The organism is Shewanella eurypsychrophilus (assembly GCF_007004545.3).
In the GTDB taxonomy this organism is placed as follows: domain Bacteria; phylum Pseudomonadota; class Gammaproteobacteria; order Enterobacterales; family Shewanellaceae; genus Shewanella; species Shewanella eurypsychrophilus.
On sequence record NZ_CP045503.2, the window covers coordinates 803872 to 1726617 of the forward strand.

Genomic DNA, 922746 nt, shown 5'->3' on the forward strand with positions numbered 1-922746 from the left:
GCAAAGAATTTTAAGATATAAGTCTTTGACACTAATTGAGTTTTGGAATACTGTGAAGCCTCCTGACGTTAGGCATTTTTTGCCCCCTCTGTAGCCGTCACATTGTGATACTTGTGGAAGCCCTATGGTTGCTTACAATTTATTGTTATCAATTTAATAGTGGTTGTCCTATTAAAGTTAGTTTTTAGTCATGCGCTTGCGCTAGGCACGTCAGGGTTTATGGAGGGCTTGATTATGGATCAAAAAAATTCAAATCAACGCTTCGTTAAAGAGAAATTAGTGCTTGCTATTTTGATAGTTAAGCTACTAAAAGCTATAGGTGAATTTTTACCTGTAGCGATTGATCTCTTTAACATGGCTTTCAACTACTTTAAATTGCGGGTTTGCTTTGTATTATGTCGTTTGAACCTTCTTGGATTCATAAGTTTGAAGTGAAAAAAGGTGCTTGGGTATTCGTACCGTCACAAAAAACAAGAGATGAAGGTTTAAGAATAGTACAGCGAATCAAAAAAGTGTGGAGTCCACCTGACAACTTCTATCATTTGAGATTAGGCGGTCATATTCAAGCTTTAAAGTCTCATGAAAATGATCTTTTTTTTGCAAGTATTGATATTAGTGATTTTTTCGGTTCCATAGGGAGAAGTCGAATTACTCGGGCCTTAAAAACAAAGTTAGGGTATAAAGACTCTCGTGAAATAGCACTTCTTTCTACTGTAAAGCATCATACAGCTAAGCAACATTCTCATTCGTTACCATTTGGCTACGTACAGTCACCACTTATAGCATCTTTATGTTTATATGAGAGTAAGCTAGGAGCGGTTTTAGCCGAATATCATAAGCACAGTGCTATAAATGTTAGTATTTATATGGATGACATTGTTATGTCAGGAAGTTCATATGCGGAAGTCTTTGATTGCTTAACATCGTTAAAAAATGCAGCAGAAAGATCAAAATTCCCATTAAACGCTGAAAAAGAGTCAGGGGTTTCTGATTGTGTGATTGCTTTTAATATTAAGCTTTCGCATCAAAATTTGGAAGTTACGCCTAAAAGATTTGCTAAGTTTATGAAAGCTTATATAGATAGCCATTCAGGTTTTGAACGTAAGGGAATTCTGGGGTATGTTGGCTCAGTAAACAGTCACCAAGCAAGAAAGTTAGAGAGACTTACTTTATGAAAAACTTTACTCTATTTGTAAGTAAGACAGCGCAGCTCGATACGCTGCGCACGTAAATAGTGATTTGCCAAATAAGTTATACTATTTCTCTCGTTATTTTTGATTATTTGCCCTTGGTTTACCTCAATAATTGAGCAATGCAGTTCCCAAGCTTCAGGCCAAGTAGTGGCGGGACAGCGTTGCCAACTTGCGTATATTGAGGCACCTCAAATTTACGCATTTGTCCTCCAGTCGTTATTTTCGATCTGAATACAAAATTATCAGGGAAGGATTGTATTCTCGCCATTTCTCGAACTGTTAACACGCGAAGCTCATGCTCATCATAGTGGCAAGCATCATCTGGTATGGATAGTGCTGCTGGTGCTGGAGCGTTTGCAACTAGAGCTTTTTGAGTCTGTTTTTTAGTAGGGTGTGCACGAAGGTATTCAATGAATTCTTGTTTTGAATTGAATGGAAGTAATTCTCCGTCTACTTGAAGATACTTATATTTACCACATACAGCCCATACATCATCCGCAAGTTCCAAAGCATTTCCTTTTAGTACCGTAAAGATAGCTTTAGTGACCCAACGCTCACCTATGGTTTGTAGTACTTGATATAGTCTGAATCGACGTTGAACTATCTCACCATTATTACGGTATTCATGGTTTTGCAAAGCATTTCGCTGTGGTAGAGATTCAAAAGTGGTGTTCAATGCATTTATAAAATCTGACGGTTCAGTGGCGAAATTCTTTTTTAAATCATCCAATGCATCACGAACAGTAACAGTTTTACCATTAACTAAGTCTGCTAAAAATGACTTTTCAAATAGACTGCGGTGAATAGGCTTAGTAGCATCAAAATAATCTAAATGGCCGAATGGTAAGTCGCTTCCAGACTTTTTGACCAATTTATAGAAAGCCAATGATGGAGCAAATAAATCAGCATTGGCAGTGTCAAAGTCTCGAGCAATTTCATTAAAGTGATCGAATCTAACTGCAATCATAATAAATCGGGGGCGATTTTGAGCTATACCGGCTAAGCGAGCATTAATATGCAAGCAAAGCGGAATGTAACCGATAGAGGCAAAGACTTTGGCTACTTCGTACCAAGCATGAAAGCTATTGCCGTCTTCATCTTTAAATGCACGTAAGATACCGGTTACGTTTTCTAGCATCGCAATCTTAGGCTGAGTGTGTTTAACGAACTGAGCAAACTCCCATGGGAGTGTATTTTTGTCACAATCACGCTTACGAAGACCTGCCATGCTGAAACTTTGACAAGGTGGCCCCCCTGATACTAAATCTAAACCACGTTGAGAGCCAAAAGCTGTTTTGAGTTGCTTAGTTAGTTCTTCGTTAGCATCTAGTAGTCGGTTGAGTTCGACAATACTGCCAACTACTAGCTTGCCTTTAAGTTCGGAGATATTTTCAGGAATATCACTTGTTCCTATCTCATCAAATGCGGGAAAGGTAAATGGATTTTCACGTAAACGAGGCTTTAGTTCGGCATGATTGCTGTTTAGCCAAAGTGTATGCGTAGCTCGTTTGTTTTCTGCAGCTAACTTCTCTAAATTTTCATCAAAAAAATTAAAAGCAAACGACTCTGCAGCCATCGGTGAAAGTTCATTGGCCATTGTGAGCTCAAAGCCGCTTTGCTCTAAGCCTAGAGAAAGCCCCCCACATCCAGAAAATAGTTCTATATGGTTCAATTTAAACCTACCTAATATCAATAATGATGTAATAGTACTGAACAAAATTGTGATTGTCCAGGCGTTTTATACTTGCAGTTGTAAAAAATGGGTGGTATTTTGAAAAAAGGCTCGGGTTTGAGCCTTCTGTTATTAGCAGTAGAGCAAAAATTGCATTTCCCACATTATTCATTAGTAGTCCTATTCGTTAGGAGTACTACCCGGGAAACACCCAATGAAAAATATACTTCCGACAGAAAGCCGCTTGAAACAAGATGCTACTCGACTAAAGAAAAAGCTTGGTATCAAACAATCTAAAGCTTTAGATTTGATCAGCCATGATTATGGATACAGTTCTTGGTTTGAAATTCGTGATGAACTTGATAAGAGAGCAGCACTAGAACAAAAAACTCCAGATATCTCTCTCGAATTTGTTGAAGCTGAAGATGTTGAGCTTAACGAAGAGGAGTTTGAAAATCTCGAGAATGAGCGCTACAACGATCTAACTGATGATGTAAAGTTGCTAGTTGAACAAAACAAACGTTCACTGGTTAAACTGGGTATTGAGTTCTCTCTATTTGAACCAACACTCACAGGGTTGAAAAAAGCCATTTTAGATGCAACTCAAACAGTTAGAACTCATTTTGAATTAGAAAACTTTCATTTTTACTGGGAGCAAGAACAAGGGCAGGAGCATAAAGTAAAAAAGGTTGCCTACTTGCTCACTGACCAGCAGCAGACTAAGTCAATTTCTAGCCTCTATCGTCCTAATACAAAGAAAGGTGATCCTAGGATGTGGTTCCGAGGACTTCCTCATTTTTCTGAGGCTGGAGATCAAGTTGCAATTATAATTCAGGATGATGAGACTTATCTCATTAACCTTAGTACAACTAACCTTGAGAGTTCTTTGGCAAGAGAAAAATCTTATATCAAGGACTTTTTCTCGAGTTTTAGTGAGCAACACAATTCGGTTGCAGAGGAATTGTTGGAAAAGTTAAGAGCTCTTGCACAAAGAAAATTCCCTGCTTTGCGAAAAGGGGATACCGCAATTGGTTACACCTTAGAAGCTATGCTAGATATAGAGGCAAACTCCAGCAAGTTGCCTGATTATAAAGGTATCGAGTTAAAAGCTGGCCGAGGTATGAATACCCGTACAACTATGTTCGCTCAAGTTGCGGAGTGGGACAAAAGTCCGTGTAAGAAAAGTGCTGAAATCCTTAATAAGTATGGTTATGAACGAGGTGATGACTTTAAGTTGTACTGCACAATCACTACTCAAAGAGAAAACCCTCAGGGATTGAGCTTTATCTATGACCAGTTTAAGGATGAGCTTCAAGAGTGGCACAATAAATCTGATCTTGTCGCGGTATGGTCCGGTGATTTATTGCGTAAAAGGCTTAAAGAGAAGCATACTGAAACATTTTGGGTTGAAGCCAAGAGTGAGAGCATCAGTGGCGTTGAATATTTTCAACTACTGAGTGTCACCCATACTAAGGCACCTGTTTCGAGCCAACTTATGCCACTGCTCCAATCTGGAGTAATCACCATGGATCACCTAATTAAGCGTAGTGGGAAAAATAATAAGGTGAGTGAAAAGGGTCCTCTCTTTAAGATTAATAAGAGAGATCTAGAGTTACTTTTCCCTAAGCCAATCTCTTATAACTTGAAATAAAAACAAGGATGTATTTATGAAATCGTACGAAATATCACAGTCCATATTAAACATGGCTCAAACACAATTAGCAAAGACTCCGATATGGAAAGGGTCGCATAGAGGAGCCGATGCAAATCAAGTTGGGGTTCTGGGTGAGCTAATTGTAGAGCAATGGCTAAAAGATAATGGCATTTCATTCTTTGATGATAGAAAAGCAACCACACATGATTATACATTGAAAGATGGTAAGACATTTGATGTGAAGACTAAGGATAGAACTATCAAACCTAGGGCTAGTGATGATTGTTCTGTACCACTGTATAATCATGAACATCAAAGGCCTGACTATTATATATTTGTGTCTCTCCAACGGGCTAAAGGTGATGACTCCAGCGATTTAACTAGGTTTCATACTGCCCACATCCTTGGCGGTATGAATCTAGAGCAACTTGATAGTCTTGGGGTGATTTGGAAAGCAGGCCAAATAGACCCAAGTAATAATATGAAGTTTTGGACAGACTGCAAAAATGTGAAAGTGGAACAATTGGCTAGCCCCAAAATAGTTAAAGATAAATGGCGCCTAGCTTAGTACTAAAACACTGAGGCTCTTCTCTAAGTGGAGAGCCTGTCTATATATTGGATGCCATTAGCCTTGGTACAAAAAACTTAGGGGCATAAATTTATCCGATAAATATGGTTGTAAGCTACCTTCATCGTGTTGCTCTTCTGACTATTAATCTGAACCACTGATTCTCGTGCTTTGCTCTAAATGTGACTTATAGTCCGTTGTTTATGAATGATAGAACAGTAAAAATAGCCCTGTGATTTATGGGTGGGTGAATTATGAAAATTAAGCATGCAACAGCTTCAACTTTGAAACAATTTCGAAACGAAGCCGGAATGAGCCAAGAGCAATTAGCAAGGAAGTCAGGCATTGACCGTACTTACATTTCTGGGGTAGAGCGTTCAGTTCGCAACATTACCCTTGATTCACTCGAAGGGATCATTGAGGCGTTGGGAGTAACTTCTGCGGAGTTTATGCGTAGGCTACATCTTGAGTTGCTTAACACGCAATAATAGCTAGCTTTGCAGCTATTTGTTAGCTAAGGCCGTTACTGCTTTGTGAGCGGCATCAATAGCCATCTGAATATCAAACTCCAAGCCTGAATCAAGGCATTCATGATTCTTGCTAATTGACCAACTAAAGCCTTCATTGTAGCTGTCTGGGTTCGTTTCTACATAGATTTCAAATTCTTGGTAGTCTTCCTCAAAAGGCAGTGCAATGTTTGAGTCGTTATGCATGATATTGTCCTTTCGGATTAGTGGGCAGATGCTAATTGATTTAGATATGTTATTAACTCGGTAGGGCTCTCTGTTTCCAATATGACCTCGCTATCTTCATTATGATGAATATCAGGAAATTCATCTGTACCACTGTTAGCTGTCGTCATTACAACATAGCGTTTTTGCACGCTGTCTTCTCTTTGAACTGGATCTTCATAATCAACCCAAAGCACCATATACCCTGTAGAGGTTTTAAAATAGAAGCTTGGTGATACATCGTTGTGCCAACTTTTGTCTACTAACCAAGGATATTGGGATAAGTCGAAGCCTAGGTTAAAGTTTTGGCCAAACTCTTGTTTATATAGTTCCATGATTCATCCTTAGCTAGGCATTAGAGTACGCGCCTAGAATACCAATTTTTGTAAAGTTATCTAGTGGGGTGAACAGGTAATGCTAGACACTCGTCACCTTAACTAGGTAAGCTTTTATCCCAAGACTATAGGCCAAGAAGTTTTGTACCCATACTTGGTAGATCTCTCTTGCTTGTTCGATTGGTGTTGCCCCCATCAGGTGTCGAAATATTCCGTTATCAAAGTCGAAGTCTAGCTCCTTGGCTAGCTCGGCCATGTAGCCAACACCGACATAGCTAAAGTCGGTGATATAGCAGATGCGCCATTGGTTACCATGTTCCTCGTTAACCTCTTTCTCTAGCCTTACCTCTACAGGGTGAAAGCCACCACGTTCGGCTGAATAGTTGGGATCTCTGAAGTTGATGGTAACGGCTGAAGCTGCTTCATAGTTGCTGATAAGATCTGCCAAGTGGAGGGCGAGCATAGGTGATACAGGTAAAAACAGATCTTGGTGTTTTATCTTGATAGTCATTGTGGTGTCCTTTCTGGCTAGTGACAAAGGCGAGAAAGCGTGGCCTGACGAATATCAGGCACCTGCTTTGTATTAGTGGTTAACGTCTATTACTTCTTACTCTTCTCCTTCTTTGTGCCCGGCTTATTGCCCTTAGTCAGCAAGGGGTCGAGTTCACCCGCCACTACTGCCTCGATAATGGTTTCTATGGTGCTCACTAAGTCTTCCTCTTCGCCGACTTCAATGGCGTGCATCCCTTTTTGTAGCTCCAGTGGTTTGTTGCCGCTACGCACCTCTAGGTAGTAGCGGTTATTACGCTTGTAGAACCATGGGGTGACCTTCTTAGGAACTTGTACCTTCTCCCTCTCACCTGTCTCTTCATCTTTTACCCACTTTTCTCTGTAGAAGGTGTGGGTTTCATTTTCGGCTAGGGCGGTGGCCAATATCTTTTGCTGGCCTAACTTGGTGAGTAACTTCTCCCTACGTTGTATCAATGGGTTCTTGCTGCCATCTTCTGGGCGAGCGGTTACCTTGAGTGAACTCAATAATGATGTAGTCATAGTGATTACCTTTTGTGGTTAGTTGGTGATTGGTGGTGTTGCGAATTGATGGCCAAGTCCCGAGGTGGGTGAGTCATCATGGTGAAACTAGTGTTGCTAGGTGGTGGTAACTATCTCGATACTTGGGCTACTTGAAGCCGATGGTTCTGTTGCCGGGCTTGCTGTTGTTCTCGGTGGTGATAATGGCTAAGCACTCTTCGGTGCTGAGCTTGAAGTTGCTTAGTTTTAGGCGTCGTTTCAAAATAGAAAAGTCACCGGGAGTCAGCAGCTTAAGTGAATCTAATAAGCTGAGTGTTTGAGTCGTTAACGTATCTGTGTCTGTGACGTTCCTAAACAGATTTCGAGCTTGTATCTCTGTCAGATAGTCAAACGATAGCTTGAAGTCGAATCGACGTAGTACAGCTCTATCTAGACGCTCTGAGAAATTAGTCGCAGCGAAGAATGGCTGATTGAAACACTCCATCTGCGTCAGCAGCTCATTCACTTGTTGTATCTCCCAGCTAGCGTTTAAGCCGCCTCTATCAAGCAGTAGGCTATCCACCTCATCGAAGAACAAAATGTTGTTGTTATCACTGGCCTGTTGAAAGATACGGGCGATACTCTTCTCACTCTCGCCAACGTACTTACCGAGTACATCTGAGCACCTGATAGTGACCAGTTCTCGGTTGCAGCTATTGGCTAAGTACTCCACTACTGCCGTTTTCCCTGTTCCCGGTGGCCCCAATAATAAGGTGCGGATATCACAGTCTTTATCTAAGACTGTCTCTAGCTGACCAATGGCTTGGTTGCCACCCTTGATGTTGAGATACTCGGTAGAGAAGGGGAGTTGTGGCTTATAGCTATTGGTGTGAGGACTATGGCCGCATGCCGTTAAAGTACTCTTCACCATGGTTTCAATATTATGCTCAGCAGCCTTACCTGTAAGTTCGGTGTTGTGGGTAACAAAGGCCGCATTGGTGATGTGAGCTGGTGTTAGCTCCGGCAGTGCGGCCAGTTGGTGTTTGAATACCTTGGATACCCTAAGTCCTTTGAAGCTTCTATCCATCAGGCTTTCCATGACTCGATTATCTGGAATGGTGACATTAAGTACATAAGTGAAGCGGCGAACACAGCTATGGGGAATCACATCGATATGGTTGGTTATCCAGATGGTAGGAATGGTGTTTTGCTCCATCAGTTCATGCAGCATATCTTTGCCATAACCACGGTGAGAGATGCTTTGTTCGAAGATATCCTCACACTCATCTATCAGCAGTAGGGTCTTCTCGTCTGGTGACACTAAGCGTTGCACCAGCGTTAGGTACTGTAATCGTAGGTTAGAACTGAAGGCTTGCTTCTTGAACTGCCCACGTTCTTCGGACACTTCATCCCCGACAGGCTTTATGGCAATAAGGTGGGAGTGTGTTTTATCAGCCAGCACCTTGGCTAGTTCGGTTTTGCCTGTGCCGGGTTGACCGTAAAGCAGAATGTTAATCCCCTGCATGGACTGGTTGATGCTGATATCTAAGAACTGCTGCAAGGTGTCACACTCAAGATGGTTAAAGTGGCGTAGCTTAAGCTCAGATTTTGGTTTGGACTGTATAAAAGGCTCAATGAGGTTGATGTAGTACTCGACCTTGGCACCTAACAGTAAGCTAGTGATAGCCTGTGGTAGATTCATAAAGTCAATCAGGCTGGTATCGAAGAACTGGTCAAACAGACCTGTCGTTGTTAGTGCCTTTAATACCTCAATCAGCTTGGCCTCAGGTATACCAAACATGTAGGCGAACATTGCATTGGCGTAGTTATCCTCTGGCAGGATCTTATTGATTAGATCAAATAGCCCTCGGTTAACATTCATCACCGCAATAAACTTCACCACCTTCCAGCCGTCATCAGGCAGCCCTAGCCCTTGAGAGAGTAGCTTGCTGTTGTGGTCTAGGTTGCTGGTAGTTGCTTGAGGTCTCTGCTTCTTAAGGTGGTGTATTAAGGCGTTTAGCTTACTGCCATTGCCAAGTTTAATACCTTTGCCACACACCATTTTGACCATGCGGCTATTTAGCTCCTCCAGATCAGTGTTATCAACATAGCCAGAGGTGAGGGCACTATAGGCATAGGAGGTTGCACTGCCTTGATGCGACTGAATCGGCGTGACCTCTACCACCATGTTGTCTTCGGGCAATGGTGTATGGAGTCTAGTCATCCTCGCCTCCATCAAGTTGCCCATTAAGTTGATAGTCCAGCTGATCAATAGCCTCTCTCATTACCGACTCATCACGTTTATCGTAGATCTGTGTGGTGGTGACATTAGCGTGACCAGCTAGCTTACTGGCGGTGCTTAAATCGACTTTCTGATTGAGTAGTTCGGTAATGAAGGTGCGGCGTAGATCGTGTGGAGAGATGGTGATGCCAGTGGCGGCTAAAGTGCGTGCTTTAACTATTTGATAGAGGGCGGCACTGCTGAGGCTACGGTCATGCTTAATGACATTGTTCCAGATGGGATTAAACAAGCCCCCTGATTGGTGTGTTCTCACCCTTAGCCAGTTGTCGATATAGGTTAGCGCCCATGTGGGTATCGGCTGTTTGCGTGGCTTCTTCCCCTTGCCTGACTTGACCGTTAAGGTGCGTTTATCAAGGTGAATATCACTGACCGTTAAATTGGCTAATTCAAAGCGCCTTAGGCCAGTACTCAGGAACAAGGCCAATATGCAACAGTCCCGTTTACCTATGTACCGCTTATCCAGATAGCTGGTGGTGATCAACTCACCCACACTACTAGATGATAACGCCTTACCTCGGCTACTTGGGTTGATGGGTAGCCGCTTAACCGCTTGTACCTGCCGCCACTGCATATCGTCCACTACCCCCATCAGGAAGCCAGTCTTCACAATGGCCTTGAGTGCAAACACCACAAGGTTAACGGTTCGGGGGGACTTCCCCTCATCTAGCTTATGCCGTTTAACGTATTCAATTTGTGCGTAGTTCAATGTGTGAAATGGCTGTGCTTCTACTTCACCTTTCCATTTTAAGAGTTTTATCACAGTGCCTAACTGACTGCGCAGAGGTCTTCGCCCACTGGGAGCAAGGCGTGACAAAAACAACGCCGTTGGAGTTTGATTATTCATAAGGGGAGCCTAGATAGAACACGAAGAACTTCGTGCTGAGACTTAATTATAACAGGCAGTTGAGAGAGATTTTAGTGGTGCTTTCGGACGGTTGCTTTTAATGAACTGTTCACAGTAGGATTAGAATCGAGCTAAAAAGTCTATTAAATTAGTTGTACGGGAGACTCTTCGATTGATCATATTAATGAATCACCTGAATCTGCAAAGGAATGTGAAAATATGGGGAAGTATATACTTATACTTGGACTTCTTTTTTGGGGTCAAGTTAATGCTGGAGAAATATATAAGTGTAATCAGAATGATTTGGTTATTTTTAGTGACAAGCCGTGTGGAGAAGGAGCTGCAGTATCAAAGTATTCAACTGACTATAGAGAGTTAGAGCGTCCCAGTTTCAGTATTTATGGTAACTCGAAACTGATAAGCAATATCGAGTATCAAACGATTTGGCCCTTTCCCAGTGAGCCTAGCGGGTACATATCATGTGTGAACGTTGATAGCCTTCGAAAGGCCGTCTGGTTCAACGGCAAAAACACAACTTATGCAATAAACGGTCAGGCTATGGCTTCCGGTCAACTAGCTTCCAAATCAATATATTCAAAAATAGTAGGTAAGAAGTTTTTAATAGGAAGAGAGGCTTCTACTAACCATGATGGACTTCGTATGTTGATTGATGAAGGACTTAAACTATGTCTTTAATTTTGCTATTTACGATAGTTTTGATTTCTATCGTAAAGGCGTACTAACTTCACGGTAACGTACACTAACCGGAAGTGGACTAGTTTTGTCTGGTTATGATGAAATTTGTCGTATTTCAGCTTTTCAGTATGACTACACACGACGAAAAAACAGACCCGCAAAGGCAGCTTAAAACACACCATAGAGCATGAATTAAGTGCTTTAGAGCCAAAGTTTACGTTAGGATTACCGTCTAACTACTGTGGATTAATACTGTCTCTGCAACTTCCATCTACCATTGATTTTAGCTGTGATTGCCCCCCTATTAATATCAATGTGAACACACTTCGTGTCGATAGTTGGCAGATTTGTGTTTATACAATGCTGAGCGTCTATAGGCGTCAAAGTAATAAAGCCAAAATCATGTAATGTCTGGAGCATTGGTAACAAATCATCACTTTGCATAGCAATTTTATGTTTTTCTAATAATTCAGGCAGGCATTTGATTGGCATCCTGTAGGACTCTGAACTCTTGAGACCATGCTTTCCGATGTATAAGGTACGATCTTCACCAAACACGCTACTTCTAATATCTTGATTTAATAGTGAAAATACGAAATGCCATGTGTAATCTTTATGAATCACCCGATGAAAAAGAAACAGCCCTAACTTTAAAGTATCATAGGAGAGCTCTGGAGCTGAAAGAAGGTTAAGAATGTGATAATTATTTTCGTCACCCACCTGCTGAAATTTTGCAAAATCAGCTTTTCTGATGTCTTTGTTTGCCATCCACTTCAGTAATAGCTTTCTTTCTGAATACTTAGGGTTTAGTACTATGTAATTTTTTTTGGTTCCGATTCTCTTTGAAATGTCCTCTTTGAGTTCTGTAGCTAACTGAGGTGCTATTTTGATTAAGTTGTCGTATGAACTCATTTTCAGTTATTCCCATATTTAACATAGTTTGTTATGTGCAAATAAATCAATGTGTTGTGCTTTGTTGTTTTTAGTTTTTGCGCATAGTTTACTCACTTATTAAAGACGTAACAAGCCTATCCCAAAGTGTAACCACCTGTTGTGTAAGTTATTTTTTGTTGTTCCCATAAAACTAACCACTCGATTGAAAAAAATGATTTTTTAGAAAAAAACACAAAAATAACCAAAAAAGCCAATCGGCATAAAAATATAACTTAGTCAGTGAGTTACTTGATTTTTAACGTTGCTAAATACCATAGCTCCCATATTTTTCACCAAGAAGGAAAATAATTTAGCTGGTTAAAAAAATGGGATAACAAGTTCCAATATTTCTATTAGTAATATGTACCTACAGCGCTGAGAACAGAAAGGAGCATGTACAGGCTCTCTTCATTCAACAATCAGTAATAGGTGATTTAATGACAACTTTAAAGAGTGCCAAGAACGACTTAGTTAGAGCTCCAGCGGCTAAGTTCTTAAGTGATAAAACAAAACAATTGACTGTAGAGGAGGCTAAGTGTTTTACAAAGGAAATTTTAATCAATGAGCGTAGTACTAAATTGAACCTGATGTTGATGATGCATAAACGTGGTTTTGCAGTGCTGGGATATAAAGACTTCAAGTCCTATGTGACAAAAGAACTGCCGATGACATATGACGCAGTTATAAAGCAGATGGTCGCAGCAGAAGTGGCAGCGGAACTTTTTGGATTAGAATATGTTGGTTTTTACAGTGATTCTGCTATGCGTACATTACGAGCTTTAGGTTTTAAAAATCAGATTCGCATCGTATGTCACCTTAAGAAAAAGCTTAATAAAAAAATTGATGAAAATTTCACTCAGATTGAATTGACAAAAAAAGCTATTGAAGTTGCTTTAGTTGAGTTAAGTGGAGGGGAAAAGAATCTAATAAAGCAGTTAAACAGTAAGTTACCCGCTGAGGATTCAGAACCTAACTATCATGAGTTTCCTTATGATAATTTGGCAATTTTCGAGCCATATGTAGAAGAGGAATATATTCAGTTACACGGCTTCAGTCGTTGGGATGAACGTAGTTTACCTCTTTTGAAGAGGGATGAACTATTGGAGCATGAAGAAAAATATTTAGACGATATTTTACAAGTAAAGTGGTCTTTATCAGACATGTTGAACCATGTTCAAAGCTATCACCCTCTAAAATTTGATGAAATGAAACATAAATGTATGCAAGGGCATCATATGGCTTCTGACTTCTTGGTCTCTATTTATTTTCCAGATATTCCAGATATTCCAGATATTCCAGATGGCGAAGAAGACTGCTCACTGGATGACATCTTAGGAGGTGATTTTTTCTCGGATGCAGGAGATAAAAAAGTAAAACGAGAGTATGGCGAGATGCGCAAGAAAATTAAAAAATCTCTAATTCATAAAATTTATAACATTTTTCAGAGGAAAAACCCTAAAGCAGCTGTATTAATGGCTATTGCTGATGAATTAGATTTGGAAGAACTGAATGATGCACAGGCGTATCTTTCACTTTTGTATGATGATCGCTTGGAGGGTTCTGACGATGATGACGGCTTTGACTTACAAGGTGACGAGTAAGTAAAGCACTTTGCTTTCCAGCTGCGAGCTCGCAGCTGGAAAGCGGATACCATCCATAAGCATGATTGGCTTACTTATCAGTTGGTTAGCAGGTAGCAAGCTTAAATGTCAGATCAATATTCAACTATGTAGGTACTAAAGAATGAGTAACTCTAAGCGATATAAGAGCAATTCTATTACATCTATTAGCAATTCCAATAAAGGTAAGTTTTTTAAAAATATACTACCTAGTAAAATTTTTAGCATAGCTAAAAACAAGTTTTCACTAGTTCGACCAGAACTTAATAAACAAATAGCGGAGCTAACTAATCCTAAGGCACTGAGGTACACAGCGGAAATAAGTAAAATTATAGCTGTGTTAAGAGTGAAGGATTTGCTTCAGTACCAGCAAAAACTGATTACTTATCACATGAAAAATGTGAGTGCAGATACTGTTGATATAGACCATATCCGTATAGGCTTGACTCTTACATTAACTGACATGAAGAAGCTACTAGATGGTGATAATGGTTTAGGGCGAGTTAAAACAGGTGGTAGAAAAGACAGGTTAACAGTAAAGAGAATTAACGTTGGTAATGTTAACCAAGGCTTTAAAAAAGGAGATGTTCGTCCATTTTTTACTGCTAGGTTTGAAATGTTTACCGATAAAGATGACTATCGCAATATTAATGTCTTTTTAGCTGAGCCTCAGCATGAGCGCAATAAAGGGCGAGATTTAGTCTATAACTGTGAAGTTGAGTTTATTCCTACTCGTCTAAGCCTGCCCATCATTTCTTTTATCTTATATCAATTTCAATCGGTGTTAGGTCCTCGCCGCTATAAACAGCTATTCGATAAGGCTCTACTGCTAGAGTTGCATACTGGCTATACAATGTATGGTGTATCTCAGCTATTCGCTTTTATGACCACGAGTGATAACAATGTTAAGAAGGGCTTGTGTTACCCCTTTAATAAGCGGCAGGCAGTTGAAACTACTTATGTAGGTGATAGGGACAGTCATCATCTGATTGGATATGACAAAACGCTCAAAGAGATCAAGAAATTTGTAGAGCGTTCCATTAAGGGGTTGGCGGGCTCATTTGAGCGTGTTGCTGGCATGTTAGGTGGCGTTGATAAGTGGCTACCTTCGCAAGTGTGCAGTTTCCGTCTTGAGTCGCGTCAAAAGTATAGTAAAGATCCGATTGCATTAAGTATTATGCCGTCAGTTAAATCCTTACTTGGTAAGGTTCGATTATTGAAACCCAAGTACCTTGAGCATCTTCCAGATGAGCAACTAAGCTTGTTAATTAAAGATAAGTCAATGCAGCCATTATCGGCTAAATGGCGCTCTCTGTTTATTAAGAGTAAACTCAAAAAAATCTATCTAGCTTTTGATACCGATCTACTTAATGCAGCAATTAATAAACGGTTACAAGCGTTGTTAGGAGCCATTTTAAGTCCTCAGAAAACTCTAGATGTAAAACCTAAGGAAAACTATAAGCAAGCAGTCAATAATGCTCGTAAGATATTGGGTCCTATTATTGATAAGCAGCTACATGACAGTGATCCGATCAAAAAAATCATAACTTCTAAGAGTCGAGCTATTTATGTTGAAGGCTGCCCTGGAGCGGGTAAAACACGGCTTATTATAGAGCGTATTAGACATCTTCGTGAGCAAAATATTAAGCCCAGTGCTATCTGCGTATTAGCCTTTACTAATAAATCTGCTAAAGAGTTTTCATCTCGGCTCAAAGAAGAAAAGCTATTTTCAGTTGGTATGGTTGTTGGTACGTTCAGTAGTTGGTGCAATAGCCTTCTAGATGAAAGTAATAAACTAAAGGTGCTTACTCCGGATAGTGCTTTCAATGTTATTAAGTCCCTTATCGATAAGCGAAGTCAAATTGTTAAAAAGCATGATGAGTTCGAGATTGCTAAATGTTGTATTTCAATATTTAGTCATATGGCAAATTTTGATACTCCAAGTATTGTGCGGACTATTGAGAAAGTTGCTCCTGACTTTCTTGAGTTTCAACTTGAGGTTACCGAGATATATGAGGCTTACAATAAGTATAAAAAAGATAAGTATCGTGATTTCAATGATATGTTCGTACAAATGAAACGAAGCTTGAATGATGTAGACTTTCTGGAAAAACTTGCTAAGCGATATAAGTATTTGGTTATTGACGAGATTCAAGATACTAATGGCATCCAGTGGCATATCATTACTACTTTATATAACAATAACGTGCGGTTATTTTGCGTAGGGGATCCTGCTCAATCTATATATGGTTTCCGTGGTGCTGTTCGCTATATGACAGCCAAATTTGAGAAGCAATTTGAGGGTGGGGTAAGGTTCCAGCTCACACGTAACTATAGATCGACTAAGCCCCTCGTTAAGCTAACAAATGATCTTAGGTTTAAAATCGATACAAACTCTATTGGCTCAGTAAGCGTATTAAAAGAAAGCAAGAAAAGTAGTGAACTCGCAAAGATAAAGTTCTGCGATACTTTAAAAAAGGCTACTACATGGCTAATCAAGGATTTAGAAATTAATCACAACAGCTATGCCTGTCAGCTTATTTTGTGCCGTTACAACAAGCAGGTAAAAAGCATCGAAAAAGCATTGGCAGTAGTGGGGAGTGATTTTGCTGAGAGACTGTCGTTGCAGGTAATGACTTTCCATAAAGCGAAAGGCTTACAGGCTGAACATTGCTATGTAATCGATCCCTTATTTAGTGTGAGCCAGCTTTCGACATATAAAGAAGAGTTATGTAATACCTATGTTGCTTTTACCCGTGCAGAAAAGGCATTGACGATACTTGCCTGTGAAACTGGCACTACAGTTTATGGTTTAGGCTCTAAATCGGCAGGGAGGAAAAAAGCGAAGAGTATCTTCCTTGATATGCCTGAACAATGGGTTGAGATTATAGGGTGATTTAATCAACGGATAAAGGCATTTAGGTGTTAAGGGGCCTAAAAGTTTTAGCCAGTAAATGATTTTAGTCACTAAGGTTTTGACATCGATTCTGAACTACTAGATTACTATTTTTCTGGATAGCGGCAATTCTTTTGGCTCGCGTACACTCCCACTTTGAAATGGGGAATTGCTGGTCCCATGCGGTCATTAATTGCTTCTGTTGTTTGCTCATAGCATATCTAGGGTAAGTGCTATCCATATAAAGATAAGTACGAGCAATTCGGCCTCTAGCTGCTACAGGAGGCTCAGCTTTTCTATTGTCTATCTTCATCTCGCAGCTTCCAAAGCTCGAAGCTGTACTCGGTAACATCGTAAAGTTGTAATTGCTGCGTAAAGCATTAACGGCCCCGATAGCTGGGTAAAGGTTATACATATCAGCTTGCATGTATCGATACTCAGTATTTACTTTTTCAGCACACCGTCGTCCTTTGAATGACTTCCCTTTGCTATCGACACAGCTTGAGTGTCCACCACGCCATTCTTTAAATGCTCTGCCGAAGTTTTCTGCAGGAACAACATGCTCCCACTCTACTTTCTTAGAGCGCTTTATATACTTAGAGGTTTCAAATCCAGAAGGAGGGATTACTTCTTTTTTCTCTGTAAACTCAGCTCCGCAGTAAATGGTCTCTCGGTGATTTTGATAAACACTACGCTCAAGCGACTTCTTTGCCTTATTGAATGATTGGTTTGTGGTATTTGGTTCGTTACTGTTTGCCGTGGCCTGAGTGGTAAGAAGGATAGAGAGTAATATAGCTGATAGGTAGTTAAGGCTCATGACGTTGTCTGCTGGGAAGTTATCTTTATATCATGACTTCTTTTCTGTGCTACCTCAACAAAGTGTTTAGCCGAGCACACTGATATAAGGTCCATGCGGTCGGTTGTTCTTAGTCTGAACTAGTATCAACTTATTACGGGTGGTAAGTTAATAAGTAACTTGTCTTTGTGATATGACTTTTAATAGTACAGTTTGAAATAGTGCCACTCAAAAAGGGGAAGAAAATGACAAAGGAATGCATGAACTGTGGATATGTTACTGACGATAAGCTTGAGAATACATCTAAGTGTGTAAACTGCGAGGTCTACTTTCATAAGTTTGAATCGAGAGCAAAAAAACTTGCTGATAAGCTTGGATTGACGTTAGAAGAGTACTTCGTCAAAACGAAACCAGAAAGGGAGGCAAAGAAACAAGAGTTACTATTAAAAAAAATAAGAGATGAAGAATTTGTGCAGTTAACTAAAGAAGAAGATAAAAAGAATGAGGCGTTAAAACGTATACAGCGTTCTGATGCCTCTCTTGATTTATCAGGTGAAGAAGTCAATGAGCTAATTAATTCAGTTTTGGTTACTACAACGGACTCAATCCCTAATTATGTTACTCAAGGTACAGTGGGAATAGCCTCAGCAGAATCTTGTTTTGATAAAGCAACGCTGAGTGACTTTTTTATAGCAAAAAACAACTCGACTAAGTGTCTAAATCCAGATGTTAAGAGATTGCTGGCATGTTCAAGAAGTGAAGCTCTGAATGAACTAAAGCTTGAGGCTATACGACTTAAAGGCAATGCTGTTGTTGGTGTGAAAATTGAATATATAGAGCTAGAAAATGTCATGTTGGTTGTAGCGACGGGGACTGCTATATCTGTTGAAAAAAGTGATAATGCCTCAAGTGGCAATCATACATTGCGAGATGGGTATATCCCCGGTGGTGTACATGGGAGTCTTGATGCTATCGGTCGAATAGCTGATTTAGCATATCTTTCAGAAGTGTTAGATCAAGAGTCTGATGGGGGAGCTCCTGAAAGTCTAAGCAGCTCACTTTCAGACTTATAAACTTATCTAACCTAATGGTGTAAGGACTGTGGATAGGGAAGAAATTCGAATTTCTACCCTATAACCTTAGCGTGACTATATGTTTTTCTTAGCGATATAGAGCTAACGGCTCAAGTTCAAGTATTTAATAATGTTTGAGCATTGCAGCATAGTAAACAGACTTAACGGTAACGACAATTATCATGGTATTGGCGTAACTCGTTTATGACCCATTGTGAGTTACAGGCGATAAGGAGCACATAACAGTGCAAGTAGTGGTCTACTTTTGTGAGCGATAAGTGATGGTTACTGATTACGTTAGATAAGACAATAATATTTATGCTCACTTTCAATTTGTTGCGCTCGTTTATTCAGCATGACTCTGGTAGAGTGCTTACTAATCAATAGCTTTGCTATAGCAAGGCTTAAACCATAGGTTTGTTAAATGTGCATGTGCGCTTTGCCAAATATATGCGCATGCTCATTATACTAAGACATTAAGTGACTGGATTAAGTATGAATCGATGCAGATGCAAATACTGTGGTTGTTTTTTGGAATCTGAAAAAACTGTCGAAACTCATTATCAAAAATGTCAGCGATTTGCCTGTAGTAGAAAACCATCATTTATAGAATTGCTTCCAAAAACAGTGAGGCAAACCCGTGCATCTATAGTCGGAACTTATGAATGGGCTATAAATAGTCGCAGTCCCCAAAAGTCTAAGAAGCTGTATTTGAAACTTAAGAAAACTTTAACTCGAACTGCGTTAGAAAAAGAAGTTAGGCGCTTGGAATCAGAAATTGTGTTAAATGAAGCCGTTAAGGAAATTCAGCTCAATCGTCAGATTTTGGTTTCTAAGTTACTTCAAGAGTTAATGCTTGAGACTAAGCGGCTGAAAAAACAAGTAAGACTTGAGCAACAAAAGGCCATAGCTAGTAAAGAGCAAAGGGTTTACAAACGCTCTTTGAAAGAACCTGTGCAGGGCCAAGCTCTACTTGAAAAATTTAACAAGTATAATGGGCACGTTGTATCAGGCGGTGCGTACGGTCAGGGAAAACGGTCATAATTTACATAACTATCGCATCAAATCGCGCCCAGAAAAGCGGGCGCTGGGACATCAAATCTCCATTTATGATGGTTACAGTAACAGTTAAGCTAGTAAGCTAGGGCCGACGCGGACATTTCTGGAGCAGTCAGTGGCAGTGTAATGAATATTTTTAGTTAGGTATTTTCTCGATAGTTGCATGCGGCGCATAAATACTAAGACGTTATATGAAAAGGAGTAGGAAATGAGGTACGGAGTGTTATTTATATTGTCTTTTCTTCATTTTGGGAGTGTCGCGAAAGACTCTATTGCTGATGAAATCTGTAATGCTTATGAAAATAAACAAGACAAAGAAAAGTGTTTCAATGAATTACTAGAAGAAGAACCAAAAAAACAACCAAGCATTAAATCATCGGCCTTAGAAGTTAAAAGTAGTAACTCAATATCAAATGCACAGCTTGAGTATGTACTTGATATTATGCAAAAAGCGTTTGTCGGTACAAATAGCAAAACACTTATAAAATATCGATTAGAGAAAACTATGAGACTCTACAGAACGCCAATTACACTAGATAATTATAATAGCTGTGCAAGTTCACTTGTTGCAATGAGGAAACATAGTGGTCACAGTGAGATGGATATTCTTAAATATATGATTGAAATGCATAGTCCAAATATAAATTTTGACTTTCCTACGGGTGTTGCTTTTGCTTCAACGCTAATAGGGGGGTGAAGTGGCATAGTTTTGACCACTCTTAGGTTCCATAATGTTTAAGTGAAATCACTAGCTCATTAATTGCTATATACCTAATTATCTTTCCAGTTGAGAATGTCTTCATGGGTGTTTAAATTGAACTCTCGTACACCATGAATGCTACCAGCAGGAAGGGGGACTTTAGCATTAGGGTTTAGTACTAAGTAGTACTCTTTAGAGTTGAAAATATTTTCACTTGTATAAAGTATCGCGCTGATATGTGAGTTATCGGTGTCCAAAAAAAGATTGGTATTAATTGGACTACCCTTGGCGTTTATCATTTGCTCCCTTCTTTGATAAGAGGAAACTACTTCGCTACTTTCATCATTATAGATGAAAATAGCATCACCTATGGCATAAGCTAATTGAACCATTCTGGGGCATTGGCTATTTTCAATATGACCATCTGGAACATCGCCAGCATTAATGGCAATTATGAGAATATCATTCAGGGTGACTATTCCTTCGTTTAGATATTTCTTGAATGCATCGTTTTTAGTTCTAAAAGCTGAAGTGAGTCTTAAGCTGATAGGATCTTCTTTAAGAGATTGAAGTTTATCGCTAGGTGGGAGCGCATTTACTTGATTATGTTGCTCGCCTCTTTTAGTGCAAATAGCTTCAATAAATACGTTTTTATTTTGGATAGTAGTGCAGATATCAGGCCCATCGTCTTTTGAGGATATAGTGAGTCCTTGCTCAAGTATTTTTTTTGTCAAGAGCATCTCCCAGCACCCACCGCCGAAGTGTTTTTGTAGTTGGGATAGAAACTTACTATCTGCGTATGGTTTGAACTTCTCCCAAAGCCTTAAGCATTTCTCTCGTGCCATGGGGTAAGGTTGAGTATTAAGATCCCTTACATTCTTATAAGTGCAGTCTTCTGCCTTTACGGCTGGTTTAAAAAAATCGTCGATTGATGTGACAGGCATAATAACCCCCTTATTGCTTTTGGATATATTAACCAATATCTAGAAGTCATCCATCGATACTTTGTCTTTGGCACAGTGACCTAATCTATTCAATAACGTGCTGACGATGAAAATAAACCATGACTTCTAACTGCTGGGAAGCGCTTGGAGTCAATCTAACGGAAGTAACCTGAGGCTGTATGTGCTGGCTTACTAGAGCGATAGAATAAGCATAAATGACTCCAGCTGTGTACAAGAGCCCTATCTAAGGCTACGTGTATCCAGATTCTAACTTCTCTAGATCCAAATTTAAGTCTTTATGGATATATTCTTTATGTTTTACTTTCCATACTTTGGAATCGTCAAGCTTTCTGGATAATACAACTTTTGCAAACAGGGTTTGATTAGCCTGAGGGTCAAGTGAGTCAAAATCCTTAACAATCACAATAAGCTCTCCCTTAGTTATCCCGGCCACATGAGAAAATCTTGCTCCACCAACGTCTATTTCACATTTTTTATCTGCAATATAAAAGCCGCCAAAACCACTACATCTTGAGCAAATCTCGATTACACCCACACCGTAGCAACCACTTCCTCCATTGAAGCCAAAGTCGCATTGGTACACCACTAAGTAAGTCGGCTCCTGATAATCATAAATCGAGTCTTTGTCAGATAACTCATTTTTTATTAAAGTAAAATCCCAGCAAGATCCCATTGATTCAGCATGCTTTATAGCCATGTTTAGGACTGCACTCTCTTCTGCTTTTGCGGCATTCATAGAGGGTTCATATGCAGTTACAGAAACATTTTTTAGGGGGTAACTATTAAACTCGGCACTATCTGACATTTTTCTTAGTTGCTTATATTCATCTGTAGCAAATAGGAATGAATGGTACTTTATCAATAAATTCTCACTAGTTGACTCACGTTCTATCTGCTTTCGTACAGTTTCATAAAATTGGTCGATATCTTTTTCTTCAACAAAATCATGAGTATCTACCATGTACTTGCCAACGAAGTCTTTTAGACTCCACCCTAATAAGCCAATGGTATGTTTTATAGATTTTTGAAGCTCTTTGACTCGAATCTTACGGTGATCTTCCAAAAAACTCATATATTCCTCCCTGATGTTGGATCTTTGTCCCGAGTTGTCCCAAGTGACCTTGCTACTGTATGCGTGTCACCTACTGGGACAGTTACTTTACATCAAAATAGAGAGAAATTATGACAAAAAATTCAGGTTCACAATCAAACCAAAAACCAACATCACCAACGCCTCGTCCTAAAAATGGACCAAGCACTACAGGGAAAATTTCAGGTAAAGGCCGAGGGAACAATCAACCTAAAGGAAGATAGTCTTTGTGTTGGTGTAATATTTTTGCACCAACGTTTTTCTTCCAACAAAGCTAGCAGTATGACGTTGACATGTAAGTTAACTCTTAAAGTAAATGAAATACAAATTCCTTCTATCTTTCGTCCATCTTCAAATAGATCCAATCTTCTACTTCTTTGCGTACCCATGCTACTGATCTACAGCTTAGTGAAATCGACTGTGGGAAGTCTTGTTGGTTAATTTTCGTATAAATGGTAGATCGACTTAAGCTTGTCATTTGTGTTACCTCTTTGATTTTAATTAAGTCACTTGGTTGCTTTGTCGGATCTGTAGGGCATAGAGAGGGGAGAGTTAAGGTTGCTATAAGTGCTTTATTATCAATACAGGTTCTGAGTTGAGATTCAATCGTATTCAGGTACTTTAGATTCAACTCTAATGCTCTGATAGCGCTCTCCGTAGTGGATTTTATGTGTGACAGTTGATTGCAAACTATTTCGTACTCTGATCTCTTCATCACTGAACCCTCCAAGCTAATTACTATAAAACGACATTACTCGACTCATTAAGCTTATCTTGTCGTCTGACTTCATGATAATCATAATGCTCGTAGTTGAGCGTGATCTAGTGGCGTTAGCCTAAGCTACCCTATTGAGCCAGTTTTGCGCCTGCCGTGAAGTGGTTGTAACTTATGGTTATCGTGAAACTGAGCCAGTTTAAGTCATAAAAAATACGGTTTACCAATGGCTTGCCAACTTAATGATAATAATCATTATCGTTAAGTTGGCAATACTCTAGTCATATATCTTTATGATTGGTAATTATCCCATAGCGGTTTAAAAATGTTTGAGGCTTCTGCAGATGGAAAACTCCTATTTTTATCTTTCTGATGTTCCACCTTGTCTTGAAGCCCCGTTTTTATTTGTCTTGTAATTTTTGAATGGTTTCTTTTTACTGTAACCTCGCTAATATCATCCCTTAAGCTTATGTTTTTATAAGTTTCAGTTACATTTGTTTTATTATTCTGTATTCCATGCTTTGTATCAAAACACTCAAGTGCAGACAAAATAGCTTTTATACTCATTGGCTTTCTGCTATCTGAAAAAAGTATTGTAGACTCTTCAAACCAAGCTAGTAAGCGAGAAACATAAGCTAGGTTATCAACTCTCTTTGCATAAAGGCTGTTACTCATTTCAGAGGTTGAGTTGTTTTCTTTATCTTTTGATATTTCATCTTTTATGAAGTCACCTTTGTATGTTGTTGATAAACATTCCGCTAATACAAAGGCTGCATGATGGATTTGATTAGACTCAATGAGATTTTGTAGTGTCTCTCTACTAATCTTTATATTACATACATATTTACTCTTGGGATTCCAGAATGGGTTGTTGGACTCTATAGTTTCGTAGCTCCAATCAAACTCAACCATAGCGTTCGTCCTAATTAAAATTTTTGAAATTTTATTTATCCACCTTGAAACTGCCATGGCATAGCTTTGATGGATATTTGATAATAGGCAATCTATGATATTTATATCTACATGTTTACTCTCAGAGTATGTGAAAATATCCTCAATATTGTCGTTGAGGTATGAGATTATCAGTTGTCGATCAGCCTTTGGTATTAAATCATTCACACTGAATTCATTAGGGACAAAGTTTAGAGACTCGTATATATGTTTAGCGAAAGGTGGGGGGACTCTTCTATTGTTTAAATTTTTAAGCGTATAGAACAAGGATTCAGACAAAATTTCTTCAACATTAATATCTCTCTGAAAGTCTAGAATTACCTCCCTGATTTTATCGAATTTTAATATAGAGGTAAGTAGGTTTTCATGGTTATACCCAAGTCTTACAGCAAAAGGTATTGGATCAGAAACACCTTTGATTACAGTTTCTTTCAAATGTTGAATTGAGTTTTTTAATGCTTCAACATTGGCACGTTGGAGCTTGTTTGAAGCATAATGATACTGCTCTGTATAGTAGTCTAAGGAAGGTCTTCCTAAATCATGATACTCAAATAATCCGTGCATGAGTTGCTCTGCACTTTTGTTTTGTGGGGAAATTCGGCTGTGAGGTTTGTCGCTCCGGCTTTGATCAAAAGTTGTCGCTTTCTCTAACATAGCTGAATAGTCATCAAACCATTTTTTGTAACTTGGGTTTAAGTACAGACTGCGTGCGGTCATTGAGAGTATTAAAACTTGCTCGCTTACACCTGTATATATGTAAGAGAATGGATTTACCTTATCTTCTAGTAGCCTTTTCAGTGTGGCTGTATGTCTCTTCACTCTGTGATCCCCTGCAGTTTATACTATTCTGACTGAATTTTTAGTATCAAATAGAACACTTATCCAGTGCAGTTAAAATCCAATGACACATATTTTACTCATTTTATTCAGCTAGAGTAATATTTTTCTATGTCAGGCGACTTGTTGTATCGTATTAAGTCATTTTTGTGCATAAAAAAACTATTGAGCAATTCAAGTGTCATATTGGCAGATATGGGTGCTACTTTATCTGTTTTCTCTTCCAGTTAGCTTTAAAGGTATCACTTACGAAAGATATTGACGTGAATGTGGCGCTTGCCCTATGCTGTGTCGGTCAAATGTTGAGCTTTGATATAGATAAGCTCTACTTTTCTAGCTGAAATAAGGAGCATGTAATGCGTCATAGCAATAGCGATAGCCCATCTATAGCGGAGCTTTTAACTAAGGTCGGTGAGGTGTTTGAAACTAATCAGAACAAATTTAATAGAGGGATGTTCTCAAGCCTGCCAGATCATCAACAACTGTGTTCACTTCAAAATTTTTATGACAGTGGTATGGCTGTTAGTCAGATAGCGAAAATGACTGGAATGCCAGAGTCTACTGTTTATTCAAAGATAACAACTAGGCGCTAAATTTTTTGTTTAGTTGCATCTGTGACAGAACGAACTGTCGACTAGTCGAGTACCGATCGAATAGTCAATTGTTTATTAAGTTCATCTATAAAATATGTAGTTATCCGAAGGGGCTATTACTCTGGGAAAGCATATTAATGATATTTTCAAAAGTAGGTAGAGGGAAAGTTGTATGTTTGATTTCTTAGAGAGTTGTATTGATACGATTATTGAGAACCCTGTAAAGTCAGTATGCATTGTAGCTGCGACTGTCGCTACTGGTGGGGTTGCATTTGTTGCAGCTCCAGCTATTGGTGCAGTGGCAAGTGCGGCTGGCCTTGGTGTTGCGGGCGGAACATTAAGCGGTGCGGCTGCTAGCTCAGCTGGTTTAGCTGCTTTGGGTGGTGGAAGTGTAGCTTCTGGGGGGCTTGGAATGGCTGGCGGCACGGCAGTTGTAACTGCAGCTGGGGGCGCTATAGGTGGTGGTGTTACAGCTGCTGTAACTAAAGAGAATAGTTAGGGCTAAGGTTTTCTTTACTGTGTCACTCTTTTCAAGTGACACAGTAAAGCTTCCAAGTGAAATAACTCTTTAATTAAGGCTAAAATTTGTTAACACCAACACCAACACCAACTAGCACTTTGTTAGGTTCCGAATAAAGCAATTTTTAAGATATCTGTAATGTTGTTTAGCCAGAAATAGCTCAAATACAGCCCCGCTTTTTGTACTCAGTCTTCCACTCATTGAACTGCTTTGCCAACCTTGCATAGCTTTTAGCTAAAGCCGCAGGCGAGACAGTTTTCTTCTTAGGTTTAGACTTTCTAACCTCAACACCAGATAGCTCACGAGTGAACATCTTGGGAACAACATGGCTGTAGTGCTGCTCTATCATCTGAACACTTGTGCCGCACTGCTTGGCTAGTATTTCCATGCTTACTTCACCAGACATCAACTGCCATGTGATGTAGGTATGACGTAATGAGTAGAGAGTTCTGACACCATGTGCTGATTGCTTCAAACCTATTTCGAGGAGTGCCTTATCAAATGCCTTACCAAGCTCTTTAGTCGTTGAACCATCGGCTAGTCTGAACAACTTATCTGAAGGTTTACGGTTGGGGAATCGTTCACGTAGATCTGCAATGCACGAGAATATCTCATCACGGCAAACTATCTCCCTTGTGCCTGTGTGTTTGGTTGTTTTCCCTTTTGTCACAGTGACATAGAAAACGACATTGTGCTCGTCGGTTTCCATGTGAATATCACCCCAAGTTAAGCCCTCCATTTCTGTGCCAGGTCTGATGCCCGTATGTACGGCAAACTCCATATAATCTAAGAGCAGCTCCCTTATCTGGCGTGTTTTCTCTTTGCGGCTATTCTCTTCGAGCTTGATGATCGCATCGAAAGTTTTCTCGTATTCATCCTTAGAAAATGCAGCGCGGCGTTGGCTGGATAAGCCTTCGCTGTTGAGTACCGGAACTTGCATGGGCAGCATCCACTTTCTAACCACCGCTTCTTTGAAGACCATCTGCAGGGCGGCGTTATGTGTTTGGATTGTGGACTTCGCCGGTATACGTTTGAACTCTTCAATGCGCCATTTATCGAACTCGCGGATCTGCTCTTGGTCTATGGAAGTTATAAAGGTTCGATCAAAGTAAGGGATATGGTATTTACGCAGGGCACCAATGTAATCTTTGTAGATTACCTTACCACCGCCATGCATTGATTCACTCAGCATCTGGTCTATGGCTTTCTCTGCCACATCTTTAAAGCGTTTACTGTCGATTAAGGTGTTGGTCTCGGCTCGTATTTCATAATCCATAAAAATACGGTGAGCCATCGCTATGGCCTCATTCAGATCTGTCTTCTTTGTGGCCTTGGCGTACCATTTACCGTACAGCACGAAGCGGCAGTACCAGTATTTACTGTTACTCTGAAGGTAGACGTAAAGCTTGTCTGAGATGTTGTGACGTTCGATTTGTTTGCTCATTCATCCATCATAATGAGAAACGCTTGTGCTTGCAAAGAATTTGCAAAGGTGATTTATGACGTTTTTATCTATTGATATTATTGAGTATTTTTAGAAGCGTTCTTTTCAAAATCCGTTGCTTTCGAGCGTGACGGTTCAAGTCCGTCCTCCGGTACCAATCGAATAAAGGAACCTGCCATTGTGCAGGTTTTTTTATGTCTGAAACTCAGCATAAGCCAGAGCTCCGCTGCTTTTGGCTATAGTCAGTGCTTTTGAATTAAGTAGCGTCGACTACGTCCTTCTCCAATCGGGATTAATACCCCTTTTTCAACCAGAACGACTATATCTCTTTCGGCCGTTGCATCGGATGTTTTGGTTAATGCTTTATATTTTTTCTGAGAAATACCCTCACTAAAATCCGTTGTTTCTAATAGCTTGGTAATCACTTTTCGTTGTCTAGTATTAAATACAGTTAATTGGTTCTTTTGCCAAAAGCGAGTTGTATGCATGACTCTAGCTTGGGGATAACGATGGTTTTATCATAAGTAAAGTTAGGCCAGTCTTTCAGTTGCCAAATCCACATAATGCCTCTCTGAGTTTTTTAGAACTGCTAATCATCTCAAATTATGAGTCGATTAAGGGGGGAATCAACTCATTTATCTTTTTCTCATAGTAAGAGCAAAGTTTACTGTGACAATTCTTTATGCAAAGAATTTGCAAAGGTGATTTATGACGTTTTTATCTATTGATATTATTGAGTATTTTTAGACGTGTTCTTTTCAAAATCCGTTGCTTTCGAGCGTGACGGTTCAAGTCCGTCCTCCGGTACCAATCGAATAAAGGAACCTGCCATTGTGCAGGTTTTTTTATGTCTGAAACTCAGCATAAGCCAGAGCTCCGCTGCTTTTGGCTATAGATCAGTGCTTTTGAGTTAAGTAGTGTCGACTACGTCCCTCTCCAGTTGGAACTAAGATCCCTTTTTCAACCAGAACGACTATATCTCTTTCGGCCGTTGCATCGGATGTTTTGGTTAATGCTTTATATTTTTTCTGAGAAATACCCTCACTAAAATCCGTTGTTTCTAATAGCTTGGTAATCACTTTTCGTTGTCTAGTATTAAATACAGTTAATTGGTTCTTTTGCCAAAAGCGAGTTGTATGCATGACTCTAGCTTGGGGATAACGATGGTTTTATCATAAGTAAAGTTAGGCCAGTCTTTCAGTTGCCAAATCCACATAATGCCTCTCTGATTTGTTTAGGCCTGCTAATCATCTCAAATTATGAGTCGATTAAGGGGGGAATCAACTCATTTATCTTTTTCTCATAGTAAGAGCAAAGTTTACTGTGACAATTCTTTATGCAAAGAATTTACAAAGGTGATTTATGACGTTTTTATCTATTGATATTATTGAGTATTTTTAGACGTGTTCTTTTCAAAATCCGTTTCTTTCGAGCGTGACGGTTCAAGTCCGTCCTCCGGTACCAATCCCTTTTATTAGGAAAAATAAAAACTAAGCTACACATTAATGGTCCTTAATGCTTCTTGCTAAAGGTGGTCGAAGCGTATTTGGGTGGAATTTAAAAGATCGTGAGCGATTAGGCGTTAGTTGGAAGGCTGGTGACTGTGTATAGATCTCTTAAATTATATTCGTTCCCACTTTGCAGAATGTTACGAACGTTATGTACCTCTTCTATAGGTAAGCCTTTGACGATGAGAGTGAGTAATGCCTGCGAGAGGTGACAGATTTCTGATTCAAACGTTTTATTATTATATATTTTTACCTGCATAACATTCCAAATGTTAGTTAAGCCATTGCTGGCTACTTTAACACTCGCTTAAGCATAATGATAACCTCACCGATCCCCAGTGTCAGGATAGTTGGCGCTCCTTAAGTTATCCATTAGCCCCAAATGTTGGAGCAAAAAAAAAGAGTCTGATGACCCGATATTTATTAGAGCGTAAAAGAAGCTATTTTCGAACGTTATAGCTCCTCCACACTATGATCGTTGCAGGGACCGAGTAGAATGGAGGGCTATAGTTTACCCGAATACCAATTTCAACAGATTGATAATACCTGGGTCATGCGTGGCTATTAGTTAGAAAGTAATAGAGGTACTAAGTACCATCATATTTGCTTTACTCGTTTTGTATCCGTACCAGCTATCGAGTTGTCTAAGAGTTAGGCACGCTGAGATCGCGTTAGAAATTTTATAATTCACAGCTAAATCGAGACGATATCCAGAGTCATGCTGCTCCCCATCGATACTGTCGGTATAACCAATAGCATGCTCTTCATCACGATCAAATACGCCGTTGTATAGGAACTTGAGTCCCCAGTTATCTGATATTGGGTATTGCACCGTTGCATTCAAAGCATAGCCTGAAAAGCCAGTGAATTTAGCGCCTGCATTATCGATACTGACATAGTTGACGCCTGCTCCGATATTGGCTTTGGCATCACCAAGCTTGGTATCATAAGACAGGCCTAGCTTCATGTTGTTTTCATAACCATTGGTGTTAGTAAAAAAGAACTCATCAACCATGTAGTTAAGGCCGGGAGCAAAGCCCGTTTTTATGTGTGCCACGCCGGCAAACTTAAAGGTACTCCAAGCTTCGCCTAGCGCTTCAGCTTGTGGGTCTGATGACGACTGCTCCAAGTTTTCGAAGATACCGACAGTGGCAATTCTGCCCCAATCTTTGGCCCGTACGTTTGCTACTGTGAGTAGCGTTCTATCAAATTGGTTTTTGTTTTCGTCTAACGTATCACTTGCATGAGCAATATAGCCGGCAGTCACTGTAGTAAAGTCTTTTGCTATTGCGTTAACACTACAGGTGCAGCCGATGATGACGGGTAAAGCTATTTTTAAAATGTTATTCATTGAGATTAACCCTATAAAAAAGGGGCCCGAAAGCCCCTTACTACATTTATTTGTTATTATTTGCCGAACTGACTGGTTAGATTCACTAAGCTTGCACGATAGTGAGGTGTGTTAGGCTTTTCAGATAACACATCAATCTCGACTTTTACCTTGCCGTCAGCATGACCAATCTCGTTAATCTTACCGATTGTACGTTCGCCAGGGTTGTACAAGTGAATAGCAGCGCTGAAGCCAAACATAGTGTCTTTGTCTTCCATGTACTCTACGTTTGATGTAATTGCACTATACCAATCGTAACCACGTTCTTTACCGTATTCCCAGACCTGTTCAATGGTCATGTTTTCTTCGTCAATTTTGTACTCAACGTATCGGCTGTATTTCATAGTGGCTAGCGCAGGTTGCTCATGACCACGGCCATCGCCATTATCAAACACGGTTAGGTTGCCGTTAGAGTTGTTCAACCAAGCAGTGTGTTGTGTGTAAGTAAAGTCGAAGTCGCCTTCACAAACACCTTTCTCAGTACACTTGATCTCGTTGCCTTTTGAATCAACTGGGGTCAGCACTTTCTTAGCCAACTCTTTGTTCCATCCTTCGCGTGGCGCCTGGATCCAGACAACCTCTTTATCACGGTTAATCTTAGCTACGCCTTGATGACGTAGGGAGATGATGATGCCGTCCCCCTTTGGATCGTACTCGATTGAGTTGATGTGAGCCCAGTTACGACCAGCGCCAACACCTGGGATATCGCCATAAGGTGCATCAATTTCCATCTCGGCTGTTTGGCCTAAATGGTCCATATCAACATTCAAGCAAACGGCGCCCATATCCAATGCTTCGAGCAGAGCATCACGGTATGGATCAAGAATTTTTGCCACGTTCCACACGTCGACTAAGTTGCCGCTTTTGTCCATTTCAAGCACATGATCTCGAACTGTGTGCACGATATCACCGCGATCATTGACGTAGTTAGCCTTTGCTGCACGCACTAACGTATGGCCATTTGGCATCACATTGTGCTCATGTGATGCATCAACATATCCGCGTGGCAGACGTTGCGAATCTATTTGGCCTAGTAGATTAAACGTACCGTAGCGTTGACCCTGTACGAAGGTATAGCTACCTTCACCAGTATCTTGAAAGCCCATCAAGTAACCGCGTTTCTCGATATCTAAGCTTGTCGCATCATAAGTCGCGTCTTGGTTTAACCACCAACGCACTTCACCTTGAGTATCGATAACATAGGTCATTGGTGGGTTTTCAAATGGAAGCGCGCCCATGGCTGGCGAACCTTCAAAAATACCGGCGTCTTTACCCTTTTGACCAGACCAATGCAGATCTGAGCCTTGCTGGTTGTACGTATGAGAGTTCACAAGGTATAAGCGGTCTTCAAAGCCCTTGGCGACTTTCTTAACCTGAACTTCATGTAACGCTGTAACGTTTCGGTTATCCATGTAGTTGTTAACGATTGCGCCAGTCAATGCTTTGTATGTTTCTGAAACCTTCTTACCGTCTAGCTTATAGGTGACTTCAATAACATTGCTGTGGTTGGCATATAGACCAAATACAGGGATACCATCGTGAGTATTAATAGTTTGTTGGCCAACTGGGTATTTGATATCAACACCGTCGCGGCCTTTGCCTTTGACGGTGATAACGACGTCAGTAGGGCTCTTGCTCTGCAAGTCGATTAGCGCGGTAAGTGGAGAGTTTCCATATGGGTTAACAAGTACCGCACCAAGCTGACCGGCAGCAGGTGCAGGTTTAAAACCTGCAGCAGATGCACCTAGAGATATAGCTGCAATAGCAGTCGCTAAAATAGTTTTCTTTAACATAATATAGTCCTATTTATTTCTATTTTTTAAAGTTTTAGTGATAAATGCAATGGTTAAAGGTAAAGCGCAGGCAATGAATACGGCGTAACTGATAATGCAGTATTGAGCCATGTTTAAACCGAGTAGTGACCAGTCGTCTTCGCCGCAAATACCTGATGGGGCAAACTCGAACGGTAGCCACTCATGAAGTGGTAGTCCTAGAGGGAACGTTGGCTCTAGCGAGCAAGCATTAGCGCCTTGACCCGATTGGAATAGATCCAGACCTGCATCTGCGGCATGACTCGATACATGCTGTCCTGCCAAGATGATTGCTTTGTCTAGGCCGTAAAAAATGCCGTACCAAGCTAGGGCGAGACCGAGGATCTTCAGCACATTATTTTTAGGGTTGATGATCATTATCACGCCAGCAATCAGAATGCAGAATTGGCTGAAGCGGATGTAGACGCAGTTTTCACAAGGGTCCATCTCTAGAAAAACCTGGAAAAACCCCATTGCTGAGCCCAGTAAGAACACACATGCGGTGGCCATAACGGCCCATACGGCGCGACCTTCTTGAGTTGCTTCCAGAGTGGGAAGCGGGTTTGCCTTTAGTTCGGCAAACCAGAGTTTGAGTTTAGTTATCATGATGGATCCTAAAGGTTGTTCTTGATGGTTTCGTCAAGGTTCGCTAATGAAGTAATCGTGCTGGTGTCAATCATCTTGTTACCGCCCACAACGATAGCCGGAATGCCTTTCAACTTAGCGATAGTGAGTGCAATTGTGCGGTCATAGGCTAGCTTCTCTTGTGCTTTAGAAGAGTTAAGCGCGCTTTCAAATTCGGCTTGAGAGATCCCAGCTGCCTTCAGACCTATGGCGGCTAGTTCGCCTTTGACAGCTTTAGACCCTTTAACATTTTTAAGCTTTTTATCGTGAATAGCGGCATACATCGCCATCTTGGCTTGCTTGTATTTTTTATGACTGATGGTGTCAGCAGCGGCTAATACCTCACAAGATTCAATACCAAGCTCGCCCTTGTTTTCTAGGCAGATTGCCTGGAACTTAGCGCTTGCTGGCAGGTTTTTGATTAGGTTTGGGGTGACGGCTTTTTCGTATTTATAGCAAAATGGGCAATATACCGAATAAACCTTTTGAACCGTGTTATCTAATGCAGGTGTATCTATCAGGATGACTTCAGCAGCGGAGACTGCGAATGTCATGAATAGTGCAGCGGCTAAAGTGGTGAGTGATGTTTTCATAATGCCCTCAAAAATCGTGTGATATATAATTAATTTCTGTTGACAATGATATTTTCTTATGAAGACTTTTACTGTGACGGGATTTACTGCCGGAGGGAAAGCTTTATTCCCATGTATAGTGATGGTTGTCACGCAAGGTGAAGCTTTACATCACACTTGTTAATAGCCGATTGAAATCTGTCACGGTTCTGGTTGTGTTTCTTTGCAGTCACATTAATAATTCGTACTGTATATATATAAATTTTTATAAGTTTTTATAAATAAGGTTTATGTAGGGGCGATATGCATAACTATTTAAAAATAAAGTCGGTGATTAGAGACCGGATATTGGCTGAAGCTAAAAAGCTTATAATAGAAGAGGGAGTTTGTTCATTTAGGCTGTCTCAAATACCGACTCAAGCCAAGTGTTCACCTAAAACATTTTATAGTCACTTTAAATCTCGGGAGGATATAGTCGTCGCACTATTCGTTGAGCATGTAAATGATATTATTGTTAAAACAGATATGATCATGGACATGGATGAATTGAGTAATAAAGAAAAAATCGTCTTTACCTTGATGTACGATATCGTTAAATGTTGGTCAGCCAAAGAGGGAGATGTCTGCATTAATTTCTTAGGCGTCAATCCGCATGTATATGGATTTTCCAGTTCTGAGTATGAAGGAAACATTAACGTTATATTTATTGAGTTAAAGGCAAGAGTTCAAACCCTTTGGCGCAGAGCGGTTAGCAGTGGTGAGCTTTTATCGAGTAAGGATGAAATCGTTGACTGTATTTTTTCGATGAGAACCATAGAGCGAGGGAGTATTGTCGTTGGTCAAAATAAGTTTTTACGTCAACATGGTCACGATAATCGAGTAGAAACCGTATTCAATTTATTATGTTTAGCTGCCAGCACCCTAAAGTGGGATACGGTTCAAACTCTGTCATATAACAAAATGCTCAAGACGATAACGCCTCTAGTTGAGACGGCGGCGGAAACAACGTTTAAGCACTGTAGATTAAATTACGAAACGCTCAACGAACCAATAGAGCTTTGATTCTGTTATTGTCCGGCTTTGGTTGTTGGCTATAGTATCCAGCGCAGGGATCCTTGTTTATCTTTTCAAGTTGCATATCAAGAGATAAAATTTGACCTGGCTCTCAGTTACTCATGTTGGTGATTATTTACCCATATTTTGCTTTGCGAACAACTATTTCGACTGTAGCCTATACACCTGTATGGTTTTTAATTGAGTTGGGTATCTGGCATGTGGAACAAAAAATATATCGCTAACCCCGTATTGCTATTGGTTAATATCTTTTTGATTGGCTTTATTGCGTTGCTTTGGATGTGATCATGGAAATAAAAATTATAGATGCAGCTATTAATGCTTTTAAAGCTAAATATGGTGTTTCTATTCCAGCGCAGATTATTACTATTGAATACAGTGGAGAAGGGATGTGGAGGGTGAAATTGCCCTCGAGTGATTTAGCGACTGTTGAACAAGCATCATTACAGGTTAACTTATTATAAGTTTTAATGTCATTTTAACTGTTTAACAGGGAGAGGTGAGCCTCCCTGCTTCTGTTAAGTCTTAGTTAACTTTGTAAAATTTTCAGTGGCAAGCCTAGCATGTCATCACCTGAGCCAGCCAAGTACCAGATAATGGCAACAAGTGCTCCGACAGTGAGAAAGTACCACACGGTTGAAAATATTTGTCCGTATCTGTCTAAAGGCAACAAGTGACTCTGATGGCGCGTCTTCCATTCAAAGCCAATCTCTAAGCTACCTATGAGCAGTAAAAATCCTAATAAAGCTAAGCCTAAGGTATAGCTAATATATACACCGATTGCAGCACCTGCGATACAGGCCGAGAGACCCATGATGCTGTTCATCGAAAAACTAACACTTTTTAAAATATGTCCACCATCGAGTGGCAAGATAGGCAGCAGATTGAACAGGTTTAGCAGCGCATTAAAAGCCGCAAGACCGGCAAAAAATACATTGCCTGTTAGCCAATAAGCGACGAGTGAGAGAATGGACATGATTAAGCCAAATGTTGGTCCCATGATAGAGATCACTACATCTTGCCAGCGGGTATTAATCTTTTCATCGCTCAGTGCCAAGCCTCCCATAAAGGGGATCAGGTAAATTCCTTTAGTTTTCATACCAAAGTATTTCATTGCACGGATATGACCATATTCATGGAAGACTAAGCAGGCGATAAGTGCCATGGCAAACTGAAATGAGAATAACCAAGAGTAGGCCGCAACACTGGCGCCGGCTAGAACCACCTTGATAACTTTAGCACTCTTTAACAGCTTAAATCCCAAGGAAGCTAGGCCAACTAAACTGACTTTCCGTTTCGCTTCGATAGGCTTGACTGGTACCTGTCGCTCAATATCTTTGGTGTCTCGGCTTCCTTGAGCTATGACCGTTTCATCTTTGCTGAGTCGGTAATCTAAGAGAAAAGGCTGCCAGTTTAGTTCGATTTCTAGACAAAGTTTTATTGTTTGGGTCGCTGTTGCCGATAGTTCAGCTTGAGGTGTGCTATCGCTCACCTCTGAGTCAGTGGCTTGTTGAGTGATGCTTGATGTAGGTTGAGAGGTGAGTTCAAACTCATGGGTTTTTAATCCCTCATTATCGGCAGATGCTTGTTTTGCTGATACTAAGGCATCCCCCCAAAAAAGCTGCTGCCAACCTGCCATAGAGCCTTCTAATCTTAACTCTTTGCCTAAACAATCAATTCTTAGTAATTCCACAAATGATCTCTTCGCTTTTGGGTATTCAATAGATTTTAATAGGGAGGATTATGCACTTATATAGGTGGGGAAGCGAGGGACACTTGAACCGGATAAACCAAGGGTTTGAGATTCTAGTATTAGCAACCTCAAACCAGAGCTAAAGTTAATTTCGACTGCTATAGTCGAATGCGATCTCCTGATTTTGATTGAAAACTATACAGGTGCCGTGTTCTCTCTGAGTACGGTTGAATGCGTTACCTATATGTAGCTCAACATTAGCAAAAATATGTTTATTCACTTCAATTCGGTTCTCTAGGAAATAACTCTCAATCTCCTGCTTGATAAGCTCAAATTCGGCCTCTTCTTTTGCCTGCTCATCAACCATGAGTTGCTTCTGGTCGAGCATCATTTTCACCTGCTCGACCATCATTGCATCCCCTTGCCATTCGCTTTTTGGAGGGAGTTTTTTTAGTCGTGCCGCAAGCTCAAGTTTTGCAACCACCATCTCTCTAATACTTTGCTCTAGCTCTTTAAGGTTTTGTTTTAAATCGCTCTGTTTCATGGCGCAAAAAACTTCAGTCTTAGTTCCAGCAGTGGCACCGATGACAACAGCTTTAAGCCCTTTATCTGCTTTAACTATGCCACCGACTAAGTCACCTCTACGACCAGTAGGATCACTGACGGTCAATTTTTGCTTGGTTTTTGTATAGCTATGCAATAATTGTTTGGTGACCAATATTTCACCTTGTGCGTCGAGATCTGAGTATTGAATGAACTGAGCACATATCTGACCTTTAGCCTTAATCTTAGTTGATAGCTCTTTTTCTTTGAGTTGTCTGCCAATGATGCCTTTACTGACAATGACATCTCCATCGGCTATCAAGGTGGCAGAGTCGACAAACCCCATCACAGTAATATCTCCAGTACTTTTTACTAGCATACCTTCATGAACATCACCGGTGATCATGATGCTACCTTTGAAGTCAATGTTGCCATAACCGACATCGACATCTTTGATATTCAGCACATCGTCTACCTGCATACCTGTTTTGGTTTCAACAGGCTGACCAGCGACGATGGCAATTAAATGGTTTGGATTGTTTTGATCTAATGCGGTTCCATCACCAGGGGTAAGCTTAATGTCTTTACCGGGCACAGGAGTTAATACTTCCCCATGAATATTGTAGCCTTTAGTCCCTTCAGTAGCTGGGTGTTTTACTATCAAGAGGTCCTTGGGTTTGACCATGATTACTGCGCCTAGATTGCGCATGTCAACGGTACCATCCTCTCTTTCTTGAGGCTGTAATAAACGCTCTCTGGCAAGGGGGACTTTACGATCTATATTGGCATTTGTACCATTCTTGGCGGCTTTTCCGCTGGCGATGATACTTCGGCAAGTTTGACCAGGTTGAAGTTGAGTAAGCTGTTTAAGTAAGGTTTGTATTTTAACTTTACTCAATCCCATGCCGACATTGTTGGTTTTTAGGGACTTTAAAACATCTTGAATGGTAACCTCTTCCCCTCCCCATGCCGCAGTGAGTTGCATTTCTGCAGTCATTTTATCATCATGGATCTCTACTTCTATCAATCCATTGCGACGCTCTGCTATCTGAAAAAACTGTTCAAACTGACCATCGTCCTGCCCACAAAGCTGGTTGACCTGTATGACGGCTTTTTGAATGATAGGCTCAAGTGGGAATAGGCAATCGAAGTCGGGAAGGGACAGAAGGGTATAAATCCCTTCTTCTGTGAGTGGACCATGAGTGTTTGGTGTCACTTTAAATTCTGCAAAATTGTTATCGACACTCAGTTCTATTAATTCTGGCGATAGCATAGTCAATTCCGATGTAATGAATAATTATTATTTTTTTTTATATATCTTTACTAGCGTCTGAGTATAACAGCATAAAGTTTGTGCTATGAAGCCCTAACTGACTGAAAAGTGTGTGCTGTCTAATAAGTATGGCCGAAACCTATTGTTAAAGTAGAAAAAAGGCCATCGCTGTTAGCAATGGCCTTAAGTTTGTTGTTTTTATTGCATGCGCGAGTGCTAATTTTTGAGTTTATTCGAGTAAATTTTGTATTTGTTGTTTTCAGCAGGAACGCAAACCTCACCAAACTGAGTTGCAATCGTATCACTGTATGGCAGATGTCGATTGGCGACAATATGCCACACTCCGCCTTTTCTCAGTTTGTTTATGCTCTCACTGACAAAGTTTTTGGTAATATTAGTGGTGCTTTTAAGCCCGTCATGAAAAGGAGGGTTAGAGATGATTCCTTCGAACATACCTGTTGTTTGCATCAGCCCGTCAGAGGGATAGGTCATGGCGTGTAAATCATTCGCTTTTAAGGTGAGCTCACAAGAAGCTATAGCCATAGCATTAATGTCTACGCATTCTAGCTGTAATTCTGGCTGAGCTTTGAGCAATGCCGCAGCGATGACACCTGCACCACAACCAAAATCTAGCACGCGACCTTTCATTCTAGGCAAATGAGATAGCAATAGCTTGGTTCCCTCATCTAGCTTCTTTTCACTGAACACTCCCACTAAGTTACACACAGTTACTTCGCCTTGAGGTGTATCGAGTTGGTAGCTACTCACCCAATCGGATAATTTGATTTTAGGCGCTTTTTCGATAAGTTCACTGGTAAATAGCAAGCAGTGTCGAGCATTATCTTGTTTAAATGGACTTGAAAAATAACTGGGTATTTGTTTAATCAGAGAGCGTATGCCACCTTTGTTTTCGCCTACTACTATGAGTTGACCACCTGGTTTCAGGTGTTGTCCAGCAAGGTTAATCAGGTAAGCGGCAAGTGCTTTGGCCTTGGGGTAATAAATAATTGCAGTATCAAAAAGCGCTTCATTGGGCAGTTGATGGCTAAAATATAACGATAAGTTTTGGCTATCATCTGCTGTCATTGTTAGATGATGGTGATAGTCCAAAGCAAGGGCTGTGACTTTTTCGGCACTCTCTAGTAGCTTGCTTGGAAGCCGATCATCTTCATAGTTGAGCACTAATACATTTTGGTTTTCGAATAAATCGTTATTTCTAAGAATGACTTGGGATGGATTAGTAAACACAATGACCACAGTTGATAATTTAAAAATTTATTATATCTCAAAAGAGTTTTATCTATCAGCTTTAGTCAGACAATTTTTCTGTTGTGAGTGCGCGAAGAGCTGGGCTTGAGTGAGGCTGAGTAAATCATTATTGCTAATAGATACTTAGGCTGGATTGAGGTTCATCAAAGGTTTTGAATTTTTTTGAATCAAAATGTTTAAATGTAAATACGCTATTTTAAGCAATAAATATTGAGCGGCAGAAGCATTTTTTGCCTAAGCTGTAGATACGTGAGATATAGGTATTCGCTTAATTGCTACTGAAGCAAGATGCCAAATTAACTTTGGATATGTGGATAAAGATAGTAAGGAGACTGTTGAATGCGCCTCTTGGCCACATGGATGTTAGTGCTGTATCTCTTTTGTGCTCATTCGACCGCAGCTCAGGTCATAGTGAATGATTCAGCCATTGATTTTCCCCTGCCTGCTCAAGAGCTACGCCTTATCTTTTCTATGCAAAAAGTGTATTGGCCTGATGGTCAAAAAATTCAAGTGTATATTCTTTCTCCTAATTCAGATCTGCATAAAGAATTCTGTGTCCAGCAATTAGATATGATGCCTTATATGTTACAGAGGAGATGGGATCGGCTGGTATATTCCGGGACGGGCGAACGACCCATTATCTTAAGAAGTGAAGCTGAAATGCACCAGGTTGTTTCTGCCACGCCGGGCTCCATTGGTTATATCACCGAGCAGTCAGTCGTTGACGATAATAATGTGGCAAGGAGTGCCTATGAAACGACACAATAGGTATCTGATGTGTCTATTTTTTATTTTTGGCAGTTCTATATCCAGTGCTTCAGAGTGGCAATTGAATGGCTTTGTTGGTCAAGGGTACATTGCTGCGGAAGATACCCAATTCGTTGTCGGCCAAGATAGTAGTACCTTCGAGATAACCGAAGCCGCATTTGCAGTGTCTTGGAAGCCCATGGAGCACTTTCGGTTTGCCAGCGCACTTAGCTTCAGACAATGGGGGGATCTCGCTGATGCCGGTATCGATTTTGACTATTTGTTTGCCGAGTATAGCGATCAAATGTGGCAGGGGACAGTAGGCATCCGAGCTGGACGCTTCAAAAATGAAATGGGTTTTTATTCAAGTACCCGAGATGTGCCTTTCACTCGCCCGAGCATCATGTTACCTCAGTCTATCTATAGTGATTACTTCCGTGATGCTCAGCTACATATTGAAGGCGCAGATCTTTTTGGAATGCATCAGATCTTAGATGGCGCTTTGGATTGGCATATTTCAGCAGGAAAAGTTGATGTTACTGAAAATCTAGATAGAAATGTGATGGGCAGTGAAGACTTAGGCACCTTCGATTCCGAGCAATTTTACTCGGGAGATATTGAATTTCAGAATGACTATATTAGGCTTGGTGTGACCTATTATGATGCCGAGGTTAGCTATCGACCCAATAGTGATACCTATTACTATCCTGGAGATATCCGTTTAAAAAATTGGGTTTTGTCAGGGCAGATAAGATACAAGATGTTTGAATTGACAGGTGAATACATGACGGGGGACAGGCTCATCAATGGCTTAGTGATACCGCCAGTAGCCGGTGAGTTAGTCGATTCTGGCTTAGGTTACTATCTGGACTTGAGGGCCTACCTACCTAGTGAGGTAGAACTTTTTGTTCGGTTTGATCGGCATATAGATGATGACAATGATTCTGATGGGAAAAAATCTGAAGCAAGTACGGGTTTGCCTGCTTACTTTGGTTATACCAATGATTGGACCTTAGGTGCCCGCTGGTTCTTGAATAATGATTGGTTATTGGCAACTGAATATCATCATGTTGAAGGCGCATCTTGGGTGACGCCGATAGTGGCTCCAGATCCATCCACCCAGTCAAAAAATTGGTCTATGTTTGCATTACAACTTTCCTATAGATTCCAGTGGTAGCCTAATGACTAAACCTGAAGGTCGTAGCATATTTATCAGTCTCAAGTGGAAGTTGCTTATTGCAGTGCTAATCATGCTGACTATATTAGGCGGCATATTAGGCGGCTTTGCCTATCGACAGCTGACTAACCAGCAGAGCTATTTACTTGAATCACAGCGAGACAAATTAGCTAAAAACCTAGAAACTTCAATATCTCTGAGTGTTGATCACTCTTTATCGGCTGCTCAACAAATTGCATTATTGGCTGATCAGGATGAGCCTAATCTCGTAAGTTATCAAGATATGCTTAATCAGCACTGGCCGGATTTACAACTATATTGGGAGCTCAATCGGCTGAGCTTGATGTCATTGAGCGGTGAAGTGCTTGCTCATGCTGGCAAGCTTGCCAATAAAGATGATGAGATTTGGTTTGAATCTGTTTCAATGAACTTAGAGCCACACTGGAGAATAGTGTGTCAGCAAGAATGTGTTATTCAAGTTTTGGTACCTAACCTGTTACAGGGGGAGGTACATTTTCTATTCATGGAGTCGGGTCTGACAGATATTTTGGCGAGGTTCAGAACCAATGACAGTTTTGAATTGGCAGTATTAGGAACGAATAATCAGCTTAATGAAAGTCAAAGCTACTGGGGTAGGCAGGTTTACAGTATAAGTAACAGAAGAGATAGCTTATTTCATCTTGAGCAAGCTGCTGAGCAATTCACTTGGGAACAAATAGAAAACACGGGTGGTGTGTATAAGGTGGGAGGGGAGTTTTCTGTGTTATGGATTTTCCCTCTGGCAGAAGGTGAGTCGCCCCCGGTCATATTAGTGATTAACAATATTAGCGATTGGCAATCGCTAATCAGTGAATTTCAGGAGAGTATGCTAGGAACGCTGCTGTTAAGTTTAGTCTTTTCTGGTGCATTAGTTATCCTTGCTGCCTGGGCACCGGTTGTTAGCCTTGGTCGCCACGCAACATTATTGCCCTTATTGGCTGAACATGACTTTGATACTTTAAAACTGCTGTCACCTAGAACATCCTCATTTATTGTTGATGAAGTCGACTTGATCAATATTGCAACCCATCAGCTTGCAGAAAAAATGCAAAATTTAGAGTTAGAGGTGGATGAGTACACCAGTGAGTTAGAGCGATTGGCTATGTTAGACACCCTGACAGGTTTGCCTAATAAAGCCATGTTAATGCATGAACTGACCAAAACCATTGCCTGCGTGGGACGTATTCATGACAAGGTTGCCTTGATGTTTTTAGATCTTGATGAGTTTAAGCGCATCAATGATAGCTTAGGCCACACTAAGGGGGATGAGTTGCTGACTATTGTAGCCAATAGGCTTAACCATAGTGTGAGGGCCATGGATACCGTATTCAGGCAGGGAGGAGACGAGTTTCTTATTTTACTTCGAGGGACTCGCTCAGAAGAAGATGTCCGTAAGGTGATCCATAAGATATTCGCCTCACTGCAACAGCCTGTGGTGTTAGGTAACCATAAGCTGATTGTGACCACGAGTATCGGGGTTGCTTATTGTGAAAGTAATAATGTAAGAGCTGAAGAGTTGATTAAGCATGCCGACTTAGCCATGTATCAAGCTAAAGATGCTGGTAGGAGTAATTATCGGGTGTTTACCGAAGAGATGCTGCAAAAGGCTAATAATAAGCTAATGATAGAGCAAGATATTGGTGCTGCAATTGCTGAGAAGCAGTTATCACTCTCGCTACAACCGATAGTGTCATTGTCTGATGGAAAAGTGAAAGGCTTTGAAGCCTTAATTAGGTGGCATCACCCTGAAAGGGGGCTGATTATGCCGGGAGATTTTATTCCTGACATTGAAAACAGTGAAGCGATTATTCAAGTGGGTAATTACGTACTTGAAGAGGGAGGAAAAATTTTATCTCGATTGATTAAACAGGGCTGGGGAGAGCTGTATCTTGCGGTCAACTTGTCAGCGAAACATTATCTAGATCCTGGTTTAATTCCTCTGGTACAGCGAGTGTTGTCAAAACATCAGATCCCACCGCAAAGCTTATTGCTGGAGGTGACTGAGGAAAGTGTTATTGAGCAGGTGGATTTAGCTTTAGAGGCTATGCAGTCTTTAAAGAGTTTAGGGGTGCGCATTGCTATCGATGATTTCGGCACTGGTTATTCATCACTCAGTTATCTGAAGCAGTTACCATTCGATGTATTAAAGATTGATCGTTGTTTTACTGCTGGAGTGTTAGATAACAGCGTCGATACGCATATTGTGACTACAGTGATCGACTTGGCTCATAATTTAGGTAGAACTGTGGTTGCTGAAGGCATAGAGACGATAGAGCAGTGTGAATTCTTGGCTGCTGCTCGATGTGAACTCGCTCAGGGCTATCTGTTTGCAAAACCCTTAGAAGAGAGAAAGGCCTTTAGAATTCTCAATGAGATTGAGACTGATGGGGTGTGGCCGCTCGACTCTCTACCCCAGCTAGCTAAGCTGGGGAGTTGATCATCAATATTTGAGGTTATTTATTTGGCTGAGATTTAACTTTAGGCAGTAAACTCATCAGCTTATTTGCAATATCAGTGTTGTCCTGATAACCAGCAAATAGGCTAGCCGCAGGGCCTGTAGCGAATACCTGTACGTCTACACCTGTGTGCCCGACCGTTGTCCAGCCAGTGTTTGAACGGCTATCTATGAGCTGCTTTATCGCAGTCGTCATCACTTCTTTACCTTGCATACGGGCTAGTGTTAACTGAGATTGTTCATCTTCATTAGGTTCGAAGCCTAAGTTTAGTGTTACACGAGTGAGCCAGTCACCATCAATAAGGGCATCTTTGGCGATAACATCTGGGCTAGCTTGTACCCCCCTGATGATACTCGTATCCCATTTGTACTCGCCGTTGGCACCTATGCTTAAGCCTCCGGTATTATGATCTGCCGTTACTACCATCAGAGTATCGTTATTTTTCCTGATATATTGTTCAACGACTTCAATGGCATTGGCAAATTCTTCCATCTCTCCCATGGCCGTTGCAATATCATTATTGTGACCCGCCCAATCGATTAGGCTGCCCTCGACTAGCAGTACAAAGCCTTGATCATTTTGCGATAATAGCTCCAGGGCCTTAGCTGTCATGATGCTGAGTTTATGGCTACCTTGGTCATCTATGGCCCATGGTAGCTGCACATCGGCGAACAGGCCGATGACTTTGCCTTTAGTCACGGTATTTAGCTGATTAAAGTCAGCAAGATATTGATAACCTTTAGCTTCAAACTTCTCTATCAAATTGGCAGGGAAGTATCTTTGCCCACCACCTAACATGACATCAGTATCTGTACCTAGATAACTCAGCGCGAGCTCGTCATAATTTTTTCGGCTTTCATTATGGCTTAAGAAAGCGGCTGGTGTAGCGTGGTTGATCTGTGATGTCACAGCTACGCCAGTGGCAAGGCCCAGCAACTTTGCTTTCTCCATGATGGTAGGGACAGGCTGTTTATTAATATCAACCGAGATCGCACCATTATAAGATTTGACACCTGTGGCTAATGCCGTTGCCGAGGCTGCTGAATCTGTGACATAACCACTGACTCGAGCGGGATAGGTACTGGACGTGCCGACCAAAAGACGGTCGAATACTGTTTGTTCTATCTCTTGAGTATCTGGGTTGTCTTTATAGTATCGGTAGGCGCTGGTATAGGCTGGGCCCATACCGTCACCTATCATGATCACAATATTCTTAGGGACACTGGGAGCGTCGCCTAACATGGTTTGTACTGGAGTTACTGCCTGAGCTGCGGCGCCCATACTGCTGATTAGTGCCAATCCTGTCAGCATACAGAGTTTAAATATCGTCATATTTTGCGTCGCGGCCATTGCTTACATCCTAGCTTGATTTAATTCGTGCATCGATTGCATTTATTAGCACATGGGGAATGTCACTTTACCCATGCGCTTAAGTCTGTTCTTTAGTCAGAGCTCTTAATCCGTGCTTCGATTGCGTCCATTAGCATACCTGTAATGTCTACATCATAAGCCGCCTGGATCTCTTTGATACAAGTAGGGCTAGTGACGTTAATTTCGGTAAGCTTATCGCCAATCACATCCAGGCCGACAAAAATGAGTCCTCGTTTCTTAAGTTCTGGGCCTAAGCTGCGGGCAATGTGCCAATCACTCTCTGAAAGTGGTTGTGCGACACCGCGTCCACCGGCTGCCAAGTTGCCACGGGTTTCACCTTTTTGAGGAATACGGGCCAGAGAATAAGGCACAGGCTCACCATCGATGACTAAGATACGTTTATCACCTGAGGTGATGTCGGGAATAAAGGCCTGGATCATGGCATATTGCTGGCCATGATTGGTTAATGTCTCGATGATCACGCCTAAGTTAGGATCATTCTTCTTAACCCTGAAGATTGAGCTACCGCCCATGCCATCAAGTGGCTTGAGTATGATATCGCCTTTTTCCTGATAGAAATTACGGATACGGGTCTCATCTCTAGTCACTATGGTGTCAGGAGTAAATTCTGAGAACCAGGCTGTAAATAGTTTTTCATTTGCGTCACGAAGGCTCTGGGGCTTGTTGACGATAAGAACGCCTTCTTCCTCAGCACGTTCAAGCATATAAGTGGCATAGATAAACTCAGTATCGAAAGGCGGATCTTTACGCATTAACACGACATCAAGATCAGACATCGGGGTATCGACCGCTTCGCCTAATTCGAACCAGTTTTCCGCATCTTGCTTGACAGATAAGGCTCTCATATTGGCCATAGCCTTGCCATTCACCATAGCGAGATCGTGCATTTCCATGTAGAAAAGCTGGTATCCGCGGCTCTGAGCGTCGAGTAGCATGGCGAAACTAGAGTCTTTCTTGATATTTATATCACTGATTGGATCCATGACTATGCCGAGTTTGATCATCTATTCGCTTCCTGTTTTCACCATCTTTAGATGGGACAATTGAATTTTGTATTATGCTTATAAAAAGAGGTTTTGGCTAAAATCTTGCTAGAACCTAGAACCTAGAACCTAGAACCTAGAACCTAGAACCTAGAACCTAGAACCTAGAACCTAGAACCTAGAACCTAGAACCTAGAACCTAGAACCTAGAACCTAGAACCTAGAACCTAGAACCTGCTAGTAACCAGGCCTAGAACCTAGAACCTGCTAGTAACCAGGCCTAGAACTAGAACCTGCTAGTAATCAGGCCTAGAACTAGAACCTGCTAGTAACCAGGCCTAGAACTAGAACCTGCTAGTAATCAGGCCTAGAACTAGAACCTATAAGTCACCGAATTTGAGCTGTAATGCACTAATGGCTGTGAGTGCGGCGGTTTCTGTTCTGAGCACCCTAGGGCCTAATAACACATCAGTGAACGCATCTTGTTCTGTCTTTAATATTTCGTTTTCCGAGAGTCCGCCTTCTGGACCAATTAACAGTCTAACTTTAGATATTTCAAGCGCTAGGCCGCCGATACCGTGAGCGGCTCTCGGGTGCAAATTTAATTTAAGCGCGTCTGTCTGTTCACCGCACCAGGCTTCTAATGACATGGCGGGCCTGATTTCTGGCACTCGACTGCGGCCCGACTGTTCACAAGCGCCGATGACAATCTTCTGCCACTGATGGATCTTCTTTTCTAAACGTTCGCCGGAGAGTTTAACACCGCAACGCTCAGAAAAAAGAGGAGTGATAGTACTGACGCCTAATTCAACAGACTTCTGAATCGTAAAGTCCATACGGTCGCCACGTGAGATCACTTGGCCTAGGTGAATATGCAGAGGCGATTCACTATTATTCGTGCTCGAAGATAGGACCTTAACGGAGACGTTTTTCTTACTTGCAGAGATTATTTCCGCTAAGAAGTCTTCATCGCCGCCATTGAACAGACACACTTGTTCACCTGGGCTCATTCTTAATACACGGCCGATATGTGACGCGGCTTCGTCATCCAGTGCTAGTGTTTCAGTAACGACTAGTGGGGAGTCTTGATAAATTCTTGGGATTCTCATCTGTATTTACTCTGCTATTTGGCTAGTTACCACTATCGAGTCACATCTATCTTTGACATAAGGGTTATGATTTCCCTGAGTCCGGGCGATAGCTTGGTCTCGCTTGCACTCGATAGTATCAACTGGATAAGTTTTATCCCATGCTTTGAACAGTTTTAATTGGCTTTTGGCTATTTTCAACCCGTATGCATGCTGCATATAAAGGTAAGTGCGGGCGATACGGCCTCTTGTGTAGCTTGGAGGCTCGACCTTTCGTGATTTAAAGTCAACCACCATAGCGCATTGGCCATATTGTTGTGGTGTTGCATTCCATTGACTGAAACGATAGTTACTCCTGTCTCCATTGACTTCACCTACAGCGGGTACCAAGTTATGCAGATCAGCCTCCATCTTTCTGAACTTTTTGTCATTTTTGCCGCAGTTCTTACGTCCTCCATCTTGCCAGCACTGTCTTTGGTGGCCTAGCTCCCAGGCGGGGACGACATGTTCCCATTCAATTCTGCTGGCGCGCTTTTGTTGTTTTCTCACTTGATAACCACAACTTTGTAAATCTGGGTTCCACTTCTTGCCTTCAATCTTAATGTCACAGCCACAATAGAAGCTAGTGTGGGGTAATTGACTGCTATAGATCTCTTTGGCTAGGCGCTTGGCCTGGCTAAAGCTGGTGGGGTGAGACGAAGAGGCAAGTAAAAGTGGTGATGCAAACAAGCTTAACACTAAGCCTAATAGGCCAGCGTTTAATGTAAAACGTTTCAATTTAAATCCCTAAAGTGGGCTGAAATAGCATGCCCAAAATGATAGGCAGAACTCATGTCTGCTCTTTTGCGGGATTTTACGGGATGAATAGGATTGTATGCAAGTGGCTTGTTTAGCCGTGCTCTAATATGACCTTAATTTTCTTTTGTCAGCTCCTGCTTACATCGGCGGCAACGGTACTTAGTCTCGCCCCTGACGACTTTATTATGGCGTCTAATAGTGAGGGAGATGGGACCACAACCACAGGAATATGAGAAGGATTTACCTTTAACTGAGCTCACATTTAAGCTATGAGTGGTACTGGGTTTAAGTTTGAAAACCTGAGCCATAAGGCCTTGCCATTCTCGCCCGTGTGGCTTAACTCTGCCATATAGCTGATAGGCAATGAGGTGACAGATCTCATGGGGGACCACTTCCTGATGAAATATTTCAATGTTTTCGGTAAGCAGCACAGGATTAAACCTGAGACGGTTCTCCTGAAGATGGGCGGTTCCAGCGCTCTTTCCTCTAAGCTTGAAGCCTATCTCAGGTCTGGTAAATGAGCGGTTAAAAAAAGCCTCAGCAAGGCAATATGCTTGCTCGATTCGCTCAATAATCTGTATTTGCTCATTCGTCTGCTTAATTATCTTGATTGAACCTTTGCTTGTTAATTTTTTCGCCGAGTCAGGCTTAATAGGTGCGCTTGGGGGGACTTTGGGTGAGCGAAAGAAGTTGAACATATTAACTCGATTAAGCCTGAGGAAGGAAAAACAGGTTACAAGGGATGGCGACACTCTATCATGTCGTTACCCCTTGGGCTGTATCATTATGTGGTGTTTATTGGTGATGGCTAAAGCGAAGCGGCGGCACTTTCAACCATAGCTTTAACTTGATTGACTATATTAGTTTCAATATCAGCGTCATAGCTTTTCACTCTAGGAGTATGGATATGACCGACTGCAATACTGCTATTAAATTGTTGCTGCAGTAAAATGGCTCGATAAGAGATCTCATTAGAGAGGTAACCACCGCCGGAGCCTTCTACTGAGGTGGCATTTTGTAACTCAGATAAGGAGGTGGCGTCAAACTGACCCCTAGCCAGTGTGGTGACACTGTGGTTATCGTTTACCTTCCACTTAGCCACATCTCCCTGGACCGATTGCATCGCAGTCACTGGGAGGGAATACTCGACAAACTCGGGGCCGTTAAGCGTCTTGCCATTGAACATTGGGGCGACGGGTTTTTCCTTGTTACCGCCAGTCAATACATTTAAGTTGTCTGGTGCTGCCGCACTTCGATTCCGTCCAGGGAAACGCTCCAGATCAAAATCATCTCGCCCCATGCTGACAGTAAAAATCAGATCTAGGCTATTGTCTCGGTAATAAGGCGTGAGCAGAGACTCTATCATTCCCTCATCGAAATCGGCAAAGCGCACCGGGATCATCACAGTCTGTATTTGTGCTTTTTTGCCATTCACCGAAAATTGATAACCATCGAGAGCCAGTGCTGCTAATCCTGAAGGATTGCTCTGGTCGATATTACGGTCAAGGAAGAAGGGATCGAACCCGGTCAGCAAGATCTTGACCTGAATATCATCAGCAAAGCTGATATTACTGAAGCCGCGAGAGGATTTTTCTACTGCGCTGAGGTTTATATTCCGCTGCCAGGGGACGATGTTAAATGCCGGAGCCTGCTTTTTAAGTAATGTTTTCATCGCTAAGCGACCCCAATACAGAGGACGATCATCCTGCCCGCCAGATTGTACGTCCCTCACAGCCTGTTGCCAGAGTCGTTCACCTTGTCTGGCCACCATTTGAGTCATTAATAACTCATCGGTTTGTTCACTGTATTGTCTAGTGAGACTATCGACTAAAGCTTGATAGCGTCCAACGACCTCTGGCATCGCTTGAGTCGCAGCGCCGATGCGTGCCTCTTCGATATCAATACTCGTCATCGCAGTGGTATTGAACGTTGCACCGACGAGTAGTCCTACAGCGGCAAAGGCTAAACAAGGTTTAGTCATGACTTGCTCCTTCAATTGGGTAAAAAATAAATCTGGGAATTATCGATTTTATTTGTGTTAATCACTTATCGATTTGAATTTATTATAGTCAACGCCTGAGTATGCACGACAATAGTATGCAAATAAAGGGTCTGAATGCGGGGTGGGCTTGCCGCTGTTAAGTCATGAGTCATAAGTGTTAAGTGGTAAGTTTTAAACTTTTTTCAAATCTACATTCTCAGCGACTGTATCGATTCATGGCTACTGAATCGCTTGGTAAAAAAGTCCAGAAAGACACTGATGTTGGTGGCAAGTTGTCTGCGGCTGGAGTAAACACCGTAGACTTTAAAGGCTTCGATAGGCCACTCTTGCAAAATGGGCACTAAGGTACCGCTGGCTAATTCATTTTTACACACTGAATTGGACAGCATGGCGATACCAAAATCGTCCTGAGCGAGCTGTTTCACCATGATGGCGCTGTTGACCCGCACTTTTCGCTTAAACGACACCATGGTTTTCTTCGCTCCTTTGCCTAGGGGCCAAATGGGGGCAGAGCGAGAGGTGCCTAAGAGTATGCCACTATGAGCAATTAGCTCCTTTGGAGTCGCAGGGGTACCATTAGTTTTTAGGTATCCCGGGCTAGCCACCAATATTGGCTGTCTTTCAAAGAGTAAACGTGCGACTAAGTCAGATGACTGCAATGGACCATACTTGATGGCGATATCGTAACCTTCACCGACCAAACCCACTTCACTGTCGGTAAATTGAATATCGAGTTCGATGTTGGGGTAGAGGCGCATAAAACTGGAACAGAGGTTGGCAATGATCTTCTGGCTAAATGATACCGGTATTGCGATCCGTAGGGAGCCAGAAACATCATTATGCGTATTTTCTATGGTCGCCTTGGCAGCCTCTATTTCATCACGAATACTGGTACAGTGCTGATAAAAAAGCGCACCAACCTGAGTGAGACTCAAATTTCGAGTATCTCGCTGTAAAAGACGTACGCCAAGCTGCTCTTCGAGTTGAGCAACCTTACGACTTATGGTTGATTTTGGCATGCCTGTTTCGCGAGCAGCTTTAGAGAAACCTTTAGCTCTAACTACCGCGGCAAACAGCATCATACCGTTAAGATCTGGCATGTTTTTATCACTGTCTCAAAAATGGAACAAAGCGTCTAGCCTAGTTTAATGGTATTTGACACCTTAACAAAGTTATATTTACTCGCTAAAAATTCTAGAGGCTAAGCAGAGGATCAATGATGACCAGCAAAAATCAGCCCACAAACAAGACTCAGGCTCAATCTGCCGACCCGCTTTTTCTGAAAGCAGAACATCTGGCACAAGACTTTTCACTGTTTCCTGAACACAGTAAACAGAGCCTAGCCGAAGAGATCAAGGGTCTCTTGGGTGAAGATACTATTCAATCTAACTTGAAAGAGTTGGAGCAACTCGATGTCGATGGTTATGTCACTAAGGTGATTCAGCCGACATTAGATAAAAATCGCGCCGGTGCAAAGCGTGTGATTGCCGATCTTAAAGGCAAGCTAATTGCTGAAAACCATCAAGGGCCTTTTTATAGTGCCGAGATCGAATTGAACTTCGGTACTCGTACTCGCCGTATCGGTTTTATTGCACAAGAACGTACCACTAATAATGGTGCTTGGATGCCAGAGCATCACTTGGCGGCGTGTAAGGCGATTCGCAAATTTGCAGAACTGTCTATGCCTATCATCTATCTTATCGACACCCCAGGTGCCGATGCGGGTGAAGTGGCTAACAGTCAGAACCAGGCTCACAGCATCTCTAAGGCAATTGCCGAAAGTGCTAACGTCGATGTGCCTACCGTAGGTATTGTCATCGGTGCTGGTTACTCCGGCGGTGCAATTCCACTCGCTTCGGCTAACATCTTATTGTCATTGCGCGATGGTATTTTCAATACCATTCAGCCTCAGGGCTTGCAGAGCATCGCCCGTAAGTACAACTTGTCTTGGCAAGAGTGTGCTAAATCAGTCGGTGTTTCACCTGAAGAACTGTATACCTCAGGCTGTATCGACGGAATTATCGACTTCTCTCCGACGGACAAGGATGAGCGTCAGCATAACCTTCGCCGCGCTATCATCAGCAGTATCGAAGCCGTTGAAAATGCTGCAGTGCAGTTCGTGAGAGAATCGAAAGACTTGCGTGAGCATTATGATCGCAGTCTGACTCGTTTCTTGAACCCGTCTAAGAACCTAGAAGCCCTTGAGCACCATGCCGAGCTTGCGGTTGCTAACAACCCGACAATGCACCTTAACTTGTTTGGTAGCTCTTACCGTTACCTGCGTTACCTGACGCTACGTAGCCGTATTCAGTCTATCTCTCAAGAGCAGTATGGTCGCCTGTCTAAGGTGAGCGTGCCTGAAGGTGATCTGCTTGCGCGTATTCAGCAAGAGCAAGATCGTGTGTTCCAGTCTTGGTTATCTAACCCGGATAAACTGGTTTATGACGAAGAGTTAAACAAGCTTTGGGGTAACTTCAGTGCTAAGCGTGATGAGGTTTCTACCGAACGTAACATGCTAACCCGTTTGATCTTAGGTGAGCCGAAAGAGAACTATAAGAAAGCCCGTAAGGCACTTATTTTCAACATCAGTTGGTCTCTGTTCCACCGTTGGAAAGGCAATGCCGAGAACAACTTCAAAGGCCTGATCCAGTATTTGGAGACACTTCCATCTGAAGTGACTCAGGCTGACTGGCCTGAACTAAACAAGCTAACAGTGCTTGATGTAGTTGTTCATGATGAATTACGTGAAGACTTTATCTGGCAGTGTCATAACATCCTTATCTTCAACGCGCTTTATGACAATGTCGTTGGCAACTTAGCCTCTATTGCTAAAGAAGCCATGATGTCTAAGAGCTTGTCACGTGCATCGGTTGATAACCTGTTACACAGCTCTATCGATCGCGCCTTGTCGACTCAGAACGTAGCGAATGATAAGAATAAATTCTATAAATGGCTCAAGTACTTCATGGGTCAATCGAACCGTGCAGAATTGTTGACTAAGACTGAGCAGTGGAAGAGTGTTGGTTTCCCTCAGTTAAACGATAGCTTGTTCGTTATCTTGACTTACTTCTTCGAGCGTCTGCTGCCTGAATATTTCGATAGTGAAGAAGAAAGTGGCGAATACACAGGTGCCATCAACCCTGTACGTATCGGTCGTCGTAAAGATTTCTGGAACCGTCTCACCATGGGCTATCAGGATCTCTTGATCCAGAAAGTACTCCGTGATGATAAGCGTGCCGGTAAGATGGGTTGGGAAAGTGTTATTGGTAAGTTTTTCACTGATTTCGATGAGATCAATGGCGATAAGATGTCTGCCAACTTGCTTAACTTCCCAGGTTTCCGTCTCTCCATCGAAGATGCTTTGGATAAAGGCATTCGTCCTTGTGGCCTTATTACAGGTATGGCCGATTTCGAGCGTAACGGTCAACAGATGCGTGTCGGTGTAGCGGTCTCAAACACGGCTTTCCAGGCGGGCGCCTTCGATATGGCCAGCGCCGAGAAGTTCAGTGCGCTATTGATTGAGTGTGCTAAGCGTAAGCTACCCGTTATCTGTTTTATTAGCTCAAGTGGTATGCAGACTAAAGAAGGCGCGGCTGCACTCTTCTCTATGGCTGTGGTGAACGATCGTATTACTCGCTTCATTCGTGATAACGAGCTACCTGTACTCATGTTTGGTTATGGTGACTGTACCGGTGGTGCTCAGGCGAGTTTCGTGACTCACCCATTAGTGCAAACCTATTACCTATCGGGTACTAACATGCCGTTCGCGGGTCAGATGGTTGTTCCTGCTTATCTGCCTTCGACTGCAACGCTATCTAACTACCTGTCGAAAGTGCCTGGTGCGATGAATGCACTAGTGACTAACCCGTTCAGCAATACCATCGATGACCAACTAAGCAGTATCGATCCTCTGATGCCTAAGCCTACCGCTGAGATTGAAGATGTGATTGCTAATGCACTTTCAACCTTAGTGCCTGAGATGATGGCCGCCGATGAAGAGATAGTTCAGGACGATCCTCGAGAACTGATGAAGCCTATCAAGAAGGTTTTGGTCCATGCTCGTGGTTGTACTGCGGTTAAGCTAATTCGTAAGGCCCATGATAATGGCATCGATGTCGTTCTGGTTGCATCGGATCCTGACATGACTTCGGTACCGGCCGATATGCTTAAAGGCAACGACAAACTTGTCTGTATCGGTGGTAACACCTCGGATGAAAGTTACCTCAACGCATATTCTGTGCTTAAAGTGGCCGAGTATGAGAATGTCGATGCTCTGCACCCTGGTATCGGTTTCCTATCTGAAAGCCCTCAATTTGCGGCGCTTTGTGTCAACAATGGCGTGAACTTCGTTGGACCGAGTGTTCACAGCATGACGACCATGGGGAATAAGTCTAATGCTATTAAGACGTCCCAAGACAATGGCGTTCCAGTTGTCCCAGGTAGTCACGGTATTTTGAGCAATGCAGAGCAAGCAGTAAACGTGGCAACCGAAATTGGCTACCCAGTTCTGCTTAAGGCGGTACAAGGTGGTGGCGGTAAAGGTATCCAGGTCGTCGAACGTCCTGGTGATATGATCAGCCTGTTCCAGCAGACTGCTACAGAAGCCGCTGCAGCATTTGGTAATGGCGATCTCTACCTTGAGAAGTATGTGACTTCACTGCGTCACATCGAAGTTCAGCTTCTGCGTGATAAGTTTGGTAATACTAAGGTGCTGGGTATTCGTGACTGTTCGGTTCAGCGTAATAACCAGAAGGTTGTTGAAGAGTCTGGTTCGACCATGTTGCCGCCAGAGCTGAAAGAGAAGGTATTGAAATATACCCTTGATCTTGGTAATGCGACCGATTACATGGGCGCAGGTACGGTTGAATTTATCTATAACTTAGATACTAACGAAGTCTACTTCATGGAGATGAACACGCGCCTGCAGGTTGAGCATCCGGTGACTGAAGCGACATCGTGCATCGATATCGTCAGTGCTGGTTTTGATATTGCAGCAGGTCGTTCAATAGAAAAGTTAGAGCCGCAAGATAAAGGTTATGCGATTGAAGTTCGTGTGACTGCCGAAAAGGCTGCTTTGGATAGCAATGGCATTTTGCAGCTGCTACCACATCCGGGAATGATCACCGAATATGTGATGCCTGAGCGTGATGATATCGAAATTATCTCTATCGCGGGTGAAGGCAAAGAGGTCTCGCCTTACTACGATAGCTTGATTGCTCAGATTATCTGCCGTGGTGAAAGCCGTGAAGATGTGATTAATAAGTTGCATGATTATCTTGCTGACCAAGTTGTCATTAAAGGGATCGCCACTAACATTCCGTTGCTGACTCGTATCTTAAAAGATACCACTTTCAACGAAGGTGTTTACGACACTAACTATCTGCCTCGCCTGATGGCTAAGCTTGATGTGCCAGAGTTGATTGCCGAGATGGAAGCCGCTGCAGAAACCGTTGGTGTCGATACGGCTTCATTGCGCGTAGGTGAAAGTAACGAGCTTAAAGTCATGGCACAAGGTGCGGGTATCTTCTATACCTCTCCAGCGCCAGGTGAAGCTGACTTCGTTAAAGAAGGTGACATAGTTACTCTTGACCAGACTTTAGCGCTTACAGAAGCGATGAAGATGTTCTCACAGCTAAATCTTGCTAGTTATAACCGTAAAGATGCCATCTTGTATCCTGAAGATAAGAAATACCGTATTGAGCGGATTCTTAACAGTAATGGTCAACAGGTTTCACAAGGTGACTTACTGTTTGTGGTATCGCCTGTAGAAAACTAATTCTGTATCGCGCATTGCAGTGCAAGTGCGTTAACTAGAATGCAAAAATAATGATCCCCGTCACCTGTGATGGGGATTTTTTTTTGCTTTCTCTCCCGCTCCATTATTTTATCTAATCTATAATTCATACATTGCACCAGTTTATTTCTGTAAGCGATTGAAAAATACTGTTTATGTTACATTAGAATTTATATCTTTGTGATATGGGGAAACGGGTGTATTTTTCGTTTTTTATAACTCTATTTATGAAGCAAAACAGATGAACAATAAAATCATTGTTGGTAGTGAAGAGTGGTGCTCTTTACCTGAGCTAGGTATTAAGGCGATTAAGGCTCGTGTTGACTCCGGGGCGACAACATCTTCTATTCACGCCATAAATATCTCTACTTTTAAGCGTAATGGAAGCACTTGGGTCAGTTATGAAGTCCACCCAATTCAAGGGAGCCGTAAGGTGACCCTACATTGTGAGTCTAAATTGATCGACCGACGTGTGATTAAGAGCTCGAACGGCGAAACCGAACGGCGTTATGTGATCAGAGAGCGGATGCAACTTGGCGATCAAAGCTGGGATGTCGATCTCACTTTGACTAACCGTGCCAATATGGGCTTCAGAATGCTGTTAGGCCGAGAAGCTATGGGGCAAAAAATATTAGTCGATCCGTCGGTTAACTATAATTTTGGTGATTTTACCGAAGATGAAGTTAATTTTTTGTACGGCAATAAGAAAGTGCCTAGTAGTGGACTTAAAATTGGTCTATTAGCGAGTAACCCAAATTTATACAGTAATCGACGTATTATGGAGGCGGGTCAGCAGCGTGGTCATGAGATGTTCTTCTATAACATTCAACAATGTTATATGAAGCTAGATGCCTCTGAGCCAGAAGTACACTATCGCGGTGGACAGATCCTAAATGATCTTGATGCTGTGATCCCTAGGATCCGCCCAAGCATGACCTTTTATGGCTGCGCCTTAACACGTCATTTTGAAAGTTTAGGTGTGATGGCATTGAATAACTCTGCAGCCATCACTCAGTCCCGAGACAAGCTATTTTCACTGCAACTGCTGCAGAAAAATAACTTAGATATACCGACCAGTGGTTTCGCCAATTCACCAGCCGATACGACCGATCTTATTGATATGGTCGGCGGGGCGCCACTTATCGTCAAGTTACTCGAAGGTACGCAAGGCAAAGGTGTTGTGCTGGCCGAGACCCGCAAGGCTGCTGAGAGTGTGATTAATGCATTTAAATCCTTGAAGGCGAACTTGCTGGTTCAGGAATTTATTAAGGAAGCCCAAGGCAAAGATCTGCGTTGCTTTGTGATTGATGGCAAGATTGTCGCATCGATTGAGCGCACAGCAGCGCCGGGTGAATTTAGAGCTAACATTCATCAAGGCGGTACAGCATCCATTGTACAGATCACCCCTGAAGAGAAAAAGCTGGCTATTCGGGCCGCTAAAACTATGGGGTTACAGGTTGCTGGCGTGGATATTATTCGCTCGAGTAAAGGGCCGCTGTTATTAGAGATCAACTCTTCACCTGGGCTTGAAGGCATAGAAGCTGCCACAGGCATAGATGTTGCTGCGGCTATGATCGATTCAATCGAGAAAAAGCTTGGCTGGAAACGCGCTTCATCAGTCGATACTTCTTTCTAAAGTATCTTATCTTTATAGGTATTTTATCCAGATTAGTTGCCGTGTGGGGGCTAATCTGTATCTGTTTTAAATTCACTTCTTCACTTCTTCACTTCTTCACTTCTTCACTTCTTCACTTCTTCACTTCTTCATTTTTAATCGCTAAAACTTCATAGCACAAAATTCCGAATCTCAAGCCAAACCTCAAATACATTGCTGATTTAGCGATAACTGTTCTATTTTTAAGTAGGGGTACTTGAAATGCCCAATAAAGGTCGCTATGCCGGAAAAAATAACTAAGAAGTTGGATGGAAACCTAGACAATACCAGCAATATCCTTCTTTGGATAAAAGGTGGGATTACTGTGCTTGTAGTGATTCACCTTTGTGTCATGAGTCAGGTACAGGCTCGCACCCATGATCACCATGAGCAGTCAGAGTTTAACTTGAATTTCAGTGGTTTTGGTACTTTAGGTGTAGTGAGAAGCTTCAGCGATGAGCTACTGTTTCATCGTGAGTTAAGTATGAACGCCAGTGACTCTGAGTACTCCTTTAAACCAGATAGCTTACTCGGACTGCAAGTCAATGCAGACTTCAGTGAGAGTTTAGATGGCATTGCTCAAGTGGTGCTTAAGGATAGGACAAGCGATCTTATTTTGGATAGCTTAGAGCTGATGTTTTTGCGCTATCGGCCAAATCGTGACTGGTCAATTAGGCTTGGAAGGACCAGCACAGATCTCTATATGCTTTCAGAATATAGGAACGTCAGCTATGCCTACCTCTGGTCGAGACCCATACCCGAGTTCTATACTCTTACCTCAACGGTTTCGAAAATTGACGGTATCGATATCAGCTATACCCATGAGCTAGGCGGGGGGAGTTGGGAGACTAAGTTGGCCTATGGCATTACGCACTCACTGCTTGCTGTGCAGACGGGTCGTTTCGATGTCGATCTTAAAAATGTTGTCGCACTGACCTCTATCTATACGTGGGAGGACTGGATATTTAGACTCGCAGCCGCTTCGGTTGAAGTGGATGAATTGGATTTTATGACTAATGATTTAGTCACAGGGCTCAACTTAGTGCCGGCTACATTATGGCCGGAAGCGCGAGTTCTGGCACAGGAGTTAGATGGGCCGGGTCAGAAGTTGCAATATTATGCTCTGGGTTTGCAATATGATCATATGAACTGGATCATTCAGTCTGAGCTTGGCTATATCGACTCTGACTGGGGGATGCTGCAATCTTTCTACAATGGTTATTTGAGTGTGGGCTACCGTGTCGATGAGATGACATTCTATAGCGTACTAGCCTATATAGATAATTCAGAAGAGCCAGCTCACTACGTTTCACCTCAATTGCCCAAAGGCTTGCCTATTGAGGTTGCTGGACAAATAAACGCTTTGTATGAAGGGGCTGTAGAGGCATTTAGTGCTGGCCAAGTAGAGCAGACGACCTTCAGTTTAGGGCTAAGGTGGGACCTTTATCCCAATACCTGTGTGAAGTTTCAATGGGATCACTCTTGGGTCGATCCAAGCGCTACGGCAATGTGGACTCAGACTCTGGAGCTATTTGAAGATGCCGAGGTCGATCTCTTGTCACTTAACTTCAGCTTCATCTTCAGCCTATGAAGTATTTAGTTGGATTACTCATCTTGATGCTTACTCTGCCGATTAGAGCCGAGGGCGAGCTGCTGGTGGTTGTAAGCCGTGAGAGTCGTATCGATTCATTGACTAAGAGCCAAGTGGTGGATCTGTTTATGGGCCGATATGTGAATTTTCCCAATGGAGATAAAGCTAAAGTGTTCGATCTCGCCCCTAAATCTGAACTCAAAGGGCAATTTTATGCAAGATTGGTTAACCGAACCGAGGCGCAGATCGATGCGTACTGGGCCAGGTTGCTCTTCTCTGGTCGTAATGCTCCCCCTAAAGAAACAGAATCTCCGAGCCAATTAATTCATGAGCTTATGAGCTCAAGCCATGCTATTGGTTATCTTTCTAGTCATGATTTGACTGACTCTCTGAAGGTGGTGTATCGCTTTGAAGCGCTTTAGACATAAGCTGTATTTTAAGGTCGCAGCGGCAATTGCCCTGAGTGCTGCAATTGTTGCTGTGCTAAGTTCATATTTCTTTTACTTTGACGAATTAGCCAGAAATGAACAGGATTCTAGAGAGCATGTTCATCAGTTATCAAGAACCGTAGAGAAGACTGCATCTATCGCTGTTTATGTACAAGACTCAGTGCTGGCCAGCGAGATAATTGACGGATTGGCGATTAATGATCTGGTATCGGAAGTTGAACTTATCAGTGAACCTGGTTTTTCCGTTTTTTCTGGCGAAGGGAGCTTAGTGGGTAAAGAGGGGGTTTCGACCTTGCTTCTCTATCATCCTTTTTCGGAAAGTGAGGTGATAGGAGAACTTAAAATTCTACCAAATGAAGCGTTTATTGCTCGCAATGCCAAAGATGCAGCGGTTAACCAGGCTCAGATGCTGGCTCTGCTAACTGTTGTGACTGCGATTCTTGTCTCATTTATAGTACATAAGACATTAACCTCGCCGCTAAATAGGATCACCAACAAATTTGAAGAGATAAAGCCGGGTGAAACCTGTCATATCACAGTTCCTCGATTTCATCAGCAAGACGAGATAGGAAGTCTGGTTAAGGGGATTAATGCTCTGGTTTCATCATTGAATCAGTCGATAGATTCAGAGCGTAATTTAAGAGAAAAGACTGAGATTTTAGAGAAGAAGTTTAGGCTTATCTTTGAACAAGCCAGTGCGGGGATTTGTCTTATCGACAGTGAAAATCTGTTAGTTACCGCTAACCCAGCTTTTCACCGAATAATCTTTAAGTCGCATTCTATTGCTGATGCGATAGGGCTATGTCTCACAGATTGGTTTTATAACAAGCAGCAATTAGAGAGCTTTCTTACAGATATCAGACAGAGTCATCATTTAGATACGGTTGCACTCGATCTAAAAATGAAAACATTAGCGGGATCGCCTGATTGCTGGGTACATTGTTTGTTCTCAAAGGTTTTAGATGGAGAGAGTCAAAGCAGTCTGATGATCGAAGTTCTCATGTACGATGTCACCGAGCGAACTGAAAGAGAGATAAATACTCGCTTTGAAGCGGATCATGATGGCTTAACCCATCTTAAAAACAGACGAGCCGGTAGACGTTCGCTGATGGATTTATTTGAAAGAGCTAAAGCTAATAGCAAGATTGCAGTGATCATGAATATCGATTTGGACAATTTCAAAACAATCAATGATGACTATGGTCATGAAATGGGTGACTTAGTGTTGATCGAAGTAGGGCGTCGGATGATGTCCGTATTCAGAAATGATGATCTCTGCGTACGCTGGGGCGGAGATGAATTTATAGTGGGCTGTTATTTTGATAGTAGTCATTTTGAAACGAGAAGTTTACCAGCGATTGAGAAGCTCGCGGCTGAATTGAGAGAGGCGTTAAATAAACAGATAAAACTGAATGGTGAGTTGAGTATCAAAATCGGTGGCAGCATAGGTATCGCTATATATCCGCAGCATGGTGACGATTTAGAATCGGTGCTATCAGCGGCAGATAGCGCCATGTACAAGTCGAAACAAGAGGGAAGAAATCAATATAGCATCTTTAACTCAGAGCTTACGGATGGATCAAGTACTTGCTCTAAGAGTCACCCAAAGGCCTAACCTTTAATCTAATTGCAGACAAAGAGTGTGTATAGATGCTATCTATTTATAATCAAAAGTGACCCAGTTTAAAGAGAGGAAATTAGTTTAAGAGTTCATGATCTTCGGGAAGCTGTCTACTAATCCATAAAACCAATTTATGTTTCATATTTGGCCCGTCTTCTTTATCGACAGCGAGAGGTTGAATGAGTTTATCGGTAACGAGCAGACGATAGATACACTCGACTTTATCTTTTGGTGAGATCCCCTTGCCGAAATCATCAAAGCCACGCTTCTTAGCGTAGCCTACGCCAATTTCCATGGCGAGTTTTAATAGCTGTACATCGTGTTTACCTTGCTTCATATGAGCTCCCTCAAAAGGTTATACCCAACAAATTACCTGAATTGAATGAGATAGCAAGGAGAGGATCCACGTTCAACTCATAGGGCCTAGTTCCTAGAACCTAGGAACTTCTACCTTTTAAAACCTGTATCTCACCTAGTCTTTAAATTCCTATACTCGACTCTCTGTAAGCGCTTAGGTTGCGTTAAAATTTTTTCTTGGTCTTGGCAGCTTATCGATTAAATTTAGCTAGGTCTACATACCTGTTTGAGGCCTTAATCTTATCAATTTGATTGCTTGTAACTTGTTGTTTTTGTTGGTTTTATTTTTATTGGTTTATTCTGTATTGAATGTTAGCCTTCGGTTCTGGTAACTGATCTTATGTAGCAAGAGGCGTTAATTGAATAAAAAAAATGAGGTGTTCGAAGGGGTCAACTTTAGTCATCAGGATATGAATGATTCACATTTTGAGCAGTGTAAATTTTATAACTGTAATTTTAACCATACTGATCTCAGTGACAGTTATTTTGTCGACTGCTCATTTATAGAGCAAGGTGCTGTGAGTGGTTGTGATTTTGAGTACGCTAATTTACGAGATGCGAGTTTCAAGAATTGCCAGTTAGCTATGGTTAATTTCAGAGGAGCTGACTGCTTCGGTACTGAGTTTAGGAATTGTGACCTGAAAGGGGCCAACTTTCTCAAGACACGTTTTGCCAATCAGATAAGCAGGCAGGTGTATTTTTGCTCTGTGTATATGACGGGTTGTAACTTGTCTTACGCTAATTTTGAGCGGCAATGTATCGAGAAGTGCGATCTCTATGAGAACAAATGGACTGGTGCAAATTTATATGGGGCTTCGTTTAAGGGCTCTGATTTGAGTCGAGGTGAGTTTTCCAGTGACGCTTGGGGTCAGTTTAATCTGAGGGAGTGCAATCTTTCTCATGCAGAACTCTATGGTTTAGACCCGAGAAAGGTGAACTTGAGCGGGGTTAAAATTTGCATGTGGCAGCAGGAGCAGTTACTCGAGCCTCTTGGATTGATTGTTGGGCCTGACTAGCTTAAAAGGTTAAATAATACCGATTGGTATTAAAGAGTAAAAAAAACCACCTCGAAAGGTGGTTTTTATTTTTAAACTTCAGCTTACCGTTGATATGACCCCCTAAAAGTGGACACCTTATATAAGCGATAAGGTGCCATGAAAATAATAACTCGTAAGACCCACACAGCAGCCTTCAAATTAGCTGCTGTTCAACAATCCTTAAACTCTCCCGATACAGTAAAGGCTTTAGCTGGTAAATTAGGTATCCATCCCGCTTTGCTCAGTAAATGGAGAGCTCAATTGACGTCGAAGAAACACACTTCTAAACCTATTAAAAATGTCGGTCCTAATAAGGGGCTAGCTGAACTTGAACGTGAAAACCGTGGGCTAAAAAAACGATTAGAGCGTGCAGAGTTGGAGAACGATATCTTAAAAAAGGCGAAGGAGTTCTTCGACAAACACCAGGGATAAAGTTTCAGTTTATCCAAGGTTATTGCTCAACTCGAAGAACGATAAAATTGCTCTGTGATATTTTTGGTGTATCTCGCTCAGGCTATTACAGCTGGCTTGTTCGTAAGCCTTCTCAACGCGATAAAGATAACGAAGTACTGTCTGACTTTCTCAAAGAAAAGATAGCTGAGCACAGGAGCATAGCGGGTTATAGGAAGTTATGGCTGGATGCTGTAGCTAATGGTTTCGATTGTAATAAAAAGCGAGTACAAAGCTTGTTACAGGTGTTTGATTACAGGTCTAAAGCATGTAAAAGGAAGTTCGGTGTAGTGAAGCCTAGGTTGATTGAAACAAGAGCGCCGAATTACTTAAACAGAGAGTTTGAAGTAGCTAAACCTAATACTGTTTGGGTATCAGATATTACACAAATTAGGTGCAAAGAGGGCTGGCAGTATCTATGTGTCATCATCGATTTGTACTCACGTAAAGTGGTGGGCTGGGCAACGAGCTACATAAATTCGAGCGAACTGGTGATGAAGTCACTCAAACAAGCTTGGGTAGAACGAAGGCCAAATGGGAGTGAGCTGATGTTTCACTCTGACCAGGGGGCTCAATACAGAAGCTTTGAAGTACTTAAGTGGCTAACGAAGCGTAAGGTCACAGTGAGTATGTCGAGAAAGGGGAATTGCTGGGATAATGCTTGCTCAGAAAGCTTTTTTGCTCAGTTAAAGAAAGAATGGTTCTCTAACTTAGAAGAGCTAAGCAGAAAAGAAATGACAACACAGTGTCGATTTTATATCGATGATTATTATAATATGGTGAGAAGACATGGGACTCTAAATGGAGTGAGTCCCATAGTATTTGAATCAAGAATTTAAACCCTGTGTCCACTTTACTGGGGTCATATCACGTTCGCAACTCGCAACTCGCAACTCGCAACTAGTTACTTATTCGAGAAATCATTCTCGACCAGCTGCTGCTTATTCTCTGCCTGTGGAGCATGGCACTGAGTACAAGAGTAGTATTGGCCGTTAAGGGTACCCTTATCATCTTTTACGTGAGAGATATCAATCGGGGTAGCCTTACGTTTCTTAGCTTTATCCCAGCTATGACAAGACATGCAGCCATTTCTCTTCATGGTGATCTTGTAATCAGCCTTGTGTGGGATCATCGGTGGCTGGTGGACAAAGTCACGCTCGATTGATTTACCACGCTTAGGATAGATAGGCATCGCATCAGCAGCTCTAACTTCGCTGATCTCAGACTTTCCTAGTGAGCTTACATTTACCGGCTCTGCACTTGTGTTTGCTTGCTGGCCAGAGCAAGCGCTAAGTGCCATAACGAGCGCGGCTAAAGTGAGTACTTTTTTCATTGGGTGTTCTCCGCCTTTAGGGCAATTCGATTTTTATACTGGAAAACGCGTTGGGCGCAGACATCGATACAGCGGCCACATTGAGTGCAATCACTGTTGGTTATCATAGCTTGCTTGCCTTTAAGTGCAGGCTTTAATACCTGTCGTTCAGGGCAAACAACAAAACAATCCATGCAGTTATCACAGGCCTTAGCATTAACGGCCGATACTTTAACTGGGCTTAATTTTCCTAATAGAGCAAATAAAGCACCTGTTGGACATAGGTGACCACACCATGCTCGTTCACTGATAAACAGGTCGAGCAAGAAGATGGCGACAAGAAGCCACAGCCCGCTTCCGGCACTAAATAGTGCGGCGCGGTACAAGACTGGAACAGGGTTAACCCACTCCCAGACGGTGAGCCCTGTCAATATTGGTAGTAGCAAAACAACGGCTAACAGGTAGTAACGTAAGCTCCTTGGCATCTCGCTTGTGCGAGGCAAGTTTAACTTACGTCTTAGCCAGCTTGCGCTATCTGTGACCATATTGACCGGGCAGACCCAGCTACAAAATACGCGGCCACCAACTAGAGCATAAAAAATAGCTATAATCAGTGCGCCAAGTATTAGGGTGAATTCAGGCATGTGACCAGTCAGTATTACCTGCAGTGTTGCAAGTGGATCTGACAAAGGCACAATGCCTAAAAGTTCGCTGCTCGATAGATTTCCTTTCAGAAGCCATAGGCTAAATAGGGGACCTATAGCAAACAGGATAAATACACTAAGCTGGCTAGCACGTCTTAGAAATAGGAATTTGTGTGCTCGCCACCATCCCAGTTCATCGATCGCTGCCTGTGCAAAGCCATCTTTTTTCATCGATAGTTTGCTCATAGTGGAAGACCTCTGTTTAACATCTCGAGTGTGGTCTCTTCAGTATTAATATAAGTATCGTGTGAAGCCGTTTTACCTAGAGCAATATGAGCGGGTAGCACTTTTATCGCAGCTTGTTCAAGCACGCAAACATGTTCACATTTGCCACAGCCGGTACAGCTATCGCTGTTAACCTTAGGCAGGAACATGGCGTGATGATCACTACGTTGATTGTGCTGCATCTCAAGGGTGATAGCATCGTCGATTAACGGGCAGACCCGATAACAGACATCACACCTTAAGCCTTTAAAGTTGAGGCAATTCTTTTCATCTATTAGTACTGCAATCCCCATCTTTGACTCATCTATATCAGTCAAATCATGATCCAGCGAGCCCGAAGGACACGCTTTAACACAGGGAATATCTTCGCACATCTCACAAGGGATGGTGCGAGCGGTAAAATAGGGTGTACCCGTTGCGGCGCCATCAAACCAGCGTGCCAGTTTTAGGGTGTCGTAAGGACAAGCTTCGACACATAAACCGCAGCGGACACAAGCCGAAAGAAAATCACTTTCACTCAGGGCCCCAGGAGGTCGAATCGCTAACGGGTCTAGCTGAGATGACTGTTTAGCCACCGACGTTATTCCCATTCCAAGTAACCCCATAGCACAGCCAGCCTTAGCCGACTGGGCTAAAAACTGACGGCGATTAACGCCTGTGACTGTGGACTTACTCGATTCGACCTTGCTCATTTTACTCTCTTTGTATCTCTGTTTTAGCTCAAGCGATTAAAGTTAAGTAGTTGGTGAATAGTCTTAAGCTTTCATCACTTTGACTGGGCACTTCTTGAAATCTGTCTCTTTTGACAGAGGATCGGTAGCATCCAGTAACAACTTGTTGACCAGCTGGCGTGCGTCGAAGAATGGCATAAATGCCACGCCTCTCGGCGGCTTGTTGCGGCCTTTAGTCTCAACACGTGTTTTTACTTCACCACGAGGGGAAGCAACAAGGACTTCGTCACCACGCTTGAGGCCGCGAGCTTTAGCGTCTTCAGGGTGGAGGAAGATCTGTGCATCTGGGTAAGCGCGATATAACTCAGGAACGCGAGCAGTCATTGAACCTGTATGCCAATGCTCAAGTACACGACCGGTAGATAACCATAGATCGTACTCTTCATTAGGCTCTTCTGCAGCAGGCTCATAGGGCAGGGCGAAAATAACCGCTTTACCGTCAGGCTTACCATAGAAGTTGAACTCTTCACCGTCTTTCAAGTAGGGATCACCCTTCGAGAAACGACGTAATGTCTCTTTACCATTTATCACAGGCCAGCGTAGACCGCGGGTTTCATGGTAGGTATCGAAATCGGCTAAATCATGGGCGTGACCACGACCAAACTGAGCGTATTCTTCGAACAAGCCTTTCTGTAAGTAGAAACCAAATGCCTCAGATTCATCGTTTAGTTCGGCCTTACAATCTGAAGTTGGGAACTTATTGACTTCACCGTTAGCAAAGAGCACGTCATAGAGTGTCTTATCAGCTAATTCTGGTTGCTTAGCGATAAGTTCGCTTGGCCAAACCTCAGAGACTTTGAAGCGCTTAGAAAACTCAACAAGCTGCCAAAGGTCAGACTTAGCGCCTTCAGGTGGTTTAACCTGTTGATGCCACATATGAGTACGTCGCTCAGCGTTACCATAAGCGCCTTCTTTTTCTACCCACATCGCTGTTGGTAGAATAAGGTCAGCAGCCATCGCCGATACTGTTGGGTATGGGTCTGATACTACGATGAAGTTTTCAGGGTTACGGAACCCCGGCATGATCTCTTCATTGATGTTTGGACCTGCTTGAACATTGTTGGTACACATGGTCCAGTAACAGTTTAGCTTGCCATCTTTAAGCATACGGCTTTGAAGTACGGCGTGATATCCCGGCTTAGGAGGAATAGTGCCTTCTGGAACCTGCCAGAGCTTCTCTGTGATGGCTCTATGTTTAGGATTCTTAACAACCATGTCCGCAGGTAGGCGGTGAGAGAAGGTGCCGACTTCACGTGCTGTACCACAAGCCGATGGTTGGCCTGTAAGCGAGAATGGACTGTTACCTGGAGTGGCAATCTTACCGGTTAACAGATGGATGTTATAGAGCATGTTATTTGCCCAAACACCACGTGTATGTTGGTTGATCCCCATGGTCCACAGGCTCATGACCTTGATAGATGGATCTGCGTAAGCTTTAGCCATCTCGACAAGCTTTTCAGGTTCAACACCACTCATTTCAGCAGCATACTCAAGAGTATAAGTGCTAACAAATTTAGCGTACTCATCGAAGCTGATAGGCGTTGATGAACCCTTTCCTGGGTTCTTTGCTTTTTGCTCTAATGGATGCTCAGGACGAAGGCCATAACCAATGTCAGTAGTACCCAATACAAATTTAGTGTGCTTACTGACGAAGTCTTTGTTCACAGCATCATTTTGTATGATGTAGTTAGCAATGTAGTTAAGGAGCACTAGATCAGTCTGAGGGCGGAACACCATAGCGTTATCGGCTAAGTCAAAGCTACGGTTTTCAAAGGTAGATAATACGTGTACGCGACTAGTCGGACTGCTTAGACGACGATCTGACAGGCGAGCCCACAGGATTGGGTGCATCTCGGCCATGTTGGCTCCCCACAATACAAAGTGGTCGGCAGCTTCTAAGTCGTCATAACAACCCATTGGCTCATCGATACCAAAGGTACGCATAAAGCCACCTACAGCGGATGCCATACAGTGGCGAGCATTGGGATCGATATTGTTGGTGAGGAAACCTGCTTTATGTAGCTTAGAGGCGGCGTAGCCTTCCCATATCGTCCACTGACCAGAGCCAAACATACCGACAGCAGTCGGTCCTTTGGTCTTTAGCGTGTGCTTCCACTTCTCAGCCATTGTATCTAAGGCGGTATCCCAACTTACCGGTGTAAACTCACCTTCTTTGTCATACTTACCATCTGTCATACGTAGCAGCGGCGTGGTTAAACGATCCTTGCCATACATGATTTTGGATAAGAAATAACCTTTGATACAGTTCAGGCCTTTGTTGACAGGGCTTTCTGGGTCACCTTGTGTGGCAACAACCTTGCCATTACTGGTACCCACTAGAACGCTACAACCTACACCGCAAAAACGGCAGGGTGCTTTATCCCACTTGATGTTGTCAGTTTGCTCAGCGGCTTCAACTATCTTCACTGGCAAAGTGACACCAACAGCGGTTGCAGCGGCGACTGCAGCGTTGGCTTTTAGAAACTCGCGACGGCTAATGCTCATGGTGTTCCTCACTCTTTTCTCTATTGTTTAACTTAGGTATAAATCTTTAAACCGGTGTGTTTACTAATGTTTCTTACATTTTGCTTAAGGCTGGTGGATCTTTTCAGCCTGTTCCTCTTGTTCAGCGTCGACTTGATGATAGATAAGGCTGCTGTTAAGCACTCCCTCTATGGCATTTATCGCTTCGACGTTATCAAGAATAGATCTCTGCGTTTCGCCCTCTAAGGTGATAACGAATTTCCCTGCTTCGGTGACGGCATGGATTTCGGCGCCAATTAGGGCGCGAATTTGGGTTTCAACCTGAGAGACAGCTTTTGGTGCGGCATGAACGACTAAGCTGGTGACATGGTATTCCTGACTCATCTCTTGTTTCACCTTTTTCAAAGGGGTGGCAGGTAACATAAGGGGGGGAATCTTAGGAGTGTTACCTGCCAAATAATAGTTATTGAGTCTAGACCTCATAAATATTGTGGGTATACCTAACAAGAGGTATTGGGACTATTTATAGAGCAAGATCATATTTTTCTACGTGATCTAAGTCTCAGTTTAATAAATAGGCATTTGATTCAGCTTTAGCTTAATTATCTCCGAGTGTATTTGTTGTATTGATTAGTAAACCATCAATAAAACAATATGTTAGTAATTGATAATCATTCTCACGCTTGGGCGGGATTACTGCGGGAAATTGCGCATCTGCTAGGAGTTTAATATAGGTAAACATTAGTGTTCGATTGATAAATACAGACAGTATCGTCGTTCAATTAGCAAGATTGAAATCAGCTTCTATACTTGTTGGAGATTAGCGTGGGATTGTCAATTTAACAGGGAGGTGGGCCCTTATGGGGATAATTAAGAGTGTGTTGGTGGTTGATGACAGTCGAATGTCTAGAATTATGATCACATCGATTGTGCAAGGATCTTTTCCTGAATGGACCGTTCATCAGGCTGCAAATGGTCAGGAGGCAATAGATGTGGCTCGTGTTAACCAGATTGATTTTGTCACCTTAGATCTCAATATGCCCGTCATGAATGGACTAGAAGCCGCACCTGAGCTGCTGGTAATCAATCCTGATATTAAAATTGCGCTGTTAACCGCCAACATTCAAAGTTCTACTCAAGAGCAGGTAAAGAGCCTAGGCATAGATTTCATTCCCAAACCTATTTCTGGCGATAAAATTTTGGCTTTCTTAGGCTAACTATTAATGAACTTCTGATACAAGGAACTTATATGTCATCGGTGCCAGTTAGCTTGACTGAGATGCAGCAAGATGCCCTAGCTGAGTTGTTTAACTTAGGTATAGGTCATGCGGCCTCTCTGCTTTCAGAGATGATTCAGGATAAAGTTGAACTCACGACACCTAAGGCTGAAATAGTGCCCTTAGCAAAGGCATCTAAATTATTATTTGAAGCTAATGAAAAAGAGATCAGCGCGGTAGAACAAAGCTTTGAGGGAGGCATAGATGGCGTCGCTATGTTGGTGTTTCCCCAGTCAGATAGTCTAGAGCTCGTTCGACAAATATTGAAAACAAACCTGCCTGCTGAGGAGTTATCTGAACTTGAGAGTGATGCACTTATTGAGGTCGGTAATATCATACTCAATTCCTGTTTTGGATGTATCTCTGATGCCTTACAAACCCCCTTTCAAAGTTCATTGCCGACTCACATTCAAGGAAGTGCCGAGGAGCTTTTTGGTGAAGTATCAAAAATAAGCTGTAGTGATTATGTGCTTATGCTTTATATGCAGTTTGATCTACCCAATCATCAGGTTACAGGTTGCGTTAATTTTTTTATGAGCCTCTCTTCTTTAGTCATCTTTATCAAGAGTGTCGATGATTATTTGAAGAGGATGATGAATCTATGACAGGTGAGCTAGATTCCTCCTTTACCTACTCGCTGATTAATGAGATTGAATGTGGTGTATTGATACTTGATGCGCAAATGAATGTCTTGGTCTGGAATACTTGGTTAGTTGAAAAGTCGGGCATTAAGCAATCACAAATTTTAAATCGGCCGTTTTGTGATATTGACAATATTCAAGGTGTGATGCGTTTAGAGATGTCTATTCAACAAGCACTGAAGCATAAACTATCATCTAAATTGTCTACCGCGCTCAACCCAACCGTTTTTCCACTGTTTTCTTATGGCGGCCAAGATCCTAAGTCTCACCCTGAACAAAGTCGAATCAAGCAAGCGATTTCAATTCAGCCTCTTTTGATCGCAGCCAGGGATGAGACTTGCTGTTTTATCTCTATCAGGGATGTGAGCGACTCGGTTAAACGAGAGAATATACTCAAGCAAAAGAGCAACGAGCTTCAGTTGATCACAGAGCAATTACAGTCTGAAGAGATTGTTAATCATGCGATTATGGAAAATATTACCGATGGTGTGATGAGTTTCGATGATCAAGGCAGGTTAATTCAGGTTAATCCGGCTGCCGAGTCACAGCTAGCTATGCCTCTTAATGTTGGTGCAGTGCATTTTAGTGAAATTTATCAGCTCAGCGCTAAGTACAGTCATTTGAGTTTTAGTGAACAAATTGAGCTTAGTGATCTTCTGGGTGAGAAAGAGCAGGCGAAATGGCATGACTTCTACAGCCCTAAGTTAAAAGTTGGAATATCGGCCGAGTCCAGCTTTGTACGCATAGATCTCCCCCATACTCATCTTTATTCATTAGTACTCAGGGATATTACCGAACGCAAGCAAACCGAATCTACCTTAAATCATTTAGCTCATTACGACAGTCTAACAGGGTTGGCTAATCGTTTACTGCTGATGGATCGCCTCAGTCAGGCGTTGCATAGAGCAAATCGGAGCCATGCCGTGGTGGGCTTTATGTTATTTGATTTAGATAGGTTTAAGCTGGTTAATGATAGTTTGGGTCATAGCGTTGGCGATCTGTTATTGCAGGAAGTCGCGAGAAGAATGAAGTCTGTAGTACGTGAAGAGGATACTATCGCTAGGCTTGGTGGGGACGAATTTTGCTTGCTCATAGAGAACATTGAGACAGATTCAGCGCTAACATTAGTCGCTCAAAAAGTGTTAGATATATTAAACAAAACCATGGAACTAGATGGAAATAAAATTTCGATTTCAGCGAGTATTGGCATAGTAAAAGCGGCTAAAGGCCAGAACATTACCCAAGTTATTAAGCAGGCTGATATGGCCATGTATTGCGCTAAAGAGAGGGGGAGGAATAAGTTTGAATTCTATAATGATCAACTCAACTTCAGCTATTCCAACAAGACGGGGTTAGAGCAAGAGTTACATTTAGCTTATAAAAATAATGAGTTTGAGCTATTTTTTCAACCTCAGGTCGCTTTGGAAAGTGGCATTATGCTGGCCGTGGAGGTCTTACTTCGCTGGAGAAAAAGTCGCGATGAAGTCCTACCCCCAGCCGATTTCTTGTCATTACTGGAAGATATGGGCTTGATTATTCAAGTGGGAAATTGGGTACTTGAACAGGCTTGCTATTATCGAGAGTCATGGCGTCAGCAAGGGCTGATTTCCGATACATGTACCATCTGTGTCAACCTATCTGCAAAGCAGATCATTGAGCCAGATTTTGCCGATATGGTTAAATATACATTAGCTCAGACTAAGATGCCGGCCCACCTGCTTGAACTCGAAATTACCGAGTCAATCTTACTCGAAGATCAAGACAGTGTCAGTGAGGCGTTATTGGAGTTACAGGCGTTAGGGATCTTGGTCGCTATCGATGATTTTGGCACGGGTTATTCGTCTTTTTCTTATCTTAAAAGTTTTCCTGTCGACATTTTAAAGATCGATCGCTCCTTTGTTTTTGATGTATGTAGTGATCCGGACTCTGCAGCAATTGTGACTTCAATTATTAATTTGGCACATGATTTAGGCATGCAAGTGGTCGGTGAGGGAGTGGAAGATGATTATGCTCTGCGTTATCTCATTGATCATAAGTGTGACAGAGTACAGGGATATTTATTCTCTAAGCCACTGCCTTATTGCGAGTTTATGGCCTATATTGAGGATCAGACTGCTGAATTAAACAGGCGGAGAAACTTAATTCCCTCAATGAATAATAGCGCTTAAACCTAGAATATTTTAGCATTAAACTTAGAATACTTTAGCATTAGTCGTACCCAGTTAGCTCCATATATCCCTCACCTTCATGACTGCCTGAAACAATCACAGGCCCCTCCCAATAGCTCACGCTGAGTGGCACTTTAGCCGCTGGATTCAGTGCTTGGGTGTGGATATTGATATCTTCAGAGGCAATCGTGATCTGCCAAGCCACCGGGTAGCGGACTGAATCAATAGTGTGCCAGCTTGCTACTTTAAGTTGAATATCCTTAGATGCGATATTACGGCCACTACCATCGGCAAACATTCTGCGGCCACTATAGAAGCTAGGTTGTTGGTCCGTCTGGCCTCTTAACTGGAACAGCATTAATGTTGAACCATCTGATAATCGCAGTGCAAACCAGTCCCAGCCAGCTTGTGCCTTGTTGAGAAACTGTGAGCTCCACTCTCTGTCTAGCCAAGCATTGCCACTCACTTGATGCTCTATTCCATCAAGGTTTACCGTGCCGGAAACCTTGATGAAAGGCTGACTATAGTAGTGGGAGGCCACAGAGCCGTCGGCGCTTTTAATGCTGTAACCTTTCTCTCCCTGGAGCTGATAGGGGGCATTAGTTTCTAGAGAGAGTTGGTAGCCAAACTTCTCAGCATCGACCTCTAGCTGAGCCGGAAATAACGCCTCATCTTGTCCTGTCCATTGCCAGTTATCTATTTTTATGGTCAAAGGCGAATGGGATACATCTGCTAGCCTTGGGTGACGTCTTGACCATCTCTCTTCGGCAAAGTGAGCCCCTTTGCTGGTCATCGCCGCATGGGTCATGAAAATTTGATTTGTATTCCAGTCTGAATCGGAGAGTGTGCTTTGTGAATCAGCTTTATCAGGCGCTAAAGCGATACGGAACTGAGTCCATTGCAGTCCTATTCGTTCACCTTGTTTGGTTTTTAAATTTGCCGTGAGATACCACCACTCTTGTCTAAAATCATCATGGGATAGGTGGTCTTGGGGAAATACTATTGGTCTGCTTTTATCAACCTTAGTATAACCAGCTAAGTTATCGCCTAAAAGGCTTCCCATAGACGGCGCAGACGTAGGCTTAGAGCAAGCTGTAAGCGTTAAAAGTGTTAATAGGCCAAGATATCCAAATGGCTTAGTGAGTATAGACATTAGATAACCTCTCTCTGAAGACTGGAGATCAGCGGACGCTTAGTCTGCAGATACAGTGGAAAGGCGACAGCTAGCAAACTGGAAATTAAGGCAAGTGCGACGACTCGGCCATAAGCTAGCCAATCCCATTGCATGGCGATACTCCATCCGAACGCTTGCAGGGTGACTTTATTGATCAACAGATAACCCAAAATAGCGCCTGTCGGCAGGGCTACCAAACAGGTAAATAACACGATAATCAACATCTGTCCGAAGACTAAGCTAGTAAGCTGTCGGCGGTTAACCCCCATCGCATACAGCCTAGCCATTGGTGCCATGCGTGCTTGAGTCAACATAAAGCATGCGCTGAATAGACCGATTGCTGCGACTAGCAAGGTAAGTGTATTGAGCACTTGAGTGATAGAGAAGGTGCGCTTAAACATGATAATGGCTTGCTGTTTAATCTTTTGCTGACTGAAAATCATCGCATCGGGTATCGAGAACGCTTGCTGCAACGCTTGCTGTAGTTTACTTGATTCTCCGTTGACATCGATTGCTAAACTCAGTGGTGTTTCAGGCAGCCCATTAGCTTGCCATGTTGCAGGAGAGATAAGGATTTCGCCATAGGGATTACCATAATCGAAAAACACGCCGCCCACGGTAAATCTGCTATTGGCCAGAGCCGTTAGCTCAATCTCATCACCTAGATTTAGATTTAATTTGATAGCCAGCGGCTCGCTGATCAGCACGAGTCGATTAGCAAAAAACTCTGGCCACATATTGTCGACCGTCTCTTTAAAAACAGTGGTCTCTTTTAAGGACTGTTTGTCTCGAGTGACAATATTGACTGGTAGGTGGGCTTGCTTACTGCTTATGTACCACTGTTTATAGATGGCATCGACATCTTTATGTTGAGTGAGAAACGTGACGACCTTATCCATCTGAGTCGATGCTGGCCTGATATAAAGCTCCGCATGGAGTCTGGCATCTAACCAGTTTTTTAAGGTGCTTTCGAAACTGCCGACTAAGGTGTTCATGGATATATTGGCTGTTAGTGCTAATAACATTGCCATCATGGCCAGTGAGAGTGGTGAGATAAGCTCTTTGGTCTCAGTGACTTGGTAATGTAACAAGCCTTTAGGTATCAACTTTAGTAGTAAGCTCACCAAGACTGACAAGCACCACGGCAGCGTCAAGGGGATTGCGATTATGATAAGTCCCAATAGCACCATGGTATAACGGTAATCCTGACTCAGTGGGATTAGAGCCGCAGCGATACTGGCAAGAACAATAGCAATGGCTAATTGAAATTTATGCACCGATTTAGCACCACGTTGCAGTGCCATTTGACCAGAGTTACTCGCCAGAGGTTGCTTGATAAGTTGGATAAACAGTGAAGTGCAAGCCGCGATGGCGGCAAAAAATGTGAGTCCAATGGCTTGAAGTAACCAGCTCCAATGCCAGTTACCAGGGAATATTTTTGCGCCATAAAGCTGTTCAAGCGTGACAGAAATCATAGGCTGTAGCCAGTGACTGAGCTGTAATCCGAGAATGAAGCCAATGATTGAACCTATGATCACCAGCAGCAAAAGTTCGATACTCAGGGCCAACATCAAAGGGGCTTTGGCCACACCTTGTTGCTGTAACTGAGTCATTAACCTTTGTCGCTTGAGCAAGCTATATCTCACGCCGTTGTAGGCGATAAATAGCCCGACCACAAAGGCTAATAAACTCATGGCGGTCAGATTAAGGTGAAAGCTTTCAGTTAAGGCGGTGAGGCCATCGCCATTGTCGCTCTCGACTAAATTTGCCTGAGAGTTTAGCAACTGCTCTAGCTGAGTTTGTTGCGATAAGATGTCGGAAAACAGAGCGATATAACTGAGTTGATTAGGCTGGTTAAGTATTCGCTGGGCTAGAGAGATATCCATTAGGATTTCAGAACCTAACTGGCTGGTATCATCGAGAGCGATAACCTTAACGTTAACCCCTGATAGTATTAATTCTCCGCCCTGTGCTATCCGTTTTGCTTGGGCCTGGCTAGCCAAAACGATAGGTGCACCAGATAAGATGTCGGCCAAGGGAATCGGTGTTGAAAATAATCCAGATTTACTTGTTTGATTATCTGACTTTTGTGGTTTGAAAGCGGTGAGTGCAGCAATTAGATCGCTGCCTTGAATGCGCCAGCGTTTACCATCTTGGCTCGTGGCAATTCCCTGAAGTACGGGTAAACTTTGATTAAACCCCGCATCACGAATGCTGAAATACACCGCTTCATCTATAAGTCTACTGCCCGTCGGCGGCGTGATGGTCCATCTGGCTTGCTGGCTGAGTAATTCAGTTGCAGAACTGTAGCTCTGGATAGCGTTTTCATTGGTGGCTCGAACGCCGGTTAATAAGGTGACGGCGAGTATGATGCCGATACCAATGGCGCCGGCTTGCAAGGGGGCTTGACGATAATGAGCGATAAAGATCTTCAGGCAGAGCCAGCTGATTCGGATTAAGTTATTACTCATGGACTTGGCCATTATCGAGATGCCAGCGTCTTTGCATAAAATCAGCACACTCAAGGCTGTGGGTCACCATCAAAATGCTCGTATTATGCTCACCAGCCAGCTGGCAAAGCAGCTTCATTACTTCTAAGCTGGCGGTTTGGTCTAAGTTTCCAGTCGGCTCATCGGCGAGTAGTAACTTTGGCTTATGGGCCAGTGATCGGGCTATGGCGACTCTTTGCTGCTGACCACCAGATAAGGTGTCCACATGGCGTTCGAGTAATCCTTCGAGACCTAGAGATTGCACTAGGTGTTCGCACCACTTATCCCAATTTAAGCCATTGAGTCTGAGTGGGAATGCAATGTTGTCTTTAACATTTAGTGGGGTCAGCAAGTTAAATTGCTGGAAAACCACGCCGAGGGAAGTTTTCCTAAATTGACTCCAATGTCGGTCGTTCCAAGCTGATGTGTCGTCGCTAAGCAGGCTTAATGAGCCCGTGTTAGGTCGTTCAAATCCGGCGATTAAATTGAGTAAGGTGCTTTTGCCGCTGCCACTGGCTCCAGTGAGCGCGACGGTATCGCCCGCATTGAGCAATAGTTCAATGCGGTCGAGTACTCTGTGGCTAACGCCGCCATCGATAAACTCTTTAGTGATCTTCTGTAGTTCAACAATCTGATCTGTCATAAGGCTCCACTTTTATTGATATCCTTTAGATTCTCGTAGCGCTAATTCACTGGCGGCTAATCTCCACTGACGTGATTAGCATACCGAATATTTTCTCATTATTAACTAACTTTACAGAACTAAATACCCTCTATCATCAGAAGGCATAAGGCAGGCGTAACAGTCTGTGTTACAAAGTATAATTTGAATTGCTGATATTAATCGGTAAGCTGTGTTCTGTACAAATATCAACTCGTTTTTAAAGGGAGTAGTTGTCTGAATGGATATCACCTTGACTCATGCCATTCTGTTACTAGTGACAGGATTTTTTGCAGGGATCATTAATACCTTAGCGGGTGGCGGTTCAAATCTGACATTGCCAGCTCTTATGGTGATGGGGATGCCAGCGGAAGTGGCTAATGCCACTAATCGAGTCGGCGTCTTGATGCAGTCCATTGTCGCCGTATTTGGCTTTAAAAAACATGGCAAGTTAGACACAGACGATAAGGTGCCAATTCTTATCCCCACCGTTATCGGCGGCTTATTGGGCGCGGCAGGTGCTGCCTATGCGCCAAGTGAATGGATTAAGCCACTATTGCTGGGAACCATGTTGCTCATGGCTCTAGTCATATTAGTTAAACCTTCGATGATCGCGCCTGAGCTAGGTATACAAGTTAACAAGGTTTCCCAGACACCGAGTTCCTGGTGGTGGCTCGGCGTCGCGGGTTTTTATGGTGGCTTCGTACAGGCTGGGGTAGGGTTTGTGTTGCTTGCGGCTTTAGCAGGCTCATTACGCTATGATCTGATCCGTGCCAATGCGCTTAAAATGTTGTGCACCTTGGTTTTTACCTCAGTGTCACTCGTCCTGTTTATGTTTGCAGGGTTGATCCAATGGCTTCCCGGACTGATACTCGCCTTCGGCACCATGTTCGGTGCTCACCTAGCCGTGAAAATGGCCATTAAGGCGAGACCTGAAACCTTGAAGTGGTTCTTGTTTATTATGACGCTGGTGGGTTGTATAGCCGCTTATTTTAGTTAGCTTGCGTGCTAACTTTTTACGCTTATTAAAGTGAATATTTCCAAACTTCGTTTGGACGAAAGTCGTGGAATTCCATTCCACACCAGGGCAAGGAGGACTGCTCGTCCTTATCCTCCTTGCATCCACCATGACGCCCGGGCGAAGTTGTTATCCTACGTTTATTTTTGAAAATACTTAACGATTTCGATGGGGCATCCAAGCCCCCCGAAATCTAGCCTCACATCCATGTGAGTCTCACAGTATTTTCTGCAACTCACTTCGTCAACTTCCAACGGGGATCTGTCGTAACCCGCAGGCGCGTTTGATTTAGGACAGTAATTAATTCGCTCCGATTCCTTTATCTATACGGATAAATAACTAATACCTCCGATGGTACATTCACACTTATCCAGTTAGAAGTCCTAAAGCTAGCTTCACACTCGTTTCTACAACGCTTCTCAGCAATTTCCAGCGGGGGATTATTGTAATCCGCAGGTGCGTTTGATTATCGTCGGTAGTTAATTTCAGGTTCTTCAGAACGTGGATTTGGTAAATATGAACTTTTTGTGATTAATGGCTATAAACTTGATTGCTTGCGACGTAAAATAGCCGCGAATTTTGTATGTCACTCTAAATAAACACAATGAATCAAGCTGTAAATAAATCTGATGCTATACCGTTAGCGGATCCTAAAATTGCCATAATCGGTGGGGGCGTGGCTGGCTCTACTATAGCCCTGCGCTTTGCCGAATTGGGCATAGATACTAGCTTGATTGAAAAAGGTGACAGCTTAGTCAATGGCCCTCCTTTTTGTCATCTGCATGCGGGTGGTAATCTCTACCGAGAGATATCAGATGAGCAGTGCTTAACCTTGTTACAGCAATCCATCGATACGGTAAAAGTCTATCCGCAGAGTGTGAATAAACGGCCGACTGTGGTTGCACTGCCTAAAAGCGATCCAGGTGAACCACTGGATTTACTGCCTCGTTTAGAAAAGCTGCGTGCTAAATACCGTTCTTTAGTTGAACAAGATGTCTGTAATGCTGTTTTGGGCGATCCTGAGCAGTATTTTCGTTTGTATGAACGAGCCGAAATTGAAGCCCTTAAAGACCGTCCCTTACCAGAGCAAGCCCAATGCCTGAGTGATTGGCTGGTGGCCTTCGCTCAACAAGTCGATCTAGATAGCTTGAAATTTCCGATAGTGCTTGTGCAAGAGTACGGCCTGTCAGCTTTTCGTTTTTCTGCCATTGCTAGCCTAGCCATAGAGCGCTTACCCGATTGCCATCTCTATACCAACACGCAAGTGGTGGCACTTGAGCAGCTAGGAACATCAAACTGGCGTATGTCGATGAAGGTGCAAGGTGAAAATGAGATCATCCATACCGATTTTGATTATGTGATTAATGCCTGCGGTTTCAAGAGTGGTGAAATCGATGACATGCTCAGTGCGAAACGTAAGCGCATGGTCGAGTTTAAAGCAGCCTATGTTGCCCATTGGCCAAAGTGTAAAGGCTTATGGCCTGAGGTGATATTTTATGGTCAGCGAGGTACACCTCAGGGCATGGCGCAATTAACGCCTTATCCCGATGGTTATTTTCAATTACACGGTATGACCCAAGATATCACCTTGTTTAAAAACGGCTTAGTGGCAAGCTGTGAAAACAGTGCTCAGCCGAAACTTGCCGAACGTTTTATCAATAAGATTGAACGACAATGGCCGGCAGAGATTATCGAAAAGAGAACCTTAGGCTCTATTGAGCATATTGCTCAATATATCCCAAGTTTTAATCAAGCTAACGTCGCGGCTAAGCCCTTATTCGGCGCGCAACAAATCCCTGGGGATGATGCGGATCTGCGTGCGGCGGGAGTGTCGTTTCATGGTGAACGTTATGCTAGAACCGAGATTGTTAAAGCTTCATCGGCCTTGGCCGCCGCCGATGCAATCTTGCAAGACTTGATGGCTAATGAACTCGTGAGCTCTGCACTTATCGAGCAATACGCGACTAAGCATTATTTCCCAATAACCCGCCAATGTACTCAGGAAGAGGTGACAGCCAAAGCCGAGCAGTTAGCGAGGCAGCGCCAGTACCCTGAAGCCTTGGCGAAGAACTTTTAGACTCCGAAAATACTAAGGGGATCAGCTGCCGGATACTTGCCTAATTCTCTCAGCCGGGACGCGTAGTTGTTTCATCAGATACACCTTAAAGTCGTCTTGGTAAGACTGATTCTCAACGGCTTTTTGCATGCAGTGTAGCCAAGCTTCACTTTCATCGATACCTACCGACAGATGCTTATGTGCGGCTGGAATGTTGATAGAGCCATAATGCTGCGAATATAGCTTAGGGCCGCCAAGCCAGCCGGAGAGAAAGTAGGCGAGTTTCTGCCGGGAATCAGTGAGATCCTGTGGATGCATTTCCCGGATCTTCTTTGACGAGGAGAACTCATCCATATTCTTATAAAACTCATCGACGAGTTGGGTTATACCCGCTAGCCCACCGGCCATTTGGTAGGAGTTGTCGCCGACCCCAAACTCACCACTTTTTAATTTCATAATTATTATCTAAACCTAGTTTGAACGTTGCGCCAATAGAGTTTATTTTCTTTATATGGTGATAAGACTATCACGGTTAGCTTGCATGAAGTGTGCGGACTAGCGGACTAGCGGACTAGTGGATAAGTGATTCCAAACTTCGTTTGGATTAAAGTCGTGGAATTCCATTCCACACCAGGGCAAGGAGGACTGCTCGTCCTTATCCTCCTTGCATCCACCATGACGCCCCGGCGAAGTTACATGCAGTTGAGTACGGGCCTTGTGCTTATTCGATAATCCTTAACGCTTCCGATGGGGCGTCCAAGCCCCCCGAAAGCTAAACTGACGTCCTGTCAGTTTCACAGGATTAACTTCAACGCCCTTCGGCAACTTCCAACGGGGACCAGTTGTATCTTTAGGCCGCTTTTGGTTGTAGATACAAGCTAATAAGATTTACAGGTTATTAGCTTGTATCTTTCTATCAATAGTTTGATATTCTAACTTCAAAATCAATAAACCTGATTGGCTTAATAAGGCAAAAAAGCAATATAAGAGTAGAAAATCTAGATAAGTAGCCTTTAATTAGCCGGTGTAGGTGGAAGCTATATTTGCTCTTCATCCAAGTCCTGATGCGGCTGCGAGCTTCGGCAACATGGCCGAATATGTTCCATACATTTTTCGGCATTCTCCACATCCGTGTGGGTCAGATGTTGTCGCAGAGCTTACAGGGATACTCTTTATTAAATCAAGAGTCAGCGTTTCGCAGAAGTATTAGGTCGATAATGTTCCCTACACCATTCGACATTTCTTCCATCCATGGAGGTCAGACAATAAGTGCGCCACAGGCAATAGATTGAAATAACGTTCAAAGTTACAAATCAATTATCCAATATTAGAAAATGTAGAATTATAGACAGAGATAAAAGAGAACTATCTATGAGTTCTCAGCCTCACTTTGGCATTGAATACACAACTCTGCGATAGGGTGTATCGTGAGCCTACCGATACCAATACTCTCGCCACATTCAAGACAAAACCCATATTCATTAGTATCGAGAAATATCTGCTTAATACGCAGGATGTGCTGCTGCATCAGCACCTCGCCAGCTTGTGTCATCTGTTGCTGCTGAATCGCATCGATGCGTGACACTCGGCCTACTGCTTGTTGATCGAGTTGAACCGGGGCACTGCGCTCATGGATTGTGGTCAGCTGTTGCTCTAATTCGACCAGCTCATTTCTGAGCTTAGTGAGTAGCTCTTGTTTCTCGCTTGAGGTGAGATCTGCTTGTTTCAAGAGAAGATGTCCAATGAAGAGGGGAGTGAATAAGCTAGCTAATTACCTTCTTTAAAACAAGAGTAAACAGGAGTAAACAAGAACAAACAAAAGGTATAAAAAAAGGCACACAGATATTTTTACTGTACGCCTTCTATTTACGCTGTTCGAAACTCGAAACTCGAAACTCGAAACTGGAAACTGGAAACTGGAACTTATAGCTTAGTCTTCATCTTCAAGCGAATAAGGTAACGGTTTAATCGTTAGTAATGAAGCTTCATCTCCTGCAATCCTAAGCTTGGCTGTATTTTCTGTGTCGTTAGGTAGTACGGCCGTGAGTAAGACTTGTTCGCCGGATTGAACGACCTCTATGATAGTGCCTGTGCGCTTGAAGCCATCTTCGAGGGCCAATTCTAGCTTAGTCTCAAGTGTAATTGTTTCTGAGCTGCTGCCTGACAATATGTATAGAGCGCGCTTGTTACCACCACGATACTTCATGCGGGCGATAGTTTCCTGACCCATGTAACAGCCTTTATTAAAGCTGATGCCATTGACAGCCTGTAGGTTACACATCTGAGGTACAAATGAACCTTGTTGTGGCGCTGCGATATTTGGATAACCAGAATTGATTTCTAAAGCCTGCCAAGCCGATGCATCGAAGATATCTTGGTTAACAGAGGTTAAGAAAGATTGAGCGGTTTCCTTGTCCATTACGATAATGAAGCGAGCGCCATCTTTAAGCAATACGCCACCTGGAATGTCGGTGACCTCCTGCTCGATACTGTTATTAACGCCTATAGTGAAATGATCGTTCACCCAAGTCTGCGCCTGCTCACCTGCAACGCCTAACACTAGATAGTCATCGGTGACGTTAGCCAGTTCGGCTTTAGAGAACACAGCATATTTAGCCAAATGTGGCAGGTCTACTGCTAAGGTATCAGCTGGCATCATCATCATTAGTGCATCGTCGATGGTAAAGGCTCTGAAGCTGGCGAGCATTTTTCCTTTAGGGTCACAGTGTGCACCCCAGCGCCATATATGCTTTTCCAAGGAGGTGATATCGGTTGTGACTTGGCCATGAATGAAGCTACGGCCTTGTTCACCCGTTACGCTCATAAGACCCATATGAGATAAATTAGAGAAAATTAGTGATGGAATTGGGTCATTCAAGTTCCAATTGGGCTGAGAAACGGAAAGCGTCATATCATGTTCCTAGGAAATAAACGGGCTGGAAAGAGCTGATTGTAACTCTAATTTACATAGTCGGAAATAAAGCACGCGCACAATTTTGATGTTGACGCTTTTTAGGAACTGTTTGAAATGAAATAGCCCGCATAATGAATAACATTATGCGGGCTGTTGGTTCTAGTCACAGATTACTGATTAGTGCAGTAGACGAGTTCGAATAGTGCCTTCGATGGCCTGCATCTGTACCAAAGCTTCTTCGGCTTGGTCAGAGTCCACTTCCATCACGACATAACCAATTTCAGCGGTTGTCTGTAGGCACTTGTGTTGAGCTGCGATATTAATGCTTTTTAGGAACTGCCTGAAATGAAATAGCCCGCATAATGGATAATATTATACGGGCTATTATTTTTTAGTATCAGACTGGTATTAGTGCAGGAGTCTAGTTCTGATAGTGCCTTCGATGGCCTTCATCTGTTCTAAAGCTTCTTCGGCTTGGTCTGAATCAACTTCCATGACTACATAACCAATTTCAGCGGTTGTCTGAAGATACTGGGCCGCGATATTAATGCCTTTTTCTGCAAACGCTTGGTTAATCTTGATAAGAATACCTGGTCTGTTGTGGTGGATATGCAGCAGACGCGATGCATCTTTATGCTGAGCCAGTGAAACTTCTGGGAAGTTCACAGCCGTCATGGTCGAGCCATTATCTGAGTATTTAGCCAGTTTGCCAGCCACTTCGATACCTATGTTCTCTTGAGCCTCTTGGGTGCTACCACCAACATGTGGGGTCAAGATAACATTGTCTAAGCCGCGCAGAGGGCTAAAAAACTCATCATCATTTGACTTAGGTTCAACCGGGAAAACATCGATGGCTGCGCCAGCCAGTTTTTTACTGTTAATTGCTGATGCAAGTGCATCGATATCAACGACGGTACCTCGAGAGGCATTAATTAGGATGCTGCCTGGCTTCATGTAAGAAAGCTCCACTTCACCTATCATCTCTTTGGTCTGCGGAGTTTCAGGTACGTGCAAGCTGACAACATCAGCAAGAGACATCATCTCTTCTAATGAATGAATTTGCTGGGCATTACCCAGTGGCAACTTATCTTCGATATCAAAAAATACCACTCGCATGCCTAGCGTTTCAGCCAATATGCCAAGTTGGGTACCGATATGGCCGTAACCAATTACACCGAGCGTTTTACCACGAGCTTCGAAACTACCACTGGCACTTTTTAACCATCCACCTCGGTGCGCCATGGCGTTACGTTGTGGTATTCCACGCAATAACATAATGATTTCACCAAGTACGAGTTCAGCAACGCTTCGCGTATTTGAAAATGGCGCGTTGAAAACCGGGACTCCAAGCTTTTCGGCAAAATTGAGATTAACTTGATTGGTGCCAATGCAGAAGCATCCGATAGCCACGAGCTTTTCGGCTTGGCTTAAAACGGCTTCATTTAGTTGAGTTCGTGAACGAAGGCCGACAAAATGTGCATCCTTAATCGAAGCGACTAAGGATTCTTCCCCGAGTGATGCTTTGTGGTATTCAATATTGTTATAGCCTGCACGCTTAAATACATCAACCGCAGATTGGTGGACGCCTTCCAACAGCAGGATCTTGATCTTATCCTTGTCCAGCGAATGTTTCGCCATGATTTGGGTACCTTCTTCGATTATTGGTATTATGTTAACTAAGTTGATTTTTATATATTAGACACCAGCCACATCAAAATGCTAAATCCCTGCATTTCGAGGTCGTTTGGGTATATAAGTGTTCTATTGACACCTGTCCGACCAAAGTAGCACTTTTTTTGTGCAGTGTGGAGGGCTAGATGGCTAAAGTTATTGTTCTTATACCAAAATATTAGAGTTAATACGTATATGAGGTTCCAATTTTGAATAAACAGTTCGCTTGGTTGGCTATTTTTCTATCGGTTTTACTCTGGTCGGGCATTGAGCCTAAGGACCAATTCACTTGGTTTCTTGAAGTGTTACCAGCTCTTATCGCCTTACCTGTGTTAATTCTGACTCGTCAGCGTTTCCCGCTAACGTCACTGGCTTATGCCTTGGTATTAATTCATTGCGTCATATTGATGGTTGGCGGACATTATACTTATGCTGAGGTTCCGCTATTTGATTGGATCGCAGAAATTACAGGTTCAGACAGAAATAATTACGACAAGGTGGGGCATTTTGCACAGGGCTTTGTACCGACATTATTAGCTCGGGAGATTTTTATTAGGTTAGAGGTAGTTAAGCGCGGAGCTTGGTGTAATTTCTTGTCTTTATGCTTTGCACTCGCGTTTTCTGCTTTTTATGAGTTGATAGAGTGGTGGGTTGCACTGCTAACGGGGGAGGATGCCGAGGCATTTTTAGGCACCCAAGGTTACATATGGGATACCCAATCGGATATGGGAATGGCTTTGGTGGGGGCGGTAACTTGCCTTGTTACACTTGTTAAGTATCATGATGGTCGATTGTCTAAGTTTCACTGGTAACTAGTGAATTATTTTATCTTGTGCAAGTCAGTCTGGTTTTTTATGCGTTAAGATCGCAGTCAGTCGAGATTTTAATGCTAAAAATTGATAAGGAATGGCTTTTTGTTGTAATTTACATTCAGCTAACACTTTTTTACTATGGTATTACGATTAAAACTATTCAAATATACTAAAACGGTTCAAGATAGTAATCATTCTGGTTGATAGGGAAGATCGGCGCGCCCTCTTAGTGCGCAAGTTATACTTTTCAGGGAGAGAAGTGAATGAGTAAGATAGATGAGTTGGTGTTCTTACATCAAGTCGCCGCGCCATGTCATTTGGCGATATTGGCGGAGTCGATTGGATTAAAAACACGTATTGTAAAACAGGTGTCCGAGCTTGAGCCTGAAAGAGACCATAACTGTTTTTATTTGATTGATCATGAAGGTGCAGCCCTAGACAGTAAAGGGATCCCCTTGTTGGCATCACGTTTAGTACCCCATGTTCCAGTTGCGTTATATCAAGTCGATCGTGCAAAACTGGAGCCTGAGTCGGCCTTATTATTAGGAATACGAGGCTTGCTGTATGCCGATCAGCGTATGGATCTGTTATTGACTGGCTTGAGGAAAATGGTTGCCGACGAACTATGGTATGACAGGACTTTGATCAGTAAAATGTTCCGTCAATTAGTGAGCCGTTTAGACAGCGATAGTGATTATTCTCAAGATACCGTCGCCAAACTGCAAATGCTGACAAATAGAGAGCGTACTATTATCCAACTGGTTTCCAGTGGTGCACGTAATAAAGAGATCGCTGATCGCCTTTGTATTAGTGAGCATACGGTTAAGGCGCATATCTCCTCTGTCTTTAGAAAGACTCAATCTCGTAATCGAGTTGAGCTGTTGAGATGGGCACAAACATACCAGAGTCATTTTGAGCTTTGCTCATAACAATTATTATAAGACGTTCGGTCTGAGTGATTAGCAACAGAATTGCTGATCATGACTTAGATTAGAACCATATATAGATCTGTAAGTAACACTGAAACGGCCTTTAAGGCCGTTTTTTTGTGTCTTAAAAATGTATTTTTAAAGTGTGATTAGCTGATTTAGAGCCAAATGATAATATTTTATGAAAGTTTGTTCACTAATCTATAAATTTTTTTCCCTTTTAAATGAACAGATAAGAGGTTGCTTGATGACACCTGTTCTTTGGTAAGCCTCTGATTTTAGATTGTTATAATTTGTTATAATTCTGCTTGTTCTGATTTGCGTTAAGCCATCTAATTTTTTTCTTTGTTTAACAAGTATTTATCAGCCATTAATGTGATTTATATGCTTTTTTTTGTGAGCTAAGTCTGTAAGAATCCCTTGGCACGTTAATAAAAATTAGCGGCGATATTACAATAATGGGGTTGAATAAATGGATAATGTTAAGAAGTTGTCAGTGCTGGCACTGTCAATCGCAGCGTCTTTGCCTATGATGGCGAGCGCAGATGTCATGATTAGTGAATATGTAGAAGGTAGCAGTAATAATAAAGCTATCGAATTGTACAATACGGGTGATACATCCGTCGATCTGGCCGGTTATAAGCTAGTACGCTTCAAAGATGGTGCGGAAACATCATTAGATTTGGTGGCTTTAGATGGTCAGGTGATCGCTTCCAAATCAGTTAAAGTCATCACTCATCCAAGCGCCACTATCACATTGGGCGCAGGTGTAGATTCGATGACTGGCAACTTATATTTCAATGGAGGTGATGCGGTTGCCCTCTTGAAAGACGGTGTTATTGTTGATGTTATCGGTACGATCCCAACACCGGATGGCTGGGGATACGATAAGACATTTCAACGTAATGACGATGTAACTGCGGCTAAAAATGTATTTGATGCGGCGCAGTGGACCGAACTTGCCAAAGATACCTTTAACGGTTTAGGCGCGCGCAGTGGCGCTTTTGTAGGTGGTGAAGTTGAGCCTGTTGAGCCCTATGCCTGTATCGGTGATGTTACTGCTATTTACGATATTCAGGGTGATGGACAATACAGTCCTCTGACATCGTCTTCATATCCTTATGAATCAGCTGAAGCCGTAATAGTTAAAGGTGTAGTGACGGCACGCTTGGACAAGAAGAAAGGCTTCTTTATTCAAGAGGTAGAAGGTGATGGCTCGGCTGCAACGTCCGATGGTATCTTTGTGTCACTAGGCGCAGTCGCACCGGCTGAAATCGTACCAGGTAAGCTAGTTTGTTTAGAAGGTAAAGTTAAAGAAAACTATAAGCAGACTGAAATCGTCGGTAACCCTGATAATTTGGCCATTACCGGAGATGCTGAGCTTCCAGCTGTGATAGCGCTTGTTATCAATGATGGTGAGACCTTAGCCGATGCCTTAGAGCGTCATGAAGGGATGAAGATTAAACTCGACTCCGGCAGTGATATGAAGGTCACCAGCGCATATGGGTATGATGGATATGGCAATACCATGTCACTTTCCCATAAAGCTCCTCTGTTTAAGGCGACTCAGGTTCACCCAGCAGGTTCTGAAGAAGCAGCGGCATTAGCACTGGCCAACGCTAAGAATAAGCTGGTCATTGAAACGGGTCTCTCTGCACCTAATGGTCATATCCCCTATTTCCCTACTTTTAATGCTGAAACCGGATATATGCGTATTGGTGATCAGCTGAATAATATCGAAGGTATGGTTAACTACAGCTATGATGCCTATCGTCTATATGCGACTAATGAGATTGTTGCCGGTGACTTCATCCGCGAAAATGACAGAGCCGGCGCGCCTGAAATAGCGACTAAGGGTGATATTAGAGTTGCCAGCTTTAACGTATTAAACCTGTTTACTAGCGACAGCGAAATAGGTGGTCCACTGAACCCAACTTGTGCAGATCAGGCCGATGCTGATGCGAGTCGAGGCTGTGGTCGTGGGGCTCACACTCTGGACGAATATTTGCTTCAGCGTACTAAGATTGTCAACGCACTCATAGATATGGATGCCGACATCGTGGGTTTGATGGAAGTTGAAAATAATGGCTTTAGCGAGTCGAGCTCAATTCAGTACCTGTTGAATTCGATTAACTCAGAGCTGCCAGCTATCGATGCATATCAATTTATCGAAGCAGCCGATGCTGATAAGTATGAAGGGGAGTTCATCGGTAGTGATGCGATCACTGTCGGTATTCTCTACCGTCCTAATAAGGTGAAGCCAGCCGGAGATGCATTTGTTATTGCAACACCAGAGCAGCATGCAGGCGAAGGCGTCGCGACTCGTGGCGAAGGTGACGATGTTGAAACCAGCCCAGCGTATAACAAATACCAGCGCCATAGCCTAGGTCAAACCTTTACGATCCATGATGAGAAGTTAACGATTGTTGTTAACCACCTTAAGTCTAAAGGCTCTGGTTGTCTGGAAGATTGGTTGGAATTCTCTGAAAGCAAAGACCCAGCCGATCTGCAAGGCAAGTGTAATGAGTTCCGTGTATCGGCTGCAAAGGCTATCGGTGATTCGGTAAAGGACGTCGAGGGTGACTTACTTGTTATCGGTGATTTGAATGCTTACGGCATGGAAGATCCGGTTCGCGTACTCACAGACTATGATGCGGCGACGTCGTCACGAGACGTAGTAACAGCATCATGGACAACGCTTAATGGTGAAGTCTATGAGCAAGAAGGAAGTGTGATTGAGAAAGGTTATGGTCTAATCAACCTAAACACTCAGGCTCATGGTGCGGAAACATACAGCTATAGCTATGGTGGTGAGTTAGGTAATTTGGATCATGCACTTGCGAATACAAGCGCCGCTGCGAGAATGGTCGCTATTCAGGATTGGCACATCAATTCAGTTGAATCCAGCTTATTTGAGTATTCAAACAAGTACACGGGTGATCTGGCTAAGTCTGAGAATGTCTTTAGATCTTCAGATCACGATCCAGTTATTGTCGCACTGAGTTACCCAGCTCCTGTTGATCCGGTTGAGCCTGTTGAACCAGAAAAAAAGGATGATGGTGGTTCTTTAGGATATTTAGGTTTAGCAATGCTTTCATTACTTGGTTTACGTCGCCGTAAACACTAATAGTCAAAAGGTCTAGTTAAGCTTTAGTGATACTTGTCCTTAGCTAAATTTAATCAGTCAAACCGCTTTTAATGCTATTAAAGGCGGTTTTTTCATCTCTATTTAATGAAGTTTGTTCAAAATAGGCGTTTGGAGCTATTTCAATGTAAAAAGGCCATTTTTATAAGTTATTTGTTTACGGTTTCGTAGTTTTTTGATCGCTTTTGCGCATGTTGTTCGGTTTTAAAGGCGCTTGAATACACGCCTTTATCCGTTGAGGTATGTGAGTTATCTTTTTGTTTTTGTGAGTTTTGTTTGCAATGTCTGGTGGTTTTTGTTTGTATTAGGTTTTGATATTGTAAGGCTTTGTCTGGTTTCAGTTCATCATTCGGTTTTTCTGCAAAAAATAGCTAATTATCTCTCTGTGTTTGATACATATCGCTTGCGGCTAATGGGAGCCTGTATACACTGCCGACAACTCATGATTCTAGCGGTAAAAAATGTATGGAAGTTTTCATCAGTTTGTTGGGGATGCTTTGTTTAATCGGACTAGCAATTGCCTTATCTGATAATAGAAGGGCGATTAATCCACGCACTGTATTAGGCGCGTTGGCTTTTCAGGTCGCCTTTGGTGCTTTCGTCATGTACGTCCCTATGGGCCAAAGTATGTTAGATGGCGCCTCTAATGGCGTTATGCATGTCATTAATTATGCTAATGAAGGTCTTAAATTTTTATTTGGTGGGCTTGCGAGCTTTAGTTTAGGTTTTATCTTCGTTATCAATGTGTTGTTTGTAGTGGTGTTTATCAGCGCCCTGATAGCAGTGCTCTATTATCTTGGCATTATGCAGCTGGTTATTGGCGTTATAGGTGGCGGCTTAGCTAAAATCTTAGGTACTAGCCGCGCAGAATCCTTATCGGCTACCGCCAATATCTTTGTTGGGCCAATCGAAGCCCCTTCCATGGTTCGTCCATTCGTAAAACATATGACTCGTTCTGAACTGTTTGCCGTGATGACGGGTGGCTTAGCCTCAGTCGCTGGCGGCACTATGATCGGTTATATCCAGATGGGGGTTGATGTCAAATACGTGCTGACAGCGGCTTTTATGACAGCGCCTGCCGGATTATTGTTTGCCAAGCTTATGTGGCCTGAAACAGAAACGCCTCGTAATGACATCAAGGAGTTGATTGCAGAGCAAGGTGATAAGCCAGCTAACGTACTCGATGCCGCTGCAAGTGGCGCTGCTATGGGGATGCAGCAAGTACTTGCCGTTTCTGCGCTGCTGCTAGCATTCGTTAGCTTGATTGCCATGGTAAATGGCATGTTTGGTGGTGTAGGTAACTGGTTTGGTATTGAAAACCTGACTCTGCAGATGATCTTAGGATATTTGTTGGCGCCACTGGCTTGGGTGATGGGCGTGCCATGGAGTGAAGCTGTTCAGGCGGCATCATTTATCGGACAGAAGATGGTGATTAACGAGTTTATTGCCTATATCGACTTTCTTAAGGTGGCTGATCAACTTTCGGAAAAGACCCAGATTATTATCAGCTTCTCTCTATGTGGCTTTGCCAATATTGGCTCTCTAGCCATGGTGATGGGTGGGTTAGCTGCACTTTGCCCCGAGCGTCGTAAAGACCTCAGTGCTTTAGGTTTTAAAGCATTAATGGCTGCGGCGTTGGCAAACTTAATGAGTGGCACTATCGCTGGTTTGTTATTTAGCCTAGCGGGTTAAGTTTATATTTATATTGACGATGCCAGTGAAAACGAAGCCGGCATCATCTTTATTCAGACTTTATTTTTATTTAGCAGGAAACAATTATGACTCCACATATCAATGCAGCAGCAGGCGCTTTCGCTAAGACAGTGTTAATGCCTGGCGACCCTTTAAGGGCCAAATACATCGCTGAGAACTTTCTTGATAATCCCAAGCTGGTGACTGATGTTCGCAATATGTTGGGTTATACAGGCGAATATCAAGGTAAAAAAATCTCAGTTATGGGTTCAGGGATGGGGATACCTTCAATCTCTATTTATGCCAAAGAGTTGATCACTGAATATGGTGTCGAGAATATTATCCGCATCGGTTCTTGTGGTGCGGTTAGCGATAAGATTAAGTTGATGGATGTGGTGATGGCAATGGGTGCCAGCACTGACTCTGCAGTTAATCGTACTCGCTTTGCTAATACAGACTTTGCCATGATTGGCGATTTCGATCTGTTAAGAAAAGCCGCCGATGCCGCCGAAAAGTTAGGTACAAATTATCATGTTGGGAATCTCTACTCTTCTGATCTCTTTTACAGTGGGGACGAAGCTAGATACGATTTGATGGAAAAATACGGCATCTTAGGTGTCGAAATGGAAGCGGCTGGCCTTTATGGGGTCGCAGCTGAATATGGTGCTCGAGCACTGGCCATGATGACAGTGACAGATCATCTAAGACAAGGCCTGCATTTGAGCGCTGAAGAGCGACAGCATACGCTAAATGAGATGATCAAACTGACTCTAGAAGCGGTCAGTGGTGATCTGTAATAGTTAATCACCTCTAATCAAAAGTTGCCCTACGGCTCTCGAACGTTCACTAAAAGCTGAAATATATCAGCACAAATAATTTAGAACGTTCGAGAGCCATCCCTAATAAAGAAGTTTTCAGTTTTCAGTTTTCAGTTTTCAGTTTTCAGTTTTCAGTTTTCAGTTTTCAGTTTTCACTTACCACTTACCACTTACCACTTACCACTTACCACTTACCACTTACCACTTACCCTCATATTGAGTTCACTTTAGTTAATGCTCCTTTTCCTACTTAGCACTCAAACACTTGTTTAAACTTATAGCTTCACAGTAGACTGTGCTCAATAATTACCTAAGTGGATTGTATTATGAGTATTTGGTTTAGACCTGTGACCTTGGATGATTGCGCCAAGATGGATTCTGGTATGCATGGTAAAGGCACCTTGATGCAGACCATGGGGATAAAGATCACCGAGATAGGAGATGATTATATGGTTGCGACTATGCCGGCTTCTCCTGCCGTCCATAATCCATTAGGCATAGTTCATGGTGGAGCCAATGTGGCATTGGCTGAAACTGTTGCCAGTTATGCGGCAAATTTTGCCGTCGATTTTGAGCATTACTACTGCGTTGGCCAAGAGATAAATGCCAATCACCTGAAAGCCTCGAGAAATGGCACTCTGACAGCCACTGCAAAACCTGTGCATTTAGGTAAACGCAGCTCAGTATGGGAGGTCCTCATTCATAACAGTGGCGGAGACCTTTGCTGCATCTCGCGTATGACTGCAGCCGTCGTTAAGCGTTAGTTAGGCGATAGATAAGCTAAGTGTAGGCTCGCCCTTGAGTAAACTGACTATAGAAATATCTGTAACAGATACATAATAGGCATCTTTATCTATTAACCTGTATTTGGGCTCTATCATCTAAACTGATTAGTGGAGCCTGTGTGATTTCGATAGGTTAATAATTATCTGTTCAGTGGAGTATATGTAAATGGATAGTGCAACAATGTGGGAGTGGGTAGGCTACTTAGCCTCGGTGGTTGTGGCCATCTCACTAATGATGTCGAACATAAAAAAATTACGTTGGTGGAACCTGATTGGTGCAGGGCTTTTCGTCGCTTATGGCTTAGCTATCGATGCACTGCCTGTGGCTTTGGTTAATTTCTTTATTGTTCTCATCGATGCCTATTATATAGTCAAAATTTATAAAGCCGAAAAGGCGATTAACGAACAGCCTTGAGCTTAATATCGTCCTTCACCCTAGTAACGCAGAGCCTGTTAATTTTTGACTTAGCTGGCTCTACCTCAAATGACTGGTCTTTGTCTCTAAACTTTACTGTTTGTTTTCAATCGTAATCTTTGTTAATTCACCCGTGCTTTATTCTCATTTTATCCTAGCTATTCAGCAGATATCACTGCTTGGCTTATTTTACGCTAGCGCTTAATGCTGTCTCTTTATTTAATTGATATATATCAATATATACAATCGTTAAACCTAATAATCTCCATTCCCTTAGTGTATTACTTTATAGGTATCTGTGAAGACTCTCACAGTTCTCTAATCTGTAAATGGAATTGAATTAATCGATTTTAATCGTTTTATGTGGATTTTGTTTTGAACTATTATTTATCCATCGACAGAGTTTATGTGAAGGCTTCTAAGCTTAGCGGTAAAAGAATGCGAAACGGAGCAATAACTATGGCCACTATATTTGATGTTATCGAAGACTGGTTGAGATGATTAACCAAATCAAAAAATATAAGCAAAGAAAATTTTAATAACAAATTTAAAGGATTGGAGAATAATATGACTAAACAAGCTAATTACTTAACCAGCCAAAATGGCGCCCCGGTTGCTGACGATCAAAATTCGATGACGGCAGGTGAGCGTGGTCCAGTACTCTTGCAAGACTTTCACTTATTAGAAAAACTGGCTCATTTTAATCGTGAGCGTATTCCTGAGCGTGTAGTGCATGCCAAAGGTACAGGTGTATACGGTACTTTTACCCTAACCAAAGATATGAGTGAGTACACGATTGCCGATCACTTCAATGAAGTGGGTAAGCAGACTGAAACATTTATTCGTTTTTCAACCGTAGGTGGTGAGATGGGTTCGGCTGATGCTGAACGCGATCCACGTGGATTTGGTTTACGTTTCTATACTGCTCGTGGTAATCACGACATAGTAGGTAATAACACACCGACTTTCTTCTTGCGTGATGGTATTAAATTCCCAGACTTTATTCATACACAGAAGCGTAATCCACAGACTAATTTGAAAGACCCTCAAGCTATGTGGGATTTCTGGGCATTGAACCCAGAAGCTATGCATCAGGTGACCGTATTGATGTCTGATCGTGGCATTCCGGCTAACTATCGTCAGATGAATGGTTATGGTTCACATACCTATTCACTATGGAATGATAAGGGCGAACGTTTCTGGGTTAAGTTTCACTTTAAGACTAAGCAAGGCATAGCGAACTTGACACCTGAGCAGGCCGATATTTTAAAAGGGATCGATCCAGATTCTTCTCAGCGTGATATGGTCGCAGCGATTGCCGATGGTAACTTCCCTCGCTGGGCGGTTAAGGTACAAATTATGCCGGAAGCCGATGCGAACACCTACCATATCAATCCATTCGATTTGACTAAGGTATGGCCACACGCAGATTACCCGCTGATTGAGATTGGTGAGCTTGAGCTTAATCGCATGCCTGAAAACTATTTTGCTGAAGTTGAGCAAGTCGCATTGGCACCGAGTAACTTAGTGCCAGGTGTTGGCGCATCACCGGATAAGATGTTGCAGGCTCGCTTGTTTGCTTATGCCGATGCTCAAAGATACAGAATTGGTACTAACTATAATCAACTACCGGTTAATTGCCCACACGCCACTAAGGCTAACCATCATCAGCGAGCCGGTGCCATGGCGGGGACTCAATGTCCATACAATGGTAGCCAGACAGGTGGAGATGCAAGTCCAAACTACGGGCCTAACAGCACTGAGTCTGCATTAGTTGAGCCGAGTACATTTGCCGAGCCACCTCTGCGTTTAGATGGTGAAGCCGATAGATATAGCCGTTATAACCAGGATGACTTCGCTCAGGCGGGTAACCTTTATCGGATTCTTCCTGAAGATGAGAAAGCTAGGCTGATTACTACTATCTGTGGCAGCTTGAGTGAAACCACAATGGATGTACAGCAGACCATGGTTGAGCACTTTACTAAGGCGGATGCAGATTACGGCCAACGTATAAAGCAGACATTAGGGTTGTAATCAAAGAAGGTCATAGATAAAGAGATGAGGCTCTAGTTCCTAGGAACTAGGGCCTTTTTACTTTTATGGCTAAAACACCAATGTCGCGACACCGAGTAGGGCAAACAGTACCGCGCAGCCCCGATGAATCAAGGTGAGTGGTAGTTTCTCAGCGCTGAAGTGTCCGGCGATAACCACAGGTACATTGGCTAGCATCATTCCAAGTGTCGTTCCTATAACAACCATAGCCAGCGCGTCATACTTTGCTGCTAATACCACAGTGGCAATTTGCGTTTTATCGCCCATCTCGGCAATAAAAAACAGAATGAAGGTAGCAATGAAAGGCCCCATCTTGTAAAAGCGGCTCTCTTCACAATCGACCTTGTCGGGGATGAGCACCCACAGCGCAATAGCAAAAAATGACGCTGCGACTAAGTAGCGAGCCAATTCTGGGCTGATCAAGCCAATGGCCCAATTACCTAGCCAGGCGGCGGCAAAGTGGTTGATCAGAGTCGACAGAAAAATACCGAGAACAATGGCCGTTTTACTGCCTTTTATATGGCTAAATCTGGCGGCAAGTATGAGTGCGAGCAGTTGAGTTTTGTCACCGATTTCGGCGATAGCAACCGTGAAGGTTGAGGCTAGTAGTGGTTCTAGTGCGTCCAAGAGTCTTCCTTTAGGGGGGGCAAAAATCCGAGTACAGAAAACCGGCCCCCCTTTTTATGGGCGGTCACTGCACTCAGGTCTTGCAAAACAATATGAGCCGTCAGCTTAGAGAGTCATCAGCCTATCTAGAGTCACTGTCACGTCATATTGTTGTGAGCACCATGGCGTTGTGGCCAAGTATGTTGACACTCACTCAATCTCAATTATCTAGGTAAAACCCTTCGACAATAAAAATTGATAGCTACTCCCCTGAAGTAGAGGCGTGCATTATACATTTTGAATCTCGAGTCGCAATAACAGAGATCTCAAAAAAGGCAATTTTATCGACTGAAAAAAGGTCAGGTAACAAGAGTGTTTAGCGCTTGCTGGAAACTTGTTGAGCCAGTGTGCAATCTTGTTTACACATGCCATAGATGGCTTGCTCACTGGGTTTGTAGCTGTTAATGTCCCTAATAGTCATTTTAGAGAAAGAGCAGCAATGAAACATTCTTATCTGTTTTTCCCACGATTTATACAGCCTCAATGGCTTTGTCGATAGGATAAAACAACTATTAACTGAGCCATTGAGGCCAATTGAAAATCAAGGTCGATTGACCCGATTCGATTGGAGGCTGTTAATGAAGATTAAATTTGCTAAATCTCTCCTTCAAAGTCGTTCTAAATCTGACCTACCAAAAATGTAGAATAAAAATATATCTAACAGGACAATTTTGTGAATTTAAAAATGCTCGGCTCTATCGCTATCGTTGCGGGTACTGCAATTGGTGGTGGTATGTTAGCCCTACCTTTGGCTACCGCTTCATTAGGTACATTACCTGCTTTTCTCCTGCTAGTTGTGATCTGGGGGATCTCAATTTATACATCCTTGCTGATGCTAGAGATCAACCTACGCACTGGTGTCGGTGATAACGTACATGCCATTACCGGCAAGCTTCTCGGGAAAGTGGGTCAGTTGATCCAAGGGGCTTCCTTTATGAGCCTGTTGTTTGCGTTAACTATGGTCTATCTGATGGGAGGATCATCACTGCTGGAATCGCGTTTCGAGCCGCTTGGTATTACCATGAATAACCAAGTAGCAGTGCTGCTATTTACTGTCTTATTTGGTGGTTTGATTGCCGTCGGTGTTAAGTGGATCGATAAGATCTCCCGAGTGCTTTTCACCTCTATGGTGGCGTTATTAGTCATTGTTGTCGCTTTCTTGCTACCTGAAGTTAATATAGGTTCAATGCTGGCAACGACGGGGGGAGATATCGTTAAAGGCAGTGAGCTTAACGGCTTGTGGATGGCGGCGATTCCGATCGTGTTTACCTCATTTGGCTTCCATGTCTGTATCGCCACGATAGTGCGCTACTTAGATGGTGATGCTGTTTCACTGCGTAAGATATTAATTATCGGCTCAACGATTCCTCTTATTTGCTACATCCTATGGTTGATGGTGACTTTAGGGACATTGGGTGGCGCTGCGGTCCATGGTCTTGAAGGCTCATTGCCATTGTTGGTGACTGCTCTGCAAGGCTTAGCTCACTCGGAAATATTGAAGCAGTGTATCGATCTGTTTGCTAACCTGGCATTAATCACCTCATTCCTTGGGGTGACCATGAGTTTGTTTGATTATGTCGCTGAATTGACGCGTGCTAAAGATGATGTTGCAGGTCGTGCTAAAACCTGGTTAATTACCTTTATACCGCCTCTTTTATGTGCACTATTCTACCCAGATGGTTTCTTCCAGGTACTTGGTTTTGCCGCCATTCCTCTGGTTGTGATGATTATTTTCTTGCCGATTGCTATGGCACTTAAGCAACGCCCGCAAAATCTAGGAGGCTATCAGGTTTCTGGTGGTAATGCCGCTCTTGGTATTGCAGGTGTATTTGGCGCAGTGATTATTGCGGCCCAACTGTTTGTTGCGCTGTAAACTGAAGCCGGTGAGAGGTTAAGGTTATCTTCTTTAAATAGTAAGGGGATAAGTCAAAGCCTGTTTTAATTAGTTAGGCTTGTGATAAAGTCGAGTCCGAATATTAATACCGATTGGTATATTATTTGGCTCGGCTTTTTTATTGCCTGAGTTTTAGCAAATGGCTAAATGCTATTGCTGCATAAATCATTACAAGCAAAGCAGAATAATAATTACGCACTAATAATTAAAAATGGATTTAACAAAATGAAGAAATGGCTTCTCACTGTCGCTGTCGCTGCCTCTTTTGGCGCACACGCTGACGAAGGTATGTGGCAACCATACCAACTGCCCGCTATGGCCGATGAACTTAAGGCTAAAGGGTTGGAGATTGATGCAAAATCTATCTCTAAATTAACCGAATTTCCAATGAATGCCGTTATCAGCCTAGGTGGCTGTACTGCATCATTCGTCTCTCCTAAAGGCTTGGCCGTGACTAACCATCACTGTGCTTATGGCTCGATTCAATACAACTCAACACCAGAGAAAAATCTGCTTAAAGATGGCTTTCTGGCTAAGAGTTATGGCGAAGAGCTACAGGCGACCCCAGGCTCACGCATCTATGTAACCGAAGCGGTGACCGATGTGACAGACAAGGTCAAACAGGGCTTAGAGAGCAAGCTTGGTAACGCTTTTTACCAAGGCATAGAGCAGAGAGAGAAGTCATTAGTGGCTGAGTGTGAAGCCGAAGATGGCTATCGCTGTCAGGTTTACAGCTTTCATGGCGGACTAGAATATTATCTGGTTAAGCAGCTAGAGATCCGCGATGTGCGTCTGGTGTATAACCCAGCGGCCAGTGTAGGCAAGTACGGCGGTGATATAGATAACTGGATGTGGCCACGTCACACCGGTGATTTCTCATTCTACCGTGGTTACGTCTCTAAAGACGGCAAGCCTGCAGACTTTAGCAAAGACAACGTACCTTACGAGCCAAAGAGCTTCCTGAAGGTTTCGGCAAAAGGCGTGAGTGACGGCGATTTTGTTATGGTGGCAGGCTATCCAGGCCGTACTAATCGTTACCGCACCGCTAACGAAGTAGAGAACCAGTTCGAGTGGGCTTATCCAGAAGGTAAGATGCTACGCGAACGCTTTATTGAGATCATTAAAGAGACAGCTGCCGAAGGCAGTGATGAGCGCATCAAGTATGAAAGTTTGATCGCCGGGCTGGCAAACTATGCCAAGAACTTCACTTCTATGATCGAGTTTTATGGTAAGTCGACCATGCTTGATGACCGTCAAGGTCGTGAGTCTGAGCTGGCTAGCTGGATCAATAAAGATAGCAAGCGCAAAGCAAAATACGGTAAAACCTTAGCTGAGCTAGATAAGCTGATCGCTGAAGGTCAGGAGCATCAGGCTCGCGATATCATCTTAGGTTATATCCGTTATACCACTATGCTGCCAACGGCACGTAAGTTGTATCGCTTAGCCAATGAGAAGCAGCTAGACGACATGGCGCGTGAGCCAGGTTATCAAGAGCGTGACATGATCCGTTTCAAATCAGGCATGGAGCGTATCGATCGCCGTTATGCGGCAAGTGTCGATAAGGCTATGCTGTTTGATATGCTTAAGCGCTACGCCGTGTTACCTGCCAGTGAGCGCATCGCTGCGTTGGACAAGGTATTCGGCATAGGTAAGAAGCTAGATGAGAAGAAGCTAAGCAAGACGCTTGATAAGATGTATGCCAAAACTAAACTGGGTGATATGGATACTCGCCTAGCTTGGCTGGATAAGTCAGTGGGTGACTTTAAGTCGTCTAATGACCCTTTCATCAAGTTCGCTGTTGCCATGTATGACACAGACATGAAAGCTGAGAAGAAAGACAAAGAGCTTGCTGGTAAGTTAATGAAGGTACGTCCTCAGTATATGGATGCCATCATTGCTTATAACACTGAAAAGGGTAACCCAGTCTACGCCGATGCAAACTCAAGCTTGCGTGTGACTGTTGGCCATGTGAAAGGCTACTCACCACAAGATGGATTAAAGGCTGTGCCTTTCACTCGTCTTGAAGGCATCTTAGCTAAAGACACGGGCGCCGATCCTTTCGATGCACCGTCTAAGCAGCTAGAGCTTATCAAAGCTAAGCAGTATGGTGATTTCTACATGAAGTCTATCGATTCAGTACCGGTTAACTTCCTGTCGACACTCGATACCACTGGCGGTAACTCAGGTTCACCGACCTTAAACGGCCGCGCCGAGCTTGTAGGTCTACTGTTTGACGGTGTTTACGAGAGTATTATTGGTGATTGGGGTTACGATCCTGAGTCTAACCGTTCTATTCAGGTAGATAGCCGTTACATGCTTTGGGTAATGAAGTATCTGGATAATGCAGATAACTTGTTAGCCGAGATGGAAATTGTTCATTAGGCTAATAAAGGTAACGAGTTTCTAGATCCTAGGAACTCGTATCTTCGAGTTAAAGTCGAATTTAAACGGGCACTTTTGTGCCCGTTTTTTTTACTTGTCAGATAACAAACTTCTGAAATATCTATTGTGGGTTCATTGGGCTTAGCTGGTGTTTGGTTAGTTTTAGGTAAGCCTAACTTCGTTGATATCTATCACCTGCCGTGGGCTTAAGTGCGAACACTTCTGTGACTCGCCGCAAGCACTGTCCCTGTGGGCTCTACGACATCATCCCTGATGCCGAAGGTCACAGCCGCGTTCACACCTGCTATGGTTTCGAGAAAGTTATCTCTGATTTGAATATTACGAGCAATGCGCTGCAATGTTGAACAAGGGAAGTTGCTTCTAATCAGCGGGCCAATATTGGGGCGCTATACTTCACTTAGCTATATTTCACTTGAAAAATTTACTTAACATTACTCAAGCTTGGCTCTCATTTACATGGAAACGGTTAATATTTCGTTACCTAAAATTATCAATAAAAATAGAAGCAATGACACATCTCCATCAATTTACGGCGTTAACTTTCTGCGTGCTACTAGCCGGTGGCTGTGCTAATAGCAGTGCTAATAACGATAGTTCTAAAGGTGGAAGGTCACTGCATACATTTGATTTTGAAAAACTTGATATAGATGGTGATGGAAAAATATCTAAGCAAGAGTTTTTAGATTCGGTACCCTACTCAAGAGCTCCTGAACAACGATTTAGCCAACTCGATAGCGACTCTGACGGCTACTTAACCAAGAATGAGCTCAACTCAATAAGTCTGCGACGGCGACATGCGATACTTGCCAGCTAGCAAGTTTCAAATAGCTCTTTTGGGGGTCATTGGGCAGGATTGGCATTTGGAAGTATTCTGTTAACCAATATTTCATTGTAACTTACCGCCTGTCCGGCGAGGAATGTGTAAACACTTCTGTGACGCGCCGCAGGCACGGTCCCTGTGGGCTCTGCCGTGACATCCATGTCACGGAAGGTCACAGCCGCGTTCACACCTGATTATCTATCTCTTCGTTGGAATTTTATTGGTAGGTAAGTCGTTTGTGGACATAAACATGATTGAGATAAGCTCTCTACTTAGTCAGCTCAGGCAATATCATTAGACTTACCACGAAGCGCTACACGAAGTACTCGAAGGTAAAGCAAAAAATAGAAGCTTTAATCTGTTATTGCACTTCTTCGTGTGTTTCGTGACCTTCGTGGTGAGATTTTGTTCTAAGTCACTTTGGGGCATAAACGTGTACCAATTAAAGCTTAGGCTTACTAACAAAACTTCAATCGAAGAGGTAGATAAACGGGTGTAAGTGAGCTCGAGGACTTCGATTTCAGGGATGAAATCGCAGAGCGCCCAAGGACGGGTTTACAGCGTACCGAGAGATTACTTACACATGCGCCCACAGCAGGTGATAGATAGCAGTGAAAGTACGACTTTCAAATACACCACTCAATAGCTACTCAGCCAGAAGCTAAAACAAAAAATGTAATTAACCTTCATTCGAAGGTCGGCAACTATCTATGAGAAGAGATAGCTCTGAACCAGAGAGTTGCCTCATCTCACCTTCACTAAGCTCACCAAGCGCCAAGGTTTGAATACTCACTCGTTTAAGGTCGACAACCTTATAGCCTAAAGTTTGGCTCATACGGCGGATCTGTCGGTTCAGCCCTTGGGTGAGTACGATCTCAAACTTGTCGCTAGCAAGTCGTGTCATCTTGCAGGGCAGGGTGGTGACATCTCGGTAGCTAACCCCTTGGGCCATTTTGATTAAGAAAGTGTCATCGAAGTCGCGATCAACTTGTACATAGTAGGTCTTGCTATGGCCAAAATCTGGGTGCATGAGTTTCTGAGTCAACTCACCATCGTTAGTGAGTATCAACTGTCCACGGGAGTCTTTATCTAAACGGCCCACAGGATAGAGTCTGGGGCTAGCTGGCAGGAGATGTAGTAAAGAGCTGGGGTCATCGGTTAATAGCCGGCAGTCTGTACCGACAGACTTGTTGAGCATCCAGTACTGCTTAGACTCGACTCCCTGAATAAGTACACCATCGAATTTGAGTGTTTCTTGGCTACTAATGCCCATTTCACACTCGACGAGTGTAACTGTATCGATATGGTTGGCGAGGCGGCCATCTATGGTGATATGACCGTCTCGAATATAGCGAGTCACGGCCCGACGGGAACAGAGTCCAGTCATGGCGAGATATTTGGCCAAACGAATGGGAGTGGTGTTTTGTGTCATAGGAAACTTGGGAGATCATGCCGAATAGTCAAAGTTTACCGTTTGTACTGCTTTATGACCACAATCGATGGATCTTACCAGTTAGATGGCTGGCTTTCTGAGCCATGGTCAAATTGTTGTTTGGCAATTTTTCTAATATTCAAGGCTAACATGACACACCAGAGCATAGTGATATTGGTCTGCAACCACATATTGATTGCAACCCAGCACACTTCACCATTTTGATGTAAACAAGGAGTGAAGTCTAAGGTGCTCCAGTCGAGCTGATAGATAAGCCCAGTGGCACTGATAAAACCAAAGATGGCTAAGATAAACAGCGGCTTTGAACAGATCTCTTTATGAGTAAAACGAGTGGAGATTGTAAATAGGTGTAAGACGAAGGTCGCCAATAAGAAGCTGGTAGAAACAAGTCTATGTTCGTCTAAAAAATTAATCGGAAACACGCCGATTAAGATGATGGATAGCCCGACCCAAGATCCGGTAATTGACAGGAAGTGGCTAAAATCACCTAACTTAAGCAGGTACAGGCCATACATGGCGAGCAAAATACAGGACCCTGCGATAATCAAAGACATATTAAACACATAGGCGAGAGGGGAGTGAATGTAATCGCCAAGAAAGTCAGAGCGTCTAAAGAACACCTGAAAGCCAATATTTTGATATTCGGCCCAGACAGAGATAGATATGCCGATAGACGTCACAGAGGCCCCGACTAAGATCATCAATATCACTAACCTATGCAGGTCATATTGAGTCGAATGGGTATTGAGTTCAGTTCGCATCACAGTCTCTATTCTCTTTATTCGGCTAAAACATAGGGCAAATAAAAAGGAGCACAGCAAGCTGCACTCCTCTTATAGTAACAACTAGCCTTGGCTCCGTTGCTACTCAATATCCCTATCAATTCAGCTAAAGCGCCTCTAATGTTTAGAAGTCGCCATTTAAAGTGTAGCTGAAGTCGATATTAATTTGCCCTATTTAAGCTACATTCGCAATACCACAATAGTTGTAGCCGTTGTTAACAAACCTATCTTGATTAGCTGGCTCGCTTACGGAATACCACGATAGTGACAGCAACGACAGCCAAGATCATACAGTACCAGGCATGTGTAACAGCCTCTAATGGCGAGATGCTAAAGGTTGATGCAACAAGTAAGGCTTGAGCACCATAAGGGATAAGTCCCTGAATGATACAGGAGAAGATATCCATGATACTGGCAGCACGCTTTGGGGTTACGTCATGCTTTTGTGCTAGCTCTTTAGCAATCTCACCAGTAACAACAATCGATACTGTGTTGTTTGCCACACAGGTATTAGTTGCAGCCACAATACCTGCCATGCCTAACTCAGATGCACGCGTCGATGCGCCGCCTTTAGCCTTTGAAAATTTAGCGATTAACTTTTCAATCTGCTTGCTCACGAAGGCTAAGCCACCTTGCTGTTGCATCAGTGCAGCTAAGCCACCCACTAACATAGAAAGAATGAAAATTTCCTGCATGTTGCCGAAACCGGTATAGATATCCTGACCGAACTGGATAACGCCATAATCCATAGTCAGAATGCCTGTGATACCGGCGAGTAGGATACCGATAGTGAGTACCACAAAAACGTTAAGGCCCGATACGGCTAGGACTAAAATGGTTAGGTAAGGAATGACTTTAACAAAGTCTATCTCCTGCGCGGCAACATCGGCCTGACCTTGACCCGCAAAGGTGAAGGCAATCAGGGTAATGATTGACGCTGGGATAGCGAAGATAAGGTTCTCTTTGAACTTATCTTTCATCTCACAGCCTTGGGTACGTGTCGCGGCTATGGTGGTGTCAGAGATGATGGAGAGGTTATCACCAAAAAGTGCACCTGAGATCACGGCGCCTGCCATTAGGGCTAGTTCGATTTGCGCTTCGTTAGCCACGCCTAGTGCGATAGGGGCTACGGCAGCAATTGTGCCCATCGAGGTACCCATAGCCGTCGCGATAAAGGCTGCAATGACAAAGAAACCAGGTAAAAGTAGGTTTGATGGTACAAGTGATAAACCAAGAGCGACAGTGGCATCCACACCACCGGTGGCTTTAGCCACGGCTGCAAATGCTCCCGCTAATAGATAGATAAGGCACATGGCGATAATATTGGCATGACCAATACCTGCGATAAATGTCTCTATGCTTTGGTTGAGCCTTTGCTTAGAGATGATTAAGGCAAAGATAATCGCTGGCAGAATAGCGACAACACTTGGTAATTGATAGAACGCAAAGTCTACGCCTTGGCTCTGAAAGTACACTCCGGCACCGATAAATAATGCGAGGAATAAAAATAGTGGCAATAGCGCTATAAATGAGGCTATAGGTACGCCATTGGTTTGCGTGCTTTTAGGAGCATCAGTCGAAGTTGTCAAAATGTTCTCTCTTGTCTTGTTGAGCTAAGTGTAAAAACTCTGTCTTGTAACGTAAAAAACCATAGGTTCCCATGCCTCCTAGCTGGAACACGCCTTCTATTTCAGCTCATCTCTTGAGCATATGATGAACTCTTATCTTTAAGAGGTACTGAAATAGTCAGAATGGTAGATCTCAATAGTTGGCAGGATATGAGATTAATAGACGCCTGTCAATTTAGACGTCTAGATGTTTTTACTTCCATTTGTGTTTTTCTATGCCGTTCATGGCAAAATTTCTTATCTCACTGTTTGCTAATGACTTTACTGAGTGGTCGGCATTAGTGTGAGTTGTCGCCTTCTCGTTGTCTTCTTGCTGTCTTCTTGTTGCACTCTTGTTGGTTTGCTATTGCCTAGGTTTGTTTTTTGTGGTCAGAGCCAATTAGAAAAATTTTAGTCGAAAATAAGCTGCTTAAGCTATACAAGTCACGACAGGAAAATTAAAATGCTAGCCCTGAATATAAAGGGTCAATCCATGAAAATAAAAGAGATAGATAAAGTCGTATATCGTAAGCACCTCAATCTTGTCACTGTTGCTTTAGTGGCGAGCCTAATCGTAATGTCATTGGCCTTTGGCACTGGGCTTATTGCACTTTTTGGTGAGCCAAATGGTGTGAGCGCCGAGTCAACAGGCAATTTTCAATGGAATTTACTCGGTGTGATACTGGCTGCCATTATCTCAGTGGCCACCTTAATTAAATTTAAACATCATCCTTATCTGGTCGAGGTCTACTATGTGTGGCAGTTAAAGGCCTTACATAATCGAATCTATCGTCGGCTTAAGAAGATAAAAGCTGCTGCATCTAATCATGATATCGATGCCTTAATGATACTGAGTTTTTACTATCGGAGTCAGAAGCAGGTCTACCAGCTAGATAACAACACACTGACTTTGAGTAAGCTGCAAAATGACATTGATGAACTCAACTCAACTATTAGCCAGCTCAACCTTTCAATTTCCATTGAGGAGTTTAGCGCCGAGTTGTTGAACAAATTCTAGTAAATAAGCTTGAAGGGGGATCTTTGTCTGAGTTTCCTCTAAGCGGCATATGATGGTAACTGAAGGTTTTGGTCTAGACTTGTAGTTACTATTATAAATCTAACTGATATCCAGTTTGCCGCTGATTAAGGTGGATCATGAAGAAAACCATCATGGGCATCATCATGGTAACCATACTGCTTTTGGGCAACCTCTTTGCCCTAAAAGTGGGAGCCAATCATGCTCTCAAAATTGCCATTGTCGAATACCCTCCATATGAATTCACCCGCCACGATGGGCAAGGTGGTGTCCAGTTCGATGGCATTTCGGTGAAATTGGTTGAGGAGGTGTTTAGACGCATCGAGCAGCCAATAGTCTTTCAGGTTCTCCCCTGGTCCAGAGCACTTAAATTGTTAAAAGAGGGCAAGATCGACGGTTTATTTGAGGTACTGAATAGGCCTGAACGACAAGTCTATGCTGATTATAGCCAGCAAGTATTGATGCAAGAGGTAGTGATGCTCTTCGTCACTGAAGACTCTGGTATCGAATTTGATGGCGATCTGGAGCAACTTGGGGATTACCATTTTGGTATGAGGAAGGATTTCAGTTACGGGACTATTTACGATAATGCTATTGAGACCAAGATGATTAAACAGGTGAGTGTCGATGTTAAGTCTTCAACATTATTGCTCAAGTTATGTACCGGAGACATAGACATTCTTATCGCCGAGAAAGACACTATCTACTATGTCGATAAAGAGATAAAGGCACTGCAAAGTAACTCGTTAAAACGCTGTAAAAACATAAAGCGATTGGCTACAGCTGTGCAATCGACACCGACCTACATGACTTTTTCAAAGCAAAGTCATTTGAGTCATGTCAGAGATAAGTTTGATCAAGCATTACTACAGATGAAACAAGATGGCAGCTATCAACAGATTATCGATACATGGAAGCAGGCTAATATAGAGTGAGTATTGTTCAAAAATGAGAAGTGTCAGTGCAAGGTGTTGTAGATATTAATGATTATTATTAACTCGTCTAAGTCTGTAAGCTAACTTGCAGGTCGTTAAACATTCTCCCTAGACAAGATATGTTGTACACAGGCCGATCTAAGCAGTGAGGTGAAATTTTTCACATCACCGTGATGATTCAGCGCTTCTATGTATAGACTGGCGATAAATTGGTTTCTTTTCACACCTTGGCTCTCTGCAATCTGATCGAGTAGATCCCAAAACAGCTTTTCCAATGAGATGCTGGTCACGTGCCCCTGGATTCGAATAGATTTCTGAATAGGTAAGTAATGGCTAGTAGGGTTATCGAAAAACAGATTATCCATAACTTTGAATCGCACACTTAAATTTATTTAATTTCTTTAGTTTCAAAGGATTATACATATTCATTGTCTTTATTACCATTCGAGGGTGACTTATCTAACTTACTTAAGGAGTACAACTTATAATTTTTATCGGTTAAGCGTGTTGAGATAAGATGATAATTTCTGGTTTTTGGGCGATGAGCTCAGGCATCTCTTTTTTTAGACGTTTGAAGTGACCGGTATTTTGATGCTTTTCGAATGCAGCATGATCGACAAAAGCCTTGATGAAGATGAAATGTCCTAGTTGCTCATTTTCTTGGTGCAGTTCATATTTGACACACCCCAGTTCATTTCTAGTCGGTTGAACTAGGCTCTTGAGGAGTTCAAGTAGTGCCTGTTCTTTGCCATTTTGTGCCTTAAAGCGTGTCAATACATTGATCATGTTTGTGCCCATAGTCAAAAATTACGACTGATAATGAAAGGGGGGGCTAATGTAAGTGACTTGACTGATAAAAGGGTAGCAAAGGGGTACTACATTTAAGTTATTTAGAACTAGTAACTTCTATCTTTACAGTTCTTTGACTCATCTATTTTTAGTAAGTTGTTGCTTTGATTGAAATCAGAATCGATGGAAAACCTGTTACTGATAGCTGCCATAAATTGAGTTAGACTGTGGCTTGTTTCGGGGGAATAAAAACGGAGATGTAGTGGAATTAGGTATTAACGAACTTTGGCTATTTGTCATTTCAGGCATTATGTTAAACATCATTCCAGGACCTGACTCCCTGTACATAATAGGCCGTAGTGCTTCCCAAGGCTTTAGATCTGGTTCAACCGCGGCATGTGGAATAGCCAGTGGAACCTTAGTACATATCTTCGCGGCAGCCTTTGGTTTATCTGCAATTTTGGCTACATCTGCCATGGCTTTTACTATCATCAAGATCCTCGGCTGTGTATACCTTATCTATATGGGGATCTCAATGCTGCTCAGTAAAGCTGGTTTAGCAGTTAAAAGTAGTGAGCTAAATCAGGCTCCGCTGAAGAAGGTCTTCTATCAGGGGTTTATCACCAATGTGCTTAACCCTAAGGTGGCGCTGTTTTTCTTAGCTTTTGTGCCACAGTTTATCGCCCATGATGCACCCAATAAGGCGCTTTCTTTCATTGTCTTAGGTCTTATTTTCAATATCAATGGCATGCTTTGGTGTCACTTTTTAGCCTGGTCTTCATCGTCATTGAGTCGTAAAGTAAAGCAAAGTACCAAAGTCTCCAACGCACTCAATAGGCTGGCTGGTGGGCTGTTTATCTGTTTTGGTATCAAGTTAGCGTTTAGCGAGCAGGTTTAGCTTTTCTCTCGCCACTATTCTCATAGCAATTGTGAAAGATTACTCTAGCTACTCGCTATTGATTAAAAACCTCATCGAATATTGTTTTCAGCAATTCAATTTTACTGGTCTCACGAGGGTTATGTTTAGACACTAAGGAGAGGTTAAATTGATAGCTGGCACTACCACTGTGAATAATCTTCAGCTGTTTAGATTCTAGCTCCAGTTGAATGTAGCTCAGTGGCAGGTAACCTATGTAGCAGCCAGAGAGAATCAAGGTTTTACGGGTGTCAAACTGATAGGCTTTAGCCGATAAATTTAGTCTTTTTAATTGCTCTCTTCCATCTGTATCTATATCGATTCCCGGGTGAACTGCAGGTGCCTGCGCTAACATCTCAGTGCTAATTTCATCATCTGCGAGTGGAAAAAACGGGTGAGAATGACTGCAGCATAGGTAGATAGGTTCGTTATAAATCGTTTGATAGTCTAGCCCTTCAACTTGCTGGTAGCTAGGCAGTAATCCTATATGGGCCTTCTCTTTAAGTAGACATTTTTCGATGTGTTTAAGCGCTTCATTGTCGAGCACAAGGTGTAATTGTGGCTGAGTGGTATGTATCTTTTTCACGACTTCAGCCAGCTTCAGCTGCATACGTGTATCTAGCTGGTCGGCACACAGTATGATGAGCTCGCCACTCAACTCTTCACCTAAGTTATTAATCATTCTTGAGAAATCATTAAGTGAATCGAACAGCTCTATACAGGCATGGTAGACAGTCTGGCCATCTTCTGTCAGCGCAAAGCCACCTCGTCCTCGACTGCATAGCTTGAGCTTCATTCGGCTCTCTAAATTAGACATATGCACGCTGATGGTTGAGCGGGTCACGCCAAGTTCAGCCTCCGAGGCCGAGAAACCGCCATTTTCGACCACAGTGCGAAAAATTCGCAGTAAACGTAAATCATATTCGGTGACGGCTTTTGGGATGATAGAGCTCTTATTACTCATTTTATTGCTAATGTTTTTCAAATTGCCACCTACTTATCACGCATATAGTTTTACGTGTGTAAAACATAAGGTTTATTGTTTTGTATTTAACCCGAGTTGATTTTGCTATTCAATAGCTATATGAATTTTTAGTGCCTGTTTCATCTTTAGAGAAGAAATTGGCGCCATTGTCAGATGAAAGCACACTGGAGTGATTATGCAACAAGTTAACGATTCAGGATTAGTGAAGCTCAGCTCTTACATTGATGGTCAGTGGACTGATGGGAGCGAGCGATTTGATGTCATCAACCCAGCGAATGACCAAGTCGTGGCTCAAGTATGCAACGCCGGAATAGCTGAGACTGAAGCGGCTGTTGTCGCTGCTAAAAAGGCCTTGCCTGCCTGGTCTAAAAAATCGGCTAATGAGCGCGCCGCTATTTTGCGTAACTGGTTTAACTTGATGATGCAGAGCCAGGATGACTTGGGTCGTATCTTAACCTTAGAGCAAGGCAAACCCTTAGCCGAAGCCAAAGGTGAAATTGCCTATGGTGCCGCTTTTATCGATTGGTTTGCCGAAGAGGGCAAGCGAGTCTATGGCGATACCATTCCGGCACCTGCAGGTGACAAACGTATCATAGTTATCAAGCAACCTGTGGGCGTCGTCGCCTCTATTACGCCGTGGAACTTCCCTAATGCCATGATAGCCCGAAAAGCGGCAGCCGCTCTGGCGGCGGGTTGTACTTTTGTGGTTCGTCCTTCACCTTCAACACCGCTATCTGCTTTGGCCATGGCGGAGCTTGCAGAGCGGGCCGGCGTGCCAGCCGGTGTATTCAACGTGGTTGTGGGCTTGGATTCATCGGGTATGGGCAAGGTACTGACTCAGCACCCGGATGTATCTAAGTTTACCTTCACTGGCTCGACTGCAGTGGGCAAGATATTGATGACTCAAACGGCCACTACGGTTAAGAAGGTCTCGATGGAGCTCGGCGGTAACGCGCCATTTATCGTATTTGACGATGCCGATATCGATGCCGCTGTCCAAGGCGCACTCGTGTCTAAATATCGTAATGCCGGCCAGACCTGTGTCTGTACCAACCGTATTTTTGTTCAGCAGGGCATAGTGCAAGAGTTCACCGATAAGTTTGCCTCTGCTGTGGCCGGATTGAAAATAGGTGATGGCTTAGCCGATGGCGTCAACTTAGGCCCGATGATCACATCACAAGCAGTCGATGGTGTGCATAAGCTCGTGGAAGATACTGTGGCTGCAGGGGCAAAGGTCATTGCTGGTGGCAAACGTAGCACAGCAGGTAAAAATTTCTATGAGCCGACCATTTTAACAGGGGTGACCAATGATATGCCCTTGGCAGCTAATGAAATATTTGGGCCTGTGACGCCAATTATCAGTTTCGATACCGAAGAGGATGTTATCGCTTTGGCTAATGATACCGAGTATGGCTTAGCGGCTTACTTCTATTCTCGTGATATTGGTCGGGTATGGCGTGTAGGCGAAGGGCTTGAATACGGCATGATCGGCATCAATGAAGGTATTATTTCTAACGCAGCGGCGCCATTTGGTGGGGTTAAGCAATCGGGCAACGGCCGAGAAGGCTCTAAGTATGGTCTAGATGACTATATGGAGATCAAGTATCTGTGTATGGGTGGGATAGATCGTTAGGTTCTAGAACCTAGAACCTAGGAATCGCCGTTTAGAAATAGGACAATAATAATGACAAACAGTAGCTTACAAGAGAGAAAGGTTAAAGTTATCGCCCGTGGTCAAGGCAATGTCTATCCTGTGTATGTCGATAGAGCGGATAATGCCGAGATTTGGGATGTGGACGGCAATCGTTATATCGACTTTGGTACTGGTATTGCCGTGTGTAATACCGGTCATAGCCATCCGAAAGTGGTCGCAGCAGTCAAGGCGCAGCTGGATAAGTTTAGCCATACCTGTGTGATGATCAATCCCTATGAATCAGCGGTGGAGTTAGCGGAAAAGCTGACCGAGATTGCACCTGGATCGAGTGAGAAGAAGGCCATATTTGTTACTACTGGCGCAGAGGCGGTAGAGAATTGCGTCAAGATAGCCAGAGCACATACTGGTCGCCGCGGCATTATCGCCTTTAACGGTGGCTTCCATGGTCGTACTAATTTGACCATGGCGATGACGGGTAAAATAAGTCCTTATAAGCATCTTTTCGGACCGTTTCCTGGTGATATCTTTCATGCACCGTTTCCGATGGCATTTCATGATGTAGCGATAAAAGATTCACTCAAGGCAATTGAAAATCTGTTTAAAGTGGATATCGCTCCAAGCGATGTGGCGGCAATTATAGTAGAGCCAGTTCAGGGCGAAGGTGGGTTTTATGCCGCACCTGCCGAGTTTTTGCAGGTGTTACGTGCTTTATGCGATCAACATGGGATCGTCTTGATCGCCGATGAGATCCAGACGGGCTTTGGCCGCACTGGTAAGATGTTCAGTTTCGAGCATGCGGATGTAGAGCCTGACTTGATCACTATGGCCAAGGGGATTGCCGGAGGTTTTCCTATCGCTGCGGTTGTTGGCAAGAGTGAGATCATGGATGCGCCCCTACCTGGTGGTCTTGGCGGTACCTATGGCGGTTCTCCCGTTGGCTGTGTCGCTGCACTCGCGGTGCTTGAGGTGATCGAAGAGGAAAACCTGGTTCAGCGTGCAGATCAAATAGGCCAAATTTTCAATGAGCAGCTGACTGCTTTGCAAGCCAGCTATCCAAACTTGATCGGTGAAGTGCGAAATCAAGGTGCCATGATCGCCATCGAGTTAGTCATAGACGGGGATAGCGAGCAGGCAAATACCGACTTGACCCAAGCGATCATAAGTAAAGCGGCCGAGCACGGTCTCATTCTGCTTGCCTGCGGTTTCTACGGTAACGTCATTCGTTTTCTGCCAGCCTTGACCATATCTGATGAATTAATCTACGAAGGTTTAGAAAAGTTTAATCAGCTATTTAGTGTCCTTGCTCGCTAAATGGATATCATTTTGAAAATATGGTGAGCCGAATTACGTTTGGCTCACCTAGATCCACTAACCCTAGTTGAAGCCGCTGTCCCCTGACTCGAATTTGCTCTCATTACATCTCCCCCTTCCTGTATTTTCTTATCGATGAATATAGGTATTAGCATTCTCAAAAAATAGATTCTGCGCTCACTTATTTTCTGATGTTGGTATTAGTTGGCTTACCTCTTGCTGAACAAGTATCGAGGTAGGGTTATTAACTAGGGTATATTGAGTGATTGAAGCGTGCAGTGGTCGTCAGAGTATTGAAATTATAGATATTACTCTAGGTGTGAGTAATGGAATCATCCCAAATGGGCTAGTGAGCCTACTGTGTGATTGTGTCGATAGCGGTGCATCAGTGGGCTTTGTTGGCCCATTTTCTCAACGAGAGTCACAAGAATATTGGTATGGAGTGCAAGCTGATATCACTAAGGGCACCCGTTATCTACTGGTTGCGAACTTGAGTGGTAAGCTGGTTGGCTCGGTGCAGCTTTCTGTATCAGATAAGGCGAATGGCTTGCATAGGGCAGAGATAGAGAAGCTGATGGTACACACTCAAGCTAGAGGTCAGGGAGTCGCTAGAATTTTGATGCAAAGAGTCGAGGCTTTGGCTTTCTCCTTATCTCGCAGTCTATTAGTGCTCGATACCAAGAAAGGGGACATAGCCGAAGGCATGTACTCGAAGTTGGGTTACGTGAAAGTCGGTGAGATTCCTGACTTTGCACTTAGCTCTTCCGGCGAGTTAGATGCCACTGTGCTCTTTTATAAAGAGCTCAGTTTAATGCCGGTCAGAAGGAAGCGCTAGATAATGGCTCAGATTAGAGAGTTTGTTGAAGATGATTTTGAACAAGTGCAGAGTATTTATCTTCAAGGGATCAAAACCGGAAACGCAACGTTTGAGAAAAATGTTAAAAGTTGGCCTGAGTGGAATGAGGCTATGCTCAAGGAGTGTAGAATCGTCGCCGAGCGAGGTGGTAAGCTCGTCGGCTGGGCTGCAATGTCTAGTGTCTCAAACCGTGCAGTGTATGCCGGGGTGGCGGAGGTGAGCATCTATATCAGTAGTTCGGCTAAAGGTATGGGAGTGGGAACTAGCCTGCTACTTAAGCTGATTGAACAGTCTGAAATCGCAGGATTTTGGTCTCTTCAGGCTGGCATTTTTCCAGAAAACAAAGCGAGCCTGCATATACACAAGAAGTGTGGCTTTACTGTCTTAGGCACCAAAGACAGACTAGGCAAGATGGATGGAGTTTGGAGAGATGTGACGCTCTTGGAGCGCCGAAGCCAAGTAGAAGGTATCGAAGTTTAGCGATAGATTCTAATCTTATATCAAATAGCTGTAGGGATATCCTAAGAAAACTTGCCAAGTCACTAAGTTCAGCGTAAAACAGCCTCAAAGAACCTAAATATTTTTACTTTTATAAAGAAACTGGAAGGCTGAATTTGGATCATTTTGTTTGGAACATTGACCCCGTGTTGATCTCCTTTATGGGGCTTAAAGTGCATTGGTATGGTGCCCTATTCGCGACAGCTATCGCCTGTGGTTTTCAGGTGATGAAGCGCATCTATATTAAGGAAAAGCTGCCTGTCGAGTCATTAGATAATCTGCTGATGTATTGTGTTATTGGCATTATCGTCGGTGCTCGCCTGGCTCACTGTATTTTCTATGACCCGGCCTATTATTTCAGTAATCCACTGAAGATATTCGCTATTTGGGAAGGTGGTCTCGCCAGTCATGGTGGGGGTTTAGGCGCTATTCTGGCGCTCTATTATTACCGTCGTAAGATGGATATGCCTTTCCTGTTTTTGCTGGATAGATTGGCTATAGCAACAGCCATCTTTGGTTTCTTCGTACGTATGGCCAATTTCATGAACTCAGAGATATTAGGCCTACCTAGCAGTGTACCTTGGGCTATCGTCTTCGAGCGTATCGATATGTTACCTCGTCATCCGGCTCAGCTATATGAAGCCATCGCCTATCTACTGATCTTTATCGGCTTATGGGCGATTTACAAATACACCGAGATGAAGCAGAAAGAGGGCGCGATATTTGGCCTGTTCCTGGTACTGGTATTTAGCTCACGCTTTGCTATCGAATTCGTCAAGGTTAAGCAGGCAGCTTACGCTGAAGGAATGACCTTGAGTGCGGGCCAATGGTTGAGTGTGCCATTTCTCATCGTTGGTGTAGTGCTGCTGGTGATGCCTTATTTGAATAAGAGAGCTAAGGTGTAACCTTGCTAGACAGAAAATATAAGGCGTTAGAGGCATCTGCTTCTAACGCCTTTTTTGTTCATTTAGTTAGCGTTAAAAGAGAGTTAATACTCCGCTGATTTTAATCGCCAAGTCTCCAATGCCCCATCGGAGCTTAAGGTTATGAGCTGGCCGCTGGGACTGACGACCATATCCAGCACTGTGGTCCCGGCGGTAAATGCGGAGATGTTCCAATGCTTCTTTTCCTTGCCTGAACTTATATCCCAGACCATTATCTTCTGTTTTGAACTGGCTGTTATCAATGTCTTGCCTCGATCGGTAAATAACGCTTGTCTAAAATAGCGATAGCGTTCCAGGAAAGCTAATTGGCCGACACTCTCAGCAGAATGAGAGTCGGCGATAAGGTGATTATCTATGGCATCGGCGATAAATAGTCTACGATCCGCTTCATCGAAACTTATGCTGCTGATCCGTTGCGGCAAGCTGAAGTCCCCGATAACTTGTCCATTGCTACTGGCCCAAATGAGTGCGTGTCCATCATGGGCTGCAGACAATATTCGTTCGTCGTAGGAGATAAATTCCACATGACTGACGGGCCCGTCATGGAGTTGAAACATAGACAATTGGTTGCTTTCGAGATCTATGGTGATCACCGAACCTTCGCTCATGCCGAGTAAGATGCGCTTTCCGCTCTGATTCAGATACAGACTGGAGATACTGGCATCGGTATCGAAACCTTGTGCAAGCCAGGAGAGCTCGAGTCGGCCGCTGTTAAGATCGAATATTGATACTTGATGTTTTCCCGTTACAGCCAGGTACTTATTATTTGCTGAAAGTGACACCTGATAAATAGGCTTATCGAAGTCCTCTGCCTGCCACTGATGTAATAGAGCTTTTGAAGTATTATCCCACACGGATAATTCGCGGGTGCGGCTCAAGGTGACTGCAAGCTTGGCATTCCTCGACAGCTCAGCATCGATCAAGTTGTCATCAACATATCTATGAATTGAATCTGGCACCTGTTCGGCTATGGGTTTATTACAGCCCAGACTAGCCAGGCAAAGGCTTAGTGATATTGCTAATACTCGTTTCACATTGACCTCCCACATATGCTTATCTCTCGTTTTTATTCGCCTTAATAGTTTGTCACATATGTATAGTCATTGTTAGCTTAGATTTAATTAAGTAAATAGCTGATAGCATTCAAATTTACATCACGTTCACTCATGTTGCTATTGATGATAGTGTCACGAATTTCTGACTAATTTAATATCCCTCTCAAGTTTTAAAAGTCCATTGATTTTGCAGTGTATTTGTATGGGCAACGTCTCATTTCTGCCTTGGATGAATTGTTACCTTAGCTTCAAAATACAGTGTCGACAGCTTAGGCTGCTCGGCTCAATAATCCTGAAACTAAAGTGGACACATTTATGGAATTTCTACTCTTCTGTCTCATTTTCTTTACCGCCTTTCTGGTGGCGTTCAAACCCCATAAACAGGGGATGGCTAATATCTGCTTATTTTCCTGTATTGCGATGAGTGTACTGATCTGGTTACTCGGAACCTGGGATATGTTAGTACCGGCTGGGAACTTATAAGATGATGAAAATGAAAGAAACAACAGTGAATCAGATTGTGTCACTGGCGGCGCTGGCTCTGATCGCACTACCTGTAGGTATCGCTTGTATTGTGCTGGGTTACGGCCTCGGGGATAATCCATGTATCTTATGTTGGCAAGAGCGTACCGCCATGGTGTTAGTATCCTTAATTGCGATATTTATCATGCGCTATGGTCTTAAACCTAAGTATTTAGGTGCACTAGTTTTTGCATCCGTTTATGGTCTGTGGGCAGGTTACCGCCACAGTTCAAATCATATACTTAGGGATATTGGTCAGGGGTTTGGTCCGGCAATTTTGGGTGTGCATACCTATGTCTGGGTGATGGTTGTATTTATCGTTGTCCTATTATTTGCTTCTCTACTGTTGGTGCTGCAAGGAGATCGACTCAGTGAAAAAGAGGATAAACACCGCTGGACTGGTCTTAATAAGACGACTGTCATGGTATTTTTGGTGGTGATTGGCTTCAATATTGTGCAGGCCTTTACTCAAACTGGACCGTTTCCCTTCATAGGACAAGGCGATCCATACAGGATGTCTTTCGACAAAGATAAGATTGTCTGGTCAATGGATCATTGGCCCAAGCTTTCATCACTCTCCGCTCGTGGTAGTTACGCGATTGAGCGTCCTGATTTTGCCGATATGCCCTCTAGCAACACGCCAGCATTGGTTAATAAGGCGAGTCTAACAGCCCTCAATTCTGTGAGCTTACCGAGTGAAATAAAGGGACTTGCAACAGGAGTCAGTTACAGTCCAAATCGTGATATGTACGCGGTTGTGACTAGCAACAATTGGGTCTACTTCTTAAGTGGCGATCTAAAGAGCGTACTCGCATCAGTATTGATCGATGGCGCCTTCTCGGTAGAAATTTCAAACCTTACCGGTGTGGTGTTCGATGGTGATTCAAGTGTACTTATTACTACAGATCATAAGAGCTTTGTTCGTCTCGCCTATGATGAAACAGCTAAATTTGAAGATAGCTATTGGTTATTTATGGATGGTACTGATGGCGTAAAAGAGCTTAAGCGTAGCCGATTTTCAACGGTTAGAGCTAAGTATAACTACATTGCTAGTCTGGGGTGGGATGTACAAAGGCAAGAGTACCTAACTATCACCTTGCCAGCTAAGGTACGTAATAACTTTATTGTTTCACGATTAAGTGGTGAAGACTTTCAACTCAATAGCGAAGCGAAAATAGGCAATACTTCTGGTGAGTATCCTATGATCACAGGCTTAGTCATCGCTGAGGATAAGGCGTATCTGCTTAACCATAGTGGCCAGCAGATTTTGGTTATGGATATGGAAAATAATAACCTGGAAACTGCAATAAGTTTCTCTGAGATTGAAAACCCTCAGGGATTAACCTTAGTTAATGGGCAATATGTGGTTCTCAGTGGTGTTGAGGGTAATAACAAGCTGACTTTTTTTAAATAACCTAGCAATCTAGCAAGCTAATGATAATGAGCCTATGAAAACCGATTCATTGGCTCATTATTAACGTAATCTTTATCAGTAGGAGAGCATTCGTTTTTTACCTTATTATTTATTTTAGCTTATAAACCACTTCCACTCTGTCACGAATAGTGACTTGTCCTTGCTGGTAGCTCTCGGCAACATCATGGCTGGCGCCTGAATTCATACGAAGCATCGTAGGTTGAATTGGGCGCTGCTCGAAATAACGGATCTCCCATACACCATCGAGTTCTCCATCGAAGCCTTCGGCGAGAAACTGTGCTTTTTGTTTGGCATCCTTAATGGCTGCCATTCTAGCCTTATTCATGTATTCGGTTTCTTTACTGGTTTTGAGTGCAATATTGTTAACACGGTTAATCCCCTCTTCAAGCGCAGAGTCGAGGATATCATTGAGATTTGCTAGCTCGTCTAGGGTCACTATGACTCGGCGACTAGCGGTGTAGCCAATAAGTTCGGCAGGTTTGTTTTTCTCATATTTATACTGAGGTTGCAGATTTAGATTCGCGCTCTGAATTTTATCTCTGGTGATCCCCGCCTTCTTTAAGCGAGCAATGAACTTAGCAACCGCTTGATCTGAGCTGGTTTTAGCCGCTTTTGCCGTTGGTGCCTTGACTGAGACTTCTACGTTAATCTCAGCCATATCGGCTGCAACAGCAAGCTCACTGACTCCAACGGTTTCCACATGGGCAAAGCTAAGTTCCTTGGCCTGAACAAATGGCGTGCTCAACATAAGACCTGTTGATATGAGCGCTGCAATGATTGATTTTTTCATTAATAAATACTCCAAAACGGAAAGGCTGAATGTGCTTCTGAAGCTATAAACGATAGAAAAATGAGAAAGGGTTTAATTTTTATATTATTTTATAAAAGTCATCATGTGGCAGTTAAGGTTGTTTCTGTTCTATCTCAGATTTTAATTTGTCCTGTAAATGTGGATCGAGTTGTGACTTTAGATCTGAGTGTAGCGGAGGTGTGAGTTGTGAGTTTAACTGTGTGTGAGCATTGAATTGATACTCTTTATCGATCCCTGTGAAGCATTTACTGATATCGCGAAAATTAACACCTGATAACTGACTCTTGTCTAAAAGGTGAGAATTGTCAGCAGTGATAGCTTTCATTTTACTAAGGATAACTCCACCTAATTCGTTAAGGTAATCTTGTTGGTTGTAGTGATCAAAGATGAGTGGAATAACCCAGCCAGCTTCAAACACATGGCCGCCATAAGTGACCGCAACATCATGCCTTTCAAGATAGGGTTTTACTTCATGGGTCCAGTCTATACTCCCAATCGTGACTGTGTTTATTATCTGTGGTTTAGATGCCTGGATCTCATCAACAACTGCCATTGAGATTAGATCACTAGCAGCCCAAATTATATCAATTTTTTCATGACGCTGAAGTAATTTTCTCATCATGAATCTTGTTTTTTCATAGGACCAGTCAGCATTGACTAATTGCAGAAGAAGCGCGTTTTCATCTTGATCGAGTCGCTTTATTAGACCTTGTTCACGCATCTGGCCAACACTGCTAGATAGCCCCCCGCTGATAGCAATAATGTTGGCTTTATCTTGATTGCTCTCTCTTTTTTGTTTGTTGACCCTAATTAAGTGATCGGCAAGGTCGTAACCTGCACTGATTTCATCAGGAGAGATATGTCCAATCCAGTAAGGGAAACGATCACGAGGGACGCCGATACGTTGGATCATTGAGGCTGTGAGAGGAGCATTAAAAGAGAATAAGAAGATTTTATCTTGAGTTATTCGCTCGATGATTTCTAACTCTAAACCTTGAGTCAGAAAGGTGATCAGATAATCAGGCTTTGGACTAGAGGTCAGAATCTGATTAATGCTCTTAGCATGGTTAAAGCGGTTTCGATGATCTTGTTTTAGATAATGGATATCTAAAGTTATCTTTAACTGCTCACTGGCAAGCTTGGTATAGCTGACGACATCTTGCCAGAAAACGTTCTCCTTATCGGCTGGCACAATAAACATGACCCTAGGGGAAGATAACGCGTCCCGACATTGTAAAAAGCTATCTTGCTGAGCGTATGACTTCAGTGAAAGTCCGAGAGTGATAATAAAAACTAACAGGGCAATTGGCCAATTCACTATTGAATACATCCATTAATAATTTTATTTGGTTCAGATAAAAATCCGAATTGATAGAAAGGTTCAATCTGTTTATCTGTAATAGTATAGAAGTGGCTGAGGATTTCGTTGTGCACCAACTGTAAGTTGGAGTGATTTTGCGTGATAGCAACCTTAAATTGTCAGTGCATCAAATTGTAACTAAGCACTCAAATAGATTGCCTTTCGAATGGTGAGATATCAACATGTTGTTAGTTGGTTGCTCATTTGTTTTACTCTTGTGTTTTGGGACTATACTAATGCTATCGGTCATCTCAAGTGGTTGGATTTTTGCTTGAAGAAACGAGTAAGCGCTAAGGAGTGAGCATGTATTCTATAAAAAGAAATCTACTGTTAGGCATTACGATAGTGATCTGTTATTTGCTAGTTAGCATATACAGTACCAAGCTCGCCACAATATCTGACTCTGAGCAAGCACATCTGTATGGCACAGAACACGCTTATGGTAGGCACTCAGAGGTCAGTACCAGAATTTCTTTATCTGAACTAACAAAGCATGGCAAGGTAAGCGAGGAGCAGAGAGCTAAGGCAAATACGCTTAGTGACTCTGTAGCTTCAGGATTTCGTCATACTAGCGAGTTTTCTAGTGTGAGTGGGGTGGCACAGTATGCGGGGACGGATCCCATGGCATACAGAACCATGCCTAAGAGCACTTATAAAGTCGACGAATTAGGAGGAAAAGAGAGCCGAAGCGTAAGAGTTGAGAAGCTTAGGGTATCGAGTGTACTTAACACATTCACTTTTCTGCTGGGTATAAGCATTATCTCCCTTGTACTCGTTGGTGATAATCATAAATCTGAGTTTGATGAAAAGATGCTGTTTTTGTCAGCACTGATCTTAATCGATTTTGTGTTTATTGGCGGACAATTCACTATGTTACTGCCGTTAATTGGCTTAGCACTCTTGCATGGACGACGCTATTTAGGCACTCATTTCACTCCGCATCAGGAGTGAGCTATGGGCGTGAAAACGCCCAAATAGCCAACATTTACAACAGAAGTTATTTAAACCATTGTTAACTGACAATAGACTCACACCCAGTTAGAATACTTCTCAGATTATTCCTCATCAGAGCCAACGTCATGCATGTACACATTTTAGGGATCTGCGGCACCTTTATGGGTGGTTTAGCTCTGCTTGCCAGAGCCGAAGGTCACAGGGTTACTGGTAGCGACGCTAACGTTTATCCGCCCATGAGTACTCAGCTTGAAGAGCAAGGTATCGAGCTCATTCAAGGTTTTGACCCTAGCCAGCTTGGCCAAAATGAAGATGATGCGCCGGATATCGTGGTGATTGGCAATGCGATGAGCCGAGGGAATACCTGTGTTGAGGCTGTACTTAACCGTGGTATTGCTTATACTTCAGGTCCACAATTTCTTGCTGAACATATTCTGAAAAAGCGTTGGGTATTGGCCATCTCTGGTACTCATGGCAAGACATCAACTTCCAGTATGTTGGCGTGGATCTTAGAAGATTGTGGTTACGAGCCTGGTTTTTTGATTGGTGGCGTACCGCAAAACTTTGGTGTGTCAGCCCGTATAGGTGGTTCACCATTTTTCGTCGTAGAGGCTGATGAGTATGACAGTGCCTTCTTCGATAAACGTTCTAAATTCGTTCATTACCAGCCACGTACTTTAGTGATCAATAATCTCGAATTTGATCACGCCGATATTTTTGATGATCTGAAAGCGATTCAACGTCAGTTTAATCACGTGATCCGTACAGTACCCGGTGAAGGAAAGATCATCTGGCCGAAAGACAGTGAGGCGGTGCAGCAAGTGATCGAGATGGGCTGTTGGAGCGAGCAAGAAGTTTATACAAAGCGCTATGCTCAAAACAGCGAAAATTCCATAGTGAATGGCAACGTTTCGTCAGCTGAAAGCGAGCAAGGGACTTGGTCTAGCAAACTGATCGCTGAAGATGGACACAAGTTTGAAGTGTTTCTCAGAGGTGAATCTCAAGGGATTTTAGATTGGCAGTTAATCGGTCAACACAATGTTGAAAATGCCACCATGGCAATAGCGGCTGCTCGCCATGTAGGAGTTAAGCCTGAATCTGCTATTGAAGCATTGACAAAGTTTTCCCCACCTAAGCGTCGTATGGAGCTTATTGGCGAGGTGAATGGCATTGAGGTTTATGATGATTTTGCTCACCACCCTACAGCCATAGCGACTACGTTACAGGGCTGTCGTGCCAAAGTGGGCGATGCCAAGATAACCATTATTTTGGAACCACGCTCTAATACAATGAAAAGCGGTGTTCACAAGGATACCTTGGCTGGCTCCATGTCCCTTGCCGATCAGGCTTATCTCTATCAGGCGGACAGTATCGATTGGGATGTAAAGGCGGCGATGGAAAAATCCGAACTACCAGTATCTGTGCTATATGACATAGATGAGATTGTGAATACTGTGGCCAGAGAGGCGAAACGCGGTGACACGATTATTGTTATGAGTAATGGCGGCTTCGGTGGATTACATAATAAGCTGCTAGCGAAGCTAAAAAGTGATTGTGAAGTTACTAGAACCTAGGTTCTAGTTTCTAGGATGTATAAGAGATAAATATGAGTTACCCCAAAAAACAAAAATCGATCAGCTTAGCCTGGACAGGCGCTTCGGGAGCGCCTTATGGCCTTAAGCTACTTGAGTGCTTATTGATTGCCGATTATCAGGTGTTTTTGATGATCTCCAGTGCTGCTCGCGTGGTACTTGCTACTGAGGAAGGTGTAAAACTCAGCAGCAATGGCGTTAAAGCTGAGTCTCAGCTGCTTGAGCTGTTTTCCCAAAGAGCTGAGTTGCCACTGAAAGGCTCGCTGCATGTGCTAGGTAAAGATGAATGGTTCTCGCCGCCAGCCTCAGGCTCGGCAGCGCCTAAGCAGATGGTGATCTGTCCTTGCAGTACTGGCACCTTAGCAGCAGTAGCAACTGGAATGAGTAATAGCCTGTTAGAGCGTGCTGCTGATGTCATCATTAAAGAGCGTGGTCAACTTATCTTAGTTCCGAGAGAAACCCCCTTTAGTAGCATACATTTAGAGCATATGTTGTCACTCTCTAAGCTTGGCACCACGATTATGCCAGCGGCTCCAGGATTTTATCATGATCCCAAATCGGTTCAAGATCTGGTAAACTTCATGGTCGCCCGAATTCTTGACCATTTGGGTATAGAGCATGATTTAACAAATCGTTGGGGCTATGATAAACACAGCTCCGAGGATTGCGATACATAAGGCTCTTTATTTGAGTCAGTTGAAAGCAAAGTTGAGAATTTATGAAACACACGATTGAAGAGATGATCTCTACGGCAGAGATAGATCGAACACTAGATCAGTTAGCCGAGAAGATTAATGCTCATTATGCTAACAGTGAGCGTCTGTTAATGGTTGGCCTGCTGAAAGGTTCTGTGGTTTTTATGGCGGATCTATGTCGCCGTATCAAGGGCCACGTTGAGATCGATTTCATGTCGGTATCTAGCTATGGCAATGCCATGAGCAGTACACGTGAAGTGAAAATTCTCAAGGATGTGCAGTCCGATATTAAGGGACGCGATGTACTCATAGTCGAAGACCTTATCGACTCGGGTAACACCTTGAATAAGATCCGTGAGATGTTGTTACTGCGCGAGCCAAAGAGTTTAGCCCTTTGTACACTTCTCGATAAACCTGAACGTCGTGAGATTGACGTGCCTGTCGACTTTATTGGTATGACCATTCCTGATGAGTTCATCGTCGGGTATGGTATTGACTATGCTGAGCAATATCGTAACTTGCCGTATATTGCTAAAGTGATCCCTGCGGAATAAGTGGTTCTAATCGACATTAGCGCTTAGCGAAGAGATATTTATTTTAAAAATCCCGCCCATGGCGGGTTTTTTTTTAAGCATATGTCCCAATATCAATACTCAGTTAAAAAATATTCAGTTTAAAAATACTCAGTCTGTGCACTGTGATTCAATGCGATATATTTTCTTCCAGTGACTTACTGGAATTAGGACTTACATGGAAAACAAACAAACACCCCCGGTTTATGCACTCGAAATCAAAGATCTAAAGAAAACGTATAAAGGTGGTGTCGAGGCGGTAAAGGGAATAAGTTTAGCAGTTGAGAAAGGTGACTTCTTCGCACTATTAGGCCCCAATGGTGCGGGTAAATCGACGACTATTGGCGTGATCAGCTCTTTAGTACAGAAGACTTCAGGTAGCGTGTCTGTCTTCGAGCATGATATCGATAAGCAGCTCGAACTGGCGAAGCTATCTATTGGACTGGTGCCGCAAGAATTTAACTTTAATCAGTTTGAGAAAGTGCTACAGATAGTCGTTAATCAGGCGGGCTATTATGGTGTTTCTCGAGCCGATGCCTTAGAGCGTGCCGAGAAATACTTGACTCAGCTGGATCTGTGGGAGAAGCGAGATAGCCCCGCACGTACGCTTTCTGGTGGTATGAAGCGTCGCTTGATGATCGCCCGCGCCTTGATGCATGAACCTCAATTACTCATCTTAGATGAGCCCACCGCTGGCGTTGATATAGAACTGCGTCGCTCAATGTGGTCCTTCCTTACAGAGCTCAATGAGCAAGGGGTAACCATCATCTTGACCACTCATTATCTGGAAGAGGCTGAGATGCTTTGTCGTAATATCGGCATCATAGATAAGGGGATTTTAGTCGAGTGTACCAGCATGAAATCGTTACTGAGTCGCTTAAACCTAGAGACGTTTATTTTAGATTTAGGAAGCGATTTAAGTGATGCTCCGGTATTAGATGGAATGGAGTGTCGATTGACCGATGCTCACACATTAGAGATCGATGTTGCTAAAGCGCAGAGTATTAATAGCGTTTTCGCGCAACTAACCGAGAAGGGAATCGAAGTATTATCGATGCGAAATAAGGCGAATCGTTTGGAAGAGTTGTTTGTCGAGCTCGTTGAGAAAGGCTCAATTGAAGCAAGTAAAGGTGTTTCAATGAATAAGGAGGCATCAGAATGAACATGAGAGCCCTGTATGCCACTGCATTCAAGAGTATTCTGACTAAAGAGATAAACCGGTTTACACGCATCTGGGTACAAACTCTCGTGCCTCCTGCGATCAGCATGACCTTATACTTTCTTATTTTTGGCAATTTAGTGGGTAAGCGAATTGGTGAGATGGGTGGCGTCAGCTATATGGAATTTATTGCCCCTGGCCTTATCATGATGTCGGTGATCACGGCATCATATTCAAACGTTGCCTCGTCATTCTTTAGCGCTAAGTTCCAGCGGAACCTCGAAGAGCTGATCGTCGCCCCAGTGCCTCATTATGTGATGATTGCCGGTTATGTCGGTGGTGGTGTGGCTCGTGGTTTGTGTGTGGGCACCATTGTGACTTTAGTCGCCATGTTCTTTGTCGATATCAGCTTACATCATGTGGGTTTAGTGGCTATTACTGTGCTGCTAACATCGATTTTGTTTGCCTTAGGCGGGCTGATTAACGCAATTTTTGCAAAGAGCTATGATGACATCAGCATTGTGCCTACGTTCGTCCTGACGCCTTTGACTTATCTTGGAGGGGTGTTCTATTCGCTATCTCTGCTTCCTGATTTTTGGCAAGGTGTGTCTCAGCTTAACCCTGTGGTGTACATGATTAATGTATTTCGCTACGGTTTCTTAGGTTATGCGGATATAAGCGTGCCGTTTTCTATTGCTGTGATGGTGGGGTTCTGTGTCGCATTATGGACTCTGGCGTATTACCTCATTAGCCGAGGAATAGGCTTACGCAGTTAAATTAAGGCTTTAGTTACTAGGCCCTAAAATCTAGGGCCTAGTAACTTCTTTTAGTCACAAGGATGTTTGATGAAACAACAATTGATTGTATTTGGACTGCTCGCTATTAGTGTGCTGTTTTCTCAAGTTAGTCACGCCAAAGTTTATCAGTGTGAAGTGGATGGAAAAATGGTGTTCCAAGATCACCTCTGCGAAGCTGTCGAAAGTCAGACTGAGATAGCCATTATTGAAAATATTAAAAGTGACTTCAACGATGAAGAGCGCAAGCTTATCAATAGCAATGATGTGGCAATCGGAATGAGTGAGAAGGCCCTAGTTAAAAGCCGTGGTGAGCCTGATGCTGTTCATCGCTCAGGCAGAGGTGGTGAGCAGTGGCTTTATCAAGGTGAAGAAGGCCGTATGCTGCAAGTTATCATGAAAGATGGCAAGGTGTACGACTGGAGAGACTGATCATTAGGCTAATAGGAAAATAGGAAAATAGGAAAATAGGAAAATAGGAAAATAGGCTAATAGGAAAATAGGAAAATAGGAAAATAGGAAAATAGGAAAATAGGAAAATAGGAAAATAGGAAAATAGGAAAATAGGAAAATAGGAAAATAGGAAAATAGGATTTAGGGACCAGCTTAGATCCACAATCGCTTATATTTCTTAGCTTTCTTCCAAATGCTTCATGATATTGAATACTTGCTCGAGTGTGTCGGCCCCCATTTTTGCTGTGCAGCAATGTCCAAGTGTACTCGCATGCAGCCTGACAAGTTCAATTAACTCTGTCATTGAGATGTTCAGAGTCGATAGTCCCCAGTTTTGTTGGTTAAGCAGATAGGTACTACCGCACGAATCTAACAAGCGACAACTCGCGTCAATATGTCCCTGAGCTTGCTCTAGCCAGTCGTTACTAGACTCAAGGTAAAGCAATTCTGTTTGCCCTTCCTGAATCAATATCGCAGGCCAGATGATTTGGCTGTTAGCTTCACTCGTCATTTATTGGTTAGCGGGCTTATCTTCAGGCGCTACTTTAGTTTCTACGCGGGATAGATGACTCTGCAGCAGATCTATAGCCTGTTGGTTGTTCCTGATCAGATCATCAAAGTATTTATTCATCTCTTCGACTTCAGTTAGATATTCTGGATCATCTTTCTGTTTTTTTTCCCAGTATCGTTTACGTTCTATTTTTTGGAATTCACTGGCCTTGAGAATATCGAAATAGCTTTTTTCTTGGTTAAGGCGATAAATTTCGCTGTTAACCAGTAGCTGTAACTTCTCTTTGGAGATAGTTTTTTTACTGAGTAGAACTTGTAAAGGGTCAAGCTTCTTCGCTGGTTTGTCTGAGTCTGTTTCAGTGGTAATGCCGAGTTCGTACTCTATCTTGTGTTGGCTAAACTCTTTCGGGCAAATAGTCTGACTAAAAACGATCTTATCACCTTTAACACAGCGATAAATGCTGTTTGCATGAGCTGAATTAAGCATAAGAGTGGAGAGCAGGCACACTATAGTTAGCATGCTGAGCAGAGCTCGTCTAAGGAGGGGCTGGACTTTGAATATGTGTATCACTCTTGCCATTTGGCTGTACTTCCTTTGTTGTGCCTACAGTCATATATTTTCAGCGTCTTGCTGAGAGACTGTTCTTAATCGACCGAGTATTGGGACTTGCCCAAACATCCTTTCAGTCGAGGTTTACTTCATTGGCTATTGTAACAGTTTTGCTTATATTTATAAGCCTGATATAGGTTATCTAATGTCTATTGATATAATGCAAAACAGTAAATCTCATGCAACTAATACTATGGCGTACCTTGGTTAAGAAAACCAGTTTTGGTTCTTTCGGCTTGCATCAAGATAAAAGGGTACTTAGAGATACCCTTTATCGTTTAAATGAAAGTTTGTTAGGCGATAATCAGCATACTTAACGTTCAAAGCTGAGATTATCGATAAGGCGAGTCGTTCCCATATAAGCTGCTGCCAGTATCACTAATTTATCATGACCAGCTGTCACCTTGGATAAATCCCTCGCGCTTCGTACTTCGAGGTAATCGGGACTAAAGCCTGCTTGAACCAATTCTGCAGTGGCGGCTTCGATAGTCTCTTCAATCTTAGCGCCTTGCTTTATGGATGCTGACATGGCATCGATAACTTGTTTTAGTCTGGCAGCCTGATCTTTCTGTGATTGGCTTAGATAACCATTACGTGAGCTCATGGCAAGGCCAGAGTCTTCTCGTATTGTCTCAACACCAATAATATCAATTGGCATAGAGAGATCTTCTACCATAGTCTTGATGACTAATAGTTGCTGGTAGTCTTTGCGACCAAATAGTGCGACATCAGGCTGGACGATGTTAAACAGCTTGCAGACGATCGTGGCCACACCGCGAAAATGACCGGGTCGACTCGCACCGCACAGCTGATTACTGATCTCTGGTACTTCAATAAAGGTCTGTTGGTCCATACCTTTTGGATAGATGATCTCTGGAGTCGGCGTAAAGAGTAAATCGGCTCCAGCTTCTGCTAGCGCCTGTTGATCGGCGGCTAAAGTACGAGGGTAAGCATCGAGATCTTCGTTTTGGCCAAACTGCATTGGGTTAACGAAAATAGAGGCGACGACATGATCGGCGCGCTTTACCGCTTCTTTGATTAAGGTGATATGACCTAAGTGCAAATTCCCCATAGTCGGTACAAATGCAACGGTTTCGCCTTTAGTATGCCATGTACGAACTTGCTCACGTATCTGTGTTATTTCTTGTGTAGTGATCATTGACTGCTAGCCTGTACTATCGTTGAAACCAGAGATATCGATAAATGACAGCTCGATCGCAACGATATTTATCTTCTCAAAAAATTGTATAGCCTGATTGCTACCGACTGATGGTTTTAGTCATTAACTAAATGTGTGATCGATACCGGGGAAGACACCTTTCTTCACTTCATCGATATAGGCTCGTATGGCTTCACGGATATCACCAGTCTGCTTAAGAAAATTCTTTGAAAAGCGAGGGATATAGCCGCTCGAGATCCCGAGAACATCATGCATCACTAGAATTTGACCATCGGTGTCTGCACCAGCGCCAATCCCGATAACAGGAATGGTTAATGACTCGCTGATCGCTTTTGCTAGTGGGGCAGGAATACACTCCACCACTAATAACTGAGCTCCAGCAGCTTCTAGTGCTTTTGCTTCATCGAGAATTCGCTGGGCGTTCTCCGCATCACGACCCTGGATCTTGAAACCACCAAAAACATGCACCGACTGAGGTGTGAGACCTAAGTGGGCACAGACAGGAATACCTCTCTCTGTTAGCTTAGTCACGGTTTCTAGCAACCAATGGCCACCTTCTACTTTAACCATGTTGGCGCCAGCCTGCATCAAGGTAGCGGCGTTTATCATCGCTTGCTCTGGCGTGGCGTAGCTCATGAAAGGCATGTCAGAAATTAGCAGAGCACGCTGAACACCACGGCGTACACAACGGGTGTGGTAGGCGATATCTTCGACTGAAACAGGCAAAGTATCATCATGTCCTTGAAGTACCATTCCCATAGAGTCACCGACGAGCAGAACATCAACCCCTTCGGTGTCAAAGGCGCTGGCAAAACTTGCATCATAGGCTGTGAGTGATGTGAATTTTTTACCTTCCTGCTTAAATTTGAGCAGGGTAGAGCTAGTTATTTTAGACATAATATTGGTCTTAAATCTGCTAAAAAAATGGTTGTGAAGCTGAGATAGAGTGCTGTTATAAGCTAACTCTAGTCAGAGTTCAATATTATCTGACTATTTGTTCTAATTCTGCTGCTAACTCTGTATTAATTAGCGTTTGTAATGCTGTGCCACAGGGGAGCTGTATATCGGGTGCTATTTCAGCTAGGGGAATAAGCACAAAGCTGCGAGTCTTCATACCATAATGAGGCACGGTCAATCTGGGAGTGTCTATGATTTGATTATCATAAAGTAAAAGGTCTAGATCTAAGGTTCTTGGTCCCCAGCGTTCTAGTCTGACTCGGCCCTGTTCATTTTCAATTTTTTGTAAGGCATCTAAAAGTGCAATAGGCTCTAATTGAGTGTTGAAGCTGACAACTGCGTTGAAGTAATCGGGTTGTATCACATCCCCCATAGGGGCCGAACGATAATAGCTGGAAACGGTTAGCGGCTTTTCTGATTGAATTGGATCAGCGAGTTCGAGCAGCGCCTTACAGGCGCTGTCGAGCTGAGAACCCGGATTAGTCAGGTTTGCCCCAAGAGCAACAAAAGCCTTGGCCATTACTCTGTTGAGCTATCCGTTGCAGGACTCATGGGCTTGGTATTCTTCTTCGCTGAAGGTTTACGGCGCTTGCGCTGGGTTGAATTACGATTGCGGCTACCTTTACTGGTCGAACGAGCAATGACACTGCGCTGCTCTTCACCGCCTTCGACGAAGCTTTTCCACCAAGCAGCAGATTTAGCCACTGCGCCACCCTCTGCACTGGCTCTGAGTAAGAGTAGGTCGTAAGCCGCACGGAACTTAGGGTGTTCGATAAATTTAAAGGCACGGGTGCCCTGATTACGATCGAACCTTAACTGTAGCTGCCAGATATCTTTAGCCGGTGTACTGAAGCGGCGTGGGATGCTGATGGTTCGGCATTGCTGCTCCATCACGTCACCCATGGCTGCATTGTAGGCATCATAAATCGTTAAGCCACTTTCAACGGCGATATCATCGGCACGCTGACTGAGCGGATACCATAAAATCGCAGCGTAAAAGAAAGCTGGTGTTATGGTTTTTTCGGCGTTAACACGGGCATCAGTATTTTCCATGATGGTTTGCATCATCTTAACCGCTGGGCCTTCAGGCTCGTCGATAAGTTGTTCGCTTACCAAAGGGAACAAGGGAGCAAATAAGCCAAAATCCTGCATCATGTTGAAGTTATTCTGCGCTTGCCCGTTAAAGAAAAGCTTAAGGATCTCTTCATACATACGAGCGGCTGGAATATCTTTTAACAAGCTAGCCAGTTCATAGATTGGTTTTGCCGTGTCAGTATCTATGGTCATGCTAAGTTTAGTGGCAAAACGCACGGCTCTTAACATGCGAACAGGATCTTCACGGTAGCGAGTATTAGGATCGCCAATCATTTTGATTGTGCGTGACTTTAGATCTTCCAAACCACCGCCGTAGCTGTGTATTGAAAAATCACTAATATCGTAATAAAGCGCATTGACAGTAAAGTCACGACGTTCGGCATCTTCATCTATGGTGCCATAGACGTTATCACGAAGCAGTCGGCCTTCAGCATTGGTCTTAGAGGTCTTGTCGCCTGGATCTACGTGGTGACCACGCAATGTCGCGACTTCGATAACATCTCTGCCAAAAACGATATGAGCAAGGCGAAATCTACGGCCAACTAGCCGACAGTTACGAAATAGCTTTTTGATCTCTTCTGGGGTGGCATTTGTCACAACGTCGAAATCTTTAGGCTGGAACCCTAGTAGAATATCGCGCACGCCGCCGCCAACCAGATAAGCCTTGAAACCAGACTTATGAAGGCGATAGAGGACCTTTAAGGCGTTTTCGCTCATCTGACTTCGAGATATATCGTGATCTTGTCTCGGGACTACCGCTAGGCTTAGGCCTGCTTCGGTGGCTTCTTCAGTTGTTTGTTTGTCATCAAATAACTGTTTACAGAATTTGCTAATACGGCGAAAAATGGGACACCTCGGAATTGTATCTGCTTTGCGCAAAAAACTATGGGTTACAACAAGGCGGCTATGATACCCCAAATAAAACTTAATGAGTACATTCTTAAGACAGGATGATTTCTGTTTGTTTAGGCACCAATGAAAGATCAAATTGACTAACGGCTTGCGCGACCATCTTGCTCATTTGAACTTCAGGGGTAACACTTGCTTGACCTAAAAATGACAAAGCTGCATTAAAGCTATGTTGTGGCTGAGATTTATCTATGGCTGCAGCATGGTTTTGCTTGGATAGTTTCATGCCTGGAGTGGTACAAACCAGAGGTAAATGTAGCCAAGTTGGCGCTGTCTGATTGAATATTTTAAACAGACCAATTTGTCTGCAAGTCGGGACCAGAAGGTCACTGCCACGAACCACTTCAGTGATCCCTTGATAAGCATCGTCCATTACTACAGCTAATTGATAGGCATATAAGCCATCACTGCGTTTGATGATGAAGTCTTCAGCCGCAAAGCCTGCGTCGACACTGACTTGACCCATTTGCAGATCGTCGAATTGCTCTATCGCTACATGATTGCGTATACGTATGGCACCTTGTGTTAAAGGGGATACTAAACGTCCACAGCGACCATCATAAGTGCCGCCCATGGTTTTTATCTGCTTACGGCTACACTGACAATAATACGCTTTATCTTGTGCGATAAGAGCGTCGATTTTAGCTTGGTATCGCCCTAGGCGACTGCTTTGATAGAGGATTTCGTTATCCCAATTCAAACCATAAGCTGCTAAGGTTTTTAAAATATCATCACTGCTACCGGGCACTTCACGCGGTGGATCGATATCTTCGATTCTTACTAGCCATTGTCCACCTTGTTTTCGGGCACGAAGGTAGCTTCCCAGTGCCGCGACGAGGGAGCCAAAGTGCAGTGGACCAGAAGGAGAGGGGGCGAATCGGCCTATATATGTTTGATTAGTCAAAGTCATCACACCTGAAACTATAGCTATAATAAGCAGTGACGTTTAAACGAGTAGTTTGTTGAAACTGAGAAGTGAAAGTCATAGTGGAATATTAAAGCGGGGTGGGACCCCGCTTTCACATGTCTTTGCTTTGACTGCCAAAGCAAGACTCGTCAGATTAGCCAGCCATCTGCTTTTCTTTAATCTCGGCAAGTGTTTTACAGTCGATACATTGATCGGCTGTAGGACGTGCTTCAAGACGACGAATACCGATTTCGATACCGCAAGAATCACAAAAACCGAAATCATCTTCTTCAATTTTCTGAAGTGTCTTTTCGATCTTTTTGATCAACTTACGTTCTCTGTCACGAGCTCGAAGCTCAAGACTAAACTCTTCTTCCTGTGCTGCACGATCTACCGGATCTGGGAAGTTAGCTGCTTCGTCTTGCATATGGTTAAGCGTACGGTCAACTTCTTCACGCAATTGATTACGCCAAGCATCCAGAATCGTTCTGAAATGGCTCGACTGATCTGCGTTCATATACTCCTCACCAGGTTTTTCCTGATAAGGTTCTACACCTGCGATAGCGAGCACGCCGAGTCTTTTAGTGCCTTGTGGCATAACGCATCTCCTGTTAATCATTTGCGTTGTAGGGCGCTTGTATTTTAAGGCCGATATCTATACCAGAAACTGATAGAGCAAGCAAACTTTTTGTGTTGCGATAATGATATTCCTTGACTATGTTCCCTATTTTTAATTAATTCAACTTTTACTGTCTATTTATAGTTTGACAGGACAGGAATTAATCAAGGAAGAACAATTAGGCGACATTTCTGCACAATATGCCAATACTTCAACACCAGCTTGATGTGCTTGGCTGAGGAGCAAAGCATAGTCAGGATCTATGTGATCTGCAGCCTGAACTGAGTGGATCCCTGTATGTTGAACCACAAATAACAGTACCGCCCTATGACCTAAGGCGACCATTTCCATCAGTTCTCTTAAGTGTTTTTGACCTCGGGTCGTGACGGCATCGGGAAAATAACCTTGTCCCTCTTCGAGTAAGGTGCAGCTTTTGACTTCGACATAACACTTAGGCTGATTACTGTCAGAGTCGTCCCACAGCAAAATATCGATACGACTGTTCTCGCTGCCATACTTTACTTCGCGCTTTAGATTGGCATAGCCCTGAAGCTCAGTGATCACTCCATCTTTAATGGCATCTTCTGCCAGCTGATTTGCTCGACCGGTATTAATACCGATTAAATGACCTGCATCTGACTGGGCTAATTCCCAAGTACGTGAGTATTTACGTTTTGGGTTATCTGAAGTGGAAAACCACACTTTCTCGCCTTCAAATAAGCAGTTTCTCATCGATCCAGTATTAGGGCAGTGGATAGTGACTTGCTGACCATCTTCGAGCTCAATATCTGTCAGGAAGCGTTTATAGCGTTTTATTAGTTTGCCTTGTTCGAAGGCGGCAGAGAACTGCATGGTTTCTGTTCCAAGTGTTTTTGAGTCTTAAGGCAAGATTATCAGCTTTACAGTTAATCCATTTAAATATCTGTAACTTCAGGTAGATGTAATACCAGTCGTATAACGGTGAATAACTGTCGATATGGGGTTCTATGCAGTACACTGCGTGGCAAACGATATAATAAAAAATTGAGAAGGAATAAGCATGTCAGAATTAATGAAAGTTAGTCTAACTAAAGATGCACCTGCTGCCCATTGGGGGAATGCCGATGTGACCTTTAATAATGAGCAAGCGATTATTCATCTTCAAGGTGGTGATGAATTACGTCAAATTCAACAGGCTGCTCGTAAGCTGCGTAGCCAAGGTATATCTCGTATCGCGCTTGAAGGTGAATTATGGAATGTCGATAGTCAATGGGCTTTCTCACAAGGATTTGCGACGGCTAAATCGACGCCCGATATTCGTTGGGCGGGTGCAGAGTCAACTCAAACCGAATTGACCCATCGTTTAGAGAGCGCAAACTTTGCGCGTCACCTGATCAACGAAACACCTGAAAATCTCGCTCCGGTTAAGCTGGCAATATTAGCGGCTCATTGGCTGTCTGAAATCGGTGGTGAGAAAGTCACTTATCGAGTTATCGAAGGGCAAGAGCTTTTAGAGCAAAAATGGGTGGGTATACATGCAGTAGGTCGTGGTAGTGAACGTCCGCCTGCAATGCTGGAACTGGATTTCAATCCACTTGGAGAAGACGCACCTGTATCTGTTGCCCTCGTTGGGAAAGGGATCACTTTTGATTCTGGCGGTTATAGCATTAAGGCTTCCGAAGGCATGTTAGGCATGAAGTGTGACATGGGCGGAGCATCGACAGTCACAGGAGCGCTCGGTCTTGCGATGAAGCAAGGTCTTAATAAACGAGTGAAACTATACCTTTGCTGTGCAGAGAACCTCATCAGTGGACATGCTTATAAGCTTGGTGACATTTTAACCTATAAAAATGGCGTAACAGTGGAAGTGGTCAACACAGATGCTGAAGGCCGTTTAGTGTTGGCCGATGGTCTTCAGGCTGCATCTGAAAGTGGTGCAGGCTTGATTATCGATGCTGCAACACTGACTGGCGCAGCAGTGATGGCTGTTGGTACTAACTATAATGCTATCTTCTCACCATCTAGCGAAGTGTTGGCTATGACACAAGCCAAAGCGGCCGAAGTGGCTGAGCGAGTGTGGCCATTACCCCTTGATCCTTGGCACAGTGAGATGTGTCCATCAGCCTATGCAGATACCGCCAACAGTCGTCCTATGAAGGGTGGTGGAGCGGGTGGAGCGTCTAATGCCGCAGGCTTCCTTGCACACTTTGTATCGCCTAACATTAACTGGTTACATATGGATCTAGCCTCTGCCTTTGCAGACTCTCCCAATGCCCTTTGGGCAGCGGGTGGTACAACTCATGGTATGTTGACCATAGCTGCTTTGCTGCATGATTAATTATCCAGCTAAGCAAAAGGCCTGATAAAGCGGTGTTAGTTTAGCTTACTAAAAATGCTTAGCTAGGTAGTCAAAAAAAGCCAACTCCTTAATGGTGTTGGCTTTTTATTTGCCTATTTGTACTGGTTTTGCGTTTTTATGCTTTCAATATAATCGAAAGCGAAATTATAACCTGTTGCGTTTTTGTTGCCTAAAGCGGTATCTTAGATGTGTTTTTTCGGAGGAATTGAATCTACTTCGATATTTACAAGGATATTTTGATCGCTTATAGAGCTCCAGGGAATGGCACTTTTATGTATATTCGTTTCGATGAGTTTAGTATTGATACCTTACAATTAGAGTTTATTATTAAGGGACATCCGGTTCCGGTCGATGAAAGGGTCTGTTTACTTTTTAGTTTACTCATCGAAAATTACCCAAGTCATTGTAATAAGCAAATCTGCCTCGATCATATTTGGCCTGATACGATTGTGTCAGATATGTCTTTATCTAAATTAGTTTCCGATGCCAGAAAAGTATTCAAACAAGCGGGTTGTAGTGTGGCGATTATTCAAACCGTTCATGGCCGTGGATATCGACTCTCTCAAGAACTTGGTAAGCAGCTCGCTAATAATTTTGTTCCACAAGATAAAAGTATTATTCAGCCTATATCAGTCAATGAACTTTCATTGGAGCAAGGTTCAGATACCAAACAGCCCAAATATGACAATGGTGCTAAGGTTAATAGGCAAGTTTCAACACTCGATAACGACAGCCGTTATTTCAGTATTAAGCTGACAGTTTTTCGCAATAAACTTGATGCTCTTGTTCGTGAATGGCCTAGAGTGAGCAGTATATTTTGTTCCATTATTGTCAGTGTCGTTGTGCTATATGCCTTAGCTTCTACTCATGTTTTTGATCACTTCCTCATATCTGGTCACAGTGAGATCAGTGAAAAAGAGATAGTGTACAGCGAGCCTGTTGATGCTATTGGTAGAGTACTCTGGGTGGATGATTATCCTGAAAACAACTCGGTTGAACGTGAGTTTCTTAGAAGTCAGCACCTTGGGGTTTACAGCACGACCTCTTCGAAGGAGGCGCTGCTACTGCTCTCCTTGTACCAATATGATGTGATCATCTCTGACATGGGGCGCGAGGAAGATGCCATTGCCGGTTTGAAGCTTCTAGAAAAAATGCGTGCAGATGGCAATAAAATACCCTTCTATATATACACACTGAATGCTACTGAAGAGTTGATTGAGCAGGTCAGGCTTAGTGACGGCCAGGGTGTTGCTGTTGATTCGACTGCGCTTTTTAAGCAAGTGATGCAACACTTTTGAGCTAGTTTAAAACCCTTCAGTATAAAGTTAAATATGGCATCGTGATGTGTTACTCATGCTTTGGAATGACAAGAGTATCTATTTATTATCTTTTTTAGCGCTGTTTTTATCTTCTATATCTCGATATTAGCCTATTCAACTTTTTTCACATCGTTTCAAAGTATATGGCTCAGATTTTACCTCTGTCTGTGTTTTAATTTATTCATCAGCTATCGACTGGTGCAGAATTCTTCACTTGCTTCCTTGAAAAAGGAAGCATTTTTTTTGTCTACTCGAGGTATTACCTGTTCGTTAAATTGATTTGTTATTAAAAAAATCTTCTTATGCTTTCCAGTTCAACATCCATTCAGCCGCGCTCACATAGACTGCTTGTTACTTAAAATGCAACGCCTTGCGAGAGTCGATGAAAATACACGATACCAGCTTAACCTTTGATGATATGCCCAGCTTGATGGTGCTGCTCGATTCCGTTGCCTTTATGTGGTTTATTGCATTAGTGACGGTTTCGATTTTCTCTTGGGTGGCTATCAAGCTTTGGCATCTACACTCGTTACCTAAGTACATGGCGAAAGAGAAAGGCATGCATCAGGCGAAACTGATCTTCTGGCTATGTATGTTAGGCCTGATTTGGAAGCCGTTATGGGTCATTGCTGTGATTGCGATAGTGACAGATTGGGACAAGGCACAACTTTGGTTTAAGGGGACACGCTCATGAAAGAGATAATGTTGCCCTATATCTTTATTGTCTGGTTACTGTTCAAATTTAAAGTGATTAAACCCAGACCGAGAAATTACTTTATCAGTGTGTTTATTGGCTGCTTGATTGCGATAACCTTATTTATTGCTCATCGATTTTATTCGCCGGCCGATCTCACCAACTCAACGATAGTAAGAGCGCCACACTCTGTGCTTTCACCTGCACTAGGTCAACAGATCGATAAGATCTATGTCGATCATAATCAATATGTAAATGAAGGTGAGCTACTTTATACCTTGCGAGACGATTCAGTGATCAGTGCAATCGATGAAGTGCTGGCGAAGAAGCAAGAGATCCAGCGTACTGTGGAAGCCAAGCAGGTCGAATTTGGCCAAGCAAATCGTGATTATATCCGTAATCAGAGAATTCAAGACCATGTTAGCGAACGAGACTTGGAAAACTCAGGCGATAGAGTTGAGATAATTCAAGCTGAGCTCAGGGTACTGGAAGCGCAATTGGATGTGCAGAAAGCTAAATTGCGCAATCAGCAATATGAGCTGAGTCGCCTCAATGTCACTGCCCCTTTCGATGGTATGGTGACCCATGTTTATATTGCCGGTGGTTCCCGCGTAGGTGCGATGCACTTTTGGCAAACTAATAATAAATTTGTCGAGATGCGTATCCCGGATCAATCCTTTGCCTATATCAAAAAAGGGCAGTTTGCCGAGTTTTATATCGATGCGTATCCAGGGCAGATATTCAGGGCAAGAGTTCACAGTAAGGTTGAAGCAACCGGTGAGGCACAGGGAGATATTTTACCCAGAGAGCAGTCTGTCGGCAGGCATATCTCCCTTGGCGCAATGCCCATTGGCCGCACCGTTATCCTAGAGGTCGATGAAGATACTATGGCCATGCTGCCGATTGGCGCGACCGGCTCTGCCTGGATAAGTGCCGATAAGCCTCACAGTATACTGGGCTTCTTGGACATTATTGGCGCAGCAACGGTTCGTTTAGTCGCGACAAAGTCGTACCTAAAGGCGATTTAACCTATAGTCAGTTCCTAGGATCTAAAGTTTAGATCTTAGGATTTAGTCCGCTCAATGTAGATTTACAGATTTCTCTCATTGGGGTACTCGATTTTTTATTGCATTGGCCATGAGCGCAAAATATGATACTCGACGCCATCAACACCATTGATTGACTGATAAAGGTGTAGTTGATCTGGTCGCAGAAAAATTGATGGGCTTTCTATTTTTTGAAAGGCTTGTTGTGGATCTTTCTTTGCTTTTCTGAATAAGGTGATGTGCGGGGTAAAGTCCGGTTTGGTTACTGCTCTTTTCCCGGGAAAAGAAAGTGAAGCCAGTGAGTAAGATATCTGCTGGCAATGTTCAACAGTAAGCAGTAACTGAGGATCGCACTTCATTTCAGCTGAAGCTGCCAGACACAATACTTGTGGTTTACGCCACAGGATTAAGCTATTTAATTTGACCTGAAACTTAGGCCAGCCGCTGGTGTTATGAATATTGTCTAATGCATTGATAAGAAATGTAAATGACTCCTCATTAACTTGGCCTAAAAAAGCCAGCGTCATATGGAAATTGCTAGATTTAACTGGCTTACCAACGCCTATGGGCTCGACTCTCTTTAGCTTGTTTTGTATAAAAACAAGCTGTTTGCTCTGCTCTTGATGGGTACTGATACCTAAAAATAATCGTTGCAAGCTGCTTATACCAATTCCATTGAACATATGATTAATTCAGAGCTTTCTCAGGGCTTTAAATTCAAGGCGCATTGTTGACGAAATGGTTATTCCCTTTCGAGGCAATGCAACGCAGAAGTAGAAGCCCTGAGAAGCTCACGAAGTGCGGGTTAAAAAACACTTTAAGCTGCGAAAGTGGCTTTCGATATAGAATAACTATTAGCTTCAATCCCCTTATCTTGCCTACAGCGTTTTTAACTCCCGCTGAATGGTCACTTGTTTAATGGAAATGGTATTACACCTTATATTTCCGACGACTCTTTTTACATTATGGCTTTTAAAATCCTATATTGGTTAAGATTCTCATTATTCATGTGATTTTTCGGCAAGCTTACATTTGCAGCTGTGACATGCCAACATGACAGCAATCATGTAAACTAGCTCGCTATCTGCCATCTAGACCTCACTTTCCTTGAATCAATTACCGATACACAAACTTCTACAGCCTTTAAGAGAGGCTTTTGACCTCAATAACCAAGTTATTTTAGAGGCGCCTACAGGCGCGGGTAAGTCGACGGCTCTGCCGCTGGCTATGCTAGATTGGCCTGAACTGAAAGGTAAAATACTGATGCTCGAGCCAAGACGAGTCGCAGCGAGAAGCGTGGCTCATTATATTGCCAGTCAACGAGGTGAGCAGATCGGCGCTGAGGTAGGTTATCGGGTCAGAGGTGAGTCAAGATCTAGCGATGCGACGCGATTAGAGATAGTGACTGAGGGAATACTGACCCGTATGATCCAGCAAGATCCCGAGTTAACGGGGATCGACCTGATCATCTTTGATGAGATCCATGAACGCCATCTCACCACAGATCTCGGTTTAGCACTGGCTTTGGAGATCCAAGGATCGTTTAGAGAAGATCTCAAAATTCTGGCGATGTCGGCGACGCTTTCCGGCTTGCCATTATCTCAATTAATGCCTGATGCCTGCTCACTTACCAGTGAAGGACGAAGTTTCCCCGTTACGCTAGCGTATCAGAGTTTAGCTGAGTCAAAGGGGCGAACTCAGGCTTCAAACCCCTATCAAAACCGCACTCAGGTATGGCTAGAGTATATGGGTAGATGTATTGTCGAACTGCTTAATGGTGACGACAAGCACCTTGCTAATAGTGACGCCAGTATAGATACCGCAGGTTCTTTGCTTGCTTTCCTTCCCGGACAAGGGGAGATCATACGTTTACATGACTATTTAGCCAGTCGACTGGATTTAAAGCAATTTTCACTCTGTCCCCTGTATGGCAGTCTGCCTGCTAAAGCGCAAGATAAAGCCATAGCGCCAGCCAACGACGGCAAGCGCAAGGTGGTGCTGGCTACCAACGTTGCCGAGTCGAGTTTGACGATTGATGGTATCACTATGGTGGTCGATTCTGGTTATAAACGCCATGCGAGTTTTAATCCCAGAACGGGTGTGACTCGACTGACACTCAAGCGGATCAGTCAGGCCTCTGCGGCGCAGCGAGCAGGGCGTGCGGGTCGATTATCACCTGGTTATTGTTTGCGACTATGGAGCCAAGAAGAGCAGGGAAGGCTATTAAAGGCGGATGAGCCGGAAATACTTCATAGTGATCTTGTTCCAATGGCACTGGATGCTGCTTGTTGGGGGGTAAAGTCAATTAACGAGTTACCCATGTTGACCCAGCCTTCAACGGCTAATGAGGCTGTGGCTTGGCAGTTACTGACTTTGTTAGACATTATCGATGCACAGAGAAAAATCACCCCCCATGGTAGCCAAGCTTATCAGTTAGGTTGTCATCCAAGATTAGCCCATATGTTATTGAAGGCGAAGTATCTTTCCCTGACTCAGGCGGACAAATATCTCGTTGGTTTAGCCTGCCTACTTGCTGGTATCTTGGAGTCGCGCACGCTGGGGCGACATGGCGTCGATGTGAGTCACTATCTCAGAGAAGCCACTCAGGGAGAAACTGGCAAGCAAGTACGTGGCTGGATGAAAAAGTTAAAGGTTAACCTAGATTTATCTCAGGTTATCTCATCTGTCACCAGTAACGATATTGCTTTCTTGTTAGCGCTGGCCTATCCGGACAGAATCGCCAAGAGCCGAGGTGTCTCGGGTTATCAGCTGGCAAACGGTACCGGTGTGGCTCTCAGCGAAGATGATCCCTTAGCGAGAGCCGATTGGCTGGTGGTGGCAGATTTTCAGGAAAGTGAAGGACGAACTAGCGGACGTGTCTATCTCGCTGCCCAACTAGATGAAGCTTTGTTTAAGGATCGGTTATCTTTCCTGGTTACTGGTTTAGATTATTGTGGCTGGGATGAGTCGAAGGGGCGTTTCTTTGCTGAAACAAGACAAAGGATCGGTCAGATAATATTGAGTAAAAAGACAGCCCAAAAGCCAGCCCCAGAACAGATTAAACGGGCTATTTTTGAACAGATCCGTAATAAAGGCCTAGATTTACTCAGTTTTAGCCCTAAGGTGACACAACTGCAACTGAGAGCGAAGCTAGCTAGAGAGCTCGATGCTGGTACATCTTGGCCAGATATCAGTGAGCAACAGCTATTAACCGACTTAGATGAATGGCTAGGCCCTTACATTAATGATGTAAGAAGCCTGTCACAATTGCAGTCACTTGACTGTTATACTCTGCTGCTTAATTTATTTGAGTGGGACAAGCAGCAGCGACTCGACAAGTTGTTTCCCTGTCATTGGCCGATGGCAACAGGTACCAGTGCCGCAATTACTTATGATGAGTCGGGTATTGCACGACTCAGTGTCAGACTGCAAGAGGCATTAGGTATGGCTCAAAGCCCTATCCTGGCTAATGGAAAGCTTACCGTGTCTATGGAGCTGCTTTCTCCTGCACGTCGACCTTTAGCATTAACCGCCGATCTAGCCAGTTTCTGGCAGGGGCCTTATGTTGAAGTGAAAAAAGAGATGAAAGGCCGCTATCCGAAGCATCTATGGCCCGATGATCCGGCTAATACGTTGCCAACAAAATTTACCAAGAAAAAGACACTAAACCGCAAAACCTAGCGTAGAGACGCAGGGCCAAGACATTGCCGTAATAATCGATTTATCGGAATAAAGATGACCAAGAAAGAGACCACCAAGAAAACCGTGTCCAAAGCGGGTGCCAACAAAGGCGCGGCTAAAGCTGATTCAAAATCTAAAGCAAAAGCAAAACCTAAGGCTAAGCCAGGTAAGAAACCCTCATCTCGGAAGGCTTCAATTGGCTGGGGTCGCAGAATTTGGTCTATTGGCTGGAAGCTTGGGTTAATCGTGTTTGCTGCAGTCACCATTTACAGCATTTATCTGGATCAGATTATAGCGCGTAAATTCGAGGGCCAAAAATGGCATCTGCCGGCGCAAGTCTTCAGTCGTTCGATGGCGTTATATCCTGGTGCCGCTGTGAGTCATGGACAGATGATTTCTGAGCTTAAGTTACTGGGTTATCGTAAGGTCGCGAACCCAAGACAAGTTGGTGAGTTTTCTGCTTCCAGAACTAAAGTCGATCTCTGGCGTCGGCCTTTTTTGCATCCTCAAGGCGATCAAGCCGAGCAGAGAGTGATGATTGCTTTCGATTCTCAAGGGGTAAGCTCGGTGACACGATCTCTAGATCGTCGTCAGCTGGCGGTGTTTCATCTCGAACCAGTATTACTCGATCGCATCATCACAGGCGATGCCGAAGACAGGGTGTTTGTGAATGCCGATAAGATGCCGACTTCGATTATCGAAGCACTTATTCTCGTCGAAGATAGAAGTTTCTACGAGCATCATGGTATCAACCCATTCGCAATCGTACGCGCATTGATGGTGAATATCAGCGCTGGTCGCACGGTACAGGGTGGCTCGACACTGACTCAGCAATTGGCTAAAAACTTCTTCCTGTCGAGCGAGCGTTCATTGGTGCGTAAGGCTCGTGAAGCGTTAATGGCAATGATCATCGATTTTCGTTATGAGAAAGATGAAATTTTAGAAGCTTATCTTAACGAAGTGTATATGGGGCAAGATAAAGCTCGGGGTGTACATGGAATGGGGCTCGCTGCTCAGTTCTATTTTGGTCGCCCAATTGCGGAGCTGACCTTATCGCAACAGGCCTTCTTAGTCGCAGTGATTAAAGGACCTTCCTACTATAATCCATGGCGTTATCCTGAGCGTGCTCAAGAGCGACGAGATCTGGTGCTAAGACTCTTGATGGAAGGCGAAAAAATCTCAGTGGCTCAGTACCAAGCTGCGGCTGAATCACCTCTGGGACTGAGAAAGTCAGACAAACCGGTACATCAAAAGCTGCCGGCTTTTTTTGCTGTGGTAAAGCACGAACTCGCGAGACGCTTTGGTGACTCACTACTCACTCAGTCGGGAATTAAGATTTACACCACTCTCGATCCTATGGCACAAGATGCGGCTGAAAAAGCAGTAAAGAAAGTGATGCCGCACTTAGCTAAAAACGATAAATCACTTCAGGTCGGCATGGTATTGACGGATAAAGTGAGTGCGGGCATAGCTGCCATGGTTGGCGATAAAGTCCCAAGTTATAGAGGCTTTAACCGCGCGGTGGAAATTCGACGTCCAATAGGTTCACTGATCAAACCTTTTGTCTACGCCACAGCGCTTGGGCAAGCTGATAAGTACAACCTGGCTACCCCACTCAAAGATAAACCCATAACGTTGAAAAATGGTCAGGGGAAAACTTGGTCACCACAAAATGTCACCAGGAAGTTTAGCGGCGAAGTGCCCCTGCTAACTGGTTTCAAGAAGTCGATGAATGTGCCAACGGTTAATTTAGGCATGGAAATAGGCGTGAGTAGTGTTGCAACCACCTTAGATAAGGCTGGCTGGCGAGACAAAATTTCTGAATACCCATCTATGTTATTGGGAGCGGTTAATGGCTCGCCTCTGATGGTGGCTCAGGTGTATCAAACGATCGCGGACAATGGTCGTTATCGTCAGTTATCTTCGATAACCGCTGTGCTAGATAAAGACAATAACCCGCTACCTGTAGCTAAAATCCCCCAGAGTCAGGGGATCGATATAGCGACTAACTTCTTAGTGCAATACGCCATGACTCAAGTGGTTCAATCGGGTACGGCAGCACGTTTAGGCAAGGTATTTCCAAGAACAACTCTTGCGGGTAAGACGGGCACCAGTAATGACACGCGAGACTCCTGGTTCGCAGGCTTCGATGAACGTAATGTCGCCGCCGTTTGGGTGGGGCGCGATGATAACGGCAAGACAGGCCTTTATGGCAGTAACGGCGCCATGGCGGTTTACCAAGATTTCCTTCAAAATCGACCGCCCATTAGTTTGCGACGGACACCCGTTAATGGCGTGGTAAATGGTCATTTCGACCGTGCTACTGGTAAAGCGATGGAAGCGGGCTGTGCTAACACGATTGCGTTACCCGCGTTAAGTGGCAGCTATCATCCAGCGAAAAACTGCGGCGAACCACTATCGTGGTGGCAGAAGATTACTGGTGGCTAATAGGGAGAGGGGGTTGTCAGATAACAATCCCCTTAAATATCTTTTTTGCTTCGGTTCATGAGGCTGAATTAGTATTTGGTTTTATGTCGAATACCAAAACCTTATAGTTATTTATCACCTGCCGTGGGTGCTGTATAAGGATATACGAATGTCGTGAAGGTATGGATGCCTAAGAGCGACCTTAAGTGTAAGCACTTCTGTGACACGCTGGCTCTTGATTTCATAAGAAGTGTCTCTATACGCTCTGCGGTTTCAAACTACCTCCATGTTTAAAGGCCAGTTCGACATCCTGTCTCTCGTTCGAAGAGTATCACTTCGCGATACCTCACCCTGAAACCGAAGCCCACAGCCGCATCTACATCAGGTTATTCATTTCTTCGATTGGAGTTTACGGCTCGTAACTAACTTCTGTCGGATAGGCGGCACTTGTTGCCAAGTGCCGCCCTCCTAAGAACCCAGCGTGCAACTTTCACTGCACTGGGCTCAAGCCTCCACTAAGGCGTGTTACGTTACCCAGCTACCTACATTACATTGCAGCCAGAGCAGGTTCGAACCAAGAATTACGACTTTGCTTTTTCGGTTTCCTCTTAACCAAATAGGCTAGATATTGAGGATCGAATGGCGTGGCAGCACTCCTGATTTTCACATGTCTCTTTATCGGCGTTTGAGCTATCTGAACCAGATTAAAATGGCAGTCCATGTTGGCGATTTTCTGCCAGCCGTGGAATTGCCACCCACCTATGCGATTCATGTAGTATTTTCGACGTACCCAGTCTTTGCTTTTCGTTAGGTGACGCCTTACCGCCCATCGCCATAACAACCAGAAAAGTTGATGGCCTACATAATCGAAAGTTCGCTTTGCCACACAATGACGATAATAATTCGCCCATCCTCTCAGCTTCGGATTCAAAATCTTAATGAGATCGTTTACTGGAATAGTTGCGTGCTTTTTGACGAGTTCGCGTAAGTTACTCAAAAATGATAATACATTGCTCTTACTTGGTTTAATAAGCAGTTTGCCTTTGTACTTCCTAAGATTGAATCCCAGAAAGTCAAAACCATCATCAATATGAGTGACATGCGTTTTCTCTTCAGAAAGTGTTAAGCCTCTTTCTTGTAGAAAACCAATTAGCTGCGGTTTGATTTCGTTAAGTAGGAACTGTTGTGAAGTCCCCGTTATTACAAAATCATCTGCGTATCCGATGAAGTTGACCCTATCACCTGTTTTACGAGCAATAGACTTAACCAATTGTTCTAACCCAGCAAGCGTGAGCAGCATCAGAGTAGGAGATATTATCCCACCTTGTGGTGTCCCTTCTGCCGTTTTATAGAACAATCCTTTGTCAACAAAACCACAACCAAGCCATTGTTTCAGCATTCGTTTATCTAATTGAATGTTATCGATAAGCCATTGATGACCAATCTTATCGAAACAGGCTTTGATGTCTCCCTCAAGAACCCATTGGCTAGAGTTTTTCTGACACAAGCATTTGAAGCATTGCGCGATGGCATCGGCAGTACTTCGGTTAGGTCGAAAACCATAACTGTTTGGGTCGACAATGGTCTCAGAGATAGGCTCTAATGCAAGAAGGTGGAGGGCTTGTTGCGCCCTATCTATCATGCAAGGAATGCCTAGGGGTCTGAGTTTGCCGTTTTTCTTGGGGATATAGATACGCCTGAGCGGTTTGGCTTGATAGCCTTTTCTGCTCAGTTGATTGACCGCCGCCATACAACGGACATCGGTGTTCCAGATGATGCCGTCTATTCCTGGCGTTTTACTGCCTTTGTTTTGAGATACTCGTTTAACAGCAAGAATCTTTGCTGCTCTTGAGTGAGTTAGTATCCACTGCAATGCTTTCGCCTTGCCGTGTTTACCTTCTCGGATTGCTTTTGCAATGCGCATTTGAAGCCTTAATACATGTTGCTTAACCGCCTTCCAGTTAATGGATTGCCATTGAGCATTGTCAGGAGATGCACTAACTTCGTTTGAAGCCATCATTTGCGTTTCTCCTTAAATAAAGTTCTTCAAATCATCTTGCAACGGGAGACCAGCTAGAAGTCAGCTCGCTTTCGCGCCAGATAAAATCAGTATCCGCATCATTACAATGCGGCATTCGCTTTTTCTAGCCTCCTTTACCTGCATGACTATCGGCAGCCTTCGCAGGCCACTTTCCCCAAAGGGAGCAATACAGGCTTACCCTGTTCCGTATGTCGCGCAACGTCAGGTTAGATGCCCACTATAGTGCGGAGAGTTATTTGATCACGAAAGAGCACTGTCCAATCTCTTTCCAACTCTCGTGCCTTTTGGCCACAGCGTATTAACCACTTCCGCTGTTTCTCATATAACGCACCTTAAATGGATTCACTTACGTTCATCATACTGACACCCTAGCACTTACCCGATTGTGGTTATCAGGAGGAACATCCTCTCACGATTCTGTTCCCGTCCAATGGACTTCGTTACATTGTCAGACTCGCTGCTTTATTCAGAGTCTTAGGGTCATCTGGTGATACAGATGGTTCACTCTTATCGCGGTGAACAGCGCTTCATACGACTTCAGGTCGCACGGACATAAATAAGCTAGCTCTAAGGCTTTCTGGTGTAGGTTTTAGCTTTACCTCCGTGTTCTTCGTGGAAGCGAAGCGCTCCGTGGTGATATTACGCTCGAGTTGGAGATGCCCCTTCTGTAGAACACCCAGTGTGGATGTGGCTGCGAGCTTCGGCAGCATGGACGTTGCCGCAGAGCCCACACGGATGTGCTTGCGGCGTTTCGCAGAAGCATCTGCATAGCCCCCGCTGGGAAGCGTTAGGTTGCAATGAAAGGGTCGACCTTCAAACACACTCGCAAATATCAACTCAGCCGGAAGCTAAACAATAAATGTAATCAGTCTTCATTCTAAGATGATTCAGCCTGAGTGGAATAGAGAACTATTTCAATAATGTACATTAAGTCGTCGATCATCTTTGAGGGATTGCAGATCCTTTGCTAATCTTTTGTAAAGGTAGAGGGATCAACCACTGAGGTTAGGCATCATATGGAAAAGTGTTTACTCGTATCAGCATTATCAGCCGTTATCTTTGTTCCATCAGCTGCGGCAATTGAAATTTACAAAGATGATAGAAATGCCGTAGAAATAGGTGGGTTTATTGATGCGCGTGTCATCAATACTCAAGGCGCGACTGAAGTCGTGAATGGAGCATCGCGGATTAACTTTGGTTTCACCCGTGAAATGAGTGATGGTTGGAAGGCGTTTACTAAGTTGGAGTGGGGTGTTAATCCATTCGGTAATAGTGAAATCGTTTATAGCAGTGAAAGTAACTTCGAGTCTAAAAGTGGTGATTTCTTAAATAACCGCCTTGGTTATGTAGGCCTTGGACATGATACATACGGTACGCTCAGTATCGGCAAGCAGTGGGGAGCCTGGTATGACGTGGTTTATAACACTAACTATGGTTTTGTATGGGACGGTAATGCTGCGGGTGTATATACCTATAATAAGGCCGATGGTGCGATAAATGGTACCGGCCGTGGTGATAAAGTTATTCAATACCGTAATGGTTTTGGTGATGTGAGTTTCGCACTGCAAGCTCAACTGAAACACGATACCTTCTTTACTTGTGAGCCAATAGATGGGCTAAGCACAGATTGTGAAGAGCGTTGGTTGGCTAATGAAGAGTCTCAAGAAGTTCATTATGATTATACCTATGGTGGCTCGATCACATATCTGGCGATGGATAAACTGGTGTTAACTGCAGGTGTTAATCGTGGTGAATTTGATGTTTCCTTTCATACGGGTGAGCGGATCACTGCCACCGATATTATCTATGGTGTCGGCGCGACCTGGGGTAACTTCGATGATGATGGCTTCTATGCAGCGGCTAACGTTAATAAGAATGAAAACCACGACACCGATAATATAGGTCGGCTGATTAAAGACTCTTACGGTATCGAATCTCTGTTTTCATACAAGCTTGATAATGGCTTACGTCCATTTATCTCTTACAATATTTTAGATGCTGGTGATAATTACGTTCTTCAACCGAATAGTGCCGACCCTAAGGATGTATTTAAACGTCAGTTCATCGTTGCAGGCCTGCATTATGTTTGGGACACAAACACTGCCCTATATATAGAAGCACGTAAAGATTTCAGTGATTTTACCAGTGCCGATAAAGCGCAAGAGGCCAGAATGGCTATCTCTGAAGATGACGGTGTAGCCATAGGTATTAGATATACCTTGTAAAAAGTCGGCCGAAAATCATCTCTGAATTTTCGGCCATCGACTCTCAAAAAATACCTGATTAGGTTCTAGGTTTTGCTCCTAGCGCCTCGAGCCTTCTTTTTTGGCTTACCCTGTTGCCACAAATATATTCCCGATATCGCCATGATGATCAGTGACAGCGCCACCAAATCCATAAACCAAGGGCCAAGAGAGCCGAAGAATCGGCCGCTATGAATATCTAAAATCACCCTTTCCCAGGTGAGATGGCTTGAGCGGGCTAACAATGAAATTCTGCCAGATTCTGATTGAGCTGCTGGTGTACTTAATGCCTGTGACCAAGGGATTATTGCCAAAGGTTCAGCCTGAGTCCACTCGATAAGTTCATCATCTGCCATAAAGTAACCATCTTGAGTCTTGAGCCAAACTTGGCCATCGAACCCTATGGCTTCTATGCCTCTGGGTAAGCCCATGGAGGCATCTTGTTTCTCCATAAGCTCGCCATCTTTGGAAAGCATATACAGATGGTTATTGTCGATGGCGAGTAAAATATTACCTAGAGTGAGCATGCCTTTAATGGGGGAGTCGGCTTCAACGGCTAGCTGGTGCTGCACCCAGGCTAAGTTATCTGTGCTGGCTAGGCTGAGTGGCTCGGTTTGATAGATTGCAATATTATTTGGTGGGGTGATGCCATAATAGTCTAGCATCCACTTTTGTTGAACTTGAGCGGTATCGATAGATAGATGATTACTGTGGTTGATCACAACACCAGAACTCGCCATTAGCATGATGAATAGGGCGCAGAAAATACCTAAACGCCTATGCCAGGGTCGCAGCTGTTTAGCTAACTTTTTGGCTAGTTTTTGGGCGTGGCTTTTCTGTTTTTGACTATTGTTTCGATGATCGTTTCGATTGTTGTGATGCTTCTGAGTCATTCTTCTAGTCTTAATCGTTTGTCGTTGGCTTAGCCTCCTGCATCACAGCCAAAGCTAAGTTTAACTTTTAGTGACGTGGGCATCTAACCATAATGCGATGCGAGATAATTTTGTCAGTGCTCTGACTGACAGTGTTGCACCTGTGATGCCATCTATGTGCTGATCTAACTTTAGATCGTCCTTTAGTTTGGCCGATTTAAATTGATCAGTAAAGAAATCATGCCTGACTTCATCGCCGCGGCTTTCTCTGTAAACCAGCACCTTAGTTTGTGCAATGGCCTGATCTTTAATGTGTATAGCAACAGTAATGGGAGATTCTTTGCCTATTTCTTCTAAAATCCATACAGTTTCAGATTCTTGTTGCCAGTATCTCAAACGCATTTTCTTAAATCGATGAGCTAAGATCTCTTCGATAACGTCTTGGGCCTCGTCATCGAGCCAGAATACCTTTGCCTTAGGGGTTGGGGCATTAAACGCTTGGCTAATAAAGTCATCAGGTTCTTGGAATACGCTTTTAGCGGCAAGGTTAAAGCTCAGAAAAGAGCAAAAAACGAGTGTGAAGATTGTAATGAGAAAAGAGAAAAACTTCATAAACTGCTCGATGCTAATGAAAGTGTTGGGGACGAGGATTAAATATAGATGAGTGCCCTTTAAAGGGCACTCATTACTGGCAAAATGCCTGGATGAGTTCTAATTAGAACTGGTAACCTACACCTAGGTTAAATCCATCAGCATCTTTAGCGCCGCCAATTTTTTCATAATCAGCTTTAAAAACAACGTTTTCATGTAACCAGTAGTTCACACCAACATTAGTTTGAGTGATCTTAGTATCGTCGCTGTTGCCTGCTTCGTTATCATACTCGTTGTAACGAGCGAATAGACCAAAGCTTTCATTGAAGCGGTAAGATGGCTCTATGTACCAACCATTTTGCTCATTACGACCTAAGTCTTCAGCTTCTTTGCCATCAATATCCCACTGGGCATAAAGGGCTTTAACGGTAAAGTTTTGGATGCTGTAGATAGCGTGAGCAGTCAAAAGCGTTGCAGAAGCAGTATCCACATCGCCAGCGCCTTGAGTTACGTCAGACTGGTACTGAGCAGTAGCAGCTAGCTCAAGACCTACAACGCCTGTGTATTTAACACGTGCTGTGTAGGCGAGTTCAGAAGCATCTGCTTTAGCCACTTTTTGACGACCGCTGCGGATGTTATATGCCTTGCTTCCGTCAGTATCGACTTTAAGACCTGATGTCATAGCAGCGTCGAAAGCCAGACCTGGCGCTGCTTTAACATTAATGGCTGCACCGGCTTCCCACCATGTGGCTGGAAGAATGTTCTTCTCAACTGGGTTACGCTCAACACCGTAGAATGCTGGTGGCTCATGAGTCTCGTTAATGATACCGACTGGCATCAGGAACAGACCCGCTTTACCAGTAAACATCTGGTTGAAATCATGCTCTATATAAGCCTGCTCAAGCTCTACTTCACCTGGTTGACCATCGCCAGAAATTGAGTGCTCAACTTCAAGCTCAGAGAAGAAACGTGTACTTTCGCTGAACTCATGACCGACGAAAAGCACGAAGCGATGGAAATCGATCGACTTTTTATCATTACCTGACTTGTTATCGGTAATGTTGTTGTAGTGAAGCTCACCATAACCACCAATAGTCGTTGCACTCTTTGACTCAGCCGTTGCTTCTACTACGTCGGCAGTTTTCTCGACGCGCTTCTCGGTTTCATCTAAGCGTCTTTCAAGATCTTTCAGCACTTTCTGTTGTTGCTCAATGACTTTACGTAGCTCTTGAGTCTCATCAGATGCGAATGCTGTCTGAGAGGCTAAAATACCAAACAAAGCACTAGCGATTAAGGTTTTCTTCATCATCATTCTCTTCCCTGTTGTTATTAAAGGGTTATTAAATTTGATGCGATTCTATTTAACTGATTGCAATAATGCAAACTATTATCATTTGCTTTTTGATAGAGATCAACAAATGTAAATAATTCGTAAATATTATGGAGGAGGTATTGAAACATGCTAGTGACGGTATTTACTTTGTAAATTAGAGGGATAACCTTCACTGAGACACAAAAAAGGTGAGCCAATGGCTCACCTTTTTTTTAATGTAAATTTTAGTCGTCTTTAGTGGTAAATCAGCTTATCTGACACGTTAAATTCGTATATAAAAATAGCGTCTAAGATATATCCTATAAATTAGCTGAATATAGGCATATTTTCATGGTTAAAACTTGTACGAATAACCCACAGTGACGGTCATAGGCTTACCAGCAAAGTTAGAACCGTGGATCTTAGTGGTGACATATTCAGTATCCAATAGATTTTCTGCCGTCAGGTATACCTCTTGTGCATCAGAGATAAAGTAACGCCCAGAAAGATCGACTATGGTTTTTGACTCGATAAGGTGTTCAGTTTCAATTTCATCTTGCCCTGCTACGGTTCTGACTTCGTCTGTGTAACGAGCCGATAGTGTCAGAGCCCAGTTTTCACTTGTCACACCTGCCGATGCAAATAGGATATTTTCAGGTAGATATGGCAGTTTGTCACCTTCGACAACGTCACCCCAAGGGTCAAAATCTGACTCGAAGTTGTTGGCAAATTCGGCACTGGTATAGGTGTAGGCTAACTTCACTGGGAACTTGATGTCGCCATCGTTATTGAAGTTATAAGCTAGGCTAAACTCGAGTCCTTTAACATCGACTTCACCACCATTGTACTGATCACCAATGTTGTCATCGTCACAGCCTTGTGCAGCAGTACAGTTACCATGCATATTGCTGTAATCACTGTAGAAAAATATAGCTTCAGAGGTTAACGCGCCAGCGTTGTAACGCGCACCAGCTTCATAGTTCCAGCTTTCCTCCTCCTGGCGATCGGCATTACCCGGGGCTGCAGGTGAGAAGCCTTTTTGTACGCCAGCCAAAATTAACCACTCACTGTCAATCTGGTAGCTAGCTGAAAGTGACGGCAACCAAGCCGAGAAGCTATTACTGATATCTTTCTTTGGCTCGCCATCACGGCCTGGGTTTTCTTTACCCCAGTCGATTCGATTGGTGGTGACATCTTCATAGCGAAGGCCGGCAGTGATGCTAAAGTCTCCAAGCTGGATCTTATCCTGCACATACAGGGCTATGGCTTCGGCGCTGTCGACACGGTTAGAGTCGGTGCCTGGAGTACCAGCTTCAGTCATTATCATGACCTGATCTGAGCTCATGGTATAGGTATCGACCCATTGGTACCTGTCCATCTCATCTTCATGATAGCGAGCACCGAAAGCAATTTCGTGATTGTCGGTATACCAGTTAAGTTCAGTCTGTATGCCTTGAGAGATGTAGGCACGATTGTTGGCTTTTACGTCGACTTCAAGATCGCCAGATGTTGGATCTTTATCGAAGTCTGCGGCAATTTGAGTGCCGTCACCACTGATACTTTGACCATTTATCTTGCTAGTCTTGTACCAGTTACGTTTGAAGTCGTTATGGTAAACCGTAGTACCTAAAGTTAAATTGTCGCTAAAGTCTATTATATGGTTAAGCTGGATCTGGGTGTGTTCAGTGTCCATGACATCTTTTTGTGATGCCGAGTAACGAGTATAAGGATTTGCATCGAAATCTTCATTGGTTAAGCCCATGTAAGTTTCGTTTGAGGTCTCATCTGAATATTTGAGCTTCATCTCTAATACTTGATGATATTTTGCATCTTCAGCCGAACGTATGCTGATTTTTGCGAGTGCATCATTTTTCTTAAAACCAGTATCGCCACCCACGCCGTTGATATCACGGAAGCCATCAGCCTGATAGTGATAAACGTCAAATACGCCACCGACTCGCTCACCCTGACCACCTGCATAAGCGTGTAGTTTGCCGAAGCCATCTTGGCCTGCTGCGACATCGATTTTGCCTGCTAAGTCTTCTTCTGGGATCTGGCGTGAAAGTAAGTTGATCACACCACCTGTGGTGCGCGGACCATATTTGACTGTCGAACTACCTTTGAGGACTTCGATAGATTGCATTCTTCCCGATGTCGGAAAGTAATACGCTGCAGGGGATGCATATGGTGCTGGTGCCGCAAGCACACCATCTTCCATGATGGTAATTTTTTCAGTACGATTTTGGCCTGTACCGCGCATGCCTATATTAGGTCTAAGCCCGTAACCATCTTCTTCTTGGATATAGACACCTGGAACACTGGAGAGTGTGCGCATGATATCTGAATACTTAAAGGTCTCTAATTCGGCTTCGCTAATCTGATGTGCACTACCTGGAACAGTGTTTAGTGGGTTGTTCTTGCCGAAGATGCTGATCTGTTCCATCGGCTCTGTTGAAGCGCTTTCTTGAGAAAATGCAGGCGTAGATAGGGCTGTTAGTAAAGCTGTCGAAAGTAAACTTAAAGATAAAGTTTTAAGCTGCGGCATAAGTACTCCATTGCGCAATACACGAGAGAGAAACCACTGATTAACCATTTTTAGCAAATCTTTATAAGAGTGATTCTCATTTGCGTGTGCATCCTAATACTTAACGCTTAAAATTAACTTAATTTGGTTTCTCTTTACATTTGTTAACATAGATTAAACCTGTGTGGGTATGGGTGATCTAAGTCATCGGGTGAGTGTTTTACGTTAAGTGATATAGAATGTGCTCAGATTTGAAATACCGATATAACATTAGAGTAAATATGTTCCTAACACCTTATTTTAAAAAAGAAAATCAGACTTTATCTGTCACGCAGATTCAGGCCAGCAATTTTGCTAAGGGGGTCGCTCAAGACTTTAACCCTATCCATAGTGTTGGTGCTAAGCGTTTTTGTGTGCCTGGCGACCTGCTTTTTTCATTGGTGTTAGGTCAGTATGGTTTAAGCCAGAAAATGGGGTTTAACTTTACTGGAATGGTCGGTGCAGGCGTTGAGTTGCAGTTTCCAGACTCTGTGGAGCAAAAGTTTGAGATTAGGGATGATAAAGATAAGCTCTACCTTAAAGTCAGTCGCCATGGTGATGTGAGCCGATGTGAAGCTCAACTTGAATCATTTATTCGTAGTTACGTCGCTTTTTCGGGTCACAATTTTACTCATGTGCTAGTGCCTATGATGGAACAGCACCAAATGATGATCAACCCGACACGCCCTCTGGTTATCTATGAAAGTATGTCTTTTGATCTGACGAGTCTAGATTTTGAAGAGGTGAGTCTGTCATTGGTTGGACAGGAGCTTAAAATCGATGGTAAACGTGGCGATGTGACCCTGAAATTTGAGCTGCATAGCGGTAGCAGCTTAGTGGGAACCGGTATTAAAACATTGGTGATGAGTGGTCTACGTCCTTACGATGCAGAACAAGCCAAAACCATGGTTGCCGATTATGAAAGCTACCGCTCTGACTTCGAAAAAGCTTAACGTTTAGTTATCGCTATTTAAGCACTCTATTTTCAATAGAGTGCTTAAATATAGTGTTCAATATTGTGCTCAATAAGAGTGTAGCTATCAAGTTTGTGCACTCTCGCCTGCTTAAAACCACGTTCATAATTAACTCTAGATGCAGAAAAAAACCACACTCAAATAACAGATGATCAAAGTGTGATCTGACAGCTTGTCGGCTTTATCGCGATCATGCATGCTGTGTCTCCGCTAAAATAGCACCACTTGTTCTATTTTAGCAATCCGTTCGGATGAAGGTAGCAGGAGAGTGGGGAATCGCCCCCACACCGACGAGGCAAGTTTAGCTTATTGAAAAATGGCTAGACCACTCTTTCAGGTGCCAATTGTGATTGGCGTGGACTGCTACTGGACGAGCCTCTGGAGAGATCGTCGATAGCTTTTCTTGAAGCTAGTACACGGCGCCGAAGGCGAAAGTGTTTAAGTGATTAATTTACTTAGACGCGAAACGCTCAGGCAAAAGGACAGAGGAGAGGATGACTGCATAGCTCTGTCGTTTGTCTCTATAATGTTTAATTAGCAGATGCTAATTAGCTTTTTATATTGCGTCCGGCTGCGGCGCGTTACAGCCATTTCTTGTTCAATTCCGTTTATTAATTTAGTTGTTTAATAATCGAGAACTGCAATGAACTTTGAATCACTTCTAGTTGAAATTAATGCCCTGGTTTGGGGGCCTATTACTCTCTGTTTACTGGTCGGTACTGGTTTATACCTCACCATCAGACTGAAACTTATTCAGGTATTCTACCTGCCTTTTGCGTTGAAACTCTTGTTTAAACCCGCCACAGGTAAGGGAGACCTCTCCTCTTTCGCCGCGCTCTGCACCGCGCTATCAGCCACTATTGGTACGGGTAATATTGTCGGTGTCGCCACTGCGATTAAGATTGGCGGTCCCGGGGCGCTGTTTTGGATGTGGCTCGCGGCATTTTTCGGCATGGCCACCAAGTATGCCGAATGTATGTTAGCGGTGAAGTATCGCACTACAGATGCCAGAGGCCGGATTGCTGGCGGCCCTATGTACTATATCGAGCGAGGTTTAGGGCTGAGCTGGCTGGCAAAAATATTCGCCGTATTTGGCGTCGCAGTGGCCTTTTTCGGCATTGGCACATTCGCTCAAGTTAACGCCATCAGTGATGCGATGACCATAGCCTTCGATGTGCCAACTTGGGTGACCGCTGTGGTATTAACCCTGTTGGTGGCCGTGGTGACATTAGGGGGCGTGACCCGTATTGCCAGTGTGGCTAAAAGGTTGGTGCCTAGCATGGCACTGGCTTATATCACCGCCTGTCTAGGAATATTGTTTAGTTTCAGCGAGCAGATTTTACCGGCATTTGATCTGGTGATCACTTCAGCCTTTACCCCTATCTCTGCCGCAGGCGGCTTTCTTGGGGCCACCGTAGCGCAAGCACTGCAAATTGGTATTGCTAGAGGGGTATTCTCCAATGAAGCTGGGCTCGGTAGTGCCCCCATTGCCGCCGCTGCCGCGAAAACTGATGAGCCTGTAGAGCAGGGGCTGGTGAGCATGACCGGCACCTTCTTCGATACTATTATCATCTGTACCATGACAGGCTTGGTGTTAATTATCACCGGTGTGTGGAGTGGTGATGCCGCGGGAGCCGCGATGACCAGTGCCGCCTTTATGGCAGGAAGCTCTCCCATTGTTGGCCAATATGTGGTTACCATCGCCTTAGTGTGTTTCGCATTTACCACCATCTTAGGTTGGCACTATTATGGTGAGCGTTGCTGGTATTATCTAGTGGGTGACAGAGGACTTAGGCTATATCAGGGGATGTTTTTATTTCTGATTGCCGTCGGTGCTTTTATCAAGCTCGATATGATCTGGCTGCTCGCTGATACCGTTAATGGCTTGATGGCGATCCCTAACCTGATCGCGCTATTAGGGCTCAGACATGTGATCTATGGCGAGACCATGAGCTATTTCTCTAGGCGAGAAACAAGGGCGGTAGTTGCATAATAAAATGATCACAATACGTTCCTAGCACCTAGGTACTAGGAACGCACTTTCGTGTCTTTAATCGCTCTTTACTTAAGCATTTTTTTGCCACAAATTAGCGTATGATCCCGCTTCTAAAAACTGCAGCTGATTACGGGTGACTCCCCGATTGCCAAGTATGGCGGTTTGCTTTATTTTAGACTCTCAAAACTGAAACTTAATAGATTAGATTAGCCAGTTTATATCCAGTATAAACCGGGTTTGTAGTGATCTGTTGCCGTGAGTATCGGCAATGTTTGGATAAGGAAAAAGATGTCAAGCTTGAATCGAATTGTGCTGATAAATACGCACCTACCTGGCGTAGTTGAACTCGCCCTCGATGGTCACACCAATATTTGTGGTACGAACGCCTCTGGCAAGACCACATTACAGCGCTTAGTGCCCGTCTTTTATGGTGAGTATCCAAGTCGCGTCGTGCCGTCTACACGAGACAGTTTTGAGCGTTGGTATCTGCCCCATGACTCTAGCTTTATCATCTATGAATATAAGCGTGCCGACGGTCTGCTTAACCAAGCGGTATTGGCATCGGCTGGCGATGGTAAAGGGGTTAATTATCGCTTTATCGGTAAAGGTTTTGAGCTTGATGATTATATCAAGACAAAGCATGGCGATAATATTCAGTGCTTTACCATGGCAGAGCTTGGCCGTGAGATGAAACGTGCTGGCGTCGCTGTGACCAACTTGCTTAACACGCGTGAGTTTAGGGCGATTATCCAAAACGATAGAGCCTTGTTGAGCACGGGGAGTAATCGCACTGAGTTACGTAATTATGCGCGTCAGTTCTCCTTGTGTGAGGCTGAGCATTCATTACGTCATATCGAGAAACTCGCCAAAGCAGTACATTCGAAAGAGGGCAAGATGGAGACGATCAAATCGATGATCGCCGCTATTTTGGAAGAAGATGGCGTTAATCCGCCCAGTTCACGTATTAATCCACAGCAAGTTGAATCTTGGATCAAAGAGAGCCAACTTATTCAGGGCTTTGAGCTGATCCGACCCGAATTTGAGAAATTAGAGCAAGAGTTCGACCAACTGCTCAGTACTGAGCAGCGGCTCGCCAGTTTACGTCGTGGTTACAGCAAAGATGAAACCGATGAAATTGAAAGGCAAGAGCATCACCAAGACTTGTCTAAAGCGCTAAACGCCAAGTTAAGAGAGCTAGATGACCATTGGAAAGAGCAGCGTGATGAGCTCAACTTAGACTTGTCGGCTGCAAAGGGTGATGTTGCCAAGTGCGAATATGAACTGGACTCGATAGAAGATCAACATGCCTCTTTTCAAGATGCTGAAATCGAACGAGCTAAGTTGGATCTTGAGCAGCTGCCAAGCTGGCGTGGCACACTAGAAAACTTATCTGAACGACATAAATTACAAACCGAAAAGCACCAAGATATTGAGGCGGCTTATAATGCTCGCCGTAGCAAGATTGGTGAAGGGCTTAACCGAGAGCTGGAAAACTTGCATCAAGAGCAAGACAGTTTAAGAGAGTCTCGTGATAAACAGCGTGAACAAGGCCGAGCGGAGTTAGCTTCGTTAGAGGGCCAATGGCGTGAGGCTACTGACAAAGGGCAGTCTACATTCAGTGAGCAAGGGTATCAGCTTAAGCTGTCAGCTGCTGAGCTAAAAGTGCGGGTGGATAGCGTCACTTACTCGGAAGAGGAAAAGCTGGCGCTAGCTATTTTCGATGAGCGAATTACCGGTGCAGATGAAGAACAAGAAGCGTGTAATGCCAGGGTAGATCGTTTTACTACTGAAGATCGCAAGCTTCGCGCCAAACGTGATCAAGCCAATGAAAGTCTTCGAGTAACGGGTATTCGTGTCACTGAACGTCAAAGTGAGCTCGAAGAGCTGCATCATATCCTGTTCCCTCAGTCACACACCTTGTTGGAGTTTTTACGCAAAGAAGCTAATGGTTGGGAAAATACCCTCGGCAAGGTGATCAATTCAGAATTGCTGCATCGAAGCGATCTGCACCCTGCTATTTCAGGGGAAAACCTCGAAGCACTTTACGGCATAGCGTTAGATCTCAAAGCAATCGATTCACCAGAGTATGCAGCGTCTGAGCAAGAGCTACGGATCAAGCACGCCAACGCCGAAGAGCTGCTAGTCAGTGCTAAAGAGCTACAAACGGAAGCCGAAGGGCACCTGGTTGCGGTCAATGCTGAACTCGATGTTATGGCGCGCGAGCTTACTTTTTCTCGTACAGCCTATAAAAATAGCCGCGATGATCTGCGCCGTTTGTTTGATGATAAACGTGCAGAGCAGGAGAAGATTCAGCTTGCCTTGAACGAGCGGAAGTCGGCTTCACAAAAGCAGTTAGCACGACTCGATAATGAGTTAAAACAGTTAAAGCAACAGCAGCAAGAGTGGCTGGAAGCACAAAAAGAGCAAGCGTTAGAAGCGCGCATGGAGAAAAATGCCTACTGGCAAGAGGTCGTTGGCGCGCTTGATAACCAATTAGGCCAGATTAAAGCCAATATTCAAAATCGGCGAGACCATGCTAAGAGTGAACAAAAAGCGTGTGAGCTGTGGTATAAAAATGAGCTCAAATCTCGCGGGATTGATGAAGCTACAATCGTTGCACTTAAAGCCGAAATTCGCACACTTGAAGCAAATATCAGTAAAGCCGAGCAGCGTCGTAGCGAAGTGTTGCGCTATGATGATTGGTACCAACATACTTGGCTGAAGCGCAAGCCTAAACTGCAAACAGAGCTGAGTACGGTTAAGCAAGCCACATTAGCATTAGAGCAGCAGCTTAAATCTAAATCAAATGAGGTTAAGGCGCAGCGGAATGAGCTAGATGCTAAGCGTAAATCCTCTGATGCGGTGCAAGTTGAAGCCTCTGAGAATTTAACTAAGCTGCGCAGTGTGATGCGCAAACTCACAGAGCTAAAGCTTCCTGCCAATAATGAAGATGCCCAAGGTGGATTGAGTGAGCGCTTACGTCAAGGTGAAGATCAGCTATTAAAGCGTGACTCATTACTAGGGTCTGTGAAGCAATATGTGGAGCATTTTGACTCTGTTATTGCCAGCAAGTCTGGATCGAGTTTGTCAGAGTTCTGGGAGCGAGCGCGTGAAGAGTCTAGCTTCGTTAATGACAAAGGCATTCGGATTATCGACTACCGCAAACTGGTCCCGCAACTGGAACAACTACTCAATGTTATGGTGCCGCAATCTATGATGGCACTGAGAGAGCAAGGCCGTATTTTCGGTGTTGATCTAACTGCTTACTATGATGTACTTGCCGATATCGATCGCCGTATTGCCACTCAAAGTGCGCGTATCACCCGAGAAGTCGGCGAAGAGTTGTTCCTCGATGGTGTTTCGGAGTCAGCGGTTAAGATCCGCTCGCGTATTAGTGAACTTGAATTTTGGCCTGAGCTCGAAGCATTTGTTAAAGCGTTCCGTCAATGGAAGGCTGATGGCTTTAATGAGCTTCCGGGTGAGGATTACACCAACAGTATGCGTCGTGCTATCGACATCATAGGTCGCGCCGCGTTATCTGGCGGCATATCAAAACTGCTTGAAATTGAACTGCGCTTAAAAGAGGGGAATAGCGACCTTATTATCCGCACCGATAGACAGTTAAATGAATCATCGAGTCACGGTATGGCTTACCTTATTTTATGTAAATTCTTGCTGGCGTTTACTCGTCTTTTACGTGGCCGAGCAGAGGTGACGATTCATTGGCCTATAGATGAGCTGGGTACACTGCACCATGCGAATGTCAAAAAGATATTCGATGCCTGTGAAAACAATAATATTTCAGTATTGGGCGCATTCCCTAATCCAGAGTCTGAGGTACTGAGTTTGTTTGCTAATCGCTACATTATTAATAAGCAGACTAAAAAGCTGCAGGTTGTTAAACCACAAATCAATCCTATTGCCGAAAAACTTAGCAAGCGACGAACTCAGGAGGCGGTGTAATGAGCCAAGATAGCGAAACGACCTTAGTGGGGACGAGTGCGCTTATTGAGCGTTTACTTAAAGGTCAGTTTATCTGTCGAATCACAGATGAAGATGGTTGGCGAGCGCTGAAAAACCCAGATACCCGCGAGCGAGTCGAGACCTATTTAAATCAGATTAATCGCACTATCGGATCGGCGAGTGAGGGCGAAGTCTTCTTCTGTGGTTATCAGCAGCTCGGTGATCGTGAGCGTAAGGTGATCTCGTCACAGTTTAAAGATATCTGTAACGCACTTATTCCGCTGGTGGAGTGGCTGGTGTTAGTACAAGAGGGCAGTGGTCAAGATGCCCCCTTATCTGAAGGCGTGGCTGTGAGACTCACTGAGTTGCAGACCCGGATTGAGGACACCCCCGCGTTTCGTGAACAACTGGCTAAGATCAGCCATTATCGCCTGTTTGGCTCAACTAGCAGTAATGTCGATGCACAGATAAAATTGGTCTTTAAGCGATTAGTCGAGCTAGGTTATTTAACTAAACCGAATGCCGAGAAACAGATCTTTATCGCCACAGGTAAGCTTGATTACCTGTATGAGGTTATTCGCTTTATCGATGAGACCGAAGGATTGAGTCTGGAAGCTCAGGCCGAAACCGTGACGCAAAGGGATCTGATCTAATATGAGCAGCAATTTACATCAAGCAGGGGTTAAGCTACTCAAGCAGCTTGGCCGGCATGCAGAACTGGTGATGGATGTTTATCTTTCAGGGTCAGTCTCGGAAGATGAAACCAATGCTGCTGCAATAGATAAACTGCGTAAAAGTGATATTTTATGGCGTCCGGAAGCTGAGCAAGAGTTAAGACTAAAGCGTTCGGTACGTGCGCTACTTGAAGAGGCATTGAGCGACGAACGTAATCGCCAAATTGACTCTAATGTAGGTAGTTCGCTGGCCAGCATTAAAACTTTAGCCGCGCATTATAAGGAAGCGCGTCATAACATTGATTATGCCGCCTCTGAGGCTTATCTTGCGGATCTAAATGAACATGTTTATAGCTTTGCTGACGGGCTCAGGTATTCCATTCGGGTGCTATGGAGTCGCATTAACAATGAGTTTGGTTACGTAGGCACTATTAACGCCAAAATTCGTGAGAATGAACTGGCCCAACAGCAGGTGACTGAACTGCTCAACGGATTGGAGATGTTCCAATTTAGCGAGCTGGGTGAGATTGCCGGTGATATTCGTGAGCTGAGAAAACTCTTGGTTACCACGTTACAAGAGACCTTGAGCGACTGTACTCAGGAATTAAGCGTGGTACAGGGGCGCTTGCTTGAGCTGTTAGGCCGGTTCCGTCAGATTCGTGGCCGCACACGCCTGCTTAAGGGCTGGTTGCTCTATACCGATCTTCATCCTGACTATAGACCTGCTGATCATGTTAGCCATAAGCAGTTACCTAGGTTATTTAACTGCGCCGAAGCGCTACTGGCTCCTGCCTCGGTTGACATTCATAGCACCTTATATGAACCTGAGCTGTTTGAGATCGTATCGAATATTAAGCGCATCGACAGGCTTAATGCTGGACAAACTATCGCTGAGCAAGATACCTCGCTTTTGCTAAGTCAATCTGAAGATTTTGCTATTCCCGATAATCCGCTTAAACTCGCGGTCGATGAGTATTTTTGTGCTGTGATTGATTCAGGTAAGAGCCAATCAGCACTCGAGTATTTAGATGAGCAAGCACTGGACTGGGATCGTGAAAGCTGGCTATATCAGGTTATCTGCGGGTATGAGGGGCTACCAGAAGAGCATAGACAATATTTTGAACTCGAATCGATAGGTGAGCCAGACCCGGTATACACAGGTAACTTTGTTATTCGAGATGTTGAACTGTGGCTCGCTTAACTAAGGTTCACGCAAATTTAATTAGCAATGTGCTGAAAAAATGCAGTGCCAAGGTGTCTTATAACCCAAATTGGCAAAAGATTTACGCTGAACTTGAGGTGGGGAGCCCTGATGAGTCCACGCGGTATTTGTTGTTTACCGCCGCTCAACGGCATCAGCTGAATGAGATGTCAGCAGCTTACTTTGGATGCTCACTACTGATGACCTCTTTTAAGGGCTCTCGCAAGGAAGTTTCGCACTACAGTCGTGATGACAAATTGGCGAGTATTAAGCCTGATGAGCAATATTTACTTATCAAACCCCAGCCTTTATTTACTGCAGTTGCATCCGATCTCGCTCTCAGAGTGCCGCTAGATCAGATCATTAAGTTACTTGAGTCACCGGATAACACTATTACGCATGTGGTTGTCGTTGAGAATTTAGATGCATTTGATTACTGGAATGAGTTTTCGGTTACAGCTGACTTAAGACAGGCTTTAGTAGTGTATCGAGGCCATGACGCTTTAGCTAAAGGCGTTAAGGTGTTACTGCAGCGATTACCTAAGACGATTGAGGTGGTTGCGTTTGTCGATGTCGATCCTGACGGTATCAAAATTGCGTTAACCACACCTAAGGCAACCCAGATCTTATCCTCCGATTTCAACTCATTGTCATTATTAATAAAGTCATCTAGCTATAGCAAAGATTTTGATAAGCAGCACAAGGCCGTCAACTATATGCAAAAGCACCCAGATCACTGGCCTTCACTACAGCAATTTATCATCGAGAGACGAGTCAGCATTAAGCAGCAACATCTACTTGCTTTTGAAGTTCCTTTAATAATGCACAATAGGAAATCATAAGTACAAATACAATCGCTAAATATTAGCCGTTACTCTAGTCGCTTTGACGGCTTTCATTTTGAACACAATTCATCATGATCACCCTTTACTTACCACCTGTATAGCTATGCATACTGCCTTTGGGTGTTAAGTTGGTTGTATTGACTGGTCTCTTGCTCTGATTTGGATTTATTAACTGTCTATTTGGGCGTAGGGTTTTATTTTGTGTTAACTAGTTGGTGGTTATGTAAAATTTTAAACCTGCTATCACCCCTTGCTTCCCTTTATGTACAAGTAAACATAGTCATTACAGCTTTCGTTACTTTTTTGTAACTGTTTAGCCCATCTCGATAGTGGTTGAAATTGTGTTCAGCATGATTCACTATCTCTGTCCACAAGCGGGGTAGAACCCCAAATATAAGCATCGACACAGATGTAAAATGAAGAAAGCATCCAACAATGAGATGCTGAATTGAAGGCAGGCATATGACTAAATCACTCTCATCGCGGATCTTTATTGGTCTGTTCTCCGGATTAATTTTCGGCTCTATCATTCAATACCTACTTGGAGATGTTAGCTTCTTCTCCGGCACCGTGGTCGAAATAGCTTCAGGCGTGGGAACCATGTTCGTCAGTATGATCATGATGCTTGTTGTGCCATTGGTATTTGTCAGTATTGTCTGTGGCGTACTCGAACTCAAGGACCTGAAAAGTTTTGGCCGTTTAGGCGGTAAGACATTCGGTTTCTATATTATTAATACCGTAGTGGCTATTTTTGCGGCCTTAGCCGTGGCGTTACTGCTCCAGCCTGGACTCGGTGTCGATATGTCTGGTGGTACTGGTGCAACAATTACCGCAACCGAATTGCCAAACTTAGTCCAATTAATTGTCAACATAGTGCCAAATAATCCAGTGGCTGCGTTTAGTTCGGGCAATATGTTGCAAGTGATCTTCATGGCACTGCTTGTAGGCGGTGTGCTTAAGTCATTAGGCAATGCAGCCCCTATGCTGGTGCAAGGATTCCAGGAAGGCAACAAGCTGATGATGAAGCTTATCACGGTAGTGATGCTACTGGCGCCTATCGGTGTTTTCGCCTTGATGCTGAAACTTGGTGCGACGCTGGAAGCTGGTGTGTTCCTCAGTGTGCTTGAGTACGTCATTGTGATTGTTGGACTACTATTGCTTTGGATATTCGTTGTTTACCCGATGGCTGTTGGCGCGTTCACTCAGGTATCAGCCAAAGAGTTTCGCGCTAAGACCCGTGAACAGATCCTGTTCTCGTTATCTACGGCAAGCTCAAATGCCACGATTCCCGTGACCATGCGTACCTTGACTGAAAAATTAGGTGTTAAGCGCTCTGTTGCAGGTTTTGGTGTGCCACTCGGCGCGACCATGAATATGGGTGGGGTTTCCATCTATATCACTATCGCTATCTTCTTCGTGGCAAATGCGTTTGGCGCCCCCATTGCGATGGAGCAACTGCCTGCACTGCTATTTAGCATCTTCCTGCTTTCTGTCGGCGCTGGTGGTGTACCTGGCGGTGGCATGGTGATGATTGGTGTGCTTATCCATCAGATGGGCTTACCGGTTGAAGCATTTGCGATTGTAGCTGCTTTAGACCGCCTTATTGATATGGTGCTCACTTCATGTAACGTTGTTGGTGATGCGGCTGTGTTGACTATTGTTGATGCTACTGAGCAGGCACATGCGGCAGCAGAACAAACATCAAACGCTCAACAAACTCAATCATAAGAGACTAAACAGGCTTAACTAGCCTGTTCAGTGCTTTTTAAACAAGCCCATAGAGCATCGCTCTGTGGGCTTTTTTATTGGCTATGAATGATGGGTATTATTGATATCTGGAGAGGATTTTCTGGTACCGGCTTTGGCTTTCTTTTTTAACCGGGAGCTTGATCTTATCGATTGCATTTTGAAATCGTGAAATTAATTTGGGATCCACATCTTTACTGAAGGCATAGTACAGTTCGCTCTCCTTTAACGTAAAGACCGAAGTAAATTGATTATTTGGTAAGTTGGAATTTGCGATATACCAACGAGCGACATTTTCTTCATAAGCCCATAGCTGAATTCGTCCTTTATTGAGCATTTTGACTAACGACTCGGCACTATGAGCTTGTCTAATCTGTTTATTTGATACCCCAAGTGAAAGCAACAGTTGTTCGCCAATATCATCTTTAATGGTACCGATAGAGTAGTTTGCGAGCTGGTCTATCGATTGAATCTCAATCTGATTTTCAGTTAATGCGAGCAGAACGATTTTGGTACTTGTGATTGGCCCAGCCCATTCAAATAATGGTTCACGTTCTTGGGTTCTGGTTGTTGAAAATAATACATGATTAGCACCTTTTAGTAGCATTTTATAGGCTCTTGGCCAAGGTAAAAGACGGATCTTAGCCACTTGTCGCTCTATTTCATCCTGCTGGAGGACTTCATCAAGCAGATCGATGGCAATGCCTTTAAGTTCACCATTCTCTAAGTAGTTATAAGGCGGATATGATTCGGTGAGGTACTCAATTTTAGCTAATGCTGAGGGATGTTCGGCAAATGCCATTTGAGATAAAATGCAATATAGGCAAGCTGATATCAAGAGCTTCATAATTCCGCTCGTTAACTAAGTGCTGAGTTAAGTGTAGCAAGGCTGTCGCCATTAGATTGATGCCGATTAATTTCCTTCCAGTGAAAGTGAGTGATTTTTAGCACTTGAATTGCTATATTTTCAAATTGTTAAAGTAAAATTAGTTAAGGATGGTCGATGAGGATATTGATACTTTTGTTGATCTGGGTTCAACTTTCAGCCTGCTCTACTGCTGATTTTTACACTAGTAGTTGTGATTTCGTGACCAGTGCTGCAGAGAGTCAACAGGTGTGTGAAGAGCGCCTGAGCCGCCCTGGAACCGTTGAGCTGGAGAGTAATCGTAAAGTATCAGATGACACTGTGCAGGGGATATTGGGAGTGGTTTTTGGCTCGCTAAGTCGATTACTATCAAGTGATGAAGCCAATAATAACCCTTGTCTATAGTTTTTATATCCGACATCCCATATTCGGTACAAGTCGAGTCGCGTGCTATCACGTGATGAAGTCAGTAATAAACCTTGTCTATAGTTTTTATATCCGACATCCCATATTCGGTACAAGTCGAGTCGCGTGCTATCACATGATGAAGTCAATAATTAGGCTAACCATAAATATCGGCTTCAATCATTAAACAGAAGCTGCCTGTTACCTTCCCTCGTACCTACTTCCTAGGTTTTTATTGCTAGTTACTTATCTTTAGTGATCCTTCGACTCAGTGCACTTTGACTGATCCCTAGCATCTGTGCCGCCGCGGTTTGATTATTGGCGGTGCGGCTCATGGCTTCATCAATCAAGGCTTGACTCAACTGGGCGAGGGTTGGCAATTTTTTGGGGAAGTTCAAGGTATCTGTTTGGTGGCTTCCTTCCGGTTTCTGCTCATTGATCGCCTCCATAAATGGCGTGATATTGAGTTGAACACCATCACTGCGACTTACACCATCAAATACCATGCCTTTAAGCTCGTGAAGGTTTCCAGGGAATTGATAGTCTGCCAATTGATTAGCAAGATTACTGGGCTGTTGAGGTGCTTCAAGGCCCATGTCATGTGCTGCTAGTTGTATAAAATGGTTTATGAGCATAGAGAGATCAAGTTTTCGCTCACGTAAAGGTGGCAGCTTGATCTTATGAGATCTAAGTCGGTAAAGAAGATCGCTACGGAACTTGCCATTTTTATTGAGCACAAGCAGATCGTGCTGGGTTGAGGCTACAATTTTACAGTTAACGGGATAGGGGCGATCGCTGCCGACGGGGTAATATTGTTTATGTTCGATGACATCGACAAGTTTAGCCTGAGCTTCCAGTGGAAGATCGCCTACCTCATTGAGGTATAGAAGCCCTGATTGTACTTGATGTAGGGCACCTGCTTGAGCCGATACCTGACCGTCGTCATGGGTGGTGAGCTGACCAAAAAGGTGTAGCTCAAAAGCACGGGTATTGATCCCTGCAAGATTGACGTTGATAAATGGAGCATCATTACTAGTGAGTTGATGGCAAGACTTGGCAAATTCATCTTTTCCTGTACCACTTTCGCCATAAATAAGAATAGGCTCCGGGCTGAGTGCGACGGCTTCTAAATAGCGAAACTGATCCAGTAATACGGGCTCACAGGTCAGGATATTGTTGAATGCTTCAGGTTGGCTCAGGGTACGGCTCAAAAAACTCTCTTTAATTCTCAGGTAGTTTCTCTCAAGTCCTACGACCTCAAGGGCTCTTCGCACCGTGCGAGAGAGAACATCGACATTATCTGTTTTGATAAAGTAGTCATAGGCACCATTTTTGATACAGCGAACGGCAGTGTCAACTTCGTTCACGCCAGTGACTATAATGACGCGTGTTTTAGGAAAGTGTGTGCGGATCATCTCCAAGATGGTCTCACCAGAATGAAAGGGCATGGTGAGATCGAGTAGCACTAGGGCGTAGTCACCGATTGCAAGGCGGTTCTCGACCTGTCTGCTGTCCACACAGGTGTCGATGTGAGCTTCAGGGACAAGGCGGTTAAGTGTGATCGCTAAGCTTCTAAGCCATGAGGGCTCATCATCAACCAAGAGAATATTTCTCGCTAACTTCACAGGTATTGCTCCAAAGGTTGTGAGGTGGGGAATACAGGTGCCGAAGAAAAAACGATTTTGATGCTAGTACCATGGTCAAGCCTTGAGGAAAATTGCATCTCTGCTTGGTGCTCCTTAATAATTCGACTACAAACAGATAAGCCTAAGCCACTGCCGCCACATGAGCGTCTGGTGGTAAAAAATGGCTCCGTGATCCGTTGCAACGTTGCGCTGTCCATACCCGATCCTGTATCACTCACAATAATAAATACCTTGTCATCACAGATACCCGTTTCAATTGAGATGATGTTCCTAGTCTCATCATCTGCAGCGGTTGGGTTGCATGCGTGACAAGCATTTTGTATGAGGTTTATCATCACTTGATGAAGTTGTTGTGCGTCGCCCAAGATCACTGGTGAGGGCTCTGACAGTTGAATGTTTACTTTAAATATTTTTGTCTGGTTAGCGGTTAACCTCAATGAAACGCTAACGATATCATTGAGATCAATGGGCTGATGTTCATTGCTAATATTGGGCAGAGCGTATCGCTTAAGATCATTAACGATCCGGCTAATTCTGTTTGCTCCCTCTTCGATTGTGATACTGCTTTGGTTGAGCTCAACCAAAGCATGTTGAGGCTCTAGGCCAGCAACGAGCCAGAAAGGGTTCTGCTTTTGATAAGAATTCGCCGCCAGTTGGAGATCTTTTAATGCGTCATTAAAAAAGGCTATGGAGTGAATAATAATGCCGGTTGGGTTATTTATCTCATGAGCGATGCCCGCAGAAAGCTCACCGAGGGATGCCAGACGGCTCGCCTCATCATTAGCTTGCCTTAAATTGTGTTGCTCCGTTGCCTCCTCAAGTAAGATCACCGCTTGATCATCACCAATAAAGTGGATTTGAAGCTGCCAAAATTGTGCACGGTAAATCATATCTGCGATGAGTGAATTTTGGCTATCTAGCACTTGGGTTAAACTGTTGCTGAGTGTGAAAGAGCCACCATTGAGAAAGAGAAACTCACTACTGGTTAAGAGTTCGTTGTTATTATCGTTACTCCATAGTCTTTCACATTCACGGTTTAACAGTGTTACGCCATGGGGGATCCCGTCGAGCACAGATTGAAACTGTTTTGACAGATTAGATATCTGATGTTCAGCCCTTTTTCGCTGCGCTAATTCAAGATTAAGCGCTCGAGTGCGTTTTTTTAAACTTAGGCTGACAAACCCTGTGAATAGCATGCCAATAGCAGAGATGATGCTGACTATAATGGCTAGCCAAAACATCTTCTGCTGTGTGTTGGACAGATCGACCTTTTCTCGGCCGGTACCAAACCATTTATTGATGAGCCTGTCATACTCTCCCGAGAGCTTAAGTTGCCTTAGGGCATCGTTTATCTTGCCCATAAGCTGTGCATTTTTAAGGTTGCTGACAAAATTAAAGGCACCATAAATCAGTGGGTCGCTAGAGCTTCTAATTGAAGGGTAATGGGGCAGTAGTCGCCTAGCCACGAAATTTTCAGCTATCACCACATCAACTTCGCCGGCGATAAGCCGCTGAAAGCCCGTTTCATACAAATCTACATCGACGCGCTCAAATTCTTGAGTCTGGCCTGTGATATAAACATCAACAAATGCCTCTTTTTTAATGGCGACTTTTTTGCCTGCTAGGTCATGCCAACCGTGTATAAATGCCTTACCTTGCAGAGTGTATGCTTTAGCGTAAGTCGCATAGATGGGATCTGATTGGCTCAGCTTTCTATCTATAGTGACAGGGCTGACTACTGCGATAACATCAATGGGGCTGGTGTCATCATGAACATCGGTTAACAGTTGCTGGAATGTCTTTCGCCTAACAACTATTTGTTTATTTGTTAGCTGACCGATACGTCTCATTAGCTCTAAGTGAAAGCCTTGATCAACACCATTATTTCGCCACTCCAATGGTGGTGTTTTGGAATGTACGCCAAAAATGATGTACTCATCACGCTGTTCAGCCAATGACTTAGGGCTATAAAGTGCGCTAAGTAATAGTGGCCACAACATTAGCGTACTAAGCACGCGTCGTAAGGAGAGGGTTATACCAAAAGATTTCATGATGTTAGCTTAGCATTTGAGTACATAGGGGCGATTAATTCCAGTGTGGCTTTAACAGAATTGTTGCAATCTTATCGCTATTGTACACAGACTTGATTACCTCTTATCGCTTTGTAATCTCACTTTGTGATCTTGCTATATATCCTCTATGCAAAATTGCATAACAGCCTATGAATTGATGCATCTTTGCATGGTCAGAAACTTGAGCTGTGAAGCGACCGAGCTTTCTGTTTATAACTCTCTAGTTAAGCTTGAGAAGGTGCTCATTTGGGCGGAAGATTAACTCGAATTAGTGAGTTAACAATATCTGAAGACTGATATTTATCAGTTTCAGGAACTATAGAGATGAGCTGTTAGGCAGGGCAACGAAGAGTGCTAGTTTAACAGTTAGGAGACGTGATGAAAAAGTTGAAAAGTGCAATTTGTATAGCCGCATTATTAGGGACTACTGGTTTTGCTGCTAATACATTAGCTGCCGATAACCTTGCCGATTTCCATGGTGAAAATCAGGAATGTGAAAGTTGTCATACTGTAGATGGTGAGTTATCAAATGATAACCTTAGTCATGAGAACGAGCAGTGTGTTTCGTGTCACGGAACAATGGAAGAGGTTGCTTTAGAGACTAAACATGAGCATTACAATGCCCATGATTCTCACTTTCCTGGTGAAATAGCCTGTACTTCTTGTCATAGTGCTCATGAAAAATCTATGGTCTATTGTGACTCTTGTCATAGTTTCGATTTCGATATGCCATATGCAGCTAAATGGGAGCGTAATGAACCATCGATTGCTGAGCTAGCAAAAGATAAGTCTGACCGTGAAACTGCTCTTGCAGCAGCGCCTCAAGATACGGTAAATATTGTCGTTGTTGGCTCTGGTGGCGCAGGTTTCTCTGCATCAGTTGCGGCATTTGATAAAGGTGCTTCAGTTATCCTTATCGAGAAAGAGCCTGTGATTGGTGGTAACGCTAAGCTTGCTGCTGGTGGTATGAACGCTGCTTGGACCGATCAGCAAAAGGCGAAAGGTATCGAAGATAGCCTTGAGTTAATGACTAAGGACACCATGAAAGGTGGCCGTAACCTCAATGACCCAGCTCTTGTCGATGTATTAGTGAGCCACTCTAAAGGTTCTGTCGATTGGATGACTGCAATGGGTGCAGATTTGAGTGATGTTGGCCGTATGGGCGGCGCATCGGTTAACCGTACTCACCGCCCAACTGGCGGTGCTGGTGTTGGTGCTCATGTGATTCAAGTGCTTTATGATAATGCCGTGAAGCGTGATATCGATATGCGCATGAACACTCGTGGTATTGAGATCCTAAAAGACGACTCTGGTAATGTGAAAGGCCTGCTAGTTAAAGGTATGTACAAGGGTTACTACTGGATTAAAGCCGATGCAGTTATCTTAGCAACGGGTGGTTTCGCTAAGAATAATGAACGAGTGTCTAAGCTTGACCCTAAACTGAAAGGTTTTGTATCGACTAACCAACCAGGTGCGACAGGTGACGGTATCGATGTAGCGGCTAATGCGGGCGCTGCACTGCAAGATATGCAATACATTCAGGCACACCCAACGCTTTCAGTTAAAGGTGGCGTGATGGTGACTGAAGCGGTTCGTGGTAACGGTGCTATCTTAGTTAACCGTGAAGGTAAGCGATTCGTCAACGAGATCACTACACGTGATAAAGCTGCTGCGGCAATTTTGGAGCAAACTGGTAAGACAGCCTACCTTATCTTTGATGACTCAGTACGTAAGTCACTGAAGAAAATTGATAAGTATATCGGTCTAGGTGTTGTTCCGTCAGCTGACTCACTCGTTAAGCTTGGTAAGCTAGAAAATATTGACGGTAAAGCACTAACGGAAACAGTCGCTCGTTACAACACACTAGTGACTAGTGGCAAAGATACTGATTTTGAGCGTCCTAACCTTCCTCGTGCTCTTAATGAAGGTAACTACTACGCGATTGAAGTGACACCGGGTGTTCACCACACTATGGGCGGCGTTAAGATTGACTCAAAAGCTGAGATCATGAATGCCAAGCAACAAGTGATCCCTGGCCTATATGGAGCAGGTGAAGTTACTGGTGGTGTTCACGGTGCTAACCGCTTAGGTGGTAACGCTATCTCTGACATCGTCACCTTCGGCAGACTCGCTGGCGAAGAGGCGGCTAAATACTCTAAGAAATAGTTCTAAGACTTTTTATAAGAGCTGATTTTAAGAAATAGACGAGTAAAAAAAGCTGACTGCTTTCATCCCCACAGTCAGCTTCATCTCCGAAATACCGCTATTCACTTATCTAGATAAGAGTGATAGCGGTATTTTTTTGTCTACAATTAGCCACTAGCTGTGAGTTTTAAGGCTTAAGCCTTAAGCCTTAAGTGTGATATGACCCCAGTAAAGTGGACACAGGGTTTAAATTCTTGATTCAAATACTATGGGACTCACTCCATTTAGAGTCCCATGTCTTCTCACCATATTATAATAATCATCGATATAAAATCGACACTGTGTTGTCATTTCTTTTCTGCTTAGCTCTTCTAAGTTAGAGAACCATTCTTTCTTTAACTGAGCAAAAAAGCTTTCTGAGCAAGCATTATCCCAGCAATTCCCCTTTCTCGACATACTCACTGTGACCTTACGCTTCGTTAGCCACTTAAGTACTTCAAAGCTTCTGTATTGAGCCCCCTGGTCAGAGTGAAACATCAGCTCACTCCCATTTGGCCTTCGTTCTACCCAAGCTTGTTTGAGTGACTTCATCACCAGTTCGCTCGAATTTATGTAGCTCGTTGCCCAGCCCACCACTTTACGTGAGTACAAATCGATGATGACACATAGATACTGCCAGCCCTCTTTGCACCTAATTTGTGTAATATCTGATACCCAAACAGTATTAGGTTTAGCTACTTCAAACTCTCTGTTTAAGTAATTCGGCGCTCTTGTTTCAATCAACCTAGGCTTCACTACACCGAACTTCCTTTTACATGCTTTAGACCTGTAATCAAACACCTGTAACAAGCTTTGTACTCGCTTTTTATTACAATCGAAACCATTAGCTACAGCATCCAGCCATAACTTCCTATAACCCGCTATGCTCCTGTGCTCAGCTATCTTTTCTTTGAGAAAGTCAGACAGTACTTCGTTATCTTTATCGCGTTGAGAAGGCTTACGAACAAGCCAGCTGTAATAGCCTGAGCGAGATACACCAAAAATATCACAGAGCAATTTTATCGTTCTTCGAGTTGAGCAATAACCTTGGATAAACTGAAACTTTATCCCTGGTGTTTGTCGAAGAACTCCTTCGCCTTTTTTAAGATATCGTTCTCCAACTCTGCACGCTCTAATCGTTTTTTTAGCCCACGGTTTTCACGTTCAAGTTCAGCTAGCCCCTTATTAGGACCGACATTTTTAATAGGTTTAGAAGTGTGTTTCTTCGACGTCAATTGAGCTCTCCATTTACTGAGCAAAGCGGGATGGATACCTAATTTACCAGCTAAAGCCTTTACTGTATCGGGAGAGTTTAAGGATTGTTGAACAGCAGCTAATTTGAAGGCTGCTGTGTGGGTCTTACGAGTTATTATTTTCATGGCACCTTATCGCTTATATAAGGTGTCCACTTTTAGGGGGTCATATCAGTGGTAAGTAAAAGCGGTTGGCCATTGCCTAGACTCTATGACGTATGAAAGCTCAATCGAAGAGGGCTCTGATTGTTTATCACAATGCTCACTGCAGGTGATAGATCACCATGAAGGTTCGACCTCAAATATCCAGCCAAGTAAAACGTAACAAGACAGCTGACACAAAAAAACCACCCTATTAAAGAGTGGCTAATCATTCATACCGAGCAGCTAACTCTCGCTAGAGTTAGTCGATCTTTGGCTCTTCGCTGTAATCGACTTCATGATACTCAAGGCAAGCATCGACTTCATTGGCTGAGCCTAAAATCACTGCTACCCGCTGGTGGATCTCACTTGGCTCGATATCCATGATGGTCTCATAACCAGTAGATGCCTTACCACCCGCTTGCTCAACGAGGAATGACATTGGGTTAGCTTCATACATCAATCTGAGCTTATATGGCTTCTCTGGGTTCTTGTTATCAGTTGGGTAGGTAAAGATACCGCCACGTGAAAGCACGCGATGTACGTCACCAACCATGGCCGCTATCCAACGCATGTTGAATGATTTTTCACGCGGTCCTATTTGTCCGAGTAACAGATCGGCAATATAGGTTTGCATCGGTGCTTCCCAGAAACGCTGGTTAGACATGTTGATGGCAAACTCACCAGTATCTTTGCTGATAGACATGGCTTCAGTCGTGAGTAAGTATTCGTTAGTCTCTGGGTTCAGGGTAAATAATTGAACGCCATTACCGGTTGTTAGCGCCATCATAGTCGATGGGCCATATAACATATAACCAGCAGCGATTTGCTTGCGACCAGCTTGAAGGAAGCTCTTCTCACTCAACTCGCCTTTAGGGGCTGGCAGGATAGAAAAAATAGTGCCGACCAGAGAATTGATGTCAATGTTTGATGAACCGTCTAATGGATCGAAACAGACTAAGTAGTCCCCCTTGGCACCGACTTCAACGATGAAGTCTTCCTCTTCAGAGGCGAGGCCGCGAACTGTATCGTCCTTATCCAGCGCATCTTTGAGCATGTCATTAGTAATAACATCAAGTTTCTTCTGTGTTTCGCCTTGAATATTTTCTTGCTCAGTCGCGCCGAGGACACCAGCAAGTGCACCGTGGCGAACCGCGAGGCTTATCTCTTTTGAAGTGTTCGCTAATGTATGAATAAGCTGAGTCAGAGAGGCATCAACCCCTTGTGAGGTTAGGTTTTGGGCCAAGGTCTGCATGTTATTTCCTATGACAATTTCGAGTTAAACTCGAGTTTGAGGTCGGTAAAGTGGGTAATTTTTTATTTGGCGCGATCATACCTGAGATTGAACTTTTTTTCAGCGTAGGATACTGGCAAATTTTCACTTTGACGGCCCGTTTTAGTTTTTGCTCACTTTAGTGCACAATGTTATCGATATTTATTTCATCATCGCACAATCTGTTTCTTGACTATTTCTTAGATGTTTAATTTTTTGGTAAAAGACTCTTAGGTGTTTCATTGGTTGATAAGAGATTGAAGTGGTTAGCGTTGATGTGCTGTTAATTTCAAATCCTGGAAATAATAATGACAATAAAATGGATGAGAACACTGCTTCTCACGGTGCCTATGATTTTATCAAATTCTGCTTGCTCAAATCTAAACACGAGTTCGAGCCTTAACCTTGGTTCAGGCGCTATGGAAAAACCTAAAGTCGGAGAGATGACTCCTCTTACGATAGAGCGCCTCTATGACTCGCCAGCGCTTGCGGGTACCAGCCCGAGGGGACTTAAGCTGTCCCCTGATGGCAAGAGAGTCACCTACCTTGCAGGGCGTAAAGATAATCAGCATTTTTATGATCTCTGGCAGATGGATGTTGCTAGTGGTCAGCAGAGTATTTTGCTTAATGCAGATAAGCTCACCATAGGTGAGCTGTCAGATGAAGAGAAAGCAAGACGAGAGCGTCAGCGGATCTATGGTCAGGGGATCATGGAGTACTTCTGGTCTGATGATAGCCAGGCCTTGCTAATTCCTGCTTCCGGTGTGTTGTATTATGTCTCTGTTAATGATGGCTCAGTGAAGTTATTGCCAACGGGTGATGGGTTTGCTACCGATGCACGTCTTTCGCCTAAAGGTCACTTTGTTTCATTTGTGCGTGATCAGAACTTGTTTGTATTAGATCTTAAAACAAAGACGTTACAAGCCATGACCACTGACGGTGGCGGGGCGATAAAAAATGCCATGGCTGAATTTGTTGCTCAGGAAGAGATGGGTCGCATGACGGGTTACTGGTGGTCGCCGGATGAGTCTGCCATCGCCTATACCCGAATCGATGAATCTGGTGTTGAGCTGGTAACTCGCAATGAGATCTATGCCGATGGCATCAAGCTGACAGAGCAAAGGTATCCTTATGCGGGTAAGAACAATGTCCAAATTACTTTAGGCGTAGTTCAACTGAACGATAGTAAGACACAATGGATAGACCTTGGTAGCGAGCAAGATATCTATCTGCCAAGAGTTAAATGGTTACCCGATAGCAAACAGCTATCGTACCAATGGCAGAGCCGCGATCAACAAACTCTCGATCTTAGACTTGTATCAATAGACAAGCCTAATGCGTCTAAAAACCTCGTAGAGGAGAGAAGTGATGCTTGGGTAAACCTGAATAATGACCTGCACTTTATGAAGCAACAAGAGAGCTTCATTTGGGCATCGGAACGTGATGGTTTTAATCACCTCTATCTTATAGGGCTTGATGGTAAGGTTCAAAAACAGCTGACTTCTGGGGATTGGGTGGTTGATGAAGTTGAGCGTGTCGATGAAAAGTCGGGTTGGGTCTACTTCACTGGCCGTAAGACACTAGTGACTGAAAAACACCTGTATCGTGTGCCATTAGCGGGTGGTGAGATAGAAAGTATTAGCCAGCGTTCTGGTATGCATTCACCTGTATTTGCTGACAATGAAGCCGTTTATCTGGATTACTTTAGCAGTTTGTCGCAGCCGCCGCAGGTAAGCCTGCATGGCGATAAGGGCCAACAGCTTGCTTGGGTTGAGCAGAATAAGGTCGATAAGTCTCACCCGCTTTATCCATTCTTCGGCCAATGGCAGTTACCTGAATTTGGCCAAGTGAAAGCCGAAGATGGCCAAGCACTACAATACCGTTTGTTTAAGCCGACAAACTTTGATGCAAATAAGCAATATCCCGTAGTTGTTCGCGTCTACGGTGGTCCACATGCTCAGCTAGTCGTAAATAGTTGGAGTGAGCATGACTATTTTACTCAGTACTTATTACAGCAAGGCTTTATGGTGTTTCAGCTGGATAACCGAGGCTCGGCACATCGCGGCACTCAGTTTGAACATGTGATTTATCAGCAGCTAGGTGAAGCAGAGGTCAACGATCAGAAAGCAGGTGTCGATTATCTGCGTTCACTGCCTTATGTGGATGGTGACAATATTGCGCTTTATGGCCACAGTTATGGTGGCTATATGGCCTTAATGGGTTTGTTTAAGGCACCGAGTTACTTTAAGGCTGCCATCTCGGGTGCACCAGTGACAGACTGGGCCTTGTATGACACCCATTACACCGAGCGTTATCTGGGTCATCCTGATAAAAATGCTAAAGGTTATGAAGCCAGTAGCGTATTGCCTTACGTTAAAGGTTATCAGTCTGGCCTGTTGATGTACCACGGTATGGCCGATGATAATGTGCTATTTGAAAACAGCACTAAGGTGTATAAAGCCCTGCAAGATGAAGGGAAGTTATTTCAGATGATCGATTATCCCGGCTCTAAGCATTCAATGCGAGGAAATAAAGTTCGAACGCATCTATATCGTTCACTGGCTGATTTTCTTGAGAGAGAGTTGAAATAAAAAAGTTGTAAGCGGTAAGTTTTAAGTTGTAAGTAAGAGATGAGGCTTTAAGTATTCCGGCTCTGTCTTGGGCCTTACAGCTTAAAACTCGAAGCTTTCTTAGCCCTGTCTTGGAACTTACCGCTTACCGCTCTGTTCCAGACATAAACCCCCTCTTTGGCCATCCGTGGCCACCGGGGATAACTTTTTAGTTATAGGAAGTCCCTATACAACGTCCTTCCTATACCATCCGTGGTGGAAGGACATAAATGTTCCAGACATAAACCCCCTCTTTGACCGTCCGTGGCCACCGGGGATAAATACTTCCATATACAAAAAAACCAGCCGATAGGCTGGTTTTTTTTATGAATAGGAATAAAGCGTTAGCTTTATGCCTCTTCTAAGTTACCGCAGAAACGATAACCTTCACCGTGGATCGTTGCGATGATTTCTGGCGTATCAGGTAAGCTTTCGAAGTGCTTACGGATACGACGGATTGTTACATCAACAGTACGGTCATGTGGCTTAAGCTCGCGGCCAGTCATCTTCATAAGAAGGTCAGCACGGCTAAGGATCTTGCCTGGGTTCTCAACAAAATGCAGCATAGCGCGGAATTCACTACGTGGCAGCTTGTATGACTCACCTTGTGGGCTAACCAAAGAACGACTGTTGATTTCAAGGCTCCAACTGTTGAAACGGTAAAATTCAACACTGCTCTTATCTTCAGATTCTGCACCTGTGCTATTAACGCGAGTCAATAGGTTACGGGCACGGATAGTTAGTTCACGTGGGTTGAATGGTTTAGTGATGTAATCATCAGCACCGATTTCAAGACCCAAAATTTTGTCGACTTCATTATCACGGCCCGTTAGGAAGATAAGGCCGATGTTGTTAATTTCACGTAGTTCACGTGCTAACAGAAGACCGTTTTTACCAGGAAGGTTGATATCCATAACAACTAAGTTGATTTTGTTTTCCTGCATGGCTTTGTGCATTTCTGCGCCATCATTTGCTTCAGTTACCACATATCCTTCAGCTTCAAAAATACTTCTTAGCGTGTTACGGGTAACGGCTTCATCTTCAACGATCAGAATGTGCGGGTTTTGCATATTAATTTACCTAATTTGTTCAAATCTGCTCTAACAATGAGCGCGTGTATACGAGTTACAATGGGCGCCCAAACTCATTTTACTGGCCTTTACTGCTACGTAGGTGCTTTCAAAACGGCTGAAACAGCAACACACTTCCATAATTAGTAAAGTATGCGTATCTCAATAAATGGAAACGCGAACTGTATTTTCTTCGATTAATAATAGTGGGATTTAGTTCCCTCTATTAATTAATATTTTTGAAGATTAAACGCGAATATTGAGCTTGCTCGCATTTTATACAGAAATTTGGCTGACTTCTAAGTTTGACATCTGCTCGTATTGTAACAAGGTGCATCACGAACATCTGTGATGGTACAAGGAGCGACAAGGCCTATTGTACTCGTTTTAGGCATTTGTTAACAAATGAAATGTTAACAAAATTACTTCTGGATTTGATCTATATCACGCTTGACGCTGTAAGTTATTGAATTTAAAGAGTGTCGAAAAAATGATTTTAGTGATCTAGATCGCAGGACTAGGAAGATATGCTGAATTTGCTATAATTATCTGAATCTAATTGAGGGAATTGGTCCAGATGATCGACTTGAACAAACGACTCTTGAACAAGAAACTATGGCAGCACTACCAAAATACTGAATTTCTTTTTACCCAAACCTTATCTTCTCAGCTGTCCTTTGCAATTATCACAGCCCATAATCCCAAGGGGCAGATCCTCACTTCTTGTCAAAACCGTCTATTAGATAGACAGCTTCAACTGGCAATAGAAAAATTTAATCGCCCCTATAGAAGTGTAATAGGGGCGTCTCAAGATCGCACCCATATGGAAAAAAGTTGGGCTGTTGCGATTGATAAATTAGCTGCGGCACATTTAGGCATGAAGTTTAATCAGAATGCTATTTATTTTGTTGATAATAATCAATTGGCATTAGTTCCTTGTCTTTTCAGTCAAGACGAGCAACATCAAGAGATCATTATTGGTGAGTTTTCTCCGCGCGTAAAATTAGTCAGCGAACTACCCGACTTTGATTATTAGCTTATACCAATTCCATTAAACATATGATCAATTCAGAGCTTTCTCAGGGCTTTAAATTCAAGGCGCATTGTTGACGAAATGGTTATTCCCTTTTGAGGCAATGCAACGCAGAAGTAGAAGCCCTGAGAAGCTCACGAAGTGCGGGTTAAAAAACACTTTAAGCTGCGAAAGTGGCTTTCGATATAGAATAACTATTAGCTTCAATCCCCTTATCTTGCCTACAGCGTTTTTAACTCCCGCTGAATGGTCACTTATTTAATGGAAATGGTATTAGTAAAACACTGATTTCTCATTTCCATATAATTCTTATGGCATTTAGTTGTGATTCTCCATTGACTTAAACTATCTAAATTTGATAATTTGCCCTTTCCTTATTCTCTTTATGTACGCATGAATGAGTCTGAGGTACAGAAGAGGAGCGTTAGCTAGGTAGTAAGTTTGAAGAGTCCAAACTCTGATGATGACTTATGAGGGAGATTAACGCCGAGATATCTCAGTATTTGGATTTACTCGATATCGGTCTATAGGGCTGAATCCCATAGATTGTCACCTTTTATTGGTGGAGAGCTTCTGGTGGTGATTGCTGTTTCCCGTCTCTGGGGTGCGTTATCTTTGCACCAGGCTCTTCGAACGAAGTTAGTTCGGAGCGTGATCATGTTAGTTTTATATCCTTTTTTATTATCAAATGAACTTCATCAGTGTCTACTTTCTGTGGAGGCTGTGTAATGTCCCTTATTGTTGCTAAGTTTGGTGGAACCTCTGTGGCAGATTATGCCGCTATGAGTCGTTGTGCCGATATCATTCTCGCTAATCCTAATACCCGTGTTGTTGTGGTCAGTGCATCGAGTGGCGTAACTAACTTGTTAGTTGAACTCACTCAAAACAATTTAAGCGATCAGCATAGAATTAAGCTGATAAAACAAATTGCACATATTCAGTATCAGATCTTAGATGATCTTGGCAGTCCTCAAGAGGTTGCAGCAAGACTAGATACTGTCCTTAGTCGTATTTCGGTATTGAGTGAAACCCTAAGTAATAATAGTAGCAAGGCAACGATGGATGAGCTGCTGGCACAAGGCGAGCAGTGTTCATCGGCCTTGTTTGCAGCTGTGCTAAGGGAAAAAGGGGAGGCTGCTAGCGCATTCGATGTACGTCAGGTGATGCGAACCGATAGTCATTTTGGACGGGCAGAACCACAGATTGAAACAATATCTTTATTAGCCGCAGAGTATTTAGCACCATTATTATCATCGCAGCGCATCGTGACTCAAGGCTTTATTGGCGCCGATGAAACCGGTGCAACGACGACTCTAGGTCGTGGAGGTAGCGATTACTCTGCTGCCTTATTAGCAGAGGCCTTGAAGGCGACAGCCGTTGAGATCTGGACTGATGTTGCCGGGATCTACACCACAGATCCTCGCATCGCGCCTAAAGCCAGCCCTATTGCGGAGATTAGTTTCAATGAAGCCGCCGAGATGGCGACATTTGGCGCAAAAGTGCTCCATCCTGCGACAATTCTGCCAGCGGTAAGACAAAAAATTCAGGTTTTTGTGGGTTCTAGCCGTGAGCCTGAAAGAGGTGGCACTTGGATCCGCCATGAAGTTGATGATGCTCCGGTTTATCGAGCGGTAACAGTTCGCCGGGATCAAACATTACTCAATCTGCATAGTCTGCAGATGCTTCACGCTCAAGGATTTCTGGCCGAAACTTTTGCAACTTTAGCCAGACATAAGATCAGTGTCGACTTGATCACAACCTCTGAGGTTAATGTGTCACTGACTTTAGATAAGACGGGTTCTGATTCTGCCGGGAACGGCCTACTCAGTGAATCTCTGTTGCAGGAACTATCACAACACTGCCGCGTACGTGTCGAAGAAGGTTTGGCGCTGGTGGCCATAGTCGGAAATAAAATTGCATCCACTCCCGGCGTATGCCGCCGTGTTTTTGAAGTTTTAGAGCCACATAACGTGCGCATGATCTGTCAGGGGGCTAGCCCCCACAACTTGTGTGTTCTTGTTGCTGAGTCGGAAGCTGCGCAAGTCGTCAGTGCATTGCATAAAAACCTATTTGAGTGATAAGAGTCTGAGAACCTAGGCTCTAGGATTTAAACCTTTTGAAGGATGGAAAATGAGCTTTACCCAATCATCGTTAAAGATCGGTGAGTTAGCGACAGGCCAAGATCTTACTTTGCCGATTTTTAGTCATAAATGTGAAAGCCCTACGGCGCCTAGCGTCTATATACAGGCGAACGTGCATGGTGCTGAGGTGCAAGGTAATGCCGTTATCTATCAGCTGATGCAATTACTTGAACATTATACTATTTGTGGTGATATCACCTTAGTGCCTCTGGCTAACCCGCTTGGAATTAACCAGAAAAGCGGCGAGTTTACGTTAGGGCGTTTCGATCCTATCACTGGTGTGAATTGGAATAGAGAATATCTAGATCATCAAGTGGACGTAAAAGCTTGGTACGCCGCTAATGACACTTTGAGTGATGATGAGCTTATCACCCATTATAAATCTATGTTGCTTGATGCATGTCATCAGCGCTTAAGTCATGAATGGGGCATCACTACCGGACATCAACAGGCCGTAATGCTGCAAACCATGGCACATCAGGCTGATATAGTATTAGATCTTCATACAGGGCCTAAATCTTGTAAACACCTCTATTGTCCTGAGTATGATGCCAAAGCGGCAGCTTTCTTTTCTATCCCCTATACCTTATTTATTCCCAATGATTTTGGTGGCGCTATGGATGAGTCAATCTTCTGCCCTTGGTGGCAACTTGCCGAGCATATGCAGTCGGTTGGTCGTAATTTTGATCTGCCTGTTTCGGCTTTCACATTAGAACTGGGCTCGCAAGAGAACATTAATCTTGCCGATGCATTGATTGATGCTAAGGGGATCTTAGCTTACCTCAGTGAACGTGGTGTGATCGAGCAGAAGGTGATGGCAGCAGAAATGACACGCTATGCTTGTTATCTGAAAGACTATAAAAAGTATCACTCGCCTTTGGGAGGCATGGTTGAATATCAGGCTGAAGTCGGTGAGCCTTTAAAGGCTGGCGATCCATTAGCAAATATTCTTAGAATAGACTTATATGGAACAGAAAAAGCCTTAACCACACTGAGCCTAAAACAAGACTGTGTGCCTATCCTACATTTTGCCTCGGCTTCTGTGTATCAAGGTACAGAGCTGTATAAAGTGATGACCAAGGTGTTTGAGATATAGCTGATTGAGACAGCAGTTCCTTGTTATACCTATAGGTATAAAGCTGGAATTACGGATAAAAGAAGGGAGCCAATAGGCTCCCTTTTGTTTTATTGCTTACTATCTACACCTGAATTAACGCTTACGACGACGTAGGCCTGCAAGTGGAAGTAGTAACATAGTTAACCAACCTAGAGAGCCACTGCTATCCTCATCTCTCTCTTTTACCGTAAAGCTTGCAGATCCTGCTTCGCTTTCTAGAGTGCCATCGCTAGCTATTACACTAAATGAGTATGTTCCTGCTTTGGTCGGGGTTACTCGAATGTTTTCCTCAGTGTCAGTAAACTCTAATGATTCACCAGCAGTTTGAGTCCACTTAAAGGTGAGCATGTCGCCATCAGCATCGAAGGCATTAGATTCAACCATAGTAGGGCGGCCTGTAATGGTATTACCTGCACTAGGAGCAACGGTTGGTGCATCGTTGATCTTGTTTACAGTGACAGTGACCATAGTTGGAGTTGAAACATTTCCAGCTTCATCTTCTGTTGTATAGGTGAAGCTATCTTTACCGAAGAAGTCTTTATTCGGTGTATACACTGCAGCACCATCTTCAGCGAGAACCACTGTACCGTTTTCAGGTTCGTCAGCGATAGTCGCCTTACCTAATGCGCCATCAGCAGAAACATCTATAAGACGCTGAGCGTTAGCTGTCATACCGTCACCAGTGATAGAAACACGAGCCACTTTTTGATCCGGCATAGTGTCATTCTCAAGTACATTTAGCTCAACACTGCTCTCTTCATCAGTTTCAACCTTGTCAGCCTGACCATGGTTAAAGCTAGAGGCTTTAACCATATAGTCAATTTCAACGCTACCGGCTGCCGTGTTTTGAAGTTGGACGTAATCATCTGTTACTACGGTTCCGCCTTCACCATTGTAATGGTACGTGGTACCTACGCTGCCGCCAATGTTCTCAGCACCGATTGTAACGTTTGCAGGCATGTTTGGAATATCATGGTAGTTGAACCAGATATCTTCCTCTGCACCAGCCTTAATCCAAACACTGAATGTATATGCATTACCCGATGTATCGCCATAAACCTGAGCTTTATTCCACTCGACAACAATAAAAGTATCGTCACCTGATTCAGCAAATTGAATACCTAGCTCACCACCACCGGTATCGCCAGCTGTGCCGTCAGTTAGATCATAGTCAGACCAGAATGGAGCTAAGATATTATTAGGGTTTGCTGAGTCAGGGAGTTGTTTATTGTTCCAAGTACCTGATGTTGTGCCACCACCGACAATAACGATACCGTTGTCTGAAATGGTGATGCTGTCATAAGTTGTACCATTGTACTTATATTCAGGAGTGCTGAATGTAAATGCTTTTTCGTCACAGCCTTCGTCACAAGCAGGAACATAAGCAATACCTAAGTCAAAAATACTAGGGCTTGCTCCGGTACCTTTTGCTGAATTGATCTCAGGAAGCTCGAGCTTACCAACCCAAGTTATTAAGCCTAAGTCTTCATTGACATCAAAACCATTTTGCTGAGCGCCATTGATGGAAACACTGACATCATCCTCAGATGTTAATGCAGTCCCTTCGGGGGCTTTGGCTGTTATCGTCACTGTATTTTCAAACATTGAGTTGTTAACGATAGCCTTAATCGGAAACTCATCACTTGCTTTAATATCTGTTGCTGTTGTAACGGCAGAAATGAGTGATGAATCGCTAGACTCTTTAGCCATAATGGCTAATGGAAGGTGTGCATCTTGCTTACCTTCATCGCTCTTGATCATGATATTACCGAAAATCCAAGAACCGTATTCACTATATGTTGAGTCAACAGTTACTGTGAACTCAGCAGAACCACCCGCTTCAAGCTCTAGGCTTGATGGATAAACGTTGATACCGGCACTGTCGGCAGAAGCTGAAAGTGACCAAGATGTTGTTTCATCGCTCTTGTTGTATACGGTGCGAGTGAAGGTACAAGGGCCCACACATGAATCTGAAGCGACTGATGGCTTATCAAATGTTAGTACAGCTTTAGCAGCTGCATCGAGATCCATGCGACCTGCACCCATAGCAAACGGTGATGCAGGAGTTTCGGCATCATCATCAAGTACACTCGTCATATGAGCTGTAGAAGTTAACGCTGTTTTAATATCATTTGCACTCCACTCTGGGTGAAGTTGACTCATAAGCGCTGCGGCGCCTGCAACATGCGGACTAGCCATACTAGTACCAGTCATGGTGGTAAAGTCTGTGCCATCTTCATCTGGCGATGTTGCAGAAAGGATAGATGTACCTGGAGCGGCTAGATCAGGCTTAAGGATATTTTGATTGCCGTTTGGACCACGTGAGCTTGAGACGTTTATTAAGTCGGCAAGCGCCTTATTTGAAATACGCTTAACTTCAGCAGCAATTGTCCCAACAGTCTCACCGTCTAGACCTTCGATGACTGCAGCACCATCAACATCAGATATCATTACACCTGGTAATGTTGCATCAGGCATATGCATGCTGATGGGAGCACCTGCTTTGCTGTTGTAAACCACCATAGCTTTCGCGCCTGCGGCTTCTGCATTAGCGGCTTTATCTGAGAATGCACATGTGCCACGAGAAATTAACGCTATGCCGTCTTTGAAAGAATCGGCTGGAAAAGCGGCACACCCTTCAAAGTTTTCAGCATCTAAGTTAATCGCTGCAATAACAGGAAGGCTGATATCTTCAGTGACTAAGCTATTGTTAGCTTCGATGGCAAGAAGTTCATCGCCGCCAGCTGTAAAGCCGTTGGCAAAGAACCGGCCTGTTGTGCTGTTAGCAACGGTTATACCTGATTCAATACAACCTGGGCAACCGATAGTCTGTGCGCCATTACCGTCGTTACCGGCGGCAGTTACAACCACTACACCGGCAGCTTCAGCAGCTTCAAACATTGTTTTGTATGGGCTGTTTGCTGGATCGCCGCCAGCACCACCACCCCAAGAGTTATTGATCACGTCTGCGCCATCGTTGACTGCATGCTCTAACGCTTCCATCAACATGATGTTTGAACCGCTACCACCAGAACAATCTTCTTTAGTAAATAGTGCTTTGTACACCATCAAATAAGCAGCTGGTGCCACACCTGACAGTTCAACCTCAATGTCTTTAAAAGTGGTTGAAATCTTGTTACCGACTGAAGTACCTGCAACGTGTGAACCGTGTCCACCGTAGCCCAGTGGACTCATATGTTCATCAGCACAGACTGCGAAGGTAGGTTGAGACCAACGCGCAACAATCAACTTATCGTTACAAAAGCTGGTATCAACACTCGAACAATAATCATCAATTGGCATGTTCGCCGTTGGCTTAGAAAAACCTTCCCCAGAGAACATTGGGTTTTCCGGGCGAATACCAGTATCTATAACTGCAACACGGATATCTTTACCCGCATTTTCCATTCCAGAAACCGCTTCCCACATTGCAGCACTGTTGATGACTTCATGTGAGGCGTCCATGTTGGTTTGGTACATGGTTTCAGGGTAAACAGATTTAACGCCTGGAATTGCAGATAATTGCTCAATAGTTAGACCTTGTCCAACTAGAGTCACACCGTTAAATAATGTTTTGAAGTTTCGCTCAACTTTAGCGTTTGGCGTTACCTTAGAGAGTGCACTTCGAAAAGCCTGCTGCTCTGTTTGAAGATGGCTAGCGTAGCTTATTGATGGTGCTGATTGTGTATTAACGCGTTCACCTTTTTTAGTCGGTGCCGTTGCTGTGAAAGCTTGAATTCCACCTTGATATTTAGCTATTGCTGGGGATTCAAGTTCGACAATGAATCTTTGAGGGGCGACTACTGCAGATTTTAATACTTCAGGTTTTTTATAATTATCTACAGAGGTTAGCTCTGGAGAAAAATTATTTGCAGAGTAATCGCTGCTTGCCATTGCCGCACTAGATACTAGCGCTGCTGTTATTGCTATCGATAGTTTTGTTTTCACAACTTCTTCCTTGTCAACTGAAGGCACAGAACTTAACTGCTGTGCTATTTTATAATTATGTTTTTATTATTTTGTTACCTCTATGTTGAGGTTGTGTATTTTGTAACACAAAAAGTTCACATAATTAACTCTGAAAGAGAAAAAAGTTGTAATTTACATTTTTTAGTCTACGAAATAGGCAGAATAACTTATTTTTATTTGTTCTATGGTTTAACCGCCCTAACAATGGGGTTTTGTAAGCTGATAAGCGTCTCTGTTGACTGGATTTCATCGATGGATTGAATTCGATTGATGAGCACATGTTGCAATCCGTCGATGGATTGGCACATTACCTTTACAAAAACACTGTAGTTGCCTGTGGTGTAATAGGCTTCTACAACCTCTTCTAGCTCATTTAGCTTAGATATGGCTGCTGGGTAATCACCAGCACTCTTTAAGTTGATACCAATAAAACAGCATACATCATAGCCAAGGGCTTTGGGGTTAACCGTGATCTGGGCACCGGTAATAATGCCAGCCTGCTTCATTTTTTCTACTCGGACATGAATGGTACCTGCGCTGACGTTGAAACGCTTTGCCAGCTCAGCAAAAGGAGTTCTAGCCTCCTTCATTAATGCGGATAAAATGTGGTTATCTAGCTGATCTCTTTGAAATGATGCTTCCATAGTTAAATTCTACTAATAATGAGTATTAACTACTAATCTATCTTTTATCTTAAAGGTTTACTAGGTGAAGTGATGCTTTGGTTATAAATTATCAATAATATTTTTAGCGCTATGTATGTTACTGCTCTTTTTCTGGGAGCATAAATGGAGCTCCATAGCTAAAAGTAAGCTCTTTACCTGAATATGGCTGTTTAATCGTCAGTTCTTGAGCATGCAATAATAAGCGGCTTGCTAAGCGTTTAGCTAAAGGATCTGCATAGAAGTTATCACCTAGAATTGGATGACCTATCGCCATCATATGCACTCTGAGTTGATGTGATCGGCCGGTAATAGGTGTCAGCTTTACCAGTGTTGAGCGCTTGCCAAAACTGATCACTTCAAAATGAGTTATAGATGGCTTGCCAACGGTATGATCGACCATTTGCTTAGGGCGGTTAGGCCAATCACAGATCAAGGGGAGATCTATAGTACCTATTGGCGCCTTTATATGTCCTGCCACACGTGCATAATATGTTTTCTTAGTTTCGCGCTCTCTAAACTGTCTTTTTAGTTCTTTTTCAGCATTTCTTCTCAGGGCGACAACGATGACACCTGAGGTTGCCATATCAAGCCTATGCACTACCTGGGCATTCGGGTGTTGTTCTAAAACTCGACTATAGACACTGTCCTTATGTTCAGGGGCACGGCCTGGGACTGAAAGTAACCCCGAAGGTTTATTTACAACCAAAATATCTTTATCTTGATAGATGATGTCGAGCCAAGGTTCAGTAGGTGGGCAGTAAATAAAATCTGACATTGAAACAGCCTAAATGTGAATTCGACGCAAAGATACCTTTTACCTGATAGAGGAAGCAAGGTAAAAGTCATGCCTGTAAAATTTTCTTGCAATTTATTCACTGTATTTATATTTGACTTGTATTGATTTCATCTGTGTATATTGCTCTAATTTCACCACTTCTAATGTAAACCTCTTTCAAATCATTGATTAATTAACTGGTACTTAATGATAACCCAACCTAGATATCGCTTGGCTGACAGATTAATAGATCCTAGCCAATGTACAATTTTAAAAGATGGAACTTTACTCAAAGTAGAGCTTAGAGCGATGCAGGTCTTGCTCTGTCTAATTAAGCATGCAGGTGAGCCGGTTAGTAGGGATATGCTGCTAGATGAGGTTTGGTCAGGAGGTGAGGTTTCCGATAATGCGATTAATCGCATCATCGGTTTGTTGCGTAATCAGCTTGGTGACAATGCTAAGTCTCCTAGCTTTATTAAAACATTACCCAAAGTTGGTTATGTACTTATTGCCGAGACCTCTATTGTTAAAGAGGTTAGTAAAGAGGAAAAGTTTACTCAGGAGGTGATAGCGGGCAGTAATATTGATGAGAGAGATGGATCTGGGGCTCATTCAGCCAAACGTAGACTGTTTTCTTGGCTATATAGGTATTCTTGGTCGTTTACTTTATTTTTTATTGGCCTATTTTCATTATCTTCTTGGCTAACATTTCAGTATTTCTTCAAAAATCCTATCGATATCCCTGCATATCACAGTGCTGAACTTAAACGTTTAACTTTTTTAGATGGGCAGGAGTTTAGCCCTGTACTCTCACCTGATGGAAAGTACCTGGCTTTTTCACAGCGAGAGCTAGACGAAAAAAATTGGCGTATAGGTGTAATGGAGCTAGCAACTCGATCCATTGTTTACCTTGATGACCCAATGGATAGCCAAGGTTATCCGGCATTTAATCCTGATGGAACGAAATTAGCTTACCTTTCTTTCAATCAAGAAGGTGGCTGTAAAATAAATTTGGTTGAAATTAAAAACGGAAAATTTGGGGATATCGGTACAATAACTGATTGTAAGAGCCAGATGCAGGCAACTAGCATAGCCTGGAAACCTTCAGGTAAAAGTTTATTTTATATCGATGAAGATCATCAATATGATTACTTAACAGAAAAAAAAGTTTTTTCTGTTGCGATCAATGGTGAAGATAAGCAACAGATTACTCAGCCGTACTCTATAGGACGTGGAGATTATGCTTTAAGTCTTTCCCCTGATGGTAGGTATTTGGCAATAATAAGAAATGTTCGTTGGTATCAGACTCAGGTTATTTTACTGTCATTAGAAACTGGAATTTGGCAGGACCTTTTTACTGTCGATATTCTTTTGCATACAGTTTCATGGACTAGAGATAGTCGTTCTTTGATTTATCGCTCCTTATCCAGCCACCTTACTAAATTCCATATTGAGTCAAACTCCCACAGTCAACTTACAAATATCATGCAGCCTATTATTTCTCCTATTTCAAATCAGAATGGAGAAATTGTTGCAGTTCTTGGTGATTTTTTTAAAACTGAAATTTGGCGCCTTAAAACATCTATAAAAACGGGTTTAGATAATTTCTCTACAAATGACACTATTTGCTCGGCGCGCTACATATCTTCAAACGGTAAAAATGATAGAGCTACTACTAGTTTAGATGGAAGTAAGGTTGCATTTATTTCAGATAGAACAGGCGTTCCTGAAATTTGGTTAAAGCAAGGTACTGAGAATGAAGTTAAACTCAGCAACTTCGAAACTATTAATAATATAAAAGATATTAGCTTTTCCTCTGATGGTAAAATGATTTTAGGAAGGCTGAATAGTAAGCCATTTGTTTTTAATGTTTTAGAAAGGAAAATTAAATATATTAAAATAAAAAGTGCAGATGAAGTCTATAGTGTCTCTTGGGGTGATGGTATTGATTCAATAGTGGCTACAATTGATAGCCTTGGACAGTCTTCTTTAAAACTCATCGATATTGATTCTGGTGATATTATACAAACCTTGTCCGATGGCGGTGAATATGGAAAGTATTCTGGTGATGGTTCTTTTTATTTTACTAAGCGTTCAGGTGCTGGCTTATGGACCTTATATGATGGCAAAGAGATCTTGGTTGTTGATGACTTCAGTATTAGAAGTAATTTATCCTGGGTTATAAATAATGGATATTTATATAATTTAGTTAAAATATCTGGTTCGTATAGTTTGGAATTTATAGATATGAAGACATTTGACAAGACTCATATAAAGCTACCATTTGAGCATTTGAGGGGGCATTCTGTCTCTGTTGACGCTAATGGAGTTGCATATGTTGTGATATCGAGAGCAAAGAATATCGATGTGATACATATAGAATATAATTGATTAGCCTTGTTTGTTCTGTGTAAGCTGTTGTTTTTTATTGTCATCACTTTTATATCATTTTATTATTATGGTACAGAGTCTATAGAAGTAGGTAGTGTAGTTGTCAGACAGGTTAACTCAGCAACTTAGAAATTTAGTTTTTTGCTTTTGATGAACTTTACCCTGGGTTACGTCATTAATATGAATTCTTTCTGCAGATTTATTGAGTGTTTCAGCTGGTGCCCATGTATCTGGTCCATACATCGGGATTCTACTTGAAAAGAGTAGCAGTTGTAATAATTTGATATTTATTTGTATTTTGGAATGACTATGATGCTTTAACTAAACTGGCTGTGATTAACCTGTCAACCTTTTGTATTCTAATGTTGTTTTGTATTAGTATACTTTGCTTCATATCTTATCGCTAAGTTAATTACACTGATTGGTGTTAGTTTTAAAAAATATAAGGATTTATAATGAAAATTTCTACATTACTCAATACTGTTCTACTCTTTGCTGTCTGTGGCTCCGTTTCTGTCTATGCTACTCAAAGTTTTGTTGATGACAATACAATAAAAAATTCTTCTGAAATTGATTTTAATAGCGTTAAGTTTGATAAAGAAGTAACCGCCATTAAGGTGAACTTTTCAAAAGGTGAGAGTGATGATGTGATAATTGTTCCTATGGGGCAGTGCTCTCCAATGCCATTTTGCCAGCAGTTAGAAAGATAGCTTATAAATTTGAAGTGAATTTTGTCAAATTAGATGCGATAAAAAATGTATTTTTGTTAGCGTATTTCCATTTGCATACTACTTATCCTAACTACGTATGTTTGCAAACCTTGGACAAGAGATAGTGAAAATATAGTCATCTCCCCTTTTAGACATAGGTATAATCATATTGATTATACCTTTTTTTTGGTTCTTATTAGGAGAGCTATTAGCCGTATCATTCGTTAGCTTGTGTCTATTCGTAGTAGCCAGCAAAGCAATTAACTGTCAAAAATAAACTATTTCTGTTGTGATTAATTAAGAGAAGCTGTTGCCGTTCACGTGCATTAATGAAAAAGTCCAAACGACAAATGAGAGTAACGAATGAATTAAGGCATACACAGCCTGATCAAGACGATCCATTCCTCGAGCCTGGTATATTAATTGCCCATGAAGTATCACGATCACTGGAAATAATAGTAATACGGGGTAGAAGCTGACAGCATGGCTGAGTGCAAAGTGAGTATCACTGAAAAGAAGCCGACTCAAGAGTGCCCACAAGACCATGAGTCCGGTAAGCATGGGCGGAGCGATATTTCGAGACTGCTCAGAGTTTATAACCATATTCTATCTTCCTTGTAATATTGAGCTAGCTTTTGCTAGCTATCTACTCTTCTTATTCTGCTTTCCTAGCATGATAAAGTGCATCAAGGTCCATTCTAATCTGTTCAGTTTAGCAAATAGGTTTACGGGCTATCATTTGAGCCTTATAACTATAGTTGGCTGGATTAGATGCACTCACTACAGTCCCTTCAAAGTAATGCACTTGAGTCCATTTCTCAAATTGATTTTTAAGTTCATCTGTTTTAAGTAAAAACTTTGGGTTTTTAGGGCGGCCGATTTCAGCTTGCTTTTCGATAAAGGTCTCGTAAATCAGCAGTCCACCAGGTTTAATACAATTAGCTATTTGTGGGAAAATAGGTCGATGTAAATAGTTAAATACCAGCACGACATCGTATTTTTCTTCTGGCAATGAAGGTGCAGAACCATCTTCTAGATCCCACTCTAAATAGTGATGCTGCTCTAGCCGCTGCGAAAGACTAACTAGTGATTTATCGATAAAGGTTACATTATGACCTTTATCCACAAACCAGAGGCCATTTCTGCCACTGCCGCAGGCTAAATCGAGCACTTCACTTTTTTCGAGTTTGTTTAATACTTGGCTTTGGGTGATTAACTGAGAGGCTAGATCAGCCTTTAACTTCTTTTCTTGCATCGATTCTTCGTCCATGTATGACTGAAAAATGTCTTAATCCAGCTGGTCCGTGTGAAACAACAACAGAGAGCAGTAAGACTGTGATTAATAGTTCTGGCTTATAGCTTGCGAACGGAATGAACAAGGTTAATAGGCCTAGCTTTACCAAGGTTAAGACGCCTTTGAGTTGAATCAACCAGCGCCAATCTCTGATTATTTCCCATAGCATGAGTAATGAACCCGTAGTCATCGCCATACACCAATAGACAATCCATTGTTGTTTATCTACACCTAGTAAAATCCCGCCGCCAGCACCAGTAATGCCTAAAATATGTACTGCCCGTAGACTGGTTTTGCCCAACCTTTGGAACCAAAATTGTTTTTCAGATAGCTTAGATTTTTTCATATTAAGCAGGTATCGGCTTGGTATTGAAGAGGTGCAAGCTTATCAGGAAAACATAAAGTGTGAAGGGGTTTAAATCAAATTGATTTAATCAAAGTCACTGTAGCCCTTTATGGTATTGATACTCAAAAAGCATTTGCTTTATTTGGTGTTGATGACTTGTACCTATATGTTACAACAAGAGGTAAACTCTCGTGTATTCGTTAGTTGTTGGATTAAGTCATGAAAATCGGATTTTTTAGTGCTAAGCACTATGATATGGAACACTTTGATCGTACTAATCAGGGATTTGGTACATCGATTGAGTATTTTGATTATCGCCTCTGCATGAAGTCGGTTAAGTTAGCCTATGGTTTTGAGGCCATTTGTGCCTTTGTGAATGATTCATTATGCGAAGAAGTGTTAGTTGAGCTGGCTAAGAATGGCACTAAGATTATCGCCATGCGTTGTGCAGGTTTCAATAATGTCGATTTAGTAGCGGCTAAGCGTTTGGGACTGAGAGTCGTGAATGTTCCTGCTTATTCCCCTGAGTCAGTAGCGGAGCACACCATAGCCTTGATGCTGACATTGAATCGTAAAGTTCATAAGGCTTATCAGCGAACCCGAGATGCAAATTTTTCCTTAGAAGGTTTAGTTGGCTTCAACATGCATGGCCGTTCTGTCGGTGTGATTGGAACAGGTAAGATAGGTTTGGCGACAATTAAAGTCTTACTGGGATTTGGCTGCAAAGTTATCGCTCATGACCCATATCCAAATCAGTCTGTGTTAGATCTCGGGGTGGAATATGTCTCCCTCGATGAGATGTATCCTGTCTGTGACATCATTACACTGCATTGCCCTCTCACCGATGATAACCATCATCTATTATCTAAATCTAGCTTCGATAAGATGAAAGCGGGTGTCATGGTGATCAATACCAGCCGTGGAGGTCTGCTCGATGCCTTAGATGCTATGGAGGCATTAAAAACGGGGAAACTTGGTGCTTTAGGCTTAGATGTATATGAAAATGAGAAAGAACTGTTTTTTGAAGATAAATCGAATGAGATCATTCAGGATGATATCTTCAGGAGATTATCGGCTTGTCATAATGTTATTTTCACTGGCCATCAAGCCTTCCTCACAGAAGAAGCGCTAGACGCTATCGCAGTAACGAGTCTTACAAATATACAGCAATTACTTCAAGGTGATGCCTGTCCAAATGAGCTGCTCTAATGGGGTTCCTGAAATAGGCTAGAAGCTATTTAAAGGGTTAACTTTGGCTCTAATAGGGTTGATAAATTACAGTAAATACAATTACAGGAAGCAAATTATGATGGTTCACCAAGAAGTTCATGATATTTCAACTCAGACCGGCATGATGAGAACCTACCTCTATCGCCCAAAGGCTGATGGACAGTTTTCTACTGTTATTTTTTATTCAGAAATCTTTCAACAAACAGCACCGATTGCTCGAGCGGCAGCCATGCTTGCTGGACATGGCTTCGTAGTATTGGTACCAGAAGTATTTCATGAATTGAACCCTATAGGCACAGTTTTAGCTTATGACGATGCTGGCAAAGATAAGGGTAATGAGGACAAGTTTGCTAAGCCATTAGAGGCTCATGATTCAGATGTTGAGGCATTAGTTAGTTTTGCTAGGTGCCAGTCATTTTGTAGTAGTCATGTGGGGAGCATGGGGGTTTGTATTGGCGGGCACCTCGCTTTCCGTGCAGCGATTAATCCGGATATCTCTGCCGCTTTTTGCCTCTATGCTACCGATATCCACTCGAATACCTTGCCATGTAAAGCAGGTAATGACTCACTCAGTCGTACCCAAGATATCCAGGGAGAGTTAGTGATGGTCTGGGGTAAGCAAGATCCCCATGTATCGAGTGAAGGACGCAAGTTAATTTATGCTAAGTTAGAAGAGACTGAGAGTAACTTTAGTTGGCTTGAAGTTAACGCAGAGCATGCCTTTATGCGTGATGGTGCAGATAGATACGATCCCGCGCTTGCAATGCAGATGTATCAACAGGCCACGTCTTTTTTTCATCGTTTACTCAGATAGGTTACTTTAGTCTATTTGCTGGAGGGTCATTGGTGGGCGGCATCCTTGTATCCACCAATGCTCTGTGAATGAATATTTCCTTTCATGGATTGCAGTTCGTATAATACCGGCTCAATTTTTAGGAATAGCAGCAGATGCAAGACGAACAGATCCTCCACCAAAGCGAAGATGAATTTGGCCCGCTGATTGTGCTAGATGATAAACATATGCGGGTATTATCATTTGGCGATAATGATGAACAGAGCAAACTACTAAAGTCTGAGCCTCATTTACCCCAACACCTCTATCTGCAGGCTATGTTACTGGTGCTGCTGTTTATAAAGCCTAAGCGGGTGATTATATTAGGGCTAGGCGGGGGCGGATTGATCCATGCGCTACGTAATTTTGATCGTGGCTTAAAGGTGACCGCAGTGGAGCTAAGGCAAGGCGTAATCGATATCGCTAAGCGCTACTTTCAGCTTCCCATAGGGAAAAAGCTTACCGTGGAGCATCAAGATGCTAAACAGTTTTTAGCCAAACGGGAGCATAAGAAGGCCGATGTGATCTTTGCTGATATCTACGATGGCCAAGGCGTCGATGAAAGTCAGCTTACAGAGGCCTTTATTGCCGATGCCGCAGCCATGATAAAAGCCGATGGTTACCTGGTACTTAACTGTTGGAAAGAGCATAGCCAGAACTTAGCTTTGCTTGGCCACCTACAAAAGCACTTTGTGAATGTTAGAGCCTGTCTCACTGGCAGTGGCAACTGGGTGGTGTTTGCAGGTAAACAGGGCTGCGATATGGGCGCGGCTGAAATTAAAAGATCGGCTAATCAACTGGGGCTGCAGCTGGATTTTAATATTGGCCGACATTTGAGTCGGTTTGGCCTTTGGGAATAACAAGTTGGCAATAGAGAGTTACTAGCTTCGAATGAAGCTTGATGACATTTTCTTTTGGTTTATTCTCTAGTAGGTCGTTGCCCAGTCTCTTCGATTGCTGTTCATTGTTAAAGTCCTAGTAGCACTTCTTCGTGCTCAGTATTTGGGTCAGAGTAAAATAGCCTCTAAAAGAAAATAGGATCAGAGTAATATTTCACTTCTGCCACCTCAGAGCTCGAGTTTGGTATCAGTTTTCGGAGTGGAAAGACCTCTCTTTGAATCGAATTTATATCTAAGAGCCACGCCGTGTCACATATGTGTTGACGCATCCCCCACCGAGTAGGTGTTAGGTAGCAATAAAGGATTGGCATACGATAAACTGCCAAAAGCCAATCCCGCTAAATGAATCCAGCTCTAAGCTACTCGCTAGTAATACCAATCGGTATAACCCACTTTGTATGCTGCCTAAACAACGAGACCCTAATTCAGTTTGTTAATTGTACATCAAGCTGCATTTCGTAAAAACCGATTAGGATGATAGGTTTTACCCGTTATCCTTAATCGAACTCCTTGGTTATTATCTTCACATCGAAAACGAACTGACGGATCAACCCCGTTAGTTGAAAGATTTAATAACCTTTACGGAGCACAACATGCATCAGTCAATTATCAACACAACAATCCAGCCTTTCTCTGCAACAGCTTTTCATAATAACGATTTCGTTGAGGTTTCTGAGCAAGACCTTCTAGGCAAATGGTCTGTTGTTTTCTTCTACCCTGCTGACTTTACATTCGTATGTCCTACTGAGCTAGGCGATATGGCTGACCATTACGCTAAGCTACAAGAGATGGGCGTTGAAGTTTACTCAGTTTCGACTGACACTCACTTCACACATAAAGCATGGCACGATACTTCTGACACTATCAACAAGATTAAGTACCCAATGATTGGTGATCCAACTGGCGCAATTACTCGTAGCTTCGGTGTGATGATTGAAGAAGATGGCCTAGCACTTCGTGGCACTTTTGTTATCAACCCTGAAGGTCAGATTAAAATTGCTGAAGTTCATGACCTAGGCATTGGCCGTAGCGCATCAGAGTTAGTTCGTAAAATCCAAGCTGCACAGTATGTTGCAACTCACGATGGCGAAGTTTGTCCAGCTGCATGGCAGCCAGGTGCAGAGACTCTAGCCCCATCTCTAGACCTAGTCGGTAAAATTTAATTTTACTCTAAACCAATCATTTGCTTCATCTCCTGAATGATTGGCGGCTTAAGTGCATAAATATTTAGTACTTAAGCCCAGATTTATCTCCTTTGCTAGCTCCAATCCCCCCTTTTAGATTAGGGCTAGCGAACTTCATCTATGTAAAACATATTCTATTCTCTAGGAGTCATCATGTTGGATGCGAATCTAAAAAATCAACTGAAAACCTACCTGCAAAACCTCAAGCGCCCAGTTGAACTTGTCGTGTCTGCAGATGATAGTCCAAAAGCACTTGAGCTTAAGTCACTGGCACAAGATATCGATAGCCTGTCTTCATTGGTGTCAATATCTGAAGCTCAAGGCGCAAGAATGCCTTCTATGAAGGTGACTAGCCCAGAAACAGCTACAAGCATAACCTTTGCTGGATTGCCTATGGGCCATGAATTCACCTCATTAGTACTAGCATTACTGCATACTGGTGGCCACCCATTAAAATTAGATGAGCAAGTCATCGCACAAATTAAAGCGCTACCGGGTGAGTACCATTTCGAAACTTATGTGTCACTGAGCTGCCAAAACTGCCCTGATGTGGTTCAGGCATTGAACATGATGGCCGCAGTCAATCCAAATATTACGAATGTGATGATCGATGGTTCACTGTTTCAAACTGAAGTATTTGAGCGTGACATATTAGCCGTGCCTTCCGTATACCTAAATGGTGAACCTTTTGCACAGGGACGGATCAGTCTAGGTGAGATACTGAATAAAATTGATACTGGTGCAGCGAGTCGTCAAGCTGAGCAACTCGATAAGAAATCTGCCTTTGATATGCTTGTTGTCGGCGGTGGTCCAGCAGGTGCTGCTGCGGCAATCTATTCGGCGCGCAAGGGGCTAAACACAGGTGTTGTAGCCGATAAGTTTGGTGGACAAGTCGCTGAAACAGTAGCTATTGAGAACTTTATTTCAGTAAAAGCAACAGAGGGTCCAAAGCTGGTTGCTAACCTTGAATCCCATGTGCGTGAATATGATGTCGATGTGATGGACAATCAGCGTGGCGTAAAGCTAACACCTAACCAAGGTGCGAATGGTTTTCATGAATTAGAACTTGAAAATGGTGCCAAATTGCAGAGTCAGACCTTGCTTTTAGCGACAGGTGCTCGCTGGCGTGAAATGAATGTACCTGGTGAGCAGGAGTATCGTGGTAAGGGCGTTGCTTACTGTCCCCATTGCGATGGCCCCTTGTTTAAAGGTAAGCGAGTTGCAGTCATAGGTGGTGGTAACTCTGGTATAGAAGCGGCAATAGATCTGGCAAACATTGTTGAGCATGTTACCGTGCTAGAATTCGATTCTAAGCTTAGAGCCGATGATGTACTGCAACGTAAAGCTGCATCTATGGGCAATATTAAAATCATCACTCAGGCTCAGACGACTGAAGTACTTGGTGATGGTTCACGAGTGAATGGCCTTAATTACACTGATAGAGCCACTGGTGAGCAGCATAGGGTTGAGCTTGCAGGCATCTTCGTTCAGATAGGTTTAATTCCTAATACAGAGTGGCTTAAAGGTGTTGTCGATTTAACCCCAAGAGGTGAGATCATTGTCGATGAGCGTGGTCAAACATCTATTCCTGGTGTATTTGCAGCGGGTGATGTAACAAATTCACCTTATAAGCAGATCATTATTGCCATGGGGAGTGGTGCTACTGCTTCTTTAGGGGCTTTTGATTATCTGATCAGAAATAGTGTGCCGGAGCAAAAGTCGGCAGCCTAAAGCACTCAGTAATTTCCAAATAAAACCGTCAGCGATTTTCAAATAGAGCAGTCAGCCATAAATGCTGGCTGTTTTTTTTTGTCCGTTTATAATCACAAGCTAAAGCAAGTTAAAAAGCTGAAATTAAAGGTTTTACAATTAGTCGGGTGATTAAATGGATCTAGTTTTACCCTCATCGGAAATGCAATTAAAAAAAGAATGTCATCTATATCTAATAAAAGGTGGCAAGTGGGCGGCATTAATGTCGGTGTTTATTTTAGTTGCTATGCTGGCAAATATTGCCTTTCAAACTTCTAAAGTATTGCTCGCATCGAATATCATTTTATATATGTTACCTATTTTGCTCACTATTTTTGCTGCCGGTGTCGTGGTTCGAGTGTATTCAACTCACGAGATATCTAATAAAGCATTTCTAACCTATCTCTTTGCTTTAGAGTTCAGCTGGTTATTTTTGATCTGGATGATATTTGATAGCTCAGAAGATATTTTTGCCGGCAATGCAGCTCTGGCTGGTGTCGAGTCCATCGTAGATGTGCTTGTTTTAACTTTTGCAATCGCGCTATTTTGCGATAGAAAAATAATGTTGATGGGTGTGTTACCTTTAATGCTACTGAGCTTTTTTCTACGGGTAACAGAGATCCCAGATAACTACTTTTTTCCTTTAACTAAGTTTCTCTGTTTCTTTGCAATTATAGTTTCAGGGCAGAGAGTGCTTTACACTTGGTTTGAAAAAGCCATTGTCAGAGACGTTGAAAAGCAACATTTATTAAAGCATTTCAGGCGAATGGCGTTAGTAGATGGATTGACTAATATCAGTAATCGCCGCCATTTTGACGAAATATTATCCCAAGAAATTCGAGCCGCTGAGAGAAATAATCATCCACTTTGTTTGATCTTAATCGATGTCGACTTTTTTAAAAGATTGAATGATAGTTTAGGCCACCAAGTTGGAGATGACTGTTTGGTGGCTTTAGCTAAAGTGCTGACAGGAGTGGCTAACCGCCCTAGAGACCTTGCCGCGCGCTATGGCGGTGAAGAATTTGTTATTTTACTGCCAGATACTGATTTGGATGGAAGCCTGAAGATTGCAGAAAAATTGAAAATGCTATTGGCGAAGGCTAAAATTAGTCATCCAGATTCCGAGGTTAGTCAGTTTGTCACAGTATCTCAAGGTGTTTGCCAATGGAAAGCTGAAATGGGACAAGAGCAGTTGATGGAGAGTGCTGATAAGCTACTTTATAAAGCTAAATCATCAGGAAGAAATCAATACATGCTTGAATGAGCGATGTATAAGTCACTTGTTGATATTGATGGGATAAAAAAACTCAACATCTAATGTAGATATTGAGTTTTTATTATCTGACTCTGACTCTGACTCACTTGGCTTTGGTTCAGTTGACTATGGTTTAACTGAGTTGAGTCAGACTTTAATGTTGATATTGTGACCAGAGTTACCCACTGGCGTAGAGGTTGCTGGTTCAGCTGCTTGGATAAGTTGAAGAGCTATATCACCTTCTACTTCTTGCTGCTCTTTCGCTAACTGCGCGACTTTGACACCAATATTGCCATTACTTAAGTTAGGTTCAATATTCGCTGTACCTATTGTAACTGCCATTGAGCTTTCCCCATTTAAACTCGTTATTTCAATATAGTGTTATCGACAGACTTTGGCGAACCTTTAGCCATTTTTTATCTATGGGGCAGCTAAATATCAGCGGCCCACCGACTTTTACCGAGAAGAATTACCTGATCACCTTGCGGATCATCGTAATGATAAGGCTGAGTAGAATGGACCCTGCAATTAGCATGATAGCGAGCACCGGACTTTGCAGTGAAACTGGGTCTATTGCCAGCATGATACCCATGCCTACCATCATGATCCCAGACATCAATTTAAGTGTTTGACCCTCTTTTTCTGTCAATTTACGTTTCCCCATTGTTGCGCTAAACACAATAACTATGATTGCCAATGGGATAACATAAACGATGTTATAAAAAACCAGGTACATATAGCGCTCTATATCAGGGAGATCATGCATTGAGAGCACGCTGGTATAGATCATTGGAAAACCTGCGGTACAAAGCAGTTCGTAGGCGTTGGCTAAAATCGATAATACAACAGTGCCACCTATCATGGCTGCCATTGAGCTTGCGTTGGTTAATTTCCCCATACGCTTTATCAAGCCGGTACGGTTCTCTGCCGACATCGATAGACTCACTTCTCCTTTAGTAAAGAAGTAGTCTTTGATATTAATGAGCCCGGCAACGAGTGCTAATAACCCAGCACCGAGAATGATCAAACTGCCATCACTTCCCGCACCAAGTAAGGTGAAGATGTTGAGCCAGGCGATCATAAACAGGAAGTAGATAAAGCCTGAGAAGAAAACAAATATTCCACCAACAATCAGCATCCGTGTTCGGCTTTTAGCGTTAACCATGATTGATAGCAAAAATAGTAAAACGAAGAATGCGCAGGGATTAAAAGCATCTACGCCAGCTAATACCACAGTGAGTAAAGGTAGGGATAATTTTTCCGGAGCAACAACGCCAATAAAAGGCAGTTCAACCGGCTGTACACTCGCGAGCTCTGTCTCATTACTGCCTAATTCGCAGGTTCCCTCTGATGCAGTCTCACTGCAAGTGCCAAATAGAGGTGCATGCTCCTCTTCACCGAGAGTCGTTTCAGGATCATCATCAATCACAGTCCCGCCTAATGAGCGATAGCAAGCTTTGAGATTGTTAAGCAGGTATTTTCCAGTAACCGCTTCACTACCGTAGCCGACAGTGGCTTTATCACAGGCCGCAAGATAAGGCACCGAGCGGGCTGGAGTTTCGGTTTTTTCGGCTATGCTTTGCCAAATATCCATGGTTCCTGGCTCTGAAACTAGATGAGCTTGCAGATCTATCCAAGGGTAACGTTCAGCTAAAGAATCTATAAAAGGGTGGGCTTGTGCACAGTGCGGACATGTCTTAGACCAAAAGAAGTAGAGCTTTATTTTTAGCTCTCCTTTGTGATCAACATAGTGCCAGGTCTTATCTTGATGTTCAGCCTGAACGGGGGCAGGTGTATTTGCTAAGGTGGAAAATGAACTCAGGCAAAAAATGATAAGTAAGAGTATTGCTTTAACCATGCTCCCTCCAATGGGGTACGATAGAAATTGTTCTGTAATAAATATCTTACTAATATTTATCATTATGGATAAATTTGTATTCAATAAATGCAACAGAAATCTCGATTTAATTGGAATTGGGAACTGGGGCTGATTTATCGAATATTGTTTAAACTAAATGTCATCGGAGTTGTCACTGTGGGGCAATCATTGTGGGATTTGCATCATTGTGGGATTGGCATCATGTTGGAGTTATTCGTTAAAAGTCTGAGGCAGACAGATTAATGAGAGCCAGAGGTTGGCTCATCATCTTTAATCATATAGTGTTTTTTCTCGTGTCAGTTTGAGCTTGTTGCTTGAGCTTTCATTTTTCAGAGTGAGTGTTTGCTAGCATCTTGTCATGTTGTGATGCTTCATTATGACACCAACTGATATTTACATCTCTAAGCTCTTCGCTACTCGCGGTTAATATGCGGCTGATAATAGGTGCAGAGTAGCTAGATTTAGTCAGGTACTCTTTTATTCTATCGATTCTGCGATTGGCCAGCCACATATTGTATTTACGTACATTTGTATCTTGCTGTTGTTCCTGTATCTGGAACTCGAGTAGTAGATAACCTGACTTACCTGCTGATGTTTCGATTAATTCATCAAGCTGTTTAGTATATTGGCTTGGGAAATATGAACTATTTTTGGCATAAGGGATTTCTGTTATATGCGTATTGATATCACAGTGAGCCAGAGCGCCGCTGGTAAACAGTATAATAAAAAGGGAAATGATTGCTTTCATCTTCAACTCCTTTGAAGCAATGCCCAGAAGGCCATATGATTAGATAAATATTTATGGTCTAGATAGGTAATTTTAGGTGCAAATTTAAGTCAATGCAGGATTAAAATCAATCCATTGAATCGTTAGTTTTTTTGACAAAAGTGCATTGATGGACGTGAGATTACTAGTGTCATTTATCAGACGGAAACTAAAGCCTTTGTGGGCTTCACTTATCGGACTTTAATGACATTTTATTGACTGCTAAATAAACTAAAATAAAAATATATAATTTACATAAGGCAAGTAGATTTCATGTTCAGATCTCGGCTTTTGGTTAAATAAAGTCGCTTTACTCCTTAAAAATAAGTATATTGTGCACAATGTAACTAATCAGTGTTTCTATTATGTCTAAAACTCAAGACCTCAATCCACTATCACTCGATAATCAAGTCTGTTTTTCTCTCTATAGTGCGGCCAATGCTATGGTGAGAGCCTATCGTCCTTTATTGAATGAATTAGACCTGACTTACCCTCAATATTTAGCCATGATGGTACTTTGGCAGCATCAAGGCATTAGTGTGAAAACGTTAGGGGATAAGTTGCACCTTGATTCCGGGACCTTAACGCCCTTATTAAAGCGTCTTGAGTCTAAGGGCTGGATAAGCCGTGGTCGAAGTGAAACTGATGAAAGAGTTCGGGTGCTACATGTGACCGACTCGGGGACTGCACTTAAAGAACTTGCAGCAAAAATTCCACAGCAGATGCGATGTAAGCTAGGTGCTGACGCTGAAAGCTTTACTGAGCTCAAAACACTCTGTGATCAAGCTTACCAAGTATTAAGTGCTGAAAAATAATTGAGCTTGTAATTTTTGTTAAACATTTGTGTTATCTTGGTTTTATCCTAGCTACGAGAATAAACCATGGATAGAGTTGATCTAGTTATCATTGGCGGAGGGATCAATGGTGCAGGTATAGCCCAATGCGCCGCAGCTGCAGGATATCGTGTACTACTGCTTGAAAAAGGAACGGTTGGCGGAGAAACTTCTGCTAATTCGAGTAAGCTGATCCACGGTGGTTTGCGCTATCTTGAAGGCGGTCATATATCTCTAGTTAAAAACTCTTTGACAGAGCGACGTACATTATTGCGGTTAGCGCCACACCTAGTAAAAGCCATTCCTTTTTACATTCCTGTTTATGCAACAAGTCAACGTAACCAATGGATAATTCGCGCAGGCTTAACAGCCTATTCAGTGCTGAGTGAGTTCGACCCATTAGGTAGGTTTAGAAGCTTACCTGTTGAGGAGTGGGGCCAGCTTTCAGGATTGAAATTGCAAGGGCTAACTGCAGTTTTTCAGTATTGGGATGCCCAAACTGATGATAAAGCCTTGACTAAAGCTGTGATGAGATCGGCTGTGGATCTTGGTGTTCAATCCATTGAATATGCACAATGTGAAGGGATAGTGCATAAGCCTGACTACTGTGAGGTTAATTATATTCATCAAGGTAATCAGGTTTCACTTAAGGCTGCGTGTGTTATTAATGCAGCGGGCCCTTGGGTGAATGATATTATTGACTGCGTTATTCCCCCAATGGGTAAACAAGAGGTTGATCTGGTTCAAGGGACACATCTATTGCTGGATATCCCTGCTCCAGATGGCATTTTGTATTTAGAGTCTTGTTTCGATAATCGAGTTATATTTGTGATGCCTTGGAAGCAAAAAACCTTGATTGGCACGACTGAAACCCTCTTACCTGAGCTAAATGGCAAACCAGAGTCGACTCGAGAGGAATGCAATTATTTATTGGGCATTTATCTGCATTACTTTTCGAACTTTGACAGTATCGAAGCGCTAGAGTCATTAGTCATTGAAACACTCTGTGGTGTCAGGGTTTTGCCAAAAGAGAGTGCCAATTCTTTCGATCGCACACGAGAGAGTTTTATAAAGACCAGCATCACTCATCCTAGATTGCTGACACTATATGGTGGGAAACTCACCACCTTCAGAGCAACGGCAAAAGAGGCTGTTCAGTGGTTAGAGGTAACACTAGGCAAAAAGGTGGCAATAGCAGACGTGGATAAACTCCCCATTCTTTAAGCGTTTACCCTCAACTTAATTATAATCTATCAGCCTCGTCACTTGATTCACTTCTTGTCATACAGCTGTCACCTAAGCGTCATACAATGCTAAAAATTTTATGTATAAGCATCTTATGTGGCAAATCTTTGTTCGTTTTTTATCTCTGGGTCTCGTTAGTTTCGGTGGCCCAGCAGCGCATATTGGTTATTTCAGACAGGCTTTTGTCAGTGATTTAAAGTGGCTGGATGATAAACACTACGCGAGTTTAGTGGCTCTCAGTCAGTTAATGCCGGGACCTGGCTCTAGCCAAGTGGGCTTTGCGATTGGCTACCACAAGGGCGGATTACTCGGTGGGGTGGCTGCATTTATCGGTTTTACCCTTCCTTCATTTATCTTGCTGTTCGTACTGGCAGTAACGAGTGCACAATGGCTCGATTCGAGCTTATTTCAAGGTGCAATACATGGTTTTAAGTTGCTTGCAGTAGTCGTGGTAGCTGATGCAGTGTGGATCATGTTTAACCAGTTCTGTCGTGCTCATGTAGCCAAATTACTCATGTTAGTGAGCTGTACCGTTCTCATCGTTTATGCGTCCTTGCTAAGTCAGGTTTTATTGTTAGTTGTAGCAGCTGCAACTGGGGTTAAATATCTTGCTCCGGCTAAAGCAGAATTGGATTATTCAGTCGATGACAGCAGCCAGGATATCTCTCTTGGCTATGGCTGGCTTGCTTTATTTATCGGCTTGTTTGCTGCCTCTTTGGCGATGATCGCATTTGATTCTCAGCTAGGGCATTTATTTGGACAATTTTATCAAGCGGGAAGTCTCGTCTTTGGAGGAGGACATGTCGTCTTACCTTTACTTGAGACTATAGTCGGTGATGCAATGAGTGGTGATCGCTTTCTTACTGGTTATGCTTTAGCGCAAGCCGTTCCTGGACCCATGTTTGCCCTCGCGGCTTTTCTTGGTGCAGAACTTTGGACACAATCGCCTTTACTCGGGGCGCTAGTGGCGACATTGGCCATCTTCCTTCCCGGTTTTATCTTAATGCTGGTGGCACTGAAAACCTGGTCGTCCTTGAGTGCAAGGCCCAATATTTCCGGCGCTTTAGCTGGGATTAATGCTTGTGTGGTCGGATTTTTAATCTCAGCGCTTTATATGCCAGTATTTACCAGCGCCGTGATTGCGCCTTTAGATATGGCGTTGGTTATTGCTGGTTTTGGGGGCTTAAAACTGTTTAAGCCAAATATCTTATTCTTGGTTCTGAGCTTCGTATCGGCAGGGATATTAGTTAAATTGCTAGTTATCTAGCTTGAATAGGATTAGCTAGATAGTAGGAGGGGAAAGTCATTCCCTCTTTATATTTGACATCATTTGTTGATTACCTTTTCCTAGATTCCTAGCTTATCTCGTCATCTTCTTCACAAAAACCACCACGAAAAGCGCGATAGTAAAACTACCTGTGAAGGCTTCTATTGCGGCTATGGCTCTGGAGAATCCTATGGGGGTGAAGTCACCATATCCAAGAGTGGTAAAAGTGACCACTGAGTAGTAAATGCAGTTGAAAAATAGAAATAGATTAGTCGTAAAGTCATTTTCTACCTTGAACACATGTATGTTGCTGTCGTAGCTCAATCCAGTAAAAAGATAAAGGATGGCACAGACAAGAATGAGTGCCATGGAAAAACCTATTACCCGCATTGGGGCTTCTCCGTAGCCACAGAATAGATCAATAGTCTTAGATACATAGCGCTTAAAGCTATGCTTTGGCATCTGATGGCGGCGCATGGTGAGTTCCTTACGGATATATTCACCTGACATGGCAAATAGACCTTCACGCTCAGCCGCTTTTCTTAAGTCTCGATAGATCTCCTCTGCTTGTTCAAAGTAATCTTTGGCAATCTCGCGCTCTCCAAGTTTAACTGCCTCTAGTGCCAGTTTCTCTTGTTTAATTTTTTTGCCGATGGAGACGTTTTCTATCTTAGCGCCGTTCCACTTTATACCCAGTAGGTTGGTGCCTACGAGGTTGGCACAGTGGACATTTGAGTCTCTGAGATCTGCCTTCATTAAACTCGCATTTTTAAGGTTGAGATTAAAAAGGTGGGCTTCTTGTAGATCGGCTCGATATAGCTCGGCATTGGTCATGTCGAAACCCGTTTTCTGATGGTGGCGAACGAGATCAATACCCTGCAATTTTGCCCGCTTGAGAGAGACCCCTCTAAGCATGCCTCCATTTCTAGCGAACTGCTCTAAATTGGCTATATCTTCAGGCTTATCTTTGATGATTTTTGGGTCATGCCAGTAGCATAAGCCTGAAGGTTCTGCAGGCTCTGAGCAAGAATGGCCTTCATCTTCGTGGTAGCAACATGTGGGTATTTTTTCATTCATGAAGCAAGTATAGACAGGAGCAATTGGCTTTGTTGTTTTAAATAATTGATCCTGTTTAGTTTAGATTCGTCATCATCAAGCACTAACTTGAAATATTGACCATATCTAAAGAAGCGCTAAGCCACTTCAAAAACGTCTAAATAAAGCACTAAATAACTGCAATTCCAGTGTTCAAGCCCTAGGAGAAATTCCTCAATTAAGCTAAAATAACGGGTTTGCAGTAGCTGCCTAACCAAATTTAAGTAGAAGAGTCATGTTTGAAGTAAATCCGGTTAAATTTAAGATAAAAGAACTCGCCGAACGAACCCTTCTGCTTCGGGGGTATCTTTGACTATGATGCTAAGAAAGAGCGTCTCGAAGAAGTAAGCCGAGAGCTTGAAAGTAGTGAAGTGTGGAATGATCCTGAAAATGCCCAAGCCTTAGGTAAAGAGCGCTCAGCATTAGAATTAGTCGTTAAGACCATAGATGATATGGATTCGGGTCTCGAAGATGTCGAGGGCCTGCTTGAACTCGCTACCGAAGAAGCTGATGAAGATACCTTTGATGATGCAAGTTCAGAGCTCGATGAATTAGAAAAACGATTAGAAGACCTTGAGTTTCGCCGTATGTTCTCCGGTCCCCATGATATTGCCAATAGTTATCTGGATATTCAGTCTGGCTCGGGTGGGACCGAGGCTCAGGATTGGGCCAACATGGTGCTGCGTATGTATCTTCGATGGGGCGAGGCACACGATTATAAGCCAGAACTTATCGAGGTCACAGCGGGTGATGTTGCCGGTATCAAGGGCGCAACCATCAAGTTTAATGGTGAGTATGCATTTGGCTCCTTGAGAACCGAAACCGGTGTTCATCGTCTGGTACGTAAATCACCTTTTGACTCATCGGGTAAGCGCCATACCTCTTTCTGTTCGGTATTTGTCTATCCTGAAATAGATGATTCCATTGAGATTGATATCAATCCATCAGATCTGAGAATCGATACCTATCGCGCTTCCGGTGCGGGTGGTCAGCATATCAACAAGACTGAGTCTGCTATCCGTATTACTCATCTGCCGACTAATACTGTGGTGCAGTGTCAGAATGACAGATCTCAGCATAAGAACCGTGATGCTGCCATGAAGCAGCTCAAGGCTAAGTTGTTTGAACTCGAGATGCTCAAACAAAATCAAGAGAAGCAGGCGGCGGAAGATGCCAAGTCTGATATCGGTTGGGGCAGCCAGATCCGTTCATACGTGCTAGATGATGCACGTATTAAAGATCTGCGCACCGGAGTTGAGAGCCGAAATACCCAGACCGTCTTAGATGGTGGTCTCGACATGTTTATCGAAGCCAGCCTTAAATCTGGTTTGTAATATTGAGATATCTTGCAAGATAATTGCTTGTAAGAATCTAATTGAAATACATAATTTTAATGTGTGAACTGTAACATTTACGAGAGAAGAAGATGACTGAACAAGTACAAGACGAAAACAAGTTAATTGCAGAGCGCCGCGCCAAGCTTGAGCATATACGCGCCAACTGCCCAGCCAATGGTCACCCAAACAACTTCGATCGTAAACATAAAGCGGCTGATATTCAGGCTGAATATGGTAACCACACTAAAGAAGAGCTCGAAGGCATGGATATCCAGCGTTCTATTGCTGGTCGTGTGATGGCTAAACGTGGTCCATTCTTAGTGATTCAAGACGTCAGCGGTCGTATTCAAGCTTATGCGGGTAAAGACGTTCAAAAAGATCTAAAGGCGACATTCCAAGGCCTGGATATCGGTGACATTATCGGTGTGACGGGTAAGCTACACCTTTCAGGAAAAGGCGACCTTTACGTCAATATGGAAGAGTATCAGCTGCTGACTAAAGCGCTGCGTCCACTGCCTGAGAAGTTCCACGGTCTTACTGACCAAGAAACGCGTTACCGCCAGCGTTATGTTGATCTTATCGTTAACGAAGAGTCTCGCGCTGCCTTTATCATGCGCTCTAAAGTGGTTTCTTCTATCCGTAACTTCATGATCAAAAAAGAGTTCATGGAAGTTGAAACGCCGATGATGCACACCATCCCAGGCGGTGCGACTGCACGTCCGTTTATTACTCATCACAACGCACTGGATATCGAGATGTATCTGCGTGTTGCACCTGAGCTTTATCTTAAGCGTTTGGTCGTTGGTGGCTTCGAGCGTGTGTTCGAGATTAACCGTAACTTCCGTAACGAAGGCTTATCGCCTCGCCATAACCCAGAATTCACTATGATGGAATTCTATATGGCCTACGCAGATTATAAAGATCTGATGGACTTAACCGAAGAGATGCTCAGCTCTATCGCCATCGAGCTTTGTGGTTCTCCACAGCTTCCATATGGTGAGCATACGGTAGATTTCGGCGGCCCATATGCCCGTCTAAGCATGCTAGATGCTATTAAGAAGTATAATCCTGACAACGAAACGATTCAGTCTATGACTTATGAAGAAGTTAAAGACGTCGAGTTTATGCGTAACTTAGCTAAGAGCATTGGCATGACAATCGAGAAGTTCTGGACTTGTGGTCAACTGCTTGAAGAGATCTTCGGTGAAACCGCAGAACCTCAGTTGATGCAACCGACATTTATTACCGGTTACCCTGCAGATATCTCGCCATTGGCACGTCGTAACGATGAAAATCATTTCATCACCGACCGCTTCGAATTCTTTATCGGTGGCCGTGAAGTGGCCAACGGTTTCTCTGAGCTTAACGATGCTGAAGATCAAGATCAGCGTTTCAAGGCTCAGGTTGCTGCGAAGGATGCCGGTGATGACGAAGCCATGTTCTATGACGCTGACTATATCCGCGCGCTTGAGCACGGCTTACCGCCAACAGCGGGTCAAGGTATCGGAATCGATCGTTTGGTGATGTTGTTTACCAATACGCACACGATCCGTGACGTTATCCTGTTCCCAGCGATGCGTCCACAGGCTTAATTTCAGCGTTAATCAGCGTTAAATGGTTAGGGTATTAGCTAGATTGATAGAGCTAAAACCCATCCATACCAAGCCGGTGACGTTATCTTGTTCCCAGGCTTAAGCTAAAGCACATCACTCATAAATAAGTGAATTGAATAAAGTCGCAGAGTTAAATACTCAGCGGCTTTTTTATTGGTATTAATCAAAAAGGCCTTTAGGTTATTTTCTATGTCATTTTAATTATTGATTGAAGTTTTTCTCTGATTTTTATAGCTTAAACGATAGATTAAGCATGTTGAACGAAAATAACCTTGTTTGATGAATAAGTGGAGTAAGGTAATGTTTGAGTTGATGGCACTATGATTGATATTCCTATTTCACGGAAGTATTGGCAAAGTTGGCAAGACTCTGTCGAATTGATTGCTAGCTTTTCTCAATGTCATGTTGAGCTTAGGGTGGTAAATGCTTCGGAGCAGTACTGTCTAAAATTACGTTCTGCTACTCTGGATAATCATGATGTTTTAGATGAAATGTTAATTTCAGATTTATCCAACAAGGTCCATATTATAAAGTGGCCATCAAGGGCATTATTTGGCTGCTTATCTTTATGTATACCCTCTCACAAAACAGAGTTAAACCTACTTATTCCTTCTGAAAATACACATATCGAATCGAGTAAACTTGCGTCTCTAATTGCATTGTGTATTAACAATATTGAGCTGGAACTAAGCGAGATTTATCGTGAACATCAACAAAAAAACAAACAACAACGCGGTGCTATAGCGCCCTTAGAAAATGTGACCCTGCAGCTTTTCATCGACAGTTTAAAAGAGCATATCTGGATAAAAGATAATGCTGGTCGTTACATGGTGTGTAATCAAAGCGTTGAAAAAGCATGGGGAAAAACCCGTGAAGAGATCATCAATAAGACAGATGAAGAGCTTTTTGTTCATGATTTAGCCAACGAATTTATTCAAGCTGATTGTGATGCCGTTGACAAAGGTATACAGATCACTGCTGGGGAATGTGAGGGGCTGACTGAAGATATTGATAAGTATTGGTTAGAAACGTCTAAAGTCCCATTGGTGACGGAAGAGGGTGAACTTTTAGGTGTCGTGGGGGTGTCCAGAAATATCTCTCAGCATAAAGCGGTTCAAGAAGAATTAGAGTTAACCGGAAGAGTATTTGAAAATGCTATAGAAGGCATGATGATCACCGACAGGAAAGGTAAAATTCTTGAGACTTTTGGGGCTTTCTCTGAAATAACCGGTTATTCAAAAGAAGAAGTAGTGGGGGAAAACCCTCGTATGTTCAGCTCCGGGCGGCATGATAATGCTTTCTTTGAGGATTTATGGAGTGGATTAATCCATAAAGGTAAGTGGCATGGTGAGATATGGAACAGGCGCAAAAATGGTGCTGTTTTTCCGCAAATGCTAACAATCAGTTCGGTGTTTGGTGAGGAAGGTGAAGTGCGTTACTTTGTCGCCGTGTTTGCAGATATTACCCTGCAAAAAAGAAGTGAAGCAGAGCTTGCACATCAGGCCTACCATGACCCTTTAACTCAACTGCCCAATAGAATGGCGCTGATCTCACTGATTGAACAGGACATTCGCCACGCTGAAGTCCAACAGGGAAAATTGGCGACAGTATTTATTGATGTAGATTTTTTTAAACATATCAATGATAGCTTTGGTCATCTCATAGGGGATAAAGTGTTAGTTGAGCTAGCTGGTCGCTTGACCTGTCAGAAAGGGTCTGAAGATACCTTGGCTAGAATTGGTGGCGATGAGTTTGTTGTACTGCTGCCACAGGTCGAGGGAAATGAAGAGCTGACATTAGCGCTGAGTAAACTCAGAAAGGCATTTGAGCAACCCTTTTTTACTGGTGACAATGAGCCGATAAGATTGACAGCGAGTATGGGAGTATCTGTGTTTCCTCATGATGGTAAAGACAGTTATACCTTACTCAGAAATGCTGATTCAGCAAAGCATAGAGCAAAGCTGGATGGCCGCAATAGCTACGCCTTCTATACAGAGTCTTTAACCAAAGAGTCTATAGAGCATCTGAAATTACAGAGTGCTTTACATGATGCCTTAGATAAGAAAAATTTCCATCTGGTTTATCAGCCTAAACTTGATTTTGTGACCATGAAGACGACAGGTTTTGAAGCCTTGTTGCGTTGGCGTGATCCCGTACTCGGCAATGTCTCTCCTGCTAAGTTTATTCCTATTGCCGAAAAAATTGGCCTAATTAATGATATCGGTCTATGGGTATTGAAAGAGGCATGTCAGCAAGGGGTTAAATGGATCTCTCAAGGCAAAAAAATCGGTCGTATTGCGGTTAATGTCGCTGGCCCACAACTGCAGCGAACCTCTTTTGTTGATGAAGTAAAACTTGTGCTTGAAGAGACAGGTTTACCAGCAAGTGCATTAGAGCTTGAAGTGACAGAGAGTTTTATGATGTCAGATCCTGAGGTTGTTATTCGAGATCTGCAGCGACTAGGCGAGATGGGTATTGAGTTATCGATTGATGATTTCGGTACCGGTTATTCATCGTTAAGTTACCTGAAGAAACTGCCGATTCATAAGCTGAAATTAGATCAGTCATTCGTCAGGGACCTTCCTATGGATCATGACAATGCTGCAATAGCTAAAGCCGTGATTGCTTTAGGGCAGGCTTTGAACCTTAAGGTCGTCGCAGAGGGAGTTGAGACTGAAGCGCAGGCAGAATTTTTAAGAGAGAGTGGCTGTAATGAAGCCCAAGGTTATCTTTATAGTAAACCTAGGTTACCCGAGGCGCTAAAAGATTTTTTATGATGGATAGAGTATCTAGATGAATAACATATTGTGTTTTGGTGATTCAAATACTTGGGGTTATCAACCTGTTGCTTGTACGCGTTATCCCTATGAGGTTCGTTGGACCGGGGCACTTCAAAAATTACTCGGTAGCGAATACCATATTATAGAAGAAGGATTAAACGGTCGTACAACGGCGTTTGATGAGCCTGGAAGAGACTATAGAAATGGTGCTCGTTATTTTCCTATGCTGCTTGAATGTCATAGGCCATTAGATCTTGTTGTGATCATGCTTGGCACTAATGATCTCAAGTCGCAATTTGAGCTAAATACAGCAGATATAGCTCAAGGGGTAAAAGGCCTCTGTGAGATGGTGCTCAATAGCGAATATATTGAGAATGCCAGTACTCAGTTACTGCTTATTGCCCCGCCTCATGTGGCTAACCTCCCCGAAGAAGATGTACAGGTTTTTGCTGGCGCCAGAGATAAGTCTCTACAACTCTCTGCAGAGTATAAAAAGATCGCAGGTGAGCTCGGTATCTTGTTTATGGATGCGAGTGACGTTGTTGAAACAACCAATGACGATGGACTACATTGGACTGCGCAGCAGCATCAAGATTTTGCAGCTGTATTAAGTGACAAGGTATGTAGTATTTTGCCGATTGATGTTATTTCATAGTTTCTCATCATGAACTTTGGATACCTTTTAGGGCCAAGTTTAATTATAAAATACTCGTTATCTCATTAAGCTCTATGATTTCACCTGGCATCATGTTCGATAAATGTATCTTGCCAATCCGCACTCGGACGAGTCTCATAGTAGGGAAACCTGCAGCTGCAGTCATCTTACGTATTTGACGGTTCTTACCTTCGCTGATGGTGATAGATATCCAGATCCATTGAGGGTTCCATGCCTCGGGTCTCTGGTTTTAGCTATAGCTATAGCACCCCCGTAATCTGGCTAAGCTCTGTGACTTCACCCGGTAGCATGTTCGATAAATGTATCTTGCCAATACGCACTCGGACGAGTCTCATGGTAGGGAAGCCAGCAGCGGCTGTCATCTTACGTATTTGACGGTTTTTACCTTCGCTGATGGTGATAGATATCCAGCTCATGGGCCCATGTCTTGGGTCTCGTACTTTTTTGCCGTTTCCCGGAATATCAGGCTCTCCGTCAATTTTGAAGACTTTACAAGGAAGAGTGAGGTATTTATCTCCCTTGATCCCTATCTCAACCCCTTGCTGAAGCTTCCTTATGGCCTCATCATCGATATTTCCATCAATCTGAACATAGTACTCTTTGTCGACTTTTTTACTTCGAACCTGATGGCTAACCATGCCATCGGTTGTCAACAATAGCAGGCCTTCAGAGTCGTGATCTAAGCGGCCAATAGCCATAACCCCTAAAGGGAAGTCGGCAAGTTCGCCCAGAAGCTGCTTACTCTTTCTGGTTTCGGGCACAAACTGACTGAGAAAACCGTGAGGTTTAAATATCTTATAGTGGTGATGACTCTTTTCTATTGAAGAGCTGGTTGGGGAATTTGCTGGAGTGACTTCTACAGGCATGGCGTCATCGTTTCGTCAAAAAGAAGCTGTATTATAACGCTTAATTCAGGGCAAAGAAGCACTCTGGCGAGAGTACTTACGGTTGCAGTTTAGTTTTGTCTCACGATAATAAATGACAGCGTTGTCATTCGGCGTTATAGTAATGTTACAAAATGCCAGAATTCGTTTATGTCGAGTGGCCTCATGAGTTGGCTAGTGCCGTTAGAACAAGGCAGCAGCTATACTCAATGACTGGCCATAAAATTTATTATTTATCCTTATTGAGCCGTGCTCTAAGTCAAAGTGAGTCTATATAATGCAAATTGTTATCTTAAAAAATAGTGCTGAAGTTGCCGAATATGGCGCCAATATTTTTATCAAACAACTGCAAAGCAAGGCAGACTCAGTGTTAGGGCTAGCGACTGGGTCTACACCTGTTGCCTTGTATCAAGGCTTGATTGCAGCGATGAAAAGCGAGAAAATCTCATTTAAGAATGTGACTACATTTAATTTAGATGAGTACCTAGGTTTGGCTGATACGCATCCTCAGAGCTACCGCTACTTTATGAACGAGCAGTTGTTCGATCATGTCGATATCAATAAAGCCAATACTCATGTACCACCTGGAGATGCTGAAAACCCAATCGAAGCGTGTGTCGGCTACGAAGAGCAGATTAAATCTGCTGGTGGCATAGATATTCAGTTGCTAGGTATAGGCCGTAATGGTCATATAGGTTTCAATGAGCCTTCATCTGGCTTGATGTCACGCACACGAGTCAAGACCTTAACTAAGGCTACGATTGATGATAATGCCCGCTTTTTTGCTGAGGGTGAGTATCAACCACATCTGTCGATCACCATGGGTATTGGTACGATCTTAGATGCTAAGAAGGTAGTGTTACTGGCTACGGGTGAAAATAAGGCCGATGCTATTCTAGCGACAGTAGAGGGGGCACTCAGGGCATCATGTCCAGCTTCGGCATTGCAGCTACATACCAATGCAGTATTAGTGATCGATGAGGCTGCGGCTTCTAAACTGTCGGATCGTGATTTTTATAAGCATATTGAAGCCGAAAATCAGAAACTGCTAGAGCGGTTAGCTAGGTAAACTCTTTCAGAATATAGGTTTTGAGGCATCTTAAAGGGGCTTCAAGGCCTAGCGGCTATGGTTAATGTAGCTGGTCAAGTTTTTACCTGTCACTCAAATACTCCTGCCAATACTCTAGCTACTAATAGGGTTAAGCATAAAGTTATCCTCTCTACTTCGTGATGGCTAGTCGTACACTCTACTAACTCCCCTAATGATGCTTTGTTAACCGCAAGCGAATAATCTCAATCGTTGAATTAATTTTACGTTTGAGGTCATACATGTCTAAGCGACAAACCCTATTTATTGGCTTTATGACCTTTGCGTTATTCCTAGGTGCGGGGAATATTATCTTTCCGCCTATGTTAGGTCATGGTTCTGGAGAGGCTTTCATTCCTGCTTTAGGGGGCTTCTTGCTTACTTCTGTAGGCATGCCGGCATTGACCTTAATTGCGATAGCCTGGATAGGTGGTAGTGATGCGATTACTGATCAGTTACCTAGGTGGGTGCATCTGCTGTTTTGGAGTGCATTACTTCTTACCATTGGCCCCTTCTTTAATATGCCCAGAACGTTCACCGTCGCCTATGAGTTTACCGGACGGCCTTTCTTCGGCGATGACGGCTTATTGATGGCCACATTAATGTTTGCCGCTTTGACACTTTACTTTGCATTAAGCCCGCAAAAGCTTATGGATAGAGTGGGTAAGTTATTAACTCCAATTATCTTGTTATTGATAGGGTTTATCTTAGTCAGTGTCATGACCAACCCACATGGCAATCCAGAAGGGATGGCTGAAAAGTATCAAGGTTTTGCATTTGCTGCTGGACTCTCCGATGGCTATATGACGATGGATGTGTTGGGCGCTATCGGTTTTGGCTGGCTCATTATCAATGTGCTTAATCAGCATCGAAAACCCGATACTTCACTGAGTCGTGAAATGGGCAAAGTGGTGATTGTTTACAGTACAGTAATGTGTGGAGTTTATATTGCCATGGCCTGGATAGGCGCGCATTTTGCTGATGATGTGTCTAATGGTGGAGAGCTGCTATCTCGATACATGAGCTTCATCTATGGCGATATAGGCATGATGTGTCTCGGTATCATTATGGCATTAGCCTGCTTGACTACAGCGGTAGGCTTGACCTGTGCAAGTGCGAGTTTTTTCAATGATAACTTCTTTGCTTCAGCTCAACATCCAGCAACAAACTATAAAGTGTTGGCGATTTCGATTGTATCTCTTTCAACGCTTATCGCTAATGTTGGGCTAGACACGCTCATTAAAGTGACTTTGCCGTTAGTGGTGATGCTGCATCCGGTAACGATTACTGTGATAGGCCTAGCTGTTTATTTTTATAAGCGGAAAATGAACTTAAAGGTTTGGGGATGGACCTTATGTGTCGCCATGCTAGGAGGGTCAATAGATGCGCTTAAGATATTAGATAAGATGCCGCTGTCATTATCTCAATACTTCACTGACTACCTGCCTTTGTACAATTATAATGCCAGCTGGGTTGTACCTAGTGTTTTGAGTTTTATGCTTGCGACGTTACTGACTCGTCAACGTGCTTCGGCAATACCGTCACCTAGATCATTGGCTGAGCATTGAAGCGCTAATACTAATTGATATCCTCCTTTTTTACCCCAATTACTGATAACCCTGTAATCTCTTTGTAAATCTTGTTGAGAATGAGTATTAACTTCATTAAGATCTAGTCGCATTTTTTTAGTTATTTATAATAATCTACGGGGTTGAAAATGGGCCAGAGTTTCAAATTAAAATATCCAGTTCTCTTTATGGCGATGAGCTTTGCGTTATCGGCTAGCACGTTAGTATCTGCTGCAGAGACTGAAATTGAACAAGCCAAAGCCGAAGAGCCAGAGATGGAAGTGATCACCATTAGCTCCAAGGGGCTGATCTCTTATGTGAGTGCTTCTGCATCGAAAACGGATATGCCCATTATCGAAACGCCTTCTTCGATCTCTGTATTAACTGAAAAGCGTATTACCGATCTGGGTGCTGAAAGTTTACAGGACGCTATCGGCTATGTAGCCGGTGTCTATAATGGTCCATACGGTGTCGATACCCGAGGTGATTGGGCACAAATTCGTGGTGTGTCACCGCTGCAGTATCAAGATGGCTTGCAGATGATGTTCGGTAACTATAATAACGTGCGAACTAATCCGTACATGCTACAACAGATTGAAATTTTAAAAGGCCCATCTTCGGTGCTATATGGCCAAGGTTCAACGGGCGGCATCATCAATATGGTGACCAAACGTCCTGAAGCCGAACAGAAAGGCGAGATCTGGGCACAAGTTGGCAACTATGATCGCAAGCAACTCGCGGCAGATGTGACAGGCTCGCTCAATGAAGATGAATCTGTGCTTTATCGCTTGACTGGACTTTACCGCGACAGTGAAACCCAAACTGATTATGTCGACGATAATAGCTACTTCATTGCGCCCGCTATTACCTGGTATGCAACCGATACTACCAAGCTAACTTTACTAGCAAATCTTCAGAAGAATGAGTCAGGGTCGAGTACACAATTTTTCCCCCATGAAGGCACATTGTTACCCGCACCTAATGGCCAGATCCCAAGTAATCGCTTTATCAGTGAGCCAGGTTGGGATCAATATGATACAGAGCAAAAGTCGGTGACTTTCCTGCTTGAACAAGAGCTTAATGACTATATGTCACTGTATTGGAGCAGCCGCTATGTAGAGAGTAAGTCGACCTATCGCACCATGTACGCCTGGCCGCCAAAGTTTCAGGAGGATGGACGCTCAATTTTACGTAATATCAGTATGAGTGACTCAACAGCTGAGGCGCTGACATCAGATCTTCGTTTGCAAGCCGAGTTTGATACCGGAGACGTGGAGCATAACCTGACATTTGGTATCGATTATCAGGATGTAGATACAGATACCGACCGCCTCTATCTTAGAGGTGCTGGTGGCATGCTAGATCTTTATAACCCGCAATATGGCCTGAATACTGATTCACTGCCGACTGGCGCTGATATTCCCGACACACCGGGTGAAAACAACAACCAGTTGGGTATTTACCTGCAAGATTCGATTAAATTCGGCAACTTTATTGTCAGTGGTGCACTGCGCCATGATTGGGTCGAATCTGAAACTGTGAGTGCAGGTAAACAAGATCAGAGTGCCACCACTGGCCGTTTAGGTCTGATGTACAGCTTCGATTCTGGTATCGCACCTTATGCCAGCTACGCTCAATCTTTCCAGCCTATTTATGGATCGAACCAGGTAGGCACACCATACAAGCCCCAAGAAGGTGAGCAATATGAGTTAGGTATTAAGTATCAACCTGTTGGTAGTGAGCACCTGTTTACCGCAGCCATCTTCGATATTAGTGATAAAAACCGTAAGCAAGCGGCGGGTCCCGACTTGACTCTGCAGTTGGGCGAAGTAGAAATTCAGGGACTAGAGCTGGAAGCTCAGCTCGAGTGGGAAGAGATAGATATTTACGCCAGCTATGCCTATACAGATTCAGAAAAGCACACCAATAAAGTGGGTGAAGTCGATGCTAAGTTGGCTGCTATGCCCGATCATATGCTGTCGACTTGGTTGACCTATCGCCCGCAGTCTTTCTGGCAGGGATTTAAGGCAGGCCTTGGATTCCGCTATGTAGGGGAAACTTCAGATGGCAGTGTCGATGTATTTATGCCTGATGGCACCCAAGTGCATAACGCATTAAATACCGAAGCATATCACCTGTTCGATATGATGATAGGTTATGAGTTTAGTGAGTTTGATTTAAGCCTGAATGTCGATAACCTGGCTGATGAAACGGTGATCACTAGCTGTTTAGCCCGCGGTGATTGCTTCTATGGCCAGCGTAGAACCATCACGGCAAACTTGAGATATAAGTTTTAAATTTTCAATGTCTTAAACTTGATCTATGCCAAGAGGAGCCTAAATGTGATTTAGGCTCCTCTTTTGTTTTAACCCTAAACCACCTTGCTCATAATTTGGATTTTAACTTAAGCAGCTTGCAGTCATCTATCTTGTCAGCAAACACACTTTCCTCTTCTCTCGCCACTCAAGACTTGCTTAAGTTTTCACCTCATGTGTATGCTAATACCAGCGACTGCTACCTATTTTTCTTCGTAGCTAGATACATATAAGAAGGAGTTTATTGAAGCGATGAAACAGACAGAATCCCACTTTCCCCTAACGGACTTTATTGAGTACAGCGAAGAAGAGATGCTAGCTCGTGCACAGAGTCATTATCAGGAGGTCAAAAGGCGACACAGTATTCGTCAGTTTTCAGACCGAGCCGTTCCCCAAGCTATCATTGAGCAATGCATCCAAACTGCAGCGACGGCGCCCAGTGGTGCCAATCATCAGCCTTGGCATTTCGTCGCGATTAGTGATCCCAAAGTGAAGGCGCAGATCCGCCATGAAGCCGAGGCTCTGGAACGTTCATTCTACGAAGGACGAGCGGGTGAAGAGTGGCTAGATGCATTAAAACCTTTGGGTACAGATGCCAACAAGTCTTATCTTGAGCGTGCTCCTTGGTTGATTGCAGTATTTTCGCAAAAACGTGGTGGCTTAGATAATGATGAAAGCAAGACCAATTACTATGTACATGAATCAGTAGGTATCGCCACAGGCTTTCTACTGCAAGCGCTTCATCATGCTGGACTCGGCACGCTAACTCACACACCAAAGCCGATGTCATTTCTTAGCAAAGTGTGTGACCGAGATACTAATGTTGATCGACCTTATATGTTGATTGTTGCAGGTTACCCCGACGAAAACGCGACGATCCCAGAGCATGCAACCAAGAAGAAGTCGTTAGCAGAGATAGTAACCTTTAAGTAATGTGACCGTTCAATATGATGTTGATAGTGGCAGGTTATCCGGACGAAAACGCGACCATCCCTGAGCATGCAACTAAGAAGAAGTCGTTAGCAGAGATAGTAACCTTTAAGTAATGTGACCGTTCAATATGATGTTGATAGTGGCAGGTTACCCCGACGAAAACGCCACCATTCCAGAGCATGCAACTAAGAAGAAGTCGTTAGCAGAGATAGTAACCTTTAAGTAATGTGACCGTTCAATATGATGTTGATAGTGGCAGGTTACCGCTGATGCTGATAAAGACGCGACGATCCCAGAGCATGCAACGAAGAAGAAGTCGTTAGCAGAGATAGTAACCTTTAAGTAGTCGCTGCATATTAGAGATATAAAAAAGGGCATCGATTGATGCCCTTTGAGTTTGTAATCGATTAAAACTTAAAGCTTTATAACTCTGAGTGAGGACCGAAAACTTCGTAATGAATACGTGTATCTTCGGCGCCTAACTCGATCAGCTGCTGTTTGACGAAACTCATAAAGGCGACTGGGCCGCATAGATAGAAGTCACCTTTATCCAAGGGCAATTCGGCTTTCAAGGGGACAAGGTTCATAAAGCCCATATGGCTATTGACGCTGCCGTTATTACTCTGGCCTTGTGAATTCAAGGCTTCCTGCTCATTGCCATCGAGCTCTCTGTACCAGGTATGGTGAGTCAGCTTTAGCTCATTTGTCAGTGCCTGCACTCGTTCATTGAAAGAGTGTTGGGCCAAGTTTTCGCAGGCATGGAGGTAAAATACCGGCTTGTCGAGAGCCTTTGAAGCGAGCATCTCCAGCATAGACTGCATAGGGGTGACGCCCACACCAGCCGAGATAAGTACCACAGGTTCGTTGCGCTCAACATAATGAAAATCACCTGCCGGTGGGAAAACATCTAGCACATCGCCTATATTAACTTGGTCATGGAGGTAGTTGGAAACGGTGCCCGGCTCATCGCCAGCTGTTCGCGAGGCTTCGCGTTTCACCGATATACGGTAAGTTTTTCCATTGGACTTGTCTGACAGTGAGTATTGACGCATCTCTCTGTACTCAAGATTGGCAAGTTCAACTTTGATGCCCAGGTATTGACCGGCTTGGTAATCGACCACTGGCTCGCCATCGATTGGGGCAAACACAAAACTGGTGACTAAGCTTGATTCTTGGCGTTTCTCTATCACCTTGAACTGTCTTGCACCTAGCCAGCCACCAACTTGGTTGGCATTTTTTTGGTAGAGCTCATCTTCTCGGTTGATGAAAATCCCAGCCAGCAGGCCGTAAGCTGCGGCCCAAGCCTCTTCGACTTCGGCGGTAAACGCTTCTGGTGCCAGCTCTCGTAGTGTGGCTAGTAGGTGATGTCCTACAATCGGATAGTGTTCGGCTTGTATATTTAAGCTGGTATGTTTATGGGCGATACGTTCGACAGCCCCAGAGAGAGCCGCGAGGTTTTCAATATTTTTAGCGTAGGCTGCGATGGCACTAAAGAGTGCTGCTGGTTGGCCTCCGCTACGTTGATTACTCATATTAAAGATGTGTTTAAGCTCTGGATTATGCTCAAACATGCGCTGATAGAAGTATTCGGTAATGTCTGTGCCTGCAGATTCTAATAGGGGAATAGTGCTTTTTACTAGTTCGATATGTTTTGCAGATAACATCTAAATATCCTTCATTTTGTGGGCGACACTATGCGTCATCCCTTAGGGTGATTGTCTTATTTTTACTGTTTTATTTTTACTGTTTTATTTTTACTGTCTTATTTTGAGTACTACTTTCTTGTTGTTTAGCATGACTAGCTTGGGGTTCGCAGATCTTGCGCAATGATTGGCTCATAGCTGAGTCACTCCCAATCCATTAAGCCCGATACAACGCATCACGTAGCCAATCTTGATGGCTGTGGCGCACAAGATGAGTGCGATGTGGCTGGCGACTTGCGCCCACAATGAAAATTGCTCTGCATGGGTATAACCCACATAGATAGAGAGCAACATGCCGACTACCGCAACCGACATGGCAGCATTGCCACTGTGTAATACCAGTTTAAATCTCTTAGAGTTTATAGTGAGTGAGTCTGTGCTGAGATCTATGTCATGAGCGAAGCTGAAATCATTAGCATGAGTAGCAAACATGGCGGAACTCCTTAAATCTGAGTCTGTATTTGAGCCAGATAGTTAGTTCAAATAACGTATACCGAACCTATTATGTTCTTAACACTGCTAATCTCATGCCAAGTTTTTAAAGCCTTTATTTACAGTGTGTTGACTTTTTCATTCGAATTTTGTGAGTCATATTGACTCCCTCTGTTTTGAGTCAAATTGACTCTTGTGGTGTGTTTTGTCTATCTGCATGCTATGGTCTGGTTATATTCCACAGCCTAGCTCGTTCGAGCAGGTAAAATGCGGCAACGTTTATGACCATGATAGATATCTCTTCGACGGCCTTGATAGAACTGGCCCTTGATCTGACTAACAGTTTGACCACCAAAGATCGCTTCGATCGCTTGCTCAGTACCGTGCGCAGGGCGGTAAGTTGTGACGCAGTGGTCTTGTTACATGTGCAAGGTGAACGGCTGAAGCCTTTGGCTCAACAGGGGCTGAGCAAAGACAGCTTAGGTAGACGCTTCGACATTCAGCAGCACCCTAGGTTTGAAGTGATCTGTGGTTCATCAACCCCGGTGCGTTTTGCCTCAGACTGTGAACTCCCCGATCCCTATGACGGTATGCTGCTGTCTCATGAAGGTGACCTTCCCGTACACGCCTGTATGGGGCTGCCTTTAATGGCTGATGAGCAACTGATAGGCGTGCTGACCTTAGATAGTATGACCCCAAATGTGTTTGATGAGTTGCCAGAAAAAAGCTTAGATATTATTTCAGCCATGGCGGCGGCGACTTTAAAAACAGCCATCTTGTTGCAGGAGTTGGAGAGTCATTCGCAACACAGCCTAGAAGTTGTGGCAGAGTTAACCCATGAAGCGCTAGTCAAAGACGGCGGTGAGTTGATTGGCGATAGTGAAGCCATGATAAAACTCAAAAGAGAGATAGATATGGTGGCGGTCTCTGGTTTCTCTATCTTGATTGAAGGGGAGACTGGCGTCGGCAAGGAGCTGGTGGCCAGAACCTTGCACAGGCAGTCCGCACGTGGAGAAGCCCCTCTGGTCTATGTTAACTGTGCAGCGCTGCCGGAAAATCTAATAGAGAGTGAGCTTTTTGGCCATGTAAAAGGTGCGTTCACCGGCGCCGATAGAAATCGCACCGGTAAGTTTAGCTTAGCCGATGGCGGCACCATATTTCTCGATGAGATAGGCGAGTTGCCGCTAGGCGTGCAGAGTAAGCTGTTAAGGGCGCTACAAAGTCAGGAAATTCAACCTGTGGGTAAAGATGCCACCGAGCAAGTTAACGTACGGATCTTGGCGGCGACTAACAGAGAACTGAAAGAGGAGGTCAAGGAAGGCAGATTCAGGGCTGATCTTTATCATCGACTGAGTGTCTATCCAATCTCGGTACCGCCTCTTCGAAACAGGGAGGGAGACATAACTTTACTGACAGGCTACTTTATCGAACAGGTCAGGCGTAAGTTAGGCATACAGCAACTGACAATCGATTCCTCTGCAATACATGTGTTGAGTCAGTATGACTGGCCAGGCAATGTGCGTGAGTTGGAGCACGTGATAGGCCGAGGAGCATTAAGAGCCAAAGGTCGAGGAAATAAAGCGATTGTCAGAATAGATACTAGCCATATCGAGCAGTTAGTCGATTCGGTAGAACGTTTGCTAGATAATAAAAAGCCTACTATGACGAAGGTGGGAAGAGTTGAAGCGGAGATTAGTGCAGGTGAGAGTATTGCGTTAAAGCAGGAGACTGAATCGTTTCAGCGTGATCTTATTACTCAGGTATTGAGTCAAGAATCCGGCAACTGGTCGGCAGCTGCTAAGCGTTTACAAACAGACAGAGCGAACTTAAACCGATTAGCTAAGCGTTTAGGAATACAAGTGACTAAATCAATTAGTGTTAAGTTGTGATTTATCGGTAATGACAACGGACAGATAGGAGCATACTCATGGAAAAGGGACAGTTTGAGCATGGAGAGGTCATTCATCTTAAAGTAGGCGATTATGTCGATATTGCTGCTCACTGTAAGCACAGAGTTGCCTGGACTAGCGAAGAGACAGAAACGCTTTGGTTGGCAGTGCATTACTGAACACTGGTTTATTCATAGGGTTGTGGCGAATTGTTTCACTGTATTTGCTGCTAATATTAGCGGGGCACAATCTTGTGCTTTTTGCTATAATCGCCCACCAAAATTTACACATTAACTTTTTTGAGTGACTTTTTATGAGCAAAGCTACCCTCTTTACCCCAGGCGATGTGTCACATATATCGAACCGATTAGAACTGCTTGCCCCGGCCAAGAATGCCGAGTTTGGTATGGAAGCGATTCTCCACGGCGCCGATGCAGTATACATTGGCGGACCGGAATTTGGTGCGCGTGCCACTGCGGGTAATAGCGTCGAAGATATTGCTCGTTTGTGTGCTTTTGCTCATAAGTATCATGCTCAAGTATTTGTCGCGATTAATACTATCTTGATGGATGACGAACTTGCTGGCGCCGAAAAGTTAATCTGGCAGGTATATGAAGCGGGCGCAGATGCACTTATCGTGCAAGATATGGGTGTGCTTCAGCTCGACCTGCCACCTATTGCGCTGCATGCCAGTACTCAGATGGATAATCGTACTGCCGAAAAAGCGGTGTTTTTAGAACAGGTCGGTTTTTCTCAAGTGGTTCTCGCCCGAGAGCTTGGCTTAAGCCAAATCCGTGAAGTGGCGACGCACACTAAGATGCAATTAGAGTTCTTTATCCATGGCGCTCTGTGTGTAGCCTATTCGGGTCTGTGTAATTTAAGTCATGCCTTTAGTAATCGCAGTGCTAACCGAGGAGAGTGCTCGCAGATGTGTCGCTTGCCTGGTGAACTAAAAACTCGTCAAGGTGAGGTGCTAGCTGAGAATGAACACCTGTTATCGCTTAAAGACAATAACCAGACCGATAACCTCGAAGCCTTGATTGATGCGGGTGTGCGTTCATTTAAAATTGAAGGCCGTCTTAAAGACGTTAACTATGTCAAAAACATCACCGCTCATTATCGTCAAGAACTCGATAAGATCATTGCTCGTCGCCCAGAGCTAAAAGCGTCATCTCATGGGCGCTCGGTACATAGCTTTACACCCAATGTAGAGAAGACCTTTAACCGTGGTCGCACCGATTATTTTGTTAATGAACGTAGCCAGGGAGTCAGTGATTTTCGCTCGCCTAAATTTATCGGTGAAGAGGTGGCGACAGTTAAGCGCTTAGGCAAAGATTTTATTGAGCTTGAATCGACATATACCTTCAACAACGGCGATGGATTATGTTATTTCCCTGCAAATTACGCTAAAGCTAAACAGTCAGATGATAAGCTTCAAGGCCTACGAGTAAACCGTGCCGAAGGACTTAAGCTGCATGTGTTGACTGTCCCTGGTGATCTCGAAGTCGGTATGACTATTTATCGAAATCGCGATCAAGCATTCGAAGCTGTGTTAGCGAAAGAGTCATCTAAGCGTTCCATCGATGTCGATATCGTTATCACAGATACCGATAATGGCATCAAGATGATCATGACAGATGTGTATGGTCATCAAGGTGAGGTCTCTTTGACGATGGATAAGCTGCCAGCGAATGACCAAGAGGCTGCGAGCGCCAAGCTACGCAAACAACTTGGCAAACTTGGCAGCACCGATTTTGTTGCTCGTAACGTCAGCATAGATACAGAACAAGTCTGGTTTGCCCCGGCTTCAGTAATTAATGGCTTACGTCGTGACACCGTTGCGGCGCTCGAGCTTGCTCGTGTCGATGAATATGTCAGGCCTAAACCTTGGAAGCATCATTTAGATGCCATGTATCCCACCAAACATCTAAGTTACCTGTCGAATGTCGCTAACCAGAAGTCGAAAGACTTTTATCTGCAACATGGTGTGATAGAGATTGAAGATACCTATGAAAAGAACGGTATTACAGAAGAAGTGCCCTTGATGGTGACGAAACACTGTTTGCGATTTAACTTTAATCTTTGCCCCAAAGAGGTGCCAGGCATTAAAGCTGAACCTATGGTGCTAGAGATAGGCAAAGATGTGCTAAAGCTGGTTTTTGACTGCCCTAAGTGCGAAATGATGGTAGTGGGCGCTAACCGTCAAGTGCCGAATGAAGGCCGAGGTCAAGCCTAACATTTCATCAATGAGCTGATTTTAGCTAGGTGAGTTAGTTTTTACTGACTCACCTAGCGAGTCGTTACATTCTCGCTATTTGACTCCCCCTCTATACCGATAGATATTACAGCCTACCTGCTACTACTCATGGTTTCCTAAATAGATTGTGCTATCTTGCGATTAGTATTTTACTGAGTTTATCAACATTTTTAAGGATGAAATTATGGGATTATTAGATTCATTGATGGGCAATGCATCGGAAGTGAACCTTGAAGAGCTCACCGAAGAGTTAAACCCAATCATGGGTGATAATGAAGAACTGCACCTTGCTTACAAGCTGATCCGCGATATGTTTGTATTCACTAACAAGCGGTTAATCCTTATCGACAAGCAAGGCATGACCGGAAAGAAAGTCAGCTACCACTCGATTCCTTACAAGGCGATCACTCATTTCGAGGTTGAAACTGCCGGACGCTTCGATATGGATTCAGAGCTTAGATTGTGGATCTCGGGTCAAGATAAGCCCTTAGTCAAAGAGCTCAAGAAGGGCACCGATGTGGTCGGCATTCAGAAGACCATTGCTAACTTCTCACTTTGACTTTACCCATTGGCGTCGGCCAATAGAGTTTGTCAGCCTTCGAATGAAGGTCTATTGCATTTTCGTTGATACGACCGTCTTTCCGGCAGAGCTTTTGAGCCGGAATCCAGCATTTGTTGGACTGTGTGTTTGAAAGTCGTACTTTCATGGCAACCTAACGCTTCCCAGCGGGGGCTATGCAGATGCTTCTGCGAAACGCCGCAAGCACATCCGTGTGGGCTCTGCGATTTCATCCTTGAAATCGAAGCTCGCAGCCGCATCCACACTGGGTGTTCTACAGAAGGGGCATCTTCAACTCGAGCATAATATCACCACGGAGCACTTCGCTTCCACGAAGAACACGGAGGTAAAGATTGAGCTAAAAGTTGAGAGTTGCAAAGACTTTAGCTGTTGCCTTTCTCCGTGTCCTCTGTGTTCTCCGTGGTGAATAGCTTTAGGATTGATGCTTTACCAAGAAACAAGCACTCTTACCACGGAGCACTACGCTTGCACGGAGAACACGGAGGTAAAGCTAAAACCTACACCAGAAAGCCTTAGAGCTAGCTTATTTATGTCCATAAACGTGTTTAGTTATCACAAGCCAGTAAAACTAAAATCGAAGAGATAAATAATCAGGTGTAAACGCGGCTGTGGCCGTCCATGACATGGATGTCATGGCCGAGGCTATAGGGATATATTCACGCCGTGTCGCAGAAGTGTTTGCACTTAAGCTTGCTGCAGGCAATAGGTAACAATGAAGTCATGCTTACCAGATAATAACCAAATACCGAATTAGCCCAATGAACCCACAATAGACATTTCAGGAACTTGTTATCCAACAAGTAAACACGTCGCACGTCCAAAAGTGAGTTACTAACAGTAAACCCCAATCGAAGAGATGACTTTCTCGAAACCATAGCAGGTGTAAACGCGGCTGTGACCTTCGACATCAGGGATGATGTCGCAGAGCGCCCACGGATGGACTCTTATGAAATCAAGAGCCAGCGTGTCACAGAAGTGCTGACACATTCCTCGCCGGACAGGCGATAGATAAAAATGAATCTTTGGTACTTAACAAACTGACCATGTATCAAACCAGTCCAATGAACCGAAGGTTCAAAGATATTTGAAACTTGTTATCCAACAAGTAAACTCATTTCTGTTGCCAGTTCCAACTCGGTGTACTCAAGATATCTTGGCCTATGACTTCTGTTTGACCTAGCTGTTTGTCCAGTTCGATGAGATTGCAATGCTCGAACTCATTGAGCGCATTGATCAGCCTATTAGCATGAGAAACCACCCAAAGCTGACAGACTGAGGATGCCTTAGCGATTAAGCGAGATAGGGCGGGGAGCAGATCTGGATGCAAGCTGGTTTCTGGCTCGTTAAGTACCATCAATTCTGGTGGTCTTGGGGTGAGCAAAGCTGCGACTAGTAACAAATATCTTAGAGTACCATCGGACAGCTCTGCCGCCTTAAGAGGTCTAAGTAAACCTTGCTGATAAAAGTTTAGGCTGAGCATGCCATTGGATTCATATTCTATATGGACATGGGCGCCGGGAAAGGCGTCACTGACGGCATGATCGAAACCGGCTTTATCACCAATCTCGAAAATCGTCTGAATTGCCGAGGCCAGATCGCGACCATCATGGTGCAGCACTGGGGTTCGTGTGCCCAGTTGTGGTTTTCTGGCTGGAGCATCAATGTCGCTTCTAAAATGATCGTAGAAACGCCAGGCTCGAATGCTGTCTCTTAATGTCAGTACTTCAGGGGAACGCTCTGGGTCGGCAAGCTCACTGAAGATGCTATCGCCATGCTGCATATGAAGATTCAGGGTCGTAAAACCCGCACGTTTATCTATTTCTGTGCGACTTTTGACGAGTGCGCCACGGCGCTCAACCAGCACTGAAGCCGGGCGGTATTTATTGCCCACCCAGATGGCTTCTCTTTTTATCTCAGGATCTAAACCAAACAAGGTGGTGGAGTCAGGCTTTGGCAAGCCCAATTCAATCAAGTAGCTAAATTCATCACTGGCAAAACCTAGCTTTAAGCGTTTAACCTGCTGACGGACTGTGGGTTCGATGGCCGTTTCGCCACTGAGCATCCCCTTAGTGATATTTTCTGGTCCGGCCCAGAAACAGGAGTCTAATCCTCCTTCCAATGCTAATGCATTGACCACACCTCCCTGGGCTGTTTGTGCCAACAATCGCAGCGCCTTGTAGAGGTTAGACTTACCGCTACCGTTAGCACCAGTGACTAAGTTGAGTTGCTCAAGGGGAACACGGATCTCACGTAGTGAACGGTAATTTTGTATGGCTAAGGTGGTCAGCATCTTGATGTTATTTTCTCGGGGAGATTGCTTAATAGAATATTGACATTAAATCTTCTGTTCCGCCAGATTAGCCCTTTGTTAGATCCATTATTTATGCTGTGATTTTCAAGCTACTCATACAAATCTGCTTATCTCAGGGTTAAATAATCTAGGCTAATTACTGATCCGTTTAGTCGATACCTTGGAGTGGATATTAGCTCTTTACCTTCGCTTGTATCAGGTGTTAAGTCATAAGCCATGATGCCGATATTGTTATTCTTCTTATAATCGGGCTTGGCATGTTCGAAACCGTAGGAGGTTGCAGGACTGACGAAAAGTGGGATGGTTTTATCATTGGGTTTACGCTTTTTAACTGAAACTGACGCCTTAAAAAATGCATGCGCATGGCCACTCACCACGGCGAGTGTTTGTGGGTGTATAGCCTCTATAACGGCTAAATGATTTTCAATGCCTATCTCGGTAAACCATTTTGCTCCCAGATTCAGCACCGGGTGGTGGATCACCACTATGGACTGATGTTTTCTGGTGAACTGTCTTAAATGGCTGAGTGATTTGTTAGACACGCGACCAGCACCCAGTGCCATATGTTGCCGCGGTTTTTGACTCGAGTCTACAAAACAGAGGCTCACATCATCGTTTAGATGCAGGTGATCTTTTACTTGGATTCGACTGCCACTGAAGGTAGATTTCATCATAGCTAAATCATCATGATTACCAGCAATGGCATAGATATCTGCGATTGAAGTGTGTGTCTCAATGATCTGCTTGAACGCTCTATATAGCTCAACGCAAGGGCCACATACTAGGTCGCCTGTCAGCAAGAGTAGATCACCACCTCCCTTTGCTTCAATAAGCGTTAAAGCCCGAATCAAGTTGGCCGCAGGAGCTGCATCATCCATCTGTAAGTGGCAATCACTCAGCTGATATATTTTCATTATTTCCTTTAGCCCAAGACATCTTTCAATACTCTTTGCCAGTTACCGCCCATAATCTTGTCTCTATCACTGCCGCTAAATCCAGCTTTTGCTAAGGCCAAATCGATACGTTCCATACGGTGAATATGGTTGAGCTCAGGGATCACCACATGGACGGGTTCTATGTCGTAGCCAAGGACATTTTTAGCTCGTAAGCTGTGCCACCAATCGAGATATTGCTTTACGCCTTCGGCATTATTGTTATTGAGTTTTAGTAGGTTTTTCTGGCCACGCAGGGGATAGTCATTGGCGATGGCAATACTATCAATTCCGCCTACATTAGCCACATGTTTGAGGTGAGCAATATAGTGCTCTGTGGTTGGTATAGCGTCGTTAGTGAGCCAGAAACTCATCATAAACACGCCAAACAGGCCACCAGTGTCAGCAATAGCCTTAATGACATTATCCGGTGAGCAGCGTGCATGGTTTACGATGGCGCGCACGGCACCATGACTCTGAACTATGGGGGCATTTGATGCTTTGGCAGTATCGAGAGCCGATTGCGGGCTGGAGTGGCTTACATCGATGAGAATACCTTTGTCATTGAGCTTGGCTATTAGCTGTTTGCCGGCTTTAGTGAGTGGTTTATTGAGCCCTTGACTCTGTTCATGAATAAGCGCGTTATCTAAGGCACCGCCGCTAAACTTGTTGCCATAGTGATGGGTGAGTTGCAGCGAGCGAAGCCCTTTCTCATAAAACTCATCGACTTGGTGTAGGTCTGTTGAGATGCTCTCCTCGACACAATCCGCACCTTGGATTTGGAAAAATACCGCCGTTTTACCTGTGTCATGGGCATGTTGAATATCGGCACCGCTATGTCCTAAAATAAGCTTGTCAGGATTATCATTCACTCGTGTGAGCGCTTCGCTAATGCTCTTGATACACGCCTTATAAGTGCGCTTATAGTTGGTGGTGCCGTCGGGCTGTTTTATCGCTTCAATATCTGAGATATCACACAGGTAGGCATTGATTTTTGAAGCGTTAAGGTCGCTTAAATCATCGGGAAGAAAGCATAAACCATCGACATAAAGGCGCTTAGTCTCAGCTGCCAAGGCTGAAAAACTGCCTAGTTGACTCAGTACACTGCCCGCCGCTATGGCTTTAAGTAATTGGCGTCGATCAATCGCTAGTTTCATATTCATCCTGAGGCACGCTGTGAATACGTGCATTTATTATTCTTATAACTGGTCATACTAACCCATAGCCTTAGACTATTCGAGATCTTGACTTTAACTCGGCCTTAAGTGACTATCGTTGCCGAATTGAAGTAAAACTACTAATAATTAAAAGGTTTTTGGCTAAGGCTAATAACCGACTAAGCAACAAATGTATCAAATGAATCAAGGGGAAGGCTATGTTTTATCGTGCACTTACACTCGCTTTACTGCTCATTTTACCTGCGGCAGTTAATGCAGAGAATTATTCTATCGGAACAGGCGGTCAAAGTGGGATCTATTATCCTTTCGGTGGAGCATTAGCGAAAGTCTGGTCTGATAAGGTGCCAGATGTAAACGTGAAGGCAGAAGTGACAGCGGCTTCCGTCGAGAACACCATTAAGGTGGTTCGCGGTGACATGATTGCCGGTATTGCCATGGGCAATGTCGTTTTAGATGCCTATAAAGGCGAAGGCAAGTTCCGCAGCGAAATGCCGGTTAAGACCTTATTTGCACTATATCCAAATCTGGTACATGCCATTTCACTCGAAAAATCGGGCATTACTTCGCTTAGCCAGCTTAAAGGCAAGCGTATCTCTTTAGGTGCGCCCGCCAGTGGTACAGCGGTAACGGCGGCTGCGCTACTTGCGTCAATCGGTATCGATGTGAAGAAAGATATCAATGCTGTGTATCTTAACTATGCGGAAACCACCAATGCATTGGCTAATGGCCAGATCGATGCTGGTTTTATCGTAGGTGGTCAAGGTGTGGGGGCGGTAACTCAGGTGGCATTGACTCATAAGGTTAATCTTATTCCAGTATCTGAAGCTGAAAGCAGTGTGTTTATCAAGCAACACCCTGCTTACAGCAACTACACGATTCCGGCTGACGTTTACAACAATGTTGCTGCGGTTTCTACCTTGAGTGTGTGGAACGTGTTGGTCGTTAGTGCCAAAATGAGTGACGAAATGGCCTATAACCTGACAAAAGCAGCCTTCGAAAATATGGGTGAAGTGCGTAAGGTGGTTAAGGTTGCAGAAGCAACGACGCCTGAAAATGCTAATCGCTTAGCGGGTGTGCCACTGCATGCGGGTGCGCAAAAGTATCTGGACTCGTTAGCTAAGTAATACAGATTTAACCATCTAGTATAAACAGCAAAAATAGATACAAAGGCAGCTTATAGGCTGCCTTTGTATTTAATTCCTTTTACTTTCTGTTAATGCTACTGGCTTTTACTCAATTTGTGGTGAGAGAAGCCGATGCGGCATTGACCTATTAAGGAGATGATATGACCCAAACTAATAATACAAACTTAGGTCATGATGAACCTGTACTCGAAGATGCTGGAGCTATTCATAGCTCTATAGCCCAAGATGCACCTTTACCCTATGAGTCAATATTTAAGGTATTTGGCTACATTATTCTCGTTATTGCCGTAGCCCTGTCAGCTTTTCAAATCTGGCAAGGTATCACCTCTACAATTTCGGCCACTTACTTTAGACCTGTGCACCTGTGTTGGGTGCTGGTGTTGATTTTTTTGCATTACCCGCTAATTAAGAATCGCTATAGTAAACTCTACCTTCCCGGTAGAGTATTTGATCTAGCGCTCTGTGGACTGGCCTTGTTCGCCGCTTACCGCATGAGCATTTTTGATTACAATGATATCGATCACCTGCTTTATGGTTTAGGCATGCAAGATCTCGTTGCCGGTTGTGCGCTGGTTACACTCTTGTTAGAAGGCTGTCGCAGAACCGTTGGTTGGGTGATGGTGCTTATTGCTGCACTCTTTCTGGGCTATAGCGCCTTTGGCGATATGTTGCCAAGTGCTATTGCCACGAAATCATACTCGTTACAGGAGTTGATCCAGTTTCAAATTTATTCGGCTAATGGGATTTTTGGCTCAGCCTTAGGTATTGCGGCGACCACAGTATTTATTTTTGTGCTTTTTGGCGCATTTTTAGAGGTCACTGGTGCGGGGAAATTCTTTATCGATTTAGCTTTCTCTATCGCAGGGAAATATCGTGGAGGCCCAGCCAAAGCGGCGGTGCTCGCCTCAGCTGGACTCGGATCCATTTCAGGTTCGGCTATTGCCAATACAGTGACGACCGGGTCTGTCACTATCCCCATGATGAAGAAGCTAGGTTATAAACCTGAGCAGGCAGCAGGTATCGAAGCTGCTGCCTCGACTGGTGGGCAGATCATGCCACCTATTATGGGAGCGGGCGCCTTTGTGATGGCGCAGTTTACCGGTGTACCCTATAGCGAGATCATGCTGGCATCGATCGCTCCAGCCATTCTCTATTTCTTCTGTACCTTACTCTATGTGCACTTGATGGCGTGTAAGCTTAACCTGCAAGCAGTGAGTCGCACCGAGGCGGTAATTTCGGTAATGAAGCATGGTGCCCATCATCTTATTCCACTGGGCTTGATCACCGCACTGCTTATGATGGCCTATTCACCATTGTTGGTCGGTGTTGCCGGTTGTGCCGCGATCCTGGTGACGGCAGCTCTGCGTAAACATAGCCGTATTGGACTGACTAAGTTTATCTCTGGGATGAAGAATGGTGCCTTGATGGCGTTGCCTATTTCGGCAGCTTGTGGCGCTGCGGGGATCATCGTTGGCGTCGTCGGTCAGACGGGTATTGGCTTGCAGTTTACGCAATTTGTGATGGAGTTTTCTGGTGGCTACATGTTAGTGGCGCTGGGGCTTATCAGTATTGTCGCTCTGATACTGGGTATGGGGCTGCCTGTTACTGCTGCTTATATCGTGTTAGCTGTGATGGCTGTGCCCATGTTGGGTGACTTTGGTCTACCGCTGCTAACAGCGCATCTAATCATATTTTGGTTATCACAAACCTCTAATGTGACGCCACCTATTGCCCTCGCTGCTTTTGCTGCTGCAGGTGTTGCGAATGCCAACCCGATGAAATCTTCGGTTGAAGCATTCAAGCTAGCGGGTGGCCTGTTTATTATCCCTATCATGATGGCCTATACCGATCTGATTAATCCTGAAGCAAGTGTGTTGCAATTCTCTTTTGCTATCGCACAAACTGCCGGGATCATCGTGGCATTAGCGATATCAATTGAAGGCTACTTGTTGAGAACCTTGACTAAAGCCGAACGTATCATTGCTCTGCTGAGCGCTCCGATGATTCTGTTTAATCCATTCGGTGCAGGGTTTGTGGGAATCTTGGTTATTTTAGCTTTAATTGCAATGCAGTGGAAAACACGCGATGTGGTTGGATTAAAATAACGTTTCGCCTATCTGTTAGGCGTTGCTGCTGTTATAGCTACGATTAAAGTGTTCTCACTTTTTCAATGTCATTAGGCCTTCTATCATTGATAGAAGGCCTTTTAGTTGTAGCTCGTTAATTGGTCGATCATTAATAGCTAAAAAATGCTTTGTTAATGAGTGAGCTAATTAACAAATTAATTTTGAAAGTGTGTACTTGATTAGCCTCTTTTTCTCTGGCTATCTAACTCTATAATTACTGTTAGCAAGAATAATTAACTGGAATGAATCATGAGTGTATTAACCATCGTTGCCCGTATCGAAACCAACAAAGATCATGTTGAGTTAGTGAAATCAGAGCTACTTAAACTGATAGCGCCAACTCGGAAAGAGCAGGGCTGCTTGCAGTACGATCTGCATCAAGATAATCAACGACCTGAAGTGTTTGTATTTTATGAGCGATGGGAGAGTAAAGCCTTGTTAGAGACTCATTTAGCAAGTGCACACATTACTGCATATCTTAAGGCAACAGCTGGTGCGGTAGAGAGTTTTGTCATCAGCGAAATGACAAAGCTAGCTTAAGCTTCAAATGAAGCTCGAGTACATTTTCTGATTTAGCTTCTGGCAGAGTTGGATTGGAAAGTGTGTTTGAAGGTCGTATCTTCATCGTTATCTAGCGCTTCCCAGCGGTTGCTGTCGAAGCTGCATCTACACTCCTTGATCTATACGAAAATTTAACCTTATTAGCTCCGAGCCTTTTATCTCTCCTTTATCTCGATTCACATCAAAATCCGCTACCGCATTTTATGGTAGAATCGCAAACTTGGGATTGAGCATATAGCCATGATTCTCCCTATTTAGGGGGGTACCACGTTGCTTAGATGGTATGGCTAGCTAATCAAGTATTAAGCCGAAATGGAGTGGTCTTTATATTCGTGAAACCGGATATGCGAACATCATAATTTATGAGTTTTAAATCAAATAAATACAGCATTGAATCAACAGATTATCAAATCGGGCAAGATAATGTCAATAAGTTCGGCATGGATGTCCACAACACAGTTTTTACTGTCTCAGTCGGCCTATCTATTCTATTTATCGTTGCGTTACTAGCACTCTCGCCAGCAGACGCCAAAGCAGCCATTGACTCAGTTAAGGGAGCCGTTCTATCTAATTTTGATTTCCTCTTTATGTGGGGAGCAAATTTAATGCTTATTTTAGCCGTCGCTATTGTGTTTTCACCTCTAGGTAAAATTCGTTTAGGCGGTGATAGCGCAACTGCTGACTATTCCATGTTGTCATGGATTTCTATGCTATTTGCAGCTGGAATGGGGATAGGGTTAATCTTTTGGGGGGTGGCGGAGCCTACTGCTTTCTATACTAACTGGTTTGGTACTCCTTTAAGTGTTGAGCCTTTCACACCAGAAGGCCGTGAACTGGCATTAGGAGCAACAGCCTTTCACTGGGGAATACATGCGTGGGCAATTTATGGCATGACAGCACTTTGTCTGGCCTATTTTGTATACAATAAAGGGCTACCTTTATCAATGCGCTCTGTGTTCTACCCATTATTAGGCGATAAAGTCTGGGGGAAAACAGGTGATGCAATTGATATATTAACGGTTCTGGTGACCTTGTTTGGCTTAGCCACTTCGCTTGGCTTAGGAGGGACACAAGCAGCCAGTGGTATTAGCCATGTTTTTGGCCTTGAAAATGATATTTTTCTCCAGCAGTTCATTATCGTTCTAATTATGGGCTTAGCTATTTTTTCTGTACTGCGCGGTATGGACGGAGGCGTTAAGTTTTTAAGTAATCTAAACATGATTATAGCCTTTGTATTTCTTGGCTTCATTGCTGTTTTGAATTTCACAACAGTGCTTGATTCATTGGCAACTGCGATTTCTGGCTATGTGAAAAACATTATTCCCTTAAGCCAAACTTCAGGTCGTGACGATACAACCTGGCTACATGGTTGGACCGTATTCTATTGGGCTTGGTGGGTAGCATATGCGCCATTTTTCGGTATGTTTGTGGCCCGCATTTCTAAAGGACGTACAATTCGAGAGTTTCTTCTATGTGTATTGTTAATACCTACAGTGGTAACCACTGCCTGGATGTCGATCTTTGGCGGTATTGCTATCGAACAGGTGGTTGATAAAGTTGGTCAGCTGGGTATTGATCAAGGAATTACTGATGTATCTTTAAGTTTATTTTATATGTTAGATGCTTATCCGCTCGGAAATATCCTATCGGTTATCGCTATAGCACTGATTATTGTTTTCTTTGTTACTACTTTAGACTCAGGTTCAATCGTCATTGATGGCATGACAGCGGGTGGTAAGTTAGAAGTACCAGAGCGACAGAAAGTTGTTTGGGTCGTTATCTCTGGTGCTATCGCTATGGTGATGCTGTGGATTGGCGGCACTCAGTCAATTCAAGCCTTACAATCAATTACTATCATTGCCGCACTACCTTTTACTATTATTTTGCTATTAGGATGCGTTAGCTTGATTAAAGGTTTACTCACTGAAGTAGGGCAAACAAAGATAACCGATAAAGTAAATAAAGCTGGTTAGTATCGGCTGGAAATTTATCTGAATTGGCCATATGGACTATGCAGCGACATCTGATGAAAATGGATTTACATCAGATGTCATGCAGCAGAAGTTCGCAGCCACTCGCTAGACTGAGTTTACATCTATTTATCATCTAACTGAGTGGATGCTGGGCTGTTTGTTTGAAGGTCGTCCCTTCAATGTAACCTACCGCCTGTCCGGCGAGGATTGTGCAGATGCTACTGCGAAACGCCGCAAGCACCTCCATGTGGGCTCTACCAAAACATCCCTGTTTTGGAAGCTCGCAGCCGCATCTACACTTGATTATTTATCTCTTCGATTTGGGCTTGTTAGTTACCTGATTCTGAAATGACCCTTAATCAGCTAGAGAAAAAGCTTACAGCATTTATAGAGTTATAAATTTGACTAATATTTTTTAATGTTTGTACTATATGATTGGATGCCTATACCCATAATGGTCACTTTAAATGTTAAGACTTTACAAGTACATGTCTGAAGATGTAGCTCTCAAGTTTATTAAAAAACCATTGCTAAGGCTTACTCCTAATTGGGCGTTAAATGACCCATTCGAATGTAAGGTAGCTAGCACAACAAACCAGAAGCTAAATATCCTTGATGGTAATGTTGAACGAAGTATTCATACTGCAGATTTTATGGGGCTTCATGGCATTGTTTCTCTATCGGAAACACCTGATAACCTTCTCATGTGGAGTCATTATGCTGATGAGCATAAAGGAGCTGTAGTTGAGTTTCTTATCGAAGGGGCTGATCCATTGGACATGTTTAATATTGGTAAGTGTCCTACTTCCTCAGACGCAATACTTGGTAAAGTCAACTACCGTAAACGCCGAAATTATCCGTTTAGCGTTGATGTGCAGTCTTTAGACTCAATTAGAACACATTACTATTTAACTAAATCAGACGAGTGGATATATGAGAAAGAGCACAGGTTTATAATTCCAGGAACTGAGGCTAGCTATATGAGGTCTTCTAATCAAGGGTTGTATTCAGATCTTGAACTGAATAATGAAGGCTTAGATAATTTTACGTTAATACAAAGTGTTGATACAAAGCAAAACTTGTGGAAGTACTCTAAGGAAACTCAAGACATGTTTTTTATGGATGTTCATCCGAGGGCAATTGGACGTTTTATAATCGGCTGTAATGGAGACTTAGATCTTTATAAGAAAGCAATGAAAGAGGGGGAACTCAGCGGTTTAGGTAAAACGTTTGCTAGTTCTGTATTTAATAAATTTTGTGATGTAGAAGTTTCAAAAATACACCCAGAACGATTTGAGCTGACTTTTGAACCGTTAATGGATCAAGTTAACAATAGTTAGATACACAAACATCATCGTACTTAAGCTTATTCAAACACGACTAAAAGACTATTTACTCTAACAAGGTTTGTCCCGAAACGCGCTAGAGAAAACTAAGATACTCCAATCGAAGAGACTGATAATCCGATGTAGATGCAGCTGTGGGCTTCGGTTTCAGGGATGAAACCGCAGAGCGGCCAGGGATGGCTTTACAGCGTCCCACAGAAGTATCTGCATGTGAGCCTGCTGCAAGCAATAGATAACAATGAAGTTGTGCTTACCTGAAAATAACCAAATACAATGTCTGCCCAATGAACCCACCCCAAAAAGATATTTGAAACTTGTTATCCGACAAGTGAGCAAAATTCAATATGAATAGTGAAATCTGCCACTAGAGAGGAGACAGCCTTTCTGCTGCTTGCTGCAATGTTACATCCTCTTTGGCAAAGCATAGGCGAATGACTTTATCACCGGGGGGAGTTTGGTAAAATACGCTTAGTGGGATTGCGGCTACGCCAATCTCTTTGACTAGGTATTCACAAAATGCCATGTCGTCTATCTGTGATATCGCCGAATAATCTAGTAGTAAAAAGTAGGTGCCTTCGCTGGGTAAAATAGTAAAACGGCTAGCTTGTAGCGCATTAACTAACACGTCTCTCTTATGTTGATAAAAAGGGGCGAGTGCAGTGATATGTTCAGGCTCTTCGGCGAGCATATCTGTTAATGCCAGTTGAGCCGGAGTGAAGCTTGAAAAGGTGACATATTGGTGAATCTTTCTAAATTCTTGTGTCAGTTTCTCGGGGGCGATGCAGTAACCCATCTTCCAGCCTGTACAGTGGAACGTTTTACCAAAACTAGCGATCACAAACGCGCGCGCAAAAAGTTCAGCATCGCTTAACACACTAATGTGTGGTGTTCCTTCAAAGGTGATATGTTCATATACCTCATCACTTATCAGCAGCAGATCATGCTTGAGGACTAGTTCCTTTAACTTATCAAAATCAGCTTGTTTTAATGTCTTTGCGCTGGGGTTATGGGGCGTGTTGATAATAATGCCACGGGTTTTCTCGGTGATAGCAGCCTCTACCAACGGCCAGTTGATGGCATAATCCGGCGCCAGCATGGCGATATGTACCGCACGGCCTCCGGCCAGTTCAATAGCTGGTTCATAAGAGTCATAGGCGGGATCGAAGATAATTATCTCATCTCCTGGGTGGGTGATGGTTTGTATGGCGACAAACAAGGCCTCGGTCGCGCCAGAAGTCACAGTGACTGTATCAAGTGGGTTGATATCTGTGCCGTATATTCGCCCTGTGAGTGATGCTATTTGAGCCTGAAGAGGTGCAAGTCCACAGGAGGGCGCGTACTGATTAAATCCTTGCTCGCAGTATTTAGCTAAGCGCTGCTTTAGCAGAACGGGGGCGTCAAACTCAGGAAAGCCTTGAGAGAGGTTAATGGCTTTATATCGGTTGGCCAGCCCTGTCATAGTAGTAAATATGCTAGTGCCAAGGTTAGGTAATTTACTGCTATGCGCTAAAGTATTCAATGGAACCCTCTCTGATTGCAAACAACTCTACTTACTGAGTTTTTGCACCTCTTTATAATCTCATCATATTCTAAATTAACATGATTTCATATTAGCCAAATAAGCTAGTCAAACAAGGCAGTTTTGCTCGCAAGAGCCCTGTAATTCCAATAAAATCAATTAAAGAAGATCTTTGAAACTTGTTATCCAACAAGTAAACACGCTTTTGTCCAAAAACGTGTTTAGCTAGCACCTTTAAGCTCCAATCGAAGAGATGAATAACCTGATGTAGATGCGGCAGTGGGCTTCGGTTTCAAGGATGAAACCGCAGAGCGGCCAGGGATGGCTTTACAGCGTCCCACTGAAGTATCTACATGTGAGCCTGCTGCAAGCAATAGATAACAATGAAGTCATGCTTACCAGATAATAACCAAATACCGAGTTAGCCCAATGAATCCACAATAGATATTTCAGGAACTTGTTATCCAACAAGTAAACACGTTTTTGTCCAGAAACGTGTTACTAACCAACAAATCTTAAATCGAAGAGATGACTTTTTCGACTGCATAGCTGATGTAGGCCTGCTGCAAGCAATAGATATCAATGAAGCTATGCTTACTAGGCAATAACCAAATACCAAAACCGCCCAATGAACCCAATTCAAAAGATACTTGAGTAAGTTGTTATCCGACAAGTCTGTCAGACTGATGTTTTAATCGCTTTCAATACCGCAAGTAATCCATTAGTCCTAGATGGACTCAGTTGTCCGGTTAGGCCTAAACGGTCGAAATAGACATCTGAATTGAACGCCGCTATTTCGTCAGAACTCTTGCCGTTACAAGCGGTTAGCAATAGCGCTATTAGCCCTTTTACGATCCGGGCATCACTATCTGCAATAAAGTAGTGTTTACCCTCTATTTCATTATGATAGAGCCAGGCATTACTCTCGCAGCCTCTGACTTGGGCTTGTTCTACCCGAAACTCTTCATCAAGTTTAGGCAGCTTTTTTCCTAGTAGCATTATTTGACGATAGCGTTCCTGCCAACTGCCAGCGTTCTCAAACAGAGGTAATATCTCTTCGCTGTCGAGAGATAGTGCTAAAAATGCTGCTGTGCTGGGTTGTGCTAGTTGACTCATACGTGCCCTGAATAATTTTTAATGATTTTCAATAACTTGCTAGAACCTAGAACCTAGAACCTAGAACCTAGAACCTAGAACCTAGAACCTAGAACCTTAGTCTAGCAGCATATCTTTCACTGATTTTAATGCCTCAATAAAACGATCGATATCTTCTTTATTGCTGTAGACACCGATAGAGGCTCGGCAGCAACCTTTAATGCCTAAGCTTTGCATCAGTGGCATGGCGCAATGATGGCCGCAGCGTACGGCGATGCCCTGTTGATCCAGTAAGATCCCTACGTCCTGATGATGTTCACCCGTTAAGTTAAAGGCGACTGCACCTATGTTGTCTTCATGTGCGCCGTAAAGGGTGATATCGCCTAAATTTTTAAGTTGTTGCTGCAGGTAGTTGAGCAGCTCTTTTTCTCTTTGAGCGGTTTCTGCTGTCGGCAGAGAGAGTAGAAAGCTTAATGCCTCTCCAAGTCCTATGACCTCAGCTATAGGCGGCGTACCGGCTTCTAGTCTGTTTGGCAGTATATTGTACTCAGTGCTATCAAAGCTGACGGTTTTGATCATCTCACCACCAGTCATCATAGGTGTAAGAGTATCGAGAAGTTCGAAGCGGCCATAGAGGACTCCTACGCCAGTTGGGCCATACATCTTGTGGCCAGAAAAGACATAGAAGTCGCAGTTAATCTTTTGCATATCGACATCAAGATGCGCGATGGCTTGAGCACCATCAATCAAGGTGATAGCGCCAACAGCTTTAGCCTTAGCGATGAGACTGTCCACTGGATTTTGTGTACCGAGTGCATTGGAGACATGGCACAATGCAACGATAGCGGGTTTCTCTTCTAATAGTTTGTCATAGGCTTGTATATCGAGGCGACAGTCCTCAGTTAACGGTATGGGCTTGATAACCGCGCCTGTGCGCTTGGCTAACTCCTGCCAAGGAACAATATTGGCATGATGAGCAGCTGTGTCGATTAAAATCATATCGCCGGATTTTATTTTATGGGTCAATCCATAAGCGACCATGTTGATGGATTCAGTGGTGCCGTGGGTAAAGATGATCTCTTCTCTTCGCTGAGCCTTAATAAAGCTTTTTAGCTGATCTCGCACCGCTTCATAGTGAGTGGTGGCACGTGACGATAATTGGTGAGCAGCACGATGAACGTTGGCATTATCTTTATGATAATAGCTGCTCATAGCTTCTATGACCTGTTTTGGCTTCTGGCTGGTGGCTGCGGTATCGAGGTAACAGAGTGGATAGCCGTCTAGTGTCTGCTCGAGTGTAGGAAATTGAGCACGAAGATTGGCATGGTCCATGGTTTAATCCACTAATTTAATCACAAAATAAAAGGCCTGATGATCTTCGGAGATCTGCACAGCGAATGCAAGCTGCTTTTAACTTTGATTGCTCTTGCTTTATTTACTCTTCCTTTATCTATTCCATTAGATAAAACTTGTATTTATAACAATCTTTTCTACAGCAGGTTTGCTACAGTTCTGTCAAAAGTAAGGAGTCGAGATGCAGTCTAAAGATCATTGGGAAAATGTTTATTCCACCAAGGCCGAAGATGAGGTTAGCTGGTTTCAGGAACATGCAAAACTATCGTTAAAGTTGATCCAAAGTTCGGAAGCAGGGCTAGGTGCGTCGATTATCGATGTTGGAGGTGGTGCCTCGACGCTGGTCGATGATCTGTTAGACAAAGGGTATCGAGATATTAGCGTATTGGATTTATCGGCTGCAGCCCTTGATAAGGCAAAAGAGAGATTGGGAAGCAGGGCGTCAAATATCAATTGGCTAGTGGCCAATGTGATAGAAGCAGATTTTCCCAGACACAGCTTTGATGTCTGGCATGACAGGGCCGTATTTCATTTTCTTAATACGTTAGAGGAGCGACAAGCATATGTAGCAGCAGTGCTTAGAGCGGTAAAGCCGGGTGGGCTGGTCATCGTTGCTACATTTGCAGAAGATGGCCCTACCATGTGCAGTGGTTTGCCGGTACAGCGTTATAGTGCTTCTAAGCTACATGATGAGTTCGGCGAGCCTTTCTCTCTTCTTGGTCATGAGAAGGAGTCCCATCAGACACCAAGTGGGCAAGAGCAACATTTTGTGTATTGTTTTTGCCGAAAGCAGGACTAAAGCGGAATGAATAGTAGGAACTCGCTTCATTTCAGAAGCTAGTTCCTGCTTCAATCAGTTCGACTACTTAGAGCTTGACGTTATGGACAAGGCAATCGATAGGTTTGTGCAAGCTCATCGAGTCTGATCATTAACTCAGATGAGATCACTGTGTTGATTGAGTCAATATTCTCTTTCAACTGCTCAAGGTTAGTGGCGCCTATTATATTAGATGCTACAAATTTCTGTGATGTCACAAAGGCTAGCGACATCTGCGCCGGGCTGAGTTTGAACTCACGGGCGAGCTCAACATACGCTTTAGTGGCTTCGAGTGCTACCTGAGTACCAGTGTAGCGAGAGAAGCGCTTAAACAAGGTGAGTCTAGCCCCTTCTGGCCACTTGTCATCTATATATTTACCCGACAGAGCGCCAAATGCCAGTGGTGAATAGGCGAGTAAGGGAACCTCTTCCCGGTGGCTTATCTCGGCCATACCGACTTCATAACTACGGTTAAGCAAGTTATAAGGGTTTTGCACACTAACAACTCTGGGTAAACCGTGTTTCTCGGCGAGCTGTAGATACTTCATCACTCCCCAAGGCGTCTCATTGGAGACGCCGATATAGCGGATTTTTCCTGCTGTAACCAGAGAGGCTAATGCCTCTAATGTTTCTATGATTGGGGTCTGCTTTTCATTGTCATCAATTTGCTGATATGACAGTTCGCCGAAGAAGTTAGTGTTTCTGTCTGGCCAATGGACTTGATAGAGATCTATGGTATCGATTTGCAAACGTTTAAGACTGGCATCTACAGCTTCATGAATATTACGCCAGTCCAAGGTCATGTTGGGGCGAATATAATCGCTTTTAGAGCCAGGACCCGAGACTTTCGTCGCGATAACCAAATTGTCGCGCTTACCACTCTGCTTTAGATAGTTACCGAGAATACGTTCAGTCTCGCCTTGAGTTTCCGCTTTGGGCGGCACAGGGTACATCTCGGCGGTATCGATAAAATTGATGCCTTTGCCTATGGCATAATCGAGTTGAGAAAAGGCTTCGGCTTGGGTGTTTTGTTCTCCCCAAGTCATGGTGCCTAAACAGAGCTTACTCACTTCAAGGCTGGAATGTGGTATTCGACGATATTCCATAAGATCTCCACTGTGCATTGATTAGGTAAAGGAAGTGTCCTACCTGAATTCGAGGCTAACAAGCTTTCAGAGGAAAGACTAGGAAATAAAGATCTTAGGTTCTAGATCCTAGGAACTAGTACCTTTTATAACTTTAACAACATGGGCATCTCACAGGCATCATGACCTGTGTCTCCCATATGAGAATCTATATGCTCAAATCCAATGGACTCATACAGTTTCACGGCTTCACCCAGACATGCGGTTGTTTCTAGGTAACAAGCATCAAAGGACTGATCGCGAGCAAAGTCGAGAGCCTGATAAGCTAAGCGCTTAGCAAAGCCTTTCCCGCGTAAAGATTGGCTGAAGTACATCTTTTGTAGTTCACAGATCTGCTGTCGATCCTCTGTTGAGCCGCTGGTCACTAAGGGGGCAATTCCGCCTCCGCCTAATACTTGACCATCCTTTTCTATTATCCAATAGCAGGCATTATTTCCTAGGTATTGTTCACTAATAGCATCTAAGGTGGGATCGGCAACGCCATAGCCCTTGTCCGCAGTTAAGCCATACTCGGCAGAGACTTGGCGGATCACCTCGGCCATGGCTGTATTGTCTTGTGCAGTGATCTCTCTAATGGTGTATTCCTGTTGCAGCTGTGAGCGGCGAATGGCTTTATGGTAGACGCTCATGGCTACTTCTATCTTCTGAGTTTCAGAGGGAGACAATTGAGATAAGATTTCGTCAAAGATGATATTTTGCTGCCGATCTAATTTCTGCAGTAACCTTTTTCCTTTAGGAGTCAGGTGTGCCAGCAGGCTACGACTGTCTCTAGGGTTGCTTTTGGTGTCAGCAAATCTTTTTCCTACTAGATGACTAACAGCACGACTCGCGTTTGATTTATCAATATTGAGGATATCGGCCAGCTTTTTTATGGATATTGCACCATGGCTGATTTCGAGAAGGGCATGAGCTTGCACTGGCGAGAGGGGCAGATCACCACAGGCCGAATTCAGCATGCCAAGCTGGCGGACAATATGACGAGAAATGGTTCTGAGGGCAGATCCAGGTTGATCATTTGTTTTCGAATCTGCAGTCATATTTTACCCATAATTTATGTATTCAGTACATTAATGTCGTTAATCGCCGCTGTCTTGGTCAATATCAATCAATTTGGTTGCGACTTACAACTAATTTAGGGGCTTATGAAGTAAAATGCAAGTGGTAGATGGGTTAATGTGAGTAACGTTCTCGAGCATACGTTATAAATCAAATGTTGGTAGGTGTTTGATAAGCATTGCTTAAGCCTAACCTAGTGGCTTAGAGAAAATAATGCAAGCAATTGCTAATTTATCCTATTGCGGTTTAATGAATGACGGCTCAAAGGGACCTTGAGCCATCATCAATATGATGAAAATCAATGGAATGGTATTAGTACAATTGAGGGTTTAGCATTGGCGCCATCGCTAGAATTAATGCTTGAGTGTAGATACTTTCTCGGGTGGCGTGGCCTTGAGTGAGTAGACCTATGGCTCCGCCTTGTTGCTTGATGTTTTTTGTATTGAACAATCTGTCCATGACATCTCCCAATTCTTCTCCTGCTAACAAAGACTCATACATAGCATTGGAAATAGGCAGTTGAGCGCTACGCCCTATAGAAAGCTGGTGCTTGGTCGCTATTACTGTGTAGGCAAAGGTTGCCGGACCATATTCAAAATTATCGACTCCACCTTCCATTGCGATAAATAGCTCAGTGGTATCTTCATCTTCAGATCTATTTTCATTTGTGTAGGCGAAATTTTGACAATATTTCACTCTATTTACCGCGCCATCGCGGGTTTCGCGATCTGTCATGGGCTGATCCGGTACCCCTGAAGGTGTATGCATGCCATTGCACTCGATATCGCTATCAGGAAAAAGCTGACAGATGGCGACTTTAGCCGCGTTCACTTTTACCGGGTTCTTTGAGCCGACAAATACTCTTATTTTTTTAAGGTTCGTTATCTTGTGCATATTATCCATCATCTCCCTACAAGCATGTAGAGATTATACTCACTTTATTGTGAGCTATTGAATATTCCTTTCCCGCATATAAAGCTAAATCGTGTCATTTTTTACGAATTAAGCCTACTCAGTCGATGATTTATTATTTCGATTTGAAAGTGCTTTGTTAGAGAGGGGAATCACAGCAGTTAGTTTTTGGCCTAAAAAAACTGATGCGTGACATGGGTCACTCTGACGTTATGAGTTGGTGTGCAGCAGATCACGCTTGATTATTCACTTTTGGCTAGCGACAAATGCTGTGATCTAATTCAAGTTTCACCCAGCTAATGCAGTGTGATGTCGAAGTAGTGCGCTTTTTTGTGAGCTGAGTGCGCACCGCTTTGGTTGGGGTAGATTTTCTAATATCACCAAACAGTAATATATGTGCTTTAAATGTTAATTTTAGGTTCGTTTTGGTTGCTGTGGTGAGTATTAAATATAGATTTAGCACATGATAAATTAGACATAGATCCCAATATCAGTTTGTTCTTAAATTTGATGACAAAACCCCGCTCTAGATCAACTTTTAACACCTTTACTTCTATATTCTGGCCTTGAAATTTGCTGCTGCTTCCCCTTTGAAAATGGTTTAAGGCGGGGTGGCATCTAGAAAAACCAAGGTGTAGAACACCTCAAAGGTAATGTTTATGCAAAATGAAGCGCCCGTCACTCCTGTCAACGATACGCAAGCTAACCCAGCGGCAATCCAAGGCTGGACACGTAAAGATACCACCTGGATGTTGAGCTTGTTTGGTACTGCAGTAGGTGCAGGTATCCTTTTTCTACCGATTAACGCTGGAATGGGTGGTTTTTGGCCACTAGTGATGATGGCCTTAATCATCGGCCCTATGACTTATTTGGCACACCGTGGCTTGTCTCGTTTTGTTTGTTCTTCTCAAAAGCAAGGCAGCGATATTACTGATGTGGTCGAAGAGTATTTTGGCGTTGGGGCAGGTAAAGCCATCACAGTGCTGTATTTCTTTGCCATTTTTCCGATAGTGTTAATTTACGGCGTTGGTATCACCAATACTGTGGATAGCTTTATCGTAAACCAACTAGGCTTTGCATCTCCTCCACGCTTCATTCTTTCAGGTTTGCTCATTATTGCCATGATGTCTGTGATGGTCTCTGGTGAGAAGTTGATGCTTAAAGTCACTCAGTTTTTGGTTTACCCTTTAGTTGCTATCTTAGCCTTTATGTCACTGTATCTAATCCCTAGCTGGAAGACAGATGCCATCATGCAGGTACCTCAAGTGGGTGACTTCTTAGGGACTGTATGGCTCACAATTCCAGTATTGGTTTTTGCCTTTAACCACTCTCCTGCAATTTCCCAGTTCTCTGTCGCATTAAAGCGTGAACATGGTCAGAATGCAGCGAAAAAAGCGGATATCATACTGCGCAACACAAGCATGATGTTAGTGAGCTTTGTGATGCTGTTTGTATTCTCTTGTGTGCTTTCACTCAGTCCTACTCAGCTTGCAGAAGCTAAAGCGCAAAATCTACCGATTCTTTCCTATCTTGCTAATGTCCACTCAAGCGGTTTCGTTAGCTATTTTGGTCCTATCATCGCTGTCATCGCGATTGTGTCATCTTTCTTTGGTCATTATATGGGTGCGACTGAAGGAATGAGAGGGATCATTAATAAGCAGTTGAGAAGCAGTAAAAAAGAGGTTTCAGCTAAGAAAGTTGATAAGTTCATCTTAGGCTTTATGTTCGTCACTATTTGGGGCGTTGCGGTAATTAACCCAAGCATTCTAGGCATGATTGAAGCGCTTGGTGGTCCAATCATTGCGGCTATTTTATACCTAATGCCTATGTATGCTGTATACAAGGTTCCAGCGTTGAAAGCTTACCGTGGCCGTATTAGCAATGTCTTTGTGGTTATTGCCGGTCTATTGGCAATGACAGCAATCTTATTTGGTATGTTGTCTTAAGAAATTACCAATTTTTTAAGGTGTAGTGTTTAGGGTCAGACTTGGTAGACAGGGCTGACCCTTCCTCGTTTCAGTTTCCTCAAAGGATTTTAGAGGTAAAATTATGTTTAGCGCATTTGATATTTTTAAGATAGGTGTCGGTCCATCGAGCTCACACACTGTCGGGCCGATGAAGGCCGCCAAAGAGTTTGTCGATGAGTTACGTCAATCAGGCGAGTTAGAGCTGATCACTCATTTGAGTGTCGATATCTATGGCTCACTGTCATTAACCGGTAAGGGGCATCACACTGATATCGCAATCTTGATGGGCCTTGGTGGTAATAGCCCTGAAAATGTTGATATTGAATCGATCCCTGAGACTATTGCTCAGATCGAGAAAACTGGGTTGTTATACTTAGGAAAAGAGTCTCACCAGGTTAAATTCCCCCAAGGTTCGGTGACATTTCATCAGCATGCACTACCACTACATGAAAATGGTATGTCTATTCATGCCTATATCGATGATAAGTCTGCACTGAGTAAGACCTACTACTCGACTGGTGGCGGCTTTATTGTCGATGAAGAGCACTTTGGCTTAACGGCGGCCAATGAAGTCATGGTGCCTTTTCCCTACGCCTATGCATCTGAATTACTCGAGCAGTGTACCCAAGCAGGCATGAGTATCAGCGCCTTAATGATGGAAAATGAGAAGGCTTTCAGCAGTGAAAAAGCCATCTATGAAGGCTTTGGTGCTGTATGGGATGTGATGAAAGCCGGCATAGAAAAAGGGCAAAAAACTGAAGGTGTGCTTGCGGGGCCTCTTCGCGTACCAAGGCGTGCACCGGCACTATACCGTCAATTGAAAACCAACGAGAGGCTATCTTCAGATCCTATGGAAGTCATTGATTGGGTGAACATGTTTGCCCTCGCTGTCAGTGAAGAGAATGCCGCTGGTGGACGCGTGGTGACATCGCCGACGAATGGCGCTGCAGGCATAATTCCTGCTGTGATGGCTTATTACGATAAGTTTATTCAACCCATGGGTGAGCAAGAATATACTCGCTTTTATTTAGCAGCAGCCGCTGTTGGCTCGCTTTATACGCGAAATGCGTCGATCTCTGGTGCCGAAGTGGGTTGTCAGGGAGAGGTTGGAGTTGCCTGTTCTATGGCCGCTGCGGGCTTAGCTGAAATCATGGGAGCCACACCTACTCAAGTTTGTATTGCTGCTGAAATAGGTATGGAGCACAACTTGGGTTTGACTTGCGATCCTGTTGCTGGCCAAGTACAAGTTCCTTGTATCGAGCGTAATGCCATTGCAGCTGTTAAAGCGATTAACTCTTCACGCATGGCGATGCGTCGTCATAGTGAGCCTAGAGTCAGCCTAGATAAGGTGATTGCGACCATGTACGAAACAGGCAAAGATATGCATGTTAAGTACCGCGAAACTAGCCAAGGTGGCTTAGCCATTAAAGTCCTGAGTATTTGTGCTTAACTTAAACAAGTTCCTAGGTTCTAGTTTTTAGATCCTAGGAACTAGAACCTAGAACCTCGCGCTTCATCCTTACTTCTCTTCATACATTAAATAATAACTCTGCTCCATCCCTAGGGCTTTATAAGTCTGCTGAGCCTTAGTGTTCTCTTGTTCGACATAGAGTCTAAAGCTTGCTGCACCACCATTCTCAGCTGCTATGGATTTTACCTGCTGGTAGAGCTTGCCATAGATCCCCTGACGACGATTCTCAGGGCGGATATAGACGCTTTGGATCCAGTAGTAATTCATCGCACGCCAGTCACTCCATTCAAACGTGACCATAAGAGAACCCACTATTTCGCCATCGACTTCAGCCACTAAGTAGCAGCCTTTTTCAGGTTCTAACAGCAGGGTATTAACGCCTTTCGTTAGCAAGGCTTCGTCTAGAGTAAGGTTTTCAGTCTCTAGTGCCATAGCTTGGTTGAATTGTACGAGTGCTGCCAGATCCGATTGCTGGCCTGTTCTTATTTTCATATCGACTCTTTTTCCAGTGCATGACTTATTGAAGTTATGCACTTTACCATTTTCTGTGCCGGAAAGTTTCTATCAGGCTGCGATATTTTATTCGACTAAAGTCTACCTCTGCTAGACTTTATATTACTGGCTTAAGAGAAGTCGACTTAGGAGAAGAGGCGCCTATGGCAACAGTCCACCATAAATACCGTGTGCATCGGATTTCGGTTAAGTTTTCAGTTCAAGGCTCAGTAAAATTTAGAGGGAAAAGTGTTGGTTTACGAGATTTACGACGAGCTGCAGCGAATCAAGATAACCTGATCGTGCAAGAAGATACAATGAGGCTAAAAGATAAGGTCGAATCGTCGAATTTAGAAAAAAACAAGGTGATTCATTTTGTGCTTACTTTAGTGACATTTGGTGCGTGGGGACTTGTGTGGTGGTGGTTAATCTTAAAGTCAGAAGGTAAAACTGAGCAATTTTTTCGTGGCTTTGATGATGCTTACTGGAGCTATCTTATTGAAAGAGATCAGCCGCCTGCATCATTACATAAAATGAAACTCGACTCAGAGCATAAGCAAGGGCATTTTGATGCTTGAATGACTTATTCGGATAGGCATTATTCTCGTTTGAATATTGTTTAATACCGTTTCATTTTTTAAAGTAAAAAACCGCCAATTGGCGGTTTTTTAGATCTGCCATGGTGTAAGCATATGGGTTAGATTTTACTCAGTACTAGCTGAGTATCGCCCTCTGTATCTTTCAGCAGCAGCTTTCCTTTAGATATCTGGCCTGAGACTACTTTAGGCATAGCGCTCATGACGCGCTGCTCTTGATCCATTAATGCATCCACGCAGGCTTTCATTGTGCTACCTGCTGGGCTGAGTGTGAGAGCATCTTCCGTTAGTGTATATTTGCCAAAGAAGCTATTACAGCTGTTATTACCACTAAGCTTGCCTTCTTCAGCAAAAATGAGTTGAGCAGGACTATAATCGATTACTGGTTGACCTTTGATAGCTTCAATATGCCAGGTACCTGTTAACGCCAATCCTTTAGATGACATTGGAGTCTCAGTCGTACTTTGGCAAGCGGTTAATCCGAGTAGGCTAGTAGCGATGATAAAATATTTTAAAGACATAACTGGGATCCACAAAAATTTATGCTTATATTGTGGCAAGTTTAAGGCAAGATAAAAAGCAATAACTCGATATAGGGGCTTAAAGTGTAATGAAAGCGATAAAACTATTGCATTGGCTAGGTGTCATGCTGCTTCTTGGTGGGATCGGAGGTTATCTGTTTACAGAAGTGACACTTGAAATATCCGGTATGGTATTGGTGTCTAGCATGATTGGTTTAGGGGCTGTATTGATGTCGCCCTTTCCCATCGTATTATTTATACAATGGGCAAGAGCACAGGAAAATAAGTAGAGCAGTGCTCGCTTATCTTGAGCTTACTGAGCGGGCATATTCAATAACTCAAGCCTATTTACCTCAAGACTTTCAGTTGCTTGCTCTTGCATTGGGAGCAGGCTGATTTGAGTGTCAGGCGTGAAGTAACTCTGTCCTATAGCAATCCGTATCGCGTTCGCTTCTTTGAGCAGTTGTTTTTTCAATCTCAGAACCAGAGAGTCTAAGTTTGATTCATTATCGATAAAACATAGGATGATAAACTGGTTATCACTAATCCTTGCCGAAACATCAGCATCTCTTAGGCTGTGATGGATAATCCTAGCGACTGAACGCATAATTTGTTGACTGGCATCACTTGTCTGTTTATTTTGTTCATCAAATAGAACTTCAATAAGAATAATGCCTGCATGGGAGCCAAAGCGACGACTTAAGCTTAATTGTCTTGGTGCCATTAGGCTAAAACCATATTGATTCAGCATACAGGTCTGATCGTCCTGAACTGATAACATTTGAACTTTCTGCATTAAGAAAAGATGCTTTAACTCAGCCTGTATTAGGGCTTTGGTGGTTTCAATCACAGGAGTTAGACGCTCTTGATGTTTATCTTGGCCCGGTTCGCAGATCAAAATACACCCAAATAACTCTCCGCTGGGCCAAAATATGAGTTGGCATAAGAGTCGCTCAAATTGGGATAAACTCGAGTTAAGCTCCTCTCCTTGTACCTGTGATAAACCATAGCCAGGTTGAGACTGCATCTGATGTAATAGCCCAGCATCCAAAAAGGTTGTTCCACCACTAAGCCCATGAGGCTGTTTTTGGCGGGCGCAGACGATTTGGAAGCTATCTTCTGAAAGCTGTACAATGACACTCGCTTGAGAGCGGTAGAAGCTATTGAGTAAGTCGACTTGCTGCTGCCATCGAGTCAAGCTGATTGCTGGATGATCTTGCTCTCTTAGCCAGACTAAATGATGATTATTTTGCGCCAGCATGAGTTTTCTCACTTATTTATTACATTGAGTCTTTATACCTAATTGGTATTAAGACCAATTCACAGAAACGACGGTGTAAGCATACTGAATTTTCCAAGTTAATAACATGTAACTTTGTCTGTTTTTTGAAGAACAGAGTGTTCTTCCAATGTAAAAGGGATCGTTGGTTTAGCTTGAATGACACTTGAGACAACTAGTGCATATCTTATGCCTTTTCTCTGTGTCGTTTCTGTTACGTTCTCGCCTCTAAAAGCTCAGTCTCCTCTTCTCGTTTAACTTGTTCAGACTTCAGTCCTTTTTTAGATTCATTTAGCATAGGCGCAAGCTTTACTGTTGAGTCTGGAGTGAAATAGTTACAGCTGGAATCGACTTTTAATTGCTCATTCTGCTGAAAAACAAGCTTATCAACTCGTTTGCATATATGCAGAAGATCTCTTTCAGAATCGACAAATACCAGTACAACAAACTGGTTATCATCATAATGGGCCGCTATATCAGCAGTTCTTATGGTGTCCTGAATGATAGTACCTAGTAACCTGTGGTGTTTCTCCTCTATATGCTCTGCACCATAATCAGAATAGAGTTCGAAAAATATAATCCCGGCATGGGCGCCGAATCGTCTTCCTAGACTTAGTTGCCTAGGCGCCATCATAATGAATCCATATTGGTTTAGCATGCCAGTCTCTCTATCTCGCATAGATAGAGACTCTATCCTCTGAGTTTGGCAGTACAGAGTTAACTCTTGCTGCAGCAGTACTTGAAATGGCTCGAGCATAAATGAATTAGAGGCAGTGGGTGAAGTTTTAGCATTCAAGACGCAGATACAGCCAAAATGGGTACCATCAGGCCAAAGTATGGGGCGGGTTAGTAGGTTTTGAGCCTGGTCGAATTCTTCATGGAGATCGATGTGATCATGATTGGTTAAATCAATATTGAGCCCATCAGGCAATGAGCGGACTAAGCGTTGGAAAATTTTGTGATCGCGTGGAAAAGCCGTTCCCGTTGTAAATTCTCTGCTTTGGCATATTGAGCTGACAATCACTTCAAAGTTGGCCCCAGTTTCCTGAATGATAAATACCACATCCGCTTCATAGTAGCGCTTCATTAACTCACACTGATGCATCCAACGAACTAGATTGAGCTGGGTATTATCACTTTCGAGCAAGCTAATACGGGTGTCAACATTTTCAGGGAGCATGGGAACCTAGGGAAAGTTGTCTAGTTATTTGGTAATTGTGGTCGTCAGATCGCCATTAAGCAAATAGCGACCTATTTGGCATTCACGCCTAGAAGGATATTTAGCCGACCTTAGGGGGATTTAGGTATATAATCAAATTCATTTTCTTGAATATTTTTCAAACATTAGTAAAGAGTGAATACCTAAGTCATGAATATCAGACCTGCCACAATTGGCGATCTTAAGCAGCTTGTAAAACTCGAACAGATACACCTAAATGATGAACTTGGTGATGGTTCACAAGACTATGGACTGGATGGGCAAACTTTTGATGAAAGTGAGTTAAAAGAGCTTATTGAGAGGCACTGGATTTGCGTGGCAGAAAAGGAAGTTGCTGACAATTTAAGTGCTGAACCCGGTGACATCCTTGGTTATGTTATTGCTGGTCGCTGGGCTTTTTTTGAATCTTGGCCCATATACAGAAACATTCTTAAGAATATAAAAACCTTGAGTATTGAGGGGCAAGCCTTGTCTATTCGTAACTCCTGCCAGTATGGCCCAATTTGGATCAAAAAAGAGTGTCGAGGGCAAGGGATATTTGAGGCTTTGGTTGCTGGAATTACTATGCAGGTTAAAGCGGACTTTTCCTATATGCTGACGTTTATTGCTGAAGATAACTTAGGCTCTTTTACTGCGCATACTAAAAAGGCTTCTATGCAGGTGCTGGACTATTTTACCTTCGATGATAGAGATTATTATCTATTGGCCTTATCGACTTGAACTAGATGTTCAAAGAGCGCTGCATAAATAACAATTAGCTTAGGGGTCATGATGAATAAAGAATATGAAAAAGATGTAATACAGCCAGTTCAAAATTTGCTGGCACCTTATGCCAACCAGACGTTATCGGCTTTTGACAACTCGAAGCTGGTCATTGCAGTTATTCATGCAGCTTTTGAGAAGACTTCAACCTACTTAGCTGAGCCTCCAATTGCCTATGAAGTCGCAATGAGTGTTGACGACCGCGTTGAGTCAGAGCATGACAAGAGTAAAAACAGTGCACCTTTTTATTGTGTTAAATGGCAAAATATATGGGTACATTGTGGTCTAACCAATGACTATAGTGCTTCGATTCAGCTGTTTTCTCATCATGAAGAAAATGAAGGCGTTGGTGATATGGACTTCATTGATCGCCTTTCTTTAGGCTCGACAATATTGAGGGAGATCAAGGTTCCAGTGATGTCGCTGCAACAAGTCGAGTTTATGTGTATGGAGTATGCACATTTTGACCATTGTTAATCGATTCGCTATTGATTCTTTCCTATTAGGTGTAGAGGCGCAGCGCTACTTAAGTAAGCCTCATCGACTTGATCTAACTTGTTGAAGCGGATCATTTCTCGGATGCCATCGATATAAGCTTGACCACGTTCTGAGTATTTATCTAATGTTCCAGCTAACACTGGCCCTGTTATCGCTTGTTTATTACCACGTAGTTCTGCGCGTAAATCACGCAGTCGTTGATAAGCACTATTGGTATTCAAGTTGAACATATAGCCTTCTACCGATGCAAGCGGGCTATCAAATCTGGCTAATCCATAATTACCTAACTCTTTACGTTGCTGCTTGGGGATCATGCCATTGCCGCTGAAATCCCATTGACCAAAGAAGGCATTTCCTTCCAAGGTAAATCTAGAGGTGGCCCAGCCGCTTTCTTCGGCAGCCTGAGCTAGCACGAGTGAAGGTGGCAATACATCTACCTGACGCAATAAGCGGGTGCGTAGCTCTTCAGTAATCTGGATATTGCTATCTGTTATCGTCTTATACTTTAACGCTAACTGCAGCAGCTCAGGTGCATCAAGTGATGCGTTTTCTATCAACTGACATTCTAATAGAATATTTTCATTAGAGACTAAAATGAGTGGCGCCATCAAACGGAAAAAGACCATTTTTTTCTGTTGCACTGGAATTTCGTTAGATGTTTTATGCCAATTATCGCTGACCTTCTCAAAGGTCAAGCGAGGCACTTCACGGTTGCCATCGAGCCAACTTTGGGTGTTGTAGTTAAGAGAATCGAATAGAGAAATAAGATCATCGAGGGATTCTAGAACTATATCTTTTGGGGCACTGCTGGGGATATTGTCACTCAGCTGGGGAAGATTGTCGTTTAATCGTTCAGCATCCGATTGCGCCATTTTCTTATCTGTATTTTTTACATCACTTGGCCCGTTTGTGAAATTATCCACTCCCCACCACAGTGAAGTCCCTATTAAAAGCGTCGCCAGCAATAGTTTTCCTATGTTACTTCCCATTGTCTCTCCGAGTTCCAAAAATGAATTAGCGGGCAAGCCTGCTAACTTACAGTATCGCAACTTAACACCAGCTTAACCTAGCAGAATGGCTACAGATGTGTAGAACAAAATAGTGAAGGGGATTTTTTCCTGGCATAAAAAAACCGCCAAAAGGCGGTTTTGATGTTTCAGCTGTGATTAGACTCGTTAAACGAATTAAAGCTTAGCTGCAGCTTTCAGCTCTTCAGCCTTGTCGGTACGCTCCCAAGGGAACTCCTCACGACCAAAGTGTCCGTATGCTGCTGTTGACTTATAGATTGGGCGAGCCAAATCTAACATCTCTGTCAGGCCATATGGGCGAAGGTCGAAGTGCTCACGTACAAGCGCTATTAACAAGTCTTCAGCAACTTTGGCTGTGCCGAATGTTTCAATGCTGATAGAGGTAGGCTCTGCAACACCAATCGCATAAGACACTTGTATCTCACAACGGTCAGCAAGGCCTGCTGCAACTATGTTCTTAGCTACGTAACGTGCTGCGTATGCGGCACTACGGTCAACTTTTGATGGATCTTTACCTGAGAATGCGCCACCACCGTGACGTGCCATCCCGCCGTAGGTGTCGACGATGATTTTACGACCGGTTAGACCACAATCTCCCACTGGACCACCGATAACAAAACGGCCTGTTGGGTTGATGAAGTATTTAGTGTCTTTAGATAACCACTTAGCCGGTAATACTGGCTTGATGATGGTTTCCATTACGCCTTCAATCAGGTCTGACTGGTTCACGCTGTCACAATGCTGAGTCGAAAGAACAACGGCGTCGATACCTGCGATGCTGCCATCGCTATTATAAGCAAACGTGACCTGACTCTTCGCATCTGGACGCAACCAGGTAAGGGTCTTGTCTTTACGCACTTCAGATTGACGCTTCACGAGTGCATGTGCATAAGTGATAGGCGCAGGCATGAGTACGTCGGTTTCGTTGTTGGCATAGCCAAACATTAGACCTTGGTCACCAGCACCTTGCTCTTTAGGATCGGCGCGATCAACACCTTGGTTGATGTCTGGAGACTGTTTACCAATGACATTTAATATCGCGCAAGAGTCAGCATCGAAACCCATATCAGAATGAGTGTAACCAATTTCACGTACAGTCTTACGGGTGATCTCTTCGATATCAACCCAAGCTGAAGTTGTCACTTCACCACCAACCATGACCATGCCGGTTTTTACATAGGTTTCACAGGCAACACGAGCTTTAGGATCTTGCTCTAGGATTGCGTCTAGTACCGCATCAGAAATCTGATCGGCGATTTTATCTGGATGACCTTCTGATACTGATTCAGAAGTAAACAAGTGCTTTGCCATGGTGGGGAGTCTCATCGTTGAACAATTTGAATGTGTAGAAGTATCTACATCTAGACGTCTATATTAATTCAAAAATGGCTATTGATCACCCCTGTTCGTTAAAAAATCACTCATATTGTGACATTGAAGATACATAATAAACGTGTTTTTAGGTTATTAGCTCTTAATTATCAGTTGTATAGCCTAATAGTCTATGCGCGCATGAAATCAGGTAAATATTTGTCATATCAGAGCAATAGCCAATACTCTGTTTCCATATGGTGGTTTCATCCCTACTACTGATGGGGAAATATTACGATTTGGTGAATTATCGTTTGCGTCCATGGGTTATGTGGGCGAAAATATGGCTCCAAAATTTGCAGTAGAGCATCGGTTTCGATTTAAGTGCTAATTTATATGGTACTCGATGCTTTATACCTCAAAACCAAGCAGGAGAGAGCATGTCATCTCGTAAAGAACTCGCTAACGCAATCCGTGCATTAACCATGGATGCCGTTCAAAAAGCCAATTCTGGTCACCCAGGTGCACCAATGGGGATGGCCGATATCGCTGAAGTGCTTTGGAATGACTTCCTTAAGCACAACCCAAATAACCCAGAGTGGGTTGATCGTGACCGTTTCGTCTTATCAAACGGCCATGGCTCTATGCTTATATACTCTTTGCTTCATCTGACAGGCTATGCACTGCCTATCGAAGAGCTGCAAAACTTCCGTCAGCTGCACTCTAAGACACCTGGCCACCCTGAATATGGTTACACTCCGGGTGTTGAAACGACCACAGGGCCACTTGGCGCTGGTATCAGTAACGCTGTAGGTATGGCAATTGCTGAGAAGACATTAGCGGCTCAGTTCAACCAGCCTGGTTACGACATCGTCGATCACTTCACCTACTGTTTCTTGGGTGATGGTTGTTTGATGGAAGGCATCTCACACGAAGCCTGTTCTTTAGCGGGAACCTTAGGCCTTGGTAAGCTCATCATGTTCTGGGATGACAATGGCATCTCTATCGATGGTCACGTCGAAGGTTGGTTCACCGATGATACACCTAAGCGTTTCGAATCATACGGCTGGCATGTTGTTGCTAACGTAGACGGTCATGATAGCGCTGCTATCCGTGCGGCTATCGAAGAAGCTAAGTCTGTTACTGACAAGCCTACAATGATCTGTTGCAAGACGACTATTGGTTTTGGTTCTCCTAACAAGTCTGGTACTCATAACTGCCACGGTGCACCACTGGGTGATGCCGAGATCACAGCAACCCGTGAATTCTTGGGTTGGGAGCATGGTGCTTTCGAGATCCCTGAAAATGTATACGCAGGTTGGGATGCAAAAGATGCTGGTGCGACGAATGAAGCCAGCTGGAATGACAAGTTTGCCGCTTATGAAGCTGCATTCCCTGAACTTGCTGCAGAATATAAGCGCCGCGTGATCACTGGCGATCTTCCTGCTGATTTTGAAGAGAAAGCTCAAGCTTTCATTCAAGAGTGTCAAGACAAGGCTGAAGGCATTGCTAGCCGTAAGGCATCTCAAAATGCTATCGGTGCATTTGGTGCTATCTTACCTGAAATGTTAGGTGGCTCTGCCGACCTCGCAGGTTCTAACCTGACGCTTTGGTCTGGTTCTAAAGGTATTCAAGATGATCCAGCCGGTAACTACATCTATTACGGTGTACGTGAATTCGGTATGAGCGGTATCATGAATGGTGCATCACTTCACGGTGGTTTCATCAACTATGGTGCAACCTTCATGATGTTTATGGAGTATGCGCGTAACGCGGTACGTATGTCTGCGCTTATGGGTATTCAAAACGTCTGGGTTTACACTCATGACTCAATCGGTCAAGGTGAAGATGGTCCGACTCACCAACCAGTAGAGCAACTTGCTAACTTGCGTATGACTCCAAACATGACAGTTTGGCGTCCATGTGATGCGGCTGAAACTGCGGTTTCTTGGAAGTCTGCTATTCAGCGTCGTGATGCGCCTACGTCACTTATCTTCAGTCGTCAGGGTCTTAAGGCTCAGGCTCGTACTGCAGAGCAGTTAGCTAACGTCGCTAAAGGTGGTTACACCTTAATCGATTGTGCTGGCACACCAGATTTGATCCTGATTGCTACCGGTTCTGAAGTTCAGCTGGCTGTCGATTCAGCTGCTGCATTGACTGAGCAAGGTAAGAAGGTACGTGTTGTATCTATGCCTTCTACTAACGAGTTCGATAAGCAAGATGCGGCTTATAAAGAATCTGTGCTACCAAGTTCAGTGACCAAGCGTGTTGCAATTGAAGCGGCTCATGTCGATTTCTGGCACAAGTATATTGGCTTCGGCGGCGCTGTTGTCGGCATGACTACCTTCGGTGAGTCAGCCCCTGGTGCTGATTTGTTGAAGCACTTTGGCTTCACTGTTGAGAACGTTGTTGCTGTTGCGAACAAGTTAGCTTAATAGATCTGCTTTGCATTTCTATTTTATGCCACGCTGTGGCGTTATCTAGTTTGTGATGAGTCTAACGGCTTACTTCATATGGCATGTTTAGCCATAAATAATGAAGTAGGCCGTTGTTCCATCAAAAATAGCAGTTTAAAACTGTTTATGAGATAAACATTGCTAATCAAATAGATTGGCCATTTATCACGTTTCATTGATTTTCATTGGTTAATCCAATATCGGTTAGCCTAATGTTTAGTGAACCATGATAAGTGAAATTTTTTGTTGGTAATAAACTTGAAGAGATACTTGATGAGAGGGTGATCAGGTGTTATCAATACCCACAGTTTCTTTATAGGATGATAATCGCGAAATGATCAGAGTTGCAATCAATGGTTATGGCCGTATAGGTCGCTCAATTCTTCGTGCTGTCTATGAGTCAGGTAAGCGAGATCAGATTCAAATAGTCGCTATCAATGAATTAGCTAAACCTGAAGCAATTCTTCATCTCACCAAATATGACACAACCCATGGCCGCTTTCAGTCTCAAGTCGAATTGACTATTAGTGACGACTGCCTGCAAATCGGCGATGACTCGATTCGCTTGTTACACGAGCCTGATGCTAGCAAGCTCCCCTGGGGAGAGCTCGACATAGATATCGTCTATGAGGCGACTGGGGTGTTATCCGATAGAGCCAGCTGTGAGGCTCACATCCATGCGGGGGCTAAGCAGGTACTCATCAGCCACCCCTCTTCGAGTGATGTGGATGCGACAATTGTCTATGGGGTGAATCATGAACTGTTACAGGCTGAACACACTGTTGTGTCCAATGCATCCTGTACTACAAATTGTATTGTGCCTGTCATCGAAGTGTTAGATAAACACTTTACCGTTAAGAGCGGTGCTATCACGACCATACATTCTGCAATGAACGATCAACAGGTGATCGATGCCTATCATGATGATCTGCGCCGTACTCGAGCCGCCGGTCAATCGATTATCCCTGTCGATACTAAGCTTGCCCGAGGTATCGAACGAATTTTACCGCAGATGAAAGACAAGTTTGAAGCTATCTCAGTACGCGTGCCAACGATAAATGTGACCGCTATCGATGTATCGGTGACCTTACAATCTCGGGTAGACATTGAGCTTGTAAATCAGGTGCTTCGAGATTCAGCAAAAGGGCTGTATAAGGGCATTCTAGGCTATACTAATGAGCCGTTAGTCTCCTGTGACTTTAACCACGATCCCCGCTCTAGTATTGTCGATGGAACCCAGACTCGGGTTAGCGATGGCCACTTAGTGAAGTTACTTTTGTGGTGTGACAACGAATGGGGCTTCGCCAATCGAATGCTCGATACCAGTTTAGAGATGATAAAGGCGAAAAGAGCCTAAAAAAGGTCATAGGTACGAGGTAAAGCAGGTTCTAGGAAATAAAACCTAGTACCTAGCGTCTAGTTCCTAGAACCTTATTCATATTTTTCTGATGGCTTGGTGTCCTGTCCCGGCGGTCAGAGTGAAAAATTTTGATTTTGTAAATTTAATTTTTAACTTTAAAAGGAAACACAAATGGCGATTATTAATATGTCAGCGTTAGAGCTACAAGGTAAGCGTGTGCTTATCCGTGAAGATCTAAACGTACCAGTGAGTGAAGGCGTTGTGACTAGTGATGCACGTCTACGTGCTGCATTACCCACTATCAAGCTGGCGCTTGAGAAAGGGGCTGCCGTGATGGTGATGTCTCATCTTGGTCGCCCTACTGAGGGTGAATATAACGCAGACTTCTCTCTACAGCCTGTTGTCGATTATCTGACTAAAGCACTAGATTGCCCTGTACGTTTGGCTAAAGACTACCTAGATGGTGTTGAAGCTAATGTCGGTGAAGTTGTGGTATTTGAAAACGTGCGTTTCAATATCGGCGAAAAGAAAAATGATGAGGCATTAGCTAAGAAGCTAGCGGCCCTTTGTGATGTCTATGTTATGGATGCCTTCGGTACTGCGCATCGCGCTCAGGCTTCGACTCATGGTGTCGGTCTACATGCGGCGATTGCTTGTGCTGGCCCTCTGCTAGCAGGTGAGCTAGAAGCGCTGGGTAAGGCGATGGATAATCCTGCACGCCCACTTGTGGCGATTGTTGGTGGCTCAAAAGTGTCGACTAAGCTGACAGTATTAGAAAGCTTATCAACGATTGTTGATCAGTTGGTTGTTGGTGGGGGTATTGCCAATACTTTCATTGCGGCAGCGGGTCATGAAGTGGGTAAATCTTTGTATGAAGCCGACCTTATTGATGAAGCAAAACGCCTTGTAGCAAATGCTCAAAGTCGTGGCGGCGATATCCCTGTGCCTACCGATGTGGTTGTGGCTAGTGAGTTTAGTCCAACAGCAGTTGCGACACTGAAAGATGTAAGTGAAGTGACTAAGGACGATATGATTTTTGATATCGGTCCGGATAGCAGCGACGCCCTGGCTGAGATCATTAAAAATGCCGGCACAATAGTCTGGAATGGTCCTGTAGGTGTATTCGAGTTCGATCAGTTTGGTGAGGGTACGAAACGTATCGCCCAGGCTATCGCAGACTCAGATGCTTTCTCTATTGCTGGTGGTGGTGATACGTTAGCGGCCGTCGATAAATATGGTATTGCAGATAAAATTTCTTATATTTCGACTGGTGGTGGTGCTTTCCTCGAATTTCTCGAAGGAAAAGAACTTCCGGCCGTAGCTATGTTAGAATCTCGCGGAAAATAACAAACATAGACTGATTTAGAGATAAATAGCGCTCTTAAAATTATAAATAACCTCTAAATCAGCAATAAAAAGAAACCGTGCTTTGGTTACGTTCGATGTTGAGACTTAGGTCTGAGTATTGTGTTTGACCAAGGCATATAAAAATCAATCCAAACGATAGTGACCTCGGTGAGGAGTTTATTTAATCGATGAGCTTATCACCCTATTATTGGAGTAAAAAATGGCTTTAATTTCCCTACGACAAATGCTTGATCATGCTGCAGAACATGACTATGGCGTACCCGCTTTCAATGTAAATAATCTTGAGCAGATGCGCGCAATTATGCAAGCAGCTGAAGCGACAGACAGTCCTGTGATTGTTCAGGCCTCAGCTGGCGCACGTAAATATGCTCGTCCTCAGTTTCTTAAGTATCTGATGGCGGCAGCGCTTGAGCAATATCCAGATATCCCAGTGTGTATTCACCAAGATCACGGTACCGACCCTGATATTTGTCAGCGTTCTATCCAGCTTGGTATGTCATCAGTGATGATGGACGGCTCTTTGATGGCAGATGGTAAGACACCTGCATCATATGATTACAACGTCGATGTTACGCGTAAAACCGTTGCTTTTGCACATGCTTGTGGTGTGTCAGTTGAAGGTGAAATTGGTTGTCTTGGCAGTCTTGAAACTGGTGAAGCTGGTGAAGAAGATGGTATCGGTGCTGCTGGTATCCTGACTATGGATCAGATGCTAACGACACCAGAAGAAGCGGCGCGTTTTGTTGCTGATACCCATGTAGATGCTTTGGCAATCGCGATTGGTACCAGTCACGGTGCTTATAAGTTTAGCCGTAAGCCTACCGGTGATGTACTTCGTATCGACCGTATCAAGGAAATTCATGCCCGTATTCCTAACACTCACTTAGTGATGCACGGTTCTTCATCTGTGCCTCAGGAGTGGCTGAAGATCATTAACCAGTACGGTGGTGAAATGCCTGAAACATACGGTGTTCCTCTAGAGGAGATCGTCGAAGGTATTAAGCACGGCGTTCGTAAGGTTAATATCGATACCGATCTGCGTTTAGCATCTACCGGTGCAGTGCGTAAGTTCCTTGCCGAAAACCCAAGTGAATTTGATCCACGAAAATTCCTTAAGGCTTCGATGGAAGCTATGGCTGATATCTGTACCACACGTTATGAAGCATTTGGCGCTGCAGGTATGGGTTCTAAGATCAAGCCTAAGTCGCTACAAGCCATGTATAAGGCTTATCAATCTGGTGAGTTAGATCCACAGATTAAGTAACTGCTAGTTGAGTTTTAATGTCAAAATGCCCGCATTAAGTGGGCATTTTTGTATCTGCTTATAAAATTATTTTTTAATACCCATTGGGATAATCACACTTAGCGTATTTTCTAGTGGCTGTAATTTATTGCTGGCTCTATAACAGATGGGGTTAACTTGTATCACGATTTTCAATTCTGTTTTGTCAGTGTTAATATTGCGCCGATTTTAAGGGATTTGATCTTTCGGAGTAGTATAAAAATGAATAAATTGCTAATAGCGTCTGCTATTTTAATGGTGGCACCTTTTGCTGCTCAAGCCGGTGCAGACTTTGTTGAAGGCGATAAGATCTTTGGTGGTGATGCCGAGTTAGGGGCAACACTGACCACAGGAAATACAGAGACGACATCGATAAAGGGTCGTCTCGATATGAAGCATGAACTAGGTAATTGGGAGAACCAGTACCTATTAGAAGCTTTGTATAAAGAAGATACTGGCGAAATTACAGGTAAGCGTTATTACGGTTTGATCCAAGCCGATTATCAGTTTAGTGCTGTTAACTATATGTTTTTTAATGCCAACCATGAGATAGACCCTTTCACAGGTTTTGATTCAAAATCTACGGTATCTTCTGGTTACGGCCATAAGTTTATTGATGATGGTAGAACACTGTTCAATGTCGAGATTGGTCCTGGTTATCAGTTTAAGCAATTAGACGATGAGAGTGCTTTGGCTGCAGGTTATGATACCGAAGACAGTTGGGTTGCTCATGGCGTTGCTAATTTTGAAACAGAGATCACCGACAGCTCTAAATTTAAGCAGATGTTTGTAGCCGACTATGGTGATTCTTTAGAAGGGCGTTCTGAAACCTCAGTTACAGCGAATATCATTGGCGCATTAGCGATGAAGTTTGCGGTTATTGTACGTTACAACAGTGCGCCACTCGATGATAAGAAAAGCACAGATACAGAAACAAATATGACACTGCTTTACGCATTCTAATCGCGCTAGCATTGCTAGAAAAAGGCGTCATGATGACGCTTTTTTTATGTAAAAAAATTAACTCGAAAGTTAACCACTTCCCTACATACGCTTCAATTTGTAACTACGTTTTGTTCATAACTATCAACTGCTTGTGTGCGCTCTGTCACGATTAACTCTTTTACTAATACTGAAGCTATTGTGATCACAGACTAGTCTGGTAGGAATAGATACAATGATTAGCCATAAAATAGGTAAGAGTATATTAAGTATGCAAATTGGTTGCTGTTGGTTTGATATCAATCAATCAACACTATCAAATCAGTCGAACGACACCAGCTGGAAAATGGCTAAGGTGGAGTTTGCTGTACTCGAACTATTAGTACGGTTTAGAGATCAGGTGCTATCAAAAGAGCAACTTCTACAACAAATTCCCCAAGAGCATAGAACACAAGCAAAACTGCAGGAAGCGATCGAAAGACTCAGGTTTTTTTTGGGCGAGGAGTCTGCTCAGTTGTTAGAGGCTATCGATGACCAAGGTTTCATTTTGCATACCAGAATGAAGTCATCTGTAAAACGAACTATCTCGGGCCCTCTGGCTAGCATGACAAAGCAGAAATATGGGCTGTTAATTGCTCAGCTTGTGCTGTTAATAATCCTTATCCACTCATTTTTCGACCCTTCAGAGTCGATTAAGCCTGTTAATGAACATCAGATTGTGACCTCTTCAGGCATAGTTTCTTATTATCCGGTATCTAATTCTGGGGAACCAGCTGGTGAACTTGAGAATTTATCTCGATTTTTTGTGCAGCAGATTGAGGCTTGTGAGCGTGTATTATGGGACGATATTTTTGTGTCACTCACTCATAATCAGCGGGTGATCAGCATAGTGCTAAAACGAGAAGTTAAGGGTAAAACCGAGGTGAAAAATGTTAAAGGCATTTCACCGGATACCAGCAAAGGTTATATCGATCAGACATGGCTAAAAAGGAGTGGTATCTGTGGCTAATCGTGCCTCAAGAAACACCTATGGGTTTAATACTTGGCCAATACTGCTTAGCCTCTTTACCGCCGCTATATTGATCTCAGGATTTCATTATTATCAATTAAGTGAAGATGGCATTGATCTCGTGTGTGAAGGTAGCTCATATGGAGAAGATGCTGCTGATGATTTGGATTTACTGCTTTCACTTGAGACTGAATCTCAACTGGTATCCTTGGATTATCAGTTTTTTCGTCAAGATAAGCTATTAGGAAAGATCACATTTAGAGGGACATTCGATACTCTTGATGTTGCAAGCATGACATATAAGCTACTGATCTCTGAAGGTGACTTTCAGATTGGATTTGGTCAGAAATCGATTCCAGCACATATGGCATCAATCATTGATGGGGCTAAACGGGGCTTAGAGCATTCAAAGACTGCGAGTCTAGATCTGCATATAATAGATATGGATAGTGGAAAAGGTTACGCTGTTATTCAGTTCAACCCTGGCAATGGCATCTGGATCTGCGATCTCGATTAATTCTGTGAACCAGCTGCTAGTAAATAAAAAGCCAACAGCGATCTTATAATATGGTTCTTCTGCCCTCTTTTCTGGGAAGGTATTAGCTCTACATATAGTTGTAGGCTATACTTAATCTTCAACATCCTATTAATATTTAACTACTTTATCTAAATATTCCTCTATATTTCACGGCGTCAAAAGTTGTTCTATTATCTACTTTCAACGCATTTTGTTAGATAGATTGCTGGCCAGGACATGCTATGTTGTACTTGAACATTCGCCGCTATTAATTGTTACCCATATCAATGATATAAAATGCAACTCAACAAGGTGAGTATCAAGAAGTCGTAGGCTGTTGCTAACCCGTCTACCATCGAGCTGGACGTTAATATGTGCTCAGTGTTTGCTGATCCATTCATTGCACCTAAAGGAATTTGGAGCTAAGTGCCAAAAATTAGAGTCAAGCAGGAAGAGTCACTCTCTATTAAGTTTATCCATCAGATGAAGGTTGGTGATAATCGACGTCTGGATCTGTATTTTTTTCTTCCAAAAGAGATGGGCATAGGCCCGCAAAGCTTAAATGAAGAGGAATACTATCATTCGGCGATCACTGGTCGACGTTCATATTATTCTAGCGGTTTACATCTTCCCTTAGTCCAGAGTCGATTTGCTAGCCAAAAGAAGCGAACGGTTGAGGAGTTTAGGCTGTATCTGAATTTATTTGCTTATCAGTTCGCGGTTGCTATTGAGACTGACAGTAAAGAGCTAGCTCAAATAGAAGATCCGGAAGCTTTTTTCTCTGCGCTAAATGCTCTGTGCGAACTTGTGAGCCAGTTGCTGAAGAAGTTTCGCCGTAATGAGCCGAGCGATCCTAAATGGAAGTCATATTTTGAGAATGCCGATAATTACCTCTCTTGGTTTTGCGAGCAAAGATTATTAAAACTACTCTCAAGAGCACCAAGGAGTAGTGACTATAGCGAAATGTTAGATAGCGCTATCGCCCTTTGCCGCGCTGAGAATGACCATAGAAAGCTTAAGCGCTATAACTCGCAACAGACAAAAGATGATCCAAACAGGATCTCTAATAAAATGTTGCTCCTAAGGCGGATAATACAGCAAGGGGTTGTATTGAAAGAGGAGATGAAGACCTTAGGGATAGGGCTAAAGAAGATGACGACTGGCTTTGCGACCGCAATGGTGATGTTGGTTGTCTCAGCCTTAATCATCAAGGCTCAGGGTGTGTTTAGCGGGTTGACCATTGCCTTAGTACTCACCCTGGCTGTGATTTATGGCTTTCGGGAAATTTTTAAGGAAGATATACGTAATGCCCTGTGGCGATTCATTCAAAAGGGGAGACCCAAATGGAGCAGAATACTCAGAGATACCAATAGTCAGACACCTATAGCTAAGCAGTTTATTTGGTTGGATTTTATGAAAACTGTCGAGCTACCTGATAAGGTTTCAGAGATCCTAAAAAGGCGGCACAGACAAAATAAAATAGATGCAGAGGTATTGCACTATGGTATCCATACACGGGTTACTCAGAATGAATTTTTGACGGGTTATACCAGTATACAGGAGCAAGTTAACTTTAGTTTAGCGCCATTTGCCCGTCACCTTGAACGCGGAAAAGCAAAAATATACAAAGAACAAGATGGTAAGATAAGTAATGATTCTGTCGAACGCAGGTATCAAATTAATCTGATCTTAGCCTTAAAAGACGGCAAAGATCAGATGCAATATGCGCGTTACAAGATAACCATGAATCGCTCAGCAATTATTGATGTTAGCCAAAGTGAGTTACCTGAAGGCATAGAAGCAATAGCATAAAAACCTAGGCTCTAAAAACTAGGACCTAGGCACTTTCTCAGCTCTATCGTGTAAATGCCTGACAGATGTTTTGCTCACCTATCTGTTTTGCTCGTTTAAGTGCAACCTCAGCATTACTTAGGTACTGCTCAAGATTTTGCCCTTTTTGGAAAGCAGCGATCCCCATACAGATCCCTTCCCCTAATCCCATGTCGTTGAGACTTGCCAAAGACTTGATTGCAAAATGGTGTGCCTGATCTGCATCGGTATCTGGCAAGATGAATATCAGTTTACCAAGCTGCCAGTGTGACATTTGATAAGTTGCAGGAAGCTCCCTGAGCAGTAATATCTCTACCTCTTTTTGTCGGCTTTCAAGCTGACCAATATCGCTCATATGGCTGAGCATATTTTCTGCGGTGATATCTAGCAGTAATAGACTAGAGTGAGACTTGCTACTTTGTTTGAGTGAGTCAAAATAACTTTCTAGATCTCTAAAGTTGACTAAAATAGTCGAGCGATGAGGAACCAGTACTCCAGAGTCATCATGGCTATTCTTAATCGTTGCTTGTTCGAAAGTGCAGACGATGTAATCTAACTCTCCAGATGTATCTGTATGGCCTTTCAGTGTGGCCTGCAAGCAAGCATTTGTACTACTAGCACATAAGACCTGCCCTCTCCAGGTGCCTTGAAGCTGAATGAGCTGAGAGATTTGTGTCCATTTACTGCCTAAATCATCAGGCAGAGTTTCTATTAAACTCGTACAACCTGCTTTAAGCTGTATCTGCTGTTCAAATGCCGGATTAGCACGAATAATAGAACCATCAGCCTGGATCAATGCAGTGGCAACAGCACTGTCCGTTAAGGCTTTACTTAAGTAAGCTTCTTTTTGCGCATTTTTAAGTGCACTAACATCTTCAAAGGTGATCAATAAATACACTTCACGATCATCTTTCGATGCTTCAGTTTTTATATGGGCTATCAGTTTAGGCTGAGTTTCTGACTCCATATTTAACTCACCCTTCCACTCATTTTTTTGTTGAAGTTGGCTGGTTATACGAGAGTACTCATCATCTTCTAATTGTAAAATACGCTGTAAACTACGATCAAACAGCTCATCTTTAGGGGTTGCTAATTGTTGTGCAGCTAACGCGTTGGCGGCAATCACCCGGCTATTATGATTAACAATAATTGCCCCAGTTTCTCGATGAAAAAGCCGGTTTGTTAATTCGATACTGAATGCACGAGAACGCTGCTCTAAACGATAAAAATGGCTGAGTAAGATGAGCAGTGAGGCCAACAGAGTCAGCATGGTGGCACAGCCAATAAGAATTACTCGCCATTGAGAAAAATTAGCGGCAATATCATCATTGCGTACATAGGAGACGAGAAAGTATTCTCGTCTGGTTTCATATTGAGTGGTGAGTTCAACCTTTAAGTAGACAAAAGTTGCATTATCCCCATGGAATTGACCAAAGTTACTCATTGCCATTTTTCGCCATAATGCAGGATAACTTTGCTTTAGGCTGCCACCCATAGTATCGGGTATACGCTTAAGCGAGTCCCTAGAATCGACTCCGGTATATAATAAACCTTGTGTATCTAGCATCAAGAGCGGCGATTGCGACGTTGAGTAGGCTGGATTAATACTCTTGAGCATCTTGGACATGGAATTATAGGTGACCAAATATCCCCTGACACTCTGATCTGGATTCTCTAGCCAGGCAAGCTGGTAAAGGTAAGGTTCAAGTTTGCCATTAACGGGACTAAATTCTAGAGGCGAGGTATAAATTTCGTTACCCCCCATGTTCCTTGAACCGCCGAGAAGAGAAGGGGGAAGTGGTTCATGACCGAAATTATCACTGGTGGCAAATTTAAAATTACCCTGTGGATCAAATAATGCGATATCGAGTAATTCAGGGATATTACTGGTGATTATATTCCAATTATTTTCCAGTTTATCCTGTCTTACAGCACTTGGAACATCGAGATAACGCCTAAGCAGCTCTGATCTGGCAAACATCTGAGTGCGAAACTGCTGAAACGAGACCTTATCAGCGATTAAAGTACCTACCGTCTGTAACTCACTGTACCTTTGTGTTGCCCAGTCTTCCTGCAGTCGACGTTCACCTAAGGTGATAATGACATTACTGAATAATACAACACTGATAATCAAGATGAAAATCTGAGTCGCTACAGAGATTAAGCGTTGATTTGACCAATGAATATCTTGGGCAGCTATAAGAGGTGATAGTTTTCGGGTCAACATCGAGGTAATAATTGTCGTTTGTTTTATGGACAAGTATATTAACATAAATCAAATGTACGAACACTGATCGTTACATGAATATAACCTCATATTTGTTCTTGCTAATTCCAAATTAAATTAGGTATTAACAGCTAAGTGTCACTTATACGACCTGAAAACTCATTAACCAATGACACCGAGTTTTCTATATTTAAATTGCGCACCACTTTGCTCAACCCAAACTCGACACGCTTCAATATTTACTCCTTCTAGCCCATCAATGGCAGAGACTTGCACAGTGTCAATCAGTGGAACTGCAAGCTGGATAAAGGCCTTGACGCCAGAAAAGCTATTTTTTAATTTTGGCTGACAATGGCGTAGATAAGCCGCTTCGCTATCGGCATTGAGAGAAATGGAAAGACTGTCTACCCAAGGTGCAAGCTCTGGCAAGATATTACGCCTGTGAAATACATTGCCAAGTCCATCAGTATTTACCCTGACTCGCCCGCCATCTTGTTTAATCTTCTTAGCGACAGTAACTAAAGTCGCTAAGTTGAGAGTTGGCTCACCATATCCGCAGAAGACGTATTCATCAAAAGTTTTTATGTCGCCAAGCAGTGGGATGATCTCTTCGGCTGTGGGCTGATGATCTAGGGCCAGCTGATATTCATGCACTTGCTTACTGCCATTATGTTTAGGACAGAACTGGCACCTTAATGTGCATCTACCAGTAATATTGAGGTAGCGACTGTTACGGATATCGTAAACTAAAGTTGAACTGGTCATATGCGCTCAGGGATATTATTTCTGGGTTCTATTGTAGGGAATATGGAGGAGGTAAACTGATAAAGTGATCACGTAATCAAATCGGTATATACGAATGACCTAGGTTCTAGTTCCTAGGCCATTCGGGAGCTTCTCTCTATTCGCTTCGATTCACTGCTTCAGCCTCATTGGTATGAGGGCTTAGCTCCTTAGGTTGCCACCACCAGTTATAGAATCGGCGGCTAGTGCGCTTGATATCATCTAAAATGATATATAGCAGAGGGATTAAAATCAGAGTTACTAAGGTTGAGAACAATATGCCAAACGCCAGCGAGGTAGCCATAGGAATGACAATCTGTGCTTGTAGGCTCTTCTCCATGATGATGGGTACTAGGCCAACAAAAGTGGTCATAGACGTTAATATTATCGCTCTGAAACGGTAACAGCCTGACTCGACAGCCGCTTGGATCACCGACTGGCCCTGGGCTCTGGCCTTGTTGACAAAGTCTACCAAGATTAATGAATCATTCACTACTACCCCGGATAAGGCGACGATACCACACAGGCTCAATATATTGAGTGAAAGGCCCAATAACAGGTGTCCAAATAGCGCACCTATGATACCGAACGGGATCACCGACATGATGATGAGCGGCTGGCTGTATGACTTGAGTGGAATAGCCATCAAGGCATAGATGGTAAAAAGTGCAAAGAAGAAACCTTGTAACAGGCTAATCAAGGCACTCTGTTCATCGGCACTGCCACCATCTAAGGCGGTTGAAATAGCTGGATACTTGGCCTCAAGATAGGGGAGATAATCTTTTTGGAGCTCAGCGACGACTTTAGAGGGTTCAACCTTATTCTTATCGGCGTTGGCTATGATAGTGATAGCTCGGCGTCCATCGACTCGGGTGATTGAGGAGTAAGAATCACCTAACTCAATTTTAGCCACTGTTGAGAAGGGTACCGAAATCCCAGTCGGAGTACGGATCATCATGTTCTCAAGGTGGCCCACAGTGCGTCTCTGCTCCAGCGGATAGCGAACCATGACTTTCACTTCCTCTTTATTGCGCAGGATACGCTGAGCCTCAAAGCCATAGAAACCATAGCGCACTTGGCTGGCGAGATCAGACAGGGTTAACCCCTGAGCTTCAGCTTCAGGCTTTATGCTTAAACGTATCTCATGGCTACCCGAGGAGAAGTTATCTGAAATATCGTAGACACCTTCGTAGGTTTTAAGTTTCTGTTTAAGCTCCGTGGCGGCCTGTGATAGCTGACTGAGATTACTGGCAGTTAACCTGAAGGAGATATCACCGCCGCTTTCATTGGTACTGGCGTTGATACTGAGCTTCTTCACCGCAATGAACTCGGGTAACTGTTCACGCCAGGCCGAGGCGATATCATTACCATCGACCTCTCTATCTTCACTCTTTGTTAGTTCGGCAAAGATAAAGGCTGAAGTTCGAGAGCTCATATCGATAAAGCTATGCTTGACGACTTCGTAGCCGTTTTCAGACTTCATTTGATCATTCATCGCATAAAGTGCTTCCTCGATTTCTTTGACCACCTTTAAGGTATTGGTCTCAGAGCTGCCTTCATCCATATTCAACTGTACTTGAATAAAATCGGAAGGAAGGTCAGGGAAAAATACCCAGCGAACCTTGCCGCTGACGACTAAGGCGATGGATAAAATCAGCACACCAATAAAAATTGCCACCACATTGTATCTTTGTTTGATACAGCGCTCGAGAAAGTAACGGTATTTATGATGAATGAAATACTGGATCTTATCGTTCAAGTCAGCCTTAGATCGCCCGAGTTTTCCAAGCTGTGACTTGGGTTTTTTGGGCTTCATATGGGCTAAGTGAGCCGGTAGGATCAGCTTCGACTCTATCAGAGAAAAAATCAGACAGAGGATCACTATCATGCCAATAGATTTCCAGATGATCCCTTGTGGGCCAGAGACCATCAGCATAGGGACAAATGCCGCAATGGTGGTTAATACCCCGAAGGTGGCTGGCATGGCTACTCTTTTTGCGCCGCGAACCACATTTTCTAAGGAGTGACCATGGCGCTCAATCTCTGTATAGGCACTCTCGCCGATGACGATGGCATCATCGACCACTATCCCCAGCACCAGAATAAAGGCGAATAGGGTGAGCAAGTTAATAGAGAGAGAGAAAGGCTCTACTGGCATCAATAACACGGCGCCGAGGAAACAGACTGGCAGTCCCATCATCACCCAGAACGCCAACTTTAACTCTAAGAAGATGGCTAAAATAAGAAAAACTAACAGTGCACCGTAAAACATGTTCGACAACATCATGTTTAGGCGACCTTTAAGGTAATGAGTCAGATCGCCCCAAGTATCTAGCTGAGCCCCTGCTGGAAGTGTTGCACGTCGCTCTTCAATGTAACTTTTTACTTGCGCTGAGATATCTAAGGCATTTTGGTCATCGATACTGGTCACTTCGATAATGGCTGCAGGCTTGCCATTGAAGCGGGTGTATTCGAGTCGCTCTTCAAAATCATCTTTAATCTCGGCGACCTGTGGCAACATGATACGGCTACCGTCTGGGCGGGTACTGACGACTATTTTCTCAAAATCCTCACCGGTATATGCCTGTCCTTTAGTGCGTAGCAAGATGTCACCATCTTGAGCACGAATTGAGCCGCCGGGAAGGTCGATTGATGAATTCTGTACCGCAGCAGCGACCTGGGCGAAAGTGAGGCCATACTCCCTTAGCTTGTCTTCGGACAGTTCTATGCCAATCTCATAGTCACGTACACCTGTGACTTTAGCGCGGGTAACCGCTGGCAATGAAGTAATATCCTCGCGGATGGATTTGGCTAACTCCTTCATCTCATGCAAGGAAAGATCGCCATAAACTGACACCCAGATAACATTGTTTTCAGGTTTAATACGGAAAATATTCGGTTTTTCAATATTGTCCGGAAACGTTGAAATTGCATCTATAGCCAGTTTTGCTTCATCGAGAATATCTTGAGGATCATAGTCATCTTCGACCTCTATGGTGACATTACCAAAGCCGTCGCTGGCCACCGAAGTGACCTTCTTAATACCATTGATATCTTGGATCGACTCCTCAATCTTAATGTTGATCCCTTCCTCAATTTCTTGAGGGGCAGCACCTGGATAAGCGACCGAAATCTGTAGATAATTAAGCTCGAAGGAGGGAAATATTTCTTTATTGACCAGAAAGTAACTGCTAAACAGTCCACCTAAGATTAAGAAAACCATTAACAGATTGGCGGCGACACTGTTGCGTGCAAACCAGGCAATTATGCCTTTTTGAGCATCCACTTCTTGTCCATCCATTATTCTTCACCCGCGCTAGCGAGTCGCTGCTCTTTAGTTTCTGAGTCTGGAGTGTCTGCGCCAGTATCATTTTTCTGCATTTCACCGAGAATTTTAACCGCTTGCCCCGTAGACATATTATTGAGTTTAGTCAGTGAGATACGTTCTCCATCGACTAAACTGTCTTTGATATAGACACTGTGTATATCAGTACGCACCACATTGACGTCGCGGATCTCTATGATGTTATCGCTTGATACAACGGCGACTTGGTTGTTACGTACGATATGGCGCGGTAATTGTACGATACCTTCTACCGTACGACCTTTAATCACAGCCGTGACGAAACTGCCATATTTAAGGGGGAGTTGACCCTCTTTACGGCTTATTCTTAGGTAAGGATCATTGATCTCTGCTACCAGGTAAACCATACGGTTTTCGGCGTCGATAACGCCTTCACTACGGACAATATTTCCCGTCCAAGTAACATCTTTCCCGGCTAAAGAGGCACTGAGTATCACTTCTGTATCGGGTTTATCGACAGATTCTAAATAGGCGAGGTCGTTGTTTGCCAAAGGTAAACGTATCTCTGCCACACGGGTATCGTACAGTTCACCTAAATTAGTCCCTAGAGTGACATACTGGCCCAAGTCGACAATTCTCGCTTTGATGATGCCATCGAAAGGTGCGCGAATGATGGTTCGCTCTAAGTTACGCTGAGCACGAGCCAGTGCAGCTTGCTGGAATTTCACATTGGCTTGCTCTTTTTTTAGCTGAGGCAGACGTAATCCAAGTTCAGGTGGGATCCCGCCGTCATATCCTCTCCAGTCATTTTTAGCGACTTCGCCTTTAGCCATTTCTTCCTCTAATGCCGCTTTGGCTTGGGCTAAAGAAGCTTGGGCCTGCATCAGATCGGCTTCATAATCAGAGGGTTCGATAACGGCCAAGAGTTCGCCCTTTTTGACGACTCCACCGGCAACAAAGTTGGGGGCGATTCTCAGCATGCGTCCTTGCACTTCAGTGACGAGTTGGGTCTTATTCTTAGGGGTGACGACGCCGTATGATGGCAAATTCAATGACACTGTTTTTTGTTCTACGCGGGTAACATCAATGATAGGTACCGGGACTTCATCCTCTTTTTGCTCTGGGGCTTCTTTCGTGCTGATGAGTATCGCTGCGGCTGCACCGAAAACGATAATAATTAATAGGGGAGAAGATCTTCTCAGGATTGTTTTTATCATTATTTTTCCTGCTTTTCCTTGCTGAAATTTTTCTATTATCTAAATTACCAGAGTATCAAGGTAGGATATATCTGTTTTGTAAAATAAATGTATCAAATACTTAGCGTTTTAGCGGATAGGGAGGGGGAGAGTATGGAGGTTCTAGTTGCTAGAGGTGCAGTTCTTAAGTCAGATACGCTGCGCTGATGAGGCTAGGACGCAGTCCGTCGTCTTTGCTATTCAACCTGCTTAAATGCTGGTAGATCTGAGGCCACTTATATTCATTGTAGGACTGGCTTCAGCCGGGAGAGAATGAACCCATGAACCCATGAACCCATGAACCTCGGGGCTAAAGCACCCTCCTACAGAAAAGAATAGGCGAGCCGTCCGCGGAGCGATAGGCCGCAGGCCGTCGTCTTAGCTCTAATACCTGTTCTGCCAAATAAAATGCAAAAAAAGAGTCGCTATTAGCGACTCTTAAATATCAATGACTAAAATAGAAAAGCGTTACTTCTTCTTATTTTTCTTACTGTATGTCTTAGTTGCACCAGGCTTAACTTTGTTTTTCCCCGGTGGCTTAGCTTCCTTGTTCTTAGGTCGCAGATCTTTAATGAATCGACGCTTAAGAGGCTGATCCGTATAACGCTCAATCTTACCTACGACACGAATATCATGGGCTTCAACTAGAGAAATAGCTGTTCCTTTGGCACCAGCACGTGCAGTTCGACCAATGCGGTGTACGTATGTATCAGCCGATCTTGGCATATCGAAGTTAATGACGTGAGTAATATCATCTACATCAATACCACGGGCAGCGACATCGGTTGCGAGTAAGACGTTAACTTCGCCCTTGGTGAACTTGCCTAGAGCCTGAAATCTTTGCTTCTGCTCCATATCGCCGCGCATAAAGCTGCAGGCGATCCCTTCAGCTCGCAGTAAACCTTCTAAGCTGGCAACACCTTCACGTGTCTTTACAAATACGATGGTACGTTTGACATCTTCCTGTCTGAGTATGTTGCAAAGCAGAGCAAACTTATGCTCTTTATCGTCAGCATTATGGATCCACTGATGGATCTTAGCTTTTTCACTGCGCGGAGCTTTGGCTTCGACTTTAACTGGGTCTTTGAGTAGTTGATGTGAGAAACGGCTCACATCACTGCCTTCTAATGTGGCAGAAAATAACATGGTCTGTTTACGACCGACAGATTCAATTGCTAAGGTTTCAACTGCGGCAGAGAAGCCCATATCTAGCATTCTATCGGCTTCATCGATAACTAATACCTCAACTTCTTCAGCGTTGAAATGGCCTTTATCCAAATATTCCATCAAGCGGCCTGGGGTCGCGACAAGAATATCGACATTGTTTTTCAATGCTTCCTCTTGCGGAGCATAAGGCACGCCACCGGTGATGATCGCAACATTAAGATCTAACCCTGTAGCCAGGTGAGAGGCATAACGATGGATTTGACTCGCCAATTCGCGTGTCGGTGTCAATACTAATACGCGGGCTTGTCCGCCAAAGCGGCGAGGGAAGTCGATAATATGTTGAATGGCAGGCAGCAAGAAGCTGGCCGTTTTACCGGTACCAGTGGGTGCTCGAGCTAAAATGTCCTTCTGCTCCATCGCCAATGGAATGGTTTGTTGCTGGATAGTAGTGGGCTTATTATGGCCCATGGCTTTTAATGACTCTAACAAAATAGGGTCAAGCAGGAAGTCTTCAAATAGCATGCGCAGCGTTCTCAATAAATAATAGCCGCATATTATACATCAAATTAGCCAGTAATTTAACCAAATAGATCAGTGGATGTGATCGGACGTTGCGCTGACTGCGAAACGACTAATACTTAAGGTAAAAACCTGTGATGAGTGCGATCATTTCTTTGCTGTAGCTGCCATCACTTTCTTTGATGAAGAAGTGTTGCATTTGGGAGTTAGGGTTTGGCTTCGTTGATGAGTTGTGCTTATGAACTAAGGTAAAAACATGTCGGTGAACGGCTTTGCTAGCGCTATCTGCAATATCCATTACCTGGCTGAATGCTAATTCTGATGCTGCTAAGGCTTGATTAAACGGGGTCATACTCTGACTGGGTAAGATCAAGCTGGCTGCTCCATCAGCGCTGAGCAATTGGCTAATGGCCTTAATTAAACAACTAAAATCTAAGGTGTCAGTGTGTCTAGCCTTGGCTCTGAGGGCGTTTTTAGACTGGGTGCCACCTTTAAAATATGGTGGGTTACAGATGATATGATCGAATAATGGCAGACCCGAAGCTAAATGAGTTTGACTAAAAGCCTGAATAGCACAGTGTTTAACTTGTAAACGTTCGGTCCATTTAGATGCGATAAAATTGCTTTCACAGGCCAAGGCCGCGGTGTCATCAAGCTCTATCGCTGTCACTTTGGCTTGGCTGCGCTGAGTTGCCATCAAGCTTAATAAACCGCTTCCCGCACCTATATCTAAAATATTTACAGCTTTGCTCAGTGGTGCCCAAGCCCCCAGAATCACCGCGTCAGTACTCACTGGCATACCACATCCGTGGTCATCGATATGAAATTGTTTGAAGGTAAATGGCATGGAATTTAGGTCTGTAATAAGTGGTGGGGTTTATGATGGGATTGTACTCTATCAATCAAAGCAGGTTAAGGTTTAGCAAGATGATTTTTGACTGTGTTGCTGACTTGTTATGGGGCGCCTTTTCTATACCGGCTAGTGTTGCTTAGTAAATAGTTTTTAAATAGGTGTTAATTTAGTGCTGCATTTCTGGTGTTAATTGTTCTTGATTTGGCCTGAAACCTTGTTAATTTAGGTCTCATTTGATAATAGTATGGCCCATAAAGGGCATTTATATGCTTTTTTGGGGTAGGTAAGTCAGTTTTAAGTAATGTTAGCGTCAGTTTCTTCCGCTTTTGTTCATAAACTCGCCAAGTGTCGGCCGAATTTACCACAGACTCGTGTAATAATTAATTTACACATAAACATAATCTCTACTTACAGAGCCTGTGATTGGCGTAATAATTTGAGATCGTTAAAAAATATAATAGATGATGGGGCAAATAGTGCAAAACAAACAGATGAGCATAGCTGACACCTTAGGGTTAGGTTTTATGACGTTCGCGTTCTTCTTAGGCGCTGGCAATTTGATTTTCCCACCACTTGCAGGTTTTCTTGCGGGTGAGAATATGACACTAGCCATGATTGGCTTTTTGATCACAGCCGTAACCTTGCCTCTGATCACCTTGATAGCCGTTGCTAAAGCCAATGGTAAAATCATGGGGCTGCTTCCGCCATTAGCGGCAATGATATTTGCAGTTGCTATTTATATCGTTATTGGCCCCGCGTTTGCGGCGCCACGTGCGGGTCTTGTCGCCTATGAAATGGGCTTCAAACCTTTTCTGGCTGACAGCAATGCATCATTTATGGTTGCCGGGGTAATGCTTAATATCTCTCAACTTATCTATACATTAATTTTCTTCGGTGGGGCTATGTTATTGGCTCTTTATCCAGGAAAGTTACTCGATAGTGTTGGCAAAATACTCACACCCATCATGCTTGTTTTATTGATAGGCCTTGCTATTTCAGTGCTTGTTTTACCTGGTTCTGACTTGGGACAAGCGGTAGGGGATTATCAGTCAAGCCCACTAACTAAGGGGATCTTGGAAGGCTATAACACCATGGATACCTTAGCGTCGTTGATTTTTGGTATGTTGATTATTGATATCCTTCGTCGTAAAGGGGTTAGTGACAGCAAAGATCAAACCAAATATTTGATTAGGGCCGCATTGATCGCAGCTGCTGGTTTAGCATTTGTATATATCTCACTTTTCTATCTTGGTGCTTCTGCCGGTGACTTAGCGGTAGGTGCTGATAACGGCGGCGTGATTTTGACCAATTATGTTAATCATGAATTTGGCAGCTTAGGTCAAATCTTGTTGGCTGCAGTTGTCACGTTAGCCTGTCTGACGACGGTTATCGGACTGGTGACAGCATGTGCAGAGTTCTTTAATGACCTCATTCCTCGTATCTCATACAAGGTATTTGTGGTGATTATGAGCCTGGCTTGTGCAACGGTTGCTAACGTTGGTTTAGCTCAGCTTATTAGCATCAGCGTGCCCGTGCTTTACACTATCTATCCTGTTGCTATAGCCCTAGTTGCTGTGACTTTCTTGACTAAGCAGTTTTCAATGCCTGAGCTTTCTCATCGAGTGACCTTAAGTGTTGCTTTAGCTTTTGGTATCATTGATGGCCTTAAAGCAGCTGGTTTCGATATGAGTGTCGTCGACTTTATGCCTCTGCATAACGAAGGCATGGCATGGTTATTACCAACAGGCATTACTATTGTCGCTTGTTTGATGATCAAAAAAGCAAAACCAGAGCCAGTCTTAAGCTAAATCGATAATGAACCAAGCTGCGCTTTATTAGTCTGCTGGCTATAATATAGAATACTAAGCGCGGTCTCATTGAGAGCGCGCTTTTTTATGTGTTAAAGGAGTGACTTTTGGTTGAATTAGCGGAATCGAAAAAATATCAGGCAGACCCACTTATCGATATTTTTCTCGATGATCTTTGGTCGAGCCGTGGGCTCAGTGACAATACGCTAGCCGCCTATCGTACCGACCTACGTCATTTCGACCGCTATGTGCAGGATGCTAATTCTGATTTAACTCTGGTATCTCAACAGCTGGTTCGAGATTATCTCGATGTAAGGTTAGAAAAAGGTTTTGCGCGGACTAGCAGTGCACGGTTAATGAGTAGCCTTAGGCGATTTTATCAGTTCCTGCTGCTCAGAAAGCTGATACAAGTTGACCCTATTGCTCAGATCAAATCACCTAAATTGGCAAGAAAGTTGCCCGACTCCTTAAGCGAGCAAGATGTCGATAATTTGCTTAATGAACCCAATGCAGACGATCCCTTAGAGTGCCGTGACAGGGCGATGTTAGAGCTACTCTATGCTACCGGGCTACGCGTGACAGAGCTGGTAAGTTTGACTATGGAGCAGCTTAGCCTGAGGCAAGGTTTAGTGAGGGTCGTAGGTAAAGGAGGCAAGGAGCGATTGGTGCCTTTAGGGGAGCTGGCCATTACTGAAGTTGAAGGCTACCTGCAAGGGGCAAGAGCTGAATTACTCAAGGGTAAACTGAGCGATGTGTTATTTCCCTCTAAACGTGCGCAGATGATGACAAGGCAGACGTTTTGGCATCGAATTAAGCTCTATGCGCTAAGAGCGGGCATATCTACTCATATTTCCCCCCATACCTTGAGGCATGCTTTCGCGACACACTTACTGAACCATGGCGCCGATCTGCGTGTGGTGCAGCTATTATTGGGCCACAGCGATCTTTCAACGACTCAGATCTACACCCACGTGGCTAAAGCCAGATTGAGCCAGCTACACAGTGAGCATCATCCTAGGGGTTAGCTCTTAGCCCCCTAGCTAAAGGTTGGGTGGCTTGCCTGATAGCAAGTTAGAAGTATCTTTTGTTGGTGGTGTTGGTGTTTGGTTAGTGTGTTTGAAGGTTCTAGCTTCATTGTTATCTAACGCCTGCCGGCGAGGAATGTGCAGATACTTCTGTAGCACGCTGCAAGTACGTCCCTGTAAGCTCGACGATGGCGTCCCTGCCATCAACGGCTACAGCCGCATCTACACTGGTTATCTCAAAATCAAAAGCTGTCTGTTAGATTTGAGTTAAATTGGTAAGGAAAGGCTGTTGTTTCATGACTTTAACGGGGATTAGAGCTTGGTTTTTAGTTCGCTGAAGGGCATTGTACACAGACCATAATACTTAAAACCTCAATCGAAGAGGAAAATAACTCAGTGTAGATACAGCTGAGGGGATCGAAAACAGGGATGAAATTGCAGAGCTCACAGGGCCAAAAATGTTCCCTACATTTTTTGGCATTTCCACCATCCATGGCAGTCAGACGTGCTTGTAGCGACTCGCAGAACCTTACTTAAAGTAAAGAGTACATAACCCCCGCTGGGAAGCGTTAGATTAGATTGAAGCTAAAATTTTCAGGTTCAATAGTTAACGTCGACACCGTCAAATGAAACCAATAAAATGACATCGACCTTCATTTGAAGGTTAACAATCGCCATTGGATTCCGGCTAAAAAGATCTGCCGGAACGACGGGGAAGAAGAATTGATATCCAAATGAACCATCAAAAAATGTAAACAAGCTTCATTCGAAGCTGCATACATTTTTGATGTCAAAAAGTGTGAAATCACTCTGAGTTGTGAGGTAGTTTGTAATTAACTCTATTGGCAGTGATTTAGTTACACTATTTAATTGATTTAATCTCTCTGAAACTGTAACTTTTCTGGCCTAAACTGGGTCTAATGAATTGTAATAACTCTTAACCCTAGCTGACCCATACAAAGAACAGGATATATCATGAAGTTTACCCGCATTTTTTCTTTGATTTTTGCAGTGCTATTAGCGCCTTTCGCTCTGGCTACCTCTAATGCTGCAACAGACACCATTGCTAATAGCGCAGAGCTAAAGCAGAAGCTGAAGGACAGCCTGAGCGTCGAGGTTCATTCACTCAGCCAGTCACCTATCCCAGGTCTTTATGAAGCACTTACCGATCGTGGCGTACTGTATATTACGCAAGATGGCTCTAAGCTCTTTCATGGTAGTTTGTATGATTTAGATAAAGGCATGAAGAACTTGACTGAGGCGGCGATGGCTGGGCCTCGTATCGAGATGATGAAGCCTCTTGAAAATAATATGCTGGTCTATAAAGCTAAGAACGAGAAGCATGTTGTGACGATATTTACTGATATTAGCTGTGGCTACTGTCGTAAACTGCATAATCAAATGGATGAGTACAATGATTTAGGCATTACTATCCGTTACCTTGCTTTCCCACGTCGTGGCGTACCTTCAACGAATGCTGATGAGATGGAAGCAGTATGGTGTGCAGCGGATCCTCTAAAGGCGATGACAGATGCTAAGTCTGGTAATAAAGTGAAACATAACAAATGTGACGCTAAAATTGCCGAGCAATATAACTTAGGTCAGAGCTTTGGTATTAATGGTACACCAGCGATTGTGTTAGAAGATGGTAGTTTGATCCCCGGTTACCAACCACCTAAAGACTTGTTGCGTGCGTTAGAGTCAATTAACTAGAGCACCGATTTTGCTATAAGTATTGATTTAAATGCTTAAGTATAAAGATAGCCAGCGAATACGCTGGCTTTTTCTTGCCCGGATAATAGCCTCTAGGCAATCGGTTTGTTTCCAGTGTTATATGGCTTGTGGTTTGATATGCTACGAGTCGTTTGATTTTTCTGTATTCAACCTCGCTATAAGGCTGTGATCCGTGATCCATAAGATAGTTCGACGTGCAAAAGTAGATGATAGCCACCTTCCCGAATCCCTTTCTCCTCTTTTAAAACAGATCTATGCCAGTCGTGGTAGCTCGGCGGAGGATTGTGAGCTTACTTTATCTCGTTTGCTAAGACCCAATACCATGAAAGGATTGGAACTTGCTGCAAGCATTATTGCCGATGGCATTAGAGATCATCGCTCTATTCTGATCATGGGTGACTTCGATGCTGATGGGGCAACCTCCACTTGTGTCTGCATGTTGGCGCTTAAGATGATGGGGGCGGCTCAAGTTGACTATCTTATCCCTAATCGTTTTGACTTCGGTTATGGTCTCAGTCCTGAAATTGTCGCAGTTGCTGAGAGTAAAGGTGCCGAACTATTAATCACGGTAGATAACGGGATCTCGTCGATTGAGGGGGTCGCCGCCGCTAAGGCGCTGGGCATGCAAGTGGTTATTACCGATCACCACCTGCCGGGTAAGACCATTCCCGATGCCGATGCGATCGTGAACCCTAATCAGCAGGGTTGTAGTTTTGCGAGTAAATCCATTGCCGGGGTTGGTGTTGCGTTTTACTTGATGTCAGCCCTGAGAGCCGAATTGAGACAACGAAATTGGTATCAAGAGCAGGGCATTAGCGAGCCGAACCTCGGACATCTGCTCGATATTGTGGCGTTAGGCACCGTCGCCGATGTGGTAGCACTCGATGGTAACAATCGCATTTTAGTGGAAGCGGGTCTGCAAAGAGTGAGAGCGGGTCGATGTCGTGCAGGAATAACTGCCTTGCTTGAAGTTGCAAAGCGGGATCCAGCCAAAATAGTCGCATCAGATTTTGGCTTCGCCGTGGGGCCAAGACTCAATGCAGCAGGGCGCCTCGATGAGATGGCTTTGGGCGTCGAGACGTTACTATGCGATGACATGATGAGTGCTAGGCGTATGGCGGCTGAACTCGATGGTTTAAATGCCGAACGTCGTGACTTAGAAGCCGATATGCAACAAGAGGCGCTTAAGAGTTTAGAGTCTATAGAGCTCAACGAAGCAAGCCTGCCTTGGGGGATCGCACTATTTCAACAGGATTGGCATCAAGGTGTCATAGGGATTCTTGCTTCAAGAATTAAGGATAGATATCACAGACCGGTTATCGCCTTTGCCGATGCGGGGGAAGGTGAAATCAAAGGATCGGCTCGCTCTATTAAAGGGCTGCATATGCGCGACCTGTTAGAGCTGATCAATAGCCGTCATCCAGGAATGATCCTCAAGTTCGGTGGCCATGCTATGGCTGCAGGTTTGTCACTTCGAGGCAAAGACTTCGAAGCGTTCGAGCAAGCATACGATCAAGGTGTGCGTGAGATGCTAAAACCAGAACAGTTAACTGGTGAGTTTGTCACCGATGGCAGCTTGACGCCCGATGAGATGAACTTAAATATTGCCCAAGAACTACGTAATGGTGGCCCTTGGGGTCAAGAGTTCCCAGAGCCCTTGTTTGATGGCCACTTTAAAGTTATTCAGCAACGTATCGTCGGCGAGAAACACCTCAAGCTGGTGTTAGAGACCGAGTGCGGTCAAACCATGCTCGATGCCATCGCCTTTAATATTGACCTGAAAACCTGGCCTGATGCCACCATAAAACACGCTCAGGTAGTTTATAAACTCGATGTGAATGAGTTTAGGGGCAATCAGACGGTGCAGTTGATGGTAGAGCAGATAGAACCCATGTAGGTAGGGCGTGTAGGGATACACGGTCTTTATCCTTTGTGGTTTTCGTTTCATTGGGCTTAATGGGTACTTGGTTGGTTTACTGAGTATCCTAGCTTCATCTTTATCTATCACCTGCCGTGGGTGCTGTATAAGAATTTACGAATGCCGTGAAGGCATGGATGCCTAAGAGCGACCTTAAGTGCAAACGCTTCAGTGGGACGCTGTGAAGCCATCCCTGGCCGCTCTGCGGTTTCACTGATGTGAATGGATTCACAAATGCCGTGGTGACATGGATGTCATAGAACGGCCTTGATGTCGAAGGTCACAGCCGCGTTTACACCTGAGTGTTTATCTCTTCGATTTTTAGTTTTACAGGCATGTAGCTCACTTTGGATATAAATGAGCTAGACCACTTTCTAACTTAAAAGATAAAAAGATATTATAACAAGCTGGGCAAAAGCGATTGACCACGGAGGACACGAAAGGCCACGGAGGACACGAAAGGCCACGGAGAAAGACAACGGCTCAAACATTTTGGAAAGCTTCATCTTTACCTCCGTGTTCTCCGTGTTCTCCGTGGAAGCGTAGCGCTTCGTGGTATTGATGTTATAAAGCAATACATAGAGCAGCTACGCTACTTGTGCTATTCATCCCCGACCTAAAAGTTTGGGGCATTCCGCGCAAAGCGGTAAGTAAACATCGGTTCATTGCTTCTTGGTTCGGTTATGCCTTATACCAATAGGTATTATTTCTGCGCGCTGACCCCCATCAGATGCTCGACTTTTTTCACGTGCTTGAAGCCGGCCGCTTTGAGCCGGCGGATGACGCCATCGACAAAGCTGCTGCCCTTCTTGACTACGTGTGGATTGCCAGTGTAATGAAAAAGCTGTCCGCCTGGGCGCAGCACCCGGAAAATCTCCCGGTAGAACTCTTCGCTATAGAGCTCGCCAGCGAGGGAAAAACGCGGTGGATCGTGAACCACAGCATCGAAGGAAATTGCAGGCATTGTGGTGATCAGCTCAAAGCTACTACCCTGACGTTGCACAATCCCCTCTTTGCCCAAATCGTTTGACCAAGGGTTCTGCGCGCGAAGTCCCATTACCTCCGGGCTCAACTCGATGGTGAGCACTTCGCTTGCACCTAGTCGGTGGGCTGCGATGGCCGCATAGCCAAGTCCGCTGCAGCAATCCAGTACCTTGTCACCCTTGCTCACCGCCTGTTTAGCCATATCGGAGGCACTAACAAAGGGGTCGGTTCCCTTGGATATGTGCATCTTGACGCCGCTAATTTCTAGCAAAGGTGCGCCAGATGTGGGAACGAGCTTGTAGTAGCCAGAGCTACGGTCTTCAAGCGGAACCATATCTCCATCGCTGCAGAGGTAGATCCTCTGTGTCTTCTTGGCGATTTTTTTGAGTTCGGCAATGGAAAGTCGATTGTCATCGTCGAGCACCAGGCTCTGATCACTTATGGAAAAGTCCTGTTCCGAAAGATTTAGGTCAGTAGAGAGCCGGACGCAGGACAGTCCTTTGGCGATAGCTTCCAGCGCCTGTTGGGCATTGATTGAATGTAGGTAGTAGCCGAGCATATCGTTGGTCTATTTATGAGAAATACTGGCCGCACTATACACCTTCAGCGCTGTGTCGGCATTGTTAAATACAACAAAGGGGTCAGAGCTAATAGCGACTTTCGTCTATACTTAATGCTTTCACATTCCACATTTTCCAAGGATCGGATATGCCAAGAAAACCTCGTATCTATGCCCCAGGCATTACCAGCCATATAGTCCAGCGAGGCCACAACCGTTCCGCTTGTTTCTTCTATGAAGATGACTTTAAGATTTATATCAATGCGCTAGCTAGCGCCCTAATCCAATATGATGTCAAATTACATGCTTTCGTGTTGATGACAAACCATGTTCATCTACTCATGACGCCTACAACCACTGAAGGTATTTCATGTGTGATGCAAAGCGTTGGCCGAACCTATGTCAGCACTATAAATCGCCTTTACCAGCGCACCGGAACGCTCTGGGAGGGTCGTCACAAAGCATGCCTTATAGATAGTGAATCCTACTTTATGGCTTGCCAACGCTACATTGAACTGAACCCAGTCAGAGCCCACATGGTTAAACATCCCAGCGAATACACTTGGTCAAGTTATCAATATCATGGTGCAGGCAGAAAGATTGCCTGCCTAACACCGCACCCAATCTATCAAGCTCTGGGACCCACTCCGGAACAGCGTCAACTCATGTATCGAGAGCTGTTCAATACGGCCCTACCACCAGAACAACTCCATACCATCAGAAACTGCCTTAAGCACAACTATCCGCTAGGTAACGACAAATTCAGAGCCGAAATCGAAGCCCATCTAAATGTAAGATTCGGCCATCTAAAACCAGGTCATCCAATAAAGCCAGAATAATCAAAAGAGCTAAAAGCTAATGTGTTCTGACCCCTTTATCTCTGCTTGTAGTTAAAAGGCAGACAAGCAGCAAGTTCCTTAATTCAATAGTCGACTATTTAACGTTTTACGTTATACTTCCGCGCTAAAATCTAGTATTTAATTAGCGGAGTTCATCGTGCACGATCTGTATTACAAAGGGCGTATCTACACCAGAGAAAATCATGTAATGAGTGGTTATAATACTAAGCGTATCGTTAAGCTTGGTACAGAAAAGCAGCCATTATCGCTAGTGGTTAACAGTGATGAGAGAAAAAAAGAGGTAGCGGCGTTAGTTGCTGATAATGGATTATTTGCCGAGATTACTGTAGATAGTGCTATTGATGAAAATATCGATGATCTTAACGCGGTTATAAACAAGCCAACTACCACTAGGTTCGACAAAACCCCGAACCGTAATGATCCTTGTTTATGTGGCAGTGGTAAAAAATATAAAAAGTGTTGCGGCTAACAACATGCTATTTTTCCGTGAATCGACTTAATGTCATCGCAGGCGTTTTTTAACCTAAACTGACATCTGCAATGTCACCGAGTCGAAGCAATCCCGTACTGTTACCACCGAACCCGCCTTGGATACTCAGTGCTTTGATATCGTCAATGGATTTAAAAGTTGGTCGATTCTTTGAGCGACAAAGGCGTCGGAGCGAATAAGGTTATCTGAGCCGAAATCGAAGCCCATCTAAATGTAAGATTCGGCCATCTAAAACCTGGTCATCCAATAAAGCCAGAATAATCAAAAGAGCTAAAAGCTAATGTGTTCTGACCCCTTTGTCGGGTGTGGCCACACCTTTGTCACTAATTTAAGTTTTAGCCACACGTTAAGCCCGAGCTCTCAAGCTTCCAGTGCTATTGTGTCTGAACTGGTTCGTGCCCTGTCCCCAGTTCAACGCCAGCAGATCCAACAAGAGCTGAACCTCCTTTAATCTCAGCGACAAAGGGGTCGGAGCAAATAAGGTTATCAGAGCCGAAATCGAAGCCCATCTAATGTAAGATTCTGCCACCTAAAACCAGGTCATCCAATAAAGACAGAATAAAAATAATCAAAAGAGCTTGAAGCTAATGTGTTCTGACCCCTTTGTCTTCTTGTCTTCTGGGTGAAGTGCATTACTACAAGCCTTCCCTTTGCACCACTTTCCAATTTGATGCTGCTTTTTGAATTCGCACATAGCGTCCCAACTGCCGCTAATTCCACTGTATTGTCGACGAAACTCTTTGGCTGACGTTATCCAGGCATCGGGTGCAATGCCTAGTTCATTAAGTAATTTTGGCTGGTATGAATCAATGAAGCCTTTTTTATCATTTCTAATGGCTCTACCGGTCCAGTCGATGAGTTGTAGGTAATCACAGAAATGAAATGGGATACCTGCTTGAGTATCAAGGTGGGTTGAACTATCGAATTGAGCGAGTGGTTTTAGTGGCTCGTCAGCAGCAAACTCTAATTTTTCAGTAAGGGGAACGGGGGGATTACTGGGGTTTGCATCAAGCGTATTTAATTCGATAATTCGCTCTTGAATAGAAGTGAAATCAGAGGTTTGCACTGTGTTTGCAATACCCGCCCTGATAGGGTTTAAATCTACATACATCATACATGCAAGTAGCGCTTGCTCATCGAGCAATGCTTGGGATTTAAATCTTCCTTCCCAGAACGCTCCCTTGCACTCATCTTCACGATTCGCCCTACGTGCTATCTCCTCATTAAGGCAGCGCAACTCCCCATTAAATCAATGGCAAGAAATACTCGATAAACGCTCGTGCCATTCGGTAAGTAAACTATCTAGAAGCAGTCGTTCACCCTCAATTAGAATTTCCCCATTCATATACTTGGTTGCCACTGCATGCCTTTAGTGATTTTAGACCATCGGCTAATGACCTCCTTGTTTCTTAATGATTTAGCTTTCTCAGTATCGATTTTAAGGACTAAATGATAGTGATTGTTCATAACGGCATAGGCACAAATATCGATACAGAAAATAGTTGAAAGCGCTTTGATTTTATCGACAATCCAGCCACGTCTATGTTCGAAGCTTTTACCTTTGAGCTCATCCTCCCCACAGAGAAAAGCCCTTCTGACACATCTATTTATGATGTGATAGAAGGGTGTCGATTCTGCATCGATTAAGGTTCTTCTTGCGGAGGTCATTATCGCTATCCTGCACAAAACTTAGTTGAGGTAATTTAAAGCCTAGTAGAGGATGAGCTAAAGGACAAAAGATATAGCTGTCCTGTCTTTGTTCCAAGTGTTGACTTAATGTTTGTCATTTGTTTTAATCTGGTTCGTAAGTGTTTTTAAAATATCATTATAATTAAATGGAGTTTCTAAATAATGAAAAAAATTGCAGCTGCCGCATCTATATTCACTATCATTGTAACCGCATCATTTTCTGCATACTCAATATCATGTGATGAATCTACATTATCACTTTGTCCAAGTCCTAGTCCTTATTGTTTATGTTACGTAAATAAATAAGTAAATAAGCCAAAGTTCGATAATACTGTTGTCTGTCATGAGCGGATAACAGTATTTGCAGTTTTATTAACCAGTAAAGGGGTCGTAGCTAATTAACGTATATTCGAAATTATGAGCCTATTAAAATAACGCCAACTAATATGAAAAATATTATTTTAAATTACTTAGTGTAGATAATTGGACTCCCTACTTTCTAATCAGTTACGGTATATCTCAATTATCACGAGATTTCGGAGTCCAGAGTCCAAAATGCGACAAAGGGGTCGGAACAAATAAGGTTATCTGCCGAAATCGAAGCCCATCTAAATGTAAGATTTGGCCACTTAAAACTAGGTCATCCAATAAGGCCAGAATAATCAAGAGAGCTAAAAGCTAATGTGTTCTGACCCATTTATCCTAAATTTGAATCTTGTAGAGTTGATGTCAGTTGGTGTGCTACAGACGCCAAACATTGAGTTACTTTTTAAAGTATGACTCAATTAGTTCAGGTTCATTTGCAATCGCTTCGATGACATATTCATCTGCTTTGTTGAACCGACTTCTGATTATATAAAAAGGAATGTATGCTGCAATCAAAGCAGGAAGAGCTATCATTCCAATAATTGAGATAGTTAATAATATAGCTGAAGATATCAATAGCATATTCAACCTTTTAAGTGCTTTCTTCCGCTCTCAAGCCCATACTGTACCGACTCAATACTTGTGTAACCATGTTTGTTTACAGCTTCAAACATATACCTATCTATCATAGCCTTGCGCTCCGGATTAACCATCGAGTACTCTCCATTCATTAATTTGGGTTTAAAATTATAACTTATGTTATGTGAGAAGCCTTTAACCCACTCAACAACATCAGGTGGCGCTATAGAAGGTCATTTAGTTCTCATATATATCCTATGATGAGGTTTTTCTTGATTTAGCAGTTAGGTTTTGATCTCTTTCTGCTTTACCACTACCTAAAATTCTACTTAGAATTGGATTCACAACTAACTGATTAGCAATATTAGCTAAAACTAAACTTACTTAATTGGCTTGCAGTGCTAAGGGATCGTTATGGCTAGTCAAAAATGACATTGATATAAATCACCTAAATCAGCGTGAACTCTCGCGATGCTATTTACTATATAAAGGTATCACTTCCAGAAAGCTCGGATTTGTTCAACACTTGGAATAAGGACGCGGCTGCGCGCTGGCTATCCTGAAAATCATGGTCAGAGTAAACTTTATCACTTGGTGCTTGCATGTGGTCGCTGAGTAGACTCTTTACAAGCTAATGATTGGCTTTTTCTTCCCTGAATGGCGTTCCCTTGTCGATGTAAGAGTTTGCCCAGCGTTTCCCTAACTGCACACACATTAACCTACTTTTAATGTGGAATTCAACATCTCCATCACATATTTCGAATAGAAATATAAAACTCTGTGTTTTGCCCTAGCTTTCTGTTCTTGTTGCTGTTTTCTGTTTGGTTTATAACGGATTAATCAAGACACCCATGAGTAACAATCGTGGGTGTTTTGGCTATAAACAGTGGGAATCCCTCAGGTTTTGACCCCTTTATCTGATTTTAAGGACTAAATGATAGTGATTGTTCATCACTGCATAGGCACAAATATCGATACAGAAAATAGTTGAAAGCGCTTTGATTTGATCGACAATCCAGCCACGTCTATGCTCAAAGCTTTTACCTGTGAGCTCATCCTCTCCACATAGAAAAGCCCTTCTGACACAGCGATTTATGATGTGATAGAAGGGTGTAGACTCAGCATCGATTAAGGTTCTTCTTGCGGAGGTCATTATCGCTATCCTACACAAAACTTAGTAGAGGTAACTTAAAGCCTAGTAGAGGATGATCTAAAGCACAAAAGTTATGGCTGTACTGTCTTTTCTTAATGTATAGAGATAGTAAGTTCGAGCTATATACTTTCTAAAGTAAAGTATATATTGTTCCATTCAGCATGACTAAGATGTTGGTTTGTATAGCATGTCTTCATTATTTTGGAACACGTTCCACTGATGGTGGAATATACATATTAATTAAAGGAAGAATTAAACCATGAATAATATTATAAAAAAAATAATAATCGCTTCATTTACTATAGTCGGCGCTTTAAGTGTTGCTTCTTCGGCCTCTGCTGGAAAGCAAAACAAATGGATTTTAGAATATACCTATATGTCAGGCTCATCAGTAGTTGGTGAACAGGTTATAAACCAATGTACTGGTTCTGTTTTCACTTCTGGTCAGGTAACCGCAAGTAAAGTATTAGTATCTAGCGAGCCTTGTAGCTACGACGACACTAATAATCGTTAAAATTTCGTTTATACCAACTTTTATATAGCCAGAAAAAGATTACTAACAAATAAGGATAGGCCGCGCGAAGCCGCGTCCTTATCCCTAGTGTTGACTATAAAAATATCAGTTCCTTAGAAAATAGAGCCCCCCAACACTGGTATGAATGTCGGGGCTTTTTCAAGTTTGGTGGATAATCAAGGTAACGAAAACCATCTTGATTGACCTTACTGTTCAACACCTTTAACTTCAGACCCAATATTAAGGGTAGCCTCCGAATAAATAGAGCCATATATGAACGACAAAGGGGTCAAAGGGGTCAACAAAGGGGTCAGAGCCTGAGGGATCCCCACGAATTTAATAGCATGCTTGTGGATCCCTAACTATTTCTTTCAGTGACGAAATAGCTGCTCGCCAATGGTGTTTCAACAGCTTCAACAGCTTCAACTTCTTATCCTTGTATGCCCTTAATCCAATAAATTGGTTTGAGAGTACGTTACGATGTTTAATTGAGTTAGCTTGATATTGCCTGTGTTTATCCGCTGCCTTTACAGCTAAACCTAGCAGATACAACATAAACTGAGATAGACTTGCAATGATTAATAACACGTTAAGTTTTCTAACAATTCTAGTCCTACTGTCATTCATCTTTAGGCCAGTTTTCACATCCCTAAAGCTCTCCTCAATTTGCATTCGAGTTGCATAGCACTTAACGATTTTCTTAGCTGTAGTGCTCGAGCTACACAGTGATGTGGCGAGTAGCCAAGGCTCTTTTTCTCTTGCTGCACTGGCGCGAGAGCGCTTATCTTTTCTGATATCATCACCCTTTGCGTTCATGTCTTTACGACCTTTTGGGTGACGTTTATAGATAACTAAACGGGTTTTAAATCCAACAGTTTGGCCTAGCAGAAATTCACCTAGGCTCTGAGCGCGAGAGGTCGCTTTCATATATAAGTTTTTGATTGGTTGCCAGTCATACTCACCCGATTTGAAGCATTGAGTTCTGTTTCTGACGCGGCCTACGTAATCCCACTCAAGCGATAACACTTGCTTAAACCAAGGTATACGAAACCCTGCATCGGTCACGATAATAGGCTTGCAGTTACTTGGTAGCATCGCCTTCAGCCGAGTCATAAATTGCAGGTGAATTTTAGGTTTTTCTTTCAGGTTTAACGGAAGAATCTCTTCATAGAGTGTTAAAGAGCGCCCTTGAGCAGCAAGGGAAGCGCGGATTAGAAAGCTCTCCTTTTTGTCATCTAAATCAGACCAATCGATATGGATTATTGGCTGTGGCATTTTGCCCACCAATAGATAAGCCATGCGAGTATAGATGAGCTTGATATCACGGTGTAACTTAGTGTTAGAGCAGAGCCTATCGACACGCTTAATCTTGTGCTTTTCCAAGGTATTACTATCAATGTCGCGGCCAAGACCTGTGATTGATAGGGAGCCACCATTCATTGAGCTTTCGATTGCTGAAAACAAACTCTGTCGGCGAGTTTTATGCATTAATGGGGTGACAAGGGAGAGACATTTTGATAAAACTTGCTTTGCATTCATGGCATTTACTCGTGGTAATTTTTGTTTGGCGATAAATTTGATCACCAAATGCCATGAATGTTCCTCAGTATTTTTCCTATCTTATTATTTCTGCTTATCTTTTTGTGGGGATCCCTCAGGTTCTGACCCCTTTGTCTTCCACGCGGCCTATCCTTATTAGTTATGTTTATTTTTTATCGGTGACTGCGCTAATAGCCTTGATCATGAAACGTTTAGAGTATAGCGGTGACTCAAACCTAGCAGGGGTCACTCTAATCGCTGAAGTGACTAGAGCTTCAATAGCGTCCGTTAACCCCTCCTCATTATATGCCATTGATCGATCATTACTAGCGTATGGAAGATCTGGATTTATTGTTAAACATGGAACCGTAGGGTGATCTATTTCCTTAAGGTATGCGTGAAACGCACCTTGCGGAAGGTGCATGCCGAACTCTCTCCAAGCGTACTTTTTACCCCAATAGTAACCATCTACCGCTTGGTGTGTAACACGTGTATCATTTTTTTCTTTGTTGACAGCGTGTTTATCTAAAGCTTCTTGTTGTGCAAATAAATAACTTAATACGGGATTAACTCCCTGATTTTTAGCCACGCACGATAGGTCAACAATTTTGTTATCATCTTCGATATAGAAGCCAATACTGTAGTGTTCTCCAGCCTCTAGCTCCGGAGTCCCGTTAGCGACGAATGAGTAAACTGTATCTGTATTTTCAGGAGTAAATGAGTGCGTAAACTTACCGTCACCATTTGAAGATATGGAGTAATTACTAACAATTAAATCTTGTATTGTATTTAGTTTTCTTGATTTCATAATATGCTTCTCCAGCATTGCAAATAGACCCACTATATGCGGGGATATTTAGATTTTTCAAGATCCAATAATAAACATAACAGCTGTATAGTGCGCATGCGCACATATTTTATTAACGTGCATGTACAATTAATAAACCTATTTTTTCAAAACACGCATAGAAATTAAGAGTGGATTAATCAAGATACCCATGATTAGCAATCGTGGGTGTCTTGGCTATACCTAAAGCCAGGTCATCCAATAAAGCCAAAATAATCAAAAGAGCTAAAAGCTAATGTGTTTTGACCCCTTTATCTGCGCGCGGCCTATCCTTATTAGTTATGTGTTTTTATTGAGCCCTGAAACTGATTTAATATCACCATACTCACACTCGATAGATATATTAATGCTACCCTGTTTTAAATTAAATTTAGTGTAATCTATATATTCAGATCTATATTTTTTACCAACACCATTAAACCTAAATGGTTCAAGTTCAAACTCACCGGAATAACCCGCATCATTCAGTTTAAGACAAGCTTTTTCTGCAGCTTCCTGCACTGTTCCATACCTATCCTTTGAAATATCAGACTCCGACATATTAAATGTTACTTTTGACAAGATTCCCTCCTAATGATGAATAATCAACCAAACTACTGAAACATATAACGGCTGCATAGCGCGCATGCGCACATATTTTATTAACGCGCATGCACAATTAATAAACCTATTATTTTGCAAAACGCGTATATAAAATCAGGATCAGAGTAAACTTTATCACTTGGTGCTTGTATGTGGTCACTGAGTAGACCCTTTACAAGCTAATGATTGGCTTTTTCTTCCCTGAATGGCGTTCCCTTGTCGATGTAAGAGTTTCACCTGCGTTTCCCTAACTGCACACACATTAACCTACTTTTACTGTGGGTTTCAACATCTCCATCACATTTTTCTAATTGAAGTATAAAACTCTGTGTTTTGCCCTAGCTTTCTGTTCTTGTTATTATTTTTCGATTAGTTTACGGCAGTAATAGAGGGTTGTTACCACCACTCGTAACCCATGAGACAAGCCGTCACCTACTTCAAACAATGGAATAGCTGACAGGTTTTATTAATTTTAACTAGTTTTTACATCCATTTTTATCACAGGTAATTCGTTCATGAGATGAATTCCAGTGTTCGGAGTTCTTTTTTGTATCAGTTCCACAACCTGTTTTACCACCTTTATTTCCTTGGTGAACAATTCCTGTTGGTGTGTGTTTAACAGCCATGCTAGCTCCTTTTTATGTAGGTTTTTTGGTAGTTATTTCAATAATTAAAATGGTGCTACCCATTGTTTAATCTAACTGACTGGGTGTTTTTGGGGAAAGCTTTTCGACATAAAGAAGGGGAGAGATTGATGTGAATCAATTGCTTGCAATTTTCTCTCTGATTTTTGAAAAGAGTGATCGCTGCTACCTTGTCTTCATCCCGGAATGGCTGCGTTCCCCTACCTGAACACAAAACAACCTATTCGTTATGTGGTTTTGAAGATCGAAACAAGTTGTTTTTTTATATATCGGCTATTTTAAGTAACCTATGTTTTGCTAATATCTTTAGATAAAGTTTCATTAATCTCGAACTTTTCACCATACACAGATTCATAAGTTATTTTGATACCAAATTTTTCAAGTTCCATATAAAGTGAGTCAAGGTCAAATTGTGGCGGTAACGGTACTGATAATATTGATACTGAAGTATTCGGTTGAACAGCAAAGGGGCTCAACATATGATTAACTGTACCACGCTTAACAACCCTTTCTACTTCTGCTTTGAGCTCTTTAGTATTGAAGTCAAAGTGCGCACCTTCGGCATTATAAAAAACACCATTTTTTATAAACCCTGGTCCCATACCAAAATTGTCCAACAGTATTGATACTACAAGATTTTGATCGTTCTTTTCTGCTTTAAAGTGAGTAGATAGAACAGGCTTGATTGAAAGGCGGTTGTGTATTCGCTGGGCCTTTAATTGGTTAATAGTTAACCAAACAACTATAGCTGCTATTATTGTTGATAATATTGCGGCAAAGGCGGAAGCAATTGGCGAAATTGACTCTAAAAAGTCCATCATAAACAGGTAACTTCCTTGTATTCCTTAGATAAAAAAACTAAACAATCCATAATTTTTATAGTGGATCTAGCTTGTTAAACTAACTTAGCTACTGATTTGATTAGGCTCTTGGTGAAGTCACGTTGCCAGAGATAGTACATCTGTACGATGTAAAGTGGGGATATGAGTAGCCCTCCTAAAACCCAATGCCGACCACTTTCTACGAAGCTATTGAGTGAATTTAAGTAGAAAATGAATAGGCCGATAAACAGAACCATTAAGCAGTGTGTTTTAACTATCTCGTAAGTCACGGCGCTGTAGTTGAATCTTTTGGCTCTAATCTTCTTTAATTCTGACAGTTTCACCTTTCTGAAAAATTGCTTTAGCTTTGTTTTACCAACTTTTAACGCCCAAGTTAAAAACAAACCCATTAGGACTGCGGGTATAGCATTGATCCAAATATTGATGATTTCATCCATGATAGACATTCCATTCTAATGGGGGATTATGTCCCATAACCTTATCTTATGACTGATTACCGAGTTTTTTCCTGATGTGACAGCCAGTAAAATCAGGGTCAAAGTAAACTTTATCACTTGGTGCTTGCATGTGGTCACTGAGTAGACCCTTTACAAGCTAATGATTGGCTTTTTCTTCCCTGAATGGCGTTCCCTTGTCGATGTAAGAGTGTGCCCTGCGTTTCCCTAACTGCACACACATTAACCTACTTTTACTCTCGCTTACAATAGTGAATTCAACATCTCCATCACATTTTCCTAATGAAAATATAAAACTCTGTGTTTTGCCCTAGCTTTCTGTTCTTGTTCTGTTTTTTGTTTGGTTTATGGGATTGTTTGCGGCAGCGCAGGCTGCTTCATTACTGCTTTTGTGTCGCTTAAACTCTGAGCGACCAAGGCTAGCACTCAAGGGAAAGGAGCGAGTAAGGTTACTTGTTTTTAGAACATTCAGTGCAGATGCGGCTGCGAGCTTCCAAATCAGGGATGATTTGGTAGAGCTTCCATGGATGGACTTGCAGCGACTCGCAGAAGTAACTGCACAATCCTCGCCGGACAGGCGATAGATAACCATGAAGGTCCGACTTTCAACTATCGACCAAATAAAACAACTATCAATGAAAAAACAACACTGGTAAGCAGACACAAAAAAGCCACCCGTTAAAAGAGTGGCTTAGCTCAACAAGTTCCTAGGCTCTAGTTCCTAGAAACCTAGTCACTTCTGAGAAGCAATAAAACGGTCTACTTAACCGTTTTAACCCCTTCTGGTGTGCCCACTAACAACACATCTGCACCGCGCTTTGCGAACAAACCGTTCGTCACTACGCCGACGATTTGATTGATCTGTTCTTCAAGCTCTTTTGGCTTCATGATCTTCATGTTGTACACATCTAAGATGATGTTGCCGTTATCAGTCAGACAACCTTCACGGTATACCGGATCGCCGCCAAGCTTAACCAGTTGACGTGCTACATAAGAGCGTGCCATAGGGATGACTTCTACTGGCAGTGGAAACTCACCTAAGATATCGACCTGCTTAGTGTTATCAACGATACAGATAAACTTCTCGGCAACCGCTGAGACGATTTTCTCACGGGTAAGTGCAGCGCCGCCGCCCTTGATCATGTCCATGTGGCCGTTGATCTCATCGGCGCCATCAACATAAACAGAAAGCTCGTTTACTGAGTTGAGATCGTAAACAGGAATGCCCAATGCTTTCATTTTTTCTGTCGATGCTTCAGAGCTAGAAACAGCACCTTCGATATCGGCTTTCATTGTGGCTAATGCATCGATGAAATGATTAACAGTTGAACCTGTACCTACACCAACAATGCTATCTTTTTCAACATATTGCAGAGCAGCCCAACCCGCGGCTTTTTTCATCTCATCTTGTGTCATGGTCGTTTCCTGTTAGGAGTATTTAAAATTCTGCCGTCATTATACCCGAGCCGCGTCAAAATGCTCGATTTGCTCAAACTTGAATTTTTATGTGGCTCGGGGAAAATTAAAACAAGTTAATTTTTTGCTGGTGGTAAAAGTCAGAGTCAAAGAGTAACTTTGCATAAAGTCATTAAGTTTGGTTTAAGCATTTGACTGCTTAAGCAAGCATGTATGAGATCTGCACGGGTTTGCAGCATTTAGGAAAAGGAAAAGGGAACACTATGGCTGGAGTTAGCCTGCTTACATTGTTAGATGATATTGCCGCTATCTTGGATGATGTGGCCTTGATGAGTAAAGTTGCAGCGAAAAAAACTGCCGGTGTCTTAGGTGATGATTTGGCGCTTAATGCCCAACAAGTTTCAGGCGTGAGTGCCGATAGAGAGCTGCCCGTTGTTTGGGCCGTGGCCGTGGGATCGTTTCGTAACAAGTGTATTTTAGTGCCAGCGGCTCTGCTTATCAGTGCATTTATCCCTTGGGCCGTAACGCCTTTGCTGATGTTTGGTGGCTTGTATCTGTGTTACGAGGGCTTTGAAAAATTACATCACACCTATGAGAAGCGAAAAGCTAAGCAAGCGAGTTTAACTCAAGGTGGTTGTGATGCTAATGATGCCGTACAAGTTGAAGATGACATCCCCTTAATCGATGATCTTCAGGCCTATGAAGCTCAGAAGATTAAAGGCGCTATCCGAACTGACTTTGTCTTATCTGCGGAGATCATTGCCATCACCTTAGGCGTGGTTGCCGAGAGTAGTTTTCTGACTCAAGTCGTTACGCTATCAGTTATTGCCTTGTTGATGACCATAGGGGTTTATGGTTTGGTTGCTGGCATCGTTAAGCTTGATGATGCTGGCTTGTATCTGAGCCAGAGAAAAGGCGAAGGGTTATTGACGCGCTTTGGGCGCTGGTTCGGCGAGAAGCTGGTGAATGCGGCGCCTTACTTGATGCGAGGACTGACCATAGTCGGCACTGTGGCTATGTTTATGGTTGGCGGCGGCATTTTAACCCATGGGCTTCATTGGATGAGTGTGCAGATTGAAACCGCTGCCCTGTGGGTCGAGCCGCTAGCGCTAATTGGCCCTGTGTTGTCTTTTCTTACTCCAAGCCTGCTTAATACCATTTTTGGTGTGTTTGCTGGTGCAATCGCTTTGCTATTTATATCCACAGTGCAAAAACTAAAAGCAGCCTAGATGTTTTAGTTTGTATCATACATTGTTTATTTTGTTGAATATTAAGCTACATCTTTGTAACATCCCTTCGGTCTTAAGTAGTCATTGTCCGGACTTAGGTCAATTTGGTATTAAATCCGAATTGACCTTAAATACAAAAATAATCAGCCGGTAAGCAGTCGATAGGGATATAAATGAAAAAATTTACATTAAGCTTAGCTTCAAGCGTCGTTATAGCATCTTTGCTCACAGCCTGTGGTGGGGGAAGCGACTCCGGTGATTCAGGTGGAACACCAACACCGCCGCCGACACCTGAGCCTACGCCAGAATTAGCTCAAGATTATTGTTATACCATGAGTACGAGCATGGGAGACATTGGCTTGGCGATCGACACCACTAACACTCCAATCACGGGTGAAAACTTTAAGCAGTATGTCGATGCTGGCTTCTATGATGGCTTAATATTCCATCGAGTGATCCACCAGTTTATGGTGCAAACAGGTGGATTTAAACCCGGGCTTATTTATAGCGAAGGTAATGATCCAATCGTCAATGAGTCTGCAGTCGGTTTTAGTAACCTGCGTGGTACCTTATCTATGGCGAGAGGCAGTGCTGCTAACTCTGCGAGCTCACAGTTCTTTATTAACTCTGTTGATAATGAGTTTTTAGATAAAGCCAATGCACAGGATGGTTATGGATATGCTGTTTTTGGTCAGGTGTTTGAAGGTATAGAAGTTGTTGATCAGATGGATATCGTCGATACCGCGAATGCTGTGTCGGACAATAGCGGCACCTTTCAAGATGTTCCGGTAGAAGATATTGTGATTAGTAGCATCTCTGAAATTACTTGCCCGGCGACATAAGCTATTTCTCCTTTAGGCCAAACTAAGCCCTGTTTAAACAGGGCTTGTTGATTTTATCATCTCTACCATGGCCTGTGCTGCGAAGGAAAGAGGCGTTTCTCGTCGCCAAAATAGCGACATTTTCCATCTCAAGTCTGAGCCGACAAGTGGCACCGAAACAACGCCGGTCACACTATGACGCTCGGCGATCATCTTGGGCAGTAACATATTGCCTGCACCTGCGGCGACGAGAGCGATGCCAAATTCTGCCTGACTTATTCGAGTGATATTTTTCGGCGTAAAACCCGCTTGCTCACAGCTGTCGATGACCATGCTATGCAGGGAGAAACCTGGTTCGAACATAATTTGTGGCTCGAGGGAGATCTGTTCCAGTCTCAATGACTGCGCCTTAGCTAATACATGATGTTTAGGTAAAACGACGACCATAGGCTCTTCACGTACTAGGATGCCTTCAAATTGCTTATCGAGCGCTATGATGCCTGTAGCTAGCTCTATCTCTCCTTTAATCAAGGCCTCTTTTTGCTCTACTGAACCACGGACTAATAACTCCATCTCGATCTTAGGGTAAGTGTCTCGGTACTTTGCAATAACAGGAGCGAAGAGCTCGGCGCTACCCAGCGGAGCCAAACCGAGTTTTAACTGACCTGAGGTTAGCCCGCGTTGAGCGGCGAGTTCATTGAGTAAGGCTTGCTTGTTAGCCAGTAAGGTTTGCCCATGACGGTAGACTAGCTCTCCGGCTGGGGTGAGTTTGACTCGAGTGCCTCGCTTGCCGCGTTCGAGCAGAGTGACATCCAGTTCATGTTCAAGTTGTTGAATCGCTTTCGATAGAGCGGGTTGAGTGATGTGGACCTTCTTAGATGCCTTGGCAAAGCCGCCGGAGTCGACTATCTCAATAAGATAACCAATAACACGTAGATCCATCTGTATAACCTTTTGGAATGTATTCTATGATTAATATTCATTTTTTTTATCGATAGTGCAAGTTTAAACTTGCACTACTGCTAATGAATGAGTTTATCGACCTATGCCTGCTTCATATGTCTCCAATGAAAGTGATAAAAACTCTCGCTTCACCAAAGAGGGGAGAGCAACTGACTGCGTTGTAAAGAGCAATGGTAAGTTGAGAGTGATGCTACAGACCTTGGCGCAGGTTGGTCTGTTTAGTTTGTTGGCGGTTATCTGCGTGCAAGCCGAGCAATACTTTGATTTGCCTATTCCCGGGAGCGTCATAGGTCTGGCCATAGTCCTGTTTCTCTTGTTGACTAAGGCTATTCCCGAACGCAGTGTTAGCTTAGGCTCGGCCTGGCTGATCGGTGAGCTGCTACTGTTTTTTATCCCTCCAGTGGTCTCTGTGATTAAATATCAGAGTTTATTTGAGCATTATGGTGTTCGGCTGATAGTGATGTTAGTGCTGGGGACGGTATTTGTGTTGGTGGGAACAGGGTTCGTGGTCGACCGTGTTTTTCGTTTCGAGCGTAGAATGAATCGTCAACGCGCTCAGGCTTTGCTGGCACCGAGTATGGAAGGTTAACTGATGGCTATGTTCGAAGATACAGGCCTGGCTTTGGTAGGCATTTTTAGTTTAGTGATGACACTGGCGTGTTACGCGGGGGCTAAATATGCCTATGGAAAATTCAAGTTCTGGTGGTTGTCGCCCATCATGCTGGCACCGCTAGGGATTATCTCTCTGGTCTTGTTGCTGGATATTCCCTTACCTAGCTATTTTCACTTCAGTCATCTGTTAACTTTGATGTTGACGCCAGCGGTCATCGCCTTCGCTGTGCCTATCTATCGTGAGCGGCACTTAATTGCTAAATACCCACTCACGCTTTCCATCGGTGTGGTCGTCGGCCTCCTATTAGGCTTAATCTCGTCCTGGGGCCTGTCTAAGCTAGTCTCTCTGCCACCCGAGCTCGCTCAGAGTGTGCTAGTCCGTTTCGTTTCTACGCCTTTTGCCATGGAAGCAACATCGAGCTTTGGTGGTGTGCCTGAACTGACAGCCATGTTGGTTTTGCTCACTGGGGTATTAGGCATGATAATTTGTGGGCCTATTTTTAGGCTGGCAAAAATTAACACATCTCTGGGTAAGGGCGCCGCGCTCGGTGCATCGGCTCATGGTGTCGGCGCGGCAAAAGCGTCTGAGATAGGGGAAGAGGAAGGCGTTGTCGCCAGCCTTACCATGATTTTTACCGGTATTGCTATGGTCTTAACTGCCCCCTTGTTTAGTCCGTTTTTTATCTAGTGCTTTGGCGAGTTCACTCTTTCGAATGTTTTAGCAACTTGGCGCATAATTTCACAAAGTCTGAAGAGGTGACTATGCCTTTTACATTTCCTGCATCGTCTATCACGGGCAAGCATCCGAGTTTATTGTCGATAAAGTATTCCACCACTATCGATAGTGGCTCATCGACGGTGAGGTGCTGGTGATCTGTGTCCATAATACTTGCGACCGTTTGCGCCCGCTCTTTTCTGTCCAAGGCATCACTGCCATATTTAGTCACTAAGGACATGACTATCGATACCATTTTCTTGTGGGTCAGGATGCCGACTAAGCGTGAGTCTTGCTCTGAGATCACAGGTAAATGACGAACATTGCGGCTGTTCATCAGTGCATGGGCATCTTTTAGGTTAGCCTGATCACTAATACAGACCACTTGGGTGGTCATAATCTCTTGTACATTCATTCGCAGCTCCCTTATATGGTTAGCGTGGATCACTCATTGGCAATGATTCAATTTCAGCTTAATTAATATACCCCAATTTTCACACTTTGAGGACGATGTCGACCTAATAGACATTGTGTAACATAAATGTAATGGTAGTGTTGCATGATACTTGTTAGACCTCTTACCACTTCATGTTTTACAAGGATAATAATAATGAAACGGAGCTTTACACGCCGGGATTTCCTGGAAATATCGGCTAAAGGTGTGGGTGCAGCAGTGGTGTCATATGGCTTGATGGGCTGTAGTGACAGTGATAATAGCAGTGAAGATAGCGCTAAAGCTGAATTTCTTCATGGGGTAGCCAGTGGCGACCCGAGTCATGATTCGGTTATTTTATGGACCCGAGTGACCCCTGAGTCCGAAGGTGAAATCACCGTAGGTTGGGAGCTGGCGACAGACACAGGTTTTGAAAATCTGGTCACTAATGGCGAGACAACCACTAGCGCTGAGCGGGATCACACCATAAAAATAGATGCTATGGGGCTGGATGCTGGGACGAAATATTTCTATCGATTTAAACAGGGAGACTCGGTATCTGACGTTGGCTGTGCCATCACTTTACCCCAAGGTGCTGTTGAGCAGGTGAAGCTAGCTGTGCTTTCTTGTGCAAACTTTCCAGCGGGTCATTTTAATGTCTATGCGTTGGCGGCAGAACAGGAAGAGCTCGATGCAATCATTCATCTCGGGGATTACATCTATGAATATGCCCGTGGCGAATATGCCAGTGAACATGCTGCAGAACTCGGTCGTGAAGTACTGCCTGAAGGTGAGCTACTGAGTCTATCTGATTACCGCACTCGTTATGCGCAATACCGGAGCGATCCTAGCTTGAGTGGCCTTCACGCCAAGGTGCCTTTTATCACAGTATGGGACGATCATGAGGTCGCTAATGATACATGGCAGCATGGCGCAGAGAATCACAATGAAGAAGACGGTGATTTCGATGCAAGAAAGCAAGCCGCGTTGCAAGCATATTTCGAGTGGCTGCCTATTCGTCCTTGGCGAGAGGGCAATCACGAAGAGATCTATCGCTCGTTTAGTTTCGGCGACTTGGTCGATCTACATATGCTCGATACCCGCGTCTTAGCCCGTGATAAACCTCTCGATTATGCAGACTTTATCGATCCAGTTACCCAAGCCATGGATAGCCAAAAGTTTATGGCAGAAGTCACCGGGACTGAGCGTACCTTGTTAGGAGCGGAGCAGCTTCAGTGGCTGCAGGGAAATCTGTTAACTGCAACGGGGAAGTGGCAAGTGTTGGGCCAGCAAGTCTTAATGGGAAGTATGTTGTTGCCTGCTGCGATTGCGATGCAAAAGCTCAGCGTCACTGAATTTGGAGAGCTTGCTGCACTGGCGCAAATAGTTGCCCGATGGGATGCAAAAGATCCAACCATTACCGCCTTTGAATATACCTTCATGATTGAAAATCAGCATAGGCTGACACCTGAAGCCATGGGGCTATTGCAGATGCCGGCAGTGCCTTATAACTTAGATGCTTGGGATGGATACGCCTATGAGCGTGAAGTGGTGCTTGCTACTGCTAAATCTAATGGCTGTAACTTAGTCGTCCTCGCAGGTGATACCCATAATGCCTGGGCTAATGAGCTCACCGATAGTCACGGCGATAAGGTGGGTGTCGAGTTTGCGACGAGTTCTGTCTCCTCTCCTGGCCTTGAGTATTACTTAGGGATCCCAGAAGATCAGCAGGTACAGGTTGAGGCGGGTATTTTAGATATGGTTGGTGGACTTAAATACACTAACCTAAGAAACCGTGGTTTTATGGTGCTGACATTTACTAAAGAGCAAGTACGCAGTGATTGGCACTATGTTGATACGATTTTGTCTGCAGACTTTAGCGAAGATATGAGCAAGCAACACAGCGTCGTTTGCATGATGGGCAATGCTCAAGTCACAGCTGTCAGCTAGATGCTTGACTGATACTGCTTATTACAATGAGCCAGCCCCTAGGACTGGCTCTTTTCTTCTCTGTTTATATGTATCGATCAATGAGCAGCTTTGTTCTTATGTGTTGAGGCGCTGGATGAAAAAATTCGGTCTGGTGTCTAAGTTTTTATTTTAAATGAGGCAACAAATCTCATTTTAGTATAAAATTCGGCCCCAAAATCTGGTAGATGCCTACACTTTAGCCTGTGATTATTTCACGGGTATAAAATAGCGCATATTCCGCCTTTGGAATGAGCGTTTTGCCTACCGAGTTGACCTAAATAAATAACAAGATGGGGATGGTCGAATGTCAGATAAACATTTTATTACAGCACAGGGATTGCTCGAAGATTCATTTCGCCTGGCGGCGCAGGTTTATGAGAGTGGTTTTCGTCCGCAATTTATCGTCGGGATCTGGCGTGGTGGTGCACCTATAGGGATTGCGGTGCAGGAATATTTCGATTTTAAAGAGGTTGAAACCGATCATATCGCGGTTCGTACCTCTTCTTATTATGGGATCGGCACCGACAAACAGAATAAAAAAATCAAGGTTCATGGACTGCATTATATTGTTGAGAATGCCAATGCTGATGACGGACTGTTAATTGTCGATGATGTGTTCGATTCTGGTCGTAGTATTCATGCCCTTAAAGAAAATCTCAGTGAGTTAATGCGCCTGAATATGCCAAAAGATGTGCGTATTGCCTGCCCTTACTATAAGCCCAAGAATACGTCTGTGCCGCTAAAGCCTGACTACTACATACATGAGTCGGAAGAGTGGTTAGTCTTTCCTCATGAAGTATCTGGATTATCGCCTGAGGAGATCCTCGAAGGTAAAAGCGACCTGGCGAATATTAGAGAGCTTTTCGTTTAACTCGATATCATTGGTTTCAAAAAGAAAGCCAGTGTAGAAATACACTGGCTTTTTATTGTTATACCGCTTGGTATTATAGCTTATCTATCTGTTCGCCAAGTTGATATGACTTATCGGTCACTATGGTTTCCAGCGTGGCGACACGCGCTTGCAGCTTAACTAATTCAGCCTTAAGTACATCTACCTCACCGGTATCAATACTGGTTTTTTTGTTATTATATTCTTTAAATGCTTTCACGCCGAATATGGCTACGATGGCAACGGTTATGACTTCAAATGGTCCCATGTGTCTAAATCCCTCTATGCTGTGCTAATTGTTGCTGTTTAATTTTTTACTCTAGAATAAATAAAGCAATGCTTGTGCCAAGAAGTTAATTATTAATTATCAGTGCCTTATGAAATCATTGATTCATCTCTTGGTCAAGTTCACTGTGCCTTGGCCTGTTTCACTAAAAGTTAATCATACAAGTCCGTTTACTAAAGGCCAAACTTGCCTTAACTCTCTTAAAGTCACTTAAACCCATTTAAACTCAGTTAGTTTAAGAGTTTCTCTTTTATGGCCACACACCTTTGCTCGCTGTGATGAAGCTTAATCAGCTCAGAGAATGTGCTCGAAGAAAGTGCATTACTAGCCATTATCTTTTCCAGCCTAGCGATGCCAGCATAGTTACACTGAGTGGGTAACAGGTATCTGGTGTAAAGCGCCATGAATTGAGGGCTCTTGTGTTTATCCATTGCCAACCAAGCGTCGAGCCTCTGATCTGAGCTGGCCGCGCTGAGTCTCTGTTGCTCTTTTGGATACAGGTTGGTTATTGCAATATTCAAGCTTGAAGCTGCTAACTTTTCGTCATGTTGAATATGTGTCAGCCAATAGCGTTTAATTCCCGCTTCGGGTCTGGAGACTTCGGCGGCAATTGCTGCAACTTGACCTTCCTGGCTCAGATCTCGTTTACGCTCACTAACAATTAAGCCGCGGCTACCTAAGTGATCATAACGATTAAGCTGCTTTATGATGCTCCAACGCATCTGTTGATCTAAGGTTAGCCCCTTGATTTTAGATTGCCCTGCCAATAACTTAGCCAGATGACCTTGTGCATCAGTGCTGGTGGAAAACTTGATATAAGCATTGAACCATAGCTGCTGAATTTGGCTATTGTCACTATTGACCATGGCCTTTCTCAGGCTCATCTGCTCAAACGCTTTAAGCGCCATTTTTATGTAGCTACTGTGGCTAGGTAATATCTGTTCCAGATCTGTCTTACTTTGATTCAGTGTCTCTAGCACTTGGGCTAATATTTCGGGCTGTTTCTCTTGGGGAAGGTTAATAAAAACTATGCCTAGATATTCATTTAACGACAAGCTGCCGCTGGATACGTTCTCCCAAAGGGTTTGCCAGATCATAGAACGTAACTGGCTATCTTTGATCTGATTCAGTGCGGTTTTCACTGTCTCTAATGAGCGTTTATCTAAGCTGACTTTGACATAACCTAAATCCAAGTAATTGGGATAGACAAGATCTGGACAGCGGCTACCTATGAGCGGTTTTACTTCGGTACGTTTACCGCGATAGTTAACGTCGATAGCACGCACTCTATGTAACTCATTGCGTCCCTTGGTATACAGTCCAACTTTAATTTTCTGTTCTCTTAAGGTGAGTATTTGCTCGTTCACCGGAGATTGAATTATCGCAAATTCATTGATGCGGTTATTCTTACAGCTAAATTCAGCTGTCACAGTGTTAACCCCAAGGCTATAGAGCCAATCTTGTTGCCATTGATTGAGATCGCGTCTGGCTGTGAGGCTTTGACTTGCAAAGAAGTCAGCCGGGCTAGCATTCTGATAAGCATATTGTTTAAGGTAATTCTGAGTGCCAGCTTTGAACTGTGTTTCATTCACTAAGTGCTCAAGTCTAATAAGGCTTACTTTACCTTTATGTGGACCGATACTAGATAAGCCAGAGTGAGTGCCAGAGTGAGAGCTATAGTTGGCCTGCAAGGTATCAGCTTCATAGGCATGAGCTTTATTCGAGTCATAGTGGCTAACACTCTGGTGCGCTTCATAATCTAGTTGTGTGAATAGTTGCTGGGATAAATGGCTGCGTAAGCTATCGTTCAGCCAGCTTTCATCCCACCAGTTTGCTGTAACCATGATGCCAAACCATTGAGCCGCTAGATCATCTATTACCGAACGCATCAGCTCTTTTTGTTGTTCTGCTGAGTTTGGGGGAGTGAGTACAAGATTAGGGTCTAAGTAGCTCAGAGATGCCGGTTGAGTATATGCCTGTTTATTGTGCGGCATAGATAAAGCAGTGACTTGTTTAGGGATGAGTAGTAAATCAAATTTTGCAAAAGGGTAAGCAACACCTAAGCTAGCTTCCATTGTTTCTATGGCCGATGAGACATCCTCGAAAAGTACATCAGTTGCTATTTCCTTATTTAATGACTGCCTAGCTAATAATCTAAGTGGGTATTTTCCTTGGCTACTTTGCCAAACCTTAAAAGGCCCGGCGTTGAGTGAATAGGTATGAGGGCTAAGTTTTGCCGTTGTGGGAAACTGCCATTGCTTAAACTCACCCGCTTCAGTAACGCTTTGCTCCTTCATTGGACTGATCACGGTCCAATTCTTAGGCGCTAAGACATTGACGCTATAGCTGGCTTTCAGATCGGGTTGATCAAAGGCGGCAAACCACTTTCTGGACCAATTGGGTGCCAGATTTGAAGTGAGGTAGGCCTCACCATCAATCGGGTCTATGTAGCGCACTAGACCTGGATGCTGCTCTTTTGAGTAGGCTCTTGAATAGCTTATTTCGACTGTGTTCGATCCAGACACTAGCAAGCTAGGGCTTAAGGTGAATACTGAGCCATCATATCTTGGATAAATCTTATGGTCATTGATGATAAAGGCGCTGATATTAGCCTGCTCAAGGTCTAGCTGGATTGCGTCCTTTGGATCGCTAAGTTGGAACGTCACTAGGCTGGTGGCACTGAAATGGTCAGCTTGAGTCAGGTTTACTGTTAGCTGATAGTGGATATCTGAGATCCGAGCCTTGCGTGCTTTGGCCTTCGCATACTCTTTAGCTGCAAAATCCTTAGTGGCCGTGTCATTTGAATTCGCCTTGCTGGTGCCTGCTTGTTTCTGGCTGGTACTGTTACATGAGATAAGTAGCAACGAACTGAGGATAAACAGGGTGACACGCAATAGATTCACAGCTTAGTACCTGATAAAGAGTAGGGTTTGATTTTATGACAGGAACACTAACCGATTTTGGTATTGAGCGCGATAACAAAAACGAGTGGGCTCATTATGGGGCTAATTATGTGGGGAAGGCAGGCATAAAAAATGCCAGCCAAAAAAATTGACCAGCATTCATATCTAATCGCTCAAATGAGCTGGGGATTTACAAGCCTAGGAAAGACTTAGATTTCACCTTACGGATCTCTTTTTCATCAGACCATTCGATAAGGCCAGTTTCGAGATCCATCAGACGCATTGTCATCTTATAGTAGACATCTTTAGTGCTACCGGCTTGTTTCACTATGCTAGAAAGGTTGCCATACAGCATGTATTGCGCGCCAATTTGACGACCGAAGCTGATCGCGGTAGATGGGTCTACCATGCCGGCATTGTTCTGATAGTCCAGTTGTTTACGTACTGCATCGACTTTAGTCATATCGATGAAACGGAACTTACCTGAACGAAGTAGCTTGTTGCTAATCGAGTCTGTTACTGATTCAGTATCGATATGCTCTGAGGTCTTGTTCTTAATCTTGTCGACAAACATAATCGGACGATCGTTAGCCGTCATCACAAGGATTGGCGGGAAGGTCAGCATACTGTCTACCATCTTAGCTGCAATGGCTTGTAGATCTGAAGAGCCGAAGTTCTCATTGACCGTTTCTACTTCAGTGGCGTCACCGTATTCTACTTTTGATTGACAACCAGCGAGCCCAACAGCGACTGCTAGCATAAAAATGAGTTTAAAGTTTTTCATAGTGGCTTCCATAATAAGTGTGTATTAGATGATTATTGAATAAAAACGCGTGTAATTACCAGTATCGATTGCCCAGACGAGTGTTGTTCTACCACTCTTTACTTCAATCTCTTTAGGTGCTGAATTATCTAGCTTGATAGAGTAGCTACCATCTTTAAGGTAAGTTCTAGCAATTTGAGCCTGTTTAGGTAAGGTCAGCCAGCTGCGTCTATCGGCCTGCTCGGTGACAACATTGAATATCTGCATGGCGATAGCGGCGATATCCGTTTCGTTATGTCGCTTCTTGCTTTGACTTTCTACGCTTCTGGCCATCTCAGACTTAGCGTAAACCCTGGCAGCTTGTCTGACTAATGCAGCAGGAAGGTCTTCTTTTAGCGCTGTGATAGCCAGTGCATCTAAATTAGCGATAGGGGCTGCTGTTAAAGGCTTGCCCAGTCCGGTTAGCTTACCTTTTGAAACCTTACGTGAATTTGAAGTATAGGTGGCTAATGAGGCTGTTTGCCAGTTTCCATGTATGGTAAAAGGCACGGTTATACTTTGTTTTTCAGGAACAAAGCCACGCTCAAGCAAGATAATGACTTGGCCTTCACCTTTCTTTTGTTGAGTGGCCTTTCCCCAGCGGCGTTCAAACTCCTCTTGTTGTGGCATAGATAGCTGAGTGGCTAGCCTGACAAGATCTTGTTGTAAGAAGGGATTGTTGGGGCTTATTTGCGCTGCCTTACGATAATCGATAAAGGCATCGTTTGGCTCGCCTAATATTTCGTGTAATACACCAGTAGTGTAATAACTATAGGCATTGAGGAAAGAGCTGGTGACTGTACCAGCGGCGTTTCCTAGCTTATTAATTTCCGCGTCTATGGTGCCATTAGCCATGGCTTGTACTGATTCTTGAGACTTTTGATATCTGTCTTGCTCTGAGCTCTGTAGTTGGTTACTCCGCCTGACTTCAACGAGTGCGCCTTGCTGATCACCACTGAATAGATAGTTAAGTGCCTGGTATTGGTGCAACATGACTCGCTCATAGCCTGGGCCACGATAGGGGATCACGTTGTCGTTGATAAATAAGCTACTTGCGGTTGCGCCCAAATCAGTGACACTTAAGGTCGCCTTATCATCGAACTTGAGGTAAGCGGAAACAGCATCTTGATAGTATTGTTTGCTCGATTCAAAATCACCACTTATTTGAGCAACTCGACCAGCCTCTTGCGCATAGAGTAAGCCATCAGCGCCGGCTATATTTGCAGCGACCTCATTAACCCCTTTCATCGGCTCGCTAGTGTTGAGCTGTGCTTTTACCGGCGCTATTTGCGACGGGTAGTTTATAAATATGCTGTTAAACGCGCAACCTGATAGGCTGAGGGTCATCAGAGGGATTAATAGCCAATGTTTCATTGTGCGTCCTCACCAAAACTACTTTCCGTCTGCATAGCGCTCCTTTCATACAAGGTGATACCTTGAAGGTGATCGAATTCATGCTGAAAAATACGTGCTATAAACCCAGTTAACGTTTGTTGATGCTCTAGCCCATTAAGGTCTTGAAAACGAACTTCGACCCATTCATGCCTTAAAATAACGAACCTTTGAAGTTCAATTGATAAACAGCCTTCTTCACCGGAAACTAGCTCATCGGAGCAGGCAATGATTTTAGGATTAACCACTATACAGGGCTCAATATAAGGGGCATCTGGGTAGCGTTCATTGGGCTTAGAGGCCATGATAAACATGGCTATGCTTTGATTAACTTGAGGTGCAGCAATGCCGATGCCTTTTGCCAGCATCATGGATTCGAGCATATTATCGGCAAGTTGCGTCAATGTCGCTGAAAATTCAGTTACCTGTTGTACTTGCCTGTTGAGTATAGCCTCGCCAACTTGCGCTATGGCTAACATTTCAATCCTTCAAATGTGCTGTATTCAGGTTCAGCTTGCTGTGTTTCGGTCATCTTGTATAAGACTCAACAATTTAATAGTGCGGCGGAGGTGTCTCTTCCGACTGATCCGCCATATTACTCGGTTCAACGGTATGTAATTTGCTGACTAAGAGTCGTATTGCTTGTTGCTGATTAGACAGCAAGTCATTTAACTTGATCACTTGCTGATTGAGATCTTCTATGGTGCCTTCTTGGAAGGCTAGTTTCATTTCAAGATCTTCGACTCTTTGTTCTAAATGTTCCATTTTTACCTCTAATGGATTGGGGCTGGCCAAGTTTCCACTAAGCCATTACTGCTAATCGTTAGGATCTGGTTTGCATCCTTATTTGCGACAGAGTATACAACGGCTCCCTTGGTTTGGGCATGTTTGGTGCGCTGAACTTGCCAATTGGCTAGGGATTGACCGGTTTTTATGTCCCATACTCTGACTTCTCTGGCCGGTGTGCCAGTGAGCAGCAATGTATCATGATTTGAAAAGCGCGCCGTTGAAAAGTTCATTTTTCTACGATGGATATTTAGCTGACTCAATGTGCTACCCACTTTATTATCCATAACCTTGGCAATATTCGTGCTATCACCGATAAATGAAAGGCTGCCTGAGTTATTTAAGTTTACCTTGATAACCCTATTATCAAATTGCCAAGTGTGTATTGGTTGACCAGAAATTGCCTTCCATAGAATAGCTTGCTTATCATTTGATCCCGTCAAGGCGATTCTCCCGTCGGCGGATAAAGATACACTATTCACTTTTTCTGTGTGCCCCAAAAACTTAATCAAGGAGGGTGATTGCGTTGAAACTGAGGGCATCAGAGACATGACACTGCCGTCAGTGAGGCCGATTAATAAACTGCCAAAATTAGACACAGCCACGCTTTGCCCAGTCGATGGTAGCGACCACCACCCTAAGGAAGCGCCGTTTACAACGCTCCATAGCGCAACGGAATTCCTGCTTAATGAGGCGGCAAAATCTTGGTTAGGTGAAAGCGCGACATCAAATGCCGTATTATCAGAGCCGCCATGTAGCCAGGTATATTTTTGTTCTTGAGCTTGTAGATCCCATAACTGGATACCGCTGTTAGCGGTACTGACAAGCGCTAAGTTCCCCTGTTGTGAGAGGCTGGCGTCGTAGCTAGGTTCAGTGATCAAGGTCTGAGTATTCAAAGGCTGGGGCTGGCACGCAGTAAATATGAGCGTACAAAAAACAGCCATAAAGAAAATTTTCATGAACTTGCTCCCAATACTATTGTCTCTAGCTCAAGTGAAGTGCATTTACATGCGATGATTAAACATAAGTAATGTAATTGGAATAACCTATTTAACTAGTATAAAGTGGATCGCCTTATAAGATAAGGTTATTGTCACGACTAGAAGATCCTGAGGAAGCTTTTTAATGAAATCTATTTATAAATTATCACTGGTTGCGTTGGCTGTTGTTGGCCTGTCAGCTTGTAATCAAGAGCAAAAAACAACTGAAGCTGCTGCCAATGTTGAATTGAAAACAGAAGTACAAAAAGAAGCTTATAGTGTCGGTGCATCTATTGGTAAATACATGTCTGGTCATATCAAGGAGCAAGAAGAGCTCGGTATGCCTGTTGACCGTGACTTAATCATCTCTGGTTTCAGCAATGGTCTAAATGACGAGCTTAAGCTGACAGAAGAAGAGATGCAGACAGTTCTTCAAGGTCTTGACGAGAAGTTAAATGAGAAGCGTCAGGCTCAAGCAACGGTTTTAGCTGAGAAAGCATTGGCTGTTAGCTCTGAATTCTTAGAGATTAACAAGGCTAAAGAAGGTGTTGTGACCACTGAGTCTGGCCTTCAGTATGAAGTCATGACTCCAGGTACTGGTGATAAGCCTGTTGCTGAAGATACTGTTGAAGTTCACTATGTGGGCACATTAACAGATGGCACTGAGTTTGATAGCTCTGTAGCCCGTGGCGAGCCTGCTAAGTTTCCACTAAATCGCGTTATTCCTGGCTGGACTGAAGGTGTTCAGTTGATGCCTGTAGGCGCTAAGTACAAGTTCGTTATCCCTGCAAATCTTGCATATGGCGAACGTGATACGGGAACTATTCCTGCTAACTCAACACTGGTATTCGAAGTTGAGTTACTTTCTATCGAGAAAGCTGCTGCTCCTACTGCTGAAGCAGAAGCTGCAGATCATGGTCACGCTCACTAATTCTGGCTAATGCCTGGATTTGATGACTTATTGAAAGGACGCTTAGGCGTCCTTTTTTGTTATCTGATGCTTTCTATTTACAGTTTTATACCGATTGAAAAGCACTATTTTTTAAAATGAGTAACGCACGGTAAAGCCTGCGTAGTCCATCGATAAGTGATTAACTAACCTATCAGCTTCGATCTCTTGGTTAAAGCGACCAGCAATCAAAGAGGTTGCCCAGCGCTGGCTTAACTGATAATCCAGGCTCATCCATAGTTCTTGAGAGCTTATTTTACTCGATGCTGTCGCATGTAAGCCAATATTCGCCGATAGTTTATGGGTAAATTGATAGCCCACCTCAGTCATCACTGAAGGGGCGAATAGCCACTGTGCTTGCTCGCTGAGGTTACTGCCTTTGATATTGTCTAGTCTGATGGATAGCTGCTTCACGCTAATACCTGCACCAACATCGAGCTTCCAATCGCTGTTAGGCAGCAGTTCAAACATATAATCTGTATTTACTCCCCATAGGCGATATGCCGAGATCACCTCTTTTCCGGCTTGGTAGTGCTTACCGCCAAAGTTTATATCTTGGGCTAAGGTACTTGTGCTTCTGGATTCAAAAGGCGTCAAATTTATAGATAAATATTGGCCTTTGTCCATGCCCCACTTTAGTCTTGCTCCTGCATAGGTATTAGGCTCATCCTCCCTACCAAAGCTTTTTAGATCGAACATGGTGTTGTTGCCATCTTGGACTCGGTTATGCTGTGTTGATGCGCCGCCAATAAACAGTTCATAGCTATGTCGATAAGCGTCTTGTTGATTATGGCCCCAGTCATCATAGGTGTTAGAGGTTAAGTTTGATGTTTTTTTGCCTCTTCCCGGAATGTAATTAACCATCAAGCCTACGCTGTCTGATCCCAAGGTTGGCGTGACAAGCAGATCGGAAAGATTGTAGGGGTCTGTCCAATAGAGGCTGGACATTACAGCGATTGAAGCTCCAGCCATCACATCATCTAAATAGTGTTTATTAGCCCATACACGGCTTGCTCCCACTAAGCTCGCTAGACCGTATGCTGGGATCCCCCAGGCATTACCATATCTATGTTGAATGTATGCAGCGCCGGAGAAAGCGGAAGAGGTGTGACCTGAAGGAAATGAGTTATAGGAGCTGCCATCGGGCCTTAACCGGGCAAATCCGAATTTCAAGCCATGAGTGACCACACCTGTGGTTAACATGCCTTTAGAGAGCTGCCAAGCGCCTTCATTATCGCCAATGACTAAACTGCCAGTTAGTGCTCCGGCAGGGAGCAGTATCTGCATCATGTCGCCGAAATCAGAAAAGTGTCCTGATTGGGTGGCATAAATTTCACTTTCGGCCAAAGCTGAATTGCTGACAGTGATGAATACAAAGCCAGCCAGTAGGCTTGCTGATAGATAATGGCGATGGTTTTTCATTAGAAGCCTATTGAGTTTCACCAAGCGACAGTGATGAATTGAAATTAATGGCGAGCATATTCTTTTCCAGTTTTTGAGTGATCACTAAGAGTTTTGGTGGTTTTTAATGAAAGTGAGTTACGCATCAGGCTTAGGTTTAGGGTAAAATTGAACAAGTGATGTAGTTTGATTTGATTGAGTGATAGGTTTTTAATATGGAATATGAATTTCGGCGTAACACCATGACAGGGACTGTGATTGCTAGCTTTAGCATGGATCATGAGGTACTTGGATTTTGGTTTGCTGAAGAGCTGGGTGAAAATCAAGATAAATTTGACGAGCTCGTTAACGTTATTGAGCAGATGCAACAGGGTGCTATCAGTGAGTGGCGCTGGATAGGCAAGGGATTATCGTTGGAGCTTGATGGCGAGCAGGCCAGAATTTTTGCTAATGAGCTGGAAGATGGCGAAGAGTATGAATTTGAGGAGGACATGTCCCTCTATAATGGTGAGTCTGAAGCATTTTGTGGATTAGAAGACTTTCAGGCTGCTCTGATTAGCTGGCGAGAGTTTCTCGACGAGACCCGTTAGGCTGGTATCAAAAATAATTATTCATTAAAAAGGCAGCCAATGGCTGCCTTTATTATTTTACCTTGCCCATATACATCAGGGTTACTGATTCAGATAGCGAACAGCCATTTCAGTTCTTGATTTGGCATTGGCTTTTCTCAGCAAGTTTTTAACGTGAACCTTTACAGTGCCTTCACTGATATGTAGTTGCTCAGAGATCATGCGATTACTCTTACCTTCGGCTACAAGCTGTAAGATTTGCAGCTCTCTAGGGGTCAAATTATCGAGCCACTCTTGTTCATCAGTAGCGTCTTTGAGTTCATAAAGATAGTCTTCAACAGACTCACTGATCACCCTGTGTCCTTGCATGGCATTCTTCAGTTTCTCTAGCAGAAGGTCTGGCTCTGTGTCTTTGAGCAGGTATCCATCTGCACCCGCCCTCACTAAGCGGATCACGTCTTGTTTTGCATCTGATACCGTTAGGATCACTATGCGAGAGGTGACACCTTCTTGGCGTAAACCATTGAGTGTATCTAAGCCTGTCATGCCTTTCATATTGAGATCGAGCAAGACAATATCAGGTTCATTCTCTTCAATGGCTGATAGTGCATCTAAGCCACTGCCAGCCTCACCAAAGAGGGTGAAATCTGTGTCAGAAGTGACGAGTTGACAGATACCGCGACGTAACAACGGATGATCATCGACAACGAGTACTGAGTATGGTTTACCCATTTTTAAAAGCGCCTCCTGCAAGGATGTAATCTTATGCCTTGTATTGTATACAAAGAAAAACGTAAAAAATTATTATGTTCTAGGCTGGTTCCTGCTGAGGGGGAAATTTAAGTGTCACTCTTGTTCCCCCTTCGGGATTGCCGCTGAACTCTACTATACCCGATAAGCGACTTGCACGCTCATGCATAATGCCTATGCCAAAATGTTGATCGCGTTTTTTTACTTGCTCAATGCCTACGCCATTGTCACTTATGGTAATCGTTACATGGGTATCAGAGCTCTTAAAGCAGCGAATGTTTATCTCGTCGGCGTCGGCATGCTTGATGGCGTTAAGAGTGGCTTCTCGGGTTAATTGCAATACATGGATATGTTGATGCGCACCAAGGAGTTGCATAGGAAGTTTATAATCCAGTGATATTTTTACATTAGATTGGCTTCTAAGTTGTTCTAACATAGCCTCAATAGCATGGCTTAGATTCGGGTCTTTAATGGTTAATCTAAAGGTGGACAGTAGCTCACGTAATTGCACATAGGCGGTATTAACGCCTTCATTTATCTCACTGATCTGCAGTTCAACCTGAGGACTTCGGCAGGTTTTATCTAATCCCTTAGATAAAAGGCTTACCTGAATTTTTAAGAATGAGAGAATTTGACCAATAGAATCATGTAGCTCTCTGGCAATCACTCCACGCTCATCCATTAATGCCAATTGTTGCCTCTGCTCACCGGCATTATAAATAACGATAGAGCGAGCAAGCATAATGGCAAAATTCTCGAACAGCTGATAATTCGGTTCTTTACTTGAGTTAGCCTCTAGATAACCTAGCTGATTTGATTCGAAATCTAGCGGGAAGTGAGTCTGACTTTTTGTCTCTTCTGGCCAGCCGCCATCAGCTTCGATGACCAACTCTTCTTCATTATCTTGAGCGATCACTAATCGCAAAAAGGTCTCAGGTTCGTGTGCTCTAAGTTGATTAAGAGCAGCCTTTAGACTGCTGATCTCAAGTTTACCGGAATGCAGCATGACTAAATTGTCGTACAGAAGTTTTAGCTCATTATTGGTACGGGTTAGGGCTAAGGTTTTATCCTGAACTTGGCCTTCTAGATCTTGGTAAAGGGCAGAAAGCTCTTTGGCTGTTGACTCAAAGGCATTGCTCAATGCCGTCAGTTCTACATACTCAGTTTTAGGCATCTCTACATTAAAGTTACCCTTAGAGATTGTATTGGCTGACTCCATTAACTGTTGAAGTGGTACGACGACTTTTTTCTTAGTAAAGCGTACCGCAAGAAAAGCGATAAACAACATTAATCCTAAGCCGATAATTTGGCTCACGGCTAATAATTTCAATTTAAACGCGGCGTAGTGCTCAGTTTCTAAAACCAGTAGATCTATGGTATCGACGAAGTCTTTTAGTGCAGCCGCATACAGTCGAGAATTTTCCTCCTCAATGTACGAACGCATCACTTTCCACTTGTGAATAACGAGTTGATATTGCTGCTTGAGAACTTCTGGGGTTTTCCAATCTAGAGAGCGCTTAAGTGCATCAGAATATAGAGTGTTTTCAAATTCTTTTATTTTATCGACTGCCTCTTCACTGCCCGAATTTGCGTAAAACATCAAGCGGTAGCTTTGCATTCGCAAAGAACCCGATGCATTAATGGCTCTGGCGTCACCCAGGCTATAGGACAAGTTGATGATCGCGAAGATCGCCAGACCGCTTGATAATAATATTAATGTTAACATTAGACCTAAAATGGTCGATGTAAGACTGCCTTTTTTCATTAGATAAAAACTCGCTAAATGACTCTGGATAAACTATCAATTACAGGTGCACTAATTTAGTTGCTACTTAACCCCGTTAACAAAATGGCAAAAGTGTGAGCAACAACACGTTTACATTTTGATCTACCGCAAACTTTACGCCGGATACCCCCTTAGGGGTATGTATAAAGTATTGCTAAGGGTCTAACTTTGGCCTTGGAGATGATGTGGTTATTTATGACTACTATAAGAAAGTAACATGGAGATGAGATGGTGAGAACATTAACTAACAAATCCTTTGCCCTAAGTGCATTGGTTGCTGCAAGTCTGATGACTTCTGGCGTGATGGCGAATGAAAAAACAGAGCCTAGAAGCGAAGTATACAAAGATAAATATTCTAAGCAGTATAACAGCTGGCATGCAACTTCTGAGAGCACTGAAGTTATCGATGCGCTGGAAGCCGATCCTAATCTAGTCGTTTTATGGGCAGGTTATGGTTTCGCCAAAGACTATAACAAAGCGCGTGGCCACATGTACGCGGTAACTGATTTACGTAATACACTACGTACTGGTGCACCTAAGCAAGATACAGATGGTCCTATGCCTATGGCATGTTGGTCTTGTAAGGGTCCAGATGTACCTCGCATGATCGAAGAGCAAGGTGAAGATGGTTACTTTACGGGTAAGTGGTATAAAGGCGGTGCTGAAATCGTCAACACTATCGGTTGTAGCGATTGCCACGTAAGCGGTAAGTCTAAGCTACGTATCTCTCGTCCATTCGCTGAGCGCGCAATGGAAGCAATTGGCACACCGTTCGATGAAGCTTCTCGTAAAGATAAGCAGTCTATGGTTTGTGGTCAGTGTCACGTCGAATACTACTTCGAGAAGACTAAAGATAAGAAAGGTTTTGTTAAGTTCCCTTGGGATCAAGGCATTACTGTAGATGCTGCTGAAGCTTATTATGATGGCATTCAGTTTGCGGATTGGACTCACAAAATTTCTAAGACTCCTATGCTAAAAGCGCAGCATCCTGGTTATGAAACTTGGAAGCTTGGTGTACATGGACAGAACAATGTAAGTTGTACTGACTGTCACATGCCTAGAGTCAAGAATGCTGAAGGCCGTAAGTTTACCGATCACAAAGTGGGCAACCCATTCGATCGTTTCGAAGAGACTTGTGGTACTTGTCATGAACAGAGCAAAGAGTTCATGGTTGATCTGACTAAGCAGCGTAAGGCGAAAGTTGAAGAACTTAAGATGGCTGCAGAAGGTCAATTAGTTAAGGCACACTTCGAGGCTGGTGCAGCTTGGGAAGCGGGCGCAACAGAAGCTGAGATGAAGCCGATTCTTACCGATATTCGTCATGGACAGTGGCGTTGGGATTATGCAACTGCATCACACGGTGTTGCAGCGCATGCACCAGCTGAAGCGTTACGTATCCTAGGTACTGCGGTAGATAAAGCGGCTGACGCTCGTGTTAAGCTGGCACACCTGCTTGCTAACAAAGGTGTTAAACAGCCTATCTCATACCCTGACACTTCAACCAAGGCTAAGGCACAAGCTGCCATGGGCATGGATATGAAGAAGATGAATGCTGATAAAGCCGAGTTCAAGAAAAACGTATTGCCTAAGTGGGATGCTGAAGCTGCAAAGCGTGAAGCAACTTACTAAGTATTAATTGGTCAGCTAGTGTGATACTAGCCAACTAATTCAAGAGCCCCGTTTATACGGGGCTTTTTTATGTCTCTCACTTACTGAGTCTTCAAGTCCGCCTGAGCGGAAATCTCTTTTAATTTATCATAACGTAAAGTTATTATTTTTATAAGAATTGATAATTTTATATTGTTTATTGGCCGCTCTATAATGACCTCATCGAAATAAATTACGAATCAACTCTCTGAGTTTGGAGCAAATTATGAAAATGAATCATGTGGGTATCATGGTAGGTGATATGGGTAAAGCGGTTGAGTTTTATACTAACGCCCTAGGCCTTAAAGTGGTAATGAACAATACTAAAGTTGAAGAGGAGCGTGAGACCGCGATCGGCAGAATGTGTATTGCCGTGTTTGGTGAAGGCTTTAAAGGCTTTAATATTGCGCATTTAGTGACATCTGATGGTATTGGTGTTGAGTTATTTGAAATGAAAGAGCGTGCAGAGCGTCACGAAGTTGATTTTTCTCGAATCGGCATTTTTCATTTTTGTCTTCAAACAGATGACTTCGATGGTGTTATTGAGCGCACTGAAAAATTTGGCGGGAAAGTACGTATGGATATTATGCGCTACCACCCAGAAGATGATAATAAACAAGCTAAAATGGTTTACCTAGAGGACCCGTTTGGCAATCTATTTGAGCTTTACTCACATACATATGAAGAGACGTATGCATCTGAGTATGAGTAAGCCATAACGTGTTAGTTATATTCACATAAAGGTGGTTACTTAATCATCTTGATTAATTGTCTGAACCTTTCTCCCTCGGCTTGGTGTTGAAGCTCGAATAGTAGAGATTCCATATTAGTAATTTTTGCGCCCTTGTTTTGCATCATCTCGATGCCTATAGCCTTGTTGTCTGCTGTGCGTGAAGACATGGCATCGACGACTAGGTGAACATCAAATCCATTGTCGATAAGATCACTGCAGGTCTGATAGACACACACATGAGCCTCTATTCCAGCTAAGATCACTCGTTGGCGTTTGGTATCTTTTAACCGAGTTTGGAATTCGTTACAGTGCCAGCCACTAAAGTGTTGTTTGGCGATCGGATCACTACTTTGAATGAGCTGTTCATATAAAACAGGTGTTGTATGACCTAATTTATCTGGCAGTTGTTCAAGCCAGAGGGTAGGGATATCGAAAAGTTGTAGCCCTTTTATCAATTTTAATAAACAGGAGTGTAAATCATCACTTCTATCCATCACTTGAGCAAGCTTACCTTGAACATCGACGACAACGAATGCACACTCTTGTGAATTTATCATAACAGCTCTCTTTTTATTCCAACTTTGATGAGTTTATCTTACTTATCCATCCTACTTTTCCAATCCGCTTTTAGTCTAACCTTCTCAGTTTTGTGTAAACCAGCCAAACAGTTCTATTGCGCTACATTTGTGCGCTTTGTGAATGGATGCACTTGTTTGGTGCATTTGTATTCACCAATAAAAGGGGTTGTTTACATAAGTCATTAAAAGTTAATGATTTGTCGTGTTGGCCTGATGATTGAATAATCTAATTCAGAAATAAATAACTATTATATTTTTGGAGGTCAGCATGAAACTGGTCAGCGCTATCATTAAACCGTTCAAGTTAGACGATGTTCGTGAAGCCATCGCGGGAGTCGGTATAGAAGGGATGACAGTCACAGAAGTGAAAGGTTTCGGTCGTCAGAAAGGACATACCGAGCTGTATCGAGGCGCCGAGTATCAGGTGGACTTCCTTCCAAAAGTGAAATTAGAAATTGCAACAAAAGCGGAAAACCTTGAGTTGTTGATCGAGTCAATTGTCAATGCAGCGCGTACAGGGAAAATTGGTGATGGCAAAATTTTTGTGACAGATCTCGATCAGGCTATCCGTATTCGTACGGGTGAGACTGACAGCGAAGCACTTTAAGGGGAAGCAAGATGGAAGATTTAGTTAAATTAGGCGTAACGGTTTCAGAATTAAGGTTCGCGCTGGATACCTTTTACTTTTTAATCTCAGGTGCTTTAGTCATGTGGATGGCAGCTGGTTTTGCCATGTTAGAAGCTGGACTTGTCCGCTCGAAAAACACCACCGAAATTTTGACTAAGAACGTATGTTTATACTCGATTTCTTGTGTAATGTTTCTGATCTTCGGTTACAACATCATGTATGTCGATAATATTGAAGGAGGTTGGCTACCTACAATTAGCACATTAATTGGGAGTCAGGCTGAAGGTGCCGATCACGCGCTTGAATCAGATTTCTTTTTCCAGGTTGTTTTTGTTGCAACAGCTATGTCTATCGTCTCTGGGGCTGTGGCTGAGCGAATGAAGCTTTGGGCTTTCTTGGCTTTTTCTGTTGTGATGACAGGTTTTATTTATCCAGTTGAAGGGTATTGGACTTGGGGCGGTGGCTTCCTGTCTGAGGCTGGATTTGTCGATTTCGCCGGTAGTGGTATCGTTCATATGGCTGGTGCGGCTGCAGCGATTGCCGGCGTTCTTTTACTCGGTGCGCGTAAAGGTAAATATGGAGCTAACGGTCAGATAAATCCTATTCCTGGCTCGAACTTACCTATGGCTACTTTAGGTATGTTTATTTTGTGGATGGGCTGGTTTGGTTTTAACGGTGGCTCTCAGTTATTGGTATCAGATGCTGAAAATGCGACCGCTGTGGCTAAAATCTTTCTTAATACAAACTCGGCGGCAGCCTTCGGTGCGGTATCTGCACTGATTGTTTGTAAGGTAGTGTGGGGCAAAGCAGACTTAACAATGATTTTAAATGGTGCATTAGCCGGCCTTGTTGCGATAACTGCCGACCCATTATCACCTTCGATTGCCTTTGCAGGTGTGATTGGTCTGACTGCTGGTGGCCTAGTTATTTTCTCTATCGTGGCATTAGACAGAATTAAAATCGATGATCCCGTCGGGGCGATATCTGTGCATGGTGTGGCTGGTTTCTTCGGATTAATGTTAGTACCACTGTCAAATGCAGATGCTACGGTATTAGGTCAGCTTTATGGCGCAGGAGTTATCTTTGCTTGGGTGTTTACTGCATCATTGGCCACCTGGTATGTATTGAAGTTGACTATGGGCATACGTGTTACCGAAGAGGAAGAATATAAGGGGATGGATGCTTCAGATTGTGGCATAGATGCGTACCCTGAATTCGTCTCTGTTAAGAGTGCCCGTTAAGATTCCTTTAGCTAGTGAATAATCAAACAGGGCGCTATGCCCTGTTTTTTTGTATTATGGCTTCAGAGAAGGAGGAAGTCATGGCGATTTTTATCAAACGAGTAAAAAACGGTTTAGCTAGTTTAGCTCTTTTACTTTTTGTGCTACCAAGTTATGTCGATGCAGGACAAGTCGTGGTGCGCAAGTCCAGCGAGCCTTTCGATGCTTTTGCGGTGCGGGATCAGGTATTGCGTGAGCATGAATGGCAAGAGGCCTTGAGGATGCAGCAACAGATACAGATCTTACAGGCACTGCCAGTAGGCTGCATTTTAATGGCAAGACCCTACGCCTACTATTCCTGCCAAGGTTCGTTTTATCGACCGTATCAATATAAAAATAAAGATGTTTATATTCAGGTCGATGCAGTGGGCGATCAAGATTAAGCACAGAAAGAATAAATTATGACAAAGGGATGATGGCTTTGTTAATCTTTTGTAACTTTTATTCGCTGCCAATTTAAGCGCTATGACGTAAGCTAGACCTAGGTTATCGAAACTTGAGGCTTGAGACCTATGGTGAAAATACGACTCGTAATGGGGGTTATCTGGCTGTTTGTGTTTCAGGGCTGCAGTGCTACGTCTGAGCCTAAACAGCTAGGTAATATCGAACAATATTTCTATGATGAACACTTCGAGTTTATCCATGACTTACCCGCAGCAGAAAACCTGTTATTCCTCCCTGACACCGCTAGAAAAGAGATTAAAAATCAATTCAGACGTGATACTGCATTAAGTAGTAACCGTATCTTAGCCCATGAATGGTTAGCCAGTTATATCGATGCCGAAAATGGTGGATTTGAATACCGGGACAACACTACACGAACGGCAGGTGAGACTTATAGTGATCGCGCCGGGAATTGCATGTCTTTGGTGTTACTGACTGCGGCTATTGCTGATGAAATTGGTGTGGATGTTGAGTTTCAGGATATAGAAGTACCGCCAGTATGGGACAAGCAAGGTAACTTTTATTTGATCAATGGTCATGTGAATTTAAAACTGCTACCGAGAACTACCACAGATACAGTATTCGTATCTCGAAGAGCGATACAAGTCGACTTTTTACCTGAGAGAGCCGTTCGTGCCTATAGCAAAATCAAGGTCGATAAGCAGACTGTGCTAGCTATGTACTATAACAATGTGGCCGCGGAATCTTTGGTTATTGGGGAATATGATAGAGCCTATGGCCTGTTAAAGTTAGGCATAGCGCAGAAGCCTGATTATGTCCCGGCTTTAAATACGTTAGCCGTGCTATACCGTTATAAAGGTTTAGATCAACAAGCTGAAATACTCTATAAACTGGCTTTGGATGTCAGTGCCAATAATATGAATGCGCTTTATAACTATGCCATTCTTTTGGGCTCGCAAGGTAGGCTAGAGGAATGGGCTGAGATCCATAAGGTGCTAGAGCTAGATCGTATCGGTAACCCTTATTATTATTATGATATGGCGCAGCAAGCGTATTTCGATAGGGAATATCAAGATGCGTTGCTCTGGTATAAGCGAGCTGTGGATAAAGCCGATTATCGGCATGAATTTTATTTTGGACTCTCGAGAGCTTACTGGGCGACAGGTGATGAGCGTAGGGCTAAGAAGAATATGCAGAAAGCCCTGAGTCTGACACGGGATGAGAATAGTAAAATACGCTATCAGGCTAAGCTGCATGCGATGAAAAGTCATTAATAGCAATTGGTCTCATTTCTTTAAGTGATTTATTAGCCCCAAAAAGCACTCATTTGAGTGCTTTTTTTATTGGCTGAACCACAGGGGATTACTCTACTTTTCGAGTATCAATGCATCTTGCTGATAACTCAATCTGGCCATCTGCCCCTGATCTTTTAACTCTAGTCCTTTTAGCTTAAAAGGGGGGATAAGACCAGAGTCTAGGATCAATTGTGGATCCAGTTTCAAGTCGATGTTTGGATTAGCCTGAGTGAGCCAGCTTGCTGACGCCGTTTTTAAAATGATGTGGTCTTGGCCACTCATATCGGTCCCCGTTATGTAGGCTGAGAGGGCGAAACGACCCTGAATGGCAATATCTAAGTTAAAGGAGATGCTCTGTGGCACATCACCCAACCAAAGTGTATTGACCTGCTGTTGTAGTTTTGCAGACGGTACATATTGCTTGAATGCTGTTTTTACCGTTCTTATCACATCAAGGCCATTAACCTTAGTCTGAATATCTATCTGTAGCTCACTCAATCCCGCATTACTGTTGGGCATGGCATAGGATTCAGGAAGTTCAGCCTGCCACTGACCGTTAACAGACTTAACGTTTAGCGTCTGGTAGCGACCATTCGGGTGTTTTAAGCTTGCCTGCGGGGTGAACTTGTTATCTGAATTTGAGAGCTGCAGATCAAAATCTACATGATTAGATAGGCTAGATACCCGAGTCTGGCCACTTAGACTCAGCTGATAGGGCGACTGTTTCTCTTTCACATTAACCAGATAGCTTGAGGTCACGGGTAGAGGCTGACTTATTTTCAGTTGATATTGACCAGGCTTAGCTGATGCGGACATGGTCAATGCGCTGGAGTTATCGGTTAGGCCTGCGGTAGCTAAAGCATCAGCGTCGGCCATCGAGTGAATATAAGATGAAGACTTGTTCACTGTAGATTTTTTATCGACCTTATAGAGCTGGATGTTGCTGGGTGCTATTGCTTTGCTGTGGATCAGGGCTCCAGAGCTGGTGTCCGCCCTCGGTGAGATACGAATGACACTGGAAGTCTGGCTAATGGCCAGGTTTATTCCATGGTTTAATTCGGCGCCCGAAACCGTTTTCCAGTACTCATCACTGATGCTTGAATGAGTATTTGTGGGCGCTGCTATGTTAGCTGTCTTTGAAGGAGTACTGATAAAACTCAAAGATTCTCTGTTGTTATTGATGGGCGGCAGTTGAGGGGCTTCAATCTCTGAAGCGCTAAAGTCACCTTGTTGAGGCGCTGATAATGATGCTGTAGTGAAGCTTTGTACTTCAACATCGGCAGTCTGTGTTGTGGCTTCGTCCTGACAGGCTGTCAGTAATTGTGATAGTGATAATGTCATTAGTATCAATGTAAGATTCTTCATATCTGACTCCTATATATGGTTACGGATTAAGCTGTCTAGATTGAAACAAGCTCGTCTGCTCTGTTGATGGCTGAGTGGCTCTTGTCCTGCGATTTTCTGTTTGTCGGTAAACCAAACTGTGCCAGCGGCGCTTTGTGAGCTGCACTCTAAAAATCCATCGGAGCAGTCATCGAGCCAGTTTTGTGTGGTTTCTAAGGCAACTTGATATTGATAACCAGCACAGTAGCTATCACCGTCCCAGATTGCAGAATCGACATCAGAACCAATGACAACCTCAAAAGAACTGCCTAAACTAGGTCTGTTCTGAGTACCATTAAGCCAAGTGCTGTTGTAGTAACTCATCCAGCTTACTTGCTGTTGTTTGACTGCATCACTCCCGTAGCCCAGTAACCAACCAAGAGATGTCTCAAAAACACTGCCTTGATTTACCGCATCAGCCAGAGGTGTGCCACCACTAGAAGGAGCAAGGGCGATGACGCGACTGGTAGCATTGATAATGTCTATATAGCGGCTATCCCAGGTAGGGTTCGATAAGATCCACCTCACGACATTGCCACCATTGGAGTGGGTGAGCAGTATGAGTTCATCAATGTTTTTCTCTTGAACAAAGCTGTGTATTTGTGTCGCTAAGCATCCAGCTGCGGCGTTATCCCACATGTATTGATCAAAATCACAGTTGATCACTTGGTAGTTGCCGGGCTGAGGTAAGCCTTGTCTAACTGAATTAATAAACTCGCTTGTCCAATAATCCGATGTGGCATCGGTTTGGTTTCCTGTGCCGTGAATAAATGCTATGCCGCTGGTTGCGTGGCTTGATGGGCTAAAAATATACATGCCCAAGAGTATTAACGTGTAGTAGGTTTTCATTGGGTTATCTCTTATTTAATTTATGTTAATCAGGTAAGAGGTCAGATGTCATACCTCTTCGCTCAACCTAGCGGCTAGTAATTGAGCAATCAAGATGAATTGGCCGTACATTAGTACCAGTTAATGTTCGTGAGGCAGGTTCTTGTTTTAAACGACGTTAAATGCATCTGTACATGAGACGTTTCGGAGGGTTTAGAAATAGAGTCTCTGTTTACATGTTACCGAAATAAAAACCAGGCTTATTAAAGGTAAAGTGGTTTTTATGACTGATTGTCTTAGTTTTTAGATATGTAAAAATTGAAGTTGGCAAGAAGTGAGCGAAGCGGCTTGTTATGTGTCTAGAGGAGTTATAGAGGGATTTTGAAAGATTCTTTAGTCTTTGTTGCGATTGATGCAAAAGAACAAGCTAAGGCTATACCAATCGGTATTAGCTTATAAATTTTCTGTTTTATCCTTGAATGATTCGCAAAAGCAATAAAATATATAGTCTAGACTAAGTAAACATAAGGCTAGAAGCTGATTTTTTTGGAGTTAACTGTAAAAAAATATAATTTAAGACTTATTAAAACAACAAGTTGAATATTATTTTTTGTTGCTAATCATATCTTGTTGCAATCAGTGGTAATACTGGATAAATTGAACTCAGTAGCGCAATTGAGAGAAATCTGTTTTAACGATAGCCGGAGTGAGTTTATTACCATGTATTACAAAAATGATGACGTTCGAATTAATAAGATTAAAGAATTATTGCCACCCATCGCTATTCTAGAGCGATTTCCGGCGACAGAGAACGTATCGGCTACCGTTTTTAACGCTAGAGATAGCATTCATCAAATCCTACGAAAAAAAGATGATCGCCTGTTAGTTGTCATTGGTCCGTGTTCAATTCACGACCCTAAAGCTGCTTTGGAATATGGTGAGCGCCTAGTTGCATTGCGCGAGCAATATAAAGACCAATTAGAGATCGTTATGCGTGTCTATTTTGAGAAGCCACGTACCACTGTGGGCTGGAAGGGCTTGATTAACGATCCTTATATGGATAATAGCTTCAAGCTTAACGATGGCCTTAGAACTGCGCGTAAATTGCTATTAGATCTTAATGATTTAGGCATTCCGACAGCGGGTGAGTTTCTAGATATGATCACACCACAATATGTAGCCGATCTCATGTGTTGGGGCGCTATCGGAGCGAGAACGACGGAATCACAAGTTCATCGTGAGTTGGCTTCTGGGCTTTCCTCACCAGTAGGCTTTAAAAATGGTACCGATGGCACGATTAAAGTCGCTATCGATGCCATTGGTGCAGCGAGTGCGCCGCATCACTTTTTATCTGTCACTAAGTTTGGTCATTCTGCCATTGTTGAGACCAAAGGTAATAGCGACTGTCATATCATTTTGCGTGGTGGCAAAGAGCCAAACTATAGCAGCGAACATGTTAGTGAGATTAGTCAACAGCTTGATAAAGCGGGACTGGATCAGAACATTATGATCGACTTTAGCCATGCCAATAGCTCAAAACAATTTAAACGCCAAATGCTGGTGGCTGAAGATGTTGCGGCTCAAGTATCGAAAGGCAATCATGGTATTTTTGGCGTTATGATCGAGAGTCATCTGGTTGAAGGGCGACAGGACTATGTTGAAGGTCAACCAATGTGCTACGGACAGAGTATTACCGATGCGTGCATAGGTTGGGATGATACTGAATCAATATTAGCGACGCTTAATGAGAGCATTATAGCGCGTCGGTCGGCTTAATAGCTTGATTGAGAGAAACTAAAAAGGAGACATGAGTCTCCTTTTTTTATGGGCTATACATTTGTATTAAGCTGAATTGACATCAGCATCTCTACAAGAGTTAGCGTATTATACTTGGATTAATCATGATTGTGATTGACCAGATATTCATTGGCTTTAGCTAAGCTTCCAAATGAGGCTATTAGATTATTTTGGCCTTTCTGTTGAATGTCTGTATCTCCGGATTGGGTCATCATCCATATCCAGGTCTGGATGAGTGGCAACGGCGGATATTGAGCTTTAGATGAATCCAGCATGTTTGTTTCCTTTAAAATCGCTATAAGGGCTGGTCTGTTCCCTTATTTGGTCTGCGTCAAAAAGAATATCAAATTATTTTCTAGTGTTTAACAAGAATTGCTCTCATTTAACGTATTTGTAAAAATAATCTTGAAAGATAGTTCTTTTGTATCATTTAAAATTCGAATTAGTCAGTCTAACGTATTACTCGCTAACAGCGAAGTCACTAAGTAAATTTAAGTTCGATTGTCTAAATTAGCTTAGGTTAAAGGACTGCCTGTTAATGTGCGCATCATCGACTCGCGCTTTAAACTTGAAATGTGCAGTCAGTTTTACTGTTCATGTTAGTTTTTTTGGTCAGATATATGGCATTTAAAAAGGAAACAGGCACAAATGAGACCCTCTCTATATTTTGAAGGACCTATCGATAAACTGAATTGGCATGTGCTAAAACTGATTTGGCCATATTTGTTTGAGTTTAAGTACCGTGTCGCCTTAGCTTTGTTGTGTTTAATTATTGCTAAGTTAGCCAGTGTTTCTCTGCCTTTTATTTTAAAGTCTTTGGTTGATGGCCTAAGTGAGGCATCGCCGGCGCAACTCATTAGTGTTCCTGTTGCATTAGTTGTCGCCTATGGCAGTCTTAGGTTGCTCAATACATTAATCTCTGAGGTTCGCGATACGCTGTTTGGCAGGGTTACTGAGCGGGCCATAAGAAGGTTAGGGCTAAATGTCTTCGAGCATTTACATCGTCTTGACTTAGAGTTCCATTTAGAACGTAGGACCGGGGGCTTATCTCGTGATATTGAGAGAGGAACCAGCGGAATTAGCTTCTTGATGCGCTTTATGGTCTTCAATATCGTACCAACAATTTTAGAGATAGGCTTAGTCGTTGGTATTCTTTTCTACAATTATGGTGTCTCATTTGCTGCTATCACATTAGGCTCTGTTTTTGCCTATGTGCTGTTTTCTGTATTTGCGACTGAATGGCGAACTGAATTTGTCAGGGAGGCAGCAAGAGCTGATTCTCAGTCCAGTACTCGTGCCATTGACAGTTTACTCAATTACGAAACCGTCAAATATTTTAATAATGAATCTTATGAATCAGAGCGTTACGATTTAGCTTTAGCGGAGTGGGAAGTAGCGAAGCGTAAAAATCGTCTGTCATTGTTCGCACTTAACGCAGGGCAAGCGTTAATCATTTCTGTGGCTATGACAGCTATGCTAGCGCTAGCCGCATATCATGTCGTTGCAGGGACTATGACCATAGGTGATTTTGTATTGGTCAATGCCTTTATGATGCAGTTGTTTATCCCGCTTAATTTCTTGGGATTTGTGTACCGGGAAATACGTGGGGCATTAGCGAATATAGAGCGGATGTTTGGTTTATTAAAGCGTGAGCCGTTAATTAAAGATAAACCTGATGCAAGTGATTCTAAGCTTAGCTTAGGTGAATTAAGGTTTGATTCGGTTAGCTTTAGTTATGACACTAGACCGATCTTAAAAGATGTCAGTTTTACCTTATTAGCCGGTCAAAAAATTGCTATTGTCGGTGATAGTGGTGCGGGAAAATCAACCATAGTAAAGTTGTTGTTTCGGTTTTATGAAGTCGATGAAGGTAGCATCAGTCTCGATGGGGTTAATATCAATCATATGACTCAGAATGTTTTACGCCAAGCGATAGCCATTGTCCCCCAAGATACAGTATTGTTTAACGATTCATTGCTCGAGAATATTCGCTATGGCCGTCCAAGTGCCAGTGAAGAAGAGATCCGTGAGGCAATTAATATGGCCCATCTGTCTCACTTTATCGAGTCTCTCCCCGATGGGTGGAATACCGCCGTAGGCGAGAGAGGTTTGAAGCTATCTGGAGGAGAAAAGCAGCGTGTCGCAATTGCTAGAGCCATACTTAAGGGCTCGCCATTATTAGTGTTTGATGAAGCAACGTCATCGTTGGATAGTCAATCGGAGCAGGCGATTTTAAATGCGTTGAAAGAAGCTGCGAGGGGGCACACCAGCTTAGTTATTGCACATAGACTGTCGACAATCGTAGATGCAGATCAAATCATAGTACTAAGCCAGGGGAGAATTGTAGAAACGGGCAACCATAAGTCGTTGTTAACTAATAATGGTTTATATGCAAAGTTATGGAACATACAAAATTAATATTGTTTTTATTATCAATATGCATATAAATCTGCAGTCTAACGGCTCTTTGCTGTAGAATATTCAATACGACTCAATATAAATGCATGTGCTTGGTTAATAGTTCAGCATGAGTTCAGGTTCAGTTTGTATACTAGTTTCATAAACTGATAACAAATACGGTGAGATGATAGCTATGAAGAATATCCCTTTAAAAGTTAATATTGAAGGTCAAGACAGTTTCGTAGATACCGATTGGTTAGCCATTATGGCGACGCTTAAAAAGCGTGGTTTAGATCAAGACGAGCTAATGAGTGTTTATTTAGAGTTAACTTCTGGCATGAGAGTGACGACGCGAGGTTTAAGTTTAGCTAAGTTAAATCCTAGTGTGGATCTTCAGGGGCTTATCCATGAACCTAAGTTCTCTGCTCATGATTACGCTGGAATGATTAGCGCATAACACTGAATTGATGATTGTTATCTCTTAGAATGGGAGAGTGTGCTTAACTTAGTTCGCTTTCCAGCCGTCACATGCAATATGCGGTAAGTTTTGGTTCGCTTCTGCTGATAGTTCTAAGTAGCTCAGGCTAATAATTTCCCCCTGTCGAAAACAAACAGATTCCCCCTCAATGACGGTTAACCTTTCACAGTTCTCACAGTTTATCGCACGCTTCTTTGTTGATGGGTTTTGACTCAAATACCCTGCTTTCAATTTAACTCTCCATGTAGCTTTTGAGGTCGGTTATGTCCACAAACGCTATCTTATTGCGATAATGTAATGGCATTAGATGTGAATCGTCGGCAAAATAATTGCGTAGAGCTATTATACTAATAGCCGAGGGACAATACTCTTATTCTTGAATACCTCAAGTCATTTCCTACCTATTTAGTACTAGTTTACTCCAGCAAGTTAATATTACTCTTTATTAGTGGGCGATGATATACCTGGCTTGTGGTAATGATACCAATCGGTATAAGAAAGTGGTCAGTTCAGAGTTATTTTTGGCGGCATAATTCAAGGCGAATGAGTGAGGAAATGGTGATCCCTTTTGAACTCATTCAACACAGAAGTAGGCAGCCAAAAACACTCCTGGAAGGCGAGTTTTAGCACTTCTGATACTGCGTTAACGAGCTTAAACGTAGAATAACTATGTCTCTCACTCGTTGCCTTGCCTCACAAGCGCTAAACTCTCGCTGAATGACCACATCTTTATACCGACTGGTACTACACCTTATACTGACTGGTATAACACCTTATACCGATTGGTATTAGACTCATAAGGAGGAATATTCTTGTTGCTCTAATTCAACTTTTCCTGATTGATAGAGCCTCAGGTAATAGATATTTGAGTATTGTTCTTCAGTGATTGGCTTAATTTTAGGCCCACCCAGTGCTGAAATAATCAAGGGGACTGTATTGGAATGCCCTGCGATAAGGACATTGCCTTTATGTGACGTAATCGCCGCAATGCTAGCTTTTATGTGCTCTTTTAAACCTGCTTTAGTATCAATCACCTTAATTTCAAGATCTCTAGCGCTACTTATTGGCGCTAACGTTTCTTGTGTACGTTTATAGGGAGAAGAAAGTAGAAGGCTGAGGGGCTGATCCGCTAATTTGGCTATTAAAGCTTGTGCTCTTTTGTCTCCAGCCTCACTTAAGCTTGGATCTTTTGTTGCTCCAGGGGCTTTTTCTGCATGTCGGACTAAGATAATGGTTTTTATTGCAGCCAATTGATCTGATCTTTGCTTGTCAGAGGCTACAGATGTCTGCGGCACACTGAGACAAAAGGCTAAGATAACTAAAAAAAATCTCATTGCTGGCGCCATATAGTAAAATTGTAATCAATACGATAACGAATTGTTTGCAATTAAAATAGCAATTATAGTGATAAACACTAAAGTAGGTTGAAATTTAGCCGATAATGGTTAGGTAGAGATAACACATATAAGAGGCAGTTATGGAAGTTCATAACCATGGCGCAGAAGTGTCAACAGTTGCACGCAATAAAACCGATTCATCAGATAATCATGGCAAGGCTGTGTCGGAGGTTGCTAGTAATAAATCAGCCTTTGCGACGAGCAAACAGCTAATGAATCAGGCCATTATATCAGCACAACAAGATGCCAATATTAAGGCTGCTGATGAGCCGATGATCTTATTATATCGAGCCGCAATAGAAGCCATAAACGAAGAGCTCGCGCCAACAATGGGAGTGAATGCACTTCAAACAGCTTATGATAATGGGATAGATACGTCACCAGAAGCTACCGCTGATCGAATTGTTAGTTTTGCAACTCAGTTTTTTAGTCTCTATCAAGAACAAAACTCAAATATGGAATTCGATGATCAACTTAGCTCTTTTATGGACATTATAGGTGGGGCAATCGATCAAGGGTTTAATGAAGCTAAAGAGATATTGACGGGTTTACAAGTATTAGAAGGTGATATTGCTGCTGGTGTCGATCAGACATACTCCTTAGTACTGGAGGGGTTGCAGACATTCAGAGATAGCTTTTATGAGCAAGAACCCGAAGCCGAATAAAGCTAGTCCAATGTTTACTTGGGATCCTAAATGCCTCTTTTTCAAGAGGCATTTTTCATTCTTATTAGAAATACATGCTGCTTTATGCTAAAGATCAATTAGTTGAATTATCAGATGGAGCTGTGAATGTGGATTGAAGGTGAAGTCGTAGAGCGTATCGACTGGAATGAGAAACTGTTCTCACTAAAAATAAAAGCAGATATTCAGCCCTATATTGCTGGGCAATTTATCAAGCTGAGTCGACTCGTAGGTGATAAAAGAGTTGCACGTGCCTATTCGATTGTTAACGCCCCTGGTGGGGATTTTATTGAAGTATTAGCGGTTGCTGTTGAAGAGGGCCAGTTATCTCCTCACCTACATTTACTTAAGGTTGGCGATAAACTTGATGTTTCTCCCAAGGCGTCTGGCTTTATGACTTTAGAGGAGATACCAGAGACATCTTTTGCTGACAAGCAGCTTTGGCTTCTTGCAACTGGCACAGCCGTTGGACCATTTATTTCCATGCTAGAAACTGCCGAAATCTGGCAAAGATTTGAGCATGTTGTTTTAGTTTATGGTGTAAGGCTAGCTGAAGACTTGGCTTATAAAGAGCAACTTCTGGCTCTACAGCAGAAGTATCCCAATCAATTTAAGCTGGTATTATCCGTTACCCGCGAACCCTATCCCAATGCTATTCGGAGCAGAATATCTGAAGGTATTCAAAGCCAATCAATTCAACAATTGATTGGACTAGATATTACTCCACAACACTCTCAGGTTATGCTTTGCGGTAATCCAGATATGATATCTGATACCAATCAAATACTGCTCGCTATGGGGCTAGCTAAAAACTTAAGGCGTGCGCCTGGTCAGATCACAGTAGAAAAGTACTGGTGATGATTGCAGCTCAAGTATTTTGTGAAATTGTGTCAATCGGTGCTAAACAAATCAAATAATTAACCTGGATATCTAATGAAATTATTTTACTCGGATGCCTCACCTTATGCTCGCTGCGTGAGAGTCGTGATTAGACATTTAAAGATTGATGGTATTGATGAGATTAAAACGAACCCACTAGCGAACGGTGAAGACCTACTTGAGGCTAATCCGCTGGGTAAGATCCCGTGTTTGCAGCTCAATGATGGTTCATCTCTTTATGACAGTGAAGTCATCTTACGTTACTTGGATACTGAATTGGGCGGGGGGAGATTGTTTGGTATTAGAGAATCAAACTGGGTATCAGAAAGTCATTTTTCATTAATTAAAGGCATGCTGGACAGTGCCGTTGCCTTAAGGCAGGAGCAGATGAGAGAGGAGGAGGGCAAACGATCTTCTTTCTGGACAGCAAGGTTTGAGCAAGCCCTCCTAAGGGGGCTACAACGTATTGAGCAAGGAGGGTTAATGACAACGCCTCAACTATCAATACATCAGATTTGTTTAGCTTGCCTATTAGAATATCTCGATTTTAGGCATGCTGATCTTAAGTGGAGGAAAGTGGCGCCAGCGGTTGCAAGTTGGTTGGCTGACTTCAAAGATTTTCCAGCGCTGAAAATGACTCAGCCTGATTAGCTTTTGGTGAGCACATGGGCAAGAAAGGCGCGGTATGTGTAGTAATACTCACCTTTAAGCTTGGCTTAAGGGATGTTTCAGTTAATTTTAATCCTGTTTGGTGGTGCAGGTAATAAATTGATAAACATCTTATTTTAGTCATTATTCCTGCTATATCACTTGCTGAAATAGTTTAGATTCTTTATCCTTACTGCGATTGATAATAATTATCATTATGCTATTCAGGCATGGATATGATGCAGAGGGTTTTTTGAAATGAAATTTGCAAGCGGTTTAGCCATCTTAGGTTTAGTGGGGTTCGCTTCTGTTGCTAATGCAGCAGAGAAACTGACAGTTTATTCGTATCGCCAAGCTTTTCTAGTTGAGCCTATATTGGCTAACTTTACTAAAGAGACTGGCATTGATGTCGATGTGGTTTTCTCTAAGAAAGGCATTGCTGAGCGCATGATGCGTGAGGGCCGTTTATCTCCTGCTGATATCGTGTTGACTTCAGATTTTTCACGTTTAATGGAGTTGGCTGACAAAGAGTTAGTGATCCCAGTTGAAAGTGATCAGCTTAAGAGCAATATTCCTGCAAAATTCCGCTCCATTGAAAATGATTGGTTCGCGCTGACAATGCGTGTACGTAATATCTACTCATCAAAAGCAAAGATGGGCAAGTTAGATATCGATTATGAAGATCTTGCCGATCCTAAATACAAAGGGCAAATCTGTACCCGAAGTGGTAAGCATCCTTACAATGTTTCATTAGTGGCTTCTATGATTGCACATCATGGTGAAGCGGGTGCGAAAACATGGTTAGAAGGGTTCAAAGCTAATCTAGCTCGCAAGCCACAAGGCAATGACCGTGCACAAGTTAAGGCGGTTAAAGAGGGGTTATGTGATATCGCAATCGGCAACAGCTATTACTTAGGTAAGATGCTACAAGACCCAAAGCAAGTGCCTTGGGCTGAGGCCGTTGAGATTAACTTCCCTAATCAAGACAACCGTGGCTCACACATCAATGTCTCAGGAATGGCTTTAGCTAAATATACAAAAAACCGAGACAATGCGATTAAGTTAATGGAATACCTTTCAGGTGATGTCGCTCAAAAAGACTATGCCGAAATCAACTTTGAGTACCCAGTGAAAGCCGATGTTAAACCTTCTGACTTAGTGGCTTCTTGGGGTGAGTTTAAAGCCGATGAACTGCCAATATTTAAGTTAGCCGAATACCATCATGCAGCCGTTAAGTTGTTAGATGAAGTGAAGTTTGATTTGTAAATAATCTGTTGGATGAGAAAATAGCCTTCAAATGAAGGCTATTTTTGTTTTTGCGCAATGCTTCACACAATTCGTAAGTTATAATCGTTCTTATTTAAGCTTAGATTTAAGTTTGTTGGGGATAATGTCCCGACAAATAAAAGTGGATTTATACATGATCTTAGGTTTATCCAGGAGCTGGTCTTTGGCTGGCTACCTCATCGCGGCTATTATTCTTCTGCCACTGATTGCGATCATCGCTCAGGCTTTCGTCCCAGACGAGGATGTTTTTAGTCACCTGCTTAATACCGTTTTACCGACTTACATTGTTAATACCATAGTATTGATGCTTGGTGTTTGTATTGGGTCTTTGTTCATTGCAACGCCTGCTGCTTGGCTCGTTGCTAGATGTCAGTTTCCTGGTCGAAAGATGTTCCAATGGGCACTTTTATTGCCACTCGCGATGCCTGCATATGTTGTTGCATATGTTTATACCGATTTATTAGATTATGCTGGGCCCGTTCAAAAGGCATTACGAACCTGGTTTGATTGGCAGTCCCCTAGCGACTACTATTTTCCTGAGGTACGTAGTTTAGCCGGCGCATCAGTCATGTTGGCCTTAGTCTTGTTTCCCTATATTTACCTATTAGCCAGAACAGCATTTATGGAGCAGTCTTCCAGTCTGCAGCATGCTTCACGTGTTATGGGCTGCGGCCCTTGGCAAAGTTTTTGGCGTTTAAGCCTGCCTATGGCTAGACCCGCTTTAGCGGTGGGTGCTTCCTTGGTGGCGATGGAGACCGTGGCTGACTTTGCCACCGTGAGCTACTTTGCTGTGCCTACATTAACCACAGCTGTTTACGATACCTGGCTTGGTTATGGCAGTTTATCTGCAGCCGCCAAACTTTCGGCAATTATGCTTTTAGTTGTTTTTTCCATGATAGGTTTTGAGCGTTTTGCACGGAGAAAACAACAACTGTTTCAAAAACAGTCGGCAAGCAATGAAAGTACGTTATCAAGATTGAAAGGGAGTCATGCATACTTAGCGACAGGCTATTGCGGTCTATTATTATTATTTTCATTTGTACTCCCATTTCTGATTTTATTGCAGTACGCATGGGATTACTTTGATGCAAGCTGGAACAGTGCTTTCTGGGAATATAGTTTAAATAGTTTCTACATAGCAGCTATCGTCAGTGTCATTACGGTATTGATCGGTATCATCTTGATGTTTATACGAAGAATTAGCCCAAGACCTTCTGACGCTTTGCCTTCAAGGCTTGCATCGACAGGCTATGCGCTTCCAGGGACTGTATTAGCGATTGGGATCCTTGTTCCGCTAACCATGTTGGATTTTGCCGTCAATGATCTCTACGAGTTTTTAGGCCAGCCTGGTCCAGGCTTGGTTTTTACAGGTAGTGTGTTTATTCTGATATTCGCTTTCTGTATTCGGTTTTCGGCAATAGCCATTGGCAGTGTTGAAAATAGCTACAAACGTATCTCCCCCTCATTAGACATGGCAGGCATTTCGATGGGGCTTAAACCTAAAGCTTTGCTCTGGCGTGTGCACTTACCGTTATTGAGAAAAGGGATCTTTGCTGGTTTATTACTGGTGTTTATTGAATGTATGAAAGAGTTGCCTGCTGCATTGTTACTTAGACCGGTAGGCTTTGAAAATTTAGCCACCTATGTGTTTCAATTCGTATCGGATGAACAATTAGAGCATGGAGCACTTGCAGCTATTGTCATCGTATTGGTTGGTTTCGTACCTCTTATTTATTTAAACCGTTCACTAGAGCATGAAAAATAGCGTGTTTTTTTATTGTTATTAGCAAGAATTTTATCGGGTTCATTTCTGTTGGAGCAAGGCAATAATGTCGACACTAAGTATTCAAGGCGTTCACAGTGATTATCAAGGTGAGCAGGTTTTAAAGGGCTTAGACTTGACCTTGGAAAAAGGCGAAATTGTCGCATTACTCGGCCCAAGTGGCTGCGGTAAGACAACCTTACTAAGGGCGATTGCCGGATTGCAGGCAATTAGCGCCGGTGAAGTAAAGATAAATGGTGAGGTGCTTTCCGGTTCTAATGTTTTCGTCCCAAGTGAGCGTAGGGGGGTAGGGATGATTTTTCAAGATTATGCGCTTTTCCCTCATTTAACCGTGGCTGAAAATATTCTCTTTGGGGTCAAAGATACTAATAAAGTACACAGACAGCATCGGCTAGATGAGATGCTCGAGTTGGTAAAACTCGATGGGCTCAGTGAGCGTTTTCCACATGAGTTATCTGGTGGGCAGCAACAAAGGGTATCGATAGCTAGGGCATTAGCTTATGAACCAGAATTGCTGTTGCTTGATGAGCCATTTTCAAATATCGACGCTAAAGTTCGTGGTGAGATGATGCTGGAGATCCGCAATATCCTCAAACAAAGAAATGTGAGTGCTGTCTTTGTTACCCATAGTAAGGACGAAGCTTTTGTTTTTGCGGATAAGCTGGCCCTATTTAAGGACGGTTATATTGTCCAGTATGGTACTGCAGAGGAGTTGTACACAGCACCTAAAGATCGCTATGTGGCTGATTTCCTAGGTAGTGGTAACTATATACCAGCTTCAGTGAAAGACAGTTTTAGTGTTGAAACGCCAATCGGATCGCTAAAGAGTACCAGTCAACTGACTCATCCTGTGAGCTATCAAGGAGAGATCTTACTCAGGCCGCAGCAGATTGAGATCATTGCCGATGAGTCTGGCGCAGGTGTGATTGTCGAGCGGCGTTTTTTAGGTAATATTTGCCACTATCAAGTGCAGATTGCGCAAGACTTCTATGAGGTGAAAACTCAATTATCTCAGTTAGTCTTAGGCCAGAAAGTGAATTTACAGGCTCAAGAACACTCTCTAGTTGTATTTTAAACACACATCGCTGCATGGTTTTTGAACACGTCAGGCTTGTTTTCTAGCCTAATTAATCAGGATTTATATAGGCATGCAAAGTTATTTAAGCCATGATATGCCAGTGTTAGATTAGCTAGCGGGTTAATTATATCGTGTAAAGGTAACCCTAGCGCTAACTATGCAGCTAACTGTGATTCAGTTAATACCATTATTTATTAAAGTTATGGATAATGGTGCCGAAAATCAATTAGTGCAGAAGGTAAATAGAGAGATGGATAATCAGGTTATGCCTCGTGAACAGTTAGGTGTGTGTGCAGAAGGAAATCTGCACAGTGTTTATTTGATGTTTAATGCGAATGAAGCTGCAGAGTCTCAACTAAGACCTTGTGTGGCTAATGTTGCTCAATATGTCTATGAGTTGGCAGACCAGTATGCTGATAGTGCGTTTAATGGCTTTCTGGCTATAGGAGCGAACTATTGGGATAGTTTATACCCATCAGCTAGGCCTAATCAGCTTAAGCCTTTTCCGACCATGAGTGCTGATAATAGAGATGCTCCTGCTTTAGAGTATGACCTTTTTGTCCATATTCGTTGTGACCGCTTTGATATTCTTCATTTAGTGGCTAATGAAGTCAGCCAAATGTTCGAAGGTTTGGTTGAGCTCGTTGATGAAGAACGTGGTTTCCGTTTTATGGACAATAGAGATCTCACTGGCTTTGTCGATGGCACAGAAAACCCTAAAGGGCGTAGCCGTCAGGAAGTGGCACTGGTTGGTGACGAAGATGTTAGCTTTAAAGCTGGCAGTTATATTCATGTACAAAAATTTGCGCACAACTTAAGTAAATGGAATCGTTTACCCCACAAGAAGCAAGAGGATATTATCGGCCGAACAAAGCAAGATAATATCGAGTATGCCTCTGAAGATAAGCCACTTACTAGCCATATTAAACGCGTGAACTTGAAAGATGCTGATGGTAAGTCGATGGAGATCTTAAGGCAAAGCATGCCCTATGGTTCTGTTAAAGAACAAGGTTTAATGTTTATCTCCAATTGCCGTAACTCTAATAATTTTGAAAAAATGCTCGAAAGCATGGTACACGGTGATGGACAGGGTAATCATGATCATCTGCTGCACTTTACACAAGCGCTAACAGGTTCCTCATTTTTTGCACCATCATTGGACTTTATGGAAACTGAAGCGAGCCAATAATACCCGTTAGTATAAATGCTACAAAATAAAAAACGCACCTTGAAGGTGCGTTTTTTATGTTGCTAACAAAGTCCACTCATTACTTGATAGGATCTGGATCCCAGTAATTGGTTGGGCGCTTTGCGTAGATCTCATCGACAGCTCTCACTAAGACTTTATTGTTTTCAGGATAAACCACTACATCATGCTTATCTCGATTGCCAATCACTAAGAATAAAAACTCTTTGTCGCTGTCATTTTTTAATGTGTGTGCAATGGCTGTGTCAGCATTGAAACAGATATACTCGCCTTTTTTAAAGGGGTGCGACTCACCATCAATGAGTAAAGTGGCCTCGCCTTCGAGTGCATACAGATGCTCCTCTTCCTTTGTGTGATAGTGAGCTACAGTAGAGAGTTTCCCTGGAGCAAGCCGCTCCATCGTTACGCCAATTTTTTCACAACCAGCAGCGTCACCTATGTGTTTTTGTTGACTGGTATATTGGTCTGAATGCTGCCAAGACTCCCAGCATACATCATCGACTTTAATTATTTTTGTTGTCATCACACTTCCTTAGCCCGAAGGTACAGCATCGTTAGCACTAATTTCGCATGAATCAAAGTGTGATTCAATATCTTGTATGCAATCTAGTGGAAAAGAGTTTGGCATAAAAAAAGAGACGCACTGTGCGTCTCTTTTTTTTAATACCAATCAGTATAAGAAAGTGACCTAATCTGTGTAGTTGAATAATGACTTAACAGTTTGTAGGGTTCTACTGATTTCTTGAATGTTTGCTGGGGTAATGAAAATAGTATCATCGCCAGCAATGGTTCCCAATATGCCCTCAGGCTTGCCTATTGAGTCGAGCAATCGAGCTATCAATTGAGCGGCGCCAGGGCTCGTTCTGACAACAATCATCGCCTGGTTATGGTCGACGTCGAGTACTAAGTTTTTAAGCGGGCTACCTGCCGTAGGGACGCCTAATTCTGCAGGAAGGCAATACACCATTTCTTGCTTGGCATTTCTGGTTCTCACTGCGCCGAATTTACTCAGCATTCTAGATACTTTTGATTGATTGATGTTGCCATAACCTTCAGCTTGAAGGGCAATCACTATTTCGCTTTGGGAACCGAATCGTTCCTCTTTCAAAATTAACTTAAATGTCTTAACAAGTTCGTCTTGATTTTTATTTGCTTGCATAGTTTTTATATTCTTTTATTCAAAAATCTAGTGTATTTTGAATAGGTGGCACAATTTTGTCAACAAATACCCGTCTTTGATGAATAAAAATGCAGGTTGCAAACTGGTTGATATTGTTGTGTACCCTATAAAGGTGGATTCAAATCAAAAGGCTTACTGGCTTAGTGTGATAATTATGATTAAGGCGGTTTGTTGCTTTTTCTAGGGAGCGATTAGACGATTTTATGATACAGATCAGAAATTAAATCTAATCGAGACTAAGGGATAATTGAAATTTATTCATTAATCCAGTAATGTTGCGCCATCTAGAAAGATAGATCTATATCACATATATCCAAGAATTGACGGAGATAACTATGAAAGTTGCTGTACTTGGTGCCGCTGGTGGTATTGGCCAGGCTCTTGCCCTATTACTAAAAACACAATTGCCAGCTGGTTCAAAACTGTCCCTTTATGATATTGCTCCCGTAACACCTGGTGTTGCTGTTGATCTAAGTCATATCCCTACAGCTGTAGAAGTTAAAGGTTTTGCTGGTCAAGATCCATCTGCCGCACTTGAAGGTGCTGATGTGGTTCTTATTTCTGCTGGTGTAGCACGTAAGCCAGGGATGGATCGCTCTGATCTATTCAACATCAACGCTGGTATCGTAAGAAACCTAGTTGAAAAGTGTGCTGCAACATGTCCAAAAGCATTAATCGGAATTATTACAAACCCAGTCAATACAACCGTTGCTATCGCTGCTGAAGTATTAAAGGCTGCCGGTGTTTATGATAAGAACCGTTTATTTGGTGTGACTACACTGGACGTTATCCGTTCTGAAACCTTTATTGCTGAAGCGAAAGGGTTAAACGTTGCTGATGTTAAGCTGAACGTTATCGGCGGACACAGTGGTGTGACGATTCTTCCATTACTTTCTCAGGTTGAAGGCGTTAGCTTTACCGATGAAGAAGTGGCAGCTATGACGACTCGCATTCAGAATGCGGGTACAGAAGTGGTTGAAGCTAAAGCCGGTGGCGGCAGTGCAACACTTTCTATGGGTCAAGCGGCATGTCGTTTCGGCCTATCTTTAGTACGTGGCCTTCAAGGTGAAGAAAACGTTGTTGAATGTGCTTATGTTGATGGTGGCAGTGAGCATGCAGCATTCTTTGCCCAGCCAGTGCTATTGGGTAAGAACGGCGTAGAGAAAGTACTGGCTTACGGTGACGTGAGTGAGTTCGAAGCTAATGCCCGTGATGCTATGCTAGATACACTAAAAGCTGATATTAAGCTAGGCGTTGAATTTGTTAAGTAATTATTGTTACTAACAAGCCTCAACCAAATAAAAAGGAGCCATTAGGCTCCTTTTTATTTTTAAGGTTTTAAGTGGTTTAGCGATTAAAGTTATCCGCTCTTAGTGGCTTCTCTCTACAGCAATTTTTGCTAATGAGATTAAAGCTTGCTTATATTCACTATCAGGAATGCATGCCAGTGCACTAATGGCTTTATCAGACTCTTGCTGAGCACGATTGAAGGTGTATTCTAATGCACCACAGCTGTTCAGGGCCTGAAGTATCTCTTCGATGTTCTGAGTGCCGTCACCTTGCTCAATAGCGTTACGGATGAGCCCTTGCTCAGCTTCTGTGCCGTTGGCTATTGCGTATATCAAAGGAAGTGTTGGTTTTCCTTCTGCTAGATCATCACCGATGTTTTTACCTAGTTCTTCTGTATCGGCAGTATAGTCCAGTAAGTCATCGGTTAATTGGAATGCGGTGCCCAAATATTTACCATAATCAGCGAGAGCGGTCTGAATTTCTATCGGGCTGTCAGCAAGGACACCAGCGAGACGAGTCGCAGCTTCAAATAACTTAGCTGTTTTACAATAGATGACCCGCATGTAGCTCTCTTCTGTGGTATCAGGGTCGTTACAGTTCATTAACTGCAACACTTCACCTTCAGCCAGTACGTTCGTCGCATCTGCAAGCATCTTTAACACTTTCATGCTGTCGAGCTCGGTCATCATTTGGAATGAGCGGGTATAGAGAAAGTCGCCGACTAATACACTGGCACTGTTACCGAATAATGCGTTCGCCGTTTCTCTGCCTCTACGAAGCATGGATTCATCAACAACGTCATCATGGAGTAGCGACGCGGTATGAATGAATTCAATAATGGCTGCCAGTTTAAGGTGAGCCTCTCCCTGATAGTCTATTGCCCTAGCAGCTAATATAGATAGAAGAGGGCGCATGCGCTTACCGCCGCCATTGATGATATAGAAGCCTAACTGGTTGATCAGGGCTACATCAGATTCAAGTTGGGTATAAATCAGTTTGTTGACGTCTTGCATGTCATTATCAGCTAACTGACGAATGGTGGTTAAATCCATAAATAGGCTCTGGTCTGTGGGGCTGAATGTCTCAACCCAAAAGTTAAGTCTTAATGTTATAATAAAGGGATTCTACCTAAAAAAGCGCTGCAAGACAGCACTTGACAGTAATTGTGCGAGTAATTCCGATGTTTTTTTATTCTTTATCAATTAGGGCTTGTCAGCTTAGAGTTCTTAGCGTAAACTCCGCGACCATTGTCATTAAAGCTTTTATAGCACCCCTGCCTCAGAATAATGAGCCGGCGTGCTAGAATACCGGAGTAAAATAGCTATGTACGCTGTTTTTCAAAGTGGTGGTAAGCAGCACCGTGTTGCTGAAGGCCATACATTACGTTTAGAAAAATTAGAAGTCGCTACAGGCGATACTGTTGAGTTTGACCAAGTTCTTTTGGTTGCTGATGGTGAGACTGTACATGTTGGTGCACCTTTAGTCGAAGGTGGAAAGGTTGTTGCTGAAGTTATCAGTCACGGCCGTCACGATAAAGTTACTATCGTGAAATTCCGTCGTCGTAAGCATCACGACAAAAAAATGGGCCACCGTCAGTGGTTTACCGAAGTTAAAATTACAGCTATCAACGCTTAATTAGGAGTCTAACTCATGGCACATAAAAAAGCTGGCGGTTCTACTCGTAACGGCCGCGATTCAGAAAGTAAACGTCTTGGTGTAAAGCGTTTCGGTGGTGAATCAGTTCTTGCTGGTAACATTATCGTTCGTCAACGTGGTACTAAATTCCACGCTGGTGTAAACGTAGGTATTGGTCGCGACCATACTCTATTCGCTTTGACTGACGGAAAAGTTAAGTTCGAAGTTAAAGGTCCTAAGAACCGTAAGTTCATTAGTATCGAAGGCTAATTTTAGCCCAGGCTAAGATTGCTTATTAAAGCCCCGCCTTTGGTGGGGCTTTGTTGTTTTAATAATTAAATAAATTGTTTTTTTGGCGATAGAAAGCGGAAAGAAGTATAATTCGTTTAATCTGTGGTGCCAGGAGTGGATATGAAGTTTGTCGATGAAGCTGTGATCAGAGTAGAAGCTGGTGATGGTGGTAGTGGTTGCGTTAGTTTCAGACGCGAAAAATATGTACCCGATGGTGGCCCAGATGGCGGCGATGGTGGTGATGGTGGCAGTGTATATCTGCAAGCTGACGAAAGCTTTAACACCCTAATTGATTTTCAATTCGAACGTTTTCATCGTGCAGAGCGCGGTAAAAATGGTCGAGGAAGAGATTGTACTGGCCATGGTGGCGAGGACTTAATTCTTAAAGTACCTGTAGGTACTCGAGCTATTGATGAAGAAACCCATGAATCACTCGGTGATTTGACCACACACGGGCAGAGAATGCTTGTGGCTAAAGGTGGTTTCCATGGTCTAGGTAATACTCGCTTTAAGAGCAGCACCAACCGTGCCCCAAGACAGAAAACCTTAGGGACGCCAGGTGAAGTTCGCTTTCTGAAGTTAGAGCTAATGTTACTTGCAGATGTTGGTCTCTTAGGCATGCCAAATGCGGGTAAGTCTACCTTCATTCGCTCTGTGTCTCGTGCCAAGCCAAAAGTCGCCGATTATCCCTTTACAACATTAGTGCCAAACTTAGGTGTAGTTAACCCTAGACATGGTCAAAGTTTTGTTATTGCCGATATTCCTGGTCTGATTGAAGGTGCTGCTGACGGTGCTGGTCTAGGTGTTCGCTTCTTAAAGCATTTAGAAAGATGTCGCGTCTTACTTCATCTAATCGATATTGAACCGATTGATGGCAGTGATCCGGTTGAGTCTGCTCGTGCGATTGTTGGTGAGCTAGAGAAACACTCACCTAAACTAGCTGGAAAGCCTAGATGGCTGGTGATCAACAAGACAGATCTTCTGTTAGAAGAGGAGGTTAAAGCTCGAGTTGATCACATAGTTAAAGAGCTTGAGTGGGAAGGCGAAGTCTATACCATCTCAGCTTATAACCGTGTTGGTACAGAAGCGATATGCCTCAAGCTTATCGATTTCATCGATGCACTTCCTGAAGAAGAAGCAGTAGACAAAGATGAAGAAGTAGAATTTAAGTGGGACAATTATCATCAAGATAGTGACTCTCTGAATGAAGCTTATGATAGCTCTGCAGATGATTTAGACGATGATGACTTTGATGATGATGACTATGATGTCAAAGTGATTTATCAAAGATAGATTATTCTATTTAGTTAAGTTGGGAAAAAGCATTTGAGTTTTTATTCATCGGGATTGATGTGTACGCAGACACTCAAAATGACATAACTCGCCAAGTCGTTCGAGTTGCCCAACTCCTGCTTGCCTATGGCGCTGAATCTGAACTTGTTGAAGAGATCAGTCAGCGCTTAGGCTATGCACTTGGCCTTGCCAGTGTCGAAATATCTATCTCTTCAAATTCCCTCGTATTAACTAGCTTGGTTCATGGCCGCTGTATTACGACAACACGTCGAACTCGCGAGCATGGCATTAACATGACCATTATTTGTGAGTTACAGCGTATATGCTTACTTACAGAGAAAGGCTTATACGGTCTGAATGAAGTCAGAAAGCGTGTATCTCGTATAGAACCGAAGACCTATCCTAAACGTTATTTAGTGCCTATGATTGGCCTATCATGTGCTAGCTTTTGTCATCTTTTTGGTGGTGATTTTTCAGCTTCTGTTCTTACATTTTTAGCCTCTTCAACAGGCATGTTTGTAAGACTATCCATTGCCAAACATCACTTTAATCTACTCATAAACTTTGCCATAACGGCTTTTATTACCACTTTAATTGCCCAGCTTGGCTATCACATTCCTATTACTGAAACACCTAAATTGCCGATGGCTGCCAGTGTTTTGATGTTAGTGCCGGGATTTCCGATGATTAATGCAATTTCAGATATGGTCAAAGGCCACCTTAACGTGGGGATATCGAGGTGGGGTCACGCCACTTTGTTAACTGTTTCATCTGTGATAGGCATTACTATTGCGATGCAAGTGGGTGGGTTGTTTCTGTAATGGGTGAAATTATGACATTATTATTTTCGCTATTAAATGATGCTATTTTTTCTGCAATCCCAGCTGTTGGTTTTGCTATGGTATTTAACGTACCCAGAAGGTTTCTACCATATTGCGCTCTCGCAGGGGCTCTAGGCCACAGTAGTAGGACGCTATTGCTTCATATAGGGCTACCTATAGAGTGGGCTACATTTATCGCTGCTGCTCTGGTAGGGCTTATTACAATCGGCTTCGCTAAGCGTCACCTGGCTCCTCCACTCATGTACGCAGTCGCGGCGATCATTCCTATGATCCCTGGCACATATGCATTTAATACCGTGATTGCATTAGTGCAGTTAACCGCGCAATCAGAGATTAGCCCTGAATTGACATATCAAGTCATTAGTAATGGCTTAAAAACAGTCTTTATTTTAGGCGCTTTGTCGGTAGGGTTAGCTATGCCAAGCTTACTTTATTTTAGAACCCGACCGGTGATCTAAACTCATTTCAAATAACAAGAATCCGGAGAGATGAATGAAAATCGCCTTGATTGCCGCAATGGCTAATAACCGTGTCATAGGTAAAGATAATCAGATGCCTTGGCACCTTCCAGAAGACCTTAAACACTTCAAGGCAATGACCTTAGGTAAGCCTATTGTGATGGGGCGAAAAACCTTTGAATCTATTGGTCGAGCTTTGCCTGGAAGGCATAACATTGTGATTAGCAGGCAAGTAAACCTAGCGATCGCTGGAGTGACCTGTGTTAACTCATTTGATGCTGCGATCGAGGCGGCGGGAGAGTGCCAAGAGCTCGTTGTGATTGGCGGTGGGCAGCTATATGCATCAACACTTAAGGTTGCCGATACTCTTTACCTCACTGAAATCGATTTAGATGTAGAGGGAGATACTCACTTTCCTGAGTGGGATGATGGTTCTTGGGAATGTATTGGCCGTGAAAAAGCAATAAATGATAAAGGATTGCAATATAGCTTTATCAACTTGGTGAAAAAATGTTAAATTATAACAGTTGTTATGTTTCAGGGTGGAGCGTGTGATTAATCACTTCGGCTCTACAGTATAAAAATAAATAATAAGAAAGGAGTATCAGATGCGTCTGTTACCTACGGCAATTGCTGCAATTATCGCGGCATCGGCATTCTCTGTGCCTGTACAAGCGAATTCAGATCAGCTTGCTGCGAATATATGTAATTACGTTCAAACAAATGATAAAAATCGCCTGCGTAAGAAGCTAAAGGAAAACCGCGTTAAGCTCCGTAATATTTACTCTGGGGTAAGTTGTAGCGGAGACAGCTTATTGCGTACTGCAATGAAGAGTGGCTCAGATAAAGTGGGTACTTTCATTGCCAAACGACTTTCTGTCTCAGACCTATCAGCTGCAGAAGCTGATGGTAATACGATTGTTGCTTGGGCCGAGGGCAATGGCCATAGCGATAACGCTATCACTGCAGCAATTAAAGATAGAGTTGCTGGCGGTTAAGTTAGTATTAGTTCATTTTAAAATGCCGGATTGATATCCGGCATTTTTGTATCTGAAATTCATGCTAATAATTACTTATCGTATAGGCATAAAAAAGCCAGTTAGGAACGCTAACTGGCTTAAGTAGTTACACTCAATCTAGCTGAGGACTAGATGTTTGATAGAGATTACATCTATTGCTATTAAACTCTAAACTCTTTTACTGATGCCTGTAACTCTTCCGCAAGCTGAGCCACTTGGTGACTCGATTGGGCAGTCTGTTCTGCACCCGTAGATGTTTCTTCTGAGATTGCTGCAATATGTTCAAGTTTTTCTGAAACTTGCTGACTGACTAGGTTCTGCTCTTGTGCTGCATGAGCAATATGAGTACCTGAGTCATGAGCTTTATGTACTGCTTCACTAATACTTTCTAATGCAATATTAGCCTGCTCGGTTTTCTCTACACAAGTATTGGCTTGGTTACGACCCAGTTCCATAACCGCGACAGCTTCTTTAGCACCTTGTTGAAGCACCTCAATCATCTGCTGGATCTCTTGAGTTGAGTCCTGAGTACGTGAAGCTAGGCTACGGACTTCATCAGCTACAACAGCGAAGCCTCGACCTTGTTCACCAGCTCGTGCTGCTTCAATTGCGGCATTAAGTGCAAGCAAATTAGTTTGTTCAGCAATGCCTCTGATCACATCAAGAATCGAGCCGATAGCAGCGCTGTCGGAATGCAGCTTATTAATCACAGTTCCTGCTTTAGCGACATCATCGGCCAATGCTAAGATTGTTTGCTTATTTTCATCAGCAATGGTGCGCATATGCTGAGCTTCATCATCAGCTTGCTTGATTTGGATAAGGGCATCATCTGCACTGCTTGTAACTTGCTCTGCACTGGAGCTAAGCTGAGTCGTTGCGGTTGCGACCTGATCAACTTGGCTTTTTTGTTCTTGGATCCCCGCTGTTGTTTGAGCGGTAATGGCCGATGTTTCTTCAGCGGCGGCAGCCAGTTGATTAGAGCGATCTAAGATGCCCTGAATTAGCTCTCTCAAGCTATCCACTAGTCTGTTACAGTTTTTTGATAACTCGGCAAACTCATCATGACCTGAATCGTCAAGTTTATGAGTCAAGTCGCCAGAGGCTAGAATATTAAGTGCATTGTTCACTTTATCAAGTGCACGTTTGAGCGGAGTGATCACTGCAATGCTAATCGCAATTGCCACCGCGATAGCAAAAATGATAAGAATGTAAGTGTTTAAGCTAGCAGAATCAATATCATTGATGGCGCTATCGCTGACAGCTTTAGACACAGATTCAACTTGATCCGTTAGGTCCTTCATACTGAGGTTAACTTGCTGAGCATCTTTATCTAATTGACCTAGCATCACAGTCGTAGCAGATTCGAAGTTTAGTTGACGGTTTTTCATTAATTGAATCGAGCTACTACCCTCTAACATGCTGAATACTTTGTTAGCTTCAGTATTGATGTCGTTTAGTAAACTATCATCGATGACACCTTCCCAGTGACGACTGACAAATTCAAGTTTATTTCTCGCTTCACTGACGATAAACCCCAGCTCTTTACTAATGGTTTCTTGTTGCTGAATAGTCCTGCTATTGACCAAGTCATAACTTGTGCTGACGATCCCGCTAAAGCTGTTGTCTATATTACCAGCTGTTGCTGCTATTTCTTGCTCGGTGGGATCTTCGCTCATCTCCAGATCGATAAGGTCGAGAAGAAATGATGCTGTATCGTCTGCAGCCATTTCTAAATCTTCTAGCTTAACCATTAACCTTTCTTGTGTGAGTAGCGAATTTTCGCGAGTCTTAATGACCTTTTGGCCACTTGAGACGAAGCTATCATAACTGCGTTTAAGGTTAGCAATAGATTGAGAGAAATCTGCTTGATCTTGTTCACCAACGATTCTTGATAATTGATTTAGCTCTTCACTAAACTCTTGATCTAGATTGGTAAATTGACTTTCCATCCCAGGTAGCGTCTGAGAGCTTTTCGAATGGTAAGCGACAAGGATCTGTTTTTCCTGTTGAGCAATCCTTTGAAGTAGGTGGCCCGTTGTTTCTAGAGCCGGGATACTCAGGTTTTGTAATACCTGAGTACTGGTTTTTAACTTACTGTTGGTGAATAAAGAGGCTGCACCCATTCCTATCAGAAGTAAGGTGACAATGCTAAACCCGCCAATGACTCGGGTGGCGACATTCATTTTCATAGGGTACTCCGATTATTATTATATTTTTCAGTAGCAACTCAGCTATTTTCTGCTCGAATAGTCTGCGCCAGATCTTGATTTTAACACATCAAACAAGTGAACTTGGTCCGTGCGATCTGAGTAGAGATATTCTGTGCCGAACAGCTAACTAACCCTAATTTAAAAGGTCTTATAAGTTCAAGAGTTGGCTGAAAGCGGGGTGACGCACATTTTTTATCGGCCAACTTGACAACTAGTTTAACTCTTTTTTAACTTATTTTGGGTAATTTTTTGATTTGACTCCAAATGCCATAACGTTAAATATTCCCCCCAGCAACAGCCGGTATCGAGAGCATGCATATCTTGCATGCCTACTTCACCCATAATGGCAGCCCAATGGCCGAAAACTAAAGTATGAGTTTGATTGATGATGCCGTCGAACTTAAACCAAGGGGTAAGCGTTGAGTCCTTATAAGCAGATGGTGACAGCTTAGAGTCAAATTCTAACTTGCCATCACTGTGTAGAAAGCGCATACGTGTGAGTGCATTAATACAATAAATTTTTTGCTGTAACGGATCTGCTTTGGGATCCCAGCTATTAACGTCTGAACCATACATTTTTGAAATTAATGCTTGAATATAATCGGGAGAGATAAGCGCATCACTAACCTTCTTGGCCTCGGACCTTAACCTTGCTAAATCCCATTGAGGAGGGATACCTGCATGGCTCATGATGATATTTCGCTCTGGCAATTCTTGAAATAATGGCTGTATTCTTAACCAACCAATGAGCGAGTTTAAATCGGATGACGCTAATAGTGCATCTAGTTGATCTTTAGGGTTTGCTCGTTTAATTTTTGCTGCTACCGCGAGCAAATGAAGATCATGATTACCCAATACGACTCTTGCCGAACCATCGAGTTGTTTAAAGTAGCGTAAAGTGGGTAGTGAACCGCTTCCTCTGGCAACTAGGTCACCTACAGCCCAAAGAATATCTTTTGAAGGATTGAATTCTACTTTGGCAAGCAGTAGTTGCAGTTCATCGAAACAGCCTTGAATATCCCCAACAAAGTAATTTGCCATCTAGTATCAAGCCCTAATATTAATGAAGTAAACCTGGAACAGCTAATCTGAAAGGGGGGATGATGGCATTGAATTGTCTACCGTCGTCAGTCATCATTGTATAGGTACCTTGCATGACCCCTAGAGGCGTTTCTAGAACAGTGCCGCTAGTGTATTGAAAGGCTGTATCGGGTTCAATTGTCGGTGTCTCTCCGACCACGCCTTCGCCTTGAACTTCGCTTGTATGATCATTTGAGTCGGTAATACACCAATGACGACTCTTGAGAGTGACGGCTTGCTTGCCTAAATTTATGATGGTGATGGTATATCGGAAAAGGTACCTTTCCTCTGTAGGCGATGATTGTTCCTCAATATATTCAGTTTTTACATCCACTTTAATTGATGACTCAAGCTCAGACATAACTCCCCTTTTTCATAAAAAATGGAGGGCAAGCCCTCCATTTCAGTATTGATGCTTTTTTTGAGCAAGCAAAAGCAACGAAATTTTGAATTATTGCTTATCGATGGCTTTTTTATCAAGAACTAAGTTCGCCATGGCGACATATTGCTCCACTGAAATTTGCTCAGGGCGCAAAGATGAGTCGATTTTGAGTGTCTCGAACTCTTCATCAGAAATGATATGCTTCAAATTATTACGCAGTGTTTTACGGCGCATATTAAATGCTGTCGTTGTTAGATGTCTTAGAAAATCAACATCTTTACATGGCCATGGCTTTTTCTTATATGGCACTAATCGAACGACTGCAGAGTCAACTTTAGGTGCTGGAGTAAAGCAGCCTGGTGGTACTTCAAGGACAGGCATAACTTGACAATGGTACTGAGCCATCACTGTTAGGCGCCCATAAGCTTTTGTCCCTGGGCTTGCAGAAAGGCGTAAAACTACTTCTTTTTGCAACATAAAATGCATATTCTTTATCTGTTCTGCAAACTCGAACAAATGGAACATCAAGGGTGTTGAGATGTTATAAGGCAAGTTACCAAACACCTTAAGTTCTTTGCCTTCTTCAATAAGTTGATTAAAGTCGAACTTTAGTGCGTCACCTTGATAAATTTCAAGTTTATCCTTAAGGATTGGATGTTCTTTTAGTCGCTGAACCAGATCTTTATCGAGTTCAACCACTTTCAGTTTATCCACGCCACTAGCCACTGGCTCGGTAAGCGCACCAAGGCCTGGGCCAATCTCGACCATCACATGTTCATTATCTGGTGCAATAGCACCGACGATACGATTAATGACATTATGATCTGTCAGGAAGTTTTGTCCGAAACGTTTTCTGGCGGTATGGCCTAAATGTACTTTATTACTCATTTGGTATTTAATTATCCAGCTTTTGCGGCCAAGTCTATGGCTTTATTTAGTGCGCAGACGAAACTTCCAATGTCTGCAGACCCAGTTCCAGCAAGCTCTAAAGCTGTGCCATGGTCAACTGAGGTACGAATGTAGGGTAATCCTAAGGTGATGTTTACTGAACTTCCAAAGCCTTGAGATTTTAAAACCGGTAAGCCTTGATCATGATACATAGCGAGTACCACATCAGCATCATCGAGATACTTAGGTTGAAAGATGGTATCTGCAGGAAGAGGGCCTACAATGCTTATTCCCTGTTCACGTAGTTCATCAAGTGCGGGAATGATTGTATCTAGCTCTTCTCGACCTAAATGACCATCTTCACCTGCATGGGGGTTTAGGCCACATACATATATTTTAGGTTGTTCAATGCCGAACTTATTCACTAGGTCAGTGTGCAATATTTTCACAATCTGATGCAGACGATTACGCGTGATTGCCTTAGCAACATAAGCTAATGGAATATGTGTTGTCACCAATGCAACGTGCAGTCCAGGCGCTGATAGCATCATAACGACATCTTGACAGTTGGCTTGGTTAGCAAAAAATTCAGTATGACCGCTAAAAGGGATACCAGACTGATTAATGATGCCTTTGTGGACAGGTCCTGTCACAACGGCATCAAACTCGCCATTCATATTCTTTTCGCCAGCATAACGTAGCGTCTCTATGACGTAAGCACTGTTTTGTTCATTTAGCTTGCCACAAGTACTTTCTGTTACAAGTGGAAAAGGTGCAATGGTTAGAGAGCCGACTTCTTGTGCTCTAGGTGCTTGAGAGGGCTGATAGGGTCTCAACTGAAGTGGTAACCCAAGCTTCTTAGCCCTTGATATCAATAAATCAGGATCTGCACAAACAACTAGCTCAGCAGGCCATGCCTGCTGAGCTAGTTGAATAACTAAATCTGGACCAATACCGGCAGGTTCTCCTGGGGTAATAGCAATGCGTTTAGTTGTCAATATGATTAACCTCTATTGAAATCAGCTTCGAAAATTTCGATATAAGCTTCTGCTCTCATCTCATCTAACCAGTTTTGTAGTTCTTCGTTAAACTTACGACGGAAAATGAGCTGATGTGCTTTATTAGTATTAAATTGGTCAGTAGCATCCGTTTTACGACGCTCTTCTAACTGTACAATATGCCAGCCATGACTTGAACGAAAGGGTTCGCTTATTTCGTTTATTTCTAGGTCATTTAATGTCTGTGTAAATGCCGGAACATACATAGATGGATCTGCCCAACCTAGTTCACCACCTTTGGTTCCCGAGCCTGGATCTTCTGAGTACTGACGGGCAAGTGCTGCGAAATCAGCTTCACCAGCACGAATTTGTTTAACAAACTTGTCTAGCATCGCTTTTGCTCTCTCTTCAGAGAGAATGGGTGATGGCTTGACCAGAATATGACGTGAGCGAACTTCATCGACTTCTTTAGTTTGAAGTCCACGTGCGTCAATGACTTTAATGATGTGGAAACCTGCACCGCTTCTGATAGGCCCTATCACATCATCAGTTTTAGCATCAGATAGTACTTCAGCAAAAAGAGTTGGCATCTCGTTGATGTTCATATAGTCCCATATACCACCTTCGAGGGCTTTTGGCCCTGCGGAAGCTGCGATGGCTGTACGGCGAAAATCTGAACCGTCATTGATACGTTTTAATACTGTATTTGCACGTACGCTTGATTTTTCTAGCTGTTCGCTTGTTGGGTTATTCGGGATCTCAATTAAGATATGGCCAATTTGAAACTCTATCTGTTTGAGACCTTGCTCTTCGATTAGACTGACAAGGTTGTTAATCTCTTGAGGTGAAACTTGAATACGTCGCTGAACTTGAATTCGCTGTATCTCACCTAAGGTGATCTCTTCGCGAAGTTGCTCACGATATTGTGACCAGCTCATTCCTTCATCAGTGATGTTCTGTCTCATTTGATCGACAGTGACACTCTGTTCTTTGGCAATATTTCCGATTGTTTGATCGAGTTGAAGATCGCCGATGTGCAAACCAATTCTATCAGCCATCTGCATCTGTAAACGAGTCATGATTAAGCGTTCAATGACTTGAGTTCTTAATGCCTTGTCTGAAGGCAGAGATTGATCTGCTGCGATAGCATTAGTCTTAACGGTTTTCACCATATTGGTGATCTCGCTTTCGAGCACAATACCTTCATTAATCTGAACTGAGACACGATCTAATGACTCATTTTTAGCTTGTACAGTGTGGCTCACGGCCAAGGCCAGAAAAGCAAAAATTAAATGTTTACAGGGTTTCATCCACAAAAATCCTTGGCATATTATTATCAGCTACAGCATATTTAATGACTGTCTGGAAAATCTATTTCATGATTGGACTATAAGTCTTTCTCATGGTTCATCACAAAGTTATTTATTTTGCTTAACTAGTTTTTAAGGTAGAGAGGTTTTCTATAGTTAAACAGTCCGTCATTGAGCATATCTGAAACACCTAGTGGGCCAGAGCCACCGAGTCCTTTGATTACGAAGTTCAGATAAACGCCGCTTTCAAATAGCTCTCGATTGTCCAATGTCGGATTAAAATCGTCTTCATAATTTGTCTTGATGCGGTAATGATAACTCAAACGTAGGGCCCAGCAACATGATTCATATTGAAAACCTGCATAGGTTTCTACACTGCGGCTCTCATTAAGGTCATAATACCAGTTTCCAACTAGGTATAGGTTATCGCTTACAGGCCAAGCTCCGCGCATACCTGCTTGTGAAATATTCACCGATTCATTGGTGTTGGTATTCACAAGATCGGGTACATAACGATAGCTAAACTGGAGTAATTTATTCGCTCCGGGACGGAAATCTAAGGTCACTTCGCTTTTTTTGTTCTCACTTTGCTTAGTATCATACTGAATTGAGCCACTCATAAACCAATCTTTATAGAGCTGAGTATTCAATTCTGCGGCTAATACAGAGTTAGACGTGTTTTCTTGGGTGAAGGTTTGAGATGGTATCCCAGCTTCGCTAATCCCCACTTTGCTATCATTGAAATAGAAGATCTGTCCTAAACTAAACTGAAACCTTTCGACATTATGCTCATCAAATAAACGTGTCGTTAGGCCTAACGTCATCTGGTTAGCATCGGCTATTCTATCTAGTCCAGAGAAACGCCTTTCTCTAAATAGACCAAAATAATCTTCCTGAAGCAGGGCTGTATCATAAATACCGATATTGTCTTGATCTTCATAGCCTACATATAAGTATTGAAACTGCGGCTCCAATGTCTGACGATAATTTTCATTAAAATAATCAGTAAAGCGTTCAAAGTTTATCTGCCCATGAATTCGAACTTGCGGTAATGTCCGGCTTACCTGATTATCTAAATCTTTATTTTGAGCTGTATCTGGAGTGTCTTGCCAGTAATAGGTTTGCAGTAACTTAACTTCACTGGTTAATGATCCCGCAGGTCCATGTATTGGATAAGAGATACTGGGCTCAATATGAAGACGTGTTGCTGTGGTGAACTCGTTTTCTTGATGTTTGAAATTACTCAGTTCACTCATCAAGTCAAAATCTAGACCGTTCCAAAGTGAAGGAGTACGGTAATTGAAGTTAAGTTGTGGCATAACTTGGTATGGAGTCTCATCTTCCCCAAGTACTTTAATATCTTGAACTCTAGCACTAAAGTCCCAGTTTTTTTCGAAGTAGCTGACTTCGCCTATTCGGGACAGTTGATTATCCGTGGCAGCTCGTACTTCAGAATTCATGTCGTTGAAATAGTTGTTATCAGAAACATCAGTGAAATTGGCAAGTACTCGCCAGTTTTCATTGATCGCGCCTTGATGTTCCCAGTGGTAAAGATAACGGTCTGGGCTATTTTCCAACATATTATCATTGGCTAAATACTCAACGTTTAACTTGCCGTGTTGAGACTCGCCAGCTAAATACCTGAAATCTGTTTTGAGGAATAGACCTCGAGCCGACATATAGTGTGGTGTAAATGTCAGGTCATACTCAGGGGCTATATTCCAGTAATAAGGTGTAGCGACTTCAACACCATTGGTAGTGCTAGTACTAAACATTGGGAATAAAAAGCCAGACTTGCGTTTATCTGATATTGGAATGGTCATATAAGGAATGTAAAAAATTGGCACATCGCCAACTTTCAATTTGGCATTCCATAACTCTCCCCATTCCTCAGAGCTATCAATTTTTATCTTTTCTGCTTCAAGTAACCAAGAGTTATCCCCTGGAGGACAAGTCGTAAAGTTGGTCTTAGTGAGATGCAAGTTATTATCGGGTGTTATCTCAAGCTTTTCTGCATCGCCATGTATTTGCTGACCATGAAGCCAATACTGAGCGCCAGATAAAATGGCACTGTTGTTTCGCATTTGAGCAACGAGAGAATCTGCGGTAATGGTGAACATTTGATCTTGAAAGACCAAGTTGCCATTTGCATCTAAACGTTCGTTTTCTTGATCTAAGATCGCCTCATCGGCTGCAATATTGCGCCCACCTTGGCTGAACGATACGTTGCCTATAAATTTTGCTTTTTTGCCCATTTGAGCTTCAGAGCGCTCAGATAAAATTCGTATCTCCTGAAGTTCGAAAGCTGTTGCATCTGCATGAGTTGCAGGCATTCTTGGAACAGGGGGCTCCACGACACACTGGGTGCTGGAATCTAGCTCTGAGGCGGGTTCTTCAGCCAGGACTAAATGGGGAAGTAGGCTTAGTGCCAATAAATATCGGATATGCATCTTAAGTCGTTTATTATGAGTTCTTAGTCTGGACTAACATTGGTGAGAAAAGTTGCACTTTTAATAGGCAACTCAGCTAAATATCAATAATGAGCTTTTTAGCTAATTCCATTTTGCTTTATAATAAAGCAATTTTTACGTAAGAGCCATGAGGCACACTTGTCAGATCATAGATTTCTTCAGTTAAACGCATGGCTAACCCGTGTTTTTGGCGCACAATTAACGGCCTCACTCATTTCTGGTGATGCCAGTTTTCGGCGTTATTTCAGAGTTAGTCATGAAGGTAAAAACTTCATCATCATGGACTCACCACCGGAGCTTATTCCTGTGCAACCGTTTATTAGACTAGCAGCAGCATATCGAAACAAAGGAGTGAATGTCCCTCAAGTTATTGAATCTAATGTTGATGAAGGTTTTTTGATCTTGAGTGACCTTGGTGATGTTCAGCTACTTTCACGACTGAATAATGATAATGCAGAAGAGTATTATTCTAAGGCTTTAGCGCTTTTAGACAGTATTGCAGCAGTACAAGATAACGGCGAGGATCAATTACCTTTATATGATTCAGTCTTTGTTCATAGAGAGTTAGAAATTTTTTCTGAATGGTTGATAAAACATCATTTAAATTTAACTCTTGATGAGGATATTCAGAAGATGCTTAATAAATCATTTGCGATCTTGGTCGCAAATGTACAGGAGCAACCGAAAGTAGGGATGCATCGTGATTATCATAGTCGTAACTTGATGCTAACTCCTGATATTAATGGTGATGAACAACTGAGTGTCATTGACTTTCAAGATGCTGTGATTGGCCCTGTGACTTATGATGCCGTTTCGCTCTTAAGAGATTGTTATGTTCGTTGGCCAGATAACCTGGTCAATAAATTGATGGAGCAACACTATAATCATCAACGACAAACTCGATTGATTGATCAGGATACCTCGCTGGAAACCTATCAAAGGTGGTTCGATCTAATGGGCCTACAGCGTCACATTAAGGCGGCTGGTATTTTTGCTCGTTTGAATTACAGAGATAATAAGCCAGCATATATGGCTGATATTCCAATGACTCTGGCGTATATTTGCGATATTTCATCACGTTATCCTGAGTTACAGTTATTTAGTCAGTGGGTGGCTAATACCTTAGTGCCAGCATTTGAGGATACACTATGAAGGCGATGATTCTTGCCGCTGGTAGAGGAGAGCGACTCAGACCTCTCACAGATACGTTACCAAAGCCTTTAGTTTCTGTATTGGGTAAACCTCTAATTGTTTACCACATAGAGCGCCTAGCGAGTATTGGGATAAAAGACATTGTGATTAATCACGCCTGGTTGGGTGAAAAGCTTGTTGAATATCTTGGAGATGGAAGCCAATTTGCAGTAAAGCTACATTATAGTGCTGAAGAGAGTGCGCTAGAAACCGGTGGCGGTATCAAACGCGCTCTGCCTCTGTTGGGTGATGTTTTTTTAGTCATTAATGGGGATGTGTTTATGGATTATCTTCCTGTCGATATTGATGAAGGGCTTAGCCAGATTGAGAGTGGCAAGTTGGCCCACCTTTGGTTGGTAGATAATCCTGTGCAGCATCCTAATGGAGACTTTCTATTACGTGATGGTTTGCTCGCTTCCCATGGAGACGTCGGTGAAAGTGCCCTTACTTTTTCTGGTGTTGGCTTGTATCACAGGTCATTATTTGAAGAAACAGCTGAAGCATGCTTTCCCTTGGCGCCTTTATTGAAAAATCATATGAGGAAGAATGCCATTTCTGGTAGCCATTTTAAGGGTTATTGGTGTGACGTTGGCACTGTATCTCGGCTTGAGGCGTTAGAGCTAAGGCTTAAAAACTAGCTTGCTAGTGTTATTTATATTTGGGTCTTTTAGACATTTTTGCTATTAGCAATTGTTGGTTATTTTCATCTGTAAGGTTATTTAATGCGTATTTGGGGTAAGTTTTTTGGTTTCGCCATTGGGTTCATGTTTGGCCGCATCATTGGTGGACTGATAGGTCTATGGCTAGGGCATCTATACGATAAGAAGAGTGCCCAGCTAAGTGGGATCATAGGAAAAGGAGCAAATAGACAGGCGCTGTTTTTTAACACCACTTTTGCTGTGATGGGCCATGTGGCGAAGGCTTCGGGTCAAGTGACTGAGAATGATATTCGTATCGCGACCATGCTAATGGATCAGATGCAGTTAGAAGGTGAGGCAAGAAAAGAAGCGCAGAAAGCATTTAGCGAAGGTAAAGCCAGTGATTTTGATGTTAAGGCTTGTTTAAAAACCTTCAGAATAATCTCTATGGGACGTAAAGAGTTATTGCAGATGTTTCTGGAGATTCAAATTCAGACCGCATTATCGGATGCTGAACTTGACCCGAAAGAACACGCAATACTATTGACAATTGCTCAAGAATTAGGGTACAGCCGCACTCAGCTCGATGAGTTACTAAAGCGTTGGCAGGCAGAGTTTAACTTTCATCGTGGAGGTGCTGGAAGTCAGACAAGCATCGAAGATGCTTACGATCTACTTGGCTTAATTGACTCATCATCGGATCAAGAGGTAAAACGTGCTTACCGTAAGTTGATGAATGAGCACCACCCAGACAAGCTCGTGGCTAAAGGTCTACCGCAAGAGATGATGGAGCTTGCTAAACGCAAGACACAAGATATTCAGGCCGCTTACGACAGAGTGAAAACAGATAGAGGTATGCGTTAAAAGGTCTACTCTACATAATATTAAAATAACGATAATAGGGACATAAGATGAATAAACGTATTCAGTTATACATATCTGCATTAGCGAGTTCAGTTGTTTTATTTGCATCCACAGTTTCGGCCGAAGTGTTTGTCGCTCCTTTTGCTGGCTACAGCTTTTCTGCCAGTGAATTTGACGTGACCCAAACTGAAACTGATGAACAGGGCAAAGTTAAAATTGCCGAATCAGAACATTATGGTGTGATGTTTGGTGTGACGACAAAAGATCCCGGCAATATCTATTTCTTATACAGCAGTCAAAGTACAGATCTTCGAGCCGGTGGTAATTTTAGCGCAGACTCTATTACAGATCTTACTGTCGATTATTTTCATGTTGGCGGATCACTTTTCTTTCCCAACGGAAACTTGAAACCCTATGTCACGGCAAGTGTGGGCATGACCAATATGCGTCCTAGTGGCGATTATTCTAATGAATCTCGATTTTCAATGGGCTTTGGTGCAGGGCTTGAGTATGAACTGACTCCGGCAGTCGCATTATTTGCAGATGCTAGGGGCTATGCCACATTTATGAGTAGTGATAACGCCCTGTTTTGTAATGGTAGCCAATGTGTCTGGAACATTCATGCCGATATTATGTGGCAGGGACAAGTCAACGCCGGGATTAAACTCAGTTTCTAATTCCAGTTATTACTTCGGAGAATGCTATGAAGGTTGTCGTCCTGGACAGTTTTACGCTTAACCCTGGGGATCTGAGTTGGCAGTCTATTGAACAGTTTGGCGAATTAAGCTGCTTTGATAGGACACCCGCCGAGTTAGTTATTTCTCGCGCCATTGATGCAGATGTCATACTCACCAATAAGACCGTACTCAATGCTAGTACCTTGGCTTTACTGCCAAAGCTGCAATATGTTGGCGTGTTAGCGACAGGAACCAATGTCGTCGATTTAGAAGCTGCCTCTAAATTGGGGATCGTGGTCAGCAATGTGCCAGCTTATGGCCCCGATGCGGTTGCTCAGATGGTATTTGCACATATTCTCCATCACACACAAAGACTCGCAGCTCACCACCAGGCCGTGACTCAAAGCCGCTGGACAGAGTGTGATGATTTCTGTTTTACCCTATCTCCACTGCAATCTCTGATGGGTAAAACGTTTGGCCTAATAGGCTATGGTGCTATTGGTCAACGAGTGGCTAATATTGCATTAGCGTTTGGCATGAAGGTCATCGTCAATACCCGCTCTCAACAAGTTAGTCTGCCAAGAGGCGTAGAGTGGAGAGAACGAGAGACAGTACTCACTCAGGCCGATATCGTGTCATTACATTGTCCTCTATCTGGTTCAACAGATAAATTAATCAATCGCGATACTTTATTGCTAATGAAACCAAGTGCTATTTTAATCAATACCGCACGTGGTGGACTTATCGATGAAGCTGCATTAGCACAAGCTCTTGAACATGGCGTTATAGCAGCCGCCGGAGTCGATGTACTTTCAAGTGAGCCGCCAGAAAAAAATAATCCTCTTTTGAGCGCTAAGAATATCTCTATCAGCCCGCATAATTCCTGGGCGACTCTCGAGGCTAGGCAAAACCTACTCAACATCGCGACTCACAATTTGGCCTGTTATGTTTCCGGTGAAAAAAGCGATCTCGGTAAGTATGAAAATCAAGTGAACTAACTTTATAAATTTCTCGAGCTTAGTTTTTTAAATTCTTAATCATTAAGTTTCACTAAACATCTTGATGATTAACCGGCTGTAAAGTTAATAGATAATTAGCCCAAGTAATAAACTCTGAGGCTAGTGATGAAAAAACGAATAATGGTAATTGCCATGGTGATGGCTGGAAATGTATTTGCTACCCAAGTTCCCGTCATCGAAGATGAAGGTGTTTGCAAGTGCAATCGGGTTTCGGTAAGTGAAGCTGAGCTTTTGCAAATGAGACAGATTGAGCAAGCTATGCAGCCTATTGGCGCTTACCTCGATGAGAAAACGGGTCAGGTTGTGATAGTAGGGGAAGCTGAACCTGAACCTGAACCTAGTGTAACTGATTAATCATATAGAGTTAAAAGCCTGAACTTTTCAGGCTTTTTTATGCTTCTAAATAGCCCATGCTCGATTTATTCGAACATGGCTATGTAGAAATAGTGTTATTTAGAACCAGTGCTATATAGAAGCTGTGTTATTTAGAAGTAGTGCTATTTTAGAAGATGACCTTAACCTTACTACTTGCTGTTATCGCCTTATCTATCGCAGCTTCTATATTTTGTGATCTGGCTAAGACAACACCTAACCGGCGACGACCGTCAATTTCAGGTTTGCCGAACAATCGAACTTGAGTATCTGGTTCACTCAATGCCGCAGCGACACCTTCGAAGCGGATGTCCTGAGATTTTCCTTCGCCTAAGATAACCGCAGAAGCACTCGGACCATGTTGAGCTATGTTGGCCACAGGCAAGCCGAGTATTGCTCGTGCATGGAGGGCAAATTCAGATAAGTCTTGGCTGAACAGGGTAACAAGACCGGTATCATGAGGGCGAGGCGAAACTTCAGAGAAGTACACTTCATCGCCTTTGATAAACAGCTCAACACCAAATAGACCGTAACCCCCTAGCGCTTCAACCACTTTACGGCCAATCTCTTGAGATTTAGCAAGTACTTGAGCAGACATCGCCTGAGGTTGCCATGACTCTCGATAGTCACCGTCTTCCTGTCTGTGACCGATGGCATCACAGAAATGAATACCGTTAATGGCACTGATAGTCAGTAAAGTAATTTCATAATCGAAGGCTACAAATCCTTCGACGATAACGCGCCCTTTACCCGCTCGGCCGCCTTCTTGTGCATAGTGCCAGGCATTGATGATCTGCGCTTTAGTGCGGATGACACTTTGACCTTTACCTGAAGAGCTCATCACTGGCTTGACGACACACGGCAGGCCAATTTTTTCAATTGCAGCTTCAAATTCAGCCTGAGTGTCACAGAATACATATGGAGATGTGGCTATCTCTAGGGTTTCTGCGGCCAGTCGTCGAATGCCTTCTCGGTCCATAGTCAGCTGTGTAGCTCTTGCTGTAGGAATTATTTTAACCCCTTCAGCTTCCATCTCCACTAAGGTTTGGGTCGCAATGGCTTCAATCTCTGGGATCACCAGGTGAGGTTTTTCTTGTTCGATGATATTTCTTAAAGCCAGTGGATCGAGCATATCAATAGTGTGAAATCGGTGGGCGACCTGCATAGCTGGCGCATTGGGGTAGCGGTCGACACCAATGACTTCAACTCCTAAGCGCTGAAGTTCAATGGCGACCTCTTTTCCAAGTTCGCCGCAGCCAAGTAACATGGCGCGTATTGCGCCGTTGGAGTGTGGAGTGCCTATCATTGTGGGTACCTTATTTTTATCGTCATGTTATTTATTTTTTAACATGTCGCTGCTATTTTTAGACCATGTTACAACTATGCCTGATCATGAGGGAGGCAATAGGTTACAAGTGTGTTGACGATCACCAAAACACACTGTTCACAAAATTGGAGCAGATAAAATAAGCTGGTATTGATAACGGAATGTTGAGAGAATGTTTCCAGGGTTGCTTAGGGTTTTACTAATAAAAATAATGATCTAATTATAAAGATTGAAGAATTATAGTTAGATATAAGGAGCTAGAAGTGTTTTTAGATTATTTTGCTTTGGGCGTGATCTTCTTCGTCGCTATATTTTTGTTCTACGGAATTATAGTCATTCATGATATTCCTTACGAGATTGCAAAGGAGCGTAATCATCCTCAACAAGATGCACTTCATATTGCTGGTTGGGTGAGTTTATTTACCTTACATGCTATCTGGCCATTTCTATGGATCTGGGCAACGTTATACAGAGAGGACAGAGGTTGGGGGTTTAACAATGTGGCTCAGCGAGAGTTAGCATTAGAGGATGAAGTGAAGCTGCTCAATAAAACGGTTGCACAACTTGAGCTACGCTTGCTGTCGATTGAGCTTGGAAAACCTGCTCCGGTGCAAGAACCTACACCAATCACCACAACGAATGAGAAGGAGGTATAAGATGGATCTATTACTCATTCTTACCTATACCGCTATTTGTATTGCGATATTTAAAATATTTAAAATCCCATTGAATAAGTGGACAGTGCCTACAGCGATTCTTGGTGGTGTATTTATCGTCGGCGCGCTCGTGCTTTTGATGAATTATAACCACCCTTATACGCCTTTTGCGAAAGAGTACTTCGTTACCACTCCGATTAATCCTGCCGTTAAAGGCATAGTAACCAGTGTTGAAGTTAAGCCTAATACTCCGATAAAGAAAGGTGAGGTATTATTTAGAATTGACCCAACTCCTTTTGCTGCAATTGTTAAACAAAAGCGAGCCGCTTTGCTTGCTGCAGAACAAGAAGTCCCTCAACTAGAGGCTGCCTGGAAGGCTGCAACTGCCAGTGTTGAGCGTTCAGTCGCTGATAAAGACAGGACTAAATCAGCTTATGACAGATATGCTAAAGGCAAGAAAAGAGGCGGAGCTAATTCGCCATTTACAGAGCTTGAGCTAGATAATAAACGACAGCTATATCTATCATCTGAAGCCCAGTTATCAGCCGCTAGAGCAGAAGAACTGAGAGTAAAGTTAGCATTTGAATCAAACATAGATGGTGTTAATACAAAGGTCGCGGGTATTTTAGGCGAGCTTGAAAAGGCTCAGTTTGATCTTGATAGTACAGTCGTAAGGGCACCTACTGATGGTGTCGTGACTCAGATGGCGCTTCGACCTGGAATCGTGGCGGTTCCAATGCCACTTCGTCCTCTGATGAGTTTCATCCCTGATGAGAAGAGGATGTTTGCCGGTGCATTTTGGCAAAACTCACTCTTGAGACTTAAAGAGGGAGATGAAGCTGAGGTGATCTTAGACGGTGCACCTGGTCAGGTATTTAAAGGCAAGGTTTCTAAAATACTTCCGGCAATGGCAGAAGGCGAGATCCAATCTTCTGGTGCCCTCATCTCTTCACGTCACTTGATGCAACGTGGCCGTGTTATCGTCTTAATTGAGTTGGAAGATCACGAGATTAGGGATAGATTTCCAGCTGGAGTCGCTGGCCAAGCGGCTATCTATACGGAACATTTTGCCCATGTAGCGATTATGCGTAAAGTGTTATTGAGAATGCAGGGCTGGCTGAACTACTTGTTCCACTAGACATTCTGGTTTGGCATATTTGTGAGATATTGATAAAGGGACCTAGTGTCCCTTTTATATTGATTGGTATTAATCCCCGTCATAGAGTCACTTTGTGAGAGGCGGGAATTGAGATAAGATCTTGGCAACAGTTTCCTGAGTCTCTGCCGTTTTCCCTTCACCGCCTGCATCGAAGTCAAATTTATCTGTGCCGCGCCAGATCAACTTGTTCGTTTTTGGGTTGGTAATATCTATCTGTATGGTTTGAATTTTAGCCGTATCACTGCCGATAGGAACCCCCACACTAGTCCCGATACTCACGCCACCGCTACTTCCCCAAGAGCCAGTACCTAAGCCTATGGATAGGCCTGATTTCTTTGGCTTATCTTCTACCTTGAAGGAGTAAGTAACGTTAAAGTCAGCTTGCTGTTGAACCATCATAAACCCTTGCTTGCCTAGCGCTGTAGCGATCGAGTCCTCGATGCGGGATGAGCTTAATGTGTCATCAGTTTGAGAGGGAGAGAAGGTTTCGAAGCTCTTTAGCTGGCTAAAATCATATTCGGTATCATAGTCACTCTTAGGCTTGCTGCTACAGGCACTCAGCATCAGGCATGAAATGAGCAGGAGAGTTAGGGCTGATATTTTCATGTTGTTATTCCTCTGGAAAGCTTTCGTCCAATCTGAGACTAACTGGCTCTATAAGCAAGGTTTTTTAATTACTGCGCAACCTCGTTGAGTATGAAAATTAGCCAGTTCAGGGTAAATCAGTTATGTTTAAACTAATGTAGAAAAACAAGGTTTGCTGATAATAAGCGTAATAATGGAACAATTAGAGTTTTTTGAGATCCCTAGCCCTTGCATTGGTGTCTGCCAAACTGATGCCAGAGGCTATTGCAAAGGGTGTTTACGCAGTAGAGAGGAGCGCTTTAATTGGCTAGACTTTTCAGATGCCAAAAAAACAGATGTTATCCGTCTCTGCAGACAGCGTATACGTCGTCGTAAACTGGCAATTTTAAAAGCTCGAAAGGCTAATTTAACCCAAGAACAAGCACAAATTAATCCAGTGTTAGATTTTGAGGCGCATGATAAAAACTGAGCTTAAGCGAACAGTGGATCATTTTTCATTAGGTAGAACATTTGTTTGATCACTTACTGCTAGATGGCTTTTTTTTTGGCCAGAACAAGGTGAAGCAGGTGTATCCTTCAGCACTTTCAAGAGTCACTCGGCCATCGTGTCTGTCCATAATACGTTTAACAATCGCTAAGCCTAAACCGTGGCCTTTATTACCATTCTGAATCGATTGGCTACGATAGAAAGGTTCAAATATCTTGCTCTGATCTTCAATAGGGATCCCTTGACCATCATCAGTGATCGATATCGACACCTGTTGCTCATTTTGCTCTATTTCAATCTTGATCGCTTGGTGAGCAAATCGCTGTGCGTTGCTAATCAGGTTTTGTAGTGCTCTTTCTATTAAAAGAGGATCGCCAATGATATATATTGGTTGCGCCGATGGGGTGAATGTAATGGCTACACTATTTGGCGAGCTGAGTTTTTCTATGGTCTGTTGAGTCAGCACTTCTAATGCACATTGTTCAAAAAGAATATGTTTCTGTTTAGATTCTAAGCTTGCATAGGTGAGGAGTTCTTGAAGTAAATTTTCCATCTCTTTGACATCTTGCTGCATCTCATCAAGAAATTCATTTCGACGTTCCTCACTTGAGTTAGGCTGGCAGTATTGCGGCATTAAGGCTAATGCAAATTTAAGCCTAGCGAGTGGCGTGCGGATCTCGTGGGATACAGCATTGGATAAGTGTTTCTGGTTCTCGATAAGTGTACTGATCTGTTGTGACATCTTGTTAAATGTCATTGCCAGCGGTTGAACTTGAGATCTAGGTGATAGCTCTATTTGTGTATCCCATTTAGCTTGACCGAATTCCTGGGTGGCATTTTTTAAGGTTTTTAAATCTCTTGATAATGGCCACACCCAGATTAAGGCTACAAAGGCCAAAGATAGGTAGAAAAATAGGGTGAACAGACCCCTTAATCTCGCTCTGGGGTCTATCTCTATAGGGCCTGCAACCAATATTTGTTGTCCGACCTTTATGAAGTGAAGCTCATGCTCGTCACCTTGCGAGGTGACAAGTACACTTTCGGACGTTAAGTAGCTTGAGTCAGACATTGCTATCTGACTTGCGTTAACGAGTTTAAGCGGGTATTCAGGACTGAGATCAATATCTTGCAGATATGTTTTACGATCTTGCTCTGGTAGCTTAGCAAGAAGTTGTGCTAAAGCGATAAGTGGTGCATCCATTGCACCACTGTCTTCGACACTGTTTTGCCAAATACTATCTAGCGTCCAGCCTATACCTAAAAAGCTAAGGCTGACCAAAAGATATAGGCTGATAAAAAGTCGTTTCAACTTTTAGTTCCGTAAAAAATAGCGTCGAATAGCCGAGACTTAGCTAGTCCAAGCTTCAGGTGCAAACAAGTAACCTTGACCCCAAACAGTTTTAATCCTGAATGGTGTTTCAATATTATCGCCTAATTTCTTCCTTAAGCGAGAAATACGTACGTCAATTTTTCTGTCTTTACCGTCGAAATCGATATTGAGTAGATATTGATAGATGTATTGGCGGCTTAATACTTGGCCCGCTTGAGATGCTAGCAACCATAATAGCTCAAATTCATGGCTGGTTAAGTCAACCTCGGTATCACCCAGACGAATAGCCTGAGTGTGCGGATCTATGCTCAGTTTACCAAAGCTTAAACAGTGAGATTCTACTTTGGGTGGCTTAGCTGTACGTCGCAGTAAATTGTTAATTCTGGCAATAAGTAAAGCTGGATCTACGGGTTTAACCACGTAATCATCGGCGCCTAGCTCTAAGCCTTTGATCTGGTCTTCGTTTGAGCCAAGTGCGCTCATCAGCAAGATTGGACCTGCAAAATAGTCTGGTAGCTTCTCACACAGTGTGAGGCCATCCATTCCGGGTAGCATGATATCTAGCAAGATGATATCGGGTTTATAGTTGATTAACCGAGTTAAAACAGTATCTCCTCGACGTTCAACTTCAACATGCATTCCATGCGACTTTAAATAATCCACAATCAGATTGGCAAGACGAATATCATCCTCTACCAGTAATACTCTATGGGTAGATTGGGGGTCGGTCATTAGAATAAACTCCATGGGTTGCGGTAGCGTCGTCGCACCTTTGGCTCTGCAGCCGGGGTGACTTTGAGTTTGACTCCAGCTAATGTTTGGTGCGTTTCTTTATCAATCATTACAAATTGAATATCGTCAGTAGCTTTAATATTCAAGGTTAATGATTGAGTATCCGCTGACTCGGCACACCACTTTGCCATCTCTTTGTAGTCAGACAAAATACAGATGGGTCTAAAATCTTCATTTTCCCATTCTAGCACTAGGGTCAGTTCACACATAAGTTCATCTTCTGAAGTTATGCAAAACTCAGGGGAAAGTGTTAGTTTGGCGCCAACGTCATCTGCAGCAACAGCTAAGCCGCTCATCAAATAGAGAGTAAGCATTCCAAAGGGTAATAATTTAAGTATCGACACAAGTACCTGATTCAACACACGCATTAAAACCTGTAGGCTGTGCCGAGAAAGAAGGTACTAGTATAATCTTCATCAAGCAGTGGACTTGCAACTATTTCATCGGCAATTTGAGTGTATCGGGCCAGAAATAACAATTTCCAATGCTCATTGAGTACATAATGACTGGTAAACTTTAAACTAGTATTAATTGCGGACTCTGCTTTGTAAGCTTGGCTCCAAAACTCGCTTTCTGAAGGCCTAATGCCGTAATAATAGTTGACCACTTCTTCACTCTTCCAATCAAACTCAAGTGCTAACTCAAAGTTCCATTGCTTGACAGCCAGATTATAAAGCCACTGCAGCTTTGCCTCTGTACCTTGATGCACATTAAGTAAATCATGAGTTAACTCAAGATTAATGATACCTATCTTGGTATAGAGATAAGCTTCAATGCCACCAAGGTATGTGAAGTCGCGATTTTCAAGGTCATTAGGCATTGGCACACTTTGTTCTTCAGCCATTATTGTAGGCTGACTTCTTGACGACAATGCACTCGCTTCGAATTTACTGCTGCCAGTAATAAAAATGTTAGAGGGATCCCAGCGATGAAAGAAGGCGCTTTCCGTACTGAAACTAGTGGTTAGATTTAGGGTATACCTTTCGCCTTCGGCTAACGTATAGCCAATATTTCCGTTATCGAAATACCAAGAATCACCATAATAAGCGAAAGTAGGTGCTATGTAGATAGGGATATCGTCATAATCTTTAAGGGGATTACTGCGTGAACCATAGCCTACAGCGAGCCCTATGTCCCAGCGACCAACTTCGATGCATTGATATTCTGTACCGCATGAGTCTACGATTTCTGCCCATGAAAAGTTGGGTAATAGGAGAAAAGTAAGTAGGAAAATGTTTAGTTTTTTCATACGGTCCGTTTATATATTCATCACAGAATTAACAAATTGAGTAACAGAGTATCATCTGCGATTGTTTTAGGCAGTTTTTTCAGCCTAACTGATGCAAAATGATACAGTGAAGCTTCACCTGTTTCATGCCTGTTGGCATAAGGTTTCCCTTTGGGGTTAAATCTATCTCGTTGTGTGTATCTAAGGTGTTTTTTTGTTTCTTATTTGTTTGCAGACCTGCTGCAATTGCACTTGTTGTTCATTTAATTCCTTGTCTCTTGCGAGCGCCAAACCCACTGTTCTTTTTAGTTCAATATCTTGAATTGGTCTGTAGGTTATATTCCTTTGCTCAAGTATTGCGGGCAGCGCAGGGATAAGCGCAATACCTAGTCCGGCAGCAACTAGTCCAACAGCATACTCAATGGTTTGAATTCTCGCTCTGACTTGAACCTGTATTCCTTCCAAGTCCATTAACTGCTGTAAACTTGAGAGTGCTTCGCAAGGCACTCGGTGGATAAAAGCTTGTTGATCTAAATCCTGTAGCCGGATGTGAGATTGTAAACTCAGGCTGAATGAAGACGGAATGGCTAATAAATAGTCATCGTGCCAAATGGGATAAAAGTCTTCCTTAGTGGTCAGATCGCTAGTGGTAATAATTCTTGCTTCAGCTTCTTCATTAGCTTCCACAAGGGTTAATTCCATATCAGGGCAGGTTTGAGTAAAGTCCTTCAGCAATGCGCTCATCCTATGTACACCTAATGAGCGAATTAAGCCCAGCCTAAAGGGAGTCTGTGGCTCTGGCTGCTTGAATAACGATTGAATCGCCTGAGATTCATTTAATAGCTTTTGAGCCAGAGGATAGAGCCTGAGTGCTGACTCTGTTGGACTGACACCTTTCCCATGGCGATGAAAAAGCTGAGTGTCCAGCTGGGCTTCCAATTGTGATATCGCAGCCGAAATCGATGGCTGCGCAATAAAGCACTCTTTGGCCGCACCACTGATGCTCCCCCTTTCCACCACGGCAATAAAATAGCTTAATGCTCTTAGATTCAAGTTAACCTCGAGGTAAGGTATAGGTAATACCTATGGATTCTAAAGGAAAAGAATATTTCTCCTAATGGCTAATTATGCCTATGCTAGGAAAATTAGGAAATGGTTATTTTCTATACCCAAATATTCAGACATCAATGATGACCTAAAGGACAAAATCATGTCACGAGCACATTTCGATTGGACCGATCCCCTGCAGTTTAATGCCTTACTCTCAGAAGAGGAGAGAATGATCAGAGACAGTGTTTATGATTATGCTCAGGAAAAGCTAATGCCCAGGGTATTGATGGCCAATAGGCATGAGCATTTCGATCGTGAGATCATGAATGAACTCGGAGAGTTAGGTTTGTTAGGTGCAACGCTACCTGAAAAGTACGGCTGCGCGAATGTGAATTATGTGAGTTACGGCTTAGTCGCTCGTGAGATTGAACGCGTTGATAGTGGCTATCGTTCGGCGATGAGCGTGCAATCATCTTTAGTGATGCATCCAATCCATGCTTATGGCAGCGAAGAGCAGCGGATGAAGTACCTGCCTAAGCTAGCTACTGGAGAGTGGGTGGGGTGTTTTGGCTTAACGGAGCCTGATGTCGGTTCTGATCCCGGTGGAATGAAGACTCGTGCAGAGCGTATAGATGGCGGATATCGGCTTAACGGTGCGAAAATGTGGATCACTAACTCACCGATTGCCGATGTGTTTATCGTTTGGGCCAAGCTTGAGGGCAAGATAAGAGGCTTTATCTTAGAGAAAGGCATGAAGGGGTTAAGTGCCCCTAAGATTGAGGGTAAGTTTTCTTTACGCGCCTCAATTACTGGCGAGATTGTGATGGATAATGTCGAAGTGTCTGAATCTGCATTAATGCCTAATGTCGAAGGCCTTAAAGGACCTTTTGGCTGCCTAAATAAGGCGCGTTATGGCATTGCTTGGGGAGCGTTAGGCGCTGCTGAATTCTGTTGGCATGGAGCTCGCCAATACACCTTAGATAGAATTCAATTTAATCGCCCTTTGGCTGCTAATCAGCTTATTCAGAAGAAACTGGCTGATATGCAAACTGAGATCACCACAGCTTTGTTTACCTGCTTACAGGCAGGCCGCTTGATGGATCAAGATGCTTTACCCGTAGAGGCTATCTCACTGATTAAACGTAATTCTTGTGGCAAGGCGCTAGATATCGCGCGTATGTCTCGTGATATGCATGGTGGTAACGGAATCTCTGATGAATTTCATATCATTCGCCATATGATGAACCTAGAGGCGGTAAATACCTATGAAGGAACCCATGATATCCATGCGCTTATTCTGGGTCGAGCGCAGACAGGTATTCAAGCCTTTGGATAACGAGTAAAAAAGGAGCCTTAGGCTCCTTTCTTGTTTTCGTCACTGGAATTGTAAAATAGGTAGATTATGGAAGATAGAGCCGTTGCAGTAGAACGTCAGTTTCTTGAGCTAGTGCGCAACCAAGCCTTTAGTGATATCGGCGAGGGTTGGGATCATATAAAAATCGGACTCAGCGAGAGTGATTTTGTGGGTTTATTCGAGTCACAGCTAAAGAGTCGACTGTTAGATATTGAATCGAGAAAGATGCGAGGCAGAAATGAGGGCTTTTATACCATAGGTAGCTCCGGTCATGAGGGGAATGCTGCCTATGGTCTAGCGTTTAAGCCGACTGATATGGCCTTTCTACATTATCGTAGTGGCGCTTTTATGCTTGAGCGTGGACGCCATGTCCCTGGTGAAACCTTGCTCTATGATATGTTACTTTCGTTTGCAGCATCGAGTGATGATCCCACCTCGGGTGGTCGCCACAAAGTCTTAGGCAGTAAGCGTCTTAATATTCCTCCGCAAACTTCAACGATAGCGTCTCATCTCCCTAAAGCTGTGGGTGCTGCATTGAGTATCCCATTGACAGAGCGTCTATCACTCGCATCTGAAATGCCAATAGATAGTGTCGTCTTGTGTAATTTTGGTGATGCATCTGCCAATCATGCCAGTGCACAGAGCGCGATAAACTCAGCCTGTTGGGCGTCCTATCAGCAAGTCCCTATGCCCTTAGTCTTTATTTGTGAAGATAATGGAATAGGTATATCTACGCCTACTCCGAAAGGCTGGATTTCTGCCAATTTCAGTCAGCGTCCCGGACTGAAGTATTTTTACTGTGACGGCAGAGATATTCTCGACTGCTACAAGGTGAGCAAGGCGGCAGCGGACTTTGCCCGTATTCACCGTAAACCGGTATTTTTACATGTAAGAACCGTACGCTTAATGGGTCATGCCGGCAGTGATGCCGAGATAGCCTACATGAAGAAGCAGCAGATATTAGATAATGAAGCGCAAGACCCTTTACTGATCACTGCGCAGCAATTGATTGAATCTGGGGTGATGGACAGTGAGCAGATTATTGCGTTATATCTCTCGATGAAGGCGCGGATAGAAGCTATCTCAAAAATGGCGGTAACTCGACCTAAACTGACTTGTGTCGCTGATGCGATGAAATCTATTATTCCGCCTAAGCGTGGGGTCGCGAACTTTCCTCCTCTTAATGCATCTCAAAGAGCTGACTTGCTAAAGGCGGATAAACAATCACTAAATAAGCCTTTGCATATGGGCAAAATGATTAACCTTGCACTCACAGAGATGATGGCGAGATACAGTAACATAGTGGTCTGTGGGGAAGATGTCGGCAAGAAGGGCGGGGTTTACCATGTCACATCTCGTCTGGTTGAACGTTTTAGTCCAAATCGAGTGATTAATACGTTATTGGATGAGACCTCTATTCTCGGGCTGGCTATAGGCATGGCGCACAATGGTATTTTACCTATTCCCGAGATCCAATTCTTGGCTTATGTACATAACGCCGAAGATCAGATTAGAGGCGAGGCGGCAACACTGTCATTTTTCTCTGACGGCCAATTTACTAATCCTATGGTGATCCGTATTGCGGGTTTGGCCTATCAGAAAGGTTTCGGTGGCCATTTTCATAATGATAATTCTTTTGCCGTATTTAGAGACATCCCAGGGTTAATCATTGCTTGCCCTTCTAATGGTCATGATGCCGTTGAGATGCTCAGAGAGTGTGTTCGCCTTGCTAGAGAAGAGCAAAGAGTGGTGATTTTTTTAGAGCCCATCGCCCTATATATGACTAAAGATTTGTACTGTAAAGATGATGGGTTATGGTCGAGCCATTACCTGCCTGAGGAGGACGCTGAGCCAATATCAGTAGGGGAGGTAGCACTGCATGGGGAAGGGACAGACCTCTGTATTATCAGTTATGCCAATGGGTATTATCTCAGCCGACAAGCCGAGCAGGTACTTGAAGCTTCTGGTCTTAAGGTCCGTGTGATAGATATTCGTTGGCTGGCACCATTAAATTTAGAGGCCATCATAGCATCTGCAAAAGACTGTCATCATATATTGATAGTGGATGAATGTAGGAAGACAGGTTCTATCAGTGAGGCGCTAGTTTCTGGTTTCTATGAAGAGTTAGGCTGTGAGTGTCCTCCATTGGCCAGATTAACCGCTGAAGATTGCTTTATTCCCCTAGCAGATGCAGCAACCTTACCCTTGCCAAGTAAAGACAGCATAGTCGAAGCAGCTCTTAAGCTTATCGGTAAAGAGTTAAATCACCAGTTGCTGAAAGAGGCTCTGTAACATGATCTTAGATACTAAAGCACAAAGTGCGGCTAATGACCAAGCTACGCCAGTTAAACAAACTGTTAAAAAGAGGGTTGTTGTCGTTGCTCCTGGAAGGGGTTGTTATAACAAGGATGAGCTGGGCTACCTTAAGCGTTTCCACCAAGACAAAGAGTCGATTATCGCTAATATCGATCGATTTAGAGGAGAGATGAAGCAAGCGAGTGTGACTAAAATAGACGGTGCAGCTAAATACTCGTTTAAACAGCACACGCCTGGGGAAAATGCCTCGGCGCTTATTTATGCCTGCGCCTTATGTGATTTTATGGATATCGATACCGAGCGGTATGAAATTGTTGCTGTCACAGGCAACTCCATGGGCTGGTATATCGCTATGGCTTGTGCCGGTGCTTTAGCTGGCAAAGCGGGAATCGAAGTGGTCAATACTATGGGCTCTATGATGCAAGATGGACTCATAGGTGGCCAGCTTATTTATCCGGTGATGAATGCTCAATGGCAGCTTGATGAAAACTTGTCGAGCCTAGTCGAACGTACCATCGCGACCATCAGCGATGAAGATGGTTGTGAGCTATTTACGTCTATACACCTTGGTGGCTATAGAGTGTTAGCGGGTAATGAAGCGGGATTGAAACGCGCCGAAACACTCTTGCCTCAGATTGACGAGAAGTACCCTATGAGGCTATATAATCATGGTGCTTTTCACACTCCATTGCTGGAGAGTATCTCTGAGAAAGGCTTTGGAACATTGTCATCGTCGCTGTTTTCTAAGCCGTCAATTCCGCTCATCGATGGCGAAGGTCATATCTGGACACCTCACAGTACTGATATAGCCAAATTAAGGGATTACACACTAGGGAAGCAAGTTCTTGAGCTCTATGATTTCTCTAAGGCTATTCAAGTTGCAGTGAAAGAGTTTGCCCCCGATAAGCTGATTGTACTTGGCCCAGGTAATACCTTAGGTGGTCCCACAGCACAGGCATTAATCGATATTAAGTGGTTTGGTTGGAGTAATAAAACTGAGTTTTCAGAGGCTCAACATAGCTTGCCTAAGATGTTAGCCATGGGGAACGAGGAGCAAAGAGGATTATGCTCGGCTGAATAGGTGAAATTTGCCCACCGAATCATACATACACTTGAATAAGTGAACTTAGCCCATCGAACGTATACATTATTAGCTCGATGGGCTTTGCCCTATGTTTATTGGTTTAGATTGCCGTTCGACTGACGGCTTCCAAGATCTCTTGCTTAGAAGATGGTTTGAGAATATAGCCTTGCAATCCCTGCTCAGCCCACTTTTTTATGAGTTCTTTGTTCTTGTTTCCAGTGAGTGCAATCACCGGAATGTCCTCTCCGCCATTGATGGTCTTAATCTGTTTTGTGGTATTGATACCATCTAAATTAGGCATGAAAAGATCCATTAAGATTAGCGAGTATTGATTACTTCTGATCTTTTTTAATGCACTCAAGCCATCGGCGGCTTCATCGACCTGATAGGCTTCTTTGGCCAGTACTCTCACTAGCATATCTCGATAGATTTGGTTGTCTTCTACCACTAAGATACGCTTTATCTCGTTAGCGTTATTGGTCATATCCACTGCTTCTTCACAGAGGCTAGCTTCTGGAGATAAAGCATCTAAGATCACTTGAGGATCAGCTGCTTTTATACTGCTCAACTCCATGGCTCTATGTTCTAAATCTTTTAGTCCAAGCTGTTTCGCAAGCAGTTGCTGCAGCATGCCGTCTAAGCCTATCTTTATGTTGTTTTCCAGTTCTGCAAGTAATGGCTCAATATGGGTTTTATTGATTTTCTCTATCAGTTCCTTCGAGGATACTTTGGTTCTTTTACTCTCTTCAACAAGACTCGCTTCGGTCTCTTTAATTTGTTGCTTACATTTAGAAATTGAATTGAGTAAGGATTGTTTACACTCTCCGCCGGAGTCGATTAAGGCTGTTAACTCCTCTCCGATAAATTCAAACTGTTCTTCATTTAAGCCTTTATACTTTTCTGCAGACTGACTGATGAGTAATCCGTTATGAACAATCATTTTTAGCCGAAATTTTTCGTATAAAGGCTGATAAACGAAATAATTATCGAATAGACCTTTAATGCAGCATCTAAATGCCACTCCAGATTCGCGGTTTTTACAAAGTAAAATACCATAGTGTGGATAGTCTAAATGCTGATCGGTAATGAGCTTAGTATAGAGTTCGATACTACGTTGAACGTTGGAAAGGGCGAACAAGAGAACCGAAGGCTTGATTATTTGTATTTTTTCGCCGATCTCGCTATTAAGCATAACGGTTCTATATTCTTCGACTTGATCGGCAATGATGCTTGCAGCACCAAGAATGTCATCTTCATTTTCATAAATCATGATCACCTTAGGCTGTCGACAGGCTAACTTGACCTTATTTGTCATTGCTTATCACTCCATGTATTTGGTGTAGGGCAACTCTAGTCTGTAAAATGAGTTTTCTGCACTCAGGTTTATTGTGTTCTGACCCCGACATTTCTAGTGCTTGTAGTAAATGAGATATTTGTTCTGCGCCAACGGCTTTGGCCGATGTTTTTAGAAAGTGAGCCTCTTCTGCTATTGCACCTATTTGGCTGGCGTTATACATGTCGGCAATTTTTTGTAATGAGACTTTGGCTTGCTTTAAAAAGTCGATTTCAAACTGCTTGATTAGCTCAGGCTCATTGCCAATCAGGTCAATCATGATCTCTCTATTTAAGATATTACGAGTCCCTCCGTTCATCATTAAATTCCTTATATGAAACATCCTGTACTGTTTAGTATGTTGTCTATATCTTGCTCGATGCATTGTTGTTAACTATCTAGGTACCACTTCTTCATTACTTTTTTTAAATCTTTCAATATGATGGGTTTGCTAACGAAATCATTCATGCCAGTAGAATAGCAATATTCGGCATCTCCACTCATCGCAGCACCTGTAATAGCGACGATTGGAATGGCTTGCTTTTGATCTTGTTGTTCCATGTCTCTGATCTTCTTTGTCATATTGTAGCCATCAAGGTTAGGCATATGGCAATCAGTAAGAATAATTTTATAGTCGGTGGTTTGCCATTTCTCTATGCCATCTAGCCCATCGTCTGCGAGATCGCATCGGTAACCTAACGCTGCTAACTGCTTCTCTATAAGCTTTTGATTTAATGGGTTATCCTCGACTACTAAAATATCAGCTTGTTGATTTACTCTGGTATCGTCCATGACATTTACCACCAGATCATCGGTATCAAGTTCATCGAGTGCCAAGCAAATTTCTTGGTCTATTAGTTTTTTTATTGATGTGACTAGCTGGTTTCGAGTCAAAGGATCAATTGATAGCAATAAACTCTGTGGCATTAACGTTCTGAGCTGACTGATTTGTGCGGACTGTACGCCTATGAGCAAGTTTGAAGCAAGCTGATGAGCTTGATAGATACTTAATAGGGCTTGTTTATGGGGAGGTAAGTTACAGCATAAAAGTAACACCGCATCATTTTCAGCGATAGCAGAATCAATTTTTGAAACTTCATAGTGTGTTAGCTGGCATTTTTCAGTTCTTAAGTGGTTCGTTATATTATTGAGCTGTCGGTCTTGATGGTCGCAAAGTTGAATGAGTGCCACTTTGGCGCTTGAAAGTTGATAGTGCTCATCTGCTTTTTTTGAGTGCAAGAAAGGAAGTTCAACTCTGAAAGATGAACCTTCACCAAGTGTGCTGGACAGCTTAATTGTCCCACCCATTAAGTTAACCAGCTTTCCGCAAATGGCTAACCCTAATCCTGTTCCTCCGTATTTACGTGTTGTGGAGCGCTGGGCTTGGGTAAAAGGCGTAAATAGTTTTTTTTGAGTATCTTTGTCGATACCAATACCGTTATCAGAAATTGTAAAAGCGATTTTATATACAGTATTATTGTGATCAATCACTTCAGATTTTAGTTTTACCTCTCCTTTATTATCATTAGTACTTGCAGTGAACTTGATGGCATTGCCAAGCAAATTAAATAAGACTTGCCTAACTCTAAGTACGTCTCCCTCTAAAAAGAGAGGGATTGATGGATCTTCTTCGACGCTAAGGCTAACGCCTTTCTTAATGGCTACAGGGAGAAATATTTTTATAACATTATCTATAGCTTCAGCTACGGAGTAATCTCGCTCTTCGAGCTGTAATTTACCCGATTCAATTTTAGTGATATCAAGAATGTCATTTAAAATAGTGACTAAATTGCTGGCCGATGTGGCAGCTGTTTCAATGAGTTCTGTTGATTCAGGGCTTTGCCTGGAGAGGGTTAATAGGTCTAAGGAGCCTAACACTGCGTTCATGGGCGTCCTTAATTCATGACTCATCATGGAAAGAAACTCACTTTTTGTTTGATTGGCTTGTTCGGCTTTCTCTTTGGCATGTTGCAATTCTAAGGTGCGTAAATTGACTCTGGCTTCGAGTTCATCATTGATTTTCTGTAATTCATTTTGAGCCTCAAATACAGGGGACTGATCGATGCAGACACCATCAATACGAGATATTTTATTTAATTTATCTCGACCAACTTTACCTTTTCCCAGTACATATTTGATTTCGCCAGAGGGTAAGGTAGTACGATATTGTTTATCAAAATTATCTCCGGTATTTAAAGAGTGTTGCACTGCTGCTAGTACACCTGCAGAGTCTTCTGGGTGAAGCCGGTCTACCCACTTTTGAAGATGGCCAATATCTGTTGGGTTTAGCGCAAACATGTCGTTAGCTCTCGCATCCCAGTCCCATGCCCATTGTTGATTTTCATCTAACTCTGCACGCCAGTTGCCTATGTTTCCAGCTTCTAAGGCCAAGTTTTTAGACTCTATGGCATTTCGTAATGCGAGTATGTTCTCTTTTTCTTCGGTGCAATCGATTAACGAGCCAGTGATGGTGAACTTTTCCCCATCGGATAAAAATGCTTCGCTATTGAGTTTGAACCAGCAAGTTTTACCCGCTTTATTGAGTCGAAACTCAAAGCAAAGACGAGTTCCAGGTTTACATTCTTGTTGAGTGAGTTGTTCGAAGTTAGCCCTGTCCTTTTCTATGACCAGAGCCTTAAATTGATGCCAGCTAAGCGGAGTGTCAGCCTTTATACCAACAAGTTCTTTTAGTTTTAAGGAGAAGTAACTCAGCTCTGTTTCAGGTGTATATTCCCAGGTACCTATATCAGCCCCTTTTATTGCGTGATTTAATCTGTGCAATTTATTTTTGACTAAACTCGCTTGTATTTGAGACTCACAGCACGGATTAACTAATAACCAGTATTCGTTAGGGTCGTCTGGATTGAGATTAATCGTTACGCTAACACTGAACTTTTTGGTATTAATCACTAGATAAGATAAAAAGTTCTCTTTGTTATTGAGGTGTTCTAAAAAAAGGGGCTGACAGGAGGTCAGTCCGATATCAAAAAAGTTAAAAAGAGTGTGCGCCATCATCTCATTGAAGTTATTTGATGTCACCTCAAAAGTATTTCTAAAACAACTATTTGTACCCGTGATCCCTCCCAATTTGTTACAGGCGAGAATAGGAAAAGGGGTGAGGTTTAGAGGGGATTGTTGGTACATATCCTTTGTACTCTTTAGTGGTGCTTTATCCATAGGGTTAAGCGTAGCACTTTTAGGCTTTTTCGCCTTAATGAATAAGAGAAGGCGTTAACTTTATCTCTAGCAATTAGTTTATTCAAATAGATGCTTAAAAGCGTATTTAAATATTTTAATAATTGTGTAAATTAGATGGATGATAAAATGATGACAAGAAAATCGCTGAGGGGCTACTTTGGATAAACGAGAAAGTAATACGATTGAAATTCGGCATAGCGATATTGACGACATAGAGGTGATTAAAAGTATCTATGCTCAACCTTCCTGTTATGGCGGTACTTTACAGCAGCCATTTCCATCGTTACAGCGTTGGCAAAAACGTTTATGCGATATACCTGAAAACTTCCACAGCTTAGTGGCTGTTATAGACGGAGTGGTGGCGGGGCAAATAGGCATGGAAGTGATGACAAACCCCAGGCGTAAACATGTTGCCAATATAGGGATGGCGGTAGATGAGAAGTTTCAGGGGCTAGGAGTCGGAGAGGCAATGGTTAATGCAGTGGTAGATCTGGCACATAATTGGCTTGCCATTAGAAGAATCGAGCTTGAAGTCTATACTGATAACCATGTTGCCATCGCACTCTATAAGCGTAATGGCTTCATTATTGAGGGGGAAGCTAGAGACTACGCTTTTAGAGATGGCGAGTACGTGGATGCTTTTATTATGGCGAATCTGAAAGACTCATAACCTAGCCGTACTTGGGTTATATTTTACTGGTTATAAAGCTAATGGCTTCTTCATTGAGTACTTGCTTTGAGATATAGCTGGTACCTGAATGCTTGATGAGGAAGCCTCTTTGAGTCGATTTAATCTCGGATACATCGCACCATAAGATCTCGCTTTTTACGTAAAAAGAGTCAGTGCTAATGCCTTGCTCATCTACGGTTAGCGTGACGTTATTACCAGCCGCTTTACTCATCATCTGTCGCCATAACCACCAGGTCTTTTTAAATTTAATATTCAGTGCTTCTAGCACGCCTAATCCGATAACAAAAAATGAAGCGAAAGCGTTCATGCCTGTTAGTAGTAATGCTACTCCGATGAAAAAGAATCCAATAGCTTTGGTATATGCCTTTAACGAAGTGTCTAGCGTCACCGATTCATCAAAGCATTCACTGAAATGGGCTTTATCAAGAAGGTATTCAGTTTTGAAGCTAAAAGGGACTGTCATTTGGGATCAAAGTGATTAAATTTAGTCTTAGTTTATCGTATTTATCAGTAAACCTCTTCAGCTATCTTTGGTTAAAGTGGTATCTGAAGCTTAGATGTCGTTTGATAATGTATGGCATTGCGTATTTCTGATACTTTAGTTAAAGCGACGTAATGGGACCCTATATCAGCTCCATTAATATGTGGTCCTAACACCTTTCTGCAGCATATTTACTGAGGCTATTAATGAATAAAATTCCAAATGGTTATGTTAATTATAAATCTACGCCGATATTTACCGTCGATAATATTCCTAAAATGTTTTTGCATCTGCACAATACTAAGGCTGGAGTGTATGGATTGATCACAGTACTCAGTGGTGAATTAGCATTTTATGGCTTTGAAAGTCGTCGAGGGGAAGTGGAACTAACCATAAATATTCCAGCTGGTGGTACGGCTGTATCACCCCCTGAATATTGGCATAAGGTTGAATTCTTAAATGATGAGACTAGTTTCAAAGTCGATTTTTATGCCGATAAACACTCAGCCATCGTTGCAGAAAACCAGTCTGAAAGAGCTTAAGGAAGGCTCTCTTTTATGAGGTAGTCAGAAGAACGTAATGTTCAGCTATCGCCTTTCGAGAGTCGACAGCGTGCTTCAGACTCTGCAGAGAAGCAAGGGTGGGATCACAATTAACAATTCTTAACATGACATTTACATTTTTGAGCGGTACAGTATAAAATCGAAGCTCGGGATAAATAGAATATTCTTTAGTTTTCTCAATCTCTTGCTTGCAGTTTTAAACCGTAGAAACTTTGAATGTTCAGAATAAGGAGAATATATGTTAATTGGAAGCATAGCCGAACTGTTCTTCTGGTTTTTCTGGGATTGTTTATTGTCTTTTGCGTTGTACACGACAGGGGCTGTGGTGCTAAGAGTATTGTCTTTTGGGCGAATTCAGAAGCCGCTGTTTGTACCGATAGTGTTCAGTAACGAAAAACGATTAGCGAAAAATGACTTTTTTTCTGCTTATATCACTGGTTTTTTCTTCTATCTGGTCTTGTTGGCACTCATTATCTGGTTAAAATAATAATCTGGCTGTAAGCCTCCTTGCCAAAATGCCTGATATTGGGCCGTATCTTTTTAACAGGATACGGCTATACCATCTATCATCTAGACCTTGTTTCAGCTGTTAATCTTCATCATATCTATTTCTTTGTGATGGAATATCACTCAAATACTGAACAAACTCAACTTCGTAGCCGTTGGGGTCTATGTAGTAAACATTTCTTCTAAATTCATCTTTAGCGCCATCCTTATCTACTGGGAACCCTGCTTTTTCTAATCGTGAGATAACCGCATCAAGACTGTTGGTGACAAAGGCGAAGTGAGCCAGACCGACTTGATGCCCTGTGAGATCTCGATTATTGCCTACACCATCATCGTTGAAGGTGAGGTATTGGTAATCATCACCAAAGTGTAGCCAGTTTCTGGCTTGTCCGTGCCAAACTCCCTCTCCGCCACCCCTAACTGCCCAATGAGGAAAAGCGGCCTGATAGAAGCTGAGTGTTGTTGGGATATCTTCAACAACTAAATTTAAATGTTCCAGATGCAGCATAATTCGTTCCTCGCTTTTTACTTTATTATTTGATGGTGTGCCTACGGCTAGATTTACATTCCGTAGCAGTATTCTTGCTGTTTAGGGTAGGGTTCATTTTCATGTCTATGTCTGATCATAGCTAAGCTTTCACTGTATTGATGCAGCATATACAGGCTGTACTTGATACGTTGTCTCAGATCGACTTCTCTTGGGTCGATAACTTTTTGCTTAACATCTAAGTGATTTAGTACTTCTGTAACATTTCGAATGATGAGGTGGTCGGGAAGAGCGACTAATTTGTTGTTTTTAAGTGCATTCATTCTTAATTCAGCAATAGGATAAGCCCCGCTAATACCACTGGATACGGACACTAGAAGCGCGGGTTTATGGGCTGTATCTTGGTTATCACACATGAGCAGAAAGTTTTTTAGTAATGGTGAGGCCATTCCTCCCCACTCCGGGGTGATTAATACTAAGGCATCGGCTTTACGTATTTGATGGCTAATTAAAGGCCAGGGGCTTGTTGGTGCCATTTTACTTTCTTGCTCGCCGTCCCAGAAATCTAGCTTGTATCGGCAAAGCTCGATATGACTGACTTCTTTAAACTCAGGGGAATGCTTAGCAATATAGCTTGCAACTTTAGCACTTTGAGAGTCTGTTCTTTGGCTACTGCTGATGATAAGTAAACTCATTTAGTAAACCTTTTTGCTTATTAAGTGTTTTGTAATGTAAACGCTTTATATAAGTTTGTAAACAGTAAAGTAAATAAAAATATTTACTTAATAGCTAGATCGGTAATAATGGTTAGGTAGACAAAATGAGAGATATTATGAAAACCAGTGAAAGAATCATTCAACTGCTAAAAACTCAAGGGCCTTTAACGGCTAAAGTGCTTGCCATTGAACTCTCTTTAACCACTATGGGTGTGCGTCAGCATATGCAAGGGCTAGAAGATGATGGTGATGTGATCTTTGAAGATAAAAAAGCAGCTCGAGGTCGTCCAACACGTTACTGGTCATTAACTCCTCAAAGTAATAGTCACTTCTCTGATCGACACGAAGAGCTCTCTATACAGCTCATTGATTCGGTGATCACTGTGTTCGGTGATACTGGATTAGATAAGCTGATCAGCCATAGAGAAGCGGCATCACTTGCGCTCTACCAAGCGAGCCTAAATGATAAGACCAGTCTTGCAGCTAAATTGAACACACTTGCAGAACTGAGAAGTCGCGAAGGTTACATGGCGACGATAGTTGAAGATGGATCAAATTATTGGTTGATGGAGAATCATTGTCCAATTTGTGCTGCAGCGAGTAAGTGTTTAAATTTCTGTCGTTCGGAGCTGAATATTTTTCAAACAATCTTAAGCGATGAAGCAAGGGTCACTCGTGAAGAGCATATTGTCGAGGGAGCTAGGCGATGTGCCTATAAAGTGGTTCCGCTGTCTAGTAAAGTGGACTAAATAATGGAGTCTAAACGCGCACGTCTCGATCGGTTTATCAGTAGTCAAAAAGGTATTAATCGTAAGCATGTTAGGTTATTGCTCGCTAAGGGGCTGGTGGAGATCGATGGTGTCGTTGCTCGTGATATCGGTCAGATAATTGATGAGTTTTCGCATATATGTCTAGATGGCGAAGTGCTGCAATCGAATACCCCAAGCTATGTCATGCTGCATAAACCGGTTGGGGTGGTAAGTGCAACGGTAGATGACAAGCACAAAACAGTCATAGATTTGCTCACTGATAAAAGTAAGCATAGCTTGCATATTGTAGGGCGATTAGACCTTAATACTTCAGGTTTATTGTTACTCACAAACGATGGCCGTTGGTCGAAAAAGCTAATGTCACCGGATCATAAGGTCGGTAAATTGTATCGAGTAACCCTGCAAAACCCCCTTGATGAGTCTTACGTTAAAGCATTTGCAGAAGGTATGTACTTCGAGTTTGAAGATATCATCACTAAGCCTGCCCATTTAGAACTTGTCGATAGCCACACTGCGCTAGTGACTTTAGTCGAAGGGCGCTATCACCAAATTAAAAGAATGTTTGGCCGCTTTCGTAATCCTGTTATAGGTTTGCATCGAATTTCGGTGGGGAATATCATACTCGATCCTCACTTGACCCCGGGAATGAGCCGAACGTTAACTCCGCAAGAAATATTGCTATAGAGACGAGTTATACCAATCTGGATAAGTAAGTGTTCATAACATTACGCAGGAAAAACCGCTTAGAACAAGGCTGGAGTTGCTGGTAACTAGTTATTCTAATTACAAAACTCATAACGTAGTTATCAGCGGTTTTAACCAGTAAGAATGATCAAGTATTTATGTAGGTTGGTATTAAGCCCTAGACTAATTCAGTGTTTATTAGTGTGACCTATCACTAATATTTGCGCCCGACCTCGAAGTTAACCGCTTTGGTCACGCTTTATTAAACATCCATGTGTTATACATATTCGTTATTATTCTTAATAATATTGAATTACCACTATGCTGAGCAAGTCTTTAAAAAAAATATCAGAACTCGATGTTTTTAGCCTGATAGTGTTCAAAGTGCTGTATGAGAATGGTTATGCCAATAACACCGCAAGTGAGCTTCAAGTGTCTGCACCTAAAGTCAGCCGCTGTTTAGCATCACTGCGTACTACGTTTGATGATGAGCTGTTTTACCGTAGGCAGCAGGGCTTAAAGCCAACTCCACTCGCGGAACTTCTGTATAAGCCTATCTGTGATTTTTATCGAATTCTTGTGCATCTAGAGCAAGTCGGATTAGGTGAACCAGAGCTAGACTTTACCCCTATTATCCATGTTGCAGTGGCTAAAAATATTATGACTAGTCTGGCCATGGTGATTAGCCAGCACCCTCAGCATGAGACGATTGGCAAAATACGCCTGCAGCAATGGGGTCATAACTCGGCTGAATTGATTCATAATGGTGGAATTGATTTTGGTATTGCATTAGAGAGTTCGCAGTCAGCAGGGCTGAATTGCGAGTATTTAGGGACCCATAAAAATATCTATTTGGCCGCTAAAGTGGATCACCCTATTTGGGAACGTTCACCTCAGATCACCTTAGAAAAAATTGCTAGTTATTCATTCGTATACCTCGAAAGCAAGGGCTTTAATGACAGGGTTGATCCACTCGAAATGTACTGTCAAAATGCGAGAGTAGAGCTAGTCGATGTGGATAAAGTCACTAATAGAGAGGAGTTGTTAAGTCATCTTATGACCATGGACAGTGTGGCGTTTACACCTGCTGTAGAGGCTGATATTTATGACAGTATTCCAGCTTTAAGAACAGAAGTCTTAGCCAGTGAACAATTTAATAAATTGCATTGTGGGTTAAAGCCTCCTCAATATTGTCTTGTTGAAAAAGAGCCGAAAAATCGCCGCTACAGTGAAGGTAGAAGAGCAATAATCGTTGACATAGTTACTGACTTACTAAAGTCGACATAGGCTTTAAAGGTATTTAGAAGCTAATTTCAAAAAGTGATATTGCTAATTTTAGTAATTGATATTTCGCTGCCAGCATCTTTAATTTCCAATCACAGACTTTATATAGATATGTTCAGATTTTGTTAGTTTCTTTTATATTGTATTTACTGCATTAGCAGAAAATACCTAGAAAGGGATACAATGATGAGAACGTATAATAAATCTTTACTTGCGATGGCGCTGATAACTGCCATCGGCATGGCGGGCTGTAGTGGTGATGATGGAACAGATGGAGAAGATGGTGCACCTGGCACACCCGGTGAACCTGGTACACCGACATTGCCAGTCACAGGGGTCTCTGAAGTAACCAATGTTGAGTATATTACTCATTTGGTTGAAGAAGGCCTAGTGACTGTTGAGTTCAGCCTCACCGATGAAGACGGCACAGCGATCATTGGATTAGAAAACGCCTCTATTTACCTTGCAGCAATGACTGACAGTGGGATTCAGCGTAGCCGAGATGGTAGTGTTGGTGGCAAAGCAACTGCTGGCGGGGATGAACCCACTGAAGGCGCAAGCATTACTGAAGTTGATGACGGACAGTATACATTTGTTGCGCCAATGGCCGCCGTTCAAGCTGACACCGAAGGCTTAATTCGTTTACAGGTTGGTGGTGGCGATATAGCTAGCTCACCTTATATCATCATTGATAAGCCTGAGATGACGCACACCTCAACCACTGAAACCTGTTATTCATGTCACGTTGATTATGCTACTTCAGATATTAAGCATTCTAAATATGTTGCACTAAACACTGCTGGCGAAGTCGATTTCGTTGGCGGTTGTATGGTGTGTCATAACAATATTGCTCGTGGACAAGATGAGACTGGCGAGTATGACGAAACCGGTGGCTATGCTAAAAATACCATGCAAAAGCTGGGACATATTAACCACCAGAAATTTGAAAAAGATTTCACCCCAACTAACTGTTATAGCTGTCATGCAGAGCCTGTGATCAATACGAGTATTGCTGGTAATGGTTGTAGTGACTGTCACACATCAGATGCCTCTGCTGCTGCGATTGTTCAGGCAACAGGTGATTTTGATGCACGTGAGTTCCATGCCAAATCTACACTAATTGGTATAGATGAGCGTGATGTTATTCGTGCAAACCACTACACCACTACAGGTACCCCATACTTCAACCCGACAATGGATGAGTGGATCGATCACAAAGACGTTGCTTGGACTTCAGGTTACTGTGTTGATATCGCACTGTTTGATAACTCAGGTGAGACGCCTGTGCAATTAAATATTGGCGAAATGTACGCCGCACATGAGGTGACTTATGGTGGAGCTTATATCAATAACTACCATAATGACTCAATTGTAGCGCGTGTTATTAGCCATGGTACTGAAGGGTATATTGAACAAGCGGATGGTTCTCGTTCAGTTTGTTATGGTGTGTTAACTGAGGGATATGAGTTAGCAAACCTTTCTGCAAGTTCTCGAATTACCATCGCAGATACAAACTGGGAAGATAGTGATGGCGAATTTGGTGTGTCATTCACTAACTACAGTGATGTGGTTGACCCAATTAACTTCGAAAAGGTTCAGGATTGGGGACGTCGTCATGATGTAGCTGGTGATACTTGTACTACTTGTCACAATAATGATACTAACTATCACAAGAATGGTGGCTATCGAGACGGCGGTTTAGACTGTGTTGCCTGTCATAACAATGGCCAAGATCGAAGAGCTGCATATTCTGCACCAGGCTTTGGCCCTATGGTCCACAGCATGCACTGGGGTATTGGTAATGCGCTTTCAGGTGCTAAAGTCGACGAAGAGACAGGTGAGAACCTAGTTAACTCAGCAGCTAGCTTGAATGCTGATAACTGCGTATCTTGTCACGCTGACGGTGTGAGCTTAGCGGATGTACCTAATCAATATATGCTATCTAAGGCGTATAACGAAGGTAATGCTGGCGTGATGACTAGCCCTATCACGGCGAACTGTTTTGCTTGTCATAATTCAGACCAAGCACTGAATCACATGGGCCAAAATGGTGGTGAGCTGAATGTACCAACAACAGTAGGTTGGTTTACCGAAGGGACTTCTGAGTCTTGTGCAACGTGTCATGATACTGGTAAGTCGTTCGGTATCGATAAGTTCCATAATTTTGACCGTACGCTGTAAGCTTTGCTGTAAGAGCTAGGGCTTTGGGTGACCTTAGGGTTTAATCTTTTAAGGGAACCCAATAACTTATAATTATAAAAGTTTGACCCCGCTATGAGATCCCTGCTTCTCATAGTCTTTGAACCTCTTGGGAGCCTTCGGGCTCCTTTTTTTGTACAAAAAATTTATTCATTGTTTATTAAACACAAACTTAAGTAATGTGCAGTTTTGTGATCAAGATCGATATTTCATGGCTGAAGCCATAAGATATCAGTAACAACTAAAGTAACAATCCATCAAATGTGTGATCGGTAGCTCGCTTTGGTGTTAATTTGCGATCTGGGTGTGGCTTGGTTTTTTGTTTCTGTTCAATATTAACTTTTATCTTACTAATTGTTTGAAAATAAAGTGTAATTTTTACTCTTGTGTAAAGACAATACCTCTATAGATACATGGGGTATGCATTTGCTTGCCCTAGGTGCTTGCTCTAGAATCCGCAGCGCTAAGATTAACCAAAGTTAATCTAGTGTGACGCTATGGTCGTCGCTACTTATTCTATTGATTACTTCCTGTAGGGGAATTCAATGTCTACACAGCTTACAAACTCTCTCGCAAATCCAGCTCCACTAGGTTTGATGGGCTTCGGTATGACTACCGTCTTGCTAAACATCCACAATGCCGGTTTCTTCCCAATTGATTCAATGATCCTAGCGATGGGTATTTTCTATGGTGGCATTGGACAGGTGATCGTAGGCATCATGTGTTTCAAGCGTGGCGACACATTTGGTACCACTGCATTTACCTCATACGGTCTGTTTTGGTTGACGTTAGTCGGTCTTATCGTGATGCCTAAAATGGGACTCGCAACCAGCCCAGCTAATTTTATGGGATGGTATTTAGCGCTTTGGGGCATATTTACTGGCTTTATGTTTATCGGCTCAATGTGCTATCCACTCGCTAAGCAAGTCGTGTTTGGTTCACTGACTATTTTATTCTTCCTACTTGCGGCACGTGACTTTACCGGCAGCGACTTGATAGGAACAATTGCTGGCTTTGAAGGGATTTTCTGTGGCTTGAGCGCTATGTATTTTGCAATGGCTCAGGTACTAAACGCTGAATTTGGTCGTGTTATTTTACCTGTGGGTAAAGCACGATTTATCGCTAGAAAATCGGCAGTTGTTGAAGTTAAAGCCCCTTTGCAGGCGGCATAATATCAATCGGTATAATATTCTAACTTTTTGATTGCTGTGAATAACAAAAAAGCTGACGAAATCGTCAGCTTTTTTTGGTTTAACCCAGAGGTGTTATACCATGGTATTAACGCTGCTGTAGTTTAAACAGCCACTTACCGTAAAGGTAGATCCCCACCGCTGAAATCGTGCCGATGGCAGCGATAATGTACCAAGCCATACCGATATTATGGGTATTGTAGAGCAAGGTGGTTAGCTCCTGAGCTGGCTCTCCCGTGTAGGCAACGAGTGTCGTAAAGGCTTCTCCCAGAGGGATCGCACTCACATCATTGGCATTCATGCCGCGCTCGGCTAAAAGCTCGAGTGAGAAGATCTCCTTCGATGCATACATCTCATAGAGTTTAGGGCCGAAGAAACCCTCGAGCGTCCAGCCTATTCCTTGGGGGAGCATCACAAAACCCAGATACATAGCCTTTTTGCCTTCAGGGGCGATGTTACCCATAAACTCATTCTTCTTCGGGCTGATCATCATCTCACCGAATGAGAACATTGCAATGGCAAACACCATCATCCAGGCCGCATTAGTGGCGCCGATAAAGACGAAGGCTAAAATACTCAGTAAGCAACCAGCCAGCATTGCTGTGGTGATACGATATTTTGCCGTAAGCGCCGCAACGAGGAAGCAAGAGGTCATGATCATACCGGCATTGAGGTTTAGCATCCCCTCAGGCATCACCTTAGTCCCGGTGTTATCCAGTCCCAGCCAGAATTGTAATATCCCGTTTGATGTCCCTTCTGGACCAAACAATGAGGTGACGATAACACTGGTATCTACCCACTCAGCGATATGGATGGGCAGTACATCAAATAGGGAGTTAAATAGAAACCAGAACCCCGCAAATACCAACATGTAGTAGATAACGATAGGCTTTTTTAGCTCATTCCATGCATCTTTCCAGAGGACTTCTTGATGTATTTCACCGGCTTTAATCTTGCGGTTTCGCTCTAAGCGTGCCTCTTTGCCAGGCTCTTTATAGGCAAGTAAGAAAAGGAAGTTAAATGAGATAATGGCTGCACAGGCGTAGAATACATTATCCCATGAGAGCTGGCGCATATGCACAGCAACTAATGGTCCTAAGAAACCACCGATGTTAACCACCTGGTAAAAGATACCCCAAGCCATGGAGGTGTTCTGCCTCCCCGTTGAGAGGACCAAGGTCCCTTGGATCCCAGGCTTAAATACTCCTGTGCCGGCGGCAAGTAGTATCGCTCCAAATAGGAAACCGTAGAAGCTTGGGAAAAATGCCATCACCAAATAGCCACATATCTTGATTATGGTTGAGGCAAAAATCGTCTCTTTATAACCAACTCTATCTGAGATCCCCCCAGTGAAAACAGGAATGAATGTCTGCATCATCGCCCAAATGCCGATAATGACACCGTAGTCGCTGAGGCTGATCCCTAGGCCGCCTTCAGATACCGGCGCTTTGGCATAAAGGCCCGCACTGGCTTTGACACCGTAGTAGGCAATGCGCTCAACGAGCTCCATGCCACCGACTATCCAGAAAATATAACTTAAGCTGGCAATGGAAGCCCACATGCCCAGTTGTTTCACTTCTCGCAGATCATTATCTGCATAAGCGTCTTTGGAATCGCTCATCATCTTCCTTTAAATATTATAATTATTAGTTTGTTATTAATGACATTTGTTAGCTTGCTACTAAATGATGTGCTTATGTTGAATTATAATGTTTTAAACGCACATCTTGATTGTTTTTAGGTTGTTTGCTTGTGATAACAGCCGACACTTTACCTAATTTACTGCAAAACACCAAAACCAATCTTATAAATTATTAAAACAGCAGTAGCACGTAGATTTATCAGGCATTAATCTTGTTGGTCTGATGCTAAAAATGTTATATAGCTTAGTTGTATTGTGTCAGTTTCAGTTTAGGGGGAGCAAAATATGGTGCTTGATAATTCGAGGAGAGTGATAAAAGAGATAAGGCTCATAGAACAGAGTGAGTTGAATCGTTTTTTTGAATACCTAAATCAGCAAATTGCGGAAAATGGTAGGGGAGATGTTCCGCTGTTTCAGCCAATGTCTCGTGAGGTTTCTACTATGTCAGAATCGATGAAATCGAGGTTCAGTGATGGCTTAAATTGTGAATTCGGTAGCGGGACTTGGAGAAGGCTCTGGGTAGCCCTAGATGAGAATAACCTTATTTGTGGTCATATTGATTTGAGAGCACTTGCAGAACCTCACACAGAGCATAGGGCGTTACTAGGGATGGGGGTTCATCGTGACGCCAGAGGGGGAGGTTTAGGAAAGCGCCTGATCCAAACGGTTGAAGAGTGGGCAAAAAATGACACTGCACTGCAATGGTTAGATCTCTGGGTTATGTCAAATAACTTGCCTGCAATTAAGCTTTATCAGTCAACGGATTTCATCAGAAATGGCCAAATAGACGATATGTTTAACATTGATGGTTGCTCCTATTCATACGTCAACATGAGTAAGCGACTCTAGTCTCTAGCATTTATATTGAGATTGAAGACTTTGGTAAGTCACTATATAAAATCCAGCTTAATAATATATGGCCATTTATATAGCTTTAAATGATATAAAAGAATTATCACTTTGATAAGTAAGAGGGTTTATAGCTATTTGCAAGCCTTTAAAGTTATAAGCTTGCTCAGTTTCGATGATTTCTTTTTTTGCTTTAGTCTCTTGAACTATAGTTAATCGAATGTGTGTCAAAATGACAGGCGCCAGGGAGTTTGGGGCTTTGATTATCTGTGTCACGAAAGGAGGCAAGACATGAGCCGTTATTTCAATAACATGCCACTAGCGAGAAAGTTAACCTTTGTACTTTCCATTATAGGGCTAGTTCCAGCGATTATTATCGCTTCAATTGCCCTTTTCAATAGCTCCCAAGCTCTTTCAAATGATAAGTCCTCGGCGCTCACAGCTGTGGCTGAACTGAAGACGAGTATTATTAGTCAATATTTCAATACCGCCCAGTCACAGTTGGAAAACTTGAGTCGCAGTGGTATGGCGCGTAATGCGCTGAATGAATTTTCAAAAGGCTACCATAGCTATTTAGAAGAGTATCAAGTTGATGGTGCAAGTACTTTAAAACGGTATTACCGGGATGAGTTCGGCGCTAAATATTTAACCGATACCTCTGAGAGTATTGATGATACAGCCTTAGTATCCTCACTTTCAGAGATTGCCAGGGCACTGCAAACTAGCTATATAAGCTTGAACCCTTACCCACTCGGTGAAAAAGATAAGCTGATTGATAACGGTAGCTCGACCCTATATGACCGCACTCATAATCAGTACCATAAAGACTTTAGCAGTTATGTTTCTGAATTTGGCTACTATGATATTTTTCTAATTGATGCCAACAGCCATGAGGTGGTCTACTCAGTTTACAAGGAGCTGGATTATGCGACGAATCTAGAATCTGGCCCTTATAAAGCCAGTGGTCTGGCAGAAGCCTATCGTGAGGCAGTCCTCAATAAAACGACGGTTTTTGTCGATTATGCCCCCTATACCCCTTCTTATGAAGCGCCTGCGAGCTTTATTGCTAGCCCTATTTTCGATGGCGAGTTGCTGAAAGGTGTGTTGATATTCCAGCTGCCTCTGGATCAAGTCTCTCAGGTAATGAGCTCAACATTTGGTTTAGGTGAAACTGGCGAGTCTTATCTTATAGGCAGCGATAAGAAGATGCGTTCGGATAGTTTCTTCGATCCTAAATATTCAGTTAAAGAGTCCTTTCGTTCCCGCAGTAATATTATGGTCGATACTCAGCAAGTCGATAACGCCTTGAGCAATGAGTCTGGTTTTATTGAGAGCCAGAATTACTTAGGTCATCAGGTCGTAGCAGCCTATGCACCGTTAATTGTAATGGGTAGTCGATGGGCTTTGATTGTGGAGCAAAGCACGGAGGAAGCTTATGCTGCCATCTCTTCTCTTAGGTTGCTATTTATCGTTATGATGCTGGGGTTATTGATATTGACTGTGTTAATTGCCATCAAGTTCGGTCGCTCAATTGCCTCACCCATTCAAGATTTGTCGGCCTTTATTCTTGAGCTAAAGTCTCAGTGGCGATTCTCTATGCGCACTAAGGTCAGTAGCACAGATGAAACAGGCCAAGCGGCACAGGCGCTCAATGAGATGCTTAGCTCCCTCGATTCGGCAGTGCAGGACATCAATGGCACTGTCGAAGAGTTAGCGAAGGGAAACTTTAAACATAGGGTCCAGACTGAAATGGCAGGAGATCTGGATGATCTTAAGTGCACTATCAATGACTCTGCGAGATCGATTACCGAGTCACTCGATGACATAGGTCGAGTGATGAACTCGATAGAGCGCGGTGACTTCACTCAAAGGGTAGAAGTGAATGCTCAAGGGCAATTATTAGAACTCAAGACGATGGTCAATGCCACGGCTCAGAGTACGGCTATGTTTATTGACGATGCTGTGAATGTTATGAAGAGTGTTGAGGCCGGAGATTATAGTGTCAGGGTGACAGTAAATGCCTTTGGAGAGCTAGACACCTTTAAACATGTGATTAATCAAAACATTCAAAATACTGAATTGGTTATCGACGATATTGGTCATGTGATGAAAGCGATTCAGCTCGGTGATTTTACTCAGTCAGTTAGCGTACCAGCGCAGGGTCAATTATCCACTCTTAAGATGACGGTTAATCAGACGGCTGAGGGCATGGCCAGCTTTATTCTGGATGTCACCAATGTCGTGCAGCAATTAGAAGCGGGTAATTACACCGTGAGAGTGGGAGTCGATGTAGCTGGTGAGTTACAAACCTTTAAATATGCCATCAATCAAAATATTGAAAATACCGAGTTGGTTATCGATGACATTGGTGCAGTGATGCAGTCTATTCAGCAGGGAGACTTTTCCCAAGTGGTGCAAGTGCCGGCATTGGGCCAGCTTAATACCCTGAAAATGACGGTGAATAAGACTGCTGAGTCCATGGCTTCCTTTATCGAAGATTCGACGGGTGTAATGCAAAGATTAGAAGGTGGAGATTATAGTGTCAGGGTTTCGGTTAACACTGCTGGTGAACTAACGACATTTAAGCAGGCCATTAATCAAAACATCATGAATACACAAAGAGTGATTACTGAGATAGGCTCAGTGATGCAGCAAATTCAGCAAGGTGTTTATGGTAAACAAGTGGAGTGTGATGCTAAGGGGCAACTTGCTCTGATTAAAGATAGCGTCAATGCGGCCTCTAAGATCACTGATGATATTGTACGTGAAATCATTCAGGTGATGGAGTCACTCGCACAAGGAGACTTTAGTCATCAAGTTTCAGTTGATGCTAAAGGTGACCTAGCCAGACTAAAGCAGAGCATTAACCTGGCAGCATCAGGCACTAAAGATGTGATTAATAACATTATTCAAGTGATGAAAAAAGTGGCCAAAGGTGAGTTTGATCAACAAGTGACAGCCGACGCCAAAGGGCAATTGTTAGACTTAAAACTAGGTGTGAATTCGGCAGCAACCTCCTGTGATCAAGTGGTGAAGGCGATATCTCAGGTGATGGAGTCATTATCTCATGGCCAGCTAGACCAAAGAGTTATCATTCAGACCTATGGAGACTTCAATCAACTCTCTGGTGCGGTTAATCAAACTTGCGATGCAGTCGAAGCAAGCCTCAACGAATCTAAAAATGTGATGAAAGCTGTGGCGGAAGGTAATCTTTCAGAATCTTTTAATATGGCAGTCGAAGGTGAGTATGCTGCATTGAAGCAGAGCATCAATCGCACCGTCGATAACCTTGTTGCCATGATCGATGAGATCCGAACTGCCGCAGATGTTGTTAATCACAAAAGTCAGCAAGCATCAGAGGAGACGTTCGGTCTTAATCAGCGGGTCGACGAGCAAGTTGCCAGTGTAGAGAGTATCGCCAGCTCTATGACTCAGATGCAATCATCTATCAGTAGTACTCTGGATAAGGCCCATCAGTCGGCAAACATGTCTTTGCAGGCTCATAAATATGCTATCGAAGGTGAGCGTGTTGTCGATGATGTGATTCTGGCAATGAATGGCATAACCCAGTCGAGCACCAAGATGTCCAATATCATAGGGGTTATTGATGAAATAGCATTTCAAACCAATCTACTTGCTCTCAATGCCGCGGTCGAAGCGGCTAGAGCGGGAGAGCAAGGGAGGGGCTTTGCCGTTGTTGCAGGAGAAGTCAGAAATCTTGCCCAGCGCAGTGCTAATGCAGCTAAAGAAATATCGCATCTTATCAATGACTCCGTTGAGAAAGTGAATGCTGGGGCTGGGCTAGTGACTGAATCAGGCCTGCTTCTAAAAGAGATCACTATCTCGAGCGAAGGGGTGAAAAATAATGTTGATAAAGTGACATTAGCCATGAAAGAGCAACAGAGTCAGGTACTTTATGTGTCTGAGGCCATGGAGAATGTTGACAGTACTATCCAGCAAAGTGCGACCATGCTGGAGAATCTTAATCAAAATGTCGGCGATGTGAAACAGCAAGCCTTGGGTCTACTGAATCTGATTGAAAAGTTTCAGACTCAATCACCTCAAGTGCTCAAGGTCGTGTAATTCATTCAAATATCTGTCTCTGCGGCTAGACGTGTTTTAGCCGCTTTATTTTACTGATTGGCACTATGTTTGATTTGGGCTGTATTTGCCTATTAGCTAGCACTCATTAAAGTGCAGCACATTAAATACTTCAATGATTAAATGGCTCGACCAATAGTCACTGGGCCAGCCAGCCTTATTCTTAAGCGCATCAATAAACTCTTTAGGATCTGAGAGTTGCTCCCACACCTGAGGCAGAAAAACGCTTCTGTGACCACCTTCAGAAAGTACGACGCCCAGGCGATCATTATTCAGATAATGTTCAAGTTCTATCTGACTGTTTACATCGAGTTGTAAAAGGGGCGAAAGCAGTGAGACTTCAATGGTAACTCGTTCGAGTTGCTCTTCTGTTAACGGTGAGAAACGTCGGTCATAAAAAGCGCTACTAGTGGCCAGATCTGGGATACTTTGACGTAACGGACGATCGCTTTCTATGCAGCCCATACAACCTTTAAGTTCACCGTGGATTGTCAGAGTGACGAAACTGCCGAGAGTTAAGTCGAATATCGATGCCGTTAAATCGCTACGTGGAGACGCAGTTAACTGATGAGAGCTAAAAGCGTTAACTAAGGTATCCCTGGCTAATTTTAACAGTAGTCGCTTCTCTGCTTGGGTAATGTTAACTGATGGCGAAACTGGCATAGCCGACCACCCGACTCTTGTCCCCTGCATTGCTCTCGGTACAGTCACCGGAGTTTTGATAACTGAGCTGAGTGGTATTGAGGTTATAGCGGCAGACTAGCAAGGCTATTGCATTGAGCGCACGACAACCACAGGCTTGTTGGGAAGAAATATCACGCCTGTTATCTAAAATGAGCTGACAAGTCTCTTTATCTAGCCGCTTGGCCTCGTCATAGTGATGGAAATGACTTAAGTCTGTACTGACAACAATTAATGTCTCATCACCTAGCCATACTTGTTCCAAAATGTCAGCCATGAATTCTGGATGTATATCTCCCACCAAGATTGGGACTAAGGTGAAGTCGGTTAGTTGATGTTGTAGAAAGGGCAGCTGCACCTCGAGGCTATGCTCTTTTTGATGAGGCATATCTGAGATGGTAGCGCCTTCAAATTTTAATAAGCGTTCGACACAGGTCTTGTCGATCGCAATTTTTCCTAAGGGAGTTTTAAAGTGGCTGCTTTGTGGCAGCGCGCAGCCATGAAGGTAGACAGTATGAGCAGGACCTATTAATACCACTCGCTTTATCTTCTCTGCCATTGCTGCAATACAGTTAAAAGCATGGGCAGCCACAAGTCCCGAATAGATATAGCCCGCATGAGGCACTATGATGATTTTTGGGAGTTGAATTGCCTGCAGTGCTGGTTTATCTGCAAGCACAAGCAGGTCGTCGAGTTGCATCATCAGCTCAATAGGATCGGCGGGATAAAACAGTCCTGCGACGGCGGGAGCGCGAACAGAGCTTAGCATCTGGTACCTGGCTAGATTTTTTAAACTAGGCTTTAAGTATAGGCCAACGTGGACACATTCAGATGATGCCTAAATCGAGTAGAAACACAGGTGAAACTCATCTTGTTAACAGCCATATTGGAGAAGCCAATGTTATAGAAGCCAGCACTGTAGAGACTAAGTACTGGCATCAATTGGATGATGGCAGAGTGCAATGCGATCTCTGTCCCAGACATTGTCAGCTGCGTGAAGGTAAGCGTGGGGTCTGTTTCGTACGGCAAAATATTGATAATGAGATAAAACTCACCAGTTATGGTCGTTCCAGTGGTTTCTGTATTGATCCTATCGAGAAGAAACCGCTGAATCATTTCTACCCCGGCAGTTCTGTGCTGTCATTTGGTACCGCTGGCTGTAACCTGTGCTGTAAATTCTGTCAAAACTGGGACATCAGCAAGTCGCGTGAGTTCGATACTTTAGGCTCGAAAGCCAGTCCAGAAGCGTTAGCTGCAGCGGCTAAGCGTATGGGTTGTAAGAGCATCGCTTTTACTTATAACGATCCGGTCATCTTTTTGGAATATGCCGTAGATGTAGCTCAGGCCTGTCATGAACAGGGGATCAATTCGGTGGCGGTTACCGCAGGCTATATCTGCCCCGAGCCCAGAGTCGAATTTTATCGCTATATGGATGCCGCGAATGTGGATCTGAAAGGTTTTACTCAAGACTTTTATCATAAGATCTGTAGTGGCAACTTAAGCAATGTACTCGATACCTTGCTTTACCTTAAGCATGGGACTCAGGTATGGTTCGAGATAACCACACTCTTGATCCCCGATGAGAACGACTCAATGAAAGAGTTGGAGCAGCAAACCAAATGGATCGCCGACAATTTAGGGCTAGATGTTCCATTGCACTTCAGCGCCTTTCATCCAGACTTTCATATGCTAGATAAGCCCAGAACTCCGTCATCGACACTGATGCAGGCTCGAGAAATTGCTCTCGCTCAGGGCCTCAACTATGTCTATACCGGCAATATTCATGACACCAATGGTGGCAGCAGCTACTGCCCATCATGTCATAGACTCGTTATTCATCGAGACTGGTATGAGTTAGGTGAGTATCACTTGGATCACGGCGGTAAGTGCCAGCATTGTGGTACGCAAATACCCGGGCGGTTTGATGGCCCTTGTGAGCACTTCGGTAGGAATAGGGTCCCGATAAAGATAGGTTAAAAGTAGAGACCAAGCGGTAAGTTATAAGTTATAAGTGGTAAGTAAAAGCATTGGTAATACTTAATTTTATGCATTAAAAAAGGTGACCCTAAGGCCACCTTTCTGCTCGGTTAGCTTTTCGATATCGCGTTGATATAGAGCTTATATTGACACGCCGAAGGGAATTAAATTTATTCGGCGGTAGGAAAAATCCCAGTCACAGCTATACATGCAGTAAGTGATTCATACGAAATTCCATTTCCATTTCCATTTCCATTTCCATTTCCATTTCCATTTCCATTGCCATTTCCATTGTTATTGCCATTTCCACCGTCAGTTTGAATCACTATGTGCTGGCGCAAATCGGGTAACGCAAAATCCACATTCCCATCCCCGCCATAAGTTGTTCCAATAAGGGAAAATAAACTAGCGTTCTGAGCAATGGAGAGAAGTGAACCATCAGCTTCAACCCAATGACCTGAGTTATTGCTGGTGGGACAAAAATCAAAAGATACAAATTTAATTTCACCTAAAAATGGTTCATCTGCCTGAGCAAATGTGGAAGCCATCAGCAGTAGGAATGTGATCACTAAAGCTGGAATTTTATACCTAGTAGCTATCATAGTACTTTCCTTAAAATGAAATTGATGCCAGACAATTTCGACACCCGAGTAATATAAATACTATTCCTATCATTGATTAACCTCTGGCTTTACAATCAAATCATGATTTCCGTGTTCTATATATAACTCGATTATTAGCAGTAATAAATATAGTACAGGGTGAATATTTCATTGTATTAATAACGTATAAGAAAGCCTTTAATATATGACCTTAGTATATAGGTAAGTTACTTTAGGTTGGGGGGCATAGAAGTCGTATGACAACGCATAGTAAATTGAGTTTAATCGACTTAAGAGATGAACGACCGTTTTGGAGTAACAGAGGGTTATTTATTGATTGAAACACAGCCCAGTAAAATGCCTGCAAACTAGTATTGGCTTACATTAAATTCAATTGTTTCCTACCGACAATATAAAAAGTTAGCATTATTCTTACTAATAATAATGCTTTATATAACTTAAGATACATCAATTTATTCTTGAACGTAAAATAGAATTTTTGTAGGAGTCGTCCATAAAAAAGCCCTGTAGATAATACAGGGCTTATAAAGTCGCTTTACATTATTTAATGTAGGTCCTGATTATGTACACGGCTTGCTAAATAGCTGCCTGTTTATACATCTCTTTCTGATAGCTTTCTATCTTCAAGCTAATTTTGAAGATAGACAGCTCGCGACCGACGATAGCATTAACCTTCTGCTTTTAACCTTCCGCTTCTAGCTTAGCCAGCTCTGCTTTCTGTTCAGTTAGCTTTTCGATATCACGCTGATACTCAGCCTGCTTAGCACGTTCTTTCTCAATCACGGCAGCAGGGGCTTTAGCCACGAAGCCTTGATTAGATAGCTTACCTTCAATGCGCTTATACTCACCGGCGGCTTTCTCAAGCAGCTTATCGATACGGGTAACTTCCTTCGCGACGTCGATAAGACCCGCCATTGGGATAAGTAGCTCCATATCACCAATTAACTGAGTGGTCGACATCGGGGCGACATCGTCTTCAGACATAATAGTGATAGTCTCAAGTTTTGCCAGTGTGGTGAAGAAAGTCTGGTTCGCTTCAAGACGAGACCTGTCTTTGTAGCTCACGCCACGTAGCAAGGCATTAAGCGGCTTAGATGGTGCAATATTCAGTTCGGCGCGTATGTTACGTACCGCAGTGATCACTTGCTTAACCCACTCAAGATCTTCCATTGCCTCGGCATCAACTTTGTCAGCTTGATATTGTGGGAACTCAGCCAACATCAGTGTATCGCCTTCGACACCAGCGAGAGGCTGTACACGCTTCCAGATGGTCTCAGTGATATAAGGCATCATTGGGTGCATCAGGCGCTGCATCTTCTCGAGTACAGTGACTAAGGTGTGTCGAGTACCACGAAGCTGAGCTTCAGTACCACTTTGCATCACAGGCTTAGTTAACTCTAAGTACCAGTCACAGAACTGGTTCCAGGTGAACTCATAGATAGTATTAGCCGCTAAGTCGAAGCGGTAGTTTTCCATGTGCTCATCATAGGTTTTCACTGTTTCATTGAACAAGCTGATGATCCAGCGATCCGCGAGTGACAGCTCCATTACGCCTGGCTTGCCATCAACAAGAAGTTGACCACAATCTAACGCTTCGCCAACTGCATCGTCAGCGGCATCTTCAACCTGCACTTCTGTGTTCATCAGTACGTAGCGCGATGCGTTCCAGATCTTATTACAGAAACTGCGGTAACCATCGAGACGCTTCATGTCCCAGCTGATATCACGGCCTGTTGATGCCATAGAGGCAAGTGTGAAACGCAGGGCATCGGTACCATGGGCTTCGATGCCATCGGCAAACTCTTTACGGGTGCTCTTCTCAATTTTTGCCGCCAGTTTTGGCTGCATCATGTTGCCAGTACGCTTAGTCACTAAAGACTCAAGATCGATACCGTCAATCATATCTAATGGGTCAAGTACGTTGCCCTTAGACTTAGACATCTTGTTACCGACTTCATCACGGATAAGGCCAGTAACGTATACCGTTTTAAATGGCACTTGTGGTTTACCGTTTTCATCTTTGATGAAATGCATGGTCATCATGATCATACGGGCAACCCAGAAGAAGATGATGTCGAAACCTGTAACTAATACATCCGTTGGGTGGAAGGCTTTTAGCTCTTCGGTATTCTTCGGCCAGCCCAGTGTTGAGAAGGTCCAAAGTGCTGAGCTAAACCAGGTATCGAGGACATCGTTGTCTTGGCGAAGAACCACAGAATCATCAAGCTTGTGCTTAGCGCGCACCTCGCTTTCATCGCGGCCAACGTAGACTTTACCGGCTTCATCATACCAAGCTGGGATACGATGTCCCCACCAAAGCTGACGTGAGATACACCAATCGTTAATGTCACGCATCCACGAGTTGTACATGTTCTCATATTGCTGTGGCACAAACTTAATATCGCCATTATCAACCGCTTCCATGGCTGTTTTCGCCATAGGTGCAACTGACACATACCATTGGTCGGTCAGTAATGGCTCAATCACCACGCCTGAACGATCGCCATAAGGCACTTTTAATCCGTGTGGGTCGATTTTACCCAGTAGACCTAAGGTATCTAACTCGGCAACCACGGCTTTACGTGCTTCGAAACGGTCTAGGCCAGCGTAACGCTCAGGTAAGCTGCTATCTAATTCGTTATTTTCTGTGCCATCTGTATTGACGATTTCAGCATTTGAGCGGATAGCCGCATCAAAGGTCAAAATGTTGTACATAGGTAGTGCATGGCGCTTACCGACTTCGTAATCGTTAAAGTCGTGTGCAGGAGTGATCTTTACACAACCTGTACCGAATTCCATATCAACGTAATCGTCAGCAACGATAGGAATAAGACGGTTTACAATCGGTAGGTGGATAAACTTGCCAATCAATGATGCATAACGCTCATCATCTGGATGAACCGCTACTGCACTGTCACCTAACATGGTTTCAGGACGCGTGGTGGCGATCTCTAAGTAATCTTTGCCATCGCTCGTTAATGCACCATCTGCTAATGGGTAGCGGAAATGCCACATGCTGCCTTGCTTTTCTTTGTTCTCAACTTCGAGATCTGAGATGGCAGTGTGTAGGGTGGGATCCCAGTTAACCAGACGCTTACCGCGGTAGATAAGGTCATCTTCATACAAACGAACGAAAACTTCCTGAACCGCTTCAGACATGCCTTCGTCCATGGTGAAACGCTCGCGATCCCAATCTACAGAAGCGCCGAGACGACGTAACTGCTTAGTGATGGTGCCGCCGGACTCTTTTTTCCAGTCCCATATTCTGTCTATAAACTTTTCACGTCCAAGATCATGGCGTGTCTTGCCTTCTTCGGCAGCCACTTTGCGTTCAACCAACATTTGAGTTGCGATACCCGCATGGTCGGTACCGACCTGCCAAAGGGTATTTTTACCCTTCATACGCTGATAACGCGTCAGGGTATCCATAATCGTATCTTGGAAGGCATGACCCATATGCAGACTACCCGTCACATTTGGTGGCGGGATCATGATGCAATAGTTGCCTTTGGACTCGTCGCCATGTGGCTTGAAGTAACCTTTCTCTTCCCAGCTTTGGTAAAGAGATTGTTCTATAGACTGCGGGTTATATGTTTTTTCCATGGGAGCTAGTATTTCTCAAACTAAATTAAGTGGTTGTTTCGCTAAGTCTTGAGTGCTTAATGTCACTCCAAGGCTCTTGTACTGGCGGTAACGATCGCGGGCGATCGTCTTGAAACCAGTATCATTGGCAACGAAATCGATAATCTGACCAAAGTTTACCGCAAATGAGGGTACTTGGTCTGCAAGATTAATCAGAAGATGGCGATTTTTATTGGGCCCCAGGTTATCGAAGCCGATTTCAACGGGCGCACCAGTCGTCGGCCCTTCACCTTTGAGGTTGTGGGGCACAAAGGAATTAGGCTCAAACTGCCATAACAGTTCATCGACAGCATAAGCCTGCTCTCTATCCTGGGTATGGATATAAACCAGCTGCTGATGTACATATGCATCTTGCGCAAGTTCACAAGCAAGTCGATGGACCTGTTCAGTCGCCTCTGTGGGGCTATTAGCCTCAGCAGGCATCACATAAAATAGGGCATTTGGCATAGTTAGGATCAGTTAGGTTTATTTTACTGTCGAAGGGAGGGATTTTACACTAAAAGGAGGTTAGTTATCAGCCTCTTTTTTGTAGCTTTTGACTTTGTTTTATCTCATTGGAGGTTTGTTGCTGCGTTAACCTTTAATCATACGAATTGCTTGCAGCAGGCTTATGTGCAAACGCTTCTGTGACACGCTATGAATATATCCCTATACGCTCTGCGATTTCATCCCTGAAATCGAAGGTCACAGCCGCGTTTACACCTGGTTATCTGTTTCTTCGATTTTAGTCGCACGGAAGTCAAAATCCTTCAGGTGAGGCGCATGGCTTATAGTAAATACAGACTCTACTTATTCTAAAAACTGAACAAAAGCGATTCACCACGGAGAACACGGAGGGCACGGAGAAAGGCAACTGCTAAAGCCTTTGTAGGTCTTCATCTTTACCTCCGTGTTCTTCGTGAAAGCGGAGCGCTCCGTGGTGGTATTACGTTTGGAGAAAGTTATGTTTATCCTATCGGAACTACTAAAACTTCAATTAAATATTACTCTGACCCAATTTGTTCATTTACCATTAATTGTATTCATTTTTAAGTTTCTAATGAACACTGAACTCTTTGGATGTTTTTTATACCTAACTGCATTTTTACTTTGGCCGATGTGTTTGCCGAATGAACCAAAATTACAGGTGGCTTGAAGCCTGAAGTGTAAACCGCTTCTTCAATCCATAGCACTACATCATAACCAGTGCCGCGTTCATCATCTCCCAAATCATGATCAAGGCTGATAATAGAAACCTTTCCTGTTTTTAATACCTCAACAGCCTCACTTGGCCAGTAAACCCTTGTCCAGCCAAAGGGAGTTTCACGTTCGTCATCGAGATAGACTTTCATAGTTTTTTCTTAAATTATTATTCAAATAGCTATCGATTAAGTCATTATCTATGAACATCGCAATAGAAATAAATTTGTTGCACCTTATCCAGTTGAAGTAATGTTCAGCATAGCGTATGCCTGTATATTTATAGTTAATTTAAAACTATTCGATAGTGGTTATTAATTTATCTAATTGACGTTATTTGCTTTAAAGAAAACTCAATCGATATTCTTTCGCTGTTGAATTCATCAGTTTTTTCAAAATTTTTATGACCTTTACCATGTATGGTTCTAATATGTCCGTTCGGGTAAGTTATCTGATAGTTCATAGCGATCCCTTTTCCTGTATTTCCGAAGCGCACCGTTGCTCCCTGGAATCCACGCATATTTTTTAGCACCTCATTAATATAAAGGGCAGGCATTTTCGATAACATTTCTAAAGTAATATTTAAGTGGTTCATTTACTTTTCTCCTTTAAGGGTAAAGCGTGTAGCAGTAACAAAAATAGGATTTTTAATAAGTTCCTTATCTTCAATGTAAGCGAGCTTTACTCCTTTCTGTTTAATTTTATATCCTTCAATTTCCATTATTTTTGACATAAAGTTTCCACACATTTGTTTATATTGGTCTCTCCTTTTTTTGTCAGTTGTTGGTTGAAAAACATCTAAGTTTTGCAACTCAGGTGTAAGAGCTTCAAGGGCTGGTCGACGTAGGTAAGTTGCTACTTTTACTTTAACAATGCTCTCCGGTAAAGTAAGGATTTTCCAGATTTGTTGAGCTTCCTCTTCTTTGCTTAGCGCTTTAAATTGTGGGCTTGGAGAGCATACATATTGTTTCTTCATTACGATTCCTATTATGACACCTGTCGATTTTGACTGGTGTCATAATAGGATTGGTGAGAGGGGGGAGCAAGCTACTCAGCTTGAGCTTGTGATCTGGGTAGCAGGTTTCACGCTGTCAATAATGACTAGATATTAAATATTTGAAATGTTAGGTAGCGATTTGATATTTTTTGAACGCTATTTAACCGTATTAATAATTGTTTGCCAGTAGTTATAGTCAATTAATAAGTAGGAGTAGAATCAATTTATTAAATATTGCCTTTCGCTACCCCTTATTGTATCTGTCTTCGGTAGTTTCAGTTCGAAGAGAGTACCTGCTTGTTAATAGCCAAGCGTAGATGCGGGTGCGACCTTCAAACACTCTTCCCAACAACCAGCCCCGCCAAATGAACCAAAACAAAAAATGTCTCCAAGCTTCATTCGAAGTTGGCCACTAATTTGCTGTTAGAGCTGTTTTTGATAGATCCCTTCAGCGTCATCGGCGAGCTCAAAGCCGATGTTGAATAGGTACTCTTTGTGTTCTACGGTTGCCGCTTTTGCGATGAGGGTATTCACTCCACGCTGTTTAATCTCATCGAGCAAAGGGGTCGAGCAAAGGGGTCGGAGCGAATAAGGTCAAACCTTCTTGTAAATCCACAAGTGTAGATACGGCTGCGAGCTTCCAAATCAGGGATGATTTGGCAGAGCTTCCATGGATGGACTTGCAGCGTCTCGCAGAAGCATCTGCATAGCCCCCGCTGGGAAGCGTTAGGTTGCCATGAAAGTACGACTTTCAAACACACAGTCCAACAAATGCTGGATTCCGGCTCAAAAGCTCTGCCGGAAAGACGGTCGTATCAACGAAAATGTAATAGACCTTCATTCGAAGGCTAGCAAACTTTGGGGCAGAAACGAGCTAGCCACACAACCAGAAACACTAAATTCCAAGAGAGACTATTCTTGTAAATCAGCAAGTGTAGATGCAGCTGCGAGCTTCGATTTCAGGGCCAAAAATGTTCCATACATTTTTCGGCATTTCCCACATCCGTGTGGGTCAGATGAAATCGCAGAGCCCACAGGGCCAATTTTATTCCATACAAAATTTGGCATTTCCTCCATCCGTGGAGGTCAGAGTGCTTGCGGCGACTCGCAGAACCTTCTCAAAGAAAAGAGCGCACATACCTCGCCGGACAGGTGTTAAACAAAAATGAAGATACGACCTTCAAACACACTTCCAAGTATCGAAGTAAGCCAAATGAACCAAAGTAAAAATGTATCTAGCTTCATTCGAAGCTAGAGCTGTTTTTGATAGATCCCTTCAGCGTCATCGGCGAGCTCAAAGCCGATGTTGAATAGGTACTCTTTGTGTTCTACGGTTGCCGCTTTTGCGATGAGGGTATTAACCCCACGCTGTTTAATCTCATCGGGGTGTGAGACAAAGTAATAATTTGCCAGTTTGAAGTCTCGATATTGTGGGGTGACATAGTCGAGCAGAATAGAGAGTTCACCCTTGTCATTATTGTTGCCAACTAATACACCGGCAATGCTGTTATCTCTTAGCATATAAAACGCTGTATTGGCCTTTCCGAGCTCACAGAGTGATGTCTGTGTCTCAATATCGGCCAGGTTTTCTGAGATAAAGTGGTCAAAATATTCAGTATTGACAGAGGCGGCAATCAGCTTGAACTGCTCATCGGTTGAATAAAATTTCCATAAATAATATACGTTTATTCCTGCTATACCTAAGTTCATAAACATCGTCGGGTAAGAGTTTATAAGGTAAGCAAAGCCTGCGAAGGCAAGGCAGCCAACTAGGTTGATCAACCTCAGTTTTTTTATTGATGTCATTGTTAGAGAAACGAGGACGATTAACGACGCCAGATAACCAAACCACTCCACCCAATTAAAATCCATTTTCTATCCCTGTATGTTAGCGAACCTACTGGTAGTAACCAAACTGTTAAATACCTGCTAATTATTACTCCGGAATAAAAGCAGGGTCAAGACTCAATTCAAATGACTGCCTTTTCTTAAAGGGTAAACTTTGAATGATTGAATGTAGATGTTACTTATCAGCTTTTGACATTATATTTGCCAGTGTGCCGTCATTTTTCAGTTCAACTAGGGTTTTTGAGAAGAGTAAAGCTAGTCGTTGACCCGTTTTATCTGATTGAAATGCGTAATAAACATTTTGGCGGGACAGTGGTTGTCCAGAATCGTAACTAATATTGTTTTTGCCACTTTGCTTTATTGCTTTGAGACCAGATTTCTCTTCAACTACAAAAACATCAATACGCCCTATATCTAACATTAGTATGTTATTGATATCACTTGGAGCTGTGCTAATCGTAAAAGATGAATTTGCAGTTATTTCTTTTGAATATGGATATCCCAGTGTAATCCCAATATGTTTCCCGGTAAGGTCTGTAATCGATGTGATCAGAGGTTGACCCTGTTTAGTAAATCCAAAATCTTTTTTGATATAAATAGGTTCTGATTTGGATATTTTTTGAGAAACCATGACATCCAGAGCAGGAAAAAAACCATGGAGTTTATTTTCAGCGAAGTAGGTGGTGACTCTTACGGGGGGCATTACTTTTATAATGATATTTACTTTACTACGCTTGGCAATTTCTTTAGTTAACTCAACAAATATCCCAGTGTCTTTATCTTCTACCATTAATGGGATTGGAAATGTTCCAATCGTATAGACTTCATCTTCAGCAAAGCTAACCCCAGTGAAAAAAAATAAAAAACCAAGTAAGAATAGGATATTTTTTTTCATGGGGAACCTAGCGACATTATGTCTATTGTAAAAAAGCTCTGTGTATAGTTTAGTTTAGGTTAGAGCAACAATATAAGAAATCGTTCGAGTGGTCTTGGTCTCACACGTAGCTGTAATGACTCCTTACACGGCGTATATTTTAGGTTTGTGAGCTTGTTCAAAGTCGTTCAATTGTGTCCCCCTGAGTATAATGTATGTCGAAGCTCTAACACTTATTTCCCAAGAAGACTGACTAAACGAGATGCACTGAAACCTAATTTTCACTCTGAATAATCCCGAAATTACTCGACCTCAAGTAAGGAGATAACCCACTTTTGCAGTGGGTCATCATTGTAGCGAGGGTGCCAAGCTGCAATCACATCAAAACTATCGGGTGAATGCTCTAAAGGAATCGTCACTATATCTAGGCCCTTGATGGCTCTTGAAGGTAAAAAGGCAATGGCGTCGGTTGTTTCAAGATACATAGGAACAATAGAGAAGCAGGGGGCTGATACGACAATATTTCTCTTTAATCCAAATTGCGAAAACCAATCATCAATTGAGCCTTTAAAATTTGGCCGTGATGGCGAAGCGATGATTGTTGGATAACTTGCGACTTCAGCCAAAGTGGGCGTCGTTTGTGAGATCGTTTGTGAAATGGTTGAATTTGCTGAGGCCACACAAACATGATGCTCTTCAAATAGCTTGATCATGGGGTAGCTAGCTGGAATGTGATCGGGGCAGGCGATAGCTAAGTTCACTTTACCGCTTATCATTAACTCATGCAGCTTATCAATTTCAAAATCTCTGACGATCAATTTCAAATTTGGTGATTGCTTTCTTAGTTTTGCAATTAATGCTGGTAGCACTATTTGTTGTGCATAGTCGGTAGCTGAGATAACAAAGGTGCCACTGGTTTTTTCAGGAGAGAAGGTGTTTGGCGACAAGAGTAATTTGAAATCAATTAGCAGTTTTTCGACGTTTAACGATAGCTCTTTAGCAAATGGTGTAGGCACAAAGCCATTGGTTTTTCTAACAAATAACCTGTCATCAAACACATCTCGGAGTTTCTTTAAATGCTCACTAACCGCTTGCTGAGTTAAACCGAGTTGGTGTGCTGCTTTAGAGGCATTTTCTTCACGTATTAAGGCTTGAAAAACCCTCAACTGTTTGATGTCTAATCTGTCTAGCTTACTCACAATGACTTTCCCTATGTATCAGTTTCTTCCTTAATGTAACTCATAACCATAAAATATTGTATCACTAACAAATAAGCTTTGTTTCTATTTGTTCAAGACGGTTGTTAAAGTTATTGCATCAAGTTAATTCAACGATTGGAGACAAAAATGAAGACAGTAATTTTAATTGGTGCACTAGGTAAAATGGGTCAGGCAGCGCTAACAGGGCTAGGAGCACACAAGGTTATCACGGCTGGCCGTTCTGGTGATGTAGACCACCTCGTAGATATCACTGACGTACAATCTATTGAGGCACTCTATGACAAAGTGGGGCACTTCGACGCTGTGGTGAATACCGTTGGTTTTTGTGAGTATGCTAATTTTACCGAGATGACAGAAGCCCAGTGGATGACAACTGTTATGAGTAAAATGATGGGGCAGATTAACTTAGTTCGTATTGGTCAGAAGTACATTGCTGAAGCTGGTTCATTTACCTTAATCAGCGGAATTTTAAACGTTAAGCCTATTCCATTCGCCATCGCTGATGCGACAACAAGCGGTGCGATTGACACTTTTGTAAAATGTGTTGCGCTAGAGATGCCAAGAAATACCCGAATTAATGTTGTAAATCCTACAGTCCTTGAAGAGGCTTGGGATGTTTATGGTGAGATGATGCCAGGGTTTGAGCCAGTTTCAGGGAAGCGAGTGGGCAAAGCATTCGAACGTTCTGTTGATGGGTTTCTTACCGGTGAGGTTATTTTTGTCGATGCTTAGCAATTCAGTGTCATAGTTTAAAAGCCAGTAGCTAAACACTGCTGGCTTTTTCATTATGCACTTGGTTAAGTGTTTTCATTCCAAGTTAGTACTCGTTAGGTAAATAATGATTCAATGGATTATCCTTAATCGGTATATCCCAGCTTCTGAGAGCACGCATTCGTCTTGACGAAGTTGGCTGGTGGGTGACTCACTATACCTGTCGTTGGTAAAGGCGCGGTGGAAGTCCCAGTAGCCTTCTGAGTTTTCGACCCATTCTGGAAACTTTTTACCGCATAAATCTATGGTCAATGGACCTTTTCTAAGTTTTTCCATAAGACTTCTCCTGTTTCCCTTTTCACAACTTTATCAAGGGCTTGGTCATTGTAAATGAATGCATGTCAATCTTGAATAATCGAAGTGGAGCAATGAACCCTTTACCCTTGAGGAGACTAAACATAAGGATTAATGATAATGGTTCAATATTGATGGGTCTTATACCAATTGCACTAAGTATTTGACCAATTCAGAGCGACTCAGGCTTTTCAATTCAATGTGCATTGGTGAAGAAATTGTTACTCCCTTTTGAGCCAGTGCAAAGCAGAAGTGGGAAGTCTGAGCCGCTCACGTAGTGCGGCTTTCAAAGCCATTTAAGCTTCGTTGTGGGCTTTCGATATAGAATTACTATTAGCTTCAATCCCCCGCCTCGCTTACAGGGCTCTGAATTCCCGCTGAATGGTCAAACTTTTAATGTAACTGGTATTAGCTGGCTCTAAGTTGAATCTTTAATAAAGCCAGAAGTTAAACATAGGACACTTTAGTCACTTTCACCCTAAGTGTTTTGACTGAAAGGTGGGCTGGGGCTAGCTTTTTTATTGAGTTAAACCTGTTTTAGATGGCTAGCCATTAAGAAATTATGGCACAGCCAATGAGCCCTTAGATACTTGTTACCAGTCTCTATTTTATAAATCATTTAGATAACGCATGACCATTTCATCTTGATTTTCTGGTGTGTCAGTTATAGATAACTGCTCATTAATCATTTTTCCCATCGTTGGGAATGATGAACGATCAATATGGCTCTCCGCTGACCAGAGTTTGGAACGCATAAGCGCTTTAGCACAGTGCAAGAACACTTCGGTTATGGCTATCTCAATGCAAGTTTGAGGTGGATTTGCTTCATCTGAGAACAGCTCCAAATGTTCTCTCGATGTGGAGATTCGAGCCGTGCCGTTGACCCTTAAGGTTTCATCTATGCCGGGGATCAGAAACAGGCAGCCGATGCTGCCTGTCTCTATGATATTGATCAGACTATCGAGGCGATTGTTTCCCTTGGCATCGGGAATTAGTAGGCATGTATCATTGAGTATCTTGATAAAACCAGGCTTACCGCCACGAGGAGAGCAGTCGAGTGTGCCTGATTTCGTATTGGTAGGTTTTCCATAGGTAGAAATAGTGAGAAAGGGTGAGTGCTCAATAAAGTTAATTGAGTGCTTCTCTAGTGCATCAAGTTGTTTATCTTTACTGCGACCTTTAGCTGGGACATAGAGTTGTCTGAGCTGCTCTTGTGATTCTATATACATGGCTATCCTTAATGATGCTTGTAGGCGTTGGCAGATGCTTTGATTTAGATGATATAGCGCTATTAACACCAACTGCTATGCAAAATTAGCATTACCTTATGGGGGTTTTCAAGCTTGGAACTTAATTGGTGAATAAGAGCCCACAAGGAACTTCTTATGAAGTTAGCCGATCTTGTCTCGAAATCACCTGCACGGCACCGCTAGTAATTCGAAATGGCTAATACCAATCGGTATAATACCTATCGACTAGACTCAATAGATGAACAAGAGTCATCCAACTTTATATGTCCTTTATGATGGAGCCTGTCCTCGTTGTCTCAAGGACCGAGATAACTACTTACGTGTAGCGGGGAAGTATGCCACGGGAGTGAACTGGTTCGATATCACAGATCAGGGTGTTCAGCTAAAGGCTTGGGGGATAGATCCGTTTCAGGCACTAACAGAGCTACATGTGATCATTGGCGAGTGTGATGATATTGATAAGCCAATAGTGGTGTCTGAGCTGGATGCATATATCATTTTAATGAGTAGGGTGCCAATGTTGCAGCCATTTGCTTGGTTAATTGGGCGAAAGTGTATCCGGCCGTTATTATCAATCTTGTACCGTAGGGCTGTTTATAGGCGGCTTAAATGCGAAGGAAGGCTAATGTGAATGGTGGCTATAGATGACGATTGCGCTGACTCATATCGCTTTGCACGTTGAGGATGTTTCTGCTTGCGTCGATTTCTATGCTTCATATGCTGGTATGCAAGTTATACATGAGCGTCCTTGCGGTCACAGCTCTGAGCTTTCTCGTAGTAATAACCCTGTTTGGCTTGGTAAAAACAGAATCGTCTGGCTGAGTGAACCGGGGCAAGAGTCACAATTTATTATTGTGCTAATTCCCGGAGGAAGAGAGCATAAACAGCAGATGGATGATTATTCCCATCTCAGTCAATATTAAAACTAGCAAAATAATTCCAGATTGAAAGTCTCGTTCTCCATATTTATCGTTTTGTAATAAGCTAATTATTTTTAACTACATAGCTTATTATTAACCCTTGAATATTAACGTCTTAGGCTGACTTGTCTTTCCCCGGGTTTTCCTTGTGGTTTGATGTGTAGTCACGTGTCTAGTTTGGTTAGACTAACTGATGTATTATCAAACAGGAAACCAGTTTTCGAGGATTTTTATGTTTGAAGCCATGACTGCTCAGAGTCGTTTTGTTCCTGATTTAGATTGTATCGATCTACATAATGAAAGAGTGAGTGAACTCGTGACGATATTATCGCAAGCTATTGGTTTGGCCGAGCAAAAGATAAAAGAGTTCGCCTGGGCGGCGCGGGTTCATGATGTCGGTAAACGATTTATCTCTGAGGATATTAGAAATAAGCCAGGTAAATTAAGCCAGCCTGAGTTCAATAAGATGCAAGCACACTGTGTGGCGGGATATCAGATGCTCTACAGATTAGGTTATGACGAGATCTTTCTGAACACAGCTTTATATCATCACGAAAATTGGGATGGTTCAGGGTATCCTGATGGTTTGAGAGAAGACAATATTCCGTTAGAAGCGCAGGTATGTTCTATATGTGATGTATATGAAGCCCTAAGAGCCACTCGCTGTTATAAAGCCAGTAAGACGCATAAAGAAGCTGTGAAGATAATATTGGCTCTGTTTGGTTCAAAGTTTAACCCAAAGCTTAGGCCATTTTTTGTTAAAGCCCTGCCTGAATTTGAGAAGCTAGAATCCCTGATATTAGCAGATAGCCAAGCTCAGTTAAGCGTTTAGACTCATTCTCTTTAGGGGAATAAAAAAGGTGAAGACGCTGGTCTTCACCTTTTTTAGTGTTAAAGAGAGAATTCTTTAGCTAAGTATTTATTCCCCTTGAGGAACACCAGCTCGGTTGATCAGGAACTGAGTCAATAGCGGTACCGGACGACCTGTAGATCCCTTGTTCGCGCCACTGTTCCAAGCCGTACCAGCCACATCTAAGTGTGCCCAGTTGTACTTTTTAGTGAAGCGAGACAGGAAACAAGCCGCGGTGATAGCACCGCCAGCACGACCACCAAGGTTGGTCATATCTGCAAACGGGCTTTCAAGATGTTCTTGATACACATCCCATAAAGGCAGGCGCCATGCACGATCGCCACTTTGCTCGCCCGCATTTAATAGTTCATGTGCGAGTGGGTTATGACCCGAGAATAGACCTGAAGCATGCTTACCCAGTGCAATAACACATGCACCTGTCAATGTGGCGGTATCGACAACTAACTCAGGGTCGAAACGCTCAACATAAGTGAGTACGTCACACAGTACCAAGCGACCTTCTGCATCAGTGTTTAATACTTCAACAGTTTGGCCAGACATCGTCGTGAGTATGTCTCCTGGGCGGTATGCATTGCTTGAAGGCATATTTTCACAGCCTGCAAGAATGCCGATGACATTGATAGGTAGCTTCATGTCACATAGGGCTTTCATTGCACCGATAACACCGGCGGCTCCACCCATGTCGTACTTCATCTCATCCATGGCTTCGCCAGGCTTAAGAGAGATACCACCTGAATCAAATGTCAGACCTTTACCGACAAGCACAATTGGCTTTTCTGTATTATCTACAGCGCCCTTGTACTCCATCACAGTCATCACAGATTCGTTATCACTACCCCGGCCAACTGCTAGGTATGAGTTCATTCCCAGTTTTGCCATCTGTTCTTCGCCAACCGTTGTTACCGTTAGCTCTTCACAAACTTCACCCATCTGGCGTGCTTGAGAAGCTAGATAAGCTGGGTTACAGATGTTTGGCGGCATATTTGCCACGTCACGACAAAGGCGCATGCCAGCAGATACGGCCATACCATGCTCGATTGCGCGTTCACCCACGGCCAGTTCACGGCGTGTTGGTACATTGAAAACTAGCTTGCGTAGCGGACGGCGAGTCTCATCTTTGCTTGTTTTTAACGCGTCAAAACTGTAAAGACTGTTTTGTGTCGTTTCAACGGCTTCACGTACTTTCCAATATGTGTCGCGGCCTTTAACGTGCAGTTCAGTCAGGAAGCAAACGGCTTCCATTGATCCTGTCTCATTAAGTGTCTTGATGGTTTTAGTGATAATTTGCTTGTATTGACGCTCATCGAGTTCGCGTTCCTTACCACAACCGACCAACAGAACGCGCTCACTGAGAACGTTAGGCACATGATGCAAGAGTAGCATCTGACCTGGCTTACCTTCTAAGTCCCCGCGACGAAGTAAGTTACTGATATAGCCTTCACTAATTTTATCGAGCTGCTCAGCAATACCCGAAAGGCGTCTTGGTTCATATACGCCAACCACTATGCAGGCCGAACGCTGTTTTTCCGGACTGCCGCTCTTAACGCTAAACTCCATGAGCTCTCCTAGATTCTTAAAGACAAATTTTATTATTTATTAGATAATGTCTGCTTGTGCCCAAAAACGGGCCTAAATTTGGTACTTTAGAGTTTGTTTTTAGGTGTTTTTATACCATATTTAGTTAATAAATGGTTACAAAACTACCAAAAGTAGACAGTCTACATGAAAGTTAGTCTGACACCAGCATAATTATAAGTTTAGGGACCGGATCCAGCCTGTGATTGTATTTAGATATTTGATTCGAGAAGTTTTCAAGGCCCAAATAGCCGTACTTTTAGTACTTTTAGCTATTTTTATTAGCCAACATTTTGTTCGAGTACTCGCAGACGCCTCTGACGGTGAGTTTCCTGCTGCGTTAGTCCTGACACTATTAGGACTCAATCTGCCTGAACTTACTGTTCTGGTCTTACCCTTGAGCCTATTTCTGGGGATTCTACTCGCCCATGGCCGTATGTATGCGGACAGTGAAATGGTGATTTTTCATGGTGTAGGAGTCAGTGAGTGGTATATCACTCGAGTGACCTTGTTACTGGCTATCGGGAATATGATATTTACCCTTATGTTGTCAGTTTATGTCACTCCTTGGGCAGAAGAGAAGCAGAATCAGGTACTCGAGCATGCTCAGTCTGAAGCGGGATTGGCCGCTATCACTCAGGGACGATTTCAGACCAGCCCCAACGGTAGAGCTGTATTATTTGTTGAACGTATTGGTCGTGATAATCAGCTTAATAAAGTCTTTGTGGCCCAATTACCCGATCCAGAAGATGAATCGGGGATCAGTAATATTGTCGTTGCCCAGGGGGGCAAAGTCATCGAAGATGATACCGGTGGACAACGTCTTCAACTGAGTGATGGTGTGCAGTATCAGGCTACGCCTAAGCAAGTTGATTTTCAGATAATCGAATTTGGCGGTTATCAGATGCAGATAAAAGATCAGGAGGTCGATGAGCGTCGACGCAAACTTTCTGCGTTACCTGTTGATGAGCTGATGGAACTTGATGGTCCGGCAGCTACGGCTGAGTTCCATTGGCGTCTGGCCATTCCTTTGGCTATTCCCTTGATGACATTGATTGCTGTACCTATGGCAAGGGTTAATGTGCGTCAGGGCAAGTTTGCTAAAATGTTCCCGGCGATACTACTTTATCTTGGTTACTTCGGCTTAATGGTTGCTGGGCGTAAAGCCCTGGAAGATGGTGTGATACCTGAGTATCTAGGGATGTGGTGGATACATGGCTCCGCACTCTTAATTGGCATCTTACTTTTAGGCAAAGAGCGCCCTGCCGGCGCTAAGCTATCAGGCATATTTAAGCGCAAGAGGGTTGCAGCGTGAAAATATTAGACCTATATATTGCACGAACTTTAGTAAGCACCTCGGCGCTTTGTTTGCTTATTCTGACGGGTTTATCAGGCATTATTAAATGGGTCGATCAGCTTAGAGTCGTGGGGCGTGGTAGCTATACTATGCTCGATGCTGGCATCTATGTACTGTTTCTAATTCCTCGTGATATTGAGATGTTTTTCCCTATGGCGGTGCTACTTGGTGCCTTAATTGGTATGGGGATGCTGGCGTCTAATTCTGAGTTAGTGGTGATGCAATCTTCGGGGCTATCTCGCTTTCAGATCACCATTTCAGCGATGAAAACCGCGGTCCCCTTGATGCTGATTATTATGGCATTAGGAGAGTGGGGCGCTCCTGCTGCAGAAAGACGAGCTAATGAGTTGCAGGCTTTCAAAGTATCAGGAGGCAGCCTTATCAAGTCTAGTCGGGGGATTTGGGCTAAAGATGGCGATCTGTTCGTCAACATTGGTGAAGTTGAAAACATTAATAGCTTAAAAAATATTACCCTGTATGAGTTTGATAATACCTTAACCTTAGTTAAAACTATCCATGCCGAGCGTGGCATCTATTCTAATGACCATTGGCGTTTAATTGATGTTAGGCAAACAGATCTGACACCCGATAAGGTGACATTAACGGATACGACCCTATATCGCTGGGAGTCGACACTTACGCCAGATAAGCTGAGTGTGGTGTCGGTGAAACCTGAATCTTTATCAATTCAAGGATTAATAGGCTATCTGGATTACCTGAAAGCCAATAATCAAGACTCTGGTCGTTATGAACTGGCACTATGGCGAAAAGTGATGCAACCTATCACCGTCGCCGTAATGATGCTGGTAGCATTATCATTTGTATTTGGCCCACTGAGAACAGTGACTATGGGCGCTCGGGTATTGCTTGGAGTGATAGCGGGTTTCACCTTCTACATTAGCAGTGAAATATTTGGCCCATTGACGCTGGTGTATGGTCTACCCGCTTTTATCGGTGCCATGATGCCTGCTTTAATCTTCAGTATTATCGCAATCTACTTTATTAGAAAATAGACTTTGAGTTCCTAGGGCCTAGTTCCTAGTTTCTAGGGGTTAGTTCCTAGTTCCTAGATGTGCAAATGATATGACCCCCTAAAAGTGGACACCTTATATAAGCGATAAGGTGCCATGAAAATATTAACTCGTAAGACCCACACAGCAGCCTTCAAATTGGCTGCTGTTCAACAATCCTTAAACTCTCCCGATACAGTAAAGGCTTTAGCTGGTAAATTAGGTATCCATCCCGCTTTGCTCAGTAAATGGAGAGCTCAATTGACGTCGAAGAAACACACTTCTAAACCTATTAAAAATGTCGGTCCTAATAAGGGGCTAGCTGAACTTGAACGTGAAAACCGTGGGCTAAAAAAACGATTAGAGCGTGCAGAGTTGGAGAACGATATCTTAAAAAAGGCGAAGGAGTTCTTCGACAAACACCAGGGATAAAGTTTCAGTTTATCCAAGGTTATTGCTCAACTCGAAGAACGATAAAATTGCTCTGTGATATTTTTGGTGTATCTCGCTCAGGCTATTACAGCTGGCTTGTTCGTAAGCCTTCTCAACGCGATAAAGATAACGAAGTACTGTCTGACTTTCTCAAAGAAAAGATAGCTGAGCACAGGAGCATAGCGGGTTATAGGAAGTTATGGCTGGATGCTGTAGCTAATGGTTTCGATTGTAATAAAAAGCGAGTACAAAGCTTGTTACAGGTGTTTGATTACAGGTCTAAAGCATGTAAAAGGAAGTTCGGTGTAGTGAAGCCTAGGTTGATTGAAACAAGAGCGCCGAATTACTTAAACAGAGAGTTTGAAGTAGCTAAACCTAATACTGTTTGGGTATCAGATATTACACAAATTAGGTGCAAAGAGGGCTGGCAGTATCTATGTGTCATCATCGATTTGTACTCACGTAAAGTGGTGGGCTGGGCAACGAGCTACATAAATTCGAGCGAACTGGTGATGAAGTCACTCAAACAAGCTTGGGTAGAACGAAGGCCAAATGGGAGTGAGCTGATGTTTCACTCTGACCAGGGGGCTCAATACAGAAGCTTTGAAGTACTTAAGTGGCTAACGAAGCGTAAGGTCACAGTGAGTATGTCGAGAAAGGGGAATTGCTGGGATAATGCTTGCTCAGAAAGCTTTTTTGCTCAGTTAAAGAAAGAATGGTTCTCTAACTTAGAAGAGCTAAGCAGAAAAGAAATGACAACACAGTGTCGATTTTATATCGATGATTATTATAATATGGTGAGAAGACATGGGACTCTAAATGGAGTGAGTCCCATAGTATTTGAATCAAGAATTTAAACCCTGTGTCCACTTTACTGGGGTCATATCAAAAAGAGGAAGGGTTTCGAGCTAGAAGTTGCGAGCTACGAGCTAACTTTCTCGTTTTAGCTCGCACCTTGTGACTTTCTTTGCTGTTAAAAAGCTCGAGACTGAATTAAACGCCGCGCCAGTTGCGCATCTGGTTGGCTTCTTTTGAGAGTACAACAACTTCTGAGCGGGTCATCATATCTTGCAGTGCGAGCTTATCGCCATTGATCAATATCCACAGGTTGCCAATCCCTAGTAGAGACCAAACGAGTCTGGCGCCAGCGGTTATCATGCTGAGACTCTGACCATTGGGATGTTGAATTTTCAACTTCCAGGCTCTCATGCCGAGAGTCTGACCACCATAGCTCCAGAAAGAGATATAAAACAGACCGACACACAGCGCAATCCAGAATTGGTAGATCCCCTTATACAAGGAATTACCATTGAGAAGATCGGATACGTGTTCATAATTTCCCATCTCCACCATGCCCGAGGAGGTGAGTGCGGTGAAAATGCCAAATCCAATCGCACCAGCAATCATATAGACAGCAACAGCGAGTAACAGATCATAAACAATGGCACCACAGCGACGAAAGAATCCGGCACGAGGAAAGTTAGCATGTTCGCTGTTTGGCATTGAGCTTTCAGTCATTTTAGGGGCTCTCTAGCATTGAGATAATGTTCACTGATATCGATTGATATAGACTGTACAGTCGACGATAAAGGTGGCACTCGGTTACTTGTTCTTAGGATCATCTTTAATGTAATAGATGTCACGAAATCCCATACGAGCAAATTCTTTATCTCTAAAGTCTCTGACAGCTGCAGAGCCTTTCGAAGTCATCGCTACTTGTTGCTCCATCATATGGTAGCTGGTCAGATCGACGCCTTCTGCGGCGGCAATCGCCTCATGAATATCGTGATGTTTATCATAAGCAAAATTGATCTCTTTCGCTTGCTTCTTATATGTATAGGTGACTCGTACTGCCATAATTTTCTCTACTGATTCTTTATCTAATATGTGATGTGTTAATTAAAGTAAATGCTAATCTGTCTGGATATCGAGCACCATGTAGCATGCATCTGCTGTGTAGCTCTGTAAGTTTTTGTCGATGACTTTTTCAACAAAACCTTGCTTTTCCCAGTAGCTACTGGCGCCTTGAACGGCAACTAATGAGAGCGTTTGGTACATAAATTGTTGTGCGAGCCCAATAAGCTTTTCAAGTGCAGCTTGTCCAGCCCCTTTGCCCTGAGCCTTGGCCGATAACGCAATATCATGCAGATATAAAGTGTCGGCTTGCTCCACTTTGGTTATCACTTGCTCCAGTGAAGGAGGGCTACCTAGTTGCCACGGATGAGCTAAACAATAGCCGACAACCTGATTATCGGCCTCTATGACGAAGCAGCTCATAGAAGAGACCTGCCATTTGCTTTGTAAGGTCTGCAAAGATTCAGGTTCGATTTCAGGATAGCATTCCTCTTGAATCAATAGGATGGCTGTCCAATCATTATCTGTGATACTTCTCAGTTGCATAACTTCGTCCTAGCTGCGCTATTTCGTGGCCGTATGATACGTTATTTCAGATATCTTTGCTCTAGATGACGCCTAAAGAATTTAGGGTTTAATGTTTCGCCGGTAGCATGCTTAACCAGTTCATCGGTCGTTAATAGGCTGCCTTGAGACCAGATATTCTTATCTAGCCAGTCAAATACCAGCTCAATCTTACCTTGAGCCAGCAGATCATCGACCGAACCAAGACTGGCTTCCATGGAATATCTGAACTGAGCAGCATACATGGCACCTAAGGTGTAACTAGGAAAGTAGCCTAATTCACCTACCGCCCAGTGTATATCTTGCATGCAGCCGTTACGGTAATCATCTTGGATATCGATACCGAGTAAAGATTGCATCTGCTGTGTCCAAAAGTCGGGGAGATCGGCGACGCTAAGGCTACCGTCAACTAGACCCTTCTCGGCTTCGAAGCGCAAGAGTATATGGCAAGGGTAAGTCACTTCGTCGGCATCGACTCTGATGAGACCTGGTTTGACTCGGGTGTAGATTTGGCTTAAATCTTCGATACTAAGCTGACTGCCTAAATGCTGCTGTAATTTAGGTTGGATTTGAGTCAGAAACCCTTTACCTCGGCCCAGTTGCATCTCACAAAATAGGCTCTGGCTTTCATGTATCGCCATAGATCGATGGCCACCGGCGGGTTGTCCGCGCCACTCTTTTGGTAAGCCTTGCTCATATCTGGCATGGCCAGTTTCATGGACTATCCCCATTAAACCGCTGGTAAAGTCAGCTTCATCGTATCGTGTGGTTAAACGAATATCTCCAGGAACACCACCACAAAAAGGATGACTACTGACATCTAAACGACCTTGATTAAAATCGAAGCCGAGATACTTCATCACATCGCGCCCTAACGCTTCTTGAGTGTGGGCCGAATACTTAGCCAAGGCTATTGGCTGAACATTTTTTTGCTGGCCTTGTACTGTTTCTATCAAGCCGGGTAACCAAGATTTTAGATCGCCAAATAGCAGTTCTAATCGGGCAGTGGTCATGCCTGGTTCAAATTTATTCAGTAAGGCATCGTAGGGTGAAAGGTCTTGAGCCTGTGCGCGGATCGAGGCTTCCTCTCTGACGAGTTTCATTAAGGCTTCTAGGTTAGGCTTAAATCCTTGCCAATCATTGTTTTTACGCTGATCTCGCCAAGCGTGTTCGCAACGGTATGCTAGTTGTGTCTTAGCTTGAACTAAGTCTGCAGGCACCACATTGGCTTGCATAAACTGATAGCGGATCTCTCTGAGATTGGAGATCTGATGGCTGTTGAGTAACTCTTCTTCCGCTTGCTCAATACTGGTTTCAATAAAGGGTTCTGTCTTTAACTCATGGATATGACGAGCCAGTTCTGCCATAGCTGCACCGCGGCTTTCGCTACCACCTAATGGCATCATAGTGGCCTGATCCCAATCACCTAAAGCGCTGAGATGCTCGAAGTGAGCTATCTTCTGGAAGTGTTCGGTTAAACTATGATAATGCGGCGTGTTTTTTGAGTGGGTCATAACATCTCGTCAGCAGTTTTATCTTTGATCCTATCTTATACCAATTCCATTAAACATATGATCAATTCAGAGCTTTCTCAGGGCTTTAAATTCAAGGCGCATTGTTGATGAATGGTTATTCCCTTTAGAGTTAATACAAGCTCCAATCTTCAATGCCGCTTAACCATAAATGAAAGCTTGATCTGTTTGTTAATGTTAATAAGGTTTCCATATTGAATTGGCTTTGCTATATTTTATAGAATATATGAATTGGTATTGTGGACAAGGCTGTTCACTCATCACATTTAGTTTCAATAAAATGGATGCTGTAATACACATGGAGGCGACTATGGTGGAGTTTCTGCTCACCCAAGCTAATTTACCTTTTACTCTTTCTCTTTTCTTTGTACTCATGCTCGGCGTATTTGAAGCACTCTCCTTGTGTATCGGTTACAGCCTAGTTGGTGCGCTTGATGATTGGGCGCCCATCGATATTGATGCAGACAGCGCCACAGGCTTAACGGGTGTTGCCGGATGGCTCTGCTTAAATCGGTTACCCTTACTTATCTGGTTCGTACTGGTATTAATTAGTTTCTCTGTTGCCGGATACACGGCTAATTATTTGTCGCTGATATTTAACCGCGAGTTACTTCCCCAGAGTGCAACCTTGCCCATCGCTCTTTTCATTACAGCAGTTTCTTGTCGTTATCTTGGTGCTGCAATTGCCAGAATATTACCTAAGAATGAGTCCAGTGCTATCTCTATTGACGGTCTGCTTGGCAGTGTCGGAACTGTGACCATAGGTTGTGCAATTAAAGGCAATCCAAGTGAAGCCCTAGTACAAGATCAGTACCACCAAAAGCACTATGTGCTGGTTGAACCTGAGTCGGCCGGTATCGAATTCAATAGTGGCACCCAGGTTGTACTGCTTAAACGAGAAGGTACTGTGTGGTCTGCTGCCCGTTTTGACTCTTAATCATCTGGCTCAATGCATGTGCTAATTGACGTAAATAATAACAAATTGTAGTAATAAAGATCGCTTTCGGTCGTAATTTTAAGGGAAGTAAAATGGATCAGATTCAAGAGATAGGCTCAGGTTTTGGCGGTAGTTTTGTGCTACTAGTTGTAGGTTCAGCCTTACTCGGTATGTTGGTTATCGGGCTCATTTTTGCCAAGCTATATCGCAGAGCCTCGAAAGAGACAGCCTTTGTTCGTACGGGATTTGGTGGCGAAAAAATAGTTAAAGACGGTGGAGCCATAGTATTGCCTGTGCTGCATGAAACTATTTCCGTCAATATGAATACCCTTCGCATCGAAGTTGAGAAGATGCAGAAAGATGCACTAATCACTAAAGACAGAATGCGTGTTGATGTGAAAGCCGATTTTTATCTGCGTGTTGCGCCTACTGCTGATGGGATCTCGATGGCGGCTCAAACCTTAGGTTCTAGAACGACTCGAGTCGAAGAAGTGAAGAAGCTGATGGAGTCAAAGTTTGTCGATGTATTGCGCGCTGTCGCAGCAGAGATGAGCATGACAGAGATGCATGAGCAGAGAGCTGACTTCGTTCAGCGTGTACAGAACAATGTCGCCAATGATTTGGAGAAGAACGGCTTAGAGCTGGAGTCTGTGTCTTTGACTGGGTTTGATCAGACTGATCTGCAGTATTTTAATGAAAATAATGCCTTCGACGCCGAAGGTCGTGCTCGACTTGCTAAGATTATCGAAGAAAAGCGCAAAGAAACTAACGATATTGAACAAGAGAACCGCATTAAGATCGAGCTGCGAAACCTAGAAGCTGAGAAAGAATCTCTTGAGATTGAGCAGTCGGAAGAGGAAGCTAGACTGATCCAGCAGCAGGCGCTTGAATTTAAACGTGCGGAGCAAAAAGCTGAAATTCTGAAGAAGCAAGAGCAGAAGACTCGTGAAGAGCGTGAGGCTGAAATTGCTAGAGAGCGTGCAGTAGAAACTGCAGAGATTGAGAAGACTAAAGATATTGAGACCCGTGAAATAGAGAAGTGTAAAGCGATTGAACAGTCTCGAATTCAGCAACAAAGAGACATAGAGGTTGCTGAGCAGGAGAAGCAGATTGCCGTCGCAGTTAAATCGGAAGAAGAATCAGCAGCCAGAGCTAAAGCGGCTGAAGCGGAGAAGATTAAGGTAGAGAAAGAGGAAGCGGTGATCACCACGCGTCAGGTTGCAGAAGCTAACCGTCGTAAGGAGATCGAAGTTATCGATGCACGTAAAGAAGCTGAGAGAGAAGCGGTGGGGGTCACGGTTGAAGCTGAAGCCGAGAAGCGTGCAGCTGAAGATAGGTCCAGTGCAATATTGACCGAGGCGAGAGCTGCTGCGGATGCGAAGAAACTAAAGGCTGAAGCTGATGAAAAGGTGTATGCGGTAGAAGCTGCAGGTAAGCAGGCGCTGCATGAAGCTGAAAACGTACTAAGCGATGAGCAAATTGAGCTGCAACGTGCGATGGCGATTTTAGCTGCATTACCTGAAGTGGTTAAACAATCTGTTAAGCCTTTAGAAAATATTGAAGGTATTAAAATATTACAGGGCTACGGCGCTGGCGGCAATGGAATGTCCCAAGATGGGGCTGTTATGGCTCAAACTGGTCAGGCGGGCATTGCTGAGCAAGTCACTAATGCAGCATTAAATTATCGTGCTAACGCACCTGTGGTCGATGCCATGTTACAAGAGCTAGGACTGGTAGATGCCGATAAGGGCAGTTTAAACGATCTCTTAACTGGCAAGAGTCCATTAACAGCTAATGCAATTTCAGCAATCCAGTCAGACAGTGCTAAGAGTAAGCTAAATGGTAATAGCCACTTTGGGGAAAGTCATTTAGGTGAAGAGCTTCAAGAGCAGTAATAAGCCAATAAGTCATACGGTATAAAGTTAATAAAAAAGCACCTTAAAGGTGCTTTTTTATATAACTCAATGCTTTCTCGCTTTAGCTAACCAGCAAGGCCATCTCTGCTTGCTGATTGTTAGGGCATAGCTTATACGCTTTATGGTGTTTGATCAGGCTGGCTTTCTTATCGCCTTGGCTGAGTAACAGACCATGTTTAGCGGCTATCTGTGCTAACTCTTGCTCATTACTACGAACATAAAGAGTGATTGATTTTGATAGATTATCACCCTTAATGTGTCCTTCATACTGCTCATCAGAGATGACTAAGCTGTTTTGACCATTGCTGTCGAGTTTGAGCTTAGTGGTGACTTCACTGTCTACAATGACTAACCAGTTATTGTCATTTAGTTCTAGCAACATGGCATTGAGCGACGCGCCAATAGCTTGGTTTTCTTCTGCTGCCTGATATTGGCTGCTGATACGTTGCAATAGAGAAGCCAGCTGAGCATTTGCGCCCATGCTTCTTCCATCTCTAACCCACTTGCTCAGCTCTTTGGCGATCAGCTTAGAGAAACGACGCTCCTTTAACGCTTGTGCCATCCAATTGCAGAGGAAATGGCTTTCAGCATCTGCCGTTTTGACGACATTTTTACTTTGGCTGCGTGTTTCTAATGCTGCAAGACCCGCTTGAGCAAATTCGATGATAGCCTGATTGTAAGTGGCCATAAATCTATTCCCTTATCAGTTAGCGGATCTTCTTGATTTTAGTTGCTGGTCTGTTTGAGGTGTTTTTTACTTTAACACGGCGACCTTGCATGTTTCTTTCGCCCACGATCTGTGCACCAACATTGTCTTCGCGTTGCTGTTTCTTAGCAAAGCTACGACGTTTTTGAAGCTGTTTGATCAGCATGTCACGACTACCGACTTCATAACCTGGGATTGTGATACGGCTGATTTTTTTTCCTATCAGCTTTTCGATATCATATAGCGTGCGTTCTTCTTCGCGGCTCACTAATGAGATGGCCACACCTGACTTACCAGCACGTCCAGTACGTCCGATACGGTGAACGTAATCTTCTGCCAGGAAAGGTAGATCATAGTTAACCACATACTCAAGATTTTGAATGTCCAGACCACGGGCTGCTACTTCAGTAGCGACTAAGGCACGAACTTTACCCTCTTTAAATTCACGTAGCGCACGGCGGCGATTGCCTTGTGCTTTCTCGCCATGAACCACAGATGCAGAAATGCCATCTAGGTTAAGTTCTTTAACGAGTTTATCAGCAGCGTCGCGTGTGGCGGTAAAGACTAAAACCTGTTGCCAATTCTTCTTACCAATAAGCTCTGATAATAGTTCACGCTTACGGCGTTGCTCAACGGGGTAGACAACTTGGCTGACGGTATCAGCAGTACTGTTTTGGCTGTCAACGGCGATAAGCTTAGGCTTTACTAACATATCGTTGGCAAGCTTTTTCACTGCGCTTGAGAAGGTGGCAGAGAAAAGTAAATTTTGACGATTCTTGTTAACGGCCTGCATGATTTTCTGGATATCGCTGATAAAGCCCATATCGAGCATACGATCGGCTTCATCTAGCACCATAAAATCAACATTTGAGAGGTTCAAGTTACAGGCTTGAAGATGCTCTAGCAGACGACCTGGGGTAGCGACGATAATATCTGCACCGCGTTTAATCTTCTGCGCTTGGCTTTCTAGCTTAACACCACCGTAGATAGTCAGTACTGAGACGTCCATATACTTACTGTAATCGTTAATGTTATCAGCGATCTGCGAGGCAAGTTCGCGTGTGGGCGTTAGGATAAGTGCTCGCGTATTAGATCTTTGTGTTTCAGCCGGGTTATCGAACATCTTTTGCAAAATAGGTAACGCGAAAGCCGCGGTTTTACCTGTTCCGGTCTGGGCGCTGGCTAAAACATCTTGGCCACGGCGAATGGCTGGAATAGCTTCTTGTTGGACGGGGGTCATTTTTTGATAACCGCATTCAGAGATCGCACGCAAAATCTCAGGAGCAAAACTAAAAGATTCAAATCTCATCTTGGGGCCTCTATTTAACTAATTCATTTACCTGGCTAGATGCAGGTATGTCCACTATCCGTTAGGCATTTATTGCCTTTCCGCTAATAAATTAGCGGCGGCGGAGTATAGCAAGTTCACGCTGGTTTTAACAGCATATCATTTTACAGGGAGTGAAATGAATCATACTTGGCTAACACTAGTCCTAATGGCTGATTATTTATGATTATTGTGGAGATTAAACGTCGTCATTTGACAGTATGGAACTGTGGTCTAGGCTTTATTGGACTCATACACATCCTGTTAAATACAAGTTTATATCTAAGTTTGTATTCAATGAGATTGGTATTATGCATGGAGGCAATATGAGACTTTATCTGTGTTATTTATCAAGGAAGATCAGCGTTATTCTGAGTGAGATTTCTTCATTCGCTATTCGTATACTTCTTGCCTGTCGTCAGGCTTTCTCTCGTCACCTTTCTTGGTTCACTTTTATTTTATTAGAGAACCAATATGTCTATTAATGTACTCGTTATCGATGATTCTCTCGCATACTGCCGTGTGTTAAGCGAACACTTAATGCAGCTGAATGTTAATCGTGTGGAATATTGTACTGATGGCGCATCAGCGGTAAAAATTTTGACTCGATATGCACAAGATTATCAGGTGGTGGTTGTAGATCTACATATGCCAAATATTGATGGCATTGAGCTCTTAATGCAGCTTAATGACATAGGTTATCGAGGAGGGGTAATTATAGCTTCGGCGATGGAGAGCAGGATTATTGAAGCTGCCTCACAGGTCGTGATTAATTCAAAGTTGCGTCTGTTAGGGGCGTTAACGAAGCCAGTTACCACTAAGCAACTTAAGTTGTGCATCGAACGATTATTTATGATGGACCCGCAGTTGGTGAAGAAGCCTGCACCTATCTCACTCGATGAGTTACGCGAGGCCTTGAATAACGATAGGGTCATTCCTTATTTTCAACCACAGATGGATGCAGTGACTGGCAATGTTGTTGGATTTGAAGTCTTATGCCGTATTCAGCTAGGCAATCAATTGCAGCTGCTTTCTCCAGAACGTTTTCTTGAACTAGCGGAATCAAATCAGTTAATCGATGAATTGACCGATAACTTGCTTGAAAAAGCGATGTCACAGTGGAAGATTATTTGCCAAGATGATGCTTATCTCGATAGTAGTCTTTCTATCAACTTGAGTCCAAGCCAGCTTACTGAAATGAGTTGGCCTAATCGCTTACGTAAGTATTGTGATGATAACCAAATAGACGCCGCTAAACTCACTATCGAGATCACCGAGAATCAAGCCTTGAGTGAGCAGAGCCAATATTCGAATATCAGTCGGCTGAGGCTAAATGATTTTGGTGTAGCGATCGATGACTTTGGTACGGGGTACACTAACCTGACTCAGCTTTGCTGCTTACCTATCAGTGAGCTGAAATTAGACATGAGTTTTGTCAGAGGGATCCATCATGACCCATTAGCTCAGACTATTTTGCAATCTTTGCAAGATATCAGCCGAAAGCTGGGTATTAAGTTAGTCGCTGAAGGGGTAGAAGATCTCAGGGATCTAAATTATCTGGAGAAATTTGAAAATTTACGTTTACAAGGTTATTTAATTTGCCGGCCTAAACCTTTTTCAGAGTTGATTCGTTGGCTTAAAGCCCATAAGAAAGTCGGTCAGACGAACACTGAGGCGGCCATTGAAACCAGCTCTGAGCCAAACAATGTTATCTCGGCTGAATTCTCCCAAGAGCGGTTATCAAATTATACGATCTAGTGATATCGATTGGTATTAATTGAAAGTTTACTAAAGAAAAAGCAGGCATTTATAGCCTGCTTTTTTGGTTTATACCGAATAGCCTAAGTTAGATGGCCTTGGTGGCATTTTCGAGCCAAGCCAATTCTGTACCTTGCATCAAGGGAGATAACGTCTGGTAAACCTGCTGGTGATAATCATTAAACCATTTTAATTCGGTATCGGTTAACAGATCCTTGTCGATAAGACGGGAATCCATAGGAATAAAGGTAAGGGCTTCAAACTCAAATATCTCACGCTCGGCATTTGCCAAAGCTTGACATGGTCGTACTGCGATAAGGTTTTCGAGACGAATACCAAACTCATCTGCGCGATAGTAACCAGGTTCATTAGAAACAACCATTCCAGGAAGTAACGCAACGTCGTTACTATTTTTAGCTATCCGTTGAGGGCCCTCATGGACGCTGAGGAAGTGCCCTACACCATGACCGGTACCGTGATCATAATCGAAGCCATGTTGCCAAAGGTGCTGGCGAGCGAAAGCATCGAGCTGTTGTCCCGTTGTGCCACGTGGAAATCTGGCTTGATCTAAGGCGATATGCCCCTTAAGCACTAAGGTGACCATCTTCTTATGTTCCTGGGTGACTTCACCTATCGCTATGGTGCGGGTGACATCGGTTGTGCCGTCGAGATATTGTGCGCCAGAGTCAACCAGATAGAGGCTGTTATTGGTCATGGTCGCAGGGATACCATTGTTGTGATTGTAGTGACACATAGCGGCGTTGGCGCCAACAGCCGATATGGTATCGAAACTTGGTTCTTGATAGAGGCTGTCTTTAAGACGGAAACTCTCGAGTTTGTCGGCCAGTACTGCTTCATCATGAAAACGGCTCGCTGCAACTTCTGCATCTAACCAAGATAAAAATCGAGTCACTGCGGCTCCATCGCGTATATGACAGGCACGCATGCCATCTAACTCAGTGTCATTCTTTTGTGCTTTTGACAGTGAAACTGGATCGAAGCCTGCGATTAATGTGGCTCCTGCTTGTTTCGCTGTTAGCTGTGTCCAGGCATTACTGCTGTTTGGATCGGCCAGTAGTTTAACTCCGCTAAGTTCACCCAGTGCATCTTTAAGCGCTATCTCGGCTTTAAAATTGACACCAGACCCGACATGATCGGATATCCCCACTGGCAGCTTTTCAATATCAGTAAAGAGGGTCATGTCGCCATTGCTTGATAAGAGCGCTGCGCCGAGAATAACGGGTAATCTTGGGACATCATTACCACGAATGTTGAGTAGCCAACAAAAAGAATCCAAGGAGGTTATAAGCGCCATATCGGCACCTGTTTTAGCCACCAAGGCGCCTATCTCTTTACGTTTTAGTTGGCTCGTTTTACCCGCTCGCTTCTCATCGAATAGAATAGCTGGTGCGGTTGAAATTAACGGTCTGTCTTGCCAATGCAGATCGATGGGGTTTTCATCTACAGCCACTAGAGACATTCGTGACTGAGTTAATTGGCTATCAGCTGTTTTTTGCCAGCTTAATGGATGTAGACGTGGATCGTAACCAACTCGTGCATTAGCCGTTAAGGTTTCTGTTAGCCATTGGATTTGTGGGGTATCGCTTAGGCTCATGTACTGAAATAACTCACCATCAACCTGTAGTTTAACTTGTACCGTGTAACGACCATCAACAAAAATTGCCGCACTGTCTTTGAGCACGATGATCATGCCTGCCGAGCCTGTGAATTGACTGATCCATTCCATACGTTCATTTCGCGCAGGAACATATTCGCCTAAGTATTCATCGGCACGTGGGATGATAAAAGCATCGAGGTTGGCTTTGGCCATCTCTGAGCGGACGGCGCTGAGACGAGCAGCAATAGATTGAGGCATAAATACTCCGGTGATTTCTGACTCTACGCTTCCATATAAATGGTATGCAGTTGAGCAGAATTACTCTTATTGATTATTTGGGGATAAGCGAGCGATTATCGCAGTTGCTGCGAGTTGTGGGAAGTCAAAGTGCTGGTTAAACTCCCAAATTGGTAAGAGATGTAAACTTTGAAACATAATATCTGTTACAACTGTTGTTAAATCAATTAGATTATTAGCTGCTAATCAGTATCAATGTTTGCTTTAACGGAATGAAATAATGGAAACAGCAAGAATGCCGTTTAATGTGTGGGTGCTTACCTTAGCGCAGGCTTTTGCCATGAGCGCCGCACCTATGATGATGTTACTGGGCGGGATCATCGGTGCCGAACTCGCTCCTAGCCCCATTTTAGCGACTCTGCCCATAGCATCTATGGTGGTCGGTGTTGCCATCTCAATTTTACCTGTGACTCAATTAATGCGCCGTTTTGGTCGAAAGAAAGTGTTTATTGGTGGATCGGTACTGGCGGGAGTGGCTGGGTTGGTTGCGGCCTATGCGGCTCAGGAACACAATTTTATACTTTTTTGTTTCAGCGGCACTCTTCTGGGTTCTGCTGGCGCGATTATCCAACAATACCGCTTCGCAGCGATGGAGTCGGTGGCGCCTGAATTGGGTGCTAAGGCGACATCGAGAGTCTTGTTGGGCGGTTTGGTTGCAGCATTTCTAGGGCCTGAGCTGGCGGTACTAGGTGGGGATCTCGTCGAGACTCCATATGTCGGGGCTTTTCTGTTTCTGACTATGGTGAGTCTGCTTGCCGGGGTGACACTGAGTTTTTATCGAGAAGATAAACCTGCCTCATCTCAAACTCGTAATGAGGCTCAGGGTGATACGAGGCCATTAAGGCTCATATTGAATCAGGAGCAGATCTGGGTCGCGATTGCTGGGGCCATGATAGGGTTTGCCATGATGAGTTTCGTGATGACGGCCACGCCACTGCATATGCATCATATAGAGCACCACTCCTTAGCGGATACTAAATGGGTGATTCAGAGTCATATTATCGCCATGTATCTGCCGTCTCTGTTTACCGGTTATCTAGTGGAAAAATTGGGAGTGTCTAGGATGATGCTTACAGGTTTACTGGCCTATTTCGTGACCATAGTAACTGCCTTGATGGGCAATGATGTACTCAACTATTGGGCCGCACTGGTATTACTTGGCTTGGGCTGGAATCTGCTATTCGTGGGAGGTACTGTGTTGCTGCCCCGTTGTTATCGCCCCAATGAGCGTTTTAAGGTTCAGGCGTTTAATGACACCTTAGTATTTGGCTCTCAAGCGATAGCCTCTCTCAGTGCTGGTTGGGTCATTCATCAACTTGGCTGGCAAGTGTTACTCGTTATCTGCATTCCGTTTATCGGGATTCAGTTGATCTTGATCGCTTGGTGGAAATTCAATAAAAGTAAAATCTTAGGCAGCAAAGTGAGTGAATAACTTATGCCTTAGCCTAGGTGATAATATGTTAATATTTTGCTCATAAAAATTCAAACAATACGAATTTAAATGGAGCAATAGATGCAAACGATTACGGTCGATATAGGTGGTTCTAAGGCATTGTTTGAGATGCATCTAGGAGACAGAGTTGAGCAATATAAGATCCCAACCGGTGTAGGTTTTGGGATTGAAAGCTTAAATCAACAGCTGTCAGAGCTTGAAGCCGATTATGGACTCGTTGACTACAAGCTTGCCATTGCCGTGCCAGGATTGGTAAAAAACAGTCAATTAATTTCGAGTAAATCACTGCCTTGCTTAAATGGCTTTTCACGTGAAGATCTGCATTCTCAGGCTAAGACTATCTTACTGAGTAATGATATCGATGCAGGTATGCAGGCCGTTTTAGATCCCAAGCTTGATTGTGAGTTACTGATAATGTGTGGTACCGGCATTGGTATGGCGATATCAATTAATGGCAAAATGTTCTCAGGAACGACGGGGTTCGCCGGCGAGCTAGGCCACTGCCGGGTGATGACCGAATCTGGTGAGTTTAGCCTAGAGCAGCTTGCTAGTGGTGACTCCATTCGAATCCGTGAACTGAAAAGTTCGAAAGATCTTCATCGTGCCGGTCGTTATCTCGGTATGGGGCTCGCTTGGTCGGTGAATCTGTTTAACCCTGATCGTATTTGGTTGGCTGGTGGCATGATGAATAATGCTGATTACTACAAGGGGTGTATCAGTTCACTCAATGACATGGCACTGACAGCACCGCTATCAGAAGCAAAGGTAGCCCGTGTCGATGATATGGAAACACTGGTCTGCCGAGGATTGAAAGTGTTGTTGGATAAGCAGGTCTAGATAGGCAGGCTTAACTATTTAATCGATATGACCAACAGCACTCTCATTGTAAAAAGCAAAGGTAGCCCGTGTCGATGATATGGAAACGCTGGTCTGCCGAGGATTGAAAGTGTTGTTGGATAAGCAGGCTTAGCTATTTAATCGATATGACCAACAGCACTTCTCATTGTAAAAAAGCAAAGGTAGCCCGTGTCGATGATATGGAAACACTGGTCTGCAGAGGATTGAAAGTGCTCATTGATAAAATAATATAGGTTACCTCTGCTTGATGAACTGTGCGACACAGCTCATTTCATTCCTATGTTCTGCTGCAAATTTCAATTATTCTGAAAATATTTCTACTGACCCTTTGTATATTTTATGCTAAAAAGTAGCTCTAATTTCTGTATCGGCATCTTGCTTCATTTATTAATGAAGTAACGGAGCCGAACAAGGCATAAAATCTGGCAAAGCGTTACGCTTCGAGTGTTAGATTAAAAATATAAAGGGTAACCCTATGACCTTAGGTGTGGGCGGTTCAACCGCAGTGCAAGAGCTAGCAAAACTGAGTGATATGACCAAGGGCACTAAGCCTATCTCCGAGAGTGAATATCGTATTCGTATTGAGAAGGCCCAGGAACTGATGAAGGCCCAGGGACTTGAAGCCATCTATATCAATGCTGGAACTAACTTGTATTACTATACGGGTACACGCTGGTACGCCAGTGAGCGTATGGTTGGCGCCATCATTCCAGCCGATGGCGAGTTGGAATATATCGCGCCGGCATTCGAAGTCGATACGCTATTAGGTTATATGGTTATCGAAGGTAAGGTGAATACCTGGCAAGAAGATGAGAGTCCTTTTGCCCTGTTCGGTGAGGTGCTCAAGCAGATGGGCATAGATAGTGGCAAAGTGGGTATCGATGAGTCTGCGGCCTTCTTTATCTTCGATGGTGTCCGTCTGGCACATGACCAGTTTGATTATGTTAATGCTAAGCCTGTGACAGCCGGTTGCCGGATGATCAAATCTGATACCGAACTGAGCTTATTGCAACGCGCTAAAGATATGACTCTTGAGGTACATAAAGCAGCGGCGCGTATCTTGCGAGAAGGGATCACAGTCGGTGAAATAGAAGCTTTTATCAATGATGCCCATAAAGCCGTGGGTGCACCTGCTGGTTCCTATTTCTGTATCGTGTTATTCGGTGAAGACAGTGCCTATCCCCATGGTGTTAAGTCGCCTAAAGCGCTAGATCTTAATGATACGGTTCTGATTGATACTGGTTGTCAGCTGCAAGGTTACAACTCAGATATCACCCGTACCTTTGTGTTCGGTAAACCGAGCGATCGTCAGCGTGAGATTTGGCAACATGAGCAAGATGCTCAGATTGCAGCATTCGATGCGGCTCAGATTGGTGCAACCTGTGCTAGTGTCGATAGAGCGGCCCGTGATTTGCTTGAAGCCGCAGGTTTTGGCCCTGGCTACGATGTACCGGGCTTGCCACATAGAACTGGTCATGGTGTCGGCTTAGACATTCATGAATGGCCTTATTTAGTCCTTAACGATCATACGCCTCTGGCTGCAGGCATGTGTTTCAGTAACGAACCAATGTTGTGTGTACCTGGTGAGTTTGGCGTGCGTCATGAAGATCATTTCTATATGACAAATGACGGACCTGTGTGGTTCACCAAGCCAATGTTTTCCATCGATGATCCTTTTGGATATGAAGCTTGAATTTAGGTCTCTAGCCGAGAGTTACGAGTCGCTAGAATCTAGTCATTAGAAGCAAAAAATAGAGAGTGGGTATTGCCTAGAGTGATCCCGCTTTTTTCTTTGTTTTTATCCTAAAACTCATTTTTCTTATGTTACTTCATTCAATTTATTGTCAGTTTTAGATATCTTTCCTCAAATCGTATTTAGTGAAATATTCCTGTTTAGATATATTCCCCTTCTTAAAATCTTGCCAAACGTTAGATTGTTAACTGTTTAAACCATTAATAATCATTGCTTTGCGTTAATGTAAAACTAGGAGTTGCATTTTTGTGCAACTTAAGTCTATGCTAAATAAGTGATGACAGCGTTGTCATTGCTCTGTGTAAATTTTGAATGAAAGGCAAACCAATCGAAAGGTTGGGACGCAAAGCCACCGGTCTAAGGGGATAGTATTGAAAAGGTCGCATTTTCAGTGTTATCGCAGTACCTAAGATAGCGGGGATGTTTCAGGAATTTCTTCGTGTGATGTGATGGTATCAAGAGCCGAAAAGGTCGCTACCATTAGTATCTATGGTATTAAGAATAGGTTTGTATCCTGTTCACGCTTTGTTTGCCTTATTGATTATTTTAAAAATAAAAAACAATAAGGACACCCTATGTTTAACACTAAAATCTCATCTGCCGCACTCGTCGTGGCAAGTGTGTTCGCCTCATCGGCATACGCATCGGTCCCTGGTAAACCAACTATCGGTTGGGGCGAAACCAATTTTTCTATTATCGAAGTTAATCAATCTGCCACCGCTTACAATCAACTCGTTACCGTTAAAGATGCTGCAGAGGTGTCAGTTAGCTGGAACTTGTGGTCAGGTGAACTGGGTGAGACGGCTAAGGTGTTATTTGACGGAGTAGAGGTCTGGTCGGGCACTTCTACGGCGTCGGGCGCCGCGACATTTAGTGTTAATCAAGGTGGTCGCTATCAGATGCAGATCCAGCTATGTAATGCTGAGGGATGTACGCTCAGTGATGCAAAAGAGATCATCGTCGCCGATACCGATGGTAGTCACTTATTGCCCTTAGAGACTCAGCTTGGGGAAAACAACAAACCTTACGCTAACAAGTCTGGCAAGGTGGTAGGCAGTTATTTTGTCGAGTGGGGCGTTTATGGTCGCAAGTTTCCTGTCGATAAAGTGCCAGCACAAAACCTTACCCATATTTTATATGGCTTCACCCCCATCTGTGGCGGCGATGGTATCAATGACAGTTTGAAGGAAATTGAAGGCAGTTTCCAGGCCTTGCAACGTGCCTGTAGTGGCCGCGAAGACTTCAAGGTGGCAATACATGATCCATGGGCAGCAGTGCAGATGCCACAAGCGGGGGTTAGTGAATTCTCCGATCCCTATAAGGGCAATTTCGGTCAGTTGATGGCGCTGAAACAAGCTCAGCCCGATCTTAAAATATTACCCTCGGTGGGTGGCTGGACACTGTCAGATCCTTTCTATTTCTTAGGCGATAAAGTTAAGCGTGACCGTTTCGTGGCTTCGGTGAAAGAGTTTTTACAGACCTGGAAGTTTTTCGATGGTGTGGATATCGACTGGGAATTTCCTGGTGGTAACGGCGCGAACCCAAATCTTGGCGATCCCGCGACCGATGGTCAAACCTATGTGCTCTTGATAAAAGAGCTTAGGGCTATGCTAGATGAACTGAGCGCAGAAACGGGTAGAACCTATGAACTCACATCAGCTATCAGTGCTGGCGCAGAGAAGATTGCCCTAGTGGATTATCAGGACGCTCAGCAGTACATGGATAACATCTTCTTGATGAGCTATGACTTTTACGGCGGATGGTCAAACACAGATCTTAACCATCAAGCTGCGCTTTATGCTGCGAGCTGGAAACCAGATACCAAGAATACCACTCAAATCGGCGTGAATGCGCTACTTGCCCAAGGTGTGACTCCTGAGAAGATAGTTGTCGGTGCAGCCATGTATGGTCGAGGCTGGACAGGAGTAACAGGTTATCAAGATGGCAATCCATTCACGGGAACGGCAACGGGTAAGGTTAAAGGTACTTGGGAAGATGGTGTGGTCGATTACCGTCAAATTGTGAATGAGTATATGGCTGGCGAATGGCAATATCACTATGATGAGGTTGCCGAGGCTCCCTATGTATTTAAGCCATCTACCGGTGACTTGATCACCTTCGATGATGCTCGCTCGGTGAAGGCTAAGGGTCAGTATGTTACGGCTAATCAGCTAGGTGGGTTGTTTGCCTGGGAGATAGATTCAGATAATGGTGACATCCTTAATGCCATGCACGAAGGACTCGGGCATGGAGAAGGCACTACCCCTCCGGCTAACAAGGCGCCTATCGCTAATGCGGGGAGTACACAAAGTGTCACTGGTCCGAGTGACATAGTACTCGATGGCGGATTATCACGAGATCCTGAAGGGCTAATGCTCACTTATGTTTGGAGTCAAACATCAGGCCCAGCAGTGACCTTAGTCAATGCCGATATGGCCCAGGCTGGCTTCAGTCTTAATGCTACCGAAGCCGATGTGGTTTATGGTTTCTCACTTATGGTCACAGATCCTGAAGGCTTATCTGCTTCGGCGACGACTTCCGTGACAAATATGGCCCCTCAAGCTAACCGAGCGCCAGAGGTCTCGCTTGATGCTAGTGTATCGGTGGATTCAGCTAATCAAGTCAGTGTTCTTGCTACCGCCAGCGATGCCGATGGTGACAGTCTTACTTATAGTTGGACTGTGCCTGCTGGCTTAACGGCAACTGGGCAATCATCAAACACCTTGGTGGTGACAGCACCTGCAGTGACAGAAGACACTGTTTATACATTAAGCGTCTTAGTATCCGATGGCGCACTGGATGCCTCAGCGCAAACACTACTCACAGTGAAAGCGCCAACGACTGGCGGTTGTGACTCAACTGACCCAGATGCGGGTAACCATACTCCATGGGACACAGGCACTATCTACAATGGCGGCGATACAGTGAGCCATAACTGTCTAGTTTGGAAAGCGAAATACTGGACTCAAGGTAATGAGCCAACAGTGACGGAGGGTCAATGGGCGCTGCAGAGTAATGTTGAAATGGGATGGAATGCGGGAGTGGCCTATAACGGCGGCGAGCAGACAACTCATAATGGACATACTTGGCAGGCTAAATGGTGGACTAAGGGTGAAGAGCCTGGCGTTGCCGATGTTTGGAATGATCTTGGTGTTACAACCAATTAAGTCGTCGTTCTTATTCTCATAAGGGGGAGCAATCCCCCTCTTTTTCCTTTGAACATACCTAAATATCAGATCAGGCATTTGAGCTAGGTTAATCATTATCTATCTTGCGCGTGTGTCTATATTTAGGTGTTAAGAGAGTTTCTAATGAAGCATCATCAATTAGCCATTTCTATCCTAACATCTGTCATGGCATTTCCCCTGTTAGCTGTCGAACCTGTACATTTCACCCAAGCCGAGATTGACGCTAAAGAAGCGGAGTTGACTGATTCTCCCTTGATGCGGGCGGTTAAGTCATCCATAGCGACCAGAGATAACGCTATCGTCGAAGTTATCACACCGTTAAACGCTAATAATCCAGACAATGTCAGACGCCTCGAATCTGTATTAAGTGAAGCGCAATTTGAATTTCTGTTTCCGGTTCGAGCTGCCGAATACACTTACCTTGGCTTGTTACAATCCGCGGCTAAGTTTCCAGCTTTATGTGGCTCTTACACGGATGCCCGTGATGCAGAAGCAATATGTCGTAAATCGTTAGCGACTATGTTTGCTCATTTTGCCCAAGAAACTGGTGCCCATGATAAGTGGATGACTGAGCCTCAATGGCGACAAGGTTTATATTGGGTGAGGGAAGTTGGTTGGGATGAAACCAAGCGTGGCGGTTACAATATGGAATGTAATCCTGACATCTGGCAGGGACAAGTTTGGCCTTGTGGTACGTTTGATGATGGTAGCTACAAGAGCTATTTTGGACGTGGGGCAAAGCAGCTATCTTATAATTACAACTATGGGCCCTTCTCTGATGCCATGTTCGGTGATGTAACAACACTGTTGAATAATCCCGAAATGGTCGCCGATACCTGGTTAAACTTAGCCAGCGCAGTATTTTTCTTCACCTACCCTCAGCCACCTAAAGCTTCCATGTTGCATGTTATTGATGGTACCTGGCAGCCCAATGCCAGAGATCTGCAAAACGGCTTACAAGCAGGATTTGGGATAACCACCCATATCATTAACGGCGGCATTGAGTGTGGCGCTGGCAGCGAAAAACCTCAGTCCCTCAACCGTATCGAATACTATCAAGCGCTGGCGCAATATATGGGGGTGCCCATTGAGGCGAACGAGGAGTTAGGTTGTAAAGATATGAAACCCTTCGACAGTCAAGGTGCAGGAGCCATGCAGATATACTGGGAGCAGGACTGGTCCTATATCCCGGGTAACCCAAATGGTGGTAAGAGCTATTCTTGTAAACTGGTTGGTTATCAGACGCGTTATAGTGCATTTAAAGGTGGAGATTATGTACAGTGTCTCCAGCATTTCTTCCCGGAGATAGTGATTGATGACTCAGGTACACCAACGGATCCCACGGATCCGGTCAATCAAGCACCGCAGGTTCTGATCCAAGGTCCCTCAGAGGGAGATGCCGGCGCTGTTATCTCACTCTCGGCTGCTGAGTCTAGTGATCCAGAGGGAGGTGCTTTGAGTTACCAGTGGCTACTGCCTGTTGGCAGTACGGCTCCGGCACTTAATCTAGTGACTCTAGAGCTGACCTTACCAACACCAAGTAGCAGTGAGAGTGTCTCCGTGATGCTCACGGTGACAGATGAGGCGGGAGCGACTGCTGTTAACTCTCACAATGTCTTGGTTAAGGTTAGTGGCGAGACTCCACCAGATGGAACAAACCCTTATCAGGCGGGCTACGCCTATATTGCGGGGGATATAGTCAGTAATGCTGGTGGTTTATATGAGTGTAAACCTTTCCCCTATACAGCTTGGTGTGCGGGAGCTGCATGGGCCTATGAGCCGGGAGTCGGGGCCGCTTGGGAAGATGCCTGGATAGCCAGATAATCATAAGCTCTTGAAAGTAAAAACGCGCCCTTGAGGCGCGTTTTTGATTTTGTAGAGGTTGCGTAGGAGATTAATCTATGCTGATGAGTTCAACATCAAAAATAAGTACTGAACCACCAACTATCTTTCCTGTTGAGCTATTACCATAAGCTAGAGTACTTGGAATAAAGAAGCGGACCTTCTCTCCTGTTACCATCAACTGCACGCCCTCAGTCCAACCTTTAATGACACGGTTTAATGGGAAGTCAATTGGCTCACCGCGCTCTACCGAGCTATCGAATACAGTGCCATCGATCAGAGTACCGTGATAATGAACGGTAACGGTATCGCTAGCTTTAGGATGAGCTGTGCCGTCGCCTTTGTTTAGCACTTGATATTGCAGACCCGATAGGGTTTCTATCACGCCCTCTTTAGCTTTGTTTTCGGCGAGAAAGGCATTGCCGATAGCAATATTTTCTTTAGATATTTTTTGATTATTCATCGAAGTGAAAAAGTAAAATATCACCCCAGCGATCACAACAACTGCAAGCAGCATTTTCATAGCGTATATTTGTCCCTTAGAATTTGTTCTCTATAGTAGCGAATCAGCTGGTAGAGGTAAATTGTGACTGAGGTTTTATTACGTATTTGGCGGGAGTCCATACTTAGGTTGAGTTCTAAACGATTCTGGTATGATTCACAAGACCAAACTGTGATACCCTTGCTTGTTAGCTTACCAAATAATTGGTTTGTAAACTAAAATTTCATAGTTGTACCATTTGGCTAAATCGGGTCAAATCGCAATTTATTAGACTTTATGTCACCTCCTTTTGCAGAATAAGGATTCATTCTGATGAAGTATGTCAACTCCATCTATAGCTACCTTCTTTTTATTACTCTGGTATTTCTTTCTGGCTGTGGAGGCGATAATGATGGCTTTCCTACCGGTGGTTGTGGCGGTGAGGGGGACCCTTGTCCCGCATATGCTGTTGAGCTAACAGTAACACCGCAGTTGAATACCTTAGCGGTAGCAACTGATGAGCAGTATTTGGCTCGAGCGACATACAGCGATGGTACGCAAAGAGAGGTAACCGCTGAGGTTACCTGGTCAAGCAGCACGCCAAAAATAGCTTCAATTACAGCCGGTGGAATTGCGAGTGCTGAAACTGTAGGCATGACAGAGATTATTGCGACACTTGTAGCAAGCCAAGCGGGCCCTGAAGTCAGCGATAGTGCAATTCTTAATGTCACTGATGCGGCTATTACCTCTTTGACGATTGAACCAGGTCAAGCCGAAACCTTAGTGGGTTTGACTCAAGCGTTTAAAGCGGTGGCATTGTTCGCCGACTCCCACAAACAAGATGTAACCCGCTACACTGATTGGAGTACATCTGAGCCAACTGTCGCAACGATTTCCAATGAGGAATTAACTAAAGGTCTAGCCACAGGTGTAATGCCAGGTACCACACAAGTGCTTGGCAGTTACGCCAGCATGACTGCACAAGCTCAATTAGTCGTACTCGATTCAGCAGTCGAAAAACTTGTTATTAGTCCTGTGGATGTCAGCTTTCCGGTTGGAACCGGACAGCAATATCGTGCCGATCTGATTTTTGAAGATGGTCTGAGCATGGATGTAACCGCTCAATCTAGTTGGCAAAGCAGTGTAACGGCTGTGGCCAGTATGAATTCTGAGGCGCGTTTATTAGGTTTAGAAGTGGGTGTGACCCAAGTGTCAGCCAGCTTAATTTTTGCCGATGTGAATGTGTCTGATTCGACCTCTGCCACAGTTACCCAAAGTGTTATGACTCAGCTGGTGGTCAGCCCTGATAACCTTGTTAAACCTATAGGTACACAAGGTGATTACAGTGCTACGGCCTACTATTCTGATGGTAGTACTGCCGATGTCACCCATGACGCAATATGGTCAGTTGATGATAAAAGCATTGCTGTGATTGTCGAGTCAGGTGAAATGGCAGGGCATGCTACGGCTGTCTCTGCTGGTACTTTGACTGTGACGGCGGCATTTGAAGGCTTGAGTGGAGTCGTTAATGCCGAAGTCACCGATGCTGTTATTGAAAGTATAGAACTCACTCCGCTGGATTATATTACTCCTGCTGGAACGCAAGTTAAGTACACGTCCAGAGCAAGGTTTTCCGATGCAAGTGTTCACGATATCACCTTATTGGGTTATTGGCAGAGTAGTGAACTCTCGGTGGCGAATATTGGTATTAGCGGTGCTAAAGCTGGGGTAGCACATGCCAAAGCTGTAGGCGTAACAGAGATAAGCATAGATTATATGGGGCTTAAGCAGACGACCACTTTGACGGTGACTGATGCTGCTGTTTCAGGCTTACAAGTGACGCCCAAGAACCTGCGAAAACCTCAAGGTACGCGTGGTCAATATAGCGCAATCGCTAATTACACCGACGGTCATACTCAAGATGTCACTTCCATTGCAACATGGAGCTCTGCGAATTCGAATATTGTCAGTATAGTGACCTCAGGCATAAACGGAGGTTATGCAACAGCAAATGATGTTGGCACTACAGTTATCCAAGCTACCTATGCAGGTTTTAAGGCATCATCTGGTCAGCTTGCTCCATCAAGCTCTAGTGTACAATCAACTGCTAGTTCGATATCAGACTCGACTTCAGCAACAGTCACAAATGCAGTGCTTGAAAAATTAATTCTCTCTCCATTAACGGCAAGTATATCGGCAGGAAATACCCAGCAATATAATTTGACGGGCATATTTTCAGATGGCAGTAGTAAAGAGGTGACTGAGTTTGCCGATTGGCAGGTTGAAAGCTCAAATATTGCAGTTATTGATGGTAAAGGAAATGCCTTAGGTTTAGTTCCTGGCTGGACAGCGATATTGGCTTCATATTTAGGAGCTCAAGCTAAAGCAGCACTGATAGTGACAGATGCTGTTATTGAAAGCCTGCAAGTGACGCCGATACAGAATCAATTACCAGTAGGAGAGAAGCAGCAGTTAATTGCTACCGCTTTTTACTCGGATGGTCATTCTAGTGATGTAACCCAAGTGTCGACTTGGTCATCAGATGGTTCAAGTATCGTAGAGGTCGTGTCATTTGGCATCGATGCGGGTTTAGCCCATGCCTTGAGTGCTGGGGATACGAGTATCACTGCCAATTTCGATGGGTTGCAAGCCAGTGCTGCATTCGTGGTGACAGACGCTATTTTGGAGTCTGTGACGCTTTCTCCTGTTCATTCATCTGTTGCAGCGGGTAATAGCCAGCAGTATCAATTTACAGGGATATTTTCTGATGGCTCAAATCGAGACCTGACCAAGGTCTCCAACTGGCAGTCTAGTGAAGGCTCTGTGGCAAGTGTAAATCGGTTCGGGCTGGCACAAACTTATATCGATGGCACCACTCAGGTTAAAGCCAGCTACATAGGTTTTAGTGCTAAGGCGACTCTGGATGTAACCGATGCAAGTCTGACTGGGCTTCAAGTGACTCCAGCGAATGAATCTGTGCCATTAGGCACTAGTGGCCAATATATTGCGATGGCATTCTACTCAGATGGTCATAGTAGTGATGTAACTCAGTTGGCGACTTGGTCTGCAGTTGACAGTTCAATTGTGAATATCATAGCGACTGGTGTTACAGGAGGTTTTGCCGAGGCGATTGGCGTTGGTGGCACTCAGGTGCAAGCGAGCTTTGAGACACTAGCTGATTCGGTCGAGGTATCAGTGACCGATGTGGTGCTAGAGAGTTATGTTGTCAGTCCTGTATCGGCCACTGTTGCCGCGGGTCTTACCCAGACTTATCAAGCGACAGGCATATTTTCCGATGGTAGCAATAAGGACTTAACCCACTTTTCAAATTGGCAGAGCTCTGAACCTAGCATTGCCACACTAGATCGAAAGGGATTAGCGACTAGCTACACCGCTGGAAAAGTGACCGTGACGGCCAAGTATATTGGCTTTACCGCTACTGCAAAGTTAACGGTTACCGATGCTGAATTAAGCTTTATTCAAGTGACCCCAGCCAATGTCAAAGTACCCGTTGCAACAGAGGGGCAATTTGAAGCATGGGCCTTTTATTCGGATAACCACTCAGAGGAGATCACTAAAGTCGCTAGCTGGACTAGTTTAAATGAAGATATTGTTCATATTGGAACTGGCAGTGTCGCTGGTGGCTTTGCCAGTGCATTAACCGCTGGGAATACTCAGATTAAGGCTCAGTTTAATGGCATGAGTTCAACCGCTAATGTTGAAGTAACAGCAGCCGAAGTACTTGAACTGACCATCTCTCCGGAAAATAAGACAGTTGCTTCTGGCCTTAATCAAGCTTATCAAGCGTTTGCCCGTTTCTCTGATGGCACCAGTAAAGAGGTGACTCTAGAATCAAGTTGGCAGAGTTCAAACCTCAATGCCGCTACCATAGATATGGATGGCTTAGCGCAAACGACAATCGGTGGTGAATATAAAACTGTCATTAAGGCCACATATAAAGGCTTAACAGCTGAGACTAATCTCTATGTAGGCGAGTCGGTTCTGGTAGAGATACAGGTAACACCTGTGACATCTAAGGTGAATATCAACGAGATCCAGCAATATGTTGCCATGGCGTATTATAGCGATGGTTTTTCAATGGACCTCACCACCAGCTCTACCTGGACAATAGGTGATGACAGTATTGCGCATGTGGTGCCGAGTGGGCCTGCAGCAGGCCAAGTCACAGGCGATATGCATGGGGTCACCAATGTTAGCGCTGTACTACAAGGAAAAACAGATAGCGCCGAAGTTGTGGTGACTGATCTTGAGTACCTAGGAGTCGATGTTGAACCTGCCGATAGTCATGTAATTGTTAATGAGACTGCGCAAATGCAGGCTTTAGCGGCATACCAAGATAGTAGCGGCAACATTATTCGCAAGGATGTCACAGCTCAGAGCTTATGGTCTGTTGGAGACCGAAATAAGATATCCATCAACTCCACAGGACTTGTTACTGGGATTGAGGTGGGGGAGTCTGCCGTATACGCTGACTTTCAGGAATTCCGTGGCGAGGGGCGGTTAAATGTCATAGATAGTGAAGTAATAAGCCTTAAGGTGACGCCTAAAAATTTAGAAGCCCCAGTCGGTACAAAAGGACGCTATAAGGCGACTGCGACTATGTATAACTATGCTGAAGTCGATGTGACCGATAAGGCGACCTGGTCTTCGAGCAATACTGACGTGATCCATATGGTGACGACTGGTTATAATGGAGGCATGGGAACTGCTAACTCGGTAGGCAGTAGCCAAATAACGGCTGAGTTTGATAAGTCGAGCAGTACAGTGTCTACAACTGTAACACCCGCTGTACTCGAGTGGATTGAGATCACACCGAAGATAGATGTGATTTATGCTCAAGTCCCAGTCCAGTTCACGGCTACGGCCTATTTTTCTGATGATACCAGCGTTGATGTAACCTTAGATGCGAGTTGGAAGAGCGATAGCCCACAGAATGCTGAGATGTTTCACTCGATTCCTGGCGAGGCAGTTGGGCTCACGATAGGCACTTCGGCGACAATTAGCGCGACATACCAAGGTCAAAGTGATTCACGCTTGTTATCGGTAGAGGAGAATTATGCGGTCTCCGTGGAAGTTAAGCCTGCTGACATCAGTCTAGCTGTTGGAGGTTATCAGAGTGTCGAAGTATGGGTGACCTTTGCCGATGGGACTTCACTCAATTATGCTGACTACGTTGAATGGAGTAGCACTGATTCTAATGTGGCTACGGGTAGAAAAGATATTATTAGTGGTCATAAAGCTGGCTCGGCTGTAGTTACAGCAACGTTCGATGGAGAGTCTGGCTCAGCCAATGTCACGGTGAACTAATTTTACTGGTGATGACAAGAGCTATCATGAAGAAGGCGCCTAGGGCGCCTTTTCTTTTTGCAAAAGATAGTCTTTAAAATATTGGGAGGTATGCTTGTCCTTGAGGGGATATAGACCAGCCTAAACCTGCGGTATTTAGGACTATCATGCACCATAAACCCACTCTAAAGCTTAATTTTTGCGATTTATGTCTTAAATATTGCTGAGCGATCACAGCGCCTGGCCAGCCACAACAAAGGGACAGCAGATGCAAGGTGCTCTCCTTGATTCTCCACTGACCATTTCGCGCGGCAGACTTATCTCTAGCATAAGCAATATAAGTTATGATACTGATGCTTAGGTAAGTCACAATGACAAACAAGGGCAGCCTTTCTGAGATCACACCCGCAGTGACTAACACTAAAAAGAGTAGTGTACCGCCAATTTTAATTCTTGAATTCATGGGGGGTTACTTAAATTAGTTAATTAAATTAGTTAGTTAAATCAATTACTTAAATCAAAGTGTTGAGTTTATCAGAAATACTCTATCTCTAATTCATACATCTGTGCATCTTCCTCATCGGTTTCGTATTTTGCCACTAAAGCAAAGTCATCGCGATATAGGTCCACCATATCGAAGTTATCACTGGCGTCTGTGTATTGCTTTAGGAACGATTGTTTATCTGTTGGTAAACCTAAACTCTCAATCGATGATAGGTAGCTAGCAAGCGTATCCTCTTGTACAAACACTGGGGGCGATACACGTAATTTAGTCAGTTTATCATCCTGAAACTGAACTTGTATGTGATTTCCTATCAGCCACCACACGCCAGAACCGGAGATGTTCAAGCGACTCATTGCTGGGTAAATATGTTGCAATTGATTTAAGCTCGGTTTGCTACTCTCTCGCTTAATATTGAGGAGAGAAGTTAATCTACCCAGTTCTGAAGTCGTGGGAAGGTGAGCAGAGTAAAGCTGTTTTTTATTCACATTACCTTGGATTTGTAACCGATATTCAGTGAGTAGGCTAATAGGCTCCTCTAAACTGTTAGGGTGAAACTTCTCAAAAGTTAATTGAAGTTGTGAGTCTACATTGGATAACTTGAGCGTGTTATTACGGGTTAACTTTTTTGCCTTAGGCAGGAGTTTACTTGCAGTATCCATATCTGTTTTTTGAGCTACTGTGCCATTAACTTTCCAGCTAACATCATCGAATCCATCTCTGGGTTCGATAAGGTTGCGGCCATAAGCGGTAATGAATGCGGCATGGCTTTTGATTTCGATTAATTGATTGTCTGAGAATATAAACCAATGGGAACGACCATATCCCCATGCCGACTTATTACTCTCTAAGCCAATTTCTATACTAGGAGGCCCAAGATAAGCGCTAACTTGCTCGGCCTGCATACCTAATGTTATGCCGTATGCACCTGATGCCAAAGATATCTCTGCAGCTGGCACTATGATGTTTTTGGCTAAACTTGCCGGAGACTGATCGATTGGTAGTGCCATGGTATAGGCATAGCTAAAACTTTGTATTGGGTAACCTTGAGAGTTAAATTTTGTTCGCTTGCTGGTGAGGCTAGTATCATGGGGGCAAAGCTTGAATAGGTCAGCTTCTAGGTGAGTCGTAAGCCGAGTGCTGGTTTTCTCATGCTTGCTGACCGAATTAGTATAGTTAACTGTAAGCTGCTTAGTTGCACGCATTAGATGATTTTTGACACTGGTTAAGGCGATGGCATTCGCTCCCAGTTGTGAGGCTTGAGCCTGCAACTCCTGCAGTGCCTGCTTAAAAGCTATACTCTCCTCTGTTGTGCCAGGGTCCACATAGTCTTGTGCAATAACGTCGATGGCTAATGGCGATAATCGCTCTGAGATGCAGCTAGGTTGATAATCTAAAATAGTCGCCAGTGTTTTAGCTTGGGCTGAAGTCGATATGCAGGCTAATATCGCCACTTTAGTTAGACAGGTTAGGATAAATCTATGTCTGTTCACTGGTTTAGCATCCTTGAGGCCATTGAATTTTACCAGTGTTAACTAGGTAAACTAAGGTGTCAATGGCCTAATTTGTAACCTTGCTCATCCATAGATGAAAGTATAACCATGTGATCCTACCGTTGCGCCTGCAACGGCAATAAGGCTTAAACTCAGCAAAACAATGTGCATGATGTGGACTATTCTGAAAGTCTTTTCACTATCTTGGGCTGCTTTTTTATGGAACCACTGATGTAAGAAAAGGGGTTCTAATACAAAGAGGACTAAGGTAAAAATCCCCCAAACTAATGTCATTAGGTGCATCCACCAAAACTGTGGATAGAGGTAGCGATCCCAACCATTGATAATCTCTAACATCACATAGCCAGAGATCCCAGTCGCTAAGGTGACGAACTTAGCTTGAAAAGAGAACTTACTCTCTAACTGCTCAAAAAGTGCGAGTCGTTTCTCTGGTGAGGTGAGCTGCTTGATTGCAGGCAGTAGAATGGTGGTAACAAACGCCACGCCTCCAATCCAAAGCACAACCCCTAAAACATGGATGGCTCTAGCAATAACAAAATAGTGATGTTGTTCCATAATCTATGTTTATCCAAAGCTGCTAACGCTAATAATATGCATTTACAATACAGGTTATAAGCGGTTGCTTCTATGGCATAAGTCAAACTTTAAGCAATTTAACTGATCTGAATCTAATTAGGTTTTATAGCCGATAGTTTTCGACCTGCAAGGGCGTTCTGTCCAAGTAAAAACAGGTTGCAGCCGCCAGCAATAAGTTCAAGAGCTTGTAGTAGATAGAAGTCAGTATCAAATTGCCCAGCTTGGGCCCAGCGGCTCAAAACTATGGCGCTGGGAAGCAAGATGAGTAAGCCATTTGCAGCAATGAGTTTCATCCTAAACTGCTTCTGCCTAATCAATTTATTGTTTTTCCCTTTCGCTAACAGGTTTCCGGTGATACCTGTTATTGCCATCGCAGGAATTAATATAAATAGGCCTGGAAACAAAATACTGGCTTTTATCTGAGTCACTAGCTGCAAACTACCTAACAGTTCACTCAATAAACTAGCAGTGAAGAACGTTGTGATACATAGGCTAGCTAGAATCGCTGCAATAAGATGAATTTTAAGTTTCATTGGTTAACCTCAGGCTGCTCTTGATTGTGACAGTGTATTGTCAATGTCCGTAGCCTAGCTTATCTGACAGCAGGCTGTCAAACTTGACAGCTTGTTGTCGTATTTTGGTTCTGCTGCTATAGTCCAAGCTCTTATTAGGAATAGGCAAATGTTTCAATTGGCTATTTCCAATTGCAGTGATTAAGTTGGAGCATGAGAAATTAAATGGCAGAAGATGAAGGTTTTACCCAGTTGGTGTTGAGTATATTTAGGCTCAATGGCTTATTGATCAATGAAGGTGATGCACTCAGTCAACCCCTTGGCTTAACGAGTGCGCGCTGGAAAGTATTAGGTGCGATAGAGCATAGTGCGCAAACTGCTTCTGAAATTGCCCGGACGATGGGACAGACTCGCCAAAGTGTTCAACGTATCGCTAATGAGTTGGAAAAGTTAGATATTGTACGCTTCGATGATAACCCTAACCATAAAACCGCTAAGCTGATTACCAGAACACAAAAGGGAGTCATGCTGTTTGAACAACTCACTATCTTGCTGCCTGATTGGAGCGCTGCTGCGATGGAGGGAATAACTGAAGAGGAGTTAGCGATCACTTTGAAGGTGATCGCTAGGCTTGTTACTCACTTTGATAATCGATGAGTTGGATGCAGCTCATCGGTTATTAGCTCATTAGCTCATCAGGACTTAGGAGGCTTAGCCGAGATCCACAGTTTTATATGACCTTTAACGACGATAACGCCTTGGTCATCATATGCTGTGACAGGCACGAGTAGATCACCTTCCACCCAGTCTTCAGGTGTGACTTCGGCGACGCAGCGAATGTCACTGCCAGCTTTGGCGGTATAGTCCAGTGACATGCCTTTGGGGATCCATCTTAGATGGTGGGGGATTGACGCTTCAGCCATGACGCCCATAGCCATCTCTAAGCCGTTGCAGATAGCGATGACGTGCACCGTTTTTATATGATTATGTACAGCATGGCGTTTTTTGACAAAACATTCACAGTAGTTTGGTTTTAATTCGGTGATGAGTGGCTTAATCGTACCGAAATAGGGGGCCATGCGAGAGACCATGATGGAGAAGATCTTGTTGCCAAAAGGGTAGCGAGTAACCTTGTTATACAGCGCCATAACTTTAGTTGGTTTCTGTTGTGTCATCGATTTAGCCTACTGTTTTTTATTCTTGTATTACAAGCTTGATTAGAGGCAGTAATGGTTCACCAGTTTTGGTTTACTCAGTTACTCATCCATTCTGGTCGGATGAGTTTAGATTATATTGATAACATAAAAGTAACAAGCGATATTTCGATCTCGAGTAATATCCAATAATGGAAAATGAATCAAAGTTCATTTTCCATTATTGGATGCTGACCCGTATAATCACCACGCAATAAACAGATGTTAATTTATTAAAATAGGGCTGAAAATTGAAATACCTACTTACCTACCTTAAAGGCATGGCGATGGGCGCTGCCGATGTTGTACCTGGCGTTTCCGGAGGCACCATTGCATTTATTACTGGTATTCTCGATACCCTGCTTGAGAGCATTAAACGGATAAACCCTAATCTGATTGGCGTGATTAAAGCGCAAGGTATTAAAGGCGCTTTTAATCATATTAACGGTCCATTTTTACTGTGTGTTTTTAGTGGCATTCTAACCAGTATTTTTACGCTCTCTAAAGTCATCTCCTATCTTCTGGTTACTCATCCAATCCCTGTGTGGTCCTTCTTTTTCGGTCTGATCCTGATCTCTGTGGTGCATATGCTTAAGCAAGTAAAAGGCTTCTCGATTATTCGGCTAGTCTTATTTGGTATAGGTGTTGTGTTTGCTTGGGGGATCACCATGCTCAATCCTATTGCGTTAGAGATGACTTATCTGAATATTTTTCTTGGTGGTACTATCGCTATCTGCGCCATGCTATTACCCGGGATCTCCGGTAGTTTTATTCTACTGTTACTGGGACTTTATCCTTCGGTGCTTGCAGCGGCTAAGAATTTAGATATTGCAGTGCTCGCCATTTTTGCCTCTGGTTGTGTGGTAGGTCTGTTGACATTTAGTCATCTTCTTTCGGCATTATTGCGTAAGTTTCACGACGCGACCTTGATATTTCTTACTGGGCTAATGCTAGGAACGTTAGGTAAAATTTGGCCATGGAAAGAGGTGGTTTCTTGGCGTGAAAACTCATCAGGCGAGCAAGTACCTTTATTGGAGCAGAATCTCTCTCCCATGCAATTTGAACAGCTCACAGGTCAGAGCGCCAATATTGGCTGGGCTATTTTTGCGCTCTGCTGCGGTATCTTACTCGTTTGGGGAATGGAAAAAATTGCAGAAAGAAATAAGCCGAATGACTAACTATTCGACTTAGTTGTCATCTTCTATCCTCTTAGGTGCTAGTCACTAGCACCTAGGAACTTGTTACCCAGCCTGACGACTATTGTCGACCTGTTTCTTATCATAGTATTCGAAGGGAAACAGGTTACGAATTCTCTGTGTGAGTCCATCATTAACATTGGCAGAAACATGTAATCTTATAGCGCCTGATAGTTTTTCACATCTGATAGAGCAGGTGAGTTTTTCTGATTTTGCGATAGCGCGGCAATCTTTCTGAAACTTCTCAGGGATCTTGCCTTTATGGGAAGTGAGCCTACCATCCTTAAAGTGCATCTCAAAAACCTTCAGTCCTTTCTTACCACTAAAGATCAGTTTATAGGCAAGAATAAGTCCAATAATGATGAACAATACTTTTAACAATGTTGGCGTCATCTGAAATTTCCTTATTACTGTTTACTTAACAATACGCTTGTCAGACGAGATTTTAAAGTGCGCGAGTGCACACTTTGCAACAGACCAAGCTTTATATTAGCTTGCTTGAGATTTTGAATCAGTGGACTATGCTTACTCATCAGGATAGTAGTTAATCAAGGATGGCTTATGTTTTTATCAAATGCTCAGCGTTGGGCGCAGATCTGTGAACGTCAGGCTGAGATCATTGAAAACCTTTCAAAAACATTTCCAGAGCGTAGAGATAATCACAGTGATATAGGGATCAGCTGGCGACGTTTAGGCGATCAAGTTAGCCGTGGACAGTCGCTAAACACGTTGGATTTATCAAATAAATAAGCGAATAATAAATAAAAAACCGCCTAATAGGCGGTTTTTTAATGACTAATGAAACGTTAGAAGGCGTAGCTGGCGGTAGCCAATACCGTGCCATCATTTTGCCATGGACCATCTTTAATGATGTTGTCATCACTTAAGTTAGTATCGAGCCAAGCAAGGGATAGCCCAACACCACCTAGCTCTGTAGAGATACCTATGGAGTAATCAATGTAATCTTCGCCCCAGTCTAGATCGGCACCATCACCATAGCTGTAACCTGCATGAGCATCTATGCTCCAGTTATCAGCAAATTCAAACGAGTAGTTAAGCTCTGAGTAATGCAGTGACACGTCGGCATTAGCGTAGTCATTGGTATACCATTGGGCGAAATGGAACCCTGCATAATAGAAACCGACATTAGCCTCTAGATACTTGCTGCTTTCATCTTGGCCTGGGTAAGTGTAATAGGTCAGAGTGACATCGTATTCGAACTCTTCATCCTCACCAAGTGCGCCCCAATAACCAGCGTAAATATCAATCTCAATATCTGAATCATAGCTTTCATCGTCGACATTACTTCCCCAAGCGCCGAAGAAGAAGCCGCTTTCGGTGCTGTAATCTATTCCTGCTTGTAGGGCAAAGTCTCCTGCTGTTTGTGATACACCACGAAAGCGATAATCGTTAGTGACACTGACTTCGCCAGAAACTTCGGCTTGGGCAATAGGAGCGATTAGCGCTGCAGCCAAGGTGAGGCCGGTAAGTTGGGCAATCCGTTTATTATTCAATTTTTTATACACGGTAGTTTCTCCATTTTACTTTATTGACATAAATGTCTTTAACAAGAACATCTATTGTTTGCCAAACATCAGCATCAATGCTGAGACCTCATGGCTTATGTTTTGAAACCTGAGCTTCAATTCTATTTCATTGTTGGCATCACGAACTCGGCTTTAGCATCTTTTGCTTTAGGCCAGCGAGCAGTGATCGCTTTGCGCTTAGTGTAGAAACGAACGCCATCTGGACCATGCATATGCAGTGGACCAAACAAAGAGCGCTTCCAACCACCGAAGCTGTGGAACGCCATTGGCACAGGGATGGGTACGTTGACACCCACCATGCCCACTTGTACGTGGTGACAGAAATGACGGGCAGCCTCGCCACTCTGTGTAAAGATAGCGGTGCCGTTACCGAATTCATGCTCGTTGATAAGTTCCAGTGCTTCGGCATAATCATTGACTCGTACGATGGCGAGCACTGGACCAAAGATCTCTTCTTTATAAATGGTCATCTCAGGGGTGACATTGTCAAATAAGCAGCCACCAAGGAAATAACCTTGCTCATGATCCGCAACACTGAGCTCACGACCATCGGCGAGTAAAGTTGCGCCTTCGGCAACACCGGTATCTACATAGCCTCTGACCTTGTCTAAGTGTTGAGCCGAGATAAGCGGACCCATATCCATATCAGGTGTAACACCATTACCTATGCGCAAGGCTGTAATTTGAGGCAGTAGCTTTTCGACTAGGGCATCGCCAGAATCTCCGACGGCGAGGACTACGGATATTGCCATACAGCGCTCACCCGCCGAGCCAAAGGCTGCGCCCATGAGTGCACCGACCGCTTGATCCATATCTGCATCTGGCATGAGTAGCATGTGGTTCTTCGCGCCGCCGAGAGCTTGAACTCGCTTGCCATGCTTAGAGGCTGTTTCATAGATATATTCAGCGATTGGGGTTGAGCCGACAAAGCTAACTGCTTGAATGTCTTTATGAGTTAACAGAGCATCAACCGCTTCTTTATCGCCGTTGACCACATTGAAGACACCATCTGGTAGGCCTGCTTCGGTAAGTAACTCAGCAATGCGCATCACTGAGCTTGGATCTTTCTCAGAAGGCTTCATGATGAAAGTGTTACCCGCGGCAATCGCGATAGGGAACATCCACATAGGTACCATGACAGGAAAGTTAAATGGTGCGATACCTGCGACGACACCGAGTGATTGATTGACAGTCCAGGCATCGACACCACCACCAACCTGTTCGGTATGCTCACCTTTTAACAGGTGCGGAATACCACAGGCGAACTCGACGACTTCTAAGCCACGAATTATTTCGCCTTTAGCATCATCGATCACCTTGCCATGCTCACGGGTGATAAGCTCGGCCATCTCGTCCATATTGGCTTCTACTAGCGCCTTAAATTTGAACAGTACACGGGCGCGGTTGAGGGGGGAAACCTGAGACCAAGTTTTATGGGCTTTCTTGGCAAGCTCGATAGCACCATCGACTTCTGCGGCACTGGCGAGTGATACTTTCGCTTTATGCTCTCCGGTTGCAGGCTCAAATATCTGACCAGTTCGTTCGCTGGGGGCTGTATGTCTGCCGTTGATATAATGGTTGATAACTTGCGTATTAGCAGCTTGCATAAACATCAATCCTATTTAGTCATTGCAGCCTTCGGCGGTAGCCAAAGGCATAAAAGTTCAATTATGGGTACTTTGGGTTAAATCGATTTGTACTAATCAGTGGCTCTGATCGCATCACTCAGGGTATTGACTATCTGATCTATCTCTTGCTTGTCGATAATTAAAGGCGGGGAGATCGCGATAATATCCGCGGTGGCTCTGACGAGCGTGCCATTGGCATAGCAACGTTCGAAAATATCGAAGCCGCGTTTGCCTAGGCCTTTATCGCTGGGAGAAAACTGAACTGCGCCAACAAGACCTGTGTTACGGATATCGATAATGTTAGGCAGGCCCTTGAGGCTGTGCATCGCATCTTCGAAATAGCCTTCGAGTTCTCGGCTACGATCAAACAGATTTTCATTGTGATAGATATCTAATGTGGCTAAGGCGGCGGCTGCGGCAACGGGATGGCCCGAATAGGTATAACCATGAAATAGCTCTATGCCGTCCGGACCTTGCATACACGCATCATAAATCTTGTCATCGATAAGCACGGCGCCCATGGGGATTGCGCCATTATTAAGTGCTTTTGCTGTGGTGATTAAGTCAGGCGTAACGCCCCAACGTTGGCTAGCAAAAGCGTCTCCCACACGTCCAAAGCCGGTAATGACCTCATCAAAGATGAGTAAGATGCCATATTTTTGAGTGATTTCACGTAGGCGTTTAAGGTAGCCTTCTGGCGGTAAGATGACACCAGCAGAGCCAGACATAGGCTCGACAATTACAGCGGCAATATTCTCTGCGCCATGAAGGGCCACCAGTTGCTCAAGCGCATCAGCCTTCTCGGCTCCCGTTTGTGGTAGGCCTTTGGTATAAGCATTTTGCTGCATATCTAGTGTATGAGGCAGGTGGTCAACACCGGGTAGTAATTGCTGGCTAAAGGTTTTTCGATTACCGCCAATGCCACCCACAGATATTCCGCCAAATCCGACACCGTGATAACCGAGCTCGCGACCGATAAAGCGTGTTCGTGTCGCTTCGCCATTGGCTCTGTGATAGTTAATGGCAATCTTCAAGGCACTATCGACAGACTCTGACCCCGAGTTTGTAAAGAAGACCTTGTTTAAGCCATCGGGACTGATCTGGGCTAAACGTTCGGCAAGCTCAAAGGCGAGGGGATGACCCATCTGAAAGGATGGTGCGTAATCCATCTGGTGGATCTGCTTACTCACAGCTTCAGAGATCTCTCTTCTGCCGTGACCCGCATTACAACACCACAGGCCTGCTGTGCCATCGAGTACAGCTCTACCGGAAGTATCTTTGTAATACATGCCATCGGCTTCGGCGAGCATTCGGGGATTAGCTTTAAACTGTCTGTTTGCCGTGAAAGGCATCCAGTAATGTTCTAAAGACTGAGCGTCGCTTTTATTCTGATTATCTGCCATATCATCTACCCTAATCCGTTATTAGTTGTTTTTGTGAGCGGTTGATATTTTTCATGCTATGTCAGAAATAATGAACATGAAAGCTTTTTGTGCATTTATTTATAGCAAAAAAGCTCTTTTTGTAAAAAATATTGAATTTTTATTGAAAGTTAGCCCATTTAAAGCGTAATCTGACAATCTACTTATCACCCGTAAGAGTATTACCCGTTAAGAGGTCATCATGAGTACACCGAACAATCGTGAACAGTGGCAGAGCCTAGCCGACAGACTTATTTCCAATGCAGAGATCCAGGCTGATGCCTTTATTAATGGAGAGTATCTCGCTGCTGTGTCGGGTGAGCGCTTCGATTGTGTTAGCCCCATTGATGGCCGTGTGGTTTGTCAGGTTGCCAGCTGTGATCGTGAAGATGCCAATCTGGCGGTCACTAATGCTAGGCAAACCTTCGACTCTGGAGTTTGGTCTGAGCTTGCACCAGTTAAACGTAAACAGATTATGATACGTTTTGCTGAACTGCTTGAAGAGAATCAAGATGAGCTCTCTTTGCTGGAAACCTTAGATATGGGCAAGCCTATTCGTTATTCTGGCTCTGTCGATGTCGCGGGTGCTGCGCGAGCTATCCGTTGGTCTGGTGAAGCTATCGATAAGATTTATGATGAATTAGCGCCTACGGCTCATAATGAAATCGGCATGATCACCCGTGAGCCTGTAGGTGTCGTCGCTGCCATCGTGCCTTGGAATTTTCCTATCTTGATGGCATGTTGGAAGCTTGGCCCCGCCTTAGCAACGGGTAACTCGGTAGTACTTAAACCCTCTGAAAAGTCTCCTCTAACTGCGATTCGTATGGCGCAAATAGCCATAGAAGCGGGCATCCCCAAAGGCGTGCTCAATGTCTTGCCTGGTTTTGGTCACACGGTAGGTAAGGCCTTAGCACTACATATGGATGTCGATACCTTGGTCTTCACTGGCTCTACTAAGATAGCCAAACAGCTGATGATCTATGCCGGTGAGTCGAACATGAAACGTGTCTGGCTCGAGGCGGGTGGCAAGAGCCCGAATATCGTCTTCAATGATGCCCCTGATCTGCAAAAAGCCGCCGAGGCAGCCGCAGCTGCCATTGCCTTTAATCAGGGCGAGGTCTGCACCGCGGGTTCGCGTCTGCTGGTGGAGGAGGGGGTCAAAGATGAGCTACTCACATTGATAGCCAAAGAGATGCAGGCCTGGCAGCCGGGACATCCGCTGGACCCAGCCACCACTTGTGGCGCCGTGGTGGATAAACAGCAGTTGGATAATGTCCTTAGTTATATAAAGTCCGGTGTCGATGAAGGCGCAAAACTCATACAAGGTGGCGAGCAGGTGATGGCAGAGTGTGGCGGCGTCTATGTACAGCCGACTATATTCAGTGAAGTGAATAACAAGATGACAATTGCCAAAGAGGAGATATTTGGACCTGTGTTATCTGTTATCAGCTTCGATGGCATGGAGCAGGCAATATCAATTGGCAACGACAGCATCTACGGTCTTGCCGCTGGCGTGTGGACCTCAGATATTAGTAAAGCCCACAAAACAGCTAAGGCGCTGCGCAGCGGTATGGTATGGATCAACCACTATGACGGCGGTGACATGACAGCGCCTTTCGGTGGTTATAAACAGTCAGGCAATGGTCGTGACAAGTCACTGCATGCATTTGATAAATATACTGAAATAAAAGCGACTTGGATTATGTTGGATTAAAGGAAGGGACGAGAACCTAGGAACTAGATCCTAGGATCTCGTCCCTAGAACCTAGCGACTAATATTTATGATTATGACTACTTATTTTCTGGACTGAATCTATCCATTACTACAGCGCAGACTGCGTCGCCGGTAATGTTCAGAGAAGTACGGATCATGTCAAATATACGATCCAGGGCGAACAAGAGTGGCAGACCGTCAATCGGGATCCCGGCTGCAAGTAGCACGGCGACAACGAGGAAGGAGGGCCCTGGCACGCCGGCTTGACCGATTGCGCCCAATGTCGAAGTGAAAATAATGGCAACATAGGCTGTCATGGTCAGATCGATATGATACATCTGAGCGAAGAACATGGCGACTAAGCCATAGTAGATAGCGTTCCCCGTCATGTTGATGGTCGCGCCCAGTGGTAATACAAAGGCAGTGGTTGCCTTGGAGACATTGAGCTCCTCTTCACAGGTTTCCATGGTGACAGGCAATGTCGCCATAGATGACGCGGTAGATAGTGCCATGGCCTGAGGTTTTTTCATCGCCGAGACGAACTTCATCACAGGGACGTTAGAGAAAAACTTCACGACTAACGGAAAGAAGATGAAGGCGTAGATAAGAATTGCCACCACGAATACCACGAATAGCTTCAATACGACTTCTAGAGCCTGAAATCCGAATGAACCCACTGATTCAGCCATCAGACCAAATACACCCAGAGGCGCGATGATCATCACGCAATTGATCATCCATACGAAGGCTTCAACGATAGTATTGAGACCCTTAATTATCGGCTTAGCACCTTCGCCTTTCACTTTACTTAATGCGATACCAAAGAAGATACAGAAGACCAAGATCTGCAGAATATTTCCCGAGGTCATAGACTCAAACACATTGGTTGGGATCATCCCTATCAAGGTATCTATGGCGCCTGGAAGTGCGCCTTGCTCGGCGGTGACTTGGGTTAGTGATTGGCCTTGCGTACTAAAGTCTATGCCAGCTCCGGGCTTAAAAATATTACCCATGACCAGTGCCAGCGTGACGGCAACGCCTGAGGTGATAATGAAGAAGGCAAAAGTGCCGATACCTATCTTACCCGCAGAAGGGCTATCACCTAAGCTTGCGGCGCCAGCGATGATGGATACCACGACTAAGGGAATGACCAGCATCTTAATCAGATGAATAAAGATGGTACCCAGAGGTCCAAATATGGCGGCATCCTCTCCCATGTAGAGGCCCACTAAGGCACCAATTATCATGGCGATAACCACCTGAATACCTATGTTATTGATTAATTTTTTATCTCGAATTGCCACGCTAACCCCATTATTGAATTGGAACTGATCTGTAAAGCCTTTTTGAAGGGGCGTAAAGTTATCACACCAGTGTATCTGACACTGTGAAACAGCACTTAACTAGGGGATTAATTCATCCTTATGTAAACAAACTCATATTTCACTGAGTTATCCTCAATAAAGGTGGGGTAAATCATTTAAAACGTTAAAACCAACTCGGTTTTAGGCGATTTGATTCTCATATCTGTATTTGTTGCTTCTTATTTATACTGTGACTTCTTGTGGTTAAAGTTTGATCTGTATCAATTAATAGTCGTTAACTACCTTGAGTTATAGGGGATGTGTACGACCATTAAAAAGTTGCTCATAAAGAAGGTATGGGCAAACAAGGTTTATTTCATTAATACGTTACCGCCTGTTAGCTTTATCACACAGAGATGCAAAAGGAACTTGTATGAAGGCTCACCTTACGATTAGAAAGAAGATAGTGCTGATGGTTTCACTCATCTTGATGCTCATTACGGTTTGTGGCGGTTATCTATTGCTTTCAATTTCCCCTATCTCCACAAGCTGGAGCGATTACCAAGCACAAGCCGCTAAGCGACAGCAGTTGTTGATGAGTATTAAGGCTAACTTTGGCTATGGGGGGATGATCCATAACTTTAAAAATTACGTATTGCGTGGGCAGGATAAGTATCTACCTAAGGTTGAAAATAATTATCGTGCGCTGCAGGCTGATGTTAGGGAGTATCAGCAATTAAGTGATGTGAGTTCAAGTGAGCAAACTGCTTTGGCTGCAATTACCGAAGTAGCGACAAACTATTACGATAATAGCACGCGCATTAGCAAGCTATTTGCTGATGGGAAAACTCCTGAATATGTAGACTCTGTAGTGAAGATAAGTGATAAAGCTGCACTAGAGGGTTTTGAGGTGCTTGATAAGCATTACCAAGCAATGACTGCGGTGTACAGCTCCCAGATTAATGGCACTATCGACTCGGCCAAGAAGGCGGTATTCTCTGGCCTTCTGCTTGTTGCGTTAATTATTACCTTTGTATTAACTTGGCTATATCGTTCGCTTATACCTCCACTATTGACCTTGAATCAGACCATGACGGAGATAGCCGATGGTGATGGTGACTTGAGTGTGAGATTAAAGGTTGAGAAAGATGATGAGTTAGGAGGTGTTGCAACAGCATTTAATCTATTCGTTTCTAAGCTTGAGATGATTATTGCTGAGGAGAAGGAGATCATTGAGCAGATTAACTTAAGTGCAGAAGAGCTACTGCTGGTCACTAAAGGCAGTAATAGTGCCATCGAATCCCAATTAAGTAATACTGAGGTGCTCGCTACGGCGATTAATGAGATGACTGCCACTGTTCAAGATGTTGCACAAAATGCAGTGATGGCCTCAGATGCTGCTGTCAGTGTTAATACAGCAGCTCATGAGGGACATCAAGCTGTCAATAATACAGTGGAGCAGATCCTCAATATACATAGACATATCGACCAAGCATCTCAAGTGATTCATGAGGTGAACTTAGCATCTGATGATATCGGTCAGGTACTCAATGTTATCTCTGCCATTGCTGAGCAGACCAACTTGCTTGCCCTTAATGCGGCAATAGAGGCGGCCAGAGCCGGAGAATCAGGACGCGGTTTTGCGGTTGTTGCAGATGAGGTAAGGGGACTTGCCCAGAGAACATCAACCTCACTGGGTGATATCAAACAGATCATTGAGAAGTTACAAACTGGTGCCAGCAGTGCAGTAAAATCGATTGAGCTTGGTGTGAGTGAGGCTCAAGAGGGGTCAGATATAGCCCGTGTTGCAGGCAAGAGCATCGATGGCATTGTCGACTCTATCCAAGCGGTAGAGAGTATGAACCTGCAGATAGCAACGGCAACGGAGGAGCAAAATACGGTCGCCGAAGAGATGAACCAAAGTGTTCATGATATCTCCACCATGTCCTCATCTATCTATGCTGGCTCACAGCAGATAACCCAGCAGAGTCATCAGTTAGCTCTGATGACAACGAGACTCAAGCAGTTAGTGGGTAACTTTAGGACCCTAGAAAAGGTTACTTGATAACTTCGAATGAAGTTAGATGACATTATTCTATTTTAGCTTCTGGCTGAGTAGTTATTGGGAGGTGTGTTTGAAAGTCTTACTTTCATTGCAATCTACCGCCTGTCCGGCGAGGCGCTACAGAATTGGCTATCTTCGAGTGAAAGCGGCTCCTTTTTTCCTTTATTGGTATTGGATAGATAGTAGAAGGTCATACCTTCATGGCTATCTATCGCTTGCAGCGGGCTTTTATGCAGTTACTTCTGCGAGTCGCTGCAAGTCCGTCCCTGGAAGCTCTACCAAAACGTCCATGTTTTGGAAGCTCGCAGCCGCAGCTACACTTGATGATTTACAAGAAAAGTCCCTCTTCAATTTGAGCTATATTGTTAATTTGATTACCCATGTTCAAGGTAGAAATACACCACTCATTTCAGTCCAAAATCCAGTTATGGTTCACCAAATCTTCAATCGAAGAGACAAATAACTAGGTGTGAACGCGGCTGTGACCTTCGGTTTCAGGGATGAAACCGCAGAGCGTATAGGGATATATTCACAGCGTGTCGCAGAAGTGTTTGCACATCCCTCGCCGGGCAGGCGTTTGATAACAATACTGTATTGGTGACCTGAAAACTGCCAAACACCAAACCTGCCCAATGAAACCAATACAAAATTTAAAGATATTTTTCTAAAAAATATCCAAAAATCTATGATAGAGCATACCCGCCGCCAACATCGGCGATCTAAACGTGGGTCCGCCGGGGAAGGTCATATGCTGCACTTTATCGAAGATATCGAAGCGTTCAGCCTGGGCTGTTAATGCTTCGGCGATTAACTTAGCCGCCATATGAGTCGCGTTAACCCCATGGCCTGCGTAGGCCTGAGCATAGAGGATATTGGGGCAATCCGGCAGTCTGCCAATTTGTGGCAGTCTATTAGCGCCTATACCGATCATACCGCCCCATTCGAAATCTATTTTAACCCCTTTTAACTGAGGGAAGACCTTTTCAAGGTTTGGCCTGAGCGCCGCTTCAATATCTTTGGGATCTTTGCCTGAGTAAGTGCAGAGTCCACCGAAGAGTAGGCGGTTGTCTTCAGAGAGATGGAAGTAATCTAGGTCGATGCGCAGATCGGCGAAAGCCATATTCTGCGGGATGATATCTTTACACTGCTCATCGGTTAAAGGCTCGGTGGCGAGTAGGTAACTTCCGGCTGGCAGCACTTTACCACCGACATAACTTTCTAATTCATGGCCGATATAAGCATTACCCGCTAATACGACATATTGGCAGTTCACTTCACCTTTTGCGGTAATTACTTTTGGCTTGTTACCTTTTATTATTTTATCTGCGGCGCTGTATTCATACATTTTTACCCCGAGCATTCGCGCGACTCGGGCTTCACCTAGAGCTAAATTGAGCGGGTGAAGATGGCCGCTGTTCATATCGATTAAGGCACCTTCATAGCAGTCTGAGCCTATGACCTGTTGGATATCTTGTTTTTGAAGCAGAGTAAAACCCTCGCCTCGCCCTTGGGAAAGCAGGTCTTCATAATCCTCTTGTAACTCTGTCATATGGCGGGGTTTTATTGCTAAGTCGCAATAGCCCATCTGCAAGTTACAATCGATTTGGTGATCTTTAACCCTTTGCCTGACGATGTCGACAGCTTCAAAGCCCATCTGGTTGATGGCTTGCACACCTTCTGCGCCGATGATATTGCTAAATTGTTCAATATTATGGCCAATGCCTCGAATTAACTCACCGCCATTACGTCCTGAAGCGCCCCAACCAATACGTTTAGCCTCTAATAAGGCAACAGAAAAGCCTTTCTGCGCGAGTTCAATGGCGGTGTTAATTCCGCTAAATCCCCCACCGACAATACAGACATCTACTGAGATAGGCTCCTCAAGTTGAGGGTGTTGGTAAAGCTCCTTGGCGCTATCAAAATAGTATGACGGGGGGTATTGGTCACTGTGGACTGGGCGCTTTGCTTGCATCATATCTCCGGGTATTTGTTATTATTAGCCCAAATATAAGCGGCTTTAGTTATTAGTTATGCCTTTTTCACCTTGAGAATGTTTTCTGGTTAGCTCAGTATGCGTTTGTTTTGCAATTGAGTAAGAGTGCTATATAATTCACGGGTGTTGTTTATATTTAACATGCTTTTTTATCAGATACAAATTAGTATGTAGATTAATTTGTACACAATTTTAAATAAGTTTATAGCGGTAACGTATATTCTTACAGGAGATATGCATTTGGATATTGGAGCTAGCCTTAAGACAGTCCGTAAAATTAAGGGCTTGTCGCAACGTGAACTTGCAAAAAGAGCTGGAGTGACCAATAGCACTATCTCTATGATCGAGAAAAATAGTGTCAGTCCATCGGTAAGTTCATTAAAGAAAGTGTTATCTGGCTTACCTATGTCGCTAGTCGATTTTTTCTCTATGGGAGAAAGTGGTGACAGTGAAGCTAAGGTGGTTTATCGCAGTGATGAATTACTCGATATTGGCGATGGCAACTTAGATTACAAATTGATTGGTCGCGACTACCCAAATCGCGCGATGTCTGTCATGAGTGAGACCTATCCACCAGGTTCAGATACGGGTCTGGAAATGCTTAAACACGAAGGTGAAGAAGCGGCTATGGTCATTCATGGTAAGTTAGAGCTCACTGTGGGCGAAGAGGTATTCGTTTTAGAGGCCGGTGATAGTTACTACTTTAATAGCGAGTCTCCCCATAGATTTCGAAATCCATTCGATGAAGAGTGCCGTATTGTTAGTGCGACAACACCTGCAAATTTTTAATACCAATTGGCTTCATTGGATGATTTACTTTTAGATACAATAAACTCAATATCATCTGGGTGCGGTTTTGCCGCACTTTTCACCTTACTCCTTGATTCCTCCTGATCCTATCTTGTTTCATTGCTTCCCCTAGTTGTGTGATCCATTCCGTCATAGTCATATTTTTCAGCTGATTTAAACTTTGTTGTTTTTATTGTTAGTTCTTTATGCTGAGAATTTGATAATTATCAGCAAAAATCACGCTTGTTAAGATGTTCTAGATTCAAAAGTGTTTACATTAAATGTAAATAATATTGGTCAATGTCAAGCTGTAACTGTGATCTTTATCGCTAAAGATAAGTCAAGATGTCTGTATTTAAAAACGACTTATTTGCGTGGTATTAGTAACGGATAAATATTGGCTTGTGTATAAGTCGTTGTTATTTTTGTGTTTATATTATTTGTCGTTAGCATTTTAAATTGTATTCATTTAGCCTATTGCCTGTTCGCTATTTTCAGTGTAGTGTTTGAAAAACTGAACAGGCGGTTAAGATGTCTTCACATGTTAATTGCTTGGTTAAAATAAATATAAAAATATAATAACAAAGGTGATTTATGTCGGATGCAGGGCTTGCTGTGATTGGGGTGACGGCGTGCAATCAAAATTTAGGCTTACATCCGTTCAATATTGTCGGTGAGAAATACCTGCTCAGTATTGCCGATGCAACCAAGGCTTGGCCACTGGTTATTCCTGCATTGGGGCACTGTCCTGCAGAGCTTATCTTGCCTCGTCTAGATGGCATTCTCTTTACCGGCTCTCCTTCAAATATCGAGCCTCATCATTTTCAGGGTGCGCCAAGCGGGCCTGATTCTCATCACGACCCAAAGCGTGATGCCACCACACTCCCTCTACTGAAAGCTGCTATTGATGCGGGCATTCCTGTATTAGCCATTTGTCGTGGTTTTCAGGAGATGAATGTCGTCTTTGGCGGCAGCTTGCATCAAAAGCTTCATGAAGTGGACGGCTTTATCGAGCATAGGGAAGACAAAAGTGCGTCGGTGGATGTGCAATACGGTCTGTCACATGAGGTCAAGATAGAGCCTGGGGGATTGCTCCACGAGGCATGGGGCCGTAGCTCTGCAGAGGTGAACTCTGTGCATACTCAAGGCGTTGATCGCCTGGGTGTTGGGTTACGGCCAGAAGCATATGCCCCGGATGGTTTAGTAGAGGCTTTCTCTATTAAAAATGCAAAGAATTTTGCACTAGGTGTGCAGTGGCATCCTGAATGGAAGGTGTTAGACAATTCGTTTTACACCGCTATTTTTAAAGCTTTTAGTGATGCGTGTGAGCGTCGTGCAAACAGCCGAACGAGATAATAATAATGAAGAAATTAACAGCGTACTTGAAAGAACAAAAAATTACCGAAGTAGAATGTGTCATCAGTGATATGACGGGGATTGCCCGTGGAAAGATCGCGCCAGTCGGTAAGTTTATCGACGAAAAGGGCATGCGAATGCCTGAGAGTGTGTTATTGCAAACGGTCACCGGTGACTATGTTGAAGACGAACCTTATGATGCGCTCTTAGATAAAGCCGATATCGATTTTATCTGTGTGCCTGACGAGAATGCCGTATTTAAACTCCCGTGGACCATAGAGGCAACGGCTCAAGTTATCCACGATACCTTCGACAAGATGGGTAACCCCATTGAACTTTCTCCACGAAACGTGTTGAAGAAAGTGCTCAAACTTTATGATGACAAAGGTTGGAAGCCTGTTGTTGCTCCTGAGATGGAGTTTTACCTGACTCGCCGTAATGAAGATCCCGATCAGGCTCTTATTCCGCCAGTGGGTCGCAGTGGTCGTCAAGAGTCTGGCAGGCAGTCATTCTCAATTGATGCTGCTAATGAGTATGATCCGCTATTTGAAGATATGTATGATTGGTGTGAGATCCAAGGCTTAGACATTGATACCTTGATCCATGAAGAGGGAACTGCCCAGATGGAGATAAACTTCAGTCATGGTGATGCTCTGTCTCTTGCGGATCAGGTGTTTGTGTTTAAACGTACCCTTCGTGAAGCTGCGTTAAAGCATAATGTTTGTGCCACCTTTATGGCAAAGCCGGTTGCCGATGAGCCGGGTAGTGCCATGCACTTACACCAAAGCATTGTGGATTCAAAAACTGGTAAAAATATTTTTTCACTGGAAAACGGTACTAAGGGGCCACTGTTTTATAGTTATATTGGTGGGTTACAGAAATACATCCCTGAGCTATTGCCTTTACTGGCTCCTACAGTGAACTCATTTCGACGCTTTCTTCCTGGCACCTCTGCGCCTATTAACCTCGAATGGGGTGAAGAAAATCGTACTTGTGGCTTACGTATTCCAGAATCCTCGCCGCAAAACCTGAGAGTTGAGAACCGTATCGCCGGTGCCGACGCCAATAGCTACCTGTGTATTGCAGCAAGCTTACTGGCTGGCTATATCGGTATGGTGGATGATGTTAAACCATCGACGCCAGTGCAGGGCCGTGCTAATGAGAGTCGCCAAAGTATTAGTTTGCCGCTGACATTGGAAGAAGCCTTGGCGGTAATGTCTGAAAGCACAGCTTGTCGTGAGTACTTAGGCCAAGCATTCACAACGGGTTATATCGCGGTTAAGCAGGCAGATCTTGCCAGTTATAAGCGAGTGATTAGCTCATGGGAACGTGAGTTCCTATTACTGACAGTTTAATCCTTACGGGAGTGCAAAGTGCTCCCGTGACTTCCCTTGTTTTAGTCAACATTTTTAACCATCAAAGAGATAGATAGGTTTGGTGTGAAGAAACGACATGTTAGCAGTTTTACATGGCAATCAGTCGATGCAGTTTTTAGGTGTAGCATTGGATATTAGAATAACAAAATCGATTTTATATCGGTAATACAATGACTAACAGATATGTTTTACATTGTCTGTAACACGCTAGAATGGAGAGATAAATGGATCTTATTAAATCACTGAAAACTTTTTCCTTAGTGTTAAGTTGTACTTTGGCCAGTGCAGCAACTCATGCTGAAGAGGTGCTAAAAGTCTATAACTGGAATGACTATATCGCTAAGGACACCTTAGCAAACTTCCAGAAGGAGACGGGAATTCGAGTCATATATGATGTGTTTGATAGCATGGAGGTGGTGGAGGCTAAACTGCTTTCAGGTCATTCTGGCTATGACATCGTGGTGCCATCCAATGACTTCTTAGCTAAGCAGATTAAGATGGGTGCCTTTTTGCCTTTAGATAAGAGTAAGTTGACTCACTTAGGCAATTTAAACTCAGATCTGATGAAGCAGCTTGAGAAGGCCGATCCGCAAAATAAGTTTGCAGTGCCTTATTTATGGGGGACCACTGGGATAGGTTATAACTTGGAAAAGGTCAAAGCTGTGCTAGGGGAAGAGCCACCATTTGACTCTCTGGAGCTTCTTTTTAACCCCAAGTATGCCGAGAAAATATCCAGCTGTGGTTTCTCCATGATGGATTCTGCCGATGAGATGATATCTCAAGCACTCACTTACCTAAAACTCGATCCAAACAGCACTAATCCTGATGATTATAAGCTTGCAGGTGAAGCGATAGCTAAGGTCCGTCCCTATGTGACTTACTTCCATTCATCTCGTTATATTACCGATCTGGCAAATGGCGATATCTGCGTGGCCTTTGGCTTCTCTGGTGATGTATTTCAGGCGGCGGCGAGAGCCGATGAGGCAGGTAATGGACAGAAAATTGGTTATTCGATAGCAAAAGAGGGCGCGAATCTCTGGTTCGATATGCTTGCTATTCCGGCAGATGCAGAGAATGTGGATAACGCCCATCAGTTTATTAATTACTTGTTGCGCCCGGAAGTGATTGCCGAGATCTCTAATTATGTGGCCTATGCCAACCCCAACGATAAGGCACAGCCTATGGTTGAAGAGGTTATTTTGAGTAATCCGGGGATCTATCCCAGTCAGGAAGTGATCAACAATTTATATATTCGCGAAGTTCGACCTTTGAAAATACAGCGCAAGATGACCCGAGCTTGGACTAAGGCAAAGTCAGGTTATTAATAGATTTGAAACGATTAGCAGGGCACTGCCGATGCGGTTTTAAGGTGTAGCATTGGTTAATAATAAAAACTAAAACCGGTTTAACCGGAAACAATGACAGACAGCAGGCTTAGGCTTGCTGCTACGCTCAATCAAGGAGATAGCATGAAGCTTTTAAAGAAAATGACCACACTAGCGCTTTTGGGAGCGGGTGTATTTGCAAGTACAGGTGCCATGGCCGAAGAGGTTGTTCGCGTCTATAACTGGTCTGATTATATTGCCGAAGATACCTTAGCTAACTTTGAAAAAGAAACAGGCATTAAGGTTGTATACGATGTTTTCGACAGTAATGAAGTGGTAGAAGCCAAATTGCTTTCTGGCCGTTCAGGCTATGACATTGTCGTGCCATCGAACAGCTTTCTGGCTAAGCAGATAAAAGCGGGCGCATTTCAAAAGTTAGATTCGAACCAACTGCCTAATCACAAAAACTTGAATCCAGAGTTGATGCAGCAGCTAGAAAAAGCAGATCCAGGTAATCAGTATTCGGTGCCTTATCTTTGGGGAACCAGTGGCATAGGTTATAACGAAGCCAAAGTTAAAGCTGTGTTAGGTGATGATGCACCTATTGATTCATTAGAACTTATCTTTAATCCTAAGAATGCCGAGAAGTTGGCTTCATGTGGCTTAGCGTTATTGGATTCGGCCGATGAGATGTTGCCGATGGCATTAATTTATCTTGGCTTAGATCCAAATAGCACTAAATCTGAAGACTTTAAGAAAGCGGGAGAGGTATTAGCTAAGGTTCGTCCATATATCACTTACTTCCACTCTTCGCGTTATATTACCGACCTTGCTAATGGTGATATTTGTGTTGCATTTGGTTATTCGGGAGACATCTTTCAGGCAGCTGCCCGTGCCGAAGAAGCCGAGAATGGCCATGTGATTGGTTATTCTATTCCTAAAGAGGGAGCCAATCTCTGGTTTGATATGCTAGCAATCCCAGCCGATGCTAAAAACGTTAATAATGCACATACTTTTATCAATTACCTGCTACGTCCTGAGGTGATAGCCCCTATTACTAACTACGTGGCTTATGCCAACCCTAACGTTCCCGCTCAAGAGTTTGTAGATGAAGAGATCCGTAATGATTCATCTATCTATCCGACCGAAGAAGTGTTGAAGCGTCTCTATGTTGGTGAGGTTCGCCCACTGAAAGCTCAACGTTCACTGACGCGCGTGTGGACCAAGGTTAAATCGGGTTATTAAGCAGTATTAAGGACAAGCTTAGGCTTGTCCTTTTTTAGTCTAATACCGATAGGTATCAATCTCTTTTGTTATTCAATTTTATATTACCGTAGGCACAGTCACTGTGCTTGTTGTGGAGAAGTAATATGGTTAGCAACGCAGGCGTCGTCAATAAACCAACAACAAAGACGCAAGGTGAGCTACTGCTTAAGGTTGAGCGGGTCAGCAAATTATTCGATGAGGTCCGAGCCGTCGATGATGTGTCACTGAACATATATAAGGGAGAGATCTTCGCCCTGCTTGGTGGCTCAGGCTCAGGTAAGTCTACCTTGTTGCGTATGCTGGCGGGGTTCGAGAAGCCCTCCGAGGGGCGCATTATCCTTGACGGCGTCGACATCACCGACATGCCGCCCCACGAGCGCCCGATCAACATGATGTTCCAATCCTACGCCCTGTTCCCCCATATGACGGTGGAAAAAAATATCGCCTTTGGCTTGCAGCAGGACAAGCTGCCTAAAGAGGAGATAGCGCAAAGAGTTAAGGAGATGCTCAAGCTAGTGCATATGGAAGACTATGCCAAGCGCAAGCCAAATCAGCTCTCTGGCGGACAGCGTCAACGAGTCGCCTTGGCTCGCTCTCTGGCTAAGCGACCTAAATTACTGTTACTCGATGAGCCAATGGGCGCATTGGATAAGAAGCTTAGAACCGAAATGCAGCTGGAGGTGGTCGATATCCTCGAAGAGGTTGGGGTGACTTGTGTGATGGTAACCCATGACCAAGAAGAAGCCATGACCATGGCGGAGCGCATTGCCATCATGCATGAAGGCAAGATAGTGCAGACCGGCTCACCCATGGATATCTATGAGAGTCCTACCTGTCGTATGGTGGCTGAATTTATTGGTTCTGTGAACCTGTTCGAGGGCGAAATCATCGTCGATAAGCCAGACCATGCCATCATAAAATCTCCCAATTTAACCCAACAATTTTATATCAGTCACGGCGTATCCACCAATGTCGATGATAAGCGCGTCTGGTTAGCTGTCAGGCCGGAGAAGGCACGTATAAGTCTAGAGCAACCAGAGAGTGAATATAACTGGTGCCGAGGAGAGGTTGAAGATATCGCCTACCTTGGGGGGATCTCTGTCTACTATATTCGACTGAGCAATAAGCAAGTGATCCAGTCCATGATGACTAACAGAGACCGCCGTTCTGACCCACCAACGTGGGAAGACAAGGTATTCATCAGCTGGGAGGCCACCAGTGGAGTGGTTCTCAGATCTTAAGGTGGCAATATGAAAAGACCATTAAAGTTTAGATTACCCAAGGGACAACACTGGATCATAGGTTTACCCTATTTCTGGTTACTCCTGTTCTTCGCCTTACCATTTGCCATCGTACTGAAAATTAGTCTGTCGACGGCAGCCATCTCGATACCTCCCTATGAGTCCTTAGTCAGTTATGCCGATGAGTCATTGCAGATCATGCTCAATCTAGGGAATTACCTGCTGATCTTCGAAGACTCCCTGTATGTTCAGGCTTATTTGGGATCGTTAAAGATGGCCTGCATCACCACATTAGGCTGCTTATTGATTGGTTATCCTATGGCTTATGCCATTGCTAGAGCGCCCAAGAAGCATCAAGGTGTGTTGATCTTATTGGTGATGTTACCTTCATGGACCTCATTTCTTATTCGAGTCTATGCCTGGATGGGACTCTTGAGCAATAACGGGGTGATTAATAATGTCTTAATGTGGCTCGGGGTGATATCTGAGCCCATTCAAATGCTCAACACTAACTTCGCCGTCTATATTGGCATCATTTACACCTATCTACCGTTTATGATTTTGCCTCTATATGCGACTCTGTCTCAGCTCGATGGCAGCTTGTTAGAGGCAGCCTCAGATCTTGGCTCCCGGAGTTTGAATACTTTCTGGAAGGTCACCTTGCCTCTGTCTAAAGGTGGGGTTATCGCAGGCTCAATGCTGGTGTTTATTCCGGTCGTCGGTGAGTTTGTTATCCCTGAGCTACTGGGTGGTCCAGATTCCTTGATGATAGGTAAGGTGCTATGGCAGGAGTTCTTCAATAACCGGGATTGGCCCGTGGCCTCATCGCTGGCGATCATCATGTTAGGTCTACTAATCATACCTATTACCTTGTTCCATCGCTATCAAGCCAAGAGCATGGAGAGTGACCTATGAGCAGACTAAGCAAGTTAAGCTTCTCAACCATCATGTTATGGGCAGGGATGTTTTTCCTCTATGCTCCCATGCTGATCTTAGTTATTTACTCATTTAACGAGTCTAAGTTGGTGACGGTATGGGGCGGGTTCTCGCCTAAGTGGTACGGTGAACTGTTTCGCGATCAGCAGATCTTAGATGCGGTATGGACCAGTTTGAAAGTGGCCTTCTTCGCCTCCACCATGGCCGTGGTATTAGGCACTATGGCGGCGTTTGTGATGACACGCTTCAAACGCTCTTGGGGCAAGATGACACTTTCAAACATGATCACCGCTCCCTTAGTGATGCCAGAAGTGATCACGGGTCTGTCGTTATTACTGCTGTTTATTCATATGGCCGATCTCTTGGGTTGGCCTGAGGAGCGAGGCATGCTGACGGTGTGGATTGCTCACTCGACCTTCTGTGCATCCTATGTGGCAGTAGTGGTATCTGCTCGCTTGCGTGAGTTAGATCTCTCTATTGAAGAAGCGGCTCAAGATCTTGGGGCGTCCCCATTGAAGACCTTCTTCCACATCACTGTGCCGATGATCTCGCCTTCATTGGCGGCAGGCTGGTTACTGTCATTCAGCTTGTCTTTGGATGACTTAGTGATAGCCAGCTTTACATCGGGACCAGGGGCGACCACCTTGCCCATGGTGGTGTTCTCGTCTGTGCGGATGGGAGTCTCTCCCAAGATTAATGCCTTAGCAACCTTGATCATTCTGACGGTTTCTTTGATAGCATTTATCTGTTGGTATCTGGCCCGCAGAAGCGAGCGAAAGAGCTTGCCACCGGCCATGTAGTTATCTGACTTACTCTGGCTTACTCTGATATTGGAGGAGTAAGCCGCTTTTACTGAATTTAATTTAGGGGAATGATATGCCCAGCGTACCTCACACAGAATCTTATTATGCAGCGTCGGCCAATGACAAGGTCGAGCGTGCTCAGCTTAACGACAATATAGAAACCGATGTCTGTATCATAGGGGCCGGTTATACCGGTCTATCATCGGCGCTACATTTACTAGAGCTAGGTTACAGCGTCACAGTACTGGAAGCGGCTCGAGTCGGTTGGGGCGCGTCGGGACGTAACGGTGGCCAGATAGTCAACAGCTTCAGCCGGGATATAGATTCCATCGAACGCACAGTCGGTAAAGAGACTGGCCAATTATTTGGTGAAATGGCCTTCGAAGGAGGGCGGATCATCAAGGAGTTGGTCGCCAAACATGAGATACAGTGCGATCTTAAAGACGGTGGCGTCTTTGCGGCAATGAACAAGAAGCAGATGGGGCATTTAGAGCATCAAAAAGCACTTTGGGAGAAGCACGGACACCTTGGACATCTAGAGCTATTAGATGAGAAGGGTATAGGTGCTGTGGTCGGTTCAGAACGCTATATTGGTGGTTTATTAGATAAGGGTGGCGGTCATATCCACCCGCTAAATCTAGCCTTGGGTGAGGCCCAAGCGGTTGAGGCTCAAGGTGGAAAGATCTATGAGAACTCGGCCGTTATTAAGGTTGAGCAGGGGGATAATCCGACGATTCATACGGCCCAAGGTTCGGTCAAAGCCAAGTTTGTCATCGTGGCAGGTAATGCCTATCTCAACGGACTCATCCCAGAACTGCAGGCCAAATCTATGCCCTGTGGCACTCAGGTCATCACCACCGAGCCATTGAGTGACGAGCTCGCCGCCAGCCTGTTACCACAAGATTACTGCGTCGAAGACTGTAACTATCTGCTGGATTACTTCAGGTTATCCGGTGATAAGCGACTCATCTACGGCGGCGGCGTGGTTTACGGTGCAAGAGACCCTGCCGATATCGAAGCCATCATACGGCCCAAGATGCTGGAGACTTTCCCGCAACTCAAAGATGTGAAAATCGAATATACCTGGACGGGAAACTTTCTGCTGACGCTGTCCCGTCTGCCTCAGGTCGGTCGTATCGGCGATAACATCTATTACTCACAAGGCTGTAGCGGTCATGGAGTGACCTACACACATCTGGCTGGCAAGATACTCGCCGATGTCATTCACGGGCAAGCAACACGGTTTGATGCGTTTGCCGGCTTGCCACATTACCCTTTCCCCGGGGGGCATATAATGCAAGTACCGTTTAGCGCCATCGGCGCCTGGTACTACACCATGAGGGACAAGTTAGGGATCTAATCTTTCCATAGAAAGTCTGCTATAGATAAGTCTGCCAAAGAGAAATAGAAAATAGAGTTTATTCTGAGAAAGAGCCTGCAGCCATGCAGGCTCTTTTGTTTGAATATTATATGGTTTCCTTCTCATTCTCTGTATTTACTTCCCCACCAGATAACTCGATATAGATAAATTGGTTAACACTTTAGAAAAACGATCAATCCGATTTTAGTGATCGATGCCACTATTCAAAAGATAAATCTAATGTAACATGTATATCTATAAGTAAAATCTTATTTAATAGGTAGTAAAATACAGAGGCTACATATGTTCATGATTGAGTTAAATGATACTGGCTGGAGATATTGGCTAGTAACCGCTGCACTGCTTACTTACGGAGTCATCGTTGACCCTTTCGGTTGTATGCTTGCTATAGGTCTTACCGTCGTTCATCTACTCCACTTTATCATGATGAAACGAAGTGTTACTGCATTTCCCATACAGGTTAGATTTTGGTATTTATCTCTGCTGTTGCTGGCACAGATAGAAGGGCTCCAGTGGATGTATTGGATCCCGACAATAGGGACTTGGGCTCAGGTACTCTTGGGCTATTGCGCCATGGCACGCTTCGTTTCACTGTTGCCCTGGAACAGCAGTGAGCGTTTTTCATTTGCTAGGGTCAGCCGAACATTTCTCGCCCGTCCCGTAAAAGGAAGCATCAAGCAAAATGTTTCTACTGAAAATTAAACGATGAAGCTGTATTCAACCAAGCCCAGTAATGGGATAACAATGGTGGCCCCTCAAAGCCTCGAACTGTAAGAACTTTGTGCTGAAGAGTGCTTAAGATGAAAGTCCAAAATAAATAGAGCCAGCCATACTAAATGGCTATACCTACTCGCTCCTACTAAGCTTTAGTAATTGGTTTAAGTAGGAGAGTCGTATGCCCCGCCCAAGAAGAACTCAGATAAGTATCGAGGACACATCCTGGTACCATTGTTTTTCACGCCTTTGTCGTCGTTCTATGCTAATGGGAGATGACCCTTTGACAGGGAAAAACTACGATCATCGACGTGATTGGGTTGAATCACAATTGCTGAAATTGGCCAGTGCGTTTTCCATAGATGTGGCAGCCTATGCGGTGATGTCTAACCATTTACATCTCGTGTTGAGTGTTGATATTTATCAGTCAAATAGCTGGACAGACAGAGAGGTCGTTGAGCATTGGCATCAGGTCTTTAAAGGGACTGACATTACTCAAAAGTTTGCCAAAGGCGAAGTCATTGAAAGTTATGAAATCAATGCGTTGAAGCACGCTATTGCATTGTACCGTAGTCGATTGAGTGATATTTCATGGTTCATGCGGGCGCTAAATGAACCCATCGCGAGAATGGCGAATAAAGAGGATAACTGTACAGGGCACTTCTGGGAGGGAAGGTTCAAAAGTCAGGCTCTACTTGATGAGGCTGCAGTGCTCGCTTGTATGGCCTATGTTGAGCTCAATCCTATCAGAGCTAAAATGGCAGCAACACCAGAAGACTCAGAGCACACTAGCTTGCAATTACGCGTTAAGGCGGCATTCAAAGGCAAGCAGCCTACAGAGTTGCTGCCGTTCATTGGTAATGAGCAGCTCAATCAACCTAAAGGGATTAATTTTTCACTGAAAGACTACCTTGAGTTAGTTGATGAAACTGGCCGAATTATTCGTGATGATAAGCGAGGTTCTATTTCAACCCATGCGACTAAGATATTAACTAAGCTCAATATTTCCGCTGACAACTGGATAAAAATCACGTCTGAATTTGGAACACTATTTCACGGCCCAGTGGGAACATTACAAGAGCTGACCAGCTATTGTGAACACTTAGATAAGCGCCGACGGCACTTTGCTCATAGCTGTAGCTATCTTCAAGGTAATTAGTACAAGAAGAGCTTAAGCAAGCAGCAACACAACTCACATCAAAAAATGGCCCATCAATGCTTTGGTTAACCAGTCTTACCTGCAAAACCACCCTTTTAGCTTCAAAACGACAAAATTTACTGGATTAGAACCAATCTACTCGTCCATCTGTCGGTTATTTCGCGCTTTAGGATATTGAAAATGAATTTATCGCTAAAAAGGTCGATTCGATAGGTATGATGTTGATTTAACATGGCTGGCTGTGTTTCTCTCTAGCCGCTTAAAATGGAACGTCAAAAAGAAAGGCTGTGAGCAACAGTAAGCAGAGGCTAGGGGCAAAGGTTATCTGTGGGTTTTTGTTCCTGCAGTTATGGGTCTGAAAGGCGTACACTTCTTCTGGTAGTGATATACAGGTGAAGGTGAATAGGTCGAGTTGTATCTAGGAAAGTTTACTATTAGAAGGTTCCCGACTTTGTAGATGGCTTTAGTTTCACTCATGCTCGCTTCCAATGTCGTCGACGTTGATCATTACAGAAATACTATAACTCATTATTAACGAGATCTCGGGATATGCCACATTTGCTGGTGGTTGGCTGTTATAAAGCGAAGCTATCAGGTTATTTGAGCGGTGTGAACGAGTGAATGATGTAGCAGTTTGGACCTAGGCGGTTTTAGCTTACTGCAGTAATAACTACAGTAATTCTTTCAGGTGAAGTGGAGAGTAATTATGGGGATACGGTGATAAGCAGATTTCAGACACAAAAAAGCCCGTTGAATCAACGGGCTTTCTCGTTATAAATTGGTGGCCCCTCCCAGACTCGAACTGGGGACCTGACGATTATGAGTCGTATGCTCTAACCAACTGAGCTAAGGGGCCTACTTAAGGAAGTCGTCACTACCGAAAGCGACGAGAAGTATACGAGGTTTAAATGCGCTTGTCACCAGTGTTTTGAAGAGAAATGCTAACTTTAAATTCAACTGCTTATCTGTTAATCAATAATCGACAATATATCGGCTTTAACACTATTTATCGCTCAATAAAAAGCCCCGCTATAAGGTAGCAGGGCTTCTTTGTCTTCTCTTTGTCTACTCTTTATCGAATGTGAGCTAACTCAAGTGAGCTTAATTCAGCTGAATTGAACTCATATTGACTTGAGGCTTATTCGTCTAAGAATGACTTCAAGATCTCTGAGCGAGAAGGGTGACGTAGCTTACGCAGTGCCTTAGCTTCAATCTGACGAATACGCTCACGCGTTACGTCAAACTGCTTTCCAACTTCTTCAAGCGTGTGATCTGTGTTCATGTCGATACCGAAACGCATACGTAATACTTTAGCTTCACGAGCCGTTAGGCCTGCAAGTACTTCGTGTGTTGCGTTCTTCAAACTTTCGCCAGTGGCTGAGTCTAAAGGTAGCTCGAGGGTAGTATCCTCGATAAAGTCACCTAAGTGCGAATCTTCGTCATCACCGATTGGTGTTTCCATTGAGATAGGCTCTTTGGCGATCTTTAATACTTTACGGATCTTATCTTCAGGCATCAGCATACGCTCAGCCAGTTCTTCAGGAGTTGGCTCACGGCCCATTTCCTGTAGCATTTGACGAGAAATACGATTCAGCTTGTTGATTGTTTCAATCATATGCACTGGAATACGGATCGTTCTTGCTTGGTCAGCAATAGAGCGAGTGATCGCCTGGCGGATCCACCAAGTTGCATAAGTCGAGAACTTATAACCACGACGGTATTCAAACTTATCAACCGCCTTCATTAGGCCGATGTTACCTTCTTGGATAAGATCCAAGAACTGTAGACCACGGTTGGTGTACTTTTTAGCGATAGAAATTACTAGACGTAAGTTCGCTTCTACCATCTCTTTCTTTGCACGGCGAGCCTTAGCTTCACCGATAGACATACGACGGTTGATATCTTTGATAGCAGCAATCGCAAGACCAGTTTCTCGTTCGATAATATCTAGCTTGGCGCGACAACGACGAACATCATGCTCGACCATCTGTAAACCTTCAACATAAGGTTTCTTAGTGGCGAGTTCGGCATCAAACCAAGCTATGCTACTTTCGTCGGCGGTATAACCCTTAACGAAGTTTTTCTTAGGCATCTTAGCTTGTTCGACACAAAGCTTCATAATCAAACGTTCTTGAATACGGACTTTATCCATGGTGGCGCGCATGCTCTTAACTAAGCGGTCGAACTGCTTAGGCATGAGACGGAACTCTTTAAATAGTTCACCAATCTCAAATAGGGCAACGGTTGCTTCAGGATGACCACGTCCTTTGTCAGCGATGATCTTCAGCGTATTCTCATGAACTTGTCTTAGCTGAGTGAAACGCTCTTTAGATTCTTCAGGATCTGGACCTTTTGGACCTTCCTCTTCCTCTTCTTCATCATCATCACCATCTTCATCATCTAGCTCTTCATCAGAGAGCTCAGAACCGACGTGTGTTGCAGTCGGTGCTACATCATCAGCATTAGGATCGACGAAGCCTGAGATAATATCCGACAGACGGACTTCTTCAGCTTCATAGCGATCGAACTGATCAAGGATCGTAGCAATCGCTGGAGGATACTCAGCGACCGATGCCTGAACGGTATTGATTCCTTCTTCGATACGTTTAGCGATAACGATCTCGCCTTCACGGGTAAGAAGTTCAACAGTACCCATTTCACGCATATACATACGGACTGGATCGGTTGTACGACCAAGCTCGGCCTCTACCGTTGCTAGCGCAGCAGCGGCTTCTTCTGCAGCATCGTCATCGGTGCTGTCTTCAGACATCATGATTTCATCAGCATCCGGCGCCTGTTCGTAGACGCGAATACCCATGTCATTTATCATCTGGACAATATCTTCGATCTGGTCTGCGTCGACCATATCTGCAGGCAAGTGATCATTCACTTCTGCATAGGTTAAGTAGCCTTGCTCTTTACCTTTGGCTAGCAACAATTTAAGTTGCGACTGAGGAGTGTGCTCCATAGATATCATCCAAGTTGGGTAACAGTTAAAACGACGGGCAATAATTGCCGCGCAAATCGTCCATTATAGCCTTGTGCGCTTCCGTGTGCTAGTCCAAGTGCTTACTTTTAAGACATAAACTGTCTTAATTTTGCCCTTGTATGACTGCAATCAGCTTGCTCAGCTGAATCCTTTCTTCTTTAGTATGGTTCTGTTTTAGACTCAATTCCTGATATCGCTGCTCAATATATTGATTATTGAGCCAGATAAGGGTTTTTCTAAACTCTTGTTGCAAGTTTTCATCCGCCACTTGATGGTCCCATTGGGTCAGTTTTTTTAGGGTTCCCAGCTGTGGGGCATCCCTATACTGTTCAAGTAGTTGTGCGCTGTTTTTAACTTTTACACGAGTAATGTCTAGCAAGTTAATCAGCAGATCTACGCCGACCATCTTGATATGTTTTAGTGCCGGCTGCACAGGCAGTCCTTCACCTAACAATGGATTCTGTACTAGCAGTGCGATGGCTAATCGCAATGGGGTTCCGCGTCCTTTCAACGCTTTAATTTTAAGCGTGTTTTTTTGCTCTTTTTCTGAAAATCCAAACTTTCTTTTTAGATCTTCAGCACTGTTCATTCCGAGCTTATAGGAAAGGTTTTCCAATAATAGGCTCTGAAGAACGGTATCTTGTATCTTTTCGATCAGTGCCATCGCTTGCTTAGCTAATGCACCTTTATCGCCACCAAATCGTTGCGCCAGAGTTTCAAAAAGAAACTCAGGTAAAGCCTTAGCTTCGCTAATTTGTTGTTCAAAAACCTCTTTGCCGACCTGACGAACCATAGTATCTGGGTCTTCGCCTTCAGGCAGAAACATGAATTTCACCTGATTACCCGGTTTTAGCAAAGGCAAGGCAGTTTCTAATGCGCGCCAAGCCGCAGCCTTACCAGCCTTGTCTCCGTCATAACAACAGATAACCTCTTTGGCGCTACGGAGCAGTAGTTGAAATTGTTCTGCCGTGGTCGAGGTACCGAGTGAGGCGACTGCATAGTCGACATCAAATTGCGCCAGGGCGACCACATCCATATAACCTTCAACAATAAGTACTTGCTTAGGGTCTCTATGTTTTTGCTTAAGCTCATAAAGACCATAAAGTTCATTACCCTTATGAAATATGGGCGTTTCTGGAGAATTCAAGTATTTGGGCGTTCCATCACCTAAAACTCGACCTCCAAAACCGATAACGCGTCCTCTTCTGTCACGAATAGGGAACATGAGTCGATCACGAAATCTATCGTAACGCTTACCATTATCGTTCTCTATCACCATACCAGCAGTGAGAAGTTTATCTTGAGCATCCTGATTGTGGTTATAACGGCCGAGTAAGCCATTCCATCCGTCAGGTGCAAATCCAATATTGAAGTGTTCGACCACAGTATTGGAAAGCCCTCGATGATCGAGATAATCAAGGACTTTTTGTTTGTCATTGTGTTGTCTTAACTGACTCTGGAAATAAAGGCTCGCCTCTTCCATCAACTGATAGAGATCGCGGCTCAATCCTTCGTCACGCCTTTTACCTGTTCCTTGCTCTCTAGGCACTTCGAGCCCTAGTTGGCCTGCAAGCTCTTCGATGGCATCGATAAAATCGAGACGATCGTATTCCATAACAAAGTCGATGACATTGCCATGGGCACCACAGCCGAAACAGTGATAAAACTGCTTATCTCTACTGACGGTAAAAGAGGGGGATTTTTCACTATGGAACGGACAACAGGCAGAGTGATTTTTACCCGCCTTTTTAAGGGGCACCTTAACGTCGATCATGTCGACAATATCGATGCGAGCTACTAGCTCATTGATAAAATCACGTGGTATCGCCATTAGTGTAGTAAATGCCGCCTTTATTTACGTGAAGTCAAAATAGAGAAAATCTAAAACAAACAAGCCGCGCAAGAGCACGGCTTATTTACGCATAGATCTGAAGTTACTTAAGTTTAGCTCTGATCATAGCGCCAATTGCCGCCATATCAGCTCTGCCTAAGACTTTAGGTTTCAGTGCGCCCATTACTTTGCCCATATCCGCCATGGAGGATGCGCCCATCTCTTCGATGCTTGCATCAACTAGCACAACAACTTCCTCTTCAGTAAGAGGTTGAGGCAGGAAGTCTTCAAGGATCTTGATTTCTGCTGCTTCAATTGCGGCGAGTTCGTCACGGCCAGCTGCACTATATTGTGCAATTGAATCGCGACGCTGTTTAACCATTTTGGTTAAGACAGCTATAGCTTGGTCGTCAGTCAGAGTTTCGCGGGTATCCACTTCAATCTGCTTGACGGCGGCTAGCGCCATACGAATGGTTCCTAAGCGTACCTTAGCTTTGGCACGCATAGCATCTTTCATCTGGCTTTTTAGCTGATCAACTAGGCTCATAATAGATTAATATAAACGTACGCGACGAGCGTTTTCGCGAGAAAGCTTCTTAGCTAGACGCTTAACTGCAGCGGCTTTAGCACGCTTGCGGCAAGTCGTTGGCTTCTCGTAGAACTCACGAGCGCGAACATCAGCTAAGATACCGGCTTTTTCACAAGAGCGCTTAAAACGACGTAGAGCTACGTCAAATGGTTCGTTTTCGCGTACTTTAATTATTGGCATACGCCATCACCCCTTAGGTGTAGTTGTAATGAGTCAGTTACTTGACTCAAGTTAATTTAAAAATGGTGCGGAATTCTATACCGACTTACAAGTGTTTGTAAAGCCTATTTAGCGATCATATTTTAGATCTTTTCACCTTTAAGATCCTTTTCGAGATCGAAACTAAAGCTGGATTGTAGAATTTCGGCGTTTTGTGCTGCGATTTAACAATAAAATCGATAGCAACTCTATTGGTATAATTAAAGCACAGCAGGTAGAATTAGCAGCCTTTTATGACACTTTGACGGGATACGATGCGGGTTTTAGGTATTGAAACATCTTGCGATGAAACTGGAATTGCAATTTATGATGATGAGCAGGGCTTGTTGTCTCATACATTATACAGTCAGGTAAAACTTCATGCTGATTATGGCGGGGTAGTGCCTGAACTCGCCTCTCGAGATCATGTGAGAAAGATTATTCCGCTGATTAAGCAAGCAATTAAAGAGGCTGGCTGTGAAGTTGAGGATATCGATGGTGTGGCGTATACCACGGGCCCAGGCCTTGTTGGTGCGTTATTGGTTGGAGCTTGTGTTGGGCGTTCTTTAGCCTATTCATGGGATAAACCTGCCGTGGGCGTGCATCATATGGAAGGTCACCTACTGGCGCCAATGCTCGAAGATAATGTTCCCGAGTTTCCTTTTCTTGCGCTGCTCGTTTCTGGTGGTCATTCTATGATGGTGGCAGTTGAAGGAATTGGACAATATGAAGTGCTGGGTGAATCTGTAGATGATGCTGCAGGCGAAGCATTTGATAAGACAGCTAAATTATTGGGGCTGGATTATCCTGGCGGCCCAAGATTAGCAAAGCTTGCGGAGAAAGGTGAGAGTGGCCATTACCGCTTCCCTCGTCCGATGACAGATAAACCTGGGCTGAATTTTAGTTTCTCGGGATTAAAAACTTTTGCTGCAAATACCATTGCCAAGGAAGCTGACGATGAACAGACTCGTGCCAATATTGCTTGTGCTTTCGAAGAGGCTGTGGTCGATACGCTTTCAATAAAATGTCGCCGTGCGCTTAAACAAACGGGTTATCAGCGATTAGTGATAGCGGGCGGAGTGAGCGCTAATACTCGTCTTCGTACATCCCTAGCGGAAATGATGCAAAACCTCGGTGGTGAAGTCTTCTATCCTCGTGGTGAGTTCTGCACCGATAACGGTGCGATGATCGCTTATGCAGGCTTACAGAGATTGAAAGCGGGTCAAATAGAGAGTTTAGAGGTTAAGGGAAAGCCGCGTTGGTCGTTAGACTCACTGCCTCCATTATAGGATTTAATGAACTCTAAGTTTCGAGCTACGAGCTATGGGTTTCGAGTTATAAGCTGTAAGTTTTAAGCGATAAGAAATAGAAACACCTAGTTTGTAGATGCAAACTCGGTGTTTTTTATGCTCAAGAAGTAGGCTTAGTAGGTTCCTCATTTACAATTTCAACGGGTACTGTTATTTGAAAACAGGTGCCTTCACCTAAGGCGCTTTTACACTGTATCTGCCCCTTCATATTGGTGACAGTGTTGTACACAATCGTCATTCCAAGCCCTGTGCCTTTTCCGCCTCTTCGGGTAGTAAAAAAGGGTTCAAATATTCTTGCCAGCTGTTCTTGGTTCATACCAATGCCGTTATCTTTATACTTTATGACTAAAGCATGATCTTCGTTTAGGCTAAAGTTGATCTCTATCAGTCCATCAGATAATTCAGGAAAACTGTGTTCAACCGAATTAGTGAAAAGGTGGGTCATGATGACGATAAACTGGTTGGGGTTACTGTTGATTTTTAGGGCGGGAGGGCAAGATATGTCTACCTGATCTGCTGCTAATTCAAATTTATACATCAGTGAGTTAATCAAGTCTGTAGTAAATTCATAGAGATTAAAGGGCTTATCATCAATCTCATGTTGGTTTGCAGATACCTGTTTAAATATTTTAACTAGGTTCGCGCTCCTTAACAAATTTCGGTTAACTAATTCAAGGGCTTGATCAATTTCATCAATTAACTCTTCTGTTTCTATAGAGTAAGATTGTTTCTTCGCCTTTTTAATGACGCTTTCTATATGGGTTGCAGCGGTTATGCTGGTCCCTATAGGTGTATTGAGTTCATGTGCCATTCCCGCAATAAGGTGTCCAAGTGATGCCAGCTTTTGGGATTCTATAATATCTTGCTGAGCAGAGTTTAATTTCTCTAAAGAAAGCTTTAGGGCACTGTTTTTTCTCTCTAACATGCTTGGACTAGGTAGGGCTAGAAAGAATGGTAGCAAGAACCAAATAACAATACCGGTAGCGAGTGAAGTCACTGCAGTCACTGCTTTTGAAATGGATGAAACTCCATAGATAGGCTCCCAAATAACAATGGCATTAATGAGGTGAGAGAGCCCACAGGCAAGAAAGATCACTGAGCCAGAAAGAAGAAAAAACCAAGGGTAAGGGAGATCTTTTCGTCGCTTTACGAAGACGATGACAGCTAAAGTAATTGAGAAGTAAGCGAGGGCCGTGACCACATCTGATATCACTGAGGTCCATAAGATATCCGGGCGCCATAGATAACACATGCCATGTGGCATGAATGCTTCATTGTTAAAGAAAGAATCTGTGTCCATTAGCTGACCTTGAATTATAGACAGTCGCCAGCTAAGTATAGGGGAGGTGGGAGAGTGCGTTTTATCGATATTAAGAAAAGAAGGTTAAGCTCGAGGAGTTAACCGTTTTGTTGAGGTTTTAGCGTTTTTATTTTTTCTTGCGGGAGACTTTGGACTCCTCACCTTTGATTAAACGGAGAATATTATCTTTATGTCTGATGACTATTAGGGCAGAGAGCATAGCGACAGGAATGGTAAATCGATCATCTAGATACCAGGTATAAACAGGGGCTAGCAGCGCTGTTAAGATAGCGGCTAGAGAAGAGTATCGACTAATCAATACCATAATAATCCAGGTTCCGATTAAAAAAAGTGCCAAATCATGACCAATAGGGGCCATAGCACCGAAGGCGGTTGCGACACCTTTGCCGCCTTTAAACTTAAAGAAAACCGGAAAGATATGGCCGACGCAAGCAGCGACAGCAATGAGACCAAGAGAAACTGGATCGACACCAAACCTGAAAGCAAGGTAAGCGGGCAGGGCGCCTTTTAGCATATCAAAAAACAGTACCATGGCGGCCGAACTGGCTCCGCCAATGCGTAACACATTGGTCGCGCCTGGATTGCCAGAGCCTTCAGTGCGAGGATCGGGTAGCCCGCGCATTCGACAAACTAGCACGGCGCTGGAAATTGAGCCTGCCAAATAGGCGGCCAAAATCATTACCAGAGTGAGTACTGTTATGGTCAAATTGGTTTCCTTATCCGTCTTAAGGTATCATCGCGCCACAATATTTATCAGCCCAAAATAGTTAGAACCAAGTTGCAGTTTTATCTATTTTCTGTGGGAGGTAAAATCCTTCTATAGGACGTTATCCTACTTTGGATTTGTATGGTTAGAAAGAGCCATTCGGCAAATTCACTGATAAGATTTGCATTATACCTTCTTTATTCGTTAAAGCTTATTAGACCTCATGGGTTTAACTTGAATCATATCGCCTTTTGAAGCTGTAAAATGGCCAATAGTATTCAGTTGGAGAGAGCATGGACAAAGTATTAATACGACAGTTAAAAATAGAAACTGTGATTGGGATCTATGAGTGGGAAAAACAGATCCATCAGAATTTGGAAATCGATCTCGATATGGCTTGGGATAATAGGCCTGCTGCAGCGACAGACGATTATCAGCATGCGCTTTGTTACGAGACTGTGTCGAACCGTTTGATAGCTTTGATCACTGAAAAGCCGATTGAACTCATTGAGACAGTTGCTGAAATGATAGCCAAATGTCTTATGGATGAGTTTGATGTGCGCTGGGTAAAAGTGGTTGTGATGAAGCCGGGCGCCGTACCTTCTGCGACTGCTGTAGGTGTTGAGATTGAGCGAGGCCATTTTTAAATGAGCTCACGTATATATATCAGCTTGGGCAGTAATATAGAGCCTGAGCGTTACCTTAAGTCTGGATTAAGTGACTTAAGTTACCATTTTGGCGACTTGTCGCTTTCATCTGTGTATGAGAGCGAAGCGGTAGGGTTTGAAGGAAGTAACTTCTTAAATATGGTTGTTGCTGTCGATACGGATTTGCGTATCGCTGAAGTGGTAGCTCTGTTTAAAAAAATTGAACAAGATAATGGTCGTCTTGTAGGCGCTAAAAAGTTTGCACCCAGAACATTGGATCTCGATCTACTGCTTTATGATGAAACTGTTACTCTTGAGCCCGTCGAACTTCCTCGCGCTGAAATTTTAAAAAATGCTTTTGTGCTGTGGCCCATGGCTGAATTAGCGCCTAGTTTAGTTCATCCTATTGTTAAAATGAGCTACGAAACGCTTTGGGCTGAATACGACAAAGCTCAACAAAAGTTATGGCCGACACCCTTTTCTTGGTCATTGCCTTGCTAAAGGTATTTAGATTGTCATTTTTATTTAACCTTTAGGAATTATGCATGGACACGTTTCAGGTCATTATTTTAGCCCTTATTCAGGGCTTGACCGAATTTTTGCCCGTTTCAAGTTCGGCTCATTTGATTTTACCTTCACAAATTTTAGGATGGGAAGATCAAGGTTTAGCGTTCGATGTGGCCGTACATATAGGGTCTTTAGCCGCAGTCATACTTTATTTTAGAAAAGAGGTTGTTGCCTTACTGACATCATGGTTCGCCAGTATTTTTAAAGGGCAACATTCAGACGATAGCAAACTGGCTTGGTGGATTATCTTAGCCACGCTTCCAGCCGTCTTTTTTGGTTTCGCGTTAAAAGATGCGATAGAGACTCACTTAAGAGGGCCGGGTGTTATCGCTATTGCAACGGTCATTTTCGGCCTGTTACTTTGGTGGGCAGATAGGATGTCACGCTGTGAGCTCTCTGAGTACCAAACTGGATGGAAAAAAGCATTACTGATAGGTTTTGCTCAGGCATTAGCACTTATACCGGGAACGTCGCGCTCAGGAGCCACCATTACGGCAGCATTAATGCTTGGCCTAAATCGTGAAGCCGCTGCACGTTTTTCTTTTTTAATGTCCATTCCGGTGATTTTAGGCGCGGCGATCTTAATGGGTAAAGACTTGGTTGAGACAGGTGTCACTATCGACTACGCCTCTCTTGCCCTTGGCGTAGGGGTTTCATTTGTTGCCGCATATGCATGTATCCATCTGTTTTTGAAAATAATCAGTCGAATGGGAATGACGCCGTTTGTTATCTATCGACTTGCCCTAGGCGCAGTCTTGTGTGCATTTATATTTGCTTAATAATACCATTTCCATTAAACAAGTGACCATTCAGCGGGAGTTAAAAACGCTGTAGGCAAGATAAGGGGATTGAAGCTAATAGTTATTCTATATCGAAAGCCACTTTCGCAGCTTAAAGTGTTTTTCCCATGATTTAAAAACAGCCGCACTTCGTGAGCTTCTCAGGGCTTCTACTTCTGCGTTGCATTGCCTCGAAAGGGAATAACCATTTCGTCAACAATACGCCTTGAATTTAAAGCCCTGAGAAAGCTCTGAATTGAGCATATGTTTAATGGAATTGGTATAATAAACAAGTGATGGCCTACTATTGTATAGGCTATCGTCGCAGTATTTAAAAAGTATTTAAGAAAGTGTTTAACAAGCATTTAGAGACAGTTTTTACAGAGAGTTTTAAAGAGAGTTTATGAAGAGTATCTATCACTGCCCAGTTTGTAACGAATCACTCATGCTTCACGAAGAGTCAAAAGGCCTGCATTGTGCCAATAAGCATCATTTCGATAAGAATGAGCATGGCTATTGGGTATTTAGTCAGGCGAAAAAGCCTAAGTTGGACTCTAGGCAGGTGATGCGGGGTAAGCGTTTTTTACTCGAGTCCGGTGTATTTTCTCCGCTTGTCGAGACGATAACAGAGATGCTCAAACCTCAGCTAGCGCATATTGCGTCTGAAGGGGCTATTCAGCATCTGGATTATGATTGTGGCGAAGGTTACTACCTCAGGGCAATAAAGTCCGCCCTCGATGAGCCGTTGCAACAAGCCGAATTCAACCTGGTTCAGCATGGGGTCAATGAAGCCGAGAATGCACTCTTCTCAGCCGCTAAGATCGACGCTGAAGCTGAAGCTGAATCTAGCTCTAACTCTAACAGTGACTCTGGTAGTAACCCTGAACCAGCAGAAAAAAGCACCTTGATTGTCAGCACGCTAAGAACGCTTCCTTTCGCAGATGGTAGCTTCGATTTAGTGACGCTAATCGATAAGCAACTCAAAGGAAAAGAGCCGCTTCGGGTTCTCAAGCAAGCAGGTTATCTATTGCAGGTCTCTCCCGCTCCACGGCACTTATGGCAGTTGAAAGGGTATATCTATCCAGATATGAAAGAGAAGGCTGTGCAATCGAGTCAAGTGAGTGGACTTGAATTATTAGAGACTCAGAGAGTGACATTTAAGTTAAATGTTGACGGTGAGCAAGCGTTAACATTTTTAGAGATGACCCCTTATGCATGGCGGGCAAACGATAAAGTCAGAAAGCAGATCTCAAAAGCCCATTTTGATGAGCTAGAGATAGACTTTATTGTTACTTTATCCAAGAAGGAATAAATCTAACTAGGATTAAATCCTACTAGGGTTAACTTAGGCTGAACCAAAGCGGCCTAAACCTCTGGTGAGGAGATTAGCACTAGGCTTTGTTTGCAGTAGAGGTTAATCTTGAATCATCAGGGGATGAGTGTCTTAGCTGTCATGTTAGACCTGAAACAAGTGATCAATAAAAACACAATAGGAAATAGAGATACCGATGATGCGATTATTGCTGCTGTTCATCTTAAGTGCCATTCCAGGCATTAGCTTAGCGAATGTCTATGCCTTACCTGAGAAAGGCAGTCGCCTTATTGGCGAGATACAGGAGCATATTGTTCAAAAGGGTGATTTTTTTCAGACCATTTCTAAACAATATAATGTTGGTATCTTGGAATTGATGGAGTCAAACCCTGGTGTTGACCCCTTTTTGCCTACACCGGGTTTAAAGCTTATCATTCCCACTCAGATGCTACTTCCAGATGTGCCGAGAAAAGGCATCGTGCTGAATTTACCTGAGCTTAGGCTCTACTATTTCTCCAAGAATGGTAAAGAGGTTCATGTATTTCCTGTTGGTATCGGCCGTATTGGCCGTGAAACTCCTGAAATGGTGACTAAAATTAAGTCGAGGATCCCTAATCCTAGCTGGACACCGCCTGCGAGCATTCGAAAGGAGCATCTTGAAGAGCGCGGTGAAGTTCTTCCTCGTGTTGTTCAACCAGGCCCGGATAACCCATTAGGTAATTACGCGATGCAACTGTCATATGGTGATGGCAGTTATCTTATCCATGGCACTAACAAAGACTTTGGTGTTGGTATGCGTGTCAGCTCTGGTTGCGTGCGTCTCAACCCGGATGATATCGAGTGGCTATTTAATCAGACCAAGTATGGCGATCCCGTCCGAGTGATCAATCAGACGGTTAAGATCTCTACTGAACCTGATGGGCGTCATATCATAGAGGTACACTCAGCACTGTCTAAATCAGAGCTTGAGATGCAGCAAGAGAAAGTGGTCACCATGAGTAAGGATATCGTCCAATTCATCAGTCAGGATGATGTAGACAGCTTTAAAGCCAACGATGCATTGCTGACTCAGAATGGCTTACCGATGAATATCAGGCTTTAAAGGTCTGAAGAAGGTGTTTAGAGAAGGTTTAAACAAAATGCAAGGTGACTAAAGGCACGAGTTGCTAGTGACTAGGAAAGCGAACTAGTTAGTAGATCGGTAGTTAGAACATAAGCTGATAAGTGTGAAGAGGCGTCCCATGTGGGCGCTTTTTTTGTGGGCTGAAATTGTAGAAGTTTGAGGAATGATAGTTTTAAGTTAAGAGTTAAGAGTTAAGAGTGACTGGAATGTACTTCGTCTTACTAATTTTCAGATTTACTGGTGCTTACTGCTTACTTGTATTAGTTTTATATTTTTTTGGGGGGCTTAGTTTCGATCTAGGTTTAGAGCTAGGTTTGGAGCTCGGAAGGGAGAACATATCGGCAACACATATGCATTGCCGATACAGACAAATTACTTCTTGTAAGAAGAAGCAACGTTGTCGATGCGATCGTTAGCGCGCTTAGCTTCTGCTTGTGCGTCCATAGCAGCTGCTTTTGCATCTTTAACGTCTGCAGAAAGAGCGCCTTGCTCAGACTTCAGAGAGCTAACTTCAGAAGATAGCTGGTCAACTTTGTTGCCTAGGTTAGCAACGCTTTCTTCTAGAGCAGTAGTGTTTGCACAGCCACCTAGTAGGGCAGTCATTGCTACGCCAGCAATCATCAGTACTTTTTTGTTCATTGGGAAATCCCTTTAAATAGGTTGGATAGATATTAAACAGCTGTACTATACAACTGCCACCGATAGATTATGTCATAGCTATTTTATTTTGCTATGAATTTTCACTCTAAGGTCTGAATACCTTAACGAATATAGCTTTAAATGCAAGTTGAACGCTCTAATATTGAGCTTTTAATATCAATATCTAACAATTTATAGGCATAATATTTTTTATGCCTCGTTATAGTGCAGCACTTTTATTAAATCTTTGCTTAACTTTTGCGACATTTTCAATACGCTGTATTTGCAATTGCTGTTTTATTTCAGCTCCTTTAAAGCCGGCTTCAATAATAGGTTTCACTGCCACAGAGCTGGCGATGTGAAAAGCAGCTTTAAAGTAATCGGCTTGAGGGTAGCTTTGATTTTCTAACCCAAGTCTTCCTTTAGTATCAGCTTCACAAGCTAGCAGGAGCTGCTCTAATCGATGTGGCTTTCGCCAAAGATCTGCCTTGTCGAAAATGTTAATGAGGGTTTCGGGTCTAAGTTCGGCAATATTATGTATATTTTGATGTTGGTCGCTGACTAGCAGGGCCAAGTCTCTATATTCATTAGGGACCTTAATTCGAGTACACAGCGCCTTGATGGGGGCGAGTCCTTTCTGGCCGTGACCATGATGTTTTGGCAGATGCTCTTTTGGACTCAAGGCTTTACCGAGATCGTGAACAAGGGCGGCAAAACGTACTGCCTTATCATTGGATAGTTTTGCGGCTTGTTTGAGCACCATTAATGTATGTATCCCAGTATCAATTTCCGGGTGCCACTTCTCTGGTTGAGGTACGCCAAATAGTGCGTCAATTTCAGGGAACAAAATGGCCAAGGCACCACATTGTCTAAGCACGTCGATAAATATCTGTGGGCTATCAGTGCTCAATGCTTTATCGAGTTCTAGAAATACGCGTTCAGCGGTTAAGGCTTCTAGCTCTCCACTCGCGCTTATACGGCGCATTAAGTCGAGGGTTTCGGTGGCGATAGTAAAACCTTGGCTATGGAATCTAGCCGCGAAACGAGCGACTCTGAGCACTCTGAGTGGATCTTCAATAAATGCATCAGATACATGGCGAAGCACTCGCTTGTCGATATCTGCAATACCGCCATAGGGATCGAATAGCTTGCCAGTATCATCCTGAGCGATGGCATTGATCGTCAGGTCTCGACGCAGCAGGTCTTGTTCGAGTGTCACTTGGGGGCTCGCATGGCAGCTAAAGCCTGCATAACCCGCTGCCGTTTTACGCTCTGTTCGCGCTAAGGCGTATTCCTGTTTTGTTTTTGGGTGCAAAAATACCGGAAAGTCTTTACCGACTTGCTGATAGCCCAAATGCATCATATCCTCAGGCGTTGCACCTACGACCATATAGTCATGGTCTTTCACTGGAAGTTTGAGTAAGTTATCGCGCACTGCGCCGCCGACGAGGTAAAATTTCACTTTCCAATCCACTGTTTATTTTGTTCACTTATTTATATAAATCTTATCACGCATTGGCATATTACATTCAGATATCAATTTTCAGTTTGAGCTACTGGGCTGAATATCGATTTGAAGGGGTATTTAGGTTATTTTTTTGGTTTTTGTTAAGCATTTTTTGACAAGGTGGGCGGTTAGCTTTAATTTGGACTGTTTTTTGTATTTTATAACCGAAAAATGACCGGTTAAGGATTGATTTCAGTATGTACAAGGCGTTTTTTGGATTGAGCGATAACCCTTTCTCTATCGCACCGAACCCTCATTATCTATTTCTCAGCGATAGGCACCGTGAAGCATTAGCTCATTTGACCTATGGATTAGGTGAAACGGGTGGCTTTGTATTGTTAACCGGTGAGGTAGGCACAGGTAAAACCACTGTGTCTCGTTGTTTACTTAACCAATTACCTGAAAACACCGATACGGCGTTTATTCTCAATCCATCACTTACTGAGCAGGAGCTGCTGGCCACTCTGTGTGATGAGTTGAAAATTGTTTATGAAAAAGACCCAAGTCTAAAGCAACTGACAGACCTTTTGAGTCAGTTTTTACTAGCCAACCATAGTAAGGGCCGAAACACCGTGCTCATCATTGATGAAGCTCAGCACCTTAGACCTGAAGTACTCGAGCAGTTACGTTTACTGACTAACCTTGAAACCGATACTAAGAAACTCTTGCAGGTGATCCTAATTGGTCAGCCTGAATTACAACAGTTGTTGAGAAGGCAAGAGTTACGGCAACTGGCTCAAAGAATTACTGCGCGATATCATTTATTGCCTCTGACGCTTGAGGAGGTTGGCTTGTATGTTCAGCATCGACTTCAAGTCGGCGGCCGCCATGAGCCGCTATTTAATCGCGCCGCAATTAAAACCTTACATAAATTTAGTGGTGGGATCCCAAGATTGATTAACTTGCTCTGTGAGCGAGCGTTAATGGCAGGCTATGCCCAATCTAAAGTGCCGATTGATCGTAAAATGGTTAACTCAGCAGCTGCCGAAGTCTTAGGTGAAGACATTAAACAGCGCAGCTATTTATTACCAATAGTTGCGGCTTCTGCGCTCGCGCTAAGTGGTGTATTAGCCTTCATGTTATTTACTAATACAAACGGGTCAACACAAGGTGAGTTTGCCTTAACGTCCTCAGTAAATTCGACTACGGCTAAAAGCGAACTTGTGCCGTCACCTGTAAAAAAAGATCGCGATGCTGTTTCGAGTTCGAGTCAAAGAGTACTTAATGAGGCGATTAAACAAAGTCGTGATATTGATACCGCCTATGCAAGCATTTTAGGGCTTTGGGATAAGGTGCCATACATTGGACTCTCTGCGTGCCAATCGGCGGAGCAACAAGGCCTTTCTTGTTTCCAACAACAGGGAAACTGGAATTCACTCATACGCTTAAATTTTCCAGCTATCGTTTACCTTATCGATAGTCAGCAACAAGCTTTTTATGGCACGCTAGTTTCACGCCATGGTGAACAGTTATTACTGCAGCTTAACGAACAGCAACTTTGGGTTGATAGAGACTGGTTTACACGCCACTTTAGTGGCACGTTTGAGATCCTTTGGCAGCAGCCGAGCAGCCAGCCAAGAGAAATTGGCAAGGGCTCAAGTGCTGAACAGATCCAATGGTTAGAAAACAGTTTAGCTGAGATAGATAACTCGTCGCCAAGGCTCGTCGATAATTTTGATGCAAGACTAGAGCGCAAGCTGATGCTGTTTCAGCGTCAACATGGTTTAAGAGCCGATGCTATTGCCGGCAGTCAGACATTAGTACAGCTTAACCTTTATTTGAGCGCAGAAGGTCCGAGATTGGTTGAAGGGAAAAGGAATTACTGATGTCGATTTTACTCGATGCCGTGACACGAGCTAAGCAACAAGAGTCAGATAGTTTGTTAGATCCAGTGTTAACTCCAAGAGCCCAATACGATAGCTTTGCTGGGAGTAATCAACGGGTTTTAGTATTGATGTGCGCCAGTCTGGTTGTTTTTCTTTTACTTGTCATCGCTTGGTTAGGCAGTCGTGCCTTTTTCAGTGAATCAAATCAAGAGCCCACTGAGCAGCTGGTTGCTGCAGTTTCACTGCATGTGGAGCAGACGACACAAGCTGTGAATGACCCAAAGCTTGTTGAGGCGGAAGCGAACGTACAGAGCGTGAGACTGGCCGGGAAGGTGACTTTACCGTTAGCGACTGAGCGCCCGCAATCGGTTCGCCAAGTGCAGGCATCTTCTTTCGCTACTGCAACTGTTAGGCCTAACAATAACCAGGTGATAAATACTCAGGTTATTAATCGTCAGGTTGAACAATATAGCCAATCAAATGCCACTAGTTATCCAGGCAGTGAACCAAGCAGTTATCCAAGCAGTGAGCCAATAATACTCGGCGCCAATGCCAATCAAAAAGGTCAGGATATGTTGGCTTCACTTAAGTTTCAAGTCGATGCTGCAGCTGCCGAAGTTGGCTTAGAAAATAGCCCGAAAAACTATAAGAGTGAAAATAACCTATTGGCGGCATTTGAGGCTGCACTTAAAGAGGTTGAGGTTAAAAATTCCTTAACAAGGCCTGTGACTCCAGCCGAGCTCGACCCAATTCCGACACCTAAGCCCGACGAACTGCCAAAGTATGGTCAATTACCCGCAGGCATTCAGTTGCAAATCCCTGAATTCAATATCAATGCCCATGTTTATTCCAGTGACCCAAATAATCGTTGGCTTAATGTCGATGGTGCAGAGCTGCAGGAAGGAGACACTATAGGTGGCAAGTTAGAAATCATTGAGATAAGACCAAGAGATATAGTGCTAGCGATTCAAGGTACTCAGTTTAAGGTGCCGGCAATATAGAATCTAGGAATCTAGGGGCTAGGCGCCTAATGCAGACAAAAAATGGGCGCCAATCGGCGCCCATTTTTTTTATCGAGTCTGCTTAGCCAAACATCTTATAGGATAGGAACAGGGTTAAACCATAGCCTAGGCTGTAACAGAGCAGTAATGCAGGTACATATCTAAGATAACTAACGAACGTCAGCTCTTTGACCTTGCTCATGGCTATGATGCCTGATGCAGAGCCAATCACTAATAATGAACCACCCACCCCGACTGAATAGGTTAACCCTAGCCACTCAGGGGTGTTAAGAATAGGTTCTGCTTTTAATAGTGCAGCAGTCAATGGCACGTTATCGAGCAGGGCTGAGCCTATACCTGTGACGAAGTTAGAGATATTGGGGTCAAATTGCGCATAGACTTGGGTGAGTAAATCTAAGGTACCTATCTCTTTGAGCATGCCCACAAGTAGCAAGATCCCGAGAAAAAATAACAAGGTATCAAATTCAACCTGACGAATATATTCGAGGATCTGCAACTCTTCTTTATCGCTGCGGCTTGTATTGCCAACCAAGAACATAATCGATAGGCCTGTGAGAAAGGTCAGTACAGGGGGGATGCCAAATAGCACATTGAGTGCCATGGTCGCAATAATGGTAGAAAAGAAGATGACGGCAATCAACACATCGACTTTGTGGTAATCACGTTTTATCGGTGTGGTGCTGACATATCCTTCAGCTTTAAGTGAAAACAGTACAGCGAGGAGCATAACGCTAACTGCTGCTGGCAAGAAGAGGATCAATAACTCTGACATCTGCACATGACCACCAAGGAAAATCATCAAGGTGGTGACGTCGCCAGTGATAAGAGCGACTCCACCAGAGTTCACAGCAAAGATAATCAACACCGCCATACGGCGACGCATTTGGCTTTCGAGTTTAAAGGTTGTCAGTAAGCCAAGCGAGACGAGTGTGGCTGTGACATTGTCACAGATAGCTGAAAGCACTAAAGAGAATAGTGCGACCTGTATCATCAGCATGCGAACTGATACCCGTTGTGGGAATAGTTTCTGCACTAAAATCTGGATCATACCTTTTGCATTAAGGTATGCGACAAAGGTCATTGTCGACATGAGGAATAGCCATAAAGTGGCAATTTCAAGTAAGTTTTCGTTTAGCTCTGCTTCGACAATTTTCTGCTGGCCAGGATCGCCTGCTGACATGAATAGTACAACCCATGAAACACAGCCAAAAAATAGCGTGGTCTTGGCTTTGTTAAGATGAGTGATCTCTTCGAAAATAATACTTAATAGCGCTAAAACGGCAAGGGATATCAGAAATATGTTGAGCATACATCAATTCCTACAGCGGGTTTATTGCTTGTTGTGGCTAAACAAACAAGGTCATTAATTAAGGTTTGATTAAGCTTGGGGTGGTAAGCGAGCGGATTAGGCCATAGTGATGTTAATAAAACAAGTGTTAACTCGATCTCGTTTTTGCTTATTTCGTGCCTGACGTCACCTTAAAGTGCTGACTAATAACCGTGTATGGCTGGTTTAAGCCTAAAAAGAATACTTAATGAAGGGCTGATTAAACTTAGTTCATTTTGTTTGAGTGACAGTTATCTTTAAATAAAAGCATTTAAGGTGTGAAATTTTTTTCCGTTCTTGTTTTACGACTCGCCTAAAAAATATCTGTAGTTCTAGAGACTTAATTGAGTGTGTTTTTTAAGCTGTGTTGCTAACTGAAGTTTAAAGCACTTTTGACAGAAAGTTGACCTTGTCAAAATCTTGACCGCCTACTAAATAAACAGTATCTTGTGCCCATTAAAGCTTAGTCATACTAGATCTAGTGTTTCTATGCCCAATGATGATGAATTAGTGAGAAGAGTCGATAATGAAATTTTTAGTTCGAGCTGTATTATTACTTGGCTCCTTAGTTTGGTTAGTGGTCTGTGCAAAGCAACTAGTGAGCTTAGGGGTGGTTGATAACCCTTCTGTTGCTATGGATAATACCCAGCTGCTGATCCAGGGCGTTATAGCCTTGATTATCTTGCGCTCTACATGGGGATCAAAAAGAAATAGAGATAGCTATTAACCTGTTATTCATCAAGGGTTACAGATACGCAAGCCTGCTTGTATTGTCTGCTTGTATAGGCAAAAAACAGGCAATAAAAAAGGATGCTGTTAGCATCCTTTCAAGTCGTAAGCATTAACTCGTTACTTAGCAGCCATTTTAGCCATTATTCATCAAGGGGCGCTCAACAGCAGCTAGCACCCTTTCAACTAGTAACTAGTTACTAGTTACTTAGCAGCCATCTTAGCAAACACACGATCAACAGCAGCTAGCGTCTCTTCTAGCTCTTTCTCACCATGGGCCATAGATAGGAACCCTGCTTCGTACGCGCTTGGAGCAAGGTAGATACCTTCATCAAGCATGCCGTGATAGAAGATTGGGAATTTGTCAGCATCACATTTTGTGACTTGCTCAAACGTGGTGACTTTCTCTTCTTCGGTGAAGAAAAATCCAAACATACCGCCAACATAGTTGATAGCCATTGGAATGCCATGCTTATTCGCAGCGGCCTTAAAGCCTTCTGCGATACGCTTAGTCTTTGCCGCTAGCTCTTCATAGACGCCGTCTTCACAAAGTGCGTTCAGTTGAGCAAGACCTGCAGACATTGCGATAGGGTTACCTGATAGCGTACCCGCTTGATATACAGGACCTGTAGGTGCGATAAACTGCATCACATCTTTGCGACCACCGAATGCGCCTACTGGCATACCGCCACCGATCACCTTACCAAGCGTCGTTAAGTCAGGTGTCACGCCATAGTGACCCTGAGCACCGCCTTTAGAGACGCGGAAACCTGTCATCACTTCATCGATAATCATCAATGCACCGTACTGATCACAGATTGCACGAAGGCCTTGCAAGAAACCATCTACTGGAGGAATACAGTTCATGTTACCGGCAACAGGCTCAAGGATGATACAAGAGATCTCTTCAGGGTACTGCTCGAACAACGCCTTGACTGATTCCAGTTCGTTGTATGTTGCAGTTAGAGTGTGCTTAGCAAAATCTTCTGGAATACCTGGAGAGCTTGGCTGGCCTAAAGTTAGCGCACCTGAACCAGCTTTTACTAGTAGGCAGTCAGCGTGGCCGTGGTAGCAGCCTTCAAATTTCAAAATTTTGTCACGATTAGTAAAACCACGTGCCAGACGAATTGCACTCATGGTCGCTTCAGTACCTGAGCTCACCATGCGGACCTGTTCCATTGAAGGAACCATCTCGATGACTTTTTCTGCCATCGTGACTTCAAGTTCTGTTGGCGCACCGAAAGATAGGCCATTTTCCACAGCTGCAAGTACTGCTTCGCGGATTTTTGGGTGGTTATGACCTAAGATCATCGGTCCCCAAGAACCTACATAATCGATATAGGCTTTACCGTCAGCGTCATAGATGTATGCACCATCGGCTTTTTCGATAAAACGAGGTGAACCACCAACGCCATTGAAAGCACGTACTGGTGAGTTCACACCACCTGGGATGGTTTTCTTTGCCTGTTCAAAAAGAGTGTCGGAACGGGTCATTATCAATCCTTAAAGTCAGTCGCCTGATTAAAATTGGCTTGTTGTGAATACTAATTTACAGCCATTGTTTAACTTATTGGCTTCTTTCCTGTGAAGAAAAAAGCGCTGAATAATTCGTGTCAGCTAGAGTATATCAGCCTGATCTTAATTGCTTTCAAGTTGATCTGTTATTGTGATCTTATACCGATTGGTATCAAGTTCAGAGTTTCAACACCACTGACTCCATATCGTCAGCTTTTATTGCCAATTTGTGTTGGCGATTTGACGAGTATTGTCTGTTTCAAAAGCGCTAAAATATCTAGAATAACAAAGGCAGCAATATAGCAGATACGCGATGCTAGTGGAATATGGGATTCTGTGTGGGATAAAAAGTCTGCCCAGGGTGAACTGGGCAGCAAGGTGATATGCGGCTGCTTGTGGATAGGGCCGCCTATCAAATTTTATAGCTTGATTACTTTATATTTACTGGGGTTTGCAGTGAGTAATAGTAAGCCACATCTTTCATTTCAGCTTCTGAAAGCATGCCAGCTTGTGCCTGCATTAAAGGGTTAACTCGATCACCACGTTTGAACTCAACAAGCTGCTTGAATAAGTAAGCGGATTTTTGACCTTTTAAGTTTGGATAAGTCGACATTATTTTTAACATGGCTTCACCATGGCACGCTATACAGCGTTGGTTTGCTAACGCTTCACCGCTCGCTAAGTCTGCTTGATGCTCAAGCACTTTAGTATCAAGTTTAAGTTCTGATACAGCCTGTGTAGCGTTAAATATGTCATTGTCTTGTGACGTACTAGCTAACGTAGCAGCAGAAAACAGTAAACTAGCTAATAGCAATATTGAATTTTTCATCATTGTCATCACCTTATAGCTCCTGCTTTACTGGCATAGGGGGCATCTGAGATTCCTCTAATGGCTTACGCCTGAAGATGCTCATATCTATGCCTTTTTCGTCGTAATAGGTCGAGAGATAGTCAAGCACCGGATCCCATGTTTCATTGAGATCCCACAAACCTTGGGTGTCTACCATCCACTGTATGGTGTCACGCCATACTTCACGGTTACCCGGGTTTTGTGGAATGATATGACTGGTATGACAGGCGTTACATTGCGCTTTTACCATCTCCCAGCCAGGGGCCATGATTAGGCCTGTCACTTCGTCAATCGGATATTGTTCAGCGGCGCTAACGGGCGATAAAGCACCAGTTAACGCGAAAGTAACTGCTATTAGTCGTTTTTTCATTACACGACCCTTACAGCGACTCTATGACAGCCGTTGAATAAGTAACCTTTAGGGTTCCACTGTGGTTGAACCATAGGTTGAGTATCACCTTTGGTATCAGTGGCTCTAGCCCAAATTTCGTAGTAACCCGTTTGTGGCAGTTTTACATTGATTTTCCACTGCTGCCAAGCCATAGGGTTTACAGGTTTAGTCAGAGAAGCTGTCTGCCAAGTCGTACCGTAATCGTAACTGACTTCAACTTTGGCTACGTCTCGAGTACCGGCCCAAGCATGGCCGCTGACTTCCAGTGACTGACCTAATGTGAGCTCACCGCCAGTCTGAGGGGCTGTAATAAGTGATTTAACAATCATCTCTTCGATGATCTTAAAGTCTTTATTATCGACCTTCTCACCTGGTGCAACTGGATTCTTTGGTACTTGATAGGCAGGTGCGCCCATCTTCTTACCATCGTGAACACGGTCGCGAACTCCCATTCCGGTAGCACATTTCTGAGACACTGAACCTGGGCGTCCACCAAAAACAATGCGCAGGGGATAGCCATGCATAAATGGAATGTTTTCGCCGTTCATGCCCCAGGCAATCATGGCATTTTCACTCATCGCAGCTTCAATCGGCACGCCGCGTGAAATCGCTGCACCTTTACCACTAATGTGCTTATCGGCGCCGTAATGAGCTGTATATACCGCATCACTCTTGACACCACAGTCGGCCAGTACATCTTTGACTAGCACCCCTGTCCATTCGGCACAGAAAACAGCAGAGTTACTCCACTGGTTACCTTTGGCGTTAGGGTAGAAGTTTTCGCGGCTGTTACCACCACACTCAAGCACTAGCTGTTGAGTGTGAGTCTTAAATTTCTTTTTGAGCTCGGCGATGGTGTAAGTCTTAGGGGTTTCAATTGATTCGCCATCGACGGTAAATTCCCAAGTATCAGGGTCGATGCTTTCAAAGTCTGGCATCTGGCCATTCCAGCGGATAAAGGCAATATCGGCAGGTGTTTTTGCAGGAGCAAGCAAGTGTTCTGCAGGCATGGCATTTAATGGACTGGTATTAAGAACATTAAAGTGTGATGGAATATCTTCAGCTTTTGACCAAGTCACTGCCGACACATCGAGGGGAGCCATACCGGCGGGACGATTTTGAGCAAATGCCCAATTAAGAGGAAGCATTGCAGTGACAGATGTTGCTACCGCGCCTTTTAAAAATTTACGTCTATCGATAGTCATTATTATTTTTCCTCACCCTTGCTGAAATAGGTTGCCATTAATTCTATCTGCTCTGTGGTAAGCAGTTTTGCGACCTTGGTCATGGTCTTGTCTTGGCGTTGACCCGTTTTGAATTGTTGTAATTGTTGAACCAAGTATTGCTGGTTTTGCCATTTAAGATTCGGGATGGAGCTAAATTGACTACTCCCGTCACTGCCATGACATGCTTGACACATTGCCAAGAGTCTTGCGTCATTATCTGCAGCAAGTGCAGAATTGACTAAGACACATGGTAAAAGAAGTGCGAAGCTAAGCTGTCTTATTCTTTTTAGTTTATTACCCATATACACACCCATCATTGTCCTAAACTTTGAACTTCCAACTAGGAAACTAAATTCAAATTGTTAGGTTGAAAGCTGGCAAATTCCTTTTCTACATCTACAGATGAGCAAAAGAGATTGCGCTTGCTTGATCGAGATCAAAGTTATTAGTGAAACTTTGCTATAGGCGACGAAGTTACCGCTAAATGAGATGGAAGGCATGTAAAAAGTTATAAAAAGTTATAAAACATCTATAAAGACAATGCCTTAATGTTTAAATATGAGTTGAATATCAGTAGGTGGCCAAAAATGAGGCATTTTTAGAAGGGGGATTAAGCGTTACTGCTTGCCTAAATGGATGGCTACAAAAGGCTACAAATTAGTCTCGTTGATGTTTGTATCTTAAAAGGCGTTATTGAGAGTAGCCTAAATATTTTCTTCTAAGCTTAGATAACTCGTCCCGTTCGATAATTTTTTCATAGCTAGATTTGAGTCTTTGTGGTGAAAATTTATGCAAACTTTTATTAGAAATCTGCACCCAAGGTGTTCTTTGGGATACCACGAACGGCTCACCAAACAGGTTGATATCTTCATTAAGCTGAAGTGCTGCACTAAGAATCGCATCCATGGGACCAATGACTGCATCGACATGGCCCGCCATTAACATCTTTACTGCCTGGATGAAGTCGAATGTCTCGAAGCGATAAATTGCAGGATCGTTGTCTATGACATCACTAAACTTAGCGCCTCTTAAGTAAGCCAGCTTCTTGCCTTTGAGGTTATCGAAAGAGCTAAAACTTGTGCCATGCAAGCCAATGACAACATTTTTTAAACTTGGCAGCGGCGCAATGTAAGTGACGTAGTCTTCAAGTTCTTTGTACTTGTACATGATAGTCATGTCGGTTTGTCCGGACTTAAGTTCAAGCATAATCCTGGCATAAGGGTATATTTCATTATGTGGCAGGTAGCCTGATTCTTCTGCCAGAAGGTTGGCCATATCGTAATAGATACCACTAGGGATATATTCAGATGAGGCACTGGGGCTGATTTTTGTCTTTATGCCATAGGGTAAAATTTCTATGGTACGGATCTCTATGATGGGAGAGCTTGTAGTCATTGGCTCTGCTTGCACGAAAGGGAGTGTTAAGCTGGGAAAAATAAACACTAAGCAGCAAAGCCATGTATTGCTTGCAAAGACAGATGAAAAGCTAAAGTCGTGGCTTATGTTTGCTCGTTTCAAGTTATACCGTCTTAGGTTCATTTATTCTTATTATGGGCTACTTTACAGAAAAGAAATGGAGTTATCGAATTCAAGTCGCTTATTATTGTTTGTAAATATTATCTTGATAGCCAGTATTCACCCTAGTTCAGAGCATTTATAGTGAGTCGGTGATAACGATAACAGGCATTGTGTGTTTAGCGTCAAATCTGGCCTGAATTTATCTCTTTCTGCAGAACTCCCCAGCTGATCACACCGATAACCTTGTCTTGCTTGCCCTGGTATATATAGACCTCCCCGCGCCTATGACGTGATAGGATTTGATAGACTTCATTGAGTGTGGCCGTATCTGGTAGGCCTTGCATGGGGTGTCTGGTTAATGTACTCACATCATCGCTAACTTGAAGCTCGAGTTGTAACATTTGAATATCACCTAGGGCATCTCTTGCCAGTACAGAACGACCTTCGGCACGTTTTAATACCTCAAGTAATAGGTCATCATTGTCTCTGACAATCACAAAGCGTCTGTCCATTATGGCGCGTACACCCGTTTTCATCAGGCCCAGTTTCACTGGTGAGACCTTATAGTCCAGTCCCATAATCTCCAGTTGTTTATAAAATAGTGACTTAGAATTGAAACCCTGATGTGCGACTAAAAACGCAGGAATACTGACAAACATAGCGGGTAAGATCATTGAGGCATTATTGGTGAGTTCCAGCAGTGCGATTAAGGCTGCTAGTGGTGCACCTAGACACACTCCCATCATAGCCGTCATACCTATGATGGTATATAGGCCAATATAAGGCGCAATCGAGGGGAAAAGCGTCGCGCTGATTATCGCGAGTATCGCACCAAGCAGTGCACCAATACCAAATAGTGGACCAATAATACCGCCTGGTATACCAAGTCCCAAGGCGGCAATGGTCGCGATAATCTTTCCAATTAAAAGTGCAAATAGAAAAAGTAAACCTGGGTTTTCACTAATCGCATGCTCGATAGCAAGGTCGCCACTGCCTAGAGCCTCTGGGAGAAAAACACCAACGATGGTCGTGACGACTCCAGCCAACAATAATCTGTAAGCTAAGGGCCAATTTTGGCCTTTAGCTGTGACTTTCAACAATGATAAATTGAACAGAGCAGCAACACAGCCAATCACTATCCCGGTGATTGCGAGGATTGGGTACTGGGATAAAGGAATGTGTATAATGTTTATTTGATCGTATTCGTGAATGTTACCAAAGAAGATTTGGCTAGATACTGCACCACAGATGGCAGATATCATGATCGGGAAAAAATAGTGCAGTTTATACTCTCGCAAGATCACTTCAAAAACGAAAAATATTGCGGCTAGGGGGGCATTAAATGTTGCAGCAATTCCCGCTGCAATTCCACTCGCGCACATGATACGCACGCTATTATCTGGAAGGTTAAATTTTTCTGCCATCACACTGGCACTCACAGCGCCTAAATGTATGGCAGGCCCTTCACGGCCGACAGAAAAGTTGCTTGCTAACGCAAAAAGAGCTTGAAAGAATTGACCGGGAGCCGACTGAAGTGGCATTTTACCATAGTGAAGCTTTACCCTGTGTAATACATAAGCAATTCCCATGCGTTTATAACGTTTCGAGCCTAGTCTAGCTACAAGCCAGATTAAAACTGCACCGAGTAAAGGTAAAAGCACTCGCCAGTCGTCAACAATCTCAGTAAAATCGAGCTCGCTGGTTTGAGTATAATTATTCAACCAGAGAAGTAAGAGTCTGAAGAGAATAATGACGCCCGAGGCAATTAGAGCGAACAATAGTGCCAATAAGCACAATTGCAGACTGAGCTTGGGTTGGGATAGCTTATCTTGTAGATCTGTTCTCAGGTACATCTGGCATCGCGCATAGATTGATTTTATTTTGTTTTGCACCGGAGCCTTCCTGGTATTCCATTGCCTGCCATCATTCGGCGGTGAGGCTAATTTACACAGTAATGATTTAAGAGGTTGTTAGTTAATGGCAAATTATCATCGTTGGATTGATCGCATGCAAGTGCTTGAACGACAAATCCGGCCATCAAGTGTTTATTTATTGCTACTTGTTGTCGTGGCTTTTGTTTTAGGCCTAGTCAGCTACAGCGTATGGAATGAACAAAATCCCCCGACAGTAAACAATAACACACAAGTGTTAGATAAATTGACTCAACAGCTTAATATTCAGACTCAAACATTGGCATCTAGAAATTTAGAGCTGGCACTCGCGATAGAAACAAATAGTAAGATGCAGACGCTGTTTTCTGAGCAGAATGTAAAAGAGAAGAAGCTTGTAAAAGAGTTAGCATTTTATCGCAGTATCATGGCGCCAGAAACGATTGCCGATGGTGTCGCTATTCATGGGCTTGAATTATCGCCAAGTTTATTAGCTAATAAATATCGCCTCAAACTTATCCTGACTCAACTTCAGAAACGTAAACAGTCGTTAAAAGGACGTGCTGAATTGACTTTCATTGGAGTGCAAGACGGCGAAGCGGTTAATTTTAGCCTTAGTCAGCTGACAGATATCAAACAGTTAGATTTTAAATTTAGGTATTTTCAGGTGTTAGAAACAGAGATCACCTTGCCTGACAACTTTATATTTTCACACGTAATTGCAAAAGTCATCGTCCCCTCTAGTCGCTGGACTAAAGGCTCACAGATTGAAATAGAATTCTCTGCCGATGAATTATTGCCAGTAATTAGCGAGTCTAGCGTCGAGCCTAAGCCTGTTCCTTCCACTAAGCTTAGTGCTGAAATAGCCCCCGTTGATGTTACGCACAATGGCATGCAGCCAGAAACGGTGGTTGAAAGTGAAGCACCTAAGCTAGGTGATGAAGGTAGCAAAATAGATAAGCCTGTTCGGTGATAACCCGAGCAGGTGTTATTATACCAATATATAATCGAAATGAGCTTGGGTTATTACTTGAACAAAATAGTCAGGTATTGGATAATCCCGCTTAGTAATTAGATGTAGAGGTACTTCATGACTGAACAAACTGCCGAACAAGCGGTAGAGCAAGCTGACGATGCTTTGCCTATCCAATTTACCGATGCGGCTGCTTCAAAAGTAAAAACGCTTTTAGATGAAGAAGAAAATGATGCATTGAAGCTGCGAGTCTATGTGACTGGTGGTGGGTGTTCTGGTTTTCAGTATGGCTTCACTTTCGATGAGAAAGTTAATGAAGGTGACTTCACGGTAGAGAAGCAGGGAGTACAGCTGGTTGTCGATCCGATGAGCTTACAATATCTTGTTGGTGGAGAGGTTGACTATACATCTGGATTAGAAGGTTCGCGTTTTTTTGTTAGAAACCCTAACGCAACGACAACCTGTGGATGTGGTGCAAGCTTCTCAGTATAAGCACTTTGCTGATAAAAATGATTTTAAAAAAGCCAGTTGCAATGCAACTGGCTTTTTTATTTGATATTTTTTAGCACCTAGCACCTTAACTCATGATATTCATATTGATCTTAGTGTTAAAGTAAGCTTTTACCTTAGGCGTAAATGCTATCCAAACTTGTACGATAGCCAGTAAAATAATAATACCGAAAATGACAAAGTCGGGCACTTTAGCTTGTAGCTCACCGAGCTGAAAAGTTGACGGCTTGCCTACAAGTAAATTATCCGGATCGTGCAATAACACGGGCAACATACTGACTAAGGCAAGCTGTAGCACTGTGTAGCCTTGTAGGAAAAACATCGCCGTACGTTGGCGCCCTAGAATAGCAACCACCATGATTAAGGTGAGAATACAAAAAAGCTCGCCTTGCTGGGCATAAATACCACTGAATGATGCGATGGCAAAAAATGCACACAAGGCTGCAAGTCTTTTAGGCAATGGTTGCTTCAATACTTTATTGCTGGCTTGGCTCGCATCAGCTGGTGCACTTTCACTAGCTTGACTGTCACTACTTTGATTTTCACTTTTAGCATCATTGACGCCATCGCTGCTAGTGACAGTGCTATTAGTGACAGTGCTATTAGTGTCAGTGCTATCAGAACGTGAGGTATTCTTTTCCAAGCTTGATCTCCTGTGGGCGCGAATATGAGCACGAATAGAAATTAGTGGCGCTGCTTAGGCGTGAGTCTCTGCTCTAGTTCATAAGGAGGAATAACCACACCTAGATCTTCTTGAACAGGAAAAACTGCCACAAACAGATCATCATCTTGCATGCCAGGCACCCAACGTTCTAACCATTCTGATACTGGAATTTCCAGTGGGATACAGTTAGCCCAGTCATCGATAGCCCAAGACTTAGCAGCCTCCTCACTTGGCCACATAGGAATGCAATCTTCTTCCTCAGTGGTCAGCATCACACAGCCATCATCATCTTGAAGGGTCCAAATTACCTCTGCTGACTTTACTTGCTCTACAAAATAATCATAGCGAGCTTCGGGAGTCATCTGGCTTGCATCTTTGGCACTTTTGCTCATGGTATCTCTCATATTTGATATAACTTGAATCTGTTAGCGCCAAGGTCTTAGCGATAACGTAATTGAGTGGATCATACCATTTCGATGCCAGTATTTTGAGGCTTTTTTATCAGCAAGAGCCAAGGAGGGGGAAAGTGAAGTTTATGCCGACAAAGTAGACTCTCTGTCGGCATCATACCAATGGGTATAAAAGCAGTTAGTCACTGTCTTTTGCGTTAAAGAATTTGTAGATAAAGCCAGCCAAGATAGCACCTGCAATGGGTGCAACCCAGAATAGCCATAATTGTGAGATTGCCCAGTCACCGACAAATAGTGCCGGCCCGGTACTACGGGCTGGGTTTACTGAGGTATTTGTGATTGGAATACTGATCAAATGAATCAGAGTTAAACCGAGTCCGATAGCGATAGGCGCAAAGCCTTTTGGTGCTCTGGCATCTGTTGCACCTAATATGATGAGCAGGAAGAATAACGTCATCACAATTTCAGTGACTAATGCAGATGTCATGGTATAGCCACCTGGTGAGTGTTGACCATAGCCATTTGATGCAAAGCCATCGGCTAAGCTAAAGTCGGCATTACCTGACGCTATAAGGAATAAAATTGCTGCACCCGCGATACCACCTGCTACCTGGGCGGTAATATAGGGAGCCAGTTCTTTAGCTGGGAAGCGTCCGCCAGCCCAAAGGCCGAAAGATACTGCCGGATTTAAATGGCAACCTGATATGTGGCCTATGGCGAATGCCATGGTTAACACTGTGAGTCCAAAAGCGAAAGAGACGCCTAATAGGCCTATACCGACTTCAGGAAAGGCTGCGGCTAATACCGCACTTCCACAACCACCAAGTACCAGCCACAGCGTACCGATAAATTCAGCTGCCATTTTTTGAGACATATTCATTAAACAGTTCCTTTTGTTTACCGCCCATACTTTGTATTAACTAAAGACATTTAGCCTAGGATGACTAAAAATGAGTTAACTCGCGTAGAGCAAAATGTGTTCAACGCTACTCTACGCTTTATCAGAAGTATAGAAAGTGAAACTTTTACTGTTTACTGATCTTGTCTAAACCGCTCTGCCTTGATCATCTCGATGAGGGTAGCAGCAATTTTGGTGTTGTCTAAGTGCCCGTTGAAATGCTGTTGACCTTTACCGTAGGCAAAAATTTGCACATCAATGCCGTTGTGACCACTTGTGGTCCAGCCTGTATAGGTGAGCTTGTCTATCTTCTGCTTAATGAGTTCTTCAAGCCTGTCTGCAGGCTCATGGGACTTTAGTCGACCCATTAGCCTGACTCTAAACCTGTCTAGAATCTCAGCTGACATGCTGATATTGATTGTTTTTGACCAAAAAGCTGAAAAGCTTTTGGGGGTATCGAGTATCGAGGGTGTTTTTACTATGGCCTTGGCGACATCTTCTGGGAGCATCTTTACCTGTTTTAACCGTTTGCCCTTCCATTTGTATTTGCCCTCTCTTCCCAGGGTTAATCCCCCCGTTGAGTGATCTGCCGTTGCGACTAGCAGAGTGTCAGGGTGCGTGTCGACATAGTGTTTTACAGCGATTAATGTTTTAGCAAAATCATCCATCTCATTCATGGCACAAACAATGTCATTACTGTGGCCACACCAGTCTATTTGGCTGCCTTCGACCATCATCACAAACGGTGCAGTTTGCTTAGATAATAGCTTTAATGCCGTTTGGGTCATTGTTGTTAACCTGTAGGGATCATGGCTACCCAGTGCGGGCTCCATACCTGATGGTGCAAAAAGACCGAGTGCTGGTAATGAGTCAATGCTGCTTAGGTCACTCAGCTTATCGATATATTGATAGCCAAAATGTTGAAACTCTTGGGTAAGATCTTTATCTTCACGCACAAAGTATTGGGTTCCGCCGCCTAACATCAGATCGGCAATAGGTCGACCATTGATGAGGTTAGTGAGATAGCTGTCGGCTATTTGATTATAATTTCTGCGGCTTTCATTGTGAGCCAAAAAGCTAGCTGGAGTGGCATGATTGATTTGAGAGGTCACCACGATAGCGGTGGCTTTTCCTCGCTCTTTTGCCATCTCCATCATAGTGGGGAGTTTATCTTGTTGATGGTCGACAGAAATTGCGCCGTTGTAACTCTTGTGGCTGGTGGCTAAAGCCGTTGCCGCCGCTGCAGAATCGGTGACATAGGTGTCATCATCTGGATAGGTACTGGACATGCCGACCAGCAGTTGATCAAAAATGGTTTCTTCTACATGTTTGGTATCTGGTCTGTCTGAGAAGTAGCGATAAGCACTGGTGTAGGCCGGTCCCATACCATCACCGATGAGGTAGATGATATTTCTAGGCAGGTCTTCATCTGGAATAGAGATACGCTCTTCGGCCTGTAATACAGGGCTTAGGCTTGAACTGACTAAGGTCAGTACGCCGAGTACAGACAAGTAGGGCAGGGAAGAGCTGAACTTAAATACGTTCATGTTGATAATCCATTTTATTAGTTTTATTTGGGATTTCAGTGTTATTCCATTAAGCAGACAGCACTTATACGCTGTCTGCTTAACATTATTTATAACCAGTATTGATTAATTAGCTAACCATTAAATTAGTGAAAGCTCACGGCAGACTCTGGCGCACTTAGCTTATGGCTCACATGGGTATCTAACCATTGCTCCTGCTCCCACAGCATATGTAAGATTGATTCTTCAGCTTTATAGCTATGACTTTCATAGGGGAAGGTCACCAATCTTGCTTGACCACCTAAGCCTCTGATGGCCTTAAATAGCCTGGCTGACTGCATTGGGTAAGTGCCTGAATTTGAGTCCATCTCCCCATGCATGATGAGTAGAGGTTCATCAATTTTATCGGCATGGGTAAAAGGTGAAATTTGTTGATACAGACTGGGTGCCTCCCAAAAATTACGCTTCTCATTTTGAAAACCAAAGGGGGTTAAGGTCCGGTTGTAAGCGCCGCTTCTGGCAATGCCTGCAGCGAAAAGGTCTGAATGTGCCAGTAGATTAGCCACCATAAATGCGCCGTAAGAGTGGCCGCCAATGGCGATTCGATTTTTATCTGCCACGCCCATCTCGACTAGCGTGTCGATTGCCGCTGTTGCGTTGTCGATCAGCTGAGTCCTGAAATTGTCGTTTGGCTTCTCTTTACCTGTACCTATGATTGGCATAGCAACCCGATCGAACACGGCATAACCTTTAGCAACAAAAGGGACTGGTCCCTTGGGGCTGATATAACTGTATTGATTGGCAGAGTAGTTGACCTGAGCGGCGACTTTCGAGTTTTTATATTCCCTTGGGTAGGCCCACATTAGGACTGGCAGTGGACCATCTTCTTTTTTGTAGCCTGCAGGCAGGTAGAGATTACCAGATAACGCTAGCCCATCAGCACGTTTGTAAGTCACTAGCTCTCTCGTCATCCCTTTGTAAGCTGGTAGCGCCTTGTTGGCTTGATATAAAACCTGCTCGGTTTTAGCTTCAGCATCGATAAAGACGAGATATGACGGTTTTTTACTACTCTGTCGATTAATGATGAATTTAAGCGGCTCTCTACTGACAATATAGCGAATGGTTTCAAGTTGCTTATCTGATGAACGCCACAGTAGCTCTGAGGGTTTTATAGTCTCTTCTACTGCGGTGAGATTAATAGGCAGTGATTTTAAGAACGGCTGGTAACCCTGAGGCGATGCGCCTAAACCATAATGAAGTAAGCTGTTATCTTCAACCGAGATAAGCTTAGGGTAAATCTCCCCGTTTATCTTGGCACTTTGGGATAGAAGTCTACCGGGATCGTTATAGCTGTCACGGATGGCTTTCTTATACCATAGCTTGAGTTCTGAAGGCTTGCTCGAATCAAAGAAGCTGACGCGGATCTGCTTTTTGTCTGAGTGTTTTTCGGTGAGCATACCAAGGGAATTCTCTCCCCATTGGATCTTTCTCATTCGCCAAGGCGTTTTCAGTAGCTGCTCAGGCTCCGCTGTAAATGGGGCTGCTATCTGTAAAAGTTGATCTCTGTACTTAGCTTTAACATTACTATCGCCTTTATCTAAGGCTTTGACGAAAGCTAACGTATCGGGCTTATCTGAGCGCCAATGTATTAGCCTAGGACCTTTTCTGACTGAGTCATTGCCAGAGGGTCGGTATTCACTGCTCTCTAGTTGTGCCAAGGTTTTTAGACGTGTTCCTGAGATATCAAATAGCTCAACCGTCTGGGCAAAATCATAGTATTTCACCATATGTGAAAAGGGCGGAGAGATGCGCTTTACGACAATGTATTCGTCATTGGGAGACAATTGATAGCTAATGTTGATATCGGCTTGACCGATTAATTGACTATCACCATCGAGGCGTAGCAGAGTTAGCTGGCTTTGAGTCAGTTGGCTGAATATCTGATCATCCTGAGTATTCTTTAAAAGATCTTGATAAGTACGTCTAGGTGCTTTTTGGCTACCGGTTTTACTGATGTTAGGCCCAATGTTACTCGCTGCATCAAGAGGGTGAGTATTTACTGACGCTATGCTAGTTAAAATTGCCTGACTGTTATAGAGCCATCGATACTTAAGGCCTAAGCTCGCATTTAATCGCGTTTTATTGAGCTTTTGAGTCAACTGCTTTTCGATATCGTACACATATAGGTCGGCACCTTTATCTGAGAGTCCGATATAACTAATGAAGCGGCTATTGGGGGAGAACTCAACTTTAGCGACTCGACTTGTTGCTAAGTTGACGCGCTGCTTTGTCGGTGTGGTTGAGCTGTTAAGTTTACCGAGGTCGATTAATTCTATGCCGATATATTGTGACTTGATTCGACTCGGAAGCAATTGCTCAGGAGATAATCTGAGACCAGCAAGCTTTAATTCTGTTTTGGATAAAGATTGGATTTTTACATGGGTCTTTGGGGTAAGTATTGCCAACCATTGTTTGTTTGTAGATAAGCGAGTGCTTACTTTTTTATTTTGATTGACGACTTCTTGTAGTGCCTGACTCGGTACTTGATATTCATCGGCGTAACTAATAGGACTGACTAAAGCTATCAGGGCAAACATAAAGATGGGGATGCGAGACATTCTTATCTCCTGATATAAAGTGGAGTAATGGTGATTGGCAAGAATAGCGCCCAATGCTGGGCGCTATATCTAAGATGGAACTAAGCGTTAGAACTTTTGTGAATATCCGAAGAACAGGCTACGACCCTTTGCAGAGTAGCTGCTGTTATCGTCCTCATAGTATGGCCAGTCGTTGTGCTCGTCATTACGTATATCGTAAAGTGGCGGCATCTCATCGGTTAGGTTTTTAACACCTGCAGTGAACTTACCGTCCCATGGTGCTGAGTAAGAGAGAGTGATGTTAATTGTCTGATATGCATCTAAGGTATCAGTTTCAATCGACTCTACATCGTCACCATCTGCATTCTCGTATTCGAACAGATCGGTACCTACAGCTTCACCTGTGTAGTAGTAGGTGATCGTTGCGCGGAAGTCTTCATAGTTCCAACTTAGGCTGGCATTACTTTTCCATTTAGGGAAGTAATCAGTCTCAGTTTGCTCTTCAATGGCATCGCCTACCTTCTCTTGATACTCTTTCTTAAGTAGGTAAGAGGCTGAAAGCTTGAACTTAAACTCACCAGCAGCGGTTTCTGGGAACTGGTAGTTAAAGCTGGCATCGATACCTTCCGATGCTTCATAGGCACTATTGATCGGGCCTTTGCGCATACAGGCGATATTTTGAATACCATCGTCATCAAATTCAGTTAGGTAACCCACTTCTGGCATTGTTGAGCAATCGGTATATTGACCATCCTTGTTATAGCTTGGGTCTTCTAGCATCTCGTCAGTTGAGATAGTCTTAACCGCGCCTTCAAGTTCGATATTCCACCAATCGACAGTCAGGTCGGCATTATCTGTGATATTTGCAACTAGACCTAAGTTCCAGAATTCGCCCTCTTCTTCAGTAAGTTTAAGATTGCCTGAGTTAAAGCCGTCATAGCTATCTTCATAGATCTCATCTGGAATAGTTGGGTGTGGATACTCTGTACCACCAAAGCTTCTTGTTAATCCAGAATAGAGGCGATGCATATCGGGTGCTCTAAAACTCTTACCCCAGTTAGCACGTACCATTACCTCATCAATTGGGCGGTAACTTAGGCCAATCTGAGGCGTAGTTGCTCCGCCTACATCCGAATCATCTAAGTATTGGTCATAACGAAGTGCAGCAGAAAGATCTAATGACTTAACACCTGTGATGTCAGCAAGTAGTGGCACCTGTAATTCGCCAGCAACAGCGACACGATCACGGTCACCCTTACCACCTGTACCACCCATACCGATAAAGCCGCCGCTCATGGTGGTTTCATCTAAGGTATCTTCATAGCTTTCGCGTGCCCATTCGGCAGTGGTTGCGAAACCGACAGTACCCGCATCTAACTCCATCAAGTCACCGGTAAAGACAGCTTGTAGCTGGTGCATGCTTGAGTCTGACTTCTTGGTTGAGTCACCAATAAGCGCTTCAGCTTGCTCGGTAGTTAGCTTGTTGTTTGGATACCATTTTGAAGCATCAGTGTCATTTGGATCGAACGTTATCATGCCAAGCAGGGCGTCGGCGCTGACCATATGATGGTTCTGTTTCTCATACAATGCATAACCACTAGACCAAGAGACATCTAGCTCGTAATCACCAATGGTACCGTTAGCGCCAAAGGCGAGAGAGGCTTTAGTGTTTTGAGTATCATAGGTACGTGGTCCAGGGTACTCTTCCATACGACGGCGCATCTGGAATTTATTGGAATCTTCAAATTCATACTTATCGTAGCTGTATGCGCCTGTGATCTCATCTTGGTAGAAGTAATCCCCAAAACCTTTCTCATCTTTATACTTAGTGGTCTCTTTGTAGGACGCATTTAGCATGCCGTACAGCTGCCAATCATCATTAAGATCGTAAGTGCTGTTAACGACTAGGTTTACTCTGTCATATTCTGACTGTAGACCACGGTCGGCATACTTATCGTAGTAACAATCATAAGTACCCGCTTCTACATATATGCCTTTATCACCGAATAGGTTAGTACACTGAGCTTCATCGACAGGGCTGTACTTGTCATCGGTATAAACCTTTGAGTAATCTCTCACCCAAGATGCCCAGCTTGATGCTCCAGAGTCACCATATGGGCCCGCTCCCCAACGTGTATCGCCATCTTCATCTTCATAATACGATGGGCTGTATAGGCCATCACGCTGGTACGTTTGAATCGCTTCCACCTGACGGTACTCAAGCATGATTAGGGTTTGACTGTTTTCAGTGTCGATGCCCTGAAGGTAAGAGAGATCAAACTGCTCGCCACCACCTTGGGTAGTATCTGAATATTTAGCTTCTACCTTGGCGCCGTCATATTGTTTCTTAAGGATAATGTTAACCACACCGCCGACGGCATCTGAACCGTAAATTGCCGATGCGCCACCGGTTAAGATTTCGATGCGCTCAACTGCGGCAGTTGGAATATCAGAGACATCAACAAAGTTTGAGGTGCCGCCTGCTGCCGATGGGAATGAAGCTTGGCGACGGCCATTAATCAGTACTAAAGTTCTGTTGGCGCCCATTCCACGTAGGTTAACTGAGCTAGCGCTATCGGTGAAACCATCACTTTCGCCGTTTAGCGAACCACCGTTATTAGCGACTGATGATTGCAGCACCTCGGCAATAGAAGATAAGCCGCTGTTTTCAATATCATCTGCAGTGATCACTGTGACAGGTGCTACACCTTCAAAGTCGGCGCGCTTAATGCGTGAACCTGTTACTGCTATTTTTTCAATCTCTTCATTATTAGCGTCTTTGCCAGCTGTTTGTTCTGCAGCTTGTAGCGATGACGTTGTTAGCGCTGCCATAGTCATGGCCAATGTCAAAGCGGAAAATTTCATCTGGTTTTTCATCTGATTCCAGTCCTTGTTCTTATAATTAACTAGGGCCAATGAGATTAGAACCTAGTTTTTTTTAGGGGTGATGCTGTCGATTAGCAATGCACAATCTCGAAAGATGTCAGCTGCATCCATTTGTAAATAAAATGTTTGTATTGAGCAATCACTTACGTGTCGTTTATATGTTGTTTATACATCTATTTAATATCTATTCTTTTTGTTATTAATCTCTTACGGTGCTTTTTTATGTGTCTAACCTGCTTGTGTTCATATGTTGGTAACCTGTAAACTGTTTGGTGCCGAAGATAAACACCCTCGATAGGTGAATGATAAAAAGTCAGGCAATAAGATTGGTTTATTTTTTTGGGGGGGAGCATGATAGAGATTAAAAAAGAGGCTGTATTTACTTTGGCTGGTTGCGTGGTCACGCCAAGCGATAATAGTCTAGATTTCAAAAACTGTTCTGCTAACACTGAGGTGAGCCAAGACCTGCCCAATGAGAAAATCTCTTTACAACCTAAATTTATCGAGCTGTTGAGTTACCTTGCCAGGCAATACCCTAATGTGGTGACTCGGGAAGAGTTGATAGACAATATTTGGGAAGGAAATATCTATGTCGGGACTAAGGCATTAACCAATGCTATTTGGCATCTGAGAAAGCACTTAACTCCGCTGGCTGAACCTAAGGCGCAAGCCATTGAGACCGTCAGAAAAGCGGGTTATAGACTGTTGATTGAGCCAGAATTTTCTAAGGCTGATTTAGTGTCTAGGCCTGAAGTGTTAGAAGTCGAGCAGGCTAAAGTGAAGGAGTTAAGTGATAAGTTACACAGAGGCTTATTGAGTTTTGCTTTATTCCTCATTGTCGTGGTTGCAGGTTTGTTATTTCACCTTTATCAAGACAGTAAACATTTGATTCAAACCGAACAAACCAGGCTAACAATAGCCTCTGGTGCGGAGCTATATCCAGCCGTTTCTCCAGATGGACGTTGGCTAGTATATGGTAAGAGGTCAAACCTATATCTTAAAGATCTACACACGCTAACTGATACGCCGAAACGATTAACGTCTAATCAGACTCGAGAGATAAGAGCAATTTGGACACTAGATGGCAAGTCGCTGCTTTATCCCAGTGAAGATCGTAGCAGTGGAGTATGTCACTTATCACAATTAATGCTTGATAGTCAGCAGGTTGTTCGACTTGCACCATGCTTATCGGATGCCTCGGCGTTAGATATCTCGCCTGATGGCAGCTCAATCATTTATATATGGAAAGATCCACTCGCCCAGCAAAGTGGACTGTATGAGCTACACCTCTCAGGAGATACTCAGCCGGTCAGACTCTCTTGCGACAATGAGTGTGACTATCGAGATCGTGATATCGCATTTAGTCCTGATGGTGATTGGATTGCAATTTCGAGACGCTTTGGCAATATTTCAGAAGATATCTTTATACGTAACAGAGCGTCAGGAGAAGAGTTTCGAATTACTCAGGGGCTTGAAGATATACGTGGGCTCAGTTGGCATCCGGATAGTCATAAGCTTGTTTTCAGCACAGAAAACTCAGGCGTTAGAGCAGGCTATTTAGTGGATATTAACAGTAAGAAGATCACTGATTTGTCAGTGGTAGGGTTTAGCTATCCCAAATTCGTTCCTCACACTAATGAGCTAGTCTTTTCTAAGTATATTAAAGATTTTAAAGTTGCCTACCTTGAACTAGACCAAGCTATACCGACAACTATATTCCCGCTGTCTAACTCTGAGTTTAGCTACCGAAACCCCGATTACTCAAGCGTTACCAAGCGCATCGTCTATGTATCGAATGAGACTGGCCATAATGAGATATGGAGTACAGATATTGAAGGTAGAAATAGGAAACAGCACACAGATCTGAAAAGGCGAGTGGCATACCCAAGTTGGTCTCATGATGGAACTAAACTCGCATTTCTCGCTCCCGATGATAAAAATGAAGGGAATAAAATCCATATTCTGGAGCTGGCAACTGGCGGAATAAGCATCTTGGCATCAGGCTACCTAGATCATCGCAGACCGAGTTGGGACTTTGATGATAAGCATGTATTGTCATCCACCCATGATGGCTTACTGGCTTTTTCATTGACAAACAATAGTCCAAAGGTAGTCACCCCAGTCGAGGTCAGGCTCGCTAAGGTACTTAATAATTCCCAGATGATTTTTACCAAAATCTATGAATCAGGTTTGTGGTTGATGGATCTTAATCAGCCCGAGAAAATGAAGATATTGATATCATCGGATGTGTTTGATGAGGATTATAATTGGGCATTGAGTGATAAGGGGGTTTACTTCAGGGAGTTACATTCAGGCTACCAGTTGATTAACTTCTGGAGTTTTAATACTGACTTAACCACGCCTATATTAAAGCTGCCTTCCCGTAGTCTCACATCTTATGGCGCGATGAGTTACATTCCCAGTAAGAGGCGACTCTTGATGACACTGTCTGAATATTCAAAGCGTGATGTGATCATGTTGAAGCATAAGCTACTGCAATAATAGGACTTAGGAAAGGCTCTAGGTCCTACTAGGGAGTATTAATTAGTTTAATACTCCCTATGTCTATCCCGCAGGGAAGAAGGAGCCTAATATTGCTTCTCTGCTTGCCCCTGTTACAGCAGGCAGATTACCTGGCAGCTTTTTATGGAATCGCATGGCAAGCCAGGCAAAGGCAATGCCTTCTACCCATTGTGGGTCGATACCTAATGCTGAAGTCGTACAGATCTTATATTGAGGCAGAAGTTGTTCAAGGCGTTTCATTAGCTCGCCATTGAAGGCGCCACCACCACATACGAATAACTCGCCTTCTTCACTTAGGCTCAGTGTATCTTTGGCTATGCTATGGCAGGTCACATCGAGCAAGGTGGACTGAATATCGGCTTGATTAAGGTAACCAAAAGCCGCGACTTGTTGCTCAAGCCAAGCTTGGTTGAATAGCTCTCTGCCAGTACTCTTGGGAAAACCTTGAGAGAAGTACGAATGAGAAAGCAGATGGGTCAACAGCTTGACATCCGTTTGGCCACTGGCTGCCCAGGCACCATCTTCATCATAAGCTTGCCCATTGGTTTGTAGGCACCAGGCATCGATTAATGTATTACCAGGTCCTGTATCGAAACCTATTACAGGCTGTGTCGTGACGTCGGCTGGTAGATAGGTAATATTGGAAATCCCACCAATATTGAGAATGAGCCGAGCGGTATCTTTTTTTGCAAACATCTGCTGATGAAATGCCGGTACCAAGGGAGCACCTTGTCCGCCTAAGGCAATATCTTTTCGTCTGAAGTCAGCAATGACATCGATACCGGTAGCGACAGCAATAGAATTTGGATCGCCAATTTGCAGGGTAAAACCCATATCAAGGTTTGGCATATGTCTAACGGTTTGGCCATGACTGCCTACAGCGATCACTTGTTGCTTTTCAATGCCAGCCTTAGCCAGTAAAGCATTGACGGCGGTACCGAAGAGTTGCCCAACACTGCGGTCGAGTTGGCCTAATAAGTTAATTTCATCATTACCAGGCAAACAAAGGCGTTGTAGGCCATTTAAGGTATGGGTTGGAATATCTTCGCTATGCTTTGCGATTAGTTTTGGTTGTTGTGCGCTGAAGTCAACTAAGACAGCATCGACGCCGTCCATACTTGTGCCGGACATTAAACCAATATAATAATCTTTGCTCATCGGACTGTTTCCATTATCGGTTGAATTCGCTCCCGGATATAAAGGTACTGGGAGCTAGGCTCTTCTTATGATGATTAATTCGAAGCTCAATTGAGCGAATAAGGATTACTGAGAAGAGGCTAATTGGATCTGCTTGTTCTGTTGAAGTTTAGTCATGATCGCTTGGCTAAGAGACATAAACTTAGATTTTTCACTGCTGGCGATAGGCAATGATTTAGGTAGCTTTATGGTTCTAGGGTTGCGGTGTACGCCATTAACAATAAATTCATAGTGTAAATGGGCGCCAGTGACGCGACCCGTTGAGCCTAAGGTACCGATAATTTGACCTTGTTTTACTGTGGCGCCTTGCTTAACTCTGCGCTTTTTTAGGTGCAAATATTTAGTGGTATAGGTGTCATTATGCTTAATGAACACATAGTTGCCATTGTATTGATTATAGGCAGATTTTATCACTCGGCCTTTACCTGCAGCCTTAATGGGAGTGCCGACAGCGGCCACATAGTCTACTCCTCTATGGGCTCTGACTTGGCCTGTCACTGGGTGTAAGCGTTTAGGATTGAAACTTGAACTCACATACTTGAAATCAACTGGAGAGCGAAGGAAGGCTTTTCGCATACTGCGACCTTCTTCTGAGTAGTAGTTACCGTCGGTGTAACGCACTGCAGTATAACGGTCTCCTTGGTTACTAAACTCTGCGGCTAAGATATTGCCGTTTCTAAGAAACTCACCGTCGGCGTACTCCTCTTCGAAAATAATCGAAAAATTATCTCCGGCCCTAATGTCGAGCGCAAAGTCGATATCCCAACCGAAAATGGTTGCCAGCTGCATGAGCTGATTCGGCGTTAGCCCTGCGTTCACGCCGGCATTCCAAAAATTATTATTGATGGTCGCGCTGGCAAATTTATTACGGCTCTCAACACTTTTCTGTGCAATATGTTCGGCATAGCCCTGCTCATTTTTATCTATGATCAAGGTTGAAATTGGATCTAGGTGGTAGTTAACTTGAACTAATTCGCCGGCCTCATCTTTGATTATGATGAGTGATTCACCAGGCATGATCTTGAGTAAGTTCTTTTTTGCCTTTGGCAGCTGAGTGATCTCGTACACATCCCTTGAACTTAAGCCCGCTCGATTAAAGAGTGAGGCTAAGGTATCACCACTTTTTACTTCAAAATGTTTTGTATGCGTTTTTTTGGCTTGTTCACTCTTAAGTGTATCAATTGAGCTTTCGGGTGTTGGCGTGTCACCGGCATCAGCATTCGTGATGACCTGCTGTTGTGTGTTCGATGGTGGTGTGGGTGTTCGAAATGCTAAAGGTGTTTTTAATTGTGCTGTGTTATTCGATTTAATATCTGAAGATTGTTGTGTTCCACCCCGGCCGAGATCTAAGCTACCAGAGAGTTGTGAATGGGTATTTTTAGATGCGTTAGCATCTTCAGTAGGTATCAGAATAACAACTAAGGTAATTAACACTATGCAACATAGGAGTATCTGATGCATTTTTGGCAGCAATTTTAAGAGTGTTATAACCTTTCCCATCTAACCTTTTCCTATTGAGCTTAGTCGCAATTTTTTGACTTATACTGATCCCCTTAGTGTACACACTTTCATTTGTGCTGGCTAACAAGTAACATGACTCTCTATTTTTTGATTAGCTCCTAGGAGTAGTTGGCGAGATGGCTGATTTAGACCAAGCATTAGCAGAGATTAAACGTGGTACCGATGAGATTTTACTCGAAGCGGATCTGCTGGAAAAGTTAAAAGAGGGACGTCCCTTACGTATTAAGCTTGGAGCCGATCCAACCGCACCGGATATTCATCTGGGTCATACGGTTATCTTGAATAAGATGCGTACGTTTCAGGAGTTAGGTCATGAAGTAATCTTCTTGATTGGTGACTTCACGGGTATGGTCGGCGATCCTAGTGGCAAAAATAGTACGCGTCCGCCGTTAACTCGTGAGCAAGTGCTGGCAAACGCCGAAACTTATAAACAACAAGTTTATAAGATTTTGGACCCAGCCAAGACGCGCATTGAATTCAACTCTACCTGGTTAGAGCCGCTCGGCGCAGCGGGTATGATACGTTTAGCGTCAAAGCAAACGGTAGCGCGTATGATGGAACGTGATGACTTTAAGAAGCGTTATGGTTCTGGCCAGTCCATTGCCATCCATGAGTTTATGTATCCATTACTGCAAGGTTACGACTCTGTAGCATTGAAAGCCGATGTAGAGCTAGGTGGAACGGATCAGAAGTTCAACTTGCTAATGGGCCGTGAGCTGCAAAAGTCTGAAGGTCAAAAGCCACAAACTGTGATCATGATGCCATTGCTTGAAGGTCTAGATGGCGTTAAGAAGATGTCTAAATCTGCCCATAACTACATTGGTGTGAGTGAGCCTGCTAGTGAAATGTTCGGTAAGATCATGTCTATCTCAGACGACTTGATGTGGCGTTATTTCGAGTTGCTATCATTCCGTCCATTAGGCGAAATTGAGCAATTTAAATCTGATGTCGAGCAAGGTGCCAATCCTCGTGATGTTAAGATCGCGCTAGCTAAAGAGATCATCGCACGTTTTCATGATGAGGCTGCGGCAGAAGCGGCTCATCAAGAGTTCAATAATCGTTTCCAAAAAGGTGCGGTTCCCGATGATATCGAAGAGGTTGAGCTAAGTGTCGGTGAAGGTATTGCCATCGCTAACTTGCTCAAGGAGTTAGGCTTTGTTAAGTCGACTTCGGATGCCATGCGTATGATCAAGCAGGGCGCAGCCAAGATAGATGGCGTGAAGATTGAAGATACACGTCTGCAACTGACTGCAGGTACCAGCGGTATTTTCCAGGTCGGTAAACGTAAGTTTGCTAAGGTCACCTTAGTTTAAGGTTTCTTAGGTTAGTAGCCTCTAGCGCTTAGACTCTAGAGGCTGTTAACAATGTCTGGGCTTTCCTCGCTTCCTCGTGTCCTCGCTTCCTCGTGTCCTCGCTTCCTCGTGTCCTCGTGTCCTCGCTTCCTCGCTTCCTCGTGTCCTCGCTTCCTCGTGTCCTCGCTTCCTCGTGTCCTCGCTTCCTCGCTTCCTCGCTTCCTCGCTTCCTCGCTTCCTCGCTTCCTTGTGTCCTCGCGTCCTCGCTTCCTCGCTTCCTCGCTTCCTCGCTTCCTCGCTTCCTCGCTTCCTCGCTTCCTTGTGTCCTCGCTTCCTCGCTTCCTCGCTTCCTCGCTTCCTCGCTTCCTCGCTTCCTCGCTTCCTCGCTTCCTCGCTTCCTCGCTTCCTCGCTTCCTCGCTTCCTCGTGTCCTCGCTTCCTCGTGTCCTCGCTTCCTTGCTTCCTTGCTTCCTCGCCTCCTTGCTTCCTTGCTTCCTCGCCTCCTTGCTTCCTCGCTTCCTCGCTTCCTCGTTTCCTCGTTTCCTCGTTTCCTCGTTTCCTCGCTTCCTCGCTTCCTCGCTTCCTCGCTTCCTCGCTTCCTCGCTTCCTCGCTTCCTCGCTTCCTCGCTTCCTCGCTTCCTCGCTTCCTCGCTTCCTCGCTTCCTAGCTCCTCATTACTCCTCTTTCGCATCTCTTAACGTACTCCGTGCATACCCCGTTTCAAAATCGGTGAGATCAGCAGCATAAATATCCCGAAGCCAATACCAGTCCACATCAAGAATTCGAATAGCTGAGTGTAAGTCGCAACAGCACTCGCTATATCCATGTTTTCCGAGCCGGATGTATCGATGGCGGCTAGCTTACCTAAACGCATGGCAACGGTTTCAGACAGAGCGGTAGCAAGAAACCAGACCCCCATAGATAGGCCTACAACCCGATGAATCGCCAGCTTAGTCACAGCAGATAAGCCAACAGGTGATAGACAGAGCTCGCCTGTGGTGTGGAGAAGGTATGCGAGTACTAGCCACCAGAGACTTATTTGCCCAGCTTCATTCGGATACGAAGCGCCTATAACAAGGGCGCCAAAACCTAAGCCTGCTTGAATGATCCCCAGGCCAAATTTGACTGGGATATTGGGGTTTAGCTGGTGTTTATCCAGCCAGACCCATAATGCGGCAAAAGGCAGGGCCAGCAGCATAATAAAACCTGCATTGAGGGAGCCAAATTGCCCTGCAGAGATCTCAATCCCCCCTAGGTTTCTGTCAACGACGCGATCGGCGAACAGGGTCATTGAGCCTGCCGCTTGTTCAAACAAGGCCCAAAATACAATCGTAGAGGCGATAAGCACCATTAAGACTATCATCTGCTGCATCTCCTCTTTCGTGCCTTTTAAGACTGCATAGCCAATTAAGCCGACGCCAGATATCAGTAGTAAAACTTGTTGGGCGGCGAAAACGACTGGCTCATGTTGAATCATTAACCAGAATATCGACAAGCTAAGCAGTGCCGCCAGATAGATGAGGTACTCCCGGCTGAGCACGCCAAGTACTTTCTCAGTAAGGTGCTGTGGATCACTGGGTTCAGCTAAGCCTTTGAGGTGCTTCTGTCCCTTGAGAAAAGTGAGCAGGCCTATCATCATACCGACTCCAGCAGCGCCGAAACCATAGCCCCAGCCGAAGGTTTCTCCAAGGTAGACGCAGATGATAGTCGCAGCAAAGGCGCCGATATTGATCCCCATGTAGAAGATGGTGAACCCAGACTCTCGGCGAGGGTCGTCCTTTTTATAAAGCTGACCGACAATGGTAGAGATGTTTGGCTTAAGGAAGCCGACACCGACGACAATCAATGCCAGAGCAAGATAAAATACGTTGAGGGCGGCGAGATCTCGCACATGGACTGTTTCTGATAGCACAGTGCCAGCCAATATAACGGTGCCGTCATTGAGAGTAATATCGGCCACTAATTGGCTACCAGCTAAGTACTGCACTGCCTGGTGTCCCTCTACCGCCATCAGAAAGTGCCCCAGACAGAGTAAAATACCACCGAAGATAACAGCCTTGCGCATGCCTAAATACCGGTCAGCTAATAGCCCGCCGATGACAGGAAGTGAGTAGACCAAGCCTGCGTAGGAACCTAACACTTCGAGCCCTGCACCGTCAGAGAAAAGGTGATATTTAGTTAGATAGAGAAGCAGGAGGTATTTCATCCCGTAGAAGGAAAATCGCTCCCACATTTCGGTAGCGAAGCAGACATATAAGCCTTTGGGGTGGCCTAACACGTCATCATTAAGTTGTTGTTTCTTGTTCGACGTATCTTGGGCTGGCTGCATGACTTTTCCTTACAAGCTTTGATATACGCTTGATATAAAGGTTAGTACATGCTTTGATTTTTGAACCAAGGATGAAAAAAGTGAGAGGGTAGCCGGATCTATTGTATCGCCAATTGATCGGCCATGGTCTGGTAATCCATAAGGTCTTCATGCTTGGAGACCCTGTGAGTTGCCATATCGAGTTTAACTGTGGTTACCCCTGGGATCGCTAAATCGATGATTTTTCCCGGCTTACCAAACTGTTCTCCTGGTCCCTTATAGTGATAGCTGCCTATCATTATTACTAAGGAGCCAGAATTAAACATATGTTCAATATTAAAGCCATATTCTAATACGCCTTGATGAGCCCGTCTAAGAAAGCTAATGATGTGTCGACGCCCGGTATAAGTTTTGCTGGCCGTCCTGTCATTAAAGATGCTTTTACGATCATAGAAAGCGTTCAATGCTTTATAGTCATGGTCGGTTACAGCCTGAATATACTTCACGGCTAATTGTTGTTCTTTCGGCATGTCTCCAGGCTTAGCAATCGAAGAGGTGCTAGTGAGCGCTAAGATAAGACAAATATATCGTACAAATATCATGGGCTAATTCTTTACACTTTTCTTTAAATCGAATGCAGGCAGTGACAAGTGCCATTTTATGGCTGCAAGCCTGATGCACAGGGCGACGGTCATAGAAAACAGTATCGCATGCATATTATCTGCGCCTAAATAGATACTAATGCTGTAACTAATGCCACCTAATATGGACGCCGTAGCATAAATTTCGGTGCGTAAAATCATCGGCACTTGACGGCATAACAAGTCTCGAATAATGCCTCCTCCGACGCCAGTAATCAAGCCCATGACCACGGCTATCATTCCACCTAATTCAAGGTTTAATGCTTTCTCTGCGCCAATGACAGTAAACAGTGCCAGACCTAGCGCATCGGCAACGGGTAAGGTGTATTGGGGTACTTTTTTAGGTTTACGAATAAAAATTAACGTTAATAAAACGGTAATCAAAATGACAATGATGTAGTTAGGGTCGCGGATCCAAAAAACGGGTGTGGTACCCAAGAGTGCGTCACGAATGCTCCCTCCACCGACGGCTGTGACCGATGCAAGCACGATAACACCAAAGGGGTCCATACGGTGTCGCCCAGCAGCAAGTGCCCCTGACAAAGCAAAAACGGCGGTACCGCACAGGTCGAAGAAGTAGATCAGCTCAATCATTGGTCCATCTCTTCTAAGTGGTAATTAAGCGCGTCCACCGAGATACGGATCTCAATCACGGACAAAAGCAGTGAATAGAGTAATAGGAGTAAACTACAGCCAAAAATTATAGAGCCAGTCTTGTTGAGTCCAATGTAGATAAAAATCATACAGAGTACACATAAGGCAAAACTCATCACACCAGACTCCTGCATGCGCCTGATAATACTAATCCGCTGACGCAGGTTTTTTAACTGAGCACTTTTGACCGGCTTACCATCACTGCTGAGATTACGGATCAACGCGGCCAGCGCGAAAAATCGGTTAGTGTAAGCTAACAGCAATAAAGATATTGCTGGAAATAATAGTGCCGGTGTCGTTAAAGAAACATGAATATTGTCGAACAATTGGTAAAGCCTATGTTGAAGTGTGTTGAGCTGATTAGGGAATAATACCTATGCTTTTGCTTATGTCTAGATCTGAAGCCTAGGTTATGTCTGCATATAGCGAAGTGAAGCCCATAAAATAGGTACTAAAACAATGAAACTTAACCAGATGGTGTAACCGGTACTGGCTAGCTTTATTGCAGTTGATATCGAATGACTGTCTGGTTTTGGCCCATAAACCAGTCTAGGAGCATCGACACGCTGATTGTTAAATTTCATCGGTCCGCCTAGCTCAATGTGGAGTGTGGAAGCGGCAATCGCACAGGTATTGAGGCAGTTATAAGAAGCCCCCTTGTTAGGCAAGGGGTTGAACAGCATCAGGACTGTCTTTGGGCCACCTTGAATGGCTAAACTGAAGTTCCATAGCCAGCTAGGAACAAGAAACAAGCTGGCACTAAGCCAATAGACGGGTTTACCAAAGTGATTAAACTTAGGGTTAATGGGTGGCCAGCATAGTTCCAGTTTTTTGATCATTCTACAGGCTAGGACTAATGGGGCACCGCCAATACCGAAAAAGACGATGGTGGCGACAGTGCCATAAACTGGTGAGGTAACCAGTTTTTCAATGGTAGCCTTGCTGATCCCAACACTGCTTAGTTGCTTAGTGTCTCTATATAACCAAGGAGTTAATAAACTTCTGGCCCTTTCTTTATCAGCACTATTTAATGATTGCCTAACCTCCGCTGCAACCTGCTTAAAATTATCATCATTGAGGCAGGTATAGAGGATCACAAACTCAAAAAACCAAGGGAAAGCGGCGAGTTGAAGCAAGAAATAGATGATTAACCAGAAAGGTAAGATCAGTAGGATTGCCGCTAACGTACCTGCGATGATTTGCTGTGAAGCAGCTCGATTGGGTTTATTCACCTTGCTTGCGAGTTCGCGAGCTAGATAACCAAACCAAACGATTGGCTGAAAATTTCTGGGTAAAGGTGCAATGCGTGACAGTAATAAACTGACAATAAGAACCATGGTCCCTTGATAAAATGGACTCTCACTGAGCAGCTGTTGGGCAAACTCTGGAACCATGATTTTTCCTTAAACGCTATACATGAATACTGTTAATAGAAGCTAAGCTCTAAACTAATCGCTATAAACTCACCGCTATTACTAATGGCCAGTTAGACTGATGGCTATAGTTGTTTAAGTAAAGCCATTACCATTAAGGCTGACTGGTGTCCCGCCTTTACGATATATGAATCAAAGTCGACAGGTGAGTCATTATTGGCGTTGTCAGACAGTGAACGGATCACTACAAACGGCACCTCAAACTGATGACAGACTTGTGCAATTGCAGCTCCTTCCATTTCACAGGCTGCCATCGTCGGAAAGTTCTTGAGCATGGTTTTAGTGCGCTCTGGATCGCAGATGAAACTGTCTCCTGTACAGATCAAACCTTCGATGGCTTTAACTTCCTCAAGGCTAGCAACGGCTTTCTTGGCTGCTGCCATCAGTTTTTCATCGGCGACAAAGGCTGCTGGCTGACTGGCCATTTGGCCTATTTCATAGCCAAAAGCAGTGACATCGACATCATGGTGTCTTACTTCAGTTGCAATGACGATATCACCGATGGCCAGTTCATCAACAAAGCCACCCGCAGAGCCTGTGTTGATCACGGCATCTGGTGCATATTTTTCGATAAGCAGTGTTGTTGCAATACTTGCAGCCACTTTACCAATACCAGAACGCGTGACGATGACTTCAGTGCCATCTAATGTGCCAGCGATAAACTCGATACCTGCAATGGTTTGTGAATCTGGAGAAGTCATTGCTGCGATTAAGTGAGCCACTTCTGGCTCCATTGCGCCTATGATACCTACTTTCATTGATTTAGCCTTAAATTGTCATACGGGATCGAATGGGCGCTAATATATCATGGTGTATTGGGATTTGTGAAAAATCCCTTTGTTCAGTGGGGTGCTCGGAGGTGTTTGTTTATTGGGGAGTGTGTTGAAGGTCATACTTTCATTGCTATCTATCATCTGCAGTGGGCTCATGTGCTCTCTTTACTTTAGAAGGTTCTGCAAGTTGCTGGCTTATGATTCCATAAAGAGTCCCTATATGCTCTGCGGTTTCAAACAACGTTGATATTTAACTACCAGTTCGACATCCTTATCTCTCGATTGAAGAGTACCACGTAGTGATTCCTCACCCTGAAACTGAAACTCGCAGCCGTATCTACACTGGGTATTCACAAGCAAGATTTTCTCTTCGAAAAAATCCCCCTTTAATATAGCCACCCATCATTCCTGCCTCTATATCTAGCTGCTACTAAACTTAAATAGTCGCACTTGAATCGAGGTTGTTATGGCTAGACCCAGAAGCACATTAGTCAGTATCGAAGACACCCCGTTTTACCACTGCATGTCTAAATGTATTCGTTTCGCATGGCTTACGGGTATCGATAAATACACGGGAAAGTCATATGAACATCGTCGAGACTGGGTTGAGTCAAGAATTCTTGAGTTAGCCGAAGTGTTTGCGATAGATGTAGCCGCTTATGCCGTGATGTCTAACCATCTGCACTTAGTATTGAGAGTCGATATTTTCGAAGCCAATTCATGGACAGATAAAGAGGTGGTACAGCACTGGCATCAACTGTTTAAAGGCACTGACATTACTCAGAAATTTGCTCAAGGAGAGATAATTGACAGCTGTGAGGTTGCTGGTCTGAAACATTCAATTGCTCAGTATCGAAGTCGGCTTAGTGATATTAGTTGGTTTATGCGCGCTTTGAATGAACCTATTGCCAGAAAAGCGAATAAAGAGGATGGCTGTACAGGGCGATTTTGGGAGGGGCGTTTCAAATCCCAAGCTTTACTGGATGAAGCAGCGGTTTTAGCTTGCATGGCCTATGTTGACCTCAACCCAATTCGAGCTAAGGTAGCTGATACCCCTGAAACCTCAGATTTCACCAGTATTCAAAAACGCATCAAAGCCGCAGTAAAGGGAGAGCAACCCCAAGCACTCTTACCCTTTGTGGGCAATGAGCAAAAAGAGATGGTTAAAGGGCTCATGTTCAGCGCTAAAGATTACCTGCAATTGGTTGATGAAACAGGACGAATAATCAGAGCCGATAAACGAGGCGCAATAAGCCCTGATTCACACAAAATACTTAATAGACTCAACATCCCTCAGAAAAACTGGCTGAAGCTCACAACTGAATTTAGCCGCTTATTTAAAGGCCCTGTCGGTACTGTTCAAGAGTTAGGTGTCTACTGCGAGCACTTAGAGCGAAAACGTAGACAAGGGGCAGCTAATTGCCAGAAGTGGCTCTGCAGCGGCTAACAAGCCGTTAATTACTTAATAAACGGTACAACTAAAGATAAATACCAAGCCGAACTGAAATTCGGTATTTGTTAGTGCTTGAACCTCGGTGAATAACTAAATTATTTGTATATTTGCAGTAACATAATTCAACTCTAAGTACATTTACCCACAAAACAGTAGTTTTGACGCTTTTCCTCAATAAATTACATGAAGCGAAAGCAAGAGATAATAAAATGGGTGGCTATATTTCTTCTGAATTTAGCCGCTTATTTAAAGGCCCTGTCGGTACTGTTCAAGAGTTAGGTGTCTACTGCGAGCACTTAGAGCGAAAACGTAGACAAGGGGCAGCTAATTGCCAGAAGTGGCTCTGCAGCGGCTAACAAGCCGTTAATTACTTAATAAACGGTACAACTAAAGATAAATACCAAGCCGAACTGAAATTCGGTATTTGTTAGTGCTTGAACCTCGGTGAATAACTAAATTATTTGTATATTTGCAGTTACATAATTCAACTCTAAGTACATTTACCCACAAAACAGTAGTTTTGACACTTTTCCTCAATAAATAACATGAAGCGAAAGCAAGAGATAATAAAATGGGTGGCTATATTTCTTGCGTTAACAAATAATTTACATTTACCATTTGCAACCTCAAAAAAGAAATGTATATTTAATATTGGATATTTTATTTAGCAATATTCATGACTAAATCATGACTAAATCATGAATTGAATAATGTTGTCATCCCGATTATTGAACAGTATCTCGCTCTGTTCGCTTGTTTATATACCTAAAATAAATAATAAGAGTGGCCAAATTATGATAAATAAAATTACCCTATCTATTCTTACGACTGCCATAACGGCATCCACATTCGCACATGCCATACAACCTGAATTTTCAGCTCATCACTGTAAAGCCGCAGAAACCAACGCACAGCACTATCGAAACTTTCCATCAGCCTTGATAGAAGCCCAAGCCAGACACGAGAAAATAGCCAACATCCAATCTGCTAGAAAATATTCAGCCCAAGCCAAGCAGGGTCATGTCGATTCACTAGATAGTACTGACACATCTTTTGTAATGGGCATATCGGCAACGCCTAGTTATGTCGTCCCAGTGGTATTTCATGTCTATGGCACAGTACATAATGGCGACACTGTCAATGATGCAGTCATTATCGATGCGCTATATAAGACCAATGAGGACTTTCAAGGACAAACTGCCGACTATTCTGACATTGACTCTGAATTTCAAAATGTGAAGGATCATCTCAATATTGAGTTTCGCCTGGCTGGTATCGATCCCAACGGCAACCCAACGACCGGGATCGTTTATCACTCGGAATCATCAGGGGCTGGTAACTACTCAAGCTCAGATGTGAAAAATGATCACTGGGATAATTACAAATACATGAATGTTTATATTCAAAATGACCTGTATGCCGATGGTGTCACCAATAACTCCGGCGTTGCCTGGTACCCTGATAGCGGAATGTCCGATGATGGCTTAGCACGGGTGGCATATAATGGTGCGTACTTAGGCACCAATACAGATGAAAACTTTCGCTCAGTGCTCACCCATGAGTTTGGCCACTTTATGGATCTGATCCATACTTTCGAAGGCAGGTGTAAACGAGGAGCGGCCAAGCGCTGCTCACAGACAGGAGACGAAGTGTGTGATACGCCGCAGCAAAACAGCTGGCAGATGAATCCTGGTGACGGCGGCATCCTCAACTGTTTGGGACAAACCATCAACTGGCAAAATTTTATGGCCTATTCAGATCAATATGCCAACTTTACTCAAGACCAGGTAGATCGCATGATTAATGGCTTAAACAGTTCAGCACGTGCAAGCCTTTGGTCAGCATCGAACCTTTCTGCTACAGGTGTTGCTAACTAATTGGTAAAATTCTAACTTATCAGTCGCAGGCAAGCTGCGGCTGTTATCTCTCTATTCACTCTTCTAAAAAGTGGGTCAATCAAACAAAGCAACCATTAGAGCCAAACTCCGTTACTTTAGCCATTTTAGTCCCTATTTATTTTGAGAGGCTATTGCGGTAAAGCAATTATGAGTCAGCCGATCTTATCTAATATAAATCGTTAGCTGGGTATCGCCGTCGATACTGAACTTAGCATTTTCATAGCTTGCAGTTCCAAAGCTGCCAAAATTGTTACTTAAAGCCATCCCCTTCACTGGGCACTCTAAAAAAGGTGGTGTCTAAGCTTCTGTTATTATGATGCATCACTTTCACCGCATACTATCCAGGCTCGAGATCAGTAAATATTATCGAGTGTTACAGTCAAGGTTTCTGCATGAGCCTGCATTGACGGTCTAAAAGGTTTTCCTGATGCCATAAATACCGTGTTCCCAAATACTCAAATCCAGCTCTGCATCGTCCATATGGTTCGAAATTCGATGAAGTTTGTGCCGTACAAGGACTGCAAGGCAGTGGCAGCCGATTTAAAGAGGATTAATTAGTCAGTGACTGAAGAGGAAGCGTTGCTTAATTTAGAATGTTTTGTCCAGAAACGAATTTAGCTGACACATTATTTTCAATCGAAGAAATTAATAACCCGATGTAGATACGGCTGTGGGCTTCGGTTTCAGGGTGAGGTATCACGTAGTGGTACTCTTCGAACGAAAGGCATGGATGCCGAACTAGCTGTTAAACACGGAAGTTGTTGGAAACCGCAGAGCGTATAGGGACACTTCTTATGAAATCAAGAGCTAGCGTCCCACTGAAGTCTCTACATGTAAGCTTGCTGCAGGCAATAAACACCAATGATGCTTTGGTACTGAGCAAACTAACCAAGTACCAAAACAGTCAACTGAAACCCTACTTAAGAAAGATATTTGAAATTAATTATCCAACAAATAAACAAGTTTTTATCCAGAAACATGTTTAGGCTTCTGAGAGGCTATAATCGCAGAAGCATCTGTACAGCCTTCACCGGGCGGGTGTTAGATAACAACACCCTAGTGACATTAGGTTCGTTGCCAAATAGCAACCCAGCTAAATGAATCTAACTTCAAATGTTATTTGCATCTTGCTAGTGGCCAAGCGAGCTAAACCAGCCCAATGAACCCACACAAAAGAGACTTAGCCCTTGTTATCAGACAAGGGGAAGTCCCCTTGTATTTGCCCGACTAACAACACAGGTGCCGCATCTAACTCATTAGCATCCATCATTGAGGCGATACGCTCAACGGATGAAAGCAACTGGCTCTGCTCCCACTCTTCTAAGTTTTGATAGCGGGTGATAAAGTGCTCTTGTAACGGCTTTGGCGAGTCACTTAACAGATCATTCCCAGTGTCACTTAATGATAGGTGTACCTTACGTTTATCTGTTTCGCTGCGGGTTCTTATCACCAATTTGCGGCTTTCGAGTCTATCGATAATTGTGGTGACAGTGGCAGGACTTAAGGCGATCTCTTTGGCTATATCTTTGGCAAGTGGGGCGTTAAGGTGTGCAATGCTCTGCATTACCATGAGCTGTGGGCCGGTTAGGCCTGATTGCTTGTTCAATTGGCGTGAATGAATATCTATGGCTCGGATCACCCGGCGTAGTGAGACCAATAACTGTTCGTACTTTTCCATAATCCTTCCTAGTAATCTATTGCCGATGATATCGAACAGTGGGCCATTTTAGCCATTAAATAAAAATGCGGTATAACGCCGGAGCGTTATACCGCATTCTCTATACTAGGTGCAAGGCCACATCAGCCTCGAGTGCACGCTGGGGACTTAAAAAGCAAATGTCCTGGCAACTGACAGTACAGCACGAGTATCAGCAGTATCTATGTCCATGGTGGTGTCTTCAACGGCTAAGTTAAAGTCAAAACCTTTCCAGCTAGTCATATATTCAGCACGGTAATGGTTATAAGCTTTCTCACCATCCCAAGACCACTTGTCCACATCGTTTGATGTTGAACGATCGAAGCTGATACGGATGTCGTGGCCTTCGGCAATCGTAAATGTGTGTGCTGCCATCATGATGTAATGACCGGCATCGACACCGAAGTAATCCCATGTGTACCAGAAGTTCAGTTCAGTTTGGCCAACAGATGAACCGTATCCAAATTTAGTGTAAAGCTCTGGATATTGATATTCATCTGAAAACGAATCACCGTGATAAGTGTAATAAGCGATTCCAGCATCAAGAGATACGCGCTCATTTAACTGGAGGAACATGCCGCCGTAAAAATCCAGTTCCAGCCAGGTATCATCACCTGAGCCGTAATCGACATTTGATGCCCAAGTACCTACATACCAGCCCGCATCTGCAGCGTAGTCTAAACTTGCTTGCAAAGCTGGGCTGTTATCCGTTTGGCTTACACCGTTGAAGGTGTAGTCAGATACAGCTGTTACTGTTGAGCTAACGTTCGCAATAGCAGTCGTCGGTAAGGCTATTAGCCCCAGTAGTGCGAGATTTTTAATAGTGCTTTTCATCATTTCCCTTTGTTTCTTTTTTTAGTTAGCTAATTCAATTTTGCTAAAATCAATTTTGTTTTCTTTTGGTGACTGTTCAATGGCTGCAACTGTCTTATATTTGGTTGCCAAGATATAGCCGAAGCAGGCCAGAATGAGTCCAATAGCCAATGCACCAACCCACTGAATTTCTAAGAAGTTGAGTTGGAATAGTAAGGTTAGGCCACTCATTAAGGCGATGTTGCCCAAGATGTACTTGGTCTTACCGAAGCGCTCAACGGTGAGGTTGAGGTTGTCGGTGTACAGACGAATTAAAGAGTCGAGTGAATTCACCACAAACGTAATGCCCACCATCACCATGGCGAGATTATAGAAGCCTGTGGTGGCAATCTCATTGGCGCTGTAGTAATAGAGCACAGTAAACCAGACTGCGATCGGCAGTGACGGGAATACCATCATGGCAATCAGCACTTGGTAGGTCTTCAGACCGCCAACAAAGCGTGAAGTGAATTGACCAATCATGATGCTCCAAGCAAACCACCAGAAGAGGTAGAACTCGTGATAATCATTGATAGGTAGAACAAAGTTATGAATATTGCCAAAGTAGTCGCCAATCAAGGCAAAGGTCGTGATAAATTCGCCGATTCCTGAGTCTTCAGACAAGAAGGCGCCCGCCCACATTAACACTATCAAGCCTATAAATAGCCCGGTGCTCGCTAAGCTGAGTCTGCGTACATAACGAATGCTGGTACTTGAGTACACGGCGGCGGCAATAATCACAAAGACGATAAGGTAGAAGCTGCTAACAATGGTTTCCCCATCTCCCATTTCTGGTAGATACCAAGGCAAGTTAGACAGTAACAAGTAGGCGGTAAAGGCACAGGTACCAATAATTACTACGTTATTAATGAACTTGACCACAGGGATCTCAAAGAACTTCACTCTTGGTTCTATGACGCAAAAATAGAAACAGGTTAAGAAGTAAAATGCCCAGATTAAGAATGCCCAGAAGCCAAACTCAATGGCCAGTGGGTTGGTAAAACCATACTCAGGGCTCGCGCCAAGGTCTGCGTAACCGGCAAACTCCGTTAGCGGGAACATGATTAATCCCACATCCAATCCTGAGGTGAATAGGATGGCGATAAAGGTAAAAGTACGTACCGGAGTGACACCAATACATTTGACATTACCCCAGCGGTAAATCACAAAGGCGATGGCTGCGAACGTAAAGAGTATTCCTATAGTAAGCCAAGTCGTCATTATTGTTCTCCTGACTCAAAAGATTTATAAAACATAGATTTATATCCTTGTTCTTATTTTAGTTTTGCCCGTTTGCAGTAAATTTCGGCTGCAAAAATCCCTCAAGCCTTAACTATCGCTTTTACGAAAGTTAAGGTTTGATAAATTAATCAAAGCGATTTAGATCATTTAAGCGTGTAACGCTTAGGCTGATCAGTTGCCTATACGGCTTAATCTGCTAATTAGGACAATTGAGCAAATTAAGCCTGTAAAGTGAGTTATCTTACTGGTGGCCTAAGCCGTTGTTGTGTTTGCCAGTCTTCGCTAATGGTCACCTCTGCAGTGCTCGGTGCCAGTGGAGCCTTGCCAAGGATCAGGTCTGCCGCACGCTCGGCTAACATGATGGTTGGCGAGTTAAGATTGCCATTCGGGATGGTAGGAAAAATAGAGGAATCAACCACTCTAAGACCTTGCAAGCCATGTACCCTTGTTTGTGAATCTACGACTGCCATCGAATCTTCGCCCATTTTGCATGAGCAAGATGGGTGGTAGGCACTCTCGACTGAGCTTCTGACAAAACTGTCTATCTGTTCATCGGTTTGCACTTCTGTGCCGGGTTGAATTTCTTCACCGCGGTACTCATCAAGCGCTGGCTGACTAATAATTTCTCGGGTTAAACGCACACAGGCGCGGAAACCTTCAATATCATCTTCATGGGACAGATAGTTAAATTGAATGCTTGGGGCTACATGGGCATCGTTTGATACCACTTTGACACTGCCGCGGCTCTTAGGTTTGTTGTGACCAACATGTACCTGGAAACCGTGACCAGCAAAGGCTTCTTTACCGTCATAACGCATTGCAGCAGGCAAGAAATGATACTGTAAGTCTGGCCATTCAAGACCCGGTTTTGAGCGAATAAAACCACAAGACTCAAAGTGGTTAGTCGCACCTAGGCCTGACTTATTTAATATCCAACGCGTGCCAATAAACAGCTTGCTTAACGGGTCTATTTTACCGTTAAGCGATATCGGTTTAAGGCACTTAAATTGGAAGTAGAACTCAAGGTGGTCTTGTAGGTTTTCACCTACACCTGGTAGCTCATGTACTTGTTCAATGCCAGCTTGAGCTAGCGTATCGGCCGCGCCAACTCCAGAGAGTTGCAAGATATGTGGTGAGCCAATAGAACCTGCTGATAACACCACCTCTTTACTGGCATTAACCTCTACGTGCTTGCCTCTGCGCTCAAAGTGAACGCCGACGGCTTTCTTGCCTTCACCTTTGTTTTTACTAAATAAGACCTTGTGCACCAAGGCATGGGTTATCACCGTGAGGTTGGCACGCTTCATTGCCGGCCTTAGATAAGCATTCGAAGTCGACCAACGCACGCCATTTTTAACGGTCATGTGCATCGGGCCAAAGCCTTCTTGCTGAGCACCGTTGTAATCAGATGTTGCTAGATATCCGGCATCGACACCTGCATCGACAAATGCCTGATACAGTGGGTTTTTCATATTATTGCCGTTATTGACCGCTAGTGGGCCATCAACACCGCGATAATCATCTTCGCCAAACGCCCAGCTTTCCGCCTTTTTAAAGTAGGGCAGGCAATGGGCGTAATCCCAATCTTTGGCGCCTGCTTGCTGCCACTCATCAAAATCTCGGGCATGGCCGCGTACATATACCATGCCGTTAATTGATGAAGACCCGCCTAATACCTTGCCACGTGGGCAGTGCATGCGGCGATTATCTAGGCCTGGTTCGGCTTGGGTTTCAAACTGCCAGGCATATTTTGGCGTATTCATCGGAATCGATAGCGCGGTTGGCATCTGAATAAAGATGCTCTTATCGCTGCCACCGGTTTCAAGTAGCAAGACCTTGTTATTCTTATCAGCCGATAAACGGTTGGCTAGCACACAGCCAGCGCTACCTGCGCCAACAATAATATAGTCGTATTGTTCGTTTGTTGAATGTGTCATATCAGCGCCTTAAAATGGACTTTCAAGAGGCTGCATACCAACGTATACGGCTTTGATTTGAGTGTAAGCGTTAAGTGTCTCTTTGCCATTTTCACGGCCAATACCAGACATCTTGTAGCCACCAACAGGCATTTCAACCGGTGATGCACCATAGGCATTGATCCAGCAAATTCCAGCCTGCATTTGATGGATAACCCTGTGAGCACGGGTTATATCTTGAGTAAACACGCCTGCGGCTAAGCCGAGATGGGTATTGTTGGCGCGACGGATGACTTCGTCTTCGTCATCAAATGGCAATATTGACATCACAGGGCCAAAGATCTCTTCTTTGCTCAAGGTCATTTCGTCGGTGCATTGACCAAAAATGGTTGGTGCAACAAAGAAACCATTTGGGCTATTTTCTGGTGTGAGTGCATGTCCACCCGCGAGGAGTTCTGCACCTTCACTTTTGCCAATTTCAATATAGCTCAACACTTTATCTTGATGGGACTTTGAAATAAGCGCACCAAAGTTGGTGGCTGGGTTCATAGGATCGCCGCAAATGATGTTGTTTTGAGTGCGTTGCAGGAGTTTCTCAATGAAACGAGGATAAATATCTTGCTGTACAAATACGCGTGTGCCGTTGGTACAGATCTCACCTTGGGTGTAGAAGTTACCTAACATGGCAGCAGAGACGGCATTGTCGATATCGGCGTCGTTGAAGATGATCAGCGGTGACTTACCGCCAAGCTCCATGGTGACGGCTTTGAGCGAGCTTGCTGCTGCAGCCATTACCTTTTTACCAGTACCCACTTCACCCGTGAATGACACCTTGGCTATCTCGTCGTTATTGGTCAGCCAAGCGCCAACACGCCCGTCGCCTTGGACGACGTTGAATACCCCATCGGGTACACCGGCTTGGGTGAAAATTTCAGCCAGTTTTAATGCACCAAGAGGCGTTTCTTCTGATGGCTTAAAGATCATCACATTACCGCAAGCTAATGCGGGTGCTGATTTCCAACATGCGATCTGTAATGGATAGTTCCAGGCGCCAATACCGGCACAGATCCCCAGTGGCTCACGGCGAGTGTAATAAAAGTCATCGCCTACCGTTTGTTGATTACCTTCGATGCTAGGGGCGAGGCCTGCAAAAAACTCGATGGAGTCTGCGCCAGTCACTACATCGACCACGGAGGCTTCTTGCCAAGGCTTGCCTGTATCTTGTACTTCAATTGCTGCTAGCTCATCGTTTCGCTCACGAAGTAGTGCAACGGCTTTATGTAAAATTCTGCTGCGCTCAACAGCGGTCATTTTTGACCAAATTGCAAAACCCGCTTTTGCGCTTGTTATTGCGGCTTGCTGAATTTTCTCGTCGGCAACTTCAACTAGATAGTTCACTTTTCCATTGGCTGGATTGATGACTTCAAATGTTTCGCCGGTTTCGTTAAAGAGGGCTTGCCCATGGATGTAATTTGGGTAAACAACTAGTGACATCGGTTTTCTCCGTACTGCATGGTCACGGCCTTGATAAAGGCTTTAGATAAAATTTGGGCCTGTTCGAACTCTTTGGCAGGGGTCGGACTTAATGCGCTGCGTAACCAAAATCCATCAATCATAGCCGCGGTCTGTTTTGCTGCGTTGACTGCATCGGCTAGAGGAAGGAGTTGTTTAAAAGAGAATAGAAGGTTGCTGTGTAAACGTTGGCTATTGATATTCTGTAATCTGGCCAGTCCTTGCTCATGCATGGCTTGTGACCAAAAACTCAACCAAGTTTTTGTTGCTGGTCTTGAACGTTGTAGCTCAGTAAAGTTGGCTTCAACAATTGCGTACAGCCTTTCAAGTGGCAACATGTTCCGATCTAAGGTACGGCTTAATAGTGCTTGTTTCAGTTGATCGAGTAGGTATCTCTGTGTTGCTTCAATTAAACCTTGTTTACCGCCGAAGTAATGACTAATTAGACCCGAAGATAATCCGGCTAGGCCACTTATGGTATTGATGGTCGTATTATGTAAACCATGACGCTCAACAGAGGTAAGAGTGGCTTCTATGAGTTGTTGTTGTCGGACGGTTTTCATTGACGGGCGCGGCATAAAAGGTTAAATCCTGAGAACTATTATTGATGCTATTTTTGTTAGTATTTTCGCAGTAAAGTTATTAATTGAACGTTCAATTAATAACGACTCTAATGGTTAGAGCTGTAACTATCAACCTTTATTGCAGATTGAGACTTATATCACGGATTTATTTTATGGATTTTTGCGTGGACAGGATGCGTCGCAACTGCTTGTTTGTTAAGGGGGTAAATGCTGGTGTGATTCTTGTTCTAACGATTAAATTTTGATGAAAATAAATTTTGAGTGGAAATTAGTTTCAACAGTAATCTTTACTGAAAGATTAAAGCTGGTGACTTAAGGCATATGAATTGGTATGTAAAAAAAAGGCGCTCCTTTCGGAGCGCCCAATCACAAGCAACTTTTACTTAAACTAGTCTTCAAAAGTGTTGAGGATACCCAGTGCCGCATCTCGCCCTTCGGCGATGGCGGTCACGACCAAATCAGAACCTCTAACCATATCTCCACCCGCAAACACTTTTGGATTACTGGTTTGAAATGGGTTATCAGCGGCTTTTGGTGCTACCACACGCCCCCATTGATCTAGGTCGATATTATGTTCTTTAAGCCACGCAGCAGGGCTGGGCTGGAAGCCAAAGGCAATGATAATAGCATCGGCGTCAAGCAGGGCTTCACTGCCTTCGATGGCCTCAGCGCGACGACGACCACTGCCATCGGCTGCCCCCATCTGTGTTTCGGCGCAGGTGATACCGCAAACTTGTCCATCTCGAGTGTTGATAGCAACAGGTTGTCGGTTAAAGAGGAAGTTAACCCCCTCTTCTTTAGCATTTTGAACTTCACGGCGTGACCCCGGCATATTGGCTTCATCACGGCGATAGGCACAAGTGACCTCTTTAGCACCTTGACGAATTGCCGTTCGAACACAATCCATCGCCGTATCACCACCGCCTAAGACAACGACCTTTTTGCCTTCTAGGCTCAGGTAAGGTGACTCGGCATCTTGTGTGCCCATGATATTGTGCGTATTACCGATAAGGTAGGGCAGGGCTTGATGTACACCCTGAGCCTCTTCACCGGGCAAGCCGGCTTTCATGGCCGTGTAGGTTCCCATACCCAGAAAAACAGCGTCATAGTCATTGACTAGGTCTTCAAATGAAAGATCTTGGCCTATGGTCACGCCAAGCTTAAATTCAATGCCCATACCCTCAAGTACATGACGACGGGTTACCATGACTGATTTATCTAGCTTAAATGCAGGGATCCCGTAGGTAAGCAGTCCACCGATTTCAGGGTTTTTGTCGAAGACTACGGCTTGTACACCATTACGGGCCAAAATATCGGCACAACCAAGACCCGCTGGACCCGCGCCGACAATTGCCACTCGCTCTTTTCTGGCTGTGACCTTGCTTAAGTCTGGGCGCCAGCCTTGTGCTATGGCTGTGTCGGTAATATATTTCTCTACATTACCGATCGTCACAGCACCAAAATCTTCATTTAGGGTACAAGCGCCTTCACAGAGTCTATCTTGTGGACAAACTCGACCACAAATCTCCGGCAGGGTATTGGTTTCGTGTACTAGATCTGCAGCTTCTAAAATACGTCCCTGTTGAGCCAGTTTAAGCCAATTGGGAATGTAGTTATGCAGTGGGCATTTCCACTCACAATAAGGATTACCACAATCTAAACAGCGATCTGACTGCTCCTTGACCTGAGATTGGGCGAAGGGCTGGTAAATTTCGATAAATTGCGTAGCACGCTTATTAACTGGATGTTTAACGGGATCTTTACGATCAACCTCGATAAATTGAAAATCATTGCTCATGTGAAGTTACCCCGCTACCACTGAAAGTTCTGGCTGTGACTGTTCTAATCTCAATAGATCGGATATCGCAACGCTCTTTGGTTTGACTAACACAAAGCAGTCGAGCCAGTTTTCAAAATCATTTAATAACAACTTAGCGTGTTCACTACCCGTTTCAGCCAAGTGTTCCTCAATAAGGCTCTTGAGGTGGTTTTGATGAATGGGAGATTCAAGTTTTTGAGTATCCACTAACTCGGTGTTGACTCGTCGATTGAAGCGACCAAAGCGATCAAATACATAGGCGAATCCACCTGTCATACCTGCACCAAAGTTAACCCCCGTTTTACCCAGTACCACAACAATCCCCCCCGTCATGTACTCACAACCGTTATCTCCTAAGCCCTCAACGACAGCGGTTGCCCCTGAGTTTCGAACGCCAAAACGTTCACCAGCGATACCTGCAGCAAATAACTTCCCGCCAGAGGCACCATACAAACAGGTATTGCCTATGATGGATGAGCGCTCACTCTGGAAGTTGCTCCCTAGCGGAGGATGAATAGTTATTTTACCGCCAGACATGCCCTTACCGACATAATCGTTACCGTCACCACAAAGCGTTAATTCTATTCCCGGGCTATTCCACACACCAAAGCTCTGTCCGGCGCTACCATTAAATTGCAGTTTAATTGGCGCCTTAGCACCATCTTTACCCACTGTTGTTGCCACGAAACCGGAAAGCGCAGCACCCACTGAGCGATCAATGTTACTGATATTAAAGCGAGCGGAGAAGGTTTCACCTTGTTCTACCGCTTGCTTAGTTTTCTCCAAAATTTTAAGGTTTAACTCGCCCACATCGGAAGGGGGGTTAAGCTCTCTCCAAGTCACTGCACTGCCTTCTGGTACTTCAGGCTTGTATAAGATAGGCGTTAAGTCGAGACCGTTTTGTTTGAGTGTGTCACCGTCGAGTGCGTGTAGCCAATCACTGCGGCCAACAAGTTGCTCAAATTCGGTCACACCTAAAGCTGCCATCTGTTCACGAATTTCTTCTGCTACAAACTCAAAGTAGGTCATTACACGCTCAGGTAGCCCGTGATAATGCTCATTTCTGAGTTGTTTATTCTGTGTCGCGATACCCGTCGCACAGTTATTTAGGTGACAAATACGTAAGTATTTACATCCGAGTGCAATCATGGGCACGGTCCCAAAACCGAAACTTTCAGCGCCTAAAAGCGCAGCCTTGATCACATCGCGGCCAGTCTTTAAGCCACCATCTACCTGCAGACGTATCTTATGTCTCAAGCCATTTTGAACCAGAGACTGATGAACTTCTGCGAGGCCTAACTCCCACGGGCTCCCCGCGTATTTAACCGAGGTGATAGGGCTAGCACCTGTACCGCCGTCATAGCCTGAGATCGTGATCATATCGGCATAAGCTTTAGCCACGCCTGTTGCTATGGTACCCACTCCAGGCTCTGACACTAACTTCACTGAGATGAGAGCCTTGGGGTTAATCTGCTTAAGATCGAATATGAGCTGAGCGAGATCTTCAATCGAGTAGATGTCATGATGAGGGGGGGGCGATATGAGCGTCACCCCGGGACGTGCGTTACGCAGTCCGGCTATTTCAACGCTGACTTTATCACCCGGAAGCTGACCGCCTTCACCAGGTTTTGCCCCTTGTGCTATCTTGATCTGCAGTACTTCTGCATTGACTAGGTAATGGGCTGTTACACCAAAACGACCCGATGCTATCTGTTTTATCTTAGAGTTACGCTCTGAATTAAATCGTTTTGGATCTTCTCCACCTTCACCCGAGTTGGAGCGTCCGCCTAAGCGGTTCATGGCGATGGCGAGCGCTTCGTGGGCTTCTGGACTCAAGGCGCCAATACTCATCGCAGCGCTATCAAATCTTGAATACAGATCGGTAGCAGACTCAACCGTATCGAGATCGACTGGAGATAGCTCACCTTTAACTTCGATAAGATCTCTTAAGGTTGCTACTGGGCGCTTATCAACTAACTCTGTGAAACGCTTATAAGTTGGGTAATCCCGATCTCGGAGGCTTTGCTGAAGTGTGTTGACCACATCTGGATTAAAGCTGTGATATTCACCACCTTCAACATATTTAAGTAAGCCGCCTTGACTGAGTGGCTGGTGAGCCTGGAAGGCGACTTTATGCAGTTTGAGCTGATCTTGCTCAAGTAAGTGGAAGTTAGCGCCTTCAATACGGCTAATCACTCCTTTGAAGCAAAGCTCAACGACATCAGAGGTAAGGCCTATTGCTTCAAACTGTTGACTACAACGATATGAGCCAACCGTGCTGATCCCCATTTTAGACATGATCTTTCTCAGACCCTTATCTATTCCATGGCGGAAGTTAAGCATCAACAGGCTAGTGTTGCTGATGTCGTTTTTCTTCGCCAATGAGCAGATAGATTCATAGGCGAGATAGGGGTAAATGGCTGTTGCGCCAAAACCGAGCAAAACGGCAAAGTGATGTGGATCTCGGGCCGTCGCCGTTTCAACAATGATGTTGGTATCACAGCGAAGGCTTTTATCGACTAGGACTTGTTGCACTGCCCCAACAGCCATTGCTGCGGGTATGACTTGTTTAGATTTATCCGTTGCTCTGTCTGATAACACCAACAAGGTCGTACCTGTACGTGCTAAGCGTTCAGATTCATCGCAAATGCGTCTGATGGCCTGCTCTAAGCCTTCAGACAGATCATAATTAAGATCTATGGTACTGGCTCGATAATAGGTTGAATCCAACGCCATAAGCTGATTGAAATCGCTATACAGCAACACAGGGGAATTAAACATGACACGGTATGCATGCCCCGTGGTTTCATTAAATAAATTCTGCTCACGGCCAACACAGGTTGACAGAGACATCACATGCTTTTCACGCAATGGATCTATAGGGGGATTCGTGACTTGGGCGAACTTTTGTCTGAAGTAGTCGTAAATGGTACGAGATTTTTTAGACAGTACGGCCATAGGGGTGTCATCACCCATAGAGCCAGTGGCTTCCTCTCCTTTTTTGGCTAAGACCCAAATGACGTCTTGCAGCTCCTCACGGGAGTAACCGAACTGTTTATGATATTGCAGCAGTTGCGCATCACTGAACTCTCTAACACCTTGTGCCTCATTGGGCATCTCTTCTGCTGGGGTCAGTATTCGGCTATTTTTAGCCATCCACTCTTTGTATGGATGACGACGTTTTAAGTCATTATCAATTTCGAATGAAGAATATAATTGACCGTTTAATGTGTCTAGAACCAGAAGTTCACCTGGGCCTACACGGCCTTTTTCAACAACTTCATCCGGGGCATAATCCCAGATGCCTATCTCTGAAGCCAGCGTCAGAATACGGTCTTTGGTGATAACATAACGTGATGGGCGTAATCCGTTACGGTCTACGGCGCATGCTACATGCCTGCCATTCGTCATGACGATACCGGCTGGACCATCCCAGGGTTCCATATGCATGGAGTTAAAGTCGTAGAAGGCTTTAAGTTCATCATCCATTTCAGGATTGCTTTGCCATGCTGGTGGGATCAACAGACGCATGGCTCGATACAGATCCATGCCGCCAGCGAGAAGCATTTCAAGCATGTTATCTAAAGAAGAAGAGTCAGATCCTGTCTCGTTAACAAAAGGTGCTGCTTGTTGAAGATCTGGTAAAAGAGGCGCATTAAACTTATAGGCTCGAGCGCGTGCCCATTGGCGGTTACCTGTGATGGTGTTGATTTCACCGTTATGCGCCAAATATCTAAAAGGTTGAGCTAAAGGCCATTTTGGAGAGGTATTGGTCGAGAATCTTTGGTGGAACAGGCAAATAGAACTTTGAAGACGGATATCGGCTAAATCTAAATAGAACTCAGGCAGATCCGCCGGCATCATCAAGCCTTTATAGACGATAACCTGACCAGATAGGCTAGCAACATAGAACTCTTTATCATGGGTGAGTTGTTGCTCTAAACGACGTCGAGCCATATAGAGACGGCGTTCTAAATCTTTTTCGCGCCAACCAATGGGTGAGTTTATCAGCGCTTGGTATATCTGTGGTTGGCTAGCTTTACCTATGGGTCCGAGAATATCTGGATCTACCGGTACTTTTCTCCAGCCAGCGATACTGAGGGTTTCTTTTTCTAACTCTCGCTCTAAAAGCTGTTTAGCGTGTCCTGCTAATTCATCATCTTGGTTAAGGAAGAACATTCCCACGGCAAATTTACGGCTAAGATGCCAGTTATTTTCGGCTGCTATGGCTTCGAAAAATTTAACTGGCAATTGCATTAGTAAACCACAGCCATCACCAGTGCGCCCATCGGCTGCAATACCACCGCGATGTTTCATTCGGTCTAGTCCATGGATAGCCGTTCTTACTATTCGATGGCTAGGTTCACCGTCCATTTGGGCTATTAGGCCAAAACCACAATTATCTCGCTCGAAACTGGGGTGATATAAGCTCATACACAAACTCCATAAACAAAACAAAAATACAACTCGGGAACTTGTTGTTATTTATATGCACCCGAACGATCCAAATTACCCCTTGAAAGCGCAAAGGTCAAACCGAATGATTGCATAAAGTGTGACTGTTAACGGGTGTTTAATACAGAATTAACAACTGCCTTACGTTAACGTTAACTGGTGATTGCTCTATATAACCTTCTGAATAAAAAGAATTTTAGTATTTGGCGTGTTTAGAGTTTACTAAAGTGTAACAAAGTTGGCCTTTGCTTCCATATTGTGGAAAGTGATTTTTTTTGCACATACAGTGAATTTTCATCAGTTTTAGTCATGATTGTTTATGCACTTACAGTGATTCAAGTATCAAAATATGTATAAAATTGCAGTTTATGCATTTGTATCCACATTTATCCTTTTTTCAGTGCTTACTGCTGGATAACTTTCTATTGTTTGATATAGCACCGTATTTGCGGTAGGGGAATGATTTAAAATAGCGCGAGTTTAAACAATAGAGAGTACTCAGTGGGACTTGATAAATACGTCAATACATTCGGTGTTGCCTGTAAAAAGCAGTTTGGTGAAAAGCTAAAAAAATTGACGATAGATGCCAAGTTTACCTGTCCTAATCGTGACGGAACTCTGGGTAAAGGGGGATGTACTTATTGTAATGTAGCTTCTTTTAGCTATGAACATGGCACAGAGCTTTCTATCGCTGATCAGCTTAAGCAAGGCAGAGAGAGGGTTGCAGGTAGGACATCTAAATATATCGCATATTTTCAAGCCTATACCAGTACCTATGATGAGTATCTAGTACTAAAAGCAAAGTATGATGAGGCAATACGAGATTCAGATATTGTTGGCCTTTGTGTCGGTACTCGACCAGATTGCGTGTCTGATGAGGTGATTGAGCTACTTGTAAGCTATCAAAAACAAGGGATTGAAGTCTGGCTTGAGCTCGGCTTACAGTCGGCGAATGACAAAACCTTAAAAAAGATAAATAGAGGCCATAGCTTTGATGATTACCTGGATACTGTTTCTAGGGCAAGGGCGAAAGGACTAAAAGTCTGTACCCATTTGATAATGGGATTGCCTGGTGAAAGTCATCAAGATTACTTGAACTCTCTTCAATCTATACTTAATGCTGGAGTCGATGGCTTAAAGTTACATCCCTTACATATTGTCGAGGGTAGCACGATGGCAAAGGCGTGGAAGAGTGATCGAATTAAACTACTGACCCTCGAGGAATATGCCTACAGTGTAGGAGAACTTATTCGGTTTACACCAAAAGATATAATATTTCATAGGGTTACGGCATATGCTAAGAAACCTATGTTATTGGCTCCTGATTGGTGTGCTCATAAGTGGGATGGACTTGTTGCTATTGTGAATGATTTGAAAGCCAAAGGCGGTCAAGGGAGCTACTTGAATTAAAAGGTAAACTTGCCATAAAGAGCTGGTTTATTAGATAAATAGCAATTATTTTTAATAAAAAGTTAATAAGTGGTTAAAAAGTGATAGTTTTTACTGACATATCGCTCAATTAGTTGCACCAGCAATTATAGCGGGTATTATGTTGTAAATAGTCTTTAATACAGTCAAATTTTTGAGAGGTGCCCGAAGATGGCAACAGCTGAAATCGAATCAATATTGGATCTTAATACACTTGAGCAGTACTGTAGCGCTATTGGCGCAGGTACTTTATTGAAAAGTGTCGTCTTATTTGAGCAGCTAATGCCAGAGTATGTGGGCAACCTAGTGAATGCTAAGGAAGCTGAAGATAAAGATACCCTATGCTCTGAAGCACATAAATTTAAAGGTGCTGCGGGTTCTGTTGGTTTGAAGCGCATCCAGCAGTTTGCACAATTACTTCAACACGGTGAAGAAGCTACTTGGGCTGCTGAACACGATGTTTGGCTACAAGCGATCGTTGACAATGCAAGTCAAGATCTTGCAGAGCTTAAACAGTATCTAGAAGCAAAAGCATAAACCTATGTTTTTCTTTAATGCCTGACTCTAATGTCGGGCAAATAAAAACCCTAATGTGTTAAGTCCATTAGGGTTTTTTTTATCTCTTTTTATGGTTCAGGCTTGCTCTTTGAGCATATAGGGCTTGTTGACTGCAACTTCGAATCTATTCCGTCCTAGGCTTTTTGCCCTATAGAGGGCTTCATCAGCCATAGTCAATAAATGTAATGTATCTAAATTTGTTTGATGAGAGGTAGAAGATACACCCTGGCTAATGGTGATACAGATGTCTCCATGTGTGGTTGAAATTGGCTTACAACTTACTGCCTGGCTAACTTGCTCTGCGATATGAGTCGCGCCCTGAATATGTGTATTTGGCAGTAAGATCACAAACTCTTCACCACCATATCGACAAATTGCGTCTGCAGGACGGTTGAGCGCATAGTAAAAACGCTTGGCTACTGCTTTTAACACCTCATCACCGACTTGATGACCATAGCTATCATTAACGGATTTGAAATGATCTAGATCGATAAGGATAAGGCTAATCGTCGTATTTTCTCTAGCACTTCTGGCCAGTTCTAAATGATATTTTTCATCAAAAAACTGTCTATTTTTCAGTCCAGTTAAGAAGTCTATGGCATTTTTTTCCTGAAGTAGCCGATAGTTCAACTCAAGCTGTTTAAATTTTAATAGCAATTTAGGCATATCCTGAGCTTTTGAAGCTGTATTTGATCTCGTTGAATGGTGTAAGCAATGTATCTGCGTATAAGTAAAACCAAGAATACAGCTGCCTAAAACGGGTAGATAAAGCAGTATTTTATCTGTCAGGCTGGCACTATCTTGAAGTAAATAGCAAAACATGCCAATAAACAAACAGATGCCCAAGTGGCAAAGGCTTAGGCTGTTGACGTGTCTTGTTAGCGTATAGCAGCAGTATAGAATTAAACATGTTGAAGTGATGAGTATATACATGGGTAATATATGTGAGCTTAAGGGGAGTAATTCGAGTGTGCGGGCTAATGACAAGAACAAGCCAATGAGTATCGCTGAAGTTATTAATTTTAAAGTGGTTGATTGAGAGCCTTGTTTTCGCTCCTCTTGGGATTTTTTTATTTTGGTTAAGCAGAGCATGGTCAAATTTAGGAAAAAATAACTCAATGCGTTAATGATGAAGGGCTGCGAGAGTGACTCAATAAAGCCAATTGCGCAAATAAGAGAAGCCGATAAAAACATTGGAGTTAAAAACATCCAAACACTAAGGCCTTTAGCAAACATAAACGTGAAAGTGTGTAGCAATAAAATTGATACTATTGCCCCCCAAGCTAAAGCTGAATATTGACTAAATTGGGCTAATCGATAGGTTAACCATTCATTAGACCAAAGCTGAGTGGGTAACTGTGATGGGTCTGTATAAAGCAACTCAATGTGTTGATTGGGAGCGATGAGTAGTTGCTGCAGTTGTAGCTTGATTGGCCAGTAAATCATACTGCTTGTTAGCTCTGTTACTGTACCATTTTCAGTTTTTAGAACTTTAGCGAGTGGGTTAGAAATAAATTGGGCTGGGGTTGTTAGCGTCCATATATGTGTTCTGTCAGAATTATTCTTAAGTATTAAAACCTTCTGTCCACTTATTAATGTCCTCTGTTGATCAGAGACAAGCATGTTCGTTGGACTCCGTTGTTGCACGGCAGTCGTTTCAAACAGAAGTGAAACGGGCATCATCCTGTTTCTTTCTGAAAGCTCGACCTGTGCGACCGCAGAAAATGCAGTGAATATGAATACGAATAATGTAAAAGCTAGCCTCATTCCCTGAGTATTCCCTTGTGTAAGCAGGTATGAGTATAGATAGGCTTTCGATAATGACCACTTTTTAGAGGTTTAAGTCGGTTTGCTCACATTCTGACGGCGAAGTCTAACGGTAAATCTATAGATATATGGTACAGTCAAATAGGATAATTTGATAAATACTGTAGATGGTAATCGATTTTATGAAACACTTACCCAGTTTGAAGAACCTTTTTTATTTGGTTAACTTGTACCAAGAGCAGAACTTCAATCGAGCTGCAAAGAAGTGCTTTGTTAGCCAATCGACACTCTCTAGTGGAATTCAAAATTTAGAGGAACAGTTAGGTCACCAATTGATTGAACGTGATCATAAATCTTTTATTTTTACCGCTGTTGGTGAAGAAGTTGTTGAACGCTCGAGAAAATTGCTCACCGATGTGGACGATTTAGTTGAACTCGTTAAGCATCAGGGTGAACCTATGACAGGGGCAATACGTCTTGGTTGTATTCCTACCATAGCGCCATTTTTACTGAGCCGAGTCGTTAAACATTGTCAGCAAGCTTATCCTGATCTGACACTGCTTTTGAAAGAAGACACTACGGAACGATTATTAGATGCATTAGGTAAAGGTGAGTTAGATCTGCTATTACTGGCTTTACCTGTTGATACTAGTGGCTATCACAGTATGAAAGTAGGCATAGATCCGTTTAAGTTAGTCGTTCATGAAGAGTTGACAGATATGATACATGAACCTTTAGACTATCAGTCCTTACCCGATGAAAGTATCTTCTTGTTGCAGGCTGAGCATTGTATTACCGGTCATGCTATTAGTGCGTGTCAATTAGCGAATAGCGCAAAGGTTAACCCGTTTGCAGCAACGAGTCTGCACACGTTAGTTCAGATGGTTAATAGTAAGTTAGGCACAACTTTTTTGCCTCAAATGGCAATCGATGCCGGAATATTAAATGATACTGAATTGACGATAATGCAACCTCCTGGAGAAGCACCATATAGAGACATAGGTCTGGTCTGGCGTCAAACATCAAGCCGGATTGTAACCTTCAGAACGCTGGGGTTAGCCATTGAGAATATTTTAGAGCAGGGATAGGCTAACTAGTAGCTAATAACGTCATTGAGTATAACCACTTAATGACGTTATTTTGGTTTGGGCTCTACGCTAAATACTTCAGTAGAGTGTTGTTTGCCTTTGAGTTTTATAGGCCCTAAACTCTTGAGAATATATTCGCTATTATCACTGTCAACCCGCGACTCTAGTGAGCCAGATATCAACATTCTTTGACCCAGAGGATTACACTGATCTTGTAGCCTGGCTAATGTATTTAGCACGTCACTAAAGAAACTAATCTCTTGTTTCTGAACGCCAACAACTGCTGCGACAACCTGACCACAGTGCGCTGCAGCCTTAAACTTAGGTACGAAGCCATATTGCTCTTCAAAGTACTTTCTTTGCCAGTTGAGTTGTTGACTAAATTCATAGTAAATATTAAAGCTGCGATCATTTTGGATCCCATACTCTAATGGCCAATGAATGAGAACCGCGTCTCCCATATAGCGATAAATTTCAGCCTCATTGTTGACGACTGTATCTGATAATAAGCTAAAGCTATCTTGAATTAAGCGGCTAAAACGATAATCACCTAGAGATTCAGCATGCGCTGTCGAAGCAACCATATCTAAATAAAGAAATAATCTTTGTTCATACCTAGGTTTATGGTATTTGCCTAACCCAATATTTAGCAAGACACGGGGGCCAACTAATAATGCCATCTGCTCTATAAAGGCTAAACCCACTCTGACCGCTACAAGGTAAACAATTAAAGCCTGAAATGAAGGACTATATAGAATGTGGGCCGTTAGCATCTGTCTTAACGTGGCCATGTGGTTTTCGATTGCCCACATATTTAAGAATTGGGTGATATAGGCTAATGTGGTTGCACCTAATAGCAGGAATAGGCCTTTGAAAATCACCGAGAACAGATAAGGAAGCCTATTGATGGCACTGAAGTCTGCAATTAGATTCGACATCCAATGTAAGCTGCCAAAAATGATCCCCATATAGATAGCAAGGGTAGCAAGGTCTGCAGTTCCGACGGCCCACTGTGGCAGCTCCGGAGCTTGGGCATATCTAAAGAACACAAATGCTGCCATGGCGATACACCAGGCTGAAATCGCAAAAATGAGTTTTTTTGCTTGTATACGTGCTCTCACGGTATCAGGTCAATCCTAATGCGGCAGGTTATTCAGGATGCGCTAGTTTATAGAAGATGACCCTATAATTTCCAGTAGTATTTGTGATCTTGGTCAAATGAAGTTGATATCGTGGGTAATTTAGTTAAAAAAACGAGATAGTATCGCCTGAGTAAAAGAAATTTTGAGATAAAAGCCTCTAGGGTTGGTTAATTCCTTGATACCATCCTTGCCAATACTTTGAGTAACCGAGCGACTATTTGCGCCTTTAGGGCGCAATTGTAATACCTCTCCATGCCTCGCTGTCAGTTGTTGAACTTCTCCTATGGCGATAAATTCCATGATCTCTTCCCAATCTTGTTTCAAAAGAGCGAGCTCATCGTCATTAGGTGACCACAGAATTGGAGTGCCAATCTGTCTTTGGGCTACGGGAATATCTCTATTACCCTGTATTGGCACCCAGAGTACCGTCTGTAATTTATGATAGACGATACTTTCCTCCCAGGTTAAGCCTTGTATGTTTATCAATGGAGCAACAGTGACATAGGTTGTTTCCATCGGCTTTCCATTGTCATCGACTGGGATTGTTTTTAATTCAATACCTAGATGTAGGAAGTCCTGTTCTGGCTTAGAACCTGCCAAAGCACCTAGTTCGTGTTCAATCAGTTGACCGATCCAGCCCTTGTCACGCTTAAGGTCTATAGGCGTAGTGATATTATGGGTGTCTGCAACTTGACCTAAAGTGAGGCCTGCCATGTCATTGGCGCGCTGCATGAGTTCTTCTACAGTTTTGGGAGAGACTGGTGCTTTCTTCATAGGACCGATTTTACCAAAGAAATAAAAAAGTTCAATATTGGCTAAAAAACGTGCCAATTCATTACTGTTAATAACTAGATGGGAATATTTTTTATAAGTGCTTAAAAAAATACAACTTATTCCATTATAAGTAAAAGGCAATTTGTTAAATTAATGCTTACTCTATCCTTGCCCTTACTTTTCTAACATAGTTATCCACAGAATCCTTGGATAACTTAATTTTTAAGCCGTGAAAACTAAATAAATCTCACTGTCAAACAATAAATCCATCTATTTATGCCGATATTTGTCTAACTTTAGGCTTTGCCTGTGAATAAACTACAAAAACTAACTTAAGAGTTATTCAAAAAACGATGCCGGTTAAAAAACAAGCTATTTGATGGGTGAGTAATTAAATGCTAAATTGATGAATTGTGATCTTGTTGTTTTTTAACAACTTTATATTGATTGGCCAAATAGTAATACACATTTACACTCGCGATTGAGATGTGATTTCAAGCTTATAAATAAGTTAGGAACAGAGATATCCACAGATTTTGTGGATATTATTGGTCGACAGAATCAATGTCTGTTGATAAAGATGCATATTTAGGTTTTTTATCCAAGGGCTCACTGATATATGGTATTTGCCGCAGCCTCGGCTTTGTGAAACAATCGTTAGATTGAAATTGTGACATATGGAGTCCATGTGATTGATAGTGACGGCTTTCGCGCGAATGTGGGCATCATTATCTGTAATCGATTTGGGCAGGTTATGTGGGCCAGACGTTTTGGTCAACATTCCTGGCAGTTTCCTCAAGGTGGCGTTGATGAAGGCGAATCACCTGAAGAGGCAATGTATAGGGAGCTATATGAAGAAGTTGGATTAAGGCCTGAACATGTTCAGATCTTAACATCGACTCGTTCTTGGTTGCGCTATAGATTACCCAAACGTTTAATTAGACAAGATAGTAAACCTGTATGTATCGGGCAGAAGCAAAAATGGTTTCTACTGCAATTAAAGAGCAGTGAATCTGCGATAAACCTTAATGCTTGTGGTCATCCAGAATTTGATGATTGGCGCTGGGTGAGTTATTGGTACCCAGTGAGACAAGTGGTGTCTTTTAAGCGAGATGTATATAGAAAGGTGATGAAGGAGTTTGCTGCTATAGCACTTCCATTCCAGACCCGGGAGTTTAATCACAGTAATAAAAGAAGAGGTCGTCGACGTTAATTGAAGCGTTTAATGGCGATATGAAGTTATGGTGCAAGTCTAAAATAAACTGAGTGGTAAACAAGGAGTTTTCTGGTGCTTAAGACCTTAAGAGATATCACACAAGCTGTAGCATCGGCCCAAAATTTCCACTCAGCTTTAGAGTTAATTGTCACTCGAACCAAAGTAGCAATGACAACCCAATGTTGTTCTATTTACCTATTAGAAGACGACAATCTTGTATTGTCCGCGACAGATGGTTTACTTCAAAGTGCTGTTGGCCAAGTAAAGATGTCTCTCAGTGAAGGTTTAGTTGGCTTAGCTGCAGAGCGTGAAGAGCCTATTAATCTAGCTGATGCTCATCAGCACCCCAGATTTAAACACTTTGATCAAGTTGAAGAGGCCAGCTTTAGGGCCTTCCTCGCCGCACCTATCGTCTATCAAAAACGGGTTTTAGGTGTGCTGGTTGTTCAGCAAGCTGATACCCGACAATTTAATGAAGGCGAAGAAGCGTTCTTGATGACGTTGGCAGCTCAACTTGCCATGGCGATAAAAAATCAACGTAAGAAAGCTGAAGCGCCTGATTTATTGCTTTTTAAAGGGATCACAGCAGCAAACGGTATCGCTATTGCTCATGCGCTTGTACTTGGTGGACAGATAGAGCTACAGCAGCCTGAAACTAAGGCCGTGGCTATAAAAGATGAAGTATCTCGTTTAATCGCAGCGATTGAAACTTGTAAAGAAACCTTATCCACGCTATCCCAGCGATTTGAAAATGAAGAAGATAACGAAGTCGTTTCAATATTTTCAGCATTACAGTCATTGTTGGATAATGCGAGTTTAGGTGGTGAATATATAAAAGAGGTCAGAGAAGGCTGGAGTGCGGTATCTGCGGTGAGCCGTGTGTCATTACGGTATATCGAGCAGTTTACTCAAATGCAAGATCTCTATTTAAAAGAGCGTGCTAGTGATATTCGGGATTTGGGGTTACGAGTTCTAAGATTATTAATTGAACCGGAAAGAATGGGGTTTGAACCCGATGTTCCCGTTATCTTAGTGACTAAGGAAGCTGATGCGACTATGCTCGCCGAATTTCCCAGACATAAATTAGTCGGTATCGTGACCGAGCAGGGTGGGGTAAATTCTCATGCCGCCATCTTAGCGAGGGCGTTAGGTGTGCCTGCAATCATTGGCGTTGAGGGAGTTCTGGCTGCTAGGATTGATAAAAAACTTCTCGTTATCAATGCTAATCGAGGTCAACTACTGGTTTCTCCATCGCCAACTTTGATTGCTGAGTATCGAAGCCTTATTTCTGCCGAAAAAGCGCTGCAAAATCAGTATTCACAAGAGTTAGGCTTGCCCGCGGAAACGATTGATGGCAAACGTATTCATCTATACCTCAATGCAGGTCTGTTGAGTAGTTTGGCTTCAGAGATCGCAGAGGGGTCGGATGGCGTAGGCTTATACCGGACTGAAATTCCCTTCATGCTACATCAAAGATTTCCGAGTGAATCCGAGCAGGTGAAAGTGTATCGACAAGTTCTCGATATTGCCTGTGGTAAGCCAGTTGTAATGAGAACACTGGATGTTGGTGGCGATAAACCTCTGTCTTATTTTCCGATAAAAGAAGAAAATCCATTTTTAGGCTGGCGCGGGATCCGCTTATCACTGGATCACCCTGAATTATTCTTAGTTCAGCTTCGGGCCATGATCCAAGCGAGTGCAGGTAGTCGTCAACTACATATTTTATTACCTATGGTGAGTAATTTAGATGAAATAGATCAATCAATTACTTACCTTGAACAAGCATTTATTGAACTTAAGAGTGATCTTGGAGATCAAATTGTCAAGCCGAAGGTTGGGATAATGATCGAAGTACCTGCACTCTTATATCAGTTGGCTGAAGTTGCAAAAAGAGTCGACTTCGTGTCTGTGGGCTCTAATGATTTGACTCAATATATGTTGGCTGTCGATCGCAATAATCCAAGAGTTAGTACCTTGTATGATTGCTATCACCCCGGTATTTTGAGAGCGTTAAAGCGAGCTCGATTTGATTGTTGGCAATATCACTTACCAGTGAGCGTTTGTGGTGAGCTTGCAGGGGAACCCATAGGTGTTATTTTACTTGTGGCTATGGGATATGATCAGCTGAGTATGAACCAAGGCAGTTTGGCTCGTATTAATTATCTGCTGCGGCGTGTGTCTCATTCTGATTTGAGTGAGTTGCTTGAAATGGCATTGACTCTGTCGAGCGGTCAAGAAGTTAGAGAGTTAATCAGAGAGTACTTCGAGTCAAGAGAACTTAGCGCAATTCTGAACTAGTTTAAGATAGTCTTAGTGTTTACCTGAGTTAGTCACTTATTATTTTTACGCCTTGGATTTTGGATGGATAGTTTGTTGCTCATTTTTCTTGTCTGCTTAGGACTCGGGGCCGTGATTGGGTTTATGGCTGGACTCTTAGGAATTGGTGGCGGCATTATTGCGGTTCCTGTTCTTTTATATCTGTTACCAAAGGCGGGTTTTGGATCTGAAATATTACCTCATGTGGCTATCGCTACTTCATTAGCGGCAATTATATTAACGTCTCTCTCTTCGGCCCGTGCTCATAACAGACAAGGTAATATACCTTGGTCACTGCTCAAGCCAATGTTACCTGGGCTAGCGATAGGCTCAATTTGTTCAGGCTTTATCTCTCAGCTCTTTAGTGCCGACTTACTGCAACAAACCTTCGCCATATTTGTCATGGTTATGGCTTTACAGATGGTGTTTCCATTTAAAGTCAGTGAGAGGGATAAGCCTTTACCCAGCACAGCTGTATTATTTACTACCTCAGTGGTGATCGCCATCATTGCGGCTCTGATGGGCATTGGCGGTGGAATACTACTCATTCCTTTCTTAACCTGGTGCGGCATACATATGCGTAATGCCATCGGTTTTTCATCTGTTTCGGGTCTGTTTATAGCCTTCTTCGGCAGTGCGGGCTACGTAGTGGCCGGTTGGCAAGTGACTGGAATGCCGGAAGCTACATTAGGTTATGTATATTTACCCGCTCTACTCGGCATAGTGACCACTTCTGTCCTAATGGCACCAATTGGTGCTAGAGCTGCCACATATTGGCCAGTTCCGGTGCTGCGACGGGCTTTCGCACTTTTGTTGATCCTCACAGGTCTGAAACTCGTTTTTAGTTAATGGATTAAAGAGCAAGGTTTGGAACTAATTTTTGTATAAACAACTGATGTCTTTCACCTCTCAAGGGGAATTATTTATCTGGTGTCGTCTCGACTGGCTGGCTCGCTGATATGTGGATCTGCTAAACTCTCTACTGCTCTAATTTTCCATGAAGTGTCCCGAAGGAATAGCCTTAATGAAACAGTATTTAGATCTCTGTAATAGAATTATCGATACAGGTACTTGGATTGAGAATGAACGTACCGGTAAAAGGTGCCTTACAGTTATCAACGCCGATCTTATTTATAACGTCGAAAAGAATGAGTTCCCACTCATTACGACGCGTAAAAGCTTTTGGAAAGCCGCCATAGCGGAAATGTTAGGTTATATCCGGGGTTACGATAATGCTGCTGACTTTCGTCAGTTGGGGGCAAAGACATGGGATGCCAATGCTAACGAGAATCAGGCATGGCTGAATAACACTCATCGTAAAGGTGAAGATGATATGGGGCGTGTTTACGGGGTTCAGGGCAGAGCATGGAGTAAGCCCGATGGCGGTACCATCGATCAGCTTAAAAAAATCGTTGATAATCTTAGTAAGGGAGTCGATGATCGTGGTGAGATATTAAGCTTTTACAATCCTGGTGAGTTCCATATGGGTTGTTTGCGCCCTTGTATGCATACCCACAACTTCTCTTTACTGGGTGACACACTGTATCTTAATAGTTTCCAGCGCTCTTGTGATGTGCCACTTGGCTTGAATTTCAATCAGGTGCAGGTCTTTACATTACTTGCATTAATTGCACAAATTACCGGTAAAAAGCCGGGGCAGGCATACCATAAAATTGTCAATGCTCACATTTATGAAGATCAGTTGGCGCTGATGCGTGATGTTCAGTTAACGAGAGAGCCTTTCTCGCCAGCTTCTCTATCGATCAATCCAGATATTAAGTCACTTGAAGATCTCGAAACCTGGGTGACCATGGATGATTTCGAAGTATCAAATTACCAGCACCATGAAGCGATCAAATACCCCTTCTCTGTTTAAAGTCAAACCTTTCTTAAGTTAGTGCTAATGCACTGATATTTCTGAGCTATCGAGTGCTTAATCTTCTTGAGATTAGCACTCGTTATACATTTTAAGTGCATAACTTTTCATCATTTTCTTCGCTTGTCACTTATGTGACTTAAGTCACAATATTGTTTCTCTTGTATATTTACATTTGCTTGTAGTTTGAACAGTTGATAACTAGTCATTCACTCGCTACACTTAATAGCTCGGAAATACCGATGTTTATAGCAGATGGAATCGAATATTCAATATGAAACTATTCGGCTACACTCAAATCATTAAGATTTATTGGAGCGTAAAATGGAAAAGGCTATAAAGAATTTTTTAGGCCAGGAGTCTGCAGGTGGGATCCTGCTAATGCTGGCAGTTTTATTTGCTATGCTGATGGCTAACTCACCGCTTGCTGGAGTGTATCAGGGCTTTCTCGATACAGAAATGCAGGTTCGGGTCGGTAGCTTAGATATCAATAAGACGCTCATTCATTGGATCAACGATGGCTTAATGGCGATCTTTTTTATGTTGATTGGCTTGGAAGTAAAGCGTGAATTGTTAGAGGGGGCACTTTCAAGTGCAGCTCAAGCATCTTTACCTACTTTTGCGGCGATTGGTGGCATGGTTTTCCCAGCTGGGGTGTATCTGCTATTTAACTATGGCGATCCAATCACACAAGCTGGTTGGGCAATTCCTGCTGCAACCGATATAGCATTCGCACTTGGGATCATGGCGCTTTTAGGGAGTCGAGTTCCGGTTTCACTAAAAGTCTTTTTGTTAGCCTTGGCGATCATTGATGACCTTGGTGTCGTTGTGATCATTGCGCTTTTCTACAGTACAGACCTTTCAACAATCAGCTTAATTGTTGCGGCACTTGCTATTGCCGGCTTAGTGGGGTTAAACCGTAAAGGTGTCACCGCATTAGGACCATATGGTGTTCTTGGAATCATATTATGGATTGCGGTATTGAAGTCTGGTGTACATGCCACGCTTGCCGGTGTGATCATCGCTTTCTGTATACCGCTTAGGGCTAAAGACGGCAGTTCACCTTCGGAAAGTCTCGAACACAGTCTACATCCATGGAGCACTTTCCTTATCTTGCCGATTTTTGCCTTCGCCAATGCGGGTGTCAGCTTAAGCGGCATGAGTCTAGATGCGCTGGTTTCACCCGTTCCAGTGGGGATTGCTCTAGGTCTGTTACTGGGTAAGCCTTTAGGTGTAATGCTTTGTAGCTATATTGCAGTAAAGCTTAAACTCGCCGTATTACCTGATGGTATTGGTTGGAGACACATAGCCCCAGTTTCAGTCTTGTGTGGTATTGGTTTCACCATGTCTATGTTCATCTCATCACTGGCGTTTGTCGGTGAAGGTGCGGTAAATGGAGACTTCGCTAGATTAGGCATTTTAGTTGGCTCACTGTTATCAGCGGTCATCGGTTACTTCTGGTTGTCTAAAGTGCTACCACCTGCAAAGTCGCAGAAAACTACATAGTCAAAAGTTCAGGGAGAATTTATTATGAGAGTTGTTTTTCTTACTTTAGCTTTAAGTGCTGGACTTGTATTTAATGTGCAAGCAGAGCAATTAAATGCCTGTAATACAGATATAGAAAGCGAGACGTGTCAGCATTACTTAGAAGGGGTTGTAGACGGCGCTTTGATCTATAAGCCAAGTGCAACAGGTGCTCGTGTTGAGACCAGTAGCTATGAATCTAGGGCATTAAAATACCGTAGTGGTAAACGTTTTCAGCAAGCCAATCGCACCTATTGCGAGAGCCGCATTCCTGACCGTAGTGTGCTTGTTACTGGGTTAGCAGAGGCATTTAGTGCTGGTAATGTGAATAGTGTTGAGCAACTTAACGGCGTGATAGTCAGTCTAATGGACTGTCAGCGGCTTAAATAATGTCGCATTTAAATTATAACCATCTTTATTATTTCTGGATGGTACATAAAAAAGGCTCGGTAGCGAAAGCTGCCGAGGCTTTATGTCTTGCACCGCAAACGGTTACGGGTCAGATCCGCGTATTAGAGGCTCGTCTAAAAGGTAGCTTATTTAAACGTGTTGGCCGTTCACTTGAGCCTACAGAACTGGGTGAACTCGTATTTCGTTATGCCGATAAGATGTTTAGCCTTAGCTATGAAATGATAGACCTACTCAACTATCAAAAGGATGAAAATATTCTTTTTGAGGTCGGTATTGCTGATGCGCTGTCAAAAGCGCTAGCGAGTCGGGTGTTGTTATCTGTGGTTCCTAGCGATGGTTCGATGCATTTAGCCTGCTTCGAAGCGACTCATGAGAGCTTGATGGAGCGCTTAAGGGAGCACAAACTCGATATGATTTTATCTGATTGTGCCGGTGAATCACTAAAATACCCTGAAATACTCTCTAAGAAACTCGGTGAGTGTGGTGTAGGTTTCTTCTCTGCGGATAAGTACAGCAAGCGGTTTCCCGAGTGCCTCGAAGAGGGCAAGTTACTGATCCCTGGGAAACGTAGCTCACTGGGGCAGCAACTGCGACATTGGTTTGATGAAAATGGCTTAAATGTTACCATTCTCGGTGAGTTCGATGATGCTGCAATGATGAAAGCGTTTGGCTATTTCAAGCAAGGCATCTTTGTGGCTCCGTCAATTTATAAGCAAGATATACTCTCTCATGGTATGCATCTGCTGGGTGAAACATCAGATATTAAAGAGGTGTACCATGTGATGTTTGCCGAACGAATGATCCAACATCCTGCGGTAAAACGTCTATTGGCCACTGATTTTACTGATCTGTTCGAAGGGACTGATGAACAAGTTCAGGGCTTGATATGAGTGAACATCGACTCAAACGGCAACAAAAGGTACACTAGCCCCATCATGAGAAGTAGGAGCTAAATGCGTGTCTGAACCAATGAAAATATCTAGAGTAAGATGGGCTTGCCGACGAGGAATGCTAGAGCTTGATGTGTTGTTTCAACCTTTTGTTGAAAACCACTACGAGCAATTATCTGCAGCGGATAAACATATTTTCGTTAAATTACTCGAAGGTGAAGATCCTGTTCTTTTCGCCTGGTTTATGGGGCATGAAACATGTTCTGATCCTGAGTTAGCCGCTATGGTTATTCGCGTTCGTGGCAGAACAGCACCATAATTTTAATGTCAGCTCCTCATTCGACCAACGGCTCTCGTTGGTCGTTTTTGCTAGTGTTTGTTTAACGTCTTTTCTCATCTGGCCTTATTTTGATAATCTGCTTTATCAAGTGTTCAAATATGTTTTGCTAACAGCCTGCCTAGTATTTTTTATTTACCAGTTTTGGCGATTAAACCGTTGGACTTGCAAGTTCAGCTTAGTCTCAACAGGCGATGGCAGAGTCATTTACCCTACAGTTAATCAGCTTAACTCAGACTGCGATGAGGCCTATTTTGAAAAGTTTACCCTGATTAAAAAGCCTGTAGTTACCCCTTTCGTGGTTCAGTTTTATATTCAGATAGAAGAGGGTAATCGTTCGAGTAAACGCATGATGTTTGTATGGGCGGATATGCTGGACGACACAAGTTATCGTAACTTGTGTCGTCTGCTATTAAATTACAATCGATGAATTATCTGTCAGGCTGCAGAATCGTCGGGGTCGGATTATCCAAAAGCTGAGGATGATCTATGTTGTAATGCAGTCCTCGACTCTCTTTTCGTTCCATCGCACTGCGGATGATCAACTCAGCAACTTGGACCAGATTTCTGAGTTCAAGTAAGTTATTGCTGACTCTGAAGTTACTGTAATACTCTTGGATCTCTTGTTGTAACATTGCACAGCGTCGCAAGGCTCTCTCTAAGCGTTTATCTGAACGAACGATGCCGACATAATCCCACATAAACAAACGAAGCTCATGCCAGTTATGGGCAATGACGACCTCTTCATCAGAATTAGAAACTTTACTTTCATCCCATGCTGGTAATTGGCCTGGCATAGGTATTTTATGTAATAACCCTGCAATGTCTTCACCCGCTGCTCGGGCAAAAACTAAACACTCAAGTAGCGAGTTACTGGCTAAGCGATTAGCACCATGTAAGCCTGTGTAGGCGACTTCTCCAATAGCGTACAAACCATTAAGATCAGTTTGACCGTGTAGGTCTGTCATCACACCACCGCAGGTATAATGAGCGGCAGGTACAACAGGTATTGGGTCTGTGGTGATATCGATACCAAACTCTAAGCAACGTTTATATATCGTTGGAAAGTGTTTAATCACAAAGTCTGCGGGCTTATGAGTGATATCGAGATAAACACAATCCGATCCGAGTCGTTTCATCTCGTAATCTATCGCTCGGGCAACGATATCTCTCGGCGCAAGCTCGGCTCTATCATCGAATTCAGGCATAAATCGCGTGCCATCAGGGCGTCTTAGGTATGCGCCTTCTCCGCGTAGTGCTTCAGTTAACAGAAAGTTTCTGGCATCTGCATGATAAAGACACGTTGGATGGAACTGGTTAAATTCCATGTTAGCGACTCGGCAGCCTGAGCGCCATGCCATCGCAATACCATCACCGGATGCAATATCTGGGTTAGAGGTATATTGATAAACTTTAGAGCTGCCGCCGGTGGCAATTGCTACAAAACGGGCTTTAACCGTTTCTACCTGCTCGACATCTCTATTCCAGACATAGGCGCCTAAAACGCGATTCCCAGACAGGTTTAATTTTCGTGATGTGATGAGGTCAATGGCGTTATAGCGTTCTAGAACTAGGATATTAGGATGTTGTCTAGCTCTGTCTTGCAGTGTGACCTGAACTTCTTTACCTGTTGCATCCGCTGCATGGAGTATGCGTCTGTGACTGTGACCGCCCTCTCGGGTCAAGTGATAAGGCGCATTTGCCGTATCGCCATCGCTGGTTTCTTCTTTATCGAAAGCCACACCACACTGAATGAGCCATTCCATGGATGCTTTGGCATTTTCAGCAGTAAACTTAACCACGGGTTCATCGCAAAGCCCGGCACCAGCGACTAAGGTATCTGCAACATGAGACTCTACGGTATCGTCCTCATCGAATACGGACGCAATACCGCCTTGAGCATAGTAAGTTGAACCTTCACTCAGTGGGCCTTTTGATAATAAAATAACTTGTGATTTTTCAGCTAGATGCAGTGCTAGAGTCAGACCTGCAGCGCCGCTGCCGATAACCAAAATATCAGATTGGTGTTCAACTACTTGTTTCATCAGGTATCATAGTAAGTTCTGTGAGTGTTACCTATGTTAAACCAAGCGGGCTTTTTTGGATAGATTCACGGTTAACAGAAAATAAATTCATTTCGATGTAATTTTTTTAGAACTTTTTCGAAGTTCGCTAGTCTACATATGTGCATATGATTCGAGCGACTGAGAAATCAGTATTTTAGATTTAGGAGTAGTCGGCTCGGATGAGTGGACAAATAAGTGATCAACAACTTGTTGAGCGTGTTCAACAGGGTGATAAAAACGCGTTTAATCTATTGGTATTGAAGTATCAGAACAAAGTGATGAACCTGATTGCACGTTATGTGCGAAATCAGGCTGATGTTGCTGATGTGGCTCAAGAGGCTTTTATTAAAGCTTATCGGGCATTACCAAATTTTAGAGGTGAAAGTGCTTTTTACACCTGGTTGTACCGAATAGCGGTTAATACCGCAAAGAATCATCTGGTTGCTCAGGGGCGTAGAGCTCCGGCAAATGATGTCGATGTAGAAGAAGCCGAATATTACGATGGTAGCGATGCGTTAAAGGAGTTTGCTTCTCCTGAACGTTTGTTAATGGCCGATGATATTCAGAAAGTGGTTTTTGATGCGTTAGACTCATTACCAGAAGAATTAAAAATGGCTATCTCATTACGAGAGCTTGATGGCATGAGTTACGAAGAAATTGCGAGTGTAATGGATTGTCCCGTTGGCACAGTAAGATCACGTATCTTTAGAGCCCGAGAAGCGATCGATAAAAAACTTCAGCCTTTGCTGCAAGAATAGTAGTCTTTACTAATTATAGGTACTTAATATTAGTACTAACACAGGTGACAAATGGATAAATTAGGTCAGGAATGGGTATCCGCTGCCGTCGATGGTGAAACCGACGAGCAGACTTTGGCTGAATTAGCAGCCGATGAGGGTTCACATCAGCAGTGGCGTGATTATCATATGATAGGCGACGCGATGCGTGGTGAACTAGCTAAGTCAATAAACTTAGATCTTAGCGCCAGCATTGCAGCAGCTATCGATAAAGAGCCGACAATTATTGCCCCGGTCAACAAACCGAGTGTCAGTAAGCAAGGCCAGAATAATCAAACAGGTTTCGCTAATGTGATCCCTATGTTTAAACAGTTTGGTCAATACGCTATTGCAGCTAGTGTTGCTTTAGTCGCTGTTGTCGGTGTACAGAATTATAACCAGGAAGCATCAATCGATTCGGCTCCTTTGTCAGTGCTTAATACTCGTCCTTTAGTGGGCAGTGTTACACCAGTAAGCCTGCAAACTGGACCTATACAACAGAATCAAAGTTTCACCAATGATCAGGTTATGGAGCAACGTCAACGCGTTAATGCATATATTCAAGATCATATGCTACAACAAAGATTGAATAATGGCCCCAAAATAGAGGACAATAGTGTTGTTGATTCCATTCCTGTGAGTCAATAGTACTTAATTTGAACTTTATTTAAGGAGTTAGCTTGCGTTTTATTATCTTGGTGCTGTTAGCTTTTAATTTTCCTGTGATGGCACAGGAAGATCTGTCTCCAAAGGCCTGGTTGGAAAATATGAGCCAAGCCTTACGGGAGCAAGAATTCAAAATATCTCTTATTCAATTGCAAGCGGATCATATCCGTCCCCTCGTTTACATCCACGGTAAAGTAGAAGATCAAGAAGTTGCTTTTTTAGAGCACCTTAATGGACCTCCTAAAAATGCTGTTAGAGTTGGAAATACAGTCACCTTTATCGAGCATGATCAACCCGCATACAGCGTAAATGCGAGTCGAATACAAGGTATTCTTCCGCCCGCTTTCGCTGATGATATTTCAAAGCTTGAAGCCGGTTATCAGTTCGTTTTGGGAGGTCGTAGTCGTTTAGCGGGACGTCCAAGCCAGTTAGTGCGTATTATTCCAAATGATGAGTTTCGCTATGGGTATCAGGTTTGGTTAGATATGGAGTCATTTCTTCCACTTCGTTACGATATGCTGACGCAAGATAAAGAATTACTTGAACAGATATTAGTCGTTGAGTTACTTGTACTGGATGAAGCTCCTGCGATTCTAAACGAAGCATATAGGCAAGAATGGCCTGCCGTTGTGTCTCAGTCTAAACGAGATGCCGGTGATGACTGGGCGTTCAAATGGTTGCCTGCAGGTTTTGAAATACTCGTTAAAGATAGTCACAGATTAATGGGCAGTCATGAAGCTGTTGAGTATATTGCCTTAAGCGACGGTATTGCTAATATTTCGGTTTACGTTGCACGCGTAGGTGAAACTAAAATGCCAGAAGAGCTAGTGACGCGAAATGGTTTGTCTTTAGCCACTGAAGTAGTGGGTAACTTTGAAGTCGTTGCTGTTGGTAAGGTGCCTGCTGAGACCTTATCACGTGTTGCTAAGAGTATTGCGATACAATAGTCTTTAGGTGCTAGGTGCTAGGTGCTAGGTGCTAGGTGCTAGGTGCTATAACGTTTGAGGTATTGTTCTATGATGGAAGAGATGGCGAAAGTTATTCATAGCGATGATAAAGGCTGGGTCACTGTCGAGGTCAAAGTCAAAAATTCCTGTAGTCATTGTGATAACAGTGATTCTTGCGGTACCTCTGCAGTAGCATCGGCATTCTCTGCAAAAGTTCAAACCTTCTCCATACAGGCTGATCAGCAATATCAGCCTGGACAGCTATTAAAGTTAGGATTACCGGAAAGTGTAATACTAAAGGCTGCGGCTCTGGTATATCTGCTGCCTTTACTCGGGCTTTTTATTGGTGCAACATTGGCGAATATTTTGCTTGAGCCATTTGTTGTCGAAGTCAGTGATTTGCATGTGATTCCGTTGGCGCTTTTTGGGGCTTATATTGCTTGGTTTTATGCTAAGAGAATCGCTAAGAGAATGGAAGCCTCCAGCCAACCTGTGATTATCTCGAGCCTAGGTCAGAGTCTGTAATTTTAGTTTTATTATCTTGTTCTTTTTTTTCTGACTCGTAGAGCTACAGATCTGCTTCAGGCCCCTAGCTGAGTCATTTCATTTCCCTATTCAGTTTTACGGCATTAGTGCTAATTTTTACTAAGATTAGCACTATGATGAGCGGTTTAGATTGGTATTGCAGCGCCGATCGGGTACAATTCCGCACTTTTAGATAATTCCAACTTTGAGTTAGTCATTTCGCATCATGAAGCACATTAGAAATTTTTCAATTATTGCCCATATTGATCATGGCAAATCAACACTCTCTGACCGTTTGATTCAGTTCTGCGGCGGTCTATCAGATCGTGAGATGGCGGCCCAAGTACTGGACTCAATGGATATTGAGCGTGAACGCGGTATTACCATTAAGGCGCAAAGTGTCACGCTGAATTATGAAGCGAATGATGGTGAGACTTATCAACTGAATTTCATTGATACGCCTGGTCACGTCGATTTCTCTTACGAGGTTTCTCGCTCATTAGCTGCCTGTGAAGGTGCTTTACTGGTTGTAGATGCCGGTCAAGGTGTTGAGGCTCAAACCTTAGCAAACTGTTACACAGCGTTAGAGATGGAATTAGACGTCGTTCCGATTTTGAATAAAATCGACCTACCTCAAGCCGATCCAGATCGTGTCGCCGAAGAGATTGAAGACATTGTCGGTATTGAAGCGGCTGATGCAGTTCGTTGCTCTGCCAAAACGGGTATTGGTATTAAAGACGTACTCGAAGTTATCGTGGCGCAAGTTCCACCGCCAGAAGGTGATAAAGAAGCACCATTACAGGCCTTAATCATCGACTCTTGGTTCGATAGTTACCAAGGGGTCGTGTCACTGGTTCGAATTAAGCATGGTTCTTTGAAGAAAGGCGATAAGTTTAAAGTGATGTCCACTGGACAAAACTATAACGCCGATCGCGTGGGCATATTCACTCCTAAGCAAACTGATACTCAGGAACTTAGAACCGGTGAAGTTGGCTACGTGATTGCGGGGATCAAAGAGATCCACGGCGCACCAGTAGGTGATACTTTGACCTTGGCTAAACATGGTGCTGAAAAGCCTCTTGCTGGTTTTAAGAAGGTGAAGCCGCAAGTTTATGCCGGTTTATTCCCTATCTCGACTGACGATTATGAAAGCTTTCGTGATGCGTTAAACAAGCTAAGTCTAAACGATGCATCCTTGTTCTTTGAACCTGAGACATCATCAGCACTGGGTTTTGGTTTCCGTATTGGCTTCTTGGGCTTGCTCCACATGGAGATCATCCAAGAGCGTCTAGAGCGTGAATACAACTTAGATCTGATCACGACAGCCCCTACGGTTGTGTATGAGATTGTCACTACCAATGGCGAGACCATCTATGTCGATAATCCATCGGATCTGCCTGCGATAAACAGTATCGAAGAGATGCGAGAGCCGATTGTTGAAACAAATATTCTGGTACCTAAAGAATATTTGGGTAACGTTATTACTCTGTGTATTGAAAAGCGTGGTGTTCAAAAGAGCATGGTTTATCACGGCAACCAAGTCGCGATAACCTATGAGTTACCTATGGCTGAAGTGGTCATGGATTTCTTCGACCGCCTTAAATCAACCAGTCGTGGTTATGCGTCACTCGAATATAACTTTGTCCGTTTTGAACCTGCTGACATGGTACGTTTAGATATCTTGATCAACGGTGACAGAGTCGATGCGCTGGCGATGATCATTCATAGAGGCTTGATCCGCTCCAAGGGGCTGGCACTGGTCAATAAGATGAAAGAGCTTATTCCACGTCAGATGTTCGATATTGCCGTTCAAGCGGCAGTGGGTACTCAAGTCATTGCACGTTCTTCGATTAAAGCGATGCGTAAAGATGTCACGGCCAAGTGTTATGGCGGTGATATATCGCGTAAGAAGAAGCTTCTTCAGAAGCAGAAAGACGGTAAGAAACGAATGAAGTCAGTGGGTAATGTCGAAGTACCGCAGGAAGCGTTCCTCGCAGTACTCAAACTCAACGATTAAATCGTTAAGATTTGTTAATAGTGAACAATATCTAGCGCCGCAGTTTGCGGCGCTTTCGTTACTAACGTATAACTGAGCTATCCATCGCTGACATGTGTTTACTGAGACTGCAGTGATAAATAGTTACTTTTTTAAAGCTAGGAGTTAATAATCTATGGCAGCTTATTTTTCCCTCATTTTGGTTATAGTGACCTTGTGTAGTGGCCTTATTTGGATGGCCGACGCATTGTTACTCGCACCTAAGCGTCGAGATAAACTTGCTATGGCCCAGGCCGTCGATGCTGAGATCAGTGAGGAAAATGCCGAGAAGATCATTCGTGAGTCGACTATTGTTGAAACATCACGCTCTATCTTTCCAGTGATCGCATTTGTACTTATTTTACGTTCATTTATTTATGAGCCGTTTCAGATCCCATCAGGCTCTATGATGCCAACCTTACTCGTGGGCGACTTTATCTTGGTGGAGAAGTTCACTTACGGTTTAAAAGACCCTGTGTGGCGCAGCCAATTGGTAGAAAATGGTAAGCCAGAGCGTGGTGATGTTGCCGTGTTTAAATACCCTGTTGATCCTCGTATCGATTATATCAAGCGTGTCGTCGCTCTACCGGGTGATAGAGTGGTTTACCGTAACAAGCAACTTTATATTCAGCCTGCGTGCGCGGAAGGTGAGCAAAGCTGTCCTGAGCTTAAACAAGTGTCTCGCGTTGGAGTTAATCAAGGTGAGTTTTCACAAAATGGCGTGCCACTGTCACGTTATACTGAACAGCTTGGCGAAGTCAGCCATGATATCTTAATCAATCCGCAACGCCCCGATCCTTTGGGCTATTATTACCGTGAAGGTAAGTTACCTGTGGGTGAGTTTGTCGTGCCAGAAGGGCAATATTTCATGATGGGTGATAATCGTGATAATAGTACCGACAGCCGCTTCTGGGGATTTGTTCCTGAGGAAAACCTCGTGGGTAAAGCAGTGGCAATTTGGATTAGTTTTGAATTTGATCGTACTCCGGCAGATTTCCTACCCACTTGGATCCCTAGCGGTGTACGTTTTGAGCGTGTAGGCGGAATTACTTAAGATGGAACCGATTAAAAATATCCCGCGTCTTTGTCGGACGCTTGGTTATGAATTTACTCAGCAAGCATGGTTAGATCAGGCGCTGACTCATAGAAGCGCAAACAGTAAGCATAATGAACGCTTAGAATTTCTTGGTGATTCAATTTTATCTATAATTATCTCAGATGCTTTATATCATCAATTTCCTAAGGTGACTGAAGGCGACTTGAGTCGTATGCGGGCAACGTTAGTCTGCGGCAAGATGCTGGCGGAGATCGGTTTTGAGTTTAAGTTGGGCGACTACCTTAAACTTGGGCCTGGAGAGCTAAAAAGCGGTGGTTTTAGACGTGAATCGATTATTGCCGATGCCGTTGAAGCCATCATTGGGGCTATTTATCTGGACGCTGATATCGAGATATGCAGAGGCTTAGTGCTGAACTGGTATAAATCTCGTCTGGCTATCATTGAGCCGATTAATCAAAAAGATCCTAAGACCTTACTTCAAGAATCACTGCAAGGGTTTAAGAAACCATTGCCTGTCTATAAAGTGACAGATATTAAAGGTGAGGCACATGCACAAACCTTTACTGTTGAGTGTTATGTTGAAGAATTGAAAGATCCCGTTGTTGGGGTAGCGAGTTCACGTAGAAAGGCTGAGCAGATAGCAGCTGCCCAGGTTTTGGAGTTATTAAAGCGATGAGTAAGAAAAAAGCGCCAGCAGGCAATGAAGCGGCCTCAAGTAACGAGGCAAACTTAGATGACTTGCTCGCACAGATGAACAACCCCTCATCTGCAGCAAAGTATGAAGTGACCTATTGTGGCATGGTGGCGATTGTTGGCCGCCCTAACGTAGGTAAATCGACACTGCTAAACAATTTACTTGGTCAGAAGATCAGTATTACCTCTAAGAAGCCACAGACTACACGTCATCGCATCATGGGGATCCACACCGTCGCTGAGCGTCAGGTGGTGTTCATCGATACACCTGGTCTGCATATGGAAGAGAAACGCGCTATCAATCGTCTAATGAACCGTGCCGCTGCCAGCTCATTAGCCGAGGTCAGCTTGGTGATATTCGTCGTTGATGGCATGACCTGGACCGAAGATGACGACATGGTGCTGCGTAAACTGCAAAGCCGTAATGATGGACGTAAAACCGTACTGGCAGTAAATAAGGTCGACAACATTAAGAATAAAGAGGAGTTATTCCCCTACCTTGAGCAGTTGTCGAAGAAGTTTCCTTTCGATGAGATTTTGCCAATCTCAGCGACCAAGGGGACCAATGTACAGCGTATTTTAGAGATGTCGATTGCCTCTGTACCTGAGTCTGTACATTTCTTTCCTGAAGATTATGTGACCGATAGATCACAGAAGTTTATGGCATCAGAAATCGTTCGTGAGAAGCTGATGCGCTTCCTCGGTGACGAACTGCCCTACGATTGCACGGTAGAGATTGAACAGTTCAAAATGATGGAAAATGGCGTCTATCAAATTAACGCACTGGTGCTTGTTGAGCGTGAAACCCAGAAACGTATGGTCATAGGCAACAAGGGCGATCGTATCAAGAAGATAAGCTCGGCGGCTCGCGTTGATATGGAGACAATGTTTGATAACAAGGTCTTCCTAGAAATGTGGGTCAAGGTCAAATCTGGCTGGGCCGATGATGAGCGTGCACTTCGTAGCTTAGGTTATGGCGAAGATTAATAATGCTGACCCTTTTTCACTTCGTGAAGGGGTCATCTTTATTGTGATTGCTTCGCAGTTTTATCATTTCAAAGTCAGTTGCCAAGTAGTAACCATGAGTAGATTTATGCGGTTTGGTCTATGACAGAAGCTATTTTGGTATTAAGTTAATGGAGCGCGGCTATGTGCTCCATACTCGTCCTTTCAAAGATACCAGCGTACTCGTCAATGTACTTGTCGATGGACGTGGGCGAGTCGATTGCGTTGCCAGGCTTGGCAGTGGTAAGAACTCGATAAAGAGTATCCTGCAGCCTTTTCAACCACTCATTTTCCAACTCTCTGGTCGCAGCGCTTTAAAAAACATGAGCAGTGTCGAAGCGGCTAGCCCAGCGATCCCTCTGTATGGTGAAGACAGTTTTGCAGGTTTTTACCTCAATGAGTTATTGGTTCGCTGTATCGCAGTCGATCACGGCGCCGAATCACTATTTTTTATCTATCATAAAACGCTGATGGCCATGGCCAGCGGTTTTTGTGAGAGCCAGCTTAGGTATTTCGAACTCGCATTACTCAAAGAGCTAGGATTGATGCCGACCCTCAGGGTAGATACTGCTCAAGACGCCATCGACGCCGATTACTATTACCGTCTATTACCCGATGAAGGTTTCGTCAATGCCCTTGGGCCTAAGCAGTCGCACTACAGTGGTGAGATGCTGCTAGCATTGGATGAAAATAGGTTAGAGAGGCAGCACCTTAAGCAAGCCAAATATTTGATGCGATTATTACTGGCCCCATGCTTAGGTGATAAGCCACTTAAATCCAGAGCATTGTTCAAATATAAAATGGTATCGCCGTTACCTAAATAGCATCTCTTCTAAATCACATTGTGAAAACGAAATCCGCCTAAATTTTTGTGATTTTTATCGATAAAATGTTATTTATTCATAGTATCTGCTCTTGTATCTATTTTGTCATTTCATCTTTGCATACAACCTGAGTACAATACCAAAATCCGTTTGACGATCTGTAATATAAACAATATAAAGCCGTCGCAAACTCCCCCTATATTTAAAGGACACTCCATGAGCCGCATCTTACTAGGCGTTAATATCGATCACATTGCCACTCTACGTCAGGCCCGTGGTACTTCATACCCAGATCCTGTTCATGCCGCTGCTGTTGCAGAACATGCTGGCGCCGAAGGTATTACTGTGCACCTTCGTGAAGATAGACGTCATATCATAGACAGAGACATCTATCTGCTGGCGAAAACCCTCAAAACACGTATGAACTTTGAGATGGCGGTTACCGATGAAATGTTAGATATCGCCTGTGAAGTTAAACCAACCTACGTGTGCCTGGTACCTGAAAAGCGTGAAGAGCTGACTACTGAAGGTGGATTGGATGTTGCAGGCCAGATGGGCAAGATTGAGGCTGCTATTAACCGTCTTAGCGATGTCGGAGTCAAAGTCTCGCTGTTTATCGATGCCGATAAAACTCAAATTGATGCCGCTGTTGCCGTTGGCGCGCCACTGATTGAAATTCATACAGGCTGTTATGCCGATGCCGAAAACGAAGTGGAAGAGGCTAAAGAGCTTGCTCGTATAAAAGAGATGGCCACATACGCTCACTCGAAAGGCTTAGTGGTCAATGCAGGCCACGGACTTCATTATCATAATGTTAAGCCAATCGCGGCGATCCCTGAGCTGTATGAACTGAACATAGGTCATGCGATCATCGCCCGCGCAGCCATCGACGGTCTAGCGACAGCAGTTAAAGATATGAAGCAACTTATGAACGAAGGCCGTAGAGGCGAATAATTCGTTAGGTTCTAGATACGAGTTCCTAGGTCCTAGGCTTAAACCCTAGTACCTAGGAACTTCTCAGCTTTAAGGAAATATATGATTGTTGGTCTAGGTACCGATATTGTTGAAATTGCACGTATCGAAGAGAAAGTACCGACTGCTGGCGAATTTGAGTCCTTGGCAAAGTGCCGTTTAGCTAAACGAGTGCTGACCGAAGCTGAAATGATACTCTTTATCGCCTCATCACAACCCGGACGTTATCTGGCTAAGCGCTTCGCCGCTAAAGAAGCGGCTGCTAAAGCGCTCGGTACAGGTATTGGCCGCGGCGTTTCGTTTCAGCATATTGCGATTAGCAATGATATCAATGGTGCACCAAAGGTGAGTTTCAGCGGCGGCGCAGCAGAAAGGCTAGCGCTACTTGGTGGTGTGAGAGGGCACATCTCCATTGCCGACGAGAAGCACTATGCAACTGCAACAGTGATCCTTGAATCATAAAGAGTTGAGTCATAAATAGTTGAGTCTTAAGGATAAGACTTGGTATCCTTTTAAGTTGGTATTTGGTAAATGATTGAAGGTTGCACCTTCATTGGTATCTATTACCTGCGGTGAGCGCATGTGTAAGTAATCTCTCGGTACGCTGACTTTTGATTGAATAGAAAGTCCGTCCTTGGGCGCTCTGCGATTTCATCCCTGAAATCGAAGTCCTCGAGCTTACTTACACCCGTTTATCTATCTCTTCGATTTGAGCTTTGATGGTAAGTCTAAGCTTGAATTGGTAACACGTTTATGCCCCAAAGTTAGCTAGCCTTCGAATGAAAACTGGTTACATTTTCTGATTTAGCTTCTAGCTGAGTTAGTATTGGGTAGTGAGTTTTAACTTTTACCTCCATGGTTACCTATCGCTTGCAGCGGGCTTTTATGCAGATGCTGCCGCGAAACGCCGTGAACACTTCCATGTGGGCTCTGCGATTTCATCCCTGAAATCGAAGCTCGCAGCCGCATCCACACTGTGTGTTTTACAGAAAGGGGCATCTTCAACTCGAGCGAAGTATCACCACGGAGCGCTTCGCTTCCACGAAGAACACGGAGGTAAAGATTGAGCTAAAAGTTGAGAGTTGCAAAGACTTTAGCTGTTGCCTTTCTCCGTGTCCTCTGTGTTCTCCGTGGTGAATCGCTTTTGTTAAGTTTTAAAATATCTGTTGAGTTAGGCCGAATGCTCTAGCACGCTTTGTCCAAAAGTGAGTTACGAACTGTGAACACAAATTGTGAACACAAATCGAAGATAAAAAATTCAGGTGTAGATGCAGCTGAGAGCTTCGATGACATGGATGTCATCGCAGAGACTACAGGGATTGTACTTGCGGCGGCTCGCAGAGGTATCTGCACATTAGCCTGCTGCAGGCAATAGATAACAATGAAGTCATGCTTACCAGATAATAACCAAATACCGAATTAGCCCAATGAACCCACAATAGATATTTCAGAAACTTGTTATCCGACAAGTAAACACGTTTTTGTCCAAAAGTGAGCTACAGTCAGTAAAACTCCAATCGAAGAAACAAATAAGCAGGTGTGAACGCGGCTGTGACTTTCGACATCAGGGCCTAAAATGTTCCATACATTTTACCGTCCATGGTGGTCAGATGCTGTCGTAGAGCCTATAGGGACTTTTTCGTTGATAGATGGGGCGGCGTGTCGCAGAAGTGTTTGCACTTTTAGCGAGCCGCAGGCTGTAGATAAAAATTGCGCTCTGGCATTCGACATGAAATCAAATACCAGCTCAGCTCAATGAATCCAATTTAAGAGGATGTTTGCAACTTGCGATCCGGCAAGTTACGTCTTTGCACCATAAAGCCCACTCTGTGGGTGTGGTACATCAGATTGAGAATCACTCGACTCATTCCTAGTTTCAGAACCTTCAGTCTCAAAAGGTTCTGCCTTCTTGCTGATTTTCTGTGCCTGCAAGATGACAAATTTACCGTTTGACTCAACTGTGGTGCAGTTTTTAAAGATACGCTGCAATTTCACGTGATAAGCCAGGTGACGGTTACCGACGACATGTAAGATGCCGCCATTTTTCAGTGCACGCCATGATTGGAGAAACATCTGCCAGGCGATATGGTCGGTAATGGCTTCACCTTGATGAAAAGGTGGGTTACACAGAATCAGATCCGGGCGTACGCCTTCGTTTAAATGGGTCAGGCAATCGTCCCAGCTAAAGGTAGCTTGTTCGCCAGCTAAATCTGGAGTCTCTAAATTATTGAGTTGCCAGTTTTGTCTTGCCGATTCTACCGCCATCTCTGAATCATCGATAAAATGGATATAAGCTTCTGGATATTTTTGCTTAGCATGTAGACCCAATACACCATTGCCACAGCCTAAATCGATGATCGACTTGAAATCGCCTTTGGGCATGTTGTCGAGCATGATGCGGGCGCCAATATCAAGTTTGCTGGCGGCGAAGACATTACTCAGGTTGCTAATCTCTAGCTTTAATTCAGGAATCGTCCAACTAACGCTCTTGGGAGCACTGCGGGCTTGACCATCACTCACACAAGTGATCACTCGGGTCTTCTTCCAAGTTAGGCTGGCACTTGCAGGGCCCAAGTTTTTCGCTAACACTTCCAATAAGGACTTATTAATTGATTTTGCCTTTGCACCAATAAGCACTTGAGTACCTGCTGGTAGCACTTGTGATAAGCGGCTAAGCTGATGGGCGAAATAAGTCAGGTTTTTTGGCAGTTTCATTAATACCAGCTCAACAGATGTCGGTATGTTTTCACGACTGTTAATCCATTGAATATTGTCATTGCTGAGCTTGTTATTGGCTAGGTTTTGTAAGGTGCCTAACTGACTGGTTTTAGCGTCTGTTTCTAATAGTAGCGGCCATTGTTTATCGATAGAGATAAGGCTAGTTGCAAGCGCGCCAAAATTATCATTGATAATAGCAGTACTTACCGCAGCTTGTTCTGTGTCAATTAAGTGTTTGATCAGGTGTTCGTCAGCAGCATCCCATGCCTGTAAATTAGATTCCTGATTGCTAGGATAACGATGTAATTCAAGTTCGATATCTGCCACTGTAAATTGAGTTGTCATAAGTCAAACTGCGCCAATAAAATGAGGGCGCATATTATCGCAGATTTAGTGTTCAAGGTATATATGCTCAATGAGTGTCGCCTCGCAAAAATAACGGTTATATGAGCGGTGGTTTTATGAGTGATGAGAATATGAAACAAAATAGTTTACGTCTAGATGGCGCTGATAAATTAGGCGGGGAAAGTCACGACTCTCAAGAACAGTCAGCTCGAGTGGGATCTTGTGGTGCTCCCTTAACACTGATTAGCCGCTATCTTAATGTCGACCAACAGCAGGCTCTGCTCAAGGAGGCCGTCAAGTATCCATTTGAGTCACCTGAAATTGAGGTGTATGGCAAGCGGCATAAAATTCCCCGTTCTCAAGCATGGTTTGCTGATATCAATTGTGACACATTTTATTCAGGTCTATTGGTTAAAGCACTGCCATGGCCCAAGTATGCAGATAAATTAAGGGCGAAGTTAACAAGAGACTTTAATTTGTTATCTAATGGCGTTTTAGTTAATCGCTATGCCGATGGTACTGAGTCTATGGGCTGGCACAGTGATAATGAGCCTGAATTTGCTGCAGGGAGTGATATCGCCTCGATTACACTTGGCGCGAGCAGGGACTTTGTGATTAGAAATAAACTTACCCATGAAAAGTTCTCGTTCACACTTAAGTCGGGAGATTTACTGCTTATGCACTGGCCGATGCAGGAGGGGTGGGAGCATGCGTTGCCTAAACGTATGAAGGTTACTGAGGCGAGAATTAACTATACCTTTAGACAAGTCACAGCTAATTATTTTGGATCAAACTAGCGTATTGAAGATGTTTTATTTGTTCTTATAGATCTTGAACGAAAAGTGACAAATATGTGGCAATCATTGATCTTTGGTAGCTAAGGTATTAATCTGCCGCCATCGCATTTTGCTTGTTTGAGAGTATTCTGATGTCAGTAGAGCAACTCATTACCGAAAAACTCACCGCAGCCCTGTCGCCTAGCCACCTAGAAGTGATCAACGAGAGTAACAATCACCATGTGCCTCCGAATTCAGAGACACACTTTAAGGTGATTATTACCAGCTCGGCTTTTGAGGGTAAACGCTTACTTGGCAGACACCGATCTGTTAATGAAGCGTTAGCCGATGAATTCGCTAATGGCTTGCATGCGTTATCTATGCACACGTTCACTCCCGAAGAGTGGAGTACAGAATCAAATGTTCCCGACTCACCAAAGTGCAAAGGCTAGAAGCTAAACCCTAGAAGGTAAGCAACGGCTAAATGTGGGACTCTCTATGGAATGAGTCCCACAATCTTTGAATTAATAAATTACCCCCTGTCCACTTAACCAGGGTCATATCATTCTTACCACCTAGATCCTAGAATCTAAAACCTAGTCCCTTCTTTCCATATCCCTTTTTATCATCACAAGCTTTTGTTTATCTATCGCGACAATTCTGTTATCAATATGTTACGTGCGCTTTGTGTTGAGAATGGATGAACCAACTAGAGAAGTTAACCGAGTTGATGGGCAGAGGGGTCAGCTGGTGTACATTATTTATCGTATTGATGACGTTAACCGTTGTCGTACTTCGCTACGTGTTTAATACAGGGGCGACAGCATTACAAGAGTCTGCCTTATATCTGCATGGCGCCGTGTTTACCATGGCCGCAGGCTACACCCTTAAGCATGATGGCCATGTTAGAGTCGATATTTTCTATCGTCGTTTCAGTATTCGTGCTCGCCATTGGGTCGATTTTCTCGGTACGCTACTGCTGTTGATGCCTGTTTGCCTCTTTATTCTCTATTCAAGTTACGATTATGTTTTAGCATCCTGGCGAGTCGGGGAAAGCTCAGTCGAAGCTGGTGGCTTAGCCCATGTGTATCTGCAGAAGAGTTTGCTGCTCTTGTTGGTCGTCAGTCTATTGCTTCAAGGGACCGTTGAACTGGTACGCCACGGTGTCGCCCTGTTTAACAGTGATGACTGTGATTCTGTGAGTGGGAAAGACGGCAAGCCCGGAGGGGATCAATAGTGGCTATTGTGCTTTTTATTGTCGTTTGCTTGGTCTTGATGCTTGGCTACCCGGTGGCACTGACATTAGCCGGGATCGCGCTACTCTTCGCCGGGGTCAGTTCGCTCTTCGGCGTCTTCGACACTAGCCTGCTCGGCGTCCTGCCTAACAGACTTTACGGGGTACTCAATAACCCTATTTTGATGGCAGTACCTTTATTTGTATTTATGGGGGTCGTGCTGGAAAAGTCGAAGATTGCTGAGCAGTTACTGACTAGCATGGCCGAGCTATTTGGTCGTTTCCGTGGTGGGCTCATCTTTAGCGTGTTTTTTGTCGGCATGCTGCTGGCCGCCAGCACAGGCATTGTCGGCGCGACGGTGGTGACAATGGGTTTGATGTCGCTACCTGTTTTATTAAAGCGGGGCTATGACCCGGCATTTAGTGCTGGGGCTATCTGTGCTACCGGCACGCTTGGTCAAATAATTCCCCCTTCGATTGCCTTGGTTTTACTTGGGGATGTGCTTTCAAATGCCTATCAGCAGGCACAACTACAGATGGGGATTTTTAGTCCTAAATCTGTCTCGGTTGGCGATCTTTTTGCTGGAGCCTTAGTGCCTGGCTTGTTGTTACTGGCGCTTTATTGTCTCTATACATTAGTGCTTATTCGTTTTAAGCCTGAACAATTTCCTGAGCCTTCAGAACCCAAGCAACTCGATATCCAATTTCTATTGCAAACTCTGAGTGCGTTAGTTCCACCACTATTACTCATCTTTATGGTACTAGGTTCTATCTTATTTGGGATTGCGACACCGACAGAAGCAGCCTCTGTCGGGGCTTTTGGTGCATTGGTTATCGCTCTTGTGAAGCGTCAGCTCTCCCTCGCTATCTTAAAAGAGGTGATGCTTAACACCACTAAAGTGACTTCTATGGTGTTCTTAATTTTAATCGGTGCTTCAATTTTTTCGCTGGTATTTCGAGGCTTAGGTGGTGAAGTGTTAATTCATCAGTTATTTGAAAATATGCCGGGCGGCGTTATTGGCGCGACATTACTGGTCATGTTAGTGATCTTCCTTTTAGGTTTTATCTTAGATTTCATTGAGATCACTTTTGTGGTGGTGCCTTTAGTGGCGCCAATATTATTGACTATGGGGTTAGACCCCATATGGCTTGGCATCATGATTGCGGTGAATTTACAGACATCGTTTTTGACTCCACCTTTTGGTTTTGCGCTGTTTTATCTCAGAGGCGTCAGCAAAGACTGGGTGACGAGTGGTCAAATATATCGTGGGGTGATCCCGTTTGTGTTGATACAGCTGTTTTTGATGCTGGTCTTGAGTATATGGCCAGCTTTAGTGACCTGGTTACCCGATGCCATCTATCGATAAGTTGAGCTTATCCTAGTTAGCTGTCTAGATGCTCATCATGACTAAATATCTATAGAAACAATTATTAGAGTGTTTATTGATTGTCAGATAAAGGAATAGGATATGAAAAACAAAGCGCTACTTATGATCTCTCTTGCTGGATTGCTTGTTTGGGGGTGCGGCGGAGAGAGAGAACAGGTTCAAGCCGCTAAGACTACTGAGGTTGATGCCATTGAATGGAAGTTGGTGACATCTTGGCCGAAGAATTTTCCGGGTCTTGGTATGGCGCCCGAACGCTTTGCGAAACTTGTGGATGAGATGTCAAATGGCAGGTTAAAAATTAAAGTATACGGCGCTGGTGAGCTGATGCCCGCGTTCGAGGTCTTCGATGCCGTCAGTCAAGGTTCGGTGCAAATGGGGCATAGCGCCGCTTATTATTGGAAAGGTAAGACGCCAGCGGCGCAGTTTTTTACTTCGATCCCGTTTGGCCTTAATGCCCAAGAGATGAATGGTTGGTTGCATTATGGCGGTGGCATGCAGTTGTGGGAGGAGGTCTATGAGCCATTTGGGATCTTGCCCTTAGCTGGGGGGAATACCGGGGTACAGATGGGAGGCTGGTTTAATAAAGAGATAAACTCCATGGAAGATCTTAAGGGGCTGAAGATGCGACTGCCAGGTCTTGGGGGGGAGGTGTTAAAACGCGTAGGAGGCGTGCCTGTCACATTGCCAGGACGTGAGCTATATACTGCACTACAAACTGGGGCAATAGATGCGACCGAATGGGTGGGGCCATTTAACGATCTAGCCTTCGGCCTACACAAAGCGGCAAAGTTTTACTATTACCCTGGATGGCATGAGCCCGGAACTACCTTGGAGTTTATGATTAATAAAGACGCATTTTCAACGCTAAGTCCAGACCTACAATCAATCGTTAAAATTGCAGCCCGTGCTATCAACCAAGATATGTTGGATGAGTACACCACTCGCCATGTCACGGCCCTCGAATCATTAATTAATGATCATCATGTCATTATTAAGCAATTCCCGGATGCTGTAATGAAGGAGTTAGCCAAAGTTTCAGAAGTCGTGATCAGAGAGCAATCAAAGCAAGATAAAACCATGAAAAAAGTTTACGACGCGTATATGGAGTATCAAGTTGGGGTAAGAAAATACCACCTGATCTCGGAAGATGCTTATAGTAGGTTAAGGCAGTAGTTCTAATTCAGGAGAAGAAAATGAGCAAGACACTAGTCTTGTTCAGACTCATATATGTTTTTTCGTACTACCGAGACTGCTCATAGTGTCATCGGCTTATGTTAAAATACCAAAAAACAAAAATAGGCCAATGCCATTAAGGCCTAATCAATACCCAACAAACTTGGAGAGTAGAGATGCCATTATTAGATAGCTTCACCGTGGATCATACCCGTATGCACGCTCCAGCTGTGCGCGTAGCTAAGACCATGAAGACGCCTAGCGGTGATACCATCACAGTGTTTGATCTGCGTTTTTGCGCACCGAACAAAGATATATTAAGTGAAAAGGGCATCCATACATTAGAGCACCTTTATGCTGGGTTTATGCGTGATCATTTGAATGGCAGTTCTGTAGAAATTATTGATATTTCTCCAATGGGATGTCGCACTGGCTTTTATATGAGCTTGATTGGGACGCCTGCAGAAGCCGAAGTCGCAGAAGCCTGGTTAGCTGCGATGAACGATGTACTTAAGGTTGCAGAGCAGTCAGAGATCCCAGAGCTTAATGAATATCAATGTGGTACCTACGATATGCATTCACTAGAGCAAGCAAAAGGTATTGCGCGTACCATTATTGGGTCTGGGATCAGTGTTAATAAGAACGATGATCTTAAACTTAGCGACGACATCTTGAAAGGACTCTAAACAGGTCTAATTGATAAAAAAACGGCTGCGGCCGTTTTTTTGTTTAAGGCTTTTGCCTATAAAACACTCCGCTAGATGCCTATGGTAGCTTAAAAAGTAGTCACTTAAAAAGGCGTTATTTTTTAGTTGCTTAAATTAATACTTATGTAGCAATGATATTGTAATGTGTGAATATCCTTGCTAGACAAGGGGGTTAATTGCATTAGAAGGCGCTGAATCTAAATTATTCACTAAAATGTGAGCCATGGCTTACTTTCAAAAAGTCACAATCCTTTTAAAACACTCACATTTCCCATGGCGATAGCGTGATATTTACGGTAAAATGCGCGCGAACAGCGTGATTACGATCGCATTTTAGTGATAAATCTGCGCTAGCTCATTGAGATGAGCTATGTTTTAAACCTGTCGTACTAAGCAGGAACGCGGCGCATTATCTTTCCTTCATAACGTAGTGCTTGTGGATATGATTACAATAAAGAAAGGATTGGACCTGCCTATAGCAGGCGGACCAGAGCAAGTTGTCCATGATGGCTCAGCCATCAAACGTGTAGCTACTTTGGGTGAAGAGTATATTGGCTTACGTCCTACCATGAAAATTAAAGTGGGCGATAAAGTTAAAAAAGGTCAAGTTATCTTTGAAGATAAAAAGAACCTTGGAGTTAAATATACGGCTTTAGCCAGTGGCACAATTTCAGAAGTCAACCGGGGCGCGCAACGTGTTCTGCAATCAGTCGTCATCGATGTTGAAGGGGAAGACAGTATCTCCTTTGCAAAGTATGGTGCTGCAGAATTAGAATCGTTGGATTCGCAGCTAGTTCGAGACAACCTAATAGAATCAGGGTTGTGGACAGCATTGCGAACTCGTCCTTTCAGTAAAGCCCCAGCAGTAGATTCCCATGCTGCAGGCATCTTCGTTACCGCGATAGATACTCAACCTCTTGCTGCTGACCCTGAAGTGGTTATCGGTGAGCATAAAGAAGATTTTGCTAACGGACTTAAGGTTCTTGCAAGATTGACTGAAGGTAAAGTTTACCTGTGTAAAGCACCTGGAGCCGATATTCCAGCTGCAAATGCACAAGTAGAAGAGTTTGCAGGTGCACATCCTGCAGGTCTAGCCGGTACACATATACATTTCCTTTTGTCAGCATCGGTTAACAGAACGGTTTGGCATGTGGGTTATCAAGATGTCATCGCCATTGGTCAGCTATTTACTACCGGTGAGTTACACACTCAACGCGTAATCGCTATCGCTGGTCCCAAAGCGAGTAAACCAAGACTCGTTCGTACTCAGATAGGTGCTTCGATTGCAGAGTTAACTGCAAATGAAACCTTAGACGGTGACGTGCGTATTGTTTCTGGTTCAGTCTTGAGCGGTCGTATCGCAATAGGACCGATTGCTTATCTAGGTCGTTTCCATCATCAAGTGTCACTGCTTGAAGAAGGTCGAGAGCAAGAGTTTATCGGTTGGGCTATGCCTGGCAAGGATAAGTTCTCTATTACTCGTGCTTTCTTAGGTCACTTGTCTCCTTCTCGTCTGTTTAATATGACGACAAGTACGGGTGGTTCAGACCGAGCTATGGTGCCAATTGGTAACTACGAGCGTGTGATGCCTCTTGATATTCTTCCAACTATGTTATTACGTGACCTAGTGTCAGGCGATACCGATGGTGCTGTCACATTAGGTGCACTCGAGTTGGACGAAGAAGATTTGGCACTGTGTACTTTCGTATGTCCGGGTAAGTATGATTATGCTACTTACTTACGTGACTGTTTAGATACGATTGTGAGGGAAGGCTAATGGGCTTGAAAGAGTTATTTAAGAGTGTAGAGCCACAGTTTGAGAAGGGCGGTAAATTCGAAAAGTTTTATGCCGTTTTCGAAGCTGCTTATACGGTTTTCTATACCCCAGGTCACGTAAACAAGGGCGCAACCCATGTTCGCGATAACTTAGACCTGAAACGTATGATGATCATGGTTTGGGCCTGCGTATTTCCTGCAATGTTTGTGGGTATGTATAACGTCGGTCTACAAGCACAAGATGCATTAGTTGCGGGTTTTGCCACTCCTGATGTGTGGCAGGTCAGCATGTTTAGCATGTTTGGCACTGAGTTGAGTGCTCATTCCGGATGGCCAGCGCTAATGTGGTATGGCGCCTGCTTCTTCCTACCTATTTATGCGGTTTCATTTGCTGTAGGTGGTATCTGGGAAGTTTTGTTTGCCTCGGTACGTGGTCATGAAGTTAACGAAGGTTTCTTTGTTACCTCCATTCTTTTTGCGCTGACACTGCCACCTAGCATTCCATTGTGGATGGTTGCACTGGGTATTACCTTTGGTGTGGTTGTAGCGAAAGAGATCTTTGGTGGCACAGGGCGTAACTTCCTCAACCCAGCACTTGCTGGTCGAGCTTTCCTATTCTTTGCTTATCCTTTGAGTATGTCTGGTGACACCTCTTGGGTTATGGCCGATGGTTACTCTGGTGCAACAGCCTTGAGTCAAGCGGCACAAGGAACACTAGAATATGGATTTAGCCAGGACTGGTGGGATGCCTTCCTAGGTTTTATTCCTGGTTCTGTGGGTGAAGTTTCGACGTTGGCACTATTAATCGGTGGCGCCGTCATTGTTTATGCTCGTATCGCTTCATGGCGCATTATTGCCGGTGTGATGGTGGGTATGATTGCTGTATCAATGCTACTCAATACCATAGGTAGTGATACTAACCCGATGTTTGCTATGCCTTGGTACTGGCACCTTGTTTTAGGTGGTTTTGCCTTCGGTATGATGTTTATGGCGACAGATCCTGTATCTGCTTCGTTCACTAACTCTGCTAAATGGGCTTACGGCATCTTAATTGGTGCAATGGCAATATTTATCCGTGTCATTAACCCAGCGTTCCCAGAAGGCATGATGTTGGCCATCTTATTCGCCAACTTGTTTGCTCCACTATTTGACCATTTTGTTGTCCAGGCAAATATCAAGCGGAGGATTGCACGTGGCTAGTAATAAAGATTCCTTTGGCAGAACCCTCTTTGTGGTGGTTGGCTTATGTTTTATCTGTTCAGTTTTTGTATCGACTGCAGCAGTATTACTAAGACCCATTCAGATTGAGAATAAACTGCTCGATAAGCAAAAATATATTCTTGAAGCTGCTGGTCTTACTCAAGCTAACGAAGCACCTATGGCGAAAGCTGACGTGCTTGAAACATACAATAAGTATGTTGTCGCTAAGCTTGTTGACCTGAAAACAGGTGATTGGGTTGAAGGCGATGCCGACTTATTTGATGCCGATAAGGCTTCACGTGATGTGGCTAACTCTTTTAAACCTAAAAACGATGTTGCTTCAGTAAAGCGTGTTGCTAATACTGCTGTGGTCTACGTGGTGAATGATGAGCAAGGTCAGCTTAAGACACTCATCTTGCCCATCAAAGGTTACGGTCTTTGGTCAACCATGTATGCATTCTTAGCCGTTGAGCCTGATATGAATACCATTCAGAGCTTAGTTTACTACTCGTTCACAGGTTCTGGTGAAACACCGGGTCTAGGTGGTGAAGTTCAAAATCCACAGTGGATGGCGAAGTGGCACGGTAAGCAGCTCTATGATGCTCAAGGTAACTTGGCAATTAGTGTAACAAAGAACCCTGTCGTTGCAGCATCTGTACATGGTGTTGATGCACTTTCTGGGGCAACTTTGACCGGTAACGGTGTTCAAAACTCACTTGAATTTTGGTTAGGTGAGGAAGGCTTTGCTCACTTCATCGAGAAAGTTCGTAATGGAGGACTGAGCTAATGGCTAACGCTAAAGAACTTAAGCAGGTTCTATCGGGACCAATTGTTAATAACAACCCGATTGCCTTGCAGGTACTAGGTGTATGTAGTGCACTTGCTGTTACCAGTAAAATGGAAACTGCATTGGTAATGACCATAGCTTTGACTGCAGTAACTGCATGTTCAAACTTGTTCATCTCTATGCTACGTAACCATATTCCAAGCAGTGTACGTATCATAGTGCAGATGACCATCATTGCCTCTTTGGTAATTGTGGTTGATCAGGTGCTTCAGGCATATGCCTACGATGTCGCTAAGCAGTTGTCGGTATTTGTTGGTTTGATTATTACCAACTGTATCGTGATGGGCCGCGCCGAAGCCTATGCAATGAAAACGCCGCCAATGATGAGCTTTATGGATGGTATCGGTAATGGCTTAGGCTATGGTGCGATTCTATTATCAGTTGGTTTTGTCCGTGAACTCTTTGGTAATGGTTCGTTATTTGGTGTTGAGATCTTAAGCAAGATTTCAGACGGTGGCTGGTATCAGCCAAACGGTCTGCTATTGCTACCACCAAGTGCGTTCTTCTTAATCGGTATGTTGATCTGGATCATCCGAACGGTTAAGCCAGAGCAAGTAGAAGCAAAAGGGTAAACGCGATGGAACATTATATTAGTTTGCTAATTCGCTCTATTTTCATCGAGAACATGGCACTCTCTTTCTTCCTAGGTATGTGTACATTCCTAGCGGTTTCTAAGAAAGTGACCACGGCGATGGGACTAGGTATTGCTGTTATTGTGGTACTGGCGATTTCAGTCCCCGTTAACCAGATCATCTATCAAGGGCTGCTCGCTCCGGGTGCTTTGGCTTGGGCCGGTGCGCCAGAAGCTGATTTGAGCTTTTTGAAGTTCATCACCTTCATTGGTGTTATCGCAGCGCTTGTACAGATCCTTGAGATGGTGTTGGATAAGTTTTTCCCACCACTTTATAACGCTCTAGGGATTTTCCTACCACTTATCACCGTAAACTGTGCAATTTTTGGTGCAGTTTCTTTCATGGTTGAGCGTGACTACAACCTAGTTGAAAGCATGGTGTTTGGTGTGGGTTCTGGAGTGGGCTTTGCGTTAGCTATCGTCTTGTTAGCTGGTATCCGTGAAAAGCTGAAATATGCTGATGTGCCTGATGGACTGCGTGGCTTAGGTATTACCTTTGTTACTGCGGGTCTTATGGCGCTTGGATTCATGTCGTTTTCTGGTGTGTCCCTATAAACGGGACCCATCGGGTTCCTGTTTCGGACTTTTAAGGATAAGTTAATGGATATTCTTAAATCTACTCCACTCGAGGTTTACCTTGGTGTGAGTATGTTTACAGCTATCGTCTTAGGTTTGGTACTAATTATTTTGTTCGCCAAATCGAAGCTAGTAAATAGCGGTGACATTACAATTGGTATTAATGATGACCCTGAGAAGGGCATCAAGTTACCAGCAGGTGGTAAGTTACTAGGTGCATTAGCAGAGAGCGGTATTTTCGTATCGTCTGCATGTGGTGGTGGCGGTACTTGTGGTCAGTGTAAAGTACACATTAAATCAGGTGGTGGAGATATTCTCCCTACTGAGCTTGATCATATCAGTAAGGGTGAGGCTCGTGAGGGCTGTCGTTTATCTTGTCAGGTAAACGTGAAAACTGATATGGAGATCGAACTAGAAGAAGAGATCTTTGGTGTTAAGAAGTGGGAATGTACTGTTATCTCTAACGATAACAAAGCCACTTTCATTAAAGAGCTTAAGCTTCAAATACCTGGTGGCGATTCAGTACCTTTCCGTGCTGGTGGTTACATTCAGATTGAAGCACCAATACATCATGTTAAATATGCAGATTACGATATCCCTGCAGAGTACCGTGGTGACTGGGAGCATTTTGGTTTCTTCAAGTTAGAGTCTCAAGTTGAAGATGAAACAATCCGTGCATACTCAATGGCGAACTATCCTGAAGAGGCTGGTATCATCATGTTGAACGTACGTATTGCGACTCCGCCTCCACGTAACCTCACGCTGCCTTGCGGTAAGATGTCTTCTTACATCTTCAGCTTGAAAGCGGGCGATAAGGTCACTATTTCAGGTCCATTTGGTGAGTTCTTCGCTAAAGAAACTGATAATGAGATGGTGTTTGTCGGTGGTGGTGCAGGTATGGCGCCTATGCGTTCTCATATCTTCGATCAACTTAAGCGTCTTAATAGCAAGCGTAAGATTAGCTTCTGGTATGGTGCGCGCTCTAAGCGTGAAATGTTCTATGTTGAAGATTTCGACGGCCTTGCGGCTGATAATGAAAACTTTGATTGGCACGTTGCACTATCAGATCCTCAGCCAGAGGATAACTGGGATGGTAAGACAGGCTTTATTCATAATGTACTTTATGAAAGCTACTTACGTGACCACGATGCACCGGAAGATTGTGAGTTCTATATGTGTGGCCCTCCAATGATGAACGCTGCCGTTATCGGTATGCTAAAAGATCTTGGTGTCGAAGATGAAAACATCCTTCTGGATGACTTCGGTGGCTAATCACACCTAATACCATTTGGTATTAAACGCTTTAATCTTTCGATAGTTATCATTCGAGTTTGAAATAGAAAGTGAGGACTTTTCCTCACTTTCTATATATCAAATGTCGGGTAGATCATAAGTTTTATAGTGATAAGGATTTAGGTCAACATGAAAAAGACCTTAGTAAACTGGTTAGCCCTTGTATGGCTAGCCTTTTTCGTTTCTGGGTGTAGCCAACCGGCACCAATTATTTCGCTTTCTGGTAACACTATGGGGACAACGTATCACATCAAAGTGGTACCGAGTGCCAAGTTACCAGAGGCTAATCTACTGCAAGCTGAAATCGATATAGCACTTGAAAAGGTCAACGATCAGATGTCGACCTATCGTCCTGATTCTGAGCTGTCACGCTTTAATTCCATGGGCCATGAAGAGACCATTACCGTCTCGAAAGACACGGCTTTTGTTATTGCTGAGGGGATCCACCTCTATGAAGTGACTGGCGGTGCGCTGGATATCACCCTAGGGCCTTTAGTGAATTTATGGGGCTTTGGGCCGGATAAGCGTCCAACTGAATTGCCGAGTGAAGATGTTATTGCTGCGGCTAAAGCCAAAACAGGAATTGAATTTCTGCATCTTGATGGCATGAAATTGAGCAAGACGAACCCTGATCTTTACGTTGACCTTTCATCTATTGCCAAAGGTTTCGGCGTTGACATGGTAGCGAGTATATTGGATAAATACCATGTGTCTGGCTATTTGGTTGAAATCGGTGGTGAGCTCAGTGTCTATGGAAACAAGATGGATGATTCGCCTTGGCGCGTCGCTATCGAGCAGCCAGATGTTGACGACCGGGAAATTCAGCTAGTATTTGCCCCTGGAGACAACGCGATTGCGACTTCAGGTGATTACCGTAATTATTATGAAGAAGATGGTAGACAGTTCTCGCACCTTATCGATCCAAGAGATGGCTACCCGATCGATCACCGCTTAGCATCCGTGACCGTGCTTCATAAGCAGTCCATGGTGGCCGATGGCTATGCAACAGCCATGATGGTGTTAGGAACAGAGAAGTCTTTAGCGCTCGCTAAGCAGGAAAACTTGGCCATTATGTTGATCGAAAAGCAAGATGATGGTTTTAACGTTTTCTATAGTGATGCATTTAAACCTTATGTTAATCAGTAAACTGTTACATCTGCAGGTTTAGGTTTAAAGACTATTGCAGGCGTGAGATCAGATCTCGATTTATACCCTTAGGTTTGACAAGGGATCTGATGATATAATCGCCTCACTGTACAGTTGGAGTATATGATGAGTACATTTATTGCGGCATTTGTGGTTTTATTGCTGTTCTTCCTTTTTATGTCAGTTGGCTACTTGGTTAAGCGTACAGCTGTTGCCGGAAGTTGTGGCGGCTTAGGTGCCCTAGGTATCGATAAGGCGTGTGATTGCGATGATCCTTGTGACAACCGTAAAGCCAAAATGGCAGCGGAAGAGGAGCGAAGAGAGAAGCTCACTAAAGATCGCATTATTTAGTTATTAGTTCTGCGGCTAATAAGCTACACATAAAAGGTACTTATAAAATAGTACCTTTTTTTATGCCTGTATTTCTGTCTTTGTCATTTTGACTATACTTCGACTATCTTCTTCTCAAATAGAGTATGGATATTCAATGAGATCTGAACTCGAAGTGATACTAGACTCACTTGTACAACTGACAGAGCAGCGCCAATTAGAATCTCTGGCTCAAAGCCTCATCTCCACCGTTGAACAGTTTATTCAACCGATAGATACTAAAATTTTCGACATACAAATATCTCATAGTGCACTCGAAGAGATCGTTTTACCCGACGAATTTTCCAGCCATGTGTCTAATAATATTGAGCAGGGCGATCATGATATTCTCATTGAGCAAGGTTCTGCGTGTTTTGTAAAATGTATAAGCTCTCTTTCAGCTTGTTATTCGAAAGATATCATTCCTGCTCAGATAGCTATCCCTATTACGTTAAATGGTTGTGCGGTAAAGGTGTTGTGGGTCAAAGCTGGCCAACTTACCGAGCTGAATATTAATTTGCTCAAGGGTTTTGCTAAAGTCTACGAAAATTTTCTGACAATCGTTATCGAGTGTGAAACCGATGAGTTGACAGGTTTGCTCAACCGCAAGGCGTTTGAGCGCAGGTTGAAGCTTGCCGACTCCAACGTTATTCAGCTTGTTCGGGAAAAGCCAGAGACAATAGAGCGTCACTGGCTATGTATATTTGATATCGATAAATTTAAGCAAATTAATGATACTTTTGGTCATCTCTATGGGGATGAGATTTTATTGGATCTGGTTAAGGTGATGAATTGTGTTTTCAGTCGCCATGACGCTATGTTCCGTTTTGGTGGTGATGAGTTTGTGCTACTGCTTGCACCATGCACTAAGCAGAAAATGTTCGAACAATGCCAAGCGTTCCAATCTCAGTTATCTCAGTTTCATGGGCGAAAATTGAACGTCACGGTTTCAATGGGGGTGACGCCAGTGACCTCAGGTGAGCAGGCCAGTAGTCTGTTGGTTAAAGCCGATCAGGCGCTGTATCATATTAAAGAGACTGGCCGAAATCGAGTCGAAGTCTATGAAGACTTACTGTCTCAAGGTCACCTGTCTGAAAATAAATTCGATGACGATATCGAAATATTTTAGTTTTCCCAATAAAACCTTTCAACAACTCCTTTCAACAACTCCTTTCAACAACTCCTTTCAATGCACTACTTTCAGCTCAAATCAAAACCAGAATAGAAATGACAAAGGTTATCATTTGTATCGCCTTGAAATATAACGATAATTTGTAATCTGTTCGATTTTGTATTAGTCTCTCAAAATTGATTTAGATCAATGTTATCAATTAAAGGACGATGCGATGAAAGGTCAACCTAAGGTACTTGCCCAACTTAACAAGATACTTACCTTCGAATTAACTGCGATAAACCAATACTTCCTCCATGCCCGTATGTTTAAACACTGGGGCCTGGATAAGCTAGATAGCAAAGCCTATAAGAAGTCTATTCAAGATATGAAGCACGCCGATAAGCTCATTGAGCGGGTGTTATTTCTAGAAGGCTTACCTAATTTACAACAGCTAGAAAAGCTGAGAATTGGTGAGCACAGTGAAGAGATGCTGTCTTGTGACAAGGTGATGGTGACTGAGCAGATTTCAGCGCTAAGGTCTGCGATTGCTATATGCGAATCAGAGCAGGATTACGTCAGTCGTGACATGCTTGATGGCTTACTTGAAGATGAAGAAGAGCATTTAGATTGGCTGGAATCCCAGCAAGAGCTTATTAGTTTAACTGGAATTCAAAACTACCTTCAGTCACAGATGGATAAATAGGATATTAAGATGAAAGGCAATCAAGAAGTTATCGATACACTTAATCAGCTGTTGACCGGAGAGTTATCAGCAATGGATCAGTATTTTGTTCATGGGCTGATGTACGAAGACTGGGGGCTTAATGAGCTTCATACTCGTATTTCGCATGAGTCTGATGATGAGAGAGTTCATGCCGGTAAATTAGTACAACGTATCCTTTTCTTAGAAGGTACCCCAGATGTTGCTAGTCGTGAGCCACTTAATATAGGTAAAAATACTCAAGAGATGCTAAAAAATGATCTTGATTATGAATATCAAGTGGCCGACAACTTGCGCAAAGCGATTGCGCTATGCGAAGTGAAGCAAGATTACCAAACACGCGAAATCTTAGAAGTCTTGCTTGAAGAAACTGAGTCTGATCATATGTATTGGTTAGAGAAGCAGTTGGGCTTGATTGACAGAGTTGGCTTACAAAACTACTTACAGTCACAGATGTAATTAGTATTAACAATACCATCTCGTATAAGAATAGAATCAAATGCTGAAATACGTGATTCAGCATTTGAGTTAGTTTATTACTTCTCTTTTTTGTCACTCTTCTTTTACAAATCAGAAAACACTTTTCACTAAATATTTTCTGATAATTATTCATTGTTAATCAAGTTCTGATAGATTAATAAGTTAATAATAAAAATAAAAGAAAGGTACCCTTCATGAAGCAGCTAAAAAGCTCACTTAGCCTGCAGTTAGTCTTTGCCATTGTCGGCGCTTTAGCCATTTTATTCGCTGTGGTTTCTGCTTTTTTAGTCAGTGGCGAAAGTGATAGAACTCGCAAACAAATAGATGCAGATCTCTCTGCACTTGTTCAGCTAAAGTCCAATGAAGTCACCAATTATTTTGTTGCAAAAGCTAAGGTGATTGATGCTGTTTTTTCTTCTCCGCAGGTCTTAGATTGGTTTAGTCAGTACGATACCCGTCTCAGTAATTTAGATCATGACACCCAATATCAGCGGGTGATCCAGTACTTCAAACATTTCTCAAAGACAGACAGTGATATCAAGTCGGTGTTCTTCGGCTCGGCGAATACTTTCGAGTACTTCGATCTTAATGGTCGATACAATGATGCAGATTACTATACAAACAAGCGTCCCTGGTGGCAGGAGGGCATTAATAAAAATGGTATGTATGTGACTGACCCTGCTGTTGACGCTAATGATGGTTCAATCTCTGCCACGGTTAAGTCTGTGATAAATAATGCTAATGGTGAATTTATTGGCATCGGTGGTATGGATATCTTAATTGATACCATAGGCACTGAGCTGTTAGCATCAATGAAGTACCAGGGTCAAGGTCAAGCATTCTTGGTCACGCAAAGTGGTCAACTGGTTTATTTTCCAGGATTTACTGAGCAATTTCAGCCAGGCTCACAAGCCGGTAAAGCAGACAGTTATTTTAATGATACGCAAGGCTTTGCTCAGTTGAGTCGTGTTATGAATGGCAATAATCAAGGAGTAGCGGAAGTCACCTTTAAAGGTGTTAAACAGAGGGTAAGCTATATCAGTGTTGGCGGTAATTTCCCCCAGCAACAATGGCACCTTGCATTTATGTTACCCAATGATGTGATCGAAGCGCCGGTTAACGAGGCGATGATGAATGCGACTCTGCTGGCAACTATGATCATGTTATTGGTTGGGGCTACGGTTTGGATGATGCTGTTACCTTTTAGACGTCAAATAAATCGTTTACTCGAAGCCATGGAAGATATTGCTCAAGGAGACAGCGATCTCTCTAAGCGAATTCATATGGACCGAGATGATGAGCTGGGTAAACTTGGGGACGCCTTTAACCGTTTTGCAGCTAAAGTTCAGGGGATGCTTGAGCAAACCCGTGAGCTGACACAAAGGGTCAACTCCGGTGTTAACGGCGCTGTTTCTATTTGTGATAAGGCCTTACATTCGGTGTCGCAACAAAAGCAGGAGATCTCCAGTGTTGCTACAGCAGCGACTGAAATGGCACATACTTCCCAGGAGATGGCCAATAGTGCCCAACGTGCCAGTGATTTTGCTGAGAAAGCGCAACAGGAATCACAAGAAGGGATGGATATTGTTGCCAAGGCAACAGATGGTATGCAGTCACTGTCGACTCAAGTTATTGAAGCGGCTAAGGTCGTTCGCCATCTGAGAACCAGCTCTGAGCAGATTGGTGAAGTACTCAGTGTGATCCGTGGAATTGCAGAGCAAACTAACCTGTTAGCGCTTAATGCCGCTATCGAGGCGGCTCGGGCCGGTGAGCAAGGACGAGGCTTTGCTGTGGTGGCTGATGAAGTGAGAACGCTTGCTTCACGCACTCAAGATTCTACCGCGAACATTCAGGAAATAATTCAAACTCTGCAACAAAATGCCCTTCAAGCTGAGCAAGTTATGGAGGAAGGAGTCAATCAGGCTAATGCGGGCCAAGAGCTTACCATTCAAGTGGAAACTGCCCTGACAAGTATTACCGGTGCTATTTCGGCTATTCAACAGCAAACGATTGAAATTACCTCGGCTATTGGCCAGCAAGCAGTTGTCGCTGAAGAGATTGCCTGTAATGTAGAGAATGTACGTGGCTTGTCTGATGACTCACTAGCATCTAGTGAAGCACTATCGAGTAGTCTGACCGAGTTTCAACAGGTTACTGAAGCACTTTCAAAAAATATTCAGCAGTTTAAGGTCTAAGTTCTAAGTTCTAAGATTTACGGTTAAATGCCAGTCATCATGTGACTGGCATTTTTGTTTTTGTATTTCAGTGAGCCTCCTATACAGAAGTGTTAAGCTCTGCTCTCCCTTAGCATTGACCAATACCAATCTAACTCTTTGGTTAAATTGCCTTTCTTGTTCTCTCGATATACCAAGAGTAAATAATAACTTTATTGTTACCTGCTGGTAAAAGTTATTTGATGATTTGGTGGATTATCATTATTTCAATCATGAATATAATACTTCCCATCAGCTCATGCACATATCCATTGTTTCAATTCTATTTATTTGGTCAATGGAAAAGGTGCTGAACATATTCAAATCGTCTGAAACTCAGTATTGCCTTGGAGGCTACATGGAAAAAATTGATAACGAACCTATTATTAATAAGCTTGGCCAAGTGGTGCATTATGCAGTCCGCGGATTGGCTGTACTGATGACCTTAGTGATTCTATGGGGGGTGATAGATGTTGGGCTCACTCTATATAAAGAGATAGTGACACCTCCCTATGGGCTACTGAGTTCGGGGGACATACTTACCTTGTTTGGTTCTTTTCTCGCTGTGCTTATTGCCATAGAAATTTTCCAAAATATTACCATCTACCTGAAAGAGGAAGTGATCCATGTTCAGATAGTTATAGCCACTGCACTGATGGCGATATCACGAAAGATCATCGTATTAGATTTTAAAGAGGTAGAGGCCGAATATGTTTGGGCTTCAGCTGCAGTAATAATCGCTTTAGGTGTGACCTACTGGCTAATAGCGCAGAAACCAAAACTATTAATATCAGGTTCTGATAAGCGTTAGCTCTAATAGGAGAGAAGATTATGGCCGGAGGCTGGTCAAGAGATGGTGCAGTGCAAGATCAAATAGACACTAGCGTTGCAGATGCGGTGGCACAAGCCAGAGATAGATTAAATAATGGTTTAAGCTTAAGTCATTGTGAAGAATGTGATGAACAAATACCTCAAGCAAGGCGAGATGCAGTTCCTGGGGTACGTCTTTGCGTGGCTTGCCAGACAGAGCTCGATAGCCAACAGGCTAAGCAGCTTGGTTATAACCGCCGCGGCAGTAAAGACAGTCAGTTAAGGTGATCACACAGGGCTATTATTACCATATGGTAAAGGTAATTTACCTATAAGTGGGATTATCATTTTTTTATAGAGGGATATACTTATCCCATATTCAGAAGCAAGCGTCTGGTTGAGCTGGTTTCACAGTGAGTAATAAAATGAGTCACATTATGACTCTTAGTACTCAATCTTATTGTTTTTAGGAGTTAAAATGACAGCACAAACACTCAAATCAAAAGCGGCCGTAGCTTGGGCAGTCGGTGAGCCACTTTCTATGGAAATCGTCGATGTAATGCCACCACAGAAAGGTGAAGTGCGCATTAAAATGATCGCAACCGGCGTATGCCATACCGATGCATTTACACTTTCTGGTGATGATCCTGAAGGGATTTTTCCTTGTATTTTAGGTCACGAGGGTGGCGGGATTGTCGAATCAATTGGCGAAGGCGTGACGAGCGTACAAGTCGGCGACCATGTTATTCCACTTTATACCCCTGAGTGTGGTGAGTGTAAGTTCTGTAAGTCAGGTAAAACCAACCTGTGTCAGAAAATTCGTGAAACACAAGGCAAAGGCTTAATGCCCGACGGTACTACGCGCTTTTCTAAAGATGGTAAAGATATCTTTCATTACATGGGCTGCTCAACGTTCTCTGAGTACACGGTACTGCCTGAGATTTCACTAGCGAAAGTCAACCCTGAAGCGCCTCTAGAAGAGGTCTGTTTATTAGGTTGTGGTGTGACCACAGGTATGGGCGCTGTGATGAATACGGCTAAAGTGGAAGAGGGCGCTACGGTTGCTATCTTCGGCATGGGGGGTATTGGCCTATCTGCTGTCATAGGTGCGACTATGGCAAAAGCGGCTCGTATTATCGTTATTGATATTAACGAGAGTAAATTTGAGCTTGCACGTAAGTTAGGTGCGACTGACTGCATTAACCCTAAAGACTATGACAAGCCAATTCAGGATGTCATTGTCGAGTTAACTGATGGTGGCGTCGACTATTCATTCGAGTGTATCGGTAACGTTAACGTGATGCGCTCGGCACTCGAGTGTTGTCATAAAGGCTGGGGGGAATCAGTGGTTATTGGTGTTGCCGGTGCTGGGCAAGAGATCTCTACCCGTCCATTCCAACTCGTGACTGGTCGTGTATGGAGAGGTTCTGCATTTGGTGGTGTTAAAGGCCGCTCTGAGCTTCCTGATTATGTTGAACGTTACTTGGCAGGTGAGTTTAAGTTAAGTGACTTTATCACTCATACCATGGGCCTTGAGCAAGTGAATGATGCATTCGACTTAATGCATGAAGGTAAGAGCATTCGTACCGTGATCCATTTCGATAAATAGTATTTCGATAAATAGTATTTTGATAAGTCGTCACTTTCACAATATAGTCGTTTAGATAGATGAGCTCGAAGCGGTTAATACTGCTTCGGCCATAGATTAATCAATAGTCCTACAGCTGCAAAATTCTTGTTAATCAGCTGGTCACAGGAATCGAGCAGCAGTAATAAGGATGGAACATGACAGTAGAAAATCTCAGTAGTAATAAAAGTTTTGGTGGTTGGCACAAGCAGTATAGCCATCAGTCTCAGAGTCTTAATTGTGCGATGAGGTTTGCTATTTACTTGCCGCCGCAGGCATCAAGGGGTCAGAAAGTACCGGTACTTTACTGGTTATCAGGTTTGACTTGTAGTGATGAAAACTTTATGCAAAAAGCAGGCGCACAGCGTCTCGCTGCTGAACTCGGTATTGCTATCGTTGCGCCAGATACTAGCCCTAGAGGCAGTGATGTGGCCGATGATGAGGGTTATGACTTAGGCCAAGGTGCCGGTTTCTATGTTAATGCGACCCAAGCGCCCTGGAACAAGCATTACCAGATGTATGACTACATAGTTAATGAGCTACCAAGATTAATCGAGTCCATGTTTCCGGTAACAGATAAACGCGCAATAGCAGGTCATTCGATGGGGGGCCATGGGGCATTAGTGATAGCCCTGCGTAATAGTGAGGCTTACCAGTCGGTATCGGCATTTAGTCCGATAAGCAACCCGATAAATTGTCCATGGGGACAAAAAGCTTTAACGGCCTATTTAGGGCGAGACAGTGCCACTTGGTCTGAATATGATGCCAGCGTGTTGATGCGTAATGCAAAAGTGTCAAATGGCGGAACATTGGTTCCTGCAATGGTTAGCCAAGGTGAAGCGGACAACTTTTTAGCTGAGCAGCTAAAACCTGAAGTGTTACAAGCAGCGGCTAAGGTTAGTGGCTATCCCTTAGTGCTTGAGACTCATGAAGGCTATGATCATAGCTACTATTTTATTGCTAGCTTCATAGAGCAGCATTTGAAGTTTCATGCTGAACATTTAAGATAATTTAGCCTTTGAGCTTAGCCTTTGAGCTTAGCCTTTGAGCTAATCCATAAATTTATGAATGCCATTAACGTCATGTTAATGGCATTTTTGTTTATATAGCGAACAAAAGTATCCTGTAACTCTCATTTCTATTGGATACTGTTTTTATATACAGTATAGTGGTGTAAGAAGACTAATTTTAAGAAAAGTGTTTAGAAAAGCATTTATAAAAGTGTTTAGAAGAATGTTTATAAGAGTGCTTTGGCAATGGTTTTGACATTGATTTGGACATTGATTTTTAAAAACTGCTTTGGAAACTAATTTGCGAAAAATCATTCATATCGATATGGACTGCTATTTTGCCGCTGTGGAGATGCGAGATTTTCCTGAGTTAAGGGGCAAGCCCATTGCTGTGGGAGGAAGGAGCGATCGTCGCGGGGTGATAAGCACATGTAATTATGAAGCGCGCGCTTTTGGTGTGCGTTCGGCGATGGCCTCGGGCTATGCATTGAAGCTGTGTCCCGATCTTATTTTAGTGCCTGGCCGCATGTCGGTTTACAAAGAGGTCTCTGTCCAAATTCGTGACGTTTTTTCTCGCTATACGGATCTGATTGAACCGCTCTCACTCGATGAAGCTTATCTTGATGTCACTGATTGTAGTCAATGTCAGGGCTCTGCAACCTTAATAGCAGAAGCAATTAGACAGGAGATCTTCGAGGTAACCGGTCTTACCGCCTCTGCCGGCATAGCCCCAGTAAAGTTTCTGGCTAAGGTCGCCTCAGATTTAAACAAGCCTAATGGTCAATATGTGATCACCCCGGATATGATCTCTCCCTTTGTGAAAACGTTACCGCTGAGCAAGATCCCTGGAGTGGGTAAGGTGACGGGCAAGAAACTTGAAGATATTGGACTGACAACATGTGGCGAGCTACAGACTTATCCTAAGGCTGAGCTTATTGAACGATTTGGGAAATTTGGTACTGTATTGATAGAAAGAGCACAAGGCATCGATGAGCGGGAGATATCTCCCCATAGAGAGCGTAAATCTGTTGGTGTAGAGACCACCTTAGCGAAAGACATTTATCGTTTAGATCAGTGTCACTCAGTGATGCCTCAGCTTATTCAGGAGTTAGGCGCCAGAGTCAGTCGCAGTGCTAAAGATCGCACCATCAATAAGCAAGTGGTCAAATTAAAGTTTAATGACTTTAAGCAGACGACGATAGAGCATAGGTCTGATGAGATGTCGGTGAAACTATTTTATGATTTGTTGACTCAAGCTCTTGAACGACAGCAGGGTCGAGGAATACGCTTATTGGGTGTATCGGTTGGTTTAGCGAGTCAGACTGAAGTAAAGAAAAATGAAGAAAATCAGGTGAACGAGTCTCAGATGGACTTAGGATTTTAAAATAAGGGATTTTAAGAAGTAACTAGGTGCTAGGTTCGAGTAGCTAGGGCCATGGAAGGAGGTTCGAATTCCTAGATACTAGCACCTAGGAACTCGACACCTTATTTAGCTTTTCTCTGGAATACGCTCGAGAACGGCTAATAATAGCTTGTAGTACTGATCGACGGTTTCAATTAATACTTTCTCGTCTGGACTGTGGGGATAACGAATGGTTGGGCCAATCGATACCATGTCCATTTCAGGGTAAGGCTTCTTAAATAAACCACACTCAAGACCTGCATGAATAACCATAACCACTGGCTTTTTATTGTAGATGCTGTCATAAGTTTCACGCACAAGCGCCATAACCGCTGAACTGCTGTCTGGCTTCCATCCTGGATATGCACCACTAAACTCAACTTCAGCACCGGCTAAGTTGCTCAGTGAAGTTAAAACGCTTTCAATTTCTTGACGACCGGAATCGATGAGAGAGCGAATTAAACAGAGTACTTCAACACTCTCGGCTTCAGTACTAATCACACCCACGTTCAATGAGGTCTCTGTCACGCCTTCAACTTCATCACTCATGCGGATAACCCCATTAGGGCAAGCATTGAGTAGATCAATAAGCATATTTTGAGCATCTTCGCTCATTACCTGAGTCGCGGCAGGTACTTCAGCAAATTCAAGTAACATGTCAGGGTCGGCAATGGCGAGCTCTTCTCTCACTAGCGCTTGGTATTCTTTTGTCAGAGTTTCAAGTTTAGCGATATTCTCAGATGGCAGCATAAAGCTTACTGAGGCTTCACGTGGAATGGCATTGCGTAGGGAGCCGCCAGTGAAGTTGGTGAGTTCTAGTGCTAACTCATCGGCATAGTTAAATAGGAAGCGAGCCAAAAGCTTGTTGGCATTACCACGACCTAAGTGAATGTTGACACCCGAGTGTCCACCTTTGAGGCCTGAAAGGGTCAAAGTGAAGGTTGAATTGGATGGTTCAGGAGCCTGCCAAACCATAGGCACACTAATTTGGCCATCAACACCGCCTGCGCAGCCCATATAGATCTCACCTTCTTGCTCTGAATCGGTGTTGATCAAAATGTCAGCGTCTAGATAACCAGCTTCAAGGCCAAATGCGCCTGTCATACCCGCTTCTTCGTCTATAGTGAGGAGTACTTCCAAGGGGCCGTGAGGAATGTTGTCTGAGCCAAGCACTGCTAAAGCCGACGCCATACCAATACCATTGTCAGCACCTAGAGTTGTTCCTGTTGCCTTAACCCATTCACCATCTATAAAAGGGATGATTGGATCTTTCTCAAAGTCATGTTCCGTATCGGCGTTCTTTTGCGGCACCATATCAATATGAGCCTGAAGCGCAACGATTTTACGGTTTTCCATACCTGGGGTCGCTGGCTTTTTGATAATGAGGTTACCCACTTTATCTTCAACGAGATCGAGCTGCTTGTCTTTGGCCCACGCTTGAATGTGCGCGCTCAGTGCTTGTTCATGCTTAGATGGATGCGGGATCGCGCAGATCTGTTCGAACCATTGCCATAGGGCTTGAGGTTGTAATTGGCTTAATGCTGTCACTGATAACTCCCCGTAAAATTACGACTTTGAGGCTAAATTTGACGACATTCTATCACAGCTAAATGGCAAGTTTGGCTTACAGAACCTTGTTGGGGGTAAAGGGTGTCATACAAAGTTTCCATCAAAAGGGGATAAGCACTTGGCATAAACATCACTTAGGTGAATAATGCTAGCCAATAAATCTGATAATTATAATTACTATCGTTCTAAACCTACTGATTTTATAGACTTTATATCAGTGTGTTTCAGAATGAAATGACACGAATTCACAAGCAAAAGGATGGTTTATGGCTCAGGTTAATTTTATTGATGTACTCGATGATAATGCAATCTTCGAAGGCAGTGGCTGGGATGCTCTTGTTATCGTTACTACAGATCTTGCTCAGACTGGTTTTGATGAGGTGACATTATTGGCCGATCACGGGGCTAAAATTGATAAGCGAGTAGGCAAATCTCCAACGCTACTGTTTGCACCAGGATTAGCTGGGGGCCGTTTGATTATCTCCCCAGTAAAAAATAGTCAAGATGACTATGAGGATGTGCGTATCTTTGCCGATGCGGCACGAGCTGGAATTAACATCGCTAAAGACGCCGGTGCCAATCGTCCTTTGTTAATTGTCGCTAAAAACAATGACACTCGCTATGAGTTTGCCACTGAAGTAGCCGCTCTGGCTTGTGGTCAAGAGCTCTGGCAAGCATTGGAAAGGCGTGAAGCCAGTGGTGATACCCCAGCTTTCGAGGCGATAGGTCTATTTAACGCTTCAAACGCAAGTCAGAGTCTGAATGCGATTGAAACAGGCAGGAATTTGGCTAGAGATCTGTGTGGTACTGAACCTGAGCGTATGTCTGCTCCTGCGTTTGCCGATTATTGTATCGCCGCATATCAAGATTCAGGGCTAAATGTATCCGTTATTGAAGACAGGGATGTTTTAGAACGGGATTATCCGTTATTAAGCGCTGTGGGTCGTTCATCCTTTGCAGTTTCTCGACATCAGCCACGTGTTGTTAAGCTTGAATACGTGGGTGAAGGCGAGATAGCACATACTTATTTCTACGCGGGTAAAGGGGTTATCTATGATACTGGCGGAGCCGACATCAAAGTGGCTGGTGGTATGGCAGGTATGAGCCGAGATAAAGGTGGCGCCGCGGCCGTTGCAGGTCTGATGAAAACGCTATCTATGCTTAAACCTAAGGGTATTCGAGTTGTCGCTGAGCTGGGGTTAGTACGCAACAGTATTGGTAGCGAGGCATTCGTCACCGATGAGATCATCGTCAGTCATGCTGGTGTCCGTGTCAGAATAGGTAATACCGATGCAGAGGGGCGTCTAGTATTAGCTGACCTATTATCGCATTTACGTATAAAAGCAGAAAAAGCCGTCAAACCAGAGCTCTTTTCTGTAGCAACTTTAACAGGCCATGTGGTGCGTTGTTTCGGTGGTTATACCGCTACTGTTGAAAATGGTGTTGCGAGACAAGCTGGCGTCGCTGCCAGTATTGCTGAGCAGGCAAGTGCATGGGGCGAGCCTATCGAACAATCAGTACTTCGACGCGAAGATTACGCCAAGATTGTCGACCCGTCAGGAGCGGCAGATATACTTTCATCGAATAATGGACCTTCGTCTGTTACCGCACGTGGTCACCAGTATCCAGCCGCATTCCTACTGGAGGCTTCAGGTTTGAGTGCCCATGGTCTTAGGTCGGATAAGCCTATGCCCTTTACGCATGTTGATATCGCAGGCAGCGCTACCGAAGGCCATCCGCTTTATGGAGCGCCCACAGCTACACCGCTAGTTGGCTTATATAAGTACATGACTCTATAATTTAATGCCTCTAGTAAGTACATGATTAATAGGTAATAGGTAATAGGTAATAGGTAATAGGTAATAGGTAATAGGTAATAGGTAATAGGTAATAGGTAATAGGTAATAGATAAGAGTTAATGGGTATCTATTATCTGTTAAGGCACGTGGTCACCAGTATCCAGCCGCATTTTTACTGGAGGCTTCAGGTTTGAGTGCATACGGTCTTAGGTCGGATAAGCCTATGCCCTAATTCGAGAAACAGTCATCTTGATATCGCAGGCAGCGCTACCGAAGGCCATCCGCATTATGGAGCGCCCACAACCACACCATTAGTGGGTTGTGGGCGCTCCATTCATTCAAAGGCTTATATGATTACCATCTAATAAGTTAGTTTTTTATACGTAAATCACGTGATTTCGTTGTAAAGTTACGCATATTGCATTCGTAAAGTGGCAATAGTTAATGTTTATTAATCTAGATCAAATAATACTTGTAATAAAACTACATTTAACTATAATGACTGCATTGATTAGGCAAACAGCCTCTTTCAATAAAGTCTATCCAGGAAGGATAATTCTCCAAGGAATCGAGCGACAAGTTGACTCTGCTTATGTTTGAGCTGATTGTTACAGTTAATACTATGATAAACAGCCTCAAAAACGCGAGTAATTTTATTACAACTTTTCTAGGAGTATTGACTATGTCTTATACAGGAATGCAGCACGTTTACTGGCAAACTACTTGGTTTTGTACCGAATCATTGCGTGGCGGGCTGTACCCAATGAGCTTTAAGGGCTAACCCTCCTTATTGTTTCATCTTCAAGGGCTGACTGCCCCTTCTATCGCTCAACGGTTTCCTTGGCTATTTATTAGCTGGTTTAACTTTAGAGTAATAGTAAGCTAGTTACCATCCATCAACCTTAATCCCTTTTGGGATATTTAGACTCAAGAGGTTTATTGGTAAGTAATTCAATTTATGTTGAATTATCTGATTGATAAACCTGTGTAACTGTTAGCGCGGAAACTCATTCCTTTTGGAACACTTGAAATTAGTCGTTGCCTGCTCATTGAGCGGGCTTTTTTTTGTCCCTAATTAGTTATCCCAAACAGACACTTCTATAAAAAATCATAATTTCTATATCGATAGTAATCTTAATGTAATTAAATTACGTAAATCGTCTGTTTTTTACTTGTTTTTGATAGGTTGAAAGTAATTATTGTAATTTAATTACATTGCGGGTATACTCTTTCTCGTTGGTTAGGCAATGACGCCTTCCACCTCTAAGTCTATCCAGGACGGATAACTCTCCAAGGAATCGAGCGACAAGTTGACTCTGAGGTAACACGCTTAGATAAGCGTTTTACACGTTTGACTAGAGTATTTATAACAACTTTGTTTAGGAGTATTAATTATGTCTTATACCGGAATGCAGCACGTTTATTGGCAGAACACTTGGTTTTGTACCGATGCTTTACGTGGCGGCTTGTACGCAATGACCTTTAAGGGCTAACCCTCCTTAATGGTTGATCTTGTTAAAGATCACAAGGGTTAACTGCCCCTTCTATTAGCTATTGTTAATAGCAAGCTAGTTACCATCTATCGACCCTTATCCCTTAGGGGATGTTTAGACTCAAGTCGTGTATTGATAAGCTCTGCAAAGTGAGTCGATACACCAGTGTAACTGTTAGCGCGGAAACTCTTTCCTTTAGGAACACTTGAATTAGTCTTTGCCTGCTCTTTGAGCAGGCTTTTTTTTATCCGGAATTCAATAAAAACAGTATCCTTGTTAGCCGACAGTACAGGCTTAACATCGCTAGCCTCTCCAATACAAACCCCCTATAATCTGCCCAAACGTCAATGAAACTTGGCACTTATCTGTTCTGTGCTGCTTACCTACATGTAGCCCCTATACATAATTATGATAGGTATAGATCGTTCCAATACGAAAAAAATTAAGGAACTGAGGTTCATGTTAGAAAAGTTATTCAAGCTTAAAGAGAATCAGACGACATTGAAGCAAGAAGTTGTTGCCGGGTTAACGACGTTTCTGACGATGGCATATATTATTTTTGTTAACCCAATGATGCTGGCCGATGCTGGCATGGATCATGGCGCGGTATTTGTAGCAACCTGTCTAGCGGCGGCTATTGGCTGTTTTATCATGGGGATAGTGGCCAATTATCCGATTGCACTAGCACCCGGGATGGGGCTTAACGCATTTTTTACCTACACGGTTGTCGGTGAGATGGGTTATAGCTGGGAGACTGCATTAGGCGCTGTTTTCTTGTCTGGGATCTGTTTTTTGGTGCTTTCATTGGTGAGAATTCGAGAATGGATTGTTAACAGTATTCCCATGTCTCTGCGGTTTGGCATTGCAGCTGGTATAGGTTTATTTCTTGCTTTGATTGGCTTAAAGAGTGCTGGTATTGTCGTTGCGAGTCCTGCCACCTTAGTCACTATGGGGGATATTACCGCATTTCCTGCAGTCATGGCTGCATTAGGCTTTTTTCTTATCATTGCTATGGTTCAGCGTGGCATGAAATCTGCGGTAGTGGTGAGCATCATTGCAGTGACCATTCTTGGTCTATTATTTGGCGATGTTCAATATCAAGGTGTGGTATCGCTTCCTCCTTCAATTATGCCAACGTTTATGCAGATGGATCTCTCAAGCGTGCTAGAGATCAGTATGTTGTCGGTGGTATTTGCCTTCTTGTTTGTTGATCTGTTTGATACCTCCGGCACTTTAGTCGCCGTGGCACAGCGTGGTGGCTTTTTGGATGATAAAGGCCGTCTGCCAAGATTAAATCGTGCATTAACAGCCGATAGTACCGCAACCATTGCAGGAGCCATGTTAGGTACGTCGACGACGACCAGCTATATTGAGTCGACTGCAGGGGTAAGTGCTGGTGGGCGTACGGGCTTGACCGCTGTTGTTGTTGGTTTGCTTTTCTTACTGTCACTGTTTATCTCACCGCTAGCGGGTATGGTACCGGCTTATGCGACTGCGGGAACACTTTTTTATGTGGCCATTCTGATGATGTCAGGTCTGGTGCATGTGGAGTGGGAAGATTTGACTGAAGCTGCACCTGTGGTTGTGGTGTGTATCTTGATGCCGCTAACATTTTCTATTGCTACGGGGATCGCAATGGGCTTTATCTCTTATGCAGTGATCAAGTTGATGAGTGGGCGATATAAAGATTTGAGTGTCGGTGTTGTGGTGTTGGCCGCGTTGTTTATCGCCAAGTTTATTTATGGTTAGTTAGGTGAATATTGAATACCATAATCTAGAGTGCGTTGAGGGTCATACTGTGTATGGCCTTTTATTTTGGCTTTTATTCATAATTTGATGATTTTAGCGCTTCTTTTTGCCTGCTGACTACCATTTACTCTCAGGATTGGGTATAACGCTAAGTTCGGCTCTGTTTTATATAATGACAATGAATTTAAGTGAGATTGGTTACCGCCGCGTAGTGGTAAAATTGGGAACGAGTGTACTGACTTCTGGTAGTAAACAACTGGATAAAGCACACATGGTTGAGTTAGCAAGACAGATGGCAGCGCTGATGAAAGCGGGCGTTGAAGTTGTTTTGTGTACATCGGGAGCAATCGCAGCGGGTCGCGAGCATCTAGGTTACCCCGAACTCCCCGACACTGTAGCCAATAAACAGTTGCTAGCAGCAGTGGGTCAGAGCCAGTTAATTTTAGCCTGGTCACAACTCTTCAGTATCTACGGTTTACATGTCGGCCAACTCTTGCTGACTCGCGCCGACCTTCATGACCGTGAGCGTTATCTCAATGCAAGAGACTCACTTAACGCACTGCTTGCTCACGGAATTATCCCTATCATTAATGAGAATGATGCAGTGGCAACCAATGAGATTAAGGTTGGTGACAATGATAACCTTTCTGCTCGTGCAGCGCTTTTGTGTGATGCTGACTTACTGATATTACTGACCGATCAGCAAGGTTTATTCGATGCTGATCCACGCTCCAATCCCGATGCAAAACTAATTAAACAAGTGGTTAATATTGATGATAGTTTACGGCTTTTAGCGGGTGGTGCAGTCTCTGGTTTGGGGACTGGCGGCATGGCGACAAAACTTGAAGCCGCCGATATTGCCCGTAGAGCGGGCGTTGAGGTGGTAATTGCATCAGGTCATCATCCACAGGTGATACAGAAGTCAGTTTGTAAAGAGCCTGTAGGGACACATTTTACAGCTTTAGAAAATCCTTTAGAGAGTCGCAAACAGTGGATTTTAGCGGGCCAAGCGACGAAAGGTAAACTTATGCTCGATAACGGTGCAGTAACGGCTGTAACCCAAAAAGGACGTAGCTTACTTTCTAAAGGCATTATTCAAGTGCTGGGAGAATTTGACCGCGGGGCGACCTTGCAGCTAATCGGCCGAGACGGTAAAGAATATGCCCGAGGCATGAGCCGTTATAGTGCTAAAGATCTGATTAAAATCGCAGGTGAGCATTCAGATAATATTGAATCCCTGCTTGGGTATGACTATGGTGACGCTGTCGTTCACCGTAATGATATGGTCGTACTTTAAAAGGAACAGAATTAGGTCCTAGATGCTAGGTCCTTTTAACATTTAGGGTGATGAGACGTGATTGAGAATAACCAAGTGTACCTTCAAGCATTAGGAAAACAGGCTAAGCAGGCGAGCTACTCTTTAGCCTGTTTGAATGGCTCACAGAAGCAAGGGTTACTGAAAGCCATTGCTGTTAGCTTAACAGAGCAGAGTGAGCTTATTATTGCTGCCAATGCTAAAGATGTTATCGCGGCGAAAGCTAATGGCCTTAATGATGCGATGATAGATCGTCTGTTACTCGATGAGGTTCGTCTTAAGGCGGTGATCGGCGATATCGATAATGTGATAAACCTGACCGATCCTGTCGGCACAGAGTTAGAGAGCCAACTCTTAGATAATGGATTACGCTTATCTCGTCGACGTGTACCTCTTGGTGTGATTGGTGTTATCTATGAAGCACGTCCCAATGTCACCGTTGATATTGCGGTATTAGCGCTTAAAACCGGTAATGCAGTGATACTGCGTGGCGGTAAAGAGACGCTGCAGTCAAATCTGGCTTTGAGCGAAGCCATTCGCTCGGCAATCACCTCTCAAGGTTTACCTGCAGATTGTGTGCAGCTAATCCAAAGCCCTGATCGCAGTTTAGTATCGGGTTTACTTAAGCTTGATAACTATGTCGATATGATCGTGCCACGTGGTGGACCAAACTTACAGCGTTTGTGCGCCGAGCAGGCGACTATCCCGGTTATATTAGGCGGTATTGGGATCTGTCATCTTTATGCAGACAAAGATGCAAACATAGAAAAATCATTGGATGTGATTGCCAATGCCAAAGTACAGCGCCCAACTGTGTGTAATGCGCTCGATACGACATTAGTTCATCAAGATATCGCTGAAGTGATGCTCCCTAAGCTGTACCAGAAGCTTGCCGCGCTGGGTGTGAGTTTTTATGCCTGTGATAGAGCCGAAGCGATAGCGAAAAAGCTGGGTGTTACGGTCGAAACCGCCACTGAAGACACCTATGCACAAGAGTGGCTGTCGCTGACCTTGGGCATAAAAGTGGTTGATGATATAGAGGGGGCAATAAGCCATATAAGAACTTATTCCAGTGGACATTCGGAAGGGATCTTAACTGACAATATTCATGCATCGGCGCACTTTATTAATCAAGTGGACTCGGCTGCTGTTTATGTTAATGCCAGTACTCGATTTACCGATGGCGGCCAGTTCGGTCTCGGTGCCGAGGTGGCGGTAAGTACCCAGAAATTGCATGCTCGTGGCCCTATGGGGCTAGAAGCGCTGACCACTTATAAGTGGATTGGTGTTGGGGAATATACCCCCAGGAGCTGATAGCTTCGAATGAAGTCTAAACTCCATATGAGTTAATCGCCTCCAGCGGGTTTGTGCATTCTTTACTTTGAGAAGGTTCTGCGAGACGCATCTACACGGGACTATTCACAAGCAGATTCTCTTTCCGAATTTATCTTCAGATAAAAATGTTGAATGTAGCCAATTGCATAATTGGCTACGATCCTCATTTTGTTGCTAACTTAGCTTTTTAATCATTTCTGCTGCTGAGGCCATGGCTTCTTGTACTGGGCGTGCAGGGGAAATTTTGGTGGACTTAAATATTCCTGGGCAGGCGATACGCCATGAGTTGATGACATTGGAAATACTCTCTACATCACTCGCTTCTACTATGGTTACTCCCCATAGATCTGGTGTTGCATCAAATCTGATTACTTCTACGTTTTGAGGTGGGAATAGCTCGGCTGCGGCTAGCTTTTCAGCTGCCTGTAACCTAGTCATTGCGTCAGTCTCTTCATTTAATTCCCAATAGATAAGAAATAACATCTTGAATCCTCCATTAAGGATCTGCTGGTTGATGAACTATGAAAGATAATTATAGTTGGAGTTAGCTGTAATGGAGCATGAGAACATATTTGTATAGCTGGCAGATATTGGGTAGAAAGGATATGTCCAATACCCATTCATAAGCGACCTTATCCGTGCCTTCGGGAGTTTTGTGCGTATTGTTGCTGGATATCTTGAGGGCTTATCAATCAAAACAGCAGATTGCCATTATCGCGCTATAATTTTGCCACTATTGAACGCTATATTAGGGGACCCTTTACCGATAAGATCTTGTTATGTATAAATGCTTGAGCTTGATAGCTTCAACGTACCATTTTTTTCTTTCCGCGACTCGTACATTCTTTATTCCTACATCTATCCTGCTATTTATAATGAGTATCAGTTCAAGTCATGCTATTGAGCTAAAGGGGGCGAATCAAACCGATTGGTCCTCTGAGGTGATTGATATTGAAATGGTGTCATCGACACTATATTTGGTGAGGTCTTATCAAGAAGTAAAGCTTAGCGCAGATAAGCCTGCGGTAAAGATGGGCGCAAACTCATTTATCTATATTGATAACAAAGATGCTTACCTTATCGATACCCCCTGGAATGTTTCTGACATGCCAGATCTGATGAACTGGCTGAAAATTAAAGGCTTAACACTAAGAGGGGCTCTGGTGACTCATTATCATGCAGATAGCGCAGCAGGCTTAGGGTATTTAGATAAAAAAGGCGTAGTTACCTATGCATCGGAGCTGACCAATACTCTACTCGAACAAGATAAAAAACCAACGTCGAATCATACGTTTTTGGGCAATAATTTCGAGCTACTAAAAGGCAAGGTTGAGGCATTTTTTCCAGGCTCAGGCCACAGCATGGATAATTTGGTTGTCTGGTTACCAGATGAACAAATACTTATCGGTGGCTGCTTCTTGAAGTCAAATAAAACGAGTCACCTAGGTTGGACTGGTGATGCTGACTTAGGCAACTGGTACCACGCTGCCAGTAAAGTAAAAACTAAGTATGCCGATGTGAAGCTAGTATTCCCTGGCCACGGAAATGGGGTAGAGGGCGCTAAGATAATTGAGCATACCATGTCTCTCACAAGGGGAACGGCTAGCATGATGTGAATGCAGAACGCTAGATTTTATCGGCTTTCGACTCTATTGCGGCCATTGCTTTTGGCTTGATACAGTGAGTTATCTATGCGCTGAAATAGATCTTCTATCGAGTCATTATCTGTGCATTCGGTTACTCCAAAACTACAGGTAATATACAGATTAGGTGCTATCTCAAATTGGCTGATTATCTTTCTGAGTTTATCGGTCGCAATGAGTGCTTTTTTTATTGCTAGTTCTGGAAATATCAAGACAAACTCTTCACCTCCCCATCGAGCAAAAAAGTCTAACTCTCTGATATTATCGGATATCAGCTTGCACAATTTCTGCAGGATAACGTCGCCTATCTGATGGCCGTAGGTGTCGTTGACATTTTTGAATAGATCTATGTCAAAAATGGCTAAAGATAGAGGATGGTTGTACCTTCTTGAACGTAACAGCTCTTTGCTTAGCTCTTTTTCAAAGCTTCTTCGGTTAGCGATAGAGGTGAGTGGGTCAATATTGGAAAGAAGATCAACCTCTTTGATTTTCGTTTCAAGTTCTTGGTTCTTTTCTTGCAGTTTTTTCGCTTTTATCTTGGTTAAGTTTTCCAGTGACATATTACCTTGCTGTAAAAGTTTATTGAGTTTCTTGACCTCATCTTCTGCTAGCTTTTTGTCATGAATATTGTGGTGTGCGCCTATCATCCTCGCCACTGTACCATCGGTTTTATACGCCAAGATCTTGGCTCGATCGACAATCCATAGGTAGCTGCCATCAGATTTCTTACAGCGATATTCGATAAGGTATTGAGGAGATTGTCCACTGATGTATTGTTCAAAGTGTGCCATGACTCTTTTATAGTCATCGGGATGAATGATATTTTCCCAAGTAAAAACGTTCTCTTGAAATACTCCTATTTCATGGCCCAGCATGCGATACCATCCTGGGCTTCTTGTGACATGACCCGTTTCACCGTTCCAGTCCCATGTCCCCTCTACGATTAAATCGAGGATAGCGTTTAGAGTTGTGTCTGACTCTGTAACTCTTTTATGCCTGTAGGTTTCATTCATGTAATGCTTATATATTGATTTTGTTTTGTTTTATTTAATATAGTTGAGTTTGGGCAGCTAAAACAAATTAATATTGTAGTTTGTCATTTGTTCTCTGTGTCGATGTCAATTTTTGTATCACTTCGTGCCAACTCGTTCGAGGTATTCAGCTGGAGGACATCAATTTCGATTCGCGGCAGATAGTTTTGAATTTTTACTCTATTAATGAATTTAGAAATGGATTAGGTTAGTAATGAATGTGACGAGTGTCACGTTTAGTGTTTGTTAGCGGCTAGGTCCTAGAGTTTGAAGCCTAGAGTCGCGTCAGATATCTGAAACGTTTAATCACAATCGCTATGACTAATTTAAGCCCCCCTTGGAGAAGAGCTGATGAAATCCGCCGAAGAGCAGTTATCGACCTATAAAAGTGTCCACCTGAATCCGAAGAATATCAGGACTCATTTTGTTGGGGTGCCCTTGATCATCTGGTCAATATTCTTACTGCTAAATCTTATCCCTATTAATTTCTTCGCTTGGGATGATCCTGCGATTAGCATCAATGTGGCGACGGCCTTTGCTATTGGCGTTCTTATCTATTATTTCAAGCTGCACGCGCAGCTGGCGATTGGCTTAGCCCTGTTTATCGTGCCAGTGCTCTATACTTCTCATTTAGTTGCCCAGGTGCAAGGTGCGTTGTGGATTGCTATCGGTGTGTTTGTTGTTGGTTGGGTGTTCCAGCTTATTGGACATAAATACGAGAAGGCCAAGCCTGCGTTTGTCGATGATCTGAATCAGTTATTAATTGGACCTTTCTTTCTAATGGCTGAACTTTACTTTATGTTTGGTTGGGAAAAATCGCTCGAAGAGGAGATCACACCGTTGGCTATTACTAAACGCCGTGAACTCGAAGCTGCAAGAAAGCTAGCGAGTTGATAATCTTTGATTTTATACCGACTGGTATTAGATACAAAGAGGCGCATTCACGCCTCTTTAGTGAGTGCTCTAGTTAGCTGCTATCGGGCAGCCTTTTCAGGTTCCATATAATGCAGCGGCATGATACGAACGGTTTTGATCATGTTCTCAGCCACATCGACGACTTCGATGGGATAGCCTGAAATACGCATACTGGTATAGCGGGGGGGGATATCTTCTAGGTACTCGACAATAAGACCGTTGAGTGTCTTAGGTCCGTCGGTGGGGAAGTCCCACTTCATCTCTTTATTCAACTCTCGAATATTGATGCAAGCTTCGATAAGAAAACTGCCATCTGGCTGTTGGTTTATCTCTTCACTCGGTGTTGGTTCTGGAGAGGTTGTAAAGTCGCCAACTATCTCCTCGAGTATATCCTCTAAGGTCACTAACCCCTGTATATCACCATATTCATCGACGACCAGGCCTGTACGCTCTTTATTTTGTTGAAAGTTACTCAACTGCACATTAAGCGGTGTGCCTTCGGGAACAAAGTAGAGTTCTTTTACTGCACGCAGCAAGGATGATTTACTGAATTGATTTTTCGATTGCAATCGCAGTGCATCACGTAAGTGCACAAAACCTACCGCGTCATCAATATTATCGCGGTACAGCAGCACGCGAGTGTGTGGACTGTGGATCACTTGCTTGGTGATACTTTTAAAATCGTCATTGATATTAATGGCAAACAGTTCAGAGCGCGGGATCATAATATCTTCGACCGTGACCTTCTCCAGATCCATAATCGATAACAGCATTTCCTGGTGACGTCTTGGGATCAGCGCGCCAGCTTCATGAACCACGGTTCTGAGCTCCTCTTGGCTGAGGGCATCAGAAGTTCGCACCGAGCGGATCCCTAACAGATGCAGAAAACCAGAGGTGATGAAATTGACCGCTTTTACTAATGGGCTAAGGATCAGCAGTAGCCACTTTAGAAGAAAGCTAGAAGGAAAAGCAATCCGTTCTGGATGCAAGGCGGCGATGGTCTTAGGTGTGACCTCGGCAAAGACTAATACCACTAAGGTCAACACGCCGGTAGCAATGGCGACACCGAGATCACCAAAGAGGCGTATACCGATAATTGTCGCGATGGCTGAAGCCAAAATATTAACCAGATTATTGCCGATAAGAATAAGGCCAATGAGTCTATCTGGGCGCTCTAGCATTTTCATGGCGCGTAGGGCTCCCTTGTGTCCCTTAGAAGCAAGATGCTTTAAGCGGTATCGATTTAGGGACATCATGGCGGTTTCTGAGCCTGAAAAATAGGCAGAAATGATCAGAAGAACAACAAGAATAATTAATAGTGTGCTGGTCGATATGGCGTCCAAAAAGGCGCTCCATTGGGTTTAAAATGTAATTAAGTAAATGTTTTAATTCGATAACCAACTATTTTGGCCAGCCATTTATCGATTTCATCACATTAACCGTTTGGGTTAAAGGCTAGTAATTACAGTGAATTGACTAGGGTGTCAAGCTTGAGCTGCCGATAACAAAACAGCCAATATAGGTTGCAACCCACATTGGCTGGTTAGTCTAGCTATTTAAACTGAGCTCGCTTAAGTTAATATTAACTCTTTAACTATTCTGGCACCAAAATAAGCTAAAGAAAGTAAGCTAGCACCAGTTAAGGTATAAAGCACAGCAGTTCTTATCTTACACCCCACCCAATATTGCTGAGCCAGCATAGCAATATAAGTAAACCACGCCAATATAGAGAGTATCGCTTTATGACCTTTGCCCTCTTCGAACATATCATCTAAGAAAATGAACCCTGTTGCCAATGCTAGGCTTAATAAAATCACGCCAACGATGACGAGGTGATAGAGCTGCTTTTCAACGGTCATCAGTGGTGGCATGGCCGGGCTCAACATCATTTTTTTGCTCTTCAAGCGATTTTGAATGATAGCCAGCTGAATCGCATAGAGAGCTGCAATCATTAGCGCACTGTATGCCATGAGTGAAAGCACAACATGAACCAAGATGTCTGGGTGGATCTCGAAGTGGGTAATATACTCTGGTGGTACTAGCCATAATAAGGCGACCGAAATCACTGAGCAGGCATAGACGACAGGTACAACAACGATCATTTTGAGCCTGAATAACAAAATAGTAAAACTAAAGGTGATGATCCAATTCACCATTGAGATGACATTGGTCAGACTAAAGTTTTGCCCATCTGTTGTCATTATTGCCTGAGAAAGTGCAGCAGCATGTAGCACAACACCAATTGCTGCAAATCCAGCGACTAGACGGCGATTAGGGCCTTCTGAATGAAAAAGGCGGCCAGCGACTAGCACTAAGGCTATGCAGTAGAAGAACATGGCTGAAGCGGAAAATATAACCATTAAGTATTAACCTATCGTTTTGTTTGCTACGGGACTGCGAAACTCACCATTAATAAGTGGGCGAGATGCAAGCGAAGGCTTCTTTTTAATCTTACTCCTAGAGTAACACGAGCGTAGGTGAGTTGTGCAGTAGATAGAGGTACAAAAATTAGTCCTTTCTGAGCGTTAGACCCAATTTTTACACTTTAATTTTGCTTGGAACAACATTCATAGCAGCATGATTGAGGATTGAGTTACACGGTGACTATTTTCGCTCAGGGAATAAGCCGTTCTGATGTACTTCTCAATTTGCAGTGGTTCAACGAGTTCAGAAACTAGCATCTTGAGTTGGCTTGGGTATATAATGCTGCCCAATAAATGTAAATTCTATCATGGTAATAACGCGATAATGTTTGAGAACTTAACGGACAGATTGTCACGCTCGCTGAAAAACATCAGTGGTCGTGGTCGCTTAACAGAAGATAATGTTAAGGAAACGCTTAGAGAAGTGCGTATGGCACTGCTTGAGGCCGATGTCGCTTTACCTGTTGTACGAGCCTTCGTCAACAGTGTAAAAGAGCGTGCAGTGGGTCAGGAAGTCTCTAAAAGTTTAAGTCCCGGTCAAGCATTTATTAAGATAGTTCAGAGTGAACTTGAAAATGCCATGGGCGAAGCCAATGAAGGGCTTGACCTTTCGGCTCAGCCGCCAGCCGTTATCATGATGGCGGGTTTGCAAGGTGCAGGTAAAACCACCAGTGTTGCTAAACTGGGTAAGTTTCTGCGCGAGCGAGAGAAAAAATCTGTTCTAGTTGTGAGCGCCGATGTTTATCGTCCTGCGGCGATTAAGCAGCTAGAAACCTTGGCTATCGAAGTCGATGTACAATTTTTCCCATCAGATGTTAGTCAAAAACCAGTCGATATCGTTAATGCGGCTATAGCACATGCCAAGCTTAAGTTTATCGATGTGGTGATAGTCGATACTGCAGGCCGTTTGCACGTCGATGAAAGCATGATGGATGAGATAAAGGCGCTGCACGCTGCGGCTAACCCTGTCGAAACCCTGTTTGTTGTTGACGCCATGACGGGTCAAGATGCGGCTAACACAGCAAAATCTTTCAATGAAGCTCTGCCTCTGACCGGTGTGGTGCTAACCAAGGTCGATGGTGATGCCCGAGGCGGTGCAGCATTATCTATCCGTCATATTACAGGTAAGCCAATTAAGTTCTTAGGTGTCGGTGAAAAGACCGACGCATTAGAAGCTTTCCATCCAGATCGTGTAGCATCACGTATTCTAGGTATGGGCGATGTACTGTCACTGATTGAAGAAGTAGAACGCGGCGTCGATAAAGACAAGGCGATGAAGCTCGCAGCTAAAGTGAAGAAGGGCGGCAGCTTCGACCTTGAAGATTTCCGTGAACAGCTGAGTCAAATGAAAAATATGGGCGGCATGATGGGCATGATTGAAAAATTGCCTGGTGTTGGCCAGTTGCCACCCGAAGCGTTAGCTCAAGTACAAAGTGGCAAAATGACGAATCAAATGGAAGCCATCATTAGCTCGATGACACCCGGTGAGCGTAAACGCCCAGATATCATTAAGGGGTCACGTAAGCGTAGAATTGCGGCGGGATCTGGAACGCAAATCCAAGATGTGAACCGTCTACTAAAGCAGTTCACTCAGATGCAGAAGATGATGAAGAAGATGTCAGCTAAAGGCGGCATGAAAAAGATGATGCGTGGCATGAGTGGTATGTTACCTCCTGGAATGAAGATGCCGGGTCGTTAGATTCAGATTAGCAGGTGTTTTAATGGTATGTCCCCATCAGAGATGATGATGTGTGTATGATCAGTAAGTGGCATGTAGCCTCCTGGAATGAAGATGCCGGGTCGCTAAATTGAGATTAGCAGGTGTTTTAATGGCATGTCACTATCAGAGATGATGATGTCTGTATGATCAGTAAGTGGCATGTTACCTCCTGGAATGAAGATGCCGGGTCGTTAGAGTAACTGTTTCAAACGTTTTATGGCTCATAGATGCTAATATTGTTGTCTATGGGCTTTTTATTTACTGTGACTATTTCGTTGCCAATGACGCATTGCAGTAGGAATTAGCTATAAAATTATTAGTAGTAATTTTGATTATATTGAATAGACTTTAATCACAATTGCTATATTTGGTTGCATTCGCTGGCGAGTAAGGTAAAATCGTCCGGCTTTCTATCTGGAACTTTCCGCGAACACGGGGTTCCAGTTTTTATTTTTGCTTCATTTAGAAGCGAATCATTAGAGGATAAAAGACGCATGGTTACCATTCGTTTAGCTCGTGGCGGCGCAAAAAAGCGTCCATTTTACAACATCGTAGTTGCTGATAGCCGTAATGCTCGTGACGGTCGTTTCATCGAACGTGTTGGTTTCTTCAACCCAATGGCTCGTGGCCAGGAAGAAACTCTACGTTTAGACCTAGCTCGTGTTGAGCACTGGGTTGCAACTGGTGCTGCTACATCTGATCGTGTAGCAAAGCTGATCAAAGACGCTCGTAAAGCTGCGGCTTAATTGCGTTAAGGTATAGATTGATGAGTAGTAAACAAGAACCTGTCGTACTGGGCAAATTAGGTTCCAGTCATGGCATTAAGGGTTGGTTGAAGATCACTACCTATACCGATTCTGTTGAAGGTATTTTTGACTATTCTCCTTGGTTGATTAAAGAGCAGGGTGAATGGCGCGAGGTTAAGGTGCTCCAGTGGCGTTTTCAGGGTAAAGCGGTAGTCGCTTGTCTTGAGGGTGTAGAAACACGGGAACACGCGCAGATGCTCACTAATTGTGAGATTGCGGTTGCTGCAGAACAGATGCAAACTTTGCCAGAAGACGAGTTCTACTGGCGAGATCTTATCGGTTGTGAAGTGATAAATACCAAAGGCTATAACATGGGCAAGGTTCAGGAGATCGTGGAAACAGGATCGAATGATGTATTGTTTGTTAAAGCTAATGCGAAAGATGGCTTCGGCAAAGCGGAACGTATGATCCCCTTTGTCACCGAGCAGTTCATCATTGAGGTGAACCTAACGGAAAAACAGATCACAGTGGATTGGGATCCGGACTTTTAAGTCGAGGTAGAACATATGCGGTTAGGGGTAGTAACCCTGTTTCCTGAGATGTTTCGCGCCGTAACAGACTTTGGAGTAACGGGTCGGGCCGTTAAAAATGGCCTGCTTGAGTTGCAAACGTGGAATCCTCGAGATTTCACCCATGATAAACATAAGACAGTGGATGACCGACCTTATGGCGGTGGCCCTGGCATGTTAATGATGGTGCAACCTTTACGCGAAGCTATTCATGCAGCAAAAGCTGCGACTGGCGACAGTGCGAAGGTGATTTACCTTTCTCCTCAAGGGCGCAAGCTGACACAGCAGGGCGTCGAAGAGTTAGCTAAATCCGACAGTTTGATTTTAGTGTGTGGACGGTACGAAGGTATCGATGAACGCATTATTCAAACTGAAGTGGATGAAGAGTGGTCAATAGGAGATTACGTGCTTTCGGGCGGTGAACTTCCTGCGATGGCTCTGATTGATTCAGTATCACGGCTTGTTCCTGGTGTACTAGGAAAAAAAGCTTCGGCAGAGCAGGATTCCTTCTCTGATGGATTATTGGATTGTCCCCACTATACTCGTCCTGAAACCTTGGATGGTCTAGATGTACCGGCAGTGTTGTTAAGTGGCAACCACGAACATATTAGACGCTGGCGTCTACAGCAAAGTCTCGGTAGAACTTTGTTAAGACGGCCAGATTTATTACAAAATCTAGCTCTGACTGACGAACAAACGAAGCTACTAAATGAGTTTGTTGAACAAACAAACCAAGGCGGATAGTTACGTGCAGTTATATCTAGTAATGGAGTTTATTCATGAATAACATCATTAAAATGCTCAACGAAGAGCAGATGAAGCAAGATGTACCAGAGTTTGGTGCAGGTGACACAGTAGTTGTTAAAGTACGAGTTGTAGAAGGCGGTAAAGAGCGTCTACAGTCGTTCGAAGGCGTTGTAATCGCTAAGCGTAACCGCGGCGTTCACTCTGCATTCACAGTACGTAAGATCTCTAATGGTGAAGGTGTTGAGCGTGCGTTCCAGACTCACAGCCCAATCATCTCTAGCATCGAAGTTAAGCGTCGCGGCCGTGTTCGTCGTGCTAAGCTTTACTATCTACGTGAGCGTTCAGGTAAGTCTGCACGTATCCGTGAGAAGCTAGCTACTAAGTAATTTAGTAGTACGCAGTAAGAAAAGATGCAGTGTTCGCACAATAACCCGCCTTATGGCGGGTTTTTGTGATCTAGAGGAAAAGAAAAGTTTTCGAGTACAAGACAAGGCTAAGAAAGTGTCGAGTTGCGAGTTAAAGATTAAGCTGAGAAAGCGATAAGTCTCGAGATAGAGCAGAGAAAGCCATAAGCAAATCAAAACCACAGGTCATTCCGGCGTGCTTGTGGCCGGAATCCAGCTTTTAGCTCAAAGATTCGAGGGAAGGTTACGAAAGTTGCGAGACTCGAGGCAAGTCAAAAGCAAAGAAGTGGATTTAGACTAGCTTCAATCCATGAAGTTATATTTTTGTGCCTCAAACCTCAAACCTCAAACTAGAAGATTATTTCATTAAGTATCAATTTGTTACCTCCGTTTAATTTCTCTTGAGCTGTATCTATAAATAGATATACATTTGACAGCGATGGGAATTCAAACAGTTAAAAGGAACTTATTTATGCCAGCCTACCTACCTAAGGTAAATACCTCATTTTCGATCTTTTTGTTAGCCGTTAGTTCATTGGCTCTTACAGCCTGTAGTAGTGATGATGTAATAGAGGAGCCTAGTGAGCTCGATACTATTTCATTCTCCTCACCTGCAATGCAGAGCTGTTTTGATTTCGCCCGAGAGCAGGGAGATTGGCTGACCATCGCGGATGTGAAGAGTTTAAATTGTAATGATGAGTTAATAGATTCGCTCGAGGGGATAGAACTGCTAACTCAACTTGAGACCTTAGATATCCTACACTCGGTGGCCACAGAGTTTGACCTTAGCCACAACAGTGAGTTGAAAAAACTAACTCTATGGTTTAACGAAAAACTGACGAATTTAGATTTAAGTAACAATGCTAAATTAGAATCAATTGACTTAGCTCACAATGGGATCCAATCACTAAATATTAGCCACCTAGCTGATTTGAAACAGGCATACCTATTTGATAACCCTGTGGAGCAGATTGACTTGCAGTATTCAAATGAAATTGTAGAACTCCACCTTGCTAAAGGGAAGCTAACATCACTTGATATCAGTGAGTTAACCAATTTAATTAACCTATTTGTTTATGATAATCAGCTAACCAATCTCGACATTAGTCAAAACCCTAATATTGAGATAGTTAATGTCAGTCAAAATAAGCTAACGAGTATTGAGTTGCAGTCTAATGTCTATTTACAAGTATTGATGGCCTCACAAAATCATCTTGAAACTATCGATTTGATGCAGAACGGTGAACTACAAACGGTTGATCTTCAAAATAACCCGTTAAGTAATGAAGCTTTATTATATTTGGATAATATCGACTGGATACCAAACCTACTCTATTAAAGTTATAAGGCACGAGACAAGGCTGAGAAAGTGTTGAGTTACTCGGTTCGAGGAAAAAACAGAGGACAAAAAAGAGGAGCCGCTTCCTAGTTTCCTAGCGTCTAAAACCTAGGAACTTTTCCTCTACCCCATCAATTTTTATTTAGTTTACAGATCTTGCTTGATCTTATTTTAAACCACAGGCATAGTTAGCTCTCAGGTGTAATGGTGTAGCAGTACGGCGATACGGGTTGTGTCGGAACCAATTAATAACGGATAGACCTCAGGTGGGTAGTATGCAGCAAGATACAATTAACAATGTTCATATCAGTTCAGAAAAAGTATTAGTGACTCCTCAGGAGTTGAAGCTTGAGCTACCTCTGTCTAAAGATGCTTACCATTACGTATTGAATGCACGTAAGACAGTCGCTGATATCGTTCATAAGCGTGATAACCGAGTGTTGATTGTCTGCGGTCCTTGCTCTATCCATGATATTAAATCTGCGAAGGAGTATGCGCTTAAGCTTAAGAAACTTCATGATGAGCTTAGTAGTGAATTTTACATCCTGATGCGTGTTTACTTTGAGAAGCCAAGAACGACAGTCGGCTGGAAAGGCATGATCAATGATCCTGATATGAATGAGTCATTCGATGTCGAGAAAGGCTTACGTCAAGCTCGTGAACTGATGATCTTCTTAGCAGAACTCGGCTTACCTGTGGCGACAGAAGCGTTAGACCCGATTAGCCCGCAATACTTGTCAGAGCTTGTCACTTGGTCTGCGATTGGTGCTCGTACTACTGAATCTCAAACTCACAGAGAGATGGCATCGGGTTTATCTATGCCTGTCGGCTTTAAGAATGGTACCGATGGCAAGCTCGCTGTTGCAATCAATGCGCTAGAATCTGCTGCCAGTAGCCACCGCTTTATGGGGATTAACCAGCAGGGGCAAGTTGCTCTGCTACAAACAGCGGGCAATCCTGATGGCCATGTCATTTTACGCGGTGGTAAAACACCAAACTATGATGCCGTTAGTGTGGCTGAATGTGAAAGGCAACTGCATGGTGCTGCACTCAATGCGCGTTTGATTGTCGATTGTAGTCATGGTAATTCATCGAAAGATCACCGTAAACAACCCGCCGTGTGCGAAGACGTATTTAATCAAATTAGTGAAGGTAATCAGTCAATCATTGGTGTTATGCTTGAGAGTCACCTCAAAGAGGGGAATCAAAGCAGCAACAAGCCTATGGCTGAACTCGAGTATGGTGTCTCCGTGACTGATGCGTGTATTGATTGGGAAGCTACTGAAGTACTATTGCGTGATGGCGCCGCAAGCTTATCGTTAGTACTTGCTAGCCGCTTTGAGATGCCTAAAGTGGTAAATGCCTAAAAGTCATGTTGCAGCCAAATACAATATGATTTGGCTGTTTATCGTATGCTTGTACTAAAAACAAACCAATTTCGCTTTCTTGATGGATAGATGATTAATGAATGAAAAGACTACGGCTGATCTAGAAAACCTAAGAGGTTTGATCGATGGTGTCGATCAGCAACTGCTGCACCTATTAAGAAAGCGCTTAGATCTGGTCGCTCAGGTTGGGGCGGTTAAGCATGGGGCAGGCTTGCCCATCTATGCTCCACAGCGTGAGGCTGCGATGTTGGCAAAGCGTCGCGGTGAAGCTGTGAGTATGAATGTATCGCCTCAATTGATTGAGGATATCTTACGGCGTTTAATGCGCGAGTCATACCTTAACGAGAAGGATGTTGGCTTTAAACAGGTTAATCCCGATCTCGGTCATGTGGTTATTGTTGGCGGTGAGGGGAAACTCGGTGGTCTATTTTCTCAGATGCTAACGCTTTCAGGCTATCAGGTGAAAGTGCTTGATAAAGATGATTGGGCACGTGCTGAAGAGATCTTTGATGGTGCAGGTTTAGTGATAGTGACGGTACCTATCTCGATCACCTGTAGCTTGATAAAGGATAAATTATCGAATTTATCAGCAGAGTGTATTTTGGCTGACTTAACCTCGGTTAAGAGTGAGCCGGTAAAGGCAATGCTTGAAGCACACCAAGGGCCTGTCGTCGGCCTTCATCCTATGTTTGGTCCAGATGTTGGCAGCCTTGCTAAACAAGTTGTTGTAGTCTGCCATGGCCGTGACAGTGAACAATATCAGTGGTTATTGGAGCAAATCCAGATCTGGGGTGCACGAATAGTTGAAGCCGAACCTGAGAGACATGATAAAGCCATGCAACTGGTTCAGGCGATGCGACATTTTTCCTCTTTTGTCTATGGATTAAACCTCTACAAAGAGGAAGCTGATATCGAATCATTGTTGCAATTTAGCTCACCTATTTATCGGTTAGAGCTCGCGATGGTGGGGCGTTTGTTTGCACAGAGTCCTGAGCTGTACGCCGATATTATTTTCGCGCAGAAAGAGAGCATGCAAGCAATCGGAGACTATTTAGACAATTACTCGCAAGCTTTGTCTCTGCTTCAAGCTGGGGACCGCAATGCTTTTGTGGATCAGTTTAAAGAGGTCGCACAGTGGTTTGGTGATTTTGCACCACAGTTTCAGCGTGAAAGCCGTGCCATGTTGCAGTCAGTTAATGACATGAAGACTGACTAGATTAATTTATACGTCTTAAACGGTAGCTTTGCTGCCGTTTTTTTACACATATCGTACTCAGTTATCATTTTTCTGCGCTAACATACTTTAAAATTATCAGCTTCCGCCTCCGAGTCATTTACATTAATCACTACTTTTCCCCTCGGTTTATTAGTGAATTAGGAAGTTGATCTATCTCATAGTTTTCATCATTAAAATTAATATTGCTTCGAAGCTGACACTAATCGATTTATAATCGCCCTATAACATGCAAATAAAAAGCATGATTAAAAATAGGAGCAGTCGTAATGTTTTGTATTCAGTGTGAGCAAACAATTAGAACCCCAGCAGGAAATGGTTGTAGCTATTCTCAGGGAATGTGCGGCAAGCTTGCCGAAACTTCCGATCTACAAGATCTACTTATTTATGTACTTCAAGGCGTATCTGCATACGCAGTAAAGGCGCGTGAGTTCGATATTATCGATCATGAAATTGACACCTATGTGCCAAAAGCCTTCTTTGCGACCTTGACCAACGTTAACTTCGATGATGCTAGACTCGTCGAGTATATTGAGCAAGCTAACGTTTACCGTAGCCGCTTGCAAGCTGCCTATGAGAGTGCTTGTGCTGCTAAAGGTGTTACACCTGCTGAGTTGAGTGCTCCTGCACAATTAATTTTAGCCACTTCAAAGCCTGAGATGATCGCTCAAGCTCCATTGGCTGCTCCGAACCGTGGCGATGTTCACGAAGATATTTTAGGTCTTCGCCTTTTATGTTTATACGGACTAAAAGGCGCGGCTGCTTATATGGAGCACGCACGCGTTCTTAACCAGACTAATGATGAAGTCGCAGGCCAGTTCCATGAAATTATGGCTTTCCTTGGTGAAGATTCAGTGGATGCTGATAAGCTTTTCGCTACATCAATGGAAATTGGCCAGTTAAACTACAAAGTGATGGCAATGTTAGATGAAGGTGAGACAGAATCCTTCGGCCATCCAGAGCCAACTCAGGTAAATACCGTTGCGATAAAAGGTAAGGCAATCTTGGTCTCTGGCCATGATATGGTCGATCTTGAAATTATTCTTAAGCAAACTGAAGGTAAGGGCATCAATGTCTTTACTCACGGTGAGATGTTACCTGCATTGGCTTATCCAGAGCTTAAAAAATATCCACACTTAGTGGGTAACTATGGTAGTGCTTGGCAGAACCAACAGAAAGAGTTCGCTAACTTCCCTGGTGCGGTAGTGATGACCTCTAACTGTATTGTCGATCCGAATGTAGGCAACTACGCAGATCGTATCTTCACTCGTAGTATCGTTGGTTGGCCGGGAGTGACTCACTTAGTGGGTGATGACTTCACGCCAGTTATCGAGAAAGCATTAGCGCTTGATGGCTTCACTTATGATGAGATCCCCCATCTTATCACCATAGGTTTTGCCCGAAATGCATTGATGGCAGCCGCTCCAGCAGTGGTTGAGAACGTGAAAAATGGCTCTATTAAGCACTTCTTCCTCGTCGGCGGTTGTGATGGTGATAAGGCTGAGCGTAGCTACTTCACTGATATCGCGACTCAGGCACCTGATGACTCTGTGATCCTGACTCTGGGTTGTGGTAAATTTAAGTTTAACAAACTTGAGTTTGGTGATATTAACGGTATCCCGCGTTTGCTAGATATTGGCCAATGTAATGACTCCTACTCAGCGATTCAGCTTGCTCTTGCTCTGTCTGAAGCATTTGAGTGTGAGCTCAATGAGTTGCCATTAAGCATCGTGCTTTCTTGGTTTGAGCAAAAAGCAATTGTTGTCTTGCTGACACTCTTATCATTAGGCGTTAAGAATATTCGTACCGGCCCAACACCTCCGGCATTCTTAACCGATAACTTGCTTAAAATATTGGAAGATAAATTTGGTCTTCGTAATACATCGACTGCAGAAGAAGATCTTAAGACAATGCTAAACGTCGCTTAATCTGCTAGTGAAATAACTGACCATGCCTTGTATCTCGTCATTGAGACAGATACAAGCTGGTCAGTTAACTTTTCAATTTTTAGCCCTCTATTTCAATATTTTATAAATTCGTGGGAACATCATGACTACCGATACGATTTCAAAACCATATTCTGATGAGTTGCAGCTTACCTCTCCTAGTTGGCAGCATGGGGAAGTTGAACTTTTATGTGTAGAAAGGTGGCATGAAACCCATGATGTGATTAGCTTTCGTTTTCAAGGTGCTCAGCCGGTAAAGTTTCAGTTTAAACCTGGTCAATTTTTAACTTTCAAGACTCAAATTGATGGCCAGTTAACTTATCGTAGTTATACGATATCTTCATCCCCCTCTCGTCCGTACTCTATCGTGGTGACAATTAAGCGTATTGAAGGTGGACTGGTATCGAACCATTTAGCCGATTCACTCAAGGTGGGTGATAGCATCACTGCAACCGGGCCGGACGGTGTATTTAACCTGGTTGATATTAAAGCCGATAAGTTTCTGTTCTTGAGTGCTGGCAGTGGTATTACACCTATGTATTCTATGTCACGCTGGTTAACTGATACTCAGGTTGGCGCCGACATTGCATTTCTACATTGTGCTAAGAGTCCAGATGATCTGATCTTTAAATCTGATTTAGATAGAATTAATCACAATAACCCAGCCTTCAAGCTTAGTATGATCCTTGAGTCCGGTGCTGAGCAGCTAGAGAGCTCGGTAGCCTGTGAATCTGGTCGAATCAATGCTGATAGCCTTCAATGCCTAGTTAAAGACTTTCACCAGCGAACAGTTTTTGTCTGTGGACCCGAACCTTTCATGAAAGGGGTTAAGTCTCTATTAGAAGAGATAGGTTTCGATATGACTATGTATCACCAAGAGAGCTTTGGTGGCGCAGTGGTAGCCTCTGAGGGAGATAAAGCGACTGATCTGGATGCCGTATCAGAGCAAGCAGGTTTTATGCTCAGCATAGGTGATCGCCGCAGAAGTATGAGTCAAGATCAAAGCTTACTTGAAGGGATTGAAGCCGAAGGCTTACCCATTATCGCAGCCTGCCGCTCAGGAGTTTGCGGAGCGTGTAAGTGTCAGGTCTTAGAAGGCGATACTGAGTCGAGCAGCGAGATGACATTGACCCCGGATGAGATTGAGCAAGGCTTTGTGTTGGCATGCTCGACTAAGCTAAAGAGTGATGTGACGTTAGCCTTGTAGACATGGTTTAGCAACTTTGCCCGCTAGAACCAGCAATATCATGCAGGGTATTATTGTACGAATGTAACTTCTGTTGATTTTTTACTGTGCTGAGTTTGCGCAAAAGCCTTTGACAACGTATTGTTAGAGATGAGTCTAGCTCATTCATCTTTAACTTAGCGTTTTTGGAGATTATCTATGTTATCGACACCCTTGCACAGAGCATCAGTAGACGATCCAAGTTTAGCGCATCTTCTATATGCTTTGATGTCAGCCTTTCCTGTTTTCTTTTTACCTACCTTAGTCGGCTTATTTATCAATTTGGGGCAAAATACCTCTTGCTCTGGTGATATGCTTTCCTCTCATCTTAGGTGGCAAAGGCATTCAATCATAGGTTTTATGTTAGTTGGAGGCATAGGCTTGTCGTTAACCCAAGTTTGGTTGAGTTTTGTAATTTGTTTGACAGCTACGCTTTGGTTTTGTCATCGAATTCTCAAAGGCTGGCTTAATCTCAGCGATGGTGTTGCAATATAGACGCTAGGCTATCGATTTTATCTGCAAGTAAGCCACAAAAAGAGGACATCATGTGTCCTCTTTTTTAGTGGGGGAATGCTAAGCCTGTTAGCTGTAAATATTCCTTAGCAGCTCGCTGTGGCTTTTAAGCTCTGAATTAAAGATTTCTGTATTAGATGAAAAATTCAACACTAGACCATCAGCATTAAGTTGCTTGGCAGCTTTTGAGTGAGCCAGTAAAGTATTAGGCGTAGAAGAGTAACTAGGATTAACCAAAATAGGCAGATGCGATAAACTCTTAAGCTCGACTAAACCGGCAAGGTCTAAAGAGGGTTTAAGCGAATCATTAAACGTTCTTATTCCTGATTCACATAAGGTGAGCTGTTGATTTCCTTGGCTCAAAATAACCTCGGCGGCTGCAAGATACTCTTCAACACTGGCCATAGTATTACGCTCTAAAATGACAGGCATATGCAGGGAACCGACCTTTTTTAATAAGGCGATATTGTGCATCTGTTTTCCTGTGATGAGCAGTATAGTGCCATGCTCTGCAGCTAATTGTAATTCAGCCTCGTGCTCAACGGCTATGATGCACTCTAAGCCAAATTGAAATACAGATTTTTTGAATTCAATAATGCTTTGTTCAACATTTTGTTGTCGTGATAAACCTTCGATCACGATAGCCTGAAAACCAGCTTCTTTTATGGTTTTAGCTTTTTGGCTAAATAACTGACTTTCTTGTGGTAAAGATAGCAAGGCTAATGCACCAAATTGCCCATCACCAATTTGTAATTGTCCGCAGCTCATCTGGGAGGCTTGCGGTTTATGTACCTTACTTGAGCGTAACACTTGCTGTTGAATATCTGTGTGCTTTACAGCCTCATCATTTGAGTTTTGTGCTCTGCTGGTGTCTGGTTCAATAATCAGTTGGCTATTAGTGAGTTGAGTTGGGCTAACGGTTTCACAAGGGTAACAACCTAATACCTTAATAAATCGAGTAATACGCTCTAATTCTTTTAATGCAGATTGCATGTCCGGGCTGGATAAATTCGCGTCAAGATCGAGGTAAAACATCTCTTCCCAAGGTGTACCAGGAATGGGACGAGATTCAAGCTTGCTCATATTGAGGTTATGCGCTTTTAGTACCAGCAGCGCTTCAACTAGTGCACCAGGCTTTTGGCCTGTAGCCATGATCAGTGTCGATTTAGCAGGTAATTGTTCAGGAACTGCAATTGCTTTGCGCGCAACAACGATAAAGCGACTCTGGTTGATCTTCTGGTTAGCTAAATCCTGCTCGATAGCTTCAAGTTGATAAAGGGCGCCGCCTTCGGCACTGCCAATGGCGGCAACACTGTTATCACTGCACTCCATGACTCTATCCATAGCCTCAGCACTGCTAGAACAATATTCGAGTTTATATTCTGAGTGTAGCGCAAGGTAACGACTACATTGACTAATCGGCTGAGGGTGGGCAAAGACCGTTTTTATATCTTTAGGGTTTGAACCTGTTTTGGCTAGTAAACAATGTCCGACCTCTATGGTTGTTTCACCGACAATAGCCAAGCTAGTATGTTGGAGTACATCATAGACTTCATTGATTGAGCCTGAAGAGGTATTTTCAATAGGAAGAAAACCATAGTCAGCATGGCCAGATTCAACAGCCTGGACAATCTCATCAAAGCTTTTGCATCCTAAGTCTTGCATATCGACCTGACGTCTATCGCAATATCGGCTAGCCGCTAAATATGAGTAGGACCCTCTAGCACCTAAGTAAGCGACACAATATTGTTGCTTCTGAGAGTCTGGGTTAGCTCTTCCTTGTAGATAGGCTTGTTGATTAAGTACCGAATCTTCGATAATGCTTTGGTATAGAGAGATGACATAATGGGCATCTAAACCTTGCTCTCGACCTTGTTTAACGAGTCTTGCCAGCAGCTCTTTTTCTCTTTGAGTATCACGAATAGGACGAATATCGATCTCTTTACTGCGAGCTACATCCAGGCTCAAATTTCGACGCTTTGCTAATAATGCCAATAGGTCCTTATCTAAAGCGGTGATCTGTTCACGTGTCTGATTCAAAGCCTGTGGTTTGCTCATACTTCCCTCTATATCGCGATTTAAATTTACAAAATTTGATTACAAAAAAGCCCCCCTAATGGGAGGCTTTGGAATTTTCACTTTCGTTTTTACACCGAAATTCCGCCTCCCAAGGTGGGGGGAATAAAAAAGAAAGTAAAAAAGTGGTCGCTAAACAATTTCATCATTACAAATTAAAGCTCGTGCTCTGTGGTGTCAATGAAAACTTATGCAAATTGCGAGATAACTTTTTATGGGATGTTTTGAGAAGAATTAAAAAAGCGCACCTGAAGTGCGCTTTGGAATGAAACGAAATAAATATCAAACTGTGTGTGCCTCCTAATTCATACTGAATCTTATTTTTTAGCTTCTTGACCTATTTAAGAAGGGAAGCGAAGTTTAAGACTCAATAAGCACCTCAAAAAAATATGAAGAATTAATCATTTAAGATTCAGGCATCATTGCTGTTTTTAGCATTATGGCCGAATGCATTGCTGTCGCTTGTGTCATTAGCCGTCGCTGCATTACTGGCATGTCATAGCCTGTGTTCATGTTACGTTTTACATTGTCTATATAACGATTGAACGGATCTTTTGTGTAGTATGCCTTCTGTTATTCCAGTTTGAAGCAATCAAACACTTCGTCATTTTTGTATGGGAAGTGATGTTTAGGCTTCTAGCGTCTCAGTGTTGCAATGTGAGAAGCGTTATTTACAAAATCAGGCGTGTTAGCTGCTATAGCTTATTGGCCATTGCATAGCTTATGCTATTGTCTGTAGCCTTGCCGCATTATGGCGTGTATATCGCCTGTCCCCTTGTACTAATTGAAATGTAACTTTTCCCAAACCGATCATTTTCTCCACTGTGGTATGAGAGTTGCCATGCTTCGCCACCTAAGTTGTGGAAAGTAGAGCGATAAAATCTCATGTGAAGCTTCAATTTAATTTAAGCGTATAGCGGGCTGCTAGCCTGTCACCGATGTTGCTTTATAAAGCGATTCTAAGTGAGCTTCACTACGCTTACAGGGTATATAAAAACGGCATCCTCCTTAATAAGTGAAAATAATTATTCTCTACCTTCACCATATCTTAATAATAGCATGGTGAAGGGGTTTCGCTCTGTTTTTAGCAGATTTTAACTTCAAATGACGAATCTAATAATCGGCTGTTTTATCGTCACTATTATCAATAAGTGGTTATCATATTTAGTGGGTTAAGCTGCATAGTTTTTTTCGAATTCATTTTCGATTTCATTATCTAAATTAGCATCAACCGACTCTTCTGCACGCTTTAAATTTGTATGACGTTGAGCTTCTGGTTTATGAGTTTGGCGGTTGAGTTGTTTTTCAAGCTTTTGACCCATGGCATTTATTGCCGAGTAAAGGTCATCATGTTTGGCTTGTGCAAACAACTTGTGTCCCGGGATCCCTATCGAAGCTTCGATTTTGAATTGCTGCTTCTCTTGTATGATGATCACGTGGGGATTAATGAGTTGAATATCATGTCTAGATAGCTTTTCTAAACGTGCTTCGATACGCTCACGGATAAGTGGAGTAACTTCAAGGTGTTTGCTTGTAATCTTTGTCATATATTGAACCTTTTGTTGTTTCCTTGAATTCAGACTACCAATCTCAGCCACGAAAGTCGTGATCTAAATCACGTTTTAATCGCTGTATTTACCTGTTCGCGTTTAATTTGATCACTTAGACATTTTTTGTAAAAAACGCCCTAAAAAGTCTTGATAACTGCTGAAAACAGGCTCATATTTGAATGGATAAGTTTAGTTACTTTTGTAGACTTGCCTCTCCATTCTTCTTCAAATATCATCAGCAACACATCTTTTTAGTCCCTATCTCGGGGCTAGTCGTTAGGTTTAGCTAGGTAAATAATGAACAATAAAGTAAAAGTTTGGGATATTTCTACCAGATTATTCCATTGGGGAATGATTGGTCTGCTAGCAGGCTTATGGTGGTCGGCTGATGCTGGAGAACTTGTTTGGCATCAAGTATTAGCTTATTCGTTAATGGTATTGATTGTTTTTCGAATTATTTGGGGGCTTGTTGGCTCAGATACCGCTAAGTTTAGCCATTTTATTAAACACCCAAAAACCGTGTTTCAGTATGTAGGAAGTATAAAACGTCATGGTGTGTCATCTAGCGTTGGGCATAACCCGTTAGGGGGCTATATGGTTATAGCACTTATCGCTGTGGTTACATTACAGCTATCGACAGGTTTGTTTGCTACCGATGAAATATTTACCGAAGGGCCTCTTTATAGTTATGTGGCCAGTGACACGGCTTTATGGTTAACCTGGCTTCATAAACAGACGTTCAATATTATTTTATTGCTGGCATCGATTCATGTGTTAGCCGTGCTCGTTCACACGGTTAAAGGCGATAAGCTTATTCTGCCAATGATCACTGGCTACAAAAACATCTCTGAAGCAGCGAATGTGTCGCTGGGGTTCAGGTCGGTTTTTATTGCTCTGGCATTATTTTCTGCTTTGGCAACACTTGTGGGTAATTATCTTATTTGGCCAATGGTGCAGATGTTGTAAAACATTTTTTCCGATTGGTATAAGGGTTTAAATATAAAAAGGCTAGGGTTATCAAACTCTAGCCTTTTTATTTCAACTTACAATTTAGCGATTAGTCTTTTTTATAAACGTCGTGGCAGCCTTTACAGCTCTTAGCTACGCTCATAAATGACTGCTTTATAAGTTTTTTGTCATCTGAAGTTGAAGCTATTGCCAATGCGGCAGCATTGTCTTGCAAGGTCTTCATTTGTGTATCGAAATCAGCTTTATCAGCCCATATCTTAGCCAAAGCGCCAGTTTCGCCTTTATCAGAGCCAGCAATAAAGCCTTCTAATGGAAGCTTAGATAGTGCTGCAACATTTTGTGCCCTCATCGCGAATATTTCAGCATCGAAAGGCTTCTTACCTTTTAACATCGCGCCCATATCACCAAAATTGTATGCCATTAGGCTGAAAGCTGATTGACGGTAATCGATGGCGTCATCAGTTTCTTTAAAGTTATTAGCCTGTACTGCAGCAGTAAAAAGAGTACCTGATAGTAAAGCTAAGATGGTCATTTTGAAATTTTTATTCATAGTATTGCTCTCACGTTTTTTCTGGTTATGTGATCTGTCTAGGGTATTGTATTCTGTTTTTGTATTCAGATACTATCCAAAAACTCAAGGGTTTACATGTAAAGATGCAACAAGTTATGACTCATATTAAAAACGGCAGAATCTTCTAGAATAATCTTGTCGATAAGTTTGGCTTAAGCGCATTTGTTGATACACTAACGTAATGGTTGACCAGTACGCAGGAGAGTTTATGAGAGCTGAATGGGGATTAGTGTTGGAGAAGGTGGTAACTCACCATGATCATAAGGCACTTATAGAGTTATTTGAATTGTTACTCACAGAAGATGAACGCAGTGCTATCGCCAGCCGTCTTAAAGTGTTTCAAGCACTTTTGAGTGGTCAATTAAGCCAACGCCAAATAGCGGGGGAGTTTCAAATTAGTATTGCGACTATCACTCGTTGCTCAAACTATTTGAAGAATATGACAGATGAGCAAAGAGCGAAAATAAAACTTCTTATTCTGGAGTAATCATCGACGGTTAAAAGTTTGGATATCTCTGGGAACAAGGTAAACAATGGCGTCGGTATGAAGAGCGTCTAACGAGTATGTACAAAGAGTAGGTCATTAAACAGATACCCGCTATTGGGCCAATACCTGAAGGTAAAAATTTAAAAATTAAGGTTGCCACTAACAAGTAAATAAAGGGTGTAAGGTTATAGATTGAGCTTGGCCATACACCTGATTTTCGTTTTCTCAATGGATCGGTGCGCCTGTTTTGTGAACGCATATTATAGATTTGTGCCCCGATGAAGAACATGACTAAGGCTGAAACGATAGCGAAGCCTTGATCTAGCATGAGCAAGCTTAATGTACCTACGCTGATATAGCCTAAGGGAAGTACTTCATAAACAGGTTTGGATAACATAAACATTCCTTTGCTTGTCGGTAGGTTGCGAATCCATCGCATTTCGATTAGCTGAGTATAGAGTAAAGAAAGCCCATCTGGCAGTAAAAGCGTCGATGGGCTTAGAACCATTTATAATGAGTTAAAGCAAAATTATGCTTTAATCATTAAAAGCTCATATAGCTTTAGTTTGGCTATTAGTGTTTACAACCACAACCGCCATTACCATCGCAACCTTCTTTAGCGGGCTCATCTTCTTTCTCACTGCAGCATCCGCCTTCATGTTTATGTTCATGATCGGAACCACCACAACAACCACCTTCATGTTCATGTTCTGAGCCACAGCTACCATGGGCGTGAATATGGCCATGGGCAATCTCTTCAGCGCTGGCTTCACGGACTTCTAGTACTTCAACGCTGAAGCTTAGAGATTGGCCAGCTAATGGGTGGTTACCATCGACAATAACCACATCATCTTTAACTTCTTTGACCTGAACTGGGCGTTGACCCATTTCAGTTTCTGCAATGAAACGCATACCTGGTACGATATCTTGGATATCACCGAAAGCACTTACCGGTACTTCTTGGCGTAAGCCGTCATGGTAAGGACCATATCCACTCTCTGAGCTAACAGAGACTTCTAATTTGTCACCAGCAACCTTGCCTTCAAGTTCAGCTTCTAAGCCTGGGATCATATTGTCAGCGCCATGCAGGTAGAGCATTGGCTCACCGCCGAAAGAGTCTTCAATTAACTCGCCTTGCTCATTAGTTAAACGGTAGTGAATGCTTACAGCGCAGTGTTGGGTGATTTTCATATCGCCTCCAATTCAGAATGTGCGCGCATTCTAGCTGGGTTTCTAATGATTGGCGATGATTTGAATCAGCTTATGATACAAAGTTCACTATTAAACAGGATAACCCTGTTCCAAAGCGCGATATTAATGTGAATAATAAAATATGAAAACGATATATAGTGATTAAAAAGTTATATTTTATGAAAATAAATTCACACTGATTTAATGTCGTTTTTTTATTGAAAATATCAGATTTTATATGCTAGTTAAGTTATGCCTAAGCAACATCATATTTTATCATGTTTAATACGCCGCTTTAATGTTGTGGAATTTAATTTTTTATTATCAACCTGTTGGCTTTTGTGATTACGTTGACGTAAACATTTTACACTTTCTATATAGGCACTAAATGGCGCTGTTACTGTAAAGAAAAATGTTTGTCCTACTTATATGTGATGTTTTTAGTGGCTGATTGAGTTTTTTAATTAACTTGTTAATAAAGGGTTGACATAGCACTTGAAAAAAAGCAATTCTGTAGTCACAGATTTTAATCGTTCTTGGAAGAGTTAATTTTCAAATGCATAGCCTGAATAACGTTGTAACCACCATTATTACAACCACCACGATTATTTTCGTGGGGGCAGGCTGAACATACTTTAAAGAATGTAAATAATAGCCCGCTCCCACTACAAGGAGCGGGCTTTTTTGTTTCTAAGGTAGCGTGGTACAAGGAGAAGATATGAAAGTAATGAAATTTGGTGGTACCTCGCTGGCCAATTGGCAACGATTTAATACTGCAGCTGACATTGTGGCAGATATGGCAAAGAAAGAGTCAGTGGCTGTTGTGTTATCGGCGCCTGCCACTGTTACCAATGGTTTGCTCGAAATGGTTGACCTTGCTGTTAGCGGTGGAGACTATAAATCGGTACTCGCTGCTGTTGAGTCCGTTTTTAACAAGCTTTACCAGGAAGCCTCTTCTGTATTGCAAACTGCACAGAATGATTTACTGATGTCGAAATTGGCCCAACAGCTGAGTTTTTGGCAAGACAAACTGCTTGGTATTAGTTTGCTTAATGAGTGTCCTGACTTTGTTAAAGCCGAAGTCGTTGTTGGCGGTGAAAAGTTGTCAGCGGCGTTAATGGTGCAATTGATCCGCTCAAAAGGACTGAGTTCTGAGCAACTCATCCCACAAAGCTTACTGTTAGCGAGTGGTGATCCTTTAGAGTCTCTGGTCGATATTGAAGCCAGTAAAACACGATTCAACCAAGTCGCCTTAGCCGAGTTCGATGTCTGGGTTATGCCTGGATTTACTGCGGGAGATGAGCAAGGGCGCACCGTGATACTTGGGCGTAATGGTTCAGATTATTCTGCAGCGGTATTATCGGCTTGTATTGGAGCATCTTGCTGCGAAATTTGGACTGATGTCGATGGTGTGTATAACACAGATCCGCGCGTAGTAAGTGATGCCAAATTATTATCTCAATTGAGTTACCAAGAGGCAATGGAACTGTCGTATTTTGGCGCAAAAGTATTACATCCTAAAACCATAGCTCCAATTGCTCAATACCATATTCCTTGTTATATCCGTAACAGTTTTAATCCCCAAGCACCGGGCACTTTAGTGTCCAATGAAGCTGATAAAAGTGGTTTAAATGTAAAAGCTATCTCTAATTTAGACGAACAGACTATGTTCGATATCTCTGGCCCTGGTATGAAAGGCATGGTGGGGATGGCTAGCCGTACTTTGGGGGCCATTTCTCGTGCAGGAATATCTATTTCGCTTATTACTCAAAGCTCTTCTGAGTATAGTATTAGCTTCTGTATTAATACCTCAGATGCACGCAAGGCCAAGGCATCTTTAGAGCTTGAGTTCGAACTAGAGCTTAAAAGCGATATCTTAGAACCGATAGAGATGCGCCATGATTTAGCCATAGTGTCATTAATTGGCGATGGCATGCGCACCCATAAGGGCGTCGCGGGTAAGTTCTTCCAAGCACTTGCCCAAGCGACGGTTAACATCATCGCTATTGCTCAGGGCTCCTCTGAGCGTTCTATCTCTACTGTTATTGAGCAAAGAAAGACTAAGCATGCTATCTCTGCTTGTCATCAAAGCTTCTTCGATGTTCAGCATTATCTGGATGTATTCTTAGTCGGTTCAGGTAATGTCGGCGCGGGTTTACTAGCACAAATCAAGCAACAAACAGAGATGTTAAAGCAAGAACATATCAGTATTAGAGTCTGTGGTATCGCTAACTCACGTCATATGCTACTCGATGCTAAAGGTGTTGATCTTAATCAGTGGCAGGGGCTGTTGGCGGATTGCCAAACTCCATGCGATCTTGAGCTGATGTTAAAATGGGCTAAAGAGCAGCAACTGCTTAATCCGGTTTTGGTCGATTGTACTTCTAGCGAGCATGTATCAGATCGTTATGTCGATGTGATGAATGCAGGCTTGCACGTCGTCACACCCAATAAAAAAGCCAATACTCGTGACATTGCTTATTATCGACAGTTAAGAGCAACTGCACTTAAGCAGCGCAGACAATTTCTTTATGAGACAACTGTAGGTGCTGGACTGCCAGTTATCGATAATCTGAAAAAGCTCTTGTTCGCTGGCGACAAGTTACTCAAGTTTAATGGTATTTTATCAGGGTCACTTTCATACATATTTGGCATGCTAGATGAAGGTATGACGCTGTCAGAAGCGACGGGTATAGCGAGGGACAAATGCTTTACTGAACCGGATCCTCGTGATGATCTCAGCGGTATGGATGTCGCGAGAAAAGTGCTTATTCTTGCTCGTGAAGTGGGCTTAGATCTGGAACTTGATGACATAAGTATTGAATCAGTGTTACCTGATTCTTTTGATGCATCTGGTGATGTTTCAGCCTTTATGGCTAACTTGCCAAAACTCGATCAACAGATCGCTCAATGGGTTGAAAAGGCCAAGAGTGAAGGTAAAGTTCTTAGATATGTGGGTCAAATTGATGACCAAGGTTGTCGGGTTAAAATTGCTGAAGTTGATGCTCAAGATCCTCTCTATAGCGTCAAAGGTGGTGAGAATGCACTGGCTTTCTATAGCCGCTATTATCAGCCGATCCCGTTTGTGCTCAGAGGTTATGGTGCCGGAACCGATGTGACAGCAGCAGGTGTCTTTGCTGACCTATTAAGAACATTGAACTGGACTCGGGAGATGAGCGCATGAGTTTGAGCATTTCTAGTGCGCCAGCTTTTTTGAGTCGCTGTGATATGAACGGTGTCTTTATGAGTAATGATGGGGGACGTTTTTTATGAGCCTAACTGTTTATGCTCCGGCTTCTATGGGGAATGTCGGTGTTGGATTTGATCTGCTTGGCGGGGCATTAGCGCCAATCGATGGCAGTTTGCTCGGAGATCGAGTATCTATCAGTTCGGCTGAAACGGGTATTCATTTATCCCTAGCGGGTCACTGGGCTGATAAGCTACCTCAAGATCCTAAAGAGAATATTGTTTTTCAATGTGCCGAGTTCTTTTTAGACAAATTAAACAGAACTGACGGTGTAAAGTTAGTGCTAGAAAAGAATCTGCCCGTCGGTAGTGGTTTAGGTTCGAGTGCTAGCTCAGTCGTCGCAGCACTTTACGCCTTGAATGAATATTTTGATCGCCCTTATGAGGAACAAGCATTATTGCGATTAATGGGTGATTTCGAAGGTAAAATCAGTGGTTCGGTGCATTATGATAATGTTGCCCCCTGTTACTTAGGTGGCATGCAGCTAATGTTAGATGCGCCTGAAAAAGTTTGCGATGCTATTCCAACATTTGACGATTGGTATTGGGTGGTTGCATATCCTGGGATCTCCCTGTCTACGGCTAAGATGCGGGATCTACTGCCAGCGCAATATGACAAGTCAGTCGCCATTGATTTCGGTCGATATCTCAGTGCCTTCGTGCATGCGTCCTATCGACAAGATCCCAAATTGGCTATTTCGGTGCTTAAAGATGTGTTGGCCGAGCCTTATCGAGCATCTGCAATTCCCGGTTATGAAGAGTCCAGATCTGCACTATCTGAGATAGGCATGCTCACCACAGGTATTTCTGGTAGTGGTCCAACACTCTTCTCAATCACTGATAATTTGCAGACTGCGCAAAAGGCGCAAGCCTGGTTAGATCAAAATTATGTAGAGACGGGTAAAGGGTTTTCTCATATTTGTAAGCTAGATACTCAAGGTACTCGCCGAGAAGATTAGACTCATATTTATAAGAAATCAGTATTTATAAGAATCAGCATTGAAGGTTAACTATTATGGAATTGTACAATCTTAAACACCCGTCTCAGGTGGTGAGCTTTACTCAAGCATTAAAATTAGGTCTAGGTAAAGACAGGGGGTTATTTTTCCCAAGTAAAATCCCGGTTTTGCAAGATGTTGATGCATTACTCGAACTTCCTTTTGTCGAACGTTGCAAGCAGGTATTAGGTGCCTGGTTAGCGACTGAGTTAGGGCAAGATAAAGTTGATCAATTGGTTGAGAAGGCATTTAACTTTGAATTGCCATTAGTTAAAGTCGACGACAAAAGGTTTTGTCTGGAGTTATTCCATGGGCCGACTCTGGCCTTTAAAGACTTCGGCGCTCGATTTATGGCGCAGTGTCTCAGTGAACTCGCTTCAGATGACAAGATTAACATTCTTACGGCGACATCTGGTGATACCGGTGCTGCAGTTGCAGATGCTTTTTATGGCTTAGATAATATTAATGTTGTTGTATTGTATCCTAAAGGCAAAATTAGCCTGTTACAGGAAAAAATGTTTACGACTCTAGGCAATAATATCCATACAGTGTCTGTCGAGTCAGACTTCGATGCTTGCCAGGCGTTAGTAAAGCAAGCGTTTGAAGACAGCGATGTCCGAGATGGTTTGCATCTAAATTCAGCAAACTCAATTAATATCAGTCGCTTGCTTGCTCAGATCTGTTACTACTTTGAAGCTGTTGCCCAGTTTAAACGACAACATAACCAAGACCCAGTGATCTCTGTACCAAGTGGTAACTTTGGTAATTTAACGGCTGGACTGTTTGCTAAAGCAATGGGGCTACCAGTGAAGCGCTTTATCGCTGCGACAAACAGCAATGATACCGTTCCGCGTTACTTAGATAATGGTGATTGGCTCCCTCATACTACAGTTGCAACTATGTCGAATGCCATGGATGTTGCTGAGCCAAGTAACTGGCCTAGAGTCGAAGCGATAATCGAGACAATGGATTGGTCACTGGCAGACGTTACAGGTGTTGCATTGTCAGAATCTGATACATCATCTGCCTTGGCTGAGCTAAATGCTGTGGGTTACCTCTCTGAGCCCCATGCTGCAATTGCAGCTCAAGCACTTAACTTATCCATGTCTGAAGATGAAAGAGGGGTGTTTTTGGGGACTGCTCATCCGGCAAAATTTAAAGATGTGGTCGATCGTGAACTCAAAACCGATCTGCCTCTACCGCAAGAGCTTGAAGCTGTTGAGCTGAAAGAGATCTTGTCAGTCAGCTTAAATGATAATTTTGCAGACTTGAAAGCACATCTATTCAAGATTCTGTAATGTTTGTTTGTGAATAGATGAAAGAGGGCATAGCCCTCTTTTTTATTGCCTAACTAACGTTTGTTGCACTAAGACTCACAATGTAAGTATTTTGTGTTTTTGGTGTGGTGGGTTTAAGGTTTTATCTGGCAGGTACCAGTAATGCATGAATCTAGTAACCTGTGTATCTATATGTAACTTGTGGTGGAGTGTTTGTGTGATCTTGATCACGTAACTTGACGGCCGATTTTTATATCTTGCGCCACGGTTTGTCGATAAGGTTTTATACGGTGTTGAAATTTGTACCAGTTTTGTTTGCTTGTAGTTTGTTATTAGGTTGTGCGACATCTGAAGATGAGCAGCAGTTTTATCACCGAATAAATGAAGCTTATGATTTTGAAGTGACCCATTGCGACAGTTTTGCTATGGCCCGAGGAAAAGGCACGGGTGAATTTGCTTTACAAGATGCTAAGTTGCAAGCGATGGCTTATGGTGAAGAGATAGGCGGTACTCATATCGTATGGTTACAGGTTGATGAGGGTGAGGAGACAAAAGTCGTTGCAGTTATCTACAAGTGCCTGCAATAACGCTTCATCTTCTCATTGAATATTCACTATTTGGATAGACTTCGAAGCCAGTTTATCTCTTGTGTCCAAATATCTGCATTGACGGTCTCCAAGACCATGGGAATATGTTCAGTTGCTGGATGATTCATTATAAAGCTAAATGCTGCTTGACCTATCTGACCAACACCTAAAGATTCATGTCGATCAACTCTGCTGTTGAGCGGTGTCTTACTATCATTTAAATGCATGGCTTTTAAATATTTATCTCCGACAATATCATCAAATAGCTTGAAGCTATGCTGGCAAGCCTCCTCTGAGGTGAGATCGTAACCTGCGGCAAACATATGACAGGTGTCGAGACAGATCCCTACTCGTGATTTATCTTCAACAGCTTGAATAATTTCTGCAAGTTGCTCAAAACTATGACCTAAGTTAGAACCTTGCCCAGCAGTATTTTCTATGACGGCTGTGACATTTTTGCTCCTATCCAAAGCCATATTTATAGAATCACTAATGTTAGAAAGACATTTTGAAATTTCAATTTTTCTAAGATGACTTCCCGGGTGGAAGTTAAGCAAAGTTAATCCCATCTGTTCACAGCGCTGTATCTCATCAAAAAACGCGAGTCTAGATTTTTCTAACTGTATTGGGTCTGGGTGACCAAGATTAATCAGGTAGCTGTCATGGGGAAGTATGGCTTCACTGGCGATATTGGCTTCGATGCAATTTTGCTTAAAGGATTCAATCTGAGCTAACCCTAAGGGAGCGGCTTGCCATCTTCGTTGATTTTTTGTGAAAAGTGCAAAAGCATCAGCGCCAAGCTTTTGCGCATTTATAGGGGCATTCTGTATTCCGCCAGCGGCACTCACATGAGCGCCAATCCACCTAGAAGTGGTCATCAATGGTGTTCCTTTATATTGGGTTGAAAGAAAAAGTTACAAGCTTTGTTGCTTTTTTTATCGCGAATCATTTCAGTTTTACTATGCTTTATTCAACCTTCTGTTTGGATCACAGTGGCAAAGTGAATAAGCAGTAACTTCACGGATGATAGGGAACGGACTCTACAGTGTTTAAAGAATTCTCTCAAACAGATACCAATTCATTTTGGCCTAGATTATTAGCCGAGCTGGGAAAGTTACAAGCGGGCTTTATTAATGGCGAAGATATCCTTTTACCTCTTTGCCGAATTCTGGCCGAAGTCAGTCAATCTCAAGCAGTGCTAATTATTTCTAAAGATTCACTCGGTTCTGATGATATGCCAGCATCAGCAACGTGTTGGTGCCGTGATCCGGTGAGGTACTTAACCTTATGGAAAGAGGCTAAGGCTTGGCCATTTGTCAATCAGGAACCCATGGTACATCGTTGGCAATCCTTTGTTGTATGGCCTGCAAAGCGGGTCAATATTCAAATATTTTTCCATTCATCTAGCGATCAGTGGCTTTCCTTTCTATTAAGCGCAAATGAACTACTTTCAGACATTCTTATGGGGATGTTGGTCCAACAAACTGTTGAGTGGCAGGAGAGGGCACGTACACGTGTGGTTCATTCAGTTGATAGTGAGATGTTTCAGTCAATAGTCAGTAATAGTGAAGATTTAATTCTGGTCGCCAGCCGCTCTCCGTTTGGGGTGCCAAGTATCATGTATGCCAATGCTGCAGCGACGAGTATTAGTCATTACCCGCGTAGTCAGCTGATTGGTAAGCCTATAACCTTATTGTTTCAGGATGATCTAACTAATGGCACAGCGCTTAATGGCAATGAACAAAGTGAATTATTACAAGCCATTGATACGAGAACCGAGTTTGACGGTGAGTTGATTTGTACTAAGGCTGATAAGGAAGAGGCGTTATTGCATATGCATTTGGTCGCGCTTGAAGAGCACAGTGAGCATGGAAGTTTATTTGCCTTAGTCGGTAGAGATATTACTGAGCATAAGCAGTTGCAACATATCATGGCACGAACCCAAAAAATGCAGGCCATGGGGCAGCTGGTTGGAGGGATTGCTCATGATTTCAATAATATTCTCGGGGTGCTCAGGGGCAATTTAGAATTGATGGAGCTAAAAGTTAAAGAGGACAAGATTGTACGTTATCTTGCGACAGCCTTTAAAGCTTGCCAGCGAGGAACCGACCTAACGAGACGGCTTTTACAGTTCTCCAGGCAAGAACAATTTAGCGCAAATCATCACCAGGTCAATCATGTTGTAGAGGGAATAGAAGAACTCATTGGTAAGTCTTTAACGACTCAAATTAACTTAGTACTAGAACTCAGTGAAGACTTTGCTGAGATTTTGGTCGACAGAGGCGATCTTGAAGATGCCTTGTTGAATCTTGTATTAAATGCCAGAGATGCGATGGGAGGAGAGGGGCAGATCACAATCAGAACGGGTAAAGAAGGGCTCGCAGGCTCACTGCCTGGGCTGACAGGACGAATTATGGTTGAAACTGGTCAGTATATTACCGTCTCTGTCATTGATACGGGGAAAGGTATTGACTCCCACATATTAGAGAAGATATTTGATCCATTCTTTACCACTAAAGATAAGAGTGACGGGACAGGATTAGGGCTCTCAATGGTTTATGGTTTTGTTAAACGCTCTAAAGGATACATGAGTGTGATTAAGTCTGATAACGAAGGTACTGAATTTAGACTTTGGTTTCCTGTTGCAAAGGATGTCCAGCGACATCCTCTTCAGGATGAAGAACGACCAGAGGCACCTAAGCTGTCTACAAAGCTAAAAGTCTTGATTGTTGATGATGAAGAAGATCTGCTTTGCGTATTAAAAGATTACTGTGAAATTTTGGGTATGGACGTAGAGGCTTATTCTGACCCCTTAGAAGTTAGAGAAAAGTTTAAAAGTGGCTTAAATGGTATTGAACTATTAATCACCGATGTTTTGATGCCAGGAGGGATCAATGGTTATGAATTAGCCAAGGAGATCAGTGGCAAGCAAGATATTTCAGTGTTACTTATCTCCGGCTTTATTGGAGATATAGGCATCAAGAGTAATGATGAGATGCCCTACAAAGTGTTACATAAGCCATTTGCCTTAGACGGTTTAGTTGAGGCACTGCAGCAGATAGGGATTAAGTTTTCACAAAGAGAGTGCAACTAGCCTTGTTAGGCAAATGATTGTTAGTAAGCATGAGTAAACTTTTTATTTTTAGATTTAAACTTTTAGATTTAAACAAGGATGTCATAGGAATGAAGATAGTGGTTATTAATCTAGTTGATGTTGAATATATAGAATGTGCTTCTGACAGTATTAGCAGCCTTTTGAGAGGGATTTTGTGATGGATGAGATATTAGTATGGATAGTAGATGATGATCAGGATTATTGTGAACTCATTCGAGAAATGCTCTGCGATCATTATCAAGTATCGGTTTTTTATGATGCAAGTTCATATCGGCAGGCATTAGAAGATATGACACCAGATCTGGTGTTAATGGACATTAACTTACCTGATGTGAGTGGTATAGAACTCTGTCGGGAGCTCACAGAGTCAGGCAAAGACTGTGCAGTGATCTTCGTCTCAGGAATGAATACCTTAGAAGAAAGGCTGAGAGCCTACGACGTTAGTGCTGTGGATTTTATTGCCAAGCCTTTTGAGTTAAAAGAGTTGCTTGCCAAGGTCCAGGCCGTTGCTACCTATCAAGCTAAAAAGCGTTCTCTGGTACAAGCTGAGTCGATGTCGAGAAATATGGCTTTTCAGTCTATGACTGAATCATCTCAGTATGGCGCGGTTTTACAGTTCTTTCGTCAATGCTTTCTATGTCAAGACTATCAAAGCTTAGCGGATGCATTTTTTGACTTGATGCAGCAGTTAAACCTTAATACCTGCCTTGAGATAAGAGACAGTGAAGTGCATTATTTTGCGCCTAAAAATGCAGATATTAGCCCCATTGAAGCTAATATCTTAGAGTTACTTGATAAGCATGGAAGGTTGTATGACTTTGGTAGTCGTACGATTTGTAACGACAAGCATGTATCGTTTTTGATAAAGAATATGCCAATGGACGATGAAGTTCTCTATGGTCGACTAAGGGATGTCATTGCTGTCATTGTAGAGGGACTTGAAGCTCGAGTGATGGATATTGGTCGTCAGCAAACATTGCAGCATGTGTTTATGGAGATACAAGCTCTGTTGGGGAGTATCAGTGGTGCAATCTTAGAGCACGATGAAAAATTTAGTGCTGCCTTAACTGGAATGACCACAGAGATCCGCAGTAGTTTTCATGTGCTAGATATGACCGAGGAGCAAGAGGATTATTTTGCCTCTCTGGTTGAGAGAAATTTAAAAGAAGCAAACTCAGCTGGAGATGCGTTTTATCGTCTACAGGGCTCGTTAAATACGGTTAAAAATGTGGTTGAGTCGAGTGTCGCTTCCTGAGGAAAGATTAACTTTCATTGTGTTAATTTAAAAGATAATAACTATTTTTCAGTTTCATACCTTGAATTTAAGCCCATGAATAATGCTTAATTGGACTCGATATTTAAGGCTGTGGATATATGTAGCATATTGATTTAGTTTATTTAACTAGTTCCTGTTTCGTTGATCTTAATCAGAACATCCTAACAAATCCTTTTGATATATTGGGTGATATTTAATCTTTTTACTAATATTGTATATAAGGATGTTCGGATTATGGAGACAACTATGCTTGCAAGACTTAATCATGATCATAAGCATATCGCGATATTGCTCAAAATTCTGAAGGTGAAACAAAGTCGATTGGCTCAAGGAGAAGCGGTTAACTTTAACCTCATCAGAGATATTGTTGAGTACATGCAAAGTTATGCAGAGCATAGCCATCACCCTTTAGAAGACATTATTTATAGTTACTATTTGAAAAAAACGGCTCAATCTGAGACTGATGACAAGTTGGCGACGCAGCACCAGACGTTGGTAGATGCTTCGGCATCATTAATGGCGTCATTAAATCTTATATTGAGCGATGTGGTTATATCGAAAGATCAGTTGGTGTTGGACCTCAAATCTTATGTCACTCAACAAGAGGAGCATATGAGGTACGAAGAAACTGAAGTGTTTCCACTATGGGCCGAAGTCATAGGGCAAACAGATTGGCAAGAGATACAAGCGTTATGCACTTTAAAACTTATTGATGATCCTCTCTTCAGTGATAATGACAATGTGGTATTTGAAGAGCTACGGGATTACATCACTAAAGATGAGTAGAAATATAGTTTTTAGGAGCTAGTACCTAGTACCTAGGGAAAAAAAAGAGCGCATGTGCGCTCTTTCTTATTGATGTGGTTACATCAGCAGGTTGTCCAATTCACAATCAAAGCTACTATCGATATCTTGAAGTTCTTTAAGTAAGCGATGCTTCTCTTTTAGGGCCTCAATTTCACGCCATTTGCGCTTCTTATTGGAGCTTCTCGAGCGGCTTGGTCTTTCTACCACTGTATCTAGCGCACTTCCATAATCGAGTCGATTCATGGCAACCTCCTGTTGTTGTAATACTGTTCAATCAAATAAATACCATACTTTTAAAATAGTGTGCAAGATAAATGTTTCGTTTTTGTTAATGCTAGGTGAACGTTTTATGGCTTTTGGTGTGGTTATTTGGCGCTAAGTGCTAAGAATATTTGCAGTATTTAGGTTTTTGAACTACGGAATAAAAAAAAGCCAGTGTAAACTGGCTTTTTTAGGACTTGCGGTAAATTGGGGTTGTTCGACTAAATAGTTTGTTGTCTGAACATATTGATAAGTCCATTACTGGAGCTATCAAGTTCAGTGGCATCTGCAGTAGCACTTAACCTTTCTAAAACGTCATTACCTAAATTTTTACCTAACTCAACGCCCCACTGATCGAATGAGTTGATATCCCATATTGCACCTTGCACAAAAGTTCTGTGTTCATACAAGGCGATAAGAGAGCCTAACGTTGCAGGTGTTAGCTTGTCCATTAAGATGGTATTGCTTGGCTTGTTGCCTTGCATCACTTTATGTTTCGCTATCGTACGCTTATCGTTTTCAGAAAGCGTACTGCCTGCAAGTTCAGTTAACGACTCTTCGTAGGAGCGGCCCTGCATTAATGCCTGGGTTTGACCAAAACAGTTCGATGCGAGCTGCTTATGATGCTCACCTAATGGGTTATGGCTTTTGAGTGGCATAATGAAATCAGCAGGTATCAATGCGGTGCCTTGATGTAATAGCTGGTGGTAGGCGTGTTGACCATTGGTGCCTTCTCCACCCCAAATGACAGGTCCAGTACTAAAGTCCACTTGAGTACCATCTAAAGTCACTGATTTACCATTACTCTCCATATCAAGCTGCTGGAAATAAGCCGGTAATCCCCTCAGGTAATGATCATAAGTGAGCACAACATGGGACTGAGCGTTATGGAAGTTGCCATAGAGAAGTGAGAATAAGCCCATAATGACAGGCATATTTTCCGATAGCGGCGTGTTGGCAAAATGCTGATCCATCTGATGGGCACCATTAAGCAACTCACGGAAGTTATCCATCCCTATCATCAAAGCGATAGGAAGACCTATGGCAGACCATAATGAGTAACGACCACCCACCCAGTCCCACATAGGGAAGATATTATTGGCATCTATGCCGAACTCTGTCGCTTTTGCTACATTGGATGTCACAGCAACAAAGTGCTGAGCAATATCGCTTTGTGTGCCGCCTTGCTGAATAAACCAATCTTTAGCACTCAGGGTGTTTGTTAATGTTTCTTGAGTACCGAAAGACTTAGATGACATGATGAACAGGGTCGTTTCAGCATCTAATGGTTTGAGTTTCTCAGTGATCGAAGTCCCATCAACGTTACCAACAAAATGGCAGTTGAGCGCTTTATTCCAATAAGGTCTCAGTGCTTGAGACACAATTTTAGGACCTAGAAAGGAGCCGCCAATACCTATGCTGACTATGTCTGTGATCGGTTTGCCTGTGTAACCTTTCCAATCTCCGGAGGTGATAGACGAGACAAATGACGCCATTTGGGCTTGAGCCTGTTGTACTTCCTGTACGATATCGACACCATCAAGCAGTATTTTCTGTCCCGGAGTCGCTCGAAGTGCGGTATGAAGCACGGCTCGTTTTTCGGTGGTGTTAATCACATCACCGTCGAACATAGCCTTGATTTTCGACTCAAGTTTGCATTCTTCTGCAAGCTTGAACAGCAGAGATAAGGTTTCTTCGCTGGCTCTGTTTTTTGAGTAATCTAAAAACAGATCACAAGCCGTTGTCGACATCTTATCGAATCTTTGTGGATCCGACTCAAAAAGTGCTCTCATATGAGGCAAAGCCTCAGTGTGAGCGACTAATTCATTCCAAGTCTGGCTCTGGGTTAGCTCAGTCATCCAGTCTTACTCCTTTAAGAGGCTAGTTTCTGTTTCAGCATTACTTCGAGTTTGCCTTGGTCGATAGCGAAGTTTCTAATGCCTTCTGCAAGTTTCTGAACGGCCATAGGATCTTCGTTAAATTCCCAGCGGAATTGTGCTTCTGTGAGTGGCTCATCTGGTGTAACTGATGATTCTACAGGAACAAGTTTACGCACAACTTGAGCCTGTGAATTTGCCATATCTTCGAGCAGTGCAGGGCCAATTGTTAGACGGTCACAGCCCGCAAGCTCGAGGATTTCACCTGTGTTACGGAAGCTAGCACCCATGACGACAGTGTTGAAGCCATGGCTTTTGTAATAGTTGTAGATTTCGGTAACCGAAACAACACCCGGGTCTTCACTAGCGCTGTAGTCAAGTCCTGTGTCTTTTTTGTACCAATCTAAAATACGACCTACAAAAGGAGAGATAAGGTAAACGCCCGCTTCTGCACAAGCACGTGCCTGAGCGAAACTGAAAAGCAGTGTCAGGTTACAGTTAATACCTTCTTGCTCTAACTGTTTAGCCGCACAGATCCCTTCCCAAGTTGAAGCCAGTTTAATTAAAATTCGAGACTTATCTATGCCCGCTTCTTTATATAACTTTATCAGCTTATGGGCTTTTTCGATTGAACCAGCTTGGTCGAAAGAGAGACGCGCATCCACTTCAGTAGAGATACGACCTGGAACTATTTTCAATATCTCGACACCGATATTCACTGCGAGTTTGTCGCCAGCATCTTCAATCTGTTGCTCAATTACGTCGCTTTGTGACTTGGCCCATGTGATTGAGTTATCAATAAGGTGGCCATAATCAGGGATCTGGGCTGCTTTAAGTATGAGTGACGGGTTAGTCGTTGCGTCTTCTGGTTGATAGCGCTTGATGGCTTCAATGTCACCAGTATCGGCGACTATAGTAGTAAAAGACTTCAATTGCTCGAGTGTATTAGCCATAAAAATAACATCCTTTCTTAAGAAGCAGCTTAAGGTTTGTGATTACTTGGGAGTATTAGAAGCGATCTTGATGATATTTCCAACCGTTTATGAAAAAAAATTACAGGAAAGTTGTAAAATATCAGTAAAAACGCTTTAAACTCATAAATTCATCAAATGTATTCGTAGAATACTAGCTAGAATTAGGTAGATAAAGAGTATAGCGTGTCTGACTAGTTTGGATACCGATAAAATATCGGTTTATCATTACACCTGTGTGCATCTATAAAGAATAATGAATAATTTTATTATTGGATGATGACTCAAAAAAAACGTTCAACGTTATCTAGAGTAAAAAGCCGCTAAACAAACTAGCGACTCTTCACCGTCAAACCTAAAGCACTTATTTAATCAGCGCTTCTCTTTTTACACCTGTAACATGAGCTTCAATACGACGGTTTGCCTTGTTAGCTTCAGCATTATTGCCTTCTATGACAGGTTGAGTGATACCGAACCCTTCAGCTGCTACACGATCTTGGCTAATGCCATACTTCTCGACAAGGATCTTAGCAACAGCTTTGGCGCGCTTATCTGATAGCGCCATATTGTATTCAGCTTTACCGACATCAGATGCGTGACCTGAGATTAATACTGTCGATTTAGGGGTCTTGTTCATATAAGTCGCTAATTTTTCGATCCGTTCGTACGACTCAGTTTTTACAACGGCTGAGTTGTTAGCAAACAGAATCGAACCCACATCACGTTGCTCGGTGGTTTCTGTATAGACAGTACAACCTTTTGCATCAACTTTGTGCGTTGGCGGAGTATCTGCACACTGATCTAAGTCATCAACGACACCATCATTGTCTGAATCAATAGGCGCAACGACTAATGGAGCAACAACTGCTGGTGCCGGCGTGCCGAAACGATAGCTAAGTTCAAGGCCCCAGTAGTTACTCTCCATTGCTAATGTGTTCGACTTATCGTCATCTAAGTTTTCGTAACGACGATACTTAGCCTGAAGCTTAAGGTTTTCACTGATATTGTAGCCGATACCTGCACCCACATATGGAGCTACACCACTATCACTGTAATACTCACTGCCGTATTGCTTGTTGTTTGATAGTAGATAGTTCATCGCCCCCGCTTCAGCCGATACACTCCAGCGGTTAGCAATAGGCCAGAAACCGACCACACCTAAGGTCATCCCTTTAGCGCCTACATCATTCATCTTATTAGCGTAATCAACCCATTCAGCACGGCCAAGATCACGATAGCCTAGTTCCACACCGAAGTAGTCATTAAAAAGATAACCACCAAACACATCCCATGCGTAAGGATCATCTTCACCACAGACTTTCATGGTCTTCATGTCGCAGTTTGGCTCGTAATTATTTACGCCAAGACCGCCGCCGACATACCAGGGAGTGAGCTCTTGTGCTGCGTTTGCAGCGAATGGAAGCATTGAAGTCAGCAGAATAGCTTTCAATGTATTGTTCATCATTTCAAATCCTTTTTTTGTGTTCCGTTCCCCATGCTGTCTTATCAGAGGATAAAACACGGCTAGCACTTTGTGGCGGGGATCCTTTGGCTTATCTACCAGCTGGCGATATTATCTATTGCTTTAGTGAGTCTATTCAAGCTTATTATTGGTTTGGTTGTGATTTTTTGGCTTTTTAAGCCAAAAAAAAGTGCACTCTAAAAGAGTGCACTTAGTATTATTTGCTTATAACTTCTGCTTGGTTCTCTATCGAGTCCATACCCAGTTGTCAAGGCTGATTGGGTCGACGCCGTTGGCCTTGATGTAGTTTCTGTGGTCAACTAAGCGCTGTAGCATGTCGGTAGTAAGTGCAACATGCTGAGTCTCATCGATCACACCTTGTTGGAATAGCTTGTACGCCATATCAATCACTAAGTGATAACGAGAAGTACCGTTACGTACCCCCATATCGAATGGAGTGGTCGTTGAACCTTCCTCTTCATAACCCTTGATTCTAAAGCGATCGCTGCCCTTATAATCGAATACCAGTTTCTTGATGGTGTTCGGGTAACCGTGGTAGTTGAATACAACACCCTTATCGGTTGTAAATACTTCGTCCATCAACCATGGCTTGCTTTGGAAGTCGAGGCTACCAAGACCGCTGCTGGTTAATTCAGTCACACTGACGAAACGGATACGAATGCGTGGGAGAATCTCTCTGATTAATACCAGAGCAGCCATCGCTTCTTGGGTGACATAATCACCACAACCCACAAGTACAACATCAGGGTTTTCATCGGAAGCGAAGTCCCAAACCATGACACCATCTTTAGCCTGTTGACGGGCCTCATCGAGTGATAGCCATTGTGGCAAGTCTTTCTTACCGGCAACGATGATGTTTAGCTTATCGCGATCAGCATAGGCACGCTCAGTGTAAACCAATGTGCTGTTACCATCTGCTGGTAGATATGCAGAGATAATCTTAGGGTGTTTCTCTAGCATAGCGCCCAAGAATGATGGGTTCTGATGTGAGTAACCGTTATGATCTTGGCGCTCTAACAGTGAAGAGAGAACGACGTTACATGATGGTACCGGCTTACGGAAGTGTACGCCTTGGCTCGCATAGACATACTTACAGTATTGGTCAGCCATAGATGAGACAACTTGTGAGAAAGCCTCATAAGTTGGGAACATGGCGTGACGACCCGTGACGGTATAACCGTGCATCATGCCGAAAAGCAAGTTCTCAGAGAGCAGCTCGATGACACGACCATCGCGGGCCATGTCTTGGTCCCACTCTTCAATAGGCCACTGCCACGCACGGTCAGTCTCTTCAAATACGGCTTGAAGTTGGTTTGAGTAAGTTTCATCCGGGCTGAAGATACGAAGGTTACGTTGGTCACGGTTAAGCTTCATCGCATCACGCATCCACTCACCCATCTTGTACATAGAAACGCCACGTGTACCACGAGGTGTTTCTGGACCGTAAGCGAGTTTAGATAGATCTGGATTGGTAAGTGCACGAACCACTTCACCACCGTAGCTAAGATGTTGCTGACCACAAGTTAACTGCTTAGGCGGAAGTAGAGATTGGATCTCTTTATCGAAGATTAGCTCGCCTTTATCGTTAATTGTATAAAGTTCATCGAACTTATAGCTTGATAACCAAGTGTTTAGTGCGTCTAAGTGACCTTTATCTGTAGCACACTTGTTGACAATAACCTGATGAGATTCACAGTTACCTTCAAGCTTCTTACCATTGTACTCAGACGTACCGGTCCAACCTTTAGCGGTACGCATTAAGATGACAGGCCAGCGTGGCTTAACAACATCTTCACCGCTGCGTGCGCGCTTCTGGATATCGGTGATCATCTCATATGACGTGTCCATGGCATTTGTCATCTGAACGTAGACGTCTTCTTCGAGCTCATCATCAACGATGATTGGGTGGTAACCTAAACCACGAAATTCAAGATCCAGTTCTTCATGGCTCATGCGACCCATACGCGTTGGGCCAGAGATCTTATAACCGTTGATATGAACTATGGGTAGTACCGCGCCGTTAGTAGCAGGGTCTACTAAACGGTTGGCATACCAAGAAGCGGCAAGCGGGCCAGTTTCTGACTCGCCGTCACCAATCAGACAAGCTGCAATCAGATCTGGGTTATCTAACACCGCACCCCAAGCAACTGAAAGTGAATAACCTAGTTCGCCACCTTCTAAAATTTGTCCCGGAGCTTCAGGGTTAGCGTGTGAAGGGTAACCATAAGCTGCTGAGAACTTCTGACAGATATCTGTGATACCTTCTTCATTGTATGGAATGGTTTCAGGGTAATAATGACTAAGAGAGCCTTCCATGAAAAGGTTAGCTTGTACTGCTGGGAAACCGTGTCCAGGGCCTACAAGGTAGACGAATGAGCGGTTGTTTTTAACAATAAGACGGTTGATGTTAGCGTAGACAAAGTTAATACCAGGGCATGTTCCCCAGTGACCTAATAGTCTAGGTTTGATATCTGTGTGTGCAAGTGCACGCTTATGCAATACGTTTTTCTTTAAATAGATTTGTGATGTCGCTAGAAAGTTTGTAGCTCTTACAAATTTCTTTAACGCGCTGATCTCTTGCTGTTGTGACATAAATAACCCCATTTATAGTAAGCAAAAAGTTAATCAAAGCTCATGTTAAACACTATATTTGTAATTTTATTACAAAAATGTGTCCTACATCTTATTTTTGTAAAGTCATAACATTTCATTTTTGTTGCGCTGCTAAGGTGAATATCTTGTTTAATGGGTTGCTACACTAACTTAATTTTGTTTACTGGTGTGATTGAGGTGTTATGTAAATGGTTAAATGTGATCCCGATCACGCGCGTTACTTTTGATGGTATGCTATTTTGCCGCAGCGAAAATTGGTGGCGTGATGTAATAAATTCACGAAAGGACAATTCTAAAAGAAAATTTCACCAATTTTACTTTTGCAAATGAAGGGAAATTAAACAGACTAATCTCGACGGGTTGCTAGATATCTCGAGAGATTGTCATGGGGATAGATATTAAATTATGTTTGAATCTTTAGTAAGCACCATTGAATTGGTGATTAACAAGTTAAATGGCTTACTGTGGGGCAGCGTACTTATGTATGTACTGGTCGCCGCAGGTGTCTTCTTTACACTACGTTTAGCCTTTATCCAGTTTCGTCTATTTGGCCATGGTGCCAAGCTTGTTATTCAGGGGCGTGAAAAAGTTGATGGTATCTCATCATTCCAGGTTTTCTGTACCTCAATGGCTGCAAGAGTCGGTACGGGGAACATGGCCGGTGTTGCGGTAGCGATTACAGTGGGTGGAGCCGGAGCGATCTTCTGGATGTGGCTCATTGCGATACTGGGTATGGCGACAGCCTTTGTTGAGTCTACATTGGCTCAAGTTTATAAAGTTAAAGACAGTGAAGGCCAATTCCGTGGTGGTCCAGCTTACTATATGGAGCAAGGACTCGGTAAGCGCTGGATGGGAATCATCTTCTCAATCCTGCTTATTATCGCTTTTGGTTTTGCCTTTAACGCAGCGCAAGCTAACACCATTACTGATGCACTTAATAATGCATTTGGATTCGATAAGACTATTGTCGGTATCGTTGTCATGCTGGCTTCTGCTTACATTATCTGTGGCGGTCTGAAGAAAGTTGCTCGTGCTTCTGAGTTGATCGTGCCAGTGATGGCTGTGGCTTACCTTGCTATTGCCTTGGTGGTATTGGTTATCAATATCGATCAAGTTCCAGCAGCACTTAGCTTAATTGTTAAGAGTGCATTGGGTTGGGAAGAGGCCGCTGGTGGTGCAATGGGCGCTATGATGGCGGGTATTGCTCGTGGACTATTCTCAAACGAAGCGGGTATGGGGAGTGCGGCTAACATCGCAGCATCGGCTACACCAAACCCTAATCATCCAGCATCGCAGGGCTTTGTGCAGATGATCGGTGTATTTGTCGATACCTTAGTGATCTGTAGTGCTTCTGCGGCAATTATCTTGCTTTCTGGTGTGTTAGATAACCCAGGCGATCAAGCTGGTATTGGTCTACTACAGTTAGCACTGACTAATGAGCTGGGTGGCTGGTCTGCATACTTTATCGCTTTTGCTATTTTACTTTTCTGCTTCTCTTCAATCATTGCTAACTACAGCTATGCGGAGAGCAACATCATGTTCCTAACTAAGAGCAAGAAGGTGCTTTACATTTTCCGAGGTCTAGTTTTAGCCATGGTGATGGCAGGCTCAGTAGCATCGCTACAGCTAGTATGGAACTTTGCCGATGTCTCTATGGGATTGATGGCACTGGTGAATATCGCGGCAATTACCATGTTATCTAAGGTGGCATTCGCAGTGATTAAAGACTACGAAAAGCAAATGAAGCAAGGACTTACTCCGACGTTCGATCCTAAACAATTCCCTGAGATCGAGGGTATTGAGCAAGGTGAGTGGTCAACGGCTAAAATGGCTGAGAAGGCATAATTTATACTGAACTGATTCGGTAAACTGAATCGGCTCTATCTAAAAAACCACGCTAATTAGCGTGGTTTTTTTATGCCTGCATCAGTATGATGCTTATATTAGAGCTTAGTAAGGATTAGCAATGTTAGTTTTAGTTTCGCCAGCAAAGACATTAGATTATGACAACCCTGCAGGGACGACTGAACATACCTTGCCCAAATTAGTTGATCACAGCGCTCAGCTGATTGAAGAGTGCCGAAAACTCACTCCTATCGACATCGCCACTTTGATGAAAGTGAGTGACAAGATAGCTGGGCTAAATGCTGCTCGTTTCGCGAGTTGGAGTCCAGAGTTTTCAACTGACAATGCCAAGCAAGCCTTATATGCTTTTCGTGGTGATGTGTATACCGGCCTAGATACCGACTCTTTGCCTGCTGAAGGCATTGCACGAGCTCAGAAGCACCTTAGGATCCTATCTGGTTTATATGGCCTTCTACGCCCTTTAGATTTGATGCAGCCTTACCGTTTAGAGATGGGCACGCGTTTAGCTAACCAGTATGGCACTAATCTTTATCAGTTTTGGGGCAATACCATTACCGATGAAGTTAATCTAGCGCTAGAAGAGCAGGGCGACGATATCCTTGTTAACCTGGCATCAAATGAATACTTCAAGGCGGTTAAGCCTAAGCTCGTGAAGGGCACGGTCATTACTCCGGTATTTAAAGACCGAAAAAATGGTCAGTACAAGGTGATTAGCTTTTTCGCCAAGAAAGCCCGCGGCATGATGGTGCGTTATATTCTCGATAACAAGGTGAGTAGTCTTGCAGAGCTGATCAAATTCGACAGTGCTGGATATCATTACTGTGAAGCTGAATCGACGCCGCTTTCACCCGTGTTTTTACGGGAAGAACAGTTGTAGGTAAGCCTTCGAATGAAGCTTGATTACATTTTGTTTTGCGTTATTGGTATTTGGTAGTTTGCTGAGTACCAATGCTTAGCTGTTATCAAACGCCTGCCCGGCGAGGGATGTGCAAACACTTCTGCGACACGCCGCGAGCACAATCCCTGTGGGCTCTGCGACATCATCCCTGATGTCGAAGGTCACAGCCGCGTTCACACCTGAGTGTTTATTTCTTCGATTTGAGCAATAGCTAATTAGCTGCGACCCCTTTGTTTAGCCTAGTTCGAATACGTCAAATCCCTTCAAGTCGAAATGGTTTTTTAGCGCCACTTCGTCGCGCACTGTTTATCAATACCACGATGACCTCCTTTCTGATTGTGTGGTCATCACGATTGTAGGTTTTAGGATTTGGAGAGAAACAAACCAATCAAAGCAACCCGCCAATCAGCAGGTTGTTCTTTAAATCACATCTAATTTCAAACTCACATTACCAAAGACTCAGATCTTGCCACTCTTCTCACCAATACCACTCTTACACTGTCGTATACCCAGTTAAAGGTGAATGCGTAAATGGTGATAAAGATGGTTACGCCAATATCCATCACAAAGGCTTCCCAGATACTTACGTTTAATAAGTAAGCCATAACCGGAACAGTGGCGATCAGTAACCCTAATTCAAATAAAACAACGTGAAAAATGCGTAATGAAAGAGTGCGTTGTGTTTTCTCGCCTGTGAAAAATTGATCGAAAATCCAGTTATAAATAAAATTCCAAATCATAGCGATAGTCGCAACAACTATCATTGTTCCTGATAGGGCGGTAACATCATAATCGGTAAACATAGCTAATCCCATGATAGACAGTGATACAGCTAATACTTCAAATAATACTGCATGGAAAATTCGTTCATTGGCTTTCATAGCGATGCCTCTTAATCGTTATTGATACATTTAAAAATAATGAAGCTGCGATTATAGAGAGCGAATGAAAGAGATAAAGTTAACAGCCATCACGAATCGTGATAGCTTGAATGCTTAATCTATTTAGTGAGCTAATGACTTGTACAGTTTTGAGCAATTAAAAATCTTTGTCACCGTATGTGAAAGTGGATCGTTCTCGGCAGCAGCTCGTCAATTAAAGCGTGCTCAATCTGGTGTAAGCCAGGCCATTGCCAACTTAGAGATCTCCATTAACCAAGAGCTGTTTAACCGCGAGAAAAATACGCCAGCACTAACAGAAAAAGGCAAAGTGCTGTTGCCAATTGCTCAATCGATTTTGCATCAACAAAAATATTTTGATCAAAAAGTAGAATCGTTAGAAAGAGAGCTTGAATACGAGCTGGTTATCGCGATAGATGAAAGCTTAATTAATGATGATTTATTGCAAATACTGGCAGAGTTAGCCGATAAGTTCCCTGTGACTGATGTGGAAATAATCACCACTTCCACTTTTGATGTTGAAGAGCTAGTTAGAGAAGGAAAAGCACAAGTAGGTATTGTGTATGCAGATGGTGAACTTAAAGTGGATATGGATTTTTTCACATTAGGCCAAACCCGTTTTTTGACCGTGGTGGCACCTGAACATGCATTAGCAGCTTTGTCTGTAGTGAATGATACAGCGTTAAAAGGGCATCGCCAATTAGTGCATCGCAGTTCAGAGCATAAAGAACTGTGGTTCAGTTATGGGATAAGCTCAAAGCAGTGGTATGCCAACACTCACCAAACTCTGCTTGATTTAGCTTGCAGAGGAATAGGGTGGACAATCGTACCTGAGCAAGCAGTGACAGAACTATTGGCTGTGAAAAAGCTAGTCGCATTGCCCATCGCTCATGAGTTTGATGGTTGGTTAACGCCTATGGGCTGTTTAGTGTCGCGTCGTCATGCTTCTGGACCTGTATTGGAAGATCTATTGTCATCACTACAAACATTGAGTCAAAAAAATGCTAATTCATTAAGTGTGAATTAAGGTAAAAAGTAGGGTCAGGTCTTGCCTTATTGCCATTCATTACTTTTTGTATATCAAAGTCAGGTGAACACTTTGGGCTCGCTTCGAGATGTAACGCTTTTTGGGGCATAAGTGAGTTACGGAACACTAGCCATAACCACAATTGAAGAGAGAAATAACCGAGTGTAGGTTCGGCTGCGGACTTCGGCTTCAAGGATGAAGCCGCAGAGCGTATAGGGATATATTCACAGCGCGCCGCAGAAGTAGCTGCACATTCCTCGCCGGACAGGCGTTTGGTTATATTGAAGGTACGGCCTTCAATCACAAATCCCAATACGAATTAAGCCAAATGAACCGAACAAAAAATGCAATCAGCTTTAATTTGAAGGCTAGCAAATTTTGGGGAAAAGGCGAGTTATAGGTCATTAGCAATAAAGCCAAAACCTTTCTTGTAAATAACCCCGTGTAGATACGGCTGTGAGCTTAGGTTTCTGGGATGAAGCCGCAGAGTGTATAGGGATAACTCACATAAAATCAATAGTCAGCGTGTCGCAGAAGCATCTGCACATAAGCCCGCAGCAAGCGATAGGTAACCATGAAGGGGCGGCCTTCGAATTACTTATCCAATATCAGCTATGCCAAAGAGAAAATTTCATCGAGCTTCATTCGAAGCAAAAAGGCCACTGTTACGATAAACAGTGGCCTAGTAGATTACCAATAGAAGGCTGAATCGTGCCCAAAGGCAAAAGCAGCTGAAGCGCTAACAGCTATTTAGCAACCTCAATGGGTCTTAACTCAACTTCCGATTGTGCCATCAGATAAGCAAACTGGGCATAAGCGGCCACGTTCTGCTTTAACGACTCTGAGTTCACTTTATCCAAAGTATCATTTGGTGTGTGGTGATAATCGAAGTAATCACGGCCATCTTGTCTCAGTGAGGCAACTGGGACGCCTTGCTTTGGTAGCATAGACACATCTGGGCCACCAGAGGCTGTGTTGCTACCCATAGCGACACCATTAGATATCATGGGCGCACTAAGCGTTAAAACATCTTCAAAAGCCTGCTCGGCGACTCGATAATCAATTCGATAGATGAGACCAGCACCAAAATCAGATTCTGCAGCAATATAGTGCTTATTGAGTTCATCCTTATGAGCTTTGGCATAGGCTTTACCACCAATGAGACCTAACTCCTCGGCGGCGTAAAGTACGACTCGAATGGTTCTGGCTGGCTTTTGTGGCAAGTCTTGAATCAGTTTTCCTGCAGCAGTCACAATGCCGACACCAGCACCATCATCTAATGCGCCAGTGCCCTCATCCCATGAGTCCAGGTGTGCACCGATAAGTACAATCTCATCGGGCTTGCTTGAGCCTATAATTTCAGCGATGACATTGTAGGAAGTTGTATAGCCATGACTTTGCGGTGTCATCTTAAGATTTAACACCACATTTTGATCGCGCTTAAGCATCAAGTTGAGCTGATCGGCATCAGGGCTTGATAGTGCGGCGGCAGGAATACGTTGAACATCATCTTGATAACGCATCATGCCCGTGTGGGCCATTCTGTCATGGTCAGTGCCTATTGAGCGGATGACGATAGCGAGTGCGCCTTTTGTGGCTGCGGCAACTGCGCCGCGTGAACGACCACCTACGGTTTTACCATAACCCTTGCCGGTTGTGTGACGCTCGGTCTTATGATCGATAAAAGCTATTTTCCCGTTTAATGAGCCCTCAGGCGCTGCTTTTAAATCTGAAAGTGTCTCAAAGCGAACAATGGGTGCGGTGATACCATCAGCAGGGGTCGCTACACTTCCCCCTAAGGCGGTAATAACAAGTCCTTGAGGGTAGGGGGAGATCACCGTCGCTTTTGCACTGCCTCGGTCCCAGACTGGCACCTCTACAGGCTCCTTGTAAACTCTATCGAAGCCTAAACTGTTAAGCTTATCTTCTGCCCATTTGACTGCGATGAGATCTTTTTCACTGCCGGCTAATCTGGGGCCAACTTCGACTGTCAGTGATTCAACCAGATCATAAGCTAAATTTGATCGTAAGGCTTGTTGCTGTAATTGCTGCGAGATTTGAATATTTTTACTTTCTGACTGTGTACTTTCACAACCCATTAAGCTGCCGAAAAGCAGACCTATTAGTAGGGTACGACATGTGTTTCTCATAAGTTTCCTTTGTTTTTATTATGTATGTCCCACTTTTGAAAACAATCTAGCAAAAAGTGTGCTTTATGTCCCGACTATATCTGTAAGGCGACGCTATATTAGTAGCGGGGATTGTTTTAGGAGAAATTGCTCGTAATGAATATTGAATTAATGCAGCAACGGGCAGACCAAGCCGTTGTGATGTTGAAGGCTTTGGCTAATGAGCGCCGTCTCTTTATCCTATGTTATCTTCTTGATGAAGGTGAGATGTGTGTTGGTGAGATGAATAAAAAATTGGGATTAAGCCAGTCTGCTTTATCTCAGCATTTAGCTTGGCTTAGAAAAGATAATTTAGTTGAGACCCGTAAGGAAGCTCAAACAGTATTTTACTCTTTAAAGAGTAAAGAGGTGTCTGAAATTATTAAGCTGCTGAATAACATTTACTGTCACTAACTCTGGTTTATTGACCAGAGTTGATTAATAAGCAGGGCTATGGCTCTGCTTTTTTATGCCCAATGATAAATTTTAGATATAAAAAAACCGGCCTAAGCCGGTTTTTTTAAGCATAAACGTAGAACTTAAGCAGCAAGTGCTTTAATTCTAGTGTTTAGGCGAGACTTCTGACGAGCAGCTCTATTCTTATGAATAAGGCCTTTAGTCGCCATACGGTCAACAATTGGTTGTGCAGCATTAAATGCTTCAGTAGCCGCTTTGTGATCGCCAGCATTAATTGCAACGATAACTTTCTTTACGTATGAACGTAACATTGAACGACGGCTAGCGTTATGCTGACGACGTTTTTCAGATTGAAGCGCGCGCTTCTTTGCAGACTTGCTATTAGCCAAGGTGCAACTCCTAAATAGGGTTAGATATTTTAAAGGTCGGGAATATGCCTCTTTTTTGTCACTTTGTCAATGACAATGATTGAATCTTTATCTTAAAGATAAATTAATCCAACCAGACTTGGCTATCTTCAACCTAACTCGTGTAATATGGGCGCTAATTCTAGCAGCATTTATTAGGCTGTGACAGGGGGAAAATCACTTTTGATACGACTCACCTGAACTATTTCGCTCAGATCAGGGGGTTTTTTGAGTAGAAAACTATTGAAGTCAGGCATGATTGTTAGTGCTATGACGTTGATTTCTCGTGTGTTGGGTTTAGTCAGGGATGTCGTTATTGCCAACCTGATGGGAGCCGGAACCAGTGCCGACGTATTTTTCTTTGCCAATAAAATTCCTAATTTTTTAAGAAGACTTTTCGCTGAAGGTGCTTTTGCACAGGCATTTGTCCCTGTATTAACGGAATATCAACAGAAACAAACCTCAGATGAGATCAGAGATTTGTTGTCTAAGGTTGCGGGAACTTTAGGCGTTATTATCACCCTAGTAACCGCTGTCGGTGTTATTGGTTCTCCAGTATTAACGGCTCTTTTTGGTGGCGGTTGGTTTTTAGCCTGGGTCAATGATGAACCTGATGGCGCGAAATTTGAACTCGCTTCATTGATGTTAAAAATTACCTTCCCCTATCTATGGTTTATCACTTTCACCGCGCTTGCTGGCTCTATTTTGAATAGTCGAGGCCGATTTGCCGTTTCGGCTTTCACGCCTGTTTTTTTAAATATTGCCATCATCAGTGCAGCGATATTTATTTCGCCTAATATGGAGCAAGCCGAAATTGGTTTGGCTATTGGTGTTTTTTTAGGTGGTTTGATTCAGTTCTTATTCCAAATTCCTTTCTTGATTAAAGAAAAGGCGCTGGTTAAGCCCGTGTGGGGTTGGAAGCATCCGGGGGTCACCAAAATCCGTACCTTGATGCTCCCGGCGATTTTTGGTGTTTCAGTGTCTCAAATCAATCTATTGCTAGATACCTTCATTGCCAGCTTCTTAATGACAGGGTCCATTAGTTATCTTTATTATTCAGATCGATTACTCGAATTTCCCTTAGGCTTATTTGGAATCGCGATAGCAACGGTTATTTTGCCTGCGCTGTCGAAGAAACACGTCAATGCTGAAGAAAAAGAGTTCGAGTCCACCATGGACTGGGGGGTTAAAGCCATCCTACTACTGGGTATGCCAGCCATGTGTGGATTGATTGTATTAGCAAAGCCTATGCTGATGGTGCTATTTATGCGAGGTGAATTTACTTTGCATCATGTGGAAATGGCATCTTATAGCTTAATGGCATACGGCTGTGGTTTATTGAGCTTCATGTTGATCAAGGTATTAGCACCGGGTTATTACTCGAGGCAGGATACTAAAACACCAGTACGTTATGGCATTATCGCTATGGTGAGCAATATGGTGTTTAACCTTATTCTCGCCTTTCCCTTCGGTTATGTTGGTTTAGCGCTGGCAACGTCAATGTCCGCGTTCCTTAATGCTGGTTTACTCTATCGAGGTTTGCATAAAGCGGGGGTTTATAGAGTGAGTAAGCAAACTGGTCTTTTCTTTGTTAAGGCGCTGCTATCTTCCTGTGTAATGGTAGGCCTGCTGCTTTACTTCCTCCCATCTCAAGAGGTGTGGGTTGCACAAGCTTTCCATGAACGAGCGGTAGCTCTGTTAATGTTAATTGTAGCTGGAGGCGGGAGTTATCTATTGAGCATGGTGATATGTGGGGTTAGACCCTGGAAATTAAAAACCGGCCTTTAGTATTTTAAAGCTAATGAGTGGTTGAGATTATGCGACATTTATTGATATATGACCTGCTATTTATGCAGAGGGTATGCTCAATTGTTCTCGTTAAAATGGACATCAACCCCTTCAGAGAAAGATCATTGCTGATTATCCTTGTCAGCTGGTATATAATCCGCCCACTTGGGCCTGCAATTTATGTGATGTAATGGAACTAATCCGCGGTATACACAATATTTTACCAGCACATCATGGTTGTGTTCTCACTATCGGAAATTTTGATGGGGTTCACCGCGGCCATGCTGAAGTGATCACTAAGCTGGTCAAAAAGGCGAGGCAGCTAAATGTTCCTGCCACCTTAATGACATTTGAACCTCAGCCACAAGAGATGTTTAGAGGCGATAAGGCACCGGCCAGACTGAGTATTCTCAGAGATAAGATAGTCTTACTCGAAGAACTTGGGATTGATAGGTTAGTATGTATTAACTTCAATGAGAAATTTGCCAATTTGCCAGCCGAAGCGTTTATCGAGAACTTACTCGTTAACTCTTTAGGGGTTAAATATCTGGTGATAGGCGACGATTTCTGTTTCGGTAAACAGCGTCAAGGCAATTTTAAGATGCTGAAAGACGCCGGTGAAAAGCACCAATTTGCAGTCGTTAGCACTCAAAGTTTTGTGTTGGGTGACAAGCGAGTCAGTTCTACTGAGATTAGAAAGCAACTGGCTCAAGGTAACTTGGAGCAAGCAAGACGCTTACTTGGTCATCCTTTTACCTTGTGCGGCAAAGTGGCACACGGTGAAAAACTTGGCCGAACATTAGGCTTTCCCACTGCCAATGTTGCACTAAAGCGTCAAGTGTCTCCGGTGAGAGGCGTCTTTGCGGTAAAGATACATTGGGATGACAGTGATATTTATGAAGGCGTGGCCAATGTTGGATTTAGACCAACAGTCAATGGCCAGGTTTGTCAATTAGAGGTACACCTCTTTGACTTCGATGGCGACCTTTATGGTCGTACCGTTGAAGTGGAATTGGTCGCTAAGATTAGAGATGAGCAGCCATTCAAGTCTTTGGATGCGCTGAAAAAACAAATTAACAATGATGCAAACAAAGCCAAAGATCTACTTGGCTTCGATGCAAGCTAAACCTATTTAGCAAACATGAATGGTATGGGATTAATGAGCGACTATAAATCTACTTTGAATTTGCCGGAAACTGAGTTTCCGATGCGTGGGAATCTGGCTAATCGTGAGCCAGAGATGTTGAAGTCCTGGACGGAAGATGGGCTGTATCAGCAGATCCGTGATAGCCGTATTGGCCGTAAGCCGTTCATTTTGCATGATGGCCCTCCTTATGCCAATGGTGATATCCATATTGGTCACTCAGTTAATAAAATTCTGAAAGACATTATTGTTAAGTCTAAAACCCTGTCTGGTTTCGACGCACCATATATTCCTGGCTGGGATTGTCATGGTCTACCTATTGAGCTGAAAGTTGAGCAGAAGATAGGTAAACCAGGCCATAAGGTGACTGCTAGCGAGTTTCGTGAGAAGTGTCGTGAATATGCGGCTAAGCAAGTTAATGGTCAGCGTGAAGACTTTATTCGTTTAGGTGTGTTTGCTGATTGGTATAACCCATATTTGACGATGGATTTTAATACCGAAGCCAATATCGTGCGTTCACTGTCTAAAGTGATTGAAAGCGGTCATTTACATAAAGGCGTTAAGCCTGTTCATTGGTGTACCGATTGTGGTTCTGCATTGGCAGAAGCGGAAGTTGAGTATGAAGACAAGAAGTCTCCGGCTATCGATGTCGCCTTTGTTGCAGCTGATAAGCCAGCTTTACTCGCCAAATTTGGTGGTGTAGAGGTTGCAGGCTCTGTGTCTATGGTTATCTGGACCACGACACCGTGGACGTTACCTGCTAACCGTGCACTTTCTATCGCAGCCGACCTCGATTACTCATTGGTTGAATTTGTCAAAGATGGTGAAGCTCGCGTTATCATTGTTGCCGAGGCCCTCATTGAGTCGTGCATGGAGCGCTACAGCGTTGACGCTCATAAGGTCATTGCTCAGGTTAAAGGTCAAGAGCTGGAACTGTTACGCTTCAATCACCCATTTTATGGCTTCGATGTGCCTGTCATCTTAGGTGATCACGTTACTGTCGATTCTGGTACTGGTGTTGTTCATACCGCGCCTGGCCACGGACAGGATGATTTTGTGATTGGTCAGAAGTATGGCCTTGAAGTGGCTAACCCTGTTGGCGACAACGGTGTTTACAAGCCTGACACTGAAATATTTGCTGGTCAGCATGTATTTAAAGCTAATGCTAATGTGGTTACGCTTCTTGAAGAGAAGGGCGCATTGATTAAGCATGAGACTATTCTTCATAGTTACCCACATTGCTGGCGTCATAAGACCCCGATTATCTTTAGAGCTACCCCTCAGTGGTTTATCTCTATGGATCAAAAAGGGCTAAGAAAGCAAGCGCTTGGTGAGATAGAAAAGACTCAGTGGATCCCTGATTGGGGCCAGAACCGTATCGAGAAGATGGTAGAAAACCGTCCAGATTGGTGTATCTCTCGCCAGCGTACATGGGGCGTACCTATTGCGCTATTCGTCCATCGTGAAACTGATGAACTGCACCCTGATAGCGTCTCTCTGATGGAGCGTGTTGCCAATAAGATTGAGCAGCAAGGTATCCAAGCTTGGTGGGATCTCGATGCATCAGAATTGCTCGGTGATGAAGCAGACCAATACCGTAAAGTGACTGACACATTAGATGTATGGTATGACTCAGGTTCTAGCTTCTCATCTGTGGTTGCATCACGTCCTGAATATAAAGGTCATGATATCGACCTTTACTTGGAAGGTAGCGATCAGCATCGCGGCTGGTTTATGTCATCTTTGATGATCTCAACCGCTATGAACGGTAAAGCCCCCTATAAGCAAGTGCTTACTCATGGTTTCACCGTTGATGGTAATGGACGCAAGATGTCTAAGTCTGTGGGTAATGTTATTGCTCCACAGCATGTGACCAATAAACTTGGCGCAGACATTTTACGTTTATGGGTTGCTGCAACTGATTACAGTGGCGAGATGACTGTATCAGATGAAATCCTTAAGCGAAGTGCCGATGCTTATCGCCGTATTCGTAATACGGCTCGCTTCTTACTTGCTAACATTAATGGTTTTGATCCCGTTAAAGATGCAGTTGCTATTGAAGACATGGTTGCATTAGATCGCTGGGTTGTCCGTCGTGCTACAGCGCTTCAGGAAGAGTTACTGGAAGCTTATTCAGAATATAACTTCCACTCAGTGACTCAGAAGTTGATGCAGTTCTGTTCCGTTGAACTCGGTAGTTTCTACTTAGACATCATTAAAGACAGACAGTACACTGCGAAAGGTGATAGCCATGCACGTCGTAGCTGTCAAACTGCCTTGTATTTGATTTCAGAGGCTATGGTTCGCTGGATCGCGCCTATTCTGTCTTTCACCGCCGATGAGATCTGGAAGTTACTTCCTGGTGAAAGAGATGCTTATGTGTTCACCCAAGAATGGTTCGAAGGCCTTGAGTCTGTCACGCTTGAGTCAGACCTCAGTGATGAACTTTGGACTCAGTTGATACTTGTTCGTGGCGAAGTGAATAAGGTGATTGAACAAGCGCGTCGTGAAAAGCAGATTGGTGGTTCGCTTGAAGCGGAAATTACCTTGTATGCCGATGAATCATTAGCGCAATCACTTAACACCTTAGGTGATGAGTTGAGATTTGTGTTACTCACATCTAAGACCCAAGTGTTACCACTTGCAGATGCACCTGCAGATGTCATTGAGACAGAAATGCCAGCACTTAAACTTGGCATGTTAAAAGCGGTCACTGAGAAGTGTGAGCGTTGTTGGCATCACAGAGAGGATGTTGGACAGATTGAAACTCATCCAACCTTATGTACTCGCTGTGTGACCAATATCGAAGGCGAAGGTGAAGTGCGTCAGTTTGCATAAATCATAAAGCTAAGAGCCTGATAATGTTTGTTATCAGGCTTATTTATTTTGATTATGAGTTGAAGCCTATATGGGTAAACTCAATATGATAAACAACATGAAGTGACGCTGATTTGCGTCATTTTTTTTAAGAGGAAGGCTCAATGCCATCTAATTGGAAAGAAAGCGGCTTACGCTGGTACTGGGTAGTTGTACTGGTATTTATCGCTGACCAAGTCTCTAAGCAATGGGTTTTGGCTAATTTTGAGCTTTATGAGTCAATCAAGCTATTGCCCATTTTTAGTTTTACTTATGTACGAAATTACGGTGCGGCTTTTAGTTTCTTGAGTGATGCTGGAGGTTGGCAGAAATGGTTGTTTACCTTTATCGCCATTGGCTTTAGTACTTTGTTGACTATTTGGCTTAGAAAGCAGCCAACACAGATGTGGCGATTGAACTTAGCATATACTTTGGTTATTGGTGGTGCTCTGGGGAATTTAATCGACCGCCTTCAACACGGTTTTGTAGTAGATTTCATAGACTTCTACTGGAACAAGAGTCATTTCCCCGCGTTTAATATTGCAGATTCTGCCATCTGCGTCGGTGCTGCATTAATTATCATCGATTCTTTTATCTCAGATCGGGATGAGAAGCGCAACAAAGCCCAAGATAAAAAAAGTACTGCTAAGGAGTAATGCTTTGACTGATGAACGTTCTATTTTATGCCATATGAATATCGTGCTTGAAGATGGCTCGACAGCCGATAGCACTAAAGCTTCAGGAAAACCTGCGCGGCTGAATATTGGTGATGAAAGTTTAAGCCCCGCGTTTGAAGCGCAGATCCAAGCTTTGTCTGAAGGTGACTCACACACATTTACCTTAGCGGCAATTGACGCATTTGGAGAGTCTAATCCTGATGCCATTCACCATATGGACAGAAGTAAATTCCCTGCAGATATGGCGCTCGAGCCCGGTGTTATCGTTAGCTTTGGCGGCCCTGGGGGGAGTGAAATCCCCGGTATAGTGCGGGATGTCGTTGGTGACTCTGTGACGGTTGATCTTAACCATCCTCTTGCAGGTCAAGTGCTCACGTTTGAGCTAGAAGTGGTTCAGGTACTTTAACCTATGAATAAACCAAACAGTCTTCAGATCAAACTCGCCAACCCTAGAGGTTTTTGTGCTGGTGTAGATCGTGCGATAAGCATTGTTGAAAGGGCGTTGGAGCTATTCTCTCCGCCAATATATGTCCGCCATGAAGTGGTACATAATCGTTATGTAGTGCAGAATCTTAAAGATCGCGGCGCGGTATTTGTGGAGGAGCTAGACCAAGTTCCTGATGACAGTATTGTCATATTCAGTGCGCATGGTGTTTCACAGGCCGTTAGGGCAGAAGCCAAGCGACGAAGCCTTAAAGTCTTTGATGCAACTTGTCCTCTGGTGACTAAAGTGCACCTGCAAGTGACGCGTGCAAGCCGTAAAGGTGTTGAATGTATACTCATAGGTCATGCAGGCCATCCTGAGGTCGAAGGCACTATGGGGCAGTATAGTAACCCCGAAGGCAGTGTGTTACTGGTTGAATCTCCAGAGGATGTCGCTAACCTAGTTGTTAAAGACTCTGAGAATCTGTGTTTTGTCACTCAGACAACGCTATCTATGGATGATACTGCCGATGTCATTGCTGCGCTGCAGAAACGTTTTCCATCTATTGAAGGGCCGCGTAAAGATGATATCTGTTATGCGACCCAAAATAGACAGGATGCCGTGCGAAATGTCGCTGATGATGTAGATCTGTTTATTGTTGTTGGCTCGAAGAACTCTTCGAACTCAAACCGGCTAAGAGAACTGGCACAAAAGCGAGGCACTCAAGCTTATCTTGTCGATAATGCAGATGATATTGATGCTGGCTGGTTTGCTAATGTCACTCGTGTTGCTGTTACTGCAGGCGCATCGGCTCCTGAAGTACTGGTAAAACAAGTGATTGATGCCATTGCTGAGCTCGCACCAAGCGTGATCACTGAAGTCGAAGGGCGAAAAGAGGATACGGTTTTTGCTGTTCCTGCCGAATTAAGATAAAACGTGTAAAAATCATAATAATAAAAATGAAGGAGGCCAAAAGCCTCCTTTTTTATTGCCTGAAAAACAAACAAGATCTAAAAGGTGACATTTTTAGATGCTAATATTACTAGCGCGTAACATTCGACTCATCTATGATTAACCAACACTCTGCTTTAAAATGCTAACTTACAGATTTTTAACAGGTAAACCTTGAAAATAAGCGTCAATTATGTGACGAACGAAGGAGGATTGACGCAAATGAATAGAAAACAAAACGGATTCTCTCTGGTTGAAGTCCTCGTTTCTATGGTAATTCTCGTCATCGGTTTGATAGGTGTTTTTAATTTACATATTGTGGCTAAACGGGGAAGTTTTGAATCTTTTCAGCAGACTCAAGCTTCCTATTTCGCAATAGATATCATCAACAGAATGAAGCTTAATCGAAGTCAATTAGCTGGTTATGCAGGTACTTATGCAGGAAACTTGTCTGAGCCGAGTCAGTCTTGTGATGTTGCACTTATTGTGGGGGGAGGCAGTGGCGGTATTGTCTGCACTAATATAGAAACGCGTTCTTGGGACCTATATAACTGGGAACAGTTAATGAATGGTGCAGGGGAAACCAAAAATACCCGTTCTATTGGTGGTTTAGATACACCTACTGCTTGTATTCAAGTCTCAGGTGCTGGGGATGTATTGGTGGCTATCACTTGGAGAGGCATTCGAGAAGTGTCTGACGGCGCAGAAAATTCTGATGACTTTATTAAATCTTGTGGCACGAGTAATAAGCGCAGAAGGGCTTATTCAATCAACACCGTGATTATTTAGCTTGGTTAACTTTATGAATAAAAAATGTTTTGCACAGCAAGGATTTTCGTTAGTCGAGTTAATGGTTGCCATGATTATCTCGTTGTTTTTAAGTGCTGGGCTATTCTCAATGTTTAATATGTCTGCAACGAATGTGATTACCACGAGTCAGTTCAATCAATTACAGGAAAATGGCCGGGTAGCGCTAGCACTAATTGAGCGAGACGTTAGTCAATTGGGTTTTATGGCTGACATGACGGGTACCGACTTTATTATTGGTACTAATACTCAAATTAATGCGCTGGATATACCGGCGGGTAGTGATTGTGTTGGCGGAGGGGCTAATAACGCCAGTTTACCTAATAATAATCCATCACATTTTCGTCGCCTTTGGGGATATGAGCAAGGTGTCTCTGCCGAGTCTTTCGCTTGCCTCACTGGCGTTTCTACATCGACAGATGTTCTACAGATAAAGCGATTAGTTGGGCCTTCTGTCGTCGCACCTAATGATAATAATCGTTATTACATAGGAACAACGGCGAATGAAGCTGTGATATTTAGTGGCAACCAGGCTACGCCTGCAATGGATAATGGCAGGTTCTGGGAGTATCAGCATCATATCTATTACATTCAAGAAGATAGCGGGGTTCCTGTTCTACGTCGTCGAGTCTTAAGAAATGGTGGAATGAATACTTCTGGAAGTTATGAGCAACTTGTTGAAGGTATTGAAAATATGCGAGTGCTTTATGGATTTGATAATGATGGCGACGATACTGCTGATAGTTTTATGCCTGTGCAGAATGTCACTAATCTAATGTGGGATAACGAGCTGTTTCAACGATTAGTCGCGTTAAGAATTTATTTATTAGTTCGCTCCGTAGATGAAGATAGGAACTTTACCAATGATGCCAGTTATCTGCTTGGTGATAAAACCATAGCAGCGACTGGTGATCACTTTAGACGTAAAGTGGTTTCTACCACTGTGGTGCTTGAGAATCCTGTGTTGATCAGAAATTAGGAGATAGCGATGAAGAAACAAGAAGGTATGGTGCTGTTTTTCTCCTTGATTATACTGATTATTATGACAGTTATAGGCGTCGCGTTAGCCGTTAACTCAAGCCAGTCGATGAAAATGGCTGGAGCGGGCTCTGAAAGAGTTGAGGCTATGTCTGCTGCACAAGGTGCACAAGATCGAGTGGTTGCGAATAACCAAGGAGCTACTATGGCAAACATTGCAGGTACCATGGTTGTTGTTGACGCGGCTCTAGGTGTGACTAATACACTAAATCCACTTGCTGCTGGAGATGTAAATTGTCAAAGAAGCACAAAGGCTAGCTCCGCAAATTTAATCAGTTGTAGACGAGTAGAGATATCGAGTTCAGCTGCATTTGGTAAAAAGAACTTAGGTCAACTGACAGTGGTCACTGGCATAGAGCAAGAAGTATTAACTGGGAGTTAGTTATGTGGATAAAACGTTTTCTATGTGCAGGGATAGCTGCTCTAAGTATGATATCAGGCCAGACTTACTCTGATGATACTGAACTCTATGTATTTGAATCTTCAGCACGATCTGGTGCTAGGCCTCAAGTTCTTATTATTTTTGATAATTCAGGCAGTATGGATACCAGTGAGTATTCTGAAACCTTCTACCCTCGTGGAGAAACTGTCAGTGACTCGACTAAACTTTATTACAGCAAAGGGGGAGTCGGTGTTCCTGAAGCTGCGAGCAATAACTTTATCCTTCAAAGTGTAAATGGCTGTAAAACATCCAAAACTTACTTAGAGTCTTACGGTTTTTTCACCGGATTTATTAGAGAGTATAGCTTTACTGGTGAAAATGGCACTTGGACAGAACTACCAGATGAGCTTGGAAGCACAGTCACTCATGTTGATTGCTTTGAAGATTTTGAAGATACTTCCGCTGTAGAGTTCAGTAATGCTTCAGGCATTACTGATGGTCTTCCTGTTGATAGCCTAGGTTCAAAGTCTTCGCCAGAAGCTTATACCGATGTCACTAGCAGTTCATCGTCAGCGGCTAAAACCGCAGCCCTAGACAAAGCATTATTAACCAAATTTGGTATCGGAAAATCTGTTACTTTTTATACAAAAAACTATATTGATTGGTATAGCAGTACCAAGAGTAAAAGATGGACTACTCGGATGGAAATTGCCAAACGAGTGATGGAAGACACTGTGGTTACAACACCAAGTGTTGACTTTGGCTTATCGGTATTCAATTACAATACAGGTAGAACTAGCGATGGTGGTCGGATCATTTCGGGCATACAGAGACGAAATGCGGCAAGTAAAAAAACATTAGTAGAAACAATCAATAATTTGGATGCTGATACTTGGACACCGCTTTGTGAAACCTTATATGAGGCTTATCGCTATTTTTCCGGTGGTAAAGTTAAATTTGCCAAAGAGGCTGGTAGTTTAGACCCTGAACGAGATAGAAGTGTTGAAAATTCAGGCTATTATATATCCCCTTTTAGTGAGACACAGTGTTCTAATCGTTCTTATGTCGTGTATATTACTGATGGTTCACCTACTCGTGATACAGCAGCGAACAACCTTGTTAAAAATATGTCTGGTTACCGCTCTGCAGACAAAGAAGACGGTAGCTACCTGCCTGCTCTTGCTAGCATATTAAATCGCAAAGATGTCAACCCAACACTTGAAGGCGACCAGTTTGTATCAACCTTTACTATTGGCTTTAGTGATGGTGCCGATGATGCGGCTCCTATATTGAAGAAAACAGCTGACTTAGGTGGAGGTAAATACTTTGCTGCGAAAGATGCTACTCAGCTTCAGGCGGCACTATCACAAGTTTTCTCTCAAATACTTGAAGTGAATGCCAGCTTCACCTCTCCCTCGATTGCTAGTAATAATTTTGATAGAACTCAGACGTTTGACTCAGTTTACTACGCCATGTTCTTGCCAAATAAAGGACCTCGTTGGATGGGTAACCTTAAGAAGTTCAGAGTGACCGGTGGCGGTGATATAGTTGATAAGAATGGCAACTTAGCAATCGGAAGCGATGGTAACTTAAAGACATCTGCTTGCTCTTATTGGACCCCCAATTCAGTGTGTTCAGGTACAAGTGGCGGTGGAGATGGTAATGATGTTCGTGTAGGCGGAGCTGCCCATAAGTTAAGAAGCACATCAACAAGAACCTTGTATGGAAATTATGGTGCTGGTGGTTCTCTTAAAACCTTCAATAAAAGTAATGCTTCTAGTGCCGCAGGTGGGAATAGTGCTTTAGCAGCATATATGGGAGTGAACACCGATGAGCTAAGTAAGATTTTCGATTGGGCTAAAGGCAAAGATGTCGATGATGATGATAACGATAATAACACCAGCGATATAAGAGACGATGTACTGGGCGATCCCTTACATTCAAAGCCCTTAGCGATTAATTTTGGTAGCTCTTCTTCTCCTGATATTCGTATATTAGTTGGCACTAATCATGGGTTTTTACACATGTTTGAAGACTCTGGTAGTGATGTTGCCGAGTCTTGGGCATTTATGCCCTACGAACTTTTGCCTAACTTAGTCGAATTAAGGGCTAATGTCCCAACCGGAGTTCACTCGGTTTATGGTATGGATAGCCCACCTGTTGCATATGTTAAGACTGGGGCTGGCGGGGTTGAACAAGCATGGGTGTTTGCTGGTATGCGCCGTGGCGGTAAGTCTTATTATGCTATTGATATTACAAAACCTGATTCGCCTAGTTATATGTGGAAAATTGATTCTGATAGCCCTGGGATGAGTGAACTTGGCCAGACATGGTCTGAGCCTATAGTCACACTTATACCTGGTTGGCCCGCAGGCAACACAGATCCGGCTAATGCTTCACCTGTACTTATTTTTGGTGCAGGATATTCACCTTCAACAAAAGATCCGGCAGCTGTCGGCTCGCCAGATGCGCAAGGGCGTGGTGTCTTTATTGTGGATGCGAAAACAGGAACCTTGATCCATGCATTTGGACCCTCATCGGGAACAAATGCGACGCAAATGCCAAGTATTACAGACAGTATTCCTAACACTGTTGCAATACTAGATGCAAATGGAGACCGTTTAACTGACAGAATTTATGCCACAGATACCGGTGGAAATGTTTGGCGTGTGGATCTTCCTAGTGCTAGCCCTAAAAGCGCTACTAAACCATGGACAGCATTTAAGTTTGCCGATTTAGGTGGTGGAACATTGGCGACAGATAGGCGTTTCTTTGCTGAGGCTGCCGTTGCGCAAACTGTTTTTACAAACCTGTCAGAAGTTGATGTGACGATAAATGGGGAGACGACCAATACCAAAACATATCAAAATGTGGCCTACGACGCAGTAGTGGTTGGAACCGGGCACAGGCCTCACCCTACTGACACTGCTCGTTCCGATATGTTTTACATGTTACAAGATAGAAATGTTATACCTCGCTCATTTAATGGTGCTCCAGGCAATGAAGTTCCAGCTCCTCTAACTTTGTCAAATCTTTATAATGTGACATCTGCCGCCCCATCTTCCGATGCTGATAATTTAAACTTTGGTTTAAAACGGGGCTGGTATTATGCTTTTGGCGGATTCGGAGAGAAAAGTTTAGCTGGTGCTTCAATCATTGAGGGGCGAGTTTTCTTCACTTCTTATGTGCCAGGAGATACAACCTCGAGTACTCAATGTTTAGTCTCTGGCGTAGGTCGCTTGTATGGTTTTGATCTACATAAGGGTACACGTTCGTATACTCATGAATATATTGAGATGGGAGAAAGGGTGCCTGATACGCCTCAACTCGTTATTCCTCCTAATGGAGAGGGCGATTCATATATGTATCTAATTGGTATCGGCTCTGCGGGGGAGGATATGGAAAAGGCTGGCGGTGGAGGAGGTGATGGTTGTCCTCCCGGAGATGAGAAGTGTGTGGGTGGTGGTTTAGGTGTTAATCGTATTTACTACCATATAAATGAATAATTAAGATATGTCATGGTTGGAATTTTGATGAAAAAAAATAATGGTTTTAGCTTAATCGAACTAATGATAGCTGTCTCAATAATGGGGATTTTAGCTGCAGTGATATACCCAAGTTATACTGAATATGTTGCTAAGGGCGGAAGAGCTGACGGAATATCGGCAGTCATGAGGGTAGCAAATCTTCAGGAGCAGTTTTATTTGGATAACAGGCAATATGCTACAGATATGAATGATCTTAACCTAGGTGCCGACCCCTTTGTTACCGATACCGGCTTATATAGTGTCGACTCAACGGGTACGACCAGCTTTATAGTAGTTGCTACCGCTCTAGGTAAGCAGGCCAGCAGGGATAGTGCTTGTATCACTATTCAGATTAACGATATTGGAGAGAAGTCTCCTGCGGAGTGTTGGGAATGAATAAATTGTACTTAAAGGAAGCCTTCTTTTCTTCTTTATTCTTAGGGTTAGTAATGAGTTCACCGCTGGCATATTCGGAAAATATTAAGACTGAAAAGATGGAATATAAATGTTATTTGAAAACTACTAAAGGATATGAAATAGCTTTTTATAGATGGGAAGTTAATAATTTTCAAATAAATGTAGCTAAACTTCCCGCGCAAAAAGTTCCAGGTTCAAAGATCTATATTAAAGATGTGGAGGAGTGTGTAGAACTCAATGAGATGTTTTCTATAGGTCATGCGCAAAAGCTTGATGAAGAAACTGCAAGATAACCTCAAAGATAGGAATGTTAAGATTAGGGTAGCTAGCAAGAAGCTTAATCGTCATTTTGATATTTAAAATGCTATATTCTGATTTAATTTTGTCTACATGCAATTAACGCTAGTCGTGCTGTATTTCGATTTACCGGATGGGCTAAGATCGATCCCTAAGGATTCATCACTGCTTTTATTTGCTGGGCAATAGACAAATTGTCCAGAGGTAAATGCACCTGTCAGTAATCCGTCTGGGCTATAGCTAATTGAGCTATTGTCATAAGTGACAAAATCACTAGAGTTAAATGCGCCGACCACAGTGAGTATTTCATCATTGCCATCAATCTGATTTGCAGTCCCGTTATCAAGAAAAATTTTATAGCCCTTACTCCAATCTGAATTACAGCTACCTGAAACTATCGGGCACATAGTGACCCTTGAGCCGTAACTTACTGCGTGACTACGGGCAAATTGCAAGGATTGGCTAACTTTGCGGATCTCACTGTCGGCGCGATAGCCTTCATACAACGACTTTAGCGAGGGGGCGCCCACACCGATTAAGAGCATAGCAATAACTAACGTCACCATTAGTTCAACTAGAGTAAAACCATTTATTTTTGGCCGCATGACGTTATCCTGAGCTTAAATACTTAAGTAAGTATAAGCGAGAACGGAGGTGTTTTCAGCAGATTTAAAGTATTTTTTTGAGCCAATATATTGGCTTTAAAGACTATTTTGACATTTAGGTCCAAATGGATTGATACATGAAGCTATTGCTTTAAATACATTCAATAACTTTACCTTTTGAAAACCTCACTCGTCCTGATTGATTTACTATTACAGCTCTAGAGTATTGGTTTTTAACTGAAGACGGACAATATTTGATAGTACCGTTTGTCCCAGAAGCTAAACCATCAGCTTGAAATCTCACCGCTCTACGGTTATAGGAGATAAAGTCTTTCTGGTGAAAGGGGCTTGTTTTTATCAAAACCTCATCATTAGCATCAATGACATTTGATTCTCCTGAGTCAATAAATACAGTTATGCCAAGCTTCCAGTTGCTAGTGCATTGATTACCAAAAACTGGACAGGCTGTAACTCTTGTGCCGTAGCTTATTGCACTATTACGAGCGAATTGCAGAGTTTGCTGTATTATTCTAATGGCTGAGTCTGCTCTATAATGGTCATATAGTGAGTTGAAATTAGGCACTGCGATACTGATTAAAGTGGTTGAAATGACTAATGTCGTCATAAGTTCGACTAAGGTGAAGCCTTTGTTTGTTTCCATATTCAATCCTTTGAATATATGATTTTAGCTGGAGGGTCTGAGTGTTGCGTCCTGCATCACTGACATTGACTAAACGTATTTTCTAAAATAAGTATAGTGACAGACTCCCTATTTTATTTACAATCTTAATAATGTTCAGTTCTAAGAACATTGCATTTCTGAAAGGATTGATATATTAACTGTAGTGGGCTTAACGCTCGTGATAAGATTAAAGAATAACTATTTATAATATTTTACCCTATAAAGGAGCGTTTGATGAAAAAGGTCGAGGCTATAATTAAGCCATTTAAGTTGGATGATGTTCGTGAGTCTCTCGCTGAGATAGGCATTACCGGCATGACCGTTCTCGAAGTCAAAGGCTTTGGTCGACAAAAAGGCCATACTGAACTTTATCGTGGTGCTGAGTACATGGTGGACTTTTTACCTAAAGTAAAAATTGAACTCGTGATACAAGATGAGCTGCTAGATCAAGCGATCGAGGTGATTGTTGATACTGCGCGTACGGGTAAAATTGGCGATGGAAAGATTTTTGTCACTGAAATTGAGCGGGTTATACGGATCCGTACGGGTGAAGAAAACGAAGAAGCTGTGTAAATAAACTCAAGCTATCTCATTTTTACAAAAGCGGCGCTGAATAAATTCAGCGCCGCTTTTGTATTTTAATCATATAACAATAAAGCGTTAAGATACTTTGGCAGACGAATCTCTTATTATCGGCTCAGGAATAAATATCTTAGCTTGTGCTGATTTAGGTTCGCGTCTCTTAGCAATCAATAACTCAGTGGCCATCTGAGCAATTTTTTGATTTGGCTGGTGAACCGTCGTTAGTTTTGGCCATGTCTGCCTTGAAAATGGACTATCCTCAAATCCGACGATTGAAATATCATTGGGAATATCAATACCTTCTAGCCTGGCAGCAAAAAGTGCACCAGCCGCTATTTCATCGTTACAAGCTACGATAGCAGTCGGTCTATTTGCTCTTTTTAGCAGCGTTTTTGCACCCGTTACACCCGATTCGAAAGAGTATTCACCTGCAACAATGTTGTGTTCATCGACCTTTAGATTATTATCCCGAAGGGCTTGGGTATAACCGGATAAGCGTGCTTTCGTTGACTCATGGTGTTGATCACCACTTAAAAAGGCAATGTTCTTGTGACCTAAGTCAATCAAGTGCTGGGTAATGGAAATTGCGCCATGTTTATCGTTAACCAGTACTGCTAACCCAGTGTCATTATCAACCTTCTCTCCAGCTATAATTCGCACATAGTTGGCGTCAATATTATCTAAAGCTTGGAGAATTTTAGGGTCTTCTGAGAGTGGAGGAGTCAAGACTAAGCCTGCAAGCCTTGCATGCTTCACTAGAGTGGTTAACTCATCACAAATGTTATCAGCTTTAGCATTGCAGGGATGTATTAGCAGCTCATATCCAAGATCTTTGCATGAAGATAAGATGCCGTTTTGCATATCAATAACATAATAAGCATTGGGGTTATCATAGATAAAACCTATAACATAAGACTTAGCGCCTGCTAAGTTTCTCGCCGCTAAATTTGGTTGATAATCCAACTCTGCAATGGCTTCATTGACTTTATCTATAGTGGATTGCTTTACTGATGGCTCGTTATTGGTGACTCGAGAAACGGTTTTAATCGAAACTCCAGCGTATTTTGCTACGTCATTTATTGTGACTTTCATACAGCTAAACACTCGTTTTATCAGTGTGTTATAGGTAAGCTCTAATGCTTGTAAAGATGAGTGTACGTCTTTTGTATTCAGGTTTACAAAGAACTTTATTTCATTTTGTTACAGCCTATAGTGCGAACTTTTATACTAATTAGCAATCAGCAAATGTACTTTTCCCCTCATATAAATATTTTTCTTATAACTAATAATAGAAACATTTTCATCGCAAGCCCGCATATAACAAAGGTTTAACAAGTGAGTAGTTGGTCGACACCTGTAATAAAAATGTTCAAATAGACTCTAATTTGCTTGCTTAGGTTATTTTGTTGTGGCGCCGCTGTTAATTATTGTGTAATGTTTGCACTAGACATGACAGCGTTGTCATTCCATAAGGGAATGGTTATGGATATTAAAAAAATAAAATAAAGTTATGGAAGGGAAACGAGATGCGACCATCTAATTTTAAGAAAACTGTACTAGCTACAAATATAGCGTTAATGCTCGGCACTGTAGTCTCTATGTCAGCTGTCGCGGCTGATGCTGACAACGCCGCAGTAGAAGCAGATGAAAATATTGAAAAAATTGAAGTACGTGGTATGCGAGCCTCAATGAAAGCTTCAGTTAATGCAAAGCGATTTTCTAATGCAGTTGTTGACGCTGTATCAGCTGAAGATATCGGTAAATTTCCTGACGGTGATGTGGGTGAATCATTAGCGCGTATTCCTGGTGTCAGTGTTTCTCGCCAATTTGGTCAGGGGCAGCAAGTTTCAATTCGTGGTGCTTCTTCACAGTTGACCCGAACTCTGTTAAATGGCCACTCTGTATCTTCAACGGGTTGGTTTGACCAGCAAGCGATTGACCGTAGTTTTAACTACTCACTTCTTCCACCAGAAATGGTAAGTGGAATTGAAGTTTATAAGTCGTCTCAAGCAGATATTACCGAAGGTGGTATCGGTGGTACGGTTATCGTCAAGACTCGTAAACCGCTTGATCTAGATGCAAATACACTGTTTTTAAGTGCAAAAGGCGACTACGGTACGGTTTCTGAAGAGACTGATCCTGCATTATCTGGCCTTTACAGCTGGAAAAATGAAAGTGAAAGCTTTGGTGTTTTGGTCTCTGCTGCTGGTTCGCAAACTGCATACCAACGAAATGGTATCGAGACTCTTCTTGGTTGGGGCGAAATCGTTCCGACAACGTTCCAGCAAGATCGTGAACGTACCGCCATTAATGTTGCAGCTCAATACCGTCCAACGGATAGTTTAGAGTTTGGTTTAACGGTAACGAGTTTAGATTTGAAAGCTGATAATGCTAACACCTCTATCTTCTTGTTTCCTACCCAGCAAGGCGAATCAACGTGTAATCAAACAAATGCTGCTGGTGTTTGTACCGATATCACTCACTCAGGTGTAGACGCTTTTGCTTGGGCTCAAACTTGGGCACGTAAAGCAGAGATGAAATCTGATACCTATGATTTCGATTTTAACTATGAAGCTGAGAATTTCACGCTAGAAGGTCGTATCGGTAATACTTCAGCTGAAGGTGGTACAAGCCTGACTTCTAACTATGGTAATTCAATCGGTCAGTCTAGTGATTTCGCGGGACACTATGATGCGACTGGTGAAATCATTGCTATCGATATTGCAAACAAAGCATTTGATTCAAGTGACTTTAATGGTGAACTTGCTTCTGCTGGATGGGCACTTAAGAAGCAGCCAAACACAGATGAAGAAACTTATGCACAATTTGATGTAACAATCCCAGTTGAGTTAGGTGCAATTACAGCATTCAAGACTGGTATACGTTATGCGGATCATGATGTGACACAGCAGACTGACGTTGCAAATGTTGGTGAGATAGCTTCTCGTGACGCTTCATATTACTACAGTGGCACTATGTCTTCAGGTGCAGGGTTTACACTGCCAAAGCCTAATTTTGATGCCATGATCTCAGATGCAAATGCGGCAATCGATGGCTTTACTCGTGATAAGTCGGGTTATGGCACGCTCAATGAGCAGAACTTGGCGCTTTACGCTATGGCTAATTTTGAAGCGGAAGGTATTCGCGGTAACTTTGGTCTTCGCTTTGTTTCAACAGATATCGAATCTGATTACTATGCACTAAGCGATACCGGTGAGTTCGCCGATACTGTGAGTACTGATACTGCGAGTTATAGCGATGTACTACCAAGCATTAACGTAGCATTTGATTTAGCATCAGATCTCATTTTACGTACCTCAGCGTCTCAAGTTATCTCTCGTCCTAACTATTCAGAGTTATTCGCGACATCGACATTACCTGGCTTGAATGATGGTACACCGGGTAACGAGAAAGTTAACCGCGGTTCTGTATCTTTAGATCCATTTAAAGCGACTCAAGCAGATGTTAGTTTAGAGTGGTATTTTGGTGGTGAAGGTCTTGCAGCAGTTACATACTTTATCAAGGATGTGAGCTCATTTATCTCTACTCGTCAGAAGCTTAACCAGCAGATTGGTATCGAAGATAATGATCTGAGAGAACAAGGTTACAGTTCTTGTGGAGTCGGCGTTTATGACTGCTGGACTGTTAGTGAAAAGTATAATGCTAACGGCGGTCGTATCGAAGGTGTTGAATTACAGCTACAAGACTCGTTTGATAGTGGATTTGGTTATGCTGCAAACTACACTTATGCAGATGCTGGTTCTCCTTCTGAAAACTACCCAGATCAAATGGGTGTATTCTCGGACTCTTCTAAGCACACAGTAAACTTAGTTGGTTACTATGAGAACGATAGCTTTACTGCTCGTCTAGCCTATAACTGGCGTAGCGAGTACATGATGCGTGAATTACCAGGTTTCTACGGTAACCGTCAGCACCAGGATTACGGCACATTAGACTTAAGTGCTGGTTACAGTATTACAGAGTGGATGGATATTACTTTTGAAGCGGTTAACTTGACTGAAGAAGACAGTATTCAAGTTGGTGTAGCGCCACTTGACGCTGAAGTTATTCCAGAGTTCAAGGCTGACTACCCAGTATGGAGCTTCGAAGGTGAAGCTCGTTACAAGGTTGGTGTAGCTTTACGCTTCTAATCACTCATTATTCTTGTAAATAGACGAAAGCCCAGCTCATGCTGGGCTTTTTATTGAGTCATGAATTTGGTATTGATATTACCGTTAATCAACTAATGTAGAAGGCTTAGTATGGATATTAAAAAGGTCGTTATCGTTGGAGGTGGAACTGCAGGTTGGCTAGCTGCAAATCACCTTGGTAAAGCTTTGTTTAACACTGAAAATGTGTCCGTGACTTTGATTGAGTCCCCTGATATTCCGACAATCGGGGTTGGAGAAGGAACCGTTCCAGCAATAAAAAAGTCGCTGCAGAGCTTTGGCATAAGTGAAAGTGAATTTATTGCACAATGTGATGTGACATTTAAGCAGTCGATAAAGTTTTCTAATTGGCTAGATCAAGATAATCATGGCAAAGGCAACTTCTTCCATCACTTGTTTGATATGCCATCACCCATGGGGGAGGATTTAACTCCTTTGTGGCTTAGCAAGCAAGGGCATGATTATGCTAGCTGTGTTTCACCTCAGTTTACTGCTTGTGAAGCCCTCAAGGCTCCGAAGAAGATCACAACCCCTGAGTATGCAGGTTCACTTGGGTATGCCTATCATTTAAATGCGGCAAAATTTGCAAAACTACTGGCAAAAAATGGTCGAGAGAAGTTTCATGTAGAACATGTGATCGCCAATGTCAGTGAGGTTAAACTCAATGACTCTGGAGCTGTTAGCTCACTCGTTACCGATACCCATGGTGAGCTTAAATTTGACCTCTACATTGATTGCACTGGGTTTGAATCTCTGATTATAGATAAAGCGCTTAAGGTGCCTTTTGTTGATAAGTCAAAGCAGCTTTTGGTGGATAGGGCGTTGGTCGTACAGGTACCTACTGATGTCAATGAATCTATCCCACCATTCACTCTAGCCACGGCTCATCAAGCTGGATGGATCTGGGATATCGCTTTACCGAATAGACGGGGAGTGGGGTTTGTCTACTCGACTAAATATATGGATGACAAAACAGCCATTAAGAAGTTAGATAAATACTTAGGGGGAGGCTTATCTGATTTTAATTATCGCTTTCTGCCTATGAAAGTAGGGTACAGAGAGAAGTTTTGGCATCAAAACTGTATTTGTCTCGGATTAGCCCAGGGCTTCTTAGAGCCTTTGGAGGCAACTTCTATTTTGCTTACTGACTTTGCTGCTGGCTATATCGCTAATCGCTTTCCCAAATCTGTAGCGAAAATGGAAGATATTCAAACTCAATTCAATCAGGTTATGAAGTATGCATGGGAGAGAGTTGTGGAGTTTATTAAGCTACATTACTGCCTATCGGATAGAACGGATTCTCAGTTTTGGATAGATAACAGGGATCCAAAGACTATTCCTGATGAGTTAGCGAGAAAGCTATCTCTGTGGGAGACTTATGTGCCTAATAGAGAGGATTTCTTTAGTAAATTTGAGGTGTTCGATCTGGAGAATTATCTCTATGTTCTATATGGGATGAAGTATAAAACTCAAGTTGATGCACTAACAGATGAACAGATGAGTCTTGCCAATAAGCAGTCTTTGCACCTTGCTGAAATTGGCAAGCAACTCACAGAGGAACTGCCAGAGCATCGAGAACTACTCAATAAGATAAAAGAGCATGGACTGCAATCAATCTAGCTTGCTTTAGTCGACGAGATTGACTGAAACATCTTATGAGCGCTTACGCTGTGAAGCAGGCGAGTTGTCACCCTGCCTGCTGGTCCTCCCACCATCACATATTTGTTGGTGAGTTCACCTTGTTACCTCACTCTCCATTGAGGTGGGAGTTAGCTTATTTGCTTATGACTGCAGGTTATCAAACTCATTTTGCTTAATGATTAATCGAGCAATCTGATTCAAAGACGTTAGGTGAGCATAAATGAGTGGCAATAATCCTTTATTTTTTAGAGTAAGAAAATCCTCATCCTTTAGCTCATTCAAGGCCTTCTCATCAATGATGTACACTCCATCAATATTAACGTTTAGGCTCTCATCACTCAGTTTAACTGTCAGTTGTTTAGGCGTGAGTAGTTTCAAGTCTGCAAAGTACTTGGTTATGCCACTTGTCTGCTGAGTAAAGCTGGCTAAATCGAGTAGCGCATTGGAGCGTTTTTTGAGGTACTCAGTTTGCTCTCCTGATGCATCAAATAACTTATTGCCTTCTGATGAAACAAGCTCGCTCTCATCATCAATACAAACCATGATTTCATCGCTATTTTTTGATGTTTGCATTAAAGACAGTGGTGCATTACTGAATCCAACGGGTGTGACGGCTGCGCTCCAGTTATTTGACTGACAATATAAATTGAAGTTGCTCTTAATTCCCATCATGGCAATAGGAGTGAACTGACCATTTTCTGTATTTTTAACAAATACGATGGGAAATTCAGTCGCTAATACAGCAAACTCTTGTACGACTATAGGGATCAGACTTTGCTCAGAGAATCGACTGTGATCATTAGACTCTTTTATAGCAATATCCAGGTGTTTTGTAGAGTTTAATGGAGAGATATTTGTCATCTTATTTTTCCTCGAATTATATTATTATCATTCTTATTTGAGTGAACTAGCTGCTTGAATCGAAAATTGTTGTGTGGAGCCTGATCCCTGTGACGCAGAGGGGGAGCACCTATACAAATAATGTTATCAACTTTTGACAACGTTGTCATATTTTGGTGTTGCCAGCCAAGCTGTTGTATAAAATTAATAAGAACGAGTTATCTAGCCCAGTCTAACTTGAGCAAGAGATTTAAATGAATGTCAAAAAAATGTAGATATTCTGTTGGCTCTTGTGTATGTTTGTGAATGACAGCGTTGTCATCTGCTTGTGTGATGAGTTGTCTTGTAAGGTCTGCATGAATAGGAAGAGGTCTCCTAATTCGTGTTTTGGCAGATGTAATAGGGTCAAACTCATTACATTTGTGTTTGAAATTTCAATAGTCTCTCCCCAGAAACTAGACTTGGCTAGGTGTTTTATCAGTAATTATGTGATGAATCACCTAGCTTTTTTTTATGTGGATTTTGACGGTATGGAATAGATTTAGAAGTTGTAAGTGAAACAAATCCAAACACTATTGCCCATGCTACTAGAAAGGTGATTCAGGTTTAAGGTGTACAAGAGAGGCGCTACAATTGATGAGACAGTCTTATCTTGTAAACAGATAACTGAGGTCACTCAGGACTTCCTTCAAAGCCCTACCTTAAATCTCACATGTTTCATAGCTAGCCCGTTGGACCTTACGTCTGTCTAAGTTTGCGTCAGTGATGATGACCTGACACTATTTAGTACTGACTTATAATTATTAATTTTGTAGTCCACAGTCTCAGATAAAACTTAGCATTTTAACGATTTAATAGAGGTGCAAGTTCTGGTTATATCAGGGGGGAAGATTGCGGCTAAGGTGGCTCATTTCATCTTGAGATGAGAAGACATTGAATCATAGTAGAGGGATAGAATGAAATTGAAGTTGATCACTGCCGCAATAACACTTGTGCTAGCAACGAGTGCTTGCTCCGATGTAAAAACTGAAACGAATAACCAAGTGTCCGCCGAGTCGAGTCAAGCTAACGCTAAGAACCTAGATCAAGCACAATTAAACACGCTCGGGGAGACATTAGACATAAAGTATCGTTTAGTGACTAACTACCCGCAAGGTTGTCCGACTTCTGGTGTTGACGGTCGTTGTTTCACGGCGCAGATAGATTTGACCTCTGCTGTTGATTTAGATAGCCAAGATTGGTCTATCTACTTCAGTCAGATGCGCCCGGTGCAGTCGGTGAGTTCAGGTGAGTTTACAATTACTCGTGTGAAAGGCGATCTACATAAGATAGCGCCGACAACTGAGTTTAAAGGACTCAAGAAGGGCGTCACTAAGACCCTAGAGTTTAAAGGTGAGCTATGGCAACTATCTGAAACCGATGCTATGCCAAATTATTATCTGGTATCAGGAGAATTAGATCCTGTTCTTATCAGGAGCACTGCAGTGACCCTGGACAGTGAAACCGGCATGGAGCTTCGTCCCTACGCCGTGTCTTTCACCGATGAAGAAACACAATATAAGCGAAGTGATACAGATAAAGTGAAGTGGGCGACACCTGAAATACTTTTTCAGGCGAACCAGGGAATAGACTTTCAGCCTGAGCTGGTTACCAACACGATAATTCCAACTCCCTTGAACGTTAATGTGAGCTCCACTGATCGACCTGTATCCCTAAAAGGCGGCATAAAGCTCGAGCTTCATGAGGTTAAACGTAGCGCCATCGATGCTGCTGTAGCCCGTTTGAGTCGTATCGGTGTCAATGAGTCATCGTCTGGTCTAGTCGTGAGTTTCTTACCGCTTAAGGTCAAGTCAACACTAGGTTCGTATCTGTTAGATATCACCAAAAATAAAATCACCATCTCTGCAGCCGATGATGCAGGGTTTTCCTATGGTCTATCCTCACTGACCAGCCTTCTCGATAGTAACGACTTGGTTGTTAATACCATGAGAGTCGAAGACTCTCCTCGCTATGATTTTCGCGGCATGCATATCGATGTGTCGAGAAACTTCCATAGTAAGCAGTTAGTGCTGGATATGTTAGATCAGATGGCGGCTTATAAATTGAATAAGCTTCATCTGCATATGGCCGACGATGAAGGTTGGCGTCTGGAAATCGAGGGTTTACCTGAACTGACTGATATCGGCAGTAAGCGATGTCATGATTTAAGTGAAACAAGGTGTCTGTTACCTCAATTAGGTAGCGGCCCATTTGCCGATGCTAAGGTCAATGGCTATTACTCTAAAGCCGATTATATCGAGATTTTAAAATATGCGGGGGCCAGACAGATACAGGTTATCCCCTCAATGGATATGCCGGGACATTCAAGAGCCGCTATCAAGTCGATGGAAGCACGTTACCGTAAGTTAGCGGCAACTGGGGATATAAAAGGGGCCGATGAGTATCGCTTAATCGATCCAAAAGACACCACTGTCTATTCATCGATTCAATACTATGACGATAACACCCTTAACGTGTGCATGGAGTCGACTTTTCACTTCGTCGACAAGGTAATTGATGAGATTGCTACATTGCATGAGCAAGCGGGTCAGCCTCTATCTGTCTATCATATTGGTGCCGATGAAACGGCTGGTGCATGGTTAGACTCTCCTATGTGTAAGGCATTCCTTGCCGACAATAAGCAAGGCGTGAGTACAAGTGATGAGTTCGGTGCCTATTTTGTCGAGCGTGTGTCGAATATCTTGCATGAAAAAGGCATAGAGCCTGCAGGTTGGAGTGATGGAATGAGCCATACCCGTCCAAAGAACATGCCAAAAACCTCCCAAACCAATGTGTGGGATGTTATTTCACACAATGGTTTTCGCCGCGCACATCAGCAAGCAAATTTAGGCTGGGACGCCATATTGGGGATGCCTGAGATGCTGTATTTTGATTTTCCCTACGAGGCGGATCCTAAAGAGCACGGTTATTACTGGGCGAGTCGTAACACCAACGAACGTAAGTTATATGGTTTTATGCCAGATAACTTACCCGCTAATGCTGAGCAGTGGACCGATATCCAAGGTAAGCCATTCGAAGCCGATGATACAGAGAAGCGAGATAAAGCAGGCAAGCTAGTCAGTGGCCCAATGAAGGAGGGAGTGTCATTTTCCGGTCTTCAGGGGCAGATTTGGAGTGAAACACTCAGAAGCGATGCCGTGGTCGAATATATGACCTTTCCACGATTACTTATATTGGCTGAGAAAGCCTGGCACAAGGCGAGTTGGGAAGTGCCTTATCAATATAAAGGAGCTGTCTATAATCAAACTAGCGGTTACTTTTCCCAAGAGATGCGCAATGAGCAGGCGAGTCAGTGGGCAGTGTTAGCCAATACTCTGGGGCAGAAAGAATTAGTCAAACTGGATAAGGCTGGCATCGAATACCGAGTACCTACCGTAGGCGCGCATATACATGAAGGACAACTGTTAACGAACCTTATCTATCCAGGTTTAACCATCGAGTATCGAGTCAATGGTGGAGAATGGCTTGTTTATCATTCACCTGTCGCTGTCGATGGGCAAGTAGAAGTTAGGGCCATAGCTGCCAATGGTAAGAGAAAAGGGCGCGCCTTGATTGTAAGGTAACAGGTGGTTAACACATGTGGCTGCATGATTTCCTAATCAGTGAAGCTAGCCCAACTCCTTCCTCTGTGGTACTTTCAGCTGAATTAAAGCTAATCTTATTCAGCTGAAAGAAAATAAATGACAACGCTGTCATTTGTGTTGTAACATGAAGTTAACTTAGTCAGTGAGCAAGGTATTGCGCGTAGCGATAAACCTTGGATAAAAAAACTGTGAATGAGGTCTGTATGAGTGTGAACCAGACGAAGGAGAGACCGTTGTTTATAGGTATTGATGGTGGCGGCAGTAAATGCAGAGCAACAATTTACTCTAGCGAAGATAGTGTAATTGGAACTGGTGTCGCTGGGCGAGCAAATCCACTTCACGGCTTATCACAAACATTTGAATCTATTCAGATGTCGACCGAGCTTGCGTTAAAAGATGCCGGAATGAGCTTAAGCGACAGTAGGGCACTCGTTGCCGGAGTCGGACTTGCGGGAGTGAATGTCCCTAGGCTTTATCAAGATATCGTTAACTGGAAACATCCGTTTGCCGATATGTTTGTTACCACGGATCTGCATACCGCTTGTATCGGCGCACATCGTGGCGGCGAAGGTGCGGTGATCATCACGGGCACAGGTTCCTGCGGATATGCTAATGTCGATGATAAGCACCTGTGTCTTGGCGGTCATGGCTTCGCTCTGGGTGACAAAGGCAGCGGCGCTTGGTTAGGATTAAAGGCAGCCGAGCAAGCTCTGTTACATCTCGATGGTTTCGCAGAAAAGACTCTATTGACGGAGCGTATTCTCAATCACTTCAAAGTTCATGATGCTATGGGCATAGTTGAAAACCTGGCGGGTCAAACTTCCAGTGTGTATGCCAAGCTAGCCAGAACCGTGCTTGAATGTGCTAATGAGCAAGATCATGTAGCCAAAGGAATCGTTAAAGAGGGGGCGGCTTATATCAGTGATCTCGCTCGTAAACTATTCGAAGTGAATCCTCCGCGTTTTTCTATGATAGGTGGGTTAGCCGAGCCCTTGGCGCCTTGGTTAGATAGCGATGTTATCGCTAAGCTATCACCAACGTTAGCTCCTCCTGAGCTTGGGGCGACCTATTTTGCGCGTCAAAAGTTTAGGATCAAGTAGACATGAAACAGACAATAATTGCTAAGCGGGTATTTGATGGTGAACAGTTTCATCATAATCTGCCTATCACGATAGAGGATGGTCATATCCTTGCCTTGGATACTGTCGCTGGTGCAACAGAAATCTCAGTCGATGGGACCTTGGTTCCCGGATTTATCGATGTGCAGGTTAATGGCGGCGGAGGTGCATTATTTAACGGCGACCCCTCAGTTGAGTGCATAGAGACTATCGGCAGCGCGCATGCACAATTCGGTACCACAGGCTTCTTACCCACATTAATTACCGACGATGTCAATGTCATGAGCCGAGCGGCTGATGCCGTTGCTGCTTCATTGGTTAAAGGAAGTGCCGGGGTTTTAGGTGTGCATTTTGAAGGTCCACATCTGTCTGTTCCGAAAAAGGGCGTCCATCCAGAGTCTCATATTCGTCGAATTTCTGATGCTGAATTAGAGATATTCAGTCGTAGCGATCTGGGGATAAAAATCGTTACCTTAGCGCCTGAAAATGTGTCGGTGGATGTGATTAAAGCCTTAGTCGCTGCCGATGTCAGAGTCTGCCTCGGTCACTCTAATGCCGATTATGAAACAGTCGTTGCTGCGTTAGAAGCTGGGGCCACAGGCTTCACACATCTCTTTAATGCCATGTCTCCCTTTGGTTCGCGTGAGCCAGGTATGGTCGGTGCGGCACTGGAAAGCCGAGATGCCTGGTGCGGACTCATTGTCGATGGTCACCATGTCCATGCAGCCGCGGCTAGAGTGGCAATTTACGCTAAGCCAAGAGGCAAGGTTATGTTAGTCACAGACGCTATGCCACCTGTAGGTCTCGAAGAGGAAACGAGTTTCGAGCTCTTCGGTACTCAGGTCATACGTCAGGGGTCTAGATTAAACGCCGTGACGGGTGAGCTGGCTGGTTGTGTATTAGACATGGCGGGTGCGGTTAGAAATACGGTCAAAATGTTAGGTTTACCCTTAGATGAAGCGATTCGTATGGGATCTTTATACCCAGCTGAGTATCTAGGATTAGCCAAAAGGCAGGGACAAATAAGTGTAGGTAGCCGAGCGGATTTAGTGTTGCTCAACGATGACCTGAAGGTACAGCAGACATTGATAGGCGGTACATCTGTTTTCAAGGCCTAGTGTTACCGATTAATATAAAGCCCTAGTCGTCTAGGGCTTTATATTATCTAGAGTCTGTATATAAAAGAACAATAAAAATAGTGAAGTAATAATAACGAAAAATAGAGGGAAATTGTCATGGAAGCGAGTCTTGCTAAAGGCCCCAAACGCAGATTGATGTCACTCGATGCGCTAAGGGGCTTCGATATGTTCTGGATTTTAGGCGGTGAGGCACTCTTTGCCGGCTTACTCGCCTGGACCAGTTGGCAAGGCTGGAAGTTTGCCGATGCTCAGATGCACCATAGTCAATGGCACGGATTCACCTTTTACGATCTAATATTCCCTTTATTTATTTTCCTCTCAGGCGTTGCACTTGGGTTATCTCCTAAACGCTTAGATAAACTACCTATAGCCCAGAGAATGCCACTCTATAAGCATTCAGTGAAACGACTCTTGTTGTTACTTTTCTTCGGTGTGCTCTATAACCATGGATGGGGCACAGGAGCGCCAGTTGCCATAGATGAAGTACGATACGCCAGTGTTTTGGGGCGTATCGCTTTCGCCTGGTTCTTCGCTGCCATGTTAGTCTGGCATACCAGCTTAAGAACTCAGCTATGTGTCACCTTAGGTATTGTCATCGGCTATGGGCTTATGCAGCTATTTATGCCATTCCCTGGTGGAACTGCCGGCGTGTTTACCCCACAAGACACGATCAATGCTTATGTCGATACGCACTTTTTACCCGGGATCACCTACCAGAATAGAGCCTTAGATCCAGAAGGGATCTTGTCGACTATTCCTGCGATAGCCAATGCGATGGCTGGGGTCTTTGTTGGTCATTATATCGTTAAGGAACATAGGAGGGGAGAGTGGGCTAAAGTGGCTTATTTGCTGCTTGCTGGAGCCTTTACTCTAGCTTTAGGTTGGTTGGTCGATTTGGTCATCCCCGTGAATAAAGATCTCTGGACCAGCTCTTTCGCGCTAGTGACTACCGGCTGGAGCATCATATTACTAGCCGTTTTTTATGCATTGGTGGATGTGCTTAAATGGCAAAAAATTGCATTTCCTTTTGTGGTGATAGGCTGTAATGCCATCATCATCTATTTAGCTTCGAGCATAGTAAATTGGACATATATTTCCAAAAGCCTTTTTGGGGGAGTCGTCAATGCTTTCCCTGCATCGGCACAAGCGTTAGCTGCAGTGGTTGCACTGTTATTAGTGCAATGGCTACTACTCTGCTGGATGTATAAACGCGGTATTTTCATTAAGGTTTAAGTCTTAAGCGGTAAAACTTGAATGTTTTTTAACTCATTAAATCGGCGCTTTAGCAGGGAATTGGATAAAAAGCGAAAATGACAGCGTTGTCTTTTTTGCTTTTATGTTTTAACATCAATGAAACAAAGTCAGTATTTTCTCTTGATAGAGAAGTGGTTTTGGGCTTTTGACTATAAATCTAGTGTATAAATGTTAAAGATATATTAACTGTACCGATATCTACAATAAAATTATAAGAAGCAGGCTTATGGAAATGACAGTAAAGAGTGAAAGTAAACGCAGTAACTTTATCCCGATGGCAATTGTCGCCGGACTGTTTTTCATTTTAGGGTTCGCGACCTGGCTCAATGGCTCGTTGATGCCCTATTTGAAACAAATCCTTCAGTTAACCCCCCTCCAAGCATCTCTCATTCTATTTTCGTTTTATATTGCAGTGACTTTTACTGCACTACCCTCGGCGTGGTTGATAAGAAAGGTTGGATATAAAACCGGAATGGCGTTAGGCATGGGGATCATGATGATTGCTGGCCTGCTATTTATTCCTGCGGCTAAGACGCAAATCTTTGGCTTGTTCTTATTTGCCCAGCTAGTAATGGGAGCAGGGCAAACCTTGCTTCAGACTGCTGTTAACCCTTATGTTGTTCGCCTTGGTCCTGAGGAGTCTGCCGCAGCACGAGTCAGTGTGATGGGAATATTGAACAAGGGTGCAGGTGTTATCGCACCACTAGTATTTAGTGCCCTAATTCTTGATAGCTTCAGAGACCGAGTGGGGATGGATCTGACTCAAGCGCATATTGATGAGATGGCCAATAGTTTGGTATTTCCTTATCTAGGTATGGCTTTATTCATTGGTCTATTAGCTGTTTTAGTTAAGAAATCATCTCTCCCTGAACTGGAGAATGAAGAAGATGATGTGGAAACTAGTGGTAAAGGGCATACGAGAGAAGCATTATCTCATCCCAATTTAGCATTAGGTGTTGTAGCCCTCTTCTTTTATGTTGCAGTGGAGGTGATAGCTGGTGACACGATTGGCACATTCGCACTATCACTTGGCATTGAAAGCTATGGTGTGATGACCTCGTATACCATGATCTGTATGGTTGTCGGCTATATCATCGGCATCTTAACGATTCCTCGTTTTATCTCACAGCCAAAAGCATTAATGGTCTCAGCCATTTTAGGCATGGTGCTGACGCTAGGGATCTTATTCGGTGACAATGAGTCTTATGCAATTGCAAACCTAGTATTAGTTCCGTTTGGTGGCGCTCAGTTACCCGATACCTTGTTGATGATTGCGCTACTTGGTTTGGCTAATGCCATAGTATGGCCAGCGGTATGGCCGTTAGCACTCTCGGGCATGGGCAAGTTAACAAGTACGGGTTCTGCACTTCTAGTCATGGGTATTGCTGGTGGCGCATTCGGGCCACTGTTCTGGGGCTTAACCAGCTCAGCAACACCTTTAGGTATTCAAGGTGGCTATATGGTGATGTTCCCTTGTTACCTGTTTATCCTTTTCTATGCGGTGAAAGGCCATAAAATGAAAAGCTGGAAGTAGCACCTAAAAAGAGTTATCAGTAATAGAAAGGAGCCTAAGGCTCCTTTTTTTGTGTCTGGTAAATTTATCTAAAGGTTCTAGATTCTAGGTTCTAGATTCTAGGTTATAGGCCCTAGGTTCTAGGAGCTGAATAGGGGCTGATTTAGTTGAGACTGAAAGTAAGGCTCCCAGTGAGTAGGGAGTCTCAGGCTCTTAGGGTGATAGAGCAAATACTTTAGCTATTAATGGCTATACGGGCACCTAGAGTCGGCCTTTTGCCATAGGAAGGGATCTACTGCTGCTCGTATATTGCTAAGATTTAGCAAGTCACTAAGTTGCTCTTTACACGAGCCCTACCAATTGAGCTATGCCGGCGTGAGCTTTTATTCTTCTATCCACAAATTCCAGATACAAAAAAGCCACTCAAAAGAGTGGCTTCATCGTATATGGTGCCGGCACCAAGAGTCGGCTAAGGGGACCTACTGCTGCTTGTGTAAAGAGTCAGTCAGTTGCTCTACCAACTGAGCTATGCCCGCTTGCACTTTCATCCTTCTATCCATAAATCCATAAAATTTAGACATAAAAAAGCCCCAACTAAAGTTGAGGCTTTTTTATTGTATGGTGCCGGCACCAAGAGTCGAACTCGGGACCTACTGATTACAAGTCAGTTGCTCTACCAACTGAGCTATGCCGGCTTATCTTACTTCAAATAAAAACTCGGGAGTAATCTATTTGATTACCAGTCACAACTCAAACAACTGAGCTATGCCGGCTAAATGTTGGTGCCCGAACCCGGAATCGAACCAGGGACACGAGGATTTTCAATCCTCTGCTCTACCGACTGAGCTATTCGGGCAGCTAAACTAAGTATTAGCTATCTACTTCAAACAAGCATTAAACCTAGGTTTAACTCTTGAGCTGTAAGCCCTGTCTCGTTTGGAGTGCGCGTATAATATAGTTATGTTCTTGGCGGTGCAAGCCCTTTTTAATCAAATTTGTTTAAGCTGTCAAAAACTGAACAATCAAGAATTCCACGGGCAGTATTTTAGCCCTAGTTAAGGTTCCTATTTGCCTAGAGAGCCGAATAAAAGCTAGAACTTCTAAAGTCGGCTCATGCTCTTTGGTTACAGGATATAGAAGAATAGGGACCTACAGCCGTTTGTGTAAAGAGTCAGTAGTTCTACCTACTAAGCTCCACCAAATTAGCTATGCCGGCTTGAGCTGTAATTCGTTTCGAGAAGGGAATTATAGATACAAAAAAGCCACTAATTAAAGTGGCTTGCTTGTTCTTCACTTTTGATTAAGCCAGCACCAAGAGTCGGCTATTTATGAAAGAAGGGGACCTACTGCTGCTCTTATATTGCTGAGATTTAGCGAGTAAGTCAGTTGCTCTACCAACTGAGCTATGCCGGCTTGCACTTTCATCCTTTTATCCATAAATCCAAAAAAATCAGACATAAAAAAGCCCCGAACAATGTCGAGGCTTTTCTCTTTATTTGTAAAGAGGTGGTGCCGGCACCAAGAGTCGAAGCTCCGGTGGAAGTAACCTACTGATTAAATTCAGCTAATAGGGCTCATTGTTTCACTTAGATAAAAAGCAGATACAAAAAAGCCACTCAAAAGAGTGGCTTCATCGTATATGGTGCCGGCACCAAGAGTCGGCTATTTATGAAAGAAGGGGACCTACTGCTGCTTGTGTAAAGAGTCAGTCAGTTGCTCTACCAACTGAGCTATGCCCGCTTGCACTTTCATCCTTCTATCCATAAATCCATAAAATTTAGACATAAAAAAGCCCCAACTAAAGTTGAGGCTTTTTTATTGTATGGTGCCGGCACCAAGAGTCGAACTCGGGACCTACTGATTACAAGTCAGTTGCTCTACCAACTGAGCTATGCCGGCTAAATGTTGGTGCCCGAACCCGGAATCGAACCAGGGACACGAGGATTTTCAATCCTCTGCTCTACCGACTGAGCTATTCGGGCAACTAAACTAAGCGTTAGTTAACTACTACAAACAAACTCTAAATAGGGTTGTTAATGCCCTTGTCGTTTGGAGTGCGCGTATCTTATAGCGCACTCTGATTTCCTGCAAGTGCTTTTTCGTCATAAATATACTGTTCGGTTAGTTAATGTCCAAGCTCAGCTAGATGGCTGATTAGTTTAACCGTAAAAATTGTCAATATGTCCAAGTTTGAACCATTTTAGATGGTTGAAGGTTTAGATAGCTAGGTTCTTGATCGCTATTCTTTATTAAGAGGGGATTTAGGAGGAAATAGCTGGGTATTGGCTAACCGTTCGAAAATTTAAACCTTTATCGACAATATTTAGAGATTTTAGTTTTAAAAATAGAACGTATTATGTAGGGCATAAGTTAATCACTCGTTATTCATAAGGTCTGTCATGTTTCGTAATACAGAAAAATCCTATGGGCTCACAGCTATCTTGGTTCATTGGATATCGGCAATCGCTGTCATAGGCCTGTTTGCTGCTGGGGTTTGGATGGTTGAACTAACCTATTACAGCAGCTGGTATAAAACAGCACCAGATCTACATAAAAGCGTCGGCATAATATTGTTTATCTTAACGATTGCGAGAATGGCTTGGAAGTTTACTAATCCCAAACCTGCAGCATTGAGCGAACATAAAAACTGGGAAGTTAAAGCCGGGCACCTGGCTCATGGTGCTATCTACTTGTTACTGCTTTTGATTATGAGTAGTGGATATCTTATCTCTACAGCTGATGGACGGGGTATAAGTGTTTTTAATCTGTTTGAGGTTCCCGGAGCCGGAGAGTTGTTCGCTAGTCAGGCCGATATTGCCGGTTTAGTTCATCAGTTTGCCGCTTACAGTCTGATTGGTCTTGTCGTCATACATATGTTGGGAGCATTTAAACACCACTTTTTTGATAAAGATTCAACACTGGTAAGAATGATCACGGTTTTAAAATAGCCATTTAAATAAGCAGAAGCTTAGAAACAGTTAAAAGGAAGATAGAAATATGAAAAAAACACTATTATCAACAGCACTGCTAACAAGCGTTCTTTCCTCTGCAGTATTAATGAGTGCTGGGGCATCGGCAACAGATTATGTTATCGATACTCAGGGCGCTCATGCGTCTATCGACTTCAAAGTTAGCCATTTGGGTTATAGTTTCGTGGTGGGACGTTTCAATGAATTCGAGGGGGATTTTAGTTTCGACGGCAAAAAGCTCGCTGATGGACATGTGAATGTGACGATTAAAACTGCCAGTCTCGATTCTAACCATGCCGAGCGAGACAAGCACCTGCGTAGTGCTGACTTTCTCAATACAGCAACATTTCCACAAGCCAGCTTTAAGTCGACCACTATCGTTGACAAAGGAGAAGGTAACTTCTTACTTAATGGTGATTTCACGCTCAATGGCGTAACTAAGCCGCTTACGATACAAGCCAAAACTATTGGTGAAGGGCAAGATCCTTGGGGGGGCTATCGTGCAGGTTTTAGCGGAAGCGCTGAGTTTGCCTTGAAAGATTACGACATCAAGATGGATTTAGGGCCTGCTTCTTCTCATGTTCAGTTAGCCATTGTGGTTGAAGGTATCAGACAGTAATAGCCCTTTTATAATGAGCCATAAAAAAGCGCCTGACTGGCGCTTTTTTATTAGAGTCTATTGAAGTTAACTCACATTCTATTCGTCGTTTTTCTCTGGCACAAAGCCTTCAATTTCTACGTCTTTACCTTCGAATAAAAAGTTGACCATCTGTTCTTCGAGAAACTTACGGTCTTCAACATTCATCATATTCAGCTTCTTTTCGTTGATCAGCATAGTTTGCTTTGATTGCCAAAGAGCCCAAGCTTCTTTGCTGACATTATCGAAAATACGCTTGCCTAGCTCACCAGGGTATAGCTGAAATCCAAGGCCTTCAGATTCTTTTTTCAGATAGACGCAGTTAACAGTGCGAGCCATGATTACTCCTTAATTAATACAGAACCTAAGCTGGCAAGAATGCGTTCAGTCGCTGCTGCTAAACCAACTTTAGGGGGATTGGGTAAGTTATACCAGAGTGAGAGCTTATCTTCCATGATCCGGTTGTCTTGACTGCTTTTTACTTCAACATAAATTGGGCTGATATCCAGATGGAAGTGGCTGAAGGTATGTCTAAAGCCGGGTAGAAACTCCTCTTGTGATACATGTAAGCCATTAACGAGTAAATAGTCATTTACTTGCTCTCTTGAAGAAAACTCAGGGAAGCACCAAAGTCCTCCCCATATACCAGAAGGTGGTCTCTTTTCGAGAATGACTTCATCGCCCTTGGATAACACCAGCATAAAGGCGGCTTTTTCAGGAATCGTCTTTTTAGGTTTTTTTCCTGGAAACTCAGATTGGCGTCCACTCAGTTGTGCCTGGCAATCAATTGCAACAGGGCATTCAATGCATAGTGGCTTAGAGCGGGAGCAAACAGAGGCGCCGATATCCATCATCGCTTGATTATATTTTTGAACATCGACCTTGGGCGTTAATGTATCTGTTAGTTCCCAGAGTTGGTTTTCAACAGGCTTCTTACCTGGCCAGCCTTCTATGGCGCCATGACGAGCAAGAACTCGCTTTACATTGCCATCCAGTATTGAATGGTGTTGAGCAAGTGCTAGAGATAGCACGGCTCCAGCTGTTGAGCGGCCGATCCCGGGCAATGAAAGAACCTGTTCAAAGTCATTTGGAAATATAGAGCCATGATTGTCACGTATGGTTTGAGCAGATTTATGTAAGTTACGTGCTCTGGCGTAGTAGCCTAGTCCAGTCCAATAGTGCAACACTTCATCTTGAGGGGCATTTGCGAGTGTATCTATATCAGGAAATCGCTGCATAAACTTTAGGTAATATGGGATCACTGTACTGACCTGAGTTTGTTGTAGCATGATCTCCGACACCCAAACCTTATAAGGGGTTTTCTCCTCTTGCCAGGGAAGGTGCTTGCGCCCACATTTGTCGTACCAACGAATGATGCGGTCGGAAAAAGATGCAGACTTTGATTTTGGCATTGTGACAGAGGGCATAGTGATACTGACTTTTAAGAAATGTGAAGTGAGCGATAGTTTTATGGGAGCAGTCTATCTAGCTATCTATATTTTAACAAGCCGAGATCCCGTTAGGAACAGATAATTGATCGCCTTAAAAGCACTGAATTTCGCAGGTTTTGAGAAACTTGGTATACTTTGCTCACTTATTCTTAATGCGATTAAGTTAACTAGGGCTTGCACTGGCTAATAATCTTTGGATAATGCCCTTCTTTTCTATTAATCCTGCCATGACAGAGGGCGACAATGAGCGACGTGACAACCGCGGAATTTAATGAAGAAGGTAAGTACCTTCGCAAAGTAAGAAGCTTTGTATTAAGAGAAGGCCGATTGACTAAAGGTCAGACTACCGCGATGGAACAGCAGTGGCCATCAATGGGACTAGATTACTCTCCAGAGCCTATTGATTTGGCCGGTATTTTTGGCAGAGAAGCTGATACGGTACTAGAAATCGGTTTTGGTATGGGAGCCTCTTTAGTTGAGATGGCTAAGGCCTCGCCAGAATTAAACTTTATTGGTATTGAAGTTCATAAGCCTGGTGTAGGAGCGTGTTTGTCGGATGCAGCAGAGGCTGGCGTGACTAACTTGCGTGTCTATCATCATGATGCTGTAGAAGTTTTAGAAAACAGTATCAAGCCAGGTTCATTGGCCCGCGTGCAGCTGTTTTTCCCCGATCCTTGGCATAAGAAGCGTCATCACAAGCGCCGTATTGTGCAACCAGAATTTGCACAGATGATCCGTAATACGTTACAAGTCGGTGGTGTTTTTCATCTGGCAACAGATTGGGAAAACTACAGTGAGCATATGCTTGAAGTGCTGGGCGCTGCCGAAGGCTATCAAAATCAATCAGTGACTGGCGATGTTGTTAAACGTCCAGAGCATAGACCATTGACTAAGTTCGAGGCCAGAGGCCACAGATTAGGTCATGGTGTTTGGGATCTTATGTTCGAGCGTATTGATTAAATTTGCTGAGACTTGGGTTATTGAGCCCAATTAACACTTTCGAAGAATGTTTTTTTTATTGGTTATTTAAATACAAAGGTGGAAAATACTATGGCAACACGCAGTCGTCGTTTACGCAAAAAATTACGCGTTGATGAATTTCAAGAGTTTGGTTTTGATATTAACTGGTCTTTCGATAAGTCTGTATCAGAAGAGCAGATTGATACACTCGTCGACGAGTTTATCAATGAAGTGATCGATCCACGTCAGCTTGGTTTTCATGGTGGTGGCCATAAAGAGTGGGAAGGGATCATTGCGACTCAGGAAATAGGTAAATGCACTGAAGAAGACCGCGCCGCTGCCAGTGATTTTTGGCAAGGCAAAGCCGTATCAAATGTTACTGTTGGTGAACTGTATGATATTTGGTGGAGTTAGTGCCTGAACTTGCACTACTCGAGCAGGTGGTCGATAAAGTTCGGCCCCTGCTTGGCCAAGGTAAAGTGGCTGACTATATTCCAGCGTTGGCAGGGGTTAACCCAAATAAAATAGGTATCGCAGTTACCAGCATCGATGGCACGACTATCGGTGCTGGTGATTACCTTGAACCTTTTTCCATTCAGAGTATCTCTAAAGTTTTTAGCTTAACCTTAGCGTTAACACTTTATGAAGAGCAGGAGATCTGGTCTCGTGTAGGTAAAGAACCTTCGGGGCAGTCTTTTAACTCTTTAGTGCAGGTTGAGCTTGAACGAGGTTTACCGAGAAATCCTTTTATTAACGCGGGTGCCTTAGTCATTGCCGATCTGTTGCAGGCACGATTAGGTGCGCCAAAGCATAGAATGATAGAGCTAATTCGTGGCTTAAGTACTAACCCTTCGCTTATTTCAGACAAAATGGTTGCTTCATCGGAGTTTGAACATAGTGCTCGAAATGCCGCAATTGCTTACTTAATGAAATCCTTCGGCAACTTTAATAATGATGTCGATACGGTTTTACGCAGTTATTTCCATTACTGTGCCATGCGGATGAGCTGCGCCGATCTTTCGAAGGCGATGTTATACCTTGCTAATAAAGGTCGATGTTTAGATGGTACTCAGCTCATTTCCCCGATCCAAACAAGGCAGATGAATGCATTACTGGCTACTTCTGGCCTATATGATGGAGCGGGTGAGTTTGCTTATCGAGTGGGTATGCCTGGAAAGAGTGGTGTTGGCGGTGGGATCATCGCAGTGATACCTGGTGATATGGCCGTGTGTGTTTGGTCACCTGAATTGGACCATAATGGTAATTCTCTCGCGGGTACAGCAGCTCTCGAGACACTGTGTCAGACCTTAGGTCGTTCGATTTTTTAAGCGAAAATTTACAACGCTCTCCAATATAAGTTAATTTTCCCTCTTTTCTGAGAAGTTTACATTTCCTGTTAGTGAATTGACCAACAACTGGTGCGATTCACTAAACTTTTCCCTCCAATATCTATGCCTATAGTGAAAAACATCTAGTTATCAACTTGTTGTGTGTTTTGGCATGGCTTGTGCTTTATATTGATTATGAGTGTGATAGTTAAGGTGGTTAAGAATTTACCTACACTGATTAGCTAGCACCAAGAGAATAATTCATTTAAGGATCAAATTGATGAGAAAATTAGCAACGTCTATAGGAATTAGCGCAGTCTTATTCGCGAGTGGAACTATCACTTCAGTATCTGCTCATGAAGAGTATTCATCGACTCGCTATTCAAGCGATCATAGTCAGTGTGAAGTCGCATTAAATTACGATATCTCTGTCGAGCCAACAGTCATGGCGGTGAGTGATGCTGGTAATGAAGTTTACCGTATTGAGATGGGAAAGCTATTTGTTCAAGGTAAGCAGGTTTCCTTAAACGCCAAACAAAAGCAGCTTGTAACCCAATATCAAGATGAGGTGTCTAGTCAGGTTCCTGAGGTGATCGGGTTAGTGCACGATGCTGTTGGAATAGCCTCTACTGCAGCGAGCATGGCTTTAACTCCGCTATTGGGAGATGCTGCCGGTGCTAAACTCGATGAGTTGATGGATGGGCTTGAAGAAAGAATTGAGAAAGTCGCATATCAAAATGGTGATAAGTTTTACCTTGGCGCGACTCAATCCTCTTTAGAGGACACCTTTGGAGAAGAATTTGAGCAAGAAGTTGAACAATTAGTTAGAAATTCTATCGGCAGTATGATGGTTAATTTAGGCAGTGAAATGCTTGCGGGCGATGGTGATTCTTTTGAGCAAAAAATGGAAGCATTTGGTCAGAAAATGGAAAACGTAGGCCAAAATATTGAGCAGCAGATGGAGACTCAAGCCCAAGAACTTGAAGCTAGAGCAGACAGAATGTGTGATGACTTTCAGCTGTTGATCGCCCTTGAGCAAAAATTAAGAACTGAAGTGCCGGAGTTAGAAAACTATCCTCTTATTGATTCTCCTAAAGTGGAGTTACTCGAATAGTCTCGCAGCCGATACATGGTTTACCCCGTTAATACCTTAGACTCTTGTTGCTCCCTCCCTCATTTGCAACGCCCCTGTATTTGAATTGAATACAGGGGTTTTCTTCTTTCAGCATGTTTCACCTTTTCTGCATAAAGATTATCAATCAGGTATTAGAAATAAAGCGCAAATCTTTGGTATACTTATAAAAAATAATAACAACTGGCCCTCATCCGTTAGAGTGGTTCAGATATCTGACTCTACTTTAGTGTACTTCACTTTTAGTAAGTATCTGTTTTGAATGGTGTTTTAATTTTGTCATTCACTAGTTATCTTATAAAAAGTGTAAGTATTATTAGTGTCGTAAACACCTTAAGGCGATTTACATGTTAGAACTATTGGAACCTATCGCAATTTTTACTCACGTAGCTAGAGCCGGCAGCTTTAGTGCAGCAGCTAGAAAGTTGGGGATATCTAAATCAAAAGTGAGTACTCAAGTAGCTGATCTTGAACATAAGCTAGGTGTTCAGTTGATTCAGCGGACGACTCGCAGTTTGAGTCTGACTGAAGCTGGACAGTTATTGTACACACAAGGTGAAGAGTTACTTAGAGACGCAGATCAGGCAGTTGCTAGTGTTCATAACTTGAATGATGCTACTCGTGGTGTTTTGAAGGTGGGGATATCACAGTCATTCGGCACTATGCATATTATTCCTGCTTTGCCTGAATTTATGGCAACTCACCCAGAATTAGAGCTACAAGTCAGTTTGTTAGACCATAAAGTCGATGTTGTCAGTGAAGGCTTAGATCTCTTGTTAACCATGTCAGAGCAACTACCTTTAGGTATGGTTGCTAGACCATTGATGAAGTGTCAGTTCTTACTCGCCGCTTCACCTGAATATATTGAAAAGCACGGTCAACCCGATCGTCCTGAGCAGTTAGTGGATCATAATTGTTTGGTTTACCAAGGCGAATGGCATGAACATAGTGTATGGCAGTTCAAGCAAGGTGAGGATTATTGTGAAATAGGTGTTTCTGGTAACTTTAGAGTGGACAATGCACCAGCACTAAAAACTGCTGCGGTGAGTGGTTTAGGAGTCGTCTATTTAGCCAGCTACTTACTCGAAGGTGAAATAGAGAAGGGCACTTTAGTTCCATTACTACAAGATTGGCAGATGACCAATCACCTGCCGCTTCAGGCTGTTTACCCAAGAAGAAAACATCTTGCGCCTAAAGTCAGTGCTTTTATTGATTTTATAAAAGAGCATATAGGTTCTCCACCTTATTGGGATGCGCCTTATGCTGAATTATATGCTAAGCGAAAGTGATTTTTAGCTGGATAACGTAGACTTATTTTGAATAAGTTTGCTAGCTAAATAGGAAACATTGTTTCGTATATAAGACGATGAGCCAGAACGTTAATGTCGTTCTGGCTTTTTTGTTCTTTATCAGTTGCTTAGCCTGCCTTCCTGGTCGGATCTCTTTAGGGGTACTTCACTGGTCACTAATGCTCTATGGTATTTGTCTTGCGATTTGTTCTGAAATCAATACAATTGATTTCAGATTGATACGGAATAATTTGACCCATAAGTGTATTAAGAATGACCCCTCTTAATAGACTTATACAGATTAGCGTTACTGCAGTTCCGAATCGATGCTGATGGAGCTTTAAGAACTAAAACAAAATCAGCCTTAAACCATCATCCTAAATTTGGTTTACCCCAGCAAATTTGCTGGGGTATTTTTCTTTAGGGAGAACGCCTTCTGTACCCTACATACTCGTTACTGACTAATATAAGTTAGAGCAAGTCGTACAGATTTAAACCAATAAAAAAGCCACATTGATTGTGGCTTTTTTATTGGCTGAACCTAATACCAATTCCATTAAACATATGATCAATTCAGAGCTTTCTCAGGGCTTTAAATTCAAGGCGCATTGTTGACGAAATGGTTATTCCCTTTCGAGGCAATGCAACGCAGAAGTAGAAGCCCTGAGAAGCTCACGAAGTGCGGGTTTAAAAACACTTTAAGCTGCGAAAGTGGCTTTCGATATAGAATAACTATTAGCTTCAATCCCCTTATCTTGCCTACAGCGTTTTTAACTCCCGCTGAATGGTCACTTGTTTAATGGAAATGGTATAAGTCAAACTGAATACATCGACCGGGAGGTATTCGACTGACATACCGTTAAGTATTAACTTTTTTCAGCGACCCAAAGATCAACTTGGTTTTCAAGTATATCCAGCGGCAAAGGTCCGTTTTGCAGTACTAAGGTGTGAAACTCGCGAATATCAAATTTACTCCCTAATGATTTTTTAGCTTGTTCTCTAAGGGCTAATATTTTGAGCATACCGACCTTATATGCCGTGGCTTGTGATGGCATCACTACATGACGTTCAACCATTTTTACAGCATCTGATTTGGCGTTTGGCGTATTGTCGACATAGTAATTAATTGATTCTTCACGGGTCCATTTCTTAGCATGCATGCCTGTATCGACCACGAGGCGGCAAGAGCGCCATAGCTCCATAGCGAGACGTCCAAAGTCTGAATACGGATCTGAATAGAATCCCATTTCTTTAGGGAAGTATTCACTGTATAGCCCCCAACCTTCGATATAGGCAGTATAACCACCGAACTTACGAAACTTTGGTACTCCTTCAAGTTCTTGAGCAATAGCTATCTGCATATGATGGCCAGGCGTTCCCTCATGATAAGCCAAGGCTTCCATTTGGTACTTAGGCATTGCTTCCATATCGTAAAGGTTAGCGTAATAAGTACCCGGTCTGGTTCCATCCGGCGAAGGTTGATTGTAGAAGGCTTTACCGGCAGATTTCTCTCTAAAGGCTTCAACGCGTTTAACGATCATTGGTGCCTGTGGTTTTACGTTAAACACTTCATCCAATCTTGAAGACATGGTATCGATAAGTGTGATAGCTTCGCTCAAATAAGCTTCACGTCCTTCATCAGTAGCAGGGTAGTAGAATTGCTTGTCTTCACGCATAAATTTAAAGAAAGCCTGTAAGTCTCCTTTAAAATTGACTTGCTTCATGATGTCACGCATTTCACTATGGATACGAGCCACTTCAGCCAGACCGAGTTCATGGATTTGATTCGCTGTCATGCTTGTCGTCGTCGTGCGGGCAAGGGCATTATCGTAATACGCTTCACCTTGAGGGAGCTTCCAGACGCCGTCACGTGTGTCTGCTTTGGTTTCAAGTGCGGTGATATAGCTAATAAGTTGTGTGTAAGCGGGCTCGACTTTGGTGGTTAGCGCGCGTTTAGCATCTGCGAGTAGCTGTTGTTTATCACTGCCAGCTATTGATAAAGCTTCAACTTTTCGCTTGAAGTCAGCCCAAAGTGCGCTGTCCTCACCTGAGTCGAAAGGCTGGCCTGTGATGATATTTTTGCTGCCGGATAAAACATGTGGAAAGACAAACTTAGGGGCTATGATGCCTTTTTTAGCACGTATTTCCAGGGCCGCTTCAAGCTGTTCTAGATACTTAGGAACGCCATTGAGGCGGCTAATATAAGCTTTCGCATCGGAAATATCGGTGATCTGATGCTGGTTTATCAAGAATGATGCAACCATGGAATGGCCGCCATACATTTGGTTAACTGGGTAGCTATGATAGCGCCACTGATGATCCTCAATACCTTGCTCAAGTTTTTGCTTTAGCAAGTCATAGCTGAGCCTAGTTTGCACATCCAGTTGGCTTGGATTTATTTGTGCTAGCTGCTTTAAATGTTTTTTTGTTCTCGCTAAATCTTGGGCATCAGCCTCTTCACCGCGTTCATCCCATTGTCCATAGTCAGTTTTAATACCAAGATGTGTCTGTGAGATAGGGCTCGCCATCACATTTTCCATAAATATGGTTTCAAAAAGAGCATTGGCTTTTTCTGAGACACTTTCAGCTTTGTAAACTGTGGGCTCACTAGGGCTGTGAAGTGGTAGATGGACTGGTGTTGCAAATGCGCTGCTGCCGATGAGGCTGGCTAATGTTAAAGCAAGTACGCTAGTTTTAGTTTTTATAGGCATAAATTAGTCTTATTGTTATAGGTTACTTAAATAAAGTACCGCTAATCCTAATAAAGCTAATCGTTAATGTATTGATCTAAGTGTTAGCAGATGTGTCTATACAGGCTAAATAGGTATGTTTAGCCTGTATAAACAGCGAGGGTCGATAATTACTATGAGCTAGTTAACAGAATTGAGATTGTCCCTGCCTTAGCAAAATTGCGACAACAGTTCGTTGACGAACATTTTACCTTTTGTGGTTAGTTCCCAATGAGTTTGTGTCTCCGTTAGTAGCTTTTTGCTCTTCGCTGTTTCAATTCCATCAGCAATTATCTTATGTGATAAACCAGTTCTCTGTTCAAACTCAACCTTAGGCATTGCAGACATAAGCCTGAATCGATTCATTAGGTACTCTAACGGGCGTTCCTCAGTTGTTACCTCTATGGTGTCAAAGGTATAGTCATCAGCGGCTAAATAGCCTTTAGGGTGCTTAATTTTTACCGTTCTTAGGATCTTATTTTGTGCGAGTTGGGTGATCTTGCCATGCGCACCACAACCTATTCCAAGGTAGTCACCAAACTGCCAATAGTTAATATTATGCTGGCACTGATACCCAGGCTTGGCATAGGCTGATATTTCATATTGCTCATAGCCTAATTCAGCCAGTTTCTGCTGACCTTGTTCATAGATATGCCAAAGTGCTTCATCATCCGGCAACTGAGGAGGCTTAGAATGAAACAAGGTGTTTTGCTCTATTGTCAGCTGATACCAGGAAAGATGCGGAGGAGAGAGCTTCGCTGCTGTGTCTATATCTGCCATAGCTTCGTCAAAACTTTGATTGGGCAGTCCGTGCATTAGATCTAAGTTAAAACTCTTATAACCTGATGTCAGCGCTTTTTCTGCGGCAACGACTGCTTCATTTTTATCATGGATGCGGCCTAGCAAGTTCAGTTTATCGCTGGAAAAACTTTGTACGCCTATAGATAGCCGAGTGACCCCAGCTTGGCAATAAGCATCAAAATCATCATGCTCTAAGGTACCTGGATTCGCTTCCATAGTGATTTCGATTTGATCACTGAAAGGGATCATCTCATTGACGCGAGTCAGAAGTCTTTTTATTTGAGCGGCCTCAAATAGAGAAGGGGTGCCACCGCCTATAAAAATGGTATGTAATTGACGTCCTTGGACATAGTGTAGATCTTGGCTGAGATCTTCAATCAAGGCATCGACATATTCCTGCTGGGGAAGTTCACCATTTTGACCGTGGGAGTTAAAATCACAATAGGGACACTTTTGCACGCACCAAGGTATATGGATATACAGGCTCAGAGGAGGCAGAGTTAACATAGATCTGTCTTTCCGTATGTTGAAGTTATACCTGAGGCATTTCTGCCTAAACAAAACCCAAGTATATGGATATACAGGCTCAAAGGAGGCAGAGTTAACATTAGATAATCATACCTTTTTGCTTCATGGCACTGATCAACAGTTTCATTGCCTTGCCTCTATGGCTCAATCGGTTTTTCTCTTCGCTATCGAGTTCAGCCGCCGAGCAATTATGTTCATTGGGGATAAAAATAGGATCGTAACCGTGGCCATTATCCCCGGTGGCACTAAAGGCTATTTTACCATCCCAAGATGCTTGTGCAATGATAGGTGTTGGATCTTTAGCATGACGCATATAGACCAAAATACACTGAAAGCGAGCCGTTCTACCCTCTGAATGAGGCTTCAAGGTATTTAACAACTTTATGTAGTTATCTTTTTCACCGGCATTTTCACCTCCGTAACGAGCTGAGTAGATACCAGGAGCCCCCTCAAGAAGATCCACTTCTAAACCTGAATCATCTGCGATCGCAGCAAGACCAGTCACTTCAGCAGCATGACGGGCTTTAATAATGGCATTTTCGACAAAGGTAGTCCCAGTCTCAGGGACTTCTTCTACATTGAACTGGCTCTGAGGAAGCACTTCGACGCTGTATTGTGAGAAAATTTCTGAAAACTCTTTGAGTTTGCCTTTATTGCCACTGGCGAGCACGAACTTATCCATGGGAGAACCTTTGAGATCTGTATTTGATTATTGGCCGCAATGATAACGAAGCAGGAGGGGAAACGGTAGCAGAGATTGAAGCATTTTTTATATGGAAGAAGGGAGAGAAAGCCAGTGAATTGATATCCTGGCTCTTGTTGTCTTAATAGGCTTTAAGTCTATTTGTTACTCAACATAGAACTTTTGTTTAAACTTCAATTGAATATTGAGTTTGTTACTATATTTGATAGCGAGTTTGAAGTTGATCTCTTGATCATCTCGGTAAGGAACTTCGGCAACATAATAAATAGCTTTGCCTTCGCGGATCTCTCTAAACTTAAGGCTAATTCTGGCGTCGAGCAGATTGTTGGCTATACCTGAAATCTCTACCGCGACAGGTGGGTTCCCTTCTTGGCTAGTATCAAGCACCGACACATTGATAATACCTGTGTAACTACTGCGCTTGATCCCATAAGATTTAGCGATGCTGGGAGTTAAGAAAGTACTGCCTAGGGCTACGTAGTGTATATCGAAATTACCTACTTTTTGTTTTTGCTCTGCCGACACGTTGCCAACGAAGGCAAGGGTGAGAAAAAGTACAGATATAATTGCTCTAAACATGACGCTGCTCCTGCTGTAAAAATAAATTAATACTCATAACTGCTGATGATAATCATATATTTGAGTATAGGTGCTTAGCCCATGACTCGCTTCAAACGATTTATCAACTTACAAAATTAACTGGGTGAAAATATCGTTCTATTAGGGGAGTTTAACTGCTTGTGCCATCGAGTAGAACTGCTATCTGTTCTGGGATCACTCTAGGCGAGATGACCTCTACCTGTTTATGTCGGCCTAGCTCTCCCTTTAAGATCCTTATGTCTCCCTTAGGTACTTTAAATGCCTTTGAGAGAAACTTTGTCAGGTGAGCATTAGCTTTTCCATCCACTGGTGGCGCCGTGATGGCTATCTTTAGCTCTTCACCATGGATTCCGACGATCTGGTCTCGGCTAGACTTAGGTTGGATATAGAGGTTTAGCAGCAGGTTGTCCTGCTGCATAGATACCGGTTGGATCATAGGTTAGACATTCGCCCAAAATGGAATGTACTGAGCTAATAGAATATTGACGAAATTTAGGATAATCATCATCACCAGTAGAGACAGATCCAGACCACCCATTGATGGCAACATACGGCGGATCGGCGATAGAAGAGGTTCGGTTAATTGGCCCATCACCATTTCAATGGGATTATGACCTTGGCTGACCCAGCTTAGGATTGCGCGGATGATCAACATCCAGAATAGCAGCACACCCGCTTGTTTAAACACCGAAACGACAGCAATTAACAAGATTGTCATGATATTGATGCTGGCACCAGCAATCAGGCTCAATATAACAAATTTGGCGATAACCACCATGAGTGCCAATAGCACAGATGCTGTATCGAAGCCGCCTAACGAGGGCAAAACACGGCGTAAAGGAGCTACAATAGGATGAGTCGCTTTGACGATAAACTGACTAAATGGATTGTAAAAATCGGCTTTAGCCAACTGAAGCCATATCCGTATAATGACAACCATAAGGTATAAGTCGAAAATTGTGCTAACTAAAAAACTGAGTGCATTCATTGGTGTTCTCTATTTAATTTTAAATCGAAAATCTTAATGGGTCTGGGTCTATACCTCGTATAGTACAGAATTAATATTGTTTAGCCATTTCCTGGGCTCTGGCGACACAATCATCCATGGCTTGTTTAACTATGCCCCTAATGTTACCAGCCTCAAGTGCTGCAACAGCTTGAGCTGTAGTACCACCTTTAGAGGTTACATTTGCTCTAAGCTGTGCGGTGCTCAGTTCTGGGTTTTGTTTTACCATCTGCGCTGCACCTAAAGCCGCTTGTTGAACCAGTTGTCTGGCTTTAAGCTCATCCATGCCTGATGCTTTAGCATTATCTATCATGGCCTCCATAAACAGGAAGAAATAAGCCGGTGAGCTACCCGCTAAGGCAATCACTTGATCGAGTTCTGATTCATGCTCGACCCAAACCACCTCGCCACCACTTAACATCAGTTGTTCACAGATTGATTTCTGTTCTGACGAAATCTCATCTCCGGCGTAAAGGCCTGTCATACCCACACCAATTTGAGTTGGGGTATTGGGCATAGTACGAATAAGTTTTATCTCTTGTCCAAAGTAATCTCTGTATCGCTTAGCGGGTATGCCAGCAGCGATAGTGATAATAAGCTTATCAGAAAGATCTAGACTGGCTAATTGTTCACAGACATCTTGCATAAAATGAGGTTTAACACTCAGTATGATGACATCAGCTTCTTTAGCCGCTGCTAAGTTATCATGTGAGGTGGTGATCTTGAGCGTTTGTTGTAACGCTTCAAGCTTAGGCGCACTTGGATTGGTGGCGTGGATCAATGTGGCTGGGTAGCCATTACTAACCAGTCCAGTGGTGATACTGCGAGTCATGTTGCCCGCGCCAATAAAGCATAATTTTTTTTCAGCCATGATACTTCTCTATACATCAGCCTCTATCTTACTGAGGCCGTTATTTCAGGTGACAAAAATATTGCCGTAAATTAGTCATCAGTCAGTGATGACTAATATTTGGGTTTATTACGATTAAAACAAGGCTAATCGCGATAAGTTAACGCTTTTCTCTTTCTCCGAAAATGGCGCTACCAATTCTAACCATTGTTGAACCTTGCTCTATGGCTTGCTCTAAATCATTACTCATTCCCATGGAAAGCGTGTCCACTTGCGGGTAAAGCGATTGTAGCTCTTGGTATAAGGCCTGTAGTCGTTGAAACTCATCTTTTTGTAACTGCTTATCAGAAGTTGCCGTTGGAATTGCCATTAGGCCTCTGAGGACTAGCTTTGGCATTTGAACGACTTTATCAGCTAGTTCAAATAGCTGAGCTGGCGTCGCTCCTGACTTGCTGTCTTCACCACTGATATTAATCTGAATACAGATATTGAGTGGTGCCATCTCTTGTGGACGTTGCTCATTGAGTCTTGCAGCGATCTTCTCACGCGATACTGTGTGTATCCAATCGAAATGCGCTGCAATGACTTTGGTCTTATTTGATTGCAAAGGACCAATAAAATGCCACTCAATGTCTGGACAAGTCGGTGTAAGGGCTTTGACCTTAGATTCACCCTCTTGAACATAGTTTTCACCAAATCGTCTTTGTCCGGCTGCATATGCGGCCAAAATATCGGAATTTGGTTTAGTTTTACTCACGGCGAGTAATTGAATTTCATCGGTATTTCGTGACGAAATTTGTGCCGCTTGTTCGATTCGATGCTGGGCGTTAGCCAGTCTGTCTGCTATTGTTGTCATGATGTAAGTTTTTTGATTGAATGGATATCCCATACTATGGAAATCACAGAGTTACTTGCTTTTAGTGTAAAACACAAAGCGTCAGATCTACACCTTTCAGCAGGCGTTTCGCCTATGATACGTGTAGATGGCGATGTCAGAAAGATCAATTTACCCGCTTTAGATCATCAAGGGGTGCATGGACTCGTCTATGACATCATGAATGACAAGCAGCGTAAAGATTATGAAGAACATTTAGAGATAGATTTTTCCTTCGAAGTCCCTAATCTAGCGCGCTTTCGTGTCAATGCCTTCAATCAGGCGCGAGGAGCTGCGGCAGTATTTCGAACCATTCCCAGTGATATCTTGAGCCTAGAGCAACTAGGTGCTCCGGAGATTTTTAAGAAAATTTCCAGCTTCCCGCGTGGCCTTGTCCTTGTTACTGGTCCGACTGGCTCGGGTAAGAGTACCACTTTAGCGGCGATGGTCGATTATATTAATGAAAGTCGCCATGAGCATATCCTTACCATTGAGGACCCAATAGAATTTGTCCACCAGAGTAAACAGTGTCTGGTTAACCAGCGTGAAGTGCACCGTCATACTCACAGCTTTAATGCTGCACTGAGAAGTGCACTGCGTGAAGATCCAGATGTGATTTTGGTCGGTGAGATGCGTGACCTAGAGACAATACGTTTAGCGATGACGGCGGCTGAAACTGGTCACTTAGTTTTCGGTACACTGCACACCACCTCAGCGGCTAAAACCATCGACCGTGTGGTTGATGTATTCCCTGAAGGTGAGAAGGGCATGGTCAGAACCATGCTGTCAGAATCTCTGCAGGCGGTTATTTCACAAACCTTGATAAAGAAAGTGGGTGGCGGACGAGTTGCGGCGCATGAGATCATGATGGGAACACCTGCCATTCGAAACTTAATTCGTGAGGATAAAGTGGCGCAGATGTATTCAGCGATTCAGACGGGGATGTCACATGGTATGCAGACGTTAGATCAATGCCTGCAAAACTTGGTGAATCGCGGTCAGATAAGTCGTGAAGATGCGCAGCACAAGAGTGCAAATAAGCAGACACAATTTTAATGATTAATCGTTAAGGCTTGATTATGGATGTTCGTCCCTTTTTAAAAAACATGGTAGATCGTAAAGCATCAGATCTATTTATTACAGCCGGTTTTCCACCGAGTGCCAAAATTGATGGTGAGCTAAGAACTTTGAGTGAAACTTCATTTTCTCCGGCTCAGTCGCTCGATTTTGTCGAGTCTTTGATGAGCGATGAACAGAAAAAGGAGTTCCATGAGACTCGTGAATGTAACTTTGCATTCGCGCTCAATGATCTAGGCCGTTTTCGTGTCAGTGCATTCTGGCAGCGTGAGGCGTCAGGCTGTGTAATGCGCCGGATTGAGACTACAATTCCCGATGTCGATGACCTGAAGCTTCCTCCAATCCTTAAAGACTTGGTGATGAGTAAACGTGGTTTGATCATCATGGTTGGGGGAACTGGTACGGGTAAGTCTACCTCTTTGGCTTCCTTGGTGGGCTATAGAAATGCTAATTCCCGTGGTCACATTCTGACGATAGAGGACCCAGTCGAATTTGTGCATGATCACCGTAAAAGTATTGTCACACAGCGTGAAGTGGGGATTGATACTGAGTCTTTCGATGCTGCACTTAAGAGTTCACTGCGTCAAGCACCAGATGTGATCTTAATTGGTGAGATCCGTACTCAGGAAACCATGGAGTTTGCCTTGGCTTTCGCCGAAACGGGGCATCTTTGTATGGCAACCTTACACGCCAATAACGCTAACCAAGCGTTAGATCGGATCATGAATTTGGTTCCTGTCAGTAAGCATCAGCAGTTATTGTTTGACCTATCGCTGAACTTAAGAGGCATTGTTGCTCAGCAACTTGTGCCAACGGCTGATGGCAAGGGACGACGCGCAGCTATTGAGATCCTGATCAATACGCCGCGGGTAAGTAGCTTGATTGCAAAAAATGAGCTGCATTCACTTAAAGAAACCATGGCTAAGTCTAATGAGCAGGGAATGCAAACTTTCGATCAGGCTTTACTTAATCTCTACGTCGAAGGTGAGATTAGTTATGCTGATGCCTTGCACCACGCCGATTCCCCTAACGATTTAAGATTGATGATTAAGCTGCAGAACTCAGAGCAAACGGGGTCTGGCTTTATGGAAGGGGTGACGCTAGATTTAGACTAGTGACATCGGTATTCGACAAGTCATCTAGCTAAATCTACCTACTTGAAGATCAACAAGGCCAGAGTATCTTTCTCTGGCTATTAATTTTATTGAATATGAGTTCGCAAAATTAGCATTCTCTGATTAAACTTGGGGAATAGTTTTCATGTCAAGGACATAGGAGTGTTATGACAGTGCTAAAACGATTGATGGTAGTGTGTTTATGTATCGGGGTTTCATTTTCGTCGAATGCGGTGAAAGTGACCGATGAGCTGGATCTTGGTGGAGCCGTTCGCGTTAACTATGGCTGGAAGGATTACGCCGATGATTCTAAGCTGGAGTTCGAACTGTTTCGAGTGGATGTAAACTATCAAGATGATGGTCTATTTGCGTCGGCTCAGTATCGATGGTATCAAGATATGGATGTTATTCATCATGCTTATGCGGGATACAGCTTCAATGAAGAACAGAGTATTCAGGTTGGTGTGACTCAGGTTCCTTTTGGTTTGCTTCCCTATGGTGCTCACTCATTCTGGTTTAGCGCTAATTATTATCTTGGCTTTGAAGATGATTATGATGCAGGGATCCATTGGAAACATGACAGTGATAACTGGCGTTTCGATCTGGCCTATTTTTTTAATGATGAATACGGCGATGGTGCAAGGTATGACAGATATTCATTCGATGTCGCGACTACCGATGACTCTCCCTATGAAGAAGCGGGTCAGTTAAATGCGCGTGTTGAAGGCAAGTTTGGCAGTGGAGATATCAAGCATAAACTCGGTGCTTCGCTGCAATATTCTGAGCTAGATTATATAGGCACGGCAAATACCCAAGCTGAGGGTAAAGATACTGATGGATATGCGGCATCAGTGCATTGGCAACTCGACTGGTCACAGTGGCAAGGGCAGTTCCAGTATATGTACTATGACTATGATATGCCAAACAGTGAACGTGTAGCACTGTCAGCGTTCGCCTTTCCCTTTGAGATAGCATCTTCTGCAGATGTACTCACATTAAACGTCTCTCGTAGTATGGATGTAGAGTGGGGGCCAATCACTAACCTTAATTGTTATAATGATTTCAGTCAGGTACTGGTTTCTGGCGAAGGGTTAGAAGATTCGATTCAGAATGTTACTGGCTGTGCGATTACCGCGGGTAAGTTTTATTCTTATGTAGATTGGATTGCCGGCAACAATATGTGGTTCATCAATGGACCTGGAGTGGGGATTTCGAATGGCCCAACTGAGTGGAGCTCACGCTTGAACATTAATATTGGACTCTACTTTTAAATTCCTAACATCTAGGCTTTGAATCATAACTTTTGAGTGAAAGCTTTTGAAAAATACGGCCAGTGAAGATAACTTCACTGGCCGTTTTTATGATTTTATTAGCCTAAGTTATACCAGTTGCATTAAAAGTTTGACCATTCAGCGGGAGTTAAAAGCCCTGTAGGCGAGGCGGGGGATTGAAGCTAATAGTTATTCTCGGCTCTGGCATCCTGCTTCGCCCTACCTTCTGCATCCATGCAGTCGTATATCGAAAGCCCACAACGAAGTTTAAAGGGCTTTGAAAGCCGCACTACGTGAGCGTCTCAGGCTTCCCACTTCTGCTTTGCACTGGCTTCAAAGGGAATCACCATTTATTCACCAATGCGCCTTGAATTGAAAAGCCTGAGTCGTTCTGAATTGGTCAAATACTTAGTGCAATTGGTATTAAGCTAGTCATACATATTTTCGAAGAAACTTTCGATGATCAACACTGCTGACATCGCATCGACTTGCCCCTTCGTTAATGCCTTATAGCCACCATGTTCAAATAGTCTGGCTTTAGCGTCTGCCGTTGTTAGCCGCTCATCTTGAGTCGCTATTTTTACCCCAAACCTACCATTGATGCGATTGGCAAACTTTTTAGCTCTTTGGGTTATCTCTTGTTCTGTGCCATCCATATTCAGTGGCAGTCCTACTACCACTATATTGGGTTGCCACTCTTCGATCAGCATGCCAATTTCTTCCCACTTAGGAATACCGTCAGTAGCCTTGACTGAACCGATTGGATTGGCGCTGCCTGTAAGAGATTGACCAATAGCGACACCGATGCTTTTTGTGCCGTAATCAAAACCTAAAACTGTAATTGAGCTCATTGAATCAATATATCCTGTATATTTTTCGTTCGGGGGGATTCTTACCATGTCACTTTTTTGAAAAAAGCAGGCTCAACCAAGCTCTAAAAGAGATCATTAGCGCTATGCATGACCCGATTGATTAGAGAGCTGCCATATGTCGAAGCCTAAGGATTCAGTGGCTTTTTGCCAGCGTTCTTCATGCTCAATATCAAAGATTAACTCATGAGTTGCGGGGATTAAAAGCCAGGTATTATCAGCAATCTCTTGCTCTAGCTGATCTCGGCTCCAGCCAGCATAACCTAAAGCCACAATAAACTGCTCTGGCGCTTCTTTGCTACCCAGTGCAGATAAAACGTCTCTGGACGTGGTTAGCATCAACTTGTCAGTGAGAGACTGACTATTACTCCAACTATCTTGTGGAGTATGTAGCACAAAACCTCGTTCTTGATTTACCGGCCCACCAATAAGCACCCTTGCATTGACTGAAGTAACAAGATCCGGTTCATTATCAAGTTCCATTTGCTGCAATAGCTCATTGACCTCTATGCCAATAGGCCTATTAATCATGATCCCCATTGCGCCTTTCTCGTCATGCTCGCAAAGATAGATGACTGAACGCTCAAAAAACGTATCCTTAAGCGAGGGCATGGCAATTAAAAAGTGGTTCTGTAGACTTTCCATTAATGAGCTCCACAACTAGGAAATAGTGATAACTAAAAGGTTGAGTTAAACAGGTTAATATATTTTAACCGCCAGCTAACTTTACTGTGTAGTTGAGTTTTTCCAGTAAAGTCTTTAACTGCTCTCTATTATCGGTTTGAACCTCAATATTGAACTCTTTTACCGTACCACCGCAGCCGCATTGTTTCTTTAATTTTTGGGCTAAGGCTTTCAGTTCTTTGTCTTTTAAGCCAAGTCCCTTGATGACAGAAACTCCTTTTCCTTTTCGGCCTTTACTGTCCTTATGGATGCGTACTATGCCATCACCAGTAGGTACTTCTATGGTTTCAGCTTCTGGCGCGATACGTCCAACGTCTGTGCTGTAGACAAGGGAAACGTTTGAATCTTTTCTCATTGGGTGACTATCAAATAACTTTTGGTATTTAGAGTTTAACAAACTGGAAAATTTTATGGGAGCTTTATGAGTCTTGAGTGGGATTCAAACAAGAAAGGCTACTTTGTTGTAGCCGATTGATTTTTTATGACAGGGACGTTCAACGCATTGGTTAGCAACTATACGGCCAATATTACTCCAACGATGAGTGCAACAGCTGTGAGCAATGCACAAGGAATAATGAATTTATGAAATTTTGTGTGGGCTATCGAACAAGCAGTTAACACGAAGCCGATAGCAGCGGGTCCATAGGTTCCATTATGCCCATCAATTAAGGTAAACAATAACCAAGCTAAGACAATCACAGGTAAGATAAATAGGCTGATATGCCCCTGGCTTTTTCTATTGGGTGCCTGCTCTATTTTGATAGAGGCTTCTTCTGGAGCAAAAAGAAAGATTGCCGTTGCGATCAAAAATGCACTTATAAACCAAAGCATGGGGAACTCCATTACACAGATGAGTGATAATTATTTAACTTGCGCCTAATTGATAATCATTATCATTACACTGATTGCTTAAGTCAAGCTGAACAACGTACTATTTAGGGTAAATTTGAGTTGTAGATCATGAAATTGCTATGTAAGCTGGATTTATAAGATAAATTTTCAAGATACTGATTTGATGGAGTTGAAATGAAGAAGGTTATGATTGGCCTAGTTGCACTGGCACTGAGCGCATGTAGTTCACTGAAAACAAGTTCTGACTATGATCCAGCTGCGAATTTTAATGATGTAAAAACGTATGCTTGGGTGGTGAAAAAAACCGGAGATAGCACTTATCATCTTGATGGTTTAATGGATCAACGAATTCGTTCAGCTGTCGATAGCCAGCTTACAGCGAAAGGGATAACACTGACTGATGTAGCTTCTGCAGATATCTTAGTTAATTATCTGACTAAAGTTGATAAAAAAATTAACGTGGATACGTTTAATACCAACTATGGTTATAACCCTTATTACGGTCATAGATGGGGCTACAGTGGTAGCATGAATACACAAACCACAGTTCGTGAATACGAAGTGGGTACCTTGATTTTAGATATGGTCAATCGTGAATCGGGTAAATTAATTTGGCGTGGTTCAGTTGCCGATACTATTCGAGACAAAAATACCCCTGAAGAGCGTGTAGAAGTGGTTAACAATGCGATTTCAGAGATGCTTTTGAATTATCCGCCTAAGCCAGAATCTAAATAACACTTTCATTTAGTTTTTGAGTGATAGAGTGCGCTTTGAAAGCGCACTTTTTTATTGACCAAAATTAACCTATCTCCAACTTTTGTCAGGTTTTGTGAGCCGCTTCCGACCTAGACTAAAGTCCAACTTATCTATTCTTTCGCTGATGGTACCCTCATGTTTTATTAAGTCGGACCTTAACTCAGTGGTGGTAGTATGGAGCAGTTTCTAAAGCAGTGGTTCAATGAGTACAACAAAGGGCAAGGCGTAGAAGCAAAATCTCTTTGTGAAGAAACTCAATCTGAGTGGGCTGCATTGTTACAAAAAGCCAAATCGGGTCACCTTGATGCCTGGAGGCGTTCTCCACCAGGTCGAATGTCACTCATTTTATTGATGGGCCCGATTGCACATTTATTAGATGATAATGATGTCGATAGTTTGCAGCCTAAAGCCCGAGAGTTATGTATTGAAGGTGTCGAATTAGGCTTCGATACTCAACTGGATCCGGTTCAGCGACGTTGTTTTTACGATCCCTTATTTTATTCAAATAATAGTGAAGATCGTCGATTACTCTTGTGCTTATTAGAAGGAATGCAATCTCAAGTTGAATCGTTGCAGAGACCCGCTTGGGCTAATTGGTATGAGCAAGCCTCTGTCAATCATTAAAGCGATAGTCGTTTAGATTGGGCTTGCATCATTTTTCTTAATAGCTTGCGCAGCTCAGTGCAAGCTTCATTAGCTGTGCCACTGTGCTGAATCACATCGATATTTGCCACCCAACCTAACTGTTCAAATTTAACCGGAATACTACAAAGTTGCTTGTTTTTTATTGCATCAGAAGCAAGGTGACGTGGTAGCAGTCCCCAACCAAATCCAGATTTTGCCAATTCAAGCAGCACATAATAATTATCTGCATACCAGACATCCGGTGAATGTTGCTGGTTGTAATTACTGGGGGCTTTATCTCTTGCACCAATCATCAGCTGCCTATGTAGTTTGAGCATGTCTACATGTGCAGAGGTTTCTTTTGCTAGTGGATGCTCTGGACTGACTAATAGTTCAAATTCTATGGTGCCAACGGACTCAAAATCGATATTTTGCGGGTAAATAAACTCACTAAAAACTAGGCCTAAATCGGCTCTCTTTTCTTTAACAATCTGAATAATATCTTGGCTAGACGCATTTAAGAATTCCAGTTGTATATAGGGAAACTGTTCTGTGAACTCCTTTAAGTAAGTAGTGAGTAGACTGTAAGGGACGCCTTCATCTAGAGCCAGTGTGAGTTTATGCGGCTGAGACATATTTAATGCTTCAAGTTGTTGATTTAGCCTTCTATGCTGCGCAACGACGGCATTGGCCTGAGGTAAGAGTGCTTGACCAGCTTCGGTGAGTTTTGGGTAGCGACCACTTCGATCAAAGAGTATCTGGTCGCTATCTATCTCCATATTCATAATATTCTGGCTAACGGCAGATTGTACCTTGCCTAGCTTTCTAGCCGCAGCAGAAAAAGACCCTGATTTTACGGTTTCTACAAAAGAGTAAAGCTGTTCTAGTGTTAACATATCAGTAAAGGTGATGGTATCTGACTTTGAAGTATCATAGTTTGCCTTGATAATGGCTGCAAGTCTTTTAGAGGAGTCGCCTTATGACAACCAAACAACGAATTATCCACACTATTTTATTTGAAGTGTTTGCCCTAATCTTAGTGGTACCTTTAGTCATCATGATCACAGGAAAAGAAACGGGTGAGTTATTTACTGTAGCCGTAGGTTTAAGCTTTTATGCAGTTATATGGAACTATTTTTATAATATTTGGTTTGATAACAGGTTTGGCAGTAACAGGAGTGAGCGTAGCTTTTTGACCAGAATTGGTCATGCTCTTGGTTTCGAAGGGGGGATTATCCTAGTGACTCTGCCTGTAATATCTTGGTTTATGGGGATTTCACTTTTCTCTGCTTTTCTACTTGAGTTAGCGTTCTTGGTATTGTTTTTTTTCTATGCTATTGGGTTTAACTATGTTTATGATCTTGTGTGTGAACATATGCAAACTACATCAGCATAGTGACTTGTTTGAAGTTATTGCTGGGCTGCAGATTAAAAGTTCCTTTGGTGATAAAAGTAAGGTTTATAGTGCTAAATGATTGTCAAAAGCGCAGAAGAATATAAAATGTATCATTCTGCAAAGATGATCGTTTAGAATTGTACATCATGACTTGATGGGCTATATAAGCTTAAGGCGTCAGCCCATATAGATTAGGTTAAACGATGAAAATATTTTGGCTAACTTTTTTATGTGTAACGGGACTAGTTGTTAGTCCTGCAACATTTGGCTGGAATGATAGCGATAAAGATGGAGTGCCCGACTTCAAGGATGCATGCCCCAATACACCAGCAGGTGTGCTTGTTGATGCTTCAGGCTGTGATAAAAACCGATTATTTAAGCCGATATGTTTAATAACAATCGACGGTGATATTTATCCTAATACCTGTGTTGAGAGTACTGAACTTGTTCTCAACTTTGAGTTTGCCAAGTCAGAAGTACTCTATTCACAATGGCAGGTTCTCGCTCAGATTAAACAATTTTTGCAACTTCAAGACGTTAAACTATGTCTTGTTGGCCATACTGACTCCGTAGGTAGCTTAGAAGCTAATCAGAGCCTATCAGAGGCTAGGGCGTCCAGCGTCAAGCGTATTCTCGTTGAGGATTATGGTTTTGCTCCTGAACGCTTCATTGTTAGAGGTATGGGGACTCGCGAGCCAGTTAGCCTAAATGATACATCTGTAGGCAGGGCCTTAAATCGACGGGTGAACTTCAATGTTGTTTTAGACAATTAGTCTCCAGCATTGAGCTATAAAGTGAATTTTTGATTTAAATAAAACCTAGAAAGTGACAGTCGGTATTTTATATGGACTGTCACTTTTGGTGTTAGATTTGAATTTTGTTAACCCAAACATCTGTTTGGTAAATTTTTAGGGAGTAGTAAATGGAAAACTTGGAAGGTTTGATCGAGCAAGCGCCAGAGCTTATCGTGACCTATGGAATGAAGATAATTTTTGCAATTATCATATTTGTTATTGGTAAATACTGTGCTGGTATTGCTAAGAAGTTATCTAGTAAGTTGATGACTAAGCGTAAAGTAGATCCTACCGTTGTGTCATTTGTCTCAAATATGGCATGGTCACTGGTGTTTGTGTTCACCATAGTGGCAACGCTTGGACAGATTGGCGTACAGACAGCATCACTCGTTGCTGTTATCGGTGCCGCAGGTCTAGCGGTTGGTTTAGCGCTGCAAGGTTCACTGTCAAACTTTGCTTCAGGTGTATTGATGGTCATGTTCCGCCCATGCCGTGTCGGTGACTATGTTGAAGCCGCCGGTATTGCTGGAACAGTCAATGAGATCACTATTTTTTCTACTAAGCTGTTAACACCTGATAATAAGCTTATTGTTGCGCCAAATTCTGCCATGATGGATGGTACGATTATTAACTATTCTGCGATGGATACTCGTCGTGTCGATTTTGTTATTGGCGTGTCATACGATGCAGATCTGTTAGAAACTAAGAAAGTGCTAACACGCGTTATCGAAAGCAATCAATATGTATTGAAAGATCCGGCTTACACTATCGCATTGTCAGAGCTTGCCGATTCGTCAGTTAACTTCGTGGTACGTCCATGGGTTAAAGGCAGTGATTACTGGCCTGCTTATTTCGAAATTCTTGAGCAGATAAAGCTCGCACTGGATGAAGCGAATATTGGTATTCCATACCCTCAGATGGATCTTCACTTGAAAGAGACGCCTGCAGTTGCATCTTCTGCAGTGGCTTAAGTCTATGCTCTTATTCTGACAGTTAGCTTTACTCACACGCTAGCGCACTGAGTAAGAAGGCTTGAAATAAGATAGCTGAATGCTAGATAGTCAGGATTGAGACACAAAAAAGGTCGGCATTTGCTGACCTTTTCTATGTCTGGAACATTTATGAAGATTTACCAGGGACGGGTATAAATCTTCGTTATGCATAGGAATCTAGGAACTAGGAATCTAGGAATCTAGGAATCTAGGAATCTAGGAACTAGGAACTAGGAATCTAGAAACTAGGAAACTAGGAATCTAGGAATCTAGGAATCTAGGAATCTAGGAAACTAGGAATCTAGGAACTTGGAGTCTAGGAACTTGGAACTTGGAACTTGGAATCTAGGAACCTAGGAATCTAGGAATCTAGGAATCTAGGAAGCTAGGAAGCTAGGAACTAGGAAGCTAGGAAGCTAGGAACTTGGAGTCTAGGAACTTGGAACTTGGAGTCTAGGAACTTGGAGTCTAGGAACTTGGAACTTGGAATCTAGGAACCTAGGAACCTAGGAACCTAGGAAACTAGGAATCTAGGAACTAGGAACTAGGAACTTGATATGACCCCAGTAAAGTGGACACAGGGTTTAAATTCTTGATTCAAATACTATGGGACTCACTCCATTTAGAGTCCCATGTCTTCTCACCATATTATAATAATCATCGATATAAAATCGACACTGTGTTGTCATTTCTTTTCTGCTTAGCTCTTCTAAGTTAGAGAACCATTCTTTCTTTAACTGAGCAAAAAAGCTTTCTGAGCAAGCATTATCCCAGCAATTCCCCTTTCTCGACATACTCACTGTGACCTTACGCTTCGTTAGCCACTTAAGTACTTCAAAGCTTCTGTATTGAGCCCCCTGGTCAGAGTGAAACATCAGCTCACTCCCATTTGGCCTTCGTTCTACCCAAGCTTGTTTGAGTGACTTCATCACCAGTTCGCTCGAATTTATGTAGCTCGTTGCCCAGCCCACCACTTTACGTGAGTACAAATCGATGATGACACATAGATACTGCCAGCCCTCTTTGCACCTAATTTGTGTAATATCTGATACCCAAACAGTATTAGGTTTAGCTACTTCAAACTCTCTGTTTAAGTAATTCGGCGCTCTTGTTTCAATCAACCTAGGCTTCACTACACCGAACTTCCTTTTACATGCTTTAGACCTGTAATCAAACACCTGTAACAAGCTTTGTACTCGCTTTTTATTACAATCGAAACCATTAGCTACAGCATCCAGCCATAACTTCCTATAACCCGCTATGCTCCTGTGCTCAGCTATCTTTTCTTTGAGAAAGTCAGACAGTACTTCGTTATCTTTATCGCGTTGAGAAGGCTTACGAACAAGCCAGCTGTAATAGCCTGAGCGAGATACACCAAAAATATCACAGAGCAATTTTATCGTTCTTCGAGTTGAGCAATAACCTTGGATAAACTGAAACTTTATCCCTGGTGTTTGTCGAAGAACTCCTTCGCCTTTTTTAAGATATCGTTCTCCAACTCTGCACGCTCTAATCGTTTTTTTAGCCCACGGTTTTCACGTTCAAGTTCAGCTAGCCCCTTATTAGGACCGACATTTTTAATAGGTTTAGAAGTGTGTTTCTTCGACGTCAATTGAGCTCTCCATTTACTGAGCAAAGCGGGATGGATACCTAATTTACCAGCTAAAGCCTTTACTGTATCGGGAGAGTTTAAGGATTGTTGAACAGCAGCCAATTTGAAGGCTGCTGTGTGGGTCTTACGAGTTAATATTTTCATGGCACCTTATCGCTTATATAAGGTGTCCACTTTTAGGGGGTCATATCAACTTGGAAACTAGGAACTAGGAACTAGAACCTAGAACCTAGAACCTAGAACCTTAGGCATTAATGTACTTCACCATATTGGTAATCAAATTTAGGCATGCCCCAATGGAACTTGATGGCCAGCATTCTTAAGCCGAAGCCGAACGGCAGGCAGATGGCCAAGTTAACCCACTCACTAATTCCATATGACTTAAGCGTAACGTAAAGTGCTGCGGTCAGCAGAGCAACCAATGCATAGAGCTCTTTCTTAAAAATGAGCGGCACTTGATTACATAAAATATCACGGATCACACCACCGAATACTCCGGTAATAACCCCCATAACAACGGCGACCACAGGGCTAAAGCCTAGTAATAAGGTTTTTTGAGCGCCAATAATGGAAAATACCGCTAAGCCTAACGCATCAATGGCTAAGAATAACTTTGATAAATAACGCATCACAGGCGCAATAACCACAGTCAGCAAAGAGGCAAATGCTATGGCGATCAGATAATGAACGTTCTCAACCCAAATTAAAGGGTAGTTACCGAGTAACATGTCACGTAATGTGCCGCCGCCAATAGCTGTTGCGCAGCCAATGATCACCACACCAAAGAGATCCATCTGTTTCTTTCCCGCAGAAAGTGCGCCTGTCATCGCTTCGGCAATGATACCGATAAGCCAGAGAAAACTGATAAATTGAACTTCCTGCATAATGCACACGCCGACAAATAAAAGGATCTGGATTTTGCCTGATTATTGCGAAAAGACACAGTGATTAAAATTATATTTTAGCATTAGATTTATTAATGAGTTGAAATTGGCGATTGCTTTGTAGGCTTGTTGGTGTTGAAGGTTGGTTTTATATATTCTAATCATATTTGTGTCATCTTGTTGGTTTTGTCGCTCTTGGTGTTGTTATTAGCTGATTGCTGCTTATTCTGATTGTTAACTTTAGGTTGATTGTACTTTATATCTAGTTTAAATAATCCTGTTTAAAAACAATATGAAAAGGTAAGGACTGGTACTCATCATCTTCTGAGAGTAAGATTCATGGTTAACAGTCGCAATTCAATTACAACCATAACCACAATCATAAACAGGGCCTAAGATGATCGATTTTCGTAGTGATACCGTAACCAAGCCGACCGCGGGCATGCGCAAGGCTATTGCTAGCGCTGAAGTGGGAGATGATGTTTATGGTGATGATCCTACTGTTAACCGCTTAGAAGCGATGGCGGCTGAGATGTATGGCTTCGATTGTGCCTTATTCACCTCATCCGGTACTCAAGCTAACTTATTAGCCTTGATGGCTCATTGTGAACGAGGTGATGAGTATATTTGTGGCCAACAGGCGCACAATTATAAATTTGAAGGCGGTGGCGCCGCCGTCCTTGGTAGCATTCAGCCCCAGCCTCTCACTAATCAGGCTGATGGCAGTATCTTGCTCGCTGACATTCAAGCTGCTATTAAGCCGGACGATGTGCACTTTGCTCACACTAAGCTGCTAAGTCTAGAGAATACTATCGGTGGTAAAGTCTTACCTCTGGCCTATTTGGCACAAGCGCAAACTTTGGCATTTGATAACAAGCTAAAAATTCATCTTGATGGTGCTCGTGTGGCTAATGCTGCAGTGGCACAAAATATTGCCATTAGCGAAATAACTCAATATTTCGACTCTGTTTCTATCTGTCTTTCTAAAGGCTTATGCGCACCTGTGGGTTCACTGCTTTTAGGTGATGAACGCTTAATCCATAAAGCCAGGCGCTGGCGTAAAATGCTTGGTGGTGGAATGCGTCAAGCCGGGATTTTAGCGGCTGCAGCTGAATTAGCCATCACTGAGCAGGTTGACCGTCTGGCTATCGATCATGATAATGCCAGTTATCTTGCTGAGCAATTATCAACACTTGATGAGTTTAATGTCGATCTCGCATTAGTGCAGACTAATATGGTGTTTGCCGATGTGAAGCAAGATGTAGACATCAAGCATGTCGCGAATGAGCTTAAGACTCAGGGGATATTAATTAGCTCTGGCTCCACATTGAGGCTAGTGACTCATGCCGATATTAGCCGTGCCGATATCGATACCTTTATCGTTAAACTAAAAGACTTGTTGGCTTGATAGTGGCTATTTAGCTAGCAGTGTAAAAACAATAGCTATTTGACTGTCAGGGTATCGTTAATGAGAGTGGCCGCCATGTCCACTTCCCGATATTTGTTGGCCGTCACTGGTATAAAACCCAGAGCTGCCGTGCTGAATAAAGCCTTGAGTGATCATCTTAGCGATAAATGGGTCTGACTCACTGTCACCCACATCGGCAAAATCGATATCTTTATAACCAGAGGTCAACGTCTTAAACTCGGCTTGGGTGACAGGGTTAACTTCAATGAGTTGATACCTCAGTGTCTGCTCCCCTTCACCAATGATTAGCTGATAAGGTAAATTTAGCGACGCTACCCACTGTAAATTGATCCGCTGACCACTTTGCTCTCCATTGAAGCTGTTGACTGTCATGCATCCATGTTGGATGTTATCAGTTTGTTTGAGTTGAGATTGCACTTTGGGCGAGACAAGGTGAAATACCTGCTCTAAATCATAATTGATATTGAGCGACAGGAGATCGCTGCGGCGATAACTTACCGAGCGCTTATCCATTGGGAAATATCGAATGTATTCGCCATTTTTGTTCCAGGCTTCGAAGCTTTGAGGGGAAGCCTGATAGACCATGTTATCTTGATAACGGGTCAACTCTAGCTTCTGCTTAGCTTGTTGTGAGCCATTGGTTTGAGATATCTCATAAACGGCATTGAGTTGCTCTGGCTGTACGCCGCTGCAGGATGATTCTAGTCTTGTCTGCTGCTTAATATCTAATGATTTTTGAGCTTGTTCAGAATGAACGGGTGCAGATTGAGCTGAGGATGAATGAGCCGAGACGGTTTGGACAAAACCAATGACTAGGGCGGCGCTAAGCAAAGAATACTTCATAAAAACTCCAGTGCTGGTATTAGATGAAAAAGACCGTCTAGTAGAGGCTAGCTAGGCTAGACGGCCTGATAAACTGCGCTTATTGAGCCGCTTCAGCTTTGACTAAAAGGTTAGCTGCATGGTTTATTACATGGAAAATATGGTTTTGCTCTACGGTGCCTTGCACTAAGTGAGCGCCTGGTCCACTTGCAAAAATCCCAACATCTTCACCCGCATGGGTCTCAGACTCTAATGGTACTAACGCTTCTTGATGAAAACCTGCACTTTGTGTATCGACATAGTTTAAATCGAAACGCCCTGCTGCGATTGGGTAGCCATAACGCTCGTCGCCACCCGTTTCTAAGGCTCCGTAACCACGACCATTGGTGTATCCAACAGTGGTATATGGCATGCCGTTGGCATCGGTAGAGTTAGTCACTGCTGATAATCCGCTCGAGTCATTCCCCTTGACTAGGCCTAAGATAGGGTTGCCTCGTGTCGGGTAACCGGCAATGGTGAACACATGGCTGTGATCTGCGGTAACGACAAGAAGAGTATCCTTGCTGGAGGTTTTTTCCATGGCGACGCGTACGGCTTCAGACATGGCTATGGTGTCATGTAGCGCTCTCGCCGCATTACCTGCATGGTGGGCATGGTCGATTCGGCCAGCCTCAATAATAAGCACGAAACCCTTGTCATTCTTCTTAAGAATGTCGATAGACTTTGCTGTCATCTCAGCAAGGGATGGCTCGCCAGTCACACCGTCAGTGGTACGGTCGTAGTCATATTCCATATGAGATGAATTAAACAGGCCTAGGGCATGATCGGTTGTGGCAGGGTCTAAGGCCAAGAAGCTATCTCTGTCGGCAACATAGGCTGAGTTGCTATATTTAGCGGTCCACTCCGAAGTTAGGTCTCGTCCATCTAAGCGTTTGCCATTCTTGCCTTCTGGATCTGTCATGGTGTTAGGGATAAAGGCGCGACGTCCGCCGCCCATCACCACATTGATACCAACGCCATAGCTGTAGTCCAGCAACTGCGCGGCGATATCTTTACAACCATTTGTTACCGCTTCAGCGGTCAAATCTGCATCACTTTCCCAGTTTCGTTCTGGTGCATGTGCGTAGGTTGCTGCAGGTGTTGCGTGGGTAATGCGTGCGGTCGAAATAACCCCCGTAGACATACCTGCAATTGATGCGAGTTCAATGGAGGTCATTAAATCCTGACCTTGAGTCGAAGCGCAATCACCACGAGTCACGCCTTCAGCTAGAGAAAGTACACCAACATCGGTTTTCACACCTGTGACCATAGCGGTCATGGTGCCTGCTGAATCGGGTGTTTGGCCATCGACGTTATAGGTTTTCGCTAACCCAAGGTGCGGTAGGGTCTCGAAAGAAAGCGAGTTCTCCTCACCGGTTTTGCCTTTAAGCTGACCGTCTAAGATACGGGCTGCGGTTACTGTTGATACGCCCATGCCATCACCGATGAACAGAATGATATTCTTGGCAGCACCTGCATCGTTGTTCACAGAAATATCTGCAGCTTCAGTCACTCGACGCTGTCCGTCGATAAACCATTCATTTACCGCAGTCCAATCTTGGCCATCGCTACCATTATTGCCGTCGTTGCCATTGTTACCGTCATTGCCATTAGTGCCATTGTCACCATCGCTACCACAGGCGCTCAGACCTAAAATTGCTGCCATCGACAGTACTAGTAATTTCTTATTCATAATTTGCTCCAGATGAGTACTGTTAGATTAGTATTTAGTGCCGCCAAGCGATTGGGCTTGGTTAATAATATGGAAGATGACATTCTGCTCGATAACGCCTTGAGCTAAGTGAGAACCAGGACCGGTAGCATGAAGAGTGATATCTTCACCTGCATGGGTCTCACTGCTTAATGGCACTAAGGACTGCTGCATGAAGTTTTTCTGCTCGGTATCGATAGATGACAGGTCATCGCGTTGACCAATAACAGCGCCAGGACCATTGGTGTAGCCTAATGTCGTGTAAGGCTTGCCATCATCAGCAATTGCCAAGTCGCCACCGACGTTATGTACTAGGCCTAAGATTGGATTACCACGCTCTGGATAGCCTGCGATGGTGAACACGTGGCTGTGATCGGCTGTGACCATGATTAGCGTCTCATCGGGATTGGTATTATCGAAAGCTGCTTTTACAGCGTTTGACAGCTCAACCGTGTCAACGAGCGCGCGGTGTGCGTTACCTGCATGGTGAGCATGATCGATACGACCCGCTTCGACGATCAGTAAGTAGCCTTGCTCATTCTTATTGAGGATCTCGATAGACTTGGTGGTCATATCGGTAAGTGAAGGCTCACCGGCGGTGTCATCTAATCGGTCTGCCTCATATTCCATATGTGATGAATTAAATAGGCCCAATAAATGATCTGTGGTGCTGGTATCGATAGCATCGAAGCCTTCCTTGTCCCATACATAGGCGGCGTTGCTAAAGTTCTCAGTCCAGACTTGGGTCAAGTCAACACCGTCACTGCGGCGTCCCGACTTGTTTTCGCCATCGGTAACTGTATCTGGTATGAAGTTACGACGACCACCACCAAGTGCGACGCTGAGTGCATTGTCTTCATCGCGCATGACTAGCTGATACGCAATGTCTTTACATTCATTGGTTATGGCTTCAGTAGGTAAATTGCTATCAGCTTCCCAGCCACGCTCAGGTGTTGCGGCGTAGGTCGCTGCGGGTGTGGCGTGAGTGATACGGGCTGTGCTGACGACACCGGTTGATAGCCCTTTGGCATTAGCTAAGTCGACCAGGGTGATTAACTCATTGCCTTTAGAAGATAAGCAGTTAGCGCGAAGGCTAGCATCTGAAACTGATAGCACCCCGGCTTTAGACTTAACCCCGGTGGCCATGGCGGTCATGGTGCCAGCAGAATCTGGCGTTTGCTGGTTGGTGTTATAGGTTTTGACTAGGGCTGTATTAGGAAACTGCTCGAAACTGAGAAAATTCTCTTCGCCACCTTTATTGCCTTGGATCTGTTGACCTTGATAGATACGTGCCGCCGTGAGAGTCGAAACCCCCATGCCATCACCGACAAACAAAATGACATTTTTTGCTTGGGTCTTGTTCGTTTGTTGGGTTTTATCGCTGACGAGCTGAGCGCTATCTTTAAACCATTGACTGTCAGTTTGTGTGGCAGGTAAAACTGCAGCATTAGCCGCCATAGTCACTAAACTGCATGAAACGAGCGCAGCTACATTTTTCATATTAATCACTATCATCACCCTTGTTTTATTGAGGTCTGTTGGGATTGCTTTTAGACGCGGTGATTGTCGGTGATTTGTATGACGGAAATGGGTAAGAAATGTGTATGTTTTGTGACCTTGTAATAGGCTCACAACTTTTACTTGTTTGTATTTTAATCAAACTAAATTCGGTTTATGCTTTTGTTAAAAGGAGTGTGCTAGGCTTGTATACCTATCAAATAGCGGCTCAGTTTTGGCAAACATAGCATCGTCAAATATAGCATCGTCAAATTTAGCATCGTCAAAATTAGTGTCGTCAAATATAGCATCGTCAAATTTAGCATCGTCAAAATTAGTGTCGTCAAATAAAGATAATTGTCTCTATGAATGATCCACGTGATTAATGAAAATTAAAACCCTGAAAATTCCCACTATGGCTAGAACGTTAAGCCGTGAATCTATCGGTCTTATTTGCTGTTGTATCGCAGCATCGGCCTTCCTGATTTTCCCTCAATCTGCCATATCTATGGTCGCAGGGATCACGAGTTACGCCATTCATGAGTTTGGTTTAGCTTTTATCATTATCCCTTCTTTGTTTGTGATCCTTGCGTTTGCCATTGCACTGAGTCCCTGGGGAAAAATCACTTTAGGCAAGGATAAGTCCCCTGAATTTAGCTTTATCAGTTGGGTATCGATGTTATTCGCTGCAGGAATGGGCTCTGGGCTTATTTTTTGGGGCGTAGCGGAGCCGATAGCACATTATGCCAATCCGCCAGCATTTATTCCGGTGCAGGAGGTGAGTAAAGACACAGCGCTTGCATTGACTTACTTTCATTGGGGGCTGCATGCCTGGAGCCTATATGCCATATCCGGTCTGGTCATGGCCTGGTTTGCCTTCAATAAATCAAGAAGTATGACGGTGTCTGCAAGCTTTACAGACAAGAAAACATCAAATGGTTACCAGTTGTTCGATCTTTTGGCTGTGATTGCCGTGATATTTGGGGTGGCAGGGACATTAGCGAATACGATTGCCTTAGTTCAAAGTGGACTGGAGCAAAGTTTAGGGTTTGATATTGGCGGAATAAGTTTTCGTCTAGGCCTGCTTATGGCGATCACTTTTGCTTTTACCCTCTCATCGACTTTAGGCCTAGATAAAGGCATAAGGCGTATGAGCCTATTTAATCTACTCTTTGTCATTGCAATCTTGATAGCTGTGGTGGCATTAGTTGATCCCTTAGCTGTTGTAACAACCATTTTTACATCCAGTCTCAGTTATCTGCAACTCTTGCCAGCGGTTTCATTTTCTATCGATGAGGGCTCTCGAGGTTGGAGTGAGGGGTGGAGTATTATCTATTTTGTCTGGTGGATTGCCTGGGCCCCTTTTGTTGGTCCCTTTATCGCCAGAATTAGCCGAGGACGTACCATTCGCCAATACCTGCTGTGCACCATACTGGTGCCAACCGTGACCACCATAGTCTGGTTTAGTACCTTTGGTGGCAGTGTATTTGAGATGAGTATTTTGCCGGATGTTGTACAGGCGACCAATACTGACTTTACCTTAGGCTTGTTTACCTTCTTCGATAGTTTAGTTTTTGGCAAAGTGTTGACCTATAGCGCCATCTTGCTGTTGATCACCTTTGTGATCACTAGCGCCGATTCGGCCATTTATGTTACTGGGATGATGACTGGCAACCAAGCCGTAAAGTCTAAATTGATCTGGAGTTTAGTGCTGGTGGCGATTACAGCGGCCCTAGTGCTAAAAAATAATATCGACCTGAATAAACAGATAGCCATTTTTGGCGCACTGCCCTTTACGCTTATCTTACTCGCTCAGGCAGGCATCATGGTTAAAGAGCTAGTAAAACATAAGAGATAAAACAGTGAGTAGGGCACGTAATACTGTTTTATCCGTGCCTAGAAACTCATTGGCTTATGTTACTGCCCACTCAATCTTCTCGGCGTTTTGTGCCATTTTTCGAATGGGATCGTAATCTCTATCTTCTGTGGCGGCAAAATGGGAGATCTCCACTTTATTCAAAATACTTCTACCCATAGGATCTAGATGCATTTTGGTTAAGATGTTTCTGATCTTTCTACGCAGTTCAGCTGGAACCTGTTTTGAGATCATCCAGGGCGGGAAGCTGCTAGGTCCCAATGTTTCTATGATGCGCAGCTGAGAAGCCAGTTGAGGGTTTTTTATTAGCTCTAATTCCAGTACCCAGCTATCGATTGCCGAGGCATCGACTTGTTTGTCTAAAATCATCTGTATTGAGTTCTGATGAGCTCCTGACTCGATAACCTTGCCAAAGTAACTGCAATCCTTACCCATGCTTGCTAGATGGTCTCGCACAACATAAGCCCCCGAGTGGGATAGTGGCTCATTATAAGACCAGCGCATGCCTTCGAGATCGGCAAAACTGAACAGCTGGCTATCTTTGTGAACCACAACATCGGAATAATAGACTGGCGCATTCTTGTATCGACTTGCCTTTAATACTGGGGTTGCGAGTAGCTCGACTTGGGGAGCGGGTTTGTCAACTTTCCAAATATAGGGAAGCCCGCAGATCCAACATATCTGTATATCGCCGCTATCGAATGCTTTCTCTCTATCCTGCCAGGGAATATCCAGACACGATTCTATTGGCCTGACTAATTGAATGGCAAGATATTGCGCTAAAGAAGTGACAAAGCCATCGGCATTTGGCGCCATGCACGAAGTAAGTTTTAATCTGTTCATTGACTGCTTAACTAAAGGGGGAAAGAGAGCGGCTTGCTTCTAAGTTTCTTTGACTAAAAATTAATCTTTTGTGTCATCTTCACTACTGAGATCTTCTTTCACCGAATTAACAGCATCACGAGATGCATGGCCTATGGCGGTTGTCGTGTCTCTGGTTGCATGACCTATGGTTCGGCCAGCATCTTTTAGCTCTGCGCACCCTGTAAGTGTGAAAAAAAGCGCTAATGCATAAAGTGGATATTTCATTGTGGATACTCAAGGTTATTGACGTCGGGTATTTTAGCGTTTTAAACGACGACTGAAAAGGCCTCGTTAAAACGAGGCCTTTAATCAAGTAATTGCTATTGATATTAATCTAGGGCTAGTGCAGCTTTAGGTGAGGGTGAATGATTCGGCTAATTCCTTTAGCAAACATCAGTAGCGTTCCTCGAAAGACCCCATGCAGTTCAATCAAATGCCTGCGATAGAGTGAGGTATAGACAAAGCGGGCTATCTTGCCTTCAACTAACACACCGCCGCCCATAAATGACATCAGGTTACCGACAGTATGAAACTTGGAAAGGTTAACTAATGAGCCTAGATCTTTATAAACATATTCATGTTTTGGTGATTTATCATCGATCATCAAGCAGATATTATCAGCGGTCATCAGAGCCATTTGGCGTGCAGATTGACCTCGTGGTGGCACCCAGCTGCCATCTTCTTGTGGACAGGCTGCGCAATCACCGATGGCAAAAATATGTGGGTCACGGGTGGACTGCATATTTTGTTGGACCATCACTTGATTGATGTGATTACTCTCTAATCCGCCAATCTCATTTAAGAAGTCAGGCGCTTTGACACCCGTAGACCAGATCACCATATCTGATGGAATAAACTCATCTTCTGTAGTGTGTAGACCTTCGGTCGTGACTTCGCTAATACGCGTCGAAGTTCGTACGTTGACACCGATAGAGATAAGCTCTTTAGCCACCGACGTCGATATCTCAATTTTATCAACTTTAGGAAGAATTCGCTCATCGGCTTCAATTAAGGTGATCTCTAATAAGCTAGAGTCAATTTTATAACCAAAACCTCTAAGCTGATCGACGGCATGGTGCATCTCTGCTGACATCTCAACCCCAGTTGCGCCGGCACCAACGACAGCAATTTTTATCTTTTCATCAAGTTGATGGTGGCTGGCATAGCGCATAAATTTATTGAGCAGCATGCTGCGAATTTCCATCGCCTGAGCCGTACTATCTAAGAATACGCAATGTTCACGTACACCAGGAATTTTAAAGTCGTTTGCGATGCTACCGATAGCGATCACTGCGTAGTCATAGTCGATGCGTCTGGCTGGTAGCAGTTCATCTCCCTGTGAATCTGTAATGGGTGCGAGGATGATCTGCTTCTTCTCTCTATCTATCTCTGTCATTGCGCCTTGCTGGAAATGATAGCCATGATTGGCAGCATGACCGCGATAACTTAATGCATCGATACCAATATCGAGTGCCCCGGTCGCGACTTCGTGTAGTAGGGGTTTCCAGACATGACTTTCGGCACAATCGATAAGGGTGATCCTAGCTTTGCCTTTTTTACCCAGCTTACGACCTAATTTAGTCGCTATCTCCATGCCGCCTGCGCCACCACCTATGATGACAATATTTACCATTTCGTGCATGAGTACATGCTCCTATATTATTAAAAATCAATGTTTATACCAATCAGTATAAGAAAGTGAGCTACTCAGAGTTATTTTTGGCAAACTAATTCAAGGTGAATAGCAATGCCATTGACCAAAGGAATTAATCTTAAGTTGTATAATTATAGATATAAAAATTAGATCTTGTTTTCGATTGAAAATTGTAGCAGCAGCATAGTAAAACGGCAATGATAGCTAGAAAGGAGGGTTAGTCTATTGAAAGTGAGTGAAATTGATTATTTGTTATTGAATTATATTAATTTTATTTACTAGAAATTAAATTTTAACTCTGATCTGTTGGCGTGGAGTTATTTGCTTTTGTGATCTGTACAACATTGATAGTTGTAAATATGTGAACTGCCTCACCAAGAGGCAGCTCTACTTATATGCTGAGATTATCACCAAGTTAAGATAAGTGCTTAGCTTTAGAGTTTAGCGATTTTTTCATCATAATCAGCAATCAGGTGCTGCATGATCTCTTGTACCGAGGTGTCTTTGGTTGACTCGTCCATGAATATCTTAAAGGTCACCAATACATGACCGTCGCCCTTAATTCGGGTATTTTGCATCGAGAAATAGGCTTTTTCAGTTTCGGCCTCCCGCACTACAAATCCATCTTGTTCAAATATACGGTTACCAGAACGGTCATGCCATTTAGTGATGCGGCTTAATCCAATTTCGCAAGATTGATTAAACTCAATATGATTCTCCCATGTTGTGGGATGAGCAGGGTCTTTTACGTGTGGGCATCGAACGGTATAGTTGTATACATGTGAAATTGCTGTCATATATTACCTACTTTGTTTGCGAATACTAATGCCATCATAGACATTGCTTTTCTAATCGGTCAACTTTTATTCGTCTTTACTCATGTAAGTTTACTTTCTCTAGCCTGTCTCTTCTCAATGAGTATAGTGAACTTGCTGTAACTCTTTTTTAGCATGACTCAAACCCATATAACCTTGTGCTAGATCTCACTTTTTGACTATTTATCTCTCTTGTTTCGCCTTCGGTTAATAAAGCATCAGCTAATTGACTCTCTAGCTGTGTGTTTTAACTTATCAATTTATCAACTCCAAAAATGAATACCTATCAGTAAAGGTGATACTTACTCATTTTCAGCTTATATATTTGTGGCTGATAATAAAGGGGATCTCACATTAAGCTTCTAATCGAATGTCCTTGATTAAGGATACATATGTGAGGGCTAGTGTTGTTCGATTTGCAAAGGAGGCGGTGAGTGATAGCTTGGTAATAGACAAGTTGTGAAATAAATGAAATAAACTTGTAAATGGCTATTAATGATGCAGTTATCTGCTTATAATTTCACGATAAAAATTTGAATTACTCTACCGGAGGCTTAAATGCTAGCCAGAACAGTTTCAACTCTAAAGTGGTGCACTCTTTTCATCGCAGCATTACAACTTACTGCCTGTGGGGAAGCGCCGGTGCCTCAAGCTGCAATGCTTCCCAGTGTGATAGTCAATACGGCGAGTACCAAAGAAATCCAGTCTAAGTCTGAGATAGTGGGGCGTACCAGAGCATCTGAAGATGTCACCATTAAATCTCAAATCCAGGGCCAGTTACTCAATCGTGCGTTCGTTGAGGGTGATGACGTAAATGCCGGCGATCTCTTGTTCGAAATCGACCCAGCTAATTACATCTCTCAGTTAGCTCAACAAAAAGCAGTGCTTAAGCAGGCATTTGCATCGAGAGATGTGGCGGTTATGAATTGGGAACGCGGCAGAAGGCTGCTTCCCGACGGCATGATCAGTGCACAAGATATGGATGAGTTAACCTCACGTAAACTCACCACCGCGGCTGGTGTAGTACAAGCCGAAGCCGCAGTACAAGGCGCTGAATTACAGCTTAGTTATACTAAGGTTTTTGCACCCATTTCCGGTCGTATCAGTAATGCCAAGGTCAGTACTGGTGAGATCATCACCCCAAATACTGAGATGGCGGTTTTGGTTCAGTTACAACCTATGTGGGTTAACTTTCAAGTTGCTGAAAAGAAGCTTATTTCAGCTCAGCAGAAGTTTTCACAGGCGGCAAAACGTGAAGTGCAGATCTCAGATATTGTGATCAGTCTACGTTTGCCTAATGGCACCATGTTTAATGAGACGGGTTATATCGACTTCATCAGCAACAAGGTCGATGCGGCTACGGGTACTTTACCTATTCGTGCTACCTTCAAAAACGATGCTAAGTTGATGCTTCCCGGCCTGTTTGTGACTCTGATTATCGAATCCCCCATTAAAGAGCAAGCCTTACTCATTCCTCAAGCTGCTGTACAGGAAGATCAGCAAGGGCGCTTCGTTATGGTGCTCAATGAGCAAGATGAAGTAGAGAAGCGTATCGTCGAGCTTGGTGAGCGTTTCGGTATCGACTGGCGCGTGCTTAGTGGCCTCAATGATGGCGAGCGTATTGTCGTCGATGGTTTACAGAAGATCCGTCCAGGTATCAAGGTTAATGCTGTCGAGCAAGAGATCGTGCCATTTCAAGATACTCAAGCTACACCCACTACCAGCGATGCTAAGTAGGGATATGTCATGATCAGCGAATTTTTTATGGGTGGCTCTAAAATTAGCCTAAGTTTGGTTTTACCACTGGCTAACAGGGGAATGTCATGATCAGTGAATTCTTTATCAACAGACCAAAGTTTGCCTTTGTCATCTCGACGGTATTGACGCTTGTGGGTCTGATTTCTATTCCGATCTTGTCTGTATCGGAGTTTCCTGAGATAGCACCACCGCAGATTAATGTGTCGACCAGTTACTCTGGTGCCAGTGCTAATATCGTCAGAGACACCATAGCTCAGCCGCTTGAGGCGGAAGTGAACGGTGTTGAAGACATGCTCTATATGGAGTCTAAGAGCGCCAACGATGGTAGCTACTCCTTGAGTGTCACATTCGATGTGGGTACCGATGCCGACATGGCTCAGGTGAAAGTACAGAACCGTGTACAACAGGCCATGCCAAGGCTGCCTTCTGAGGTTCAGCGTCAAGGTGTGACGGTGGAGAAGCAGAGTCCGAATATTCTGATGGTGGTGAACCTAGTTTCTCCCAATGAGACGTTCGATTCCCTGTTTATCACTAACTATGCCGGACTTAATATCACCGACTCGTTAGCACGTCAAAATGGTGTGTCTAAAGTTCAGGTGATCGGTGCGTTGGATTACGCCATTCGTATCTGGCTCGATCCTGATAAAATGGCCAGTCTTGGAGTCACAGCATCGGATGTTATCGCTTCTCTTCAAGAGCAGAACATTCAGGTTGCGGCGGGTCGTATTGGCGCCGCCCCAGTGGATCCGGATCAACAGTTCCAGTACACACTGCAAACCAAAGGACGTTTGAAGGATCCTCAAGAGTTTCGTCAGGTGATGATCCGCGCCAACATCGATGGATCTAAAGTCATCGTCGGTGATGTGGCAAGAGTAGAACTTGGCTCTCAGACCTATGATGCTCAAGGCCGACTCAACAATAAACCTTCTGCCATTATTTCAGTTTATCAATCGCCCGATGCCAATGCATTAGAAGTCGGTGCGGCAATTAAGGCTGAGATGGACAAGCTGTCTAAGCAATTTCCACAAGATCTGGAATATGAAGTTCTCTATGACACTACCGAGTTTGTTGAAACTTCAATCAAGGAGGTAGTACAAACCCTATTTATCTCCATAGCCCTTGTGGTGTTAGTGGTGTTTATCTTCTTGCAAGATGTACGCTCGACGCTGGTTCCTGCTATTGCTATTCCAGTTTCACTTATCGGTACATTTGCCTTCTTGCTGGTTTTTGGCATGAGTATCAATACGGTATCTCTGTTTGCCTTGATCTTGGCCATCGGTATTGTGGTCGATGATGCGATTGTGGTGGTGGAGAACGTCACACGTTTGATGGAAGATGAGGGATTGTCACCGAAAGAAGCGACCTCTAAGGCGATGAAAGAGGTCACTGGGCCGATTATTGCGACCACCTTAGTATTACTGGCAGTGTTTGCACCTACGGCCGTAATGCCCGGGATCACGGGTCAGATGTACGCCCAGTTCTCTGTGACCATATGTATTTCGGTACTTATCTCATCGATAAATGCGCTGACATTAAGTCCGGCTCTGTGTGCTTCTCTTCTGAGACCGCCAAAGAAGCATACTAAAGGCTTCCATGCCACCTTCAACAAGTATTTTGAGCGTGTGTCTGGCAAGTACATGAAGTTGGTTTCATCCTTGACTCGTAAACTTTCTTTAGTCTTAGTTGTGTATGTAGCTCTGCTCGCTCTTACTGGAGGCATAGCTAATATCTTGCCTTCGGGCTTCGTGCCCATGGAAGATAAGAAAGCCTTTATGGTAGATATTCAATTGCCAGATGGTGCCTCACTAAACCGTACCGAAGAGGTGATGCGTGATCTTGTCGAGCTAACATTAGCCGAGCCTGGCGTCGAAAATGTGATCCATGCTAGTGGTTTCAGTATCTTATCTGGGTCAGTTGCCTCAAATGGTGGCTTGATGATCGTGACTTTGTCTACCTGGGAGGAGCGAGATACACCAGATATGGTGGAGGCGGCGATCGTTGCCAAGCTGCAGGCTAAATATGCGGCTAATCCTTCGGTTAAAGCCATGGCATTCTCACTGCCGCCAATCCCTGGTGTGGGTAGCGTCGGTGGCTTCGAGTTTGTGTTGCAGGATACCCAAGGAAGAACGCCTCAGGAGTTAGCTTCTGTGATGCGAGCCTTGATAATGAAAGCCAATGAGCAGCCTGAAATTGCCATGTCATTCAGTAATTTCCGTGCAGATGTGCCGCAGATGTACGTGGATGTAGACAGAGACAAGGCTAAGGCACTAGGCATCTCTCTTAACGAGATATTCTCAACCATGCAAACCATGCTAGGTTCCATGTACGTTAACGACTTCAACCGTTACGGCAAGGTATTTAGGGTGATCTTGCAGGCCGAGGGAGAGTTCCGGGATTCAGAACAAGACATCTCGCGATTCTATGTGCGCTCTAATACCGGGGAGATGATCCCTTTGAGTACGCTAGTGACAGTGACACCGATATTGGGTCCTGATGTGATGACCGCATATAATATGTTTAGCTCGACCACCATTAATGGTTTCCCTGCAGCTGGTTTCAGTTCGGGTGATGCCATTAAAGCGATGGAGCGTGCGGCTAACGAGACTCTGCCTACGGGTTATAGCTATGAGTGGACAGGCCAGACCTATCAAGAGATCAAGGCGGGCAACTTAGCGCCCTTGATTTTTGCTCTGGCATTGGTGTTTACCTATCTGTTCTTAGTGGCTCAGTATGAGAGCTGGACCATTCCCTTCGCGGTGATTTTGGCGGTGCCAATTGCGGTATTGGGGGCCTTCCTCAATATCTTGCTGGTTGGGTCTGACTTGAACCTCTATGCACAAATTGGTCTGGTACTCTTGATTGGACTCGCCTGTAAAAACGCGATCTTGATTGTGGAGTTTGCCAAGCAGCTGCGTGAAGAGGGCAAGAGTATTCTAGAGGCGGGAGAGACAGCTGCTAGATTGAGATTCCGTGCGGTATTGATGACGGCCTTCTCCTTCTTGCTCGGGGTATTGCCTCTGGTTATTGCCACTGGCGCCGGTGCTGGTAGTCGACGTGCTCTAGGTTATTCGGTATTTGGTGGTATGTTAGCGGCCACTATCGTTGGTACCCTGCTAGTTCCTGTCTTCTATGTGATGATGCAGAAGATGCGAGAGAAGTTTAAGGGAGAAGCTAAAGTGTCATAAATTGACTCTTTAAGCGTATTCCATCAAGAGCCCAAGCGAATTCGCTTGGGCTTTTTTGTGGGGAGCTGGCAGTCTTGTAAACGTGATTAACTGGTGATTTAGGACTACTTTTAATAGACGATACTAATGTTTGGGTAATGCATATGCATATGCAAATGACCTTACAGCTTTTAGTATTTTTTGTGGTAGCGATAATATTAGGGATCGTGTTACGCAGGCTATTGAAAAATACGGCAATCCCATATTCAGTAGCCTTATTGGTGCTGGGGATGTTGATTGGCTCAGTGTTAGATTATGAAGTCGATACTCCCTTCCTACACGAACTAAAATCTTCTTTCGAGCTGGCTAGCCAACTCGATGCCAATTTAATCATGTTTATTTTTTTGCCGGCATTGGTGTTTGAATCTGCATTTTCATTAGAAGTGCACCTATTTAAGCGCATGTTCTCTCAAATAGCCCTACTGGCTATCCCAGGAATGGTGCTGTGTACCGTGATCACCGCCTTGTTAAGTCTTAGCGTGTTACCTTGGCATTGGTCTGTGGGTACCGCCTTGATGTTTGGTGCGATTGTCAGCGCTACAGACCCGGTTGCCGTGGTTTCCTTACTAAAAGAGATGTGCTCACGAGCCAGACTACAAACGCTCATTGAGGGAGAGTCTTTGCTCAATGACGGTACCGCAATTGTCTTGTTTACCTTGTTCATGGGGCTAGCGACTCAGGCTCAGGCCGAGTTAAGTTTCACCCATGTGGTAGGCGAGTTTACTCGGGTTGTTAGCATCGGTGTGCTCATCGGCGCTGTTGTCGCGGCAATCAGTCTGATGTTTATCGGTTCCTTGTTTAACGACAGCCTGATAGAAATCGCGTTGACTCTGGTTTTACCCTATCTGGTATTTTATCTGTCTGAGCATGTGTTTCATGCTTCGGGTGTAGTGAGTGTGGTCACCCTGGCACTCATCTACGCGGGCCCAGGTCGAACACGGTTTTCCCCTGAGGTGATGGAGCATCTGCGTCACTTTTGGCACACACTATCTTATCTGTTTAATACCTTGATCTTTATCTTAGTGGGATTAGTGATCTCTACTCGATTAGGCCTTGAGGATTTAGCTAACTGGCAGTATTTAGCGGTGATCTTTGCCGGAATATTAGTTATCAGGACCATGGTGATCGTCGGATTTATGCCGATCCTAGCCAGAATAGGCATAGGTTTGACCAAGGAGAAATCAATTGTCTTGATTTGGGGGGGGCTGCGGGGGGCAGTCTCTTTAGCATTGGCATTAATCGTGGCAACCAACGAGTCCTTGGATATTCAATTAAGGGATCAAGTGCTGTTTCTCACCGCGGGTATCGTGGTACTCACCATAGTGGTCAATGGATCCAGTATGCGGTTTGTGATGGCAAAACTTGGACTCGATAAGTTGCCCAAAGCCAAGCAGAAGACCTTTGCTAAGGTGCAGCATAAGATCTCAGATGAAATGGTCAAGGTGAGGGAGAGCCTTAAACAAGATGAACACCTGAAGGCTGTTAATTGGCTGGCAGTAGATCGCAATATTGTCACAGTAGCGATGCCCTATGAAGAGGAAGAGAGTATCGATACTCAGGTGGAATACCAGAGAAAGCTGCTGGAATCGGAGCGGCAATTTTACTGGAATCAATTTGCCAAAGGCTTACTCAGCCAAGATGCCACTCATATCTTAATCGGTGCGATAGAGAAGGCGTTAGATGGCACGCCGCAGATCTGGCCAAGACCCTCTATCGCTAAGCATTGGCAGATCCCGAAGTGGGCTAATCAGTGTGCAAATATGCCTCTTATCGGCTCTTATGCTCGAGCAGCGAGTTATAAGCAGCATGTGATTACTTTCGAGAGTGCCAGAGGCTTGTTTGAGGCGAGCGCTTATATTCTTGAACTTGCGCCTAGTCTGTCCTTAGAGGCCGAGCAGTTAGAGACAGCCTTGGAGCAGATGACCTTAGTCAATCAATTTGCCGATAATACCTTAAATGATTTTCGTAAGGGTTCACCACATTTAGTGGAGCGGGTTGAGTCCTATCTTGCCTTAAGAATATTACTCAATACCGAGCGTAAGAAGATCCAAGAGTTGACCCATGAGGGCATCATTTCGGAAGTCGATGCCGAGAAGCTGATTGAAGAAGTAGAGCTAAAAATGCATGAGAGTAAGAAACAGAGCCGATTAATTTAATAAGTCATCTGTAGTGATGAGGTCGATAACTAAAGAAGAAGGCCCGCAAACTCTAACGAGCTAGCGGGCCTTCACGTTTGCTGATTCTTTGCAGGGAAAAAGCTAACTGTCACTACTTTATAACAAGTGTATAGATGTTTGCTAGAGATGAGTCACAAATTTACCATCTCGAGCAACTAACCCTATATATTTACTATGATATTGATTAGTTTTTATATGTATCTTTATTTGTCTGGTTTCTCCTGCAACAAAAAGCCCAAGCAGTTAGGCTTGGGCTTTGATGTATTGGGCACTGTACCAGTGCTTTATCTAGCGCGGCTAGAATTAGAGTGCATTGGTGAATATTTGGCAGATCTCTTCATGTGTTGCTTGCTTCGGGTTAGTGAAGCCACATGCATCTTTAAGGGCGTTATCAGCCAGTGTTGGAATATCCTCAGCTTTGACACCAAGAAGCGTTAAGTTCTCGGGGATCTTGACTGCAATTGAAAGTGCTTTGATGGCGTCAATCGCTGCTGCCGCCCCTTGCTCATCACTCATTGCCGCGACATCTACTCCCATCGCTTTAGCGACATCTTTGAGACGAGGTGCTGCGACTTGCGCATTGTACTGCTGAACATGAGGCAGTAAGAGGGCATTACATACACCGTGTGGAAGGTCGTAGAAGCCCCCTAGTTGGTGCGCCATAGCATGGACATAACCTAAGCTTGCATTGTTAAATGCCATACCGGCGAGGAATTGTGCATAAGCCATTTGATCACGTGCTTCGATATTCTGGCCGTTATCGACAGCCTCTGCGAGGTTCGCTTTAACTAGCTCGATGGCCTTGATAGCACAAGCGTCAGTAATTGGGTTCGCAGCAATAGAAACATAAGCTTCGATGGCGTGAGTCAGTGCATCCATACCGGTAGCGGCGGTGAGCCCTGCGGGTTTTGCCAGCATCAACTCAGGATCATTGACCGATAAGATAGGCGTCGTGTGTTTATCCACGATAGCCATTTTAATATGTCGGGACTCATCTGTGATAATACAAAAACGTGTCATTTCACTGGCAGTGCCAGCTGTGGTATTGATAGCAACTAGTGGAAGTTGTGGCTTAGCTGACATGTCCAGACCTTCATAGTCTTTGATGCTGCCGCCATTGGTTGCAACTAGGGCAATACCCTTAGCACAGTCATGTGGAGAGCCACCGCCAAGAGAGACAACAAAGTCACAATCATGCTTTCTAAGCTGTTCAAGACCGGCTTCAACATTACCTGAAGTTGGGTTCGGTTGAACGCCGTCGAAAATGGTGACTATGATACCTGCAGCACCTAACTTCTCAGCTACTTGACCGACTAAGCCTATTTCGACCAAAGGCTTATCGGTTACGATGAGCGCACGCTTAAAGCCCAATGTCTTGATATCACCTATAGCCTCATCGACAGCGTCTTTACCTAACACATTGACAGATGGGATAAAAAATTTTGCAGCCATAAAATCACCTTTATGCTTGAATGTTAAAGTTGTTATCTTTTCTGGTAACCAAATTACCAATCTTGTTTAGTGAAAGGTGTGATCTGACTCTAAAAAGTGGATGAACTCGGGGAAAAAGTGTCAGAAACTTAGAGCTACACGACTAAATCTGTAAATTTATGACAAAGGTAGTGAATTAGTCTGTCATTGATTACATCGGCAATGGAGGAAGGCTTACACGGTGAACTTATTGAGTAGCAACTGCTGCTGTTTTACTTCTTCGATAAGTTGAATATTAGACTCTATTTGGTTCTGTGAGAACTCGCCGACACTGGTACTGATATCATTGATGTTGTTGGTATTAAGGTTTATTTCTTCGGCGACCACACTCTGCTCCTCGATGGCTGCTGCTATTTGAATGTTTCTATCCATGATCTCTTTAACCGAACTTGATATGACATCCAGTGCATCGTTAGCGGTGGCAGCATGCTCAACGCAGATCTCTGCTTTTTCTTTGCTTTCTTGCATGGCTGCTTGTACTTGAGAGGAAGCTGATTGAATTTGCTCTATGGTGGTCTTAATTTCTGTGGTGGACTCCTGAGTTCGAGAAGCGAGCGTTCGGACTTCATCGGCAACAACGGCAAAACCCCGTCCTTGTTCACCCGCCCGCGCCGCTTCAATTGCTGCGTTAAGTGCGAGTAGGTTGGTCTGCTCGGCTATCCCGTTGATGACAGACAGTACTTGTTCTATGTTGGTGCTGTATTCGGCGAGTTGATCACTAACGCCTTGTGAAACGGTAATGGTGCTGGATAGCTGGTTAATATAATCGGAAGTTTCAGTAAAGGTTATTTGACTCTGTTCGGTTCGTTCATTGACTGCCGTGATAGAACTTGCTGCGTCTTGTGCACTACTGGCTATATCCGCAGAGGTTGCCGTCATTTCATTCATTGCTGTGGCTAGTCCTTCAATCAGAGACTTTTGCTCCATGAGCTGCTCACCGGATTGCACCGCCAGATGTCTGGAGATATTGCTATTATCGACCGCTAAATTGGCTTTGTCTTTGATATCTATGACGAGCTGCTGCATTGAGGTTAAGAAGAGGTTGAAGTTCGTTGCCACAGCGCCACATTCATCATCACTCTTAATGGCTAACCTTTGGGTAAGATCGCCATCGCCAGATGCGATATTGGCTATGGCATTTTCTAGTTCATTGAGCGGCATAAGTAATTTTTTTGCGAGCTTTCTCAGTATAAAAATACAGATGATAATACTGATTATGGCGAACAGGGCTGTTCTTTGGGTTAAGTCTGTTAGCGATTGATAAACTTTATCTTTGTCGAGTAATACGGCCAAATACCAATTCATACCGCTGGCCTTTTCTAGCGGGTAAAAATACAAGAGTTTGTCGGTTCCATCATGTTCAACTTCTATGATCTTCTTGCTATTACTCGGGGAGTGCAGATAAATATCTTGCGTGTTTTTATTGTTCAGCTCCCCGATAGGGTGAGTGATAATATTGCCATTCTCATCACTAATAAAAGCGAGCCCAGTGCCATCGAAGTTGATGGTATTTACCGTTTTGGCAATGGTATCTAAACTTAAGTCTCCGCCTAATACGGCCCTAAATTCGCCTTTGTTTTGGACGTTTGTGACGATAGACAGCAGAAGCTCATTGGTTGCTGCGTCTTTATAAGGTGCAGTGAATACGATTCCCGATTGGTTTTTGGCCAGCTTGTACCAAGGCTTTTCTCTAAAGTCTACATTTGGTGGGTTCTGTCTGTTGGGGTTGTTTGAACGTAAACCTGTTTCCGTATCTAGTGTGCCGAAAACGAGTAAGAAATCATTTTTTATTGCCGCTAACTCTAACCCTTGCTGAAATCTGGTATCGGAATAATTATTTTCAATCATACTTTTTAAAAGGTTTATTTGAGAACTTTTTCCGCTAAGCCAGTTGCTTATTCCTGTCGCGAGTAAAGAAGCATTATCTTCGATATAGGCCTGGGTTTTTTCCTCTAAGGTGTTCTTAACAGCGATATCGGTAGATATTGAAAGTAAGGAAACGAGTATCAAGATGACGACACCAGAGGCTACAGAAAATTTTGTTCTGATTTTCATTGTATCGATTCCTAGTTGAGCAGGGTGGGCGTAAACGAATATAAATAAGCTGATAACCTCTGGGCTTTATGTTCAAAAGTATAGTCTATACTTTTTCTATCGCCTGCTTACATGGGTTAGGTTTTATGCGAAGTATATTTCTGATTATCCTTATCTTTACGTTTTTCTCTGTGACCCCCTTTAATGTGGTGGCTGCAGATTCAGATACCAGCTTAGAGATGTTGAAGCGGCAAATAGAGCAACTTCAGCAGCAAGTGTTAGCGCTTGAGAAGGCTCAGCAAGCCCAAGAGACTGAAAAGGCCAAGCAAGCTAGTTTGGCTAAGCAAGTAACAAAAGTCGAAGAGGCCGAGCCTTCCACCATGCCTGAAAAACCACTCAATAATACTTTAAGTGTCTATGCCACCATGCGGCCCACTTTCGGCTATTTTGATGAAGATGCTGAAACCTTCTGGGATGTTCGGGATGCACTTTCCCGTGCAGGGATAAAAGCAACCAATGAGTTTATGCCGGGTTGGACTGCTGAGTTACATGGTGAGTGGGGAATTGATCTCTCTAATAATGGAGACTTTGGCACAGCTAGGAAAGCCTATGTCGCAGTCGGTGGTCCCTATGGTCGAGTCGCAGTGGGTAAACAGAGACCGCCACAATACCTGCTAATCGCCGAGTATGTGGATATTTTCAACCATGCAAATAGTCCCTTCTCTTATGATGCAGAAGGTATTTTCTTCGTCAATAATATGGTCACATATCGACTTCAAACTGGTGGGTTTAGTTGGCTCGCAGCATCTCAATTTGATGGAGATAGCGGCAGTAATGGTGCCGACTTGGTGAACTTAGGTTTAGGTTATGACCAAGGTGGCTTTCATGGTGCTGTGACCTATCTAATGCAAGATAATATCGATGGTAATTTTACAGCGGGGAAAGATGAGGTTTGGGCGGTATCTTTAGCTCAAGATTTTAATAATGGATTATATTTAGCCGCTGCCTATCAAGACAAAAGTTACCAAAGGGATACCATTTCTCAAGACCGTAGTGGCCACACTCTCGATGTCTCCACGGCTTATCGAATTAGCGAGCAGTTCAGAGTGAAGCTAGGTTATTTTGATTTTGACGATGGTCGAGGAGTGCTGTTGAGTCAAAGGTATGATGGGTATAACACTACTCTAGAGTGGCTACCCGATGACAATCTACGATTCCATCTCGAGTATTTGACCAAAGATTATGATTACCTAAATGACTTTGACTCATGGAGTATAGGTTTTAGATATGACTTCGCTAAAGATTGGCAGTTTTAACCTGTTTTAAGCGCCTTAATAGCCGAATCAAGATGCTGTTGTTGAATCATCGCTTGTGGATCTTAATGATTCGGCTGTGCAATAAGTGTGCGGCTATAGTCTGATAACTTTCTATTTTACCCTACTAGCACTTCTATATATTACCAACTGCAATCAATATAAGTTATTGATACTTATTTGCAATAAACTGTCATCGTCTTGAAATAAATCTGTCTTCATACTGTTACTTTTCATTGGCATGGTTAGTGCCTGGTAATGAATAGCAATAATTCATTAGTGAAAAGTTGGTTGAGAGCTAAATTTGCTCTTTAAACACAAGGAAGACAGGTATGGGGCTTGATAAGTTACTGTATTTGCAAGGTGTTGGCGCTGAGTTTATCAATTGCCATGGGCAAGATGTCACTATTCCGGCCGAAGATAGGCAAGGTGTATTGGCCTGTATGCTTGATGCATTGGGTGAAATAGAGTCAACGTCTGAAGCAAAGGTCGATATAGAGAGGAGGGTATTGCAACTCGATGCAAAACCTTGGACTCAGTTGTTGCCTGGCTTTCAGCATACTGGGGTCGATAAGCCCCATCTTCACTTGTATTTACCTCGCTGCTATCAGAGCAGTATATGGATCAGGCTTCTCACCGAAACTGGTCAAGAGATTCATGCCGAACTTTTACCTGAGACCTTTGAAGTGATTGGAGATTATCACTTCGAAGAAACGACTTATTTAAACTATAGGGTCTCGTTGAATGCGCTGAGTTCAGAGTTCGCTATTGAGCTTGGTTATCATCAGATTGAAGTATCACTTTGTGATGGTTCTGTCACTGAAACTGGCATCATTTTAGTGGCTCCAGCTCAAGCCTTTCAGTTTGCTAGTAATGGTCAATTACAGTCTTCAAATGAAACAAACAAGCAAGACGCTCGTTATTTCAATCCTGGGGAAAATAAGCGTCCTTGGGGCATTAGTATTCAGCTTTACTCACTGCGCTCAGAAGAACAGTGGGGGATAGGTGATTTTGGCGATCTGTCCACGCTTATCGAAGTCATTGCGCTGCAAGGCGGTGATTTTATTCAACTTAACCCGCTACATGCTCTCAATCATCTTAACGCTGAATCTATCAGCCCTTATAGCCCAGATGACAGAAGACGCCTTAACCCCTTGTATATTGATATCGCCAGTGTAGATGAGTATCAACATCTGGAGACTCAACGACTCGCTGGAGTGGTTAATGATAGAAAAAAAGTATTGAATCGTGGCAATTGGCTTAATTACGAGCAAACCATTGAGCTTAAATATCATATTTTTCACCAGTTATATGATGAGTTTTGTACCCATGAGTTAATGATAAATAGCCCAAGGGCGCAGGAGTTCTTTCATTTTGTCGACTCCCAAGGCATTGATTTAGACTATTTCTCTGCTGAACTGGCCAGTCAGTCTCCAAAGGGGACCCCCCGCGATTCTAATTTCTATTGTTATCTGCAATTTGTTGCCGAAACACAGCTCGAAGCATGTCAGGCTAAAGCCAGAGCACTCGGCATGTCTATTGGTTTAATTCGTGATTTAGCCGTGGGCGCATCTCCTGACGGGGTAGAAGTCAGACAAAATAGACATGTGTTTTGCCTCAATGCGAGTATAGGTGCACCAGCAGATCCTTTTGCGCCACAAGGGCAAAACTGGGGTTTGACTCCTTTAGATCCCATTAAGCTTAAGCAAGATAACTATCGGCATTTTATTACGATAGTAAGGCGCAACATGAATGCTTGTGGGGCGCTCAGGATCGATCATGTGATGGCCTTATTAAGATTGTGGTGGTGCCCAAACAATCCTGACCTAGGTTCTGGTGCCTATGTGTATTATCCAATTGAAACCTTACTCGCAATCATCTGCCTTGAGAGTCAGCGTGCTCAGTGCTGCGTCATAGGTGAAGACTTAGGCATAGTGCCACCTGAGCTCAGTGGCTATTTGACTAAGGCTGGAATTTACTCAAATCAACTCTTCTACTTCAGCAAACACCCTGATCGTTTTCTACAGCCAGATGAACATAAAACCCATAGCTTAATGATGCTCGCCAATCACGATGTTCCGACACTTGCCGCCTGGTGGTCAGCGAGCGATCTACACCTGCAGCGTCAACTTGAGTTACTTAACAGCGATGAAATTTTAGGTGTAGCACTAAACCAGCGAGAGAGAGATAAATTACAACTTATCTCTCTGTTTAATCAACATGATCTGCTGCCTGCAAATAGCAGTTTAAGTGAGTCGAACGAACTCAATTTTGAACAGGTGCTACATGCCTGGCTTCGATTAATAGCCAAGAGTCACTCGGTGCTATTGAGTGTGCAACTGTGCGATCTTGTGAGTGAGCGTCATAGCGTCAATATTCCAGGAACATGGAAGGAATACGCAAATTGGCAACGGCGCTTGCCATACACCTTGGATGAGATCGCTCTGTCGCCAAAGGTGAAACTGTTACTTAGAGAGATTGCATCAGAAAGATTTGTAACCTAAATGGAAGATAAATGATGACTCAAAATGTCCCTCACTTTCATCACGGCGCCGATGTTGCGCTGCTAAATGGTGAATATTGCGATGTGTTTTCCTTGTTAGGTATGCATCTAGTGGAAACCCCGAGTGATACGCCGATAAAAAACACTAATGGCAAGCAAGCCAAAGCTAAATCGGTTCAGGTTAAAAAGCAGTTGGTGGTCCGCTGTTTATTACCCGGAGCCCTCAGTGTCGAGGTGCTTAACCTTAAGGATGGACGTAAACTTGCCAGCCTAGAACGCGTCAGTGAGACCGGTCTGTTTGCTGGGGTGATTGGCAGAAGAGTGAAACCTTTTCTGTATAAGTTACGGGTCGAGTATCCCTTGAGCGTCGAAGAGATCATCGACCCCTATCAGTTTCCTAGCTTACTCAATCAAGATGACGTTTATCTGTTTGGTGAGGGGCACTTAGAGCAGGCGTATCATTTGTTGGGGGCGAGTTGGCAACAACATCAGGGCGTAGAGGGGGTGAATTTCTGTGTGTGGGCTCCAAATGCCAAGCGCGTGTCAGTGGTGGGAGACTTTAATCATTGGGACGGAGCTCGACATGTGATGCGCCAGCACTTAGCCAATGGTATATGGGAGATATTCATTCCCCATGTCAATGAGCAAGCGCATTATAAGTTTGAGTTGATATCTGAGCATTGTGAGCGCATAGAGAAATCAGATCCCTATGCTAAAGCCATGCAAGCCGCACCGGGCAATGCTTCCTTGATCCCCCTTAAGCAAGAGTTTAACTGGCAAGACCAAGAGTGGTTGGCGTATCGAGAGGCTCAGCAATGGCATCACCAAGCCATCTCCACCTATGAGGTTCATCTTGCTTCTTGGCGACGTCAAGGGGATGAGGGTGAGTTTTATCTGAATTATCAAGAACTCATAGAGCAGCTGATCCCCTATGTCAAAGAGATGGGCTTTACTCATCTGCAGCTAATGCCCATCAGTGAATATCCTTTCGATGGCTCTTGGGGCTATCAGCCAGTGGGTCTATACGCACCGACCCATAGATTCGGCGATGCATTAGGTTTAAAGGCCTTTGTCGATGCCTGTCATCGGGCGGGACTGGCCGTGATCTTGGACTGGGTGGCGGCACATTTTCCCAAAGATCCCCATGGCTTGGCGCAGTTTGATGGCACTAGCTTGTACGAACATCAAGACCCCAGACGGGGCGAGCATCCTGACTGGGATACCTTGATCTATAACTACGGCCGCGGCGAAGTACAAAGCTATCTGCTGAGTAATGCTTGCTATTGGCTCGATGAATTCCACTTCGATGGTCTGCGTATCGATGCCGTTTCCTCGATGTTATATCTAGATTACAGCCGCGAGCCCGGGCAGTGGCTGCCCAATGCTCAGGGAGGCCGTGAAAATCTGGAGGCGATTAGCTTCCTGCAGAGCCTTAACCAGCGTTTATATCAGGCATTTCCTGGGATCGTGATGATCGCCGAAGAATCTACGGCCTGGCCGGGGGTGACTAAGCGGGTCGATGAGTCCGGCTTAGGTTTTGGCTTCAAGTGGAATATGGGCTGGATGAACGACAGCCTGCGCTACCTAGGGCGAGATCCCATTCACAGGAACCATCATCATAACGAGCTGACTTTTAGCTTGATGTATTGTTTCAGCGAGCAATTTATCTTGTCTCTGAGTCACGATGAGGTGGTTCATGGCAAGGGGTCATTGCTGCACAAGGTGCCGGGTGATGATTGGCAGAAGTTTGCCAGCCTACGGGCATATTTTGGCTTCATGTGGGGACACCCAGGTAAGAAGCTGATGTTTATGGGCAATGAGTTCGGCCAAAGAGACGAGTGGAGCCACGAGCGGAGCCTAGATTGGCATCTGCTGCAGTATGCGCCCCATCAAGGGTTGCAGGCCTGGGTGAAAGATCTTAATCACCTGTATCTAAGCCAGCCTTCGCTTTACAGCCAAGATACTCAGGCTGATAAGTTTCAATGGCTCGATTGCGATAATGACCAGGCGAGTGTGTTTAGTTTTGTTCGTTATGGCGAGTCTGCTGACGAGCACCTGATATTTGTCGTCAATATGACGCCTCAGGTTCACCATGGTTTTCGTATCGGCTTGCCATTGGGCACCGAATACCGAGAGCTGCTCAATAGCGATAGTGAGTATTATGGTGGCAGTGGGGTGGGGAATACTGGGGTGATATTGGCCGAGGAGTTGCCATATCAAAACCTGGCTTATAGTAGTCAAATCACTGTGCCGCCTCTGGGGTGCTTAGTGTTATCGTCGGCTCAATTAACACGCGACTCAGACGCGAATTCAGCGACTCGCTTAGCCATAGGGTCAGCGAAGACTGGTGAGCAAGATGAAGCTCTCTAACGGTAAGCCTTATCCATTAGGGGCGAGCGTCGATGATACAGGGGTTAACTTTGCCCTGTTCTCGGCCCATGGAACCCAGGTCACTCTGTGTATCTTCGATGAGCATGGCAATGATGAAATCGCACGTTTCATCTTGCCGCGTAAGTCGCAACATGTCTGGCATGGCTATCTTGAAGGTGCGAGAGAAGGCCTGTTATATGGATATCGCGTCGACGGTTTATTTCAGCCGCTGTCAGGGCACAGGTTCAATGCCAACAAACTCCTGCTCGACCCTTATGCTAAACAGCTGGTGGGTGAGTGCCGTGATAATCCAAGCCATTATGGGTATCAACTCGATGGTATTGAAGCCGACTTGTCTTTCGATACCAGTGATAATGCTGCCAGTATGCCAAAGTGCCGGGTTGTGGATCATCGCCATCTAGCACCTGTACTTCCTGTGCAGAAAAGTTATAGCCAGGAGGAGGTGTCACTTTCACTGCGCCGAAGCATCATCTATGAACTGCACGTTAAAGGATTTACTCAGCTGCATCCAGATATTGCCAAACACCGCAGAGGCACCTTCGCCGGGCTCGCCAGCCCTGAATCGATAAGCTACCTCACCAACCTTGGGATCACCTGCGTCGAGTTGATGCCGGTGCAGAGTTTCTTCGATGAGCCGTTTTTACAAGAGAAGCAACTGAGTAATTATTGGGGCTACAACAGCATAGGCTTCTTTGCACCCCATCAGGCTTATTTAAGTGGTGATGATGTTTTTGAGTTCCGTCATATGGTGGAAGCATTTCATAAGGCGGGCATCGAAGTGATCTTAGATGTGGTTTATAACCATACCGCCGAGGGGAATCGCCTCGGTCCGACTTACAGTTTCAGAGGCATAGATAATCTAAGTTACTACCGTTTGAGTCCCAGTGAACCTAGATATTACATCAATGATACCGGTTGCGGTAACACGCTCAATATTGCCCACCCCAATGTACTGCAATTGGTGATGGACTCGCTGCGCTATTGGGTGGAAGTGATGGGCGTGGATGGTTTTCGTTTCGATTTAGCGACCTGTATGGGCCGTGAAGCCTATGGTTTCGATATCGGTTCCGGCTTCTTCGATGCCTTAGCTCAAGATCCTGTGCTAAGCCAGATCCGCTTGATTGCTGAGCCTTGGGACATAGGTCCGGGTGGCTATCAGTTGGGACAATTTCCCATCGGCTGGAGCGAATGGAATGATAGGTATCGCGATACCATTCGCCGTTTCTGGCGTGGTGATGCTGGGATCTTACCTGAATTTGCCAGGCGTTTTCACGGTTCCAGTGATCTATTTGAACATTCAGGCAGGCCGCCGGCGGCCAGTATTAACTTTGTCACCAGTCATGATGGCTTCTCCTTGATGGATCTTGTCAGTTACAGCCTGAGACATAACGAGGCGAATGGCGAAGAGAATCGAGACGGTCATCAGGCAAACTTCAGTCATAACTATGGTGTCGAAGGTGCCACGGATGACTCTGATATCAATAGTTTAAGAGCAAGGCAGTGCCGCAACATACTCACGACGCTGTTTTTGTCCCAAGGTGTGCCTATGTTGCTGGCCGGAGACGAAGTCGGTCACTCTCAGTCAGGCAACAATAACGCCTATTGCCAGGACAATAGGCTGAGCTGGCATGAGTGGCAACAAGATATCAGCAGTAATGAGCTACTGCAGTTTACCCGCAAGTTAATTCTCCTCAGAAAACGTTTCCCTCTGCTTTGTCATCGCCGATACATACATGAAGGCGCCAATATGGATGAACCTGGTCTCGACTGGTTTTGTCGTCAGGGGCTAGTGATGACCAAATCCTTGTGGAGTGAAACCCTGACTCGAAGTTTAAGCCTAGTGATCAGTGGTGAACTTGAGGCGCAAAAGGGTTGTCGCCAAGCACTTCTCTTGATGCTTAATACCGATGAGCAAAGTCTGGATTTCTGTTTACCTGAGCTCGATAACCTGTCTCCCTGGCGTTGTCTGTTACACACTCAAGACTGTGAACTAAACCCTGAGTCAGTCTTAATTTCTACGAATTCAAATCCGTTATATCGCCTACAAGACCGAAGCCTGATGTTGTTTTATGCCGAATTTAAGGAGCCTGTTAATGAGTGTTAGTACCCCTAAGCGTCAACGAGTGTCCCAAGATAGACCATCGGATAAGCCATCGGATAAGTCGAAAGAGGTTAATGATGAAGTCAAAGAGCAGATTCAGAATTGCGAGCCTTGTGACTCTCTATCGGCTTCCCTGAGTCGTTATATGAATAATGGTCTGGGTCAGGAAGAGTATGCCCAGCATGACTTGTTTCATGCCTTAGCATCCAGCGTGAAAGAGCTGATGCTCGGCAACTGGCGACAGACCCGTGCTAAAGACTGCCAATATCAGACTAAGCAAGTCGCTTATCTGTCGCTAGAGTTCTTGATGGGACGCGCATTAGGCAATGCCTTGCTGAATTTGGACCTAACCGATGAGAGCCGTGAAGCCTTAAGCCAGTATGCCGTCGATTTAGAATCTTTTGAAACTTTAGAGTCTCTTGAAAGTTTAGAGCGTGATGCAGGTCTCGGCAATGGAGGTTTAGGTCGACTCGCGGCCTGCTTTCTCGATAGCTGCGCGAGTTTAGATCTTGCTGTGACAGGCTATGGGATCCGTTACGAGTACGGCATGTTTGCCCAGAGAATTGTCGATGGATATCAGGTAGAGCGTCCCGATCGTTGGCTTAAAGATGGTAACCCTTGGGAAGTCAGGGTGCCCAATCATAATGTCACCGTGCCCTTCTTTGGACATACAGAAAGCTATCTCGACAAATTAGGCAGACGGCACGTCACTTGGGTGGATACTCAAGATGTGAAGGCGGTTGCCTATGATATGCCGATACCAGGTTACCGCAATGGCCGTATCAACACCCTGAGATTGTGGAAGTCAGAAGCCACCGATGATTTTGATTTAGCCGAGTTTAATCAGGGAGATTATACCGAAGCGGTTGCCAGAAAAAACCTAGCTGAACAGATCACTATGGTGCTTTATCCCAACGATGCCAGTGAGAACGGTAAGGAGCTTAGGTTAAGGCAGCAGTACTTCTTGTCCTCTGCGACTCTGCAAGACTTGCTCAATAACTGGGTTAGGCAAAATGGCACCGATTTTAGTGGCTTCGATAGCGCCAATGTGATGCAGCTCAATGACACTCACCCCAGTGTTGCCGTACCTGAGCTGATGCGTTTGCTGGTGGACCATTATGCTCTGGAGTGGGATAAAGCCTGGGAAATAACCACTAATATCATGGCTTATACCAATCACACCTTGCTCCCCGAAGCGTTAGAGCGTTGGCCTGTGCGTATGTTCGAGCAGATGCTCCCGAGAGTGTTAGAGATCATCTACGAGATCAATGCGCGCTATCTCGATGATGTGGCTCATCACTGGCCAGGAGATGCTGACATGCTGGCCAAGATGTCGATCATCGAAGAGGGTGATGAGCCCCATGTGCGTATGGCCTATCTTGCCATCGTTGCCAGCTTTTCAGTCAATGGGGTCGCAGGCTTGCATACTCAGCTGCTGACATCGGGTCTGTTCAAACATTTCTATGAGCTTTGGCCAGAAAAATTCAATAACAAAACTAATGGCGTAACGCCGAGACGTTGGTTGGCTCACTGTAACCCTAGACTGGCAGCTTTACTGACTAAACGTTTGGGGCACGAATGGGTGAGGGACTTGCAACATCTACATGCCCTGAGTGCGTTCACCGAAGATAGTGCGCTGATTGATGAGTGGCGCGAGGTGAAGCAGGCCAATAAGCGTGAATTATCTCTGATGATAGCCAAAGAGTGTGGCGTCGAGTTTGAGCCTGAAATGATGTTTGATGTGCACGTTAAGCGCATTCATGAATATAAGCGTCAGCTCCTCAATATATTGCATGTCATTCACCTGTATCACCAGATCTTGCAAGGTAATACAGGTGCATTGGTTCCCAGATGTGTGCTGATCGGTGGTAAAGCGGCGCCGGGTTATGCCATGGCTAAGCTGTTAATCAAGCTCGCCAGCAATGTCGCTCATATGGTCAATTCTGATCCAGAAGTCTCGCCCTATCTCAGGTTTGCCTTTTTGCCAAATTATAACGTCAGCGCCATGGAGAAAATCTGTCCGGCAACGGACTTATCTCAACAAATTTCTACCGCAGGAAAAGAAGCGTCTGGTACGGGCAACATGAAGTTTATGATGAATGGCGCACTGACCATCGGCACCCTTGACGGTGCCAATATTGAGATGCTCGAAGAGGTGGGCGAGGACAACTTCTTCCTGTTTGGTTTAAATGCCAGCCAAGTCAATTCACTGCAGCAAGATTACCAACCTAGCCAGTTCATCAATGAGTCTCCAGCTTTGAAGCAAGTCATGGCATTGCTGGAAAGTGGCCACTTTAATTTACTCGAACCAGGCATTTTTGACAGCATCATAGATAGCATCAAGTCGCCAACCGATCCTTGGATGACGGCTGCTGATTTTGAATCCTATCGACTCGCGCAGCAGCGAGCCGCCAGTGCCTATAAAGACAATGATAGTTGGACCCAAATGAGCATACGTAACACTGCATGCAGTGGCCGTTTTTCAAGTGATGTCACCATTTCTGCTTACCGTGATGAAATATGGAAAGCTTAACTGTGGTCGCTCGATTTACCCGTTTTAGTGATGTTTTCAATATAGAGGGTTTGAATATGTTGTACCCCGAAGTCGCGATAATTGAGCCAATAAAACAAACGTTGAACAGTGACAGCCAATTAACCTTATGCAATGAATCTCAAGGAGCGAGTACAGATGCCTAACCCGAGTCCACGTTATATCAGTAATTTAACCCGTGATACTTATGCGATTATCTTAGCCGGGGGCAGAGGCTCCCGATTGCATGAGTTAACTGAATGGCGCGCGAAACCGTCGATCTATTTTGGTGGTAAGTTTAGGATCATAGATTTTCCCCTATCGAACTGTATTAACTCAGGTATTCGCCGTGTTGGCGTGGTGACACAATATAAATCTCATTCACTCATTCGTCATGTCATGCGAGGCTGGGGTCATTTTAAGAAGGAATTAGGTGAATCGGTAGAGATATTACCCGCCTCTCAGCGTCACTCGGAAAACTGGTATCAGGGCACGGCCGATGCGGTGTTTCAAAATATGGATATCATCCGCCACGAGTTGCCTAAGTACGTGATGATTTTATCGGGGGATCATGTCTATCGTATGGATTATGCTGGAATACTCGCCGCCCATGCCGAGTCCGGGGCTGATATGACGGTTTCTTGTTTAGAGGTGCCGGTTGCCGAGGCCGCCGGGTCTTTCGGTGTGGTGCAGGTCGATGAAACCCAGCGCATCTTAGGTTTCGAGGAGAAGCCTGAAGTGCCTAAACACCTGCCTGATAACCCAGAATCGTGTTTAGCCTCCATGGGAAATTATGTTTTCAATACTGAGTTTTTGTTTGAGCAGCTAAAAAAAGATGCCATGAATGAAAACTCTGAGCGAGATTTTGGTAAAGATATTATCCCTTCTATTATCCAAGACCATGACGTATTCGCCTATCCATTTTGCGGTGACTTTGACGACCAGAAGGCCTACTGGCGTGATGTGGGCACGCTTGATTCATTCTGGCAAGCCAACATGGAGCTGCTATCTCCAACGCCTCCGTTAAACCTATACGATGCTAAGTGGCCTATCTGGACGTATCAGGAGCAACTTCCGCCGGCCAAGTTTGTCTTCGATGATGATGACAGGCGAGGCATGGCCTTAGATTCTATTGTGTCTGGTGGCTGCATCATTTCTGGGGCAAAGGTGCGCAGGAGTGTGTTGTTCAATGAGGTGCGAGTCTGCTCCTATTCAGAAGTAGAAGGCTCGGTGATCCTGCCCGATGTGGTGATACAGCGACACTGCAAAGTTAAGAATGCGATCTTAGATCGTGGTTGCATCATTCCTGAAGGTACTGTGATTGGCTATGACCATGCCCACGACAGAAAAAGAGGCTTCAGGGTCTCGGAGAAAGGTGTGGTGCTAGTGACCAGAGACATGTTGGGCCTGCCTGTAGGCTATGAGTGAGTCTCTGTAACTGATCCCGCGCTTTATTTTACACTTTATTTTGTAGTGGATAAGGAAAGAACATTGAAAAGAGTATTGATGTTAGCCGCCGAGAACGGCTCGATACCAAGGGCTAAAGTGGGGGGGATGGCGGATGTTATCCGTGATCTCCCGGCCGCTTTGGCTCAGCAAGGTGTGATGGCCGATGTGATTATGCCAAGTTATGGTTTTCTCGCTGGCTCAGTCAACGCCACTAAGCTTGCTGAATTTAGTGTGGATTTTGGCGGTGCCAGGCAGAGTGTCGCTCTGCTAACTACTCCTCATCCGGACGTTGAGGGCGCGGTGATCTATTTCATCGACGTTCAAGATGGCGTGTGTAAAGGCAAGCCTCAGGAGATCTATAGCCAAGGCAGTGACGCGCGTCCCTTCGCAGAGGATGCTAATAAGTTTGCCCTGTTTTGCCTCTGTGTGGCGACGGCAATCAATGAGCAAGTCTTGCCGATGCCAGACTTGATACATCTTCATGATTGGCACTGCGCCATGTTTGCCCTATTGGCTCAGTACGATGAATATTTCCAGAATATTTCGACTATCCCCTGTGTTTACACCATACACAACTTAGCGATACAGGGGATACGCCCACTCAGAGATGACGCCTCTTCTATGAGTGCCTGGTATCCCGGATTACTGGAAAAACTATCTTCTGAACAGTTTGATTCTGTGATCGATCCCCGCTACCCCCATTGTATCAACCCCATGAGAGTCGGCATTAACCTGTGCGCTAAGGTACACCTAGTATCACCAACTTACGCCGATGAAGTATTGCACCCCTCTGATCATCATGCTGGCTTCTTTGGAGGCGAAGGTCTGGAGGCAGATCTGCAGCGTAAACAAGACTCAGGTGCGCTGGTGGGCATATTAAATGCCTGTGTGTATGGCGCAGCGGCTAAGAAGAAAGTGAGTGCTACCGAGCCCAATAATTCACAGGACAAATGCAGGGAAGATCAAAGCATAGCCAATAAAGATGATATCTGGCTTAGGTTGCTGGAACAGGTGGAGTTGGCACTATTGCGCTGGCAGGGAGATAAGCAATGGGTTGCCAGTTGCGACCTGATAGCCCTGACACGCATTGCTAGCTTGTGGCGATGTGGCGGACGGTCTAAAGATATGCATTCATCTCATCTTCAGTCATCAGACAAGAAGTTATTGAATAAGCCGCTGATGAATAAGATGAAAAGCCCAAGCATGCTAGTGACTTCAGTCGGTAGGCTGACGGATCAGAAAGTGCTTATCTTGCGCCAGACAGTCTTGCAGGCTGATGGCCAGCGAGTCACAGTGCTTGAGTCTATATTGCAGGCTCTAGCTTTGGCTCACCCAGAGGGGTTATTCATTCTTCTGGGCAGCGGAGATGCTGAGATCGCCGGTGAATTCAGTGCTATTGCTGCCAGATATGCCAACTTCATATTCCTCAACGGCTATGATGAGGCTGTGTCGGATGCACTGTATCAAAATGGTGACCTCTTTATGATGCCAAGCTCTTTCGAGCCTTGTGGGATCAGTCAGATGCTCGCGATGAAGGCGGGACAAATCTGTTTAGTTCATGGGGTGGGGGGCTTGCGAGACACGGTGGCTGACAATGAGACCGGTTATCTATTTTCTGGTAACTGCTTAGCCAAGCAAGCTGAAAATTTACAGCTGCGCTTCTCTGATGCTCTTGAAGATTTTAATGGAGATAAATGGCGAGCAATGGAGCAGTTAGCGAGTCAGCAGCGATTCGACTGGTTCAGTTCTGCGGCTAAATATAAGCGCCAGCTATATTGCTTTGATTAAGTGCTTAAACAAGTTCTTTTATTCAGAATACTCACTTTAAGCATTTGGAGTGAGTATTCTGCTTCTGGCTGTCGCTAGAGTGCTCAAGCTCTGTTAATGAATGTTTTGATGACTGAACCTTAAATGCTTGGCATCTTTGATTAGCTTCACAAAATCTTTACGGCTTATGTGCACTAAGCTGTTGTGATCGCCTGCTTCAAAGTAGACCTCTTTGGCATCGACTAAGAGATCGTCATAAACGGCTTCCAAGTTGTAGGCGCCGCCCAATGGTGGAATGGCTCCGTTCTCACAATCATTAAACATCTGATAAACCGCTTGCTCCTTCATCAAATGTAGATCCCGATTTAACTTTTCACCTAACGCTCCCAGGCTGATCTTATGATTTGCAGGAAGCACAGCCATCATTTTTCGCCCTTCGTGATCTTCTAAAATAACGGCTTTGGCGAGCTGAGAGGGAGAAACCTGAGCAGCAATTGCAGAGCTGAGCGAGTTAAAGCTATGAGGGTGAGGAACCAGATCATAATTAACTTCATTCACCTGTAGGTACTCATTTAATCGAGTTGAAATAGTCATAGTATTACCTCTGAAAACCATGATGACGTTACTCATTATTATAGTTCAGCATGGGTTTTTCAGTTGAAAAAGTGCCAATGCTAAACATTTTATTAACAGCAATAATGTTGTTTTTCAATTTATGTATTTGTCTGAAATCCGTGCAACATCTACTTTTCTTTCTATTTTCCATCTCAATACCTCCGCAATGGCAAGATGATAAATTTTCACTAACACTTGATTATTGCATGCAATATACAGTAGAAATAAAAAGAAACATTTTATTAACAATAAATACTGTTTAGTAAAAACAGAAGGCAAAACCAACAAATAGAGATGGATTATTAAGGACACCTGCCCACGTTGATGTGTGCAGTTAAAGGAATATCTACAGGTCGCATCGTAGATCTAAAGTGTCTTTTACTTATATGAATAGTATGTCCAGCGATAAGCTGACGCCGTTGCATGAGGTAAACCCTATGAGAAACATTATAAAACCAATAAATAGTATATCTTCCAAAAAGTCTATTCTAGCTAGCGCTATCTTACTTACCCTTAATCTAGGTGTGCTATACGCTCCCTCAGTGCAAGCGGCCGAGATGTGTGGCACTAAAACCTTAGAACGCCAAGGGGAAGTACCCGCTAATCAAGCTCATTGCATTACCGATTATGGTCATTATTTCTATGTGAATGTGCCCTATGAAAACAGCAATGTCACCATTACCACATCTGGTGGTACTTTTAATGGCAGTGATGCCGATATTCTGCTTTACGATGGTGATGACTGGAGCGGAAATGTTGAGCTAAGTAGTACTACCAACAGCACTAATGATGAGTCGATCTCCTTTGTATCCCGTGCAGGCTCTCGTTACTTTAAGATTAATGGCAACATACAAGAAACCACTTTAGAAGTCACAGTGACTGGTGGCGATGTACCTCCGCCAATGGGTGACTATATTGTTTTCGACACTAACATTCTTGTCGACCTTCCAGTGCCATCTATTTCATCAAAAGCACAATACGGCAATGTGATCCCAAGCATTTTGGCGGCAAGCTACAGTGATTTTGAAGGTATTGCCAGTGGTGTAAATGACCCTATTGATGATGTGAGCGATGCAGTTCATTACCTGGCTAGCACTAACGATCTGACCGATCCAGATTTGAATCAACTGCTTTATTTCTTGGGGTCGTATAAGTATTACGCCCCTGCGATGTCGGATGCTGAGGCGGCTAAGCTGAGTATCGCACTGCAAGCGGTTGCGAGTATGACTGGCTTTTTAAGCACTGATGGCGGCGTTATCCAAGAAGGCTATGCCAAGGCACTGAATAATTTTGAGCGTGGTGCTGGTGCGGCTTATTTTAAAGACCAACTGCCACATCTGTTAGCGACGATTCAATATTACTCTAAACAGACAAATCCTTTTGGCGCTACCAATGCCGGTGATGCGACAATGGCGCTACTCGGTGCCATAGGTTCTGCCGCGTACTATGGTGATGGGGCGGTCAAATCTGCCTATAACAGCAATATGCTGGATGTGCTTTCTGTGATGCGCTCATTTGCCTTTCTAGGTGAAACCTCACTGGACATGAAATGGTCCACCGAAGCCGATAGGAAATGGATCTTACCCCATACCTTTATCGCTCTGGGTAAGATCTCGAGCATAGCCACCGACGAGGCTAAGGCGCGTTTCGATAGCAGCATCCTAGAGGTTCATGGCAAGGTGATCCAGATTATCTCGGTTGAAACCACTGAGACCATAGTGACTAAGAACTACTTAGAGTCAGCGGGCCGTCAGTGTGAAGCGAGCGATCCCTTGTTCGGCAGCTGCGTCGTGCCACCTAAAGAGGAAGATATCTTAACTGTACGCCATGAGTGTACCGATAAGGTGGTTATCCGCGCGCAATCTAGTATTAGCCAGGCAACGTTAATCCAGTCTTGTGCCGATATTGCTCTGCAAGAGACAGAGTTCCATAACTTCTTTAATACAGGCGGCGTGCCAGTCACTGGCGATCAGAACGATGTCATCGAAGTGGTGGCGTTTGCCAGTCCTGAAGATTATGAAAAATATGCCCCTGAGTTTTTTGGGATCAGCACAGATAACGGTGGTATGTACCTCGAAGGTACGCCGGAGAATGTCGGTAATCAGGCGCGCTTTATCGCCATGCAGTGTCCGGATTCTTGGGTGGGAACTTCTTGTCAGTATATCGACCAGATTTATAATTTAAGACATGAGTATGTTCACTACCTCGATGGTCGTTTCATCAAGGCGGGATCATATGGATCATTCGATTATAATGTTTCCTGGTCAGAGGGGATGGCTGAGTATATGGCCAATGGCGCCGAGCATACCCGTACTCTCAATGCCTTGAAGGGCGAAACGATTCCGCCTCTGTATAATCTGTTATTTATGTCCTATGAGTATGGTGACTTGTATCAATGGGGCTATTTTGCCATGCGCTACTTGGGTGAGGAGCATCCGGATGAAGTCGCCTCTATCACAGCGGCGCTGCAAGCTGGTGATAACGCGGCATACATCGAAGTATTAAAAGGTGTAGCGGAGCGTACAGAGGCAGGTTTTGAAGCTTTTGTGCTAGCAAATTCAGAAACAGTGTCTCCAGCCGCTGCGGCGATCCCTGCAGCCGATACCATAGGTAGTTGCGCCCTGGCTCAGCAATATGTGCGTAAGGTCGATGCGAATAAGACTGAGTATTCGGTGACCAATACCACAGATACGCCAGTGTCTCTGTTTTGGATAGATAACAACAAGGGCACGGCAAACTTCGCCAAGAACTATAAGACGTTAAACCTTGGTGAAAGCTACACAGCTTCAAGTTGGAGCGAAGGTGATCGTCTGATGCTGACCGATAATGCGATGAACTGTTTAGGGGTTGCCGTGATGGAGCCGGTTCAGAACAGTTTCTCTATCGATGCAGATTTAGTCAAAGATGTGGTGCCTGAGGCAATTCCTGAACAAGATATGCTGGGCAGCTGTGAGTTAGTGAGACCTCACCTTATCAAGGATGAATCCCATGAATTTACTATCACTAACACCACAGACTATCCGGTTCGTTTATTCAGAGTCGATAACCTGACGGGCAAGCCTAAGTATGCCAGTGCGGCAACTGGGTTTGATTTTGGTTACGGTACGCTCAATAAGGGTGAGAGCTACACATCCGATATCTGGTATGGCGATCGTCGTATAATGCTAGCAGATGCTCGCTTGAACTGTTTAAGTGTGGGTGTACTAAACAATGCCACTGCTGACTTTGTCATTGATGAAGCCATAGTTGTAAATGCTGCAGCGCCGGAAGTTATCCCTGCCGCTAATACCATAGGCAGTTGCGACTTGATGAATAAGCATCTAACAGGGCCTTTTGAGGCGGACTTCTCGTTTACTAACAATAGCGATACACCAGTGCGAGTCTATCGTGTAGATAATGAAACTGGCGATCTGAGTGAGAGCTTTGGTTTCACGACTCTAGCTACTGGCGAAACATACGATAGTGTTTCAACTTGGAAATGGTTTGGTAATCGCCGTGCGGCAATCACCAATACTGCTGGCCAGTGTCTAGGTGTTGCTGTGATGACTGAAGAAGGCGTCAGTAATGATTACGAAATCACACAGGAGCTCATTGGTGGTGAAACGACGCCAGTGGACAGTGATGGTGACGGCGTAATCGATTCACAAGATGCCTTCCCCAATGATCCCACTGAATCAGTCGATAGCGACGGTGATGGTGTGGGTGATAACTCAGATGCCTTCCCTAACGATGCAACGGAAACCTTGGACAGCGACGGTGATGGTGTAGGTAATAATGCCGATGCTTTCCCTAACGATGCAACGGAAACCTTGGACAGTGACGGTGATGGCGTGGGTAATAATGCCGATGCTTTCCCAAATGATGCGACTGAAACCTTAGACAGTGACGGTGATGGCGTGGGTAATAACGCCGATGCTTATCCAAACGATCCTAATAATGGTGTCGTGCAGAGCTGTGGCGTCGCGACGATTACTTCAGGCCAGCTGACCCTTGAAAATGAAGAGTGTATCAGCGGTGGCAAAGGCAGTTTCTATGTCTATGTGGATGCTGATAACACAGATCTGTACATCACAACACAAGGTGGTGAGGGAGATGCCAACATCTACTTTAATGCAGATACTTGGGCGTCATCAACTAACGCGCAATCTAAGTCTGAGCTAAGTGGTAACAGCGAGAGTCTGCATGTGGTGGCTAATCGTGGCTGGCGTTATATTGCTATCGACACAGGCACTAGCTACTCAGGTGTCACTGTGAAGGTGAGTTTAACTGATTCAGGTACAACACCAGTCGAGCCGCCAGTTGAGTCAGAGCAGCCAAATGGATTAGCCGACACGTGCGCTACTGAAACTGTGCAAGATTATGGCAGCATCAGTGACGGTGTTCCTATCTGTGTCAAAAATGGTCGCTCATCTTTCTATATCAATGTGCCAGCCGGTACTCAGAGTTTAACGGCAGAAACTGGACACGGCGTTGGAGAGCTGGAGTTATATGTTGGCGAGAGCTGGCCTGATGCGAGCAGCAACACTGGCGCATCAGCTAACTCTGGGACGATAGAGAGTGTGACTGTGAATCAACCTACATCGGGTTGGTATTATGTTTCGGTGCAAAGTATGCCTAGCAGCGAAGATGTGACGCTAAAGGTCACCCTTAAATAGCATTCAGTCGCTATTGTAAGCGACTTATGTAATTTATGAATGAAAGCAAACGGGTCTTAGGCAACTAAGGCCCATTTTTATGTCATTAATCGGTGTATGAAAGCCGATTTACTAGCGGAAAAAGATAAAAAAATGGCCCCGCCTTAAATAAGGGGAGCCACAAGAATTCTTATAAAGAATCTGCATATGAATGATTAAGCTTGCATAGCGCTAGCAAACAAACTTAACTCTTCATTTGGAGGCTCAAGGGAGCGTCCTAAAGGGAGGTGATGAACCATGATGAAAACATGTAGCACTCGCTACATATAGTCAGAGTCATGGGATCTGGATAAGTTCATCGTTATGGGGAAAAACTTAGATTAATTAGAATTCATCATTGAATATTGTAGGTGCAGGGCCTGTTACCGCTAGGTTTTCATATCGATTAGTACTTCTTGGTATGAATTTTAAAGCGATAAGAAGATAAAAAAATGGCCCCGCCTCAAATAAGGGGAGCCACAAGAATTCTTATAAAGAATCTGTATATGAATGATTAAGCTGCATAGCGCTAGCAAACAAACTTAACTCTTCATCTGGAGGCTCAAGTGAGCGTCCTAAAGGGAGGTGATGAACCATGATGAAAACATGTAGCAGTTGCTACATATAGTCAGAGTCATGGGATCTGGATAAGTTCATCGTTATGGGTAAAAACTTAGATTAATTAGAATTCATCATTGAATATTGTAGGTGCAGGGCCTGTTACCGCTAGGTTTTCATATCGATTAGTACTTCTTGGTATGAATTTTAAAGCGATAAGAAGATAAAAAAATGGCCCCGCCTCAAATAAGGGGAGCCATAAGAATTCTTATAAAGAATCTGCATATGAATAATTAAGCTGCATAGCGCTAGCAAACAAACTTAACTCTTCATTTGGAGGCTCAAGTGAGCGTCCTAAAGGGAGGTGATGAACCATGATGAAAACATGTAGCACTCGCTACATATAGTCAGAGTCCTGTTAACTGGATTAGTTCATTATCCAGATTAAAAATATTGAATTATTTTCGAGATCCTGTCATTCGGCTAAGTATTGGTTGGCTGCTGGGAAATGCCAGATAAAAAAATGGCCCCGCCTTAAGAAGGGGAGCCATAAGAATTCTTATTCAGAATCTGTAGTTGGAAACAAGAAAGTCGATTAGCGCTAGCAGTCGATAAACTGTTTCCAGTAGATACAAAGCGTATCTAAAGGGAGATGATGATGAACAGTGAAACGGCTTGGACGGTGTAAGGCTCAATTAGAGTATAAAACGTCGAAGCCAGAAATTCGGTTCACTATGTATGAGTCACCGAAACAGGAAAAGTTCATTATCTGATAAGAAAAAATAAGATTTTTTTCATTGAGGGAAAAAGAAGTAAAAAAAAGGGCAACACCAGTCTTTTATCAAGAGAGGGCTGCCTGATGATCATTTAAGATCAAGGGGACCGCGCTAGAAGTCCCAGGGAGAATGATGAACATGAAAACCTTCTTCGCTGTTCATATTCTTTGATGCTCTCAAAATGAATAAGTTCAAAAAATAGACGATGTTTTTTATGTTTATTTTATAGATAAAATTATCTTGTTGATTAGCTTAATAAACTAATGATCTCTTTTTCTATATCTTCAGGCTTAGTGGTAGAAGCAAGTCGTGTTAACACCTTTCCTTGGCTATTAATTAAGAATTTGGTGAAATTCCATTTGATCCCCTTGCTACCTAAAATCCCCTTAGCCTCAGATTTGAGGTACTCATAAAGGGGATGCGCCTCTGGACCATTGACCTCTATTTTCTCAAAGAGGGGAAAGCTTACGCCGAAGTTAAGCTCACAAAATGAGGCTATTTCACTTTCACTCCCCTTTTCTTGTGCCCCGAACTGGTTGCAGGGAAAGCCTAATATGACAAACTTTTCCGGACCATATTTTTCATAGAGAGCTTGTAGCCCTTTATATTGCGGAGTGAAACCACAGGCACTGGCAGTATTAACGATTAGAACAACCTTGTTTTTGTAGTCGGAAAGAGACACAGGCTGTCCCTGTATATTATTTACCGAAAAGTCATAGATGGAAGTTGTCATAGTTAGTCTCCTAAAGTTTTCAGCTAATCTATCAGCAAGTATAGTTTTGCGCAAGTGAATTGCTCACAATTTAAATTGTGCGCGACCCTTGATACAGCTTGTTTCTTTGGTTAGTCGATTTGTTGGTATGATCTCGTACTTTTAACCTTGTTATTTAATGTTTGAGATTATGTGTGTTATAAAATGAATTTTACTTTTTAAAACAGTTGGATACTGGTTGTTTTCTTTGGGTTTGATATTATTGTCAAAACGAATATTTAGAGACAATTATGAAAGCAAAACTTTGGGGAAGTATATTCCTACTATCGGGTATCTCAGTTACAGCAAGCGCTAATGACTTTGGCATAGGCCTTAATGATGATGTGATCTCGACAGAGGTAAACCTCAAATTACAAAATAATGCCACGGCCGCATTGGGCTACATCTACTCCAATGATGGTGGCCAATTGGCCTCAGGCGCGATGCACATTGCCCATGACGCTGGCATTCATCATTTTGAAATAGGTGCTAAATTCTCTTATGCTTGGGCTAAAGAGAGCGCAAATGGCAGTGCTGTGGGTATTGGTGGTCGTTATGTTATGGATCTAGGTTCCAAGCTTTCATTTCAAGCTTCTGGGTACTATGCTCCGTCGGTACTTTCTTTTGGCAGCGTCGATGGCATGTATGAAGTAGACAGCAAGATCCAATTTCAACTGAATCCAAGCTTAGCCCTGTACACTGGGTATCGAAATATCCGTCTTCAGTATGATAATAGCAATAATTCTACCTTTGATTCTGGCTTCTATATTGGCGGTAAAGCCAGCTTCTAATCTTTGCATATTTAGCATTGCACTTGAGCTTCAGGTGCAATGTATTACCTCAATTCATATCTAATTAACGCTAGCTTTCAATACATATCACCTTATCCATTCATCAGAATCTGAATTCAAAACTCAAAATAAGCTGGATTAGACTAAACTAATTTGTAGTGCTCTTGATTAGGAATACTATAGCCAAAGGAAGGCATTTTCTCCTGCCGCTTTGTTCTCCTCGTTTCCAGCAATACGATAGTAAGCTTCTCTTTATAAAGAGGTCTATCTCAGGCGGTTTTAAGACGTTTGGTCAGCATATTATTTACAAGGAGATTAAATAACATTCGATGTGTCAATGAGTAAAGCTATTGTTTCAGTTTACTAAATGATGGGGTTCCTATCATGTTTGGCGATTTATTCAACGGAAAACCGCATAACCTTCATCTATTTTGTAATTTGTATTGAATATTACGTCTTGTGTTAATAAACTTGGCTTGAATATGTAAACAGCTTGTGTTGCTGATGATTATCTCCAAGGATCAGGGGAGCCTCATAAAGCTAGGCTGTGAGTTGATTTAAGCTCAATAGAAACTAGATAAAAGGCTGACTGCTATGATCCGTAAAACATTTCTCTTACTATTTATTTTTTTTAGTCAGATTTTTTTTAATCAGGCTTCTGCAGTAGCATCAATCGATCAATCTTTTTTATTCAATGCTTCTCCTGAACAAGCTCCCCCCTCAACACATGCTGGCGTGACGCCTTGGATGGCAACATTAGAGAAAGCGGACAGTATTAGCCTGACAGGCGGAAGCTATTGGCTGGTTATGCCTACTTACATGTATGACAAGGAAACACGTTGGGCAGTTAGTGTCAGAAACTCCATTGTAGAGTCACTCGATTATTGGCTGATAGGTGATGATGGCAGCAGACAACATTCTCACAGTGGCTATTACGCACCCTATGAGTTTCTGTTTGATTACGGTAGGCAAGTAGAGCTTAACATTGGTGTGGGCTATTGGTTGATTGTAAAAATGGAGAGCCGATATTTTTCTTCAGTGCCTAAAGTTGAGCTTACCCCCTTGATTGAGCATAAGACGAATACAGATATTGAAGCTATGGCTGTGATGCTATGCCTTGGTGGGCTTATTTTTATCGCTTGTTATAACTTACTGATTTTCTTTTCTATCAAGGATCGCGCTTTTCTCTATTATGGCCTATATGTATTGGCATACTTTTTTGGTTGGGCGCTGACCTTCCATATTCCATCTCATTTGGTGGGATTTCATAACTTAGAGTTGCATCATCTATTTTTTATCAGTTTACCTATTTTTAATATTATGTTTTATAAACACTTTTTACAATTGCCTGAATACTCGCCTAAGCTTTGGCGCTTGAGTCAGTATTTGATGTGGGCCTGTATTATCGCGCTGCCGACCAGCATCTATCTGGTTTCTTATACCGCTCTTATCGCTTCTGTCTTGATCATGTTGTGGATTGGCTTGGCAATAACTTGTGGTAATGTTTGCTTAATTAAAGGTTTCTCTCCGGCGCGTTACTTTATATTTGCCTTTACCTGTTTGTTGCTACCTGCTGTCATCATTCTTCCAGGTAATCTGGGGTTGACTCCTGATTTTATTGAATATGCTGAGCTTGCTACTCTTATCGGTGGAACGGCTGATGCCTTACTACTTTCATTAGCCTTGGCCAACAAGATTAAATTGCTCTCAGAGGAACGTAAGACCTATATTGAGACCTTAGGTATGGCTTGGGAGAAAGCGCGTCATGATGAGCTGACCCAGCTGCAAAACAGACATGCATTCGATGAATATATGCAAACAGTGTTGTTAGGACAAAAGGCAAAACGTGCCGAGCACTTGATCTTGATCGATATCGATGGGGTCACGCAGATCAATCATACCTTAGGTCACCAGAAAGGAGACAGTTTACTCAAGTTAGTCGCAAATCAGCTTAAGTCTATCTGTGAAGCTCATGAGAGAGCCAGGTTGTTTAGGATTGGTGGTGATAACTTCGTTATTCTGCTTTCAACTGAACAGACTCAATCTTTTATTTTACAATTAGATAGGTTATCTCACGCCCTAGAAAATGAAGGCTATCGTGATACTGGGATCAGTTATGGTTATGCGGTTAATTCTGAAGTGAAAGATGCCAGTGAATGGCTAAGAAGCGCAGACAAGAATATGTATAAAGTTAAGACGGAAAAGCGTCGTGACAAGCAGGCACGATCAGTGGCTCTTACTGCTGAGACTGAGCTATTAGGCTAACATATCGCTGGTTGTGAAGGTGACTAATATAAAAAGCTGACAGCTATCACTGTCAGCTTTTTAGTTCTTTAAGGATTATAGATTTAAAGGTTAAAAGTCTTGCTCTCCCTTAATGACTTTAGGGTAGCCACAGATGGCTTTCGAGGTGTGCATACCTGCCATGGTTGCGGCTTCGACGCAGCTGGCATTAATGCCAGTGTTTATCCAGTCGCCGGTAACATAAAGGTTATCTATGCCGGTACCATCAGTGTCGATACGGAACTTACTGCTGCCTTTGACCGACATGACATATTGCTCAGAGGGATCGACGTTCGCGCGCCAATATTGACTATCGAATCTAGCTTCTCCTTGAGCGCCTTCACTCACCTCATCGCCTGCGTGTAACCACTGCCACGGGAACTCGTCGCCGACATGGCTCCAGAGCTTATGGATCTGATTATTCAGCTGACCTATGGCACCCTCTTTAGCTTGTTGGGACTTACGCTCTGGAAATTCAATATCCGAGCGGGGAGGGTAATGCTCGACCGGCAGCGCCGAGCAGAAGTAGCTGGCATTCTTAGGCCCAAGGCCTTGCCAGTCCTCTTTATCAAGTAGTTGATCCATCGAGGCCCAAGTATCAAAGGGTTCGGTGAAGCCCGAGAGAACCGGTTGTTCGCCACTCTCTGGTGTGTATTGCCAACCCATACCGTCGAGATCTTCATTGAGCCAAAGTTGATATGCCTGAGTGGCGACGGTTTTAACCTTATCTACAGCTTTTGCCAGCGGTTCACTCTGGGCTATCACCTCACTCGCTACATGGGGGACTGAGCCTATGGATAGGCCGAAAATCACCCGATCGAAGTCCTGGCCTTTTACCAGCTGCTTCTTGGGAAGCTGCTCACCGAAATGGGTTTGATAAACGGCTCCCCAGTCACTCCAGAAGTGTTCAAGATTAATATCGTTATCTTTAAGTAGTTGAGCCTGCTGCGGGTCGAGTTGCTCATAATTAGGTGTGCTAGGCCAGCAAGCTAACCCTTTTACATCAACAAGCGGGTTATAACTTTCTAAGCCCTCTTTAAGCTTAACCTGTTCGGTGATCTCAATCGCTTCAATGCTGCCATTAGTACAAACTAGATTATCCACTTGATTAAAATAGTGAAAGTTAACGCCGCGGCGTTTGAGGACTTCATAATAAGGCGTAAAGACTACATCGCCCATTCCGGCCTGCATCTTCCACATTACGCCACCTTGATAGCAAAGGGCGATTCGCAACATGGAGCGGATGATAGTGCCAGCTTCTAGATTTGGCTTATCGAAGTTGCCTTTTTCATAGGCAAAAACCAGATCGTAGAAGCCTCTGACTGGCGCCGAGTCCACGGTAAAAGTTTGATTTGCCCCGTGTTTGGTGAGCCACTCACGATAATCATAATCGTTTATTACATCGAAGCCATGCTTAAATACACCATCGGCAAACATCCCTTTGAGTATGGTTAGGCCAAGATCTGAGGCGATATACAGTCTGCGCAGTTCATCGTTAGTTTCTAATTTCTCTGCAAAGCTCTCCTCAAGCCGAGCACGGAAACTGTCGACGGCTGATTCGATAAAGCCTTCATCATCTTCATCTGGGCTATGGGCATGCTCGTCACACTCACGGCCAACGAGTTGATTGAGGTGACACTCGATAGAGTCTCCCAGTGAGGCTAGGTTTTCTTTTGTGTCTTCTATGCTGTCTTCAATAGAATCTTCGATTCTGTCTTTAAGACGCTCGAACCAGTCTTCACTAAACCAGTGAACTGGTTTGGCAGTTTCTTTCTCTGTTTCATCGAGCAGATCATCCATCTCCTTGAGCCACTCTCTTATCCAGCTAAAAGCAGCTTTGACCACCTTCCACAGGGTCAAAATTTCGGTGCTGTCTCCTGGAATACCATCTCTGAGAGGAAACTCAATTGGCCAGCTGTCTGACTCTCCCCCGACATCTTCCTGCAGTACGATATAGCTATGGGGTTTAAAGGCATCTAAGAAGGTGGCAAGCGGCGCACCTTCGGGACGATCTAGCTCTTCGTAGGCCTTACGCATCAGGCTAAAGGCATTTTGATAGAAACCAAACCAGATATGCAGGCCGTGCTCCTCTATTCGCTGGCCATGTTCTGCGTTTCGTCCGCTGGCGCCTTTGCCACCGATACGCCAACCTAGCTGGTAGACATCTATTTCATACTTGTTTTGCCAGCCCGGCTGCTCGGTGAGACACATGGCTGCCGTCATAGCAGCGACGCCACCACCGAGTACGGCAATTTTCTCTTTTTTGAGCACTGAATTATCGACTAATACTTCCCCTTGGGGGACTTCAAAGTCAAAATTAACATGATAGGGCAGCAGCACATTTTGCTCGCCTAATTCGACGCCCAATGACTCTTTGAGCGGGAAACTGGCATTATCAAATACTGTGGCAATCAAGTCGTTTTCTAGCAGTGACAGAGAGTGAACTTGTTTCACTGTAGCCGGTGAGGCTGTAATGGCCTGATAAACAGCCTTTTGGCCAGCAGAATCCGGTAACTGCTTGAGGAATATCTGATCGATAGCGGGTTTGAACAATAAACTAAATAGCTGATCTTCACCGAGCCTGTCCAGCTCTGGGATAAAGTCTGTCTGATCTTTAAAAAGCTGCCAGGTCTTAGTTATTGCCTCGAGAGTCGTGAGTTGATCTTCCTCTTTCGCCTCACAATCGACAGTTAACAGCGGGTGCATGGCGAGCTCAGTCTCGGGAGAAAATTCTTTAAAGCTCTTGGCTGACAAACTTAGCTTAGTGAGAGGCTCGCCGGGCTGGGGCATCTCGTATTCACACATGTTTTTCGGGTAGCCGAACAGCTCTCGGCCATTGATGAGCGCCATAGAGTCGTTGACGAAAGTATACAGAGGGTGAAAATACACATGACTGATATCGTCACTGTCGGCACTATTTTGCCTACCGACCATGATCCAGGTGATGATATCTGTTTCCTGTATCCAGCCCTTGTCTCTATCTTCTGGGTATGCAGAGTAGGCCTTCTCGACACGGGTAAAACTGGTCAATATATAAGGCGATAGCACCTTAAAGTACATGGTGCTGCCTGCAACTTGGTTGAGGCAAGTGTCGATGGATTTTTGCAGATTGGCCTGTTTGCCTTTCATAAAAAAACCATACATATCGGCCTTGTTAAGCACGAGCGGTGAGTGCATTAACATGGAGCCAGGTGGATAGATGAAATCAGGGCGAAGTTGTTCCATAGCCTATATTCCTTTTGTGGCCTAACTTGAATGGGTCATCTCTGATGGATGCTAGCGTTGAACTTATAGTGTTGAAATTAGTGTGTTGAGATTTGTTTAGTTTATTATTAGGTAGGGTAAGACTATGAAGGTTTTGAATATTTTTCAAACTTTTAGACAAATAAATGAGTAACAAAGTTAATTGTTCAGTGCTGGCTATTTGATGAATAGGTTCTAGGTCCTAGATTCTAGGGCCTAGAACCTATTCACTGACTGATTACTGCCATCTAGGAGATTGATGTGTATTTGGCTGAGCTTCAAACTGCTGTCGTTTTTGATCTGATAGCTGTCTGCGATTGTGCTTATTACGTCTACTCTTATGCTTACCTTGCTGCTTTTCGTGATCGCAGCCATTTTCCGAGAGAAACTCTCTATCCCAAAGTCGATCGTCATTATCGTAAAAGTTTGACATTACATTTCCCGAATAAAGGTCTTGAGTGGATTGTAAAATGTGAAAATGACAACCAGATGACAGGGATTGGTATAATGAAAACCGATTTACAGTCAGGCAATAAAAAAGACGACCTTAGGTCGTCTTTTTTATTGCGTTGTGAATCTACTCATAACTAATAGCTTACAACTTATAGCTTTCTTTGCATCCTAGCGACAAACATACCGTCAGTATCTGCCTGATAAGGTAGCACTGTGTGCATTGTTGCCTTTTCGCCTGTAAAAGGATGAGTCGTGACTTCCAGCGTAAAGTCAGCATGTTTAGCTAAAAAGGCATTAACAACAGCTTCATTTTCCAGAGGTGACAGTGAGCAGGTTGCATAAACTAATGTGCCACCGACTTTTACTCCCTGACTAGAGCGGCTTAAGATATCTAGTTGCAAAGCAGGTTTATCATTAACAGAATCAACAACATCTATCCAGCGCATATCTGGGTTACGTCGCCAGGTACCTGTACAGCTACAGGGAGCATCGACAAGCACGCCATCGAAATGCTTGTGAGGTACTGGCAGTTCATCGGATTTCCATGCTGAGGCTGAGATGCCGTTAAAACCAGCGCGCTTGGCTCGCTTAGCGAGCTCTTCCAGTGGCTTTCGGCGCACATCTGAGGCGACTATTGTGCCTTTTGCTTGTTTTTCTTGCTGTAGCATAAGGGATCTGAGTTGCAAGCTTTTACCACCTGCGCCACTACAGGTATCCCACCAGTTATCATCTTTATTAGGTGCGCAGATCTGACCGACAACCTGAGAGCCTAAGTCTTGGATCTCAAGTTCACCTTCACGATACAGAGACAAGCCATTGAGATTGATGCTCTTGTGGCCTAGGTTGATGCTATCACTAAAAAATTCACTGGCCGTTGCGATGATATCGAGCTTAGCGAGCTTCTCAATCGCTTCACCTGTCTCAATATTTTGCACTCTAGCCCAGATAGGCGGGCGTGAAGAGAGTGCTTCGACCATAGCTAGGCGCTGCTCAATATTATCAATGGGACAAGTTTGCCAGAACCACTCAGGAACCAGTTCATCGGTGGTAAACTTGATAGCTGGGAACTGACTTGCAAGCCAATCACACTTTGCGGTTACGGATACTAATGATGAATCGTCATCGACAGTGAGTGCGTGCTCGTTATCTGCAAATTCTGACCAAGCAGCAATAAAGGGTTCCCAAGAGTGGGACTCTAATCGAGCGTTGACAGTCAGCATGGTGAACCAAGTGGCTGGTTTTGTCTGAGTCGTTAGCTGTGAACTGAACTTGCTCAACCAACCCCACCAACGAAATAACGCAAACAAACTCTCACGGATCACACGTCTATCTTTAGAGCCATGCTTCTTATTGAGTCTAAAGTACTCGCCCACAACGCGATCTGCCGGCTGCTTTTTCTCCATCACCTCAGTAAATAGCTGCAGTATGGTGTTGGCATAACTCAGACTGCGCTTCTGTGCAGGCGTCTCTGCATTCATTGCTTCAAACGAGGTGGCTTTAATCTCGTTCAAAAATGTCACTATTGAAGCGTGATGACTCGCCGCGGTATCCGATACTGATTTAGTGGTGTTTGAGTTCAAGGGGCTGCCCATGGGTCATTAATAGGAGTGGTATTTTCTGTGGTGGATTATAACAGATGCGAACACCTTCGAATCAAGCTGGTGAGTATTTTTATATGACGTGTCGGATAAAAAAGTTGCTGAAGACTCCTTTCTAGTTGGGTTCATTGGGCAGATTTGCTACTTGGCAGTATTCTGTTTACCAATACAGTATTGATATCAAACGCCTGCCCGGCGAGGAGTGTGTAAGCACTTCTGTGACACGCTGTGAATATATCCCTATAGCCTCGGCCATGACACTGATGTGAATGGATTCACAAATGCCGTGGTGACATGGATGTCATAGAGTGGCCATGTCATGGACGGTCACAGCCGCGTTTACACCTGATTATTTATTTCTTCGATTTGGGTTTGATTGCCACTAACTCACTTTTTGGACAAAAACGTGTTTATTTGTTGGATAACAAGTTCCTGAAATACCTATTGTGGGTTCATTGGGCTAACTCGGTATTTGGTTATTATCTGGTAAGCATGACTTCATTGTTATCTATTGCTTGCAGCAGGTGCTGTAAATGGATTTACGAATGTCACGATCACACGGTCAGAGATGTTCCCTCCATCTCAAGACATTTCCCATCTGACCCACACGGAAGTGGGAAATGCCTGAGTGATATCTGGAATATCGCAGGCCTTATGGGTCAGATGTGAATGAGTGACCTCACATGCAGATTCCTCTGCGAGCCGCCGCAAGTACATCTGACCGCCATGTCATCGAAGCTCTCAGTCGCATCTACACCTGCTATGGTTTCGAGAAAGTCATCTCTTCGATTGGAGCTTAAAGGTGCTAGCTAAACACGTTTTTGGACAAAAATGTGATGACTTGTCGGATCACAAGTTACTTAAATATCTATTGAATTGGTTTCATTAGGCTAACTTTGTATTGGATTATTTTCAGGTAAACATAATTTCATTGTTACCTATTGCCTGCAGCAGGCTTAAGTGCAAACACTTCTGCGACACGGCGTGAATATATCCCTATAGCCTCGGCCATGACGTCCATGTCATGGACGGTCACAGCCGCGTTCACACCTGGTAATTTATTTCTTCGATTTGGGTTTTACAGTTTGGGTTTACAGTTTGGGTTTACTGTTAGTAACTCACTTTTGGACAGAAACCACTTAGAGTATTGATTCTAGTTAACCTGTATTGGATTAGAATAAGTATCTGATTTTACTCTTCCCCCAAATAGCTAAAGGTCAAGCTATTCACCACGGTGAATATGACGTAGTCATAAGCAATGAACGAGAGGCTGGGAGCCGAACTGGCTGTTAAACATGGATGTTGTTGGACATCGAGGCCCCGGAGAAGATCTAAATCTAAAGTCCTGCTCTCTAAACCTTAGTATTAAATTTTTTGCGCTCTAAATCTTTACCTCCGTGTTCTCCGTGTAGCGCAGCGCTCCGTGGTGAGAACGCTGTTTGTTTTCGTTAAGTATCAAACCAAAGCTAATCCTCACGGCGGAGGAAAAAGGGCATGAGGCATGGAGTAGGATGAGGGAAAGGAATTAGTTCAGTTAAATTCTATGGGTGTCCACTTAACGTGATTGTATAAAACCAATCTAGACAGCATTGCAATTGAGTTTAAATCAATGCCTTACCCATATTTATCATTACTAGCTTTGATAGTGTTATGTGATGACGAGGCCATCTTTTTATTATGGCTGGCTTGATAAATTTTGTTGTTAGTGAAAAGGGTCGAAAGGTGGGTCGTGGGATTAGGAAATGTAGGGTAATCAAATAAAGTTTACACTGACCCCACATATCTCCATATCAGACCCCACATCTCTATAACTCCCATCCTGCTTTCAGTTTATACAAAGTTCTTGCTCCACCTTTTGGTGTGGTTTCTTCGTGTATATCAAAGATTTCACTGGCTTGGATAAGTTTTTTTAGTGAGCTGTAACCATGCTTCTCTTTCATTTTCTCAAACTCTTCCGGTGCATGTTCCTTGATTAGGTGGCCAGCTGAACTAATTAAAGCCCACCCATCTTCTCTACTCATTTTAGTGGCGATATCTCCAAGCATAAGTACTAAACGGCTTTGCCTTAAAAAGGAGAGTTCTAGATCTTTCCTTCCTTCTTCCGATTGAAAGTAAGCAACCATTTCTTTACGTCCATCATTTATTGCCTTGGCCGTTGCTTTTAAACGATTAATCTCAAGCCTGATCTTGTCACTCTGCTCATCAAGTTCCTTACTCAATGCCCTGCAACTTTGAGCGGATTGCATATCAAAACGTGGTAACAAATGATGAATAAGGTCATTTCGCTCAGTAACTAACTGAGCTAAGGCTTCCTTTCTACTTTTATAGTAATCATCATCACATTCAATCCTAAAATTAAATGAAAAGTATGCTTCATCCATTTCTTCTAGTTCGGTTGATTGTGTATCTGATTCAGGATTTGAATTTTCAACATACTGCCCAACCAAAGTTCCCATCGTCTGCTTATTAACTTTGTTTTCCTGTGCTTCTTTAAGTGTTTTTAACTCACTTGCAAAGCCTACCAGGTTACCATTAGCTACTACAAATTTTAGCAGTTGCTCGAGCTGTTGAAAAAGGACCACGTTCCGTCCAACCTTCCTTAATACATCATCAACAAATTCTTCGTTTTTCAAATGTTATCAATCCTTTTCATTCTGTCATCAAAGGTGAATTGTACTGTTTATCCTTGAACACTCTAACAAAAAAGGCCTTTTGAAGGTTCTATGGATGATTAGTCCCACTACACCTCTAGTTCTAGCTATACGCGACGATTCGATGTGTAACGTTAAATAATGGTAAATCCAATAGCTTCTAATTGCTTCCTTTCTGATAGCTTGAGAGTTTTTACAACCCAAATCAGAAGTTCTTTTGGCCGTGATGACGCAACATATGCAAATCTTGCAGCTTCACTATCGGCGAACAAAGGGTCGTAGCGAATAAGGTCAAATATTCTTGTAAACCATCAAGTGTAGATGCTGCTGCGAGCTTCCAAAACATGGATGTTTTGGTAGAGCCCTGAGGAATCCCCTGATGATTTTCTAACAAATCAATTAAATAGGATGAACTTACACCTTGAGTATGATCTGATGAAGGTGCGAACAAACATCAAACTCAGGAGCTCAAGGTGCAAGTGCTGTCTATCCTACATCAATCTCTATATGAACACTGTCCAGAAATTCACCTAAAGCGTCTCAATTCTCTCATGCTAGCTTGCCAAGCACTCGTCGACTCAGATGAGTTAACCCTGACTTCACTTGGACGGCATATCAATAACAGCGCGACACATACTAAGCACTCCATTAAGCGTATGGATAGATTACTTGGGAACCACCACCTTCACAGTGAAAGGATTGCTGTCTACCGCTGGCATGCCAAGTGGCTGATTTGTAATAACACTATGCCCACAGTGCTAGTTGATTGGTCTGATATGAAAGAGGGGCGAGAGCTAATTGCGCTTAGAGCATCAATTGCGTTAAAAGGCCGCTCAATCACACTCTATGAGCGAACATTTCCACTCGCTCTTCAAGGAACACAGCAGGCTCATAACCAGTTTTTACATGAGTTGAGCAGAGTGCTCCCAAAGTCTGTTACTCCACTCATCGTGACCGATGCTGGATATAGAAACCCTTGGTTTAGAGAGGTTGAAAAACTCGGCTGGTATTGGCTAGGACGCGCTCGAGGGTTAAGTGTTTATAGACCTCACCCGAATGGCCGCCAAATATCATTAAAGGAGCTGTACCCATCAGCTTCAAGCCGAGCTAAACATATAGGGCGGGTTGCGCTATCGGTTAAAAAACCGTTGTTATGCGAGCTGGTATTATTTAAGGAGCGCTCTAAAGGGCGCAAAGGGCAAAGAAGTACGACAACCGACTGTCATCACACAGCTCAATGGACCTATGAGCGAACAGCCAAAGAACCCTGGGCGTTGGTAACAAACCTAACGATGGAAGCTATGCCGCCCAAGAAGCTAGTTAATATCTATCGTAAACGCATGCAGATAGAGGAGACATTTCGAGATTTTAAAAGCCCCGCGTACGGGTTCAGCTTACGCCACAGCCGGACAAGAAGTGCGGCTAGGATGGATATTTTGCTACTAATCGCTTTGCTTGTTCAGCTCACATTTTGGTGGGTAGGACTTTTTGGGGTGACGAATAAATTACAGAGGCAATTTCAAGCTAACACGGTAAAAACACGCCGTGTGCTATCTATAGTAAGGATGGGGAAAGAGTTACTAAGGCGAAGGAAATATTACAAAATGTCCGATAAAGACATATTAGAAGCAATGAGGCAGTTATCGGAATTATCAAGGTCTCACGGTTGCTGGGGCGCTGAATTATGAGGGGATCCTACAGGGTAGAGCCCACACGGACGTGCTTGCGGCGTTTCGCAGAAGTATCTGCACATGCCTCGCCGGCCAGGCGGTAGGTTACATTGAAAGTACGACCTTCAAACACACTAGCCAACAACTGCTGGATTCCGGCTTAAAAGATCTGCCGGAATGACAAAAGAGCCAGCTTCAACCAAGTAAACAACACATAAAATGTAATCAGCCTTCATTCGAAGGCAAGCACACTTTGGGGCATAAACGTGTTACCAATTAAAGCTTAGGCTTACCAATAAAATCCAAATCGAAGAAACAAATAACCCAGTGTAGATGCAGCTGCGGACTTCGGCTTCAAGGATGAAGCCGCAGAGCGTATAGGGATATATTCACAGCGTTTCGCAGAAGTAGCTGCACATGCCTCGCCGGACAGGCGTTAGGTTACATTGAAAGTACGACCTTCAAACACACTAGCCAACAACTGCTGGATTCCGGCTCAAAAGATCTGCCGGAATGACAAAAGAGCCAGCTTCAACTAAGTAAACAACACATAAAATGTAACCAGTCTTCATTCGAAGGCTAGCAAACTTTGGGGCATAAGTGAGTTACGGAACACTAGCCATAACCACAATCGAAGAAACAAATAACCCAGTGTAGATGCAGCTGCGGACGTTGATGGCAGGGTGAGGTATCACGAAGTGATACTCTTTGAACGAGAGGCAGGGTTGTCGAACTGGCTGTAATACATGGAAGTAGTTGGAAATCGCAGAGCTCACAAGGCCAAAAATGTTCCATACATTTTTCGGCATTCCCACCATCCATGGCGGTCAGAAGTGCTTGCGGCGTTTCGCAGAAGCATCTGCACATCCCCCGCTGGGAAGCGATAGATAACCATGAAGGTACGACCTTCAATCACAAATCCCAATACGAATTAAGCCAAGTTAATCGAACAGAAAATGTAACCAGTCTTCATTCTAAGGCTGGCTCACCTTTGGGTAGAAATAAGTTAGCTGCTCAACCTATAAAGGTAAATCGAAGATATAACTTTTCTTGTAAATCAGCCAATGTAAATGCGGCTACGAACCTAGAGTTCTGGACGCCGAAATGAGACTATGGCAGCTAACAGATATACCGAAATAGACTTGGATTTAAAATGAAAGACGTACCCACAACCATCAGCTTTTTTGAAATGCTGACTCCCTTTGTGGCTTCGGGAAAAAAGACCATCACCATTCGCGATGAGTCAGAGTGTCATTATGTGCCGGGTACTCAGGTCGAGGTGTTTACCTTAGAGACCAATATTAAGGTTTGCGATATCATCATTGAGTCGGTTGAGCCGATTCTATTCAGCGAAATTAATGAGTTCCATGCAGAGCAAGAGTACCTTGAACTGCCCAAGCTCAAAGAGATAATAAGAGGTGTTTATCCCAATACAGAGCAGCTCTATGTTATCTCTTACAAGTTGGTTTAACTGAGCAATAGCGACAAAGTAAAAGATTATTTGGTCACCATTTTTCTAATTTTCTCAGCAAGTTCTTCATCAGTCAGGTCCGATGACGGTGGTGTCACTATGCCAACTTGAACTGCTGGGCGCGCAGCTATTTCGTTTATCCAGCGCTCAAGGTGATCGAGCCCCGAGATATCGACGCCACTCCATTCAAAGATACGCACCCAAGGCCAGGTCGACATATCGGCGATAGTGTAATCATTTCCCGCTAGGTAGCGGTTATCAGAGAGTTGGTTATTCATCACTTCGAATAATCGACGGCTCTCATTTTGGTAGCGCTCGATAGCTGTGGGGATCTTCTCCGGCAGGTAACGGTAGAAGACATTGGCCTGTCCCATCATAGGACCGACTCCCCCCATTTGAAACATCAGCCATTGTAGTGTTGTAGATCGTTTATTGGGGTTCGCAGGGAGAAATTTGCCCGTCTTTTCTGCCAAGTAGATGAGGATAGCGCCAGACTCAAATACAGCGAAGTCATTATTGTCTCTATCGATGATTGCCGGGATACGGCCGTTAGGATTGATTGCCAGAAATTCAGGGTTTTTCTGTTCGCCCATCATCAAGTCTAAATGATGCACTCGATATTCGAGACCCATCTCCTCTAGCGCAATAGATATTTTATGGCCATTGGGGGTGGCGGCTGTATATAAGTCGATCATAAAAACTCCTAAATATATGCTGTTAGCGTCTTACTATGGACCTGCCTCATGATGTATTTATTACGACATACTTGTTTTAGTAATCCAGATCTAGGGCAAAGCACAGGTATCCCATCAACTTTTGAGTCTGTTTAAATTCATTCGCACACCATGAGACGAATTCTGTGTCCGTTATCTGTTTTGCATCTATCGGCTTGATGGCGATGAAGTCTTTACGCTTTAATTCATCTAGCATGGGATGGTTCTTGTCATATCCCCTTGGTGGGCGGATCAGCGTGCTGCCCTCCATTTCAAAGCCCGCTTCTCTTAACTGAATCAGCGCTTTTTTATAGGCGTTGGGGTTTTCATCTATGCAGGTGCGTAGTTTGCTTAATGCTTTCGAGTCTGGATGCCAAATGCCAGCGCCTAAGAAGCAGCCCTCATTGGCGATATGCAGATACAAGCCCGGTGCGTGAACATCTTTGCCCTGAAAGTGACGAAATTGAACGCCAACATTGGTTTTATAGGGTGTTTTATCCTTACTAAAGCGCGCATCACGCTGGGGGCGCATTAAGCTACCGCCCACTTTTTTGGCTGTAGCAGTTAAGCGAGGCGAAAGCGCTAAGACATGTGGTCGCATCGCTTCGATAAAGTGAAGTGCAGGTGTGCGAACCTCATTCTCATATTGAGCTTGATTTGCCTTAAACCATTCTCTGTCGTTATTGGTCGCCAGCTGCGAAAGAAAAGCAAAGCTCTTAGGAGTAAACATAGGGAAAATCTTCATCAAGAACATTAATAGTGAAATTAACATAGGGCTAGCAAGATTGGGAGGGGATTAGCATCAGGCTGGCAAATGGTTATCGCTTATTTTTGTTTATCTATTTTGGCGTGCTTATGTTTTTTGGCTAGTGGTGGTAAGCGCTAAATTTACATTCGTTATACTTATGTTGCCAACTTGTTGTTGCCTCGATCTTCTGTTAGCTTCGGAATCGTGAAGCGAACGAAAACCCTGCTAAAGGTAATAGTCGTAGCCGATAGTATGGTCAAAGTTTCATTATTCAACAGTTTGATAAGTAACAGTAACTCTATACTAAAAATATAACGGAGAAACTTATGCAGTTATCTAAAATTGCTGGCGCAATCATGGCCCTGACCGTGGGTGTGTCTACAAGTGTGAACGCAGATGATGATCGATATATCATTCAAGTCGACAATAACAATAAAGGTGTGGTTAAAGCGCTAGCAAATCAACTCGGAGGCCAGCTTCATGTCGATGGTAATGGCTTTATTTCAGCAACGTTCACAGGAAAAGATCTGTCCCAAGTGAAAGGGCTGCTTAATAACCCACATATTAAGTTAGTCGAAGTGGATCAACGTCGTCATCTTATGTCTGCCTATAGTGACGATGCCGGCAACCCTATGACACAGCAAGTCACGCCCTATGCCGTGTATCAATCTCAAGCCGATCAAGTTGGATTCAATGCCAGCGCAGGCATGAAAGTCTGTATTATCGATTCGGGTCTCGATGCGAGTAACAGTGATTTTCAGTGGAATAATATCAGTGGCGATAATGACTCAGGTACAGGAAACTGGAATGAGAATGGTGGCCCACATGGCACGCACGTAGCGGGCACCATAGGCGCAGCAGATAATAATCTTGGCGTCATTGGTATGGCACCGGGTGTCGATATGCACATCATCAAGGTATTTAACGATGACGGCTGGGGCTACTCGTCTGATTTAGCTCATGCAGCCGATCTTTGTAGCGCGGCGGGTGCCAATATTATCAGCATGAGTCTTGGGGGCGGCGGCTCTAACTCAACTGAGTCGAATGCTTTTCAGTCTTTTGTCGATGCTGGTGGCTTAGTGGTCGCAGCGGCGGGTAACGATGGTAATAATGTTCGCTCGTACCCTGCTGGTTATCCATCAGTGATGATGATTGGTGCTAACGATGCCGATAATAATATTGCCGATTTTTCACAGTTTCCTGGCTGTACGACCGGCCGTGGCAAGAAGGTGAAAACAGATGAGACTATCTGTGTCGAGGTGACAGCGGGTGGTGTCGATACGCTTTCTACTTACCCTGCAGGTATGGCTACTGCGGCGAATATGACAGCCGATGGCGCAGCGTTCGCAAGCTCAGCCATGGAAAATCCAGGTAGTGTCAGTGGCAATACTTACTACATGGGCACTGCAGAGGCGATTGATAGTGGCGCTAATGGCAATGTGTGTGTGATCGACCGCGGTGTGATCTCATTCCACGATAAAGTGGCTGCTTGTGAAAATTCTGGCGGTGTCGGCGCGGTGATTATCAACAACGAGCCTGGCATGCTATATGGCACGCTCGGGGATACCAATGTGACAAGTATTCCAGCAGTGGGTGCGACCTTTGAGGATCGCGGTGCGCTGTTAGCTGCGAGTAACATAGCTATCGATATTGGCACTTCTGACTATGGCTTTATGAGCGGAACCTCTATGGCCACACCAGCAGTCTCTGGTATTGCAGCACTGGTTTGGTCTAACCATAACCAATGTAACGGTAGTGAGATCCGTGAAGCGTTAAAGGCAACGGCGATGGACAGTGGCGCTGCGGGTAATGATGTGTACTTTGGTTACGGTATCGTCAAAGCGGCTGCAGCCGATGCCTACTTAACAGCAAATGGCTGTGCCGGGGACGGCGGTACTGAGCCTGGTGGCGATTTCACTCTCAGTGCTAATGGCTACAAGAGTAAAGGTGTGAAGAAGGTAGATTTAAGCTTTACTGGTGCGGCCGGTAGCAATGTCGATGTTTATCGCGATGGCAGTATGATAGCGACAACATCGGCAAGCTCAACCTATACCGACAGCATTAGTTCAAAGGGTGGCGGTTCTTATACCTACCAAGCCTGTGATGAGGGAACATCGACCTGTACTGCAGAGCAGATAGTGACATTTTAATGCTGTTGTAACTGCTTCTTAGCCACTATCTAAAATAGGGCTAAAGGTAAAAACGCAGCCAATAATTATCGGCTGCGTTTTTTTATGCTTCTTAATGGAAGTTAAAATACGACGGTTTTCTCCTCTGAACATGACCCTGCACCGTTACACACCTTGACTGTATGTGGGCCACCGCCTTTTGTCCCTGTATTGATGTCGTAGGTGTAAGGGGATGTCTGCTCATCGATAGCTGCTACTATTGGCACACTCATATTATCGAGATAGATATCCATGTAAGAGGAGGTATCCCAATCAAGCTGGATATGCTTCACCCCTTTTACTTTATACCCTTGGGCGTCTAAGGTGATCGCAGCGCCGACTAGCGTGGTGGCCGAAGCCGTATCAGAGGCAACAGAGCTGCCGGCACCATTGAGCGCGATAACACGGTAATCATAACTGGTGAGCGGGTTGAGGCCAGTATCGTTAAAACTGGAAGAGTTTGCAGCAACCGTTGTGACAAGTGCCCAGCTCCCGGTGCCACTCAATGTTCTTTCTATATCGAATCCGGTCTCGTTATCTGAATTATCGATCCACTCAAGATCAATTTGGATTGATGATATTGCTGTTGCTGATAAACCGGATGCTGGATTAGGCGCCTCTTGGCTCTCATCCGTTTCCGAACGAATGTAGAGACTGGAAACTGAGACTGTATCACGAGAACGGTTACCCGAGTTTTGGTTGCTATCTTCGACTTTGACTCTCACTTCTCCCGAACTACCAGCAGGTAGCAGGCTTGAGTAGCTAGCGTAGCCGCTCGTCAATGCTGCAAATTGGCTGTAACTTGAACCTCCATTCGTTGAATATGAGAACAGCATGCTGTCGCCATCACTTGAGGCAAGCATATTGGCATCTAAATGAAGTGTGACAACATCTCCGGCGAGAATATTAAATAACCAGGTGTGCTCTAGGAATGAGTGGCGATTTGCGGGCTTGCCGCCAGATTCTCGCTCCATGATACTCTGCTGGCTGCCACTATTTGGATACGTATCGCTGTAATTACCATTGATGCTTCCTGAGCCTACAACTTCACCATAGGCAAACTGATCAATGAAGGGCGGAGCATCGACACTAATGCCAATGCTTACTACGTCGCTGTCACCTAAGTTATCGGTGACAGTCAGCGTTGCGGTATAGCTTCCTGCTGCATTATAGGTGTGTGTTGGTGTCGCATCGGTTGAATCAGAACCGTCACCAAAATCCCAATAGAAACTAATGCTGCTTTGGGGGTCATCATCCTTAGAGCCAGTACTGTCAAATATGACCTCCAATGGTGCCTGGCCTGTAAGTGGTGATGCTGCGACTGCTGCAATGGGCTCTCTATTAATAACGGAAACTGCCACAGTGTCTTGGTCGCTTAAGCCATCGTCATCGGTGACTGTAAGGCTTGCTACATATTCACCAGGTGCCTGATATTGATGTGTCGGTGTTTGTGTATTAGCAACTTCGCCATCACCGAATACCCAGTCATAGCTAACAATCGTGCCATCATCACTAGAACCAGCACTGCTAAATAAGACATCCGTTGGTGCATTATCTGGTGTATAAGCGATAGTATTAGCTATCGCAGTTGGGCCTTGTAGGTTAGAGATACTTTGAACTGTTGCCGATATAGTGTATTGACCTAAGCTACCGTAATCTGGGTAGCCAGTATTTAATGGATCGCCTTTTCCTACGCCATCAATTTTTAAGAAATAGGTGCCAGCATTATCAAAACTACCGCTCAATGATGCTGTCAGCACATTGGCAGCATTATTGGTTTGCAGCAAGGTGCCAGCGCTATTGTATAGGCGTGCCTCTATATCTAAATTGGGGTTGATATCATCAGGCAATACAGAAACGTTGTAACTGCCAACACCTGCTTCGAACTTAAACATATCTTGATCGCTGCCAAGGTGGATAAGTCCATAGCCGTTAAGTTGATCGGTATCACCGTTGTTTGTGACAGTCATTGCCGTCACGTCATTTGAGACCAACATATCATCCACATGATCATCAGCCATTAATGGTGCACCGTGGGACTGAATTTCAGCGATATCGTTTTGATCTTCACTGGCTAGTGGGTAAGTGTCCATACTCCACTGCACTAACTCTTGATAATAGCCAACCCCCATGATTGGTGCCCAACCTGTAACGCCCGAACCATGACCCGTGTAATAGCCTGTGCCATCAGTTTGCCCATCGTGCCATAAGCCAAGGTTATGACCCACTTCGTGTGATATCGCTTCACCGGCCCCTACAACACTGGAGTTAAACACAAACGCAGGTTTGTATCTGTCGCCGACATAATTGTATACCCCCACATAGGCAAATCCACCGCAACCACAGTTGGCAAAATTATCTTGAGTGATCACCACTCGGGTACCATATTGTTGATCGCCGCTGCCTGAATTTGTTATAAGGCTTTGAGCGGGTTCTTGGGTTGTGACATCGACATTGAAGGGCGCGTAATCTTCTGCGACTTGGCGCCACATAAGATAGATTCTATCGAGTTCATTTTGGGTGAAGGAGGCTGATGTTCCTTCGGTGTTGTAGGCCGGCGAGGTGATAGTGCTTGTGCCATAAGAGGTATTCCATTGCCTGCCTGTTGTAACATGACCATCGAAGTCGAGAAGTATGACTCTATCTGCCCCTGGTCGGCTATGAAGCAAGAAGGTTTGCGATTCATTGAGTGCTGTTTCTGGCGTAGTTAGTGGCTCTGAGGCACTTTGCACTGATGGCGCTTCTATTTCCACATAGAAGATCCGGCCCTGTTTATCTAACCAGACACTCGTGTCTTCTCTGATCATCTTGGCAAATTGAGCGGTCGTCTTGCCATACCAAGCAGCTACTTCTGGCAGCTTTGCTCCTAGCAAACCTATGGCATGTTCACCATTGGCAGGTTCTGGTAGTTCAACATTGGGAAAAGTTCGATGAGAATTTGAAGGGTTTTGTGCATTCTCAGGTGTATTAGCTGCGGTGGCATCGGATCCTGATAGCCCCGTAGCGGATAAGGCAAAGCTCAACAGCGCAACCTTAAAGAATCTATTTGAGTAATCCATTACCGTTCCTTTTTTAGCGACCGATAGGTAACTTAAAGTGTAGCAGGAGATATTTGTTTCGCTTCCTCAACCCTGATACAGACTAGGTTTGCCTGTGATTTTAAGGGCTTGTCATTAGCGGTATGTTATTAGAACAGATAAATATTTTTCAGGTTAGAATCGTGGTTACTTATGCTTAAAACTGCTTTAATAGTTTCAGGTTCATAGGGTTAATAGGTCAATATGTCATTTTCTGTGCTAGATGTGGTTTCTTTTACATGTTTTATTGTGTGTTGGGTAGGCTATGCTAGCTTTGCACGTCGTAAAGCTAAAACCACTAACTGTATCGCTAGGTGTTTGCATCAACATAGAATTCATTGGATGAATGAGTTGATGACTCGGGAGGTGCGAGTTGGTGAAGCGGCTTTGCTGGCAAACCTTGAACGTAACATCACCTTCTTTGCATCAACGACAATGTTGGTACTTGCAGGTGTGCTAACTCTATTTGCACAGGTGCCCCGCTTAGAAGCTGTGATAGCATCTATCCCCTACACCGCACTGCCTAATGATGCGATGATCCAGCTAAAGTTAAGCGTGCTCAGCTTTATCTTTGTGATGGCGTTTTTTCAGTTTACCTGGTCCATGCGTCAATATGGATTTTTAAATGTGATGGTGGGTGCAGCGCCAATTGATATTGATGGTAGTAACCAAAATCTGAAGAAATATGCTAAGCATATGGCAGTGTTGCAAGACAGAGCTGCGCACTCCTATAACTATGGATTAAGGGCTTACTACTTTTCCATGGCCGTCCTCTGCTGGTTCTTTCATCCCGTGTTGTTTATCTGTGCGAGCCTGTTTGTTGTTTATACCCTCTATCGTCGTGAATTTAAATCTAAAGCGGTAGCGGCTATCACCGCAGGAATGCAAGTGCTAGATGAAGAGAGAGCACGATCTAATAAACAAAAATAGCGAGTTAAATTGACGGCATGTTTAATGAGTTTGGTCGTAAATCGTCAAGGTTAAGATGAAATGAGTTGAGTTGATAATAATTAATAATGATTTTGGATTGTCTATATCTAACATTGAGATTGAACGTAATGTTATTACACAATTGTATATTCCTTTGTTTTTGCGAGAGCGCTGTAACATGCTGAATTTTATGGGTTCTTGATTTGGTCTTAAATGGTGGCTGAAAAGGTATTTATCAGATAAGAAATAAAATAACGTTAACTAGTTTCAGTATTAGGGGGAAGTGTGACATGGATGTTGGCATTGTCATTAACAAAGATTTACTATTAGCCATCCTTATTTCCTATGGTTGATATTTGTGATGGCAGGTTTCTCAAATCAGGTTCAAAAAATAAAAAAGGGCCTAGATGTACCGATTGCCGGTGAGCCCAGGCAAGAGATAGAAAATTTCTCCAGGTCGTCTCATGTGGCTGTTCTTGGCGAAGAGTATGTAGGCCTTAAACCCACTATGTTAGTCGAAGTGGGTGATCAGGTTACGAAAGGCCAAGCGCTGTTCGAAGACAAGAGAACACCTGGTGTGATATTTACCTCTCCCGCCAGTGGTGAAGTTGTTGCTATTAATCGTGGCGAGCGTCGGGTGCTTCAATCGGTAGTGGTTAAATGTCATGGCTATGACAGTATTAACTTTGAGTCTTATGAAGATATTGCTTCTTTGAGCCGCGAGCTTGTTCAAGACAACTTAGTGAAGAGTGGCTTGTGGACTGCACTGCGTACTCGTCCATTTTCACGGGTACCAGAACTCAACTCAACACCAGCCGCTATTTTTGTTACCGCTATGGATACCAACCCGCTAGCAGCTAATCCTCGCATTATCATCGCCGAGCAAGAAAAAGCATTTGCTGTAGGAATACAGGTACTGACACGTTTAACTGAGAATAAGGTTTTCTTGTGCCAGGATGATGGTGACTCCCTGCCAGGTCATTCATTGCCCCAAGTTGAGTCTAGAAGCTTTAGTGGTGTTCACCCAGCTGGGTTAGTGGGAACACACATTCATTTTACTCATCCTGTCAGTGTCGATCGTCCGGTATGGCACATCGGTTATCAAGACGTTATTGCTTTCGGAAAATTATTTATTACGGGCGAGCTGTATACCGACCGTGTTGTCTCTCTCGCTGGCCCTGATGTGATTAACCCGAGACTTATTCGAACTCAACTTGGTGCTGAACTCATTGAGAGTACCAAAGATGAGCTGAAACCTGGCTCTATTCGGGTGGTGTCTGGTTCAGTATTATCTGGCCACACAGCATCAGGCCCTCACAGCTACTTAGGGCGTTTTCATAATCAAATTACAGCATTGACCGAAGATTCTGAGCATGAATTATTGTCTTGGGTTCGTGGTGGTTCAGATAAGTTCTCCATCACACGCGCCGTAACTTCACGTTTTAAGCGCTCTAAGAAACTGTTCGATATGACCACACACACAGGTGGTTCAGCGCGCGCCATGATGGCTTTTGGTCAACTCGATCGCGTGATGCCTCTAGATATTTTGCCAACCTTGCTGGTTCGCGACCTAGTGGTTCGTGATACCGATGAGGCACAAGAGCTAGGTGCATTAGAGTTAGATGAAGAAGATTTAGCATTATGTACCTTTGTATGTCCTGGCAAATACGATTTTGGTAAAGAGCTTCGCGCCTGCCTGGATATCATTGAGAGGGAAGGGTAAATGAGTAATAAAGACAGAAAGCCTGACGTTCAGGAAGACTATTACGCGCCAGGTCAAGCGATGAAGGGTTACCTTCGCTCGTTAGTCATCGCTAATGGTCGTAGCACTAAAGGCAAGGTTCACGTACGTGATGCCATTGATGTTAAGCGTACCATGACATTGGTTGGCTTATGTTTGCTGCCCGCTATCTTGTTTGGACTCTACAATTTGGGTCTTCAAGCTCAAATAGCCATTGCATCAGGTTTATCCACACCAGATGTTTGGCAACTTGCGCCTTTTAATCTTATTTTTGGTGGTCTCACCGAACAGACAGGCCTAATTGGCTTGTTTATCTATGGCGCAAGCTTCTACATTCCAATCTACCTTACCGCGCTGTTAGTGAGCCTGCTTTGGGAGATGGTGTTCGCTAAGGTTCGGGGGCAAGAGTTGCACGAAGGCTTCTTCGTTACTGCCTTGTTGTTCACCTTGATTTTACCAGTATCAACACCGCTATGGTTAATCGCCATGGGGATCACCTTTGGTGTGATTATCGCCAAAGAGCTCTTCGGCGGCATGGGATATAACTTCCTTAACCCAGCGTTAGCTGGATTAGCATTTATCTTTTTTGCTTATCCTACTCAGATTGCTGAGCCTGCGCTTTTAGTCGCTGCTGATGGCTTCTCGGGAGCGACTGCATTAGCACAAGCCGCAGCGGGTAAGCTGAGCTTTGCTGATTATACCTGGTATCAAGCCTTCTCCGACCCAGTGTGGTGGAACGCCTTCTTTGGCTTTACCCCAGGTGCAATTGGTGAAACCAGTACGCTAGCCTTGCTGTTAGGTGGTTGCTTACTGCTTGCCACTCGTTTAGCCGATTGGCGCATCGTTGCCGGCGTAATGCTTGGTATGATCTTAACCTCTGTAATGTTTAACTTCATTGGTTCAAGTAAGAACGATATGTTCGCCATGCCTTGGACCTGGCATCTAGTGACTGGTGGTTTCGCCATCGCCATGATGTTTATGGCCACCGATCCTGTAACGACCTCTTATACCCGTCAGGGCAAGTTGGCCTACGGTATCTTAATTGGCTTTATGACAGTGCTCATTCGGGTGATGAACCTGAAAATGCCAGAAGGGATCATGTTAGCCATCTTATTCGCAAACTTGTGGTCACCTCTGTTCGATTACATGGTCGCTCGCGCCAATATAAAGCGTAGAGCTAAGCGCACCGCGCTGTTAAGCAAAGATAATTCGGGAGCTAAATCATAATGGCCTTGAAGAAAGATTCTGTGGTGGGAACCATGATTTTCATCATTACTCTCAGTCTCTTGTGCTCATTTATGATCACTGGAACTGCCGAGTTACTTAAAGAACGTAAGCTAGTCAAGAAACGTGATGAGCTTAAGCGTTATGTGTTGATGGCATCGGATGTTGATATTCAAGGTGGTAAAGACTTCCGCGCGATATTTGAAAAATCAGTAACGCCTTTGCTTATCGATATCGAATCTGGTGCCATCGAGCCAAAAGAGCGCGTCGAAGTGATGGATTTTGATGAACGTATGGCGGCCATTAACCCAGAGAAGTCACGTAAGTTAGAGAGAAAGAAAGATAAAGCACGGATTAAAACCCGCGCCGATCAAGTGCGAGTTTTCCAAGTGTTTGACGAAAATGGCAAGTTGGCGAGTGTTGTCTTACCTATTTACGGTAAAGGCCTATGGTCAATTATCTATGGCTATGTCGCACTAAAACCAGACTTTAATACCATCGAGAATATCGTGTTTTATGAACATGGTGAGACTCCGGGTATTGGTGACTTCCTTAATGAGGCCGAGTGGACTGATAAATTCCGCGGTAAGCAGATTTTTGACGCTAAGGGTAAAGTGGTCCTGAAAGTGGTTAAAGGTGGCGCTAAAGAGGGTGATATTAATGGTGTCGATGCTGTGAGTGGTGCAACCATGACTGGACGTGGTGTGCAGCGTTCGATTCAATTCTGGTTTGGTACTGAAGGCTTTAAAACCTTCTTAGACAAGCTAAAAGCTTCGGAGGTTTAAGATGAGTAAAAATTTAGCCGCCACCCGGGAAATATTAACGACTCCTATTTTCAAGAACAACCCGGTTGCCATGCAGGTGCTTGGTGTCTGTTCTGCGCTAGCGGTCAGTAATTCGATGCAAACGGCATTGGTGATGACCTTAGCCGTGACCTTCGTGCTGGTTTTTTCAAACCTGATTATTTCGACGATACGCAACCTTATCCCCAACAGCGTGCGGATCATCGCGCAGATGACGATTATCGCCTCATTGGTGATCATCGTCGACATGGTGCTGCAGGATATCGCTTATGAGTTGTCTCGCCAGCTATCTGTGTTTGTGGGTTTGATTATTACCAACTGTATCATCATGGGCCGCGCGGAAGCCTTTGCCATGAAGAATAAGCCGCCAATGGCCGTGGTCGATGCGCTAGGTAATGCCATGGGCTATGGCGTGATCTTACTCGGCGTGGCTTTTGTCAGAGAACTGATAGGTAGTGGCACTCTGTTTGGCTATGAGATTTTGAAAACAGTGGAAAATGGAGGCTGGTACCTAACGAACGAGATGTTCAAGTTGCCACCGATTGCCTTCTTCCTGATCGGTTTGATGATCTGGGCTATCAATGTCATTCAGCGTAAGAGAGGGTAAGAGAAGGTTATGGAACACTATATAAATCTATTTGTTCAGGCGGCCCTTATCGACAATATGGCGCTGTCATTCTTCATGGGCATGTGTACCTTCCTAGCGGTTTCAAAGAAGGTATCCACCTCCTTCGGTCTCGGTATCGCGGTGATAGTCGTGATGATGCTTGCGGTACCATTAAATCAGCTTATTTATGCCAACGTACTGGCTCCGGGGGCGCTGGCTTGGGCCGGATACCCTGAGATTGATTTGAGTTACCTGCAGCTGATCACCTTTATCGGTGTTATCGCGGCGTTAGTGCAGATCCTCGAGATGTTCTTAGATAAATACATCCCGAGCCTCTATGACTCGCTGGGGATCTTCCTGCCACTGTTAACCGTTAACTGTGCGATTTTTGCCGGGGTTATTTTTATGGCCAACCGGGATTACACCTTAAGTGAGTCCGTGGTGTTTGCCGCGGGTTCAGGTTTTGGTTGGGCGATGGCGATTGTGATGTTGGCAGGCCTGCGTGAACGAATGAAGTTTCATGCCATACCCGAAGGGCTTCAAGGTGTAGGCATTACGTTTATCACCACAGGCCTGATGGCATTGGGCTTTATGGCATTCGCAGGTATCTCAATTTAATTCAGTGAGCTAATCGCGTACTTAGATTAACGAAATTGAATTAACGAAATTGAATTAACGAAATTGAATTAAGAGAAGGTAGATTCGATGGAAATGGCAATTGGTATCGGCATGTTTACCCTGGTGGTGAGTATGCTGGTGATGGTGATTCTATTCGCCAAGAGTAAACTGGTTTCAACCGGTGATGTCAGGATCGGCATCAATGATGACGATGACAAAAGCATCACAACGCCTGCGGGAGATAAGCTACTTGGTGCATTAGCCAATAAAAATATCTTTATCCCATCGGCTTGTGGTGGCGGTGGAACCTGCGGCCAGTGCCGCGTAACAGTAAAGTCTGGTGGCGGTGATATTTTGCCAACAGAGCGTGACCATATCACTAAAAAAGAGGCCAAAGAGGGCTGTCGTTTAGCTTGTCAGGTGGCGGTTAAAACCGATATGGAGCTTGAAGTCGAAGAGGAGATTTTCGGCGTTAAGAAGTGGCAATGTGAAGTTATCTCAAACGATAACAAGGCCACCTTCATTAAAGAGCTATTGCTCAAAATACCCGAAGGCGAAGACGTTAAATTTAAGGCCGGTGGTTACATTCAAGTTGAAGCGCCGGCTCATCAGGTCAACTACAGCGATTTCGATATTCCAGAAGAATATCGTGGTGACTGGGACAAGTATGACCTGTTTAAGCTGGTGTCTAAAGTCGATGAAGATGTGTTGCGTGCTTACTCTATGGCTAACTACCCGGACGAGAAAGGCCGCATCATGCTGAATGTACGTATTGCCACGCCACCATCTGAAGGTGTTGCGCCGGGTAAAATGTCATCGTATATCTTTAATCTTAAAGCCGGTGATATGGTGACCATTTCGGGTCCATTCGGTGAGTTCTTTGTTAAAGAGACCGATGCTGAAATGATATTTATCGGTGGTGGTGCAGGTATGGCACCGATGCGCTCTCATATCTTTAACCAGCTTAAAGGCGAGCACACTAAGCGTAAGATGAGTTTTTGGTACGGTGCGCGTTCGACCCGCGAAGTCTTCTATCAGGATGAGTTCGATAAGCTGGCAGAAGAGAATGATAACTTCGTCTGGCATGTAGCACTGTCTGATCCATTGCCTGAAGATAACTGGGAGGGTTACACCGGCTTTATTCATAACGTGATTTATGAGAACTATCTTAAAAATCACAAGGCGCCGGAAGATTGTGAGTTCTACATGTGTGGCCCTCCAATCATGAACACCTCGGTGATCAACATGCTAGAAAGCCTAGGCGTCGAAGAGGAAAACATCCTGCTAGATGACTTCGGTGACTAGTTTTTGTGACTCGTTTTGGGTGAGTAATAGTGGTGAAGAGTATTCATGATTAGGCTCCACAAATAGTGTGGCCCTACTGCAACCCATGAACACCTCGGTGATCAACATGTTGGAAAGCCTAGGCGTCGAAGAGGAAAACATCCTGCTAGATGACTTTGGTGACTAATAGCTAGTGTTATTAGTAGAAATTGAAATGCAGCCTTTTGGCTGCATTTTTGTTTTGAGTTTCAAATAAAGTGAGTTATGCCTAAAATATCCACTAGTGAATAAAAAGGAGTAAATTAAGGGGTGAAATTTAGGCTCAAAGGCGTACACTATCGCCTTTAATATATAGATGAAAGGAGTTATTAAATAACGTGATAATTACGCCGCCTTAGCCCCAGCCCCTCTCTTAGCTTTATTGCTATCAAGCAACACACTCACACTCGCGCTCTATCTTTACTGCACTTTGCAGTGATTACTTGCGCCCAAAATTTATAGCTAAATTTTTCAGAACTCTGGAACGCTTTTGGCTGCCTGATAGAAAGTCAGACAGTCTAATAAAGTCCGGCTATCTGATGAAAAGTAGAGGTTTAATGTTTACACAATTTAAAATCGATTGGATGTCCAATATTCGCGGCGACCTGCTGTCTGGCATCGTCGTTGCTCTTGCGCTCATTCCCGAGGCGATCGCTTTCTCTTTGATTGCTGGCGTCGACCCTAAGGTCGGTCTGTATGCCTCATTTTGTATCTGCGTCATTGTTGCCTTTAGTGGTGGCAGGGCTGGCATGATCTCCGGTGCTACTGGGGCGATGGCCTTGTTGATGGTGACTCTGGTCAGAGAGCATGGCTTGGAGTATCTATTGGCCGCTTCACTACTTACTGGTGTTATCCAGATAGTGATAGGTTATCTAAAACTGGCTGACTTGATGCGCTTAGTGTCCCGCTCAGTGATCACTGGCTTTGTGAATGCACTGGCAATACTAATATTGCTCGCTCAGCTTCCAGAGCTGACCCAAGTTAGCTGGCATGTCTATGCCATGACCGCTCTGGGACTCGCTATTATCTATCTGTTCCCGATGATCCCTAAAGTTGGCAAGCTGATCCCATCCCCCCTAGTGTGCATCGTGCTGCTGACCGTGATTGTTATCTATAGTGAAATGGATATTCGTACTGTGGGTGATATGGGCAATTTGCCAGATTCATTGCCTGTGTTCCTTTGGCCCGATGTGCCTTTGACGCTTGAGACCTTGTGGATAATCTTACCTTACGCTTTAGCATTAGCTGTAGTTGGATTACTCGAGTCTATGATGACGGCGAGTATTGTCGATGACTTGACCGATACCTATAGCGATAAGAGCCGTGAGTGTAAGGGCCAAGGTATTGCCAATATTGGTGCGTCCTTGATGGGCGGAATGGCGGGTTGTGCCATGATTGGTCAATCTGTTATCAATATCAAGTCTGGCGGACTGGGCAGGCTATCTAGCCTAGCGGCGGGCATCTTCTTGTTGATCATGGTGCTGTTTTTAGACTCGTGGCTAAAATTGATCCCCATGGCAGCGCTGGTAGCTGTGATGATTATGGTGGCAGTTAGCACTTTCTCATGGCAATCCATTGCGGACCTTAAGCATCATCCTCTACCGACTAATATCGTTATGCTTTCAACTATGTTTGTGGTTGTAATAACTCATAACTTAGCGATTGGGGTATTAGTCGGTGTGGTTTTAGCGTCGCTATTTTATGCTAATAAGAGTCGTAATATTCTAGCCGTCAGAGATGAGGTGATTGTGGAGGGAGAGCATGTCACACATAGGGTTCATGGGCAGATATTTTTTGCCTCGGCAGATCATTTTATCGGTTTATTTGAATTTAAGAAGGTGACAGATGCGATCACTCTTGACCTGTCCGACGCCTACTTTTGGGATATTACCGCGGTTGCGGCACTGGATAAGGTGATATTCAAATTTAGAAAACTGGGCGTGATAGTTAAGGTGATAGGGATGAATGATCCTAGTGAAAAACTGATCCGAAAGTTCGCGATATACGATAACCCTGAACGACAAAAGCAACTCTCTGTGAGCCACTAATTAACTCTTGCTCTGTGTTGTATTGCAGATGAGTTATCGAGCCTAACCTAAGGCTATTACAGTGCAGCCGCAAGGCTGCACATCTATGTATAACCTTTGTTAAAGCAAGCTCAGTGGGTCAGTAACGCTTCGATGCCTGTAATACCGAAATATTGTACCGAATGTTTTATCACCACCTTCTTGGCTATTAGCTCACCGTCTTTGAATATCTTGACGACTTTCTTGCCGCCTTTGTCATCGGCGTTATATTCAAAATCATCATTTAATCTAAGTTCATCGAACTGGCTTTTCATTATCAAATGCATAATTACTCCAGTGTGAGATTAGTTGTCGATTGTTGTCATTGGCCAAGAAAGTAAGTACAGCAAGTTGTTCTTGAGAGGCTGTAGCAAAATGGCTTACTGCCTACTCACATTAATAGCATATTATTTAAATGGATTGAGTGTTATCGGTGCGAAAAACACTTTTAAGTTCCAGTCGTTGAGCGAGTAAAGTCACTCATTTAAGCCCTGACTAATTCGAGGCGTATCACAGAAATTTGACTAATTGTTATCTTTGTATGCATATTGATTGTCAAGAAGAGTGAATGGGCTTAAAATGAGCTCAAATCTAAAGATGCAAATTATATACACGTTTAGTTCGGAGTGACCTTAATGCTTAATATTGATGACCCAGCAGAGACTGAAAAAACACCAGCTATATGGCGATTGGCTTTCAGGCCCTTCTTTTTAGGGGGCGCTATATTGGCGGCTCTGTATATCCCCCTCTGGCTAGTGACTTGGTTTATGCCTCAGTATAGCCTGTTCCAGAGTGAGTTTTGGAGTAAGGTTGTGCCGCTTTGGTGGCATCCTCATGAGATGTTATTTGGCTTCGCCATGGCAATTGTCGCTGGTTTCTTACTCACAGCAGTCAAGAACTGGACCAATCAAGACGGCATGTCAGGGAAAAGTCTAGCGTTCACCTTCTTCTGTTGGCTTACGGCTCGAGTGTTACTGCTACTGCCTTTCGATATCCCATTATTACTACCGGCACTATTCGACTCGCTCTTCTTAGGGTTAACCGCACTAAAGCTGTGGACTAGCATCTATAAAGTGAAACAGTGGAATAATATCGGCTTTCCAATCATGATAGCGTTAGCTATGTGTATCAATTTACTGAGTTATTATGCCCTGAGCGAACGTGATTTTATACTTTCAAATCACATTTGGCAGGCGATGATCTGGTGGATGGCATTGCTGATCACTATTGTCGGTGGTCGGGTTATTCCTTTCTTTACCGCGATACGCATTAAACAAGATAAGCCTGCGCCCATTATCTGGCTAGAGCGTGCCTTGGTCGCGGTGATGTTACTGCTGGTGATCCAAGCGATAACTCAGTTTGTTCCATCGACTGTTGAGCAAGGGCTATTGGTGGTTGCCGGTGTATTGCATCTTGTCAGGTGGGGTCGTTGGAATCCGCATAAGACTCTAAAAGAGCCCATGCTTTGGTCGTTACACATTGGCTACCTGTTATTGCCTGTCACCTTGCTGGCATTAGCCTGGAATATTGATAATCTGATGGCTTATCGTAATTTGTTGCATATGTTCGCCATTGGCACCATGGGTGGCATATGTCTCTCTATGATCTCCCGAGTATCTTTGGGTCATACAGGGCGTAACATCTATGCAGGGCCTAAGATGTCATTAGCCTTTGCGAGCATTGCTTTAGCTGCGATAACCAGAGCCTTAATGCCGATAGTTATGCCTGAGTATTATCAGACCTGGCTGTGGCTCTCCGGCGGTCTTTGGTTTATCGCTTTTGGCATGTTTGTATTGCATTACATACCCGTCCTGTCTCGTCCTCGTGTTGATGGAAGACCGGGTTAACTCGCTCTTTTAAAAAGATTTATTTATTTCTACCTATTTAGGTATAAATTGTAGCGCGGGTTAACATTTTTAACCGGCGCTCGAATCTTCTTTTCTTCCTTTCATCTAAACTAGTGTTAGTAATAAAACTTTAGGTATTTCAATCTTATGATAAGACGGCTTTCTCGTACTTCATTAAGCGTGACCCTCTTGATGAGCGTTATGTTCTCAGGTCAATCTTTGGCTGGTACTGAAATCGATTCGGTGCAGTCAGCAGATAAGGCTCAGTTTCCGGCTCAGTACGACAGTTGGGCAGCCACTGAGGAACAAGTTGAGCGCGAAGATATGCTCGCCAATTATCCGGCCAATATTATTTTATGGGCAGGGTCTTCATTTGCTAAGGAATACCACAGCCCAAGAGGTCATCAGTTTGCGGTAGCCGATGTGACTCATACTTTGAGAACCGGTGTGACGCCTGAAGCGGGAACCAAAGGGTTATCGGCCAGTTGCTGGACCTGTAAAACCCCAGATGCACCGCGTTTAATGAATGAGCTTAGCGTGCAGGGCTTTTCAGGGAAAAACTTCACCGATCTCGGTAGTGAGATTAAGAGCGTGGTTTATTGCACCGATTGTCATGTTAAAGGCTCTGAAAAGTTAGCCCTGCCAAGACCTCATGCACAAGATGCCATGACTAAGATCCATCTGCCGTTCGATAAACAAGATACCAATATGCAAGGCGCTCAGGTCTGTGGCCAGTGTCATGTGAGCTATTATTTTCAACCTGAAAGCAGTAACAAGGTCAACATCCCTTGGATATTTGGCAACGATGCCGACAAGATTGAAAAATATTATGACACTCGACGCTTCTATGAGTGGATCCATCCTATCTCAAAGACGCCAATTTTAAAGGCTCGTCACCCTGAATTTGAGCATTGGAGCCGCAGTAAGCATGCTAAACAAGGGGTCACTTGTATCACTTGTCATATGCCGACTACCACAGATGAAACGGGCAAAGAGTATACCGACCACAAGGTGGGTAATGCCCTTGAGCAGTTCGATAAAGCCTGTAGCAGTTGTCATCGTAGCAAAAGCAAGATTGAAAATGCATTAGAGAGAGATAAAAAGGCAATCAATAAGGCTGCCAGACATGTAGAAAATCTCTTAGTAAAGGCGCATTACGAAGCTAAAGCTGCTTGGGTTGCTGGTGCGAGTTGGCCAATCATGAATGAAGCTATTATGGCTATACGCCATGCTCAGTGGCGTTGGGATTTCGCCATGGCATCACATGGCTTGTATGCTCACAACCCCCAAGAAGGTAAAGCATTGCTGGCTAAAGCGACGGAGCAGGCGGAACTTGCCCGATCTGAGCTTGCTGAGATCCTCAGCAAGTTAGAGGTTAAGGACGTCTACTATCCGGATATCAGCACTAAAGAGAAGGCCCATCAAGCTATTGGGATCTCTGTCGAAGCGTTAACCAAAGAGAAGCAAGCCTTCCTTAAAGAGGAAGTAGAGAAAAACTGGTCACCGATCACGAAGAGAGGTTACGAGTAGGTTATAGCCTAGGCTACAGGGCCGTTCATTAGTAATGAACGGCTTTTTTATGTATAAATAACAGGCTTAACAAAGTTAGAACAAGCTGCGCCTTCCTACAAAAATTAATAAAAAATCAATAGATATCATCAATACTCCGTCAATACGACAGTTTCTCTGCTTCAGTTTGATTACCCTGACCTCCTCTTATCTCTCTTAACACCCGATCCCCTCATTAAGCGCTGCTTGTGACAGCTGGTATTGGTTCAAAGGTATTCAAAGATGATGAACTCACTCTCTAAGACTCGACTGTATCTAGCCACAGATAGTCTGGATTGGATGATAAACCGCAGTATTAAACAATCTCTGTCACTGCAAGATGCTGTGCCAATATCTGCAGGGACTGGTTGCGTGCCAAGCAAGCCCATAGAAACCTTATATATTCATATTCCCTTCTGCCACACCTTGTGCCGGTTCTGCTCATTTCATAAGGTTAAGTTTCAAGAAACCTTGGCTAGAGAGTATTTTCAGGCGTTGAGGCTGGAGATACGTGAGATCATAGCCAGAGGTTATCGATTTAATCGTGTGTATATCGGCGGTGGAACCACTACGATCCTCGAAGATGAGCTGATTAAGACCATAGAGCTTATCAAGAGCCTGACGACAATCCGCGAAGTCTCTTGTGAAAGTGACCCCATCTATTTCAGTGAGGGAAATCCAGAGTTACTGAAAGGCTTAGTGGATCGTATGTCTATCGGAGTACAAAGCTTCGATGATGCCATACTCAAAAGCACGGGTAGATTTGAGAAATTTGGTTCAGGTAAGCAGCAGGCGGATTATGTCAGTCGTGCCATCGAGCTGTTCCCAACCGTCAATGTCGACATGATGTACGGCTTTAAGGTGCAGACTGCAGAGTCTGTTCACGAAGATCTACTACAGACCATGGCGCTTAACCCCGATCAAATAACCACCTACCCTTTGACTATTGGTATCGGTAAGAACCGTAAAAAGGCCGGATGTTTGGCAGGAGATCCCCATGAGTTATGGCCTCAATTTCTAGCCGTTAAGCAGGCATTGACTGAACGCTATGTGATGGAATTTCCCTGGACTTTCAGTCGTAACTTTGGTCAACCAGTACAAAATAAGTATGTACTCGACGGCGAAGATTGTCTCGGTGTTGGCTCTGGTGCCTTTGGTCGATTTGGTGAGCAGTTTCGCATTTCAAGCTTCGACATTGCTGATTACATTAGACTTATCGACCGCGTAAAAACCGCGACTTGTTATACTAAGTCCCTAGAGAGTAAGTCATTAATTCAGCATCATTTAATGATTATGATGGGGCACGGACATTTGGATAATCAGGTGTTTAAGGCACATACAGGACATTCTCTGTGGCGGGCCTTGCCGCTGGAGATGAGTTTTCTGCTAGCATCCGGGGCGATTGTAAAACGGGGAGATAACTACCAGACTACAGAGCAAGGACAATTTATAGCCCTGAAGATGTTTGTCGGCTTCCTGAGTGGCATGGATTATCTCAGAGAACAGGCGAGAGAATTACCACTGACGAGTATTTAGTCATTAGTTACTGTGATGATTAAAAGCTGGGGTGGAGAATACAGGGTTAGCGATTTTAAGTGAGGCCCTTGACGTTGAGATGACAGCGGCTCGATATGATGCCGCTGTGTGCTTTAGTATTAAGGTTAAAATGCTATCGGGGCTAATAACATTAAAGCCCTGCTGAGTTGTGGTGGTACTAGGCGGCCTCCAAACTGTCGATGAAGTCTTGCAGACTCATCTTGGCATTAGATTTCTTCTGCCTGACTGTGACCTTACCTTGTTCTATCTCTTCATCGCCTATGATGAGGCAATAGAGGCCTTTTTGTTTGAAATGTTGCCTTAATTTATAACCCACTGAGTCTTGGCTCTTATCTATGTAGACTTGATAGCCTAAGTTTTTAAGCCTGTCATAGACAATATCTGCTTGAGCAATATGGCTATCGGAGATAGGCAATACCGAAATGGCATTAGGGTTTAACCACAGAGGCAGCTTGCCCTGATAATGCTCGAGTAAGATGGCAATAAATCGCTCCAATGAGCCAAGCACGGCCCTGTGGAGTATGACCGGATACTCAGCTTGTCCTTCTTCGTTAATAAAAGTCGCATCCATCCTTTGGGCCAGTACAAAATCTAATTGGAAAGTGCCACATTGCCATTTTCGTCCCAGAGAGTCTTTTAGGGCGAATTCGACCTTAGGGGCGTAGAAGGCACCTTCATTGGGCTGGAGTTCGAAGGGGATATTGAGCTGCTTGAGGCCATCTTGCAGGTATTGTTCGGCGCGGTCCCAGGCATCTTCGCTGCCAGCCTTATTGCTAGCGCGCAGTGAGATGCTGACTTCTATGCTATCAGCATCGAAACCGAATTTGCCATAGACTCGGTAAAGCATCTCGACAAAGGAGATCAGCTCAGATTGGATCTGCTGTTCACGGCAAAATACATGGCCGTCATCTTGATTAAAACTCCTCAGTCTTAACAGACCATTTAGCGCCCCGGATGCCTCATTGCGATGACACAGACCAAATTCAGAAAGCCTTAGGGGCAGCTGTCGATAAGACTGACACAGCTGATTGAACATCTCGATGTGAAAGGGGCAATTCATTGGCTTGAGTGCCTGCTCTTGCCCGTCACTTTGCAGCAGGAACATGTCGTCTTTGAACTTTTCCAGATGGCCGGACTTAGCCCATAACTGGCTGTTGGCCATAATGGGGCTGCGGATCTCGCGGTAATGATATTGCTCTTGAATCTCTCTGAGGTAGGCCTCTACCTTACGATAGATTGCATAGCCCTTAGGATACCAAGACACCATGCCGGACGCATAGTCCGAGAGGCTAAATAGCTCAAGTTCACTGCCTATTTTTCTGTGTTCGTTTTTCATCTTGTTTATCTCCGTTGCTTCAGTGGAGACCAACATGAAATCAAAATAAGCGCGGTAAAACTAAAATGGCTAACATGAAATCATGTTAGCCATTTTTTGCGTAATAAATCGGTAATTACAATGCCAACACAACAACTCTAGGTTGATGTGGTGGTGGTTATCGCAACTGCAATTAATCGTTTCATTACCTTTCCTCGAGGGATTTATTCGTCCCTATTGTTATAGCAAAACTCGTATAAGAAAGACAAGGGTTAAATTGTCACTTTTGCTTTAGGCTCCATGTGAACACATTTACCTCTGATTTAACTAATTGAAAATATGTAGTTATTGCGTTTTTGGTTACAAGTGAATTTTTAGTTTAACGCGGGGAGTATCAATAGGAACCAGACTAACTTAGTGGCTAGTTGTACTGTTATTCATTGTTAGCTAGCAGATATAGGATAATGAGTGGTTGCTGTTAGTCCCAAACGATCTCAGGTTACATTTGGATACAGAGTCCTGTCTGCAAGTGGAATATAGTGCTTCCACAGTCACTCGACAGATGTAAACAGGACCATAAAATGAAAAAGTTATGCTTAATTATCTCAGTAACCTTGATGTCCAGCCACGCCATGGCTGAAAGTGATACCTATATTCGTAACGGTAACATCTACAGCCATCAGGGCCAATTTTTCGCAGGTGCCGGCGTTGCTACTGGCAGCGAGTTCTATAAAGATCAGGACCACAAGACTGGTGTCTACCTGAACGGAGGCTACCACGGTGAAGACTTCAACATAGATTTGACCGGTGTTAACTACCGTTTTTTCGGCGACAACGACAGTCTAGTCAATTTCAGCGCCTTTTTGGTTGCAAATCCTGGTTTCGACTCCGACGATGCCGATATTTTAACTGGTATGAAAGATCGCAAAGTAAGTGGTGATCTGGGGTTAAACGCCGATATCCATCTAGGAAAAGGCACTTTATCGACTAAGTTTCAACACGATGTCACCGGTGTTTATAAAGGTTATCAAGCTGATGTGACCTATTATCACCCAATGGATCTGGGTTTCGCCAATATCGTACCTTACGCTGGTGTGCATTACTTTAGCAAAGACTACGTAAACTATTACACAGGCGTATCTAGCTCGGAAGTTACCCCACAGCGCACGGCTTATCAGAGCAGTGGTAGCTTAGCCTACAGTGTGGGTTATGCCATGGTCATCCCAGTCACGAAGCACTTGGACATCACCCAAGCTACCGGATACTCGCATCTAGCATCCAACATGGCTGACTCTCCTTTAGTGGACAGCAGTAACCAATGGGTAACTACGCTAGGCGTGAGCTACAGTTTCTAAGGGCATAAAATATGAAATCATTTAAACACTTATATGTGTGTGCTGGTCTGGCGTTAATGCTGACTGCGTGTGCGACTCCCTATGACACCGAAAAGGACTTCTGGTCTTTCGGTAAAGGATTTGAAACCGTACAGATTGCACCGGACGGTTGGCAGATTAGCTTTGTGGGTAATACCAACACAGACAGGGCATTAGCGCGCAAGTACATCATGCGTAAATCGGCAGAGCTGAGCCAACAGGCAGGCTATCCTTACTTTACGTTCACTCGTGAGCAAACCGATCGCGACTCTGTGGGCCAATTTGGCGTGGCGGACACCAGCAGTAGTCTGTTGTGGGGCAGCTCAACCACGAACAAGGAGACCTCGGTAGTGGTCGAAGTGACTGGGCTGAGTAGAAAACCTGACAATGCCGTTTCACGGGTATACGACACTAATTACATCCTTAGTCATGTGAGTGTCGAAGACTAACTTACTGCACCAACCAGCGCCTGCCACTGTTGACAGGCGCGCTCTTTCTCTGGCTAGTTTTAAGTAGGTTTGCTTCTTACGAGAACGACTCAAACCTTAGTGACATGCGGGCTCCACCTAATTCTGGGGCTCGAGCAATACACAATTTTGACCCCATCCAAGAGCCGATACGATCGACAATGGCCAGGCCCATGCCATGACCGGCATTGTCTCGGCTTTGCTGACCTCGGACAAAGGGTTTTATCACTTGGTCTGCTTCCTGAATATCGATGCCTTGGCCATCGTCGTCGATATGTACCCATAGTACGTCGTCTTCAATAGCCACAGTTAGCCTGATTTGTGAGCGGCCAAAACGTTGAGCATTGCTGAGGAGGTTATTCACCTGCATCGACAGGTACTTAGGATCGGTACTGACAGTCAGTGGTTTACCATAGGGCACGAAGTCGACGGGGTGTTCTGGAACGGCCTGGCCAGTCAGTTTTTCCTGCAACCAGGTATTGAGTTCAATGAACTGCCAGTCTGGCTGGATATTGGCCTGATCCAGACGGGCATAGCTGAGCAGAGTCATCACTAGCTCTTCCATGGTGTCAAGATTTCGGTTTAGCCGTTGGAAGTATTTAACCCGCAGCTGTTCATTTTGAGTTTCTTCCAGCGCTTCGATACCAAATCGAAGTCGGGCAATAGGGGTTTTCAGATCGTGGGATACCGCCCGGCTGAGCAGTTTGTTGTCATCCAGCAGCTGCTGAATACGATCTGCCATACGGTTAAATTCGGTTTCAATGGAGCCGATATAAGATGTTTTACTGACCGCGATTCGCTGCTGTAATTCACCCATACCAAATGCTTGAGTCGCCTTACTTAGGTTCACCAGCCGCCGGATAAGCGGGGACACCCATACCAGTAAAATTACCACGACGCCAACATAAAACAGCATGGTATACAGCCTATTCAGGCTCCAACTGGGATCTGCTGGTGTCATTAGATGGGTATTAATACTCAGTATTTGACCTGTGTTGGGCATTCGGTAATGCAGAGAGATCCCTTCGTCGGACTCGAGAAGCAGGGATGACTCGGTATCGAACTGTGCCTTCAGTGGAGCAGGTAAGCCAAACTCCGCTTCGGTTATCAAGGATAATTGCTCAGAATTATGCCGATTCCAGTTGTCAATGAAGGGATCACTGTGGGCAGTGTCATTATCTAGGCTCAGTGCCAGCGTGCTACCCATGAGTTTTAGTGCAGTAAGACGGTTGGCGACACTGGGGTTATTGGTATCAGGGCTCTGAAGGGCTGCAAATTCGCTGATTGACCAGCCTAGGCTAGCGATGGTCGTCAGCACAACTAACACCAGAGAAACAATCAACTTTCTCATGAAGCTGGCTCACTGTCATCGCGACAGAAAAGGTAGCCCTTACCACGAACTGTTTTGACTTTATAAGGCTGGTGCTGGGCTTCTTGCAATTTCTTACGCAGGCGTGAAATGCGGATATCTATTGAGCGGTCTAGACCGTCGTATTCGATTCCTCTTAGATGGGATACCAGTTCGATGCGACTGACTATGGTGCCCGCCTTCAATGCTAATTGCCATAACACATCGAACTCATTGGCGTTCAGGCCCACTGGCTGCTGGTCAATGGTGACCGATTTGGCGGTCGCGTTCAGGACTAGCGAGCCAAACACCAGTTGTTGTTTCACTTCCTCATCACTGGAACGGCGTAATAATGCCTTGATGCGCGCCAGCAACACCTTCGGACGGATTGGTTTAGTGAGGTAATCATCGGCTCCAACATCCAGCCCCTGAATCTCGTCTCCATCTTCGCTGCAGGCGGTCATAAACAGGATCGGCTTGGTATAAAACTCTCTGGCTTCCTTGCACACATCGAAGCCATTTTTAACCGGTATCATTACGTCCAGCAACACCAGATCAGGCTGCTCTTCGGCGATCATTTCCAGCGCATAGTCACCTTGGCTCGCCAGCGTGACTCCGTAACCGTGATCCAGCAAATAGTCACAGATCCACTCCGCGAGTGAGGCATCGTCTTCGACTACTAAAATCTGCTTTGTAACTGACATATTTAAAATAATCTCCAACCGGATCCACTCTGTTTAGGGGCCTTATAAACCCAGGTCACTACCACTTTGAGTTGTGCCAGCGGCTGTGTTTCATCTTTGTGGATGAGACTAAATGTGGTGGTCTTGTCTCCTTCAAAACTATACTGGTACTCTTGAATCGCTTTGCCATTCCAACATGTCAGCTTGCGTTGATCCTTGTTCAGAACCAGACAATATTGACCACTCTGTGGTGTCTGCCAACGGAACAGCACATCCTGATAGCAGGTCTGGCCCTTGTGCAAGGCGATGCATCGTTTGGGAGTGGCAGTAAAGGCAATTGAATTGTCCTGACTCCAGGCCGTCATGGGCCCCCCCAATAGTATCAATGCTAAATAGTTATTAAATTTGTTCATGCCGACCACCTAAAACACATAACTGATGGAAGCGTTAAAGAACGACACATAACCAGTCTGGTTAAAGGGGCTGTCAGTTACTTCATCGGGCAATATTTTGAAGCGATACATAGCACGGAATACGAAACTCTCACTCAAAGGGTATGCCACTCCCAATTCCATACCGTAATTAAAGGAGCTGCCTGGCTGATATTCGGGGAACAGATCAGTCGCTTCCTCATCGCTGACGCCAAAAAGGTAACTATTCAAAGTGGAGGATGAGTATTCTATGCTAGCCAAGGCGTGGAAGTTCCAATTACGAACCTGCCAGGATGTGCCCAATCTGGCGGTGCTTAAGATCCCCTGATCATCGTAGTAATCGCTGACCAACCGATATTGGAACACGTAACGTTCACCCCAATAGCGGGTGGCACGAAAACCCGCTCCTACGTAGAGGGATTCTTCTGACATCAGGTAGGCGTTGCGACCGGCTTCATTAAGCATACTGGGATCCACACCTTCAGACCGGCTCCAGGAGCTCTGCAGATTGGCAAGCAGTAAATCTAAGGACCAGTTCTGTGAGTTCCAAAAGTTAAATCCTAAATTAATGCCATCCTGAGATTGGTGGATCATCTCCACAAACAGGCCTTTGTACTGATACATACCGCTGATCAACAGCGAAGGTTGCACTGATTCGTGACTGGTTTGGCGGACATCAATCTTATTGACGCCATAAACACTGGCACCTAGTTCAAAGTAGCCGCCATCGGCGAGGCGATTTTCTACGCCACTGCCGACACTGCTGGCAATGTCCGATGCCGTTGCAATCCGAGGAAAGATCATCAAGGTCAACATTATGATCTGAATAATACCTAGGCTTATTTTTTTCACATTCTTGCTCATTTGCTTCTTCTATCTGCGGCTATGGAGTAACACATGTGTTTCCTGGGATCTTGATCGTTAACGCCTCAAACTTAGGCGAATATTTTGGTCTGTTTTCTACAAGCGATGAATAGGCGTGTATGTCGCTATAAATTTGCCCGGAGCATAAAAATTGTTTAGATACAATGATTAGCCTGGTATTGGTAACCCATGATGCTTGCTAATTATGTAAGGCACATTTATTTACAATGAAGCCGTGAATACTTACAAGATACTAGCATATTGGCGGTCTTGGTTACATCTGTGTCGCGAACATCCTATGCCAATCATTAACGCAATAGCAGAATCGGTAAAATGCGCTTTTTTGGGGGGGAGTTGCTTGCTTTAGTGCTGGATGACTTGAGGAAATTGGAGGTACTCTTAATTTATTCGTTTGAATCAGTCTGCTACTCATTACTCTGGGTAGATCACGTCCTTTACGCCTAATTGGTATGGAAAACCATTCAGAATTTGAACTCTCCTTGAGATCAGAACCTTGTTATTACTCCTGCTTACATACGCTTACTGAATATCAATCCCAGAATTGAGAAGCTAGCTATAGATCGAATCGGAACCCAAATATTGAAGCTCGCATTCAATATGCAAGAGCCGATTGGATTGGTATCGAAAATAGCCATTTTTAAAGAAAGGGATCTGTATGAATGTCACTGGAATAACTGCTCAGGGTGCCGCGATTGGCGCAGATCTATCAAATGTATCAGTCAAGGCGAGCGCGAGCCGTGTAGCAAGTGCAAGCAATAGCCAGGGAATAGAGGATAACATCACGACTGCAGCTGTTGCTTCTTCGGCGGCAAATAAGGACTCGGCGAGTGACGTCGTGTCGATATCTAAGGAGGGTCAAGCCGCATTGTCAAAGGAGCTGGGAAGTAAGTTGCACAGTCAAACAACTAAGGGCAAGAGCAGTACTGGTTCGGTTGCGTCGGGCAGTGCTAAGTCCTCGAGCGGGCAACATCTGGAACGTTTGCAGAAAAAATTGAAAGTGACCAAGGAGCTGTTGAAGGAGTCAGCTAGGGATAGAAGTGATTCAGGTAAAGAGAAGAACAAGGAGCTTAAGCTACAAGTTGCCCAATTAACTATTCAGATAGCCGACCTGGTTAAGAAAAGCAGTAAACTTGTGAAAAATGCATAGACCTGATCATGTCCTCACGGTGAACTTATTATCAGTGACGTATTTTTGTGACTAAGGTCACACCGCTTAGCCGTGAAGTGATGATTTTACATTCTTTATATAAGGTTAACTATTTCTCGGCCGATAAATCTTGATACAGGTGTTTGGTAATTGTTTATTGATGCAGTTTGAGTCAACAAGAAGGTATTTTCATGAATGTAGTCGGAATTAATGGATTTAACCCCGCTTCTAATGGAGACTTTAGTCGTTTGGAAGTAAAAACAACGACAAGTAATCCTCCTCTATCTGATACTTCAGTTGTCACAAAAACGAACTCTGCAGAGGATGGAACTAAGGTGTCTATCTCTAAAGAGGGGAGGGATGCACTGGCATCGAATAGTGGCAGTACGCTGCATGCTCAATCATCTCAAGCTAAGGCTCAAGCGGAAGCCGTAGCCGCAGAAGAGTCTGGATCGCCTGCTAAAAAGATTGATGAGTTGATAAAAGCGTTGAAAGAAAAGATTGAAGAGCTTAAAGCGCAACTAAAACTATTAGAAAGTGATAAGACTGAGGCTGGTGAGAAAAAGCGCAAAGATCTTCAATCACAAATAGCTGTGATATCTGCTCAAATGATGGATCTTATCAATCAAAAAATGGAGCAGGAGAGAAAGGATAAACTAATGAATGGTTAAAGTTTTTCCTTAAGTATTAGTCTTCTAAAAGTTGCTCTAGTTTTGATTGCTTCTTTGCTTCTTTGCTTCTTTGCTATTGAGCACGAGCACGAGCACGAGCACGAGCACTTCACTTCTATGTATCTGTATCTCGATGTGAATTAAGCAAGCAACAAAAACTAGCTCCCCCTGCCGGGTTGCTGCTTACAGTCAACGTTCCGGACAGACGTTTAGTTGCAGATTTGGCGATGGCAAGTCCGAGTCCTAAACCGCCGCTTTGCTGATTACGGCTCTTGTCTAAGCGGGAGAAGGGGATAAAGATGGTGTCGACATCTTCCTTCGCTATGCCCGGGCCATCATCATCCACTGTAATGATTAGCTTCGCATTAGCACCTAAATCTGGCTTGGTCTCAACTGAGATGATGACAGTTGATTTGGCGTATCTGATGGCATTCTTAACTAAGTTATCAAACACTAATCTCAGATAAGCAGGATCGCACTCCAGCTCTTGTTGATGACAATAGAGAATAACTTGCTTGGTCTGTTCTTGATTCAACTGGGTGATGCGATCATCAAAATATGCTTCAAGATTAATGACTTGCTTACCTTCTAACTTGCCCTCTAACTTGTCTTCACTGCGTGCGGCATTGAGTTTAGAAAAAGTCAGCACCTGCTTAGTGAGTTCATCAATATCATCTATATAGGTATCGATATTATCGAGCAAGGCGACTTGTTGTGGCTCAGTACTGCTCTTGCGTAACAGGCCTGTTGCCAGTTGTATACGGCTTAAAGGCGTGCGCATCTCATGGGGGACGGCCTGGGCGAATATCTGGTTCTCTTTCACAGTTTCGGTAATTGATTCAGCCATCTGATTAAAGCTGGTAGCCAAAGAGCTTACTGGCTCAGATAGTTTGGCTGAGGCGCGTACCATTAACTCGCCGCGGCCAAATCGCTCGTTAGTGTCGATAAGCTGGTTTATCTGTTTCTGTAACTGGCGGATCGGAAAGTAAAGAGGGGCACTTATGGCTAATATGGCTACAAACAGGAGTATAACAGGGAGTATGTCTTCCGGATGTTGCTGCCATAAATTGGCTAAGTTTTCAATATTCACTTCATCATTAGTCACGTCATCATTGCTCGCTTCATCTTCGTTGATAACCTCAAGCATGTCGATGTAGTGATATTGATCGCTAATGAGTATTGCACCAGTAGTATTAGGCAGTGGGTAAGCCGCGAGTAAAACTCCATTTTCATCTTCATAGATCATGCTGTTATCTATGGTATATAAATACTCACAGGTTTCACACTCTGGAGAGTTATTCCAGACTGCTTGCCACTGAATATTGAAAGCGAGTAGGTTTTTGGGTAGAGATTGAATATAGGCTTCAGGCTCTACACCATTGATCGCCAAGGAACTGGAAACTTCACGAAAGATATAACTCGTATCAGCGTTGAAGCTCGTCATGTCACTCTTAGTGATTGACTCATCGCTGAAATATAGTGTCATTACAATACTGATCACTATCGCAATGATAATGCCTAGATAGAGGCGGGCGAACAATGGGGGGATAAACTTAGCCATTGACTAGCATATATCCTTTGTTACGTACGGTTAAGATAAGTTGATAAGGTGAGCTGATATCGCCAAGTTTCCTTCTTAAACCTGAAATCCGCATATCTACAGATCTATCACTCGCATCATAATCTATGCCGCGCAAGGAGCGGCAGCAGTCGTCTCTGGAGACAATAATACCTGGGTTTGAGGCCAATAGAAGTAAGATGTCATACTCAGCTTCGGTGAGCACAGGTTTTATCGCGCCGAGGCTGACTTCTCTGGTGGCGGTTTCTAGTCTTAGCTGGCCTATAGCTATCACTTGCGTATTCGGCGGTTTGTTGCCAGCACGTCTGAGGAGAGCGTCGATGCGTGCTACCATCACATGGGGGCGTATAGGTTTTGTTAGATAATCATCGGCGCCAAGTTTTAACAGACTGACTTCGCTCATATCATCTGCGCAGGCGGTTTGTACCAGTATCGGACCAAAATAGAAAATGCGAGATTGTTTGCAAATCTCGATACCGTCTAGGCCTGGTAACATAAGGTCCAGTATGACCAGATCAGGCTTATAGCGTTTAATGGTATCGACTGCGAGTAGGCCATCATTGACAACCTTAGTTTCATAATCTTCCGACTCCAGATACATGGCGGTCAATCGTGAGATCTCTAAATCATCTTCAATAATGAGTATACGCGCTTTTACCACTGGAACTCCTAATCGTTAGTTTGTATCTTGATGTGCTTATTCTGGAGAGCTTATTTTTACAGACTCTTATCGTTAATGATAGCGCGCTTACACCTGCTTACATTGGTCAAGCCTGAGCTTACAGCGGCTTACTTTTTATTCTTCCTACCCATGATAATTTTGTTGATACAGATGATTTCGGGAAAATATTATGAATAAAGTATTATTGGCAAGCCTGCTAGTAACAAGTTTAGTAACTGTAGCGGCGTGCAACTCAGATTCTTCAAGTACTAAACCAGTACCTGAGACGACAGGATCTGGTACTGGTTCGACAGGCAGTGGTTCAGGGTCTGAAAATTCAGGAAGTGACCTTTCTGCTGACACCTTAGCCTTGGACATTAACAATGTGCCTGAGTCTTTGTCGGCGACATACAGCCCAGCACTTAAATTCAATCGTTATACTCAAGTTCAGGCGCCTAATGGTAAGCCGATACACCTTATCGCTCAGGATAAATTGTCCGATAATCAAATAGTCCGAGCGCGTTCTATCTTGACTCACTATCTTACCAATTATCCTGATTCAGAATATGGCAGCGATAAGTCGACGGTGGCGAATAAAATGGCGGACAATGGCGCGATATTATTACTATTAAACGGACAAGATGACGGCACTAATCCGGCGACAAATCTAGGTGGTCAGCCGCTGTATCAGAATGAAATACAGGTAGAGGGAGGCAGCTGGTATATCAATCAAACTTATGATAGTCATCGTGATGCCAGCTTCGAGGAGATACTGCATTTGGTCCATGATTATGGCATTGGCGTCGACCAAAACCCTGAATTTATTGGTGCATTAGCCGATTATCAGGCTGAAATTCGCAGCGCTCAGATTGTCGCGCTTAATGACAAGCTATGGGGAATAGGATCGCCTGATTGGATTGCTGAGCTTACACCGGAGAACAGTTTAACTCAGGAGTATTTAGCATCTGTCATCGATGCATATTACGGTCTTTGGGGAGCTTGGTCTGGCAGTGAAACCCATAGTATGTGGGGAGGTTATGTGGCGAAAACCAGAGCAGAAATCACCAATGAAGATCCCCAAGGTTCGAAGCTGATGGATAACAAGTTCTTCCATCCATATCTGACCTATAATGCCCGTATCGATGCTAGCTTTGAGGGAGACTTTAGCCTTAAGTTTAATTCGAGTTTAGGTTATACCCATCATGCCCAGTATCTTAAAGATGTCACCTTAACCGGTGATAACAACAGCAATGTCATCGTTAATGGCTTTGATAACTTCATCACGGGAAATACGGCAAACAATATCGTGTTCTTTAGCGGAGGCTCATCGGAATATACCATAGAGAAGCAAGCAGATGGGTCGACGCTTATCTCTGATATGGTCGATAACAGAGATGGGGTAAACCGTGTCGTTGCCATAGAGGAGGCCAGTTTTAGTGATACTAAAATCTGCATAAAAACGGAGAAAAACTGCGTTTGAATGGTCATGTCATGGTTAAGTTGATATAGCTAAAAGGTTATATCAACACTGATGAATTTTATTATCTTATTATGTAATGCTTTCTTAGAATCGAACTGATACTGTTATCGACACTTATCTGTAGTGTTGTTTATAACCCACTGATCCGAGAGGAAGTATGGCTTATTCTACCGAAGTAATTTGTGGATATACTCGCGTAATAAAACTAACTAAATGTTTGTCAGTGCCTACCTTATGTAAAGCATCAAGCCTGTCAGCGGCTTTTGCTGTCATGCTCTCCTTTGGCGTTCAGGCATCGGGTGACCATGAAGAGAATGTTAAAGACAAATGGGTTAAGCATGTCAGTGAGCTGGTAGGTAACAAGAAGCCTACCGATCCAGCTAAAGGCAGCTATGGCATGGATCTTAAAACGGGAATCTTTACTCACCCTAGCGCTACTGCACATACCTATGAAGGCAAGCCTTTCGATGGCTTGTTAGATTATTGGGACAAAGAGCAATACAGCAAGAATATGAAGGTAGAGGCTTACTATCCCATCACGGTTGAGCCTTTTCACACATGGCAAAACATGGTTGATTTTGACGGCCGTCGCTACCTATATCAATATGTGCGTCGTGAGCTGAAAATTTTTGACATTACCAACCCCAAAAAAATAGAGCTGTTGTTCACTCGAGGTCAGAACTGGGGCGCCAATGGCCCTGAAGGCATCGAGCACAATCCTTATCCTGAGGGAGACATGTTTGGCGCGGCTTCTATTCAGTATAATGAAAAGCTTGGCAAGTATGTGATGGTACAAGCCTTTGAGATCCGCAGGTTTGGCTTGCTTCACGACAAGATGACAGAGCCTGATAAAGTTGCAGCGATTCGTAAAGCAAATCATCTTAAAGGCTTTAAAGTCTATGAGATGAATGGCCCGCTACCCAAAGATTGGAAACTGCTCGCCGAGCGCACCACAGATATCGGACACCCTGATGCAAAAATTGGTGAGCAACAAGGCTCTGGTGTACGTGATATCCCAGCCTATTTTGGCGGTGATACCATGTTTGTTGCTGCTGCGCCTGATGCGAGTTACGCGCTCACTGAATATGGTAATGATCTCTATTCTGCCGGGTATCAATCATGGGACATGTCCGATCCTGCTAATCCTACGTTTTTAAACCAGCTTACTGTTCCTGGCCAGATAGCCTTTAACAAGGAACATGAAGCCGTTTATAAGGCTAATCCAAGAGCGGGTAATCGTACCTCATGGATGGGAGCTCGCATGTCACTGTTTATTCCGACACCCGTCGAGAAGGGTGGCAAGTATGGCTACGCGGCGATGGGCGGTTTAGGCTTCTATGTGGTAGATATCTCAGATCCTGCCGATATGAAAGTTGTCAGCCATATGAATTTTGCCCCTAGTGTTGCTGGCACCGAAGGAGACTTTATCGATGTGTCGCAAGTAGAGAAAACAGGCATTGTTTACTTTAGCGGTTATCCACTCAATGAAGATTGTTTCGAGCCCTATAAAGATGTTCATATGATTGATGTGAGCAATCCCCAAAAACCATTTGAAGTGGGTGTACTGCCAAGACCAACACCACCGGCGACGGCTAAATTTACCGATTTTTGCCAGCGTCGTGGCAGCTTCGGGCCTAAGCGTACGGGTTATTACACCCAGCCAGGCAGCCCAAAAGAGGGGATCTTACCGTTTAATTTCTATAACGCAGGACTTCAGGTGTTTGATGTCAGCGATACTAAGAACCCTAAGATAACGGCTTACTTTGTACCACCATTTAACGATGAACGAGTCCCTGATTTCGCCCGAGGCAATTTATCTCATGGTGTGTATGTCGAGTATGACCGTAACCTATTTTGGTTATTCACTAACCATGGCATCTACGTCTTGTCTAGCCCGGTTTTAGGCAAGCCAAGCTTCGAAGCGCCAACAACTCCTTGGCCGCTTCGTCCAGAGCAAGCAATGGCCAGTGATAAGGTTAAGAGCACAAAACGCTAAATCCAGTGTCTATATCCTTTCAAGCCTAGGGCAATTAGTTTTTGCTCTAGGCTTATGAGTGACTCGTAAACGATTAACTCTTCACTTTCAGTGATGCCCTTTATTAACCCTCCCTTTTGCGTTGAACAGCCTGCTATTACTTTTTGATAGCAGGTTTTTTTCGTGATGCTTCTTTGTTTTTATAGCGATTTCTATAAGTACCTTTCATCTAGCTATAAGCCGAGTATTGCTGAGGTTGGCAACAAAGTTTGACATGTTTAGGCTGGTTCCAGATATGTTAAAAGTGTTATACCTATTGACCTTAATATTATTTTTAAGTTAAATCAGTTCTGATTAGTATCTATTCAAAGCATGAACATAATTATAATAAAACTGAATCAATAAAGTACTGGTGCAAAGACACAAAGCTAACCACCAGGCTTTAGGATGGAGAGAGCCGTGACTTACCTTAGCCGTGAAGATTGCGAACGTTTAGATAGAGAAGATCCACTGGCTCATTTTCGTAATGAGTTCACCCTGCCTGATGGCGTGGTGTATATGACTGGAAACTCCTTAGGAGCCATGCCAACCAAGGCATTAGCACGTGCTCAAGATGTGATTAGTCGCCAGTGGGGCGTCGATCTTATCAAGAGCTGGAATGTGAATGATTGGTTCACGTTAACCACCCACATTGGCGATCAAATTGCCACGACGATTGGCGCCGATGCTGGCGAAGTTGTGATGACTGATTCGACCGGGATTAACCTCTATAAGGTCCTCTCGGCTGCATTGACGCTTCGACCCGAACGCAAAAAAATTGTGATGGAAGGCAGTAACTTTCCAACAGACAATTATATGGCCCAAGGCTTGTTAAAGCAGTTAGGTAGCGATTATGAAATCGTGTTCGCTGAAGGCGATGATATTACTAAGGCTATCGATAACAGTGTTGCGGTTGTTTGCTTGACTCAAGTTCATTACAAGACAGGCCGCTTGCTGGATATGCAAGCCATCACTGCGCTGACTCACGAGGCCGGAGCGATTTCAGTATGGGATCTTTGTCATAGCGCTGGAGCTTTGCCTGTTGAACTGAATGCCTGTGATGCAGATTTTGCCATTGGTTGTACTTACAAATATTACAACGGTGGACCCGGAAGCCCAGCTTTTATCTTTGTGGCTAAACGTCATCAAGGTAAGGCTCTACAGCCATTAACAGGTTGGTGGGGACACAAGGCCCCCTTTGCTTTTGAGCGTGATTATACTCCAGCCGATGACATCATACAGATGCTCAGTGGTACCCAGCCAATTTTGACCATGTCAGTGTCAGAAATTGGCATTGAGATCAGTGCGAGAGCTGACATGCAGCAGATCCGTAATAAGTCTCTGGCTATGGGTGACTTGATGATCCGTCTCATTGAGGAGCAATGTGGTGAGTATGGTTTTGAGGTGATAAGTCCTAAAGGTGATTTGCGTGGCAGTCAAGTTGCCATGAGCCATAAAGAAGGCTACCCGATTATGCAGGCACTCATTACTGCTGGGATCATGGGGGATTTCAGGGCGCCAGATACCTTACGTTTTGGGATCACGCCGCTTTATCTACGCTATGTAGACCTTTGGGATGCAATCGCAGAACTCAAAAATATTATGGATACAAATCGTTGGCAACAAGCGCAATATAACCAACGCCACGCTGTCACTTAAATGCACTTAAAGGCATCGATGATGTACCTCATCGATGCCTTTAATATTTGCAGTAGGTTATTGGCGTATTCGGACGATTTGTAAATTATCCATTTAACCTTTTAAACATTCAGCCTATACAGTTGATACCAGTTCCATTAAATAAGTGATCATTCAGCGGGAGTTAAAAATGCTGTAAGGAAGTAAGGGGATTGAAGCTAATAGTTATTCTATATCGAAAGCCACTTGCGAAGCATAAAGTGTTTTTCCAATGCTTTAAAAATAGCCGCACTACGTGAGCTTCTCAGGACTTCCACTTCTGCGTTGCATTGCCTTAAAAGGGAATAACCATTTCCTCAGCAATGCGCCTTGAATTAAAAGCCCTGAGAAAGCTCTGAATAGATCATACATTTAATGGAATTGGTATTAGCATCCCTACGCATAAACTCCGAAAAAGAGCAAAATCTCATTAATTCACTGACAGAGTGTATTAAGGAGATAAAAATAATAAAGCGAGGCAAAACATGCAGCAATCAATACAACACGAACAGTGGTCATCCAAACTTGGCTTTCTATTTGCTGCAGTAGGATCTGCAGTGGGTCTGGCCAATATCTGGCGTTTCCCTTATGCCGCCGGAGAAAATGGCGGTGGCGCCTTTGTTGTTATCTATATCTTGGCCGTCGTCGTGATCGTACTGCCCATATTAATGGCCGAGCTATTGGTCGGCCGCCGTGGGCAGATGAGTCCGCCTAATGCCATTGCCGCCGTTGCGAAAGAGGCGGGAAGATCGCTTAACTGGCGCTGGATGGGACTCTTTGGTGTCGTCGCCGCTGTGCTTATTTTCTCTTTTTATACAGTGGTCGGTGGCTGGACCATAGCTTATGTATTTAAGTCGGGTAGCGGAGAGCTAGCGCAAGCTGATTATGCCGCTATGCAGGCAACATTTGATGGCCTTAATGCAAGCGCCGGAGAGCTATTTCTCTGGGCTAGTGCCTTTTTACTGATAACCGTTTTTGTTTCGGCACGTGGTGTAAAAGCCGGTATCGAGAAGGCGGTAAAGGTGTTGATGCCTGCACTGTTTATTATGTTGATTGGTTTAGTGGTATTTGCGGCGATTCAAGGCGACTTTATCCGAGCGGCTAAATTTTTGTTTGTACCAGATTTCTCAAAAATAAATTCGGATGTGATCTTAGAGGCCATAGGTCAGGCCTTCTTTTCAATTGGTGTAGGCATTACAAATTTAATGGCCTATGGGGCTTATCTTGATCGTCAGACCTCTATTCCACGTGCCTCTATGACGATTATCACTGCCGATACCTTGGTGGCATTGCTTGCTGGTATGGCGATATTTCCTATTGTATTTGCCTATGGCATGGATCCAAGTGGTGGACCTGGACTGGTATTTATGACCTTGCCTTTTGCCTTTAACCAGATGCCAGGCGGCGGGGTTATTGGTCCTATGTTTTTCCTACTGCTTTTCTTTGCCGCGTTAACATCGGCCATCTCTATGATGGAATGTGCGGTTGCATGGCTTAGAGAGAAGACATCATGGTCACGTAGAAAGGCAGCTGTTGCCTGTGGCGGTGCTAGCTGGGCTTTAGGTCTACTGTCTATATTCTCATTTAATATCTTGTCTGGAGTACATCCTTTGGGCTTTATCGATAAGTTTGCCGGTAAGACATTTTTTGATCTGTTCGACTTCTTTATCACCTCTCTGATGATGCCGCTGTGCAGTATTTTTGTTGCCATATTTGCAGGGTGGGTCTTACCAAAAGCAATGACCGCCGATGAGTTGGATGAAAAGGAGATGCCTTTTGCCTATAAAGCTTGGCGCTTTCTCATTCGTTTTGTTGCACCGGTAGGTTTAGGTTTGGTTTTCCTCTCTATGGTGACCGCATAGACCTGTCTATTTAACGGCATTGCCATAAACATTCTTCCTTTTTACCCTCACTTTTGCTGTGAAAGTGGGGGCTTTTTTTTCTGTTCATTTTAAGCTGCATTACGCTGGTTATACCAATCGGTATAAGTATTAAACATATTTTGTTTATGCCTATCAGCTCAACTTGCAAAAATGTAACTTCATTGCTAAACCTAGTGGGTATATTGCTCAAGAAGCGGTATCTGCACATGGAGGTCATATGCTCATTCTCACTAGAAAGCCAAACTCATCTATTATTATTACTAATATCTTTGATGAAAATGGTCAGCAGCTGAAAGATATTGAGATCAATGTTTATTCGGATAATCGTATTGGCATCGAAGCCGATGGCTCGATTGATATCTATCGCAGTGAAATTTTAGAGTTAGGTGAATAGTTCAGATACTCTGGTGTCTTTATGCTCTAAATATTAATGGCCCTAAATATTAGTCGATCTGTATATGAATCGTCTTAATACATCTCTGATGACTGTGTAAGCCAGTCAAGCAGGTTCCTAGTGCTCGCCAACACCCCTTGCTCTCATCTTATCTAACAAGCACCAAGCTTGCCTTTTTATTCATAAATTTGAATTTCTGACTAAGCTTAACAGGTCATAATTCTATGTTTACGAGGTCTGTTATGAGTCTTTATGAGCGTCTTGGAGGGGAGGACAAAATCGCAAGGATTGCGGCGGATATATTCGATACCCATGCTACCAATCCCACCGTTGCTAGCCGGTATCAGGACAGTGATAGGGAGCGGGTGATCAAAGTGGTGACTGAGTTCCTGTGTGCAGGAACAGGCGGTCCACAAGATTACACTGGTAAGTCGATGCCCGAAGCTCATCGATGTATGAATATTAGTGAAACGGAATACTTGGCTGTTATTGACGACATCATGGCTGCACTTGATAAGAACGAGGTTGGAGAGCAAGAAAAGCAGGAACTGTTGATGATTGCCTATTCGATTAAAGGTGAAATTATCGGCGCCTAGCCGCTCTTAATTCATTAGCATGTCTAGTGCCAAAATATGTTGATAAACGCAGCCAGATGCTGCGTTTTTTTGATCTGATTGTTTGGCAATCAGGTTTGATATCCGAATTCAAGATCTAAGTAATTAGAGTCTCATAATTAAGAACACAAAAAATTTTACTGTTAGTTTTTAGAAGCATAAAGTAACTTGTCTCTAGTTAAGTTATTTCGGTAAGTGGCAAAAAAACTATCAGGTTTAGGTGGATTTTTGAAAACAGAAGATATTAAGCTATTTCAGCAAGTAGTAGAAAGTGGCAGTCTAGTGAAAACGTCTGATGCTTTGGACTTGGCCAAGTCCAATATTAGCCGACGAATTAAATCATTAGAACAAGAGGTTGGTGCCAAGCTGTTTACTCGTGAGCCTAAATCTATGCGGCTAACTGAGCAGGGACAAGTTTTCTATCAAAAGTCTAAATCATTGCTGGCAGAGCTAGAGCAAACACTCATTGAACTTGCTGAGCCGACTAAAGAGGTCTCTGGCGAGTTAAGAGTGCAGATGGTAGCCAATGCTCACTCTCTTTTATTGGCAAATACCGTCTATCAATTTATGGCCAAGTATCCGCAAGTGAAAGCAGAGCTGATTACCACCAATGAAGAGCTTAATCTATCTCAGCAGCATATTGATATTGGCTTTAGTTTTGGTGAGACTCTTGAAGATAGTAGCTTGATCGCCAGAAGGATAAAGTCAGCGAAACTCAAGCTGTATGCTGCGCCGTCTATGTTTACTAATAATGATAGCCCTCAGCACCTAAGTGAGCTAGACGGACATAAATATATCCAAACACGGTTACCTAATGGCAAGCTGTTTAAACACAGTTTAGAGGCCGAGTTTGATCCTAAAAAACTTGATATTGTGCTAGTGACCAATGATGTGCAAGTGTTACTCGATGCATGCTTATCAGGTCTGGGCATTGCGGCTTTACCTGTTCATTTAGGCGACTTGCTGGTTAAGCATAATAAGCTGATCCCTATTTGCGATGATAAGATTATTTATCACCTGCATAGCTGGATTATGTATCGAAGTAATCAATTTATGCCCTTAGTGGTTCGCCGCTTTATCGATTTTGCCGTAGAGCAGTTAGAAAAATCTGATATGCCTGAGGCTACATTACCGGCAGCGAGCCGGTTTCTTATCTAATCATTTAAATCCTAAATCCTAAATCTTAAATCCTACATTTTCTATCTAATGCCCTCAGCTAAGGGGGCTGCTTTCTATTCTGGTTTTCTAGCAACTTATCCCAAGGTCTAATGGGAAATGATGTCACTGGCGGCATAATGGATTTTGACCTGACTGTTTTATATACAAGATATGAATGTGTAATTTAAGCAGTGACACCACAAGCAAGATAATGAGAAAAGATAATGATACGGCGATAAAAATAAAGCATTGAGACTTTACTTAGCCTGAACCATTGCTTTCGATGGAGCATAACGGATATGTCGGAACTTACGTTAAATCAAGATGAGATAAAAAAAACTGGCTTAGATGAAGCACGCCCAGACCTATCAAGACATCTTGAAATTCACCAAGCACTCCACGCACATTCACTGACTCAACCAGATGATTTTTGGGCTAATGCCGCAAAATTAATTGATTGGGACAAGACTTGGGATAAGGTACTCGATACGCAAAATGCCCCACTTTACTCCTGGTTTTCTGGTGGTGAGTGCAATACTTGCTACAACGCGGTGGACCGACATGTGGAGCAAGGCCGAGGCAAGCAGGTAGCGATTCAATATGTTAGCCCAGTGACTGAGACCGAATATGGCATCACCTATGATGAGTTACTGGCTCAGGTGAGCCGACTAGCTGGCTACATGGATGCTATTGGTGTGAAAAAAGGGGATAGGGTGATCATCTATATGCCGATGATCCCTGAAACAGCATTTGCTATGTTGGCATGTGCACGCATTGGCGCCATTCATTCTGTTGTCTTTGGTGGTTTTGCAGCCAGCGAGCTTGCAGCACGTATCAATGATGCCAAACCTAAACTTATCTTATCGGCATCTTGTGGTGTCGAGCCATCGGGTGTCGTGCCCTATAAACCTCTGCTTGATGGTGCCATCGATTTATCGACACATGATGTCGAGCAGTGTCTGATCTTAAATCGCAGTCAATATCATGCTGAGCTCACTAAAGGACGTGATGTCGACTGGCAAACTGCGGTGTCTAGCGCCAGGAGTATAGCTTGTCAGACTGTCGCCGCTACCGATCCCCTTTATGTGCTCTATACGTCGGGAACCACCGGCCAACCTAAAGGCGTGGTGCGTGATAACGGTGGTCATGGCGTGGCGCTGGCATGGTCAATGAAAAATATCTATGACATTGGCCCTGGTGATACTTTTTGGGCGGCCTCGGATGTGGGTTGGGTCGTGGGTCATTCCTATATTGTTTACGGACCACTTTTAGTGGGTGCAACCACGCTGTTATTTGAAGGCAAGCCCATAGGCACGCCGGATCCCGGCATATTCTGGCGGACCATAGAAAAATACCGGGTGAAAAGTTTCTTTACTGCCCCAACGGCAATACGCGCCATTAAGCGTGATGATCCCGATGGTGACTTTCTGCGTGATACGGATTTAACTTGCTTAAAAACGCTGTTTTTAGCAGGGGAGCGTTGCGATCCTGATACGCTACATTGGGCGGAAGATAGGCTAGGAAAACCGGTGATAGATCATTGGTGGCAAACAGAGACGGGCTGGCCCGTTGCCGCTAATTTAATGGGCGTAGCTCCGATTCAGGTTAAAGCAGGTTCTCCCGCACTGGCTGTACCTGGCTTTGAGGTTGAAGTTCTCGATGAACAGGGAGAGGTCGTTCCTGCCGGGGAATCAGGCAATGTCGTGATCAAGTTACCTTTGCCACCAGGTACGCTCACCACCTTGTGGCAAAATGAACAAAGATATCTCGATAGTTATTTATCTATGTATCCAGGTTATTACCTTACCGGAGATGCGGGTTATATGGATGAAGAGGGCTACCTGTATATCATGAGCCGTATCGATGACATCATCAATGTGGCTGGGCATCGACTCTCTACCGGCAGGTTCGAGGAGGTATTGTGTCAGCACGAAGCGGTGGCTGAAGTGGCGGTGATCGGTGTTGAAGATAAGCTAAAGGGCCAGTTACCTCTAGGCCTAGTGGTGCTTAAAAAGGGAGTGTTTTTATCCGATGAGGAGTTGCATCGTGAATTAATCACACTCGTCAGGGAGCATATTGGCCCGGTGGCGTCTTTTCGTTTAGTCAGTGTTATCCAAAAACTGCCGAAGACACGATCAGGCAAAGTGCTCAGAGGCACCATGAGAAAGATTGCAGATAATCAGGAATATAAAGCGCCGGCAACCATAGAAGATCCTCAAACGCTTGAGCTAGTGCGTAATGTACTGACCCGCATGGGCTATGCCGATGCCTTAATACCTTAATACCTTAATACTTGAGTGTGAACTTAGGAGTTATCATATGGCTAAGCAGATGTTATTCAATAACACTCCTTAGCCATTTTTTATAGAAGTTTACCGTTTGGATAGTCATACCGATTGGTATAAGAGTATGAAACTTATTCGCCTTAGAAGTGTTAAACCTAGTAATTTAGTTACCAAAGTCTGTATAATCTCCGCCAAAATATAACCTATCGTCTATGCTCATTAATTGAGTAAACTCTTATAAAAGAGTGGCTGAAATTCTAGTGTGTATGTCGCTTTACAATACGCATCGGCTATTAAAAAGATAGGGACAAACAATCTCTGTGACCTGCGGAATCTATCAATGACAAACCACACTAAATTACATGATATCGGCGTTATCGGACTCGGTGTTATGGGCAAAAATCTTGCGCTTAATATTGCCGACAATCAATACCGAGTTGCCGCCTTTGACCTAGACGCAGTCAAGGTTCAAGGCGTTGTTCAACAAGAGAAATCTGATCGCATTACCAGTAAGCAACCTCAGGTGCCATTGCGTATCCAAGGCTGTAATAATCTTTCTGAAATGTTATCGAGTCTCGAAAAACCTCGTGTTCTGGTACTTTCGGTCCCCGCTGGTGCCCCTGTTGATGGTGTATGTAATGCGCTTATCGATGCAGGTATCGAGTCTGATGATATTGTTATCGATACGGGCAATAGTTTATGGACAGATACGGTTGAGCGTGAAGCGCGTTATGCCAAGCAATTTATCTTCTTCAGCTGCGCCGTCTCGGGCGGTGAGATGGGCGCACGTTTCGGCCCATCCTTGATGCCAAGCGGTGACATTAAAGCCTGGGACAGAATCAAACCTATCTGGGAAGCTATTGCGGCGAAAGTCGATGCTAAAACAGGCTTACCGATAGAGCGCCAAGAGCCGGGTAATCCGGTTACCGAAGGTGAGCCATGTACGACTTATATCGGTCCAGCGGGTTCTGGTCACTATGTCAAAATGGTGCATAACGGTATCGAATATGCCGATATGCAGCTCATCTGCGAAGCTTACCAGCTACTCAGCGATGGCTTTAACATGACAGCGAATGAGATTGCTGACCTGTTTGATACCTGGAACCAAGGCAGTCTCAATAGCTACTTGATGGAGATCAGTGCCCAAGTGTTAAGACAAGCCGATCCTATTTCTGGTAAGCCATTGGTTGAGATGATCCTCGATAAAGCAGGGCAGAAAGGTACCGGACTGTGGACTGCTGTGAGCAGTTTACAGATAGGTTGCCCAGCCCCAACCATTGCTGAAGCCGTGTATGCTCGTGCCATCAGCACGCAAAAGAGTCAGCGCAAGACCTTGAGCGCGTTACTGAAAGGGCCTGAAAATGAGCAGCCTACAGATGCTGAGCGTGAGCTATTTGTTGCTCAACTAGAGAATGCACTCTATTGCGCTAAGATCGCTTGTTATGCCCAAGGTTTTCAGTTAATGGCGATGGCAGGAAAAGAGAAGGGCTGGAATTTAGACTTCGCCGAAATCGCTAAAATTTGGCGTGCTGGTTGTATTATCCGTGCTAAATTTTTGCAATCTATAACTCAAGCTTATCAGGCTGCAGCGAGTGATGAGATTGAATTAGATAACTTGTTGATGGCTGATGCATTCAGTTCAGCGCTATCTGAAAAGCAACTGGATTGGCGAAAAGCGGTATCGACCGCAGTGATGAAAGGTATTCCTTCGCCATGTATTAGTTCTGCTTTGGCCTATTACGACAGTTATCGCTGTGAAACCTTGCCTGCTAGCTTGTTGCAAGGACAGAGAGACTTCTTCGGTGCGCACACGTTTGAGCGTACCGATAAACCAGCGGGTGAGAAATATCACCTTAACTGGAGTAGCGCAGATCGAGATCTCATTAAAGTTTAATGGCTTCAATGAATCTTAGTTAGCACTGTCATCAGCAAAAAGGCTTCCCGCGGGAAGCCTTTTTCGTATCTATTGGTTTTACTTGCTATCAAATCGGCTAAAAATCAGCGTCAATCTGAAAGCTCATCGGCTCGTCGGTGATAGGGTGATTAAGTTCTAATAGTTCAGCATGAAGGTGTAGTCGGTCGGATTTTTTGCCATAAAGGTCATCGCCAACAATTGGCATATTAAGCCCATCAGGGTGTGCGCTGTGAACCCTAAGTTGATGCGTTCTTCCTGTCTTAGGATAGAGGTAGACCTTGGTTTGCTGATTTTTGCGAGTGATAACTTGCCAGCTTGTTTGAGCGGGCTTGCCATGTTCAAAGCAGACGAGCTGTCTGGGTCTATCATCAAAGTCACCCCGTAGCGGCAGAGTGATAACTCCTTCATCTTGGCTGAGTTCACCAGTTAAGAGGGCGACATAACGTTTTTTTACCGTGCGACAGATAAATTGCTTCTGCAGGCTCTTATTGGCAGCCTTGTTGAGGGCGATGACCATCAAGCCTGAGGTGGACATATCGAGCCTGTGTACGATAAGTGGGCCAGTAGCCTCTGGGAATTGACCTTTAATGCGTGAATAAACAGAGTCTAGGATATTCTTACCCGGCACAGAGAGGAATTCTGCAGGTTTATTGATCACCAGCATATCATCGTCTTGATAGATGATATCAAGGTGCTTACCCTCAGCTGGGTTAGTGAGCAGCGGGTTCTCATCGGTCGGAAGACCGTCTAGCATATGTCCCAATATAGGCTGGCATTTTCCCTGACAGGCGCCATAGAAGTTCTTATGCTGTCTTATCTCAGACTTAGGCGCTTCACCCCACCAAAACTCAGCCATAGCGAGTGGTGTCATACCATTGTTAAAGGCAAAGTGTAACAGCTTAGGCGCGGCGCACTCACCTGAACCCGCTGGTGGTACCTTGTGAATCGTCCCTTTAAAAATCTCACCTAAACTTTGCTCCTCGCCCTTGATATTCAAGAAGCGGTATTCATCAAATAGACGTTGCTGCAGCGCGGCGGACATGGTTTTTCGTTTCTGCTTTAAGGCCGTTAAGTGTTGACTGGCCTGCTCAAGTGCATGCTTTGCTGATGCGAGTTGCTCATCCCAATAACTGTTAAGCGCCCTTAATTGATTTTTATCTTGAACGCTCTCTCGACTCATCTGAATTCTGAGTTGTTTTAGCGCCTGTTCATCGAGTGTGTCCCCAGCAGCGCGTTGCAGTTTTCGTTGTTTACGGTTTTCAATCATTAAGGCGCGATGAGCAGCTATCTGCTCTTGAGCTGATAGTGTTTTATCGGCAAGCTGTGATTGCAGTAGCGCTATCTCAGGATTGTCTTTAAGCGTATTAATCTCAGCATTGATCAAGTTGATTTTGGCCTGCTCAGGCGGAAAAAAGCTGCCCTCAGCCAACATATCAAATACAGGTGGAACAAAGTGAGTGAGTAGATTTTGATCGGCAATCTTGCCTGAAAATGCCGACAGATAGCCCAACTCTCCCTGACTATTTTTTACCAGCAGTACACCAAACATCTTGCCTAAACCAGAGCCTTCAGCTTCACGTAAACCAAAGTCATGTCGCCATTCAGTCTGAGACTCTAAGTGTTGCTGTAACTCACTGGCTGCCAACAGACACAGAGGGTGAGGTTCATAATAGAACGGAAAGGTAAAACGCACCGGCAGCGTAAATTCTGTGGTTGGTGCTTTAAATGGCGTAAAACAATCTTCTGGAGAGTACATCTGCTGGTCTGCTTAAATAAATGGTTAGCCGTGGACGTTTAGCGCTTGAAGCTCGAGTCTCATCTGGACTCAATGCGTTCATCTGGCGATAAATGTCGATAAAAAACGAGCTGGGGATTTTAACCTTTTACCGACAAGAGATCATCTTGCAATAGAAAAATTGCTGTTTTTTGTTTTAATTCGTTTGTGGGGATTTTCTTGGGACTGTTTTGAAGGCCATATTTTATTGAATATTTCGTTGATAGTTGCAACATTATTGATGACCATCACTTCCTCTCTATTTTCTTTTTTCCCCTCAGTGTTCTCCGTGAAAGCGAAGCGCTTCGTGGTGAAATTATGCTTTGGATAAAGGTTAAACTAAGACCTTATTATGAAATTTTGTGAGGGAAATACATTTGATTATAATGATATAAATGGAGTGGTGAGGCATCGGCCAAGTCCTGAAATCGATTTATGCCCTGCAAATAGCACAAGGCATAAATACTAAGACGTTAAAGAACAACGTAAATTTTGAGGTTAGGCGCGGTATGATAAAAAAACTTGATAACTCTAATGAACAAGTTGCAGAACAAATTTACTCTGTTTTTCAAAACTCTTATAAAATTGAAGCTCAACTTATTGGTACCCTTTATTTTCCTCCACTGTCGCGAAGTGCTCAAGATATAGAAGATTCAAAAACACTATTTTATGGCTTTAGTGAAAATGAATGTCTTGCTGCAGTTATCGAGATTGCTGTAGAAGATAGGCTCTTAGAGCTTAATAGTTTGACTGTCGACCCAAAGTATTTTAGGAGAGGTATCGCAGACAAATTGATAAGTTATATTCTAGAGCTAATTGATTTTAAAGAAGCTATTGTTGAGACGGCTGTTGTAAATAAGCCTGCAATTAATTTATATAATAAACATGGCTTTGTTGAGTTTAAAAGATGGATTCCCTCACATGGTATTGAAAAGCTAGCAATGAAGCTTATAGATGCCGCAAGTTGTCATTCTTTTTCTAAAGCTGATTGCTGACAAACTGATGCTGGGTTCGACAGATAAGTCGATGTAATAAAATATACTGGAAAATAAATGGCCATCGAAAAGTTTTGATGGCCATTAAGTGCTTAATGAGCTAGAGAATTACTTGAGGTTTTCTTCGCCGCCTTTGCTGCTTTCTTCTCTTTTGCTGTTAAAAGCGGTTTCTTTTTAACATTCTTTTTACTGTCTTGGCCTTTACTCATGATACTTTCCTTTTGAGGTAAACTCGTAAACCTAAAGTTAGTTTGAGCCAACCTAAGGGCTGAAGTTACGCAGTGGCCTTCTATCAAGATAGAGGTCAATACATAACGATATCAGTATGACCCTACAGACGATCAATTGATAGGAATAGCTTACATTAGCCGGTCGGTATATGCATTGCTGTATATTATTAGCGCATACTGTTAGCAGATACTATTAGCGCATTCTATTAGCGGAGATTATGTGTTGCCCTATAGCAATCGTTTACACGAAGCATTAACAGGCTATCTAGAACTTTTTTAACCGAAAGGGTAGGCTTCTCCAGTCTCTAAATAGAGCGGAAACTTTTTCATGACTCGTGAAAACAGTGGACTGTCTAAGTGATTTTTCAACCATTGTCTTAGTAACGGATAGGGAGATTGCAAATACCAGTGGCGGTCGACTCGGGCAAACTGACGCACGAAAGGCAGTAGCGCAAAGTCGAGCAAGCTTAGGCTGTCGCCCATTAGGTATTGATGTTGAGACAAACGTAACTCTAAGTCTTGGATAAAACCTTCACACTGCTGACGTAACTCGGCTTCGGTATCTTTGTGGTAGCGCTTGGCATCTTTATACTGCTCGAGTAATGGTTTGAACACCTTATCGTTATATTTGATTAATTCGAGCATGATTGGCAGTGCATCGGGTGTTTGGCTTAACAGCAGATCATCCGGGTCATTTATATTCAGTGCCCAAAGCATGATATCCAGACTTTCATCGATGATCTTGGGCTGTTTGGCATTCTCAGCGCTTTCATTCTTAACCTCGCTTCCAGCTTCAAGCGCACCTTCATCCAGCCCCTCAATGATAAGCACTGGCACTGTGCCTTTTGGTGAGATGGCGAGCATCTCCTCGGGTTTGTTTTTGGTGACCACGGCTTTGAGCATGACCTTTTTCTCTGCCATTAACAAGCCTAAGCGGGCCCGCATGGCATAGGGGCAGTGTTGTAGTGAATAGAGGGTAGGTAAGGGGAGTGAGTTCATGGGTATTATCGCTTCTATTGGCTGTTTAATACTATGGGGGAAGTAATTAGGTCGATTATAGTTTTTTAAGTGTATCTATGTAGAGGAGAATAAAAAAGGGGCGGTAAACCAAGAGCCTATAAGTCTCTTTAAAAAGACTGATAGGCTGCTCTGTTCTATTATAATCGGTGGTTAAAGACCTTGCTTATATTGAGCATGTGTCGATACGGTTACCATAGTATCTAACTGGTTCTTAGCAGCTTCACTGCCTTCGAGCAGATTTTCAAAGTGCGCAATAAGCTGAGTTTTATCCAGTTTAGCTTTTGAGCCTGAGCCGATATCGGTCAGGTCAATAAAGAACTCATCAAACAGATTAGAGTAGTCATTGATCACATCTAAGTTCAAAAACTGCTCATCGTTATAGATGCTTGGGTAACCGCCTTTTTGCTTATCAACGGCAAATGAGATCCCCTTGACGTTGGTAATGGTGGTGGCTTTTTCACATTTAAGCATGCAGCCATCTTCGATACTGGGTTTATTACAGCCCACGGTCTGCTGGAAGAAACACTGACGGCTGGTCATCATCAAAATGGGGTGATAGATGCTGTATAAGAGTTTAAAGCCTGCTGGACGTTTGATATTTCTCATCTGCATGCGATTAATTTCGTTAGAGATAAATGCACCAGAGCAGTTTAAGTCTTCCTGTAAGGTACGCAGGGCATAAGAGTTGGTGGTATTTAGCAGTGGACCGGCAATCCACTCGATACCCATCTCAAACGCTTTATAGGCAACTCCAGTGTTATTACTGACGATACGTGCAGGCTTAACGACTTCAAGAATTCGCACCGCTTCGATATAGTCTTTGCCGATTAATACCGCCGGGAACCAAGGGATAAATCTTGGGTTACGGTTGAGTATTTCAATATACTTATCGCAGTTCTTCTTAAAGCTCTCTGGCAGCTTAAAGTAAATGTCAGCATCGGTAATATCACCAAGGTAGGCATCTTGCTCATCACTGATCAGTAGAGACAGGCTTGGTTTATCGTCTACTTTTCCATTTACTTTGGCATGCTGCTCAAGTTTTGGAAGCTCAACTGGTGCTATCACATCTACCGAGTTATTAAGCAGAAATGCCAGCTTGTTCTTAAGTGCCGTTAGCTCTTTAAATGGAATACTAAGGCCACTCGTTAATCCACTGAAGTCATAATCCTGAATATCATAATCAGCATTGTTGAAACTTCTGAAGCGTTTTTCTAATGCCTCAGTGTCCATTGGAGATTTATCCGTGGTTCGCATCAAGGATTCAGATTGTACGGTGAACGTTTGGAACTGGTTTGCTTGTTCGACTTGATTGGAAACCGTTTCAACTCTTGCCACAATAGCGAAGGCCTGGTCTAACTGGCCTGTGAAGCTTAATGTGAGCTGCATCTTGTCGATATGAAGATATTGGATCTTATCTTCTAGACTTGCACCGAGTTGATTCTTATCCGCTCTGAGTGTTTGTTTTACTTCTTGGATCTGCACCACTGAAATCGCGTTTTTCTGTTCCACGGCGTGGTTAACACTGTTATCGCGAGGATTATCGATAAACATGTCTTTAGTGAGGTTACCCTTCAAGAATGAGTTGGTAAAATCACGGTTAAACACCTTGTAGAGGTTGGTGTCATCTTCCAGTAACTTGCCAGTATCGACGAACTGGTTTATCTGTTTACGCCAGCTATCGACAACGGTATAGACATAGTGTGCGCCCTTGATACGGCCTTCAATCTTGAGTGAGTCGACCTGAGCATCGACTAAATCTGGCAGGTCAAAATAGGCTGAGTTATCTTTTAGGTTCAAAGGGTACTTATTACCTGCAGCCGTCTCTTCATATTCATCACGACAAGCCTGACTACAGCGGCCTCGGTTACCTGAGTTGCCGACACTGACAGAGCTTGAATAGCACTGACCCGAGAAGGCGATACATAAAGAGCCGTGAACAAACACTTCGGTCAATATATCGTATTCATGGGCAAGAGCAGTGAGTGACTTTATCTCAGGAAGATTTAACTCTCTCGACAGGTTGACGCGTGAAGCGCCAACTCTGTTAAGGAAGTGGATCTGGCCTTCATTATGAGTGGTTAGCTGAGTCGAGGCGTGAATGTCTAAGGTTGGGAAGTGCTTCTTAACGAGATTAAACAGACCGAGATCTTGAACTATTATGCCATCTAAGCTGGTGTTGACTAATTGATTCAGTAACTTAAATAGTGCAGGTAGTTCCTGCTCTAAAATCACCACATTCAAGGTCAAGAACACTTCACATTCATACTGATGAGCGAGCCTTAATATGCCACAGAGATCATCAAACGACAGGTTGGCGGCACGGTTACGGGCATTAAAGGTATCTAAGCCGCAATAGACGGCGTTGGCACCGGCAACAATAGCGGCTTTTATTGCTTCAACATCGCCGCCTGGCGCTAACAACTCTATTTTTCTACTCATCTCAGACTAACTCACTCAATTATTCGATTAAATTTTTTGAGGGGCGATTTTACCCGCATCCCGCCAGCATTGCCATACATTAGATTTTGGTGGATTACTTCATCAATGACTTATGGTGATGTTCAGTACTTGTTGAGCCACTCAGCCTTCAGATTAAGTTGAATTATCATCATGTTTATTATCAAACTTGTTATCGCGTTTGTTATCAAAAATGTGATTTACTGAGTTTTGGCAGAATAGATTCAATATCAGCACATTCATATCTCCACATACTCGAAGGCAAGCTCATTATGACCTATCAGATTAATTTTCAACAAACACTCACAGATGATGAACAACAAATGTTGTGGGATGGCATAGAGCAAGCTAGTCGAGCCAAAGTAGGTACTACCGGTCGTAACGAGCTGTGCTTTTTATTACGTGATGAGCAAGGGAAAGTTTTGGGAGGAGTACAAGGTAACTGTGATAATTTTGGCTGGCTATGGATTGATTCACTCTGGGTGAGCGAGTCATTGCGAGGAAAAGGGCTGGGTCAGCAGTTGCTTCAGGCTATTGAAGGTCAATCGATTGAACTTGGCTGCACTCACTCTCACTTAACCAGCTTTACCTACCAGGCTGTGGATTTTTATAAGCAACATGGCTATTCCATATTTGGCGAATTGGAAAACTATCCGCAAGGACATAGTCGCTGCTGGATGAAGAAGGTGCTGGTCAATCAGTAAATACATTTTTAAAGTCTTGCAGCATAATTAGTCGCTCAGCCATGACTAAGCGTGCAGTTAAGCTTCCTCTTGGCTGCTCTTCACCCCTTTCTCAAGATGAACATATGCTCTATCATGTCGCGCTATTTTCAATTTCAGTAGAGTGATCAGGTTTGCAAACATTAGCAGCACTTCAAAATGGACAGTTATCATCGATTACACGTTTACAGTTAGCCGAAAACCTAACTGAACTCCCCAATGAGATCTTTGATTTGGCTGATACCTTGGAAGTGCTGGATCTGTCTAATAATTGCTTATCCAGTTTACCCGATGACTTTGGTCGGCTGGTGCAGCTCAAAATTCTTTTCTTATCGAATAATCAATTTGAAACCTTGCCTAAGGTATTGGCTGATTGTCCTAAGCTTGAGATGATCGGTTTTAAGGCGAATAAAATACACACAGTCGATGAAGACGCTTTGCCTGTTCAGACTCGCTGGTTGATCTTAACCGATAATCAAATCGAGGCATTGCCTGAATCTATGGGGCAACTGCATCGTCTACAAAAATTAGCTTTAGCGGGGAATTGTCTTTCTGCGCTGCCAGCATCGATGGCAAATTGTAAAAAGCTCGAGTTAGTACGTTTATCTGCAAATAAGCTGACTCATATTCCCGACTGGTTACTGCAATTGCCAAGACTCGCTTGGCTTGCATTTGATGGTAATAGGCTTAGCTGTACGGATAAAATAACCTTATCTGTACCAGAGATGCTTAAGGTCAAGATGACAGATATCGACTTAGCCGAACAACTGGGCGAGGGGGCATCGGGTGTCATCTATAAAGGAAAATGGAATCACCAGCCAATCAGCTTGCATGGCACTCCTGACTTGATAGCGGTAAAACTGTTTAAGGGGGAGGTGACCAGTGATGGCTACCCCGCCGATGAGCTAGCCTGTTGTTTGCAGGCGGGTGAGCATCCTAACCTTATTAGAGTCATCTCACAGATAAACGAGCAAGAGCATCTGGGTTTGGTGATGGAATTGATCCCACCGAGTTTCTTTAACTTAGGTTTACCACCATCGCTGCAGACTTGTACCCGAGACACCTTCGCGTCTGGGGCTCAGTTTAGCGTGTCACAAATCGCTAAAATTCTGCAACAGATGGCTGCGACGATGACCCATCTGCACCAGCAAGCTGTCAGTCATGGTGATCTGTATGCCCATAACACCATGATCAATGGTGATGCCGAGATGCTATTTGGTGATTTTGGTGCCTCGTCGGATTTATCTGTTCTGCCTCAATTGCAAAGAGAAGCGATGCAAGCCATAGAGGTCAGAGCCTTTGGCTGTCTGCTGGAGGATCTCTTGTTAGCCAATGAGAAGCACTTAAGTGATGAAGCCGCATTATCCGGCAAGCAAGCGCTCTTGTCTGTGTTATTACAAATGAGAGACAGCTGTTTACATGATGAATTTGCACTTCGCCCCAGGTTTTTCGAGATTAGCGAGCAGCTAGCGTTAGCCGTTTCGAAACAGGTGAGTGAAGCCCTGCTTTAAGTAGAGGGTTTAAGATCTATGAGTAAGTAAACGATAGCTTAGTACGATGAGGTGAAGCAGCAGAAGCCCTGTGAAGCTGAAACAGAAAAACAGCAGGGCGATGGACTCAACATGAGAGACTCGTTCGCTATAGAGAAACCACCAAAGTGGCCAGCTGATTAATGACAGTATTGCCAGTTGCCACATACAGGTCTTACATCGTCCTATTTTTTGTTTATAAATAGATGACAAGCAATTGTCACAGGCCATTTTTACTCCCTCATTCTTATTGCACGTTAATCTGGTTAACGTGCAATATCATTATTCAGTTCCATCGTTAGACAAAAATTAGCCCCACACTAAATAAGCCACTGAAGAGCATCGTCAGTTTTGCTGTTCGGCCAAGTAACGGATTAAGGGCCTCGCCAGTTGTGATACTAAAGTCACTATTGAGTTTACGGGCGAGAACTAAAGATAATCCGGCCAGTAACACAGGTAAACCGGGTAGAAAACCGAGAAAGAAACCGCCTATAATCAATGCAAATGGTAGGAAAACTAAGGTTTGATAGAGCACTCTCGCTTGTCCTAAGCCAATACGAACCGCTAATGTCTGTTTGCCAGCTTTTACATCTGTGTCTATATCGCGAGTATTGTTGACCAACATGATTGCCGCATTCAAAAAACCAATCGCACTACCTAAAATCCAAGCTGCGATACTCGTTTCTCCAGCTTGCAAAAAGTAACTGCCCACAACGGCCACTAAACCAAAAAATATGAAGGCAGCGACCTCTCCTAGTCCATGTGATGCCAGCGGGTATGGACCACCACTATAGCCTAAAGCGCCCAAGATGGCAGCGAGTGCCAGAAAGGCAATGGGCCAACCGCCATGATAGATGAGGTAAGACCCAACAATAAGTGCAAGTACTAAACACATTATCATGGCATTTCTCACTTTTTCTGGTGCTAATAAGCCACTTTGAGAAACACGAACAGGACCTAATCGCTCATCTGTATCTATGCCACTTTTAAAATCAAAGTAGTCATTGGCCAAGTTGACCGCAATCTGTAACAAGATAGCGCAAAGCATAGAGGTACAGGCAATCAAGATGCTGAATTGCTCTAATTCAAGTGCCAGTATATTTCCTACCAAGAGAGGCCCGATAGCTGCCGGCAGAGTTCGAGGCCTAATGGCCAAAATCCAAGGGTTCATTATTTTTTTCTTAAGGGGGAGCATTGAGACTGCAGATGCTCACTAACTATTAATATCGCTATTGTAACAAGTTTCTAGACTGCGATGAAGTGACACTATTCCTTCTTTGAATATTCAAAGCTCTATAAAATACCAGATAAGATCTCAGTCAAACTTTAGAATTAAGATCATAAAAGGAATTATATTTTGCTATCAGCTTCAAAGAAATTATGGAAGAGATATGCTTATATATTTACCCTTCGGCAAAACATTTTTTGTCGTCATTACAATATAATACTGATTTACATGCTTATTTTAGCCATGTTTTCAGTTCGTTTAGAGACTATTCATTGAGGAAAGGTATCGATGCGTTTTGATAATCAGGTGGCGGTGATCACGGGGGCTGGTTCGGGTTTAGGTCGAGCCTATGCACTTGCTTTGGCTGAGCGTGGCGCTAAAGTGGTGTTAATTGACAATGATATTTCAGGTCTAGAGAGTAGTCATAAAGCGGTATTGGCTTTAGGCGAACAATCTATGGTGTTTAAATTAGATGTCAGCAATATCGAAGGTGTTAAAGATGCAGTGACTCAAATTATCGAGTTATGGGGGCATATTGATATCTTAATTAATAATGCTGGGATCCACTCTACCTGTGACTTTGATAACCTCACTATAGAGAATTGGCAATTACAGTTGAATACTGACTTGAATGGCAGCTTTTATATGACCAAGGCAATATGGCCTCATATGAAAGGAAGAGGCTATGGCAAGATTGTTATGAGTAGTGCTGTTAGTGGCTTATATGGCGATATGCACGAAACCTCCTATAGCGCGAGTAAAATGGGCCTGATTGGTCTGGTTAATAGTCTTTATCTTGAGGGAATGGATTATAATATCAGTGTTAACAGTTTAACCCCCCACGCAGTGACATCGATGACAGCTCATAAACTTGCCCCATCGGTTAAGCCACTATTTTCAAAGACATCAATTACAGCAAGCATGTTATTTTTGTGTTGTGCAGATTCACCTACAGGTCAGCATTTACTTACGGCGGCAGGCAGTGTGAGTCATGGTCAATTTGCCGAATTTAAACCCAGTTATTTTCCTGCAGGTTCATGTAAACCTGAAACCATATTGAGTAGTTGGCAGCAGATACACCAAGCGCAACCCGCTAACTTGCATCGAAGTGGTGAGGAGCAGGTGCTTGTTTGGGCGAGAAGGGGAGCTGGAGAACACCACATTACAATAGAATAGCGCATAGTAAACCGAGGTTTGTGCTACTTAGAATTATCTGCTTTTTCTTTAAATGCCGACCCAATTAAATGAGCTGCACTGAATTGACTAAATTTTTAATGCAATGGGTATTATACCTGAGTTAAGCTGTGCGGCTGATTAAGTCCTAGTGTGGGGGTTGTTGTGAGCCAGGTATTAAACGATCTATTGTCTTTACTCTCTTTAGAACAAATTGAAGAAGGTTTATTTCGTGGTCAAAGCCAAGATTTAGGTTTTGGTCATGTGTTCGGTGGCCAAGTGATGGGGCAAGCGCTCAGCGCTGCTAAGCAAACGGTATCGGCCACTCGTCAGGTTCACTCATTACATTCCTATTTTCTTCGTGCCGGTGATGAAAAATTGCCTATCATTTATGATGTTGAAGTCATGCGTGACGGTGGCAGTTTCAGTGCAAGACGAGTTAAGGCGATTCAAAAAGGTCGGCCAATCTTCTATATGACCTGCTCATTTCAAGAGTTTGAAGCGGGCTTAGATCATCAAGATAAAATGCCAGAAGTACCAGGTCCAGAGGGATTACTGAACCAGCAAGAGCTGGCAATGACCTTGCAAGATAAAGTGCCGCCAAAAATGCTTGAAAAATTTATGGCTGATGCACCCATTGAGATGCGACTTGTCGATGCATGTAACCCTATGGAGTCGAAAGCGACAGAACCAAAACGTTTTGTATGGATAAGGGCAAATGGCAAGGTGCCTAAGGATTACTCTGTTAATGAGTACTTACTTGCTTATGCTTCTGATTTTAATTTTTTAGTGACGGCAGCTCAACCTCACGGTGTTTCCTTTTTAACCCCAGGCATGCGTATGGCGACCATAGATCATTCTATGTGGTTCCATCGTGCATTAGATCTCAATGATTGGCTGCTCTATAGTATAGACAGTCCAAGTGCCAGTGGTGGCCGTGGCTTCGTTAAGGGGCAGTTTTTCAATCAGAAAGGTGAGCTGGTGGCATCAGCCACGCAAGAAGGTTTAATGCGCATGGTTTCGCCCAAATAGCGCAGCCGAGACAAGGTTTTTTAATGGCTATTGAGCAGAATGTTGAAATAAGGGTTTTATGATGTTGGTTATGTTGAAAAGAGCTGTAATCTTATTGGTGTGTGTCATATCGCTTTCAGCCTGTGTGATTGTGGAGGAGGAGCCACCAGTCATCATTAATGGTGCTGCTGGGTATTTGGAAAAGATTAATCTGCCTCAGGGGAGCAAGATCACCATCGCCATCATAGATATGGACACTCCTGGCGTTATCATGGCGCAGAAGAGTTTCGATATTGCCAGAGCGCCGGTGCCGTTTAAATTTATCTTACCGCCAGAAACGGTAGAAAAAAATGTAAATTACGGGGTCGTTGCTATGATCTTGTATCAAAACAAAGTTATTTTTCAGACCTATGATAGGTTCCCAATTATCAGCAATGGTAAATACACAACCGAAGTATTGATGAAAGCGGTTAGGTAGTTAACTATATTCATTAATAATTCATTGAATTAAAGGGGCTTAAGGCCCCTTTTTTGTGGCTGGAATTTGAGACGTTAGATGGGACGCTAGATGGTGAGACTAACTATTTAGATTAGCTATTTTCAAGCAATGTTACTTGATTGTGAATATTGTATGCAATATGGTGGTGTTAACCCTTTCACATGGAGTGTCTTGTGCGATTTATTGGTAGCCATCAAATAATTAAAAATTTCGAACGAGTGAACAGCCCTGAGCCTAGTAATCAGACGGGACTATTATGTGAGGAGAAGTCTAAGGGCATTCATCAGGAGATCCAGGCATTGTTACTGCTTTTCTCCGGGATGATAATGTTCTTGATTGCTGGCTGCACTGATGAGAAAGATGTAACCATTCATGAGGCTGAAATAGCTAAGGTCAGGGAGGTACAGAGCTCAGAAAAAATAACGACGTTTGATCAATATTGGCAGCTCACAGATAACGGCATTCATTGGCTAGTGGATTCCCCAAATCAAGATCAGCTTGAGATGAGTGGACTGCAAGTTTCTGCGGTCATTGAATATGGTTTGGGAGCTGATGGTAACTTGGTACTCGAAAAACCTTAGTTTGGCCCCTTTTACTGTCAAACAATAGCCAAGTATTCTAGGCTTCATATCGGGTATAGATTACTATTTAGTTTCTTAACTTAGGCAAGCAGTGGATTCAAGATTGAAAAGGCAATACCAGATCGAGCAATGGCTGAAACAGGATCCGATCAGGATGGAAGCCATAGAGTTTGCAGTTAAGCTCAACTTACCCCAATGGCTGTTAGCTGCAGGGTTTGTGCGTGATCTGGTCTGGGATAGGTTACACGATGTAGCGGGTCAGCCTCTTAATGATATCGACCTCATCTACTTCGATGCTGATGACCTCAGTGAAACACGAGAAAAAGCTTATGAAAAGCAGCTAGAATCATGGGCACCTCATCTGCCCTGGTCGGTTAAGAATCAGGCGAGAATGCATATTCGAAACTGTGATGCCCCCTATACCAGCTGTGAACATGCCATGTCATTCTGGCCTGAATGTGAGACGGCGATAGGTGTTCACCTGTCGCGACCAGATCACCGCTTTGATTTTGTTGCACCCTTTGGATTTGGATCCCTGTTTGAGCTAAAGTTAACTCACAACCCTAAACGTGAACTGTCACTATTCAATGCAAGAAAAGACCAGAAAGCCTGGTTCACCCGCTACCCTAAACTAAAATTAGCCTGATCCGTCCCACCTATTTTTTTTCTGTTAATTTTTGCCTTATGTGCCAACAAGCCTAATCCTTTATGGGTCCTAATACCATTTCCATTAAACAAGTGACCATTCAGCGGGAGTTAAAAACGCTGTAGGCAAGATAAGGGGATTGAAGCTAATAGTTATTCTATATCGAAAGCCACTTTCGCAGCTTAAAGTGTTTTTAAACCCGCACTTCGTGAGCTTCTCAGGGCTTCTACTTCTGCGTTGCATTGCCTCGAAAGGGAATAACCATTCCGTCAACAATGCGCCTTGAATTTAAAGCCCTGAGAAAGCTCTGAATTGATCATATGTTTAATGGAATTGGTATAAGTAATGGGAGAGCGCATTATCGTAGGTGAGGCCTAGGTCACTAAATGTTAAGGTGTATTTTCAATGTTTGTTATTAAAGCGTGATCAATATCACCTTGACGTACTTATAAATAGGTATCTGACGGCTTGTTGATTTGGATCAATTTGTTGCGAGTTTAGATCTGGCAGGATGCCCGCAAATGTAATGATCATGATAATAAAAAGCGACAATAAGTCTTGTATTAATGGAGTAGTATGATGAACAAAAGTATCGTTTCAGGTCTAATCGCAGCCACCCTACTGGCCGCAGGCTTTACCTCTTCTGTTTCAGCTCACCAAGCAGGTGATTTTATCGTTCGTGCTGGTGCAGCTATGGTTTCCCCTAACGAATCTAGCCAAAATATTGAAACCCCAGATTTAGGTAATTTAGGCCAATTCTCAGTGAGTGATAATACTCAATTAGGTCTGAACTTTGGCTATATGCTGACTGACAATATAGGAATCGAACTGTTGGCGGCAACACCTTTCAGCCATGATATATCTATCAATGGTGTGGGTAAGGTTGCAGAGACTAAGCAGCTTCCACCGACTCTAGTGGCGCAGTACTACTTTGGCTCATCAGGTTCTAAATTACGCCCTTATATTGGTGTTGGTGTTAACTTCACCAATTTTTTTGATAATGAAATAACCAATGATGTGGATGGTCGATTGTCTGATTTAAGCCTGAGTAATTCATGGGGTGTTGCAGGTCAAGTAGGTATCGATTATCAGGTGAATAAGCAATGGCTGGTAAATGCTTCAGTTTGGTACGCTCAAATTAGTACCGATGCTAAGTTTAACTATACGTTCGACAATGCGGGAACAGACACGAGTGTACCTGTAACCATTGAAACTGATATCAACCCTTGGGTTTACATGATCAGTGTAGGTTATACATTCTAGTTAGCTTATCTTGAAATGTAAAAAGGAGCCTGCGGGGCTCCTTTTTACATTTTAAACATTGAGAAATATTACTTTTTTCCGGCAGCTTGCGCTGCTTTACGCTCTTCTTTGGTACGCCAATGGCGAGTATTGTAAACAAACTCAGGCAAGAGTTTAGTTAGCCAAGCGACGAGCATCCAACGTTTGGTGACATAGACTTTACGTTTCGCTTTCTGCATTGCTTTAATAATTTGTCTGGCGACCTCACCGGGAGGAGATAACCATAGGCGACTTTGCTGCATCGCCGCTTTATCGAGCAAACCAAGTTGGATATCCGTGATCGTAATCGGCAACTTGAGCCTTTGGGCATGCATGCTTAAACCATCTAAGTAATTGCTAGCGAATGCTTTAGAGGCGTGGTAAGCCACACTCGGTCCGCCACGGAGTCCAGCAATAGAGTTGATCGCGGCAAGTTGGCCATAGCCTTGTTCTCTGAATAGCTTAAAAGCGGTATTACAGATAGCGGCATAGCCCTGTACATTGACGGTTATAATGTCTTGTTCAGGAAGCCAAGGTAATTGTGGATCATAGCTATTAAGCCCAGTGTTTACGACGACAAGATGCGCGCCGCCCATACTTTGCCATACGTGTTCCAGAGTGGTAATGATATCTTGGGGCTGTTCAATCTTGAGTGGATATACTTGAGCTTTAGTCGCAAGGGTCTCAGTGAACTCTTTCAGAGATTCAGGATCTTGTGCAAGTAAGGCTAGCTCAACACCTTGCTCTGCAAGTTGTTTGGCTATTTCGCGACTCAAAAGTGAGTTCGCGCCCACAATAATGGCAGTTGCTTTGGTCATTAGGCTATTCGACGTCAAATGGGTGACTCATGATAGGGAGATATTACACAGAGGACAAGATGAATAGCTAAAGGCTGTGATGCGTGAGGTTTATCCTGTTCAGTTGTCGATGGCAAACACATAAATATAAATAATAAGAGTTTGAGAAATACCCTAGCTGCATGTATCCCGTAGATACCATATACTGGTGTTCATATATTCAAATCATCATCAATATCGAGCGAATAATGGAAGTCGAGCTACTTGAAATTCGAAATTTCATCCGCCAGTACCCACCTTTTGATCAACTGCCAGAAAAAGCGTTAATCGAAGTGTCAAAAAGTGTCGAGATCTCATACTACCGAGCTGACAGTATGATCATTGAATTTGATGATAAAATACACGACCTCTTTATGATCCGCAGTGGCGTGGTCGAGATATATCGTCGTACTGGTGAGCTGTATAACCGCCTTGACCAAGGTTGCTTATTTGGGCAAATGGGGTTGCTGACCAGTAATAAAGTTCGTTATCCAGCCAAATCGCTTAAAGACACGCTTTTATACTGCATTCCAGAAAATATTTTTGATGAATTTTGCGAGCGTTATGATGTCTTTGCCGACTTTGTTGAAGTAGAAGGCAGTATCAGATTACAGCAAGCTGTTGAAGATAATAGTGATGATGCTAATTCACTGACCACATCCAAGGTAAAGACCTTACTCAGTGGCGAGCCTGTGATGCTCCCTACCACCACCACAATTCGGAACGTGGCCAAAATTATGTCAGCAGAGAATGTCTCTGCTGCAATTATCAATGATCCAAACCTCTCCGATGAAGGTGGTAATAGCTTTGTGGGCATTATTACTGAGCGCGATTTGTGCTCAAAAGTGATCGCGCAAGGGTTAGATGTCGATACCCAAGTGGTCGAGGTGATGTCTACAGAACTCATCTCTTTGGATCACAATGCCTATATCTTTGAAGCTATGCTGCTAATGCTTCGTTATAACGTTCACCACCTGCCTATTTTAAAAAATAAACAACCCATTGGCTTAATTGAAGTCAGCGATATCATTCGTTATGAGTCTCAAAACAGCTTGTTGTTTGTCAGTAGTATTTTTCAGCAAAACAGCATTGAAGATTTGATCATGCTATCGAATCAACTCAAAGACTGTTTTGTTCGTATGATAAACGAAGATGCCAACTCGCATATGGTGGGTCGAGCCATGTCTGAAATCGGCCGAAGTTTTAAACAGCGTCTGCTTGAATTGGCTGAAGAAAAATTGGGGCCGCCGCCTGTACCGTACTGCTTCTTAGCGCTTGGCTCAATGGCCCGCGATGAACAGCTTATCGTGACGGATCAAGATAATGCACTGATCCTCGATAACGAGTATCAAGAGTCACTCCACGGCGACTACTTCAAAGCTCTGGCAACCTATGTTTGTGATGGTTTAGCCGCTTGCGGCTACACTTATTGTACTGGCGACATCATGGCAACCAATCCTGAGTATCGAAAAACACAACTTCAATGGGAAGCGTGTTTTTCCGATTGGATTGAAAACCCAAACCCGCAAGCTTTGCTTAATTGCTCTATATTTTTCGATCTTTACGGTGTGTATGGCAGACCCAAATGGGCTGAACAGTTGAACGCCTTTATCCTGAGGAAGGCGAAAAAGAACAACCGTTTCTTGGCCTGTCTTGCTAGAAATGCATTAAACCGCACACCACCACTTGGTTTTTTTAAAGACTTTGTGATGGAAAAAGATGGTCGCCATAACAACTCGATTAATTTAAAAAGGCGAGGTACAGCACCTTTAGCCGACCTCATTCGAGTGCACGCCCTTGCTATCGGATCTCAATCGCAGAATTCATTTGATCGATTAGAAGACATCATCGAAGCGGGGATTTTACCCCCATTAAAGGGTAAAGATCTGCAACATGCGATGGAGTTTATCTCTTTGGTTCGCATTCGCCACCAAGCACTAGACATTGAGTCAGATCAAGAGCCTGATAACAATATCGAGCCTGAAAACATGTCCGATTTTGAAAGGCGTAATCTAAAAGATGCCTTTTTGGTCTTAAGTAGTGCGCAAAACTTTTTAAAGTTTCGCTACAGTGCCAACAGCATGCAGGGGTAAGTAATGCGCAATTTCAGTAATCAAGATATCTTAAACTGGAAAGCTTTTTTGAAAATTAAAGCGCTAGAAAGTAAAGATAGCCGATTGACTAAATTTTATAATGCCAGCACTTACCATGAGGAGATCAAACTTAAGGATATTGATTTTGTTGCCTTAGATTTTGAAACCACAGGTCTTGATGCAGATCAAAACAGCATTATAAGCATTGGGCTAGTCCCTTTTACACTGCAACGAATCGCTTGTAGACAGGCGAAACACTGGTTTATAACGCCGGAAGATAAACTCCAAGAAGATTCAATTATTATCCATGGTATTACCCACTCAGATTTGAAAGGTGCGCCGGATCTACAGCGTATCTTAGAGCAGTTATTGGATGAGCTGGCTGGGAAAATTGTGGTGGTGCATTATCGCAGAATTGAACGTGATTTTTTAGATGCTGCACTTAGAAGTTTGTTCAAAGAAGGCATTGTTTTTCCCGTCATCGATACCATGCAAATTGAAGCCGATATCCAGCAGGCTCGGCCGAAAAAAATCATAGATTGGTTTAAAAATACCCGTCCAGAATCGATACGTCTTGCTAATAGTCGCACTCGCTATAATCTACCAACCTATCCGCCACATGATGCCTTGACCGATGCAATTGCGACTGCTGAGCTACTGCAAGCGCAAATCTACCACCACTTCAGCCCAGACACACCTATCAAGAAGTTGTGGTTATAAAGCTCGATCTATAAATCAGGGTTATAATTCAGGGCTATAAAAAAACCGAGTGATGCCTTATTTACAAAATAAGTCATCACTCGGTTTATATTTTATTTATCAGTTCAGAACATTAACGAAGACGTCTTTCTGTTCGTAATCCCATGATTAAACTGACGCACATCACTAACAAAATAATGGTGAACGGCAAGGCGGTTGAAATGGCACCCGCTTGCAAGGCTTCAATGGCTTCTGTGCCACCGACCCAAACCAAAGCCGCAGCAATCGCGCCTTCGATAAATGCCCAAAACACACGCTGAGGAACAGGCGCATCGACTTTACCACCCGATGTAATGCTATCAATAACCAGTGAACCAGAATCTGATGAGGTCACAAAGAAGACCAGCACTAACACAATGGCAAGTAGAGACAAGATGCTACCCATTGGCAATGCGTCAAACATTTGGAACATTGCAAGTGGCACTTCTGTTAAACCTTTTTCGCCTAACGTACCGACTTTATTCATGACTTGATTAATCGCAACACCACCAAATACTGACATCCAAAGTGTAGTCACTACCGTTGGTACAATTAGCACAGCTGTCATAAACTCACGAATCGTACGTCCACGTGAAATACGCGCAATAAACATGCCGACAAAAGGAGACCATGAAATCCACCATGCCCAATAGAAAACGGTCCAGCCATGCATCCAAGCTTCGTCTTCACGACCAATAGGGTTACTTAATGGAATAATGTTTTCAATGTATCCCATAACAGTGATTGGAATGGTTCCCATGGATACTGCAAAAGTAACTAAAATTACAAACAGTACTAATGCAAGCGCCAACAGCATATTGACATTACTGATGATCTTGACACCGCCATCAATACCACGGATCACCGATACAACGGCCAATAGCGTCACTATGAATATGATGGCGATTTGAAGCATTAAGCCGTTTTCAATACCGAACACATGGTGGAAACCACTCGCGGCTTGCTGTGCACCAAGTCCAAGAGATGTCGCAAGACCAAATAGAGTGGCAAGCACAGCGAGAATATCAACAACATGCCCTGGCCAGCCCCAAGTACGGTCGCCTAGGATTGGATAAAAGACTGAACGCATGGAAAGCGGTAAGCCTTTATTATAAGCGAAAAATGCTAAAGACAGTGACACCACGCCGTAAATCGCCCATGGGTGAAGCCCCCAGTGGAACATTGTGGCACCAAGAGCCAGCTTAGCGGCTTCTGCTGTGTTTGGCTCAACATTAAGCGGTGTTTCGTACCAACCCGTAAAGTAGGCAACAGGTTCTGCAACCCCCCAAAACATTAATCCAATACCCATGCCTGCAGCAAATAACATTGCTATCCATGACATCATCGAGTAATCGGTTTTTGCTTCATCACCACCTAAACGGATTTTTCCATATGGGGAGACAATCATTGCCAAACAAAACAGGACAAAGATATTGGCAGACCACATAAACAAACCATCGAATGCCCCAATGATCTGCCATTTTATGCCATCTAATACGGATTTTGATGTTTCAGGTTCGACCAGCAATATGGCTATTAAGAAGAGTCCAATTAAGGCTGCGCTGATCCCAAAAACAGGGTTGTGAACATCAAAACCCCATTTTTGAATATTATCTTGCCCGACTGTGTAATCGGTATTATCAATACTGTATTTATCTTTTCTTGTATTCATTGATCCTCGTTTAGAACAACTTTCATTCGAAAAATGTGGCTTTATTTTACTTTATTAGGCGGCGACTTGCAGCCTAATGCTGAAAGCAATCACGTCTTATGCCATTTTTAGACAAAAGATTAAATAATTCTTGCTTCAAGTTCTTAGTTAGTTGACCCATTAAGTGTTAAATCTATCGAATTTTAGGGACATTCTTGTGTCAGCGACGGCGATGACCCAAGGCATTCCAAATCGAACAAAGAACCTGCTTGTAAATAGCCAAGTATAGATGCGGTTGTTACAGTTCGTAGGCAGAATAGAATAACATTAGAGTCAGTACTTTATGATGGACGTATGGACATCTAGAGGTCTTGATGTATGATTAGGAGATAAACGATTAATCAATAGAGAGAGGATGAGACGCAGTATGCCGGTTAAAATTCCCGATAATCTGCCTGCAGCAGGCATTTTAGAGTCAGAGAATATTTTCGTTATGTCCGAAACTCGGGCAGCCAATCAGGACATACGTCCGATGAAAGTATTGATCCTCAATTTGATGCCAAATAAAATTGAGACAGAAACTCAATTGCTGCGTTTACTAGGAAACACACCACTGCAGGTGGATGTGGATCTGCTCAGAATCCATGATAAAGAGTCTAAACACACGTCTATCGATCATATGAATAACTTCTATCGTGATTTTGAGGCCATTCGCCAAAAAAATTATGATGGGTTGATTATCACAGGCGCACCGCTAGGTCAGATTGAATTTGAAGATGTGACTTACTGGGACCATATCAGAGAGATCATAGATTGGTCACAACGACATGTGACTTCTGTGCTATTTCTTTGTTGGGCTGCTCATGCTGCTCTCTATCATTTGTATGGTTTAAACAGAAAGCTATTAGAATCTAAGCGCTCTGGCGTCTTCCTTCATCGACGCACCAATAAGCATTTCCCTTTGCTACGGGGTTTCGATGATGAGTTTCTAGCACCTCACTCCCGTTTCGCACAAATCGATGTGGCTGCACTTAAGGCTCATCCTGCGCTGCAGGTATTAACTGAGTCTGATGAAGCGGGTGCATACATGGTGCTGAGTACAAATAGTCGAAATCTATTTGTGATGGGACACCCTGAATATCAAAAGATGACTTTGAAAGATGAGTATTTACGCGATCTTGCTGAAGGGCTCAATCCTGATATTCCGCAAAACTATTTTAGAGATAATGATCCAGATAAAGAGCCTGTAGCTCGCTGGCATGGCCATGGAAGCTTACTGGTCAGTAATTGGCTTAACTATTACGTTTATCAGTTAACGCCCTATAACCTAGATGATATGAGTGCTATTGCCCCTTGGGAAGCAGATGTTAAGTGAGTCGTAAGTAGTGAGTATCAGTTAACGTCTCATATTAATCTTGATGATATGAGTGCGATTGACCCTTAGTAAGCAGATGTTTAGCGAGTCGTAAGTAGGGAGTTGTGAGTATCAGTTAACGTCTCATATTAATCTTGATGATATGAGTGCTATTGCCCCTTGGGAAGCAGATGTTAAGTGAGTCGTAAGTAGTGAGTATCAGTTAACGTCTCATATTAATCTTGATGATATGAGTGCTATTACGCCTTGGGAAGCAGATGTTTAGTGAGTCGTAAGTAGTGAGTATCAGTTAACGTCTCATATTAACCTAGACGATATGAGTGCGATTGCCCCTTGGGAAGCAGATGTTTAGTGAGTCGTAAGTAGTGAGTTGTGAGTATCAGTTAACGTCTCATATTAATCTTGATGATATGAGTGCGATTGCCCCTTGGGAAGCAGATGTTTAGTGAGCCATATTTTTACTCGATTCAACTTGCTAACAATAAAAATCATTTTCTATGATTTTTATTGTTAATCCTTTAGGCTGTGTTTGTTTGCCATTTCTGCTGCGTAGTCGCTTATACATACAGTAAAAGAGTAAAGACTCGCTGCAGAAGCAAGCATGAAAGGTCAATAGACCTTAGCTTGTTCGTCGTCATTCCACATACTCCTTCCGCTGGTAAATATTCCCTACGATTAAATTTATCTGTGTAAATTTTGAGTGACAATAATCCCCCTTGGTCACTAATCTTATATTTCTCATTACGCTTGCTTTACGTTCGCGTAAACGTCAGAGTGCTATTCTTTAGTTATAAACTTGAACTAGATCACCTATTTTTAGTTAGCGATAAACGACGGAGCAGATAATGAGTACTGAACAATTAAGCCAAGAGATCGTCATCGTAGCGGCAAAGCGTACCCCAATGGGTGGCTTTCAAGGATCCCTATCTTCCGTTCCGTCTCCAAAGTTGGCTGCGACAGCGATTAAGAGCTTAATGGTACAAACTGGGGTGGCTGCAGAGTCTATCGATGAAGTCTTGATGGGTTGTGTACTGCCTGCTGGCCTTGGTCAAGCGCCGGCACGTCAGGCGACCTTAGGTGCAGGTTTACCGCTTTGTGTTGGCGCAACCACTGTCAATAAGGTATGTGGTTCAGGCATGAAGACGGTTATGTTAGCCCATGATCTTATCAAGGCTGGTAGTGCCGAAATTGTGATCGCTGGCGGCATGGAAAGTATGAGCCTAGCGCCTTACTTACTCGATAAAGCCCGCAGTGGTATGCGTATGGGCCACGGTAAGGTGATGGACCACATGTTCCTCGATGGTCTTGAAGATGCTTATACCGGTGGTGCTATGGGCACATTTGCTCAAAATACTGCAGATGAATTTAAAATCACCCGTGAACAGATGGATGCTTTCTCTCTGAGTTCATTAGATAAAGCCAATAAAGCTATCGACTCAGGTGCTTTTAAAGCAGAAATAGCGCCAGTCACAGTTTCGAGCCGACGCGGTGACACCCTTGTCGATACCGATGAGCAACCAGGTAATGCACGTCCCGATAAAATTCCCACACTGCGTCCAGCATTTGCTAAAGACGGTACCATTACGGCGGCAAACTCAAGTTCTATTTCTGATGGCGCCGCTGCACTAATGCTGATGACCGCAAAGCAGGCCAACGTGTTAGGTTTGCCAATACTTGCTAGCATCAAGGGCCACACGACTCATGCGCAAGAGCCTTCTCTGTTTACCACGGCACCGGTCGGCGCCATGAACAAGTTACTCGATAAGGTGAATTGGAGTAAGGATGACGTGGATCTATTCGAGATCAACGAAGCCTTCGCCATGGTAACCATGTTGGCTATCTCAGAGCTGTCTTTAGATGCATCCAAAGTGAATGTTAATGGCGGTGCGTGTGCGTTGGGCCATCCTATCGGTTGCTCTGGTTCACGTTTATTAGTCACTCTAATTCATGCCCTCAAGGCGCGCGGCCTCAAACGTGGTGTTGCATCACTGTGTATCGGTGGCGGTGAAGCCACTGCGATGGCTATTGAGGTTTAGAGGTTTTCTAGCACCTAGACCTTAGATTCTAGGCTGTGGCGTTTATGAGAAGGGATAACAAGATGACGATTCAAGTGAAGCACTATATCGATGGCCAATTTATCGATGGATGCGGAGAACAGCAGATTTTGGTGACAAACCCTGCTAATAATCAAGCTATCGCCACGATTAATGCGGCGACAGTTGCAGAAGTCGAAACGGCAATTAGCAGCGCTAAAACGGCTTTTAAAACGTGGAAAGAGGTGCCTGTTTCAGAGCGTGCTCGTGTGATGTTCAGATATCAGCATCTGCTGAAAGAGCATCATGATGAGTTGGCAACTATTCTGGCTCAAGAGACGGGTAAGACATTTGAAGATGCCAAAGGTGATGTTTGGCGTGGTATCGAAGTGGCAGAACATGCCTGTAATATTGCGACGCTAATCATGGGCGAAACCGTTGAGAATGTTGCTAGAAGTATAGACACCTACAGTTACTCTCAGCCGCTTGGCGTATGTGCTGGTATTACCCCGTTTAATTTTCCTGCCATGATCCCATTGTGGATGTTCCCGTTATCCATCGCCTGTGGTAACACTTTTGTGCTCAAGCCTTCAGAGCAAGATCCGATGACGCCTCAGCGTTTAGTGGAGCTATTTGAAGAAGCGGGTGCCCCTAAAGGCGTACTGCAGTTAGTTCATGGTGATAAGACGGCGGTTGATGTGCTGTTGCGTCATCAGGATATCAAGGCCATTTCTTTCGTTGGCTCTGTCGGCGTAGGTCAATATATCTATAAGACAGGCACAGATAATCTTAAGCGTGTGCAGGCATTTGCAGGGGCTAAGAATCACTGTGTCGTCATGCCTGACGCCAATAAGCAGCAAGTGATTAATAACTTAGTCGGTGCCTCCGTTGGCGCTGCAGGTCAGCGCTGTATGGCGTTATCGGTTGCCGTGTTCGTTGGCGCAGCGAAAGAGTGGATCCCTGAGTTAAAAGAGGCGATTGCTAAGGTTAAGCCTGGCCTTTGGGATGATAAAGACGCGGGTTACGGTCCACTTATCAGCCCCGCAGCTAAAGTAAGAGTGCTCGATTTGATTGCACAAGGTAAAGCCGAAGGCGCCACGTGTTTGCTTGATGGAACTGAGTTTACAGTACCGGGATATGAAGCGGGTAACTGGGTAGGACCGACGATGTTCAGCAAGGTCACCACAGAGATGACTATCTATAAAGAGGAAATTTTTGGCCCTGTACTGTGTTGTATGGAAGCCGAAACTCTTGAAGAGGCGATAGGCATTGTCAATGATAGCCCTTACGGTAACGGTACCTCTATCTTTACCGCCAGTGGCGCAGTCGCACGTAAATATCAGCACGAGATTGAAGTGGGTCAGGTGGGGATCAATGTCCCAATTCCTGTGCCACTGCCGTTTTTCTCATTCACTGGCTGGAAAGGCAGTTTCTATGGCGATCAACATGCATATGGCAAGCAGGCTGTGCGTTTCTATACCGAAACTAAGACCATCACAGCGCGTTGGTTCGAGTCGCAGATAAGCGATGCCGAGCATGCTGAGCCTAATATGACGATTACCCTGAAATAGGCGACTTTAGCTGCGAGCAGCTAGCTGTAAGTTTTAAGCTGTAAGTAATGCAGTAGTTTGATGATAAGTATAGGCTTCGAGTTTATATAAAGCGTATTCGAAGAGATAGATAACCAGTGTAGATGCGGCTGAGGGTATCGAAAACATGGATGTTTTCGTTAAGCGACCATGGAGGGTGTAAAGCGTCCCGAAGAAGTATCTGCACATGCCTCGCTGGCCAAGCGATAGGTTAAATTGAAACTACTGCTTTCATTTATCTAGCAAATGAAAACTTACTGCGGAATACGGAATACGGAATACGGAATACGGAATACGGAATACTGAGTACTGAGTACTGATATCAACTTTGGCACTCAATATCGAGCGGAACAAATAATAAAAATAAAAAATACTTAGGAGACCTTAGATGGATTTTAATCTCAGTGATGATCAGCGTCAATTTGCCGATCTAGCCCAACAGTTTTCACAAGACGAACTCGCCCCATTTGCAGCTCAATGGGACAAAGAACACCACTTTCCCAAAGATGTTATTCAACGTGCCGGAGAGCTAGGTTTTTGCTCGCTATATTCACCGGAAAGCGAAGGCGGCATGGGGCTATCACGCCTAGATTCATCGATTATCTTCGAGCAACTTTCCATGGGCTGCACATCCACCACTGCCATGCTGACTATACACAATATGGCGACCTGGATGATCACTAGCTTTGGCTCGGAAACCTTGAGGAAAGATTGGTCTGAGCCGCTAACAACGGGTCAAAAGTTGGCTTCATACTGCCTAACCGAGGCGGGTGCGGGCAGCGATGCCGCATCACTTAAAACTAAAGCCGTAAAAGAAGGCGATGAGTATGTGATCTCTGGTGCCAAGATGTTTATCTCGGGTGCTGGCGCCACTGAAATGCTGGTGGTGATGTGCCGTACCGGCCAAGATGGCCCTAAAGGCATCTCAGCCATCGCGGTGCCAGCTGATACTGCAGGTATCACCTACGGCAAAGCGGAAGATAAGATGGGCTGGAACGCACAGCCGACTCGTGAGGTGATCTTTGATGAAGTGCGAGTACCTGTATCGAACCTGTTAGGCGAAGAGGGTCAAGGATTCACTTTTGCGATGAAGGGCTTAGACGGCGGTCGCATCAATATCGCCACCTGCTCTGTGGGCACCGCTCAAGCAGCTCTAGAGCGTGCTACGCAATATATGAATGAGCGAAAGCAGTTCGGTAAACCCATTGCAGCGTTTCAGGCGCTGCAATTTAAACTTGCCGACATGGCAACCGAGCTAGTCGCAGCGAGGCAATTAGTGCGCCTAGCCGCTTTTAAACTCGATTGTGGCGATCCAGAAGCGACAGCTTATTGCGCCATGGCGAAACGTTTCGCCACCGATATCGGTTTTCAAGTGTGTGATGCGGCGCTGCAACTGCATGGTGGTTATGGTTATATTCGCGAATATCCTCTAGAGCGTCACGTACGTGATGTGCGTGTACATCAGATACTGGAAGGCACTAACGAGATCATGCGCTTAATTATCGCCCGTCGTCTGCTCGATGAGAGTGCAGGACAGATTTTGTAACTAGCGCACTGTAACCAAACGAGAGTGATTAAAGTAGCAAGCCAGATTCGATTTAAAAGGAAGCGATAGATGACAGCCTTAATAGAAGAAATTGTAGGCAATACTGCAGTTATTACTATGAACAACCCTCCAGCTAATACTTGGACTGCTGAAAGTTTGCAACTGCTTAAAGTTAAAGTGGAAGCCCTGAATGACAATCCACAAGTTTATGCCTTAGTGATCACGGGTGAAGGAGATAAGTTTTTCTCTGCCGGTGCCGATCTTAAACTGTTTGCCGATGGTGATAAGTCTAATGCTGCCAAAATGGCAAACTGTTTTGGCGAAGCGTTCGAAGCCTTGAGTGCGTTTACTGGCGTCTCTATCGCGGCAATCAATGGCTATGCCATGGGTGGCGGCTTAGAAGTAGCTTTAGCCTGTGATATTCGTATTGCTGAAACTCAAGCCGTTATGGCATTGCCTGAAGCGACCGTCGGCTTATTGCCCTGTGCTGGGGGAACTCAAAATCTTACAGCCCTAGTGGGAGAAGGCTGGGCTAAGCGGATGATCTTATGTGGCGAGCGAGTTGACGCAGAAAAAGCGCTGCAGTTAAAATTGGTCGAAGAAGTGGTCGATACAGGGGCTGCACTTGATACAGCAATAGCGTTAGCAGCCAAGGTGGCTAGACAAAGTCCTAGTAGCGTAAAAGCCTGTAAAACGCTGATCCAGGCGGGTCGTAATATGCCACGAAACCATGCGTTACCTTTGGAGCGAGAGCTGTTTGCTGACTTGTTTGATACAGAAGATCAAACGGAAGGGGTTGCGGCGTTCTTAGAAAAGCGTAAGCCAAGCTGGAAGAACTGCTAATGACTCATTCTACAAATAGTGTGATATTTCAAACGTTAGGTACGGTGTCTGGCAAGCAAATTGGGGTCATGACCCTGAATATGGAAAAAGCCCTTAACGCGATAAATCTTGAGATGGTTCAGTTGATGTTTGCTCAGCTCAAACTTTGGCAGAGCGATGATGATATTGCTCTGATATTACTCGATGGGGCAGGAGAGAAAGCATTCTGTGCTGGCGGTGATGTTAGATCCATCTATCATGCATCGATTAAAGCCCCTGGTGAGGTAACCGAGCAAGCGACTGAGTTTTTCGAGCAGGAGTATCGCCTCGATCACCTAATCGATACCTATGACAAGCCTGTTCTCGTTTGGGGTAATGGTATTGTTATGGGCGGCGGTCTTGGCTTGATGATGGGCGCGAGTCACCGAGTCGTTACCGAGAACTCTCGCATTGCTATGCCTGAGGTGACGATTGGTTTATATCCTGATGTGGGCGGCAGTTACTTTCTTAATCGCATGCCTGGCAAGCTGGGTCTATTTTTGGGTTTGACGGCTTATAATATGAATGCGGCAGATTCCAAATTTGTCGGTATAGGTAACCACTATCTTAATCATGATGACAAACAAGCCTTACTCGATAACTTGGCTACGCTAAGTTGGAGCAGTGAGGCTGCAATGAATCATCAGCTATTGACCGACGAGCTCAATCGCTGCGGTGAACAAGGGACTGCGAACTTGCAGACTGGCCTGCTTGAAAGTCATAGGGATCAAATCAACAGGCTAGTGTCTGGCTCACTGAGCGAGATATTGCAGCGAGTGACTGAAACTGATTGTTCAGAACCTTGGCTCGAACGTCCTATCAAAACAATGTTGTCTGGCAGTCCTATTAGCTTGCAGCTTATCTACCAACAAGCTCAATTGGGGACAGACATGAGTCTGGCTGAGGTGTTTCGCTTTGAGCTGGGGTTAAGTGTTAATTGCTGCGCCGTCGGTGATTTCTCGGAAGGTGTCAGAGCATTATTGATCGATAAAGACCGTTCGCCGAAATGGTTGCATCAAGAGGTTAAGGATATTCCCGAAGCACTGATAGGTAAGATGATGTCTTCACCTTGGCAACAGGAGTCACATCCGTTATCAAATTTAGTCTAGTTTTAGAATAAGCGAACAGGTGTTAACCCTATTGGTATCAAATATGGTTTAGCAGGGATTTTCTTAGATTTAAGGATCAAAAGATGACAACAATTGCATTTATCGGATTAGGACACATGGGTGCGCCGATGGCGGCCAATTTAGTAAAATCAGGTGCGACAGTAAAAGTGTTTGACCTTGTTCCTGAAACGATGAAGTCGCTGACAGAGCTAGGCGCATTAAGTGCACCAACGGCATGTGGGGCGGCGGCGGGCGCCGATGTGGTGATCACTATGCTGCCAGCGGGTAAGCATGTCCGCTCACTCTACTTAGGTGAAGGCAGCTCTGAAAAGGGTTTGCTTGATATTGTAGCTAGTGGAACCTTGTTGATCGACTGCTCAACCATAGATGCGCAAAGTGCTAAGCTGGTCGCTGAAGTGGCGGCAAGTAAAGGGTTAGAATTTATCGATGCGCCCGTATCTGGTGGTACAGCTGGTGCGGCAGCGGGGACATTAACCTTTATTTGTGGCGGCAGTGATCTAGCCTTTGAACAAGCCTCTAAAGTGTTAACTCATATGGGCGCTAATATTTTGCATGCTGGCGGACCTGGTGCCGGTCAAGTGGCCAAGATCTGTAATAACATGCTGCTATCAGTGTTGATGATAGCAACCAGTGAGTCTTTGCAGATGGGAATCGATCATGGCTTAGATCCTAAAGTACTTTCTGAGATAATGAAGGTCAGTAGTGGTGGTAATTGGACGCTAGATAAATATAATCCTTGTCCAGAGGTGATGGGATCAGTGCCTTCATCGAACGGCTATCAGGGCGGCTTTATGGTAGATCTTATGGTTAAAGATCTTGGCTTGTCCCAAGAAGCGGCACTGCTCTCGAATTCGAGTACGCCAATGGGCGCATTAGCTCGCAGTTTATATGTTAATCATGCTCGTCAAGGCAATGGCGAACGAGATTTTTCGAGTATTTTTGAACAATTTAATAATGTAAAACAAATTAAAAGCAAAGGGTAAATCAATGGACTTAAAAGATAAGGTTGTGGTCATTACTGGTGGTGCTGGTGGACTTGGTTTGGCTATGGCGTTGGATTTAGCCGAAGCCGGCGCTAAATTGGCCCTTATCGATGTCGATCAAGAGAAGCTTGAACGTGCTTGTGCCGATATTGGAGACAGGACCGAAGTGCAAGGTTATGCCTTCGATATTACCGATGAAGAAGATGTGGTCGCTGGCTTTGGTTATATTTTGGAAGACTTTGGTCAGGTAAACGTGTTGGTTAATAATGCCGGGATATTATTAGATGGCATGTTAGTCAAAGCCAAAGAAGGCAAGGTGACTGGTCGTATGTCATTAGAGCAGTTTCAGGCGGTGATCAATGTTAATTTAACCGGCTCATTCCTATGTGGACGTGAAGCTGCTGCTGCGATGATCGAGTCTAAGCAAGAGGGTGTGATCATCAATATCTCTAGCTTAGCTAAGGCTGGTAATGTGGGTCAGACTAATTATTCGGCGTCTAAAGCGGGTGTGGCAGCCATGTCTGTTGGCTGGGCAAAAGAGTTAGCCAGATACAATATTCGTAGTGTGGCAGTCGCTCCAGGTGTGATTGAAACTGAAATGACTGCTGCGATGAAGCCGGAAGCATTAGAACGCCTAGAGAAAATGGTGCCAGTCGGACGTCTCGGTCAACCATCAGAGATCTCATCTACGGTGAAGTTCATCATTGAAAATGATTATGTTAATGGTCGTATATTCGAAATTGATGGTGGCATTAGAATATAGACTCTAAGTGTCTAGAAACTGGGAACAAGTTCCTAGGCTCTAGTGTGTAGGACAAGTATGATCGTAATAAAACGGGCCTAGGCCCGTTTTTTGTTTTCCCATTAACAGCATTTAACAATTAGACCTACACAAGTACTTACATAACTGCTTATGATAAGTGATAATGTTCGATGAAAGGGGAACTGTGAGTTGAGGTTTGATAAGAAGATGGTTTGGTTAGAAAAAGTGACTAGAAATTTAATGTTGTTCGTTGGATTATTAGGCATTATCGTTATCTACTTGGGCTTTTTTTATCTGCTCTTCAGTGGCCGGGATACTTCGATTTTACCTTGGTATCTGCTGCTTTCCCCTTGGATTTGTGTCTTTTATGGCTTAAGTCGTAAACGGCAGTTAGAAGTCTTTGAATGGTTAAAGAAAAAAATTGTCAGAAAATAAATCTCAGCCAGTATATCTAGCTCTACAAAGGAGAAAATAATGAAACTTCCCGTTTATGTTACTTTCATTGTTTCTATTTTTCTTATCAGTTTGCTAACGGGATGTGGAAAGCCCGATACCAGATCTGTTCAAGTTGTGGATAAGCAGGGTGGCCGAACAATTGCCCCTTATGCTAGCTGGACATCTCCCATTTCAGCCGAAGATGTGTATGGGCTATCCGATGATTTTGGCGAATTGCAGAGCGTTAATGATGCCCTTTACTTTATCCAGTCAGATTCAACGGCTGATGGTCGCATGGGAATTAAACGTTTATTAAACGATGGCTCTTTGGTCGATGCTCTGAGTGCCGAGTTTGATGTGAGGACTAAGGTTCACGAGTATGGAGGCTCGCCTTTCTTAGCGATAGGTCAGAGTATTTTTGCCTCTAAAGCTGACGACCAACTACTCTATCGTATTGCACCTAATCAATCACCTGTCCCCCTGACTTTACCTGGTACTCGTCATGCTGATTGTGTGTCATACCCCAAAGGCTCCCGCATTATCTGTATTAGAGAAGACCATAGGAAAGCGGGTGAGCCTGTGTCTAGTATCGTGGGAGTGAACCTTAATTTTGTCGCAGAAGGTGAGCCACTTGCAGAGGGGGCTGATTTTTATGCGTCACCTAAAGTCTCTCCGAATATGAAACAGTTAGCCTGGATCAGCTGGCAACATCCCAATATGCCTTGGGATCATACTGAACTCTGGATTGGTGAGCTCGATCCTAAAGGTGGCATTCACAACAAGACTCGATTGCTGGCAGATAAGCGAGGTTCAATCACCCAACCTCTGTTCAGTCCCGATGGTGTGCTCTATTTTGTGGCAGACTTCGATAATTGGTGGAATTTATATCGTATTAGCCCCGATGGCTTATTGGAACAAGTGCTGGATAAAGATGCTGAATTTGCGGTACCCGATTGGAAGTTAGGTAATCACAATTATGCCTTTGAGTCAGAAAACACCATTGTCGCTAGTTTCATTGATAAAGGAAAAGCCTCGCTGATCCGCATCTTTCTTGATACGGGGCTCACTGAGTCCATCGCCGTCGACTTCGGGGAAATCACCCAAGTGGTCAAAGGTGAGGCAGGGATCTATTTTGTCGGTAATAAGGTGACACCTGAAAAAGGCATATACCGAGTCAATGGACGTGGCACTGAATTAATTTATTCCCCCAAGCTGACAGTGTTAGATCCAAGCTATGTATCAAGAGCCAAGAGCATCAGTTTTAAATCTGATGATGACATGACTATATATGGATATTTTTATGGTCCGAACAACCCGGATTTTATCGCTCCTAATAACACCAGACCTCCGCTAATTGTGATGCTGCATTCAGGCCCGACAGCAAAGGCCAGTTTGGCTTTTAGACGAGATATCCAGTATTGGACCAGTCGAGGCTTTGCCGTGTTGGATCTTAACTACCGTGGCAGTTCTGGTTTTGGAAGAGCTTATCGCCAAAGTCTTTATGGGGAATGGGGCAAGGCGGATGTAAAAGATGCGGTTCGAGCGGCTGGATATCTGGTTAATAAAGGCTGGGTAGATGGTACTAAACTGGCGATGAGAGGTTCGAGCGCCGGAGGTCTGACTGTGCTATCAGCGTTGGCATTTTACGATACGTTTAAGGCTGGCGTTAGTTATGCCGGCATTAGTGATATGGCGTTATTGAGACAAGATGCTCATAAGTTTGAATCCAGTTACTTAGATCAATTAGTCGGTAAAAACAGTCCTGAGAATAATGTCTATTATGAGCGCTCGCCACTTCATCACCTTGAGGAGCTTAAAGAGCCATTATTATTAATACAAGGGGGCGGTGACACAGTAGTTTTTACTAAGCAGTCTGTCCGAGTGTTCAATGCGCTTAAAGCCAGAGGTGTGCCAACAGCTTATTTGGAGTTTAAAGGTGAGGGCCATGCCTTAAAGCATCCGAAAAACCAAATGATATCAATAGAAGCTGAGCTCTATTTTTATGGCAAGGTGTTTGGTTTTACTCCTGCCGGTGATATCCCAAGCTTAAAAATTGAGAATGCTCACCGGCTAAATAAACACTAGATGTCTTTTAGAACACCTGTTTTTAACTGGGTTAGCCTAGTTATTCACTGAGCCCGCTCAGTATGGCGCAGTCCGGTTGATGGCCGCCGCGACAATCCTTAATTAGATGTTTTAACTGGCTCTCTAGTGCCTGCAACTTAGTTATTCTCTCGCTCACCATCTCAAGATGAGTCTTAGCCAGACGTTTTACATCTTCGGCATCTCTTTCTTGGTTGAGCTTAAGATCGAGCAAAGAGCGGCAGTCATCTAAAGAGAAACCTAAGTCGCGACTGTGACTGATAAAGTTAAGCGAGTCGACCTGAGGTTTATCATATTCTCTGTAGCCATTCTCACCCCGCGCGGCGCAGATAAGGCCTATATCGTGATAATAACGAATACTCTTAACCGATAGACCAGTCTTTTTTGCCACTTCACCAATTTTCATTACACGTCTCCTAAGTTAATCGTTTTTATCTCTTGGCTACATTTTTATAAGATCGAATTCAGCTGAGCAACGCAAAATTCAATAAAGATAATTTATTCTCAAGAAAGATTTGACTCTCCTATTAGGGGAGACATTAACCTAAGTGCAGTGAAATGGGAACAAGCCATTTAAAACAGCTTTTATCGAGACTCAATGTCTTGAGTATGGGGGATCAATGATCATGAAAAATATCAATAGCATGACCTTATATGTGCCGCAAATGAACTGCGCCAGTTGTGTTGCCAAAATTGAAGGTGCATTTGAAAAATTATCACTGCCAGGTGTGGATACTAAAGTCGCCGCACGGGTGGCTGCACGGGTAAATTTGGCCGACAAGCAGGTACAAATCCAGGGCGATATCAGCAGTGAACTTGCCATAGCAACTGTGGCAAGTGTCGGTTATGACAGCGAACTGGTACTGGATGCTAAGCTTGCCAGCGAGAATAAAATTGAAGCTGAGCGCGTCGAGTACCGTACCCGTATCATCCAATCTATGTTTGGCTTGGGCCTAGGCGTGCCTATGATGCTGTGGGGGTTGCTAGGCGGTGAGATGATGGTGAATAACCCCAGCCAACAATTGGCTTGGGGCGCCATGGGTATAATCACATTTATCCTGCTAGTGACCACAGGTGGACACTTCTATAAGGGAATGTGGCGTGCACTTAAGGCGCGCAGTGCCAATATGGACACCTTGATTGTGCTCGGCACCACAACCGCGTGGACCTATTCTATGCTGGTGGTGATCATGCCTTCTTGGTTTCCGCCCGAGACCCGTCATGTGTACTTTGAGGCCAGTGTGATGATCTTGGGTCTGATTAATTTAGGCCATGCGCTGGAGCTCAGGGCTAAGGGCAAGACCAGTGAAGCGGTTCAGCGCCTTCTAGGCTTGCAGGCGACCACGGCAATTAGAATATCTGAAAATGGTGACGAAGAAGTTGAAATCGCTCTAATACAAGTAGGTGACATGCTGAGACTGCAGCCTGGTAGTCGAGTCGCCTTGGACGGTAAGGTATTGAATGGTGATTCGAACCTCAATGAGTCCATGTTAACCGGTGAGCCCATTCCTGTGTCTAAAAGCGTTGGCGATACGCTCAGTGCCGGCACGGTTAACGGCAATGGCAGCATCATCTATCGTGTGACCGCTGGGTTAACCGATACGCGTCTATCAAAAATCATCGAATTGGTTCAGCAGGCGCAAACATCAAAAATGCCCATAGGCAGGCTCACGGATAAGATATCGGCTTACTTTGTTCCTGTGGTGGTGATCATTGCCCTAGCCGCTTCTATGGTGTGGTATTTAGCGGGGCCAGCGCCTCAGATATCACATGCACTCATCGTGTTAACAAGCGTTCTTATCATAGCTTGCCCTTGCGCCCTCGGATTAGCGACACCTATGTCTATCATGGTATCAGTCGGACGAGCCGCACAGATGGGGGTGTTAATCAAAAATGGTGAAGCGCTACAAACTGCGAGTAAAGTGACCACTGTAGTACTAGATAAAACGGGAACCATTACAGCTGGTAAGCCATCGGTAACCGATATTCGCCTGCTTGACTGTGATGACCAAAGCGCAAGTGCAAGTGAAAGCGAGAATAAAGCCTCTGTCTCTGAGAAGCTCATATTCCTGGTGGCGAGTCTCGAGCAACATTCTGAGCACCCATTAGCCCAGGCCATGCTGGATGCCGCCAAGACGCGAGACCTAAATTTGGTCGAACCTGAACGTTTCAACAATATTCAAGGTAAAGGCATAGTGGGCATGGTCTCTGGTGTTGAGCTGGCCATTGGCAATATGAGTTTGATGACCATGGAGAACATATCGGGTGTCGATGCTCTACAAGATGAGGTTCAGACTTTAGCCCTGCTTGGTAATACTCCGGTTTATGTGGCACAAGAAGGGCGCTTAGTCGCTGTTATTGCCATTAGCGACCCAGTGAAATCCGATGCCAAAGAAGCCATCGCCGCGCTTAAGCGCGCCGGTAAACGGGTGATATTACTCAGCGGTGACAAGCAAGAGACTGTGCAGGCCGTTGCCGATGAAGTGGGCATAGACGAAGTGATTGCCGGAGTCTTGCCCGAGCAGAAACAGGCTAAGATTATCGAACTGAAAGAGAGCGGAGAAGTCGTTGCCATGGTAGGAGATGGTATCAATGATGCGCCCGCCTTAATGAGTGCCGATGTGGGTATTGCCATGGGAGATGGCACCGAAGTCGCTATCGAGAGTGCCGATTTGACCTTCCTGACCGGACGTTTGTCAGTATTAGCCGACACGTTTGCTCTGGCTAATGCCAGCATGAGGAACATCAAGCAGAACCTCTTTGGCGCGTTCATCTATAACTCTTTGGGCATCCCCGTCGCAGCAGGAGTTCTATTCCCCCTAACTGGAATATTGCTTAGCCCTGTGATTGCAGGGGCTGCGATGGCACTTTCATCCTTGACTGTGGTCACCAATGCTAATCGTTTAAGGCATGTGAAGTTAACTCGCTAGTTTTATTTACCTATGACAATCCGAATAAAATCTATTTGGGTTGTCATGTATCTATAACAGTTTGGGCATCCCCGTCGCAGCAGGAGTTCTATTCCCCCTAACTGGAATATTGCTTAGCCCTGTGATTGCAGGGGCTGCGATGGCTTTGTCCTCATTAACGGTAGTGACTAACGCTAACAGGCTAAGACATGTGAAGTTGAGCCGGTAGCTTGATTGCTGCTTGAGTCAGGAGCCCGAATAAAACCTATTCGGATAGTCATGTATCTATAACCGTTTAGGCATACCAGTTGCAGCAGGCGTCTTGTTTCCACTTACCGGAATATTACTTAGCCCTGTGATTGCAGGCCTCCCTTGTGACTAATCACCAGGGTCATACATTCTGATGTGTATACAGGTGTTTCACTTTGGGTTTTCATGGATATAATAGCGAACAATAAATGTGGGCACGTTTTTTACACATTAAATCACTCACAATATTAAGTTAATTCCCTTTAGACATTGGAAACTTGCCATGAAAAAAATTGTAATTACTGCGCTTATGCTCACTCTACCTATGCTAGTTAGTGCAGCGCCAGCTAAAGGACCTAAGCTGAAGGAATATAATCACTTAGTTGATTGTTACAGCTATGCCCAGCTGTTAAATGATGATCTAAAGATGAGTCGCTTTAAAAATAAATCACGCAAGATGCTAGATAAGATAGGCTTTTCTTATAAAGATGCGCAAAACAAGCTAGAAGTAGATCTACGTAAAGCTAAGCGCACCACCAAGAAGAAAAATGCCCGTAAAAAGTTGGACATCTGCCAAAAATCCTATCTGTAGAATCCATTGGCTCTGTTCAGTTTTTAAATACATTTTTAGTTAGCTGTAAGCTTACATCGATACAGCCTCATTATTCATTGGGAAAATGAATATGAATAAGGAGGTTGTCGTGTATTTCCCCACTAAGGCAGAAACATATTTCGCCTGCTCGAATAATGTACTAAAATGAGTGCTTCCACGTGTTGGACAGTTGATAAATTAGCCTCGGATAGCTATAATGCCGCGCTTGATTTTTATCCTAGAAGCGTGGGCTTGGAATATTTTCGTCATATCTACACTTTATACTCCAGCTAGCTTTGAATCGACTTTAATGAAGCCGATTTAGCTAAGACTCACTGCTACTTTATAGCGCATCTCATAACAGAATTTTGGAATTTTACACTTGATTACTACAGCTAATATCACCATGCAGTTTGGCGCTAAGCCACTGTTTGAAAACATCTCAGTCAAATTTGGCGGCGGCAACCGATACGGTCTGATCGGCGCTAACGGCTGTGGTAAGTCAACCTTTATGAAGATCTTAGGTGGCGAACTTGAACCTACTGGGGGTAACGTTTCTTTAGACGTGAACGAGCGTTTAGGTAAGTTAAGCCAGAATCAGTTTGGTTACGAAGAGTTCAACGTTATTGATACCGTGATCATGGGTCATGAAGAACTTTGGGAAGTGAAAAAAGAGCGTGACCGTATCTACTCTCTGCCTGAGATGACTGAAGAAGATGGTATCAAGGTTGCTGAGCTTGAGATGGAGTTTGCTGAGATGGACGGTTACACCGCTGAATCTCGTGCGGGTGAACTGCTAATGGGCGTAGGTATTGGTGTTGATCAACACTTTGGCCTAATGGGCGAAATCGCTCCAGGCTTTAAACTTCGTGTTTTATTGGCCCAGGCACTATTCTCAGATCCAGATGTGCTGCTTCTCGATGAGCCTACCAACAACTTGGACATCGATACTATTCGCTGGCTACAAGAGATGTTGAACCAGCGTAACAGCACCATGATCATCATTTCTCACGATAGATATTTCTTAAACTCAGTGTGTACTCATATGGCTGATTTGGATTACGGCGAACTACGCCTATTCCCTGGTAACTATGATGAGTACATGATGGCGGCTCAACAGTCTCGTGAGCGTTTGATGTCTGATAATGCGAAGAAGAAGGCACAGATTGCTGAACTTCAAGGTTTCGTCGCGCGTTTCTCGGCTAACGCATCAAAGGCTAAGCAGGCGACATCACGTGCTAAGTTAATCGATAAGATTAAGATTGATGCAGTAAAAGCATCGAGTCGTGTGAATCCGTTTATTCGCTTCGAGCAAGAGAAGAAATTGTTCCGTAACGCCTTGATCGTCGAAGAGCTAACTAAAGGCTTCGATAACGTTCCACTATTTTCAGGCATTAATATCATGGCTGAAGTTGGCGAGCGTATCGCAATTCTTGGTGAAAACGGTGTAGGTAAGACGACATTGTTACGTACGCTTATTCACGATATCCCACAGGATAGCGGTACCATTCAATGGTCTGAAAACTCAGCGATTGGTTACTACGCACAGGATCATGAGTCAGATTTCGAAAATGACATGACCTTGTTTGATTGGATGAGCCAGTGGCGCAAAGAAGAAGATGACGATCAGTCTGTTCGTGGTTATTTAGGCCGTATGCTATTTGGCTCTGATGACATTAAGAAGTCAGTTAAAGTGCTTTCAGGTGGTGAGAAAGGGCGGATGTTATTTGGTAAGCTGATCATGCAGAAGCCAAATATCTTATTGCTGGATGAGCCAACTAACCACATGGATATGGAATCAATCGAGTCATTAAACAATGCACTCGAAATGTATGAAGGCACCTTGATGTTTGTCAGCCATGACCGTGCATTTGTATCATCTCTTGCGACTCGTATCATAGAGATCAGTAAAGATGGCATCAACGACTTCAAAGGAACTTATGATGAGTTCTTGGCGAGTAAAGGTGTTGAGGCTTAACTTCTCTCACCCTGCTTAATGCGCCGTCAATAAAACCAGTTAGCTAGCTAACTGGTTTTTTTATATCCAGTTTTTGACTCGTCATTGCTGTTCATTAGTTTCACTAAACCCGTAATTCTTCCAGTTGCTGTATCTTGCCTCACTTCCTATCATTTCTCGCTCAAATTTATGCAGTTCTCAACTCTACCTGGTCAATAAATGAAAACCACATTAGCTTATCTTCCTCCGTTCATTTTATGTTGTCTATTCTCTTCCTATTCAGTGGTTGCTCAACAGAGTGAAACTGATGAGAAGGACGGAAGTATGAAAGAGCAAAAACATCATGAAGATCCTACGCGGATCTTAACTCGCGTTGGAGTTGGCTATGATGGACAGCTGACGTTTAATGGAACCTTAGGCTTGGATGAGACTCGTATGATAAGAGGCCAAATAAATGAAGATGCTAGTGAATGGCAATTAGGCGGTTCTTGGCTGTTTGAAAAGGGAATTTTAAATGTTTATATGAATGGCCATGAACAGAGGAATACTTACAGTATTGGTACCTTTGTTCCCTTGAATAAGCTAGGTGTCGATACGGGAAAGTGGCAAGTGTTTCCCATGGCGGGGGCCAATTTTGTCGAGGGTAAAAAGGGTAACTCAAATAGCACTGGTGCCTATGTTGGCGGTTTTGTTATCCGCCCAATCAATGAACATTGGTCTGTTTTAGCTTATAGCGGGATCTCGGCTGGCAGCAGTGATTATCTTGGTGTGTGGGGCGGTGTGGGTGCTAGCTATAAAATCACCAGCAAACAGAGCATTCGGTTGATGGCAAGCTACTCTGAAGATAGTTATCGCACCGACAACAAGGTCAGCATCTCCTATAGCTATGAATTTTAGTTCAAACATTAGGGATTAGGTTTATTAGAACCTAGAGCCTGGACCCTAGGTTCTTTGCTTTAAACTTACTTAGTAAAACGTGTTTCTAGGTAGTCAAATACTGCGCGAATACCAAAGGCTTCTCCACCGATTGGGCGGCCTGGTAATTTACGACTATTCCAACCCATCACATCGAAGTGACTCCAGCTGATATCTTCATCGACAAAGGCTTCAAGATAAAGCGCTGCAGTTATGGCACCACCTTGAGGAACACGGCCACAGTTGGCTAAATCGGCAATATCACTGCAGGTTAGCTCAAAGTAAGGCTTGTGCAGCGGCATGCGCCAGATAGGATCTTGTACATTTAGGCCTGATTGAGTCATGTCGGCGGCAACTTGGTCATCATTACTGAAGAAACCTGGCAGCTCGGTACCCAGAGCGATACGCATAGCACCGGTTAAGGTAGCGAAATCTATCATCAACTCAGGCTTGTCATTGTTGGCTTCGGCTAACGCATCACACAGTACCAGGCGACCTTCGGCATCGGTATTATCAATCTCGACAGTGATGCCTTTACGGGTCTTAATCACATCACCAGGACGGAACGCATTTGCCGATACCGCATTCTCAACCGCTGGAACCAATACACGCAGACGGATCGGTAAGTTACTGGCCATGATTTGGTGAGCCAGACCGATAACGTGAGCGGCGCCGCCCATATCTTTCTTCATCAAGCGCATGCCTGCGCCTGGTTTTAGATCTAAGCCGCCCGAGTCAAAACACACGCCTTTACCGACTAAGGTAACCAGAGGCGCATCTTTGTCACCCCAGGTAAGATCGATTAAACGAGGCTGGTTTTCACTGGCGCGGCCTACCATATGAATGGTTGGGTAGTTCTGTTCTAGTAGTTCATCGCCGATGATTTGAGTGACGCTTGCACCAAACTCGGTGGCTAAGCTTTCCATTATCTCACCAAGATGCTGTGGCATCATATCGGCGGCTGGGGTATTGATTAAGTCACGAACGATAGAGACTGAGCGAACTAGCTTCTGGGTTTCATCAACCTGAGCTTGAGTGGGTAATACAAGTAGCGGATAGTTTTTTTCATTTTTCTTGTAACGGTCGAACTTGTAAGCACCGAGTCCCCAGCTAAATGCTGCAACTTTGATTTGCTCATCAGTGCCTTGGAGCGAGTATTGGCCTGCAGGAAGCTGATTGACTAAGTCGCCGCACACCCAGTATGAATCGGTCTCTTTGGTCACATAAATCGCTTGAGATAGCTCACCCGAGCTGTTTGGAATGATGCTCATGCCTTTGCCATCGAACTGAGTTGTCGACAACCAGTTAGTGGTTTGGACATCTTGCTCGGCTAACCAAGCTGCATATGCATCTGTGTGTAATATGGTGAGAGGGGTGCCTTTGACACCTGAGATCAATAGTTCAGTCATGTTGGAGTTATGCTCGCTGCTGCTTATATCAATTTGAAGGGAAGTTTATTCTTATTCGATTGACTAGAATAGCAGGCAATCGCCTTGTATGAAAGGCGCATGAGGGCAGAGAAAGCAGTAATAAAGGCAGTTTAAAAAGGGGAACAGGGGTAAGCGCTACTTCTCACTCTTAGCGAGTCTGCTCGAACGCTTTCTCTTCATTTCTGATAGATTATTAAATGAGCTTGGCAACACATCAACCCCTACCATTTTTCCGAGCTTGACGACTAGAGGGATGGTGATTGGCGCAAAGGGCAAAACCGCAAACACACCCAGACTCAATCCCTTTAACAGATCGGCAAATTGCTTGTTGGCTTGATTGAGCTCTTCACGGCTAGCTTGTTTTTTGGTGTAACGCTTATAGGTGACCAACATATCTTTGGTCTCCTGTTTTTCTTGGGATAAGGCGTCTTTCAAAACGAGCATGTCGCGTTTTAAACGCAACCAGAAACGCTTCCTACCGATGCGAAATACGCGCACTGGGGCTTTGTGAATATGGGCATAGATTTTCATGGCGCGGATTGTCTCATAGCCAACCCTATGGGGATAGAGGCGATAGCGCTTTTGTTGCAAGCATTTGTCACAAGTTTTCTCATTGAGTTTAATCTCGCTCTAAAAAGGCTAAGTAGCGCTTGTGTAGCGTTTGATGTAAACCGTCAAATACAGATGCTTTGTCGACAATGTATGGTTTTTTGTTTGACCATTTAACCTAATGTGGCTATATTGTCGACAATCGAATAAAAAAGAAGCTCTAATTAAAGGTATGACATTTTTTAGCGAACAGCCAGTCACAGCGGCAGATAAGACCTTTATTCAATTACGGAAAGATATTGTTGAAGGTGAGATCCCATCGGGAACCAAGCTGAGTGAAACTGAGTTGTCGACAAAGTACGCCGTTAGCCGTGCCATAATTCGTGAAGCCATTAATCGCTTAGCGTCTTGTCATATTGTCGAGCGTAAAGCCAATGTGGGTGCCCGTGTGGTGTCGCTCACTAATGAAGGTTTAGTTGAGCTTTATCAGGTACGTGAATCCTTAGAAGGAATGGCAGCTAGATTAGCGGCTAAGAATATGACCACAAGTGAGATAGATGATCTCAATCAGCTGTTAAATTCCCACTTTGATGAAGTCAAAAGTGGTGAGTCTTACTACCAAGAAGCCGGTGATGTCGACTTTCATTACCGCATCATAGTCGGCAGTAAGAATAAGCACCTTATCTCAATGCTCATCAATGGCATCTATCACTTGGTTCGCATGTACCGGGTACAGCTAGGTATGGCGGGTCCTAGGGTAACAACAGCGTTTGATGAGCATAAGCATATCGTACAAGCCATTTCTAACCGTGATGAAGAACTCGCTGAGATATTGATGCGTCGCCACATCATGTATTCGAAAAATAACGTAGAGAAAAATTTATCCCAAAGCCGTTAATCAAGACGACCTCGGGTATTTTAAAAATTAAGTAGCAATATAAGAGAGGGAATGATGAGCGCAGGCAAGAAGTTTCGTCAGGCACTAGCCGACAATCAACCGCTGCAGATAGTGGGCACCATTAACGCGTACAGCGCCATGATGGCCAAACAAATTGGACATCAGGCTATTTATCTTTCCGGTGGCGGTGTTGCTAATGCCTCATACGGCTTGCCCGATTTAGGCATGACCTCACTGAACGATGTGATTGTCGATGTGCAGCGCATTACAGCGGCTTGTGACTTACCTTTAATGGTCGATATCGATACTGGTTGGGGCGGGGCGTTCAATATTGCTAAGACCATACGAGATATGGAAAAAGCCGGCGCTGCAGCCGTGCATATGGAAGATCAGGTTGCTCAGAAGCGCTGTGGTCATCGCCCGAACAAGGAGATTGTCTCTACCGATGAGATGGTCGACCGTATTAAAGCGGCTGTCGATGCCCGCACAGATCCAGATTTCTTCATCATGGCCCGCACTGACTCTTTCGCTCAGGAAGGACTCGAAGCTGCTATTGCGCGTGCCAAGGCTTATGTGGCTGCAGGCGCTGACGGCATCTTTGCCGAAGCGGTAAAAACTGAGGAGCATTACCGTGCATTCTCCGAGGCATTAGATGTGCCTATTTTGGCTAATATCACCGAATTTGGCCAGACCGAGTTGTGGAACAAAGAGCAGCTGGGCGAGTGGGGGTGTGCCATGGTGCTTTACCCATTGTCGGCATTTCGTGCCATGAACAAGGCGGCGGAGATGGTCTATCAAACTATCCTTAGCGATGGCGATCAAAAAGCGGTCACCGATAAGATGCAGACCCGTATGGAGCTGTACGATTACCTGGGCTACCACGATTATGAGCAGAAGTTAGACGTGCTCTTTAGCGAAGGTAAGAACAAATAACCGTTCGCAAAAAAGGCGGTAAATAAAGAATATTCTAAGTTAGCAGATTTAAGCCTGGCGAGTGTTGATTGATTAACTGCTCGCCGGGAGATTATAGCGTCATAAAACCTTACAAAAAGCGTGATAAAAATAGATGACCCGTTATCAAAACTCTGTGAAGGAAAGACAGAGGCGAGGTCACAAAAAACAAATTGAGGAGAGAGCAATGGTTGATAAAAAATTAAGTGGTGCAGGTCTACGTGGTCAAAGTGCTGGCGAAACGAGTCTTTGTACAGTGGGAAAATCTGGCAGCGGCTTAACCTATTGTGGTTATGATGTATCAGATCTCGCCGATAATGCCACATTTGAAGAGGTGGCTTATCTGCTGTTTAACGGTGAACTGCCAACGCTCGATCAGTTGGCGACCTACAAGGCAGAACTTAACAGCCTACGCGATCTTCCTCAGGCGCTAAAAGAGGTGCTGCAACGCATTCCACAAGATGCTCATCCTATGGATGTGATGCGCACAGGTTGCTCATTTTTAGGTAACTTAGAGCCAGAGAATGATTTTTCTGAGCAAAACCGTGCAGCTAACCGTCTACTCGCCGCATTCCCTGCCATCATGTGTTACTGGTACAAGTTTAGCCATGAAGGTGTCGAGATAGATTGCGTCACCGATGAAGACTCAATCGGCGGGCATTTCTTGCATCTTCTCAATGGCAAAGCTCCCTCTGAGCAACATCGCCGCGTGATGGATGTGTCACTCATTCTGTATGCCGAGCATGAGTTTAACGCCTCGACCTTTACCGCTCGAGTATGTGCATCAACATTATCAGACATGTTCTCTTGTGTTACCGGCGCTATCGGTACTTTGCGCGGTCCGCTACATGGCGGCGCCAATGAAGCGGCAATGGACATGATCCAGACTTTTAGTTCACCTAAAGATGCCAAGGTGCAGATGGCGGGCATGCTCGAGCGTAAAGAGAAGATCATGGGCTTTGGTCATGCTATTTATCGCACCTCAGATCCACGTAACGTGATCATCAAAGCCTGGTCTGAGAAGCTGGCTCATGAGCATGGTGATACCAGTCTTTACGACATATCAGTCGCCTGTGAAGAGTTTATGTGGGACAGCAAGAAACTCTTCTGTAATGCGGATTTCTTCCATGCCTCGGCTTATCACTTCATGGGTATTCCAACTAAGTTGTTTACCCCAATTTTTGTCTGTTCACGCCTAACAGGCTGGGCGGCGCACGTGATGGAGCAGCGTACCAATAATCGCATCATTCGTCCGAGCGCCGATTACACCGGTAGTGAGCCACGTAAAGTGACGCCAATCGAAGCAAGATAAGTGCTCAGGTGCTAGGTCCGAGTTCCTAGAACCTAGGAACTCGGACCTAGTTGTTAGCTTTCAAATAAGTGAAACGCATATGAATACCCAATATCGTAAACCTCTACCTGGCAGCTCCCTCGATTTTTTTGATACACAAGCGGCTGTCGATGCTATCTCTCCCGGTGCTTATAGCAAACTGCCTTATTGCTCTCGTGTTTACGCCGAGAATCTGGTTCGTCGCTGCGAGCCTGCTAAGTTGACAGACTCGCTCAAACAGATCATCGAGCGCAAGCAAGATTTGGACTTTCCCTGGTATCCGGCCCGCGTGGTGTGCCACGATATTCTTGGTCAGACGGCGTTAGTCGACTTGGCTGGTCTGCGTGATGCCATTGCCGCTAAGGGCGGCGACCCATCTAAAGTCAATCCTGTGGTGCCGACTCAGCTGATTGTTGACCATTCTTTAGCGGTGGAACACGCCGGATTTGAGAAAGATGCTTTCGAGAAGAACCGCGCCATCGAAGACAGACGCAACGATGACAGGTTCCATTTCATCAACTGGACTAAAACGGCATTTAAAAACATAGATGTCATTCAGCCCGGTAACGGCATCATGCACCAGATCAACCTGGAAAAGATGTCTCCCGTTATTCAGTCCCGCGATGGGGTGGCTTTTCCCGATACCTTGGTTGGCACCGACAGTCATACGCCACATGTAGATGCCCTTGGGGTTATCGCCATAGGTGTGGGCGGTCTTGAAGCTGAAAGTGTGATGCTTGGACGTCCTTCTTACATGCGTGTTCCCGACATTGTCGGCGTCGAGCTGGTGGGTAAACGTCAGAGTGGGATCACCGCGACGGATATCGTCTTGGCGATCACTGAGTTTTTGCGTGGTGAGAAAGTGGTATCGACCTATTTAGAGTTCTATGGCGAAGGCGCCAGGGCTCTGACATTGGGCGATCGCGCCACGATTTCGAACATGACACCCGAATTTGGCGCCACTGCCGCCATGTTCTATATCGACGAGATGACCATAGATTATCTTAAGCTGACAGGCCGGGATGATAGCCAGGTAAAACTGGTTGAAAACTATGCCAAGCAAGCTGGCTTGTGGGCCGATACGCTAAAAGATGCAGAGTATGAGCGAGTACTGCATTTTGACTTGTCATCGGTTGGCCGTAACATCGCCGGACCTTCTAACCCCCATCGCCGAGTGTCGACAAGTGAGCTTGCCAAGAAGGGGATCAGTGGTCATTTCGATATGAGTCGAGATGCCGATGGCAAAGACTTGATGCCTGATGGCGCCTGTATCATCGCCGCCATTACCAGTTGTACTAACACGTCAAACCCCCGCAATGTCATTGCTGCAGGCCTTATCGCCCGTAATGCTAATGCCAAGGGCTTGACCCGTAAGCCTTGGGTGAAAACCTCACTGGCACCTGGTTCCAAAGCCGTGCAGTTGTATCTTGAAGATGCCAAGTTGTTGTCAGAATTGGAGCAACTTGGCTTCGGTATTGTCGGTTTTGCCTGTACCACCTGTAACGGCATGAGCGGCGCGTTAGATCCAGTGATTCAACAAGAAGTGATCGACAGAGACTTGTACACCACGGCGGTACTTTCGGGTAATCGTAATTTCGATGGTCGTATCCATCCCTATGCCAAACAAGCCTTCTTAGCATCACCTCCTCTGGTTGTCGCCTACGCGATTGCCGGTACGATTCGCTTCGATATCGAAAAAGATGTGCTCGGCAAAGATAGCCAGGGCAATGATGTGACCTTGAAAGATATCTGGCCCAGTGACGAAGAGATAGACGCGGTTATTGCTCAAAGTGTTAAACCTGAGCAGTTTCGTAAGGTCTATGAGCCTATGTTCGATATTAAAGTCGAGTATGGCAGTGATAACGACCCGCTATATGATTGGCGTCCACAGAGTACTTATATCCGCAGGCCTCCTTATTGGGAAGGCGCCCTCGCGGGCGAGCGTACCATGAAGGGCATGCGTCCTCTGGCTGTGCTTGGTGACAACATCACTACTGACCACCTGTCTCCCTCGAACGCCATCATGCTCGAAAGTGCGGCTGGAGCTTATCTGGATAAGATGGGGTTGCCGGAAGTTGATTTTAACTCCTATGCGACCCACAGGGGCGATCATCTAACGACCCAACGTGCCACTTTTGCGAACCCTAAGCTGTTTAATGAGATGGTGACTCAGCTTGGTAAGAATGGCAAAGCTGAAGTTAAGCAAGGCTCATATACTCGTATTGAACCCGAAGGGATTGAGTCTCGCATGTGGGAAGCCATCGAGACCTATATGGGGCGTAAACAGCCTTTGATCATTATCGCCGGAGCCGATTATGGTCAAGGTTCGAGCCGTGATTGGGCCGCCAAAGGTGTACGTCTTGCTGGCGTAGAGGTGATTGTCGCCGAAGGTTTTGAGCGTATTCATCGCACTAACTTGGTGGGCATGGGGGTATTACCGGTTGAGTTTACCGGTGGCAATAACCGCCATTCCTATGGTATCGACGGCAGCGAAACCTATGATGTGATTGGTCAGCGCACGCCTGGGGCTGCATTAACGCTAATCATCACTCGTAAGAATGGTGAGCAAGTTGAAGTGCCTGTTAAGTGTCGTCTCGATACGGCTGAAGAAGTATCAATCTATGAGGCTGGTGGGATTCTACAGCGTTTCGCCCAGGACTTTTTAGAGTCAAATGTGAATTAGCATAACGACTTATAAGCGGGTTTAATAAAGCTCAGGTAAAACATAAAGTAGATAACCATTTGTATTTTATCTGAGTTTAAATTGTTTATTTAAAAGGCTTAACTAAAAAGCTTTCCTAAAAAGGTAGTTTTGTAATGACACCAGAATTGACTAACTCTTCTGAGCTTAAATCCTCTGGGCACAAGCCTCATAAGCATCAGATAAAAGTGCCTGCCACCTATATGCGCGGCGGCACCAGTAAGGGCGTGTTCTTCTCGCTAACTGATTTGCCACTGGCTGCGCAAGTAGAAGGGGCGGCCCGTGATGCACTCTTGCTGAGAGTTATCGGTAGCCCAGACCCTTATGGCAAGCAAACCGATGGTATGGGCGGCGCAACCTCAAGCACCAGCAAGACGGTCATATTGTCGAAAAGCACTCAGGCCGATCACGATGTGGATTACCTCTTTGGCCAAGTGGCGATTGATAAGGCCTTCGTCGATTGGAGTGGCAACTGCGGAAACTTGTCCGCCGCTGTCGGCGCTTTCGCGATTCATGCAGGTCTTGTCGATGCCAGCCGCATTCCGGAAAACGGTATAGCCGTGATACGGGTTTGGCAGGCAAATATCAGTAAGACCATTATCGCCCATGTGCCTATCACCAACGGTGAAGTGCAGGAAACTGGTGATTTTGAACTCGATGGCGTGACTTTCCCAGCAGCAGAAATAGGTGTCGATTTTATCGACCCTGCAGATAAACCCAAGGAAGGGGAGCCTGGCATGTTCCCCACAGGTAACTTGGTCGATGAGATAAGTTTACCTGCTGGTGTTTTTAATAACAGCCTTGAGCTTGATAACGGCCCTGAGCCTAGAAACAGCCTTGAGCCAAAAAAAATAGCTGCCACCATGATCAATGCTGGCATTCCGACTATCTTCGTTAACGCCGAGGATATCGGCTATCGCGGTGATGAGTTGCAGGAAGCAATAAACGGTGATGCCAAGGTGCTTGAGATGTTTGAGTCACTGCGGGCTATAGGCGCTGTGCAGATGGGCTTAATCAGTCATGTTGATGAAGCTGCATCTCGTCAACATACCCCAAAAATCGCCTTTGTCTCGCCAGCTAGCAGTTACACCTCATCCAGTGGCAAGCAGGTTGGGACTAGTGATATAGATCTTAATGTGCGCGCCCTGTCCATGGGTAAGCTGCATCACGCCATGATGGGCACTGCAGCTGTAGCCATAGGCACGGCAGCTGTCATCCCCGGCACCTTAGTAAACCTAGCTGCGAACTCTGGCACTCAAATTAAAACTGGCATTAAGACAGGCAGCCAAGCGGACTCAGTATGCTTTGGTCACCCTTCGGGAACATTGAAAGTTGGCGCAGCGGCAGAACAGGTCGATGGTCAATGGACTGTCACTAAGGTATCCATGAGCCGCAGCGCCAGGATATTGATGGAAGGCTGGGTTAGAGTACCAGATGAGAGTTAGCTTCGAATGAAACTTGATGATATTTTTGTTGTTTATCAGTCATTCCGGCAAAGCTTGTTAGCCGGAATCCAGTTTTGATGTAGGAGCGGCTTTAGCCGCGAATTTGTAAGCTTCAACAAGACCCGTATTATTGTCTAAATCGACTAATGTCGTGTTATGTTGCTAATGTCATTATCAGTTTAAAACAGGGAGTTAGAATTGAATATTAACGCGACTTTAATTGGCCAAATACTTTTCTTTATATTATTGCTGATCCCGCTGTTTGGGTTTGTCTGCTACAAGGTAGGCAAGAAGAAAACCGAAAACCCTAAGATGGTGGGGTTTGTTGGTGCAGCATTGTCACTTTTTCCGCCACTAAATTTTATTTTTCTTGCCGTGCTGGTGTTAAAAAGTGATCTACCCATAGCGTTATCTGAGTCATAAATGAACCTATTTCAAGAGTATGAAAAACAGCAGGAGTGGAGAGAGTGGGAACGCTTTATTGAGTTTATTCCGCTAACAGCTAACGACACTATTGTTGATCTTGGGTGTTCAGTCGGCGATGTCTCGCGGATGTTTTCCAGACAAGTTAAACATGTGGTTGGGGTCGATATAAATGATGAGTTTATTACCTTCTGCGATTCCAGAAAAACCACTAACGAAACCTTTGTATTGAGTGACTTCCTGAGTCTCGACTACCTTGAAATTCAGCGCTCTTTTGGTGAGGTAAACGGCATCTGGGCCAGCTACTCTTTATCTTATTTAAGCGATCCAATTAGTTATTTAACGTCATTATACTCGGTGTTAAACGAAGGAGGCTGGATTGCCTTACTCGATGTGTCCTGCTTTATCTCAGGCAATTTGGCCAAAGACAGTAAGTATTACACCAGAGTGCTGTCGTTCGAACAGGCGTCATATCGCTCTGGCCTATATGATTTTGACTTCGGCGGTAAGATGCAAGCTATGTTGCAACAGGCAGGCTTTGATATCGTTCATGTTAATGAAGATGTCTTCGACCCTGAGCTTAACTTCTCTGGCGTGGCGCTAGTCGAGGTTATCGAGGGCTGGACTGCTAGGCTTGGCAGAATGAAAAAGCTAAGGGATCTTTTAGATGAAGAGTACACCGAATTTTGTGATGAATTCCTCGCTAACCTTAGTGCTAATACTCACGATAAACGCGGCAATGTCAGGTTTGTTGTGGCTAAAAAGTAAAATAGACCTCACCATCAATCATCAATCTTGATTTAAGTTTGAGGGGCTGCAATAACTGTTATGCCAAGCTCAATGAGCTAAAACAGGCTTGAAAGTTAGGCAGGTATCTGGGTGGTCATCCTCTCGCGGAACTGAAAATATGAATCGAATTTTAATACTCGTTATCGTCACTTATGTTGGACTCGGAGTCATGCTCTACTTGATGCAGCGCAGCTTTATCTACTTTCCAACACAAGCGGTGGCACATAAGTTCGATGAGGTGACTTTTGAAAATGAGGGTGTATCGACAACAAGTATCTTATTAAATAAGGGTCAGGATAAGGCGATTATTTATTTTGGTGGTAATGCGGAAAATGTCGCTTTTACAGCCCCTGAATTTGAACAAGCCTTTGAACCAGCATTAGAACCAGAGTCGTCGCCTTATTCGATATATCTGGTCAATTATCGAGGCTATGGCGGCAATGAGGGCGCACCTAGCGAAGCGGCATTACTGTCAGATGCTTTGGCTATATATGACAATTTGATATCGACCCATGAGAGTGTATTCGTGATAGGGAGAAGCTTAGGCAGCGGTGTCGCATCTTATATCGCATCGGAGCGTCCGCTGAAGAAGTTAGTCTTGGTGACCCCATTTGACAGCATTCAGAGTATTGCCCAAAAGCAATTTCCGTTTTACCCCATGTCCATACTACTCAAAGACAAGTTCAATTCGGTAGAGCGCGCAGGGAACATCTATTCTGACACGCTAATCTTAGGGGCTGAGAATGACAAGATAGTTCGCCGGATACACACAGACAAGCTTATACAATCATTGGTTAACCGCGCTCCTAAGGTCATTTTCATCGAAGGTGCCGGCCACAATGACATTTCCCAATATTCTACATATTATCAGTCAATATCAGCATTTTTTTATTCTCATTAATGAGCTATAGCGGCTTCATTATTAAGTTTGCTGTTTAGTCACGTCTATGGAAAGGACACACATGTTATTTGAACCATCCCGTCACGAATTGCTTACCGAAAGTCTATGGGATCAAGATCGTGTTCAGTTAGAAATTACATCAATAATTGATGATGTTGAACAGTCAATTTTACCTAATGCCAGCTGGCCAACGCATCCCCTCGACGCCGAGAGTTATTCTAATTCCGGACCTAAGTGGTCTGCCTACGCAGGCGCGGCGGGATGTATTCACGGCCTGCGGATCCTGAAATGCTACGGTTATCAGGTTAATGACTTGTCTCACTTACTGGCTGAAGTTCATCGAGCCTTCCTCAAAGCCCCTGATGTGTCAGTTGAGCCAGGTTTACAACTGGGGGAGATCGGCATACTCATGCCTGCAGTCTTAGCTCAGCCAGATAATCGAGAGTTATCAGACAAGCTGTTATTGTGCATGGAAGCTACGCTAGATCTGCCCCTGTATGAGATAACATCTGGGCAGAGTGGCATGATGCACGCCGCTCTAGCGCTTTATCGTAAAACCGGCAAAGTTCGCTGGAAAGATGTATATGTCAAAGGCGCCAAATCTCTGATGGATAATTGGAGACAAGATTCAGAAACCCGAGAATGGCTTTGGGAGAGTCAGGTCTTCGGTCCTAAAAGACATTATTACGGTGCCTGTCATGGCATCACAGGTAATGCCAATATTCTCTTGCAAGGCGTTGATCTTCTTGCGAATGACTTGACTGAATTGATCGTAGAACGTACGGCTAGCACGCTAACTATCTCTGCTAAAAGAGAAGCGGAGCTAGCCAACTGGATCTTGTGCAGTAAACCTAATATCGAAAAGCTGCTGGTGCAGTGGTGTCATGGCGCGGCGGGAATTGTCACTGCTATGGCAAGAACGCCTCAAATCGATTCATTTCATGCTAAGCAAATCGACGAATTACTCGCGCAGACTGGTGAGCTGGTATGGCAAGCCGGCCCTTTGGTAAAGGGGGCTAATATCTGCCACGGCACATCGGGTAATGGTTATGCCTTTTTGTATTTATACCTAAGGTGGGGAGATCAAATTTGGCTGGATAAAGCAAGAAAGTTTGCCATGCATGCTATCGAGCAGTGTCAAGCCGCTCGCTCACAATACGGTCAGGGACGGTACACGCTATGGACAGGAGATGCGGGTCTCGCCATATATTTGTATCATTGTATGCACCCAAAGGAAGCCGCCATTCCTGGCTTAGACTTGTTTTAATCTGCTTCCCATTAATCTGTGATATGCCTGTTATAGCTCAATATTCTCTTTGAGTGACTCCATTGTTAGGGCGTAATGGCGCATATCTATCTGGTTTTTTTTGCTAACCATTGGGGATATCGTTTTAATCATGTTTTCATAGGAAAGAGATGGGCATGCTTTTTGCCATTTCAGGCCCTGCAATATCCAGCATAGCGCATCAAAAGTGGGCCTTAAGTCGCAATCATAGCCAAACTGCCTTAAAAACCTGTTTTGTCCCATAGCGACCGCGCCTCTCTCAACTTCATTCAACAAGAGTATGCAATTAAGAATATCCTCTTTACTTGATAGTAGTTCACCTTCTGAAATCGCTCTCTTCCATACGCTCTGAGCTTGTTCTTTTACTTCAATAAAAAGGACTTGTAGGTTCCCTACAAATTCAGGGCTAGCAAGGTTGTAAATGTGGGGGTTCACGCCTAGGAAGTTAATGCAGAGATCATCTTTATCTGCGGCCCAGCATTTCATCGGATCATACGCCATCGAGTATATGATTTTTTCTTGGTTAGACAGTGAGTCTGAATTGATTATTTTATTCACATTTTTTGAGACATCATTGATGTGTTGGATATACAGCGAGACGACAATATCTTCTTTACAGCTAAAGTAGTTGTATAAGGTTTTCTTTGAGCATCCAGCTCGACTTGCAATGGTTGCCATTTTAAAAGAGCACATGCCTTGCTCTTTTATGACCTCAGCAGATGCTTTTAAAATGTCACTTATAACCTTTGGCGGATTGAGTAAATAGTTATTCATACAGGGTTTCTGCTCATGGCTCTCGTTATTATAGTGTCACTTTCGCCATAACATCTCGCCCTGATTTTAAGGAGAAAACCTCATTCTGTGACATACATTAAAATATTTTAATGTATGGGAGTGTCTTGGCAATTTGCTGCTAATTTGTGAAATAGCGCCTTATAAGCGTAAACCTTTGGTTTCCTATAATGCAATATTTAGTCACGGAACATAACGCTGTACCTCGTTAACATAATCATCAGAAACTAACCTGATCATTATCGAGGAAACATGAAAACATCACTTACTACCTTGGCTGCAGCATTGTTTATGACATTCACAGCATCTGCAGCAAACGTAATTGATATTGATACTCCAGCACTGGATAACACAGTCCAAAAGGTTTACTCCGTCTACTGTCCGTTCTGTTACAAGTACGAAAAATCCGTTACCCCTAACTTAATCAAAAACCTGCCAGCAAGCGCTAAGTTCCAGGCAATCTGCCTAGAAAACAAGGGCGAGCTTGGTATTGAATCTTGTGAGGTATTAGCCGCTGCTGACACCATCAGTCATAAAAAATACAAGCAAGCCAAGATGGCGATGTATGCCGCTATTCACGATAAAAAGCTTAAAAATGTTAAAGGGTCTAAAGCTGTCAAAGGCGAACTAGCCGCCATAGGTCTGAAGGCTGCAGGGATCTCTCAAGCCGAATTTGAAAGCGCGCTTAACTCTTCTAAAGCACAAGAGAAGCTAGCCTATGACCGCACAATTGCACTCACTATCGCTAAGTTGAAAGGCATTCCGGCTATCGTTGTGGGCGGTAACAAGATGATTGACACCAGCACGATTACTTCATTAGCGAACCTTGACGAAACCATCAAGAACAACCTTTAGGATCCATCATGATAACTAAACTCAAACTCTGGTTTGCCGAACTAAAGGCAAACCCGCTTCCCACTCTGGAAGCAACTCAAGAAGGTCGCGCCGTATGGGCCGTTATGGCCACCGCATGTGTGTTCTTACTGGGCTCAGCAATGGGGTTCTTCCAGGTTTTTCTAGAGATGGACCCTTGTGAAAACTGCGTCTACATCCGCTTCAGCCAATTCTGCATTCTGATTGCTGGCGTGATAATGATCATCAACCCTAAAAATAATGTGCTGAAGATCCTCGGTCTCGCCCTAGCTTGGTACGGCATTTTTTACGGCCTAGACAAAGCAATCATCTTGGCAGGACAGCATGTATCGAGTCATGCCGCAGATGCAGGTCTGGATCTATTCCAATCGGGTCAAGGCGCTAATGCTTGCTCGCTAGAGCCAACGTTCCCTCTAGGACTACCACTTCATGAGTGGCTACCGTTCGAGTTTGCCCCATCAGGTATTTGCGGCGAAGACGATTGGTCGTTGCTTGGCTTAAACATGGCTCAATACTGCATTATCAGTTACTGCGTATTCATTGCCTGTGCACTGCCATTGACCATTGCTTTTATTACTAAAACCCTGAAAAAGGGCAAGCGATGAAATCATTTATAGCATTAGCCACTCTCGCTGCGCTAATCGTCGGCTGTACATCTGCTCCGAGATCAGTAGAGGTCATAACCTATCAAGACGGCAGCATTGTTTGCAAAACCATTACTGATGAAGCGACAGAGTATATCGATATTAAAGCCGCTTCAGAGTGCCCAATCAAAGACTTGTAGCCAAAAAACTAAGTGATAAACCAGGAAGATTAAGATGAAAAAGACAGCGCTAATTGTGGGCTTGGTAGGTGCGATTGTAGTGCCTACTGCGAGTGCCAGTATGCTCGCCATTGAGGCGGGCGTAATGGATTGGAGTGATAGCACAGAGGCCTATTTTGGTGAGGGGAAAAGTGAGAATGAGTTTGTCACTATCAAGGGGGCAACAGGTAGCGCTTTTGGCGATGTATACGCCCACTTTAAGTTAGAAGACTTTACCGATTCAGACATGATGGGCTCTGAAATTAACATAGTAGGCCAAATCAATATTGGCGACAGTGATTTCAATTGGTACGGACAGGTGTTTAGTAAGCAAAAACCTGTTTGGTCAGAGACCAATACTCTGCTTGGCTTTAGCCATGACAAAACATGGGATAACGGCTGGTACACCCAAGTTGCAGTGGCTGGGCATATCGTTACCTCTGATTACAACCATTTCAGTAAGCCCAGCGGCGAAAAGTTTGACGCTAATGGCTTTAACGGTGGTTATGCCTATCTGGCGGTAAATAAGAGTTTTAGTGCATTAAGCCAGGACTTTACATTTGGTTGGTGGCAAGAGCATTACTTTGGCCGTGGTGATGACTACCTAGTGGTGTCAGGTGATGTGGAAGATCACGGCTTTAACGGTCAAGCCACTCTTCGCTGGCATGTTGCTGGCGGTTTATCGGCTGCAATTCAATACCGTTACGCGCAAAACAATCTTGGCAAAGAGGGCTGGCAAAACGCCATGTTCTATTCAATGCAATACAACTTCTAATTGAAATTTTTTAAAGAAATCGAAACAATTATATTCTGGAGTTTTAGATGAAAAAGACAATTTTAGCGACATCATTGGCCATTGGCCTCATTGGTTTAAGTGGCGCCGCAGTTGCAAGTGGTGATTGGGCAGATAAGTACCTAACAACCGTAAAGACTCAAGGTGAGATCGGTATTGTTAAAGTTAACCCGTACGACTTTGCACCACTCACGGCGATTATTGACCTCAATGGTTTTGAAATTTCTAATGTAGAAGTTCGTGTAGAGCCAAAAGCTGGTGGTGTTCCTATTGAGTATCCTGTAGACGATGTTGCGGTGACGACTCACAACGGCATCCCGGTATTTGGTCTATATGCAGACTATCAAAATACGGTAAGCGTTAAGTACGTTAAGAACGGTCAAAAAATCTCAGAGTCATACAAAATAAATACCGGACCATTGAAAAAACTTTTGTTTGATGGTCAGACTCGAACCTTCCCTGAAGTTAAGCCGGTTAAAGTTGACCATGAATTCAAAGACAGACTTTACATGGTTAACCATTTAGGGGCTGACGATAAAACTGAGGGCTGGGACAACTATCCGATTGTATTTGTTGCCGATACAACAGGCGAAGTTCGTTGGTTTATGGATTGGGATAAGGTCTACGATCAAGATACGACTAAAGGTATCGCAATGGGCTTCCATTTAGCCGATAACGGCGAGCTTTATTGGGGACAAGATCATTACTACGCACGTTACGACATGCTAGGTCGTAAAGTGTTTAAGCGAGACATGCCGCGCGGATTCACAGGTTTCTCACATGCAATGCTAGAGATGCCAAATGGCCACTATTTATTGCGAGTGGCTAAAGAGAAGTATCTTCGTGAAGACGGTAAGCGTATTGATACCGTTCGTGACCACGTTATTGAAGTTGATCAGACCGGAAACGTCGTTCATGTATGGGACTTCAATAAAATCTTCAACAACATGCGTGACGATCTACTCGTTGGCCTAGATAGCGGCGCTGTCTGTCTAAACGTTGACGAGAGCCATGCCGGTGAAACCATGGATATCGAACCCGATGCTCCATACGGTGACCTCCCCGGTGTTGCAGCGGGCCGTAACTGGGCACACATCAACTCCATTGAGTACGATGAAAAAGATGACACTGTTATCGTCTCTATGCGTCACCAAGGTACTGCCAAGGTCGGTCGTGATGGTGATGTTAAGTGGATCCTTGCAGCCAATAAAGGCTGGGGCGATCTTAGCGATAAAGTGCTAACACCAGTCGACTCTAAAGGTAATAAGTTAGATTGTGATGAAAATGGTCGTTGTAGTGATACTGATTTTGATTTCCCTTGGACTCAGCACACATCATGGTTAACTTCTCGTGGCACCTTGGTTTCATTTGATAATGGTGATGGTCGCCACTTTGAGCAGCCAGCTATTCCTACGATGAAGTACTCTCGCGGTGTTGAGTATAAGATCAACGAAGACAAGATGACCGTTGAGCAGACCTTTGAGTATGGTAAAGAGCGTGGCTATGAGTGGTATTCAGCTATCACTTCAAACATCGAATGGCGTGAAAAGACTGAAACCTTCTTCATGTACTCTGCGGCAGCGGGCTTATTCTCCGGGGAACCAGGCAAGCATTTTATCAACGAAGTGACTGAAGATGGCAAAGTGAAAGTAGAGCTAACGATTAACTCTATGGCGAAGACTGAGCCTTCTTATCGAGCGCTGATTGTTGAACCTAAGCAGTTATTTACTAAGTAAGAGGCATCATAAATAAAAGCATAATAAAATATGGCCGCTAGGATGGTGGCCATATTTAGGCTAGCTAATTTGGGAGACTCCGAGAGTACGAGTGCCTGTATCTAAATATCCTCATGCCTTGCCATATATGTATCATCGTCTGCATCCAGAGAAAGCCGCTATTCCTAGCTTAGATTTGTTTTGAAAGCTTTGTTTTACACAAAAATAACGATATATCAAAAATGATATAGTCAAGAACATCCAGAGGACTAAAAATGAGTAGTACATTATAGCAGCTAAAAGAAATAACTTTAAAACCCAGAAGTAAAAGCGATTTACGGTTCAAAGACACTTGCAGCTAAAGATGTTGAGATCCTAGAGGTATAAACAGATGTCCTATAAACTATATTAGATAAAGATAGATGCAGCAGCTTGTAAGCAAAGATATTTATGTTGACTCTACAGAAACCATTTCTTGGATGGAAAAAGCCGCTAACTGTGTACGAAAGGAGCAATTACATAAAGACCAACTTAAAAAGTTTGGTTGAAATAAGGGGCTAGTGTTTTTCAAGATGATCTTAAGCTCATCCAAATGAATATTACTTATACAAAGTATAATTCGCCCCTAATACTAACTAAAACAATTCGTTTAAGTTACAGATAACCTAGCAATCATACGTCCATACAAGGTTTTTTAGGATCTGGTATATTACACCAATGTGGTGGTAAAACTTGTGGTGATAGCTCTTGATCTAATTCTGGTTTTGGTTCTTGTTCTACAGCGAATGAAGATGAACTTAACAGTAGTAACGATACAGAAACGCAGGATAAAAGTTTTTTCATTATGTACTCCATGTTATTAATACTCCCTTTCCGTTTAGCTAGGGAGCAATAACACTACACTATTTAAAAATTAGTTTCCTAAGCTCAGATATTTCATGAAATGAAAATAAATAAGAATTTTATATACTCGAACACTTAAAATAACAGGTGAACGTCCCCCTTATTTTAAGCTGCGCAACATATAAAGCTCAAAAGTATAACAAGATGGATACGAAATGTAACAAAGTTGAAGGGCATAAAGGATGGAGTTATGTATTTCTTGATAGTTTTAAGCGCATTGTTTCTTATCGTAGCTTCGTTGGTGCGGTCTACTGGTACGCAGGCATTACCAAGATCAAAAAAGTAAATAACAATACGCCAACTTTAACCTTAAATTTGGATTGAAAATACGTTTTTACCTCCTAGTTTCAATCATCCTGGAGCAACACATCTGCTTTTAACTGCTTAAGATTGATTATCGCGTTAATGAAGCTCGAAACTACTCAGATATAGGCAATAAATCCATCACATCATAGTTATATCAATCTTGCTCAAATAACTTCCCCATATTTTTATTTTTTGCCCGTAGTAAAAGATAAAAGCAAATAACGGGGGCTGTCCTCATAAAGGACACTACTCTCAGCTCCGCTATGTCAGAAAATGAAATTACCAGCACCTAGGGGCTGCTACGCTTTAAGAGTTTTCGAACAAAATGACTTCGCTACTGCATCGGAGATCTGTGCTGTCCTAGAATGAACTTCTTATCTCCACGTCCCTTGACGTTTCCATAGTAAACCCTAAGATAAAACTTTGCGTTCTTAGCGCTCAATACACTCCCTTTCAAGAGGGTATGCTTTCTAATTCTTTATGCGCAAAAAATCTGTTACCCGTCTTGGTTACATTTAGAGTGCCGCTATAGCACTGCTCTTGCCGTTAATCTAAAAGGAAAAGTAATGTTAATCGTAAGAGAAGCCTGCGAGAAAGATATCGATACTGTTTATGATTTGATAATCGCAATAGCGAGGCATCATGATCAGGAGCAATATGTTGTCACTGATAAAAGTGAGCTGCTCAAATCTGGCTTTAGTGAAAACCCACAGTTTGGTGTGTTGCTTGCTGAAGTTGACGGTGAAGTGGCTGGTTATGCCTCCTATACCTGGAACTACTCTATCTGGCTGGGAATTTCATACATGAATATCGATGATGTGTTTGTATGGGAGGGCTTTAGAGGCCAAAAGGTCGGTGAAGCCTTGATGCAAAAGGCGAGAAGTGTTAGCCAACTTAAAGGTGTTACTCGAATGAAGTGGGAAGTAGAGCAAGATAACCTGCAGGCGATTAAGTTTTATGAGCGTCTAGGGGCGACAGTCGATATCAAAGGTGTATGTCGCTGGTCAGCGAGTTGAGTCGATATTGATAAATACCTCTTTAATAAACCGCAATCGCCTCCTTGTTTACACTCTGTTAACTCACGCATACAGCAGAGTGTTTTTTAATATTTAGCCATACCTGACTTCATCTTATGTTCATGCTTAAATAAAACTCAGCTGGTATTTTATGCAGCAATAACTATTTCATAATAATTAGAAAATTAATAGGATCTATGAGCATGAGCTGTCCCCACAATAACTATCGGGCCATGGAAGATGATATCCATACGGATTTCAAAGATGATATGTCCTACGGTGACTATCTAAAACTAAATCAAGTGTTAACGGCGCAACAGCCGTTATCTAATCAGCATGATGAGATGCTGTTTATCGTGATCCATCAGGCGAGTGAGCTGTGGCTCAAGCTGGCAGGACATGAATTGAGTAGTGCGGTAAAGAATATTCAGGAGGGGGATTTTGGTCACGCGTTTAAAGTGATATCTCGGGTGAAACAGATCCTCAATCAGTTGACTCAGTCCTGGAATATTTTGTCGACATTAACGCCTGTGGACTATCTTAAGTTTCGGGATGCCTTGGGGCATTCTTCCGGTTTCCAGTCCTATGGTTATCGTAAAGTCGAATTCTTACTGGGCAATAAAAATGCGTCCCTGCTCAAGGTTCATGAAAGTGATCCTGTAGTGCACCAGGAGCTTAAGGCAATCCTAGATGCCCCTAGTCTCTATGATGTAACCCTTAAGGTATTACATGACAATGGCCTTTCTATAGACGCCGATGTGCTAAGTAGAGACTTCAGCCAAGCCTATCAGAGCAACGACTCAGTGCTTAAAGCATGGCTAAGCGTGTATCAGAATGCTGATGAGCACTTTCAACTCTATGAATTAGCAGAAAAACTAATAGATATTGAGGATAGTTTTCAGCAATGGCGCTTCAAACACATGTATACGGTGCAGCGCATCATTGGCAACAAGATGGGCACTGGTGGCTCTTCGGGTGTTGGATTCTTGAAAAAAGCGCTGGATATCAGCTTTTTCCCAGAACTGTTTGAGCTTAGAACTCATTTGTAAGCTCACGTAAAAACTCATGTATAAAAACGCTTTTACAACATAAATGATAATAACACTAGCTTTGAAAGAGAGGAAAGTATGAGCCAAGATATCGCGCTAACCCTCCAGCCACACTACAGCCAATTTAATGTTAGTGAACGTATTTTATTGTCGGGGCACTCACATCAAGCCTGGCCTGATGTGGCGAAACAGGGCTTGTTAAACTGCTTCGATGACGCAGCAAAACATATCGATGATAAGTGGCAGGCGGCCTTTGAAAAGGCTGACAGAGTGCGGGGATTTTATCGGGGATTACTCGGTGATCCTAAGGCGCAGATTGCATTAGGTGCATCTACCCATGAGTTATTGCTACGCTTCTTGTCGGATCTGAACTGTTTTAAACAGTCGCTGCGCAGGCCAATTAAGATAGTCACCACAGATGGTGAGTTTCACTCATTGCGTCGTCAGCTTAATCGCTTAAAAGACCTTAATGTGAATATAGAGGTGGTGTCTGTACACCCAAGCAGCACCTTGGCTGAGCGACTCATCGACAAGCTCGATGCTAAAACCGATGCCGTGATGGTTTCTGCTGTGTTCTTCGGAACCAGTGAGATATTCAAGGATGTTGGCTTAGTCGCCAAAGCTGCCGATAGCCTGAATATTCCCTGTTTAGTGGATGCCTATCATGCACTGAATGTGGTGCCTTTTGATCTCAACGAGTGGCAGTTAGCGTCGGCATTTGTGGTTGCTGGTGGCTATAAGTACTGCCAAGCAGGTGAAGGGAACTGCATGATGCGGATCCCGCAAAACTATCAAGGCAGCCCGATTATCACTGGCTGGTATGCCGAGTTTGACGTGCTTAATCAGGCGCCCGGTAAAGTGGGATTTGGCCCGGGTCAGAGTGCATTTGCAGGCTCTACCTATGATCCAAGCAGCCATTACCGCGCCGCAGAAGTGTTTGACTTTTTTGAGGCTCAAAACCTTACCGATATTAAGCTTAGGAAGATTAGCCAGCAACAGATAAGCTTACTATGGCAAGGGATTGAATCTATGGGGGTCAGTCACGAGTGTCTAGGGCTGCCGTCACATGCAATTGCCGATAATGCTGGTTTCTTATCACTCACTACGGCTAATGCCAGTACTTGGGTTAAAGAGTTGGGTCAGCTTGGGATCTTGTGTGATAGCCGTGGTAACCAGCTCAGGTTTGGCCCAGCGCCTTATGTGACTAAGGCTCAGCTAGATCAAGCACTTAATGTGGTTGAAGATCTAGCAACACGGATTGGCTAACCAGTGTGCAGAACAGTTCAAACACTGAGTTAGGAGAAGGTATGATTAAGTTTATTGAGTGTCTGGTCCCGTTAGACAAGCAAGAAGCATTCTCAGTGGCGCAGCGCTGTTGGCGTCAGACGTCTCACTGTCCTGGTTTTATCAAACAGTATGGCGGTTGGGACCAGAAAACGGGCCGCGCTATCATTCTTGCTCATTGGCAGAATAGGGCGGCGATAGATGAGTTTATGGCCACCACTCATGACAAGATAGCCGAAGAAAATCAGCAACACCTCACATACGAAAGCTGTAAAGTGAGCTATTTCAACCTGGTTAACATTATGCCTAGCACTAAAGTGGCTAATGTTAGTGAGGTAGGTTTTGTCAGAGTTGCAGACTGTAAGTTGAACCCCGGTGGTGCGCCAGCATTTTTGCAAGATCAGGCTGAAATATGGACGCCTGCTATGAGTGAGTGTGATGGGATGCTCGGTGGCTACCTTGCTCAATTGGTAACAGACCCGCTCCGTTATATGGTGATCTCACTGTGGCGCGATGAGCTGAGCCACAGTGATTATATGAAACTGCAATTTAAATATGCTCGTGCAAAGGTCAACCTTGAATCGTATATTGACGAGCTAGTGGGTTATCAGCTATCGACTATCCCAGCTTGGGATATCGACAGTTTAGAGCGTAAGACTAATACTCGTTTTAGTACTAGATGCCTTTAGCTCGAATACGGTTAACGTTGCGGTTCATCAGGTGACGTAGCAGGTAACGAAATAGGAACTTTTTAATTCCGCTCAAATTACTGCCATATTTTGCGTAAAAGTCATCGGGTTGAACATACAGGCCAAAATCATCGGCAATCCCTTCGCTTTGAATATAGGTATCTTGGCCTTTCCAATCGATATCCGGGTTTGAGAGACATTTAGTTGAGATACCATAGCCTGAAAATTGTTTGCACTGCTGACTGAAGCTTTTCTGTACCTGAGTAAGGTAGTCGCGGTCGATAATATAACCCTCTAAGTTAATCCAGCGACCATCTAGCTCGACTTCCACCCAGCTATGGATTATTCGTTTCGGTGCTATCGCAAAAAGATAGTTGGGTACTGCGCCACGCTGCAGCTCGTTAAAGATGGTAAAACCATGGAATCGACTGGAGATCCCAACGGCTCTAAGCAGTGCCATAAGTAGAGTGCCTTTGGTATTGCATTGGCCGTAGCCATCTTTTAACACTTGGCTGGCATTAAGGCGGTCATCAGCGTTATAGCCAAATAGGATCTCATCGCGCACATAGGTATATATTGCCCCTATTGCATCATATTGACTTAGCTGCGCCCAGCCACGTATATCGACGAGCTTCTGCATACTTGGGTGCTCAAAATCTAACATCTTAGTGGTTTGTAGATGCTGTTTAGTTATCTCGTTTTGCTTGGTTGATATTCTTGTCATTGCTAACTCCTGAATCAAGCTGTCGTATCTACTTAGAGACTATCTACTAAGTGTCTATCGATTGAGTATCTATGTGCTGATAATAGGAGTTTGTGCCGCAGATAAATTGAATAAACTGGCTAACTTGATCGGATATCTAGCTCACTTATTTAAGTAGGAATAGGATCAATGCTTGCCGAATTGTCATGCCAAATTGATTTTTAAAGGTTCGGCTCAGGTGAGCACTGTCGGCAAAGCCAGCTAGGTAAGCAGCCTGAGTTGCATTGTTGCCATTTTTAAGGGCATTAAGGGCGCAGAACATTCGACGCCATAGCAGATAGGGGCGCCAAGTTATGCCCATCTGCTCGCGAAAAAGATGCAGAAAGCGACTCTCTGATAGAGCTAGTTGCTCAGCTATCTTTGCTGCCCGCCAACCGCTGGGTTTAACGCAATCGCCATTAATGCACTTGTCCAGTTGTGAAACCAGTTCCTGTATGCGTTTGTCAGTGGGCTGACTGGTGAATGTATCGGGATAACTGCCTAGACCTAGTTGCCCAAAGAGTGGGGCTAACTGGGGAAAGGGTTGGTCGTCGCTGCTGGGAATTGATGGAATAGTGGATGATTGCAGCGCTATATCGCATGTAGAGCGGCCAGCAAGCTTCTCTTGCAGTGCTTTTCCCCAATGGCTCAGAGGTTCGATCAGGAGTATCCACCCAGATGTCATTGAGAGTTGGTGCTCAACGTCCGCATCGATTAATAGTGCGCCAGTGCCGACATTGCCATTGAGTTGATAAGTTGAGTTACTGCTTGGCCATATCAGCTGAATAGCATGATGCTTATGGGCTGCAGTATCGAGTGCTGCGCCATAAATAATTAACATGCCGGGCTCAAGCCAAACAGTTGGACGCATATGTTATTGGTCTCTTTCTTTATGAGTTAAAGTGAAGCTATTAAACTTACTGGAAATAGTTCCAGATTTTAAGGGCTACTGGTCCCAAGGCCCTATTTTTTAGCTTAGCGATATACATAGGCAGTTTGAAATCACCTAAGGTATTTAAGCTAACGAGTTCCCCTGATTTCAGCTCTTTCTTCACCATATGTTCAGGCAGGCGTCCCCAGCCAAGGCCTTGAGTGATTAAGGTCTTTTTAGTGTGCAGGTCAGTGACATACCACTTAAGCGCTTCATCAATAATACTGGTATCTGGCGATCTTTTGTCAGTAGATTTGACGATGACCTGAGGATAGTTTGCAAGTTCATCCTCAGTGACATGACTCGTATCATCAAGAGGCAGCTGTGTAGAGATAAGCAGGGGAATATTCATGGTATCGATTAAGTTATAGTCCACCGCTTTATTTTTAAAAGGGGTGCCATATATAGCAATATCGACCTTTTCATCCAGTAGCATTCTCTCACCGGATGCGACTTCGATCTCTAGATGAATCGTGGTGCTAGGGAAGTCTTGCTTAAGCTCGAGCAATAACTGAGTGATTTTATCTAAGGGGAAGTTGGAGCTAACGCCCAGACGAAGTTCTGTCTCACTCTCGCCTTTGAGTTCATTGACGTAAGTTTCGAAATCACTTGCCTGCTTGAGTAACTGTCGAATTTTAACGATTAAGAGTTTGCCGTCTGCAGTGAGCTCTGGTCGATAAGTTTGACGGTTAAAGATCTGAAGATCGTAATAGGTTTCTACTTGTTTTACTGAGTAGGACACAGCCGAGCGCACCTTATGCAGTTTCTCGCTGGCTTTTTGAAAGCTGCCCTCTGCACAGATGGTATCGATAACCTGAAGATGTTCTAAATTCACCATGGTCTAATAATATGACCGTTATGTACTAAAAGCTATGCTTTTTTGTGAACAAGTGTTGCCTTACAGTTATCTCATTCGAACAAGCTCACTGAATGAAAATCACATGAGAAAAGGAAGCAAAGACGATGAAAATTTTAGCAATCGGTGCAAACGGCGTTATTGGTCAAGCAGTAGTGAAGCATTTATCACAACTCCATGATGTTATCTCGGTGGGCCATAGCCGCGGAGCGATAACAGTCGATACCCAGAGTAAGGAATCGATTCGAGCCCTGTTTGAGCAAGTCGGCATGGTCGATGCGGTGGTGAGCATGGCAGGTAATGGTGCCATGGGCAGCCTTGCGGATATGCCAGACTCTGGTTACCAGACTGTGCTAGACAGTAAAGTCATGGGGCAGGTCAATCTGGTTAGAATAGGATTGGAATACCTCAATCAGGGCGGCTCGATCACCTTAACATCGGGCCAGTCTTCAAATAATCCATCACCTGGGACTGCTGCTATCTCTATGGCAACAGCTGCAGTCAATGGTTTCGTAGGGGCTGCAGCACTTGAATTGACTGATGGCAAAAGGCTTAATGCTGTGAGCCCAAGTTTCGTCAAAGAAACCATGGAGATGCTCGGCATGGACAGCAGTACTGGTATGCCAGCCGATGAGCTTGCTGCCTATTATGCTGCCAGTGTTAGCGGGCAGAAGAATGGTGTTGTTTATCAAGCCATAGGAGGTTTAGATGAATAAACCGGCATATTTACTTCTCAGTAGCCATTAGCTGAGGTAATTGGTTAACAGTGATTGGCAAATCGCTATCGAGAAGAGTGAAAAGGTCAGTGTGTTTTCTACGGTTTTCTACATTAACACTACACTGAAGCACAGCACTGACCATTTTTATTTCTATCCTTGTCAATTAATAAGCAACCCCGATGCGTTGCTGGGGATATTTAGCGGCTTCCAGCTCATCGATCATGGCGAGTGCATAGTCACTGACCGATATCTTGCTATTTCCCTCTGAATCGACGAGTAATTGCTCTGCGCCAACACGATACAGGGCTTGTTTTTCACCAGGGAAAATCAGCGCCGCCGGACTGATAAAAGTCCAGTTAATGGGACTGGTACTTTGACGAAATACCTCCAGTGCCTTGCCCATCTCTACTGACTCTGTGTGATATTCTGCTGGGTGAAAGGTAATATTCAAGATAATGATGTGGGTTTGTTGCTTCGCTCAGCCAGTCGAGGAAAAGGCATTGTCAGGTTACCCTGCGATCAGGCTAATCCCGTCATTTTATCGCAGAGCAATGGCAAGAGGATATAAAACGGTTAGCGCCCGTGGATTAGGCCTATTGATTGATGTTTGTTGATTAGTTGCTGACAATAAAAAGCCCCTAAAAGGGGCTCTTTACATTATGAGGATTAACCCGCGCGTAAACTTAAAATCCCAGCAAGTTCTATTGGCTCTGGGTAACGGCAAAATGCTTCATCTTTTTTATCTATGGCATAGATAGACATTCTATCGGCTAGCTCGTTACCTTCGATGCCAATATGAGCCGCCACATGGGAGATCACCAGCTTTTCTTTAAGCTCATCATATAGGGCATGTGATGCCTGAATGATCTCCAGGTTCTTGATATCCCCGGCAGTCTTACGCTTCCAGCCTTTGGTTTTCCAGCCATAGGCCCAGTTAGTGATGCAATTGATTGAGTATTGGGAGTCACTACGGATATGTACTGACTTGCCTGCTGCCAAGTTCTCTTCTGCAAGTAATAGCGCCTGATGCAGTGCATTGAGTTCGGCGGAATTGTTGGTGCCGTAGCTATTATATAGGCCGTACCAAAGTTCAGACAAAGCGTTATCTTTATATACGGCTACGCCAGAGCCCGCTTTACCTGGGTTGGGCTCACAGCCACCATCGGTGTAGATAACGACATCGTAGTCAGCGTTAGAGGCTGATGTTTTAGCCGAAGGGGCTTTTTGACTCTTGCTTGGGCTAGAGGTATTAGCTGGCTTAGCAGCATAGGCGCTCGATGCACCTTTTGAAAATGCGGCATCGGCTTCGGCTTTTGTTGGAAAAGATTTGAACTTGGCCTTAGGGAATTTATCGACCTGACGCTTGGCTTCATCCCAGGTGGTAAAAATCCCAGTTTCTCGACCGACCCAAACCACATAAAACTTTTTAGCCATTTGATACTCTTAACGTTACTAAACAAAAGAAAATATATTGTGGCAAATACTACGGTTACCCAGCGCAAAAGTCACCTAATCAGAGGCAAGAAGCGATAAGACTGAGGTAGATTGCGCAATCTTACTGCAGATTTAAGGGAGAGCTTACTTTCTTAAGCGGCTAGGCTAACCCCATATAAGACGCTAGGTTGACTCAGATGAGAATAGCTGTGAAATTAAGCACATAAGTTTTTACATTGAGTTAAAGCAGCCTACTCAAGGAGGATCCTGGGATTTGGATTTATCGATGCCGCTCAATGTCGGTTAGAGGCTGTTTTTGTTGACGTGGAGGCCGTCGGTATGGGCATAGGTAAGTTACTCGCGACCGAGTTGGAAGTGCAGGCTAAAAAAGCGGGCGTTGAAGAATTAAGCTTATCCTCTTCATTAAATGCTGTCGGTTTTTATCAAGAGTTAGGATATATCGCTGGAGATGAGACTCAATGGCGGCACCCCAGTGGTATCAAACTTATGTGTATTCCCATGTGTAAATTACTATGATCCACGCTGCTTTGCATCTCCCCAGCTATTCAGGCTGTAGGCTGACTCACAGAATTCCCCTTAGTCTTAGGTAAACTCTGTTACCAGTTAGATATATTTTTCGACCACTTAGGTCCATTTTTTGAATTTTTAGGAGTAAATAGTATGACGAGTCGTCCCATTATCTGTGATTGTGATCCAGGCCATGATGATGCCATCTCCCTTATTCTTGCTTTCAGTACTAAAGCCTTAGATGTGTTGGCCGTGACCACGAGTGCCGGCAATCAGACACCGGATAAGACACTCAATAATGCGCTGCGCATACTGACTTTACTGGAGCAATATGACGTGCCTGTGGCTGGCGGCGCACTTAAACCGCTGGCGCGGGAATTGATCATCGCCGACAATGTGCACGGCGAGTCTGGCCTAGATGGCCCTAAGCTACCAGATCCTGGTTTTGCTCCGGTTGAGCTTAACGCGGTGGAGCTAATGGCGCAGAAAATTCGTGCCAGTGAGGTTCCGGTTATTCTTAACCCTACGGGCCCTTTGACCAATATCGCCTTGTTGCTAGCCAGCCATCCCGAATTGCACGCTAAGATAGACAGCATTGTCTTGATGGGGGGCGCTGCGGCTGCGGGTAACTGGACGCCAGCCGCCGAGTTTAATATTTTTGTTGATCCTGAATCTGCCGATATGGTGTTTAAATCAGGTATTCCCATCGTCATGTGTGGGCTGGATGTGACTCACCAAGCTTATATCGTGCAACAAGATATAGAACGAATTCGCGCCATAGATAATCCCGTGGCTCAGTGCGTCGCGGGTCTGTTGGATTTCTTCATGATCTATCATCAAGATCCTAAATGGGGACTCAAGGGCGCACCTCTGCACGACCCTTGCACCATAGCCTGGTTGCTGAAACCTGAGCTGTTTACAGCTCAAGATGCTTGGGTCGGTATAGAGACTAAGGGAGAGTATACTCAAGGTATGACAGTCGTGGATAGATATCAGCTATCGGGTAATAAGCCCAATGCCAAGGTGTTGTTCGATGTGGATCGTGACGGCTTTGTCGATCTAATTGTCGACTGCCTGCAGGCTTACAATAAATAGCTTCTAATTTAAATACGTTATAAAAATAAGAGAACCAGGTTATATGACAAGACTTTTGGTCATTGGCAGCGCCAATATCGATCACGTGATGGAGTTTGATTGTTTGCCCAAAGCTGGCGAGACCCTGATGAGTGAGGGTTATCGTATCGAACACGGTGGCAAAGGGGCGAATCAGGCAGTGGCTTGTGCCAGACTTAAAGGCGATGAGGCTGAAGTTAGTTTCATCTGTGCTTTGGGTTGTGACGACGCTGCCGATGCCATGGTGAATAGCTGGAATCAGGACGGTATCGCTCTGGAGCACATTAAGCAGTTTGAAGATGTCGCTACCGGGAGCGCGATGATTTTTGTCGGTGGTAACGGAGAAAATTCAATCGGGGTCGCTTCGGGCGCTAACTCGCGTCTATCGGCCGAATGGATAGATGAATGTGAGTCTGTTTTCGAGCTTTCAGACAGTCTGATTATCCAGCTGGAAACTCCGCTGGCGAGTGTTAGGGCTGCATTGCAGCAGGCACGCAAACACGGATGTAAAACCATACTTAACCCTGCACCAGCGGCGAGACTAGACGATGACTTGTTATCTTTAGTAGATATTATTACGCCTAACGAGACTGAGGCCGAGGCATTGACGGGAGTGAGGGTTACCGATCTAGAATCAGCGGCTAATGCCGCTACGGCCTTGCATCGATCTGGTGTTTCTGTAGTTATTATAACTTTAGGATCTCAGGGGGCTTTTCTCAGTGAAAATACAGGGGAAAAGTTCCAAGGTTTGATTAAAGGTTATCAGGTGACGCCTGTCGATACAGTCGCTGCTGGAGATACCTTCAATGGTGCACTGATGGTGGGCTTATCCGAAGGCATGGAGATGAAAAAAGCAATCGATTTTGCCAATCAATCAGCTGCCATCGCCGTGACGCGACATGGGGCTCAGCGTGGGATCCCTAAGCGGAGTGAGTTGGATTTTTCGCTTTAAATATGGTGTAAAAATTAATAAATGTAAACTTCAGAAGGGGCTGTATTTGGCCCCTTCTTCATGTCTAAAACTACAGCCAATATTTTATAAATTGAGCTTATTTGATACTGATTGGTATTAGACTTACTTTTTCATGCATTCAGATAATAGCTTAGCGAAAAACTCACTGCCTTTACGCTGGGAAAATTCGATATTTCGCTCCGGAATGGTTTCTGGCTCGTTATAGTCAGCAAGAGCTTTTTCCATACTCGCTTCTCGAATGATATGTAGCACAGGGTAAGGAGAGCGGTTGGTATAGTTTGAGGGCTCATCCATGGGCTCGCCGTCAAAGCAATAGTCAGGGTGCATGCTGGCTAACTGATACACGCCTTCGTAACCTTGATCGATAAGCCGTTCGTTGGCTAAGTCGACCAAGTCCAGATAGGGATAAAATCCTTCAAAACCTCTGGGAATAATAAATAGGCAAGTTTCAACCTCAGGATTTTCATCTAGAAATTTGCATTCGCTGATCAAAGATTCGAGCACCATATGCATCTTAGATTCATCAATCACAGCGTAACGTATGCTGCCTTGCTCTACTTCACGACGTGCAAATGGACAGATATTGTATTTCATGATGACACGTTCAACCCAGTTTTGAGTGTGCTGAGCAATGAGTTGCAATTCCTTGTCCTGTTCGTGCTGTGACATAGTGGTCTAGCCTTAATCTGTTTGGGTTACGCGTTGATGAAGCGCAAGGATAGGGAGGAAACTTGCTGGGTGCAAGCCTCAGTTTGAGACTGTTGTGACTGAGTGCTCAAGGCAACACCATAGGAATAATTGAGGCAACTAATAATAGGGCCATACTGACATTGAAAATCTTCTGTTGGCGTGGACTTTTTAACAGCCGCTTTAAGGCTGCCCCAAACCCTAACCAAGTGATTGCACAGGGAAAAGCCACGGCGAGAAATACCAGCGCTATGGTGACAACTTGTGGCGTGATGGCAGTATCTATGCTGGTAAAGGTGGCTACAGCACCTACAGCCATGATCCAGCCTTTGGGGTTTACCCATTGAAAGGCGGCTGCTTGTAGGAAACTTAATGGGTTAGCGCTACCTTTGCCTTCCATCTTACTGCTGCTATTGGCGATCAGCCATGACAAGTAGAGCAAATAAGCTATGCCGACATATTTTATAACCATATGCAGCATTGGGTAGGCTTGGAATACCGCGCTTAAGCCTAATCCTATGGCGAGCACCATACAAGGGAAGCCGATACAGATCCCGGTTAAGTGTGGCAGGCTACGTTTAATACCAAAATTTACCCCTGAGCTCATCAACATGACGTTGTTGGGGCCAGGTGTGATCCCAGATGAGAACGCAAACAGGGCAATCGCAAAAATAAGTTCCATGGGACCTATGATAAAATCGACGGTGATTCAAAAAGGAACGGCTAGTTTAACGGACATTAATACCTTAGGAATAGCTAAATCTGCTCATGGTTCAAAGAGGGGTTCTGCTTGATTACAATGTTTGTAATTTTGGTTACTTATGAGTCAGCTTAGGTTAACCTCAGCTAAGTTATTGTTGGAGTATTGAATACTGTTAAATGCCCATTGTGTGATATCGAAAAGGAACCTCACTATCAAAAAATTAATCTTTTTATGTCTAATGACATTTCTAACGGCTTGCGTCACAGCCGAGCATATTGAAACGAGCCCAATGCGCACCACTATGGTGACAACTGGTGATCTAGGTTTTATTTCTGGCAAAAACTCCAGCTTCGCCTGGCACCCTTCGTTGGCAAATGTGGTTGCAGGTGAGAGAATTGACAGTGATAAAGTGGTTCGTCATATGCAAGTTGCCTTAACACAAGTGATGGAGTCGAAAGGCTATCATTTGGTCTCTATCGATCAATCGCCTGATTTACTCTTGGGGTTTGGCCTCGCGCTGGGCTCTGAAATGAGTGATAAAGAGATCCTTAAGAAAGCTGGACTCGTTCCTGGACTTTCTACTACTGGAATAGATACTGAGCAATATGAAAAAGGCTCGGTGTTAGTGGCTGTATTTAATCCTATGCAACTACAACCTGCTTGGAGGGTATTGGCCCAGGGGTTTACTGATTTCGAACAGTCAGGTAAAGAGCGCCAACAGCGTTTTGACGAACTCGTTTCTTTAATGTTGGGGAGTGTTCCTCGCATTTAATTTCAAAGATAGTTGTTCAGGAGAAAGATTAGCTTCTACTCTGACATTATTTAGAACAACAAGTGTAAAAAAGGCGCCCTAAGGCGCCTTTTTTACGCTCGAGCTTACCGTTGGGGCGCTAAGCATGAGCAACTGCTTGTAGCCCTATTTAAATACTAAGGGCATTAAAGATACCAATTTATTAGAAGGTGGCTTTTACGCCAAGGTTAACAGTAGTGCCAAGTCCCTTAGTGTTATAGCCTGAGTAGGTATAGGCTTGCGAGCGAGCCGAGTAATAATCTTCATTGAGCAAGTTCTCAATACCAAGAGATAGCTGCCAGTTGTCGATTTGATAACTGCTACTCAAGTTGACCAAGTTATAGCTGCTAACGGGTCCTTGAGTGCCGACATACTTATCATTGACAGGTTCAAAGCGTTTACGGTCACCAACATACAGATAGTTGATGCCGATATTAGCTTGTTCAACGGGCTGCCAGTTAAGTGTTGCGGTAAATTTGGGTGCTGAAATTGTTTTACCGTCTAGATAGGTATCTTTATCTGTGTTCTTGCCCTCTATCCAGCTATAGCTGGCACTGGTACTCAAGTTATCTTGTATTTGATAATTGATCTGCCCTTCATAGCCCCAAATTTTTTGTGGCTCACGCACTGGCATATAAACGCCAGTTGCTTCAATGTATTCGCTACCCGTTCCTAGCTCTGATTCACTGCGAAATGCAGCAATTTCATAGCTAAAATCTTCAAAGGCGCCGGAAATACCCACTTCGTAGTTATCGACAATTGAGGCTTCAGTTTGGATTAACGAGATATCATCGACGGTTGCTGTGCGCAGTAAACGGCCAAGATCTGAGATGTCAGAGCCTTGAGAGAAACTCATGAATGGGCTGAAATAATCATTCATATTGTATCTGATGCCGACATTAAATGTCGTCGTGTCATAGTCAATCGTGCCGCCAGTTACATTCATAGGCACTGAGCATGTATCAGCATCGATACACACTTTGAGTGCCTGGTAGTCATCGACCTTCAGATCGACACTGTCTTGACGAATACCCGCTTTCACAATCCAGTCATCATAGATCACTATTTTGGTTTGTAAGTAGGCGGCTAAATTTGTCATGTCCATTTCAGGTACCCAGATCCGGCCGTCATCGAGCGGTTGAGAACTGACATCGTTTAGTGCATCAAGACCGTAGATAAAGCTGACTTCGACATCGTCCCAATCGACTTGTGTATTGAAGTTAACTCGCAGACCTTTTTTATCCGACTTAATATACGATTGTCCACCGGCATAACCTTCACTGGGGTTTGACAGTCGTGTTGAGTAGAAAAACATGTTTTCTATGATTTGTGCGTAGCCATCGACAGTCAGCTGAGTATTGGTAAACAACTCATCATCAACATATTTCAGCATCAGGTTATGGTTGCCACGTGGCCCCTGAGGTTCGCCTATCTTGGGCACCCCTGAAGTATCCTTAATAGCATAAGTTTTAACACCGCTATTGACGCTACCGACCACATCAACATAGTCAGTTTCTTGCTGAGAATCGTAATAGTTGTAAGTTAGCTGCAGGTATTTTTCTTCATCGAAGGCATAACCAAGTTTCGTAAATAGGTTTTTTGATTGGGTTTCAGATAAGCCATATTTAAGGCCAATAACATCACCTTCTGCATCACGCTGTAGGCCTGTTTCTTCAATGGCGCCACTGACTACATAACTGAAGTTATCGACCGTGCCATCAATTGAGGCGTCGAAACGATAACCTGGAGTATCTTCAAATTTTACTGCGCTGAATTTGCTCGATGCGCCAACCTGTACTCTGGCCTTGTCATCGCTACTGGCTTTTTTGGTGATGTAGTTAATGATGCCGCCTGATGCGCCATTACCATAAATTGAGGTGGCTCCCTTAATCACTTCGATACGTTCAATCGTAGCAGCATCAATAGAGCGAATACCCAGCTGACCATTTCTTAGTGGCGTAGATTGAGGCACACCATCAATCATGATCAATGCTTGGCGGCCACGTAATGTTTGTCCTGAGTTACTAGAGGTGCCCGAGCTTGGCGCCATTCCAGGAACACGGAACGCCAGTATGTTCTGCAGCTCTGAACTAACTAAGATATCTTGCTTAAGCATTTTATTGTCAATCAAGGTGACCGAAGATGGCACTTCATCGATGCGCTCGACACTTCGGCTGCCGGTGATAATCATCCGCTCCATCGAGTTATTTGAAGTGTTATGTTCATCGGCGATGACAGACAGTGAAGGCAGAGCGAGGCAAAGCAGCGCACAGCGTGTGGCGATAGCTGTTTTGCTTAAAGATAGTGGCATTGTAGATCCTGACAATGTAAATAATGTGACGCGAATGATATAGATTATCAATATCATTTGAAGCTTATTTACATATGTAATGTGTTTGTTGCTGTTCAAGTGCGGTTTTTGAGTTATTACGTGTTGCTGATCACACTTTTTTACCCGTATCATGTTTAAAGAATCGTATAAAAGGATATTTGTATGCTTAAACTGTGTTGGCTAGTTTTTCTGCTTGGCTCATTTTCTGTGAGTGCAGCGACCTCTAAAGATTTGATTAAATCGACTGAGTCATGGGACGGGAATAAACTGCCTGCATACTCATTGACCCAGCCTGAAGTGACAATTAAAGAGATAGTGATAGCGTCGGGTGAAGAGTTGCCTTGGCATCAGCATCCAGTGATTAATGCAGGCATACTTCTGAGCGGTGAGTTGATGGTGTACACACGCGACGGTAAACAGAAAAATCTAAAGGCTGGGGATACGCTTATTGAGTTGGTTAACACGTCTCACTATGGGAAAAACATCAGCGAAGAGCCGGCCAAAATCGTGGTGTTTTACCTGGCGGAGCAGGGGGATAAAGTGACGGTGTTAGATCATAAACACTAATTAGCATTGTTAAATTGACTATTAATAAATAAGAAAGCTCATGACATACATGAGCTTTTCTGTTGAAACAGTGTATAGCGTCAGCTTAGCCTACGCTAATCTCATAAGAGGTGAACTTTCTCAGATTGATCACGCCAGTATCGAAAATTAAATACTGACCTTTTATACCGAGTAAAACACCGCTAACCACAGGTTCTTTATCGAAATTATGTGAGCTTATCTTGGTTGGAAACTCGGTCACTGGAAACCTGATTGCCTGAATATCTTCATCGAGCTTCTCGATGGCATATTCACCATGGGCCATACAAATCTCATGAATTTTATTTTCGACTTCTGGTAATAATTCTGCAGCCTTGGCTTTTAGATCGATATCTTCAGCGTTGCCTTTAAGCATAGTGCGCCAGTTGGTCTTATCGGCGATCATCTTGGCGAGTTCCACTTCGACAAGTCCGGAGATCTGTCTGGTAGACACTTTCAAAATCGGTAGACCTTGAGTCGCGCCTTGATCGATCCAACGGGTTGGCAGTTGAGTATGACGTGTGATGCCAACTTTTAACCCCGAAGTATTCGATAGGTAAACATAATGAGGCACAAAACAGTTAGCCTCTCCCCATTCTGGCTCGCGGCATGTTCCCTCGGCAAAGTGGCAGGTCTCAGGCTTCATGATACACATGTCGCAGCTAGCCAGTTTTCTCATACAGACAAAACAATGACCCTGAGAATAACTCTTTTTTGTACGTTTACCGCAGTTACTACAGCAAATTTTACCGGTATGGGTCAAGGTCACTGTGGTGCCGATGAGTGGGTTCATATCTAATAAATCGTCGCCAACTGGCAACTGATACTGCACCTGCTGGTTATCATCCAGTGTGGCGCGCATTTTCTTGATGGTTCCTAACATATTTTTTCCTATCATTGAGGGAGCTCTGGCGGTTCCTGACAATGGTATTTACATGACATTGACGATCTTATTGGTTTCAGTATATCAGGTTGTTGACTTCGGTCTTGATTGATTTATTCGATTGCGAAGTGATTTTGTAAAGAGGTATAGATGGAGGCTAAGTGAGGGGAGTATCGAGGAGTAAGTCATCGAAGAGAAGCTTCTCCCCGATGTTGAGATTGAGCCTGGTTTATTCTTGGGTCTGTGGCAGATTTAACGGCTTATTTTATCGAGTACCACATCATCACCGATAGCATAAAGTGCTTCACAGAGCCTCTCTTCTTGTTCGGAATTTTTCATACCGAGATCGAAGTTGGCTCGAAAAAGAGCTATACCTGTGTGGCTGGCACTTTCATAGCTGCTGCTAAAGTTTTCTATGTTGATGCCTAATGCGCTTATTTTATTAGAAATATCATGCACCAAACCCGGTCTGTCATAGGCAACTAACGAGAAACTTTGCTGTTTGAGTTCGTTAGTTTGTTTGCTGGTTTTAGAGAAGGTCATGGTCAAACCTTCAATACATTCTAGACTGTCTACTAAATTATCCCAATTAGAAGCTGGAACCTCTAGTAGCAAGATTGCTGCAAATATTCCATCGATATGTTTTAGCTCAGAATCTAGCCAATTACCGCCATGTCGACTAACAGCATGGGCAATTTGCTCAACAAGGCCTTTTTTGTCTGCGACTTGTAGTGTGACTAAGTAATGTAACATGTTGATATTGCTCCTATCTATATTAAATCTTCGACTGTAACACTAGTGTCATCTTTACGTCATATAATCCCACACATCAGAATAATGAGATTGTTTCTAAACTATTGTTAGCATAGGAAATGAAACAATCCCAGCGAAAAGTCACATGGCTATTTAATAAACGAGGTTCTAATGGAAATTCAGGCCGTAAATCCTGATTCTAAGGCTCAAAGTATACTGATGGGCAAAGGCTCGAGTAGAAGAGCAATTATGGACAGGCTCACTCAATTTGGAGTGACTGTGGGGGGGGCAATGGTTTTTGTCGCCCTTTTATTGATCTTCTTTTACCTTTTATACGTAGTGAAGCCTATCTTTGACAGCGCCGATGTGACGCCAGTCATGAGTGTCGAAGTTTTTGATGATTCTGTGCCAGCCTTGATGGTGGGTAGCGACGAACAGAATGAAGTCATCTATCGAGTTTCTCAAACAGGTCAAGTTGATTTTTATGATGTTAGCTCATCAAAATTAATTGAAACTGAACAGCTGGCTATTCCTCAAAACAGCAAAGTTGTCAGCAGCTCAACCTCTTTTCCAAGTGAACAGAGATTTGCTCTGGGCTTAGATAATGGACAAGTGGTAATTGCTGGAATCGAATTCGCTGTCACTTATCCAGGCAACAAGCGCCTCATTACGCCTAATTTACGTTTCCCTAACGGTAAAGCACCGATGACCGTCGATGAATCTGGTCATGGCATTCATAACCTAGCTTTTGATTACAGCAGCGATAAGATGACATTTGCTTATCAGGGCGATGATCAGGTTTGGCGACTCTCACGCCAAGAAGGTGAAGAGAACATGATGACCGAAGAGGTCGAGTGGACTGCATACAGCAGCACGATAACTGATGCTCCAGCCAGAGTTCAACAACAACTAATGACTCCGGACCAACGTCAACTTTTATTAAGATCGGATAACAAGCTGTTTGTTTTCGATATTCGTGATGCCGAAGCCGTTTCATTACTGCAAGTATTAGAGCTTGGCCGTACGGGGGCCAATGTGACTAACATTAGTTTGCTTGCTGGTGCTAGCTCAGTGTTGGTGAGTTATGACTCTGGACTCGTTCAACAATACTTTCAGGTCAACGGTGAGCAGGGGCGTCAATATCAAGAGATCCGCGACTTTAAAAGTGATGCGGGTATCAAGAGTGTGGCTTCGGAATTTTACCGTAAAAGCTTTGTCACCATCAGTGATGAAGGCCACTTGTCACTGCTGTATACCACTAGCCAAAGAAAGCTGTTCTCTGCAGATTTCGAGTTGAGAAATATCGGTTCAATGGGCTTTAGTCCACGTTCAAATGCCTTGGTGATTGAAGCTGATAATAAGCTGCACCTATTCAGTGTCAGCAATACCCATCCGGAAGTCTCATGGAGCGCCATGTGGAGTAAGGTGTGGTATGAAGGTTATCCTGAGCCGAAATATGTGTGGCAGTCGACATCTGGTTCTGATGACTTTGAGGCCAAGTTAAGCTTGATGCCATTAGCTTTCGGTACCATGAAAGCCGCATTTTACGCCATGATATTTGCCACGCCATTAGCCATTGCTGGTGCCATCTATACCGCATACTTCATGTCACCAAAAATACGCGCTGTGGTTAAACCGACCATTGAGATAATGGAAGCCTTACCTACTGTGATTTTGGGCTTCTTAGCGGGTCTTTGGCTAGCCCCTCTGATTGAAGATAATTTACCGGGTATTTTAATGCTACTGGTGCTCTTGCCTGTTTCTATCCTAACGACAGCATTTACCTGGCATAACCTGCCAGATAGCGTTAAGCAGCGTTTACCGGAAACCTATCAAGAATTGATGTTATTGCCGGTGATTTTATTTGTTGGCTGGTTCTCTTTTGCGATTAGTCCAAGCCTTGAGATTGCATTCTTCGATGGTGATTCACGCATGTTTATCACTAACGAGCTTGGTATTACCTTCGATCAACGCAACGCACTCGTTGTCGGTATTGCCATGGGCTTCGCGGTTATTCCTACTATTTTCTCTATTGCCGAAGATGCGGTGTTCTCTGTACCTCGCCACTTATCAAACGGAAGTTTGGCTCTAGGAGCGACTAACTGGCAAACCTTGACTCGTGTTGTGTTATTAACAGCCAGTCCTGGGATCTTCTCTGCCGTCATGATGGGACTCGGTCGAGCAGTTGGTGAAACCATGATTGTACTTATGGCTACGGGTAACACAGCCATCATGGAGTGGAGTGTGTTTGAAGGCATGCGGACGCTCGCGGCAAATATTGCCGTCGAGATGCCTGAATCGGCGATTGGTAGCTCGCATTACCGAGTGCTCTTCCTAGCAGCCTTTGTATTGTTTATTTTCACTTTCTTCTTTAACACCATAGCTGAAGTCGTTAGACAACGTCTTCGTGAACGTTATAGCTCACTTTAAATAGCGATGAACATGATGATTAGATATATGAATTTAGGGAATAAGTATCATGGGTAACTGGTTTAAGTCAGGGTCGCCGTGGGTTTGGATGACCGGCGGTGCAGTGAGCATCAGCTTGATTGCCGTTTTAGGCTTGTTGTTGATGATAGCTTGGCGAGGATTAAGTTACTTTTGGCCTGCTGAGATCTATCAATGGGAAATGAAAGCTCCAGAAGGTCAAGTGTATACCTTAATTGGTGAAATTTACGATACCGAAGAAGTGCCCACCGAGCAGTTAGAATCAGCTGGGCATGTCTTTGCAACCTCACCAGGAGAGAGTGTGACTCGATACCTGGTAAAAACAGGTAACCGTGAGTTTGTTGGTTTAGATTTTCGTTGGATTCTGGCGACAGATATTGTCTCTCGTCATCAGCCGGAAGATATTGCCGTTATCGAGCGAACCAAAAATGGTGACTTTTATGGCTATCCAGTTGCCGTGGTTGAGAACGGTAAGCGGCTCGAACTTGATGATGTTGAAACTTCTCTAGATTCTCACGTAGATCGTGCGGTCGAGTTGAATAACCAGGCCGTTAGACTGCAAAAAAGTGAAATTGGTTCGATTAACTATGCGCTCGAAAAATTACGACTTCAAGAGCGTCGCTACGAGCTAGACGGTGAGCTTACTGAAGCAAAGAAAACTGAGTTAGCAGCTCAAGCGGCGAGTTTACAAGCTGATTATCTGGTGTTGGAAAAGCAGTTCTTTGCATTCAGGAGCGAAGCGGCACGAGATTCAGTGATTTTCAAAGACATGCGAAACCAGGAAGTGACGCTCAAGTTAGATACGATTCTTGATGTGACTTATTCGAATCGACTCAGTGTGGTGAGTAAATTAGGACATTGGTTCGTGGGAGTAGGGCGCTTTGTTAGCGATGATCCGCGTGAAGCTAATACCGAAGGCGGCGTATTTCCAGCTATCTTTGGCACGGTATTTATGGTGATGTTGATGGCTGTTATCGTGACGCCATTTGGGGTTGTTGCTGCGATTTACCTGCATGAGTATGCTAAGAAAGGTCCTGTCACTAAGATGATCCGTATTGCGGTGATTAACTTAGCGGGTGTACCTTCCATCGTTTATGGTGTGTTTGGTCTCGGTTTCTTCGTTTATATGTTTGGTGGCACTCTAGATCAACTCTTCTACCCGGAAGCACTGCCTGCTCCGACATTCGGCTCTCCAGGTGTGATCTGGTCGGCGTTAACCTTGGCCATTTTAACTTTGCCAGTGGTCATCGTATCGACTGAAGAAGGCTTAAGCCGTATTCCAAGTTCAGTCCGTCAAGGCAGCTTAGCGCTAGGAGCAACAAAAGCTGAAACCTTATGGCGAATAATCATTCCGATGGCAAGCCCTGCAATTATGACCGGGTTGATCCTTGCAGTTGCTCGAGCCGCGGGTGAAGTTGCACCATTGATGTTGGTGGGGGTAGTGAAATTGGCTCCGACTCTGCCGGTTGATATGAACTTTCCCTTCGTGCACCTTGAGCGTAAGTTTATGCATTTAGGTTTCCATATTTATGATGTGGGCTTCCAAAGCCCGAATGTTGAGGCGGCCAGACCTTTGGTTTATGCCACTTCTTTCTTGCTGGTATCTGTCATTGTGTCCCTGAATCTGACAGCGATAGCGGTTCGAAATCATTTACGTGAGAAATACCGCTCCCTAGAGCACTAAATCTCGTTAGTGAATAGATTAAATCGGCTCATGAGTATTGTGAGCCGCACAAAACAGTTAAAGTGGTAGGAATAACATGATTTCGATAGATAAGTCAGCAATGAGCAAAAACCCAATCGATTTGAATAATTTGAGTCAGGAAAATACTGCACTGGAGATCCGTAACTTAGATCTTAAGTATGCTGACAAGCAGGCACTGTTTGATGTGTCGATGAAAATTCCGCAAAAGCAAGTGACAGCTTTTATTGGTCCAAGTGGTTGTGGTAAGTCGACCTTATTACGTTGTATCAACCGCATGAATGATCTTGTTGATCACTGTCATATTAGCGGGGAGATCTTGCTTCATGGGCAGAACATCTACGATAAAAAAGTCGATGTTGCCGCGCTACGTCGAAATGTCGGTATGGTGTTTCAGCGTCCCAATCCATTTCCTAAGTCAATTTATGAGAATGTGGTTTATGGACTACGTCTGCAAGGGCTCAACAATCGACGCGATCTTGATGAAGCCGCTGAGCGTTCTTTGCGTGGCGCTGCTATCTGGGATGAAGTGAAAGATAGATTACATGACAATGCGTTTGGCCTTTCTGGTGGTCAGCAACAGCGTTTGGTGATAGCGCGTGCCATCGCGATTGAGCCTGAAGTACTGCTGCTCGATGAGCCAACCTCGGCGCTGGATCCTATTTCAACGCTGACGATTGAAGAGCTGATCACTGAGCTTAAATCGAAATATACGGTCGTCATAGTGACACACAACATGCAGCAGGCGGCTCGAGTGTCAGATCAAACTGCATTCATGTACATGGGCGAGCTGATTGAGTATGCAGATACCAATACTATCTTCACGACCCCACAGAAACGTAAAACAGAAGATTACATCACTGGTCGCTACGGTTAATACAGTACCTCGTTCCTATTGTTGATAGGATTGAATGGCAGAATAAGGTTAATACTGATGGATAACATGAACTTAAATAAACACATCTCAGGTCAGTTTAATGCTGAGCTAGATGATATTCGTAATCGAGTGCTTGCAATGGGTGGCTTAGTTGAACGTCAGCTAGAGCAGTCATTGGATGCTATTGCGAGCTTAGATGCTGAATTGGCTCAGAGAGTCATAGACGGTGATCACAAGGTCAATGGCATGGAAGTGTCTATTGATGAAGAGTGTACTCGGATCATTGCTAAGCGTCAGCCTGCAGCGAGCGATTTAAGATTAGTATTGGCCATCTCTAAAACCATCACAGATTTAGAACGGATCGGTGATGCCTGTGTAAAAATAGCGAGCGCAGCGCTAGATAAACGTCTTAAAAATCAGCAACCTTTACTTGTTAGCTTAGACAACATGGGACGTCACGCCACGCGTTTTCTGCACGGCACACTCGATGCGTTAGCGCGTATGGATGCAGATGCGGCTTTTGAGCTACATAAAGAAGACACCAAAATAGACCGAGAGTATGAAGCCACTATTCGTCAACTCATGACCTATATGATGGAAGATCCCCGCTCAATTCCGGAAATCTTAGATGTACTTTGGGCTGCACGTGCCATTGAACGTGTAGGCGATCGCTGTCAGAACATCTGTGAATACGTCATCTATTATGTGAAAGGTAAGGATGTTCGTCATGTCTCCTATGAAGAGATGGAAAAAGATCTGAATCTCTAACCTAGAACCTAGCACCACGTATAAAAATGCAGCTTTTTAGCTGCATTTTTGTTTTTACTATCCCCGTTATATTTTATTTAAGTAATTTAGTGCTACCTGTTACTCAGTTTTACCCATTAAATTAACGTATAGTTAAAGTATCTTTGTGTGTACACAGGTTGCATTTAATAGAGACGAGTATAAGGCTTGTGCTAACCAGCGTAGCGTTTGATTGATATTCAATGGGATTTGTTGTCTTTCAGCCTCTTCATCGGGGTGAGCACGAGTATCTAGTTTCTGACTTTTTTGATTTGAGCTTATGCGTTACTGCATTCATAGCCAAGACTGCAAAAAAGTGCTGAATGACCTGAGTACATAGCCGCTGAATATATAACCAAAGTGGCGTTCACAAATTGTGAGTTCCGGCACAGATACAGGTTTATAAAACTGTATGATGCCTCACCGTCTAATGTTGGCCGGGATCTCTTGTAGTTGAGTGAGTTGTATCAACTATTTGCTATTTTGCGAGAGTAGTATGTCGATCAAAACTAGTATTAACCCCCCTGTTTTTTTCTCTTCCGTTTTTCTAATTGTGTTAATGGTGTTTGTTGCTGCCGTTTGGCCTGCACAAACACAAATTGTGTTTAAGTTTATTCAATCTTGGTTTGAAATGAAAACTGGCTGGCTCTATATCTTAGGTGTAGCCATCTTCCTCATTTTCATCATCTTTGTTATGGTCAGCCGTTTCGGTGATATCAAATTAGGCCCAGATCATGCGGAGCCTGATTACAGCTATAAAAGCTGGATAGCCATGCTGTTTTCAGCGGGCATGGGTATCGGCTTGATGTTCTTTGGTGTTGCAGAACCTGTGATGCACTATTTAGCGCCGCCAGATGCGACTCCTGAGACTATTCAAGCCGCTAAAGATGCCATGAAGATCACTTTCTTCCATTGGGGTATACATGCCTGGGCTATCTATGCTGTGGTAGCCCTAAGCTTGGCGTACTTTTCATATCGTCATAAGTTACCTCTTTTACCTCGAAGTGCACTCTACCCGCTAATTGGTGAGCGTATATATGGCCCAATTGGGCATGCGGTTGACACATTTGCAGTACTTGGCACCATGTTTGGTGTGGCGACATCCCTTGGTTTTGGTGTGTTACAGGTTAACTCAGGTCTTAATTATCTGCTGGGCGTACCAGTCAATACCACAATACAGGTCGCCCTGATAATCGGTATTTCACTGATCGCTACGGTCTCAGTTTTTTCTGGACTCGATAAAGGTGTGAAACGTCTGAGTGAATTGAACTTAGGCTTAGCAGTATTACTCTTGATATTCGTGCTTATCTTTGGTCCAACAGTGGAGCTGTTGCAGTCATTTGTACAAAATACTGGCGGCTATTTGAGTGATATTGTCGGGAAGACATTTAACTTATATGCCTATGAGCAGAAGAATGATTGGATAGGTGGCTGGACGTTACTGTACTGGGGCTGGTGGATCTCTTGGTCACCATTTGTCGGTACCTTTATTGCGCGTGTTTCACGTGGTCGAACCATCAGAGAGTTCCTAATCGGTGTGTTATTTGTACCTTCAGCGTTTACCTTCCTTTGGATGACGGTATTTGGTAATACGGCGATAGATGCAATCATGAATCATGGTGCGACCTATTTAAGTGATGCGGTATCCTCAGATGTATCGGTTGCCTTGTTCGTGTTCTTTGAACATATGCCATTTTCGACCCTGTTATCTGGCATCGCCCTATGTTTAGTGGTGACTTTCTTTGTCACCTCATCAGACTCAGGTTCATTAGTTATCGACAACCTGACTTCAGGTGGCGATCATGAAGCACCAGTTTGGCAAAGAGTATTTTGGGCGTTACTGCAAGGTGTTGTTGCATCTGTATTGTTACTTGCCGGTGGTCTACAAGCGCTGCAAACCTTGGCGATAGCCAGTGCATTGCCTTTTTTACTGATCATGTTGCTGATGTGTTTTGGTCTGTATAAAGCACTTAAAGATGATTGGTTAAAAATTAACAGTGTGCAGCTACATAACACCAGTGTGCAGTTCACTAAGACTAATGTGCACTGGGAAGACCACATTGATGTTTTAGTCTCACATCCTAGCCAAGAAGATGCGCAGAGCTTCCTCGATAATGTCGCCACACCTGCGCTAAACAAGGTGTGTGCAAGCTTTATCAGTAAAGAGATTTCAGCAGAAGTGCTGCATTTCGAGAATCGCATTCGTTTCGTTATCGCTAATGAAGAATACGATGATTTTGCCTATGGTTTGAGAGTGAGAGCCTTTACCATTATCAACCCAATCGAAAGTGAAGTTGATGAGGGTGAAACTGAATATTACCGTGTTGAGGTGTTTTTAGAGCATGGTGGTCAGCATTATGATGTGATGGGCTTCACCCAAGATCAAATCCTGGCCGATGTGGTGACGCAGTATGAGAAGTACCTGCATTATCTGCACTTATCGAGTTCTGAGTATTTAGGCAGTGAGACTTAGCGTTAACCGTTTAACGCCTTAGAACGCATTTGTTAGTCGTTAAATGTTAGTAGTTACAACTTAGCAGCCCTGATGGTTTCATCAGGGCTTTTTTGTGCCTGCTTCAAATGAAGCTGGGTTACATTTTTATTTAGGTTCATTTCGTTCTAACTCCTTACCTTGTCATTCCGGTGGAGTTTTTAGCCGGAATCTAGTTTTTGATGTTGGGTTGGCTTGGCTTGAGTTTAGCTTTTGTTGAGTAGTGGAGCTGAAGGTCGTACCTTCGATATAATCTAACGCCTGCCCGGCGAGGGATGTGCAGGTGTTTCTTCGAGTCGCCGTGAATATGTCCCTATAGGCTCTGCGGATGTATCTGACCTACATGGACGTAGGGAATGCCGAAAAATGTATGGAACATTTTTGGCCCTGTTTTGGAAGCTCGCAGCTGCATCTACACTGGGTGATTTACAGCAAAGGGGCTTCTTCGATTTGGTTTACATTTTTATTTAGGTTCATTTCATTAAAGCTTCCTACCTTGTCATTCCGGTAAAGCTTTTGAGCCGGAATCTGACCCCATGGTCTTAAGCGTTCCAGACGCTTTAAAGACATTCCCCATCTGACCCACACGGAAGTGGGAAATGCCTGAGTGATATCTGGAATATCGCAGGCCCTATCGGTCAGTGGAGGGAATGTCGAGTGATGTCTGGAACATTATCGACCAGTTTTTGATGTTTGGAGATGTACTTGAAGGTCGTACCTTCATTGTTACTTATCGCTTCCCAGCGGGGGATGTGCAGTTGCTTCTGCTACACGCCGTGAATCCATCCATGGAGGCTCGACGATGGCATCCATGCCATCAACGTCCGCAGCTGCATCTACACTTGGTGATTTACAAGAAGGGTATCTCTTCGGTTTTACTCTATTAGATAGATGGATATTATGCTTTGGCTAAAGTAAAGATTAGAAACAATGAATGTTATTGAGCAGTTCTATTTTCCGGATAATCAGCTGTTAATTGCGTTCGTTGTTGTAAGAATAATTCTATTGCAGCAACCACTTAGCCTTGATATTGTACAGTTAGAAAAACGAAGCAGAACATTATCGAGCATGGCTGTTGTATAATAAAAAGTTATTATTACAGGGAATCGTTTTGGACACTTGGAATCTAAAAGAGCTTACAAACTGTATTGGAGACAAATACGGTGGTAAGCAAAGAAAAACAACTCTAAGATCATTGGATTCAATTTTTGAAAACCAAGATTTTTCTCGATTTCATTATTTTGAAATTAAAGACCTAATTTCTGAACATATGATTAATAATCAATCTGGATCAGATTATTTAAAACTAGTTATAAATACAGACATAATAGTAAGAGGAAACGAGCACCAATTTAGTACATCGTGCAAAGCACATATTATTGCTTTGTTAAGGCAAATGCACTCTATACCTGATTTGCTAGCCCATGTTATTTATTATTGTTTCGGTTTTAATCTATCAAATGAAACTTGCTTAGATGCTCAGAAAGTATCCCTGTTTAATGTTAAACAAATTCTCAAAAAAGATTCAATTTATAGTGAATTACTTGAGTTATTAAATTCTTTAACAGCAAACGAGGACTTTAAGTACTTAAAAGATTTAGGAAACTATATAAAGCATCGTGCTAATGTTGTCCCTAAGCTTTCTTATTCAATGCAACATGAGGGCGAAAAGGTTTATAAATTTACTTTTGATGCATTTGAAAGCTATCCGGAAGTTCCTGCTATAGATTTTTTAAATCGGGAATACAATCGCCAAAGCGAGCAGATTATATCTATTGGAAATGAACTAAATGCACTGGTAGCAAAGTAATACCAAAAAGGAGTATTGATGAAAATGGAAGTGTTAATTGCAGACTATTTAGATGAGCAGCATGGGAGAGATATTGGTTATCTTCTTAATCACTATGCTGAAGATCCTATGGGTGGGGGAGAGCCGTTAGCTGATTATGTTAAGCAGAATCTGGCTCAGGAATTATCAAAAGTGCCCCATGCTTTTAGCGTGATTTGTTACGTTGAAGGTAAGCCTGCTGGACTGATTAATTGCTTCGAAGCCTTTTCCACTTTTAAGTGTAAACCACTGATAAATATCCACGATATCGTGGTGGTGAATGAGTTCAGAGGACTGGGGATTAGTCAGTCTATGTTGGCTAAAGTTGAAGAGCGAGCCAAAGAGAAAGGCTGCTGTAAAATCACCTTGGAAGTGCTAGAAGGTAACGAAATAGCGCGAAACTCCTATATCAAATTTGGTTTCGACGGTTACGAGCTAGACCCCAATATGGGCAAAGCCCTATTCTGGCAAAAGGTGATTTGAACAGCGATAAAGGCAAAGGCTTATTTATCGTTGACTTTGATTTTCTTTTAGGATGGGAGGTAGAGGTGGATTTTATCTTTACTTCCGCACAGTAACTCAGTTCAATAAAGCGTTAAACTGGGGTTAATCGTCCAATCTTTTCATCGCTTTTTGATATACATCGTTTCGTTCTCGTTTACCAACAGCAAGAACGGTGACAATAACAATATTGTCTTGAACTTTGTAAACCAAACGGTACCCAGATTGACGTAATTTAATTTTATACATGTTGTCACCACCTAAGAGTTTAGCTGCAGGAACATGCGGATTGTCTAGGCGTTCAGATAATTTTTTCTTGAATTGCTGCTGTAATGTGGAACCCAGTTTTTTCCACTCTTTTAGTGCGCTTTTTTTGAATTCAAGGTTATAGGTCATTAAGGTTTACCGAAATGCTTTCTTCACCTTCACGTTCTTTTGCTATTGTTAAGAGTTCAAGATCTTCGAGTTTATCCATCATCATTTCGTAGGCTTCTGCGGGTACACAGTAAAAAGCAGGTTCATTTCTGTTAAGTACAGCAACGGGTTCACCATATGCGCTAGTTGCAACTTTCATTGGGTTAGCTTTAAACTCAGTAATACTTGCGGCAACATCGGCTAAAATTCTAGAGGTCATAATAAAGGTCCTTTAATCGGTCTCTAATCTGGTCATTTTAGCTGTAAACAAGTAGTTTAACAAATGACTTTGGCTTCTATAGTTTATTTACACAAGTATTCTTATCCCACCCAACGCCATCTCTTATCCTCGAATTGAGGATGACTACCATTTTCTGATGCATACAATATTAGCTACTTTCTTTCGCCACAGAATCAATCCTAATCATTTTCAATATCTAACGGAAAAAGAGCACTCTGACCACGAAGCGCTTCGCTTCCACGGAGAACACGGAGGTAAAGATTGAGGTAAAGAACAAAGACTTAGTTGTTGCCTCTCTCCGTGGTGAATTGCTTCGGCTCAGATTTTAAAATATCTTTTTGGTTAGAGAGAGTGATCTAGCTCATCTAAGTCCTAAAGTGAGTTACAGTCAGTAAACACTATTTGAAGCGATAAACATTCTGGTGTGAACGCGGCTGTGACCTTCGGAGAGGCTATAGGGAAATACTCGCGCCGTGTCACAGCAGTGTTTACGCACTCAGCGAGCCAATTAAATAACTTAATCTGCCAAATGTATCCATTATAGATACTTAAAACTTGTTATCGGACTAGTGACACCACGCCGGTCAGGCGGTAGATAACAATACACTGATGGTAACCAGCTAGCCAAGTAAACACCAAAACCAGCCCAGTGAACCCACTACAGATATTTCAGTAACTTGTTATCCGACAAGTACGATACAATAGTCATATTAATAAGCCACTCAACAGTGGTGGCCGAGTATAGTGTGAGTAAAGAGGGCGTATGTCTGAGAGTAAGTTAGATAGAGTGCTGGCAGAGGCCAGAAATTATAAGGCCAAGCGTGAGACTGGCTATCGTGAACAAGCGCTTAAATTATACCCTTGGGTGTGTGGTCGTTGTACTCGTGAATTTAATAACGCCAATTTACGTGAATTGACGGTACATCATCGCGATCATAACCATGATAACAATCCATCTGATGGCTCTAACTGGGAGCTATTGTGTTTGTATTGTCATGATAACGAGCACTCAAAGTTCGAAGAGTTGATTCAATATGGCGCTACGACAGAAACTAAGGTCGATGCTGCAACCTATAATCCGTTTGCCGATCTTAAGAGTATGCTGAAGAAGTAAGTTTGATAATAAAAGACTGCAGTATTGTCTGTGGTCTTTTATCTGTTCTTTTATCTTTCTTTTATAAAGGGCATGAGCTTTGCTAAACTTCAATGGTTTCTAATCGTGCTTCGGCTTCCTGCCATTTTTGACGACTGATAATCTCGCTATTTACACCTTCACCCATGGTTGCTTTACGCGGCGTTAGCTTCTCTAACACATCGGCTTTGTAATCATCATCAGCCTTGCCCCAAGCAACAATCTCATCGATATGTCGGTAGCAGCCCATGCAAATATCTTCTTCGTTTAAACCACATTTTGCGACACAAGGGGATTGGATCATTAGTTCTTCTTATTTTTTGAAAAATGACAGAGGGGATTTTAGTGATCTTAGTCACGTATTTCAATAGTGAGGGGTAGTTAGGCTAATAAGTTATCGGAATGATGTTGAAAGATTTAGATTATAAATTTAATGCTTATCATGATGTTAATTAAATTTAGGTGTTCAGTTTCTATCCGATATATCACCATTATTAATGGTGCCTAGTCGCTTGAACTATAGGTAAAGCTAACTCCAAATGCTAAACTCAGGTAAGTTTATTTATAGTTATTTTAGACTTTTCAACGGATTGTGGAAAGTACTGGGGGCTTTATGAAAGCGTTGTTACGCTTAGCGTTTTTTTCCATGTTGGGCTTGATGACCACAGCATGTTCGTTATTAGAAGTGAAACTTGAAAGCGGTGTTGTACCGCTGCCCCAAGATCAGCTTAATATGCGGGTGTTCAGTCGTGATTTCAGCCGTTCATTTTACAGTCAGGTAGAGCAAACGGCAGATCAAATTGCCAGAGCAGACTTAGACGATGAAGACAATATATATCTAAAATCCAATGCCTTGATGTGGAAAATATATTCAGAGCAAGCACTGCAAAGAAGCATATTTCAAACATCCCCCGTAGCAGCCATGGTTGATACTTGGGCTTTAACCGCTCAAATGAAAGATTTCTATGAAACTGGGGCTGGTAAAGAGTTGTTTGGCGATCATCAAGGTTTGGCAATTGAAACTAGTAAGGCGCTTGAGGCTGAGTTTGAAAGAACGGCCAAAGGCTTCTTACCTCGGGGTGATTTTAATAAAAACCGTGAATTTATTCAGCAGTATGCCGCTGCTCACCCCATTATGGATATGACCTTTAGTCGTCAGTCTGCTTTCAATAATTGGCTCGCTTTTAGAGAGATTAATGAGTTTGAAGCTGTGACAACATTCGGCTCAGTACCCGAAGTGATGAGTGATATCTCCGACAGAATGGCGATGATTTCAGAGCAAATGCCTAAAATATTGGGGTGGAAAGCTGAGCTCTATGCCATGCATTCAAATATCAATGCCGATGAAGTGCAGGCTACTCTGGTAAGTATCAGTGAGACTTCGGCGAGGTTTCAACAGCTGATGGCGCAAAGCCCTGAGATGATGCAGAATTTAGCCGTTGATATGCGTCGTGAGTTGAGCCCGCTCTTGCAACAGTTAAGTGACTCAACCGATGATAAATTAGCGCAGTTATCTGTTGAGCGTCAGGCCTTGGAGCTTATGATAAAGAATGAGCGTCAGGCACTTGAGGAGATGGTCGCCAGAGAGCGAGTCGCTGTAGCTGCCAATCTCGATGAGATCTCAAAACATACGGTGGAAGTGGTGTTTCAGGAGTTAACTAAAACCCTTAAGAGTTTAATCCTCTATTTTGTACTTTTCTTGCTGGTGGTATTTTTTGCTCCCTTAGGCTTAGGTGTTTGGTTAGGAAAAAGAATGGGCAATAAGAAGGTAAATGCCTAGAGTCTAGCGCTTAGTAGATAGCGGTTAGGCTAACGCTAGTATCATGAAAATAGCCCCTAGAATCTAGGGCCTATTTTCTTGTACCCACATCTGCTTTATACTTTCACCTTGTTACTAACCGTTAATAGCATTATCTGATAGTGATAAGTCTCTCTCCTCCCTTTATTTTCCTTTATTAAAGAGTATCGCCGCCTTGCAAGACACCTCTGACTCTATTCAGGAACCTCAGTTAGCCCAACTGACTCATAGTGAACAGCTCAAACAGCTCGATACGCTCCTAAGTCAAAGCCGTGCGTTATGGCAGGTTAAAGCGTTCGACTGCACTCGATTACCTTGGGAGAAACAGTTTCCTTGTTTGGCGGAAAAGGTTTGGTCGATTTCAGATACTGATATTGATGAATTAGATAAAGAGCAAGCTAAGCTTAACCTTGAATTGTTGACAGCCCTACAGTGTGACTTACAAAGTCATGGGATCGCTTGGCAACTTGAGTTGCTACAACAAGTGGAAGGCGTAGCATTTGACACTGCGCAAGCTCAGCTTTTTGAGCCGCTTTTATCAAATAAACTGGCTGGTCATTTTAGTGCGGGTATTAAGGGACGAAAATGGCTGCAAATTCTCTCGTTTGCAGCTCAAATAGAGCCTCAGGACTACGAAGTCTTGGAATGGTGTGCAGGCAAGGGACACCTAGGCCGGCTCATTGCTAAAGCGCACTCTCGGCCTGTCGTCAGTTTGGAGTGGCAACCAAAGCTATGTGATGCAGGTACTGAGTTTGCGCATAAGTGGAATATTCCACAAACCTTTATTTGTGCTGATGCGTTTGAAGCGCATCAATCTAAATTAAAGCCACAACAACAAGCCGTGGCCCTGCATGCTTGTGGTGATCTGCATGTGCGGTTATTACAACTTGCTGCCAAAGCTAACACTCAGTCCATCGCCATCTCACCCTGTTGTTATCATCTGATACAGGAAAAACACTATCAGCCAATGTCTGCAATAGCGATACAGAGTGACTTAGGTTTATCTAGGCATGATTTGCAAATGCCGCTACAAAAAAGTGCCATCGCAGGGGCTAAACAACAAGAGTACCGCCTTAAAGAGATTGCTTGGCGGTTAGGTTTTGACTCCTTGCAGCGTGAGGTTAATCAAAGGGATCAGTATTTACCTATCCCTTCGATTAAACAGAGTCAGCTTAATCAGGATTTTGACATGTTTTGTTATTGGGCTGCAGAGCAAAAATCAGTCAGCTTACCTGGTGGTATAGATTTTCCCCATTATCTTGAGTTAGGAACGCAACGTCAGAGATTGACCAGGCGGATTGATCTTGTCGCGCACCTATTTCGGGGTGTACTTGAGCAATGGCTATTATTGGACAGAGTGTGTTTCTTGGAAGAGCAGGGATACCGAGTATCACTCCGTCGTTTTTGTTCAGAGACGGTTACACCGAGAAATTTTTTGATTTTGGCGGAAAAAATAACAAAGTAACATTTTTATGATTTATTTTTACCTAAGGCTTTGTTTATGTTGGATAGTTAAGAGTGTGTCTGTTCATTTTCTTTCACTGGTACCTATTAAGTTTGAATAAACATCTAGTTTATTGCTGAAAAAAGCGTACGCAGGACGGTTTTTTATTGAATCATTAGCCTTTTCTTGCTCAAATGATGGGTTAATACTAAATAATAATACTTATTGGCTGAAGTTGCGCCGATATTGTGAGCGAAATAATACTGTTTCATGAAATATTCCCGAGTATTTATCAATAGCCTGGCATATGAACTGGCACCTGAAGTGGTGTCCACTTCCGAATTAGAATCTCGTTTGGCACCTCTATATAAGAAGTATCGTATCCCTATGGGGCAACTTGCCGCATTAACCGGGATCACCGAGCGTCGTTGGTGGCCAAAAGGTCATAGATTATCAGACGGTGCTCTGGCTGCTGCTCACAAGGCTATTGATGAAACTGGCGTGAAAGTGAGTGATTTAGGCGCCGTGGTTTACACCGGTGTATGCCGAGATCAACACGAGCCAGCAACGGCGTGTCGTATCGCTGCTGAACTTGGGGTGTCGAAAGATACTGCCATCTATGATATCAGTAATGCATGCCTTGGCGTGCTCTCAGGTATCTTAGATATTGCTAACCGCATCGAACTCGGTCAGATTAAAGCTGGCTTGGTGGTTTCATGTGAATCAGCCCGTCATATTGTGGATATAACTATAGATAATATGTTGGCCGATCAAACCATGCAAAACTATGCCCAGTCTCTGGCGACCCTAACAGGTGGCTCTGGAGCAGTAGCAGTCTTGCTTACCGATGGCAGCTTGCCATTGAATACCGAGCGCCAACATCAGCTACTCGGTGCTAGTCACTTATCGGCTCCTGAACATCATAATTTATGTCAATGGGGCCTGCAGGAAGCTGGATTACACCTGTATCGTGAGTTTATGCGCACCGATGGTGTTGCACTGCTCAAAGAGGGCGTAGAACTCGCTCGTCATACCTGGACTCATTTCTTGGATCAGCGTGACTGGGTGGTGGAGCAGGTCGATAAAGTGATTTGCCATCAGGTAGGATCATCTAATCGCCGTCAAGTGCTTAATGCATTGGAAATTCCCCAAGAAAAAGAGTTTCCTACTTATCAATTACTGGGCAATATGGGCACGGTATCTTTGCCTGTCACAGCTGCAATGGCTCATGATCAGGGATTCCTTCAAAAAGGCGACCAAGTGAGCTTCTTAGGCATAGGTAGTGGCCTTAACTGTATGATGCTTGGGATTAAGTGGTAACTAAAAGCGGTCAGTTAGTGCACGCTTCGAGCGTTTTCGTCCCATACCTCACATAATCACGTTATGCGCCTCAAGATAGAGGCGCGATGATGAAAAGAATATTTAGGAAGAGTCATGTTAGACACTCTGTTTCCCTTCAAGCGAAATTATCTCGACAGAAATGGTCATAAGCTACAGTACGTCAATGAAGGTCAAGGTGAGCCAGTGGTTATGGTTCATGGCAATCCAAGCTGGTCATTCTACTATCGGAATGTGGTTTCCGCGCTAAGCGATAACCATCAATGTATCGTACCGGATCATATCGGCTGTGGATTGTCCGATAAGCCAGATGACAGTGGCTATGACTATACCCTAAAAAATCGCATCGATGACTTAGAAGCTTTGCTTGAGCATCTGGATGTGAAAGAGAACATCACCTTAGTCGTCCATGATTGGGGCGGAATGATTGGTATGGGTTTCGCTGCTCGTTACCCTGAGCGTATTAAGAAGTTAGTCATTCTTAATACAGGGGCTTTTCATCTACCCAAAGCTAAGCCATTTCCTTGGGCACTATGGATCTGTCGTAATACCTTACTGGGTACTGGTCTTGTTCGCGGCTTCAATGCGTTCTCATCAATTGCCTCTTATGTTGGCGTTAAACGTAAGCCAATGTCGAGTGAGATACGTAAAGCCTATGTGGCACCATTTAACTCTTGGGCAAACCGTATATCGACCTTGAGGTTTGTGCAAGATATCCCGTTGAAAGAGGGCGATAGAAACTATGAGTTGGTCTCTGAAATAGCTGCCAGCTTACCAAAGTTTGCTAATGTACCGACGATGATCTGTTGGGGTCTGAAAGACTTCGTATTCGATAAGCATTTCCTTGCCCAGTGGAAAGTTGAGATGCCTCACGCAACTGTGCATGAGTTTGCCGATTGCGGACATTACATTCTTGAAGATGCCAGTGACGAAGTCGTTGCTCATATCACTCAGTTTATGACAGAAGACATACCAGCCTAATATCATTGAGTTAACACTAGCTATAAGCTAGCGCTAATAGCTAAATAAGCGGTCAACATTGACCGCTTATTTGTCTCTAAAGTAAAAAGTGAAAAGGTCATCGAACATGTCAGCCTCTTTAACTACCAGCCCAGCTTCAAATAAGCCTGCTTCCAACGAGAGTCACAACGACCTTAACAGTGACAATAAGAATACAGCCAGCGCTAATCTGTGTCGCCATCTTAATGGTGCTGCTAAAAATAGTCCCACTGAGCTCGCCGTAGCGGTGCAAACCGCTTCTGGTTCATTTTTTTCAGCTAAAACTCTTCAATATCAAGAGATCAGTTTTTTAGAGTTAGATAAACAAAGCGATCGCATAGCCCATGGTTTAGGTGCTTATGGCATAAAGCGTGGCATGAAAGCCGTGTTAATGGTCACGCCGAGTGTGGATTTTTTCACATTAACTTTCGCCCTGTTTAAGGCGGGCGTTGTGCCTATCTTGGTCGATCCCGGTATGGGCGTGAAAAACCTCAAGCAATGTTTCATCGAATCTGAGCCCGATGCCTTTATTGGTATCCCTAAGGCGCATCTGGCTCGTAAGTTATTTAGTTGGGGCAAGAGCTCGGTTACGCATCTGGTGACCGTAGGTGGTCGCAGTTTGCTTGGTGGAGTCACACTCGAAGAGATTGCTGAACATGGCTCATCAGAGGCCTATGAGATGGCCTGGTTAGATGAAGATGAGATGGCCGCTATCTTGTTTACCAGTGGCAGCACGGGCACGCCAAAAGGCGTGGTATATTCGCATAAGATGTTTGAGGCTCAGATCTCAGCGTTAAGAGATGATTATGGTATCAAACCTGGCGAGCGCGACTTAGCAACATTTCCACTGTTTTCACTGTTTGGCCCAGCTTTGGGTATGGCTTCTATTATTCCTGAGATGGATGCCAGCAAGCCGATAACGGCCAATCCTGACTACTTGTTTGCGGCTATCGAGAAGTACCAATGCAGCAATATGTTCGTCAACCCAGCTCTGATTGAGCGCTTGGGCCAAGCGGGCGTGCAAGAAGGGGGAGGCGATGAACCTAGTCAACATAAACTGCCAAGCATCAAGCGTGTCATATCCGCCGGTGCGCCGGCGACAATCTCCTCTATTGAGCATTTTAGTAAGATGCTCAATGATGGTGTAGAAGTACTTAACTCCTACGGCGCTACAGAGTCGCTGCCGCTGAGCAAGATGGGCAGTCAGGCTCTTTTTGACACCACGGACATTACAGATAATGGCGGCGGTATTTGTGTTGGTGATGCCATTAACGGTGTCGATATTGCCATTATTGCTATAACTGAACAGCCAATCACCTATTGGAGTGACTCGCTTAGACTAGAAGCTGGTCAGATAGGTGAGATCGTGGTTAAGGGTCCCATGGTGAGTAAGCGTTATTATCGACGTGATAGCGCCACTGAGCAGGCTAAGATCCAAGACGGTGAACAAACGCGTCACCGAATGGGCGATTTAGGCTATCTCGACAGTGAAGGCAAACTTTGGATGTGTGGCCGTAAGGCACATCGAGTCGATGCCAGCAATGGTAAACGCTATTACTCTATTCCCGTTGAGCGAATATTCAATACTCACCCTCAGGTGAAGCGTTCAGCCTTAGTGGGCGTCGAAGTGAATGGCCAATCGGGAGCCTCTGAAATTGTGCCTCTGCTTTGTTTAGAATTAGACAAGTCGCTTTCATGCTCTCTCGGTGCAGGTCTTTATGCTGAACTGAATGCTATTGCCGAGCAACATAGCCAAACTTTGGGTATCAAACGCTTTCTTATTCATCCAGAATTTCCCGTGGATATTCGTCATAACGCTAAGATATTCCGGGAAAAACTGGCCGTCTGGGCACAGAATAAGCATAAGGAGTAGTCCATGATTGATACGCTAGAAGCCCCTGTTTCTCTGAAGCAGTTTCACACGTTAGAGCAAGATGCGCTTATATCGCTTAAATCATCGGCTAATCATGCCTTTGTCACCGGAGCCGGCGGTTTTTTAGGAAAAGCTATCTGCCAACGTTTATTGTCCGCTGGACTTAAGGTGACTGGTTTCGCCCGAGGTGATTATCCAGAATTGACCGCTTTGGGCGTGACTATGGTCAGAGGCGATATTGCCGATAAAACAGCGGTTCTTAATGCCATGAAAGGCTGCGATCTAGTCTTTCATGTGGCCTCTAAAGCGGGTGTTTGGGGGAGTAAGCAGAGTTATTTTTCACCGAACGTGGATGGCGCAGCTAATATCATAAGCGCTTGTCAGCAGCTCAAGATCAGTAAGCTTATCTACACCAGTACACCGAGTGTGACCTTTGCCGGCGTCGATGAATCTGGGATAGACGAGAACGCGCCTTATGCCGATAACTATCTGAATCATTATGGGGAATCTAAGGCCATTGCCGAACAGATGGTGCTAGAGGCTAATAGCCAGGCACTGAAAACGCTGGCTTTGCGCCCGCATCTTATTTGGGGACCTGAAGATCCTCACCTGGTGCCGCGTGTGATTGAGAGAGCGAAGGCTGGACGACTTAAGTTGGTTGGCAAAGAAGATAAGCTGGTGGATACTATTTATGTTGGTAATGCCGCCTACGCCCATATATTAGCAGCAGTTAACTTGTGCAGTGAAGATGCATCGGCTGCAGGTAAGGCTTATTTCCTCAGTAATGACGAGCCTATCACCATGGCTGCCATGTTGAATAAAATTTTAGCCTGTGCTGACTTGCCTGAAGTAACCAAGCGGGTTCCCGCTGGCCTAGCCTACGCCGTCGGTGTCGTGCTCGAGAGCGTTTATGGCATCCTTGGCAAGACAGATGAGCCTATGATGACCCGCTTCGTGGCTAAGCAATTGTCTACCAGTCACTATTTTGATATCTCGGCCGCAAAAACAGATTTCGGATATTCTCCTATTATTAGCATTGACCAAGGAATGGTAAAACTGAGACAGTATTTGAACTCATAATTAATTGGGGGAATAGAGGTTTATGACTTTCCCCCATTAATAAAACCCTCAAGGAAGAAACATGCTCGCTGCAACTCGTCTGGTATTATCTGCTGTCATATCTCTCTCAATGATTATCCCTTTATCCTCAATAGCATTTGCAACAGGGTTATCGGCTAACCCTTTCATTGGTAGTTGGCAGCTCGAGTCCGGTAAATACCTAGATGACAAAGGGCTGTGGCAAGATTATGATTCTCTCAACCTCAAGGCAATAAAAGTGCTCTCGGCATCACATTTCAGTTTCACCACCATGAAGGAAGTTAACCAAGATGGCGAGGTGAAGGATGAGTTCTGGGCTGCAGGTACAGGGCATTACGAATTCACCGACACGCGATACATAGAGTACCCCGCACTTAACTCTTTTGGCGTTGCGGCGGGGGAATCGTTTGCCTTCGAGTATCAAATACAGGGTCAAGAGTTGCATACTAAGCGAGTCGAAGACGGCGTGTTAAAAGAGGTAGAAGTGTGGCAGCGGCTGGACTGAGGTCAATTTCCCAAAATTCATAAAGTTAAGCTCCTGCGGCGAAGTGGCTAAAAGGTCGTTTATCACTTCGCTTAACGGCCTGCCTTGCTGCTTGAGAATTATACTGGTTTATAACTTAGGCTTGAGTCTGTCGGGAAGCGTAAACTCTTTTATTTCCCCAGTCATAGGACAAATAAATTTTAAGTAGCAAGAAGTGAGTTGTAGGTTAACTTCACCTTCTTTTGCGATGCCATGGAGTCTGTCTCCCACAACTGGGTGTCCAGTCGATGCCATATGGATACGGATCTGATGTTTACGTCCCGATTCGATTTTTACCTGCACTAAAGAGTGGTTCTTCTGTTCATCAAAGGCTAATAAGCTGGCGTGTGATCGAGCCGTTTTACCGTCGACATCAGTCTCTAGGGTGAGTGTGTCCTGAATACCTGAATTAAATTGGCCTTCAACGATCACCTGATAGTATTTTTCAAGCTCTCTTATCTCAAATAATCTCGCCAAGGCTGCAGTGGTTTTCTTGCTGTGGCCGATAAGGACCAGTCCAGTCGCGGCTCTGTCGAGTCTGTGAATAATAAATGCGGGTCTGTCTGGGGTGAGATGTGTTTCAGCATAGCGATTGATGGTGGTGTGATCGCCCCATTTTGAGCCCTGACACAACATGCCATAGGGCTTGTACCAGATACTGTACTGACCCCCATCGAATATCAACTCTGCTGCGTCGACCGTGTGGTCTAACACATCCTGGTTGTAATACAGATGCAGTTCATCGCCAAGTTTTAAAGCGCGTTTAGCACGGCGAAGCCTCTGGGTCTGTTTACCTCGCGTTAACCACACCGCTCCCTTGTTCATTGCCTGTTTTATCTGTTGTTTAGACAGTGCAGTCTCTGCTGCTAATAAAGAGGCGGCATCGAGTTCTAGGTTGTTAACGGTCAAGTGGGATTCGAGCATGTTTGGCGTAGTTTGGGGCATAAAAAAAGCATTGCTGATAGTGATAGCCGCTATTTTACATCATTTGATAATGAAGGATTTGCTTATTATTGTGTTCAATCAATATTGGCATTCGTTCAGCACACAGGTTTGGCATTCATATTGATTAAAGATACGCCTATGACGATTAAAATTATGCCGAAAATGGTATCCATATTGGGCATATTTCCTCTCATTGCGCCTACCAACGCGATTAGCACTATGCCCGCTCCGCACCAGATGGCGTAAGCAACCGCCGCAGGAATGTTAAGTGTGGCCAGAGAGAGAAAATAGAAAGCACTGGCATAGCCTATTACACAGCCTAATGTGGGTAAAATACGGGTAAAGCCCAATGTCGCCGGAAGTAAAGTGGTGGCAATGACTTCTGAGATGATGGCAATACTTAAATAGAAGTAACTGTTCATGTTTCAATCCTTGAGGGTCAATGTAGGCTTTATAACTGCCTCTATGAGTCTAAAAAACGGCCCTGACAAGCCAGGGCCAAAATAAAACCATAAAAGGAGAAGCTAAGACGAATAACGCCTCTGCAGGGCAAGCCTACTTAGGTTAAAACCATCAGGATTTAGCTAAGCAGGATTGACGACTTCGGGATTGATAATGACCTGTGCGCGCCTATCAGACATCATTAAGATGATTGATTACGCTTGGTCATTTTTATGCCTGGATCTCATTATCGTTTTCTTTGAGCGTTTTAAAGTGCAAATTTGCTTGTTCTCTTAAGGTGCTAGGTTTAGGGTTAATGATAACTATTTCCAACTGCCTGACATTAACGTGAGGCGGTGCAATCTATACCAGGTGAAGTGAATTATGGATACACAGTTAAAGTTTAGGGTTAAACATTGGCTAGATAACGATCCAGATCCTCGTACTCGACAGGAACTGCAGGCACTCATAGACACTGGCAACGAAGCGGAGTTACAGCAGAGATTTTCAGGCCGACTCGCATTCGGTACCGCCGGGCTCAGGGGCGTCGTAAAAGCGGGTCCCATGGGAATGAATCGGCTGGTCGTCCAGCAGACCTCATCAGGCCTAGGTGCCTACCTAATGCAGCAGGTTAGCGATGTCGCTACTCGTGGCGTGGTCATAGGATACGATGGCCGTCACGATTCAAAGCAGTTTGCTCATGATGCGGCGGGCATACTCACATCCATGGGAATTAACGTTTATCTGACCTGTAAAATCGCTCCGACGCCTTTAGTGGCGTTTGGGGTGCCCCATCTCAATGCGGCAGCGGGTATTGTGGTGACGGCGAGTCATAATCCACCTCAGTACAATGGTTATAAGGTTTACTGGGGCAACGGGGCGCAGATCATCCCGCCACATGACTCTGGTATTGCGGCGTGTATCGATAAAGCGGCAACACAAAAGGTGCGCTTACATACACTCGAAGAGGCGAAGGCGAGTGGTCGGCTTGTGATGCTCGAAGATGATTTTTATCAAGCGTATCGCCAAGGAATTAAAGATGCACCTGTGTTGCAAAATCATACTCAGCCTGAGCTGGTAAGCCTGTCTTATACGGCAATGCATGGAGTAGGGGCTGAGATGGCCGAAACGGTACTGGCAGATGCTGGCGTGACTCAGGTTTACTCTGTGGCCGCCCAGCGCGAGCCAGATGGTGACTTCCCTACGGTTAATTTCCCTAATCCTGAAGAGAAAGGGGCGATGGATCTCGTGATAGCCGAGGCTAAGAAACATGATGCTATGCTGGCTTGTGCTAACGATCCCGATGCTGACCGTTTTGCGGTTGCAGTTCGAACTAAGGCTGGGGACTACCAGATGTTAACCGGCGATCAAGTAGGGGTATTATTTGGCCATTACTTGATGACTCATGCACCTGAAACTAACCGCCTGACCTGTACTACCATAGTGTCCTCTAGCCTATTATCGAAAGTGGCAGCGAGTCTGGATGCGACCTGCTTGACCACATTAACTGGCTTTAAGTGGCTGACTAATGTTGGCATGGCCGAGCAGACTGAGGATAACCAGTGCTTGTTTGCCTATGAAGAAGCTTTAGGTTATATGGTTGGTTCTATGGTGTGGGATAAAGACGGTCTGTCGGCGTTGGTGGCCTTTGCACAACTGACCGCAGAGCTTGCCAGTCAAGGGCAAACGATTTGGGATCGGTTAGAAGCCATCTATCGAGCTCATGGTTTCCACCTTAATGCTCAGGTAAGTATCGCGCTTAAACCTACAACGCCAAATATCGGCGAGCACCTGCGCAAGGCATTGCCTAAGATGATTGCCGGAAAACAGGTATTGAGCACGGATGATATCAGCAGTGGTGCGAGAACCTTTAGCGATGGCACTACAGAGTCTATCGACCTGCCTGCTAGCGATGTGCTTATTTTTAAGCTAGAGGGCGGGGCGCGGGTGATTGTCAGACCATCGGGTACAGAGCCGAAGATTAAGTGTTATTACGAAGTGGTTGAAGCCATGAATGATACTGACACGCTGCAGAGTGTTCAGGCTAGGGCACAAACAAAGATGGATGAGTTTATTGCTGCTCATCAGGCATCCTTGCCTCAGTGATGATTTATGACTAGCTCTGACTTTTCGGCAACAACGATGATAAAGCAGAGTTGTTAACACAGTAAGCTAACAAGATTTTCAA

Annotated in this window: 777 protein-coding genes, 8 tRNA genes, 10 pseudogenes, 4 riboswitches and 1 other annotated feature; of the genes and pseudogenes, 453 read left to right on the forward strand and 342 right to left on the reverse strand. The window is 43.6% G+C overall.

Annotation, left to right across the window (positions count from 1 at the left end; genetic code table 11):
* The first annotated feature begins 395 nt into the window (after positions 1-395).
* Positions 396-1175: a reverse transcriptase domain-containing protein gene (locus FM038_RS03265; RefSeq protein ID WP_142871939.1), complete on the forward strand. Its 780-nt coding sequence runs from the start codon at positions 396-398 to the stop codon at positions 1173-1175.
* 118 nt (positions 1176-1293) lie between these two features.
* On the opposite strand, the gene FM038_RS03270 is transcribed toward FM038_RS03265, so the two are convergent.
* A complete protein-coding gene (locus tag FM038_RS03270; RefSeq protein WP_336512792.1) occupies positions 1294-2910 on the reverse strand; it encodes a DNA cytosine methyltransferase in 1617 nt (538 codons plus the stop codon).
* A 169-nt stretch (positions 2911-3079) separates the two neighbouring features.
* On the opposite strand from FM038_RS03270, the gene FM038_RS03275 reads away from it, so the two are divergent.
* The 3 genes from FM038_RS03275 to FM038_RS03285 all read left to right on the forward strand — a co-directional run bounded on the left by FM038_RS03275 (position 3080) and on the right by FM038_RS03285 (position 5575).
* Entirely contained in the window at positions 3080-4516 is a 1437-nt protein-coding gene (locus FM038_RS03275; protein ID WP_142871941.1) for an MvaI/BcnI family restriction endonuclease, read from the forward strand.
* A gap of 16 nt (positions 4517-4532) precedes the next feature.
* Complete coding sequence (locus tag FM038_RS03280) at positions 4533-5087, forward strand: hypothetical protein (RefSeq protein WP_142871942.1); 555 nt, start codon at positions 4533-4535, stop codon at positions 5085-5087.
* Between the two features lie 254 nt (positions 5088-5341).
* Entirely contained in the window at positions 5342-5575 is a 234-nt protein-coding gene (locus tag FM038_RS03285; RefSeq protein ID WP_142871943.1) for a helix-turn-helix domain-containing protein, read from the forward strand.
* Positions 5576-5590: 15 nt separating this feature from the next.
* Here the strand turns inward: FM038_RS03285 and FM038_RS03290 are convergent, their stop codons facing one another.
* The 7 genes from FM038_RS03290 to FM038_RS03320 form a co-directional block, all read right to left on the reverse strand.
* On the reverse strand, positions 5591-5800 hold the full coding sequence (locus FM038_RS03290) for a hypothetical protein (RefSeq protein ID WP_142871944.1): 210 nt from the start codon (positions 5798-5800) through the stop codon (positions 5591-5593).
* Between the two features lie 17 nt (positions 5801-5817).
* On the reverse strand, positions 5818-6153 hold the full coding sequence (locus FM038_RS03295; protein ID WP_142871945.1) for a hypothetical protein: 336 nt from the start codon (positions 6151-6153) through the stop codon (positions 5818-5820).
* Positions 6154-6235: 82 nt separating this feature from the next.
* Positions 6236-6664, reverse strand: a complete 429-nt coding sequence (locus FM038_RS03300; protein ID WP_142871946.1) for a DUF2787 family protein — start codon at positions 6662-6664, stop codon at positions 6236-6238.
* 89 nt (positions 6665-6753) lie between these two features.
* Positions 6754-7203, reverse strand: a complete 450-nt coding sequence (locus FM038_RS03305) for a DUF6641 family protein (RefSeq protein WP_142871947.1) — start codon at positions 7201-7203, stop codon at positions 6754-6756.
* Positions 7204-7330: 127 nt separating this feature from the next.
* Positions 7331-9385: an AAA family ATPase gene (locus FM038_RS03310; RefSeq protein WP_142871948.1), complete on the reverse strand. Its 2055-nt coding sequence runs from the start codon at positions 9383-9385 to the stop codon at positions 7331-7333.
* The gene (locus FM038_RS03315; protein ID WP_142871949.1) at positions 9378-10307 is read right to left on the reverse strand and encodes a tyrosine-type recombinase/integrase; all 930 of its coding nucleotides are present in this window, start codon (positions 10305-10307) and stop codon (positions 9378-9380) included. Before FM038_RS03315 ends, FM038_RS03310 begins: the two co-directional genes overlap by 8 nt.
* 942 nt (positions 10308-11249) lie before the next feature.
* Positions 11250-11915, reverse strand: a complete 666-nt coding sequence (locus FM038_RS03320) for a hypothetical protein (protein WP_142871951.1) — start codon at positions 11913-11915, stop codon at positions 11250-11252.
* Between the two features lie 458 nt (positions 11916-12373).
* Here FM038_RS03320 and FM038_RS03325 point away from each other — a divergent pair, with 458 nt between their 5' ends.
* Together FM038_RS03325 and FM038_RS03330 are read left to right on the forward strand one after the other, a co-directional pair.
* Complete coding sequence (locus FM038_RS03325; RefSeq protein WP_142871952.1) at positions 12374-13537, forward strand: hypothetical protein; 1164 nt, start codon at positions 12374-12376, stop codon at positions 13535-13537.
* Between the two features lie 409 nt (positions 13538-13946).
* Positions 13947-16451, forward strand: coding sequence for a DEAD/DEAH box helicase (locus tag FM038_RS03330; protein WP_185965743.1), 2505 nt, complete (start codon positions 13947-13949; stop codon positions 16449-16451).
* A 64-nt stretch (positions 16452-16515) separates the two neighbouring features.
* Here the strand turns inward: FM038_RS03330 and FM038_RS03335 are convergent, their stop codons facing one another.
* Entirely contained in the window at positions 16516-17268 is a 753-nt protein-coding gene (locus FM038_RS03335) for an endonuclease (RefSeq protein ID WP_142871954.1), read from the reverse strand.
* Between the two features lie 224 nt (positions 17269-17492).
* On the opposite strand from FM038_RS03335, the gene FM038_RS03340 reads away from it, so the two are divergent.
* From FM038_RS03340 to FM038_RS03350, 3 genes are all read left to right on the forward strand, one after another.
* On the forward strand, positions 17493-18320 hold the full coding sequence (locus FM038_RS03340) for a YbjQ family protein (RefSeq protein WP_142871955.1): 828 nt from the start codon (positions 17493-17495) through the stop codon (positions 18318-18320).
* Positions 18321-18851: 531 nt separating this feature from the next.
* On the forward strand, positions 18852-19364 hold the full coding sequence (locus FM038_RS03345) for a hypothetical protein (RefSeq protein WP_142871956.1): 513 nt from the start codon (positions 18852-18854) through the stop codon (positions 19362-19364).
* A 223-nt stretch (positions 19365-19587) separates the two neighbouring features.
* A complete protein-coding gene (locus FM038_RS03350; protein WP_199242724.1) occupies positions 19588-20076 on the forward strand; it encodes a hypothetical protein in 489 nt (162 codons plus the stop codon).
* 74 nt (positions 20077-20150) lie between these two features.
* On the opposite strand, the gene FM038_RS03355 is transcribed toward FM038_RS03350, so the two are convergent.
* The 4 genes from FM038_RS03355 to FM038_RS03370 all read right to left on the reverse strand — a co-directional run bounded on the left by FM038_RS03355 (position 20151) and on the right by FM038_RS03370 (position 24619).
* Positions 20151-21023 (reverse strand): hypothetical protein, encoded by an 873-nt coding sequence (locus FM038_RS03355; protein ID WP_195873202.1) that lies wholly within the window; start codon positions 21021-21023, stop codon positions 20151-20153.
* Between the two features lie 250 nt (positions 21024-21273).
* A complete protein-coding gene (locus tag FM038_RS03360) occupies positions 21274-22116 on the reverse strand; it encodes a hypothetical protein (protein WP_142871960.1) in 843 nt (280 codons plus the stop codon).
* Positions 22117-22468: 352 nt separating this feature from the next.
* Positions 22469-22849 (reverse strand): helix-turn-helix transcriptional regulator, encoded by a 381-nt coding sequence (locus FM038_RS25370; protein ID WP_142872908.1) that lies wholly within the window; start codon positions 22847-22849, stop codon positions 22469-22471.
* Between the two features lie 291 nt (positions 22850-23140).
* Positions 23141-24619 carry a hypothetical protein gene (locus tag FM038_RS03370; protein ID WP_142871961.1) on the reverse strand — a complete coding sequence of 493 codons (1479 nt, stop codon included), beginning with the start codon at positions 24617-24619 and terminating at the stop codon, positions 23141-23143.
* Positions 24620-24993: 374 nt separating this feature from the next.
* Between FM038_RS03370 and FM038_RS03375 the strand changes: the two genes are divergently transcribed.
* Both FM038_RS03375 and FM038_RS03380 read left to right on the forward strand, forming a co-directional pair.
* The gene (locus FM038_RS03375) at positions 24994-25230 is read left to right on the forward strand and encodes an RNA polymerase sigma factor (RefSeq protein ID WP_142871962.1); all 237 of its coding nucleotides are present in this window, start codon (positions 24994-24996) and stop codon (positions 25228-25230) included.
* A gap of 172 nt (positions 25231-25402) precedes the next feature.
* Positions 25403-25729: a hypothetical protein gene (locus FM038_RS03380; RefSeq protein ID WP_142871963.1), complete on the forward strand. Its 327-nt coding sequence runs from the start codon at positions 25403-25405 to the stop codon at positions 25727-25729.
* 181 nt (positions 25730-25910) lie between these two features.
* On the opposite strand, the gene FM038_RS03385 is transcribed toward FM038_RS03380, so the two are convergent.
* The 8 genes from FM038_RS03385 to FM038_RS03420 all read right to left on the reverse strand — a co-directional run bounded on the left by FM038_RS03385 (position 25911) and on the right by FM038_RS03420 (position 33120).
* Entirely contained in the window at positions 25911-27194 is a 1284-nt protein-coding gene (locus FM038_RS03385; protein ID WP_142871964.1) for a tyrosine-type recombinase/integrase, read from the reverse strand.
* Positions 27195-27436: 242 nt separating this feature from the next.
* Positions 27437-27682 (reverse strand): hypothetical protein, encoded by a 246-nt coding sequence (locus tag FM038_RS03390; protein WP_185965793.1) that lies wholly within the window; start codon positions 27680-27682, stop codon positions 27437-27439.
* Positions 27646-27756 (reverse strand): DUF4172 domain-containing protein, encoded by a 111-nt coding sequence (locus tag FM038_RS25405; RefSeq protein ID WP_142871965.1) that lies wholly within the window; start codon positions 27754-27756, stop codon positions 27646-27648. Before FM038_RS25405 ends, FM038_RS03390 begins: the two co-directional genes overlap by 37 nt.
* 543 nt (positions 27757-28299) lie before the next feature.
* Positions 28300-28410, reverse strand: a complete 111-nt coding sequence (locus FM038_RS25410) for a DUF4172 domain-containing protein (protein WP_142871965.1) — start codon at positions 28408-28410, stop codon at positions 28300-28302.
* A gap of 860 nt (positions 28411-29270) precedes the next feature.
* On the reverse strand, positions 29271-30053 hold the full coding sequence (locus FM038_RS03405; protein WP_142871966.1) for a hypothetical protein: 783 nt from the start codon (positions 30051-30053) through the stop codon (positions 29271-29273).
* Between the two features lie 56 nt (positions 30054-30109).
* Positions 30110-31885: an aryl-sulfate sulfotransferase gene (locus FM038_RS03410; protein WP_142871967.1), complete on the reverse strand. Its 1776-nt coding sequence runs from the start codon at positions 31883-31885 to the stop codon at positions 30110-30112.
* Positions 31886-31894: 9 nt separating this feature from the next.
* On the reverse strand, positions 31895-32509 hold the full coding sequence (locus FM038_RS03415) for a disulfide bond formation protein B (protein WP_142871968.1): 615 nt from the start codon (positions 32507-32509) through the stop codon (positions 31895-31897).
* 8 nt (positions 32510-32517) lie between these two features.
* Positions 32518-33120 carry a thioredoxin domain-containing protein gene (locus FM038_RS03420; protein ID WP_142871969.1) on the reverse strand — a complete coding sequence of 201 codons (603 nt, stop codon included), beginning with the start codon at positions 33118-33120 and terminating at the stop codon, positions 32518-32520.
* 282 nt (positions 33121-33402) lie between these two features.
* Between FM038_RS03420 and FM038_RS03425 the strand changes: the two genes are divergently transcribed.
* Together FM038_RS03425 and FM038_RS03430 are read left to right on the forward strand one after the other, a co-directional pair.
* A complete protein-coding gene (locus FM038_RS03425) occupies positions 33403-34161 on the forward strand; it encodes a TetR/AcrR family transcriptional regulator (protein ID WP_142871970.1) in 759 nt (252 codons plus the stop codon).
* Positions 34162-34460: 299 nt separating this feature from the next.
* Positions 34461-34637 carry a hypothetical protein gene (locus FM038_RS03430; protein WP_185965744.1) on the forward strand — a complete coding sequence of 59 codons (177 nt, stop codon included), beginning with the start codon at positions 34461-34463 and terminating at the stop codon, positions 34635-34637.
* Between the two features lie 65 nt (positions 34638-34702).
* On the opposite strand, the gene FM038_RS03435 is transcribed toward FM038_RS03430, so the two are convergent.
* The 3 genes from FM038_RS03435 to FM038_RS03445 all read right to left on the reverse strand — a co-directional run bounded on the left by FM038_RS03435 (position 34703) and on the right by FM038_RS03445 (position 38930).
* Positions 34703-35866, reverse strand: coding sequence for a site-2 protease family protein (locus FM038_RS03435; protein WP_195873203.1), 1164 nt, complete (start codon positions 35864-35866; stop codon positions 34703-34705).
* Positions 35867-36011: 145 nt separating this feature from the next.
* The gene (locus FM038_RS03440) at positions 36012-37682 is read right to left on the reverse strand and encodes a DUF342 domain-containing protein (RefSeq protein ID WP_142871971.1); all 1671 of its coding nucleotides are present in this window, start codon (positions 37680-37682) and stop codon (positions 36012-36014) included.
* A 216-nt stretch (positions 37683-37898) separates the two neighbouring features.
* Positions 37899-38930 (reverse strand): methyltransferase, encoded by a 1032-nt coding sequence (locus tag FM038_RS03445; RefSeq protein ID WP_142871972.1) that lies wholly within the window; start codon positions 38928-38930, stop codon positions 37899-37901.
* 360 nt (positions 38931-39290) lie between these two features.
* Here FM038_RS03445 and FM038_RS03450 point away from each other — a divergent pair, with 360 nt between their 5' ends.
* From FM038_RS03450 to FM038_RS03460, 3 genes are read left to right on the forward strand one after another with little or no spacing between them, the layout of a single operon-like run.
* The gene (locus FM038_RS03450) at positions 39291-39719 is read left to right on the forward strand and encodes a hypothetical protein (RefSeq protein ID WP_142871973.1); all 429 of its coding nucleotides are present in this window, start codon (positions 39291-39293) and stop codon (positions 39717-39719) included.
* Complete coding sequence (locus tag FM038_RS03455) at positions 39703-40875, forward strand: hypothetical protein (protein ID WP_223292992.1); 1173 nt, start codon at positions 39703-39705, stop codon at positions 40873-40875. Before FM038_RS03450 ends, FM038_RS03455 begins: the two co-directional genes overlap by 17 nt.
* Positions 40876-40879: 4 nt before the next feature.
* On the forward strand, positions 40880-43351 hold the full coding sequence (locus FM038_RS03460; RefSeq protein WP_142871974.1) for a putative bifunctional diguanylate cyclase/phosphodiesterase: 2472 nt from the start codon (positions 40880-40882) through the stop codon (positions 43349-43351).
* Positions 43352-43367: 16 nt separating this feature from the next.
* Here FM038_RS03460 and FM038_RS03465 read toward each other — a convergent pair whose 3' ends face one another.
* The 7 genes from FM038_RS03465 to FM038_RS03495 form a co-directional block, all read right to left on the reverse strand.
* Entirely contained in the window at positions 43368-44720 is a 1353-nt protein-coding gene (locus FM038_RS03465) for an alkaline phosphatase (protein WP_419555612.1), read from the reverse strand.
* A 92-nt stretch (positions 44721-44812) separates the two neighbouring features.
* On the reverse strand, positions 44813-45766 hold the full coding sequence (gene gshB / locus FM038_RS03470) for a glutathione synthase (protein ID WP_142871975.1): 954 nt from the start codon (positions 45764-45766) through the stop codon (positions 44813-44815).
* Between the two features lie 359 nt (positions 45767-46125).
* Positions 46126-46854 (reverse strand): 16S rRNA (uracil(1498)-N(3))-methyltransferase, encoded by a 729-nt coding sequence (gene rsmE / locus FM038_RS03475; protein ID WP_142871976.1) that lies wholly within the window; start codon positions 46852-46854, stop codon positions 46126-46128.
* Between the two features lie 6 nt (positions 46855-46860).
* Positions 46861-47571: an endonuclease gene (locus FM038_RS03480; RefSeq protein WP_223293077.1), complete on the reverse strand. Its 711-nt coding sequence runs from the start codon at positions 47569-47571 to the stop codon at positions 46861-46863.
* A 173-nt stretch (positions 47572-47744) separates the two neighbouring features.
* A complete protein-coding gene (locus tag FM038_RS03485) occupies positions 47745-48329 on the reverse strand; it encodes a SprT family zinc-dependent metalloprotease (RefSeq protein ID WP_142871978.1) in 585 nt (194 codons plus the stop codon).
* A gap of 110 nt (positions 48330-48439) precedes the next feature.
* Positions 48440-49612, reverse strand: a complete 1173-nt coding sequence (locus FM038_RS03490) for a hypothetical protein (protein WP_142871979.1) — start codon at positions 49610-49612, stop codon at positions 48440-48442.
* 209 nt (positions 49613-49821) lie between these two features.
* The gene (locus tag FM038_RS03495; protein ID WP_142871980.1) at positions 49822-50733 is read right to left on the reverse strand and encodes a LysR family transcriptional regulator; all 912 of its coding nucleotides are present in this window, start codon (positions 50731-50733) and stop codon (positions 49822-49824) included.
* A gap of 119 nt (positions 50734-50852) precedes the next feature.
* Here FM038_RS03495 and FM038_RS03500 point away from each other — a divergent pair, with 119 nt between their 5' ends.
* The 6 genes and pseudogenes from FM038_RS03500 (at position 50853) to FM038_RS03525 (ending at position 60736) form a co-directional block, all read left to right on the forward strand.
* Positions 50853-55409 carry an ATP-binding protein gene (locus FM038_RS03500; protein ID WP_142872911.1) on the forward strand — a complete coding sequence of 1519 codons (4557 nt, stop codon included), beginning with the start codon at positions 50853-50855 and terminating at the stop codon, positions 55407-55409.
* A 259-nt stretch (positions 55410-55668) separates the two neighbouring features.
* Positions 55669-56070 (forward strand): annotated as a pseudogene (locus FM038_RS03505) (ATP-dependent zinc protease family protein); the annotation flags it as partial.
* Positions 56071-56136: 66 nt separating this feature from the next.
* Positions 56137-57063, forward strand: a complete 927-nt coding sequence (rimK, locus tag FM038_RS03510; RefSeq protein ID WP_223293079.1) for a 30S ribosomal protein S6--L-glutamate ligase — start codon at positions 56137-56139, stop codon at positions 57061-57063.
* Positions 57064-57322: 259 nt separating this feature from the next.
* Positions 57323-58672, forward strand: coding sequence for a hypothetical protein (locus FM038_RS03515; protein WP_142871982.1), 1350 nt, complete (start codon positions 57323-57325; stop codon positions 58670-58672).
* A complete protein-coding gene (locus tag FM038_RS03520) occupies positions 58669-59094 on the forward strand; it encodes a hypothetical protein (RefSeq protein WP_142871983.1) in 426 nt (141 codons plus the stop codon). Before FM038_RS03515 ends, FM038_RS03520 begins: the two co-directional genes overlap by 4 nt.
* Positions 59081-60736, forward strand: a complete 1656-nt coding sequence (locus FM038_RS03525; RefSeq protein ID WP_142871984.1) for a sensor domain-containing diguanylate cyclase — start codon at positions 59081-59083, stop codon at positions 60734-60736. Before FM038_RS03520 ends, FM038_RS03525 begins: the two co-directional genes overlap by 14 nt.
* Positions 60737-60818: 82 nt before the next feature.
* On the opposite strand, the gene FM038_RS03530 is transcribed toward FM038_RS03525, so the two are convergent.
* Positions 60819-61079 carry a DUF5062 family protein gene (locus tag FM038_RS03530; RefSeq protein ID WP_142871985.1) on the reverse strand — a complete coding sequence of 87 codons (261 nt, stop codon included), beginning with the start codon at positions 61077-61079 and terminating at the stop codon, positions 60819-60821.
* Between the two features lie 379 nt (positions 61080-61458).
* Here FM038_RS03530 and FM038_RS03535 point away from each other — a divergent pair, with 379 nt between their 5' ends.
* Together FM038_RS03535 and FM038_RS03540 are read left to right on the forward strand one after the other, a co-directional pair.
* Positions 61459-62115 (forward strand): Qnr family pentapeptide repeat protein, encoded by a 657-nt coding sequence (locus FM038_RS03535; protein WP_142871986.1) that lies wholly within the window; start codon positions 61459-61461, stop codon positions 62113-62115.
* Between the two features lie 138 nt (positions 62116-62253).
* Positions 62254-63425, forward strand: a protein-coding gene (locus tag FM038_RS03540; protein WP_142872721.1) for an IS3 family transposase whose coding sequence is annotated in 2 segments (ribosomal slippage) — positions 62254-62524 and positions 62524-63425 — 1173 coding nt in all. Because the reading frame shifts where the segments join, the coding sequence is not laid out codon by codon here.
* A gap of 65 nt (positions 63426-63490) precedes the next feature.
* On the opposite strand, the gene FM038_RS03545 is transcribed toward FM038_RS03540, so the two are convergent.
* From FM038_RS03545 to FM038_RS03565, 5 genes are all read right to left on the reverse strand, one after another.
* Positions 63491-63919, reverse strand: coding sequence for a nitrate reductase cytochrome c-type subunit (locus FM038_RS03545; RefSeq protein WP_142871987.1), 429 nt, complete (start codon positions 63917-63919; stop codon positions 63491-63493).
* The gene (gene napH, locus FM038_RS03550) at positions 63916-64788 is read right to left on the reverse strand and encodes a quinol dehydrogenase ferredoxin subunit NapH (RefSeq protein ID WP_142871988.1); all 873 of its coding nucleotides are present in this window, start codon (positions 64786-64788) and stop codon (positions 63916-63918) included. Before napH ends, FM038_RS03545 begins: the two co-directional genes overlap by 4 nt.
* Positions 64785-65519, reverse strand: a complete 735-nt coding sequence (gene napG / locus FM038_RS03555) for a ferredoxin-type protein NapG (RefSeq protein ID WP_142871989.1) — start codon at positions 65517-65519, stop codon at positions 64785-64787. Before napG ends, napH begins: the two co-directional genes overlap by 4 nt.
* A 63-nt stretch (positions 65520-65582) precedes the next feature.
* Positions 65583-68063, reverse strand: a complete 2481-nt coding sequence (gene napA / locus FM038_RS03560; protein ID WP_142871990.1) for a nitrate reductase catalytic subunit NapA — start codon at positions 68061-68063, stop codon at positions 65583-65585.
* A gap of 84 nt (positions 68064-68147) precedes the next feature.
* A complete protein-coding gene (locus FM038_RS03565) occupies positions 68148-68426 on the reverse strand; it encodes a chaperone NapD (RefSeq protein ID WP_142871991.1) in 279 nt (92 codons plus the stop codon).
* A gap of 476 nt (positions 68427-68902) precedes the next feature.
* On the opposite strand from FM038_RS03565, the gene FM038_RS03570 reads away from it, so the two are divergent.
* The 3 genes from FM038_RS03570 to FM038_RS03580 are packed head-to-tail and all read left to right on the forward strand — an operon-like array spanning position 68903 to position 72128.
* Positions 68903-69259, forward strand: a complete 357-nt coding sequence (locus FM038_RS03570; protein WP_142871992.1) for a response regulator transcription factor — start codon at positions 68903-68905, stop codon at positions 69257-69259.
* Positions 69260-69291: 32 nt separating this feature from the next.
* Positions 69292-69924 (forward strand): chemotaxis protein CheC, encoded by a 633-nt coding sequence (locus FM038_RS03575; protein ID WP_142871993.1) that lies wholly within the window; start codon positions 69292-69294, stop codon positions 69922-69924.
* Entirely contained in the window at positions 69921-72128 is a 2208-nt protein-coding gene (locus tag FM038_RS03580; protein ID WP_142871994.1) for a bifunctional diguanylate cyclase/phosphodiesterase, read from the forward strand. Before FM038_RS03575 ends, FM038_RS03580 begins: the two co-directional genes overlap by 4 nt.
* Positions 72129-72168: 40 nt before the next feature.
* On the opposite strand, the gene FM038_RS03585 is transcribed toward FM038_RS03580, so the two are convergent.
* Genes FM038_RS03585 through FM038_RS03595 form a run of 3 tightly spaced genes read right to left on the reverse strand, consistent with a single transcriptional unit; the run spans position 72169 to position 76434 of the window.
* Positions 72169-73281 carry a lipocalin-like domain-containing protein gene (locus FM038_RS03585; RefSeq protein WP_142871995.1) on the reverse strand — a complete coding sequence of 371 codons (1113 nt, stop codon included), beginning with the start codon at positions 73279-73281 and terminating at the stop codon, positions 72169-72171.
* Complete coding sequence (locus tag FM038_RS03590; RefSeq protein WP_142871996.1) at positions 73281-75773, reverse strand: ABC transporter permease; 2493 nt, start codon at positions 75771-75773, stop codon at positions 73281-73283. Before FM038_RS03590 ends, FM038_RS03585 begins: the two co-directional genes overlap by 1 nt.
* On the reverse strand, positions 75766-76434 hold the full coding sequence (locus tag FM038_RS03595; RefSeq protein WP_142871997.1) for an ABC transporter ATP-binding protein: 669 nt from the start codon (positions 76432-76434) through the stop codon (positions 75766-75768). Before FM038_RS03595 ends, FM038_RS03590 begins: the two co-directional genes overlap by 8 nt.
* A 259-nt stretch (positions 76435-76693) precedes the next feature.
* Between FM038_RS03595 and FM038_RS03600 the strand changes: the two genes are divergently transcribed.
* Positions 76694-77452, forward strand: a complete 759-nt coding sequence (locus tag FM038_RS03600; RefSeq protein ID WP_142871998.1) for a sulfite exporter TauE/SafE family protein — start codon at positions 76694-76696, stop codon at positions 77450-77452.
* Positions 77453-78074: 622 nt separating this feature from the next.
* Positions 78075-79547 carry an FAD-binding oxidoreductase/lyase gene (locus FM038_RS03605; protein ID WP_142871999.1) on the forward strand — a complete coding sequence of 491 codons (1473 nt, stop codon included), beginning with the start codon at positions 78075-78077 and terminating at the stop codon, positions 79545-79547.
* Between the two features lie 21 nt (positions 79548-79568).
* Here FM038_RS03605 and FM038_RS03610 read toward each other — a convergent pair whose 3' ends face one another.
* The 5 genes and pseudogenes from FM038_RS03610 to serA form a co-directional block, all read right to left on the reverse strand.
* The gene (locus FM038_RS03610) at positions 79569-79982 is read right to left on the reverse strand and encodes a group II truncated hemoglobin (RefSeq protein ID WP_142872000.1); all 414 of its coding nucleotides are present in this window, start codon (positions 79980-79982) and stop codon (positions 79569-79571) included.
* 913 nt (positions 79983-80895) lie between these two features.
* Complete coding sequence (locus FM038_RS03615) at positions 80896-81255, reverse strand: TraR/DksA family transcriptional regulator (RefSeq protein WP_142872001.1); 360 nt, start codon at positions 81253-81255, stop codon at positions 80896-80898.
* Between the two features lie 201 nt (positions 81256-81456).
* The gene (gene ygfZ, locus FM038_RS03620; protein WP_142872002.1) at positions 81457-82437 is read right to left on the reverse strand and encodes a tRNA-modifying protein YgfZ; all 981 of its coding nucleotides are present in this window, start codon (positions 82435-82437) and stop codon (positions 81457-81459) included.
* A 180-nt stretch (positions 82438-82617) separates the two neighbouring features.
* Positions 82618-82770, reverse strand: a pseudogene (locus FM038_RS03625) (phosphoglycerate dehydrogenase); the annotation flags it as partial.
* A 78-nt stretch (positions 82771-82848) separates the two neighbouring features.
* Positions 82849-84078: a phosphoglycerate dehydrogenase gene (gene serA, locus FM038_RS03630; protein WP_142872003.1), complete on the reverse strand. Its 1230-nt coding sequence runs from the start codon at positions 84076-84078 to the stop codon at positions 82849-82851.
* A gap of 242 nt (positions 84079-84320) precedes the next feature.
* On the opposite strand from serA, the gene FM038_RS03635 reads away from it, so the two are divergent.
* The 8 genes from FM038_RS03635 (at position 84321) to katB (ending at position 94741) form a co-directional block, all read left to right on the forward strand.
* A complete protein-coding gene (locus FM038_RS03635) occupies positions 84321-84923 on the forward strand; it encodes a DUF2238 domain-containing protein (protein ID WP_142872004.1) in 603 nt (200 codons plus the stop codon).
* 263 nt (positions 84924-85186) lie between these two features.
* On the forward strand, positions 85187-85852 hold the full coding sequence (locus tag FM038_RS03640) for a helix-turn-helix transcriptional regulator (RefSeq protein ID WP_142872005.1): 666 nt from the start codon (positions 85187-85189) through the stop codon (positions 85850-85852).
* Positions 85853-86324: 472 nt separating this feature from the next.
* Positions 86325-88979, forward strand: a complete 2655-nt coding sequence (gene exeM, locus FM038_RS03645; RefSeq protein WP_142872006.1) for an extracellular exonuclease ExeM — start codon at positions 86325-86327, stop codon at positions 88977-88979.
* Positions 88980-89462: 483 nt separating this feature from the next.
* Entirely contained in the window at positions 89463-90689 is a 1227-nt protein-coding gene (locus FM038_RS03650; protein ID WP_142872007.1) for a NupC/NupG family nucleoside CNT transporter, read from the forward strand.
* A gap of 83 nt (positions 90690-90772) precedes the next feature.
* Positions 90773-91486: a purine-nucleoside phosphorylase gene (deoD, locus tag FM038_RS03655; protein WP_199242740.1), complete on the forward strand. Its 714-nt coding sequence runs from the start codon at positions 90773-90775 to the stop codon at positions 91484-91486.
* A 347-nt stretch (positions 91487-91833) separates the two neighbouring features.
* Positions 91834-92271, forward strand: a complete 438-nt coding sequence (locus FM038_RS03660; protein ID WP_142872009.1) for a PaaI family thioesterase — start codon at positions 91834-91836, stop codon at positions 92269-92271.
* A gap of 187 nt (positions 92272-92458) precedes the next feature.
* Complete coding sequence (locus FM038_RS03665) at positions 92459-92707, forward strand: YgjV family protein (protein ID WP_142872010.1); 249 nt, start codon at positions 92459-92461, stop codon at positions 92705-92707.
* Between the two features lie 567 nt (positions 92708-93274).
* Positions 93275-94741, forward strand: a complete 1467-nt coding sequence (gene katB / locus FM038_RS03670) for a catalase KatB (protein ID WP_142872011.1) — start codon at positions 93275-93277, stop codon at positions 94739-94741.
* A 69-nt stretch (positions 94742-94810) separates the two neighbouring features.
* Here katB and FM038_RS03675 read toward each other — a convergent pair whose 3' ends face one another.
* Positions 94811-95386, reverse strand: a complete 576-nt coding sequence (locus tag FM038_RS03675) for a TMEM165/GDT1 family protein (RefSeq protein ID WP_142872012.1) — start codon at positions 95384-95386, stop codon at positions 94811-94813.
* Between the two features lie 85 nt (positions 95387-95471).
* Positions 95472-95642: riboswitch (yybP-ykoY riboswitch) on the reverse strand.
* 456 nt (positions 95643-96098) lie between these two features.
* On the opposite strand from FM038_RS03675, the gene FM038_RS03680 reads away from it, so the two are divergent.
* The 3 genes from FM038_RS03680 to FM038_RS03690 all read left to right on the forward strand — a co-directional run bounded on the left by FM038_RS03680 (position 96099) and on the right by FM038_RS03690 (position 100536).
* A complete protein-coding gene (locus FM038_RS03680) occupies positions 96099-97298 on the forward strand; it encodes an amino acid permease (protein ID WP_142872013.1) in 1200 nt (399 codons plus the stop codon).
* Positions 97299-97544: 246 nt separating this feature from the next.
* Positions 97545-99701, forward strand: a complete 2157-nt coding sequence (locus FM038_RS03685) for a S46 family peptidase (protein WP_142872014.1) — start codon at positions 97545-97547, stop codon at positions 99699-99701.
* 529 nt (positions 99702-100230) lie between these two features.
* Positions 100231-100536 (forward strand): EF-hand domain-containing protein, encoded by a 306-nt coding sequence (locus tag FM038_RS03690; RefSeq protein ID WP_142872015.1) that lies wholly within the window; start codon positions 100231-100233, stop codon positions 100534-100536.
* A 26-nt stretch (positions 100537-100562) separates the two neighbouring features.
* On the opposite strand, the gene FM038_RS03695 is transcribed toward FM038_RS03690, so the two are convergent.
* The 4 genes from FM038_RS03695 to FM038_RS03710 all read right to left on the reverse strand — a co-directional run bounded on the left by FM038_RS03695 (position 100563) and on the right by FM038_RS03710 (position 104366).
* The gene (locus FM038_RS03695) at positions 100563-100730 is read right to left on the reverse strand and encodes a hypothetical protein (protein ID WP_185965795.1); all 168 of its coding nucleotides are present in this window, start codon (positions 100728-100730) and stop codon (positions 100563-100565) included.
* Positions 100731-101221: 491 nt separating this feature from the next.
* Positions 101222-101974, reverse strand: coding sequence for a pseudouridine synthase (locus tag FM038_RS03700; protein WP_142872016.1), 753 nt, complete (start codon positions 101972-101974; stop codon positions 101222-101224).
* A 74-nt stretch (positions 101975-102048) separates the two neighbouring features.
* Complete coding sequence (locus FM038_RS03705; RefSeq protein WP_223292993.1) at positions 102049-102756, reverse strand: DUF998 domain-containing protein; 708 nt, start codon at positions 102754-102756, stop codon at positions 102049-102051.
* 254 nt (positions 102757-103010) lie between these two features.
* The gene (locus tag FM038_RS03710) at positions 103011-104366 is read right to left on the reverse strand and encodes a Na+/H+ antiporter NhaC family protein (RefSeq protein WP_185965745.1); all 1356 of its coding nucleotides are present in this window, start codon (positions 104364-104366) and stop codon (positions 103011-103013) included.
* A 511-nt stretch (positions 104367-104877) separates the two neighbouring features.
* Between FM038_RS03710 and FM038_RS03715 the strand changes: the two genes are divergently transcribed.
* Together FM038_RS03715 and FM038_RS03720 are read left to right on the forward strand one after the other, a co-directional pair.
* Positions 104878-105402: a DUF3087 domain-containing protein gene (locus FM038_RS03715; RefSeq protein ID WP_142872017.1), complete on the forward strand. Its 525-nt coding sequence runs from the start codon at positions 104878-104880 to the stop codon at positions 105400-105402.
* A 137-nt stretch (positions 105403-105539) separates the two neighbouring features.
* Positions 105540-106355: a substrate-binding periplasmic protein gene (locus FM038_RS03720; RefSeq protein WP_142872018.1), complete on the forward strand. Its 816-nt coding sequence runs from the start codon at positions 105540-105542 to the stop codon at positions 106353-106355.
* A 95-nt stretch (positions 106356-106450) separates the two neighbouring features.
* On the opposite strand, the gene FM038_RS03725 is transcribed toward FM038_RS03720, so the two are convergent.
* A complete protein-coding gene (locus FM038_RS03725; protein WP_077753081.1) occupies positions 106451-106720 on the reverse strand; it encodes a ribbon-helix-helix domain-containing protein in 270 nt (89 codons plus the stop codon).
* A gap of 133 nt (positions 106721-106853) precedes the next feature.
* Positions 106854-107141, reverse strand: a complete 288-nt coding sequence (locus FM038_RS03730) for a putative quinol monooxygenase (protein WP_142872019.1) — start codon at positions 107139-107141, stop codon at positions 106854-106856.
* 313 nt (positions 107142-107454) lie between these two features.
* Here FM038_RS03730 and FM038_RS03735 point away from each other — a divergent pair, with 313 nt between their 5' ends.
* Positions 107455-108042 carry a LysE family translocator gene (locus FM038_RS03735; protein ID WP_142872914.1) on the forward strand — a complete coding sequence of 196 codons (588 nt, stop codon included), beginning with the start codon at positions 107455-107457 and terminating at the stop codon, positions 108040-108042.
* A 55-nt stretch (positions 108043-108097) separates the two neighbouring features.
* On the opposite strand, the gene FM038_RS03740 is transcribed toward FM038_RS03735, so the two are convergent.
* On the reverse strand, positions 108098-109024 hold the full coding sequence (locus tag FM038_RS03740) for a LysR family transcriptional regulator (RefSeq protein ID WP_142872915.1): 927 nt from the start codon (positions 109022-109024) through the stop codon (positions 108098-108100).
* A 196-nt stretch (positions 109025-109220) separates the two neighbouring features.
* On the opposite strand from FM038_RS03740, the gene FM038_RS03745 reads away from it, so the two are divergent.
* The 5 genes from FM038_RS03745 to lgt all read left to right on the forward strand — a co-directional run bounded on the left by FM038_RS03745 (position 109221) and on the right by lgt (position 114269).
* Positions 109221-110678, forward strand: a complete 1458-nt coding sequence (locus FM038_RS03745) for an NAD-dependent succinate-semialdehyde dehydrogenase (protein WP_142872020.1) — start codon at positions 109221-109223, stop codon at positions 110676-110678.
* A gap of 51 nt (positions 110679-110729) precedes the next feature.
* Entirely contained in the window at positions 110730-112010 is a 1281-nt protein-coding gene (gene gabT, locus FM038_RS03750) for a 4-aminobutyrate--2-oxoglutarate transaminase (RefSeq protein WP_142872021.1), read from the forward strand.
* A 262-nt stretch (positions 112011-112272) separates the two neighbouring features.
* On the forward strand, positions 112273-112845 hold the full coding sequence (locus FM038_RS03755) for a GNAT family N-acetyltransferase (protein WP_223292994.1): 573 nt from the start codon (positions 112273-112275) through the stop codon (positions 112843-112845).
* Positions 112846-112848: 3 nt separating this feature from the next.
* Complete coding sequence (locus FM038_RS03760; RefSeq protein WP_142872022.1) at positions 112849-113346, forward strand: GNAT family N-acetyltransferase; 498 nt, start codon at positions 112849-112851, stop codon at positions 113344-113346.
* 134 nt (positions 113347-113480) lie between these two features.
* On the forward strand, positions 113481-114269 hold the full coding sequence (lgt, locus tag FM038_RS03765; RefSeq protein WP_142872023.1) for a prolipoprotein diacylglyceryl transferase: 789 nt from the start codon (positions 113481-113483) through the stop codon (positions 114267-114269).
* An 83-nt stretch (positions 114270-114352) separates the two neighbouring features.
* Here lgt and FM038_RS03770 read toward each other — a convergent pair whose 3' ends face one another.
* Complete coding sequence (locus FM038_RS03770) at positions 114353-115342, reverse strand: WD40 repeat domain-containing protein (RefSeq protein ID WP_185965746.1); 990 nt, start codon at positions 115340-115342, stop codon at positions 114353-114355.
* A 336-nt stretch (positions 115343-115678) separates the two neighbouring features.
* Here FM038_RS03770 and FM038_RS03775 point away from each other — a divergent pair, with 336 nt between their 5' ends.
* A complete protein-coding gene (locus FM038_RS03775) occupies positions 115679-115846 on the forward strand; it encodes a hypothetical protein (RefSeq protein ID WP_185965747.1) in 168 nt (55 codons plus the stop codon).
* 1 nt (position 115847) lies between these two features.
* Positions 115848-117299 (forward strand): disulfide bond formation protein B, encoded by a 1452-nt coding sequence (locus FM038_RS03780; protein ID WP_223292995.1) that lies wholly within the window; start codon positions 115848-115850, stop codon positions 117297-117299.
* A gap of 109 nt (positions 117300-117408) precedes the next feature.
* Here FM038_RS03780 and FM038_RS03785 read toward each other — a convergent pair whose 3' ends face one another.
* Together FM038_RS03785 and FM038_RS03790 are read right to left on the reverse strand one after the other, a co-directional pair.
* Positions 117409-118110, reverse strand: a complete 702-nt coding sequence (locus FM038_RS03785) for an oxidative stress defense protein (protein ID WP_142870886.1) — start codon at positions 118108-118110, stop codon at positions 117409-117411.
* A gap of 112 nt (positions 118111-118222) precedes the next feature.
* Positions 118223-119449 carry an ABC transporter substrate-binding protein gene (locus tag FM038_RS03790; RefSeq protein WP_185965748.1) on the reverse strand — a complete coding sequence of 409 codons (1227 nt, stop codon included), beginning with the start codon at positions 119447-119449 and terminating at the stop codon, positions 118223-118225.
* A 345-nt stretch (positions 119450-119794) separates the two neighbouring features.
* Between FM038_RS03790 and FM038_RS03795 the strand changes: the two genes are divergently transcribed.
* From FM038_RS03795 to FM038_RS03825, 7 genes are all read left to right on the forward strand, one after another.
* Positions 119795-120442 carry a hypothetical protein gene (locus FM038_RS03795; protein ID WP_142872025.1) on the forward strand — a complete coding sequence of 216 codons (648 nt, stop codon included), beginning with the start codon at positions 119795-119797 and terminating at the stop codon, positions 120440-120442.
* Positions 120443-120570: 128 nt separating this feature from the next.
* On the forward strand, positions 120571-122019 hold the full coding sequence (gene mpl / locus FM038_RS03800; protein WP_142872026.1) for a UDP-N-acetylmuramate:L-alanyl-gamma-D-glutamyl-meso-diaminopimelate ligase: 1449 nt from the start codon (positions 120571-120573) through the stop codon (positions 122017-122019).
* Between the two features lie 32 nt (positions 122020-122051).
* Positions 122052-122714: a flavin prenyltransferase UbiX gene (locus FM038_RS03805; protein WP_142872027.1), complete on the forward strand. Its 663-nt coding sequence runs from the start codon at positions 122052-122054 to the stop codon at positions 122712-122714.
* A gap of 41 nt (positions 122715-122755) precedes the next feature.
* Positions 122756-123286: a hypoxanthine phosphoribosyltransferase gene (gene hpt, locus FM038_RS03810; RefSeq protein ID WP_142872028.1), complete on the forward strand. Its 531-nt coding sequence runs from the start codon at positions 122756-122758 to the stop codon at positions 123284-123286.
* 196 nt (positions 123287-123482) lie between these two features.
* Positions 123483-124466: an ABC transporter ATP-binding protein gene (locus FM038_RS03815; protein ID WP_142872029.1), complete on the forward strand. Its 984-nt coding sequence runs from the start codon at positions 123483-123485 to the stop codon at positions 124464-124466.
* 2 nt (positions 124467-124468) lie between these two features.
* On the forward strand, positions 124469-125239 hold the full coding sequence (locus FM038_RS03820; protein WP_142872919.1) for an ABC transporter permease: 771 nt from the start codon (positions 124469-124471) through the stop codon (positions 125237-125239).
* Between the two features lie 69 nt (positions 125240-125308).
* Positions 125309-125689: a hypothetical protein gene (locus FM038_RS03825; RefSeq protein WP_142872030.1), complete on the forward strand. Its 381-nt coding sequence runs from the start codon at positions 125309-125311 to the stop codon at positions 125687-125689.
* A gap of 199 nt (positions 125690-125888) precedes the next feature.
* Here the strand turns inward: FM038_RS03825 and FM038_RS03830 are convergent, their stop codons facing one another.
* Both FM038_RS03830 and FM038_RS03835 read right to left on the reverse strand, forming a co-directional pair.
* Positions 125889-126221 carry a DUF4144 family protein gene (locus FM038_RS03830; protein ID WP_142872031.1) on the reverse strand — a complete coding sequence of 111 codons (333 nt, stop codon included), beginning with the start codon at positions 126219-126221 and terminating at the stop codon, positions 125889-125891.
* Entirely contained in the window at positions 126222-126740 is a 519-nt protein-coding gene (locus FM038_RS03835; protein WP_142872032.1) for a DUF4124 domain-containing protein, read from the reverse strand.
* 269 nt (positions 126741-127009) lie between these two features.
* Between FM038_RS03835 and FM038_RS03840 the strand changes: the two genes are divergently transcribed.
* Entirely contained in the window at positions 127010-127147 is a 138-nt protein-coding gene (locus FM038_RS03840) for a hypothetical protein (RefSeq protein ID WP_185965749.1), read from the forward strand.
* Here the strand turns inward: FM038_RS03840 and panC are convergent.
* From panC to sfsA, 7 genes are all read right to left on the reverse strand, one after another.
* Entirely contained in the window at positions 127144-127989 is an 846-nt protein-coding gene (panC, locus tag FM038_RS03845; RefSeq protein ID WP_142872033.1) for a pantoate--beta-alanine ligase, read from the reverse strand. The two genes, FM038_RS03840 and panC, sit on opposite strands and share 4 nt — an antisense overlap.
* Before the next feature lie 123 nt (positions 127990-128112).
* Positions 128113-128907 (reverse strand): 3-methyl-2-oxobutanoate hydroxymethyltransferase, encoded by a 795-nt coding sequence (gene panB, locus FM038_RS03850; protein ID WP_142872034.1) that lies wholly within the window; start codon positions 128905-128907, stop codon positions 128113-128115.
* Positions 128908-128992: 85 nt separating this feature from the next.
* Positions 128993-129487, reverse strand: coding sequence for a 2-amino-4-hydroxy-6-hydroxymethyldihydropteridine diphosphokinase (folK, locus tag FM038_RS03855; protein ID WP_142872035.1), 495 nt, complete (start codon positions 129485-129487; stop codon positions 128993-128995).
* A complete protein-coding gene (gene pcnB / locus FM038_RS03860) occupies positions 129487-130980 on the reverse strand; it encodes a polynucleotide adenylyltransferase PcnB (RefSeq protein ID WP_419555613.1) in 1494 nt (497 codons plus the stop codon). The genes folK (FM038_RS03855) and pcnB overlap by 1 nt, the downstream gene beginning before the upstream one ends.
* 22 nt (positions 130981-131002) lie before the next feature.
* Positions 131003-131881 carry a tRNA glutamyl-Q(34) synthetase GluQRS gene (gluQRS, locus tag FM038_RS03865; RefSeq protein WP_142872036.1) on the reverse strand — a complete coding sequence of 293 codons (879 nt, stop codon included), beginning with the start codon at positions 131879-131881 and terminating at the stop codon, positions 131003-131005.
* A 151-nt stretch (positions 131882-132032) separates the two neighbouring features.
* A complete protein-coding gene (dksA, locus tag FM038_RS03870) occupies positions 132033-132476 on the reverse strand; it encodes an RNA polymerase-binding protein DksA (protein WP_142872037.1) in 444 nt (147 codons plus the stop codon).
* Between the two features lie 159 nt (positions 132477-132635).
* The gene (gene sfsA / locus FM038_RS03875; RefSeq protein ID WP_142872038.1) at positions 132636-133349 is read right to left on the reverse strand and encodes a DNA/RNA nuclease SfsA; all 714 of its coding nucleotides are present in this window, start codon (positions 133347-133349) and stop codon (positions 132636-132638) included.
* Positions 133350-133536: 187 nt separating this feature from the next.
* On the opposite strand from sfsA, the gene pepB reads away from it, so the two are divergent.
* The 4 genes from pepB to FM038_RS03895 all read left to right on the forward strand — a co-directional run bounded on the left by pepB (position 133537) and on the right by FM038_RS03895 (position 137876).
* On the forward strand, positions 133537-134814 hold the full coding sequence (gene pepB / locus FM038_RS03880) for an aminopeptidase PepB (protein ID WP_142872039.1): 1278 nt from the start codon (positions 133537-133539) through the stop codon (positions 134812-134814).
* Positions 134815-135107: 293 nt separating this feature from the next.
* A complete protein-coding gene (locus FM038_RS03885) occupies positions 135108-136133 on the forward strand; it encodes a response regulator (protein ID WP_142872040.1) in 1026 nt (341 codons plus the stop codon).
* Positions 136134-136536: 403 nt separating this feature from the next.
* Positions 136537-136848 (forward strand): Mg2+ and Co2+ transporter, encoded by a 312-nt coding sequence (locus tag FM038_RS03890; protein WP_142872041.1) that lies wholly within the window; start codon positions 136537-136539, stop codon positions 136846-136848.
* Positions 136845-137876: an HlyD family secretion protein gene (locus FM038_RS03895; protein WP_142872042.1), complete on the forward strand. Its 1032-nt coding sequence runs from the start codon at positions 136845-136847 to the stop codon at positions 137874-137876. The genes FM038_RS03890 and FM038_RS03895 overlap by 4 nt, the downstream gene beginning before the upstream one ends.
* A 95-nt stretch (positions 137877-137971) precedes the next feature.
* On the opposite strand, the gene thpR is transcribed toward FM038_RS03895, so the two are convergent.
* On the reverse strand, positions 137972-138550 hold the full coding sequence (gene thpR, locus FM038_RS03900) for an RNA 2',3'-cyclic phosphodiesterase (RefSeq protein WP_142872043.1): 579 nt from the start codon (positions 138548-138550) through the stop codon (positions 137972-137974).
* Positions 138551-139001: 451 nt separating this feature from the next.
* Between thpR and hrpB the strand changes: the two genes are divergently transcribed.
* On the forward strand, positions 139002-141575 hold the full coding sequence (hrpB, locus tag FM038_RS03905; protein ID WP_142872044.1) for an ATP-dependent helicase HrpB: 2574 nt from the start codon (positions 139002-139004) through the stop codon (positions 141573-141575).
* 54 nt (positions 141576-141629) lie between these two features.
* Complete coding sequence (mrcB, locus tag FM038_RS03910; protein ID WP_142872045.1) at positions 141630-144023, forward strand: penicillin-binding protein 1B; 2394 nt, start codon at positions 141630-141632, stop codon at positions 144021-144023.
* A gap of 526 nt (positions 144024-144549) precedes the next feature.
* On the opposite strand, the gene ltrA is transcribed toward mrcB, so the two are convergent.
* Positions 144550-146022 carry a group II intron reverse transcriptase/maturase gene (gene ltrA, locus FM038_RS03915; protein WP_142872046.1) on the reverse strand — a complete coding sequence of 491 codons (1473 nt, stop codon included), beginning with the start codon at positions 146020-146022 and terminating at the stop codon, positions 144550-144552.
* Positions 146023-147059: 1037 nt separating this feature from the next.
* Between ltrA and FM038_RS03920 the strand changes: the two genes are divergently transcribed.
* Positions 147060-148268 (forward strand): porin, encoded by a 1209-nt coding sequence (locus FM038_RS03920; protein WP_142872047.1) that lies wholly within the window; start codon positions 147060-147062, stop codon positions 148266-148268.
* A 65-nt stretch (positions 148269-148333) separates the two neighbouring features.
* Here the strand turns inward: FM038_RS03920 and FM038_RS03925 are convergent, their stop codons facing one another.
* The 4 genes from FM038_RS03925 to FM038_RS03940 form a co-directional block, all read right to left on the reverse strand.
* Complete coding sequence (locus FM038_RS03925; protein WP_142872048.1) at positions 148334-149179, reverse strand: PepSY-associated TM helix domain-containing protein; 846 nt, start codon at positions 149177-149179, stop codon at positions 148334-148336.
* 60 nt (positions 149180-149239) lie between these two features.
* The gene (locus FM038_RS03930; RefSeq protein WP_142872049.1) at positions 149240-149770 is read right to left on the reverse strand and encodes an FMN-binding protein; all 531 of its coding nucleotides are present in this window, start codon (positions 149768-149770) and stop codon (positions 149240-149242) included.
* Between the two features lie 103 nt (positions 149771-149873).
* A complete protein-coding gene (locus FM038_RS03935; RefSeq protein WP_142872050.1) occupies positions 149874-151061 on the reverse strand; it encodes a porin in 1188 nt (395 codons plus the stop codon).
* A gap of 355 nt (positions 151062-151416) precedes the next feature.
* Positions 151417-153606: a TonB-dependent receptor family protein gene (locus FM038_RS03940; RefSeq protein WP_142872051.1), complete on the reverse strand. Its 2190-nt coding sequence runs from the start codon at positions 153604-153606 to the stop codon at positions 151417-151419.
* A 260-nt stretch (positions 153607-153866) separates the two neighbouring features.
* On the opposite strand from FM038_RS03940, the gene FM038_RS03945 reads away from it, so the two are divergent.
* The 7 genes from FM038_RS03945 (at position 153867) to FM038_RS03975 (ending at position 165005) form a co-directional block, all read left to right on the forward strand.
* Positions 153867-154577: a DUF3581 domain-containing protein gene (locus tag FM038_RS03945; RefSeq protein ID WP_142872052.1), complete on the forward strand. Its 711-nt coding sequence runs from the start codon at positions 153867-153869 to the stop codon at positions 154575-154577.
* Between the two features lie 389 nt (positions 154578-154966).
* Positions 154967-155094, forward strand: a riboswitch (glycine riboswitch).
* Positions 155095-155241: 147 nt separating this feature from the next.
* Complete coding sequence (locus tag FM038_RS03950) at positions 155242-156591, forward strand: alanine/glycine:cation symporter family protein (protein ID WP_142872053.1); 1350 nt, start codon at positions 155242-155244, stop codon at positions 156589-156591.
* A gap of 291 nt (positions 156592-156882) precedes the next feature.
* Positions 156883-160557, forward strand: coding sequence for an ATP-binding protein (locus FM038_RS03955; RefSeq protein WP_142872054.1), 3675 nt, complete (start codon positions 156883-156885; stop codon positions 160555-160557).
* A complete protein-coding gene (locus FM038_RS03960) occupies positions 160557-161210 on the forward strand; it encodes a hypothetical protein (RefSeq protein WP_142872055.1) in 654 nt (217 codons plus the stop codon). Before FM038_RS03955 ends, FM038_RS03960 begins: the two co-directional genes overlap by 1 nt.
* A 1-nt stretch (position 161211) precedes the next feature.
* A complete protein-coding gene (locus tag FM038_RS03965) occupies positions 161212-162432 on the forward strand; it encodes a phosphoenolpyruvate carboxylase (protein WP_142872056.1) in 1221 nt (406 codons plus the stop codon).
* Complete coding sequence (locus FM038_RS03970) at positions 162420-163274, forward strand: DUF7281 domain-containing protein (RefSeq protein ID WP_195873204.1); 855 nt, start codon at positions 162420-162422, stop codon at positions 163272-163274. Before FM038_RS03965 ends, FM038_RS03970 begins: the two co-directional genes overlap by 13 nt.
* Positions 163275-163739: 465 nt before the next feature.
* On the forward strand, positions 163740-165005 hold the full coding sequence (locus FM038_RS03975; RefSeq protein ID WP_142872058.1) for a dicarboxylate/amino acid:cation symporter: 1266 nt from the start codon (positions 163740-163742) through the stop codon (positions 165003-165005).
* A gap of 97 nt (positions 165006-165102) precedes the next feature.
* On the opposite strand, the gene FM038_RS03980 is transcribed toward FM038_RS03975, so the two are convergent.
* Positions 165103-165870, reverse strand: coding sequence for a substrate-binding periplasmic protein (locus FM038_RS03980; RefSeq protein WP_223292996.1), 768 nt, complete (start codon positions 165868-165870; stop codon positions 165103-165105).
* Positions 165871-166026: 156 nt separating this feature from the next.
* Between FM038_RS03980 and FM038_RS03985 the strand changes: the two genes are divergently transcribed.
* Complete coding sequence (locus FM038_RS03985) at positions 166027-166293, forward strand: hypothetical protein (RefSeq protein WP_142872059.1); 267 nt, start codon at positions 166027-166029, stop codon at positions 166291-166293.
* Positions 166294-166535: 242 nt separating this feature from the next.
* Here the strand turns inward: FM038_RS03985 and FM038_RS03990 are convergent, their stop codons facing one another.
* Positions 166536-167918: a sigma-54-dependent transcriptional regulator gene (locus FM038_RS03990; RefSeq protein ID WP_142872060.1), complete on the reverse strand. Its 1383-nt coding sequence runs from the start codon at positions 167916-167918 to the stop codon at positions 166536-166538.
* Positions 167915-169990 (reverse strand): ATP-binding protein, encoded by a 2076-nt coding sequence (locus FM038_RS03995; protein WP_419555614.1) that lies wholly within the window; start codon positions 169988-169990, stop codon positions 167915-167917. Before FM038_RS03995 ends, FM038_RS03990 begins: the two co-directional genes overlap by 4 nt.
* A gap of 399 nt (positions 169991-170389) precedes the next feature.
* Between FM038_RS03995 and FM038_RS04000 the strand changes: the two genes are divergently transcribed.
* Positions 170390-172177 (forward strand): flavocytochrome c, encoded by a 1788-nt coding sequence (locus FM038_RS04000; protein ID WP_142872061.1) that lies wholly within the window; start codon positions 170390-170392, stop codon positions 172175-172177.
* A gap of 225 nt (positions 172178-172402) precedes the next feature.
* On the opposite strand, the gene FM038_RS04005 is transcribed toward FM038_RS04000, so the two are convergent.
* A protein-coding gene (locus FM038_RS04005; RefSeq protein WP_142872721.1) for an IS3 family transposase occupies positions 172403-173574 on the reverse strand; the annotation gives its coding sequence in 2 pieces (ribosomal slippage) (positions 172403-173304 and positions 173304-173574; 1173 coding nt in all).
* 277 nt (positions 173575-173851) lie between these two features.
* The gene (locus FM038_RS04010) at positions 173852-174844 is read right to left on the reverse strand and encodes a class 1 fructose-bisphosphatase (RefSeq protein ID WP_142872062.1); all 993 of its coding nucleotides are present in this window, start codon (positions 174842-174844) and stop codon (positions 173852-173854) included.
* A gap of 341 nt (positions 174845-175185) precedes the next feature.
* Between FM038_RS04010 and FM038_RS04015 the strand changes: the two genes are divergently transcribed.
* Entirely contained in the window at positions 175186-177453 is a 2268-nt protein-coding gene (locus FM038_RS04015; RefSeq protein ID WP_419555638.1) for a S9 family peptidase, read from the forward strand.
* Positions 177454-177821: 368 nt separating this feature from the next.
* Here FM038_RS04015 and arcA read toward each other — a convergent pair whose 3' ends face one another.
* Positions 177822-178541 (reverse strand): two-component system response regulator ArcA, encoded by a 720-nt coding sequence (gene arcA, locus FM038_RS04020; RefSeq protein ID WP_142872064.1) that lies wholly within the window; start codon positions 178539-178541, stop codon positions 177822-177824.
* A 577-nt stretch (positions 178542-179118) separates the two neighbouring features.
* Between arcA and FM038_RS04025 the strand changes: the two genes are divergently transcribed.
* The 3 genes from FM038_RS04025 to FM038_RS04035 all read left to right on the forward strand — a co-directional run bounded on the left by FM038_RS04025 (position 179119) and on the right by FM038_RS04035 (position 182811).
* Positions 179119-179577: a DUF3293 domain-containing protein gene (locus tag FM038_RS04025; RefSeq protein WP_142872065.1), complete on the forward strand. Its 459-nt coding sequence runs from the start codon at positions 179119-179121 to the stop codon at positions 179575-179577.
* A gap of 403 nt (positions 179578-179980) precedes the next feature.
* A riboswitch (Lysine riboswitch) is annotated at positions 179981-180155 on the forward strand.
* A 147-nt stretch (positions 180156-180302) separates the two neighbouring features.
* The gene (lysC, locus tag FM038_RS04030; protein WP_142872066.1) at positions 180303-181652 is read left to right on the forward strand and encodes a lysine-sensitive aspartokinase 3; all 1350 of its coding nucleotides are present in this window, start codon (positions 180303-180305) and stop codon (positions 181650-181652) included.
* 52 nt (positions 181653-181704) lie between these two features.
* A complete protein-coding gene (locus FM038_RS04035; protein WP_142872067.1) occupies positions 181705-182811 on the forward strand; it encodes a succinylglutamate desuccinylase/aspartoacylase family protein in 1107 nt (368 codons plus the stop codon).
* 114 nt (positions 182812-182925) lie between these two features.
* On the opposite strand, the gene FM038_RS04040 is transcribed toward FM038_RS04035, so the two are convergent.
* From FM038_RS04040 to rluA, 3 genes are all read right to left on the reverse strand, one after another.
* A complete protein-coding gene (locus tag FM038_RS04040; protein ID WP_142872068.1) occupies positions 182926-186780 on the reverse strand; it encodes a S8 family serine peptidase in 3855 nt (1284 codons plus the stop codon).
* A gap of 203 nt (positions 186781-186983) precedes the next feature.
* On the reverse strand, positions 186984-187445 hold the full coding sequence (gene asnC, locus FM038_RS04045) for a transcriptional regulator AsnC (RefSeq protein WP_142872069.1): 462 nt from the start codon (positions 187443-187445) through the stop codon (positions 186984-186986).
* 118 nt (positions 187446-187563) lie between these two features.
* Positions 187564-188241, reverse strand: coding sequence for a bifunctional tRNA pseudouridine(32) synthase/23S rRNA pseudouridine(746) synthase RluA (gene rluA, locus FM038_RS04050; protein ID WP_142872070.1), 678 nt, complete (start codon positions 188239-188241; stop codon positions 187564-187566).
* A 231-nt stretch (positions 188242-188472) separates the two neighbouring features.
* Between rluA and FM038_RS04055 the strand changes: the two genes are divergently transcribed.
* Both FM038_RS04055 and FM038_RS04060 read left to right on the forward strand, forming a co-directional pair.
* The gene (locus FM038_RS04055; protein ID WP_223292997.1) at positions 188473-190632 is read left to right on the forward strand and encodes a winged helix-turn-helix domain-containing protein; all 2160 of its coding nucleotides are present in this window, start codon (positions 188473-188475) and stop codon (positions 190630-190632) included.
* A gap of 455 nt (positions 190633-191087) precedes the next feature.
* On the forward strand, positions 191088-191342 hold the full coding sequence (locus tag FM038_RS04060) for a hypothetical protein (protein ID WP_142872073.1): 255 nt from the start codon (positions 191088-191090) through the stop codon (positions 191340-191342).
* 297 nt (positions 191343-191639) lie between these two features.
* Here FM038_RS04060 and FM038_RS04065 read toward each other — a convergent pair whose 3' ends face one another.
* From FM038_RS04065 to FM038_RS04075, 3 genes are all read right to left on the reverse strand, one after another.
* A complete protein-coding gene (locus FM038_RS04065; RefSeq protein WP_142872074.1) occupies positions 191640-191945 on the reverse strand; it encodes a hypothetical protein in 306 nt (101 codons plus the stop codon).
* A gap of 109 nt (positions 191946-192054) precedes the next feature.
* Positions 192055-192597: a class I SAM-dependent methyltransferase gene (locus FM038_RS04070; RefSeq protein WP_142872075.1), complete on the reverse strand. Its 543-nt coding sequence runs from the start codon at positions 192595-192597 to the stop codon at positions 192055-192057.
* Positions 192572-192982, reverse strand: coding sequence for a hypothetical protein (locus tag FM038_RS04075; protein WP_142872076.1), 411 nt, complete (start codon positions 192980-192982; stop codon positions 192572-192574). Before FM038_RS04075 ends, FM038_RS04070 begins: the two co-directional genes overlap by 26 nt.
* Positions 192983-193201: 219 nt before the next feature.
* Here FM038_RS04075 and FM038_RS04080 point away from each other — a divergent pair, with 219 nt between their 5' ends.
* From FM038_RS04080 to FM038_RS04105, 6 genes are all read left to right on the forward strand, one after another.
* Positions 193202-194191, forward strand: coding sequence for a 2-hydroxyacid dehydrogenase (locus tag FM038_RS04080; protein WP_142872077.1), 990 nt, complete (start codon positions 193202-193204; stop codon positions 194189-194191).
* Positions 194192-194288: 97 nt separating this feature from the next.
* Positions 194289-195026, forward strand: a complete 738-nt coding sequence (locus FM038_RS04085; RefSeq protein ID WP_142872078.1) for a dienelactone hydrolase family protein — start codon at positions 194289-194291, stop codon at positions 195024-195026.
* Positions 195027-195160: 134 nt separating this feature from the next.
* Complete coding sequence (locus FM038_RS04090) at positions 195161-195904, forward strand: spermidine synthase (RefSeq protein WP_142872079.1); 744 nt, start codon at positions 195161-195163, stop codon at positions 195902-195904.
* Between the two features lie 632 nt (positions 195905-196536).
* Positions 196537-197106, forward strand: coding sequence for an alkyl hydroperoxide reductase subunit C (ahpC, locus tag FM038_RS04095; protein WP_142872080.1), 570 nt, complete (start codon positions 196537-196539; stop codon positions 197104-197106).
* Between the two features lie 174 nt (positions 197107-197280).
* Positions 197281-198858, forward strand: coding sequence for an alkyl hydroperoxide reductase subunit F (gene ahpF, locus FM038_RS04100; RefSeq protein WP_142872081.1), 1578 nt, complete (start codon positions 197281-197283; stop codon positions 198856-198858).
* Positions 198859-199012: 154 nt separating this feature from the next.
* Entirely contained in the window at positions 199013-200140 is a 1128-nt protein-coding gene (locus FM038_RS04105) for a GGDEF domain-containing protein (protein WP_142872082.1), read from the forward strand.
* Positions 200141-200278: 138 nt separating this feature from the next.
* Here FM038_RS04105 and FM038_RS04110 read toward each other — a convergent pair whose 3' ends face one another.
* The 3 genes from FM038_RS04110 to FM038_RS04120 form a co-directional block, all read right to left on the reverse strand.
* Positions 200279-200473 carry a cytoplasmic protein gene (locus FM038_RS04110; protein ID WP_142872083.1) on the reverse strand — a complete coding sequence of 65 codons (195 nt, stop codon included), beginning with the start codon at positions 200471-200473 and terminating at the stop codon, positions 200279-200281.
* Positions 200474-200600: 127 nt separating this feature from the next.
* Complete coding sequence (locus FM038_RS04115; protein ID WP_142872084.1) at positions 200601-201989, reverse strand: cytochrome C biosynthesis protein; 1389 nt, start codon at positions 201987-201989, stop codon at positions 200601-200603.
* Between the two features lie 343 nt (positions 201990-202332).
* A complete protein-coding gene (locus FM038_RS04120) occupies positions 202333-202758 on the reverse strand; it encodes a hypothetical protein (RefSeq protein ID WP_142872085.1) in 426 nt (141 codons plus the stop codon).
* A gap of 383 nt (positions 202759-203141) precedes the next feature.
* On the opposite strand from FM038_RS04120, the gene ohrR reads away from it, so the two are divergent.
* The 3 genes from ohrR (at position 203142) to chrA (ending at position 206121) form a co-directional block, all read left to right on the forward strand.
* Positions 203142-203591, forward strand: coding sequence for a transcriptional regulator OhrR (gene ohrR / locus FM038_RS04125; protein ID WP_142872086.1), 450 nt, complete (start codon positions 203142-203144; stop codon positions 203589-203591).
* Between the two features lie 66 nt (positions 203592-203657).
* Positions 203658-204833 carry a glycerol-3-phosphate dehydrogenase/oxidase gene (locus tag FM038_RS04130; protein ID WP_142872087.1) on the forward strand — a complete coding sequence of 392 codons (1176 nt, stop codon included), beginning with the start codon at positions 203658-203660 and terminating at the stop codon, positions 204831-204833.
* A gap of 115 nt (positions 204834-204948) precedes the next feature.
* Positions 204949-206121 carry a chromate efflux transporter gene (gene chrA, locus FM038_RS04135; protein ID WP_142872088.1) on the forward strand — a complete coding sequence of 391 codons (1173 nt, stop codon included), beginning with the start codon at positions 204949-204951 and terminating at the stop codon, positions 206119-206121.
* Between the two features lie 93 nt (positions 206122-206214).
* On the opposite strand, the gene FM038_RS04140 is transcribed toward chrA, so the two are convergent.
* Positions 206215-207198: an ion channel gene (locus tag FM038_RS04140; protein ID WP_142872089.1), complete on the reverse strand. Its 984-nt coding sequence runs from the start codon at positions 207196-207198 to the stop codon at positions 206215-206217.
* Between the two features lie 253 nt (positions 207199-207451).
* Between FM038_RS04140 and prfB the strand changes: the two genes are divergently transcribed.
* The 4 genes from prfB to FM038_RS04160 all read left to right on the forward strand — a co-directional run bounded on the left by prfB (position 207452) and on the right by FM038_RS04160 (position 213601).
* A protein-coding gene (gene prfB, locus FM038_RS04145) for a peptide chain release factor 2 (protein WP_185965751.1) occupies positions 207452-208550 on the forward strand; the annotation gives its coding sequence in 2 pieces (ribosomal slippage) (positions 207452-207526 and positions 207528-208550; 1098 coding nt in all).
* A gap of 92 nt (positions 208551-208642) precedes the next feature.
* The gene (lysS, locus tag FM038_RS04150; RefSeq protein ID WP_142872091.1) at positions 208643-210145 is read left to right on the forward strand and encodes a lysine--tRNA ligase; all 1503 of its coding nucleotides are present in this window, start codon (positions 208643-208645) and stop codon (positions 210143-210145) included.
* A gap of 341 nt (positions 210146-210486) precedes the next feature.
* Entirely contained in the window at positions 210487-212943 is a 2457-nt protein-coding gene (locus FM038_RS04155) for a sensor domain-containing protein (protein ID WP_142872092.1), read from the forward strand.
* Positions 212944-212959: 16 nt separating this feature from the next.
* Complete coding sequence (locus FM038_RS04160; protein WP_142872093.1) at positions 212960-213601, forward strand: SGNH/GDSL hydrolase family protein; 642 nt, start codon at positions 212960-212962, stop codon at positions 213599-213601.
* 43 nt (positions 213602-213644) lie between these two features.
* Here the strand turns inward: FM038_RS04160 and FM038_RS25445 are convergent.
* Positions 213645-213853, reverse strand: a pseudogene (locus FM038_RS25445) (pseudouridine synthase); the annotation flags it as partial.
* 8 nt (positions 213854-213861) lie between these two features.
* Positions 213862-214488 carry a pseudouridine synthase gene (locus tag FM038_RS04170; RefSeq protein ID WP_142872094.1) on the reverse strand — a complete coding sequence of 209 codons (627 nt, stop codon included), beginning with the start codon at positions 214486-214488 and terminating at the stop codon, positions 213862-213864.
* 295 nt (positions 214489-214783) lie between these two features.
* Between FM038_RS04170 and nagB the strand changes: the two genes are divergently transcribed.
* The 4 genes from nagB to FM038_RS04190 all read left to right on the forward strand — a co-directional run bounded on the left by nagB (position 214784) and on the right by FM038_RS04190 (position 220409).
* Positions 214784-215575 carry a glucosamine-6-phosphate deaminase gene (gene nagB, locus FM038_RS04175; RefSeq protein WP_142872095.1) on the forward strand — a complete coding sequence of 264 codons (792 nt, stop codon included), beginning with the start codon at positions 214784-214786 and terminating at the stop codon, positions 215573-215575.
* A gap of 260 nt (positions 215576-215835) precedes the next feature.
* Positions 215836-217161, forward strand: a complete 1326-nt coding sequence (gene brnQ, locus FM038_RS04180) for a branched-chain amino acid transport system II carrier protein (protein ID WP_142872096.1) — start codon at positions 215836-215838, stop codon at positions 217159-217161.
* 149 nt (positions 217162-217310) lie between these two features.
* Entirely contained in the window at positions 217311-219458 is a 2148-nt protein-coding gene (locus FM038_RS04185; RefSeq protein ID WP_142872097.1) for a TonB-dependent siderophore receptor, read from the forward strand.
* Between the two features lie 270 nt (positions 219459-219728).
* The gene (locus FM038_RS04190; RefSeq protein ID WP_142872098.1) at positions 219729-220409 is read left to right on the forward strand and encodes a nitroreductase family protein; all 681 of its coding nucleotides are present in this window, start codon (positions 219729-219731) and stop codon (positions 220407-220409) included.
* Positions 220410-220831: 422 nt separating this feature from the next.
* Here the strand turns inward: FM038_RS04190 and hmpA are convergent, their stop codons facing one another.
* Positions 220832-222073, reverse strand: coding sequence for an NO-inducible flavohemoprotein (gene hmpA / locus FM038_RS04205; RefSeq protein ID WP_142872099.1), 1242 nt, complete (start codon positions 222071-222073; stop codon positions 220832-220834).
* A 171-nt stretch (positions 222074-222244) separates the two neighbouring features.
* Positions 222245-222544 (reverse strand): hypothetical protein, encoded by a 300-nt coding sequence (locus FM038_RS04210; protein ID WP_142872100.1) that lies wholly within the window; start codon positions 222542-222544, stop codon positions 222245-222247.
* Positions 222545-222825: 281 nt separating this feature from the next.
* On the opposite strand from FM038_RS04210, the gene norR reads away from it, so the two are divergent.
* The 4 genes from norR (at position 222826) to FM038_RS04230 (ending at position 227249) form a co-directional block, all read left to right on the forward strand.
* Positions 222826-224433 (forward strand): nitric oxide reductase transcriptional regulator NorR, encoded by a 1608-nt coding sequence (gene norR, locus FM038_RS04215; RefSeq protein ID WP_223292998.1) that lies wholly within the window; start codon positions 222826-222828, stop codon positions 224431-224433.
* A 38-nt stretch (positions 224434-224471) separates the two neighbouring features.
* Positions 224472-224612 (forward strand): cupin domain-containing protein, encoded by a 141-nt coding sequence (locus FM038_RS04220; RefSeq protein ID WP_336512794.1) that lies wholly within the window; start codon positions 224472-224474, stop codon positions 224610-224612.
* 134 nt (positions 224613-224746) lie between these two features.
* Positions 224747-226669, forward strand: a complete 1923-nt coding sequence (locus tag FM038_RS04225; RefSeq protein ID WP_142872101.1) for a peptidase U32 family protein — start codon at positions 224747-224749, stop codon at positions 226667-226669.
* A 205-nt stretch (positions 226670-226874) separates the two neighbouring features.
* Positions 226875-227249, forward strand: coding sequence for a PH domain-containing protein (locus FM038_RS04230; RefSeq protein WP_142872102.1), 375 nt, complete (start codon positions 226875-226877; stop codon positions 227247-227249).
* A gap of 1132 nt (positions 227250-228381) precedes the next feature.
* Here the strand turns inward: FM038_RS04230 and FM038_RS04235 are convergent.
* The 3 genes from FM038_RS04235 to FM038_RS04245 all read right to left on the reverse strand — a co-directional run bounded on the left by FM038_RS04235 (position 228382) and on the right by FM038_RS04245 (position 231670).
* Positions 228382-229560: an AAA family ATPase gene (locus FM038_RS04235; RefSeq protein ID WP_142872103.1), complete on the reverse strand. Its 1179-nt coding sequence runs from the start codon at positions 229558-229560 to the stop codon at positions 228382-228384.
* Positions 229561-229688: 128 nt separating this feature from the next.
* Positions 229689-230495 (reverse strand): metallophosphoesterase family protein, encoded by an 807-nt coding sequence (locus FM038_RS04240; RefSeq protein WP_142872104.1) that lies wholly within the window; start codon positions 230493-230495, stop codon positions 229689-229691.
* A gap of 8 nt (positions 230496-230503) precedes the next feature.
* The gene (locus FM038_RS04245) at positions 230504-231670 is read right to left on the reverse strand and encodes a membrane dipeptidase (RefSeq protein ID WP_142872105.1); all 1167 of its coding nucleotides are present in this window, start codon (positions 231668-231670) and stop codon (positions 230504-230506) included.
* A 218-nt stretch (positions 231671-231888) separates the two neighbouring features.
* Between FM038_RS04245 and FM038_RS04250 the strand changes: the two genes are divergently transcribed.
* The 5 genes from FM038_RS04250 to FM038_RS04270 all read left to right on the forward strand — a co-directional run bounded on the left by FM038_RS04250 (position 231889) and on the right by FM038_RS04270 (position 238836).
* Positions 231889-232815 carry a TAXI family TRAP transporter solute-binding subunit gene (locus FM038_RS04250; protein WP_142872106.1) on the forward strand — a complete coding sequence of 309 codons (927 nt, stop codon included), beginning with the start codon at positions 231889-231891 and terminating at the stop codon, positions 232813-232815.
* Between the two features lie 161 nt (positions 232816-232976).
* Positions 232977-234941, forward strand: coding sequence for a TRAP transporter permease (locus tag FM038_RS04255; RefSeq protein ID WP_142872107.1), 1965 nt, complete (start codon positions 232977-232979; stop codon positions 234939-234941).
* 270 nt (positions 234942-235211) lie between these two features.
* A complete protein-coding gene (locus FM038_RS04260) occupies positions 235212-235502 on the forward strand; it encodes a putative quinol monooxygenase (RefSeq protein ID WP_142872108.1) in 291 nt (96 codons plus the stop codon).
* Positions 235503-235885: 383 nt separating this feature from the next.
* The gene (locus FM038_RS04265; protein WP_195873206.1) at positions 235886-237496 is read left to right on the forward strand and encodes a BCCT family transporter; all 1611 of its coding nucleotides are present in this window, start codon (positions 235886-235888) and stop codon (positions 237494-237496) included.
* A 488-nt stretch (positions 237497-237984) separates the two neighbouring features.
* Positions 237985-238836, forward strand: coding sequence for a DUF2971 domain-containing protein (locus tag FM038_RS04270; RefSeq protein WP_185965753.1), 852 nt, complete (start codon positions 237985-237987; stop codon positions 238834-238836).
* A 370-nt stretch (positions 238837-239206) separates the two neighbouring features.
* Here the strand turns inward: FM038_RS04270 and FM038_RS04275 are convergent, their stop codons facing one another.
* From FM038_RS04275 to FM038_RS04285, 3 genes are all read right to left on the reverse strand, one after another.
* Positions 239207-240361 carry a methionine aminotransferase gene (locus FM038_RS04275; RefSeq protein WP_142872110.1) on the reverse strand — a complete coding sequence of 385 codons (1155 nt, stop codon included), beginning with the start codon at positions 240359-240361 and terminating at the stop codon, positions 239207-239209.
* A gap of 678 nt (positions 240362-241039) precedes the next feature.
* Positions 241040-241477 carry a SufE family protein gene (locus FM038_RS04280; RefSeq protein WP_142872111.1) on the reverse strand — a complete coding sequence of 146 codons (438 nt, stop codon included), beginning with the start codon at positions 241475-241477 and terminating at the stop codon, positions 241040-241042.
* 96 nt (positions 241478-241573) lie between these two features.
* Positions 241574-242788 carry a cysteine desulfurase gene (locus FM038_RS04285; RefSeq protein ID WP_142872112.1) on the reverse strand — a complete coding sequence of 405 codons (1215 nt, stop codon included), beginning with the start codon at positions 242786-242788 and terminating at the stop codon, positions 241574-241576.
* Between the two features lie 202 nt (positions 242789-242990).
* Between FM038_RS04285 and FM038_RS04290 the strand changes: the two genes are divergently transcribed.
* Positions 242991-243608: a class I SAM-dependent methyltransferase gene (locus FM038_RS04290; RefSeq protein WP_142872113.1), complete on the forward strand. Its 618-nt coding sequence runs from the start codon at positions 242991-242993 to the stop codon at positions 243606-243608.
* Positions 243609-243688: 80 nt separating this feature from the next.
* On the opposite strand, the gene FM038_RS04295 is transcribed toward FM038_RS04290, so the two are convergent.
* The 3 genes from FM038_RS04295 to yjjX form a co-directional block, all read right to left on the reverse strand.
* Entirely contained in the window at positions 243689-244732 is a 1044-nt protein-coding gene (locus FM038_RS04295; protein WP_142872114.1) for an NADP(H)-dependent aldo-keto reductase, read from the reverse strand.
* A gap of 125 nt (positions 244733-244857) precedes the next feature.
* Positions 244858-245808 (reverse strand): bifunctional helix-turn-helix transcriptional regulator/GNAT family N-acetyltransferase, encoded by a 951-nt coding sequence (locus tag FM038_RS04300; RefSeq protein ID WP_142872115.1) that lies wholly within the window; start codon positions 245806-245808, stop codon positions 244858-244860.
* A gap of 331 nt (positions 245809-246139) precedes the next feature.
* Positions 246140-246721 carry an inosine/xanthosine triphosphatase gene (gene yjjX / locus FM038_RS04305; RefSeq protein ID WP_142872116.1) on the reverse strand — a complete coding sequence of 194 codons (582 nt, stop codon included), beginning with the start codon at positions 246719-246721 and terminating at the stop codon, positions 246140-246142.
* 677 nt (positions 246722-247398) lie between these two features.
* On the opposite strand from yjjX, the gene FM038_RS04310 reads away from it, so the two are divergent.
* Together FM038_RS04310 and FM038_RS04315 are read left to right on the forward strand one after the other, a co-directional pair.
* Positions 247399-248685 (forward strand): serine/threonine transporter, encoded by a 1287-nt coding sequence (locus FM038_RS04310; RefSeq protein WP_185965754.1) that lies wholly within the window; start codon positions 247399-247401, stop codon positions 248683-248685.
* Positions 248686-248788: 103 nt separating this feature from the next.
* Complete coding sequence (locus FM038_RS04315) at positions 248789-250156, forward strand: L-serine ammonia-lyase (protein WP_142872118.1); 1368 nt, start codon at positions 248789-248791, stop codon at positions 250154-250156.
* Between the two features lie 69 nt (positions 250157-250225).
* Here the strand turns inward: FM038_RS04315 and FM038_RS04320 are convergent, their stop codons facing one another.
* A complete protein-coding gene (locus tag FM038_RS04320; protein WP_142872119.1) occupies positions 250226-250669 on the reverse strand; it encodes a GNAT family N-acetyltransferase in 444 nt (147 codons plus the stop codon).
* Between the two features lie 164 nt (positions 250670-250833).
* On the opposite strand from FM038_RS04320, the gene FM038_RS25415 reads away from it, so the two are divergent.
* The gene (locus FM038_RS25415) at positions 250834-251247 is read left to right on the forward strand and encodes a DUF4234 domain-containing protein (protein ID WP_142872120.1); all 414 of its coding nucleotides are present in this window, start codon (positions 250834-250836) and stop codon (positions 251245-251247) included.
* 119 nt (positions 251248-251366) lie between these two features.
* Here FM038_RS25415 and FM038_RS04330 read toward each other — a convergent pair whose 3' ends face one another.
* The gene (locus FM038_RS04330) at positions 251367-251786 is read right to left on the reverse strand and encodes an META domain-containing protein (RefSeq protein WP_142872121.1); all 420 of its coding nucleotides are present in this window, start codon (positions 251784-251786) and stop codon (positions 251367-251369) included.
* An 89-nt stretch (positions 251787-251875) separates the two neighbouring features.
* Between FM038_RS04330 and FM038_RS04335 the strand changes: the two genes are divergently transcribed.
* Positions 251876-252076, forward strand: a complete 201-nt coding sequence (locus FM038_RS04335) for a hypothetical protein (RefSeq protein WP_142872122.1) — start codon at positions 251876-251878, stop codon at positions 252074-252076.
* A 23-nt stretch (positions 252077-252099) separates the two neighbouring features.
* On the opposite strand, the gene FM038_RS04340 is transcribed toward FM038_RS04335, so the two are convergent.
* Both FM038_RS04340 and FM038_RS04345 read right to left on the reverse strand, forming a co-directional pair.
* A complete protein-coding gene (locus FM038_RS04340) occupies positions 252100-253047 on the reverse strand; it encodes a GGDEF domain-containing protein (protein ID WP_142872123.1) in 948 nt (315 codons plus the stop codon).
* A 232-nt stretch (positions 253048-253279) separates the two neighbouring features.
* Positions 253280-254245 carry a GGDEF domain-containing protein gene (locus FM038_RS04345; protein ID WP_142872124.1) on the reverse strand — a complete coding sequence of 322 codons (966 nt, stop codon included), beginning with the start codon at positions 254243-254245 and terminating at the stop codon, positions 253280-253282.
* A 189-nt stretch (positions 254246-254434) separates the two neighbouring features.
* Here FM038_RS04345 and FM038_RS04350 point away from each other — a divergent pair, with 189 nt between their 5' ends.
* Together FM038_RS04350 and FM038_RS04355 are read left to right on the forward strand one after the other, a co-directional pair.
* Positions 254435-255004: a GNAT family N-acetyltransferase gene (locus FM038_RS04350; protein ID WP_142872125.1), complete on the forward strand. Its 570-nt coding sequence runs from the start codon at positions 254435-254437 to the stop codon at positions 255002-255004.
* Between the two features lie 51 nt (positions 255005-255055).
* On the forward strand, positions 255056-255523 hold the full coding sequence (locus tag FM038_RS04355; protein WP_142872924.1) for a hypothetical protein: 468 nt from the start codon (positions 255056-255058) through the stop codon (positions 255521-255523).
* Between the two features lie 8 nt (positions 255524-255531).
* On the opposite strand, the gene FM038_RS04360 is transcribed toward FM038_RS04355, so the two are convergent.
* Both FM038_RS04360 and metK read right to left on the reverse strand, forming a co-directional pair.
* Complete coding sequence (locus FM038_RS04360) at positions 255532-256533, reverse strand: glucosaminidase domain-containing protein (RefSeq protein ID WP_142872126.1); 1002 nt, start codon at positions 256531-256533, stop codon at positions 255532-255534.
* A 195-nt stretch (positions 256534-256728) separates the two neighbouring features.
* Positions 256729-257883, reverse strand: a complete 1155-nt coding sequence (gene metK / locus FM038_RS04365) for a methionine adenosyltransferase (RefSeq protein ID WP_142872127.1) — start codon at positions 257881-257883, stop codon at positions 256729-256731.
* Between the two features lie 440 nt (positions 257884-258323).
* On the opposite strand from metK, the gene tkt reads away from it, so the two are divergent.
* The 8 genes from tkt to FM038_RS04405 all read left to right on the forward strand — a co-directional run bounded on the left by tkt (position 258324) and on the right by FM038_RS04405 (position 268629).
* Complete coding sequence (gene tkt / locus FM038_RS04370; protein ID WP_142872128.1) at positions 258324-260318, forward strand: transketolase; 1995 nt, start codon at positions 258324-258326, stop codon at positions 260316-260318.
* 355 nt (positions 260319-260673) lie between these two features.
* The gene (epd, locus tag FM038_RS04375; RefSeq protein ID WP_142872129.1) at positions 260674-261696 is read left to right on the forward strand and encodes an erythrose-4-phosphate dehydrogenase; all 1023 of its coding nucleotides are present in this window, start codon (positions 260674-260676) and stop codon (positions 261694-261696) included.
* A gap of 174 nt (positions 261697-261870) precedes the next feature.
* Positions 261871-263046, forward strand: a complete 1176-nt coding sequence (locus FM038_RS04380; RefSeq protein ID WP_142872130.1) for a phosphoglycerate kinase — start codon at positions 261871-261873, stop codon at positions 263044-263046.
* A 220-nt stretch (positions 263047-263266) separates the two neighbouring features.
* Complete coding sequence (gene fba / locus FM038_RS04385) at positions 263267-264331, forward strand: class II fructose-bisphosphate aldolase (RefSeq protein WP_142872131.1); 1065 nt, start codon at positions 263267-263269, stop codon at positions 264329-264331.
* A gap of 240 nt (positions 264332-264571) precedes the next feature.
* Positions 264572-265312, forward strand: a complete 741-nt coding sequence (locus tag FM038_RS04390) for a DUF481 domain-containing protein (RefSeq protein ID WP_142872132.1) — start codon at positions 264572-264574, stop codon at positions 265310-265312.
* A 214-nt stretch (positions 265313-265526) separates the two neighbouring features.
* Positions 265527-266300 (forward strand): winged helix-turn-helix domain-containing protein, encoded by a 774-nt coding sequence (locus FM038_RS04395; RefSeq protein ID WP_223292999.1) that lies wholly within the window; start codon positions 265527-265529, stop codon positions 266298-266300.
* Positions 266293-266817, forward strand: coding sequence for a hypothetical protein (locus tag FM038_RS04400; RefSeq protein WP_142872133.1), 525 nt, complete (start codon positions 266293-266295; stop codon positions 266815-266817). Before FM038_RS04395 ends, FM038_RS04400 begins: the two co-directional genes overlap by 8 nt.
* Positions 266818-267243: 426 nt before the next feature.
* Entirely contained in the window at positions 267244-268629 is a 1386-nt protein-coding gene (locus FM038_RS04405) for a hypothetical protein (RefSeq protein WP_142872134.1), read from the forward strand.
* Positions 268630-268672: 43 nt separating this feature from the next.
* Here the strand turns inward: FM038_RS04405 and FM038_RS04410 are convergent, their stop codons facing one another.
* The 6 genes from FM038_RS04410 to FM038_RS04435 form a co-directional block, all read right to left on the reverse strand.
* Complete coding sequence (locus tag FM038_RS04410) at positions 268673-270874, reverse strand: PAS domain-containing protein (RefSeq protein ID WP_142872135.1); 2202 nt, start codon at positions 270872-270874, stop codon at positions 268673-268675.
* Between the two features lie 162 nt (positions 270875-271036).
* A complete protein-coding gene (locus FM038_RS04415; protein WP_142872136.1) occupies positions 271037-271639 on the reverse strand; it encodes a TatD family nuclease-associated radical SAM protein in 603 nt (200 codons plus the stop codon).
* A gap of 136 nt (positions 271640-271775) precedes the next feature.
* The gene (locus FM038_RS04420; protein WP_142872926.1) at positions 271776-274943 is read right to left on the reverse strand and encodes an efflux RND transporter permease subunit; all 3168 of its coding nucleotides are present in this window, start codon (positions 274941-274943) and stop codon (positions 271776-271778) included.
* Positions 274944-274957: 14 nt separating this feature from the next.
* Positions 274958-276178 carry an efflux RND transporter periplasmic adaptor subunit gene (locus tag FM038_RS04425; RefSeq protein WP_195873207.1) on the reverse strand — a complete coding sequence of 407 codons (1221 nt, stop codon included), beginning with the start codon at positions 276176-276178 and terminating at the stop codon, positions 274958-274960.
* 486 nt (positions 276179-276664) lie between these two features.
* Positions 276665-277885, reverse strand: a complete 1221-nt coding sequence (gene srmB / locus FM038_RS04430; protein WP_142872137.1) for an ATP-dependent RNA helicase SrmB — start codon at positions 277883-277885, stop codon at positions 276665-276667.
* A 109-nt stretch (positions 277886-277994) separates the two neighbouring features.
* Entirely contained in the window at positions 277995-278729 is a 735-nt protein-coding gene (locus FM038_RS04435) for a tRNA1(Val) (adenine(37)-N6)-methyltransferase (RefSeq protein WP_142872138.1), read from the reverse strand.
* Between the two features lie 470 nt (positions 278730-279199).
* Here FM038_RS04435 and brnQ (FM038_RS04440) point away from each other — a divergent pair, with 470 nt between their 5' ends.
* Together brnQ (FM038_RS04440) and xerD are read left to right on the forward strand one after the other, a co-directional pair.
* Positions 279200-280543 (forward strand): branched-chain amino acid transport system II carrier protein, encoded by a 1344-nt coding sequence (brnQ, locus tag FM038_RS04440; RefSeq protein ID WP_142872927.1) that lies wholly within the window; start codon positions 279200-279202, stop codon positions 280541-280543.
* Between the two features lie 107 nt (positions 280544-280650).
* The gene (xerD, locus tag FM038_RS04445; protein WP_142872139.1) at positions 280651-281568 is read left to right on the forward strand and encodes a site-specific tyrosine recombinase XerD; all 918 of its coding nucleotides are present in this window, start codon (positions 280651-280653) and stop codon (positions 281566-281568) included.
* Positions 281569-282168: 600 nt separating this feature from the next.
* Here xerD and FM038_RS04450 read toward each other — a convergent pair.
* Positions 282169-282327 carry a hypothetical protein gene (locus FM038_RS04450; RefSeq protein ID WP_185965755.1) on the reverse strand — a complete coding sequence of 53 codons (159 nt, stop codon included), beginning with the start codon at positions 282325-282327 and terminating at the stop codon, positions 282169-282171.
* A 216-nt stretch (positions 282328-282543) separates the two neighbouring features.
* Between FM038_RS04450 and dsbC the strand changes: the two genes are divergently transcribed.
* Together dsbC and recJ are read left to right on the forward strand one after the other, a co-directional pair.
* Positions 282544-283281, forward strand: coding sequence for a bifunctional protein-disulfide isomerase/oxidoreductase DsbC (gene dsbC / locus FM038_RS04455; protein WP_142872140.1), 738 nt, complete (start codon positions 282544-282546; stop codon positions 283279-283281).
* A gap of 193 nt (positions 283282-283474) precedes the next feature.
* Positions 283475-285199 (forward strand): single-stranded-DNA-specific exonuclease RecJ, encoded by a 1725-nt coding sequence (recJ, locus tag FM038_RS04460; RefSeq protein ID WP_142872141.1) that lies wholly within the window; start codon positions 283475-283477, stop codon positions 285197-285199.
* A gap of 724 nt (positions 285200-285923) precedes the next feature.
* Here recJ and FM038_RS04465 read toward each other — a convergent pair.
* On the reverse strand, positions 285924-286763 hold the full coding sequence (locus tag FM038_RS04465) for a class I SAM-dependent methyltransferase (protein WP_142872142.1): 840 nt from the start codon (positions 286761-286763) through the stop codon (positions 285924-285926).
* A 149-nt stretch (positions 286764-286912) separates the two neighbouring features.
* On the opposite strand from FM038_RS04465, the gene FM038_RS04470 reads away from it, so the two are divergent.
* Positions 286913-287602: a transposase gene (locus FM038_RS04470; RefSeq protein WP_142872143.1), complete on the forward strand. Its 690-nt coding sequence runs from the start codon at positions 286913-286915 to the stop codon at positions 287600-287602.
* A gap of 157 nt (positions 287603-287759) precedes the next feature.
* Positions 287760-288092, forward strand: a complete 333-nt coding sequence (locus tag FM038_RS04475; RefSeq protein ID WP_142872144.1) for a PBPRA1643 family SWIM/SEC-C metal-binding motif protein — start codon at positions 287760-287762, stop codon at positions 288090-288092.
* A 589-nt stretch (positions 288093-288681) separates the two neighbouring features.
* Here FM038_RS04475 and FM038_RS04480 read toward each other — a convergent pair.
* Positions 288682-289781: pseudogene (locus FM038_RS04480) on the reverse strand (transposase).
* Positions 289782-291666: 1885 nt separating this feature from the next.
* A pseudogene (locus FM038_RS04485) lies at positions 291667-291900 on the reverse strand (transposase); the annotation flags it as partial.
* A gap of 259 nt (positions 291901-292159) precedes the next feature.
* On the opposite strand from FM038_RS04485, the gene FM038_RS04490 reads away from it, so the two are divergent.
* A complete protein-coding gene (locus FM038_RS04490; RefSeq protein WP_142872146.1) occupies positions 292160-292414 on the forward strand; it encodes a hypothetical protein in 255 nt (84 codons plus the stop codon).
* Between the two features lie 336 nt (positions 292415-292750).
* On the opposite strand, the gene FM038_RS04495 is transcribed toward FM038_RS04490, so the two are convergent.
* The 7 genes from FM038_RS04495 to rpiA form a co-directional block, all read right to left on the reverse strand.
* Complete coding sequence (locus FM038_RS04495) at positions 292751-293953, reverse strand: IS4 family transposase (RefSeq protein WP_142872928.1); 1203 nt, start codon at positions 293951-293953, stop codon at positions 292751-292753.
* 166 nt (positions 293954-294119) lie between these two features.
* Positions 294120-294761, reverse strand: a complete 642-nt coding sequence (locus FM038_RS04500) for a hypothetical protein (RefSeq protein ID WP_142872147.1) — start codon at positions 294759-294761, stop codon at positions 294120-294122.
* 318 nt (positions 294762-295079) lie between these two features.
* Positions 295080-295361 (reverse strand): hypothetical protein, encoded by a 282-nt coding sequence (locus FM038_RS04505; RefSeq protein ID WP_142872148.1) that lies wholly within the window; start codon positions 295359-295361, stop codon positions 295080-295082.
* A 497-nt stretch (positions 295362-295858) separates the two neighbouring features.
* Positions 295859-296008, reverse strand: a complete 150-nt coding sequence (locus tag FM038_RS04510) for a hypothetical protein (RefSeq protein WP_142872149.1) — start codon at positions 296006-296008, stop codon at positions 295859-295861.
* A 305-nt stretch (positions 296009-296313) separates the two neighbouring features.
* Positions 296314-296847: a hypothetical protein gene (locus FM038_RS04515; RefSeq protein ID WP_142872150.1), complete on the reverse strand. Its 534-nt coding sequence runs from the start codon at positions 296845-296847 to the stop codon at positions 296314-296316.
* Between the two features lie 74 nt (positions 296848-296921).
* Positions 296922-297305: a hypothetical protein gene (locus FM038_RS04520; RefSeq protein WP_142872151.1), complete on the reverse strand. Its 384-nt coding sequence runs from the start codon at positions 297303-297305 to the stop codon at positions 296922-296924.
* A 777-nt stretch (positions 297306-298082) separates the two neighbouring features.
* Positions 298083-298739: a ribose-5-phosphate isomerase RpiA gene (gene rpiA / locus FM038_RS04525; protein WP_142872152.1), complete on the reverse strand. Its 657-nt coding sequence runs from the start codon at positions 298737-298739 to the stop codon at positions 298083-298085.
* A 263-nt stretch (positions 298740-299002) separates the two neighbouring features.
* Between rpiA and FM038_RS04530 the strand changes: the two genes are divergently transcribed.
* Positions 299003-299968, forward strand: a complete 966-nt coding sequence (locus FM038_RS04530; RefSeq protein ID WP_142872153.1) for a DUF808 domain-containing protein — start codon at positions 299003-299005, stop codon at positions 299966-299968.
* Between the two features lie 173 nt (positions 299969-300141).
* The gene (locus tag FM038_RS04535; protein ID WP_142872154.1) at positions 300142-300810 is read left to right on the forward strand and encodes a peptidylprolyl isomerase; all 669 of its coding nucleotides are present in this window, start codon (positions 300142-300144) and stop codon (positions 300808-300810) included.
* A gap of 33 nt (positions 300811-300843) precedes the next feature.
* Here FM038_RS04535 and FM038_RS04540 read toward each other — a convergent pair whose 3' ends face one another.
* Entirely contained in the window at positions 300844-301731 is an 888-nt protein-coding gene (locus FM038_RS04540; RefSeq protein WP_142872155.1) for a LysR family transcriptional regulator, read from the reverse strand.
* 208 nt (positions 301732-301939) lie between these two features.
* On the opposite strand from FM038_RS04540, the gene FM038_RS04545 reads away from it, so the two are divergent.
* Together FM038_RS04545 and FM038_RS04550 are read left to right on the forward strand one after the other, a co-directional pair.
* Positions 301940-302341 carry a CidA/LrgA family protein gene (locus FM038_RS04545; protein WP_142872929.1) on the forward strand — a complete coding sequence of 134 codons (402 nt, stop codon included), beginning with the start codon at positions 301940-301942 and terminating at the stop codon, positions 302339-302341.
* A gap of 3 nt (positions 302342-302344) precedes the next feature.
* Positions 302345-303052 (forward strand): LrgB family protein, encoded by a 708-nt coding sequence (locus tag FM038_RS04550; RefSeq protein ID WP_142872156.1) that lies wholly within the window; start codon positions 302345-302347, stop codon positions 303050-303052.
* Positions 303053-303065: 13 nt separating this feature from the next.
* On the opposite strand, the gene FM038_RS04555 is transcribed toward FM038_RS04550, so the two are convergent.
* Positions 303066-303494: a CBS domain-containing protein gene (locus FM038_RS04555; protein ID WP_142872157.1), complete on the reverse strand. Its 429-nt coding sequence runs from the start codon at positions 303492-303494 to the stop codon at positions 303066-303068.
* A gap of 195 nt (positions 303495-303689) precedes the next feature.
* Between FM038_RS04555 and FM038_RS04560 the strand changes: the two genes are divergently transcribed.
* Together FM038_RS04560 and FM038_RS04565 are read left to right on the forward strand one after the other, a co-directional pair.
* Complete coding sequence (locus tag FM038_RS04560) at positions 303690-305462, forward strand: alkaline phosphatase D family protein (protein WP_142872158.1); 1773 nt, start codon at positions 303690-303692, stop codon at positions 305460-305462.
* A gap of 325 nt (positions 305463-305787) precedes the next feature.
* Positions 305788-306354 carry a phosphoribosyltransferase gene (locus FM038_RS04565; protein ID WP_142872159.1) on the forward strand — a complete coding sequence of 189 codons (567 nt, stop codon included), beginning with the start codon at positions 305788-305790 and terminating at the stop codon, positions 306352-306354.
* Between the two features lie 73 nt (positions 306355-306427).
* Here FM038_RS04565 and FM038_RS04570 read toward each other — a convergent pair whose 3' ends face one another.
* The 7 genes from FM038_RS04570 to FM038_RS04600 all read right to left on the reverse strand — a co-directional run bounded on the left by FM038_RS04570 (position 306428) and on the right by FM038_RS04600 (position 313500).
* Positions 306428-306640 carry a hypothetical protein gene (locus FM038_RS04570; protein WP_142872160.1) on the reverse strand — a complete coding sequence of 71 codons (213 nt, stop codon included), beginning with the start codon at positions 306638-306640 and terminating at the stop codon, positions 306428-306430.
* A 248-nt stretch (positions 306641-306888) separates the two neighbouring features.
* Entirely contained in the window at positions 306889-309561 is a 2673-nt protein-coding gene (gene pepN / locus FM038_RS04575; protein WP_142872161.1) for an aminopeptidase N, read from the reverse strand.
* Between the two features lie 190 nt (positions 309562-309751).
* The gene (gene lpoB / locus FM038_RS04580; protein WP_185965756.1) at positions 309752-310345 is read right to left on the reverse strand and encodes a penicillin-binding protein activator LpoB; all 594 of its coding nucleotides are present in this window, start codon (positions 310343-310345) and stop codon (positions 309752-309754) included.
* A gap of 24 nt (positions 310346-310369) precedes the next feature.
* Complete coding sequence (locus tag FM038_RS04585) at positions 310370-311737, reverse strand: COG3014 family protein (RefSeq protein ID WP_142872163.1); 1368 nt, start codon at positions 311735-311737, stop codon at positions 310370-310372.
* Positions 311734-312234: a peptide deformylase gene (gene def / locus FM038_RS04590; RefSeq protein ID WP_142872164.1), complete on the reverse strand. Its 501-nt coding sequence runs from the start codon at positions 312232-312234 to the stop codon at positions 311734-311736. Before def ends, FM038_RS04585 begins: the two co-directional genes overlap by 4 nt.
* A gap of 73 nt (positions 312235-312307) precedes the next feature.
* The gene (locus FM038_RS04595; protein ID WP_142872165.1) at positions 312308-312520 is read right to left on the reverse strand and encodes a SlyX family protein; all 213 of its coding nucleotides are present in this window, start codon (positions 312518-312520) and stop codon (positions 312308-312310) included.
* A gap of 8 nt (positions 312521-312528) precedes the next feature.
* Entirely contained in the window at positions 312529-313500 is a 972-nt protein-coding gene (locus tag FM038_RS04600) for a WD40 repeat domain-containing protein (protein ID WP_142872166.1), read from the reverse strand.
* A gap of 166 nt (positions 313501-313666) precedes the next feature.
* Here FM038_RS04600 and fkpA point away from each other — a divergent pair, with 166 nt between their 5' ends.
* Positions 313667-314452 (forward strand): FKBP-type peptidyl-prolyl cis-trans isomerase, encoded by a 786-nt coding sequence (gene fkpA, locus FM038_RS04605; protein ID WP_142872167.1) that lies wholly within the window; start codon positions 313667-313669, stop codon positions 314450-314452.
* Between the two features lie 111 nt (positions 314453-314563).
* Here the strand turns inward: fkpA and FM038_RS04610 are convergent, their stop codons facing one another.
* Positions 314564-315892, reverse strand: coding sequence for a phosphatase PAP2 family protein (locus FM038_RS04610; protein WP_142872168.1), 1329 nt, complete (start codon positions 315890-315892; stop codon positions 314564-314566).
* Between the two features lie 194 nt (positions 315893-316086).
* Between FM038_RS04610 and FM038_RS04615 the strand changes: the two genes are divergently transcribed.
* Positions 316087-316461: a YacL family protein gene (locus FM038_RS04615; RefSeq protein ID WP_142872169.1), complete on the forward strand. Its 375-nt coding sequence runs from the start codon at positions 316087-316089 to the stop codon at positions 316459-316461.
* A gap of 81 nt (positions 316462-316542) precedes the next feature.
* On the opposite strand, the gene FM038_RS04620 is transcribed toward FM038_RS04615, so the two are convergent.
* Both FM038_RS04620 and narQ read right to left on the reverse strand, forming a co-directional pair.
* The gene (locus FM038_RS04620) at positions 316543-317172 is read right to left on the reverse strand and encodes a response regulator (protein ID WP_142872170.1); all 630 of its coding nucleotides are present in this window, start codon (positions 317170-317172) and stop codon (positions 316543-316545) included.
* A gap of 79 nt (positions 317173-317251) precedes the next feature.
* Positions 317252-318955: a nitrate/nitrite two-component system sensor histidine kinase NarQ gene (gene narQ, locus FM038_RS04625; RefSeq protein ID WP_142872171.1), complete on the reverse strand. Its 1704-nt coding sequence runs from the start codon at positions 318953-318955 to the stop codon at positions 317252-317254.
* A 249-nt stretch (positions 318956-319204) separates the two neighbouring features.
* On the opposite strand from narQ, the gene nrfA reads away from it, so the two are divergent.
* The gene (gene nrfA / locus FM038_RS04630; protein ID WP_142872172.1) at positions 319205-320605 is read left to right on the forward strand and encodes an ammonia-forming nitrite reductase cytochrome c552 subunit; all 1401 of its coding nucleotides are present in this window, start codon (positions 319205-319207) and stop codon (positions 320603-320605) included.
* Positions 320606-320849: 244 nt separating this feature from the next.
* Entirely contained in the window at positions 320850-321335 is a 486-nt protein-coding gene (locus FM038_RS04635) for a VOC family protein (protein WP_142872173.1), read from the forward strand.
* 35 nt (positions 321336-321370) lie between these two features.
* On the opposite strand, the gene FM038_RS04640 is transcribed toward FM038_RS04635, so the two are convergent.
* Positions 321371-321913: a hydrolase gene (locus FM038_RS04640; protein WP_142872174.1), complete on the reverse strand. Its 543-nt coding sequence runs from the start codon at positions 321911-321913 to the stop codon at positions 321371-321373.
* Positions 321914-322202: 289 nt separating this feature from the next.
* Here FM038_RS04640 and FM038_RS04645 point away from each other — a divergent pair, with 289 nt between their 5' ends.
* The 4 genes from FM038_RS04645 to FM038_RS04660 all read left to right on the forward strand — a co-directional run bounded on the left by FM038_RS04645 (position 322203) and on the right by FM038_RS04660 (position 325521).
* Positions 322203-322541: a P-II family nitrogen regulator gene (locus tag FM038_RS04645; RefSeq protein ID WP_142872175.1), complete on the forward strand. Its 339-nt coding sequence runs from the start codon at positions 322203-322205 to the stop codon at positions 322539-322541.
* An 11-nt stretch (positions 322542-322552) separates the two neighbouring features.
* On the forward strand, positions 322553-323803 hold the full coding sequence (locus FM038_RS04650; RefSeq protein WP_142872176.1) for an ammonium transporter: 1251 nt from the start codon (positions 322553-322555) through the stop codon (positions 323801-323803).
* Between the two features lie 80 nt (positions 323804-323883).
* Positions 323884-324225 (forward strand): hypothetical protein, encoded by a 342-nt coding sequence (locus FM038_RS04655; protein ID WP_142872177.1) that lies wholly within the window; start codon positions 323884-323886, stop codon positions 324223-324225.
* 129 nt (positions 324226-324354) lie between these two features.
* Complete coding sequence (locus FM038_RS04660) at positions 324355-325521, forward strand: tetratricopeptide repeat protein (RefSeq protein ID WP_142872178.1); 1167 nt, start codon at positions 324355-324357, stop codon at positions 325519-325521.
* Positions 325522-325614: 93 nt separating this feature from the next.
* On the opposite strand, the gene FM038_RS04665 is transcribed toward FM038_RS04660, so the two are convergent.
* Together FM038_RS04665 and FM038_RS04670 are read right to left on the reverse strand one after the other, a co-directional pair.
* The gene (locus FM038_RS04665; protein WP_142872179.1) at positions 325615-326907 is read right to left on the reverse strand and encodes a DUF4785 domain-containing protein; all 1293 of its coding nucleotides are present in this window, start codon (positions 326905-326907) and stop codon (positions 325615-325617) included.
* 9 nt (positions 326908-326916) lie between these two features.
* Positions 326917-327774 carry a lipase family protein gene (locus tag FM038_RS04670; RefSeq protein WP_142872180.1) on the reverse strand — a complete coding sequence of 286 codons (858 nt, stop codon included), beginning with the start codon at positions 327772-327774 and terminating at the stop codon, positions 326917-326919.
* Between the two features lie 699 nt (positions 327775-328473).
* On the opposite strand from FM038_RS04670, the gene aroG reads away from it, so the two are divergent.
* Positions 328474-329529: a 3-deoxy-7-phosphoheptulonate synthase AroG gene (gene aroG, locus FM038_RS04675; protein WP_142872181.1), complete on the forward strand. Its 1056-nt coding sequence runs from the start codon at positions 328474-328476 to the stop codon at positions 329527-329529.
* A gap of 119 nt (positions 329530-329648) precedes the next feature.
* On the opposite strand, the gene FM038_RS04680 is transcribed toward aroG, so the two are convergent.
* A complete protein-coding gene (locus FM038_RS04680) occupies positions 329649-329825 on the reverse strand; it encodes a hypothetical protein (protein WP_142872182.1) in 177 nt (58 codons plus the stop codon).
* A 373-nt stretch (positions 329826-330198) separates the two neighbouring features.
* On the opposite strand from FM038_RS04680, the gene FM038_RS04685 reads away from it, so the two are divergent.
* On the forward strand, positions 330199-331968 hold the full coding sequence (locus FM038_RS04685) for an ABCB family ABC transporter ATP-binding protein/permease (protein ID WP_142872183.1): 1770 nt from the start codon (positions 330199-330201) through the stop codon (positions 331966-331968).
* A 175-nt stretch (positions 331969-332143) separates the two neighbouring features.
* Positions 332144-332407, forward strand: coding sequence for a hypothetical protein (locus FM038_RS04690; RefSeq protein WP_142872184.1), 264 nt, complete (start codon positions 332144-332146; stop codon positions 332405-332407).
* Between the two features lie 815 nt (positions 332408-333222).
* Here FM038_RS04690 and FM038_RS04695 read toward each other — a convergent pair.
* A complete protein-coding gene (locus FM038_RS04695) occupies positions 333223-333762 on the reverse strand; it encodes a SixA phosphatase family protein (RefSeq protein ID WP_142872185.1) in 540 nt (179 codons plus the stop codon).
* A gap of 143 nt (positions 333763-333905) precedes the next feature.
* Here FM038_RS04695 and FM038_RS04700 point away from each other — a divergent pair, with 143 nt between their 5' ends.
* The 7 genes from FM038_RS04700 (at position 333906) to FM038_RS04730 (ending at position 341372) form a co-directional block, all read left to right on the forward strand.
* Positions 333906-334490: a DUF5610 domain-containing protein gene (locus tag FM038_RS04700; RefSeq protein WP_142872186.1), complete on the forward strand. Its 585-nt coding sequence runs from the start codon at positions 333906-333908 to the stop codon at positions 334488-334490.
* A gap of 126 nt (positions 334491-334616) precedes the next feature.
* On the forward strand, positions 334617-335366 hold the full coding sequence (locus tag FM038_RS04705; RefSeq protein ID WP_142872187.1) for a ferredoxin--NADP reductase: 750 nt from the start codon (positions 334617-334619) through the stop codon (positions 335364-335366).
* Positions 335367-335441: 75 nt separating this feature from the next.
* The gene (locus tag FM038_RS04710) at positions 335442-336038 is read left to right on the forward strand and encodes a glutathione S-transferase (RefSeq protein WP_142872188.1); all 597 of its coding nucleotides are present in this window, start codon (positions 335442-335444) and stop codon (positions 336036-336038) included.
* 255 nt (positions 336039-336293) lie between these two features.
* A complete protein-coding gene (locus FM038_RS04715) occupies positions 336294-337301 on the forward strand; it encodes an extracellular solute-binding protein (protein ID WP_142872189.1) in 1008 nt (335 codons plus the stop codon).
* Between the two features lie 154 nt (positions 337302-337455).
* Positions 337456-339087 carry an ABC transporter permease gene (locus tag FM038_RS04720; protein ID WP_142872190.1) on the forward strand — a complete coding sequence of 544 codons (1632 nt, stop codon included), beginning with the start codon at positions 337456-337458 and terminating at the stop codon, positions 339085-339087.
* Positions 339088-339148: 61 nt separating this feature from the next.
* Positions 339149-340180 (forward strand): ABC transporter ATP-binding protein, encoded by a 1032-nt coding sequence (locus FM038_RS04725; RefSeq protein ID WP_185965784.1) that lies wholly within the window; start codon positions 339149-339151, stop codon positions 340178-340180.
* Positions 340181-340433: 253 nt separating this feature from the next.
* Positions 340434-341372 (forward strand): Dyp-type peroxidase, encoded by a 939-nt coding sequence (locus FM038_RS04730; protein WP_142872931.1) that lies wholly within the window; start codon positions 340434-340436, stop codon positions 341370-341372.
* Positions 341373-341451: 79 nt separating this feature from the next.
* Here the strand turns inward: FM038_RS04730 and FM038_RS04735 are convergent, their stop codons facing one another.
* Together FM038_RS04735 and argR are read right to left on the reverse strand one after the other, a co-directional pair.
* Positions 341452-341913, reverse strand: coding sequence for a cupin domain-containing protein (locus FM038_RS04735; RefSeq protein ID WP_223293001.1), 462 nt, complete (start codon positions 341911-341913; stop codon positions 341452-341454).
* A 165-nt stretch (positions 341914-342078) separates the two neighbouring features.
* Complete coding sequence (gene argR, locus FM038_RS04740) at positions 342079-342549, reverse strand: transcriptional regulator ArgR (protein WP_142872193.1); 471 nt, start codon at positions 342547-342549, stop codon at positions 342079-342081.
* Between the two features lie 356 nt (positions 342550-342905).
* Here argR and mdh point away from each other — a divergent pair, with 356 nt between their 5' ends.
* Positions 342906-343841 (forward strand): malate dehydrogenase, encoded by a 936-nt coding sequence (gene mdh, locus FM038_RS04745; protein ID WP_142872194.1) that lies wholly within the window; start codon positions 342906-342908, stop codon positions 343839-343841.
* Positions 343842-343940: 99 nt separating this feature from the next.
* Here mdh and ispB read toward each other — a convergent pair whose 3' ends face one another.
* The gene (ispB, locus tag FM038_RS04750; RefSeq protein WP_142872195.1) at positions 343941-344912 is read right to left on the reverse strand and encodes an octaprenyl diphosphate synthase; all 972 of its coding nucleotides are present in this window, start codon (positions 344910-344912) and stop codon (positions 343941-343943) included.
* A 271-nt stretch (positions 344913-345183) separates the two neighbouring features.
* On the opposite strand from ispB, the gene rplU reads away from it, so the two are divergent.
* The 7 genes from rplU (at position 345184) to FM038_RS04785 (ending at position 349377) form a co-directional block, all read left to right on the forward strand.
* Positions 345184-345495, forward strand: a complete 312-nt coding sequence (gene rplU, locus FM038_RS04755; protein WP_077752967.1) for a 50S ribosomal protein L21 — start codon at positions 345184-345186, stop codon at positions 345493-345495.
* 15 nt (positions 345496-345510) lie between these two features.
* Positions 345511-345765: a 50S ribosomal protein L27 gene (gene rpmA / locus FM038_RS04760; RefSeq protein WP_012141302.1), complete on the forward strand. Its 255-nt coding sequence runs from the start codon at positions 345511-345513 to the stop codon at positions 345763-345765.
* 141 nt (positions 345766-345906) lie between these two features.
* The gene (cgtA, locus tag FM038_RS04765) at positions 345907-347079 is read left to right on the forward strand and encodes an Obg family GTPase CgtA (protein WP_142872196.1); all 1173 of its coding nucleotides are present in this window, start codon (positions 345907-345909) and stop codon (positions 347077-347079) included.
* A 59-nt stretch (positions 347080-347138) separates the two neighbouring features.
* Positions 347139-347900: a threonine/serine exporter family protein gene (locus tag FM038_RS04770; RefSeq protein WP_142872197.1), complete on the forward strand. Its 762-nt coding sequence runs from the start codon at positions 347139-347141 to the stop codon at positions 347898-347900.
* Between the two features lie 8 nt (positions 347901-347908).
* Positions 347909-348379 carry a threonine/serine exporter family protein gene (locus tag FM038_RS04775; protein WP_142872932.1) on the forward strand — a complete coding sequence of 157 codons (471 nt, stop codon included), beginning with the start codon at positions 347909-347911 and terminating at the stop codon, positions 348377-348379.
* A 34-nt stretch (positions 348380-348413) separates the two neighbouring features.
* Positions 348414-348896, forward strand: coding sequence for a type 3 dihydrofolate reductase (gene folA / locus FM038_RS04780; protein WP_142872198.1), 483 nt, complete (start codon positions 348414-348416; stop codon positions 348894-348896).
* 91 nt (positions 348897-348987) lie between these two features.
* Entirely contained in the window at positions 348988-349377 is a 390-nt protein-coding gene (locus FM038_RS04785; protein WP_142872199.1) for a DUF3718 domain-containing protein, read from the forward strand.
* A 182-nt stretch (positions 349378-349559) separates the two neighbouring features.
* On the opposite strand, the gene FM038_RS04790 is transcribed toward FM038_RS04785, so the two are convergent.
* From FM038_RS04790 to lptD, 7 genes are all read right to left on the reverse strand, one after another.
* On the reverse strand, positions 349560-351587 hold the full coding sequence (locus FM038_RS04790; RefSeq protein WP_142872200.1) for a methyl-accepting chemotaxis protein: 2028 nt from the start codon (positions 351585-351587) through the stop codon (positions 349560-349562).
* Between the two features lie 237 nt (positions 351588-351824).
* Positions 351825-352649 carry a symmetrical bis(5'-nucleosyl)-tetraphosphatase gene (locus tag FM038_RS04795; RefSeq protein WP_142872201.1) on the reverse strand — a complete coding sequence of 275 codons (825 nt, stop codon included), beginning with the start codon at positions 352647-352649 and terminating at the stop codon, positions 351825-351827.
* Between the two features lie 19 nt (positions 352650-352668).
* The gene (apaG, locus tag FM038_RS04800; protein ID WP_142872202.1) at positions 352669-353049 is read right to left on the reverse strand and encodes a Co2+/Mg2+ efflux protein ApaG; all 381 of its coding nucleotides are present in this window, start codon (positions 353047-353049) and stop codon (positions 352669-352671) included.
* 90 nt (positions 353050-353139) lie between these two features.
* A complete protein-coding gene (gene rsmA, locus FM038_RS04805; protein WP_142872203.1) occupies positions 353140-353958 on the reverse strand; it encodes a 16S rRNA (adenine(1518)-N(6)/adenine(1519)-N(6))-dimethyltransferase RsmA in 819 nt (272 codons plus the stop codon).
* Between the two features lie 11 nt (positions 353959-353969).
* A complete protein-coding gene (pdxA, locus tag FM038_RS04810) occupies positions 353970-354956 on the reverse strand; it encodes a 4-hydroxythreonine-4-phosphate dehydrogenase PdxA (protein WP_142872204.1) in 987 nt (328 codons plus the stop codon).
* 5 nt (positions 354957-354961) lie between these two features.
* Positions 354962-356266 carry a peptidylprolyl isomerase SurA gene (surA, locus tag FM038_RS04815; protein WP_142872205.1) on the reverse strand — a complete coding sequence of 435 codons (1305 nt, stop codon included), beginning with the start codon at positions 356264-356266 and terminating at the stop codon, positions 354962-354964.
* Between the two features lie 125 nt (positions 356267-356391).
* Positions 356392-358716, reverse strand: a complete 2325-nt coding sequence (lptD, locus tag FM038_RS04820) for an LPS assembly protein LptD (RefSeq protein ID WP_142872206.1) — start codon at positions 358714-358716, stop codon at positions 356392-356394.
* Between the two features lie 159 nt (positions 358717-358875).
* On the opposite strand from lptD, the gene FM038_RS04825 reads away from it, so the two are divergent.
* From FM038_RS04825 to FM038_RS04850, 6 genes are all read left to right on the forward strand, one after another.
* Positions 358876-359889 carry an aminoglycoside phosphotransferase family protein gene (locus tag FM038_RS04825; protein ID WP_142872207.1) on the forward strand — a complete coding sequence of 338 codons (1014 nt, stop codon included), beginning with the start codon at positions 358876-358878 and terminating at the stop codon, positions 359887-359889.
* On the forward strand, positions 359886-360566 hold the full coding sequence (gene murU / locus FM038_RS04830; RefSeq protein ID WP_142872208.1) for an N-acetylmuramate alpha-1-phosphate uridylyltransferase MurU: 681 nt from the start codon (positions 359886-359888) through the stop codon (positions 360564-360566). Before FM038_RS04825 ends, murU begins: the two co-directional genes overlap by 4 nt.
* 84 nt (positions 360567-360650) lie before the next feature.
* Positions 360651-361430, forward strand: a complete 780-nt coding sequence (gene djlA / locus FM038_RS04835) for a co-chaperone DjlA (RefSeq protein WP_142872209.1) — start codon at positions 360651-360653, stop codon at positions 361428-361430.
* 47 nt (positions 361431-361477) lie between these two features.
* Positions 361478-362107, forward strand: coding sequence for an outer membrane beta-barrel protein (locus FM038_RS04840; protein ID WP_142872210.1), 630 nt, complete (start codon positions 361478-361480; stop codon positions 362105-362107).
* Between the two features lie 26 nt (positions 362108-362133).
* The gene (locus FM038_RS04845) at positions 362134-363105 is read left to right on the forward strand and encodes a D-2-hydroxyacid dehydrogenase (RefSeq protein ID WP_142872211.1); all 972 of its coding nucleotides are present in this window, start codon (positions 362134-362136) and stop codon (positions 363103-363105) included.
* A gap of 126 nt (positions 363106-363231) precedes the next feature.
* On the forward strand, positions 363232-363480 hold the full coding sequence (locus tag FM038_RS04850; RefSeq protein ID WP_142872212.1) for a hypothetical protein: 249 nt from the start codon (positions 363232-363234) through the stop codon (positions 363478-363480).
* A gap of 148 nt (positions 363481-363628) precedes the next feature.
* Here FM038_RS04850 and purT read toward each other — a convergent pair whose 3' ends face one another.
* Positions 363629-364804 (reverse strand): formate-dependent phosphoribosylglycinamide formyltransferase, encoded by a 1176-nt coding sequence (gene purT, locus FM038_RS04855; RefSeq protein ID WP_142872213.1) that lies wholly within the window; start codon positions 364802-364804, stop codon positions 363629-363631.
* Between the two features lie 284 nt (positions 364805-365088).
* Between purT and FM038_RS04860 the strand changes: the two genes are divergently transcribed.
* Together FM038_RS04860 and FM038_RS04865 are read left to right on the forward strand one after the other, a co-directional pair.
* A complete protein-coding gene (locus FM038_RS04860) occupies positions 365089-365481 on the forward strand; it encodes a DUF3302 domain-containing protein (RefSeq protein WP_142872214.1) in 393 nt (130 codons plus the stop codon).
* Position 365482: 1 nt separating this feature from the next.
* On the forward strand, positions 365483-366619 hold the full coding sequence (locus FM038_RS04865) for an HlyD family secretion protein (RefSeq protein WP_142872215.1): 1137 nt from the start codon (positions 365483-365485) through the stop codon (positions 366617-366619).
* A gap of 87 nt (positions 366620-366706) precedes the next feature.
* On the opposite strand, the gene FM038_RS04870 is transcribed toward FM038_RS04865, so the two are convergent.
* Positions 366707-367246 carry a DUF4136 domain-containing protein gene (locus FM038_RS04870; RefSeq protein WP_142872216.1) on the reverse strand — a complete coding sequence of 180 codons (540 nt, stop codon included), beginning with the start codon at positions 367244-367246 and terminating at the stop codon, positions 366707-366709.
* Between the two features lie 172 nt (positions 367247-367418).
* Between FM038_RS04870 and FM038_RS04875 the strand changes: the two genes are divergently transcribed.
* Positions 367419-367694: a DUF1289 domain-containing protein gene (locus FM038_RS04875; RefSeq protein ID WP_142872217.1), complete on the forward strand. Its 276-nt coding sequence runs from the start codon at positions 367419-367421 to the stop codon at positions 367692-367694.
* Between the two features lie 49 nt (positions 367695-367743).
* Here the strand turns inward: FM038_RS04875 and FM038_RS04880 are convergent, their stop codons facing one another.
* The 5 genes from FM038_RS04880 to FM038_RS04900 all read right to left on the reverse strand — a co-directional run bounded on the left by FM038_RS04880 (position 367744) and on the right by FM038_RS04900 (position 372115).
* Positions 367744-369021 (reverse strand): ATP-binding protein, encoded by a 1278-nt coding sequence (locus FM038_RS04880; RefSeq protein ID WP_142872218.1) that lies wholly within the window; start codon positions 369019-369021, stop codon positions 367744-367746.
* A gap of 39 nt (positions 369022-369060) precedes the next feature.
* Positions 369061-369774 carry a response regulator gene (locus FM038_RS04885; RefSeq protein WP_142872219.1) on the reverse strand — a complete coding sequence of 238 codons (714 nt, stop codon included), beginning with the start codon at positions 369772-369774 and terminating at the stop codon, positions 369061-369063.
* Positions 369774-370148: a DUF3019 domain-containing protein gene (locus FM038_RS04890; RefSeq protein WP_223293081.1), complete on the reverse strand. Its 375-nt coding sequence runs from the start codon at positions 370146-370148 to the stop codon at positions 369774-369776. Before FM038_RS04890 ends, FM038_RS04885 begins: the two co-directional genes overlap by 1 nt.
* A 53-nt stretch (positions 370149-370201) precedes the next feature.
* Complete coding sequence (locus tag FM038_RS04895) at positions 370202-371083, reverse strand: MipA/OmpV family protein (RefSeq protein WP_142872221.1); 882 nt, start codon at positions 371081-371083, stop codon at positions 370202-370204.
* Between the two features lie 180 nt (positions 371084-371263).
* On the reverse strand, positions 371264-372115 hold the full coding sequence (locus tag FM038_RS04900) for a LysR family transcriptional regulator (RefSeq protein ID WP_142872222.1): 852 nt from the start codon (positions 372113-372115) through the stop codon (positions 371264-371266).
* 157 nt (positions 372116-372272) lie between these two features.
* Here FM038_RS04900 and FM038_RS04905 point away from each other — a divergent pair, with 157 nt between their 5' ends.
* From FM038_RS04905 to FM038_RS04915, 3 genes are all read left to right on the forward strand, one after another.
* Entirely contained in the window at positions 372273-373448 is a 1176-nt protein-coding gene (locus FM038_RS04905; protein ID WP_142872223.1) for an acyl-CoA dehydrogenase, read from the forward strand.
* Between the two features lie 66 nt (positions 373449-373514).
* On the forward strand, positions 373515-375758 hold the full coding sequence (locus FM038_RS04910) for a dehydrogenase E1 component subunit alpha/beta (protein WP_142872224.1): 2244 nt from the start codon (positions 373515-373517) through the stop codon (positions 375756-375758).
* Between the two features lies 1 nt (position 375759).
* Entirely contained in the window at positions 375760-376863 is a 1104-nt protein-coding gene (locus tag FM038_RS04915; RefSeq protein WP_142872225.1) for an ACP S-malonyltransferase, read from the forward strand.
* 103 nt (positions 376864-376966) lie between these two features.
* Here FM038_RS04915 and FM038_RS04920 read toward each other — a convergent pair whose 3' ends face one another.
* From FM038_RS04920 to FM038_RS04930, 3 genes are all read right to left on the reverse strand, one after another.
* Positions 376967-378181, reverse strand: coding sequence for a response regulator (locus FM038_RS04920; protein ID WP_142872226.1), 1215 nt, complete (start codon positions 378179-378181; stop codon positions 376967-376969).
* Positions 378171-378521 (reverse strand): Hpt domain-containing protein, encoded by a 351-nt coding sequence (locus FM038_RS04925; protein ID WP_223293002.1) that lies wholly within the window; start codon positions 378519-378521, stop codon positions 378171-378173. The genes FM038_RS04920 and FM038_RS04925 overlap by 11 nt, the downstream gene beginning before the upstream one ends.
* A gap of 68 nt (positions 378522-378589) precedes the next feature.
* Complete coding sequence (locus FM038_RS04930) at positions 378590-381343, reverse strand: PAS domain-containing hybrid sensor histidine kinase/response regulator (RefSeq protein WP_142872227.1); 2754 nt, start codon at positions 381341-381343, stop codon at positions 378590-378592.
* Between the two features lie 211 nt (positions 381344-381554).
* Between FM038_RS04930 and FM038_RS04935 the strand changes: the two genes are divergently transcribed.
* Positions 381555-382067: a GNAT family N-acetyltransferase gene (locus FM038_RS04935; RefSeq protein ID WP_195873208.1), complete on the forward strand. Its 513-nt coding sequence runs from the start codon at positions 381555-381557 to the stop codon at positions 382065-382067.
* A 16-nt stretch (positions 382068-382083) separates the two neighbouring features.
* On the opposite strand, the gene FM038_RS04940 is transcribed toward FM038_RS04935, so the two are convergent.
* On the reverse strand, positions 382084-382551 hold the full coding sequence (locus FM038_RS04940) for a YcxB family protein (protein ID WP_142872228.1): 468 nt from the start codon (positions 382549-382551) through the stop codon (positions 382084-382086).
* Positions 382552-382775: 224 nt separating this feature from the next.
* Between FM038_RS04940 and FM038_RS04945 the strand changes: the two genes are divergently transcribed.
* Both FM038_RS04945 and FM038_RS04950 read left to right on the forward strand, forming a co-directional pair.
* Positions 382776-383111 carry a TehB family protein gene (locus FM038_RS04945; RefSeq protein ID WP_142872229.1) on the forward strand — a complete coding sequence of 112 codons (336 nt, stop codon included), beginning with the start codon at positions 382776-382778 and terminating at the stop codon, positions 383109-383111.
* Positions 383112-383370: 259 nt separating this feature from the next.
* Complete coding sequence (locus tag FM038_RS04950) at positions 383371-383619, forward strand: hypothetical protein (protein WP_142872230.1); 249 nt, start codon at positions 383371-383373, stop codon at positions 383617-383619.
* A 102-nt stretch (positions 383620-383721) separates the two neighbouring features.
* Here FM038_RS04950 and FM038_RS04955 read toward each other — a convergent pair whose 3' ends face one another.
* Positions 383722-384147 carry a VOC family protein gene (locus tag FM038_RS04955; protein WP_142872231.1) on the reverse strand — a complete coding sequence of 142 codons (426 nt, stop codon included), beginning with the start codon at positions 384145-384147 and terminating at the stop codon, positions 383722-383724.
* Positions 384148-384200: 53 nt separating this feature from the next.
* The gene (locus FM038_RS04960; protein ID WP_142872232.1) at positions 384201-384821 is read right to left on the reverse strand and encodes an NAD(P)H-dependent oxidoreductase; all 621 of its coding nucleotides are present in this window, start codon (positions 384819-384821) and stop codon (positions 384201-384203) included.
* A 137-nt stretch (positions 384822-384958) separates the two neighbouring features.
* On the opposite strand from FM038_RS04960, the gene FM038_RS04965 reads away from it, so the two are divergent.
* The 5 genes from FM038_RS04965 to FM038_RS04985 all read left to right on the forward strand — a co-directional run bounded on the left by FM038_RS04965 (position 384959) and on the right by FM038_RS04985 (position 390951).
* Positions 384959-385591 carry a helix-turn-helix transcriptional regulator gene (locus tag FM038_RS04965; protein WP_185965757.1) on the forward strand — a complete coding sequence of 211 codons (633 nt, stop codon included), beginning with the start codon at positions 384959-384961 and terminating at the stop codon, positions 385589-385591.
* 3 nt (positions 385592-385594) lie between these two features.
* A complete protein-coding gene (locus FM038_RS04970; RefSeq protein WP_142872234.1) occupies positions 385595-386296 on the forward strand; it encodes a pseudouridine synthase in 702 nt (233 codons plus the stop codon).
* Between the two features lie 321 nt (positions 386297-386617).
* On the forward strand, positions 386618-387583 hold the full coding sequence (locus FM038_RS04975; RefSeq protein ID WP_142872235.1) for a LysR family transcriptional regulator: 966 nt from the start codon (positions 386618-386620) through the stop codon (positions 387581-387583).
* 183 nt (positions 387584-387766) lie between these two features.
* Positions 387767-389761 carry a multiheme c-type cytochrome gene (locus tag FM038_RS04980; RefSeq protein ID WP_142872934.1) on the forward strand — a complete coding sequence of 665 codons (1995 nt, stop codon included), beginning with the start codon at positions 387767-387769 and terminating at the stop codon, positions 389759-389761.
* Positions 389762-390324: 563 nt separating this feature from the next.
* Positions 390325-390951, forward strand: coding sequence for an acetate uptake transporter (locus tag FM038_RS04985; protein ID WP_142872236.1), 627 nt, complete (start codon positions 390325-390327; stop codon positions 390949-390951).
* Positions 390952-391057: 106 nt separating this feature from the next.
* On the opposite strand, the gene FM038_RS04990 is transcribed toward FM038_RS04985, so the two are convergent.
* Entirely contained in the window at positions 391058-392590 is a 1533-nt protein-coding gene (locus tag FM038_RS04990) for an MFS transporter (protein WP_419555615.1), read from the reverse strand.
* Between the two features lie 306 nt (positions 392591-392896).
* Here FM038_RS04990 and FM038_RS04995 point away from each other — a divergent pair, with 306 nt between their 5' ends.
* Positions 392897-393460 carry a GNAT family N-acetyltransferase gene (locus FM038_RS04995; protein WP_142872238.1) on the forward strand — a complete coding sequence of 188 codons (564 nt, stop codon included), beginning with the start codon at positions 392897-392899 and terminating at the stop codon, positions 393458-393460.
* Positions 393461-393751: 291 nt separating this feature from the next.
* On the forward strand, positions 393752-397543 hold the full coding sequence (locus FM038_RS05000; protein ID WP_195873209.1) for a methyl-accepting chemotaxis protein: 3792 nt from the start codon (positions 393752-393754) through the stop codon (positions 397541-397543).
* 96 nt (positions 397544-397639) lie between these two features.
* Here the strand turns inward: FM038_RS05000 and amrA are convergent, their stop codons facing one another.
* Positions 397640-398224, reverse strand: a complete 585-nt coding sequence (amrA, locus tag FM038_RS05005; RefSeq protein WP_142872241.1) for an AmmeMemoRadiSam system protein A — start codon at positions 398222-398224, stop codon at positions 397640-397642.
* Positions 398202-399011: an AmmeMemoRadiSam system protein B gene (amrB, locus tag FM038_RS05010; protein WP_142872242.1), complete on the reverse strand. Its 810-nt coding sequence runs from the start codon at positions 399009-399011 to the stop codon at positions 398202-398204. Before amrB ends, amrA begins: the two co-directional genes overlap by 23 nt.
* A gap of 65 nt (positions 399012-399076) precedes the next feature.
* Here amrB and amrS point away from each other — a divergent pair, with 65 nt between their 5' ends.
* Positions 399077-400219, forward strand: a complete 1143-nt coding sequence (amrS, locus tag FM038_RS05015) for an AmmeMemoRadiSam system radical SAM enzyme (RefSeq protein ID WP_142872935.1) — start codon at positions 399077-399079, stop codon at positions 400217-400219.
* Between the two features lie 170 nt (positions 400220-400389).
* Here the strand turns inward: amrS and FM038_RS05020 are convergent, their stop codons facing one another.
* From FM038_RS05020 to FM038_RS05060, 9 genes are all read right to left on the reverse strand, one after another.
* A complete protein-coding gene (locus FM038_RS05020) occupies positions 400390-400821 on the reverse strand; it encodes a phage tail protein (RefSeq protein WP_199242725.1) in 432 nt (143 codons plus the stop codon).
* A 702-nt stretch (positions 400822-401523) separates the two neighbouring features.
* Positions 401524-404445, reverse strand: a complete 2922-nt coding sequence (locus FM038_RS05025; RefSeq protein ID WP_142872243.1) for a valine--tRNA ligase — start codon at positions 404443-404445, stop codon at positions 401524-401526.
* A 15-nt stretch (positions 404446-404460) separates the two neighbouring features.
* Positions 404461-404931 carry a DNA polymerase III subunit chi gene (locus FM038_RS05030; RefSeq protein WP_142872244.1) on the reverse strand — a complete coding sequence of 157 codons (471 nt, stop codon included), beginning with the start codon at positions 404929-404931 and terminating at the stop codon, positions 404461-404463.
* Positions 404932-405512: 581 nt separating this feature from the next.
* Entirely contained in the window at positions 405513-405815 is a 303-nt protein-coding gene (locus FM038_RS05035; RefSeq protein ID WP_142872245.1) for a cyclic-phosphate processing receiver domain-containing protein, read from the reverse strand.
* A gap of 167 nt (positions 405816-405982) precedes the next feature.
* The gene (locus FM038_RS05040; protein ID WP_142872246.1) at positions 405983-406258 is read right to left on the reverse strand and encodes a hypothetical protein; all 276 of its coding nucleotides are present in this window, start codon (positions 406256-406258) and stop codon (positions 405983-405985) included.
* Positions 406259-406639: a hypothetical protein gene (locus FM038_RS05045; RefSeq protein WP_142872247.1), complete on the reverse strand. Its 381-nt coding sequence runs from the start codon at positions 406637-406639 to the stop codon at positions 406259-406261.
* Positions 406640-407911: 1272 nt separating this feature from the next.
* Positions 407912-408532 (reverse strand): YgjV family protein, encoded by a 621-nt coding sequence (locus tag FM038_RS05050; RefSeq protein WP_142872248.1) that lies wholly within the window; start codon positions 408530-408532, stop codon positions 407912-407914.
* Between the two features lie 151 nt (positions 408533-408683).
* Entirely contained in the window at positions 408684-409403 is a 720-nt protein-coding gene (locus tag FM038_RS05055; RefSeq protein WP_142872249.1) for a substrate-binding periplasmic protein, read from the reverse strand.
* A 281-nt stretch (positions 409404-409684) separates the two neighbouring features.
* Positions 409685-410581, reverse strand: coding sequence for a LysR family transcriptional regulator (locus FM038_RS05060; protein WP_142872250.1), 897 nt, complete (start codon positions 410579-410581; stop codon positions 409685-409687).
* A 147-nt stretch (positions 410582-410728) separates the two neighbouring features.
* Between FM038_RS05060 and FM038_RS05065 the strand changes: the two genes are divergently transcribed.
* Complete coding sequence (locus FM038_RS05065; protein WP_142872251.1) at positions 410729-411334, forward strand: short chain dehydrogenase; 606 nt, start codon at positions 410729-410731, stop codon at positions 411332-411334.
* Positions 411335-411445: 111 nt separating this feature from the next.
* Here the strand turns inward: FM038_RS05065 and FM038_RS05070 are convergent, their stop codons facing one another.
* Together FM038_RS05070 and FM038_RS05075 are read right to left on the reverse strand one after the other, a co-directional pair.
* Complete coding sequence (locus tag FM038_RS05070; RefSeq protein ID WP_142872252.1) at positions 411446-411649, reverse strand: hypothetical protein; 204 nt, start codon at positions 411647-411649, stop codon at positions 411446-411448.
* Positions 411650-412275: 626 nt separating this feature from the next.
* Positions 412276-412896 carry a pyridoxamine 5'-phosphate oxidase family protein gene (locus tag FM038_RS05075; protein ID WP_142872253.1) on the reverse strand — a complete coding sequence of 207 codons (621 nt, stop codon included), beginning with the start codon at positions 412894-412896 and terminating at the stop codon, positions 412276-412278.
* Positions 412897-413155: 259 nt separating this feature from the next.
* On the opposite strand from FM038_RS05075, the gene FM038_RS05080 reads away from it, so the two are divergent.
* From FM038_RS05080 to FM038_RS05090, 3 genes are all read left to right on the forward strand, one after another.
* Complete coding sequence (locus FM038_RS05080) at positions 413156-413548, forward strand: DCC1-like thiol-disulfide oxidoreductase family protein (protein WP_142872254.1); 393 nt, start codon at positions 413156-413158, stop codon at positions 413546-413548.
* A 13-nt stretch (positions 413549-413561) separates the two neighbouring features.
* Complete coding sequence (locus FM038_RS05085) at positions 413562-413840, forward strand: VOC family protein (protein ID WP_185965758.1); 279 nt, start codon at positions 413562-413564, stop codon at positions 413838-413840.
* A gap of 229 nt (positions 413841-414069) precedes the next feature.
* On the forward strand, positions 414070-414669 hold the full coding sequence (locus FM038_RS05090) for an HD-GYP domain-containing protein (RefSeq protein WP_185965759.1): 600 nt from the start codon (positions 414070-414072) through the stop codon (positions 414667-414669).
* Positions 414670-414756: 87 nt separating this feature from the next.
* Here FM038_RS05090 and pepA read toward each other — a convergent pair whose 3' ends face one another.
* On the reverse strand, positions 414757-416265 hold the full coding sequence (pepA, locus tag FM038_RS05095) for a leucyl aminopeptidase (RefSeq protein ID WP_142872256.1): 1509 nt from the start codon (positions 416263-416265) through the stop codon (positions 414757-414759).
* Between the two features lie 220 nt (positions 416266-416485).
* Between pepA and lptF the strand changes: the two genes are divergently transcribed.
* The 3 genes from lptF (at position 416486) to FM038_RS05110 (ending at position 419939) form a co-directional block, all read left to right on the forward strand.
* Positions 416486-417598 carry an LPS export ABC transporter permease LptF gene (gene lptF / locus FM038_RS05100; protein WP_142872257.1) on the forward strand — a complete coding sequence of 371 codons (1113 nt, stop codon included), beginning with the start codon at positions 416486-416488 and terminating at the stop codon, positions 417596-417598.
* On the forward strand, positions 417595-418653 hold the full coding sequence (gene lptG / locus FM038_RS05105) for an LPS export ABC transporter permease LptG (RefSeq protein ID WP_142872258.1): 1059 nt from the start codon (positions 417595-417597) through the stop codon (positions 418651-418653). Before lptF ends, lptG begins: the two co-directional genes overlap by 4 nt.
* Before the next feature lie 114 nt (positions 418654-418767).
* Positions 418768-419939, forward strand: a protein-coding gene (locus tag FM038_RS05110; protein WP_223293003.1) for an IS3 family transposase whose coding sequence is annotated in 2 segments (ribosomal slippage) — positions 418768-419038 and positions 419038-419939 — 1173 coding nt in all. Because the reading frame shifts where the segments join, the coding sequence is not laid out codon by codon here.
* A 136-nt stretch (positions 419940-420075) separates the two neighbouring features.
* Here the strand turns inward: FM038_RS05110 and FM038_RS05115 are convergent.
* From FM038_RS05115 to FM038_RS05130, 4 genes are all read right to left on the reverse strand, one after another.
* A complete protein-coding gene (locus FM038_RS05115) occupies positions 420076-420585 on the reverse strand; it encodes an RDD family protein (RefSeq protein ID WP_142872936.1) in 510 nt (169 codons plus the stop codon).
* Positions 420586-420684: 99 nt separating this feature from the next.
* The gene (locus FM038_RS05120) at positions 420685-420939 is read right to left on the reverse strand and encodes a DUF2960 domain-containing protein (RefSeq protein WP_142872260.1); all 255 of its coding nucleotides are present in this window, start codon (positions 420937-420939) and stop codon (positions 420685-420687) included.
* A gap of 54 nt (positions 420940-420993) precedes the next feature.
* Positions 420994-421482, reverse strand: coding sequence for a GNAT family N-acetyltransferase (locus tag FM038_RS05125; protein WP_142872261.1), 489 nt, complete (start codon positions 421480-421482; stop codon positions 420994-420996).
* Positions 421483-421523: 41 nt separating this feature from the next.
* Entirely contained in the window at positions 421524-423014 is a 1491-nt protein-coding gene (locus FM038_RS05130; protein WP_142872262.1) for a carboxypeptidase M32, read from the reverse strand.
* Between the two features lie 328 nt (positions 423015-423342).
* Here FM038_RS05130 and FM038_RS05135 point away from each other — a divergent pair, with 328 nt between their 5' ends.
* Positions 423343-423969, forward strand: coding sequence for an OB-fold-containig protein (locus tag FM038_RS05135; RefSeq protein ID WP_142872263.1), 627 nt, complete (start codon positions 423343-423345; stop codon positions 423967-423969).
* A gap of 92 nt (positions 423970-424061) precedes the next feature.
* A complete protein-coding gene (locus FM038_RS05140) occupies positions 424062-425864 on the forward strand; it encodes a flotillin family protein (RefSeq protein WP_142872264.1) in 1803 nt (600 codons plus the stop codon).
* A gap of 82 nt (positions 425865-425946) precedes the next feature.
* Here the strand turns inward: FM038_RS05140 and FM038_RS05145 are convergent, their stop codons facing one another.
* Positions 425947-426573 carry a DUF2913 family protein gene (locus tag FM038_RS05145; RefSeq protein WP_142872265.1) on the reverse strand — a complete coding sequence of 209 codons (627 nt, stop codon included), beginning with the start codon at positions 426571-426573 and terminating at the stop codon, positions 425947-425949.
* Between the two features lie 19 nt (positions 426574-426592).
* Positions 426593-427900, reverse strand: coding sequence for a DEAD/DEAH box helicase (locus tag FM038_RS05150; protein WP_142872266.1), 1308 nt, complete (start codon positions 427898-427900; stop codon positions 426593-426595).
* Between the two features lie 492 nt (positions 427901-428392).
* Between FM038_RS05150 and FM038_RS05155 the strand changes: the two genes are divergently transcribed.
* Positions 428393-429676, forward strand: coding sequence for an EAL domain-containing response regulator (locus FM038_RS05155; protein ID WP_142872267.1), 1284 nt, complete (start codon positions 428393-428395; stop codon positions 429674-429676).
* A gap of 88 nt (positions 429677-429764) precedes the next feature.
* On the opposite strand, the gene FM038_RS05160 is transcribed toward FM038_RS05155, so the two are convergent.
* Positions 429765-431552 (reverse strand): aminopeptidase P family protein, encoded by a 1788-nt coding sequence (locus FM038_RS05160; RefSeq protein WP_142872268.1) that lies wholly within the window; start codon positions 431550-431552, stop codon positions 429765-429767.
* Between the two features lie 259 nt (positions 431553-431811).
* Between FM038_RS05160 and FM038_RS05165 the strand changes: the two genes are divergently transcribed.
* The 5 genes from FM038_RS05165 to FM038_RS05185 all read left to right on the forward strand — a co-directional run bounded on the left by FM038_RS05165 (position 431812) and on the right by FM038_RS05185 (position 440667).
* Entirely contained in the window at positions 431812-433023 is a 1212-nt protein-coding gene (locus FM038_RS05165) for an MFS transporter (RefSeq protein WP_142872269.1), read from the forward strand.
* A gap of 81 nt (positions 433024-433104) precedes the next feature.
* On the forward strand, positions 433105-433881 hold the full coding sequence (locus FM038_RS05170) for an ROK family protein (protein WP_142872270.1): 777 nt from the start codon (positions 433105-433107) through the stop codon (positions 433879-433881).
* 496 nt (positions 433882-434377) lie between these two features.
* Positions 434378-435595: a M24 family metallopeptidase gene (locus tag FM038_RS05175; RefSeq protein ID WP_142872271.1), complete on the forward strand. Its 1218-nt coding sequence runs from the start codon at positions 434378-434380 to the stop codon at positions 435593-435595.
* 368 nt (positions 435596-435963) lie between these two features.
* A riboswitch (cyclic di-GMP riboswitch) is annotated at positions 435964-436083 on the forward strand.
* A 147-nt stretch (positions 436084-436230) separates the two neighbouring features.
* Positions 436231-438822 carry a glycosyl hydrolase family 18 protein gene (locus tag FM038_RS05180; protein WP_142872272.1) on the forward strand — a complete coding sequence of 864 codons (2592 nt, stop codon included), beginning with the start codon at positions 436231-436233 and terminating at the stop codon, positions 438820-438822.
* Positions 438823-438966: 144 nt separating this feature from the next.
* Complete coding sequence (locus tag FM038_RS05185) at positions 438967-440667, forward strand: glycoside hydrolase family 19 protein (protein ID WP_142872273.1); 1701 nt, start codon at positions 438967-438969, stop codon at positions 440665-440667.
* 70 nt (positions 440668-440737) lie between these two features.
* On the opposite strand, the gene FM038_RS05190 is transcribed toward FM038_RS05185, so the two are convergent.
* Positions 440738-441208, reverse strand: a complete 471-nt coding sequence (locus FM038_RS05190; protein ID WP_142872274.1) for a BamJ family beta-barrel-assembly machinery protein — start codon at positions 441206-441208, stop codon at positions 440738-440740.
* A gap of 291 nt (positions 441209-441499) precedes the next feature.
* Between FM038_RS05190 and FM038_RS05195 the strand changes: the two genes are divergently transcribed.
* Positions 441500-446494 (forward strand): Ig-like domain-containing protein, encoded by a 4995-nt coding sequence (locus tag FM038_RS05195; RefSeq protein ID WP_142872275.1) that lies wholly within the window; start codon positions 441500-441502, stop codon positions 446492-446494.
* 73 nt (positions 446495-446567) lie between these two features.
* Here FM038_RS05195 and FM038_RS05200 read toward each other — a convergent pair whose 3' ends face one another.
* The 4 genes from FM038_RS05200 to FM038_RS05215 form a co-directional block, all read right to left on the reverse strand.
* Positions 446568-446936 carry a DUF1294 domain-containing protein gene (locus FM038_RS05200; protein ID WP_142872276.1) on the reverse strand — a complete coding sequence of 123 codons (369 nt, stop codon included), beginning with the start codon at positions 446934-446936 and terminating at the stop codon, positions 446568-446570.
* Positions 446937-447007: 71 nt separating this feature from the next.
* Complete coding sequence (locus FM038_RS05205) at positions 447008-448468, reverse strand: hypothetical protein (protein ID WP_142872277.1); 1461 nt, start codon at positions 448466-448468, stop codon at positions 447008-447010.
* An 84-nt stretch (positions 448469-448552) separates the two neighbouring features.
* Positions 448553-449044 carry a hypothetical protein gene (locus FM038_RS05210; protein ID WP_142872278.1) on the reverse strand — a complete coding sequence of 164 codons (492 nt, stop codon included), beginning with the start codon at positions 449042-449044 and terminating at the stop codon, positions 448553-448555.
* A 113-nt stretch (positions 449045-449157) separates the two neighbouring features.
* A complete protein-coding gene (locus FM038_RS05215) occupies positions 449158-449598 on the reverse strand; it encodes a hypothetical protein (protein WP_142872279.1) in 441 nt (146 codons plus the stop codon).
* A gap of 204 nt (positions 449599-449802) precedes the next feature.
* Here FM038_RS05215 and FM038_RS05220 point away from each other — a divergent pair, with 204 nt between their 5' ends.
* On the forward strand, positions 449803-450234 hold the full coding sequence (locus FM038_RS05220) for a MarR family winged helix-turn-helix transcriptional regulator (protein ID WP_142872280.1): 432 nt from the start codon (positions 449803-449805) through the stop codon (positions 450232-450234).
* Between the two features lie 38 nt (positions 450235-450272).
* Here FM038_RS05220 and FM038_RS05225 read toward each other — a convergent pair whose 3' ends face one another.
* On the reverse strand, positions 450273-450752 hold the full coding sequence (locus tag FM038_RS05225; protein ID WP_142872281.1) for a hotdog fold domain-containing protein: 480 nt from the start codon (positions 450750-450752) through the stop codon (positions 450273-450275).
* Between the two features lie 269 nt (positions 450753-451021).
* On the opposite strand from FM038_RS05225, the gene FM038_RS05230 reads away from it, so the two are divergent.
* The gene (locus tag FM038_RS05230; protein ID WP_142872282.1) at positions 451022-451948 is read left to right on the forward strand and encodes a polyprenyl-phosphate transporter; all 927 of its coding nucleotides are present in this window, start codon (positions 451022-451024) and stop codon (positions 451946-451948) included.
* 63 nt (positions 451949-452011) lie between these two features.
* On the opposite strand, the gene FM038_RS05235 is transcribed toward FM038_RS05230, so the two are convergent.
* Entirely contained in the window at positions 452012-452359 is a 348-nt protein-coding gene (locus FM038_RS05235; RefSeq protein WP_142872283.1) for a DUF3634 family protein, read from the reverse strand.
* A 168-nt stretch (positions 452360-452527) separates the two neighbouring features.
* Here FM038_RS05235 and FM038_RS05240 point away from each other — a divergent pair, with 168 nt between their 5' ends.
* The gene (locus FM038_RS05240; RefSeq protein ID WP_142872284.1) at positions 452528-452716 is read left to right on the forward strand and encodes a hypothetical protein; all 189 of its coding nucleotides are present in this window, start codon (positions 452528-452530) and stop codon (positions 452714-452716) included.
* A gap of 56 nt (positions 452717-452772) precedes the next feature.
* On the opposite strand, the gene FM038_RS05245 is transcribed toward FM038_RS05240, so the two are convergent.
* The 3 genes from FM038_RS05245 to aptA form a co-directional block, all read right to left on the reverse strand.
* The gene (locus tag FM038_RS05245; RefSeq protein ID WP_142872285.1) at positions 452773-453492 is read right to left on the reverse strand and encodes a TorF family putative porin; all 720 of its coding nucleotides are present in this window, start codon (positions 453490-453492) and stop codon (positions 452773-452775) included.
* A 122-nt stretch (positions 453493-453614) separates the two neighbouring features.
* Positions 453615-455120, reverse strand: coding sequence for a CoA-acylating methylmalonate-semialdehyde dehydrogenase (locus FM038_RS05250; protein ID WP_142872286.1), 1506 nt, complete (start codon positions 455118-455120; stop codon positions 453615-453617).
* A gap of 92 nt (positions 455121-455212) precedes the next feature.
* The gene (gene aptA, locus FM038_RS05255; protein WP_142872287.1) at positions 455213-456544 is read right to left on the reverse strand and encodes an omega-aminotransferase AptA; all 1332 of its coding nucleotides are present in this window, start codon (positions 456542-456544) and stop codon (positions 455213-455215) included.
* A gap of 220 nt (positions 456545-456764) precedes the next feature.
* Between aptA and FM038_RS05260 the strand changes: the two genes are divergently transcribed.
* Positions 456765-458276 carry an aldehyde dehydrogenase gene (locus tag FM038_RS05260; RefSeq protein ID WP_142872288.1) on the forward strand — a complete coding sequence of 504 codons (1512 nt, stop codon included), beginning with the start codon at positions 456765-456767 and terminating at the stop codon, positions 458274-458276.
* Positions 458277-458353: 77 nt separating this feature from the next.
* On the opposite strand, the gene FM038_RS05265 is transcribed toward FM038_RS05260, so the two are convergent.
* Positions 458354-459580, reverse strand: coding sequence for a dicarboxylate/amino acid:cation symporter (locus FM038_RS05265; protein ID WP_419555616.1), 1227 nt, complete (start codon positions 459578-459580; stop codon positions 458354-458356).
* A gap of 433 nt (positions 459581-460013) precedes the next feature.
* On the opposite strand from FM038_RS05265, the gene FM038_RS05270 reads away from it, so the two are divergent.
* Positions 460014-461645: a methyl-accepting chemotaxis protein gene (locus FM038_RS05270; protein ID WP_142872289.1), complete on the forward strand. Its 1632-nt coding sequence runs from the start codon at positions 460014-460016 to the stop codon at positions 461643-461645.
* A 664-nt stretch (positions 461646-462309) separates the two neighbouring features.
* On the opposite strand, the gene FM038_RS05275 is transcribed toward FM038_RS05270, so the two are convergent.
* Positions 462310-463617: an NAD(P)/FAD-dependent oxidoreductase gene (locus FM038_RS05275; RefSeq protein WP_142872938.1), complete on the reverse strand. Its 1308-nt coding sequence runs from the start codon at positions 463615-463617 to the stop codon at positions 462310-462312.
* 261 nt (positions 463618-463878) lie between these two features.
* On the opposite strand from FM038_RS05275, the gene FM038_RS05280 reads away from it, so the two are divergent.
* From FM038_RS05280 to FM038_RS05330, 11 genes are all read left to right on the forward strand, one after another.
* Positions 463879-464427 (forward strand): cupin domain-containing protein, encoded by a 549-nt coding sequence (locus FM038_RS05280; protein WP_142872290.1) that lies wholly within the window; start codon positions 463879-463881, stop codon positions 464425-464427.
* A gap of 594 nt (positions 464428-465021) precedes the next feature.
* Positions 465022-465783: a gamma-glutamyl-gamma-aminobutyrate hydrolase family protein gene (locus FM038_RS05285; protein ID WP_142872291.1), complete on the forward strand. Its 762-nt coding sequence runs from the start codon at positions 465022-465024 to the stop codon at positions 465781-465783.
* A gap of 5 nt (positions 465784-465788) precedes the next feature.
* Positions 465789-467138 (forward strand): glutamine synthetase family protein, encoded by a 1350-nt coding sequence (locus tag FM038_RS05290; RefSeq protein WP_142872292.1) that lies wholly within the window; start codon positions 465789-465791, stop codon positions 467136-467138.
* Positions 467139-467383: 245 nt separating this feature from the next.
* Entirely contained in the window at positions 467384-468484 is a 1101-nt protein-coding gene (locus tag FM038_RS05295; protein WP_142872293.1) for a polyamine ABC transporter substrate-binding protein, read from the forward strand.
* A 144-nt stretch (positions 468485-468628) separates the two neighbouring features.
* Entirely contained in the window at positions 468629-469729 is a 1101-nt protein-coding gene (locus tag FM038_RS05300) for a polyamine ABC transporter substrate-binding protein (protein ID WP_142872294.1), read from the forward strand.
* Positions 469730-469854: 125 nt separating this feature from the next.
* The gene (gene potA, locus FM038_RS05305; protein WP_142872295.1) at positions 469855-470991 is read left to right on the forward strand and encodes a polyamine ABC transporter ATP-binding protein; all 1137 of its coding nucleotides are present in this window, start codon (positions 469855-469857) and stop codon (positions 470989-470991) included.
* Positions 470992-471000: 9 nt separating this feature from the next.
* Positions 471001-471906 carry an ABC transporter permease subunit gene (locus FM038_RS05310; protein ID WP_142872296.1) on the forward strand — a complete coding sequence of 302 codons (906 nt, stop codon included), beginning with the start codon at positions 471001-471003 and terminating at the stop codon, positions 471904-471906.
* Positions 471903-472727: an ABC transporter permease subunit gene (locus tag FM038_RS05315; RefSeq protein ID WP_142872297.1), complete on the forward strand. Its 825-nt coding sequence runs from the start codon at positions 471903-471905 to the stop codon at positions 472725-472727. Before FM038_RS05310 ends, FM038_RS05315 begins: the two co-directional genes overlap by 4 nt.
* 76 nt (positions 472728-472803) lie before the next feature.
* Positions 472804-474090, forward strand: a complete 1287-nt coding sequence (locus FM038_RS05320; protein ID WP_142872298.1) for an NAD(P)/FAD-dependent oxidoreductase — start codon at positions 472804-472806, stop codon at positions 474088-474090.
* Between the two features lie 309 nt (positions 474091-474399).
* Positions 474400-474813: a hypothetical protein gene (locus FM038_RS05325; protein ID WP_223293004.1), complete on the forward strand. Its 414-nt coding sequence runs from the start codon at positions 474400-474402 to the stop codon at positions 474811-474813.
* 193 nt (positions 474814-475006) lie between these two features.
* Positions 475007-475984 (forward strand): transposase, encoded by a 978-nt coding sequence (locus tag FM038_RS05330; RefSeq protein ID WP_142872300.1) that lies wholly within the window; start codon positions 475007-475009, stop codon positions 475982-475984.
* A gap of 779 nt (positions 475985-476763) precedes the next feature.
* On the opposite strand, the gene FM038_RS05335 is transcribed toward FM038_RS05330, so the two are convergent.
* The 5 genes from FM038_RS05335 to rpsU all read right to left on the reverse strand — a co-directional run bounded on the left by FM038_RS05335 (position 476764) and on the right by rpsU (position 481573).
* Positions 476764-476840, reverse strand: a tRNA-Ile gene (locus FM038_RS05335).
* Between the two features lie 282 nt (positions 476841-477122).
* Positions 477123-478952 carry an RNA polymerase sigma factor RpoD gene (rpoD, locus tag FM038_RS05340; RefSeq protein ID WP_199242726.1) on the reverse strand — a complete coding sequence of 610 codons (1830 nt, stop codon included), beginning with the start codon at positions 478950-478952 and terminating at the stop codon, positions 477123-477125.
* A 124-nt stretch (positions 478953-479076) separates the two neighbouring features.
* The gene (gene dnaG, locus FM038_RS05345; protein WP_142872302.1) at positions 479077-480804 is read right to left on the reverse strand and encodes a DNA primase; all 1728 of its coding nucleotides are present in this window, start codon (positions 480802-480804) and stop codon (positions 479077-479079) included.
* A gap of 103 nt (positions 480805-480907) precedes the next feature.
* On the reverse strand, positions 480908-481351 hold the full coding sequence (locus FM038_RS05350; protein ID WP_142872303.1) for a GatB/YqeY domain-containing protein: 444 nt from the start codon (positions 481349-481351) through the stop codon (positions 480908-480910).
* A gap of 6 nt (positions 481352-481357) precedes the next feature.
* On the reverse strand, positions 481358-481573 hold the full coding sequence (gene rpsU / locus FM038_RS05355; RefSeq protein WP_142872304.1) for a 30S ribosomal protein S21: 216 nt from the start codon (positions 481571-481573) through the stop codon (positions 481358-481360).
* 293 nt (positions 481574-481866) lie between these two features.
* Between rpsU and tsaD the strand changes: the two genes are divergently transcribed.
* Entirely contained in the window at positions 481867-482880 is a 1014-nt protein-coding gene (gene tsaD / locus FM038_RS05360) for a tRNA (adenosine(37)-N6)-threonylcarbamoyltransferase complex transferase subunit TsaD (RefSeq protein ID WP_142872305.1), read from the forward strand.
* 121 nt (positions 482881-483001) lie between these two features.
* Here the strand turns inward: tsaD and FM038_RS05365 are convergent, their stop codons facing one another.
* Positions 483002-484201, reverse strand: coding sequence for a sensor histidine kinase (locus FM038_RS05365; protein WP_142872306.1), 1200 nt, complete (start codon positions 484199-484201; stop codon positions 483002-483004).
* Positions 484202-484328: 127 nt separating this feature from the next.
* Positions 484329-484928 carry a glycerol-3-phosphate 1-O-acyltransferase PlsY gene (gene plsY, locus FM038_RS05370; protein ID WP_142872307.1) on the reverse strand — a complete coding sequence of 200 codons (600 nt, stop codon included), beginning with the start codon at positions 484926-484928 and terminating at the stop codon, positions 484329-484331.
* A 293-nt stretch (positions 484929-485221) separates the two neighbouring features.
* Between plsY and folB the strand changes: the two genes are divergently transcribed.
* From folB to FM038_RS05395, 5 genes are all read left to right on the forward strand, one after another.
* Positions 485222-485575, forward strand: a complete 354-nt coding sequence (gene folB / locus FM038_RS05375; RefSeq protein ID WP_142872308.1) for a dihydroneopterin aldolase — start codon at positions 485222-485224, stop codon at positions 485573-485575.
* Positions 485576-486076: a 2-amino-4-hydroxy-6-hydroxymethyldihydropteridine diphosphokinase gene (folK, locus tag FM038_RS05380; RefSeq protein ID WP_142872309.1), complete on the forward strand. Its 501-nt coding sequence runs from the start codon at positions 485576-485578 to the stop codon at positions 486074-486076.
* Positions 486077-486120: 44 nt separating this feature from the next.
* On the forward strand, positions 486121-486921 hold the full coding sequence (locus FM038_RS05385) for an undecaprenyl-diphosphate phosphatase (protein ID WP_142872310.1): 801 nt from the start codon (positions 486121-486123) through the stop codon (positions 486919-486921).
* A gap of 403 nt (positions 486922-487324) precedes the next feature.
* Positions 487325-488233, forward strand: a complete 909-nt coding sequence (locus FM038_RS05390; protein ID WP_142872311.1) for a putative RNA methyltransferase — start codon at positions 487325-487327, stop codon at positions 488231-488233.
* Positions 488234-488429: 196 nt separating this feature from the next.
* Positions 488430-489335: a L,D-transpeptidase family protein gene (locus tag FM038_RS05395; RefSeq protein ID WP_142872312.1), complete on the forward strand. Its 906-nt coding sequence runs from the start codon at positions 488430-488432 to the stop codon at positions 489333-489335.
* A 393-nt stretch (positions 489336-489728) separates the two neighbouring features.
* Here the strand turns inward: FM038_RS05395 and FM038_RS05400 are convergent, their stop codons facing one another.
* Positions 489729-489995, reverse strand: a complete 267-nt coding sequence (locus FM038_RS05400) for an Lpp/OprI family alanine-zipper lipoprotein (RefSeq protein WP_076407609.1) — start codon at positions 489993-489995, stop codon at positions 489729-489731.
* Between the two features lie 220 nt (positions 489996-490215).
* Positions 490216-491457 carry a multifunctional CCA addition/repair protein gene (locus tag FM038_RS05405; protein ID WP_142872313.1) on the reverse strand — a complete coding sequence of 414 codons (1242 nt, stop codon included), beginning with the start codon at positions 491455-491457 and terminating at the stop codon, positions 490216-490218.
* 242 nt (positions 491458-491699) lie between these two features.
* Between FM038_RS05405 and FM038_RS05410 the strand changes: the two genes are divergently transcribed.
* Positions 491700-493328, forward strand: coding sequence for an ExeA family protein (locus FM038_RS05410; protein WP_142872314.1), 1629 nt, complete (start codon positions 491700-491702; stop codon positions 493326-493328).
* On the forward strand, positions 493328-494329 hold the full coding sequence (locus FM038_RS05415; RefSeq protein WP_142872315.1) for a general secretion pathway protein GspB: 1002 nt from the start codon (positions 493328-493330) through the stop codon (positions 494327-494329). The genes FM038_RS05410 and FM038_RS05415 overlap by 1 nt, the downstream gene beginning before the upstream one ends.
* An 82-nt stretch (positions 494330-494411) precedes the next feature.
* Here the strand turns inward: FM038_RS05415 and nhaD are convergent, their stop codons facing one another.
* Positions 494412-495659 carry a sodium:proton antiporter NhaD gene (gene nhaD, locus FM038_RS05420; RefSeq protein WP_142872316.1) on the reverse strand — a complete coding sequence of 416 codons (1248 nt, stop codon included), beginning with the start codon at positions 495657-495659 and terminating at the stop codon, positions 494412-494414.
* Between the two features lie 544 nt (positions 495660-496203).
* Between nhaD and FM038_RS05425 the strand changes: the two genes are divergently transcribed.
* The gene (locus tag FM038_RS05425) at positions 496204-496404 is read left to right on the forward strand and encodes a hypothetical protein (protein WP_142872317.1); all 201 of its coding nucleotides are present in this window, start codon (positions 496204-496206) and stop codon (positions 496402-496404) included.
* 206 nt (positions 496405-496610) lie between these two features.
* On the opposite strand, the gene hemL is transcribed toward FM038_RS05425, so the two are convergent.
* The 7 genes from hemL to FM038_RS05460 form a co-directional block, all read right to left on the reverse strand.
* On the reverse strand, positions 496611-497900 hold the full coding sequence (gene hemL, locus FM038_RS05430; protein ID WP_142872318.1) for a glutamate-1-semialdehyde 2,1-aminomutase: 1290 nt from the start codon (positions 497898-497900) through the stop codon (positions 496611-496613).
* A 451-nt stretch (positions 497901-498351) separates the two neighbouring features.
* On the reverse strand, positions 498352-498753 hold the full coding sequence (locus tag FM038_RS05435; protein WP_223293005.1) for a c-type cytochrome: 402 nt from the start codon (positions 498751-498753) through the stop codon (positions 498352-498354).
* Positions 498754-498763: 10 nt separating this feature from the next.
* Positions 498764-499141, reverse strand: a complete 378-nt coding sequence (locus tag FM038_RS05440; protein ID WP_142872319.1) for a cytochrome C — start codon at positions 499139-499141, stop codon at positions 498764-498766.
* Positions 499141-500367 carry a sulfite oxidase gene (locus FM038_RS05445; RefSeq protein ID WP_142872320.1) on the reverse strand — a complete coding sequence of 409 codons (1227 nt, stop codon included), beginning with the start codon at positions 500365-500367 and terminating at the stop codon, positions 499141-499143. The genes FM038_RS05440 and FM038_RS05445 overlap by 1 nt, the downstream gene beginning before the upstream one ends.
* Before the next feature lie 2 nt (positions 500368-500369).
* Positions 500370-500690 carry a c-type cytochrome gene (locus tag FM038_RS05450; protein WP_223293006.1) on the reverse strand — a complete coding sequence of 107 codons (321 nt, stop codon included), beginning with the start codon at positions 500688-500690 and terminating at the stop codon, positions 500370-500372.
* Positions 500691-501078: 388 nt separating this feature from the next.
* A complete protein-coding gene (locus FM038_RS05455) occupies positions 501079-501783 on the reverse strand; it encodes a substrate-binding periplasmic protein (RefSeq protein ID WP_142872321.1) in 705 nt (234 codons plus the stop codon).
* 305 nt (positions 501784-502088) lie between these two features.
* On the reverse strand, positions 502089-503759 hold the full coding sequence (locus FM038_RS05460) for a chloride channel protein (RefSeq protein WP_142872941.1): 1671 nt from the start codon (positions 503757-503759) through the stop codon (positions 502089-502091).
* Positions 503760-503883: 124 nt separating this feature from the next.
* On the opposite strand from FM038_RS05460, the gene FM038_RS05465 reads away from it, so the two are divergent.
* Both FM038_RS05465 and erpA read left to right on the forward strand, forming a co-directional pair.
* Positions 503884-504768: a DUF6776 family protein gene (locus tag FM038_RS05465; protein WP_185965760.1), complete on the forward strand. Its 885-nt coding sequence runs from the start codon at positions 503884-503886 to the stop codon at positions 504766-504768.
* A 117-nt stretch (positions 504769-504885) separates the two neighbouring features.
* Positions 504886-505260, forward strand: coding sequence for an iron-sulfur cluster insertion protein ErpA (erpA, locus tag FM038_RS05470; RefSeq protein WP_142872322.1), 375 nt, complete (start codon positions 504886-504888; stop codon positions 505258-505260).
* Positions 505261-505345: 85 nt separating this feature from the next.
* On the opposite strand, the gene FM038_RS05475 is transcribed toward erpA, so the two are convergent.
* The 6 genes from FM038_RS05475 to FM038_RS05500 all read right to left on the reverse strand — a co-directional run bounded on the left by FM038_RS05475 (position 505346) and on the right by FM038_RS05500 (position 514250).
* Positions 505346-505750, reverse strand: a complete 405-nt coding sequence (locus FM038_RS05475; protein WP_142872942.1) for a hypothetical protein — start codon at positions 505748-505750, stop codon at positions 505346-505348.
* 212 nt (positions 505751-505962) lie between these two features.
* Complete coding sequence (locus FM038_RS05480; protein WP_142872323.1) at positions 505963-506334, reverse strand: DUF2750 domain-containing protein; 372 nt, start codon at positions 506332-506334, stop codon at positions 505963-505965.
* Between the two features lie 196 nt (positions 506335-506530).
* The gene (aqpZ, locus tag FM038_RS05485) at positions 506531-507232 is read right to left on the reverse strand and encodes an aquaporin Z (RefSeq protein WP_142872324.1); all 702 of its coding nucleotides are present in this window, start codon (positions 507230-507232) and stop codon (positions 506531-506533) included.
* A 152-nt stretch (positions 507233-507384) separates the two neighbouring features.
* The gene (locus FM038_RS05490; RefSeq protein ID WP_142872325.1) at positions 507385-508797 is read right to left on the reverse strand and encodes an alkaline phosphatase; all 1413 of its coding nucleotides are present in this window, start codon (positions 508795-508797) and stop codon (positions 507385-507387) included.
* A gap of 125 nt (positions 508798-508922) precedes the next feature.
* A complete protein-coding gene (locus tag FM038_RS05495; RefSeq protein ID WP_142872326.1) occupies positions 508923-511394 on the reverse strand; it encodes an alpha/beta hydrolase family protein in 2472 nt (823 codons plus the stop codon).
* 87 nt (positions 511395-511481) lie between these two features.
* Entirely contained in the window at positions 511482-514250 is a 2769-nt protein-coding gene (locus FM038_RS05500) for a TonB-dependent receptor plug domain-containing protein (protein ID WP_142872327.1), read from the reverse strand.
* A gap of 360 nt (positions 514251-514610) precedes the next feature.
* Here FM038_RS05500 and FM038_RS05505 point away from each other — a divergent pair, with 360 nt between their 5' ends.
* The gene (locus FM038_RS05505) at positions 514611-516761 is read left to right on the forward strand and encodes a winged helix-turn-helix domain-containing protein (RefSeq protein WP_142872328.1); all 2151 of its coding nucleotides are present in this window, start codon (positions 514611-514613) and stop codon (positions 516759-516761) included.
* 63 nt (positions 516762-516824) lie between these two features.
* On the opposite strand, the gene FM038_RS05510 is transcribed toward FM038_RS05505, so the two are convergent.
* Both FM038_RS05510 and FM038_RS05515 read right to left on the reverse strand, forming a co-directional pair.
* Complete coding sequence (locus FM038_RS05510; RefSeq protein ID WP_142872329.1) at positions 516825-517940, reverse strand: anhydro-N-acetylmuramic acid kinase; 1116 nt, start codon at positions 517938-517940, stop codon at positions 516825-516827.
* 105 nt (positions 517941-518045) lie between these two features.
* A complete protein-coding gene (locus FM038_RS05515) occupies positions 518046-519479 on the reverse strand; it encodes a peptidoglycan DD-metalloendopeptidase family protein (RefSeq protein WP_142872330.1) in 1434 nt (477 codons plus the stop codon).
* A 137-nt stretch (positions 519480-519616) separates the two neighbouring features.
* Here FM038_RS05515 and tyrS point away from each other — a divergent pair, with 137 nt between their 5' ends.
* Positions 519617-520813 carry a tyrosine--tRNA ligase gene (gene tyrS, locus FM038_RS05520; protein WP_142872331.1) on the forward strand — a complete coding sequence of 399 codons (1197 nt, stop codon included), beginning with the start codon at positions 519617-519619 and terminating at the stop codon, positions 520811-520813.
* Positions 520814-521485: 672 nt separating this feature from the next.
* Here tyrS and FM038_RS05525 read toward each other — a convergent pair.
* The 6 genes from FM038_RS05525 to mtnN form a co-directional block, all read right to left on the reverse strand.
* The gene (locus FM038_RS05525) at positions 521486-523120 is read right to left on the reverse strand and encodes a peptide MFS transporter (RefSeq protein ID WP_142872333.1); all 1635 of its coding nucleotides are present in this window, start codon (positions 523118-523120) and stop codon (positions 521486-521488) included.
* Positions 523121-523218: 98 nt separating this feature from the next.
* Positions 523219-523701 (reverse strand): nuclear transport factor 2 family protein, encoded by a 483-nt coding sequence (locus tag FM038_RS05530; protein WP_142872334.1) that lies wholly within the window; start codon positions 523699-523701, stop codon positions 523219-523221.
* 3 nt (positions 523702-523704) lie between these two features.
* Positions 523705-524334 (reverse strand): trimeric intracellular cation channel family protein, encoded by a 630-nt coding sequence (locus tag FM038_RS05535; RefSeq protein WP_142872335.1) that lies wholly within the window; start codon positions 524332-524334, stop codon positions 523705-523707.
* Complete coding sequence (locus FM038_RS05540) at positions 524331-524708, reverse strand: DUF2721 domain-containing protein (protein WP_142872943.1); 378 nt, start codon at positions 524706-524708, stop codon at positions 524331-524333. Before FM038_RS05540 ends, FM038_RS05535 begins: the two co-directional genes overlap by 4 nt.
* Positions 524709-524804: 96 nt before the next feature.
* Positions 524805-525788, reverse strand: coding sequence for a cobalamin biosynthesis protein CobD/CbiB (locus FM038_RS05545; RefSeq protein WP_142872336.1), 984 nt, complete (start codon positions 525786-525788; stop codon positions 524805-524807).
* 104 nt (positions 525789-525892) lie between these two features.
* Entirely contained in the window at positions 525893-526585 is a 693-nt protein-coding gene (gene mtnN / locus FM038_RS05550) for a 5'-methylthioadenosine/S-adenosylhomocysteine nucleosidase (protein WP_142872337.1), read from the reverse strand.
* 481 nt (positions 526586-527066) lie between these two features.
* Here mtnN and FM038_RS05555 point away from each other — a divergent pair, with 481 nt between their 5' ends.
* The 4 genes and pseudogenes from FM038_RS05555 to FM038_RS05570 all read left to right on the forward strand — a co-directional run.
* The gene (locus FM038_RS05555; protein ID WP_142872338.1) at positions 527067-528047 is read left to right on the forward strand and encodes a transposase; all 981 of its coding nucleotides are present in this window, start codon (positions 527067-527069) and stop codon (positions 528045-528047) included.
* A 227-nt stretch (positions 528048-528274) separates the two neighbouring features.
* Positions 528275-528409, forward strand: a pseudogene (locus FM038_RS05560) (transposase); the annotation flags it as partial.
* A 438-nt stretch (positions 528410-528847) separates the two neighbouring features.
* Complete coding sequence (locus FM038_RS05565; protein WP_142872339.1) at positions 528848-529930, forward strand: M43 family zinc metalloprotease; 1083 nt, start codon at positions 528848-528850, stop codon at positions 529928-529930.
* 417 nt (positions 529931-530347) lie between these two features.
* Positions 530348-530503, forward strand: a pseudogene (locus FM038_RS05570) (transposase); the annotation flags it as partial.
* Positions 530504-531131: 628 nt separating this feature from the next.
* On the opposite strand, the gene FM038_RS05575 reads toward FM038_RS05570, so the two are convergent.
* The 8 genes from FM038_RS05575 to gltB all read right to left on the reverse strand — a co-directional run bounded on the left by FM038_RS05575 (position 531132) and on the right by gltB (position 544006).
* Positions 531132-531629 carry a MarR family winged helix-turn-helix transcriptional regulator gene (locus FM038_RS05575; RefSeq protein ID WP_142872340.1) on the reverse strand — a complete coding sequence of 166 codons (498 nt, stop codon included), beginning with the start codon at positions 531627-531629 and terminating at the stop codon, positions 531132-531134.
* A 147-nt stretch (positions 531630-531776) separates the two neighbouring features.
* Positions 531777-532481: a TorF family putative porin gene (locus FM038_RS05580; RefSeq protein WP_142872944.1), complete on the reverse strand. Its 705-nt coding sequence runs from the start codon at positions 532479-532481 to the stop codon at positions 531777-531779.
* A gap of 21 nt (positions 532482-532502) precedes the next feature.
* A complete protein-coding gene (locus tag FM038_RS05585; RefSeq protein WP_142872341.1) occupies positions 532503-533720 on the reverse strand; it encodes a BCCT family transporter in 1218 nt (405 codons plus the stop codon).
* A gap of 257 nt (positions 533721-533977) precedes the next feature.
* Positions 533978-535678 carry a choline dehydrogenase gene (gene betA / locus FM038_RS05590; RefSeq protein WP_142872342.1) on the reverse strand — a complete coding sequence of 567 codons (1701 nt, stop codon included), beginning with the start codon at positions 535676-535678 and terminating at the stop codon, positions 533978-533980.
* Between the two features lie 9 nt (positions 535679-535687).
* Entirely contained in the window at positions 535688-537151 is a 1464-nt protein-coding gene (betB, locus tag FM038_RS05595; RefSeq protein WP_142872343.1) for a betaine-aldehyde dehydrogenase, read from the reverse strand.
* Complete coding sequence (gene betI / locus FM038_RS05600) at positions 537142-537747, reverse strand: transcriptional regulator BetI (RefSeq protein ID WP_142872344.1); 606 nt, start codon at positions 537745-537747, stop codon at positions 537142-537144. The genes betB and betI overlap by 10 nt, the downstream gene beginning before the upstream one ends.
* Before the next feature lie 394 nt (positions 537748-538141).
* Positions 538142-539551: an FAD-dependent oxidoreductase gene (locus tag FM038_RS05605; RefSeq protein ID WP_195873210.1), complete on the reverse strand. Its 1410-nt coding sequence runs from the start codon at positions 539549-539551 to the stop codon at positions 538142-538144.
* A gap of 6 nt (positions 539552-539557) precedes the next feature.
* Positions 539558-544006 carry a glutamate synthase large subunit gene (gltB, locus tag FM038_RS05610; protein ID WP_195873211.1) on the reverse strand — a complete coding sequence of 1483 codons (4449 nt, stop codon included), beginning with the start codon at positions 544004-544006 and terminating at the stop codon, positions 539558-539560.
* Between the two features lie 522 nt (positions 544007-544528).
* On the opposite strand from gltB, the gene mnmL reads away from it, so the two are divergent.
* Both mnmL and FM038_RS05620 read left to right on the forward strand, forming a co-directional pair.
* Positions 544529-545437 carry a tRNA modification radical SAM protein MnmL/YtqA gene (gene mnmL, locus FM038_RS05615; protein ID WP_142872345.1) on the forward strand — a complete coding sequence of 303 codons (909 nt, stop codon included), beginning with the start codon at positions 544529-544531 and terminating at the stop codon, positions 545435-545437.
* Positions 545438-545626: 189 nt separating this feature from the next.
* Positions 545627-545992, forward strand: coding sequence for an Hpt domain-containing protein (locus FM038_RS05620; RefSeq protein WP_142872346.1), 366 nt, complete (start codon positions 545627-545629; stop codon positions 545990-545992).
* Positions 545993-546088: 96 nt separating this feature from the next.
* On the opposite strand, the gene FM038_RS05625 is transcribed toward FM038_RS05620, so the two are convergent.
* A complete protein-coding gene (locus FM038_RS05625; protein WP_223293007.1) occupies positions 546089-547693 on the reverse strand; it encodes a GGDEF domain-containing protein in 1605 nt (534 codons plus the stop codon).
* A 269-nt stretch (positions 547694-547962) separates the two neighbouring features.
* Between FM038_RS05625 and oxyR the strand changes: the two genes are divergently transcribed.
* Complete coding sequence (gene oxyR / locus FM038_RS05630) at positions 547963-548868, forward strand: hydrogen peroxide-inducible genes transcriptional activator OxyR (protein WP_142872349.1); 906 nt, start codon at positions 547963-547965, stop codon at positions 548866-548868.
* Between the two features lie 47 nt (positions 548869-548915).
* Here oxyR and FM038_RS05635 read toward each other — a convergent pair whose 3' ends face one another.
* Together FM038_RS05635 and mutH are read right to left on the reverse strand one after the other, a co-directional pair.
* Positions 548916-549989, reverse strand: coding sequence for an adenylate/guanylate cyclase domain-containing protein (locus FM038_RS05635; protein ID WP_142872350.1), 1074 nt, complete (start codon positions 549987-549989; stop codon positions 548916-548918).
* A 120-nt stretch (positions 549990-550109) separates the two neighbouring features.
* The gene (mutH, locus tag FM038_RS05640; RefSeq protein WP_142872945.1) at positions 550110-550784 is read right to left on the reverse strand and encodes a DNA mismatch repair endonuclease MutH; all 675 of its coding nucleotides are present in this window, start codon (positions 550782-550784) and stop codon (positions 550110-550112) included.
* Positions 550785-551472: 688 nt separating this feature from the next.
* Between mutH and rppH the strand changes: the two genes are divergently transcribed.
* The 9 genes from rppH (at position 551473) to FM038_RS05685 (ending at position 559784) form a co-directional block, all read left to right on the forward strand.
* On the forward strand, positions 551473-551997 hold the full coding sequence (rppH, locus tag FM038_RS05645; protein WP_142872351.1) for an RNA pyrophosphohydrolase: 525 nt from the start codon (positions 551473-551475) through the stop codon (positions 551995-551997).
* 75 nt (positions 551998-552072) lie between these two features.
* Positions 552073-554298, forward strand: coding sequence for a phosphoenolpyruvate--protein phosphotransferase (ptsP, locus tag FM038_RS05650; protein WP_142872352.1), 2226 nt, complete (start codon positions 552073-552075; stop codon positions 554296-554298).
* A gap of 63 nt (positions 554299-554361) precedes the next feature.
* On the forward strand, positions 554362-555165 hold the full coding sequence (locus tag FM038_RS05655; RefSeq protein ID WP_142872353.1) for a sulfite exporter TauE/SafE family protein: 804 nt from the start codon (positions 554362-554364) through the stop codon (positions 555163-555165).
* 175 nt (positions 555166-555340) lie between these two features.
* Entirely contained in the window at positions 555341-556192 is an 852-nt protein-coding gene (locus tag FM038_RS05660; protein WP_142872354.1) for a thymidylate synthase, read from the forward strand.
* 324 nt (positions 556193-556516) lie between these two features.
* Positions 556517-557698 (forward strand): Na+/H+ antiporter NhaA, encoded by a 1182-nt coding sequence (nhaA, locus tag FM038_RS05665; RefSeq protein ID WP_142872355.1) that lies wholly within the window; start codon positions 556517-556519, stop codon positions 557696-557698.
* 24 nt (positions 557699-557722) lie between these two features.
* Positions 557723-558106, forward strand: coding sequence for a hypothetical protein (locus FM038_RS05670; RefSeq protein WP_142872356.1), 384 nt, complete (start codon positions 557723-557725; stop codon positions 558104-558106).
* A complete protein-coding gene (gene nhaR / locus FM038_RS05675; RefSeq protein WP_142872357.1) occupies positions 558106-559017 on the forward strand; it encodes a transcriptional activator NhaR in 912 nt (303 codons plus the stop codon). The genes FM038_RS05670 and nhaR overlap by 1 nt, the downstream gene beginning before the upstream one ends.
* A gap of 79 nt (positions 559018-559096) precedes the next feature.
* Complete coding sequence (locus FM038_RS05680) at positions 559097-559336, forward strand: FAD assembly factor SdhE (protein WP_185965786.1); 240 nt, start codon at positions 559097-559099, stop codon at positions 559334-559336.
* Positions 559317-559784, forward strand: a complete 468-nt coding sequence (locus FM038_RS05685; RefSeq protein WP_142872359.1) for a protein YgfX — start codon at positions 559317-559319, stop codon at positions 559782-559784. Before FM038_RS05680 ends, FM038_RS05685 begins: the two co-directional genes overlap by 20 nt.
* 1 nt (position 559785) lies before the next feature.
* Here the strand turns inward: FM038_RS05685 and nadB are convergent, their stop codons facing one another.
* Entirely contained in the window at positions 559786-561399 is a 1614-nt protein-coding gene (gene nadB, locus FM038_RS05690; protein ID WP_142872360.1) for an L-aspartate oxidase, read from the reverse strand.
* A 200-nt stretch (positions 561400-561599) separates the two neighbouring features.
* Between nadB and rpoE the strand changes: the two genes are divergently transcribed.
* The 11 genes from rpoE to acpS all read left to right on the forward strand — a co-directional run bounded on the left by rpoE (position 561600) and on the right by acpS (position 571382).
* A complete protein-coding gene (rpoE, locus tag FM038_RS05695; protein WP_142872361.1) occupies positions 561600-562178 on the forward strand; it encodes an RNA polymerase sigma factor RpoE in 579 nt (192 codons plus the stop codon).
* A gap of 51 nt (positions 562179-562229) precedes the next feature.
* Positions 562230-562844: a sigma-E factor negative regulatory protein gene (locus FM038_RS05700; RefSeq protein WP_142872362.1), complete on the forward strand. Its 615-nt coding sequence runs from the start codon at positions 562230-562232 to the stop codon at positions 562842-562844.
* Between the two features lie 32 nt (positions 562845-562876).
* Positions 562877-563809, forward strand: coding sequence for a MucB/RseB C-terminal domain-containing protein (locus FM038_RS05705; protein WP_142872363.1), 933 nt, complete (start codon positions 562877-562879; stop codon positions 563807-563809).
* A gap of 69 nt (positions 563810-563878) precedes the next feature.
* The gene (locus tag FM038_RS05710; RefSeq protein ID WP_142872364.1) at positions 563879-564334 is read left to right on the forward strand and encodes a SoxR reducing system RseC family protein; all 456 of its coding nucleotides are present in this window, start codon (positions 563879-563881) and stop codon (positions 564332-564334) included.
* 226 nt (positions 564335-564560) lie between these two features.
* On the forward strand, positions 564561-566351 hold the full coding sequence (gene lepA, locus FM038_RS05715; RefSeq protein WP_142872365.1) for a translation elongation factor 4: 1791 nt from the start codon (positions 564561-564563) through the stop codon (positions 566349-566351).
* A 154-nt stretch (positions 566352-566505) separates the two neighbouring features.
* The gene (gene lepB, locus FM038_RS05720; RefSeq protein WP_142872366.1) at positions 566506-567423 is read left to right on the forward strand and encodes a signal peptidase I; all 918 of its coding nucleotides are present in this window, start codon (positions 566506-566508) and stop codon (positions 567421-567423) included.
* 1 nt (position 567424) lies between these two features.
* The gene (rnc, locus tag FM038_RS05725) at positions 567425-568102 is read left to right on the forward strand and encodes a ribonuclease III (RefSeq protein WP_142872367.1); all 678 of its coding nucleotides are present in this window, start codon (positions 567425-567427) and stop codon (positions 568100-568102) included.
* On the forward strand, positions 568099-569106 hold the full coding sequence (gene era / locus FM038_RS05730; RefSeq protein WP_142872368.1) for a GTPase Era: 1008 nt from the start codon (positions 568099-568101) through the stop codon (positions 569104-569106). Before rnc ends, era begins: the two co-directional genes overlap by 4 nt.
* Positions 569107-569255: 149 nt before the next feature.
* Entirely contained in the window at positions 569256-569948 is a 693-nt protein-coding gene (recO, locus tag FM038_RS05735; RefSeq protein ID WP_142872369.1) for a DNA repair protein RecO, read from the forward strand.
* A 216-nt stretch (positions 569949-570164) separates the two neighbouring features.
* Entirely contained in the window at positions 570165-570902 is a 738-nt protein-coding gene (pdxJ, locus tag FM038_RS05740) for a pyridoxine 5'-phosphate synthase (protein WP_142872370.1), read from the forward strand.
* 81 nt (positions 570903-570983) lie between these two features.
* Positions 570984-571382, forward strand: a complete 399-nt coding sequence (acpS, locus tag FM038_RS05745) for a holo-ACP synthase (RefSeq protein WP_142872371.1) — start codon at positions 570984-570986, stop codon at positions 571380-571382.
* Between the two features lie 1338 nt (positions 571383-572720).
* On the opposite strand, the gene FM038_RS05750 is transcribed toward acpS, so the two are convergent.
* A complete protein-coding gene (locus tag FM038_RS05750) occupies positions 572721-573983 on the reverse strand; it encodes a methyltransferase (protein WP_142872372.1) in 1263 nt (420 codons plus the stop codon).
* 116 nt (positions 573984-574099) lie between these two features.
* Between FM038_RS05750 and FM038_RS05755 the strand changes: the two genes are divergently transcribed.
* The 23 genes from FM038_RS05755 to dinB all read left to right on the forward strand — a co-directional run bounded on the left by FM038_RS05755 (position 574100) and on the right by dinB (position 596458).
* The gene (locus FM038_RS05755) at positions 574100-574780 is read left to right on the forward strand and encodes an alpha-ketoglutarate-dependent dioxygenase AlkB family protein (protein WP_223293008.1); all 681 of its coding nucleotides are present in this window, start codon (positions 574100-574102) and stop codon (positions 574778-574780) included.
* 131 nt (positions 574781-574911) lie between these two features.
* Positions 574912-575211: a BolA family protein gene (locus tag FM038_RS05760; protein WP_142872373.1), complete on the forward strand. Its 300-nt coding sequence runs from the start codon at positions 574912-574914 to the stop codon at positions 575209-575211.
* Positions 575212-575459: 248 nt separating this feature from the next.
* The gene (locus FM038_RS05765; RefSeq protein ID WP_142872374.1) at positions 575460-575996 is read left to right on the forward strand and encodes a TRAP transporter small permease subunit; all 537 of its coding nucleotides are present in this window, start codon (positions 575460-575462) and stop codon (positions 575994-575996) included.
* A 38-nt stretch (positions 575997-576034) separates the two neighbouring features.
* Positions 576035-577360, forward strand: a complete 1326-nt coding sequence (locus FM038_RS05770) for a TRAP transporter large permease (RefSeq protein WP_419555639.1) — start codon at positions 576035-576037, stop codon at positions 577358-577360.
* Positions 577361-577462: 102 nt separating this feature from the next.
* Complete coding sequence (locus tag FM038_RS05775; protein WP_142872376.1) at positions 577463-578554, forward strand: TRAP transporter substrate-binding protein; 1092 nt, start codon at positions 577463-577465, stop codon at positions 578552-578554.
* Positions 578555-578730: 176 nt separating this feature from the next.
* Complete coding sequence (gene luxS, locus FM038_RS05780; RefSeq protein ID WP_142872377.1) at positions 578731-579240, forward strand: S-ribosylhomocysteine lyase; 510 nt, start codon at positions 578731-578733, stop codon at positions 579238-579240.
* A gap of 463 nt (positions 579241-579703) precedes the next feature.
* Positions 579704-581038: a Na(+)-translocating NADH-quinone reductase subunit A gene (locus FM038_RS05785; RefSeq protein WP_142872378.1), complete on the forward strand. Its 1335-nt coding sequence runs from the start codon at positions 579704-579706 to the stop codon at positions 581036-581038.
* Positions 581038-582237 (forward strand): NADH:ubiquinone reductase (Na(+)-transporting) subunit B, encoded by a 1200-nt coding sequence (locus FM038_RS05790; protein WP_142872379.1) that lies wholly within the window; start codon positions 581038-581040, stop codon positions 582235-582237. The genes FM038_RS05785 and FM038_RS05790 overlap by 1 nt, the downstream gene beginning before the upstream one ends.
* Complete coding sequence (locus tag FM038_RS05795) at positions 582230-583024, forward strand: Na(+)-translocating NADH-quinone reductase subunit C (protein ID WP_142872380.1); 795 nt, start codon at positions 582230-582232, stop codon at positions 583022-583024. Before FM038_RS05790 ends, FM038_RS05795 begins: the two co-directional genes overlap by 8 nt.
* The gene (locus FM038_RS05800) at positions 583024-583656 is read left to right on the forward strand and encodes an NADH:ubiquinone reductase (Na(+)-transporting) subunit D (protein ID WP_142872381.1); all 633 of its coding nucleotides are present in this window, start codon (positions 583024-583026) and stop codon (positions 583654-583656) included. The genes FM038_RS05795 and FM038_RS05800 overlap by 1 nt, the downstream gene beginning before the upstream one ends.
* Positions 583657-583661: 5 nt before the next feature.
* Positions 583662-584270: an NADH:ubiquinone reductase (Na(+)-transporting) subunit E gene (gene nqrE, locus FM038_RS05805; protein WP_142872382.1), complete on the forward strand. Its 609-nt coding sequence runs from the start codon at positions 583662-583664 to the stop codon at positions 584268-584270.
* A gap of 45 nt (positions 584271-584315) precedes the next feature.
* A complete protein-coding gene (nqrF, locus tag FM038_RS05810; protein ID WP_142872383.1) occupies positions 584316-585563 on the forward strand; it encodes an NADH:ubiquinone reductase (Na(+)-transporting) subunit F in 1248 nt (415 codons plus the stop codon).
* Positions 585564-585713: 150 nt separating this feature from the next.
* On the forward strand, positions 585714-586730 hold the full coding sequence (locus FM038_RS05815) for an FAD:protein FMN transferase (protein WP_142872384.1): 1017 nt from the start codon (positions 585714-585716) through the stop codon (positions 586728-586730).
* A 126-nt stretch (positions 586731-586856) separates the two neighbouring features.
* Entirely contained in the window at positions 586857-587081 is a 225-nt protein-coding gene (gene nqrM, locus FM038_RS05820) for a (Na+)-NQR maturation NqrM (protein ID WP_142872385.1), read from the forward strand.
* A 136-nt stretch (positions 587082-587217) separates the two neighbouring features.
* The gene (locus FM038_RS05825; RefSeq protein ID WP_142872386.1) at positions 587218-588228 is read left to right on the forward strand and encodes a GGDEF domain-containing protein; all 1011 of its coding nucleotides are present in this window, start codon (positions 587218-587220) and stop codon (positions 588226-588228) included.
* Between the two features lie 217 nt (positions 588229-588445).
* Positions 588446-588916, forward strand: coding sequence for a bacterioferritin (gene bfr, locus FM038_RS05830; RefSeq protein WP_142872387.1), 471 nt, complete (start codon positions 588446-588448; stop codon positions 588914-588916).
* Positions 588917-588925: 9 nt separating this feature from the next.
* Complete coding sequence (bfr, locus tag FM038_RS05835) at positions 588926-589393, forward strand: bacterioferritin (RefSeq protein ID WP_142872388.1); 468 nt, start codon at positions 588926-588928, stop codon at positions 589391-589393.
* 215 nt (positions 589394-589608) lie between these two features.
* Complete coding sequence (locus FM038_RS05840; RefSeq protein ID WP_195873213.1) at positions 589609-591609, forward strand: methyl-accepting chemotaxis protein; 2001 nt, start codon at positions 589609-589611, stop codon at positions 591607-591609.
* Between the two features lie 376 nt (positions 591610-591985).
* The gene (locus FM038_RS05845) at positions 591986-592438 is read left to right on the forward strand and encodes a phosphate-starvation-inducible PsiE family protein (protein WP_185965763.1); all 453 of its coding nucleotides are present in this window, start codon (positions 591986-591988) and stop codon (positions 592436-592438) included.
* Between the two features lie 20 nt (positions 592439-592458).
* On the forward strand, positions 592459-592725 hold the full coding sequence (locus FM038_RS05850) for a DksA/TraR family C4-type zinc finger protein (protein WP_142872390.1): 267 nt from the start codon (positions 592459-592461) through the stop codon (positions 592723-592725).
* Positions 592726-592915: 190 nt separating this feature from the next.
* Positions 592916-594046 carry an S-(hydroxymethyl)glutathione dehydrogenase/class III alcohol dehydrogenase gene (locus FM038_RS05855; protein ID WP_195873214.1) on the forward strand — a complete coding sequence of 377 codons (1131 nt, stop codon included), beginning with the start codon at positions 592916-592918 and terminating at the stop codon, positions 594044-594046.
* Positions 594047-594222: 176 nt separating this feature from the next.
* A complete protein-coding gene (gene fghA, locus FM038_RS05860; RefSeq protein ID WP_142872391.1) occupies positions 594223-595074 on the forward strand; it encodes an S-formylglutathione hydrolase in 852 nt (283 codons plus the stop codon).
* A 301-nt stretch (positions 595075-595375) separates the two neighbouring features.
* Positions 595376-596458 carry a DNA polymerase IV gene (dinB, locus tag FM038_RS05865; RefSeq protein ID WP_142872392.1) on the forward strand — a complete coding sequence of 361 codons (1083 nt, stop codon included), beginning with the start codon at positions 595376-595378 and terminating at the stop codon, positions 596456-596458.
* Between the two features lie 105 nt (positions 596459-596563).
* Here the strand turns inward: dinB and FM038_RS05870 are convergent, their stop codons facing one another.
* The gene (locus FM038_RS05870; RefSeq protein WP_142872393.1) at positions 596564-598024 is read right to left on the reverse strand and encodes an aminoacyl-histidine dipeptidase; all 1461 of its coding nucleotides are present in this window, start codon (positions 598022-598024) and stop codon (positions 596564-596566) included.
* Positions 598025-598311: 287 nt separating this feature from the next.
* Between FM038_RS05870 and FM038_RS05875 the strand changes: the two genes are divergently transcribed.
* From FM038_RS05875 to FM038_RS05895, 4 genes are all read left to right on the forward strand, one after another.
* Positions 598312-599844, forward strand: a complete 1533-nt coding sequence (locus FM038_RS05875; protein ID WP_142872394.1) for a M17 family metallopeptidase — start codon at positions 598312-598314, stop codon at positions 599842-599844.
* A gap of 1952 nt (positions 599845-601796) precedes the next feature.
* Complete coding sequence (locus tag FM038_RS05885) at positions 601797-603086, forward strand: NCS2 family permease (protein WP_142872395.1); 1290 nt, start codon at positions 601797-601799, stop codon at positions 603084-603086.
* A gap of 178 nt (positions 603087-603264) precedes the next feature.
* Positions 603265-604383 carry a glutamate 5-kinase gene (gene proB, locus FM038_RS05890; RefSeq protein ID WP_142872948.1) on the forward strand — a complete coding sequence of 373 codons (1119 nt, stop codon included), beginning with the start codon at positions 603265-603267 and terminating at the stop codon, positions 604381-604383.
* A 57-nt stretch (positions 604384-604440) separates the two neighbouring features.
* On the forward strand, positions 604441-605715 hold the full coding sequence (locus tag FM038_RS05895) for a glutamate-5-semialdehyde dehydrogenase (protein ID WP_142872396.1): 1275 nt from the start codon (positions 604441-604443) through the stop codon (positions 605713-605715).
* A gap of 195 nt (positions 605716-605910) precedes the next feature.
* Here the strand turns inward: FM038_RS05895 and FM038_RS05900 are convergent, their stop codons facing one another.
* On the reverse strand, positions 605911-606219 hold the full coding sequence (locus tag FM038_RS05900; RefSeq protein WP_142872397.1) for a DUF3303 family protein: 309 nt from the start codon (positions 606217-606219) through the stop codon (positions 605911-605913).
* Between the two features lie 392 nt (positions 606220-606611).
* Here FM038_RS05900 and bla point away from each other — a divergent pair, with 392 nt between their 5' ends.
* Positions 606612-607352 carry a subclass B1 metallo-beta-lactamase gene (gene bla / locus FM038_RS05905; protein WP_142872398.1) on the forward strand — a complete coding sequence of 247 codons (741 nt, stop codon included), beginning with the start codon at positions 606612-606614 and terminating at the stop codon, positions 607350-607352.
* A 17-nt stretch (positions 607353-607369) separates the two neighbouring features.
* Here bla and FM038_RS05910 read toward each other — a convergent pair whose 3' ends face one another.
* On the reverse strand, positions 607370-608392 hold the full coding sequence (locus tag FM038_RS05910; RefSeq protein WP_142872399.1) for a sensor domain-containing diguanylate cyclase: 1023 nt from the start codon (positions 608390-608392) through the stop codon (positions 607370-607372).
* Positions 608393-608761: 369 nt separating this feature from the next.
* On the opposite strand from FM038_RS05910, the gene FM038_RS05915 reads away from it, so the two are divergent.
* On the forward strand, positions 608762-609304 hold the full coding sequence (locus FM038_RS05915) for an Mpo1 family 2-hydroxy fatty acid dioxygenase (protein WP_142872400.1): 543 nt from the start codon (positions 608762-608764) through the stop codon (positions 609302-609304).
* Positions 609305-609384: 80 nt separating this feature from the next.
* Here FM038_RS05915 and FM038_RS05920 read toward each other — a convergent pair whose 3' ends face one another.
* Together FM038_RS05920 and FM038_RS05925 are read right to left on the reverse strand one after the other, a co-directional pair.
* Positions 609385-610668, reverse strand: a complete 1284-nt coding sequence (locus FM038_RS05920) for an HlyC/CorC family transporter (protein WP_195873215.1) — start codon at positions 610666-610668, stop codon at positions 609385-609387.
* 228 nt (positions 610669-610896) lie between these two features.
* Positions 610897-611685, reverse strand: coding sequence for a cytochrome C assembly family protein (locus FM038_RS05925; RefSeq protein WP_142872401.1), 789 nt, complete (start codon positions 611683-611685; stop codon positions 610897-610899).
* A 388-nt stretch (positions 611686-612073) separates the two neighbouring features.
* On the opposite strand from FM038_RS05925, the gene ffh reads away from it, so the two are divergent.
* From ffh to FM038_RS05980, 11 genes are all read left to right on the forward strand, one after another.
* Positions 612074-613447 carry a signal recognition particle protein gene (gene ffh, locus FM038_RS05930; RefSeq protein ID WP_142872949.1) on the forward strand — a complete coding sequence of 458 codons (1374 nt, stop codon included), beginning with the start codon at positions 612074-612076 and terminating at the stop codon, positions 613445-613447.
* A gap of 515 nt (positions 613448-613962) precedes the next feature.
* Positions 613963-614214 (forward strand): 30S ribosomal protein S16, encoded by a 252-nt coding sequence (gene rpsP / locus FM038_RS05935; protein ID WP_012141506.1) that lies wholly within the window; start codon positions 613963-613965, stop codon positions 614212-614214.
* Positions 614215-614234: 20 nt separating this feature from the next.
* Positions 614235-614765: a ribosome maturation factor RimM gene (gene rimM / locus FM038_RS05940; RefSeq protein ID WP_142872402.1), complete on the forward strand. Its 531-nt coding sequence runs from the start codon at positions 614235-614237 to the stop codon at positions 614763-614765.
* Between the two features lie 15 nt (positions 614766-614780).
* Positions 614781-615527: a tRNA (guanosine(37)-N1)-methyltransferase TrmD gene (gene trmD, locus FM038_RS05945; RefSeq protein WP_142872403.1), complete on the forward strand. Its 747-nt coding sequence runs from the start codon at positions 614781-614783 to the stop codon at positions 615525-615527.
* A 35-nt stretch (positions 615528-615562) separates the two neighbouring features.
* Entirely contained in the window at positions 615563-615916 is a 354-nt protein-coding gene (gene rplS, locus FM038_RS05950) for a 50S ribosomal protein L19 (protein WP_142872404.1), read from the forward strand.
* Between the two features lie 490 nt (positions 615917-616406).
* Positions 616407-617273 carry a leucine-rich repeat domain-containing protein gene (locus tag FM038_RS05955; protein WP_142872405.1) on the forward strand — a complete coding sequence of 289 codons (867 nt, stop codon included), beginning with the start codon at positions 616407-616409 and terminating at the stop codon, positions 617271-617273.
* A 275-nt stretch (positions 617274-617548) separates the two neighbouring features.
* The gene (locus FM038_RS05960) at positions 617549-618640 is read left to right on the forward strand and encodes a 3-deoxy-7-phosphoheptulonate synthase (RefSeq protein WP_142872406.1); all 1092 of its coding nucleotides are present in this window, start codon (positions 617549-617551) and stop codon (positions 618638-618640) included.
* 97 nt (positions 618641-618737) lie between these two features.
* A complete protein-coding gene (gene tyrA / locus FM038_RS05965; RefSeq protein WP_142872407.1) occupies positions 618738-619877 on the forward strand; it encodes a bifunctional chorismate mutase/prephenate dehydrogenase in 1140 nt (379 codons plus the stop codon).
* A 287-nt stretch (positions 619878-620164) separates the two neighbouring features.
* Positions 620165-621823, forward strand: a complete 1659-nt coding sequence (gene hcp, locus FM038_RS05970; RefSeq protein ID WP_142872408.1) for a hydroxylamine reductase — start codon at positions 620165-620167, stop codon at positions 621821-621823.
* A 121-nt stretch (positions 621824-621944) separates the two neighbouring features.
* Positions 621945-623048 (forward strand): FAD-binding oxidoreductase, encoded by a 1104-nt coding sequence (locus FM038_RS05975; RefSeq protein WP_142872409.1) that lies wholly within the window; start codon positions 621945-621947, stop codon positions 623046-623048.
* A 177-nt stretch (positions 623049-623225) separates the two neighbouring features.
* Positions 623226-623561: a hypothetical protein gene (locus FM038_RS05980; protein WP_142872410.1), complete on the forward strand. Its 336-nt coding sequence runs from the start codon at positions 623226-623228 to the stop codon at positions 623559-623561.
* Between the two features lie 87 nt (positions 623562-623648).
* On the opposite strand, the gene FM038_RS05985 is transcribed toward FM038_RS05980, so the two are convergent.
* The gene (locus FM038_RS05985; protein WP_142872411.1) at positions 623649-625637 is read right to left on the reverse strand and encodes a chorismate mutase; all 1989 of its coding nucleotides are present in this window, start codon (positions 625635-625637) and stop codon (positions 623649-623651) included.
* A gap of 40 nt (positions 625638-625677) precedes the next feature.
* Positions 625678-625799 (reverse strand) — a sequence feature (Phe leader region).
* 1028 nt (positions 625800-626827) lie between these two features.
* Positions 626828-627202 (reverse strand): ribosome hibernation-promoting factor, HPF/YfiA family, encoded by a 375-nt coding sequence (gene hpf / locus FM038_RS05990; RefSeq protein WP_142872412.1) that lies wholly within the window; start codon positions 627200-627202, stop codon positions 626828-626830.
* A 300-nt stretch (positions 627203-627502) separates the two neighbouring features.
* On the opposite strand from hpf, the gene FM038_RS05995 reads away from it, so the two are divergent.
* Entirely contained in the window at positions 627503-628171 is a 669-nt protein-coding gene (locus FM038_RS05995) for a cytochrome b/b6 domain-containing protein (protein WP_142872413.1), read from the forward strand.
* Between the two features lie 91 nt (positions 628172-628262).
* On the opposite strand, the gene FM038_RS06000 is transcribed toward FM038_RS05995, so the two are convergent.
* On the reverse strand, positions 628263-628724 hold the full coding sequence (locus tag FM038_RS06000) for a c-type cytochrome (protein ID WP_142872414.1): 462 nt from the start codon (positions 628722-628724) through the stop codon (positions 628263-628265).
* A gap of 229 nt (positions 628725-628953) precedes the next feature.
* Between FM038_RS06000 and trpR the strand changes: the two genes are divergently transcribed.
* Complete coding sequence (trpR, locus tag FM038_RS06005; RefSeq protein WP_223293009.1) at positions 628954-629232, forward strand: trp operon repressor; 279 nt, start codon at positions 628954-628956, stop codon at positions 629230-629232.
* A gap of 10 nt (positions 629233-629242) precedes the next feature.
* Here the strand turns inward: trpR and FM038_RS06010 are convergent, their stop codons facing one another.
* Both FM038_RS06010 and slyD read right to left on the reverse strand, forming a co-directional pair.
* A complete protein-coding gene (locus FM038_RS06010) occupies positions 629243-629629 on the reverse strand; it encodes a hypothetical protein (RefSeq protein ID WP_142872416.1) in 387 nt (128 codons plus the stop codon).
* Between the two features lie 176 nt (positions 629630-629805).
* Positions 629806-630423: a peptidylprolyl isomerase gene (gene slyD, locus FM038_RS06015; RefSeq protein WP_142872417.1), complete on the reverse strand. Its 618-nt coding sequence runs from the start codon at positions 630421-630423 to the stop codon at positions 629806-629808.
* A 718-nt stretch (positions 630424-631141) separates the two neighbouring features.
* Between slyD and thrA the strand changes: the two genes are divergently transcribed.
* The 4 genes from thrA to FM038_RS06035 all read left to right on the forward strand — a co-directional run bounded on the left by thrA (position 631142) and on the right by FM038_RS06035 (position 636531).
* Positions 631142-633607 (forward strand): bifunctional aspartate kinase/homoserine dehydrogenase I, encoded by a 2466-nt coding sequence (thrA, locus tag FM038_RS06020; RefSeq protein WP_142872418.1) that lies wholly within the window; start codon positions 631142-631144, stop codon positions 633605-633607.
* A gap of 85 nt (positions 633608-633692) precedes the next feature.
* Complete coding sequence (gene thrB, locus FM038_RS06025) at positions 633693-634628, forward strand: homoserine kinase (protein ID WP_142872419.1); 936 nt, start codon at positions 633693-633695, stop codon at positions 634626-634628.
* Positions 634629-634684: 56 nt separating this feature from the next.
* On the forward strand, positions 634685-635965 hold the full coding sequence (thrC, locus tag FM038_RS06030; protein ID WP_142872420.1) for a threonine synthase: 1281 nt from the start codon (positions 634685-634687) through the stop codon (positions 635963-635965).
* Positions 635966-636234: 269 nt separating this feature from the next.
* Complete coding sequence (locus FM038_RS06035; RefSeq protein WP_142872421.1) at positions 636235-636531, forward strand: hypothetical protein; 297 nt, start codon at positions 636235-636237, stop codon at positions 636529-636531.
* A gap of 26 nt (positions 636532-636557) precedes the next feature.
* On the opposite strand, the gene nfo is transcribed toward FM038_RS06035, so the two are convergent.
* Entirely contained in the window at positions 636558-637409 is an 852-nt protein-coding gene (gene nfo / locus FM038_RS06040) for a deoxyribonuclease IV (protein WP_142872422.1), read from the reverse strand.
* Between the two features lie 167 nt (positions 637410-637576).
* On the opposite strand from nfo, the gene FM038_RS06045 reads away from it, so the two are divergent.
* The 3 genes from FM038_RS06045 to FM038_RS06055 all read left to right on the forward strand — a co-directional run bounded on the left by FM038_RS06045 (position 637577) and on the right by FM038_RS06055 (position 641708).
* On the forward strand, positions 637577-639625 hold the full coding sequence (locus FM038_RS06045; protein WP_142872423.1) for a hybrid sensor histidine kinase/response regulator: 2049 nt from the start codon (positions 637577-637579) through the stop codon (positions 639623-639625).
* A gap of 178 nt (positions 639626-639803) precedes the next feature.
* Positions 639804-640901 carry a response regulator transcription factor gene (locus tag FM038_RS06050; protein WP_142872424.1) on the forward strand — a complete coding sequence of 366 codons (1098 nt, stop codon included), beginning with the start codon at positions 639804-639806 and terminating at the stop codon, positions 640899-640901.
* 267 nt (positions 640902-641168) lie between these two features.
* On the forward strand, positions 641169-641708 hold the full coding sequence (locus tag FM038_RS06055; RefSeq protein WP_223293010.1) for a hemerythrin domain-containing protein: 540 nt from the start codon (positions 641169-641171) through the stop codon (positions 641706-641708).
* Between the two features lie 78 nt (positions 641709-641786).
* On the opposite strand, the gene FM038_RS06060 is transcribed toward FM038_RS06055, so the two are convergent.
* The 5 genes from FM038_RS06060 to FM038_RS06080 all read right to left on the reverse strand — a co-directional run bounded on the left by FM038_RS06060 (position 641787) and on the right by FM038_RS06080 (position 648913).
* Positions 641787-641972, reverse strand: coding sequence for a DUF3545 family protein (locus FM038_RS06060; protein WP_076407788.1), 186 nt, complete (start codon positions 641970-641972; stop codon positions 641787-641789).
* 239 nt (positions 641973-642211) lie between these two features.
* A complete protein-coding gene (pgi, locus tag FM038_RS06065; protein ID WP_142872426.1) occupies positions 642212-643849 on the reverse strand; it encodes a glucose-6-phosphate isomerase in 1638 nt (545 codons plus the stop codon).
* A 14-nt stretch (positions 643850-643863) separates the two neighbouring features.
* Positions 643864-644820, reverse strand: a complete 957-nt coding sequence (tal, locus tag FM038_RS06070) for a transaldolase (RefSeq protein WP_142872427.1) — start codon at positions 644818-644820, stop codon at positions 643864-643866.
* Positions 644821-645202: 382 nt separating this feature from the next.
* On the reverse strand, positions 645203-646303 hold the full coding sequence (locus FM038_RS06075; RefSeq protein ID WP_142872428.1) for an OmpA family protein: 1101 nt from the start codon (positions 646301-646303) through the stop codon (positions 645203-645205).
* 243 nt (positions 646304-646546) lie between these two features.
* On the reverse strand, positions 646547-648913 hold the full coding sequence (locus FM038_RS06080) for a phosphoketolase family protein (protein ID WP_142872429.1): 2367 nt from the start codon (positions 648911-648913) through the stop codon (positions 646547-646549).
* 426 nt (positions 648914-649339) lie between these two features.
* Between FM038_RS06080 and FM038_RS06085 the strand changes: the two genes are divergently transcribed.
* Together FM038_RS06085 and yaaA are read left to right on the forward strand one after the other, a co-directional pair.
* The gene (locus FM038_RS06085; protein WP_142872430.1) at positions 649340-650779 is read left to right on the forward strand and encodes an alanine/glycine:cation symporter family protein; all 1440 of its coding nucleotides are present in this window, start codon (positions 649340-649342) and stop codon (positions 650777-650779) included.
* 121 nt (positions 650780-650900) lie between these two features.
* Positions 650901-651677, forward strand: coding sequence for a peroxide stress protein YaaA (gene yaaA / locus FM038_RS06090; RefSeq protein ID WP_142872431.1), 777 nt, complete (start codon positions 650901-650903; stop codon positions 651675-651677).
* 464 nt (positions 651678-652141) lie between these two features.
* Here yaaA and FM038_RS06095 read toward each other — a convergent pair whose 3' ends face one another.
* Positions 652142-652579: a PACE efflux transporter gene (locus FM038_RS06095; protein WP_185965764.1), complete on the reverse strand. Its 438-nt coding sequence runs from the start codon at positions 652577-652579 to the stop codon at positions 652142-652144.
* Between the two features lie 139 nt (positions 652580-652718).
* Here FM038_RS06095 and FM038_RS06100 point away from each other — a divergent pair, with 139 nt between their 5' ends.
* Positions 652719-653624 carry a LysR family transcriptional regulator gene (locus FM038_RS06100; protein WP_142872433.1) on the forward strand — a complete coding sequence of 302 codons (906 nt, stop codon included), beginning with the start codon at positions 652719-652721 and terminating at the stop codon, positions 653622-653624.
* Positions 653625-654370: 746 nt separating this feature from the next.
* Here FM038_RS06100 and FM038_RS06105 read toward each other — a convergent pair.
* On the reverse strand, positions 654371-655774 hold the full coding sequence (locus tag FM038_RS06105; RefSeq protein ID WP_142872434.1) for a M28 family peptidase: 1404 nt from the start codon (positions 655772-655774) through the stop codon (positions 654371-654373).
* 135 nt (positions 655775-655909) lie between these two features.
* Between FM038_RS06105 and FM038_RS06110 the strand changes: the two genes are divergently transcribed.
* Positions 655910-656206, forward strand: coding sequence for an ArsR/SmtB family transcription factor (locus FM038_RS06110; protein ID WP_142872435.1), 297 nt, complete (start codon positions 655910-655912; stop codon positions 656204-656206).
* A gap of 125 nt (positions 656207-656331) precedes the next feature.
* On the opposite strand, the gene rpsT is transcribed toward FM038_RS06110, so the two are convergent.
* Entirely contained in the window at positions 656332-656598 is a 267-nt protein-coding gene (rpsT, locus tag FM038_RS06115; RefSeq protein ID WP_142872436.1) for a 30S ribosomal protein S20, read from the reverse strand.
* A 246-nt stretch (positions 656599-656844) separates the two neighbouring features.
* On the opposite strand from rpsT, the gene murJ reads away from it, so the two are divergent.
* The 12 genes from murJ to FM038_RS06175 all read left to right on the forward strand — a co-directional run bounded on the left by murJ (position 656845) and on the right by FM038_RS06175 (position 670920).
* Entirely contained in the window at positions 656845-658404 is a 1560-nt protein-coding gene (murJ, locus tag FM038_RS06120) for a murein biosynthesis integral membrane protein MurJ (protein ID WP_142872437.1), read from the forward strand.
* Positions 658405-658594: 190 nt separating this feature from the next.
* Entirely contained in the window at positions 658595-659530 is a 936-nt protein-coding gene (ribF, locus tag FM038_RS06125) for a bifunctional riboflavin kinase/FAD synthetase (RefSeq protein WP_142872438.1), read from the forward strand.
* 33 nt (positions 659531-659563) lie between these two features.
* Positions 659564-662386: an isoleucine--tRNA ligase gene (gene ileS, locus FM038_RS06130; protein ID WP_142872439.1), complete on the forward strand. Its 2823-nt coding sequence runs from the start codon at positions 659564-659566 to the stop codon at positions 662384-662386.
* A 143-nt stretch (positions 662387-662529) separates the two neighbouring features.
* Positions 662530-663060 (forward strand): signal peptidase II, encoded by a 531-nt coding sequence (gene lspA / locus FM038_RS06135; RefSeq protein WP_142872440.1) that lies wholly within the window; start codon positions 662530-662532, stop codon positions 663058-663060.
* A 4-nt stretch (positions 663061-663064) separates the two neighbouring features.
* Positions 663065-663487, forward strand: a complete 423-nt coding sequence (gene fkpB / locus FM038_RS06140) for an FKBP-type peptidyl-prolyl cis-trans isomerase (protein WP_142872441.1) — start codon at positions 663065-663067, stop codon at positions 663485-663487.
* A 3-nt stretch (positions 663488-663490) separates the two neighbouring features.
* Positions 663491-664438, forward strand: a complete 948-nt coding sequence (gene ispH / locus FM038_RS06145) for a 4-hydroxy-3-methylbut-2-enyl diphosphate reductase (RefSeq protein WP_142872442.1) — start codon at positions 663491-663493, stop codon at positions 664436-664438.
* 240 nt (positions 664439-664678) lie between these two features.
* Entirely contained in the window at positions 664679-665245 is a 567-nt protein-coding gene (gene pilV, locus FM038_RS06150) for a type IV pilus modification protein PilV (RefSeq protein WP_142872443.1), read from the forward strand.
* A 13-nt stretch (positions 665246-665258) separates the two neighbouring features.
* The gene (locus FM038_RS06155) at positions 665259-666242 is read left to right on the forward strand and encodes a PilW family protein (protein ID WP_142872444.1); all 984 of its coding nucleotides are present in this window, start codon (positions 665259-665261) and stop codon (positions 666240-666242) included.
* 9 nt (positions 666243-666251) lie between these two features.
* Positions 666252-666683: a pilus assembly PilX family protein gene (locus FM038_RS06160; RefSeq protein ID WP_142872445.1), complete on the forward strand. Its 432-nt coding sequence runs from the start codon at positions 666252-666254 to the stop codon at positions 666681-666683.
* A 2-nt stretch (positions 666684-666685) separates the two neighbouring features.
* Entirely contained in the window at positions 666686-670189 is a 3504-nt protein-coding gene (locus FM038_RS06165; protein ID WP_142872446.1) for a pilus assembly protein, read from the forward strand.
* Positions 670190-670216: 27 nt separating this feature from the next.
* Positions 670217-670606, forward strand: coding sequence for a type IV pilin protein (locus FM038_RS06170; protein ID WP_142872447.1), 390 nt, complete (start codon positions 670217-670219; stop codon positions 670604-670606).
* Positions 670603-670920, forward strand: coding sequence for a TapY2 family type IVa secretion system protein (locus FM038_RS06175; RefSeq protein WP_195873216.1), 318 nt, complete (start codon positions 670603-670605; stop codon positions 670918-670920). Before FM038_RS06170 ends, FM038_RS06175 begins: the two co-directional genes overlap by 4 nt.
* 93 nt (positions 670921-671013) lie before the next feature.
* Here the strand turns inward: FM038_RS06175 and FM038_RS06180 are convergent, their stop codons facing one another.
* Both FM038_RS06180 and FM038_RS06185 read right to left on the reverse strand, forming a co-directional pair.
* On the reverse strand, positions 671014-671529 hold the full coding sequence (locus FM038_RS06180; RefSeq protein ID WP_142872448.1) for a GspH/FimT family pseudopilin: 516 nt from the start codon (positions 671527-671529) through the stop codon (positions 671014-671016).
* 151 nt (positions 671530-671680) lie between these two features.
* Entirely contained in the window at positions 671681-672190 is a 510-nt protein-coding gene (locus FM038_RS06185) for a GspH/FimT family pseudopilin (RefSeq protein ID WP_142872449.1), read from the reverse strand.
* 255 nt (positions 672191-672445) lie between these two features.
* Between FM038_RS06185 and FM038_RS06190 the strand changes: the two genes are divergently transcribed.
* Entirely contained in the window at positions 672446-672784 is a 339-nt protein-coding gene (locus FM038_RS06190) for a P-II family nitrogen regulator (RefSeq protein ID WP_142872450.1), read from the forward strand.
* Positions 672785-672871: 87 nt separating this feature from the next.
* On the opposite strand, the gene FM038_RS06195 is transcribed toward FM038_RS06190, so the two are convergent.
* Complete coding sequence (locus tag FM038_RS06195) at positions 672872-673885, reverse strand: LacI family DNA-binding transcriptional regulator (protein WP_142872451.1); 1014 nt, start codon at positions 673883-673885, stop codon at positions 672872-672874.
* A gap of 434 nt (positions 673886-674319) precedes the next feature.
* Here FM038_RS06195 and FM038_RS06200 point away from each other — a divergent pair, with 434 nt between their 5' ends.
* Entirely contained in the window at positions 674320-676944 is a 2625-nt protein-coding gene (locus FM038_RS06200) for a TonB-dependent receptor (protein WP_142872452.1), read from the forward strand.
* A gap of 111 nt (positions 676945-677055) precedes the next feature.
* Positions 677056-678582, forward strand: a complete 1527-nt coding sequence (locus FM038_RS06205) for a tryptophan halogenase family protein (protein WP_142872453.1) — start codon at positions 677056-677058, stop codon at positions 678580-678582.
* Positions 678583-678744: 162 nt separating this feature from the next.
* Here the strand turns inward: FM038_RS06205 and FM038_RS06210 are convergent, their stop codons facing one another.
* Positions 678745-679464: a SapC family protein gene (locus tag FM038_RS06210; protein ID WP_142872454.1), complete on the reverse strand. Its 720-nt coding sequence runs from the start codon at positions 679462-679464 to the stop codon at positions 678745-678747.
* A gap of 935 nt (positions 679465-680399) precedes the next feature.
* Between FM038_RS06210 and FM038_RS06215 the strand changes: the two genes are divergently transcribed.
* The 5 genes from FM038_RS06215 (at position 680400) to nagP (ending at position 688132) form a co-directional block, all read left to right on the forward strand.
* Complete coding sequence (locus tag FM038_RS06215) at positions 680400-683066, forward strand: family 20 glycosylhydrolase (RefSeq protein WP_142872455.1); 2667 nt, start codon at positions 680400-680402, stop codon at positions 683064-683066.
* A gap of 224 nt (positions 683067-683290) precedes the next feature.
* Entirely contained in the window at positions 683291-684187 is an 897-nt protein-coding gene (gene nagK / locus FM038_RS06220; RefSeq protein WP_142872456.1) for an N-acetylglucosamine kinase, read from the forward strand.
* Positions 684188-684189: 2 nt separating this feature from the next.
* Positions 684190-685323: an N-acetylglucosamine-6-phosphate deacetylase gene (gene nagA / locus FM038_RS06225; RefSeq protein WP_142872457.1), complete on the forward strand. Its 1134-nt coding sequence runs from the start codon at positions 684190-684192 to the stop codon at positions 685321-685323.
* Between the two features lie 117 nt (positions 685324-685440).
* Positions 685441-686577: a transmembrane glucosamine N-acetyltransferase NagX gene (nagX, locus tag FM038_RS06230; RefSeq protein WP_142872458.1), complete on the forward strand. Its 1137-nt coding sequence runs from the start codon at positions 685441-685443 to the stop codon at positions 686575-686577.
* Positions 686578-686824: 247 nt separating this feature from the next.
* The gene (nagP, locus tag FM038_RS06235) at positions 686825-688132 is read left to right on the forward strand and encodes an N-acetylglucosamine MFS transporter NagP (RefSeq protein WP_185965765.1); all 1308 of its coding nucleotides are present in this window, start codon (positions 686825-686827) and stop codon (positions 688130-688132) included.
* Between the two features lie 426 nt (positions 688133-688558).
* Here the strand turns inward: nagP and FM038_RS06240 are convergent.
* From FM038_RS06240 to FM038_RS06270, 7 genes are all read right to left on the reverse strand, one after another.
* Positions 688559-688647, reverse strand: a tRNA-OTHER gene (locus FM038_RS06240).
* An 83-nt stretch (positions 688648-688730) separates the two neighbouring features.
* Positions 688731-688806 (reverse strand) — tRNA-Thr (locus FM038_RS06245).
* A gap of 85 nt (positions 688807-688891) precedes the next feature.
* Positions 688892-688967, reverse strand: a tRNA-Phe gene (locus tag FM038_RS06250).
* Positions 688968-689414: 447 nt separating this feature from the next.
* Positions 689415-689524 (reverse strand) — tRNA-OTHER (locus FM038_RS06255).
* 227 nt (positions 689525-689751) lie between these two features.
* Positions 689752-689851: transfer RNA gene (locus tag FM038_RS06260), tRNA-OTHER, on the reverse strand.
* An 83-nt stretch (positions 689852-689934) separates the two neighbouring features.
* Positions 689935-690010 (reverse strand) — tRNA-Thr (locus FM038_RS06265).
* A 7-nt stretch (positions 690011-690017) separates the two neighbouring features.
* Positions 690018-690093: transfer RNA gene (locus tag FM038_RS06270), tRNA-Phe, on the reverse strand.
* A gap of 417 nt (positions 690094-690510) precedes the next feature.
* Here FM038_RS06270 and FM038_RS06275 point away from each other — a divergent pair.
* Together FM038_RS06275 and FM038_RS06280 are read left to right on the forward strand one after the other, a co-directional pair.
* Positions 690511-691059 carry a cytochrome b gene (locus FM038_RS06275; RefSeq protein WP_142872459.1) on the forward strand — a complete coding sequence of 183 codons (549 nt, stop codon included), beginning with the start codon at positions 690511-690513 and terminating at the stop codon, positions 691057-691059.
* Positions 691060-691108: 49 nt separating this feature from the next.
* A complete protein-coding gene (locus tag FM038_RS06280) occupies positions 691109-691699 on the forward strand; it encodes a YceI family protein (protein WP_195873217.1) in 591 nt (196 codons plus the stop codon).
* A 78-nt stretch (positions 691700-691777) separates the two neighbouring features.
* Here FM038_RS06280 and FM038_RS06285 read toward each other — a convergent pair whose 3' ends face one another.
* Together FM038_RS06285 and mutY are read right to left on the reverse strand one after the other, a co-directional pair.
* On the reverse strand, positions 691778-692056 hold the full coding sequence (locus FM038_RS06285) for an oxidative damage protection protein (RefSeq protein ID WP_142872460.1): 279 nt from the start codon (positions 692054-692056) through the stop codon (positions 691778-691780).
* A 2-nt stretch (positions 692057-692058) separates the two neighbouring features.
* Positions 692059-693144, reverse strand: coding sequence for an A/G-specific adenine glycosylase (mutY, locus tag FM038_RS06290; RefSeq protein WP_142872461.1), 1086 nt, complete (start codon positions 693142-693144; stop codon positions 692059-692061).
* Positions 693145-693411: 267 nt separating this feature from the next.
* On the opposite strand from mutY, the gene trmB reads away from it, so the two are divergent.
* The 5 genes from trmB (at position 693412) to FM038_RS06315 (ending at position 697877) form a co-directional block, all read left to right on the forward strand.
* Entirely contained in the window at positions 693412-694128 is a 717-nt protein-coding gene (trmB, locus tag FM038_RS06295) for a tRNA (guanosine(46)-N7)-methyltransferase TrmB (RefSeq protein WP_142872462.1), read from the forward strand.
* A 90-nt stretch (positions 694129-694218) separates the two neighbouring features.
* A complete protein-coding gene (locus tag FM038_RS06300; protein ID WP_142872463.1) occupies positions 694219-694542 on the forward strand; it encodes a 50S ribosome-binding protein YggL in 324 nt (107 codons plus the stop codon).
* Positions 694542-695456, forward strand: a complete 915-nt coding sequence (gene glsB, locus FM038_RS06305) for a glutaminase B (protein WP_142872464.1) — start codon at positions 694542-694544, stop codon at positions 695454-695456. The genes FM038_RS06300 and glsB overlap by 1 nt, the downstream gene beginning before the upstream one ends.
* A 280-nt stretch (positions 695457-695736) precedes the next feature.
* A complete protein-coding gene (locus FM038_RS06310; RefSeq protein WP_142872465.1) occupies positions 695737-696570 on the forward strand; it encodes a YggN family protein in 834 nt (277 codons plus the stop codon).
* 365 nt (positions 696571-696935) lie between these two features.
* On the forward strand, positions 696936-697877 hold the full coding sequence (locus FM038_RS06315; protein WP_142872466.1) for a LysR family transcriptional regulator: 942 nt from the start codon (positions 696936-696938) through the stop codon (positions 697875-697877).
* Between the two features lie 866 nt (positions 697878-698743).
* Here the strand turns inward: FM038_RS06315 and FM038_RS06320 are convergent.
* The 8 genes from FM038_RS06320 to FM038_RS06355 form a co-directional block, all read right to left on the reverse strand.
* On the reverse strand, positions 698744-700588 hold the full coding sequence (locus FM038_RS06320; protein WP_142872467.1) for a DUF885 domain-containing protein: 1845 nt from the start codon (positions 700586-700588) through the stop codon (positions 698744-698746).
* A gap of 189 nt (positions 700589-700777) precedes the next feature.
* Entirely contained in the window at positions 700778-701914 is a 1137-nt protein-coding gene (gene hemW, locus FM038_RS06325; RefSeq protein WP_142872468.1) for a radical SAM family heme chaperone HemW, read from the reverse strand.
* Positions 701915-702014: 100 nt separating this feature from the next.
* Positions 702015-702617: an RdgB/HAM1 family non-canonical purine NTP pyrophosphatase gene (gene rdgB, locus FM038_RS06330; protein ID WP_142872469.1), complete on the reverse strand. Its 603-nt coding sequence runs from the start codon at positions 702615-702617 to the stop codon at positions 702015-702017.
* A 165-nt stretch (positions 702618-702782) separates the two neighbouring features.
* Positions 702783-703217, reverse strand: coding sequence for a DUF4426 domain-containing protein (locus tag FM038_RS06335; RefSeq protein WP_142872470.1), 435 nt, complete (start codon positions 703215-703217; stop codon positions 702783-702785).
* A gap of 151 nt (positions 703218-703368) precedes the next feature.
* The gene (gene yggU, locus FM038_RS06340; protein WP_185965788.1) at positions 703369-703671 is read right to left on the reverse strand and encodes a DUF167 family protein YggU; all 303 of its coding nucleotides are present in this window, start codon (positions 703669-703671) and stop codon (positions 703369-703371) included.
* A 6-nt stretch (positions 703672-703677) separates the two neighbouring features.
* On the reverse strand, positions 703678-704226 hold the full coding sequence (locus FM038_RS06345; RefSeq protein WP_142872471.1) for a YggT family protein: 549 nt from the start codon (positions 704224-704226) through the stop codon (positions 703678-703680).
* Positions 704227-704296: 70 nt separating this feature from the next.
* Entirely contained in the window at positions 704297-705115 is an 819-nt protein-coding gene (gene proC / locus FM038_RS06350) for a pyrroline-5-carboxylate reductase (RefSeq protein WP_142872472.1), read from the reverse strand.
* A 139-nt stretch (positions 705116-705254) separates the two neighbouring features.
* The gene (locus FM038_RS06355) at positions 705255-705950 is read right to left on the reverse strand and encodes a YggS family pyridoxal phosphate-dependent enzyme (protein ID WP_142872473.1); all 696 of its coding nucleotides are present in this window, start codon (positions 705948-705950) and stop codon (positions 705255-705257) included.
* Positions 705951-705986: 36 nt separating this feature from the next.
* Here FM038_RS06355 and FM038_RS06360 point away from each other — a divergent pair, with 36 nt between their 5' ends.
* The 3 genes from FM038_RS06360 to FM038_RS06370 all read left to right on the forward strand — a co-directional run bounded on the left by FM038_RS06360 (position 705987) and on the right by FM038_RS06370 (position 709431).
* On the forward strand, positions 705987-707024 hold the full coding sequence (locus FM038_RS06360) for a type IV pilus twitching motility protein PilT (RefSeq protein WP_142872474.1): 1038 nt from the start codon (positions 705987-705989) through the stop codon (positions 707022-707024).
* 23 nt (positions 707025-707047) lie between these two features.
* Positions 707048-708160 (forward strand): PilT/PilU family type 4a pilus ATPase, encoded by a 1113-nt coding sequence (locus FM038_RS06365; protein ID WP_142872475.1) that lies wholly within the window; start codon positions 707048-707050, stop codon positions 708158-708160.
* A gap of 167 nt (positions 708161-708327) precedes the next feature.
* Entirely contained in the window at positions 708328-709431 is a 1104-nt protein-coding gene (locus FM038_RS06370) for a hypothetical protein (protein ID WP_142872476.1), read from the forward strand.
* A 428-nt stretch (positions 709432-709859) separates the two neighbouring features.
* On the opposite strand, the gene ruvX is transcribed toward FM038_RS06370, so the two are convergent.
* The 4 genes from ruvX to FM038_RS06390 all read right to left on the reverse strand — a co-directional run bounded on the left by ruvX (position 709860) and on the right by FM038_RS06390 (position 711815).
* Positions 709860-710282, reverse strand: coding sequence for a Holliday junction resolvase RuvX (gene ruvX / locus FM038_RS06375; RefSeq protein ID WP_142872477.1), 423 nt, complete (start codon positions 710280-710282; stop codon positions 709860-709862).
* Positions 710283-710384: 102 nt separating this feature from the next.
* Positions 710385-710945 carry a YqgE/AlgH family protein gene (locus tag FM038_RS06380; protein WP_142872478.1) on the reverse strand — a complete coding sequence of 187 codons (561 nt, stop codon included), beginning with the start codon at positions 710943-710945 and terminating at the stop codon, positions 710385-710387.
* Between the two features lie 64 nt (positions 710946-711009).
* Positions 711010-711339 (reverse strand): stress response translation initiation inhibitor YciH, encoded by a 330-nt coding sequence (gene yciH, locus FM038_RS06385; protein WP_142872479.1) that lies wholly within the window; start codon positions 711337-711339, stop codon positions 711010-711012.
* Positions 711340-711497: 158 nt separating this feature from the next.
* Positions 711498-711815, reverse strand: coding sequence for a hypothetical protein (locus FM038_RS06390; RefSeq protein ID WP_142872480.1), 318 nt, complete (start codon positions 711813-711815; stop codon positions 711498-711500).
* A 195-nt stretch (positions 711816-712010) separates the two neighbouring features.
* Here FM038_RS06390 and FM038_RS06395 point away from each other — a divergent pair, with 195 nt between their 5' ends.
* Together FM038_RS06395 and FM038_RS06400 are read left to right on the forward strand one after the other, a co-directional pair.
* Positions 712011-712571 carry a DUF4136 domain-containing protein gene (locus FM038_RS06395; RefSeq protein WP_142872481.1) on the forward strand — a complete coding sequence of 187 codons (561 nt, stop codon included), beginning with the start codon at positions 712011-712013 and terminating at the stop codon, positions 712569-712571.
* Positions 712572-712766: 195 nt separating this feature from the next.
* Complete coding sequence (locus FM038_RS06400) at positions 712767-713216, forward strand: DUF924 family protein (protein ID WP_142872482.1); 450 nt, start codon at positions 712767-712769, stop codon at positions 713214-713216.
* Here FM038_RS06400 and FM038_RS06405 read toward each other — a convergent pair.
* Positions 713213-714112, reverse strand: coding sequence for a LysR family transcriptional regulator (locus FM038_RS06405; RefSeq protein WP_142872483.1), 900 nt, complete (start codon positions 714110-714112; stop codon positions 713213-713215). The genes FM038_RS06400 and FM038_RS06405 overlap by 4 nt on opposite strands.
* Positions 714113-714195: 83 nt before the next feature.
* On the opposite strand from FM038_RS06405, the gene FM038_RS06410 reads away from it, so the two are divergent.
* The 3 genes from FM038_RS06410 (at position 714196) to FM038_RS06420 (ending at position 716377) form a co-directional block, all read left to right on the forward strand.
* Complete coding sequence (locus FM038_RS06410; RefSeq protein ID WP_142872484.1) at positions 714196-714612, forward strand: PACE efflux transporter; 417 nt, start codon at positions 714196-714198, stop codon at positions 714610-714612.
* A 203-nt stretch (positions 714613-714815) separates the two neighbouring features.
* The gene (locus FM038_RS06415) at positions 714816-715385 is read left to right on the forward strand and encodes an OmpA family protein (RefSeq protein WP_142872485.1); all 570 of its coding nucleotides are present in this window, start codon (positions 714816-714818) and stop codon (positions 715383-715385) included.
* Positions 715386-715534: 149 nt separating this feature from the next.
* Complete coding sequence (locus FM038_RS06420; RefSeq protein ID WP_142872486.1) at positions 715535-716377, forward strand: mechanosensitive ion channel domain-containing protein; 843 nt, start codon at positions 715535-715537, stop codon at positions 716375-716377.
* Positions 716378-716982: 605 nt separating this feature from the next.
* On the opposite strand, the gene FM038_RS06425 is transcribed toward FM038_RS06420, so the two are convergent.
* Positions 716983-718154 (reverse strand): IS3 family transposase gene (locus FM038_RS06425; protein WP_223293003.1). Its coding sequence is split into 2 segments (ribosomal slippage): positions 716983-717884 and positions 717884-718154, totalling 1173 coding nucleotides; the frame shifts between segments, so codons are not numbered across the junction.
* 107 nt (positions 718155-718261) lie between these two features.
* Complete coding sequence (locus tag FM038_RS06430) at positions 718262-718894, reverse strand: trimeric intracellular cation channel family protein (RefSeq protein WP_142872488.1); 633 nt, start codon at positions 718892-718894, stop codon at positions 718262-718264.
* Between the two features lie 397 nt (positions 718895-719291).
* Here FM038_RS06430 and ltaE point away from each other — a divergent pair, with 397 nt between their 5' ends.
* The gene (gene ltaE / locus FM038_RS06435) at positions 719292-720302 is read left to right on the forward strand and encodes a low-specificity L-threonine aldolase (protein WP_142872489.1); all 1011 of its coding nucleotides are present in this window, start codon (positions 719292-719294) and stop codon (positions 720300-720302) included.
* 57 nt (positions 720303-720359) lie between these two features.
* On the opposite strand, the gene FM038_RS06440 is transcribed toward ltaE, so the two are convergent.
* From FM038_RS06440 to FM038_RS25420, 4 genes and pseudogenes are all read right to left on the reverse strand, one after another.
* A complete protein-coding gene (locus FM038_RS06440; RefSeq protein WP_142872490.1) occupies positions 720360-721166 on the reverse strand; it encodes a hypothetical protein in 807 nt (268 codons plus the stop codon).
* A gap of 79 nt (positions 721167-721245) precedes the next feature.
* Positions 721246-722877 carry an alkaline phosphatase family protein gene (locus FM038_RS06445; RefSeq protein WP_142872491.1) on the reverse strand — a complete coding sequence of 544 codons (1632 nt, stop codon included), beginning with the start codon at positions 722875-722877 and terminating at the stop codon, positions 721246-721248.
* Between the two features lie 27 nt (positions 722878-722904).
* A complete protein-coding gene (locus FM038_RS06450) occupies positions 722905-724410 on the reverse strand; it encodes an alkaline phosphatase (protein ID WP_142872492.1) in 1506 nt (501 codons plus the stop codon).
* A gap of 168 nt (positions 724411-724578) precedes the next feature.
* Positions 724579-724728: pseudogene (locus FM038_RS25420) on the reverse strand (pentapeptide repeat-containing protein); the annotation flags it as partial.
* A 49-nt stretch (positions 724729-724777) separates the two neighbouring features.
* Between FM038_RS25420 and FM038_RS06460 the strand changes: the two are divergent.
* The gene (locus tag FM038_RS06460) at positions 724778-726250 is read left to right on the forward strand and encodes a BCCT family transporter (RefSeq protein ID WP_223293011.1); all 1473 of its coding nucleotides are present in this window, start codon (positions 724778-724780) and stop codon (positions 726248-726250) included.
* 54 nt (positions 726251-726304) lie between these two features.
* Here the strand turns inward: FM038_RS06460 and FM038_RS06465 are convergent, their stop codons facing one another.
* The 4 genes from FM038_RS06465 to FM038_RS06480 all read right to left on the reverse strand — a co-directional run bounded on the left by FM038_RS06465 (position 726305) and on the right by FM038_RS06480 (position 729583).
* On the reverse strand, positions 726305-727111 hold the full coding sequence (locus tag FM038_RS06465) for a phosphate/phosphite/phosphonate ABC transporter substrate-binding protein (RefSeq protein ID WP_142872493.1): 807 nt from the start codon (positions 727109-727111) through the stop codon (positions 726305-726307).
* A 60-nt stretch (positions 727112-727171) separates the two neighbouring features.
* Positions 727172-727357, reverse strand: a complete 186-nt coding sequence (locus FM038_RS06470) for a hypothetical protein (protein ID WP_142872494.1) — start codon at positions 727355-727357, stop codon at positions 727172-727174.
* A 115-nt stretch (positions 727358-727472) separates the two neighbouring features.
* Positions 727473-728774: an NAD(P)/FAD-dependent oxidoreductase gene (locus FM038_RS06475; RefSeq protein ID WP_142872495.1), complete on the reverse strand. Its 1302-nt coding sequence runs from the start codon at positions 728772-728774 to the stop codon at positions 727473-727475.
* A 446-nt stretch (positions 728775-729220) separates the two neighbouring features.
* Positions 729221-729583 carry a cytoplasmic protein gene (locus FM038_RS06480; protein WP_142872496.1) on the reverse strand — a complete coding sequence of 121 codons (363 nt, stop codon included), beginning with the start codon at positions 729581-729583 and terminating at the stop codon, positions 729221-729223.
* Between the two features lie 576 nt (positions 729584-730159).
* On the opposite strand from FM038_RS06480, the gene FM038_RS06485 reads away from it, so the two are divergent.
* From FM038_RS06485 to FM038_RS06495, 3 genes are all read left to right on the forward strand, one after another.
* Positions 730160-731338, forward strand: a complete 1179-nt coding sequence (locus FM038_RS06485) for an efflux RND transporter periplasmic adaptor subunit (protein ID WP_142872497.1) — start codon at positions 730160-730162, stop codon at positions 731336-731338.
* An 86-nt stretch (positions 731339-731424) separates the two neighbouring features.
* On the forward strand, positions 731425-734544 hold the full coding sequence (locus FM038_RS06490) for an efflux RND transporter permease subunit (protein ID WP_142872498.1): 3120 nt from the start codon (positions 731425-731427) through the stop codon (positions 734542-734544).
* A gap of 143 nt (positions 734545-734687) precedes the next feature.
* Positions 734688-736739, forward strand: a complete 2052-nt coding sequence (locus FM038_RS06495; protein WP_142872499.1) for a cation:proton antiporter — start codon at positions 734688-734690, stop codon at positions 736737-736739.
* 324 nt (positions 736740-737063) lie between these two features.
* Here FM038_RS06495 and yiaY read toward each other — a convergent pair whose 3' ends face one another.
* Positions 737064-738212, reverse strand: coding sequence for an L-threonine dehydrogenase (gene yiaY, locus FM038_RS06500; protein ID WP_142872500.1), 1149 nt, complete (start codon positions 738210-738212; stop codon positions 737064-737066).
* A 213-nt stretch (positions 738213-738425) separates the two neighbouring features.
* On the reverse strand, positions 738426-740306 hold the full coding sequence (locus FM038_RS06505) for a methyl-accepting chemotaxis protein (RefSeq protein WP_142872501.1): 1881 nt from the start codon (positions 740304-740306) through the stop codon (positions 738426-738428).
* Positions 740307-740431: 125 nt separating this feature from the next.
* Between FM038_RS06505 and FM038_RS06510 the strand changes: the two genes are divergently transcribed.
* The 8 genes from FM038_RS06510 to FM038_RS06545 all read left to right on the forward strand — a co-directional run bounded on the left by FM038_RS06510 (position 740432) and on the right by FM038_RS06545 (position 754360).
* Complete coding sequence (locus tag FM038_RS06510; RefSeq protein WP_142872502.1) at positions 740432-741601, forward strand: porin; 1170 nt, start codon at positions 740432-740434, stop codon at positions 741599-741601.
* Between the two features lie 329 nt (positions 741602-741930).
* Positions 741931-744102 (forward strand): 4-alpha-glucanotransferase, encoded by a 2172-nt coding sequence (gene malQ, locus FM038_RS06515; RefSeq protein ID WP_142872503.1) that lies wholly within the window; start codon positions 741931-741933, stop codon positions 744100-744102.
* A gap of 11 nt (positions 744103-744113) precedes the next feature.
* Complete coding sequence (gene glgB / locus FM038_RS06520; RefSeq protein ID WP_142872504.1) at positions 744114-746471, forward strand: 1,4-alpha-glucan branching protein GlgB; 2358 nt, start codon at positions 744114-744116, stop codon at positions 746469-746471.
* Positions 746458-748596, forward strand: a complete 2139-nt coding sequence (gene glgX / locus FM038_RS06525) for a glycogen debranching protein GlgX (protein ID WP_142872505.1) — start codon at positions 746458-746460, stop codon at positions 748594-748596. Before glgB ends, glgX begins: the two co-directional genes overlap by 14 nt.
* Entirely contained in the window at positions 748586-751126 is a 2541-nt protein-coding gene (locus tag FM038_RS06530; RefSeq protein WP_142872506.1) for a glycogen/starch/alpha-glucan phosphorylase, read from the forward strand. Before glgX ends, FM038_RS06530 begins: the two co-directional genes overlap by 11 nt.
* Positions 751114-751290, forward strand: coding sequence for a hypothetical protein (locus FM038_RS06535; protein WP_185965766.1), 177 nt, complete (start codon positions 751114-751116; stop codon positions 751288-751290). The genes FM038_RS06530 and FM038_RS06535 overlap by 13 nt, the downstream gene beginning before the upstream one ends.
* Entirely contained in the window at positions 751283-752551 is a 1269-nt protein-coding gene (gene glgC, locus FM038_RS06540) for a glucose-1-phosphate adenylyltransferase (protein WP_142872507.1), read from the forward strand. Before FM038_RS06535 ends, glgC begins: the two co-directional genes overlap by 8 nt.
* A gap of 78 nt (positions 752552-752629) precedes the next feature.
* Positions 752630-754360: a glycogen synthase gene (locus FM038_RS06545; protein WP_142872954.1), complete on the forward strand. Its 1731-nt coding sequence runs from the start codon at positions 752630-752632 to the stop codon at positions 754358-754360.
* A 93-nt stretch (positions 754361-754453) separates the two neighbouring features.
* Here FM038_RS06545 and FM038_RS06550 read toward each other — a convergent pair whose 3' ends face one another.
* Positions 754454-754933, reverse strand: coding sequence for an aminoacyl-tRNA deacylase (locus FM038_RS06550; RefSeq protein WP_142872508.1), 480 nt, complete (start codon positions 754931-754933; stop codon positions 754454-754456).
* Positions 754934-755391: 458 nt separating this feature from the next.
* Here FM038_RS06550 and FM038_RS06555 point away from each other — a divergent pair, with 458 nt between their 5' ends.
* Positions 755392-759609 (forward strand): collagenase, encoded by a 4218-nt coding sequence (locus FM038_RS06555; protein WP_142872509.1) that lies wholly within the window; start codon positions 755392-755394, stop codon positions 759607-759609.
* Positions 759610-761208: 1599 nt separating this feature from the next.
* Here FM038_RS06555 and FM038_RS06560 read toward each other — a convergent pair.
* Complete coding sequence (locus tag FM038_RS06560; RefSeq protein ID WP_142872510.1) at positions 761209-761694, reverse strand: glutathione peroxidase; 486 nt, start codon at positions 761692-761694, stop codon at positions 761209-761211.
* A 269-nt stretch (positions 761695-761963) separates the two neighbouring features.
* On the opposite strand from FM038_RS06560, the gene FM038_RS06565 reads away from it, so the two are divergent.
* Both FM038_RS06565 and FM038_RS06570 read left to right on the forward strand, forming a co-directional pair.
* Entirely contained in the window at positions 761964-762503 is a 540-nt protein-coding gene (locus tag FM038_RS06565) for a YfaZ family outer membrane protein (protein WP_142872511.1), read from the forward strand.
* Positions 762504-763097: 594 nt separating this feature from the next.
* Entirely contained in the window at positions 763098-764768 is a 1671-nt protein-coding gene (locus tag FM038_RS06570) for a sensor domain-containing diguanylate cyclase (protein ID WP_142872512.1), read from the forward strand.
* A 90-nt stretch (positions 764769-764858) separates the two neighbouring features.
* Here the strand turns inward: FM038_RS06570 and FM038_RS06575 are convergent, their stop codons facing one another.
* The 4 genes from FM038_RS06575 to FM038_RS06590 form a co-directional block, all read right to left on the reverse strand.
* Entirely contained in the window at positions 764859-768011 is a 3153-nt protein-coding gene (locus tag FM038_RS06575) for an NAD(P)-binding protein (protein WP_195873218.1), read from the reverse strand.
* Between the two features lie 256 nt (positions 768012-768267).
* Positions 768268-768462, reverse strand: a complete 195-nt coding sequence (locus FM038_RS06580; protein WP_142872513.1) for a hypothetical protein — start codon at positions 768460-768462, stop codon at positions 768268-768270.
* A gap of 169 nt (positions 768463-768631) precedes the next feature.
* Positions 768632-770002, reverse strand: coding sequence for an RsmB/NOP family class I SAM-dependent RNA methyltransferase (locus FM038_RS06585; RefSeq protein ID WP_142872955.1), 1371 nt, complete (start codon positions 770000-770002; stop codon positions 768632-768634).
* A 1883-nt stretch (positions 770003-771885) separates the two neighbouring features.
* Entirely contained in the window at positions 771886-772713 is an 828-nt protein-coding gene (locus FM038_RS06590) for an OST-HTH/LOTUS domain-containing protein (protein WP_142872514.1), read from the reverse strand.
* A gap of 491 nt (positions 772714-773204) precedes the next feature.
* On the opposite strand from FM038_RS06590, the gene FM038_RS06595 reads away from it, so the two are divergent.
* Together FM038_RS06595 and yqfB are read left to right on the forward strand one after the other, a co-directional pair.
* Complete coding sequence (locus FM038_RS06595) at positions 773205-774419, forward strand: IS4 family transposase (protein WP_142872515.1); 1215 nt, start codon at positions 773205-773207, stop codon at positions 774417-774419.
* A gap of 1135 nt (positions 774420-775554) precedes the next feature.
* Positions 775555-775872 carry a N(4)-acetylcytidine aminohydrolase gene (gene yqfB, locus FM038_RS06600; protein ID WP_142872516.1) on the forward strand — a complete coding sequence of 106 codons (318 nt, stop codon included), beginning with the start codon at positions 775555-775557 and terminating at the stop codon, positions 775870-775872.
* A 26-nt stretch (positions 775873-775898) separates the two neighbouring features.
* Here yqfB and FM038_RS06605 read toward each other — a convergent pair whose 3' ends face one another.
* Both FM038_RS06605 and FM038_RS06610 read right to left on the reverse strand, forming a co-directional pair.
* Positions 775899-776567 carry a glutathione S-transferase family protein gene (locus FM038_RS06605; RefSeq protein WP_142872517.1) on the reverse strand — a complete coding sequence of 223 codons (669 nt, stop codon included), beginning with the start codon at positions 776565-776567 and terminating at the stop codon, positions 775899-775901.
* Between the two features lie 76 nt (positions 776568-776643).
* Positions 776644-777315 carry a DUF2461 domain-containing protein gene (locus tag FM038_RS06610; RefSeq protein ID WP_142872518.1) on the reverse strand — a complete coding sequence of 224 codons (672 nt, stop codon included), beginning with the start codon at positions 777313-777315 and terminating at the stop codon, positions 776644-776646.
* A 344-nt stretch (positions 777316-777659) separates the two neighbouring features.
* On the opposite strand from FM038_RS06610, the gene FM038_RS06615 reads away from it, so the two are divergent.
* Complete coding sequence (locus tag FM038_RS06615) at positions 777660-779483, forward strand: S8 family serine peptidase (RefSeq protein WP_142872519.1); 1824 nt, start codon at positions 777660-777662, stop codon at positions 779481-779483.
* 101 nt (positions 779484-779584) lie between these two features.
* Here the strand turns inward: FM038_RS06615 and FM038_RS06620 are convergent, their stop codons facing one another.
* A complete protein-coding gene (locus tag FM038_RS06620; RefSeq protein WP_142872520.1) occupies positions 779585-782560 on the reverse strand; it encodes a PKD domain-containing protein in 2976 nt (991 codons plus the stop codon).
* A gap of 222 nt (positions 782561-782782) precedes the next feature.
* Here FM038_RS06620 and FM038_RS06625 point away from each other — a divergent pair, with 222 nt between their 5' ends.
* From FM038_RS06625 to FM038_RS06660, 8 genes are all read left to right on the forward strand, one after another.
* Positions 782783-783508: a DUF599 domain-containing protein gene (locus FM038_RS06625; RefSeq protein WP_142872521.1), complete on the forward strand. Its 726-nt coding sequence runs from the start codon at positions 782783-782785 to the stop codon at positions 783506-783508.
* 361 nt (positions 783509-783869) lie between these two features.
* Positions 783870-785231, forward strand: a complete 1362-nt coding sequence (locus FM038_RS06630; RefSeq protein WP_142872522.1) for a Na(+)-translocating NADH-quinone reductase subunit A — start codon at positions 783870-783872, stop codon at positions 785229-785231.
* Positions 785232-786476, forward strand: coding sequence for an NADH:ubiquinone reductase (Na(+)-transporting) subunit B (locus FM038_RS06635; RefSeq protein ID WP_142872523.1), 1245 nt, complete (start codon positions 785232-785234; stop codon positions 786474-786476). It abuts the gene before it with no gap.
* Positions 786476-787258 (forward strand): Na(+)-translocating NADH-quinone reductase subunit C, encoded by a 783-nt coding sequence (locus tag FM038_RS06640; RefSeq protein ID WP_142872524.1) that lies wholly within the window; start codon positions 786476-786478, stop codon positions 787256-787258. The genes FM038_RS06635 and FM038_RS06640 overlap by 1 nt, the downstream gene beginning before the upstream one ends.
* Position 787259: 1 nt before the next feature.
* Positions 787260-787883 carry an NADH:ubiquinone reductase (Na(+)-transporting) subunit D gene (locus FM038_RS06645; RefSeq protein ID WP_142872525.1) on the forward strand — a complete coding sequence of 208 codons (624 nt, stop codon included), beginning with the start codon at positions 787260-787262 and terminating at the stop codon, positions 787881-787883.
* A gap of 9 nt (positions 787884-787892) precedes the next feature.
* Positions 787893-788501 (forward strand): NADH:ubiquinone reductase (Na(+)-transporting) subunit E, encoded by a 609-nt coding sequence (nqrE, locus tag FM038_RS06650; RefSeq protein WP_142872526.1) that lies wholly within the window; start codon positions 787893-787895, stop codon positions 788499-788501.
* A gap of 87 nt (positions 788502-788588) precedes the next feature.
* Complete coding sequence (nqrF, locus tag FM038_RS06655; RefSeq protein WP_142872527.1) at positions 788589-789806, forward strand: NADH:ubiquinone reductase (Na(+)-transporting) subunit F; 1218 nt, start codon at positions 788589-788591, stop codon at positions 789804-789806.
* Positions 789807-790381: 575 nt separating this feature from the next.
* Positions 790382-791872 carry a SulP family inorganic anion transporter gene (locus tag FM038_RS06660; protein WP_142872528.1) on the forward strand — a complete coding sequence of 497 codons (1491 nt, stop codon included), beginning with the start codon at positions 790382-790384 and terminating at the stop codon, positions 791870-791872.
* Between the two features lie 110 nt (positions 791873-791982).
* On the opposite strand, the gene FM038_RS06665 is transcribed toward FM038_RS06660, so the two are convergent.
* The gene (locus FM038_RS06665; RefSeq protein WP_142872529.1) at positions 791983-792177 is read right to left on the reverse strand and encodes a hypothetical protein; all 195 of its coding nucleotides are present in this window, start codon (positions 792175-792177) and stop codon (positions 791983-791985) included.
* Positions 792178-792525: 348 nt separating this feature from the next.
* On the opposite strand from FM038_RS06665, the gene FM038_RS06670 reads away from it, so the two are divergent.
* The 3 genes from FM038_RS06670 (at position 792526) to FM038_RS06680 (ending at position 796821) form a co-directional block, all read left to right on the forward strand.
* Positions 792526-793737 (forward strand): NnrS family protein, encoded by a 1212-nt coding sequence (locus FM038_RS06670; protein ID WP_142872530.1) that lies wholly within the window; start codon positions 792526-792528, stop codon positions 793735-793737.
* A 147-nt stretch (positions 793738-793884) separates the two neighbouring features.
* On the forward strand, positions 793885-795267 hold the full coding sequence (locus FM038_RS06675) for an ammonia-forming cytochrome c nitrite reductase subunit c552 (protein ID WP_419555619.1): 1383 nt from the start codon (positions 793885-793887) through the stop codon (positions 795265-795267).
* A 261-nt stretch (positions 795268-795528) separates the two neighbouring features.
* Positions 795529-796821, forward strand: coding sequence for a coproporphyrinogen III oxidase family protein (locus tag FM038_RS06680; RefSeq protein WP_142872531.1), 1293 nt, complete (start codon positions 795529-795531; stop codon positions 796819-796821).
* A 178-nt stretch (positions 796822-796999) separates the two neighbouring features.
* On the opposite strand, the gene thrS is transcribed toward FM038_RS06680, so the two are convergent.
* On the reverse strand, positions 797000-798214 hold the full coding sequence (gene thrS, locus FM038_RS06685) for a threonine--tRNA ligase (RefSeq protein ID WP_142872532.1): 1215 nt from the start codon (positions 798212-798214) through the stop codon (positions 797000-797002).
* Positions 798215-798738: 524 nt separating this feature from the next.
* Here thrS and ompV point away from each other — a divergent pair.
* Positions 798739-799512: an outer membrane protein OmpV gene (ompV, locus tag FM038_RS06690; protein WP_142872533.1), complete on the forward strand. Its 774-nt coding sequence runs from the start codon at positions 798739-798741 to the stop codon at positions 799510-799512.
* An 11-nt stretch (positions 799513-799523) separates the two neighbouring features.
* Positions 799524-799979, forward strand: a complete 456-nt coding sequence (locus FM038_RS06695) for a CC0125/CC1285 family lipoprotein (RefSeq protein ID WP_142872534.1) — start codon at positions 799524-799526, stop codon at positions 799977-799979.
* Between the two features lie 76 nt (positions 799980-800055).
* On the opposite strand, the gene FM038_RS06700 is transcribed toward FM038_RS06695, so the two are convergent.
* From FM038_RS06700 to FM038_RS06715, 4 genes are read right to left on the reverse strand one after another with little or no spacing between them, the layout of a single operon-like run.
* Positions 800056-801348 (reverse strand): ATP-binding protein, encoded by a 1293-nt coding sequence (locus FM038_RS06700; protein ID WP_142872535.1) that lies wholly within the window; start codon positions 801346-801348, stop codon positions 800056-800058.
* The gene (locus FM038_RS06705) at positions 801345-802049 is read right to left on the reverse strand and encodes a response regulator (protein WP_142872536.1); all 705 of its coding nucleotides are present in this window, start codon (positions 802047-802049) and stop codon (positions 801345-801347) included. The genes FM038_RS06700 and FM038_RS06705 overlap by 4 nt, the downstream gene beginning before the upstream one ends.
* A 2-nt stretch (positions 802050-802051) precedes the next feature.
* A complete protein-coding gene (locus FM038_RS06710) occupies positions 802052-802441 on the reverse strand; it encodes a DUF3019 domain-containing protein (protein WP_142872537.1) in 390 nt (129 codons plus the stop codon).
* A 9-nt stretch (positions 802442-802450) separates the two neighbouring features.
* Positions 802451-803323 (reverse strand): MipA/OmpV family protein, encoded by an 873-nt coding sequence (locus tag FM038_RS06715; protein ID WP_142872538.1) that lies wholly within the window; start codon positions 803321-803323, stop codon positions 802451-802453.
* Positions 803324-803999: 676 nt separating this feature from the next.
* Between FM038_RS06715 and FM038_RS06720 the strand changes: the two genes are divergently transcribed.
* Positions 804000-804491 carry a hypothetical protein gene (locus tag FM038_RS06720; protein WP_142872539.1) on the forward strand — a complete coding sequence of 164 codons (492 nt, stop codon included), beginning with the start codon at positions 804000-804002 and terminating at the stop codon, positions 804489-804491.
* A 191-nt stretch (positions 804492-804682) separates the two neighbouring features.
* A complete protein-coding gene (locus FM038_RS06725; protein ID WP_142872540.1) occupies positions 804683-805162 on the forward strand; it encodes a hypothetical protein in 480 nt (159 codons plus the stop codon).
* A 115-nt stretch (positions 805163-805277) separates the two neighbouring features.
* Here FM038_RS06725 and FM038_RS06730 read toward each other — a convergent pair whose 3' ends face one another.
* Together FM038_RS06730 and FM038_RS06735 are read right to left on the reverse strand one after the other, a co-directional pair.
* The gene (locus FM038_RS06730) at positions 805278-806723 is read right to left on the reverse strand and encodes an ATP-binding protein (protein ID WP_142872541.1); all 1446 of its coding nucleotides are present in this window, start codon (positions 806721-806723) and stop codon (positions 805278-805280) included.
* Positions 806716-807402 (reverse strand): response regulator, encoded by a 687-nt coding sequence (locus FM038_RS06735; RefSeq protein WP_142872542.1) that lies wholly within the window; start codon positions 807400-807402, stop codon positions 806716-806718. Before FM038_RS06735 ends, FM038_RS06730 begins: the two co-directional genes overlap by 8 nt.
* 190 nt (positions 807403-807592) lie before the next feature.
* Between FM038_RS06735 and FM038_RS06740 the strand changes: the two genes are divergently transcribed.
* From FM038_RS06740 to gndA, 9 genes are all read left to right on the forward strand, one after another.
* A complete protein-coding gene (locus tag FM038_RS06740) occupies positions 807593-808882 on the forward strand; it encodes a hypothetical protein (protein WP_185965769.1) in 1290 nt (429 codons plus the stop codon).
* Between the two features lie 157 nt (positions 808883-809039).
* Positions 809040-810878 carry an LVIVD repeat-containing protein gene (locus FM038_RS06745; protein WP_223293012.1) on the forward strand — a complete coding sequence of 613 codons (1839 nt, stop codon included), beginning with the start codon at positions 809040-809042 and terminating at the stop codon, positions 810876-810878.
* Positions 810879-811316: 438 nt separating this feature from the next.
* Entirely contained in the window at positions 811317-812555 is a 1239-nt protein-coding gene (gene kynU, locus FM038_RS06750; protein ID WP_199242728.1) for a kynureninase, read from the forward strand.
* 503 nt (positions 812556-813058) lie between these two features.
* On the forward strand, positions 813059-814435 hold the full coding sequence (locus FM038_RS06755; RefSeq protein WP_142872543.1) for a sodium-dependent transporter: 1377 nt from the start codon (positions 813059-813061) through the stop codon (positions 814433-814435).
* 238 nt (positions 814436-814673) lie between these two features.
* A complete protein-coding gene (locus tag FM038_RS06760; protein ID WP_142872544.1) occupies positions 814674-814850 on the forward strand; it encodes a carbon storage regulator in 177 nt (58 codons plus the stop codon).
* Between the two features lie 224 nt (positions 814851-815074).
* Positions 815075-815446, forward strand: coding sequence for a group I truncated hemoglobin (locus FM038_RS06765; protein WP_223293013.1), 372 nt, complete (start codon positions 815075-815077; stop codon positions 815444-815446).
* A gap of 246 nt (positions 815447-815692) precedes the next feature.
* Positions 815693-816622 carry a LysR family transcriptional regulator gene (locus tag FM038_RS06770; protein ID WP_185965770.1) on the forward strand — a complete coding sequence of 310 codons (930 nt, stop codon included), beginning with the start codon at positions 815693-815695 and terminating at the stop codon, positions 816620-816622.
* A gap of 299 nt (positions 816623-816921) precedes the next feature.
* Positions 816922-818904 carry a propionyl-CoA synthetase gene (locus FM038_RS06775; protein WP_142872546.1) on the forward strand — a complete coding sequence of 661 codons (1983 nt, stop codon included), beginning with the start codon at positions 816922-816924 and terminating at the stop codon, positions 818902-818904.
* A 343-nt stretch (positions 818905-819247) separates the two neighbouring features.
* The gene (gene gndA, locus FM038_RS06780; RefSeq protein ID WP_142872547.1) at positions 819248-820801 is read left to right on the forward strand and encodes an NADP-dependent phosphogluconate dehydrogenase; all 1554 of its coding nucleotides are present in this window, start codon (positions 819248-819250) and stop codon (positions 820799-820801) included.
* A 97-nt stretch (positions 820802-820898) separates the two neighbouring features.
* Here gndA and FM038_RS06785 read toward each other — a convergent pair whose 3' ends face one another.
* Complete coding sequence (locus tag FM038_RS06785) at positions 820899-822578, reverse strand: pseudouridine synthase (RefSeq protein ID WP_142872548.1); 1680 nt, start codon at positions 822576-822578, stop codon at positions 820899-820901.
* Between the two features lie 527 nt (positions 822579-823105).
* On the opposite strand from FM038_RS06785, the gene FM038_RS06790 reads away from it, so the two are divergent.
* The gene (locus tag FM038_RS06790) at positions 823106-823591 is read left to right on the forward strand and encodes a GNAT family N-acetyltransferase (protein WP_142872549.1); all 486 of its coding nucleotides are present in this window, start codon (positions 823106-823108) and stop codon (positions 823589-823591) included.
* A 506-nt stretch (positions 823592-824097) separates the two neighbouring features.
* On the opposite strand, the gene FM038_RS06795 is transcribed toward FM038_RS06790, so the two are convergent.
* Together FM038_RS06795 and FM038_RS06800 are read right to left on the reverse strand one after the other, a co-directional pair.
* Complete coding sequence (locus FM038_RS06795) at positions 824098-824820, reverse strand: glutathione S-transferase (protein ID WP_142872550.1); 723 nt, start codon at positions 824818-824820, stop codon at positions 824098-824100.
* Between the two features lie 171 nt (positions 824821-824991).
* Complete coding sequence (locus tag FM038_RS06800) at positions 824992-827280, reverse strand: peptidase U32 family protein (protein WP_142872551.1); 2289 nt, start codon at positions 827278-827280, stop codon at positions 824992-824994.
* A gap of 290 nt (positions 827281-827570) precedes the next feature.
* Here FM038_RS06800 and FM038_RS06805 point away from each other — a divergent pair, with 290 nt between their 5' ends.
* Positions 827571-828002 carry a GNAT family N-acetyltransferase gene (locus tag FM038_RS06805; RefSeq protein WP_142872552.1) on the forward strand — a complete coding sequence of 144 codons (432 nt, stop codon included), beginning with the start codon at positions 827571-827573 and terminating at the stop codon, positions 828000-828002.
* Positions 828003-828154: 152 nt separating this feature from the next.
* Complete coding sequence (locus tag FM038_RS06810; protein ID WP_142872553.1) at positions 828155-829531, forward strand: leucine-rich repeat-containing protein kinase family protein; 1377 nt, start codon at positions 828155-828157, stop codon at positions 829529-829531.
* A 9-nt stretch (positions 829532-829540) separates the two neighbouring features.
* Here FM038_RS06810 and FM038_RS06815 read toward each other — a convergent pair whose 3' ends face one another.
* The gene (locus FM038_RS06815; protein WP_142872554.1) at positions 829541-829780 is read right to left on the reverse strand and encodes a DUF3624 domain-containing protein; all 240 of its coding nucleotides are present in this window, start codon (positions 829778-829780) and stop codon (positions 829541-829543) included.
* 67 nt (positions 829781-829847) lie between these two features.
* On the reverse strand, positions 829848-830720 hold the full coding sequence (locus FM038_RS06820; RefSeq protein WP_142872555.1) for a 1,4-dihydroxy-2-naphthoate polyprenyltransferase: 873 nt from the start codon (positions 830718-830720) through the stop codon (positions 829848-829850).
* A 345-nt stretch (positions 830721-831065) separates the two neighbouring features.
* Between FM038_RS06820 and FM038_RS06825 the strand changes: the two genes are divergently transcribed.
* From FM038_RS06825 to ompW, 6 genes are all read left to right on the forward strand, one after another.
* Entirely contained in the window at positions 831066-831953 is an 888-nt protein-coding gene (locus FM038_RS06825) for an SDR family NAD(P)-dependent oxidoreductase (protein ID WP_142872556.1), read from the forward strand.
* Between the two features lie 162 nt (positions 831954-832115).
* Positions 832116-832982 (forward strand): acyl-CoA thioesterase II, encoded by an 867-nt coding sequence (gene tesB, locus FM038_RS06830; protein ID WP_142872557.1) that lies wholly within the window; start codon positions 832116-832118, stop codon positions 832980-832982.
* 61 nt (positions 832983-833043) lie between these two features.
* The gene (locus FM038_RS06835; protein ID WP_142872960.1) at positions 833044-833439 is read left to right on the forward strand and encodes a YbaY family lipoprotein; all 396 of its coding nucleotides are present in this window, start codon (positions 833044-833046) and stop codon (positions 833437-833439) included.
* Positions 833440-833633: 194 nt separating this feature from the next.
* Entirely contained in the window at positions 833634-834041 is a 408-nt protein-coding gene (locus FM038_RS06840) for a hypothetical protein (protein WP_142872558.1), read from the forward strand.
* Between the two features lie 103 nt (positions 834042-834144).
* Entirely contained in the window at positions 834145-834687 is a 543-nt protein-coding gene (locus FM038_RS06845) for a nucleotidyltransferase family protein (RefSeq protein ID WP_419555621.1), read from the forward strand.
* A gap of 576 nt (positions 834688-835263) precedes the next feature.
* Positions 835264-835950: an outer membrane protein OmpW gene (gene ompW / locus FM038_RS06850; protein ID WP_185965771.1), complete on the forward strand. Its 687-nt coding sequence runs from the start codon at positions 835264-835266 to the stop codon at positions 835948-835950.
* Between the two features lie 68 nt (positions 835951-836018).
* Here the strand turns inward: ompW and FM038_RS06855 are convergent, their stop codons facing one another.
* On the reverse strand, positions 836019-836786 hold the full coding sequence (locus FM038_RS06855) for an SDR family NAD(P)-dependent oxidoreductase (RefSeq protein ID WP_142872559.1): 768 nt from the start codon (positions 836784-836786) through the stop codon (positions 836019-836021).
* 227 nt (positions 836787-837013) lie between these two features.
* On the opposite strand from FM038_RS06855, the gene FM038_RS06860 reads away from it, so the two are divergent.
* Together FM038_RS06860 and FM038_RS06865 are read left to right on the forward strand one after the other, a co-directional pair.
* Positions 837014-838897, forward strand: a complete 1884-nt coding sequence (locus FM038_RS06860) for a DUF294 nucleotidyltransferase-like domain-containing protein (RefSeq protein WP_142872560.1) — start codon at positions 837014-837016, stop codon at positions 838895-838897.
* Between the two features lie 3 nt (positions 838898-838900).
* Positions 838901-839617, forward strand: a complete 717-nt coding sequence (locus tag FM038_RS06865; RefSeq protein ID WP_142872561.1) for a 3'-5' exonuclease — start codon at positions 838901-838903, stop codon at positions 839615-839617.
* A gap of 112 nt (positions 839618-839729) precedes the next feature.
* Here FM038_RS06865 and FM038_RS06870 read toward each other — a convergent pair whose 3' ends face one another.
* Positions 839730-841307, reverse strand: coding sequence for a BCCT family transporter (locus FM038_RS06870; protein ID WP_142872562.1), 1578 nt, complete (start codon positions 841305-841307; stop codon positions 839730-839732).
* Between the two features lie 406 nt (positions 841308-841713).
* Between FM038_RS06870 and metA the strand changes: the two genes are divergently transcribed.
* From metA to FM038_RS06920, 10 genes are all read left to right on the forward strand, one after another.
* The gene (gene metA / locus FM038_RS06875) at positions 841714-842661 is read left to right on the forward strand and encodes a homoserine O-acetyltransferase MetA (RefSeq protein WP_142872963.1); all 948 of its coding nucleotides are present in this window, start codon (positions 841714-841716) and stop codon (positions 842659-842661) included.
* 845 nt (positions 842662-843506) lie between these two features.
* Positions 843507-844697, forward strand: a complete 1191-nt coding sequence (locus tag FM038_RS06880; protein ID WP_142870884.1) for a thiolase family protein — start codon at positions 843507-843509, stop codon at positions 844695-844697.
* Between the two features lie 62 nt (positions 844698-844759).
* Entirely contained in the window at positions 844760-846265 is a 1506-nt protein-coding gene (locus FM038_RS06885) for a CoA-acylating methylmalonate-semialdehyde dehydrogenase (protein WP_142872563.1), read from the forward strand.
* A gap of 406 nt (positions 846266-846671) precedes the next feature.
* Entirely contained in the window at positions 846672-847829 is a 1158-nt protein-coding gene (locus tag FM038_RS06890) for an acyl-CoA dehydrogenase family protein (protein ID WP_142872564.1), read from the forward strand.
* 69 nt (positions 847830-847898) lie between these two features.
* On the forward strand, positions 847899-848672 hold the full coding sequence (locus FM038_RS06895) for an enoyl-CoA hydratase (protein WP_195873220.1): 774 nt from the start codon (positions 847899-847901) through the stop codon (positions 848670-848672).
* Positions 848672-849799: an enoyl-CoA hydratase/isomerase family protein gene (locus FM038_RS06900; RefSeq protein ID WP_142872565.1), complete on the forward strand. Its 1128-nt coding sequence runs from the start codon at positions 848672-848674 to the stop codon at positions 849797-849799. The genes FM038_RS06895 and FM038_RS06900 overlap by 1 nt, the downstream gene beginning before the upstream one ends.
* Before the next feature lie 83 nt (positions 849800-849882).
* A complete protein-coding gene (mmsB, locus tag FM038_RS06905) occupies positions 849883-850803 on the forward strand; it encodes a 3-hydroxyisobutyrate dehydrogenase (RefSeq protein ID WP_142872566.1) in 921 nt (306 codons plus the stop codon).
* 4 nt (positions 850804-850807) lie between these two features.
* On the forward strand, positions 850808-851566 hold the full coding sequence (locus FM038_RS06910) for an SDR family oxidoreductase (RefSeq protein ID WP_142872567.1): 759 nt from the start codon (positions 850808-850810) through the stop codon (positions 851564-851566).
* A 189-nt stretch (positions 851567-851755) separates the two neighbouring features.
* The gene (locus FM038_RS06915) at positions 851756-852001 is read left to right on the forward strand and encodes a hypothetical protein (protein WP_185965772.1); all 246 of its coding nucleotides are present in this window, start codon (positions 851756-851758) and stop codon (positions 851999-852001) included.
* 39 nt (positions 852002-852040) lie between these two features.
* Entirely contained in the window at positions 852041-854086 is a 2046-nt protein-coding gene (locus FM038_RS06920) for a S9 family peptidase (protein ID WP_142872568.1), read from the forward strand.
* Between the two features lie 40 nt (positions 854087-854126).
* On the opposite strand, the gene FM038_RS06925 is transcribed toward FM038_RS06920, so the two are convergent.
* Positions 854127-854510, reverse strand: coding sequence for a MerR family DNA-binding protein (locus FM038_RS06925; RefSeq protein WP_142872569.1), 384 nt, complete (start codon positions 854508-854510; stop codon positions 854127-854129).
* 214 nt (positions 854511-854724) lie between these two features.
* Between FM038_RS06925 and FM038_RS06930 the strand changes: the two genes are divergently transcribed.
* The 5 genes and pseudogenes from FM038_RS06930 to FM038_RS06945 all read left to right on the forward strand — a co-directional run bounded on the left by FM038_RS06930 (position 854725) and on the right by FM038_RS06945 (position 860708).
* Positions 854725-857034 (forward strand): heavy metal translocating P-type ATPase, encoded by a 2310-nt coding sequence (locus FM038_RS06930; protein WP_142872570.1) that lies wholly within the window; start codon positions 854725-854727, stop codon positions 857032-857034.
* 28 nt (positions 857035-857062) lie between these two features.
* Positions 857063-857242, forward strand: a pseudogene (locus tag FM038_RS25425) (hypothetical protein); the annotation flags it as partial.
* Positions 857243-857545: 303 nt separating this feature from the next.
* Complete coding sequence (locus FM038_RS06935) at positions 857546-857854, forward strand: hypothetical protein (protein ID WP_142872571.1); 309 nt, start codon at positions 857546-857548, stop codon at positions 857852-857854.
* A gap of 382 nt (positions 857855-858236) precedes the next feature.
* Entirely contained in the window at positions 858237-859832 is a 1596-nt protein-coding gene (locus FM038_RS06940; RefSeq protein ID WP_142872572.1) for an ABC-F family ATPase, read from the forward strand.
* A gap of 198 nt (positions 859833-860030) precedes the next feature.
* Positions 860031-860708 (forward strand): hypothetical protein, encoded by a 678-nt coding sequence (locus tag FM038_RS06945; protein WP_195873221.1) that lies wholly within the window; start codon positions 860031-860033, stop codon positions 860706-860708.
* 65 nt (positions 860709-860773) lie between these two features.
* Here the strand turns inward: FM038_RS06945 and FM038_RS06950 are convergent, their stop codons facing one another.
* On the reverse strand, positions 860774-862135 hold the full coding sequence (locus FM038_RS06950; RefSeq protein WP_142872574.1) for a leucyl aminopeptidase family protein: 1362 nt from the start codon (positions 862133-862135) through the stop codon (positions 860774-860776).
* A 156-nt stretch (positions 862136-862291) separates the two neighbouring features.
* The gene (locus tag FM038_RS06955) at positions 862292-862687 is read right to left on the reverse strand and encodes an LETM1 domain-containing protein (protein WP_142872965.1); all 396 of its coding nucleotides are present in this window, start codon (positions 862685-862687) and stop codon (positions 862292-862294) included.
* 250 nt (positions 862688-862937) lie between these two features.
* Here FM038_RS06955 and FM038_RS06960 point away from each other — a divergent pair, with 250 nt between their 5' ends.
* The 9 genes from FM038_RS06960 (at position 862938) to FM038_RS07000 (ending at position 873410) form a co-directional block, all read left to right on the forward strand.
* Complete coding sequence (locus FM038_RS06960; protein ID WP_142872575.1) at positions 862938-863603, forward strand: GntR family transcriptional regulator; 666 nt, start codon at positions 862938-862940, stop codon at positions 863601-863603.
* Positions 863604-863657: 54 nt separating this feature from the next.
* Positions 863658-864536: a methylisocitrate lyase gene (gene prpB / locus FM038_RS06965; RefSeq protein WP_142872966.1), complete on the forward strand. Its 879-nt coding sequence runs from the start codon at positions 863658-863660 to the stop codon at positions 864534-864536.
* A gap of 205 nt (positions 864537-864741) precedes the next feature.
* On the forward strand, positions 864742-865866 hold the full coding sequence (gene prpC, locus FM038_RS06970; RefSeq protein WP_142872576.1) for a bifunctional 2-methylcitrate synthase/citrate synthase: 1125 nt from the start codon (positions 864742-864744) through the stop codon (positions 865864-865866).
* A gap of 79 nt (positions 865867-865945) precedes the next feature.
* Positions 865946-868567 (forward strand): Fe/S-dependent 2-methylisocitrate dehydratase AcnD, encoded by a 2622-nt coding sequence (gene acnD / locus FM038_RS06975; RefSeq protein ID WP_142872577.1) that lies wholly within the window; start codon positions 865946-865948, stop codon positions 868565-868567.
* Between the two features lie 134 nt (positions 868568-868701).
* Positions 868702-870030 carry a PrpF domain-containing protein gene (locus FM038_RS06980; RefSeq protein WP_142872578.1) on the forward strand — a complete coding sequence of 443 codons (1329 nt, stop codon included), beginning with the start codon at positions 868702-868704 and terminating at the stop codon, positions 870028-870030.
* A gap of 198 nt (positions 870031-870228) precedes the next feature.
* The gene (locus tag FM038_RS06985) at positions 870229-870453 is read left to right on the forward strand and encodes a hypothetical protein (RefSeq protein ID WP_142872579.1); all 225 of its coding nucleotides are present in this window, start codon (positions 870229-870231) and stop codon (positions 870451-870453) included.
* Entirely contained in the window at positions 870454-871221 is a 768-nt protein-coding gene (locus FM038_RS06990) for a class I SAM-dependent methyltransferase (protein WP_142872580.1), read from the forward strand.
* Between the two features lie 139 nt (positions 871222-871360).
* A complete protein-coding gene (locus FM038_RS06995) occupies positions 871361-872143 on the forward strand; it encodes an alpha/beta hydrolase (protein WP_223293014.1) in 783 nt (260 codons plus the stop codon).
* 61 nt (positions 872144-872204) lie between these two features.
* Positions 872205-873410: a lanthionine synthetase C family protein gene (locus FM038_RS07000; RefSeq protein ID WP_185965773.1), complete on the forward strand. Its 1206-nt coding sequence runs from the start codon at positions 872205-872207 to the stop codon at positions 873408-873410.
* Positions 873411-873440: 30 nt separating this feature from the next.
* Here the strand turns inward: FM038_RS07000 and FM038_RS07005 are convergent, their stop codons facing one another.
* Positions 873441-874202: a TetR/AcrR family transcriptional regulator gene (locus FM038_RS07005; protein ID WP_142872582.1), complete on the reverse strand. Its 762-nt coding sequence runs from the start codon at positions 874200-874202 to the stop codon at positions 873441-873443.
* Between the two features lie 270 nt (positions 874203-874472).
* Here FM038_RS07005 and FM038_RS07010 point away from each other — a divergent pair, with 270 nt between their 5' ends.
* The 5 genes from FM038_RS07010 to FM038_RS07030 are packed head-to-tail and all read left to right on the forward strand — an operon-like array spanning position 874473 to position 878424.
* Positions 874473-875075, forward strand: coding sequence for a thioredoxin domain-containing protein (locus FM038_RS07010; RefSeq protein ID WP_142872583.1), 603 nt, complete (start codon positions 874473-874475; stop codon positions 875073-875075).
* An 8-nt stretch (positions 875076-875083) separates the two neighbouring features.
* Complete coding sequence (locus FM038_RS07015) at positions 875084-875698, forward strand: disulfide bond formation protein B (RefSeq protein ID WP_142872584.1); 615 nt, start codon at positions 875084-875086, stop codon at positions 875696-875698.
* Positions 875695-875877, forward strand: coding sequence for a hypothetical protein (locus FM038_RS07020; protein WP_142872585.1), 183 nt, complete (start codon positions 875695-875697; stop codon positions 875875-875877). The genes FM038_RS07015 and FM038_RS07020 overlap by 4 nt, the downstream gene beginning before the upstream one ends.
* A gap of 34 nt (positions 875878-875911) precedes the next feature.
* Positions 875912-876670: a nucleoside-specific channel-forming Tsx family protein gene (locus tag FM038_RS07025; protein ID WP_142872586.1), complete on the forward strand. Its 759-nt coding sequence runs from the start codon at positions 875912-875914 to the stop codon at positions 876668-876670.
* A gap of 47 nt (positions 876671-876717) precedes the next feature.
* A complete protein-coding gene (locus FM038_RS07030) occupies positions 876718-878424 on the forward strand; it encodes an aryl-sulfate sulfotransferase (RefSeq protein ID WP_142872587.1) in 1707 nt (568 codons plus the stop codon).
* A gap of 651 nt (positions 878425-879075) precedes the next feature.
* Here FM038_RS07030 and FM038_RS07035 read toward each other — a convergent pair.
* Positions 879076-879246: a hypothetical protein gene (locus FM038_RS07035; protein WP_185965774.1), complete on the reverse strand. Its 171-nt coding sequence runs from the start codon at positions 879244-879246 to the stop codon at positions 879076-879078.
* A 932-nt stretch (positions 879247-880178) separates the two neighbouring features.
* Here FM038_RS07035 and FM038_RS07040 point away from each other — a divergent pair.
* The 4 genes from FM038_RS07040 to FM038_RS07055 all read left to right on the forward strand — a co-directional run bounded on the left by FM038_RS07040 (position 880179) and on the right by FM038_RS07055 (position 883650).
* Positions 880179-880628 (forward strand): GNAT family N-acetyltransferase, encoded by a 450-nt coding sequence (locus FM038_RS07040; RefSeq protein WP_142872588.1) that lies wholly within the window; start codon positions 880179-880181, stop codon positions 880626-880628.
* A 203-nt stretch (positions 880629-880831) separates the two neighbouring features.
* Entirely contained in the window at positions 880832-881677 is an 846-nt protein-coding gene (kynA, locus tag FM038_RS07045; protein WP_142872589.1) for a tryptophan 2,3-dioxygenase, read from the forward strand.
* A gap of 78 nt (positions 881678-881755) precedes the next feature.
* Positions 881756-882943, forward strand: coding sequence for an aminotransferase class V-fold PLP-dependent enzyme (locus FM038_RS07050; RefSeq protein ID WP_142872590.1), 1188 nt, complete (start codon positions 881756-881758; stop codon positions 882941-882943).
* A gap of 41 nt (positions 882944-882984) precedes the next feature.
* A complete protein-coding gene (locus tag FM038_RS07055; RefSeq protein ID WP_142872591.1) occupies positions 882985-883650 on the forward strand; it encodes a YdbC family protein in 666 nt (221 codons plus the stop codon).
* Here the strand turns inward: FM038_RS07055 and FM038_RS07060 are convergent.
* The 3 genes from FM038_RS07060 to FM038_RS07070 form a co-directional block, all read right to left on the reverse strand.
* A complete protein-coding gene (locus tag FM038_RS07060; protein ID WP_142872592.1) occupies positions 883637-884374 on the reverse strand; it encodes a transglutaminase-like domain-containing protein in 738 nt (245 codons plus the stop codon). The genes FM038_RS07055 and FM038_RS07060 overlap by 14 nt on opposite strands.
* Positions 884375-884519: 145 nt before the next feature.
* Entirely contained in the window at positions 884520-885263 is a 744-nt protein-coding gene (locus FM038_RS07065) for a helix-turn-helix transcriptional regulator (protein ID WP_142872593.1), read from the reverse strand.
* 46 nt (positions 885264-885309) lie between these two features.
* The gene (locus FM038_RS07070) at positions 885310-886161 is read right to left on the reverse strand and encodes a LysR family transcriptional regulator (RefSeq protein WP_142872594.1); all 852 of its coding nucleotides are present in this window, start codon (positions 886159-886161) and stop codon (positions 885310-885312) included.
* Positions 886162-886286: 125 nt separating this feature from the next.
* On the opposite strand from FM038_RS07070, the gene FM038_RS07075 reads away from it, so the two are divergent.
* Entirely contained in the window at positions 886287-886895 is a 609-nt protein-coding gene (locus FM038_RS07075; RefSeq protein WP_142872595.1) for a short chain dehydrogenase, read from the forward strand.
* A 166-nt stretch (positions 886896-887061) separates the two neighbouring features.
* On the opposite strand, the gene FM038_RS07080 is transcribed toward FM038_RS07075, so the two are convergent.
* Together FM038_RS07080 and FM038_RS07085 are read right to left on the reverse strand one after the other, a co-directional pair.
* On the reverse strand, positions 887062-887301 hold the full coding sequence (locus FM038_RS07080) for an NAD(P)-dependent oxidoreductase (RefSeq protein WP_199242729.1): 240 nt from the start codon (positions 887299-887301) through the stop codon (positions 887062-887064).
* Between the two features lie 263 nt (positions 887302-887564).
* On the reverse strand, positions 887565-888332 hold the full coding sequence (locus FM038_RS07085; RefSeq protein WP_142872596.1) for a ribonuclease H family protein: 768 nt from the start codon (positions 888330-888332) through the stop codon (positions 887565-887567).
* Between the two features lie 255 nt (positions 888333-888587).
* On the opposite strand from FM038_RS07085, the pseudogene FM038_RS07090 reads away from it, so the two are divergent.
* The 3 genes and pseudogenes from FM038_RS07090 to rbsK all read left to right on the forward strand — a co-directional run.
* A pseudogene (locus FM038_RS07090) lies at positions 888588-888869 on the forward strand (GNAT family N-acetyltransferase); the annotation flags it as partial.
* A 144-nt stretch (positions 888870-889013) separates the two neighbouring features.
* Positions 889014-889955 carry a pyrimidine-specific ribonucleoside hydrolase RihA gene (gene rihA, locus FM038_RS07095; protein ID WP_142872598.1) on the forward strand — a complete coding sequence of 314 codons (942 nt, stop codon included), beginning with the start codon at positions 889014-889016 and terminating at the stop codon, positions 889953-889955.
* A gap of 43 nt (positions 889956-889998) precedes the next feature.
* Positions 889999-890925, forward strand: a complete 927-nt coding sequence (gene rbsK / locus FM038_RS07100) for a ribokinase (protein ID WP_142872599.1) — start codon at positions 889999-890001, stop codon at positions 890923-890925.
* Between the two features lie 123 nt (positions 890926-891048).
* On the opposite strand, the gene FM038_RS07105 is transcribed toward rbsK, so the two are convergent.
* Both FM038_RS07105 and FM038_RS07110 read right to left on the reverse strand, forming a co-directional pair.
* Complete coding sequence (locus FM038_RS07105; RefSeq protein WP_142872600.1) at positions 891049-891615, reverse strand: DUF1415 domain-containing protein; 567 nt, start codon at positions 891613-891615, stop codon at positions 891049-891051.
* A 106-nt stretch (positions 891616-891721) separates the two neighbouring features.
* A complete protein-coding gene (locus FM038_RS07110; protein ID WP_142872601.1) occupies positions 891722-892315 on the reverse strand; it encodes a LysE family translocator in 594 nt (197 codons plus the stop codon).
* Between the two features lie 310 nt (positions 892316-892625).
* Here FM038_RS07110 and FM038_RS07115 point away from each other — a divergent pair, with 310 nt between their 5' ends.
* The gene (locus FM038_RS07115; protein ID WP_223293015.1) at positions 892626-893108 is read left to right on the forward strand and encodes a DUF4136 domain-containing protein; all 483 of its coding nucleotides are present in this window, start codon (positions 892626-892628) and stop codon (positions 893106-893108) included.
* Between the two features lie 181 nt (positions 893109-893289).
* On the opposite strand, the gene FM038_RS07120 is transcribed toward FM038_RS07115, so the two are convergent.
* Complete coding sequence (locus tag FM038_RS07120; RefSeq protein ID WP_142872603.1) at positions 893290-895437, reverse strand: TonB-dependent receptor; 2148 nt, start codon at positions 895435-895437, stop codon at positions 893290-893292.
* Positions 895438-895620: 183 nt separating this feature from the next.
* On the opposite strand from FM038_RS07120, the gene FM038_RS07125 reads away from it, so the two are divergent.
* Positions 895621-896025 (forward strand): cupin domain-containing protein, encoded by a 405-nt coding sequence (locus FM038_RS07125; RefSeq protein WP_142872604.1) that lies wholly within the window; start codon positions 895621-895623, stop codon positions 896023-896025.
* An 85-nt stretch (positions 896026-896110) separates the two neighbouring features.
* Here the strand turns inward: FM038_RS07125 and FM038_RS07130 are convergent, their stop codons facing one another.
* Positions 896111-896926 (reverse strand): DUF2797 domain-containing protein, encoded by an 816-nt coding sequence (locus FM038_RS07130; RefSeq protein ID WP_142872605.1) that lies wholly within the window; start codon positions 896924-896926, stop codon positions 896111-896113.
* A 252-nt stretch (positions 896927-897178) separates the two neighbouring features.
* Positions 897179-897679, reverse strand: a complete 501-nt coding sequence (locus FM038_RS07135) for a glycine cleavage system transcriptional repressor (RefSeq protein ID WP_142872606.1) — start codon at positions 897677-897679, stop codon at positions 897179-897181.
* Positions 897680-897850: 171 nt separating this feature from the next.
* On the opposite strand from FM038_RS07135, the gene FM038_RS07140 reads away from it, so the two are divergent.
* From FM038_RS07140 to FM038_RS07175, 8 genes are all read left to right on the forward strand, one after another.
* A complete protein-coding gene (locus FM038_RS07140; protein ID WP_195873222.1) occupies positions 897851-900109 on the forward strand; it encodes an ABC transporter permease subunit in 2259 nt (752 codons plus the stop codon).
* Between the two features lie 49 nt (positions 900110-900158).
* Positions 900159-901811 (forward strand): phosphate ABC transporter permease PstA, encoded by a 1653-nt coding sequence (gene pstA / locus FM038_RS07145; RefSeq protein WP_142872607.1) that lies wholly within the window; start codon positions 900159-900161, stop codon positions 901809-901811.
* A gap of 76 nt (positions 901812-901887) precedes the next feature.
* Complete coding sequence (pstB, locus tag FM038_RS07150) at positions 901888-902706, forward strand: phosphate ABC transporter ATP-binding protein PstB (RefSeq protein ID WP_142872608.1); 819 nt, start codon at positions 901888-901890, stop codon at positions 902704-902706.
* A gap of 57 nt (positions 902707-902763) precedes the next feature.
* Positions 902764-903474: a phosphate signaling complex protein PhoU gene (gene phoU / locus FM038_RS07155; RefSeq protein WP_142872609.1), complete on the forward strand. Its 711-nt coding sequence runs from the start codon at positions 902764-902766 to the stop codon at positions 903472-903474.
* A 514-nt stretch (positions 903475-903988) separates the two neighbouring features.
* The gene (locus tag FM038_RS07160) at positions 903989-905965 is read left to right on the forward strand and encodes a BCCT family transporter (protein ID WP_142872610.1); all 1977 of its coding nucleotides are present in this window, start codon (positions 903989-903991) and stop codon (positions 905963-905965) included.
* Between the two features lie 668 nt (positions 905966-906633).
* Entirely contained in the window at positions 906634-906870 is a 237-nt protein-coding gene (locus FM038_RS07165; protein ID WP_142872611.1) for a hypothetical protein, read from the forward strand.
* Between the two features lie 224 nt (positions 906871-907094).
* The gene (locus tag FM038_RS07170; protein ID WP_142872612.1) at positions 907095-907793 is read left to right on the forward strand and encodes a hypothetical protein; all 699 of its coding nucleotides are present in this window, start codon (positions 907095-907097) and stop codon (positions 907791-907793) included.
* An 18-nt stretch (positions 907794-907811) separates the two neighbouring features.
* Positions 907812-908294, forward strand: a complete 483-nt coding sequence (locus tag FM038_RS07175) for a GNAT family N-acetyltransferase (RefSeq protein WP_142872613.1) — start codon at positions 907812-907814, stop codon at positions 908292-908294.
* Positions 908295-908417: 123 nt separating this feature from the next.
* Here FM038_RS07175 and FM038_RS07180 read toward each other — a convergent pair whose 3' ends face one another.
* On the reverse strand, positions 908418-908708 hold the full coding sequence (locus FM038_RS07180; protein ID WP_142872614.1) for a type II toxin-antitoxin system RelE family toxin: 291 nt from the start codon (positions 908706-908708) through the stop codon (positions 908418-908420).
* The gene (locus FM038_RS07185; RefSeq protein WP_142872615.1) at positions 908698-908946 is read right to left on the reverse strand and encodes a type II toxin-antitoxin system Phd/YefM family antitoxin; all 249 of its coding nucleotides are present in this window, start codon (positions 908944-908946) and stop codon (positions 908698-908700) included. The genes FM038_RS07180 and FM038_RS07185 overlap by 11 nt, the downstream gene beginning before the upstream one ends.
* Before the next feature lie 784 nt (positions 908947-909730).
* Between FM038_RS07185 and FM038_RS07195 the strand changes: the two genes are divergently transcribed.
* Positions 909731-910081 (forward strand): YajD family HNH nuclease, encoded by a 351-nt coding sequence (locus tag FM038_RS07195; protein ID WP_142872616.1) that lies wholly within the window; start codon positions 909731-909733, stop codon positions 910079-910081.
* An 82-nt stretch (positions 910082-910163) separates the two neighbouring features.
* On the opposite strand, the gene FM038_RS07200 is transcribed toward FM038_RS07195, so the two are convergent.
* Positions 910164-910403 carry a DUF1289 domain-containing protein gene (locus FM038_RS07200; protein ID WP_142872617.1) on the reverse strand — a complete coding sequence of 80 codons (240 nt, stop codon included), beginning with the start codon at positions 910401-910403 and terminating at the stop codon, positions 910164-910166.
* Between the two features lie 309 nt (positions 910404-910712).
* On the opposite strand from FM038_RS07200, the gene FM038_RS07205 reads away from it, so the two are divergent.
* The 7 genes from FM038_RS07205 (at position 910713) to FM038_RS07235 (ending at position 919154) form a co-directional block, all read left to right on the forward strand.
* Positions 910713-911879 carry a chemotaxis protein gene (locus FM038_RS07205; protein ID WP_142872618.1) on the forward strand — a complete coding sequence of 389 codons (1167 nt, stop codon included), beginning with the start codon at positions 910713-910715 and terminating at the stop codon, positions 911877-911879.
* A 193-nt stretch (positions 911880-912072) separates the two neighbouring features.
* Complete coding sequence (locus FM038_RS07210; protein ID WP_223293016.1) at positions 912073-913362, forward strand: methyltransferase; 1290 nt, start codon at positions 912073-912075, stop codon at positions 913360-913362.
* Positions 913363-913611: 249 nt separating this feature from the next.
* A complete protein-coding gene (locus tag FM038_RS07215) occupies positions 913612-914661 on the forward strand; it encodes a 3-oxoacyl-ACP synthase III (protein ID WP_142872619.1) in 1050 nt (349 codons plus the stop codon).
* A 114-nt stretch (positions 914662-914775) separates the two neighbouring features.
* On the forward strand, positions 914776-915660 hold the full coding sequence (locus tag FM038_RS07220) for an alpha/beta fold hydrolase (protein WP_142872620.1): 885 nt from the start codon (positions 914776-914778) through the stop codon (positions 915658-915660).
* 106 nt (positions 915661-915766) lie between these two features.
* A complete protein-coding gene (oleC, locus tag FM038_RS07225; protein ID WP_142872621.1) occupies positions 915767-917551 on the forward strand; it encodes an olefin beta-lactone synthetase in 1785 nt (594 codons plus the stop codon).
* A gap of 3 nt (positions 917552-917554) precedes the next feature.
* Entirely contained in the window at positions 917555-918631 is a 1077-nt protein-coding gene (oleD, locus tag FM038_RS07230; RefSeq protein WP_142872622.1) for a 2-alkyl-3-oxoalkanoate reductase, read from the forward strand.
* 61 nt (positions 918632-918692) lie between these two features.
* Positions 918693-919154 (forward strand): hypothetical protein, encoded by a 462-nt coding sequence (locus FM038_RS07235; protein WP_142872623.1) that lies wholly within the window; start codon positions 918693-918695, stop codon positions 919152-919154.
* A gap of 108 nt (positions 919155-919262) precedes the next feature.
* Here the strand turns inward: FM038_RS07235 and FM038_RS07240 are convergent, their stop codons facing one another.
* Together FM038_RS07240 and FM038_RS07245 are read right to left on the reverse strand one after the other, a co-directional pair.
* Positions 919263-920117: an RluA family pseudouridine synthase gene (locus FM038_RS07240; protein ID WP_142872624.1), complete on the reverse strand. Its 855-nt coding sequence runs from the start codon at positions 920115-920117 to the stop codon at positions 919263-919265.
* A 95-nt stretch (positions 920118-920212) separates the two neighbouring features.
* On the reverse strand, positions 920213-920539 hold the full coding sequence (locus FM038_RS07245) for a DMT family transporter (protein ID WP_142872625.1): 327 nt from the start codon (positions 920537-920539) through the stop codon (positions 920213-920215).
* A 403-nt stretch (positions 920540-920942) separates the two neighbouring features.
* Here FM038_RS07245 and FM038_RS07250 point away from each other — a divergent pair, with 403 nt between their 5' ends.
* Positions 920943-922664: a phospho-sugar mutase gene (locus FM038_RS07250; RefSeq protein WP_142872626.1), complete on the forward strand. Its 1722-nt coding sequence runs from the start codon at positions 920943-920945 to the stop codon at positions 922662-922664.
* Positions 922665-922746: the final 82 nt, after the last annotated feature.

What these genes read in the sequence shown, in the direction of transcription:
- yjjX (WP_142872116.1), bottom strand. Translation starts at nt 246,721, where the DNA reads ATGCACAAGATAACGAACCTTAAAAAAATAAGAGTATTTGTCGGCTCA.
- FM038_RS05145 (WP_142872265.1), bottom strand. Translation starts at nt 426,573, where the DNA reads ATGGCCACTTACAATCAGGCTATCATCGAATTTGCTCAAGCGGGTCTT.
- era (WP_142872368.1), top strand. Translation starts at nt 568,099, where the DNA reads ATGAGTAAGAAAAAAGCGCCAGCAGGCAATGAAGCGGCCTCAAGTAAC.
- FM038_RS04970 (WP_142872234.1), top strand. Translation starts at nt 385,595, where the DNA reads ATGGAGTCTAAACGCGCACGTCTCGATCGGTTTATCAGTAGTCAAAAA.
- FM038_RS03995 (WP_419555614.1), bottom strand. Translation starts at nt 169,990, where the DNA reads ATGAAATCTTTTGGTATAACCCTCTCCTTACGACGCGTGCTTAGTACG.
- napA (WP_142871990.1), bottom strand. Translation starts at nt 68,063, where the DNA reads ATGAGCATTAGCCGTCGCGAGTTTCTAAAAGCCAACGCTGCAGTCGCC.
- pdxJ (WP_142872370.1), top strand. Translation starts at nt 570,165, where the DNA reads ATGAGCCGCATCTTACTAGGCGTTAATATCGATCACATTGCCACTCTA.
- nqrF (WP_142872527.1), top strand. Translation starts at nt 788,589, where the DNA reads ATGGAAATGGCAATTGGTATCGGCATGTTTACCCTGGTGGTGAGTATG.
- prpC (WP_142872576.1), top strand. Translation starts at nt 864,742, where the DNA reads ATGGTTGATAAAAAATTAAGTGGTGCAGGTCTACGTGGTCAAAGTGCT.
- FM038_RS06470 (WP_142872494.1), bottom strand. Translation starts at nt 727,357, where the DNA reads ATGAAATATCCACTTTATGCATTAGCGCTTTTTTTCACACTTACAGGG.
- FM038_RS05165 (WP_142872269.1), top strand. Translation starts at nt 431,812, where the DNA reads ATGGAAACAGCAAGAATGCCGTTTAATGTGTGGGTGCTTACCTTAGCG.
- FM038_RS05985 (WP_142872411.1), bottom strand. Translation starts at nt 625,637, where the DNA reads ATGAGCAAACCACAGGCTTTGAATCAGACACGTGAACAGATCACCGCT.
- FM038_RS25370 (WP_142872908.1), bottom strand. Translation starts at nt 22,849, where the DNA reads ATGAAGAGATCAGAGTACGAAATAGTTTGCAATCAACTGTCACACATA.
- FM038_RS04840 (WP_142872210.1), top strand. Translation starts at nt 361,478, where the DNA reads ATGAATAAACGTATTCAGTTATACATATCTGCATTAGCGAGTTCAGTT.
- FM038_RS07220 (WP_142872620.1), top strand. Translation starts at nt 914,776, where the DNA reads ATGTTAGACACTCTGTTTCCCTTCAAGCGAAATTATCTCGACAGAAAT.
- FM038_RS03920 (WP_142872047.1), top strand. Translation starts at nt 147,060, where the DNA reads ATGGAAAAGTGTTTACTCGTATCAGCATTATCAGCCGTTATCTTTGTT.
- FM038_RS04310 (WP_185965754.1), top strand. Translation starts at nt 247,399, where the DNA reads ATGCAAAATGAAGCGCCCGTCACTCCTGTCAACGATACGCAAGCTAAC.
- FM038_RS03975 (WP_142872058.1), top strand. Translation starts at nt 163,740, where the DNA reads ATGACTAAATCACTCTCATCGCGGATCTTTATTGGTCTGTTCTCCGGA.
- FM038_RS06535 (WP_185965766.1), top strand. Translation starts at nt 751,114, where the DNA reads ATGGAAAGCTTAACTGTGGTCGCTCGATTTACCCGTTTTAGTGATGTT.
- FM038_RS07120 (WP_142872603.1), bottom strand. Translation starts at nt 895,437, where the DNA reads ATGCCACTATCTTTAAGCAAAACAGCTATCGCCACACGCTGTGCGCTG.
- FM038_RS06105 (WP_142872434.1), bottom strand. Translation starts at nt 655,774, where the DNA reads ATGAGAAACACATGTCGTACCCTACTAATAGGTCTGCTTTTCGGCAGC.
- FM038_RS07015 (WP_142872584.1), top strand. Translation starts at nt 875,084, where the DNA reads ATGATAACTAAACTCAAACTCTGGTTTGCCGAACTAAAGGCAAACCCG.
- norR (WP_223292998.1), top strand. Translation starts at nt 222,826, where the DNA reads ATGACCATGATAGATATCTCTTCGACGGCCTTGATAGAACTGGCCCTT.
- FM038_RS05995 (WP_142872413.1), top strand. Translation starts at nt 627,503, where the DNA reads ATGAACAATAAAGTAAAAGTTTGGGATATTTCTACCAGATTATTCCAT.
- panC (WP_142872033.1), bottom strand. Translation starts at nt 127,989, where the DNA reads ATGATCACTACACAAGAAATAACACAGATACGTGAGCAAGTTCGTACA.
- FM038_RS07020 (WP_142872585.1), top strand. Translation starts at nt 875,695, where the DNA reads ATGAAATCATTTATAGCATTAGCCACTCTCGCTGCGCTAATCGTCGGC.
- FM038_RS05555 (WP_142872338.1), top strand. Translation starts at nt 527,067, where the DNA reads ATGGCTAGACCCAGAAGCACATTAGTCAGTATCGAAGACACCCCGTTT.
- FM038_RS05235 (WP_142872283.1), bottom strand. Translation starts at nt 452,359, where the DNA reads ATGACGCCAACATTGTTAAAAGTATTGTTCATCATTATTGGACTTATT.
- folK (WP_142872035.1), bottom strand. Translation starts at nt 129,487, where the DNA reads ATGGCCAAGGCTTTTGTTGCTCTTGGGGCAAACCTGACTAATCCGGGT.
- FM038_RS05215 (WP_142872279.1), bottom strand. Translation starts at nt 449,598, where the DNA reads ATGAAACTTAAAATTCATCTTATTGCAGCGATTCTAGCTAGCCTATGT.
- FM038_RS04085 (WP_142872078.1), top strand. Translation starts at nt 194,289, where the DNA reads ATGATGGTTCACCAAGAAGTTCATGATATTTCAACTCAGACCGGCATG.
- FM038_RS04735 (WP_223293001.1), bottom strand. Translation starts at nt 341,913, where the DNA reads ATGACAACAAAAATAATTAAAGTCGATGATGTATGCTGGGAGTCTTGG.
- ruvX (WP_142872477.1), bottom strand. Translation starts at nt 710,282, where the DNA reads ATGAGCTCAATTACAGTTTTAGGTTTTGATTACGGCACAAAAAGCATC.
- FM038_RS04140 (WP_142872089.1), bottom strand. Translation starts at nt 207,198, where the DNA reads ATGAATGAAAAAATACCCACATGTTGCTACCACGAAGATGAAGGCCAT.
- FM038_RS05500 (WP_142872327.1), bottom strand. Translation starts at nt 514,250, where the DNA reads ATGAAAAACCAGATGAAATTTTCCGCTTTGACATTGGCCATGACTATG.
- FM038_RS04850 (WP_142872212.1), top strand. Translation starts at nt 363,232, where the DNA reads ATGAAAAAACGAATAATGGTAATTGCCATGGTGATGGCTGGAAATGTA.
- surA (WP_142872205.1), bottom strand. Translation starts at nt 356,266, where the DNA reads ATGAAACCCTGTAAACATTTAATTTTTGCTTTTCTGGCCTTGGCCGTG.
- rpmA (WP_012141302.1), top strand. Translation starts at nt 345,511, where the DNA reads ATGGCACATAAAAAAGCTGGCGGTTCTACTCGTAACGGCCGCGATTCA.
- lspA (WP_142872440.1), top strand. Translation starts at nt 662,530, where the DNA reads ATGCCATCTAATTGGAAAGAAAGCGGCTTACGCTGGTACTGGGTAGTT.
- exeM (WP_142872006.1), top strand. Translation starts at nt 86,325, where the DNA reads ATGGATAATGTTAAGAAGTTGTCAGTGCTGGCACTGTCAATCGCAGCG.
- FM038_RS05625 (WP_223293007.1), bottom strand. Translation starts at nt 547,693, where the DNA reads ATGCCCGTTTCACTTCTGTTTGAAACGACTGCCGTGCAACAACGGAGT.
- FM038_RS06800 (WP_142872551.1), bottom strand. Translation starts at nt 827,280, where the DNA reads ATGAGTAGAAAAATAGAGTTGTTAGCGCCAGGCGGCGATGTTGAAGCA.
- FM038_RS04025 (WP_142872065.1), top strand. Translation starts at nt 179,119, where the DNA reads ATGATCGACTTGAACAAACGACTCTTGAACAAGAAACTATGGCAGCAC.
- FM038_RS05075 (WP_142872253.1), bottom strand. Translation starts at nt 412,896, where the DNA reads ATGTATATAGAATCACAAGAGCAGCTCAGACAACTCTATGTCCCAGCT.
- FM038_RS04220 (WP_336512794.1), top strand. Translation starts at nt 224,472, where the DNA reads ATGGAAAAGGGACAGTTTGAGCATGGAGAGGTCATTCATCTTAAAGTA.
- FM038_RS07030 (WP_142872587.1), top strand. Translation starts at nt 876,718, where the DNA reads ATGAAAAAGACAATTTTAGCGACATCATTGGCCATTGGCCTCATTGGT.
- FM038_RS05395 (WP_142872312.1), top strand. Translation starts at nt 488,430, where the DNA reads ATGATGCGATTATTGCTGCTGTTCATCTTAAGTGCCATTCCAGGCATT.
- FM038_RS06010 (WP_142872416.1), bottom strand. Translation starts at nt 629,629, where the DNA reads ATGTTATCCAAACCTGTTTATGAAGTACTTCCCTTAGGCTATATCAGC.
- FM038_RS04000 (WP_142872061.1), top strand. Translation starts at nt 170,390, where the DNA reads ATGAAAAAGTTGAAAAGTGCAATTTGTATAGCCGCATTATTAGGGACT.
- FM038_RS04265 (WP_195873206.1), top strand. Translation starts at nt 235,886, where the DNA reads ATGAGTTTTAAATCAAATAAATACAGCATTGAATCAACAGATTATCAA.
- purT (WP_142872213.1), bottom strand. Translation starts at nt 364,804, where the DNA reads ATGATAGGCACTCCACACTCCAACGGCGCAATACGCGCCATGTTACTT.
- FM038_RS03415 (WP_142871968.1), bottom strand. Translation starts at nt 32,509, where the DNA reads ATGATAACTAAACTCAAACTCTGGTTTGCCGAACTAAAGGCAAACCCG.
- trmB (WP_142872462.1), top strand. Translation starts at nt 693,412, where the DNA reads ATGAGCGACGTGACAACCGCGGAATTTAATGAAGAAGGTAAGTACCTT.
- FM038_RS05505 (WP_142872328.1), top strand. Translation starts at nt 514,611, where the DNA reads ATGATAGAGATTAAAAAAGAGGCTGTATTTACTTTGGCTGGTTGCGTG.
- FM038_RS05955 (WP_142872405.1), top strand. Translation starts at nt 616,407, where the DNA reads ATGCCAGCCTACCTACCTAAGGTAAATACCTCATTTTCGATCTTTTTG.
- FM038_RS03545 (WP_142871987.1), bottom strand. Translation starts at nt 63,919, where the DNA reads ATGAAAAAAGTACTCACTTTAGCCGCGCTCGTTATGGCACTTAGCGCT.
- ltaE (WP_142872489.1), top strand. Translation starts at nt 719,292, where the DNA reads ATGATCGATTTTCGTAGTGATACCGTAACCAAGCCGACCGCGGGCATG.
- ileS (WP_142872439.1), top strand. Translation starts at nt 659,564, where the DNA reads ATGAGCGACTATAAATCTACTTTGAATTTGCCGGAAACTGAGTTTCCG.
- FM038_RS06695 (WP_142872534.1), top strand. Translation starts at nt 799,524, where the DNA reads ATGAAATCATTTAAACACTTATATGTGTGTGCTGGTCTGGCGTTAATG.
- FM038_RS06475 (WP_142872495.1), bottom strand. Translation starts at nt 728,774, where the DNA reads ATGCACGAAATGGTAAATATTGTCATCATAGGTGGTGGCGCAGGCGGC.
- FM038_RS07035 (WP_185965774.1), bottom strand. Translation starts at nt 879,246, where the DNA reads ATGAAAAAACTTTTATCCTGCGTTTCTGTATCGTTACTACTGTTAAGT.
- FM038_RS04110 (WP_142872083.1), bottom strand. Translation starts at nt 200,473, where the DNA reads ATGGCAGTTACAATAGGTACAGCGAATATTGAACCTAACTTAAGTAAT.
- FM038_RS04555 (WP_142872157.1), bottom strand. Translation starts at nt 303,494, where the DNA reads ATGAATGTACAAGAGATTATGACCACCCAAGTGGTCTGTATTAGTGAT.
- FM038_RS04565 (WP_142872159.1), top strand. Translation starts at nt 305,788, where the DNA reads ATGTCAGATAAACATTTTATTACAGCACAGGGATTGCTCGAAGATTCA.
- FM038_RS07215 (WP_142872619.1), top strand. Translation starts at nt 913,612, where the DNA reads ATGAAATATTCCCGAGTATTTATCAATAGCCTGGCATATGAACTGGCA.
- FM038_RS06725 (WP_142872540.1), top strand. Translation starts at nt 804,683, where the DNA reads ATGAATGTAGTCGGAATTAATGGATTTAACCCCGCTTCTAATGGAGAC.
- FM038_RS03325 (WP_142871952.1), top strand. Translation starts at nt 12,374, where the DNA reads ATGACAACTTTAAAGAGTGCCAAGAACGACTTAGTTAGAGCTCCAGCG.
- FM038_RS05330 (WP_142872300.1), top strand. Translation starts at nt 475,007, where the DNA reads ATGCCCCGCCCAAGAAGAACTCAGATAAGTATCGAGGACACATCCTGG.
- FM038_RS05435 (WP_223293005.1), bottom strand. Translation starts at nt 498,753, where the DNA reads ATGATGAAAAATTCAATATTGCTATTAGCTAGTTTACTGTTTTCTGCT.
- FM038_RS06200 (WP_142872452.1), top strand. Translation starts at nt 674,320, where the DNA reads ATGCGACCATCTAATTTTAAGAAAACTGTACTAGCTACAAATATAGCG.
- FM038_RS04705 (WP_142872187.1), top strand. Translation starts at nt 334,617, where the DNA reads ATGTGGATTGAAGGTGAAGTCGTAGAGCGTATCGACTGGAATGAGAAA.
- FM038_RS03500 (WP_142872911.1), top strand. Translation starts at nt 50,853, where the DNA reads ATGACCAGCAAAAATCAGCCCACAAACAAGACTCAGGCTCAATCTGCC.
- FM038_RS06550 (WP_142872508.1), bottom strand. Translation starts at nt 754,933, where the DNA reads ATGACTATTTCAACTCGATTAAATGAGTACCTACAGGTGAATGAAGTT.
- FM038_RS07025 (WP_142872586.1), top strand. Translation starts at nt 875,912, where the DNA reads ATGAAAAAGACAGCGCTAATTGTGGGCTTGGTAGGTGCGATTGTAGTG.
- hmpA (WP_142872099.1), bottom strand. Translation starts at nt 222,073, where the DNA reads ATGTTATCTGCAAAACATATCGAACTAGTAAAAAGCACTATTCCCCTA.
- FM038_RS05000 (WP_195873209.1), top strand. Translation starts at nt 393,752, where the DNA reads ATGAGCCGTTATTTCAATAACATGCCACTAGCGAGAAAGTTAACCTTT.
- FM038_RS05410 (WP_142872314.1), top strand. Translation starts at nt 491,700, where the DNA reads ATGTACAAGGCGTTTTTTGGATTGAGCGATAACCCTTTCTCTATCGCA.
- FM038_RS03340 (WP_142871955.1), top strand. Translation starts at nt 17,493, where the DNA reads ATGACAAAGGAATGCATGAACTGTGGATATGTTACTGACGATAAGCTT.
- ahpF (WP_142872081.1), top strand. Translation starts at nt 197,281, where the DNA reads ATGTTGGATGCGAATCTAAAAAATCAACTGAAAACCTACCTGCAAAAC.
- FM038_RS06785 (WP_142872548.1), bottom strand. Translation starts at nt 822,578, where the DNA reads ATGTACTCTCCAGAAGATTGTTTTACGCCATTTAAAGCACCAACCACA.
- FM038_RS07085 (WP_142872596.1), bottom strand. Translation starts at nt 888,332, where the DNA reads ATGGCTAAAAAGTTTTATGTGGTTTGGGTCGGTCGAGAAACTGGGATT.
- FM038_RS04910 (WP_142872224.1), top strand. Translation starts at nt 373,515, where the DNA reads ATGGAAGATAGAGCCGTTGCAGTAGAACGTCAGTTTCTTGAGCTAGTG.
- FM038_RS06085 (WP_142872430.1), top strand. Translation starts at nt 649,340, where the DNA reads ATGTTTGAATCTTTAGTAAGCACCATTGAATTGGTGATTAACAAGTTA.
- FM038_RS07005 (WP_142872582.1), bottom strand. Translation starts at nt 874,202, where the DNA reads ATGAATAACTATTTACTCAATCCGCCAAAGGTTATAAGTGACATTTTA.
- FM038_RS04495 (WP_142872928.1), bottom strand. Translation starts at nt 293,953, where the DNA reads ATGAATGCAAAGCAAGTTTTATCAAAATGTCTCTCCCTTGTCACCCCA.
- FM038_RS04425 (WP_195873207.1), bottom strand. Translation starts at nt 276,178, where the DNA reads ATGATAAAAACAATCCTGAGAAGATCTTCTCCCCTATTAATTATTATC.
- FM038_RS04230 (WP_142872102.1), top strand. Translation starts at nt 226,875, where the DNA reads ATGGGATTATTAGATTCATTGATGGGCAATGCATCGGAAGTGAACCTT.
- FM038_RS05320 (WP_142872298.1), top strand. Translation starts at nt 472,804, where the DNA reads ATGCCCAGCGTACCTCACACAGAATCTTATTATGCAGCGTCGGCCAAT.
- FM038_RS03785 (WP_142870886.1), bottom strand. Translation starts at nt 118,110, where the DNA reads ATGAAAAAATCAATCATTGCAGCGCTCATATCAACAGGTCTTATGTTG.
- FM038_RS05960 (WP_142872406.1), top strand. Translation starts at nt 617,549, where the DNA reads ATGCAGCAAGATACAATTAACAATGTTCATATCAGTTCAGAAAAAGTA.
- FM038_RS03660 (WP_142872009.1), top strand. Translation starts at nt 91,834, where the DNA reads ATGAGTATTTGGTTTAGACCTGTGACCTTGGATGATTGCGCCAAGATG.
- FM038_RS04075 (WP_142872076.1), bottom strand. Translation starts at nt 192,982, where the DNA reads ATGAAAAAATCTAAGCTATCTGAAAAACAATTTTGGTTCCAAAGGTTG.
- FM038_RS05770 (WP_419555639.1), top strand. Translation starts at nt 576,035, where the DNA reads ATGCTTGGCTACCCGGTGGCACTGACATTAGCCGGGATCGCGCTACTC.
- rihA (WP_142872598.1), top strand. Translation starts at nt 889,014, where the DNA reads ATGACGAGTCGTCCCATTATCTGTGATTGTGATCCAGGCCATGATGAT.
- FM038_RS06510 (WP_142872502.1), top strand. Translation starts at nt 740,432, where the DNA reads ATGCGAAGTATATTTCTGATTATCCTTATCTTTACGTTTTTCTCTGTG.
- oxyR (WP_142872349.1), top strand. Translation starts at nt 547,963, where the DNA reads ATGAAACACTTACCCAGTTTGAAGAACCTTTTTTATTTGGTTAACTTG.
- FM038_RS06285 (WP_142872460.1), bottom strand. Translation starts at nt 692,056, where the DNA reads ATGGCTCGCACTGTTAACTGCGTCTATCTGAAAAAAGAATCTGAAGGC.
- nhaR (WP_142872357.1), top strand. Translation starts at nt 558,106, where the DNA reads ATGTCGCATTTAAATTATAACCATCTTTATTATTTCTGGATGGTACAT.
- FM038_RS05480 (WP_142872323.1), bottom strand. Translation starts at nt 506,334, where the DNA reads ATGAGCAAAAGTGCCAAAGATGCAAGCCAGATGACTCCCGAAGCTCGC.
- FM038_RS06995 (WP_223293014.1), top strand. Translation starts at nt 871,361, where the DNA reads ATGAATCGAATTTTAATACTCGTTATCGTCACTTATGTTGGACTCGGA.
- FM038_RS03650 (WP_142872007.1), top strand. Translation starts at nt 89,463, where the DNA reads ATGGAAGTTTTCATCAGTTTGTTGGGGATGCTTTGTTTAATCGGACTA.
- FM038_RS06775 (WP_142872546.1), top strand. Translation starts at nt 816,922, where the DNA reads ATGTCGGAACTTACGTTAAATCAAGATGAGATAAAAAAAACTGGCTTA.
- FM038_RS04545 (WP_142872929.1), top strand. Translation starts at nt 301,940, where the DNA reads ATGCTACAGACCTTGGCGCAGGTTGGTCTGTTTAGTTTGTTGGCGGTT.
- FM038_RS04105 (WP_142872082.1), top strand. Translation starts at nt 199,013, where the DNA reads ATGGATCTAGTTTTACCCTCATCGGAAATGCAATTAAAAAAAGAATGT.
- FM038_RS04320 (WP_142872119.1), bottom strand. Translation starts at nt 250,669, where the DNA reads ATGAAAATAAGAACAGGCCAGCAATCGGATCTGGCAGCACTCGTACAA.
- FM038_RS05515 (WP_142872330.1), bottom strand. Translation starts at nt 519,479, where the DNA reads ATGGGAAAGGTTATAACACTCTTAAAATTGCTGCCAAAAATGCATCAG.
- FM038_RS03600 (WP_142871998.1), top strand. Translation starts at nt 76,694, where the DNA reads ATGGATATCACCTTGACTCATGCCATTCTGTTACTAGTGACAGGATTT.
- glgX (WP_142872505.1), top strand. Translation starts at nt 746,458, where the DNA reads ATGAAGCTCTCTAACGGTAAGCCTTATCCATTAGGGGCGAGCGTCGAT.
- FM038_RS06610 (WP_142872518.1), bottom strand. Translation starts at nt 777,315, where the DNA reads ATGTTTACTCCTAAGAGCTTTGCTTTTCTTTCGCAGCTGGCGACCAAT.
- FM038_RS04915 (WP_142872225.1), top strand. Translation starts at nt 375,760, where the DNA reads ATGATCTTAGATACTAAAGCACAAAGTGCGGCTAATGACCAAGCTACG.
- rsmA (WP_142872203.1), bottom strand. Translation starts at nt 353,958, where the DNA reads ATGAGTAATAAAGTACATTTAGGCCATACCGCCAGAAAACGTTTCGGA.
- FM038_RS04515 (WP_142872150.1), bottom strand. Translation starts at nt 296,847, where the DNA reads ATGATGGACTTTTTAGAGTCAATTTCGCCAATTGCTTCCGCCTTTGCC.
- FM038_RS06315 (WP_142872466.1), top strand. Translation starts at nt 696,936, where the DNA reads ATGTTAGAACTATTGGAACCTATCGCAATTTTTACTCACGTAGCTAGA.
- FM038_RS07080 (WP_199242729.1), bottom strand. Translation starts at nt 887,301, where the DNA reads ATGGGCAAGGCACTGGAGGTATTTCGTCAAAGTACCAGTCCCATTAAC.
- FM038_RS05125 (WP_142872261.1), bottom strand. Translation starts at nt 421,482, where the DNA reads ATGCAACTGAGAAGTATCACAGATAATGATTGGACAGCCATCCTATTG.
- cgtA (WP_142872196.1), top strand. Translation starts at nt 345,907, where the DNA reads ATGAAGTTTGTCGATGAAGCTGTGATCAGAGTAGAAGCTGGTGATGGT.
- napH (WP_142871988.1), bottom strand. Translation starts at nt 64,788, where the DNA reads ATGAGCAAACTATCGATGAAAAAAGATGGCTTTGCACAGGCAGCGATC.
- FM038_RS06365 (WP_142872475.1), top strand. Translation starts at nt 707,048, where the DNA reads ATGGATGTTCGTCCCTTTTTAAAAAACATGGTAGATCGTAAAGCATCA.
- FM038_RS05055 (WP_142872249.1), bottom strand. Translation starts at nt 409,403, where the DNA reads ATGAAAAAAAATATCCTATTCTTACTTGGTTTTTTATTTTTTTTCACT.
- FM038_RS03330 (WP_185965743.1), top strand. Translation starts at nt 13,947, where the DNA reads ATGAAAAATGTGAGTGCAGATACTGTTGATATAGACCATATCCGTATA.
- FM038_RS07115 (WP_223293015.1), top strand. Translation starts at nt 892,626, where the DNA reads ATGCGCACCACTATGGTGACAACTGGTGATCTAGGTTTTATTTCTGGC.
- FM038_RS25415 (WP_142872120.1), top strand. Translation starts at nt 250,834, where the DNA reads ATGGCAACAGTCCACCATAAATACCGTGTGCATCGGATTTCGGTTAAG.
- FM038_RS04255 (WP_142872107.1), top strand. Translation starts at nt 232,977, where the DNA reads ATGACCCAAACTAATAATACAAACTTAGGTCATGATGAACCTGTACTC.
- FM038_RS06460 (WP_223293011.1), top strand. Translation starts at nt 724,778, where the DNA reads ATGAAAATTAAAACCCTGAAAATTCCCACTATGGCTAGAACGTTAAGC.
- FM038_RS07060 (WP_142872592.1), bottom strand. Translation starts at nt 884,374, where the DNA reads ATGACAAGAATATCAACCAAGCAAAACGAGATAACTAAACAGCATCTA.
- FM038_RS04720 (WP_142872190.1), top strand. Translation starts at nt 337,456, where the DNA reads ATGATCTTAGGTTTATCCAGGAGCTGGTCTTTGGCTGGCTACCTCATC.
- FM038_RS06055 (WP_223293010.1), top strand. Translation starts at nt 641,169, where the DNA reads ATGCTTGCAAGACTTAATCATGATCATAAGCATATCGCGATATTGCTC.
- FM038_RS06175 (WP_195873216.1), top strand. Translation starts at nt 670,603, where the DNA reads ATGAATAAATTGTACTTAAAGGAAGCCTTCTTTTCTTCTTTATTCTTA.
- FM038_RS04690 (WP_142872184.1), top strand. Translation starts at nt 332,144, where the DNA reads ATGAAGAATATCCCTTTAAAAGTTAATATTGAAGGTCAAGACAGTTTC.
- rpsP (WP_012141506.1), top strand. Translation starts at nt 613,963, where the DNA reads ATGGTTACCATTCGTTTAGCTCGTGGCGGCGCAAAAAAGCGTCCATTT.
- FM038_RS03925 (WP_142872048.1), bottom strand. Translation starts at nt 149,179, where the DNA reads ATGACTCAGAAGCATCACAACAATCGAAACGATCATCGAAACAATAGT.
- FM038_RS03740 (WP_142872915.1), bottom strand. Translation starts at nt 109,024, where the DNA reads ATGAGTAATAAGAGCTCTATCATCCCAAAAGCCGTCACCGAATATGAT.
- thrA (WP_142872418.1), top strand. Translation starts at nt 631,142, where the DNA reads ATGAAAGTAATGAAATTTGGTGGTACCTCGCTGGCCAATTGGCAACGA.
- FM038_RS03410 (WP_142871967.1), bottom strand. Translation starts at nt 31,885, where the DNA reads ATGTTAAAGAAAACTATTTTAGCGACTGCTATTGCAGCTATATCTCTA.
- tyrA (WP_142872407.1), top strand. Translation starts at nt 618,738, where the DNA reads ATGAATGAAAAGACTACGGCTGATCTAGAAAACCTAAGAGGTTTGATC.
- betI (WP_142872344.1), bottom strand. Translation starts at nt 537,747, where the DNA reads ATGCCGCGCCCGTCAATGAAAACCGTCCGACAACAACAACTCATAGAA.
- FM038_RS03320 (WP_142871951.1), bottom strand. Translation starts at nt 11,915, where the DNA reads ATGAGTTCATACGACAACTTAATCAAAATAGCACCTCAGTTAGCTACA.
- FM038_RS06080 (WP_142872429.1), bottom strand. Translation starts at nt 648,913, where the DNA reads ATGTCACAACAGCAAGAGATCAGCGCGTTAAAGAAATTTGTAAGAGCT.
- FM038_RS07235 (WP_142872623.1), top strand. Translation starts at nt 918,693, where the DNA reads ATGCTCGCTGCAACTCGTCTGGTATTATCTGCTGTCATATCTCTCTCA.
- FM038_RS06825 (WP_142872556.1), top strand. Translation starts at nt 831,066, where the DNA reads ATGCGTTTTGATAATCAGGTGGCGGTGATCACGGGGGCTGGTTCGGGT.
- tsaD (WP_142872305.1), top strand. Translation starts at nt 481,867, where the DNA reads ATGCGGGTTTTAGGTATTGAAACATCTTGCGATGAAACTGGAATTGCA.
- FM038_RS04680 (WP_142872182.1), bottom strand. Translation starts at nt 329,825, where the DNA reads ATGCTGGATTCATCTAAAGCTCAATATCCGCCGTTGCCACTCATCCAG.
- FM038_RS05170 (WP_142872270.1), top strand. Translation starts at nt 433,105, where the DNA reads ATGCAAACGATTACGGTCGATATAGGTGGTTCTAAGGCATTGTTTGAG.
- FM038_RS03705 (WP_223292993.1), bottom strand. Translation starts at nt 102,756, where the DNA reads ATGCGAACTGAACTCAATACCCATTCGACTCAATATGACCTGCATAGG.
- FM038_RS06890 (WP_142872564.1), top strand. Translation starts at nt 846,672, where the DNA reads ATGGATTTTAATCTCAGTGATGATCAGCGTCAATTTGCCGATCTAGCC.
- FM038_RS06205 (WP_142872453.1), top strand. Translation starts at nt 677,056, where the DNA reads ATGGATATTAAAAAGGTCGTTATCGTTGGAGGTGGAACTGCAGGTTGG.
- FM038_RS04650 (WP_142872176.1), top strand. Translation starts at nt 322,553, where the DNA reads ATGGAAGATTTAGTTAAATTAGGCGTAACGGTTTCAGAATTAAGGTTC.
- FM038_RS04790 (WP_142872200.1), bottom strand. Translation starts at nt 351,587, where the DNA reads ATGAAAATGAATGTCGCCACCCGAGTCATTGGCGGGTTTAGCATTGTC.
- FM038_RS05065 (WP_142872251.1), top strand. Translation starts at nt 410,729, where the DNA reads ATGAAGACAGTAATTTTAATTGGTGCACTAGGTAAAATGGGTCAGGCA.
- srmB (WP_142872137.1), bottom strand. Translation starts at nt 277,885, where the DNA reads ATGCTATTTGAAGACTTCCTGCTTGACCCTATTTTGTTAGAGTCATTA.
- FM038_RS05035 (WP_142872245.1), bottom strand. Translation starts at nt 405,815, where the DNA reads ATGAAAGTCTATCTCGATGACGAACGTGAAACTCCCTTTGGCTGGACA.
- pilV (WP_142872443.1), top strand. Translation starts at nt 664,679, where the DNA reads ATGAATAGAAAACAAAACGGATTCTCTCTGGTTGAAGTCCTCGTTTCT.
- rnc (WP_142872367.1), top strand. Translation starts at nt 567,425, where the DNA reads ATGGAACCGATTAAAAATATCCCGCGTCTTTGTCGGACGCTTGGTTAT.
- FM038_RS06465 (WP_142872493.1), bottom strand. Translation starts at nt 727,111, where the DNA reads ATGAACAGATTAAAACTTACTTCGTGCATGGCGCCAAATGCCGATGGC.
- hcp (WP_142872408.1), top strand. Translation starts at nt 620,165, where the DNA reads ATGTTTTGTATTCAGTGTGAGCAAACAATTAGAACCCCAGCAGGAAAT.
- pstB (WP_142872608.1), top strand. Translation starts at nt 901,888, where the DNA reads ATGATTTCGATAGATAAGTCAGCAATGAGCAAAAACCCAATCGATTTG.
- FM038_RS06615 (WP_142872519.1), top strand. Translation starts at nt 777,660, where the DNA reads ATGCAGTTATCTAAAATTGCTGGCGCAATCATGGCCCTGACCGTGGGT.
- FM038_RS04655 (WP_142872177.1), top strand. Translation starts at nt 323,884, where the DNA reads ATGGCGATTTTTATCAAACGAGTAAAAAACGGTTTAGCTAGTTTAGCT.
- FM038_RS05090 (WP_185965759.1), top strand. Translation starts at nt 414,070, where the DNA reads ATGTTTGAAGCCATGACTGCTCAGAGTCGTTTTGTTCCTGATTTAGAT.
- FM038_RS04965 (WP_185965757.1), top strand. Translation starts at nt 384,959, where the DNA reads ATGAAAACCAGTGAAAGAATCATTCAACTGCTAAAAACTCAAGGGCCT.
- FM038_RS05385 (WP_142872310.1), top strand. Translation starts at nt 486,121, where the DNA reads ATGGACACGTTTCAGGTCATTATTTTAGCCCTTATTCAGGGCTTGACC.
- FM038_RS04875 (WP_142872217.1), top strand. Translation starts at nt 367,419, where the DNA reads ATGGAACAATTAGAGTTTTTTGAGATCCCTAGCCCTTGCATTGGTGTC.
- FM038_RS07135 (WP_142872606.1), bottom strand. Translation starts at nt 897,679, where the DNA reads ATGTTACATTACTTAGTCACACTACAAGTCGCAGACAAAAAAGGCCTT.
- FM038_RS05450 (WP_223293006.1), bottom strand. Translation starts at nt 500,690, where the DNA reads ATGGGTAATAAACTAAAAAGAATAAGACAGCTTAGCTTCGCACTTCTT.
- yaaA (WP_142872431.1), top strand. Translation starts at nt 650,901, where the DNA reads ATGTTAGTTTTAGTTTCGCCAGCAAAGACATTAGATTATGACAACCCT.
- FM038_RS05200 (WP_142872276.1), bottom strand. Translation starts at nt 446,936, where the DNA reads ATGAATTCAAGAATTAAAATTGGCGGTACACTACTCTTTTTAGTGTTA.
- FM038_RS05680 (WP_185965786.1), top strand. Translation starts at nt 559,097, where the DNA reads ATGAAAATATCTAGAGTAAGATGGGCTTGCCGACGAGGAATGCTAGAG.
- FM038_RS06445 (WP_142872491.1), bottom strand. Translation starts at nt 722,877, where the DNA reads ATGAATAAGAAATTACTAGTACTGTCGATGGCAGCAATTTTAGGTCTG.
- FM038_RS03825 (WP_142872030.1), top strand. Translation starts at nt 125,309, where the DNA reads ATGAAACAACAATTGATTGTATTTGGACTGCTCGCTATTAGTGTGCTG.
- glgC (WP_142872507.1), top strand. Translation starts at nt 751,283, where the DNA reads ATGCCTAACCCGAGTCCACGTTATATCAGTAATTTAACCCGTGATACT.
- FM038_RS04710 (WP_142872188.1), top strand. Translation starts at nt 335,442, where the DNA reads ATGAAATTATTTTACTCGGATGCCTCACCTTATGCTCGCTGCGTGAGA.
- FM038_RS04465 (WP_142872142.1), bottom strand. Translation starts at nt 286,763, where the DNA reads ATGCTCGGCTACTACCTACATTCAATCAATGCCCAACAGGCGCTGGAA.
- FM038_RS05310 (WP_142872296.1), top strand. Translation starts at nt 471,001, where the DNA reads ATGAAAAGACCATTAAAGTTTAGATTACCCAAGGGACAACACTGGATC.
- FM038_RS03830 (WP_142872031.1), bottom strand. Translation starts at nt 126,221, where the DNA reads ATGACGAGTGAAGCTAACAGCCAAATCATCTGGCCTGCGATATTGATT.
- FM038_RS03805 (WP_142872027.1), top strand. Translation starts at nt 122,052, where the DNA reads ATGAGTTACCCCAAAAAACAAAAATCGATCAGCTTAGCCTGGACAGGC.
- FM038_RS03295 (WP_142871945.1), bottom strand. Translation starts at nt 6,153, where the DNA reads ATGGAACTATATAAACAAGAGTTTGGCCAAAACTTTAACCTAGGCTTC.
- FM038_RS03390 (WP_185965793.1), bottom strand. Translation starts at nt 27,682, where the DNA reads ATGCATACAACTCGCTTTTGGCAAAAGAACCAATTAACTGTATTTAAT.
- FM038_RS03720 (WP_142872018.1), top strand. Translation starts at nt 105,540, where the DNA reads ATGAAGAAAACCATCATGGGCATCATCATGGTAACCATACTGCTTTTG.
- FM038_RS07195 (WP_142872616.1), top strand. Translation starts at nt 909,731, where the DNA reads ATGTCTGAGAGTAAGTTAGATAGAGTGCTGGCAGAGGCCAGAAATTAT.
- FM038_RS05210 (WP_142872278.1), bottom strand. Translation starts at nt 449,044, where the DNA reads ATGGAACAACATCACTATTTTGTTATTGCTAGAGCCATCCATGTTTTA.
- FM038_RS03285 (WP_142871943.1), top strand. Translation starts at nt 5,342, where the DNA reads ATGAAAATTAAGCATGCAACAGCTTCAACTTTGAAACAATTTCGAAAC.
- bfr (WP_142872388.1), top strand. Translation starts at nt 588,926, where the DNA reads ATGAAAGGCAATCAAGAAGTTATCGATACACTTAATCAGCTGTTGACC.
- bfr (WP_142872387.1), top strand. Translation starts at nt 588,446, where the DNA reads ATGAAAGGTCAACCTAAGGTACTTGCCCAACTTAACAAGATACTTACC.
- FM038_RS07245 (WP_142872625.1), bottom strand. Translation starts at nt 920,539, where the DNA reads ATGAACAGTTACTTCTATTTAAGTATTGCCATCATCTCAGAAGTCATT.
- FM038_RS06300 (WP_142872463.1), top strand. Translation starts at nt 694,219, where the DNA reads ATGGCAACACGCAGTCGTCGTTTACGCAAAAAATTACGCGTTGATGAA.
- FM038_RS06700 (WP_142872535.1), bottom strand. Translation starts at nt 801,348, where the DNA reads ATGAGAAAGTTGATTGTTTCTCTGGTGTTAGTTGTGCTGACGACCATC.
- FM038_RS04920 (WP_142872226.1), bottom strand. Translation starts at nt 378,181, where the DNA reads ATGACAAATAAGGTCAAGTTAGCCTGTCGACAGCCTAAGGTGATCATG.
- mtnN (WP_142872337.1), bottom strand. Translation starts at nt 526,585, where the DNA reads ATGAAAGTAGGTATCATAGGCGCAATGGAGCCAGAAGTGGCTCACTTA.
- FM038_RS04895 (WP_142872221.1), bottom strand. Translation starts at nt 371,083, where the DNA reads ATGAAAAAACTAAACATTTTCCTACTTACTTTTCTCCTATTACCCAAC.
- FM038_RS05150 (WP_142872266.1), bottom strand. Translation starts at nt 427,900, where the DNA reads ATGAGATTTGAATCTTTTAGTTTTGCTCCTGAGATTTTGCGTGCGATC.
- FM038_RS07055 (WP_142872591.1), top strand. Translation starts at nt 882,985, where the DNA reads ATGATTAAGTTTATTGAGTGTCTGGTCCCGTTAGACAAGCAAGAAGCA.
- FM038_RS03490 (WP_142871979.1), bottom strand. Translation starts at nt 49,612, where the DNA reads ATGACTAAACCTTGTTTAGCCTTTGCCGCTGTAGGACTACTCGTCGGT.
- FM038_RS06400 (WP_142872482.1), top strand. Translation starts at nt 712,767, where the DNA reads ATGGAGCAGTTTCTAAAGCAGTGGTTCAATGAGTACAACAAAGGGCAA.
- apaG (WP_142872202.1), bottom strand. Translation starts at nt 353,049, where the DNA reads ATGTCTGAGCTTGAGTCATCAATTAAAGTGGATGTAAAAACTGAATAT.
- thrC (WP_142872420.1), top strand. Translation starts at nt 634,685, where the DNA reads ATGGAATTGTACAATCTTAAACACCCGTCTCAGGTGGTGAGCTTTACT.
- aqpZ (WP_142872324.1), bottom strand. Translation starts at nt 507,232, where the DNA reads ATGAATATGTCTCAAAAAATGGCAGCTGAATTTATCGGTACGCTGTGG.
- FM038_RS03610 (WP_142872000.1), bottom strand. Translation starts at nt 79,982, where the DNA reads ATGAAATTAAAAAGTGGTGAGTTTGGGGTCGGCGACAACTCCTACCAA.
- arcA (WP_142872064.1), bottom strand. Translation starts at nt 178,541, where the DNA reads ATGCAAAACCCGCACATTCTGATCGTTGAAGATGAAGCCGTTACCCGT.
- mutY (WP_142872461.1), bottom strand. Translation starts at nt 693,144, where the DNA reads ATGCCCTCTGTCACAATGCCAAAATCAAAGTCTGCATCTTTTTCCGAC.
- nqrM (WP_142872385.1), top strand. Translation starts at nt 586,857, where the DNA reads ATGAGTACATTTATTGCGGCATTTGTGGTTTTATTGCTGTTCTTCCTT.
- FM038_RS03730 (WP_142872019.1), bottom strand. Translation starts at nt 107,141, where the DNA reads ATGATCAATGTATTGACACGCTTTAAGGCACAAAATGGCAAAGAACAG.
- FM038_RS05155 (WP_142872267.1), top strand. Translation starts at nt 428,393, where the DNA reads ATGTCTATTAATGTACTCGTTATCGATGATTCTCTCGCATACTGCCGT.
- FM038_RS05390 (WP_142872311.1), top strand. Translation starts at nt 487,325, where the DNA reads ATGAAGAGTATCTATCACTGCCCAGTTTGTAACGAATCACTCATGCTT.
- FM038_RS03515 (WP_142871982.1), top strand. Translation starts at nt 57,323, where the DNA reads ATGCCGGAAAAAATAACTAAGAAGTTGGATGGAAACCTAGACAATACC.
- FM038_RS03780 (WP_223292995.1), top strand. Translation starts at nt 115,848, where the DNA reads ATGATGAAAATGAAAGAAACAACAGTGAATCAGATTGTGTCACTGGCG.
- folK (WP_142872309.1), top strand. Translation starts at nt 485,576, where the DNA reads ATGAGCTCACGTATATATATCAGCTTGGGCAGTAATATAGAGCCTGAG.
- FM038_RS07040 (WP_142872588.1), top strand. Translation starts at nt 880,179, where the DNA reads ATGTTAATCGTAAGAGAAGCCTGCGAGAAAGATATCGATACTGTTTAT.
- FM038_RS05300 (WP_142872294.1), top strand. Translation starts at nt 468,629, where the DNA reads ATGAAGCTTTTAAAGAAAATGACCACACTAGCGCTTTTGGGAGCGGGT.
- FM038_RS04905 (WP_142872223.1), top strand. Translation starts at nt 372,273, where the DNA reads ATGTCACGAGCACATTTCGATTGGACCGATCCCCTGCAGTTTAATGCC.
- ygfZ (WP_142872002.1), bottom strand. Translation starts at nt 82,437, where the DNA reads ATGACGCTTTCCGTTTCTCAGCCCAATTGGAACTTGAATGACCCAATT.
- FM038_RS05160 (WP_142872268.1), bottom strand. Translation starts at nt 431,552, where the DNA reads ATGCCTCAATCTATTGCTGCTCGTCTCAGCGCCGTCCGCTCAGAGATG.
- FM038_RS03485 (WP_142871978.1), bottom strand. Translation starts at nt 48,329, where the DNA reads ATGTTCAACTTCTTTCGCTCACCCAAAGTCCCCCCAAGCGCACCTATT.
- slyD (WP_142872417.1), bottom strand. Translation starts at nt 630,423, where the DNA reads ATGAAAATCACCCAACACTGCGCTGTAAGCATTCACTACCGTTTAACT.
- FM038_RS04035 (WP_142872067.1), top strand. Translation starts at nt 181,705, where the DNA reads ATGAGCTTTACCCAATCATCGTTAAAGATCGGTGAGTTAGCGACAGGC.
- FM038_RS07010 (WP_142872583.1), top strand. Translation starts at nt 874,473, where the DNA reads ATGAAAACATCACTTACTACCTTGGCTGCAGCATTGTTTATGACATTC.
- FM038_RS05050 (WP_142872248.1), bottom strand. Translation starts at nt 408,532, where the DNA reads ATGGATTTTAATTGGGTGGAGTGGTTTGGTTATCTGGCGTCGTTAATC.
- FM038_RS04300 (WP_142872115.1), bottom strand. Translation starts at nt 245,808, where the DNA reads ATGACTGCAGATTCGAAAACAAATGATCAACCTGGATCTGCCCTCAGA.
- FM038_RS03355 (WP_195873202.1), bottom strand. Translation starts at nt 21,023, where the DNA reads ATGCCTGTCACATCAATCGACGATTTTTTTAAACCAGCCGTAAAGGCA.
- FM038_RS05290 (WP_142872292.1), top strand. Translation starts at nt 465,789, where the DNA reads ATGAAGAAATTAACAGCGTACTTGAAAGAACAAAAAATTACCGAAGTA.
- FM038_RS03700 (WP_142872016.1), bottom strand. Translation starts at nt 101,974, where the DNA reads ATGACACAAAACACCACTCCCATTCGTTTGGCCAAATATCTCGCCATG.
- erpA (WP_142872322.1), top strand. Translation starts at nt 504,886, where the DNA reads ATGACTGAACAAACTGCCGAACAAGCGGTAGAGCAAGCTGACGATGCT.
- lysC (WP_142872066.1), top strand. Translation starts at nt 180,303, where the DNA reads ATGTCCCTTATTGTTGCTAAGTTTGGTGGAACCTCTGTGGCAGATTAT.
- FM038_RS07130 (WP_142872605.1), bottom strand. Translation starts at nt 896,926, where the DNA reads ATGTTAGGAACCATCAAGAAAATGCGCGCCACACTGGATGATAACCAG.
- FM038_RS06760 (WP_142872544.1), top strand. Translation starts at nt 814,674, where the DNA reads ATGCTCATTCTCACTAGAAAGCCAAACTCATCTATTATTATTACTAAT.
- FM038_RS05400 (WP_076407609.1), bottom strand. Translation starts at nt 489,995, where the DNA reads ATGAACAAAAAAGTACTGATGATTGCTGGCGTAGCAATGACTGCCCTA.
- FM038_RS05315 (WP_142872297.1), top strand. Translation starts at nt 471,903, where the DNA reads ATGAGCAGACTAAGCAAGTTAAGCTTCTCAACCATCATGTTATGGGCA.
- FM038_RS03685 (WP_142872014.1), top strand. Translation starts at nt 97,545, where the DNA reads ATGAAGAAATGGCTTCTCACTGTCGCTGTCGCTGCCTCTTTTGGCGCA.
- FM038_RS03335 (WP_142871954.1), bottom strand. Translation starts at nt 17,268, where the DNA reads ATGAGCCTTAACTACCTATCAGCTATATTACTCTCTATCCTTCTTACC.
- FM038_RS04600 (WP_142872166.1), bottom strand. Translation starts at nt 313,500, where the DNA reads ATGAAAATTTTCTTTATGGCTGTTTTTTGTACGCTCATATTTACTGCG.
- nqrF (WP_142872383.1), top strand. Translation starts at nt 584,316, where the DNA reads ATGGATATTCTTAAATCTACTCCACTCGAGGTTTACCTTGGTGTGAGT.
- FM038_RS06415 (WP_142872485.1), top strand. Translation starts at nt 714,816, where the DNA reads ATGAAAATATTTTGGCTAACTTTTTTATGTGTAACGGGACTAGTTGTT.
- FM038_RS07075 (WP_142872595.1), top strand. Translation starts at nt 886,287, where the DNA reads ATGAAAATTTTAGCAATCGGTGCAAACGGCGTTATTGGTCAAGCAGTA.
- FM038_RS03965 (WP_142872056.1), top strand. Translation starts at nt 161,212, where the DNA reads ATGAGCAGCAATTTACATCAAGCAGGGGTTAAGCTACTCAAGCAGCTT.
- mutH (WP_142872945.1), bottom strand. Translation starts at nt 550,784, where the DNA reads ATGAAGAAAGCACCAGTCTCTCCCAAAACTGTAGAAGAACTCATGCAG.
- FM038_RS06545 (WP_142872954.1), top strand. Translation starts at nt 752,630, where the DNA reads ATGTTAGCCGCCGAGAACGGCTCGATACCAAGGGCTAAAGTGGGGGGG.
- FM038_RS04940 (WP_142872228.1), bottom strand. Translation starts at nt 382,551, where the DNA reads ATGACAGTCCCTTTTAGCTTCAAAACTGAATACCTTCTTGATAAAGCC.
- FM038_RS04995 (WP_142872238.1), top strand. Translation starts at nt 392,897, where the DNA reads ATGGTGCTTGATAATTCGAGGAGAGTGATAAAAGAGATAAGGCTCATA.
- FM038_RS03605 (WP_142871999.1), top strand. Translation starts at nt 78,075, where the DNA reads ATGAATCAAGCTGTAAATAAATCTGATGCTATACCGTTAGCGGATCCT.
- nrfA (WP_142872172.1), top strand. Translation starts at nt 319,205, where the DNA reads ATGGTGAGAACATTAACTAACAAATCCTTTGCCCTAAGTGCATTGGTT.
- FM038_RS04640 (WP_142872174.1), bottom strand. Translation starts at nt 321,913, where the DNA reads ATGATAAATTCACAAGAGTGTGCATTCGTTGTCGTCGATGTTCAAGGT.
- FM038_RS03350 (WP_199242724.1), top strand. Translation starts at nt 19,588, where the DNA reads ATGAGGTACGGAGTGTTATTTATATTGTCTTTTCTTCATTTTGGGAGT.
- FM038_RS05180 (WP_142872272.1), top strand. Translation starts at nt 436,231, where the DNA reads ATGTTTAACACTAAAATCTCATCTGCCGCACTCGTCGTGGCAAGTGTG.
- FM038_RS06815 (WP_142872554.1), bottom strand. Translation starts at nt 829,780, where the DNA reads ATGGCCTGTGACAATTGCTTGTCATCTATTTATAAACAAAAAATAGGA.
- FM038_RS03425 (WP_142871970.1), top strand. Translation starts at nt 33,403, where the DNA reads ATGCATAACTATTTAAAAATAAAGTCGGTGATTAGAGACCGGATATTG.
- thrS (WP_142872532.1), bottom strand. Translation starts at nt 798,214, where the DNA reads ATGTTGGTCTCCACTGAAGCAACGGAGATAAACAAGATGAAAAACGAA.
- mmsB (WP_142872566.1), top strand. Translation starts at nt 849,883, where the DNA reads ATGACAACAATTGCATTTATCGGATTAGGACACATGGGTGCGCCGATG.
- betB (WP_142872343.1), bottom strand. Translation starts at nt 537,151, where the DNA reads ATGTCACTAGTTGTTTACCCAAATTACATCCATGGGCAAGCCCTCTTT.
- rimM (WP_142872402.1), top strand. Translation starts at nt 614,235, where the DNA reads ATGAGTAGTAAACAAGAACCTGTCGTACTGGGCAAATTAGGTTCCAGT.
- nagP (WP_185965765.1), top strand. Translation starts at nt 686,825, where the DNA reads ATGGAAATGACAGTAAAGAGTGAAAGTAAACGCAGTAACTTTATCCCG.
- pepA (WP_142872256.1), bottom strand. Translation starts at nt 416,265, where the DNA reads ATGGAGTTTAGCGTTAAGAGCGGCAGTCCGGAAAAACAGCGTTCGGCC.
- FM038_RS06530 (WP_142872506.1), top strand. Translation starts at nt 748,586, where the DNA reads ATGAGTGTTAGTACCCCTAAGCGTCAACGAGTGTCCCAAGATAGACCA.
- FM038_RS05295 (WP_142872293.1), top strand. Translation starts at nt 467,384, where the DNA reads ATGGATCTTATTAAATCACTGAAAACTTTTTCCTTAGTGTTAAGTTGT.
- FM038_RS05040 (WP_142872246.1), bottom strand. Translation starts at nt 406,258, where the DNA reads ATGAACCACTTAAATATTACTTTAGAAATGTTATCGAAAATGCCTGCC.
- FM038_RS04395 (WP_223292999.1), top strand. Translation starts at nt 265,527, where the DNA reads ATGATTAGCCATAAAATAGGTAAGAGTATATTAAGTATGCAAATTGGT.
- FM038_RS04010 (WP_142872062.1), bottom strand. Translation starts at nt 174,844, where the DNA reads ATGCAGACCTTGGCCCAAAACCTAACCTCACAAGGGGTTGATGCCTCT.
- FM038_RS06495 (WP_142872499.1), top strand. Translation starts at nt 734,688, where the DNA reads ATGCATATGCAAATGACCTTACAGCTTTTAGTATTTTTTGTGGTAGCG.
- FM038_RS03715 (WP_142872017.1), top strand. Translation starts at nt 104,878, where the DNA reads ATGAAAATAAAAGAGATAGATAAAGTCGTATATCGTAAGCACCTCAAT.
- FM038_RS05765 (WP_142872374.1), top strand. Translation starts at nt 575,460, where the DNA reads ATGAACCAACTAGAGAAGTTAACCGAGTTGATGGGCAGAGGGGTCAGC.
- FM038_RS05465 (WP_185965760.1), top strand. Translation starts at nt 503,884, where the DNA reads ATGGCAAATTATCATCGTTGGATTGATCGCATGCAAGTGCTTGAACGA.
- napG (WP_142871989.1), bottom strand. Translation starts at nt 65,519, where the DNA reads ATGAGCAAGGTCGAATCGAGTAAGTCCACAGTCACAGGCGTTAATCGC.
- FM038_RS05670 (WP_142872356.1), top strand. Translation starts at nt 557,723, where the DNA reads ATGAGAGTTGTTTTTCTTACTTTAGCTTTAAGTGCTGGACTTGTATTT.
- FM038_RS05140 (WP_142872264.1), top strand. Translation starts at nt 424,062, where the DNA reads ATGGATCAGATTCAAGAGATAGGCTCAGGTTTTGGCGGTAGTTTTGTG.
- FM038_RS06960 (WP_142872575.1), top strand. Translation starts at nt 862,938, where the DNA reads ATGACATTTTTTAGCGAACAGCCAGTCACAGCGGCAGATAAGACCTTT.
- rsmE (WP_142871976.1), bottom strand. Translation starts at nt 46,854, where the DNA reads ATGAGAATCCCAAGAATTTATCAAGACTCCCCACTAGTCGTTACTGAA.
- gabT (WP_142872021.1), top strand. Translation starts at nt 110,730, where the DNA reads ATGACAAACAGTAGCTTACAAGAGAGAAAGGTTAAAGTTATCGCCCGT.
- FM038_RS05175 (WP_142872271.1), top strand. Translation starts at nt 434,378, where the DNA reads ATGACCTTAGGTGTGGGCGGTTCAACCGCAGTGCAAGAGCTAGCAAAA.
- FM038_RS03565 (WP_142871991.1), bottom strand. Translation starts at nt 68,426, where the DNA reads ATGAGTCAGGAATACCATGTCACCAGCTTAGTCGTTCATGCCGCACCA.
- FM038_RS05585 (WP_142872341.1), bottom strand. Translation starts at nt 533,720, where the DNA reads ATGACGACTTGGCTTACTATAGGAATACTCTTTACGTTCGCAGCCATC.
- FM038_RS04360 (WP_142872126.1), bottom strand. Translation starts at nt 256,533, where the DNA reads ATGGGAAGTAACATAGGAAAACTATTGCTGGCGACGCTTTTAATAGGG.
- oleC (WP_142872621.1), top strand. Translation starts at nt 915,767, where the DNA reads ATGTCAGCCTCTTTAACTACCAGCCCAGCTTCAAATAAGCCTGCTTCC.
- FM038_RS06170 (WP_142872447.1), top strand. Translation starts at nt 670,217, where the DNA reads ATGAAAAAAAATAATGGTTTTAGCTTAATCGAACTAATGATAGCTGTC.
- FM038_RS06755 (WP_142872543.1), top strand. Translation starts at nt 813,059, where the DNA reads ATGCAGCAATCAATACAACACGAACAGTGGTCATCCAAACTTGGCTTT.
- FM038_RS04335 (WP_142872122.1), top strand. Translation starts at nt 251,876, where the DNA reads ATGAAAGCGATAAAACTATTGCATTGGCTAGGTGTCATGCTGCTTCTT.
- FM038_RS07050 (WP_142872590.1), top strand. Translation starts at nt 881,756, where the DNA reads ATGAGCCAAGATATCGCGCTAACCCTCCAGCCACACTACAGCCAATTT.
- trmD (WP_142872403.1), top strand. Translation starts at nt 614,781, where the DNA reads ATGCGGTTAGGGGTAGTAACCCTGTTTCCTGAGATGTTTCGCGCCGTA.
- FM038_RS05045 (WP_142872247.1), bottom strand. Translation starts at nt 406,639, where the DNA reads ATGAAGAAACAATATGTATGCTCTCCAAGCCCACAATTTAAAGCGCTA.
- FM038_RS04120 (WP_142872085.1), bottom strand. Translation starts at nt 202,758, where the DNA reads ATGAAAGCAATCATTTCCCTTTTTATTATACTGTTTACCAGCGGCGCT.
- FM038_RS04975 (WP_142872235.1), top strand. Translation starts at nt 386,618, where the DNA reads ATGCTGAGCAAGTCTTTAAAAAAAATATCAGAACTCGATGTTTTTAGC.
- murU (WP_142872208.1), top strand. Translation starts at nt 359,886, where the DNA reads ATGAAGGCGATGATTCTTGCCGCTGGTAGAGGAGAGCGACTCAGACCT.
- FM038_RS05030 (WP_142872244.1), bottom strand. Translation starts at nt 404,931, where the DNA reads ATGCCAAATGCCCTATTTTATGTGATGCCTGCTGAGGCTAATAGCCCC.
- FM038_RS06565 (WP_142872511.1), top strand. Translation starts at nt 761,964, where the DNA reads ATGAAAGCAAAACTTTGGGGAAGTATATTCCTACTATCGGGTATCTCA.
- FM038_RS03985 (WP_142872059.1), top strand. Translation starts at nt 166,027, where the DNA reads ATGAGGATATTGATACTTTTGTTGATCTGGGTTCAACTTTCAGCCTGC.
- fghA (WP_142872391.1), top strand. Translation starts at nt 594,223, where the DNA reads ATGACAGTAGAAAATCTCAGTAGTAATAAAAGTTTTGGTGGTTGGCAC.
- FM038_RS04065 (WP_142872074.1), bottom strand. Translation starts at nt 191,945, where the DNA reads ATGGTTATAAACTCTGAGCAGTCTCGAAATATCGCTCCGCCCATGCTT.
- FM038_RS03575 (WP_142871993.1), top strand. Translation starts at nt 69,292, where the DNA reads ATGTCATCGGTGCCAGTTAGCTTGACTGAGATGCAGCAAGATGCCCTA.
- FM038_RS05495 (WP_142872326.1), bottom strand. Translation starts at nt 511,394, where the DNA reads ATGTCTCGCATCCCCATCTTTATGTTTGCCCTGATAGCTTTAGTCAGT.
- FM038_RS06820 (WP_142872555.1), bottom strand. Translation starts at nt 830,720, where the DNA reads ATGAACCCTTGGATTTTGGCCATTAGGCCTCGAACTCTGCCGGCAGCT.
- FM038_RS06345 (WP_142872471.1), bottom strand. Translation starts at nt 704,226, where the DNA reads ATGAATGCACTCAGTTTTTTAGTTAGCACAATTTTCGACTTATACCTT.
- FM038_RS03460 (WP_142871974.1), top strand. Translation starts at nt 40,880, where the DNA reads ATGACTAAACCTGAAGGTCGTAGCATATTTATCAGTCTCAAGTGGAAG.
- FM038_RS04535 (WP_142872154.1), top strand. Translation starts at nt 300,142, where the DNA reads ATGAAAAAATTTACATTAAGCTTAGCTTCAAGCGTCGTTATAGCATCT.
- luxS (WP_142872377.1), top strand. Translation starts at nt 578,731, where the DNA reads ATGCCATTATTAGATAGCTTCACCGTGGATCATACCCGTATGCACGCT.
- FM038_RS03885 (WP_142872040.1), top strand. Translation starts at nt 135,108, where the DNA reads ATGTATATTCGTTTCGATGAGTTTAGTATTGATACCTTACAATTAGAG.
- yqfB (WP_142872516.1), top strand. Translation starts at nt 775,555, where the DNA reads ATGAAAGACGTACCCACAACCATCAGCTTTTTTGAAATGCTGACTCCC.
- FM038_RS06275 (WP_142872459.1), top strand. Translation starts at nt 690,511, where the DNA reads ATGTTTCGTAATACAGAAAAATCCTATGGGCTCACAGCTATCTTGGTT.
- yiaY (WP_142872500.1), bottom strand. Translation starts at nt 738,212, where the DNA reads ATGGCTGCAAAATTTTTTATCCCATCTGTCAATGTGTTAGGTAAAGAC.
- betA (WP_142872342.1), bottom strand. Translation starts at nt 535,678, where the DNA reads ATGACACATTCAACAAACGAACAATACGACTATATTATTGTTGGCGCA.
- metK (WP_142872127.1), bottom strand. Translation starts at nt 257,883, where the DNA reads ATGGCAAAGCACTTGTTTACTTCTGAATCAGTATCAGAAGGTCATCCA.
- FM038_RS06335 (WP_142872470.1), bottom strand. Translation starts at nt 703,217, where the DNA reads ATGTTTAGAGCAATTATATCTGTACTTTTTCTCACCCTTGCCTTCGTT.
- gndA (WP_142872547.1), top strand. Translation starts at nt 819,248, where the DNA reads ATGACAAACCACACTAAATTACATGATATCGGCGTTATCGGACTCGGT.
- FM038_RS06320 (WP_142872467.1), bottom strand. Translation starts at nt 700,588, where the DNA reads ATGCCTATAAAAACTAAAACTAGCGTACTTGCTTTAACATTAGCCAGC.
- FM038_RS05855 (WP_195873214.1), top strand. Translation starts at nt 592,916, where the DNA reads ATGACAGCACAAACACTCAAATCAAAAGCGGCCGTAGCTTGGGCAGTC.
- fkpA (WP_142872167.1), top strand. Translation starts at nt 313,667, where the DNA reads ATGAAATCTATTTATAAATTATCACTGGTTGCGTTGGCTGTTGTTGGC.
- acpS (WP_142872371.1), top strand. Translation starts at nt 570,984, where the DNA reads ATGATTGTTGGTCTAGGTACCGATATTGTTGAAATTGCACGTATCGAA.
- FM038_RS04115 (WP_142872084.1), bottom strand. Translation starts at nt 201,989, where the DNA reads ATGGTTAAAGCAATACTCTTACTTATCATTTTTTGCCTGAGTTCATTT.
- gshB (WP_142871975.1), bottom strand. Translation starts at nt 45,766, where the DNA reads ATGATCAAACTCGGCATAGTCATGGATCCAATCAGTGATATAAATATC.
- trpR (WP_223293009.1), top strand. Translation starts at nt 628,954, where the DNA reads ATGAGAGCTGAATGGGGATTAGTGTTGGAGAAGGTGGTAACTCACCAT.
- rpoE (WP_142872361.1), top strand. Translation starts at nt 561,600, where the DNA reads ATGAGTGGACAAATAAGTGATCAACAACTTGTTGAGCGTGTTCAACAG.
- FM038_RS03960 (WP_142872055.1), top strand. Translation starts at nt 160,557, where the DNA reads ATGAGCCAAGATAGCGAAACGACCTTAGTGGGGACGAGTGCGCTTATT.
- FM038_RS04560 (WP_142872158.1), top strand. Translation starts at nt 303,690, where the DNA reads ATGAAACGGAGCTTTACACGCCGGGATTTCCTGGAAATATCGGCTAAA.
- FM038_RS06485 (WP_142872497.1), top strand. Translation starts at nt 730,160, where the DNA reads ATGCTAGCCAGAACAGTTTCAACTCTAAAGTGGTGCACTCTTTTCATC.
- FM038_RS05760 (WP_142872373.1), top strand. Translation starts at nt 574,912, where the DNA reads ATGTCAGTAGAGCAACTCATTACCGAAAAACTCACCGCAGCCCTGTCG.
- FM038_RS04170 (WP_142872094.1), bottom strand. Translation starts at nt 214,488, where the DNA reads ATGCCTGTAGAAGTCACTCCAGCAAATTCCCCAACCAGCTCTTCAATA.
- FM038_RS03585 (WP_142871995.1), bottom strand. Translation starts at nt 73,281, where the DNA reads ATGTCTATACTCACTAAGCCATTTGGATATCTTGGCCTATTAACACTT.
- FM038_RS06880 (WP_142870884.1), top strand. Translation starts at nt 843,507, where the DNA reads ATGAGTACTGAACAATTAAGCCAAGAGATCGTCATCGTAGCGGCAAAG.
- hemW (WP_142872468.1), bottom strand. Translation starts at nt 701,914, where the DNA reads ATGTTAACTCTGCCTCCTCTGAGCCTGTATATCCATATACCTTGGTGC.
- FM038_RS05225 (WP_142872281.1), bottom strand. Translation starts at nt 450,752, where the DNA reads ATGACACAACAGAAACCAACTAAAGTTATGGCGCTGTATAACAAGGTT.
- FM038_RS06740 (WP_185965769.1), top strand. Translation starts at nt 807,593, where the DNA reads ATGAATAAAGTATTATTGGCAAGCCTGCTAGTAACAAGTTTAGTAACT.
- FM038_RS05080 (WP_142872254.1), top strand. Translation starts at nt 413,156, where the DNA reads ATGAACAAGAGTCATCCAACTTTATATGTCCTTTATGATGGAGCCTGT.
- FM038_RS04685 (WP_142872183.1), top strand. Translation starts at nt 330,199, where the DNA reads ATGAGACCCTCTCTATATTTTGAAGGACCTATCGATAAACTGAATTGG.
- FM038_RS06490 (WP_142872498.1), top strand. Translation starts at nt 731,425, where the DNA reads ATGATCAGTGAATTCTTTATCAACAGACCAAAGTTTGCCTTTGTCATC.
- FM038_RS06680 (WP_142872531.1), top strand. Translation starts at nt 795,529, where the DNA reads ATGATGAACTCACTCTCTAAGACTCGACTGTATCTAGCCACAGATAGT.
- FM038_RS05415 (WP_142872315.1), top strand. Translation starts at nt 493,328, where the DNA reads ATGTCGATTTTACTCGATGCCGTGACACGAGCTAAGCAACAAGAGTCA.
- chrA (WP_142872088.1), top strand. Translation starts at nt 204,949, where the DNA reads ATGTGGCAAATCTTTGTTCGTTTTTTATCTCTGGGTCTCGTTAGTTTC.
- FM038_RS04090 (WP_142872079.1), top strand. Translation starts at nt 195,161, where the DNA reads ATGCAAGACGAACAGATCCTCCACCAAAGCGAAGATGAATTTGGCCCG.
- FM038_RS05925 (WP_142872401.1), bottom strand. Translation starts at nt 611,685, where the DNA reads ATGGTTATATTTTCCGCTTCAGCCATGTTCTTCTACTGCATAGCCTTA.
- FM038_RS05750 (WP_142872372.1), bottom strand. Translation starts at nt 573,983, where the DNA reads ATGACAACTCAATTTACAGTGGCAGATATCGAACTTGAATTACATCGT.
- FM038_RS06705 (WP_142872536.1), bottom strand. Translation starts at nt 802,049, where the DNA reads ATGTCAGTTACAAAGCAGATTTTAGTAGTCGAAGACGATGCCTCACTC.
- FM038_RS04865 (WP_142872215.1), top strand. Translation starts at nt 365,483, where the DNA reads ATGGATCTATTACTCATTCTTACCTATACCGCTATTTGTATTGCGATA.
- FM038_RS04245 (WP_142872105.1), bottom strand. Translation starts at nt 231,670, where the DNA reads ATGAAACTAGCGATTGATCGACGCCAATTACTTAAAGCCATAGCGGCG.
- FM038_RS05455 (WP_142872321.1), bottom strand. Translation starts at nt 501,783, where the DNA reads ATGACTACAAGCTCTCCCATCATAGAGATCCGTACCATAGAAATTTTA.
- FM038_RS05025 (WP_142872243.1), bottom strand. Translation starts at nt 404,445, where the DNA reads ATGGAAAAAACATATAACCCGCAGTCTATAGAACAATCTCTTTACCAA.
- FM038_RS06910 (WP_142872567.1), top strand. Translation starts at nt 850,808, where the DNA reads ATGGACTTAAAAGATAAGGTTGTGGTCATTACTGGTGGTGCTGGTGGA.
- argR (WP_142872193.1), bottom strand. Translation starts at nt 342,549, where the DNA reads ATGCAAGCAAATAAAAATCAAGACGAACTTGTTAAGACATTTAAGTTA.
- ahpC (WP_142872080.1), top strand. Translation starts at nt 196,537, where the DNA reads ATGCATCAGTCAATTATCAACACAACAATCCAGCCTTTCTCTGCAACA.
- FM038_RS05490 (WP_142872325.1), bottom strand. Translation starts at nt 508,797, where the DNA reads ATGAACGTATTTAAGTTCAGCTCTTCCCTGCCCTACTTGTCTGTACTC.
- FM038_RS06620 (WP_142872520.1), bottom strand. Translation starts at nt 782,560, where the DNA reads ATGGATTACTCAAATAGATTCTTTAAGGTTGCGCTGTTGAGCTTTGCC.
- FM038_RS03815 (WP_142872029.1), top strand. Translation starts at nt 123,483, where the DNA reads ATGGAAAACAAACAAACACCCCCGGTTTATGCACTCGAAATCAAAGAT.
- FM038_RS25410 (WP_142871965.1), bottom strand. Translation starts at nt 28,410, where the DNA reads ATGTGGATTTGGCAACTGAAAGACTGGCCTAACTTTACTTATGATAAA.
- FM038_RS04610 (WP_142872168.1), bottom strand. Translation starts at nt 315,892, where the DNA reads ATGAAAAACCATCGCCATTATCTATCAGCAAGCCTACTGGCTGGCTTT.
- FM038_RS06730 (WP_142872541.1), bottom strand. Translation starts at nt 806,723, where the DNA reads ATGGCTAAGTTTATCCCCCCATTGTTCGCCCGCCTCTATCTAGGCATT.
- FM038_RS03360 (WP_142871960.1), bottom strand. Translation starts at nt 22,116, where the DNA reads ATGAGTTTTTTGGAAGATCACCGTAAGATTCGAGTCAAAGAGCTTCAA.
- FM038_RS05135 (WP_142872263.1), top strand. Translation starts at nt 423,343, where the DNA reads ATGGTGGAGTTTCTGCTCACCCAAGCTAATTTACCTTTTACTCTTTCT.
- FM038_RS04635 (WP_142872173.1), top strand. Translation starts at nt 320,850, where the DNA reads ATGAAAATGAATCATGTGGGTATCATGGTAGGTGATATGGGTAAAGCG.
- FM038_RS04435 (WP_142872138.1), bottom strand. Translation starts at nt 278,729, where the DNA reads ATGCCATTTACCTTCAAACAATTTCATATCGATGACCACGGATGTGGT.
- lepA (WP_142872365.1), top strand. Translation starts at nt 564,561, where the DNA reads ATGAAGCACATTAGAAATTTTTCAATTATTGCCCATATTGATCATGGC.
- nqrE (WP_142872526.1), top strand. Translation starts at nt 787,893, where the DNA reads ATGGAACACTATATAAATCTATTTGTTCAGGCGGCCCTTATCGACAAT.
- dksA (WP_142872037.1), bottom strand. Translation starts at nt 132,476, where the DNA reads ATGCCACAAGGCACTAAAAGACTCGGCGTGCTCGCTATCGCAGGTGTA.
- FM038_RS05240 (WP_142872284.1), top strand. Translation starts at nt 452,528, where the DNA reads ATGTTTTTATCAAATGCTCAGCGTTGGGCGCAGATCTGTGAACGTCAG.
- panB (WP_142872034.1), bottom strand. Translation starts at nt 128,907, where the DNA reads ATGTCTAAAATAACTAGCTCTACCCTGCTCAAATTTAAGCAGGAAGGT.
- FM038_RS03380 (WP_142871963.1), top strand. Translation starts at nt 25,403, where the DNA reads ATGTTTGATTTCTTAGAGAGTTGTATTGATACGATTATTGAGAACCCT.
- FM038_RS07105 (WP_142872600.1), bottom strand. Translation starts at nt 891,615, where the DNA reads ATGTCACAGCACGAACAGGACAAGGAATTGCAACTCATTGCTCAGCAC.
- FM038_RS06720 (WP_142872539.1), top strand. Translation starts at nt 804,000, where the DNA reads ATGAATGTCACTGGAATAACTGCTCAGGGTGCCGCGATTGGCGCAGAT.
- FM038_RS04270 (WP_185965753.1), top strand. Translation starts at nt 237,985, where the DNA reads ATGTCTGAAGATGTAGCTCTCAAGTTTATTAAAAAACCATTGCTAAGG.
- FM038_RS06670 (WP_142872530.1), top strand. Translation starts at nt 792,526, where the DNA reads ATGCTTAATATTGATGACCCAGCAGAGACTGAAAAAACACCAGCTATA.
- FM038_RS05545 (WP_142872336.1), bottom strand. Translation starts at nt 525,788, where the DNA reads ATGGTTCCAGAGTTTGCCCAACAGCTGCTCAGTGAGAGTCCATTTTAT.
- FM038_RS06945 (WP_195873221.1), top strand. Translation starts at nt 860,031, where the DNA reads ATGAAAACCACATTAGCTTATCTTCCTCCGTTCATTTTATGTTGTCTA.
- FM038_RS05875 (WP_142872394.1), top strand. Translation starts at nt 598,312, where the DNA reads ATGGCTCAGGTTAATTTTATTGATGTACTCGATGATAATGCAATCTTC.
- FM038_RS07185 (WP_142872615.1), bottom strand. Translation starts at nt 908,946, where the DNA reads ATGACCTCTAGAATTTTAGCCGATGTTGCCGCAAGTATTACTGAGTTT.
- FM038_RS04620 (WP_142872170.1), bottom strand. Translation starts at nt 317,172, where the DNA reads ATGGGTAAACCATACTCAGTACTCGTTGTCGATGATCATCCGTTGTTA.
- FM038_RS05130 (WP_142872262.1), bottom strand. Translation starts at nt 423,014, where the DNA reads ATGACCCACTCAAAAAACACGCCGCATTATCATAGTTTAACCGAACAC.
- FM038_RS06380 (WP_142872478.1), bottom strand. Translation starts at nt 710,945, where the DNA reads ATGGAAAGTCTACAGAACCACTTTTTAATTGCCATGCCCTCGCTTAAG.
- FM038_RS04350 (WP_142872125.1), top strand. Translation starts at nt 254,435, where the DNA reads ATGAATATCAGACCTGCCACAATTGGCGATCTTAAGCAGCTTGTAAAA.
- FM038_RS04210 (WP_142872100.1), bottom strand. Translation starts at nt 222,544, where the DNA reads ATGTTTGCTACTCATGCTAATGATTTCAGCTTCGCTCATGACATAGAT.
- FM038_RS05755 (WP_223293008.1), top strand. Translation starts at nt 574,100, where the DNA reads ATGAGTGATGAGAATATGAAACAAAATAGTTTACGTCTAGATGGCGCT.
- FM038_RS03935 (WP_142872050.1), bottom strand. Translation starts at nt 151,061, where the DNA reads ATGATGATGAAGAAAACCTTAATCGCTAGTGCTTTGTTTGGTATTTTA.
- FM038_RS04885 (WP_142872219.1), bottom strand. Translation starts at nt 369,774, where the DNA reads ATGACCGACCCCCAATCTACCCATAGAGTATTACTGGTAGAGGATGAT.
- FM038_RS06405 (WP_142872483.1), bottom strand. Translation starts at nt 714,112, where the DNA reads ATGTTAACACTAGAACAGCTTTACTCTTTTGTAGAAACCGTAAAATCA.
- ispH (WP_142872442.1), top strand. Translation starts at nt 663,491, where the DNA reads ATGAATAAACCAAACAGTCTTCAGATCAAACTCGCCAACCCTAGAGGT.
- nfo (WP_142872422.1), bottom strand. Translation starts at nt 637,409, where the DNA reads ATGACCACTTCTAGGTGGATTGGCGCTCATGTGAGTGCCGCTGGCGGA.
- FM038_RS04060 (WP_142872073.1), top strand. Translation starts at nt 191,088, where the DNA reads ATGAAAATTTCTACATTACTCAATACTGTTCTACTCTTTGCTGTCTGT.
- FM038_RS06185 (WP_142872449.1), bottom strand. Translation starts at nt 672,190, where the DNA reads ATGGAAACAAACAAAGGCTTCACCTTAGTCGAACTTATGACGACATTA.
- folA (WP_142872198.1), top strand. Translation starts at nt 348,414, where the DNA reads ATGAAAATCGCCTTGATTGCCGCAATGGCTAATAACCGTGTCATAGGT.
- ompW (WP_185965771.1), top strand. Translation starts at nt 835,264, where the DNA reads ATGATGAACAAAAGTATCGTTTCAGGTCTAATCGCAGCCACCCTACTG.
- FM038_RS04930 (WP_142872227.1), bottom strand. Translation starts at nt 381,343, where the DNA reads ATGTACCAACAATCCCCTCTAAACCTCACCCCTTTTCCTATTCTCGCC.
- FM038_RS06710 (WP_142872537.1), bottom strand. Translation starts at nt 802,441, where the DNA reads ATGAACAAATTTAATAACTATTTAGCATTGATACTATTGGGGGGGCCC.
- FM038_RS05845 (WP_185965763.1), top strand. Translation starts at nt 591,986, where the DNA reads ATGGAAAAAATTGATAACGAACCTATTATTAATAAGCTTGGCCAAGTG.
- FM038_RS06950 (WP_142872574.1), bottom strand. Translation starts at nt 862,135, where the DNA reads ATGACTGAACTATTGATCTCAGGTGTCAAAGGCACCCCTCTCACCATA.
- nagB (WP_142872095.1), top strand. Translation starts at nt 214,784, where the DNA reads ATGCAAATTGTTATCTTAAAAAATAGTGCTGAAGTTGCCGAATATGGC.
- FM038_RS06505 (WP_142872501.1), bottom strand. Translation starts at nt 740,306, where the DNA reads ATGAAAATCAGAACAAAATTTTCTGTAGCCTCTGGTGTCGTCATCTTG.
- FM038_RS03430 (WP_185965744.1), top strand. Translation starts at nt 34,461, where the DNA reads ATGGAAATAAAAATTATAGATGCAGCTATTAATGCTTTTAAAGCTAAA.
- FM038_RS05020 (WP_199242725.1), bottom strand. Translation starts at nt 400,821, where the DNA reads ATGATAGCTACTAGGTATAAAATTCCAGCTTTAGTGATCACATTCCTA.
- FM038_RS03950 (WP_142872053.1), top strand. Translation starts at nt 155,242, where the DNA reads ATGAACTTTGAATCACTTCTAGTTGAAATTAATGCCCTGGTTTGGGGG.
- tyrS (WP_142872331.1), top strand. Translation starts at nt 519,617, where the DNA reads ATGGCTGATTTAGACCAAGCATTAGCAGAGATTAAACGTGGTACCGAT.
- FM038_RS05275 (WP_142872938.1), bottom strand. Translation starts at nt 463,617, where the DNA reads ATGCAAGCAAAGCGCCCAGTCCACAGTGACCAATACCCCCCGTCATAC.
- brnQ (WP_142872096.1), top strand. Translation starts at nt 215,836, where the DNA reads ATGTCTAAGCGACAAACCCTATTTATTGGCTTTATGACCTTTGCGTTA.
- FM038_RS06935 (WP_142872571.1), top strand. Translation starts at nt 857,546, where the DNA reads ATGAAAAAAATTGTAATTACTGCGCTTATGCTCACTCTACCTATGCTA.
- lepB (WP_142872366.1), top strand. Translation starts at nt 566,506, where the DNA reads ATGGCAGCTTATTTTTCCCTCATTTTGGTTATAGTGACCTTGTGTAGT.
- FM038_RS03760 (WP_142872022.1), top strand. Translation starts at nt 112,849, where the DNA reads ATGGCTCAGATTAGAGAGTTTGTTGAAGATGATTTTGAACAAGTGCAG.
- FM038_RS05285 (WP_142872291.1), top strand. Translation starts at nt 465,022, where the DNA reads ATGTCGGATGCAGGGCTTGCTGTGATTGGGGTGACGGCGTGCAATCAA.
- FM038_RS07160 (WP_142872610.1), top strand. Translation starts at nt 903,989, where the DNA reads ATGTCGATCAAAACTAGTATTAACCCCCCTGTTTTTTTCTCTTCCGTT.
- FM038_RS03895 (WP_142872042.1), top strand. Translation starts at nt 136,845, where the DNA reads ATGAAAGAGATAATGTTGCCCTATATCTTTATTGTCTGGTTACTGTTC.
- FM038_RS05605 (WP_195873210.1), bottom strand. Translation starts at nt 539,551, where the DNA reads ATGAGCAATGATTTTCAATTTATCGAGGTTGATCGTAAAGATCCCGTT.
- hpt (WP_142872028.1), top strand. Translation starts at nt 122,756, where the DNA reads ATGAAACACACGATTGAAGAGATGATCTCTACGGCAGAGATAGATCGA.
- FM038_RS04945 (WP_142872229.1), top strand. Translation starts at nt 382,776, where the DNA reads ATGAATAAAATTCCAAATGGTTATGTTAATTATAAATCTACGCCGATA.
- FM038_RS05575 (WP_142872340.1), bottom strand. Translation starts at nt 531,629, where the DNA reads ATGGAAAAGTACGAACAGTTATTGGTCTCACTACGCCGGGTGATCCGA.
- FM038_RS06180 (WP_142872448.1), bottom strand. Translation starts at nt 671,529, where the DNA reads ATGCGGCCAAAAATAAATGGTTTTACTCTAGTTGAACTAATGGTGACG.
- FM038_RS05565 (WP_142872339.1), top strand. Translation starts at nt 528,848, where the DNA reads ATGATAAATAAAATTACCCTATCTATTCTTACGACTGCCATAACGGCA.
- FM038_RS03930 (WP_142872049.1), bottom strand. Translation starts at nt 149,770, where the DNA reads ATGAAGTTTTTCTCTTTTCTCATTACAATCTTCACACTCGTTTTTTGC.
- acnD (WP_142872577.1), top strand. Translation starts at nt 865,946, where the DNA reads ATGAATACCCAATATCGTAAACCTCTACCTGGCAGCTCCCTCGATTTT.
- FM038_RS03455 (WP_223292992.1), top strand. Translation starts at nt 39,703, where the DNA reads ATGAAACGACACAATAGGTATCTGATGTGTCTATTTTTTATTTTTGGC.
- FM038_RS04520 (WP_142872151.1), bottom strand. Translation starts at nt 297,305, where the DNA reads ATGGATGAAATCATCAATATTTGGATCAATGCTATACCCGCAGTCCTA.
- glgB (WP_142872504.1), top strand. Translation starts at nt 744,114, where the DNA reads ATGATGACTCAAAATGTCCCTCACTTTCATCACGGCGCCGATGTTGCG.
- katB (WP_142872011.1), top strand. Translation starts at nt 93,275, where the DNA reads ATGACTAAACAAGCTAATTACTTAACCAGCCAAAATGGCGCCCCGGTT.
- FM038_RS04235 (WP_142872103.1), bottom strand. Translation starts at nt 229,560, where the DNA reads ATGCTGACCACCTTAGCCATACAAAATTACCGTTCACTACGTGAGATC.
- fba (WP_142872131.1), top strand. Translation starts at nt 263,267, where the DNA reads ATGGCTTTAATTTCCCTACGACAAATGCTTGATCATGCTGCAGAACAT.
- bla (WP_142872398.1), top strand. Translation starts at nt 606,612, where the DNA reads ATGAGTATCAGTTCAAGTCATGCTATTGAGCTAAAGGGGGCGAATCAA.
- rbsK (WP_142872599.1), top strand. Translation starts at nt 889,999, where the DNA reads ATGACAAGACTTTTGGTCATTGGCAGCGCCAATATCGATCACGTGATG.
- FM038_RS04990 (WP_419555615.1), bottom strand. Translation starts at nt 392,590, where the DNA reads ATGAGCGATTCCAAAGACGCTTATGCAGATAATGATCTGCGAGAAGTG.
- thrB (WP_142872419.1), top strand. Translation starts at nt 633,693, where the DNA reads ATGAGCCTAACTGTTTATGCTCCGGCTTCTATGGGGAATGTCGGTGTT.
- FM038_RS03310 (WP_142871948.1), bottom strand. Translation starts at nt 9,385, where the DNA reads ATGACTAGACTCCATACACCATTGCCCGAAGACAACATGGTGGTAGAG.
- FM038_RS06360 (WP_142872474.1), top strand. Translation starts at nt 705,987, where the DNA reads ATGGAAATCACAGAGTTACTTGCTTTTAGTGTAAAACACAAAGCGTCA.
- nqrE (WP_142872382.1), top strand. Translation starts at nt 583,662, where the DNA reads ATGGAACATTATATTAGTTTGCTAATTCGCTCTATTTTCATCGAGAAC.
- FM038_RS06210 (WP_142872454.1), bottom strand. Translation starts at nt 679,464, where the DNA reads ATGACAAATATCTCTCCATTAAACTCTACAAAACACCTGGATATTGCT.
- FM038_RS03980 (WP_223292996.1), bottom strand. Translation starts at nt 165,870, where the DNA reads ATGAAGCTCTTGATATCAGCTTGCCTATATTGCATTTTATCTCAAATG.
- epd (WP_142872129.1), top strand. Translation starts at nt 260,674, where the DNA reads ATGATCAGAGTTGCAATCAATGGTTATGGCCGTATAGGTCGCTCAATT.
- FM038_RS05815 (WP_142872384.1), top strand. Translation starts at nt 585,714, where the DNA reads ATGAAAAAGACCTTAGTAAACTGGTTAGCCCTTGTATGGCTAGCCTTT.
- FM038_RS06625 (WP_142872521.1), top strand. Translation starts at nt 782,783, where the DNA reads ATGTCATTTTCTGTGCTAGATGTGGTTTCTTTTACATGTTTTATTGTG.
- FM038_RS04585 (WP_142872163.1), bottom strand. Translation starts at nt 311,737, where the DNA reads ATGAAACATTGGCTATTAATCCCTCTGATGACCCTCAGCCTATCAGGT.
- FM038_RS03775 (WP_185965747.1), top strand. Translation starts at nt 115,679, where the DNA reads ATGGAATTTCTACTCTTCTGTCTCATTTTCTTTACCGCCTTTCTGGTG.
- FM038_RS03290 (WP_142871944.1), bottom strand. Translation starts at nt 5,800, where the DNA reads ATGCATAACGACTCAAACATTGCACTGCCTTTTGAGGAAGACTACCAA.
- FM038_RS05115 (WP_142872936.1), bottom strand. Translation starts at nt 420,585, where the DNA reads ATGCCAAACAGCGAACATGCTAACTTTCCTCGTGCCGGATTCTTTCGT.
- FM038_RS04260 (WP_142872108.1), top strand. Translation starts at nt 235,212, where the DNA reads ATGAGTGTATTAACCATCGTTGCCCGTATCGAAACCAACAAAGATCAT.
- rpoD (WP_199242726.1), bottom strand. Translation starts at nt 478,952, where the DNA reads ATGGAGCACACTCCTCAGTCGCAACTTAAATTGTTGCTAGCCAAAGGT.
- FM038_RS05785 (WP_142872378.1), top strand. Translation starts at nt 579,704, where the DNA reads ATGATTACAATAAAGAAAGGATTGGACCTGCCTATAGCAGGCGGACCA.
- malQ (WP_142872503.1), top strand. Translation starts at nt 741,931, where the DNA reads ATGGGGCTTGATAAGTTACTGTATTTGCAAGGTGTTGGCGCTGAGTTT.
- rplS (WP_142872404.1), top strand. Translation starts at nt 615,563, where the DNA reads ATGAATAACATCATTAAAATGCTCAACGAAGAGCAGATGAAGCAAGAT.
- FM038_RS06955 (WP_142872965.1), bottom strand. Translation starts at nt 862,687, where the DNA reads ATGAAAATCTATGCCCATATTCACAAAGCCCCAGTGCGCGTATTTCGC.
- FM038_RS07240 (WP_142872624.1), bottom strand. Translation starts at nt 920,117, where the DNA reads ATGCCCCAAACTACGCCAAACATGCTCGAATCCCACTTGACCGTTAAC.
- amrA (WP_142872241.1), bottom strand. Translation starts at nt 398,224, where the DNA reads ATGCCAGTTTCGCCATCAGTTAACATTACCCAAGCAGAGAAGCGACTA.
- FM038_RS04380 (WP_142872130.1), top strand. Translation starts at nt 261,871, where the DNA reads ATGGCGATTATTAATATGTCAGCGTTAGAGCTACAAGGTAAGCGTGTG.
- FM038_RS06155 (WP_142872444.1), top strand. Translation starts at nt 665,259, where the DNA reads ATGAATAAAAAATGTTTTGCACAGCAAGGATTTTCGTTAGTCGAGTTA.
- FM038_RS03265 (WP_142871939.1), top strand. Translation starts at nt 396, where the DNA reads ATGTCGTTTGAACCTTCTTGGATTCATAAGTTTGAAGTGAAAAAAGGT.
- pstA (WP_142872607.1), top strand. Translation starts at nt 900,159, where the DNA reads ATGGGTAACTGGTTTAAGTCAGGGTCGCCGTGGGTTTGGATGACCGGC.
- FM038_RS04315 (WP_142872118.1), top strand. Translation starts at nt 248,789, where the DNA reads ATGTTTAGCGCATTTGATATTTTTAAGATAGGTGTCGGTCCATCGAGC.
- FM038_RS05850 (WP_142872390.1), top strand. Translation starts at nt 592,459, where the DNA reads ATGGCCGGAGGCTGGTCAAGAGATGGTGCAGTGCAAGATCAAATAGAC.
- FM038_RS05510 (WP_142872329.1), bottom strand. Translation starts at nt 517,940, where the DNA reads ATGAGCAAAGATTATTATATTGGTTTAATGTCCGGCACAAGTATGGAC.
- phoU (WP_142872609.1), top strand. Translation starts at nt 902,764, where the DNA reads ATGGATAACATGAACTTAAATAAACACATCTCAGGTCAGTTTAATGCT.
- FM038_RS06790 (WP_142872549.1), top strand. Translation starts at nt 823,106, where the DNA reads ATGATAAAAAAACTTGATAACTCTAATGAACAAGTTGCAGAACAAATT.
- FM038_RS06560 (WP_142872510.1), bottom strand. Translation starts at nt 761,694, where the DNA reads ATGACAACTTCCATCTATGACTTTTCGGTAAATAATATACAGGGACAG.
- FM038_RS04190 (WP_142872098.1), top strand. Translation starts at nt 219,729, where the DNA reads ATGAAACAGACAGAATCCCACTTTCCCCTAACGGACTTTATTGAGTAC.
- FM038_RS07175 (WP_142872613.1), top strand. Translation starts at nt 907,812, where the DNA reads ATGAAAATGGAAGTGTTAATTGCAGACTATTTAGATGAGCAGCATGGG.
- FM038_RS05190 (WP_142872274.1), bottom strand. Translation starts at nt 441,208, where the DNA reads ATGAAAATGCTGCTTGCAGTTGTTGTGATCGCTGGGGTGATATTTTAC.
- amrB (WP_142872242.1), bottom strand. Translation starts at nt 399,011, where the DNA reads ATGCTAAGCTCTGTTCGCGCTCCCGCCGTCGCAGGACTGTTTTATCCC.
- FM038_RS06900 (WP_142872565.1), top strand. Translation starts at nt 848,672, where the DNA reads ATGACTCATTCTACAAATAGTGTGATATTTCAAACGTTAGGTACGGTG.
- FM038_RS04070 (WP_142872075.1), bottom strand. Translation starts at nt 192,597, where the DNA reads ATGCAAGAAAAGAAGTTAAAGGCTGATCTAGCCTCTCAGTTAATCACC.
- FM038_RS04345 (WP_142872124.1), bottom strand. Translation starts at nt 254,245, where the DNA reads ATGCTCCCTGAAAATGTTGACACCCGTATTAGCTTGCTCGAAAGTGAT.
- FM038_RS04730 (WP_142872931.1), top strand. Translation starts at nt 340,434, where the DNA reads ATGGATAATCAGGTTATGCCTCGTGAACAGTTAGGTGTGTGTGCAGAA.
- rpsU (WP_142872304.1), bottom strand. Translation starts at nt 481,573, where the DNA reads ATGCCAATAATTAAAGTACGCGAAAACGAACCATTTGACGTAGCTCTA.
- FM038_RS04340 (WP_142872123.1), bottom strand. Translation starts at nt 253,047, where the DNA reads ATGCTGGCGCAAAATAATCATCATTTAGTCTGGCTAAGAGAGCAAGAT.
- FM038_RS06855 (WP_142872559.1), bottom strand. Translation starts at nt 836,786, where the DNA reads ATGACCAAAGCAACTGCCATTATTGTGGGCGCGAACTCACTTTTGAGT.
- folB (WP_142872308.1), top strand. Translation starts at nt 485,222, where the DNA reads ATGGACAAAGTATTAATACGACAGTTAAAAATAGAAACTGTGATTGGG.
- ffh (WP_142872949.1), top strand. Translation starts at nt 612,074, where the DNA reads ATGTTTGAGAACTTAACGGACAGATTGTCACGCTCGCTGAAAAACATC.
- FM038_RS07180 (WP_142872614.1), bottom strand. Translation starts at nt 908,708, where the DNA reads ATGACCTATAACCTTGAATTCAAAAAAAGCGCACTAAAAGAGTGGAAA.
- FM038_RS07165 (WP_142872611.1), top strand. Translation starts at nt 906,634, where the DNA reads ATGTCGAGTGATGTCTGGAACATTATCGACCAGTTTTTGATGTTTGGA.
- FM038_RS06395 (WP_142872481.1), top strand. Translation starts at nt 712,011, where the DNA reads ATGAAGAAGGTTATGATTGGCCTAGTTGCACTGGCACTGAGCGCATGT.
- FM038_RS05910 (WP_142872399.1), bottom strand. Translation starts at nt 608,392, where the DNA reads ATGAATGAAACCTACAGGCATAAAAGAGTTACAGAGTCAGACACAACT.
- lysS (WP_142872091.1), top strand. Translation starts at nt 208,643, where the DNA reads ATGACTGAACAAGTACAAGACGAAAACAAGTTAATTGCAGAGCGCCGC.
- FM038_RS06795 (WP_142872550.1), bottom strand. Translation starts at nt 824,820, where the DNA reads ATGAACTCACTCCCCTTACCTACCCTCTATTCACTACAACACTGCCCC.
- pgi (WP_142872426.1), bottom strand. Translation starts at nt 643,849, where the DNA reads ATGACTGAGCTAACCCAGAGCCAGACTTGGAATGAATTAGTCGCTCAC.
- FM038_RS05220 (WP_142872280.1), top strand. Translation starts at nt 449,803, where the DNA reads ATGGCAGAAGATGAAGGTTTTACCCAGTTGGTGTTGAGTATATTTAGG.
- FM038_RS06630 (WP_142872522.1), top strand. Translation starts at nt 783,870, where the DNA reads ATGGCAGGTTTCTCAAATCAGGTTCAAAAAATAAAAAAGGGCCTAGAT.
- FM038_RS05530 (WP_142872334.1), bottom strand. Translation starts at nt 523,701, where the DNA reads ATGATATTTGTACGATATATTTGTCTTATCTTAGCGCTCACTAGCACC.
- FM038_RS06675 (WP_419555619.1), top strand. Translation starts at nt 793,885, where the DNA reads ATGATAAGACGGCTTTCTCGTACTTCATTAAGCGTGACCCTCTTGATG.
- FM038_RS06765 (WP_223293013.1), top strand. Translation starts at nt 815,075, where the DNA reads ATGTTTACGAGGTCTGTTATGAGTCTTTATGAGCGTCTTGGAGGGGAG.
- FM038_RS03305 (WP_142871947.1), bottom strand. Translation starts at nt 7,203, where the DNA reads ATGACTACATCATTATTGAGTTCACTCAAGGTAACCGCTCGCCCAGAA.
- mdh (WP_142872194.1), top strand. Translation starts at nt 342,906, where the DNA reads ATGAAAGTTGCTGTACTTGGTGCCGCTGGTGGTATTGGCCAGGCTCTT.
- FM038_RS03690 (WP_142872015.1), top strand. Translation starts at nt 100,231, where the DNA reads ATGACACATCTCCATCAATTTACGGCGTTAACTTTCTGCGTGCTACTA.
- FM038_RS06410 (WP_142872484.1), top strand. Translation starts at nt 714,196, where the DNA reads ATGACAACCAAACAACGAATTATCCACACTATTTTATTTGAAGTGTTT.
- oleD (WP_142872622.1), top strand. Translation starts at nt 917,555, where the DNA reads ATGATTGATACGCTAGAAGCCCCTGTTTCTCTGAAGCAGTTTCACACG.
- FM038_RS06430 (WP_142872488.1), bottom strand. Translation starts at nt 718,894, where the DNA reads ATGCAGGAAGTTCAATTTATCAGTTTTCTCTGGCTTATCGGTATCATT.
- FM038_RS04500 (WP_142872147.1), bottom strand. Translation starts at nt 294,761, where the DNA reads ATGAAATCAAGAAAACTAAATACAATACAAGATTTAATTGTTAGTAAT.
- FM038_RS03735 (WP_142872914.1), top strand. Translation starts at nt 107,455, where the DNA reads ATGTTAAACATCATTCCAGGACCTGACTCCCTGTACATAATAGGCCGT.
- FM038_RS06925 (WP_142872569.1), bottom strand. Translation starts at nt 854,510, where the DNA reads ATGAAAATTGGTGAAGTGGCAAAAAAGACTGGTCTATCGGTTAAGAGT.
- mrcB (WP_142872045.1), top strand. Translation starts at nt 141,630, where the DNA reads ATGACCAAGAAAGAGACCACCAAGAAAACCGTGTCCAAAGCGGGTGCC.
- FM038_RS04240 (WP_142872104.1), bottom strand. Translation starts at nt 230,495, where the DNA reads ATGAAAATATATCAGCTGAGTGATTGCCACTTACAGATGGATGATGCA.
- FM038_RS06000 (WP_142872414.1), bottom strand. Translation starts at nt 628,724, where the DNA reads ATGAATAAAAATTTCAAAATGACCATCTTAGCTTTACTATCAGGTACT.
- ompV (WP_142872533.1), top strand. Translation starts at nt 798,739, where the DNA reads ATGAAAAAGTTATGCTTAATTATCTCAGTAACCTTGATGTCCAGCCAC.
- lptD (WP_142872206.1), bottom strand. Translation starts at nt 358,716, where the DNA reads ATGCATATCCGATATTTATTGGCACTAAGCCTACTTCCCCATTTAGTC.
- FM038_RS05825 (WP_142872386.1), top strand. Translation starts at nt 587,218, where the DNA reads ATGAGATCTGAACTCGAAGTGATACTAGACTCACTTGTACAACTGACA.
- FM038_RS06050 (WP_142872424.1), top strand. Translation starts at nt 639,804, where the DNA reads ATGGATGAGATATTAGTATGGATAGTAGATGATGATCAGGATTATTGT.
- FM038_RS03725 (WP_077753081.1), bottom strand. Translation starts at nt 106,720, where the DNA reads ATGGATAATCTGTTTTTCGATAACCCTACTAGCCATTACTTACCTATT.
- FM038_RS06605 (WP_142872517.1), bottom strand. Translation starts at nt 776,567, where the DNA reads ATGATCGACTTATATACAGCCGCCACCCCCAATGGCCATAAAATATCT.
- tal (WP_142872427.1), bottom strand. Translation starts at nt 644,820, where the DNA reads ATGGCTAATACACTCGAGCAATTGAAGTCTTTTACTACTATAGTCGCC.
- FM038_RS05655 (WP_142872353.1), top strand. Translation starts at nt 554,362, where the DNA reads ATGGATAGTTTGTTGCTCATTTTTCTTGTCTGCTTAGGACTCGGGGCC.
- FM038_RS06860 (WP_142872560.1), top strand. Translation starts at nt 837,014, where the DNA reads ATGGAAGTCGAGCTACTTGAAATTCGAAATTTCATCCGCCAGTACCCA.
- FM038_RS04645 (WP_142872175.1), top strand. Translation starts at nt 322,203, where the DNA reads ATGAAACTGGTCAGCGCTATCATTAAACCGTTCAAGTTAGACGATGTT.
- FM038_RS03580 (WP_142871994.1), top strand. Translation starts at nt 69,921, where the DNA reads ATGACAGGTGAGCTAGATTCCTCCTTTACCTACTCGCTGATTAATGAG.
- FM038_RS04160 (WP_142872093.1), top strand. Translation starts at nt 212,960, where the DNA reads ATGAATAACATATTGTGTTTTGGTGATTCAAATACTTGGGGTTATCAA.
- FM038_RS06160 (WP_142872445.1), top strand. Translation starts at nt 666,252, where the DNA reads ATGAAGAAACAAGAAGGTATGGTGCTGTTTTTCTCCTTGATTATACTG.
- FM038_RS07250 (WP_142872626.1), top strand. Translation starts at nt 920,943, where the DNA reads ATGGATACACAGTTAAAGTTTAGGGTTAAACATTGGCTAGATAACGAT.
- FM038_RS05800 (WP_142872381.1), top strand. Translation starts at nt 583,024, where the DNA reads ATGGCTAACGCTAAAGAACTTAAGCAGGTTCTATCGGGACCAATTGTT.
- mpl (WP_142872026.1), top strand. Translation starts at nt 120,571, where the DNA reads ATGCATGTACACATTTTAGGGATCTGCGGCACCTTTATGGGTGGTTTA.
- def (WP_142872164.1), bottom strand. Translation starts at nt 312,234, where the DNA reads ATGTTAGCCATAGCGCAAGTTGGCGAGGCTATACTCAACAGGCAAGTA.
- nagA (WP_142872457.1), top strand. Translation starts at nt 684,190, where the DNA reads ATGAAACAGACAATAATTGCTAAGCGGGTATTTGATGGTGAACAGTTT.
- dnaG (WP_142872302.1), bottom strand. Translation starts at nt 480,804, where the DNA reads ATGGCGATACCACGTGATTTTATCAATGAGCTAGTAGCTCGCATCGAT.
- ohrR (WP_142872086.1), top strand. Translation starts at nt 203,142, where the DNA reads ATGTCTAAAACTCAAGACCTCAATCCACTATCACTCGATAATCAAGTC.
- FM038_RS03300 (WP_142871946.1), bottom strand. Translation starts at nt 6,664, where the DNA reads ATGACTATCAAGATAAAACACCAAGATCTGTTTTTACCTGTATCACCT.
- serA (WP_142872003.1), bottom strand. Translation starts at nt 84,078, where the DNA reads ATGGCGAAACATTCGCTGGACAAGGATAAGATCAAGATCCTGCTGTTG.
- recO (WP_142872369.1), top strand. Translation starts at nt 569,256, where the DNA reads ATGGAGCGCGGCTATGTGCTCCATACTCGTCCTTTCAAAGATACCAGC.
- FM038_RS04250 (WP_142872106.1), top strand. Translation starts at nt 231,889, where the DNA reads ATGTTTTATCGTGCACTTACACTCGCTTTACTGCTCATTTTACCTGCG.
- FM038_RS04980 (WP_142872934.1), top strand. Translation starts at nt 387,767, where the DNA reads ATGAGAACGTATAATAAATCTTTACTTGCGATGGCGCTGATAACTGCC.
- FM038_RS04695 (WP_142872185.1), bottom strand. Translation starts at nt 333,762, where the DNA reads ATGAGATTTTTTTTAGTTATCTTAGCCTTTTGTCTCAGTGTGCCGCAG.
- FM038_RS04785 (WP_142872199.1), top strand. Translation starts at nt 348,988, where the DNA reads ATGCGTCTGTTACCTACGGCAATTGCTGCAATTATCGCGGCATCGGCA.
- FM038_RS06280 (WP_195873217.1), top strand. Translation starts at nt 691,109, where the DNA reads ATGAAAAAAACACTATTATCAACAGCACTGCTAACAAGCGTTCTTTCC.
- FM038_RS03520 (WP_142871983.1), top strand. Translation starts at nt 58,669, where the DNA reads ATGAAGTATTTAGTTGGATTACTCATCTTGATGCTTACTCTGCCGATT.
- FM038_RS05775 (WP_142872376.1), top strand. Translation starts at nt 577,463, where the DNA reads ATGAAAAACAAAGCGCTACTTATGATCTCTCTTGCTGGATTGCTTGTT.
- yciH (WP_142872479.1), bottom strand. Translation starts at nt 711,339, where the DNA reads ATGAGAAAAGATTCAAACGTTTCCCTTGTCTACAGCACAGACGTTGGA.
- FM038_RS05840 (WP_195873213.1), top strand. Translation starts at nt 589,609, where the DNA reads ATGAAGCAGCTAAAAAGCTCACTTAGCCTGCAGTTAGTCTTTGCCATT.
- metA (WP_142872963.1), top strand. Translation starts at nt 841,714, where the DNA reads ATGCCGGTTAAAATTCCCGATAATCTGCCTGCAGCAGGCATTTTAGAG.
- FM038_RS04490 (WP_142872146.1), top strand. Translation starts at nt 292,160, where the DNA reads ATGAATAATATTATAAAAAAAATAATAATCGCTTCATTTACTATAGTC.
- FM038_RS04665 (WP_142872179.1), bottom strand. Translation starts at nt 326,907, where the DNA reads ATGAAGAATCTTACATTGATACTAATGACATTATCACTATCACAATTA.
- FM038_RS03385 (WP_142871964.1), bottom strand. Translation starts at nt 27,194, where the DNA reads ATGAGCAAACAAATCGAACGTCACAACATCTCAGACAAGCTTTACGTC.
- FM038_RS06310 (WP_142872465.1), top strand. Translation starts at nt 695,737, where the DNA reads ATGAGAAAATTAGCAACGTCTATAGGAATTAGCGCAGTCTTATTCGCG.
- FM038_RS05185 (WP_142872273.1), top strand. Translation starts at nt 438,967, where the DNA reads ATGAAGCATCATCAATTAGCCATTTCTATCCTAACATCTGTCATGGCA.
- FM038_RS06060 (WP_076407788.1), bottom strand. Translation starts at nt 641,972, where the DNA reads ATGAATCGACTCGATTATGGAAGTGCGCTAGATACAGTGGTAGAAAGA.
- FM038_RS03375 (WP_142871962.1), top strand. Translation starts at nt 24,994, where the DNA reads ATGCGTCATAGCAATAGCGATAGCCCATCTATAGCGGAGCTTTTAACT.
- FM038_RS06635 (WP_142872523.1), top strand. Translation starts at nt 785,232, where the DNA reads ATGAGTAATAAAGACAGAAAGCCTGACGTTCAGGAAGACTATTACGCG.
- FM038_RS06575 (WP_195873218.1), bottom strand. Translation starts at nt 768,011, where the DNA reads ATGGAACAACTTCGCCCTGATTTCATCTATCCACCTGGCTCCATGTTA.
- FM038_RS04410 (WP_142872135.1), bottom strand. Translation starts at nt 270,874, where the DNA reads ATGTTGACCCGAAAACTATCACCTCTTATAGCTGCCCAAGATATTCAT.
- FM038_RS06570 (WP_142872512.1), top strand. Translation starts at nt 763,098, where the DNA reads ATGATCCGTAAAACATTTCTCTTACTATTTATTTTTTTTAGTCAGATT.
- rdgB (WP_142872469.1), bottom strand. Translation starts at nt 702,617, where the DNA reads ATGGATAAGTTCGTGCTCGCCAGTGGCAATAAAGGCAAACTCAAAGAG.
- FM038_RS06215 (WP_142872455.1), top strand. Translation starts at nt 680,400, where the DNA reads ATGAAATTGAAGTTGATCACTGCCGCAATAACACTTGTGCTAGCAACG.
- FM038_RS06870 (WP_142872562.1), bottom strand. Translation starts at nt 841,307, where the DNA reads ATGAATACAAGAAAAGATAAATACAGTATTGATAATACCGATTACACA.
- FM038_RS04715 (WP_142872189.1), top strand. Translation starts at nt 336,294, where the DNA reads ATGAAATTTGCAAGCGGTTTAGCCATCTTAGGTTTAGTGGGGTTCGCT.
- FM038_RS05460 (WP_142872941.1), bottom strand. Translation starts at nt 503,759, where the DNA reads ATGTACCTGAGAACAGATCTACAAGATAAGCTATCCCAACCCAAGCTC.
- ltrA (WP_142872046.1), bottom strand. Translation starts at nt 146,022, where the DNA reads ATGATGGCTTCAAACGAAGTTAGTGCATCTCCTGACAATGCTCAATGG.
- FM038_RS06190 (WP_142872450.1), top strand. Translation starts at nt 672,446, where the DNA reads ATGAAAAAGGTCGAGGCTATAATTAAGCCATTTAAGTTGGATGATGTT.
- FM038_RS06895 (WP_195873220.1), top strand. Translation starts at nt 847,899, where the DNA reads ATGACAGCCTTAATAGAAGAAATTGTAGGCAATACTGCAGTTATTACT.
- FM038_RS03640 (WP_142872005.1), top strand. Translation starts at nt 85,187, where the DNA reads ATGAGTAAGATAGATGAGTTGGTGTTCTTACATCAAGTCGCCGCGCCA.
- FM038_RS05980 (WP_142872410.1), top strand. Translation starts at nt 623,226, where the DNA reads ATGTTATCGACACCCTTGCACAGAGCATCAGTAGACGATCCAAGTTTA.
- nhaA (WP_142872355.1), top strand. Translation starts at nt 556,517, where the DNA reads ATGGAAAAGGCTATAAAGAATTTTTTAGGCCAGGAGTCTGCAGGTGGG.
- djlA (WP_142872209.1), top strand. Translation starts at nt 360,651, where the DNA reads ATGCGTATTTGGGGTAAGTTTTTTGGTTTCGCCATTGGGTTCATGTTT.
- FM038_RS04540 (WP_142872155.1), bottom strand. Translation starts at nt 301,731, where the DNA reads ATGGATCTACGTGTTATTGGTTATCTTATTGAGATAGTCGACTCCGGC.
- FM038_RS25405 (WP_142871965.1), bottom strand. Translation starts at nt 27,756, where the DNA reads ATGTGGATTTGGCAACTGAAAGACTGGCCTAACTTTACTTATGATAAA.
- FM038_RS06580 (WP_142872513.1), bottom strand. Translation starts at nt 768,462, where the DNA reads ATGTCAAACTTTTACGATAATGACGATCGACTTTGGGATAGAGAGTTT.
- FM038_RS04470 (WP_142872143.1), top strand. Translation starts at nt 286,913, where the DNA reads ATGCCAAGAAAACCTCGTATCTATGCCCCAGGCATTACCAGCCATATA.
- FM038_RS03280 (WP_142871942.1), top strand. Translation starts at nt 4,533, where the DNA reads ATGAAATCGTACGAAATATCACAGTCCATATTAAACATGGCTCAAACA.
- FM038_RS05975 (WP_142872409.1), top strand. Translation starts at nt 621,945, where the DNA reads ATGACTACCGATACGATTTCAAAACCATATTCTGATGAGTTGCAGCTT.
- FM038_RS06980 (WP_142872578.1), top strand. Translation starts at nt 868,702, where the DNA reads ATGACACCAGAATTGACTAACTCTTCTGAGCTTAAATCCTCTGGGCAC.
- FM038_RS03820 (WP_142872919.1), top strand. Translation starts at nt 124,469, where the DNA reads ATGAGAGCCCTGTATGCCACTGCATTCAAGAGTATTCTGACTAAAGAG.
- FM038_RS06640 (WP_142872524.1), top strand. Translation starts at nt 786,476, where the DNA reads ATGGCCTTGAAGAAAGATTCTGTGGTGGGAACCATGATTTTCATCATT.
- FM038_RS04080 (WP_142872077.1), top strand. Translation starts at nt 193,202, where the DNA reads ATGAAAATCGGATTTTTTAGTGCTAAGCACTATGATATGGAACACTTT.
- FM038_RS05070 (WP_142872252.1), bottom strand. Translation starts at nt 411,649, where the DNA reads ATGGAAAAACTTAGAAAAGGTCCATTGACCATAGATTTATGCGGTAAA.
- gluQRS (WP_142872036.1), bottom strand. Translation starts at nt 131,881, where the DNA reads ATGACTTTGACTAATCAAACATATATAGGCCGATTCGCCCCCTCTCCT.
- FM038_RS04660 (WP_142872178.1), top strand. Translation starts at nt 324,355, where the DNA reads ATGGTGAAAATACGACTCGTAATGGGGGTTATCTGGCTGTTTGTGTTT.
- FM038_RS04290 (WP_142872113.1), top strand. Translation starts at nt 242,991, where the DNA reads ATGCAGTCTAAAGATCATTGGGAAAATGTTTATTCCACCAAGGCCGAA.
- FM038_RS05535 (WP_142872335.1), bottom strand. Translation starts at nt 524,334, where the DNA reads ATGATTGAGCTGATCTACTTCTTCGACCTGTGCGGTACCGCCGTTTTT.
- FM038_RS07140 (WP_195873222.1), top strand. Translation starts at nt 897,851, where the DNA reads ATGGAAATTCAGGCCGTAAATCCTGATTCTAAGGCTCAAAGTATACTG.
- FM038_RS04595 (WP_142872165.1), bottom strand. Translation starts at nt 312,520, where the DNA reads ATGGAACATTTAGAACAAAGAGTCGAAGATCTTGAAATGAAACTAGCC.
- FM038_RS04510 (WP_142872149.1), bottom strand. Translation starts at nt 296,008, where the DNA reads ATGGCTGTTAAACACACACCAACAGGAATTGTTCACCAAGGAAATAAA.
- FM038_RS06865 (WP_142872561.1), top strand. Translation starts at nt 838,901, where the DNA reads ATGCGCAATTTCAGTAATCAAGATATCTTAAACTGGAAAGCTTTTTTG.
- FM038_RS06370 (WP_142872476.1), top strand. Translation starts at nt 708,328, where the DNA reads ATGACAGTGCTAAAACGATTGATGGTAGTGTGTTTATGTATCGGGGTT.
- FM038_RS07125 (WP_142872604.1), top strand. Translation starts at nt 895,621, where the DNA reads ATGCTTAAACTGTGTTGGCTAGTTTTTCTGCTTGGCTCATTTTCTGTG.
- FM038_RS03665 (WP_142872010.1), top strand. Translation starts at nt 92,459, where the DNA reads ATGGATAGTGCAACAATGTGGGAGTGGGTAGGCTACTTAGCCTCGGTG.
- rpiA (WP_142872152.1), bottom strand. Translation starts at nt 298,739, where the DNA reads ATGACACAAGATGAGATGAAAAAAGCCGCGGGTTGGGCTGCTCTGCAA.
- tkt (WP_142872128.1), top strand. Translation starts at nt 258,324, where the DNA reads ATGTCATCTCGTAAAGAACTCGCTAACGCAATCCGTGCATTAACCATG.
- FM038_RS05700 (WP_142872362.1), top strand. Translation starts at nt 562,230, where the DNA reads ATGGATAAATTAGGTCAGGAATGGGTATCCGCTGCCGTCGATGGTGAA.
- FM038_RS05445 (WP_142872320.1), bottom strand. Translation starts at nt 500,367, where the DNA reads ATGACTATCGATAGACGTAAATTTTTAAAAGGCGCGGTAGCAACATCT.
- FM038_RS06665 (WP_142872529.1), bottom strand. Translation starts at nt 792,177, where the DNA reads ATGCATTTGATAATGAAAAGCCAGTTCGATGAACTTAGATTAAATGAT.
- FM038_RS07070 (WP_142872594.1), bottom strand. Translation starts at nt 886,161, where the DNA reads ATGGTGAATTTAGAACATCTTCAGGTTATCGATACCATCTGTGCAGAG.
- prpB (WP_142872966.1), top strand. Translation starts at nt 863,658, where the DNA reads ATGAGCGCAGGCAAGAAGTTTCGTCAGGCACTAGCCGACAATCAACCG.
- FM038_RS05525 (WP_142872333.1), bottom strand. Translation starts at nt 523,120, where the DNA reads ATGCAGCCAGCCCAAGATACGTCGAACAAGAAACAACAACTTAATGAT.
- FM038_RS05250 (WP_142872286.1), bottom strand. Translation starts at nt 455,120, where the DNA reads ATGCAAGCTGCTAATACGCAAGTTATCAACCATTATATCAACGGCAGA.
- FM038_RS06555 (WP_142872509.1), top strand. Translation starts at nt 755,392, where the DNA reads ATGAGAAACATTATAAAACCAATAAATAGTATATCTTCCAAAAAGTCT.
- FM038_RS06355 (WP_142872473.1), bottom strand. Translation starts at nt 705,950, where the DNA reads ATGACAACAATAGCAGACAGACTGGCTAACGCCCAGCATCGAATCGAA.
- potA (WP_142872295.1), top strand. Translation starts at nt 469,855, where the DNA reads ATGGTTAGCAACGCAGGCGTCGTCAATAAACCAACAACAAAGACGCAA.
- FM038_RS04925 (WP_223293002.1), bottom strand. Translation starts at nt 378,521, where the DNA reads ATGATGAACGGAGGGACTCGTAATATCTTAAATAGAGAGATCATGATT.
- FM038_RS04390 (WP_142872132.1), top strand. Translation starts at nt 264,572, where the DNA reads ATGAATAAATTGCTAATAGCGTCTGCTATTTTAATGGTGGCACCTTTT.
- FM038_RS06885 (WP_142872563.1), top strand. Translation starts at nt 844,760, where the DNA reads ATGACGATTCAAGTGAAGCACTATATCGATGGCCAATTTATCGATGGA.
- FM038_RS03495 (WP_142871980.1), bottom strand. Translation starts at nt 50,733, where the DNA reads ATGCCAGATCTTAACGGTATGATGCTGTTTGCCGCGGTAGTTAGAGCT.
- FM038_RS05580 (WP_142872944.1), bottom strand. Translation starts at nt 532,481, where the DNA reads ATGAAAAGCACTATTAAAAATCTCGCACTACTGGGGCTAATAGCCTTA.
- nhaD (WP_142872316.1), bottom strand. Translation starts at nt 495,659, where the DNA reads ATGCTCAACATATTTCTGATATCCCTTGCCGTTTTAGCGCTATTAAGT.
- FM038_RS06805 (WP_142872552.1), top strand. Translation starts at nt 827,571, where the DNA reads ATGACCTATCAGATTAATTTTCAACAAACACTCACAGATGATGAACAA.
- FM038_RS06075 (WP_142872428.1), bottom strand. Translation starts at nt 646,303, where the DNA reads ATGATGAACAATACATTGAAAGCTATTCTGCTGACTTCAATGCTTCCA.
- FM038_RS03570 (WP_142871992.1), top strand. Translation starts at nt 68,903, where the DNA reads ATGGGGATAATTAAGAGTGTGTTGGTGGTTGATGACAGTCGAATGTCT.
- FM038_RS04295 (WP_142872114.1), bottom strand. Translation starts at nt 244,732, where the DNA reads ATGGAATATCGTCGAATACCACATTCCAGCCTTGAAGTGAGTAAGCTC.
- FM038_RS04285 (WP_142872112.1), bottom strand. Translation starts at nt 242,788, where the DNA reads ATGGACCATGCCAATCTTCGTGCTCAATTTCCTACACTCGAGCAGACA.
- FM038_RS03440 (WP_142871971.1), bottom strand. Translation starts at nt 37,682, where the DNA reads ATGCTATCGCCAGAATTAATAGAACTGAGTGTCGATAACAATTTTGCA.
- FM038_RS06390 (WP_142872480.1), bottom strand. Translation starts at nt 711,815, where the DNA reads ATGCTTTGGTTTATAAGTGCATTTTTGATCGCAACGGCAATCTTTCTT.
- FM038_RS06095 (WP_185965764.1), bottom strand. Translation starts at nt 652,579, where the DNA reads ATGAAAGCCAATGAACGAATTTTCCATGCAGTATTATTTGAAGTATTA.
- FM038_RS03795 (WP_142872025.1), top strand. Translation starts at nt 119,795, where the DNA reads ATGTATTCTATAAAAAGAAATCTACTGTTAGGCATTACGATAGTGATC.
- FM038_RS03315 (WP_142871949.1), bottom strand. Translation starts at nt 10,307, where the DNA reads ATGAATAATCAAACTCCAACGGCGTTGTTTTTGTCACGCCTTGCTCCC.
- FM038_RS06990 (WP_142872580.1), top strand. Translation starts at nt 870,454, where the DNA reads ATGAACCTATTTCAAGAGTATGAAAAACAGCAGGAGTGGAGAGAGTGG.
- FM038_RS06745 (WP_223293012.1), top strand. Translation starts at nt 809,040, where the DNA reads ATGGCTTATTCTACCGAAGTAATTTGTGGATATACTCGCGTAATAAAA.
- ribF (WP_142872438.1), top strand. Translation starts at nt 658,595, where the DNA reads ATGGAACTAATCCGCGGTATACACAATATTTTACCAGCACATCATGGT.
- pepB (WP_142872039.1), top strand. Translation starts at nt 133,537, where the DNA reads ATGTCAGAATTAATGAAAGTTAGTCTAACTAAAGATGCACCTGCTGCC.
- FM038_RS04130 (WP_142872087.1), top strand. Translation starts at nt 203,658, where the DNA reads ATGGATAGAGTTGATCTAGTTATCATTGGCGGAGGGATCAATGGTGCA.
- FM038_RS07000 (WP_185965773.1), top strand. Translation starts at nt 872,205, where the DNA reads ATGTTATTTGAACCATCCCGTCACGAATTGCTTACCGAAAGTCTATGG.
- FM038_RS04155 (WP_142872092.1), top strand. Translation starts at nt 210,487, where the DNA reads ATGATTGATATTCCTATTTCACGGAAGTATTGGCAAAGTTGGCAAGAC.
- FM038_RS04955 (WP_142872231.1), bottom strand. Translation starts at nt 384,147, where the DNA reads ATGCTGCATCTGGAACATTTAAATTTAGTTGTTGAAGATATCCCAACA.
- FM038_RS04615 (WP_142872169.1), top strand. Translation starts at nt 316,087, where the DNA reads ATGGAATATGAATTTCGGCGTAACACCATGACAGGGACTGTGATTGCT.
- FM038_RS05085 (WP_185965758.1), top strand. Translation starts at nt 413,562, where the DNA reads ATGACGATTGCGCTGACTCATATCGCTTTGCACGTTGAGGATGTTTCT.
- aroG (WP_142872181.1), top strand. Translation starts at nt 328,474, where the DNA reads ATGTATTACAAAAATGATGACGTTCGAATTAATAAGATTAAAGAATTA.
- FM038_RS05260 (WP_142872288.1), top strand. Translation starts at nt 456,765, where the DNA reads ATGAGTACACCGAACAATCGTGAACAGTGGCAGAGCCTAGCCGACAGA.
- FM038_RS05900 (WP_142872397.1), bottom strand. Translation starts at nt 606,219, where the DNA reads ATGTTATTTCTTATCTATTGGGAATTAAATGAAGAGACTGACGCAATG.
- FM038_RS03465 (WP_419555612.1), bottom strand. Translation starts at nt 44,720, where the DNA reads ATGGCCGCGACGCAAAATATGACGATATTTAAACTCTGTATGCTGACA.
- FM038_RS04355 (WP_142872924.1), top strand. Translation starts at nt 255,056, where the DNA reads ATGAATAAAGAATATGAAAAAGATGTAATACAGCCAGTTCAAAATTTG.
- FM038_RS06480 (WP_142872496.1), bottom strand. Translation starts at nt 729,583, where the DNA reads ATGACAGCAATTTCACATGTATACAACTATACCGTTCGATGCCCACAC.
- FM038_RS03595 (WP_142871997.1), bottom strand. Translation starts at nt 76,434, where the DNA reads ATGACAGATCAGATTGTTGAACTACAGAAGATCACTAAAGAGTTTATC.
- FM038_RS03450 (WP_142871973.1), top strand. Translation starts at nt 39,291, where the DNA reads ATGCGCCTCTTGGCCACATGGATGTTAGTGCTGTATCTCTTTTGTGCT.
- FM038_RS05915 (WP_142872400.1), top strand. Translation starts at nt 608,762, where the DNA reads ATGAAATCCGCCGAAGAGCAGTTATCGACCTATAAAAGTGTCCACCTG.
- FM038_RS04670 (WP_142872180.1), bottom strand. Translation starts at nt 327,774, where the DNA reads ATGAAAACCTACTACACGTTAATACTCTTGGGCATGTATATTTTTAGC.
- FM038_RS03835 (WP_142872032.1), bottom strand. Translation starts at nt 126,740, where the DNA reads ATGCTAACTATAGTGTGCCTGCTCTCCACTCTTATGCTTAATTCAGCT.
- FM038_RS03590 (WP_142871996.1), bottom strand. Translation starts at nt 75,773, where the DNA reads ATGAGTAATAACTTAATCCGAATCAGCTGGCTCTGCCTGAAGATCTTT.
- FM038_RS06660 (WP_142872528.1), top strand. Translation starts at nt 790,382, where the DNA reads ATGTTTACACAATTTAAAATCGATTGGATGTCCAATATTCGCGGCGAC.
- FM038_RS05660 (WP_142872354.1), top strand. Translation starts at nt 555,341, where the DNA reads ATGAAACAGTATTTAGATCTCTGTAATAGAATTATCGATACAGGTACT.
- FM038_RS07205 (WP_142872618.1), top strand. Translation starts at nt 910,713, where the DNA reads ATGAAAGCGTTGTTACGCTTAGCGTTTTTTTCCATGTTGGGCTTGATG.
- FM038_RS03945 (WP_142872052.1), top strand. Translation starts at nt 153,867, where the DNA reads ATGTTCCTAACACCTTATTTTAAAAAAGAAAATCAGACTTTATCTGTC.
- aptA (WP_142872287.1), bottom strand. Translation starts at nt 456,544, where the DNA reads ATGGCAGATAATCAGAATAAAAGCGACGCTCAGTCTTTAGAACATTAC.
- asnC (WP_142872069.1), bottom strand. Translation starts at nt 187,445, where the DNA reads ATGGAAGCATCATTTCAAAGAGATCAGCTAGATAACCACATTTTATCC.
- FM038_RS05350 (WP_142872303.1), bottom strand. Translation starts at nt 481,351, where the DNA reads ATGAGCCTAGTTGATCAGCTAAAAAGCCAGATGAAAGATGCTATGCGT.
- FM038_RS04960 (WP_142872232.1), bottom strand. Translation starts at nt 384,821, where the DNA reads ATGAGTTTACTTATCATCAGCAGTAGCCAAAGAACAGACTCTCAAAGT.
- hpf (WP_142872412.1), bottom strand. Translation starts at nt 627,202, where the DNA reads ATGACAAAGATTACAAGCAAACACCTTGAAGTTACTCCACTTATCCGT.
- FM038_RS05325 (WP_223293004.1), top strand. Translation starts at nt 474,400, where the DNA reads ATGATTGAGTTAAATGATACTGGCTGGAGATATTGGCTAGTAACCGCT.
- FM038_RS04890 (WP_223293081.1), bottom strand. Translation starts at nt 370,148, where the DNA reads ATGCTTACTCTCTATTTGATGAGCGGCTTAGCTGTTGCTGCAGATGAC.
- dsbC (WP_142872140.1), top strand. Translation starts at nt 282,544, where the DNA reads ATGAAGTTTACCCGCATTTTTTCTTTGATTTTTGCAGTGCTATTAGCG.
- FM038_RS04795 (WP_142872201.1), bottom strand. Translation starts at nt 352,649, where the DNA reads ATGGCAAATTACTTTGTTGGGGATATTCAAGGCTGTTTCGATGAACTG.
- FM038_RS03840 (WP_185965749.1), top strand. Translation starts at nt 127,010, where the DNA reads ATGCAACTAATACTATGGCGTACCTTGGTTAAGAAAACCAGTTTTGGT.
- brnQ (WP_142872927.1), top strand. Translation starts at nt 279,200, where the DNA reads ATGGGGCAAATAGTGCAAAACAAACAGATGAGCATAGCTGACACCTTA.
- FM038_RS06440 (WP_142872490.1), bottom strand. Translation starts at nt 721,166, where the DNA reads ATGAAGTATTCTTTGCTTAGCGCCGCCCTAGTCATTGGTTTTGTCCAA.
- proC (WP_142872472.1), bottom strand. Translation starts at nt 705,115, where the DNA reads ATGGCTGAAAAAAAATTATGCTTTATTGGCGCGGGCAACATGACTCGC.
- FM038_RS05425 (WP_142872317.1), top strand. Translation starts at nt 496,204, where the DNA reads ATGAAATTTTTAGTTCGAGCTGTATTATTACTTGGCTCCTTAGTTTGG.
- kynA (WP_142872589.1), top strand. Translation starts at nt 880,832, where the DNA reads ATGAGCTGTCCCCACAATAACTATCGGGCCATGGAAGATGATATCCAT.
- FM038_RS03890 (WP_142872041.1), top strand. Translation starts at nt 136,537, where the DNA reads ATGAAAATACACGATACCAGCTTAACCTTTGATGATATGCCCAGCTTG.
- FM038_RS05195 (WP_142872275.1), top strand. Translation starts at nt 441,500, where the DNA reads ATGAAGTATGTCAACTCCATCTATAGCTACCTTCTTTTTATTACTCTG.
- proB (WP_142872948.1), top strand. Translation starts at nt 603,265, where the DNA reads ATGAATTTAAGTGAGATTGGTTACCGCCGCGTAGTGGTAAAATTGGGA.
- rluA (WP_142872070.1), bottom strand. Translation starts at nt 188,241, where the DNA reads ATGTCAGATTTTATTTACTGCCCACCTACTGAACCTTGGCTCGACATC.
- FM038_RS04280 (WP_142872111.1), bottom strand. Translation starts at nt 241,477, where the DNA reads ATGAGTCAACTAGCACAACCCAGCACAGCAGCATTTTTAGCACTATCT.
- FM038_RS06450 (WP_142872492.1), bottom strand. Translation starts at nt 724,410, where the DNA reads ATGATAGTGATTAATATGAAAAATGTAGCTGCGCTCGTTTCATGCAGT.
- FM038_RS06420 (WP_142872486.1), top strand. Translation starts at nt 715,535, where the DNA reads ATGGAAAACTTGGAAGGTTTGATCGAGCAAGCGCCAGAGCTTATCGTG.
- FM038_RS03405 (WP_142871966.1), bottom strand. Translation starts at nt 30,053, where the DNA reads ATGAATAACATTTTAAAAATAGCTTTACCCGTCATCATCGGCTGCACC.
- FM038_RS06715 (WP_142872538.1), bottom strand. Translation starts at nt 803,323, where the DNA reads ATGAGCAAGAATGTGAAAAAAATAAGCCTAGGTATTATTCAGATCATA.
- FM038_RS04330 (WP_142872121.1), bottom strand. Translation starts at nt 251,786, where the DNA reads ATGTCTTTAAAATATTTTATCATCGCTACTAGCCTACTCGGATTAACC.
- FM038_RS04415 (WP_142872136.1), bottom strand. Translation starts at nt 271,639, where the DNA reads ATGACCAGTTCAACTTTAGTTTACGATATCCGTAACAGTCGCTACCTC.
- FM038_RS07200 (WP_142872617.1), bottom strand. Translation starts at nt 910,403, where the DNA reads ATGATCCAATCCCCTTGTGTCGCAAAATGTGGTTTAAACGAAGAAGAT.
- FM038_RS06195 (WP_142872451.1), bottom strand. Translation starts at nt 673,885, where the DNA reads ATGAAAGTCACAATAAATGACGTAGCAAAATACGCTGGAGTTTCGATT.
- FM038_RS05440 (WP_142872319.1), bottom strand. Translation starts at nt 499,141, where the DNA reads ATGAAAAAACGACTAATAGCAGTTACTTTCGCGTTAACTGGTGCTTTA.
- FM038_RS06930 (WP_142872570.1), top strand. Translation starts at nt 854,725, where the DNA reads ATGATCATGAAAAATATCAATAGCATGACCTTATATGTGCCGCAAATG.
- FM038_RS03745 (WP_142872020.1), top strand. Translation starts at nt 109,221, where the DNA reads ATGCAACAAGTTAACGATTCAGGATTAGTGAAGCTCAGCTCTTACATT.
- FM038_RS07110 (WP_142872601.1), bottom strand. Translation starts at nt 892,315, where the DNA reads ATGGAACTTATTTTTGCGATTGCCCTGTTTGCGTTCTCATCTGGGATC.
- FM038_RS04950 (WP_142872230.1), top strand. Translation starts at nt 383,371, where the DNA reads ATGTTAATTGGAAGCATAGCCGAACTGTTCTTCTGGTTTTTCTGGGAT.
- nagK (WP_142872456.1), top strand. Translation starts at nt 683,291, where the DNA reads ATGAGTGTGAACCAGACGAAGGAGAGACCGTTGTTTATAGGTATTGAT.
- FM038_RS05120 (WP_142872260.1), bottom strand. Translation starts at nt 420,939, where the DNA reads ATGGCAGTACGAGTCACCTATACATATAAGAAGCAAGCGAAAGAGATC.
- FM038_RS04185 (WP_142872097.1), top strand. Translation starts at nt 217,311, where the DNA reads ATGGGCCAGAGTTTCAAATTAAAATATCCAGTTCTCTTTATGGCGATG.
- FM038_RS04550 (WP_142872156.1), top strand. Translation starts at nt 302,345, where the DNA reads ATGGCTATGTTCGAAGATACAGGCCTGGCTTTGGTAGGCATTTTTAGT.
- FM038_RS05620 (WP_142872346.1), top strand. Translation starts at nt 545,627, where the DNA reads ATGGCAACAGCTGAAATCGAATCAATATTGGATCTTAATACACTTGAG.
- sfsA (WP_142872038.1), bottom strand. Translation starts at nt 133,349, where the DNA reads ATGCAGTTCTCTGCCGCCTTCGAACAAGGCAAACTAATAAAACGCTAT.
- FM038_RS03940 (WP_142872051.1), bottom strand. Translation starts at nt 153,606, where the DNA reads ATGCCGCAGCTTAAAACTTTATCTTTAAGTTTACTTTCGACAGCTTTA.
- nadB (WP_142872360.1), bottom strand. Translation starts at nt 561,399, where the DNA reads ATGAAACAAGTAGTTGAACACCAATCTGATATTTTGGTTATCGGCAGC.
- amrS (WP_142872935.1), top strand. Translation starts at nt 399,077, where the DNA reads ATGCCTAAATCGAGTAGAAACACAGGTGAAACTCATCTTGTTAACAGC.
- gltB (WP_195873211.1), bottom strand. Translation starts at nt 544,006, where the DNA reads ATGAGCTTATATCACCCCAGTTTCGAGCGAGATAATTGTGGTTTTGGC.
- FM038_RS05365 (WP_142872306.1), bottom strand. Translation starts at nt 484,201, where the DNA reads ATGGACACAGATTCTTTCTTTAACAATGAAGCATTCATGCCACATGGC.
- FM038_RS03955 (WP_142872054.1), top strand. Translation starts at nt 156,883, where the DNA reads ATGTCAAGCTTGAATCGAATTGTGCTGATAAATACGCACCTACCTGGC.
- FM038_RS04570 (WP_142872160.1), bottom strand. Translation starts at nt 306,640, where the DNA reads ATGGGACCATTTGAAGTCATAACCGTTGCCATCGTAGCCATATTCGGC.
- FM038_RS04530 (WP_142872153.1), top strand. Translation starts at nt 299,003, where the DNA reads ATGGCTGGAGTTAGCCTGCTTACATTGTTAGATGATATTGCCGCTATC.
- nagX (WP_142872458.1), top strand. Translation starts at nt 685,441, where the DNA reads ATGGAAGCGAGTCTTGCTAAAGGCCCCAAACGCAGATTGATGTCACTC.
- FM038_RS06110 (WP_142872435.1), top strand. Translation starts at nt 655,910, where the DNA reads ATGAATATTGAATTAATGCAGCAACGGGCAGACCAAGCCGTTGTGATG.
- FM038_RS03275 (WP_142871941.1), top strand. Translation starts at nt 3,080, where the DNA reads ATGAAAAATATACTTCCGACAGAAAGCCGCTTGAAACAAGATGCTACT.
- FM038_RS06920 (WP_142872568.1), top strand. Translation starts at nt 852,041, where the DNA reads ATGAAACTTCCCGTTTATGTTACTTTCATTGTTTCTATTTTTCTTATC.
- FM038_RS06645 (WP_142872525.1), top strand. Translation starts at nt 787,260, where the DNA reads ATGAGTAAAAATTTAGCCGCCACCCGGGAAATATTAACGACTCCTATT.
- hemL (WP_142872318.1), bottom strand. Translation starts at nt 497,900, where the DNA reads ATGACCCGTTCCGACACTCTTTTTGAACAGGCAAAGAAAACCATCCCA.
- narQ (WP_142872171.1), bottom strand. Translation starts at nt 318,955, where the DNA reads ATGAAAAAAGGCAGTCTTACATCGACCATTTTAGGTCTAATGTTAACA.
- FM038_RS06835 (WP_142872960.1), top strand. Translation starts at nt 833,044, where the DNA reads ATGTTGGTTATGTTGAAAAGAGCTGTAATCTTATTGGTGTGTGTCATA.
- FM038_RS04225 (WP_142872101.1), top strand. Translation starts at nt 224,747, where the DNA reads ATGAGCAAAGCTACCCTCTTTACCCCAGGCGATGTGTCACATATATCG.
- FM038_RS05710 (WP_142872364.1), top strand. Translation starts at nt 563,879, where the DNA reads ATGATGGAAGAGATGGCGAAAGTTATTCATAGCGATGATAAAGGCTGG.
- rplU (WP_077752967.1), top strand. Translation starts at nt 345,184, where the DNA reads ATGTACGCTGTTTTTCAAAGTGGTGGTAAGCAGCACCGTGTTGCTGAA.
- FM038_RS04845 (WP_142872211.1), top strand. Translation starts at nt 362,134, where the DNA reads ATGAAGGTTGTCGTCCTGGACAGTTTTACGCTTAACCCTGGGGATCTG.
- ispB (WP_142872195.1), bottom strand. Translation starts at nt 344,912, where the DNA reads ATGGATTTAACCACCATTCGTCAGTTAGCTGATAATGACATGCAAGAC.
- lpoB (WP_185965756.1), bottom strand. Translation starts at nt 310,345, where the DNA reads ATGAAAAACTTTAAACTCATTTTTATGCTAGCAGTCGCTGTTGGGCTC.
- FM038_RS06165 (WP_142872446.1), top strand. Translation starts at nt 666,686, where the DNA reads ATGTGGATAAAACGTTTTCTATGTGCAGGGATAGCTGCTCTAAGTATG.
- FM038_RS05270 (WP_142872289.1), top strand. Translation starts at nt 460,014, where the DNA reads ATGAAGGCTCACCTTACGATTAGAAAGAAGATAGTGCTGATGGTTTCA.
- FM038_RS07065 (WP_142872593.1), bottom strand. Translation starts at nt 885,263, where the DNA reads ATGCGTCCAACTGTTTGGCTTGAGCCCGGCATGTTAATTATTTATGGC.
- FM038_RS03530 (WP_142871985.1), bottom strand. Translation starts at nt 61,079, where the DNA reads ATGAAGCAAGGTAAACACGATGTACAGCTATTAAAACTCGCCATGGAA.
- FM038_RS03420 (WP_142871969.1), bottom strand. Translation starts at nt 33,120, where the DNA reads ATGAAAACATCACTCACCACTTTAGCCGCTGCACTATTCATGACATTC.
- FM038_RS05885 (WP_142872395.1), top strand. Translation starts at nt 601,797, where the DNA reads ATGTTAGAAAAGTTATTCAAGCTTAAAGAGAATCAGACGACATTGAAG.
- FM038_RS05790 (WP_142872379.1), top strand. Translation starts at nt 581,038, where the DNA reads ATGGGCTTGAAAGAGTTATTTAAGAGTGTAGAGCCACAGTTTGAGAAG.
- FM038_RS04015 (WP_419555638.1), top strand. Translation starts at nt 175,186, where the DNA reads ATGAGAACACTGCTTCTCACGGTGCCTATGATTTTATCAAATTCTGCT.
- FM038_RS04870 (WP_142872216.1), bottom strand. Translation starts at nt 367,246, where the DNA reads ATGAAAATATCAGCCCTAACTCTCCTGCTCATTTCATGCCTGATGCTG.
- FM038_RS04700 (WP_142872186.1), top strand. Translation starts at nt 333,906, where the DNA reads ATGGAAGTTCATAACCATGGCGCAGAAGTGTCAACAGTTGCACGCAAT.
- FM038_RS04985 (WP_142872236.1), top strand. Translation starts at nt 390,325, where the DNA reads ATGTCTACACAGCTTACAAACTCTCTCGCAAATCCAGCTCCACTAGGT.